We start from the raw sequence: 922,746 nt of genomic DNA on the forward strand, positions 1-922,746 counted from the left end.
CGCAGGAGGTCACGTCGGACTGGAAGTCGAAGCTGACCACGTGCATCGGATACTGGGCGGTGAGGCGCTTCTGTTCCCCGGCGCCGGGCCCGGTCCTGCGCCTCTTCCGTGCCCTGGGTTTACAGGCCAGGCCTTCGTCACGCCAGAGTCGGCGGACCCGCTTCCTGTTCAGCGCCACCCCGTCCCATGCAGGCTGGGCCAGGAGGTGCCAGCGGGCCTTCCGCCAGCCCCACGCGGGATGCTTCACGGCCACGGCCCTCAGGTCCGCCCGCAACTGGGCCTCCTGGAATCCCATGTCGGGTTTCTTCTTGCGGAACACGGACCGGTTCTGGCCCAGAATTCTGCAGGCAAGGCGCTCGGACGCCCCGAACTTCTCCACTGCCATGCGCACGGCACGGCGGCGCGGTTCGGGGCTCAGAATTTTCCCTTCGCGACCTCGTTCAGGATGTCGATGGCCAGTTCCTTCTCAGCCAGCAGCCGCTTGAGCCGGGCGTTCTCCTTCTCCAGTTCCCTGGTCCGCCTGGATGCCTCGGCGTTCTTCTCGGAACCGTACTGGTTCAGCCACCGGTACCAGGTCGCCTCGGTGATCTGGAGTTCCTTGATGACTTCGACCATCGGGCGTCCGTCGTTGAGCATTTTCTGCCCCTGCCGGACCTTCGCGATGACCTGCTCGGGGGTGTGTCTGCGTGCCATGATGCGTGAAATTCCTCCTGCGTCCATTCTCGGACACGAAACTCACACAAACACTGGACTCCTACCCGGGGACCCAACCAGGAGCCCTTGCGACGCATGGTCATCTACCCGGGCAGCACCATCGCGAACTACTTGCGCCTCGTGGGTTCACAGAGTGTCCTCCTAGCGGCCGTGGGCATTCCGATCACGGCGATTTCCACGGTGCAGGGAGTTTCTTTCGAAGCGTGCCTTCCGGTGGCAGGGTTCTGCGTGAGCAACATTCTCATATCAACGTTGATTGGGATCGCTTTCCCCCGGAGAAAGGAAATCCATTTACGGTGATCATAGGAATCCTGCTCACGATGATAATTGTCATGATTGTAGGACTCGGCTTAAATGTCTTTAATCTCGACCCGATTATCAGTGCCGTGATTTTCGCCGCACTTAACCTACTGGTCGTCTTTTACAGCATCTTGGGTATGCAAAGAATGGAAAGGATCGCTCGTCATGAAATGGCTGCTTAGATTCGCTGCTGGGCTGACGGTCTCATTTATTGTTACCATGATCGTAGTTGTCGCGAGTTTCATCACCACGATGTTCTCGGCGTCGGAAATAGGCGTGAGAAAGTTCGGCCTCTTCGGCGCACTCTTCTTTGAGCCACATCAACAGGCCAACGGAGCCACGGCCCTGGAAATCGGGATATCTAACGGCCTGCCCATCGCCATAGTCTTCGTAGGTTTGCTGGTTTTTTATATTGCCGTTGCCTCAGCCTTGGAACGACTGAAGCTCCACAAGGAGCGCCTTCTGCGAGCAGGCCAGGGTTGACCGTTCGCCCGATTGCCCTCCGGGATGCGACCGCCAGCCTGGTACTCATGCGCCTCATGTGGTCGTGCAGATGGCCCCTGGGGGCCGTGGTTCTCGGCTTCTCAACCTGCGCTGCGCTTGCCGCCAAGACGGGCGACTCGGCACTTCTCCAAGTGGGCCTCTGGCTGCTCCTGCATGTACTTTGCCTGCTAGGCGGCTTTCTGGTGCACGAGTGGTTTCACGTTGTTGGCATGAGACTGTTTCATGGCGTTTCCCATGTCGTTGTATCGGCAGGCGTCCTTCGATTCTCCATCATTCCCGTCGGACGTCTCTACGGGTGGCAGATCGCAACCGTGTCGTTACTGGGCCCGGGTGCATCCTGCCTGGTCGGAGGGCTGATTGCCCTGCTCATACCCAGTTCAACCCTGCAGTACTGGTTCCTGTTGCATGCAATCTTCCTTCTGCCATTCTTCGGTGATGGACGCGGATTCCTATTCGGAATCAGGAGGTGGGCCCGGCTGATTGGCCTACGCCCACCTGAAGTCAAACACTGAGCTGCCGTCCGCTTCATTCGGGCCCTCAACCTTTCCGGGAAGATTCTTCCCACTCGCGGTAAAGCTCCGGGCGGCGTTCGCGCAGGTACGGCACCTGTTCCCGGGCAGCCTTGACGCTTTCCGTGGAGATCTCAGCGAACAGCAGTGCGGCCCCGTCACCGGCGGCAGCCAGCAGCGAGCCGTCAGGACCGGCGACCACGCTTCCGCCGAGGAAGTCGCAGCCATCCTCGTGCCCGCTGTGGTTGGCGTAGGCAACGTTCAGCTGGCTTTCCAGGGCGCGCGCACGGATCAGTACCTGGGGTACGGCCTCGAAGCCTGCGGACAGGGCGGTGGGAACCAGCAGAAGTTCGGCGCCCCGTGTTGCCGCCGCGCGGACGGCCTCCGGAAATTCGACGTCGTAGCAGATCAGCAGCGACGTTTTGATGCCGTTGAAGTCGACGACGGCGGGAGCCGCTTGGGCGGCAGAGAACGCCTTGCGCTCCTCCTCGCCGAAGAGGTGCACCTTGTTGTAGTCCAAGAGCACGGTTCCGCGCGCGTCCAGGAGCGTGGCGGAGACATGCCAGCCGCCGTCGGCGGCCGGGGCGGGGAGACTGTAGACCAGTCCGATTGCGTGTGTGCGGGCGATATCCGCAAGGCGCGCCCGGATACCGGGCAGAGTCTCCGGGTCAAATTCGCTGTGGAGCCGCAGCGGCGCATAGCCCACGGGAAAGAGCTCCGGGGTCAGCAGAAGGGCGGACCCGGCTGCGGCAGCGCGTTGTGCCGCCGCGTCGATTGCCTCCAGATTGGCGTCGATGTCCAGGACAACAGCGTTGGCCTGCAAGACAGACAGCAGCATCTTTACCACCTCAATAGCACCTTGCATCCCCCGGCAAGCATTCTTGGGAGACGTACCCGGGATACCTTCGTAATTCCAGCGTAGCCAGCAGCAGACGGCCCACGAAGGACAAATGGACCTGCGGAGGGCCGCGCGGGGATGGTTCGTACAAATCGGGCGCATAGTTCATGATGCCGACGCAACTTTGGACCGTTGCGTTAACTTCTTGACTGCAACTGTGATTTGGGGCACGCTTCATGTCATGCCTGCAACATCGCGCTCGACGAAGAGCCACCGCAAAAACCCCGGCTCACAATCAGCGCTGCGCCACCTGAATCAACAGCGGCTCATCGAATGCCTGCTGAGCGGTCCATCCACCCAGGCCGAGCTCGCCAGGCAAACCGGCCTTTCCACGGCCACAGTGTCCAACATCGTCAAGATCATGCAGGACGCCGGGCTTGTCTCCACTGAACCGATCACCAGTTCCGGACGCCGGGCCCTGAACGTCAGGCTCAATAGCAACGGCGCCGTGGCTGTCGGAATCGACTTTGGCCGGCGCCACCTGCGGGTCGTCCTGGCGTCCCTGGGCTATCACATCATCGTCGAGGAAACCGTCACCCTCCCCCTTGGACACCACGCCGAACAGGGCATCAGCGCCGCCGTCGCGCTCCTTGACAAACTGCTATTGGAAAGCGGGGTAGACCGGAGCGCGGTGGTGGGCGCCGGCGCCGGCATCGCGGGCCCCATCGACCGCCGTTCCGGCACGGTAGCGCAGGGTGCCATCTTGCCCGAATGGGTGGGAATCCAGATTCTCGAACGGCTCGAGGAAGCCCTGAAAATGCCCGTGTACGTTGACAACGACGCCAATCTGGGGGCCCTGTCTGAAGTCACGTGGGGGCCGCACAGCGGGATCAGCAACCTCATGTTCCTCAAGATCGGTTCCGGCATCGGCGCGGGCCTCATCATCAATGGCGCGCCCTACTACGGGGCGGTCGGAATCACGGGAGAGATCGGCCATGCGACCATCCACGAATACGGCGCCATCTGCCGCTGCGGCAACCGGGGCTGCCTGGAAACCATGGCCTCCACCACCACCATGATCGAGCTGCTCGGCAAGGGTTCGGGGCTACACCTCGAGCCTGAGGACATTGTCCGAAACGCCCTGGCGAGGGACCCCGCAACCCTCCGGGTGGTGGACGACGCAGGCCTCGCCGTGGGGCGCGCCCTGGGCAATGTGGCCAATCTCATAAACCCCGAAGTCATCGTGGTGGGCGGCCCGCTGGCCGGCCTGGGTGACATCCTCCTTGACCCGATCCGGCGCGGCCTCGTCCGCCACGCGGTGCCTGTGATCGGCGAAACAACGCACTTGGCAATGTCGTCGCTCGGCGCCCGGGCGGAGGCCCTAGGGGCGGCCGCTTTGGTGTTCCAGCACGCCGGCATCAAGTAGTCCTGAACATTTCGTTACCACGCTGTTACCGCCGTCTTGCGTTAAAGTCTTGACGACAAGCGGTGTGATCCAGTTTACTTTCACATCAGATAGGCTCGCCATCCGCGGGCCGACAACGACGTCAAACATTGGAGGCGCAAGGGTATGTCGACCCCCATAACGCACCAGGACCCGATCCTTCTCGAGATGCGGTCCATCACCAAGGAATTCCCCGGCGTGAAGGCGCTCTCGGACGTTAGCCTCCGGGTCAAAGTGGGCGAGATCCACGCTATCTGCGGCGAAAACGGTGCAGGCAAGTCCACGTTGATGAAGGTGCTTTCAGGGGTCTACCCCTTCGGCAGCTACGACGGCGACATCGTGTACCAGGCGGAAGTCCAGCAGTTCAGGGACATCCGTGCGAGCGAGCAGGCCGGAATCGTGATCATCCACCAGGAACTCGCGCTCATCCCGGAACTGTCCATCACGGAGAACATCTTCCTCGGCAACGAACCCGTCCGCCGCGGAATCATCAACTGGGCCGAGGCCCGCAAACGGTCAGTTGAGCTCCTCGCCAGGGTTGGCTTGCGAGAGGACCCGGATACCCCCATCAAGGAAATCGGCGTCGGCAAGCAGCAGCTTGTGGAAATCGCGAAGGCCCTGAACAAGTCCGTCAAGCTGCTCATCTTGGACGAGCCCACAGCCGCACTCAACGAATCCGATTCCCAGCACCTCCTGGACCTCATCCTCGGCCTCAAAGGCCGGGGCATCACGTCCATCATGATTTCCCACAAGCTCAACGAGATCGAACAGATCGCCGACGAGATCACCATCATCCGCGACGGCAAGTCCATCGAGACGCTCAACGTGAAGGAAGACGGCGTCGACGAGGACCGGATCATCAAGGGCATGGTCGGCCGGACGCTCGAGTCCCGCTTCCCGGACCACACGCCGAAGATCGGTGAGGTGTTCTTCGAAGTCAAGGACTGGAACGTCGGGCACCCCCAGATCCAAGACCGCTTGGTCTGTAAAAACTCCAACTTCCATGTGCGCCGCGGCGAAATCGTGGGATTCGCAGGCCTCATGGGCGCTGGACGCACCGAGCTTGCCCGCTCCGTCTTCGGCCACTCCTATGGCCGGTTCATCTCGGGTCAGGTGTACAAGGACGGCAAGCCGATCACCATGCGCAGCGTCCGCCAAGCGATCGACGCCGGTCTTGGCTACGTCACAGAGGACCGCAAGAGCCTGGGGCTAAACCTCCTGGACGACATCAAGACCACCACGGTGTCTGCCAACTTGAAGAAGGTCAGCCGGGGAATCGTGGTGGACACCAACAAGGAATTCATGGTGGCGGAGCAATACCGGAAGTCGCTTCGGACCAAGACCCCGTCAGTGGAGGAAGGCGTATCGAAGCTCTCCGGCGGCAACCAGCAAAAGGTTGTGCTCGCCAAATGGATGTTCACCGATCCAGACCTTCTCATCCTGGATGAACCCACCCGCGGAATCGACGTCGGGGCCAAGTATGAGATCTACGGAATCATCCAGCAGCTGGCCAACCAGGGAAAGGGCGTGATCGTGATTTCCTCCGAACTCCCCGAGTTGCTGGGCCTCTCGGACCGCATTTACACCATCTTCGAAGGCTCCATCACTGGCGTACTGAACAAGGACGAAGCCAGCCAGGAGAGCCTCATGAAGCTCATGACATCCAGCCGCAAAGCTGCCTGACCCCGGTCAAGAACCACACGGACACAAGGACCCAAAACAATGAACGCGCTCAAGAAGCTATTCGGTGGCAACACCCGCCAATTCGGCATGATATTCGCCCTGGTTGCACTCGTCATCTTCTTCCAGATCTTCACCTCGGGCCGCACGCTGACCCCGGGCAACGTCATCAACCTCTTCAATGGCAACTCCTACATCCTGATCCTGGCCATCGGCATGGTCCTGGTGATCATCGCCGGCCACATCGACCTTTCCGTAGGTTCGGTTGCGGCTTTCGTCGGCATCTCGGTGGCACTGGCCATCAGGGACTGGCACCTACCGTGGTACGCGGCCGTGCTGTTCGGACTCCTGCTCGGTGCCCTGATCGGCGCCTGGCAAGGATTCTGGACGGCTTACGTCGGCATTCCGGCATTCATCGTGACCCTAGCGGGCATGCTGCTGTTCCGCGGCTTCAACCAGTTCGTCGGCAAGTCCAACACCGTTCCGGTCCCCGAAGACTTCCAGTTCTTGGGTTCCGGTTATCTGCCCGAAGTGGGGCCCAAAACAGGGTTCAACAACCTGACGGTCCTCTTGGGACTCATTGCTGTTGCCTTCGTGATCATCAGTGAAATTCGTTCCCGCCGCACCGCCCAGGCATTGGGGGCGGAGGTTCCTGAAGGCTGGGTGATGATCACCAAGCTCGTGCTCGTCAACGCAGCCATCCTCTACGCCACCTACCTGTTCGCCACTGGCCGCACCGGCACGTCGTTCCCCATCCCCGGCCTCATCCTGGCCGTCCTGGTCCTGATCTATGGCTTCATTTCCGCCAAGACGGTCATTGGCCGCCACATCTACGCAGTCGGCGGCAACCGCCACGCGGCCGAGCTCTCCGGGGTTCAGTCCAAGAAGGTCAATTTCATGGTCATGATGAACATGTCCATCCTTGCCGGACTCGCCGGCATGATCTTCGTCGGCCGCTCCACCGCTTCAGGTCCGTTCGACGGCGTCGGTTGGGAACTGGACGCCATCGCCGCCGTCTTCATCGGTGGCGCAGCAGTCACCGGTGGCGTGGGCACCGTGATCGGCTCCATCGTCGGTGGCCTGGTCATGGCTGTCCTCAACAACGGCCTCCAACTCCTCGGCGTCGGCGCAGACCTCACCCAGATCATCAAGGGGCTCGTGCTGCTCGCCGCAGTCGCCTTCGACGTCTACAACAAGACCCAGGGCAAGAAATCGATCATCGGAATGATGATGAAGAACTTCGGCCGGAGCAGCGAAAACGCTCCGGACGAGACGACCTCCACCAAGGAAGTCATCGCCAAGGAAGCCTAAACAGCTTCAAGACGACTTGTTCCATCCACAACAAAGAAAGTGAACCCAAGTTATGCGAATGTTTGGTAAAGCAGGAAAGGCAGCAGCAGTTGCTGCGATCGCGGCACTGGCGCTGACGGCCTGCGGCCGTACGGACAGCGGCACCTCCGGTGGTTCATCAAGCGGCGGCGAGGCATTCCCGAAGGGTTCCTCGATCGGCGTCGCGCTCCCCCAGAAGACCAGCGAGAACTGGGTCCTGGCGGAGAAGCTGTTCAACGACGGGCTCACGAGCGCAGGCTTCAAGCCGGATGTGCAGTTCGCCAACGGCGGCGTTTCGGAGCAGCAGAACCAGATCAGCGCCATGGTCACCAAGGGCGACAAGGTCATCATCGTCGGTGCTATCGACGGCGCACAGCTTGGTACACAGCTCAAGCAGGCCAAGGACGCCGGCGCCACGATCATTGCCTACGACCGCCTTCTGCTGAACACCGCCAACGTGGACTACTACGTGGCCTACGACAACTTCAAGGTCGGCGTGCTGCAGGGTCAGGCCCTGCTGGACGGGCTGAAGGGCAAGAAGGCGAGCGGCCCCTACAACATTGAACTGTTTGCAGGCTCCCCTGATGACGCCAACGCGAAGGTCTTCTTCGACGGCGCGATGAGCATCCTGAAGCCAAAGATCGACGACGGGACCCTCAAGGTGGTGTCCGGACAGAAGTCGTTCGAACAGGCCGTGACCCAGGGCTGGAAGGCAGAGAACGCCCAGAAGCGCATGGACACCCTGCTTGCGGGCACGTACACCAGCGCCTCCCTGGACGGTGTGCTGTCCCCGAACGACACCCTGGCCCGTGCCGTCCTGACCTCGGTCAAGGCAGCAGGCAAGCCGCTTCCCATCGTGACTGGCCAGGACTCGGAAGTTGAGTCGGTCAAGTCCATCCTTGCGGGTGAGCAGTACTCCACCATCAACAAGGACACCCGCAAGCTCGTTGAGCACGCCATCACCATGGCCAAGGACCTGCAGGCAGGCAAGCAGCTGGAAATCAACGACACCAAGTCCTACAACAACGGCGTCAAGACCGTCCCGGCATACCTGCTGCCCCCGGTTATCGTGACCAAGGACAACGTGAAGACGGCCTACGTGGACGATCCGGTACTCGGCCCGCTCACCAAGTAGTACTAGCGTTTCAAGCACCACAACGACGGCGGCCATCCCCACTGAGGGGGTGGCCGCCGTTGTTTCAGTCGGCCAGGGCCTTCCGGATCCACATCGCGAGGGCCTCGACCAGCAAGACCATGGCGATTACGAGGAGAGCCATGGTGAAGACCACGTTGTAGCGACTGAGCTGCGCGGCCTCGAACATCACTTGGCCCAGGCCGCCCGCACCAACTACGGCCAGCACCGTGGCGGCGCGGATGTTCCCGTCCAAGGCATAGAAAATGTGACCAGCGAATGCAGGTGCAGCTTGTGGGAACGTCGCCGAGGCATAGGTCTGCGGTCGGGAAGCACCTGCGGCCCGCAGCGAGCGCTCGGGCCCGGGGTCGACTTCTTCGATCGAGTCCGCCAGGAGCTTGCCCAACAGGCCCACTGTGCCGATGCCCAAGGCGAGCGCCGCAGCAGCCCCGCCGAGGCCCGTAACAAGGATCAGCACAATGGCCAGAATGAGCTCCGGAATGCCGCGGACCACGAGCAGCACGAGCCTTGCCCCGCGCCGGATACCCTGGCTCGGGGCCACATTGCGCGCCGCGTAGGACCCGATCAGGACGGAGAGAAAGACGCCGATGAACGTCCCGGCGAGCGCGATCGCAAGCGTTTGCCCGAGCATCCCAAGAATCTGCGGCCAGGTGTATTCGCCGATGGAGAGGGGGAGGAAGGATGCGAGGCGCTGCGGAAGGACCGTCCAGACGGTGAGGAAGTCGCTCCACGTGGGTGCCGCGACGACGACGGCGGCGCCAATCACCGCGGCGACTGTCCAGCCGAGCGCGGGGCCGGTCCACCGCCGTCGTTCGCGTGTTGCACCACCGCGCAGGACCATTCGGCGGATGGTCGAGGAGAGAACCTCCATGGCGACGCACAGCAGGAAGATGATGAGCGCGACGGCCATGGCCCGCTTGTAGTCGAGGCGCTGGATACTGGCGGAGAGCTCATACCCAAGACCGGGCATGCCCACGTAGCCGAGGATCGCAGAGGCGCGCAGGTTGATGTCCTGGCGGTGCAACACGGTGGCGACCCACGAAGGTGCAACCTGGGGCAGGACGCCTGAGACGAACTCCTGGGCCTTCGTTCCACCGGCGGCCCGAATGGCCAGGCGAGGGCCTTCGTCGATCTGTTCGATCGCGTCGGCGAAGAGCTTGCCGACCATCCCGACGGAGTGCAATCCCAGTGCAAGGATGCCGGGGAGCGAGCCCAGGCTGAACATCGTGGCCAGGATAATAATGAGGATGAGCTCGGGGAAGGCACGTGCCAGCACGGTGATGCTGCGGCCCAGCCAGCGAAACGCGGGGTGTGGGCTGGTGTTGCGTGCGGCCCAGTATGCGACCGGCACAGACAGCACGGCAGAGAGGAGTGTGCCGCAAATGACGATTGCCAGGGTCAGGACGGTCAACCAAAGGAGTTCCTCCGGCCGTGAGAAGTCCAGCGGCACCATCCTGGCGAAGAATCGTTCCGCGGCGGGGATCGTCCGCGAAAGGCGGGCTCCGCTGAAGTCCAGGAGCTGGAACGAGCCCAGGCCTGCCAGCACCAGCGCGGCGAGGATGACTGTCATGGACAGACGGGTCCAGTAGCGGCGCGTCCACGCGTTCCGGCGCGGAGCGGGACCTGGCGACGCCGGACCCATGGGATCCGGTTCATGGGGTGCCGGCCCCTGCGGGGTGAGGGTCACGGTCATCCGGCCACAGCCTCGGCTTCGGCCTCGGCCGGAGCCACCTGATTGTAGATTCGCATGACCTCGTCCCGTCCCAAGCCGGCGGTCGGGGTGTCGAGGACCACAGCGCCACGGCGCAGGCCAACCACCCGGTCGCCCCAAGAAAGGGCGAGGTCAACCTGGTGAAGACTGCAGACCACTGTGAGGGCGTTCTCGCGGCCTATTTCTCGGATCAGCTCCATGACCTGTTTGGACGACTCGGGATCCAAAGAGGCAACCGGCTCGTCCGCAAGGAGGATCTTCGGCTCCTGCATCAACGCCCGGGCCACAGCCACGCGCTGTTGCTGACCGCCCGAGAGGGTATCTGCCCGCTGCTGCTCAAGGCCAAGGAGGCCAACCCGCTCAAGGTGCCGCGCCGCCGTCGTACGCAGCGCCTTAGGGTAGGACCAGGTGCCGAGCCGCGGTCCGGTGAGGCGCGCCAGCGCGCCGGTCAGCACGTTTTCGAGGACGGACAGGGAGCCGACCAGTTCGAACTGTTGGAATACGACGGCGACTTGCGAGCGTAGGGCGCGCAGCTCGCGTCCGCGAAGCTCGGGGACGTCCTTGCCCAGCACGCGGATGCGGCCCTCGGTAGGGAGCTCCAGCTGGTCGATGTGCCGAAGCAGGGTCGACTTGCCGGAACCGGACAGGCCGAGGAGGACGAGAACTTCGCCCTCCTCGACCGTCAGGCTCACGCCGTCCAGGGCTCTTTTGGCGCCGAAGTCCTTGACGAGGCCGTCGATCTCAATGACGGCGTGATTGTTTGTCATGCCTTAGATGCCTGCGCAGGTCTTGACGTCCGGAAGCTTCTTGCAAAGGTCGCGGAGGTTGTCGTAGTACTTGTCGTCCACCGGCTTGTTGCCTTCACCGAAGAACTTGTCGAAGGCAGGTGTGGTGGTGATGCCGGCGGCCTTGATGTCCGCGGTGGTGACAGTGGACATCTTGTCCTTGAGTACCTTCTTGACGTCATCCGGAAGAGTGTCGGAGATTGCGAACGGCGGCCCGGGGACGAATTCGCGCTTGATGGTCTTCAGGTCCGAGGCTTTGAACAGGCCGGCTGCCGGTCCGGTGGTGGTGACGGTGATGTCCTGTGCGAAGCCGACCTCGCATTCGGTCCCCTGGGCAACCTTCTGCGCGGAGACGTCATGCTTGCCCGCCATGACCGGCGTATAGTCGCCCGTCTTTACCCCGGCCTTGTTGAGCATGTACTGCGGGAACAAGTAGCCCGAGGTGGAGTTCTCGTTCACGAAGCAAACCTTCTTGCCCTTGAACCCGGCCACATCGGTGACGGAGGAATTCGCGGGGACGATTGCGTCGGAGTAGTAGCCCGGCTCGTGGGTGCTTGCGTCGACGCTCGCACCAACCGGAGTGAACTTTGCGCCCTTGGCCTTGGCTTGGAGGTAGGTGAAACCGGAGAAGGAGACGACGTCCACTTGGCCTGCGATCGAAGCTTCGATGAGTGCGGCATAGTTCGAGGACTGCTTGACCTCGACCTTCTTGCCGGTGACCTTGCCTACATAGTCCGCGATCGGCTGCCACGTCGAGGTCGCGGCACTTTCGTCCGGAACCATGCCGATGATGAGGGTGTTTGAGTCCTTGGCAAAGGTGCCGGCGCCCGCTGACGGGACTGAGGCGCCTGCGGAGCCGCACGCAGTCATGGCGACGGCGGCCACGGACGCCAGCGCTGCAAGCTGGAGGGCGCGGCTGGAAGAACGGAGGAATTTCACGGTGTGCCTTTCATTGAGGACGAACGGGTGCTTCTCAGAGGGCAGGCGCCGGAGGTCCCCGGCTCAGGTGGCAGCGTTCCAGTGCTTGACCGAGGCGGGCGCACGCGCCGCCTCGGCGCCGCCACTTCGCAGGCCACAAGCCCTACTGGCTTGAGTGACCGCTTGAGCGTACAAGTTGAAAATGACGAAAATCCCGGAATTTACCGCGAATCGGTGAACCTCAAATGAATCTTCTCGGCCAATAAAGACGGCAGTTGTTAACTTATGCAGACAAGTTGGCTTCGGGCGCGGGATGCTCCCGCGGAGGCTGCCTTTCAGGACTTTGAGCGCCGCTGTATTACGCGTGCGGCGGAATGAGAGGATAGGGCGCATGAGTCCGCATATCGCCAAGCCGTGGCTGTTCAGCCAGCCGAACCAGGATCCTCGCGCAGCCACCGGCAAGGCTCTGAACTGGGGCATTGTCGCCACAGGAGGGATCGCCAAAACCGTGAGCGGCGACCTCGCCCAGCTTGAGGACGCAAACCTTTACGCCGTGAGTTCCCGGCGCCAGGAATCCGCGGATGCCTTTGCTGCCGCGCATGGGGTCACAAAGTCCTACGGGGACGACGGCGGCGTGCCCGGCTACCAGCGGCTACTCGCTGATGACTCTGTCGACGTGGTCTACGTGGCCACCCCGCACGCCCAACATTTCGAAATCGCAAGGGATGCCCTCAACGCGGGCAAGCACGTCCTGTGTGAGAAAGCTTTGACCATCAACGGCCGCGAAGCAGCCGAGCTGGTCAACCTGGCGCGGGAACGGAAATTGTTCCTCATGGAGGCGGTATGGAGTCGATTCCTGCCCAGCATCCAGAGGGCATTCGCCATCGCCGCGTCGGGCGAACTAGGCGAAATCAAGTGGGTAAGCGCTGACTTGGGATTCCCCGCCCCCTACGACCCCTCGGCCCGAATCTGGGCCCCGGCAGACGGCGGTGGAGCTCTTTTGGACCTCACCGTGTATGCGCTGCTGTGGCCTTTGGGCACCCTTGGTTTCCCACAGTCGGTCAGCGCAGTAGGCACTCTGACGGACGACGGCGTCGACTCCCAAAATGCGCTCACGCTGGCTTACGACGGTGGAGCCATCGCCCAACTGACCTCTTCGTTGCTGGCCCACGGGCCAAGATCGGCTTCTGTTGCCGGCTCCCTGGGATTCCTCCAGACGCAAGGGTCCATCAACAATCCGCGCGAGCTACTGATTCGAACCGGCTGGGACGAGCCTCGGACCGAGCGCTTTGACGCGATCGGGATCGGCTACACCTATGAACTGCGAGAGGTCACACGCTGCATCCAGCAAGGGCTGACTGAGAGTCCGGTGATGCCCTTGGACGATTCACTGAACACGATGCGCCTCTTCGACGGGGTCCGCTCCCAGCTTGGAGTCCGCTACCCGAACGACGCGCGGTGAACTGAATGACGAAACCCGTCTACGTCTGGACTAATTAACTAGTCCAGTCCTACGATGGGAGAGATCGTCAATCCAAGCGGACGCTGGGGGGTGTCGAGATGGAAGTTGTGCGAGGTAAGCTGCGCGTTCTTCATGTTCTCCGCTCCGTCATGCTGGCTGGCGCCGGAGCCGTCGTTTGGTTGGCCCTCTCTTCCACAGCGGCCAATGCTGATTCCGGTAGCGCCAACAACACACTACTGGGCGGCGCAGAATCGGCCGTAACAAACGTTGTCCACAACGTGACCGCCGGAATTACCGGAACCCCCGGCAACCCCGTTTCGGCGAGTGGGGCATCCGTACCGGCTCCGGCAGTGGCTTCGGTTCCGGTTCCGGTTCCGGTTCCGGTTCCGGTTCCGGTGGTAAAACTAGCAGTCGTCCAGGCACCAGCGGCCGTTGTGCACGAACTACCGCGACTGACCCAAGCAATCGACCGGGGGCTGGCCAGTACGCCCATCGTCGACAAAATCATCCCTGAAGGCACCGTTGACGCCGTGATCGCCCCCGCTTTGTCTCCGGCAGCCAGTGCGGTTGATGGGGTTGGGTCAGGCGTCGGCTCCTTGGTTGGCGGCACAATTACCCCCGCGTTGGGTGCTGTCGGCTCCACCGTGGAGGGGCTTTCCATCGGCAACCTGCCGGTAACCATCCCCGGTAACCTCGGGACTGGTGTGACGCCTTCCGAGCAACCCTCGAGCCCTGCTTCCGTTGCTGGTGCTTCGCCGACTTCCGCGATCTCGCCTCTTGCGGAGGCCGTCGCGGACCCGCTGGTCGGCCTCGCTCGAACCTATGACGCGACTGGCCTGCGTAAGGCACCTTGGAACGCTACGGTCCAATACGTCGGTTACGGGAATCCTGCGGTGCCGGCATCTCCGTATGACGGGATATTCCCGGACGGGACTCCCGGCAGCAGCGACGCCGGAAACGGCTCGGCGGCTCTTCCAGGCAATCCTTCGGGAGCGGCTACCGCCTGGCTCCCGAGCATGAATCTGTTTTATCCACTTGCCGGGATCCTCGTGTCCACGGCTGCGGCCGGTAGAGTTCCGGCTCCGGTGTCGTTTGACCCGGGTTCTTCTCCCGACTAGTTCCGAGCTCCAGCCGCTTTTTCCAGAGCCGATTCTGGACGGCGGCAGATGGCCAATCCGGGCGTACATGCAGGCTTCTGCCTACGCCTCTAGGAACTACTCGTTCAGGAGAAAAACAAAATGCACAGCATTATTCGCAAGGGGCTGCTTGGCACCCTCTTTGCCGGTGGGCTAATAGCCCTCGGCGCAACTGCCGCGAATGCGGCAGACACTACAACAAGTGCACAAGGCACCGCCTCAGGCACCCAAGTGGTTGCACCGGCGACCATTCGGGTGAGCCTCGGGTCGACGTCGCTCACGCTGCTTGGAACTGAGGGCGTCACAACCACCACCCCTGCACTCGCCCCGGCTGCGGCCGCGGCGACTAATTCCGGCGGACCAGCTGTCCCGTCCGGAACCCAGGCGGTGGCTCCGATATCGGTCCCTGTTAATATTGGAGCCACCTCTCTGGCCGTTCTTGGCAATTCCACCCCTGGGACCGCCTCTGGCACCCAAGTCACGGCACCGGTGACCGCTCCGATCACGGTCGGCGACACCTCCGTGAGCCTCCTCGGGACCGTCCCGGCAGGCACCACCGCCACCGGCACCGGCGTCACCGCGCCGGTCACCGCACCTGTCACGGTCGGCGACACCTCCGTCAACCTGCTCGGAACCACCCCGGCAGGCACCACCGCCACCGGCACCGGCGTCACTGCGCCGGTCACCGCACCTGTCACGGTCGGCGACACCTCCGTCAACCTGCTCGGGACCGTCCCGGCAGGCACCACCGGAGATCTCGGTTCCCTCTTGGGTACCGGACTCACCGCACCGGTGGGCCTGCCGATCCCTGTCGGCATCGCCTCGGTTGACCCGGGCTTACCTTCCAACGTCGTGAACCCGTCGGTAGTCACGCCGCCCGTCATGAACGCACCGGTCGACGCTCAAGGCTTCGTCGACCCGGCTGCCGCCGTTCCCTCAACAGGAACTGCAACGCAAGCCGGCGTCGCCGCGGCTACTACAGCAGCCATTGTTGGAGCGGGAACCTCGGTTCTCGCTAGCACTGGCTTCAATCGGCTGTGGTTGCTGTTCGCGACTGCCCTGCTGCTAGGCGGACTCATCGTGATGGTGGGCAGCCGGAAGATCCGGGCCACCACTCCCGCATAATCACCGGCGAGGGCTGTTTCACCGCACTGGATCGCAGCCCGTTCATCGGCACCTCCGCAGGGCGAATAGCCCCGCGGAGGAGCCGATGCGTGGCATCGCAAAGGCCCTGGGGGGTAGCAGCGCGCCCTAGTCGCGCTTTCAACGTGGATCATCGCTTTCGCCGCAAGCATCGCCGTGGGCGCGGTCCTCAACGCTTTAGCGACGGCCCCGTTCCTTCCCTTCAGCGGCATGGTCGTGTCTTTCGTCATCCATGTCTGAACGCTGAAGCCGAACATCTGACATCGAAGAAGGGCGGGTGGAATGGACACTTTTCGTCCATTCCACCCGCCCTCTCGTGTCTTTACGCAGGCCCTCGGCGGCGCGTGCGCGTGATATTCGACGCATCGCGCCACCTTCAAGCCCCGGGGCTGCGCCACATACCGGGTCAAATGAACGGCGGAAGTACACCGGACCACCGTTGGATTGCTAAGATCTAAAGGCTCAACCGGCAACCCGGAGAGCCTCCCCATCAACTGGCCCGGAACGGACGTGCCCCACGCGCCCGGTACCAGCCCCTGCCCGACCCGAGGAGACCCCCACCCTCATGACCGCATTGGCCAAACCGGACTATTTCGAAGACTACGACGAGGATTACCGCAGCGAACTGGACTCTCGGTACGAGGAAGGTTTCGGGCGCGGCCCCGAACTCGACGACGATTACGGTAGCGGTAGCGGCTACGACGAACTCGACAAGCTGTTCGATGGTTTGTTCGACGGCGAGGATGATTTCGACGCCCCGGCCAAGGCCGAAAAGAAGGCTCCGGCCAGGAAAGACACTCCGAAGGCCGCGGCACCCGTGGCCGCTCACGCGATTGAGGTCCCCTCTACCGATGGCGCCGAAGAGGGCCCTGTCGGGGTTCCCGTTGCCCAAGAGCCGTCCGCAACTGCGGCTCCCGTCGCCGAAACCACGCCGTCCGAGACCATCGTCGAAAGGGCCGTCGTCGAACCGGCAAGCTTCGAAGGGGCTCCCGCCGAAGAAGCCGAGGCTCCTGCGGTTCCGGACAGCCCTTTCTTCGCCCAACACATCGCCCCGGTCAACGAGCATGTGGAGTTCCTCCGCAAGCTCCGCCCGGGCTTCGAGGTCCCGTACGTGGATCCGATGCACTCGGTGGAGGACTGCCGGATTGTCACCCTGTTCTCCAACACGAGCGAGGCCTCTCCACGGGGCGTTGTCTGGGCCGGGGACGACGACGCCGCCACCCGGCTACTGGGCCTTCAGTTCCAGCTCGGCCTGCGCCCGGAATGGATGATGCCTTGGAATACCCATCCGTGGTTCACCCCTGGCGAGGCGAACGGAAAGCTGACTCCAGAGCAGGTCAGCGCCGGCCTCAAGCCGCTGATCGGTTTCCTCAAACTCGTTCCGCGCGCCTCGGCGATCGTCGCCCACGGAACGGAAGCCAACCGTCTGGCGCAGATGCTCCTCAAGACTGACAACCCGCTGATCTGGCGCCGCGGCCTGAAGGTCTACAAGGCCCGATCGCTGCACGGGCGCGCCTTCGCCGGTTCCAAGGAACGCCAGACCGAATGGTTGATCGACATGGGCCGATCCTACGCGGACGCTATGGCCCGCGCGGGTCTCCAGGCCGGACGGCGCCAGGGCGCCTAGCGCCGTGACTTCCGGGCAGGCTTCCCCGCAAACAGTTTCCGGTCCAGCGAGGCCGCCCCGGAACCGATGAAGGCAAATGCCAACGCCAACGCGATGTACAGAATGAGTAGCTCCGCGTTGATTCCGGGATGATCGCTCACCAAAGGCTTGCCTGATTCGGTGACAAACCAAATCCCCGCGTACATCAGAGCGGCGAGGAAACCGGCCACCCTCGTCAGGGCGCCGAGCAACAAAAGTGCGCCCAGCCCGGTCTCACCCCAGATGACCAGCCAGGACATCAGCTCCGCTTTTTGAACCCCCATCGCCGCGATGGTTGCCTCAAACGCCGGCTGCCCGGCCAACAGCTTCTGGACTCCATGCACCAGCAAAAGGCCACCGAAAACAACCCGCAGAAACGCGATGCCACGTGAGGACGAGGTCTGCGAAGGAAGGAGGAATTTCACCCGGTCCAATCTTCCATGCCAACGGCACAGCTCAAAACCGCCGCCCTTGCGATCCGGCCGCCTGCCCTCACTCCAGCAGCGCCGGAATATCCTTGACGCCCGCCAGGATGTGATCGTGCGGCTGTCCAGCGAGCTCCTCGAGTCCCAGTTTGCCTGTCAGCACACCGACGGCAGTCACTCCGGCGTTCCTGGCCGCCTTGAGGTCGTTCGTGGTGTCGCCGGCGGCAAGCACCTCGCGGACATCCATCACACCCGTCAATTCCATGGCGCGGTGGATCATGTGGGGCGCCGGGCGTCCGGCCGCCACTTCATCAGAGCAGACGACGGCGTCAAGCAAGCCGCCGTCGTCGTGCGTTGTGCCCTCGCCCGCAAGCGACCAGCCCAGCCTGGCCAGAAGCGGCTCCGCGACATCGCGGGAGAATCCCGTGGTCAACGCAATCTTGACGCCGCGGCTGCGCAGTTCGCGGAAGGCGTCCTCAACGCCGTCGAGCGCTACCGGCGGGTTCTTCTCATAGAAGTCCGCGAGAAGCTCCTTGAAGCGCAGGAAAGCCGCTTGGACGACCTCCGGCGTGGCAATGCCACCACCCTTGGTGATCAGCGCCGCAATGGCTTCCACTTTGTCTGCTCCCATCCATTCCTGGACCGCTTCGGGAGTGGTGCTCGCCCCGGCCTCCTCCACGCAGCGCGCCAGCGCTACATAGACGTCTCCGTGTTCGTCGATGGTGGTTCCAGCCATGTCGCAGGCTACGAGCTTGATCATGTGTCCTTCTGGTCTATTCGGCTCGGATGCGCACCAAAGCGGCGCGGCGGTCCGCTGTGTTGTCGATGGTGAAGTTTGTGAGTGCCGGAAGGTACCGGTCCTCCGAGTATTCGACGGCCGTGCCGTTGGCCGAACTGGTCACCCGGCGTTCCCGCAAAAGAGGAATCCCTTCTGCCTGTTCCAGCAGTTCCGCGTCTTCCTCGCCCGCGGCCACGGCGTCGATGGTGTGGCGTGCGCTGTAGAGGTCCACGCTTTGGGCCTTCAGGAAAGCGAAGATGGAGCCCGAATCGGTGTCGAAATCGAACAGCAGCCGCCCGACCTCCAGAATGAAGGTGGTCCGTTCAATCATGGCGGGCACGCCATCGAGGGAGCGGACGCGCAGCAGCTCCACCACCTTCTCCCCCGGCTCCAATCCGAGCACGTCGGCCGCTTCGGCACTCGCCTCGCGGCGTGCCACCTCCAACGTCCGCTGCCCAGGGGTTTTGCCAATACCGATTGCCCATTCGGTAAAGGAATTCAGGGTCGAGAACGACTGTGACGGCACCGTCGAACGCACCATCGGCGGACGGCCGCGGCCACCGATGACGGCACCCTCCGCCCGCAGGAAGGCGAGCGCCTGGCGGATGGGGCCCCTGGAAGTTCCGAACTCCCTGCAGAGGACCGCCTCGCTGGGCAATTGCGTTCCTGGCGGCCACGTTCCATCCGCGATGCGGCGCATGAACTCCTCGCTGAGCCGGACATGCAGGGGTACGTTCTGCCGGATACTCACGAGTTGATAATACAAGTTGGCGCGGCTTGCTACCCTATATTTCCAACCGCGAAGATAAACGATGCATGAACCATCGAGTACCGAAAGTAAAGTCTCGGTAAACTTGTATATATAAGTAACACCCCTGGCTTGATTCCGCTCTTCAAGCAGTCCAATGTCAATGGTGTGAATATCCAACCTTCCCCATCCGGCGGCATCCCGGCGACGCCATCGCGCTCCGATGTTGTGATCGTGGGCGCCGGCATCGTCGGGCTCGCACACGCCGCTCATGCCGTTGCCAATGGCCTGAGCGTGACCATTCTTGAGCGCGACCACCACGCCGTAGGCGCCTCAATCAGGAACTTCGGCCACTGCTGCGTCACCGCCCAATCCGGAGAGCTCTACGAATTGGCACAGACCTCCCGCAAATACTGGCTCGAGTTTGCAGCCCTGGCCGGTTTCTGGGCCGTCGAATCCGGTGCCGTGGTGCTCGCCCGGACCGGCGCCGAAATGGCGGTGCTCCAGGAGCTGTCCGCGGCCCGCGAAGAGGGCCAGGTTGAGCTGCTCTCCCCCGACGGTGTGCGGTCCCGGCTAAGTTCCGGTACCGGAAGCACCACGCCCGACGACGGCGGAACGGCCCCTGCTTCCTGGCCCGCGTTGGTGGGCGGCGCCTTCCTCCGGGACGACTTGCGGGTGGACCCCCGGACCACGGTCGCCACCCTCGCCGACTGGCTCGGCCGCCAGCCCGCCGTCGACATCCACTGGAACACCGCTGCCCTCGGCTTCGAAGACAACGCCGGCCAGCCAACGGTCCGCACTTCCCGTGGTGACTTCCATGGCAAGCAGGTGTTCGTCTGCGTGGGCCACGACGTCGACTATCTGTTTCCCTCGCTCGCCAAGGAACACCGGATCGAACGGTGCGCACTGCAAATGTCCCGCGCCGCCCAGCCACCAGGGCTGAAGATCGATCCTGCCGTCCTCACTGCTACGTCAATGCTGCGCTATCCGGCCTTCACGGAAATGCCGGCCGCGGCCGCGCTGCGCGCAGAAGTGGAGCAGGACCGGCCGGAGCTAATGGACATCGGAGCGAACGTGATGTTCACGCAACGTCCCGACGGAACGCTGATCCTTGGCGACTCCCACTACTACCACCGCACGGCCGCACCGTTCATGGATGAAACCGTGACCACCATCTTGAACAAGGACATCGAATCGGCCATCGGGACGCCCTTGGACGTCATCGAGCGCTGGCAGGGAATCTACGCCTCCAGCTCAATCGCCCCCATCCTGGTCCGCGAAACCCAACCCGGTGTCACGGTCGTCTCGGTGACCTCCGGCGTCGGAATGACCCTGTCCTTTGGACTCGCACACCGCAATATCTCCCGGCTTTACTGAGCGGTTCTTTCCTTAAACGCAACTGGCTCGCAGTTGTTGTCGCTATGACTTCTCAAAACGACAACAACTGCGAGCCAGTTGGGTGGGGGCGATTAGTTCAGCGTCGCGACTACCTCGTTCAGCTTTGCGGAGGGACGCATCACGGCCTCTGCCTTCGCGGCGTCGGGGCGGTAGTAACCCCCGATGTCGGCGGGCGAGCCCTGGACACTGAGCAACTCGGCGATGATGGTTTCCTCGTTGGACGTCAGGGCCTCGGCAACGGCGGAGAACGCCGCGGCGAGCTCGGCGTCGTCGCTCTGCTGCGCCAGTTCCTGGGCCCAGTACTTGGCGAGGTAGTAGTGGCTGCCTCGGTTATCGAGTTCGCCGACCCTGCGCTTCGGGGACTTGTTGTCGAGCAGGAACGTCCCCGTTGCCCGGTCAAGCGTGTCGGCGAGGACCTGTGCACGGGCGTTGCCGGTTGTGGTGGCAAGGTGCTCGAAACTAACGGCGAGGGCAAGGAATTCGCCCAGGCTGTCCCAGCGCAGGTGGTTTTCCAGCAAGAGCTGCTGAACGTGCTTCGGGGCCGATCCGCCAGCACCGGTCTCAAAGAGGCCACCACCATTGATCAGCGGGACCACGGAGAGCATCTTGGCGCTGGTGCCAAGTTCGAGGATCGGGAACAGGTCCGTGAGGTAGTCGCGGAGCACATTTCCGGTCACGGAGATGGTGTCCTCGCCCTTGCGGATCCGTTCCAGCGTGAACGCGGTGGCCTTCTCCGGGGACATGATTTCGATCTGCAGGCCCTCGGTGTCGTAGTCCTTCAGGTATTCCCTGACCTTGGCGATGAGCTGGGCGTCGTGGGCGCGCGTTTCGTCGAGCCAGAAGACAGCCGGCATCTTGGAGGCGCGGGCACGGGTGACAGCCAGCTTGACCCAGTCGCGGATCGGCACGTCCTTGGTCTGGCAAGCGCGCCAGATGTCGCCCGGGGAGACTTGGTGCTCAATCAGCACGGTTCCGGAGGAGTCAACAACCTGCATGGTTCCGGTGTACTCGACTTCGAAGGTCTTGTTGTGGCTGCCGTATTCTTCGGCAGCCTGGGCCATGAGGCCGACGTTCGGAACCGTACCCATGGTGGTGGGATCGAAGGCGCCGTGGGCACGGCAATCATCGATGACCACCTGGTAGACATCTGCATAGCAGCTGTCCGGGATGACGGCGAGGGTGTCGGCTTCCTTGCCGTCCGGTCCCCACATGTGGCCGGAGCTGCGGATCATTGCCGGCATCGAAGCGTCAACAATGATGTCGCTAGGTACGTGAAGGTTGGTGATGCCCTTGTCGGAATCGACCATCGCCAGCGCCGGGCCGTCTTCCAAGCCCTTCTTGATGGCCGCCTTGATACCTTCGCGGACGTCTTCGGGGAGTTCGTCAAGGCCGTTGAGGATGGAAGCCAAGCCGTTGTTCGCGCTCAGTCCGGCAGCGGCGATCTGCTTGCCGTAGGTGTCGAACAGCTCGGAGAAGTATGCCTTGACGACGTGGCCGAACATGATGGGGTCGGAGACCTTCATCATAGTGGCCTTCAGGTGCGCGGAGAACAGCACGCCTTCTTCCTTGGCGCGGATGACCTGGGCAGCCAAGAACTCGTCCAAGGCCGCGGCGCGCAGCACGGTGCCGTCCACCACTTCGCCGGCGAGGACGGGGAAGGCCGGCTTGAGGACCTTGACCGTGCCGTCTTCGCGAGCGATCTGGATCTTGATGGTGTCATCAGCGGGGATGACCACGGACTTCTCGTTGGAGCGGAAGTCGTTCGCTGTCATGTGGGCAACGTTGGTCTTGGAGTCGGCGCTCCAGGCACCCATGGAGTGCGGGTTCTGGCGGGCGTAGTTCTTCACCGACAGTGGCGCGCGGCGGTCAGAGTTGCCTTCACGCAGGACGGGGTTGACGGCCGATCCCTTGATCTTGTCGTAACGGGACCGGATGTCCGTCTCTTCGTCAGAGGAAGGATTGTCCGGGTAGTCCGGAAGCGCATAGCCCTGGCCCTGCAGTTCGGCAATGGCTGCCTTGAGCTGGGGAACTGAAGCGCTGATGTTGGGGAGCTTGATGATGTTGGCTTCGGGCTTCTTTGCCAGATCACCCAGTTCAGCCAAGGCGTCGCTGATCCGCTGCTCATCAGTCAGGTAGTCACCGAAGACTGCAATGATTCGGCCGGCCAGCGAAATGTCGCGTGTCTCGACCTCCACGCCAGCCGTCGAGGCGAAAGCTTCCACAATCGGCAGGAACGAGTAAGTCGCCAGCATCGGCGCTTCATCAGTGTGGGTATAGATAATCTTTGCCATTGGCGGGGCATCTCCCTGAAAGTCTGCAGATTTCAACATCTCTAACTTACCTGAGGGCACGGTATTGATGCCTACTGGCATGGCTTCAGGCCATCGACGCAACGTCATACGCAGCCAAACCTTCTGTACCAACAGGCTGAATCGGAGTAGGTTCAGTGGGTCAACTGTGGCCGAGAACAGATGGCTACATCATCGATTGGCAGGACAATCATGACAAAGAAATCACTCCCCATCACCGGTCTCCTGAGCCTCCTTACCTCCGCCGTTTTGACCCTCTGTGCCGCTGGAGGGGCGGCAGCCGCAACGCCTTTTAGTGCGGTTTCGAGCTTCGCAGCGACTGGGACGCCGCAGCTCGTCAGCCTGGCAGCAACAAATACCGATCCCACGGCGTATTGGACTCCCGAACGGATGCGAGCAGCAATCCCCGGCGACGTCCTCGCGGGAAAAGCCCTCGCACGCGGTGGCGCCTCCAGCATTGCCGGTGACACTGTCGAAACCGGCCCGCCCGTGAAAATCGAAAGCGCCAAGGGTGGCGTCCCGAGCCTGCATGAGGACGAAGACCCCATTGACCACGTCGGCAAGGTCTTCTTCACCATGGGAGCATTCGCGTACGTCTGCTCAGGCAACGTAGTCGTGTCGGAGAACGACAGCACAGTGGCAACTGCGGGCCACTGCGTAAACGAGGGTCCCGGAGCGTTTGTCCGGAATTTCGTCTTCGTTCCGGCCTATCTCAATGGCACGGCGCCCTACGGCATTTGGCCGGCCAAAGCCCTTTACACCACCACTCAGTGGCGCACCGCTGGCGATATCCGCTATGACACCGGCTTCGCGGTCACTGCCACGCTGAACGGCAAGCACTTGGCCGACGTCGTCGGTGCGTCCGGCGTGGAGTTCAATGCGGACCGGGGCCTGAGTTACCAGGCGTTTGGCTACCCTGCCGCCCCACCGTTTGACGGCCAATCGTTGAAGAGTTGCTCGGGTGACGCCACCAAGGATCCCATCAATCCACAGTTCAAGGCGCAGGGCATTCCCTGCGATATGACCGGAGGATCATCTGGCGGCCCGTGGATGGTCGACTCTGAGCACGACTCCTTCCAGAACTCGATTACAAGCTACGGCTACCTTGGCGGCCCGGCCGTGATCTATGGGCCTTATTGGGGCTCCGTCATCCGGGATGCCTACGAGCTGGCGTCCACCTCGTAGCGCTCACGGCATGTAGCCATGGACATGTCCCCCGCCAGCTCTCAGCACAGGACATATGGCCACTATGCCCAGTCCTGACCACCAAAAAAGGACATGTCCTCCGGGGAAGGAGGGCATGTCCATTTTTTGGTGGAGCGGGCGGACTTAGTGGAAGAAGTGGCGTGCACCCGTGAAGTACATCGTGATCCCGGCAGCGTTGGCCGCGGCAATGACTTCCTCGTCGCGAACTGAACCGCCAGGCTGCACGACGGCGCGGACGCCGGCGTCGATCAGGATCTGCAGGCCATCGGCGAACGGGAAGAACGCGTCGGAAGCAGCCACGGCACCGCGTGCGCGTTCAGGTGCGCTGCTCGCGTCGGCATTGGAGGCACCGCCGGCACCGTCGACGTCGGACTCCACCTGAACGCCCAAGGTGTTGGCACGCTCAACGGCCAGCTTGCAGGAATCCAGGCGGTTGACCTGGCCCATGCCGATGCCCACTGCGGCACCGTTGTTGGCGAGGAGGATCGCGTTGGACTTGGCGGCGCGGCACGCGGTCCACGCGAACGCGAGGTCAGCCAGCGTGGCGTCGTCGGCGGGTTCGCCGGCGGCAAGGGTCCAGTTGGCCGGGTTGTCGCCGTCGGCGTCCACCTTGTCGGCCTGCTGGACGAGGACGCCACCCGAGACCTGGCGGATCTCCGTCGGGTAGCGGCCATAGCCGTCCGGCAGCGCCAGAAGGCGAATGTTCTTCTTCTTGGACAGGATTTCAACAGCTTCCGGCTCGAAGCCCGGGGCGATGACAACCTCTGTGAAGATTCCGGCGACGGTTTGGGCCATTCCCGCAGTGACAATGCTGTTGGCAGCGATAACGCCGCCGAAAGCGGAGACCGGATCGCACGCGTGGGCCTTGGCATGGGCGTCTGCGATGGGGTCGGCGGCATCTGCGGAACCGACGGCCACGCCGCAGGGGTTGGCGTGCTTGATGATGGCGACAGCCGGCTCGGAGAAGTCGAACGCGGCGCGGAGGGCGGCGTCGGCGTCGACGAAGTTGTTGTAGCTCATGGCCTTGCCGTGCAGCTGGTCGGCCTGGGCGATACCAGCGGGCGCGGCCTTGTCCACGTAGAGGGCCGCCTGCTGGTGCGGGTTCTCGCCATAGCGCAGCACCTCGGAGCGTTCCAGGGCCAGGCCGGCATAAGCGGGCCAGTCGATGACGCCGTCGCCGTCTTCGTCGAGGAACTGGCTGGCGGTCCAGGTGGCAACGGCGGTGTCATACGCTGCGGTGTGCGCAAATGCCTTCGCGGCGAGGCGGCGGCGGGTCTTCAGGTCGAACCCACCCGCAGCGGCGGCTTCAACCACGGCGCCGTAGAAGTTGGGGTCAACCACGATCGCGACGGCGGCGTGGTTCTTGGCGGCCGAACGCACCATTGCGGGGCCTCCGATGTCGATCTGCTCCACAACGTCGTCCTGGGCTGCGCCGGAGCGGACGGTTTCCACGAACGGGTAGAGGTTGACCACCACCAGGTCGAACGGCTCGATCTCCATCTTGGCGAGCGTTTCCATGTGGGCAGGCACCCGGCGATCGGCCAGGATGCCACCGTGCACGCGCGGGTGCAGGGTCTTGACGCGGCCATCGAGCATCTCCGGGGACCCGGTGACTTCTTCGACCTCCTTGACCGGAATACCGGCTGCGGCAATCCGCTTCGCGGTGGAGCCGGTGGAGACGATGGCGACTCCTGCTGCGTGCAGGCCCTTCGCGAGCTCCTCCAGCCCCGTCTTGTCGTAAACCGAGATCAGTGCACGGCGGATGGGAACACGGTCAAGCTGCGTCAAGCTCACAAAAGTCTCCGTCTTATATCGCGGGATTCCACGGTTGCTGGGGATACGGACGAGTTTATCGTGTTGTGGCTGCTGTTCGTTTTTTCGAGACTTGCCGCCGCCCGCAACATAAGGTTGGGCCATGGAATCCGCAGAAGTGATTTTGGTGGCCGACGTCGGCAAGAGCCGCTGCAGGATTGAACTCAGGCAGGGCGACAAGGTCTTGGGCTCAGCAGACCAGCAAGGCTTCCCCGGTTTGGGCATGGACAACGGAGCCCGGTTCGCCTCCGAACTGCTTGCGGACACCGCAGCCATGCTGCCCGGAGGGCTTCCAACTGGTTCCTTGCGGGGAATCGGGGCCGCTGTGGCCGGGGTGGAGGCCTCCGCGGCGAACTCCAAAGAACTCGCCGTCCTGCTTTCCGAACGCTTCAAAGTCCCAGCCGCGGTCCTCTCCGATGCCACTGCGGCCCAGCTCGGCGCCTTGAACGGCGCACCCGGGACAGTGCTGATTGTGGGTACCGGGGCCGTTGCCTTCCGCTTTGACGACGCCGGGACCCTGCACCGCGCCGACGGTTGGGGACCGCTATTGGGCGATCGCGGAAGCGGCCGCTGGATCGGACAGCGGGGCCTGCAGTCCGCACTGCAAGCGCACGACGGCGGACCGGCCACTTCGTTGCTCGACGCGGCCGCGGCACTGGTCGGCTCGCCAGAGCAGCTCCCGGCGTGGCTCGCCGAGTCCGACAACCCGGCCCGGACGATGGCGCGCTTCACGCCCGAGGTGCTGCGTGAAGCGGAGGCGGGGGACGCCGTCGCACGCGACATTGTGGACGAAGCGTGCAGGCTTCTCGTGAACACCGTCTCCCTCGCATCGGGCGAGACCAAGCGGGTGGCCCTTCTTGGCGGCGTCGTGAAATCGAAGTTCTTTGGCGGGCTCTTGCACAACGCGCTCGCGTCGGCTGGGATTGAAGTGGTTGCGGCGCTCGGCGATGGAATGGACGGGGCCGCCCTCGCTGCGAACCGCCGCGGGCTCCTTCAGGAAAGGTACATCCACCGTGACGGAACAATCTGACGCAGCTTCCCTCAGTGGCGAGGGGCTCGCGGAACTCCGCTCCGAGCTCGCAGGCCTGCAGACCGAGGCAGCGTCGCCAGCGCTCAGCGAATTGGACACGATGGGCACGGCTGAGCTCGTCGCAGCCATGAACGAGCAGAACCGCGGGGTCCCGGCCGCCGTCGAACAAGCCAGCGAGCAGATCGCGGCAGTGGTCGACGCCGTAGCGGAACGCCTCGCCCGCGGCGGCCGGCTGCTCTACGTCGGTGCCGGAACGGCCGGGCGGCTCGGAGTATTGGACGCGAGCGAATGCCCACCCACCTTCGGCACTCCCCCAGGACTCGTCGTCGGGATCATCGCGGGCGGCACTCAGGCCATCCAGAAACCGGTGGAATACGCCGAGGACAACGCCACGGCCGGAGCCCGCGACCTGCACGATATCAGCGTGACCGAGGCGGACGCCGTCGTCGGGATTTCGGCTTCGGGACGCACGCCATACGTGATCGGCGCCCTCGAAGAAGCGCGCAGCCGCGGGGCATTCACCGCGTCGCTCGCCTGCAATCATGATTCACCCATCAGCAGGCTGGCGGACGTGGCGATCGACGTGGTGGTCGGTCCCGAGTTCGTTGCCGGTTCGACTCGGCTGAAAGCCGGCACGGCGCAAAAACTCGTCCTCAACATGATCAGCACACTCGCCATGGTCAAGCTCGGCAAGACCTACGGGAACCTCATGGTGGACCTGCGCGCCACCAACAACAAACTGCTCGCGAGGTCCCAGCGGACCATTCAACATGCCACGGGCGTGGACGCGGAGACTGCGATTCGCGCCTTGAATTCTGTGGGTGGTTCCGTCAAGGCGGCCATCCTGGTGGTGCTGACGGGCATCGCTCCCGGGCAAGCGAAGAGTGCTTTGGACGAGGCCGGGGGCTTCCTGCGAAAGGCGATCCAGAACCACGGATAGAGTTTTCCCCAGGAGGGGAAATGAACACGTACACAACCGTCCCGAGCGGCGAGCGGGTAGTCCAGGAGCTTCCGTGGCGGTGGAAGGTCCAGGGCAGGATTTTCCTGATCGGCGGCCTCGGCTTCATGTTCGATGCGTGGGATGTCACCCTCAACGGCATTCTCATTCCGCTGCTTTCCAAACACTGGTCGCTGCAACCTGCCGACGCCGGGTGGATCGGCACCGCCAACCTGATCGGCATGGCCTTGGGCGCCTTCGCCTGGGGCACCATCGCGGACACGATCGGGCGTAAGAAGGCATTCACGGCAACCCTCCTGATCTTCTCCATCTTTACGGTGCTGGGAGCTTTCGCCCCGGACATCGTTTGGTTCTGCATCTTCCGTTTGATGGCCGGTTTCGGGCTTGGCGGCTGCATTCCCGTGGACTATGCCTTGGTGGGTGAATTCACGCCACGGAAGCAGCGTGGCAAGGTACTCACCGCGATGGATGGTTGGTGGCCCGTGGGCGCCGCCCTGTGCGGCTTCATTTCGGCCGGGCTCGTCGCCGCCTTCGCGGACTGGCGCCTGACCATGCTGGTGATGGTCTTGCCTGCCCTCCTGGTCTTCTGGGTCAGGCGGAGCGTGCCGGAATCGCCCCTCTTCCTCATCCGCAAGGGCCGGCGCCAAGAGGCCGCCAACGTCATCGACAGCCTTGTTGCGGCCACAGGCGCCGAACCCCACGCCTACAGCCTGCCCGCACCCCAGGACGCACCGCGCCTCTCGACAGGCAGCGCATGGCAGCAGCTGCGCCGCCTTTGGCAGTTCAATTGGAAGATTACGACGGCGGCCTGGGCCCTGTTTTTCAGCATCCTTCTGGTCTACTACTTGAGCTTGACGTGGATGCCGCGGATTCTGATCGGCGCCGGGTTCGAAGAGTACAAGGCGTTCGTCACGACAGCCGGGATGGCCGCCGTCGGACTCCTGGGCGTGGTGGTTGCTGCGGTGCTCGTGGAGCGGGTAGGCCGCAAGTGGATCCTGGCTATTACCGGTCCGTTGTCGGCATTGACCTTGGTGATCGTTTCATTGGTGGTGGACATTCCCGACGCTGCGGTGTTCTGGTTGCTGGCGTTTGGCTTCGTTGTCCAGGTGGCCATCCCGGTGCTCTATGCCTATGTGTCCGAGCTCTACCCCACCGAGCTGAGGGGCTCAGGCTTCGGCTGGGCGTCCACGTTTTCGCGGATTGGAGCAGGCGTCGGGCCACTCGTGTTCGCGTCGTACTTCTGGCCCGAGTTTGGCCTGGCCACGTCTTTTGCCCTGGCTGGCGGGCTGATCGTTCTGGCTGTGCTGTGGATGGCGTTGTTTGCACCGGAAACCAAGCAGCTCGACCTCGACTGAGCATGCCCCCTGTCCGTGGCTACGGATGGACATAGCAGTAATATGTCCCTCCGCAGCGGCCAACGGTGGACATGTCCCATGGGAACCTGGGCCCAAGTCCATTCCTGGCAGACAACAGTGGGCATGTCCCATGGGAACCTGGGCGCATGTCCATTCCTGGCGGACAACAGTGGGCATGTCCCCCGGAGTGCCCGGGACTTAGACGTGCTTCCCGGCCGCGAGCTCTGCGAGGGTGCGGACCAGGAGCCTGCGCTCCACCACCTTGATGCGTTCGTGCAAGGTGTCTTCGGTGTCGTCCGGGGCGATTTCGACTGCTTCCTGGGCGATGATGGGCCCGGTGTCCACGCCGGCGTCGGCCCAGTGGACAGTGCAGCCCGTGACCTTCACCCCGTAGGTCATGGCATCGCGGACTCCGTGGGCGCCGGGGAAGGCGGGCAGCAGTGCGGGGTGCGTGTTGAGGTACTTGCCGTCGAAGGCATCGATGAATTCCGGGCTGACAATCCGCATGAACCCCGAGGAAACCACCACGTCCGGGTTGTACGAGGCAACAGCCTTGGTGAGCGCGGCGTTCCAGTCTGCCCGGTCTGCGTAATCCTTGAAGTCCACCACGAAGGTCTCCAGTCCGGCCTCCGCGGAACGTTCCACACCGTAGGTACCCGGCCGGTCGGCACCAACTGCTGCAATCTCAACGTCAAGATCGCCTGCCTTCACGGCATCGATAACTGCTTGGAGATTGGAACCGGTGCCGGAGACGAGGACAACAATGCGCATTGCACTAGCTTATGGGTGGCTCGCGTAGGCTGGAAAACATGAATTCCGGCGTTGGACCCAGCCCTCAGCAGCATCCACAGAGCGAGGCTGCCAAGTCAGCGCTTGCAGTTACGCAAACGCTTTTCAGGTCATTCCTGCTAACGGTGCTCGGCGCCGTCTTCGTCTACATCCTGAACATCAGCTACGTCTGGCTCAGTGGCATCCTCACGGTCATCGCGGGGGTACTTGGGGTGGTGGTCCTCGTCCGGACCATCAGGTTCAAGCAGCCCCGACTGATACTGCTCGGCACCGTCTCCGGGCTGGTAGTCACGGCCATTATGTGCCTGCTGGTTCTGACGGCTGTCGTCTTTTTCCAACAGATCCGCGCATTGCAGGACTGCGCGCGGACCGCGCTGACCATCCAAGCCCAAGACTCCTGCCAGGTGGACTTCAAGAAGTCGGTTCCTTCCGGGCTGCGCTAGCCCGGCGCAAGCCAGGGCGAGCCGGGCAGCTTAGCTGTGGTCGCCGTCGTACACGGAAGCGTCAAGGTCCGCCTCGCGGAGTTTCTGCCGCCGTTCCAGCCATGGCCCCACCGAATAGCCGATCACGACGCCGATCGCTACTTCCGCGGCGATCCAAACGGCCGTCCATAGCGGATCCGGGCCGATCTCGGTGAGGCGTCCGATTCCGGCGGAACCGCGCGCCAACCAGGCCAGTCCCCCGGCGAAGGCTCCGGCGACAGCTCCGACGAGCGCGCCCAGGAACAGCGTGGAAACAGGCGCCGTGAACCAACGTGCTTTGATCTTGATGGAGAGCCATTCGTCGAAATGGTTCTCCCCCTCGCGCAGGAACCACCAGCCTGCCAGCAGACCGGCGAGCACCGGGAGGCCCAGGGCCGCTGCCCCAAGGTCGATGTGCCCGGTGGGCAACGCGCCGAAGATCGGGATAGCAGGCAGGGGCCCGACGGCGGTACCCAGAGGACCGGCGTGTGAGCCGACGCCGAGGGAGAACCCAGCGCCGGAGGACCAAGCCAAGGTGAACACCGCAAGATTGGGCAGGTAGCCGAGCTGGGCGATGGTCAAAACGCCGCCGCCCAGAGCACCGGCTTTCAGGCCCTCGTACACGGCGATGATGTCCGTCCAGTGCGCCACAAGGACGACGGCGAGCAGCAGGGCAGCAAGTGTGAGTGCCGCCATGATCGCCACGAACCCGGCCTTGATGGCTGAGCCAAAATAGGACCCGGCCCATCGGGAATGTTGGCTGGTGCGCGCGAGCCAATCCACCGCGTCGACGCCAATCAGTCTGCTCCAGGAGCCGGACTCCCGCCGGGCACCAACCACCATGCCCAGGCCGAACGGAATAAGCGGTATGAACGCGGCGAACCAGATGTTGATGACCACGTCCTGGGTGCGGCAGATGAAGCCAGTGGCCGCGCCGAATGCCCCGTAGACAAGCAGCGCACCGAAGAACGCTTGCCAAAGCTGGTCCGTGTAAGACGCCCTGGCCAAGCGGCGCCCCGCGCGCCACGCAAGGAGGAAGGGCACCAGGGTCAGCCCGAGCGGGATAAGGGACAGCATCCCGGAGCCGGGCAGTCCCGCGGTACCTAGGTTCACCGTGGCAAGCTGCAAAGGCACGCCCTGAACCAGCAGCCAGGTTTGGCCGGCCAATCGCGCCAGGAAGTCGATACTGCGGTTCTGGAATCCGTCAGTTGCCCAGACGGCGACGAGCGGCAGGACCACCACGAACGCCGAGATGATGGCGGCCTGGGCCGACTCAAGGGCACCCTGGAGCCACAAGGGCATGGGCAGGCCACGGTTACCGGTCTGATCAGCGCGCAGTTTCATTGTGTCCTATCGTGCCACGGTGTGCCTCGCTCCCCCGGCAGGCACCCGCAGATCCCTCCAAACCTTCAACGCTCGCTCACCTGTGACGCCCTCCCGGCCGACCCTCGCTCACCTATGACGCCCGAAAGCCAGACGCTCCTGCACATCCACCGTCCCGCCGTCGTACATGTGCAGGAGGGTCGCCCGAAAACCCCACAGAAGTGAGCGGGCGTCGGGGAAGAACGCCCCAAAGGTGAGCGAGCGTCGCGGCTGTTCAAGGAGCCGCGTGCCCGCCGTTCCAGGCGCTTTTTAGATAAAGCAGACGTAAAATTGGAGTGTTCGCAATAGGTGGATGGAGGGCATAATGACTACCGCAACCCCACATGCACACGGTGTTCACTTCGGACGCGCGGACGTTCAGAACATCGGCATGGGTGTAGGTATTCTGATGGCGCTGGTGGGCCTTCTCGGATTCATCCCGGGCATCACCATGCGGTACGGGGAATTGCAGTTCTTCGGGCCAAATTCGCACGCAATGCTCCTGGGTGTGTTCCAAGTGTCCCTGCTGCTCAACATTGTGCAGCTCGCCATCGGTGGAACCAGCTGGGCGATGTCCCGCTCGGGCGGCCATAGCGCACGCAATATCCTGATGAGCTTCGGTGCCTTGTACATCGTGCTCAGTGTGTACGGACTGAGTGTCGGGGTTGATTCGGCGGCCAACTTCCTGTCGCTGAACGCTCTCGACAACTGGACGTTCATGGTCCTGGGCATTCTGATGGCCGCCGCTGGCTGGATGTTTTCACGGCATCTGGCTGACGACGCAAAATAGGCCTATTCACAAGCCCGGATTGAGTTAGCCCGGGATTACAGGAGCCGCCAATGGGTAGCATCTACAGTTAAATCTGAATAGTCATACAAGCGGTTGGTGCAGTTCTTCCGGTGAAGAAGCCGGGAGCTGTGCCAACCTTCTTTGTGCCCGACGCCGTCAGATCCACTTGGGTGCCGCAGGCACCGGCCCGGCGCCCGCGTTCACGCCGCCGTTCCCGCGCCCGGTGGCCCATTGCGCGACGCCGGCGAGAGGCCCGGAGACCACGACGGCGGCCTCCGGGTCCCCGAAGACGAGGTCCGTGCCCGTGACAGTGACCAAGAGCCCCTTGTCGGTGCCGCGGGTGGACCATGCAGCGGTGATATCGCGAAGCAACCGTTCCAGGACAGACGCCGGGATGTCCGCAAAGCTCGCCCCGTTGTCCAGGTCCACGGCATGCACCCAGACTTCGCGGGTGCGCATCCAGACGGTCTCGGATGCCGGAACGATGCGGCCTTGGGCGGTGCGGACTTCGTGACTCCAGGCGTCCTCGGGCAGGTCGCGCCATTCCACGCTCAGGTGCACGGCGGAGTGCTCGAAGAGGTTCCGCAACGCTATGGGAGACAGGGTGGCGCCGAAGTTGATCTCCTCATCCCGCACCGAGACAGAGGGATACATGGGAGTCTCCACGCCGGTCCCGGCCCACTCGACCAGGCGTGCGATGGCCCGGGCGTTGTAGCCCACGTGTGCTACAACGTGACGCCGGCTCCACGCCGGCAGCAGCGAACCGCCGTCGAGCTCCGCGTCGGAGAGTTCGTTGAGCTTCCGGGCGAAGAACGCGGTCCCCCGGCGGGCCTGCAGCAGTTGTTCCTGCAGGCCCGGATCGGTGGTGAGGTCCTGGCGGGCAACCATCAGGCTTCCTTGACTACGCGGTTCGTCAGCTGGCCCAGGCCTTCAATGGTGGTGACCAGGACCTGGCCTTCCTGCAGGTAGCGCTTCGGGTTCTGGGCGTGGCCCACCCCGCCGGGCGTACCGGTAGCGATGACGTCGCCCGGGTTCAGCGTGATGATGGTCGAGATATAGGACACGAGGAATTCCGGAGTGAACACGAGGTCCCCGGTGGGGGTCTGCTGCTGGATCTCGCCGTCCACTGCGGAGGTCATCAGCGGGCCGACGGTGAACTCGTCCTTTGTGACCAGTGCCGGTCCGAACGGGGTGGACTTCTCCCAGGTCTTGCCTTGCAGCCACTGGACGGTGCGGAATTGGTAGTCGCGCATGCTGATGTCGTTGAGCACCGAGTACCCGGCGATGTGGTCCGCCGCGTCGGCTTCGCTGATGCGCCGGCCTTTCTTGCCGATCACGACGGCGAGCTCGGCCTCCCAGTCAACCGTGTCCGATTCCTGCGGCAGCGCCAGATCGTCGTTGGGACCGATCAGCGATTCCTGGTACTTCGCGAACAGGGTGGGGTATTCCGGGATGTCCCGGCCCATCTCCTTGATGTGGTTGCGGTAGTTGTGCCCGACGCAGATGATCTTCCCCGGTGAGGGCACGACGGCGGCGAGGTCCGCGCGGTCGTACGCGTGCGTTGCGCCGTTGGCCGCCTCTGCGATGGCCGCCCAGTCGGGGTCCTGCAGGAGGGCGCCGACGTCGGAGAAGCCGGGAATCTCGGTCAGGGTGTCGCCGTCCTGGCGGACGGCCACGGTACCTTTGCCGGCGCTGGTGCGGAGGGTGAGGAGTCTCATTTGTTGCGTCCTTCGATGTACGTGCGGTTGAAGTTCAGTCGTTCGAAAATGGGGGCATCGCTGAAGCGGAAGAGGTCGAACCCGCTCTCAGCCTCAAGGGACCACAAGGCCCAGGACGGGACCACGAACAGGTCGCCTTTCGCAAGGATCTTCGTCTCCCCGTCCAGCATCACAGTGCCGGTGCCTTCGAAAACCTGCCACACGCTGGAGCCGACCTCGCGCAACGGCTCGGTGGAGGCGCCGGCGCGCAGGCGATGGAATTCCGCCCGGATGGTCGGCATCACGTCCCCGCCGGTGGTCGGGTTGGTGTAGCGAACGGCGGCGTGGCCCTGGGACACCGTGGCGGGGTGGCCTTCATCCTCGAGAAGCAACTGTTCGCGGAGGGCGGCGTCGGTGTGCTCCCAACGGTAGGCCGCGATCGGGGAATTCACCGTGTCCTGCAGTCCCGAGAGCGGTCGTAGGCCCGGGTGGGCCCAGAGGCGCTCGGAACGTGAGATGTCCGGGGTGGCCTCGTCCGTGACGCGCTCGGTGCCGAACTCGAAGAACCCGGCGTCCGCGTAATGCACGAACGGGATGTCCAGTCCGTCGATCCACGCCATCGGCTGATCGGTGTCGTTGTGGTGGCCGTGGAAGTTCCAGCCCGGGGTCAGCAGGAAATCGCCGCGGCGCATCGCCACCGGATCCCCGTTCACCACGGTCCAGACGCCTTCGCCCTCGACGACGAAGCGGAACGCGTTCTGCGAGTGACGGTGCTCCGGGGCTGTTTCATGTGCGCCCAGATACTGGATGGCAGCCCAAAGAGTAGGCGTGGCATAAGGGGTACCAGCAAGGCCCGGGTTGGCCAGCGCGATGGCACGGCGTTCCCCGCCACGGCCCACGGGCACCAGGTCACCGGCACGGGCGGCCAGCGGGTACAAGTCGTTCCAACGCCAAACATGCGGCACGGCCTTCGGGGACGGCACCATCGGCATGAGATCAGCGATCTCGGTCCACAGCGGGATCAGGTTCCCGGCTTCGAAGTCCCGGTACAACTGCGCCAGCTGGGCAGCTTCCTCCGGCGTCGGCTCCGGAACCGCGTGCGCTGTGCCAACGGAATGATCAGTGGCAACAGATTCGTGCGTTGTGCTATCAGCGCTGATGGACACAGTGGGCCTCCTCGGGAGTACGGAACGGTTTAGGCGTACTCCCGACCCTAGAGAGACCGCGGAGTGATCTCCAACATATTCTGCTAGCCAGAATCTGTTGGCCCAACTAACTGGCAGTAGGTGTCGTTATAGGCGCTCAAAACGACAACAACTGCGAGTCAGTCGGGTGGGCTACGGCTGGGGCTCCGCCGGATTGGCTGCAATGTCGATCTCCAATTGGCGTTGCGTTTCCCGCATGATGCCCACGAGTCCAGCATCGAAGAGCTTGCGGAACCTTGCCACAGGCGTCGCCACGCTCAGCGCACCTACCGCGACGCCGTCCTTGTTGTGAAGGGCCACTCCCAGGGCGCTGATCCCTTCCTCGGTGCCCTCGAAGTTGGCTGCAAACCCGTTGCTCCGAATGGTCTCCAGCTCGCGGAGAAAGGCTGGATATTCCGCGTCGGAAATGCTGTCCCCGCCGATTTCCGCATTGTGGCTGCGGAACAATTGCTCAATCATGGCGGGCTCCAGCTCGGCCAGCAGCGCCTTGCCTCCCGAGGCCTTGTTGGCCGGCAGCACGGTTCCTTGCCTATCGCCCACGCGTAAGGCGTTGGTGCCCTCAACCGTGGCAAGGAACCTGACCTTGGTCCCCACCCGAACCATGAGATTAACTGTCTCGTTGATCCGCCCGCTCAGGAGTTCCATGTGCGGCTGCGCCACCGTGCGCAACAGACGGGTCCAACTGAGTCCGGCCGGACCAACTCCCATGGCCGGTCCAGGCACGTACCTACGGGTCTCGTCCTGGACGGCGAACCCCCGGTACACCAGCATGGCCAGCAGCCGGTGGGCGGTGGAGGGGGCAACACCCAACTCCTCAGCCGCATCCTTCAGCCGGAGGCTACCGCCGTCGCGCAAGAGCTGGAGGAGTTGCAGGGCGTTGTCCACGGCCTCAATGGAATAGGCCGGCTTCTTACGGGCTGGAAGATTCTGCACCACAGAATTCTATTGGGCTGCGCCGACGGCGGCCACACAGTGGTGGGATGAATCACACACCTTCCGCTGCAGCGCCGGAGCGGACCCAACAAGGCGTTCACCACTCCGCTGAGGCCTCCCCCAAGGCCTCCACCCGATTCTCCAAACGTTCCGCAGCCGCAGTCCTCGTCTGCTGGTTGCTGGTGGTTTTCGACGGTTATGACCTCATCGTCTACGGCACCGTGCAGGGCTCCCTCATCACGGAGACAGGCTGGGGGCTCACCAAAGCCACCGCCGGAACGCTTGGCTCCATGGCGTTCCTGGGCATGATGATCGGAGCGATCTTCGCCGGCAGGATGTCGGACAGTTGGGGCCGCCGCCGCACCATCATCTCTTGCGCCGCACTGTTTTCAATCTTCACCATCCTGTGCGCCTTCGCCCCGAACGCGGCAGTTTTCGGGGGCCTGCGCTTGCTGGCCGGCATTGGCCTCGGTGGACTGGTTCCCTCGGCAAACGCCCTGGTTGCCGAACTGGTCCCCGCCAAGTGGCGCTCCACGATTGCCACGTTGATGATGTCCGGCGTCCCGATCGGCGGTTCGATTGCCGCGTTGGCAGGCATTCCGCTGATTCCCGCTTTCGGCTGGCCGGTCATGTTCCTGGTGGCCGCCGTCGCACTGCTTGTGGTGGTGCCGCTGGGCATGCGCTTCCTGCCAGAGACGCTGCCGCCCGCAAAGAGCATGAAGCAGACGGAGTCCGTGGGCTTCAGGTCCCTGCTCCTGGCTCCGTATCTCGGGATGAGCCTCCTCTTCGCGATCTCCACGCTGGTGACGCTCTTTGCTTGGTATGGCCTCGGAACGTGGCTGCCGAACCTCATGCAACTGGCCGGCTACAACCTTGGATCGGCACTGACGTTCGCCTTGGCACTCAACCTCGGTGCCGTCGTCGGCTCGGTGGCCACCGCTTGGGCGGGCACCCGCTTCGGTCCAATCCCGACGGCGATAGCGGCAGCCGCCGTCGCCGCCGTCGCGCTCGGGGTACTGGTGGCGGGCCCGCCGGTGGGGCTCGTCTACGTCATGTTGGTGCTGGCCGGTGTCGGCACCCATGGGACCCAGTGCCTCATCATCGCAGCGGTGGCCAGCCACTACCCCGCGCATTTGCGGGGCACAGCGCTGGGTTGGGCCCTCGGCGTCGGCCGCATTGGCGCGGTCGCCGCACCGCAAGCCGGCGGACTGCTCTTGGCGGCTGGCCTGGGCGTCAACTCAAACTTCCTGGCGTTTGCCGGGGCCGCCGCCGTCGCAGCGGTCCTGCTCGGCGCCATCGGCAGCAAAATCAAGACCGCGAAAACCGAATCCAAAAACACCACCCCTGTAGGAGCTAGCAATGTCTGACCGCAAACCGTCCACTGAAGTACTCGTCGTCGGCGGAGGGATGGCCGGCCTCGCCGGGGCCTTGGCCCTCCGCGCGAACGGTGCCGAGGTGACGTTGGTTGAGCGGGCCCCCGAATTCGGCGAGGTCGGAGCCGGCCTGCAGATGGCCCCCAACGCCTCCCGCGTCCTGAAGCGTTGGGGCCTCCTGGAGAAGGCGCTGGAAATTGGCGTCCGGCCGAAGCACCTGGTGTTCCGCGACGCGCTCACCGGCGAGGAACTGACTCGCCAGACCCTGGGCGGCGACTTCGAGGAACGGTACGGCGCTCCGTATGTAGTGATCCACCGCAGTGACCTCCACCGAATCCTCCTGGAAGCCTGCCAGGAGGCCGGCGTCCGGTTGGTGAACGACGTCGTCGTCGAGAGGGTTGAGACCGTGAACGCTCGGGGCGTGGCACACACGGCGAGCGGCGACGTCTACGAGGCCGACGTCGTGATCGGCGCGGACGGCCTCAAGTCGACGCTCCGCTCCGCCGTCGCGCATGACGGCCCGGTGTCGTCGTCGTACGTTGCCTATCGGGGAACGGTGCCCATTACAGCGGAAACCCCGGCGGCCGACCTTGAGGACGTGATCGTCTACCTCGGGCCGGACTGCCACCTCGTGCAGTACCCGCTGCGCAAGGGCGAACTGTTGAACACGGTGGCTGTATTCAAGTCGCCGTCGTTCGAGCGCGGAGAAGAACAATACGGCGGCGTGGACGAACTTCAGGCCGCCTACAAGGACTGCGTCCCCGCGGTCCAGGCGGCCCTGCGGAACCTTGGGACAAGCATCCGCTGGCCCATGTACGATCGCGATCCCATCGAGAATTGGATCGACGGCCGCTTGGTGCTGATGGGCGACGCCGCCCACCCGATGCTCCAGTATTTGGCCCAGGGAGCTTGCCAGGCGCTTGAGGACGCCGCGGTGCTCCAGGACTCAACCGTCGGTTCCGTGTTTGCCGACGACGGCGTGGACACCGCTGCTTGGGACCGGGCCATCAAGCAATTCAACGCAGCCCGGACGGCCCGCACGGCCCGCGTCCAGCGCACGGCGCGCGTGTGGGGCGAGTCCTGGCACGTGTCCGGCGTCGCACGGGTCTTGCGGAACCTGCTGTTCAAGAGCCGCAAGGACGGCGACTTCCAGTACAACGACTGGCTTTACGGACAAGCCGCCGACGGCGTCCCGGCGGTCCCGGCGGAGGCTGCGGCGGGTGCCGCAACAGCTCCCGCTAGGGAGGTCCGCGCTCGGCATGAGGCGAGGACTGAATCGCTGGCGGGAACGAGCGCCTAGGAGCATCCGTTGTGTCAAATGTAGGCAAACAAATTGCTGGACTACTGGAGCGGACCAAAGCAGACTGACTACACGAGCCGCTTGAGTGCTTGCCGTTGAAAGGACAGTCATGTTCGACCTCGTTGCTTATCTCCCCATTCTTGTCACCGTATTGGGGGTAGTCGTCGCCGTTGCCGTCATTAGGCTGCTCATCACATTGATGTGGAAGGTGGCTGAACCAAACGAGGCATTAATCATTTCCGGTCTGACCCGCGGAAGTTTGGACACCCGGGACGGAATGGACTTCAAAATTGTCACCGGCAAGGGTGCCTTGGTGGTTCCCGGGCTCCAAACGGTGAGGACTTTGTCGCTGACCCTGAATGAAACAGAACTCCAGGTCAACTGCGTGACCTCGCAAGGCATCCAGGTGATTGTGGAGGGCGTGGTCATTTACAAAATTGGTGACGCCGCGCCATTCATTGCGAACGCCGCGAGGAGGTTTCTCGGCCAGCAACCCAAAATGGAAAGCCAGGTCTACAACGTTTTTGAAGGACACCTGCGCTCGATCATTGGCAGCATGACCATGGAAGAGATCATCCGCGAGCGGGACAAACTCGCTTCTTTGGTCCGCAGTGCCAGTGGTATTGAAATGGAAAAGCTTGGCCTGGTAGTTGATTCCCTGCAAATAAAGGACCTTCAGGATCCCACGGGCTACATCCAGAACCTGGCCAAGCCGCATATTGCCCAGGTCAAAATGGAGGCCCGCATAGCCGAAGCCACCAGGAACCGCGAGGCGGCTGAGAAGGAAGCTGAGGCAGCTGCCCAGATTGCCGACGCCCAGAGCATCTCGGCGATCAAGCAATCGGCGGCTCAAGCCAACGCCGAGACTGCTCGGGCCAACGCAGCCCAGGCCGGTCCGTTGGCCGATGCCACGGCGCGCCAGCAGGTGGTGGTCCAGGAAACCGAGGTGGCCAAACTGGAGGCGGACCGCGAGGAGCAAAAGCTCCAGACGTCCATCCGCAAGCCCGCGGATGCCAAGGCCTACGCCCAGCGCACCGAGGCAGAAGCCCAGAAGGCCGCGGACATCAGCGCGTCCGAGGCGCGGGCACGGCGGACGGAACTCGAAGCGCAGGCGAACGCCCGCAAGGTGGAAGTGGAGGCGCAGGCCAACGCCACGGCGGCGGCGGCGATTGCGGGAGCCACAAAGATCACTGGCGAGGCCGAAGCGGCAGCCACCAAGGCCCGCGGTGATGCGGCGGCTTCCGCTATCAAGGCCAAGTCCTTGGCAGAGGCGGACGGCATCAAGGCCCGCGCTGAGGCGCTCGGAACCAACCAAGAGGCGGTTATCTCCCAGCAACTAGCGGAGAACATGCCTGCGATCGTGGCAGCCGCGGCTGAACCCTTTGCCCATGTGGGGCAACTGACGGTCCTCAACGGCGGCGAAGGGCTCAACAGCATGGTGGGTGGGATCCTGTCCCAGGTGGGCAACTTCCTGCCATCCATCACAGCTGCCCTCAAGAACGGCCAAGTACCTCCCAAACGGCCTACCAAAGCCCCTGATGCATAGCGAAACCGATGCACAAAGAGGTTGATCGGAGCCTGACCGGCAAGATCGGGAGGGTCACGGGGCGAATCGGGCCGGGCACCGTGGGGGAAGTGATGCTGCCGTTCCATGGCGGCACAAGCGCCTTCCACGCGCATCCCTTCGATAAGACCAGTGTTTTCAACGTCGGCGATGAGGTGCTCGTCATCTACTACGAGCCACCCGGGACAGTATTCGTTGACGAGCTGCCAGACGTACTGCGGGCGGGCAAGAAATAGCTGAGGGCGGCTAAATGGATAGCCGCCCTCAGCGTTGGTCTCAGTTGCTCAGTTGCTTAATTGCTCACCCCAGCGGCGGGGCCCCCACGCTGTCATACATCGCGTAGTCGTCCGTGATGAGTGTTCCGTTGTTGAACAGGCTCAGCCCGAAACTGATGGCAGTGGCCCCTGCGGGGAGTGCCGGCGTCGTGAGGCTCGCCTGCGTGTAGGTGCCCGCGGCCGGCAGCCACGGTCCGGAGGTCCAGTACACCCAGGTGCCGGAGGCGTCGCGGTAGTACAACGCGAACTGCGTGACAGCAGTTGACGTGTACCACGCCCGAAGCGAATAGGTGTGCCCCGCTACAGCCGCAGGTGCGCAGGTACTGGAGTCCAGGGTCGGAAGCAGCTTCGCATCACCACTTGAGTACCCCGTGATGGTGAGCTTCTCCGCTTTGGTGCCCGTGTGGGCAGTAGTTGTGCCAGTCAAAGTGCTGAACACGGCCGTGTTGGTGCCGTATCCACCGGCCTGCCAGCATTGCGGGAACGCGCCCGCGCCCGCGGTTTCAAGGCTGGGGTTTTGCACGAGGTTGGACCCGGCTGGCGGTGGCGGCGGAGGCGGTGGCGGGTTGCCGACGTCGAACATCTCGTAGTCGTCAGTGGTCAGCGTGCCGTTGCTGAACAGGTTCAGTCCGAAGCTGATGCCGCTGGCGCCCGCCGGAAGGGCCGGAGTGGTCCAGGTGGCCTTCTGGTAGGTAGTTGCGGCGGCGAACCATGGGCTGGAGGTCCAGTACGTCCAGGAACCGAGTCCAGTGCGGTAATACAGCTCGAACTGGGTATTGGTGGTGGATTTATACCAAGCGCCCAGTGTGTAAGTGTGTCCCGGAGTGGCCGTTGGAGAACAACCTCCCAGGTCCAGGGTCGGCAACAGTTTCGCGTCGCCGTCTACGTAATTGCTGACCACCAACTGTTCGGCAACCTTACCTGTGTGTGCCTGCCTGACGACGGAGAAGGCAGGCGTGTTCGTGCCGTAGCCTGCGGCTGCCCAACACTGCGGAGCGCCGTTCACCAGGGTTTCGAGACTCGGGTTCTTGACCAGGTTTCCAGTGCCTTGTGGCGGGGCCGGCGGTCCGGAGACCAGCGGTTTGACCGTTCCGCCAATCACCTGGGCCACCGTCTTGACGCTTGTGGTTGCAGGGCGGGCCTTGAGCCACGTGGCGAACTGGTTGAACAAGGTGGGTGTGATGTTCAGGGGATCTTTGCTGGTGGAGGAAATGTGGTGGAACGTCAATTGCACCCATCCGCCTGCGGGCTCGGCCTGCGTGACAGATTTTTGCAGGTCGGCCAGGGTCCAGGTGTTGTCCACTTCATCCGGAGCGGCGGTGTTGTACGGGTTTGCCGGCGGTATGGTTTCCGCGAGGGGGCAACCGGCGCAGCTGAACCGTGTCTTGATGTCACCGAGATTGCGCGCACTGTTGAAGCCGCAGTTCTTGACTATGGTCTCAAGAGATGCGTTTTCGGCGGCAAAGGGATAGGCGAAGTCCGTGATTGTGAATCCCCAATTGCTGAGGTTGACTCTGTCATTGCAGATCTGGCGAGTGGCCTCGTCCGACGTCACGGTGGTGAGATCGGGGTGGGTGACAGTGTGGCCGGCAATCTCGTTGCCGTTCGCCACCAGGCCTTGCATGTCCGCCACGGTCATGTAACCAGGGTTGTTAACGAATCCGGATGGAGTGTAGAAGGTACCCACAAGTCCCAGGCTCTGCAGGGTCTGCGCGGCGGTGAGTTGATCGGCATTTGCATCGTCAAAGGTCAGGGTTACCACTGTGGGATTTGCAGCCAAAGCCGCGGGTGCGCTGACACCGGCGGTGAACCCGGCACAAGCAAGCACCACCACAACGGTGGAGAACCACGTAAACCACTTGCCGCGGATCGTTCCTCCGAAGGTCCAGTGCTGGTCAGTACGGTTGAAGAGTTTCATAGGGTCTGGCTCGATTCTTAGGCAGCGGCCTGGCCGGACATACGGGCGGCGCAGGGTGATCACACCCGGCGCTGTTCAGCGCGTGAGGATGCGCCGCCCAGTCGGCGCGCTCTGGCCGAAACACCCCGGTGCCCGGGACAGGCCCCAGTCATTGCCACGAGGTTCATTACAGTTTTCACCGTAAATCGGGCTCATAGTGGGGAATAAGAGTATGTTCTACCCGTCTTTCAGCTCCGTAATTACTTAGATTGGCGCATTTTCCGTCGCTCAGGACCCGCCACTCGAGGCAGCGACATCAGTTTGTTAACCAAACCTTCCCCCAGCGTCACGCCCATTCCCCCGCTTCGCCAACCGCCGGGCACACCGTGGAGGGGTGAGGATCGCTATCGTTGCCGAATCATTCCTGCCGCTCATGAACGGGGTTACCCACTCCATCCTGCGGGTGCTGGAGCATCTGCAAGAGCGCGGCGACGAAGTGATGGTGATTGCGCCGTCGACGTCGGACACTGCTGTCTCGGATGTCGTGAACGGCGCATTTGTCCACCGCCTTCCTTCCGTGCCGCTGGCCGGATACACAAATGTGCGGGTGGCGTTGGGCGGTGTGAGCCGGGTCAAGAGAATCCTTGCCGATTACGCACCGGACGTCGTCCACCTTGCATCCCCTTTCGTCCTCGGTTGGCGGGCTGTGCAGGCCGCGCACCAGCTCGGCATCCCTACGGTTGCCATCTACCAAACCGAGGTACCCAGCTACGCCGCACGGTATGGCGTGCCAATCCTGGAAAACTGGGCATGGAACCGGGTGGACAACATCCACCTCCTTGCGGACCGCACACTGGTCCCGTCCACGTTCGCGCTCAACCAGTTGCGCGGACGCGGGATCCTGAGGGTGGGCATGTGGCGGCGCGGTGTGGATACCGCGCGGTTCTCCCCCACTAAGCGCTCGACGGCGTGGCGAGCCTCCGTGGCGCCCGACGGCGAGCGCATCATCGGCTATGTCGGCCGCCTGGCGATCGAAAAGCAGGTGGAAGACCTTGCGGTGTTGGCCGATTTGCCGGGAACCCGGGTGGTCATCGTGGGCGACGGGCCGCAGCGCGCGGCCCTCGAAGCGGCACTGCCAAACGCCGTCTTCACCGGATTCCTGGGTGGCGACGAACTGGCCCAGGTTGTTGCGGGCTTTGATCTCTTCGTACATCCTGGCGAGTTCGAAACGTTCTGCCAGACCATCCAGGAGGCCATGGCATCGGGGGTTCCCGTTGTGGCCACCGGCCGCGGCGGCCCGCTCGACCTCGTGGAAAACTCGCGTACCGGCTGGCTCTACGAGCCGGGTGACCTCGCCCAGATGCGCGGTTACGTGCAGGACTTGGTGGGCGACGACGCCAAGCGCCGTGCGTTCGGAAAGGCAGCACTCGCTTCGGTCCAAGGACGGACGTGGCCCGTGTTGAGCGCCCAACTTGTACAGCACTACGAGGCTGTGATCGCCGGTGATGCGCTAGTTGAGCCACCCACAGCACCCGTCCTCCCGGCCGAGCTTCAGGCGGCCGAGCTTCAAGCGGCCGTCCTCCCGGCCGAGCTTCACCCGGCCGAGCCCGCCGTCATTTCCGTGACTTCCAGCAAAGGACTCTCAGCATGAAAATCTCCGTTGTCGGCTGCGGCTACCTTGGCGCAGTACATGCCGCAACGCTCGCGTCGATGGGCCACACCGTGGTGGGCATCGACGTCGACGCCCAGAAGGTAGCCCACCTGAACAAGGGCTTCGCCCCTTTCCATGAACCCGGCCTGGACGAACTTCTCCGGGACGGCTTCGCCACCAAACGGCTCACGTTCTCCACCGACTTTGCTAACGCTGCAGACGCCCAGACGCACTTCCTCTGCGTGGGCACCCCGCAGTCGAAGACGTCGGACACGGCGGACCTCTCCTATGTGATCGCAGCTACGAAGAGCCTCCTCCCCCATCTGGCGAGGGGCGCCGCCGTCGTCGGCAAATCCACCGTCCCGGTGGGGACGGTGGACATGCTCCGCGGCATCCTTGCCCGCAGGCCTGATGTCCTGCTTGGCTGGAACCCCGAGTTCCTGCGCCAGGGCACGGCTGTGAAGGATTCATTGGTACCGGACCGGCTGGTGTACGGGGTGCCGGGCGGCAAGGATTCTGTGGCGGGCGTACCGGTGACGGCCGCGCTCGACGCCGTCTACGAACCGCTGATTTCCGCCGGTATCCCGCGGTTGGTCTGCAACTTCGCGACCGCCGAGCTGATCAAATCCGCCTCCAACGCCTACCTCGCCACCAAGCTCAGCTTCATCAACGCCGTGGCGGAACTTTGCGACGCTTCGGGCGCCGATGTCACTGAACTCAGCGAGGCGATGGGCCTGGATCCGCGCATCGGCAGCCGGTACTTGCACGCCGGCCTGGGCTTCGGCGGCGGCTGCCTGCCGAAGGACGTCCGTTCCTTCCGGGCGCAGGCACAAGCCCTGTCTGTGTCTTCCGTTGACGAGTGGATGAACGTGGTCGATTCCATCAATCTGGGCCAGCGCGCCCGCGCCGTGGAAGTGGCGCGGGACATGTGCAAGGGCTTCCTGTCCGGCCGCACCGTCACCGTACTGGGCGCTGCCTTCAAGCCGGACACTGACGACATCCGCGACTCCCCGGCCCTGGACGTCGCACTCCAGCTCGCGGCGGCGGGTGCCCACGTGACCGTGACCGACCCTAAGGCCATCAACAACGCCTGGATGCGCTACCCCCAGCTCCGCTTCGAAGCGTCCACCACGCGCGCATTGGAAGGCGCCGAGTTGGTGCTCCTGCTGACCGAATGGGACGAATACCGCACCCTCTCACCCGCCGCTGCAGGTTCACTCGTACGACGCCGGATGGTGCTGGACGCACGGAACGTCCTGGACGCTGGGGTCTGGAAAGCGGAAGGTTGGACTGTTCGTGGGCTCGGAACTGGTGCCCACGCTGAGCCTATGGAGACCGTTGAGGGGGCAAAGGCGGTTGTCCCGCCCATCGAATCGGTCAACACCCGGCCCTTCATCGTGGGCTCGCCTATCAAGGCGCCGACGACGCGCCGGTGAGCTTCCGCTCTAGGTATCTTGCTTTCGTACACACCTAGACGGTCCTGTACGACCACCTAGATTCAGCATTTTCACACCTAGAAACCCCCTCAGGCACACGGGTTTTTGCCCTCATGACCACCTAGACGCCCTATTTCATGGAGAGAATCTGAACCGTGGATGGCTCCTCTTAGGAGGATGCCACCACTCTTCAAGGCCAGCTATGCGTTGGCCGGTCATCTCGAGAAATGGAGTTGAAGTGGAATCAGCAATGACGAAAAGGACGGGGCTTCAGGCGGCGGCCGCGGCGGCGCTCGCCGTGGTTGGCATCTTCGGCGCAAGCCTGGCTGTTTCATGGATCGCGGGGTCTCTCGGCATCTCTGCCGCGGCGGCGTCCCAAATCATGCAAGCCATCGAGGTCGGAGGCTGGGCGCTCGTTGTCATCGGCGCAGTGTTCGGGGCAGGAATCACTGGCGCCTTGATCGCAACGGCTCGAAGCATCCTCTTCCGCATCGGCCGGGCGCAAGCTGTCGCCTAAATCGATGCTTGCTAAGACAGCACGCGTGCTTGGGAGCATCCCTGGGTGGTTGCTCCCAAGCACGGGCTTGATCATGGCTGCCATCGCTTCCTTCGGGTACGCAGCGGTGGACCTGTCGTGGATTCGGGACGCCAGGGACATGGGTGGAAGTCCCCTCTACGGCAAGGATTTCCTGCAGATCCTTGGGCGAAACGTCGGAGCGGCCTTGGTGCTCTACTCAGGAGTCGCGACCCTTGGGCTCACCACGCTCGTGGGGGCCGGAATCCTGGCACTGTACGTCGGTGCCACCCTATCTCTCGGGATGCATTCCGTCGGGGGTGCAGGCCTTCTTGCAGACGTGATCTGGTATGTCCCGTTCGAATTTTTCGGCCTGGTGATGGCGGCGACCGCCGGATTCCAGCCCACCGCAGGCCTTGCTCGCAGGCTGGTTTTCAAGACGGAACCTGTCACAGTGAGGTCGTTCATCGACGACATGGCGCGTTCGCTGGGCACTCTGTTCATTGCCCTCGTCCTTATTGTCCTCGGCGCCGTCATCGAGGCCGTCCTGATTCAAGTGAAGTCGTAAGGGGAATTCCATGACCAATATGGACAACCATAAACAGTCCGAGACCGTCATCAGGGTGGCAACGGTCGGAAAGTTGCGGCCCGAGCCATCCATCGCCAATGAATGGATCTCCACGTCACGCGCCCTGTGGATCGCAGGCTACGTTGTGCTGATGTCCTTGGTAGCCCTCCGGCTTCCCTTGACCCGGCGGTATCTCAGCTCCAACGTGCCTGCCGATGTACGGTCCGAACTTGGAGACGAACGCCTACTCGACCTCTCCATGACGGTCGGTACCGTGTTGTTCTTCCTCGTGTACGCGGTGATCATCGCCTTGTACTTCTCTCTCGCCGCGTTGCTGGACAAGCGGGTGATCCCAGGAAATTCGGTGCTCGCAGGCCGTTTTAATGTGGGGGTTTTCTTTGTGATCGCCATGCTTTCCACCATCCCTGTAAATCTATTCAGCGTGGCATTCGGCGTGATCCAGCCGAGGGATGTCCCCGGCTACTGGCTCTATTTCCCCGTGATGGTCGTTCTCGTCTTGGCGATCTTCTACCGGCACTGGCGGGAGTTCTCCACAGGCAGGAAGATCCTCCTTGGGCTTTCAGCCTTAGGACTGTCAACAATAGTCGCCATCGGCTGACCTCCCTCAACCATCGCCCCCAGACAGAAAATCCTCATGACTACTTATCGCTATAGCGTTCTTCTAAGAATCCTTGGATTCATAGTGGCCACCTTCTCCGGGATTTCCGCCAGCCTCATCTGGTCCGCGCTTCCCCCGGAGGGACTCAACAATATTGATCCACTCGCTCTAAGGAATACGACCGTCGCGGCCCTCCTCGTACTCGGTGTGGCCGCACCATTGCTTGCCGCCTTCAGCCCGGCCCGAAAATGGCTGCCGCTCAAAGCTGCCGTTTTCGCCGTCGCCGGTTTTGCCAACGCGGCCGCGCTCGGTCCCGCGATAGTTGTCCCGTTTCAGGGAACGACGTCGGTCATCGCCGTCGTCTGTGCACTCGGCCTAGCAGTTCTCACCATTGTGGCCTTCATCGACTCGGTCCAAAAGAAGACTCCCCGGAGCAAGTTCTAGGCAATGATGAGCACAAAAGCCCCTGCCGACATCGATGGCCGGGTCCGCGACGCCAAGCCCGCTGGCGCGTCGGTCTGGAGGTCCGATTACCGAATCTTGCGCGACTTCCGGGCTTTCGAAATCGTCAATGCGATGCGCTTGCCACTCACCCTGGATGGTTTCAGGGCCCTCGCGACCTTCGGATCAATAGCCTTGATTGTGGTTGGAACCCTCGTGTTCGTTTCCACGATGTCTGTTCTCCGCGATGGCCCGTTCCGCCATGACATAGCTGCTGCGCTCAATTGGGGGTTCCTCAGCATCCTTTATGCCGCCGTCGCTACGGTGTTCAGCGAGGTCATCTCAAGCCGACGGCTCTCAGTCGCCGGCACCCCGCACTTGGAGCTTTTCAGGGCAATGGAACTTCCGCTCCAGCAGGTAGTGGTGAGATACGGCTTGATCCCGGCGTTCCGGCGCACAGGCATGCTTTGGTATTCTGCTGCGACATTCCTCGCGATCTTCTTCGAGGAGACGCCGAGCTGCCTCAACGTCCTGGTGGCTTCGATCTCAGTGTTGGCTTGCGCCTCCTGTGCGTGCTTCTACTCTGTTCTTCATTTCGCCTCCGCGCCGGTACGACGGATAGGCCTTCATTGGCTGTTTTGCCTCTTGGCGCTGGTTCTCGGACTGGTGCTCGGAACGGCCACTGGGTTTCTTGTGCCTCGGCTCGCTCCGCTCGGCGGCCTCGCAGAAGACCCTTCGCGTGCCCTTCCGGTGCTGTGTTTGCTAGCGGCAACTTCCTCCGGGCTGCTGGTCCTCCTCGGCATCCGCAAGTGGCGCGGCCTCGCCTACCGAAAGGTCTCCCTAGAGACGCAACGGGACGCCAGGCGACGATCCGTGGCCAACTTTGGTTTATTCGTTGTCACCGATTTGTTGAGCAGTAAGCAGGGCTCTGTGGTCAGCACGATCGTCCTCGCTTGGATTACCGTCGTTGGCATCCTGCTCGGAGCAAGAGGCGTTCTCCCCCTCGACTCGACCCTCAGTGACGAGGAATTGCGCAAGTTCCTGGTTGGCGTTGCCGTTCTCCTGGGCCTGGGAGTCACGGAACCGATGCTTTATCGGATCGGGCCCACGGCAAAGCTTTACCACTACCGGTTTGCCTGGGAGAACGGCTTCTCCGGCACCGCGATCGTTGCCCGTCTCATTGGGATCTACATTCTGGCGGGGGCGGTCATCGGAGGATTTGTTTTCCTCGGTGCGCTCCTTCTCCTGGGCATTCTTGCCCCCGGCACTGTCGCTACAGGCATGATCGTCGCAGCGTCCGGGGTCGTTGCGGAATCGTGCTCCCGGCCGCCGACCACTACCGACGGCACGAAGTCCAATGACATCATGGACGCCCTGTTTACGCTCCTCCTGATTTCTCCTTGCTCGCTCATCCTTATCGTCAGCCCCGAATTCAGCACGTTGCTGTTGTTGGGCTACTCCATCCTTTTGACCCTGGGGGCCGCTACATGTCTGAAACAATGTCTTTTGAGACTTCGATCGAGATTGATTCTGTAACTGCCGGCTACCGGCAAGGTTCGCCCGTCCTGGACGGACTCAGTCTGAGTATGAATACGCCCGGGCTCTACCGGGTGGCTGGTGGCAACGGCAGCGGTAAGTCGACTCTTCTCGAGCTCATTAGCGGTTTCTTGCAGCCTTGGGCCGGAAGCGTGCGCCTTTGCGGCATCGATGCCGGTTCCCCCGATGCCCGCCATGTACGGAGCGTCTGCCGCACGACGCCGGCGCTCTATCCTTCCATGACCGTTCACGACCATCTGGCGCTTGCCGCCCGTAGCCGTCAGGTCGGCCCGGAGGCAGGGCTCGCACGACTGGTTAGATATGGATTGGAGGATTGGGGCGAGCAGCCCGTGTCGATGTTGTCGACGGGCAATATCCGAAAGCTCTGGCTTCTGATGTGTACCGTAGCCGATACCCCGGTGGTCGCCATCGATGAGCCCTTCAACGGTATGGACGTTCAAGGCATCGAGGCCCTTGTCGGAGAGCTGAGCGAGTGGGCACATCACAAACTAGTAGTGCTTGTCTCCCATGCAGTTCCCGACCAACTGACGATTGGCCATTCCTTCGTCTTCGAGCGAACCGAGGTGGAGGCGTAGCCGAGACAAGTGGTCGCGTAGTTCCGATACGCACACCCAATCCATGGATCGGGACTACTCAATGCCCGGAAAGCCGTTCCTAGCGGAAGGGAGCCGTATCCCGGACCAGGTCAAATAGGGCAGCGCGCGTTGGGCTGCCGGTCTTTCGGAGCGCATTGGAAATGTGGTTTTCCACCGTCCTGATACTGATTCCCAAGTGCTCGGCGATCTCAGGGTTGGAACGATGACCGGCCAAGGCTGCTATCTCAATTTCCCGGACTGTCAGAGGCGAGTAGCTACCGGAATTGAATGCCATGGGCTCATCTGCCGACGGGAATCGAGTCGCAAAAATGGAGTACGCCCGCTCCATCTCGGCCGCCCCTACGGTGTCGTCCATGAAGGCATACCGCTTGAACGCACCTCGGAGCAGCATCCGAACTTGGTAGAGATCGGAGTCGGGCTCGTAATTCTCGAGCAGGACGCCGAGCAATTGGTGGTCTTGTTCCACCACCGCCCCCGCAATTGCCACAAGCTGATCGTGTGAGGTGCAGGCACGCTCCCTCAAGGTCTGCCGAAGAATCTCAAGAACCTTCCGACCAGGAAGAAGGCAAGTGAAGAAGAGTGCAGAGTACGTCGCTTCCAGAACATAGCCACGTTCCAGCTGCCTTCGAATGAGGCGCGCGGCTTTCCTGTCGAATACTGCGGGGATGAGGGGCCGTCCGGCGACGAGCTCGTAGACTCCTTTTGCGATTCCGGGAAGCGGGCCGACGTCTTCGGCCTCGCGCCGCGCCTGCGTTGCAAGGGTCGCGGTGGGCAAGATGGCGGACGTCGCAGCCCTCAGCCCGGCGAGCCGCAGCATGGCGTCATGGAGGGAATCCACTAGGAAGCCTGGCCGTCCCATGGCGAAGACGCTGCCCATCAGGTACTCTGCCTCGTCGAAATGGCCGCGGTAGACGAGTGCTTGGGCAGCGACGTAGGTGTTCGACACCAACCCGAATTGATCCAGGTTTCGGCGGGCTTCCGCGCGTTGGTCGAGCGCAAAGACAATTGCCTCCTCGATCCGCCCCGAGGTGAACAATGCCAGTCCTCGGATGAAAGGTCCGATGCGGGGAAATCCCCTGAATCCGTTTGAGGAGTCGATGGCATTGAGTGCCGCGGAAGGGTTGAGGCGGTAGAGTTCCAGCATCCCCCGGACGCAGGCCAGGACACCGCTTTCTGGGTGGCGATCGTGTAGACGCGCCAAGGTGTCGTCGAGATTCTGAGGCATTCGGTCGTATGACGCTACGAGGAAGAGTTCTACCGATTCAACCTCGGCCGACCATTCAGGGTGTTCCTTCCCAAAGTTCCTCAGGGCGTCGGCCGCATGTTCCAGCCCTTTGCCAGAGTAGATAGCCCAAAGCGCTTTGGTAACTGCCAAGAAGAGGAGTTCGCACGTGTCTCCCTCCGAGCTCACGGTCTCGGAAAGCACCCGCTCAATTCTCGATGCGTCAGCCGGCGAGCCCCAGTTAACGCTCAGGAGTGCCACGGCGTTCGATACCGATTTTTCGGCATCCCACCGGTCAAAGCGGCGACGCTCTAGAACCGAGATCCTCTCATGTAAATGGCGCGCCGTAGCCGCGTCGTCTGTACTCCGTTCAAGGCGCACAGCATCTAGGACCCCCGTCAGCGAATCGGCTGGCGTGACGTCACCATTGGGTTCCTGTGGCGGGACGCTCAAGGTCCGGGTGATTCGATCCTGCAGGACCCGCCGGCTCGTGAGCACTCGCTGGCCACGGAAATAGTCGGCTAGCACCGGTGGCGTGATCGCAGCGCAAATGTTGTTGTGTGGATCCTCCATGACGGAAATCAAGCCGTGCTGTTCGAGCCGGTCCAGAACGTCTGCGTCGACTACCCGTTGCAGCACATCGATAGGCGCTGTACCGGCGATGGCCATGGTCTGAAGGCCGGTGAGTTCGGCGGACTCGAGTCCTTCAAGGAGAGATTCCACGGTGCCCTGCAGGTGGTCATTCCACAAGGTGTCGCCTGTCATGTGCCATTGCCCGTTGCTAAGGGCAAGCAAATCACTGAGTGAGGCTGTTTCCGCGATTCGGGCCACAAGCCTGGGGTTCCCCGCGGATTTGGTGAGGATGCGGGCAGTGGTATCAGCGTCCGCGGGAGCGCCCAAAACATCCGTGATGAGCTCGCTCACGTGCTCATAGCGAAGCGGATTCAGCTGGACCCTGGCTTCAGGGCCAGGACTCAAGACGGCGCGCCGCCCCTTCGCGTTAGGGGAAGACTCACCCATTGTCACGATCATCGGCCGCTTCGTCCTGAGCCTCACGGCATCCAGGACCGCAAGGGTCTCCGTGTCGACGAATTCGAGGTCATCGACAACAAGCACACGCTCCCCTGGCCTGGCGAGCCGTCCAGCCAATGTGTCAACCACGCCCAGCACGCCCAATTGACCTATTCGAATATCAAGTCCCAGGCTATATATTCCACCAAACGGTATTTCGCGATGTGAGCGAAGGGCCGAAATAGAATAAACCGTAGCACCGGTTTTCTCGAGCTCGGCGATTGTTTTTTGCGCGACACTCGTGCGTCCACTTCCGGGCGCACCGACAATTCGAACCATCATCCCGCGAGCAATATAGTCCAGCGTTCGCCGAACTTCCTGTTCGAACACTCGCGATCCAACTTTCTCTGATGCTCTAATCGGCACGCTCCGGGCCCTAGAAGGTGCTACGTCCATCCGATTCGACTGCTGCCTGTCCAGAGACAGGCAGCAGCTGGTGGATTCCCAGGCAACCCGGCAGGATCCCCCAAGGCTCTTCTACGAACCGCCTTCCAAGGGAACCGTAGATTCCGAAACCGGCGTCTAGGTGGTGTGATGGCGAAACTCCGTGTGCGCCGCGAGCCGTCTAGGTGTGCCGACCTGCGGTTTTGTTCCGCATCTGAGTGTGCGCCCGCGACGACTAGGTGTTCCCCAGGGACTACAGAGGTGAGGCTTGGCGGTGACGGTTTCTCCATGGTTCTCCTGTTGGTGTCCTCCTGTTTGAGACGTTACGGGGACTTCGCGGCCGTCTCTAGGCCAAACCTCGCACATGTGGATATTTATTCGAATCAATTTTCTATTACTAGAACACACATTCGATCATGCGCGCCGCCGCACCTATTTTGAGACCATGTCAAGATGCCTTTTCGCGCATGTGGAAAACTCTTCCTTTTCTCGCATTTTGGATGCTAGAATCTGCGGACATTCGCGTCAAAAAACTGAATCATTGGGGGCAATAAATGAACATTCGCGCGCCTAAAAACTACGGGGCAATAAAGCACGCGTCGCGTGGCTTTTCGAACGCTCGGAAAGCTAGCTTCACGGTCTTTGCCATCGTCACATCAACAGCCGCAGCGCTCTCCCTCGCCGCGTGTGGCGGAGCCAGCAGCCCGCCAATTTCGCAGGCCAGCGCCACACAATCGGCGTCGACTTCCGCTTCACCAACCCCGACGCCAACGCCCGCACGTACCGCGCCGAAATCCCCGTCCTGCGTGACGGAGAACGCAACCGAGAACTACCCGCCTAAGGAATTCATTTGCACGAAATCCGACGCGGGGGCCCTGCTCTGGATGGAACGCTCAGAGTCCAAGAAAGTGACGGACGCGCGTGCAGCGGCGGCGGCGAAGGCTGTGGCAGAAAAGGCCGCCGCAGACAAAGCGGCGGCAGACGCCGCAGCTGCCCAAGCAGCGGCCCAGGCGAAGGCAAATACCGACGCCGCAGCGGCGAAGGCCCAACAAGACCAAGCCCAGGCTCGGCTGGCACAGCCGCCGGCGCCGTCGTCCGTTTACTATGCGAACTGTACGGCCGCTCGAGCCGCCGGCGCTGCACCTATCTACCGGGGCCAGCCGGGTTACCGGCCTGCGCTGGATAGGGATAACGACGGAATCGCCTGCGAGAAATAGGCATAAAAAGCAGGGCCGGTCAAGGACCGGCCCTGCTTTTTGAAATCCGAAGCTTAGAGAGCCTGGATGTTTACTGCCTGGGGACCCTTGGGGCCCTGCTCGACGTCGAAGGAAACCTTCTGGTTCTCTTCGAGGGAGCGGTAGCCGCCCGAGTTAATAGCAGAGTAGTGAGCGAAAACGTCCTGGCTGCCATCTTCCGGGGAGATGAAGCCGAAGCCCTTTTCGGAGTTGAACCACTTGACGATACCTGTAGCCATTTTTTCAGTTTCCTTACTGAAGGTGGAGGTTGTCCCGACTGTCGGGCCTCCGGTGTGGGGTGTTCTCCACCGTTACTTCAGAAGGTCGCGGTTGATGAACCGCGGGAACTGCCTGAACTACCAAATGCCAAACACAACAACAGCTACAAGCATACAGGGGTTTCGGCGGATGGCCACTATTTGTCAAAACTCTTCGTCTGTCGCGCGCCGCCAGCCCGGGCGGATCGTGGGGTGGATCACGCGAATCGGCCCTCAGGAATGGCAAAGTGCTACGATTGCTACGGAGGCAATGATGACCACGATTCCACACCGGGAACTCCGGAACAACAGCAGCAAGATTCTGGAGCGCGTCAAAAATGGCGAAACAATTGACGTGACCAACAACGGGGAAATTGCAGCAACGCTGATACCGCCCTCCGCGTCGCCGTTCGAACGGCTGCTTCAGTCAGGCGGGGTCCGCCGTGCCGCCGAGAGTCCCGTGGATTTCAGGCTTGTGCCCCGCATCAAGAGTGAGATGGGCACGCCAGACATTCTGGCCGATCTGCGTGGCGATCGGTGATCACCTATGTAGACACCTCGGCGGTCCTCAAGCTTTTGGTCGACGAACCGGAATCCGCTGCCCTCGCTGAGTATCTTTCTACTGCTGCCGCAAGCGGACACCGCCTTGTCGCGTCAATGCTGCTCTACACAGAGCTCCATTGCGCGGCGCGTCGGCGGGGCCTGGACTCGGGACCGGTGAATACCGTACTCGGTGGCGTCAATCTGGTGGACGTCGCCCGCTCCGACCTGATGTACGCGGCAGCCCTTCCTGGCGGGCTGCGGAGCGCGGACGCGATCCATCTCGCAACAGCAATCAGGCTCCAATCGGATCTGATGGTCGCTTACGACGTCGAACTTCTCGCCGCCGCCACTGACGCCGGCGTCACTGTCCTCTCGCCCGGAAAATAGCCCCTCCCCCTCCTTTAGCGCCCCAACCGGCGTAGAGTTCCGCCATGGAGCCGATTCGGGTGGTCCTTCTTCCGGGGAGCGTTCTTCCCGCCCAACCCGCTTATGGCGCGCTGATCGAGGCGCTGGGGCCCGACGTCGACGCCGTCGCGAAAGACCTGGAGCTGTACGACGGCGATGAGCCGCCACCGGGCTGGAGTCTGGACACCGAGATCGACGGCGTGCTCCGCGAGGCCGGAGCCCGCGGCTGGGACACCTTTCACCTGCTCGGTTATTCGGGAGGTGGAGCCGCCTCTTTGGCGTTCGCCGCCAAGCACCCCGAGCGGCTTCTTAGCCTCACGCTTCTGGAGCCCGCCTGGGCCGGCAGTTGGGACTGGAGCCCGGCGCACGCTCAACTCTGGAAAGAATACGAAGCGCTGGATTCTCTGCCGCCTGCGCAGTTCATGGCGGCGTTCATGAGGCTGGGAGTGAAGCCCGACGTCGTCCTTCCGCCGCCGCCCGAAGGCGGACCGCCGCCGTGGATGGCCAAGCGGCCGGCCGGGATCCGGGCGTTCCTGCGGGACTTCAAGATTTACGATCTGGACCGGGCTCGGTTGGCTGCGTTCAATCGGCCGGTGTTTTTCGTCCTCGGCGGCCTGAGCAATCCGGACGACTATGGCGAGGTTGCCGAGCGGCTGTCCACGGTGTTCCCGGACTTCCGCCTTGAGGTGTTCCCTGACCGCCACCACTTCGATCCCCCGCACCGGATCGAACCCGACCGGCTTGGCAGGTTGCTGCGCGAGCACTGGGAACGGGCGGATCGGGTTATCTAAAGCAGGTCAGGTGCGCGCTGAGCGAGCTGCCCGGCACCTGAACAAACAGCCGCCGGACCCTGCCGCGTGCACCGTGCGTGGCGCTATGCTCTGACCATTGGGGGGCGCAGTTGCTCCTGCACACCAGAAGGAGCACTGCGGATGAGTGACTACCAGCCCGAGCAACGCCCGTGGCCGCCCCAGCCAACCACGCCCTACCAGACAAACCCCAGCCCCTGGCCCGATCCGCGGCAAGGCTATCCCCCGCCGCCTCTGCGCACCGAACCGCTGGCCATCGCATCCCTCGTCTGCTCTTTCGTAATCAGCGTGCTCGGCATCATCTTTGGGCATATCGCCCTCGCGCGGATCAGGCGGAGCGGCGACGGCGGCCGGGGTCTCGCCGTCGCAGGTCTAGTGGTCGGATACGCAGGCCTCGCGGCTGGCACGCTCGCGGCCGTGCTCGCACTGACGCTCGTGTCCACCGGGTTGACCATGACCGCCGGGCAGTGGATCGGAAGCGGCCCCTCGGCCACTCCCCTGCTCCAACTCCCCGATCGGGGGCCAAGCCCGGCGAACATGAACGCCAACGGCGGGATCACCTTGGTCGCGGGAAGCAAAGTGGTGCCCGTCGCGGCGTCCACTGTCGACACCACCACGCTCCCGTCGCCGGATCCTCTCGCGACGCCGAGCGGGCAGCCCGCGCACGCGCCAGGCGTCGAGGCCGCCCCGAAAGGGCAGCCGGCCAAGGTGGTCGTGTACTTGGACTTCATGTGCCCGTACTGCGCCGACTTTCACAGCTCCTACGGGCCCAGTCTCGACCGCTTGCGCAACGAGGGAAAGATCACCGTGGAATACCGTCCCGTCGCCTACCTCGACCGCCAGTCCACCAATAGGTACTCGTCACGTGCGGCCGCCGCGGCAGCGTGCGTCGCCGATGCCCACCCGGACAGGTATGCGGACTTCCTCTCCCAGTTGTTTGCCCACCAGCCGGCCCAAGGGTCCTCGGGCCTGAGCAACCAGGAGCTGAAGTCCCTCGTGGGGGCGGCGGGCGCCGATGCGGCCAAGTGCATCGACAGTGGCACGTTCCTCGCGTGGGCGCGGTATTCCAACAGGCTCGCCGTGGACAGCGGGATCAACGGCATCCCGACGGCGTTCGTCGACGGCAAGCAGTGGGGCGGCGGCACATCGACCGGATTGGACTTTATTCAGTTCCTCCAGGTCAATCTCAGCGCCCGCGCGGGCGCCGGGACCTAATGGGCGTGCGGTGAAGACTTGCCGGGGGCGGCCGCCATCCGGAGCCTTCACGTCGACGCCGTAGCCCCACAATGATTGGACTGGAGGACGAGCAATGAGCGATGACGAAATCCTGGCCTTACCCTATAGCCCTCGGGGTTCTGGACCCGCCGAGGCAGCCACCTAACCCAACGAACCCGTACTGAAGTGGAGTTCGTTCCGAGACAGCGGTGGGCTTCACTGCCCGTGCAGCCCCCGGCCGGTTACTGGCGCCGGCGACGGCGGTGGGTTGGAGTGGCCGTCGCCGTTGCTGTCGTGTGGCTTGCGTTCTTAGCGGCGCAGGTGGTCACCGGATCAGCGCCGGAAGGGCTCCGGCCGTGGGAGCCAATGGTGCCGTTCGTGCTGCTTTCAGGGTCCGGCGTCGTGATGAGCATTCGTCAGGCCCGGGCGGAACGGGCCGAGCTGGAGCGCGGCTACAGCACCATACCAAGCCGCGAAGCCGCCGACTCGCAGCCCCGCAGCTCATAGCGGCCGAGAACCGAAATCTGGTGGGATCAACAATGAGGAATGCACGGCGCGTTTCGATCCTTGCAGCTTGGGCATGCCTGGGGGCTTCAGGCTTGACCGCAATCACGGCACTGCCGTCGGATGCAGCCGGTTTACCGGACTTCGTCCACGGCCAAGTGGAGAACTTCGCGGCCCATGTGGTCTGCGAGGACCTTGCTCCGGCCCTTTCAAAGGAGGCCAACTTCTTCGCCCTGCGCATCACAGCCCAAGGACTCGAGGTGATCCTCTCCAGCCCCCCGACCCCAGCCCAGATCGCGCTGATCAACACTGAGTCGCAGCCGACCGTACAGGCGCGCATCTTCTCGAAGAACCATCTGGACCCTGCCACGGTCCCACATGTCCCGATCTGCTTCCGGACCGTGCCCAATTCGATGGCCACCCTGATGGCGCTCACCCATCGGCTAGTAGCTGATGCGCCGTCCTGGGCCGCGAAGGGCATCAACCTCTCCGCTGTGGGACCAGACGTCGTTAGCGACACTGTCGTTGTGCACTTGGCAAAGTACTCACCCGCTGCGGCGAGCGTGCTGGTACGGACCTATGGCAGCCTGCTCCAAGTGGCACCCAAGAGCCGATCAGTGTCACCTTCGGACCGTTTCTCGGATTCCCCACAGCTGATTGTCTCAACTTGATAGGAATTCACTAGGACGGCCAGAACGGTAACCGCCTTTGAGTCTGGGTTATGCAGTTTGTTGGGCAACGATGTACGCCAGGCGGTAAGTCGGTTCGGTTTCGATGGTGTGTGCCGTTTGAAGTGGGGGGCCTGGCCCACGACTGCTGCGGGTGGCCACGCTTGTGGGAAATCGTCTTTTGAGGCGTCCGTGCGTTTCCGAGGAACCCAACGCGCGGTGAAAGTGGCGGGTTGAGCCCTGAAAACGGGTCAAAGGAATAATTTGTCAAACGATTGTAAGACCACATCCCTAGGAATATGCTCAGCCCAGTTATCTCATTGGGGAGCAGGGGAAACATGTCCAGAATGGTTTCAAACAAGCTCGCGCGGTTCGCCGTTGGCGCCTCTTTGGGGCAGCCTACCAAGGACATGGGAATTTCTACGCCCGCGGCACCACTTGGGGATGGAATTCCAGCACATCCGGATATGAAGGGTACTACACACTTTTCACGCCCGATCAGACGGCATAGGGGAAGCCATGAAAAAGACCTTCAGCGCAAAGAAGCTCGCAATCACCGCAGGCATCGCCGTTGCCCTGTCGGCCGGGACGGTCGGTGTTGCACTTGCCCAGACCTCGACCGGCCAGCCAACGACGACCGCGCAGAAAGCGATAGGGACACCGAACCCGCAGGGTACCGCGTTCGAAGGACTCACCTATGGTCCGCCGGCTACCAAAGCCGGCGAAAATGACCCTGAGCTCATCGCCGTCCTGATCAACGGCAACAAGCTGGGCTACGTCAAACGGGACGAGCTACGCCGGGAACAGGGACACCCCTCGATGTTTAAATCACCGAAGAAGCGCTGGCATGGCAGGCGTCAACCAAAGGAAAGCCAAGCTCGGTGAAAGTTTACGACCTTCAAGGCACAGTGATCGGCACGTTCCCCGTCCCACGGTGACGGGGACTGCTTGGTGGGCGATGGTTTGGGCGAGTCGGTAGGAGTCGGTTCCGGTTTCGATGATGGTGCCGTTGAACGTAAGCCTGTCCACGATGGCGGCGCAGAGGAGATCCGCGCCGCCTGGGTGCCATTCTAACCGTCCTGGTGGGATCCGATCAGCCTGACATAGTCACCCTGCGGTGGTGAGATCGCTCGCCAAAACAGCGACCCATCTTTGTCTGTCAAGGCGTCATGGATCGAGCGCGGAGGGTGCTGAGGGGGCGCTACTACCTGCGGGTGCGAGTACTCTGGCCGCATGGAGTTCATCAAACCTGGGGATCTGCTGCCACGGCGGATCCCCAGCCGACTACCGAGTCAACCATCAGTTCACAGCGCGGGTCCGCACCATCCGCGAACTAACCCCGCCGCCGGCCCACGCCCGCGGCGAGCTGCTGCGCAGCGCATTGATCGAATTCAGCGCGAACGCCGAGCTGGCAGCCGGCGCCACCGCCGCTGACCCCGACCGGCCACGCGGCATGCAAATCGTCGCCCAACAGGAACAACGAGCCGCACTGGCGACCCCCACCGACGCCCAATTGACCATCAACGGCAACACCCACGACGCCGTCACCCTGCAGATCAGCGGCTACCGGGCGTATCTGACGAGTCTGGGCCAAGCAACCGTGATCTACGTCGGCAACGACAACACGTCGCCGCCCGCGCTCCGGATGACCACCACACCGGAGCAAGCCTGAGTTTCCCCACGGCCAAGGCGTCGTGGATAGGGCCTGGAGGGCAGTCTCTATCCCGCGATGAGCTCCTTGACCGGCCCTTCGTGCAGGGCCAGGTAAACATCGTTTCGGATCTGGTTGGCCTGGAGGTCTGTCATGGTCCGGGCGACGGGACGCAGCACCAGACGTATCAGCGCATTGGCCTGTCCATCGTGGATGCGGAGCCGCTCCCGCGCTGGCGCGGGAAGCTCTCCACATGAAGTCAGAGCCAGGAGTTCGACGCTCTCCAGGTCTTCGGCTTGCTCGGCTAGGGCTGTTCGCACTCGGTCTCCGAGCACTTCGGCGTCCATGTCCGCGGGAACGACGATGGAAATGTCCCTGCGGACGGAGGGCATCTGGGAGACCGGTCTCCACGGGGACAGGTCCAGCATCTGCTGCCTGATTCTCTCATCGGTGGACCTGAGCAACCTGATATCGGGGATGCCTTTGCGGAGCATCAGGGCCCGGTCCAAACCCATCCCCAGAGCCAGTCCCGACCACCTTGCGGGATCCAGGCCGGCGCGGAGAACAGATGTGTGGCCATGAGTCCACATTCCGCGAGTTCGAGCCACTCGCCTTCCAAGAGGACATCGATCTGCAAGCCCTCCCTGGTATAGGCGTGAACAGCTGGAACTGAGCGCCATTGCGCCCCCGGAAGGACCGCTTCTACGAGGGATCCGATCATTTCCCGAAGGTCGCCAGAATCGAGGTGTTCCCGCGAGCTGACCCGCCAGAGGTCAACCTGGTGGGGAGTTCCCACGTGGGTGCGGTCAATGGAATCGCGCCGGTAGACAAGGCCGGGGATGGCCCAGAGCTCGTCCATTGATTTGTCTGAATCCAGTGCCCGCAGCAGCGACGGGATGGAGGCGGAGGTGTGGCTGCGGAGCATCACGGTTGGGCTGACGTAGCGGGAGTATCTTTGATCCCGCGTCACGTCCGATTCGGTGAACCCGAGGCGGTCGTAGTTGTCGGCCACGCTCACCAGCGGGCTGTCGCGAACGATCCGTTCCGGCACGCCCCATTTGCTGCTGAGCGCGCCGATGACGCCTTGTAAGAGGGCCTGCATTGCGTGGGGCTGGCCGTCCGGATTTGAGAGATCCCGGATGGTCAAAGCATCGTTGAGTTCGGAGGGACTGAGATAAGCGGGCATTGTTGGTCCTTATTTTCGGATCTGAGTGGCGGGTTCCTCCCCGACTCAAATCCGGCGCCAGGACCTAGGCGCGCGCCTGACAGCCCTCGCGACCGGAAACCGGTCGGGGGCAAGTAAATCGACGCGTAGAGAGCATGGGGCGACTATACCCCAACAGTTCGGCTGCCGGCCGCCCTGTCCCGACGACTGGTTACGTTCGGATATTTACCATCCGGCTTGGCCGCGCAACACGGGGAAGCGGGACTACTTCGCCGGAGATTGGTCGCTGAAAGGGAAGCGAAATGTGGTGTCCCAAGTGAAGGTGCCGCGGTTGGCGTCCTGGTGGACAGCTATCAAGTGCACCTCTTTGATGGTCAGCGGTGGCAGGGCGGGTGCCCTCAGCTGATCGGACGCTTGTTGAATGAGTTGGGTACTGCCTTCGGCCAGGCCGTAGCCCAGGGTGAGATGTGGGCTGAAGGGAGCGTTGGGCAACGGCTGGCCCTTGTTTATGGTGGTGGCAGCCGCGTCGCGAACCGCTGCAGTCAGCTTTGACCAAGGTGACGTATTGGTCCCTCTGACCCCGAGCGAATAATCATCCGCTTCCGGTTCGCCCAGCTCGATGCTGAACGGCTTGGTTTCGGCGGCGAGGCTCTCAAGCCTGGCGATGAAGGCCTCCACGTCTTCGGGGTTGACCTCGTCGGAGGTAACCGCGAACTGCTGCACGGTTGCATGCAGGTAGTCGGCTGGCTGGATGGAGCAGTAGTCGAACCCCTCGAGGACGCGCTGGCGTTCCTCCAGTGCCGATCGGAGGTCAGGGGCGGGCAGTGCGTAGATGTGTAGGCGGTTCCGCATGGACGGCCACAAGGTCATGGGGTGCTCAAAAAAGCGCTTCACGGGTGGACCATACACGTTTCTGGTGGCGCTAACGTCCCAGAATCACATCATCGTTTGGTCCGCGGCTGCGAACCTGATCAGAACTTTGACGCGCCTGTCCGGGATTTCCCGCACCTTCCTCCACGTGAACCTCCCGCACCCGAATCCCTGAGCGTAGAGTTCTGCCAAAGAAGCGGCTTCGGACCAATCTCTGGCAACAGGGAGAAGGGATCGATCATGGCGACTGATCCGCTCTCACCCGCCCAACAAGGCCACCCTCTGGACGTCGACACCCTGATTGTCGGCGGTGGCCAAGCGGGACTGGCCACAAGCTACTTCCTCAGCCGGGCCGGCGTCGAGCATCAAGTCCTTGAACGGCGAGCCGCGCTGGGTGGCGCTTGGCAGGATCGCTGGGATGCGTTCGTGCTGAACACGCCGAACTTCTCGCTGGCGTTGCCCGGGATGCCCTACGCCGGAGCCGAACCGGACGCGTTCATGGCGCGTGACGGCGTCGTGGACTATTTCCGGACCTACGCTCAGATGATCGATGCCCCGGTTCGGACCGGCACGGATGTCACGCGGGTCTCGGCGTCCGACGGCGGCTTCAGCGTTGAAACCTCCGACGGAACTTGGCGAGCGCGCAATGTGGTGTTGGCGACCGGGGCCTACCAAATACCGAAGCTCCCTGCCCTGGCCGCCGGTCTTCGCGGGAGCGTCCGGCAGCTTCATACCCACAACTATCGGAACCCGGAGCAACTTCCCGATGGCGCCGTGCTGATTGTCGGGACCGGGCAGTCGGGCGGGCAGATCGCGGAAGATTTGCATGCAGTCGGCCGGCAAGTGCATCTGGCAGTGTCCACGTGTCCGGAGGCGCCGCGCCGATATCGCGGAAAGGACATCTTCTACTGGTTAATGCAGCTGGGCATGCATGGTCACGAATACGGGGTTAAGGCGCTCAGTGTGGAGCAGCTGCCCTCCCCCGCCGCCCGCTTCGCGTGCAACCCACTGGTGTCCGGCGCCGACGGCGGTCACGACATCCATCTGCGAGACTTGGGCCGCAGAGGCATGCGCTTGCATGGGCACCTGGAAGGAGCCGACGACGGCGAACTCACCTTCACGGACGACCTCCCCGAACGTCTCGCGATGGTCGAAGGCGGGTTCGGCCAGCGCCTGCGGCAGGCGATTGACGCGTACATCGCCGCAGCGAGCATTGACGCGCCCCCTCAGAAGGTGCGGCCTCCGGAAAGCTGGCTTCCTTCTGAGCCACCACAACTGAACCTGGCTGCCGAACACATTACGTCCGTTCTGTGGGCCACCGGCTACAAGCTGGACCTCAGCTTTGTGGATATTCCCGCATTGGACGCATGGAGCTATCCACGCCATGTCCGCGGCGTCACCGAGCACCCGGGGCTATACGTGGTGGGACTGCCCTGGTTGACGGGCCAGGGCTCGTCGCTAGTGGCGGGCGTGGGGCGAGACGCAGAGTATGTTGCGGGGTGCGTGGCAGGGCGGCGAGCCTAACGGGACTCCCCAACCGCCGGCGTTTCCCGAGGCCACGCCAGTCCACCAATAACTGCTGCAGTACCCGCGGGAACAAGATGCGTCCACCATGGCCACTTTGAATCCGAAACCGACGCCAAAGCCATAAGGATCAGCAGAGTCGAAGCCCCGGTAATCACGGCGGCAATGGCCTTTTCAAGGTCGCGTCGAACTCTGGTCAGCCGACCGATGCCAAAGGTCAATACAGCAATGATGCAACCTGACACGGCACCCACCCACGCGCCGCCAAGCCCGCTGAGTATGACCAGACCCACGCCGCTGGACCCGCCCAAGATAAGAATCACCAGCCCATAGGTGCATCCGAACCCAGCCCCGAAGAGTAATCCCCTGCTTACTGATTTGTTCAACGTTCCTCCGTCTCTGGCGGGCGTTCGAAATGCGGCGGTATTCAAAGTCTATTGCTGACTCCACACTCCGAGATTGAACTGGGAGTGTGCACTCAATTGGCGCTTGCGGACACCTAGTCTCTTCTTTTCAACACTCATTTTCGGGTTTTTGGCACTCATTTTGACCATTTTCACCACCTAGTTGCCGATTCGGGTCATAGCGTTTGCCCACGGAAACTGTAGGTCTCGCTAGGACGTGTCGCTCCGAGCCAGTCGCCGTGGCAGCAAGGAAATGACAAGACACGAGAGCACCTTCTGAGCATCGGGCGCTCGTCTGAACACAAACCACTCCTAGGGGGATTGATGTTGATGCGTCAAAAAATCAGTGCAGCAGCTATTGCACTCGGAATTACTTTGGTGGGGATTCAGCCGCACGCTGTTTTCGCTAGAGACAATACGGGCCTTGGACAGCCCGCTCCTCCAGCCGCGGGAGCGAGCCCGGCCGGCAAGCCGGGCACGGAATCGGCAGCAATCCAGCGGGTCATTGAGCGGGCGATCGACCGCAGGAATCATCAGGTGGTCAAGGGGAACCCACCCGCCCAGGCGGATGAAATCGGCCAGGACATCGCCGCTGATGCCGTGGCTTCAACCGAGCAGGATTACTCGAAACTACACACACGCCGGGACGAGCTCGAGACCTACGGGGTCGCCTTTATCGGTAGCCAATCCGAGATCGCAGTCAAGGATCTCAGCGTGACAGGTGCCCAAGCGTCGGCAGTTGTCACGGAAACGACCCACCTATCGTACGCACCGCAGAACGGGACGCCGAGCCCTGACCAGATCTACGTCTACGAACAGAAATTCGACCTGGTGAAAACGGGGGCGGCTTGGAAGATCGCGGGCACGCGGCCCACGAAACCGAGTCCCCTGCTCCCGACAACCGTCATTGGTCCTGCAGACCAGTCCGCACCGTCTGGACCGTCGGTGCAGGGATCTGCACACGCCAAAATCTACCGCGATGCCAACGGTAACCCAGCCCCTCTTCCCAAGGAACTTCAGCACCCGAAGAACCTCGGGCCCAACGGTGAGCCGGGCGCGTCGACGTCGAACTTGCCACAGATGACGCCCTCATCGATGTCAAAAGGGTCGATGACCGCGCCCGCATCGTCGTCGGTCCAGGCGCCGATGGTGGCTTCGGCGAGTTACAACTACTACGACATGATTGTCTACGCGGCGACGTGGTTCAACGGTCATAACTGGCAGTACAACAACTACGACGGGAGCACCGGGGACTGCACGAACTTCGTTTCCCAGGCCTTGGCGGCCGGTGGCTGGCAACAAGTAGGCTCGGGATTCTTCTGGGAACGGACGGATTCAGGTAAGTGGTACCACAGCAACCCGGACTCCTACACGTGGAGCGGGGCCCAGAACTTCTTCTGGTTCGCCACTGGTTCTGGCCGGACCTACGAGCTTTCGTATCTGGCGGATATGGGACCGGCTGACGTAATGCAAATCGACTGGGACAATCGTGGAGGCATCGACCACACGGCCCTGGTCACTTTCGTCAACGGGCAGGACATCAAAGTCTCCCAGCACACTGACGCGTACTGGAACCGTTCGATCTGGGAAATTTACAATGCCAACCAAACGTCCACCTATTACGCCCTCCGCACCTAGATCGGAGACCACATGAGACGGTTGCTACTCCGCTGCTCGCTTGTCCTGCTCCTGGTCACACTGTCGGCGTGCGGTCCATACAGTGGGACGCCCGGCGACCCTCCCAAACCGGAACTGCGTGACCAGACAATCCACCAAACAATGTCCTATCTCCATGCCAAAGACGCGGCCGGCCTGAAAACCATGTTTGGTGCGAATTTCAAAGACCTTGATCAGGCGGTGGACGATTGGATCAGGATGTGGGGCGGAGTCGACTCCGCCGACTACCAGGTTTCCTACAGGGCTCCTGGCGGACCGGCCAACTATGACACCACCATCCAGGCGAAATCGGCTGACGGTTCACCGGTTACGATTCCGATCTGGCTGAGTTGGATCAATGATCGCTGGAATATTGGATACTTCTCGCATCCGTTGTCACCCACGGCTACACCACGCAAATAGCGGAAGGGCGCGGCCTGCCTAAACTCATGATTTGCAAGGAAGACCTGGGGGCCTGGCGATTCACTCGCCGGGCCCCCAAACAGCTCCCCTAACCGGCCCGCGAAGCCCAATATGCTTTGGGACCGAATGCTAAAACGAACCCTATTCAGGTTTGTTGCGTCACCCAAGTCAGCGCTCCACGATATCGGAATGGCCGACGCTGAAATAGGTAGGTTCTTCCCCAGGGTGATGAGGGGCGTCGAACGATTCGTCCATGAAACTCGCCGGAGCACAATGCCTTGGCGCCGAGAGCCCACACCCTCGCGTCGTATGAACAGATAAAACAGCCACCCAACTCCACCTATTTCGCCCTCCGCACCTAGATCGGAAACCACATGAGACGGTTGCTACTGCGCTGCTTGCTTGTCCTGCTCCTGGTCACGCTGTCGGCGTGCGGTCCATACAGTGGGACGCCCGGCAACCCTCCGAAGCCGGAGCTGCGTGACCAGACAATCCACCAAACCATGTCCTATCTCCATGCCAAAGACGCGGCCGGCCTGAAAACCATGTTTGGTGCGAATTTCAAAGACCTTGATCGGGCGGTGGACGATTGGCTCACGAGGTGGGGCGGAGTCGACGCCGCCGACTACCAAGTTTCCTACAAGTCTCCTGGCGGACTGGGTTTCTATGACACCACTATCCAGGCGAAGCGGGCTGACGGTTCACCGGTTACGATTCCGGTCTGGCTGAGTTGGACCAATGATCGCTGGAATATTGGATACTTCCCGCAGCAGTTCTCACCTACGGCTACACCACGCAAATAGCGGAGGGCGCTGCCTGCCGACACTCATGATTGGCAAGGAAGACCTGGGGGGCTTGGCGATTCACTCGCCGGGCCCCCAAACAACTCCGCTCACCGGACCGCGAAGCCCAATATGCTCTGGGACCGAATGTTAAAACGAACCCTATTCAGGTCCCGGCAATCACGGCGGCAATGGCCTTTTCAAGGTCACGTCGAATTCTGGTCAGCTGACCGATGCCAAGGGTCAGCACAGCGATGATGCAATCTGACACGGCACCCACCAGCGCGTAGGCGCATCCGAACCCCGCCCCCCGAAGAATAATCCCCTGCTTACTGATCTGTTCAACGTTTTCTCCATCTCTGGCGGGCGTTCGGAAATGCGGAATAGTCAAAGTCTCTTGCTGGCGCCACCCAACTCAGCGCTGCACGATATCGGAATGGACGACGCTGAAATTGTTGGTTGAGCTCTTCCGCGGCGTGATAACGGGCGGCCCTGCTGGGATGCGGACAAGAAAGGAAATAGACAATTGCCGGTCAGACGTAAGCTAATGACCCCGCGGACCGCGTGGGGACGGTTGTTCGTTTTCGTGGCTTCCATTGGTGTCATGTGGGCAGGACTGTGGCTGCTTCATTGGGTCACTTCGGGTGTTGTCCCAAGGCCAGCTCTCGAGAAGCTGGTTCTGCTCAGCATCCCCCTCCTGATCTTCTCCTTGACCCTCAAACCCGGTGTTCCCTGGTTCCCGCCAAGAAACAGGAAAGACTAGGCGGGCGGCCGTCGTGCGCTTCCTGCATGAAACGCGACGGAGCACAATGCCTTGACGCTGGGAGCGCGCACGCTCGCGTCGTATGCTGCAGTAAGTCCTAGGCTTTCGATCCCCTACCCCGGAGCAGGCAGATGCAGATACCCAAACCGTCCGACGCCGACAAAGACCGCTTCCGCGCGGTCCTGCCAGACAACCCGGAGGTGGTCGTCAAGCCGATGTTCGGCAACCTGGGTGCTTTCGTGAACGGCAACATGTTCGCCGGACTATTCGGCCCGATGATCGGAGTCAGGCTTTCCGACGCCGACAAGACGGCCATCGAGGCCGAGCACCAAACGCTTCCGTTCGGCCCTGAAGGTCGCGCGATGGGCGGCTATGTCGGCCTGCCCGAAGCCTGGAGCGGCGACGAAGAGCAAACGGCGGAATGGGTCGAGAAGGCCTTCGCATACGTTGCGACTCTGCCACCGAAAGCCGCGAAACCGGGCACGTCAAAGAAGTGACCGCCACGGCGCGACACTTGGTTGGCGTGGATGCTGAGTTTGTCGCGGGGCGGTGAGCCACTAGCCGGTGTGGTCTTCAATGAGCCCGCTCGCCGCGATCTCACGGAGGGCATAAATTCCGCGGGCTGCTGCGTCCTTGTCGCCGAAAGGGGCGGAGAGGGCAAGCTCTTTCCCGAACTGGTCAACCAGCCTGACCCTGCAGGTGCCTCCGTTGTCAGTGAACACTTCGAAGTGTCCGGCCATCAGAGAAGTTCTCCCTGTTGGCGCCCGAGAAGGAGCTTCGGCATTCCGCGTGCTCCGGCGGCTGGGCTACCACCGAAGGGCTGATGATTTCCCGCTTCGCGCCGCCGCTCTAGTTCGCCTGTGACGAGGTCAAGCAACGCCTGGGCCGGTTCAGAGAGCCGGTGGGTTGAGTCCGAATGGGAAATTTCGTCGCAGTGAAGAAGCACACCCCGGATGCGTTCCAGTTCGCGCGAAGGCACAGATGGCCACCGCCGAAACAGTTGTTGAACCGCGCTTGGCTTGGGTAGGCAGCCCCGCCAAGGTTCGCTGGAGGAGTCCTGCGTCCAACTTGCACCTCGTAGTGCCGCGCGAACATCGGCGTGGCCAACCTTTTGACCACGGAGATGGGTGTGACTGGGTTGAATCGATACCATGACTGACCTCTCGTACTAAATCGAGAACGCCAGCTGCATGACCCCTGTACCAGCATAGGTGACCCACGTCATATCAACCAATTTCGGCTAAGGCCCTATTTCTGACGGGCGGATTTCTGCCGGATTGATGGCGCCGAGACTCAGGTGCACGACGTCGCCCGGCACCAATGCGGTGACGTTCATATCCCGCGTGGTCCCGTCGCGCTGCGTACACCTAGATCAAGCGGCGGGTACACACAGATTGGGCCCTTTTGACACCTAGTTTTGCCTTTTCAGCACTCATTTTGAGGTTTCGTCCACCTAGTTGCCGATTTGGACCGTAGCCTTTCTCGCACGGAGACAGCAAGACTCGCTGCTGAATGCGGGCGGATTGGGGACAAGACATGGTGATATCTGAGGCCCGGCTTGCGCGTGATTCCAAAGGCTTGATCTGGGGAATTGCCGGCGCATCCACCATCGTCATTGTCATCTCTGCTCAAGCCGGGGGCATCCTCTTGCCCGGGCTCCTGATCGCCGCCGGCATCGTGGCTCTGACCTGGCTGATCCTTCGAATGACCGTCTCCATCGCCATCACGGACGAGAAGATCGTCCTACGATGTGAGCCCTTCTATTTGACAGCGATTCCTCTCTCAGACCTTTCAGCCGTAACTAGAGCCCCGGATACGTCCCTTTCTGAGGGCTACGGCATCCGCGTCTTGGGTAGGAACATCAGAGGGGTGCTGGTGGGAGGGCCTGCGGTCGCCTTGGAAACCGCCAGCCGCCGATGGATCATCTCCGCCGCCGATCCCGAAGAGGTCTTAGCAATAATTCAGGCTCAAATTGCAACTACGTGAACAATCGCAACCATCCGAACGAGAACAAATGGAGGACTCATGAAAAAAATACTCATTACCGGCTTAATTTCGGCTTTGCTCATCACCAGGATCCCGGTGGGTACACCGGCATTCGCAGACGCTAGTCCGTCCGCTTTGATTGAATCTGTCAAGAAGAGTGATGAAGCAGCGGCCCGTTCCTGGTTGGGCCCCCGTTGGCAGTCCAGCGTCTATGCGATAGCTAGTTGATTTTTCTGCGTCCAGTTCTCCCAGTAGCGTTTCGGCGTCATGCCGTCCAGGGATCCGTGGGGCCGTTCATGATTGTAGATAGCTTTCCATTCCTCGGCCAAATACCTTGCCTCGGCCATGGTGTCCATGATTTCTCCTGTGAGTTGTTCCCTTCTGAATTGGGCGTTGAAGGATTCGATGAAGCCGTTCTGCCAGGGTGATCCGGGGTCGATGAACGCGGTATCGACCCCGGCGGTGTTGCACCAGTCAATCAGTGCCGCGGCGGTGAATTCAGGTCCGTTGTCGCAGCGGACGTAGGTCGGTGCGGTGCCGGTCTCGGCGATGATGTCCTCCAGCACGGCGACCACGTCGGAGGCCTTGAAGGACCGGCGCGGAATGACTGCCAGGGCGGTGCGGGTGTATTCGTCGATGACATTGAAGAACCGTATGTGCCGGCCGCAGGAGGTCACGTCGGACTGGAAGTCGAAGCTGACCACGTGCATCGGATACTGGGCGGTGAGGCGCTTCTGTTCCCCGGCGCCGGGCCCGGTCCTGCGCCTCTTCCGTGCCCTGGGTTTACAGGCCAGGCCTTCGTCACGCCAGAGTCGGCGGACCCGCTTCCTGTTCAGCGCCACCCCGTCCCATGCAGGCTGGGCCAGGAGGTGCCAGCGGGCCTTCCGCCAGCCCCACGCGGGATGCTTCACGGCCACGGCCCTCAGGTCCGCCCGCAACTGGGCCTCCTGGAATCCCATGTCGGGTTTCTTCTTGCGGAACACGGACCGGTTCTGGCCCAGAATTCTGCAGGCAAGGCGCTCGGACGCCCCGAACTTCTCCACTGCCATGCGCACGGCACGGCGGCGCGGTTCGGGGCTCAGAATTTTCCCTTCGCGACCTCGTTCAGGATGTCGATGGCCAGTTCCTTCTCAGCCAGCAGCCGCTTGAGCCGGGCGTTCTCCTTCTCCAGTTCCCTGGTCCGCCTGGATGCCTCGGCGTTCTTCTCGGAACCGTACTGGTTCAGCCACCGGTACCAGGTCGCCTCGGTGATCTGGAGTTCCTTGATGACTTCGACCATCGGGCGTCCGTCGTTGAGCATTTTCTGCCCCTGCCGGACCTTCGCGATGACCTGCTCGGGGGTGTGTCTGCGTGCCATGATGCGTGAAATTCCTCCTGCGTCCATTCTCGGACACGAAACTCACACAAACACTGGACTCCTACCCGGGGACCCAACCAGTTCCCTTTTTCAAGCAATCTGGTTTGCCACCGGAGATCAGGTACCGAAGCTAAGTGAGAATGTCCGGAGCCAGAGTTTTCGGACCTATCTGAACGAACACGGCAGCCAGGAAACTGACATACGGAAAATGGCAAACGACGTGGCCGACCGTCTTGAGAAATCGCAACCCGGGTACCTCGCCAAACTGCACAAGAACCTTACCTCCGGCGACGTCTACCGAGTCGAGTCCTCCCTGGCAACGACAAGTGCAGATGTCCTTCAAACGGTACGCGAAAAGTACTCCTTGGAAGTAGCCTCGGTCAGCAAGGACGGTGGCGCATCGGGCAACTGCCTGTGGGTCTTTGCCGTCGCTGCTGTGGCGGTCTGGAGTGGAGCAGTCGTAGTCAACTACGCAGGTATCGTCAACGTCGCAGGCGCCGTTAACGCAGTTGGCTGGTTCAATGCTTCAGTGTCGGTGAATGTTCGGAGCGCTTCAAGCCTCGAGACCGTGGCTGCCACAGATGAGCACCGCGCCGTCACTGAAGACACCGTGGCAGCGTTGACTGTCGCACTCGCGAAGTAGAGATCTTCCGAGGCCGAAGCACATGCTGCGTTTCTACCGCCGGGTACGATTCCATTCACTGCGCGTCGCGAAGTGGCGCACGACAATACCGATCTTCTTGGTTGGAGCTGTACTGACATATTCCATCTTCGCTGTTTCACCACACTCCACTTTTCATCCGCCCGGAACAGACACAGTAAAGGAGGCATTGTCGAAAGCGGTTCCTCAGGGCTGGGCCTTCTTCACTAAGTCGCCAAGGGATCCCTTCCTGCTTGTTTACGCGAAAAACGGCGCCGGCGCGCATCGAGAAATACTTCAACTACCAACTGCCCGAGTCGAGAACTATTTCGGCGTCAGCCGCTTCGGCCGTGGGCAGCCCGTTGAACTCGCAAACATCGTCAACCGGGTGGCGTCCCAAGGTTGGAACAAGTGTGGCCCCACCACCACGTCCTGTCTTGATACGCCCATGACGGCCGTCCAGGTGCGCAACGAGAAGCCCGAACCGAGTCTTTGTGGATCTATCAAAGTGGTGGAGGTAGTTCCCGTTCCATGGGCTTATCGGCACCTGACTGATACCCGATTCCAGGCACAGAAGGCAATGAGTTTGGAGTCCAGATGCTCCTAAGGATGTTTGTCAACGGCAACTTAGAAGTGACCGGTGGCGGCATGTTGGTTTGACCGCTGGCGGCAAGTGATTGACCGGTCGCGGCAAGTATTTTTGGACAGGGTCAGGCGCCCCGGGCATGCCGGGTTTCAGTGCGCCTGACCAGGGTTTGGGGTTAGTTCATGGGGCGGGTTCCTTTCCCGTTCTGGGCTTGCATGAGCCGGACGGACTCGCCGCTGGTTTGGCAGAGGTGGGCGTGGTGGAGAAGCCGGTCAACGGTCGCGGTGGCGATGGTTTTGGGCATGAGCTCATCGAACCCGGAGGGGTGGATGTTCGAGCTGATCGCCAGGGACCGCTTCTCGTAGGAGGCCTCCACGACGCGGTAGAAGCCCTCGGCCGAGTCCGCGGAAACCGGCAGCAGGCCGATGTCATCGATGCAGATCAAATCCACGTTGGTGGCCCGGGTGATGGCTTTGTTCACGCTGTCATCGATGCGGTGCCGGCGCACGAGCGCACCGAGGTCTTCCATGCTCAGCCAGGACACGGACATGCCCTGGTCGATGGCCTGCTGGCCCAAGGACTCCAGCAGCAGGGTTTTGCCGGTGCCGGAGGGCCCGCACGCGATCAGGTTCTCCCGCCGCCGCACCCATTCCAGCGTCCGCAGGAACGATGTCGTTGCGGCCGGGAGGGTGGACAGAGCCTCGTCCCAGACATCGAAGGTCTTCCCGGAGGGGAAACCTGCGCGTTTGCGCCGGGTGGCCAGCATCGAGGCGTTCCGACCGGTGGCTTCGGCTTCGAGCAGGACACGGACGACCTCGGTGGGGTCCCAGCGCTGGGCTTTCGCGGTGGCCAGGACATCGGCGACGACGGCGCGGGCGTGCGGCATCCGGGTCGTGCGCATAAGCGCGATCACCTGCTCCACCGCCGCGTCGGTCAGGGGCGGGGACATGGTGTCAGCGCTCATCGAGGGCTCCTTCAAAATCGCCGTCAACGACTGGATCGGTGGTCGGGGCGGTCGTGGGTGTCGTGCCGAAATTCGCCCAGGAGCCGGTGCCCTGGCTCAACCATTGGCCCTGGTCGGTGACGGTGCGGGTGGTGCCGGTTGTGTGGCCTGTGCCGCCGGCGGTATTGACGATGGAGCACAGGTCCTCGTGGGTGAAGCGCTGGTGCACCGCTGCCGCCCCGAGGCCCTTGTCGACCTCGCCGGCGCCCAGGACCTTGGCCAGGGTGACGGCGCGTTCCATTTTGTGCCGGATCTTCTGGGTTCCGGCAGCGGCGGCTTCCTTGAGCCAGAGCGCGGCGCCGGCGCCGATGGCCAGGAACTCTTCCTCGGCCTTGTTGGTGGGGCGGATGACCCGTTCGAGGGCACCGGACGGGGCCGGCGGGAAATGGGCGTCGATGATCGCCGGGGTCCCTGGGCGGGTGAGCTGGTGCCGTGCGACCTCCACCGGGCCGGCGTCCCCGACGTGGACGATGACGACCTCGGTCTCGGTGCCGCGGACCCAGACCATCTCACCCATCAGGGTGTGCGGGACGGAGTACCGGGACTGCTGAAAGGTGATCATGGGCGTGTTCGGCGGGACCTGGCGGGTGTGGCCGAAACTGGCCGTGACGGGGGTTTCCGGGACCGGGTGCAGCCGGGGACGTTCGAGAACGCGGAGCATGTCCTTGGGGATCTCCAGAGTGGCCCGGTGAACCCGCGAGTTCACCTCCTCCATGAACGCCTCACACGCAGCCTCCAGCTCGGCGAAGGACCGGTACTCGGGCAGCAGGTTCGTCTCTTTGGGGACGAGGTCGGCTTTGGCGATCTTGACCGCGTTCTCGACCCCGCCCTTGGAGGCCGGGTCGGCCGGGATGCACGTCTGCATGGACGTCGAATAGTGCCTGGAAAACGCCACGATCTGCGCGTTCCGCACGGGGATTCCGGCGACGTGCTCGATCGTGACCGTCTTCTCGTTGTCAGTCAAAATGTAGGTCGGGATCCCGCCGATCAGCCTAAACGTCCGGTCCAGGGCGGCGAAGACGCTCGGCATGGTCTTGTCCCGCAAGGCGATCACGATCCGGAACCGCGAGAAGGCCAGCCAAGCGACGAACAACACGGTCTTCACACCGTCAACCACGGGGCCATCCCCGTAGTCGAACTGGAGCCATAGACCCGGCTCCGGCGTCCAGGGCCGGTGCACGCGCACGTTCCGGGCCCGGTATTTGGCCTTCAGTTCAGCCAGCGTTGTCCTGGTTGTCCGCTCACACCCGGTGAACCCTAGAGCGAGGAGCTTCTCATGCACGACATCACCGCGGATCTTCCCACGGGACTGCTCGACCCAGGAGATCATCTGCGGCAGGAACGGGTCGGTCATCCGGCCGCGGTGCCGGGCCACCGGCGCCTGCGCGCCTTCCTGACGGGCCTTCACATAAGAGCGCACCGTATTGTGTGAAACGCCGCAGATCTTCGCGGCATCCCGGTAGGACCGGGTCAAATCGTAAGCAGCTAAAATTTCCATGAACTCTCCTGGAGACTTCATAACGAGCCCCTTCCTTCCCGCAACGGGTGAAATACACGATTGGCATCGCCATTTCACCGCGGAAGGAAGGGGCTCTCCCCGTAACGACACGAGGAATGGACAAGGGGGAATCCCGGCACGCCAAGCCACCCGTAGTGGCCGACTGCTGTTCAAAAATGCTTGCCGCCGCTGGTCAAAACCACTGCCGCGAACGGTCAATCAGTTTTGCCGTCTCCGGTCAGTTTAAAGTTGCCGCTTACAGATGTTTCGTCCGGGAATCGAGCGAATCAATGTTGTGATCTGGTCACCGGCCATCGGCGTGCTTCGATCTACTTTGGCCTTCGCAAGTTTCCTGACGCTCAGCGCGACGCCAACCGCCAGCCTATTCCAGCCCCTGTGGGGTATCGGCCTCCAACCAGCATGCAAGGGAATCAACGCACTCAACCTCTTCTGTGCCTTTGGACCTAACAACCTCGATCTATCGAAGTGGGTCGCGCTTGGACTGCTGCTCTTGGTCATGTCGGGGTACTTTCCACAGGCCACCTCCTTGATGCACTACTGGATCTCATTCTCCGTGTTCAATGGGATAGCCATTCCCGACGGAGGAGATCAAATCACCGTCGTGTTGACCCTCCTACTAATACCCATCTGCATGACCGACCCGCGCCGGAACCATTGGTCGGCCGCGCCCAATTCCACGATCTCGACAGGCTGGCGACGCGGATGGGCCATCGCGGGCTTGATAGGCGTCAAGATTCAGGTATCGATCTTGTATTTGCAGTCTTGCATCGAAAAAACCGCGCAAACCGAGTGGGCAACTGGAAACAACCTCTATTACACCGCTTCAGGCGTGTTCGGCTTCTCCGATCCCGTCAGAGTCCTACTGGCGCCGCTGCTTGAACATGAAGCCACCGTCAGTTTTCTAACCTGGTCAGTCCTGGCACTCGAGTTCGCCCTTGGGGTGACCCTGGTGACCCCCGTTGTGTGGCGCCCTTACCTATTCCTTTTGGCGGCACTCTTCCATGCCGGAATCGCACTCCTCATGGGACTGTGGAGTTTCGCCCTGGCCATGATCGCCGCAGACCTCATTCTGACACTCCCCCTTACGAGCGTTGCCTTCAGCCCCGGGTTTTCACTGAACGGGATCAGACCTGCTCCCGGGATTAGTCGAAGGAATCGGCCGACCTGACGAGGAGCAGTTTGCAGGTTCCAGCGCATCGTTCGCTTCCGCGGTTCGTCGTCTCTCTTAGGTAGTTGTTTTATGAAATTCCTGACCCTCTCAGCGGCGGTCATCTTCTCGGTCGTCGCCATCATTGCGTTCTCGAGCAACCTGGCAACGGGGATCTGGTCCCTGGCCGCGGCTGGAGCGACCCTTGCGACGTGGTCCGTCTACAGGGCGGCGCTGCTGCGTCGTAGGTAAAGGTTGAGAGTTCTTCTGCCTAGACTTGCGGGATGACGACGTATGAGGACGACCGAACTGCTCTGGCCGTTGATGAAGCCCCCGACGATATCGACGAATCCATTGATTCCGCGTTACCTGCGGAACTAAGCGCCGAGACATTATCGGGACTTGTTTCTTACACTCTTGACTGGAGCGTGCAGTCTCTGCTCGAGCGCATCGGCAAAACCTTTGATATCAACCCCAGCTTTCAGCGACGCGATGCTTGGTCCAGCGACCGAAAGAGTCTCTACATTGAGTCTCTACTTCTCGGATTGCCCGTTCCCCAGATTGTTCTGGCTGAGGATCCAACGGCGAAAGGGCGATTCATTGTATTGGACGGGAAACAAAGACTCGTAACGATGAAGCAGTTCGCCGCTCCCGACGAACACTTCAAGTCATTCAAGCTCAAAGGGTTGCAGTTCGTGCCGGAACTCAGCAACATGTCTTACGAGAACTTGCAAGAGTCTCCAATGTATTCCGAGTACGCAGATGGCTTCCTCGCGCAACCAATCAGGACAATCGTGATTCGCAATTGGGGAAGTCCTGCGGTTCTCTACAACATCTTTGTGCGACTGAATCAAGGCAGTCTTTCGCTGTCGCCGCAGGAACTACGCCAAGCCCTCTATCCTAACGACTTCACTCGGTGGATCAATACACGGTCCGCTCAAAGCGGTCTGATTCACCAGGCCCGCAGGATCAAGTCTGAAGATTTTCGGATGCGAGATGCGGAGATGCTTCTCCGTTTCATCGCCTTCAAGGAATCCCTCGAAGATTACTCCGGAAACTTGCGGCAATTCCTGGATGCAGCGTGCGAAATCGGCCAGACCGCTTTGGAGAAAGAAGGGGAATGGTATCTGGAGGAGCTTGCCGTTGCATGTGAATTGGCCATACAAAGGACCTTCACGATCTTTGGTAGCAACGCATTTCTGCGGTTCGAGGACGACGCGTATAACCGACGGTTCAACATAGCCGTATTCGATGTCATGACGGCAGTGCTCTCGGATTCGCAGCTGGACGACAGCGTGGTTGAGCACCACGCATCGGCAATTGAGGGGGCGTACAAGGATCTGTGCGTGAACGATCCGGACTTCCAGGCGGCACTCAAGGCAAGCACGAAGACCATAAAGGCTACCGCTGGGCGAATCCAGAAATTCGGTGAGCAGGTGGAAGCCATCACGGGTAGGACCCTGGACATTACGTCTCGGGCTGTCATTCTGGCCATGAAGGCGAAGTAAGCCTGATGCCATCCTCGCTATATGCCAGTCTTCAACAGAAGATTGGTGACCTAAAGGCATGCTTTATCGTTGAACGCCACGACATTTCTGACTACGAGTCCAATGATCACAGGAAGGCGGTGGCATTCGTCCTCTTGGCAAGTGCCGAACTGGAAGCATACGTAGAAGAGCGATGCAAGAAGGCTGCGAATGAGGCATTCGACCGACTGGACAAGAATCAGCCGACAACGGCCGGTCGAGGTATTGTCATGTGGGCCATCATCCGCAAATCCTCCGAACCACATCCTTTCGACTTAGCGGACGTGCAACTCCACAGGGAGCGGTTTTCCGAGATACGCAGGTCATACGTAACCAGCGCCGCTAAGAGTCACGGAATCGACGACAAAGATTTTAAGGCGCTCGCCTACCCGCTTGGCTTTAGGCCAGGGGATATCCCAGAGCAATTATTCGACTTGCTCAAAGAACTTTCGCAGGATCGCAACCCGGCTGCACACGGACCGGTGAATCGCGCTAAACGCTTGACCGAGCCCAAGGAGGAATGGACTCGGTTCTCAAAGATACTGGAGTTGTTGCTCGTCTTCGATACAAGGGTCGAGGATCTCGTTAAGGGTTGAGCAGGACATGGTGTTTGGCTACCCGAAGCTGCGCCACGCTCCTGCCCCCTCGGATGTCGTTGACTGGCCCTGAATTTCGCGGGAGTGGTGAGGAACGCAGCCAAGGTCAGACTGCTCACGGCAAGGAGACCCCGGGAATCTCGCGGATTCCAGAATCCTGCCCTCTAGCGGTGAGGGGCCCGACCTCCCGATCATGACGGGTTACCGGCTCGGCAACCGGGGACCTCATTGGGCCACCGCAGCCGCAGCAGCGAATACGTCCCCCGGCATCGATCGGTGTAGCTTCCAGGTGATCGCGATCGGCTTCTCCCGGGAATGCTGGACGTAGTCCACTTGACCAATGCAGGTGTACGGAACGGTTAGGCCCGTCTCATCCTCGGCTGTGTCACGCGTGAACAGGACAATGTTTGATCCATGGCTGGATCGGTTCAGGTAGCGCCTTCCGGTTGGGCTGGCGGGCGACGTCGCGTTCTGCGACTCCCAATGAAACAGTTCAGGGCTGATGGCGTAGTCCTTGTACATGGTGGTCGCTGAATGGTTCTTCTCGTCCTTGTTGAGCGTCACGAAGAATGCATCCGTTGACGTGGCCGGGCACCAGGCGACGCCCTCGCGGTGCTGTACGTTCTTGCCCAGATCCAATGACCCAAATTGCAGCGCTGCCAGCACTTCTTCACGCCGGTACGTGGCATGGGTCAGCAGTGGAATGTGTTGCAGACCCGCACCCAGTCCCTTTGCCGCATGTTTGGAGCGGGCAACTCCAAGCTTCACAAGCTGACGGATCTCACTGCAGACAAACTCGTAACGGCGCAGGCAGTCCAGGCCGTCGTCATACGTCTCAAAACCGCCGGCGTCGTCCCACAGGGTGTAGAAGAGCATCCTTGCGAAGGTTTGCTTCCGTGCGCCGAGCTCCGAGTAGCGGGGCGCGTCCGAGCCAACGAGCATCGAGTAGGCCTCAGCTCGCTCAGGATCGTCCACATGGAGCAGGCGCACCATCCGACTAAGGAGCTTCTTCTCCTCGTCACTGGACAGCTCGTGGGTCTTGCCTCTCAGCGCCGACTCAAGCGGGGAGAATCCCTCAATCAGCTGAGCTTGTCTGAGGTAGCCAGTCCAAGAGTCCTTCGTCGAGCGGTAAACCCTCTTAAGCTCATTGCCTGACCTTTGAAGGTATGTCTCCAACTCGAGCTCTCCGTAGGAAGCAATGTCCCTGACAAGGTCAGAGCGGTTGAAGCGCAGCTGGGCCTTGATGTTCTCTAGAACCACACCCTGCGCCACCCGGTCCAAGACGATCTGAGATCCGGACGGCAGATATGGGAACTCGTCTTCCACGGCCTTCTCCAGCTCTTTACGGCCGTAGCCGGTCAGTGCGCGATACCTCAAGTCAAAGCGGAACTCACGACGCTGCTGGCCAATGAAGTCCAGGACCGTCAGGACCGCCTTATCCTCTGAGCGTCGCAGCCCGCGGCCTAGCTGCTGCAAGAAGATCGTGGCACTCTGAGTAGGCCGAAGCAGCAGAATCGTATCCACCTCGGGCAGGTCAAGGCCCTCATTGAACAGGTCCACCGCGAAGATGCAGTTGACCGTGCGGTCCCGCAACCGCTGCAGCGCAAGGGCACGTTCGTCGTCGTCGGTTTGTCCTGAAACGGCAACGGAGGCGATGCCTGCGCGGTTGAAGACCTCCGCCATGTAGTGGGCGTGCTGGACCGAGACGCAGAAGCCGATAGCACGCATGTCGTTCGTGCTCGTGACCTTGTCCCGCAGCTCGCGGATCACCTTGCCCGCGCGAGCCTCATTGCCCGTGTACAAGGCATCAAGCTGCGTGACGTCGTAACTGCCGCGCTTCCATTCCAGGCGGCTGAGGTCTACGTCGTCCGAAACGCCAAAGTAATGGAAAGGAACCAGCAGATCCGCATCCAACGCGTCCCAAAGCCGCAGTTCGCTGGCCCTCCGGCCGTCGAAGAACTGCTTGGCGACGTCGACGCCGTCCCCGCGTTCCGGCGTCGCGGTTAGACCGAGCAACTCCTGCGGTTGGAGGTGGTCAATAAGTCTGCGGTAAGTTGGCGCGTGCGCATGGTGAAACTCGTCAATGACGACGACGTCAAAGTCATCGGGCGCTACCTTATCGACGCCGAGCGCGGCTAGTGACTGGACGCTGGCGAAGACATGTTTCCAGTCGTTGGGCTTGTGATCGCCGACGAGCAGTTCGCCGAAAGAACCCTTTTGCATCACGTCGCGGTAGGTGCGCAGGGACTGCTTGAGGATCTCCTGTCGGTGCGCGACGAAAAGCAAGGTGAGGTCCCGTCCGGTTGAGTCGCAAAGCCGCTTGTAGTCCAGGGCCGCGATCACCGTCTTGCCGGTGCCAGTGGCCGCAACAAGCAAATTCCGGTGGTAACCCTTGTCCCGCTCGGCTTCCAGATCCTCCAGCATCTCCACCTGGTGGAGGAAGGGTTGAACTTCTAGTCCTGTTGCAGCGTCCGGGGCCGCAGTGAGCCGGCCACCGTTTCGGGCGAGAGCGGTATCGAGCTTCTCTGCGTCGCGGTCCGGGTCGTAGCTTTGAAAGGCACGCTGTTCCCAGTAACTGTCGAAGGTGACCTCGAACTTCTTGAGAAGTTCCGGCGTTGAGACTGCGCTGAGCCGGACGTTCCATTCCAGTCCGTCCAAAAGCGCCGCTCTACTCAGGTTTGAGCTGCCGACGTAGGCGGTATGGAAGCCGGAGTTCCGGCGGAGAAGCCAAGCCTTAGCGTGCAGCCGGGTGGATTGGGTTTCGTAACTGATTTTCACCTCGGCGCCGTATCGCCTGACGAGTTCGTCGATGGCGCGGCGTTCAGTGGCCCCCATGTACGTAGTGGTGATGACGCGGAACCTGACACCGCGGTCTCTCAGTTGTTCGAGGGCGGGCTCAAGAAGGCGCAGGCCGGTCCATCGGATGAAGGCGCACAGGAGATCCACGGTGTCGGCTGATTCGATTTCAGCTCGTAATTCACCCGCCAGGTTCGGGTCGTCCTTGCAATTGGTAAGGAGAGCGGAGTCACTGAGCTTGGTCGTCGGACGGCGAAGGTTGCGGCGTTTGAGGGTGTCCGGCGGATGGAGGGAACGGAGCTGGGTGGGTCCGTCTGTGATGGTGTCACCGTGTTTGAGTTCCCGTAGGAGTCGGTTGGCCAGGGCGACCCTTTCGTCTGGCATGGCGTTTGTGAGGGCGACGCGCACGACGTCGGCGACGTGACGGCAGAGGATATCCGGCGCTTCGTCCTCACCTATCTGCTCAAAGGCGGCATGGAACTCCGGTGCTGCTCTCAGGCGCGCATCGAGCGCGTCGGTCTTGATTAGCTCATACAGTCCTTGATGCAGCGGCTCTGCTGCCAATCCCCCATCGAATGTAGTCACTTTGCCAGGGTATTGGTTTGGAGGACTTTGGTCCAAAGAAGTTGTTGCCAGCCCACCTGCCACACATTTATTGTCACGGGTCAGCCCTAGTCTCAGACTGAAAGGTATCGTTTCATTTATTCAGCATGCTGGGGGCAAATCATGCAACAGGAACACTTGGAGAATGTGGTTCCAGGATCCAAGCAAGACGCGGTTCTGTGGTCGGAACCGACTGGCAGGATCCTAAATGTGCATCGGAATACCGACTGGCTTTTCATCCGCAGCACGGAGCCATTACTCAAGTGCCCTGTAATTGATTGCGAAGTGAAACTTGTCGCGGTTGACAGGCAGGGCACGCGCCATTTTCGAAATGCGCCAGGATCCGTTGATTGTCGCCACTTCACTTCCCGTAGAGCGGACCATTCCACAAGGGGTGGTGGTCCAATGTCCGCTGAGCACCTCTGGTATCAGTCGGAAATAGCCAAGCAGGTCCGTCGACGGGCTCAGCTTCAGGTCACAGTGGAGGACTATGAGTCCAATGCGGACCTACTCATTCTGAATGTGAAGACCAATCGCTCCGTTGCCATAGAGATTCAGCGATGGGACACGGACATGCGCGCTCGGACTGAGCATCGAATGTCATTGGGTCACGAAGTCATTTGGCTCATCACAGACTCAGCCAAGCTATCCCCCGAAACGCAACATCAGGTTTTTACGAATCGCGGCGCTTTCGTTCGTGTTCGGTCATTCTCCAAGCCGTACACGGCGCTCTCGCCCTGGGATCCCAACCAGCCTCGCACCACCCCGGTCATCGAGGTTTCGGGAACGATAGGTCGCCTGGATGCTGCCTCGAGCTGTATCCGCGCCACCCGGATGCCCCTGATGACGGTTCTCGAAGAGATTCTTGACGGAAAGCGTGAATGGATTTTTCCGGGGCAAAGCGTCTACAAAACAATTTCTGGAACCGGCCGAAAAGGCGGTTCGTGGGTCCGCCATATTGACTACGTCAACGCCCATATCCTTGCGTCAGGCCTGAGTATTCCCCTCCTTCCCGAGACATCTCACTATGGACGACTCTCAGGACCCATCCAAGCCGCACCCCAAGTCCTTGAAGATGGGATTCGACCCGCTACTCGAGAACAAGTTTGAGCGCACCTGGTTTGGCGCATTCAAGTCGTAGGCGTCATCCAATCCGGCTGTCTGCGCACAAAACCGGGGCCCCTGCCCACCCGCTGTCGTGCCCCTCCGCACCGCTGTGCAGACCGAGTACTCCCTGTGGGAACGGGAGCCCGAAACGAAGGTCTTCCCGGTCCTGGCTGAGCTGGGCATCGGATTCGTTCCGTACAGCCCTCTCGGGCGCGGGTTCCTAACCGGACAGCTGCGCAGCGAGGCGGACTTCGCCGAGAACGACTACCGACGGCACTCCCCTAGGTTCCAAGGCGACAACTTCAAACGCAACCTCGAGCTGGTGGACCGGGTGAAGGAACTCGCAGACCAGAAGGGATGCACCCCGGGGCAGCTGGCACTCGCCTGGCTGCTGGCACAGGGCGAGCACATCGTCCCGATCCCCGGCACCAAGAAGCGCGAACGCCTGGCAGAGAACCTGGAGGCCATCGCCGTCGAACTCTCCGAAGAGGACCTCAAGCGCCTCGATGAACTCGTCCCGGCAGGGTCAGCTGCCGGAGACCGCTACCCCAACATGGGCAGCATCGACGGCTAAGTCCGGGCCCCTAGCCAGCAACCGCTTCTTTACCGAGCACCACGTTCACCGGCGCCTCGCCGGCTTGCAGCAACGAAATCTGCTTCTTGATGAGCCGGACCATCCGGGGGAACATCGCCGAGCTCGCCCCGCCCACATGGGGCGTGATCAGCACACCAGGCGCCGTCCACAAAGGATGATCGGCGGGCAACGGCTCCGGGTCGGTCACATCCAAAGCAGCCCGTAGCCGTCCCGACGACGTCTCCCGTAGCAAGGCTTCCGTGTCCGCCACAGGACCCCGCGCCACGTTCACCAACAGCGCGCCGTCCGGCATGGCCGCGAGGAACCGGTCATCCACCAGCCCGCGGGTCTGCTCGGACAACGGCACGCTGACCACTACGATCTCGTGCAGCGGCAATTGCTCATACAGCGCATCGATGCCGAGGATCCGGCCGTGTTCATCGTCCCGTTCGCGGCTGGCCATCCGCGTCACGTGCGTTTCGAACGGCAACAGCCTGGCTTCAATGGCCTTCCCCACTCCCCCGTAGCCCACCAGGAGAACACGGCGGTCCGCCAAACTGGGGCGCTGCCCGGCACCCCACGTACCAGTCGCTTGGTTCCGCACAAAGTCCGGAATGCCGCGCTGGCTGGCGATCATCATTCCCAAGGCGAGTTCCGCCGTCGACGTCTCATGGACTCCTGCCGCGTTGGCGAAAACGCAACCCGACGGCAAAACGTCAGCGACGCCGTCGTACCCGATCGACTGGCTCTGCACCAAGCGGACCGTCACGCCATCCAGTGCCGCGAGGGCATCTGGCCGGCCCATGTAGGGCGGCACCAGAAGGTCGAAGTGGTCCGCCGGCGCGGGACCAGCCAGGTCCCACACCACAAACTCGACGTCGGCGGAAGGCCCCATGGCGTCCAGAAGTTTCCGATCGGGCAGGCAGACCCTCAGCCGGACCGTCACCGGTAAATCACCAGATTGATGTTCACAGGACGCAGCGCGGTTTCGCTCATTCTTTTCCCGTCTCCCTTAGCTCCGGCGAAGCGCTTGTTCGAGTTGTTACTCAGGGGCAGGAATAGTCGTAGTCGAGTCCGGAGGACACGTACTGGGTCACAGACACCCGGCTTCCAGACGTAAGGCCAGGCACAGAACAATTGGACTTCGCTCCGCGCAAGGTATTGGCACCGGGAAGCCAACTCGGCGGCCCAGCCAGCGGACTGCTGGTGGGCACGGTTCCGGCGATGGTTCCCCACTGACTTGCGGTCGAATAGATCCCGACACCTGCGCCGGCAGCGCCGGAAGTGATGCTCTTGAAGTAGGTGGCCATTCCTTCAAGGTCGGCCCTGTTCAGTGCCGTGGTGGTCTGCCAACTGTTGCCGGTTTCCACATCGAGCCACCAGAAATAGTTCCCGGGGTTGTTCACGCCGCGGATGGTGGCGTCGTCGTACGCCTTCGCGTAGCCGTACATGTAGGAGCAGGCAAGATCGACCGCACCGCCGCACGTCCCGTAAGGATTGGCGATCTGTGTGCCGGCGTAGGTGTTCGACGACGGCCACCACGAGCCTGCGAGTCCCGGATTGGCGGTGTTCACGTACAGGGCCACCTTGGGCTGCGCTGTTCCTCCCGTTGAGCCAGCCGCCCAAGCCAGTTGCTGAGCCAAGCAAGGGTTGGTGTTATTGGCCAGGCCGCCGGTAACGCCCACGATCGCAAACGCTTGCCCCGCCGGGAGGCTTTTGCCGCACTGTGGCCAGGAAACATCGTTGCCGATCAAACCCTGAGTCCGGGGAGGCGGGGCCGCTGCTGCAGGAGCCATCCCCGCCAGCGACAGTCCAAGAAGGGCCAGGAACGTGCATGCCATCTTCATTCCAAAGTGCGCCATGCGCCCCATGGTACGCCCGCCCTCCCCGTCCCTCGGAAATGCACCGCCCTCCCCGGCGCCAAGAAGTCCGCGCCCCGCGGCTACTCGGCCGCGGGCTCGCCTTGCTTGACCAAAGCAGCCTCAAGGTTGATTTTCACCTTGTCGCTCACTAGGAAACCGCCGGTCTCCAGGGCTGCGTTCCAGGTCAGCCCAAAGTCCTTGCGGCTGATCTCGGTCTCGGCGGAGAACCCGGCGCGGGTGGCGCCGAAAGGATCAACGGCGACGCCGGTGAACTCCACTTCCAGCTCCACGGGCTTGGTGATCCCGCGGATGGTGAGATCGCCCGTGAGCGTGTAGTCCTCGCCGTCGCCCTCCACGCTGGTGGCCCGGAAGGTCATCTCCGGGAACGCCTCGACGTCGAAAAAGTCGGCGCCGCGGACGTGGCCGTCTCGGTTGGCATCGCCGGAGTCGAAGCTCGCGGTCTTGACCGTTGCGTGGAGGGACGCGTCGGCCAAGGACTCGCGCACCCGGGCCTCGGCACTAGCCTCGGTGAAACGGCCGCGGACCTTGCTGATGCCCGCGTGCCTCACGCTGAAACCAATCTCGCTGTGGGACATGTCCAGCAACCAAGTGCCGGAAGTCAGGCCTGAGGGAAGAGTCATGGTGGATCTCCTGATTCGAAAGAATTTCGCTTGGATCGATCCCTTCTACCCTTATTGAGCTCCTCAATGAAGTCAAGGAACCCGGCGCGGCCCCTTGACTGGCGGGGACCGTCGGCCGAGAGTGTCACATGTGAGGCGTGAGGCCGTTCGGGAGTATCTGGCGAGTGCCCTGTGGGCGATGCCGACGTGCGCCGTCGTCCTCGCGATCATCGCGGGGGCGGGCCTCTCCGCGGTACAGCTCGGCCCGGAGTCGCCCCTCGCCGTCCTCCTCTTCCAAGGGACGTCCGACGACGCGCGGAACCTGCTCATCGGGATCGCGAGCACAATGGTCACGGTCATCGCCGTCGTGCTCGGGCTCACTGTCGTGGCCCTGCAGCTCGCGTCGACGCAGTTCAGCCCTCGGCTGCTGCGGAACTTCCTGCGCGACATCCCCAACCAAGTGACGCTCAGCGCGTTCGTTGCCACGTTCGCGTACAGCACGGCAGGGCTCTACACAGTGGGAATCGCAGCCGGTCAGCGCACCGAGAACTACCCCCGCCTCGCGGTGAGTGGCGCATTGCTGCTGTTGTTCGTGAGCATGGTCATGCTCGTCTTCTTCGCCCACCATCTGTCGCATTCGATCCAAGTGGACCAAGTCATGAAGGGCGTCGAGAGGGCCACGCTCAAGGTGATCGAGAGGTCGTTCGTCCCGGGCGATCCCGCTATTCGCATGCCAAACCCACCGCCCGGCGCCACGGCCTTGCTGGTACCGCAGTCAGGATATGTTCAAGCCTTCCATGCCGAGGCGTTCGTCGGGGTGCTCGCGAGCCAGGGCCTCACTGCCCGTATGGTGCCCATGGTCGGCCGGCACGTCATCGCCGGATCCCCGCTCGCCTGGGTCTGGGAGGGCACCGGCGACGGCGAACATCCCCTTGCCCCCGACGCCGGCGCTGAACTGCGCCGGGCGCTCGCTCAGAGCGTTCGGATCGGTTACGAACGGACCCTTGAGCAGGACGTCGCCTTCGGGATCCGGCAACTCGCCGACGTCGCGTCCAAGGCGCTCTCGCCCGCCATCAACGACCCCTACACCGCGAACCAAGCGGTGGACCATCTCGGCTCGATCCTCGCTGCCCTCTCACTACGACAGCACGGCCCGCAGGCCGTGGTGGACGCGCAAGGCACCGTGAGGCTGCACCTACCGGCTCGGGATTTCGGCTATCTCGTGGATCTGGCCCTCGGACAGGTGCGGCGGTACGGCGCGAACGAGCCTCGCGTGGTCCGGGCACTGCTGCGTGTGTGCCGCGATCTCGTGTGGTTCGGCGACGCGGCCCACCACGCCGTCGTGCGTCAATACGTCGAGACCCTCCTCAGCGATGTGGCCCGGCTCGTGGCCCAGCCAGCCGATCGCGAACCCCTTCTCGCGGAGGGGGCGGCGGTACTCAAGGCGTTCGACGTCGCGGACGGACCCGGTGGCACCACCTAGCTAATACGGTGGGTGCGTCATTCGATTTCCGCTTCCGCGGCTGCGTTGCGGATGCCGCGGGGACGTCCTGCTTTGGTCCAGGCCCAGTAAAGGAGGCCTGCGATGGCGAGCGCAGCGGCGAGGCTGGCGATGGGGAAACCGCGGGAGAGGTTGGCAATGAGGGTGAAGGCCACGACGAGGGCTCCGACGGTGTTCAGGATGAGGAATCCCGGTTGGCGGTCCTTACGGGCAAAGAGTGCCATGGAGACCAAGCCGGCGAGGAAGCTGAGGAAGACCGAGACGGCGTAGAAGAGGACAAGCACCTGGTCGTTGCCTCCGGCGATGGCGGTGACGGCTCCGGCCAGGACGATGAACAGGGCGACGCCCCAATAGGGCGTGTGGTGTGCGTTGGTGCGGCCCAGGGAAGGAGGAAGGATGCCGACCGTCTCCCCGTTGCGGTTGATGTGGCGTGCCAGAGCCTTGAGTAGGCCAGGTCCAGCCTGGAAGCCTGAGGAAGCCGCCGAGAGCAGCAGCAGGGCAGTGACGAGCTGGAAGGCGGCGAACACAGGCTCCGGGGTAGCGAGGCGGGCGAGTTCGGCGATCTGCGTGCTGTCTTCCGGAGGGATGCCTACTTGGAGTTGGGTGGCCTCCAGGGCGAGGCCCAGAGTTATGATCCCGACGACGGCGAGGGTCAGCCAGAGGGTGAGCTGCCCGAAGCGGCGCTTCCCGGCGTTGTCGAGCTGCCCGAGCTGGGCAACCGCCGAGGTCGCCGCTTCGACGCCGGTGGCCATGGCCATGGCGACGGGGAAGGCAAGCGCCACGGCAAGGACCGGCGCATGCCCTGGAGCGCCGGTGATCGTGCCAACCGGTCGAGGCGCTGCGCCGAGACCGTCCAGAAGGACGACGGCGGAAACGACGATGAAGGCCACAGTCATCGCCGCGAAGACCAACCGGCCCAAGTGTCCGAACCAGCTCGCAGCACCGACGAGGACCACCAAGCCCAGCCCGAGCAGCAACCGCCAGGGGGCAAGTGCCGGGAAATAGGCGATCACTGCCGAGGAACCAGCAGAGACGCTGATCGCGATGGTGAGCACGAAATCCACCACCAGCGCCCCGATCGGGATGAAGGACCAGCCGTCTCCGAAGGCTTCACCCACGGCGGCGGACGCCCCGCCGCCTCTCGGGTAGCGGGCGATAAGTTGCCGGTAATTCACGATGACCAGGGCGACGATGGCCACCACTACGACCATCGTCGGGCCCAGCAACGCCAAATCACCGTTCAGGGCGCGCAGAGCGGCTTCGATGGCGTACGCAACAGAGGAGACAGGGTCCGCCATGACCGCGAAAGCAAACGCCAACAGCAGCGCGGTGCGCGAGCGCAATGCTCTGCCAAGACCACCTTTGATGGACGCTCGGCGCTGAATTTTCACGGGGTTCTCCGGTTCCATGACAGACCTATCGATCTGCCGACCAGACTTCCCGGCTCACCCTGAATGCCTCCCGCCCGCTGCTAGGAGCGCGGGCGGGAGACGCTACTACATCCCGAGCCCGGGGACCATCCCCGGCGCAAAGGCGACAAACACCGCAATCAGGCCTAGCGCCACCGCAACCGAACGGTTGGCGAGCCGTTTCCACGGGAGCATCTTCTCAAGCGCAATGAACGCCCCGACCACGGCCATCCACCCGACGCTCATCACGCCGAGCGCGAAGAGCGCCACCATCAACGCCCAGCAGCAGGCAACGCACCATGCGCCGTGCTCGAGTCCAAGGCGCAGCGCACCAATGGGCCCGTAGCGGATGCGGTGCAGGATGAAGTCCATGGGCGTCCTGCATTTCATCAGGGAAACGTTCTTCGCCGGCGTGAGCTGGTAGACCGCCGCGGCAAAGATCACTCCCGCAGCCAGATAGCGACCGCCAGGATCAGACGAGAACAAGCCAGGGACCAGCGCCGCCACCGCTGTGTAGAGCGCGTAGGCGGCGAGGCCGAAGATTGTCCACGAAATCAGGTAACCGGCAACGAACACGGCCGTAGACCCTGACGGAGCGTATCGTCCGGTTTCGCGGCGGTGCTCGGTGATCCGGGCGTAGGCAACCACCATCGGAGCCACCGACGGAAACATCATCGCCGCCAGCATCACAACCCAGGTGGTGAGGAAGAAGCCCAGTGGTCCCGGGTCTGTCCAACGCCCCATGTCCATCCCGGACATTTGCACGGCCGAAACGATCCAGCTCACCCCTGCGAGGACGAGCAGAACCGCGACCAAACCGGCCTCGCGCAGATCAACGCGGAAAACTGTGGCGCGCGCGGTGGAGCGCGCCACAGTTCCCGGGTTCAACCTTCTGCGCGGCACGTGCCCGGCCGTCATGCCCTTCCCTTGGGGGCGCCTTCAGCCATCTCGCTTGCGTAGGTGAATTCCCCGCTCTCGCCATAGATCCCGTCGAAGTCCAGGTCGAAGAGATCCGAGTGCCCCGGCGCCTTCCCGATCATGTAGTCGGCAGCGAAGGCGTACATAGCGTTCTTGACAGTGGTGACACCGCCACCCGGTCCGGGCAGCGTCTCAAGGGTGAAGTTCACGCGGTCTCCCACTTTGCCGGACGGGTTATCGCCATCCGAGAAGGTGACACTGGCTCTCTGGACGCCCAACCATTCGCCATACAAAGCCGCCAGATCCCCGAACGGGCCGCCAACCTCGCCGTGCAGAATGCTTTCGAGGGCGGTCGCCTGCCCGTCCGATGCTCCTTCATCGAGGACGACTCCGATCCTCCAGCCGCCCGCGGTGAGGTGCGACGGGAAGAAGTTGACGAAGGCAAAGTCGACACCCGAAAGATCGGTGTCATCGAGCTTCCCAGCCGCAACATGGAACACAGCCACGCCACGGCACTCGCCGTTCGTACTGTTGGGCCTACCGTCCACCGGGCACGGACAGATCAACGCGCAACTACAATTGGCTACATATTTCCCGGACATTTCCCACGACATTGAGGACTCTCCTCGCTAGTTCATTCGACTAGCGGAGCTCCCCCAGAGGCAGCGCCGAAAACACTTACAACGAGACCACGAACCTCGTAAGGCCGAGATTATTCCCGCCTCATTTGAGTGTCAATAAGCTTTGCTAACCCACCGTCCCCGGCTTCCGCCACATCATCGCCAGCACGAACACCACCGCGCTCAGACCGAGCATCACCAGCACCATCAACCCCCAGTTCGCCTGATTGACGCCAGGCCCATAAAGCACGCCGATGAGCACCGTCGCTGTGATGGCCCCGAGGTAGCGGCAGGTCTGGAAGATCCCGGCGGCCACTCCCCTGTCTTGGGGCCGCGCGGACACATACAGCCCCTGGTTTGACGCCGTGCTGACCACGCCATACGGGATACCCATCAGCGCCGTGAGCACCAACACCAGCGGAGGCCAGAAGGACAAAGTCAGGATCCCCAACGCCCCGGACGCGAGGGCCAAAAGCACGACGCCGGCGATCATCACGGAACGCACCCCGAACCGCTCAATGAACCGCACCGCAACCGGGGTCACGAAAACCGACATGGCAGCAAGGGGCAGCATCAGCAGGCCGACCACACCGGCGTCGTACTTTCCCGCCTGCTGCAGCAACTGCGGAAGCCCGAAGAACGCAAAGTAATAGACCGCGCTGAACACCGCGAAACCCAAGTACAACAGCAGCAGCGGCCGGTTCCGGCCAAGCAGCCGCAAGTCCAGGAACGGCGGGCTGAACCGCAACTCGCGCCATGCAAACAACCCCGCCAGGACAACCGCGACGGCGATAAACCACCAACGGTAGGCCGGCATCACGTTGAGCAACGCCATCATCGCCAGCGTGAGCGAGGCGAGGAAAGCCAGGATGCCCGGAATGTCGGAATCGCGCAGGAGGACCGAGAGTTTGCCGCTTTCGCGTCCGACGTCGGGCGACGCCACTCGCCGCACCACAATCAGGGCCACGAGTGAGATCGGCACGTTGATCGCGAACAGCGCCTGCCAGCCGACAAGACTCACCAGGAGGCCGCCGACGACGGGTCCCACCGCAGCTGCCGACGTGTTCGCCATCTGGATGCGCCCCAAGGGTCGGGTGGAGCTGATGTTTGCCTGCCGGCTGAGTGCCGAAACCATGACGACGGCGCACGGGTACGCCGTCGCGGTCCCCACTGCCATGAGCGCCCGCGCCACGCAGACCAATGCGAAGTTCGGCGAGAACGGCGCCAGCGCGCAGGCAATGGCAACCACCGCCATGCCGAACGTGAACAGCCGCCGCGGACCGAAACGGTCGGCGAGGCGGCCCATCAGCGGCTGGCCCGCGGCCGAGGCGAGGTAGAAGGACGTGATCACCCAAGTGACCGTGGCGACGTCGAGTGCAAAGTCCTCGCGGAGCACCACCAGCGCCACCGCGATCATGGACGAGTTCAGCGGATTCAACGCCGTCCCCAGGCTGAGTGCAGCGATCGCTAGGCCGGGGCGGGATTTGTTGGTCACGCCCCTAAGTCTGGTCCATGGTTGCCTTGGGTCACGAAACGATGGGCGACACGAACCTCGGCGGGGAGCCGTCAGTTCTGCGCTGTGGACAGTACCGGCTTCCGCTTACCGCTGGCGTCTTGAGTCAGCGTCGGGACCGGGGGCTTCGGCGGGGCCACTACCGGAGCAGGTGCCGGGGGTGGTGGCGGTGCGGGCGGAAGGCAGGAGTAGTTGTAGTCGAAGTCCGTGGTGAATTGGGTGAGTGCGACCGCACCCCCGGCCGTCAACGGAGGGGCCGAGCAGAGTTCCACTGCGGACTCCGTTGACGTTGCTCCGGCAAGCCAGCTCTTGAGTCCGTTCAGATTGCTGTCGGGATGAAGCTGACCGGCGATGAGCCCGAACTGGTACGAGGTTGAATAGATGCCCACCGCCGCTCCAATGCTTTGCAGGTAGGCGGCCATGCCTTCAATATCGGCGGAGTTGGCGACTTTGTCCCAGGACCAGGCGTTCCCGGTTTCCACGTCCAGCCACCACAGGCGCTTGGCGGGGTCGGGTACCCCGTGCCGGGTGACGTCGTCGAAGGCCATGCCGTAACCGTAGAGGTAGGAACACGCCGCCGAAGCTGTCCCGTCGCAGCTCCCGTACGGGTTCGGACCGGCCAGGCCCACGTCCGCATCGGATGCCGGCCACCACTCGGCTCCGAACGGTCCAGGATTGGCGGTATTGACATACACAGCGGCTGCGGGTTGGCTCGTCCCGCCCGCCGAGCTGCTGGCCCAGCCCAGCAGCTCGGCGAAACAGGGATTCGCGGTGCCGGGCCGTCCGCCGTTCACTCCGACAATCCCGAACGCCTGGCCCGCAGGAACTCCGCCCCCACATTGGGGCCAGGATGTGTCGCTGCCCAACACGATGCCCGAAGCCTCCACCGGTGCAGCGTTCGCGGAGGAGAACGGAGTGGCTACCCCAGCAAAAAGGAGGCAACCGAGGGCCATGAGTTTTCCAGTTTTCATGATGTGCATCCTCGGCAGGGTCAGGACCCAGACGGGTTGGTACTGCCGCACATTGCTTCCCGAAACAATGGCAGTGAGCCTCGTTTTCGGCTCACATTGGATGCTACGGAGCCGTTTCCGGGCAGCCGTGAGTAATCCCTACTGGACTTAGTTAACGAGATTGCGAGTAAGTGGTGCTTTGCACTTGGAGTACAGCTCAGCTGCCGGGGGTACTCAGCGCCGCGCTAGGGCCCGCGCGTCCCCGTGCCGAAACCAAAGAGCCGGGTTTGTGCAGAGGCACCAACCAGGCTCTTTGATCGAGAAAGACGAACGCAAGCTATGGTCGCGCGTGAAAGGTGTCGGTCTTCGCCGGATCGCGCTCCACAACGGGATCAAGGACTTCGTCGATCTGTTTCATCAACGCATCTTCAAGCTTCCGGCCGCTGGCCTCGGCGTTGGCCGTGATCTGTTCGGGTCGCGAGGCGCCGACGATCGCCGCCGATACGTTGGGGTTTTGAAGGACCCAGGCCAAAGCCATTGTCCCCAACGACATTCCGGCGTCGGCCGCAATCGGCTTCAGTTGCTGCACTTTGGTGAGAACGTCGTCGCGCACCCAGCGGGCCACCGTGTCCTTGCCGCCCTTCTGGTCAGTGGCACGGGAACCTGCCGGAGCCTCTTTGCCTGGGAAATATTTGCCAGTGAGCACGCCCTGGGCAAGTGGTGACCAGACGATCTGGCTGATCCCCAGCTCCTCACAGGCCGGCACGATTTCCTCGTCGATAACCCTCCACAACATGTTGTACTGGGGTTGGTTGGACACTAGTTGGATGTTCAATTCCTTAGCCAGGGCGGCACCGGAACGGATTTCTTCAGCCGTCCATTCGGAAACGCCAATGTAGTGGGCCTTGCCATCCCGGACGACGTCGGCGAAGGCCTGCATCGTCTCCTCCAGCGGCGTCTCGTAGTCAAAACGATGTGCCTGGTACAGGTCAACGTAATCCGTCTTGAGTCTGCGGAGACTGCCGTTGATGGCCTCGCGGATGTGCTTGCGGGAAAGGCCTCGGTCGTTACGCCCCTCCCCCGTGGGGAAGTAAACCTTGGTGAAAATCTCCAGGCTTTCGCGCCGCACGCCTTGCAGCGCCTCGCCCAAGGCGCTTTCGGCGCGCGTGTCAGCGTACGCGTCGGCAGTGTCGAAGGTGGTGATGCCGGCGTCGAGAGCGGCGTGAACGCATGCGGCGGCCGCATCCTGCTCTATTTGGGACCCGTGCGTCATCCAGTTACCGTAGGCAATTTCGCTGACATACATGCCGCTTCGGCCTAATTTTCTGTATTCCATTAATATCTCCTGCTGTCGGTTCAGGGACGGATTGCGAAGATGTTCTTCATGCGGTCCCAAGCCTCTGAGCGGACAAATGCGGGAATGCGGTTGAGAGGAGCGGGCACATCTACTGTTTGCTTTCCTGCGTAGCTGTCCCCGGTCCAGGCGTCGATCCAGTCTCCGGAAGGAAGGTAAGTTGTCCAGGACCTTGCCCCGTCCCGGGTCACAGGGGCAATCAGTAGGTCATCGCCGAGCATCCATTGCAGCGGGTGGTCCCAGACCTCCTGGTCTTCGGCATAGTCGAAGTAGAGGGGCCGCATGAGTGGGGCGCCGGTGGCTATGGTCTTCCGGGCTTGCTCCGACAAATACGGGATGAGGCGTTCGCGAAGCTCCGTCAGCTCGCGGAAGATCGGAACCACCGTCTCGTCGCCGCTTCTTTCCTGGATGTTCCAGGGCGTGCGGTCACGGGATGGCTTCCGGTGATGGTTGAATTCCGAGTGGTACTGCATGATGGGGACGAACACTGCCGCCGCTGCCGAGCGCAGATATAGTTCGGCGGTCGGCACGTCGCCGGAGAAGCCCGCAAAATCCCAACCCCAGTACACGACGCCGCACGCAGCGGCGGATAGGCCGGCAAACATTGACCAGCGGAATGCATCCCACGTGGAGTCCTCGTCACCCGCCCAGAAGGCTCCGTGGGCCTGGGAGCCAGTGAAGCCGGCCCTGCTGAAAGTGACCGGGGCCTTACCGGCAGACTCGAGCAGATCGCCATAGGCCTTGGCGTACGCGACTGGGAACAAATTATTCCCCTCGTCTCCCTTCATCCCATTGAGATAGTGAAGATCCTCGCCCCAGGCGTGCTCCCCTCCGTCAGTCTTGAATCCGTCGATGCCAAGTTCCTCGACCAAATATCGCCGTTTCTCCGTCCACCAGCGTGCCGCCTCCGGATCGGTCAGGTCCGGCATAAGTCCAAGTGGGAACCACCATCCTCGGTTCCGGTAAGGCCGCAGGCTGCCGTCCGGAGCCTCTTCACGAATGAGCCGGCCTTCACGGATCGCAGCTTCGGCGTCGTTCCGTGCCTGCCCTTGGGGGTGTGGCCGCATCTTGATCAGCGGGATCTGCCACAGGACCACGCGAATGTCCCGTTCGTGCAGTTCATCGACCATGGCTTTCGGGTCCGGCCACGCTCCCCCTTCGGGGAAAGTGAAGTCGTTGAGCCCCAGAGGGCCGCCGTCGGAACTGGGGGTATACACAGCGTCACGGAACGCAGTGAACGTGGCCTCGTCGCTCCATGCCTCAATCACCACGGAACCCACGGGAATTCCAGTTTCGCGGTGCAGGTCCATCTGCCGCATGACCTCTGCCTGGGTGTTCCACTCGTTTCCGCTCGCCCAGAGCTTGAAGACCCAATCGGGAAGCTCCTTGGGTCCCCCTACTTTGGAGAGGAAGGATTGCAGGACCTCGGTGGGCGTTCCATCGAAGATCTGCACGCCCAGGAGTGCATCGCCGTGCACGGGGTCCGGGCCGACTTCGGCTTCAATGATGAGCCGGTTTTCGTCGGATGCGCCAATGTCGTACCAAGTGCGCCGGGAGGTATCGATGTGGAATCCCCAGCCGTCTCCGCCGACCACGTGGGCGAACGGCATGGGCAAGTAGGTCTTCCGGTGCGCACCCTGGCTTTTGTATTGCTCAAAGACGACGGCGTCCAGCGTGGTACCCCGGTGGTCGAGGGCATCGAATCGCTCGCCGAAGCCGGCCACCCGTTCGTTCGGGGCGAGGGACAGCGCGAACCTGACCCGCAGAGGCCGGGAACCGTCGTGCAGTACTTCGACCGAGTCACGGATCAAACGGCCGGCGCCGGTGATGTCCAGGGCATGTTCCGCAGGTTCCCAGGTTGCCACTTGATAGCTGAACCAGCGGGTATGTTCCTTCCGGCCCGCAGGGTTGTCGCCGCTGAAGCGATACTTGTAGCTTGCCATAGGGTCGGCCGGTCCGAGCGTGGTCTGCCAGCCGCTGGCCGCACGGGCCAGTTTGGCTTGAGCTGAGGCGAGATGGCCGCCGTCGACCACTTGTCCACGGGAGGCCGCCGGCACCCGCGTGAGAGGCACGGTTGATTGGGTCACCGACCCGTCGTTTCGAATTTCCGCCAATTCACAGACCACATTTGTCAGCTCAGGTGAGGTTCGTACCCCCAAGGTGACGGACTCGCCGGCTTGGGGACGGACGGGGCTGCGCTGATCGGTGTCGTTGACGTAGGGGTGTCCTGAGCCGAGTGGTTTGTGGCGGATCAATTCAGAGTCCTTTTTCGTTCGTCTGGAGGCCGGATTCCGACCGGTCGGTGGGGTTGGCGGTGTCGAGGGCTATCGCGAGTCGGATGAACATGGCGTGGCTCCACAGCAGCGGGCTGGCCGAAGGCCCCCAGCGATCGATCCAGGGTTGCAGGTACTCGGCATCTAGGAGGTTGTCTTCGACCTGTTCCGGGAGTTCGGTGCCGCCCCTCGCAACGGAAGCAGCCCAGAGAAGCAGTTCACGTGCCCGTGGGCGGTTTCCGGCTGCTTCCTGCGCCAGCCCAAGGAAACAGCTTAGGAGCGGCCATTGGCCGCCGCCATAGTAGCTGTCTGCCAGATACCGGTGAACGCCGTTGCGGACGGTGAGCTGCTCTTCGACGGCGGAGATGGTCCCTTTGCCTACAGGGCTCACCGGTTCAAGGAAGTTCATCGGAGCGATGAGCGCCAGGAGGCTGGCATCTAGCGCTTCGGTTCCAAGCCATTTGGTGAGGTGCCCGTTCCTGACTCCATCGTTCTGGACGCGGCGCCGGATCAGCTCCGCGGTCTCGGTGGCTCGTAGGACACTTGCTTCCTCCAGATGCCCGGTCTCAACAATGCTTGCCAAACCTGAGGAAATGCAGCCGAGAGTGCTGACGTGCACGTGCTGGGCAGCCTCCTCCCACCAGTCGTAGCAGGGCCGGTCCCAGGAGCAGGCCAGATAGTCGACCGTGAGGGCAATCGCCTCGGCCCAACGTTCCAGTGACCGACCAAATCGGGCGCCGTGTTCAGCCAACGCCCACAGCCAGGTACCGTAACCGTCGAGCTGAAAGTCCCACCATTCGTCGTTTCCGTCGTCGCCCTCGAGGGTGAATCGGGTTGGCAGCATTTTGCCATCGGCCGGAGGCCTTCCGGCTAGGCTTTCTGCCACGATGTGCCGGATTTTTCCGGAGCGGGAAGTCAAGACTTTCGCGCACCAGTCGAAGAACAGTTCGGCGGATTCGATATGCCCGGCAGAGGACATTGCGTCGGCGATGAACGAGCCGTCACGAAACCAGCAATATCCGGCATAGGCGGAAAACGACGGGCTCGCGGGATAAGCGCCCCCCGGGGTCTGCTGTTCCAAAATGAGCTGTGTGCTTGCGTGGACTATCGAGCGGACGGTGGCATCGCCAATGGACGTCGCCGTTGAACCTGGCATGGAATTCTCGATCATATGCTTCTCTTTCAGGCGATGAGTCTTCAGGCGATGAGCCTTCAGGCAGTGAGCGGGTCGCGGTGCCAACAGTCAGGGTGACACCGCGACCCGTACTCCGGCCGTGTTCGGTTGTGCCCGGCCTATTTCAGCAGCGCGTTGATTTGGTCTGATGCACCCTTCAGCGCATCAGCAGCTGTGGAGCGCTTCGCTTCGATTTCGCCAAGGGCATTGGTGATGATGTCGACCATTTTTTGCTGGTTATCGCCGATTACTGGGGTGAGGGCGACGTGGTCAAGTGCGTCGAAGATGGCCTTGCGGTTTGCCGGCTTGTCCTTCGCGAGATAGGGCTTCAGGAAAGAGTCATCGGAGGTAGCAGGTAGTTCCCATCCGGCGCTTATGCGCGTCTGTGCCATGACATCTGAACTGGTCATGTATTCGGCCCACTTCTGGGCGGCGGCCTTGTTCTTGGAGTTTGCAGCTACCGCAATGGCGTTGGAGAACTCCGCACTTGCCTTCTGCGTGTCTCCGGGCTCAACGGCGATGTCCCAGTTCTTGGGTGAATCAGCGAAGCTGCTTGCCACCCAGATGCCGCTGTGGAGCATGCCGAGCTTGCCGTCCTTGAATAGCTTGGTGTCGAAGTCCGGGGTCCCTGCGCCCTGGGCGGGTGTTGGCATGGTCGTTCCGCTCTTGCCTGCCAGCCACTCAGCTGCTTTGATTCCTTGCGGCGAGTTGAACCCGACGGATTTGCCGTCGTCGTTGAGGAACTTGCCGCCGGTTTGGGCCAGTGCTTTGTAGAACTCGTAGAAGCTCACGTTTTGGAAGTCTCCAAAGACGCCCGCGGCGCTATCCGTGATCTTTTTCGCGGCAGCAGTCTCATCTGCCCATGTCCAGCTGGACGTGGGGTAGGCGACCTTGGCGGCGTCGAAGAGCGCCTTGTTGTAGTACAGGACTACGTCGGAGAAGGAACTGGGCAGCGCATACTGCTTGCCATCTGACTGGTAGGACTGAAGCAGGGACTGCTTGTACTTGGAACCGTCAACTCCTTCGAGAGGAGCGACTGCCCCATTGGACACATAGGAGCGCAGATTCGCGTATTCAATATCGAAAGTATCGGCTTGGGTCCCCGCGGCCAGATCAGTCTGGAGTGCGGTGGCGTAGTCCTTGTAGGGCAAGGTGGTGACCTGGACAGTGATGTTGGGGTTGGCCTTTTCGAAGGCCTGAACAATTGTGGCCAGGTTCTTCTCGTTGCCCCCGTTGGAGGTGAAGTTTGAGTACTTGATGGTTACTTTTTCATTGCTTGACGCAGCAGGGCTTCCTCCGGAGCCGCAGCCGGTCGTTGCCAGGATTGCGGCCAGGGCGAGGCCCAGAGCGGCCAAGGGCTTTTTGTTCATGTCTATCTCCATTGATAAAGGGGGAAGCAGGGCAGTCCGGTCTATTTGAGTCCGGTTCCCGCGACCCCTTGGATGATGTACTTCTGGGTGAAGATGTAGAGGGCAAGCATTGGCAGGACGCTGACCACTGATCCGGCCATGACGATGTCCCACTGGGTTGTGTACTGGCCCTGGAGCGCTGCCAATGCCACCGGGAGCGTTTTCATAGCGGGCGTGCGCAGGATAATCAGCGGCCAGAGAAAGCTGTTCCAGCTGTTCAGGAACGCGAACACGGTCAGCGTTGCCAGGGCCGGACGAACCAAAGGCAAAATGATGAGCCCGAAGATCCGGAAGTGGCCCGCTCCGTCCAGCGTTGCGGCCTGGTCGAGGTCCGTGGGAACGGAATTCATGGCTTGGCGCAGAAGGAAGACGCCGAATGCACTGGCAACGCCGGGCAGCAGAACGCCCAGGTACGTGTCGATGAGGCCGAGGCTTTTCATCTCAACGAACAGCGGAACAACCAGGACCTGCAGGGGAACCATCATGGTGGCCAGATACACGGCGAACACAGCGTTCCGCCCTTTGAAGGGCATGCGCGAAAAGACATAAGCAGCCAAGGAGCTTGTGGCGAGCTGGAACACCGTGGTGAGGATGGCAAGGATCAGGCTGTTAAGGACGATCTGGACGAACGGGAGCCGCTGGAGCAACTCAGCGTAGGCGGACAGGGAAGGGTTCTCCGGGATCAGCTGCGGGGTGGCGGACAGGCCGGCTCCCGGGCTGATGGAGGTGACGAACGCCCACAGGAAAGGAAACACCATCACGGCGGCACCTGCGACTACGAGGACGTTCAGCGCGATCAAGCGCGGGTGCTTACGCATAGTTCACCCACTTCTTTTGGCCCCGCACCTGGATCAAAGTGATGATCAGGATGAAGAGAAACAGAAGCCATGACAAGGCGGATGCTTCGCCTGCCCGGCCGTAGCGGAACGTGAGGTCATAGATCTGCTGCACTACCACTTGGGATGAATTGTTTGGCCCGCCTCCAGTCATGGCATACACCTGGTCAAACACTTGGAAACCATTGATCAGTGACAAGACGATGACGAAAAACGTTGATGGAGACAGCATCGGGAGAGTGATGCTGAACAGGCGGCGCCATGGGCCGGCGCCGTCGACCGTTGCAGCCTCGTAGAGTTCTTCGGGAATGGCCTGCAGCCCGGCGAGCAGAATCACCATGACGAACCCAAGATCTTTCCACGCCGAGGCAAGGATGATGGCAGGCATCGACCAAGCCGGGTCTGTCCACCACCCCGGGCCGGCAATGCCGATCAGTCCAAGGAGCCAGTTCACGATGCCGGTGCTGGGGTTCAGCAGCCAGCGCCAGACGAGCGCCACGACGATCCAGCTAGTTACCACCGGAAGGAAATAGAGGCCCCGAAGCATGCTGCGCCCTTTGATCCGCGCGTTCAGGGCCAGGGCGATGGCGAGGCCGCCGACATACACCAGGGGTAGGTAACCGACAATGTAATAGACGGTATGAAGGAACGCGCCCTGTGTACCCGGGTCCGTGACAAGCCTGGCGTAATTGTCCAGGCCCACCCACTTCATTGAACCCACCAAGTTCCACTGGTTCAGGCTGATCCAGAACGCGGACACCATGGGAACGATCGTGAAGAATAGCAGCGGCAACGCGCTCGGCAGCAGGAACAACGCAACCGTCAATGCGTACCGAAGACGCGGGGCGGGCTTCCGCCGGATGGGTGCAGGATTGCCTCCGCGTGTGGTGGTGGCCCTGAGAACGCCTGGCTTGGAATTTCCAACAGTTGTCATGACCCGATCGCCTGCTCTATGGGCGAGCTGAGCCGGGCCCTTACCCTACGTCCCTGTTCGCCGGAGCTTTCACCGCTGTAGAACGGAGCGGATGCGACCAAGGCGGCTGCACCTCGGGCCCAGCTTTCGTCGTCCCAGGACTCGGCGATCACAGGAATGCTCCGGCGGTCGGAGGTCAGCGCAGCCCGGAATGATTGCTCGAATCCGGCCTTCCAATGGCTCCAAGCCTTGGTTCCTTCACCGCTGACAATCACTATTTCCGGGTCAAGCACCTGTACCAGACCGGCGACGATCCGCCCCAGCGGCCGGCCTGCCTCTAGGAAAATGTTCTGCGCCAAAGCGTCGCCGGCGTCGGCCCGGGCCTGCAAATCAGCCACAGTACCGTCGGGCGGGATCACGCCTGACCTGCGGGCCTGCGCGACGAGCGCCTCTTCACCGATCAACGCTTCAATGCAGCCATGGTTGCCACAAGTGCAGCGGGGCCCGTCCATCACCGCAGCGATATGGCCGATTTCGCCGGCTCCGCCGCGGCTGCCGCGGACGACTGCGCCCCCGGTCACGAATCCGGCACCGACGCCCTCACCGATGGTGACTACAAGGAAGTCGGCATGATCACGGCCGGGGCCGTAGAGCCGCTCGGCCACGGCGAGGGCGTTGACATTGTTCTCCACCAACACCGGCACGCCAAGTTCCCGGCTCAGAACGGCCCCCAGGGGAACCTGCCACCATCCAAGAAGACTTGAATCGACCACGCCGGTCCCCTGCGCATCCACCGATCCCGGAACACCAACGCCCACACCGAGAATGGGAGCGCCGCCGCCCGCAGCCCGGAACCCCAGGACGAGGTCAACCAAGGGGGAAAGGAACGTGACCGAGGAGGCATTGAACGGCCAGCTCTCGGCCCTCACCACCTTTCCGCCCAGCTCTGTTTCGACAAGCGCAACGTGGTCTTTAGCAACTTTCATACCAATCACACGCCCGACGGAAGCCACCAGTCCAAGCAGCCGCGCAGGACGCCCGCCGTTGGATGGCGACATCGCCAACTCCCTCACGAGACCATCTGAGATGAGGTCTTTCACAAACTGGGTCATCAGTGCCGGCGACACCCCCAGACCCCTGGCTAGGTCGGCGCGGGATGCGCCGCCAGAGGTGCCCAGAAATGCCAAGATCGCAGAGCGGGTAACGTCAGCGTTGCCATTCGGTCGCGACATGTGAACTCCTTTGTTTAGAACTAAATAAAGATTAGAACTATGTTGTAGGTCACGTCAAGGGAATGTTTGCAGGCTCAGGCATTGGTCCGTTCACAGATGGTCAAAATGGTCGCACCGACCGAACATCATCACGCCAAGTGCGACCGCATCCGTCGTCGCACCGTCGTAAAAGTGAGCGAGCGAGGGCGAAAAACGCGCTACGAGTGAGGGAGCGTCACTCAAAAACGCTCCAAAAGTGCAGGAGGGTCGGGAGTGGGCTCGAACGCTCCCCCGCGCGTCAGGAGGCGAGCAGTCCGTCCGCGACGATCGCGAGCATCGATGCCGCCGCGTCGGCGGGAAGCTCGCTGTTGTCTACGACGGCGGCCACGCCGCCCACGAGCCGGCTGATTTGCATTGCCTCGACCCCGGGACGCAGGGCAGAGTCCAACGCCTCGATCACGCGCTGATTGGCGCCGAGGTAGGTCTGGCACTTCGCTGCAAACGGAGACCCGGGATCGCCCAGCGCGGCAGTGATCCGCGCGGCCGCACCCTTGTGTTCTGTCAGCATGGCCGCATAGTCGGTCAACCAGGTCACCAACTGCTCCCGTGCCGGGGCGTCGAGGGCGAGCGCTCGCTCGACAGCCGCGTTGACCTTTTCCGCCCAAGCTTCCAGGACCGCGTCGTACAGGGACTCTTTGGTCGGAAAGTGGCGGTAAAGCGTGCCGGGGCCAACCTCGGCCGCCTTGGCGACTTCGTCCATCGAAACGGATTCGAAGCCTTTGGCGCGGAAGAGGGCACGCGCAACTTCCACGATTCGATCGCGGTTACGTTGAGCGTCAGCGCGCACGGAAACCAGCCCTTCCAACAAAATGATTGCAAAACGGAGAGTGTCTCCGTATAGTTCTAAGCGGAGTAACTCTCCTCTTAGTGTACGTCAGCCCCCTCGGCTAGAACAGGACACCTCCCATGACACCCACAATCGCCACACGCGCACCCGCCGGGATCGCAAGATCCGGCCGCGCCGGCAGCATTGGCCTCTGGCTGGTCATGCTGGCCCAACTCATGCTTGTCCTCGACGCGACAGTCGTGAACGTCGCGCTGCCCCACATCGCCACCGATCTCCACTTCAACCGGGCCGAGCTCAGCTGGGTCCTGAACGGCTACGCCGTCGCGTTTGGCGGCCTCTTGCTGCTCGGTGGACGGATCGGAGACGTCTTCGGCCGTCGTCGCACCTTCCTGGTGGGCGTCGCAGCCTTCACGCTCTTCTCACTGCTCGGCGGCCTGGCCACCTCGCCGCTCCTCCTCGTCCTCGCACGCGCACTGCAAGGCCTTGGTGCCGCGTTCGCCGCCCCGAGCGTGCTCGCACTCATCACCACAACCGCAAAGGACGACGGCGCGCGGAACCGAGCGCTCGCATTGTTCTCCGCGATTGCCTCAATGGGTGGCGCGCTCGGTCTCATCCTCGGCGGCTTGCTCACGGACACCACCAGCTGGCGGTGGACGCTCTTCATCAACGTGCCGATCGGCGTCGTGGTCCTCATTGCGGTGCCGCGCCTGGTCGCCGAAACCCCCCGGAGGCCCGGCCGTTTCGACATCCTCGGAGCGGTGACCGCCACCGGCGGCGCCGTCGCCATTGTGTGGGCCTTCATTCAGGCGGGCGACGTCGGCTGGTCCAGCCCGCGGACCATCGGCGGCCTCGTTGTCGGCGCGGCACTGATCGTAGTGCTCGCCGTCACCGAACGGAGAGTGGCCCACCCCCTGCTCCGCCCGCAGCTGCTACGCAGTCCGAGCCGAGTGGCGGCACTGGCGGCGATGGCGGCCACTTATGGCGGGATGCTGGCGATGTTCTTCCTCATGGTCCAGTACCTCGAAGACGATCTGCACCTCACGCCCATGATGACCGGACTGGCGTTCCTGCCGATGCCACTGAGCATCTTCGCGATGTCACGGATCGTTCCGCGACTGCTCGAGCGGGTCGGGGCGGTCCGACTGGTCATCCTAGGCGCCGCACTTCGCGTCGTCGCCTTCCTGCCGCTCACGCAGCTAAGCGCGGACACCCCCTTCGCCCTTGTCTTGCTTGCCCTTCTGGGCACCGGAATCTCTGCCGGCCTGACGTTCATGCCGCTCACGACGCTCGCACTCCGCAACGTCGAACCCGAGCACGCAGGGTCCGCCTCCGGGCTCTTCCAGACAATGCAGCAGCTTGGCGGCGCCGTCGGCCTGGCCATCGTGGCTTCGACCTACGCGGCCTTCGCCATCCCGGGCGACTTCCTGACCGGAGGGAGGGCCGGGTTCTGGTCCGCGACCGTTCTCTCGGCGCTCGCGCTGGCCGCCGTCGTCGGGCTGGTCTTCAAACCCCGGAAGGTGGCCTGAGAGGCGCGCCTTCCCCGGCGGACGCCGGACATGGCAGACTTCGGCCATGAGTATCGAGCACTGGTGGCCGAAGCTGAAGCCGTCCACCCAGAAATGGCTGATCGAGAACAATGGCGACGCGGTACCCCAGGAAGTGGTTACGGAGATTACCCAAGCTGGCGGGCCGGCCACTTCCGATGCATGGTGGTCCGGTCAGAAGGAGCCCACGGGGTTTTATTTCCCGGACGAGGCGGTCGACTGGATCGAGGCGGTGGCGAACGACGAGGCCGTAGCGAACGGCGAGGCGGTAGCGAACGGCGACGAGCGCGGCCGGCCCTAACGGCCCGAGGACTTCAGTCCCTTGGCGTAAGCGGCTTGCCCCACGTGCTGAAGGCAATCGGCAATAGTGCTGACCAACCGCACACCGACGGTGACGGGCGGGTTCCAGCGGGTGTCGACGATGCGATCAAGGTCCCCATCGCCGAGAGTTCTCAGGAACCCCACCGTCTGCCGGTGGACGGCGTCGTAATATTCGAGCAAAAGCTCCGGCCGGGCCTGGACCGCGTCGACTTTGTCGCTCGTGTGGCCGTAGCCGGTGTCCCGTTCGGGCAGCGGCAGGTTGAAGCGACCGGCAAAACCCTGCGAGGTCCAGACCTGTTCCAAACCGGCCGCGGCGGCGACTTGGACGTCCTCTACCCTGCTGAGGTGCCAGATCAACCACGCAATCGAGTTTCCGCTCCCTGCGGGCCGACGGACCAAAGACTCGTCGTCGACCCCCTCGAGAGTGGCGGCAACGGTGTCATGGATCCGGCCGAAGGCATCCAGCAGCAGTTCGTTGGATTTCATCGCGCCTCCTCATTTTGTTCCTCGCTGAGACCCCACGAAGTCCAAGGCCTCACGAGCCAGGGCCAGCCATGACTCCTCTTCGTCGGATGTGACGGTGAGCCACTCCCTCATCGCACGACCCTTGCCGGCGTCGAACGGCGCACCAATTCCGGTTTCGATCAGCGTCTCGACCCGCTGGTGTGGCAGCTTCACCACAAGCCTGCCTCCGGAAATCATCGCAAAAATCGAGCCGTGGACCTTCAGCGCGTTCGAACCGAATCCGTGCTTCCCTGGTTCACCCGGAACGCTCACCCCGGGGCTGGCCCGGAATTCATCGACCAGTGTACTGAAACGCTCCTCAGGCAGCATGGGAACATCTTCCCGCCCCGGATGTCGGGGAACAACCGATAACCGTGAGCGAAATTACTGGGCCGACGCATCCGGCGATCCACAGGCATAAGCTACAAGCAGAACGTCTCTTCCATCGCCGGGGAGCTCATCATGGACACTGAATTCGCAGACGTCATCGGTCATGATGTCACCACGATCACCTGCCTCTGCGGTAATACCGTCAGCAAAGAGGGGTTGATTCAGGCCAACTCGCACGGGGTCCCTGTTTACGCCGGAGGAGACTCCCCTGTTCCGCCGGGGCTGGCCGCGTGGCCCGAAGACGAGGATCTATACACCCTGTGTCCGGCATGCGGACGCGTTTACCATGACACGGTCATTGAAGAGACAGGGACCGCGCCCGTTGCCTTCCAGGTCGATGTCACTGCCGGCCCGATCGCTGAGGCGATCCGGATTCACTGGGACCTCAACACTTAGGTGTCTTCCCCGGGTTGTGTCTTCCCGGGTTGTGTCTTCCCGGGTTGTGTCTTCCCGGGGCGGCCGGCCGGTGGTGACCGGCCGGCTCCTAGTTTCTCCCACAGTCTTCGGTCGACGGTGAGGGCGGGGCTAAAAATGTCCGAGCCCCGTGACAGTGTTGGTTTATGGAAGGCATCGGTCAATTCGTGGCACGTCGGGCGGCCCCGCCCGATGGCGGGATTGCGTCGCTGGGACGCCTTTCCCGCCGCCTGAGGCCCGTCCCTGCCCTCCATGCCGAGCTTCAAAACCAGTCCGCCGCGCCGTCGCTGGCAAGTGGCATTGATCAGGCCGCGGCGGCGATGGATGCGCTGCGCGCAACGGCTGTCTCCGAGGCCCGGCTGTTTGGTTTCCCCGAGGCCGCTGATTTCGCCGGCAAGGTCGAGGAGATCTCGCGGACGGTGGAGTTTTTGCAGATCGTGGCAGCCCAGGCCGTGGAGCGGACGCGGCGCGAAGCCCAAACGGCACGGCAGTCATCCCCGGCGCCGGGGTGGAGGACGGGCTGGACCGGGCCCGCCGCAGCCGCAGCAGAACCGGCAACCGCATCCGACCCCGAGGTTCCGGCGTCGGCACCCGCGGCCAGCCCTGCGGACGCGGCAGCCGTGGTTGACGACGGCTACCGGAACGCGGCCGAATTCCTGCGGGCCAGGCTGCGGATCGGCATCGGCGAGGCGCGTCGCCGGCTCGCGGTCGCCTCCGCCGTGCTCCCGCAGACCGGGATCGCCGGGCAGGAAATACCCGCACGGCACGGGGTACTCGCCGCGGCCCTGTCCTCGGCAGCCGTGCCGTCCCGCTCGGCCACGGTGATCAGCCTTGCCCTGGACCAGGTGCGGCACCTCGCCGACACGGACACCGCCCAGCAGATGGAACAGGCACTGACCAGCACCGCGGTGCAGAGCGATCCCGATTTCGTGTCCCGGATGGCCAAGCGCTGGGTCGATGCCATCGACCAGGACGGACCCGAACCCAGCGAGGAAGAACTCCGCCACCGCCAAGGAGCGTTCATCCGCACACCCCGCCGCGGCCTGCACCACCTGGAAATCTTCGCCACCGCCGAACAATTCGAGACCCTCGCCACCGTCATGAACACCGCCGCCAACCCGCGCCTCCGCCACGATACCGACGGATCACCGGATCCGGATCCAGGCAGCAACACCGGCAGCAACACCGGCGCCGCCGGAGGGTTTTCGGAGCACGACGCCGCCGCCCGCCCGTCCCTGGATCGCCGCTCGCGGGCGCAGAAGCTCCTTGACGGGCTCGTCGGGGCCTGCGGAGCGGCCCTGTCCACCGGCGAGCTGCCCGCCGCGGGCGGTCTCCGGCCGCAGGTCATAGTGACCATCGACTACCGCGAGCTGCTCGAGCGCGTCGAACACCAAACCACCGCCGCGAATCCCCGGCTGAGCACCGGCGCGTCCACGTTCCAGGGCCCGATCCACCCCTCGGTCATCCGCAAGATCGCCTGCGACGCCGACATCATCCCCGTCCTGCTCGGCAGCGACAGCCGCATCCTGGACATCGGCCGCACCACCAGGGTGTTCCCGCCCCACATCCGCAAAGCCATCACCGCCCGCGACCAAGGCTGCGCCTTCCCCGATTGCGACATCCCCGCATCCTGGTGCGAAGCCCACCACATCACCTACTGGTCCCACGGCGGCACCACCGGAACCGACAACGGCGTCCTGCTCTGCAGCCACCACCACCACGTCATCCACAAAGAACACTGGACCATCACCACGGACTCCGGAGCGGCATGGTTCAAACCCCCGCCCCACATCGATCCCCGCCAAACACCCCGACGCAACCACTACTTCAGACCCACCCGGACATGAAGCCGCCCAGACACGAAACGCGCCCGCACACGACAGGAACGCGTTGGCCGTGCCCTTTGGCCCTCAGAACCATTGACATGTGACTAAATGGTCACCTATCCTAAATCCATGGACGCCGTCTTCAAGGCACTCTCCGACCCCACCCGCAGGGACCTGCTCGATGAGCTCTTCCGCGAGGACGGGCAGACGCTGAGCGCGCTTGAAGGACGGTTCGATATGACCCGCTTCGGGATCATGAAGCACCTCAAGATCCTTGAGGAGGCCGGGCTGGTTGTGACCCGCCGTCGCGGTCGCGAAAAGCTCCATTTCCTGAATCCGGTACCCATCAGGCTCGTCCACGACCGCTGGGTGAGCAAATATGCAGAACCATGGGCCGCTGCCTTGAGCGACCTCAAAACCAGATTGGAAAGTCCCGTGGAAAAGATCTTCGAAATCTACATCAAGACCACTCCGGAACGGCTTTGGGAAGCCATCACGGACAGCGACATCCGCAGCAAATACCAGTTCGGCAACACCCACACCGCTGACTGGACGCCTGGCGGCCACTACGAGATGCACAACCCCAAGGCCAACGGAATGGTCCTGGGCGAAGGCGAAAACGTGGAGGTCGATCCCCCGCGGCGGCTCGTCCAGACAATGCGCGCGCTCTGGGGCGAGGACGTCAAAGCCGAGGGCACCTCGCGCGTCACCTGGGAGATCGAGCCGGTGGGCGATTCCTGCCACCTGACCGTCACCCACAGCGAGCTGCGCGAAGGCGGCAACGACCAGATCTACGGCGGTTGGCCGATGATCCTCTCCGGCCTGAAGACCTGGCTGGAGACCGGCGAGGTTCTCACGACTCCGGGTTCGCTGATGTACGCCTAAGAGCGGACGACGGCGCGCCCGGGCGCGTCGCTAGGCCCTAGCCGCCGGAACGAGGGCCGCGCTGAGGTACTCCAGGTGTGCGGGCGTCGGGGCAGTCGTGTCCGCCTCATATTCGGGGTGTTTGGTGAGAAACGTCTTAATGAACGGGCACACCGGCACGATCCGGAGCCCCTCGCTCACTGTCTCATTCAGGGCCACTTCGGCGAGCCTGCCAGCAAGCCCTTGTCCGCCGTACTCCTCGTTGATCACGGTGTGGTAGAAAATCCGCTGCGGGGAGCCGCCCTCGTCGTACGTTTTGTACGCGGCCTTGCCGATCACGCGGCCGTCGACGAGCACCTCAAAGCGCTCACGGTGAACGTTATGGACGATGGTGGCATCAATCATCGCTAGCTCCTCGGGTTAGGTTCAGTTGACATACCCTAACCTCGAACACGGGGCACTTTGTTCCCAAGTTTTCTCCAAGTCCCAATGTGGACTTGGAGAAAACTTAGATGAACGGCTAAGCCGTTACGATGTCCCGCGTGGCGTGGTCGTACGTGAAGGTGACCTTGCCGCCGTCGTGGTTTAGCTCGTGGTTAGCGCCATCACGGACGCCGAACGCGCCGTAGTTCTCGTCCCACGAGCGGTTCAGCGCGATCTTGTACGTGTAGAAACCGGCGGGCAGCGTTGCGGCGAGGGTCCAGACCTTGCGGCGGGTATTGAACTTCATCTGCACCTCGTCGTACTGCGGAGCCCAATCTTCCGGAGCGCCGAGGATCGTGTTGAAGTCACCTGCGATCGCGACGGCGGACGGCTGCTCAAGCTTCTCGACGGCGGCAGACGCTTTGGGTGCGGCAGCTTTCTTGGGCGCTGCTTTTCCGGCCGGGGTCTTCGTCGCGGCGGCTTTGGCGGCAGGTGCCTTTTCAGCGCCGGGCGCCTTCTTGGCCGCAGCCTTCTTGACGGGCGCCGTCGGGAGCGGGGTACCTGCCGGCACAGGGGTTCCTTCAGCGAGTGCCGTGGCGAACTCGTCCGGCTTGGCGAAAGCGACCGTGGCACGAAGGCCGTCGTCGGTGATGGTCCAGCCCGAACGGCCCTTGACCAACCAGCCGGCCTTGACCAGCTTCGCGGTCTCCGTCGTCAGGTTCTTGTGGCCGCGCGGAATCCCTCCGCTGAGCAGTTCACTCTCGCGCGTATCCAAAGGGACGCGCACAATCGCCTCAGCCAGGATCTCGCCGGCATTCAACGACTGCTCGGACCAGGTTCCCTCTGCCAAGAGGTCTAGGACGGTCTTGAGACGGACACTGCTTTTTTCGACGGTGGACTTGGCCAACGGGTCTCCTTCAACGGCGAACATTCCTTCAGCAGTCTGCCAATGTTCTGTAAACTCTGGCGACTGTTCTGGGTAAACACCGTGTGTCGTGACCCACTATTACGCCCAAACAGCAACAAGTGATGGAGGGGTCTCGGGTACCGGTGAGTAGCTATCGGTTTGAGTATGCTTGATGGCCCTTCTGAGCCGCCGGCGACTGACTAACCGACCGAAGCTTTCTCCCACGCCGAGACGTCGGCCAACAGTTCAGCCTTCCGGGCCTCGTCCGCGAAGGAGGAACGCACCGAGTTCGCGGCCAAGCGCGCCCGATCCGCCACAGACAACCTGTGCACAGCGACAAGTTGCTCGAAGTTGTCGTCCACGTAGCCGCCGAAGTACGCGGGATCGTCCGAATTCACGCTGACATTCAGACCTGCCGCCAACATCGCAGGCAAAGGGTGATCTGCCAGGGTGTCCACTGCACGAAGGCGCACATTGGACAGCGGGCACACGGTCAACGGGACTTGCTCGGCTACTAGCCTCGCCACGAGGGCAGCATCTTCCATGCATCGGATGCCGTGATCGATCCTCTCGGCGCCGAGCAGATCGAGGGCCTCGTAAATATACGAAGGGGACCCTTCCTCGCCGGCGTGGGCAATCCGTCGCAGCCCGGCCTCAGCCGCGCGGCGGTACAGTCTCTCAAACTTCGACGGCGGATTGCCCACCTCGGCCGAATCCAGGCCAATGCCGGCAATCGGCGCCTTCATGGCAAGAAGCTGTTCCAAAACCTCCAGCGCAGACGCTTCGGACATGTCCCTCAGGAAGGCGGCAATCAGGAGCGTCGAGACGCCGAAGTCCTCCACCGACGTCGCGAGCGCAGACGCCACGCCGTTCACGCATGTTTCCAAGGCCACCCCGCGCGAGATGTGGGCCTGCGGATCCATCATGATCTCGACGTGCCGCACACCACCGGCGGCTGCCCGGGCCAAGTAAGCCCGCGTCATGTCCGCAAAATCCTGCTCCGTCCGCAGTACGGCCATGTTGGCGTAGTACAGGTCCAGGAACGACTGCAGATCCGTGAACTCATATCGCGCACGCAGTTCGTCCAAATCCGCGTACGGAAGCGCAATCCCGTTACGCTCCGCGAGAGCGAAAATCAGCTCGGGCTGAAGCGTCCCTTCGATGTGCAGGTGCAGTTCGGCAACCGGGGGTGCCGCCGTCGTCGTTGATTCGCCAAAAGTTTCCACCCGACAAGAGTAGGACGAATACTGAGAGATCCCCGTCGCAATGCCAACACGAACAACCCCAGCGAGCCCTCCGAGGTGAAGACCACACCGCGTCAACTTGGATCTGCGCCCTCCGGCCCCCAAACTGAAAGGATGCAGACCTTCCTCCCGTTCCCCGATTTCAAGCAAAGTGCTGCCGTCTTGGACACCGCCAGGCTTGGGAAGCAGCGTGTCGAAGCACTGCAGATCCTCCGCGCACTGGTGATCCCCGAGTTCGGCCGGCCCTCACACCCCGCTATCCGCATGTGGATGGGCTACGTCCCCGCGCTTACCCTCTACGGCCTGGCCATGGTGGACGAATGGGTTGCCCGCGGCAATCCGGACAACACCCGCGCCAGCATTACCGAGTTCGCACCCCAGGCGGCCCACCCGGACTATGCCTCCAAGATTCCGATGCCGCCGTGGCTCGGCGACGCCGATTTCCACCTGAGCCACCGCTCCAAGCTGCTCCAAAAGGAACCCCGCTTCTACGCCGAACTCTTCCCTGACACTCCGAAGGACCTGGAGTACCTCTGGCCCGAGCCCAGCCACGAGTTCATTCCCGAAGACCCCTACGATGATTTCATCTGGGTCCTTCGCGCCCCCTTGGGCGACGTTGAACCCGAGAAGATCGACAAGGTGGGGATGCCCGCCCCAGGCAAGGCCAAGGCGGCCGACAGCGACGGCGACGGCTACCAGTTCGTCTACGAGTCCGAGAAATCCCGCCGCCCGGGCAAGACCGCGCGCAAGGCACCCAAGCAACTGGTGAAGAAGCCCACCCGCAACCGCCAGCGCCAGGACGAGGCCTTCAGGACGCTCCCCGGCAACACCCCCGTCCTCATCCCCGTCGAGGGCGGCGCTAAGTTCGCCTTGGGCAAGATCCACGGACGCCCGATCACCCTGGAAGACGGCCGCTTCGGCCGCAACTTCGAGGTCACCAAGATCATCGACCGCGCGGACTTCGACTACCCGGCCCTCTTGCAGGATCCGCGGGCGTTCTTCCCGATCCCGGCGCCCTAGCGGGTTGACTTAAACGCTCACGACGGCGGCACTCGGGTTCCTGACGAAGGAACCCGAGTGCCGCCGTCGTTATTTGTCCGCTAGACGAGTGCCGTGCCTTCAGCCTTATTTGACCAGCAATGCGTTCATCAGTTCGGTTCCGTCGGGCACGCCCAAACCGGTGCAGGCGTCCCAGCCGGGAGCCGCCTCGAAGGTCCCGTTGTTTCCCTCCGTGATGTCGCGGAAGCCTGGCGGTGTGCTGCCGTCCGCGGAGTCGTAAATGGTTGGTTGAAGCAGACCGAATCCGTGGCCTGCTGCCTGCGCCAGGCGCGCCACCAGCGCCGCCCACAGCGGCGCCACAGCGCTGGTCCCGCCGATCACCATGTCCGTTCCATCGACCCGAACCTTGTAGCCCGTCTGCGGGTCAGCAACGGCGGCAACGTCCGGAACTGCGCGGCCGTTCGGCGTCACTGCTGGTTTGTCTGAGGCCGTTACCAAGATGTTCTCCTGCCAGGACGGCACCTCGAAGGTATCGCTAACGCCTCCCCCTGTGGCGGGTACACCTTGCGCGTCATTCCAGACGGTCTCTGAATCGACAATGCCCGTGACCGGGTCAGCTTCCAGCCGGGTACCGCCACACGCCAGTACGTGAGGGCTTGATGCCGGGAAGTCCGCATGGTCCCTCCCGTCGCTGGCCCCGTCGGTGCTTCCATTGTCACCGGCGGCCGCAATGACGGTCACGCCGAGGACGGCGGCATCCACGAGCGCCTGGTCCATAGCATCGCGGGCCTGGGCCGTCCATTCATCCTCGTTTTGACCCCAGCTGATGCTGATTGCGGTTGGCGCGGGCGAGGCGTGTGCGGCCTGGCTGATGGCGTCAACGAAGCCGGCATCCGTGTTGGGGGCAAAATAGACAACGATTTCGGCTCCGGGGGCCAGGGCGCCGGCCACTTCAATATCCAGGAGCACCTCTCCGTCGGCGCCTCGCGGATCTTGCTCGGGCCGGTTGGAGGCGCCGTCCACGCCGACCGCGGTGACACGGGGGCCATTGATGCCGAGGCCCTCGAAGTAGGTGTCGAGGTCCGCCTGGTCGAAGCCACCGCCAAGTTCGATGATCGCAATGGTCTGCCCGCTGCCGTCAAAGTCGGCCGGGAATTTGTAAATTTCACCGAGCTCCAACGGCGTGTAACTGGTGTTATCCACCGCCGCAGGAGCGATACGGAATTGGGCGCGTGACTGAGGCCTATCATCGAGGCCGAGTACGGCGGTCACGACGCCGTCCAGCACCGCTGGCACACTCAGGCCGCCTGTGCGGTGGCGGTGTGTGGCCTGCTTGCCGCTGGGTGCCCGGCTGGTGACCCGCTCAAGTGTGGTGCCGAAAATCCCGCTCAGCACCCCGGCCGAACCGGAGACCCGGATCCGGCGCGAGGCGGGGTCCGTTTCAATGATCCGGGCGCCGGCGTCCGTAAGGGTCCTAGTGACGAGGTCGACGTCGGCAGCAGCGGCGCCGTAGCGTCCCGAGAACTCCTCCCGCGACATTGGCGCAGCATCGAGGGCGGCGTTCGGTATCTCAGCCTGCCGGCGCAGGATGACGGTAACCTCTACGACTTCGTCCGGCTCAATCCCCCTCGGAGCCTGCGCAAACTCGAGTGCCGGGCCGCGTTCGCTGCCCGGCAGCGGACGGAGTGATTGACCTTGAAAATTTGGATCCAGGTTCGTTTTCTCGTCGTGATTCGACATTTCGACCTCCGTTAATTGCATCCAAGGGCCGGGTGCACTGGGCAATGATGCATAGACGAAGGCATCCCGCGTTTCCATGCTTGTGAGCCCTCGAGTAAACGTTTGGCACGTTCCATCTGCACCGGCAAAGGTGTCTTCCATTGAAGAAAAAATACGGAAAGCCCTTGGTGCCTCCCTCAGAAAGCACTTGCTACGTCAGTGTTTGGCATCGGCCATGCTGGGGACAACCACACTGTCGATTCCCACACCAAAGACGTTTGGCTCCGCTGAAACCCCAAAAAACCTTCTACATAGCTGGGATGATGGCAGCCCCCACTGCGGCGATAAAACGGATTGCAGGAGAAGCATACGACCGAGTTCGAACGCTGACAACCCGTCGCGGGCAATCCAAGCCGGCGGCTACTTCCCCAGCCCAGCCCGGCGGAGCGCTTCCGCCATCGCCGTGTTCACGGGCGGCTGAGGAGCCGCCTTCGCGGGAGCCGCCTTTGCCTGCGCAGCCTTTGCAGGCGCCGCGTTCCGACCTGGCGAGCCCTGTCCGGCCTGCGGCGCCGGGCGACGCTCGCCTCGCTCGCCGTCACTGCGCTCGCCCCCACGCGAGTCGCGGTCACGCCCGCCGCTACGCGAACCGGACCCGCCCGCGGTGCCGGGTTCGTCGTCGAGCCTTAGGGTGAGCGAAATCCGCTTCCGCTCCGGATCCGCTTCCAGGACCTTCACGCGCACCACCTGACCGGATTTCACGATCTCGCGGGGATCGGACACGAACTTGTTGGACAGCGCCGACACGTGGACCAAGCCGTCCTGGTGCACTCCGACGTCCACAAACGCCCCGAACGCCGCCACGTTAGTGACGGTGCCTTCCAGGATCATGCCGGGTTTGAGGTCCGAAATCTTTTCGATGCCCTCGGAGAACGTGGCTGCAGCGAATGCCGGACGAGGGTCGCGGCCGGGCTTTTCGAGCTCGGACATGATGTCCCGCACGGTGGGCAGGCCGAACGTCCCATCCACGAACGCCTGAGGGTCAAGCGAAGACACCGCAGCTCCCCGTGAAGCGGCCACGATCTTCCTTGCCACTGAATACGCTTCCGGGTGGACGCTGGACGCGTCGAGCGGTTCCGCTCCTCCGGTGATCCGCAGGAAGCCAGCGCACTGTTCAAACGCCTTGGCACCCAGCCGCGGCACCTTCTTGAGGTCGGCACGTTTGGCGAACGGGCCGTTCTCGTTGCGGTACGCCACAATGTTTTCGCTCAGGAGCGGCCCGACGCCTGCCACCCGGGCCAGCAGCGCCGGCGACGCCGTGTTCACGTCCACGCCCACCGCATTCACACAGTCCTCGACAACCGCGTCCAGCGAACGGTCCAGCTTCGCCGCTGTGACATCGTGCTGGTACTGCCCCACACCGATCGACTTCGGCTCGATCTTCACCAATTCGGCCAGTGGATCCTGCAGACGCCGTGCGATGGACACGGCGCCGCGGAGTGATACGTCCATGCCGGGCAGTTCAGCGGCCGCGAGCGCGGAGGCCGAGTACACGGAGGCACCTGCCTCGGACACCACGAGTTTCTGCAAAGTGGGACCACCGGAGGCTGCCAGCGCCTTGATGAGCTGACCAGCGAGCTTGTCCGTCTCGCGCGACGCCGTGCCGTTGCCGATCGCCACGAGCTCGACGGCGTGCTGCCGCGCCAAGCGCTCCAGCGTCACCAGCGCCTCGTCCCACTTCTTGGCCGGAGCGTGAGGATAGACGGTATCGGTGGCCACGACCTTGCCGGTGCCATCGACAACCGCCACCTTCACACCTGTCCGCAGTCCCGGGTCCAGGCCCAGAGTGGCGCGGTTTCCTGCTGGCGCGGCAAGGAGTACATCGCGGAGGTTGGCGGCGAACACCCGGACGGCTTCATCCTCGGCCTGCGCGAACATGCGGCCGCGCAAGTCGTTGGTCAAGCGGTCCAGGATGCGCGAGCGCCACGCGATCTGGGCGGTCTGGACAAGCCACGAATCGGCGGGCCGGCCACGCTCGGCAACCCCGAGGCACTTGGCCACGGCGTTCTCGTACCGGCCGCGCGCGGCGGCCAGGGCGTCGTCGTCGGCTGGTTCTGCCTCGGCGAGATCGAGCTCGAGGACGCCGTCGTTCTCACCGCGCAAGAGCGCCAGCACACGGTGGCCAGGCATGCCGGAAGGCACTTGGGAGAACTCGAAGTAGTCTTTGAACTTCTGCCCCTCGGTTTCCTGCCCCTTCTTCACCCGCGAAACCATGCGCCCCTGCGTCCACAACCGCTCGCGCAGCGTCTCGGCGAGATCGGGGTCCTGCGATACCCGTTCCACCAGGATCGAGCGGGCGCCGGCGAGCGCCGCGGCGGCATCGTCAATGGAGTGCTCAGCGTTGAGGTACTTCGCGGCCTCGCGCTCAGGATCGAGCTGCGGATTCGCGAGAAGCGCGTCGGCGAGTGGTTCGAGGCCTGCCTCGCGGGCGATCTGCGCTTTCGTGCGGCGCTTCGACTTGAAGGGCAGGTAGATGTCCTCGAGCCGGGATTTGGTATCGGCGCCGACGACGGCGGCCTCCAGTTCCGGTGTCAGCTTGCCCTGTGAGGCAATCGCCTCAAGGACCGTACGACGGCGGTCCTCCAAGTCCCGCAGGTAGCGGAGCCGTTCCTCAAGCTCGCGCAGCTGGGTGTCGTCGAGCGTCCCGGTGACCTCCTTGCGGTACCGGGCGATGAACGGAACTGTGGATCCGGCGTCGAGCAGTTCAACCGCGGCTTTGACCTGCCAGGACTTCACGCCGAGCTCTTGGGCGATCAGGGCGTGGATGGCGGAGTCTGCTGAGTGGTGCCGTGCTGACGGGTTTTGGGGAAGTTGGGTCACCATGACATTTTGCCCTACTGCTTTGCCCTACTAAAGCTTTGCCCTACCTAAAGCCGGCGCGGAGTGCTGTAGTGGAAAGAGTGCTGAAGACTCCGGTTGGACATCCTACTCAAGGAAGAGGCGCATCATGCAAGAACTGCTCATCATCCTGCAGGACGGTTTCGACGCCGATGACGTGGAAGTCACGGTCAACCACAAAGAGGCTCACCACGAGCGCGATGTGTCCACGAGAACCATGCTGGGAATGGCAGCGGAGATCTCCGTGGAGTTGCCCGCAAAGGGGTCCACCGTTGGCGTCGAGGTCACCAGCCGCAAGCTGAGCGCAAGCAAGAAACTCCACGGAAGAGCAAAGAGCCTGCTGGTTTCCATCGAGGACGGGGAATTGGTGATGCGGGAAGGCACAGGGCGGGAAGCGTTTCTCTAGCCTGGCGTCCCGTGGCCCGGGGGTGACCGGGCAGGCTCGCCCGGATACGGAAGCGCCACGGCCGGGTGGCCGTGGCGCTTGATCGAGCGGAAGTTGTAGTTAGCCCAGTTGCGCCATGGGAGTCTTGGCCGAGATGTGCTCCACCAATTCACCCACCCGCTGCTCGGCGTAGTTGCGGGCGATATCGCCCTGGCTGATGATGCCTACCAACTTGTGGTCGGTGATGACAGGAAGGCGCCGGACCTGGTGCTTCTCCATCAGGTCGATGGCGGCGTCAACGCTGGCATCGGCATCAATCCAGATCGGCGTGCCCTGGGCGAGGTCGGCCGCTGTCTTCTGGCCGGCATCCCATCCCTCAGCAATGCATTTGACCACGATGTCGCGGTCAGTGATGAATCCTTTGAGTCTTCCATCGCTGCCGCAGATCGGCAGGGACCCGACGTCCAGATCGCGCATCAGGACAGCCGCGTCACGCAACGACTGCTCTTCTTTGACGCACTGGGCATTGGTGGTCATGAATTCGCGCACAACGCTCATGAGTCCTCCTTCATCGATTGGGTATCGACGCGGACCCCCCGGCACCGACGCCGATGCTGTCAGCCTACGCTTGGGGTTTGGCTGTGGCCAGATGCTGACTGCTGCCTTTGTTTATTCAGCGATGTCCTCGGCCCAGAGTTCCGGATTCTCTTCTTGGAAGCTGCGCATCATGTCCACGCACCGCTGGTCATCGAGCACCACCACTTCCACGCCGCGGGACCGCAGGAGCTCGAACTCGCCGTCGAACGTGCGGGCCTCCCCCACCACCACGCGCGGGATCTTGAACTGGATGATGGTGCCCGTACACATCGCGCACGGGGCGAGGGTGGTGTACAGCGTGGTGTCCCGATAGCTCTTTTGCCGGCCAGCTGCGCGGAGGGCCGACATTTCCCCGTGGGCGATTGGATCGCCGTTTTGGACGCGTTCGTTGTGCCCACTAGCGATGACAACGCCGTCACGGGCAAGCGCCGCACCGATGGGAATGCCACCTTCGCTGAGGCTCTTCAGGGCGGCTGCGTAGGCAGCCTCGAAGGCGGGATCTGGTGACGGTTGCGCATAGGGCTGAGTCATTCGTGGCCTGCTTTCCAGAAGTTGGGGATCTTCCGCTAATTGTTCTATAACTTATATAATAAATACGGGAGGTGGGAGAAATGATCCTCAACGTAGACCTGGCCAGCGATGTGCCGATCTACCAGCAGCTTCGGGACCAGATCGTGGAGGCGATCGCCGAGGGCGTGCTGACCAAGGGCAGTTCGTTGCCCGCCACAAGGACGCTCGCTGCGGACTTCGGGATCAACTTCCACACCGTGAACAAAGCCTATGACCTCCTGCGCCAGCAGGGCCTCATCCAGCTCAACCGCAAGTCCGGCGCGGTGGTGACCCCGACGGTCGCGGACCCACCGTTCCCTGCGGAGTGGACGGCGAGGGCACGGACTCTGCTGGCCGAGGCCGTCGCGCGAGGATTACCGGCGGACGAGGTTCTCGAGACCTGCCGGTCAGTGCTCGATTCATTTGGAACCACGCAGCCGGGGGAAACACCATGACCGTTGCCATCGCCCTGAGCTCCGCATTGTCAGCACTGGTGCTCGCAATCGCCCTGGTGCTGCCCGCGATCAACAGCCCGACCGTGCCTTTCGGGGTTCGGGTACCGGCCCAGCGCGCCGATGACCCGGCTGTGGTCAGGCAGACCCGCATCTACCGAGGGCGGGTTCTCCTGAGCGGGATCGTCACAGCCGGGGTCTGCGTCGTCATCTACGCCATAACCAGCGAAACGTTGTTGCTGCCATTGTCGGTGCTGGTTCTGGTCGGCTTCTGGTACGGCTGCTTCTTCCTGGCCAACCACGAGATCCGGGCCGCCAAGGCCGCCGGAGGCTGGTACGACGGCGTGCCAACCGAGTGGCCGCCAAATCTATCGGCACGGCCTTCTCACTGGTGTTCGTACAGATCGGCGTGACCGCCTTGCTCGTGGGTATCGCGGCGGCCATCTTCTTCCGCAGCCGGCCCGACATCGACCCGGCGCACCCGGTAGGCTCCGCGCGCTGGCACCGCCGGTACATGTCACTGGGCGCCAAGGCACTGCTCGGACTGGCCGCGATGATCGACCTGGCAATGCTGGGATCGTCGTTGCTGATGTGGACGGGCACGGTCACGCCTTGGGCGCCGCTCGTGGTCGCACTCCCGATCCTGGCCGCCGTCGCGGTCGCCGTCGTTGTCTTCGCCAGGAACAACCGCGCGCGGGACGAGGGCGAGGAGGACACCGGGCTGACCCACCGAGAGGACGACAAATACTGGCGGAGCGGTTTGTTCTACGTCAACCGGGAAGACCACGCGCTGATGGTTCCGCGCCGTTTCGGCCTGGGGTGGACCCTCAACTTCGGCAATCCCAGGGCCACGATGCTTCTGGCCGGGGTGGTGGCGCTGATCGGCCTGGTGATCACCCTCCGTTTCGGCGGCTGACCCCTACCTGACCCCACCGCGGGGGCTGCTATCTTGTCCGGGCCCACTGATAGCTTGGCTTCATCAGCTCAAAGGTCTGGGGGCACGGTGTTTTTTCTCGATTCAGAAGTTGCAGGTTCAGAAGGTACGGGTTCAGAAGGTCCGGGGCGCGCGCAGGATCTGGTGTTTTCCGCCAGCGACCTCGTCACGGCTTCCACGTGCGAGTACCAGTTGCTGCGCAAATTGGACGAGAAGCTGGGCCGGTCGCCGAAGCCGGACTTCGACGTCGACGAAATGCTGGAGCGCACAGCCGCGCTGGGCGACGTTCACGAGCACAGGGTGTTGGACCGATTCGTGGCCGAGTTCGGGTGGTGGGATCCGCTTGCTGGCACGGGAGTGTTCGACGTCGTTCCGGCCGCAGCGATGGACCGCGCCACCCTGGAGGCCAAGCACGCGGAGTCCATTGCGGCGTTGCAATCCGGCGCGGATGTGGTCTTCCAGGCGGCCTTCTTCGACGGCCAGTTCCACGGGCGGTCCGATTTCCTCGTGAAGCAGCCGGACGGAAGCTACGCGGTCTTTGACACCAAGCTCGCTCGCCACGCCAAGGTCACGGCGCTACTGCAACTTGCCGCCTACGGCGATCAATTGTTCAAAGCGGGAATCGTTCCGGCGCCGGATCTGACTCTTGTCCTTGGGGCTACCATTCAGCGGGACGCTGCTCGTCCTCAGGCTGCCGGGCCGGAAGGTGCCGGGCCGGAAGGTGCCGGGCCGGAGGGTGCGCCTGGCTTCGACTATGTACACAGCAATCATCGGCTCGCAGACGTACTGCCCGTGTTTCGCGAGCGCCGCGACCGCTTCCTTGCACTGACGGATGCTCACCGATCGCAGCAGGAGCCTATCCAATGGGGTGCGCCCGGAGTCACGGCATGCGGTCGCTGCGACTACTGCAAAGAACAAGTGCGCCTCCACCGGGATCTGCTGATGGTGGCGGGGATGAGAATCACCCGGCGCAAGAAGCTCATGGAAAGCGGCGTCTTCACCATCGACGCCCTTGCTGAGATGCCCGACGCCGCCGATTCCGCCACACGGCGCCTGCAGGAACAAGCCCGCCTGCAGACCGGCACAGCCACGCCCGATGGCACCGTCAATTACACCGACAAGACCGGCACAGCCAAGAGCATCAGCTATTCCGTCCTGGAATCCAACTCCCTGGCCCGGCTCCCCCGGCCCGACGCGGGCGACATCTTCTTCGACTTCGAAGGCGACCCGCTTTGGCAAGATCCCGTGACCGGCCGTTGGGGCTTGGAGTACTTGTTCGGCGTGATCGAGAATCCCACCGAGCCAGGCGGAACGCCGGTATTCAAGCCGTTCTGGGCACATTCCCGGGCTGAGGAGCGCCAGGCGTTCATCGATTTCCTGGACTACGTGGAAGAACGCCGAATGAAGTATCCGGACATGCGGATCTACCACTACGCCGCCTACGAGAAAACCGCGCTTCGCAACCTGTCTGTCATCCACACCGTGGGCGAAGCCGCCGTGGACAACCTCCTCCGCGAAGGCGTGCTGGTGGACCTCTACGACACCGTGCGGCACAGCATCCGCATCTCCGAAGACTCCTACAGCATCAAGAAACTCGAGCCCCTGTACATGGGCCAGCACTTGCGTTCGGGGGACGTGACCGACGCCGGGGCCTCCGTAGTTGCCTACGCCAACTACTGCACAGCCCGGGATGCGCATCGCGAGGACGAAGCGGCAGCGGTCCTGGCAGGTATTTCCGACTACAACGAATACGACTGCCTTTCCACCCTGGAACTGCGGAATTGGCTGCTGGGCCTTGCCGCGGAGCGCTCCATTGAACCCTCCACTCCAGCTGCGTCGGGACCGGAACTACCTGCCGAAACGGAACCGGACAAGTATCAGGCCGCGCCCGAGGAAACGGCGCTTCTCGACTACCTCGCAGAATTGCCGGACGACGCTGTTCAATCCGACGACAACAGGGCGGTGGCCCTGGTAGCGGCCGCGGTCGGATTTCACCGGCGGGAGGACAAACAATTCTGGTGGGGACACTTCGATCGCCTGGACCGGCCAGTCTCCGAATGGGAAGACACCAGGGACTGCTTCATCGTGGAAGGCGGCGAGGTGATACAGGACTGGGTCAAGCCGACTCCCCGCAGCAACCCGGCGCGGCAGGTACGGCTCTTCGGTCACGCTGCCGATGGCTCCGGTTTCGCCCCAGGTAAGAAGTACTTCCGGATGTACGGCCCTCCACTCCCCGACGCCTTTATTTGCAAGAACGAAAGCGCCCTAGGCAGATCGGGAATGTCCGGCACGGACGTGATCGAGGACGGCGATCTTGACGACCTCGATGAAGGCACTTCCCTCTCGGGACGTGAAGACGGCGCGCCCGACGTCGTGACCATATCGGAGCGGCTGCCCAAGGGCGCTGCCGAATACTCGCAACTACCCATGGCACTCACGCCTGATGGCCCCGTGAACACGGACGGTCAGAGAAAAGCCTTGAGTGAACTTGCCGTCAAGGTGCGTTCCAGCCTGCCGTCGTGGCCGAAGGATCCCGCCCTGGACCTGTTGCGCCGCGAGTCGCCGAGACTGGCCACTCTCCCCGTACTGCCCGCCGTCGGGCCTGGCGACGATGGCTATGTGGATGCGATCACCGCGGCCGTGACCGATCTGGATCAGTCATACCTGGCCGTCCAAGGGCCTCCGGGAACTGGCAAGACTTACGTTGGCTCGCACGTTGTGGCGCGGCTGGTTCGCGCCGGCTGGAAGGTGGGGGTTGTTGCACAGTCCCATGCGGTTGTGGAGAACATGCTCCACGCCGCGGTGAAGGCAGGGGTCGACACGGACGTCATTGCCAAGGAAATGAAGCACGAAGACCCGGTCCCGTGGAGCCAGCAGTCAAAGGACGACATTGAGCTCCTGCTCGGATCCCGGGAGGGTTGCCTCATCGGCGGCACGGCGTGGACCATGACAGGCCGGACTGTTCCGGCGGGATGCCTGGACCTACTGGTCATCGACGAGGCCGGGCAGTTCTCGCTCGCCAACACCCTTGCCGTAAGCCGAGCAACGAAGAGGCTCCTGCTCCTCGGCGATCCCCAGCAATTGCCGCAAGTCACTCAGGGCAAACACCCGGAACCCGTGGACGAGTCGGCTCTCGGCTGGTTGGCCCACGGCCTGCACACCCTGCCCCCGGAGCTCGGGTATTTCCTGGCGACCTCGTGGCGGATGCACCCGGATTTGTGTGCGGCGGTGTCCGAGCTCTCCTACGATGGCCGGCTGCATTCGGCACCGGCTGCCTCCACGCGGAATCTGTCCGGAGTCCGGGCCGGCGTGGAATGCGTCTACGTCCAACACAACGGCAACGCCACCCAGTCGCCCGAAGAAGCCGAGGAGGTAGTCAGGCAAGTCAAGGAACACCTCGGTTTGGCGTGGCTGGACCCCCGGGAATCGCCCGAGGAGAGACCGCTCGTCGAAAAGGACATCCTCGTGGTGGCGGCCTACAACGCCCAGGTTCAGCTCATCCAGCACGAATTGAGAGCGGCCGGACTCCGTGGTGTGCGCGTCGGCACCGTGGACAAGTTCCAGGGGCAGGAAGCTCCCGTGGTGATCGTCTCCATGGCCGCCTCCGCCGCCGCAGAGGTACCGCGCGGCATGGACTTCCTGCTCTCCCGCAACCGGATCAACGTGGCGGTATCGCGCGGTCAGTGGCGGGCCGTCGTCGTGCGCTCACCCGAACTGACCAACTACCTGCCCACCCGGCCGGAAGGGCTGGAACAGTTGGGCGGTTTTGTGGGACTGTGTCAGCGCGGCGGCCCAACTGACTCGCAGTAGTTGTCGTTATAAGGGCTGAAAACGACAACAAATGCGAGTCAGTTGGGCAACCCCAGCGCTTCGTCCAAGACTCTCCCGAAGTTCGCGGGGTCATGGGCGAAACGGCCCAGGAAGAGGCCCGACACGCCGCGAAGCTCAGGCAGGAGTCCCGGCTTGGCGGAACCACCGTAAATGATGGGCAAACCAGCCAGGCCATGCTCGTCGAGCAAGTCCCGGAGGTGATTGACGACGTCGGACACGTAAGCTGCGCGGGCAGGCTCGGGTTCGCCGATGGCCCACACTGGTTCGTACGCGATGACCAGCCGTCCCGCCGTCGCCCAATCTTCTCGGACGGCGGCCGAGATCTGCCGGTAAACGAACGACGCCGACACCGGCGGATCGGAGGCCGTTTCCTCGCCGACGCACAGCAGCGGGGTCAGCCTGGCGTCCACCGCAGCCCTGACCTTGAGCGCGACTACAGGGTCGTCCTCGGCGAAGTGCCGGCGTCGTTCCGCGTGTCCGATCTCCACGAACCGCACATCAAGCTCCGCCAGCAAGGACGGCGATACTTCCCCGGTCCACGGACCGTCAGCCCAGCCGCAGTTCTGCGCACCCAAGAGCAGAGGAGAATCCTCCAGCATCTGGGCCGCGGCGGGCAGCATGGGAAACGACGGGATGACGAACGGGACCACCCGCCCGGCCACAAGGGCCGGACGGGCGTCCACTTCACGTCGCAGTTGCTCCAGCCAAGACATGGTGTGCCGGAACCCCATGTACATCTTGGTGCTGACCCCGATGTACACGGCTACTTGCTCAGGAGCTCGTCGGCCTTGTTCTTGAACGCCCGGGTGCCGAACATCATGGCGGCCGCCAGGAATGGAAGGATTCCCAGTGCGTAGACGCCGGCCGATCCCGTGGGGTCGGCGGTGGCGCTGTTGACCGCGGTCCGCAGGATCGGGGCCACGAAACCACCCAGGTTGCCCAGCGAGTTGATGAGGCCAATACCGGCGGCGGCTGCGGAGCCGGCGAGGAACGCCGTCGGGTAGGCCCAAACGACCGGACCGACAGCCAGGAAGCTGCACACCGCGAGCGTGATGAAGATCAGCCCGAGCACCGGCTGGTGATTGGTCCCGGCCCAAGCCGAACCGAGGATGCAGACACCCGTGGACACGAACAGCACGGTGCCGAACATGCGGCGCTTGGCAACGGTGTTCGCCGCCCGGCCGATCAGGTAGCAGGAGAAGATTCCAAAGAACCACGGAACCGCGATCAGCAGGCCGACGGCGAGGCCCACCTTCTGGCCGGTCAGCGACGAAACCTGCTGCGGCAAGAAGAAGGTGACACCGTAGACGGCGATCTGCAGGCAGAAATAGATGAGGGTGAAGTACCAGACACGACCGTTACGCATAGCGGCGAATACACCGCGCGGGCCGGTTTCATCCTTGACGCTGTCTTCCTGCGCCATGATCTCCTTGAGCGCGAACTTCTCGTCCGCGTTGAGGAACTTGGCCTTCTCCGGGCCGTTGATCAGGAAGAAGAACGCCGCAATGCCAGCGAGCACAGCCAGGATGCCCTCGGTGAAGAACATGACCTGCCAGCCGCGCACGCCGGGAAGCTGATCGCCGATGTTGATCAGCCAGCCGGAGAGCGGGTTGCCGATCATCTGGGAGAACGGCTGCGCAAGGTAGAAGATTGCGAACATCTGCACTCGCACCTTGTTAGGGAACCACTCGGCCAGGTACATGATGACGCCCGGGAACAGCCCCGCCTCAGTCACGCCGAGCAGGAATCGCAGGATCACGAACGACGTCTCGCCCTGTACGAACGCGAAGCAGGCCGAGACGAGGCCCCACGTGATCGCGATGCGTGCAAGCCAGATTTTGGCGCCGACCTTCTTGAGCAGCAGGTTGCTGGGGATTTCAAAGATCGCGTAACCGATGAAGAAAATACCGGCACCGAGCGCGAACGCCCCGGCCGAGACGCCCTTGTCCGCGCCGAGGGCGGCTTCAGCGAAACCGACATTGGTGCGGTCGAGGAAGGAAACCACATAAAGGATGACCAACATCGGCATGAGCCGGGCGGCAGCCTTGCGGATCGCCGATTTCAGGATCGGCGAATCCAGCATCTCCTTCGCGGAAGTTGTTGCAACGGACATCGAAACTCCTCGTTGAGTAGTCAGTTTTGAATAGTCAGGGTTATGCATTCAAAGCGTGGTACGCCCCGCCGCAGCGGTGTTCCGCCTTAGCGGGGGAAGATCATGAGCAGCACGCCGACGGCGCACACCAGGATCCCGACGGCGAGATAGATCTTGCGTTCCTTGGTCCAGGAGCCCACGGGGTTCCTTCCCTAGTGCATGTAGAGTCCGCCGTCGACATTCAGCGTCTGGCCGGAGATGTAACCGGAGTCCTCGCTGATGAGGAAGGCGATGGCGGCAGCGATGTCCCGGGTGGAGCCCACGCGGTTCACCACGAGGTCCTTGGTGAGTTCGTCCTTGCGCTCCTCGCTGAGGGTGCCTCCCATGATGTCGGTGTCGATCGGGCCGGGAGAAATAGCGTTGACTGTGATGTCGAATTCACCCAGTTCCCGGGCAGTGGCGCGGGTCAGGCCGATGACGCCGGCCTTCGCCACCGAGTACGGGGTCTTGGAGAACGTCCCGCCGCCGCGCTGGGCGGAAACCGAAGAGATGTTCACGATGCGTCCGATCCGGTTCTTGACCATGGATTCGGCCACGCGGCGGGTCGCGTAGTGGACGCCGTTGAGGTTGATGTTCAGGACACGGTTCCACTCGGCCGGCTCGAGTTCCAGGTACGGAACCGGTGAGCTGACACCGGCAACGTTGGCCAACGCGACGATCTGCGGCAGCTCAGCTTCGAGGGTGTCGATAGCGGAGCGTACAGATGCCTCATCGGCCACGTTTGCTCCGACGCCATAGGCCTTGACGTTGTGCTCCGTGGCGATTTCCTTGGCGGTGGCCTTGCACAGGGCGTCGTCGAGGTCGATGATGCCGATGTTCCAGCCTTGCGCAGCCAGGTAGTTGACGGTGGCTCGTCCGATGCCGCGCTCGGAGACGGCGCCGGTGACAATCGCGGTTCGTTCTGCCGGGAAGGTGCTCATAAGTATTCTCCTGTGAATGGTGCTAGTTGATGGGTGCCGGGCCGAGCTCATCCATGAGCTTCTGCATGGCCACATAGGCCTTGTTCCGGTAGGCGATGAGTTCGGGTGTGCGTTCGGCCGGGACGTTGAGGAAGCCTGCGCCGGTCTTGGTGCCCAGCTTTCCTGCCTCAACGAGGTCGCTCAGGATTTTCGGGGTCGCGAAGCGCTCCGGGAACCCGGTCTGGAGGGACTTGTAGCAGAAGTTGTAGACATCCAACCCGGCCATGTCCGCAATCGCGAATGGACCGAAGAACGGCAAGCGGAAGCCGAACGTCGTACGGACCAGGGTGTCGACGTCGTCCGCTGTTGCGATCCCCTGCTCCACCAGCTGGGCGGCCTCGTGGAAAAGCGCGTACTGCAGCCGGTTGAGCACGAAGCCGGTGACGTCCTTGACGACGGCGGTTTGCTTGCCGGCCGCGTGGACCAGTTCACGGGAAGCGGCCACGGTCCCCGGCGTTGTGCCGGCGTGGGGAATGATCTCGACGCCGGGGATGAACGGGGACGGGTTGGAGAAGTGCACGCCCAGGAACCGCTCAGGGCCAACAACGGCCTCGGCGAGATCGGCGATGGAAATGGTGGACGTGTTGGAACCGATCAGGGCATCCGGCCGGGCGGCGGCGCTGATGCGGGCCAGGGTCTGGTGCTTGATGTCCAGGACCTCGGGGACGGCTTCTTCGATGAAATCGGCGTCCGCCACAGCCTCTTCGATGTCCTTGGCCGCCCACAGATTGGCTTTCAGGATTGCCGTGGATCCTTCGGGAAAGAGACCCGCGGCCACGAACCCGTCCGACTCGACGAGCAGGCGGTCGTAGTTCTTCTGCGCGATTTCCGCGGACACGTCCGCCAGCGCCACGCGCGCTCCGCCGAGGGCAAGGACCTGTGCGATCCCGCCGCCCATGTAACCGGAGCCGACGACGGCGATCTTCCGGGCCGGCGCCGTGCCACCCGGGGTGTTCTGTGTTTCAGTCATGTCACACTGCCTTTGTGTAATCGGGCTCGTACGAGCAAATGGCGTCCACCTTGGCGGCGGAAGATGATGTTTCGTCGAAGTGGTGGCCCAGCCATTCGTCCACCAGTTTCTTGGCCAGTTCCAAGCCAATCACCCGCTGTCCCATCGTCAGGACCTGGGCGTTGTTGCTCAGGACCGAGCGCTCCACGGAGTAGCTGTCGTGGGCGGTGACGGCACGGATTCCGGGGACCTTGTTAGCCGCGATCGCCACCCCCAGGCCCGTGCCGCAGATCAACAAGGCCCGGTCCGCCTCACCCTCGGCCACCTTGCGCGCCGCGTTCACGGCAACGTGCGGGTACGCCGTGGAGTCGTTGGCGCCCACGCCCACGTCCTGGACGGACGCCACCCGCGGATCGGCCTCAAGCAGAGCCATGAGCGCCTGCTTGTATTCGACGCCGGCCTCGTCATTGCCGACGACGATCCGCCAGCCCTGTGATGTGCTCATGCTTGAACTCCGTTTCGTGCCGGGGTAGCCAGCTGTGAATCGATATGTTGTGAAATCCTCGCCGTGATCAGCCCGAAGGAGACCGCACCGGGATCAGGGTGGCCCACGCTCTTCTCTGCGAGAGGACGGGCGCGTCCCTTGAGCGGACGCAAACGGGCCGTCTCCGCCGCCGCGGACCCAGCCGCCGCAGCAGCTGCGGCGAGGGCCCGGTCAACCGGGGCTCCGGCGTCGAACTCTGTAAGGAACGCAACCCGGAACGGGAGGAGCGCGTCCACCATGGTCTTGTCTCCGGGTTCGGCCTTGCCGAGCTCCGTGATCGCGGAAACGAACGCCGTGACGGCGGCCGCCGCATCCTCGCCTGAGTAGCTCGCTTTGTTGCCGAGCGCCTGTCCGGCCGCGATGATCGCCGAGCCCCACAGGGCGCCCGAGGTTCCGCCGGCGCGTTCGCTCCAGGCCTCCCCGGCCGCGGTCAGGATGCGACCCACCGAGGCCCCACTTGCAGCCTCTGCGGCGGCAAGGGCCGCGTCAACGCCGCGACGCATGCCGATGCCGTGGTCGCCGTCCCCGGCAATGGCGTCCAGATTACCCAGTTCCTCTTCGTGCTCGACGACGACGTCCCGCACCTGCGCGAGCACCGCCACGGCCTGGCGGCCAAGTTCAGTAGCGGCGTCGGTGGGCTGCTCGACGTCGGACACCTCCACCGCGGTGACGCTCGCTCGGCTGCGGGGCGGCCGCGGCGCGAGGTTGCCTTTGCGGAACGCCGGGGTGTCCGCGGGTGCTGCCCAATACTGTTCGAGCTCCTCGTCAAGCCACAGCAGCGTCAGCGAAAGACCGGACATGTCCAGGCTTGTTACCAGCTCGCCGCACTCGGGCTCCACCACGGTGAGGCCCGCGTTGTTGAGGAGTTTTTCGATCTTGCCGAAGAGCAGGAAGAGTTCGTCGTACTTGACCGTGCCGAGGCCGTTGACGATCGCCACCACCCGGTCTCCGGCGCCCTCGGGCTTGTCATTGAGGAGCTTGGAGACGAGCAGTTCGGCGAGTTCAGAGGCGGTGGGCATGGCGTGCTCGGAGATGCCCGGCTCGCCGTGGATGCCCAGGCCAAGGGACATCTGGCCGGCCGGAACATGGAACAACGGATCCTTGGCGCCCGGAAGGGTACAGCCGTCGAAGGCCACCCCCAGCGAGCGGGTGCGGTCGTTCGTCTTGATGGCCAGGCGTTCGACGGCGTCGAGGTCCAGTCCCGCTTCGGCCGCGGCCCCGGCAATCTTGAAGACCGTGAGGTCTCCGGCGATTCCCCGTCGCTTTTCGATCTGGTCCAGGGGTGCACTGGCAATGTCGTCAGTCACGGTCACGGTCCGGGTTTCGATGCCTTCGGCGTTGAGCCGCAACTGAGCCTGCCCGAAGTGCAGCACGTCCCCGGCGTAGTTGCCGTAGCTGAGCAGGACCCCGCCGCCCGCGTTGGCTGCCTTGGCCACCCGATACACCTGCCCGGCAGCCGGGGACGCGAACATGTTCCCGCACGCCGACGCCGTTGCTAGACCCGGTCCGACCAGTCCCGCAAACGCGGGGTAGTGTCCCGAACCGCCGCCGACCACCAGGGCAACCTGCCCGGCCGGGACTTCGGTGGAACGGACCACTCCGCCGTCCACCCGGGCAACGTACCCGCGGTTCGCAGCGACGAATCCGTCCAGCGCATCATCCGCAAAGTCTGCGGGGTTATCGAAAATCCTCGTCATGGTCCGGCCTTACACTCCTGCCAGCTGGGTGGCGGACTTGTGCGCGCCTGCGGGCCGGCTTCGGCCGGAAGGCTGCTGGCGGCCCTGGGCGACCTGGCTCTGGCCCAAGGCGTAGTTGTCCGTCTTCGGGAGTACGTGGCGACGCAGGTATTTCTGGTTGCTCGCCGTGACGCTCAGCCCGTCGCCGCCGTAGTGCTCAGTGCACAGGATGCCTTGGAAGCCCACGGACAATGCCAGCTTGAAGGCTTCGCGGTAATTGATGAGGCCGCTCTCCATCGGTGCCGGCATGGTGATGTAGCTGTCGCGGGCCACGTCTTCGTCGCGGATGTAGTTCTTCATGTGCCAGTAGTTGGAGTACGGCAGGGTCTTGGCCACCATCTCGCGCCAGTCCTCGATGGGCCGGTGGAGACGGATCAAGTTCCCGAGGTCCGGGTTGAGGCCCACGTTGTCTAGCCCGATGTCCTGGACCAACTGGACCGAGGAATCGGCGGTTCCCAGGAACGTGTCCTCATACATTTCAAGGGAAAGGAGGACGCCGACTTCGGCGGCGTGCTCTCCCAGTTCCCGCAAGCGTGCGACGGCGTTGCCCCAGGCTTCCTTGTCCCCCACCGGATCCTTGTAGCCTTCGACGCTCCAGAACCACAGCTGCTTTTGCTGCTCCGCGGTAATGGCCTGGTGGAGTCCGAAGGAGACAACCTCGCAGCCCAACTCGGCTGCAGCGTCGATGGTGCGGTGGCTATAAGCCAGGTTGTCGGCCCAGTCCCGGGTGTGGATGACGCTGCGGCGAATGGCCGAGATCACCGGGATGCCAACGCCAACGTGGTCTGCGGTCTGCTTGAACTCTGCGAGGCGTGCCTTGCTGAGGTCGCCGGGGCGGACCCAGCTGTCTGTAAGATCAGCGTTTGCAAATCCTGCGTCCTTGACTTCCTGCAGGACCTCGGCCCAAGCGGAAGCCTCGGCGTCGTTGATGTGCTGTCCCTTGGCGTCGGTACCGGGGAACTGCAGCAGGGCCGCGGTGATGGGCCAGTTTTCGGCGGTGTAAGCCATAGTTTTCACTCCTTCGTGGAATCCTGTTTCCTATAGGATTTACTATCTGCGCAAGACTGTCAACCGTTTGCTTGGCATTTCTGTTGACCGACCCCGATTACCCCGCGTCATCAAAGATCCTATATGTCTTACATATGTTTGTGAAGTGGGTCACCGGCCATGGACTGCAGGGAGCACGCAAAAGCCCGCCGACGGGCGGGCTTTGCGGTTCTGATGGTGCGGAGGCTCCGTCTTGGATCGCCGTCGGAAGTCCGCTGTCTGGAGTGCGCTGTTGCGGCGCCGGCTCAGTCAGCCGGTGCGTCGGCGATAGCCCGAGCGCGGACCTTGTGCACGTGGTCCGCCATGGCAGCCGCGGCTTGCTCCGGATCCCCGCTGGCCATCGCCTCGAACACGGCCTGGTGCTCAGCGATGGCCTGCTCGGCGTCAGTAATGCCCACTCCCCCGAACAGCCGGAACCGCTGGACCTGTCCACCCAGAGCGTTGTAGGCCGAAAGCATGAACTGATTGCCGGACTGCTCTGCGATCAGCTTGTGGAAACGCTCATCGGCCTCGAGATAGTCCCGGAACTCCGCGAACGATGGCCCTCGAGGAGCCGTCTCCAGATCCTTCACGGCCTCGCGCAGGTCCGCCAGAGCGTCCGGGGTAATCCGGCTGCACGCCAATCGTGCATTGACCGGCTCAATCGCCAGCCGCGCCTCCATGAGCTCGGCGAAGTCTTCGCGCGTGAAAACCGGCGCCACCCGGTAGCCCTTCAAAGCCACCCGGCGGACCATGCCAGTGTGTTCAAGCCTCGCCAACGCCTCGCGCACTGGCGTGGGCGAAACGTCGAGTTCCCGCGCTGTCCCGTCGATGCTGACCGCGGCGCCCGGTTCAAGCCGGCCATCCATAAGCCAGGCAAGGAGCTCCTCGTAGACGTGGTCGGCGAGAACCTGGCGGCTGACGGGTCGGCCCGGGGCGCGATCCCGTGAGGAAGCAAGTTTCATAGACAAATCCTATAGGAATGGGCCATCCGCAGCGCCTTTGTGAGTCTCCCCGCCGGCTTGGAGGCATTTCGCACGCACTGGGAGCGTCACATTCTGCTGGATCATTCCACACGCTCGACGTGGTTCGCGGGTGGATTCCGCGTAATTCCGCGGGCTCAGGCACCTGCTACCTCGAATGATCCAGCAGAATCCGTCGCCGCGGCACGGAAATCCGGCAGGACTGGCCTCGAAGGGCGTTAAACCGCGACGGCGGCACCTTCGCAGGTGCCGCCGTCGTAGTTTCTGGTGTTCTAGTTGGCGTAGAACGGGTAGTCGGTGTAGCCCTTGGCGCCTTCACCGTAGAAGGTTGAGGGGTCCGGCTCGTTGAGCGGGAGGCTCTCACGCCACCGGCGCGCCAGGTCCGGGTTGGCGATGGCCGGGCGGCCAACCACCACGGCGTCGGCGTGACCATCGGCCACGAGTGCCAAGGCTTCGTCCCGCGTGGTCACTTCGCCGAAGCCGGTGTTCACCAGGAACGTACCTTTGAAGCGCTCGCGCAGGTCTTGGACAAGCTCGCCCTTGGGATCATGGTGGAGGATGCTGAGGTAGGCGAGGTTGAGCGAGGCGATGGTGTCCACCAAAACCTCGTACGTTGCGCGGACATCGGCAGGGTCGGTCTCGGCGATCCCTTGGACCGAGTGCTCCGGGGAAATCCGGATGCCTACCCGGTTGGCACCCAAGGCTTCAACCACGGCGTTGACCGTCTCGATCACGAAGCGGGCGCGGTTTTCCGGGGAACCACCGTAGCTGTCGGTGCGGACATTGGTGTTGGGGGCGAGGAACTCGTGGAGCAGGTATCCATTGGCAGAGTGCAGTTCAACGCCGTCGAATCCTGCCTCGATGGCGTTCCGGGATGCCGTGACGATTTCCTGGATTGTTGCGGGAAGTTCATCGGTGCTCAGTTCACGCGGCACCGGGTAAGGCTTCTTGCCGTTCGGGGTACGGACTTCGCCGTCGATGGCTACGGCACTAGGTGCCACGATCTCGTGACCGCCGGTAATGTCCGGGTGGGATACGCGTCCACCGTGCATGACCTGGGCGAAGATCCGGCCGCCCTCGGCGTGGACAGCGTCGGTCACTTTCTTCCAGCCGGCGACCTGCTCCGCCGTCACGAGGCCGGGCTGCCCCGGGTAGGACTGCCCTGCCGGCGTGGGGTAGGTGCCCTCGCTGACAATCAGCCCAAGGGAAGCACGCTGCCCGTAGTGTTCCGCGACCAACGGGCCAGGAACGCCTTCAGCGCCCGAACGGAGGCGGGTCAGCGGCGCCATGACCAAGCGGTTGGGAAGTTCAAGCTCGCCTAGAGTCAACGGGGAAAACAACATGAGCAGTGCCTTTCAAACGGGAACAGGTCCACTGGCGGCAACTGCCACGCGCCTGCAACTATTCCTATTGAGACGGGGATCACATGGCAGCGGTGGTGCGGAAATACTCGGTAGCCCCAATGACAACACTCTGTCCTTTCTTGGCCGTGTGCGCCCCCGGGCTATTTCGCGGGGGCGCCCGGGCAGCCCTCGCCCTGAGGGTTAACAATGCAGTTGTCGGCGTAATTGCGCGTGATCGACCGCCAGACGCTTACCGTCTGTGACGGAGAGGCAAACTGACCCGTGCCAGGAATCGGCAGATTCGGGCCACCGTTCACGGAGTATGTGCCGCGGAAGGTGGTGGTCACGGAAATCTGAAAATCACCGGTCTGTTGATACACATGACTCGTGCGGGTCTTTTGGCCCCATTCCTCTTCCCTAAGCGGACCACCGGCGGAGGGCGTCGGCCCAAGGCTGTTGCCGTCCCCGTAGGCGTAGGTGTATTCGACAGGGGTTGCCACAATATGGACCCGTTGGCCAAGAAGCGTCACATCGAATTGCTGCTCGAGAGCGTCCGCGAAGATGTTGGTTTCAGCGCCTTTGAGCGTGTGAGGGCTCGGCTGAGCGGTCAAGTTCGCGGGCTTGATCGGAAGATTGCGGAAGTCGCTCTCGATTCCTGCCGCGATCTTTGGCAAAAGGTCCTCCGGTTTTTGGTCGTACAGGCATGACGGACCATTTCCGCTGGTGCTCCAGTCAGTCCACACAGGATTCGGGACCGACTTCGGCGCGACCTTCCAAATGACCGGAGTCCCGGCCTTCTCACCAGCCTCACGAGGCGGGCATTGAATCTGCCCAGGCAGGCACTTTTTGTCCAAGGAATTGTCATCAACCTGGCACTGGAGATCTGCCTTGTACTGGTTCGGGTCCTCGCTGATATGGCCGGGAGGGGCGGGGACAATTTCGCCGGATTGAGGGTCGCGGATCCACTTGGCAGAGACGTCAATTCCACTTTGTTGATATCCCGACGACACACGGTCATCGCTGGCTGCCACCGCGGGTGCGGCGGGAACTACCAGTAGCACTGCCAAGGAAATGGCAAAAAGTCTCCACTTTCGCGAATTCACCGCGCACTACCGAATCAATCCGAGGTCTTTGACCTTCCAAGACCCTGATTCGAAAACGGCAATAAGAACAGATGCGGAGTTCGATGACGGGGTTGCAGGCTGCCCAACGCTTCCATCGGCATCGTAGTAATCAATCTGACCTTGGATGGTTTGAATCTCCACCTGTTGAGACAGCGCCTCGGATTTGAAGTTTGCCGAAGCTGACGGAGTCGTCATCTTGCCACCGACAATCCATCTTCCTTTTACATATGCGGACTCCAGACCCTGTTTGAGACGGTTGCAGAAGACGCACTCCGCGGATGTCATCGCTGACCAAACGGCCACATCCCCAGTCTCATAAGCATACGAAAGCGCCAGGAACCAGTACCTCGCGAACGCCTCCACACCCTCCTTGCTATTCGCCTTCGCGGCCTCCGGCAGCACCGGGATGGGCACGTTCTGCGCCTTCCCTTTGGCATCAGCTGGCTTGTAGGCAGCAGTCGGGGTCGGAGTGGGTATCGCTGTGGCACTGGAAGAAGCAGCAGGCGACGCAGATTGCTCGGGCTGCGACCGGCCGCTGTTCCCGCAGGCTGTCAGCGTCAGCATTGTTGCAAGGGTGGTGACTAGAAAGAGTCGGGCGCGGGTGAAAGTTAACCTGCGTGGAGTCATGGGTTGCTATCCCCCAGATAGTTTTCAAGACTGAACGTTTCCCAAAAGGGTAACCCAATTGCCATCCTTGCCTGAAAAGTTATCCACAAGCCCGGGCTCGACTTGCCCGGTCACTCGGGCCTTTTATCCTGGCGCCTGCTTCTGCCCCGGCAGCACTAAGTCCCCCGACCACGATCTGCTCGATCGCGCCGAAGATCACCCAACCCGGACCTGTTTCCACGCCGTAACTTATCCAGCGCGTCGGCCGCCAAGATTGCGGCCCCACGTTTGTGGACGTCCAACAAAATCGCGATCCCACGGCCCCGCTACCGTCATGAAGGAACGCACCATCCCCTGCAAGTAGCGGCCGAGGAGCACCATGACCACCCAGCCAAACCCAAGGCGTACGTCCACATATCCGATTCTGGAAACAGCCCGCCAGCAAGTCCTCGCGAACGGCGAAGGCCTCAACGAATCCCAACTGCTCGAGATCTTGGAACTCCCGGACGAAGCCATCCCGGAGGCCCTGCAACTCGCCCATGAAGTCCGCCTGGAGCACTGCGGCGAGGACGTGGAAGTGGAGGGAATCATCTCCATCAAGACCGGAGGCTGCCCGGAAGACTGCCACTTCTGCAGCCAATCGGGCCTCTTTGACAGCCCGGTCCGCGGCGTCTGGCTCGACATCCCCGAGCTCGTCAAAGCCGCCAAGGAAACCGCCGCCACCGGGGCCACGGAATTCTGCATCGTCGCGGCCGTCCGTGGCCCCGACATCAAACTCATGAACCAGATCAAGTTCGCGATCGACCGCATCAACCAAGAAGTGGACATCAACATCGCGTGTTCGTTGGGCATGCTCACCCAGCGACAGGTGGACCAGCTCGCCGAATGGGGCGTCCACCGCTACAACCACAACCTGGAAACCGCGCGCAGCTACTTCCCCGAGGTCGTCACCACGCACAGCTATGAGGAGCGACTCGAAACCTGCAACATGGTCAAAGCCGCCGGCATGGAACTCTGTTGCGGGGCCTTGATCGGCATGGGCGAAACCACCGCGCAGCGGGCCGAACTCGCAAGCCAACTCGCAGCCCTCGAACCCCACGAAGTCCCCCTCAACTTCCTCAATCCGCGCCCCGGAACGCCGCTCGAAAACCAAGGAATCATGGATGGCAAGGACGCCCTCCGTGCGATCGCGGCGTTCCGCCTCGCCATGCCGCGGACCGTCCTGCGCTACGCCGGCGGCCGGGAACTGACCCTGGGCGATCTCGGCACGCGCGAAGGACTCATGGGCGGCATCAACGCCGTGATCGTCGGCAACTACCTCACCACGCTCGGCCGTCCAGCCGACGCGGACCTCAACCTCCTCGTGGAGCTGAACATGCCCATCAAGGAACTCCAGAAGTCGCTGTGAACACCATCGCCACCGGCACAGATACGGCCACAAACATGGCCGCAGATGCAGTCAGCTTCTGCGGTCTCTGCGGCGAGCCCGCCGCGCAAGGCCGGCCCGCCGCGCAAGGCGAGCCCGCCCCGCAAGGTGAGCGCCCGACGTCGGACGCTCACCAAAGCTGCCAGCAGCGCCTCGCGATGGAGCCCCCTCGCTATTGCGCCACGTGCCGGCGTCGCATGAAGGTTCAGGTCACGCCGCTGGGCTGGACCGCTGAATGCTCGCGCCACGGACGGCTGACGTCATGAGCGTCATCCAACGCGACCGGGCGAGCCTTTGGCATCCGTACGCTCCGGCGTCGGGAACGCTGCCCTTGTGGGAAGTCGAAGATGCCGACGGCGTGGCGCTGCGGCTCCGCGACGAAAGCTGCCGCGCGTATGAGGTGCTCGACGCCATGTCCTCGTGGTGGTCCGTCATCCACGGGTACCGCAACCCCCTCCTGGATGCCGCGGCGAAGCGCCAATTGGGCAAGTTCAGCCATGTGATGTTCGGAGGCCTTACGCACGAGCCCGCGGTCGAACTGGCCGAACGGCTTGTGGCGATGGCGCCTTCCACTACGGGTCGTCCACCGCTGGAGCGGGTCTTCCTGGCAGATTCGGGGTCGGTGTCCGTGGAGGTGGCGCTCAAGCTCGCGGTGCAGTTCCAGACCGCGTCGGGGTTTCCCAGGCGGCAACGCTTCCTGAGCATACGCGGCGGCTACCACGGCGATACCTTCGCCGCGATGGGAGTGTGCGACCCCGTGGACGGCATGCATTCGGCTTTCCCCGGACTGCTCGCCGCCAACGTGTTCGCCGCGAGGCCACCCGCGGCGGGCGCGCCGCAGGAGGAGATCGCGGAGTGGCGGGCGCAGGTCGAAGGCCTTGCCGCGGAGAACACCAATGAGCTGGCCGCGATCATCGTCGAGCCAGTGCTTCAAGGCGCGGGCGGCATGTTCATCTACGCCGCCGAATGCCTGCGCATCCTCCGCGACATCGCCGATCGGCACGGGATCCTCCTGATCCTGGACGAGATCGCTACCGGTTTCGGCCGCACGGGCGAGCTGTTCGCCGCGGAGCATGCGGGCGTCGTTCCGGACATCATGTGCGTGGGGAAGGCCCTCACCGGCGGTTACCTCACCCTTGCGGCGACACTGTGCACCGGCGAAGTGGCAGCCCGCGTTTCGACTGCCGGTGCAGGTGCTTTGCTGCACGGGCCTACGTTCATGGGCAATCCGCTCGCCTGTGCCGTGGCCAATGCAAGCCTGGGAATTCTCGACGGCGGCGCTTGGCGTAGCGACGTGTCCCGGATCGGCACGGGCCTGGCCGCCGGCCTCCAGGTCGCTAACGCGCTCGACGCCGTCAAAGAGGTCCGTACGATCAGCGCCGTGGGCGTCATTGAGTTAAACACGGAAGTGGACGTCGTCGCCGTGACGAGTGCCGCCGTCGGGCACGGCGTGTGGGTGCGGCCCTTTCGGAATCTCGTCTACGCGATGCCGCCCTACATCAGCACCGAGGAAGACGTTCGGCGGATGGCTGAAGGCATGGTGGCGGCTGTGGCCGAGGTGCACGGCCCATGAGCAGGTCAATGACCGCGTGGTTGGTACAGCAGGCTGCGGTCCGCGAGCGCCGGGGCCTCGTCCGGGCACCCGTGACGCGCAGCGAGGCAGGCACCTCGGTAGACCTGGCCAGTAACGACTATCTTGGCCTCGCTATGGACCCCAGGTTGGCCGAGGCTGCCCGGGAGGCGATCGTCCGTTGGGGAACCGGCGCCACGTCCTCGCGACTGGTTGCCGGCACCACCGAGTTGCATCTGGAACTCGAGGCCGAGCTCGCGAACCTCACGGGCATGGAATCCGCGCTGGTCTTTTCGTCCGGATATTTGGCCAATCTGGGCGTCACTGCGGCGCTCGGCGGCCCTGGGACACTCATTGTGGCGGACGAACATTGCCATGCCTCGCTGATTGACGGTTTCCGCTTGAGCCGTTCAAGGGTGGAAACGGTCCCCCACAACGATCTCGCTGCAACCGCGCACTGTCTTCGAAATCGTACGGAACCGAGGGCCCTGATCGCCGTCGAGTCCATCTACAGCGTCTTTGGCGATGCCGCCCCGCTCCCCCGGGTGCTGTCCGTGGCTGAAGAGCACGACGCCATGCTGCTTGTGGACGAGGCCCACAGTATCGGCGTTGCTGGCCACGGCGCGTTCCAAGGCTTCGGCTCGGTGGCTGGAACCGAGCTCTCAGGCCACCCCAACGTTGTATTGACGGCAACGCTTTCCAAGTCGCTCGGCAGCCAAGGAGGTGCCGTGCTGGGCAGTACCCTGCTCCGCGAACACCTCGTCAACAGGGCCCGCAGCTTCATCTTCGACACCGGCCTCGCGCCGTCGTCGGCCGCCGCCGCGCTGGCCGCCGTCGGGATCATCCGCACGGAACCCTGGCGTGCGGCGGCTGTCCATCGTAACGCTGCCAGCCTTACAGCCGGTCTGGCGTCGGCGCTCGGCGGCGCCGCCGTCGAACCCGTTGGTGAGTCAGCTGGTGCCGTGCAATCCATCCCGATGCCCTCTGCCACTGCCGCGCTTGCGGCAAGCCAGGCGGCACACCAGATGGGCGTCCGCGTCGGCTGCTTCCGCCCGCCATCTGTCCCCGACGGTGTTTCCCGCCTCAGGCTGACAGCTCGCGCCACCCTGACGCCCCACGACATCGACTACGCGTGCGCAACGTTGCGCCGCATCCTGGAGGAAACAAAGTGAAACTGCCCCACATAGTGCTCATCACAGGAACGGACACGGGCGTCGGCAAGACGGTCACGACGGCGGCCCTCGCGTCTGCGCTACAAGCGGAGGGCCGCTCGGTGGCCGTGTACAAGCCGTGCCAGAGCGGCGCTGCAGCTGGCGACTCCGACTGCACTGAGATCATTCGCCTGGCCGGACCACTCACTGCCGAGGCCGGCGTCGTGCTTCAAAAACCCCTCGCCCCGGTGCCCGCTGCCGCGCTGGACGGGGTAAAGTTGCCGCCGCTCGCGGCACATGCCGCGCGTGTCCGCGAACTCGCCAGCACCCATGACCATGTCCTGGTGGAGGGTTCGGGCGGTCTCCTTGTCGAGCTAGACGCCGACGGCGGCACGCTGGCGGATCTGGGCGGGCACCTCGGACGGGACGCGACGTTTGTGCTGGTTGCGCGTCCCGCGTTGGGAACCCTCAACCACACAGCGCTGACTCTCGAGGCGCTGGACCGCAGGGAACTGGCCGTCCAGGGAGTGGTCCTGGGAGCGTGGCCGGATGAGCCGGGCGTCCTGGAACACGGCAACCGGGCAACCATTGGCTTGTTGCGGCCGCTTATCGGGGTGTTGCCCGAGCGTGCGGCAGACCTTCCCCCGGTGACTTTCCGGGAAGCAAGCACACATTGGTTGAGCGGAGCCTGGTCATGAGCGCCGCTTCTGCCAGCACACAGACGTGCCCGTATCTGGTCCTGCGCGAGCCGTCCGCGGTGCGGGAAGTCCTGCACCGACCGGACGACTTCAGCCCGGCGAATGCCCTGATCGCGGTGACGCCTTTGTCGGGTCAGTCCCTTCGTGTCCTGCAGCGTGCCCGCTTTGCGCTGCCGCCGGTGCTGGCCAGCAACGATACGGCCTCCCACGCAGGCATCCGCAAGGTGGTGGCCGGATTCTTCACCCCAGCGACGGTGGGCGCTGTGGAGCCCCGGATTCGCGAGATCGCACGGTATGCTGCAGCGACGGCGGTTGGGCTGCTAGGGGCTGATGGGCGGGTAGATCTGGTGCAGGCCGTCGCTGCGTACCCGCCGGCGATTGTGATGCTGGAGCTTCTTGGGCTCCCTGTACGCGATCTTCCGGAGTTGAAAGCGTGGAGCCTGGATTCTCTGGAGCTTTTTTGGGGCTGGCCGGACGCCGAGCGGCAATTGGAGCTGGCCGGGAGTGCGGCGGCCTTCTATGGCTGGCTGCGGGAGCTTGTCCTTGAGGCCGTGGGGTCTCCGGGACGCAACCTCTTCAAGTCATTGGCAGAGCACGGTCTCAGCACTCCCGAAATCTGTTCCCTCGGCTACTTCCTGCTAATCGCGGGACAGGAAACCACCACCCAGCTCATCAGCACGGCATTGTTCCGCCTTGCCGAGGGGTCCGCAGGCTTTGCCTGGGATGACGCCGCCTCCGGCTCCACGGCGCGCGACCTCATCCGCCACGTCCTCGCGACCGAGTCTTCAGTCCCCACCTGGCGCCGGATTGCCGCCCGGGACACGGTGCTCGACGGCGAACACCTCCCCGCGGGTGCCGAAATCCTGCTGGAACTCACGGGAAACCACGAGTCGCCAGACCAAGCTTCGACGGCCCACGGGCTCGGTCCAACGGCCTACGGGCTGGCCTTCGGCTCAGGGATCCACCGCTGCCTTGGTGCGAAACTCGCGGAACTGGAGGCCGCCGTCGTCGTGCAGGAAACCGCGGCAGCGCTACAAGGCGTTCGCCTCGCAGGCCCGGAACCCGAGTGGCTCCGCCTGTTGTCCTTCCAGGCGCCGCGGACGGTCAGCGTCGAGTTCTGACGTTCCCCGACGCCCGCTCACATCTGAGGCTCTTACTACCAACGCTCACTCACATCTAACGCGTTTCCCACCAACCCTCACTCACATCCGACGCAATTCCCACCAACCCTGGAATTTGGCCGCATAAGAGAGCGAGCGTGGCAGGGAAAGTGAACCGTCCCGGGAATCATGCCGCCTGTTTGTTTGCGGCGACGTCGGGTAACGAGCCGATTTCTCGAGCATAGTATGCCTGCTCGAATTCCTCGGGCGTCTGGTGGTCCAGTGCGGAATGCAGGCGTTCGGTGTTGTACCAGTGGACCCACTCGAAGACGATCTCCATCACCTCGGTTTCGGTCTTCAACGCGCCGGCGCGGAAGGGTGAATCCTTCGCGACAGCTTCGTTCTTGAAGAGCCCCATCACGGTCTCCGCGGCAGCGTTGTCATAGGCATCACCGACGCTGCCAATGGATGGCTGCAGGCCCTCCAGGGCCAGGGTCTCGGTGTACCGGATGGAGGTGTACTGGCTGCCCGCATCCGAGTGATGGATCAGTCCTGCCGGTACCGGCCGGCCGGTGTGCTCGCGGCGCCACAGTGCCATCCGCAGGCAGTGTTCGACGAACGCGGTGTCCTTGATCGTTGAGGTCTCCCACCCGACGATTGCCCGGGAGTACAGGTCGATGACCAATGCGACGTAGACGAATCCGGAGTAGACCGGCACGTAGGTGAAATCGGTCACCCAGATCCGGTTCGGGGCCGGGGCGGTGAAGTCCCGATTCAGCAGGTCGCCAGCGCGCCGGCCGTCCTTGCCGGGGATTGTGGTGCGGGTCTTGCGGCCTCTGATGAGGCCGTTCATGCCTTCTTCGCGCATGAGCCGGTCCATGGTGTGCTTGGAGGTTTCCGGGAAGCCGTTACGGCGCAGCCACTGCGTCATCTTCCGCCTCCCGTAGATAATCTCGGGCCTGGGGCGTCCCTTCGCATCGGGGACTTTCAAGCTGCGGAGTGCGTCGGTGATACGTGCGTCTTCGATGGTGCGCGGGGCCGGCGGGCGTTTCTTCCACGCCCGGTAGGTTCGTGCGGCGACCTGCGCGCCCTGCTCCCGCAGGACGGCGCAGATCGACTCGACCGCATAACCAACAGCCCGCATTTCGTCGATGAACCGGCAGATCAGCGGCGGCGAGGGTCGAGCTCCCTCGCGAAGAAAATCGAGGCCTGTTTCAGGATCTCGTTGGACTCCTTCAAGTCCCGAACCTCGGCCCGAAGCCGCTTGATCTCCTCCAGCTCGTCACTGCTTGGTCCGGTCTTCTCACCGGCATCGACCTGGGCCTGGACAACCCAGCGGCGCAGCGACTCAGGACCGACTCCGAGCTTCGGGGCCAGCGCCTTGCAGGCAGCATAAACAGACGGGTATTCGGACAACCGATCCAAGGTCATGCGCACAGCACGGTCACGGACTTCGGGCGGGAACTGCTTGGGCATAATCACTATCTTTCTCACAGAAGATAGCGGCATCAAACGGTAATACTGGAACCGGTCTTGAGCCGGTGTGGCTCACACTCAAACTGACGTGCTTTCGGGCACTGTCTTTCCCGGGATCTGTCCACCGGCTCAAGGTCCGTCAAGGGTGCGTTGAGCCAGGCGGACATGACTTCATAGGAGCCTGATTCGACCAGTCCCATTACCGTTTTGTCTGCCCACCTGGCCCGCGCCCCCGTCAACCAGTCATTGAACTCGAATGAGGGGCAGTCTCCATCTTGGCAAACGAAGCAACCGATGTCATCGTCGGTATCGACACCCACGCCGACACGCACCACGTGGCCGTCATCACCGGATACGGCAAGCCTCTCGCGGACCGGGAATTCCTGGCGGTGGGGTCCGGATACCGCAAGATCTTGGACTTCATTGCCAGCCACGGCACGGTCACCGCGGTGGGCATCGAAGGAACAGGTTCATACGGTGCCGAACTCGCCAGGACCCTCCGCGGCGAAGGGCTGACGGTGCTGGAGGTGAACCGTCCGAACCGGGCCGAGCGCCGTCTGAAAGGCAAGTCTGATCCGCTGGACGCCTACCAAGCCGCTCAATCGGTGCTCGCCGAGCGGGGCATCTCGGTTCCGAAAGCCAAGGACGGCCCCGTTGAATGCCTGCGCATCCTGCGAACCGCGCGCTCTTCGGCAGCGAAAGCCCGCACCGTCGCGGTCAACCAGATCAAGGGTCTTCTCGTTTCGGCTCCGGAAGGACTCCGGGCGAAGTACCGGGGGCTGGGGACGCCGGCGTTGATCATGGCCCTCCAACGGGCCAGGCCCTCCGGCCACGTCGCCGACCCCGAGTACATGACCTTGCTGACGTTGAAAGCCCTGGCCGTTCGTTACCATTCCCTGGCGGCAGAGATCGCCGCTGCGGACGCCTCACTGCAGGAAATCCTCGACACCTACGCACCGATGCTCTGTGACCTGACAGGGGTCGGGACGGAAGTGGCCAGCCAGCTACTGGTCACTGTGGGAGACAACCCGGATCGGATCGGCAGTGAACCTCAGTTCGCGGCCCTCGTCGGGGCCGCGCCCATTCCGGCATCATCGGGGAAAACGACTCGTCACCGGCTCAGCCGGGGAGGCGACCGCAACGCCAACCGCGCCCTGCACCAGGTGGTGCTGGTCCGTATGTCATCGTGCCGCCGGACCAGAGACTACGTGAACAAACGCACTGCCGAAGGCAAGAGCAAGCGGGAGATCATGCGCTGCCTCAAACGGTACGTGGCCCGGGAAATCTACCGTCAGATCACCAACCCCCAACCGGCGCCAAGCAATGCCGACCTGCGCCAGCAACGCACCAAACTCGGATTCACCATCAATGCCGCCGCCGGCCATCTCGGCCAATGGCCCTCCGTCATTTCCCGCCTTGAGCGAGGGCTCATCCGCAACGACTCCCTTGCCGCGACCTACCGGCAATGGCTGGCCGACCAGACACCGCAAAACGCGAATTGACAACTATAGGAGCATCCCGGGACGGTTCAAAGACCCATATAAGTGAGCGAGGGTCGCTGGGGAGGCCGTGCGTAGACTGAGGATATGGGCGAGAGCCGTGACCTGCTGACGCCTGAGCAACGCAGCCTGAACATGTCCAAGATCCGGGGCAAGAACACCAAGCCCGAGCTTCTAGTCCGGCAGCTCCTGCACGCGAAGGGGTACCGGTACCGGCTTCATGGGCGAGCCGCGGGCGGGAAGCTACCGGGCAGTCCGGATCTCGTCTTTGCAGGCCGGCACAAGGTGATCTTCGTCAACGGATGTTTCTGGCACTTCCACGATTGCAAGGCGGGCCAGCACGCCCCAACTGCCAACGCGGACTTCTGGGAAGCCAAGCGAAACCGCACCCGGGAGCGCGACGCCGCACAGCGGGAACTGCTGAGAGCCTCAGGTTGGGAGGTTCTCACCGTGTGGGAATGCGAACTGCGGGACCGCTCGGCTTTGGAGGATCAGCTTACGCAGTTCCTCGACGGCGGCCGAACAGGAAATAGCTCAGCGGCCCAAAGAAGTTGATGAAACTCGCCGCCCTCCACAATGCTTTGTTTCCCCGGATTTGAGCCTCGGGGGTCTTGGAGATGCTGCGTTGTGCCGCCACCAGTAGCGCCAATTGCCCCGCACCCACCAAGGCCACGCCGGCCCGTTGCCCGGGAGTCATGTCTTTCCAGGATTTCTTCTTCTTGCCGCGCATGATGCCTCCATCTGCAAATAACTGCTATCTCAGGCTAGACCGAGTGCCGTCCGGACGGAACAGGTATAGCCCGGACGGAACAGGCCACCGCTGTGGAGCGTCAGAGACGCGCTTGCCGGACCACTTCTCCCCACGACTGTTCGGCGAGGTCGGCGACGGCGGCAAGAATCTCCGCCGGTGACAGCGACAAATCAAGCGGATACTCGACAATGTCGATGTCCGTGTTGAGGATCCTCCGCAGCTTCATCTCGCCCTTGCCCGCGTAGACCAGCCACGCCGTGGGAACCCGCAGGGCAGTGCAGTAGGCCAGCATTTGGTAGTGGTCCGCATTGAGTGATGCCCCGGAGTCCGTGGCGGCCCTGTATTTGGTGCCGTACGCCACGACGGGCCTGCCACCCAGGAAATGCACGGCGTCGGGGCGCACTGTGAGCCGGTCCGAATCCCGCACGGCCTCGTTGAGGGTGGCACCATATTGAAGCCGCATTTCGCCTGGATGTGCTCGCATGGCTTGGCGCAGTGCCACGCCCACGAATTCCTCAAACACGCGGGACATGTCCACCACGAATGAGGCGGTCTGCTGTTTTCCCTCGCCCGCTTCGGCAGAGGCATTGCGCAGGATGAGCTCGGCCAAGCGCAGCACGGGGTGGTACCGGAGATTCATCCGATTGGCCTGCCACCTCGGGAGGGGCGCTCCGGACTGCAGCCGGGTGACGGCGTCGAGCTTTCCCTTGAGCTGCCGCAAGCGGCTGAGGACGTTCTGCCGGACGCCGGGTACCTTGCCCATCCGCTCAAGCGCGGCGCGCAGAATACGGTTTTCGGGAATGTCCTCGGTGAATTCGTCGTAGGAGACTTCCAGCGGAACCAGCATCCCTGGGCGGCGAGAGATCTGGTCCGAGATCCGGATGCGGCCTTTGACCGTCCGGAGGGACTCATCCACGGTCAGGTACCCCTGCAGGGGACCGCGGCTGAGGGCCCGCTCCGCCAACTGGGCTAGGGATTCCGCCAGCGCGCTCCACAAGTCCTTGTGCTCGACGGCGGCCACGGAGTCCTCGCGGAAACCTTGATCCCCGGCGTAGCTGAGCAGGAACAGCAGTCGGCTCAAGCCCAAGCGGTCTTTGGGCCGTACCTCGAACTGGACGGTCGGGGTGCGCACGGAGCCGACCTTGCCCACGGGCTCGATCCGGTAGAGGCCCATCCCCATGGGCGAGGCCTTCGCGAGCCCGCTGGAATTGAGCAGCGCTGCGGCGTCCGGATCAAGCTTGTCCACGATGCCGCCGGAGAGCTCGTCCATAACGATGTGCCGGACAGCCGGGACCTTCGTGGAAGCGCGGGCCGCAGGCCGTCCGATACCCGGTGCGCGGGCGGGCCGGGGTGGAGCTGCCTTAGCGGGCCGCAAGTCGACCCAACAACTGGTCCAGACCGAAGCGCTCCTCCAGCTGGGCCCGATTCAGCTGACCGTGGTAGTGCTCCTCCAACAGCGGCATGAGCTCGTACTTCCAGATTCGGCGCAGCCCGGCCGGGTTCTGGGCCGCATTCTTCATGAAGTACGACGGGCCGATCATCAAGTCCCGGTCCCAGTCGTCAATGGAGTCGTTCAAGGCATCGAGCAGGTCCGCGTTGAGGGTGTCCAGGCCGCGGGCCGAGAGGAACCGCCTCAGCGAGCCGCGGATCGGTTCCACCTTCGGGTGCAATTCAACGAACGCGAAACGGCGGCGGATGGCGGCGTCCATCATGGCGATGGAGCGGTCCGCCGTGTTCATGGTGCCGATGATGTAAAGGTTGTCCGGTAAGCTGAACGGCTCGTTCGGACTGTACTGGAGATAGATGCGGTCGTCCCGGTATTCCAGCAGGAAGTACAGCTCACCGAAGACCTTGGCTAGGTTTGCCCTGTTCATTTCGTCGATGATGAGGAAGTACGGCTTGTTGGAGTTCCCGGGTTTCGCGGCTTCTTCCGCGAGACGCCGCAGCGGCCCGGCAACGAGCTTGAACGAAACCTGGCCGTCGTCGGTCTTATCCGGCCGGAAGCCCTCGAAGAAGTCCTCGTACGCGTAGGACGGGTGGAACTGCACCAGCTTGACGCGCTCATCGGTGCTGTCCCCCGCGAGTTCGGCAGCCAAGTGCTTGGCGAGGTAGGTCTTGCCTGTGCCTGGAGGGCCATAGAGCACCAGTTGGCGGTTCTCTTCCAGAAGCTCGGCGATCTCCTTGAGCGGCTCGAGCTCCATGTGCAACGACGCGGCGAACTCTTCCGTGAGGGGGCGGAACCCTTCAATCACGGGCTCGACCACGGTGTCCGGGGCGGCGGTCTCCTCACCGTCGGATTCGGCTTCAGCGGGCAGGAGCGACTGCAGTGACTGGATGACCTTGGTGACGTCCACGACGATCCCCGGGGTGGAGAGCTGGCGTTGGACGTGCCGTGGAGCTTCCGCAATGGGGTGGGTCTCGTCGAACCAGCGCACTTTGCGGCGTAGCCGGCGGTTGTCTCCGTTGTGTTCGGGTTCGCCCAGGACTACGCCGATCCTGACTGCTCCGGAGCTCTGGAACAGCGCGAGGTCGCCCGGCTTCATCACGGTCAGGAACGCGAAGACAGCGGTCTTGGTGTCTTCCCGCTCTACGTAGCCGAGGTGTTTGTAGTCTTCGTCCACGGCATGCTGGACCACTCCGGCTGTGACGCCGGGGGTGAGTTCGCGGAGGTGCTCGACGTCGAGGGTTGCCTTTTCTTCGTCCTGCCAGGCGGCGAGGAGCTCGGCGGCGTCTTGGTGCGTGCGCAGCAGCCAGGCACGGCGGCCGGGGTCTCCCACTTTGCGCCACTGGCTGACGAGCTGCCGATCGTACCAATCGATACGCTGGCCGGCCTGTTCGTCCAGGTGCAGCCGGATCCGGTGGACGTCCGCGGTGATGTCGTTTTCGGTTTCGCCGTGGGCGCCGCCTACGAGCGAAGCGAAAGCGTCCCGGATTTCGCGCCGCTCCACGTCAGCCACCACAGGCTCGAAGTAGCTGGGCCATGCCAAGTATTCGATGCTGCGCCGGATGGCTGGCTGGTCCTCGGGGGTTGCTGCGGCGAGTTCGTGGAATTTCAGCGGGTCCTTGAGGGCTTTGGTGATGCTCGCGTTGGACTGGCCATCCACGTGCGCCACGAAGCGGCACAGCCAGGTGAGGTGGTCCCAGATGGTCCAGTTGAACTCTGCGGTCCGGTCACGGATGACGCCGTGATCGGTCATGCCTTGGTACAGCTCCTTGGGCAGCTCAAGCTCGGGATCAAGCCAGGACGCGGCCTCGGCAACGCGTGCTCGCTTCACCTTCAGCGATTTGACCTCATGGGCCAGCGGCAGGGACTGCAGGAAGAGGAGTTCGACGGCGAGCAGCTTGGTCTCGCGGGATGCCCCTTCCAGGTTTTGGCGCAGATTGGTCATCATGGGCGCCTTCGAGTCTCCGACGCCGCGTTCCAACCGCTCCAGGAGCTCGCCGGCGGCGTCCACGGTCCAGGTGCGGGTGCCGGAGTCGAGCGCCGAAGCCTTGCCTTGCAGCCCCGGGCCCAGCACGAACCACGCCGCATCTTCGATCTCCTTGGAGATACCGGGGGCACGGGTCAGTGGTGTTTTGGTGGAGGGAGTCACCCTGCCAACTTACATGGTTTGGCAGGGTGACGGCATCAGGAAAGTCGGCGACCCCGCCTCATGCGCCCCACCTCATGTGTTCTGCCACATGCGTCCCGCCTCTTGCCTTCTGCCGCATCCGTCCCGCGCCGATGTGCTCCGCGAATCAGTGCATTCCGAAGCGATAGCTGGCAGGCACGGGCTCCCCAGGGCACACTTCCTGCCAGAGCTCGGCGATCCCGTCTTCTCCTTCGCGGATGTCCGGTATCTCGACGCCGTCGCGCAGCATCGCTGCTGTTTCCTCGCCCCTGCCGACGCCCGCAAGGGCGAGTGCCGTCAGGAAACGGACGCGTCCGACGTCGGACATTCCGGCAGGTGCCTCTGTCGCCAAAGCGAGTGCTTGCGCCGGGTTTCCGTGCCGGATGCTGAGCGTCATGGCTTCGCTGAGCAGTGGGACATTGGAGGGCTCGAGTCGGCTTGCCGTGGCAAGCTCGGCCAAGCCTTCCTCAGCATTGTTGGTGGCGAGCAAGGCAAGGGCCCGGCCTCTGTGGGCGAGGACCGTGGAACGGGGCGAGAGGGTATTTGCCGCCAGTGCGTCGCCGTACCCCGTGATCGCGCCGGCGAGGTCCTGGCGGGCGTGCTTCATCGTGGCCAGGTGGAACTGTGCTTCCGCTCTCCCATCCTTTGCCAGGAGTTCTTCCCAATCCGCTCCAACCACGAAACTCCCGGCGCCCGTGAAACTCCCGCCTTCCAGCAGGCTGTGCCACGGGCCTGTTTCCTCGATGGCGTCGGGGGTCGCATCATCGTGGAAAGGTGTGCCGCTTTCGTCGAGCCACACGCGGGCTGAGCGTCGCCGTCGTGCACTCTCCAAAGCACCCCAAGCGCTGCCCCGCACCAGCATCTGGTCCGGAGGCAGCGCGTAGTTCCGCGTGGCTTCGGCGAGCGCCTCTTCCAGCGCCGCGTCCGGGACAAGGTCTTCGAGCCGGGCGCTGGCATGGGCCACGGCCTCGTCCCAATCCCGGCCGTGGGAGGCTCCGGGATCCAGTTTGGCGTTGCCGTAGGCCTCCACCCAGCTCCATTCGGTCCGGGCAGGCATGACCAGATGTTCGAATTGGGTTTGCGCCAATCCTGCTTGGATCTCGGCGTACGGGCCGGCCCCGGGGCTGAGCCATTCCTGCCAGCGTTTCCCGCCGTCACCCTGGCCCCAGACGAACAGCTTCTTCCCCCGCAGGAGGCTGGTGGACAGCATGGCGAGGCCGTCGCCGTCGTGGTCCACCGCCGCGATCCAATGCCGGTGTCCTGGCTGGATGTCGAAGAAGAAATCCGCAGCGTGCGGGCTGTTCACCAGCCAAGTAGCATCCATGCCCTGATGCTCCGTGGGCCGGACGCGGGCGATGTCCGTGGTGTAGTCGCTGCCGAAAGCCTCGGAGGCGGGCGCAATCACACGTGTTTCCGATGTCTCTGGAACGGCCGCGTTGCTCCACCAGTACATAGGGGCGTCGTGGTCATGGGGGTTGCGGATCCGGACCGCCGTGAGCAGAACGTCCGAGTCCTCCGGAAGCCACATGTCCACCTGGAAAACCACTTCGCGGAGGCGTTCGAACTCCCACATCCGCAGCACGTCGTGGCCCTCGGGCGTTTTGACGATGGCTGTGTGCAAGGGATCGCAGGTGGTGGGCGAGTGCCCGCGGGTGCCAATGTTCCATTCGAGACCACCCGCGAACCACGCCTTGCGCAGCGCGACGTTCGCGAATTGTAGGGTCCCATGGGTGTGGAGGAGCTGCTTGCCCGAAGCCTTGTCGAAAAGCTCCCAGAGCCGGCCGCCCAAGGTGGGGAGGACGACGGCCCGTAGCTTGCTGTTCTCAAGCACGACGGCGGGCACATCGTGGGAGGTCCGCTCACGCGAGTAGCCGTCCTGCATCAGGTAGGGGAACATGTTCGGCACTTGGCCGTAGCGGGCTGCGGCCTGCAATTCCTCCGGGACACCGTCGCCGATCCTGTACGGCTGGTCCAGTTCTGCCGTGACTACGGGCAACGGGCTGGTGGGACCCAACTCCGCCATGTTCAGGGTGATAGTGGAGAAGCTCAGGGTGCTTGCCTTGCCAGTCTTCTCGGTATGTTCGAACATCAGTGTTTTCCAATCGTCAACAGAAGCCCGCGCTTCGGCTCAAGGGTGATGGGCTGGCCGGGCCCGTAGCTCGCAGCCGTTTGGAATCCTTCGATAGCGTGCACGGTCACCGGGCTCACGGCGAGGCCCGCAGCCTCTTCTTCGGACAGCGCTGAGGCCGCTCCGCCGTCGAACACCAAGGTCACGTCCACCGGCTCAGCCGCCCACGACGCGAGCGCAACCACAGCTGCGCCATCTGGCGTCAGCCAGGTTGTCGCCAGAACTTCCGGATTGCTGCTCCGGATCGGCGCGTCTGCCCAGTGTCCGATCATGGTGGCTTCCGCCAGGCCGTTGTTTGCCCAGAATCGCCACAACGGCCGGTTGTCGACAGCGGGGACCCTGCCCGTCATACCGAACACCATCCCGCGCCAGGCATTTCCGCCACCCTCCAACATCTCCCCCATGACGCCGAAGGGAATCCCGGAAAGCTCAACGAGCCAGTATTCGGGCGAAGTATTTTCGTAGTCGAAGTACTCCCCGAACCACAGCCTGTCCACATAGGGCATGTGCTCCATGTACAGATTCGCCGAGGAGACAAAGCCGTCCCGAGCGGTGAACTGATTGGCCGAATGCAGGTCGATATCCGGTCCTTCGGCAGTTCCGCAGTTGCGCTCGAGGACCTTGCGGACGCGGAGCATGGTGTGGCGGTCGTAGGCGATGTCATCGAGGTAGATGCCGTCCACTCCGGTGCGACGGACCAATTCCTCAAGGCTCTTCACGTAGAAGTTCTCCCAACGCGATTCCCCGCTGGTGACCACTGCGATGTCATCCACGTCTGAGGCGAACCACGCTGACACGTAGCCGTTGCCAACATGTTCCTGCAGCCAGATATGGCCGAGGCCCGGTCCGTCGCTGAACACCTCGTGCCCCAGCGAGAGCAAGGGCAGCAGCTCCGGGCTATGGAAGGTCAGCTCCCGGACGGTGTTGTAGACCTTGGCCCTGAGGCCGCTTCGGTGGGCTTCCTCGACGTAGGCCGCCAGTCTCCCCGCCGTGAGAAGGGGATCGTTGATGTACGGGGCCGGCGCCGTGGCGTGGTGGACATTGACCACGGTGGCGCCCGTCGCAGCGATCGCCTCCGGCTCGGCAGGGGCATGGAAGAAGCGGTTGGCCAGATGCTTGGCAGGGTTGATGGGCTTGAAAGGGGTGAGCAGGAGCCGGAAGTCGAAGTCCAGCGTCTCCCCCACTGCCAAGGTGCGGCCGCCGCTGAAGGCAGACACCGTGACCGATTCGCCCGCGGTCCGCAGTGCCACGCCTCCCCGCACCTTGCCGTCTTGGACCGTGCCGCCTTGGACTGTGCCGTCTTGCCGGTTGGCCCACGACGCCGGTTCCGCCAGCGGCTTTTCCCTGTAGAAGTTCGTGTTGAGTGGCCGCTCATAGTTGCCGTCGCGCAGGGCAAGTTGCAAGCCTGCGTTCACGCTGCCCAGCCAGAGGGAGTCCTGATTGTGATCGGCCACGTCCCACGTCCAATCAAGCGTTTCGGGTCGTTTGCCCCCGGGAACGCCGAGTCCCATGGCGAGCGGAACCGTTGCCTCGAGGAAATCGAGCTGCAAGCCCGCGTCGTCCACCTCCAGCGGTTGCCCGGCGGTGAGCTGCAGCGAAAAGGTGCACGCGCCGTCGGCCTCCAGGGTGCCGCGCAGCTCTGCTGAAAGTCCGACGTCGGCTGTCCACCTGGAGCGCCACGATACTTGGGCCGGGCCGTCGACCGTGAATTCAAGGGGCGAGTAGCTCCATCGGAGCGCTTTCCCGCCGGTGGTGTCGGCAAGGGTGACGCCGAAGTGCAAAGGCGCGGCAAGCAGGTCGACGGCGGGGCCATCACACGCGGTGACCGCGGGTGTGAAAGTCGAGGTCAGCTGGGCCGGGAGGCCGGATTCCGCAAGCTGTACTTGGCGCCCCAGGATGTCCAGCGTGCGGCCCGGTTCGTCGAGAAGCACCTCCGTGAACGGGGCGACGAGTCCGCGATCCTGGGCCACCGTCGAGTCCAGCCAGGCAAGGCGGCGAAGGTACTCGGGCTCACCAAACCCGCCATCGAGAATGTCCGGATCAGCGTCGTCGAGCGCGAGTACGTCCAAAGTGATAGTCACGGTGCTGGCTTCGGCGCCATCCGCCGCCACGGCGATGTTCGCTGTGAAAGTGGTTCCGGCGGCGTCGAGCGGTATGGACAGGACGGTGTACAGGGCCTGCACTCTGCCGCGTGAAACGGTCAGTGTCCGGGACACGGGCTGCCCCAAACGGTCCGTGCCATCGGTGTTGAGGCAATGTCCAGCCGTGGGCGGCTGCACTTCCACGGTGACACCCGTGAGGTCCTGCATGGCGTAGAGGCCCAGCTGCACAATGTAGTCCTCGCCGGGTTGAGCGACGTCGTTGAATTCCTTGCGAGGACCACCGATGGCCCAGTGCGCCGGGAGGGCGTCCCGCATGGAGATGGGAGTGAGCCGGCTTTCCGGGAAGAGCAGGAAAGGTTCCGTCCCGTATTGTTCGTGCAGTGCGTCCACCTCGTCCGCGGCGGCCGAGAAGTTCATAGGAGCGAAGGAATCCTGGGCGCTCGCGGCCTCATAGCGGATCACCCGCGCGCTGGGGATGTGCTGAGCTGGCAGGCGCGTTGGTTGCAGGCGCCAGGCGGACTGCTCGACGGCGGCAGCCCACTCCGGTTCCGCGGACGGCCTTCGCGGCAAGTACTGAGCTTGGGGGTAGTGGGGCTTTCCGAGCATCGCGTAGGGGAGGTAGTAGAAATAGTAGTCGCAGGGTCCATCCACCGGTTCGAAGACGAGCTGGCCGGACTCCCTCTCAGCACGCTCCACCACAACGTTGCGAATCCGGCGGCCGCTCTCCGCAGAGGCCACGATGATCTCCACACTCGCCGGGTCGGCGTCCTGGCGCCGCCAAGGCAGGACCACCCGGCTTGCGGCAACCCCGGCGTCAGGACGCGCTCCGTCGGTTCGCGGGCTCTCCCCGTCCACCCGCACGACAAAGCGGTGGTTTCCATAGAGCAACTTGTCCCACGCCCCTGTGCCACACTCCACTTCCGGATGGCCCGAAAGTTCCGAGTGGACAGCAGTACGGCCAGGTTGCATCTTTATGACTCCTGAATGGCATTTTCAATCGGAATATTGCATCCATCCTTGACCCCGGGCGTCGTCATGTAAAGGGTCATTGCGAAGCGCAATCCCAACTGGCTCGCATTTGTTGTCGTTATGAGGGCTGATAACGACATTAACTGCCAGTCAGTTGGGATGTCACCCCGCTGCGGCGCGTGCGGCCCTCACCACATCGCGGTCGGTGATCATGTACGCCGTAGGGTCTGAATGCCCCGGCGAATCGAGAGAATTGTCTTGGTGGGAAACTGTGATCTTGGCCGACAAGTGGACCGCGCTCAATCCCGCGGTGCGCAAGGCCGGAATATCGTCCAGGGCGAGGCCGCCGCCTGCCATCACCTCAAGCCGCCCCGCCGCGCGCTGGACCATGCGCTTGAGCGTCGCGATCCCCGCTCCCACCGTGGCGGCACCCCCGGAGCTGAGCACCCTGGTGAATCCGAGTTCCACGAGCTGCTCGACGGCGGCCGCGGGGTCCGGCGTCTGATCGATGGCCCGGTGGAATGTCAGTTGGGCGGCGGGGTTGGTCTCCAAGGCGGCGTGCGCGAGCCTTCGTGTGGCTTCGATGTCGACTTCGCCGGCGGCCGTCAGAACCCCGATCACTACCCCGTGTGCTCCTTGCGTGAGCAGGAATCGGATCTCTCGGTCCATGGTGTCCAAATCCGTGCCGGAGTACAGGAAATCACCGGGCCGGCTACGGATGAGCGGGTGGATCTCCAGCCTTCCGGCCACAGTTTCCTGTGCGGCGTCCATAAGGCCTTGGCTCGGGGTCAGTCCCCCAAGCTCCAGGGCGCTGCATAGTTCAATCCGGTCCGCGCCTTCTTCAGCGGCAACGGCAGCGCCCTGGACACCGACGGCGACGATCTCGAGTTTCATGGGGAAACTCTACCGGCGGTGCCAGATCGTGGGTGTGGCCCGTGGGCTGCGTTCCGGAACGCAGCCCACGACCTGCACCCACGATCTCCAGCGGACAGGAGCTAGGCCCGGTAGGGTTCCAACTGCTGCTTTTGCACCAGCGTGAGCCTGCGGACCCGGCCGGTGGACTCATCCACGAAAGCAAGATGCGTGCTGGCTTTGACGCAGTCCTCGCCGGTCACGGGATCCTTGATGACGTAGTGGAGGTCAAAGCTGGCACCCTTCACGGCACCCACCCAGATCTCAACAACTGCCGGAACGTTCCGGTATTCCAAGGTGCGGACGTACCGGACCTTGTGCTCCACCACAAGGGTCATGACTCCATCCTCAACATCGTTGAAAATGGAGACAGGCGGCTCGGCACCGGGCAAACCCGCACCGCGGGGCGGACCGAAGGCCGCGATACGGGCCTCCTCCAACATGCGGACGATCTGGACGTTGTTGATGTGCCCGTAGGCGTCCATGTCGCCCCAACGCATCGGCACGAGGACCTTGATCCGTTGGCCGCGCCCTGAATCCGTTGCTGACGCAGCGTCCGGGTTCTGCGGGGCGTCCGGATCCGCCCCTGCCACTAGCCCGGTATCCGCGCTCAGCTGTGAACCGCCGTCGAATCATCCACAGCGACTTCTTCGGCATCCTCACCGGCAAACTGCGACATGTACAGGCGGTAGTACGCACCCTGCAAAGCGAGCAGTTCGTTGTGGTTGCCCTGCTCCACGATGCTGCCGTTTTCCATCACCAGGATGGTGTCGGCGTCGCGGATGGTGGACAAACGGTGGGCGATGACGAAGCTGGTGCGATCCGTGCGGAGGGCAGCCATGGCTTTCTGCAGCAGCAACTCGGTACGGGTGTCAACGGAGCTCGTGGCCTCGTCCAGGATCAACAGCGAGGGATCGGAAACGAAGGCCCGAGCGATGGTGATGAGCTGCTTCTCGCCCGCGCTGACGTTGTTGCCTTCCTCGTCGATGATGGTCTGGTAGCCATCCGGCAGGGCACGCACGAAGCGGTCCACGTACGTGGCCTTGGCCGCTTCCATGATCTGCTCCTCGGTGGCGTCGAGGTTGCCGTACTTGATGTTGTCGTAGATGGTGCCGCCGAACAGCCAGGCGTCCTGGAGCACCATTCCCACCTTGGAGCGAAGCTCGGAACGGCTGAGCTCCTTGATGTCCACCCCGTCCAGGGTGATACGACCCGAATTGAGTTCGTAGAACCGCATGACGAGGTTGACCAGGGTGGTCTTGCCCGCGCCTGTGGGTCCGACAATCGCCACGGTATGTCCGGGCTCCGCGCTGAGGGAAAGGTTCTCGATGAGCGGCTTGTCGGCAACGTAGCTGAACGACACGTTCTCGAACTCGACGTGACCGTCCGTGCGCGGGGGCAGGTGACGGGCAGCGTTCTCCGGGATTTCCTCATCGGCATCCAGGAACTCGAAGACGCGCTCAGCCGAAGCCACACCGGACTGGAGCATGTTGGCCATGCCGGCGATCTGGCCGAGCGGCTGGGTGAATTCACGCGAGTACTGGATGAACGCCGTGGCGTCGCCCAGGCTCATGGAACCGGAGGCGACACGCAAACCACCGACGACGGCGATGCCCACGTAGCTGAGGTAGGAGACGAAGTTCATGGCCGGGAAGATGATTCCCGAAACGAACTGCGCCCCGAACGAGGCCTTGTACAGGGCTTCATTTCGTTCGTCGAAACGCTCCAGCATGTCCGCGTCACGCCCGAAGACCTTGACGAGCTCGTGGCCGGAGAACGATTCCTCGATCTGGCCGTTGAGCGAGCCGGTGTTCTTCCACTGGGCGGCGAAGAGCTTCTGGCTGCGCGAACCGATCACGCCGGCAAGGACACCGGAGAGCGGCAAGGCGACCAACGCGATCAGGGCGAGCTGCCAGGAAACGATGAACATCATGATGGTGATGCCGAAGACCGTCAGCACCGAGCTGACCAGTTGCGCGAACGCCTGCTGGAGCCCTTGCTGGACGTTGTCGACGTCGTTGGTCACGCGGGAGAGGATGTCGCCGCGCTGGCGCGTGTCGAAGTAGTTCAGGGGCAAGCGGTTGAGCTTGGCCTGGACGTCATTGCGGAGGCGGTTGATGACCTTCATGACGATCTTGTTCAGGATGTAGCCTTGGGCCCACAGGAAGATGTTGGCCACGAAGTACATCAAGAGCACGATCGAGATCAGGAACGTCAGCTTCGAGAAATTGATCCCGTTGGTGAGCTCCATCTTGGAGACCATGTCCGCGAAGTTGTTCTGGCCAGCTCGGCGGAGTCCTTCGGCGAAGGCCGCTTGGCTCACGCCGGGAGGCAACTGCTTGCCCATGACACCGCCGAAGATGACGTCCATGGCGCTACCGAGGATCTTCGGGGCGATGACGTTCAGGACAACGGAAACCACCACGAGGCCGATAACAAAGACCACGCCTGCGGCCTCGGGCTTGAGCAGACCCAGGAGCCGCTTCGCGGACGGTCCGAAGGCCTTGGCCTTCTTGGCCGGCAGGTTGCCGAACATGCCACCGTCGGCTTCGCCTGGAGTGTATTCGGTTTCTTCGACGTCGTCATCGTCCACGGCTGTTACGGCACCGGCTGCGTTTGCATCCTTCGCTTCCGCAGTTTCGCGCGCTGCCTCGGCCTTCGCGGCCCAGCCACGCTTTTGCTGGTTCTGTTCGCTCATGCCACTTCCTCCGCGCTCAGCTGGGATTCGACGATCTCCTGGTACGTGGGTGACGTTTCCAGTAGTTCGTCGTGGGTGCCCCGGTCAACGATTCTGCCGTTGTCCAGGACGAGGATCTGGTCCGCATCCGCAATAGTTGAGACGCGCTGGGCCACGATGATGACCGTGGCATCCTGCGTCTTCTCCTTCAGCGCCCTGCGAAGGCGGGCATCCGTAGCCACATCCAAAGCCGAGAAGGAGTCGTCAAAGAGATACACCTTGGGTTGTGTCACCAGGGCCCGGGCGATGCAGAGGCGCTGCCTCTGGCCACCGGAGACGTTGGTGCCGCCCTGCGCCACCCGCCGGTTAAGGCCCGACGACTTTTCCATCACGAAGTCCTTGGCCTGCGCGGTTTCCAAGGCATCCCAGAGTTCCTGGTCCGTGGCATCGGTCTTGCCGAAACGCAGGTTGTGCTCGATGGTTCCGGAGAACAAGTACGGCTTCTGCGGCACAGTGGCCACCCGACTGGTGATTTCGTCGCGGTCCAGGCTGGTGACCGGAACGCCGTCGAGCAATACATCGCCGGACGCGACGTCGTACAGGCGCGGCAACAGCGACACCAAAGTGGTCTTGCCCGCGCCGGTGGATCCGATGATGGCGAGGGTCTGGCCCGGCTCCGCGGTGAAAGAGATGTTGCTCAGCACGGGAGCTTCAGCGCCGGGGTATTTGAAGGTGACATCGCGGAATTCGACGCGGCCCTTCTTCTCCGCGGGCGCCACGGGCGCCTCCGGATCGTGGATGGAGGGTTCGACGTCGAGGACCTCGCCGATGCGGTCCGCACAGACGGAGGCACGCGGGATCATCATCGCCATGAAGGTACCCATCATCACGGCCATGAGGATCTGCAGGAGGTATTGCAGGAATGCAGTCAAGGAGCCCACCTGCATGTTGCCCGCATCCACCCTTTGGCCGCCGAACCACAGCACTGCTGCCGTGGAAAGGTGCAGGATCATTCCGATGGCAGGGAACATCAAGACAAACAGATTGCCGATCTTGACCGAAACCAAGGTGAGATCCTTGTTGGCGTCACCAAAGCGCTTGGCCTCGTAAGGTTCACGGACGAAGGCCCGCACCACGCGGATACCGATGATCTGTTCGCGCAGAACACCGTTGATGGCGTCGATCTTCTTCTGCATGGAGCGGAAGAGCGGCATGAGCCTGACCACGAGGTAGCCAACCACGGCCACGAGGACTGGCACCGAAACCCAGACGAGCCACGACAGGCTAAGGTCCTCGCGCAGGGCCATGATGATGCCGCCCACGCACATGATGGGCGTGGACACCATGAAGTTCAGGCCCATCAGCATGAGCATCTGCACTTGCTGGACGTCGTTGGTGCCGCGCGTGATCAACGTGGGCGCGCCGAAGCTGTTGACGTCCTTGGCCGAGAAGCTGCTGACCTTGCGGAAGACGTCCCTGCGCAAGTCGCGGCCCATGGCCATGGCCACGCGGGATCCGAAATAGACCCCTGCGATGGCCGCAATGACCTGGCCGAGCGCGACCGCGAGCATCAGGGCACCGGTCTGCCAGATGTAGTTGGTATCCCCCCGGGATACCCCTTCATCGATGATTTTTGCGTTGAGGCTTGGAAGGTAGAGGGTTGCGATGGTGGACGCCAACTGGAAGATGATGACGGCCAGTATCTGCGGCAAATACGGCTTGGAGTAGCGCCGTATCAGGGTGACAAGCATGCCCACGGATCCTTAATGAGAGTGCGCGAATGAATCAATATGCGAATGACTTAATACATGGATAACAGCAGGCGCTGACAGTATTAGTCCCTCAACTCTACGAAATCCGTTGCCTCAGCGAAATATCGATAGCCGAATATCATCCTTGCGGCGTACCTGAGCCACTCCAGCGCTTCCAAGCCCGCTGGGCGGCTCCTGGCCCGCCTGACCCTCTAGCCCGCGTGCCGCCCGGTCTCGCCTGCCCTCGAGGCTTCGCCCGCAATGAGCAGCAGGGCTGCCCTTTCCTGGCGGCGACGCTCACGCTTGAGTTCCTTGCGCAGCGCGGCCAACTCCTCCGCGGTCTTTGACTGCTCGACGGCGGTGGCCTGCTGTTCGTGCACGCGCGCCTGGAGCTCGCGCTGTGCCTGGCTCAGCTGAAGCTGTTGCTCAGCCAGCAACCTCTGGGTCCGGGCAAGCTGGTCCTGGACCTCGCGCAGGCCAGCGGCAGGGTCCGGCCGTTCCTGCGTCAGGATCCGGGCAAACTCAAGGTCCAGGTCATCGTGCTCTTTCTCGGCCGCAGCACGGGCGCGGCTGGCACCCAAGGGGGTGCCGCCGTCGTCGGCTGCTTGGGGAAGCTCAGTGGCTCCGATAACGGGCAGCGCTGAGGTGTCCAGTGTCATCGCGGCCTCGCCGGAAGCGTTTGCCAGCAGTTCCTTCTCGGGCGAGGCGTCCACCGTCTTCCGCAGCGGAACCTCCTTGATGAACAGGACCGCGAGGAAAGCGACCACGGCAATGGCCGCTGAGATAAGGAAGATCTGGGCGGTCGCGTCGCCATAGGCGGCACGCATGATGTCCCGGATCGGGGCAGGCATGTCAGCTAGATCCATGCTTCCACCGCTGGAGCCGCCGCTTACCGGGATGTGGGCTGCGGTGAGGCCTTTGGTGGCAAGGTCCTTGACGTGCGTGGCCATGATGGCCCCGAGCACGGAGACACCGATCGCGCCACCTACCGAGCGGAAGAATGCCACGGACGCGCTGGCTGTTCCGATGTCCTGGGCGCGGACCGTGTTCTGGACAGCGAGGACCAGGTTCTGCATCAGCAAGCCAAGGCCCAGGCCGAAGATAGCGGTGTAGCAGCAGGTAATCCACAGTTCCGTGGTGTGGTCGATGGTGCCCGTGAAGGCAAGGCCGCCAGCCAGCAGCACAGAGCCCGCAAGGAGGAACCGCTTCCACTTGCCGAAGCGGCTGATGAGCTGGCCGGAGGCCACGGAGCCCAGGAGGTTGCCCGCAATCATGGGCAGCGTCAGGAGGCCTGCCTCGGTGGGCGTGGCGCCGCGGGCTACCTGGAAGTACTGGCCTAGGAACGTCGACGAGCTGAACATCGCGATACCGACGGCCACGGAGGCCAGGATCGCCAAGGCGGTGGTGCGCTGGGAGATGATCTTCAGCGGGATGATGGGCTGGGACACCTTGGATTCGACCAGCACCAGCAGTGCCAGCAGAAGCACGCCGCCACCCACCATGAGGGCCGACTGCCAGGAGATCCAGTCGTAGTAGTCCGGGTTGCCGGCGAAGGAAACCCAGATGAGGAGCAGGCTCACGCCCGAGGTCAGGAGGATGGAGCCGAGCCAGTCGATCTTGGCGGGGCGCTTGATGTGCTGGATCTTGAGGGTCACCTGGAGCAGGATGAGCGCGACGACGGCGAGCGGCACGCAGACGAAGAACGTCCAGCGCCAGCCGAGCGGGCTGTCAACGATGAACCCGCCGAGGAGCGGCCCGCCGGCGGTACCAACGGCCATGACAGCGCCCATGTAGCCGGAATACTTGCCACGGTCCCGCGGCGGAATCATGGTGCCGATGATGGCTTGGGCCAAGGCGGTGAGCCCACCCATCGCGATGCCTTGGATGACGCGGGCGGTCAAGAGGAAAGGAATGCTTTGGGAGAAGCCGGCCATGACCGAGCCGGCCACGAAGATCACGATGCTGAGCTGGACCAGGAGCTTCTTGTCGAAGAGGTCGGCGAGCTTGCCCCAGATGGGAGTGGTGGCGGCGTTGGCCAACAGCGCGGCCGTGATGACCCACGCGAAGTCCGTTTGCGTGCCATGGAGATCGGACATGATGGTGGGCAGGGCGTTGGCCACGATGGTGCTGCTCAGGATAGCGGTGAAGAATGCCGCGAGGAGGCCGGTCAGTGCCTCCATGATCTGGCGGTGCGTCATGGGCGCGGATGACGCCGGCACCGCCGTCGAACGTTCTTGTATTCGGGTTGCCATTGGTGCTGCTCCTAAGCTTTGTGGTTCGAGTGATGGGAGCCGGCCGCCGTTGCCCGGACTGAGTGGTTGAGTGATGCGGTCAATTTCTCAAGGACCTGACCGGCTTCCAAGGCGTCTTCCTCGCTCCACTCCGCGAGGTAGGCGCGTAAATTGAGGCTGCGCTGTTCTTCGAAATCCCGGACCTTTTCAATGCCGGTTTCGGACAAGGCCACCAGCTGGGCGCGGCCGTCCGCGGGATCGGGTCGCCGGACCACCAACCCGAGTTCTTCCAATTCGGCGATGTGCCTGCTGAGGACCGGAGGGCTGACGCCGAGGCGCGAGGCGAGCTTCGTGGCCCGGGACTCCCCCTCGCCGATGAAGCGCATCACGCCCTGCAGGGCGAACCCGACGTCGGCATCCTTCGCGATATTTGCGGTCACGATGCAACGCAGGACTCGCTGGAGATCGAAGATCTGATGGACGAGTTCGGTTGCCGTGCTGGATGCGACAGCCATGGAAGACACCTCACTTTTGTTTGCCTAAAGCAACTATATGCCAATTTGATTGCTTTGGGAAACTAATGAAGTGTGAGGTGCGTTAAACGCCGAGCGCGAGCTGGCAGCTCATGCCCTCAATCTTCGAAAAAGGGGTCATTAGCTGCCAGCTCGCGCTCGGGTTTGAGGCGTTTGGGGGTCAGTTGCCCAGGTGTGTGGGGCCGAACATCTTGAGCAGGGTTTCAACCACGACGACGTTGGGGCCGTCCGCGGCGAAGCCTTCCCGGAGCGCGTCCCCGACGTCCTCCGGGGCCACGCGGCGGGCCGCGACGCCGAATGCCTCGGCGAGCTTGACGAAGTCCGGGCGGGCCAGCTCGGTGGCGGTGGCCTTGCCGAAGGCGCCCACCATGTATTCGCGCAGGATGCCGTAACCGCCGTCGTCGACGATCAGCCAGGTCACCGGGATGTTGTGCTGCTTGGCGGTGGCCAGCTCCGAGATCGAGTACATGGAGGACCCGTCACCGGAGACTGCCAGCACGCGGCCGGGTTTGCCGACGGTTTCCAGTCCCACGGCACCGCCGATGGCGGCCGGGAAGCCGTAGCCGAGACCGCCGGCGCCTTGGGCCGAGTGGAACTGGCCTTCGCGGGAATCCCAGCAGCTCCATCCCCAGTAAGCGGAGATGGTCATGTCCCAGAAGGTCTGCATATCGGCCGGAACGGCCTCGCGGATATCGGCCATGAACTTCAGTTCCTTGCCGAGGTCCTGCGATTCAAGGCGCTCCTTGACCTTGGCCAAGGACTCCTTGACGAGGTCCTCGGGCGAGGTGCCGTGCCAGTCTGGTGCCGCCGCCGTCGGAGACAGTGCCTCGTCCAGTGCCTCGTCCAGGGCCGCGAGGGCCTGGCCGGCGTCGGCGCGGATGCCCAGGCCGGGGCGGTTGGACTCCAGGACCCGGGGTTCGGCGTCGATCTGGATGATGCGCCCGCGAGGCTCGAAGGTGAAGTAGTTGGACGTCACCTCGCCCAGGGAGGAACCTATGACGATCAGCACGTCGGCGTCCTCGAGGACATCCGTCATGTGGCGGTCCTCGATCCACGACTGCAGGGACAGTTCATGGCTCCAAGGGAACGCCCCGTTGCCGCCGGGCGTGCAGATCACCGGAGCGCGGAGTTTCTCGGCGATCGACAGGAGGGACTTCTCAGCGCGGCCACGGCGCGTACCGCCGCCAGCAATGATCGCCGGACGCTCCGCCGTCGAGAGCCATTTGACGGCTTCGCGGATCAGCTCCACGCGCGGCGGGTTGTCAGCCGCTTCGGCGAGGGCGTCCTCCACCGGCGGAACCATGATGGGATCCAGGAGCACGTTCTGCGGAATCTCGATCCACACGGGGCCCTGAGGGGAGGAAATGGCCTCGGTCCAGGCATCCTGGATGGCCGAGGGAATCCCGGACGCGTGCTGGATGAGGCGCTGGCTCTTGGTGACGTTCGCGGCCGAGGCCTTTTGGTCATCGAGCTGGTGCAGCATGCCCTTCCGGCGCGCACCCAGGCCCTCCAAGGGGATCTGGCTGGCTACAACAACCATCGGCACTCCAGTTGCGTAAGCCTCCTGGAGCCCGGCCAAGGACGTCAGTGCACCCGGACCAGTGGACAGGAACAGCACACCGACTTCGCCCGTGGCACGGGAATACCCGTCAGCGGCGAAGGCGGAGTTGTTCTCCACGCGGGAGGAGACGAAGTGCAGATTGCCGCGGCCCATTGCATCGAACAGGCCGAGGGCGTGCTGGCCGGGGATACCGAAGACCGTCTTCGCGCCAAGCGCTTCAAGGGTCTCGACGACGAGGTCCCCGCCGTTGCGCTGATCCGTCACTTCGTGACCGCCGGGGCGAAACCGGCCGGGCGCCGGGATTCCTGGCCAAGGGCCTGGGCAGCGTAGCCGTTCGGGGCGCCGTGGCGGTTGCCTTCGACGGCGTTGTCCGCCATGAGGGTGACGAGTTCGTAGGCAACGTGGCTGCCAGCGACGCCCGTGATTTCAGCATGGTCATAGGCCGGGGCAACTTCGACGATGTCCGCGCCCACGAGGTTCATGCCACGGAAGCCGCGGATGATTTCGAGGAGCTCGCGGCTGGTGATACCACCGGCCTCCGGGGTTCCCGTGCCCGGCGCGTGGGCCGGATCCAGGACGTCGATGTCCACGGAAATGTACAGCGGGCGGTTTCCGATGCGGTCGCGGATCTTGGCTACGGTTTCCAGTACGCCCTGGTGGTAGACGTCTGCCGAGGTGACGATGCCGAAGCCGAAGCGGTGGTCGTCGTCGAGGTCTTTCTTGCCGTAAAGCGGGCCGCGGGTGCCGACGTGGCTGATGGCTTCGGTATCGAGGATGCCTTCTTCGACGGCGCGGCGGAACGGGGTGCCGTGCGTGTATTCGGCGCCGAAGTAGGTGTCCCATGTGTCCAGGTGGGCATCGAAGTGCAGCATGGCGACGGGCTCGCCGGCGCGCTCTGCGGCTGCGCGGAGCAGCGGCAAGGCAATGGTGTGGTCGCCACCAAGGGTGACGAGCTTGCTTCCGTTGGCGGTCAGGTCCAGCGCATTCTGCTGGATGGTCTCGATCGCCTCGTTGATGTTGAAGGGGTTCACGGCCATGTCCCCGGCGTCGGCAACCTGGATGTTCTCAAAGGGACTGACGTCCCACGCAGGGTTGTACGGGCGGAGCAAGCGGCTGGCTTCACGCACGTGGTTGGCGCCGAACCGGGCGCCCGGGCGGTAGGAAACACCGGAATCGAAGGGTACGCCGACAACGGTGACGTCGGCCTTGGACACCTGGTCCAGCCTGGGCAGGCGGGCATAGGTGGCAGCACCGGCGTAGCGCGGGATTCGGGCCGAATCAATGGGACCAAGGTTGCCGTTGGCCTCAATACGAAGCTCTTCCAAAATGCGCCACTCCTTCAGTGAATAGATGACTGTGACACCAATCATACACTCGAAGTTGCCTTATATGCATCACTTGTTTACATAAGAATGATCTTCATGATGGTGACCCCCGTCACATGGGGCGTAAAGATTCCATAAAAACCGGCTTCCCTCCCCAGACGCGCCCGTACGCTCCAACTGGAGCAGCTTCCAAGCTGCGCGAAAGGACCATGTGACAACGCTGACCAGGCCGCCTACCGAACCCTCTGACCGGCGCAAACCCGCGGGCGAAATCAAACAGGGGCAATTCAAGCGATGGCTGCTTGACGGCATGCCCGAGACGTCGGGAAAGCGCCAAGGTCCGCACGGAAAACCAGACGAGGACCACACGCCCCAGTCTTGGTGGAAGGTCATGTGCCTCACCGGCGTCGACTACTTCTCCACCCTCGGCTACCAACCTGCCATTGCGGCACTTGCGGCCGGCATCGTCTCACCGCTGGCCACGATCGTCCTGGTCGCCGTCACCCTGCTTGGCGCGTTGCCGGTCTATCGCAGGGTTGCTTGCGAGAGCCCACGCGGCGAAGGCTCCATCGCGATGCTAGAGCGCCTCCTCCCGCGCTGGGGCGGCAAACTCTTCGTCCTGGCACTGCTGGGCTTCGCGGCCACGGACTTCATGATCACCATGACCCTATCCGCAGCAGATGCGAGCGCCCACGCGATCGAAAATCCGTTCGCGCCGGAGTGGCTCCACGGGCAGGAAATCGCCATCACCTTGGCGCTCATCGCCGGCCTTGCCGTGGTGTTCCTGCGCGGATTCAAGGAAGCCATCAACGTCGCCGTCGTGCTCGTGGGCGTATATCTGGTGCTGAATGCCGTCGTCGTCGTTGTCGGCCTGACGCACGTGGTGACCGAGGCACATGTGGTGACCGACTGGTGGGCCGCCCTGAACCAGCAACACGGAAACCCATTGATCATGGTGGGCATCGCGCTCCTGGTCTTCCCGAAACTCGCACTGGGCCTCTCAGGCTTCGAGACCGGCGTCGCAGTCATGCCGCAAATCAAGGGCAGCCCGAGCGACACGGAAGCGAATCCTGCGGGCCGCATCCGCGGCACCCACAAACTGCTCACGACGGCGGCGCTCATCATGAGTGCCTTCTTGGTGGCCTCGAGCTTCATCACGACGTTCCTGATTCCGGCCGCTGAATTCCAGCCCGGAGGGAAAGCAGACGGACGAGCCCTCGCATTCCTTGCGCACCAATTCTTGGGCGACGGCTTCGGCACGGTCTATGACATCAGCACCATCGCCATCTTGTGGTTCGCTGGCGCCTCCGCCATGGCCGGCTTGCTGAACCTTGTGCCGCGCTATTTGCCACGCTTCGGCATGGCCCCGGCCTGGACCAAGGCCGTCCGACCGCTGGTCCTGGTCTTCACTGCCGTTGCCTTCATCATCACGCTTGTCTTCAAAGCCAATGTGGAAGCCCAAGGCGGCGCCTACGCCACAGGGGTGCTGGTCCTCATGACCTCGGCCTCGATCGCGGTCACCCTGTCCGCCCGCAGGAAGATGCAGAAGGGCAAGACCATCGCATTCGGCGCGGTGGCTGTGGTCTTCGCTTACACCACGGTGGCTAACGTGGTGGAGCGACCGGATGGCATCAGGATCGCGGCGCTGTTCATCCTTGGCATTGTCCTGGTGAGCTTCGCGTCGCGGGTACGCCGTTCCTTCGAACTGCGCGCCACGCACATCAAGATGGACAAGATGGCGCTCGAATTCACGGCCGCCAATGAGGAAGGTCCCATCCGGATCATCGCCCACGAGCCAAAGCGGCTGAGCGCCGATCGGTACGAGTTGAAGCTGCAGCACGCCCAACAGGCCAACCACCTGCCGAAAGACAGCGACGCGATCTTCATCGAAATCATCGTGGATGACAGCTCCGACTTTGAGCAGGAACTCCTGGTGGAAGGCAAGCGCCGGCACGGCTTCAAGATCCTGGAGATCCACAGCAACAATGTGCCCAACACGCTGGCCGCGGTGCTACTCCACATCCGCGACGTCACAGGTCTCATGCCGCACATCTATTTCCGCTGGACCGAAGGCAATCCGATCGCCAACCTGAGCAAATTCCTATTTTTCGGCGAGGGTGAGATTGCCCCGGTAACCCGCGAAGTGCTGCGGGAAGCCGAACCGGACATCACGCGCAGGCCTTGGGTGCACGTGGGCTGAACGTGGAAGTGTTGGTGCCGCACCTCGTGGTGCGGCACCAACACTGTCCTTCCAGCTGACGGCCCTAGCTGATCGCGGAGGCCCCACGCTCCCCGGTCCGGACGCGTACCGCCTGGGACACGTCGATGGTCCAGATCTTGCCGTCCCCAAACTGGCCCGTACTGGCGCCGGAGATGATGGCGTCCACGATTCCGTCCACTAGATCGTCCGTGGCCAGTACCTCCACCCGGATTTTCGGGAGGAGATCGGAGTTGTACTCCGCCCCGCGGTAGACCTCCATGTGACCCCGCTGTTGGCCGTAGCCGTTCGCTTGGCTCACCGTCATCCCGTTGACTCCGAACCGCTCCAGGGCTTCACGGACCTCGTCGATCCTCTCCGGCCGCACTATCGCGGTAACGAGCTTCACGTCGAGGCCCTGCTACGGCTCAGCTCCGTTTCCTCGACCTTGCTTGCCGACGGGGGCGTTTTGCCGTTCTGTGGTTCCCCGGGGTTGAAGGATCCGCCGACCATCACCAGCTCGTATGCGGTTTCCGCGTGCTCCGTGATATCGATGCCCGCCAGTTCCTCGTGCTCTTTGACGCGCATGCCCACTGTCTTGTGGATGGCGAGCCCAATGAGCGTGGTCATGATCGCCGTCCATGCGGTGACCATCAGCGCAGTCAATATCTGGGGCCAGAATTGAGTCAGGCCGCCGCCGTAGAAGAGGCCGCCTTCAGTCTTGGCCGAGGGTACGGCGAAGAATCCCAAGGAGAGGGTTCCCCACAGGCCACCGACAAAGTGCACGGCAACCACATCCAGGGAGTCGTCCAGGCCGATCTTGAACTTCAGCCCGATGGCTAGTGCGCAGACGGCACCCGCGACGACACCAATGACGAGAGCGCCAATGGGATCCACGAATCCACACGCCGGAGTAACTGCCACCAAGCCCGCGACGGCGCCGGACGCGGCACCGAGGGACGTCGCATGGCCATCGCGGAGCCGCTCTACGAGAAGCCAGCCCAGGAGCGCGGCGCTCGTGGCCAGGAGGGTGTTTGTCCAGGCGAGCGCGGCGATTCCGTCAGCTGCCAGTTCCGAACCGGCGTTGAAGCCGAACCACCCGAACCACAGCAAGCCGGCCCCGAGCATCACGAAGGGGAGGTTGTGCGGCCGAATGTTGGGGTCCTTCATGAATCCGAGCCGTTTGCCGAGCACTACTGCAAGCATGAGCCCGGCCATGCCGGCGTTCATGTGCACTACCGTGCCACCGGCAAAGTCAAGGGCTGAGATCTTGCTGCCGATGATCCCGGTGGATCCAAAGAGGCCGCCACCCCAGACCCAGTGGGCAATAGGCCCGTAGACGAGGGTGACCCAGAGGCCGGCAAACAGCAGCCATGGGCCAAACCTGACTCGTTCAGCCACCGCGCCACTGATCAGGGCGACCGTGATGATGGCGAAAGTCGCTTGGAATCCGACGAAGACCATGTCCGGCAGCCCCGGGGCTTTCCCACCGATGACGCTGGTCAAACCGCTGAGTCCGAAGTTCGCGAAGGGATCTCCGATGAAGCCGCCCAGGGTATCCGGGCCGAACGCTAGTCCGTAACCCCACAGGGCCCAAACCACCGCGACCACGCCAATGGCGCCAAAGCTCATCATCATGATGTTGAGGACGGACTTCATCCTGACCAGGCCGCCGTAGAAGAACGCCAAACCTGGCGTCATGAGAAGGACGAGGGCGGAAGCTGCAAGCATCCAGGCTGTTGCGCCGGGATCCAGGGTCTGGGGGCTCACATCCAGCCCTACGCTAAAGAATGCTGAGTTCATTTCGGGAGCCTTCCTGCATATACGGCGCTCCATGGCGCCCGCACGGCGAGACCAATTTTTAAACGAACAGGTCCTGGTACCTCACGAGGTACCGACCTTGACGAGTTGCGTTGACTCGAAGGTACAGCCGCGCTGTTTCGGTAGTCGGCAAGAATTATTTCAAGCACGTAACGCAGAAGGCCCGTGGGTTAATCCTGAAGTCAGCCAGGTTTCCGGCTTGTTACGCTCCGCGCGTCGCAAGGAGCCAGCATCAGCGGCTGGCTGCCGGCACCAGTATCCAGAGCACCTCAACGGGCTCGTCCGTGGGGTTGACCCAGGTGTGGGGCTCGCGGCCCGGGAAGGACAAGGTGTCCCCCTCCCCGAGCTCGTACTCCTCATTGGTGAGGATCAACTTGATGCGCCCCTTGACCACGTGCAGGACATCGACGTCGCAATCAACGGCGTAAAGCTCGGCTTCTCCGCGGCCCCGGGGTTCGATGGTTGCCTGCAGAATCTGCAGCCGCCGCTCTGAGCGGGCGGTCAGGAGCCGCTCCACGATCCCCTGCCCACCGAGCGAAATCCGCGGACCATCGTCCCGCCGGGTCAAGTGCGTTTCGGGGGCGGCAAATAGCTCGCCAATTGAAACTGAAAGGACTTGGCAAAGCGTCACAAGGGAAGCAACCGACGGCGATGTCAGGTCCCGCTCGACGCGGCTCAGGAAACCCTTGGTCAGGCCGGTGGCATCCGCGACCTGTTCGATGGTGAGCCGCTGCGATTGGCGGGCGGCACGGATTCTGGAACCGATGGCAACGGGTACATTGCTTGGTTCAACGGGGAGAGCCTTCATTCACGAACCTTTCAGGCCGTTGCTACGGCCCTGTCATTGCAGCAATAGTAGCCGGATCGCTGGCATGGCGGGCCTTTTGGCAACGCCGGAGCGTCTCGCGGGGAAGTCGGCGTCTTGACTGTTACTCGCATCACTACGTATCCTCATAGGCAACAAGTGTTGTTTGTCAGGCATACATCACGGACCATTCTCCCCAATCACCAGCTGGTGGTGGCCATCGGTTCGGGGGTTCTCCTCCTGAGCTTGCTTTTCGCCGGCACCATCCAGCGGCTGAAGATCTACACGGTCTCCCAGATGCTGAGCCTGCGCTACGGCCAGCGTGCCACGCAGACCTCCGGCATCGTCATGCTGGCCTACACCCTCATGCTGTGTGCCACGTCCACGGGCGCCTACGCCACCATCTTCGTTGTCCTCTTCGGCTGGGAGCGCTGGCTCGCCATCGCCGTCGGCGGCGCAATCGTCCTGGTCTACTCCACCATCGGCGGCATGTGGTCCATCACCCTCGCCGACCAGGTGCAGTTTCATCATCAAGACGGTGGGGATCTTCTTCCTCATGCTCCCGTTCGTCCTCAACGCCGCGGGCGGCCTCGACGGCATTCGTGCCCGGGTTGACGCCAGCTTCTTCCAGCTGGACGGCATCGGAGCCCAGACCATCATCACGTATTTCGTGGTCCACACGCTCGGCCTGCTGATCGGCCAGGACATCTGGCAGCGCGTCTTCACCGCCAAGATCCCCAAGGTGGCCCGTTGGGGCGGCGCCACCGCGGGCATCTACTGCGTCCTTTACGGCGTGGCCGGCGCCCTGATCGGTCTGGCCGCACGGGTTGCCCTGCCTAGCATCGACGTCAAAGCGCTTGGCAAGGACGTCGTCTACGCCGAGGTGGCAACGCACATCCTGCCGATCGGCATCGGGGGCCTGGTCATGGCCGCAACGGTCGCCGCCATGATGTCCACCGCCTCCGGTGCCCTCATTGCCGCAGCCCCGGTGGCCCGCGCTGACGTTGTCCCGTTCGTGGCCAGCTGGTTCGGCAAGACGATCAACACCGACGACACCGAAAACCCCGAGCACGACGTCAAGGCCAACCGGTACTGGGTCCTTGGCCTGGGCATCGTGGCGGTGTTGATCTCGATGGCGGCGCAAGACGTCGTGGTTGCCTTGACCATCGCCTACGACATCCTGGTGGGCGGCCTCCTGGTCGCCATCCTGGGTGGCTTGGTCTGGAAGCGCGGCACGGGCATCGCCGCGGCATGGTCCATGGCCGTCGGCTCGGTCCTGACCTTGGCCTTGCTCATCGCTTACGCCACGGGAATCATCCCCAGCGAAGACGGCGTCTACGCAAACGATCCCATCTACTGGGGCCTCGGCGCGTCGCTGCTCATCTACGTCGTGGTCTCCCTCCTCACGCCTCCCACGGAGCTCGAGGTCCGCGAGGCCTGGGACCGCCGCGTTGCCGGTGCGGTCACGGAGGAACTCCCGTTGGAGGTCCACCCGGTAGCCAGCCACTGAGCATCACAGAATAAATCACGACGGCGGCGCCGCACCTTCTCGTTCGAGGGGCTGCGGCGCCGCTGCCTCGTCCGGAGCGCTTCACGCCTGGCGTCCTTGCTACAGAGGCACCAGGGCGAGCCGGCCTGTACAGTAGGAAGAGCTTCAAGAGATGTGGCGCCAAGCTCCGACTTGCCATACGCCAACCCCATGTTCACGGGTGGTTCGGATGAAGAAGCGGCCCGACCCGGACCAGAGACAACCGAGCGGGCAAGAGCACCTCCACCAGGAGAAGGCAATGCCTTTGGAAACCGGCGCTACCGCCGCAGCCAGCCACACCACACAGCCAAGCACCCTGCCCGCGTCCCGGGCCAGGCGGGTTGACGAGTTCGTCCGGGTGATTCCCGGCGTCGACCTCTCCCAGGGTTCCATCACGTTCGTGGTGGACGGCCGGCTGGAACGCTTTTGGCATCACGAGCCGCGGCTCATCACCCAAGCCCTCTCGCAAGCAGTCCAGCCTGCCCGCTGGTTCCCGGCCACACGGAAGCTCACGCTGACGGTGGCCGCAACCGGGCACCGGGCCGGCGTGGAACGCCACTTCATCCTGAGCGCGTTTTAGCTACCCAGATTCAGCGAGTCGGGGCCATTCGACGCTGCCGGGGCTATTCGATCTCTCCAACCTCACGGTGTTCGTCGACGTCGAGCGGAACCGGCCGTTCGTCGTCGTCGAGGACCTCGGGTTGTTCTTCCCAGTCCTCGTCCACCTCCAGGTCCTCGTTGTAGTCGTAGGCGGGATCGGCCTCGACCGTGGGACGGTCGGGGTGGCGGGCGTGGGTCTCGGTGCTGTCCATGGTGCAACCTCCGTTCGACGTGCCGCTGAGCCCATCGCCAAGGCAGATCAGGCAGCCGGTCACCACGCCACCCCGCCAATTCGTGGACCCTGTCCATCCATCCCAGCACTGCCCCCTCCGGTGGTCAAGGCTTAGCGGGAGCCTCCCGGTTTTTGAGGCATACCTAAAACATCGAGTAAGGATTACCAGCCGAAAAACCGCGGAAATTGGCGATAAAGTGGACGTGCAATGAGGCGATGAAGCCCGCCCCAGCAACTCAGGAGTCCCGGTGCACCCGCACGCAAAAACCCCGCAATCAGACAGTCCGTTCGACTCAGGCAGTCCATCGCAAGACGCAGCAGCCACCAAGACTCCCCCGTCGTCGTCGGACCTCAAGCGCTGGCGGCAGTACTTGGCCGACGAACGTGCCGAGGCCGCCGTGTACCGCGAACTGGCGCAGCGCCGCGATGGTGAGGAACGCGAGATCCTTCTGGCCCTCGCAGAGGCCGAAGGCCGCCATGAGGCACACTGGCTCAAGCTCCTCGGCGAACACGCAGGCATGCCGAAAGCAGCCTCCATCCGTAGCCAGCTGCTTGGCTTCTTGGCGCGGAATTTCGGTTCGGTGTTCGTCCTGGCCCTCGCGCAAAGAGCGGAAGGCCGCTCCCCTTACGCGAAGGATCCAGCGGCAACCCGGGCAATGGCGGCCGACGAACAGATTCACGAGGAAGTTGTCCGCGGCCTGGCGACGCGCGGCCGCAACAGGTTGTCCGGCACCTTCCGCGCCGCGGTATTCGGTGCCAACGACGGCCTGGTCAGCAACCTTTCCCTCGTGATGGGCATGGCTGCCACCGGTGTGCCCGCAACCGTGGTCCTCTTCAGCGGTATCGCCGGCCTGTTGGCAGGCGCACTGTCCATGGGTGCCGGCGAATATGTCTCGGTCCGCTCGCAACTGGAGCTCCTCAAGGCCACCCGCCCCACCCAGGCGACGCTGACCGCAGCCCCGTCCCTGGACATCGAACACAATGAGCTCGTCCTGGTGTACCTGGCCCGGGGCATGTCCCACGAAGCCGCCGAACACCGCGCCGCCGAACGCATGGGCCTCTACAGCTGCGATTGCGATCCCAGCCTCTCGCTCCATCCCGAGGTTGAAGAAACCGTGAACGAGCACGAAGCGATTGGCTCCGCTTGGGGCGCCGCCATCTCCAGCTTCTGCTTCTTCGCCTCGGGCGCCATTGTGCCGATCCTGCCGTTCATCTTCGGCATGACAGGCTTCGCTGCGCTCGCTGTGGCCGGTACGCTGGTGGGCATCGCGCTTCTGTCGACTGGCGCCGTCGTCGGCTTGTTGTCCGGAACCTCGCCGCTGACCCGCGGCCTCCGCCAACTCGCCATCGGACTCGGTGCGGCCGCGGCCACGTATGGGCTGGGGCTCGTTTTCGGCGCTGTCATCCGTTAGTGGCATCGGCCCCTCGGGGCTCGGGAATCAGGGACTTGGGGGAAGACTTGCATTCGAACTACGGGTACGACGGCGGTCCGCCACCTCCGCAACGGCAGCCCAGTACCGCTGTCGCACTGTTCCGAAACCTCATGGTCGTGGCGATCGTCGCGGCCGTGGCCGTACTTGCGAGTGGTTTCCTCCGGGGCGATCCCCGGATCACTGGCCTGCTTCCGAACCTGGGTCCTTCGGCCCAGTCCCCAAGCCACAACTCTTCCCAAGGAGCAGATTCCGGGCAAGGGGCGCAAAAAGCCGCGCGTGCCCCGGACACCCCGCCGCCCGGCCTGGAGGAAGCCGGCCACGCGCTCGGCTCCCCCGCCAAGCCAGCCGTGGCAAGCAACTCCTACAAATTCTTGGCCACCAACGCCGACGGCACACCCGTGGGCTACTCACCGTGCCGACCCCTGCACTATGTGGTCAATGCGGCCCTGGCCCCTGCCGGCTCCGAGGGGCTCATCGCCGACGCCATCGCCAAAATCTCTGGAGCCACGGGCCTCAAATTCGTCAACGACGGAGCCAGCACCGAAAACCCCGCAGAGAAGCGCAAGCCATACCAACCGGCCCTCTACGGGGATCGTTGGGCACCGCTGCTGATTTCGTGGACCACCCCCGAGGCCGCCCCGGCATTGGCTGGATCCGTTATCGGCACCGGCGGCAGCACCATGTACAGCTTCGGCTCCGGCCCCAAGAGCTATGTGACAGGAAGCCTGGAACTGGACGCGCCGCAGATCAAGGGACTGCTGGGCGTCCCCGGCGGTGCCCATTACGTCTCGGCGGTGGTGCAACATGAACTGGGCCACGTGGTTGGCCTTGACCACGTGGAGGATCCGGTCCAGCTCATGTACCCGGAGATCGGCGCCCCGGATGGCTTGGCGGCCGGAGACCTGAACGGCCTATACAAACTCGCATCCGCACCCTGCCGGAGCGACCTCTAGACTGGCCCACCCTGTAGCCCCGCTCACCCCCACCACCGGGGGACATGCCCAACCTTCAGCCCCAGCAGTGGACATATGAGTGCTATGTCCACTCCTCGTGGCCAAGGCAGGACATGCTCAATGGACCCTAGGCAGTATGTCCACTGCCCCCGGCCAAGGCTGGACATGTCCCCGGGTGTTTGATTGGAATCCGGGCTAGCTCAGGGCAGTTTCCCGCACCCGGGCAGGCTTGAAGCTGGCTCCCGCGCCAGGAAAGGACGGTACCTCGATCCGGGCGTGACTGTGGATCTCGTTGACGGTGGCCTTCGTGTGTTCGGCAATCCGTTCCATGGTTGTCACCCACATCCCGTCCATCGCTTTGACCCGTTCAATCAGTTGTTCCAACGCAACTGCCTTGGAAGGGCGGCCCGAGATGAACGGGTGGTTGGTCAGGACGAAGCAACTGCCTTGGGCGTGGTGGGCCTCGGCTTCCAGGGTCCACATTTCCAGGACCTTGGCCGGACTTTCGATGACGCCACTGCCTGTCACTCCCGGGTAGAACGCGTACTGTTCCCAATCATCCAGCGCCCAATCCACGGGAATCTCCACGATGTCCCGCGAATCGATGTCCCGTGAATCACCCTCTCCTAAATCACTGTCCCCTGAATCGCCCGGGGCAACCGCCATACGGTAGGGGGCATCGCCGTCGAGCAGGCTTGAATCATAAAGGAAGCCGCGGTCCGCGAGCAGGGCCGGCGAATGCCAGTTGAGCTCCCACCACGGTGCCCTGTAGCCGACCGGCCTGACCCCGGCCACCTTCGCGAGGGCTTCGAGCCCGCGGTCCAGGTAGCTGGCCTCGGCGGCGGCGCCGATTCCCTGCATTGGCTCGTGCAGGTAGCCGTGGTGGGCAACTTCATGCCCGCCGTCGACGATCCGGCGGACCACGTCCGGGTAGCTCTCCGCCGTGAAGCCCGGGATAAAGAAGGTTCCTTGGATCTCCTGGCGCTCGAGGATCTTCAGGAGCCGCGGAACGGCGATCCTCGGTCCGTAGGACTGGTGGCTCATGAGTGACATGCGCCGCGTGCTCGTTGGATCGTGGGCAATGGTGCAGGATTCGGCATCTACGTCGAACGTAAAGGACGCCGCGGCCTTGAAACCTTCGGGCCAAGTGATCGGGTGTGCCTCGTCAGGAAAAGAATTGGTGGTCATCGGGTTTCCTTTCAGTCGTTGACCAGATTGGCGACGGCGTCTTCCGCAAGGGGCTGCGACGTCGAGGCGGCCGCGGAAGGCAGTGAGGCCGGGGAGGAAGGCAGCGGCAGGTAGCGGGCATGAACCCGTGGGCCTAATGCGCCGTAGACAGCCGCGGCAACTACTCCGCCTGCCAACCAGGACAAGTCGATCCCGCCCATGGCTGTGGCGATGGGGCCTTGCATGATCGGCAGCACACCGTACATGAACAGCCAGGTGGCAAAGATGCCCACCAAGAGTGCAGTGATGCCGGCCCAATTGAATGCCGGGAGTCGACGGGTGCCCACGGGGTCGAAGAGCCGGTCAACAGCCACGGGGTTGTGCTTGTCCACCCAGAAGTAGTGCACCAGCATGATGCCTCCCCATGCGGCCACCCACGCAACAAGCCCGCCGAGCCAGGTGCTCAGCGTTGAGGCGAAGTCCTCCTGGAGGATGAAGAACACGACGCCCACCAAGGCCAGGAACCCGACGAAGATGTTCAAGGAACGTCGTTTGGCCTTGATGTCCAAGGCTTGGGCAGCTACCGAGAAGGTGTAGATGTTCAGGATGTTCGTTGCGATGGGACCATGCAGCACCAGGAAGAGCACCGGGATGGCCAGGACGCCGAAGTTGTCGACAATAAGGTGGCCGGGGTCCGCCGTACCGCTCTTCGTTGCCAGGCTGGCGCCAAGGATGCCCAACCACACCACCGGCAGGAACTGGCCGAATACCGAGGCCAGGTACACCTTCCGCTTCGGAACTGACGTGCTGACGAATCGTGAATAGTCCGCTGCATAGGTGAACCAGGTGATGCCCCAGCCGATGCCAATGACCGTCATCACGGTGGTCATGGCCGCGATTCGCTCGCCGCCTTCAAGGACCGCCCCGGGAGGACCCGCGTAGCCCCAATCGATGTTCATGCCGAACCACGCCACGGCGGACATGGCGATCAGCACAACGATGGTTGGCGGAACAGTCCACTTTTCGAAGGCCGCAATGGCCTTGTAGCCGAACCACGCGATGATGACCTGGGCGGCCATGATCAGGAAGGCCACCAGGATCTTGGGGCCCACATTCGGCTGCTCCGGGTCAACCAGGCCGAGCTTGCCGAGAAGCGCCATCACCAGATCCAGGATGATCCAGGTGTTGACTGCGCACCAACCGATTCCGAGGAGAGCCTGGATGGCGCTCGGGAGGTAGTTGCCGCGGCGGCCGAAGACTGCCCTGGCAAGGACCATCCCGGTGGCGCCGGTTCGTTGCCCCAAAAGGACAAACAGGCCAAAGAGCGCCATGCCGATCAGGTTTCCCACCACCAGGACAATGACGGTGTCGGCAAACCCCAGTCCGAGCTGGACGCCGAGGGCCCCGAGGACCCAGTTGATGGGGGCAAGGTTTGCGCCTGCCCAGATCCAGAATTGGCCCGCCACGCTGCGGGTACGCGCTGATTCGGGAATGGACTGCAGGTTCTGCTCGACGTCGGTCTGCGCCGTTGCAGCCCCAGGCGTCGCAGGGGATAAGTTCTCGTGCATTGGGGGATCCTCCGTGTAGGAAAGGGACTACTTCAATGTATGTGCCCCACATCACAGCAACAAGATACGATGTGTATGATAGTTCCCCGAAATTAGTTACGGAGTGTCATGTCCCTACTCCTTGCCGACGCTTTCGAACACGAAAGCCTGAAAGCCGCTGAACCAGTCCTGCGGACAGATGTGCCCGGGGCCCCGTCCCGGCAGCTCCGCTGGGTCCATTCGAGCGAAGTGCTGGACATCGCTCCGCTGCTGCGGGGTGGAGAACTGCTTCTGAGCGGCGGGCAGGCCCTCGCCACAGCTTCGGACGAGCGACGCGTGAACTACGTCCGCCAACTGGCGGCGCGTGGCATCGCCGCTTTGGCCATCGAAACGGGTCCCGAGCTTCCCGCCATACCGGAGTCCATGCTCGACGCCGGCCAGGAGGCCGGGCTGCCCATCATCGAGTTGTGCAAAGTGGCCCCCTTCGTCGGCATCATGCAAGCCATCAACTCGCTGCTGGTCAGCGAATCGGTCGCCCAATTGCAGTTCGGCGACGAAACGAGCCATGCCATGGCGGCGGAACTCGCTCACGGAGGCGGATTGGACCAGCTCCTCGCCGTGCTGGCCAGCCGGACGGGTGCCAGCGCGAGGCTCGTCTCGCCGTCGGGCATCACTTTGGGAAGCGCGACGGCGGCTGTGCAGCCCGAGTCCATCACCGTCACCACTGTCGAGGTGCCCGTCCGCGGAGTGCTGGCGGCCCGCCTGGAGTTGGAAGTGCCCGACGACGGCGACGCCAATCTTGCGCGGGTGGCCGGCGAGCGGTGCGTCGATATCCTCGGTCTGGCCTTGCTGCAACGCATGCCTCCCGGACTCAAGGAACTTGCCGGCATCGAGCTCATGCGCGCTATCAGTTCGGGTACCCAGTCATGGCGTCTCCAGCAATTGGGGCCGGCCTCGGGGTTTCCTGCCAGCGGCCCGGTAGCCGCCGTCGTGGTGCGTTCCTCGGCGGCGGGACAGCTCCGGACACAGCTCGACGGCATCCTGGACGACGCGGTTCCGCAAAGTGCCAGTTACGCGGACAACGCCGAGTTGATCGCCCTGGCGGCACTCCCGGCGGGCACGGCGATGGTTTCGCGGATGACACTCATGCGGGCGCTGCAGGACCTGGAGGTCCCGGACGGCTCAGCAATAGCGGTGGGTCCGCTGGCAGGGGGAATCGGAGAGGCTCCGTGGTCGCTGGCGGAGGCACGGCTGACGCTAGAGCTCACCGCGCGCGCCGGAACCGGGATAGGAGACGGGAACGGCGTGCTTGATGCCGAGGACTTCGCCGTCGAGCGCTTGGCGGAAGGGAGCCTCGACCAGGCCACCCGCGAGGGATTCGTACAGCGGCAGCTCGGCGCCGTCGTCGAGCATGATGCGCAGAGGCGCTCGGAGTTGATGCGGACGTTGGCGGTGTGGCTGGACACCGGATGTAATACGGCACAGGCGGCACGGGAACTGCACCTGGAACGGCAATCGATGCACCACAGGCTCCAACGGATCTTCGAGTTGTGCGGCGGAGACCCGCGCGGAACGGGACGGCTGGCGGCCCTTCATCTGGCAACCCGCTTGGCCCGGCTTTAGGCCCACCAAGGCCTGAATTTGGGCTAGGAGTAGGGTTGAATTTGGACGATAGGAGCACACATAAAGAAAATCCTCATGGTTTTGACTAGCGTTTCCGAGATCGGCGATACGGGAAAGAAGACGGGCTACAACGTAGCCGAGGCTGCACATCCCTGGAAGGTCTTCAAGGATTCCGGGCACTTCGTCGACTTCGCGTCCATCCAGGGCGGCCAGCCCCCGCACGATGAGGTGGACTAGAAAGATCCCATCCAGGTTGCCTTCACTGAGGACGAGGCCACACGCGCCGGTCTCTACAACACTGCCCGCGTCGACGTCGTTGATCCCGGCCAGTACGACGCCGTCTTCCTCGTGGGAGGCCACGGCGCCATGTGGGACTTCCCGGACAGCGAAGGCTTGCAGAACCTGGTGGCCAGCGTCTACGACGCCGGCGGTGTCGTCGGCGCGGTCTGCCACGGACCGGCCGGCTTGGTGAACGTGGACCTGGCCGACGGGTTCCGGCTGGTGGGGGGCCGGGAGGTGGCCGCCTTCACCAACGACGAGGAGGTTGCGGCAGGGATGGACAAGGTCATCCCGTTCTTCCTGGCAGACCGGCTTAAGGAACAAGGCGCGATCCACGTCTTCGCCGAGGTCTTCGAGGAGAAGGTCGCGGTTGCCGGACGGTTGGTGACCGGCCAGAACCCGGCTTCCGCCGCCGGCGTGGCCAAGGAGATGGAGAAGCTCCTCGCGGAGGTCATCCACCAGGAAAAGGCCGAGGAACAGCACGAGGCGGAGGCCCTGCGTGCAGGGAAGGACGCCAAGAAGGCGGCTGCGGCAGGCACCGAGCACTAACACCCGCAGCGCACCAAAACTGGCGGCCGCCGCGACGACGGGGCGCCCGCGGCGCTTGAACGGCCCACCCGTTGGTGGGCCGTTCAAACCTACTTGGGCCGTTCAATCCCTACTTCAGCACCACGGTCCTGCTGCCTTGCAGGATCACACGGCCTTCGCAGTGCCAGCGCACGGCGTTGCTCAGTGCTTTGCACTCGGTGTCGCGGCCGGCCGCGACCAGGTCATCCGGACCAAAGGTGTGGTCCACTTCCACCACTTGCTGCGCGATGATCGGCCCCTCGTCCAGCTCACCGTTGACGTAGTGCGCGGTGGCACCCACGGTCTTGACGCCCCGCGCGTAGGCCTGGTGGTAGGGCTTCGCGCCTTTGAAGCTGGGCAGGAACGAATGGTGGATGTTGATTGCACGGCCGTCGAGCCGGCGGGCAAGATCGTCGCTGAGGACTTGCATGTAGCGCGCCAAGACCACCAGTTCGACATCCAGGCGATCGATCAGATCGAGGAGTTGTCCCTCGGCCGCCGCCTTGGTGTCCGCGGTGACGGGTACGTGGAAGAACGGAATGCCATGCCATTCGACGGTCCGCCTGTGGTCCGGGTGGTTGGAGACTACCCCGACAATGTCGATGGGCAGCTCCCCGATGCGGGCCCGGAACAGAAGGTCGTTGAGGCAGTGCTCGAACTTGGAGACCATGATCAGCACCCGCCGCTTGGCCCCGTGGCGTTGCAGTTGCCAGCGCATGCCGAACTTTTCGGCGACAGGCGCGAAGGATTCCCTCAGCGAGTCAATCGTTGACTGGTCCCCGTCTGATGCGAAGTGGATCCGCATGAAGAAGTGGTGATCCAGCTGGGAGTCGAATTGCTTGTTGTCGATGATGTCGCAGCCGTGTTCCAGGAGGAAGCCCGAGACAGCGTGCACGATCCCCCGTGTTTCCGGGCAATCGAGCGTCAGGACGTGCTCAACAGTGGTAGCCGGCAGCGCCGCTTCACGTCGCGGGGCGGGTTCATTCTGTGTGACGGTCATGGCTAGCACTCCACTACGTTGACGGCGAGGCCTCCGCGGGAGGTCTCCTTGTACTTGCTTTTCATGTCCGCTCCTGTCTCTCGCATCGTTTTGATGGCTTTATCAAGGGATACTTTGTGGCTGCCGTCGCCGTGCAGGGCGAGGCGGGCAGCATTGATGGCCTTCACGCTGGCGATGGCGTTGCGTTCGATGCACGGGATTTGCACCAGCCCGCCTACGGGATCGCACGTGAGGCCGAGATTGTGTTCAATACCCACTTCGGCGGCATTCTCCACTTGCCCGGGGGTACCCCCGAGAACTTCGCACAGACCTGCGGCTGCCATCGAACAGGCAGAGCCCACCTCGCCCTGGCAGCCGACTTCGGCTCCGGAAATGGACGCGTTGATTTTGAACAGGATCCCGACGGCGGCCGCCGCGAGCAGGAAGCGGACCACGCCGTCGTCGTCGGCTCCTTGCACGAACTTCGCGTAATAGTGCAGCACCGCGGGCACAATGCCGGCCGCCCCATTGGTGGGCGCCGTGACAATGCGGCCGCCTGCGGCGTTTTCCTCGTTCACGGCCAGCGCGAACAGGTTCACCCATTCCATGGCAAGCAGCGGATCTGCCGAGCTTGAACCTTGCAATCCGGCGTCCGTGGCGGCAAGCGTCTTGAACAACGACGGCGCCCGTCGCCTGACGTTCAAGCCTCCCGGCAGGATTCCTTCCGCAGCGCAGCCGTTGTCCACGCATTCGCGCATGACCGCCCAGATCTGCAGCAGGCGCTCGCGAAGTTCGGCCTCGCTGCGCCACACGAGCTCGTTGGCGAGCATGACATCGGAAATGGACATGTCCTCCCGCGCACAGATGGCCAGGAGCTCGTCCGCCGTCGTGAATGGATAGGGCAGCACGGTACTGTCAGCGACTACTTTGTCGCTTCCGGACGCATCACCGTCCACCACGAAACCGCCGCCGATCGAGTAGTAACTGCGTTCACGCAGCACTTCCCCGGTGTGGTCGAAGGCCCGGAAGGTCATGCCGTTGGGGTGGGCAGGCAGGGATTTGCGTCGGTGCAGGACTACGTCTTCGTCCCAGTTGAAGTCCACGCGGTGGTGTCCGGCTATCCGCAATTCGGCATCAAGGGCGGCAGCGGCTACCTGGTCGTCGGCAGTGGTTGTGTCCACTGTCTCCGGCGCCTGGCCCTGCAGCCCCAGAACCACGGCCTTGTCCGAGCCGTGGCCGCGGCCGGTGGCGCCCAGCGAGCCGAAAAGCTCTGCCTGGACGCGCACCGTTGCCGCGAGTTGCCCGGAGGATTCCAGGCCGTCGGTGAACTGCTTTGCCGCCCGCATCGGGCCAACCGTGTGCGAAGACGACGGCCCGATGCCAATGGAAAACAGGTCAAGCACGCTCAGCGCCATCAGGGGACCTCAGGAGAGGCGAATTCCCTCATGCAGTCGAGCAGCCAGCGGCCCAGGAAGTCGGCGAAGGAAGCCCGCGGGAAGATCCGGAAGCTCTCCTCGCCGGTCTTGAGCAGGATCGCCGGGATGTTGCCGATTTCCGTGGCCAGCGCCGTTCCCGTGCGGAATGCGCGGGGGTGCAGGTCCAGCGAACAACCCTTTTCAAGGACGTCCCGGGCACGGATGCCGGAAAGCTCGAAGGTGGTGCGGTTGGCGGACAAGTCCACTACCTGGCCCGGACCGTCGCCCAAGGCCTCAACCAGTGCGCGGACAAGGTCTCCGCCCAGTGAATCGTGGGCCGATTCCGGTGCGATCACCAGGAATTCGTCCGGGCCGAGCCACAGGATGGTGGCCCTTTCACTCCCGCTGACCTCACCGCATGCTGCCGGCAGGCCGCCGGTCACGGACGCGAGGCGGGCTCCGGCGTCGGAATCCCTATCAACCCGGATCCCCACCATGGTCTGGAACGGGATCTCACTCAACACCACGGTTCCGGCCACGGAACCGGACTCGAAGGTTGGTGCCAGATGCGACGCCGGGCTGCGGCGTGCCGCACGGAGCGTCTCGGGGTTTGCGTGCTTTGCGGTTTCTGATGGTGTTGCTGTTTCAGCCATCTTTACGGGTCCCTTCAGCGTCGAAAAGTACGGTTTCTCCCACAACAACGTCCAGCAGCTGGTCGCCGACGGAGGCCACCAAGGTCTCGCCGATCCGGTTGCGGCCGTTGGTGATCAGTGCCAGGCCGAAAGACCGGCCCAAGGCGGCACTGTGGTAGCTCGAGGTTACGAAGCCCTGCATCGGCACGGGGCCGTATGCCGGGTTGACCGGAATTCCCTTTTCCACGAGCTGGGTACCTTCCGGAAGACGGAACGAGCCGTCCACCGGCAGCACGCTGACCAGGTGCTTTCGGTCAGTGCGGACTGCGTCCTCGCGGCTGTATGAACGCTTGCCGATGAAGTCCTTCGCTTTGGAAACGATCCACTCCATTCCGGCGTCCTGCGGGGTGACGGTGCCATCCGTGTCCTGCCCGACGATCGGGTAGCCCTTCTCGGCACGTAGTACGTGCATGGTCTCCGTGCCGTAGGGGGTGATGTTGAACTCGGCACCCGCGGCAGCAACGGCTTCCCAGGTGTTGAGCCCGTACCAGGACGGAACATTGATTTCGTAGGCGAGCTCACCGGAGAACGAAATCCGGCAGACCCGGGCCTGCACCCCGGAGGCCAGCATGGTCTCGCGGAACGTCATGAACGGGAACGCTTCGGCGTCCAACCCGCCGTCGGCCGCCAGTTGCGGGGCAATTTTGGCGATCACGGCACGGGATTTGGGCCCGACGACGGCAATCGTGGTCCACTGTTCGGTCACCGACGTGCACACCACGTCGAGTTCCGGCCACTCGGTCTGGTGCCACTCCTCGAGCCAGTCGAGGACCTTGGCGGCACCGCCGGTGGTGGTGGTCATGAAGTAGCGGCCCTCGTCGAGACGCAGGGTCACGCCGTCGTCGAAGATCATGCCGTCCGGCGTGCACATCACGCCGTAGCGCGCGGAGCCGGGCGCAAGCTTCTTGAACGCATTGGTGTAGATGCGGTTCAGGAACTCGCCGGCATCCTTGCCACGGATCTCGATCTTGCCCAGCGTGGTGGCGTCCATGAAGCCCACGGACTCCCGGACTGCGGCGCATTCACGGAGCACGGCGGCGTCCATGTCCTCGCCCGCTTGCGGGTAGTACCAAGGACGCTTCCACTGCCCGACGTCCTCGAAGAGCGCTCCCTGGGCAACATGCCACGGGTGGATGGAAGTCACGCGGGCGGGATCGAACAGCTCGCCCCGCTGGCGTCCGGCCAACGCTGCGAAGGCCACGGGCGTAAACGGCGCCCGGTAGGTCGTGGTCCCGATGTCGCCGATACCACGGGATGCCTCGCCGGCCTGCTTAAGGGCCGCAGCGATCACTCCGATCGCGTTGACGCCGGACGTCTTGCCTTGGTCGTTGGCGGTGCTGATGGAGGTGTACCGCTTGATGTGTTCCACGGAGCGCATGCCTGCCCCCGTGGAACGGAGCACGTCTGCCACGGACTGGTCGCGCTGGAAGTCGACGAAGTGGTGGTGCCAGTCCCCCGCGTTTCCGGTCTGGCCGGGTACCAGCCACAACTGGCGGGTGGGGGCGGAGGCGACGGGCGCTTTCGTGTCGGCGGGCACCGTCCGGGTGCTAAACCCCGCGGCGATGGCGGCCGCGGCACCGGCGGAGATGCCTTCGCCGAGGCAATCTCCGAGTTCGTAGCTTCCGCGTCCGGAGCCGACAACGTGCTGGTCCTTGACCGCGCTGCTCGGCACAAAGCCGGCCAGCTCGTCGTCCCAGCGCAGCTTGCCCTGCCGCTGGCTGTGGAGGTGGACCACAGGGCTCCAGCCCCCGGAAACCGCCAGCAGATCGCAAGCGAGCCGTTCTACGCCCGAGGTGACTTCGCCGTCGTCGTTGAGGCTGCGGATGGTGACGCCGTCGATCCGGCCGCTCTCCGCCGCGCCGGAGGTATCGGCGACGGCGCTGCCAACGAGCACACGGATACCGCTTTCGACGGCGGCAGCCGCCTTGTCGCTGAGCTTCGGACGGGCGTCGACGACGGCGGCGACCTTGACGCCCGCAGCCAGCAGATCCGCCGCCAACAGGTAGGCGGAATCGTTGGTGGTGCCGATGACTACCCGCCGCCCGGCAGCGACGGCGTAGCGGTTGAGGTAGCTGCGGACTGCCGAGGCCAGCATGATGCCGGGCCGGTCGTTGTTCTCGAAGACGAGCGGACGCTCGTGTGCGCCCGGTGCGAGGACCACTTGCTTAGCACGGATGTGCCAAATACGCTGGCGGGAGACCCCGTCCGCCGCCGGGCTGCTGAGGTGGTCCGTACGGTTCTGTGCAGCGATCACATAATTCGCGTCATAGGAGCCGAAGGCCGTGGTGCGGTTGAGGACAGTGCATTCGGCGGCGGAAACAAGCTCGGCCTCCGCGTCCGCGATCCACTCGGGGCCCGGTTTGCCCTCGATGACGTCGGCGAGTTCCGGGGCCGTGGAGCTGGAGAGGAGCGAGCCGCCGAGCTCGGGCTGGTCATCGATCAGGATGACCCGAGCGCCAGTGCGGACCGCTTCGCGGGCTGCGGCTAGGCCGGAAACGCCACCGCCAACCACCAGGACATCGGTGTGGACGTATTTTTTGTCGTACTCGGCGCGGTCCTCGTTGGGGTCGAGCTTGCCGAGACCGTTCAGGAGCTCAACACTGAGCCCGTCCACGAGGGAAACGGTGGTCGCGGGAAGCATCGACTCGGCAACATGGCCGGGGAAGCGGGCAGCCACCTTGACCAGGGCGTTCGATTCTTCCACCCCGGCGGACATGATGCCGCGTGGCCGATCCTCGTAGAGCGAGTTGCCGACGCTGATGCGGCCGTTGGCGAGGAGTGCGGAGGCAACGGTATCTCCCGGGTGTCCGGTGTATTCCTGGCCGTCAACCGTGAACCGCCAGGAGATGCTGCGGTCGATGCGGCCGCCGGTGGCGAGGCGGGCGTTCTGCGGGGTCACTTCCTTGCTCCTTCCGGAGTAGTGGCTGCTGTGGTGTTCACAACGGCGCGTTCCATTCCAGGGCGTGGTTCGCCCATTTTGTAGATGGCCTGGATGTCGTAGCTGACGGTGTCGCGCAGCATGTTGAACCATTGGCGGCAGCCGGTGCTGTGGACCCAGCGTTCGGCGAAGGCGCCCTTCGTGTTGTCGCGGTAGAACAAGTACTCGGCCCATTGGCGGTCCGTCAGTGCGTCCGGGTTTTCCGGATAGGCCACGTGGGCCTGGCCGCCGTAGTGGAATTCTGTTTCGTCTCGTGGCCCGCAATTGGGGCAGCTGATGAGCAGCATGGTTGGTCTCCTAAAGGGGCTGCGGCTAGTGGGCGACGGCGGCGGCGCCGTGTTCATCGATCAGGGCACCGGTCTCGAAGCGTTCCAGCGAGAAAGGCTTGTTGAGCTCGTGCGGAGTGCCGGTGGCGATGGTGTGGGCGAAGGTCAGGCCGGCGGCGGGCGTGCCCTTGAAGCCACCCGTTCCCCAACCGCAGTTGACGAACATGTTCTCTACCGGCGAGAGTCCCACGATCGGCGAGGCATCCATGGTGGTGTCGACGATTCCGCCCCAGGTCCGCAGCACGTGGGCCCGGGCAAAGATCGGGAAGAGTTCGACGGCGGCTGCCATCTGGTGCTCGATCACATGGAAGGAGCCGCGCTGGCCGTAGCCGTTGTAGGAGTCGACGCCGGCGCCCATGACCAGTTCGCCCTTGTGGGCCTGCGAAACGTAGACGTGCACGTGGTTGGACATGACCACGGTCGGGTGGACGGGCTCGTGCAGTTCGGACACCAACGCCTGGAGGGGGTGGGACTGGATCGGGAGGCGGAAGCCGGCCATTTCGGCGAGGACCGAGCTGTGGCCGGCGGCGGCAAGGCCAACTTTTTCGGTGTGGATGGTGCCTTGGTTGGTCTTGACGCCCACCACGCGGTTGCCGTCTTTGAGGAAGCCCGTCACTTCGCAGTTCTGGATGATGTCGACGCCGAGTTCGTCGCACTTCCGGGCGAAGGCCCAGGCAACGTGGTCGTGCTTGGCGATGCCGGCCCGGGGTTGGTAGGTGGCGCCCATGACCGGGTAGCGGATGTTGTCACTGATGTTCAGGATGGGGCAAAGTTCCTTGACCTGCTGCGGATCCAGCCATTCGGCGTCGACCCCGTTGAGCTTGTTCGCCCCGACGCGGCGGACGCTTTCGCGGACGTCACCCAGCGTGTGGGCGAGGTTCATGACGCCGCGCTGGCTGAAGAGGAAGTCGTATTCGAGCTCCTCGGGCAGGATCTCCCAGAGCTTCAGCGCATGCTCGTAGATGGCGGCGCTCTCGTCCCAAAGGTAGTTGGAACGGATGATGGTGGTGTTGCGGGCCATGTTGCCACCAGCCAGCCACCCCTTTTCGAGCACGGCGATGTTGGTCATTCCATGGTTCTTGGCCAGGAAGTACGCGGTGGCCAAACCGTGGCCCCCGCCGCCCACGATCACGGCGTCGTAGGAAGCTTTGGGCTCTGGGTTCCGCCACAGGAAATCCGGGTGTTCGGGGAGTTGGTCTGCGCTCACTGGGCTGCTCCGATCATTTCTGCCTCGCGTTCGGTGGCCGCGGCGTCATTGCCACTGCCTTCCTGCGAAAGGTGGGGGTAAAGGGGGAATTGTTCGGCGAGCGCGGTCACCCTCGCCCGGAGCTCGACGGCGGTGTGGTCGCCCAGGGTACCGTCGCTGTTTGTGCCGGTACTGGCTGCGGCGATAAGGGCCGTCGCAATGATGTCCGCGACCTCCACGAATTCCGTGGCCCCGAAGCCGCGGGCGGCGAGTGCCGGGGTTCCAATACGGAGTCCGGAGGAGACCATCGGCGGGCGGGGGTCGAACGGGACCGCGTTGCGGTTCACGGTGATGCCGATGCGGTGAAGTGTGTCCTCGGCCTGCTGGCCGTTCAGTTCCGAGTGGCGCAGGTCCACGAGGACCAGGTGGACGTCCGTGCCGCCGTTGACCACCGAAATTCCTGCTGCGGCGACGTCTTCCTGCAGGAGCCGTTCGGCCAGGATCTTGGCGCCTTCCAGCACCCGCACTTGGCGTTCCTGGAATTCGGGCTCTGCGGCCATCTTGAACGCCACAGCCTTGGCCGCAATCACGTGCTCCAGTGGTCCGCCTTGCTGGCCGGGGAAGACTGCGCTGTTGATCTTGCGTGCGTACTGCTCCTTGGAGAGGATCACCCCACCGCGCGGGCCGCCGAGGGTCTTGTGGGTTGTGGTGGTCACGACGTCGGCGTACGGCACGGGGTTGGGGTGCAGGCCGGCGGCGACGAGGCCGGCGAAGTGTGCCATGTCCACCATGAGGTAGGCGCCCACAAGGTCCGCGATGCGGCGGAATTCGGCGAAATCAAGATGGCGCGAATACGCCGACCAGCCTGCAACGATCAGCTTCGGACGGTGTTCCAGGGCCAGAGCTTCGACCTCCGCCATGTCCACCCGGAGGTCGGATTCGCGGACGTGGTACGGGATGACGTTGTACAGCTTGCCCGAGAAGTTGATCCTCATGCCGTGGGTCAGGTGCCCGCCGTGTGCGAGGTCGAGGCCCATGATGGTGTCCCCTGGCTCAAGGAGCGCGAACATGGCTGCGGCATTGGCCTGGGCGCCGGAGTGCGGCTGGACATTTGCTGCCTCAGCGCCAAAGAGGGCCTTCACCCGGTCGATTGCCAACTGCTCGATGACGTCCACATGCTCGCAGCCACCGTAGTACCGCTTGCCTGGGTAGCCCTCGGCGTACTTGTTGGTCAGGACCGAGCCCTGGGCCTCCATGACGGCGGCAGGGGCGAAGTTTTCGGAGGCGATCATTTCCAGCGTGGACTGCTGCCGGATGAGTTCGTGGGCGATCGCCTGTTCAACCTCCGGGTCCGCCTGGGCGAGCGGGCGGATCAGCGGTTCAACCATCATGTTCTCCTTTTGAAATACTTATGTTTACCGACTAATAAGCAACTGATATATTAGAACTGTTGCCATAGTATGTTGGAGATCACACAACCGTCAACAGCCCGGCAGCAACTGATCCGCCAGACTTGGAATTGTGGCAAACGGGAGAGGGCACATGAGCACTGCACTGGAAGCACTGGACACAGGCACGCCGGGAACATCCTTGGCGGAAAACGCCTACCTGCTCCTGCGCGATCGGCTCATCATGCTGGACATCAAACCCGGAGACCCCATCAACGACGGGCAGATTGCCACGGAACTCGGCATCGGACGGACTCCCGTGCGCGAGGCCATCAAGCGGCTCGAAAGCGACCACCTCGTCGTGTCATATCCCCGCCGCGGAACCTTCGCCACCGGCGTCGACATCACTCAGCTGGCGGACGTCTCCGAAATCCGGGAGCTGCTTGAGCCCTTGGCGTCACGGCGGGCTGCCCGCATGGCCAGCCCCAAGCTGCGGGAAGAACTGCGCGAGGTCGCCGCAGCCATAAGCGGCCTGGAGGCGCACGACGCCAGCCAGCAGGAGCTCATGCGCTACGACATCCAGGTGCACCGGCTCATCTACAAGGCGGCGGCCAACCCGCACCTCGAGGACGTGCTGATCCGCTACGACAACCTGGCAACCCGCATCTGGTGCCACATGCTTGACAAGATGCCTTCCGTGACGGGCCACGTCGCAGAGCACGCTGCGCTGCTCACCGCGATCGCCGACGGCGACGGGGACCGCGCGGCGGCGCTCGCCCTGCACCACGTGGTGAGTTTCGAAGAGACGATCCGCAAGGTGCTCTAGGTTCGGCACATAGCCTGGCGCCTAGCCGTTTCTCTTCCAATGTTTGGGCCACTTCACGTTCAACAGCAGCAGCCCCAGCAAGAGCGCATCAACCGTCATTACTCCCGCCATGAAGTAAGCCCAACCGATGATCATAGCTCGATCACCACCAGTCGGCGGCCCGAGGTGCGGGGTTGCATCAGAACACTCATACCAATCTCCTGACCCGGATCCCCCAGTCAATCGATAGTCCACCAAGTGTGGCACGACGGCGCCGAAGAAGGAACGGCTTTTAGCCGGGGGTGAGGACGCAGAATTCGTTGCCCTCCGTGTCGGCAAGGCACACCCATGGCACATCGCCTTGGCCGACGTCGGCGTCGGTAGCTCCCAGGGCCCGCAGCCGGCCCACCTCTGCAGCTTGGTCATCGCCCGGATACGGCCTCAAGTCGAGATGGACACGGCCACACACGGCATTCGCGGCGGGTGTGCGAACGAATTCCAGATACGGCCCGACACCCTTGGCCGAACGCAGCCTCGCACGATCGTCGGTCACCTCGTCCAGAGTCCAGTCCATCGCCCCGCTCCAGAACCGGGCCATGGCCCGTGGATCAGCACAGTTGACCACCACTGCGGCGATCGGTCCGGTGTCCTGGTAGATCGCTCGAGGCTCCAGCACGCAGAACAAGTTGCCCTCAGGGTCGGCCAGGACCGTCCAAGGCACTTCCCCCTGGCCCACGTCGGTGGGCATCGCACCGAGTTCCAAAAGGCGCGCGACCAGCTCCGCCTGATGGGCCGCAGAGGTGGTGGCGAGATCGAGGTGAGCGCGATACCCCACAGTTTCGGGGTCCGGGACGGTAACAACATCGACGCACACGGCGAGGGGGTCAGGCAAGACGAGGCCCACGGGTTCAAGATTGGTCACGCAGGGTCCCTCGCTGGAAACGCCCCAGCCGAGGGCGTCCGCCCAGAAACGGCCGAGCGCCGAGTCGTCCCGAGCCTTGAAATTCACCTGAACAAGTCGCAATGCCATACTGCCCGATCCTATGACCAGGTAAAACCTGCCGCATCCCAAGACACGCAGCCCAGTGTGACGGCCCATTTGACCGCGTTTGAGACGATGAACCACATGGACGCTGACGCAAGCCCTGCCAACGACCCCGATACCGATCCCGCCGGTGCGCACCATGCCGGTGTGCAGTCCGTGGACAGGGCCATCACCGTGCTCGAAATCCTGGCGCGCAACGGCGACGCCGGCGTGAGTGAGATCGCGGAGGAAATGGGCGTCCACAAATCAACGGCGTCGCGCCTGCTGAGCGCCTTGGATGCCCGCGGCATGGTGCAGCAGAATCACGAGCGCGGAAAATACCAACTGGGTTTCAACATCCTGCGCTTGGCTAGCGCCATCCCGGCCCGGCTCAGCCTGGTCAGGGAAGCACGGGAAGACCTCGAGGCCTTGGCCGAGAAGTTCGCTGAGACCGCCAACCTGGCCGTGCTGCGGTCAAACTTCGCTGTCAACGTGGACCAGGCCATTGGCCCCAACACGCTCGGTACCCAGGACTGGATCGGCGGCCTCACGCCGCTCCACGCCACATCAAGCGGCAAGGTCATGCTTGCCGCCCTGCCGCCCGCGACGCGCGACCGTGTCCTCAGGGAGGCCGGCCAGGCGCAGTACACGCCACGCACCATCACCGACCGCGACGAGCTGGAGCAGCAAATGCCGGTCATCGCGGAGGCGGGTTACGCCGCCACGTATGAGGAACTCGAACGCGGACTCAACGCCGTCGCGGTTCCGATCCGCAACCACAGCGGCACGGTGATCGGGGCGATCAGCTTGTCCGGCCCCGCCTTCCGTTTCGAACCGGAAAAAATACCCGGCCTCCTTGATGCGCTCAAGCAGGCCGGGCATTCAATCAGCGTCAAGATGGGCTACACCGCAGCCAGTGGCGGTTAGCCCTCCACTGGGACGTCGGTGATCTTGCTGGTGACCCAGCTGTGGAACGCCTCGATGTGGTGCTCGCTTGGGACCAGGACGCCCCCCTTGGCATAGATCTTGGAGCCCATGGCTGGCTGGCAACGTTCGCAGGCGTCGAAGTCCTGCTCGTTGACCCGGTGGAACAGCTCCACGGACGCCGAGACGTCCTTGCCGGACTCCACCACACTGGGCAGGTACAGCCAATCGCATTCGACGATCGTGTGGTCCGCTGCCAGCGGGAACATGCGGTGGATGATGACATGGTCCGGAACCAGGTTGACGAAGACATTCGGCTTGATGGTCACTGCGTAGTACCGGCGGTCCTGGTCATCGCCGACTCCGGGAATGCGATCCAGGCCTTCGGAACCGTCAATCGTGAAACCCTTGATATCCTCACCGAACTCGGCGCCGTGGCCCACAAAGTACTGGGCCGCCAGGCCGTCGGCGAACTCCGGCAGGACTTCGGTCAGCTCGGGGTGGATCGTGGCGCAGTGGTAGCACTCCATGAAGTTTTCAATGATGAGCTTCCAGTTGGCCTTGACGTCGTACTTGATGCGCCGGCCGAGGCTCAGGTTGGCGATGTCGTAGTCGTCAACGGCGCGCAGGTCCCCGAGTCGCTCCTCGATGGCCCCCATGACGTCCTCCTCGAACGACGGCGGCTCATCCGCCAGGCAGACCCAGACGTAGCCCATGTATTCGCGGGCGTGGACCTTGACCAGACCGTATTCGTTGCGGTCGATGTCCGGCATCTTAGTGAGGTTGGGGGCGGCGATGAGCTTTCCCTCGAGGTCGTAGGTCCATGCGTGGTACGGGCACTGGAACGAACGGTTGGCCTCGCCTGATTCCTCCATGCACAGCTTCACGCCGCGATGCCGGCAGATGTTGTAGAACGCGCGGATCTCTCCCTTGCGGGTGCGGTTGATGAGCACGCTCTCGCGGCCGATCTGCACGGTTTTGAACGATCCGGCCTTTTCCAGGTCCGCGGTCCGCACCGCGCAGAACCACATTTGTTCGAAGATGTGCTCCTGCTCGGCGCGGAAGATGTCTTCACTGACATAAGTGTGGCCGGGGAGAGTGGGGATCAGGCTGGGGGAAACAACTTCAGTGGTCATGCTGACTCCTATTCAGTGATGAACGTGGTTGAGGCTTGGGAATGTTTACGGGGTTGCCAGGACAGGCTGGGAGTTGCGGGCGTTGAGTTGCCGGCGCCAACGGGTGAATAGACGCGGCTGGTTCACTCCGAGGACAGCTACAGGATCCTCGCCCCGGTAGTACACCGCGAGGAAGCTGTGCGTATCGGGCTGCCCGGCTTCGATCTCGATGCGCTCTGCGTCCCGGGCATGCCCCGCAAACTGGAGCGTCACTCCGTACTGATCGGACCAGAAGTACGGCAGGTTGAGCTGTTGGGGAGGGGCCGAGTGATCCAGGAGTCCGGCGACGGCCAAGGCGGAACGTTCCTGTGCGCCAGTCCAATGCTCCACGCGGTGGTACCGCCCGCTGCGCGCGTCGAACCAGGCCGCACAGTCTCCCACGGCAACCACTCCGGGGACGTTCGTCCGTCCCATCGAATCGCACGTGACGCCGTCGTCGATCGCCAGGCCCGAACCGGCCAGCCACCCGACGTTGGGGACTGCCCCGATTCCGAGGAGGACGACGTCGGCGGAACGGTACTGCCCGTCGCTGAGCCGGACACCGGTCACATTTCCTTCGTAGCTGTAATACGAGTCGATTCCTGTGTCACAAATCAGCTCCACGCCGTTGATCCCATGGAGCGTGGCCATGACGGCAGCCATCTCCGGACCGAGCGGAGCGGTCAGCGGCATCGGGCTTTTGCAGATGATTGTCACATCCATTCCCAGGCCCTTGGCTGTTGACGCCACCTCCGCGCCGATGAATCCAGCGCCAACCACCAGCAGGCGGCCGCCCGGAACGAGTTCCGGAGCCAGATCCTGCGCATCCTCAAGCGTCCGCAGGGTAAAGACATTTGATAGGCCCGCAAGTTCGGGCAGCGTTCGGGCTGAGGCTCCGGTGGCAATGACGACGCCGTCGGCCACCACCGTGCGCCCGTCACCGAGAGTGATGGTCTTGCTGGCTGCGTCAAAGCTCCTCGCAGGCGTGCCTAGCAGCCATTCGGCCTGGAGGGGGTCATCCGAACCCGTCTCCTCGGCTTCCAGGAGCAAGTGCTTGGTGCCGATTTTTCCTGCCAGGAACTCCTTGGACAGGGGTGGACGGTCATAGGGCCGGTGCTGCTCATCTCCAATGATGAGTAGCCGGCCACAAAAGCCCTGCGCCCGGGCAGCGCGGGCGGCGGAAAGACCCGCCAATGATGCCCCCACGATCGCCAGTGTCTCCATGGCTTCCTCCTCGCCGAGCCGTTCGAAATTTTATTGCGCATTACGCAACAACCTTCATTATGCGAAACAGCGTGACGGACTTCACACCGCGTGTCAAGGAAACTGCGAAGTAACTTCAACCTCTTGACAAGCCACTGTGAGGTCAATCACTCTGTTGCGTATTGTGATCAGCGTTGATCATGAGACAACCGCCCCAGGTTTTGACCAATCCGGTGAAAGAGGTTCTTGAGATGCACAGTGCTTGCCCGCTCAGCTCGTTGGCCCCGGGGGACGCGATTCGTCTTGAGACGTCCCCGCCCATTGCCGTATTTCACACCGAAGAGGGCGAGCTCTTCGCCCTTGACGACACCTGCACTCACCAAGACGCCTCCCTCGCCGACGGCTGGGTGGAGGACTGCTGGGTCGAGTGCCCCCTCCATGCTTCGAAGTTCAACCTCCGCACCGGAGCAGCCGACGCTCCTCCCGCCAAACTGCCCATCAGGGTCCACGAAGTCCTGGTGATTGACGGCCACATCATGGTCAAGGAATCCGAGGACGCCCCCAACCTGCCGCCCGGACTGACCGTCGACGGGCACGTCTAGGTTCCCGCCACCGCTTGTTCCACCGAATTTTCCCGGTTGGCCTCTCCACAACTCCACGACCTTTGCCTGCCGCTAGCCTGCACCGGCTTTCCGCCGACCCCACAACTTCCAGCCCCGTCCTTCTACTTCAGGAGCTTCCCGCATGTCCACAACACCCCGCGTCGTCATCATCGGAGCCGGCATCGTCGGCGCCAATCTCGCGGATGAGCTGTCCACCCGCGGCTGGACCAACGTCACCGTGGTTGAGCAGGGTCCGCTGAAGCTAACGGGCGGCTCTACTTCGCACGCCCCCGGCCTGGTGTTCCAGACCAACGCTTCGAAGACCATGACCCAATTCGCGTCCTACACCGTGGACAAGCTGCTCTCACTCAGCGAATCCGGCGTCTCCTGCTTCAACCAAGTGGGCGGACTCGAAGTGGCAACCACTCCGGAACGTCTGGAGGACCTCAAGCGCAAGCTGGGCTACGCGGCGTCGTGGGGTGTGGAAGGCCGACTCATCGATCCGGACGAGTGCGCCAAGCACTACCCGCTGCTCAACCAGGAAAAGGTGCTCGGCGGGCTCTACGTTCCCTCCGACGGTTTGGCCTCCGCCGCCCGTGCGGTCGGACTGCTCATCGCCAAGGCGAGCGCCGCCGGAGTCACGTTCCGCGGTTCCACCGCCGTCACCGGAATCGAACAGTCCGGCGGCAGGGTCACCGGCGTCGAAACGCCCGACGGCGTGATCCCGGCAGACATCGTGGTCTCCTGTGCCGGGTTCTGGGGACCCAAGATCGGCGCCATGGTGGGCATGTCCGTGCCGCTCCTCCCCTTGGCGCACCAGTATGTCAAGACCACGTCGGTGCCGGACCTTGTGGGCCGAAACGATGCTTCGCGGCTGCTCGATCCGGCAAACGGCGCCTGGATGCCGATCCTCCGCCATCAGGACAAGGACCTCTACTACCGCGAGCACGGGGACCGGATGGGCATCGGCTCCTACGCCCACAAGCCCATGCCCGTGGACCTCCGGGAGCTGCCCGAGGTTGCTGCGGCGGACATGTCCGAGGACCGGATGCCGTCCCGCCTGCCGTTCACGGAAGAAGACTTCCTGCCGTGCTGGGAAGACTCCAAGGAACTCCTTCCGGCACTCGCCGGCGCCCGGATTGCCGATGGCTTCAACGGGATCTTCTCGTTCACTCCCGACGGCGGTCCCCTCGTCGGCGAGTCCAAGGATGTTGAGGGCCTCTTCGTGGCCGAGGCCGTATGGGTGACGCATTCCGCCGGCGTGGCCCGTGCCCTCGCGGAGCGCCTCATCGAGGGCCAGTCCCGCATTCCGCTCCACGAATGCGAGGTCTCCCGCTTCGAAGAAATCCAGACCGCGGAGAGCTACGTCAGCGAAACGTCGCAACAGAACTTCGTGGAAATCTACGACGTCCTGCACCCGCTGCAGCCGAGGATTTCCCCGCGTGAGCTGCGCGTAAGCCCGTTCAATGCCCGCCAGAAGGAGCTCGGGGCGTTCTTCCTCGAAGCCCACGGCTGGGAGCGCCCGCACTGGTTCGAAGCCAACCGCGGCTTGCTCGAAGAACTCCCGGAAGAATGGCAGGCGCCGGAGCGCGAGCCCTGGGCAGCCATGTTCCACTCCCCCATTTCCGCCGCCGAAGCTTGGAAGACGCGCACCGCCGTCGCGCTCTATGACATGACGCCGCTCAAGCGGCTGGAGGTTTCCGGCCCGGGAGCCGTAACGCTCCTGCAGCGCCTCAGCGCCGGGAAGGTCGACAAGAAGCCGGGTGCCGTCACGTACTGCCTGCTCCTCAACGGCGACGGCGGCATCCGCAGCGACATCACGGTGGCCCGGCTGGACGAGACCACCTTCCAGGTGGGCGCCAATGGCAACATCGATTTCGACTACTTCACCACCGAAGCCCGCAAGCAAACCGCCGAGGACGTGCGCCAGTGGGTCCAGGTCCGCGACATCACCGGTTCCACATGCTGTGTGGGTCTCTGGGGACCGTTGGCCCGCGAGGTGATCGCCAAGGTGAGCGATGACGATTTCAGCAACGACGGTTTGAAGTACTTCCGGACCAAGAAGGTCCGTATCGGCGGGATCCCGGTCACGGCGATGCGGCTCTCCTACGTGGGCGAGCTCGGCTGGGAGCTGTACACGACGGCGGAAAACGGCCAAAGGCTCTGGGACCTGCTTTTCGAAGCCGGCCAGGCGCAGGGCATCATCGCGGCAGGCCGCGGGGCGTTCAACAGCCTACGTCTGGAGAAGGGCTACCGGCTGTGGGGTACTGACGTGACTCCTGAGCACGAGCCGCTCCAGTCCGGCCTTGGCTTCTCGGTCAGCAAGGACAAGGAAGGGTACGTCGGCGCCGAGGCCCTCAAAGCCCGCCGCGAACTGCCCGTCAACCGCCGCCTGCGTTGCCTGACGGTCGACGACGGCACGTCCGTGGTGTTGGGCAAGGAACCTGTCTATTTCCGGGGAGAGCCTGCCGGCTACGTCACGAGTGCCGCCTACGGCTACACCGTCCGCAAGCCGATCGCCTACGCGTGGCTGCCCGCCGAAGCGGGCGAGGGTGACGCCGTCGAGATCGAATACTTCGGCAAGCGGATCCCCGCCACCATCTCCGCCGATCCCCTCGTGGATCCAAACATGGAAAAGCTGCGAGGCTAACGCCCTCCTGGCTATCGGAACACAGCAACGGGGATCACTTCAAAGGAGTTCAACTAATGGCCAACGAAAAGTTTGACTACGTCATTGTGGGTGGGGGCAGCGCCGGCTCGGTGCTGGCGGACAGGCTCAGCGCAGACCGCACCAAGACCGTCCTGGTTTTGGAGGCGGGCCGCAGCGACTACCCCTGGGACCTGTTCATCCAGATGCCCGCCGCGCTCACCTTTCCCAGCGGAAACCGGTTCTACGACTGGCGCTACAAATCCGACCCCGAGCCGCACATGCACGGACGCCGGATCGCCCACACCCGCGGCAAGGTCTTGGGCGGCTCCAGTTCCATCAACGGGATGATCTTCCAGCGCGGCAACCCCTTGGACTACGAACGCTGGGGAGCCGACACCGGCATGGAGACCTGGGACTTCGCGCACTGCCTCCCCTACTTCAACCGGATGGAAACCGCCCTCGCCGCGGAACCCGACGATGAACTGCGAGGACACAACGGACCTTTGGTCCTGGAGCGCGGTCCCGCCCGCAACCCCCTTTTCCAAGCCTTCTTCCGCGCCGCCCAAGAAGCCGGTTTTGCGCGGACCAACGATGTCAACGGGTACCGGCAGGAGGGTTTCGGCCCCTTCGACCGCAACGTGCACAAGGGCCAGCGGCTCTCTGCGTCCCGGGCTTACTTGCGGCCGCACCTCGACCGGCCCAACCTCACGGTTAGGACCCGGGCGCTCGTATCGAAAATCAACTTCACCGGTACCACCGCCACCGGCGTCAGCTACCGCCGGAACGGCAAGAAGCACAGCGTCGATGCCCAGGAGGTCATCCTGTGCGGAGGAGCCATCAATACCCCGCAGCTGCTGCAGTTGTCCGGCGTCGGAGACTCTGCGCACCTCAAGTCCCTCGGCATCAAACCGGTGGTTGACCTCCCGGGCGTCGGCGAAAACCTGCAGGACCACCTGGAGGTGTACATCCAGCATGCCTGCACCCAGCCGGTGTCCATGCAGCCCAGCCTGAGCCTTTGGCGCTATCCCTGGATCGGCCTGCAGTGGCTGTTCGGGCGCAAGGGACCGGCGGCCACCAACCACTTCGAAGGAGGCGGCTTTGTCCGCTCCAACGAAGAGGTGGCCTACCCCAACCTCATGTTCCACTTCCTGCCCGTTGCGGTCCGCTACGACGGCCAAAAGGCCGATGCCAAACATGGTTACCAAGTGCACATCGGCCCCATGTACTCCGACGCACGCGGCAGCCTGAAGATCACCTCCACGGATCCAACCGCCCACCCGTCCATGAAGTTCAACTACCTTTCCACGGACCAGGACCGGCGCGAGTGGGTCGAAGCCATCCGGATTTCCAGGCACATCCTGGAACAGTCGGCCATGGCACCTTTCAATGGCGGCGAGCTCTCCCCCGGCCCGGCAGTCCAAACAGACGAGGAAATCCTCGACTGGGTAGCCCGCGACGCCGAGACCGCCCTGCACCCGTCCTGCACAGCCAAGATGGGTCCGGCCACGGATCCCATGGCCGTGGTGGACCCCCTCAGCATGAGGGTGCACGGCACCTCGGGCCTGCGTGTGGCCGATGCCTCCGCAATGCCGTACGTGACCAACGGCAACATCTACGCACCGGTCATGATGCTGGCTGAGAAGGCTGCCGACTTGATTCAGGGCCGCGAACCCCTCGCTCCGATCGCCGCCGAGTTCTACCGTCACGGCACCAGCCCAATTCCGGACGGCGCGGTTCCGGACAGCCTGGGCGGCCTGGACAGCGCGGAGAGTCGGCCCGAAGCCAGCTCGGCACGGAACTAGGGAGCGGCATGAACAGTCCACAACTCACGCAGACCCACACGTTGCGCGGCAGCTACGTCGACGGCGGCTGGCGGCAGTCCGCCGGAGGAATCCGCACCATCAGCTGCCCGGCGGACGGCACGCATGTTGCCGACGTCGCCGAGTGCACCTCGGCGGACGCCGAGGCGGCGGTAGCGAGCGCCCGGGAGGCGTTCGACGGCGGCCGCTGGCCGAACACGCCGGAGCTTGAACGCGGCGCGATCCTGCTCCGCGTGGCCGAGCTGCTGCAGCGGGACACGGCCGCCTACGCCGCAGCCGAAGCCCTGGACACCGGCAAGCGCCTGGTCGAAGCCGAGTACGATATCGACGACGTCATAGCCTGCTTCCGCTACTACGGAAGCGTGGCTGGTACTGACGCGGGCCGCGTGATCGATACCGGCCGGCCCGGCGCCATCAGCCGGGTCATCCACGCGCCGGTAGGCGTCTGCGGCCTCATCACGCCGTGGAACTATCCGCTCCTGCAGGCTTCGTGGAAGGTTGCGCCGGCACTCTTGGCCGGCAACACTTTTGTCCTCAAGCCCAGCGAGCTGACACCCTCCACATCCATCCTGCTCATGGACACCCTGCGGGAAGCAGGGGTGCCCGACGGCGTCGCGAACCTCGTGACGGGAACGGGACCGGAGGTGGGGGCGGTGCTCAGTTCGGATCCGCGGGTCGATCTGGTCTCCTTCACGGGCGGGCTGGAAACCGGCAAGCGGATCATGGTGGCTGGGGCGGAAACGGTCAAGCGCGTGGCCCTCGAACTGGGTGGCAAGAACCCGAACGTGGTCTTCGCCGACGCCGACCGGGAGGCCGCGATCGACAACGCCTTGACTGCCGTCTTCCTGAATTCCGGCCAGGTTTGTTCGGCCGGGGCCAGGCTCATTGTCGAAGAGTCCATTCACGAGGAATTCGTAGCCGAGGTGGTCCGCCGTGCACGCCAGATCCGGTTGGGCGGCCCCTTCGACCAGGAAGCCCAGACCGGTCCGCTGATTTCCACGGCCCACCGGGACAAGGTTCACGCCTACGTACAGGCCGGGATTGCAGAAGGCGCCCGGCTGCTGTGCGGCGGCTCCATTCCGGACAGCCCGGAGCTGGCCGGGGAGCTTCTACCCGCCCACCGTGTTGGACGGCTGCAACACCTCGATGCGCGTGGTCCAGGAGGAGTCTTTCGGACCTGTCATGACCGTGGAAAAGTTCTCTACCGAAGAAGAGGCCATTCGGCTGGCCAACGACACTGTTTACGGACTGGCCGGCGCAGTCTGGACGGCAGACGCCTCGAAGGCCCAGCGCGTGTCCGAGGCGCTGCGCCACGGGACGGTCTGGATCAACGACTACCACCCGTACGTTCCGCAGGCCGAATGGGGCGGCTTCGGACAGTCAGGCAATGGCCGCGAATTGGGGCTCGCGGGCTTGGCCGAATACCGAGAAACAAAACACATCTGGCAAAACATCAGCCCCGGGCCCAGCCATTGGTTCGAGCCGCCACAGGCAGGAGTACAGCAATGAGCAGTCCTGACATATCAGTGCGTAACCTCTGGAAAGTCTTTGGACCAGGAGGGGAAAAGATCCCCAAGGATCCCGAGCTGTCGAGTTTGAGTTCCGCCGAATTGCTTGAACGCACCGGCTGCAATGCTGCCGTGCGGGACATGAACTTCGACGTCGCCAGGGGCGAGGTGTTCGTGGTCATGGGCCTGTCCGGGTCCGGAAAGTCCACCCTCATCCGATGCCTCACCCGGCTGATCGAGCCGACGTCGGGGAGTGTCCTGGTAGACGGTAAGGACGTGATGCAGGCGGGAACCGGCGAGCTTCGGGAGTTGCGTCGGCGGAAAATGTCCATGGTCTTCCAGCATTTCGGCCTCCTACCGCACCGCACCGTGCTGGATAACGTGTCCTACGGGTTGCAGATCCGTGGCGCCGCCAAGAATGAGCGTTACGCCAGGTCCCGCGAAATCATCGACCTCGTGGGGCTCAAAGGCTATGAGCAGCATTTCCCTGATCAGCTCTCCGGTGGAATGCAGCAACGGGTGGGGCTGGGCCGCGCCTTGGCCGGCGACCCGGACACCATCCTCTTTGACGAACCGTTCTCGGCCTTGGACCCGCTCATCCGACGCGATATGCAGGCAGAGGTCATCCGGCTGCATAAAGAGATGGGCAAGACGATGGTGTTCGTCACCCACGACCTGTCCGAAGCGCTCAAACTCGGGGACCGCATCTTGATCATGCGGAACGGCGAGACAGTCCAGTGCGGCACCGGCGATGACCTCGTCGGATCACCGGCGGACAAGTACATCGCCGATTTCGTCTCCGAAGTGCCCCGGGCAGATGTCCTGACGCTCAAGTGGATCACCGATCCCGTAGGACCCGGCACTCCCGCGGACGCTCCCGTCCTGAGCTCCGGCACGATCATCCGCGAGGCCATACCAACGGTCATGAACTCATCGTGTCCTGTCCTAGTGGAAGACTCCGGCAAGATCACCGGCCAGATCGACCGAGACAGCATCCTTTCGGTCATCCGCGGCACGGAAGTAGCGGCGTGATGTCCACCCTCGTTCGTGACCGGGCCCCGATTCATACCAGCCCCGTCTCTGTCCGTGCGCCGCGCAAGCGGCTAAGCCGCCGCGCGCTGCTCCTGGGCGGGGCCGGCGTCGTCTGGCTCGTTGGATTCCTGTTCCTCCACGGCACCGCGACCCTCACGCTGCCGGCGTCGGAACTGACTGACCTGCACCGCTCCCTCAACCAATTCAATGCCTGGGTGGCAGCGAACCGTGCGGACAATCCAGTCTTCCAGTACGTCTTCACTCCCCTCCGGGCCGCCGTCGACGCCGTCGCAAACCTGTTCATCGGCATTTTCGCGGCGAGCTCCACCGGGCTTCGCTTGCCGGAGATCGGCTGGCTGGGAACCGTCGCGCTGCTCAGCTGGATCGCCTTTGCGGTGGGCAATGCCCGGGTGGCTCTGTTGACGGTGGCGGCCTTCGTGTTCTTCGGTCTCCAAGGGCTGTTCACGGAAGCGGCTTACACCTTCGCCCTTGTCCTCACGGCCGTCCTGTTCACCTTGGCTATCGGCATCCCCCTCGGAGTCCTGGCGGGGGTCTATGGCCGGGTTGCCAAGGTGATCACTCCGGTCCTCGACTTCATGCAGACCCTTCCCACCTTCGTGTACCTGGCTCCGCTGGCCCTCATCTTCCTGATCGGCCCCGCCTCCGCCGTGATCGCCACCGTGATTTACGCGGCACCTCCGGTCATCCGGCTGACGGCGCATGGAATCCGATGCATCCCGGAGAACACCCGGGAAGCCTCCGACTCTCTGGGAACCACGGGCTTGCAGCGGCTCCTCACCCTTCAACTCCCCTTGGCACGGCGCACCATCGTGATGGGGATCAACCAGAGCACCATGGCTGCCCTGTCCATGGTCACCATCGCGGCGCTCATCGCTGCACCAGGGCTGGGACAAGTGGTTGTCCGCGCCCTGCAATCGCTCGACGTCGGCACAGCAGTCAACGCTGGACTGTCGATCGTCCTGCTCGCCATCGTGCTGGACCGCGTCACAACGGCCGCCAGCCGCCGGGCCGAACCCGGGGCGAACCGCAAACGCCGGATATCGCGGCGAAGCAGGTACATCCTGCTGGCAGCGACCCTGCTGGTGGCACTCGTCATGGTCCAGTTGTCCCGCACGATGCTCTGGGCAGCTGCCTTCCCGAAGGATCTCAACATTGGCCCAGCCATCGTCAGTGGCGTGAGCTCGGCCAGCGAATGGCTGCAGACCAACCTCTTCCTGTTCACAGTGTCCTTCCGCGAGGCGGTCACCACCGGGATTCTGAACCCGTTCCAGTCCCTTCTGACGGAAACACCGTTCTACCTCCTGGTCGCGGTCATTGTCATCGCGGCTTTTGCCCTCGGCGGCTGGAAGCTGTCGGCAGTCACGGCATCATGCCTGGCCGTGATCATCTACCTTGGCCTGTGGAGCGATGCCATGGTCACCTTGGCCGGCACCCTCGTTGCCACCGCAGTGGTCATCGTCCTGGGCGTCATCTTCGGCGTGGCCATGGGCAGGTCCAACAAAGTGGACCAGATCATGCGGCCCATGCTTGACGCGGGACAGACCATGCCTGCTTTCGTCTATCTGGTTCCGTTCCTGGGCCTCTTCGGCGCCACACGGTTCACCGCCATCATCGCCGGCATCATCTACGCCGCACCCGTAGCCATCAAGATCACGGCCGACGGGATCGCCGCGATATCACCCACCGTCATGGAGGCCGCAGTATCCAGCGGTTCAACCCCTTGGCAGGTCATCACCAAGGTCCAGCTCCCGATGGCACGCCAATCTCTGGCTTTGGCCGCCAACCAGGGCCTGATCTACGTCCTGGCCATGGTGGTCGTCGGAGCGCTGGTCGGAGCAGGTGGCCTAGGGTACGACGTCGTCGCCGGCTTTGTCCAAAGCTCTCTCTTCGGCAAGGGCCTAGCCGCCGGCCTGGCCATCGTCTTCCTCGGGATCCTGTTGGACCGCATGACACAGGCTGCCGCGGCCAACCCCGTTCGAAAAGTCCCTTCAGCAAAATCAACCACCCACTAACGGCCCTGACACTCGCACACTGCCCAACAAGGAGACCCAACCATGAGTAAAGCTGGACTGCTGTTGAAACGAACAATTCCCACCCTCGCCGGAACCGCGGCTGCCGCCCTGTTGCTTGCGGGCTGCGGCGGCGCAACAGTCAATCAAGCCGCCGCGGCCGGTGCCTCAAGCACCCCCTGCGGAAGCGTCAATGTGGCCCTCAACGCCTGGGTAGGCTACACGGCGAATGCGGCCGTTTATAGCTACATAGCCCAAAACAAGCTCGGCTGCACAGTGGTCCAGAAGGACCTGTCGGAACAGATTTCCTGGCAAGGCTTCGCATCCGGCGAAGTCGACGTCGTTATTGAGAACTGGGGCCACGAGGACCTCGCGAAGCAATACATCACCGATCAGAAAGTAGCGGTCGACGCCGGCCCTACCGGCAATGAAGGTCACATCGGCTGGTACGTACCACCATGGATGGCGGCCAAGTACCCGGACATCACGGACAGCAAGAACCTGAATAAATACGCTTCCCTCTTTGCCACGTCTGAATCAGGCGGCAAGGGCCAGGTCCTTGACGGGGACCCAGCGTTCGTCACCAACGACGAAGCCCTCGTCAAGAACCTTGGCCTGGACTACAAAGTGGTCTTCTCCGGCTCGGAAGCCGCTCTCATCCAGTCATTCCGCTCGGCCGAGAAGAACAAGACGCCTCTGCTGGGGTATTTCTACGAACCGCAATGGTTCCTTTCCGAGGTCTCCCTCAAGAAGGTCAGCCTGCCGGCCTATACACCGGGCTGCGATTCCAACGCCGAGAAGGTGGCCTGTGACTACCCCGATTACAAACTGAACAAGGTAATCGCCAAGAAGTTCGCGGACAGCGGCTCTCCCGCCGCCAAACTGGCCAAAGCTTTTTCGTGGACCAACGCGGACCAGAACTCCGTCGCAACGGATATCCAGGGCGGAATGAAGCCCGACGCCGCGGCCAAGAAATGGGTCGAAGCCCACCCGGACGTGGTGGCTGCCTGGCTCAAGTAGTCCCTGAACCCATCTCGCTCTGAAGCTCCCCGGATCCATGGATCCGGGGAGCTTCTTTGTGTTCCAGGGTGGGACTCCGCTCACTATACGCAACCGTGTTGCGGGGAGCGCGCACCCCTTCCCGGACTAGCTCGCACTTGTTGTCGCTTACAGCGCCCAATACGACATCTCCTGCGTGGGCCCACACTGCCAGGGCTCCCTGGCCGAGCTTGCAAGGCGAGGGTGGTGGTGGGGACTGGTTGGGTGGCAACAAAATACCCTTGACGGTGACGCACAACACATCTATTCTGGTGCAACAGCGTTGCGTTGAATGCAACCCAAAAATTCTTGGTGGATTCATGAAAAACGAAACATCCTCCGTGGCAGCAATCCCGGGAAGCTCAAGCACCGGATCCAAAGGCGGATCCGTCGCCCTTCCCGAAGCAGCCACCCCGGGCGGCCCCTCAATGCCGGCCAACAACCAGATAGTCAGCAGGGACACCCGGCGGCGGGTCATCACCGCTAGCTTCATCGGCAACTTCGTCGAATGGTTCGACTACGCCGTCTACGGATACCTCGCCGGGATCATCTCTACCGTCTTCTTCCCTGCATCGGACCGGCAGACCGCCCTGCTCGCCACGTTCGGCGTCTTTGCCGTCTCCTTCTTCGTCCGTCCATTGGGTGGATTCATCTGGGGCCACATCGGTGACCGGCTTGGACGCAAACAAGCATTGTCCCTGTCGATTGTCCTCATGTCCGTGGCCACCTTCTGCATCGCCCTTATCCCCGGCTACAACACCATCGGCGTCATGGCTCCAGTCCTCCTGCTGCTCGTCCGCGTTGTCCAGGGCTTCTCGGCAGCCGGCGAATACGCAGGCGCCTCAGCGTTCCTGGTGGAATACGCACCGGCCAATCGGCGCGGACTCTATGCCGCCGTCGTACCCGCCAGCACGGCGGCAGGTTTGCTGCTCGGTTCCCTGCTTGCGGCACTGCTCAGCTCTGTCCTGAGCGCGCAGCAACTCGGCGAATGGGGCTGGCGCCTCCCCTTCCTCCTGGCGGCCCCGATGGGCCTGATCGGCCGCTACATCCGGACCAAACTCGAGGACACCCCGGCATTCCGCGAAATGGCTGCGAAAGATACTGCAGTCAAGGCCCCGGCCTTCGCCATGTTCAAGACCTACCGCAAGCAGCTCATCATCGCAACGGGCGCGGTGCTGCTGAACGCCGTCGGCTTCTACGTGATCCTCAGCTACATGCCCACGTACCTTTCCGAGGAACTCCACTTCGGTGCGGCCGAATCGTTCCTGGCCACCACCATCGCCCTAGGCAGCTATATCGGATTCATCTTTTTGACCGGGATCGCCTCGGACAGGTTCGGCCGCAAGCGCATGCTGATCACGGCTTCCGTGCTGTTCGTGGTGCTGACCGTTCCGGCGTTCAGGCTCCTCGATACCGGCAACTTCCTGGTCATTGTCCTGGTGCAGATCCTGCTTGGCGCCATGCTCACACTCAACGACGGCACGCTGCCCAGCTTCCTTGCCGAGCTCTTCCCCACGAGGGTCCGCTACAGCGGCTTCGCCGTCAGCTTCAATCTCTCCAACGCCCTGTTCGGCGGCACTGCCCCGTTCATGGCAACCCTTCTCATCGGCCTGACCCACAACCAGCTGGCCCCCGGCTGGTACCTCGTGGCGGCCTCCGTCATCTCACTCATCGCGGTCCTCTTCGCTGTGGAGACTTCCAAGAAGCCCCTGCAGCAGGACTGAACCAACCCACCCATTGAAAGGATCACCATCCATGACCATCACCGAGAATGAAGCCGTAAGCGACGTCGCTAAGCTTGAGCGCCTCAAGGTCCTCAACAACGGAGAGAAGGTCTCCCTGACCTTCTCCGACGCAGAGTTTGAGCGGCGCCTTGCCGGTCTCCGCCGGATCATGGCCGAAAAGGAACTGGACGCCGTTGTCCTGACCAGCTACCACTCCATCAAGTACTACTCAGACTTCCTGTTCACCTACTTCGGCCGCTCTTACGCCATGGTTGTCACGGCCGAGGACACAGTCACCGTCACCGCCAATATCGACGCTGGAATGCCGTGGCGCCGCAGCTACGGAGACAACCTGGTCTACACGGACTGGCGCCGGGACAACTACATCTTTGGCATCCAGGAAGTGCTGCGGACCCGCGGGATCAACGTCCGGCGCCTGGGTGTTGAGGACGACTCCCTCCCGCTGGACAACCGCAACAAGATCCAGGCCGCCTTCGAATCCGCCACACTGGTGGACGTCGCCCAGGCCGCGATGCGCCAGCGCATGATCAAGTCTTCCGAGGAGATCGAGGTGATCAAGCACGGTGCCCGGATCGGCGACCTTGGTGGCGAAGCCATCCGCAACGCCATCACGGCCGGGATCACCGAGTACGAGGTGGCCCTGATCGGCACCGAAGCCATGGTGCACGAGATTGCCCGCACGTTCCCGGACTCCGAAATCCGCGATAGCTGGGTGTGGTTCCAGTCCGGCATCAACACGGATGGAGCCCACAACTGGGCAACCACCCGCAAGATCCAGGAACACGACATCCTGTCCTTGAACTGCTTCCCCATGACCAGCGGCTACTACACCGCCCTGGAGCGCACGCTGTTCTACGGCGAACCCGACGCCCGCTCCCTGGAACTGTGGAACATCAACGTGGAAGTGCACAAGCGTGGCCTGGAACTCATCAAGCCCGGCGCCGTCTGCAAGGACATCGCGGCGGAATTGAACGAGATCTACGTTTCGCGTGGACTGCTCGCCAACCGCACTTTCGGCTACGGCCACTCGTTCGGCGTGCTGAGCCACTACTACGGCCGCGAAGCCGGACTGGAGCTGCGCGAGGACATCGACACCGTGCTGGAGCCAGGCATGGTGGTCTCCATGGAACCGATGATCACGGTCCTCGACGGCCAGCCGGGTGCGGGCGGATACCGGGAACACGACATCCTGGTGGTTGGGGACGATGGCGCCGAGAACATCACCAAGTTCCCGTTCGGCCCGGAGTACAACATCGTCGGCGCCTAGCACCCACCCTTCCACTGGACATGCCCAGCCTTGCGTCGGGGCGATGGACATATGCTGCATATGCTCATTGCCCTGGGCCAAGGCTGGGCATGTCCCGATTAAAAGAGCCATATAGTGACCATCATGACCTCAGAAAACACCAGCGAAACCCCGGCCAACGGCGATTCCAAAGGCGCTTCGGTCCTCGAGAACGCCATTGCCGTGCTCCGCAGCTTCACCGCCGAGGAACCGCTGCTGGGCGTCACCGAGATCGCCGGCAGGATCGGCCTCCACAAGAGCACCGTGTCCCGGATCCTCGCGACCTTCGAACAAGAACACCTGGTGGAACGCGACTCCGACTCCCGCCGCTTCCGGCTGGGCCTGGGCATGATTGCCTTGGCGGGACCGCTCCTCGCCGAGCTGGAAGAGCGTCGGGTGGCCTATCCCGTGCTGCGCGAACTCAGCGAGCGGACCGGCGAGACGAGCGCGCTCATGGTGTGGAACGGGAACGAATCCATGTGCGTGGAACAAATTGCCAGCCGCCACCAGGTCAAGCACCTCGCCCCGCTGGGTGCCCGATACAACGAGGCGCTCAGTTCCTCGGTGCAGGTCTTCCTGGCCGCCGAGGACGCAGATCGGGTGCGCACGCTCCTGCGCAGCGGCTCGATCACACTGCCCGGCCTCGACGAGGAAGCCCTCGAGGCCTACCTGCTCCGGCTCAAGGAGTCGGTGAAGCGAGGATGGGCCGTCAACTTCGGCGAAACATCCATCGAAGAAGTGGGCGTGGCTTCACCTGTCTATGACCACCGCGGAGACATCGTGGCCTCTGTACTGATCCCCGCCCCCAAGTTCCGCGTCTCCCAGGACACTCTCGCCAGCCTCGGCGAGGCCTGCCAAGATGCAGCCCGCAAGATCACCACGCGCCTGGGCGGCCGCGCAGCGCACTAAGCTGCCGGCACCCCCACAGAACCTGTGCCGCTCAGGACTCCAGAAATGGACATGCGCACTCGTCATCCACCGGACATGCCCAGTCCCAAGCCTTGGCAGCGGACATAACGCTCTCGCCCAAAAGGACATGCCCAGCCTTGGAGTCCAGGGATGGGCATATTCGCAATATGTCCATTGTTCCGAGGCAAGGTTGGGCATGTCCCCCGCTGCGGGGGCGCGGGGGCGGGGGCTGAGCAATGTCCCTTGCTGCCGGGGCCGGGTGGCCGGGGCCGGGCGGGGCATGTCCTTGGTGGGGGGCCCCACGGCCAGGGAACCCTGAACGCAGTTAGTCCGCGACGACGGCGAGCGCCTCCTCCACCGTGTCCACCAGGAAAATCCAGTCCTCCATCACTTTCCCGGCAGCGAGGCTCTGCAACATGGGCCACGCTGGATACTTGTGCTCCCAGTGGTCGCGCCCCACGAGCACCATCGGAGTGACGGTTTCCGGGGCGCCGTAGAAGTTCTCGCATGCGTCCTGGAAAATTTCCTGCACGGTGCCGGCGGAACCCGGGAGGAACACGATTCCGCCGTTGCACAATTCCAGCAGGATCGCTTCGCGCATGGAATTCGCGAAGTACTTGGCGATGTGGGTGGCAAAGAGGTTGGGCGGCTCATGCCCGTAGAACCAGGTGGGTATCCCCAGCGACGTCGTTCCGCGCGGATGGTGCCCGACGACGGCGGCGGCGGCCCGCGCCCAAGCCGTCACCGAGGGACGGAAACCCGGCACCGCCGCGAGCGCCTGGAGCGCGCCGGCGAAGTCGACGTCGGGCAGGCCGCACAAGTAGGCGCCCAAATTGGCCGCTTCCATGGCACCCGGCCCGCCACCCGTGGCCACGGTGAAACCGGACAGTGCCAGGAGCCGCCCGAGGCGCGCGGCGTCGTCGAAATCCTCTGTTCCGCGTTGCGCGGCATGCCCGCCCATGACGCCCACGATCTTGTTCCCCGAGAAATCCCCGTTGCCCAGAAGCTCGTCCAAGGCGTCCCCGATGGCGTGGTCGTGCAGCGCGGCGGCGAGGGTGGCGTCCAGGCTGGTCCGCTGCCCCGGCGTGATGCTCCAGTGGTAGACCTGGGCATCCAGGGTGGCTTCGTACTCTGTCGAGTCAATGTCCTCGTACAGTTCGGCGGCACTGTAGAGGCTGCCCCGGTAGGGGTTGAACGGCACACCACGCAGCTTCGGAAAGATGAGGGCACCGCGGCTGCGCAGGGAGTCCTCGACACCGTCGTCGAAGGTGCAGCCCAGGAAGATGGCGCCCTGGGGATCCAGCCGCTCCAAGTCGCCACGCCGGCCCCGCAGGTCCAGCGACTGGGCGTGCCAGCCATGCATGGTCGCCGCGCCCGAGCTGAGCAGCCGGTCGAAATGGGCCACGCTCTCAATGTCGAGCGTGCGGGGACTGGGAGTCAGGGCGCGGGACGGATTCATGGCATCAGCGTAAGCCCGCGGTGATGTTGCGTAGGAGTCGTCCGGCCGGTGCATCATGGAGCATGCAGACTTCCGAACAGCAGAGCAGCGTCCGGCCCCGGATCGGCATCCCCGTCCGCCTCAGCAGCTCCGAAGACGCCGATGCCCGTGTGGGAGAGGCGAATGAACTCTTCGATTTCATCGTCGAACTAGTGCGCGACGCCGGTGCGGAGCCGGTCTTGCTGGACGCCTCCTTCACCGACGAAGCCGGCCGGCTGGCCACCGAGCTCCGTTCCCTCAACGGCGTCCTACTCCCCGGCGGAGGAGACCTGGACCCTCGACTCTACGGCGAAGAAGCGACTGAGGCCTGCTACGACGTCAACCCGGACCAAGACCGCTTGGACTTGGCTGTTGCCCGTGAATCGCTCGACGCCGGTTTGCCCACCTTCGGCATCTGCCGCGGCCACCAGCTCCTGAACGTGGTGTACGGCGGCTCGCTCATCCAGGACATGCACCCGTCGGCGGTGCAGCACAACGGCCTGACCCCGGCGGAGGGCGAGCTGAGCACCTGGGCGTGGCACGACGTCGAACTTTCTCCAGGTTCCAAGGTGGCCGGGCTCTATGGCTCGCGGGACTCGGTGCGGATTGCCTCAGGACACCACCAGGCTGTGGACCGGGTAGGCGACGGCCTGGTAGTCACTGCGGTGGCAGAGGATGGCACGGTGGAGGCCCTTGAGGATCCACAGCGCTGGGTGGCATCCGTGCAATGGCATCCCGAGGCATCGCAGCTGCCCGGCGAGGAACGGCTCTCCCCGTTCAAAGCTTTCGTGGAGGTCTGCAGGACGCTGCGCCCCCTGGCCTGACCGAGACGGCGAGGCCCTGCCCGCCGGAGGCAATTGCCCGTTCCGGTGAACCTGACCGCTTTGGAATTCGTCTCATCAGTGTGGCAAGCACATTCCGGCCACCGGACATGAGAATCGGGGAACCAATCATGGGAAAGAACCCCAAGGCCTTGATGGTCATCGTCGGGGCGGCCCTCCTGATCGCCGTGAGTGGGTGCGGGTCGTCCGGTGGTGGCTATCAGGGGGCTTCATCGAGCCCACCTTCTGCCGCGTCCTCCAGCGCTCCGCCGTCTGGGACCTCCCAATCGCCCACCATCACCATCAAGAACTTTGGCTATCAAGGACCCGTCTCGGTCAGCCCGGGCGCCAAAGTCATGGTGAAGAACGAGGATGCCCAGGCCCACACAGTCACTTCAGACGACGGGAAGGCCTTCGACGCCGCGGTCGATGGCGGGGGCGGAACAGCCCACTTCACTGCGCCCAGCGCACCTGGCAGCTATCCCTACCATTGCGCCTACCACTCAAATATGCATGGAACGCTGGTCGTGAAATGAGCACAGCGAAATGAGCACAGCGAAATGAGCGCCCGTGAACTGGTCCGCCGCAAGCCGAGGGACATCGTGTTGCGTCTGCTTGTCGTGGCAGCCTTGGTCATCGACGCAATGGTGCATTGGCAGCTTGCCCCGGGCTACCAGCTGGGCGCCCCGGGCGGAATCGGGCAAGGCAACCTGTTCCGCCTGGAAGCGGTCGCCGCGGTTCTCGCTGGCCTGTACGTCCTGGTCCGCGGCAGCCGGCCAGCCTATGCGGCCGCCTTGGTTGTCGCTGGCAGCGCCTTCATCGCAGTCCTCCTCTACCGGTATGTCGACATACCGGCCTTGGGCCCGATCCCGGCCATGTACGAGCCCGTATGGTTTTTTGAGAAGGCCCTCAGCGCCGTCGCCGAGGGACTAGGCGCCGTCCTGGCCGGCGTCGGGTTCCTTAGGCAACGCGGCAGCGCCCAGCGACGCCGGCGCTGAACGGCCCACCCCGCCGCTGAAAGAGACGCAGGCCGACCGGCGACGGGGCCTCGGTCCCGGGGACGCCGCCAACTGCACCCCTAGTTCTGATGTCTGGACATGCACCCCGCACCGCTCGCAAAACGGTGCAATAGACCCGCCCCAATAACCTTGATCAAGCCAAGTCTCCTGATATCATCGATAAAGCAGTATGTCCTATCAAGCGAACATGAGCGGACATGCAGCTACGTCCGGGACAGTCCCGGAACGCGAGGGAGCATGCAATGGCGAATCAACTTGGCCTCATTATCGACCGTTCTTCCCCTGTGCCTTTGTACCACCAGGTGGTCCAGGGCATCGAGGCCGCCATCCACAGCGGAGTGCTGGAACCCGGCAGCCGTTTGGACAATGAAATCGACTTCGCCGCCCAGCTCAACCTGTCCAGGCCCACCATGCGCAAGGCCATGGATGAACTGGTCCGCTCCGGCTTATTGGTCCGCAAGCGCGGCGTAGGCACACAGGTGGTTTCGAGCCAGGTTCGCCGGCCCCTGGAACTCTCCAGCCTCTACGACGATCTGACCAACAACGGCAAGAAGCCCACAACGCAGGTCCTCAGCTTCTCCCACATGGAAGCCGACGCAGCCACGCTGACCGCACTGCAGCTTCCGGCGGGTTCGAAGGTCTACCACTTCACCCGCCTCCGCAAGGTGGGCGGCAAGCCGCTCGCACTCATGGAGAACTGGGTCCGGGACGACATCGCTGCCATGGACGAAGCGATGCTGGCCGCGGAGGGCCTCTACGCCATCCTGCGCCGAGGCGGCGTCAACTTCCGCCTCGCCTCGCAGCGGATCGGCGCCATGATCGCCAACGACTACCAGGCACCGCTCTTGGAGGCGGAGGTCGGCTCGGCTTTGGTCACCATGGAGCGCACCGCCGTCGACGACACCGGACGCATGGTGGAAACCGGCCACCACGTCTACCGGGCAGATTCCTACAGCTTTGAAATGACACTCGTACAGCGCTAACGCAAGGACATAACTTCATGGCCAACTGGGTCTATCCACTAGGAACCGCCAACGACGGCGATTGGGACATCTCGCTCGGAACCTCCGATTCCGCCTTGGCCGTGGATGGTTGGGCCCACACCGGGCTCAAGGTCGCCACGCTCGCCGCAGGCACCGCCGTCGAACTCCCCGCCGCGGCGGAGGAACGGATCGTTGTGCCGCTCAACGGCGCCTTCACGGTGACAGCCGACGGCGTCGAGTATCCCCTCACGGGGCGGGCGTCAGTTTTCCATGGGCCCAGCGATGTCCTGTATTCCGGTACGAACACCGCCGTCACGATCAGTTCGTACGACGGCGGCCGCGTCGCCGTTGCCACCGCTCCGGCGAACGCGTCATATCCCACCCGACTGGTCACCGCCGCGGAAACCCCGGTGGAGCTGCGTGGCGCAGGCAATTGCTCCCGCCAGGTCCACAACTTCGGCACCCCAGCGGCGCTTGAGGCAGACCGTTTCATCGTCTGCGAAGTGCTCACTCCCGCAGGCAACTGGTCCTCCTATCCCCCGCACAAGCACGACGAGGAAAAGGACGGCGAGACGCAGCTCGAGGAGATCTACTACTTCGAGACCCGCGTGGCTGACGGTTCCAAGGCCCCTGCCGACGCCGATGCGATCGGCTACCAGCGCGTCTATGCCTCCGATGACCGCCCGATTGATGTGGCCGCTGAGGTTCGCACGGGCGACGTCGTGCTGGTTCCCTATGGATGGCACGGTCCCGCCATGGCTGCTCCCGGCTACGACATGTACTACCTGAACGTCATGGCCGGTCCGGGGCCTGTGCGCGAATGGCTCATCAGCGACGATCCCCACCACGGCTGGGTCCGGCAGAGCTGGGATGGACTGGACATCGACCCCCGCCTGCCGTTCGGCGCCTGAGGCGATTCGGCGGCTCGCGCCGCTCGAAGTGAACGCAAAAACGCTCCTCCGGAACGAAAGATCCGGAGGAGCGCTTTTGTGATGGAGGGTTTTTCGAAACGGGCTGAAATCTGCAGGAGGGTTCGTGAAAAGGCGCGTGTTTCTGCAGGAGGGTCGTGGGAATTTATCTCATTTGTGGAGGAGCGTTCCTGCTCATTTGTGGAGGAGCGTTCCTGCCGGCGCAACTTTGACCGGAACACCGCGTGCCAGGGACTCCTGCGCGGCATCGGCCACGCGGGAAGCAGCAACAGCGTCCTCCGGGGTGCAAGGGTTCTCACGCTGGCCCAGGACAAGCTCCACAAAGGCTGCCATTTCCGAGCGGTAAGCCTGGTCGAAGCGCTCGGCGAACGTCTTGTGGGGTTCTCCGGATGGGAACGCGATCCCGGCCTCCGCTGATTCCATGGCTGTCTTGTCGTCCAGGCCAACCATGAGGGAACGCTTGGAGCCTTGAATTTCAAGGCGCACGTCGTGGCCGGCCCCGTTGTAGCGGGTGGCGGACACAGTGCCCACCGTGCCGTCGTCGAACGTGATCAATGCCAGCGCCGTGTCCACGTCGCCCACTTCGCCGATGGCGGGATCGCCATTGTTGGACCCCTTGGCATAGACCTCCACGATTTCGCGGCCGGTCAGCCAGCGCAGGATGTCGAAATCGTGGACCGAGCAATCGCGGAACAGGCCGCCGGACGTTGCTAGGAATTCCACGGGCGGCGGAGCCATGTCGCAGGTCACCGCCCGCAGCGAGTGAATCCAGCCGAGCTCGCCGGCTTGGTAGGCACGCCTGGCCGCAAGGTAGCCGGCATCGAAGCGGCGCTGGTGGCCTATCTGCACCACGCCGTGGTTGGCACGGATGTGTTCGAGGACGGGCAACGAATCGGCCACGTTCATTGCCACGGGCTTCTCGCAGAAGACCGGAATACCGGCGTCCACTCCCGCACGGATCAATTCCGGATGCGTGCCGGTTCCAGTAGCGATGACCAGGCCATCCACCCCGGAGGCAATCAAGGCCTCCACCGACGGCAGGAACTCGGCGCCCAGACCGGCCGCCACCTTGCGGGCGTGGTCTTCGGCGACGTCCGTGAGCCGCAACTCCACGTTGATTCCCTGCGCATTCAATTCCCCGTTGAGTGCGGCGATGTTGTTGGCGTGCATCACGCCGATTCGCCCTACTCCGACCAGTCCGAGAACGACGTCTTTCATAGTGCTACCTCCGTTGAAAAGTCTGTTGTGTCCTGACCCGCGCCGTCGTGAACCGGGCCGCCTTGAACGGAGAACGCCCGGCGGAACGCCCCGAGGGCCTCCATGTCGTCTCCGCTGGCCCATGCCTCCATGCCAACGGTTCCTTCATAACCCGCATCCGCGAGCGCCCGGGCCACGGCCGAGTAGTTGATTTCGCCGGTGCCGGGTTCCCAGCGCCCCGGAACGTCCGCCACTTGGATCTCACCGATGTGTGGCAAGGCGGTGCGGACCAGCTCGATGAGGTTCCCCTCCCCCAGCTGTGCGTGGTAAAGGTCCAGCATCATTTTCACGTTGGGGTGTCCGGCCGCTTCCACCAGCGCCAAGGTGTCCTTGGCCCGGGCGAGCGGAATGCCAGGGTGGTCCAGCACGGTGTTGAGGTTCTCGAGACAGAAGGTCAGGCCGTGCTTCTCCCCGAGCGCACCGAGCCGCTCCAGGGTTCGAACCCCGGTGATCCACATGCTGCCGTTGGAGCGGTAGACGGGACGGGCTGCCTTCCCCTCGATCAACTCGGCCGAGTGCACCACCATGCGGCTGACGCCGAGCTCCAGGGCGGTGGGAATCAACGTTTCGGCGGTCCTCACCACGTCATCGGCTGTTTCCGCGTCAACCAAACTCCCGGAGGTGTACCCGGTCATGGAGGAAAAGACCGCGCCGCTCGACTTAAGCGCCGCAATGTCCTTGCTCCTCGAGTCCCAGAGTTCGACGTCGAATCCGGCTTCGTGGATCCGCCGCACCCGTTCGGTAAACGGAAGCTCCGTAAAGACCATTTCGGCACAAACGGCCAGGCGCATCAGACGCCTGCCTTGCTGTTGCTCGAAACGGAGGTGACCGCCACTGGGGCACCTTGCTGAACCGATTCGATGCAGGCCAACGCTATCGCCAAGGCGCGCCGAGCGTCAGCGGCTCCCGGCGTGAGGGTGAAAGCGCGCGACGGCGGCTGCGTGCCATCGCGACGGGCGCGGACTGCCGCTGCGAAGTCGACGAGTTCATCGGTGTAGGCCTCGCGGAACAGCTCCACGTTGAGCCTAGGAGTCTCGGCAGAAAGACCCTCGGCGGTGTACCTCAGGGCAGCAGTTTCAGTGGGCCGTCCTGCCTGCACCATGCCCTTGGAACCGAAGACTTCTCCCCGGACGTCATAGCCGTAGAGAGCGCTGAAATTCGCTTCGGCCACCGCCAGGGCTCCGTTGCTGTAGCGGATGGTGACCACGGCGGTGTCCAGGAATCCTTGATCACGCAGGCTCGGTTCCACCAGCGCGTCCGCAACTGCGTAGACCTCCACCGGCTCGGCGCCTTCGTTGAACCAGTTCAGGGTGTCGAAGTCATGGATGAGGGTTTCCAGGAAGATCGTCCAGGCTGGAATCCTGGCGGCGTGTCCGATGCTCCCGGTGCCGGGATCCCGGGTCAGCGAGCGCAAGAGCTGGGGCACTCCCACAATTCCCTCGGCCAGGTCCTTCTTGGCGGCCTGAAAATCGGTGGCGTAGCGGCGGTTGAAGCCGATCTGGAAATGTACTCCTGCCCTTTCGACGGCGAGCAGTGCGGCGTCGAGCTCTCCGAGGCTCTGCGCGGCAGGCTTCTCGCAAAACACATGCTTGCCGGCGGCAGCGGCCTGGGCAATCAGGGAAGCGTGGAACCGTGCCGGGCTGGCAATGATCACGGCGTCGATGTCCGGATCGGCCATGATGTCCGCGGCGTCAGCGGTGACCTTCGCCGTGCCGAGCTGGGCAGCCACGGACGCTGCCGAATCCACGTTGGGATCGGCGACGGCGGCCAGGACCGCACCGGGAACCCTGCGGGCTATGCTTTCGCCGTGGAACGCCCCCATCCAGCCGGAGCCTATGAGTCCAAGCCTAACCGGGGTGGGAAGTCCGGCGGAGTGCTGTTCGATGTAGGCCATGGGCCCGTCCTTTCGATAGTCAGTACAACAATTGCTCAAGCGGGCGGGTTGCCTTCGCCCGGGAATTCAATGCCCACCTGACGGCGGATCTCATCGGCAACTTCCATGGTCCGGATCGAGGAAGCCAGGGTCCGCTGCTGGGTTTCTCTCTCACCGGCGGCGATGGCACGAGCCGCTGCCGCCGCTTCGTAGTGCAGGCCTTCGAAATGCCCTCCGGCTGGTTCGGCATAGCGAAGCCGCGTGCCGTCCGGGAATCGGATCTCGAAGCCGCCTGGCATGTTGAAGGGGCCGTCAATGGTCAACGTCGCCTCGGAGCCGACGATCGTTGCCGCGGTGGGGGTGAAATTATGCAGATGGGTGTTCATCACGGCCTGGCTTCCGCCCCGGAATTGCATGATGGCGGAGAGCTGGGCGTTGACGCCGGATTCGTGTTGCTGGCCGAAAGCGCACAAGCGCTCCGGCGCCCCCAGGACCTCCGTGATGAGGGCCAGCGGGTAGGTGCCCAGGTCCAGCAGCGGGCCGCCGGCCAGTGCCGGATCGAAGATGCGGTGGCTGCGCTCAAAGTGCTCGCCGTATTCTGCCAGGACAGTTGTCACGGTACCCAGCGTCCCGGCGTCGAGCACTTGCCGGATCACGTCGAACTTCGGAAGGAAGAAGCTCCACATGGCTTCGGCGGCGAAAACGCCGGCTGCCTTGGCCCGGGCCGCGATATCCCGAGCCTGGGCCGCGTTGAGGCCGATCGGTTTCTCGATCAGGACGTGTTTGCCGGCGTCGAGAGCGAGCACGGCAGCGCCGTGGTGGAAGTTGTGGGGCGTGCACACGTACACGATGTCTATATCCGGAGCCGCTGCCAGCTCTTCGTAGCTCCCGTAGGCGGCAGGCACGCCGAAAGCGTCCGCGAAGGCCTTGGACCGGTCGAGTGAACGGGAGCCGACGGCGGCGATCACCTGCGTTGAATGGGCCTGCACCGATTCCGTGAATCTTTCGGCAATCCATCCAGGTCCCATGATCCCCCAGCGCAACGCGGGAGCGTCACGGGAATCCGGAACGCGGGACCCCGCAAGACCAGATGCTGGAAGGCCGGAGGCGACCATCAGTAGACCACTTTCGTGTAGGCTCCGTCGCTGTGGAGCGAACGGATCATGGCTTGGGCAAGCTGCGATGCCCGTAAGCCGTCCTCCCCCGTAGCCAACGGCGCAGGCTCTCCCTTTTCGAGGGCAGAAATCCAGGCCTGAAGCTGCAAGCGGTAGGCGTCAGCGAAACGTGGCCGCCAGTCAGCGGGAATGGTGGAGCGCCGCTGTCCGTCCTGTTGCACGGCCAGCGCGGCCGGTTCCGGTAACGCGGCGGTGCCAAACTCTGAAACGACCTCGCACTGGGTGGTGTAGCCATACTGCGCGTTGAGGAACAGCTCGAGGGTGGCCAGCGTGCCGTCGGCTGCGCGCAGGAGCATGAAGGCGGGGTCCCTCAGATCACCGGTGGTGTGCCGGGAACTGCGCCCCGCCTGCCAGGACACCTCCGTGATGGGTGCGTCCAGCAGCCAGGGGATGATGTCGAGCTCGTGGATGGCGGAATTTGTGATGGCGGATTCCGAGCTTGCACCCGGACCAGCGGACGCCGTCCGGCTAGTGCAATGGACCTGCAAGGGTTCGCCTTGGGTGCGCGCCCGGGTGGATTCGCGCAGTGCGACATAGCCCGGATCGAAGCGCCTCATGAAACCCATCGACAGCAACCTGGCACCGGTGGCGGCGACGATATCGGCCTCGGCCTCCACAACTTCGCGACTTTCAAGGAGCGTGGGAGCCAGCGGCTTTTCGCACAGTACCGGGGTCATTGCTTCGAAGCATTCCAGCACCAGTCCGGCATGGGTGGAGTCATGGGAAGCGACCACGACGGCGTCAACCTCGCTGGAGTTGATCAGCTCGGAAGGATCGGTGGTGATGCGTGCGGATGGCGGCGCGGCGGCCGCCGCACGTCCGGTGTCGAGGTCTGCCACAAAGGTGACTTCGGCCCCGCTGATGGTGGTGGAGAGGTTCCTGATGTGGTCTGCGCCCATAACACCGGCGCCGATAACGCCAACCCGGATCGGCATGCTGTCTTCCCGTCTACTACTTCGTTCAGGTTCCCGCGGCGGCACGGCGAGCGGGGGCCCGTCCGGTCTTCCGGCGGACCCCCGGCTCCCTCCGCGCCGTGTCCATGCGCGCTAGGCGTGCCGCGGGCTGCTTTCCCGTGAGGCGTCATCGACGTCGGCGACGTCGGCGACGTCGGCGGCCTCGGTGACCTCGGCGACTTCGGCTTGGACTTCCTTGACGACGTCGCTGTGTCCGCCGAGCTGTTCGAGCTCGTGGGCCAGTTCGGCCAGTTCGGCGCCACCTGCCATCTGCGCCGTGAGCTCGTCCAGGGTGATGTCCTTCTTGTCGTAGTAGCCGATCGACTTGCCGCGCTTGAGCAGCAGGAACCGGTCACCCACGGGGAAGGCGTGGTGCGGGTTGTGGGTGATGAAGATGACTCCGAGCCCGCGGTCGCGCGCCTGCAGGATGTAGCGGAGCACGACGCCGGACTGCTTGACACCCAGCGCGGCCGTCGGTTCGTCCAGGATCAGGACCTTCGCCCCGAAGTACACGGCCCTCGCGATCGCCACACACTGGCGCTCGCCGCCGGAGAGCTGGCCGATGGGCTGTTCCACATCGCGCAGGTCGATGCCCATCTCGGCCAGTTCCTTGAGCGTGATGTCCTTCATTTTCTGGACGTCCATGGACTTGAAGGGCCCGAACCCGGTGGTCAGTTCCGAGCCGAGGAAGAAGTTCCGCCAGATCGGCATCAGGGGGACCACGGCGAGGTCCTGGTACACGGTGGCGATGCCGACGTCGAGGGCGTCACGGGGAGAGTTGAATTTCCGTTCCTCGCCCATGACGTGCAGCGCGCCTTCGTCGTGCTGGTGCAGGCCGGCAATGATCTTGATCAGCGTGGACTTGCCCGCGCCGTTGTCGCCCAGGACGCAGGTGACGCGGCCGTTGTCCACGGCCATGGTCACGTCGCGCAGGGCGATGATGTTCCCGTAGTGCTTTCCGATCTTGTCCAGGGACAGCAGGTGCACGGGGGTGTGGGTCAGCGGGTCCTTTTCGTCCTTGAGCAGGGTCTGCTGGTCGATCTGTTTTGCATTCATTGGTCCGCCCCTTTACTTGAGCTCTGCGCGGCGTTTGACGATGAGGTTCACGATGGTGGCCAGCAGCAGCATCAAGCCCAGGAAGAACTTGAACCAGTCAGGGTTCCACTGCGCGTAGACGATGCCCTTGTTGGCCATGCCGAAGATGAACGCACCGATCGCCCCGCCCACCGCCGAACCGTAACCACCGGTCAGCAGGCAGCCGCCGATGACTGCGGCGATGATGTACAGGAACTCGTTGCCCACACCTTCACCGGACTGGACTGCGTCGAAGGCGAAGAGGTTGTGCATGCCCAGGATCCAGCCGCAGAAGCCGACCGCCATGAACAGGCCGATCTTGGTCTTCGTCACCGGGACACCCACCGCGCGGGCCGCGTTCGCGTCACCGCCGACGGCGAAGATCCAGTTCCCGACCTTCGTGCGCAACAGCACCCAGGAGGCAATCGCGACCAGGATGATCCAGAAGAACACCGTGATCTTCACCTCAACCCCGCCAATGCTGATCGAGGACGCGAACACCGCGTGGGCCGAATCGAAACCGTCCAACTTGGAAATCGACGGGGACGACACTACTCCCCGATGAGGCGGGTCAGAGCCAGGTTCAGACCCGTGAGCATCAGGAACGTCGCCAGCGTCACGATGAAGCTGGGCAGCTTCGTCTTGACGAGGATCCACCCGTTGATGAAGCCGATGCCGAGCGAAACGACGAGCGCCAGCACGACGCCGACCCACGCGTTCATCGAGAAATACCAGCTGAACAGGGAAGCGGTCAGTGCCGAGGAAATCACGGCCACACCGGTGGAAAGGTCGAACTCGCCGCCGATCATCAACAGCGACACCCCCACCGCCATGATCCCGATCGTCGAGGAACCATACAGTACCGTCGCCAAAGCATTTGGCTGGGTGAACGTCTGCGACACCGAGGCGAAGAAAATGAAGAGGACGACGGCCCCCACGAGGGCGCCGACTTCGGGCCTCCCCAGAAACTTCTGGATCGGGCTGCGGCGTCCGATCCGCTCATCGCCGGGGGCCAAAGCCGGTGCCGGCGGCAGGGTTGCTGTGTTTGCCATAGGAAGAACTCCTTGTTGGTCAGGCCGCGCGGCGGTCACCCGCCGCGCGGCCAGAATCCTGGATCTAGCGGACGCCCTGCTGGGCGAATTTGAGGACGTCGGAAGCGTTGGACTTGTCCACGATGGTCGGTCCGGTCAGGACAGGCTGGCCGCCACCGAGCTTGAATCCTCCACGCTTGGCCTGCCACAGGGAGTCAACGGACATGTAGCCCTGGAGCCACGGCTGCTGGTCCACAGTGAAGATCACGGCGCCATCCACGATCTTTTGGGCGAGGTCTGCGTTCAGGTCGAAGCTGGCAACCTTTGCCGAGCTGCTGGCGTCAGTGACCGACTTGAGGAGCGTGAGGGTGATCGGTGCGCCGAGGCCAATGATGACATCCGCGTCCTTGGCTGCTTGGAGCTTCGCGGTGGCGGTGGATTGGACCGAGGTCATGTCCTTGCCATCGACGTAAAGGATTTCCGTTCCAGGCACTTTCGCCTTGACACCGGCACACCTGGCCTCAAGGCCAACGTGGCCTTGCTGCTGGATTACGCAGACCGGATGCTTGAAGCTCTGTGCGGCGAGCCTGGTGCCCACGGCCTCGCCGGCGAGCTTCTCGTTCGAACCGAAGTGAGTGAATGCCCCGAGCTGTGCCGAGACGCTCTCGCCGGCGTTGAGGCTCACTACGGGAATGCCGGCATCAGTGGCCTTCTTGAGGACGTCCTTGAGGGCATCCGGGGTGGCGAGGGTGACTGCAATGCCGTCAACCTTCTGGTCAATGGCCTGCTGGACGAGCTGTGCCTGGCGCCCAGCTTCGGGGTCGCTTGTGTAGAGGAGGTCAACATTGTCCTTCGCGGACGCTTCCTCAGCGCCCTTGCGGACGATGTCCCAGAACGTGTCGCCTGCCGCTGCGTGGGTGATAAGAGCCACCTTCATGCGCGGAGTGCTCACGGCCTGACCGCCGCCGGCGGCATTGGCGCTGTCAGCCGGCTTCCCGCCTTGGCTGGAACAAGCACTGAGAGCCATCATCGGAACGACGGCCGCTACAAGTGCCGCCTTCCGCCAGGAAAACTTCTTCACGATTTATCTCCTTTGATTGGGGTTGTGGCCCTGCCACTCTGCAGGAGCTCAAAGCCCTCTACACAGATCATGGTGACTAGCCTCACAGATGTCAATACTTTGTCCTGACATTAGGATGTTTTTACGTGAAGGCTCGTTTGATGACGTGGGCCCCTGCCTGGGCTTGCGAAGGCTGGGGGCCGGTGGGGACTAACGTGCCGCGCGGGCCGTCGTCGAGCGGACAACCAGGGCGGGATCGATCAAGGTCTGCCGGGGACTTATGGCAGGATCCTGAATCCTGGCGAGCAGCCTGTGCGCAGCATCAATCCCGACAAGGTCGCTGCGGTTGTCGATCGAGGTGATGTCCAGGTACCTCGATTTGGCCAGCGGAGAGTTGTCATAGCCGATCACCGATATGTCGCCGGGCACCCCCAGCCCGCGCGCCTTGAGTGCGGCAAAGGCGCCCACGGCCATGGTGTCATTGGCTGCGAAGATCGCGGTCGCGTCCGGATGGTGGTCCAGGAGCCAAGAGGCGGCAATGTAACCGTCCTCCTCCGAGGTGCCTTGGGACTCGGCAACTAGAAGTTCGACGCCGGCCGCCTGGATCTGCCGCCGGAAACCGGCGCGCCGGTGGGCTGACGCGCCGTCGGACCCTGAGAGATGACCGATGCGGGTATGGCCGAGCCCCAACAAGTGGTCAGCAGCCATGCCGCCCCCGCCGTCGTCGTCGTTCGTTATGAGATCAGCGCCGGCCGGCACCCCCTTGCGCCACCCGGCCACCACTGTAGGGACCCACGTCCGGGCGAGCATGGACTCGCTCGGTTCCGCGGCGATGACAAGCGCGTCAACATGCATGGCAAGCAACCCGTCGGCGGCTTCCTTGATGCGGTTCTCGCCGGGCTGGGAGTCGGCCAGCATCACGTGGTAACCGAGCTCCGAGAGAACCGACTCCATGCCCCTGAGGAGATCGACGAACCAGAGGTTCCTGTAGTCGTCAATCAGCAGGCCAATGCTCTTGGTCCGATTGCTCGCAAGCGTGGTCGCGGCCCGGCTGGGGCGGTAGCCGAGCTCGGACATTGCCGCCCGGACGGCTTCACGGCGCTTGTCACTGACCCTTTCCGGCGACTGGAGGACCAAGGACACCAACGACGGCGAGACGCCGGCATGCTTGGCAACGTCATAGATGGTCGGGCGGCGGGGTTCGGGACGGGTCGCACTCACGATTCGCAAACCTTTCTACTCTGTTGTCAAGGGCTTTCGCAAGACATTGACAGGACATACTCACATGATTAGGATTTGAGTCCAGTGCTAAATTGTAGCGCTCCAAAACGCCAAAAGGGGTGTTCGGCACCCAGGCTGAATTTCGAAGGAGAAATCAATGGCTGAGAGCCTAGGGGTCGCCGTCATCGGCGCAGGAATGGCCGGCAAGGCACACGCGGCGGCATACCGCACAGCGTCCGCCCTTTACAGCCCCGTGCTTCCGCCGGTGCGCCTCGTCTCCATCGGCGATGTGAACGCAGAGTTCGGGTCCCTCGCTGCCCGACGTTTTGGCTACGAACGCAATGACACCTCGTGGCAGGCGATCGCAGAAGCGGACGATATCGACGTCGTGAGCGTCGTCATCGCGAATTCCCTCCACCGCGAGGTGGTCGAGGGACTCCTGGCCGCAGGCAAGCACGTCCTGTGCGAGAAGCCGCTGAGCGACTCCCTCGAGGATGCCCGCGCCATGGCGGACGCAGCCAACAACGCTTCCAGCATCGCGCGCATTGGCTTCACGTTCCGCCGCACGCCAGGCATCGCCTACATCCGCGACTTGATCCGCACCGGGGTCCTCGGCAAGGTGCTGCACTTCAGCGGCCGCTACTGGACCGACTACGGCTTCAGCCCTTCCGCTCCGATGAGCTGGCGCTACAAGGGCGGCCCCGGCTCGGGTGCACTGGCCGACGTCGGAAGCCACTTGGCCTACGTCTCCGAGTTCCTCTGCGGCGACATCAAGTCCATCAGCGGCGGGCGCCTGAGCACCGTGATCGGCAAGCGCCCACTGCCGCTCGCAGCCGTCATGGGCCACGACCACGCAGCTGTCAGCGACACCTTCGAGGCCGTGGAGAACGACGACTACGCGGCTTTCAACGCAGAGTTCGAAAACGGCGCCGGCAGCTTTGAAGTCTCCCGCGTCGCAGCCGGACACGCCAACAGCCTCAACTTCGAAGTGTTCTGCGAGAACGGTGCGGCCAAGTTCGACCAGCGCCGTCCCTCCGAAATCCAGCTGTTCCTCAACGATGGCTCCGGCAATGAGAACGGCTACCGCCAGGTCATCCTCGGCCCGGGCCACCCCTACATCGCCGGCGGCCTCGCGATGGACGCCCCCGAGGTTGGCTTCGGCCAGAACGACGCCTTCGGCTACCAGGCCCGCGCGTTCCTCGAAGAGGTTGCCGGTTTGCCGGAATCTGAGTCGCTCCCCCGCTGCGCCACGTTCGACGAGGGAGTGCGCAACATGGAACTGCTCGGCGCAGTCACGGAATCCGCGCTCAACGGCGGAAAGACGATCACGCTATGAAACTCGGCGTCTACAACGCAATCCTGCACGACCGGCCGCTTCCGGAGGCCCTCAAGGTCATCGCTGATCTGGGCCTCACGGGAATCGAAATCAACACGGGCGGATTCCTGCCGGCCGTGCACGTCCCCACGTTTGACGACATCCTGGTATCGGATGCCGCGCGGGACGACTACCTGGGGATCTTCGAGGGGACCGGCGTCGCCATTGCAGGCCTGAACTGCAACGGCAACCCCCTGCACCCGAAGCGTGAGATCGGCGAGAAACATGCCGAGGACATCCGCCGGTCCATCCGGCTCGCGGAACGTCTCGGTCAGAACCGGGTGGTGACCATGTCCGGCTTGCCCGGCGGTGAGCCAGGCGCGACCGTGACGAACTGGATTGTCAACGCCTGGAATTCTGCGGCTTTGGATGTGTTGGATTACCAGTGGGACATCGCCGCGAAGTTCTGGCGCGAGACTGACCGTCTGGCCGCTGACCATGGCGTGAAGGTAGCCCTCGAGCTGCACCCGCAGAACATCGTGTTCAACACAGCCGACGTGCACAAACTCATCGAACTGACCGGCGCCACGCACGTCGGCGTCGAGTTGGACGCTTCGCACCTGTTCTGGCAGCAGATGGATCCGGTTGCCGTGGTCCGCGAACTCGGACCCTTGGTTTTCCAGGCCGCCGCGAAAGATGTCCGTGTGAACAGCTCGAATGCCGCTCTGTACGGCGTCCTCGACAACAGCTTCCGCCGGCTCTCACCGGAGGAAAGCCGCACCAACCTCGGTGGCGACGAATGGGCCAACGAGTGGCCCAAAAACTCGGCCTGGGACTTCGTTGCCCTCGGCCGGGGGCACGACACGGCGTACTGGACCGAGTTCCTGCGTGCGCTCCACGAGGTGGATCCCGGCATGCTGGTCAACATCGAACACGAAGACACCTCCCTTGGCAGGATCGAAGGGCTCGAGGTGGCAGCCAAGGTCCTGCGCGATGCTGACGCTGCGCTTTCGGCGTCGCTGAACGTCACGGCCTAGACAGTTCACCGAATCACAGGGCCCCATCCGAAAAATCGGATGGGGCCCTCGGCGCTGACACGCAAGGCCTTCCATTCCCGTCCTTGGTATGCTGGATGATGAATCCATAAAATAGTCAAGCAAGGATTTGTACTAACGGGCAAGGAGGCAGTCATGGAAGAGTTCGCGGACTTCCGGGCACCGCTGTACGAGGTGAAGGCCAATCTTTTCAAGGGGCTGGCTCACCCGGTCAGGATCCGGGTACTGGAGCTGCTGTCGGCGGCACCCGAGGTGTCGGTGACAGAGCTTCTGGCCGCAACGGGCCTGGAGGCTTCGCACCTGTCCCAGCATCTGTCGGTGCTGCGTCGATATCACCTCGTCAAGGGAGAGCGACGGGCATTGCAGATGTTCTACACCTTGGCGTACCCACAGGTCGCGGAACTCCTCTCCGTGGCGAGACTGCTGCTCAACGACATGCTGCACAGCACCCGGGCGCAGCTTGAGTCCTCAGAAGCGACTGCACCCGTTCCATCCGCAGCGGCCAGCACCCGGTGAAGGCCCTGGTCGCGGCCCGGGCTTTCCTGCCCGTACGGCGGGATTACGCGCTGCTGCCGCGTACCTGGAAAGGAGACCTGGTCGCCGGGGTCACCGTCGGCATCGTCGCGCTGCCGCTGGCCCTCGCGTTCGGTGTCAGCTCCGGCGCGGGTGCGGCGAGCGGACTGATCACCGCCGTAATCGCCGGCGTGATCGCGGCCGTCTTCGGTGGTTCCAATATCCAGGTCTCCGGACCCACCGGCGCCATGGTGGTGGTTCTGGGCCCGGTCATCGCCGCCCACGGGCTCGGTGCACTGGCCGCAGTCTCGGTCCTTGCCGGTGTGATAGTGGTTGCCGCCGGGCTACTCAAACTCGGGCGGGTCGTGACGCTCCTGCCTTGGCCGGTGATCGAGGGCTTCACCGTCGGAATCGCGGTAATCATCTTCCTGCAGCAGGTCCCTGCCGCGTTCGGCGCCAAACCCGGGCCCAGCAGCAACGCCGTCGTCTCGGCTATCCAGGCCATCGGCACTGTGTCCCCAACCTCGGTTCTTGCCCCGGTTGCCGTGGTAGCTCTGGTGGCGGTGATCATGGTTGCCTCACCGCGGATCCACCCACGGATCCCGGGCTCGCTCATCGCGATCATCATCGCCACTGCGGCCGCGCAGTTCCTCGACCTGCCCGTGACCCGGATCGGAGCCCTGCCCGCTTCCCTGCCAGCCCCGATGATGCCCTCCCTGGACCTGGCGACGATCACGGCACTGGCCGGGTCCGCGGCCACGATCGCGGCCCTGGCCGCGATCGAGTCGCTGCTCTCGGCACGGGTCGGGGCGTCGATCTCCGATACCGGCCCCTACGACGCGGACCGTGAGCTCCTGGGCCAGGGCCTGGCGTCCGTCGCGTCCGGATTCTTCGGCGGCATGCCAGCCACAGGTGCCATCGCCCGCACCGCGGTGAACATTCGCTCGGGCGGCCGGACACGCCTCGCCGCCATAACCCACGCGCTGGTCCTGCTGGCCGTGGTGTACCTGGCCACCGGCCCGGTTTCCCGCATCCCCCTTGCCGCGCTGGCCGGGGTGCTGATGGTCACCGCGACACGCATGGTCTCCCTCAAGACGCTGCGCAGCGTGATCGGATCAACCCGCGCCGACACGGTCGTGTTCTTCGTCACCGCGCTGATCACGGTGTCCTTCGACCTGATCCAAGCCGTGGAAATCGGGATCGCGGTCGCCGCCTTCTTCGCCCTGCGTGCCTTGGTCCGGTCCAGCGGGGTGCACCGGGAGGAAATCCCCGGCCCGGTCCACGAAGGGGACGAGCACATCGCCGTGTTCCGGCTCGACGGGGCCCTGTTCTTCGCTGCCGCCGAGCGCGTCCTCGAGCGGGTCAGCGCCATCCGGAACGTCGACGTCGTGATCATCCGCATGTCGCAACTGCAGATCCTGGACGCAACCGGGGCCAGAACAATCACAGACATCGTCCAGGCTCTAGAACGCCGCGGAACCACCGTGCTGATCAAAGGGATCCAGGAGCGACACCTTCGGCTCGTCACCCAGGTGGGGGTCCTGGACTCCCTTCGCCACCACAAACACCTGTTCACCGAACTGGCCCCCGCCGTGGAACACGCCCGGAGCCACGTCGCCCGCGCCGCCAGCGCACGCGCCACCCACAACCCCGACAAGAACCCGTAGCCCTACTGGACTTTGGAAATGTACTTGCCCATAGTCTCCAGCTGGTACCGGGAGACCTCGTTGGCATTGTCGTCCTCGGCGAAGACGCTGGACACCATGACCGTGTTCCCCTTGTCCAGGAAGCCGATTTCCTTCAGTCCGCCGAAGAACTCGTCCCAGTTGACGTCGCCGTCGCCGATCTTCAGGTGCTGGTGCACGCGTATGGCGTTGCCGGGCGGGTTGGTGATGTAGCGCAGGCCGTGGGAGGCGTGGTGGTCCATCGTGTCAGACACGTGGACGAGGCGCAGCTTGTCCCCCGCGGCCCGCATGATGTCGAGCGGCTTGTTGCCCATGTGGAAGGTGTGGGAGGCAACGTAGACCATGCCGATGTTGGGCGAGTTCACGCCACGGATGACGCGGAGCGCGGCGAGCCCATCCTCCACGAAGTCGTCCGGGTGCGGGTCGATGAGGACGTCCAGGCCCTCGCGCTCGATGATCGGAAGGAGCTCTTCCATGGAGCGGTAGAAGGCCCTCTCGGACTCCTCGGCCTTTTCCGGACGCCCGCTGAATTCGGTGTTCATGGTCTGCACGCCGAGATCAACGGTGATCTGGATGGCGCGCTTCCAGTAGCGGACGGCGGCCTCGCGGGCGTCCTCATCGGGCCCGGACCAACGCAGCACGGGAAGCACCGAGGCGATCTCGACGTCGGCGTCCTTGCAGGCCTTCTTTAGCTGGCCCACGAGCTCGGCGTCAGCCTTGGGGTGGTTGAAGAACGGGATGAAATCGGCATGCGGGGTCAGCTGGAGGTATTTGTAGCCGAGATCGGCGGCGAGCCGCGGAAATTCCAGCAGGCTGTGGGTGTGGTGGAACGGGGTGGGATCGAGGGCAATCTTCATGGTCACTCCTTTGTGGTGATTCTGCGAAAAGGGTGGCCGGCCGCTCCGCTGCCGGCCAGCCACCCTTCCTCGCGATCGCTGAGATATTACTTGTACAGATCGGGTTTGCTGTTGAGCTGTACGGCGACTCTTTCGCCAGACTTCTGGGCCTCGACGCCTGCTTCGCAGCAAGCGGCGGTGGCGTACCCATCCCAGGCGGTAGGACCGCCGATTTCGCCACGGCGGGCGGCGTCCACCCAAGCCTGGACCTCGACGTCGTACGCGGCACCGAAGCGCTCTTCGAAGCCGGGCGTGACCTTGCCGCCCCAGCGGCCAGCGCTGCGGACGTAAGGACCGCCGTCGCCACCGATGTTCACGATGCCGTCCTCGAAGGACGCCTGGGTCGCGACTTCATAGCCGAACTTGGCGTTGACGTAGATTTCGACGTCGGCCAGGACGCCGGACTCGGTCTCGATCAGGACGTGCTGGGGGTCGTGCTGGCCGCTCGGGGCGTTGCGCGTTGCCTTGCCCAGACGGACCTGGACCGACGTGATTTCCTCACCGGTGAAGAAACGGATGGCATCGAATTCGTGGACCACGGAGTCGTTGATGAGCATCTCATTGGTGAAGCCCGGCGGCGTGGTCGGGTTGCGGTGCTGGTGGTGCAGCATGAGCAGCTCGCCGAGTTCATGGTCGCGGATCACCGAGCCCAGGGCGGCGTATTCGGCGTCGAAGCGGCGCATGAAGCCCACCTGGATGCGCTTGTGGCCGAGCGCCGTTTCGGCCTTGACAACTTTCCAGGCACTCTCGGCATCCGGGGTGAGCGGTTTTTCGCAGAGGATGGGGAAGTCCTTCTCCAGCGCCTTGTAGAGGATTTCCTCGTGCAGGAACCCCGGGGTGGCAATCAGAACGGCGTTGACGTCGCCGTTGTTGAGGGCCTCTTCGGCACTGGCGAGGGCCACGGCGCCGTCGATCCCTGCGATGGCGGCCTGTGCGCGGGAGAGGTCGACGTCGACGACGGCGGCTACTTCAGCGCCGTGGATCCGGGTGCTGAGCCGCTTGATGTGGTCGGCGCCCATGCGGCCTGCGCCGATGACGGCCACGCGGAGAATGTCAGTCAATGTTCTGTCCTTAGTTGTCAGTGCCTGCGAGGTTAAGGGGGTTCTGTCCTACTGCACGGTGGTGCGGGAGCCGCACGAGAGCAGGTAGTTGCGGGTGCGCTTGGCGATGGGCATGGGGACGTCGAGGGCCACGGGGTACATGTCCTGCTCCACAATGCCAAAGATCGGGCGGTTGAGTCCTTCAACGGCCTCGATGACGGCGCGCAGGTCCGGGAGACCGCTCGGCGGTTCGGTCATGACACCGGCCAGGTTGGCTGCGGCCCAGGTCATGTTCTCCTCATTGACTTGTCTCAGGACATCCGGGTTGATCTGCTTCAGGTGCAGGTAGCCGATGCGGTCCGGGTAGTTCTTGATCAGTTCAAGGCTGGACGCCCCGCAATATTCGGCGTGTCCAGTGTCCAGGCACAGGTTCAGGTATTGCGGATCGGTTTCGGCGAGCAGGTGCTCGATGTCGGCTTGGGCTCCAACGTGGGAATCTGCGTGGGAGTGGAACTGCTGCTTCAGGCCGAAGTCCTCCAGCAGCACCTTGCCCATGCGGTTGTGGCCTGCGAACAGATCGTTCCACTGCTCTTGCGACAGTTCGCCGCTCTCTACAGCCTCGCCCGTGACGTCGTCGCGCCACATGGCCGGAATGACCACGATGTGCTCGCCGCCCATGGCCGCGGTCAACTCCGCGACTTTGCGTGCCGGCTCCCAGGCTTCCTCGTACTGAGCGGCACCGCGGTGGAAGGCGGTGAAGACCGTTCCAGCTGTGACCTTGAGGTCGCGCTGCTTGAGTTCCTCGGCAAGGCGGGCGGGGTCGTTCGGCAAGTAGCCGTAGGGGCCAAGTTCGATCCATTTGTAGCCGGACTCAGCCACTTCGTCCAGGAAACGATCCCACGGGGTCTGCTTGGGGTCATCCGCGAACCAGACGCCCCAGGAGTCCGGGGCCGTGCCGATGATGAGTTTGTTCTCTGTCATTGCTCAATCCTTGTTCAAAACGGCGCTCGGCCGGCCCAACTGACTCGCATTTGTTGTCGTTATGAGGGCTCATAACGACAACTACTGCGAGCTAGTTGGGTGGGAGGGCCTAGTTGGAGGGGAAGTTGTAGGAGGCGCCGGAGGCGTGGGTGGGTTCGGGCCAGCGGGACGTGACTACCTTGCCACGGGTGTAGAAGGACACGCCTTCCGGACCGTAGATGTGCTTGTCGCCGAACAGCGAGGCCTTCCACCCGCCGAAGGAGTGGTAGGCCACCGGAACCGGCAGGGGCACGTTGATACCCACCATACCCACAGTCACGGAGCGCTGGAACTTGCGGGCGTTGGCACCGGAGGACGTGAAGATGGCGGTGCCGTTGCCGTAGGGGTTGGAGTTGATGAGCCTGATGCCCTCGTCCAGGTCGCCCACGCGGACCACCACCAGGACGGGTCCGAAGATTTCCTCCGTGTAAGCGGTCATTTCGGTCTTGACGTGGTCGATGACGGTGGGGCCGACCCAGAAGCCGTCCTCGTGGCCCGGGACCACCAGGTCGCGGCCGTCAACGACCATCGCCGCGCCCGCGGCTTCGGCTTCGGTGACGATCCGCACGATGCGTTCCTTGGAGGCCGGAGTGATGACCGGGCCCATTTCGGCGTCGGGCTCGGTGCCGTTCTTGACCTTCACGGCCAGCGCGCGTTCTTCGACCTTCTTGACCAGCAGCTCGGCGGCATCGCCGACGGCGACCGCGACAGAGATGGCCATGCAGCGTTCGCCCGCGGAACCGAAGGCGGCTGCGGCCAGGTGGTCGGCCGCGTTGTCCAGGTCGGCGTCGGGCATGATGATCGCGTGGTTCTTCGCGCCGCCCAGGGCTTGGACCCGCTTGCCGTGCGCGGTGGCGGTTTCGTGGACGTACCGGGCGATCGGGGTGGAGCCGACGAAGGAGATGCCGTCCACGTCCGGGTGGGTCAGGAGGCCATCGACGGTTTCCTTGTCGCCGTGCAAGACCTGGAACACGCCGTCGGGCAGGCCGGCCTGCTTCCAGAGCTTGGCCAGGAGCATGGACGCGGAGGGGTCGCGTTCGGAGGGCTTGAGGATGAACGCGTTGCCGGTGGCGATCGCCATGGGTGCCATCCACAGCGGCACCATGACCGGGAAGTTGAACGGGGTGATGCCGGCGACGACGCCGAGCGGCTCGCGGAAGGAGAACACGTCGATCCCGGTGGAGACCTGGTCCGAGTAGTCGCCCTTGAGCAGTTGCGGGATGCCGCAGGCGAATTCGATGACTTCCAGGCCACGGCCGATCTCGCCCTTCGCATCGGAAATGACCTTGCCGTGCTCTGCCGTGATCAGGGCCGCGAGTTCGTCCACGTGGGAGGCGACGAGTTCGCGGAACTTGAACAGGACCGCGGTGCGCTTGGCCAGGGAGAAATCGCCCCACTTTTCGCTGGCGGCCTTGGCGGCGGCAACGGTGGCGTCAAGATCGGCCCGGTTCGCCAGGCGCAGCTCCGCGGAGACTGCGCCGGTGGCCGGGTTGTAGACCGGCTGGCTGCGATCGCCTGCGCCGGCAGTTTCAACACCGTTGATGAAATGCTTGATGGTGGTCAGTGTGGTCGTCGACATGTGCGGACTTCCTTGTCTGTTGCTTGAAGGGAGCTTGAGGGGCTTAGCCGAGCAGCTTGCGCTGCCGGTTCTTGTGGTCTGTGTACGTCTGGTAGGCCTGCTGGGTGGATTCGAGTTCGGAGACCTGCGAGACGGGAACGTCCCACCAGGATTCGGAGCTCGGAGCGTCCAGCAAGGGGTCCGATTCGACGTGGATGACGATCGGCCCGGACTCCTCCGGTGCCGCCTTCGCGTCGCGGATGGCCTGTTCCAGTTCGGCGATGACCTTCTCCCCCGGTTCGATCCGGATAACCTTCGCGCCGAGGCTTTCGGCGTTAAGGGCAAGGTCGATGGGCAGCCTCTCGCCGGCGTCGAAGGAGTGCTGTTCCTTGTCCAGGACCCGGTACTGCGTGCCGAAGCGCTGGGAGCCCAGCGACTCGGAGAGCGAGCCGATGGAGGCGTAGCCGTGGTTCTGGATCAGGACCACGATCAGCTTGATGCGTTCGGCGACGGCGGTGACCAGTTCGGTGTGCATCATCAGGTAGGAGCCGTCCCCCACCATGACCACGACGTCGCGCTTCTCGCCGCCTGCTGCTGCCTCCGCCAGGGCGGCACGCTTGACACCCAGGCCGCCGGGGATCTCGTAGCCCATGCAGGAGTAGGCGTACTCCACGTGGTAGCCGAACGGATCCCGGACGCGCCACATCTTGTGCAGGTCGCCGGGCAGGGAACCAGCGGCGCAGATGACAACGTCCTGCTTTTCCATGGCCCGGCTGGTAGCGCCGATGATCTCGTTCTGCGCCGGCAGCGGGGTGTGGCGGGTGTCGAAGGCCTCGTCCACGATCGCGTTCCAGCGTTTCTTCTCCGCCGCGATCTTCTGCTCCAGGTCCGCGCCCACACGGTATCCGCCGAGCGCCTGGTTCAGCTTGACCAGGGCCTTGCGGGCGTCCGCGACGATCGGCAGCGTGGTGCCGTGCTTGTAGGCGTCGATCGCGGCCACGTTGATGTTGATGAACTTGACATCGGGGTTCTGGAAAGCAGTGCGCGACGCCGTCGTAAAGTCCTCATATCTGGTACCGATGCCGATGATCACGTCAGCAACGGCCGCGATGGCGTTCGCCGCCGTCGTGCCCGTGGAGCCAATGGCTCCCAGCGAGAACTGGTGGTCCCACGGCAGGACGCCGACGCCAGCTTGGGTGTTGCCCACCGGGATGCCGGTCAGTTCGGCGAACTTGGCGAGTTCCTCGTTGGCGAACGCGTACAGGACCCCGCCGCCGGCGATGATGAGCGGACGTTTGGCGGCACGGATGGCCTCGGCGGCGCGGCGGATGTCGTCGTCGTCCGCTTCGGGCCGGCGGATCCGCCACTCACGCTCGGCGAGGAACTCCTCCGGAACATCCAAGGCCTCGGCCTGGACATCCTGCGGCAGCGAAATGGTCACCGCGCCGGTCTCGGCCGGGTCTGTCAGGACGCGCAGGCCGTGGTGAAATGCCGAGAACAACTGCTCCGGACGGGACACCCGGTCGAAGAACTTGGACAGCGGACGGAAGGCGTCGTTGACCGTGATGTCGTAGGCGTAGGGCAGCTCGAGCTGCTGCAGCACGGGGTCAGCTGCACGGGTGGCGAAGGTATCGCTCGGCAGCAGCAGGACCGGCAGCCGGTTGGTGGTGGCCAGCGCAGCGCCGGTCAGCAGGTTCGAGGAACCGGGCCCGATCGAGGTGCTGATCGCGAAGGTCTGGCGGCGGCGCGTGTGCCTGGCGTAGCCAACGGCCTGGTGCGACTGGGCCTGCTCGTTGCGGCCTTGGTAATACGGCATGATGCTCGGATCGAGCTGCTGGTACTGCTTGAGTGCCTGGCCCACACCGGCGACGTTGCCGTGGCCGAAGATCCCGAAGGTGCCCGGAATCAGGCGTTCCCGGTACTCACTCCCGCCCACGGAATCCACCGTGTACTGCTTGGACAGGAACTCGACAACCGCCTGGGCGACCGTCATTCTGCGCGTTGACATATTTTTCCCCATGGGTCTATTCCGATACTTTCGCAGGTGACTTCAGCAGCGAGGCGGCCGTAGCCACTGCACCGGCCACGTCTCCGTCGGCCGGATACAAAAGGGTCCGTCCCACAGTCAAGCCTTGGACTCCGGGTAAGGCAAGCGCGGCCTGCCAACTTGCGAAGACCTCATCCTGGCCTGCGTCCGGATCCCCGCCGAGCAGGACTGTGGGCAGCGTGGTGGCGGCCATGACCCGTTCCATCTCGGCCACGACAGGCAGCTTCATCCAGGTGTAGGCGCTCGTGGAGCCCAGGCCCTGCGCGATCGCGACGGACTTGATGACGGCATCCGGCGAGAGGTCGTTGCGGACCTTGCCGTTTGCCTCACGGACGGACAGGAAGGGCTCCACCATGGCGATCAACTTGCGCGCCGCGAGGGAGTCCACGGCCTTGGCAGTGGCTTCCAGGATCGACGCCGTATCCGGGTCGCCAAGGCAGATGCGGGTGAGCATCTTGCCGCCATCGGCGCCGAGGGCGTCCAAGGCGGCTGCGGTATGGCCCGTGAAGCGGTCGTCGATTTCGTTGACTAGTCCGGCGAGGCCGCCGCGGTTCATCGAACCGAAGACGAGCTTGCCTTCGAGCGCACCCAGCAGGAGCAGGTCGTCCATGATGTCCGGTGACGCCAGGACCCCGTCGACGGCGGGATTCGCCAAAGCGATCTGCAGCCGGTCCAGCAGGGTCCGGCGGTCCGCCATCGCCACCGGATCAGCACCGACACTCAGGGCGCCGCGGGCCGGGTGGTCGGCCGCCACGATGAAATTCTGGGTCCCGTACTTCAGCCCCGGATGGCGGCGACGTGCGGCGGCGGCGCGAGCAACGGCGTCGGGATCTTCAAGCCGGAGCGCACTCAGGTGCTCGTAACGGCGGGGATCATCATTGAAGCTCAACGTGTTGCTCCTTCTGAAACTGCTGCGTGAGAAGCTGGATTGGTGCCGGCCGGGGTCAGGCGGCCGCGTTCGGCGAGCAACGAGGTGACTTCCTCCGGCGTCGGCATCGCGTCGGCGCAAGAAAGCCGGGAGGCGACAATCGCGCCTGCAGCGTTGGCGTAGTCCAGGATCTGGGCCAAAGGCCAGCCGGACAGCAGGCCGTGGCAAAAAGCGCCGCCGAAGGAGTCACCCGCGCCCAGGCCATTGACAGTCTCAACGGGGACCGGTGCGGAGACGACGCGTTCCGTGCGGGTTTTGGCCATGACACCTTCGGGGCCAAGCTTGACGACGGCGATCTCGACGCCCGCGGCCAGGAGGCGGTCGGCCTGCTCGTCCGGTGTTCCTTCGCCCACGCCCACGGCACATTCCTTGTCGTTGCCGATGGCCACGGTGACGTGGGGCAGGATCTTGGCGACCTCTGCCCGGGCCTCGTCCTCAGACGCCCAGAACATGGGCCGGTAGTCCAGATCCAGGATGGTGTACTGGCCCTGGCTCAAGCCGGTGCGCGGCCGGGCTTCGTGAGCTGCCAGATGGGCGGAGCGGCTAGGCTCCTGGCAGAGGCCGGTCACCGTGGACCAGAAGATGCCGGCGTCCTTAATGGCGTCCAGGTCGAGTTCCTCGGCCTTGATCTGCAGGTCCGGCGCCGTCGGGAACCGTCCGTAGAAGTACAACGGGAAGTCGTGCGGAGGCTGGATCGCGCAGAAGGTGGCCGGCGTTTGAAGGCCCGGCACCGGGGTGACGAAAGCGTCGTCGACCTTGAACTTGCGCAGCTCGCGGTGCAGGTAGATGCCGAAAGGGTCGTCGCCCGTACGCGTGATGACGCCGCTGCGGCGGCCGTGGCGGGCAGCAGCGACGGCCACGTTGGACGGCGAGCCGCCAAGATACTTGCCGAAGGATTGCACGTCCTCCAGTCCCACACCGATGTCGTTCGGGTAGATATCAACGCTGATGCGCCCGATGGTGAGCAGTTCGTGGGTCACGGTGATCGCGGACCTTTCTGTAGTGAACTCTTCTTGCGGGACGGTGAGAGCTCCGGTGCTTTTGCCGGCCCGCACGAGCGGGGCCACAGCACTACTTTGCACCAGAATTCATGTCCTGTCAAAGGTTTGTACTGACATATTTACAACGAAACGTGATGGCCTAAACTACTGCGCGGCGTACGCCTGAATCCGCGCCAAACCGACGGAGTTACCGGGTAGGAACGGCGAGCTCTCCAGTGACATACTGGGCGCGACCAAAGCCGAAGGACCAATCATCGGCGGTATTTTCCACGTAACCGAGGAAGACATCCTCGCCGGCAACACCAATCTCGCCGAGCTGGGCGGCAATGGCAGCGAACAAAGATTGCTTTGCTTCGCGACTACGCCCGCCTTGGGTGAATATCTGGATCATGACCACCCCGGAACTTCGTTCAAAACCAAGCCCGGCATCCTGGGCGAAGATCTGGCCCCGGGGATGCTCGGTGATGACATGGAAGTAGTCACGCTCCGGGATGCCGTACTCGGCAAGGATGGCGTGATGGATTCGCTTGCTGAGTTCGCCGAGCTGCTCCGGCGTACGGCCTTCGTTGACGTCGATGCGGACGAGGGGCATATGCTCTCCTGAGATAGTTTGTCCTGACATACTAACAAACTATCGATTCGGGCCACAAGCCTTGGTCCTAACACCCCTCCCCCTGCAACGCTCGCTCACCTATCCGGCCTTAACCGCCAACGCTCGCTCAGATAACCGCCCTTCCCCGCCAACGCCCGCTCACCTAGCAGGCCCTAACCGCCAACGCTCGCTCACAAGACGTGAGCGAGCGTGCGGCCAAAAGCCTTCAAACGTGAGCGAGCGTGGGTCGTGGCCAACGATCACCGGCCGTCCAACGGTTAAACGACGACGGCGCCTGTCACCTTCACATGGAAGGTGACAGGCGCCGCCGAAAGGGCCCTGCCGTGGTGCTAGAGGGTCGCAAAGACCTCGCGGAGCAGCTTGGCGGTCTCGGACGGCGTCTTGCCGACCTTCACGCCTGCAGCTTCGAGGGCTTCCTTCTTGGCCTGCGCCGTACCCGCAGAGCCGGAGACGATGGCGCCTGCGTGGCCCATGGTCTTGCCCTCGGGGGCGGTGAAGCCAGCAACGTAGCCGACAACCGGCTTGGTGACGTTGGCCTTGATGAAGTCGGCTGCGCGCTCTTCAGCGTCTCCACCGATTTCGCCGATCATGACGATTGCCTTGGTCTCCGGGTCAGCCTCGAACGCAGCCAGGGCGTCGATGTGGGTAGTACCGATGACGGGGTCGCCACCAATGCCGATGGCAGTGGAGAAACCGAGGTCGCGCAGTTCGTACATCATCTGGTAGGTCAAGGTACCGGACTTGGAAACCAGGCCGATGGGGCCCTTGCCCGTGATGTTTGCCGGGGTGATGCCAACCAGGGCTTCGCCCGGGGTGATGATACCGGGGCAGTTCGGCCCGATGATGCGGGTGACCTGCTTGCCGTCAGCGTCCACCGTGGCCTGGGCGAGTGCCCAGAACTCGGCGGAATCCTGAACCGGCACGCCTTCGGTGATGACAACGACCAAGCCGATGCCTGCTTCGATGGCCTCAACCACGGCAGACTTCGTGAATGCCGGCGGAACGAAGACGATCGAGACGTCCGCGCCAGTCTCCGCGATGGCTTCCTTCACAGTGCCGAAGACGGTGATATCCTTGCCGCCGTGCACCACCGTGGTGCCTGCCTTGCGGGCGTTGACGCCACCGACGATGTTGGTGCCGGCCTTGAGCATCAGGGAGGTGTGCTTGGTGCCTTCGCCGCCGGTGATGCCCTGGACGATGACCTTGGAGTCCTTGTTGAGGTAGATAGACATAGTCTTGCGTCCCTTACTTCGCTGCGTTGGCGAGTTCGGCGGCCTTGTCGGCGCCCTCGTCCATGGTGGCTGCCAGGGTAACCAGCGGGTGGTTGGCCTCGGCCAGGATGCGGCGGCCCTCTTCGACGTTGTTGCCGTCGAGTCGGACAACCAGCGGCTTGTTGGCGTGGACGCCAAGCTCGGCAAGTGCGCCGACGATGCCCTTTGCCACAGCGTCACACGCGGTGATGCCACCGAAGACGTTCACGAAAACGCTCTTGACCTGCTCGTCGCCAAGGATGACGTCCAAGCCGGCGGCCATGACCTCAGCGGAAGCTCCACCGCCGATGTCCAGGAAGTTGGCGGGCTTGACGTTGCCGTGGTTTTCGCCTGCGTAAGCAACGACGTCGAGGGTGGACATCACAAGACCGGCGCCGTTGCCGATGATGCCAACCGAGCCGTCAAGCTTCACGTAGTTGAGATCCTGCTCCTTGGCCTTTGCCTCGAGCGGGTCAGCTGCGTCCTTGTCCTCAAGTTCGGCGTGGTGGGGGTGGCGGAAGCCAGCGTTCTCGTCCAGCGAGACCTTGCCGTCGAGGGCAACGATGTCGCCCGCACCCGTCTTGACCAGGGGGTTGACCTCAACCAGGGTTGCGTCTTCCTTCTTGAAGACGTCCCAGAGCTTGAGGATGACGGAGGCGACCTTGCCGCGCAGTTCCTCGGAGAAACCTGCAGCGGCAACGATTTCGTCGGCCTTTGCCTGGTCGATTCCGACTGCGGGGTCGATGGCAACCTTGGCGAGGGCCTCGGGGCGTTCTACGGCGAGCTGCTCGATTTCCATGCCGCCTTCAACGGAGCACATGGCCAGGTAGTTGCGGTTGGCCCGGTCCAGAAGGACGGAGAAGTAGTATTCCTCAGCAATGTCTGCGCCCTGGGCGATCATGACCTTGTTGACGGTGTGGCCCTTGATGTCCATGCCAAGGATGTTGGTGGCGTGCTCGAGCGCTTCGTCAGCGGACTTTGCGACCTTCACACCGCCAGCCTTGCCACGGCCACCGACCTTTACCTGCGCCTTGACGACGGTCACGCCGCCAATGTTCTCGGCTGCAGCCTTTGCTTCTTCAGGAGTGTGCGCCACGATGCCGGCGAGCACGGGTACACCGTGCGCTTCGAACATATCGCGCGCCTGATATTCAAACAGGTCCACGGTTTAGTGTCCTTCTACGTCGAAGTAGTTTCTGTACAGCCGGAAACCACGGTGACCGCGAGAACCGGCTGCGGATAGGTGCGCATCGAACGGCCGCCAAGCAGCCGGTCACATTGCGCAAGTTCCTCTCGAACTTTAGCCCCCCGGGGAGGCCAGCCGGTTCTACAGTACCCGTTAAGTGAGTAACCACACACTTCTATCGACCGTAGAAAAACCGCTATATGACGCGGTTTTCCCGAGCATCGAGCAAACGCATTTCTAGGACGACAGGACGCAGTTGGTCGCTAGGAATCCAGTTTGGTCAGCGGCGCGTAACGCAACAGGAGTCGCTTCTCCCCGACGTCGAACTTCACCTTCGCCACAGTCTTGTCACCGGCGCCCTCGACGCCGATCACGGTGCCGTTGCCGAAGCTGGTGTGGTTCACTTTGTCCCCCACGACGACGGCCACCACTTCCTTTTGCGGCTGGACACGGTTGCGTGCGACGGCGGCAGGCACGTCGGCGTTGAAGCCGGCAGTTGGGCTAGCGGCGGCCCCGCGGGAGGTGCCCGCACCCCAGAAGGAACCGCCGTAACGCCCGGAACCGATGGGCGCGTTGCCCCAGCCGCTGACCTGGCGGGAGGTGCCTTCGCGCTTCCACTCCACGAGTTCGTTCGGGATCTCCTCAAGGAACTGGCTGGCGGGGTTGTATTGGCTCTGGCCCCACATGCTGCGGACTTCTGAGCGGGTCACGTACAGGCGCTTCCGGGCACGGGTAAGGCCCACATAGGCCAGGCGGCGCTCTTCTGCCAGTTCCTTGGGGTCCGTTGCGGAGCGCTGATGCGGGAAGAGCCCGTGTTCCATGCCGGTCAGGAAGACCACCGGGAATTCCAGGCCCTTGGCCGTGTGGAGGGTCATAAGCGTGACCACGCCCATCCGCTTGGCCTCTGCCACTGCGGCGGCTGCGTCCTCGGAGGATCCCTCCGGGGCGTCCGGGATTTGGTCGGCGTCGGCCACGAGCGAGACTTGCTCAAGGAACTCCCCCAGCGAGCCTTCGGGGTTGTCACGCTCGTATTCGCGCACCACGGCCACCAATTCGGCGAGGTTTTCCACGCGCGATTCGTCCTGCGGGTCCGTACTGGCGCGAAGCCCCGCAAGGTACCCGGTTTGTTCGAGGACGGCCTCAAGGGCGGCCGCAGCCCCCGATCCGGAAGCCACCTCGGCTAGGTCATCCAGGAGCTTCACGAAGCCCAGGACCGCGTTCACGGAGCGGGTGGCCATGCCGGGAGCCTGGTCCGCCTTGCGCGCCGCCGCCATGAACGAGGTGCGCTCACGCTCGGCCAAAGCCGCCACGGCGCCCTCGGCGCGGTCGCCGATCCCCCGCTTGGGTTCGTTGAGGACGCGACGCAAATTGACGTCGTCGTCCGGGTTCACCAGGACGCGAAGGTACGCGAGGGCGTCCTTGATTTCCTTGCGTTCGTAGAATCGGGTGCCACCTACCACTTTGTACGGCAGGCCCACGCGGACCAAGACGTCTTCAATGGAGCGGGACTGGGCATTCGTGCGGTAGAAGATGGCGACATCGCCGGGACGCAGTCCGTCCTCGTCCTGGAGCCGGTCGATTTCCTTGGCGATGAACTGGGCCTCGTCGTGCTCGTTCTCCCCCACGTAGCCGATGATCTTCTCGCCGTCGCCTTCGGCCGTCCAAAGTTTCTTATCCGGACGGTTCGGGTTGCGTGAAATAACGGAGTTCGCCGCACTCAGGATGTTCTGCGTGGAACGGTAGTTCTGCTCCAGCTTGATGGTGCGGGCTTCCGGGTAGTCGTTCTCGAATTCGACGATGTTGCGGATGTCCGCACCACGGAAGGCGTAGATGGATTGGTCCGAGTCGCCGACGACGGTGAGCTCGCTCGCGTGGGGACCCTCGCCGACGATTTCGCGGACCAAGGCGTACTGGGCATGGTTGGTGTCCTGGTATTCGTCCACGAGGACGTGCCGGAAACGGCGGCGATAGGACTCTGCGAGCGCGGGGAAGGCACGGAACATGTAGACGGTCTGCGCGATGAGGTCGTCGAAGTCCATGGCGTTGGCCTGGCGCAGGCGCTGGGTGTAGCCCTTGAAAACCTCGGCCACGGCCTGCTCGAAGGGTTCGTTGTAGTTGGCGCTGGAGGCGAACGCGTCGTCGTCGATGAGCTCGTTTTTGAGGGCCGAGATCTTGTGCTGGATGGCCTTGGGGGCGAACTTCTTGGGGTCGATGTCCAGGTTCTTGGCGACGAGCGTGATGAGCCGCAGGGAGTCGGCGGAATCGTAGATGGAGAAGTTGGAGTTTAGCCCGACGTTGGCAGCCTCCCGGCGCAGGATGCGCACGCAGGAGGAGTGGAAGGTGGAGATCCACATGGTTTTGGCGCGGCCGCCTACCAAGGCTTCGATGCGTTCCCGCATTTCCGCGGCTGCCTTGTTGGTGAACGTGATGGCCAGGATCTCGCCGTGATGGGCCCGACCCGTGGCGATCAAGTAGGCAATGCGGTTTGATAGCACGCGGGTTTTGCCCGAACCTGCGCCGGCCACGATCAGCAAAGGGCTGCCGGCATGTTTGACGGCTTCCTCTTGCTGCGGGTTCAACCCCTGAAGCAGTGCCTCGGCGGACGGCAGGCCCGAGTGGCCCCGACCGTGTCCACCACTGGCCGCATCACCGCCGGGCGTACCGCCCCAGGACACTCCGCCGGACGCGCGACCACCGGGTGCACCGGGTCCGGGCGCACCGTCACCGGGCGCACCGGATCCGGCGTCGTGCCCAAGCTGGCCGCTGGCGTCGGGCAAGCCTCGTTCGAAGTCCGGCATCCCACCTCCGGCGCGCGAAAGCATGGCAGGGGCGGCCTTGGTGGCAGCTTTGCTGGCAACTTTGAAAGGGCCATCCGCGTACGGGTCAAACAACATATCCATGGTGTTTACCAGTCTAGGCGGTGGCTCTGACACCGGATGTCCGGATACCACTCACGAGCCCTGGCCAATCCACCCGAAGGGACATGCCCCTTCTTCGCTTGAACCACTGGACATAACAGCGCTATGTCCACCCCTCACACCAAGGAGAGCGCATGCTCGGTGGAACCCGAGCACTATGTCCAACCCGAATGCTAAGGAGAGAGCATGCTCACATGAGTTGCGGCACCGAGGTGAGCGCCACGCGCAACTCGCGGACCGCCGTCGCGCCTCCGGCGATGAACCAATCGAGGCCGTTGACGCGCACGACGTCGGTGTCCCCGCCGGCCGCGCGGACGATCGCCTTGCCGGGGAGCCAGTCCCACTCGGGGCAGCTGTGTTGGAACCAGCAGCCCAGTTCACCGTCGGCCACCCTGCCGAGATCGCAGGAGCCGGATCCGAACATGCGCAGCGAGGCTGTGGACACCGCTGCGGCGTGCCATGGCATCGCAGCGCGGGGATCGGCCAGCCACTTGGGGTGGATGTAGGTAGCGGCGCCGAGTTCACTGAGGTCCGCCCCCGACGGTCCGGAGATCCGTTCATCGTTGAGCACTGCGGGGTGGCCTTCCCCGCCAATCCAGAGCTTGTCCAACTCGGGCTGGTAGATGGCTCCGAGGATGACGTCGGGATCCGAGGCGACACCGTGCGATGCCGGCCGCTCGTGCTTCAAGGCGATCGCCGAGCACCAGTACGTGGAGCCGTGCAGGAAATTGTAGGTACCGTCCACAGGGTCGATCACCCACATGCGGCCGCTGGTTCCTGCCACCGAGCTTCCCTCTTCGCCAAGGATGCCGTCGTCCGGACGGCAGCGGCGCAGTTGCTCAAGGACATAGGCCTCGGCCGCATGGTCCGCGGCGGTCACCACGTCCGAAACCGAGGTCTTGCGTTCTCCCTGCAACCCGCCCATCCGCATCAGCAGGGCAAGTTGCCCGGCTTCCCGGACCAGGGCAGCAGCCAGTTCGTAGTCGTCCAGCGATGGGTCAAGTTCTGTGGCGGAGTGCCTGCCTGTGGTCATGAGTCCAGCTTATGTGGCTGGATAATGATTCATATGGCCAAGACCCCTGCCCAACGCATCAAGAAACACGGCGCCAACGCTGCCGTCCCGCAGCACCACTTGCCGTCAGTGGTCAATCCCACCACGCAGCGGTCCCCCGAGAAAGCACAAAGCAACGCGAAGCTCGTGGTGATCGCCGGGGTCGTGGCCAGCCTTTTGCTGTTCTGGTACGTGCATCTCCTGACCCTCAACCAGATGACCCAGTTGTCGGGCGGCATGGCCATGCCTGATTCCCTCATTGGCGGATTCTCCACGGATTACATCCAGCAGTTGCACTCCGCGATGAACGATGACGCCCGTGGCCAGCTCAGCTACATCCACAAAACCGCGGGAACCCTTTTTCCGCTGATCTTCGGCTTCACCTGGCTTCTGCTCATCGGCACCAACGTGGCCGGCAAGGCACTGCGTTGGATTCTGTGGGCGGCTCCCCTGCTGTTCGCGGTGGTCCGGTTGTGGAGCAACGTTGCGGTTGACGCTGCGCTGGGATCGGCCGTGCCCGACGCCGGACAGGTGGCTTTGGCGTCCATGCTCACTGTCTTGGGCTGGGTGCTTTTCCTGCTAAGCATTTTTGCTGGCGGCGCGGCTGTGTTTATGGGGCGTCGGCGTTCAACGAGCGCCTGACGATCCTGCGTTCCCGATGCACTCGCTGCGCCACCACCAGGCCAACGAGCGAGAGCCCGAGGATGATCGGGTAGGCCATGGTTCGTTCGATGGCGCCGGGCTCGTCCACGCGCAGCGCCGAAGCAAGGACAAAAATCGTTGCGCCCGAGGACACCACACCGAAGAGCAGCACCATCCAGGACATCGTGGTCCGTCGCAGCCATACCAGGCCCAGCAATGCCAGTGCCAGCGGTCCCGCAATGAAATACAGCCCCGCTCCCGTCAAGTGCCAAGCCAGCGCAGTGTCCTCCGGAACCAGTCCCACGATGGTTTGGCCGATGCCGGCCACCAGCACCAGTACGCGCACAGCACAGGCAGCAAGCCACGGTACCTTTCCGGGGCCGGAACGGACGTATCGCTGCCCCGGTTGCGCAGCCACGGACAACACCGCCGAGCTCAGCAGCACGGCACCTAGCACCATGGCAAGGCCTTGCAGGACGAAGGAGGCGTTCATGAGCCAGTTCAGTGGCGAACAGACCTCGTGGCCGTTGAACTGCCCGCACTTGGCTGCGCCGAGGTCGCTGATGACATAGGCGCGGCGATCGTAGCCAGGAGTGCCTTGCCAAGCGGCCATGGCGGCGGCTTCAACAATGAAGTAGTGGATGAGGCTGAGGGAGGCCCATGCCCCCACCAGCTCGCGTCTTCCGGCGATGTCCGGGAGCAAACCACGTTCTTCGGACAAAGGGTTCCCGGCCCGCGGGGGGCCCGCCGTCGTCATAGCGCCAGAATAGCCGCCCGTGGTGCGGGAACGAAGACCCGGGAAAGAAGACGCTCCGAAACGAAGGGGCCCCCGGTCCGCGGGCGTTACTCCTGTTCCGGACCGGTTTCCGGGGCTAGCATCTCCCGGGCTTGGAGCGCACGCTGGTGGGCGCCGGCTTTGTCGAATCGGTCAGCCGCTTCGAGCAGGCTTTCCCTTGCTGACTGCTTGCTCCCGGTATCGGCTTGGGCACGGGCCATTAAGAGGAATATTTCGCCTGCCATCTGCGGTGGCAGTTGGTCGGCACGGCCCCTGAGTTCGTCCAGCAACTCGATTGCCGCGCCGGCGTCGCCCGCGAGGTAGGTCCAATGCGCGCGGTTGAGCCGAAGCAGGAGAATTTCCTCTTCGTTGCCGCCCACCACATCCGTGGCAAGCTCCGCCCGTTCAATGCACCGCAGGGTGGCGGCATCTGCCACTTCGGCGGCCAGCCTCATCGCTGCCGATGCCTTGTTGAATTTGGCCCAGACATCAAGGTTCCGGGAAGGGGAAAAGGTTTCCGCTGCAAGCTCATGGTAGTGGAGCCCTTCATCGACCTTGTCGCAAAGGAAGGCCACATTGCCGATCACCCAGTACGCCTTGCCGGCTAGCTGGTCATCCATTTCATCGGAGATTCTTGCCGAGAGGGACAAGCACTCCTCCCAGGCCTCCTCCAGCTTGCCGGACTCGCCAAACGCGGCAATCAGTGCCTGCCTGGCATGGACGTCGATTTCCATGTCGGCGTCATCATCGACCAGTCCAACTGCCGACGCCGCAGCCGAGGTGGCTATCTCAAGGAGCCCTTCACCCCGCAGGGAATTCGCCATCAAAATGAGTGCCCGGGCCCGGTGTTGGGGTGAAGCCGCAGCCAACGATGCCTCAAAAAGGGACCTCGCCAGCTCAGTGCTCGCAGCGAAATCACCTGCGTCGAGCAGATTCTCCGCTTGAAGGAAAGTCATGTTCCACCACCCGGTGGAATCGCCCTCATCAAGGGCAATATCAGCGGCCGAGCGCGCACCATCGGCGGCCTTAGCGAAGTCGTGGCTGGCCCGGTGCCCCCTCGCCTGCAGTTCAGCGGCGGCGTACGACGGCGCAACCTTCTTTTCTCCCATGGGTCCATTATGTCTCTGAGACACTCCGCCGATGATTCAGGCGAGCGTTTAGCATGTTTCTGTACCGCGCGGACGAACACTGATGACACGGCGTGTCGCTACTCTTATAATGAGCATGCTTCACTTCGTTCACTCCAGTCGCATCAGTCACTCATATCAGGAGCTTCCGCATGAAAAGAACTATCGCCGCTCTCCTCGCTGCCGCAGCAATCTTGCTTGCCGGAATTTCCGGCTCGGCAGCCGTTTCCGCAAGCAGCGAGAGTCCCTCAAACGACTCGTCCATAGCCACTGGCTGGTGGCCGAACTTCGCCCACAACTCGACGGAAGCCACTGGCTGGTGGCCCAACTTCGCCCAGAACTCGGCAGAAGCCACTGGCTGGTGGCCCAACGCCGCAACCCAGGGTTCGGCCCAGGCCGTTGGCTGGTGGCCCAACTCCACCACTCAGGGTTCGCCTCAGGCCACCGGCTGGTGGCCCAACTCCACCCCGTCCAACTAGCAATACCTGAAAGGCACCGGACCAAGGTCCGGTGCCTTTCAGTTGCCGCTTAGTTGCCGCCGCAACTCCGCTCAGGCGCCGCGCAGCAGTTCCGCGAATTTCTCCGGTGGCATGGGCCGGCCGAAGTAGTACCCCTGGCCGCTGGCACAACCGAGACGGGAAAGCTCAGCCGCTTGGTCTGCCGTTTCGATACCCTCAGCAACCGCCTGCATTCCGCAGGCGTGGATGAGCTGAAGAACCGCCGCCACAAAGTCACGTTCCTTGTCGTCCGTGCCCAAGCCCTGGATCAGGGACCGGTCAATCTTGACCACGTTGACCGGGAGGTTGCGTAGATAGCTGATGGACGAATAGCCAGTGCCGAAATCATCAATCTCCAAGCGGATCCCCAGGCGCCGGAGGCCGGTCAGCGAGTATTTGTCGATATCGCTGCCGTTCAGGGCCATCGACTCCGTGAGTTCGATGACCAGCCTGGCTGCTTCCACTCCGGTCTCGGCGAGCACTTCCCGCACATGCTCGATCAAGTCGAGGCTTTGAAGTTCAGTTGTTGAAATATTGACCCGCATGCTGAAGTCTTCTTCCACCCCCGGGCCGTCCTGCCACTCGCGCAATTGCCGCATCGCTTGGCGAAGGACCCAATAGCCCAGATCGATGATGATGCCGGTTTCCTCGGCCAACGGAATGAACGCATCCGGCATCAGCAATCCCCTGTCGGGGTGGTTCCACCGCACCAGCGCTTCCGCGCCTTCAATCCGGCCCGAGCTCAACTCGACAACAGGCTGGTAGTAGAGGACCAACTGATCTGTCCGGATGGCTTCACGCAGCTCCGAGATCATGAGGCCTTGGAGTCGGCGTGCGTACAACAAGGCGGGCTCGAAGACCCTCACAGTGCTCCGCTGCTCGGCCTTGGCCGCATACATCGCCGTATCGGCTTCCATCACGAGGTCGTCCACTGACTGCCCAGGTTCGCCAACCGTGAGCCCGATGCTTGTTCCGCAGATGATCCGCACTTCGCCAATTTCGATGCTCTCGCCCACTGCCCGGAGGATCCGTTTGGCCACTCCGCGCGCGTGCGCCGCGTTGGATTTTGGCAGCATGACGGCAAACTCGTCCCCGCCGAGCCTGGCCACCGTGTCTCCTTCGCGGACCGCCGCGAGCAAGCGATTGGCGGTGACCTGCAGAACAGTGTCGCCGGCACCGTGCCCCAGGGTGTCGTTGATGCCCTTGAACGAGTTCAGGTCCAAGACGAGCAATGCGGGTGGAAGTTCTCCCCGTTCGGACTCCGCCAGCTCGTGGCTCAGTGCCCTGTTGAGGGCAGTGCGGTTGGCCAGCTGGGTCAGTGGATCTGTGAGGGCCATCCTCTCGAGTTCGATTTGGGCCTCGCGCAGCATGGCTGTGCGGTTTTCGACCCGGTCCTCGAGTTCCTGGTAGATGGCTTGAAGATCGTCCGCCATGAGGTTGATGCCGGTAATGACGGCAGCCACTTCGTCTCGCGGACCCGAGACCGGGATCCGTGTGCTGAGGTCGCCGTCCGCAATCCGGGCTACCCCTTCAACGAGGGCAAGGAGTCGTGGATCCTGGGGCTCATGATTCACGGTGGCGCTCTCTCAGCCAGTCGCGGGCTTCCGCCTCGGAGGTGAAGAACCGCGCCGGAACTGATTCCGGCTTTGCGCGAAGGAGGTAGTGCGCGATCACCCGATCGACGGGGCTTTCCCCCAGCAAGGCACATGCCGAAACAAACACTGAATTCGTGTAAGCCAGGCGCGCCTCGTTCGTCACTGACAGCACTCCGGTCACCGTCAGCAGCAGTGGCAGCCTCCGTCCTTCCGCAAAAGCCCGGACGGCCGCGGCGGCAGCCCGGGCCTCCGGCGAGCGGACCACGGTGTTGGGCGGCAGGGTGACCTCAACGATGCCGTCTTGCGACAAGTCGACCGTGATCTGTTCCGTAACACCGAAGACCGTTTCCGAAGAAACATGAAGCGCACCATCGGGAAGCCGGGATTCCTGGGCAGGCAGGGTCTGGGCGCTCATCGCTGTGTGGCCCGCCGGCGTCGGGCAATCAGCCCGCGAAGGTCCTGAAAGGCACGAACCAGGAGGTAGGATGTTTCCTTTATGGGAAATATGAAGCCTGCGTGTCCCGTGCGACGCAGAACAAGCTGATGAGTCATGGGTCCTAGGTTCTGCCGTGTCGATCAATCTAGTTCAGCGCCAAGCTGCGTGGAACCCTCAGCCCGGCGCCATTCCGGTGAGTGCACTCATGATAATGCACAGACTGCCCTCCCATTGACATGAGGCTACCCCTGAAAAGTCAGCGTCTTGCAAACCGCGCCGCTGTCCGTCGTACTTCCCGGACCCGTTGCGCCACCACCAGCCCCGCAGCGCAAAATCCGACGGTGATCGGATAGGCCATCAGGCGTTCCAAGGTTCCGGGTTCCGGGACATCCATCCGGGTCAGGCCGCCCACCACGAGGGCGCCCAGCGACACCGTTCCAGCCACGAGAATGAACCAACTCATGGGCGTATGCGGCAGCCAGAGCAGCCCGAGGAGCAACAGGGCGAACGCTCCGCCGATGAAGAACATGAGTGCGCCAACAAGATGCAAGGGAGACCTGAGGTCTTCCGGCACACACCCGACAATGACAGTTCCCAGCCCGGAGATGCCCGTGAAAACGCGGACCGCGACGGCGGACGTCCACGCTTTGCGATAGGCGGCGCCTTGCTGGATCCGCACACCGGGACGGGCCGCTATACACAGGAGCGCGGAGCTGAGCAGCAGCGCCCCAAACAGCATTCCAAGGCCCTGCACCACAAAGGACGCATTCATGAGCAGATGGAGCGGCGAACAGATGTCACGGTGCTCGTAGATCCCGCAGTTGATGGCGCCAAGGTCGCTGATGAAACCAGTCCGGCGATCGTACGCCTCGGGCCCGCGCCAGGCTTCGATCACTGCCGATTCGGCCACGAAATACTGCACCACGCTCAACTGCGCCCAGCCGCCAATGATCGATCGGGTCGAGGCCAGGTCCGGCAGGTAGTCGCCGGGGGCGGCCGGCACCGTCATCTGATCTCCCATGCGGGCCAGCCTAGCGGCACATACGGAGAGGCGACGGTTTGTCGGTGTTCGAGGGCTGCCCCGGCAGCTTGTATGCTTGTATGCGTGCCCGGCCAGCGGCTCCCAGGAGCTTCCGGCACGCGCACAGGCCCTCGTAGCTCAGTGGATAGAGCACGGCTCTCCTAAAGCCGGTGTCGTTGGTTCGATTCCAATCGAGGGCACTTGAAAGACCAGCCGCACAGATCGTCTCCGACGCAAGACCTGCGGGCCTACCTGCTGGGCAGCTGGACCGTGGACCGGTCCCTGTGGGACAGGGCGAGCGGCACTCGTGGCGCGTTCACCGGCGTCGTGCGCTATTCAAAAACCCCCGACGGCGGGCTCCTCCTCCGCGAAGACGGCACCATGACCTGGCCCACCCACACCGGCCCGGCCTTCCGCGAATACCTCCTGAAGCCTTCGGACTCGCCCGCCGCGATGGACGTCTACTTCCCTGATGGCAAACCCTTCCATCGCATGAGCTTCACAGCTCATGCCAACCAAGACCGTCACTGGTGCGATCCTGATGACTACAAAGTCAGTTACCTCTGGGGCGGGCCGGATGCCTTTAGCTTCGCCTGGGACGTCCACGGACCAGCCAAGGATCTGCTGCTGGAATCGCAGCTGAGGAGAGAACGATGACCCCTGACAGCCCAGCCAAGGACCTGATCGTAGTCAGCGCGGTCTGCGTCTACGACGACGCCGGGCGGCTGCTGACGGTCCGAAAGCGCGGCACGGAGAAATTCATGCACCCGGGAGGCAAGCCGGAACCCGGCGAAACGGCGGCCGAGGCGGCATCCCGCGAGCTGGCCGAGGAAGTCGGAATCGCCATCGACCCCGCGGACCTGCAGCCCTTGGGCAGCTGGCTCGCCGTCGCCGCCAATGAGGCCGCCACGGACATCGAGGCCACCGTCTTCATCGCTCCGGGCACCTGGGAGGCCCATCCCTCGGCCGAAATAGCAGAGATCCGCTGGCTGGACCTCACGGTTGAACTTCCGGACGATCTGGCCCCGCTCCTGACGGACCATGTCTTGCCGATGCTTGCGAAAAGATGAGGCTACGCACGCAAGGAAAATCCGCGTCTAACACCGCCTAAACTTCGCGGTTTTCCCATGAAAATCCAGCGAGAACTGACTATAGTGGTCGCACAGTTTGTTTTAACTTGATACAGGCTGCATTGTCAGGTCCAGCTGGGGGATCGCATGCAATCTATTGTTCAGCGCCGGCGCGCCGCTGAAGACGGGCGCGCCGCTGAAGACGGGCGCGCCACTGAAGAGCCCGGTGGAGAACGGACAAAGTTCCGTGACACTCCACGCGAGGTCAGGGCCTACTCGGCTGCGGGAATCGCCGCTTGGGCGGCGCAACTGGGTCCCCCCGCGCCGGAGGCTCCGCGTTCCCGCAGAATGGCGAGGACCGGCGGCTTAGTTTCGATCGCGGCTTTGTTGCTCTACCTGACGTGGCGTATCTCGTTCACCATGCCGCTTGGTGGCTGGGACCATGTCATCGCTTGGACGCTGGTGACGTTTGAGGCCCTCCCCCTTGTGGGGCTCGTCCTGAAGTCCATCACGCTGTGGAACATCGATTGTCATGCCCCGGAGCCGGTAGCCGAACCGCCCAATGGCATGAGGGTCGCCGTGTTGATCCCCACGTACAACGAACCGGTGGAGGTCCTTGCCCCCACGATCGCCGCGGCCTGCGCCCTTCAACCGAACCACGAGACATGGGTGTTGGATGACGGATCCCGCCCGTGGGTTGACGAGATGTGCGCGTCCTTCGGCGCGCGCTTTGTAACCCGCACCGAGCATGATCATGCCAAGGCGGGCAACATGAACCACGCGCTGGATCTGATGGCCGCCGAGGAAGCCGCCGGCAAAGACCCAATCGACATCATTGCCGTGCTGGACTGCGACCACGTACCCCTCCCGACATTCCTGACGGCCACCTTGGGCTGGTTCGCCGACGAGGAAATCGCCCTTGTCCAAGGGCCGCAGGCGTTCTATAACTCCGGAGCCTTCGACGACGACGGAATCTCCGGCGAGCAGGGGCTGTTCTTCAACGTCCTCATGCCCTCACGCAACGTTCCCGGCGCGGGGCCTTTCTGGTGCGGGTCAACATCCTTGCTCCGCGTCAAGGCACTTCGTGAGGTAGGTGGTGTAGCCACCGAAACCATCACCGAGGACATGCACACCACCCTCAAGCTCATCCGGATCGGGCGGAAGACCGTGTACCACCACCAAACCCTGGCAGTGGGCCTGGCCCCGGCAACGGCCGATCAGTACCTGCTGCAACGCCGCCGTTGGGGCATGGGCGCGATGCAGATCCTTACTTACGAGCGCCTGTGGGCCGCCAAGAGCTGGATGACCTGGCGGAACTTCCAGGAATACATCAACGGAACCTTATGGTGGCTGGAAGGCATTGCTACCCTGATTGCGTTCATTATTCCGATGGCGGTGATGATCTCAGGAGCCCAGACCTCGACCGCCGGCCCCGTGGAGTTCACCCTCGCCTTTGGAGCCATGTTCTGGGTCCGTTTGTGGGGCGCAAAAAGACTCATGCGCCACCAGATCCACTGGCCGACGGCGTTCGCCCTGCGGATCTTCCGGGTCCCGGTTGGCATGGCCTGCCTCTGGTGGCTCGTCTCGCGCAAGACCCTCGAGTTCCAAGTCACTCCCAAAGGCGCTGCAGAGCTTCGACTCCGCGGGCGTGCCCCGTGGGTCCTCCTTGTGTTGATCTTCATCGTGGCCGGGATCATTCTCTACGCAGCCGCGGGAGTCCTGGGATGGGTGCCCTGGCGGACAAGTCCGGGCTCCACTATTGCCGCCGGCGTGTGGCTGGTGTTGGCCGGAGTGGTCCTCGTTCTGGGAACGCTCCGGATCCGAGCCGCCGAATTCGCCACATCACGAAGGAACGCCCACCGGGCCACCATCAACATACCCGTCACGGTTGAGGGTGTCCCTGGCGAATTGCTTGATATCTCCATGGGTGGCGCCGCAGTTCAAGTGGAGGCCGACGCGCTGCCGGAGGCTGGCCGCGTTCACCTGGCGCTGCCGGGGGCCAAACCGATTGCCTTGGACATCGTTCGGGTCTGGTCCACGTCAAGGAACGGCCGCACGGCGTCACTGCAGGTTCACGACGGCGACTGGAACGCCTATCGAAGCCTCGCACTCTGGCTTTTCCACACTCCCGATAATGTGTTGCCCGGCTTTCCTCCCGGCGTTCCTGCCATCGCAACTCGGGAGTCAGCATGAGCCGGTACAAGATTCGAAAGCCCGCCCTTGCTTGGATAGTGGTGGCCACCGGGGCGGCCGTGGTCATCCTGGCGATGATCCTCGACGCAAACCAAGGGACGTGGGCGTCACAGACCGTCGGCGATTTCGCTATCCTGGCAGCCGTACTGATCGCTTCAGCCAGTTGCGCCCGCGCCGCCATGCGGCAGGACGAAAGTGCCCGCGCCTGGTGGTTCATGACCCTGGCCACGCTCGTCTGGGCCGTGGCCCAATCAATCTGGACGTTCTTCGGACTCACCCTAGACCACGACTATCCCTACCCCTCGGTAGCCGACGCCCTTTTCGTCGGCTATTCGATCCCGGCCGCGATCGGCCTCTACTTGTTCCCCCGTCCCCGGGTTTCCCGGGTTGCTTTCCTGCGCGGACTCCTGGATGCGGCAGTAATCGCCTCCGCCGTGCTTTTCATGAGCTGGGCCACCGTCCTCGGTTCCATGTACAGGGCCGGAGGGCAGGAAACCCTTGTCTATCTCACCGGTCTTGCTTATCCGGTTGCCGATATCGTGATGGTCTCCATAGTCCTCATGCTCATGATGAGGAGGGCACCAGGGGAGCGCCTCAGGTGGGTCTGCCTAGGTGGCGGGCTGCTGATCCTTGCGATCACTGACAGTACCTACGTGGACCTGACCTCCGACGGCGTCACTGGACTGACCGGAACACCCCTGGCCGCAGGTTGGATCGCAGCGTTCCTGCTGATCGCCCTCGCCCCGCTGGTCCCCTACGCCCCGCGTCCACGGACCGACCGGCGCCTCTACACCTTGGCCTTGGAACTCCTCCCCTACGTCCCCGTCTTCGGTGCCGTCATGGTGGCGCCCATACGTGTTGGGCGTCCCAGCGACCCTTTCCTCCAGACCGTAGGCCTTACTGCGCTCGCCCTGGCCGTTACGCGACAGATTCTCATCATCCTGGAGAACATCGCCCTGACGCGGGATCTCGAGTCCAAGGTTGCCCAGCGCACGGCTGAACTCGAAGGTCTGGGCGCCATTGTGAACTCATCGGCCGATGCCATCGTGGGCAAGACCCCGGACGGCGTCATCACCAGCTGGAATCCCGGCGCCGAACGGATCTACGGGTACAGCGCCGCGGAGGCAATTGGCAGGCATGTTTCCTTCATCATTCCGGACGATCTTGAGGACGAGGAAGAAGGCCTCCTCGCGGCGATCGCGGCTGGCGGGGAAACGCGCAGCTACGAGACGGAACGACTACGAGGCGACGGCTCCATTGTGCCCATCTCCCTGACGATGTCCCCCATCCGCGGTGCTGGCGGCATCCACGGAGTTGCCACGATATCCCGGGACATCACCGAACGTCGGCTCGCGCAGGCCGAGTTGGTGACCGCGCGGGAAGCCGCCGAGGAATCCAGCCGCTTGAAGTCTGAGTTCCTGGCGACAATGAGCCATGAAATCCGCACGCCGATGAACGGCGTCATTGGATTAACCGGCCTGCTACTGGACACCCCCTTGGAAGAAACCCAGCGGCAATATGCCGAGGGCGTCAAAGGGGCGGGCGAAGCCCTGCTGGCCCTGATCAACGACATTCTGGACTTCTCGAAACTCGAAGCGGGCAAGGTTGACCTGGACCCCGCACCGTTCAATCCACGCACCCTGGTGGAGGAGCTCGCAGCCCTCCTGGCGGAAGCCGCCCAGGCCAAGGGCCTGGAACTCATCGCGTACTGCCGCCCGGAGGTTCCGGCGATGCTGGTGGGCGACGCAGGCCGCATCAGGCAGATTCTCCTCAATCTGGCCTCGAATGCCGTGAAGTTCACGCCTTCCGGTGAAGTCGTCATCAGCGTGAAGGTCGTGGAGAAGGACCCCGCAAACGTCTGGGTGCGCTTCGAAGTCCGTGACACCGGGATCGGGATCGGGGCAGCAGATCATCTCAGGCTCTTCGAGTCCTTCTCACAGGCCGATGCCTCCACCACCCGGCGGTATGGCGGAACCGGCTTGGGACTGGCGATCTCGCGGCGGCTCACAGAGGTGATGGGCGGCGAGATCGGGGTGGACAGTTCGCTGGGAAATGGCAGCACTTTCTGGGCCACCCTTCCATTGGGAGTGACAGGTCCCGCCGCAGCTCCGTCGTCGATCTCTCCCGATCAGCTGACCGGACTCCGGGTCCTGGTGGTGGATGACAACGCGACCAACCGCTTGGTGCTCGAAGGGCAACTAGCGGGCTGGCGGATGAAACCGGAGGCTGTAGGCGATGCCCAACAGGGCTTGGACCGTTGCCGCGAGGAAGCCGCCGCCGGACGTCCTTTCGACATTGCGGTCCTCGATATGTGCATGCCCCACATGAACGGGCTGGAGCTGGCGCGCACACTGAGTACCGACGCCGCGTTGGCCTCCATCCGGATCATCATGCTGACGTCCACCATGAATGTGGACAAGGCCGAACTCGTGGCGGCCGGGGTTCAGGAGTGGCTCACGAAGCCCGTGCGCGGCTCTGAATTCTACGATCGGCTCATGCGCCTTGTAGCGACCCATCCGGTCAGCGCTCCCGGCGTCTCTCCCGCTGTCCCCGTCACCTTCAGCCAGCCTTCGCGCGGCCTGATTTTGATCGTGGAGGACAACGAGGTCAATCAGCTCGTGGCCCGGGGCATGGTCGCAAAGTTAGGGTACGAGGCCGACGTCGTCGCTGACGGAAGTGCGGCAGTCGCCGCAACTGGGGCGACCAAGTACGCGGCGGTCTTGATGGACTGCCACATGCCCGTCATGGACGGATTCGAAGCAACCAAAGCCATTCGGGAACGGCAAAATGGACACCGCAGGCTCCCCGTCATTGCCATGACCGCCGGGGCCCTGGATGAGGACCGTGACCGCTGCCTTGCCGCCGGCATGGATGACTATCTCACCAAACCGGTGGACATGGACAAATTGAACCAGGTTCTCGCACGGTGGATACCCGAGCCGGCGAAGGAAGGCACCGAACCTGCCCTCGACCCCGCGAGGCTGGAAACATTGCGAGCCCTCGGCCCGGCGGACGGGCTGGGGTTGCTGCACGCCGCAGCACAGGCCTTCCGGCAAGACATCCAACCAAGCCTGGAGGCACTCCGCCAGGCTCTGGACAACGGAGGCGGAGACGCTTTCAGACAGGTAGCCCATAAATTGAAAGGCTCGGCAGCCAACATTGGAGCCGCCCGCGCGGCCCGGATGTGCGAAGAGATGGAACACGGCTCTTCAGACGGAGCGCCTGGCGATCGCGCCCTCCTCGCCGGTCTTGAAGCCGAACTGGCCGTTGTTGACAAAGCACTGGACGATGCTTTGGCGGTGGCCCCATGAAGGTGCTCGTAGTGGATGACGACTTAGGTTCCCGCCTGGTAGCGAAAGCAGCAGTGGAGCAGTCCGGCCACGAGTGCATCGTGGCTGCGGACGGCAGCTCCGCCTGGGAGTTGTACAGGCAACACCGCCCGCAGGTGGTCGTGACTGATCTGATGATGCCCGGACTCGATGGGCTCGACCTCTGCAGGGCCATCAGGTCCGCGGAGCAGGATTCCTACACCTATCTGGTCCTTGTCACATCCAAGGACTCACGCGAGGACGTGGTCGCCGGCATGCGTGCCGGCGCGGACGACTATGTTGCCAAGCCCCTTGATCCCTTCACCCTGCATACCCGCCTTCTGGTGGCGCAAAGGGTTACTTCGCTGCACACGGACCTTGCGCGCTACCGCGCCGCGCTTGCGGAGCAAGCCCGGACCGATCCCTTGACGAAGCTCCATAACCGGCTGAAGCTCTCGGAGGATCTGGAGCAGCTGCACCACAAATGCGCTCGTTACGGGACGGACTACAGCCTGGCCATCTGCGACGTCGACAATTTCAAGAGTTACAACGACATCTACGGCCACCAAGCCGGTGACTTGGCGCTGCAGGCCGTCGCGGCTTCCCTCGCCCGCCAAGGGCGCCAAAGCGATGGAATTTACCGGTTCGGCGGAGAGGAATTCCTTTTCCTGCTGCCCGGTCAGACTGTGTCCGGGGCAGAAACGAGGCTGGAGCGTGCACTCGCGGCTGTGCATGGCCTGGGCATCGCGCATTCCGGGAATCCCTCCGGGACCCTCACGGTGAGCGCTGGAGTCTCGGCCTACGTTCCCGACCACCGGGTCAGCAGCGAACGGCTCCTCAAGGAGGCCGACATGGCCCTGTACGCAGCCAAGTCAGCTGGCAGAAACCGCGTGGAAGTTGCGCCAGAAGTTCGGCAACACACCCAAAACTGAAGTTGGATACCGAGGCCTTACAGCTTCGGAACAGCTTCCTCTGCCACAGCCGTGGCCTCAGCAAACTGGGTGTTGTACAGCTCGGCGTAGCGCCCATCCGCCGCGAGAAGCTCTGCGTGCGTGCCGCGCTCAACGATGGATCCGTCCTCCACCACCAGAATCACATCGGCAGCCCGGATGGTGGAGAGCCTGTGGGCGATCACGACGGCGGTGCGTCCAGCGAGCGCCTCGCCCAAGGCCGCCTGGACGGCGGCTTCACTCGTGGAGTCCAAGGCGGCCGTGGCTTCGTCCAAGATGACAACCCTCGGTTGCGCGATCAGCAGGCGCGCGATGGTGAGGCGCTGGCGTTCCCCGCCCGAAAGGCGGTAGCCGCGCTCCCCCACCACCGTTTCCAGTCCGTCCGGCAACGAACGGACCATGGCTTCGAGCCGGGCCCGCCGGAGCACGTCCCACATTTCCTCGTCCGTCGCGCCCGGCCTGGCAAGCCGCAAGTTGGAGGCGATGCTCTCGTGGAACAGATGGCCGTCCTGCGTGACCATGCCAAGCGTCGCACGGAGGGAGTCAAACGTAGCGTCGCGGATGTCCAGGCCGGTACCCTGCCCGCTCCCGCCCAAGCGCACGGTGCCGGAGTCGACGTCGTACAGGCGGGACAGCAGCTGGGCCACGGTGGACTTGCCTGCGCCGGAGGACCCCACGAGCGCCACGGTCTGCCCGGGCTCAACGCGGAAGCTGATTCCGTGCAGGACCTCCTCGCCGCCGCGGGTATCCAGGGTGGCCACTTCCTCCAGCGACGCAAGGGACACCTTGTCCGCGGACGGATAGGCGAAGCGGACGTCGTCGAACTCCACTGCAACGGGTCCCGAAGGCACCGCGACGGCGTCGGGCTTTTCCTGGATGAGCGGCTCAAGATCCAGGATCTCAAAGACCCGCTCGAAGCTGACCAACGCGCTCATGACCTCCACGTGGGCGCTGGACAGCGCGGTGAGCGGCGCATAGAGGCGGGTGAGCAGCAGCGCCAGCACGACGACGTCGCCCGCTGCCAACTGCCCGCCCAGCGCAAGCCAACCGCCCAGTCCGTAAACGAGCGCGAGGGCGAGGGCAGAAACAAGCGTCAGTGCCGTGATGAACGTGAACTGCAACATGGCGGTGCGGACGCCGATGTCCCGCACACGGCCGGCGCGCAGGGCGAATTCGGCGGATTCTTCGTCCGGACGGCCGAACAGTTTGACGAGCGTAGCGCCGGGTGCGGAGAAACGCTCCGTCATCTGGGTTCCCATGGCCGCGTTGTGGGACGCGGCTTCGCGGCGCAGGTCGGCCAGCTTGGAACCCATGCGGCGTGCGGGGATGAGGAAGATCGGCAGCAGCACCATCGCCAGGACGGTGACCAGCCAGGAGGTATTGAGCATGACCACGAGGGTCAGCGCCAAGGACACGACGTTGCTGACCACTCCGGAGAGAGTGCCCGCGAAGGCCGACTGGGCTCCGATGACGTCGTTGTTGAGACGGCTGACAAGGGCTCCGGTACGGGTCCTCGTGAAGAACGCAATGGGCATGCGCTGCACGTGGTCGAACACGCGGGTCCGCAGATCCACGATCACGCCTTCGCCGATCACCGAAGACAGCCAGCGGGTCAGCAAGCCAAGCCCGGCATCGGCGACGGCCACGGCTGCGATGAGCGCGGCGAGCCCTATCACTACGTCTACCCCGGAGCGGGCAATGATCGCGTCCACCACCCGGCCAGCCAACACCGGCGTGGCTACGGCAAGGACCGCGCCCACAATGGAGGCCAGCACGAAGGCGATCAACTTGTTCCGGTGCGGTTTGGCGAACGCCAGCACACGTTTGATGGTCTCCCGGGAGAACGGCTGGGAGCCACTCTTCGCGCGGGTGATGTTGTAGAGCGAGCGCCAGGCGACGCCATCCATGCTCATGACTTGTGATTCCCCATTCCGGAAGTGTGCTGCAGTTCAGTCACGGTGCCGTTGTCGAGGTGCCAACGGGAATCGAGCCGGACGTTTTCGAGCAAGCGGCGATCGTGCGTGACCAGCAGGAGCGCGCCTTCGTAGCTGTCAAGTGCTTCTTCCAACTGCTCGATGGCCGGCAAATCGAGGTGGTTGGTGGGTTCGTCCAGGACCAGCAGGTTGACGCCGCGGGCCTGCAGCAGTGCAAGCGCTGCCCGGGTGCGTTCGCCCGGGGACAAGGAATCCATGGTCCGGGACGTGTGGTCCGCTTTGAGGCCGAATTTTGCCAGGAGGGTGCGGACGTCCGCGGAGTTCCATTCGACCAGGACGGATTCGACGGCGTCTGCCAGGGTGAGGTGCCCCGCCAGCAGCCCTCGGGCCTGGTCTATCTCGCCGATCGCCACGGACACGCCCATGGAGGCATCCCCGGCGTCGGGCTGTTGAAGTCCCAGCAGGAGCCGCAGGAGGGTGGACTTTCCTGCGCCGTTGGGTCCCGTGATGCCGATGCGTTCGCCCGCGTTGAGCTGGAGATTGACCGGTCCCAGCGTGAAATCGCCCTGATGCGCGACGACGTCGCGCAAGGTTGCGACGACGGAACTGGAGCGCGGGGCGTGGCCGATGGTGAACTGCAGCTGCCATTCCTTCCGCGGCTCCTCCACCTCGTCAAGCCGCGCGATGCGGGACTCCATCTGCCGGACTTTCTGGGCCTGCTTTTCCGAAGACTCAGCGCTGGCCGCGCGGCGGATCTTGTCGTTGTCCGGATTCTTCTTCATGGCGTTGCGGACGCCCTGCGAGCTCCATTCGCGCTGGGTCCGGGCCCGGGACACAAGATCCGCCTTGGTGTTGGCGAACTCCTCGTACCGCTCCCGGGCGTGCCTCTTCGCTACCGCCCGCTCTTCGAGGAAGGCGTCGTAACCGCCGTCGTAGACCGCCACACTGTTCTGTGCCAGGTCCAATTCCAGGACCCTGGTGACGCATCGGGCCAGGAACTCCCGGTCATGCGAGACCAGCACGGCACCGCCCCTCAGGCCTTGGACGAAGGACTCAAGCCGGGCGAGTCCGTCGAGGTCCAGGTCATTGGTGGGTTCGTCGAGGAGCACCACATCGAAGCGGCTCAGCAGGAGCGCGGCCAAGGCGACCCGGGCTGCCTGTCCGCCGGACAGGCCGGTCATCAGCGCATCCGGACCTGATTCCAGGCCCAGTTCCGCCAGGACCGCGGGGATTCTGTCCTCAAGGTCTGCCGCTCCCGACGCCATCCAGCGGTCGAAAGCCAGGGAGTAAGTGTCATCGGCGTCCGGAGTCCCGGCGGCGAGACCCTCGGCGCCCGCTTCCATGTCGGCCGTGGCTTGGGAGCAACCTGTGCGGCGGGCAATGTAGGCGGCAACCGTTTCACCGGGAGTGCGATCGTGTTCCTGGGGCAGCCACCCGACAAAGGCGTCGGCGGGAGCGAGGCTGACCGCGCCCTCTTGGGGACGGTCAGCTCCGGCAAGAATACGCAAGAGCGTGGATTTCCCGGCACCGTTGGCGCCGACAACACCCACGACGTCTCCGGGCGCCACTGTGAGGGAGAGCTTCGAGAACAGGGTGCGGTGACCGTGGCCGCCGGAGAGCTCTTTGGCGACGAGCGTTGCAGTCATTGGTCTATCCTCTCACTGCTCCGCCCCTCAGCGGAAAGTGCCGCCGTGCGGAAAGGGCGGGGGCATGGAAGAACCCGCTGGTCCGTACTTGGGGGGTGTGCGGACCAGCGGGTTCGAGAATCAAGCATAATTCAATGTGCCCGCATCGTAAAATCGACCTCGCTGTCCTGTCAGAGACTGTCTGCCGGAAACCGTCTATCAGAAAGTGGTTCATGTCCCTCCCTTCCAAGGCGTTCCAGCGCTGGCTGCACGGGATCGCCCCGAATACCAGCACGGCCGATGTCTGCCGATTCTCAGGAGTGAAACGCACCACGCTCGCCCAGCAATTGGTCCGCGGCAAGGTGGCGGAGACGTCGCTCGTGAGCATCAGCCGGGCCTTCGACATGAATCCCTTCGATGCGCTGGCACAATTCGAGGCCTACGCGGCGCTTCGCGGGACCCCGATTCCGCCCACCGACGCGGAACTCGTCAGCCAGGTCTCCACCATGGATCTATTGCGGGCGGTCGTGGAGCGCTCCGAACCCCGCGACGGCCTCGCGCCCCTCGTCCTAGCGGACACGCCGCACGCGACGTCAGTCAGGAACTGGGTCGACGCGATCGACGACGGCGAGTTGCGTCACCGGGTCAGCCATGCCACCGGGATGGCGCCGCAGAACTTCTCCGCGCACCTGACAGCCAACCGGCTACCCCCGGAACTGGCGCTGGCCACGTCACGGGCCGCCGGCGTCGGACCCGCCGGAGGCCTTGTGGCCAGCGGCCTCGTCACGGAGGCCGAAGCCGGTTGGCCCCCTGGGGCACGGCGGGATGCCCTGGACAGGATGACGGAAGGCGAGCTGGCCTTGCTGGCCAGCGAGCGCCTACAGGCCCTGGGCAAAGGCTTGCGTCGCCAAGAGCACGAACTCGACAACACCAATAGAATCTGGGAGAACCTGGGATGACCACCGTGTTAGCGTGGGCCACGCTCTCCGTTTGCCTCATTTTGACGGCCATTCGCATTCCCAGCGCCATCCGGGGCGAGAACCGGATGATGTTCGTCCTGTTCGCACTGATTTCCCTGGACATCCTGCTCAGCATCGAGGGTCCTTATTTGTTAATCGACGGGTGGCTGGGCGACTTCAATGTGTCCAACCTGCTTCTCCGGTTCCTGCTCTATGGGACGTTCCTGCTCATGGGCATCAAGGTGGCCAGGGCCTTTGCTTCGCCCGGCGGGGAACGCGCCATCAGGGGACCAATCGGCTTGGCTGTTTTGGGAGTCACCGCGGTCCTCACCGCCTTCTTTTTCTTCTCGATGGACACCTCGGACTCCACTGTTGGCCTGAACGACCTGGATCCAGGGCCAGCCCTTGATATTTATGCGGCCTTGGGACGGTTCTACCCGGGCTACGTTGCCGTGTGCCTCATCCCGGGCATGTGGCGGTCCGTTCGAGGCTCGGGTCCTGTTCTGCTCCGGGCCGCCTCGGCGACATTGCTCCTGGGCCTCGGATTGCTCATCGTTTCGCAGGTCTTTCCGCTCATCCCGGCGTCGGTCGGGTGGCTGCGGCCACTCATCAACTACTCGGCAGCGTTGGCGAGCACGCTTGGTTTGGGAGGCATCTGGCTATCCAAGGCCATTGCGCACCGCGCTAGCGGCGCGGTAACGTCAACGCAGTAGATAAACATACCGCGTAACCTCTTTCACAAATCCATTATATCGTGGCATAATCATGAATGTGTGAAGGCGAAGCAGCCTGACCTTCGAATCAATGAACGGGTTTCCAGGGTTCGTGGCGCGTGCTGGAGCACATTTGGGGGGATGAGTGGTGGCGGGCTGTTGGGGACCGCCCCCACTCAGCCTTTTAAGCGTCCTTCTATGTACGCCCCCGGCAGCCGGTACGGTAGCTGGAACGGACCCGTGACTAAGATGGCTTTCATGAAGAGCCTGCCCACTCGCCGCACAGCACTGTCCGCAACCCTTGCCGCCGTCGCGCTGGCGCTGTCCGCTTGTGGGGGCGGATCATCGCCGTCGTCGACATCGGGCGGAGACACCTCGCTGTCCGCCATCAAGTCCAAAGGCGAGATCGTTATTGCCACTGAAGGCACATACCGGCCGTTCAGCTTCCACGAGAACGGAGCGGGTTCGCTCACGGGCTTCGACGTCGAAATCGCACAGGCCGTGGCCGGCAAGCTCGGAGTCAAGGCGACCTTCCAGGAAACCCAGTTCGATGGCATCTTCGCCGGCCTTGATTCCAAGCGCTTCGACACCATCGCCAACCAGATCTCCATCAACCCCGAGCGCACGGTCAAGTACGATTTCTCGGCGCCATACACGGTCTCCAACGGGGTGGTGGTGACCAAGTCGGACAACACCTCCGTCAACAGCTTCGCCGACCTCAAAGGCAAAACCACCGCCCAGTCACTCACCAGCAACTTCTACAAGATGGCAGTTGACGCAGGCGCCAACGTCCAGGCCGTCGAAGGCTGGGCGCAGGCAGCAACCCTGGTCCGCCAGGGCCGCGTCGACGCAACCGTCAACGACAAACTGACCTACCTCGACTACGCCAAGACCACTCCGGACTCCGGCTTGAAGATCGCGGCGGAAACAACGGACAAAACGCAAAGCGCCCTGGTCTTCCGCAAGGGATCCACCGAGCTTAAGGCCGCGGTGGACAAAGCCCTGGCGGATCTTCAAGCAGACGGCACCCTGGCAAAGATCTCCCAGAAGTACTTCGGCGCAGACGTTAGCAAGTAGCCGGGGGCCAACAGATGACCTTCAACTGGGATCTCGTCTGGAGTTCGTTCGGGCCAATCATCGGCGGCGCCGTCACGGGCACCATCCCCCTGACCTTGGCATCGTTCGCCCTGGGCCTGGCACTGGCACTGCTCGTTGCCCTCTTGCGCTTGAGCCCCAACCGGGTGCTCTCCGGGGTCGCACGCTTCTACGTCTCCGTAATCCGCGGAACTCCCCTGCTGGTGCAGCTGTTCGTGATCTTCTATGGCCTCCCGAGCCTCGGCGTGAAGCTGGAGCCGTGGCCCAGCGCCATCATCGCGTTTTCCCTCAATGTGGGCGGCTACGCGGCGGAAGTCATCCGCGCCGCAATCCTGTCCGTGCCCAAGGGCCAATGGGAAGCCGGGCACACCATCGGCATGTCCCGGCCTCAAACGCTCGTGCGGATCATCCTCCCGCAAGCTGCCAGGGTTTCGGTGCCCCCACTGTCCAACACCTTTATTTCCCTCGTGAAGGACACCTCGTTGGCTTCCCTCATCCTGGTCACCGAACTCTTCCGCAATGCCCAGCAGATCGCCGCGTTCAGCCAGGAATTCATGATCCTGTACCTCGAATCCGCCTTGGTCTACTGGCTCATTTGCCTCGTCCTCTCCACGGGCCAGTCGGCCCTGGAGCGCAGATTGGACCGCTATGTCGCCCACTGACAGCAGCAACGCCTCGCAAGCAGGCACCGGGCTGGTGCTGTCCGCGCGGGACCTCGCCAAAGCCTTCGGCAGCAATGAGGTGCTGCGCGGCATCGACATCGATGTCCGCCGCGGACAGGTGGTCGCCTTGATCGGGCCTTCCGGTTCGGGAAAGACGACGGTCCTGCGCTCGCTCAACGGCCTTGAAGTGCCCGACGCCGGGACTGTCACCTTCGGGGACGCCGACGCCGGGACCGTCCGCGGATCCGGCGCGGGACTGACGCTCGACTTCGCCGGCACCGTGGGTAAACGGGAAATCGCTGCCCTCCGTGACCGCAGTGCCATGGTGTTCCAGCACTACAACCTGTTCCCGCACATGACGGTGCTCAAGAACATCATCGAGGGACCGGTCCAGGTCCAGAAACGGCCACGGGCGGAAGTGGTGGCCGAGGCCGAGAGGCTCCTGGCCCGGGTAGGGCTCGCGGACAAACGCGACGCCTACCCCTTCGAGTTGTCAGGCGGGCAGCAACAACGGGTGGGAATCGTGCGCGCCCTCGCCCTCAAACCCCAGTTGCTGCTCTTCGACGAGCCCACCTCCGCGCTGGACCCGGAACTCGTGGGTGAGGTACTCGGTGTCATCAAGGAACTTGCCGACGAAGGGTGGACCATGGTGATCGTGACCCATGAACTCGCCTTCGCCCGCCAAGTCGCCGACGAAGTCATCTTCATGGACGGCGGCGTCGTAGTGGAGCGTGGGCCGGCCGCGGAGGTCTTGAGGGAGCCGCAGCAGGAACGCACCAAGCAATTCGTCAAGCGCCTGCAGCACGACGTCTGAGGCCCAACTGACTCGCAGTTGATGTCGTTTAGAGGGCTCAAAACGACATCTAATGCGAGCCAGTTGGGTTGGCCGGGCACGCAAAAGCTCAGCGGCTGAAGCGCAACGTGACCAGCTGGAACGGACGCAGCGTCAGTTCGGCCGCGCCAGCTCCGGGCATCACGCCGGGAGCCTCGACGGGGCGCTCCAGAAGGTCCACGGCGCGCACCTCGCTGGAATCGAAGTTGGCCGTGATCATGCCTATGGAACGTTCTCCCAGCGATTCGTAGAGCCGCACGATCACGTCTCCCGAGCCATCCTCAGCCAGCTTGACGGCCTCGATCACCAACGCTTGGTTGAACACCGTGAAGAGGGGCTCCACAGGCTTCGCGCCCGCCAGCAACCTCGGCTTGAGATTGGTCCGGTATCCCTCTTCCACGGCATCACCAATGCTCGCGCCGGGCCGGATGCTCAGCTCCAGGACGTGGACACCGAGGTCGGATTGAGGGTCCGGGAACTTGGGTGCCCGCAGCAGGGACAAGCGGACGTTGGTGGTGGTTCCGCCGTCGTCGCGGATGGCCCGCGTGACGTCGTGCCCGTAGCTTGACGAGTTAGTGATGGCCACCCCGTAACCCGGCTCTGCCACGTGGATCCAGCGGTGGGCGCAGAACTCGAACTTGGCCGCCTCCCAGGACGTGTTGGTGTGGGTGGGCCTGAAGACGTGCCCAAACTGGGTCTCCGAAGCGGAACGGTCCGCACGGACGTCCAGCGGGAACCCGATCTTCAGCAATTTCTCGCGTTCCTGCCAATCCACAGTGGTGGATATTCCGAGGGACTCCGCGCCGGCTTCGAGGGAAATCCGCTGGGTGATGGTGGAGGAACCCACCGTCCGCTCAACGACGACGACGGCGTCCCAGCCGGCGCTCTCCAGCGTCACCGAACGCGCCTCGCCAATGGAGACGACGTTCCGGCGGTAAAACTCGTCGATATCCCACGCGTCCCACTCGTTGGGGGTATCCCGGTGGAGTTCAAGGTGGTTGCCGAACTGACCGGGGGCAATGGCTTCCCGGCCGCTTGCGTAGTCCGAGAGGGAGGTCAGCAATCCGTTGGCGTCCAGCACCGCGCGGATGATGCCGTTGTCCAAAACATAACCGCCTGCGCGTTCTGTGACATTGACTGGACTGTCCGGGTGGACCGGCTCTGCAGCGGCGAGCGCGGGTACGCCGCTGCGCTCATGCGGGGCCGCATTGAGCAGGAACATCGTGTCCCCCTTACCCAGCAGGGCTGACGCGGCACCCGCGATGATGCCTTCCAGCTCCCGGGAGATCGCGGCATAGTTCCGCTCCGCATCCTGGTGGACCCACGCGATGGCGCTTCCCGGCAGGATGTCGTGGAACTGCTGCAGCAGCACAAGCCGCCACAAGCGCTTGAGGTCCGCCGCGGGATAGGCGAACGAACCGGCAGTCCGTACTGCCGCCGTCGAGCACCAAAGCTCGGCCTCGCGCAGCAGGTGTTCCGAGCGACGGTTCCCTTGTTTGGTGTTGGCCTGGCTCGTGTAGGTGCCCCTGTGCAGTTCCAGGTACATCTCTCCCACCCAGACCGGCAGATTCCGGTACTCGGCCTCGGCCTGCGTGAAGAACTCCTTCGCCGATCCCATGCGCACCTTCGGCGAGCCTTCCAGATCTGCTGTGCGGTGGGCTGCGGCGACCATTTCGCGCGTGGGTCCGCCACCGCCGTCGCCATAGCCGAAGGGGACCAGGGAAATAGTGCCCCGGCCATGCTCCCGGTAGTTGCGCTGGGCGTGCGCGAGTTCGCGTCCGTGGAGTTCAGCGTTGTAAGTGTCCACGGGCGGGAAGTGGGTGAATAGCCGCGTGCCGTCGATGCCCTCCCAATTGAAGGTGTGGTGCGGCATCTTGTTGACCTGGTTCCAGGAGATCTTCTGGGTCAGGAACCACCGGGAACCGGCAGACTTGACGATCTGCGGGAGTGCCCCGGAATATCCGAAGGAGTCAGGCAGCCAGGCCTCCTGGCAATCGATGCCGAACTCCTGCAGGAAGAAGCTCTTGCCCTCGACGAATTGGCGGGCCATGGCCTCGCTGCCGGGCATGTTGGTGTCCGATTCCACCCACATGCCGCCAACCGGCACGAATTGCCCGGCCTTTACCTTCTCCCGGATCCGGATGAACAGCTCAGGATAGAACTCCTTCATCCACGCCAGTTGTTGCGCCGAGGAGCAGGAGAAGACGAAATCGGGGTTCTCATCCATGAGGGCGACAACGTTGGAGAACGTGCGGGCGCATTTGCGGATGGTTTCACGGACCGGCCATAGCCAGGCCGAGTCAATGTGGGCGTGACCCGTGGCCAACAGCTCATGGGCCGAGGCGTAGGCTGGCCTGCTCAAGACCTCGGCGAGGGCTTCCCTGCCGGCGGCAGCGGTACCCGCGACGTCGTCGGGATCCATGACGTCCAGCATGAGTTCAAAGGCGCGAAGGATTTCATGGCGCCGGGGCAGTTCGAAGGGTAGCTCGTGCATGAGCCCGCTGAGCGTCCAAATATCCTGGTGGAGCTCCCAGACCACCTCGTTGAGTTCGGCTATGGCTATGCGCCCGAGCCGATAGCGGGGCTCGTCTCCGGAGGTGGCTATGTCCCCCAAAGGTGTTGCCGAGAAGCTCCATCCCTGGCTCAGATCAGGATTGGCCGCGGCTTCGACGTAGAAGTCCACCGAGAGTCCGCCACCCAGGAGCTTAAGCGGGACATGCTGGTTGCGGGGAGAAATGGCCTTGATGATGGTGCCGTCCGGGCGCCAGGCAATGCCTTCGCACTGGAATCCGGGGGCGTCGATACTGAAGCCAAGATCGACGACGATCTCCACCGCGGTGCCATCGGCGACTCCCCAACCCTCCGGAACCTCACCTTGGAGCCGCAGCCACTTGGTGCTCCAGGCTTTGCCCCACGCAGCCCCATGTTCCTGGGGTCCAAACACCTGGCGGAGCGCTTCCGAGACGGGGACCGGCTCTCCCGGCACATCCCAACTGCTGAGGGTCAGGGGCAGCGCGCGGCCATAGATGGCGGGTGCGATCCGCTCCCGGACAAAACGTTCGAGCCGCTTCTCAGTGATCCGGCGGTCGTCGTGCAATTCAAGTCCCCTTTAGCGCTGGGCTGGGTCGAGAGGCTTCCGTGCCGTTACATGCAAACTAAGCGAGCAAGGTTACCAACAGGTGGAAACAACGATTCCATTCGATGGATAAAATCTACGTTGTTCCGGAGCAATAACCAAGTGATTGACGGCTATCCCTACAAGTCCCTAAAAGTTTGCCGGAACGCCTATCCGCCCGCTGCCCGCATAAACGTTCAGGCTGGTCCCCCGGCTGAATCCCACCAGGGTCAGTCCGGTCTCCTGGGCCAGTTCCACGGCGAGGCTGGAGGGTGCGCTGACGGCGGCCAGAACCGGGATTCCGGCAAGCGCAGCTTTCTGAACCAGCTCGAAGGACGCCCTCCCTGAGACTTGAAGGATAGTGCCGCTCAGGGGCAACAAACCCTCACGCAGTGCCCAGCCCACCACCTTGTCAACAGCGTTATGCCTGCCCACGTCTTCCCGCAGGCACAGCAGCTCAGCCTCGCCGTCCTCGTTGATCCTAAAGAGGCCCGCGGCGTGTACTCCCCCGGTCTTGTCAAAGACCGCCTGCGCTTCGCGGAGACGGTCCGGCAAGCCGGCGAGAACCTCCACCGGCACGCTCAGGGGGTCGTCCGCCGGGCTGAAGTGTGAGGATTTGCGCACAGCCTCAATGGAGTCTGTGCCACAAATCCCGCACGAGCTGGACGTGTAGACATTGCGGCCGGTCTCAGGAAGGACGACGTCGGGCCGCAACTGGGCTTCCACCACGTTGAAGGTCTGGACGCCGTTCTCGTCCTCGCCGGCGCAAAAGCGCAACGAGATGAGCTGGGCCGGGTCCCAGATGATGCCCTCGGAAACCAGGAAACCCGCCACGAGGTCAAAATCGTCGCCGGGGGTCCTCATGGTCACGGAGAAGGACATATGGCCCAGGCGCACCTCCAGCGGTTCCTCGACTGCCAGGAAGTCCTCGCGGTAACGGACAGGGTGCTCCAACGCCTGGGCTGAGCCATCCAGCACGAACTTGTGCACCTTGCGGCGCTGGGTCACCCGTCCCATCTCAGATACCCACCGTCTCGGCGGCAGCTTCCCCGTGATTGGCCGTTTCTCCGTGCTTGACGAACCGGACCGTCATGGCCTTGTAGCCGGGCGTGTTGGATTCACGCGCCACGAGTTCCCGGTGCACTAAGGCGTTGGCCTCCGGGAAGTACGCGGCCGCGCAACCCTTGGCTGTGGGGTAGGCGACCAGCCGGAACTTGTCCGCCCGGCGTTCCGTTCCACCGAAGATGGAGATGACGTCCACCATGTCCCTGTCTTCGAAGCCGAGTTCGCTGAGGTCGTCCTCGTGGACCAGGATGACCCTGCGGCCTTCGGAAATACCGCGGTAGCGGTCGTCGAGCCCGTAGAACGTGGTGTTGTACTGGTCATGGCTACGGACAGTTTGCAGGATCAGGTGGCCGGCCGGGGCTTCAAGGTACTCCAGCGGGCTCACGGAGAAGCGTGCCTTGCCGATATCCGTGGCGAACGTGCGGGTGTCACGCGGTGGATTGGGAAGCACAAAGCCGTTCTTGGTGCGGACACGCGCGTTGAAGTCCTCGAAGCCGGGGATGACCCTGGAGATGTGGTCCCGGATGACGTCGTAGTCCTCGGCCATCTCCCGCCAGTCCACCGCATGATCATCGCCCAGGACTGCTTGCGCCATGCGTGCGACGATGACGGGTTCGCTGAGCAAGTGCTCGGAGACTGGAGCCAGGCGGCCCTGGGTGGAGTGGATGACGGACATGGAGTCTTCCACGGAGAGGAACTGGCGTCCGCCGGGGTGCTTGTCGTCCGTGTCCGTTCGGCCCAGAGTGGGTAGGATCAGGGAGGTCTTACCGTGCACCACGTGGGCACGGTTGGGCTTGGTGGAGATGTGAACCGTCAGCCCGGCCCTCTTCAGCCCTTCCTCCAGCGCCACCGTGTCCGAGCCGGCCGCGGCGAAGTTCCCGCCCATGGACACGAACACATCCACATTGCCCTGCTCCAAGGCGTGTTGGGTCTCCACGGAGTCGTAGCCGTGTGCCCTGGGCATCGTGAATCCGAACTCCTTGTCGAGGGCTGCGAGGAAGCCCTCGGAAGGCTTCTCCCAGATGCCCATGGTGCGGTCGCCCTGCACGTTGGAGTGGCCGCGGACGGGGCAAGCTCCGGCTCCGCGCTTGCCGAAGTTTCCCTGGAGGAGGAGCAGGTTGATGATTTCCCGCAAAGTGTCCACGGAGTGGGGTTGCTGGGTCAGGCCCAGCGCCCAGCAAATGATGGTGCCCTTCGAAGCGGCCAGCATGCCCGCCACCTTGGTGATTTCGATGCGGCTCAGGCCCGTGGCGCGTTCAGTCTCGGCCCAGTCAACCGTGGCCCGGGCTTCCGCGTAGGCGTCGAAGCCATCGGTCTGCGCCTCGATGAAGGAACGATCGACCACGGTTCCCGGCTGCCGCTTCTCTTCCTCCAGCAAGAGGTGGCCCAGAGCCTGGAACAAGGCGAGGTCGCCGCCGACCTTGATCTGCAGGAATTCATCGGCGATATCCGTGCCGCCGCCCACCACGCCGTTGAGCGACTGGGGATCCTTGAAGTTCAGGAGCCCGGCTTCCGGCAAAGGATTGACTGCCACGACCTTGCCGCCGTTGTTCTTGCAATCACGCAGGGCGGAGAGCATGCGCGGGTGGTTCGTGCCCGGGTTCTGGCCCACAACCAGTACCAGTTGCGCCTCGTGGATGTCCTCCAGGGAGACAGTTCCCTTGCCGATGCCAATGGTCGGGTTGAGGGCGCTGCCGGAAGACTCGTGGCACATGTTCGAGCAGTCGGGCAGGTTGTTGGTGCCGAGGCTACGGGCGAAGAGCTGGTACATGAAGGCTGTCTCGTTGGCCGTGCGGCCGGAGGTGTAGAAAACGCAGCGGTCCGGCGTCGTGGCATTAACGTGCTCGCCGATCAAGGCGAAAGCATCTGTCCAGCTGATCGGAGAATAGTGTGTCTCGCCGGGGCGGATGACGACGGGCTCGGCGATGCGCCCCTGGCTTCCCAGCCAGTATTCGGTCTTGTCCTCAAGCTCGGCAAGGGAATGCCGGGCCCAGAACGCCGCGTCGACCACGCGGGTGGTGCTCTCCTCGGCGATGGCCTTGGCCCCGTTTTCGCAGAACTCGGCGGGGCTGCGTTTTCCGGTAATGGACTCCGGCCAGGCGCACCCGGGACAGTCGAAACCGTCCCGCTGGTTGACGCGGAGCATTGACTTGACGGTCCGGCTCACACCGGCTTGGGCCCAACCTCGTTCCAAAGCCACGGTGACTGCCTTGACACCGGCGGCGGAGCGCTTGGGCGGGTGGATCTGGAGGTCATCTTCATTGATGTCCTGCGCGGGAGCATGCCTGTTCATGTCCCCATCATTGCAAGGCCTGTCTCTCTATTCCACCCGTGTCCATCTGGGACCGGAAGTTCTCAGCCAGTCAGGGCGCTCCAATCCACTGGCCCTGACGAAACTTTGCGGGCGGATCTGGCGGGAGTTTTCTTGGTTTTGTCCTGCGAAGGCTTCGGCTGGGGAAGCGGCGGCCCCCACGGAAGGGGGAAGGCAGGCACAGGTTCCCCAAGTTGGACGCCGTGTGGCGGGACCACCATGACGCCGTCCGCACTGGCGAGGCCGCGCATCATCCCCGGCCCCGCGTGCTGCGCCGGCGAGGCCAATCCGTACACGAACCTGAAGGGAAGCAAGCGGGTGCGCCCGGGGTCGGCGTCGAGCATTGCACCGCAAGGCACTTCCCCCACCTCGGACAGCTTGCCGTGACCCAGTCCCGCGAGCAGCGGTGCGCCGATCGTGAAGAGAACCATCATTGCCGCGAGCGGGTTGCCGGGCAGCCCTAAGACAAAGCGCCCGTCCGGCAACTCAGCCAGGACGCCGGGGTGTCCCGGCCGCATCGCAATGCCATCAATCAACAAGCGACCGCCGAGTTCCGCAACTGCCCTCCGGAAGTGGTCCGTTCCCGAACGGCCCGTTCCCCCGGTGGTGATAACGACGTCGGCTGGTAGCGTGTCCGGCGACAACTCGCCTTCCTCGAGGCCCGCGAGCCATTCCTCGTAGGAGTCGCCCACTTTGATCTGATCGCCGCGGATCCCGCCAAGGAGTTCGACGACGGCGCCAAGCTGCGGCCCGAAGGTATCCCGCACCCTCCCAGGGGCAGGGACACCCGCGGTCACCACTTCGGAGCCGGTCAGGAGCAGTTTCACATGGGGTTTGCCCAGGACATCCAGTTCATCCCGGCCGGCCAGCGCGGCAAGGGCGAGGTGGGCGGGGTTCAGGACGACGCCGGACTTGATCAGGAGCTCGCCAGCCCCGGCTTCTTCTCCGGCGTTACGGATGTGTTGCCCGTTGCGCGGTTCGCCAGGCCTCGCGTTTCCGCCGAGCGCGAGGACAGGCAGGCCGTCTTCGTCGGTGGTCAGGATACCGCTTTCGCTACGTAGCACCGCCTTGGCCCCCGGCGGGATAAGGCCACCCGTGACAATAGGGCTCGCCTGATGCGGGGCCAGCCGATGGCCCGGCTCGGCCAGGATCCATGGGCCGCTGCCGTTGACAGCCCAGCCATCCATCGCCGAGGACGCATAGTGCGGCAGGTCCTGCAGGGCGAGGACATCGGACGCCAACGTCCGGCCGACGGCATCCTTCAGCGCAACAGGTGCGGCGGGAATGGGCGTGGCACAGTCGAAGGCAAGCTGCCGGGCTTCCGCCCAGAGGTGGTCGGCGTGCGGGACATGCTCAACGTTCGGTGCCGGATCGGTCACGGCGGAAGGGTGCTGGTTCCCGGCGCCCAGGTCCTCGGCGCCCTGATTCTCGGCGCCCTGTTCAGAGGCATCTGTCATCCGGCGTCGGTTCCGGGGTTCGTGTAGTCGTTGGCGAGCGTGCGTGCCAGGCCCATGGCGGCGTCCATCGACGCGGTTTCCGTCGCTTGTCCCGAACCCGCTGCAAGTCCGGCCGCGAAACCGGCAATGAAGGTGGTCAGGGGAGCCGCCGGCCGAACTACGGAATGGGCTGCGACGCCCGCCAAGGACAGGATCTCGTTGATGTCGATCTCGACACCTTCAAGCTCATATGCTTGCAGCAGGCTCCTGCACCACTCCTCGAGCGTTTCTTCTTGGCTCTTCACGATCCGCCTCCAAAGTCCGATACAGCTTTTGTCACGGCAGGTCGCCGTCCACTCCAAGCGCCGCGGCATCGTCCCAGGTATCCACGTCATCGGTGGAGCCAGCAGGAACAGGTACGGCCAGCAGATCAAGCCTAGCAAGCAGGCGGAACACCGCGGCGTTGGCGAGGCCACCCTGTTCCGCAGCGGCCAGCACTTCCCGTTGCAAAGCAGAAAACCGATAGATTCCAAGCAATGGCTGTCTCCGGCCATCGGCGGATACGGCCATGGCCCCTTCCGTTTCCTCGTGTCCGGCAAGTTCCCGGATGAGAACCGGAACGGCTGCGCCCGCGAGGGGCATATCGCACGCCATGACGAGCACCCATGGTGCGGATGTTTCTTTTGCGGAAAGACCCTGGCGGGCATGCTTCTCGAGCGCAAAGAGTCCGGCTTCGATCCCCGCCGCCGGCCCAGCGAACGGAGGGTCCTCGCGGGCGGTCATGGTGCCATCCGGCAAGGTGCCGGGATCCGGCCCGACGACGACGATCCGCCCGGCCCCGTACGCGGCCGCGAGGGCGCGCTCGAGGAGCGTGGCGCCGTCGTACATAAGCTGGGCTTTGGGCACGCCACCGAGGCGGGAGGACTTGCCACCCGCCAAGATCACCGCATCAAAGTCCACCAGCCCAGATTACCGGGGGCGGGCTAAGTTCGGTTAGGCCGCCGATTCAGGCAGGAGGAAGGGATCCCACGCGGGCGCAGGTTTCTCAAGCTCCTTGATTTGCCAGATAGTCCCGGTTGGCGCCGCCGGAGTGAACCTCAGTTTCCAGCCCATTTCGGCCGGTGTGTGGTCACTCTTGGCGTTGTTGCAGCGCAGGCACGCCGCCACCAGGTTTTCCCAGGAATCCGCGCCGCCCCTGGATTTGGGGTGGACGTGGTCAATTGTGTGGGCTGCTTTCCCGCAATAGGCGCAACGGTGACCGTCGCGGCGCAAGACGCCGCGGCGTGTAACCGCCGTGATCGCGTTGTACCTCGGCCGGATGTAGCGATTGAGCAGAATCACGGAGGGACGTCCGAGAATCTCCTGTGGCCCGACGACAGGCTCGTCGCCTTCGGCCACTACGCTCGCTTTTCCGGTGAGCACAAGGACCAGCGCCCGGCGGAAGGTTACTACCGCCAGCGGTTCATATCCAGCATTCAGAACGAGTGTGCGCATGCACGTACCTCTTCACGGCCGCACCCGTCAGGGGCGCGAGGGCCGGCTGCCCTCTGCATGTACGGGCTGTGGATCGACATCACAAGAGTAAACACCCGGAGGCCAGATCAACGAATCCGTGGATGGGTTCCGGCGCTGCGTCGGGCAAAGTTCACGTACCGGACATGTGGCGGGAACTTTCAATTGTCCGGGAGCAGCGGCTGTTGACGCTGCCGCGCGCCCGGAATCGACCGCAGCAGACCGTGGGCACGAGATGTGGCACATGCTGGTTAAACAGAACATCCCCGCGGGCGGACCAGCGGGGATGTTCCTGTGAAACTGTTCAGCAGAAGCTATTTAGCCACCAACGCGGATGAAGACTGGACCGGAGCCGATGTTCACGCTGTACAAAGCAGTGGTGCCACCGTTCCAGCCGCCGTGGACGGCCATGCCGTTACCGACGTAAACAGCGATGTGGGCCTTGCCCATGCCGCCGTTCTGGTAGTAAACGAGGTCACCCGGCTGCGCTTCAGCAGCACTGACCGTGCGGCCGAGGGACAGGTAGTCTGCCGGCCAACCGTGGAAGTTGATGCCAACAGCGGCCAGGGAGTTCGAAGCCAGGGCGGTGCAGTCCTGGGCAACGCCAAGCTGCGCGTAAGCTGCGGCGGCAATTGCTGCGCCCTTGCCGCTGGCAACCTTTGTGGCGGGGGATACAGCGGCGGAAACGGAAAGCGTAGAGACACCCGTTGTTGCAGCCTTGGGAGCGGCAACAGCTTCCTGGACGGCAACCGGCGCTTCTACAACCGGAGCAGCTTCAGTGGAAACAGCCGGACGTTCGTACTTGATGGCGACGGAGGAGTCGGCCGCAATACTGGCTTGGGCGATGGACTGAACTTCCAGGGTGGAGGTCGCAGTGGACTCGCGGGGGACGTTGGTTTCGGCAGCGTTGGCCGCGATACCGCTAGTGAGAACCAGACCGGACGCAGCGGCGATAACTGCTGCCTGACGGCCTACACCACCGGCGTTGCTGCCGACGGTCTTAGCGATGACGGCAAGCGAGTTGGTCTTGGTGACCGCAGCGCGGTGGCGCGCAAGAGTAGTGCGTGAAGACACGTTAAGAGGCCTCTCCCTATGCCCGCGAGGTAAGCTGTCGGATTCGGATGGGAGTCATCCGGCCGCAATGCTTCCCGTAGGAAACAATTGCGACTTAACCCCAAGGTCATCGGTGAAGATGACCAAAAGTGGGTCCCCCGCCTCTGCCAGACGATGTTTTGCGAACGGAACCTCGGGCAGTGGCAGAGCTAGGCAATCCACCCGAGTGCATCAACTCTCTAAAAGTTGATGCGAGTTAGACGGTACAGGAGTTTTGGCTGAATGTCACATTCAGGTCACGGAGCGTGACAAGCATTCGAGAGACGTCCATCGGATTGGCTACAGCCAGCCCAAGGGATCAACGACGTCGCCGTTGACCATGACTTCAAAATGGAGGTGGCAGCCGGTGGAGGCGCCAGTGGTGCCGCTCAAAGCGATGACGTCGCCGCGGTTGACCGTTTGGCCCACCTGGACGTTGAACGAGGATAAGTGGTTGTACGTGGTTTCCAGGCCGTTGCCGTGGTCCACCACAATGCGGTTTCCGCCGCCATACGGGTGCCAGCCCGCAAACGTGACCTTGCCGGCTGCAGCCGCATGTACCTGCGTGCCGCACTGGGCCACGAAGTCCTGGCCACGGTGGAACTCCCCAAGGCCTCCCGTAATGGGGTTCACGCGGTAGCCGAACGGCGAAGCCGTGGCGAGGGTGTCCAGCGGAGCCCCCAGCGTGCCCTTCGAGGATGACGTCTTGATGCTGCCGACGGACTGCGCGCTCAGGAGCTGCTTAAGTTTGCTATCAGGATCCGCCGTAGTGGAAACGGCAGCTCGGCTGAAGTCGATGGTGGCATTGGCCGCAGCGGGAATCTCGGCCTGAGTGCCTGCCGAAGCCGTGGAAGCCTGGTTCGATTCCGCAGCGGCCGTCAATGCGCCAGTACCCGGCATGGCCACCGTCAGGATGAGGCCCGTGGCGGCGAGGGCCACGCCAGCCTTCTGTCCCGCACCGCTCGCGGCGGCGAAATCGGCCATTTGCCGCAAGGGGCCCTTGCGCCGGCGCACTTCGCGATGCGGATCGCGGGGCCGATCGTGCGCAATGACTTGCATGGTCCGCAGCTCAGCAGTAGGACCGGACGCGCGTCTGCGGCCCCTCGTGTTCTGCGTGGTCAAAGTGTTCCTCTCTGGCAAGCCTGCGAAGTTAGCTGTCGGATTCGGGTCAGAGAGTGCATGGACCCGGTCCGCGCGGAGGACGCGAAGCACAGAGGGATCCCCCGGAAAGGCCCTGCGTTTTTGCACATCCGCTGCGGACTTCACCCCAAGGCTGTCTTTCGACCGCCACTGGTGGTTCCCCCGCTTCTGCCAGTGAATGGACTAATCCACCTGATCCGCTGGCAGAACTCGGCTTCGGATCAGGTAACGCTTTGGTATCGGCGTTAGTACTCAACTATAGGGGATTAAACCCCCGCAGTAATAATTCCGTTATCTTTGCCGATCGCTTAGCCGAAAGGGCTAGGAGACGGTGACAAACACGTGCGACGCCACCTCAGGAGGCAACTCCAAGGCACCGTCGATATTGGGCACGCGAACGGAGATGTACTCCCCCACACGCTCCAGGGAAACCCTGGCTCCGGGGCGGATTCCGCCTTCGTCCAGCTGCACCAACAGTTCCGGTTCCACCTGGATCGGTTCAGCCAACCGGCTGACAATGACCCGGTTGTCCGGTGAGTATTCGTTCATCGCTTCAAGAAGGTTGACCACGCCATCCGTAAAGGCCTGTGACGCAACTCCGCCCAGGGCTTCGAGTCCTGGAATGGGGTTGCCGTAGGGAGATTCCGTGGGGTGGTCCAGAAGCTCATAGAGCCGCCGCTCCACGCGCTCGCTCATAACGTGTTCCCAGCGGCATGCTTCGTCGTGGACATAGGCCCAGTCCAGTCCGATGACGTCGGCCAGGAGCCGCTCGGCGAGACGGTGCTTGCGCATGACCTCAGTGGCACGTTTCCGGCCGGTTTCGGTCAGCTCAAGGTGCCGGTCGTTGGAAACAATTACCAGGCCGTCGCGCTCCATTCGCCCGATCGTCTGGGAAACGGTGGGCCCGGAGTGCCGCAAGCGCTCGGCGATGCGCGCGCGAAGAGCCACGATGTTCTCTTCTTCAAGCTCCAAAATGGTCCGAAGATACATCTCAGTGGTATCGATCAGATCCGTCATCCAGCTCAGCTCCTCGAGCGCAGTATCTTGCGTATTTTCCACCGTACCGCAGCCGGCCAGGCGGGCTGCCCGCCGGTCGTCCCAGGCCGGGCGCCAGCTCCTAGCTTAGCTTATTTGGAATTACTCCGGATAATTTTCGTGCCCGCCCCGTGTCCGCCCCGTGTCCCCCGCCCATGTCCCGAGCCCATGTCCCGCGCCCGGCGGAACAGATGCCTCCACGTGGCGGACTATGAAGCGTTCAGTTCTGTCGCCGCATGCGAAGTCAGGCAGAATTGGGGAGTCGAAGGGGCAGCGATGCCACCTGCCACGACCCATCTAGGCCGCTACTTCACCATTGGAGCATCCCGTGAGCGACAACAGCATCACCATCCCCGCCGATTTGCTGCCCAAGGACGGCCGCTTCGGCGCCGGGCCCTCCAAGGTCCGCCCGGAGCAGATCGAGGCATTGTCTGCCGCGTCTGCGACGATCCTTGGCACTTCCCACCGGCAGGCACCAGTCAAGAACCTGGTGGGCTCCGTCCGCGAGGGACTCAGCCAGTTCTTCCGCGCACCCGACGGTTACGAGGTGATTCTCGGCGTCGGAGGCTCCACCGCGTTCTGGGACGTCGCCAGCTTCGGCCTGGTGGAGAAGAAGGCACAGCACCTCTCCTTTGGTGAGTTCGGTTCCAAGTTCGCCTCGGCCACCAACAAGGCACCCTTCCTGGAAGCTTCCTCCATCATCAAGTCCGAGCCCGGCACGCGCCCGGTTTCCCAGGCCGAGGCAGGCGTGGACGTTTACGCGTGGCCGCAGAACGAAACGTCCACTGGCGTGGCGGCCCCCGTGAAGCGGGTAGCCGGTGTAGACGACGGCGCACTGGTCCTGGTGGACGCGACCTCGGCTGCCGGTGGCCTGGACGTGGACGTCGCCGAGGCCGATGTCTACTACTTCGCACCGCAAAAGAACTTTGCCTCCGACGGCGGACTGTGGCTTGGCCTCTTCTCCCCCGCCGCCCTTGAGCGCGCCGCCAAGATCAAGGCAAGCGGCCGCTGGATTCCAGATTTCCTGGATCTGCAGACGGCCATCGACAACTCGAAGCTCAACCAGACCTACAACACTCCGTCCCTGTCCACCCTGGTGACGCTTGACGCCCAGGTCCAGTGGCTCAACAAGAACGGCGGCCTGGACTTCGCTTCCGCGCGCACGGCGGACTCCGCCGGCCGCATCTACACCTGGGCCGAGGCTTCCGAGTACGCCACCCCGTTCGTGGCAAAGCCTGAAGACCGCTCCAACGTCATTGCCACGATCGATTTTGATGATTCGATCGACGCGGCGGCGATTGCGAAGGTGCTGCGGGCCAATGGGATCGTGGACACGGAGCCGTACCGCAAGCTGGGCCGCAACCAGCTCCGCATCGCTACTTTCGTTGCCATCGAACCGGACGACGTTTCGGCGCTGCTCGCCAGCATCGACTTCGTGGTGGGCGAACTGAAGAAGTAAGAGCCCGCCGCGTTCCCGCGGTCAGGACTGGTCGGCGTCGTTCGGGTGAGGATCCCGGGCGGCGCTAGCCCTTTTAACAGCGCCAGCCCTTTTAACGGCGCTGTCGCCCTCAACGCCGTCGTCCATGGCAGGGCTGGCGCCTTGCGACTCGATGCGGAAGAGCCGCAAACCTCCGGCGCTGCTGTCGAAGCGGAGCCGCAACTGACGCGCTCGGATGATCCAGATGATGCCGACGACGGCGGTGCTGGCGCCGGCAGCCGCTGCCACGCCAACGGCCCAGCGGGGTCCGGCTACGTTGGATACCCAGCCGACGAAGGGCGCCCCGATGGGCGTTCCGCCCATGAAAATGGCCATGTACAGCGCCATGACCCTGCCGCGCATGACGGGTTCGGTAGTGGACTGTACATAGCCGTTGGCGCTGGTGATCATGGTCAAGGCAAACAGGCCGCACGGAATCAGCGCCAAGCCAAACATCGTGTAGTTCGGCGCCATGGCGGCGAGTCCGCTCGCGATGCCGAACCCGCCGGACGCGGCAAAGATGAGCCGCATGCGTGGCCTCCCCCGGCGGGCGGCCAGCAACGCTCCCGCTACTGAGCCGATTGCCATGACCGAGTTGAGGAGCCCGAACGCACCTGCGTCCATGCCGAATTCCGTGCCAACCATCGCAGCGATGAAGAGGACGAAGTTCAGGCCGAACGTGCCCATGATGAAAATCGCGACGAGGACCACCATGATGTCAGGGCGGTTGCGGACGTAGCGAAGCCCTTCGCGGATCCGGCCCTTGCCCGCGGCTGCCCGGGGCTGGACGCGCAGTGAGGAGGAAGGGATGGCACGGATCGCGCCGAGCATCGCCACGAAGGTCAGCGTGTTGATCATGAACACCCAGCCCGGCCCCACGGCCACAGTCAACATGCCGGCCACGGCAGGGCCGATCATGCGGGCAACGTTGAACGAGGCACTGTTCAGCGCCACGGCGTTGGAGAGGTAGTCGTCCTTGACGAGCTCCGAAACGAACGTCTGGCGAATGGGGGCGTCAAGTGCCGAGACGACTCCGAGCATCAGCGCGAACACGTAGACATGCCACAACTGTGCGGCGCCGCTCAGCACGAGGATTCCCAAACCCGTGCTCAGGACAGCCATGGCCGATTGCGTCATGACCAGGAGCCTGCGCCGGCTGTAGCGGTCGGCAAGCAGTCCGGCCCACGGTGCCAGGAACAGCTGCGGACCTAGTTGGAGTGCCAAGGTAATGCCCATGGCACCGGCGTCGTGGTTGCTCAGATGGGCAAAGACCAGCCAGTCCTGAGCGGTTCGCTGCATCCAGGTGCCGATGTTGGAAACAAGGGCGCCAAGGAACCATATGCGGTAGTTAAGGACACCCAGCGATTTGAAGGTGGACATCAGGTTCCACCTTCAAAGAGTTCATTCGCTGGGTCCGACAAAGGCTAGTCGGCCTCGACTTCAGACTCGTCATCCTCTTCGGCGTCGTCGTAGTCGGAAGGCGCGCCGTCGTCGTCGGGTGTGTCCTCGTCCTCGTCTACGGAACCGTCCGCCGTCGAGGTGTCTTCCTCTGCCAGCTCGTCGGGGCCCGCCTCGTCCTCTGGACGGACGCGCTTTGCCCACGGCACCCATTCAGGGGCGAGGATGGAGTCCTCGGACGGCAGCAGGCCGAGTTCGCTGACCGTGACCACTTTGGAGCGCGAGTTGCGGGTAACGACGGCGTACCACTGCCACCCTCCGTAACCGGCCAGTCGCGATTCGAAAAGGTGCGTGACGACGCGTTCGCCTTCGGAGCGTGCGGCGATATGCGGTCCGATTTCATTCGGCTTGGCAATGCTCTCCACCGCATTGCGGGCGACGTCGACGGCGGCCGCCAGGAAGGCGTCCGGCTTGCCGACGCGCCACATGGGAATGCCGGTGCGAGGTTTCGCCGCGGTCAGCTTCCGCCCAGCAGCGGTATCAGCCGTTCCTGCTGTTGCTGGCGCGGCACCGGTACCGTTCTCTTCAGGACTCGCTTCAGCGGATTCCGATGTCATGGCTGCTTAGGCTTCCAGCTCGTTGGCAACCTTGCGCAGTGCTGCGGCGATGGCCTTGCCTTTGGCGCCTTCAGGGTACTTACCGGCCGACAATGTCCCCGAAAGGTTGTCCAAGACGGACACAAGATCCTGGACCACGGGCGCGAGCTCGCGGGCGTTCATGCGCTTGGCCTTGGCAATGGATGGCAGCTTGTCCAACACGCGGAGGCCCAGTGCCTGGGCGCCTCGGCGACCGTCGGCAACGCCGAACTCAACCCGGGTACCTGCTTTGAGATCCGTTACACCCTCGGGCAGGGCGGATTTGGGCAGAAATACTTCCTGGCCATCCTCTGCTGCGAGGAATCCGAAGCCTTTGTCCTTGTCATACCACTTGACCTTGCCGGTGGGCACGTAATCAACCTTCTTCGTTCTTACCTGGGAGACACAGCCGGCGCGTCACCGCATCCGCAGGATACTGCGGGAATAGGGGTAACTGCCTGGTCCATGTTGGTCTATTGCTTCAAGGTTATCCTGCCCAGCCGCGGATTCGCGCTTTGAGACCATGCTGAGCAGGTCCCGTCGCCTTTTGTTCGTGCGCAGGGCGGGAACAGCGCAACTGGCGCGGGACTGTTAGCGTTGCTTACATGATTCCCCACGGCTACCGCCGCCCGCTCGTGATCGTCGCCGCCGTCGTCGCCGTGCTGTCCTTGGCGGCCGTGGGCGCCGTCATGGCTACCGCTTTTGCCCGGGGCGTAGCCCCGATTTGGGTTACCTCCACTGCTCTCTATGGGCTGCCGCTGGCATTCATTTTGATGGCCGCGTTGGTGGTGGACTCCGTCTGGGCACGGCGTCGCCAATGAGCCACCAGAAAGCCCGACGGCGGGCCCGGCTGGCGGTAACGTTGAACTGATGTCCCTTATTCGCGCGCTCAGCAAGGAACTGGAAGCGCGCAGCGATGATTCGCTGCGGGCCCTGTTTGCCGCCCGGCCGGACCTCATTTCCCCTGTCGCCCCGGACTTCGCTGCTCTCGCTGCGAGGGCGAGCGCACGGGTCAGCGTGCAACGGGCCCTCGAACGGCTCAACAAACCGGAAATGCAGGTACTGGAGACACTCCATCTCTGCACCAATGCAGACACTGGCCACAGCGTCTCTGCGGCGGGTTTGAAAAAGTGCATCAGCGGCTCCACACTTGCCGCGCTGGAGCCGATCTTGAACAAGCTCCAGGAGCTGGCACTCATCCACAGGGCCGATCCCCCGGCTACGGTGCACCTTCCCGGTCGCCAGCGCTTCTACTTGCCTGTGGGCAGCCTCAAGGACGTCATCGGCATCTACCCCGCCGGCCTAGGCCGCAGCTACACCGAGCTGGTACGCCTGCAGCCGGCCTTCGCCCAGCGCGTAGTACAGCTCGTTGCCGAACTTCACAAGAGCGGCGCCGACGTCCTCGCTGCCACCACGCCGATGGACGCGGCGCTCGCCCTGCAGCGATGGACGTCAACGCCGGAGAGTTTGCAGCACATCCTATCCGAGGCCCCGATACGGACCCGCCCCCTTTTGAACAAGTTTGGCAGCTGGGCCATGGGTGCCGTTCCACAGGCCCAACGCAAGGCCTCCGTGCTCCACGAGGGCCGCGACGTCGGTCCCGTGGACTGGCTCTTGGCCCGCGGCTTGCTTGTACCCCTGGACGCCGGCCACGTTGAACTGCCCCACAGCGTCGGCTTGTCCCTGCGCGGCGGCGCGATCGTGGACCACTTCACTTTGAAGCCTCCCGTGCCGGAGTTGGGCCAGACAAGTGCCGCCTTGCGCCGGAATGCCGCCATGGGTGCTATTGCCGAAGTACTCCGATTGGTCGGCGAACTCCTGTACGCGGTCCGCGATCAGCCGGTGGTTACCCTTCGCAGCGGCGGGGTGGGCGTGCGCGAGCTCAAGCGCCTGGCCGATAGCCTCCGGTTGGGACTGTCCGAGACGGCGCTGATCCTTGAGCTCAGCGCCATGTCCGGATTGCTGCGCCTCGATGTGGACAGTTCCACCTGGGTCCAGCCACCCACGGTGGAATGGCTCACGCTCCCCCGCCAGGAACAGTGGCTCTGGCTGGTCAACGCCTGGCTTGCCAGCGAGCGCGCCCCGTCACTCGTCGGGCAGAACCTCCCCGGTCCTGCCGCGACGGCATCGCGGACCGGTTTTGCCGGAACTTCCATCAACGCTTTGTCTGCCGAGGCCCAACGCCCTGACGCCCCGCTTGTCCGCAAGCGGATCTTGGAGATCCTCGACGAGCTCACCCGCGAAGTCGAAGCACCGGACGGCAAGGCCCCCGTGCTCAACGCGGAGGCTGTCATGGAGCGCGCGGAATGGACCCAGCCCCGGATGTCACGGCGGTTCAGTTCCCTCATCCGCGGCATATTGCACGAGGCGGAAATCCTGGGGCTCATGGGTTCCGGCGCCCTCACCCAGCTAGGCTCCGCCATCGCCACCGAACAGCCGGATCTTGCCCTGCGTGTCCTCGGCGAACACCTGCCCGCCGCGGTCAACCACGTCCTACTCCAGGCAGACCTGACCGCCGTCGCCCCGGGGTACTTGGCACCTGAACTGAGCGAAAAACTGCTTCTGATAGCCGAGGCCGAAGGACAAGGCCCGGCCACCATCTTCCGTTTCTCCGGGGATTCAATCCGACGCGCGCTGGACGCCGGCCAAGACGCCGAGGCCATCCTCTCCTTTCTACGCACCCACTCCGCCACTGACGTCCCACAGCCGCTCCAGTACCTGATCAAGGACATCGCCTCGCGGCACGGCCGGCTACGCGTCGCCACCAGCGCCAGTTTCATCCAAAGCGACGACGAGGCCGCTATTGCCGATCTCCTTCACGAGCCCGGGACCGCGAGCCTGGGCCTCGTCCGGATCGCCCCCACGGTGCTGACCTCCGCGGTGAGCCCGCGGGAGACCGCGAGAGTGCTGCGGGAGCTGGGACTTTCGCCTGCGGTGCAGGAGGCCGAGCCCGCCGTCGTGCGTTACAAGCGGACGACGGCGGTGGCCGGCGGCGCCCGCCCCGTTTACACGGCGCCCCGCACAGCCCCGCCGGACGACGACGTCGATGCCCAACTGGCGGTCCTGAGGCACCATCGCGGGGTCTCGGGTGACATGACGGGCGAGGCGGCAACGCAACTGGGGCTCGAAACGCTCCAGAGGGCCATCCGGTTGAAGCAAGCAGTCACCATGAACGTGGTTGACGGCTTGGGGAATTCCAACACCGAGACCGTTGTTCCCGTATCGGTGTCCGGCGGGCGGGTCCGGGTGTTCGACGCGGCCAGGGACACCGAAAGAGTCTTGTCCATCCACCGCATTATCGATGTGGAACCTGCGGGCGATCCGCGCAAGTGAGGAAGCAATAGTGAGCGACGGTCCGCTGATCGTACAGAGCGACAAAACCATCCTGCTGGAAGTCGACCACGAACTCGCCACCGAGGCACGGCATGCGATTGCGGCATTCGCCGAGTTGGAGCGCGCCCCCGAACACGTCCATAGCTACCGGCTCACTCCCTTGGGTTTGTGGAATGCCCGCGCCGCGGGGCTCGACGCCGAAAAGGTCCTGGACACGCTCCTGCGCTACTCCCGTTTCCCGGTGCCGCACTCGTTGCTGATCGACATTGAAGAGACGATGTCGCGTTACGGCCGGTTACGCCTGGAAAAGGACCCGCAGCACGGATTGGTCATGCGGACCACCGACTATCCCGTACTTGAGGAAGTCATCCGGGCCAAGAAGATCGCACCGCTGCTGGGGCCGAGGATCGACGGCGAAACGGTGGTGGTGCATTCCTCCCAGCGCGGGCAGCTCAAGCAGCTTCTACTGAAGCTCGGATGGCCGGCCGAGGACCTCGCGGGCTATGTGGACGGCACTCCGCACCTGATCGCCCTGAACGAGGACGGCTGGCACCTGCGGCCCTACCAAAAGCTTGCCACGGAGAACTTCTGGGCGGGCGGCAGCGGCGTCGTCGTCCTGCCTTGCGGTGCGGGGAAGACGCTAGTGGGCGCGGCCGCCATGGCCACCAGCTCCACCACCACCCTGATCCTGGTCACCAATACCGTCGCGGCCCGCCAATGGAAGGACGAACTCCTCAAGCGGACGTCCCTGACCGAGCAGGAAATCGGCGAGTATTCGGGCGCGGTCAAGGAAGTCCGGCCGGTCACGATCGCCACCTACCAGGTCCTGACCACCAAGCGTGGGGGCCTTTACCCGCACCTGGAACTCGTGGACGGGCACGACTGGGGACTCATCATTTACGACGAGGTCCACCTTTTGCCGGCGCCGATCTTCCGGATGACGGCGGACTTGCAAGCCCGGCGACGGCTCGGACTCACGGCGACCTTGGTACGGGAGGACGGGCGGGAGGGCGAGGTTTTCAGCCTGATCGGCCCCAAGCGCTACGACGCCCCGTGGAAGGACATCGAGGCCCAGGGCTACATAGCGCCCGCAGACTGCGTGGAAGTCCGGGTGGACCTGCCCAGGGACGAACGGGTGGCCTACGCCATGGCGGAGGATGCGGACAAGTACCGATTGTGCGCTACGTCCGAGACAAAGACCCAGCTAGTGGAGCAGTTGGTGGCGCAGCACCAAGGCGAGCAGCTGCTTGTGATAGGCCAGTACATCGATCAGTTGGATGAGATCGGCGAGCGCTTGGACGCCCCCGTGATCAAAGGCGATACAACCGTCAAGGTGCGGCAGAAACTGTTCGACGCCTTCCGTGCCGGTGAAATCAAAACCCTCGTAGTGTCCAAGGTGGCCAACTTCTCGATCGACCTACCGGAGGCCTCCGTGGCAATACAGGTATCGGGATCCTTCGGTTCCCGGCAAGAAGAGGCACAGCGACTGGGCCGATTGCTTCGCCCCAAGCAGGACGGCCGTGCGGCTCGCTTCTACTCCTTGGTGGCCAGGGACACCCTCGACCAGGACTTCGCGGCCAAACGGCAGCGCTTCCTCGCCGAGCAGGGCTACGCGTACCGGATCATGGACGCCAAGGACGTACCCACCGGGTAGTGACTAGTCAATTTTGGGGGCTAGTCAACTTTGAGGGCTAGGCAACCAGCTGTTGGGCGCGCCCTTGTTGCTGCCCTGGTTGCAGCGCTGGTTGCAGCGCGACGACGTCGACGACTGCCCAAGACTCTTCGTCGTTGAGCTGCGCGTTCGCGAAGCGTTCGGCGGCAGCCCGATCACTGAATTCCTCGTGCTCGATGCGGCCGGAATCCGCGTCCAGGTAGCTGACATGGAACTCGATGTTCTGAGGCTCCAGTGCCTGTTCGTTCGTCAGGGTTTGTTTCTTTTCCATGGCTCAAGTGTGAAACGGGGCTCCGACAATTTAGGCCTGTGCCAGCGGCGTGTTGGGTTTTGGCTGGCCGCGTTTGCTCAAGCCGCGTTTGTTCAAGCCGCGTTTGTTCAGGCAGAGCGCAGCACTTCCGCGGCCGTGCTGCGGACAGCCTCACTCACCGCGTCTAATATCCGCGACGGTGTCCGCCACCGTTGCCAGTACAAGGGAACGTCCAACGGCCGCTCTGGCGCGAGTTCCACCAGGTGCCCATTCTCTATGTCCTGTCTGCACTGCGCCTCCGGCAATAGTCCCCATCCGAGACCCAAACGAATAGCCTCGGCGAACTCCTGGGTGGACGGAACGTAGTGGCGCGGCCCGGCCGTTTCCATCCCACGCGCCGCGCCGCCCATGAGCTCCAGGAAGCGGTGCTGGTACTCATCTTTACGATCAAAGTCCACGGCCGGAGCTGCGCGCAGGGAGGCGACGTCCACGCCGTCGGGAAGCCAACGTGCCCTGAATTCCGGAGTGGTGACGGCGCGGTATCGCATGCTTCCCAGGGGCTCCACGCGGCAGCCTTGTACCGGTTCGGGGGTCGCCGTCACGGCAGCCATCACTGTTCCCGCGCGCAGCATGGACGTGGAATATTGCTCGTCGTCCCGGTGGAGGTCGAAGACGGCGTTCAGTTCCGCAGGGACCCTGGTAAGGGCCTTGAGGAACCAGACAGCCAGGGAATCCGCGTTGACCACAATGGGAACCGAGACCATCGGCGACTCGCCTGGCAGACCCAGTTCAAGCTCGGCGTCGGCCTCCAGCTGGGCGAGCTGCCGCGCGAGCCTGAGCACCACCTGTCCTGACTCCGTCGCCTGGACCGGATTGCTGCGCTGCAGCAATACCCTGCCGGATGCATGTTCCAGCGCCTTGAGGCGTTGGGAGACCGCCGACGGCGTGATGTTCAGTAGCCGGGCAGCGGCGTCGAGTGTGCCTTCGGTGAGCACTGCGGCGAAAGTGTGCAGCTGTTCGGAAGAGAATCTAGCCATAAGATGATCTTACGATGCCTAAGAATGTTTAGCTGGACTAATGCTCGCGGCGAAACCTAACCTCGAAGGATGAATTCGCCTGACATCCTCCATGCTGCCGGACTTGGCCTCGGTACCGGCCTGGCCCTCATCGTTGCCATCGGTGCGCAAAACGCCTTCGTCCTCCGGCAAGGAATCCGTGGCGAGCACGTCGGACCAATCGTCGCGGTGTGCGCCATCTCGGACGCCCTGCTCATCGCGGCGGGGGTACTCGGCACAGGTGCCTTCATCACAGCGGCGCCGGCCGCCGTCGTCGTTCTCCGCTATGTCGGTGCCGCCCTCCTGGTGACGTACGGGGTGATGGCGGCGAGGCGGATCCTCAAGCCGCAAGCGCTCGTGTCCGCGGACCCGGGGTCCCCGGGCGCCCGACGCGGCGGACTGGCGCGGGCGTTGGCCACTGTCCTGGCACTCACGTGGCTCAACCCCCACGTCTATCTGGATACCGTGCTGCTCCTGGGATCTGTGGCGAACTCGCAGGCGGACGGGCTCCAGTGGTGGTTCGGCGCCGGAGCGATGCTGGGCAGCATTCTGTGGTTCTGTTCGCTCGGGTTCGGTGCGAAACGGCTCCGCGGCTTCTTTGCGCGCCCGGCTTCCTGGCGAATCCTCGACGGCGGGATTGCCGTCACCATGGTGGGGCTCGGCGTCGGGCTGGCTTTGGGCAGCTGACTCGCCGTTGCCTCGCAGACAGCAACAGGCACCCCGGCAATTCTCACAACAAGCATCCAGTCAACTCCCAGAAACTGGGAGCATCATGAATGCTATGAAAAAGAACGGCCCCGAAGCCAAGCTCCTCGTCGTCGACGACGAACCCAACATCCGCGAGCTGCTGTCCACCTCGCTGCGTTTTGCCGGTTTTGAGGTCGTTGCGGCGTCGAACGGGCGCGAAGCCCTCGCTGCCGCCGATCTCCACTCCCCGGACCTCGCGGTACTGGACGTCATGCTCCCCGACATGGACGGGTTCACCGTCACCCGCCGCCTTCGTGCCGCGGGAAAGCATTTCCCTGTCCTGTTCCTGACCGCCAAGGACGATACCGAAGACAAGGTCATGGGCCTGACCGTAGGCGGCGACGACTACGTCACCAAGCCATTCAGCCTGGATGAAGTTGTGGCGCGGATCCGCGCAGTACTGCGCCGCACGCAGCCCATGGAAGACGACGACGCCGTCATCCGCGTGGATGACCTGGAGCTCGACGACGACGCCCACGAGGTCCGCCGCGGCGGCACCATCATCGAGTTGTCACCCACCGAGTTCAAGCTGCTCCGCTACCTCATGCTGAACCCCAACCGAGTGCTGTCCAAGGCGCAAATCCTGGACCACGTCTGGGAATACGACTTCAACGGAGACGCCTCGATCGTGGAGTCCTACATTTCCTACCTCCGACGCAAAGTGGACATTGACCCGGACGCAGCTGCCCTGATCCAGACCAAGCGTGGCGTGGGCTACGTATTGCGGACGGCCGAGAAGCGCTGACTTTGTTCAACCGTTGGAAGTCGGCCTCCCTCAGGTCGCAGCTGGTTGCCATCATCATGGGACTGCTGCTCCTTGCCCTGGCCGCCACGGGCGCCGGGACGCTGACGCTCGTCAAGAGCTACCTCCAAGGGCAGGTGGACGACAAGCTCAAGACCGCCGTCCAAATCGCCCAGCAGCAGCAATCTTTTGCCAACCTGTCCGAGCCGAACCCGGCCGTGCCCACGGACTACTCCCTGACGCTCTACGTCCAGGGCCAGCCGCCCTATCCGTTCGGCGGCAGCAAGACCGATCGGCCGAGCATTGCCAACATCAGCCCGGTTGAAGCCAAGGACCGCAACTACGCCCCCTTCCAGGTGGGTGGCACCGCCGGCGGCAATTGGCGCGTAGTAGCGGTCAACGTCGTGGACAACCGGACCGGGCAAAACGCAGTGGTGATCGTCGGGCTGCCCCTGTCCCCCGTGGACAAGGTCATGGAACACGCCACCCTCGTGGTGGTCGGCGTCGGGCTCCTGACCTTGGTGCTCGCGTTCTTCATCGCCACCTGGACCGTTGCACGCTCCTTCCGTCCCCTTGCCCGCGTGGAAAAGACGGCCGCTGCCATCGCGGCGGGTGATCTCTCGCGCCGCGTGGAAATCGAGAATCCGGTCACTGAGGTCGGCCGCCTGGGCGGCTCCCTCAACGCCATGCTCGCCCACATCGAATCGTCCTTTGCCGCGCGGGCGGCTTCCGAAGCCCGAATGCGGCGATTCGCTGCCGACGCCTCCCACGAGCTCCGCACTCCCTTGGTGACCATCCGCGGGTTCTCCGAGCTCTATCGCCACGGAGCCCTCGCTACGCCGGAAGACGTGGGCACCGCCATGGGCAGGATCGAAAGCGAAGCCAAGCGCATGGGATCCATGGTGGAGGACCTGCTCCTGCTTGCCCGCCTGGACGAACAAAGGCCTCTGCAGCTCAAACCTGTGGACCTACAGCTGCTGGCGAACGACGCCGTCGTGGACTCCCTTGCGACGTCCGGCGAGCGGAAGATTTCACTGACAGGGCTAGACGGCGGGGCGGCGGCCCCTGCCCCGGTGCAAGGCGACGAGGCCAAGCTTCGGCAGGTTCTGGGAAACCTGGTGGGGAACGCCCTGCGTTATACCCCGAAGGAACGCCGATTGAGCTCGCTGTCGGGGTTCGGAACACTCCGTCGGGGATGTTCTCCGTTCTCGAGGTGCGGGACCACGGCAGCGGCATTCCGGCCGAGGAGCTGCCTAGGATCTTCGAACGCTTCTACAGGGCGGATACCTCGCGCACGCGGGAGACCGGCGGCAGCGGCCTTGGACTCGCCATTGTGGCCGCTATCGTGGGCTCCCATGGCGGGACGGTAAGCGTCGAGAAGACGGACGGCGGCGGGGCCACTTTGGTTGTCAGCCTCCCTTTCCAGGACGAGGTGTCCGAGGTGCCTGAAGACGCGAGCGTTGCCGAGGCGGAAATCTCCGACTAGCACCGGCCGGGTTGGCGGAGCATTCAGGGCTGGCGCGTTCAGGGCCCGCGGGCATGCGAGGCTGGAAGGCAAGTTGTCCACATAGGCCGGTTCGGCTCTGGCAGGGCCGTTCGGCGGACTCTAGGCTCGATTCGTGGACCACACGCCAGCCGCACCTGCGGACACCTTTAGTTGAAAGGCAACGCCCCATGAGCGTCATTTCCGTCGATACCGAACTGCTCCAGCTCAAATCCGCCAGCGTCAAGGCCACCGTTGATCGCATCAGTGCCGACGTCCAGGCGATGAAATTCGGCCTGGACGAGCTTCAGGCCACGTGGAAGGGATCTGCGGCCAACAATTTCCAGGCCCTCGTCTCCGAGTGGACGTTGACCCAGAACAAGGTCGAGGCCTCGCTGGCATCTATCAATCTGGCGCTGTCCTCCGCCGCGGCAACGTATCTGGAGGCCGAACAAGGCAACACCCAGCGGTTCAGCTACTAGGCGCTCTGGCGGTGTCCGGTGGGGCGGTGCTTGCGCTTCCCCACCGGACACCGGACTGACAACCAGCTCCCTACCGTGTTGCTTCTCCGGCGCTACTTCTCGGGCGTCGACTGGTGGAACCGCAAGCGCCACCGGCCGTCGTCGAGCACCCAGATCGAACTCCGCAGTGCCGAGCCGGTTCGTCCATAACTCCGGTAGCTGAGCAGAATGGTGTTGCTTGAGATACGGTCCGCGGAAATGACCTCTACCTCGGGGGTTTCGCCTGGGTTGTCCTCCAACGCCATCATGAGTTCGTCGCGGGACCAAATACGACCGGAGCTGCCAATCTCGGTGAAATCCGGGTGAAGCAGCATCCCCGTACGCCCAAGATCTCCTCTGACGTCCGGCCTCAGGAGCTCCCTCTCAAGAAGAACAACGGTGTCCTCGTCTGAGCTCCCGCCACTCTGGCCAAGGGGGGCAACCTCTTCAAACTCTGCGAACAGAGTGGGCTCGGTGAATGTCTCTGGCTCTGCGAATGTGTCCTGCCCGGTACCCCTCACCGACTCATAGGAAAGATCCTGATCGCCGAAAAGTGTGAGGTCTTCGTCCTGAGCGTCAGCGCCGTCGAAAAGCGACGGTGGTTCCACAGCTACGGCGCGGTCTGAAGGCCCCGTCTGGCGGGTAGAGCGATTGAGGGGCACGGATTGTCCGGGTTCGTCGGTTCCCGGATAACCCGGGCCGCTGGGAGCGGCTGTGCCCTGCTGGTACGCGCTAGCAACGGCACGGGCGCGATCGTCGGCGGCCTCGTTGAGATCGTGGCCTGCATGGCCCCTGACCCATTCGAACGTGTATTTCCGGCCGACAATGGCCTGGTCGATGTCCTTGAGCAAATCGACATTCAAGACAGGCTTTCCGTCGGCCTTGCGCCATCCCTTGCGCTTCCAGCCCGGCATCCACTTGGTGATGCAGTTGATGACGTACTGGCTGTCGCAGAGGATCTTCAGCTCTTCGTGGGGAACATGAGCCGTGGACCGGAAGAGGTCCAGCACAGCCATGAGTTCGCCCTGGTTGTTGGTTCCGTGCGGCCACCCGCCGGCCCGCCAACAAGAGTCGTTCACATACCAGGCCCAACCAGCGGGCCCGGGATTGCCGAGGGCAGAACCATCGGCGGCAGCAATAATCGTCATGGTTTCCATCCTGCCAGACCACCCCGACACTCTCCGACCTCCAGACCCCCAGACCCCCGAGGCCGAGTCATTCCCTTGCCGAACGACGCTCCTTCACTTACAGGCCCAAAAATTCCAACCCTCCTGCAGATCTTGCTCCCTGCGGTCGTCAAGCGTCGAAAGAAAACCCGACAAAAGTGAACGAGCGTCCGAAGAAGACCCGACGTAAGTGCACGAGCGTCGAAAGAAAACCCGACAAAAGCGAGCGAGCGTCCGAAGAAGACCCGACGTAAGTGAGCGAGCGTCCGAAGAAGACCCGACGTAAGTGCACGAGCGTCGGTTAAACGGCGACGGCGGCCCCCACCTGAGGTGGGAACCGCCGTCGTGCGTGTTGCTGGTGAGCTAACGCGGGGGTTTAGAAGCCGCCCATGCCGCCCATGTCGTCGCCGCCACCCATGGCCGGAGCGTGCTTCTCCGGCTTGTCGGCGACAACGGCCTCGGTGGTCAGGAACAGACCAGCGATTGAGGCAGCGTTCTGGAGCGCCGAGCGGGTGACCTTTACGGGGTCGTTGACGCCGGCAGCCAGCAGGTCCTCGTAGATGCCGGTTGCAGCGTTCAGGCCGTGGCCCGACGGCAGGCCGCGGACCTTGTCGATGACAACGCCCGGCTCGAGGCCAGCGTTGTAAGCGATCTGCTTGAGCGGAGCGTCGATGGCAACGCGGACGATGTTGGCGCCGGTTGCTTCGTCGCCTTCGAGCTGCAGGTTGGCGAATGCCTTGGCACCAGCCTGGATGAGGGCAACGCCACCACCGGCGACGATACCTTCTTCAACGGCAGCCTTCGCGTTGCGGACGGCGTCCTCAATGCGGTGCTTGCGTTCCTTGAGCTCAACTTCGGTTGCGGCACCGGCCTTGATGACTGCAACGCCGCCGGCCAGCTTGGCCAGGCGTTCCTGCAGCTTCTCGCGGTCGTAGTCGGAATCGGAGTTCTCGATCTCGGCACGGATCTGGGCAACACGACCGGCGATGGCGTCGGCGTCGCCGGCACCTTCGACGATGGTGGTCTCGTCCTTGGTAACAACAACCTTGCGGGCGTTGCCGAGCAGTTCGAGGGTTGCGTTCTCGAGGCTCAGGCCGACTTCGGAGGAGATGACCTGGCCACCGGTAAGGATGGCAATGTCGGCGAGCTGAGCCTTGCGGCGGTCACCGAAGCCCGGAGCCTTGACGGCAACGGACTTGAAGGTGCCACGGATCTTGTTGACGATCAGGGTGGCCAGGGCCTCGCCCTCGATGTCTTCGGCGATGATCAGCAGCGGCTTGTTGGACTGCATGACCTTCTCCAGGACCGCAACGAGTTCCTTCACGTTGGAGATCTTGGAGTTGACGATCAGGATGTACGGGTCTTCGAGGACCGTTTCCTGGCGCTCTGCGTCGGTGACGAAGTAAGCGGAGATGTAACCCTTGTCGAAGCGCATGCCTTCGGTGAGCTCAAGCTCCAGGCCGAAGGTGTTGGACTCCTCGACCGTGATGACGCCTTCCTTGCCAACCTTGTCCAGGGCTTCAGCAATGAGGTTACCGATTTCGGAGTCGCCAGCGGAGATGGAAGCCGTGGCTGCGATCTCTTCCTTGGTCTCGATTTCCTTGGCGGAAGCAAGCAGCTCGCGGATGACGGCTTCAACAGCCTTCTCGATGCCGCGCTTGAGGGACAGCGGGTCGGCGCCGGCAGCTACGTTGCGCAGGCCTTCCTTGACCAGTGCCTGGGCCAGAACGGTGGCGGTGGTGGTGCCGTCGCCAGCGACGTCATCCGTCTTCTTGGCAACTTCCTTGACCAGCTCGGCGCCGATCTTCTCGAACGGGTCGTCCAGTTCGATCTCCTTGGCGATGGAAACACCATCGTTGGTGATCGTGGGGGCGCCCCACTTCTTTTCGAGGACGACGTTGCGTCCACGCGGGCCGAGGGTGACCTTGACGGCGTCGGCGAGGATGTTGAGACCCCGCTCGAGACCGCGGCGTGCCTCTTCATCAAATGCAATGATCTTGGCCATAACGGCGGTAGTCCTTTCGGGACAGTCGTTAAGAAGGTGCCTTCACTGCGGTGCCCGCGACGGACGATCCTTCACATTCGGCCTCTGTACGCCGCGTGGTCCGGATCTCACCCCAGCAAGGTGTTCTTTGTTCTCCCAGGCACCGCCACTACTTCCAAGCGGCCGGAGCCGCACAAAGAATTAGCAGTCAATGCTTGAGAGTGCTAATCAATAATTAGCACTCACCCGAGGAGAGTGCAAGCAGAAGCGCCTGAAAATACTCGCCACGCCGGGGGAATTCGCTGTCGGCACAGCCCATCACGGCGTCCGCGAGGCGGTCTCTTTGCCGCTCACGCGGGCCGTGTTGTCAGCGCCATACGTGAAGACCATGTAGTTGGACGAGGTAACGTCCCCGTTGGCGTCGAATCCGATGGTGCCGGACTCGCCGTCGTAATCCGGGAGCTTCGCTCCCTTCAGCACCTCGACGCAATCCTTGTAAGACGCACAGGATGTGCGCTCTTTCGACGCCGCATCACCCGACGTCGGACGCACCCCGCCGGACACGGTGGTGAGCCAAGCGGCGATCGAGGCCCCGGCGTCGTCGTTCGCGGCAGCGGCGGCAATCGCCGCGAGAGTGACGGCGTCGTACGTTTCGGCTGCGTACGTTGTGTCCTTGAGGTTGGGAGCGATCCCCGTCAGCCCGGCTTGGAACTCGATACTCGGGAAGACCCCGGGGAGAATTCCACGCGCGCCGTCAAGCCCGCCCGCACCGAGCGTGGTCCCGTATTGGCGGATGGCGCCATCGCTCAAGAGCAGCTTCTTGCCTTTCAGCCCCGCGTTCAGAAGCTCGGCCAAGGCACCCTGGGCACCGTCACGGGCAACCACGACGACGGCGTCCGGCGTGCCGGACTTGATGCTCGCCGCAGCCGGAGCTGCTTTGCCGGCCGCGAATTCCACGTTGGACACGGCATCCATTCCGAGGCCGCGGGCAGCGTCCATGACTGCTCCGGAGACACGAGTACCGTAGTCCCCGGCTTCGTGCAGGACGGAAAGCCTCTTGGCGCCGGCGTCGTGCGCCAGCTTCGCCAGGACGCTTCCTTGCGCGGTATCAGCGGCCGAGGTGCGGAAGTAGAAGCCGCCGCTTTTGTAGCTACTGAGTCCGGCGGCGGTGTTGGCCGGCGAGATGAGCGGAACGCGGGCGGCTGCGAGAACGTCGATAGCGGCGGCAGCATGGCTGGAATCCGTTGGCCCGACCACGACGTCGGCATGAGCTCCAAGCAATGCTTTGGCCTGCGCCGCAGTCTCGGCAGTGAAGGCCGCCGCGCTGCTGCCGTCACTGGCCGCCGACGCAGGAAGCAACTCAACGGTGTGGCCTTTGTATCCGCCGGCGTCGTTGATCTGCTTGACGGCTAGCTTGGCCGCTGCAAGCTCTGATTCGTTGAGGAATGCGGAACCACCCCTGTTGTCCAGAATCACCCCAATGCGCAGGACGCCGTCGCCGCTCGGAGTAACAGCGTCAAGCCTGGCGTTGCCTATGGTGGCGGAGCATCCGGCCAGTCCTAGGGCCAAAGCCGCGCAGCCTGCGAGAAGAGAAACTAACCGGGACCGGCGCCCTCCAAAGGGCCGGGACAGCCTTATTGCCGCAACACCCACTAGATAAGACGCACGCTTTCTGCCTGCGGGCCCTTCTGGCCCTCGCCCAGTTCGAAGTCGACCCGTTGTCCTTCTTCGAGCGCACGGTAGCCATCCATCTGGATAGCGGACCAATGCACAAAGATGTCGTCACCGGACTCATCCACGGTGATGAATCCGTAGCCCTTTTCGGCATTGAACCATTTGACGGTTCCCAAAGCCATGATCCCCACACTTTCAACTAGCAGTGGCCGGCTTCCGGGATCTCCGGGCCAGCTCACAACTACTGTAACCACAGTCACGTTGCAGTGCCGCAACCTTGGGTGTGGGTGGCAGCAATGTTATTGAGGCGTAACCGAGTTCTACTTGTATCCCGGCCCCAGAATGACAACCACCGGCTGCGGGAATTCGGCACTGTCCACGAGGTTTGCGATGCCCAGCAGCTTGCCGAGGGCTTCAGCGTTGCTCTTCTGGGCCGGGCCCTTGTAGAAGACCGACGACGACTGCTGTGGCACGCCACCCCAGTTTGCGACCGTAGACAGCGGCCAGCCCCCGCCTTGCACGACGGCGGCCACGCGGGCAGCCAGGCCACCGGTGGTGGTGCCGTTGTAGACCGCGACTGTCGCGGTTTTGTCCAGCGGCGCCGTGGTGGGCGTCGGCGTGCTGGGAGGGGTGTCACCCGGCTGGCTGGATGGCTGCGCCGGGCTGCTCGGAGAAGTGCTTACCGACGGTGCCGGGGCGGAGGCCGCGGCAGTTTGCTTGGAGGCGTTCGCGGTAACGGCAGCTTGCGGCGTCGTCGAGGACGTGAACCCAAGCTTCGGAAGGATAAGGAACGCAACGAGGCCTACCGCCAGTGCAATGCCACCCAGGAGGAGCACAGGCCATAGTGCGGGGCGGGAAGCGGTGGCGACGAGCCGGTGGACACCCTGCCGCGATGAGCTCTGCGGGACGCGGTCGAATTCATCCCGGGCAAATTTGGTCATGGTGAAGCCTTGTCCTTGCTGCTTGCTTGCTGGGGGATCAGCGTGTGCTTTACGCGTCAGAACCAAGGCGGCGCGCCGTGCGGGCCCTCTGACGTGACATACGTAGTCTACGCAATCTCTTGACGAGCATAGGATCGTGCGTCAATGCGTCCTCGGTGTCGATGAGCGCATTGAGGAGCTGGTAGTAGTGGGTGGCCGAAAGATCGAAGAGCTCCCTGACGGCCTGCTCCTTGGCCCCGGCGTACTTCCACCATTGCCTCTCCAAGGCGAGCATCTGCTGTTCGCGCTCGCCCAGCGGCGAGTCGCTGCGGATTCCGGCGGACAGGTCTTCGAGTACCAATCCAGTTGCTTCGGACGCCATGGATTCCCGTGCGGGTTCTGCCACGACACACTCCTTCGACGCATTGACTGAAAATTGTCCCGCCCCCATGGTAACGGGCGAATAACATCGATGTCATTCGCCCCGCCGCTTCCAGTGGAGTCGCGTTCTGCAGTGTCACTTCCCGCAGAGCCGTTTTTCCGCAGAGCCGTTTTTCCCCAGGGCCCCAAGACAGGGACAATGGCTGGATGGCAGGCGAAGAAGCGTTGTTTGAGCTTGAATCCGAAGATCACTCCGCCGAATTCGCGGCACTCCCGGGAAAAGCCCTGGACGACCTGATGGCTCCAGACTGGGCCGAGGCGCTTTCCGGCGTCGAGGACGAATTGCGCTCAGTGCTGGCCTTCGTGGCGGGCGAGGCAGCCCGCGGAACCCGAGTGCTGCCTGCGGCGTCGAACATCCTTCGCGCCTTCCGTCAGCCGCTTGCCGACGTCAAAGTGCTGCTCCTGGGCCAGGACCCCTACCCGACGCCGGGACACGCGGTCGGGCTTTCTTTCGCGGTTTCCGGGCAAACCCGGCCCATTCCCCGCAGCCTTTCAAACATCTACCGGGAAATGGAGTCGGATCTCGGCTTGCCGCCGCGGGTGCACGGCGATCTCTCGGCATGGACAGGCCAAGGGGTTCTCCTGTTGAACAGGGTCCTGAGCGTCGCGGCGGGTGCGGCGGGCTCGCACCGGGGCAAAGGCTGGGAGGCCATTACGACGGCGGCAGTCACCGCGGTCGCCGCGCGCCGCACAGTTGCCGGGCAGCAGAGTCCGCTGGTCGCGATCCTGTGGGGCAAGGACGCCGAGGGCGTTCAGCCCCTGCTTGGCGGCGCCCCAGCGATCACCTCCGCGCACCCCAGTCCGCTGTCCGCGTCGCGGGGTTTCTTCGGCTCACGCCCGTTCAGCCGGGCCAACGCCCTGCTCCGTTCGCAGGGCGCAGATCCCGTCATCTGGGAACTTCCACCGTTGCCCTAGCTTAGGCTTGCCTACATGACATCTTTGCCCGCGACGTCGTCTGCGTCCCGCAATACCCGCCCCCAGGTGAACCTGACAGTGCTGCGCATGGAGCAGCTTTCGCCCCACATGGTGCGCATCATTGCAGGTGGAACCGGATTTGCCGGCTACGCGAACAACGACTTCGTGGACCGGTATGTGAAGATCGTGTTCCCGCAGCCCGGCGTCGACTACCAGCTGCCGCTGGATCTCTGGGCCATCCGCGAGACCATGCCACGCGAGCAATGGCCGTACACCCGCACCTACACCGTCCGCTGGGTGGACGAAGCCGCCCAGGAACTTGCAATCGACTTTGTGGTCCACGGCGACGAGGGCCTAGCGGGCCCATGGGCCCTGGCTGCCCAGCCCGGCGACGCACTGGTCTTCACAGGGCCGGGCGGCGCCTACAACCCAGCGCCCGACGCCGACTGGTACCTTTTCGCGGGCGACGACGCCGCGCTCCCGGCGATTGCCGCGTCGATCGAATCCCTGCCGGCCAATGCCAAGGGCCTTGCTTTCCTTGAGGTCGATAGCGACGCCGACATCCTTGACATCGCTGCGCCCGACGGCGTGGAGCTGCGTTGGCTGTTTCGCTCCGGAGTCCCGGCAGGATCGAGTTCGATCCTGCTCGATGCCTTGGGCGAAGCAGAGTGGTTGCCCGGCCGGGTGGATGTGTTTGCACATGGTGAGCGCGGCTACATGAAGGGCCTCCGGGATATCTTCTTCAAGCAACGCGGGCTGGAGCGCTCCCAAGTATCGCTCTCCGGATACTGGGCCCAGGGGCGCGTGGAGGACGATTTCCAGGCGGAAAAGAAACTCCCGATCGGGCAGATCTAGAGCCCTCGCTCTTTGGGAGCTCTCGCGGCCCCCGCGGCTTAGCGCCTGCGCACGCGGCGACGTTCGTTGCTGGCTAGTCCCTTGGTCAACGGGCGGGCCAAATTGTCTCCCAGCACAATTCCTGCTGCCACACCCAGCACGATTGCGCCCGCGTTGAGCATGCCCCCCGAGCCCAGCAAGACGTCCGCTTCCTGAACCGTCAACACATACATGGACCGGAATATCTTCAGCCCGGGCAGCAAGATGAGGGCCGCAGGGACGGCCACCACCAATTGCGGCGCACCGAGTTTGAGCGCCACCATGCGCGCCAACAAGCCGATGATCACGGCGGAAATCGCAGGCGAGAGCCGGTCTCCGATGCCGAGGTTGGATGCCCCCCACAAGACGAAGTAACCCACCAAACCTACTGCCGCCGTCGGGAGCAGTAGTTTGAGCAGGGTCTGTTCGGTGATGCCGATGGCAATCACGGCCACGGCGATCAGGATCGCCTGGCCCCACAATGGATACGCCTCGGGGAATGTTTGGGTAACGTCGATCCCGACGCTGCCCGTGAGATCGCCAACAACCACCGCGACGGCGATCCCGGCGACGATCGCGCCGAAGGTCAGGATGGTTGACAGGAAACGTCCGGCCGCGGTGACCGGGAATCCGTTGATGGCGTCTTGCACCGAAGAGACAAGCCTTCCCGTTGGCAACAGCAACAGGATGCCGCCCGCCACGACGATGGATGGCGGAATGTCCGCCCCTGCCCAGCGGAGCATGAATGCGATAAACGTAACCAGGAAGGAGCAGGCCGCCGTCACGAAGAAGTCCGGCGTACGCCATTTGCCCAATTGCCGGGCCACGAGGTTGATGAGCATGTTGGAAACGAAGGCCAGGGTGGACGCTCCCAGTCCCCCTCCTAGTACGCCGACGAAAACAGCGGAGAAGACGCCGAATGCCATAGTGACGATCCACCGCGGATAGGGCTTGCTGCTCCGGATGATGTCATCCAACCGGCGAACGGCTTCTGCCCTGCCCACGCCGCCAGCCACGATGTCCGTGACGAGCTGGTGCACCTGGGCCAAACCCGCATAGTTGTTGGTCCAAGAGCGGACTACCCGGAGCAAGGTGAGCGGAGTCTGGTCCTTGGGCGCATAGTTGATCTGGACCGACTGGTTGGTGATGTCGACTTCGATGTTCTTCAAACCGAGTGAAGCCGTGACCGCGATGATGCTGGTCTCGACTTCCAGGGCACCGGCTCCATAACGAAACATGGATTCGGCCATGTGCAGCGCGAAATCGATGGTCTTGCGCGCCGAAGCATCTACGCCGCCCACTTGGATGGTGGGGTTGGCGTAGGGGCTGCCCGCCAGGCGGTCCACGATGCTCATGGGGGCGGTGGGAGGATTCTCGCCCTGGACGAGCCTGCGAAGCATGCGTTTGGCGTTGACATTCTGGCGCACCTGCGATGGCTTCAGTGGCTGCGTCTTAGGCAAGCCGTCCGTGTTGGGCCTGTTGTCGGGGCGGTCAGTCACGCGGGTATTCCTCCAAAGGGCGGGGCTCCTCCAAATATTGGGTGTTCCACAAGCAATTGACGGGGCAGCGCTGCGATTCTAGTAGAACTGCTGGCCCGTCCGGCGGGTGTAGATCTGCCGGGCGATGCGTTCTCCGGCAGCGGTCCAAAGCCTGTATTTCAGCGGGCTGATGACTTGGTCGTAGCAGCCTACGAAGTCGGTGACGGTCTTGCTGAAACTGGTCTTGAACAGGCCGAGTCCGTGGAACGGGTGCGAGGTGTCCTTGAGCCGGTCCGCGGGCGGAGTGCCACAGAAATCGTACTCGGTGCAGCCCAGTTCCTTGACCTGGTTGATGGCCGTCCACTGGACCAAATGCGAATCACCGTACTGTGCCCGCTTCTGCAGCGAACCGCCGTCCTTGTACGTGCCTTTCCGGCCGTAGTTGATGACGAAGGCCCCAACGGAGGGGACACCGTTTTCGAAGACGAACAGGAGCCGGCCCTGTCCACGGTCGATGAAATTGGTCCAGAACTGGCGGTAGTACACGAATTCGCGGACCCGCACCTGAGACTTCGCCTCGACGGTGTTGGTCATCAGCGCATACATGGAACGGAAGTTCTCTTCCGTGGGCTCCATGGTCTGGACCTCGACGCCTTCACGGATAGCCCGGCGGACCGCATTGCGTCCGCGGGAATGGAGGCTACGCAGTAGCTGATTCTCTTCCGGGGAAATATCCAGCAGGGCTGTGGAGTCGTTCGGCTGCAGGTTGGGGGTCTTGACCACACCCGTGGCCTCGATCGCGGCGCGGGCGTCGTCGCTGAGGACAATGTCCGGCTCGATTTTGACAGCGAACACCCCGAGCTTGCCCTGCTTTACGAATTCCTGGTTGGCCTTGATGATCCCCGGAATGTCCTCGACCCCGGCAACGTCCGGGCCCTTGATGAGGTACCAAAGCTTGCCGAGCAACGGAAACGACTTCTCCAGGACCAGGTTGTAGCTGCTGTAGTCCTGGGTTTCGTAGACGAGGTGCAGGGGCTTCCAGCCGAAGTGTTGTTTCACGTCTGCGAATGCCTCGGATTGGAGGAGGTTGCCGCCGTTGGGATTGGCCGTGACGTGTTTGTCCCAGTGTTCGATTTCCTCGGCGGTGGCAAAGCGTGCGGTAAATTCTCGCAAGGGGGCCGTGTCCAATCAGTTGCGTACTTGAGGCAGCAGGCACCGGTGTGCGGCGCAGGCGTTCAGGCTCAAGTCTATCGGCCCCCAGGACGAGCTACAGCCTGATCTGTTCCATGGCCTCCAGGTGGATGGCCTTCGGTTTTTCCCCAAGCTCCCGCTGGCCCTTGGCGAGGCGATCGGCGTTGACGAGAACGTCGAGCGGCAGCCCGGTGGCGTCCTCGATCTCCTTGATGGGTACCTGGAATGTGCGGAATGGCCCCAGCGGCGGCGGTTCTTCGGCGAGAAGGCGTTCCTTGGTGACCTTCTCCATCTCCACCTCGTCCAGCAGCGGGGTCTGATCCACCACAAAGCCGGCGGCACCGAGTTCGGCGTCGTTGGTCCACGCAGCAATCTTCCAGAATTTCCGCGGCACGTGCACACCGCGGTAGGGAGGGTCGTCATCCCGGAAGACCGGTCCCGTAAAGACGCTCATCCTGGCGCCGAAGGCACCGGCATGGCCAAGAACGTGGTCCTCAAGACCGGACCACAATTGCTTGCCTTGGTTGAATTTGTCGATCTGGGGTGCCGCGTTGGTGAACACGAACGTTTCCTGGTTGGCGGTCTTGGCCGTAGCCGGGTCCCCCCATACGGGGTCCAACCGGCGCACAAGATGCCCACGGTCGAAGGCATTGTTCGCATAAACATCCGGACCGGCCTGCTGCTCTTCGGGGACCCTGGAATCGAAATGCCAGGTTCCTTCGCGTGCCAAGGGGTCCAATTGGCTGCCCTCGATGTTCACGGCCACAATTGCAGCCAACCTGCGATCAGGACGGAACCGCACCGAAAAGTGGGTGTAATCAAGAAGAATCGTCGTCTCCGACGGACTGGGCAGCTCAAGGCCTGCCCGCAAAAATTCACTGCTGTATCCCCCGCTCATGGATACATGATGGCACTGGGTTACGACACTGAACAGACATTAGCTGAGCTCGACAAGCCCGATCGATTATCGGTGACGGACGCCCGTCAGCACTCCACGACGTTGACCGCGAGGCCGCCCATGGCGGTTTCCTTGTATTTGGAGGACATGTCCTTGCCGGTTTCGCGCATGGTCACGATGACCTCGTCCAGGGAGACCCGGTGTGTACCGTCGCCCCAGAGCGCCATCTTCGCGGCGTTGATGGCCTTGGCCGCGGCGATCGCGTTGCGTTCGATGCACGGGATCTGCACGAGCCCGCCGATCGGATCGCAGGTCAGGCCCAGGTTGTGTTCCATCGCTATCTCGGCCGCGTTCTCCACCTGCCCCGGGGAGCCGCCCATGACTTCGGCCAGGCCCGCGGCGGCCATCGAGGACGCCGAGCCCACCTCGCCCTGGCAGCCGACCTCGGCCCCGGAGATCGAGGCCTGCTCCTTGTAGAGCACCCCGACGGCGCCCGCGGCGAGCAGGAACTTCACGATCGTCTCGTCCCGGTCCTTCTGAGTGGCCTTGTCCATGCCGGGGGCGAAGTGCAGGGCGTAGTAAAGCACAGCGGGGATGATCCCCGCCGCCCCGTTCGTCGGGGCGGTGACCACGCGCCCGCCCGAGGCGTTCTCCTCGTTCACGGCCAGCGCGATCAGGTTCACCCATTCCTGCCAGTACTTCGGATCCCGGTAGTCGGAGTCCTGGCCTTTGGTTTCCTTCAGGAGCCTCTCGTGCCAGTCAGGGGCCCGACGGCGGACCTTCAGCCCGCCGGGCAGCACGCCTTCGCGCTTCAGGGACGTTTCGACGCATTCCTCCATGACGGAGTAGATGTGCAGCAGGCCGGCCCGGATTTCTTCCTCGGTCCGGGAGGCGCGTTCGTTGATGAACATGATGTCCGAAATGCCCAGTCCCTTGGAGGAACAGCGGCCCATGAGCTCCGCGGCGGTCCGGAAGGGCAGCGGGAGTTCCTTCTTGGACTCCTCCAGTTCCTTCTGCGCCGCGTCTTCCTCGCCCTCGCGGACGATGAAGCCACCGCCCACGGAAAAGAACGTGGCCTCGTGCAGCACCTCGCCGTCGGCGTCGGAGACGGAGAACTTCATCCCGTTCGTATGCCGGGGCAGGACCGTGAGGGGGTGCAGGATCATGTCCGCCTCCCCATACGCCAGCCGCACCCCGGATTCCGGATCGACGGCGCCGCCCAGGTTCAGTGTGCCGGTTTCGGCAATCGAGGCGAGCCGTTCCTCCACCTCCTCGGGAAGGATCTCCTCGGGGTGGTAGCCCTCCAGGCCCAAAAGCACCGCGGTCATGGTGCCGTGCCCGCGGCCCGTAGCAGCCAAGGAACCATACAGATCAACGCGCAGGGACGCCACGCGCTTGAGCGCACCGGACACCTTGAGTTCGCCCGCGAAGACCGCCGCAGCACGCATCGGCCCCACGGTATGCGAACTCGAAGGACCAATCCCAATAGAGAAAAGATCGAAGACGCCAACAGCCATGTCGGTTCCTAACTAGATATATAGACGGAGACGGTGGGAAGGTGAGCAGCGCGGCCCCTTCGGGACCGACATCCGGCAGGCCGCCAGTCTTTAGGCCCTTTGGGACCGGCATCCGGAAGCGTGCGGCCCCGCCGTCCCCCTAACCTCGCAAGCTCGGTCAGGGAACCCGGACGGCGTGGGCCCATCCGGTCGCGAAAACGTCCGCCCAGCGGGCGTCTACGCGACCGAGCACGCGGAGGATGTCAGTTCCAACGGCCGCGGTGAGCTGGCTCCGGGACCAAACCGGACCCGGAGCCAGCGGCGGAGAACCTCAGCTGAGGTTCGCAACGCCCGGGTAGAGCGGGTGCGCGGCGGCCAGGGCCTCCACGCGGTGACGCAAGCCGGAGAGGTCCGCGCCGGCGTCGGCGATCAGTGCCTCGGCGATGATGTCCGCAACCTCGCGGAACGCCGCCTCACCGAAACCGCGCGTTGCCAGTGCCGGGGTGCCGATCCGCAGACCGGAGGTCACCATCGGCGGGCGCGGGTCGAACGGAACCGCGTTGCGGTTCACGGTGATCTCGATCGCGGCGAGGCGGTCCTCGGCCTGCTGGCCGTCGAGTTCGCAGTGGCGCAGGTCCACGAGCACCAGGTGCACGTCCGTGCCACCGGAAATCACCGAGATCCCCTTGGCAGTGACGTCGGGCTGGACGAGGCGTTCGGCCAGGATCCGGGCACCGGCCAGCACACGCTCCTGGCGTTCCTTGAACTCTTCCGAGCCGGCGATCTTGAAGGCCACGGCCTTGCCGGCGATCACGTGCTCCAACGGACCACCCTGCTGGCCCGGGAAGACCGCCGAGTTGATCTTCTTGGCGATGTCGGCGTCGTTGGAGAGGATGATGCCGCCGCGCGGACCGGCGAGGGTCTTGTGCGTCGTCGAGGTCGTGACGTGCGCGTGCGGGACCGGGGACGGGTGCAGGCCGGCGGCCACCAAGCCGGCGAAATGCGCCATGTCCACCATCAGGTACGCGCCCACCAGGTCGGCGATCCGGCGGAACTCGGCGAAGTCCAGCTGGCGCGCATACGCGGACCAGCCGGCCACGATCAGTGCCGGCTTGTGCTCCAGCGCCAGGCGCTCCACCTCGGCCATGTCGATCCGGTGGTCCTCTTCGCGGACCTGGTACGGCACGACGTTGTACAAGCGGCCGGAGAAGTTGATCCGCATGCCGTGGGTCAAGTGCCCGCCGTGCGCCAGGTTCAGGCCCATGATGGTGTCGCCCGGCTTGATGAGGGCGTGCATCACCGACGCGTTTGCCTGGGCACCGGAGTGCGGCTGCACGTTCGCGTACCCGGCACCGAACAGGGCCTTCACACGGTCGATCGCCAACTGCTCGATGACGTCCACGTGCTCACAGCCACCGTAGTAACGCTTGCCCGGGTAACCCTCGGCATACTTGTTGGTCAGCACCGAACCCTGCGCCTGCATCACGGCCACAGCCGTGTGGTTCTCCGAGGCGATCATTTCCAGGCCCGACCGCTGACGGTTCAACTCGTCGTCGATCTTCGCCGCGATCTCCGGATCCAGCTCGGACAACACCGTGTCCAGGCTCGGCGACACTACCTGCTCGAACACTGCGTTCTCGGTGCCTGCGGCCCCGGTTGCGGCGCTCACAGCTCGCCACCGTTCTTGGAAGCGTATTCCTCAGCGGAGAGCAGCGGGCCGTCGGACTCGGCGGCCACCTTGAAGAGCCAGCCTGCGCCATACGGATCGTTATTGATCAGGGCAGGATCGTCGACGACGGCGGAGTTCACTTCCGTGACCTCGCCCGTCACCGGGGAGTACAGGTCCGAGACGGACTTGGTGGACTCAACCTCGCCGCAGGTCTCCCCCGCAGTCACAGCCGAACCGACCTCGGGCAAGTCAACGTACACAATATCGCCGAGGGCATCGGTGGCCACGGCGGAGATACCGACAGAAACAAGGTTCCCGGCTTCGCGGGCAACCCACTCGTGCTCGTCGGAGTACTGCAGTTCAGGTGCAACTTTTGCCATGTTTTTTCCTTTACGTTGGTCTAAAACAATTGTGGTCGGGTTGGGTGGCGGATAACGGAATTCCTCGGCGTGCTCGCTCGTTCCTCGCTTAGACGCACGCTGCCGGAATCCCGTCACCCGCCCTCCGCCAGTTCAGTTTTCGGGGCCAACAGTTCCGGAAAGAACGCTGGCCTTTCGGTTTTAGTTGTGGACCCGTGGTTCCCGTGGGCCAATCCAGTTTCTGTAGGCCAAGCTGCGGCAGGCGGCCCATCATCGAACGCGACGGGTGCCAAGCTCGCATAAGAGGCACCAAGGGTGAGTCAAGGTTCATACGGTTCGCCCTTCTGTTCGATAACCAAAGGTGACGGGGACGGCCCCATCGGGACCGGCATCCGGCAGCGGGCGTCTAAGGGAGCGTCACGTCCGCTCAGCGGGCGTCTTTCGCGACCGAGCCCGCAGAGGATGTCGGTCCCGACGGGCTAAACGCAACCACGGTCACCCACCCACCGAAACTTACTTGGCTCGCTTGTAGAACGGCAAGGCGACGACTTCGAACAGCTCGGGCTTGCCGCGCAGGTCTACGTCCAGTGCCGTGCCGGGTTCTGCGTGTTCGACGTCGACATACGCCAGTGCCACGGGGTAACCGAGGGTGGGGCTGGGCTGGCCGGAGGTGACTTCGCCGACAACCACGCCGTCCTTGAGGACCGCGTAGTGGCTACGGCCGGCGCGGCGGCCCAGGCCCTTGAGGCCAACCAGCTTGCGGCCGCTAGTGGAACCGGCGCCCTCGGCCTTCAAGGCTTCCAGGGCGGAACGGCCCACGAAGTCGCTTTCCTTGGCCAACGAAACTACTGGGCCCAGACCCGCCGCGAAGGGGTTGCCTTCGCGGGAGAGCTCGTTGCCGTAGAGCGGCATGCCGGCTTCGAGACGCAGGGAGTCGCGGGAAGCGAGGCCCGCGGGGATCAGCTCGCCGTCTTCGGCTGCGGCGGCGATTGCTTGCCACAGGGCGGCAGCGGCATCGTTGTCCACGAAGATCTCGAAACCGTCTTCACCGGTGTAGCCAGTGCGGGCGAGCAGCAGTTCCACGGTGTTCCCGGCAAAGGTGAAGGGCACCTCGACGGCGGCGTAGTACTTGAGCTCGGTGAGGAGGGAGTGCTGTTCAGCCGGGACCAAACGGAGGAGGATCTCTTCCGCCTTGGGGCCCTGGACGGCGATTAGCGAGGTGGCTGCCGAGGCGTCCTCGACGACGACGTCAAAGTTGGCGGCGCGCTGTGCCACAGCCTCGGCAACAACCTTGGCGTTGCCGGCGTTCGGAACCACGAGGAACTTGGAATCCCCACGGCGGTAGGTGATGAGGTCGTCGATGATGCCGCCGTCTTCCTGGCAGATCAGCGAGTACTTGGCCTTGCCAACCGACATGGCCGAAATTTTGCCGACCAGCGCGTAGTCCAGAAAAGCGGCTGCTTCCGGACCGGTGACCCAGACTTCGCCCATGTGGGAGAGGTCGAACAAGCCTGCGGACTGGCGGACGGCGTGGTGCTCGGCCAGTTCGGACGAGTATTTCAGGGGCATCTGCCAGCCACCGAAATCGGTGAAGGAAGCGCCGAGCTTCTTGTGCTCTTCGTAGAGCGCAGTGTAGTTCTCAGTCATCGTGAGGAGTCCTTTAGTTCTCGAAGGCTTCGATCGGAGGGCAGGAGCAGACCAGGTTACGGTCGCCTGCGGCGCCGTCGATGCGGCCTACGGGCGGGAAGTACTTGTCCTGCTTGAGGTGGTGGACGGGGAAGACAGCCTGCTCGCGGGAGTATTCGCGGTTCCAGTCAGAGCTCACGACGGCGGCCGCGGTGTGCGGTGCGTGGCGCAGCGGGCTGTCCTCCACCGTGAAGTCGCCGCTCGCGACCTGGTCGATTTCCTTGCGGATGGTGATCATGGCTTCGATGAAGCGGTCGATCTCGCCCAGGTCCTCGGACTCGGTGGGCTCCACCATCAGGGTGCCCGCCACCGGGAACGCCAGCGTCGGGGCGTGGAAACCGTAGTCGATGAGGCGTTTGGCCACGTCCTCGGCGGTAACGCCGGTGCGGGCCGTCAGTTCGCGCAGGTCCAGGATGCACTCGTGAGCCACGAGTCCGTCTTCGCCCGTGTAGAGAACCGGGAAGTACTCGTTGAGGCGGGAGGCGATGTAGTTCGCGGCAAGCAGCGCGGACTTGGTGGCCTCGGTGAGGCCTTCGCCACCCATGAGCTTCACGTACGCCCACGAAATCGGCAGGACACCGGCCGAACCGAAGCGGGACGCCGAGATGGCAACGCCGTGCCCGTCTTCATGGGCTGCCTTGTTGGCATCGCCCGGCATGAAGGGTGCAAGGTGCGCCTTGGCAGCGACCGGGCCCACGCCCGGTCCGCCGCCGCCGTGCGGGATGCAGAAGGTCTTGTGCAGGTTCAGGTGGGACACGTCGCCGCCGAACTTGCCCGGCTGGGCCAGGCCCACGAGCGCGTTGAGGTTGGCGCCGTCAACGTACACCTGGCCGCCGGCCGCATGCACGGAGTCGCAGATTTCGCGGACGTCAGCGTCGTACACGCCGTGGGTGGAGGGGTAGGTGATCATGATGGCCGAGAGGACGTCCTTGTTGGCGTCGATCTTGGCCTGCAGGTCCGCGTGGTCGATGGTGCCGTCGGCCGCGGTGGCCACGACGACAACCTTCATGCCGGCCAGCACTGCCGAGGCAGCGTTGGTGCCGTGGGCGGAAGCCGGGATGAGGCATACGTTGCGCTGGAGGTCGCCGCGGGAGTGGTGGTAGCCGCGGATGGCCAGCAGGCCCGCGAGTTCGCCCTGGGAACCGGCGTTGGGCTGGATGGAGACCTGGTCGTAACCGGTGATCTCCGTGAGGTCGGCTTCCAAATCTTCGATCAGTTCGCGCCAGCCCTCTGTCTGGGAATCCGGGGCGAACGGGTGGATCGAGGCGAATTCCGGCCAGGAGATCGCTTCCATCTCGGCCGTGGCGTTCAGCTTCATGGTGCAGGAACCCAGCGGGATCATGGTGCGGTCCAGCGCGAGGTCGCGGTCCGAAAGCTTGCGGATGTAGCGCAACAGCTGGGTTTCGGAACGGTGCGTGTTGAACACCGGGTGCTGAAGGTAATCGGAAGAACGCTCGACGGCGGCCTCCAGGGCGAAGCCCTCACGTGACTCCGCGAGCGAAGCACCGAAGGCGGCGACGACGTCGGCGAGGACCGCCGTCGTCGTGGTCTCGTCGACAGAGATGCCCACGGTGTCCGCGTCGATGCCGCGCAGGTTGATGCCCTTGGCCTCAGCGGCAGCAACGATCTCGGCTGCCCTGCCCGGGACGCGGACGGTGACGGTGTCGAAGAAGCTGCCGTGCAGGACCTCAAGGCCCGCGGCCTTCAGGGACGCGGCGAGCGTGCGGGCGTGGTTGTGGGCGGTTTCGGCGATCGCCTTCAGGCCGTCGGGGCCGTGGTACACGGCGTACATCGAGGAGACGATGGCAAGCAGTGCCTGCGCGGTGCAGATGTTGGACGTGGCCTTCTCGCGGCGGATGTGCTGCTCGCGGGTCTGCAGCGCCAGGCGGTACGCGGGGGTGCCGGCGTCGTCCTTTGAAACGCCCACCAGGCGGCCGGGCATGGAGCGCTCGAGGCCCTTCTGAACGGCCATGTAGGCGGCGTGCGGGCCGCCGAAGAACAGCGGCACGCCGAAGCGCTGGGTGGAACCGACAGCGATGTCGGCACCCTGCTCGCCCGGAGGCGTGATCAGCGTGAGGGCGAGGAGGTCGGCGGCAACGGTGACGAGGGCGCCGCGTTCCTTGGCGGCGGCGATCACGGCGGAGTGGTCGAACACCCGGCCGGAAACGCCCGGCTGCTGCAGCACGATGCCGTTGATGTCGCCGTCGGGCAGTCCCTTGGACAGGTCGGCGATCTCCACTTCGAAGCCCAGCGCCTCGGCGCGGCCCTTCACGATGGCGAGGGTCTGCGGGAGGCAGTCGGCGTCGAGGACGGTCTTGCCGTCGTGGGCCGTCTTGTTCTTGTTGGCGCGACGCATCATGAGGACTGCTTCGGCGACGGCCGTGGCTTCATCCAGCAGGGAGGCGTTGGCGATGGGCAGGCCCACGAGGTCCTGGACCATGGTCTGGAAGTTCAGCAGTGCCTCGAGGCGGCCCTGGGAAATTTCCGGCTGGTACGGCGTGTAGGCCGTGTACCAGGCCGGGGACTCGAGGATGTTGCGGCGGATCACCGGCGGAGTGACGGTGTCGTAGTAGCCCTGGCCGATCATCTGCACGGCCGTCTTGTTCTTGGCCGCCAGTTTGCGCAGTTCGGCCAGAACTTCGACCTCACTGAGGGCGTTCTGGAGGGTCAGGGCGACGTCCTGGCGGATGTCATTGGGAACCGCGGTGTCCACGAGCGAATCGACACTGTCGTAACCGACAGACTTGAGCATGATGTCAATGTCGGCCTGGCGACGGGCGCCGATATGCCGGTCAACGAACGTGGTGGAGGTTGAACTAACCGTCACGAAGGAACTCCATTACTAAGGCGGCGTGGGTACGCCACAGCTAATCGGGTTCCTCCCCGCTCTGTATTGGACCTGAGAGTTTCCGCGAATCCGTGCTTATGGGCACTGTTTCGCTTGCACCGTCGGTGAGCACAGCGTGTTCCAGTGTCTGGGACACCAGAGGGCAGCGTGCTGCTTTCCAGAGTTGCCTTGCCGCGGCGGTGCGTGGGCCTGAGAGATTCCTGGGGAGGATTTGCTCCTACGGCGCCTGCATCACTTGCCTGCAGGACTCTCCCGCCGCAGATCAAAGGCGTATTCAGTTGTGTGAATCGGATCGTGGTTGCCGGTGACGGCTGCCACAACTGTCAATTGTCCTATGGACTGCTCGCGTCCGCAAATGATGTCACCGGTCTCGCCCGACTTTCCCAACTGACTGGCACCTGTTGTCGTTTTGGAGCCTCTAAACGACAACTACTGCGAGCCAGTTGGGCCACCGTTCAGTCACGGAGGCGTTCGACGGCGGCCAGCAGCGCACCGACGTCGGCGCTCCTCTCGCTCGCATTGGTTCCCGGGCCGCCTTCAAGCATTGCGTTGAAGTAGAGCCCATCGCCCATATACCGGACCGCTTTGGCTATCTCCGGACCCACTTCCTCGGCGAGCACATCCAGCCATTGTTGCTGGATCCCTGCAAAGCGCCTGCGGGTTTCTTCGTGGGCCACCTCCGCGAGCCGCGTGGCGGCGACGAACACCCTGTCCATGGGGGTATCGGCCCAAAGCGAGGACTTGATGAAGAACGCCGAAGCGCCCTCGGGAGCCGCCTTCATCGCCTCAATGTCCATTGCTGCGAGCCTGTCCATGCGTTCCAGCAGGGCGCTGATCATGGCTTCCTTGTTGGGGAAATGGTAGAGCAGGCCGCCCTTGGACACTCCCGCGCGTTTGGCGACGGCGTCGAGCGTGGCAGCCCGCTCCCCCACCTCGATCAGCAGGGCTTCAAAGGCATCCAGGACAGCGTCCCGGGCAATAGGTTTTCGCGGCATGGTGTCCATCATCCCCTAGTTGGATATGTCAGTGTCGATACGGCAAGTTGAAACTATACCGTCCAGACGGTACAGTTATTCTCATGTTCAGCCCGTCCACAACCCAGCATCCCCGCACCCCGTCAACCCAATCCGCCCCGTGGCGCGATTGGACTGCCCTGGCGCTCTTGATGTTCCCCGTGCTGCTGGTGGCTGTTGACAACACTGCGCTGACATTTGCTCTTCCGGAAATCGCCCGGACGCTGGAGGTCGGGGGCGTGCAGCTGCTTTGGATTGTGGATGCCTATGCGCTGGTGCTGGCGGCATTGCTGGTATCCATGGGCAACCTGGGAGACAGGATCGGCCGCCGCCGCTTGCTCCTGATCGGCAGCACGGGCTTCGCAGCCGTTTCCGCAGCCACCGCGTTCGCCCCGTCGGCCGAATGGCTCATTGCGGGACGCGCCGGCCTGGGCATCTTCGGAGCCATGCTCATGCCGTCCACATTGTCCTTGATCCGCAACATCTTCCCGGACCCGAACCGCCGCCGGCTTGCCATCGCGGTGTGGGCCGCGGGATTCTCCGGCGGCGCCGCGCTCGGGCCGATCTTCGGCGGCTGGCTCGTGGAACATTTCTGGTGGGGAGCCGTGTTCCTGGTGGCCGTGCCGCTGTTGTTGCCCCTCCTTGCCTTCGGCCCGTTCCTGATTCCCGAGTCCAAGGATCGCAATCCGGGCAAGCCTGACGTTCCCAGCATCGCGATGTCCATCCTGACCATGGCACCGGTGGTTTATGGCATCAAAGAGGTCGCTGTGCACGGCTTCGGCCCCGCCCCTGCAGCCTTCATGGCGTTCGGCCTGGCCATGGGAATCATCTTTGTCCGCAGGCAGCGCTCCTTGGCATCGCCCATGCTGGACGTGCGTCTTTTTGGGAACAAGGTGTTCAGCACAGCCATCATTGCCAACGTCCTGTCCCTGTTTTCCATGACGGGCTTCATCTACTTCTTCGCGCAGCACTTGCAGCTTGTGGAGGGCCAGTCCCCCATGGAGGCAGGAATCGCCATGGTTCCGGCTCTGCTGGCCACCATCGTGGCGGGCATGGTGGTGGTTCCCCTGGTCAAGCGGATCCGCCCGGGACTGGTGGTGGCATCCGGCCTGACGTTGAGCGCCATGGGTTATCTCGTGGCGGCCTTGGGCAACCATGGCCAGGGCCCCGGGTACCTTTTGACGGCACTCTTGCTGCTTGCCATCGGGGTTGGATCGGCGGAGACCATCTCCAACGACCTCATCCTGGGGGCCGTTCCTGCCGACAAGGCCGGCGCGGCCTCGGCGATCTCCGAGACAGGCTACGAACTCGGCTCATTGCTGGGCACGGCAGTCCTGGGCTCGATCCTGACGGCGTCCTACCAGCACCACCTGCTTCTTCCTGTTGAATTGTCCGGCCATGCTGCCGAACGCTCCCGGGAGACGCTCGCCGGAGCGGTGGGCACCGCAGCGTCACTCCCCCAGCCACTGGCTGGCGCCTTGACCGCCGCGGCGCGTGCCGCCTTCGAATCGGGCGTCCACATCACCGCGGCGATCGGGCTGGTACTGATGGCGGGAGCGGCAGTCCTTGCCGCCGTCGCACTCCGCCGCGTGCCGACCGCGAAGTAAGCCGTCAGTTGCCTTCGACGAAGGCCTTGAGGGCATCGAGGAGACCCTCGATGCCCTCTTTGCGGCCTTCCACATGGTCTTCGTCGGTGAAGTACGCTCCTTGCTCGGTCAGAGCGAGGCGGGTTCCTTCGCCGTCGGGCTCCATTTCGATGGTGGATAGCGAGACGGACGTCCGCTGGCCGTTGAGATACATTTCGTAGGTGTAGACGATCCGCTCGTTCTCGACGATGTCGTGATAGACCGCCTTCATGCTGGAGACGAAGCCGCCCTCAGGGCCGCCGGTGTCCGTCTCGGTGCCACCTTCGCGGAAGTCAAGGCTGGATTCGCCCTGAGTCCACTCTTCCGGGCCGACGAACCATTTCTTCTTGTTGCCGTAGTCCGAAAATGCTGACCAGACACGTGACACCGGGGCATTGAGTTTGCGTTCGAGGGTGAAGCTTGCATGCGTAATGGGGGTGCTCATGGCTACTCCTGTGTTGGTTTGGCGGGGTGGTTTTGATTGAGGAAACTCTCCAGGCGGTCCAGCCGGCGCTCGGCCGATGTCCGGCGAAGCCCGAGCCAGGCCTCCGCCTCGCGGACCGGTCCGGGGACGATGCTGCAGCTGCGGACCCGGCCGATCTTCTCGCTGCGCACCAGCCCGCTGTGTTCCAGGACCTGGAGGTGCTGGACAATCGCCGGGAGGCTCATGGCGAAGGGCTTCGCCAATTCCGAGACCGACGCCGGGCCCTCGCACAGCCGGGCCACGATGGCCCTGCGAGTGGGGTCGGCAAGGGCGTGGAAAACGGAATCGAGATCCGCGGCGCCTTGATTGTTAAGCACATGCTTAAGTATTCGCTTAAGTCTTTCAAAGTCAAGAGGCAGGGACCGTCGCGGTGCGGCTACTGGCAGGGTCCGCCCGGGCCCACGGCTAGGCTGGGCCCATGAGCACAGCTGAGCAAGGGTCCACCTGGCACGCCGAACACAAAGCAGCATTGAGCTCGGGTCAGCGAGCCGCGGATATCATGCGCAATGGGATGGGGAGCTGGCCGTTCGTGGGCGGCTTCATCTTCTTCATGCTTGTGTGGGCAGCCATCAACACATGGGTCCTGCCAGGCAACGGTTGGGACCCCTACCCCTTCATCCTGCTGAACCTGTTCCTGTCCATGCTGGCCGGACTTCAGGGAGCGATCCTCTTGATCGCAGCCAAACGCCAGGATGCGATTGCGGCCGCCATGGCCCAACACGACTACGACACGGACCTCGCGGCGCGGGCTGACATTGGCTTGCTGTTGAAGATCAACGAACAACAGCTGGAAATCCTGCATGAGCTTCGCAGGATCAGTCCTGATTCGGATTCCGTTTCCGTCCCGCCCACGGCGCGCTAGGGCCGCCGCTGAGGTTAGACGGCCCGCAAACTAGACAGCACGGTTCAACGCAGCATCATGCGAAGTGAAACCACGCGTAATTCCGCCAAGGGTCGCGGAGGCTAGCGTCGAGAGGTAGTCGTGCCGGCGTCGGGCAGTAATCCGTGACTGCGGCTCGAAGACTTGCTCGGGGTCGTCAGCGTAGTGCGCAGAGAGTCCATCACGCATGAGCCGGATACCTTCGGCGCGCTGTTGGGACACTGCAGCGTGCGTGGAGCCAAGCTCTTCGGCGAGCTCCTTGACGGTCCTCCCGGCGAAGTAGATCTCCTCGACCACGTAGCGCATCTTTTCCGGCAGGGCCTCGACGGCGGCGCGGAGGTACTTGAGGCGCTCATCGGCCAGGACGGAGTGTTCCGGGGAGACAGTGTCGGCAGCGACGGTGTCCACGACGACGTCGTCAAGCGGCGACAGAGTCCGGGCGGCATCGGCGAGTGCAGCCTCCACGACGCTGCGCTCGACACCGAGGGCTGACGCGGTTTCCGCCACCGTAGGGGTTCGCCCAAGGACGCCGGACAGGGTTTCCTGGACCGACATCGTCTCCTTGATGCGTTTGCGTGCCGAGCGGGTAGCCCAGTCGCTGGCCCGCATCTCGTCCGCAAACGCCCCAACGATCCGGCGGCGCGCAAATGCGCCAAAGGGGACTCCGAGGCTCGGATCGAAGGAATCGGCGGACGTTATCAACGCCACGGACCCTACCGACGCGAAATCGTCGCGCGACAAATGAGAAGCTCTCGCACAGAGCTCAGACACCAAGTAGCCAACGAGCGGTAAATGCTGCAGCACCAACTCGTTGCGTTCCTCGCGATTCAAAATTAGTCCCCCCATGAGACCGGAATATTGAGTTGCAAAAGCCTGATTCCAAGGATCCTCCGGCGAGCTGCTGAGACGATGAAGCAGGCCGAAGATTACTTGGAACAGGCACGTATTCAGTGAACATACCATCTGACAAATAACAATGCGTGTACGCTCATGAAAAAGATGCAAAACCGGCCGCGGGATCATGTTCCGCAGGCCAAACCAGGGAATGGGGAACCGTGGGGGCGGATGAGTTATCGGCGACGTTGTGGCGCGAGCGGAGGCAGCTGGAACTGCTGTTGTTCCGGCTCGAAACACAGTTGCTGCACGTCCGGGCAGGCAATTGGCATTGGCTGAAATTCACTGCTGCTGACGTGGAAAAGGTCTTGGAAAACCTTCGGTTCGACACCCTTGCCCGGAACATCGAGTCTTCAGCGGTCGCTATCGAATGGCGTGTGCCGGCGAACGCAACCCTGCCCGTGATCGCCTCCGTAGCGCCTCCCGGAATCTGGCCGGAACTGCTTCAGGACCACAACCACGGCATGGTGCTGCTGCTGAAGCAAGTCGAGTCTGCCGTCGCGGCCAACATCGAGGCGCTCCTGTCGGGGCCAATCGGGGCCGGGGACGTACGGCTTACGGCCGGGCAGCCCGGGGAGGTTTTGGTCCCGGATGGATCGGCAGCAGAGGCCACTGCCGACACAGCCAACGCCGCGGATGATGTGATATTGCTGGCGGAAAACGCCAATATCGAGCGGGCCCTGGCCGTGACGAGGGATTGTTCGCTGCCACTCCTCGAAGAATTCCTCGGCTTGGCTTAGCGCTTCACACGTGGCCGCCGCTAGGACGCTCGCTCACCTTCGACACCTTTTCAGCCGACGCTCCTTCACCTTTGGGGGTAGAAGGGCAAACCCTCCTGCAGAAGATATGCAGGAGGATCGGTGGTTTTTGCCTTAAAGGTGAGCGAGGGTCGGGTGGTGAGGGCTCATATGTGAGCGAGCGTCGGGACTGGCCCCGTACTAATCTGGCTTTCGTCGTGATGCAGGCGGTCGCAGCCCGGCAAGGAGCTCTTCGGCCTCGGGGCCGGCCTTCGCTGCCGCAAGATTGGCAGCGGCGATCGCTTCAACCACTTCGCGACGCTGGATGGACACGCCGCGGGGCGCCTCGATCCCGATCCGCACGCCGTCGCCGCGGCCCTCCATGACGGTGATGACAATGTCATCACCAATCATGATCTGTTCGCCCGGCTTGCGTGTCAGTACCAGCATGCTCTCAATCTACCTTTCCAAACACCGCAACGCGGGCGGGCTTGCCGTCCACCCAGCCGATGGGAAGGCCGAGGCCATTGACCGTCTCCGGACTCGCGGTCTCCGTCACACCGAAAACGGCCAGCGCATCGAGTGAAGACCGTTCGACGGCCAAAGCTGCGGAAAGAGCCCGCACCCAGCGCTGTGTGTCTTCCGCCTTCCGTCTGGCGTCGGCGACCAGCCACAGCTGGTCTGCGGCGAGGCCGGCGATGTGCGCCGCATGTGTCGCGGCTTCGTTTGGCCGGCCGAGTCCATACGCGACGAGGACGGTTTGGCCAATGAGCACCGCTTGGGCGCGGGCCGCCGTCGCGGCCTGACGCCCCGCCACGTGGAGGTGCCCGAACGCGGTCAACTCCCCCGCCGTCCGGACGTCGGAGCCGCCCTCCGCGATCGACATCTCCAGCGCGGGGCCCAGGGCGTCGCCACCGAGCCCCAGCAGGATGATGAGGTTGCCGCTGCCGGCTAATGGAACAGGAACCGGTACCAGCGCCGTGATAGCCCGCCCGACGACGGGGGCCGGCAATGCGGTCAGCATCCCTTGGGGTCCCGGTTCAGTTGCCGGTGCCTGGAACTCCTTCCCCAACTGCTCCAAGAGCCCAGCAAAGTTCGGCGAGTCGGTCGAAACGGCTGCCGCTGGCCGGTGGAGGTCCACTTCAGCCGCATCGGCCTGCTCAAGCAGCGCGGCGATGGCGGGCCCCTGCAGCGCGTGCCCTGCCCCGCCAAAGTCTGCATCCCAACTAGTCCCCACCGCCACCCTCGCCTCGCAAGCTCGGCCAGGGAACCCTGGCGGCGTGGGCCCACCCAGTTGTTGTCGTTCTGAGCCGTCAAAACGACAACTACTGTTAGCTAGTTGGGTGGAACCCTCGGCCGGAACCTCCACGGTTGCCTCATAGCGATTGGCGGCGAAGAGCCCGGCGATTCCCGGGTTGGTGACTTTCTCGGCGGAGACGATCCGTGCCCCGGGCCCGTACTGCTGCTCGGCCTTCTCGCGGATGATCTCCAAGGACGCGCCCTTAAGCTTGTATTGCTTCGGCATGGCGGACCACCCCCACGGTTTCGATCTGGATGTTGGCCGACGTCACTTCACGGTAGGACAGCACGGGGACGCCACCGTCGGGAGCCGCCACGAGGCGCCGGACCGCGGGCCGCAACGCCGGGGCGCACACCAAAACGGCTTGCCGTCCGGCAGCCGCCGCCGTTTCGACGGAACTCTTCACGGAGGCCAGGACGGCGTCGAGGCGCGCTTGGCTCATGACGATCTGGGTGCCTCCTTCCGCCGGACGCATGTCTTCGAGCATGGACTGTTCCAAGAGCGGATCGATCATGATCACATTGAGCACCGAGCCGTCCAGGAACTTGGCTGCGAGCGCGGGTCCCAGGGATTGCCGGGCGGCTTCGACGAGCGCCTCTGGTTCGGTGGAAACCTTGGCGCGCAGGGCGAGTGCCTCGTAGATCCGCGGAAGGTCGTTGATGGGAACCTGTTCTTCGAGGAGGCCTTGCAATACCCGCTGCACTTCGGCAAGGGACATCAGTCCGGGGATGAGTTCCTCGACGGCGGCCGGGCTCTGCTTGCGCACGCCTTCCGTCAACACGCGGACGTCCTCGCGGGTGAGGAGCCTTGCGGCGTTGGCGGAGACGATCGATGACAAATGGGTCACCAACACCGAAACCCGGTCGATCACGGTTGCCCCGGTCATTTCGGCGCTGTGCCGCATTTCCGTGGGAATCCACTTTCCGGCCAGTCCGAAGACCGGTTCCACGGTGGAGATGCCCGGCAGGGCGTCAAGGTAGTCGCCGAGGGCGAGCAACTTGCCCGACGGCGCCGTGCCACGTCCCGCTTCGACGCCGGCAATGCGGATGGCGTAGTTCGCCGGTGGCAGCTCCACATTGTCGCGCGTGCGGACGGGCGGGATCACGATCCCCAACTCCATGGCGATCTTGTGGCGCAGTGAGCGCACGCGGCCCAGGAGATCGTCCGAGGCACCGGAGACCATGTCCACAAGGTCCGGAGCCAACAGGATTTCCACGGGGTGGATGCGCATGTCCAGCATGAGCCGCTCGTTGGGGTCTTCTTCGGAGCTCAGGCTGGCTGCGTCCTGGGCATCCTGCTCCTCGAGCTGTTTCTTTTGCTGCGCTGCCAAGCGCCGGGAAGCGAATAGGAGGAAGGCACCCACCAGCAGGAACGGCAGGATGGGCATGCCGGGGATCAACGCCATGGCTACTGCGGCAAGTCCTGCGATGAGCATCGCGTTGGGCGACTGCATGAGCTGCGAGGACGCCGTGCGGCCCATGTCCTCCTCGGCGTTGGACCGGGTGACGATCATGCCCGTGGACACGGCCATGAGGAGGGCCGGGATCTGTGTGACGAGCCCGTCGCCCATGGTCAGCAGCCCGTAGGAGTTCAGGGCGTCGCCCACGTTCATGCCGCGCTGCAGAACGCCGATGGCGATGCCGCCCACGAAGTTGATGATGATAATGATGATGCCCGCGATGGCATCGCCCTTGACGAACTTCGAGGCACCGTCCATGGCACCGTAGAAATCGGCCTCGGCGGACACCTCGGCGCGGCGCTTACGTGCTTGGGCATCGGTGATGAGGCCGGCGTTGAGGTCCGCGTCGATGGCCATCTGCTTGCCGGGCATGGCGTCGAGGGTGAATCTTGCTCCCACCTCGGCCACGCGTTCGGCGCCCTTGGTAACCACCACGAACTGGATGACCACCAGGATCAGGAACACCACGGCGCCGATGATCATGGAACCGCCCACGGTGACCTTGCCGAAGGCATCGATCACTTGTCCGGCGAAGCCCTGCCCCAGGACAAGCCGTGTGGAGGCGACGTTGAGTCCCAGCCGGAATAGCGTGGCCACCAGCAGCAAGGACGGGAATACCGAGAAGTCCAGCGGCTTCTTGACGAACATGCTGGTGAGCAGGATGAGCAGGGCCAGCAGGATGTTGCAGACGATCAGGAAATCCAGCAGCGGCGCGGGCACGGGAACCACCAGCAGCAGCACGATGCCGACGATTCCCACCGGCACGGTGAGCCTGGCGAATCTGTTGTTCATTGCTGTGTCCTGTCCGGGGTGGAGTGGCTGCTGGTCTTGGCTTGGATGCTGTGGCTCATGCGGAGGCCCCTGCCGGGGCGCCTGCAACGGCTCCGGGAACGGCTCCGGAAACGCCCGGCATTCGGTGCATTCCGCGTGCCGCTCCCCTGGCCTTGAGCGACATCACGAACGCCAGGACTCCCGCCACGGCCCGGTACAGCTCCACGGGGATTTCCTCGCCCAGCTCACAGGCCGAGTGCAGCGCCCTCGCCAGCGGGATGTCCTGGACCATCGGCACCGATTTCGCCTCCGCCTCTTCCCTGATGCGGGCAGCGATGACCCCCGCGCCCTTGGCCACAACGCGCGGTGCCGCTTTGCCGGCGTCGTACTTCAGAGCTACGGCGACGTGCGTCGGGTTGACGAGAACGACGTCGGCGTCTGCGATGGCGCCGATCATGCGGTTCCGGCTCATGATCAGTTGGCGCGAGCGGCGCTGCGACTTGATGAGGGGATCGCCGTCGCTGTTTTTGTTTTCGTCCTTGATTTCCTTCTTGGACATGCGCGTCTTCTTGCGGTTGCGGCGCATGACGACGAATATGTCCACAGCAGCCAGGGTCAGGCCCGCCAACACGGCGAACTGGACCAGGGACCCGATGCCGCCTGCCGCCGCGGAAAGGACGCCGGACACCGGCAGGCCCCCGGCGGTAAGCAGCACGGGGATGAGGCCCTGCACCACCGCGTACAAGACAAGCCCGACGACGGCGGTCTTCAGCAGCGCTTTGAGGCCGCCCCACAGTGCCTGGCCGCCGAAGATCCGTTTGACGCCATTAACCAGGTTGAAGTGCTCAAACTCTGCCCGGAACTTCTTGAAGTGGATGCCGCCCTGCAGCGCTGATCCCGCCAAGACCACCACCATGACCACCACGAACAAGGGCCCCAGCACTTGGGCCAACGAACCGAACCCGGCTTCAAGGGCTGCGACGGCCTTGGCGGGCTCGGGGTGGGCAATCGCGCTGCGGACGCTGAACAACTGGTCCGCCGCCGCGTTGGAGGCCCGGTCGATAGTCGATGGAATCATGGCCGCGGCGGAACCGACGGCGAGCCAGGCGGTGAGGTCCTGCGAACGGGAAAGCTGCCCCTTGGAACGGACTTCCCGCATTCGTTTGTCAGTGGCTTGCTCGGTTTTTTCCTGTGAATCCGACATCAGCCCACCCCCATCAGTGTGTTCGCCACTTGCTCGGCGAGCATGGCGACGAGCCGCGGCAATGCGAGGAACAGGAACCCTGCGAGCCCCAGCGTGATCAGGACCTTGAGCGGGAAGCCGAGGGCGAAGGCATTCAGGGCGGGCGCTACCCGGGTGAGGAGCCCCAAGCCGATGTCGGCGAGCACCAGCACCACCAGGAGCGGCCCTGCAATTTGAACTGCGGAAAGGAACATCCCGGTGACGGCCGAAATCATCGCGTGCACCGGCTGTGCCAAATCCAGTCCCCCGGCCAGCGGCAAAGCCGTGAAACTCCCGGTCAGGCCGCCGATCACCAGCTGGTAGCCGTCCGAAGCGAAAAGCAGGGCGAGCGCGGCCATCTGCATCAGCCGGGTGAATTGGGCGCCGTTGATCATCATCTGGGGATCGAAGCCCTGGGCCATCTGGAAGCCGCTGAAGAGGTCTATCAGGCTGCCGGCCGATTGGATGGCTGCGAAGACGAGCAGTACGAGGAAGCCAAGGACCAGGCCTGTCACGAGCTCAAGGACCACGGCAGTGATGAAGCCAGCGGTGTCCTTGGACGTGTAGCCAACGGAGAGACGTTGGGAAACGGCCAGCCCCAAACCGATGCCGAGCATCGCTTTGATGCGCAGCGGAATTGTTTGGTGAGAGAAGGGCGGAGCCACCACCAGGAAGGCCGTCATCCGGACGGAGGCCAACAACAGGACCTCAAGCCAGGACTGGTTGAAGGGCAACTCCACTTCACGCTCCGCCGATCAGCCCGGGTATCCGGGCAAAGAGCTCGTTGGTGAAGGAGACAGCCTCGGTGATCATCCAATGTCCGCACACCACCAGGGCCACGGCCACGGCGACGGCCTTGGGCACGAAGGAGAGGGTGGCTTCCTGAAGCTGGGTGATGGACTGCAGGAGGGAAATGGCGAGGCCCACCACCAGCGCGGTCACCAAGGCGGGCGCGGCCAGCTTGGCCGCAAGAATCAGGGCCTGGAGGCAAATGTCCAGGACTGCGTTGGTATTCATCAGCCGCTCGAATAACTCTGGATCAGGGCGGTGATCACCAATCCCCAGCCGTCCACCAGGATGAACAGCAGGATCTTGAAGGGCAGGGAGATCATCACCGGCGGAAGCATCATCATGCCCATGGACATCAGCGCGGCCGAGACCACCAGGTCGATCACCAGGAACGGAATGAAAATGACGAAACCGATGATGAACGCTGCCCGGAGCTCGGAGATCATGAACGCCGGGATCAGGGTCTGTAGCGGTACCGATTGCGGGTTGGCAGGGTTATCCAGCTTGGCCGCCCGGGTCATGAGGGCAATATCTTCTTGCCGGGTGTGGGCCACCATGAAGTGCTGGAGTGGTGCGGATCCGGCCGAAACGGCTCCGTTGAAGTCCAGCGTCCCGTTCAGGTAAGGCTGGATGCCAACGTTGTTGATCTCCGAAATCACGGGCCACATGACAAAAAGGGACAGGAAGAGCGCCAAACCGGCCAGGACCTGATTGGGCGGGATGGATGGCAGGGACAAGGCATTGCGGGTCATGGCGAGCACCACGAAGATCTTAGTGAACGAGGTCATCATCAGCAGCAGGGCCGGAGCGACAGAGAGCAGCGTGACCCCGATCAGCGTCACAACGGCGGTGGAAGGTTTGCCATCCAGTCCGTTGATGTCGATGCTGACGTTGCCGCCGGACGGCTGAGCCGGGGCCGTGGGCACCGCGGGTGCGGCGGGTGGCGTCGGGGCGATGGGTGCTGAGTGTCCGGCGGACATGCCCAACCACAGGAACAGGGCCGTCAGCAGCAGCACGCAGAGAACTGCGAGCAACATTCTGGCCATGCGGCGGCCATCGACAGTCCCAAAATTCAGGATCAATTGCGGCGTCCCCTGATGGCCTCGGCGGCCTGCCGCCAGGTTGAACCGGCAAGAATGGAGCCGTGCAGGGGTGGTGGTTCCTTGTTCAGCTCATTGCGGCGATGGATCTCGCTGCGGCGTGTGAGTCCATTGGCTTGGGGTTCAATGGCTTGGGGCCTGTTGTCCGCAAGCTGCGCGCCGGCGGCGTCGCGGAAGATGTCTGCGAAGCTATCGGGTGCCGGAGAGCGCTCCGGTGTTCGTTCCTGGCGCTCGACAGGGAACGGGGCCGGCCCAGGAAACCGGGCCTCCGCCGTCGTGATTTCCGGAAGCTCGACCGGGATGTCGCAGGTGTGCAGGACATTGATGGCGTGCTCGGTGACGCCCAAAAGGAATCGTTTGTCCCCGGCGTCGACCACCACCACGGAGGCCTTTTGACCGACGGTCTGCCGGCTGACCACCGTCAGGGTGGTGTTGGCCCGGCGTCTGCCTTTCCCTTTGCCCTTGAGAAGGCGGCGCTGCAGGAACCATATGAGGCCCAGCACCGCACCCAGGGCAACGAGCACACGCAGCCCGAGGATGAGCGAATCCATCTAGTAGATTCCCTCGGCGACGTCGAGGATGCGCGTGATGCGCACAGCGTAGTCCTGGTCCACAACAACAACTTCTCCGTGGGCGATCAATCGGCCGTTGAGGAGAACATCCGCGGGTGCGCCGGCCGAGCGGTCCAGTTCGATCACTTTGCCCGGTTCCAAGGCGAGGGCGTCGCGCACGGACATGCGGGTGCGGCCGATCTCGACGGTGAGGGCCATTTCGACGTTGCTGATCAGGCCGAGACGGGAAGAAACAGTGCTGGTCTGGCCGGCACGTGCGGCCGGAATGTCCTGCACGGTGCCGTGTGCTCGGACCCGGACGGCGAACCAGCCAAACGTCTGTCCGCCGTCGGCGGCCAAGGACTGCCGCAGTTCAAAAACGGCAGTTTGGGAGTCTGAGAGCAGCCCCGCGGCATCTTCCTCGCGCAGCTCCCCCAGCACTCCGGCGTCGAACGCCCCGGCTGCTTGTTCCATGGCAGGGCGCAGGACGTCGACGGCGGAGACCGCTCCGCCGGGCAACGCACCTTGCAGGGCACCGCCGGCCGCGGCGAGGAAGGACCGGTCCACGAGGATGAGCGCGAAGTCCGCAGTCACGGCGCCCACGAAGGTGGCCGTGATGGCGAGTGGTGCATACGGCGCGGCGGCCTGCGACGGGACAATGCCGGAGACGTGCAGCGCGGCGGGAGTCGGCAGCTGGGCGGCCAGCCGCTCCGCTGCCGACTCGTGCAGGGTCAGAGTGATGCTCATCGCTGGTTCTCCTCGATTGTGACGATGACGGCGGCTGCACGTGAGCCGTTGCGGGCGGGGGCGGCAGTGGCCAGCCGGGTGCCGTTGATGGCGACGTCGAACGGCCGGTTCTCCAAGTGCGGCAGCGGAATGACGTCCCCGACGGCGAGGCCCAGGATCTGCGCCGGCGTCACCGGAGTGGGGCTCAACTGGACAGCAATGTCTACCGGCACCTGGGTTACCTGGGCGCGGACCAAAGCCTCGGCGTCACGGCTGTGGACAGTGGGATTCACGTCGCCGAGTCCGGAGAGGAGGACGTCGGCGGGAATCGCGAGACTTGCAACGGCCAGGCTTTCGCCCACCTTGACAGTGAATGAGGCCACGATCATCAGCTCCGACGGAGCCGCTGCCTGGGCGAACTGGGAGTTGTACTGGATGACATCCATGCGCACCGGAGTAGTCAGGAGGGCCCCGAGCGAATAGCTCAGGTCCTCCAGGCCGTCTTCCACCATGCGGCTGATGAGCGCCTGCTCGATCTGGGTGAACTTTCGATCCGGAACGGCCGTATCAGTGCCTCCGCCCAGCATGCGGGTCACCCAGGAAAGGGCCGCCGTGGCAGGAAACTGCATGACGAGCCGCGATTCGCTGCCCTCAATGCGGCACAGCACCATCGAGGTAACGGAAGGCAAGGAAGCCGCGTACTCGTCATAGCTCTGCATGATGAGCTGCTCCAGGGTCACGGTGGATTTCACGCGGACCTTGGCCGTGAGCTGGGTTCCCCATTGGCGCGCAAAAGTCTCGAAAGCAACTTCCAGGACGCGGCTGTGCTGGCGCGGCAAGGTGGTGGGCCTGCGGAAATCGTAGACGTCCACGGTGCGCTGCCGTCCCGCCGATTGATCTTCCTGTTCACTCACGGTTGCCACTATCGGCAAGGAAAGGGCGGGCGTAAGGGACCGACTATTGGAGCCTTTCCGCGTGATTGGATGTCGGATAAGCTTGGTGTGTTGCCCCAGACCCTGGCAGCGCCATTTTTCGGCGCGCGCTCCAGGAGGACATTGCAAATCGTGCCAGGCGACCCCAGCACCCGTACCGCCTCCAGGGCGGGGCATCACCCGTCCGTGCCGGCCGCAGTTGCCCCTGCGCCGAGCCAGTACCCCCGCCCCTCTCCCGCCAGGCACCCCTCCGCCGCACCGGACTCCGAAATTTGGCGAGATTATCCGTTGGCAGAGATCGAGGAGCTCATCGCGGAACTGAAAAGGAAGGTGGCGCGCTTTGCGTTGTTCCGTGCGATCGAATTCGCGCATGAGGCCTCCGAACCCGGAAACGTGGCTGCCTTTGAATCGATGAATGACGCCCTTGAAGATATCTCGGCGGCGGCGCTGGGCATCGAATTAGCATCCCCACCAAGAATTTCTCCGGATTCGTCCGGTCGCAAGGCCGGATCTTAACGTACCGGGAACCAACCAAGAGTCAGGAATTGCAGGATGATCAGCACCATTGAGGCCGGCCGGACGTTTTTTGTCGAGGCCAATAACCCGCTCGAGATCGAACGGGATCTGAACGCCGCAGTGGACGCAGCGCTCCTGCACGCCATGCAAGATGGCAAGCATGGGATTTTGGTGACCCGGCACGGGCACTCGAGCTTCACTGTCTCCGTCAGCAGCAAAGTCCCTTACGGAGAGACGATGGAAGAGAACGGGCCGGCCTGGAGTCCGGGGAAAGCCGAAACCTCCGGGGCCGCCTAAACGTTCGGACCCGCCAGAACTTCCGGACCCGCCAGAACATTGGACGGCCTTTGCCGCCTATAGAGTCAGGGTCCGTTCGATGACGCGCGCCGCCGTGTCATGCAGACTCTGGTTGTTCGCGCGTGCAAAAGTGCGTAGCCGGCGGAACGCCTCTTCCATGTCCACTCCGGCAGTGTAGGCAATGACCCCCTTGGCCTGTTCGATAAGGACTCGGCTATTCAGGGCGCGCTGCAGCTGTTCGTTGATCACCGCCGATTCGCGGATGGTGCGTTCCTGCAGGATGCTGATGGTCGCAACGTCTGCCAGCGCTTGGCCGATGGCAACGTCCTCCGGGGTGAGGGCGCCCGAATGTTCGCCGAAAAGGCCCATGGCTCCGATGGTTCTGCCTTGAACGCGCATCGGTACCGCGTGGACAGAACGGAATCCCTGTGACAGGGCGGCTGCCTGGAATTCTGGCCATTGGCCACTCAAGGCGCGTATGTCCTCCACGACCACAAGTGTTCCTGTCCGGTAGCACTCGACACAAGGACCGGAGCCCGCTTGCAGCTGAAGTATTTCAACCAGCTGGCTTCGTTCGCTGGTGGAAGCAAGAACCTGCAGCTCGCCGTGGGGATCGGCAAGCAACAACCCGGCGGCGGCGGCATCGAGCAGATCCACGGATGCTTCGACAAGGGCATGGAGCAAGGCCAGCACGTCGTAGTCAGCAACCAACGTGTTCGTGATCCTTACGAAGGCCGCGCTGACGCGCTCGGCACGGCTTATCGTCACCATATCGCCATGTTACTGCAGACCAGGACTGCCGTGCGCGTCATTTCCCAGAGCAAAACTCAGGCGTCCCTGCAGCACCGCATCGGCTGTTTCGCGCAATGACAGCGCGTGCGCGAACGCGTGGGCGCGCATCAACAAAAGTGCGTCCGCGGCGGAACTTCCCGATTGTGCCAGGACCATTCCCGTGGCCTGATGGATTTCCCGCCGGGACATCAACGCGGTTTCCACGGCGGGGTCCGTGTCGGGCGAGTTCACCAACAGGACCCGTCGCAACAAATGCCACGCCGTCTGGCCGGCGAGTACCGATGCTGTCGCGTAATCGGCGTAGCTCAGGCTCCCCGGTTTCGTATGATGGAGCTCCACAACTCCCAGATCCATAGCGCCGACGGTCAGCGGGAACACAAACAGCGCCGCAACTTCGGTCTCCAAGATTGCTTTGCTAAAAACCGGCCACGAGTACGGATGTGAGTATCGGACATCGGGGACCAGAACGGGGAGCTTTGTGTGCAAGGCTTCCCACCTGGGACCTTCCCCCAAATCAAACTGCAGCTCATCAAGCCTGGCCGCCAGCCTATTGCTCGCGCACACAAGGGTTTCGGACGCGGCCCCGCCGAACATGGACACGGCAGCACCGCTCACCGGTAGCTGACTCAGAAACGGTGTGCATAGGTCGGCGTCATCGGAAGCTCCCGCTCCAACGCCGGAGTCAACCATGGAACATGCCTTGGCGGAACTCCGAGAGCTCTGGGGCGGCGTGTGCAGCATCCATGGTGAGCCTCAGATCCCCGAATCATCCTGTGCGGCAGAATCCGGTTGCACGTGGAACCGGAACAGCTGCTCTTCACCGCTAAGAATAGACCCATCATGCCCGGGCATGCAGGTCAGGGATTGGTCGACCGGCTGCCTAGGCCGCAGGTGCCTGCGAAATCCTTACCATGTTGCCCGAAGGATCCCGGAAGGCGCAGTCGCGGGGACCCCATGGCTGGTCGATTGGCTCCTGCATGACCTCCGCGCCGGACGCCCTGACCTTCTCGAAGAGCGTATCGACGTCGTCTGATCGGAAGACAATGGGACCCAGGACCCCCTTGGTGAGCAGCTCCTGGAGGGAATCGCCGTCGGCCTTCGAGCGGCCAGCGTGCGGTTCGGAAAGCACGATTTCAACGCCGGGCTGGGCCGTGCTGCCGAGCGTGATCCAGCGGAATCCGCCCTGTGCGACGTCGTTGAGCACCTCGAGGCCGAGGGCATCCCGGTAGAAGGTGAGTGCTTCGTCGGGATCGTTGACAGTGATGTGTGAGTACTGCAGTGAAATAGTCATGGCAACGACGCTAGTCCGCGACGACGGCGAGCGCTTCTTGAATCCTGCTCTCTTCTTTCCGGCCAGGTTGCTCGTTCCGGCGGGGCCTCGTGCGAATCTTCGCCACGCACGCCGGCATTGCGGCCACTGCGAGGTGCTCGCCGGTGCGGTAGGTGCTGGGAGGCACCCCCACGAGTTCGGTGAACCGCGAACTGAAAGAGCCAAGTGACGTACAACCGACCTCCATGCAGGCGTCCGTGACGCTCATTCCGCCGCGCAGGAGCGCCATCGCCCGCTCGATCCGGCGGGTCATGAGGTAGTTGTAAGGGGTCTCGCCGTACGCGGCCCGGAACTGCCGCGAGAAGTGCGCGGCTGACATGTAGGCATGGCTGGCCATGGTCGGCACGTCGAGGGGCTTTGCGTACTCGCGGTCGATCAGGTCACGGGCCCGGCGCAAGTATGTGAGCCTGGCAAGATCCTCCGGGGTCATGCCACGAGCGTACCTCGGCACGCTGGTCATTTCCACGGAGCCCGACGTCGTCCGGCACCTGCCGTGCGGGCTTACCGGCCCGCTCTCGCCTTGAGCGCCTCGGGAATCAGGGCGCGGACCACTTCGGGTTTGTCCGAGAGGACGACGACGTCGACGCGGCGGTTGAGCTCCATCAGCGCCTCGGTGGAGTCGTCGTTGACCTGCCGGGCCGAGCCGAACGCGACCGCCCCAATGCGGCCCGCCGGGATCCCCCCGTGGTCCACGAGGTACCTGAGGACATTGACGGAACGCGCGGAGGAAAGCTCCCACGTCGAGGGGTATGAGGTGATTCCGTTGGCGGCGTGGCCTTCCACCATGACTTCGAGGCCAGCGCTGACCATGGCGGGTGCAATGGTGCCGAGGACCTGGCTGGCGCGGGCAGTGAGCTCCGGCCGGTCGGGTTCGAAGAAGGTCTGTGATCCTACTAGTTTCACGGTGAGTCCACGTTCGCCGATCTGGAACTGCACATTTGCACCCAGCCCGGCGGCGTCGAGCTTTGATTTCATGTCGTCACGCAAAGCGGTGAGCCGGTCCACTTCCTTGAGAGCCAGGTCCAGGGAAGAGAATCCTTGAGCGTCAGCGTGGGTGAACTCAGGCGGAACCACTGTGCCGGTGGCCGTGTCCACCTTCTGGCTGGCCACCGTCCCGAAACCTGTGGCCAGCGAATTGCGGAGCTTATCGAATTTCGTCTGGTCCACGGTGGACATGGCGAACAGGACGATGAACATGCACATGAGCACCGTGACCATGTCCATGTAGGAAGCCATCCAGCGTTCGTCGACGTGCTCCTCCGCCGGAGGTGAGCCACGGCGGCGCCGGGACCTCATGCGGCCTTGGACGAAGCGAATTTGCCTGCGCGGCCTTCGTCGTCGTTGCTCTTCTTTGCGGATTTCGCCTTGCCGAGCCTGTCTGCGGGGACCATGGCCCGGAGCCGCTCGGCGAGCAGAAGCGGTTGGGTCCCGTTCTGCACTGCCAGCATGCCCTCCATCAGGAGCGTCATGCGTTCGATTTCCAACTCGGACAGGCGCTTGAGCCGCGAGCTGAACGGCAGCCAGATGAAGTTCGCGGACAACAAACCCCACAAGGTAGCCACGAATGCCGAGGCGATCATGGGTCCCAGGTGGTCAGGCGAGGAAAGGTTCTCCAAGACGTGGGTCAGGGATACCACCGTGCCAATGATGCCGATGGTGGGTGCGTATCCACCCAGGCTGGCGAAGAATTTGGCAGCGACGTGGTCGCTGCGCATCTTGGTGTCGATCTCGTCTTCCATGAGGATGCGCAACTCTTCGGCATCGGTGCCGTCGGCGATGTTCTGGAGGGCCCTGGCCAGGAACGGATCCTTCTCCCGAGCGGCTGCCTCTTCAAGGGAGAGCAGCCCTTCGCTGCGGGCCTTCTCGGCAAAGCCGATCAGCTGGTCGATGCTGTCCTGCGGCTTGTCGGTCTTGCCCTTGAAAGCCTTGGGCAAGTCCTTGAACGCCCGGATGGTGTCGCGGAACGTGTTCCCGGCCAGGCCAACGGCCAAGGTAGCACCGAAAACCAGGACCATGGGCGCGGGAAGCAGGAGCGCCATGAGGTTGGCGTCTTCGAGGGTCACCATGGCGACCACGGAGCCGAAGGCCAGGAACAGGCCGATGATGGTTGAGGGATCCATGGCCTACCTTCCGTCCGGTTCCGGTGTCCGCACGAGACTCAAGGGATAGCCCGTCGCTGTGGGGAGATCTTGTGCCCGCCGAAGGATGTAGGAGCGGTAATTCGCAATCAGCTCCACCACCTCGGCGAGGCTCTCCTGCACTACGTAAGCAGCGCCGTCGAGGGTCACCAGGTGGGTGTCCGGGCTTTCGTGGATCCGTTCAATGATGTCGGGATTCACGGCAAAGCGGGTGCCGTTCAGGCGGGTGACAACGATCATGGGCCGTTTCTGCTTAGGTAGGAAGGCGCTGTATGGAAGGCGGTTCACTTCCTACTGTCGGCCGGAGGCCCACCCGCGTTAGCTTGCCGCCGAACTGCGTCGCTCCAGTCCACAACCGGCGTCCCCGGATAATCGCGGTAGGGAGGGCCTACAACCGCTTGAGCGTCCACGAGCCCAGTTTCAGCGAAGCGTAGCCGGACGCACGCGTACCGGCGCGAGAATTCCGATGACCATGAGCGCCGTCATGGAACCGGCCGCCATGATTGCCGCGAGCACCACGATCTGGAAGCGTCCGGCTTCAAGCGGAGAGACCCCGCCGAAGATCGCCCCGACGAACGCGCCGGGCAGCGTGACGAGTCCGGTCGTCTTCGTTTGATCGGTGGAAGGAATCAAGGCCGAGTAGACCGTGCGCCGGGCAAGATCCAGGGTTGCCTGCCTCGGAGTGGCGCCTAGCGCGAGCCAGCCTTCCACTTCCTCCCAATGTTCATAGACTGATTCCTTGAAGCGCCGGCCAGCCAGGACAGCGATAGTCATTCCATTGCCAATGGCAATCCCGCCGATCGCGAGCGCGTAGCGGGGGGTGAACGCGATGGCACCCGTGGCGAAAATGACGGCGAGGGTTATTGCAATGCCTCCGGCCATCGAGCCACTGACCATGCCCCAATGAGGCAGGCTCCAGCCAATGCGGCGCGTGGCACTCGCCGCGGCCACCGCGAACATCACAAGTAGCGCGACGGCGACCCACAGTGGGCTGGTGATCACGCCACCCAGAACGAAACTGATCGCGGCGAGTTGGACAGCTCCGCGGAGGGTGGCGAGTGCGGGCGCGAAGGGATGCGGGGCCCGGAACGCCAAGAGCAGTGCCAATGTGACTGCCATCAGGACGCCGACGCCGAGGAATGTCGGCATGAATTCGGAGAGTCCGGGCATGGTGCCAGCTTATCGACCGCCGCAAGACCGTTAACCTCTGCCCAGAGGTTGTAACAACCGTTACAATCATGAGTGTGCAGAACTTGAGCGAAGTTTCCTGGCTGATCATGATCGTGCAGGTGCCCGCGGCGCCATCCCGGCACCGAGTTGCTGTCTGGCGGGAGTTGAGGCGGTTTGGTGGCGTCCCGGTCGGGCAGGGAACCTGGGCCGCTCCCGACGTTCCGGCTTGCCGGGCCGGCGCCGAGAGAGCACGGGAATTGGCCCAGGCCGGCGGGGGTGATCTGATTCTTCTAACAACCGGATCCGGGGACGACGCCGCCAAACTGCGTGACCTCTTCATGGCAGCGCGCGAGGACGAATGGAAGGAATTTCTGGCGGACTGCGCGAAGTTCACTGACGAGGTCGCCCGGGAAATCGCCAAGCAGAAATTCACTCTCGCCGAACTCGAAGAGGAAGAACAAAGCCTGGAACGGCTCCGCCGGTGGTCCCGGTCAATTCGATCCCGGGATGTTTTCGGCGGCGCCAGCGCAGCACGCGCCGAAGAGGAGATGGCCACCTGCATCGAAGCCCTGGATGATTTTGCCGGCCATGTCTACCGGCAGGTCCACTCATGAGCGCGGTTCAGTTAAGAACCCGGACTTCCTCCGCACCGCTGTACGCCGCCGGGTTCGTGACCGCGTTCGGCGCCCACAGCATCGCCGCGAGCTTGGGCGCCCAGAGCGAAAACATCGGTCTGAGCCTGATGAGCCTGGGCCTCCTGCTGGCCGCCTACGACGTCTCTGAGGTGTTCCTCAAACCCGTGTTCGGCGCGCTCAGCGACAGGATCGGCACCAAGCCCGTCATCATCGGAGGTCTCCTGGCCTTCGCGGTGCTCTCGATTCCAGGGCTGTGGGGAAGCGAACCGCTCATGCTTGGCCTGGCCCGGCTTGGCCAGGGAGCCGCAGCATCGGCATTCTCCCCGGCGGCGTCCGCCATGGTGGCCCGCATGGCTGGAGGAAAGAACGCGGGCACCTACTTCGGCCGGTACGGATCCTGGAAGAGCCTGGGCTACGTCATGGGTCCGTTGCTAGGGGCCGGCCTGATCCTTGCCGGAGGATTCCCCCTGCTCTTTGCCGTGCTATCCGCGCTGGCGGTTGCGGCGGCCATCTGGGTCTTCGTGCGCGTCCCACAACTGGAGCCTCTCCCGCGCCAGCGCTACACGGTCCTTGATCTTGCGCGACAAGTCACGGAACGGCGCTTCGTTGTCCCAACTCTCGTACTAGCAGCGTCGACGGCGGCAATGGGGTCAGCGATCGGCTTCCTTCCAGCCCTGGCCTCGCAGCATGGCCTCGGCCCCGTAGCGGGCACTGCAACCGTGAGCGTCCTGGCGATCACCTCATTGCTTGTACAGCCCCAGATCGGCAAGATGCGCGACCAACGACGCATCAGTGACACCCATGGCATGACCGCGGGACTCCTACTCATCGCGAGCGGCATAACGCTCCTCGCCCTGGCACCGGGGCCGGTCACCTTGTTCATTTCGGCCGCGGCCATCGGCGCGGGCGTAGGTGCCGCAACACCGTTGGGCTTCGCGCATCTGGCCGAGACGACACCACCGGAGCGGATGGGCAGGACCATGGGCTCCGCAGAACTCGGCAGAGAGCTCGGCGACGCCGGAGGCCCGCTTCTCGTCGGAGGCATCTCAACCATCGCTTCCCTGCCCTTTGGCCTTGGAGCACTTGGGCTTCTGATAGCCGCCGCAAGCGTGCCGCGCCTCACCTCAACGCGGGACGCGGAAACCAACAAACATTAGGTCACGCAAACCTTGCGTAATACATGTGATTCCCGTCACGATCGGGCAATCTGGATGGAAATTTAGGTATGGCTAACCTAAAGTTTCAACCTGTGAGCCCGCACTTTCTTCCCCCGGGCTCCCCAGGATTTGCTCGCAGAAAGAAGCCTTCATGAAGATTCGCGCAAATGCGCTGGCCGGCATCGCACTCGCCGCCACCGCAGCCCTCAGCCTGGCCGCCTGCGGCAACGGCACCGCATCCTCCGCAGCCACCGGCTCTGCCTCCGCCGACGCTGGTACTGCCACAAAAGTGGCTGGCGAAATCACGGTCTACAACGCCCAGCACGACACTCTGACCAAGGAATGGGTGGACGCGTTCACCAAAGAGACCGGCGTCAAGGTCACCATTCGCCAGGGTTCCGACACCGAGCTTTCCAACCAGATCGTCCAGGAAGGCGCGGCATCACCGGCCGACGTTTTCCTCACGGAGAACTCCCCCGCCATGGCCCAGGTTGAGAACGCCGGCCTCTTCGCCGACATCGACAAGGCCACTGTGGACCAGGTTCCGGCTGAGTACCGCCCTTCAACCAACAAGTGGACCGGCATCGCGGCCCGCTCCACCGTTCTGGTCTACGACAAGAACAAGATCAGCGACGACAAGCTGCCCAAGTCCATGTTGGATCTGGCCAAGCCGGAGTGGAAGGGCCGGTGGGCGGCTTCCCCGTCCGGCGCTGACTTCCAGGCCATTGTTGCCGCCCTGCTCGAACAAAAGGGCGAGGCAGCCACCACCGAGTGGCTCAAGGGCATGAAGGACAACTTCAAGGCGTACAAGGGCAACAGCACCGCCATGAAGGCAGTCAACGCCGGCGAAGTCGACGCCGCGCTGATCTACCACTACTACTACTACGGCGACCAGGCCAAGACCGGCGAGAACTCCAAGAACGTCACCCCGTACTTCTTCAAGAACCAGGACCCGGGCGCTTTCCTGTCCGTGTCCGGCGGCGGCGTGCTGAAGTCCTCCAAGAACGCTGCGGCTGCCCAAGCCTTCATTAAGTTCATCACCGGGAAGCAGGGCCAGGAAGTCCTCAAGAACGGCACCTCCTTCGAGTACGCGATCGCTTCCAAGGTGGACTCCAACGCTAAACTCGTTTCCATCAAGGATCTTCAGGCTCCCACCGTGGACCCGGCCAAGTTGAACTCCGCAAAGGTCACCGACCTGATGACCAAGGCAGGACTGCTGTAATTCTGTGACCACTGACCTATCGGCTCCCGCACTTCCAACGAATTCGGAGAGCACGACGACGGCGGGCAGGGGCAAGCGCCCCCGCCCGCCTCTCGGCGTTTCCGCAATATCCCTGCTGGCGGTGCTGATCGCGCTGTTTTCGCTCATCCCGCTCGGGTACGTCGCTTACATGACGGCCGCGACTGGCTGGAACACCGCCGTCGGACTCATCTTCCGGCCGCGCGTCGGCGAGCTGCTCCTGAACACCGTGATGCTGGTGGTCTTCACAGTGCCCATTTGCCTGGTGTTGGGAGTGGGCGGCGCGTGGCTCGTAGAACGGACCAAACTGCGGGGGCATCGCTGGTGGGCCGTGGCCCTGGCAGCCCCGTTGGCCATCCCGGCCTTCGTCAACAGCTATTCGTGGGTATCCGCGGTCCCGTCGCTCGAGGGCATCTGGTCCGGGGTGCTCATTGCCACGCTGTCATACTTCCCCCTTGTCTACATTCCTGCGGCGGCAACGCTGGGGCGCCTTGATCCGGCCATTGAGCAGTCCGCGGAATCCCTTGGCTTGGGACCGTGGGCCGTCTTTTTCCGGGTTGTCCTGCCGCAACTGCGGATCGCGATGACAGGCGGCGCTCTCTTGGTGTCCCTGCACCTGCTGGCCGAATACGGTGCGTTCGCGATGATCCGTTTCGACACGTTCACCACGGCGATCATGACCCAGTTCCAATCCACGTTCAACGGCACCGCCGGCAACATGTTGGCAAGCGTCCTGGTTTTCTTCTGCCTCATCCTGCTCCTGGCCGAAGTCAGGAGCCGTGGCACCGCGCGTTACGCCCGAGTCGGTTCCGGCGCCCAAGCCAAGCCGATCCGGTTGCCGCTGCGCCGCTACCAGCTTCTCTCCCAGCTCGCCCTGCTGGCCCTCACGGTGCTGGCCTTCGGATTGCCGATCTGGTTCGTCCTGCGCTGGGTGGTTGCGGGAGGCGTCCGCGTTTGGTCCGCCAACGAGTTCCTTCCGGCGCTGCTCCAAACCCTCGCGTATGGCACCGTGGGCGCGGCGGTGACAGTCGTCGTCGGCTTCCCCATGGCGTATCTGGCAGTGCGACACCCCAGCTGGTTCAGCAAGATGCTGGAGCTCTCCAACTACGTCACCAGCTCCCTGCCCGGCATCGTGGTGGGCCTCGCGTTCGTGACCGTGAGCATCCGGATGTTCCCGGGGATCTACCAGACCTCCGGTGTGCTTATTGCCGCCTATGTGCTGCTGTTCCTGCCCCGCGCCCTGGTCAACATCCGCTCCGGACTGGCCCAAGCTCCCAAGGAACTCGACGAAGCCGCGCAGTCGCTTGGCAAGGCCCCTCTCGTGTCCTTCTTGAAAGTCACCCTGCGCCTCACGGCTCCGGCCGCCGCAGGCGGGGCCGCGCTGGTGTTCCTTGCCATCGTCAATGAGCTGACGGCCACGCTGCTGCTATCCCCCAACGGCACGCACACCTTGGCCACAGAATTCTGGAGCAAGAGCAGCGAGATCGACTACTCGGGCGCGGCCCCCTACGCCCTGCTCATGATCCTGTTGTCTGCACCCATGACATACCTGCTTTTCCAACAGTCCAAGAAAGTAGCCGGACAGTGACCGAACAATCCCCCTCCAGGCTTCCGTCACCCCGCGTCGCGGCTTCGGTGGCCCCAACCACCAACACACACCTGGACATCGCCGAGGTCACGAAGAACTTCGGTTCCCAGGCTGTGCTGAAGGGCGTCAACCTGTCCGTGGCGAAGGGCGGAACCACTGCCATCGTGGGGCCGTCCGGATCCGGAAAGACCACCCTGCTGCGCTTGATCGCCGGTTTTGAACACCCGGCCACCGGCTCCATCAGCCTCAATGGCACCAAGGTCGCCGGGAACGGCGTATGGCTGCCGGCACACAAGCGCCACATTGGCTATGTTGCCCAGGATGGTGCACTCTTCCCGCACCTTACGGTGGGACAGAACATTGCGTTCGGGCTCGACAAATCAGCGCTCGACGGCGGCCGGCGCGGTGTGAAGGCGCGGGTCCAGGAGCTGCTGGAGATGGTTTCCCTCGATGCGGACATGGCCAAGAGGCGGCCCCACCAGCTCTCGGGAGGCCAGCAGCAACGGGTGGCACTTGCCCGCGCCTTGGCCCGCGAACCGGAGCTCATGCTGCTCGATGAGCCATTCTCCGCCCTCGACGCCGGCCTCCGCGTTGCCACCAGGCGCGCCGTGGCCAAGGTTCTGAACGAAGCAGGGGTCACCACCATCCTGGTGACGCACGATCAAGCCGAGGCCCTTTCCTTCGCGGACCAGGTTGCCATCATGCGCGGCGGGAAGCTGGCGCAGATTGGCAATCCCTTCGTGGTGTACACCCGTCCCGCCGATCGCGCCACGGCCGAGTTCCTGGGCGACGCCGTCATCCTGAACGCGTGGATGGAAGGCTCCCTGGCCACGTGTTCGCTGGGCGGAATCCCCGTGCGACGTCCCCCGGCACAGGGTCTGGTGCAATTGATGCTTCGCCCGGAACAGATCCGGATTGCCCCCGATGGCCCCATCCGCGGCGTCGTGGTGGATACCGACTACTTCGGACCCGAGACCACCGTCCGGATCAAGCTCGCGCCGCGCGCGGGGGCTGCCGGAGCCCCCCTGGCTTATCCTGGCGGCGGCGAGGTCATCACCATCCGCCACTGGAACGCTTCCATCACCAAGCCCGGCACGGAACTGTGCCTCCGCGTGGTGGGCGAAGGTGTTGCCTTCCCGGCGGAGGAATAGGTCTGCGGCCTAGCACCCGACCTCCGCGACCGGCGGTTGATATGACCAAGGGTGGCCGGCCGTCATGGACGGCCGGCCACCCTTTTGGCAATTACCGCGGACATTTAGAGTCCGGCAACCCCGTTCGGAGTGCCGACGCCCGTGGGCCCATCCCATCCTGTGCCGGCGAGGCACCATTGGCTCGTGGGGCAGCTGCCCGTGGAGCCCGATGCGACGTCGTTGAATTTGCCGGCGTTTGCGTAAGGGAGGGAGTTGGCCGGCGCTGTGGCGTTGCCAGAGTTCCCGGAAAGCGCGTACATCGCGGCGATCAGGGGTGAGGACAGGCTCGTTCCCCCGTACTGTGCCCACGATGAAGTGGTGCCGTTGCTCGGCGCGTATACCGACAATCCGGTCTGTGGATCTGCGACGGCGGCCAGGTCCGCTGAGGCGCGCTTGCTGCACCCCGTTCCAAAGGCGGCAGCGGCTGGCAACGCGGCATTGACACTCGAGCACCCGGATCCCGAGCCGGACCAGGCCGACTCGCCCCACCCACGGTTGCTGGTGTCCTTGACCAACGACGTGCCACCCACCGCAGTGACATAACTCGAGGATGCTGGGTAGGACGAGCCGCTGTACCCGTTGTCACCGGTGGATGCCGTCACCGCGATTCCCGGGTGGTTGTAGTACGCGCCATAGGTGGAATCCGCGGAATCCCCGCCGCCGTAGCTGTTGGAAATCGCGGCGACTCCTGGCTGTTTGGCTGCCGTTGCCACGGCTGTACCAAGATTGGCGATGCTGGCTGTCGTCGCCTGCACCACGAGGATCTTGCAGTCTGGGCAAGCTGCCGAGACGGCGTCGACGTCGAGGGCGGTTTCGTCGGCCCAGCCGGAATTGAACTTGGGAAGCTTGCTCCCGCCGTTTTGATTCATGATGGTGAGGCAGCCGTTGTTGACCGTGCATGCCGGGAGGCCGAACTGTGAACGGTAAACGCCGAGATCGCGTTCAAGGTTCGGATAGCCGTAGGCGTCCACGATTGCCACGGTCCGGCCGCCTGATTTAAGGCCCGTGATGTTATAGGCGCTCTGGATATCCGCCGGGGTCTTACCGGTGGAAAGCGGCGTGCTCGAAGCGGGCGTGACTCGTCCGCCCTGCGGCAGCGCTTTGGCCGATCCTGTTGAATCATCGACGTACTTGAGGGCAAAACACGACGCATTACCGGCAGGGACATCGGGGCATGCCCTCTCAGCATGCCAGTTGGCGGACGGAGATGGTTGGGCAACTGCCGCCGGTGCCGCAGTTGAGAGGGCGCTCAGCAAAAGCAATAAAGCCCCGGAAACGCTAAGAATTTTCTTCACGAAACCTCCCTGAGGATCAATAGGATCCGCACTGACAAGACAGTCAACGCAGCGCGACAAGCTTTGCACCAAACACCTCGCTTGTCACCCACGTCACATCAGTACCTGCTATTCATGGGACTCCGCTGATCGGTGCTCGGGGCGAGGGGCGACGGTCGCAGAGCGCGAGTGCACCGGTGTCAGTGACCGCGACGGGCATAGCCTTATGGCATGACGCCAAGCTACAGGTACGACGTGGAGATCCTGCACCTGCTCGTGTCACCGGGGCACGCGTACTTCGGCCGCGCACGTGATGGTGCCGCCGACGTACCCACCATCGATGCAGAGCAAGTCGACGTCGTAAATGGCAAGGGCATCGTCGGTGACCGGTTTTTCGGCAAGGCAGCACACATGGATGCCGCAGTCACCTTGATCGCCATCGAGGCCCTCGAAGCCATGGCAGCGGAGCTCGGCGTCGCACCTTTCGACCCGCTCCTGCCGCGCCGCAATGTGGTCCTCAGGGGAGCCCACTTGGCTCCCCTGTTGGGCGAGGAGTTCGAATTGGAATCCCGTGGCGGCCTTGTGCGACTGCGGGCGGGGCGGCCTGCCCACCCTTGCGCCTGGATGGACCGGGTCCTGGCTCCGGGAGCGCATGCCGCCATGCGTGGACGCGGTGGCGTGCGTTGCCAACCGCTTTCGGATGGCACATTGCATCGTGGCCCAGCCGTGTTAATTAGCCCGATACCGCTTGAGCCCGGAAAGGCCGGCCAGGCCACGCTTCTCCGAGCTTCACGACTTCCGTAGGACAATTCCTACGACTGCTGGGGTTCCGCGTCAGATGTGGCGGTGGTGGCGTTGGCCTGATCGGCCATGGATCCGCGCCGACGGCTCGCCACCAGGAACGGCACGGCGATCAACTCGATCGCACCGCTCATCGCCAACGAGGTGGAGTAACCGTACACATCGGCTGCCCTGCCGAGCAGCGGTTGCACCACAACCCCACCGCTTGATCCCATGAGTGAGTCGAAGCTAAGCACTGTTGCCCGCTGCTTCGAGGGGATCATGTCGTTCAAGTAAGCCTGGCGCACCGGGGTGCCCGCCGATTCGACCATGGCCCAGAGCGTCAAGAGGACCAGCGCCACCCAGAACACCTGGGTGATCCCGAGCACCACCAGAATCAAGGCGCCCACCACGCCACTCAAGATCAACACCGTGGTGCGCTTACGCACGAGGCGCCGGAGGCGGGGTGCAATCCACCCGCCGAGCACCTGGGCTCCGGCCACAATCGCCGCTGCCAGACCCGCCACGGAGTACGCGTGTGGGTCTCCGAAGAGCCGAAGCAGGAACGGCTGTAGGGCATAGAACACATAGATCCCGACGCCGGCGCTGAACGGCGCTGCCAGCATCACGTAGCGTACCGGCGGATTTTTCAAACCGTTCTCGATCGAGGCGTCCAGGACGGCACGGGTCGCCTGGAGGGGATGAGTGGAGCGCTCCGGGGTGAACCCGACGTCGCGCATGAGTAAGAAAGCCACGACGAACATGGCCACTAGCACGCCCACACGCACCAGGAACGGCACTCCAAGGTTGGTGGCTTGCGCGATCACGCCTCCAGCCACGGAGCCCACCAGCATGGCGACGCCAGCCACCATCTGTCCGCGGCCGAGCACCGTCTCCAGTCCGCCTTCATACCCGGTGAAGCGCAACGCGTCGACGAGCCAAGCCTCCACCGCACCCGAGAAGAAGGTGAAGCCCAGTCCGAGCAATACCGACACCGCCGCCCACCACCAGAACGGGGCGGAAAGTTGCCAGAGCAGATAGTAGAGGTAAGTTGACCCGGCCAGTGTCACCGTGCCAAGCAGGAACGAGACGCGGCGCCCCCAGCCGTCGGCCACCACCCCCGTGGGCACCTCGAACACCACCATTCCGGCGGTGAAGAAGGCGTTCGCCGCAAAGGCCTCGAGGTTGTTGAGCCCAGCGTCCAAAAGGAAGAGGGTGTTGATCCCCCAGATGAACGAGGCCGCAAGGGTATTGCCCAGGGTCAAGGTGAGATAGACACTTTGAATCTTTCGGGCGGCGGCGTTCATCGGGGCGCCGTCCCCTCCGGCTTGAGGGGGAAGCACGAGCCCATTCTCGTCCCCTTCGGCGGCGCACGCCAGAGCCCGGCAATGCCTGCCAGCTAGGAAAACCTGATGATCTTTCGATCTTTTCGACCGGGGTGGTTGCGCGCCTATAAAGTCGTACCCCTCTGGAATGCTTTGGTCATGGCCGGCATTCGGGAAAAACAGCTGATCGGAGTAGGCGCGCCTTCGGGCAGCCAAGTCCCGGATGCTGCCAACCAGAGCGCCCCGGTGCCGTGCCTTCGTGTGGAGGACCTGATCGGTGCCGTGAACTCCCTTCGCCCGGACGCCGGCGGCACCGAACGTACTGACGGCGCCGACCTTACCGACAGCGCCGAGTTGATCGAGCAGTTGCGCGGTCTTGAGGATCTCAAGTCGGCGATCGCCGGGGCACAGGCCCGGATCGCCGTCGCGTTCGACGCCGCCCAGCGCAGCGCCGAGAAAGCTCTGGGCATCCCCGCCGCAGACCAGGGACGCGGGGTCGGAGCTCAAATTGCTTTGGCCCGGCGGGAATCCCCCGCCCGCGGATCCCGCCTCCTGGGCTTGGCGAAGGCCCTCGTGACCGAAATGCCCCGCACCCTCGCCGCCCTGGACACCGGACAGCTGAACGAATGGCGCGCCACCCTGCTCGTGAAGGAAACAGCCTGCCTGGCCGCCGAAGACCGCTGCGCCGCGGACGAAGAACTCGCCGCCGACACCGGAACCTTCGACGGCGCCGGAGACCGTGCCGTCACCGCCGCGGCCCGGACCGCTGCCTACCGGCGGGACCCCCGCTCCGTCACGAAGCGCGCCAGCCACGCCGCCACCGAACGGCACGTCAGCCTGCGCCCGGCACCGGACACCATGACCTACCTGACCGCCCTGCTCCCCGTCGCCCAAGGCGTGGCCGTGCACGCGGCCCTGTCCCGCCACGCCGACACCCTCCGCAACGCCGGGGACGCCCGGACCCGGGACCAGATCATGGCCGACGCCCTGGCCGAACGCACCACCGGCACCCCCGGCGGCATCACCGGGGTAGAGATCCAGCTCGTCATGACCGACCGCACCCTCCTCCAGGGCGACAGCGAACCGGCCCGACTCCCCGGCTACGGCATCATCCCCGCCGCCTGGGCCCGGACACTGCTCAACGGGAACCAAAATCAGGGCGAAGACAACCGGTCGCCACACGGTCAGACCGGTCAGGACCGGAAGCTGAAGGTCTGGCTCCGGCGCCTCTACACCACCCCCGGAACCGGGGAACTCGTCGCCGCCGATTCCCGGGCGCGGTTCTTCCCGGCCGGGCTGCGGCGCTTCATCCAGGCCCGCGACGACACCTGCCGCACCCCCTACTGCGACGCACCCATCCGGCATTTCGACCACATCATCCCCTGGCACCACGGCGGACCCACCAGCCTGGACAACGGGGCAGGCCTATGCGAAGCCTGCAACCACACCAAAGAACTCCCCGGCTGGACAGCACGACCCGCAGCAACAGCAGGCCCCGGGAGCAGGCACGTCATCGACATCCGCACCCCCACCGGACACCACTACCGATCAACAGCCCCGCCCCCGCCCGGCACCGATCAGTCTGCTCCCGGCCAGGCGGCCAGCAATCCACCCGGCGCGGACCCGCCCGCTACGACGGCACACCGTTTCGGGGACCTGCACTACTGGCGCAGGCAACGGCAGCCAGCCTAGGCACCCAAAAGACGCCCAACCTGCCAAACTGCGGGCTGCCTAAGTGTTGAACGGAGCTTCAGCGGTCTAGCTCGTCGCGTTTCCGGAGCCTACGTCCTTCGGGTTGGGGCTTTTCGGAGCAAGCGGCAGCGTGATCTTCATGACGGTGCCCCGCGGACCGCTGCGCTCGACCCCAACCGTTCCGCCAGCTCCCGTGATGATTTCACGGACCAATGCCAAGCCAATTCCGAAGCTGCGCTGGCCCATTGCCCTTTCCGGGTTCTGTGTCCTCACGAAGCGGTCAAAGATCCTCGTCTGGTCCACTCCCCTGATCCCGGCCCCGGAATCCGAGACGGTGACCACCGCACGGCTGCCTAGCACCGCCGTCGTGATCCCGACCTGGCCGCCGGCGGGCGTGTGTGCCAGCGCGTTGTCGGCCAGGGCAAGGAGCGCACGTCGGAATCCATTGCCGTCAATGAGCGCGAAGGGGCGGTCCTTTTCTGTCAAGGTGACGCGGACATCCTTCTCCCCCGCGAGCTGCTGCAAGCTTTCGACGACGGCGGCCGCGACGTCGGCGAGATCGCTCGGCTCTGCGGTGGCATTCGAAGGCGAGCCGGTTGCTGCCACGAGCAATTCGTTGACGATGCCGGTGAGGGTCGCGGTGTCATTGCGGATGCGGGCGAGCGCCTGCCCGGTTTTCGAGTCCGGGACGGCATCGCGTTGGGCAAGCTGGACTCGGGCATCCAGGATGGCCAGGGGTGTACGCAATTCATGGCTGGCGTCCTGCACGAACCGTCGCTGCGATGCGAGCGCCTCTCCCAGCGGCCTGATGGCACTCCGCGCGCTGAGCCAGCCAATGCCGCCGGCCAAGAGGATCCCCACAATGCCGGCAACGATCATGGCCTTCAGGAGGTCCTTGGTATCCAGGTAGGCGTAGACGGAGTCAGTCTCGCTTGGTCCAGGGAGTCCGGGCTGCCGGGCCTGGTTGAACAGGTATATCGCGGCGGCCGCCAGGAGGCACAGCACCAAAACTGCGCAGGCCGCGCTGATCCGCACTGCGATCTTCAAGGAGGCTTTGCGGAGTTTCGCCTGGTCAGGATTCTCAGTCATGGGGATTGCCGATCTGGTAACCGAGGCCGTGGACCGTCCGGATCACCGTTTTGGAGATCTTGCGGCGCAGGTGGTGGACGTAGGTGTCGATCACGCCCGGCTGGTCCGTGGCGTGGAACAGGGCGCTGATGAGGTCTTCCCGGGTGAAGACCCGCTCCGGTTCCCCGGCCAGGGTCTCGAGGAGCGCGGCTTCCTTCGCCGTCAGCGTGACCACGGAACCGTACACGGAGCGCACGGACCGGGCACCGGCGTCGAGCTCCCAATCCCCGATTCCCAGGGTTGTGGGCGCCTCGACGTACGTCCGGGTGAGGGCTCGCAAGCGAGCGGCGAGCTCCATGGCGTCGAACGGTTTGCTCATGTAGTCGTTCGCTCCGGCGTCGAGGCCCAGGATCTTCTCATCTGTGGCGCCAATCGCGGTGAGGATGAGGATCGGGGTTGCAATTCCCTTGGAGCGAAGGGCCTTGATCAAGGCAATGCCGTCCATCACGGGCAGCCCCCGGTCAATGACCATCGCGTCCCAACTTTTGGTCAAGCCGAGGTGGAGCCCGTCGCGCCCATTGACAGCCAAGCGGACGGAGAAGTCCGGCTCCAGGAGCTCGCTGATGAGCGGGCCCAGTGCGGCATCGTCTTCGACCAGGAGGAGGGCCGGCCGCTCAGCTGTTGTCATGCTGTCTATTCTTCCCCGGCGTGCCCATTCGTGGCGCTTACTTTGACCTTGCGGCGCTTCTTGAGCAACTCGACTCCCCAGGGCAACACGGAGACCAGAACCATGATGACGGCGATGGCGTCAATGTTGTTTGCGATGAACTCGTAGTGTCCCAGCCAGGAACCCAGGAGCGTGACGGAGGTTCCCCAGATGACGGCGCCGGCGATGTTCCACAGCGTGAAAGATTTGTAGTTGTAGCGGGCTATGCCTGCGCTCAGCGGTGCAAATGTCCGCACAATGGGCACGAAGCGGGCCAAGACGATCGCGGGGCCGCCGCGGCGCTTGAAGAATTCTTCGGCCGTGTCCAGGTGGGCAGTCTTCAAGACCCGGGCATCGTCCTTGAACCAGCGCCGTCCGAACTTGCGGCCGAGCATGTAGCCGATCTGGTCTCCGGCGATAGCTGCGGCCGATACGACGGCGATCAACACCGGCAATTCAAGCTGAAGTTGCTCGTGCAGCAGTCCGGTGGTGAACAGCAAAGAGTCACCAGGCAGGAAGGGGAAAAGGAGACCGGATTCGATGAACACGATCAGGGCTACGACGCCCAACGCCGCAGGGCCGAGGCCCTGGAGGAGGGTGGTGGGGTCAAGGAATGCCGGCATGGCAGAAAGTACGTGCATTGGTCCTCCTCAGGATCCGTGTGCTTGTGTTGCGGGTGCTTCCGAGGTGGCCGCTTGTGTTGCGGCGGCTCCTGAAACTACCGCTTCTGACACCGTTCGGTGCGAGAGCCGCTCCAGGATTCGCGGCGCGTACCGGTTCCAGAGACCGGCCAGGATGATTACCGCGGCGCTGGTGGCCAGGAAAGACGCCACAACGTCGCTTGGGTAATGGACTCCGATGTAGATCCGGGACCACGCAACCACCACGGCCAGGACTGCCCCGGCCCACGCGGTGATGGCGCCCCATCGGGTGCCCCGGACCAGGAAGTACAAGGCGAACGCGAACGCTACGGCGAAGGCCGTGTGGCCGCTAGGAAAGCTGTTGGAACCCGTTTCCGGGGAGAGTGGATCGAAAAGAAGCGCAGGGTCGGGCCGGTGGCGGGCAACGATCAGTTTGAATACCTCGCTGGCAGCCCAGCCCGAACATGCGAAGAGCACAAACACGACAGCCCGCACGAAGGACCTGCGAACCAGGAATTGGTACAAGCCGATGACCAGGACCATGCAGACTCCTGCTACAGGAGCAAAAAGAAAGTTCAATATCATGGCCAACGTCGTCAACCCTGCCACGTGGTGGCGGCTCAGTTCCTGGTCAACGCCAAGTTCGCTGGTGGTCAGGCCCGTTACCGACTGCACGCTGAAGCCAATGGCAAGGACCACCGCCGAGAGGGCCATGCCCCACAGAAGCCAGTACCTGGGCTGCGGAAGCAACGGCACACTGTGGCGGACGACGGCGGAAGTGCGGCCTTCCGCGGAAGTGTTCTGCTTGGCATGTGATCGCATGGTGTCTCCGGTTCGGGGGTGGCGGCCGTTATGCGGCCGGCTTCCACTCTCGCGCGGGGCATTTAAGAAGCTCTTAAGAACTCCTGCTTTTGGGTCCTTCGCCCCTTGACCCGTGGTTGGCTGAGCCCCAGAGTTAGGAACCTACTGTCCGCCAAAATCGAAGGATCTGGGATGTCCGAATTTGCGATCTCGAAAGACGGTACCCGCATCGGGTATGACCAATACGGCGAGGGACCTGCCGTGATCCTGGTTGGCGGTGCGATGCAATTCAGGGGTTTCGACCCCAACACGGTGGAAATGGCCAAGCTCTTAGGCGCTAAAGGGTTCACGGTCTTGAACTTCGACAGGCGTGGCCGCGGGGAAAGCGCCGACGCTCCATCATTCACCTTGAAGGACAACATCGACGATCTGGGCACGCTGATCGACATCGCAGGAGGCGAAGCTGCGCTCTTCGGGAGCTCGTCCGGTGGCGCGATTTCCCTGGCAGCGGCGGCAGCCGGCCTACCCGTCACGAAGCTTGCGCTTTGGGAGACTCCCCTGAGCGATGAACTCGGTACCGGTGGGGCCGAATTCTTCGCAGGGCTCCAGGAACGGATCGCATCCGGGGACAAGGCCGGCACCATCGAGTACTACATGAAGGACATGCCGCCGGAATGGCTGGCCGGCGCCAAGAACAGTCCGGGATGGCCCATCATGCTCGAACTGGGCCCAAGCCTTTCCGCCGATGCCGAATCCCTCGCGTGGACACAGTCCGCGCCAAGGGCAGAACTGTGGTCCGGCATCACGCAGCCCACCCTGGCGATCGTCGGCGAGCAGACCATACCGATCATGCCGAAAGCGGCCGACTCCATCGTGGCCAACATCCCGAGTGCCCGCAAAGCCACCATTCCAGGCGCCAACCATAGCTGGGAACCAGGAGTCATGGCAGACGCGCTGGCCGAGTTCCTCGCCGGTTAGTACGGCACTGGCCTCCGCGATGGACCTGGCCGGGATCGCCGTCGAACTCTACACACTGGTTCCCTCAGCGTTCACGGCGGCCCGCACTGCGCGGGCCAAGGAAGCCAAGTCCGGTGGGGACGCCGAACTGGCGAAACAGATCGCGCGGCTGCCCAAGCCTTCGACGGCGGCGTGGGCGGTCAACATGCTTGTGCGGCACGGCACCAAGGAATTCGCGAGCGTCCTGGAGCTCGGGGCATCGCTAGGGAGGGCCCAGGAGCAGCAGGATCACGACCGTCTCCGTACGCTGGGCCAGCAGCGCCCGCGCGTGTTGACTGCCGCCGTCGAGCAGGCCCGTGCGGTGGCCGAAGGCCTGGGCGTCAAGGTGAGCGGCGCCGCCGCTCTGGAGATCGAGGCCACGTTGAGGGCCGCGATGACGGATCCCGCCGCCGCAGAGGCGCTCCGCAGCGGGCAGCTGGTGCGTTCGCTCTCCACGAACGGATTGGAACCCGTGGACCTCTCGGGAGCAGTGGCGATTGCAGGCGCACTTCCCGCGGTGGGTACCACCGAAGAAGAGCACGACGACGGCGGGCGGCAACGCGGGCGGGAAGACTCACAGCGTGAACGCGAGAAGGCACAAACCGCACTCGTGGAAGCAGAGCGCAATGCGGACAACGCCGATCTGGAACTCGCCAAGGCGGAGCGCGAAAAGGCCGAGGCCGTGCATCGGAGCCAGCAACTCGCCGTCGAAGTCAAAGCTGCCAAAGACAAGCTGGCTGCGTTGCAGCAGGAGCTTGCCGCTACGGAGTGGGCGATCACCCTGGCCGAGCGCAACCGCAAACTGGCGGTCCGGCTAGCCGCCCGGGAACGCCGGATCGCGGAAACGGCGCGGGCCCGCTTGGAGGGGTTGAGCTAGGCATCCTGGCGTCCGATATACCGGACAATCGGGGGCGTATTCTTAGACGATGAACAGCCATTCCGTGCGACCCAAGGCGCCAGCTGCAGCCCAGGTGTTGGCGGTTCTCAGATACGTCGCAGGCCAAGCAGGCCCGGTCAGCGCGTCCATCATTGCGCGCGACCTCGGATTGCCTCGGTCCACCACGTATCAGCTCATCGCATCCTTGATCGATGACGGCTTTTTGGTCCATCTTCCGGAAGAGCGCAAATATGCCTTGGGGGTGACCGCCCATGAGTTGGGGACAGGGTATTCGCGGCAAGCTCCGATCCAGCGGATTGCCCGGTACCCGCTGTCCCGGCTCGTCGCCCGGACCCGCCGGACAGCCCATCTCGCCGTGATGCATGGGCGCGACGTCGTTTACGTGATCGAGGAGCGGGCGCCGAGGCAACGGCCACTGGTCACGGACACCGGTGTCCGGCTTCCGGCTCATCTGACGGCCAGCGGCCGGGCGATGATGGCCCAGATGGACCCAGCCCAGGTGGCTGCGCTTTTCCCGGGACCAGAGGCTTTCGCGGAGCGCCACAGCAACGGCCCGCAGTCCTTGCCTGCATTGCAGGATCTCTTGGCGCGGGCACGGTCGCTCGGATATGCATGGGAGCAGGACGAGGTCACGGAGGGGTTTTCCTCTGTTGCCGTCGCCGTCCTCGACCGGCAACGCTATCCGGTGGCCAGCGTGACCTTGACGGTGTCGAACCGGGCGTTTCCTGGCGGAGGCACCCGGCACCGGGCCAAGGACGCCGAGACCGCTGAGGAAAGGGCAGTCCGCATTGAAGACGTCGCCCGGGAGTGGATTCCGGAAGTGACCAGATGTGCCAGGGAAATCTCCCGCCGGCTGGGCACCCAAGCCTGATCCCGACGTCGTACATTCCTTGGCTCAGCAGACGCCCGCTCACATATGAGGCCAAATGCCAGGATGCTCGCTCACGTCATGTGAGCGAGCATCCGCCGGAAACACCCCGAAAGTGAGCGTCTGGGGGTAGGGGCAAAGGCTAAACTGCCGCGGTTTTCGACACTGAGCCAGCTAGTGGAACAACTGCCTTCGAGGCGAGTTCCGTCGGATAGACCATCTCGGCCGGAGCGTTGGAATTCCGCTTCGCCAGCGGGTAGAAGACCATCGCTGTGACCACGAGTCCTACGAGCCAGGAGATATCGGCCCCGCCGAGCAGCTCGGTCATCGGGCCGGTGTAGAGGGTCTGTGCCAGGAACGGGATCTGGACGACGATGCCGATCGCGTAGCTGAACAAGGCGGTCTTGTTCCAACGCCCGTAGCGCCCGTTCACGTTGTACAGGGCGGGAATGTCCACCTTTTCCTTGGAAACCAGGTAGTAGTCCACCAGGTTAATCGAGCTCCAGGGGATGAATACCATCAGGAGGAGAAGGACGAAGTTTTTGAAGTTGGCAATGAAGTCGGGGGAAGCAAGGACTGCGATGAGTACCGAGAGTCCGATAAAGCCGATCACATAGGCGAAGCGGGTCCAGGAGGCCACTGCCGACTTTCGAGTGAACGCCGTGACCGAGGTAAGCATGGTCATGTAGCCGCCATAGGCGTTCAGCGTGTTGACGGTCAGTTTTCCGGTCACGATGACCAGGTAGATAACAACCGCGATCAGTCCGCCGCCGCTCAAATTCCCGAGGAAGGCGACCTGCCCGTCCAGGAACCTTGCGCCCTTGGGCAGTGCGAGGGCAGCGAAGAGCGCGCCCAGGGTCATGGACCACTGGGAACCAATCACCGTCCCGAGGTATGCCGACATGAAGGTCTTGCGTGCAGGCGTGTTGGCGGGCAAATAGCGGGAGTAGTCGGCCACGTACGGACCGTAAGTCAGCTGCCATCCGGCGCCAAGCGAAATGGCGAGCAGGAACGTCGGAAACTCGAAACCGCCGGCTCCCAAGAGTGCACCGACGTCCTGGGTGACCAACAACCTGATGCCCAGATAAGTGAAGCCAAGGACACCGACGACCGTCGCAATGCGGCCCAACATATGGATGTACTTGTAGCCCAGGGTCGCCACGATGATGGTCAGCACCCCGAAGACGATCATGCCCACGGCCGGGGTGCCGGTATGGAGGATGAGGCTGATCGCCTGCCCGGAAAGGACCGTACCGGTTGCAGCGAAGCCCAGGTACATGACGACCACCAGCACCAAGGGAATCACCGCGCCGAAGATTCCAAACTGCGCCCGGCTGGAAATCATCTGCGGCAAGCCGAGCTTCGGGCCCTGGGCCGCGTGAAGCGCCATGACAGCGCCACCCACGAGATTTCCGACGAGGAGGCCGATGATCGCCCACAACGCATCCGCGCCGAACAGTACGGCCAAGGCGCCGTCGACAATGGCCGTGATTTGCATGTTGGCGCCGAACCAAAGCGTGAACTGCTGGCCAGGCGAACCATGGCGTTCATTTTCCGGGACAAAGTCAATGGAGCGGCGCTCAACGCGCGGCCCAACCGTTCCCGCTTTTCCTGTGGCCTGCATGCCTATTCCTCACTTTGACAACCGAAGTCCGATGTCCCCAACTGAGAATCAATCAGAGCATGTGAAGTGACTGCGATCACGGAAAGGTGCCCATCTTTCGTCCGATATACCGGACGATAAGAAAGAATCTCGACAAATCCCGTTGCTCTTCTAGGCAGGCCCGCTCTGTGCTAAACCAAAGTCAAGATGCACCCATGCGTCGAAGGAGATCGCCATGAGCACAACGACGGACAAAGGATCGGGCCGCGGGCTGGAGATCCGGTCGATCGACTACGTTCCACTCAACGAGCGGCACGGCAAGGTATCCCACATTGGACCGTTGTGGTTCGTGAGCAATGCCCAGATCGCAACCCTGGCCGTGGGGCTGATCAGCATCACCACCGGCGGCAACCTCATCTGGTCCCTGCTGGCGATCGCGATCGGTGTCCTGGTCGGCACACTGTTCATGGCCGCGCACTCCTCGCAGGGTCCCCAGCTCGGCCTGCCACAGATGATCCAGTCCCGGCCGCAATTCGGCTATATCGGTGCCCTGCTGGTTTGGCTCTTCGCCTACCTTCAGTACGCCGGCTTCAACATCTTCAACACCATCCTGGCCGGCCAGGCCATCTCGGAATCAGTGAACTTCGGTTCCCAAAACCTCTGGTTCTCGGTGGTCACCATTGTCGCCGTTGTCATCGCCCTGTTCGGTTACGACCTCATCCATGCCTTCGAGCGCTACCTGACGTACCTCACCATCGTCATGCTGGCCCTGCTCACGGTGGCGGCCGTCAAATTGACCATACCTGCCGGCGCATACAACCTGGCCGACTTCCATCTAGTGCCGTTCCTTGGCCAACTGGGGGTCGCGGCCGGCTACCAGATCTCCTGGGCCATCTACGTCTCGGACTACTCCCGCTACCTTCCGCCGGCCAGTGGACGCGGCACCTTCCGGTGGACGTTCTGGGGCAGCGCCCTCGGCGGTATTTGGGTGATGTTCCTGGGCGCGTACATTGGCGCTGCGGCCGGGGAGAACTTCGAGACAATCGGCTCGATCAAATCCACCGCCGACCAGCTCTTCGGCGGATTCGGTGGCATCGCCTTGTTCGTCGCCGCCTTGGGCTTGCTGTCCGTGACTGCCCTGAACATGTACGGGGGTTCGCTGACCCTGATATCGTCCATCGACAGCGTGCGGCAGATCCGGCCGACGCTAAGGCTCCGGATCATCACCATCGCCATCACCGCCCTCATTTCCGTGGTCCTGGCGAACCTTGCCTCGGCCGACTTCCTGGCGAACTTCAACGACTTCCTGCTCCTGGTGCTGTACTTCTTCATTCCGTGGACGGCAGTCAACCTCACCGACTACTTCATTGTCCGAAAGGGCCACTACGCCATCGCGGAGATCTTCAAGCCCGATGGGATCTACAGACGGTGGGGTTGGCCCGGCATCATTTCCTACCTCGTCGGCTTTGTGGTGATGATTCCGTTCTTCTCCGCCGGGAAGCTCTTCGTCGGGTTCATAGCCCACGTCATTGACGGCGCCGACATCTCCCTGTTCATCGGGCTCCCTGTCTCCGCTGGGCTGTACTGGCTGATGACCCGGCGTATCGACGTCGACGCCGAGACCCGCTTGGCCAAGGCGGAGGCCGACGCCCTCGAGGCCGCTGCGCACGAACATATCCTGCCGTAACGACGTCGGCGCCGTTCCGCCGTCACGCCAAGCAGGTTTTTGGAGCCTTGAGTCGATGGTGAGCCCGGGATTCCGGGGCATGAGCGGAGTCGCGGTGCTAAGAAGTTGCGTCGCGTGACGCGGCGGCGATCAGTGGCCGGGAGCGCACCGCGGTGCCCTCGTCTCAGGCGATCCTGCGCCCGCCCAACCAGCTGACCATGGCGGGGTCGCGGTGGTCGAAGAAGAGGCTGGCGCCGGTGTCGAGGGTGGCGATCTGGCTCATTTGCTCGGCCGTGAGGGTGAAGTCGAAGACATCGAGGTTCTGGGCCATCCGCTCCGGCCGGACTGACTTGGGGATGACGACAACCTCGCGCTGGATGAGCCAACGGAGCACCACCTGGGCCACTGACTTTCCGTGCGCGTCGGCGATGGCACTGAGGACCGGATTGGTGAACAGCTCATTGCGACCTTCGGCGAATGGCCCCCAGGATTCGATTTGGACGCCGCGTTCGTGCATCAACGCCTGATCGGCGGCGCGCTGGTGGAATGGATGGGTTTCGATCTGGTTCACGGCGGGGACGATCTCGTTGTGGTCGATGAGGTCAACCAGCCGGTCGGGGTGGAAGTTCGAGACCCCGATCGCGCGGGCGAGGCCGTCCTTGTGGAGTTTCTGCATGGCGCGCCATTCGCTGTAGTAGTCCCCGAGCGGCTGGTGGATCAGGTACAGGTCGAGGTAGTCCAGTCCCAGTCTCCGGAGCGAGTTTTCGAAGGCACGCTTTGTTTCCTCCTGGACGCTGCCTGTCGGGGCGTGCTGAACCCAGAGCTTCGTAGTGATGAAGAGCTCGTCGCGGGCGATTCCGCTGTTTTTGATGGCCAGTCCGACGGCTTCTTCGTTCAGGTAGGAGGCGGCGGTGTCCAGGTGGCGGTATCCGACTGCGAGGGCAGCTTCCACAGCGGCTTGGGTTTCGTCGTCGGGGATTTGGAAGACGCCGAATCCGAGGATCGGCATCTCGACGCCGTTGTTAAGGGTGACGGTGTTCATGGGGTTCCTTTGGGGTTATCGGATGATTTGGGCGTGGGCAGCTTCGTAGTCTTGGTCACTGACGGGTTCAAGCCACGTGGCACTCACCCCGTTGTCGTGCTCCACCAAGGCCAGGTGGCACATCATGTTGTCTTGCGTGGCGCCGTGCCAGTGTTCCTCGCCGGGCGGCGTGTTGACCGTGTCTCCTGCGCGCATAAGGATCACGCTGCCGTCCCGGGTAGCGACAAGACCGACGCCATCCGTACAGTGCAGGGTCTGGCCGAGGGGGTGGGAATGCCAGTTGGTGTGGGCGCCAGGAGTGAAGCGGACCATCGCCGCCACGAGCCGCGACGGTGCCTCGCCGTTGTGAAGGGAGTTGAGGTAGACCTCTCCCGTGAACTTTTCCTTCGGGCCCTTGGCCGTGGGGGTAGGGGGCACGAGTTTCATCGTGTCTTCCTTTCGCTAGTGCTGTGATTGCTTCGTGTGGCGTAGCGGCAGGGATGCCACTACGAGGACCAGGAGGAGAAGGGCCGTGGCGCTGAGGCTGATGCGGAGGCCGGCCATGAAGTCCTGCCCCGCCAGTGCGGCACCGAAGACCGCGACGCCGAGGGAGCCACCAAGCTGCCGCGCGGTGTTGACCGCGCCGCTAGCGGTCCCTGCCAGCTCCGCTGGCGCGTGGTCCATGATGAGGGCAATGATCGGGGGCACCGTGAAGGAACCGCCGACGCCGACCGGCACCATGAGGAATGCGACAAGCAGGGTCGGCGCGCCTGTGGGGAGCAAGCAAAGGCCTGCCAGTCCCAGGGCCATGAGCAGCAGGCCCGCGACGATGGCGACGATGCGCCCGTAACGTTCCGCAAACCGGGCCACGAGCGGATTGAGGAGGGCGACAAGGCCGGTCATGGGCAGGAACAGGAGCCCTGTCTCCAGGGCAGTGGCGCCGCGTTGCTGCTGGAAATAGAGGCTCTGGAGGAAGACGACGCCGTAGAAGGCCGCCATCGTGACCCCGGCGATGGTCAGGGCGGTGGAGACAGTCCGTGAGCGGAACAGGTCAAGAGGGATCATCGGGTGCCTGCCCCGTGCCTGCGCGGCTACGAACGCGAGCGCCGATGCGACACAGATTGCGAAGGTCACCAGGATTCCGGGACTTCCATAGCCGAGTTCGGCACCTTCGATAATCCCGTAAGCCAGGCTCGCGAGCGTGAGGACCGCTGTGATCTGCCCCAGCCAGTCGAAGGACATCGGGCGCCGCCGCGAAGGGGCTATGCGGGAGAGCACGAGCAGCGCCACCACCCCGACCGGAAGGTTGACGAAGAAGATCAGCCTCCAGTCCAACTGGGTGAGGAGGCCACCGAGCACCGGTCCGGCGGCAGCAGCGACCGAGCCGCCCAGGCCCCAGTACACGATGGCCCTGCCCCGACGAGCGGGGTCGTGGTAGGCCTCACGAATGAGCGCGAGGGAGGTAGGGGTGATCATTGACGCGCCGATACCCTGCAGCACCCGGCCGGCGATGAGCGCAGGAAGGCTGGGGCTGAAGCCGCACGCCACCGAAGCAACGGTGAACAGGATCATGCCGATCCCGTAGGCGCGCCGGGCGCCGACGCGGTCTGAGAACGTCCCGGCGAACAGTTGAAGTGCGGAGAACATGAGCGTGTAGCCGGTGACTATCCACTGCAGGCCGGAGAGCCCGCTTCCGAAATCGTTCCGGATCTCGGGAAGTGCGACGTTGACGATCTGGGCATCCAAGGCGACAACAAAGAATCCCAGCATCGCAACCGCCAGCGACGCGCGCGGCCGGACGAGGGTCGCCGGAGGAGATTTAATGGCAGTCGCGGACATGAGGCCTTCCAAACGGAGAAACGGGGACTGATTCAAGAAAACCAGTCCCCGCGTCCGCATGGGAGTGCCTGTTGTGCCGTGTACTGCCAGTGCCTGTTTCAGTTCCTAGATGGTGATCGCGCGGGCGAGCCGCCCGAAGTCGGAGTCTCCGCAGCATGCTGACCAGAGGTCATGGCCGGAAAAGCCCATGTCGCTCTACTACTACGTGGCCAATAAAGATGAGATTCTGGATGGCATCGTGAACATGGTCTTCAGCGAAATCGAATTACCCTCCCCCGCGGGCGACTGGCGGGAGGAAATGTACCGACGGGCGCACGCGGTGCGCAGCGCGCTCAAACGCCATCCGTGGGCGGTCGGGCTGCTGGAAAGCCGGTCTTCCCCAGGCGAAGCCAACCTGCGCAACCACGAAGCGACGCTGGGGACTTTGAGGGCAGCAGGCTTTTCCGTTCAGATGGCAGCCCATGGCTATGCCCTGCTCGACAGTTACATCTACGGGTTCGCGCTCCAGGAAGCCGCTCTGCCTTTTGACGGCCGGGACGGGGATGAGTTCAACTTCGGGCTAAACCTCATCCTTGACGGCCTCAGCCGGTCGATGAGGTGAGCTAGAGATGTCCAGCGAATCCGAATCCGCTCCGGCTCCCGGCCCACGATCTTGGGACACGCGCTGTTGCGTGGTCGGCGGTGGGCCGGCTGGCATGATGTTGGGCTACCTGCTGGCCCGCGCCGGAGTCGAAGTGACAGTGTTGGAGAAACACGCCGACTTCTTCCGCGACTTCCGGGGCGATACCATCCATCCAGCGACCACCGACGTACTCGCCGAACTGGGATTGCTCGAAGAGTTTCTGCGCCTGCCGCACACCGAGGTGCCGGAACTGCGCCTCGGCATTGACGGACAGACCTTCGGGCTGGTTGACTTCCGGCACCTGCCCACCCGGTGCAAGTTCATGGCGTTCATGCCGCAGTGGGACTTCCTGAACTTCCTGGCCAGCCAAGCCAGGCGATACCCCACCTTCCGACTGGAAATGAGCACCGAGGCCACCGGCCTGCTCCGCCACGGCGAGCAAGTGACCGGCGTACGGGCACGCTCGGCCCAGGGCGAGGTTGAGATCCGGGCGGATCTCACCGTTGCCTGTGACGGCCGGTTCTCCGTTATCCGGGAGCACACGGACCTGCCGGTACGGGAGTTCGCGATGCCGATCGACGTGCTGTGGTTCCGCGTGCCACGCAGCCAGGATGCGCCGCCGACCCTGGGCTACCTCGGCGGCGGGCAGATCGTGCTCGCCATCGACCGCGGCGACTACTGGCAGTGCGGCACGATCATCGGGAAAGGAACACTCACGCAGGTTCAGGCCGAGGGCCTGGCCGCTTTCCGAGACCGGGTGGCACATGCCGCACCGTTCCTAGCCTCTGGCTTAGCTGCGCTGACCGACTGGGACCAGGTCAAGCTGCTCTCGGTGCGCTCCAATCGGCTGCGGCGCTGGTTTCAGCCCGGCCTGTTGTGCATCGGCGACGCCGCGCACGCCATGTCACCGGCCGGCGCCGCCGGGGTGAATTACGCTATCGCCGATGCCGTCGCCGCGGCCAATCTCCTCGCAGTACCGCTGCGAACGGGCACCATTGCCATCGCGGACCTCCAGCGCCTGCAACGACGGCGCGAACCCGCAGTACGCCGTGCACAGGCATTGCAGCGACAGCAGACCCGCCAACTCGCTCGCCTTGCCCGAACAAATCCACCCATCCAACTCATGCGGCTCATCAGCCACACACCACCGCTCAAACGCCTCCTGGGCCGGATCATCGGCCTCGGCTTCCGTCGCGAACACATCCGCAGCCCTCAGGCGGAGCCGTCGGCGGCCGGGCGCCCCCGCCGTCGGGGGTAGAGACCCGGAGAGTCCCTGAAGGGCAGCGTCACGCCGAGCAAGTTTTCGGCGCTCCCAACGGACCGCAAGCCCGGGATTCCGCGGTTTCGGCGAAGTCCGGGCGCCAAAAAGGTGCGTGGCGTGACGCGGCCCGGCAAGCACCCCTACCTCTTCAGGTTGCTCAGCTCCTGCAGTACTTCGTCCGAAGTAGTGATAATGCGGGCGTTCGCCTGGAAGCCGCGCTGGGCCACGATCAGGTTGGTGAATTCCTGGGACAGGTCCACGTTGGACATCTCCAGTGAGCCCGCAGTCAGGGTGCCGATTCCGGCGTCGCCCGGTGCGCCCAACTGGGCCGTGCCGGAGTTGGCACTGGCCACATAAGTGGAGTTGCCCGCTTTCTCGAGGCCACCGGGGTTGGTGAAGCGGGCGAGTGCCACACGTGCAAGGACCTGCTTGCTGCCGTTGCTGAACGAACCGATGAGCGAGCCGTCCCCGCCCAGGGTGAAGGACTCGAGCTTTCCGGCCTCGGAGCCGTTCTGGCTGCCGACGGTGAGCGTGCTCATGGCGGCGAAGCCGGTGACGCTGGACATGTCCACCGTGATCCCGCCGACCGTCATGGTGCCGCCCGAGGTCAGGGCACCGTTCGTGAACGCGAGCGTCGAGTTGCCTGTGGCGCCGTTCGCGTCTGCCCCGGCCACATCCCAGCCGGCCGCAGAGCGGCTGAACGTCAGCGTCAGGCTGCGGGAGGCGCCGTCGGCGTCGTACACCTTGACCTGGCGCTCCACGCTGGTCCCGACGACGGCGTCGGACGGCAGGTTGCCGTCCAGTGAGGTCTTGGTGGTGGCGACGGCGGCTGCCGTGGTGTTGGGCGAGAGCGCGATGGGCCCGATGGGACCTCCTACGTTCACCGCGCCGTTGGCCGCGGACCAACCCTGGAGGATGCCGCCATCGGGGCTCACTAGGCGGCCGGCGGCGTCCATGTCGAAGGCTCCGGCGCGCGTGTAGAGCTGCTGGCCGGCCTTGCTGGTGATGAAGAAGCCGTCGCCGGAGATCATCATGTCCGTGGCCCGCCCTGTGTTCTGCGATGAACCCTGGCTGAAGTTGGTGCTGACTGCCGCCACGCGTACGCCCAAACCGATCTGGGCGGGGTTGGTGCCGCCGGTTTCGGTCTGCGGAGCACCGGCGCCCTGCGTCATCTGCGAGAGCGTGTCCTGGAACTGGGTGGAAGAGGCCTTGAAACCGGCCGTGTTCACGTTGGCGATGTTGTTGCCCGTGACGTCCAGCATGGCCTGGTGGGCTCGGAGGCCGGAGATTCCGGAATACAGCGAACGAAGCATGGTGTGGCCTTTCTTCGGGTGGTTCGGGGCGGAAATTTGTGGAGCGTCAGGCAGTGGGTGCGGGCGAGGCTGCAGCGGTGATCCCGCTGATGGAATCGAGCGGAATGTTCACTCCGCCGACCGCCACGGTGGGGACTCCTCCGGCGAAGGAAACCGAGCTCGCTACGCCCGATCCCTTGGTTCCGTCGGCGAGCGCGTAGCTGATGTTGTGGCCGATGATCTGGGCCGCAGCCGTACGCATCTGGAGCGAGAAACTCTCCTTCGCGCCCGTGGAGAGTTCGGTCATTTTCTCCATCATGGACAGCTGGATGGTCTGGCCCATCATCTGGTTGGTGTCCATGGGCGCGCTGGGGTCCTGGTTCTTCAGTTGTGTCACCAGCAGGGACATGAACATGCTCGAGTCCATGGTCTGCGCGGGCTTGGGCACGGCAGTTCCAGACGCTGCGGTTCCTGACGCTGCAGTTCCAGGCTGGACTCCGCTGCTTGCCGCGATGGCTTGGATGGTCACTATTGGTTCTCCTTCATCAGACGAGAATGTCCAGGCTGCTGGTACTGCTTCGGGGAAGTACGACGGCGGTGCGCGGAAAGCGAGCCGGCTCGCCGTCGCTGCCCCTTGGGAAGGCCGGTCTGTCTGCCGGGCGCCGGTCTCGTGCGTCCGAGCCACCTGCGCCGGCATCGGCCGGAGCGTTGTGTTCGGACAAGTCGAGGCTGGCGCCGAAGCCGGATTCACCGAGCCCGCGCCGTAGTTCCGGCAAGATGCTGCGCACTGCCTCCCGGCCGGCTTCCCCGGGGGCGAACAATTCGATCCGCACGCCCGCGCCGTCAATGTGGGCCCGGACCGTCAGCGGACCCAGGTCTTCCGGGGACAACCTCAGCGTCATCACGTGCCTTCCCGGCTCCCCCGCCGCAAGGGAGAACAGCGGTCCCTTTACCTGGGGCAGCAGCTTGGCTGGATCTGCCTGCGGTGCCGGCGTGGCCACGCCGGCAGTAGCGGCCGAGGGAACCTGCTGGAGGGCCGACGCGGGCTGCAGGACAGCAGGAATTCCGGCCTGAATGCCTGCCGTGGCAGGAGTACCCTGGCCGCCGAGCAGTTCCGGGTCCTGTTGCGTCGCCGGTTTCCCGGAAGGAAGTACGACGGCGGTGCCGGCCGCCCCTGCCAAAGCTGCGGTGGTGCTGACGGCAGCTTCGGGGCCGGCGGGGGCCGGGCTGGCGGCTGAAGCGGCTATTGGCTGGACAGGACCCGGGTGAATTGCGCCCGGCTCGACGGTATTTGGTCCCGGGTTTCCGGCCGGGAGCGCTGTCGGCGCCGAAGGTGCAGTGGTGGAAGCAGTCGGGGTATTCGAAGGGGCAGTGTTCCCCGAAGGCAGGGTGCTTCCCAAAGACGGCAAGTTCCCCGCAATTATCGCAACACCATCCGACCCCGAGGGAGCTGTTGCATTCACCGGCAGGCTTGCTGGCTGCGTTGCCGAGCTGAGCCCGCCAGAAGCCGATCCCCCGGTCATGGCAGAAACATTGGTTGTTGCCAGTGTTCCCGCGACCGACTCCTGCGCCGCCGCGTTTCCGGACGGGATTCCGGAAACCGCGAGTCCGCCGGGAGCACAAGCTCCAGCAGCGTCCACTGCATTCGCAGGATCGGCCGTACCTTTGGCGTCCTCCGTCTTCTCATGTTCAGCAGAGCCGGGTTTACCAAGGCGGAGTTCACCGGGGAGGGCAACCGTACCGGAACCGTCGGTGGCAGGCTTTCCCGGCCCGCCGTCGTCGGGCGCTGGCTGGTCCTTCACCCCGGACGGCTTCCCGCCGGAAGCGGCCGCACCGGACGCCAGCACGCCGCCCATCACGGCATCAAAACCGGTGGGCGAGCCCGAATGCGGAGCCGATGCACCTCCAGGGGACGGCAGACGGGGAGCGGCAGTAGCGGGAGGCAACTGCATCACGAACCTCCGGCGGGCACTATGCGTCGGATCGCGGTCAGATTGGATTGCTGCTCCCACGCATCTCGAATCTGGATTGTCCGTCCGGGAACGGGCGCGTCGATCGCTTTGCCGTTGCCGAGATAGATGGAGATGTGTTCTCCGCCGAAACTCACCAGAAGGTCGCCGGGTTTGGCTTGGGCCAAGGACACCACCGGGGTGCCTTTCTGCATTTGGTCGCTCACCACACGGGGCAGGTCGACGCCCAGGTCCTTGAAGACCCGCTGCACAAAGCCGGAGCAATCCATACCCACCGCGGGGTTCGTGCCGCCCCAAACGTACGGCACGCCGACGTACTTCTTGGCGGCGGCCACCACGGCGTCGCCCGTGACTCCGCCCGTGGTCGTGCCGTTGGCTATTCCGGTGCCGACCCCCGAAAGCGCACCCGCTCCCGCTACACCGCTGAGGCCTGCCGTGCTCCCGAGCCCCAGGGACGAGGCGAGTTGGGAAATGCCCGAGGCCGACGCCGTCGAGCCCCCGACGGCCGTGCTCAGCGCCTGCGCGAAGGATGCCGCGTCCGCGGAAGAAGCCGCGCTTCCGGAGGCAGCGACCGTCCCCGTGGAGGACTGCGGACGAACGCCCTGGGTCAGTTGCTGCAGCATCGACTCGATGCTCTGGATGCGCCCGATGGCCTCGGTCATGCTCATGAGGTGGCCTTCCGCGCTGCAGGGCCCGCGCCGGGATGGACCGGGGCCGGCTGTGCGGAACTGCGGTGCCACGCGGAGGACGCAATCTCGTCCAGCACGCCTTGTTCAACGCGCAGGGCGGAAGCCTCGAAGGCGGCTCCGTGGCGGTTTTCGAGCTTCTCAAGTCCCACCGCGCGGCGCTTGGCCTCGGTGTATTCCGCGCGAGCCTCGGCGGCTTCCGCCTCCGCGCTGGCGGCCAAGGCGTCAAGCTCGGCCAACATGCTTTGCGCAGAAGCACGAGCGGCGGCGATCGCCAACAAAGCCGCGGAGCTGCCAGCATTTCCGGCGGACTCAGCCAGTTCCTCGCGGGCAGTGGCCTTGCGGGACCGCAGGGATGCGGACCGGGCGTTGGCACGGGCCAGTCCACTGGCGGCGGCGTCCTGCTGCGTCTGGCGCAGGCGAAGAAGCCCGGCCAAGGGGAATTGACGGTTCACGCGGCTCCTTCGAGGCTTGCTGAGAGTCGGAAGAGTTCCGGCCAGGACTCGCTATACGGGGTGGATTCGTCCATGCCCTGCTGCAGGAACCCGTTGATGGCGGCTTCGTGGTCCAGCGCCGCATCAACCAAGGGATTGCTGCCACGGTGGTAGGCGCCGACGTCGATCAGGTCCTGGGCGCTGCGCCGCGCGGCGAGGACCCGGCGCAAGGATGCAGCGAGGGCCGTGCGATCGGCGGTGTTGACTTTGGAGGCCACGCGGGACACCGAACCGAGCACGTCTACTGAGGGGAAGTGCCCTGTGACGGCGAGCTTCCTGTCCAGGACCACATGCCCATCAAGGATAGAGCGGGCGGCGTCGGCGATCGGTTCGTTGTGGTCGTCGCCGTCCACCAGTACCGTGTAGATGCCGGTCACGGAGCCGGTTTCGGCGGTGCCGGCGCGTTCCAGGAGCCGGGCCAGTACGGAAAAGGTCGACGGCGGGTAGCCGCGCGTGGCGGGCGGCTCACCGGCGGAGAGGCCGATTTCGCGCTGGGCCATGGCAACGCGGGTGAGCGAATCCATCATGAGCACCACGTCCTGGCCGGCTTCGCGGAACGATTCGGCGATCCTGGTGGCCGTGACGGCGGCGCGCAGGCGCATGAGGGCGGGCTCATCGGACGTCGCAACAACAACCACGGAACGTGCCAGGCCTTCGGGGCCAAGGTCGTCCTCCAGGAACTCGCGCACTTCACGGCCACGCTCCCCCACCAGGGCAATCACGGAGACTTCGGCATCCGTGCCGCGGGCGATCATGGACAGCAGCGAGGACTTGCCAACGCCCGAGCCTGCGAACAACCCCATGCGCTGTCCGCGGCCAAGCGTGGCCATGGTGTCCAGGACGCGGACGCCGGTCTGCAGCGGGGTGTCCACACGCGCGCGGTGCATGGCTGACGGCGCCTCGTTGTCTAGGGCGACCATGGGACTGGCAGGCAAGGGGCCTTTGCCGTCGATCGGACGCCCCAGCGCATCCAGCACGCGTCCGAAAAGACCGCGTCCGGTCGGAACCAGGATCGGGCTGCCCTTGGCACGTGCCGCGTCTCCCGCAGCCACTCCGGCCAGCCGTCCCAGCGGCATGCAGCGTACGGCGCCGCTGAGCGAGGCGACCACTTCGGCGTCGAGCCCGGGGGCCTCGCCCACCGTCACCAGATCTCCCACGGCACAGTCCAAGCCGGAAACTTCCAGGCCGAGGCCAAGCACGGACGTCACCGTGCCCACGCGCTGCGGGGCCGCGGCGGCGAGGGCTGCGCCGAACCGGCCAGCGTGCGGCCGGTATGCCTTGAGGCTCATGCGTCGTTCCCCAGCAGCGCCGCTTTGGCCCCGTTCAAAGCGGTGCTGAGCCGGGCGTCCAGCCAGCCCTGCGGATATTCCGCGATCGCGTCCCCGGGGCTCAGTGCGGGATCTGCTTTGAGTTCGACGCCGGACACGTTCCCGGCGTCGACGGCGTCCAGTGCGGCAAGATCTGCCGGGTGGAGGCGGACGGCAGTCACGGTTTCCAGCCCGGACACGGCGCCGAGGGCACGGGTCAACGCGGCGCGAGCGGTGTTCTGACCTTTGTCGAGTTCATAGCCCAGGATGGCTTCGGCAAGCTCGATCGCACTGGCCGCCAACACATCCTGCGCTTCTTCCAACGCAACGCCGCGGTGTTGCCGGGCTGCGACTGCGGCCGCTTCAAGCACACGGACAGCTTGCGCAACCGCCTGCCGCCCGGCGTCGAGCATTGCGCGGTGTTCAGCCTGGAGCTGTTCGCGTAGGCGCTGCTGTTCCAGCGCCGCAGCCCGGATCCCGGCAGCGTAACCTGCCGCGTGTCCTTGGATGTAGCCGCGGTCCTCCTTGCGGGACCGCTCGGCTGGCTGGATGTCAGGGAAGATGACGCGCGCGAAATCGGTGGCGGACTCAGTAGACATAGTCGTCTTCCTCGCCGCGCCGGACCACGATTGCACCTTCAGCTTCCAGTTCGCGGATCGAGCGGACAATCTCCGCCCGGGCCTCTTCAACCTGGGAGGCGCGGACGGGCCCGGCGGAAGCCATCTCGGCTTCGAGGATCTCCAGGTTTCGGCCGGACACGTTCGTGCGCACGGCCTCGAGCACTGCGGCGGGCGCGCCCTTCATGGCGACGGCGAGCACTTCGGCATTGACTCCGCGGAGGATCTGCTGGATGTCGCGGCGTTCCAGCTTCACGATGTCCACGAACGTCAGCATCCGGGCGCGCACCTCGATGGCCAGCTCGGGGTCGAGGGTCTCCAAACCGTCCAGTACGGAGCGTTCCGTGTTGACATCGGATCGGTTGATGATGTCGACCAGGGGTTGGATGCCGCCGACAATCTCGCTCGATTTCCTTTGCGACATGACCGCACCGGCACGCACTTTGAGGGTTTCGGCCACGATTCCCACGGCTTCCGGCGACGCCATTCCCATCGTGGCGATGCAGCGGGCCACCTCGCTCCGTTGGACATCGCCAAGGCCTGCCATGACCGCGGAGGCCTTGCCCGGCCGCAGGTGCGCCAGGATCAAGGCAATGGTCTGGGGCATCTCGCTGTCGATCAGTGCCAAGAGCTGCCCGGAGTCCATCATTTCCAGGAATTCGAAGGACTTCCCGGCCATGGTGGATGCAAGACGGTCCATGAAACCTGCTGCCTTATCCGCACCGAAGGAAGCTTCCAAGAGCCCGACGGCGAATTCCTGGCCGCCGCGGGCAGTCCGGCGTCCGCTGACCGCAAGTTCGTGAAACTCGGTCATGACGTGGTCCGCCACCGCTGAGGAGACGCGCCGCAAGCGCACGATCTCGGCGGCAATGTCCTCAGCTTCGGACTCTGAAAACTGGGCCATGACGGAGGCCGCACTGGCCGGGCTCATTTGCATTAGCACTACGGCCACCTTCTGGGCACCGGTCAAGCCGCCTACTTCCAAACCGAGCTCTCCGGCCCTCATACGGGCTGCTTTTCGTCCATGAGACCGCGGAGATACTCGGCGGTCCGGGCTGGGTTCTCGGCAACCATGGCTTCAATCTGGGCACGCCGCCGCTCTCCGTCGAGCGCTTCGGCGCCTGGTATCGGCAAGGCGGGCATGGGCAATGCCGGAACGGGATGCACCGGCGGCAGCTCAATCGCCGTCGTCGAAGGGGGCCCTTCGAGCGCGGGCGTCGTGACGGCGAGGGGAAGCATTTCGTAGTCAAGCCGCTCGCCAAGGTCAACCGGTTCGCGTTGCTGCCTGCGCCGCAGGAGGATCAGCACAAGCACAATCAGGGCAACTACTGCCAGCAGGATGCTGCCGGCCAGGATGAGCGTATTCACCAAATCCGACTGTTGCTTGGCATCGGCTTGGGCCTTGGCCGAGCCCAGCGCTTGCGCCGCTGCGTCCGCAGCCGACGTGCTGAACGGCAACACTTCGACCGTGACCACGTCGCCGCGTGCAGGATCGATTCCGGCGGCGGAAGTCACCAATGCCTTGACCGAGTTGACGTTGAGTCCTGCTGCGGCGGACTGGTTGATGGCGACGGAGATGGTTTGGCGCTTCACGGCACCTTGGGGAATGGTGCGGTCTTCGGTGACCTTGTTGACCGCGTTGTTCTTGGTGGTGTTGCTGGAGTCGAAGGTTCCGTTGCCGTTGGTCCCGCCGGGCACGGCAATGTTGTCCGGTCCCAGGACGCCGGAAGCACCGGCTCCCGTTCCGGTGAACTTCTCAGTCTTGGTGGTCTCGCTCAGCGGAACGGCGTCCTTGGCCGCGGAGAATGTCTCGCTGCGCTGTTGCGCGGACTCCGCGGTCACGTCGGCGGCCACGGCAACGGTGGCGTTGCCGGGTCCCACCACCTTGTCCAGGACGGCCTTCACCGAATCGGACGTGCGCTGCTGGTAGTCTGCGGCCTGTTTGGACGCCGAGCCCGTGGCTCCCCCGCCCACGGTGGAGAGGACGTTGCCCTGGGAATCCACCACGGACACGTTCGTTGGCTTCAGGTTTTCGATCGAAGCGGACGTCAGGTGCACAATCGCCTGGACCTTGTCCGCAGACAGCGTCACGCCCGGCCGCGTTTCCACGAAAACGGATGCCGTGGCGTCCGGGGTCTTGTCCACGAATACTGTTTTTGCCGGAATGGCGAGCTGAACGGCGGCGGTCTTGACGCCGTCCATGGCCTGGATCGTGGTAGCGAGTTCGCCCTCAAGCGCGCGTTTGTAGGTGACGGATTGCTGGAACTCGGAGGAGGTCACCCCGAGCTTGTCCAGCAGCGAATAGCCCGTGGCCGCGGCGGCCGGAAGGCCCGCTGCCGCCGCCTTCAGCCGCTCATCGTTGACCTTGTTGTCGGGAACCAGGATGGTGGAACCGCCATTGCTCAGCTCATAAGGAACATTGTCCTTGCGCAGCTGCTCCACGATCCCGTTGGCGTCGGTGTCCTTCAATCCGGAGAACAGCGGCGAGTAGGACGGTTTGCCCAACCACGCTGACAGGGCCACACCGCCCAGGACCAAGACGGCGATGCCGATGATGGCGATGGTGCGCTGCCCGGCGGTGAACCCCTTGAATCCATCGCCGAGCTTGCGAAAGAAAGCGGCAATCTGTGGAGGCATCAGGCCTGCATCCTCATGATCTCGTTGAACGCGTCAACGCCCTTGTTCCGCACCGTGGCCACAAGTTCCATGGTGATCTGGGCGCGCGTGGCCGCGATGGTCGCCTTGTGGATGTCATCAAGGTTGCCCGTTACAGCGGACACTGCCAGCTGGTTCGACGTCGACTGAAGTGACTGGAGGTCGTCCACGGCGCCGGTGAGCGCGGTGGCGAAGCCGTTGCCGCCCGCCGCCCCAGCGATTCCAGCGGTTCCGGTGGCTTTACCTGTGCCACCCGCGTAGCCGGTGCCGCTGACGCCCTGCACGCCAAGACCGTTGCCAGCGCCTTGAATTGCACCGATCGGGTCCAATGCCATCAGGATTTTCCTATCTCAAGCGCTGCCAGGTAAGTCTCGCGAGCACGGTCCACCACTTGGGCGTTGGCCTGGTAACCGCGTTGGGCCACAATTAGGGAACCCATCTGTTCGGCGAGGTCAATGTCCGGGTAGCGGACATAGCCTTGGGCATCGGCCAGCGGATGGTCAGGTTGGTACACGAGCCTGCCCGTTGCGCTGCCTTGAGGTGTGGCCTTGACGTAAACGCCGCTTCCGTTGCTGCCCTCGGCGGCCTCGATATAGCGCGCTTGGAACGCCTTGCCGTTGCTGCGGGTCGCGGTGTTCATGTTGGCAAGGTTGTCCGAGACGGCGTCGAGCCATTTGCGGTGGACGGTCAGGGCGGAGCCGGCAATTCCGATCGCATCAAAAGTCATCAGCTGGTCCTCATGGCGGTGCGGAGGGCCGTGAATTCGCTGCCGACGGCCCGGGCGGCGAACTGGTACCGGAGCACAGTGTCGATGTTGGAAAGGGTTTCGGTGTCCAGGTTCACGTTGTTGCCGTTGAGCTGGGTGGGCTCCTGCGACGTCGAGATCGTGGATGCGGCATGCCCATCGCCCGAGCGCACGGAAGCTGCGAGGGCGTCTTCGAACTGGACCCTTTTGGCGTGGTAGTTCGGGGTGTTGATGTTCGCGATGTTGTTGGCGATGGTGCGCTGGCGCAATGTCAGCCCGTCGAGCGCGCTACCAAGGGCAACAGAAGTCACTGAATCGAACACGACGGCCTGCCTTCGCGAATAGATATGAAGAGGCCGATCCGTGGCCGTGCATCGAGCGATCCCTGCTCAACTTCCACCATCGGCACCTACAAGGCATCCGTTAGTCGATCGTGGAAGTTGTTTTCGGTGCTTTCTCTTCAGCCTTGGACGTCAAGGAACAGCGGCCGCGCTGTACTTTGGGTGTCCGGGACGGTGCTGAGGGCGTCCAAGTGGGCCAGAGCGTCGTTGCGGACCTTGCCGAGCATGGCCATTGATTCCAGCTGCGCATCAAGGATCCGCCTCGCCCGGTCAGCCAGCTCCACGGGAAGTGGCGCGGCCTCGTGGGGAGGATTCCATGGCGCGGGTTCTCCGCTGGCGAAGGCTTCTGCGATGTCGGCTTCCAAGCGGTCCAGGATTTCGGACCATTCCTGAACCGAATCAGCCGACACCGAGCATGCCGTTCGCCCTGATCGTTGCGGATACCGTGGCCTGGACGGGCAGCTGTGAGGCGGCGTCATGCCAGCCTTGGCGGAGCGGCTCGAGGAGCGCAATGCATTCCTTGGTCCGGTTGAGGTCGCGGTAGATGTTGGCCCCGATCATGGCTTCCATCGCGTACTGGTAGATGGTCAGCAGCCCGGGCGCCCCATCCCATGCATCGGTCTTCAAGGTGGAGGACAACTCGGTGACGATCGCCTGTGCATGCAAGAGGTTTTCGCTCGCGGCTTCCCAATTGGCGTTCTCCTGGGCGAACTGGGCGCGGTTCAGGTCCAGGAGCAGCCGATCATAAAGCATGGTCAGCAGTCGGGCGGGCGGGGCCGAAAGGACGGCGTCGTCGTTGTACCGGGAAAGCTGGCTTGCGCGGAGTGCTGTGGAAGTCATGCTTTACGCTCCTGTTGAGGATTTGGGAAGGCTGGCGATCTGGCCAGTGAGCCAGGAAGACTGCGATTGGAGCCCGCCGAGCAGGACCTCCATGTTGGTGTAAACGCCCTGCAGCGTCGCACGACGGGCGGCCAGGCGCTGATCCCAATCGGAAATCTGACTGCCCAGATCGGCCACTTCGGATTGTTGTCCTTTGATCAGGCCGGTAACCGAGCCACTGAACGGATCTGTTGCATTGTTGGCTGCGTCGGACACCCGGGACGCGATGGCCTGGAGTGCTGCTTGCGTCCCGGCTGGATCCGAGGCCAAGGAGGATTGGAGCTTGGCCGCGTCAAAGGTGAAGTTGCCGTCCTTGGTGACATTAATTCCGTACTCGAACGGAGACTTCCCGTTCACGGGCATCGACATGGCACTGAAGACGTCGTCGTTGACAGCGCGGACGCTGCTGTTGCCGGTGAAGATCCCGCCCGTGGACGCGGTGACTCCATTAGTGCCGCTGGTGGTGTTGACGGCGCTGTACATCGAGACAAATCCGAGCACATCATTGACCGCGTTCACCAAATCCCCGGCCTTCTTGGTGATTCCTGCGGAGTCGCTCGCGATGTTGACGGTCACCGGCCCGGCCGTGACGACGGAGGCCGTGACTGACACTCCGGGAAGCAACTCGGTGAAGGTGTTGGTTCCGGAGGTGATTGTCTGTGCTGCCGGCGTGCCGGCGTATAGCGTTGCCTTTGCGTCTTGGGCAGCCTTGACTACGGCGGCCGAGGGATCAGCCATCAGGTCGGTCGCGGTGCCCGCACTCACCTGTGCTGCGGTGCCTTGGTAGACGCTGAAGGCCCCAGCCGATCCGGAGGTGGCCGCGGTCAGCTGAAGGCGGTAGGTTCCGTTGCCCGCCGGGACCTTCACGGCACGCGCCGGGCCGGAGGCTGCGTTGATTGCCGCCACGACGTCGTCAAGAGAAGTGGACGCCGGCGTGATCTCGGTCTGTTTTCCCGTGGAATCAACCAGTGTCAGGTGCGCCGGTGCACCCGAGCCGTCTGTGGGCCAGCTCGTCATCGCAGCGGTAACGTCTACTTGGGTCTGGGCCAGTTGGGTGACCGTGACATCGATGGAGCCGGCAGTCGCGGAGGTCGTCACCGTCGCGCTGAGCGACGGAGACGTGGTGGTGGCGGTAAACAGATTGAGGGCATTCGCCGCGGAGTCGCCGGTGGCGAGATCGCGCATCGCCGCCAGTTTGGTGTTGAAGGATTGGAGGGTGGAGATCATCGTCTGGTCTGAGCCCAGCTTCGTCTTGAGCTGAGTCTGCGGCAGCGCCTCGACACTCATGAGCGAATCGATGATAGATGTGGTGTTCAAGCCGCTGGCGAGGCCGTCGATCGAGCTTCCCACGGTTAGTCCTTCCTGATGATCTGGTCGTGTTGTAGAGGATCCGGACGCCAATGGCGGCCAAGGGGGGATTACCCGCCCTGACCGCCATTGCCGCTTATTGTCGGTCTCTCACCGGAAGGTCTTAGCGCAGGAGGGAAAGAACACCCTGGCCGGACTGGTTCGCCTGGGCAAGCATTGCAGTACCCGCCTGGGACATGATGTTGGCCTTGGTGAACTTGACCATTTCCGCAGCCATGTCCGTGTCGGTGATGCGGGACTGCGCAGCCTGGAGATTCTCCCCGGAGACCTGGAGGGTCTTCGTGGCGTGCTCCAGGCGGTTCTGGGTTGCACCCAGGTCCGCACGCTGAGCGGAGACAGCCGCGATGGCGGAATCGATGGACGCGATCGTGGTCGTGGCCTTGGCGCTGGTGCTCACGTCGAAGCCTGCTGCGGTGGTGGCGCTGGAGAGCGTTCCAACTGCTGTAGCGACGTCGCCGACCTTGACCGAGATCTTGTCGTTAGCGGAACTGCCAGCGCCGACCTGAATGTCCAGGCTGCCCGCAGTGGCTACCTGCCCCGCCGACACGCCGTTACCCGTGGCACCCTTGAGCAGGTCGATACCATTGAAGTTGGTGGACTGCGTGAGACGGTCCAGTTCCTTGCCCAGCGAGTCGCCTTCACCCTTGATAGCGGTGCGGGCTGCGGCGTTGTTAGTGTCGGACGAGCCCTGGACAGCGAGGTCACGCATGCGCTGGAGGATCGAGTGGACTTCGGTCAGGGCGCCTTCAGTGGTCTGGATGACCGAGATGCCGTCCTGGGCGTTACGGGCGGCCACGGCCGAACCGGAAACCTGGGACTTGAGGCCCTCGGAGATTGCCATGCCGGCGGCGTCATCAGCTGCACGGTTGATGCGCAGGCCGCTGGAAAGCTTCTCCATCGACTTGGACACCTCGTTCTGCGTGTTGCTGAGGTTGCGGTAAGCGTTGTTCGCCATCAGGTTGTTGTTGATTGCCATGCCCATGATGTATTCCTCCGTGATTGGGTCTTCGTACTCCAGGCCATCCGTGGCCTGTCACTTCTGGTTATCGGAACGGGGAAGCCCGGGGTTAGCAAAAACCTGCTAGGAATCTGCTTCTGCCGACAAATTGGACTATCCGCCACTTGACTGGACAAAGCATCCAAAGCGTGCATCAACAACTACTAACGCATGGGGGAGACGGCCGATAGTTGTTTCTAGCGCGGTGAAGGCACAGGGGAAAGTGCTTTCTCGCGGGAACGCACCCGAAAACCAACCCGGAACTGGAGTTGACCCGCCATGGCCATCCATGAACTGTCGGCCCTGCTGTGGCGAGAGCGTGAGCTGCTGGATCTGCTGACATTCAAGCTGGAGGAAGAGCAGTTGCTGCTCACGGCAGGCAAATCCCGCTGGTTGCCACACGGCACGCGGGAAGTGGAACAGGTCCTGGAGCACCTTTCCAAGGCAGGCCTGGCCAGGGCTGTGGAAGTAGCGGCCGTGGCAGAGCAATGGGGCCTGCCCGCGGAGGCCTCGCTGGGCGAACTGGCCTCGGCCGCCCCGGACGAGGCCTGGGCTGATGTCCTGTCCGCGCACCTGAACGCCATGCACCAGCAGACCGCCACCATCAAGGAGCTGCGTGATTCCAACGAGCAGTTCCTTCGCGCCGCCGTCCGCTCCACGCAGGAAACCATGGCGGACCTGAAGCCGGCTGCCGGGACCTACGACTCCCACGGCCGGACCGGACCCCGGGGCAGGACCGGAGACTCAACCCCGTCCCGCCTTTTCGACCAGCAATTCTGACCGGAACTCGCCAAACGCAGCCCCGGACCACCAAAGGACAAGCAGTGAGCACATTCGGCGGACTCAACACGGCCTACCTGGGCCTCACCGCAGCACAGCAGGGCATCAATCTTGCCGGGCAGAACATCGCCAACGCGGGCACTGACGGCTACACGAGGCAACGTATTGAACAATCGGCCGTCGGCTCGCCGGTACGCACGGGTCTCAGTGCCGCCGGGGCACAGGCAGGCCAAGGCGTGTCTGTGGACGGGATCGCCCGCCTGGGCAACGCCTTCCTCGACGCCGGCGTGCGCTCCACTGCCGCCCAAGCCGGGTACGCAGGCCTGAGGTCCACCGAACTTCAACGGATCGAGGGGTCCCTTAACGAGCCCGGGGCTGCCGGAATATCGACGGCTCTGCAGAGCTTCTGGTCCTCGTGGCAGGGAGTATCAAACCACCCGGGCGAAGCGGCGCCGGCCCGCGCGGTCCTTCAAGCCGGCACAACCCTTGCCGAGACTGTTTCAACGGGTTACCGGGCTTTGGATTCGCAGTGGACGCGCGTCCGTGGGGAAGCGGCAACCACCGTTGCCACGCTGAACGATGCCGCAGCCCGGGTGGCTGGTCTCAACGCGACCATCCGCTCCGTGACCGCCTCGGGCGGCTCTGCCAACGAGCTCATCGATGCCCGCAACCAGGTGACTGAAACCATCGCGTCCCTGGCCGGGGGAACCGTCCGGGAAAACACCGATGGCACGGTGGATGTTTTCGTCGGAGGCAATGCCATCGTCTCCGGCACGTCGCACCGCGATCTCACTTTGACCGGGCAAGCGACCATGGGTGCACCCGGCTCAGCGGTGCAGTTGGAGTGGGCCGACCGACCCGGTGGAGCTGTCCCCCTCGACGGCGGAAAGCTCGCCGGAGCCGTATCCCTCCTCTCCCCCGCCGCAGCCGGTGGGACGGGAGACGCCATCTCCGAGGCGGCTGCCTCCTACAACGCCTTCGCCACCAAACTCATGAACGACGTCAATGCCGTTCACCGCACCGGGCAGTCCACAACCGGCGTCACTAACCTCGATTTCTTCTCGACTACCCCGGGCCTCCCCGCAGCACTATCCCTCAGCGTGGTCCCGGCGAGCGCCGCGGGGATCGCTACCGGCGCTCCGGGTTCCGGCGCCCTCGACGGCAAGATTGCGGACGCTGTGGCCCAAACCGGCGTCGGGCCCTGGTCCCCCGACGCCTTCTGGACCGGCATCGTGACCGGCATCGGCACGGTTTCCCGTTCGGCGCAGCAGCACGAGCAGCTCGCCAGCGCGGCGAGCGCGGCCGCCGTCGGGCAACGTTCCTCCGGCGCGTCCGTCAGCCTTGACGAAGAAAACATCAGCCTGCTCACCAACCAGCACGCCTACCAGGCGGCGGCACGGGCAATGACCGCAGTAGACGAAGCCCTCGATGTCCTGATTAATCACACCGGATTGGTGGGAAGGTAAACCATGCTGAACCGTGTCACGAGCCTGACGATGTCCGCGGCCGCTCAACGGAACCTGCAGGCCGGGCAGTCCAAACTCGCCGCCCTGCAGGACAAGGCGAGCACCCTCAAGAACATCACCCGCCCTTCGGACGACCCCGCTGCCACTGCGAATCTCCTTGCCACCAAGGGCCAACTCAGTGCCGCGGCGCAGTACGGAAACAACATCAGCGACGGCAACGGGTGGCTCACCACGGCAGACTCGGCCCTCGGCATGGCCACGAACATCCTCAACCGCGTGCGGGACCTCACCCTCCAAGCGGCCAACGGCTCCGTCAACGGCACCGCCAAGGAGGCGATCGCCGTCGAACTCGAAGGCCTCAACAAGGATCTCCTCGCCCAGGCGAATACCCAATATCTGGGCCGCAACATCTTCGCTGGAAGTTCCGATTCCGCGGGGGCGTTCAGCAATGCCGCGCCGCCCGTGTACAACGGAACGCCAGGTGGCACGGTGGAACGCCGGGTTGATGCGTCGCAGACAGTGCGGGTAGACACCGACGGCGGTGCGATCTTCGGCGACGGCGCCGGTTCGGTTTTCGCTTTGGTGAGTAACGTCGTCGCTGACATCCGCTCCGGAGCGAATGTCAGCAGCCGTTTGCCGGCAATCGGTGACAGGATCAAGGCAGTCATCGGGGGGCGCGCGGAGGTCGGCGCACGGCAGGCCAAGCTGTTGAGTGCCCAGGATTCCATCGATGGGCTGAAGTTGACGCTGGACGCGCGGCGTTCCGGTATTGAAGACGCTGATATAGGAAAGACGGTCCTGGACTTGAAACTGCAGGAAACCAACTACCAGGTTGCCCTCGCGGTCACCGCCAAGGCACTCCAGCCAACGCTCATGGATTTCCTGCGATGAGTACGGCACTGGCTTTTAGTGAGCTGAGCTTCACAGCACCGATGCCCGGACTTGAAGCCGCCGAGGGGTTCGCCTTGCGGGGAATCGACGGCGCCCCCGGACTCTACGCGATGGAGTCAGCCAACCCGTGGATCCGGATGTTCCTGGCCGACGCTGCCGTCTATGTTCCGGACTACGCCCCCGCCATCCCCCACTCAACCCTGGAGGTTCTCGGCTTGGACCGGACTGCGTTGGACCGGGAAGAGCTGGACGGGCCAGGGTTGGCAACGGTCCTCGTAGTCGTTAACCCGACTCCGGAAAAAACCACCGTGAACCTCGCGGCCCCGATCGTGCTGAACTCGGAAACAGGACGCTGCACGCAAATCGTGCTGGACGGCGACGGCTACTCCCTCCGGGCCGAACTGAGCGCCTGAGTAGCCCCGATCACCCTATGTGAGAAGTGAGATCTCGGCTCTTTCAGCCCGCGAAAGAGCCGAGATCTCACTTTTCGCGCGCCACAAAACCAAAATTGTTTGGCAAGACCCCTTGCGTGAAGGCTCCTCCCCGTCCATACTAAATGAACGTCATTCATTTAGTGACTCTTGTCTCACTGGAGAGCAATCTGGATGACCGAATACCAGAGCATCACCCAGCGACACCTCTCGGCCATCTAGAAAGAGCCAATCACATGACTCAAATAACCCGCCCAAGCGCAAGGAAGACCGTGGAGGCCCACGATCCCGCCGGCACCGAACACGGCATCAGCGGCAAAGGACTGAAGACGGGGCAGCTGGGGCTCCTCGCCGTCGTCGTCCTTGGTATTTCTTCGGTGGCACCCGCCTACAGCCTGACCAGCTCGCTGGGCCCGGCAGTCAACGCAGTGGGCTTGCAGTTGCCCGCCATCTTCATCGTTGCGTTCATCCCGATGATCCTGGTGGCATTCGCCTACCGCGAGCTCAACGCAGACTCCCCTGACAGCGGCACCACCTTCACGTGGGCCACCAAGGCCTTCGGCCCGTTCATCGGCTGGATGGGCGGCTGGGGACTGCTGGCAGCCAACATCATCGTCCTTTCCAACTTGGCAGGCGTCGCGGTGGACTTTTTCTACCTCTTCCTTGCCCAGGTTTTCGGCAATCCCGATCTTGCTGACCTGACGTCCAACAAAGCCTTGAATATCGCGACGTGTCTGGCCTTCGTGGCGCTGGCAGTGTGGGTGAGCTACCGCGGCCTGCACGCCACCAAGCTGGTGCAGTACGCCATGGTGGGATTCCAGGTAGTGGTCTTGGGCGTCTTCATCGTCATGGCCCTTACCCACGCCTCCTCCGGCGACACCCCCACGGCCATCGCTTTCAGCTGGGACTGGTTTGACCCGACCAAGATCAGCAGTTTCGAGCAATTCGCGGCCGGCATGTCCCTCGCGGTCTTCGTCTACTGGGGTTGGGACGTCTGCCTGACGGTCAATGAAGAGACGAAGGGCGGCAAGGGCACCGCAGGCAAGGCCGGTACCACGACGGCGATCGCCGTGCTGGGACTCTACGTCGCCGTGATCGTGGCCACCATGATGGTCGCCGGGATTGGCGGCGATGGGATCGGGCTGAACAACCCGGACAACCAGTCGAACATCTTCGCTGCATTGGCCTCGCCCGTCATGGGTCCGCTGGCCATCCTGATGTCCCTCGCCGTACTCGCAGGCACGGCTTCGTCCCTGCAGTCCACCATGGCTTCCCCCGCCCGCAGTCTCCTGGCTATGGGACATTACGGCGCCCTGCCGCAGAAGTTCTCCGCCGTCAGCAAGCGCTTCGGTTCCCCTGGGTTCGCAACCATCATGGCCGGGGCAATTTCCGGCGGGTTCTACGCCATCATGAAGGTGGTCAGTGAGAACGTTCTCAACGACACCATCCTGGCGCTGGGCTTGATGATCTGCTTCTACTACGGGATGACCGCGTTCGCCTGCGCTTGGTACTTCCGGCACAGCGTGTTCAGCAGCGTCCGCAACTTCTTCATGCGCCTGCTCTTCCCGGTGGTTGGGGGCGTCGTGCTGACGCTGGTCTTCATCCAGACGGCGGTGGACAGCTGGTCGCCGGACTTCGGTAGCGGGTCCGAAATCTTCGGCGTCGGCCTGGTGTTCATCATCGGCGTCGGCATCCTGGCCCTCGGAGCGGTGGTCATGCTGGTCATGGCCCGCGTCCGGCCCGGCTTCTTCCGCGGCGAAACCCTGCGCAAGGACACCCCAGCCCTCGTAGTCCCCGAGTAGCATCCAACACGCACAGAAGCCCTGTTCCGGAACCACCCGGACAGGGCTTCTGCGCGTGTTCGTCCCACCGAACGTGGGTCGCTTCACCACATATGGGCCACATCAATCACCAGGCGCGATCCTGTTCCCGGGCCGGTCAGCGTGAAGACCCTGAACGGAAGCCGGGCCCGGACGCCCAATCCGAGGCTGGTGTAGCCTTCGAAGCTTCCCGCGTATGCCACTTGGCGGAAGGTTTTGTAGCCGGCGACGTCGGTCAGTTCCGTCTTGTTGGCCGGGTTGTACGTGGCACTGCCGCTTGGGTTGTACGCAGGCGCGTTGACCGTGACTTGCAGGAACGCATTACCCCTCAAATCAACGGGAAGTCCAGAGCCGTCCTGCAATACCTGCGGAACGTAGCGGACTGAATAACCGGCAACGTTGCCGTTGAGGTCGACCACCAATCGGTCAAAGCATGGTTGCTGTCCCGTCCTGACGTTGACAACTGGGGCCCGGGTCAGCGCCGGGCTGGACTTTGCCAGCGATCCCCAGACGATCCCGCAATACGGGGCTGCCGAGGCCGCCCCTGGGGCCACGAGGCCAAGCCCGGCGGCCACGATCAAAGCTGCCAACCACACGTGAAACTTTCTCACTTGGGCCCACTCCTCCTGAGTGCTTGAGCTGAGTGCTTGAGCGATTCGATAGCTCAAGCGTACGAGCGTCCAGGCGATTTCAGGGGTTCCGTATCCGGTTCGGCGCCCAACCGTTAGTGGACCCTGCGCAAAGTCACGGGGACGTCTTTCAAGTGCCCGGATTCCGCGATTTTCAGGGGTTCCGGGCATTTTCTCGCCACTGTTCGTTATCGCGGATAACGACGGCGGAGCCCGGGTTTCGCGGGCCAGCTGAGAACGACGAGCAATCTCGTTAACTGTCTTGACGATGTCGCCGGTGATGGTCAGCCGCCACGTTTTCGGGTCGGGCAGCAGGGACAGGATCTGTGTCCCGAGGACTGCTCCGAGGTTCTGTTCCTGAATCAGGTACAACAGGGACCACTTACTTCTTCGCTGAGATGGGCAATATTGATAGTGATTTGGGATCAACCCGGGGCATCAGTCATGAGTTGAGAATAGGCCGATATCCAAGCGTTACCCCGCCGGGGCCAAAATCCCGGCCGGCTCCAGCCTGCAGCGGATCCGCCGGGTTGTTTAATGCCCTCAGAGCCTTCAATGCCGGTAGATTTCCTTGCGATGCCCCACCTTGACCACCAGGACCAGTAGTTCCTGGTCGTGAATCTCATAAATAATGCGGTAATCCCCGGTCCGGATGCGCCATTCCCCCTCGCCGCCCACTAGCTGTTTGCCCAAAGGGGGCCGCGGAGTATCACTGAGGATTTCCACAGCCTTCAGCACCCGTACCTGGGCTGCTTTGTCCAGCTTGCGGATCTGCTTCGCTGCAGCCGAGGTATAGCGGATGCCGAAACGGCCCGTCACGCCTCGATTCCAAGCTCACGCAACAATTCCTCGTGGGTGACCGTCGGTTCGTCCTCGGACCTGGCAGCGCGCGCAGCCGCGACATCCTCAGCATCTTCAAGAGCCTGCACGGCACGCTCATAAAATTCAGGATCCACCATCACCGCAACAGGGCGTCCCCGCCGGGTGATGTGCACGGGCTCGACACGGACACCGTCAATCAGCTCCGCCCAGTGCGTTCTGGCCTCGTTGGAAGTAGTAGTCGTCATACATCAATCTTACGAACCTTACGAAACGCAAGCAAGCGCACCTTTGCGTGGACGCCGCCTCACCAGGCCCAGTAGTCCCGCAGACATGCAAAAGCCCCGCCCAGCTGGTTTGGTCTTGCTGGATTCCAGTCTGGCGGGGCTGCATTGCGTGCGGGCTTAGCCTTCGCAGTCGCGGCAGTACTTGAGGCCGTTCTTTTCCAGTGCGATCTGCGACCGGTGACGGACCAGGAAGCACGATGAACACGTAAATTCATCGGACTGCTCCGGGACAACGATGACGGTCAGTTCTTCGCCGGACAAGTCGGCACCCGGAAGGTCAATGCCCTCGGCTGTGTCGTTCTCGTCGACATCGATCACAGCAGTCTGGGCACCGGAGCCGCGTGACGCCTGAAGGGCCTCGAGCGATTCGGCGGGAGACTCTTCTTCGGTCTTGCGTGGGGCGTCGTAATCGGTAGCCATTGGTGTGGTTCACTTTCGTTGCTGCATAGTGCCATTTCAGGCACCTCAGTGAAGCAGTTTAGGGCATAGTACACGCCATCAACGAATAGTGTGTTCAACGAGACATTTAGCTATCCGGGAACCCCGGAAAATCAAGGGTTTGCGCTACTCCTCGGCCCGGATTTTCCGGGCTTGGGCGTCCGCAATTGCCACGCCGCTGAGGGCCGGGAGCCAGCCGTACCGGGTGGCTTCAGTGGCTCCGGAGGCCCCCAGCTCGGCAGCATCGTAGAAGTAGGCTGCCTCGATCCAGGCGCTGACCTTGGACATGATGGATACGATCATGCGGCCACGCTATCCATGCCCGGTTCAGGAGCCGTTTCCGGACTGTCACGGCTGTGTTAAATGATCCGGTAACTCAGGATCCGGTAACTCAGGATCCGTGTTCCGCCGGACTCGTCACCGTCGTCGGGAGCTGCATGAAACAGTAGCCCGGATTCATCCACGGTGACCGTGACAGGATTGCGGGTGATGACGTGACCGGCAGCGCTGAACACGCTGACGGGGACGTCCCGCTTGATCCTTTTCCGCAGTGGTTCCACCAGCGCCAGTCCCCCGAGTTCAAGGGGGCTGCCACCAGCCTGCCGCAGCAGTGAAATACCGCTGCACAGCAACAGCCCGGGACCAAGGAGTTGGGCATCCTGGTAGTCAACGAAGTGGCCGGGGTTCTCCCACTGGTCCAGCAAAAGGCCCTCCGTATCCCAGGTGTAGAGGTGCCGGGAACCCCAGCTTCCACCGAAGACGAGGTCCAGTCCGGGATCGCGGAGGATCCAGCCAATGTGGTCGTCCACGCGGAACCGCTCGCGGACCTCGAAGCTGTCCGGATCGATCGTGTAAACGATGCTCCGGCTCCGGGCCCGGTACTCGGCCACGGAGACCCACACGTGATCGCCGTCGTAATCGATACCACCGGGGTGGTACACCGCGTCCTCGCCCACGGGGATATCCCGTACCAGCCCGCCGTCCGGGTCGAGCACGAAGACGTGCCCGCTCCCCCGCCCGGGAGTGCGCAGTGCCGGATCCGCCGCAGGGCGCGGCGCCTCGAGGATTTCAACAGAGGACAGGAATGTCAGTCCTTTGGCGAAGGCCATGCCCTGCGGGTGGTGCGTGGGAAAGTCGAGGTGGACCTCCCCGAGCAACTCAAAACGGCTCCCCCGGTCAATCGCAGAAACAGCGTCGGCGAGCAGGGCCCGTTTCTCAATTGCCGGCGTCGGCACTTACTTGCCTCCAGAGTTCGTAAAGCTCGGCGGAATACTCCGGTCGGACCACAAGCACCCCACCATGTTCGGGGAACATGTCCGTCTCACCGTCGGAATTGAGGACAACGCCCCCGGCCTCATGAACAATGAGCGTGGCGGCCAAGTGGTCGATGGGGCTGAAGCCGCCGATAATCGCTCCCGCACCCCGTCCCGCGGCGACGCCAACCACGGTCATGGTGGCTGACCCCATGATCCGCATGATGCTGTGCCGCTCGCCAAGCTCCTCAAGAAGCTTCAGCATGCCGGGCCACGGCAAGTGCCCCGCCAGTTCCGTCGCCACGACGGTTCCGGCCAAAGGTGCCGGCAAAACTCCCGCAGGAGCCAGCAACAGCGGCTGCCTGTCCAAGCGGGCACCCCAGCCAGCCACGGCTTCGAAGATCTCACCGCGCCACGGGTCCGCGACGACGGCCACCGCGGGCTTGCGGTCCATAGCCAAGGCAAGCGAGAACGCCGTCCACGGAATGTGGTTCACGTAGTTGGTGGTTCCGTCGACCGGATCAAGGTACCAACACGGTGCGCCGGGCACGGCGACTCCGCCCATTTCCTCGCCAACCACCGTGTGGCCGGGAAGGCGGGCAGCAATCACTTCGCGGACATAGCGCTCGACGGCGACATCCACTTCCGTGACCAGATCAGCAGGGTGCGCCTTGGTCGAGACCTGGCCGCGATCGGCGTCGCGCATGTACCCGACGGCCCACTCGGCAAGTTCCAGGGCGACTTTCCGGGACTCGAGAACCTCGTCCCCGGCCAGAGCCCTCGGCGCCTCGGCCGAAGCCCATGCTTCGGGATCTTCGGCGATGGCGCTTTGCAACAGATCCAACTGGTTGCTGGTGATCGAATCCACGCCAAGTCCCAGCGCCCAGCGCATGGACTCCAAATCGTCCACGGTCCAGCAGGAAACCTTCGCCCCCGCTAAGTGAATCTGTTCCACCATGTCCTTGCTGAGAACCACGTATTCGGAGTTGACGAACTCGGGGTTCAGTTCGGCCAGCAGGTCTTCCGGCGGGGCGACCCTTTTGTTCCACGGCAGCCAGATCCGGGCATCCTGGTCCAGTGCGCGGATGGTGCGCATTCCGTCCAGGTTCCCGCACCAGGACACTGCCACACCGCTTTCGCGCACGACGGCGGCAGCCGTCTCAGCGGGACCCGGCTCGTCCATGTCGATGAGCAGCGTCGACGGGCTGCCGCGGAAAAGTTCGAGGGCTTCGGAAAGCAGCGGGATCCGCTCCTCCCCGGCGCCCAGCTGGCTGATCCGGTCATAGTCGACGTCTGCCGCTTCGCAGTCCAGGCCCCAGATCCTCAACAGGGAGGCGTCATGGAGGAGGATCACTTGCCCGTCCTTCGTGACCCGGACGTCCACTTCCACGAGGTCCGCGCCCGCTTCGATGGCTGAGGCGATCGCAGGCAGGGTGTTTTCCAGGAAGTTGCTGGAATCACCACGGTGGGCGGTGGCGCGGGTCTTTTTGGTGCCAATGATGTTGCTCAAAGTGCGGCACCCGATTCGGCTACGAGCCGCCCGTCCCGGAAGGTCATGGCCTTGCGAATCTCCGCGTAGGTCTGCTGGCCCGGCCGCATGAGCTCGCCCGTGACGAAGCTGCGGAGCTGAGCGTCCGCCCTGCGCAAATACACCTCCTGGAAATGTCCGCGGGGGACAACCCTTTCAACTGTGGCCGGGAGTGCGCCGTCGAACGGCATGTCATGCAGGATGACGTCCTCCGGTCGGATCCCGAGGATATCCCCGCCCGCTGAGATGAGTCCGTTGTTGAGCGAGCCTTCCACGCGGTTCATGCTGCCGATGAAGGTGGCTACAAATTCGGTTTCCGGGCGGGCATAGAGGGCCTCCGGGGTGCTGTATTGCTCGATCCTGCCCGAATTCATGACGGCGATGCGGTCGGACATGGACATCGCCTCTTCCTGGTCGTGCGTGACGATGACCGTGGTGATGCCCAGCTCCTGCTGGATCTTGCGGATGTCTTCGCGCACTTTGACACGCAGTTTCGCGTCCAGGTTGCTCAGGGGCTCATCGAGGAGCAGGAGCTTCGGCTCCTGGACCAAGGCGCGGGCCAAAGCCACGCGTTGCTGCTCGCCGCCGGAAATGCGGGCCGGCTTCGAATCCTTGTGGTGCAACAGGCTGACCAGTTCCAGGACGGTTTCCACCCGGTTCTTGATCTCGGCTTTGGACATCTTGCGCAACTTCAGCGGGAAGCCGATGTTCTTGGCCACCGTCATGTGGGGCCACAGAGCGTAGTTCTGGAACACCATCGCGCTGGGGCGGTTCTCCGCGCCCAAGTGGGACACTTCCTGGCCTTCCACCTCGATGGAGCCGGAGTCGGGTTCCAGGAAGCCGGCGATCATCCGCAGCGTCGTGGTCTTGCCGCAGCCGGAGGGCCCCAGCAAGGACACGAGTTCGCCCTCGTTCACCGACAGGTCCAGGTTGTCGATGATCGTACGGCCGCCGAGGATCTTGTGGAGGCCGCGGATGGTCAGTCCACCGCTAGCCGCGGCGCCCGGCCCGGTGGTGCTGGCCGGTGGTTCAGTCAATGGTTCATGAATTGTCATGGGGTCTCTGTCTGACGTTGAGCGCAGGGCGCTATTTGATCTGGAAGCCCTCGGCGAGCTGGCCGCCGAGGATGTGCTTGTGCGCCGCGAGCATGAGGGCTACGGAGGGGATGGCCAGCAGAATGGAGAAAACGGCCGCCACTTGGGTGGGGTAGTTCAGCACCAGGCTGTACATCTGGGTGGGCATGGTCATGAAGGCCGGCGCACCAACCAAATACGTTCCTTGCGCTTCGTCGAAGGACGCCAGGAAGGACATCACTGCCGCGACGATGATCCCGGGCAATGCCATGGGGAGCGTCACTGAAGTGAACACGCGCAGTTTGGAGGCTCCGGCGTCGCGGGCTGCTTCTTCCAGGTTTCGCGGCACGGCAGCGAACGCTGCCGCGGGGATCCAGGTCATGAAGACGACGGTTCCCAACACGTGCACCACAAGGATTCCCAGTACGGTGTTCATCAGGTTCAACGCATAGAACAGCGCCGCGAGGGTGACGAACAATCCCATCTTGGGGAAGGCGTTGGTCGCGAACAGGCTGATCAGGAAGAACCGGCGTCCGGGAAAATCAAAGCGGGCAAAGGCGTAGGCCGCAGGCAAACAAATGATTGCAGAAACCAGCACCGTCAGCGGAGCGAAGAACAGGGAGTTCTGCACCGCGACGCCGAGTGCGCCGTCGTTGATGACAACCTGCCACCAGCGCAGTGTCCAATCGTCGGGAAGGAGGTTGGGGAACGTCCAGTTACCGGCGAAAGCGCGGACGCCCAGCCAGAGCAAGGGACCCAGGATGAAAACGACCATGAGGACCACGAACAGGACCACCAGGGCACTTCGGACAATCGAGTCCAGGGTGAGCGCCGGACGGGTGCGGGAAGCCGGCCCGGTGCGGGAATCAGTAGCGATAGCCATCAGACTTTCCCCTGTTCCTTGGCGGAACGGAAGTTTGCCCACACGTAAAGCGCGGCAATTCCGGAGGCAATCAGGAACACAGTGAAGGCCATAACTGCCGACTGCTGCGGCTGGTTGAAGGACGAGAAGTAGTTGGACATGTCCACTCCGAGCATGTTCGGCGAATTGGGCCCGGTGAAGTAAGGGACCGTGAACGATCCAACGATTCCGATTGCGGTAAACGTCGTCGCGATGATGATTGGAACAGCGGCCATAGGAACGATCACTGAGACGATCGTGCGCAAGGAGCCGGCACCGGCGTCGCGGGCTGCTTCGATCATGGCGTTGGGCACGGACTGCAGTCCGGAGGAGATCATGAGCACCGCGAAAGGCAGCGAAGTCCACACCGAGCCGATGATGACCGTGACCATCGTGAAGGCCCAGACCGGAAAGTCAAGCCCGAAGAGCGCGAAGACGCTCCGCAGGAAACCCGTACCGGAATAGAAGGTCAGGATGGCCCAGGAAGCGATGACCACCGGGATGAACAGCGGCACAATCGCAAGGCCGGAGAGCAGGCGGGCCATTCGGCCGCCCTTAAGCTTGAGGTAAAGCCCGATCCCCAGGGCCAGGAAGAGGACCGTGATCGTGCTCACGAGAGTCACAATGACCGTGACAAGGAGGTCCCCGAGGAAACGCTTGTTGGTGAACATCTCCTGGTATGCCGCCAGGGTTCCCCACCAGGCGTCCGCCTCGTGCACGTTCTGGCCGATGGTGGCGATCGTGTGGTTCAACCCGCCGGTCAGGCCGATGCTGAAGCCGAAGGCGAGCACGATGGGGAAGCCGACAAAGATCGCGATCAGCAGGATCGGCGGGAGGGCCATGAAGAACCCCACGCCTCGCTGGCCAAGGCGCTTCGGTCGCCCGACGCGAGCCGGCGGAACCGTGGGTTCCAGTTCCGCCGGCTTGTGAAGCGTGGTTGTCACTGGCCGGGAACCTTCTGGTCCCAGAGGTTGTTCAGGTCCTTGCCCATCTGGTCGAAGTAGCCCTTACGCAGGTTGTTCGTGTCTGCGTCTTTGAACTTCTCCTTCACATCTGCCGGCAGCTTGTCCAGGCTGATGGCCGGGAAGCCGGACATCTCCTTGATGATCGTAGTCTGCGCGTCAGGCGTGAGGACGAAGTTGGCAAGCTTCAGCGCCGCTTCCTGGCGGGGCGAGGACTTGGGAATGCCGAGGTAGGCAGCACCGCCGGTGAAGGACGGGTTGCTGATCTGCGCGGCCTTCACGGAGGAGGGAATCTGGCCGTTGGTCGAGCCGGTGATGAACTGGTCGGACCAGACCGGGGCCATGGAGATCTGTCCACTGGCGAGCAGGTCAAGGGTCTGCTTGTTGCCGTTGGGGTAGACGCCGCTCTGGAAGACGGAGGAGTTGAGGTCCTTCAACGCCGCGAAGCCCTGGTCCCAGTACTTCTCCAGGTCCTTCTCGTAACCGACGGCCATCTTGGCGCGGGCGTCGGCCGGGACGAACTTGTCCAAAACCGTGGCAACGAATGCGCCGCCGGACCCACCCGACTTGGGCGAGTTGTAGGTGAACTTGCCCGGGTTTGCCTTGATCCAGGCGAGCAGCTCGTCAAGAGTCTTGGGCGGAGTAGCCACAGTCTTGGTGTCATATGCCAGGAGCACTGCGGACCCGCGGTACGGGATGCCGCCCGTGCCACCGGCCTTGATGACATCCTGCGGGACATCGTTCAGGGCCGAAATCGTCTGCGAGCTCACGGAGGTCAGCAGGTTGGCTGCGGAGGCCTTGGGAACGAAGCCGCCATCCACCAGATCGAAATCTGGTTCCTTGTTCTGCTCTGTGGCGCTGGTCAGTTTCGCCAGTGTCTGGGCGTCGTGCTCACCGTGCAGATCCAGCGTGACTTTCACGTGGTAGCCGGGGTTGGCCTTTTCGAACGCGGGAACAAGGCTCTTTTCCCACAGGTTCTGGACGTTGGTGTCCCCACTGATGAACACGGTGACCGTCTTGTCCGGTGATGCGCTCGCGCCATTGTTCTGGGCCGATGCGGTACTGCTTTGCGCGCAGCCGGTCACAGCGGTGGCTGCAACTACGGCGACGGCGGCCGCTGCTAGGAAGCGGTTGGTCATGGTGTTCCTTCATCTCGTCTCGAAAAGTCCCCAAATGCAGGAACCACCATCCAAGGCCAAAGTGAAGGAACGGGTCACGGGTCATGAATCCAGGGTTAACCGGAAACGCAATTAAAGCGAATATGTCAGGACATACGAACAACAGTACGAAATGTGCACGCTCATACTGCCCTACGCGAGGGTTCGCCGCCTTGCGATGGTCAAGAACGCGACCAAGACGGCTATCGCTGCGGCCAGGACCAGGCTGACCGGTCCGGTGCCCCATTCGAGTCCCCCGCGGGCGGCGGAAACAGCTGTCCAGTCGGCGAACGACGCACCCAAGGGCCGGGTCAGGATGTACGCGAACCAAAAGGCCGGGATCGCTGGGAGCAGGCGACGCCAGTGGGCCAGCGCGGGGACCGCAATAGCAACTGCGAACATGATGCCTGAGGCAAGGTAGCCCAGGCCAAGCGTGTAGGCGGTCAGGTCCCCGGTAGCCGTGCCGAGTGCGAACGTTGTCAGCACCGCAGCCCAGTAGAAGGACTCCCGACGCCGGGTGGTGATGCTGTGAATGGAAAGAGTCTTCTCCCTCCGGTGCCAGAGCAGGAAAACGACGGCGAGCGCCACGGTGAAGAACAGGGTCGACGCCAGGTAGGGAACGCCGAGCCCGACATGCACCGCGTCGGCAGCCATGGTGCCGAACACACTGACCATCGCGACGGCTGTCCAGTAAACCCAAGGGATGTAGCGGCGGACGGAGAACTGAAAGACCAACGAAATCAGCAATGCTGCGAACCCCAAGGACAAGGCGATCTCGGGTTCGAACCGGTGGACGAGGAAGTCAGACGTCGTTTCGCCCATCCCGGTGGTGAGGATCTTCGCTACCCAGAACAAGAGGGTGACCTCGGGTACCTTCGAGGCGGAGGCTCGGGAGACGGCGTTTTTCTGTGTTCCGCCGGTTGCTACGGCGTCCTCAACCCGCGGGCTGTCGGTCAGTTCTTCGGGCATCATGGCCCCATTGTTCATGGCCTTCCCGAACGTTTCCCGAAAATGACGCGGGGCGCCGGGGTCGGACGTGAGTCCTCAGCGAATTCCGTGATCGGAATGGACAGAATTCCCCTCGTCAAACCCTTCGATCCGTGCTCTGATGAATAGCACATACGGGGATTTCGCACAGGGAGCCACCGTGAGCAGCAATCTCGAACCGCTGATTCCAGCTCGTCCGGCTACACGAACGGCCTTGGTCATCCTTACTGGCTTCACTGCCGCATTGTGTTGGTGGATTGCAATTGCCGGAGTCGCGAACAGCGCGGCCGGTATCATCTTCCTGGCCATTCCCGTCTTGGCAACTATCGCAACACTCAGGGCCGCACGCCGTCGGCCCCCTCCCCATAAGGCACAACACGTCAATCAATTGCAACGCCACAGGGCACGCGGCGCACTATCCGCGCATCGCAGATCCGCGGTGGTCCTCTGTGGCTTCACTGCGGTGTTGTGTTGGTGGATAGCGATAGTCGCAGTGGTGAACATCGCGGCCGGCACCGTCGTCCTGACCGTCCCGGTGCTGGCAACCATCGGAACGGTCCTGGCTGCCCGATACAAAGGCCGCGCTCAAGCCCGTGTGTGAGCCGGGTTAAACGCCCCGGCCCGGGATCGGTGCAATCGAAACGGCAGCGAGCCTCAGCGCGGCCCAGCCCCATCCGCGGGATAATGGATACATGGCCGATCAGGATCTGGATCCTTGGGATGAGTTCGACAGGCTCAAGCCCGCAGGACACGATCGTGTCCAGGGATACCCTGGCGGAGAACCCTTGGGCTTTGGCTTCCGGACGGGCGTGCGCAGTGCAAGAGTGGCCTTCGGGTTCGCCGTCTACGCGCTAGTCCTTGGAACCCTACTCGTCCTCATCGGGGCCATCGATTTTATCGGCAAGGGTGAGTTGCTGTGGCTGGGATTGATGGCGCTCGTCGAAGCCGCCTTCATCTATGGCTTCATCCAGCTGGCACACCAAGCGCGCAACCGGCGCTCAACTTAGACCATCTGGTGGCCGAAGGGCTACAACTGCTCCGCGATTCGCTTGATCGCAGCCAGGCGACGATCCCATTCAGCGCCGATGCGATCGAGGCTACGTGCCGTCTCACTCAGTTGTGAGCCGAGCACGCTGTAGCGTAGCTCGCGGCCGACACGCACTGACTCGACCAGTCCAACCTCCTGCAGCACGGCGAGGTGCTTCGCGATCGCCTGTCGGGTGACCGGGAGCCGAGCAGCGAGGGCCGACGCCGACGCGTCGCCCTCGCCGAGGGCCGCCAGGATGCTCCACCGCGTCTCGTCGCCGAGTGCGGCGAACACTGGAACCAAGGTGCTCGGGGTCACGACCGACCTTCGAGGTAGGCGACCAGTTCGTCCAGTTCAGAGTCCCAGCCCTGACGGTGGCTCTCCATGTTGAAAGCCGGGTCGGAGGTCGCGTCAAAGCCGGTCTCGACGACCGTGAGTTGAGTGCCGCCGTCGAGCGCTTCGAGCGTAAAGCGGAACACGGTCGAGCGCTCAGGGTCGACCTCGGCCGATTGGGTGCCGCGCGCGTCGTCGTTGCTCCAGCGGTAGGCGATCATACGGGGTGGGTCGAGCTCCTCGATCAGCACCGGGAAGTCGCCGTAGCCTTCATGATTCTGTTCCCTTCAGTCAGTTACTGCAACTACAGGGTTGCATTAACAATCCAAAAGAGCAACCCCTAGGTTGCAGATCTGGGCTTGCATCTGTCGCCAGATATCCCGCTGGGCCTCAAGCCTTCCTCGGCAGGTATGTATTCACCGGCCGCCCGGTAGCGCCGTAGGCCAAATGCAGGTCAATGAGCCCCTTCCGTTCGAGTTCACTGAGGTAACGCTGGGCGGTGGGGCGGCTGATGCCGACGCCGCTCGCGATCTCCGAGGCACCCAAGGGCTCAGTGGAGTGGACCACCGTGTCAAGGACTTTTTGCATGGTGGGTGGCAGACGTCGCGGTCCTTGGGCCGGGGCAGCCGTCCGGCGCAGGCTGAACAGCTGGTCCACCGTCGCCTGATCGGCCACGGTCCGGGACTCCGCCTCCTTCCGCCAGCGCCGATAGGCCTCCAACTGCGTTTGAAGTTGCTCAAAGCCGAACGGCTTGACGAGATAGTAGACCGCTCCCCCGCGCATGGCAGCCCGGACGGTCTCAAGGTCCCGTGCGGCAGTGATCATGACGGCGTCGAGCTTTTCACCGGCTCCCTGCAGTGACCGCAACAGGCTGATGCCGTCTTCGTCGGGGAGGTAGACGTCGAGGAGAAGCAAGTCGGGTTTGAGCCGCTGCACGGCTTCCCTGGCTTCCGCCGCGGTGTGCGCCTCGCCCACGCATTCGTACCCCTCGATTTTGGCCACGCGGCTGGCATGGATGCGCGCTACGCGGAAGTCGTCGTCGACTACCAAGGTGCGGATCATTCGATCGATTTTCCTGTCATTGCTGGGCTTTCGGTTTCCACGTGCGGTTCCGGCAACCAGATTTCAAAGCGTCCCCCGGGGCCCGGGAAAACATCCATAGTGCCTCCTGCGCGGTGAACGATCCTGCTCACCAGCGCAAGGCCTATCCCGCGCCTCATTCCGGGCCGCGGTTCCTTGGTGGTGAAGCCATCGGCGGCAATCTTGCCCACCAATTCTGCGGGAACACCGGGCCCATTGTCGGTCACGCAGATGAAGATACCCGAGGAATCGTCCAGCTGGATGGTCACCTCGCGGGGCGCAGGCTGGTCCGAAAGGATCTCGACGGCGTTGTCCAGGAGGTTCCCGACGATCGTGAGCAGCGCTTGCGTTTCCAGGAACGGTTGGCGCAGCTGCGAGTCGTCAGTCACCGAAATCTCCACGTCCTGCTCAGCAGCCACGGTGATCTTGGCCAGTAAGAGCGCGGCGAGCTCCGGCGGCTCTATCCGCGAGCGCAGGCCCTCGCCAAGCGATCGCGACGTGTCCGAAATCCGCGATACGAAGTTCCGAGCCTGGTCCACATCCCCGAGCTCCAGAAGTCCGTCAACCACATGGAGGCGGTTGGCGTACTCATGCTCCTGGGCGCGCAAGGCCTCCATCAGGCCTTCGACGGAGCGCAGATCTCGCACGAGGCCTTCAACCTCCGTACGGTCGCGCAATGTCACCACCGAACCTATGCTTCTGCCGGCCAAGGCAACGGACATCCGGTTCACCACCAGCAAAGCGTCCTCCGTGATCACAATCTGATCGGTTCCACTGATCTGGCCGGTCAGCAGGGAGCGGAGCCTTCCCGGCGGCAGAAGATCCTCGATCTTCTCCCCCAGTACGCTGGCTTCCAAATTCAGCAGCGAGCGCGCCTCCGAGTTGATAACGGTGACCCGCCCGTCGTCGTCGAACCCGATCATCGCCTCCCGGATCCCGTGCAGCAGCGCCTCGCGCTCTTGCAAGAGAGACGCAATCTCCACCGGTTCGAGATCGAAAGTGACCCGCTTGATCCTGCGCGCCAGCAGCGCCGAACCCGTGGCGCTGATCAAGAGCACCACGGCCGAATAGCCAGCGATCAGCCACACTTGCTGGGCAAGTTCACTGCTTTCCGTGGTCTCCAGGATCCCCACCGAGACCTGCCCGACGACGGTCCCGTCCGCCGCGCGCACCGGCGCCTTGGCGTTGACTGAGTCGCCCAGGCTCCCTTTGTCGATACCGACATGGGTCTGCCCATCAAGGACCGCGACCGGTTCTTCAAGGGTTCGGCCGATGAGGTCCGGGTTCGGATGGGAGTATCGCTTCCCCGCGCGGTCGCTCACGACGACGTACGCCGGCTGCGCCTCTGCCTGCACCTTGGTGGCGATCGCCTGGATGGATTGGTTTGGGTCTCCATTGGCCAGCGACGTCACGATTTCGGGCATTTGTGCCACTGTCGTGGCAATCCCCAGCGCCCTGAGCCGGTACTGATCTTCGAGGGTCTGGTTGCTGATCTGGGTGTAGAGAAGCGCGCCCAGGGTGACGGTGACGAAGAGGATACAGAGCAGCCACACCAAGATCTGGGAGGCCAGGGGACGTGCCTTCCAGCGCGCAAGCAGAGCCTTCACGGCCCACGCAACTCTATGTGTACTGCCATCCTCTTCCTCATTTCCTACTAGCAGCTTATGTGACAAAGTTCACGGCCACTATGCAGCAGGCCGTGCCTTTCCTGCGATTCACGGCCGTGCATAAAGGCTCAAAACCTGCACTTTTGCTGTTAACCGCCACAACTTACTGAAGCCTTCTGGCACGGAGTTTCACTTTCTAAGCTCTACATAGTTTCCGTGATCCGGATCACGCACACATAAACCAAAAGACAGAGAGGTCTTTGCAGATGGAAGCCAACAATCACCACCGCCCACCCGGCGCTCTAGGGAGAGCCGAGGACAGTGCGGGTATCGACATCGTCGGGTTGACCAAGCGTTATCTCACGCCCAAAGGCGAGACATTCACCGCCATCCGTGATGTCACCCTCAGGGTGGAACCCGGCCAGTTCTGCTCCATTGTCGGACCGACCGGCTGTGGCAAGTCCACCACGCTCGCCCAGGTCTCAGGCCTGGAAAACCCGAGCGAAGGCTCCGTCAAGGTGGGCGGCATGACCGTGGAGGGCATCACGAACGGCGTGAGCTACATGTTCCAGGCAGACGCACTGTTCCCCTGGAAGAGCGTGCTCGGCAACGTGATGATGGGCCCGACGCTCCTCGGCACGCCCAAGCGCGAAGCCACGGCACTGTCCATGGACTGGCTGCGTCGGGTCGGCTTGGCAGGCTTCGAGGACCGCTACCCGCACCAGTTGTCCGGGGGTATGCGCAAGCGCGTAGCAATGGCTGCGGCCCTCATCAACAATCCTCGGATTCTCTTGATGGACGAGCCGTTCGGCGCGCTCGACGTGCAGACCAAGGCCATCATGCAGAACGAGCTGCTGAAGCTCTGGGAGGAGCTGCGCCCTTCGGTCCTGTTCATCACTCATGACCTCGACGAGGCGGTGGCGCTCTCCGATCGGGTCGTCATCATGACGAGCAGTCCGGGCTCGGTCAAGGATGTCTTCGACATCGATCTGCCTAGGCCGCGCGGAAATGTCCAGGAGATCCGACACGAGGAGCGCTTCCTGGAGCTCCAGGGGCACATTTGGGAGTCCTTGAAGGACGAGGTTACCCGCGCTTATGCGCGCACCGCAGGGGCAGCAGGAGCAGCAGCATGACAACCCTCACCCATAATGAAACGCGCAAGAGCGAGAAGCCAGTGGAAACCGAGACAGCAGCCAAGAACGCAGGCCGGAACAAAGCCCGGCGCCGCACGAGAGCGATCTGGATAGGTCGCCTGATGCTCGCCGTCATGGTGGTTGGCGGCTGGCAATGGTTCACTGAGGAAGGCTGGGTCGACAAGTTCTTCTTCGGCCAGCCCACGCAGATCTGGGACGCCCTCGTCAAGCTCTTCACAGAGGGAACCGCATTCGGCACCATTTGGGAGAACCTCGGGGTCACGGCCCAGGAGGCGCTCCTCGGTTTCGTGCTCGGGACGCTCGTCGGTGTCGTGCTCGGCCTCCTCCTGGGCTCAAACAAGTACCTCTCGGCGGTAGTCGGGCCGTACATCCGGATCTTGAATTCGATCCCCCGTATTGTGCTCGGCTCGATCTTCATCGTGGCGTTCGGCCTCGGGAGCTTCCCGAAGATCCTGCTCGCAGCCGTGCTCGTGTTCTTCGTCGTCTTCTTCAATGCGTTCCAAGGCGTCCGCGAAGTGGACCAGAACCTCGTGGCGAACGTGCGGGTGCTCGGCGCCTCCCCGTTCCAGGTGGCGATGCACGTGACGATCCCGTCCGCCATGACGTGGATCATCGCGAGCCTCCACACGGCATTCGGCTTCGCGATCATCGGTGCCCTCGTCGCGGAGGTGCTGGGCGCCCAGAAGGGTATTGGCCTCATCATCAGCCAAGCCCAAGGCACCTTCGATCCGGACACAGTCTTCGCCTGCATGGTGATCATTGCCGTCATCACGCTTGGGGCCGAATTCCTCATCGGGCTGCTTGAGCACCGGCTCCTCAAGTGGCGTCCACCGAACCGCTCCGAAGCCCAGTCGATCTAAGGCCGAAAACAGACTTTCCCACCCAGCAATTCTGTTCCACCAAAACACCCACATCCCTTCGGGGATCAACATAGGATGCGTAAAACAATGATGAAACGCACTATCTTTGCCGTCGCCGCTACCGGAGCCGTTGCCCTCAGTCTCGCGGCATGTGGCGGCAATTCCCCCGCTGCCAGCGGCGGGGGCACTGCGAGCTCCGGCCCGATGCCCACCGTGAAGATGATGATCGGCGGCATCGACAAGCAGATCTACCTGCCGTACAAGCTCGCGGACCAGCTCGGCCTGTACAAGAAGTACGGCGTCAATATGGAGCTCTCGACCGAGACCGACGGCGGTGTTGGCGCCGAAGATGCCATGGCATCAGGCCAGGTCGACATGTCCGGCGCTTGGTACATCCACACCTTCGACTTCCAATCCAAGGGCAAGAACATCATCAACCTCGTGCAGCTCTCGGGGGCCCCGGGCGAGCGCATCATGTGCAGCCCCAACGCCAACGTCCACTCCGGCGCCGACATCAAGGGCAAGAAGATGGGCGTCACCGACCTCGGATCCGGCACCGACACGCTGACTCAGTTCATCGCCGCGCAGGCCGGCGTCTCGCACAAGGACTACACCACCGTCAAGGCCGGAGCGGGCGCTACCGCCCTTGCCGCCATCAAGACCGGTGCGGCTGACTGCGTCATGACGACCCAGCCGACCGTCGCCGCTTTGCAGAACCAGGGCATCGCTCAGTCGGCGATCGACCTCGCCACGACCGACGGCGCAAACAAGGCTGTGGGCGGCACCTGGCCTGCTGCGGGCGTCATCGCCAACGCCGACTGGGTCAAGACCCACGAGGACGCCGTTCAGCGGGTCGTCAACGCGCTCGTGGAAACGATGCACTGGATCGCGACGCACTCGGCCCAAGACATCGCCGACAAGCTGCCCCAGGACTACGTCCAGAACAAGAACGTCAAGAAGGAGGACTACGTCAAGGCGCTCGAGCAGGACAAGGGCCAGTTCCTCCCGGACGGCATCATGCCCGCGGGCGGCCCCAAGACCATCGCTTCGATGGAGAAGCTGCTCGGCATGGACACCTCGAAGATCCCGGTCGGCGGCACCTTCACGAACAAGTACGCGATCGAGGCGAACAAGGTTGGCGGCTTCACGACCACCTCGACGCCTGCCGGCGACAACGGCTGATGTGATCCCCACATAGAAGGTACCGGCGTCACAATGCCACCGAGCAAATGACGCCTCAGGATCGGCCTGCGTGGTACTCCACGCAGGCCGATCATGCGTTTTCAGCCAGCACGATGTCCCGCACCGGCACCTTGGCGTGCCACGAGGTGTGCCTTTCGTAGACATGCGCAATGCGCAAGAGAGCCGACTCCGTGAATTCCCGTCCCAGGAAGTGCATCCCCACCGGTTGCCCTCCCGCAAATCCGCAGGGAATGCTCAGTCCGGGCATTCCGGTGAGGTTGGCTGGGGAGAGCATCATGAGCGCGCTGGAGAGGGAATCCTGTCCCGTTGAGCCTGTCAGTGAATGTGACATGTCCGCTTCGATCGGCGCAATAGACGGCAGCGTTGGGGACACCAGCGCCTGGATCCCGGCGTTCTCCATGGCAGACCGCAAGAAAGAGCGAAGATACGTGCGCACTTGGCGTGCCAGTTGGACATCCTTGACGGGGATCAAGGCGCCGGTTTCGATCATCACGCGGGTGCCTTGAAGATACCGCTCAGCGCTCCTGCCCAGCAGTTCGCGATGGTGCTCCACTGATTCTGAAAGGGAAATCGCCAGGCTCGCCGGCAGCGCCATCTTCAGTTCAGGGAGGGGCAGCTCGACGATCTCGACCCCCAGCTCTTCCAGCGTGAGCACGGCCCGTTCAAGGACTGCAGCCACGTCCCGAGTGACTCCCCATTCGGCCCAGGCGCCACGATCCACCGCCACGCGGGTCAAGGCGGGCATCTCCTCGGGGGGCGCCCACTCCTCCGGCAGCGCACGCGCCGAATCCGGGCCGACCATACCTTGAAGCATCGACGCGCAATCCGCCACGCTTCGAGTGATCGGGCCGATATGGTCGAGGGTGTGGCTGACATTGAGGACGCCCGACCCGTCAATCAGTCCGGCCGTCGCTTTGAGCCCCACCAGACCGTTGACCGATGCCGGATTCCGCACGGATCCGCCTGTATCCGTGCCTAAGGTGCCGGACGCGCTCCCGACGGCCACAGCCACTCCGGACCCTACGCTGGACCCGCCGGCATAGCGCACGGCGCCCCAGGGATTCTTCGACGGCGGGGTCCCCTGCCCGAAGGCGAACTCGTGGGTAACCGTCTTGCCCAGGATCACTGCCCCGTTCCGCCGCAGGTGCCGAACTACCCCGGCGTCGTCGGAAGCGACCCGGCCCTTGAGCGCCAGGGAACCGCCTTCGGCTGGCATCCCCCGCACGTCGATGACGTCCTTCACCCCGAGTGGAATCCCGTGGAGCGGTCCGAGGAACTCGCCGCGCCGCGCGCTGTTGTCGGCGGCAAGCGCCTCATTTCGAGCACCCTGTTGGTCCACGTAGGCCCACGCATGCACTGAATCTTCTGTCGCTTCCAGCCGCCCTATGACGGACTCCACGAGTTCTGCGGCGGAGAGTTCGCGGCGGCGCAGGAGTACGGACGCCTCGGCAATTCCCAGTTCCCATGCCTCAGTCATTCGCGTCACCTCCAGGGGTTGCCCGCAAACGTTGGGGGTCGAAATCGGCCCTCAGGACGGCCATGCCCTGCTGAAAATCACCGAAAGAGCGTTCGACGGCGGAACTGTCCTCTTGCAGGATGTCCTCGCCAACCAGCTCGATGAGTCGCGATCGCTGGTCCGGGGTCAGCTGCCCGTTCACCGGCGGGCCTCCGCGGTCAGCCGACCGTCCCGCACCACGCAGACTCCACCGACGAAAACGAAGCGCACGTCCCGGAAGTCTTCGGCGCTGGCCACGACGACGTCGGCATCCCGCCCCGGCTCAAGCCGAGCAGCGTTTGGCGCAATCCCTGGAATCAGCCCGACTACTGCGGACGTCGCCATGGCCACTGCCTCTGCCAGGGATCGGTAGCCGTGCTGGGCGACATCCTGCACGGCCGAGATCAATTCATCGTGATGACCCTCGTGGCCATAATCGGTGGCGAGAACCTCAACGAGCCCGGGCTCCTGCAGCAAAACATCCCAATGCTCCCGCGTGGTCACGGTCTGTTTGCGGTGCAGGAGATCAAAAACGGAGACTTCGGCAGACCAGCCGTGGTCCCTGCCGAGCTTTGCCAGCGCGAGGGCCTCGGCGGGAGTGTGCGAGGGGTGGTTGGCGTGGGAGGCGATGACAGTCGCTTTGGTTCCGCGAGTCTCATTCATGAGTTCGCGCATGACCCGTGCTGTCGCGGCTGCACTGTGCAGAATCGCAGGCACGCCATAACGCTGCGCGGCCTGCACGCCTTCCCGGATGCCGTTGATTGCCGGCTCCACCGAAGGCAACACTGCATCCGCGATGATGTTCCGCAATTCAACGAGGTCGATTCGTCCTTCCAACCCCGCCTCGGTGGCCGCGGCGCGCAATTCGGCCATATTGCAAGCGTCCAGCTCGATGAACCGGCCCAGCACGGCTTCCTTCATCCGCCGGGCCTGCGCGGGGTGCACCCGCACGCCGGTCGGCCCTTCGATGGCGCGAGGGATGTAGCTCAGGTCCTGGCCTCCTCCGCCAAGGGTCTGCCCGCCGCCGAGCTCACCGATCGCGATCGCGCCGTCGTCGAGCATCTTTTCCACCGTGGTGTGGCCAGTCTGCGCAGTCAGTCCCCGGCCGTCAGCCATGCGTGCCGCTCGCTCAGCCTCGGGCAAGTACGTCGTCGCTCCCCGGACATGGACCGCATGGCGTCGGTCCGCTTCGCGGACCTCGTCCATGGTGCAAAAACCGCAAAGGTTCAGCACGGTGGTGGTACCCGCAAGAAGGTGGCGGTCAAGATTCGCCAGCCACTCGTCGTCGGGCAGGGCGGGGGCAGCACTGGGCATGAGGGGCCCCGGTGTCACGCCGTGAACGTGGCTATTGATGAGACCGGGCATCACAACGCATCCGCTCGCGTCGATCACCTCGCCGTCGAAGGCTTGGTCCCGATCCCAACGTTCCAGAACGTCGGCGACGCGCCCGTGGCGCAGGATGACCGTGCCTGATTCGACCACCGCACTGCCCGTGCCTGGCACGACAGTGCCACCGTGAATGAGCGTAGACATTCGACTCCCTATCGATTAGGTTCATGATATCGAAGTATCTTCACTATAACCACAGAGGAGATTCAACCGTGTCCGTTTCCTCCACCAACCGTGATTTCGTGGGCTACGGCGAGCAGCCGCCGGAGTTCCGCTGGCCCGGAGGTGCGCGCGTAGCCGTCTCCCTGGTGATCAATGTTGAAGACGGAGCGGAGCGCAGCATCGCGCGCGGTGGTTCGGCCGACGATCTCGGAGCCCATTGGATCAAGCACCCAGCCCACCCCACAGTCCGGAACCTCACGCTCGAATCGGCTTTCGAGTACGGATCTAGGGCAGGCATCTGGCGTGTGCTCCGCATTTTGAGGCACCACAAGGTGAAGGCAACAGCCTTCTGCTGCGCCACGGCACTTGAGCAAAACCTGCAGATCGCCGCTGCGCTCGTCAGGGATGGCCACGAAATTGCCGACCACGGTTACAACTGGGATACCCATGCCGGGCTCGCTTCCGATGAGGAACGCGCGCTCATTACAGGGTCGCGCGACTCCATCGCCAAGAGCACCGGCGTTCCGCCCACGAGCTGGTACTCCCGCGACGGACTCAACCCGGGCACACGGGACATCCTCGCCACCGAAGGATTCATGTACGAGTCCAATAGCTTCAACGATGACTTGCCCCATCTGGGAACGGGGAAGGACGGAACAGGACTGCCCGTGCTGCCCTACGCGGGCGATACCAACGATTCGGGCCTGTTCACGCAGTTCCCCACGGCCGCCGCGTTCGCCCGTCAACTGTGTGGCACCTTGGACATGATGCTCACTGACAGCCGGTCCGGACCGTCCGTGATGAACGTGGGCCTCCACCCGCGCCTCATTGGCCGTCCTGCTTACGCCGTCGCCATGGACACCTTCTTGTCCCACGCCAGTAGGAATTCGGCATGGATTGCGACGCGTTCGCAGATCATCGAAGCGTGGCAGCTGAAGACCCGGCAAACGCCCGGACCCGCAAGCAGCGGCGACTGCAGCACCACCGGAAGTAACGCCGTCGAGCCCTAAACGGTGGCGAGCAGAGCGCCCCATCCCGGAATCGGGCGCGCGGTTCCGGCCAGTTGGAGGAGATACCACAGCGTGGCTGTTGCGCTGTCGACGACCGGCACGCCGAACTCGGATTCGAATCCGGCCGCCAGGTAGGCCGAACGAAGATTCGTCCCAATACAGACAACGGCGTCGACGCCCGGCCCGAAAGCCGGCCTCATCAGAGCGTCGATATCGGCGCCGGACATGCGCGAGATTTCCGGGTTGGACATTGAGATCGCGGGGACTGAGGAGCGGACCACTTCCAGTCCGCGGGCGGAGTACTCACGTTCGATCAGCGCCATGATGCTCGCGGGGCCGGGAAAAACGACGGCGACCCGGCCGGCGTCGAGCGCGGCCAGGGCGGCCACAAGAGCCAGGGACGCAGTGGTGGCCGGCGCGCCGGTGGCCTCCGTCAATGATTCGGCGAGTGCCCGATCGCCTTCAAGGCCGGTCCAGGATCCCGATGTTCCGTGGAATGCAACTGCGTCCAACTCGGCGTCACGGAGCAGCGACGGCGCGTCGCCGAGAACCTTCGCGTCGATGCGGTCATCAAGGTCCGCCGGAAGCCGGAAACGGCTGTAATGAACCCCGATGTCCGGCGATCCGGCCAGGATGTCAGCTGTCAGCGATTCCGCGTTGGAATTCGACGACGGCACGAGCATCCCCAAACGGGAGGAGGGGCCCGGTGGGCAGCTCGTCAATGCGACTTACCCAGCGACGGCGGAGTCGAGATCGCCACCATGACCGCAGCGGTGTCAGTGAGGTTGCTCCACCAATGCGGCAGGGTTGCGTCATAGGTCAGGCTGTCGCCCTCGCCCAAGGTGAATTCCTGTCCGCCGACACTTGCCACGAGAGTGCCGGTCTGGACCACGACGCACTCCTCACCCTCATGGGAGTGAGGAACCTCTGCGCCGTCAAAATGCGCCGGGATGGTCATGTTGATGACGCCAAGCTTGCGGTCTGCGTCGGGCACGATCAGTTCCATGACGATTCCTTGGGAAGGAATCTCAATGCGGCGGCGATCGGCTCGGCGCACCAGCATGTGGTTCTGCGTCTCGCTGGGGTCGGTAAACATACTCGCCAGCGGCACACCGAGGGAATTGGCCAGGCGAAGGAGCGTGGCGAATGACGGATTACCGATGCCGCGCTCGATCTGGCTGATCAGTCCAGCGCTCACGCCGGCCCGGTCCGCCAACTCTTCCACCGTGAATCGCCCGGCCCGCTGCTCCTTGAGCATGGCGCCCAAATGGGTGATCCACAGGTTGCGGTGCATGGTGTCATCGTCGTCGACTTTAACAACTTCCGTGCTTCCCAATACAGCTCCTCAGTGTCGAACACTCATCATCAGTATATCGAAGAATCGTCAACTAAACGAAGAATCCCGGCAGGATCCTCCGGCGTCGAGCCTTTTCTTCATCGTCACAGCATGCCAGCATCGGTGTGGCGGCAGAAGAACCACACGGCTCACTTTCACAAGGAGTCATACCTTTTCCAATGCGTCTCCGGAGCGCCGGCGGCAGCCAACTGGGCGATCATCGAAGCAAGCTCCCGCTCCCAGTACACCGCGGCACGATCGGCGCCCCGGGCGTGGACATCGCCAGCACTGGCAATGTCGGCTGCGGGAAGGCCCACGCTTTGACCGGCTGCTCCAAGGACGTCTACGACGCGCTGGACGGATTCATCAAGCGCGCCCGCCCCAGGCCTCCCCCGTTTCAGCAGTTCGCCCGCAAGATCCGTGGGGCCCACCCAGCCGCCATCGAAACACTCCAAAGCCACAAAGTCTTCGACCGCGTCGACTGCTTCTACGGTCTCAAAAAGCACGGTCAGCCGGGGTTCCAATGAATAGTCCGCCCCAAACGCCGAAGCGAACGAAGCCTGCCTTGGACGGGTCCCGCCGGGTCCAAATCTCGTCGCCCGGTAAGCACACTCAAGTTCTTCCGGACGCCGCACCCTGGGCAGGACAATTTCGTCCACCCCCGTATTGGCGAACGCCACCAAGGTCATATCGTCGAGGTCAGGAACCCGGACGGCAACGCGGGTAATGGCCCCTGAGAGTCGCTGGACCGCATCCGCACATTGCTGCAGGGTCAGCGTTGTCTGCTCCGCGTCAAGGACCACGAAATCGAGGTTCCGGTAGGCAACCACGGACAACAGGGTGGGGGTCGGCTCGGCCGTGATGAGTCCGACTTGCCGGACCAGCGAGGACGGCGCCATCATTCGTCCGCCACGAACAGCCAGTCGGCGGGCTTGCTGACTCCGACAACCATGTTGACATCTTCGTCGCGGTCGTTCGTGATGCCGTGGGTGGTGCCGCGAGGGATGTAGATGCCATCGCCGGGCTTGGCCCGGTACTCGGTGTCGCCCAAATGGACGAGGGGTTCACCTGAAATAACCACGTAGAACTCGGAGGCATCGGGATGGTGATGGCACAGATGATGCTGGCCGGGGAGAATCCTGCCCCAACTGATGCATAAGTCGTCGGATCCGCTGAGGTCACGTGAGATGAGAGTGGACACGAGGCCTTGGTCCCGCTGTCCGCGAAGGCCCGTCTTGTCCAGGGCCGTGAAGCCCTGATCGTTGACATTGTGGACTAACTGCGAAATATCCGTGCCCATCGGCGCCCTCCCTCCTGGCATTGACGTGGTCACGCTCGGCCTTCGTACGCCGCTTCGAGTTGACCGACGGCAGGCGGATTCGCGATCCACCACCGGGCAATTTCCTCCCTCGTGGCGAACCAAACGTCCTTCCGTGCAAGGGCATACTCCAAGAAGCGCCGGACCCCCAAGGCGACGCTGGGCCGTCCACCGATGCGCAAGTGCACTCCTACGGACATCATCCTGGGCACGGTTTCTCCCTCGATCAGAAGGCAGTCGAGGCTGTCCTTCAGTACATTGAAGAAGTCATCTGCCGTGCCGAGGCTTCCAGGGCCCCAAAACCTCGCGTCATTCGTGTCGCCCGCGTAAGGGACCACAAGGTGGCGGGACTCTCCGGCGGAGACGAAGTACGGCAGGTCATCCGCATAGGAATTGGAGTCATAGAGAAAGCCCTCATCCTTGAGGATCGCCCGGGTGTTCTCGGTGATGCCTTCGCGGACGTACCAACCCACGGGCCGAACGCCGGAAACCCCTTCGATCGCCGCTACGCAGGCCCGAATCTCGGCAAGTTCCTCGGCCGGCGTCATTCCGACCGTGCCACGCCATTTGTAGCCGTGCGCACAAATCTCGTGTCCATCGCGAACGATCGCCTGGGCGGCCTCCGGGTTTCGCTCCAGGGCGACACCACAGGCCATGAAGGTCGCGGGCACGTTGTAGTCCCGGAGCAAACCCAGGTAACGCCAGATGCCCACCCTGCTGCCGTATTCAAAGAAGGATTCCTTCATCAAGCTTCGGCGGCTTGGATCTGAAGACCAGCCCCCGAAAATCGTGACGTCTTCATCGCTTTCGTCACCGGCTTCTATTGAGCTCTCCGCGCCTTCCTCGTAGTTGATGACCATGGAGATGGCCACCTTGGCACCATGCGGCCAGGTCACGACCGGGGGGTTTTCCCCGTATCCAATGAGGTCTCGCATTGACTCACTCCTTGCCGTTCGTCGCTATCAATCGAAGCGTCGCATTCTTGAATTCATTATATTGAAACTTACTTCACTATACAATCAGCAGCCTTCTGCATAGACCCTTTTGTGCGCCGCCAGCGACGTCCGGAGCATCCCGTTGACGTCGTCGATCACGTTGCCATGCGCCGGGCCGATCAGCCTGGTGGGAAGCTCATCCAACACCGCCTCTATGGCGTCAAAGGCCTCGCTGACGTCGACGAATTTCGTCCAGTAGAGAGCCCTCCCGGTCCCGTACGCCGCTTGCTCCACGGTGGGGGGTTCAGGCATCTCGCCGGACAGCAAACGGCACTGGCCGGGAAGGTGTACCGGTTCGTCGTCGTCCTCTGCTGCGCCCGCCGCCCCGCCCGCTGCGGGGACATCGTGGATAAAGGAAAAGCCGTCCGAAACAAACATCATCCGGGCACCGTCGTCGTGGCCCCACAACGTGTTCTCAAGGTCCCGGATGAAGGCTGGAAGGAAGCGGAACTCCCGATCCCCGAGATCGATCCGGCTGCCTGCCGTTTGGGTCCTGAACCTGGCCCGGTATTCGGGGAAATGCAGATGGTAATCACGAACGTCGCCCACCACGAGCGCCTCGGGATACTTGTCCAGCAGGGCAGGCAGGTTCCCGGCGTGAGGGATTTCGGGATGGGTCGGGAAGACATAATCCAGGGGGCGTTCGCCGAGAACCAATTCCAGCTGGGCCAGAAGGACTGCGCGGTGGGCCGGATCCCCGGTGTCTACCAGCAGGGTCGCTTTGGAGCCCACCACCAGATAGGACGAGACGTGATAGTGGACTTCCTGCCCTTGGGCGTTGGCCGACAGGCAGCCACCCAGCCAGTAAGTTCCGTCGGCAAGCCATCGTAGTTCGACTGCATCGGTGTTCACTGAATACCCATTTCCTCGATTGCCCGCGCCAGTTCCCCCGCCTGATCGAGGCACATGTCCGTGCCACCAAAGGGAGTTCCGTAACTCGGCCCGACGGCGCGCACATCGCGGTTCCGAAAGATGTCTCTAATGTTCCGGGCGATCGGCCCGGTATCCGCCCCGGAGAACCAGCGAAATTTCCGGAGCCCCTCGCGAGCTTCCGGTACGGCACTCCCCCCATGCGTGAAAGCGTCCGAGGTCAGCAGCCCGCCTGATTCCGGGTCGAAAACCCAGAGGGTCGGCAGAAGCCGGAGGAGCGGTGAAACGAGTTCGACGACGACGCCGTCCATCACCTTGACCCGCATCGATGATCCGGGGTCCACGGCAATCCGCTTGGATTCGGCTTTCGAACGCGGCACCGTGATTCCGCCGGTGTACCAGACGGAGCCAACCGTGAAGCGTTCTTCGATTGCCGGGATGTTGAGGCAGCATTCCATTTCAGTGCGGGTGAGGACAATAGACAGCGGCTCACCGGGTGATAGCAGTCGATCAAGCTGTTCGATGATGTCCGCCTGGTGAAGGCGAACTCCGGTATCCACGAGTACTGACCCGGACGGGCCCTTGATCAGATAGCAATTCACCGCCTGCGTACGCCGTATGCCAGGCGGGCACCAGCTCACGCGCTCGTCCAGCTCGATGTCCCCGCCGAGCCGGTAGATCCGGCCGGTAAGCAAGCCTTCCATCGTCGCTCCTTCCCTTGGATCCGAATAGTTCAGGAGGTGCTGGCCGTCTCCCAGACAGAGATCGCTTCATCGAGCGTGCAAACATCGTGCCGTGCTCGCATGACTGTCAACGCGGCGTCGTGCACGACGGCGTCGTAGGCTCCCACCGCATCCTCAAGCAGCACGGCATAAAAATCGTTGTGTACGGCGTCGCGCAGGGTTGCCTCCACACAGCCACCGGTGGACACGCCCACAAGCGCAACCGACTCAATCCCTTGGCTGCGCAGCAGCAAGGCGAGTTCGGTGGCAACGAAGGCGCTGGGTCGACGCTTGGTGATGATGACTTCCCCGTCCTCGGGCATGCAGGGTTCGCAAAATTCGGTCGCGGGGTCACCTTTGGCGCTCAGTTTGCCAAGGTCGATGGGGCGACCATTGGCTGCTGTGTACAAGGCGCGCAACCAGGCCGCCGGGGAACTCGCGCCGTCGGGAAGGTTCTCGACACGGATGTGGAAAACCGGCACGCCATTGGCGCGGGCTGCGTCGATGGCGCGCCCGCACTTTTCGACGACGGACGGCATCATGGTCATGTCATGCCCGGAATCCCCGATTGCGCCACCGGACGAAACGGCCCCCACCTGCATGTCGATGACAACCAGCGCGGTGGTGGCAGGATCGAGCAACTCCTGGAGGGTGTCGCGCACGGGTTTGCCGCAAATTTCAATCATGGTCTTCTTCCTTTACAGGGGATCTGGGGGCTTAGGAGATCTGGGGTCGAGTGAGTTCTGGTCGACAGTCGCCCGCCGGCCAGAACTACCCGCTTCGCAGGGTTGCTTACTTGCCCAGACCGGCGAAATAGACTTGGTCGTTGGTGAGCGGCACGGCCCCTGTAAGGGTGTCCTGCTTGATGATCAGGTTCCTGACCTCCACCAGGGAGAGAATCGGGGCGCCTTGATCCACCAATCCAGCCATCTTCTTGAGCAGGGCTGTCCGCTGGTCGGTATTCGCGCTGGGTGTGGAGGCCAGCTGAGTCCGTGTGGCATCGAATTCAGGGTTGGACCATCCGGTGCTGTTGCTCGGAGCTCCAGTGGAGTAGAACGCGTAGGTGTAGAACGCGGGATCGGCGATGACAATCGGCTCGGAGTACAGGACAGCTTGGAAGCGGCCTTCGATGAGCGCCGAGGAGAAGTCGGTCGGACTCGCTACATTCAGCAGCTGCACGGTGATGCCGACCTTCGCCAGCATGGATTGGATGAGGACGGCCGAACTCTTCGCGACTGGACCCGGGCGGCTCACGCTGTAGCTGAGCGTCAGCGGGAATCCACTCGCGTACTGGGTCTGAGCCAGCAGCTTCTTGGCACCGTCGGGATCGTATTTGTAGGTGGGCGAATCCTTCACCGTGGGGAAGATCGACCCTGCCGGGTCAGCGAGACCTGCGTAGGCGCCCTTGGCCAGGGCATCACGGTCGATCGCCATGGACACGGCCTGGCGGACCTTTTCATCTGCCAAAGGACCGGTCTTCGTATTGAACATCATGGTGTCGCGGGTCTGGCTGGTGCATTTCAGGACACTGACTCCACTGACTCCGGTCATCGAACCGTACTGCTCATATTCGAAGCCGTTGGCAATCTGGGCCTCGCCGGTCTTGATAAGTTGTGTCCGGGTGGCTGTGTTGGGAACAGCTTTGACCACTACCCGCTTGACCGAGCCCCGCTCGCCTTCCCACTTGGGGTCCGCGGTAACTGTCAGGGAGGTTCCAGGTGTGAACTCTTCGAGCTTCCAGCCGCTGTAGTCGGCCAGGTTCTTGGAGAGCCATTTGTTAGCGGTGGGGTCATCCGACGTGACGTGGAGCTTCGCTTCCTTGCTGTCGTGGATGTAGAACAGGTTGTTCTGCAATGACTCAAGCGTGTAGGAAGTCATTCCGAGGGTGTTGAGCTCGACAGTCTGGTCGTCGATCACGGTGACGAGGTTGTCAACGTTGAATCCGCTGCTCTTGAGTGTCCCCTTCATGACTGGCTGGCGCACCATGCCAATCGCCAGGCTCCATTTCACGTCCTCCGCCGAGAGCGTATTCCCGACTTGGCTGGTGAGCTTCCGCAGCTTGACGATGATCCCCTTGCCGTCCGAGGCGGGTGCGGCACTCTCGGCGAGCCGACCGGTCACCGCGGTGGACGGCGTCGAGCACGATTCGTCGTCCTTTGCCCCGGTCTTGTACTGAAGCAGTTGGGAACCGAGGCCGCTGAGCACCACATGTGATGCGCTGCCGCCCCAAGGCGCGGGGGTGAGACTGTCCGGGAGGGCGCCGACGGCGATGACAACCGACTCAGGTTTGGCCACCTGGGCGGCGGGGGATGCCCCCGCGCATCCCGTGAGTGACACAGCTGCCGCGGCTGCGAACCAGCCGAGCAATAGACGCGAATTCTTCATAATCCTGGTTCCAATTTCTGTACAGAGGGAAAGGACGTGTTACGAGTAGTGCGCTGCTGACGTGGCAGTGGATTAGTAACGGTAGGCGTGCTTATGGCCGGCCCGGATGATGGGCGCTACCTCCGGGATATTGGTGATCACGTTGCCGTGGGTGGGTGCCACGATCTTGACCCCAAGGTCATCCATCAGCTTGCCGACGCGGTCGTAAACCTGATCGGCGTCGTTGGCGAATCTGGCCCAGTACAACGCGCTGCCGGTGAAGAAGGCAGCATTCTCGACGGCAATAGGTGCCGAGAGCTCATCTGTTGTCAGGCCACATTCGCCGGGGAGGTGCACCGGATCCTCATCATCGAGTTCCGGACGGTGCATGTAGCAAAATCCGTCGGCTGTGAAAAGCACACCCGACTTCGGCACGAAGCCCCATTGGGTATTCGGCAGATCCCTGATCATCGCCTCGACGATCACGAATTCGTATCCGCCGCCAAGATCCACCCTGTCCCCTGGAACCCGGGCGTGAAGGTTGGGCACGATCTGCGGGTAGAAAAGGTGGTAATCCCGAATGTCGCCAACGATCTTGATGTCGGGGTACTTCTCGACGAGGCGCGGAAGGTTTCCCGTGTGCGGGAGCTCCGGGTGGGTCGGGAAGACGTAGCTCAGGGGTTTGTCCCCCAGCAAACCGTCGAGGGTTTCCGAGATGATGTTCCAGCTGGAGGGATTGCCCGTGTCGATGAGGATTGACGACTCGGTCCCCTGCGCGAGGTAGGTCGATGTGTGCCCGTGGATAACGCGGTCCTGGAGATGGAAAGGAAGGCACGAACTCATCCAGGTGACGCCGTCGGCCACCTCTCGCGGAAGGTCGCGGCTCATTGTTTCTACTAGTTCTTCCATGGGGATTCTCCTAAGCCTTTTCCGGCGCCAACGCCGCGAGCATGAAATCCAGGTGCCGACGTACCAGCTCACGCCCGCGGATCACACAGCCACGGGAAGGGGCAATGGTTTCAGGGGCCAGAGTCTCGAACTTGTCCGAGAGCCATTCGCGTAGCGGCTCGCACGTAGCCCGCGGGATCCACTCGTATTTCGCGTAGAGATGCTCGGCAACCTGCTTGGCCGTGGTGGTGTCCTGGGCCAACGAGTCGATGATCCGGGAACCTTCCGGACTCGTCATGGTCCCGTGGGTGAAGGTATCCGAGGTGAAGATGGTTCCTGTATTCGCGTCCCAGCCCCAGAAGGTCGGGAGGAGCCGCAGGAGCGGCGACTCGATGGTCAAGTGACGCCCGGGCGCCACCTCGATCTCGGGGGTCCGGGCCATGGAATCGCCGCCCTCTCCCTTCTGGTCGATCTGCTGCCGACGGCCTCGGAGCGCGAGGCGGCTGAGGTCATCGAAGGCATCGAATGGGTTGATGGCGCCACCGGTGAAGAGGCGCTCGATCTCGAATTTCCCGGCAATGGGTTCAAGGTTCGAAACGCAGTCCATCTCGCTCCGCGTGAAAAACATGGAGAGCCGGCCGTCATCTTCAAGCAGTTCAACCAGGTCATCGAGGATCTCCTGGCTGTGGACAGCGAGCCCGGTGTCGACCAACAGCCGGCCGGAACCCTCACTGAGGAGATAGCAATTCGACGGCTGGAAGCCGGTTGCTCCGGCTGGCACCCAGCTAACGCGGCCATCGAGCGGAATGGTTCCACCGAGGGCGATAACTTTATCTTCATGCACTTTAGTGAACATGTCTTCAATCTATTGAAGTCAGGAGATGTCTGTCAAGACTTCTCAAGGGTTATTGAGGAGGGGTTCTCAGGAGTTGGCTGAGGTGATCGCAGGCGTTGAGCGCACCCGCGGCTGACGTCGTCCTGCCACCGCCTTGCTGCGCGTGCGGGGGTCCAGAAGGGTTATCAGGGCGTCGAGAATGACATAGCCGAGCAAGCTGGTGGATCCCATGATGAGGACAAATCCTTGAATGACGGGAACGTCACCTTTGAGCACGCCGTCGAGCGACCAACTGCCCACCCCAGGCCAGGAAAACACGCTTTCCACAATCGCCGCGCCACTGAGGGACGCCGCAAAAAGGAGTACCAAGTAGGTCATGAGTGAGCCGCGAATGTCGCTGAGCGCATACCGGAACACCTGGGCTGGACGCAGTCCGCAGGCCCTCGCAAACTCGATTTGTGGCGATTGGAGCACCTGCAAGAGGCCAGAGCGCACCGTCTTGCCGAACGGTGCCGCGAAGAACAGGCCCATGGTGACGATGGGAAGGACTGCGCGGCCAAGGATTGACGAAAACGTGGCCCACTGACCGGCAATTATTGCGTCAATGGGAACTGACCCCGTGACGTGCGGCGGGGTTATCTGGGCGCTGGAGAGCATGCCTATTGGCGCGGGCGCGATCCGCAGCTGCTGATAGAAGACGAACAACAGCAAGAGGGCCAGCACGAATTCCGGCATCGCCATGAGGATGGATATCCAGAATGTGAATGTCTTGTCGGCAAAGCGCCGGTAGCGGTACGCCGCTACCGTTCCGCTCGCCATGCCGATGATGAGGGCCAAGGCGAGTCCGGGAATCAAATAGATCAAGGTATTGGGGAGCCGGGTCATGATTTCAACGGATACCGAACTGCCGGTGAAGAGCGAATGGCCGAGGTCGCCGCTCAGCGTTCTGGACATGTACTCGAGGTAGCGTTCCCAGAAAGGCAGGTCCAGGCCAAGCTCAGCGTGAATACGGGCGATGTCCCCCGGCGTCGCGTATTCGCCCAGCAGCGCCACCGCCGGATCCCCGGGAAGAAGGGATACGAGGCCAAAACTGAGCGTAACGAGGCCACACAGCAGTAAGGCTGCAATGACGAGCCTTGAAATGATGTAGCGGATCATGAAATCTTCCCCTGAAGATTCGTGGTGGCAACGGTTGCGGCATAGGGAACCACTGGCAGCGCGGCGGAAATGAGCGATTGCGTGTAGGGGTGCTGTGGCGCCATCAACACGTCCTGGGTAGGGCCAACCTCGACGATTTTTCCGCGATACATCACGGCAACCGTGGAACAAAAATGCCGCACAGTTTCGATGTCATGCGAAATGAAGACGTACGTCAGGCCCCGCGAAGCCCTCAGGCGCGCGAGGGTACGGAGGATCGAGGCCCGTATGGTCAGGTCAAGCGAGGATGTTGGCTCGTCCAGGACCACCAGGCTGGGATTCGTCACCAGAGCCCGCGCAATGCCTACGCGCTGCTGTTGACCGCCGCTCAGGTTCGCCGGACGCCGGTCCATGAAATCAGCCGAAAGGCCAACCTCTTCCAAGGTCGCCAAGACCCGCAATCGCCGCTCGGCGCGGGGGCCGATCCGGGCGACGACGAGCGGCTCCTCTACTATCTGCCGGATCGTCAGGCGCGGGTTCAATGAAGCGAAAGGTTCTTGGAAGACAATCTGCCAATGGCGGCGCTTCTTGCGCAGTTCGCCACTGCTGAGGGCCAACACGTCCTGCCCTTCGATGACCACGGATCCGGAGTCCGGCTCGACCAATCTCAGGATCAAGCGGCCGAGCGTCGACTTGCCGGAGCCGCTTTCGCCGATGATGCCAAGCGTTTCGCGGGCCTCCACGGACAGGGTGATGCCATCCACGGCGCGTGCTTCTCCGTAAGGAGTGCGGAAGATCTTCGTGACATCCACGAGTTCAAGGAGCGGCATTCTCAAGACCTCCGGGCTTCGGACAATTGGACCTTCGAGGGGTCTGGTGATTCCGGCTCCCCGGCATCCGGGGTCTCCGCGCTGCCTGGCAAGTACGGCGTCTCGTCTTCGGGACGCACCACGGAGTTGAGCAGCGAGATCGTGTAAGGATGCTGCGGACGAACGAAAACGTCGGCAACGAGCCCTTGTTCCACGATGCTTCCGCGATACATCACCAGCACGCGGTTGCAGTATGCGGCCACCACACCGAGGTCGTGGGTCACAATCAGCATCGAGCGGCCGCTCACGACTGTCAGGCGGCGAAGGGTGTCAAGCACCTGTCGCTGCACGGTAAGGTCGAGCGCCGTCGTCGGCTCATCCGCGATTACCAGCTGGGGATTAAGGTAGAGCGCCATGGCGATGACCACGCGCTGCGCCATACCGCCGCTGAGTTCGTGCGCGTAACCGCGCAGCACGCGCTCCGGGTCGCGGACTCCCGTCGATTCCAATAGCTGCAGTGCGCGGTTGCGCTCCGAGGCATCTACCTTCACGCCGTGCGCCTTGGCGATATTGGCAAACTGCTTTTCGATGCGGGTCACCGGGTTCAAGGCGCTGAACGGATTCTGGGCAATGAATCCGATGTCCTTTCCCCTGATTTGGCGCATGTCCCGCTCGGGCAGCCCGAGGAGACTGCGCCCAGCGAAGGTAACAGTGCCGGCCGACACCTTGCCCGGCGGCATCAACAGCTTGGTGATGGAACGGACTACCGTCGATTTGCCTGAACCGGATTCGCCGACAATTCCGACGATCTCGTTGTCCTGCACGTCAAAAGAAACTCCGTGCAATGCTCGGACCACACCCTTGGGAGTGTTGAACTCGGCTTCGAGTTCCTTGACTTGGAGGGCCTTGTTCATCGGGTTTGCTCCACTCGTTCCATCTTGTTCTCAATGGCGCCGGCAATGATGTTGAGCGAGCCGATGACCACCAGCAGGGCCAGCGAGGGAAACGCCACGGCCCACCACTGACCCCGGATCAGCATGCTGACGCCGTCTTCGATCATCGCGCCCCAACTTGGCTGGGGCGGCTTGACGCCGACGCCCAGGAAGTTCAGGGCTGCAATCGTGCTCAAGGCCCCGGCCGTGGTCAGCGTGGCCTGCACCAGGATCACGCCGTAGGCGTTCCTGAAGATGTGGTTGAAGGCCACACGGATGGGCGAACATCCGATGGCGACCGCAGCCTCGACGTACCTGGAGGAGCGGAGCGAGATCGCCGCTGCCCGGGACAGGCGAACAAATCGCGGTGCTGCAACCAGGGCGATGGCGAGGACGACATCAGTGGCTCCGCCGCCCATGAGCTGGATGGAAACCACCGCGATCACGATGATGGGGAGCGCGGCAAAGGCGTCAACCACCCGCATGATCGCTTCCCCAGCCATCCCGGTAGTGGCGAACAAGCCCAACGGAACGCCGATGACGAGGGCAATGGCCGTCGCCGCTAGCGAGATGGGAAGGTCGAGCCGCGCCGACTCAATCGTGCGGGAGAACACGTCCATGCCGTTGCCGTCCGTGCCAAACCAATGAACGGCATTGGGGGCCAGGGCCATGGATTCCACGTCCGGTTGTAGGGGGTTTTGGGGAAGGCGGAGAAGAATCGCCGCAAGTGGAAGTCCCACAATGATGCCGGCAGCGACGACGGCGAGGACCGTCCCTGATCGTTTGTACGCCCAGGCCCTGCTTTGCTTGGCCCAGTTCGACGCACGTCCGCCCAGGGACGTCACTGGAGTCCGGGACTCGACTGTCGTAGTTTCACTCAATTGGCACTCGATCCGGTTGACGGGTGTAGGTGAAAGTCATCTTTGACTGGCGCATCCGGGCTCCAGCCACTCGACATCCTGCCGAGAATTTGCATATCGAAGTTTCATCACTTTATTGAAGTCATTGATCGAGTGTCAATGGTCACTGTTGACAGGACCTTCAAGCATCTTCATTATGGTGACAACACCGGCAGTAAGATGAAGACGGATGTCAACCTTGGTGTGAAGCCGAGCCCCTGATCTGTTTTCCGAACAAGATTTGGAGACAACAATGACCAATCTGAGCGAATCCGCAACTGTGACCGACACCAAGGCGCCCGCATTCGAACCCAACGTTCGTTACCTGCTCCGCGATGGCGAACTGGTGGAGTACGCAGATGCCAAGCTCCATGTCCTGAGCACAACATTGAAGTACGGCGTCGGCGTATTCGAAGGGTTCCGTGCCTACTGGAGCGATGAGGACCAGCAGCTCTACGCTTTCCGGGTGGCCGACCACATGCGCCGGCTGATTGACTCGATGCGGGTTGTGGAAATCGACGGGCCCCGCGACATCGGCGTCTTGAGCGAACAATTGCTCGGCCTCGTGCGTGCGAACGATTTGCGCGGGAACCTCCACATGCGCGCACAAGTATTCGTCGACTCGAGTGATGGCAAGCCCGAAGACACTGGACCGGTCACCGTATTCATGGCGGCCATCCCCATGGGCAACTACTTCGGGGCCAGCGGACTGGATGTGCAGATCAGCAGTTGGGCCCGCCTGTCCGACCGCTCCATGCCGCCCAGGGTCAAGTCGATCGCCAACTACCAGAACGGACGCCTCGCCATGTTGGAGGCTCGACGCAACGGATACGACGCGGCTCTTCTGCTGACCGAAGATGGCCATGTTGCGGAAGGCGCAGGCTACAACGTGTTCATGGTCCGCCAAGGCCGGCTGTGCACACCCCCCGCCACGGACAGCATCCTGGAGGGAATAACCAGGGACAGCGTCCTTCATCTGGCACGAAACGTGCTCGGCGTCGACGTGGACATACGGGCAATCGACCGCACGGAACTCTACTCGGCTGACGAAGTCTTCGTGTGCGGCAGCGCCGCCGAAATCAACCACGTCTCTTCTGTGGACCGCACGCCGATCGGCGACGGAACGGCCGGCGAGCTAACCCGCCAGCTGCAGCATGCCTATCGTCAGTCCGTCGTCGGGCGTGTTGCCGCCGATCAAAAGTGGGCACTGCCCGTCTATCCCACCGCCTAGGTTTTCCCCACCGCCTCAACGAAAGGGGCAGAATGCTCAACATGCTCCACGCAAGCCATGAATCGGCGTCGGGGTCCTTTGACCGTGACGCGACTCCCGTGATCGAAGTGGGCCAGGGCGAGCTATTCTCGCTCAGCGCAAGGAGCCTGCTGACTGGCGGCTTGTTCGAACGGACCGGCGAGTACGAGAAGCTGTCGATCCCCGTGACGGGGCCGGTGGCTGTCCGCGGGGTCAGTCCGGGGGACACACTTCGCATTGACGTCCACGAGATCCGAATCGCCGATCGGGGCGCAATGGTCACGCTCCCTGGGCGTGGCGGTTTCACGGATGGACTGGGCCGATCCGGCCGGATTGTCGACATTGAGGACGGGAATGTCCGGTTCGACGACGATATCCGGATTCCCGTTCGGCCGATGATCGGCAAGATGGGCGTAGCACCGGCCGATGAAAATCCCAATTCAAGCACGGTCGGGGTGCACGGCGGCAACATGGACTGCAAGGACGTGACCGCAGGCTCGGCCGTCATCTTGCCCGTCCAGAGCGCCCACGCCCTGCTCTATGCCGGAGACCTCCACGCAGTACAGGGCGACGGCGAGTGCTCCCTCACCGCCGTGGAGGTTGAGGGCAGCGTTGTTCTCTCCTGCAACGTTCTGGCCGGGGTCACCGTCAAACGGCCTGTGGTCTTGTCCGGGGGGTCCGTCATCACGATCGGTGACGGCGAGACGCTCGACGACGCCGCCCGGCTTGCGCTCGACGACATGCTCGAACTCCTGCAGGCCGACCGGAAGTGGACCCGGGAGAAAACGGCGATGCTGATGAGCGCGGCCGCGGATGTCTCTGTCTCCCAGCTGGTCAACGCACGCGCCTCGGTAAAAGTCTCGCTCGCCGCCCGCTACTTCACGTCCACACCGTTTTCCCTTGAACCTCACCAACAGTGACCCCTCACCAACTCTGAAAGGCGCGACCCCCTGATGCTTGATCTCGTTCTCACCAACGGCCTGGTCGTTACCCCGTCTGGCGCCAAAACCCTGGACATCGGCATAGCGGGAGGCAAGATTGTCTCCCTCCGGGAGACTGGCCTCGGCCCCACGGAAGAGGCGACACGTACGGTCGATCTCCGCGGCCAATTGGTTGTCCCCGGCGGCGTGGACCCGCATGTGCACACCAACTCCGTTCTTCCGACGGCAGCCGAAAGCGGAATCAAGTGTTTTGGCCCTGATCGCGTGAGTGAGGGCGCCATCTACGGTGGCACCACCACCCTGGTGGACTTCGCGCATTGGCAACCCGGCGATGAGCTCTCGGAGTCCTTTGCCCGCAAATCGGCCGAGTGGGCTGGGTCAAGCTACACCGATTACGCCTTGCACGGCACGTTCAAGGAACCGGAGATTCCGTTCGAAGTGCTCGAACAGATTCCCGACGCAGTCGCAGCCGGCCATGGAAGCTACAAAGTCTGGATGACCAACACCACCCCGACGCGCCCCAAGCAGAAGACGGACCTCGGCAATATGTGGGGACTCATGCAACAAACAGCCCAGGCCGGGGCAATGCTGGCGGTGCACGCCGAGGACGACGACATCGTCATGTATGCCTACAAGCAATTGCAGCGCGAAGGCAGGATAGGGCTGGAGAACATGCACCACGCCCACAACAACCTCTCGGAAAAGTTGTCCTTCCAGCGAGTCATTACGCTCGCCGAGCACGTCGGTGCGCCCATCTACCTCATGCACGTCAGCGCCCGCGAAGGCGTGGACGCCATCCGTGAGGCGCGGGGACGCGGTCAAGCGGTCTACGGCGAGATCCTCCCCCACTACGCCTACTTCACGGCCGAGGACTACAAACAGAAGAACGGCGCGATTTACCACACCTACCCTTCCTTGAAATCGGAAACGGATCGCGACTCCATGTGGGAATCGCTGCTCGAAGGCTCACTCAGCACCCTGGCAACCGACGGCGTGTGCACGGACCTCGAGGTGAAGACCCGCGGCAAGACCATTCTTGACGCCACGGGCGGTCATGCCGGCGTCGAGATGCGCATGGCTGTCGCCTACACCGAAGGGGTGGCCAAACGCGGTCTCGATCTCACCCGCTTTGTTGACATCACCTCCGCCAACGCGGCGAAGATCCTCGGGTTGTACCCGCAGAAGGGCGTGATCGCGGTGGGCAGTGACGCCGACTTGGCGGTCCTGGACACCACCGTGAAGCGGGCCATCCACGCTGAGGACCTGCACGAGGCCGACTACACTCCGTGGGAGGGCTACGAGGTGGCCGCATGGCCGAGCATGACGGTCCTGCGCGGGCAGGTCATGGTTGAAAACCGTGAACTGAAGGCAGAAGCCGGAGGCTCGCTGCTCAAGCAGCATGTCTCGAGCGACGTTCGTAACCGACCGGCGTGCTGATGCGCAGTTCCAGCTCCCGACGGCGGCGGGTTGCCGTCGTCGGGAGCTCCCCCATGAGATCCCTCCTGAGAGAGGTACTGACAGGGACTCCCTGCAGTACTGACGTTTCCTTAGTGTTGACGGCAAGGCTCACCCCCCGTTTCCACAACACTGGAGGACTAACCATGGAAAAGCGCACACTGGGCACCAACGGTCTGGAGGTCTCCGCCGTCGGGCTGGGCTGCATGAGCATGACCGGTGGATACAGCGAAAAGCCGGATCGGCAGGAAATGATCTCGCTGATCCGCGCCGCTGCGGAACGGGGCGTGACCTTCTTCGACACCGCCGAAATCTATGGTCCGTACGCCAACGAGGAACTGGTTGGCGAAGCTCTCGCCCCATATGAAGCTCTCGCCCCATATAAGGGACAGGTGGTGATCGCGACGAAGTTCGGGTGGGACATCGATCCCGCCGAACGCAAGCCAAGCGGTCGCGTGAGCAGCCGCCCCGAGGTGATCAAGGGTGTGGTGGACGGCTCGCTGCGCCGGCTCGGCGTCGACGCCATTGACCTCTACTATCAGCACCGCGTGGACCCCGATGTTCCCATCGAGGACGTCGCGGGAGCGGTCAAGGAACTGATTGAAGCCGGCAAGGTGAAGCACTTCGGCATGTCCGAAGCTTCAGCGGCGACCATTCGCCGGGCTCATGCAGTGCAGCCCCTGAGCGCTGTCCAAAGCGAGTACTCGCTCTGGTGGCGCCGTCCCGAGGAGCAAGTGCTGGCCGCGTGTGAGGAACTGGGCATTGGCTTTGTGCCCTACAGCCCGCTCGGCAAAGGCTTCCTGACGGGAACCATTACCGCGGCCACCAGTTTCGACGCCGGCAACGACATCCGCAGCACCATCCCCCGGTTCGCACCGGAAGCGCTTGAGCACAATGCCGCCGTCGTCGAACTGCTGGCGAGCATCGCGCAACGCAAGGGTGCGACGCCCGGTCAGATCGCTTTGGCCTGGCTCCTCGCGCAAAAGCCCTGGATCGTCCCGATCCCCGGTACGCGCAAACTGCACCGTTTGGAGGAAAACATCGGCGCCGCCAACGTCGAATTGTCTGAGAAGGAACTGGGCGAGATTCAGGACGCTGCGTCCAAGATCCAGGTGCAGGGTGGGCGCTACAACGACGCCGCAGAACAGATGACCAACCTCTAGTCGCCATTTGGCGCCGGGATCCGCTCGCTGTGAGTCAGCAGGAATTGTCACAGTCCAGGCACAGGGTAGGTACAGAGGCACGAAAGTATGGGGTTCCAGGATGGAGCTAGCTTCGAAACCGTCGGAGTTGAACTTCTAAGGAGCACCAACGTGAACAAAGTCCGGAAAATCGCTGCGGGCGTTGCATTGATGGGCGCCGTCGCAGGCGGCGGCGCTCTTACCGCCATGGCCCTGCCGGCCAACGCCGCAACCACTGACACCTCCACCGCCAGCCCGTCCGCACCTGCATCGAAAGGGGCCGCGCACGGGAACGAAACAGCCCTGACGGGTGACACGGCCACCAAGGTCAAGGACGCCGTCCTCGCCGCCAACTCCGGTTCCACGGTCGAGAACATGACCACCGAAGACGACGGTAGCGCCGCCTACGAAGCACACATCACCAAGACGGACGGCACCCACGCCACCGTCAAACTCGATGCCAACTTCAAGGTCACCGCAACCGAAACCGGCGGCCCGGGAGGCGGTAAGGGCGGCCACGGCAACCACGGAAATGAGACCGACCTCACCGGCGACACCGCCACCAAGGTCAAGGACGCCGTCCTCGCCGCCAACTCCGGTGCCACAGTCGAGAACATGACCACCGAAGACGACGGCAGCGCCGCCTACGAAGCACACATCACCAAGACGGACGGCACCCACGCCACCGTCAAACTCGATGCGAACTTCAAGGTCACCGCAACCGAAACCGGCGGCCCTGGGCACTAACTCCCAACCCAACGACCCACGTGGGCGGACACAGCAACAAGCTGTATCCGCCCACGGCTGTTTTTCACCTGAGCCTCAACGGGACCTTCGCGGTAGGAACCGTGTACTGGCAGCACCTCCCACAGTTCCACCACCGGAAGTAGCCTGAAACCATGGACAGTCGAAACGATGTGAGTGAGTTCCTGCGCTCCCGCCGGGCCAAGGTGACCCCGGATCAAGTGAATCTCATAGTAGGTGCCAACCGGCGGGTGCCCGGCCTGCGGCGGGAAGAGGTAGCAACACTGGCTTCGGTCAGCGTGGACTACTACGCCCGGCTGGAACGCGGCAACCTCACAGGGGTGTCGGACGAAGTGCTTGAAGCAATCGCCCAAGCCCTCAGGCTGGACGAAGCCGAGACCGCTCACTTGTTCGACCTCGCCCGGGCCGCACAGCCCGGGCCAGCCCGCCGCCGTCGGGCAGTCACCCCTGCGCAGCAGGTGCGCCCGAGCCTCCAACGATTCATGGACGCGATTACAGGCGCCCCCACCTGGGTGCGGAACGAGCGCATGGATCTCATCACCGCCAACCCGCTCGGCCGAGCCCTCTACTCACCGCTTTTTGCCGATCCCGTCCGTCCCGTGAATAACGCCCGGTTCGTGTTCCTCAACCCTGAGTCACGCACCTTCTACCCCGATTGGGAGCAGGGCGCGAACGATATTGTCGCCACCCTCCGTAGTTACGCCGGACGCCAACCGCATAACAAGCGCCTAAGCGATCTGGTGGGCGAGCTCGCGACCCGGAGCGAGGAATTCCGCACACTCTGGGCTGCCCACAACGTCCGCTTCCACCGAACAGGCACTAAGCGCCTCCACCACCCGGTGGTCGGAGATCTCGAGCTCAGCTACGAGGCAATGGAACTGCCGGCCAACCCCGGGTGGACGATGTTCGCGTTCACCGCCGAACCTGGGTCCGCGAGTGACGAACGCCTGAAACTGCTCGCCAGCTGGGCGGCGACCACCACGGCTGAACTGGCCGCACCGGCGTCGATCTCTGACTGACCTCCGCGGTAAGGGGGAGCCTAAGCCGCCGGCATTCGTTGAGCAGTGGCGGGTTCCTCCGTCACATAAACGAGCTGCCAGAGGTGTGGCGGCGGAAGAATCGCCGTCGCGCAGTCCCCGTCGAGCTCAACGGGAACATCGACGAGCCTTGACTGCCGATCCGGATCTGCGTACCGAATGCGCGGTACCGTACCCCGGGTCCGCCGGATGCGCAGGCGCCCTCCGCCCGGTGACTGCGGCACTGCGCGCGGCTCATCCCACTCGGTGTCTGTTTGGCCCAGCAAGTTGATCATGTGGATGGCGAATCCACCGGGCACGCTGGTGACGCGACGCCAGACGGCCCCGGGCTCAGGACGGTCTGTTACCGCCGCGGCCTGGTAGGAAATGTCCAGATCGTCGTTGTACGTCCCCGCGTAGGATCCCGTGACATCGCAGATCGCGGGATCCATGGTCAATTCGTCGTGTTCCACGAGGAAGTCGTACCAACGCGCCAGGAAGGCCGCTGTTTCCTGGTTGATGGGGTGGTTGCGGACATAGTACGGATCAACCAACACCCGGTCCCCTTCACCGGCCAGGAGCTGCGTTGCTCCGTGGGAAAACAGTGTGGCCATGGTCAGCGCAGTTGCCCTGTCGGCAGCTTGCTGGTCGGCAGTGTCGTACACGTGCTGGTACGCAGCGATCACCACAGGCTGGTCTCGGCGCGCAGCCTTTGCCCGGCTGACGACGTCGGCCAGGGAACCCAAAGTAGTGTGCGGCGGCCAGACTTCTATGTAGACGGCGTCCTGGGGAGTCGGAGCCGTGCGCCATGTGGGAAAGTCATTGACATTGTTGAAGACCAAGTGGCTGGTGGGTAACGCGTTCCGGACGCCCTCGATCAGCTGGACGAATGAATCTGCGACGTCCACCAGGGCACCATCCGGAGTGGCTGCGCGTTTGGGATATCCGTATTGGTCCAGGTGGAAGCCGTCGAATCCGAGGGATGATGTGGCGTCGGCCAGTTCCTTGGTGAAATGGGCGAGCCACGGTTGGGCCGCCGGGTCCAGGAGGAAGAGGAAGTCTCCCAGTGCGTAGGGTTCGCCGCTTGGCGTGAGCATGGCGTGTTGCTGCCAGTTGTGCCATTCGCCGGGACCGGCCGCGTACACGGCGGCATAGCCGAGTGTCCGGGATCCCGCCGCCTGGATGGTCCTCACAAGTTCCTTGACCTTGGCCAGGGAAATGGTCTGGCCAAGGGCATCTACATACTCGGAGCCGCCACCCATCAGGTCCGCGTGGCGGTAGGCCCAATCGTAGAACTGGACGCCGTTCAGGTGCAGCCTGCGGACGAGTTCGGCAACGGGCTGCACGTCCTTGTCCGGCCCATAGCTGGCTACAAAACCGTATCTCAAGCGTGCCCTCGGGTCCGCGGCGACCTCGACGGCGGTCCGGACGGTCTTGCCGTCGGCCTCGAGTTCCACGCCATAGCCACCCGGGCCGAGAGGGCCCAGGCTAAGAATTCCGGAACCGCATCCTTCGTGCGTCTGGATCCGCTCGCCGAGGTGCCAAACCGTGAGGGCGGCAGTGACGCCGTCGGGAATCCAGAGTTCGACGGCGGCCGGTTCCGTGGGCGAGTAGCTCGCCTTAGTGGGGAGAATGTCGAGGGGTTGAGCCATGTGGGTGTCCTTGGGTGTTGTGACGCTTCGCGCCTATTTGACGGCACCGGTGGTGATTCCGGCGATGAGGTGCTTTTGTCCCGCGACGTAGACGGCGATCACCGGGATGACAGCGAGGGTGGAGGCCGCGAACACGAGGCCCCACGCGGTCGAGTGCTCGCCTTGGAAAGCCGCGATGCCGAGGGGAAGCGTGCGCTTAGTGGCGTCGCTGATGACAGTCAGGGCCCATACGTATTCATCCCACGCGCCGAGGAAGGAAAAGACCGCGGCGGTGGCCAGGGCCGGACGGGCAAGGGGGATGTACAGGACCAGGAATTTGCGGAGGATCCCCGCGCCATCGACCGTCATGGCTTCGTCCAATTCCCTGGGGACCCTTTCGAAAAAGGCCCGCAAAAGAAATGTGGTGAAGGCAATCTGCCCGGCCGTGTAGAAAAACACCAGGCCTTCCAGGGAGTCGAGCATATTCAGGCTTTTCGCCAGGACGAACTGCGGGACGATCACCACAATGCCCGGGATCATCAATCCCGCGAGCAGCAGGGAGAACATGAAGTTCTTGAGCGGGAAGTCGAAACGGGCGAAGGCGAAGGCCGTCATTGACGAAATGACCACTGACGCCACGGTGGTCAGCACTGAAACGTAAGCTGAGTTTCCAAAGAATCCAGCGAAATTGTTCTCCGTCCAGGCTTCCTCGTAGTTTGCTGAGGTGAGCGTCTGCGGCAGGAAATGCGGAGGATTCGGAAGCGTGGCCGTGTTGGGCTCCAGTGAGGTGGACACCATGATCATGAAAGGCGCCACCATCATCACTGCGCCGCACACGACGATCGCCACGCGGACTAGCAGCCAGATGTTGAACGGCCGCTTTGAGCGTTCGTTCCTGGACGGTTTGTCCGCCTCGCGCGAGCTTTTCGGCTTGAGGGAAATCGCCGTCATCGCAGGGCCTCCTTCTTCTCACCAAAGAATTTGAACTGGGCGAACGACACAACAAAGATGAAGATCGCGAGGATGAAGGACATGGCCGAGCCATAGCCGAAGTCCAGGAACGAGAACGCTTGCTTGTACATATAGGTCAGGGGAACCTCTGTGCTTCCCGCGGGTCCGCCGTTGGTCATGAGAAGGACTGAGGGAAAAACATTGAATGCCCCGATCACTTGCAAGACGAGCACGAACAGCAGTGTTCCTCGAATTCCGGGCAGGGTCACGTGGACGAACTTATGCCAGGCATTCGCACCGTCCAGTGCGGCCGCCTCATACAGCTCCTCCCCCACACCGCCCAGCGACGCCAGGAACACCACCAAGCACCATCCGAGGTTCTTCCAGATCCCCAGGAGGGAAATGGCAATCAGTCCTGTCCAGCGTTGTTCAAGCCACGGCACGGCATGATCGGAAAGGGACAGAAAGTCCGTAATGAACCAGTTGACCGCACCGTTGTCCGTGGTGAAAAGGAACTTGAACAAGAGGGAGACCACCACCCAGCTGGTGACCACAGGAATGTAGAACAGGACCCGGAAGAGGGTACGGCCCGGCATCTTCTTCTGGAGGAGGACCGCGAAGAACAGGCCCAGTGCAACGGTGGCCGGAACGGACATCAACAGGTACACGCCGGCGTTGACCACGCTCGTCCAGAACTGGGGATCGGCCAGGGCTCGAACGTAGTTGTCCAGTCCGATGAAGGTACTTGCCTGGGTGGGCAGCACGGACCACTTGTAGAACGAGATCTGCAGGGAGCGCACCAGCGGGTATCCAGTGGTCAGCAAGAACAGAATCAACCCGGGAGCCGCGAACGCCCACGGCACCCACCAATGGGAAGGCCTGCGGCTCGCCCCTCCACGGCCCGGTTTGCGAGGCCGGGCCGTGGAGGGCGACGAAACTGTTTGTTTCCGGAGAACACCTTGTGACGTCATGTATCAGCCTTGCGCCAAGAGCGGATCGATCTGTGCCACGGCGGCATCCATTGCCTGCTGGGCGGTCAGCTTGCCCTGAAGTGCAAGCTGGGCCTGCTTGGTGAAGATGTCATCAACCTTTGCCCACTGCGGCGTGGCCGGCCGAGGCTTGGCGGTCTTGAGCTGCTCCAGGAAGGCTGCATAGTAGGGCTGGATGGATGCCATCGATTCGGCCATATCCTTCTCCGCGGACAGCTGGCCTACCTGGCCCATCGCCTTTTGGGCGTCCGGAGACAGCATGTAGCGGATGAACTCGGCACCAAGCTCCTTGTTCTTGGATTGCTGCGTCATGACGATGTCTTCGCCGCCCACCACGCTGACGCTGCCGCCGTCGCCGCTGAACATCGGTGACGTCTTTGGCTGGAATGTCGGGTAGGACGTGGCCATGTTGGGGAAGGTCCACGGGCCGTCCACAATGGTCGGGTACATGCCCTTCGGCAAGCCGTCGCCCGTTGGCGTTCCGCCGCTGCCCCCGAGAATTACTCCAGGAATGGCCTTCTTGTTGTAAAGATCGACGATCAGCTGCAGGGCCGCGACGGATTTTGGCCCATTCAAGTAGCCTGCGGACTTCTTCACGTCGGGATCAGTCATGTCGCCGCCGTTGGACCAGATGTAAGGAAGCATCTGCCATGCCCCGGAGCCGCCTTCGGCGAGGATGTATTTGCCTCCCACTTTGTCCGCAGCTGCTTTGAGTTCGTCCATAGTTTTCGGAACGGAAGCGATGCCGTTGGCCTTGAGCGCCTCATCGTTGTAGATGACCACCTTGGTGTTGGTGTCCAAAGGAAGGCCCCAGAGCTTGCCGTTGTACTTGTTCGTGGCGAGCGGACCAGTGAACATTTTGTCGGCCCAGGACTGGAAGTCCGGCATGGCCTCGCTCAGCGGCGTCAGCACGCCGATCTTGGCCAGCTCAGGGACGGTGACAATGTCCGCGCGGATGACATCCGGCAAGCTGGTACCAGCAGCCGCCGTGACGAGTTTCTGGTGCATGTCCTTGTCGGGGATCTGCACGGCCTTGACTTTGACGCCGGGGTGGAGCTTCTCGAAGTTCGGGATGATGGTCTTCTCCAAGGCCTTGATCTCACCCCCGCCCGCGCTGTAGGCGTGCCAGAAGGTGATTTCCCCGGACACAGCGGCCCCTGTTGCCAGGGTGGACACCGCGGCGGGCTGGGCACCACCGCCGCCGGTGTCACAAGCCGTGAGGCCGGCGGCCGCCAAAAGGGCTATGGAGGAGAGCGTGAAGAGTTTTTTCATCATGGCTGGACCTTTCGCATTTCGGGCAGCGAGTACCCGCAGGGTTTGGGATGACGGTTTGGGAGAGGTTAGGGGGAAGGTTGGAACAGCGGATCACGCGCTGCGGCGAAAGACTTTGAGTTCCCAAGGGCGAAGGCGCAGCGACTTCTCCGCGGGATAGTTGGCTAGTACCTGTTCTGCGGTAGCCCAGGAATCATCGTCGATGTCGGCCATGCGCTCGGCGGATGAGAAATTGCCGATGACAAGCATCTCCGTGCCATCCAGCGAACGGTTGAAGGCATATACGTGTTCGTCCTCGGGTAAGAGCATGCTGAAGTCGCCGTGTGAAACCACGGGATCGCGATGGCGCAGCGCGATGACTTCGCGGTAGAAGTTGAAAACAGAATCAGGATCCTCAACCTGGGCGGCAGCGTTGATGGAGCGAGCGTTCGGGTTGACTGCGATCCATGGGGCTCCGGTGGTGAACCCCGCATTCCGGCTCCCGTCCCATTGAACGGGGGTCCGGGCGTTGTCCCGGTTCAGGGGCGCCAGGGCTGCAAGTACTTCGGCATCGGTGTGGCCCAGATGCGTGGTGGCCTCGCGATGGTGGTTGAGGACTTCGATGTCCCGGTAGTCCCTGATCGCGCCGAAGGACATATTCGTCATGCCCAGCTCCTCCCCTTGATACACGTAGGGAGTGCCCCGGTGCAGATGCAGGATGCCCGCCAGCATCTTGGCCGACACCTCCCGGTATTCGCCGTCGTTCCCAAAGCGGGACACGGCCCGGGCTTGATCGTGGTTTCCCCAGTACAGGCTGTTCCATCCGCAGGCCGCCAGCCCTTCCTGCCAGCGGGCCAGGGACTTCTTCAGTTCGGTGAGCAGCAACTTCTTTGGCCGCCATTTATTGCCGTCTTCCTGATCGAGGGCGACGTGCTCGAATTGGAACACCATGTCCACTTCATGCCTTGCGGGATCAGTGAAAATAGCAGCGTCCTCTACCGTGACTCCAGGCATCTCACCGACGGTCAGCAACTGCCGGTCCCGCCCCGCGAACACCTCTTGGTGCATTTCCTGCAGGAATTCGTGGATCCTGGGACCGCAGATGAAGTGAGCACCGCCGTCGCCGTAGAGCTTGTCGTCGGATTTGGGCCCATCAGGTAGCTGCTGATCCTTCGAAATGAAGTTGATGACATCCATCCGGAAACCGTCCACGCCCCGGTCCAGCCACCAATTCATCATGCTGTAGATGGCCGCCCGCACTTCCGGGTTTTCCCAGTTGAGGTCGGGTTGCTTCTTCGAGAACAGGTGAAGGTAGTACTGGCCCGTTGTCTGGTCATATTCCCACGCCGGCCCGGAGAAGGCGGAACCCCAATTGTTCGGCTCAGCGCCTGCGGAACCCGGCTCCGCGCCGCCCCTCGGAGAACGCCACCAGTACCAATCCCGTTTCGGGTTCTCCAAGCTGGAGCGCGATTCCATAAACCACCGGTGTTCGTCGGAAGTGTGGTTGACGACCAAATCCATAACGAGCTTCATGTCGCGGGCGTGCAATCCGGCGATGAGCTCGTCGAGAGTTTCCAGGTCTCCAAAGATCGGGTCGATGTCCTGGTAGTCGCTGATGTCGTACCCATTGTCGTCCTGTGGCGAGCGGTACACAGGCGACAACCACAGAACGTCCACGCCCAGCTTGTTCAGATAATCGAGCCGGCCGATAATGCCGCGAAGGTCCCCGACTCCGTCGCCGTCGGAGTCGGCGAAGCTGCGAGGATAGATCTGGTACACCACTGCGCTCCTGAACCAGTCTTGGTCCGTGCTCATGGGAGGGCCGGCGTGGGTTTCTTGAATCGTCATTGATGAGTTCCCTTGCTGGGCGACTATGCCGTATGTGAAGTACTGAAAGTTTTGCGGTAGAAGTCTCAACTGTCAATAGCTTGTAGAAATGTGATGCAAACCACCAATCCGCTCGCGATTCACTTGAGATAACTTTTGATACAAAAATCAGAAATCCTGCGATAGTCTTGCACAAGCCCATCGATGAGGAGGCGACATGGACTCGCAGCCAACCCCCGCCCACCCCACGTGGCTGGGTGCGCCAAGCTCCGCCCGGGACGTCTTGTACCAACTGCTCGTTGACGGGCCGCTGTCCAGAAGTGCACTGGCCGAAAAGCTGGGTCTGTCTGCCGGAAGCCTCACGCGGGTTACCAAACCCTTGCTGACAGCGGGTGAAATCATTGAGACGGAATCACGGCATGTCGGCCCCACCGGACGCCCTACGCAACCGTTGGAAATCGTTGCGGGTCGTCACTACTTCGTCGGTGTGAAGCTCACGGGAACGCATGCGTCGGCCGCACTGGTCAACCTGCGCACCGACGTGATCGCCACCGCGGAAGCCCCGATCGGCTCAATGCAGCCCGAAGCCGTAGCCGATCTCGTGGCAGACCTGGTCCGTAGAGTTGAGCAATCAGCTCCCCAACCAGTTGCCGCAGTTGGAGTGTGCCTCGGCGGCCAGGTCACGGACGGCGGGAACATTAGCTGGGCACCCTTCCTCAAGTGGGAAAACGTTCCCTTCGGTGACCTCCTGAAAAATCGGCTGGGTTTGCCTGTCAGCATCATCAACGACCTCAACGCCTTGACCTTGATGGAACATTGGCTAGGCTCCGGCCGTGGCATTGCGAATCTGGTGGTTCTCACCATAGGCGCGGGCGTCGGCTACGGTCTGGTCATCAACCACCAGATGATCACCGATGCCAACTCCGGTTTGGGCACTGCCGGCCATATTCCCCTGGATCCGTTTGGGCCGCCTTGCGATCTGGGCCACCGAGGTTGCGCCAATGTCATGTTGAGCCAGCCCAGCCTCGAGTCAAGGGCTTTGGCCTCCATGGGTAGGCCCGTGCCATACGCGGAACTGCTCGAACTCTCGGCCCAAGGAGGGGTTGCCAAAACGCTCGTCGATGAAGCTGGATTCGCCTTGGGCCGCCTGCTCACCATCGCTTCAGCCCTGGTCATGCCTGAATTGATCATCCTCAGCGGGGAAGGCGTCGGTCTCGCAACGGCAGCCAGGGAAGCCATTGACGCCGGACGGAGGCACGATCGCGAAGTCCATGCCCGCGAGGTACCCATTGCTGTCATCGACGTTGACGACACTCACTGGGCCCGTGGCGCAGCGATCGGCGCAATGCAGCAACCTGCGCCCAGCTAGGTCAACCGCCGTCCTGCGGACTGAACATCACGGCGTTCCACTCGCGGATCTCGCCGGGTACTGCCAGCCCTTCCAGGACAAAGGGATCCCCCGCGATGAACTGCTCCGCCCTTTCCCTGCTGGTGAAGATGCCCATCGAACCGTTCACGGCCGGGTTGTTGAACGTCCCGATACCGATCAGGCCGCCCTCAGCGGCGAAGCCCTGCAAATATTCAACATGCCGGGGATAGACGGCTTGAAGACCGGGGAGCGCCGAAGGCTCCGAGCTGTAGAAGACCACGAATTGCATTGTTTGCCTTAATTGCCGGGTTCGGCGCGGTAGGGGGCGGCGCCGTCGAGTTCGGACAGGGTCTGGACGAGCCGCGGGAGCACGTGGTTTTGCCATCCCGCGCTCATGATGCGGTGCGATGCGACGTGGGTTGGTTCATTGGGATCGAACCCGTCGTGGACAAGGGACAGCCGGGTGCCCGTACCTTCCGGGGAGATCGACCATGTCACGGTGCTGTTGAGGCTATTGCCGGAGTTCGCGTCCCGCCACGAAATGCGCAGACGCCTTCCGGCGTCGAGGTCAAGGACTTCGCTGGCCACCAGGCCGCTGAATCCGACCGCCGGAACCGGAATTCCGCGCATCTGATACTGCTGCCCGACCACTGCTTGGAAGTCGTTTTCCATCAACCAGCAGGCTATCAGCTCTGATTCGGTCAGTGCCTGCCAAACCCTGGCAGGCGGATGTGGCAGGAATTCTTGGACCTCGATGGTTGTAAGTTGTTCGTTCACTAGCTGTCCTCCGTGTCGTTCAGTCGTCCCAAATTCCGAGGGAGCCATCGGCGGCGAGATCAAATAGCCCTGGGCTGTGTCGCAGCCGAGATCCTGCAGGATGTCCAGTTGCTCCTGGCGTTCCACTCCTTCGGCCGTGACCCGGACCCCCATGGCGTTGAGGGTTTGGATCAGCCCTTGGACAATAGTCGCAGTGTGCGGCTCAATATCGATGTTCCTGATGAACGCCTTGTCGATTTTTAGCGTGGTCAGCGGCAGGACCCGAAGCATCGCCAAGGACGAATAGGCGCTTCCATAGTCGTCCAACGCAACACCAACGCCCATGTCGATCAGTTCCCGCAACTGCGACGCCGCGGAGGGGACGTCCACTATCGCTGTTCCTTCGGTGATCTCAATTTCCAGCATCCGGGCAGGAATGCCGTGGCGGTTCAGGGCGGCTCGTATGTCGGATGGAACGTTCCGGCGGCGAACTGGACCGGGGAGACGTTCACTGCGATCTTCCGGCCGTCATGTTCGAACGGCTCTTCCATGCTGTCCAGGATTCCGGCAGCGATCCCACAAGCGGTGTCTTCATCGACGTCGGTGAGAAGGACAGCGAACTCGTCGCCGCCCAAGCGGGCCAAGGAGCCGAGGGGTCCAACGCTGCGCGACAGGCGCCGGGCGAACTCCGTGAGGACGGCATCCCCGGCACGATGGCCGCAGGTGTCGTTGACGCCCTTGAAATCGTCAAGGTCAATGAACAGGATTCCCACGCCGGGCAGCCCGGCGCTGATGTCGGGGCAATGCTCTTCGAGCATCCGCCGGTTGGGCAGCCCGGTCAACGGGTCGTGCAGTGAAGCGTGGCGGAATTGCACGGAAACGGCGGCAAAGATATCCGATACCGTAACGATCCGCGGGCCCGCGGCGCTCAAGACCAACAGGTCCTGATAACGCTTGTACTCAGGCCTTTCCAGAATAGCTTGTGCCGCGGACTGGAGGTCTAGATCGGCAGCCATCGCCGAGTCCGTGGTCGGCAGTAGCTCCGAAGCCGTCCTTCTCGTGTTCAATGCCCGTCCGTAGCCGAGCCGGCCAGTCAGCCTGAATTCCAGTTGGTCCCTGGTCAGCAGCGCGAACGAGCTGTCCTGCTCGATCACGACGGCCCTGAGGGTGCGGTCGCTCCGGAACATAGCATCAACTCTTGTCTAACGACACTCACCGATATATCGTTAAGTATCGCAGAACAAACTGCGGCCCTCAGGGCAACTCTCACAAACACCGAAAGGACGATGCCGCTATGAAGGGCATTCATGAAAGCAAGCACACAGAGTGCGGTCCGGATATGGAACGCTTCGGACGCGGCCGGAGCCGTCGCGGACCCCACGGACACGGCGGATTCGGACCAGGCCGCGGATTCGGACCAGGCCGCGGTTTCGGGCCGGGCTTCGGACCGGGGTTTGGACCAGGCTTTGGTCCCGGCGGCCCCCGGCGCGCCAACAGGGGCGATGTTCGCTTCGCGATCCTCTCCTTGCTGGCCGAATCACCATCCAACGGGTACGGACTCATCAAGACGATTGCCGAGAAGACCTCCGGATCATGGCGCCCCAGCCCGGGCTCGGTCTATCCCACGCTGCAGCAGCTCGTTGACGAAGAGCTCATCGCACCCGTCGGCGAAGGCCGTCGCACCGAATTCACACTCACTGATGCGGGGAAGGCATACGTAGCCGAGCATGCCGAGGAGCTGGAAAATGCGTGGAATATCGATTCGGAAGGATCAGGACCCGCGTTTCACCAGAGCGTGGCAAAGCTCATGGGAGTCATCCACCAGTTCCGCTTTGCCGCAACTGACGAACAGCGGACCGCCGCAATGGAAAAGATCGACGAAGCACGGCGAGCGCTGTACCACATCCTCGCCGACTAGTACCGACCTGTCTGAGGCCGCGATGCGGAGTCGAAATCACTCCGCTCGCGGCGTCGATGGAGTATTGGCCTGACGCCCCGCTCCCTTCAGCCCATTGGAGGTGTCAGCCCGTACCGGGCGATAATGTCCGGCAGCCAGGGCGGCTGGCCGAACTGCAGCCCGTATTCGGCGGCCAATTTGCCGATCACCTCGGGATCCGGCGGCCCCGCTTCGAAGTGATCTGCGAGCCCCCAGAAGAAATGCTCAAATCCCGCGGGGCTGATGATCTCGATCATTCGTGCCGGGACTTTGCCGGCGTTCCACATCGTGTGGAGCTCACCCCGCGGTTTCGTGATGTAGCCCCCGGCGCCGAGCACGGCCTCACGATCGCCGGACCGGAACCCGATCTCGCCTTCAATGACGATCGAGTACTCATCCTCCCTCGTGTGAGTGTGCGGGGGCACCAAAGCCCCGACAGGAAACGGGTGCTCCACAATCGAGATCTGTTCATCGGTGTGCTCGCCGAAAAGCTTGAAGACAACCCCGATCGATCCGAGACTGCCCTCCCGCCCCTGGCCCGGTTGCACGACCGTCAGCCGCGGAGCATTCTCCATGTCCATGACAGATCACCTTCCAATTTCAATATACAATTGTGTTTATCGAAATTGTCCGGCAGTGAAGGATCAGTGTCAATACATTGAGTGAACACCACCGTTCATCCAAGAGTCGGCGCTACGAGATGAGCAAAAGAACCGAACAGATAAGCGGCACGCACCAGCGCATCGTTGACGCGGCCGTGACACTGCACGGTTCCGTCGGGCCGGCCCGCACCACGATCGCGGGCATCGCTGAGAAGGCCGGTGTCACCAGGCTGACGGTCTACCGGCATTTTCCCGACGACGAAGCACTGTTCTCTGCCTGCTCCTCGCACTGGCTTTCACAGCAGCAACTCCCGGACCCCGCGGCCTGGTCCGGGCATGCCGATCCCCTCGGCCGGCTCACCGCTGGACTGTCCGACCTGTATCGGTTCTACCGCGAAGGCGAGGCCATGCTCACCCGAATCTATGCGGACTGGGACGCGCTCCCCCAGACACACCGCACAGAGCTCGAATCCAGAAACGCCTATTTCCGGGACGTCCTACTCGAGCCGTTTTTCGAGCCAAACAGGAACCCCAGACTACGCGCCACCCTCAGCCACGGGATCTCCTTCTGGACATGGCGATCGCTATGCCATGACAACGGCCTTTCGAACCATGATGCGGTCGAAATCATGTCCACCCTGATCACAACGACAGTCGGCGCCGCGGTAAAATCCGACCCACCCAGGCGAGAGAACGCGGGCGTCCGTAGACCGTGACCCCGGTCGCCCAGGACCCCGCTGAGATGTTCCCGGCCAGGACCCCATTCCTCTGGACGCGTGGGGCCGGTCGCGCCTACGCTTGTTGTGTTGCCCCGGACCCCGGCAGCGCATCATAAGCGCATCCGAGGAGGCAACGCCTTGTCCTTAACCAACCAGCCTTCGGTGCCCACGTTCACGATCCCGTCCCGACCTGCCCCGCCCGGGGTCCGGATCAACAGCATCACAAGCAGCTACGCGAGCCTCCTGAAGACCGTCCGGGATGCAGGGCTGCTCTGGCGGTGCCAACGCTACTACCTCCTTCTGCTAACGATCCTGGCCATGGTGGGGGCTGGAATCTCGGTGGTGTTCCTCCTCTTGGGCGATACCTGGCTTCAGCTGGCTGTGGCAGGCGCCTTGGGTGTCGTCTTCACACAGTTCGCCTTCCTCGGCCACGAAGCGGCGCATCAGCAGGTGTTCGCGTCCCGGCCCGCGAACGAGTGGACTGCACGCCTCATCGCCACACTGGTAGTGGGCATGAGTTACTCGTACTGGACCGACAAGCACTCACGGCACCACGCCCGCCCGAACATGGTCAATCAGGACCCGGACATCGCCCAGGGTGCGGTCATCTTCCACAACGAGATACCAAGCGGCCGTGGAAGACTCGGCCGGACCCTTGGCAAACACCAGGGCTATCTGCTCTTCCCTCTGTTCCTTTTCCTCGGATGGACCCTGCACATTGATTCGTTGAAGTACTTGCTCCGGCGCAGGGCGGTGAGGCACCGATGGCTTGAGCTGGCCCTGCTAGGTCTGCGCTTCGGTACCTATATCGGACTGATTTTCCTCGTCCTCTCCCCCGGCGTCGCGGTTGCATTCATCGCCGTGCAGGTCGCTGTGTTCGGGCTGTACATGGGCGGAAGTTTCGCGCCAAATCACAAAGGGATGCCGATCCTTCCCGAAAACAGCCGGGTGGACTTCCTGACACGGCAGGTTGTCACGTCCCGCAACATCGCCGGCGGACGATTCGTGACCTTGCTCATGGGCGGCCTTAACCACCAGATCGAACACCACTTGTTCCCGGATATGCCCCGTCCGCACCTACGCGAGGTCCGCCAACTGGTCAAGGCCCACTGTGATGCGGCGGGGATCGCGTACACCGAAACAGGGCTGCTGCACTCGTACGCGATAGTGATCCGTTATCTCAACAAGGTCGGACTCAAAGCAGCGGACCCGTTCACCTGCCCCCTCGCTGGCCAATACCGGCGCTAACCGACACACATACGGGCCGGGAGACGCTGCCGGACCACTACAGCGCCGACCCGATAGACTCGGTGCCCAAGAACCTGGAACATGAGAATGCCGATGAGCGCCGCAAGGAATTCACCCGCATCAAGTTCGAAACCGCCCCGCATCACCCAACACTACGCCCCGGACAACTACGATGGCCAGCCCCGCAAGCTCAACCGAGTGACCATTGCCGGCGACATCCCAGTTGGTGTGGAAGGCAAGCCGAGCCAGTCGATCCAGGGGGATTCGTCCGCCTATTCCCCGACGGTTCCCACGCCACTCAACTAGTCCGTCGCAGTACAACTAGCCGTGTTCCATCCAGCTCACAAGCCGCCAGCGAGTTTGTAGTAGGCGGCGTTCCAGGCGAGCTCCTTCTTGAACTGGCGGATGGTGGTGCCCTCGTCGATGGTGAGAAGTTCCGTCTGCGCGATCTCGGCGAAGTCTTCGAAGACGTCCATGCCCAACTGCGTGGAGAGCACGGTGTGGTGCGCGGCACCGGCGGTGAGCCACGCGGCGGCGGAGGTGGCGAAGTCGGGCTTGGGCGACCACAGGGCACGGGCGACCGGGAGGTTGGGCAGCGGTTCGTCGAGGTCCACGACGTCGACGGCGTTCGCCACGAGGCGGAACCGGTCGCGCATGTCCGAGAGCGCGACGACGATGCCGGGCCCTGAGTCGGTGTCGAAGACCATGCGGACGGGGTCTTCCTTGCCGCCGATGCCCAGCGGGTGGATCTCCACGCGCGGCTTGGTGGCGGTCAGGGAGGGGCAGACCTCGAGCATGTGCGCGCCGAGGATCTTCTCCTGCCCCGGGGTCAAGTGGTAGGTGTAGTCCTCCATGAGGGAGGCGCCTCCGGGCAGTCCGGCGCCCATGACCTTGGCGGCCCGGACCAGGATCGCGGTCTTCCAGTCGCCCTCGGCACCGAAGCCGTAGCCGTCGGCCATGAGCCGCTGCACGGCCATGCCGGGAAGCTGGCGCAGCGCTCCCAGGTCCTCGAACGACGTCGTGAACGCGGCCGAGCCGTTCGCCTCCAGGAAGGACCGCAGACCGAGTTCGATGCGGGCGCTGTAGCGCAGCGAGTCGTGCCGGGCACCGCTGGCGCGCAGTTCCGGTGCCACCTCGTAGAGACGCTCGTACTCGGCGACGAGGGCGCCGACGTCGGACTCCGGCGCGCCGTGCACGGCGTCGCCGAGCTCGTTGACGGACCAGGTGTTGACCGAGACGCCGAAGCGCAGCTCGGCTTCGGTCTTGTCCCCTTCGGTGACGGCGACGTTGCGCATGTTGTCCCCGAAACGCGTCAGCTTCAGGCACCTGACGGCAGCCCAGCCGGCGGCGGCGCGCTGCCAGACTCCGACCTGGCGGGTGACCTCGAGGTTGGAGACGTGCCCGACGACGGTCTTCCGCGGCACGCCGAGGCGGGATTGGATGTACCCGAATTCGCGGTCGCCGTGGGCTGCCTGGTTCAGGTTCATGAAATCGAAGTCGATGTCCGCCCACGGCAGGGCCACGTTCGCCTGCGTGTGCAGGTGCAGGAGGGGCTTGCGGAGCAGATCCAGTCCCTGGATCCACATCTTGGCCGGGCTGAAGGTGTGCATCCAGGCCGTCACGCCAATCACGGCATCATCGGAGTTCGCTTCGAGCGCGGTGCGGCGGATGGCGTCCGAGTCCGTGAGTACCGGCTTCCAGACGATCTTGACCGGAACATCGGAGGACGCGTTCAAGGCGGCGGCGATCTCCTGGGACTGCGCGGCGACCTGCTTGAGGACGTCTTCGCCGTACAGGTGCTGGCTGCCGGTGAGGAACCAGACTTCGTAATGTTCGAGGGAAGTGTTGTGGGCGTGTGGCATGGGTTTCTCCTTGAGAAGTTCGTGGGTGCCGCGGGTTAGCGGCAGGCCGTGTTACCGGCCGTAGACGTTCTGGTACCGGTCGTAGAGGGATTCGATCTGGCCCGCGTCGATGGGCAGCGGTTCACCGAGCTGCCGGGAAATGTGGACCGTGCGGGCCACTTCCTCGCACATGACGGCGGCCTTGACGGCGGAGCGGGCGTCCTTGCCGATGGTGAACGGGCCGTGATTCTGCATCAGGACCGCCGGTGAATGGGAAGCCCGGAGCGTTTCCACGATGCCGCGGCCGATCGAATCGTCTCCGATCAGCGCGAACGGGCCCACCGGAATGGTGCCGCCGAATTCGTCGCCCATCATGGTCAGCACGCACGGGATCGGCTCCCCGCGCGCGGCCCAGGCCGTGGCATAGGTGGAGTGCGTGTGGACCACTCCGCCGACGTCGGGCATGTTTCGGTACACGTAGGCGTGCGCGGCGGTGTCCGACGACGGCGAAAGGTCCGGATTGCCCCACTCCACGATTTCCTGACCGGTGCAGATTGCTTTGACCGGAGTGCCGTAGAGATCAGTGACCACCATGAGGTCTGGCGCGAGCTCGTCGTAGGAAACCCCCGAGGGTTTGATGACCATCAAGTCATGCCCCGGGACGCGGGCCGAGACATTGCCCGCGGTCCAGACCACCAGCTCATAACGGGTCAGTTCGGCATGTAGCGCGCACACCTCGGCCCGGATCCGGGCAATGGCGTCCAGCAACGCGCTCATGCGGAAACCCCTGCCGTGAGTACTGGTTCCGAAGCAACGGGTCCAACGGCGTTCCGCTGGATCTTCTTGAGCCGGTGCATGACCTCGTTCGCTCCCCTGCCGAAGTAATCGTGAAGGGTCCGGTATTCGCGGAACAGCTCTTCGTAGGCGGCGACGTTTTCCGGGATCGGCGTGAAGACGGCGCCCGGTTCGGACCCCATGGCAGCCGCGGCCTCCCGGATATCCGGGTACTCCCCCGCAGCGACCGCGGCGTGGATGGCCGAACCCAGCGCGGGACCCTGGGTGGAGCCGATGGTGGAGAGCGGCAGGCCCGTGATGTCGGCGTAGATCTGCATCAGCAGCTTGTTCTTGAGCAGTCCTCCGGCAACGATGAATTCCTTCACCGGGACCCCGGAGTCCCGGAAGGCGTCCACAATGGTGCGGGTGCCGAAGGCCGTGGCCTCCAGGAGCGCCCGGTAGATGTCCTCCGGGCGCGTTGCCAGCGTCTGGCCCACGATCACGCCGGACAGCTCATGGTCCACCAGGACCGAGCGGTTGCCCGAGTGCCAGTCCAGGGCGATGAGCCCGTGCTCACCGATCGCCTGGCGGGAGGCGAGCTCGGTGAGGTATTCATGGATGCCGAGCCTCTGCAGGGCTGCGGCCTCGTGGTATTCGGGCGGGACGCCGTACCGGGTGAACCAGCCGAAGATGTCGCCCACCCCGGATTGGCCGGCCTCATAACCCCAGAGCCCGTCCACGATCCCGCCGTCGACCACACCGCACATGCCCGGCACCTCACGCAGGACGTCCGCGTTCATGACATGGCAGGTGGAGGTGCCCATGATGGCGACGAGCTGTCCCGGTTCCACGGCGCGGGCCGCCGGCGCAGTGACGTGGGCGTCCACGTTCCCGACCGCAACGGCGATGCCCTCACGCAGGCCGGTCCAGGCGGCGGCTTCGGCCGTGAGGTATCCGGCGGCGTTGCCCAGCCGGCCGATGGTGTGTTCGAGCTTGCTGCCCACGAAGTCCTTGAAGTCCGGGTTCAGGGCGGCCAGGAATTCCGTGGACGGGTAGGCGCCGTCCTGGTAGATGCCCTTGTAACCCGCGGTGCAGGCGTTCCGCACGTAGTTTCCGCACAGCTGCCAGACGATCCAGTCCGCAGCTTCCACCCAGTGGTCCATCGCCGCGTACGCTTCCGGGTCCTCCTCAAGGAGCTGGAGCCCCTTGGCGAATTCCCATTCAGAGGAAATCAGCCCGCCGTAGCGCGGCAGCCACGTCTCGCCGCGCTCGGCGGCCAGTGCATTGACGCGGTCCGCCTGCCCCTGGGCCGCGTGGTGGCGCCATAGCTTCACATAGGCGTGCGGCCGGTTGGCGAAACCGGGGAGTTCGCTCAGCGGCGTGCCGTCGGCCTTCACCGGCACCATGGTGCAGGCCGTGAAGTCGGTGGCGATCCCGACGACGGCGGCCGGATCGATCCCGGCGTCGCGCACTGCTGCTGGGACCGCGTGACGCAGCACCTCCCGGTAGTCCTCTGGCACCTGAAGTGCCCATTCCCCCGGAAGCCGCGTGGCGCTGTCGCCCGCCAGATCGGCCGGCAATGCCTCCGTGATGACTGCGTGCGGGTAGTCGAACACGCCGCTTCCCAGCTCTTTGCCGTCCCTGACCCGCACCACCACGGCCCTGCCGGAAAGGGTGCCGTAGTCCACGCCGATGACGCAGTGTTCGTTGCCGTCTGCTGTGACGTCCATGAAAGTCCTCCAATAGCGTGCCGGCTTCTTAGCGGCTCGTTAATTGTGAGCGCTAACAAGAGGTCTGTCAAGGAATGCGTGTACAGCCATCCGCGGGGGCTAGGGTAGGGGCGAGGTACTGGCCCGGACCACAAGCTCGGGATCAACCACGATGGTGCTGCTTGCCGCGCCATCCTCGATCTGCTTCCGCATCATGTCCATGCAGCGCCTCCCGAGCTCCTCAAAGTCCTGCCGCACAGTGGTGAGCGGCGGGGTGAAGTAGGCGGCTTCCGGCTGGTCGTCGAAGCCAACCAGCGACACGTCCTGGGGCACCCGGACGCCGGCCTCGTTGAATGCTCGCAGCAAGCCAAGCGCCATTTGGTCGTTTCCCACAAACACCGCCGTGGCTGTACGCTTTGCGGCAAGTTTCTGGCCCATCCGGTAGCCGCTGGCGGCGCTCCAGTCGCCTTCGAGTAGAAGGTCGTCGGCCAGGCCAGCCGCCGCCAATTCCTCACGCCAGCCCTCAGCTCTCGCCGCGGCGTCAATCCAGTCCCGCGGGCCCGAAATATGGCCGATCCGCCTGTGGCCCTGGCTGACCAGGTGGGCCACGGCCACCCGCGCCCCCCGCTTCTGATCCACCATGGCCCCGCTGAAGCGACCATGACTACCGGCCCCCACCACAACCACGGGCACATCCAGATTCAGCCCTTCCAGAGTCTGGACCGTTCCGTCATGAGGGACGATCACGATGATCCCGTCGGCACCCTGGTCGGTGAAGTAGCGGACGGCATCTGCGACGGAGTTCGCTCCCGATTCCTTCAGGGCCGCGATGCTCACAAAGTAACCGGCTTCGCGGGCAGCCTGTTGCACGCCGAGCAGCGTATTGGCCGGGCCATACTGGGCGAGCTCGGTCCCCAGGACGCCGATGACCTGGGACCTCCGGGTCACCAGAGACCGGGCAGCGGTATTGCGCCGGTAGCCGAGTTCGGCAATTGCGGCTTCGACGCGTTCGCGAGTTGATTTGCTGACGTTGGGGTGGTTGTTGACCACCCGCGAGACGGTCTGGTGCGAAACTCCGGCGTGCGCGGCAACGTCCTCCAGGCGCGGCGGACGTCTTTCGATATCGTTCCCCATGAGGCACCTTTCAAAGGCAATGTATTGTCCAACATCCTATGGCCAGCCGGACGGCGTCATGCCCAGGTCAAACCGGGGTTTTGGGATCAACGACAGTCAGTGAATTGTCATTGTTTGTCGCTGATTAAGGTGAGTTAAAGGTAAGTCGGCGCCTTGTGCCCCACCGCACCAAGGCACGATGGGGACCTTTCGCCGTATCACTGCTCAGCAGTTGAGGCAGGGCTTGCTGTTCATGGCGGGAGCGATCGTCACCGCAGCGGCAGCCGCGGCCTCGGGCGCCTGACCGGTCAGTGTGCCGCGAACGGTAGCGAAGGAGTGGGCCGGCAGGCGAAGTACCAGCTGGCCGTCGCGTTCCTTCACGGCCAGCGGGCGGGGTGCGACGGCGTAGGGGTGGGCCGGCGCGTTGAACGCTGCGACGCAAGAAGGTCCGGCGGCATCCGCTCATGGTTTTCAGAATCAACCTGCAGGAACGGTGAATGGTCAAAATAGTTCTCTTCTGGTATTGACAAGAAAAGTTACCGAGGAGCAGACTTTGTTTGCCGCGGTGAAAATAATCAGAATCAGTCACAACTGGAATTCATCATTTACGGGGGAAATGATTACGTGGCATTCTAATCGAAAAGCGCGTTCGGGCGGCTTCCGTTTGAAGCTCAGCCGGCGTTTCAGCGTTGCTCTCTTGGTCGGCCTTCTGATTGGAACCGGCGCCGGTATTGCGCAGGCATCCACGGTGTATGGAAGCCTCGGATACCTCTGGTCGGACGGGATAGAGTACGAGAACCAGGCGACGGCGGAAAACGACAATTGGCCTGGTTATGTGGATACGTGGATTTATACGGCTGATGGCCATTACGCTCCGATGGGTTATCTTGGCGCCGATGCCCGCTCGTTCCTTGACGATGGGACCACCAATCCGCCCATGTGCGCAGATCACGGGTACCATTACAACACCTCTAGCACCCCGCAATTTAACGATGACCTATTGATCCCCTGCGGGCTGGGTTATTACTTTAGTTGGGGAGTTACCGCCACCTATAACGGTAACGGCTACGACTACTATTACACGAACAAATCGCCAAATATTTACGCGGGGGGATGATGTCAATGTCACTAAAGTCCATGATTGCGATTGCCTCTGTCGTCGTGGCCGGAGGGCTCGGGGGATTCGGAATATCGTCAGCGGTAGCAGCGTCAGCTACAGGGACCAGTTCGAACCAGGGAGGTGTCCAGGTGACGCACTCGTACTCGAAGAACGCCAGAGGCGAAACTTACGGGTCGGCAATCCACTCGACCCGGCCGGGAGATGAACCTGACCTCATTGCAGCTATAGGAGAGGACCACAAGACGCGGGGGTACGTGCGGAAAACTGACCTGGAATCCCGAGCTATGCCGAAGTCTCCGGCGGAGGTGGCAGCGCGGGTTGCATCCGGTCAGGCCGGCCGCGTCGGCGACAAGGAGGTCCCCCTCTATGCCGAAGACGGCGTGACCGTCGTCGGATCCTTCATCGTCAAGGGCTGGAGTGCTGGCCCAAGCGATGTAACCCCTCCACAAAAGTAGGAAGATTCATCTAGGGCCACCGCCCAAGCGATTCAATCTCCTGCTGATAGGACCCCCACGATTTCGCGGGGGTCCTATTTCTCGACCGGGAGAACATGTCGTAGACATGTCCACGACGTGGCAGCATCGACAAACAGCCATGTTGCCACCTGAACCCCCGATAATGAGGGAGGCGGCGACGTTCTCGGCCATCTCCCGCCACACCGTGGCACGGAGGAAAAGCGTCTCGCTATCTTTCCACTCATTAGAGGCCGGATCGAACGTACGAGGTGTGGAGGCGACCGTGAAGTTCGCGACGGGAGTACCTTCAGTTTTCCCGAACCCACGGGAAACCGGGGTGAACCGCAGTTCCGGGTCGGTGGTGAGGTTGCCTATGACTGTGATGGTGGTTTCGCCGGTCCCTTGGCCAGGGTGTGCGTGAACCTACGCTTATGCTTATCCGGCATGGGGAGCTGAACCTTACCTGGCGGCCTCTGGCAACGAAAGCGATGACTGCCCTGTCTTCGATCCAGCCGTACATGAACCTCGTCGCGCCGTACCTGATGAGGATCCGTTCAATCTCAACCCCCGACGCGGCGCTGTCAACACTGGTGGACTGTGCAGATCTCCGGGGCGCCATCGATTCCTGCCTTTCCTTGCTCAAGACCTAGAACTCCGCCACCGACCTGTCCTTGGGCTCCAATGCCTTGTTCACGATGAGTTCGTCGCCGTCGCTGGCTCGGAGACGGGTAACCCGCGGGGGACGGCCACCGGCTCTACCGGAACGCGCCCCGGAGGCGCCCGCGCGTCTATCATCCGGGGCCCAAAGCAAGACTCATGACACCCTTATTCGAAAATATGTTCGAATAAGGGTCGGGCCTCCCCCACCGACGGTTTCACGACTCCACCGCGTTGCATCTACTGACCGGCCACCCCAGGTTCGGCCTACCGCCTATGTGTTAGGCAGGGATCCTTGTCAGGTACCCGCCCCATCTGGCTAAGACCCGGCTTTGGCTCCGGTCTCGGAGAATATTCTTGAAGGCGCCGGTTCGTGATTCTATCCTTGCGGGCATCATTGGCTGGCGGCTAGCGGACTTCCAGGGTTGGCGGGATCCTGGTGACCACCGGGTTGTCAGCGTCGCAGATCATGATTCTGCCCATGCCGGCATCTTGGATCAGCCAGAAGACGCTTCGGTCGTAGGCGATCATGTCGATCCTTCCAGACAGAACGTTGGCGTTGTTGCAACACACTTTGACGGTGTCGTGGCGGGAGAGTTGGGACCAGTCCGGGAGCGGTGCTGGCAGTTGGGCCTCGTTGTGGGAGGGGCTTTCGGGGATTGTTTGCATTGTTCATGGTCCTGGTCGAGGTGGGGGTGGGGTTAGTGATTTCTTGCCTGGCCAGCAGCGATGATCCGCCAGGCTGCGGGTGTCTTGTGGCTTTGGTCGGCCGGGACACCGGTTGCGAGTGCGCTGCCCCGGCCGGGTCGGTGGGATGTGTGGCTGTGCTCAGTCGGTTTCCGGCAGGGTGCAGAACACGCAGGCGTCGTCGCAGGTGAGCGTGTTGGTTTCGCGGGACGTGTCCGACTCGCCTTGGAGCCGTGTCTGGGCCTGGGCCGTGACAGCCGCGCGGGTGTCTTCATAGGTCGGGGATTTCATGGTCCAAGCCCCTTTTCTCGCTAATTGTGTGTGGGTTGCCTTTGAGATACGGCAGGATTCCGGGCCGGACCGCCCGTCAAGGTCTCGGGGCCTCGAAGCTACCGGATGACCGTGCCGGCATGCCGTTGGCGGTGGAGCACTCCCTTGCGTTCGAGGTAGGCCCATGCGTTGCGAACGGTCCCGATGGCGACGTTCAGTTCCCGGGCCATGTCCTTCTCCGGGAGCAGCCTGGTTCCGTGGGCGATCGCTCCTGTTGCAACGGCTTGCTCGAGACTTTGAGCGAGCTGGTAGTAGAGCGGTTCCGGTCCGCAACGCTTGAGACGCAGCACCTGCGAGTATGGAGCGGGGGCCGGCGGCGCTCCCGTGGTGAGGGCGCCAGCGGCAGTGTGCGATCGGTCAGCGTTCATCGCAGGAGGTTTGCTGGGCTTCTGCTGTAAAGGGGAGGCTGTGGACTGCGCAGCTGCCCAGGTGCGTGCGGGCCCGGGGGAGAAAGCCCGTTGGTCCGAATTCCGTGGCACGGATTCCGGGATCCTTCATGTCCTGGAAAACCCGTTCGGGCGGGAGCTGGTAGCCCCGGTTTTCCGTCTCGCATGCACCCCAAGATATGGGCGCTGCCACGAGCTGGGCGGTTATGGAGGAAGCCCCTCTGACCAGCATTTCAGTTCCCAATCTGGGCTGGAGCGCCGGCCTGGGCGACTCGCACCGGGACACCGGATTCCAGGGATTCCTGGGCAGCGTCCGCGACCTTGGAGGCGGCCACTGCATCTTCCGCGGTGCAGGGGTTCGTGCGCTGTCCGAGGATCAGTTCGACGAAGGCCGCCATTTCTGATCGGTATGCCCCATCGAAACGCTCCGCAAAAGTGAGGTGTGGCTCGTTCGAAGGGAATGCCACGTGCTCCTCGGCGGAACGTAGCGCGGCCTTTTCGTCAAGGCCGACCATCAGGGACCCCTTGGAGCCTTGGATCTCCAGCCGGACGTCGTGCCCTCCGCCGTTGTATCGGCTGGCAGAGACAGTGCCCATTGTTCCGTCATCGAAGGTGACAACGGCAAGAGCGGTGTCTACGTCACCGACTTCACCGATCCGCGGATCACCATTATTGGATCCCTTCGCATACACTTCGACGATTTCCCGCCCGGTGAGCCAGCGCAGGATGTCGAAATCGTGCACCGAGCAGTCTCTGAAAATTCCTCCGGAGCTGGCAAGGAACTCCACTGGCGGTGGAGTCATGTCGCAGGTGACTGCTCGCAGCGAGTGGATCCAGCCCAGCTCCCCGGCGGTGTATGCGCGTTTCGCTTCCAGGTAGCCGGCATCGAACCGGCGCTGGTGACCGATCTGGACAGTGCCTTTCCTGGCGCGGATGTACTCCAGAACCGGGCGGGAGTCCGGAACGTTCATGGCGACTGGTTTCTCACAGAAGACCGGGATGCCTGCATCGACTCCGGCTTTGATCAGATCCGGGTGTGTTCCTGTGCCTGTAGCGATGACAAGTCCGTCGATCCCGGATGCGAGAAGCTCCGCCAGTGACGGCAGGAATTCAGCCCCCAGGCTGCCTGCGATTATGCGGGCATGATCTGCCGCTACATCAGTGATTGCAAGCCGGACATTGATGCCCTGCGGATGCATCACCTCGTTAAGGGCGACAATGTTCTTGGCGTGCATGACGCCGATACGTCCCACGCCGACCAGTCCCAGCGTTACGTCTTTCATGATGCTCCTTGCAGTAAAGCCGGCCAAATTTTCCGCTAAGAATGGGGACCGGTCCAACAATTGGTCGGGACCTTCGGTCCCCGCTCCGCGCATTGCGCAGCAATGCGCACCCCGGCCGGCGTCCATACCTAGTACCGATCAGCCGGTGCTCACACCGCATCTGCACAGCCCGAAACACGGGCAGGTTGCGCAGTCAGCTTCTGACATTGACAGGCCGGAAGGACGCAGGCAGATCCGGCACCGGTAACCGGCAGATAACCCCCTCGGGCATCGTCCGCGTATCCGCAGCAATCGGAAACCCGGGACGCGTCCAAGACTCCGACTCAGATGCCGGCCTGTTTGTCAGGCACGCTAGTCCATTGGATAGAGGCCGGCGCCACCATCGACGGTGAGGATGGTCCCCGTCATGTAGGACGATAGATCGCTGACGAGGAAGAGGAACGCGTTGGCCACTGACTCGGGCGTCTGCAGTTCGCCGAGCGGGATGGCCTTCTGGGCGCGGGCCCGGTAGTCCGGGTCCGTTTCCCACTGGAGCTTGGCCATTCCGGCGCCGACGATCCCAGGGGCCACCGCATTCGCTCGAATGCCGTGGGGCGCGAGTTCTCGTGCGAAACTTCGTGTGTACGCGTTAAGCGCTGCCTTCGATGCGCTGTACGGTGCGATTCCGGGCCAAGGAACGTCGCTCACCCATGAACTGGTGAAGATGAGCTGCCCCCGACGCCCTTGATGGCGCCATGCCTTGGACGCCGCCTGGGCGAGAAGCACCGCGGGGCGGACATTGGTGTCATGGATATTGTCCAGTTCGTCTTCCGGGTACTCGGCGATGGGGTGTGTTCCCACGACTCCTGCGTGGCAGCAAAGGACATCCGGCGCGTGGCCGAGGACTCGCGATGCCCGGTCGAAGAGGTCTTGAGCCTCCTCAGCGGATCGACACGCCCCCCTTTCATATGCGACGTTCGTTGGCAGCCTGGTAACGGCCTCCTCGGGTGGCAGGAGGTCATTCACGACCACCTGGGCGCCGCACTCTGTGAGCTTTCGCACAATCGCAATGCCCAGTGCGCCGCATCCGCCGGTGATCAGTACGGACTTCCCCGTGAGATCAAGCGGACCGGTCACTGTCGTGGCCTTCCACGCGTTGGAACTCGATCTCGAGCAGGCACATCGAGTATCTGCTGCCTACGGGGTCAGCCTTCATGACCGGGTACATGTAGGTGTCGGTGAAATTGGCGGAATAGCTGAGCCATGCGCGGGTGCCGTCCTCGGAGATGAACTTGGAAGGGAAGTTCAGGAAGTATGCTTGCTGCCCGAAGTTTTCCATGTAGGCGACCATCTTCCACGGCCCGAACAAGCTGTCCGACTCGAGGATGTAGGAGTCCATTTCCTTGATGGTGGGCCAGCCGTCGGTGACGCACATGAGGTACTTCTTGGCAGCGGCGTTGTATGTGACCGTGACGCATCCCATGTGTTGCGGCCAGGAGGCGATTGGGTGCGCGTCATCCAGGTCACGTGACCATTGAGGCTCGGCGCCAGAGAGCCCTGCGTAGAACTCCCATGAATCGGGCTCGTTGATGCCCTCGACGGTGGGCTTCGTGCGCGCCAGGAAGATCTCGTCTCCGGAGATCCAGCTCAGTTGATCGCTCGAGGTCCGGCTTCCGTGCCCGACCAGGTAGGCATATCCCCCAGGCGCGTGCTCGTTGTTGCGCCCGAAGTCGACGAAGTGGGGGGCGCCGAAGCGTATTGGTCGGCCTGACGTGACAGATTCGCCGAATACCGTGTCAGTGGGCGTGCGGGGGCCTTCTTCCCAGGTTTGGCCTCCATCCGTTGAGGTACGGAACCCGACGAAGGGACCGAGTACGTCCCAGTTCAAGCCGCGGTCGGGAGTCTCGACGAGACAGTAGGTGCCGTAGTACCAGGTCCCGTCAAGCATGAGGGATGCGGACGGATAGCGGCCCCCGTATGGGGCCGGCGAGGCTGCGACCACGCCGATGTTGTCGATCTTGAGGTCGAGCGGGTCGTCCCCGTGGATGGTTGCGTGCCCCGTTGTGGCGTCTACGCCGACGCTCCATGAGCGGATGCCCATGACATCGCCGTCGGTGAACGGTGAGTAGAGGGCACCGTCGGCGCCCCAGGAGGGATACCAGGTGTCTGCCTTCGAGTAGGACGCAAATCGTCCTGTGGCTCGCACGCCGTTCCAGTCCGGTGAGAGCCGGAACGGGGCCGGCCTAGGTGCGTTCTGGTCCCAGGAGTTCGATTGCGGTTCAGCGTGACCGTTGATCATGATTATTTAGTCTCCGTTTATTTTCCTACGCCGAGCGCGAGACCACTCGTCAGTTTTCGTGCCACGAGGGCGAAGATGATGATGGTTGGCAGGGCCCCGACGAGGGCCAGCGCCATCAGGTTGTTCCATTGAGTCCCGTAGAAGCCTTGTTGCTGGACGATCAGGACGCTGAGGGGGAACAGGTCCTGGTCGTTGAGGAATGAGATCGGATACAGGAACTCGCCCCAGGCGCCGATGAACAGCAGCACGGTTACCAGCGAGACTCCATTTCGGGCAAGAGGGAAGACGACTGTCGTGAAGCTCCGAAACGGCCCGGCCCCGTCGACTTGGGCCGCTTCCTCCACCTCGCCGGGAACGGCGAGGAAGAACGGCCGCAGAATCAGGATCGCGTAGGGCAGCGCCGACGCACTCATCGCAAGGATCACCCCGAGGGTAGTCCCGAGCAAGCCGAGGCTCGCAAGGATGCGGAACTGCGGAATCACCGCGGTTGCGGCGGGCGTCATCTGAAGTGCGATGAGGATCCCGACGACCACCGCGGTCCACCCGCCGCGTGCGCGGGCCAGTACATAGGAGAGCGGCGTCGCCACCGCGATGGTGAGAAGCGCGGCCCCGCCCGCGATCACGACGGAGTTGCCGAGGGCGAGCAGGAATTGCGGAGTGAGGACGTTCGCGTATGCTTCGAGCGTCGGCCGGAAGATCAGGCTGGCGGGGTCGTTGACGATCTCCTCGCTGGACTTGAACGAGGCGAGCGTGATGAGCAGGAGTGGGACGGCGTAGGCAACGAAGACGGCGAGCACACCGATACGCGCGAGCAGTGTTGATCTCATGAGCGGTCCTCCTTGCGAAGAGCGAAGATATACGCGACAGCGAGGAGCAGGACGATCGCCATCGCGACAAGGCTGATCGCACCGGCCTGCCCGAACTGGTACGTCTGGAATGCAGTCGAGTATCCGAGATACGGGATTGTCGTTGATGCAGTGCCGGGGCCGCCGCGGGTCATGGTGTAGATGAGGTCGAACGCTTTGAACGCGCCGACGACGATGAGAACGCCCAGAATGAGCAGCGTCGGGCGGATCATCGGAAGCACGATCCGGAACAGGATCTGTGTCGATGATGCCCCGTCGATCTTCGCTGCGTCGAGCACGTCCTCGGGAACGTCAAGTACGGCGGACTTGATCACCAGGCCGGCGAACGGGATCCCGACCCAGATCGTGACTGCCGCGATGGCCGTCAACCCGGTCGATGGCTGGGACAGGAAGGGGATGGGTTTGTCAATGGCACCGATTTGCACCAGCGCGTAATTGATCGCACCGTTGGAGGCGAGCAGGAACTTCCAGAGTGATCCCACGATCACCGGAGGAAGCGTCCAGACCAGGATCAACATAGTCTGGGTGACGAGCGAGAATCCCCGCGATGAACGCAGGCACAGCGCCACGAACAGGCCCGCAGCCATCGTGCAGATGAGGATCGCAGCGACGAAGAGGAGCGTCTGTACGGCGACAGCACGGAAGGTGGACGAGCCCAGGACGACCGCGAAGTTCTGCAGACCGACCCCTGGCCACTCGCCGAGGATGTTCGTGATGGTCACGTCGCTGAACGCCATCTGGGCAAGGATCAGCATGGGGTAGAGCGAGAGCACCAGCAGCAGCAGTACCCCTGGGCCGGCGAAGGTGAGTTTGACGGCCAAATTCTTCCACCGCCGTGACGGGCGCCGGACGCGTCGCGTCACGGGGATGTGCACCGCCTCTGCCGGGACGTCGAGGGTTGTGGTCGTGTGGGACTTGGCGTTCATGAGAGCAGGACTCCGTCGACCGCCGGGCAGCTCCGTCGGCGGCCGCGGCCGCATTCCCGGGTCGGCACTCCATTCAGGCCGTCAGCTTCGTAACTGATGATTTTCATTGTTCAGGCTCCTTGGTGATTCCACGGGTAGGCGGGCCGTCCGGTGACACCGGGCGTGACAGTGAAGACAGCGCCCGCGTAACACTGTTTCCGGCGTTCTTCCTCGGTCAGTCGAAAGGCCGCGGTCGTGATGACGAGCTGTGAGCCGTCGGCGCCACCGAACGCGCATGAGGTCGGCTGCGACACCGGGAGCTCGACGATCGTGTCGATCCGTCCGTCCGGCGTGTAGCGGCGAACGACGCCGCCGCCGAAAAGGGCGACCCAGATGCAGCCGTCATCGTCGACACAGATGCCATCCGGCATCCCGTCCTCGGCGGGAATATGGGCGATGGTCGCAGGATCTCCCAGCGTCCCGTGCGGTTGATACGGGAAGGCCTGGATGCTCTGCGTGGTGCTGTCGACAAAGTAGAGCGTCCCTCCATCGGGTGACCAGCCCAAGCCGTTCGACAACCCCACTCCCGTGCGCAACGTCTCCAGTGGCGCACCCTCGGCGAATCGGAAGAGTGAGCCCGCCGGCGGCGTCGTAGGTTGGTAGGGCATTGTGCCGGCGAGGACTGCCCCGTGAGGGTCGGTCTTTGCATCGTTGAACCTGATGCGTGGATCCGAATGGACGGTGAGCAGCTCAGTCAGTTCCCCTGCCGGATTGAGTGTCGAGAAGCCCGTCCGTGTGACGAGCAGGAGGTCCTCCGTGGTGGTCGGAAGTGCCGCGCCGATGTGGTCACCGGTGGAATACTTGCTCAGGACCGCACCGGAAGCGCCGAAGCTGAAGACCGCCCCTCGGGTGATGTCGACGCAGAGATACCGCTGGTGGAGGGCATCCCATGTCGGGGACTCGCCGACCTCGGCATCGAGCTCAAGGAAGGGGTCAGCAAGCACGGAACGGACGGTCATGCGAACTCCTTGACGCCTACTACCTGGCGAACGAACATGTCGTCATCCACGATGTCCGGGCGGATCTCCACCCCGTGGCCGGGTCGGCCGTTGTCTGTGATATGACCATCCACCACTTCCGGCAGGCCGATGACAAGGTCCCGGTACCAGGTGCGCAGGAAGGCGCGAACCGTTTCCTGGATGAGCGTGTTGGGCTGGCTCATCCCGAGGTGCACGCAGGCCGCCAGAGTTGCCGGTCCGGTGCAGTCGTGCGGCGCGATCGGGATGCCGAAGGTGTCTGCGAGCGAGGCCACTTTCCGGGCCTCGGTGATCCCGCCGGTCCACTGCAGGTCGAGGGTGAGCACATCGACCGATCCTGTCTTGAGGAGCGGCAGCGCTCCGCGTCGACCGACGCTCGTCTCACCGACCGCGAGGGGCACGTTGACCTCCTGGGAGAGATGATGGAGAGCGTCTGCGGCATCGGCCCGGATCGGATCTTCCACCCAGTACGGCTGGAATTGTTCGAGGGCGTTGATGATCAGCGCGGCGGTGGGGCGGTTCCACAGTCCGTGCAACTCGATCATGAGGTCCATGTCGGTGCCGACGGTGTCTCTGATCTCACCGACGATGCGGAGCCCCGCGGAGAGCTCCTGCCGGGAGATTGAATTCCCTCCGGTGCGTTCGGCGGCGAGATCGAACGGCCAGATCTTCATGCCGCTGATACCTTCGTCGAGGAGCTCTCTCGCGAGCCTGCCAGGGTGATTCAGGAACGCGTTCAGGTCTTCATACTCCGGGCGTTCGCTGCTGGCGCTCAGTCCCCAGTTGTCCGAGGATTGCCGCGTCGTGGTCCGTACGTAGCTGGAGCCTGCACAGGTGTTGTAGACCCTGAGGCTTCCGCGAGCACCGCCGCCGAGCAGTCTGCTGAGGGACAGACCTGTCTGTTTGCCGATCAGATCCCAGAGAGCGAGATCGATCGCCGCGTTCCCGCGGACCTCGGCGCCGGCGCCCTGGTAGCCGAGGTAGGGGGCCAGGGCGACCGACGCCGCTTCGGGTGTCACGTCTGCCATCTTCAGCAGGACGGGCGCGGCGGTCTCATGAAGGTAGGCCTCGACGGCCTGCGGACCGAAGAACGCCTCGCCGAGTCCGATCTCGCCCTCGTCCGTGTACAGCCGCACGAACAGCAGGTTCGGTTGGATGCGGGGTCGAAGGGTTTCTAGCTGAATGATACGCATGGGTGACTTTCGATCTGAATGGATGAGCTGCCTGCGGGTTATCGGACGTTGTTCAGCTGATTGACGACCTGCTTTGCTCCGTCCGCAGGGGAGGTCTGTCCACCGGCGACGGAATTCCAGATCTTGCCCATCTGGACGAGGTAATCGCCTATCTTGGGCGTGCTCGGGCGTGCCTTCATGTCTGCAACGACCTGCGCAAATACAGCAAGCGACGGGTCAGACTTGATCTCGGGAGCCGACGACGCGTCGCTTCGAGTGGGGATGCTGCCCTGGAGGGACAGGATGTGGAGCTCGAAGTCTTTGTTCAGGAGAGAGTTCTCGAAGTATTTCCACGTGAGTGCCGCGTTCTTTGTCTTCGCTCCGAGCGAGAATCCTTCCCCACCTCCGACACTGTGACTGCCTTCAGTACCGGCCGGAAGGGGAACCACACCCCACTTGAACGGGAGGCCCTTGGCTCCGACGAGCTGCCAGTTGCCGTTCTGCGAGAAAGCGAACTTGCCACTCTTGAACTGGTCGAACGCATCGCCCTGACTCCACCCGACAACGTCCTTCGGGATGTATCCCTTGTCGATCCGGGCGGTGAACCGGGCGAACGTGTCGGCGACGGTCTTCTCATCCCAGGAACCGTAGTTCTGACCGTTGCCGAGCAGCCAGGGGAAGATCTGGAACTCGGATTCCGCGGTGGGCACGGCGGTCATCGTCATACCGCCGACACCTGCCTTCGACGCGGCAGCCAGGGCGGTATCGAGGTCCGCCACCGTCCTGGGCGGGGTGACCCCGAGGCGGTCGAGGATGTCCTTGTTGTAGTAGAGCGCGGTTGTGTTGACGTAACCCTGGACCGAGACAGTCTTCCCGCCGTCCTTCCAGACAACCGAGTCCGGGAACTTGTCCTTGTCGGCGAACGCTGACCACTGCGCGCTCATGTCCATCAGAGCCCCGGACTGCGAAAGGTTCGCCGCATCCGCCGGGTTGTAGATGATCGCGTCGGGAGCACCGCCGCTCACCGTGGTTCCGAGAACCTTCGCTGCGATCTGGTCATAGGGGACGTACGTGTACTTCACGCTGACGTTCGGAAAGTCCTTGTGGAGGGCGGCTTCGGCGTCCCCCAGCCACGGAGTCGTGTCGGGAGCGAGATACCCCCAGATGTTGATGGTGGTGGTCGTGCCCTTCGGCGGTAGCTTCATCGGGTCGCCGGACACTGCAGCGGAATTCGAGCTGCAGCCCGCTAACGCGATACCGGCGGCGAGCACGCCAGCCAGGACGGACCATTTCTTCGTGCGGTGCATGGATTCTCCTCGTTGAGATAGTGGATCGCTGCACCGAGCTTAGCGCCGTCTCAACAATTTGGCAAGACTGGTCTTACCAGTCAAATAGATCCGGTGAGTCAATGCCCCTGTTGACCACTACATCCCGGATCGCCTTGTCCAGATCGTCGCCGTAGAGCTTCTCGGCGACGGCCAGGTGCCCCCGCATGTGCTCGCGCGCGAGATCGCCGTCGCCGGCCAGGATCGCCTCATAGATCAACTGATGCGACGGTAGAGCCTCCGCGCGCACCGCGGCATCGGACAGGCTGCGGATCATGATGCCCTGGATGAGGTTCCGGATCGACCCGAACATGATCTGGAGGACCCGGTTCCCCGACGCCAGCGCGATCGCCTCGTGGAAAGCGAGATCCGCCTGAAGCGCGACCGTCGGCGACTGCCGCTGCTCCAGGGTGCCGAGGTGCTGTCGCATCCTCTCAAGGTCCGGCTCCTCCCGATGTGCGGCCGCCAAGTGCGCCGTCTGGGTCTCCAGCATCGAACGGGCGACGATGAGTTCACGCGGAGTGATCAGACCGCGCTTGGCCATGACCTCGACGGATACGCCGGACTCGGTTGTGGCGATTTCGCGGACGAACGTTCCGCGCCCTGCGTGAGATGTGACGAGCCCCCGTTCCTGCAGCCCGCGCAGAATCTCACGGACGAGTGGACGTCCGACGCCCAGCTCCTCGGCCAAGGCGCGTTCGGAAGGAAGCTTCTCCCCAGGCTTGAACTCCTCGCGCATGATGCGCGCCTCGAGCCATGAGCTCAGGTCTTCAGGATTGGGGGGCATTTTGGTAAGGCTGGTCCGACCATTCATGGGTCGAGTTTAGGCGTCCAGGGCGGTGTCTGACAATTAGTCCCTGTCAGGCTGGGAGTCGTAGACGCGTGGCGCGTTTTGTGGTGGTTGAACCACTTGTAAGTCTCGGAGCGGCTGGCCTGGGGGCTGGGAGGGTTGGCGCTGGCGCTCCGCATGATCGTGACTCTTGAATCGTCCGGCCTCGCCCTTCGGGGCGGGTGCTTTCCCGGGATCTGCCCGGTCGGGTCGGTGCCGGCGCCGGCTCTGCCCGCTCCGGTGGCTTGATCAGAAACTTTGATTGTTCAGCGGCACAAACGCCTTAGGGCACCTGGTCCGAGACGCGCACGAGGAGCGGGACCAGCAAGTACGGCCGGGCGCACCCCTGCGCTCTTTACGTCCGCGCAGCGCGTCGTGATCCCCCGCGGCCACCGTCGATTCCTTCGACACCGCACCTCCAGACAGGAGAAGACTTTCGACGCCGGGCAGCTGCGCATGGCGAAGGAATTCTCCTGCAGCGACCGCCTGCTGATGGCAGGGAGGCCAGCTGCAGCCAGGAGATGAGGTTCATGGCGAGGGCGGCAAGGCTGGCCCACGCCTGGCGAAGAACGGCAGCTTGCCGAGCCCGGTGTTCTTCAGGGTCTTGATCCGGTACTCACACCTGCCCCGGGCGCGGTGCCGGGCGTCGAGGGCGGGCCCGTGCCAGCGGAGCGCGTTCGTCAGGACTCTCACCAGCGATAACCTGGATCGGCCGGCGCACGAACGGGCTGCCCGCCTCGAGCGGAAACACGACTCGGCACCGGCTCAACCGGAGGCAACAGGCGCCTGAAACAGGGCGCTGTCTTCGATCGCGCCACTGGCATGTCCCTCCATCCGTCGACGCAGGCTTACGTCGAGCCAAAAGCCGCACCACGAATGTGATCACCGATCACTCAAGCGCAACATCGCCCGCTACTGCTACCGCCGCTCAACCGACTAGAACCGACCCGACAGGACCTATCGCGGAACGGTGCCGTTTCGCAGACGAGGGCGGTCTACTTCACGGCGCGGACGAGTCCCAGTGGGTTCGCGTTGCGCAGCGATTCCGGTAGCCCGAGGTCGGGCACGTTCTGATAGGACACAGGCCGTTGGAACCGCCGGATCGCGGTGACTCCGACCGAGGTGTGCAATGCGCTCGTGGCAGAGGGGTAGGGGCCGCCGTGGGTCATCGCGGCAGACACCGCCACACCGGTTGGCCAACCGTTCCAGACGATGCGACCTGCGATCAGTGAGGCACGGTCGAGGGCGTCGCCGATCCCGACGTCGCCGGTGTCGAGTGCATGAATCGTCACCGTCAGGCTGCCCTCGAACGAGTCAAGCAGTGAGGCCAGATCGGCCCCGGCAGGGTACTCGACGAGGATCACGCTCGGCCCGAACCGTTCCTCGAGCAGGGTACCGGCATGCTCGAGCAGATTCCCGAGCGTGGTGCGGAACAGGCTCGGTGTGACACCCACGTCGGTCACCGCGCCCAGCACGAGGGTGTCGACCCCGGCGACCTGATGGAAGTGTGCTTCGCTGTCGGCGTAGGCAGCGGTGATGCGGTCGTTCAGCAGGGCCTGCGCTGGAGCATCCGCCAGCGCGTTCTGTGCGAGCTTGGGGATGGTCGAGCCCTCGGGCACGAAGATCACGCCGGGTTTGGTGCAGAACTGCCCCGCACCCAGGGTGAACGAGTCGACCAGCCCGGTGGCGATCGCATCGGCCTTGGCTTTGGACGCCTCGCGGGACACAACCACTGGGTTCACGCTGCCGAGTTCGCCGTAGAACGGGATCGGGCGCTGTCTTGCCGCGGCCACGTCGAACAATGCGCGCCCGCCCCAGGTGGAGCCGGTGAACGCGCCCGCGGCGATCCGCGGATCCTGCAACAGGGCGATGCCGGATTGCTGACCGTACACCACATCCAATGTGCCATCGGGGGCGCCGGCCGACACCAGCGCATCGCGGACGACGGCGGCGGTAGTCGCGGAGAGCTCGGGGTGACCCGAGTGCGCCTTGACGATCACCGAGCATCCGGCTGCCAACGCCGAGGCCGTGTCGCCGCCGGCGACGCTGAACGCGAACGGGAAGTTGCTGGCCGAGAACATCGCAACCGGCCCGAGCGGGATCAGGTGTCGGCGCAGGTCAGGCGTCGGCCCGAGCGGGGTGTCAGTCTTCGCATGGTCGATGATGACCTCTGCGAAGTCGCCGGCGCGCAGCAGCTGCGCGAAGGAGCGCAGTTGATAGGTGGTGCGGGCGAGTTCACCCGTGAGTCTCGCCTGCGGAAGGTGCGATTCCGCTTGCGCGAGAGGGATGAGTGTCGCGGCGTTCGCCTCGAGGGCCTGCGCCACCGCTTCCAGGAGCTCGGCGCGTTCGGTGGGGCTAGTCCGCCGCAGCCGGTCGAAAGCGCGAACAGCGGCATCCACCTTGGCGGTGACGTTTTCTGTAGTGGAAAGTGTGGTCACGATAGATCTCCTCGGTTCGTGGTTAGGCCGCGGCGTCGTGGGCGACTTGCACGATCCCGCCGCCGAGACCGCGCTGCACGTGATTGCGCAGTTCGCCGAGTGATTCGATTCCCACGCGCACGACATCACCTTGTTCGAGCGTGAACGGAAGATCGGGAACGAGGCAGGTGCCCGTCGAGAGCACTGCACCGTCCGGGAACACGTTCTCGCGGAACAGGAACGCCGCGAGGTCGGGCAATGCGCGGTGCAGCAGGTCGGTGGAGGTCTGCCCGCTCCACTCAACTTCACCGTCACGCTCGATCACGAGCTGAATGGTGAGGTTGGTAGGCTCGGGCACCTCACCCGCCGGCACGAACCAGGAAGCCACCGCGCACGCCGCCGCGTACGCCTTCGCCTGCGGCAGATACAGCGGATTCTCCCCCTCGATGCTGCGCGAGCTAACGTCGTCGCAAATTGTGTAGCCCACGATCTCACCCGCCGAGTTCAGCACGAGAGCGAGCTCCGGCTCGGGGACATCGATCTGTGAGTCGGCCCTAACAAGAATGGTGCCCTCGCTCCCCACGACACGCCACGCCGCACCCTTGAAGAACAGCTCGGGCCGATCCGCGTCGTAGATGCGGTCGTACACGGACGCCGCGGTCTCGCTCTCCTCCATGCGCGCGTCACGCGATTGTTCGTAGGTCACTCCGGCTGCCCAGACTTCCCCGCGGCCGTCGAGCAAGGGCATTCGCTGAGTAAATGTCGTCGGCACTGATGCTGAGGAGATCCGTGCCGACAGCTCTGCGGTGCTCCACGAAAGCACCTCCGCCATGGTCGGGGCGAGTTCGAAGTCGCCGGCCGGTGTGCGAAGCACCACTCCCGTGTCGGTGCGGAAGACCGAGGTCTCGGGGGCCGAGATCGGTGTGAGGTTCTGAGCCATTTAATTCTCCGTGTCGAGGATGGGGGTGTGAGTAGTGGGTTGCGCCTCGCGGAACGGAGTCGCTGGAGGTCGTGGAGCCCGCGTCCGCCGTGGTCAGAACCCCATCGAGGTCCCCCGCGGGGACAGTCCCACTTGCGTCCGAGGTCATGAGCACCCTGCCGGGCCGCGCGGGAGAGGTGCGAAATCCCACTGTCAAGGTTGCCGGTCTTACCACTCTTACCACTTAGCTTTGTGGTGTTTCGGGTGTTTGTCAAGTGCGGGGGTATCCTGCTCGACCGAGCGCCGGTTCCTATGCAGCGTTTCGGTCATGATGAGGCTCCGACGTTGGGTTCGGCGATCGAGCGAACGCCGGGGACAACGATGCGCTTGAGCGAGTCGGTGGCGCCGTCGCCGGTGAGTGCTTCCTCTAGCAGTTCGATGCCGCATACGTGAGTGACGAGGGAGTCCAAGTCGACCTGACCGGCTTCCAGCAGCGAGCGGGCAATGGGCCAGGTGCCGGTATAGCGGAAGATCCCGGTGACCTTGAGTTCGCGCATCGCGATTTCGGGCACCGACAGCGGGGTCTGATCCGCCCTGCCGACCAGAACGACGGTCCCGTCAGAACGGGTGGAGCGGATGCGATCGGATACTCGTGGGTGACTCTGAAAACGTTCCGCCAGGCTGGACGCAACGCTCATCGCCCGAACCATGGGGGCCGAAACGGCCACATACCAGACTGGGCACTCCAAGGTGTCAATGACCCGCAAGCACTACGTTGAGGAATACAAAGAGGTGATCGACACGAGGGCCGTGCTCGGAGTCTTCGACGCAGTCAACTCGCCGGCAGATGTTCGAAGGAAGACCAGACTGAAAGCTGATTAGGGTGAGTCCCGGCCTCAAAAGTTCAAATGGCTCTGACCAGAATCAACATACCCGCAGCTCAAAGCCAAACTAAGAGCCCCCTGTCGGATTCGAACCGACGACCCCCGCTTTAGGCCCAGGCGCCTATCCGCAGGCCCGTAACGTGGCTGTTTGCCGGGAATCTATGGGGTTCTTGCAGTCAACGACAGCCGCTGAATTGTTATTGATTGTCGCTGATTAGGGTGAGTTAAAGGTGAGTCGGTTGCAATTGCTGGGCCGCGCGGGCGTGCCCGTTCTCATGTCGCGTCCGACATCGCCCCAGACCAAGCTTCTCCGGTCTGCCTGTGGACCTCAGCGGTCCGTCTGGCTTTCACGGCTGGACGTGTCCGGGAACACACTCCGCACTCCAGGCACGCACCATCGCGGTCATATATCGCAGGTTCCGGGTGAACAGCCCTTCATGTCCGGAAACTTCGCCGCTTCACGATCGGCTGCGTTGCTCGTGCAGACCGGGCCCGATGGGACTTGAGTTAGGGGCGAGTTAGAAAGGATTCGACCTTAGAGGGGTCGCGCTCGATGACGGGGTCGAGGATTGTGTCGATCCAAGCCAGCAACTCCGGATCCAGTTTGATTCCGACTGCGGTGGCGCTGTCCACAAGCTGTTCGGGTCGCGAAGCTCCCACGATGGCAGCTGAGACGTTGCTGTTCTGTAGGACCCAGGCCAGGGCGAGGGCGGCCATGGACAAGCCTGCTTCTTGCGCGACTGGTTTTAACTCCTGGACCCGTTCGAGCACTTCAGGGCGCATGAACTTGAGCTCGGTCTTCAGCTCGCCTTCCTCCGTCGCGAACCGGGAGCCCGACGGCGCGTCCTGGCCCGGGATGTACTTGCCGGTCAGAACCCCCTGGGCAAGGGGTGACCAGCAGATCTGGCCCAAGCCCAATTCCTGGCTGGCGGGGACGACTTCTTCCTCGATGACGCGCCACAGCATGGAGTACTGTGGCTGGTTCGAAATGAGCTGTATCCCCAGTTCCTTGGCGAGTTTGGCCCCAGCCCGGATTTCATCAACCGTCCATTCGGAGACCCCGATGTAAATGGCTTTGCCTGCCCGGACGATGTCCGCGAAAGCCTGCATGGTTTCTTCGAGCGGGGTTTCGTAGTCGTAGCGGTGGGCCTGGTAAAGGTCGACGTAGTCCGTTCCGAGGCGGCGCAGGGAACCGTTGATGGACTCCATGACGTGTTTGCGGGACAGGCCGCGGTCGTTGTTGCCTTCACCGGTGGGGAAGTAGACCTTGGTGAAGATCTCCAGGCCTTCGCGGCGCACGCCTTTGAGTGCTTCGCCCAGTGCCGTCTCGGCGCGGGTGCCAGCATAGGCATCGGCGGTGTCAAAGGTGGTGATGCCCAGGTCCAGGGCCTGGCGGACGCACGCGTTGGCGGCGTCCTGGTCGATCTGCTCTCCGTGGGTGACCCAGTTCCCGTAGGCCAGTTCACTGATGTACATGCCGGACGAGCCGAGTTTGCGGTATTCCATGTCGCACTTTTCCTTCGTCAGGTGTCTAGTCCGGTCGACGATCCCCGCGGGCGGAACCATCGAGGGAGGATTTTTGGAAATCTGAGGGATTGGGTCTTTGCTGCCGGGCTAAGTCGTTGGTTACGGTTCCAGATGGGGCCGGAGTTCCGTTTCAGTCCTCATGCGTATTGGGTAACACTTAGTTTGCTAGCTATTGCGGTTCCCCCGACGGCGTAGAGGGAGACGCCGCTACTGCTGCTGGACGGGAAGATTAGCTCGGTCAGGGTGACCTGGCCTTCCTGGCCGAAGACTTCAACGGAGCACCGATCCACAAATATTGTTAGCTCGTAGGAGCCGTTCCTCGTCTGGATGGGTGCGATCTCGATGGACGCGAAGGATTCGTGGAAGTCTGTTTGCCCGGATTCCCGGCGGTCGACGATGATGGAGCCTTCGGTGGGCCGGATGCCGATTCGGGTTCCCTCCGCTCCGTTGCCGCGGACGACAATCCCGAATTCCTCGGCGGTTCCGGGAGCGAAACTGAGGTCGATGCGTTGGACGGTGCCGGCCGCGCCGTCGAGGACATGCTGGCCGTCGGAGATTTCGGCTGCCTCGAGGCTAAACGAAGGACCTTGCCGTCTGAGTGATGTCAGATCCGCTGCGACCTGCTGCACCAGGCATAGGTTTCCGTCAATGGTGCGCAGTGACACTTCGCGGACCAGCGACATGGGGCTCCGCCAAGGGGAAGTCGGAATCTCATTGGCGTATTCCCAGTTGTTCATCCAGCCGATCATGAGCCGACGGTTGTCCGGGGCGTCGCTGAACGATACGGCGGCGTAGTAGTCCCGGCCCCAGTCGAGCCACTGGTACTCGGCCAACCGTGCCGGATCCTGGAGGCCTTCGGTGACCGTAGTGGCGGAGGTGAACGTGACGCCGTCGAAATCCCCGACGAAGTATTGACCGGCCGAGCCGTTGTTGGGGCCGCCGGGGTTGAGGTTGACGATGAGGACCCATTTGAGGTTGTCCGGGTCGCCGTCGACTGGCAGCGGGAAGAGATCCGGGCATTCCCACACCCCTCCGGTCGCGTTCGCCGGGCCGAAGCTGCTCAGCAACTCCCAGCTCTTCAGATCGTCCGACTTATAGAGGACCACCTTGAAGTCCTGGGCTTCCACGGCAACCATGATCCAGTAGCCACCGGCGTCGCCGTCGTAGCGGAACACCTTGGGGTCGCGGAAGTTGGCTGATCCGCGGTCCAGCACGGGGTTTCCAGTGTGTTTGGTCCAGCTGTAGCCACCGTCCAGGCTGTAGGCCAGTGACTGGGCCTGGATGCCCTCGCGTGCGGAGGCCTTCTTGAACGAGCTGGTGTAGACGGCGACCAGCGGCGCGCGGGAATCGGTGCCGAATCCGCTGGTGTTGTGGCGGTCGAAGACGACGCTGCCGGAGAAGATGTCTTCTGTCTCGTCGCAGGCGATGGCGACGGGGTGCTCGGTCCAGGTCAGCAGGTCTGTGGAGGTGGCGTGCCCCCATGACATGTTTCCCCAGACATTGTCCAGGGGGTTGTTTTGGTAGTAGAGGTGGTAGATGCCCTCGTGGTGGATCAGGCCGTTGGGGTCATTGAGCCAGGTATCCCGGGCTGCGTAGTGCAGGGCAGGCCGGAAAGTATCGGCCGTCGTGGCGGTCACGGCAGTCATGAAGGTCGGATCTCGCTTCTGTGATCGTGGGTGTGATGATATCCAGTTGCAGGTTCCCATGCGGCGGGGTAGGCCGGTCGGTGCGGCGCTGGCCTACCCCGCTGTGTTGGTGTTTAGGAGTTCTTCTTGTAGCGGTCGTAGGCGTCCTGGTAGAGCTTGACCATTTTGTCCAGGCCGATGGACTTCAGCTGGGCGACGTAGCTATCCCATTCCTGGTCGACGCCGCCGGAAACGATCCATTTGGCCCGCTTTTCCTTGACGAGCGTCTGGACGTCGGTTTCGATGGTGCTTAGCTGCTGCAGCTCATCGTTGGAGAGGAGCACGTTGGGGTACTGGTCGTTCCCCGCGTGGGGTTTGAAGATTTCCTTGATGGTTTGCTGGCGTGCGGCGGCGCGTGGTTCAGGGGCCACGACGGTCTGGAAGTCCTGCGCGGTGACGATGTGCGGGCCACCCGGGGCTACCTTCTGTCGCCGTTCCCCTGCCGTCGTGCCTGCCGGTGCGGGAATCTGCTGGAGGACACCTTTGTCGTCCTTCTGCAGGGCGGCGCCTATCGGACCCCAGCTGGTTTGCGCGGACATGGTGGGGTCATACAGTCGGTCGACCCATCGCATAGTCGCGGCCGGGTACTTGTCGGCACGGGTAATCGCGAACGCGCCGCGGCTAGTGTCCGGCCCGTTGGCGACACTGGCAATTTGCTTGCCGTCTTTGCCTTTGAGTACCGGCATCACCACGTAGTCCTTGGCACGGCCCGCGCCGACGGCCTCCTCGGTCTCCCACCAGACGTAGGAGCCGAGGGTTTCAGCAGCACTCTTGCCCTTGGCCAGGTACGCCTTGTCGTCCTGTGAAAAGGACTCGGGGTCGATCAGGCCCTCCTGGTACCACTTGTGGAGTTCGGAAACAGCCGACTTGTACTGGTCCTGTGCGGCGGTGAAGATGACCTTGCCGTTTTGGACGATGCGGTGGTCGATGTTGTCCGGCAGGCCGCCGAGGGCGGCAAACAGGTCACTGATGTCCGCGCACCACCAGTTGTTGATGAAGCTCAAAGGAATTTCATCGTTCTTGCCGTTGCCGTTGGGGTCCTTGGTCTTAAAGGCGACGAGGGCGTCGTGGTACTCCTGGATGGTCTGCGGAACCGGCAGGCCGAGTTTATCCAGCCACGCTTTGTTGATCGACATGAAGTTCGGGTAGGCGCGCAGGCCGAGTTCCTCGACATTGGGCAGGGAGTAGATGTGCCCGTCCGAGGAGGTGATGGCCGCCTTGATATCCGGCCGGTCCTTGAGGATCTTTGCGAGGTTCGGGGCGTACTTGTCGATCAGGTCTTCCAGCGGCACCAGTGTGCCGTTGGTTCCGTACGTGGAGATATCTGTATCCGAGAAACCGGTGTTGAAAAAAGCATCCGGCAGGTCCCCGCTGGCCAGGATCAGGTTCTTCTTTTCCTTGTAGACGTTGTCGGGCAGGTTTTCCCACTTGACGTCGATGTTGGTGTCCTTAGCCCATTGCTGGACCAGGGGCATGCTCTCGTAGGCCGGCGCCAGCGGGGCCTTCGTCCCGGAGAATCGCAAGGTCAGGGTTTTATCGACGATGGGCAGTCCGGTCGGCTTCAGGCCGAAGTCCGACGAGGAGTCTTTGATACCGGTCGGGCTTTGCCCGGAACAGGCAGTGAACATCAGTGTTCCGGCGACAAAGACGCCGACCGTGGCCAGGGCGCGGTTTTTCTTCATGGGTTTCCCTTTCAGGGGTTCCAAATTTGGGTTTAGGTGGGGGTGTTCTAGTTTGACGGCGCCGATGAGGGCGCCTTTGGTGAAGTCCCTACATGAACGACAAGGCGATCGGCAATGACGGCCTGAAGACGACGATCATGGAGTATTTGGTCAGTCCGGGGGTCCGCATCGAGGCGGCGATGCCGGACTGGATGAACATGATTCAATCGGCCTTTCTTGGTCGGTATGCGGAGTGGAGGTAATGGGCGGAGAACGAGAGAATTCGGGCACCGTCAGCAACCCGGACAAGCACTTGGTCGGCATCTTCGCTCACCGGGTAGGCGCGCGACGTTAGCGAGACCCGATCATCGACGTAGAGCTCGACCATCGAGCCGTCCACGAGCAGTCGGGCATGCGCGGTTGGCGATTCGGGGCGGCGGATGCCGCGACGCCCCTCGGTGTGCTCCGATCGACGGCTGCTCCGCGATCGGTCGATCCAAACCTCTGTGCCGGTCACCCCGAGCACCGTCGTCTCGACTCCGTCGGAACTGCGAAGCACCTCTATCTCGAACCCGGGTCCCTCGACCCGGAATTCGAGGTGGAGATGTCTGCCGCGAATTGGGACGGAAATATCAGTCCCTGTGCGCTCGGCATCCGTGATGGCGTGATCGGGTCCTACGGGGCGTTCGTGGAGCAAACCGAGCTCCGCGACAGGCCTCACGCTTAGCGCGCCGTCTGCGTGGAGTCCGAGTTCCAGAGGGAAGCCCGCGTTGTGCGCCCATCCGCTCCCGGCATACTCGTCCAGGCTTCGCTTGTCTTGCGCGATGCTCCACAAGATGCTGCGTCCATCCTGAAGAACGGTGCCGCTCGGCCCGGTGAGATGGCCGCCGCCGTCAAACTCCCTCGGCACCGGATCATCGGGCGTGAATCGTCGGGACGCGGCGTCCCAGACGCCGATCCAGTGCCAGACGTGCTGAAGGTGGTGCTCGCTCTCGCCTGCCCACCAGGGCGCGATGAAAAGAGCGTGCCGGCGCAGTCCGTCGCTGCCGTTGCCGATCGGCAGAAGCACCGGGAGTTCCCACATCACACCCGTCGCCGGGTACCGGGCGACGTCACCGACAAGCAGCGGCTCTTGTTGCTCCCATCGATCGCCGTCGCGCGAGTGGAACAGGAGGGCCGCACCGCCGCGTCCTTCAAGGCCTGCGCCCACGAGGAGGAACCAGTCATCCCCGTCGCGCCAGACAAACGGGTCACGGAACTGGCCCCTCACGAGGGGTTCGGCATAGCCGGGCACGGTGGTCGGCATCTCGAGCACGGGGTGTTCATCAAGAACCCAGCCGCTACCGGTCGGGCGGGCCACCGCCACCGTTTGGTCAGGGCGCCGGCCGAAATCTCCGGCAGTGAGATATAGCAGGTGTTCACCGCTGGGAGCGGTCACCGAGCTTCCGCTCCAAACACCATCGGGCGCGACGGTCGTCGATGACGGCGCCACCGCAATGGTTTCGTCTTGCCAATGCACGAGGTCCTCGCTGATCGCGTGACCCCAGGCGATGTTCCCCCAGTACGGTCCAGCAGGGTTGTGCTGATAGAAGAGGTGATGCATGCCGTCGACTTGAAGCGCGGCGTGGGGCTCGTTCATCCAGCCTTGCGGGGCTGAAAAATGCGCGATCGGGCGATGATGGTCTGCCGCGAATCGGGCACGGTCCGGCGCCGTGTCGGCGGCGTGTACCGCCTCCGGTACTTCCGGCAGGTGCGTCGCGGGCAGCACTCTCACGGGCCCGAGGAGGCCGCTCGCCGCAGCGGCGGGAAATAGGCCCTCGACGAGGTCGCTGTCCGCTGAGCGTCCGAGGGTCATCCGGGCCGGAAGCCGGATGTCGCCGGGGTGCACATCGAGGGTGCCCGCTGGTTTGCCATCGACGCGGAGTTCGGCACGGCCACTGGCGATGGACAGTGCCAGGTGATTCCAGGAACCGAGTTTGAGACGGCCAGCGCCAACAAACGTGAGGCCGCCGACCACTGCGGCTATATGGCCTGACCTGTCGTGGCCCAGCGCGAACCCGGTGTTCAGCTCGAGCGCATCGATGATTGCTGTGAAACCATGTGCTCCGCCGCGTGCAAAAGCGCGCGGGGCGAACCAAGCCGTCACCGTGAGGGCGGGCTCATTGGAGGGGATGAACTGAATCTCCGCCCACGTTGACCAGCCGTCCAGGAATATGGCGGAACTGCCAATGGTCGGTCCCTGTCGTGGCGCGAGCAATACCGCGCGTTGCTCCGGCGGTTCAGGGCAAATGATGCGCGCGTTGGATCCGTTTGCGTCGGCTGGTTGAACAGGGTTTCCGCGGAAGGTGAGGTCAAGGAGTGGACGGGTGACCCTGCCTCCTAGGAAGCCGTGCGCGGTCGGTCCGGCCGGACCCGGTTGTGCGTTCATTTTGTGTTGAACCGGTCGCAGCCGGCTTGGTAGATCGCCACAACTGTGGCCCGAGCCCGGTTGTCTATCATTGGGTTTCCCTTTCAGGGGTTCCAAAATTTCAGGGTTTGGTGGGGATCGTTCTAGCTTTTGACGGCGCCGATGAGTGCACCCTTGGTGAAGTGCTTCTGCATGAACGGCAAGGCGATCATCAGGGGCAGGCTGGAGATGACGATCATGGCGTATTTGGTCAGTTCGGCGACCCGTTGCGCAGCGGCATAGGACTCGACGTCGCCCGATAGATTTCCGGACGCGGCGACGTCGGACTGGATGAGGATGTTCCGCAGCACCAGTTGTAGCGGGTATTTCGTGTCATCGTTGAGGTAGATCAAGGCGTCGAAAAAGGAGTTCCAGTTGCCCACGACATGGATCATGAGCATCAGCATGATCAGCGGCTTGGACAGCGGGAGGACCATCCGGAAGAAGAACTGGAAGTCCGAGGCGCCATCGAGCTGCGCTGCTTCGCGCAGTTCGTCGGGGATGCTGTGTTCAAAAAACGACCTGGCAATGATAAGGTTCCAGACCCCGATGGCCCCGGGCAGGATTACCGCCCACATGGTGTTCAGCAATCCCAGGTCACGGACCACCAGGTACCGGGAGATCAGGCCGCCGTCGAAGAACATGGTGATGATGAACAGCAGCATGATGAACTTTCGACCGGGCAGGTCCTTACGGGACAGGGCATAGCCGGCACCCAGGATGGAGCCGACGCTGATGACGCTGCCCGTCACCGTGTACAGGACGGAGTTGCCCAGACCGCGCCAGATGGCCGGATCAGCGAAAATTCTCTGGTAGCCCTCAAGGGTGAAGCCTGCCGGCAGGAACCACACCTTGCCTTCGTAAATCTGGTTCGGGTCGCTGACCGAGGCGATGACGATGAAATACAGCGGGTAGGCCACGGCGGCAATGGCGACAAGCAGGATCGCGATCGTCATGGTGTTGAATGCCGGATCGGCCAACCGGGCGCGCAGCGGAACCTTGTACGGGTCTGCTGGCCGGCGTTCGCGGAGGAGCTCCTGAGAGGGGATGGTCCTGGTTGTCATTTGGTTACCACAGACTTGTCTTGGTTGCGCGGCGGGCCACCCAGTTGAAAGTCACCAGGAGCGCCAGGTTGAGCAAGGAGTTGAAAAGGCCGATCGCGGCGGAGTAGCTGAACTGCGCCTGCTGCAGTCCCGCGTGGTAAACGTAGGTCTGGACGATTTCAGACGTCTGCGTGTTCAGGTTCGTCTGCATCAACAGGGCTTTTTCGAAGCCGACGTTGAGCAGGTTGCCGATTGCCAGGATGAACAGCACTGTGATGACAGGCATGATTCCGGGGATGTCGATGTGCCGGATCCGCTGAAATTTGTTTGCCCCATCAACCTTGGCCGCATCATGCAACGCAGGGTCGATGCCGGTGAGCGCCGCCAGGTAGACGACCATGGAGAATCCAGCGTGCTGCCAGATGTCCGACACCACGTACACGGGGCGGAACCAGTCGGCGGATCCCATGAAGAAGACGGGCTGGCCGCCGAAGAGCTGGAGAGCGTTGTTGATCAGGCCTGAACGCGGAGAGAGCAGCACGAACATCATTCCCACGACCACCACCGTTGAAATGAAGGCGGGCGAATACAGTACCGTCTGGGTCAGTTTCTTGAACCGCCGGGCCTGGAGCTGGTTGACCAGCAGGGCCAGGACAATCGGCACCGGAAACGCGATGAGAAGCCCAAGGACCGCCAGCCATACCGTATTTTCCAGCACCCGCTCAAACTGGAACGAGGAAACGAACCGCTGGAAGTTGGCCAGGCCCACCCACGGACTTCCGAGGAAACCGTCCACCGGGTTGTAGTTCCGGAACGCGATCTGAACCCCGTACATCGGCCAGTACTTGAACACGGCGATGTAAATCAGCGCCGGCGCTAGTAATACGTATAACTGCCAGGCGCTGGCCACCCTCTTCAGCCGGAAGGACAAGGGTCTTTTGACCGGACGCGGCCCGGGGGGCCGGATCCTGGTTGACGTTGCGCGGCTCATTCCGCTTCACCTGAATTCGTCACTGAACTCCGTTCAATAAGGGCACATTCGAGGGCTTCAATCCGACCGTCCGGTTCGCCGCCCTCAATGAGCATTTCGACTGCGCGTCTGCCCATAGAGACAAACGGCAGGTCCATGGTTGTCAGCCCCGGCTGGAGATACGGAGCCAGGGTCTCCTGGTTGTCAAAACCGATGATGGCAACGTCTTGTGGTATCCGGCATCCCATTTGATCCAGCGCCTGATAGGCACCCCAGGCGGTTCGGTCATTCGCGCAGAAGATGGCCGTCGGCGGGTTACCCGCGGCCATGACCTCCCGGGCGTAGCGGTGGCCGTCGCCGGGATTTCCGTCACCGAACCGGACAATGGCCGGATCAACGGTCAATCCGGCCTCGTTGAGCGCCCGCGTGTACCCGGCATAGCGTCCTAGTGCTGCGGGCAGTCCGCTTTCGAGGGTCTCAATATTGAGCATGGCCACCCGGCGGTGCCCGGCATCGAGGAGCCGCTTCGTGGCGGCGTACCCGCCAAGTTCCTCGTCCGGGATGATGCTGGGGATCCGGCGGTCGCGGTCTTCGGAATTCAGCACTACGGACGGAACACCGCGCAATGCAGCCGGAACGTCGACTTTCCGGTGGTACATGGAGGCGTAGACCACCCCGGCGACCTTGTACGAAAGCATGGCTTCCAAGGAGGCGCGCTCAAGTTCCTTGTCTCCGTTGGTGTTCACCGTCAGGACCAGAAGTCCCGATTCCCACGCACGCTCCTGCGCGCCCTCGATGATCTTGCCGGCGAAGGGGGCGCTGGCAACGACGTCGCCGACGAAGCCGACCATGCCGGAGACACCTTCACGCAGTACCTTGGCGTGCGCATTGGTCCGGTATCCGAGCTGCTCGACGGCCGTTTCCACCTTGTCCTTGGTCTTCTGTGAAAACCGGGACCCGCTGACGTCATTGAGGACGAGGGACACTGTGGCCTGGGAAACCCCTGCGAGGGCCGCCACGTCGTGCATGGTCGGTCCTGAGTTCGGATTGGACTTGCGCAACCTGGCACCTCCTTCGCTGTTGGTTGAATTAGTCATTCGTATAACTAACCTGCTGATTGACTGTAATGCAGCTCACACATCCTCGTCAAGTTATTCTCCATAAGCGCATCACCGTAGCGGGTTCAGTCCCAGGTGATGGGGCCTCCGGCGCTGTATCCGCCGCTATTTCCGGATTCGTCCGAGAACCAGAACGAGTACAGGTGCGCGTCGGCCGAAAGCCGGATCGTCACCGTGACATGGCGTGGGTTCCGGCCCGTTGTCCCTGCCAGGAGGATGCCATGGCGGGTGTTGTCGACGCCGGAGGGTATGGCGTGCGTTTCGGTCCCGCCTGCGTCGAGGTCCGTCACGGTTGCTTCGGCTTCGCCTGCCCCTGTGCGGATGTTGATGAAAAGGTGGTCTCCCTGCACCAGGAGGGGTCTGGTCTGTACTGCTCCTGCGCCGTCGGGGCCGGGTGTCAGGGCGCAGAATCCGTCACGCCGCAGTGTAGCCAGACCCATCGAAGCGCCCGCGTACATGTGGCGTCCAAGACTGGGAGAGACGCCCGAGAAACCGGTGTAGTAGATCCTTGTTTCGTCTCCGCATGGAATGATGCCGCCGTTGACCATGTGGAGGTATCCGTAGTCCCAGGCATCGGGAACCAAGGACGAGGCCAGGAAGGGTTCAGGGTTGACGTTGTAGTGGTAGCCGTCCCTTGAGATGCCCAGGTAGAGATCGATGATTTTCGGCAGGCCATGTGCTTCGGCATAGTCGTTGGAGGGCCCCCGGTACACCGCGAACACTCCAAGCATGGCGCTCTCGTATGGCATACAGGTGATCTTGTAGATTTCCGGTGTCCGCAGATCGCCGACGGGAGGCGCTGCGCCAAAACCATGGCTCCCCACCCACGGCAGAACATCACCCTCGGACCAACGGGACGCCCCATGGAAGTCGTCCGCCTCATGCCAGCCCCGGCCCCGGCCGTACGGCCCAAGGTGCGTGCGGAGGCTGAAGACCCATTTCCGCCGGAAAGGGTCATAGAAAAAGGTGGTGTTGTCCCCGCATGGACCGGAAGGGCCTTCGTGGACCCAATGCTCACCGTCGTCGCTGGAATAGATTTCACCGCCCTCCGAGATTACCGGCGTTGAATGGGCCGGCAGATCTTCCGGGCCGAAATCCGGGGTCCTGCGTCGGACCCAGCGCAGCATGCGGTATTTAGCTTCGGCATCGGCGTAGTCGCGGCAGATGCTGACGCCGTCCCGCTGAAGAATGCCTCCCCCTTCTTCGTAGTCCAGTCCAGTGAGCTCCTTCGGCTCGGAGTCATTCCAGACAATGCCGTCGACCGAGTTGCGCAGGGAGGTCCGGTCGAACCAGCCCGACATGTACCAGACCCTCCACTTGCGGATTTCGTGGTCATAGAGGATTCCGTCGTCGAAAGGGGCAGCCACAGGACACCGGCCACCATTCATATCGCGGTCCGTCGAAGGGGCCAGCACCGGGTTCCCTGCGCTGGGAGCGGGCGGTAACCACGTTCTCACGAGGGACCGGTGCTCCAACAGATGGTCGTCAACGATCAGCTGGCGCCCGATACGGGCGTCGATGGAATTCATGCGTCGGTCCAATCCCTTGGTTTCTTTCGATCCGTGGCCATCTGCGGCCAGCTGCAGGGATATTCTCCGGCAGGAAGATTGGAAACCGTGCGGAAATCCGGGCCGCGCATCCGCTGATGGCCGAAAAGTCATTCGTATAACTATCAATGTGCGACTGTAATGCGCATCACATCACGCCGTCAAGCCATGAACGTTTGTCGGATTCCGAAAAGCTCCTGGGCAGGTTCACATCCTAGGAAGTGAAACAGCTGGTGGCGTGTCTCAGTTTTGGTTGCCGCCGGCCTCAATTGTGACCCTTGACACCCGCCGCGCCCTGCGCGTAATCTGTTGCCAAGTCGTTTTGGCAAAACGGTTTTTCATCCATCATCCAGTCTTCGTATTCCGTTCCCGAGAAAGGGAGTCGACAGCGATGTCCTCTCGAAAAACAATCTCCAGGCTTGCCGCTCTCGGCAGCCTTTCAACCGCGGTGATCCTGGCCGCGACCGCATGCGGCGCAGGGGGTCCCGCGACGTCCGGGGGCGCCGCCGGCAGTTCCATCAACGTCCTGGTGGAGGCAGGCGGCCATGCAGAACTGCAGCCGATTGCCGACCAGTGCAAGAAGGACACCGGGGTCAACGTCAACTTCGTTGAACTCCCTTATGACGGCCTCTTCAACCGTCTCTCCAGCGAGTTCTCCTCCGGCACTGTCTCCTTCGATGTTGCGGCTCTTGACTCCGTGTGGCTGCCCAGTTTCAAGGACGCCCTGCAGCCCATCGACGAGCTCTTCACTGACGAGGCAAAGAAGGACATCTTCCCTTCACTGGTCAAGGAAGCCAACGTCGATGGCCATTTCATTGGAATGCCGGCGTGGACCAACGCCGAGATAGTCCTCTACCGCAAGGACCTCTTTGAGGACGCCAAGAACAAGGCTGACTTCAAGGCCAAGTACGGTTACGACCTCGCCGCGCCGAAGACTTGGCAGCAGTATCAGGACATCTCCGCCTTCTTCACCAAAGACGGCATGTATGGCACGGACGTCAAGGGTGGCGTTGAAACCGAGTACCTCGCCCATGTGCTGCAGGCCGGATCGCCGATGGTCCTGGACAGCAACCACAACGTCGTGATCGACAATGCGGCCCACAAACAAGCGCTGGATTTCTACACCAGCCTCGTCAAGGACGCCCCGGCCGGTGCGGCCCAGGTCGACTGGGCAGCCGCGCAGAACCTCTTCAACCAAGGCAAGACAGCCATGACCCAGTTCTGGGCCCACGCGTACCGGCAGATCCCCAAGGACTCCCCGGTCTACGGCAAGGTCGGAACGGCCCCGATGATCGGCGGGTCCGCGGGCGTTGCCGGTGTTCCCGGCCCCTGGTACCTCTCGGTACCAAAGGCGACCAAGAACACGGACGCCGCGAAGAAGTTCGTCAAGTGCGCTTTCGACCACAATGATCTGGCCATCCAGTCAAGCCTTGGCCTGGCGGCACGAGTCTCCGCCTTCCAGAAGTACCAGGACCAGCCCGGCTACGAGAGCTTCAAACCGCTGATCGAAACACTTAACGCACCCGCGACGGCAACCCGTCCGGCAACAGCAAAGTGGCAGCAGATCGTCGACACCGTACTGGTTCCGATGCTTCAGAAGGCCGTTGCTGGCGGAGACAGCACGACCTTGCTGGCGGACGCCAAGTCCAAGATCCAGGCCCTCCTTAAGTAAGACTCCGCGGCCGGCAGCAGCCCATGGCGTTGCCGGCCGCGGCCCCAACCAGCGGAAGAGAATCCCGTGCGCATCCCTGATCGCCGCTTCGCCCTTTACTTGATGACCCCGGCGGCGTTGTTCCTCGCAGTCTTTGTTGCCTACCCGCTGTTCCGGTTGGTCACGGACAGCTTCTTCAAAATTTCCCCGATCGTCGGGGGCCCCCGCGACTTCGTGGGCCTGGACAACTACATCCGGGCCTTCACCTCAGAGGCCTTCATCGGTGCAGGATGGCGGACCCTCGCTTACACCCTGATGGTGGTGACCCTCGAGTTCACCCTTGGCCTCGGCATGGCCCTCCTGTTCACCACCCTGGGCCGGAAATCCCAGGTCTGGCGGACCATGTTCCTGTACCCGCTCATGATTGCCCCGATCGTGGCCGGCCTGCTGTGGAAGTTCCTCATGATCGACAACTTCGGCTTGCTCGGCACCCTGCTGAGCCAGGCCGGCATCCTGAAGGATCCAAACCAGATCGGCTGGCTGTCGAACCCGGACATCGTCCTCTTCTCCGTCGCCGTCCCGGACATCTGGCTCACGACGTCGTTCATGTGCCTTGTGCTGTTCGCGGGCCTGCAGAACATCCCGGGAGACCTCATCGAGGCGGCCAGGCTCGACGGCGCCCGCGCACCGTCGCTGCTTTTCCGGATCATTCTTCCGCTGCTACGGCCGGTCATCGCCGTGGCGCTGGTGGTCCGCGGCATCGACGCAGCACGGGCTTTTGACACCATCCTCATCCAGACCAACGGCGGACCACAATCCGCCTCCGAAACCATGAGCCTGCTCATCTACCGGACGATGATCCGCTTCGGCGACCCAGGCCTCGCAAGCGCCATGGGCACCATCTACCTGCTGGCCATGCTCGCCATCGCCTTCGTCGCCGTAACCACAATCTGGCGGCCAGGAAAGGACACCTGATGAGCTCGGCACAGACCCCCGACGACAGCGGCATGCTGGCGGCCGCCGTCCCCGACCGGCCACGCCACGCCGGCATCGCATACCGCAATGCGCCGGCACCGCACCAAACGGAGAGCACCATGCCAAGCCGAACAGCGACTGCGCCTCAGACCACCACGGAACCGGCGTCGGCCGGCGGAGGCCGCAGGCGCGGCGGCGTCAATCGTGAAGGACTCGAAGCCGGCAAGCGCAGCACCAGGACCATCCTGTGGATCCTCCTCGCCGCGGCGCTCGTCCTCTACGGCTTCCCGTTCCTGTACCTGCTGTTCACGTCCTTCAAGACGCCGATCGACACCATTGCAGTGCCGCCGACCATCCTCCCCAAGGAATGGACGCTGGATAACTACATCAACGCCCTGGGCCGCAATGGAGTGCCGGCGTCGTTCATCAACAGCATCCAGACCGCCGTCATCAGCACCCTGCTGTCGCTCGTCCTGGCCGTCCCTGCGGCCTACGGCATCACCCGATACAAGACAGCCAGTGGCCGCGTGTTCATCATGGCCGCGCTGGTCACCCGCATGGTGCCGCCGGTGGCCATCGGCATCCCGCTGGCGTCGATGATGGCCTCCGTGGGCCTGGCCGACACCCCGATAGCCCTGTCCATCGCGCACACAACCATCTCGCTGCCGCTCTCCATCTGGCTCATGTCCAGCTTCTTCGAGGCCGTCCCACAGGACCTGGAAGAAGCAGCTACCGTGGATGGCTGCAGCCGGCTCGGAGCCCTGTGGCGGGTGGTCATCCCGGTGGTCTCCGGAGGCATCGCAGTGACGGCGATCTTCGCTTTCCTTGCCTCCTGGAATGAATTCCTGTTCGCGCTGCTCATGACCGCCGTCCGGTCCCAGACCACCCCCGTGGTCATCGCAAACTTCCAGACCCAGTTCGGACTGGACTGGGGATCCATGACAGCCCTCGCGGCCGTCTACTCGATCCCCGTCATCCTTCTCACTCTTCTCTTGCAGCGCAAGATCGTCGCAGGCATGACGCTCGGCGCCGTCAAGGGCTGAGAAACCACAGCACAAAGGGAAGAACCTATGTCAAGCAACAACTGCTACGACGTGACCACGTGGCCAGTCGGCAATCCGTCCGAGGACGTCGGTGAAGTAATCAACAGCATCATCGCGGACATCAAGGACCGGCAGACCGCCACCGATGCGAACAATGGAGGAAAGCCAGGCGCGGTGATCTACATTCCGCCCGGAGACTACCGCCTTCGTACGCAGGTCGTGATCGACGTCAGCTTCCTCAGGATCCACGGCTCCGGACACGGCTTTACGTCATCGAGCATCCGGTTCAACCTCCCCGAAGACGAATGGCCCGACTTGCATGAGCTGTGGCCCGGAGGGAGCCGCATTCTCGTCGACATTCCCCTCGCCGGAGGCGCGGATGAATCCAAGGGAGCCGCTTTCTACGTTGAGCGAAGCGGGAGCCCGCGGATCAGCTCGGTCGAGTTCTCCAACTTCTGCATCGACGGGTTGCACTTCACCCCGGATGGCTCCGGGATGCACCCCGAGAACACCTACGTCAACGGCAAGACCGGCATCTATGTCGCAAACGCCAATGACTCATTCCGCGTAACCGGCATGGGATTCGTCTACCTTGAGAACGCTCTCACCATCTACAAGGCGGACGCGCTTTCCGTTCATGACAACTTCATCGCCGAATGCGGAAGCTGCATCGAGCTCCGCGGGTGGGGACAGGCATCGAAGATCACCGACAACCTGGTCGGAGCAGGGCCCAAGGGTCACTCGATCTACGCCGAGAACCATGGCGGGCTCCTGATAACCGCGAACAACGTCTTCCCCCGTGGCGCGAGCAGTGTCCATCTGGACGGCGTCACGCGTTCAAGCGTCACCAACAACCGTTTGCATTCGTTCTACCCCGGGATGGTGATTCTCGCAGCGAATAGTTCGGAAAACCTCGTGGCCACGAATCACTTCTTGCGTGACCATGAGCCCTGGACGCCCTTCCTGGGAGTGGACAACGGACTGAACGACCTCAACGGACTTCTCCGTGTCAGCGGCAGCAACAACTCCGTCATTGGCAACCACTTCTCCGAGATCATCGACTCGCAGAGCATCCGGCCGACAGGTGCGACGCCTGTCATCATCCGGCTGATGGCGGGGGGTGGCAACTTCGTTTCCAACAACCACGTGGTGGCGATGGACGTTCACGCCAAATCAAGTGACGACTGCTTCTCCGCTCAGGTGGACGCTCTGTTGACGACCGAGGCTTCGGACGCCCTCGCCGTTACGGCCGTCCTGGTCGATTCCGCATCAGCCCGGAATACGATCCTTGATTCCGGAAGTGACGCCCAAGTTATCGCAGACAGGGCTGTTAACGCCCTCAGGGCCACACCCACGGTCGGTTTCGAGGCGGCACATGCACTTGTATCACCCATCGACGTACCGTCGGCCACCCCTTAGCCCCGACCCGAAAGGCCGAAAATCAATGTCGTATGTTCTTTCCGACGCCTGGACCTGGGACACGTGGTTCGCCGACGACGGCGATCTTTACCACGCCTTCTACCTGAAGGCATCCCGCGCGCTGGGGGATCCCGATCGCCGCCACTTCCACGTCACCGTCGGCCACGCCGTCTCCCAAGACTTGCACGCCTGGCACGAGGTCGCCGATGCGCTGATCGCGTCGGACCAGCCTGCTTTCGACGATTACACCACGTGGACCGGATCCATTGTCAGGGACCCGGAGGGCATGTGGCGCATGTTCTACACCGGAACTACCCGCGCTGAAAACGCGATCGTCCAGCGCGTCGGCGTCGCGAAATCACCGGACCTCTACAACTGGACCAAGGCCGGCAGCGAGGCCCTGTGCGAAGCCGAACCGCAGTGGTACGAGAAGTTCGACGGCGTCAGCTGGCCTGATGAAGCCTGGCGCGATCCGTGGGTTTTCGCCCACGATGGCCGGTGGCACATGCTCGTCACCGCCCGTTCCAACCAAGGTGCCCCCGACAACCGCGGCGTGATCGGCCACGCCACATCGCCCGACCTCGACACCTGGACCGTTCAGCCCCCGCTCTCGCAGTCGGGCGCCGGTTTCGGGCACCTCGAGGTGCCGCAAATTGCATCAATCGGCGACCGGGACGTGCTGATCTTCTCCTCGCTGCACGGCGAGCTGACCGCGGCCCGGCGCGAATCCGGTGAACGCGGGGGCGTGTGGTCGGTCCCTGTCGAGTCGCCCACCGGTCCCTACGACATTACCAAGGCCACGCGCCTGACGGACGAGTCGCTCTACGCCGGCCGATTGCTCCAGGACCGCGACGGCGCTTGGTGGCTCTTCGCGTTCAACCACGTTGACGAGAACCGGGCATTCATCGGCTCGCTTTCCGACCCGCTACCCGTGGGTTGGGGCGGGAACGGGCGCCTGCGGGTCACCGACGGTCGCTTCGACCACCTCGGATAAAGAGAAGGCGGCTGTGGAAAAGTTCCTGAGCGTCGGTCAGGCGCTCGTCGAAATCGTCGAGAGGCCGGACGGGGTGCGCCCAGCACCGGGGTGGCAGCCCCGTCACCGATCACCCGACCGAGTCCGACGTCGTCGTGCAGCCCCAAACGACAATTCCTCGGTAGCGTATTGGTACCAGACCGGCAAACACGCCGAGCACGCGAGCCGCCCGTTAAAGGGCGGCTGCCCCGCCGCTGGCCCGTGCACGGGCTCTGGGACGAACAAACCGCATCTAGCATCAACGCCAACATAAGGGACGTGGGAGACACATGAGCAACAAGTCAGTGGGAATCAGGGACGTGGCAGCCGCAGCCGGCGTCTCCGTCACGACTGTCTCCCACGTCCTAAACAACACTGTCTACGCCCGAGTAGGCGCGGAGACGAGAGAACGTGTCCGCGAGGCCGCGCAACGGCTGGGCTACGGCCCAAACCGCATGGCACAGGCCCTCCGCACGCAACGCTCAGGCATGCTCGGATTTATCAGCGAAGAAATCGCCACGACCCCCCACGCCGGCCGGATCATTCTGGGTGCAGAGGAAACAGCGCGCCGCCGCGGCTACAACCTGATGATCATCAATACTTCGAGCACCGCCACCTATGAGTCCCGAACGGCTGACATCGCGGCCCTGCTGGAGCGCCAGGTGGACGGCGTCCTGTACGCCACGATGTACCACCGCCAAATTGCCGTCCCGGACAACCTGAACGTCATCCCCGCAATCCTCGTGGACTCAGAAGACACCAACCACTCAATCTCCTCAGTGATCCCCGACGAAACCGGAGGAGCAACCGCAGCAGTCAGGACCCTGATCGAAGCCGGACACCAGCGAATCGGCATGATCAACAACACCGACGACGTACCGGCCACCCACTCCCGGCTGCGGGCCTTCAAGGACACGCTCTCGGACGCAGGACTGACGTTCCATGCCGATCTCGTCGAGGCTGAACCTTCAGAAGTGCCCGGCGGCTATCAGGCCGCGCTGCGGCTCCTGGCACGGAAGGACCGGCCCACGGCCGTCTTCTGCTACAACGACCGCATGGCCATGGGCGCCTACCGGGCCGCCACGGAACTCGGCCTGAAAATTCCCCGGGACCTTTCAGTGGTCGGCTTCGACAACCAGGAACTCATCGCCGAAAACCTCTACCCCGCCCTGACCACGGTCTCACTCCCCCACTACGAAATGGGCGCGTGGGCAACGGAAAACCTCATTGATGCCATCGAAGGCAAGACGGACCTGGGCCTGTTCGCGGTCCACCCAACCCTCCTGGCATGCCCGCTCGTGATCAGGAATTCAGTGGCACCCCCAGCCTCCTAATAGAGGCGAACCACAACACAAACACTGCGGACGGCCCTCCGGGGACGCCCGACACTGCCTCCGCGTCTACGACCCGGGCCTGCGAGATCCCCGCAGACCAGACACGAAAGAACAACCATGACCGTGCAAGATCCCAGACCCGAATTCCACTTCACCGCCACCGAAGGCTGGATCAATGATCCGCTGGGGCTGACATGGAAAGACGGCAATTACCACCTCTTCTACCAGTACGTTCCAGGCCGCAGCACCTGGGCATCCAACTGCCACTGGGGACGCGCTACCTCCCCCGACCTGGTCAGCTGGTCAGAACAAGGGATCGCGCTTGCCCCCGGAGACGGGGACGACGGAATCTGGTCAGGATCCATCGCCACAGATGCCACCGGCCAATCAACGTTGTTCTACACCTCCGTCCAGGAGCCAGAAATCGGCATCGGCAGCATCCGCACAGCAACCCCCAACGATGACACCTGGAACCGCTGGACCAAGGGTCCCGAAATCGTCCGTGCCCCGGAATTGGGCGTCGTGGCCTACCGTGACCCGTTCGTCTTCCGGGACGGCGACAAATGGCGGATGTTTGTCGGTGCCGGACTCAACGGCGGTATCGGAGCGGCGATCTCCTACAGCTCATCGGACCTGGCCGGGTGGGAACTGGACGGCATAGCCGCCCAACGCCCCGGATCAGAAAGGGACCAGGCCTGGACCGGGACCATGTGGGAATGCCCCCAGCTGTTCGAAATTGACGGATCCCACGTTCTGGTCACATCAATCTGGGAAGACGACGTCCTTCACTATGTTGCCTACGGCATCGGAAGCTACAAAGACGGCACCTTCACGGCGCGCACCTGGAAACAGCTCAGCTACGGCGCCGGATACTACGCCCCCTCATTCTTCCGGGACAAAGACGGAAAACCCTCCATGATCTTCTGGATCCGCGGCGTCATCAGCCCGGACAGGAAATGGGCCAGCGCGCTAAGCATCCCCCACACCCTCACCCTGGAAAATGACACTCTCATCGCGACCCCGCATGAGGACCTCGGAGCCTACGCAGTCGAGGCGCACCTTGCCACTGATAGTTCAGGTTCCTTCAACGCGGTCCTGGGCGCAGGAGCAGATTTCAGGTGGATTCAAGGAGACGACGCCGCAGTCCAACTGAAGGCCGGCGAAACAATACTCGCAACATTGAAACAAGCCAACAACGAACTCATCATCAACATCCCGGACAACAATGACTTCACCGATGTGCGCCTTCCCGCCCCAGCCGGGACGCGCGTCAGGGCAATCATTGACAACGGCACACTTGAAATCTCCTCCCGGGCAGGGATAGCCGCAGTGCCGCTACCGCTGCTCGAAGGTCCCCTGTCGCTGTCAGCAACCGGGCTCCTGCAACCTCCCCAGCTCCAGGCTCTCAGGCGGACGCCCCCGACCACGCCCTCTTCCGGTTACCCTCCAGCAACCGCGCCCAACCACATCCCCGCACCCTGACGCCGCACCGTCTTCCCTGAGGAGACCGCAGAACCGCAACATCCCACTCCGCAGAATCCCGTGATTACGGAGACCGCCTTCGGCAACTAGAAAGAATCAACAACCATGACCTCAGAGACGCACACCGGACAGGCGACCGTTCTTGTCATCGGCGAAGCCCTTATCGATGCAGTCAACACCAACGGCCAAACGAAGGAACACCCGGGCGGCTCCCCGGCGAATGTCGCTCTGGGACTCAGCCGGCTTGGTGTCCCAACCTCACTGCTCACCAAAATCGGCAACGACACCCGCGGCAGTGCCATCACCAACCATCTCAAGAGGGCCGGCGTTCTCGTCGATCCCGCCTCGACCGGCCCCGCCCCCACCTCGCTGGCCACAGCCACGATCGACGCCGACGGATCAGCCCACTACGAGTTCGATCTGCACTGGTCCTTCAGCACACCGTCATCGCCAACACGACACCACCTGATACACACAGGCTCCGTGGCCAGCTTCGATCCCCGAGGCTCGAAGGAACTCTTCGCCTACATCGAATCAAAATCAGACGAAAGCCTGATCACCTACGATCCGAACATCAGGCCCGCTCTCCTGGGGGACCGAGTCGACACCGTCGACAGGTTTGAAACTTGGTGCAAGATTACGGACGCGGTCAAACTCAGTGCCGAAGACACCGAGTGGTTGTACCCAGGCCACGGACCCGACGCCGTCGCTGACCGGATTCTCGGACTCGGCACCGCGTTGGTCGCGATCACAGCCGGCCACGCCGGCTCCAGTCTCTACACCGGCTCCCATTCCGTAACCATTCCACCGGTCCCGACGACCGTAATCGACACCATCGGGGCCGGCGATTCCTACATGTCAGCCCTTATTCTGGGCCTCCTGAGCACACCCATGCACTCGCTCGACCGCAAAGCCATGGAAAGGATCGGCCAGGCAGCAGCCCGCGCGGCCGCAATCACCGTCAGCCGCGCGGGTGCCAACCCTCCGAACCTGACCGAGATTCTCCAAAGCGACCGGCGATCTGACACCAGACCCGTAACCGCATAGCAGAGCGCCTCGGATGGACAGGGATGGAACGCTAGACGGCTCCAAACTCATCGACTTCCTTGAGGCCCGTATCGTCGAGCAGGAAGCGATCATCCTCAGCAGGACCTTCGCAACGAGAAGGAGTTCCCGGCTGGGAGCGAACGACCACATGGTTCCGCGGTCGCTTACCGCAGCGTTACTGGCTGAATGCGCACAGGCACGGGCGATCGTCGAAGATTGGAAACAAGCTGCCGAAGTGGAAGGGATCACAGATCCTTCGGATGCTAGAGGAAGCATCGCCGTCGCCCGCCGCTCCATGCTGCGCATCCTCACAGCCAGCCACAGAGACAACGCCGATTAGCAAGATGACCACTGTCTGCTGAGAAGATTCGATAACAGGGACCGAACGCGCCACGACGGCCCGACGCTCCTCCACCGCGACGCATTCAAATGTCATGAGAAGCCAGGCCTGTGAAATGGAGCGCTGATCGGCTCAACGTTCGCAGCGATATTTGGCGTGCGACGGTCTTCGGCCGGCCGACATATGGGTGCCTATCGGCGTTCGGGTTCTTGTCGGAGGTTCGTCGGGACAACGGCAGTTCTAGCGCGTTGCCTGCGGTTCCGAACACTGCCTCGTGCGCACTCGCCAAGCTTCTGGACGCTCGTGCGCATACCCAAGGACAGCTCGACGTCGACTTCACCTAGCGGCTCGACCGTCGGGTCACGATAACTTCCGAAAATCGTGAGCCGCCCACGAACAGCGCGCATGTCCCTTATTGCTCGGGTTGGGCGGAGAGCAAGCAATCTCTACGGGCAAGCAGGAAAGTCGCCTCTATCTCCCTGGGCCCCCGCTTCGAAATTTCCAAATCCAAACGCCGAGAAGCGACTGGAATCTCCAAGCGATGGCTCTGATTGAGGTGAGTTAAAGGTGAGCAAGGTTGGAATAATAGGCTTTTTCGGGGTCACCCACGAAACCAAACCCGCAGGCCAGAACCACATTGGATCCCCTGCAGAGTTCGAACCGACGAAGCGCTCCAAGTAGCGGCTGAAATGGGCCCACAACCAGACCATCCAGCGAAATAAACCCGCGGCTCAAAGCCAAACTAAGAGCCCCCTGTCGGATTCGAACCGACGACCCCCGCTTTACAAGAGCGGTGCTCTGGCCAACTGAGCTAAGGAGGCGTGCCCCGGCGGACCGGAGCGAAGTGCCCCGGCAAGCCGGAGCTGGTACGCACGAGCGCTAGATAAGGGTAGCCCAAGACCTCCCGCCCACGGAAATTCCACGAGGGCCAGGGTCCAGGGGGGCGGCCGCCACCCGCCGTCGGGCTCACCCCCGGCGACCCCCACCCGCCGGCCCGGACAAAACCAAAACGCCGGCCCGATCGGTACTCACCGCCCTAAGACAGCGAGTACCGCCCGGGCCGGCGTCAAGATCCCGCAGGGCGGTCTACTTCTTCGCGGCCGCAGCGGTGTCCAGGTCGGCGAGGAGGTCCGTCTTGCCGTCCCACTGCTTGCCTTCGACGAAGACCGTAGGCGTGCCGCTGACTCCGATGACCGCCGCCTCCTTGGTAACAACCTTGACGAACGGCCGGTAGGTCTTGCTGTCCACGCAGGAGTCAATGTTGGCTGCGCCTGCTTCGGTGGCCATCTTCTTGAGGTCGTTGTCCGAAAGGCCTGCGCTACCCTCAGCAGGCTGGCGTGCGAACAGCAGGTCAACGAAGGCCGAGTACTTGTCCGGCGAAGAGTTCACGACGCAGGCCGCGGCGTTGGCTGCACGGGACGAGTAGTTGGTGGTGGAGCTGGCATCCAGGAAGCCGAGCGGACGGTACTCGAGGCTGATCTTGCCATCGTTGCGCAGCTGGGTCAGCTGCTGGTTGTACGTGGCTTCGAAGTTCTTGCAGACCGGGCAGATGAAGTCGATGTACGCCACTACCTTGACCGGCTTGCCGGCCTCGGCTTCGGCACCGGGAGCGGTCACCGTGGCGGGCTTGGTTGCCGGGGCGGACGGCAGGTCCGCCAGGTTGACCGTGGCCGCGGCGGCCTTCGTCACGTCGGTGCCCTTCAGGAGGGTGACGCCGCCGTGCACATTGGAGTTGGCCGGCGTCGGGCCCTGGTCCGCAATGGGAGCGTTGTTCGCAATGTTCTGGGTGACCACGAGGGCAACCACCGCGAGGATCGCCACGACGGCAACCACGATGCCCCAACCGATGAGCAACTTGTTGCGCTTGTCCTTCTTAAGTTGAGCTTCGCGGATCTCGCGGGCCTTTTCGCGGGCCTGGGCGGTGCGCTCTGCCTTGGACAGGCGTGGTTCGTTTGCGGGGCTCATCAGTTCCTCGTGATTGATCGACGTCGTTGGTCTAGCTATGGCAACGGGGCCAGTTTACGGGAGAAGACTGACAGCACGGGCTGGGGTCTTGGACTCCAGTCTGAGGAACGAGCAAGTGTCCTTGATGATTCCCGCCGGTAGGGTGGGATGTGAGTCACAAGCAACCCCAGGGGGCAGCAATGCAAGTACCGGCAAGCGAAAAAATCGACGTCGCACCCGAGGGCAAGCAGGCCCCAAGGAAAGCAAAGTACGATTTCATGGTGGTCTCCAACCGCCTTCCGGTGGACCGTTTCCCCGGCGACAGCGGGGATAACGCGGCCGAGGGATGGCGCCGCTCTCCTGGTGGCCTGGTTACGGCCCTCGCCCCGATGATGACAAAGACCGACGGCGCGTGGGTGGGCTGGCACGGCGCCCCGGACGAGCCCCTTGAGCCTTTCAGCCACAGCGGCATGGACTTGGTTCCCGTTGACCTCAGCACCGACGATATTGAGCTCTATTACGAAGGTTTCTCCAACGCCACCCTCTGGCCGCTTTACCACGACGTCATTGCGCCGCCGGAATTCCACCGCACTTGGTGGGACAGCTACCGCCGGGTCAACCGCCGGTTCGCCGACGCCGTCACCCAGCACGCAGCCTACGGAGCCACCGTATGGGTACAGGACTACCAACTCCAGCTCGTGCCGAGCATGCTCCGCCAGGCGCGCCCGGACCTACGGATCGGTTTCTTCAACCACATCCCGTTCCCACCACCGGAAATCTTCGCCCAGCTGCCGTGGCGCCAGGCCATCATCGAAGGCCTGCTGGGCGCCGACCTGGTGGGCTTCCAGCGCCCCAGTGACGCGGCGAACTTCATGCGCTCGGCGCGCCGATTCATCGGCGCCAGCGTCAAGCAGCAGCAGATCCATGTCAAGAGTCCGGACGGCCAGATTACGCATATTGCCCGCGCACAGGCCTTCCCGATCTCCATCGCCGTGGACCAGATCAGCGAACTCGCAGAGCGCCCGGACATCATCGAGCGCGCCCGGCAGATCCGCCAGGACCTCGGCAACCCCAAAACCATCCTCCTGGGCGTGGACCGCCTGGACTACACAAAGGGCATCCCGCACCGCTTGAAGGCGTTCGAGGAACTCCTCAAGGAAGGCCGGCTTACAGTGGAGGACGCCACGTTGATCCAGGTGGCGAGCCCCAGCCGCGAGCGCGTGCGTCAGTACAGGCTCTTGCGCGAGGAAATCGAAGGCACCGTGGGCCACATCAACGGCAGCTACGACACCATGCAGAACACCGCCGTCCGGTACCTCCACCACAGCTACCCGATCGAGGAGATGGTGGCCCTGTACCTTGCCGCGGACGTCATGCTGGTCACGGCATTGCGCGACGGCATGAACCTCGTGGCCAAGGAGTATGTCACCGCCCGGACCAACAACACGGGAGCCTTGGTCCTCAGTGAATTCACGGGCGCCGCAGATCAACTCAAGCAAGCACTCCTGATGAATCCGCATGACATCGACGGGCTCAAGAACACCATCATGAGGGCCGTTCACCTGCCCCCGAATGAATCCCGCCGCCGGATGAAGTCCATGCGCAAACAAATCCTCGACCACGACGTCGATCATTGGTCCGCCGAATTCCTCTCGGCCCTAGCAGAAACCGTGGTACGCGATGACACGTGAAACAGCGGGCACTCCCCCTCTGAGCTTGTCCCCTGAACTGCTCGACGCCGTCCGCCGGATCGCCGGAACAGGTCATCTTTTGGTGGCGATGGACTTTGACGGCACCATCTCCCCAATCGTTGACCACGCCGACGCCGCGCGCCCGCTCCAGCGGTCAGCCACCGCTTTCGCTGAACTCGCCAAACTTCCGAGGACGACGACGGCGCTCATCTCCGGGCGCGCATTGGCCAGTCTGCGGGCGGTCGCCTCGCCCCCCGAGGCCACGCTGCTGATTGGCAGCCACGGCGCGGAGGCGTGGCTGGGCCCCGGTTCGGCGGAACTCCAGCTCGACGACGCACAAAGGGAGCTCCTTGCCGAAGTCCGCGAAGTCTTGGCCGGAATCTCCCAGGAAGCTCCGGGCACAGTCCTCGAAGACAAGCCTGCCGGCGTCGTACTCCACACGAGGCGTGCAGCAGACGACGTAGCGGAAGACGCTGTGGCCGCGGCGCGAACGTTCATTGAAGGCCGTCCGGGAGTCTTCCTCAAGAACGGCAAGCGCGTCCTTGAAACGTCGGTGGTGCATTCCTCCAAAGGCGAGGCCGTCGATTTCCTGCGCCAGGCCACCGGCGCCACCGGAATCCTTTTTGCCGGCGACGATGTCACTGATGAAGACGCGATTGCCAGGCTGGGCGCAGGCGATGTCGGCGTGAAAGTCGGGCTGGATTTCACCCAGGCCGAGTTCCGCATCGAAGCCCCCGTTCACGTCGCCGAACTCTTGGAAGCGGTCCTTCGCGAACGGCGCCGCGAACTCTCGGGAGACTCATCTCACATGTGACGTTCGTAACATTTGGGCGAATACCCCCAGCTGCTGCCATACTCTTGGTTGTGATGTGACGCACAACTACCGTGCGGCGTCACTCAGTCTCCCTTGCCCGGGCCCAGCCCAGGGCGGGGAGTCCAACTGAATAAACATGAACCATTCACAACGGATCGTCCGGCACGTACCTGCCGGTGAAGGGATTGATAACTGTGGCTACAGTTACTTTTGATAACGCTACGCGTCTGTACCCGGGCACAGATAAGCCCGCCGTCGATAAGCTCAACATCGACATCGCCGATGGCGAATTCCTGGTCCTCGTTGGACCCTCTGGCTGCGGTAAGTCCACCTCGCTGCGCATGCTCGCAGGCCTTGAGGATGTGAACTCCGGCCGCATTCTGATCGGCGACCGCGACGTCACGGACGTCCCGCCGAAGGACCGCGACATCGCCATGGTCTTCCAGAACTACGCTCTGTACCCGCACATGACTGTTGCGGACAACATGGGCTTCGCACTCAAGATCGCCGGCGTCTCCAAAGAAGAGCGTGCCGAGCGCGTCCGCGAAGCAGCCAAGCTTCTTGACCTCGAGCTCTACCTGGACCGCAAGCCGAAGGCGCTCTCCGGTGGTCAGCGTCAGCGCGTTGCCATGGGCCGCGCAATCGTCCGTAACCCGCAGGTCTTCCTCATGGATGAGCCGCTGTCCAACCTGGACGCCAAGCTCCGTGTACAGACCCGCACCCAGATCGCTTCCCTGACCCGCCGCCTCGGCGTCACCACGGTCTACGTGACCCACGACCAGGTCGAGGCCATGACCATGGGTGACAGGGTTGCCGTTCTCAAGGACGGCCTGCTGCAGCAGGTAGACACCCCGCGCAACCTGTACGACCGCCCGAAGAACGTCTTCGTTGCCGGCTTCATCGGCTCCCCCGCCATGAACCTGCTGGAACTGCCGGTCGTCGACGGCGGCGTCCAGTTCGGTGGAACAGTCTACCCGGTTCCGCACAACGTTCTCGAAGAGGCCCACGGAAAGACCGTCACGCTCGGTTCCCGTCCGGAAGACCTTGAGACCGTTGGTGCCGGCGAAGGCCTTGAAGTTGAGGTTGACGTTGTCGAAGAGCTCGGCGCCGACGCCTACGTCTACGGCCACACCACGCTTGACGGCAAGAGCCACGACATCGTGGCCCGTGTCGACGGCCGCCGTCCCCCGATGAAGGGCGAGTCCATCTTCGTTCGTCCTCAGTCGGGCCACGTGCACCTGTTCGACACCAAGACTGGCCTGCGCCTGGGCGACTAATCCCCACCGGCACCCTAACCTCGCTCCGCTTCGGCCAGGGAACCCTGCCGGCGTGGGCCCAGCACCACAGCACTACCGACGGCGGCCCTTCCGAGTGGACGGGCCGCCGTCGTCGTTAACAGCTGCCTCCATACGGAAGAATTGACCTCATGAGCGAGCAAAGCGGTGCCAAGTGGCATGACGAACCCACCGACTACGCGCAGATCGGAAAACTCCCGCGCACCGAGGCCGCGAGCGCCAATGACGTCGCGCCACCGGCGGGCGTGATCGGCTCCCTCAACATCACCGCGGCAGCGGCGGATCCAGAGCTCCTGGACCTGCCGTGGCACATCGCGCTCGAGGACTGGCCTACCAAGAACCTCGCTGCCCTGCCCCGCGGTATTTCCCGGCACATCGTGCGTTTCGCGCACTTGGGCGGTTCCGTCATCGCCATCAAGGAAACGTCCGAGCACGTTGCCCGGCACGAGTACCACATGCTCCGCAAGCTGGCCCGGATGGACGTTCCCTGCGTCGAGCCGGTTGCAGTCATCACCGGCCGGACCACCGTTGACGGCAAGCCGCTCAACCCCGTGCTGGTCACCCGGCACCTCAAGTTCTCCATGCCGTACCGTGCGCTCTTCTCGCAGATGCTGCGCCGGGACACCCTCACCAGGCTCATCGACGCCCAAGCGCTGCTGCTGGTGCGCCTGCATCTGATCGGCTTCTATTGGGGCGACGTTTCCCTGTCCAATACCCTCTTCCGTCGGGACGCCGGCGCGTTCGCCGCGTACTTGGTGGACGCCGAAACCGGTGAGCTGTACCCGGATCTTTCGGTGGGCCAGCGCGAGTACGATCTCGAGATTGCCCGCGTCAACATTGCCGGTGAACTCATGGACCTGCTCGAAGGCGGCCTGATCGAGGAGAAGGTGGATCCGGTAGCGACGTCGGAGCTCATCATGGACTCGTACCGCCGGCTATGGGCCGAACTCACCGAAAAGGAATCGTTTGAGCTCGGCGAACGTTGGCGCGTGGGCGCGCGCATCCGCCGCCTCAACGAACTCGGCTTCGACGTCGAGGAATATGTCATCAAGACCACCGCGGACGGCTCCACCATCCAGCTTCAACCCAAGGTCGTTGACGCCGGCCATCACCAGCGGCGGCTGCTCCGCCTCACAGGCTTGGATGCCCAGGAGAACCAGGCCCGCCGGCTGCTCAATGACATGGATTCATTCCGGGCGGACAACAACCCGGACATGGACGAAGAAATCAGCGCCCACACCTGGGTCAGCCAGATCTTCGAGCCCATTGTCCGGTCCATCCCGCGCGACCTCGCAGGCAAGCTGGAACCGGCAGAAGTAGTCCACGAAGTCCTCGAGCACCGCTGGTACATGAGCCAGAAGCAGGACAGCCACATCCCCTTGGCCGAAGCCGTACAGTCCTACTTGGACACCGTGCTGCGCCACCGGCGCGACGAGGCAGCCATCATGCTCAATCCGGACACTGCGTTACTGAAGATCCTGGAAGCGGAAACCGAGGAATCCCGGTACGAGCAGGACGAATACCCGGATTCGGACGACTAGCGCGGGGTTTAAGGCTCCAGCGTCTCCGCGAGTCCCGCCAACACCGGTTCGCGTCCGAGTTCGATGTGTGAATACGCAAGGGTGTAGGCGAGTTCTGCCTTACCGCCAAGGATGGCGTTGCACAGTTCCATGTGCTCGTCGCGCTGGAGTTCGTTGCTTCGGTTGTGGGCCAGCCCGAAGATCCAGCGCATGCGGCCAAACAGCGGCTTGACGGATTCGATCAGCAGCCGGTTGCCGGAGAGCCGCACGATTTCGGCGTGAAACGCCGCACTCAGGCGCACGACGTCGTCAGTCCGGCCGTCGTCGATCGCCTCCCTTGCGTCGTCCAGCAGTTCCTGGAGGCGCCCGCCCGGCTCTCCCGCCGCGACGCGGACGGCCGCCATGCGGGCGGCAAACGTTTCCAGGCACAGCCGGACGTCGAAGAGTTCATTGACGTCGGTGAGCGTCAATTTGCGCACTACGGCACCCCTGCGGGGGAACGTCTCCACGAAGCCATCCTGCTCGAGGCGTTGGATGGCTTCACGAACGGGGATTCGTGAGACGTTGTAGAGCTCAGAAAGCTCCCTCTCGCGCAACCGCACGCCCTGCTCGTATTTCCCGGCAACGATTCCCTCGAGAACCAGCTGGTAGACCTGTTCGGCGCGGGCCTCGTCGTCGCGGCCATTCAGGGTTTCCGACATCAGCTTTGGCCACCCTTCCATTCCCCATTGTCTTCGTCCATGGAGTGCAGTTGTCCTTGGAGCCGCGCGGACGTCGCCGCTCGACGCTCCACCCGAGCATACACGGGCAGAAACGGCTCTTCGGCCCTCCTCCGGACGAGTCCCTTAGCGAATACCCGGATTGGTTATTTGGTATCCCAAATACTGCGCTCTTTGTGATTTACATCCCAGAGAACGTGCTTTACGCTTTTTTGGTATACAAACAATCAAGGGAGCAATACCTTGAATACCCTGATCCGCGCCGTCCGACCCTGGGGGGCAAGCGCTGAGCGACGTCCTCATCATGGACGGCAAGATCGCCGGCGTCGAACCGCATGACCCGGCGCGCGCCGCCGTAGCTAGCGACGTAACCGTCGTCGAAGGCCGTGGCCGTCTACTGGTGCCGTCGTTCTCGGACGTCCATGTGCACTTGGACTCCACGCGCATCGTTGCCAATCGTCGATAGTTCCCCAAACGGAGGTACGGCCGTCATCAGCCGTCTCCACGATCAGGTTCTCCTCGAACTCGACGTGCGAGCCCACGCCGTAGACACTATGGTCCTCCATTGGCCACCACAAATGCGGGTGATCGGTGAAGCCCATGAAAGCGTGCGCCACGGACGACGGCACGACGACGGTGCAGACTACGGGGTCCAGCTCACCGGACTGCTCTGGCTGGGGTTCGGAGTCCGACGCGGCGTGACTGAAAAGGCTCTCCATGTGCAACAACATTACCGTCCAACGACGCAAGGGGCTCGAGACCCATTGCCCTCCTCTTCGGACGCTCGCTCACCTCTGGGGCCTTCCGGCCGGACGCCCGCTCACCTCTGGCGGGTCCTGACTGGACGCTCCTGCAGTTCCGGGTTGTCCTGGTGATGGTGCGCGTGGAAGCCCGGGGATGTCTTGCCGAGGGCGCAGGGGTGTTAATGGGCCAGGCCCCGACATTCGCTGTCGGGGCCTGGGCCGTTGAAAGATGTCCGGCGGTGTCCTACTCTCCCACACCCTCCCGGGTGCAGTACCATCGGCGCTGTGGGTCTTAGCTTCCGGGTTCGGAATGGGACCGGCGTTTCCCCCACGCTATGACCGCCGTAACCCTGTTACCCCGTCACCGCCGCCCCGGGGGGTGGTGGTGTGGGAAGACTGGTTACAACATTGTGGTGTTGTTATTCAGTTGTGTTTTGTTCCGGAACGGTTTGTTGTTCGGGAACCACATAGTGGACGCAAGCAGTGTTTGTTTGTGTGGTGTAAGTTGTCGGCCTATTAGTACCGGTCAGCTTCAACAGTCTTTGGTCCTGTCTTCCACATCCGGCCTATCAACCCAGTGGTCTGGCTGGGGGCCTCTCACACACAAGGTGCATGGAAATCTCATCTTGAAGCGAGCTTCCCGCTTAGATGCTTTCAGCGGTTATCCCATCCGAACGTAGCTAATCAGCGGTGCACTTGGCAGTACAACTGACACACCAGAGGTTCGTCCGTCCCGGTCCTCTCGTACTAAGGACAGCCCTTCTCAAATTTCCTGCGCGCGCAGCGGATAGGGACCGAACTGTCTCACGACGTTCTAAACCCAGCTCGCGTACCGCTTTAATGGGCGAACAGCCCAACCCTTGGGACCTACTCCAGCCCCAGGATGCGACGAGCCGACATCGAGGTGCCAAACCATGCCGTCGATATGGACTCTTGGGCAAGATCAGCCTGTTATCCCCGAGGTACCTTTTATCCGTTGAGCGACGGCCATTCCACAATGTACCGCCGGATCACTAGTCCCGACTTTCGTCCCTGCTTGAGATGTCTCTCTCACAGTCAAGCTCCCTTGTGCACTTACACTCGACACCTGATTGCCAACCAGGCTGAGGGAACCTTTGGGCGCCTCCGTTACTTTTTAGGAGGCAACCGCCCCAGTTAAACTACCCATCAGGCACTGTCCCTGACCCGGATCACGGGCCGAAGTTAGATGTCCAAAGTGACCAGAGTGGTATTTCAACGATGACTCCACCCGAACTGGCGTCCGGGCTTCAACGTCTCCCACCTATCCTACACAAGCCACTCCGAACACCAATACCAAACTATAGTAAAGGTCTCGGGGTCTTTCCGTCCTGCTGCGCGTAACGAGCATCTTTACTCGTACTGCAATTTCGCCGAGTTTATGGTTGAGACAGCGGGGAAGTCGTTACTCCATTCGTGCAGGTCGGAACTTACCCGACAAGGAATTTCGCTACCTTAGGATGGTTATAGTTACCACCGCCGTTTACTGGGGCTTGAATTCTCAGCTTCGCCTTGCGGCTAACCGGTCCTCTTAACCTTCCAGCACCGGGCAGGAGTCAGTCCGTATACATCGTCTTGCGACTTCGCACGGACCTGTGTTTTTAGTAAACAGTCGCTTCCCCCTGGTCTCTGCGGCCCCGATCCCCTCCCACCAGCAAGTGGTGTTCAAGGTTGGGGCCCCCCTTCTCCCGAAGTTACGGGGGCATTTTGCCGAGTTCCTTAACCATAATTCTCTCGATCGCCTTGGTATTCTCTACCTGATCACCTGTGTCGGTTTGGGGTACGGGCGGCTGGGACCTCGCGTCGATGCTTTTCTAGGCAGCATAGGATCACCGGATCCCCCCTCGCGGGGGTCCCGTCAGATCTCAGGATCGTCATCAAAGACACAGCGACGGATTTGCCTATCGCTGACCCTACATCCTTAGACCGGGGCAACCATCGCCCGGCCCGGCTACCTTCCTGCGTCACACCTGTTAATACGCTTACCTCCCGGGATCAGGTCCCGCGCTCGGCCAAAACCCGCACACCACAAGGGTGCTTGGGCAGGCTCCGGGCGGTTAGTATCCCCCGCTTGGCATGGGCGGTCCTTCGCCGGTACGGGAATATCAACCCGTTGTCCATCGACTACGCCTGTCGGCCTCGCCTTAGGTCCCGACTTACCCAGGGCAGATTAGCTTGACCCTGGAACCCTTGATCATTCGGCGGACGGGTTTCTCACCCGTCTTTCGCTACTCATGCCTGCATTCTCACTCGTGTAGGCTCCACCGCTGGTTTACACCGCGACTTCACCGCCCACACGACGCTCCCCTACCACTCCAGACGACTGAACCACGAAGGCTTGTCTACTATCTGAAATCCACAACTTCGGCGGTGTACTTGAGCCCCGCTACATTGTCGGCGCGGAATCACTTGACCAGTGAGCTATTACGCACTCTTTCAAGGATGGCTGCTTCTAAGCCAACCTCCTGGTTGTCTTCGCAACTCCACATCCTTTCCCACTTAGCACACGCTTAGGGGCCTTAGTTGGTGGTCTGGGCTGTTTCCCTCTCGACTATGAAGCTTATCCCCCACAGTCTCACTGCTGCGCTCTCACTTACCGGCATTCGGAGTTTGGCTGACGTCAGTAACCTTGTAGGGCCCATCGGCCATCCAGTAGCTCTACCTCCGGCAAGAAACACGCAACGCTGCACCTAAATGCATTTCGGGGAGAACCAGCTATCACGGAGTTTGATTGGCCTTTCACCCCTACCCACAGCTCATCCCCTCCATTTTCAACTGAAGTGGGTTCGGTCCTCCACGACGTCTTACCGTCGCTTCAACCTGGCCATGGGTAGATCACTCCGCTTCGGGTCTAGATCACGCCACTACGATCGCCCTGTTCAGACTCGCTTTCGCTACGGCTACCCCACACGGGTTAACCTCGCGACGTAACACTAACTCGCAGGCTCATTCTTCAAAAGGCACGCCGTCACAGTTACTTGTGATTACTCACGACTGCTCCGACGGATTGTAAGCACACGGTTTCAGGTACTGTTTCACTCCCCTCCCGGGGTACTTTTCACCTTTCCCTCACGGTACTGGTCCGCTATCGGTCATTAGGAAGTATTTAGGCTTATCAGGTGGTCCTGACAGATTCGCACGGGATTTCTCGGGCCCCGTGCTACTTGGGATCCTCTCCAGGCGGCACACAACATTACGGTTACGGGGCTCCCACCCTCTACGGCCGGCCTTTCAAGACCGTTCACCTATGTCCATGCTCTCACCCCACCGGTCCGGCAGAACCAGCACGGAAAGTCCCACAACCCCGCCCATGCAACGCCCGCCGGCTATCACACATGGAACGGTTTAGCCTCATCCGCGTTCGCTCGCCACTACTAACGGAATCACTCTTGTTTTCTCTTCCTGCGGGTACTGAGATGTTTCACTTCCCCGCGTTCCCCCCACGCACCCTATGTGTTCAGATGCGGGTCACCAGATCACGCAAGCGCGCCTGGCGGGGTTTCCCCATTCGGACATCCTGGGATCAACGTTCGGTTATCAACTCCCCCAGGCTTATCGCAGATTCCTACGTCCTTCTTCGGCTCCTAATGCCAAGGCATCCACCGTGTGCCCTTAAAACTTGACCACACAAAGATCAAAAACATTTCGAGAGAACCACGGAAACCAACCACCCCGCACACCCCCGAAGGATGCACAACACGGCCGGATCCAGGTTCATCAAAAAGAAATTGCTGTAGACACAAACAAGCCCGAAAGCCTGCCCGTGTCAGATGCTCGCGTCCACTATGTAGTTCTCAAACAACAACCCCGTACCACACCCCCCGCACCAACCACCCCCACAAAAGAGGACAGCCGCCACGCACGGCAAATGCAGCCAGGAAACCAGAAACACCAAACCCGCACCCCCGCACCCCCCGCAAGGGGGCCCGCGGGCCGCGGCCCTGTTGCCTCAGGACCCAACAGTGTGCCAAACACGAAAACCGGCCCTCCCCCACCCGCACCGTTCCAGGACACCCCGCCCCGCAAAAGGACAAGACAACCGTACTAGGGGCGGAAAAGGAAACCACCGGCCGCTATCTGCTGATATTCCACCCATGAGCACCCACCGCAGAACAGACGCCTGCGCAATGGGCTTTGCTTCCACCCACCCCCGCACCATCCATGCGGACAGCGACAAGAGGCGGAGATGGTGCTCCTTAGAAAGGAGGTGATCCAGCCGCACCTTCCGGTACGGCTACCTTGTTACGACTTAGTCCCAATCGCCGGTCCCACCTTCGACGGCTCCCCCCACAAGGGTTAGGCCACCGGCTTCGGGTGTTACCAACTTTCGTGACTTGACGGGCGGTGTGTACAAGGCCCGGGAACGTATTCACCGCAGCGTTGCTGATCTGCGATTACTAGCGACTCCGACTTCATGGGGTCGAGTTGCAGACCCCAATCCGAACTGAGACCGGCTTTTTGGGATTAGCTCCACCTCACAGTATCGCAACCCTTTGTACCGGCCATTGTAGCATGCGTGAAGCCCAAGACATAAGGGGCATGATGATTTGACGTCGTCCCCACCTTCCTCCGAGTTGACCCCGGCAGTCTCCCATGAGTCCCCACCACTACGTGCTGGCAACATGGAACGAGGGTTGCGCTCGTTGCGGGACTTAACCCAACATCTCACGACACGAGCTGACGACAACCATGCACCACCTGTAAACCGACCGCAAGCGGGGCACCTGTTTCCAGGCGTTACCGGTTCATGTCAAGCCTTGGTAAGGTTCTTCGCGTTGCATCGAATTAATCCGCATGCTCCGCCGCTTGTGCGGGCCCCCGTCAATTCCTTTGAGTTTTAGCCTTGCGGCCGTACTCCCCAGGCGGGGCACTTAATGCGTTAGCTACGGCGCGGAAAACGTGGAATGTCCCCCACACCTAGTGCCCAACGTTTACGGCATGGACTACCAGGGTATCTAATCCTGTTCGCTCCCCATGCTTTCGCTCCTCAGCGTCAGTTAATGCCCAGAGACCTGCCTTCGCCATCGGTGTTCCTCCTGATATCTGCGCATTTCACCGCTACACCAGGAATTCCAGTCTCCCCTACATCACTCTAGTCTGCCCGTACCCACTGCAGAACCGGAGTTGAGCCCCGGTCTTTCACAGCAGACGCGACAAACCGCCTACGAGCTCTTTACGCCCAATAATTCCGGATAACGCTTGCGCCCTACGTATTACCGCGGCTGCTGGCACGTAGTTAGCCGGCGCTTCTTCTGCAGGTACCGTCACCCGAAAGCTTCTTCCCTACTGAAAGAGGTTTACAACCCGAAGGCCGTCATCCCTCACGCGGCGTCGCTGCATCAGGCTTCCGCCCATTGTGCAATATTCCCCACTGCTGCCTCCCGTAGGAGTCTGGGCCGTGTCTCAGTCCCAGTGTGGCCGGTCACCCTCTCAGGCCGGCTACCCGTCGTCGCCTTGGTAGGCCATTACCCCACCAACAAGCTGATAGGCCGCGAGTCCATCCAAAACCGCAAAAGCTTTCCACCAACACACCATGCGGTGGCCGGTCATATCCGGTATTAGACCCAGTTTCCCAGGCTTATCCCAGAGTCAAGGGCAGGTTACTCACGTGTTACTCACCCGTTCGCCACTAATCCCCCCGGCAAGCCAGGGATCATCGTTCGACTTGCATGTGTTAAGCACGCCGCCAGCGTTCATCCTGAGCCAGGATCAAACTCTCCGTTGAAGTAAAACAAAAACAGACACAACCACAACCACCGGAAATAACGGCGGAAGAGCTGCACAAAATTTGAAACCAGCTGTAAAAAACCAGCCCCGCACCACGGAGGTGACACAGGACCAGCCAAAACAACCAATTCATAAAAACAAATCGGTATCAACAAACTTGGCACACTATTGAGTTCTCAAACAACAGACACACCCGACACCACCCACACCCACAAACAGGGTCCAGGATCGCTCCGGAGCAACTTTTCTAACTTACCGGCTGCTTACCTCCTGGTCAAATCGGCGTTCTTGACTTGATTTTCACGAGGAACTCAGTCAACTTCACCGATCTCCACTGGGGAGCAGCGCGGGTACTAACTATACCACCACTTCACCGGGGAGGCAAAACCCCCGCCAGGTGGGTTCCTGCACTTCAGCGGTTGCCCTCAAGCTCGACGCAAAGGGCCCGGAAACTCAAGGCTTCCGGACCCTTCACACTCAACCAAGCAAAACAACTACACCACAGGCGTGAACCAGGAAGCTCCGAGCGGCGGCAAGGTGACGGTCAGTGCCGCAGGCAATCCTTCCGCCCCGGGTGCCGTGGCAACAAGTTCACCAGCGTTGACGACGCCCGATCCGCCGTACACCTCTGCGTCGGTGTTGAGAACTTCCTGCCAAGCGCCGGCAGACGGAACGCCAAGGACATAGTCCTGGTGCGGGCCGCCGGAGAAGTTCACGGCACATACCAACGGGTTGCCGTCGTGGTCCCAACGTATGAACGTGAGCACGTTGCGATCCGCGTCCGCACCGTTGATCCACTGGAAGCCGCCGGGCTCGTTGTCCCTCTCATGCAGGGCCGCCGTCGAGCTGTATAGCGTATTCAACTCGCGGGTGAGCAACTGCAGGCCGCGGTGCGACGGGATGTCGGCGAGGAACCAGTCAAGGCCGTGCTGTTCGGACCATTCGGCCTCCTGGCCGAATTCGGTGCCCATGAAGATGAGCTGCTTGCCCGGGTGCGCCCATTGGTAGGCCATGAACGCCCGCACGTTGGCAAGCTGCTGCCAACGGTCCCCGGGCATCTTGCGCAGCATGGATCCCTTGCCATGCACTACCTCGTCGTGGCTGATGGGCAGCAGGAAATTTTCCGTGAAGGCGTAGACCATGGAAAACGTCAGCGTGCCGTGGTGCCAGCGGCGGTTTACCGGGTTTTCGGAGATGTACTTGAGGGAGTCGTGCATCCAGCCCATGTTCCACTTGAGGCCGAATCCCAGGCCGCCGTGGTTAGTCGGGGCGGTGACGCCTGGAAAAGCCGTGGATTCCTCGGCGAGGGTTACGGCCCCCGGGTGGGTCTTGTAAATGGTGGCGTTGACTTCCTGGAGGAAGGAGATGGCTTCCAGGTTCTCGCGCCCTCCGTGAACGTTGGGGAACCACTCCCCTTCCTCGCGGGAGTAGTCCCTGTAGAGCATGGAGGCGACGGCGTCCACGCGAAGGCCATCTATGTGGAATTCCTCAAGCCAGTACAAGGCGTTCGCCACCAGGAAGTTGCGAACCTCGGTGCGCCCGAAGTCGAAGATGAGCGTGCCCCAGTCCGGGTGTTCGCCAAGCCGGGGGTCCGAGTGCTCGTACAGTGGCTCGCCGTCGAAACGCGCAAGGGCCCATGCGTCCTTCGGGAAATGCGCCGGGACCCAGTCCAGAATGACGCCGATGCCTGCTTGGTGCAGGGAATCAACCAGGAAACGGAACTCATCCGGATGCCCGAAGCGGGAGGTCGGAGCAAAATAGGATGTGACTTGGTAGCCCCATGAACCACCAAAGGGGTGCTCGGCCACCGGCATTAACTCGACGTGCGTGAAGCCAAGCCACTTCACATATTCCACAAGGTCCTTGGCCAGCTCCTTGTATCCGAGGCCAAGGCGCCAGGAACCGAGGTGGACTTCGTAGACGCTCATGGGCGAATTATGCGGATCTTTGTTGGCGCGCGCCGTCATCCAGGCGTCGTCCTTGAACCGGTAACTGGACTCCACCACGCGTGATGCCGTCAAAGGGGGAACTTCCGTACCGAAGGCGAGAGGGTCGGCTTTCTCCACCCAATGGCCAGCCTTCGTGAGCAGCTCGAATTTGTAGCGCGCCCCTGCTACAACACCTGGGATAAAGACTTCCCAGACACCGGAAGAGCCGAGCGAACGCAAGGCATGCTCACGCCCATCCCACGAGTTGAAGTCGCCCTTGACGCGGACTGCCTGCGCGTTAGGAGCCCAGACGGCGAAGGAGACGCCGTCTACATCGCCCAGTGCGGAGCGATAGTGCTGCACGTGGGAACCCAGTGTGTCCCAGAGCCGTTCATGCCGGCCTTCTCCGATGAGGTGCAGGTCCACCTCGCCGACTGTTGGAAGGTAATGGTAGGGATCATCGAGTGTCACCGGGGCGGAGTCGCCATACACGACTTCCAAGCGGTAGTCCGGCACATGGCCGTGCTGCAGCGGCTCGAGAACCGCTACCCAGACACCGTCGGTCTCGTGGGTCATCGGCGTGGAACCGGCTTCGGTGACTACCGTTACGGACCCCGCCAGGTGCTTGACGGTGCGGATGGTGACGTGACCGTGATCGTCAAGGTGTGCGCCCAGTACAGAGTGCGGGGCGTGGTGCGCACCGGCGCCCACCCGGCCCAGGGTAGCGGCGTCCACATACAGCGGGACTCGGGGCCGTTCGGTACGTGCTGAGCCTGTCATTTCCTTACCTTCCGATGTCGCCGCGGCATCCCTGCCGGGGCTCGTATTTCCGAGGAGCTGCCGTGAAGCGTTGACCGGAATGGGTAACCAATCCGGCCTGTTCCGCAACTCATAGATCACCTCGTACAAGGCCTTGTCCAGCCACAATGCCACAAAGAGCGGCGAGCGGCGGTCAATAGTTCCGCGGGTGATGTCGCTGTAGCCAGCCAGGAATGCTTCAGCGCAGTCGTCAACCCATGTCACCGGGACAGTGGCCGCTGGATTCTCGCGGATGGCTGCACCGGCCGCATAGTCAAAGGACCGCAACATTCCAACGACATCGCGCAGGGGAACGTCGGGAATGTTACGGAGTTCGATCGGCCGAAGGGGCTCCCCTTCAAAGTCGAGGATCACCCACCGGCCCGGTTCTCCCCCGGCGCCCGGCACCAAAAGGATCTGGCCCAGATGAAGGTCGCCATGGATCCGCTGCAGCGTCCCGGCTTCCTTGCCGGACAATTGCGTCAGGAGTGCCTCGAGCTGCTGCTCATAGGGCCCGACGGCGGTACCCGCTTCAGCCCACGACTGGCGGACGCGCCGGGCTACTTCGGCGGCGATGTCCTGGCCCGGAACCCGTTCCCGGGCCGTTCCAAGGGTTTCCGCGAGCCTCAGATGCACGGTGGCCGTTGCCTGGCCCATCTGCCGGGCCTCGGCGGTGAAGTCCGTGCCGGATGCGGCGGCGTTGACGGCTAGGCGCCAAGCGTCTTGCCCGCCCGCAAGGAACTCGTGGGCCACGGCGAGGTCTGCTGAGGCTGTGCCATGCCGGCCCAGAGGTGTCCTTACCTCCCATGTTCCCGTTATCCAGCCGAGCGTGGAGGGCACCTCCTTGGTTCCTCCCGAGGTCAAGGCCGCGCCGACCTCCACCTCAGGGTTCTTACCGATGGACAACACTCGGAAGATCTTCACGATCGCCGCGGACACGCCGTCGTCGACGATCACCGAAGTGTTGGACTGCTCACCGGATGAGACCCGCACGGATCCTGAAGCGCTAGGCAGGCGCAGGCCGCCAGGCACCGAATGCCCGCTCGCGGTGCCTTCCCCTTCTCCGGGTTCGGCCATGGCCAGACCTTGGATGAGTTCGAGCCACGCGGTCGCGAAGACCGGATCGTGGGGTGCGTCATATACCCAGACCGGCGTATCGTCGTCGAGCTGGCCCACCAAAGCAGCCGCCAAAGCGGCTGCAGGATTAGAGCGGAAGCTGAGAGGTACCTGGATGATGTCAGTCTGCATCCCGCCGTCGGCCGTGGCGTAACGGATGGACAGCAGCCGGATTTCCAAGCCGATCCCTGCGTCGGGTTGCTGGAGTTGGAAGGAGCCGACGAAGTCCAAATCGAACGCCCCTGCCTTGACCGGAAACCAGCGCTGCCGGGGCAGCCATTCCTTGAGTAGGGGTGCCAGAACCGTGGTGGGCGCCGAGAGACCCATATCAGCCTTCAATGGAGAGCACTGGGATGGCCTGGGTGTAAGGCGTGGACCCGGTGGAACCCGCCGAGCGTACGCGGAGCCAGAAGAAGTCATGGCTGCCGAGCGTGAGGGTCAGCGAACCGTCGTTGCCAATGCTTGGGAATGGCTGGCCCCCGAAGACGTCCCTGAGGCCTCGTCCGGCGTATTCGGGGATATCCAAGGTGGTAGCCACTGGATGCTGGGACAGGTTGAAAACACACAGGATGGATTCGGCTTCCTCGCCTTCCAGGTTGTTCTCCGGAAGCTCGCGCAGATAGGCAAGGACAACTTCATGGTCTGCCGGAACGTGTCTGAAGCCGCCCAGCCCGAAGGCCGCATGGTTCTTCCGGACACTCAGGATCTGGCGGGTCCAGCGCAAGAGCGAGCCCGAATGGGCAGCTTCGGCCTCGACGTTGGCCATGCTGTAGTTGTAGACCAGCGACTGGATGACAGGTAGGTAGAGCTTTCCGGGATCGGCGTTGGAGAAGCCTGCGTTGCGGTCCGGGTTCCACTGCATCGGCGTGCGAACGGCGTCGCGATCGTCAAGCCAGATGTTGTCCCCCATCCCGATTTCGTCCCCGTAGTACAAGAAGGGGCTGCCCGGCAGGGAAAGGAGCAAGGCGTTGATCAGCTCGATCTCGGAACGGGAGTTGTCCAGCAGCGAGGCGAGCCTGCGCCTGATGCCGATGTTGGCGCGCATCCGGGGGTCTGGAGCGTACCAACCCAGCATGGCGGCACGTTCGTCGGCAGTGACCATTTCCAAAGTCAGCTCATCATGGTTGCGCAGGAAGGTTCCCCATTGCGCACCTGCCGGGATTTCCGGAGTGTCGCGCAAAGTTTCGATGATGTGGGATGCTTTCTGGTCGCGCAGTGCGTAGTACAGGCGCGGCATGATGGGAAAGTGGAAGGCCATGTGGCATTCCGGTTCTTCCTCTGTGCCGAAGTACTCCACGACGTCGTGGGGCGGCTGGTTGGCCTCGGCGATGATCACGCGGCCCGGGTAGTTCTCATCCACCATTTTGCGAAGGTCCCGCAGGAAACCATGAGTGGCTGGCAGGTTTTCGCAATTGGTGCCCTCTTCTTCGAAGAGGTATGGAATGGCGTCCGCCCTGAATCCATCAATGCCTTGGTCCAGCCAAAACCGGACAACATCGTGGAGCGCTTCGATGACCTTGGGGTTCTCGAAGTTCAGGTCAGGCTGGTGGCTGAAGAAGCGGTGCCAAAAGAACTGCCGGCGTATGGGATCGAAGGTCCAGTTCGACTCTTCTGTGTCCACGAAGATGATGCGGGCGTCCTGGTACTTCTCGTCGGTGTCACTCCACACATAGAAATCGCCGTACGGACCATCCGGGTTCTTGCGCGATTCCTGGAACCATGGGTGCTGGTCCGAGGTGTGGTTCAGCGGGAGGTCGATAATGACCCTGACACCCCTCGCGTGCGCTTCGGCTACGAGCCGTTTGAAGTCGCTGATGGTGCCGAACTCGTCCAGCACGGAGGTGTAGTCGGAAATGTCGTAGCCGCCGTCCCGCAGGGGCGAATCGAAAAACGGGGGCAGCCACAAGCAGTCCACCCCCAGCCACTGAAGATAGTCCAGCTTTTCGATCAGACCATGGAAGTCGCCCGAACCGTCGCCGTTGGCGTCCGCGAAAGCCCTCACCAGCACTTCGTAGAAAACAGCCTTTCGATACCAATGAGGGTCATGTTGAAGACCCGGGGCGTTCAGCTCGAAAGTGTTCTTCGGCGTGAAGTACTGACTCTGACCCTGCGGATTAAAGCTCACTAAGGCTACCTCCGGATATTGAGAATGTGTGCCGGTTCTTTATGGGCGTCCAGCCGAACGTAGTTGTACTCGCCCCACTCCCAGCTTTCGCCGCTGACCAAATCATCCACCCAGAATCTTCCGTTGGCGGTGAAGTCGGCTGGATCCAGCGAAAGCGCGGACAGATCCAGGGTCACGGTGCTTTCCCTGGTGCCGTGGGGATCGACGTTTACAACAATGATCAAGGTGTCTTTGCTGCCGTCAGGCAAGGTCTTGTGCTTGGAGAACACGATGGTGGCGTCATCCGTGCTGTGGTGCAAGGTCAGGTTCTGCAGATCACCCAAGGCGGGGTGGGCCTTCCGGATGGCGTTAAGCCGTGTGATGTAGGGGGCGAGACTGTGCCCCGACGCTGCAGCGGCATCCCAGTCCCGGTCCTTGAACTCGTATTTCTCGTTGTCGATGTACTCCTCGGCCCCCGGACGCGCCACGTGCTCGTACAGCTCGAATCCGGCGTAGACGCCCCAGAGCGGGCTCGCCGTGGCAGCCAATGCTGCGCGGATGCGGAACGCAGCCGGACCCCCGTATTGCAGGTATTCGGTGAGGATGTCAGGGGTGTTGACGAAGAAATTAGGCCTGAAGTATGCCGGGGAAACGTGGCTGACCTCTTGGAAATACGATTCCAGCTCGGTCTTGGTGTTCCGCCACGTGAAGTAGGTGTACGACTGCTGGAAGCCTGCCCGGCCGAGGGCGTGCATCATCGCCGGGCGGGTGAACGCCTCGGCTAGGAAAACGACGTCGGGGTGCTTCTTGTTGACCTTGCCGATCAGCCATTCCCAGAACCACACCGGTTTGGTGTGGGGGTTGTCCACACGGAAAATCTTCACGCCGTGGCGCACCCACAGGAGGACAATCCGCAGGATTTCCTTGGACAGCCCGGCGGGATCGTTGTCGAAATTCAGCGGGTAGATGTCCTGGTATTTCTTGGGCGGGTTTTCGGCATAGGCGATGCTGCCGTCCACGCGGGTTGTGAACCATTCCGGGTTGGTCTTCACCCAGGGATGGTCCGGGGCGGCCTGCAGCGCCAGGTCCAGCGCCACCTCGAGTCCCAGCTCGTTGGCGCGGACCACAAAAGCGTCGAAATCCTCGAACGATCCCAGTTCCGGGTGGATGGCGTCGTGGCCGCCGGCCTCGGAGCCGATGGCCCACGGCGAGCCCGGATCCTGCGGGCCGGGAGTCAGGGTGTTGTTGCGGCCCTTACGGTGCTGAAAGCCAATCGGGTGGACGGGCGGCAGGTAGATGACGTCGAAGCCCATGTCCGCAACGGCGTCGAGCCGCTTGGCCGCCGACGTGAAGTTGCCTGAGGTCCACGTTCCCGTGGCGGGGTCGAAAACGGCGCCCTCGGAACGTGGGAAGAATTCGTACCAGGCTCCACGGCCAGCAAGGTCACGCTCCACCAGGAGCGGGTACTGTTCCGAGACGGTCACCATTTCTCGGATCGGCTGGCGCTCGACGACGGCGGCGACTTCTGCGCTGAAACCCGCGGCCAGGCGCTCCTCGGCAGTCTTCGAAGTATCGGCGAGGCCCTCAGAGGCGGCACGGAGGGTGCGCTTGTCCGCCGCGCCTCGAGTGCTCTCCTTAGCCGCTTCCGCCAGCAGCGCGACACCTTCAGCGAGCATCAGCTCCACGTCGATGCCGGCCTCAACCTTCACTTCGGCGTTGTGATGCCACGTGCCGTAGCGGTCGTGCCAGGCCTCGATCGCGAAAGTCCAGGCTCCGGGCGACGTCGGAGTCAGCAGCCCCTCCCAACGATCGGTTCCTTTACCACGCTCGCCCGGGGCCGGCGCGAGCCGGACACGCTGGCGCTCCTTGCCTTTGGGGTCCAGCAAAATAGCGCTCACCCCAAGCTGGTCGTGGCCCTCACGGAAAACCGTAGCGCCTACCACAAGGTCTTCACCCGGCAAGGCCTTGGCCGGAAACCGGCCTTCCTCGATCACTGGCTGGACAGCCGTGATGGGGAACCTGCCGAATCTGAGACCTTCGGTGATACCGGTCTTCTGCTTGGACTTGGATGCTGAGCTGGATCGCGGTGTTGCAGTAGTGGTCACAACCTCGACGTTAGCGAGAAAAATCACATTTTGCGAAGAGGTGCTCCGGACTCTTCGGCGCAATGTGTCATTTACCTAAAAGAAACCGAAAGCTGTTCCTGCTGTCCACCGAGTGGATTAGTGTGGCGCTCGTGAAGGCAATTCGAAGGTTTACAGTCCGTACCTTGCTCCCCGAGCCGATCCGGCCACTGGCGCGTCTCGCGACGAACCTACGTTGGTCTTGGCACCGGCCTACCCGCGAACTCTTTGCGAGCCTCGACCACGAATTGTGGGAGGAGAGTCGCCACGATCCCATTAGTCTGCTCGGGTCAATAGGCCGTGAGCAGCTGTACCAACTTGCCTCCAACAACGATCTTGTTGAGCGTGTGCAGCACGCGGCTGCGGATCTTGACCGGTACCTGAGCGAGCCGCGCTGGTACCAGGGCCTCGGTCCGGATGCTCCGGCGTGCATCGCCTATTTCTCCCCCGAGTTCGGCATCACCGAGGTGCTTCCGCAGTATTCCGGGGGCCTGGGGATCCTGGCCGGAGACCACTTGAAGGCCGCGTCGGACCTGGGCGTGCCGCTGATCGGCGTCGGGCTGCTCTACCAGGCGGGCTATTTCAAGCAGTCCCTTTCGCGGGACGCCTGGCAGCAGGAAACGTATCCGGTGCTGGACCCTGACGGACTGCCGCTGACGTTGCTGCGCGAACCCTCCGAGGACGGCACCGGCAAGCCAGTGTTGATCTCGCTGCCGCTGCCCAACGGACGCAAGCTTAACGCGCACATCTGGCGTGCCGACGTTGGACGCGTTCCGCTCCTGCTGCTCGATTCGAACGTGCCCGCCAACGATGACGCGGCGCGCGGGATCACGGACCGCCTCTACGGCGGGGGCGGTGACCACCGGCTGCAGCAGGAACTCCTGCTGGGCATGGGCGGGGTGAAGGCGCTGCGCGTCCACCAGCGCCTCACGGGCACCCCGGCTCCGGAGGTGTTCCACACCAACGAGGGCCATGCCGGTTTCCTGGGCGTCGAACGGATCCAGGAGCTCATGTCCTCCGAGGCCCCGCTGACGTGGTCCGAGGCCCTGGCCGCGGGGCGTGCGTCCACGGTGTTCACCACGCACACCCCGGTACCTGCCGGGATCGACCGCTTCGAGGCCGTGCAGATCAGGCACTTCTTCGAAGCAGGCCTGGCACCGGATGTTCCGGTGGACAAGGTCCTGGAACTGGGCCGGGAGAACTACGACGGCGGCAACCCCGCGGTGTTCAACATGGCCGTCATGGGCCTGCGCCTGGCGCAGCGGGCCAACGGCGTGGCCAAGCTGCACGGCGTGGTGTCCCGCGAGATGTTCTCCGGGCTCTGGCCGGGCTTTGACCACTCCGAAATCCCCATCACCTCGGTCACCAACGGCGTGCACGTGCCCTCCTGGGTGGATCCGCGCATCTCCGCGTTGGCCCGCAAGCAGTTCGGAACCGAGGCCGAGGCCTTGGGCCGTTGGGACCTTGCCTACAACGTCAGCGACGAGGACGTGTGGCGACTTCGCCGGGAGCTTCGCGTGTCGCTCGTGGAAGACGTCCGACGCCGGCTCCGGGCAGCGTGGAAGAAGCGCGGCGCCGCGGATGCGGAACTGGGCTGGACGGACACCGTGCTGGACCCGGACGTGTTGACGATCGGCTTCGCCCGGCGCGTGCCGACGTACAAGCGGCTCACCCTCATGCTCCGGGACCCGGCCCGCCTCAAGGCGCTGCTGCTGCACCCCAAGCACCCCATCCAGCTGGTCATCGCCGGCAAGTCCCACCCGGCGGATGACGCGGGCAAGAAGATGATCCAGGACCTGGTGAAGTTCACCGACGACCCCGCCGTCCGGCACCGGATCGTGTTCCTGCCCAACTACGACATCGCCATGGCCCGCACCCTGTTCCCGGGCTGCGACGTGTGGCTGAACAACCCGCTCCGGCCCCTGGAGGCCTGCGGGACCTCCGGCATGAAGGCGGCCATCAACGGTTCCCTGAACCTGTCCGTGCTGGACGGCTGGTGGGATGAGATGTACGACGGCGAGAACGGCTGGGCGATCCCCACCGCCAACAACGACGCATCCCCCTCCGAACGCGACGACATCGAGGCCGCGGCCCTCTACGAGCTCCTGGAGACCCAGGTGGCCCCGCGTTTCTACGGTTCCACGGTCTCCGCAGATGCCGGCGCGGCGGGTCCCTCCCAGTCCGGCCCGGAAACCATCCCGACGCACTGGGTCTCCATGATCAAGCACACCCTGGCCCATCTTGGCCCCGCGGTCTCGGCCGACCGCATGCTCCAGGACTACGTCAACACCCTCTACCGCCCGGCAGCGGAGTCAGGACGGCGTGCCGTAGCCGGTTCATTCAAGGAGGCGAAGGAACTGGCAGCCTGGATCACGAAGATCCGCAACGCCTGGCCGCAGCTGATCGTGGAACACGTCGACTCCGTCGGCGTCACCGAAGAGCCACAGATCGGCGACACCCTCCAGGTCAACGCCTACATCGCCCTGCACAACCTGACACCGGACGACGTCAGCGTGGAGGTGGCCTACGGCCGGGCCGAAGAAAGCGATGAGCTGGAGGACATCGCCGTGGCCGAACTGAGCTCGTTTGAGGACCTTGGCAACGGGCGCCACCTGTTCACCGGCTCCATCCTGATCAACCGCTCCGGATCCTTCGGCTACACCGTCCGCGTGTTCCCGAAGCACCCCTCCCTGGCCTCGAAGGCCGAACTGGGGCTGATCGTCAACGCGTAGCGGCTTACCGGGCCCAGCTGGCTCGGCTTGGTTCGCTACTGCTGGAAGACCGCGATGACGGCCAGGTCCCGCCCGGCGTAGGTTTCGGCGTCCTGGAGGATTTCGCAAACCACCCCGAAGGACCGGTCCGTCCGGTAGGCGGCGGGAACCTGCCAAATCAACGTGACGGGTGGCTGGTCATCCTCAGAGACGCTGTCTGCGAAATCGTGGAGTGAATCGTTGAGGGCGTCAAGGTCCACGCCGTAGTACTCCGGGAAATCGAGCACCTGGCCGAAGACTTCCAAGACGGCGTGTTTGCTTGCTGCTGAGGGCACCATCACGGTGCGGCGGCCGGCGTCGGACACTTGTTCCTGCAGTTCTTCCAGCGTCCACGTGTCGGCGGAATAGATCTTCATGGTGTCCCTACGTGCGGTAGACGTTGATGGTGTTGCCTTGTACGACTTCCCGCTCGCCCGCGGCGACCAGCGCTCCCTGCCTGCGGTCGTTGAGCTCGGAAGTAGTCAGGCGCAGTTCGAACATACGGCTTCCCCGCCGGATTCGGCGATCAGTTTAGGCAGGACGACCTTCTTGTCATCCTTGTTCCCATTGATCACGATCAATCCGCGGTAGGAGCCGCCCTCCGAGCTCATCAGGAGCTGCACAATCCGAAGGGAGGGGTCGTGCCAACGGGCCGCCGTCATGGGCTGGCCCTTCTCGTCAAACCATTCCAGGCCCGTCCGGCTGTCCGGGAAGCCTGGATCCTGGGCCTGCATGAACTCCTTGCGGAGCCGGACCACCCGTTTGGTGCTCCGGAGCATCTCATGGGATTCGGGTGTCTGGGTCCAGTCGATCCACGTGAGCTGGTTGTCCTGGCAGTAGGCGTTGTTGTTGCCCTGCTGTGTGCGTCCGAGTTCATCGCCGGCAGTGATCATGGGTACGCCGATGGAGAGCATCAACGTGGTCATGAGGTTCCGCTTGGAAAGGGCACGCGCGGCGAGAATCGTCTCGTTTTCCGTGCGGCCTTCGAATCCGTGGTTGTAGCTGCGGTTATCGCTGTGGCCGTCACGGTTCTGTTCGCCGTTGGCCTCGTTGTGTTTGCGGTCGTAGGACACCAGGTCGGCGAGGGTGAAGCCATCATGGGCCGTGATGAAGTTCAGCGAGGCGAGCCTGGAGCGTCCCGAGGGTTCAAAGACCCGGGTGGAACCCGTCAAGGCGTCGGCAAGGACTCCCACGCTGCCCCCCGACATCCCGGCTTCGGCAGCGCCCCGGTCCGAAAGCCAGAAGCGGCGTACGCCGTCGCGGAAGTGATCGTTCCAGTCCACCCACCCTTTGGGGAACCGCCCGGTCTGCCAGCCGCCGTAGCCAACATCCCATGGTTCGGAAATGAGCTTCGATCTGGAAAGCACCGGATCCTCGGCGATCCGTGTGAGGAAAGGGTGCTGGGGATCGAACTCATTGCCCGCGTTGCGGCACAGGGTCACGGCAAGGTCGAAGCGAAAGCCGTCGATGTGGAATTCGTCCACCCAATAGCGCAACGAATCAATAGCCAGGTCCACTACCCTGGGCTCGGCGAAGTTGAGGGTGTTGCCGCAGCCGGTCGTGTCAAGGTATCGGCCGTGGGCATCGTGGCGATAGTACTGCCGCTCCCCCAGGCCCCTGAAACTGATGGTGTCGCCGTCGGGTCCGCCTTCCGCCGTGTGGTTGTAGACGACGTCGAGGATCACTTCGATCCCGGCCGCATGCAGGATTTTCACCATGCCTTTGAATTCGTCCTGGACGGCATGGGGCCCGGCCTGCTGGGCGGCTTGCGTGGCATAGTCCGCGTGGGGGGCAAAGAACGCGGCAGTGTTGTAGCCCCAGTAGTTGGTCAGGCCGAGGTTCTGCAGGTGCTGTTCGTCTACGTGGAAATGAATGGGCAGCAATTGGACGGACGTCACCCCCAACGATTGGAAATGCTCGATCATGGCCGGGTGTGCCATGCCGGCATACGTTCCGCGGAGGTTCGCGGGGATATCCGGGTGCAGGATGCTTTGGCCGCGGACATGTGCCTCGTAGACGATGGTGTCCCGCCACGGGGTGCGAAGCGGTCGGTCGTCACCCCAATCAAAAGCGGAGTCCATGCGGACTGAGCTCAGCAGCTCTCCGCGCTGGTGCACCGCCCGGCCGTAGGGATCGAGCAGCAGCTGCTCGGCGTCGTCGGCGTCAAAGTCCAGAGCGGGAACGGAGAGTGGCAGCGCGTCCCCAACCGGCGCGGCGCGGAAGCCGTACCGGGTGCCAGGCGGCAGCCCATCCAGGATGCCGTAGTGCACGCCATCGGCGAACCTGGGCAACGTGTGGACTTTCCAGGAATCGCCGGGGGCCTTGTAGGCGATTTCGACTCGAGCGAGACCGGGGGCCCAGACGGCGACATTGACCCTGTCTGCGGGGGTGTGTCCGTCGAGGCTCCCAGACCGCGGAATACTTAACCCGAGCGGCGACGGCCGCGAGGCGTCCACTGTAGATGCTGTGTCAAAAATCGGCATTACCATTAGTTGAGAGTTTAGTCTCCGACGCCAATTCTCCCCTGCCCGCGCTTCATATGACAGTGCGCGTGCCCATTAGTCGTAGCGCCACTGGCAGCCTGTGCGAAGGCAAACATGCCGCTCACCTGCTGAAACGTCGTATCTTCCGGCTTTCTGGTCATTTCGCGAACCGGGCGCCCACCCCTGATTGTGTCGAATGGGCCGAATGCGCCCGTCCAAAGGTGGATGAGTTCCTATCCTCCCCACGGTCGTTGCATACTTTGCCTATACACCAATGTGGAGGTAATTGTGCGAATCGCCCTTGCTCAAATCATCAGCGGCCGCGAGCTGGCGGACAACCTGGTCCTGTTGGAAGACTATGCCCGCCGAGCCAAGGAAGGCGGCGCTGAACTGGTGGTATTCCCGGAAGCGACCATGCGGGCGTTCGGGAATTCCCTACTCGACATCGCCGAGCCCTTGGATGGGCCATGGGCCAATCGGGTGCGGCAGATTGCCCGGGAACTTGGGATCGTGATCGTGGCCGGAATGTTCACCCCGGGAGTGTCCTCCGACGGCAGTGGCAACGGCAAAGTCCGGAACACCCTGCTTGCCACCGGCCCCGGAGTGGACACCAGCTACGATAAGATCCACCTCTTCGATGCCTTCGGTTTCGCGGAATCGGACACCGTCGATGCAGGAACCGATCCGGTGACGTTCGACGCCGGAGGCCTCACCTTCGGTCTGGCCACCTGCTACGACGTCCGTTTCCCAGCCCTCTTTACCGCCAATGCCGAGCGCGGCGCCGACGTGAATATTGTGTCCGCGTCCTGGGGCGCAGGCCCAGGCAAAGCCGAACAGTGGAAGTTGCTTGCGCGGGCCCGGGCGATCGACACCACAACCTTCGTGCTCGCATGCGGCCAGGGCGACCCCGCGAGCCAAGGCATCGAGCCCAAAGGTGCCGCACCGACCGGAGTGGGGCACTCCGTCGTCGTGTCCCCTTTGGGGGCCGTGCTGGAAGAGCTCGACGCCGAACCTGGCCTCTTGTTCGCGGAGCTGGATGCCGCCGTCGTCGAGGACGCGCGGGTCAAGCTCCCGGTCCTGGCGAACCGCCGCAACTTTTAGGGCAAACAGCGACGCTCGCCCACCGGGATGAAGTGAGCGAGCGTTGCTGTGTAAGCGGTCAAAAGTGAACGAGCGTCGGCTACTTGGTGGCGCGCTGCCTTGAGACTTCGTACAACGAGATGCCCACTGCCATGGAGGCGTTGAGCGATTCCATGGCCGAGTCGATCGGGATGGAGATGATCTGGTCGCAGTTTTCGCGGACGAGGCGGCTGAGGCCCTTGCCCTCGGAACCCACCACGATACAGACGGGATCGGTGGCCAAGGAAAGATCCGGCAGCGAGACGTCGCCGTCGCCATCAAGGCCCAGCACGAAGATGCCCATCTGCTTGAACTGCTTGAGGGCGTTGTTCAGGTTGGCAGCCCGGGCCACGGGGACGCGGACTGCCGCACCTGCGCTGGTCTTCCATGCCGAAGCGGTGACGCCGACGGAACGGCGCTCCGGGACAATGACGCCGTGGCCGCTGAAGGCGGAAACGGAGCGGATGATGGCGCCCAGGTTGCGGGGATCAGTAATGCCGTCGAGTGCAACGAAGAGGGGTGCGTTGGGGATGTAGCCCTTCTTCCACTTGGCGACCGTCTGCTCGGCGAGGTCGTAGGCGTCCTGGTATTCGTACGGCGGGATCTGCAGTACGAGGCCCTGGTGGACGGCGTCTTCCGTCATACGGTCCAGCTCGGGCTTACCGGTTTCCAGCAGCGGGATGCCACGTTCGGCAGCGAGCTTGAGGGACTCTTTGACGCGATCGTCCATCTCGATCCGGATAGCCACGTGCAGCGCCTTCGCGGGGATTCCGGCGCGCAGCGCCTCCACCACGGAGTTGCGTCCGGTGACTACTTCCTCGGTAGCGCGACCCTTCGGGCCCGAGCGGGCGCCCGGGTTGGAGCGGCTGGTGCCCCCGGCTGCACGCTTGGCTGCCGAGCGCTCAGCGAGCTGCCTGCTCTTGTAAGCCTTGTGATATTCGCGGTCCTCGGCTTTAGGGGTTGGACCCCTGCCTTCCAAGGCCTTTCGACCGTGGCCACCGGTTCCAGTGGTGGGGCCCTTCTTCTTTTTGACAGCCCGGCGACCGTTGTTGGCCATGAAATCCACCCTTGATTGTGTTGAGTACGTCTGCAATCAAGTCTACTGAATCAACTTAAATCGGGACGACGGCCCCTCTTCAGTCCTTTTTGAGGCTCCAGCTGGCGCCATCGGCGCCATCCTCGACGGCGATTCCGGCGGCCGCGAGAGTGTCGCGGATCGCGTCGGAAGCGGCCCAGTCCTTGTTGGCGCGCGCCTCGGCGCGGGCCTGCAGCTGGGCTTCCACAAGGACTTCAAGGGCTTGGGCTGTCCCGGAGTTTTCCTGGACTTCGCCGCGGACATCGTTGAGACCAAGAACTGTGGTCATGGCCAGCACGGCCTGGAGCGCCTGCTGGGCTCCGGCATCGTCCCCTGACGCCAGTGCCGTGTTGCCAGCACGGACGGTCTCATGCAGAGCGCCAAGAGCCTGCGGCACGTTGAGATCATCGTCCATGGCGGCAGCAAAAGCGTCCGGCACGGGGCTCGACTCAGGGTGGGCGGCGAAGCCGCCACCGAACTTCTTGGACGCCTTAGCGACGAAACCGTAGATGCGCTCCACAGCAGCCGCAGCTTCCTGGAGGGAGGTGGGCCGATAGTCCAGGATGGAGCGGTACTGGGCCTGGCCGAGGTAGTAACGGACCACGCGCGGACTTGCGAGCTCCAACATTTCCGCAGGACTCACCGTGTTGCCTACGGACTTGGACATCTTTTCGCCCTCATAGGTGACCATGCCGTTGTGCAGCCAGAAATTGGCGAAGTCGTCACCGGCGGCCTGCGACTGTGCCATTTCGTTCTCATGGTGCGGGAAGCGGAGGTCCAAGCCGCCGCCGTGGATGTCGAACTGCTGGCCCAGGTATTTCGTGGCCATGGCAGAGCATTCAAGATGCCAACCCGGCCGGCCGGTTCCCCACGGCGAAACCCAGCCCGCCGTCGTCGGCTCCCCGTCCTTGAAGCCCTTCCACAGCGCAAAGTCGCGCGGGTCGCGCTTCCTGTTGCTGAATTGAGGCTCGACGTCCGCGGCGCCCTGCATGTCGTCAATGTTCTGGCGCGTCAGGGAGCCGTACTTGCTCCAGGATCGGACATCGAAGTAGACATCCCCGGAATCGTCCAGGGCAGGGTAAGCGTGGCCGCGGTCGATGAGCCTTTGGATGAGGGCGTGCATCTCCGGGATGTGGCCGGTGGCGCGCGGCTCGTATGTTGGGCGGGAAACGCCGAGGACGTCGTAGGCCTGCTCGAATTCCTGCTCGTAACGGTAGGCCAAGGCCCACCATTCTTCCTCGGGCTTGGCTGTGGGTTCCTCAGCCCAATCCGGCCCGAACGACTGCGAGGACTTGGCGAGGATCTTGTCGTCGATGTCGGTGACGTTGCGGATCACCGTGACGCGCAGCCCGCGGTATTCGAGCCAGCGGGTCAGCTGGTCGAACGCGATGGCGGAACGGACATGTCCCACGTGTGGCATCCCCTGCACCGTGGCACCGCAGTAGTAGACGCTGGCCTTGCCGGCTTCAAGGGGGACGAAGTCGCGGACTTCGGCGGATGCAGTGTCGTAAAAGCGCAGGGTCACCGCTCCAGATTAGCGGATGCGCGCCATCTGGCTTCGTTGCACACCATCTATCTCAGTTCAGGCGCTATCGCCTTGGGGCGCTGCCGGCACGGCGTAGACAAGGGCCGTAGCGACGGCGGAGATGCCCTCACCCCGGCCAGTGAAGCCGAGGCCGTCGCTGGTGGTCGCCGTGACGCTGACGGGAGCGCCTGCGGCGTCGCTGAGGACGCGCTGCGATTCTTCGCGCCGCGGACCGAATTTTGGCCTGTTGGCCACGAATTGCACCGCAACATTGCCAATCTCGAAACCGGCGGCGCGGACAATCCTGGCCGCCTCCCCCAGCAACTTCGCTCCGGAAGCGCCGGCGAATTCGGGACGGTCGGTGCCGAAATGCGTGCCAAGGTCACCAATGCCGCAGGCCGAGAAGAGCGCGTCAGCGGCCGCATGGGCCACGCAATCGCCGTCGGAATGCCCGGAGAGCCCGCGCTCCCCCTCCCAAAAGAGGCCTCCCAGCCACAGCGGTTGCGGGTCGCCCTCAGGCGCGTAGGCGTGTACGTCCACCCCGATGCCGGTGCGCGGCAACGGGATGGCCGGGTTCCCAGGCTGCGCCCCCATCAGCCTTCCACCCAGCGGACTCCGAGCGGACCTTCCAGCAGGCCTTCGGCAATGATGAGGTCCAGCGGCGTGGTGATTTTCAGCGACTGGCTGGCGCCCCGAACTGCGTGGACGGGGACGCCGAGGAGTTCGACCAGCATGGCGTCGTCGGTGACGGCCGCGGACTGGGCGTGGTCGAACTTTGCCGCCGCCGCGTGGGCACGCAGCAAAGTCTCATAGTCGAAACCTTGCGGAGTCTGGACGGCGCGCAGTTGCTCCCGCGGGGCCGTGCCGGTGACGATCTCCGGGGCGATTCCGGCGTCGTCACCGTCAGTTTCCACAACCATCTTGACGGTGTCCACGATCGGTATCGCCGGAATGACCGCCATGGCGCCTGCGGATAGCGCGACGGCAACGCGGTGGAAGACCCGTTCAGGAGTTAGCGCTCGCGCAGCATCGTGAACCAGCACAGCGCGCGTTCCCTCGAGCACCGCCGCTAGGGCCGCACGGACCGAATCGGCACGCGTGGATCCGCCGTCGACCACTGTGACCAGAGGCCCGTCAGTGCCGAGCTCCTGCCGGAATTCCTCGCAGAGCTCCCGCAGCTCGAGGTCCCCTGCGGGGATGGCAACACAAATCTGCCGGGCAACATCTGCCGTGGCGACGCCGCGGAGGGCATGGGTGAGGATGGGTTCGCCGCCCAGCGGCACCTTTGCCTTGGGCATGCCGTAGCCAAGCCGCTCGCCCGAGCCTGCCGCAACGACGACGACGGCGGTGGCCTCGCGCTGGGATGGTGTAGTCATGCGCTCAAGCCTACGTGGTGCTAACTCGGGCAAAAGGAAACCCCGGCGGCAGGTTGCCACCGGGGTTTAAATCTTTGAATCTTTGTTAGGAAGCCAGAACTTCGTCGAGAACGCTTGCGGCCTTCTCTTCGTCGGTCTTCTCAGCCAGTGCCAGTTCTGAAATCAGAATCTGACGGGCTTTGGCCAGCATTCGCTTCTCACCTGCGGAAAGGCCGCGATCGTGATCACGGCGCCAAAGATCGCGAACGACCTCTGCAACCTTGATGACGTCGCCGGAAGCAAGCTTCTCCAGGTTTGCCTTGTAGCGACGGGACCAGTTGGTGGGCTCTTCAGTGAACTCGGCACGGAGAACGTCGAAAACGTGCTCCAAGCCTTCCTTGCCCACTACGTCGCGAACCCCAACAAGGTCTACGTTTTCTGCTGGAACTTCAATGGTCAGATCACCCTGAGCCACCTTGAGCTTGAGATACATTTTCTCTTCGCCCTTGATAGTGCGCATCTTGATTTCTTCAATTTTTGCTGCACCGTGGTGAGGGTAAACTACTGTCTCGCCGACCTCAAAAACCATGTGGACTTTCCCCTTTCCCGCAGACCAGTTTATCACGCTTAAGGCATACGATTGGCACGGAGAGGGGTCCTGAACCCAGTAAATACGCGGAAAATGGCCTATTCAGCCCTCCAGCACCCCCTTGACGGGAAGGCATAAAAGTGCATAGGACGCCGCGCCGCGGAACACCGTACGCCTCCGGGAGGCCCGCCACAATGGTGTCCGGAATCCTTGTTTGAGCTGGTTTGCCGATAGGCTATGCCTGAAAAGTGTTCCAATGACTCTAAGAGGAGTACGTGTCGTGCGCATTACTGCGATGAACCGTGTCCAGCGCGGCAAACTGGCGATGGCGGCGGCCGCCATCGGCATCGGTCTCTTGTCCGTGACCGGCTGTGGCTACATCAACGCCCAGCAGACCAGCCACCAGTACGCAGCGTCGGACGGCGTCAAGGAAGACCTCGGTTCGCTCCAACTGCGCAACATGCTTATTGTCTCCACTGGCGCCAACAAGCCGGGACGCGTTATTGGTGCCGTCTTCAACACTTCCTCCAGCGATGCGACCTTGACCATCAACGGAGCCAGCGGCTCGCAGACCAGCATTCCGGTCAAGGCCAAGTCGCAGACCTACCTCAACGAGAGCACCGACCCCGCGATTCTGAGCACCACCGGCGGAAACCCGGGCTCCCTGGTTTCCGTGACCATCAAGACCGGCTCCGACTCCCGCACCGTGCAGTTCCCGGTCCTGGACGGCACCTTGAAGGAATATGAGAAGTACATTCCTGCCACGGCCACGCCGAGCCCCTTAGTCAGCGGTTCAGCCACGAGCAGCGCCTCACCGAGCGCGAGCAGCACCGGCCACTAGGCGGCATCGGCCTGGCCCCCGGCCCGGCGGCCAGGCCCAGTTACCCCGCGAGAACGCAAAGGAAGGGCTCTCACCATGGGAGCCCTTCCTTTTGCTGTTTGCCTTGCGCTTTTTGCCTTCGGCGGGGCCGTTCCCAGCCCTTCCGGGCTTACGGTTCGAACTTGTAGCCTAAGCCGCGCACCGTCACAAGATAGCGGGGAACCGAGGGGTCGGGCTCGATCTTGCTGCGCAAGCGCTTCACGTGGACGTCCAGGGTCTTGGTGTCCCCCACGTAGTCGGAGCCCCAGACGCGGTCGATCAGCTGTCCACGGGTGAGCACACGGCCCGAATTGCGGAGGAGCATCTCAAGGAGTTCGAACTCCTTCAGCGGAAGCGACACTTGTTCGCCGTTGACGCTCACCACATGGCGCTCAATGTCCATCCTGACCGGGCCGGCCTGCACGGTGGATGTGATGAGTTCCTCGGGCTCGCCCTGCCGGCGCAGCACGGCACGAACGCGCGCCACGAGTTCCCGGGAAGAGTACGGCTTGGTGACGTAGTCGTCCGCGCCGAGTTCCAGGCCAACCACCTTGTCGATTTCCGAGTCCTTGGCGGTCAGCATGATGACCGGGACGCTGGAACGCTGCCGCAGCTGCCTGCAAACCTCCGTGCCTGGAGTCCCCGGAAGCTGCAGGTCCAGCAGCACCAGATCGGCCCCGTTGCGGTCGAACTCCACCAACGCGTCGCTGCCGTTGTCCACTACCTGGACATCGAAACCTTCCTTGCCCAATAGGTAGGACAGAGGGTCGCTGAAGGACTCTTCGTCCTCCACGATCAGAATCCTGCTCAAGCGCCAGCTCCTTGCTCTAGGGCGCGTACTGCGCCCGTCGTCTGAATAACGTTTCGGGGCTTCGCCCCGGCGTCGTCGTTCTCCTGGCCTTCCATTTCAGGAAGGCGGATGGTGAAAGTAGAACCTTGGCCGGGCTGCGACCAGACGGTAACCTCGCCGCCGTGGTTGGACACCACATGCTTGACAATACTCAGGCCCAAGCCGGTTCCCCCGGTTTGCCGCGACCTTGCGGCATCTACGCGGTAGAAACGCTCGAAGATCCGTTCCTGGTCCTCGGGGCTAAGTCCTTCGCCTTGATCCGTGACGGAAATCGCCACCACGCCCTCTTTGGCCCGGACGCCCACCCCAACACGGGTGTTTTCCGGAGAATAGCGAATGGCGTTGTCGATGAGGTTCCGCAATGCGGTCACCAACAAGTCCTGGTCACCGAAGACCATGGTTTCCGTCCGGCCGCCGACCACGATTTTGATGTTCTTGAGTTCCGCCGGGAGTTGCGAGCGATCTACGGCTTCGGAAATCACTGTGTTGATATCCACAGCGTGTCCTTGTTGCGCCACATTGGCGCCCTGGAGCCGGGACAGCTCAATGATGTCCTGCACCAGCGCAGCGAGTCGTGTGGATTCCTTGTGCATGCGCTTCGCAAAGCGACGGACGGCTTCTTCGTCATCCGGGCTTGCCTCAAGGGCCTCAGCCAGCAAGGAGATGGCGCCCACCGGGGTCTTGAGTTCGTGCGAGACGTTCGCGACGAAGTCGTTGCGGATCTCCTCGGTGCGGGTGATTTCGGTGCGGTCGTCGGCCAGAAGGACGATATATTCCCATCCGAGCATGGCTGCGCGAACCTGCACCACGATGGTCCCCTTGCCGAGCGGACCGCGGGGCAACTCGAAGGTCTTCTCCAGGATTACGCCGTCGCGCCGGACCTTCGCGGTCATGTCCAGCAGCTGCTTGTGCACCACTGTGTGGCCCCTGACGAGGCCGTAGGCGTAAGCCGCGGGACTGGCCCGGACGACGCCGTCGATCGCGTCCACCACCACAAAGGCCCGCCCGACGACGGACAGCACCTCCGCGGCGCCCTCCGGAAGCAGTGGTTCCGTGACATCCAGGTCCACTATCTTTCGCTGCCGTTCACTGAGCCTGAATGCGAGCACGCCAAAGACGCCGCACGACAGGCCAGCAAGGCCTGCGATGACACCGATGAGCACTGGATCCACGGATCTAGCTTATGCGCTGGAAACACTGCAAAATATGGAACGGCCTCCAAACGGCCCCGATTCGGCTAACGTTCACCTAAAGATGCGCAACCGTTCATGGATCACTGCCATTCTTACTAGTTGCATCATAGTTAAGCTATGAAGATTTTCGCGCCGTCAGAGGGGTGCGGAGGAGATTTCCAAGGAGAGGACGCCACCGTGCGCAAGGTTTTTCAGGAGGAGCTCATCCAGGTCGGTGAGGACCTCATCGAGATCTCAAAGCTGGTTACCGAGGCGATCCAGAACGCGACCACCGCATTCGAAGGGGCAGACGTCGATCTCGCCCAGGACGTCATCGCAGCCGACGCCCGGATCGATTTCCTGCAAAACGGCCTTGACGAGCGCGCCATCGATATCCTGGCCCTCCAAGGCCCCGTGGCAAGCGATCTCCGGATGATCGTTGGCTCCCTGCGGATGAGTGCGTCACTGGAACGGATGGGCGACCTCGCCCGCCACGTGGCCCAACTGGCCCGCCTCCGCTACCCGGCCACGGTCATCCCCGAGCAGTTGACGGCAACGTTCAAGGACATGGCCCGCCTGGACCTTGAAATGAGCCAAAAGGTTACCCTGCTCCTGGAATCGCGTGACCTGGAAGTTGCCCGCGACATCCTCAAGCTCAACACCAACGTCGACGATCTGCACTTGAGCGTTTTCAGGGCGATCGCAGATCCTTCGTGGGCCGAGACTTCAGCCACCACGGTGGATGTGGCCCTCGCCAGCCGCTATTTCGAGCGGTTCGCAGACCACGGTGTCTCCGTTGCCCGCAAGGTGACCTACCTGGTCACCGGCGAATGGCAGCCAGAAGGCTTCTAACCAGGCTTAACAAACTGCGACGCCGGCCGGCTCACCTCGCGGGGTGGGCCGGCCGGCGTCGTTTTCTCGAAGGGCCTATTTCTTGCCTTGGGCTGCTACAGCCTTGATGGACTCGGCCGCGGCCTCGGGATCGAGGTAGGTTCCACCGGGGTTGATCGGCTGGAAGTCATCTTCCAGATCGTAAACCAACGGGATGCCCGTCGGGATGTTCAGACCGGTAATGTCTTCGTCGCTGATCCCGTCCAGGTGCTTGACGAGGGCGCGTAGGGAATTGCCGTGGGCTGTGACCAGGACCGTCTTGCCAGCCTTGAGGTCTTCCTTGATGTCTGACTCCCAGTACGGCAGGAGACGGACCAGTACGTCCTTGAGGCATTCGGTGCGCGGCAGGGCGTCGCCGAGGCCTGCGTAGCGCACGTCGTTCACCTGGGAGAACTCGCTGTCATCGGAGAGGGCGGGCGGCGGGGTGTCGTAGCTGCGGCGCCATTCCATGAACTGCTCTTCACCGAATTCGGCGAGGGTCTGGGCCTTGTCCTTGCCCTGGAGTGCGCCGTAGTGGCGCTCGTTGAGGCGCCAGTCACGCTTGACCGGGATCCAGCCGCGATCGGCTTTGTCCAAGGAGATGTTCGCGGTGTTGATGGCCCGCTTCAGCAAGGACGTGTAGAGGATGTCGGGGAGAACGTTGTGTTCGACCAGGAGCTCTCCGCCGCGGGCTGCTTCCTCGCGGCCTTGGTCGTTCAGGTCGACGTCCACCCAGCCGGTGAACAGGTTCTTGGCGTTCCAGTCGCTGTGGCCGTGGCGCAGCAGAATCAGCTTGTAAGTCATGCTTTTCATCCTAAGCGATCAGGCCCTGCCGTTACCGGGCGTTACGCCGCCACCCGTTCATCACAACGCGGGGTCACTTAGCGCCGGTGTTTTTGGATCGGATGGGCCGTAAGTGACCCCGCGTTGGAGGATAAAGTGGGACGGTGGTGCAGAAAGCAGAGCGGGTGCAAGGCAGGCGCGGCAAACCGGTCGGCAACATCACAAGAGGCACCACCAATCCCAACCGGATGCGCCGGCTGGACCGCTGGCTGGCAGGCCCGCAGGCATGGCGGCTGCGCTCCGCCGTCGACCCCTTGGTAGTGGACCTGGGCTATGGCGCTTCCCCGGCCACCGCCGTCGAGCTCTTCGAAAGGCTGCGGGCTGTCCGCCCCGACGTTCGAGTGTGCGGGATCGAGATCGAACCAGAGCGAGTCCGGATCGCCAAGCTCTTGGAACGGCCCGGGCTCAGCTTCCATGTGGGCGGTTTCGAGGTTCCCGTTCCGGGCACTCCCGTGCTGGTCCGTGCCTTCAACGTGTTGCGGCAATACGAGGAATCGGACGTGGCGGGAATCTGGGGCTTGGTGCAGTCACGCTTGGCACCGCAGGGATTGTTCATCGACGGAACGTGCGATGAAATCGGCCGCCGTGTGACGTGGGTTGCCCTGGATCCGAACGGGCCATTGAGCTTGAGCCTGTCCATGCGCTTCGGCGGTTTCGAGCTGCCCTCCGACGTCGCCGAACGCCTGCCGAAAGCGCTGATCCACCGCAACATTCCGGGCGAGCGGATTCACGCTTTCCTGGGCGCTCTGGACCAGGCGTGGTTGGAGGCGGCACCGCTTGCGTCGTTCGGCAACAGGCAGCGGTGGACGGCCATGTGCCAATCAATGCGCGACGCCGGCTGGCCCCTTCAGGACGGAACGTCGCGTTGGCGCTTGGGCGAACTCACCGTCGACTGGTCAGCGGTGGCCCCGGCGTAGCCCTGGGGCCGTGGGCCCACGCCGGCAGGGTTCCCTGAGCGAGCTTGCGGGCTTAGGGTGCCGTGGGCCCACGCCGGCAGGGTTCCCTGAGCGAGCTTGCGAGCTTAGGGTGCCGGTGGGGATCACCAGGGACCGTACGGACCCTGGTTGCGGCCGCTGTTGCCGATTTCCTTGACGGCGGGACGGACATCCGCCAAGTAGACACACGCCGCAGTCACAGCAGCGATGCCAAAGATTCCGAAACCACCCCCGCCACCGAGGACGGAGAACCCGCCGATGACCGCAGCGATGCCGGTCAGGGCCAGCCAGAAGGTCTTGGTGCGCTTCGAGGCTGCCTCGAAGGACGAGGGTTTGTGGCGCAGGCAATCCACCAGCGCCCACAGCTCCAGGGCAAAGGCAACCAGTCCCAGAATGAAGTAGATCCCACTCTGGATGTATGAAATCAAAAATTTTCCGTCCACGCCCTCCAGCCTAGCCGTCAAGCGACTTGAGCGCTTGCTCCAAATCCACCCAAAGGTCTTCGACGTTCTCGATCCCGACGCTCATCCGGACCAGATTGTCCGGCACGCTCAGGGGCTCGGCCGTGTGGCGACGCCGTCGTTCGATGAGGGACTCGACCCCGCCCAACGATGTCGCAGGGATCCACAACTGCAACGCGCGCACCAGTCGATCTGCGGCTTCGGCACCACTGCGGGTTCCGTCTCCGGCCAATTGGATGCACAGGATCGAGCCGAAGCCCTTCATCTGCGATTTGGCCCGCTCATGGCCGGGATCGTTTCGCAAGCCCGGGAAACGGATGGACTCGACACGCGGGTGGGTGCTCAGCCGCTCGGCCAACGTTGCGGCGGAGGCTTGGGAGCGCTCGATCCGCAGCGCCAGCGTGCGTAGGCCGCGGAGCGCGAGCCAGGCCTCGAAGGGACCGGCGATGCCGCCGTGGATAATGCGGTGGTGGAGGAGTTCCGCGCGCAGTGCCGGATTGGATGTCACCAAGGCGCCGAGTACGACGTCGGAGTGGCCGGCGAGGTATTTGGTCACGGAATGGAGCACGACGTCGGAGCCCAGGCTGAGGGGCTGCTGAACCAACGGCGTGGAGAAGGTGTTGTCCGTGACCACGATAGCTCCGGCTTCATGGGCAGCGGTGGCCAGGGCCCGTACGTCGGCGATGCCGAGCATCGGGTTGGTGGGGCTCTCAATCCACAGCATGCTGGCGGGCTTTCCATCCGCGGGGGCGAGCTGCGCCTTGACTGCGTCGGTGTCCGCGATGTCGACGGTCCGCAACTCAAGAATTCCCTTGGCCGCGAGTTCGGCGGCCATAACGAGGGATCCCGCGTAGCTGTGCGTCGGCATGACGAGGACTCCGCCAGCGGGCACGAGTGACAACGCGGAGCTGACCGCGGCCAGGCCCGAAGCGTAGAGCAAGCCGGGCAACCCGGCGCCTTCCAACTGCGCCAGCGCTTCCTCGAAAGGATCCCAGGTGGGGTTGGCATAGCGTCCGTATCCGCGGTCGCCGTCGCTCAGTGCCCCCGTGCCGAAATATGTGGAGGACAAGACGATGGGCGGGTTGACGGGTTGGTCATGGCTTCGTTCGGGACGGCCTGCCGCCACCACCACAGTGTCGGGGGACAGGGCTGAGGCATGTTCTCGGGAAAGACTCATTGCTTCAGCCTACGGCCGGAGGGGACCGGGTTGGAAAGCTATTACGGCCCCGCCCGCCAGGAGCTCAGGCGAGCCGAGCGACTAAGGCGCCACCGGCAAGAGCGCGTTTGCGGCAGTGTGCGTTCCGCTGGAGTGGGCTGACGCCGTCGTCGGGTTCTGTCAGTGTTCCTCTGTACGCTTAGATCCGTGAATACGCAGCGCCTTAAGCAGGACCAGAGCCCCATGGCGGACCAGCGCCCCGGGCTCTTCATCGCCTTCGAAGGCGGGGACGGGGCAGGCAAGTCAACGCAGGCCGCCCGTTTGGCCGAGGCTCTTGAGTCCCTCGGCTTTTCCGTGCTGCGCACTCGCGAGCCCGGCGGCACGCCCATCGGAGAAAAGCTGCGTTCCCTGGTGTTGGACCACGGCCACGGCACCATCGATCCCCGGACCGAGGCCCTCATCTTCGCAGCTTCCAGGGCCGCCCATGCAAGCCAAGCGATCCGACCTGCCCTGGCTGAGGGCTCGGTGGTCATCACGGACCGCTACATCGATTCCTCCGTCGCCTACCAGGGTGCCGGCCGGGACCTTGGAACCGTAGATGTCAGGCGACTCAACGAGTGGGCAACCGAAGGCCTCGAACCTGATCTGACGGTGCTCTTGGATGTCCATCCGGGCGAAGGCCGGGACCGCAGGACCGCGGGTGACGCCATCGAGGACCGGCTCGAGTCCGAACCGGATGACTTCCACGCCCGCATCCGTGCCGCGTTCCTGGAGCTGGCCGCGGCCCACCCGGAAACCTACCTTGTGCTGCCCGCCAAGGATCCCAAGGAGGACCTCGCCAATCAGATCCTCGGCCGCGTTCAGGAATTGCTCGGGAGCCGCAGGTGACCGTCTGGGACGAACTCCAAGGCCAGGCGCCCGTCGTCGCGCAATTGCGCTCGGCAGCCCAAGGCGACGGCCCCACGCACGCTTGGCTGTTCACCGGGCCCCCAGGCTCGGGACGATCCAACGCGGCCAAGGCATTCGCTGCCGCGCTGAACTGTGAGCAGGACGACGTTGCCCTCCGTGGCTGCGGCGAATGTGCATCATGCCGGACCATCCTTGGCGAGACCCACTCGGACGTGACCTTTGTCCGCACGGAGAAGGTCACCATCACCATCGAAGAAGCCCGGCAGCTGGTATCCAAGGCCGGCGACCGGCCGGCGACGGGACGCTGGCGGATCATTGTGGTGGAAGACGCTGACCGCATGGCCGAGCGCACCACCAATGTGCTACTCAAGGCCATCGAAGAACCCACACCCCGGACCATTTGGATGCTGTGCGCGCCGTCGCCCGCGGACGTGCTGGTTACCATCCGCTCGCGTTGCCGCGCGGTAAACCTCCGGCTCCCACCTGCGTCGGACGTCGCCGCACTGCTGGTGAGGCGCGACGGCGTCGACCCCGCCATCGCGGACCGGGCCGCGCGGGCAGCCCAAAGCCACATCGGAATTGCACGCCGGTTGGCCCGTGATCCTGAAGCCCGCGAGCGCCGGCTGGAGACGGTCCGTTTCCCGCTGTGCCTGCGGGGCGTCACGGCCGCCGTGATGATGGCGGAAAAGCTGGTCAAGATCGCGACCGATGAGGCCAACAGCTCCAACGACGAACGTGACGCCGCTGAGAAGATCGCCCTGCTGGCGAGCCTGGGCGCTCCGGAGTCGGGCACCCTGCCGCCGTCGATGCGAAGTCAAGTAAGGCAGCTTGAAGAAGACCAGAAACGGCGGGCCAAGCGGTCCATCACCGATTCCCTGGACCGCACCCTCACCGACCTGCTGTCCTTCTACCGGGACGTCCTGGTCATCCAGCTCGGGAACGCCGTAGAACTGGTCAACGTTGAACTCAGGACTGAACTGGAAGCTTACGCGTCTGGTTCCACCCCGGAAATCACCTTGGCCCGTATGGATGCCATCAACAAGGCGCGTGTGCGGATCACCACTACCAACGTGGCACCGCTGCTGGCCGTCGAGTCCATGGCGAGCAGCCTGATTCAGCAATAGCCGGATAGTTTAGAACTACAGCACGCTTCCCCAGCACGAGGAGTAACGCATGACGCCCGCTAGACGCCGGCCCACCGGGTCCACTTCGCGGACACGGTTCCCGTCCCCGCGGCGGGCCGCAGCGGCAATCGCGGCCACCATTTCCGCCAGCCTGCTCCTGAGCGGCTGTGTGTTCTCCGTGCCTGCTACTGGAAACGGGTCCGGCAGCGTCAGCACGCCAGACGCGTCCATCGCAGCTGCGGCGCCGGACAGGCTACGGGAGTTCTACTCCCAAGAGGTGAGTTGGACGTCCTGCGAGCAAGGATTCCAGTGCGCCAAGATCAACGTGCCGGTGGACTATGCCAAGCCTGATGCAGGCAACATCTCCATCGCCGCCATCCGGCTCCAGAGCCAGGGCGCCAAGAAAGGCTCGCTGCTGGTCAATCCCGGAGGTCCCGGGGCCTCAGGCTACGACTTCGTGCGGGACGCGGCCAAGACGCATTTCACCGACAAGCTGCGCTCCAGCTTCTCTCTGGTGGGTTTCGATCCCCGCGGAGTCAAGCGTTCTGCACCGGTGACGTGCCTCAGCGATGCCGAGCGTGATGCTTCCCGGGAGAAGGCCTACGCCTACGGCACGGACCAAGGCATCAATGCTGCCTTGGCCGATGCCAAGGCCGTCAATGCCAAGTGCGTGGAGAAGTCCGGGCCAGCCTTGGCTCACATAGACACCGTTAGCTCAGCCAAGGACATGGACATCCTCCGCGCAGTCCTGAACGACGCCAAGCTCAACTATCTCGGCTTCTCCTACGGCACCTCACTCGGCTCCACCTATGCCTCCTTGTACCCGGACAACGTCGGCAAAATGGTGCTGGATGGCGCGGTGGACCCGGCCCTGAGTAACGAGGACGTCACCGCGGGTCAGGCGGGAGCGTTTGAATCAGCGCTCCGCAGTTATGTGGCTGATTGCCAAGCAAAGTCCGGATGCCCCCTGACAGGAAGCGTCGATGACGGCGTGCGGCAGATCCGGGACCTCATGGCGGACGTCGAGCAGAATCCCAAGCGGGCCAAAGACGGCCGCCTCGTGACAGGGGCGACGTTTGCCAGCGCCATCTTCACGCCGCTCTACAGCAACGAGTCGTGGCCGGTCCTTACCCAGGCATTGGAAGCGGCGGTCCAGGGCGACGATTCGCTCATGCTTCGGATTGCCGACTTTGGCGCGGACCGGGAACCGAACGGCACCTACAGTTCAAACACCACGTTCGCGTTCAACGCCATCAACTGCCTGGACTACCCGATGGTCTCGGACACCGCGGGGATGCGCGCCGAGGAAGCCCGCCTCAAGCAGGTCTCCCCCACCTTCGGCTACTACTTCGCCTACGGCGGCATCAACTGCAAGGACTGGCCGTACAAGCCACTGCACACGCCAGCGCCGGCCAAATACACAGGCACGGCTCCGGTTGTGGTCATCGGCACTACCGGAGACCCCGCCACGCCTCTCGCCTGGGCAGCCTCGCTGCGGAAGCAACTCGGCAGCGCCTCCTTGGTGACGTGGAAGGGTGAAGGGCACACCGCCTACGGCCGCTCTAACCGCTGTGTGTCCGATGCTGTGGACAACTACTTCGTGGATGGAAAGGTACCCTCAGACGGGATCATCTGCTGAATTTGTTGGTCGGCCTGGCGGGCCGGCGGGCCGCCCGGCGGGCCGCAAAGGCCCCATGGCAAGGGCGGCAACCATACGCTCCGGTGCGGCACCACGCCGTCGCGCGGTAACCCGTTGCCGCAGACTAAATGGAGTTCGCTGGCCGGATGCAGTTGCCACAGGCCATGATGCGGCGCAGCCGAGATGCACGTGAGGACACCGCCGTGCCGATAAGCCTCAGCAAATTCCGGCGGGGCGCCGGGCAGGGCTACGACCCCTCGGTAGGGGACCACCACGGCGCCCCTCCGTCCCGCGGTCCTGAGCTGCCACGCGCCGACTCCGGCTTTGAGAAGATCCCTGCGCAGGGCCGTGCCGCCTCGAGCACGAAGGGCTGCCTTGAGATCCATGGCTCCACGATGCCTCCCGGCGGCGTACATTCGGAGCCCTGCAGTTGCCTATGTGGATAACTCCGCGCTTTCCGTCCTCCACGTCCTACCAGCTTTGCCTACAAGTCGGCTGCGCAAGTAGCGGACTGGCGGCTCGCGGGATGCGGGTGCTGGCGGAAAAGCGGTAAGTCGTTGCGGGAGCGGCCGCTAGAGGCGTGCCGCGCGGGGCTCCAGCAGCGCGGGAAGGTACTTGACTGAGGGCACGACGGCGGTGGCGCCGGCCGCTCGCAAAGCCGCCTCGGAGTGGAAGCCGGTGAGCACGCCCACCACGGCGGAGGCGCCGGAGCGCACACCGCACAACATGTCCGAACTCGTGTCCCCCACCACAACGACCTCACGGACATCATCCAGGTCAAGGGCGAGCACGGCGGTGAGGATCATGTCCGGGTACGGGCGTCCGCGGCCGGCGTCTGCGGGGCACAGGCTGAGATCGGCTTTCCCCATCCAGCCCAGCGACTCAAGCACCATGTTCTGTGTGTGCCGGCCGAAGCCTGTGGCCAGGCAGACTTTCACGCCGGAGTCCCGCATCCAATCGATGGTTTCCTCGGCTCCAGGAATTGCCCGGACGCCACCGTCGGCAATCAGATCATCATAGGCGCGCTCGAAGGCCTTGTTGGCGCTCTCGGCCCGTCCCACCTCCTCGAATAGGTGGCTGAAAACGGTCAACTTCGAAAAGCCCATGGTGTCGCGGGCATAACCGAGCATGCTTTCGAATCGTGGGGAACCGGGCTCGACGCCGGACTCCTGCAGGGCTAGGGACATCGCACGTTCCGTACGCCCGTCGTCCGTAATCGTGGTGCCCACCATGTCCAAAACAGCAAGCCGGAGCCGCTGCGCACGATGTGCCCCGGCGTCGTCCGCGTTGATCCTCTTGCTGCTGTCCATGCTCATGGCGCCCCTTCGCTGGTAGATGGCCGAAGTCATGCGGCCACGTTAGTCCGCCCAGCTTGCCCCCGGTCCACGACGACGGCCTGAACCGGGCACGACGTGCGGGTGAATTCCGCAACAACGGCGCCGAGGGGGGCCCGCCTGGGGCTGTTTTGACCCGGACGAGGTGACTCTATTACAGTTGTATCTTGCGTGAATCAGCCGGTCTCCGGACGATAGCGCGGTGCTTCCTTAGCTCAGTCGGTAGAGCGTTTCACTCGTAATGAAAAGGTCATCAGTTCGATTCTGATAGGAAGCTCTGAAAAACCCCCGCGTTCCCGCTTGTTCAGCGGGAATGCGGGGTTTTTTGGTGGTCTCTGAGAATGTCCTGGGCTGGCCCGGGCGTGTGCGGCCGAAGTCCTGTCTGTAGTTGCCAACGCCGGGGTTCCTTGACCAGCGGCGTCGCTGGAGTGACGGCAATCTGGTCGGGTCCATTGGGTGCCGGGGAGCTTGTTGGCGGTTAGACAAACGGAGCTGGACTTGAAACTCAAACCCTAAGCATGCTTAGGATGAAGTAACGGCCGTATCGATCGGCTGCCGAACCAGAGGAGGGAACACCATGGGACTAGGCGACAAGATTGAGAACGCTGCCGAGAAGGCCGGCGGCAAGGGCAAGGAAGCTGCCGGTAACGCCACGGGCGATGAAAACCTGAAGGCGGAAGGCCAGGCCGACCAAGCCAAGGGCGATTTGAAGCAGGCCGGCGAGAAGGTCAAGGACGCCTTCAAAAAGGACTGATCAAAGCCCATGACGAAGGGCGCATCTCTCATCGAGAGGTGCGCCCTTCTTTGTGCCTGGTCCCCCACCATTTTCGACCAGCGCTAACGGTTCATGGTTTTGCCCGTACGAATTGGATCGATCCTTGCCGTTTGGGCTCGAAGGCTATCGAAGCGGGTGTGCTTGCCATTCGGCAATCGGACCGTAGACTCAGCCCCTGTCAGGTCGTGGGGGAACAAGACTAGTCCGCGGTGCGACGGTGACGGTGCCAGGGATGCTGCTGGCCGTTGTCCTGGCGGCCTGCACCTATGAGGATGTCGGCGAACCAATGTTGAAGGCAACTACGCAGCACAGCAGTCCCCTCTCGCCAACTGCCCCGGCGAAGGGCCCGGAGATACTTGGCGCGGCTTGGGTGGGAATCCCGAACGCACAGGTGGTAATCTCCGCCCCAGGGTCGAAGGAGCTGTTGTCGCTCGATCTGGATTGCTCCGGCGTCTCCTCGAAGGTTGTCGAGCTGCCGGAGGGATACGTCGGCGCAGCGCTGATGCGACACGACCCGAACGGCCCTTGGACAGGGGCCGTCGCCGGAGTCAGAATTACCGCCGAATGAAAAGACGATTTTCGCGGCAAAACGGCGGAGCAGCCGAGCTCAACCGCCGGTGACGATCCTGATCACCTCCGCCCGATACAGGCCTGGCACAGTGGCTTGTGGCGATGCGGCGGTCCCCGGCACTCCTATGTCCGTCAAGTGGTCCACTACTCGGGATCGGAGGAACGTGGATCCTGGGAGTGGTGAGCGTGGCCGCCATCGTCTACTTCGCACGGCACCTCGCGCATGTGGCCCGCGCCCGCAGGACCAGGGGAAATGGCACCCGCGACTAACACGCGATAGGACTCACTGAACCAGGTTGTTGGCGGCTCGCACGTCATGGGTAAGTGCCTGCTTCGCCGACTTGGATAATCTGACCTCATAACGAGGGTTCATGCTCCGTGCTCGGTCGTGCGCATGTCCGCCTTGACCTCGTCGATGGTGAAGGTTTCTCCGCCAGCCAATTCCCTCAGCCCCTTGCCCCAATATCCTTGACCAACTTCGCGTCGGACAATACCGCCACCATTTCGATCATGGCGTCGTAACCGTCGGCGCCCGGGAGGACCGCGGCACGTGTACCGTTCCCTGCTCCACGATCCGCGAAAAATGCGATCGAGCCTCTCCTACCGGAAGCGTTCTCATTTACATAATTCTCGCGTATTGAGGTCCGATCACTTTGGCAGGTGCCCGCGGTGTTGGCCCCGGGTTCAACCGCTGGGGTGTCGCGCTCCTATGGCGCGACCGCCAGGGCATACGTCGAGTTGATGGTTTGGCCGTTGAGTGTCCCGGTGAAATTCAGGGTGTGGGTGCCAGGAAGCACGTCGGGGATCATGGCATAGTAGCCGGCATCGGCTCCGGGTTCGTAGACTCCGGCGAAGGTCGGGTCACCGAAGATATTGTCACTGGGCAGAGTGACCTTGAAGATCGGCGATTCTTCGTATTTCACGACACCTGGGCCGACGGCTGTTCCGTCGAAGGTGACCGTCAGGTTGCTTGCCCCGTTTTGGACGCCGGCCTGCGCGACAACGCCTCGGACGAACGCCGGGGTCTTGTGGGCGGACTGAAGCTCGATGTCGAAGGTGTTAGCGAGTGGGAAGAACAGGTTGGTATGGGCCGGGACGGTGCAGTTGCGGGTAACGCTTCCACCGGTGTTGAAGAGCCCGGCGAGGAACCAAGTGGGGCCGGACTGTTGATTTGCGCACTGGGAACCGTTCGTGTCCAGCAGCGGGTTCGACGACGCGGGCTGACTCAGCACCCAGACCCACCACTTCGCCGCCAAGGGGCTGTACGAATTGGCCACCGACGGCGCCGCGGCTCCCGCGGGTGCTGCAACGGGCAAGGCCGAGGCCGCCAGTGGTGCTGCCAACAACAGCATGGAGGTACTGACGAACGCGAAGATTGCCTTTTTCATATCCGATCCTTCGTTCTGCCGGAGCGCGGAGACGACTCCGGCCCGTGCATTCTGCTCCCTGGAAGGGAGTATCCAGGCCGCGGCATCAGGGCCGGGCTCCGATTTTCTGGAATGTTCATTCACGGTTGACCCACCATCCGGAACGGATGCTGGGGCTGAACTTTCGGGACAACGCCCAGACTGCGGCGTGACAAGATGCCCCCGAGTTCCCAGCCGGTCTCCCGGCACAGCGGTGCGAGCCTAACCGGGCTGGAGCTGTGCGCCCAAGAGTGGCGGCTACCTGTCTCCCCGGCTAACTACTCACATGGACACCACGAACCGCCCCGTCTTCGCCCAGACGGCTTCATCCCCCATGGCCTGCTGCCAACTCTTGGGTGAATCGCCAAGGGCTCGGTAGTTCGCCCAGACAGCGGTGCTCGGCCACACTTAGAGGCTGTGAGGAGGGCATATCAAGATCCCATCGTCGATGCAGGAAACCGAGACACCCACCTGCTCGACATACCACTCCCTACTGGAACAGTATGGGTTCGAAGCGAATCGTGACGCGAAACTCCCAAGAACTTATATAGGGTGACCTGGGCGCGGCCATCACTGCCGCGCTGACGGCCGAAGGTTTCTCCGCCGAGGCAGAAGCCATCGTTCGGTCCCTGCGCGCCGGCGGTCCGTCGGGCGAACTGACCATCTGAGCTTCTGGCGGGGCGCATCGCCAAGGAGCGTTTATTGCCCGACGGCGTCCGGCGGCAGAGGAAACACCCTGACTCGTTCAGACCACCCTGAAAGACTGGGGCAAAATGAGCTGGTGACTTCCGATGATGCGCGACTCTTTCTGAGCTACATCCAAAGGAATCCGGTCAACCTGCGGATCCTTCAGCTGGCGCCGCGCCTGGGTGTTGGGGACTGGTGGCTGACTGCGGGTGCGCTGTTCCAGACCGTCTGGAACGTGCTGGACGGCAGGGACCCGGGCGCCGGCATCCGGGACTACGATCTGTTCTATTTTGACGAGGACACCTCCCACGAGGCGGAAGACGCGGTCATCCGTCGGGCGGCACACCTGTTCAAAGACCTCGATGCGGAGGTCGAAGTCCGCAACGAAGCCCGCGTGCATCTTTGGTATGAAGAGCATTTCGGTGTGCCCGCGGAACCGTTCACCAGCACGACCGACGCGATAGACCACTTCGCAGCGAAGACCTGCTGCTTCGCCGTCACGGCAGACGACAACGGCAGCCTCACAGCGTATGCGCCGCACGGTTACGATGACCTCTTCGGGCGCAAGGTCGTACCGAACCCTGTCCTTGCGCCCAAGGACGTATATCTGACCAAAACCAAACGGTGGAGCGGGGAATGGCCCTCGCTGGTAGTCCAACCGTGGCCCGCGGTCACGGATTAGGAAGGCAGCGTGTCTCCCGTGCGCGAGCGTCAGAGCCCATCGATCGCGTAGCGGCGCTCGATCCCGGCTGTGGCGCGACCCCACTCGCTACTCGCGACCCGGTCTTGATGAGCTTTGAACGCCGCGGCATCGCGGAACCGTTCATCAACCTGCCACACCAATGGGCTCTCGGTACGGCTCACACAGAAGGAGATACAGCCGGGTTCGGCGCGCGTCAGCGCAACATGGGAGGCGAGATGCCGGACGACGGCCGCAACCTCGTCAATGTCGCCGCACACGAGTTGTCCGCTGAGATGAACGCCAGTCATCGACCCATCTTCCCGCATCATGTGCGGCGTCTACAGCAAAACATCTTTCCCCACGCCAGACCGGCCGCCGATGAAAAGAACCTCACTATGCACATTCACCCTTGGGTACTCAGAATCGCGCGGAGGTCAGACCGCTTCGTCCTGCCCTGAATCAGCGAGAGTCACTCCAGCCACCGACCAATTCTCCCGTGGCACTTCTTGGAGAACGACGCGGATGGTATCCGGCCGGATCCCCATCACTTCGGAGTAGGTCGCGGTAAGGGCCGCCAACAGCTCTCGTTTCTTCTCAGTCGACGCCGGCGAAGCATTCAAAACCTTAATCAGGGGCATCCGACGATTGTGCCACAGCGGCACTTCCGTTCTCAGCCCTCGACGATGGACATCGGCATTCCGCCCCCGTGCTCGGAAGGGTTGATGCTGTCGAGCTGCCAGCCGTCCGCAGATGACCGGAACGTTGCGGTCTGCGGCAACGAATAGCCGGACGGGACGCTGCTCGGCCCATTCGCCGTCGTGAAAAGGTATTCCTCGGTCAGTTCCTTGAAGCGGACAACGGCTTTCGAACCGGTCACCTCAACAGACTCCACCGTCACCTTCGTCGTAAACGACGTGTACCAGAAGCCTACTGACTTGAATCTGGCCTTGGACGCGGCCACCACCGCGAGGTCCCGCTCGCGCTTGGCCAGGTAGGCCGCCGTCGTCTGCCGATCGGAGAGGCTCGGAGCCGGCGGATTGTCTAGGACAGTGCCGTTGCGATCCCCGACGGCTGTCTGGACGATGGCGGCGAGCTCGGACGACGACGGGCTGGGCACCGGTGAGGTCGATCCCGCCGGGAGCGGCCCGACTGCCGCCTGGCACGCAGAAAGGGCGAACCCGAGCAGCACGGCGACTGCGGCCAAAGTGCGCGGATGCTTCATCCTGGTCCCCCTTGCTGTGGATGTCCTCACAGCCTCTACCGCAGACCACCCCCAGTCAACCGTATTCCGCCCACGATGCGCTATCCGTTCCGGCCCGGGCGACAGACAATTCGCGGCCCGCGGTGCAGGCAGCACCCTTGAGCGCTTCGAGGACGAGACGGACAATACCGGCAGGAGGTTAAACGCCATGTCTGACATGCTCAACGACGACCAGCGGGCCGCGGACTTCGTCCTTGTCCCTGATGTTGTCGGGGAACGTTTCCTCAAAGCGCGGGAGATAGCACAGGCCGCCGGCCTGACCCTTGCGAATCCAGACCCGGATGGACCACCAATCAGTGCGCTCGCGTGGCGCCGCAACACGACCATTCAGGCTCAGTTTCCTGACCCTGGGAGCGTGTTGTACCGGTACGATTCCCTCCGGGTTTGGTTGCGATCGGATCTGGAGCCGGATGTGGCCCGCAAGCTCGACAGCCCGCCACCCTCCGTTGACTCGGCTCATGCAACTCCCGACGACCCGCCTCGATTAGTCGAACTCACCGGCGAGGAACCCACCGGCGAAGCGGCCGAGTAAGAAGCTCCTCAATGGGGATCGGGGCCAGGTCCGGCATGACCGGCCTGACGGCGTCGTGCGCCGTTTGGGGAACCCTCACACCAGTCCGTTCGGTGGCCCTCCAACGGCACGCCATCGAGCAAAAACGCAGCCGGTGCCGATGGATGGGCCAATGAGCCATGCAACCAAACCCTGCTTGGGCTCGCATGGCATTCTCCAAAGTTAGACTACCTTTTCGTAATCATCCTGCTACGATTACGAAAAGGTAATCACTTCCCTTGTACTACGAATAGCTCATCAAGGTGGTCGAATGCACGGCGTTATGAAGTCCGTTTCGGACCTGGGCCTGATGGTCTACGGTATCCGGCAACGCACCGGGCTTTCCCAGCGCGATCTGGCCGCACGGCTCGGGGTCAGCCAGCGATACCTCTCCGAACTGGAGACCGGCAAACCCAAAGTCCTCAACGACCAGTTCTTCGCCGTCATGGAGAAACTCGGCATCGAACTGACCTTCCGGGAACGCAACCGTGGCTGAGGCCCAGGATGTCCACCTCTATGGCACCGTCATCGGCAGCATGGTCCGGGGCGGCCCTTCCACGGTGGCATTCGAGTCCTCCGAGGCCGGAATGGCGCGGTTCGGGATCGGCTCGCGTATCCTCTCCGCCAATCTGCCGCTTGGACCCCGGGCCTCCACACCGGAAGCGGCGACGGCGTTTTTCGGCGGCCTTCTGCCCGAGGGCTCCGGCAGGTCCAACCTGGCCAAACAGGCCCAGACCAGCCGCGACGATGTTTACGCCCTGGTGTCCTACGCCGGCCGCGACGTCGCCGGCGCGATCCGGGTCGGCGGAGACCCCGGTGAACCGGCGGAATCCTACGAAGCGCTGACCGACGAGCAGATCGCGGTACGGCTGACACTCATCAACGACTATGCCCTGGGCGTCGTCGGCGGCGGCGGCTCCCTGGCCGGGTACCAGCCCAAGACCACCCTTGCCCTGCTCGACGGGGCATGGCACGCCGGCGTCGACGGCGCCGCCTCCACACACATCATCAAGCCGGCCGCCGCTGGCAACGAACATGCCCTACACGCCGAGGCCTATTGTCTGGAACTATCCCGCCGGATCGGTCTGACCACTTTTGCCAGCGACGTGCGCAGCTTCGCGGGCCGGACCGTCCTCGTGCTGGAGCGCTACGATCGCCGGGTCGCCGGCCGCAGCGTCGAACGCATCCACCAAGAGGACGGCGCCCAGGCCCTGGGTCTGCCCTGGGACACCGACAGCAAATTCGAAAGCGTCAACCCTGCCGCGAACCTGCGGAGTCTTGCGAGCCTGCTGCAGCGCCGCCGTGACATCTTCGGCGCCGGGCCCGATGACCGCGAGACCCTGCTTGCGCACACCGCGGTCGGCAACACCGACGCGCACGCCAAAAACTTCTCTACCCTCCGGACCGACGATGGCGCCGTCACCATCGCACCGCTCTACGACGTCTCCACCCATGCCTTGGCGCCCAACGGCCAGCTGAACATGTCACTGCGGGTCAACGACCGCGTCTTCCAGCCGTCCGTGACTGCCGAGGACCTCGTCGCCGAAGGCGTGTCTTGGGGTCTTGAGGAGCAGTACGCACGCAAATCTGTCACTGGCACGCTCGAGAAACTGGCCTATGCCCTCGACCAGGCAGACGGGTCCACCGTGGGGGAGCAGGTGGTCCGGTTCATTGCCCACGGGACGAGGAACCTTCTGGACGGCAAGGCTGCCGGTGTCGGCGGCGCACATCCATCCCTTGTCGCGCTTGGCCCCGTGCCCGCCATGCCTCCGGGACTCTGACTGCCCCGGAGCGCGAAAAGGCCCCGCACCTGCTGGGTTCCAACGGGTGCGGGGCCTTCACTTCGAAACTTCCGGGCGACTAAGCGAAGTCGGAAACCGCCGGATCCGGTCCGATGCGGCCCTCGGCGCCGCGGTCCAGGCCGGTGATGGCCTCGACGTCGGCTTCATCCAGGGTGACGCGTAGTGCTGCGAAGTTCTCCTGGATCCGGGACTCGGTCACGGACTTGGGGATCACGACGTTGCCGATTGCCAGGTGCCAGGCAATGACTACCTGCGCCGGGGTGGCGCCGTGCTTGGCGGCGATCCGGGCGATGGTGGCGTTTTCAAGGAGCTCGCCGCCCTGGCCCAGTGGTGACCAGGCTTGGGTCAGGATGCCATGGGAGGCGTCGAACTCCCGGAGTTCTGCCTGGTTGAAGAACGGGTGCAACTCAATCTGGTGGATCGCCGGAACCACGCCGGTCTCGTCGATCAGGCGCTGCAGGCCTTCCTTGCTGAAGTTGGAGACGCCGATGGACTTGATGCGTCCGCGCTTCTGGAGCTCAATGAGCGCCTTCCACGTGTCCACGAACTTGTCCTGTTTGGGCTGCATCCAGTGAATCAGGTACAGATCGAGGGTTTCCAGGCCAAGGCGATCCATGGATTCTTCAAGCGCAGCAAGGGTGGACTCGTAGCCTTGGTCCGCGTTCCACAGCTTGGTGGTGATAAAGATTTCCTCGGGCTTGAGGCCGGAGGAAGCGATGGCGCGTCCTACGCCCGCCTCGTTGCCGTAGATCTTGGCGGTGTCGATGTGGCGGTAGCCGGCTTCGAAGGCCTGGCGCACCACCTTTTCGGCTACATCGTCCTCAACCTGCCACACCCCGTAGCCGAGCTGGGGAATGGAGTTGCCGTCGTTAAAAGTAAGGTTCGGTGACGAAGTCATGGCTTCCATCCTGCCAGCCACGCACACCCAGTGGCTACGAATTCCGGGGTCTCTAAGCTAGGCGCTTAATAGTTGTTATGTGGGAATAGGCGCGTCTGCACCTATTCTTCGGGTCGCTGCGAGTCGGCCTGCGCCCTCAACAGCCGCTCCGCTTCGTCCACGTGCTCGTAGACCGCTTCGGCGCGCCGTCGCACCGAAATCGCTCCCACGGGGACGGGTCCGACGGCGAGACGTAGCATGGCGGCCGCCTCCGCCGTCGTCGCAAGAGAGTTCCCCGCTTTGGACAAAGCGCGATGCACCCCCGCGAGCGACCCCGGAATGTCCAGTCCATCACTGGGTGCCCGGAGCTGCGCCTCGACGCAGACGGCACGGACCCTGGAAGACAAGCCGGCCAGTTCGTTGGCAATTACTACGAGTTCGACGTAAAGCTGTTCGTCTTCTACGCCCTCAAGCACCTGGTGGTACCGGTCAAGGCCGCGATGGAAGCGATCGTGGGCGCGCCTCCACAGTCCCTTGCCAAGTTCAGCATCATCCTTCCGCCCCTGCCGGACGGCCCCAAAGAATCCCAATCCAGCGCTCAGAGGTATTGACCCGGGTGTCGGTCCGGGTCCTCAACGCGAGAAGGTTTGCCGGGTTCCGCTTCCTTGCCGGGAAGGTGGGCACGCTGCGGCTCACCGTTCTCGCCAATAACGACGCCCGGAGCGATCATGGTTCCTGGCGGAAGTTGGCGAAGCTGCAGCTGGGCAACAGCGTGCTCCCGGGCCGCCTGCTGGGCCGCAATAGCGGTCTGGATTCCGTGGAACAGCCCTTCAAGCCAACCGACCAGCTGTGCCTGAGCGATCCGGAGCTCGGCGTCGGACGGAGTCTTGTGTTCAGGGAAGGGGAGGCTGATGCGCTCCAGCTCCTCCACAAGTTCCGGAGCAAGGCCCTCTTCGAGCTCCTTGATGGAGCGTTCATGGATCTCGGCAAGGCGTCCCCGCGCTGCCTCGTCCAACGGGGCGCTCTTCACTTCTTCAAGGAGCTGGCGGATCATCGTGCCGATCCGCATGACTTTGGCGGGCTCGTCGACGAGGTCCTGCAGCGTGCTGCCCTTCTTGACCCCAGGCTTCCCGTTGCCCTTAGGGCCAGCTTCCGATGTGCTCTCCGCCGTGCCAGCGTCCAAGGTTGTGCCCTCCACCGGGATGTCGTCAAAGCTCTCGCCACTGGATTGAGTGTCGTCCTGATCGCTCATGCGTTCATACTCTCATGGGCCGCAACTCAGCCCAGAGCCTTGACAAGTATTTCGCCTTCGTCCTTAGCGAAACCACATTTTTCATAGAAACCCGTGGCATAGACGTTGGCCGGGACCCAGACTTCCTCCATCCCATGTCCCCGCATCCACTCCTCCATGACAGAGAGGAGGTACCGGCCGATACCGCGACGGCGCCAATCCGCGTGAGTACCCATTTCCATGAGGAGAAGTTCCGCCCATGGGCCTGCAATGCGGCGGCGCTGGATGCAACAGTGGAGGAAACCAACTGTCTCGCCACCGAGCTCAGCCAGCCAGAACAGCACGGTGGGGTCGCCCAAAAAGGAGCGGGCGGCGTCGTACGCCAACGCGCCTGATGGCTCAACTGACGGGTCCTCGTCGAACAGATTGTCCGTCTCCGCGAGGCGGATCAGCGCGTGGGCGTCGTCGGGACCGAGCAGCCGGATGCGAACGTCGGCATTCGTGAATGTTGCCATACCAGCACCTCCCCTGCGGAGAAGTCTATGCGGTGGGCGTTCCCGCGCCGCGAAAGGTTCCTGCCATGCCGTTGCCGGCGCCGTTGGCCTGTTGGACCAGCCTGGCCTCACAGAGATCCAGCCAGCGAACCTCCGCCTCGGCGTGAAAAACCAGGGAATCCAGGACGAGCAGCCTGGCCGTATCAGTTACCCGCTGGTTGGCGGCAACGTCCTTGCGGGCCTGGGTGTGCTCCTGCAGCTCCCGTATGGAAATCTCACGTTGGGCCTGGATGAGCGCAGTGGGGTCGGTGCCCGCCGTCGTGACGGCCAGAGCCAGTTTGATGGCCAACTCGTTCCTGGGCGGAACTCCCCGATCCACCGCTGTTGCGAACCATAGGCGGATCTCGGCGGCCCCGGCGTCGGTGATGCTGTAGAGCACGTGCCCCTGGCCGTCGTCGCCGTTCCTGCGAACAAAAGCGTCCCGCTCCAGCCGGTTCAGCGTTGTGTACACCTGGCCGATGTTCAGGGGCCAGACCGCGCCTGTGCGTTCCTCGAAGGCAACGCGAAGCTGGTAGCCGTAGCGGGGCTGCTCCTGGAGCAATGCCAGGATGCTGTACCGGATGGACATTGCCCTCCTTCTTGCGGCCGGTTTGGCGGGCTTAGAGCAGCAGCAGGACTTTGCCCATGTGCTCGCCGGAATCAAAGTACTCGTGGGCTTCGCGGACCTGCTCCAGGGGGAACGACTTGGCCACGAATGGCCTGATCCGGCCATCGGCGAGCATCGGCCACACCGACTCGCGAACGGCGTTCATGATGACGCCTTTTTCCGCCACGGGACGCGGACGCAGCGATGTACCGATGATTGCCGCGCGCTTGCTTAGCAACTGGCCGAGGTTGAGTTCACCCTTGACGCCACCCTGCAGCCCGATCACCACCAACCGGCCGTAATCCGCGAGGGCTTCCACGTTTTGCTGCAAGTATTTGGCACCCACGACGTCGAGGATCACGTCCGCTCCTTTGCCCCCGTTTTGTGCCTTGAGGCTTACTGCGAAATCTTCTTCCGCGTAGTTGATGGCGATGTCGGCTCCGAGAAAAGCTTTAGCGGTGCCCACCTTTTCGGCGGTGCCGGCCGTGGCCGCGACTGTGGCACCGCACGCTTTGGCGAGTTGGATGGCCATGGTTCCGATGCCGCCCGTGGCGCCGTGTATGAGTACGGTCTCACCCGCTTGCAGCTGGGCAGTCATGATGAGATTCGAATACACCGTGGCAGCCACTTCAGGCAAGGCCGCGGCGGTGACCAGATCCACGCCGTCGGGCAATCGCAGAACCTGTTCGGCCGGGACCGCGACTTGCTGCGCGTAGCCGCCACCCGCAAGCAACGCCACCACCTTGTCGCCGACGGAGAAAGGCTTGCTTACATCGGGCCCGAACGCAGCAATCCTGCCGGACACCTCAAGGCCGGGAATTTCGGAGGCTCCCGGCGGCGGCGGGTAGAAACCGCGGCGCTGCTGGACATCGGCCCTGTTGAGGCCGGCGGCGACGACGTCGATGAGAACCTCGCCGGGGCCGGGAACCGGAGAAGGGACCTCACGGACCTCGAGAACCTCGGGCCCGCCCGGTTCAGAGATGTAGACGGCTTTCATACGTGCTCCCGATTCCTTGCTCAGCGGAGTTGGCCTTTAGGACACCTTAATTGGGTTAATCGCGGCGTCGGGTTTTTGGCACAACCAACTCCCTATGAAACACTACTAGGCAGGGAAGGTTGTCCGAGCGGCCTAAGGAGCTGGTCTTGAAAACCAGTGTGCGGTAACCCCGCACCAAGGGTTCAAATCCCTTACCTTCCGCGTGGCGCGACGATCGCGCAACTGAGGGGCCGGTTCATGCGAATCTTTGGATTCCGTGGCCGGCCTCTTTGCGTTAAAGCGGTGGGTTGCCGGCTTCGCACTGCCGGCATCGGGTTGCGGGTGAGAGCCCGCCGAGAACGCCAGTGGCCGGTTCCGTGAGCGGAACCGGCCAGAATCGGCGTCGAGAGCTGGCAGCTTAGACGGCTACCTCAATGTATCCGTCCACAAGACGGGTGGCGTAGCTCGCGAGCCGCAGTTCGGGGTTGGTGAAGCATTCGCCGGTTTCGAGGTCGTAGACCTCTTTGTGAAGCGGTGAGGCGATGGTGGGACGGCTGCCCCGCGAACCGACAATCCCCCGTGCCATGACGTTGGAGAGGGTCGCGGGGTCCTGTTGGGACACCGCCAGGACTTCATTCGGCGTGGTGCGGAACAGTGCTACTTGCTTGCCTCCGACCAAGGCAGCTTCGCCCCACGCCGGTTCGAGCTCGTCGATTGCGCAGACGCGGTGCCAGCCGGACGCCGTCGGCGTGCCTTGCTGTTGTAGTTTTTCCCGATCCAGAATTGCGGTCATTTCAGCCCCTATCGCTTAGCCTGCCAATCCAGCGGATCGAATTCCGCCATCGGCACGGGCCGTTTGCGGCCACAGTTTCACGGTAGGCCGGTCATGTTTCGCCGGAATGCAATCAATGTGTCCTGCTCGTAAAGGAGACCTCACTCCACCGCAATCCTCACCGTGATGCGAAGGTTAAGCTTTCTGAAACAAAAGGGAAACTGATGCGAAACTGCCCGTCCGTAGTCTGAGGTGACAAGTCGCGGATGACACGGTTCTGCGGCACATGCGAAAGGCCGCCAGTGACCGGACACACTTCACCCTCAGAGAACCCGCGCCGAATTGTGGTCGCCGGTGGAGGCCCAGCGGCCCACCGATTCGCCGACGCCATGCACACCCGCGGTCTCGAGGGCTGGCACGTCACGGTCCTCACCGAGGAAGCCCACCTCCCGTATGACCGGGTCACGCTGAGCAAGGCCCTCATCGATGTGGACCACGACCTCACGCTCGGCCAGGCCTCGATGTGGGACCACGATGCCTTGGACCTGCGCACAGGCGAGCGAGTGGTCAAGATCAACGCCGAAGCCAAGTCGGTGGAAACCGCGGCCGGCAACAGCTACTCCTACGACGCCCTGGTGGTCGCGACGGGTTCGAACGCCGCCCGCCTACCGATCCCCGGCGCCGAGCACACGCACGTTTACCGCACGCTCGAAGACGTGTGGGCCATCAACGATGCCATTACCCAGCTCACGGAGAAACTGGGACGCAAGGTCAAGGCGGTCACCATCGGCGGTGGTCTCCTCGGCCTCGAGTCGGCCGCCGGCACGGAGCAGTTGGGCGCCACCCCAATCGTCATCGACGGCGCGTCGTGGCTAATGGCCACACAGCTCGATGAAGGCGCCGGCCAAGCGCTGGGCCGCCTCATCAAGGACAAGGGCTTCGAGATCCACGGCGGCGTGTTCCCGTCCGAAGTGTTGTCCGACGACGACGGCCAGGTCACCGGAGTCCTCATGGCCGACGGGCGCATCATCGACGCCGACATCGTGATCGTCGCAATCGGCGTCAGGCCGCGCGATGAACTGTTCCGTGCGGGAGATGGCGAGGAGCAGGTGTTCTCCCTTGGCCAGCGCGGCGGTGTTGTCATTTCCGACGGTTGCGAAACCGAGATCCCCGGCATCTTCGCGATCGGTGAGGTGGCGAACTTCGATGGCATGTGCCTGGGGCTCGTGGCTCCGGCGAACACGATGGCCGAGATCGTGGCCGACCGGCTGCACGGCGGACAGGCGACCTTCCCCGGCTTCGACACCGCCACCAAGCTCAAGCTCTCCGGCGTGGACGTGGCCAGCTTCGGGGACGCGTTCGCCAGGACCGAGCACTCCCTGGAAATCGTCTACGCGGACCCGGCCCGGGGCGTGTACCAGAAGATCGTCACCACCGACGACGCCAAGACCCTGCTCGGCGGCATCTTCGTCGGCGACGCCACCCCCTACATGAGCCTGCGCCCCATGCTCGGCCGGGAACTGTCCGCCGAACCCGGCGCCTACCTCACCGCCGCAGGCGGCGGGGAAGCCCCCGAAACCGAGCTCCCGGACGACGCGATCCTGTGCTCGTGCAACAACGTGCCCGCCGGATCCATCCGGGACGCCATCAACGGCTGCGGCTCCTGCGAGGGCAACGCCCCCGTCCAGGAGCTGGGCGAACTGAAGACCTGCTCCCGGGCCGGCACCCAGTGCGGGTCCTGCGTGCCGATGCTCAAGAAGCTCCTCGAAGGGGAACTGAAGAAGTCCGGCATCGAGGTCTCCAAGGCCCTCTGCGAGCACTTCAGCCTCTCCCGCCAGGAACTCTTCGACGCCATCCGGGTCCTGGAACTGACCTCCTTCGAGGACATCCTGGCCAAATACGGCACCGGCGCGGGCTGTGACATCTGCAAACCCACCATCGCCTCCATCCTCGCCTCCCAGAACAGCGAATACGTCCTGGGCGCGGGCCGGGGCACCCTGCAGGACACCAACGACCGCGCCCTGGCCAACATGCAAAAAGACGGCACCTACTCCGTGGTCCCGCGCATCCCGGGCGGTGAGATCACGCCGGACAAGCTCATGGTCATCGGCTCCGTAGCGAAGAAATACGGCCTGTACACGAAGATCACCGGCGGGCAGCGCATTGACATGTTCGGCGCCCGCCTCGAGCAGCTCCCGGACATCTGGGCCGAGCTCATCGAGGCCGGCATGGAGTCCGGACAGGCCTACGGCAAGAGCCTACGCACCGTGAAATCCTGCGTCGGCTCCACGTGGTGCCGCTACGGCGTGCTCGACTCGGTCGGGATGGCCATCAAGCTCGAACTGCGCTACCGCGGTCTGCGCAGCCCGCACAAGCTCAAGCTCGGCGTCTCCGGCTGCGCCCGCGAATGCGCCGAAGCCCGCGGCAAGGACGTCGGCGTCATCGCCACCTCTGACGGCTGGAACCTCTACGTAGGCGGCAACGGCGGCGCGACCCCCGCTCACGCCCAGCTCCTCGCGGGCGGGCTAGACGATGAGACCCTGATCAAATACATCGACCGATACTTCATGTACTACATCCGCACCGCCGACCGCCTCCAACGCACCGCGCGCTGGCAAGAAGAACTCGAAGGCGGCCTGGAGCACGTGCGGCAGGTCGTCGTCGAGGACTCGCTCGGCATCGCCGAGGAGCTGGAGGCGGCCATCGCCGCCCACGTCGAAAACTACGAGGACGAGTGGGCCGCGACGCTCAAGGACCCCGAACGGCTCCGCCGCTTCCGCTCCTTCGTCAACGCCCCCGACCAGAAAGACGAAGCCATTACCTTCGTCCCCGAACGCGGCCAGATCCGCCCCGCCACCAACGAGGAAAAGGGCGGCGTCCTCATTTCTTCCCCGAGCATCCCCATCCGCGGAAGCGAAGACTAAGAACGCACCTCGACGGCGAGCTACGGGGACGGCGAGTGGTCACTACGGGTTCCGACCACGCCGCCCAGTAGTTCGCCGTCGGCGTTTTCCAGGAGGGCAGTCAGGCGCTCGACCTGCTCGGCCAGCCGGCGAATCTCCTGCTTCATGGGCTCCTCAGCCACAGTCGCGGCGGCGGCCGCTCCGGACGAAACCTGTTCGACGAGCCAGGACGCAACAGAGGCAGTGGTGATGGTGACCATCGCCCACCAGATTGCATCGCCGAAGTTGGTGATGTTGGCGCCAGCTGCGTTCTCTTCCGCGTCAAGCACGGCCAGCGCACCGCAGTACGTCAGGAGGGCGGCGGAGCCGAGCACGAATGTGAGAATGCGGCCACGCATGGCGTTCCCGGCCGTGCGATGGAGCAGCTTCAGAAGTGTTACGAGCCGCAATAGCCTCAGCGGTCGCAGAACCGGGAGTGCGAGAATCAGCAACTCGTGGAGGTTCCGTATGAACCATTGGCCGCGACGCCGGGCCAACAGGAGGCACATGGCGTAGTCCAGGGCAAACACCAGCCAGGTGACCGCCACGGCTGCCTCCCAGCAAACGTTCACCTCCCAGTAACCGGTACTGGCTAGGATCGAACCCATGATTAATATGATCCAGGCCATCGTCATGGGCCTGCTGCAGGGAATCACCGAACTCTTCCCGATTTCCAGCCTCGGCCACAGCGTCATTTTGCCCAAACTATTCGGTTGGGGCCTGGACCAGAAGGCACCTGAGTTCCTGAACTTCCTCATAGCCACCCACCTGGCTACAGCAATTGTGCTGTTTTTCTTCTTCCTCCGGGACTGGATTGAAATCGCCAAGGGACTTGGCCGTTCCATCCGGGACAGAAAGATTGCTCCCTCGGATACCTACGCGAAGCTCGGCTGGCTCCTGGTGGTTGGAACCGTGCCGGCCGGAATCATCGGCCTGGTTTTGGAAAAGCCCATCCGGAACCTCTTTGGTTCCCCGCTGATCGCAGCGGCATTCTTGGTGGTCAACGGGCTTGTGCTTTTTGCGGCGGAACGCCTGCGGACCCGGGACAGCCGCCGCGCTGCAGCGCAACCGGTGACTGCAACCGCTTCCGACGCCGAAATCGCCACCCTGTCTTGGAAACGCGCCTTGGGAATCGGCTCCGCCCAAGCAGCTGCCCTGATCCCGGGCATCTCCCGTTCCGGTGCGTCGATGGCAGGCGGTTTGCTGTCCGGATTGAACAACGAAAACGCCGCGAGGTTCAGCTTCCTGCTCGCAACACCGATCATTGGCGCGGCCGCCGTGCTCAAGCTTCCTGAACTCTTCACGCCGGCCATGGCCGACGAGCGCGGCGTGTTCCTGGTGGGGGCGCTGTGCGCGGGTGTCGCCGCCTGGTTCGCCACCAAGTTCCTGCTTCGTTTCTTTGAGACTCGAACCCTCACGCCGTTCGCCATTTACTCGGTGGTCGGCGGAGCGATCTACTTCATCTTGATGCTCGTCATGGGATAGGACCCACCAAAGGCATTGAAACTGTCAGAGGCCCCGCATAGGGTTTTGTCTGTCTCCACCACCCACTCATGAAACCGCTGCAACAGCCGCGGCAACAACACAGGAGCAAACATGCCTACACCTGACATCACCCCCGGCGCACCTTGCTGGATCGACCTGATGACCTCGGACCCGGAGAAGGCAAAGTCCTTTTACAACACGCTCTTCGGCTGGACCTACGAGACCGGGGACCAGGAAAAGTACGGCGGCTACATCACGGCCTCGAAGGACGGCAAGATGGTGGCCGGGATCATGCAGAAGCAGGAAGATATGGCACAGATGCCCGATGTCTGGTCCACCTACCTGCGCACTGACGACATCAAGGCCACCACTGAAGCGACTGTCGCCAACGGCGGCCAGATCTACTTGGAACCCATGGAAGTTCCGGACCAGGGAACCATGGCAATGTACGCGGATTCCTCCGGAGCAGCCATCGGCGCCTGGCAGTTCGGCGAGATGAAGGGCTACCAACTCGCTGCCGAAACGGGAGCACCCGCTTGGCACGAGCTCTTCGCCAAGGAATACGACTCTGCTGTTTCCTTCTACCAAAACGTCTTCGGCTGGGAAACCACCGTTGTGGGCGACACCCCGGAGTTCCGGTACACCACGCTCGGCGCGGGCGACGACTCCAAGGCGGGCATCATGGATGCCTCCGGTTTCTTGCCTGCCGAGGTGCCGTCCTACTGGGGCGTCTATTTCGCTGTGGACAAGGTCGATACCACTATCGAGCAGGCCGTCTCCCTGGGCGCTACCGTCGTCCAGGCAGCTGAGGACACTCCCTACGGCCGCATGGCCACCCTGACCGATCCGACGGGTGCGATCTTCAAACTCATCGAAAACCAGGCTTCATAAACCCCCACCACCACGGATGAGCATGCTCTCCCCCGGCCTTGGCGAATGGACATATTGGGATTATGTCCACTCGTAGGATCGGGCGGGGAGCATGCTCGTTTTGCTTGGTGGAACATGCTCATTTTTGCAGGGGTAGGCCGAGTATGTCCCTGGCGATTTCGTCCGCGTCGCGGAGGGTCCGCTGGCCGCTGCGGTAGGCACGACCTTCGGAAGGCCGGGCTTCGGCGGCGATGGCCGTCCCCCATTGGGCGGAGGAAAGTTGCAGGCCCAGGGCGTACATCCCGGGGGTCAGCGAACCGTTGGCACCCACCAGGCGATAGGGGTGCGCCTGGACATCCAACCCGGAGGTCTGCACCGGTATTCCTTCAGCCGACATCATGACCTTGGGCCGCACCAATCCGTCGGCGAGCAATTGCCGAAGCAACGGAGAAACACTCGCGCCCACCCTGTTCGCCGGGGACATGGCCTCAATCAGTGTCCTCGCTTCCGCGGCGTCGTCGTGCACCCAAGCCGATACCGCACGGAAGACCCCCCTGCCACGGTCAACGTTGAATCGCGGATCCGGGCCCACGAAACTCACGACGCCGGCACGCGCCAAAGCGGCCAACTGTTCGGCACGCACGGCGGGCGGACCGCTCGCGAGCCCCTCGACGAAGGACTCGAACCAGCCCCGAAGTTCGCCCACCCACGATTCGTCCGTGATGCCACCGTCGGCAACGGCACTCTTCAGAATGGCCCTTCCTGTGTGCAAGGCACCGATGGCCATCTTCACGGGATCCGTCTCTCCCAGCGCGGAGCGGTGCGCGTCGTCGTCCAGATAGTCCACGACGGCGGCGTCGAGTTCCTTCCTGGACGCAAAGGAACGCGCGGCCAACGGCGCCGCGAGGCCCAGAAGGTCAAGGCGGCGCGACGCTGCAACGTGGGTAGCAACTAGCTCTGCAACCTGGTTTTCCCACCGCCCGGTGGCATGCGCATGCGGCTGCAACAGGTCCTCGAGGGCAGCCAGGAATTCCGTCGCTTCGAGAACGGCCACGGGTTCCGAAACAACCAAAGTGGAGTAATAAGCCCACAAGGCATCGCGATGCAGGAGGGGCCAAAGATCGTGGTCGAAGCCAGGTTGGATTCCCGCCGCGGCGAAGCGCTCTATCGCGCCTTCCGTCAAGTACCGCAAGCGCACCGACTTCGGGTAGTAGCCGTCCAAGCCGGCCTTGGCCCGGTACGGAGTGCCACGCCTGGATGCCGCGATGATCTTCGGTTCCCGGCCCGAGGGCAAGTACTTGAGCTTCCCGGGGAGACCGTCGCCAGCCGCCACGAACTGTCCGCCGCGGCCTTCCGTCAACTGGCCCATGACGTCAAAGAAGTTCAGGCCCATGCCCCGTACCAGGACCGTCTCATTGTCCGGAACCAAAGCCCAGTCGACGTCGGCAGGAGCGGCCGGCGGGAAGTACAGCAGCCCGAGCTCCCCCGCCGCCTCCCTGAACGAACGCTGCTCCGGGTTGAGCCGGGACTCAAGGTGCCCCAGCGCAAGGACGAGGGAATCGACGGTGAGGCGACCGCCGTCGTCGAGTTCGACGTCGAATCTTCCGCCCGCGGGACCGCCCGGCAGGGGACGCGCTGCCACAGCGTGGCACCTGTGGAAAGCGATCTCGACGCCGGCAGGGACACGTTCCAGCAATTCCTCCAACGTTGAGCGCAAATACCGTCCATAGAGGGCACGGCTTGGAAAGTCGTGGGAGGCGAGGATGGCAAGTTCGGCCTGTTCCTCGGCACTCAGTCCGGCGCCGGCGGACGCACGCTTTTCCGAGCGCCATTGCTCGAAAGATCCCCCGGCCAAGGGCGGCGCGAGCTGCTCGTCCTCGGGAATCAGGGTGGGGTAGAACGACTGCGTGTTCATGAGGTAAAGGCGGGACTGTTCGGGCGGCCAGACGTGTCCGGGACCGGCCGGATAGGGGTCTACGACGTCGATATGCAGGGAACGGGCTTCCGTTTCCGTCGCGGCCCAATTGGCGAGCAATCGCTCAAGCACACTGGTGCCGCGAGGACCTGCCCCGATCAGCCCCACCCGAATGTTCTGCGATTTACCCACGCCCAAGCCTAACTTCTTGTGACTTGCTTCCTTCTCAGACAGTCGCCCTAGGATGAGGGATGACCACCACAGCAGCTGATCAAGCGCCCGTGCCCGACAACGAGACTGCCAAGGGAACCGCAAACGCTTCCGAACCTGTCGACGAGAATATCTGGCTCGAAGACGTTCATGGCGAAGAACAGCTGGACTGGGTGCGGGAACAAAATGCCCGCACCGAAGACTTACTAGACGACGCCGAGTACGCCGCCTTGGAAGCCGGAATCCTGGAAGTCCTGGACTCCACGGACAAGATCGCCATGGTCAACAAGCGCGGCGAGCACTACTACAACTTCTGGAAGGACCAGCAGAACCCGAAGGGTCTCTGGCGACGGACCACATGGGAGAGCTACCTCAGCGACTCTCCGGAATGGGACGTCCTTCTGGACATCGATGCGCTGGCTGAGGCTGAGGGCGAAGAATGGGTGTTCCACGGCGCCAACTTCTTGCGTCCGGCCGAGGGCGAGCCGCACCGCCTCGCCGTCATCGCTCTCTCCCCCGACGGCGGTGACGCCAACCGCCACCGCGAGTTCGACGTCGAGACCCGCACCTTCGTGCACCCTGCTGCAGGCGGCTTCGACCTTCCGACCGCGAAGGGCAACGTGAGCTGGCTGGACGCCGACACGCTGCTGGTATCCACAACCGCGGACGGCCTGCCGAAAACCAGCTCCTCCTACGCGCGGACCGGCGTGAAGCTCCGGCGCGGCCAGACCCTGACTGAAGCCGAGCGGATCTTCGAGATCCCCGAAGACCACATGATGGCGCTCGTCGCCCACGACTCCACTCCAGGCTTCGAACGCACTTTCGCCGTGGACTGGATCGACTTCTTCAACCGATCCACCTCCGTGCTGCGTGACGACGCATGGCTTGCCATCGACGTCCCCACAGACGTGAACCTCAGTTCCCACCGCGAATGGCTCATGTTCCGTCCGCGGCAGGACTGGAACGTTGGCGGTGCAACGTACCCGGCGGGCTCGCTGCTTGCTGCCGACTTCGAAGGCTATCTGTCCGGGGCACGCGACTTCACGGTGCTTTTCACTCCGGACGAACACACTTCCCTGCAGTCCTGGAGTTGGACGCGGGACTACCTGCTCCTGAACCTGTTGCATGATGTCTCTTCCGAGATCAGGGTGCTCGCTCCCGTCTGGAAGGACTCCGCCGGCGGGTGGGCGGTGACCCTGCTCGATGCGTGCCCGCCGCTGCACGATGTGAACGCCTACGCGGTGGACGACGAAGACGAAGCGGAAGGCGACGACGCCGGCAACGACTATTGGCTCGTGGCAACGGGCTTCACCACTCCCACCACGCTCATGCGCGGCACACTGTCCCCGGGCATAGCCGCCTACAGCCTCGACGCTGGCCACGACGGCGGGGTCTCCAGCACGCACGCCGTGGTGAAGTCATCGCCGTCGTTCTTCAACGAGACGGACTACGAGGTGCAGCAACACTTCGCCACCTCGGCAGACGGCACGCGGGTGCCCTACTTCCAAGTGGCGTCCAAAGATCTGGACCTCGACGGCGAAAACCCCACGCAGCTTTCGGGCTACGGCGGCTTCGAGATCTCCAGGACGCCGGCCTACAGCGGCGCCATCGGGCGCGCGTGGCTGGAACGCCGAAGCGAAAGCATCCAATCCGACGATGGCTCCCCGGCACATTCGCGCGGCGGCGTCTACGTCGTGGCCAACATCCGCGGCGGCGGCGAGTATGGCCCAGCCTGGCACCGGGCCGCCTTGCAGGAAAAACGGCACCGCGCGTTCGAGGACTTCGCAGCGGTTGCGCGGGACCTCATCTCACGGGGCGTCACCAGTCCGCGCCGGCTCGGCTGCGTGGGCGGATCCAACGGCGGGCTGCTGGTTGGCAACATGCTGACCCAGTATCCGGAGCTGTTCGGAGCGGTCTCCTGCGGTGTCCCGTTGCTGGACATGCGCCGCTACACCAAGCTTTCTGCCGGCTACTCCTGGATTGCCGAGTACGGCGATCCCGACGTCCCGGAGCAATGGGAATTCATCCGAACCTTCTCTCCGTACCACCTGTTGCGCGACGGCGTGGACTATCCGGAGACGTTCATCTGGACAGCCACCTCCGACGACCGTGTGGGCCCGGTCCAAGCCCGGAAGATGGCCGCCCGGATGCAGGCGATGGGCATCCCCAACGTGTGGTTCCACGAAGCACTTGAAGGCGGTCACGCAGGCGCTTCGGACAACCGCCAAGCGGCCTCCCTCCAGGCCCGCAGCCAGCACTTCCTGTGGCGGGCACTTGCCGGTAAGCAGGGCGCGGGCCAGTGACGGTCGCCTGAGATCCACGCCCGCGGCTCCTCGGCTCCCCCGTTTTGCACTGGGTGCCCAGTTCTGCGTATCCTTGGTTGGCTAGCAATAGCAACTGGAGACGTGCCAGAGCGGCCGAATGGGCTTCACTGCTAATGAAGTGTGGGGCACAACTCCACCGGGGGTTCAAATCCCCCCGTCTCCGCGTTTTGGCCCCGGTCCTTGGACCGGGGCCTTTTTGCGTTCCGGGGATCCTCAGTAGTGGAAGTTCCGGCGTCTTTGGCTCTCCGCGCACCCCAAGCGCCGGCGCTTCTCGGCTTTGCTCACTGCACTACGGCTGACTTCCGCTCCGGCGTGCCTGTGCAGTGTGAGGCTGTCCGCGGTGCTCAAGAGCATTGCGGTGGCCATGGCGAGGAAGGCGCCACGGTACGCCGAGGAAGGGCCGCCGCCGAAGAGCGAAACATGATCGAAAAGGCGCAGGAACAGCGCACCCACCGCAATGCCGGCACCCGCGGCCAGTTGCACAAGCGTGGCTGAAACCGCGTTAGCCGAGGGAAGCTCCCCCGGAACGATGTCCGCATACTGCACGGATGCGTAGGCCGAGAACCCGATCGAACGAAAGGCGCCGCTCGCCAGCAGCAAAGCAAAGATCAAGGGTTCGGGGGTTTCGGGGGTGAGCATGGCACACGCGGCAAAAGTGATTGCCGAGGCGAGGGACGCGAAAACCAGCACCGGTTTGAAGCCGAATCGCCGGATGGTGGGCGTCGTGGCGGGCTTGATACCGATGTTGCCAATGAAGACGGCAGCCACCATGGCCCCAGATTTGAGCGGATCCCAACCAAAACCGTCTTGGAACAACAGCGGCAGAAGAAACGGCACCGAGCTGATGGTTAGCCGATAAACGAACCCTCCGGTGGAGGTGGCCCGGAACGTGCGGGTAGCGAAGACACGGAGGTCGAAGAGCGGAGCCTTGGCCTTGAGCATCCACCAGCCTGCCCCGGCCAAAGCCAGTGCTCCGGCCAACAGTAAGACCGCGGGGACCACGCCCGCACCATGACCGCCAACCCCTTCAAGACCCACCACAAGGGATCCGACGCCGAAGGTGGTAAGGGTGAGCCCTAGCCAGTCGAGCCGCCTGCCCGCATTGCCTCCCGTGCGCGGAACCAGCCTTAAAGCTGCAATGAACGCAGCAAGCCCCAGCGGAACGTTGATGAGGAAGATCCAGTGCCACGAAAGGTACGTGGTGAAGGCTCCACCCACGATGGGTGCAAGAACGGGAGCCAGCAAGCCGGGCCAGACCAGGAACGCGGTGGCCCGGAGAAGCTCCGACTTAGGCGTACCCCTCAGCACCACAAGGGTTCCTACAGGCACCATCATTGCCCCGCCGGCCCCCTGTGCAACGCGGCTGAGGGTCAGCAAAGTGAGGTCTTGGCTCACCGCGCACAACAGCGACGCGACAGTGAACACGGCGATCGCCAGACAGAAGATTCGGCGTGCCCCGAAGCGTTCGGCGAGCCAGCTGCTCAACGGAATTCCCATGGCCACGGTCACCAAGTAGGCAGTCATCGTGATGTTGACATCGGCCGAAGCCACTTTGAAATCAGCAGCGATGCTCGGCATGGCGGTGGTGAGGACTGTGCCGTCCAGGAACTCCATGAAGAAGGTGGCGGCAACCAGCAGCGCGAGCCGCGGCTGCCATCGGGACTCGGACTGGACGTCCGGTGCCGCGCCGCTCAAGCTGCTTGACCAAGGACGAGAGGCAGCACCGATCCCGCTCCGGCTTGCCTGAGTACGCGCCCCGCAACCGTCATGGTCCAGCGGCTGTCCGCAAGATCGTCGACCAAGAGGATGCCTTGCCCGCCTAGCGCCGCGATGTTCTGTCCGAGTTCCGGACCCACAACGAGGCGGTCCCACACGCCGGCCAGCCGGTAGGCACTGTTGCCACCCCTCCCGCCTGTAGGCCCACCGTGCTGGAGCTGGAGGGAACCCAGATACGGCATCTGGCCGATCCCGGCTATACCGCGCGCCAGGGACTCGACAAGCGCAGGCTTGTTCCTGGACGGGATGCTCACCACGGCTGCGGGCCGTCCTTGGCCGCTCCATCCTGCAGATCGGCCGTCTCCTGCGGCCCATTCCCGCAACACCTGCACGCAAGCCTGCAGCATGGCAGGCTCGACATCGCGGTCAGCTGCGCCGGAGGCAAAGAGTTCGCGCAGGGCGCCTCCCCATCCGAGGTCGGTCAGTCGCGCCAGAACGCGGCCCTCAGCCAACAGCTCGTCGGGCTTGATCTTGCCCTTCACAGCAACGCCCAGCCGGTCCATGCCGCTGGGCCATTGAAGGCGTGGTTCCAAGGCAAGACCCGCGCGCCTGAGGGTCTGCCCCGCGACGTCGGCAGCTGCTGCTGCCACGTCCGCCGGGAACCACGTGCCAGCGCAATTGTCGCAGCGACCGCATGCACGTGCGGACTCGTCGTCCAGGACGGCGGTGATGTACTCCATGCGGCATCCAGCCGTGTCCTGGTAGATCACCATTGAATCTTGTTCGTCCACCCGGGCCTCGGCGATACGGGCGTAACGCTCGGCGTCGTAGATCCACGGGTGTCCCGTAGACCTCCAGCCGCCACCTACCCGCTCCACTGCACCGTCAACCGCGAGGACCTTCAACAGGAGTTCCAACGGCGTCCGGCGCAAGTCCACCCTTGCTTCGAGAGCCACAGTGGATAGGGCCGTGCCGGACTCGGCCAAGACGTTGAGGACGGCGGCAGCCTTTTCCTCTGACGGCATGGAAGCCGTGGCAAAGTACTGCCAGATCTCCCGGTCCTCGGATCCGGGCAGGAGGAGCACATCCGCATTGGCGGCTCCGCGTCCTGCGCGGCCCACTTGCTGGTAATAAGCAACAGGTGATGACGGGGCACCAAGGTGGACGACGAAACCGAGATCCGGTTTGTCGAATCCCATGCCAAGCGCCGAGGTGGCCACGAGCGCCTTCACCTGGTTGTCCTTGAGGAGTTGTTCAGCCCGTTCACGGTCGGCGGGGTCCGTGCGGCCGGTGTAGGACAGGACGTTGTGGCCGGCCTCGGAGAGCAGCCGGGCAGTGTCCTCCGCGGCGGAAACGGTCAGGGTATAGATGATTCCGCTGCCTGGCATGTCAGCCAGATGGGTCAGCAACCAGCCGAGGCGATCCCTTGAGTCTGCGAGCTTCAGAACGCCCAGACGCAGGGACTCACGGCCAAGTGTCCCGCGGATGGTGAGCACACCCGCTCCAAGTTGCTCCTCGATGTCATGGACCACCCGGGAGTTGGCCGTGGCTGTGGTTGCCAGCACAGGGACGCTCCCCGCCAGTTGCTCGATGAGATCGGAGATACGCCGGTAATCGGGACGGAAATCGTGGCCCCAGTCCGAAATACAGTGTGCCTCGTCAATCACGAGGAGGCCGGTACGGCGGATGAGCTCAGGAAGCTGGTTCTCGCGGAACGAGGGATTGGTGAGCCGCTCCGGTGAAACCAAGAGAACATCGACCTCATCCGCAGCCAGTTGCTCGCGAACGTTGTCCCACTCGAGCTGATTGGCGGAATTGATCGCCACGGCGCGAACGCCCGCACGTGCGGCTGCCGCCACCTGGTCCCGCATGAGTGCGAGCAGCGGCGAAACGATGAGCGTAGGCCCGGCGCCCCGACGCCTCAGCAACAGGGACGAGACGAAGTACACGGCTGACTTGCCCCAGCCAGTCCGTTGCACCACCAAAGCGCGCCGCCCAGCGTCGACGAGGGCCTCGATCGCCTCGTACTGGCCGTCGTGGAATCGGGCGTCCGCGTTTCCCACAAGCTCCCTCAGGACCTCAAGGGCCTGCAGTCGGGTGGTGGATTGTTCCGCTGCGAGGAGGGCAGCATCCGGGTTGTTGGGCATGGCTTCAGTATTCCAGCACCGGCAGACAGCCAGAACCCAGGACTTCATCTATGTGGACAAAGGTTTTCCACATGGCCGGGTGCTGGCGTAGTGCCGACGGCGGTCCACAGTAAGATTGAGCGCGTGACTAGCGAGCAGAACAAGACATTCGACCTCTCGGCATCCTTCAAGGCTTATGACGTCCGGGGGATCGTCGGTGAATCCATCACGTCCCACATCGTGGAGTCTGTCGGCGCTGCGTTCGTCGACACTCTGGGCCTCGCCGGCGAAACGGTGCTGGTGGGCGGCGACATGCGCCCGTCCTCCCCGGAATTCATCAAGGCGTTTGCGGACGGGGCTGCCCGCCGCGGTGCCAACGTCCAGCTGCTGGACCTCATTTCCACCGACGAGCTTTATTACGCTTGCGGTGCCCTCAATGCTGCCGGCGCTACGTTCACCGCAAGCCACAACCCGGCTGAATACAACGGCATCAAAATGTCCAAAGCCGGAGCCCAACCGATTTCCTCGGAATCGGGCCTCAAGGAAATCCAGGCTCTGGCCGAGAAGTACCTCAACGAAGGCAACATCCCGGCCGCAGACGTGCAAGGCAAGATCAGCGCCCGCGATGTCCTGAAGGACTACTCCGAGTACTTGCGCAGCCTGGTTGACCTCAAAGGCTCCCGTCCGTTAAAGATCGTCGTCGACGCCGGAAACGGGATGGCTGGACTGACCACTCCTGCCGTGCTCGGTAACGAACTGCTTCCTGCCCTGCCGTTCGAGATCATCCCCCTGTATTTTGAGCTGGATGGCTCGTTCCCGAACCACCCGGCCAATCCGCTTGAGCCTGAAAACCTGCGCGATCTGCAAGCCGCAGTGATCGAACACGGCGCGGACATCGGCCTGGCTTTCGACGGCGATGCCGACCGTTGCTTCGTGATCGATGAGAAGGGCGAACCTGTGTCCCCCTCCGCCATCACTGGCATGGTTGCGCGCCGTGAAATCGCGCGTGCCCAGGCCGCGGGTGAAAAGACGCCGGTGATCATCCACAACTTGCTGACCTCGCGGGCTGTCCCGGAGCTCGTGGCGACGGACGGCGGCCGCGCCGTCCGTACCCGCGTGGGCCACTCGTTCATCAAAGCCGTCATGGCTGAGGAAGGTGCCGTCTTCGGCGGGGAACACTCTGCGCATTTCTACTTCCGCGATTTTTGGAACGCAGACACCGGCATGCTCGCAGCCATGCACGTTTTGGCGGCGCTGGGTGAGCAGGACGGCCCGCTGTCCGAACTTGGCCGTCAGTACGAACCGTACGTCTCTTCCGGCGAAATCAATTCCGAAATCGAGGACAAGGCGGGAGCCATTGAGCGCGTCCGCGCCGATTTCGAGAACGAAGACGCCGACGTCGACACCATGGATGGCAGCACCTTCACGGCGAAGGACGGCACCTGGTGGTTCAACCTTCGCCCGTCCAACACCGAGCCGTTCCTGCGACTGAACGCAGAGGCGAAGGACGTGGCCACCATGGAAAAGATCCGCGACCGCGTCCTTGCGCTGGTCCGGTCTTAACCGGCCATCCCGGCGAGCAATATGGAGAGCATGAACTCCCAGATCGACGGCCTTGAAAGTCCCGAGGAACGCGAACTCCGCGAAACCCTTGGAACCGCCCTGGCAACAGCGCAGGAACACCTGGAACAAAACGGGGGTTTCATGCCTTTCGCAGTCACCCTTGCGGACGACGGCGAGTTTCGACTCGTCTTTGTTACACCCGGAGAGCCGGACGACGAAGGAAACGTCGACACAGGGTCGATGCTGGCCGACATCCTCGAATTGCTCAGCCAAGGCCGTGACGGATACCGCGCGGTTGCCATGGCCAGCGATGTGATCCTTCCGGAACACGGCTCAGACGGGATCCACGCCGCGGCCGAACATCGCAGCGGCGGCCTTATGGCAGCTGTCGTCCCATATGTCCGGACTGCGGAAGGCTTCACGTTCGGAGCTGCCGAAGCGGATGGACACGAACGCGCCGTCTGGGTGGACTAGACCTGACTCCGTAAGCTTGTTGGCATGAAGATCAATGCCTTCGCGGATGTGAGCCTGCGCGCGCTTCTAGTTCTGTCGTCCGCGCCCGTAGGTGAACTCCTGACGACCCAAAACATCGCAGACGCCGTGGGGACTCCCTACCACCACGTCAGCAAGGCCATCGTTCGGTTGCGGGAACTGGGCCTGATCGACGTCGAGCGTGGCCGCAAGGGCGGATCCCGGCTCAACGCGGCCGGACAGAAAGCCACAGTGGGCCAGCTCCTGCGGGAGCTGAATACCAGGGCGGATCTTGCGGAATGCCAATCCACCAACGGCGACTGCCCGCTCATCACCGAATGCGGCTTGCGCCATGCACTGGCCCGTGCGAGGGAAGCCTTCTACCGGGAGCTGGACGACGTCGTCGTCTCTTCCCTGCCTCGCCTACGGCAAATGACGCCGGTATTCCAGGCGATCGGGTTGCGCCCCGGGCTGTAGCGCTCGTCTACGATCACGGGCCTGTCGATTGGCCAAACTCTTCTACAGCGTGTAGAACTTAGCTATAGATACTTGCATTTCAAATACGAGTATTGATCCCGGTCCGCTCGCAACCCACGGGCCACTACGACAGGAGTTCCCATGCTCTCGGACAAATCCTTCCCCGTCATCGAAGCCACGTTGCCGCTCGTCGGCTCCCGGATTGGCGACATCACCCCCAAGTTCTATGCCCGCCTCTTCGCTGCGCACCCCGAACTGCTCGATGGGCTCTTCAGCCGTTCGAACCAGCGTTCCGGAAGCCAGCAGCAGGCCCTGGCCGGAAGCATCGCCGCCTTTGCAAGCCATCTGGTGAACAACCCCGGAACGCTGCCGGAGACGGTACTGTCCCGCATTGCGCACCGCCACGCCTCACTCGGGATCACCGAGCCGCAGTACCAAGTGGTCTACGAGCACCTCTTCGCTGCCATCGCAGAGGATCTCGCCGAAGTCATCACCCCTGAAATCGCCGAGGCCTGGACAGAGGTCTACTGGCTCATGGCGGACGCACTGATCAAGATCGAAAAAGGACTCTACGCGGCGCAGGCCAATGGAAAGATGTGGAGCGCTTGGAAGGTCGCGTCCAAGACTCCCGCCGGGACCGGATCCAAGACCTTCACCCTCGAGCCGGCCGACGATACCCCCATCACCGAAGCACTGCCTGGCCAGTACATCAGCGTCAAGGTCACGCTCCCTGACGGCCTGCGCCAGGTCCGTCAGTACTCTCTTTCCGGCGACGCCGGCACGAGCCGAAGCTTCACTACCAAGATCGACGACGGCGGCGAGGTCTCGCCTGTGCTGCACCACACCGTAGAGGTTGGCGACGTCCTTGAGATCTCCAATCCCTATGGCGAGATCACGCTGAAGGACGGCAACGGCCCAGTGGTCCTCGCCTCCGCCGGCATCGGCTGCACTCCCACGGCATCCATCCTGCGCGCGCTCGCAGATTCCGGCTCCGACCGTCAGGTCCTGGTCCTGCACGCGGAGAGCAACCTGGACAGTTGGGCGTTGCGCGGGCAGATGACGGACGACGTCGAGCGCTTGGATGGAGCCGAGCTCCAGCTCTGGCTGGAGGAACCGCAGCCCGGGTCCAAATCGGGCTTCATGTCACTGCGCGAAGTGGACCTGCCGGCCGACGCATCGCTCTACCTGTGCGGGCCGTTGCCGTTCATGAAGCACATCCGCAACGAAGCCATCAATGCCGGAATCCCTGCCACGAAGATTCACTACGAGGTCTTCGGACCGGACATCTGGCTGGCGAACTAGCTAGCAGTAGACGTCGTTTAGAGGCCGCATAACGACCGCATAACGACAACAAGTGCGACTCAGTTGGGCCGGCGGACCACCAGCAGCGGCAGCATCACCTCGTCCACCACCTTCACCAGGAAATCGTCATCGATCGGTGCTCCCGAGAAGATGAACCGCTGCCGCAGCAAGGCGGGGCCGGCCTCGATTCTTGTCTCCGTGGCCACGTTGGGATCGCATTCGCCGCGCGCCACAGCCTGCTCAATGATGGCGCGCATGATCTTTCCTACGTTGCCACGCGTGTACTCGTGGACTTCAGCGGCCACCGCTGGGTTCTGGAGCGCTTCCCCCAATAGCCCGCGCATGGCTTGCCCCACTTCTCCTTCGAGCTGTTGCGCTACTAGCCGCAGGATCGCCAGGGCGTCCTCGCGCAGGCTACCCGTATCCGGCGCAGACGAAGGACTGGGCATGGCATCGTAGGCCGCCTCGAGCACCAATGCCGCGCGGCCGGGCCACCGCCGATACAGCGAGGCTTTGCTCGCCCGGGCGCGCTCGGCGACGCTGTCCATGGTCAGGGCGGCGTACCCGGATTCGGCGATCTCTGCCCGGACAGCTTCGAAAATTGCACTGTTCAGGGCAGCTCCGCGCCGGCGCGGCAGTCTGCGGTGGTCCTGCCGTTCCGGCGAAAAGTCCTGCTGCTCCGCCACGTCAAGCACTCGCAGACGAAGCGGCCGGCAGCACCACTCCCAGATTCCCATCCACGAGCACCCACTGCCCGTCGGCCAGGATGCTGGTTCCCGAACCTGTGCCCATGACTGCCGGAATTCCGTATTCCCTGGCCACGATCGCCGCATGGGAGCCGAGTCCGCCGGCATCCACTACAACCGCGGCGGCCCGTTGGAACAACGGCGTCCACGCAGGGTTGGTATACGGGCAGACCAGGATTTCGCCGCTGCGGAGCTGACCGAACTCGGCCGGCCCACGGATCACGCGGACAATCCCGCTTGCCTGACCGCGGCTGGCCGGAGTACCGGAGACAAGCGCCCCTGACACGCGGTGGCCTCGACCATGGTGATCTCGGTCAAAGAGCAAAGCCGGATCAAGCAGCGGAATACCCTCCAACTCGCGCCGTTTCGCCGCTCGCGCCAGCACCAGCGGCCGGTAACGATCCCGTAGGGAAGGTGGCAGCGCACCGCCGTCGTCCGCATCCGTGATGGATTCCAATTCCTCGAACCGCAGGTGATATATGTCGTCGGGTTCATCGATCACGCCAGCCAACACCAACCGGCGGCCGAGCTCCCGGTAGGCACGGCGGATCGGCGGGATGGCCTTGGTAGCGTAGAAGTGGCTGTCCTCGCGGAACGCCATTCCGGCTCGAACAGCCTCCACGGCGGCGAGCACCCTCCGCCGCACCGGTTCGAACCTGAGTGCAGGGTGACCCTTCAATTCCGCAAGCGCCGTCCCGGTCTGGTCGGCCGTTTGGTGCCGCTCTCCGGACATGGCTTTCACCAGCCCAAGCACCACTTCGGGGGCATCGGACCAGGTGGGCGAACTGCTCAGGACAACGCTGGTGGTTTCTCGGTGGCCGTATTCGAGCTGAAACGCCTTGAACGCTTCCCTGAAAGCACGACGCTCGGGATCCTTTTCCACCAGGTCCACCAGCTGGCGGGGGTCTGCTTCGAGAAAGGCGCGTGACAAGCTCGAGTCCTCTGCCGCCAGGGAAGCGAGCCGTTCAAGTGCCCGATTCGCCTGGCTCGTCCGGGTTTCCGCCCCAGCGATCAGCGCAGGCGCAAGCCTTGCCTTGCCGAGGAACAGGAGCATGAAGCGAATCTTCAGCATCGGCACCAGAATGCCGGGCAGGTAGGAGATCCTCAAGTCCGTGATACCCCGCATCGTCGCGAAGCATTCCTCCAGGAATGCAACCACCGCACCCCATCGCAGCAGACCGAGATCCTTGCCGTTGAGTCGTTCGACATTGCCAAGGAAGAGGGCGAAGCGCGGATCTTGGGTCCACGCTGCGGGCTTGAATTGCCTTGACCGGCGCAGCAAAAACACGGGCGCGGCAAGCGTCCGGATGGTCGGGTGCGGCACCGGCGGGATGAGTTGCACCACCACGCCGTCGTCTTCCGGCAACAACTCCTCAACGCTCGGGAAAACGACGCCCACGCTCCCGGCCATCCCCTGCAACATTGCCAGGATTCCCCGGCTCATCCACCCGGAGACGTCCAACGGATACGGCCGTTCCTGGAACATCTCGATGAAGAACGGCCCCACCCGCCTTTGGACCGCGTTGAGGCTGGGCGGTTGCGGCGGAAGTGCCGTGATCGGCCGGGACTGCAGCACGTACATCACGCCCCCGGCGACGGCCCACTCGATGTCCTGTGGCCGGCCGAAATGCTGCTGGGCTTCCTGTCCCAACCGTGTCAGCTCCGCCAATTGCTCTGCGACGAGCCCTGGCCTGGCGGCGGGCGTACCAGCCCTTTCCCGCGTACCACCGCCCGCTGCCGCGCTGATCACCACCTCGCGGCCGCCCGGCGTGAAGGCAAGAACCTTTCCCCAGCGGTCCAGGACGTAGTGCTCCGGCGTCACCCGGCCCGAGACCACGGCCTCCCCCAGCCCCGGGTTCGCGTCCACCACCACTTCACCCCGCTCGCCCGTGACCGGGTTCGCCGTGAACATCACACCCGCCATGGCGGCCAGCACCATTTTTTGTACGACGACGGCGATTGTCACCTCGTGCGGGTCGATCCCCTGCCGTCGGCGGTAGGCCATGGCCCGGTCGGTCCACAACGACGCCCAACAAGCGACCACCGACTGGACCACGTCGTCCTCGCCAAGTACGTTGAGGTAGGTATCCTGCTGGCCGGCAAACGCGGCACCCGGCAGGTCCTCTGCCGTGGCACTGGACCTGACTGCGACCGCTCCGCCGCCCAGCTTCGCATACGAATCGAGGATTTCCTGCCGCAGCGAACCGGGCATTTCCGCCCCGGCAAAGAGGGCCCGGATGGCGGCGCCGCCGGTTCCGTCACCGCCGTCGGGCGCTCCGGCGTCGGGCGCTTCACCGGGCTCCCTGGACAGCAGGTTGTCCAGCTCCACCCCCACGTTAGTCTGCGCCAGGAAGGACAGGTACGCGCCCGTGGTGATGATGAAGCCCGGCGGCACCGGAAACCCTTGGCGCACCAGCTCCCCCAAAGCGGCGCCCTTACCGCCCACCACGGCGATGTCCCTAGCGCCAAAATCGGCCAGCGGGGCTGCGGTTTGCTCAGTCATTTTGGGCTCCTGGTGCGGTGCTGTCCGCGGGGTCGGAAGCTTCCGGGATTGCGGCGTCGGAGCGCGCGGTATCTGCATGCGCGGTGGTCCGCAGCTCCCGCTCGGGGAGGAAGAGCGTCAATACGAACGCCACAGCCAGCACCACCGCGGCAAAACCGAAAACCGGCGGAACCGCATGGCCGAACGCCTGGGCAACCGCAATGCGGTCCGCGGCCGGCAGCGCTTCCAGGGCTTTGGGCGTCAAGGATTTGATGCGATCGCCCAAAGCGGCGGCCAGCGGTCCCGGGACCGCCGCGGCGAATCGCGCCGTAATCAGGGAACCCAAAACAGCCACGCCGACGGCGGCACCCACTTGGCGGAGAAAGGTCACCGTTGACGTCGCAGCACCAAGGTCGCGGCGCTCCACGGAGTTCTGCACCACCAGCACCATAACCTGCATGACGAGCCCAATTCCCAGTCCGAGAAGCAGCATGGAGAGCAGGACGAGCCACGGGCTGCTACCTGAGTCCATGGTGCTGAAAAGCCAGATTCCAGGAACCGCAAGCAGCGTTCCGGCCACCGGATACAGCTTGTAGCGCCCGGTGAGGGTGATCAGTGCGCCGGATCCCGACGTCGTGAGCAGAAAGCCAACCATCAACGCAATCAGCATGCCGCCGGACGCTGTGGCCGACATGCCCATCCCCACCTGCAAGAACGCCGGAAGGTAATTCAGCGTGGCGAACATCGCAAAGCCGACCAGGAAACTCACTGCGGTCGGTATGGCAAAGGCAGGGTCCCGGAACAGGGACAAGGGGATGATCGGATCAACCGTGCGGCGCGCCCTGAATAGCCAGGCGGCCAACGCCACAAGAGCCACCGCGCCGAGGACCGGAGCCACCCAAACCGGCCCGGCGTAGCTGCCACCGCTGGAGAGGAAAATCACCGCGACGATGGCTAGGCCCAGTAAGGCCGCGCCTCCGTAGTCCACGCGTCGTCCGCGCGGAGTGACCGGGAGCCGCAAAGTAAACGTGACCACGGCAAGGGCTGCCAAGCCGAGAGGAACGTAGAAGTAGAAGATCCAGCGCCAAGAAAAATGGTCCACCACTGCGCCGCCTGCCAAAGGTCCGGTCACCGCGGCCATGACGAAGGCTGCGCCGATAATGCCCAGAAGCCTGCCGCGCTCGCGGGGACTGACAAGTTCGCCGATGACCGCCTGCGCCCCGATCATGAGCCCACCGCCACCGATGCCCTGAACCGCGCGGAAAGCGATGAGCTGCGGCACGGACTGCGCCAGGGAGCACAGTCCCGCGCCGATGATGAAGAAAATGAGGGAAACCTGCAGGATCCGTTTGCGCCCGAAAGCGTCGCCAAGTTTGCCTGTGAGCGGCATGGCGGCCGTGGCGGCGACAAGGTAGCCGGTGATGATGGTGGACATCTGATCCAAGCCGCCCAGGTCCCCGGCGACGGTCGGCAGGGCCGAGGCCATGACAGTTTGGTCCAGCGCGCCGAGGAACATCACCAACAGGATGCCGGGCAGCGCAGTCCTGATGGCAGAGTGGACCCTCTTGGTGTGCTGCTGGGCGTCGTCCATGGCCCGGTCCCGGAAATTAGAGAACTGCTGGTTCTCTAAAAGCTACTCTCGCCGCTTGCGCTGCACAATGGCTGGAATCAAGGAAACGACGACGGCCCCGCACCTTGAGCGCAAGATGCGGGACCGCCGTCCTAAGGGCCTGGTGGTCTAGGCCAGGCGGGACTTCAGGCCTTCGAGTTCGGCCAACAGCGCAGCCGGCAGGGAATCGCCGAACTTTGCGTACCATTCCTCGATCGATGCCAGTTCGGTTTTCCACTCGGCGGGGTCGACGCGAACTGCGGCTTCCACCTCGGCGGGGGTCATGTCCAGGCCTTCGAGATCGATGGACTCGCCGGTCGGTACGAAGCCGATGGGAGTCTCGACCGCGTCGGCCTTGCCTTCGAGGCGTTCGATGGCCCACTTGAGGACACGGGCGTTGTCACCGAAGCCGGGCCATGCGAAGCCACCCTCGGCAGTACGGCGGAACCAGTTGACCAGGAAGATCTTGGGCAGTCGGTTTTGTCCAAGGGAGTTGGCCTTGGCGGACAGGTTCACCCAGTGGTTCAGGTAGTCACCTGCGTCGTAGCCGATGAACGGCAGCATGGCCATGGGGTCGCGACGCACGACGCCGACTGCACCGGCCGCAGCAGCGGTGGTCTCCGAGGACAGCGTGGAACCCATGAAGATGCCGTTGGACCAGTCGCGGGCCTCGGTAACCAGCGGGATGGTGGTCTTGCGGCGCCCGCCGAACAGAATCGCGGAGAGTTCCACACCTTCCGGGCTGAAGTACTCCTCGGCCAGCATGTCGATCTGGTCGATCGGCGTGCAGAAGCGGGAGTTCGGGTGTGCCGCAGGCTTGTCGGAGCCTGGGGTCCAAGAGTTGCCCTGCCAGTCAGTCAGGTGCGCCGGAGTTTTCTCCGTCATGCCCTCCCACCAAACACCGCCGTCGTCGGTCAAAGCAACATTGGTGAAGATGCTGTTGCCCTTGGCGATGGCGCGCATGGCGTTGGGGTTGGTGCCCCAACCGGTGCCGGGAGCGACGCCGAACAAGCCGGCCTCGGGGTTGACGGCACGGAGTTCACCTTCCTTGCCGAAGCGCATCCAGGTGATGTCGTCGCCGAGGGTCTCCACCTTCCAGCCCTTGATGGTGGGGTCGAGCAGCGCGAGGTTGGTCTTGCCGCAGGCGGAGGGGAACGCCGCAGAGATGTAGTAAGTCTTCTGCTCAGGCGAAGTCAGCTTCAAGATGAGCATGTGCTCGGCCAGCCAGCCTTCGTCGCGGGCCATGACGGACGCGATGCGCAAGGCGTAGCACTTCTTGCCAAGGAGGGCGTTGCCGCCGTAGCCCGAGCCGAAGGACCAGATGGAGCGTTCTTCCGGGAAGTGCACGATCCATTTGTCCGGGTTGCAAGGCCACGCAACGTCTGCCTGGCCGTCTTCCAGCGGAGCGCCCAGGGAGTGCAGTGCAGGGACAAAGAACGCGTCGGTCTGGGTGATACGTTCCAGGACGTCGGTGCCGATGCGGGCCATGATGCGCATCGAGGCAACAACGTAGGCGGAGTCGGTGATCTCGACGCCGAACTTGGGGTCTTCAGCATCCAGGTGGCCCATGACGAACGGAATGACGTACATCGTGCGGCCACGCATGGAGCCGGCGAAGAGGCCGCGCAGCTTCTGCTTCATCTCGGCCGGAGCCATCCAGTTGTTGGTGAAGCCGGCGTCGTGCTCCTTCTCGGAGCAGATGAAGGTCTGCTCTTCCACGCGGGCTACGTCCGCGGGGTCAGAGAATGCGGCGAAAGAGTTGGGGAAGAGCTCCTGGTTCAGCCTCTTCAGGGTGCCCGCCGCGACGAGTTCGTCGGTCAGCTTCTTGTTTTCAGCTTCGCTGCCGTCAACCCAGTGGATGCGGTCCGGCTGTGTCAGCTCGGCCACTTCCTCCACCCAGGCCAACAGGCGTGCATGCGTAGTAGGTGCCTTCTCAAGCAGCGGCAGTCGCGCCAGATCGCCCATCGTGGTTCCCTTCCTCGGGTTCAGTGGTGTGTCCTAAATGCTAGGGGTCGCGGAGTAGACCAATCTGGGTTCGGATGTGGGATCTCCTGACCATTTCGGAGCAAAACCCCTAAAAATCAAGGATCCGCGTCGGGGATTCCTCAATTTTAGTGACTAAGGTCACATAGACCGGTCTAGTTAGGCAGATTACACCACGTCGATTTGGCACGAACAGGGATCTCGCGTAAAGTTTATTGAGGTTCGAGGGGGGAACGAGTTTGAAAATCCCAAGAATCACCAAAATGCGCCCATAGCTCAGCTGGATAGAGCGTCTGTCTACGGAACAGAAGGCCGGGGGTTCGAATCCCTCTGGGCGCACAAAATGAAGACCCGCACCGGGAACGGTGCGGGTCTTTTTTGTTAATTTGCGGGCTCGGGTTGGGGTTGCCGTACCGTTCTCCCCTTGTTTGCCCCGCGGATGATGCGACTCGCCGTGTCGCAAACGCTTTCCCAAACCAAAGATGGGGGCGACGGTGCGATCGCCCCATGGCCCCGGCTACTGCTCACCCAAGTGGACGCCAGTACGGCCGGGTACGATTTTGCGGGATCATCGGCGCTGCCACGGGGTTGGCAACCTTGAAATCACGCTGCCGGCACCATCTGCAAGGGGAATGATCCTGCAGAATCCGACGCCTACCCTCGGCATTGGTTCGCCTGCCCGCGCCTTCCTGACCCTCTTTGGCGCGCCAAGGCCCCGGGATGACGCGACTCGCCGTGTCGCAATCGCTTTCCCAAACCAAAGAAGGTCAGGACGGCACAGCCTCCGGTGAGACGGCCGCGCAAAGCCAAGGGCCGCCGTCGTACTTCATGAAAAAGTACGACGGCGGCCCTTGCGCTTGGGTGCCCGCGTTAGACTGCGACGGCCTCGCTGATGCGGCGGCGGATCCCGTCGAAGTGGCGGTTGAGCAGTTCGGCGGCAGCGGTCTTGTCTCCGGTTGCGACGGCGGCATAGATGCTTCGGTGCGTCGCCGCGGTGGCCACAAGGTCTTCGTTGGCGGAGCCGATTTCCACGTGGATCTTCCGGTAGACCTTCCAGAAGACGCCCATGAGGTTGATGAGGAGCTCGTTGTTCAGCGGTTCGAACAGCCGGCGGTGGAACTCGGCGTCGGCGGCTACGAAGTTCTCGCCGGTTTGTGCGAGCTCTTCCATTTGCTTGACGGCTTCCTCGATCAGGGCGAGCTGTTCGGTAGTCATGACATCCATGGAGGAGCCGATCAGCCCGGATTCGAGGGCCTGGCGCACGTCGACGAGCTGCAACGCCTCAAGGCCCTGGTGGCGCAACGACAAGCGTCCCCGGAACGTCAGTCCGTCAGCGAGTGCCTCGAAGTTGCTGGGGGCGACGAACATGCCAAAGCCATGGCGAATCTCGATGACGCCCAGGGCCTGCAGCACTTTCAGGGATTCGCGCAGGGTGTTCCGACCTACCCCCAGGGCCATGGAGAGTTCGTTTTCCGTGGGCAAAGGATCGCCCGCCTCAAGCTCGCGTTCGAGGATCAATTCCATAATGTCCGCTTGCAGTGCCCTCAGCCGGGCCTGTGCGCTGAACCGCGCCTGCGGAACGACACCGGAAGTGGTCATGGCTCTCCTTGCAAAAGTACTCATCCCTGGCCAGTCCCCTTTCAGGAACCCGGACAAGGAATCAGTGCGGTGTTAACGTTGAGGTGAGCCTAGCGCCCACCGAGAATACAGTGCTTCGCAACATACAATATCGGATGTCCCATCTCCCTGATAGATGTTCGCCTCGATTTTTGACTGAACGGCCGAGGTAGACGGCGCCGCAGTCGGTCGGCGGCCGTCCGCCGGCGGTTCCACAGCTGGCGGCGCGGCCGCCCGTGATCCACATCTCGCTTGACGACTTCATGTGACCGCCCTTACAGTTTTCTTTACGAGCATCGGATGTCCTACATCCGATAACCAGAAAAACTTGAATGGTGAGGCATCTTATGAGCAACACGATTAACAAACTGCCGCTGGTCAGCGACGCCAGCCGACGCAACTTCCTCAAACTGACCGGAGCAGTGGGCGCTGCTGCGGCCTTCACCACAACCTTGTCGGCATGTGGCGGTCCTGCCTCCACCACGACGGGCGGAGCGAGCAACATCGCTGCCGTCAACAAGGACCTCACCATCGAGGCAGGCATCTCCTATGCCCTGTCCACGGGTTTCGACCCGCTGACTTCCTCCGGCGCCACCCCTCTGGCCGCCAACCTGCACATCTTCGAAGGCCTCGTGGAACTCCACCCGGCCACGCGCGAGCCCTACAACGCACTCGCCGCCAGCGACCCCAAGAAGATCAACGACACCACGTACCAGGTGACCATCCGCGACGGCGCCAAGTTCCACAACGGCGCCCCCGTCACCACGGAAGATGTGGCCTACTCCTTCACCCGCGTGATGGACCCGGCCAACAAGTCCTTGTTCTCCCAGTTCATTCCATTCATCAAGGACGTCAAGGCTCTTGATGCCAAGACAGTCGAGTTCTCGTTGAAGTACCCTTTCCCGGGCTTCGGACCGCGAATCTCCGTCGTGAAGGTGGTTCCGAAGGCACTGGTTTCCACTGACCAGAAGGGCTTCGATGCCAAGCCGATCGGCTCCGGCCCCTACAAGCTGATCTCGGCCGTCAAGGACGACAAGATCGTCTTCGAAGCATTCGCCGACTACAACGGCCCCAAGCCTGCGCTTGCAAAGGGCATGACGTGGCTGTTGCTCTCAGACGCCGCCGCCCGCGTCACTGCGGTCCAGTCGGGCCGCGTCCAAGCGATCGAAGACGTCCCCTACCTGGACGTGGACGGACTCAAGTCCAAGGCGCGGGTTGAATCCGTGCAGTCCTTCGGTCTCCTGTTCCTGATGTTCAACTGCGCGAAGGCGCCGTTCAACAACAAGCTGGTTCGCCAGGCGCTCCACTACGGGCTGGACAAAGACGCCATCATCAAGAAGGCCCTGTTCGGCAACGCCAAGGCTGCGTCGTCGTACTTCCAGGAGGGCCACCCGGACTACGTCAAGGCCAAGAACGTCTACGGCTACGATCCCCAGAAGGCCGCGGACCTCCTCAAGCAAGCCGGCGTGAGCAACCTCGAATTCGAACTGCTCACCACGGACACCGCGTGGGTCAAGGATGTTGCCCCGCTGATGCTGGAGTCCTGGAACAAGATCCCCGGCGTCAAGGTCACCGCAAAAAACTTGCAGTCCGGCGCGTTGTACTCCGACAGGGTAGGCAAGGCCGACTTCTCGGTGGTCGCTGCCCCGGGTGATCCTTCCGTCTTCGGCAACGACGCAGACCTGCTCCTGAGCTGGTTCTACTCGGGCGCCACCTGGATGACGAAGCGCGCCTACTGGACCACTCCCGAAAGTGCCACCCTGCAGGATCTGATGGACAAGGGCTCGCAGGCCGCGCCCGCTGATGCCAAGAAGATCACGGGCCAAATTGTGGACCTCGTCTCCGAGGAAGTCCCGCTGTACCCGCTCTTCCACCGCCAGCTCCCCAGCGCGTGGGACGAAAGAAGCTCTCGGGCTTCAAGCCGCTGCCCACCACGGGACTGTCCTTCATCGGCGTCGGCCGCACGGCCTAGCCGGCCGCACCTCCCAGCCAGCTGCCCCCAACTAGCTCGCGAGACCGCCACCCCGCGGCCGCACCAAAGCAACCGGAGAACACATTGGTCATGATATTGCGCCTGCTTGGACGCAGACTCGCGGCATTGCCCTTGATGATCCTGGGCATCACGCTGCTGGTCTTCCTCGTCCTTCAAGCAGCCCCAGGCGACCAGGCCAGTTCGGCCCTCGGCGAAGCCGCCAGTGAGGAAGCCAAGCAGCAGTACCGCCAGGAAAACGGCCTGAACGATCCCCTGTTCGTCCAGTACTTCCGTTTCCTGGGCAGGTTACTTCAGCTCGATCTTGGCGTGACCACTCCCCCGTCCAAGTCGGTGGCGGCCATGATCGCCTCCGCCTTCCCGCTGACGCTGCAGCTGACCTTCCTCGGGGTGATCATCGCCGTCGTCCTGTCCTTGGTCTTCGGTATCATCGGTGCCCTCTACCGTGACAAGTGGCAGGACCAGTTGGTCCGGGTCTTCTCCATCGCAGCAATCGCAACCCCGTCCTTCTGGCTGGGCATCCTGCTCATCCAATGGTTCGCGCTCGGTGACAACCCGCTGTTTCCCTCAGGTGGAATCGCGACGCCGGAATCCGGCTTCGGCGGTTGGCTCAACTCGATGGCGCTCCCGGCCCTCGCGCTCGGCATCCCGGTCTCCGCCTCCTTGATCCGCGTTGTCCGCACGTCCATGGTGGAAGAACTGGACCGCGACTACGTCCGCACGGCCATCGGCAACGGCGTCCCCTACCGCGAGGTGGTTTCCAGGAACGTCCTCCGCAACGCGCTCGTCACTCCGGTGACCGTGCTGGGACTGCGCGTGGGCTATCTCCTGGGCGGCGCCGTCGTGATTGAAATGATCTTCGCCCTTCCGGGCATGGGCCAGCTGATCCTCAACGGCATCACCAACCTGGACGTCAACCTGGTCCAGGGCGTGGTCCTCACCATCTCGATCACCTTCGTCTTGGTGAACATCGTGGTGGACCTCCTGTACCTGCTCATCAACCCCCGAATCAGGACGGTATAGCCATGCGCAGCAAACTTGCTGAACGGCTCAGCGCCCCGGGCGTCCGCTTCAAGTCCCTCCCCTGGGGATCGCGTTTTGCCCTGTTGTTCCTCGTGATCATCGCCTTGGCCGCGATCTTCGCGCCGGTCATCGCGCCGCACGATCCCCTGGAAACGTTCATTCCTGCGCAAGCGCCGGACGCGGACCACTTCTTCGGCACCGACCGTCTGGGCCGCGACGTCTTCTCCCGGCTGCTCTACGGCTCGCAGTCTTCCCTCATGATCGGCCTCGGCGCGGTGGCCCTCGCGATCGTCGTCGGCGCAGTGCTTGGCTCGCTCGCCGCGACGTCCAGCAAGGCCGTCAACGAGATCATCATGCGCCTCATGGACATCCTCATGGCGTTCCCGGGCATCGCCCTCGCAGCCGTACTCCTGGCCGCGTTCGGCAACTCGGTGCCCACCATCATCATCGCGATCGCCATCATCTACACCCCGCAGCTTGCCCGTGTGGTCCGCGCCAATGTCCTCTCCCAATACGGTGAAGACTACGTCCGCGCCGAACGCGTGATGGGCGCCGGCCGCGCTTACATCCTGCTCAAGCACATTGTCCGCAACACCGCGGCACCGGTGCTGGTTTTCGCCACGGTCATGGTGGCCGACGCCATCATCCTCGAAGCCTCGCTGTCATTCCTCGGCGCCGGTGTCCAGGATCCCGCGCCGTCATGGGGCAACGTGATCTCCTACGGCCGCAACCTGGTCCTGTCCGGCGGCTGGTGGGCAACCACCTTCGCCGGCCTCACCATCCTGCTCACCGTGCTCGCCCTGAACATCCTCGCCGAGGGCCTCACCGATGCCATGGTGAACCCGAAGCTGCGCAAGGCACCCGTCGTGAAGGACGACGACGGTGCTGCCGCTGCTTTTGCGGGCGCGGCGGTGGCGGGCGCCGCCGTCGATACCGAGATCGCGACGTCGGTAGCCCAGGCTTCCGTTGTGGAACAGCACGAGCTCGACGGTGTGCGCGCCGCAAACGGCGATCCGCTCTCCGAAGAGGACTACGCGGCGTCGGCCCTGAACGATACTCGTTTCCTGAAAGATCAGAGGCTCGCAACTGAGAATCCGCACGCCCTGCTGGACCCCATGTCGGCGCTGAATAAGGAACTGGAACTCTTGGCTTCCATCGAGTCCAAGCGCACCGACCGTCTCCCCCAGGTCTCCGCTGACGCCCGGAACGTGCTGGAGGTCAGGAATCTGTCCATCCGTTTCCCTGGCCGCTTCGGCGAAACCGCGATCGTGGACAACGTCTCCTTCACCGTCCGCGAAGGGGAGACCATGGGCCTCGTGGGCGAATCCGGTTGCGGCAAGTCCATCACGTCCCTCGCGATCATGGGCTTGCTACCGAAGACCGCCGAGATCACCGGTTCCATCACTTTCGATGGCAAGGAACTCCTGGATTCCAGCTCGAAGCACAGCAACACCAAGGCCTACCAAGGCCTGCGTGGCGAACAGATCGCCATGGTCTACCAGGATGCTCTGAGTTCGCTCAACCCATCCATGAAGATCAAGGAGCAGATGACCCAGCTGACCAAGCGCGGCGGCCGCAAGACCCCCACCGAGTTGCTGGAAATGGTGAAACTCGATCCGGTCCGCACGCTTGCCAGCTACCCGCACGAGCTCTCCGGCGGCCAGCGCCAACGCGTGCTGATCGCCATGGCGCTCTCCCGCTCACCGAAAATCGTGGTCGCAGACGAACCCACCACCGCCCTGGACGTCACTGTCCAGAAGCAGGTAGTGGAATTACTCAACGAACTGCGCGAACAGCTTGGCTTCGCCATGGTCTTCGTCAGCCATGACCTCGCGCTGGTCGCGTCCCTGGCCCACCGCATCACCGTCATGTACGCCGGCCAGGTAGTGGAATCCGCGCAGGCCTCGGAGCTCCTGCAGAATCCCCGCCACGAATACACGCGCGGTTTGTTGGGCGCGGTCCTTTCGATCGAGGCCGACGCCGTCCGCCTCCACCAGATTCCCGGCACGGTTCCGTCGCCGCGCGATTTCGCTCCCGGTGACCGCTTTGCGGCGCGCTCGTTGAGGCCCGACGCCGATCCGAACCAGCAACTGGTCCTCGCAGTTGTTGAACCCGCCGGTGGCGGAGCGGACCGCGACCACTACTGGGCCAGCCACCTGAAGGAGGACGCAAAGTGAGTGTTTCAACCGGCAAGCCGGTCATCGAGCTCAAGGACGTCAAAGTCCACCACAGGGCCCGCACCGGCGGCCTCTTCCGGCCCAACATCGTCAAGGCAGTCAACGGCGTGGACTTCAGCATCAGCCGCGGCGAGACGGTCGGCATCGTCGGTGAGTCCGGCTGCGGCAAGTCCACGCTCGCTTCGGTGCTCGTGGGACTCCAGGCTCCGACGTCGGGCCAGGTGCTCTTCCACGGCAAGCCCGCCATCAAGCGCAATGCGCGCATGCGCAAGGAATTCGGGCGGGCCGTATCCGTGGTCTTCCAGGACCCGGCCACGGCACTCAATCCGCGCATGACCATCCAGGACATCCTCACCGACCCCCTGCAGGTTCACGGCATCGGCAACGCCGCGTCCCGCTCGGACAAGGTCAAGGAACTGCTGGCCCTCGTGGGCTTGCCGCAATCGGCAGCCGAAGTCACGCCGTCGCAAGTTTCCGGCGGCCAGCGGCAGCGCGTGGCGATCGCCCGCGCCCTCGCCTTGGATCCGGACATCATCGTGGCGGACGAGCCGACGTCGGCCCTCGACGTGTCCGTCCGCGCCCAAGTCCTCAACCTGCTGTCCGACCTGAAAACCCAGCTGAACCTCGGCATGGTCTTCATTTCGCACGACATTCAGACCGTCCGCTACGTCTCCGACCGCATCTGCGTCATGTACTTCGGACAGATCGTGGAGGAAGGCCCGGCGGCCCAAGTGTTCGACAACCCGAGCAACGACTACACCAAAAAGCTGCTCGGCGCCGCGCCCAGCCTGCTCCACACCTAAGTTTTTCCCTTTCAGATCCAAACAAATCAGATCCAAGCAATGGAGATTTCTGTGTCTACTCAGTTCCAGGGCGTCATTCCCCCGGTCATCACCCCCCGCCACGCCGACGGCCGCGTTGACACCGCGTCCCTGAAGAACGTCACCAAGCACCTGCTCGACGGCGGCGTGTCCGGCCTTTTCGTGTTGGGCTCCTCGGGAGAGGTCCCCTACTTGACCAACGAAGAGCGCGAGCTGGTGGTCTCCACGATCGCCGACGCGAACGCCGGTGCGGTGCCCCTGTTCGTTGGCGCCAACGAACAAACCACCAACCGCGTCATCGAAGAAGCACGCAAGGTTGTGGACCTCGGAGCCGACGCGATCGTGGTCACCTCCATGTACTACGCCATCGGCAACGCCCAGGAAACCGAAACCCACTTCCGCAGCATCCACGCTGCCGTAGACAAGCCGATCTTCGCCTACGACGTCCCCGTCCGAACCCACTTCAAACTGCCCACGGACCTCCTTGTCCGCCTCGGCCGCGACGGCGTGATCGCTGGTGTCAAGGACTCCTCCGGCGACGACGTCTCCTTCCGCCAACTGCTCCTCGCAGCCAAGGACATCCCCAACTTCGACATCTTCACGGGCCACGAAATAGTAGTGGACGGCGCCCTCCTCGCCGGCGCCCAAGGCGTAGTCCCCGGTCTCGGCAACGTGGATCCCGCGGGCTACCGCCGCCTGTTCGACGCCGCCCAAGCCGGAGATTGGACCACAGCCGCCGCCGAACAGGACCGTCTGGCCGACGTCTTCAACATCGTCTACACCCCCAACGGCCGAGTCTCCGGCGGGGCAGCAGGACTGGGCGCCTTCAAGACCGCCCTCCAAATCATGGGCATCATCGAATCCAACACGATGAGCGCCCCGATGCAGTCCCTAAACGCCGAAGAAACCGCCGCAATCCGCACGATCCTTGAGCGCAACGGCCTGGTCTAAGGGGCGGCGCCGGAACCTTTCGCCGGTTGCCGAGCGTCACCTTTTGTAGGCTGATGTCACGCCACCTTTGCTTGTTGCCGTGGTCGGGTCGTGCCGTAGGACCAGTTTTGCCGTCCCTTAGACACCTCCCGACGCACCGCTACAGTCGCTGGGCGACTTCCGCAATGCTCTGGTCGGCGATGCGGGACTACACAAAACCGTCCCTCCGCCACTCGGGCGAATGCGGAACCTTTGTGACGGGGCCGGGATCCGCACCGTGCCGCTGCAGGTCCCGATCGGCGTCGACAGTTCGCAGCGTCAGGTGAGACGACCGCCTGAGGTGCCGGGCCGGGGTCTTGCGTAGGCGCGCATCGCCGACCAGAGTCGTCTGAAGGTCGTCCAGCGACCGGAAGACGACGTCGGAAGGTGTCTAAGCGCCGGCAAGGCCGCGGTTTGGCGCCGCCGCAACCACAACTAACCCGACTACAGCCAGACCGCAGTCTGGCGCTGTCCCAGCCACAGCTAACCTGAGCACAGACAGACCGCAGCGTAACGCCGCCGCAACCGCAGCGAACCTGACCATAATCGAAACGCAACGCGCGGGCTCAAACCCAGCAATCAAACGATCCGGAGGAGAAACATGATGCACGTGATCGGGGTTGATCTTGGTGGGACTAAGACGGCCGCCGGGGTTGTGGGGGCCAACGGGGAAGTGTTGTTTATGGAGCAAATTCCTACGCTGAATCGGGGTGGGGGCGAGGCTATTTTGAGGGCGACCGCGGGGCTCGTGGGGCGGCTCATGCGGCGGGCGGCAGGTGAGGGAATCGATGTCGGGCGTGTTGGCGTGGGTTCGGCTGGGGTCATCGATGCCGTGAATGGTGATGTGGTTTCGGCGACCGATGCGATTCTGGGGTGGGCCGGGACCAGGTTGACGGCGGGCTTGGCGCAACTCCTTGGCTTGCCGCGGGGGTCGGTCATGGCCGTCAACGATGTGCACGCGCATGCTCTTGGTGAGGCGTGGCGTGGGGCGGCTGCGGGGTCTTCGAGTTCACTCATGGTGGCGTTCGGGACGGGTGTCGGCGGCAGTTTTGTGCTGGATGGATCGCCTGTTTTGGGGCACCACTATGTGGGCGGGCACGTGGGGCATTTTGCTTCGCCGTATGCCTATCACGAGGGCAGGGCGCTCCCCTGCGTGTGTGGCGGCTCGGGCCACGTTGAGGCGATCGCTTCCGGTCCGGCGATTCTTGAATCATTCCTCCGTTTCGGAGGCTCTCCCGAGGTCCTCGATACCCGTGCGGTGTTTGCCTTGGCTCGGGCCGCTTCCGCTGACAGCCCAGGCGACCCTGCCGCGATCACGGCCATCGGCGTCGGCGCAGGTGCCGCCGGGCAGGCGATCGGTGGGCTCGTCAACATCCTCGATCCGGAAACGGTAGTGGTCTCCGGCGGTCTCGCAGATGCCGGAGACTTCTGGTGGAAACCCATGGAACGCGCCCTGCGCAAGGAACTCATGGCCCCGCTCGCTGACATTCCCGTGCTTCGGGCGTCGCTGGGCAATACCGCTGCCATTGTGGGTGCGGCCAAGCTTGTCCTGAACTGACACCTGAATCTCCCGAACACTCCAACCCCGAACACCGTCGCAAGGAGACACCCCCATGATCCTGACCCCCGATGGCCTCCAAGCCCTCCGCTCGCAGTTGATCGTGTCCTGCCAGGCCTACCCGGGCGAGCCCATGCGCGATCCCCGGACGACCGGCCAGGTGGCGGCGTCGGCGGTTATCGGTGGTGCCGCGGCCGTCCGCGTCCAAGGCCTCGCGGACGTCCAGTTCACCCGCGCCGCCGTGGAGGTTCCGGTGATCGGGCTCTGGAAGGACGGGCACGACGGCGTTTTCATCACCCCGACGCTCCGGCATGCCCTCGCCGTCGCCAACGCCGGCGCCCATGTGGTGGCCATCGACGGCACGCGCCGCGCACGGCCCGACGGCCTGAGCCTCAAACAGACGGTTGATGGAATCCGCGCCGAATCGCATGCCTTGGTCATGGCTGACTGCGGTTCCTACGCCGACGCTGTGGCCGCCGTCGAAGCTGGTGCCGACCTGATCGGTACCACCCTGGCCGGTTACACCGGAGAGCGCCCCAAGAGCGACGGCCCGGACCTTGAGCTCCTCGCGGAGATCGCCGGCGCAGGACTAGGCAAGCCACTCATCGCCGAGGGCCGCATCCACACCCCCGCGCAAGCCCGCCGGGCCCTCGACGCGGGTGCGTTCGCCGTCGTCGTCGGTACCGCGATCACGCATCCGGCCAGCATTACCGGCTGGTTCAAGAGTGCGATGGACGCCTGACTGAGGCCAGAGCTGTCGGATTTTGCTGGATCATTCGCACCGCGCCGGAAAAGATTCTTGCAAATGCGGGCCCTGCGGATCCGCTCCGAGGAATGATGGCGCAGAATCCGTCGCCACGCCCCTGATCCCAGTCTGCGTCCGGGCGTAGGCTTCTCCCATGGCTGAGGAGAATATCCGGGAGTTCGATGTCATTGTGATCGGCGCTGGGGCGGTGGGGAAAACGTCGCAGACCGAGTGGTCCGGGGCGGCCTTACCGCGGCAATTGTGGAGGCTGAACTGGTCGGCGGGGAATGCTCCTACTGGGCTTGCATACCGTCCAAGGCGCTCCTTCGGCCTGGAACCGCCTTGCACACAGCCCAATCCGTGCCCGGAGCATCGGACTCCATCACGAAAGTCCTGGATGCCGCGCCTGTCCTGAAGTACCGCGACTACTTCACCAACAAGTGGCAGGATGACGGCGCAGTGCAGTGGCTCGTTGACACGGGAATCGAGCTCATCCGGGGCCGAGCGCGCATCACGGGGCCCCGCGAAGTCCAAGTGGACGGCAAGGACGGCAACAGCTATTCGCTCAAAGCCCACCACGCCGTAGTGATGGCCACGGGATCCACCCCCGTCATCCCGAAAATCGAAGGCCTGCAGGATGTCCCCTATTGGACTACTCGCGGTGCGACCTCCGTCCAGCACATCCCCGAACGGTTCGTGGTGCTGGGTGGCGGTGTTGCCAGCGTCGAACTTGCCCAAGCGTTCGCCCGTTTAGGCTCGTCGGTCTCGATCGTCGCCAGAGGCCGGTTGCTGAGCGCGTTCCCCGAGGAAGCCGCCGACTTGGTTGCGGCAGGACTCCGTGCCGATGGGATCGATCTCCGTCTCGGGACTGACACCACGCGGGTCGAACACAACGCGGACCATTCCTTCGCCGTCACCCTCGGTGACGGGACGGTCCTGGCCTGCGATCAATTGCTGGTAGCAACGGGGCGGCGGCCGGCCCTGGACAATTTGGGCCTCGAGAACGTAGGGCTTGACGCCGAAGAAGGCAAAGCTTTGCGCCTCACCACGGACTCGAGCGGTTTGGTTGAGGGCGCCGCCAGCGACGGCACCAGCGGGCTGTGGCTCTATGCAGCCGGCGATGCCGCGGGATCGGTCTTCCTCACCCATCAGGGCAAGTACGAGGCCCGGGCCACCGGCGACGCGATCGTGGCCCGCGCCAACGGAACGCTGCACGGCACCCCGAAACCCTGGAGCGCCTTGGCAAAAACGGCCGACGAATATGCGATCCCCAGTGTGGTGTTCACGGATCCGGAAGTGGCATCCGTGGGTCCGAGCCTCAAGCAGGCGCTGCAGAAGGGTATCAACGCCAGCTCGGTGGAACTCCCCATCAACGTGTCCGGCTCCCAACTGCATTCAGAGAATTACCAAGGCTGGGCGCAACTGGTGGTGGACGAGGACCGGAAGGTAGTGGTGGGGGCAACGTTTGCCGGGCCGGGGGTAGCCGAGCTTTTGCACGGTGCCACCATTGCGATTGTTGGTGAAGTCCCGCTGGACAGGCTATGGCATGCAGTGCCGTCGTTCCCCACCATCAGCGAGGTGTGGCTACGGCTGTTGGAGAAGTACGGACTGTGATTGAGGTCTATTTGAACTGACCGGTCAGTTCAGTTACGATTGGAGCAGATAACAGATTCTGCGAAAGGTCCAATTGTGCTGTCCGTACAGCAACTCCAGATCGACGGCCGCCGGGACGATCTCCTGCCTCCCACGTCCCTCGAAGCCAGGCGCGGGGAGCTCCTCCTCGTAAGCGGCGACGGCAAGGACCAGCGCACGGCTTTGGCGCTCGCGCTGAGCGGCCGGATGAAACCAAGCAATGGCGTCCTGAGCTGGGACAACTCAGCCAAGACCAAGAAAGTCCGGGCAGCGAGTGCCCTGATTGACTCCCCCGGCGTCAACGAACCCGAGCAGCACCTGAGCGTCCGCGACCTCGTCACCGAAGACCTCTCCCTCATCCCCCGCCGCTACCGTGGCGCGCTCCTCAGCAAGCCGTGGCTCAAGGTCAACCGCTTCGAGGACATCGCCGGGCTATGGATTGAGCAACTCCCTGCGGACCGGCGCCTCGAGCTGCTGACGGCCCTGGCCCTCGCGGACCCCGCCCTCGATCTCCTGGTGCTCGACTCCCCGGACCGGCACAGCGCGAACACCGCGGACTGGCTCCCCCGCCTTGAGCAGTTGGCGTACGACGCCGGGCGGCCGCTCGCCGTCGTCGCGGTCGTCTCTGCCCTCCCGGACACCTGGGACGGCCCGGCCGCAGTAATTGGCAACTCGGTCACGCACACGGCACCCGCAGAACCCGCAGAGCCCCTCGGCAACGCGCCCGAAGACCCCGAAGACATATTCGAAACCCTGCAAAGGACCGCAAAGTGACTGTTCTGCGGCTGGCCCGCTCCGAACTCAAGCGCATGACCGGCGGGCTCCTGCCTAAGCTGACCATCCTTGCCCTGACCATGGTGCCCTTGCTCTACGGAGCCGTGTACCTGTACGCGAACTGGGATCCTTACGGCAACCTCAACCAGATCGACGCCGCGCTGGTCGTCGAGGACGCGGGAGCCAAACCGGCAGACGGCCCCGAACTGCAGGCGGGCAAGAAGGTTGCCGACAGCCTCGTGCAGAGCCACGTCTTCAATTGGCAACGCGTGGCCACAACGGCGGAAGCCGACGCCGGGGTTGAGTCAGGAAAGTACGCCTTCGCCTTGAAGATCCCGAATGACTTCTCAGCCAACCTGGTCTCGCCGGGCAGCTTCGACGCCGCCAACCAGGCGATGCTCAACGTCACCACCAACGACGCCAACAACTACCTCCTCAGCACCATCGTGGACAAGCTCACCACCGCGGTGCACTCCACTGTGGCCAAGGAAGTCGGCGAGGAAACCGCCAACCAGCTCCTCACAGGCTTAGGCACCATCCACGCCTCCATCGTCAAAGCATCCGACGGAGCCTCCCAGCTCGCCGACGGCGTCGGCAAGCTCAGCGACGGCGCGGCCACCCTCCACGACGGCACCAGCAAGCTCAGCAGCGGCGCGTCCGAGCTCCTTGCGGGCCAAAACAAGCTGCGCGACGGCGCCAATCAGCTGAACGACGGCGCCGGGCAGCTCAGCGCGGGACTCGCCGAGCTGAAGAACAAGACGGCGTCCCTCCCGGCTGATTCCCAAAAGCTCGCCGACGGCGCCGCTCAAGTAGCCGCGGGAAACGCGCAGCTGAACGCGAAGGTCCAGGACGTCGTCGGGCAGCTTTCAGCGTTCGACGCCGGAGCGCGCGACCGCGTGGTGGCCTCCAACGCGCGGCTCGTGTCCGCCGGAGTCATCAACCAGGACCAAGCCAACAAGATCCTGGCGGACTTCGACACCGCCGCCGTATCCACCCCGGTGACAGATGCCAAGGCCAAGCTCTCGGCGGATGCCGCCCAGATCCAACAACTCTCCAATGGCTCGGCCGCGGTCAGTGCGGGTGCCGCCAAACTTGCGGGCGCCACACCTGCCCTGACGGGCGCCATCGGCCAGGCTTCCGCTGGGGCGGACCGGCTCAGCTCGGGCGCCGGAACGCTGGCGGCAGGCGAACAGTCTGCTGTGGACGGCACTGCGGCTCTCGCCAACGGTGCGGCAAAGCTCGACGACGGCGCGGCGCAACTGGCCAGCGGCGCCGCCACGGCCGCAGACGGATCCCGCACCCTGGCGAGCGAGTTGGCCAAGGGCGCGGGCAAGGTCCCGAACCCGAACGATGCCCAAAAGAGCGAAGTGTCCAAGGTGATCGCCGACCCGGTCGCGGTCAGCAACGTTTCCCAAGCCAAGGCAGGGTCCTACGGCGCGGGCCTGGCCCCCTTCTTCCTGACGTTGTCCCTCTGGATCGGCGTGTTCATGCTGGTCCAGGCGATGCGTCCCATCACGCAGCGGGCCTTGGTGTCGAACGCTCCGTCGTGGAAAATCGCCGTCGGAGGCTGGCTCCCGTTCCTCGTGGTGTCCGTGCTGCAGGCCAGCATCCTCACCCTCGTGGTGGACCTGGGGCTTGGCCTCAACGCGGCGCACCCGGTGATGATGTGGTTGTTCATGCTGGCAGCGGTCATGGCGTTCACGGCCCTCATCCAGGGCATCGTGGCTTTGCTGGGGACTCCTGGAAAGTTTGTGGTGCTGATCTTGCTGGTCCTGCAGTTGGTATCTTCCGGCGGAACGTTCCCGTGGCAAACCACTCCCATGCCTTTGCACGTGGTGCACGAGATCATGCCGATGGGCTACGTGGTGACGGGCATGCGGCACTTGATCTACGGTGGCGACCTCTCCATGATCTGGCCGATTGTCCTGGGGCTGCTTGGTTACACTTTGCTGGGGGCGGCCCTGTCCACGCTGGCCGTCCGTAAGCACAAGACCTGGACCCTCAAGACCCTGAAGCCGGAGATCGCGGTATGAGCATGCAAGACCCGGACGTCCCTGAACCCCCGGAAAAGAAGCTCCGCCCGGCCCGCACCAACGCGACCAAGCAGCGTCTGTTCGACGCCTCCATGGAGCTGATCGGCGAGCGCGGCGCGGCCGGCGTCACGGTGGACGAGATCGCGGCCGCCGCCGGGGTGTCCAAGGGAACGGTCTACTACAACTTCGGCAGCAAGTCCGATCTGATCGCCCAGTTGTTGCGCCACGGAGTGGACATCATGCTCGGCCGGCTCCAGACCATCGAAGGCCTGCACGCCGATCCGCTCGAGGCCATGGAAGCCATGCTCGGCCAAGCCATGGACTTCATGGACGACTACCCCTCCTTCGCACGCCTCTGGATTAGCGAGAACTGGCGGACGCCAAGTGAATGGGGCAAGCTCTTTGTCGAGCTCCGCAGCGAGTTGTTGGCTGTGATCGGCGCGGCGATCGAGAAGGTCGCCACCACGTACACCGTCGATACGGGCATTGCCCGGGGCAGCCTCGAAGCCGCCATGTTTGGAGCGATCTTCGTAGTGGGCCTGGACCGGCAGACATACAACCCGGAGCGCACCCGGGAGCAGAGCATTGCGGCCATCATGACCATCATGCGCGGCTACGTGCTGCGGTAACGGTATGGCAACTGCCGCGCCAAGCGAGCGTGGCGATGCCAGCCGGTCAGGGATGATTAATCCCATGCGTCACATGGGGAATAGTGGAAAGCTCGCAATCATCTCTGCTGTGGTGTCCGCTGGTTTGCTGGTGCTCCTCGCCATCACCCTTGAGGAAACCGTGACGTACACCTTCCTGGGGGTCTTGGCGCTCGGCTACCTGGCATGCGTCGCCGAGGTTTTCAACCGCCGCCGCTACTTTGTGTTGGTTCTCGGAACCATGTCATCGATCCTGTTCATCGCGTTCGGAATCGCGTTCCTGCGCATGTGGGGCCTCGCCTTCAACCAGGACGAGAATGCCCTGGGCAGCGCGGTGAGCACCAAGGACTCGGACATCTACTTCTACCTTGCCGCCGCAGCCGGCTGCGGTTCCCTGCTGGTCCTGTTCGTCGGGGCCGTGTGGCCATCCCGCGGTTCCCGAAGGGGACGCCCGATTCCGGCGTCCCGACCGGTTGCTCGGCAGGCACCCCGCGCAGTACAACGCACTGCCCCGGCAGCCCGGCCGACCCAACGGCCTGCCGCCCGCCCGACGTCGGGGGCTGTGAAACGCCCCGCTCCACGGACGCCGGCAACCGCGGCCAAGCGCCCGACGTCGGGATCGCCAGCTCAGCGCAAGCCCGCGCCCAGGCGCTGACGACCTTCCGCCAGCGGAACTTTGGCCTTGGCGCGCTGCTGCAGCACCGCCGTCGCCACGCCGCCCAGCAGGAGCAGGCCGCCGGCCAGTTCCGCCGTCGTCGGGACCTCTGCGATGAGCAACCATGCCGCGGTCATTCCGACCACCGGGACCAAGAGCGTGAATGGCACCACGGCCGAACTCGGGTAGAGGCTGAGCAGCCGGTTCCAGATACCGTAGCCCACCAGCGAGGCGAACACCGCTGTGTAGAGGGCGCTGAGGATGGTTGCCGGTTGCAGGTTGGTGAGGGCCCCGACGACGGCTGCCGGACCGTCCACGATCAGTGATAAGACCGCGAGCGGTAACGGGACCACGGCCCCGGACCAGACCACGAGCCCCAGTCCCGAGGCCGCCTTGGCCTTGCGCGCGATGATGTTGCCGGCAGCCCAGGACAGCGCGGCGGCGAGCACGATCATGAGCGGCACCACCGGGGCCACCAAACTGCGACCCACCGCCACCAGGGCAAGCCCGGCGACACCCAAGACCACGCCTGTCAGTTGCCGTTTGCTGGGCCGTTCCCCGAGGAACCGTGCCGCCAACAGCACCGTCAGGAGCACTTGTGCCTGTAGCACCAGGGAAGCGAGCCCTGCCGGCATCCCGAGCGCCATGCCCAGGTAGAGAAGGCCGAACTGCCCTGCGCTCATGAACAGCCCGACGCCGATGATCGCTTTCCAGCTGACGTCCGGTTTGCGAATAAAGAAGATGCAGGGGAACACCACTAGCACGAAGCGGATGGCGACGAAAAGCAGGGGCGGCACGTCAGCTGCGCCACCGCTCCCGTTTCCGGGGTGGAGTCCAAAATCGATCGCAACGAAATTCAGGCCCCAAAGGACGGCGACAAGGACGGCGAGTGCTGAGTGGCGGATATTCACGATTCAACTCTGACCGCCAAGCGGATGAAGCACCAGCGTTGAATTCTGCATCAGATCATGTACGTTTGCTTCATGATTGAGATTGCAGCGTTGCGGGCCCTGGTAGCAGTGGAGCAGCAAGGCTCGGTGGTGGCCGCTTCGGAAGCCATGGGGTTCAGTCCTTCGGCGGTCTCCCAACAGATCAAGAAACTGGAGAAGCAGAGCGGCGTGACCGTCCTGGAGCGCCACGGCCGCGGCGTGCTGCTGACGGACCGGGGCATGGCGTTGGCCGAGTACGGACGGCGCATCTTGGGAGAGTTGGAAGAACTGCAGGCCACCCTGCTTGCCGACCCAGCAAGACCGAGCGGCGTGCTACGGCTCGTGGCATTCTCCACCGCGTGCCGCGGGTTGGTGGGGCCCTTGCTCGGGAAACTTGGTGCGGCTCAGGCCGCTGCCGCCGGCTCTTCGGCCGACTCGTCGGCCGCGGCGGGATCCGGGCTTGAGATCCGGGTTGTGGCCGAGGATCCGCGGGAGGCCGTCCAAAGGGTCGCCACCGGGGAAGCCGATCTCGGCGTCGTGCACAACTGGCACTCGGTACCCTTGGTCATCCCGGAGAACATGGTCCACGAGGACCTCTGCCTGGACACCGCCGACGTCCTGCTGAACTCAGCGCACCCGCTGGCCCGCCGGGCCGCCGTCGAGCCTTCCGACCTGGTGGGCGAACGCTGGATCAGCACACCGGCCGGCGCCATCTGCAATGAGGCGTTGCTGGCGATCCTCGCCGGCCTGGGGCGGGTACCGGACATCCGCATCTACGATCCCGACTTTTCCACCCATATCGCCATGGTTCAGCAGGGCGTCGCGGTGGCGCTGGTCCCCCGGCTTGGCCGGCCCGAGCTCCCCGCGGGGGTGGTGGCGGTACCCGTAGTCAACCCGATGCAGCAGCGCCAGGTGGGAATCGTGTACCGGAAGACTATGACGGCAAGCCCCAGCATTCGCCACGTGGTCCGCCTGCTGCAGGATGTGGCCGCGGAACTCGACGTGGACTAGCTTGGACTACTGCTTTGGGCGAGGAACAGTGAAATGGGTCAGGCGTGCGTCCTGCCCATCAAGTTCGGCCCAAGGCTTCTCCAGTTCCATCACTGTCATGGCACTGGTCGGATAGCGGGTAGCGGCGTCCATATAGGCGTCGTGGTCCGAGTCGCGGGACGCCAAGTGCATGGCGAGGTCCTGCACACCGGGCATGTGCGAGAAGATCATGAGTGTGGTGACGGTCTCCGGCACGTGGTTGATGACGGTCAGCATGCGCTGCGCGGAGGCGGCATACAGTCCGTCCTCGAGTTTCGGCGTCGGCGCCTTGTCTCCCAGTTCGCTGCATACCCAAGTGCAGGTCTGGCGGGTACGGAGCGCGGACGAACACAGGATGAAGTCCGGAACCACATGGTGTTTCACGAGCCACTTTCCGGCAAGGGGCGCTTCGCGGTGGCCACGCTCTGCAAGGGGCCGTTCATGATCCGGCACCCCGACAGGCCAGTCCGACTTCGCATGCCGCATGATCACCAGCCGTTTGATGTGATGCTCGCTCATCCCCCCACCCTACTATCCCAACTGACTTGCACTAGGTGTCGTTTTGGGGCGCGTAAACGACAACAACTGCGAGTTAGTTGGGTGGGCCGAGAACGCGAAAGCGCCCACCCCCTAGACAGGGAGCGGGCGCCTTGAACGGTGGAGACTAGATCGAGTATTCCGGAGCGGCCCAGACGATGACCTCGGGGTGCTCGTAGAAGCGGTAGCCCTGGCCGCGCACGGTGCGGACGGTGTTCGCGAGGCGGCCGAGCTTGGAGCGGAGGCGCCGGATGTGCACGTCGATGGTGCGCTCATTGGGGACCTCTTCGGCGTTGCGCCACAGGCCCTCGAGGAGTTCATCGCGGCCCACGGTGCGGGTGCCGTTTTCGACGAGGTAGTTGAGGAGCTCGAACTCCTTGAACGTGAGGTTCAGGGATTCGCCGTCGAGGTGCACTTCACGACGGGCCAGGTCGATCAAGACACCGGACGGGCGGGCCTCCTGTGCCGGCTGCGGGCGGAGCGCCTCGGAACGCTGGCGGTTGCCAACGGTCGGGTCACCGAAAGTCGAGCGGACGACGTCGAGCGCGGAACCCGGCGCGCCGGCTGGGGCTACCGCGACGGCAGCGTAGCTTTCGGCGCCGGAAACGAGGGATTGTGCGTAGGCACGGATTTCCTGGGCAAGCTTGGCGATGGATGTTCCGGCAGCCGCCGCGGTGTCTTCATCGATGCCCATGTAGAGCACGAACCCACGGGCCACATTGTCATTGGCAACGGGGCGGATGGAGCGGTCGGCTGGAGCCAAGACAGGCGTGGGTGCAGTCATCGGCGAGGCCTCGTTGGCGGGAACAGCGCGGAGCTGGCCGTAGGAGTTGGGGTTGTAGCCCTGGGGCACGTAACCGGGCGCCTGGCTTCCGCCCTGCGGTGCGGGCTGGGCATATGCCGGGCGGTTGCCGAAGCCGGGACGAAGGCCGGCGTTCGACGCGGCCCTGTTGGCGTTACGGACGGAGATGTGGACGTATCCGGATGCAACTGACATGGATTGCTTACCTCAAAGTGAATAGCCGTCATCGCGGCTTCGAATGCTGGTCTGGTCCCCGCAATGAGATGGGGAGGGGCGCCCGACGCTGGGCAGGGGGCGAATGCCTGAAACTTTTTGGGATCGAAAGTTAGGCATGCATTCGACAACAGCTCATCGAAATACCAGCGGGTGTGCTGGGTTCGATCGCTGCGGCTGCAGATGCTGTTGAGTTCTTGTTCACATTTGAAGTGTGCAACGTAACAAAGGGAACTTGCAAGTAACAAAGGGTCAAACCGTCCACATATTGAGACGAATCACACTATTGTGCCGCATGTCACAATTCAAGCATGTCCAAATGTGACCCATTCTCGTTCGTCACAGTGGCCGTTTGGCAAGCAATATTCGAAGATAATTTGATCGAAGTGCCAATTTTTGAATCTTAAGTCACGTCACGCGCTTGCCTTTGAATCTCGAGATATGAAACAACCCTTGTCCAATCCCGAACCTGCGTCTCGTGAAAATTTTCCGGCAAATCGTCTGCTAAGGGCCTTGAGAAGACCGGGCGGGCACGGTTCGGGGGCCGGTTGAGACGCCGTCCTGACCCTCTTTGCCTTCGGAAAGCGCTTGCCATGCGGCGAGTCGCGCCGTTCTGAGTACAAAGCGCGGCAAAAAGGGTCAAGACGGACAGCTGAAGCACCCATCATTAGTTGGTGGTGCCGGTCCCTTGGGTGGTGGTCGAGGTCGTGGCAGTCACGATTTGGATGGACTGGGCCGTGTACTTATCGGAATCCTTGACCGCGGTGACCCTCACGCTGGATCCGGATTTCACATCGGCAAGGGTCAGGGTGGTGCTGCTGGTTCCACTTCCGCGTTGCCGCACGCCCTCCGCCACCACAACGTCCGTTCCAAGGACATAGGTGCGGGTGAATCCATCCTCGCTCTTGACGGTCATGGAGCTCGCCGAGATGTCAGTGACGGAGCCCAGCTGCCCGACCATGGTGACGTAGGTACCGTTTTGAAGAACCACGTACTCAGAGTGGATGGCCGCATTCAGGCCACCCATGCCCACACCCAGGCCACCCATGCCCACACCCAGGCCGCCCGGGCCGGCGTTCGTGCCACCAGGGCCACCGAATCCGCCTTGGCCGTTCTGCCCGGCCTGTCCCCCGGCACCCGGCCCAAGGGCACTGCCGGTATCAGCAGCAGTTCCATTTCCCGCAGCGTATGCACCTGCTCCGGCCGCCGCAGCGACGACGACGGCGACTCCTCCGACGATGAACCCCTTCTTCAGTGTCCAGTTCTTGAAGAACGAGGGACGGGGCTGCCCGGGGGTGTATTGCTGCGGCGCACCCCACCCGGCGGCAGGTTGCGCGGGCTGCTGGTTCGTCGGCTGCGGCGCACCCCACCCGGCGGCGGGTTCCCCGGCAAACGGCTGTCCGGAATCATCCAGGGGCCGGATCACCGGCTGCGGCTGGTCATTCCCCGATAAGGACCCAGGCACGGACCCAGGTACGGAGGGGTTGTTTTGCTGATCCATGGTGTTCTCCATCGAAGTCGAGGTTGTTTGGGTCGTCGTTGTCCTTGTCCCAAACAGCGTCAGCCTCTTTGCTGTGCGTTGGCTGTGCCGAACTGCAGGCATTCCTGTGACCTGCGACGGTGTTGTGTCGGATTCTGCTGGATCATTGGCCCCGCGCGAGTGGCAGGGCCCCTGATCGCGCGGATCGTCTGGCTGAACCAAGGAATGATCCAGCAGAATCCGACGCCGCCTCTCCCCACTCGCGCACCCGCCACGAGCACGCTCCGGGAAGAAAGCCCGCCACGGCGCGCTGGGCGTACCGTGCCTTTGGACAGGTGGCTAGGCTGGGACTCACAGGGTGCTCACAGCATCGGCAAAGCACCGGCAAACCGCCAGATTGGAGAGTTGTCTCATGGCATCCTCGCACTCCATGACAAACAACCTTCCCCAGCTCAACCACCCGGACGGTTCCCCCATCCGCGCCCTTGTGGTGGACGACGAACCCAGCCTCGCCGAGCTCATGAGCATGGGCCTCCGCATGGCGGGCTGGTCGGTGGCCGTGGCCGGCGACGGTCCCGCCGCCGTCAAGCTCGCCAAGGACTTCCGGCCCGATGTCCTGGTGCTGGATGTGATGCTTCCAGGGTTCGACGGCGTTGAGCTGCTTGGCAGGATCCGCGCCTTTGCGCCTGAGGTGCCTGCGCTCTTCCTCACCGCGAAGGACGACGTTCAGGACCGCATCGTCGGGTTGGCCGCCGGCGGGGACGACTATGTCACCAAGCCGTTCAGCATGGAGGAAGTCCTGTTGCGGCTGCATCGCTTGGTCCAGCGTTCTGGCGTTGCCGCGATGGACACGGCCGAGCTGGTTGTGGGTGACCTAACCCTGAACGTGGACACCCGAGAAGTCACCCGCGGGGGCGAAGACATCCAGCTGACGGCAACCCAGTTCGAGCTCCTGCGCTACCTCATGGAAAATCCCAAGCGCGTGGTCAGCAAGGCCCAGATCCTGGACCGCGTGTGGGACTACGACTTTGGCGGGCAAGCGAACATCGTGGAGCTCTACATCTCATACCTGCGCAAGAAGATCGAGGCCAACCACCCGCCCATGATCCACACTGTGCGCGGAGCCGGTTACGTCATCAAGCCCGCCGAATAACCAGGGACGCAGAATGTCCGCGCTCTCGGGTATCCCCCGCCAGACCGACCATCGATGGTTCGATCCTTCAACCTGGCACCTGCGCACACGCCTGATCCTGGTCTCCATGGCACTCCTGGTAGCCATCTGCGGAGCCGTGGGCGTGGTCAGCTACGCCTCCATGGACGTGTTCCTCACCAAGCAGCTCGACCAGCAATTGACGCAGGCTTCCCATGGCCGGCCGCCCGTAGGTGATCCGAATGGACGCCCGGATCCTTTGGACGCCCGGGGCCAGAGCATCGGCACGCTGAATGCCCGCATTCTTGGCAGCCAGGTGAGCAGCGCCGGGTTCTTGTCCTCCGATGCCACCCGTACGCCTTTGTCGCTCAACGATGCCGGAATCCTGTTGGCTCTTCCCCACGATGGCCACCCGGTTGATCGGACCCTTTCCAATGGCGGTTACCGGCTGGTTGCCACTGAAACTCCTTACGGCGATGTTGTCATCACAGGCCTGCCGCTCGCCTCGAAAGAGGATACCGAGGCCTCGCTCGTGTGGACCATGGTGCTGGTGTCCTTGGGCGGGCTGGTGCTCATTGGACTCGCGGGAACCGTGCTGATCCGCCGCACCATGCGTCCCCTGGAGCAACTCTCCGACGTCGCCACCAAAGTGTCGAAGCTTCCGCTCGACGCCGGCGAGGTGGCCCTCGCGGTGCGCGTCCCGGCGTCGGCTGCCCACCCCGGCACAGAGGTGGGCAGCGTCGGTCATGCTTTGAACCTCATGCTGGACAACGTCTCCAACGCGTTGGAGGCACGCCAGCAAAGCGAAACCAAGGTGCGCCAGTTCGTGGCCGATGCCTCGCACGAGCTGCGGACTCCGCTGACGGCGATCCGCGGCTACACCGAGCTGTTGCGCATGACGGAGACGTTCACCGAGGACGGCCGCAAGTCGCTGGGACGGGTCCAAAGCCAGTCCGAACGGATGACCACCCTCGTGGAGGACCTCCTTCTCTTGGCGCGGCTGGACGAAGGCAAGGCACCCGAGTTCACCGATGTGGACCTCACGCAGTTGGTGATCGAGACCGTGAGCGACGAGAAAGTCATGGCCCCCGAGCACATCTGGCAGCTCAGGCTCCCGGACGAGCCCCTCACGGTCCGCGGCGACTCGACGCAGCTCCACCAGGTCTTGGCCAATCTGCTCTCAAATGCCCGCAAGCACACTGAGGCGGGAACCACGGTAGTCACGGGAGTCATGCGCTCGGCCGATGGCAGCGCCGTTGTCACCGTGACCGACAACGGGCCCGGCATTCCGCCTGAATTCCAAGGCAGGATCTTCTCGCGCTTTGCCCGTGCCGACGCCGCTCGTTCCGGTTCCGAGGGCACGTCCGGGCTCGGCCTGTCGATTGTGGAATCGATCGTTCAGGCCCATGGAGGTACCGTCGAGGTGGCCTCGCGTCCCGGCCGGACGGAGTTTGCCGTGCGGCTTCCAGCGCTCAGGACCGCCACGGTTTGAAGGTCCGCCGAGAAGACCACGACGCCGGAGGGCGGCTAGCGCAAGTCGGCGCACCGGCGCCGTGATCTCCGTTACCTAAATGTGACTTAACCGGAGTCCTCCTGTACCGTCGAATGGGTGCGCGGGATCATTCCGGCCACCGCCGGGTAGGCGCCGAGCTCTGCCACTCCCCGGTGCCCAAACTCCAGGCAGAGACGGGGGACCCAGGTCTCCGGGCAAACGCTCATGTTGAGCCAGCCCTAGGGGTGAAGCCGTACCGCCACGATTTCTCAGTGGCCACGGCCGGATGACCTCATCCGAATCCGACAGCTAACTCCGCAGGCGTCGAGAGGCAATCACCATGTCTGATTCCAAGAATCAGTCGCGCCCTGTTGCGCGCCACCGAGGCGAAACTGCCCGGAAAAACAAGTCACGTTCCACCCTGAGGCGAGCCGCCGCAAACCTCGGCACCAGCCAGCGAATGGCAGTTGTTGCCGGCGTCGTCGCTGTGTTCCTCGGGGCAGGCGCCGCCACCCAGGCCGCCGACCAAGCCATCAATGCCCAGGACATGAGCCAGACGTCCGAATCGCGCGCCATTGCAGAGCAAAGCGCGACGCCGTCCGCCACCGCCACGCCGTCCGCGAGCGAAAGTGCCAAGCCGAGCACCGCTCCGACGCAGGCACCCGCTCCCGCTCCTGCCGCCGTCGCACCCCAGGCTGCGGCACCGGCCGCTCCCGTGGCACCGCCCGCTCCGGCAGCCCCGACTGTGCAGGTCGCCGTCAATGACCCTGCCGGCGCCCAGGCTTACGCCGCGAGCATGCTTTCCTCCTACGGGTGGGGCCAGGGCGAAATGTCCTCCTTGTTGACCTTGTGGAACAAGGAATCCGATTGGCGGACCACTGCCACCAACGCCTCGAGCGGCGCTTACGGCATTGTGCAGTCGCTGCCGGGCGAAAAGATGGCCTCCGAAGGCCCCGATTGGCAGACCAACTACCAGACCCAGATCCGCTGGGGCCTGAACTACATCAAGGAACGCTACGGATCCCCGTCTGCGGCCTGGGCCTTCCACTTGGCGCACAACTGGTACTAAGCGCACAAAATTCTTAGAGGTCCGCCCCTTCAGGGGGCGGACCTCTACTGCGTTAACCGGGCCTCGCCACATGCACAGCCGCGTCACAGGTTCCGCCTTAAGCACTCATAATCGGCGGCGGCACTCTGGATACATGACGCTCATCGAATCCACCACAGGAACCCTGAAGGACCCCGCGGTGGTGCCGCCGGGCCGCCCGATCCAACACAGAACCCGAATTCAACGCAGCGCTGCCGTTCAATACAGCACTGTTCGGCGTGCCCCCGTGGACGTCCGCTCCACCGTCCCCGTCCTCGATGTCACGATCCCCGTCTTCAACGAGGAACGCGACCTCGAAGAGTGCCTGCGCAGGCTTCACGGCCATCTGCGCGAATCTTTCCCACACGGCTTCCGCATCACCGTGGCCGACAACGCCAGCACGGACAGCACCCTGAAAATCGCCGAACGGCTGGCCAGGGAATTGGCGGAGCTCGCGGTGGTCCATCTTGAGGAGAAGGGACGCGGCAACGCCTTGCGCAAGGTGTGGCTCGCGTCGCCGTCGCCCGTTCTGGCCTACATGGACGTAGATCTGTCCACAGATCTCGCCGCGCTGGCACCCCTCTTGGCGCCACTGATCTCCGGCCATTCGGACCTCGCCATCGGCACAAGGCTGACCCGCAACTCCCGGGTTGTCCGCGGCCCCAAGCGCGAATTCATCTCGCGCAGCTACAACCTGATGCTGCACTCGTTCATGGGCGCCCGCTTCAGTGATGCCCAGTGCGGCTTCAAAGCGATCCGGGCCGACGTTGCCCAGCAGATCCTCCCCCACACCATGGACAACTCCTGGTTCTTCGACACGGAACTTTTGGTACTCGCGGAACGCTGCGGCCTCAGGGTCCACGAAGTGCCCGTGGACTGGATCGACGATCCCAATTCCAGCGTCGACGTGGTGCGCACCGCCCTGGCCGACATCCGCGGCATGGCCCGGCTCACGCGGGACCTCGTCTCCGGACGCATCCCCATCCCGGAACTGCGCGCAGCCCTTGCCCGCGGCCCGCTCCCGGCGTCGTCCCGTACAGCAGAGCAGAGCCCGCGCAGCAGCCTGTTCGGGCAACTGGTGCGGTTCGCCGCGATCGGTGCCGCGTCGACCCTCGCCTACGTGCTCATCTTCTTGTTTTGCCGCGGCTTCATGGACCCGCAGCTGGCCAACTTCCTTGCGCTGCTCATCACGGCCATCGCCAACACCGGCGCCAACCGGCGCTTCACCTTCGGCATCCAGGGCGGCAATCCCGTACGGCATCACTTCGAGGGATTGATCGTCTTCGGCATCGGCCTTGCGCTCACTTCCGGGGCGCTCGCCTTGGTGCACAGTACGACGACGCCGGACCGCTGGGGCGAGCTCCTCACCGTGGTCGGGGCAAACCTCGCCGCCGCTGCGGTCCGCTTCCTCTTGTTCCGGCTGTGGGTCTTCCGGCAGCCCGGAACACGGCCGGCGCCGCCAGTCCAGCCAGAGCCAGAGCCAATGCCAATGCCAATGCCAATGATCGAATCAACCTCACCAGACAGCCCGCTCACAGAAACGGCAGCATCATGACCTCCACGATCTCTCACGCGGACACAGGGCCCGCCGTCGGAACTGTCACTCCTGGCTCTGGGGACGCAGCCCACGGCCGTCGCTCCACCGGCCCATCAACTCCAGGGGCCCCGGGCACCACTCCCCGTTGGACTCGATACGCCTTTGGCCGCCAGCCCCGCTGGGTGCGCCCGTCCGCCGCCGGGCTCCTCGTGGCCACCGCATTCCTGTATCTCTGGAATCTCGCGGCCACCGGCTACGGAAACTCCTTCTACGCTGCAGCCATCCAGGCCGGCACCAAGGACTGGACGGCATTGCTATTCGGTTCGCTCGACGCCGGGAATGCCATCACTGTGGACAAGCCACCCGCATCTCTATGGATCCCGGCCTTGGTGGGACGGATCTTCGGCTTCTCGTCCCTAAGCATGCTGGTTCCCGAGGCACTCATGGGCGTGGCCGCCGTCGGCTTCCTCTATTTGACGGTCAAGCGCGTGTCCGGACCCGGAGCGGGTTTGCTGGCCGGCGGCGCCCTGGCGCTGACCCCGGTGGCCGCGCTCATGTTCCGCTTCAACAACCCCGACGCCATGCTGACCCTGTGCCTGGTGTTGGCGGCGTACTTCACTACTCGCGCTATTGAACGCGCGGGCTGGAAGTGGCTCGTCGCAGCCGGAGCCGTGGTGGGCCTGGCCTTCCTGAGCAAGATGCTCCAGGGTTTCCTGATTGTTCCGGGCCTGGGACTCGCGTACCTCTGGGCCGCCCCCACCCCGTTGCGGCGGAGGCTGCTGCACCTGCTCGGCGCACTGGCCGGTATCGCAGTAGTGGCAGGCAGCTACATCGCTCTCTTCCAACTGACTCCGGCTTCGGCACGGCCTTACATGGCAGGCTCGACAACCAACAGCTTCCTCGAACTGACCTTCGGCTACAACGGGCTGTCCCGCATTACAGGCTCGGGCGAAGGCATGCCCGGCGGCGGAGGCGGCGCAGCCGGGGCTCCAGCGGGTGGTCTTGGCGGTTTCGGGGGCGGCGGTGGAGGGAACGCCGGCTTCGGTGGAGCTGCGGGGATCGCCCGCATGTTCGGCACGAGCTTCGGCGCCGAGGTCTCCTGGCTTCTGCCTGCGGCGTTGATCCTGCTGGCTGCGGGCCTGTGGTTCACCCGCCGGGAAGCACGAGCTTCGCGTACCCGGGCCTCGCTGATCCTGTGGGGTGGCTGGTTCCTGGTCACCGCGGGCGTCTTCAGCTTCATGAGCGGCATTGTCCACCCCTACTACGCAGTAGCGCTCGCACCGGCAATCGCGGCCTTGGTGGGCATCGGCAGCGTGGAGCTGTGGCGAGGCCGAGGGTACTGGCCCGCCAGGATCATCCTGGCCGTGGTGGTCCTCGGCAGTTCGGTCTGGTCCACCGTTCTTCTGGGCCGCGATACCTCATGGCTTCCCTGGCTGCGCATCGTGATCGTCGTCCTGGGCGTGGTGGCCGCGGCCGCAATCCTGCTTCGCCTCGACTCACTTCGGCCCGCGGTCCGGTTCCGCAATGCGGCGGCCGCGGCCGTCGTCGTCGTTTCCCTTCTGGCCGGCGGCCTCGGCACGGCGGCCTGGACGCTCGCGACGGCGGCTACCGCGCACTCCGGTTCCATCCCGACGTCGGGTCCCAGCGGCTCCGCGATGGGCGGCTTCGGAAACCGCGCCGCGTTCGGCAGCCGGGATTTGGGTTCGGGAGATGCGACAGGCGCTCCGACCCAGGCCGCAGGCGGTCCGGGTGGCGAGGGGACGGCCGACGCCGGATTGACCGCGCTGCTGACGTCCACCACCACCAAGTGGTCCGCGATCGTTTCCGGCGCCACCCAGGCGGCCAGCCTCGAGCTCGCCACGAACACCAACGTGATCGCGCTCGGTGGCTGGAACGGCGGCGATCCCTACCCCACGCTGGCACAGTTCCAGGACATGGTGGCCAAGGGACAGATCGGCTACTTCATAGCTGGCGGCGGCATGGGCGGCGGTGGAGCCGGCGGCCAGGGCGGAAACTCCGAGGTGGCTGCTTGGGTCCAGGCGAACTTCCAAGCCCAGACTGTAGGCAACTCCACCGTCTACAAGCTGACAAAGTAGCCTCCGATGACCACTTCCTACTCAACAGACACCGGCTCGAAGCCGGACACCGATTCCATGTCAGGCCACGCGGCTCCACCCCTCCCGTTGGTCTCGCGATCCCGCTTGGTGCTTCTGCCGCGGCCACAAGCGCCGCAGGGCGGGGAGGGCCGGGCCCGCACTGGCCGAAGCCGCCAAACCCTGCGCCACCGCGTGGAACTGGCTGGCGTGCTCCTTGCGACGGCGGTCCTGTACCTCTGGAACCTCGGCGCTTCCGGCTGGGCCAACCCGTTCTATTCCGCGGCAGCCCAAGCCGGTTCGCAGGATTGGGGTGCCTGGTTCTTCGGATCCTCCGACGCCGCCAACTCCATCACCGTGGACAAACCGCCGGCATCGCTGTGGATCATGGGCCTCTCGGTGCGGATCTTCGGGCTGAGTTCCTGGAGCATCCTGGTTCCGGAGGCGCTCACGGGCGTAGCGACGGCCTGGCTGCTGTACTTGGCAGTACGGCGAACCGCGGCCCCGGCCACGGGCGATCCTCGGCTCGCCCACCGGGCGGGGCTGCTGGCCGCCGTCGTCATGGCCATCACCCCGGTGGCCACCCTCATGTTCCGGTTCAACAACCCGGACGCCCTGTTGGTGCTCCTCATGACGGCCGCCGGCTACGCCACGCTTCGCTCCATCCAGGACAACAAGCTGCGTTGGCTCCTGCTGGCCGGGGTGTTCCTGGGCTTCGGGTTCCTCACCAAACAACTCCAGGTCCTGCTGGTGGTTCCTGGATTCGCCGTGGCCTATGTGGTCGCCGCGCAGGGTGGAGTGGGCCGTCGCCTGCTTCGGTTGCTGGGCGCAGGGGCAGCCATGGTGGTCTCTGCCGGTTGGTGGCTCGCAGTCGTCGAACTCATTCCGGCGAACATGCGTCCTTACATCGGCGGCTCCCAGAACAACTCGATCCTGGAACTGACGCTCGGCTACAACGGCCTGGGCAGGCTGAGCGGCCAGGAGACCGGAAGCGTTGGCGGCGGCAACGGTTGGGGCGTTCCCGGCCTGTTCCGGATGTTCAACAGCGAGTTCGGCGGCCAGATCGCGTGGTTGCTGCCTTCCGTGCTGATCCTTGGGGCCGGGCTGCTGTGGCTGGGTCGACGCGCCCCGCGCACGGATGCCGTCCGCGCCTCGGTGATCGTGTGGGGCGGGTGGGTGCTCGTCACCGGGCTGGTCTTCAGCTTCATGGCCGGCATCATCCATCCCTACTACGCGGTGGCCCTGGCTCCGGGCATCGCCGGGCTCGCCGGCCTGGGCGGGGTGCTTTTGTGGCAGCGTCGCGGGCAGCTCGTCTCCGCGGTACTGCTTGCCGTCGCCGTGGCCGCCGCCGGATTCATGGCCTTCGATCTCCTGGGCGGAACCACCGTGTACGGTCCGTTGCTGCGCTGGCTGGTGCTCTTTGGCGCTCTGGCGGCCGCGGCGGCACTGCTGCTCGCGGGGCGCTTCACCTCCCGCATCTTCCAGCGCACGACGGCGGCGCTCGCCCTCGCGGCGTCGCTCGCCGGGCCGTTGGCCTACTCGATGTCAACCGCGTCCGTTACGCACAGCGGCGCAATCGTGAGTGCGGGTCCGACCACGGGATTCGGTGGCTTCGGCGGAGGTGGCAGGGGCGGTTTCGGACAAAACGGCGCTGGTCAAAACACCGCCCAGAACACTCGGCCACAAGCACTCCAGCCGGGCACGCAGGGCGGCTTTGGCGGGAATCGGCAAGGTGGCGGAATGGGCGGCCTGCTCGGCGCCACCACGCCGTCGTCGGAATTGGTGACCGCACTGAAAACCGGCGCGTCGAGCTACACCTGGGCGGCCGCCGTCGTGGGTTCCAACAACGCGGCCGGCTACCAGCTTGCCACTGAACTGCCCGTCATGGCGGTGGGCGGATTCAACGGAACGGATCCGTCTCCCACGCTCGAACAGTTCCAGCAACTCGTGGCACAGGGCAAAATCCACTACTTCATTGCCGGCGGCACCATGCAGGCTGACAGTGGATCGGCCGCTCCTGCCCAGATTGCGCAATGGGTGGCTGCGAACTTCCAGGCGCAGACCATCGGCGGGACCACGGTGTACGCACTGGCCGGCTAAGCTGCGTGGCTTCGACCAGCTAGAACCGCAGTTCGATGACCCTGCGGCCCGAAGCGTCCAGAGCGGCTGTGGCAGAGACGGCGGAGTAATCCGCGATCTGCCACAGCCCATCTGCCACGTGGCCGCCGGCGTCGCCCACCACCACGGTACGCATGCCGGCCGCACGGGCGGAAGCGATGCCCGCGGGGGCATCTTCGAATACGACGACGTCGGCCGGCTCAACACCCAGCCGCGCCGCGGCCCTGAGGTAGCCTTCAGGGTCGGGCTTGCCGCGGGTCACGGCCTCGGACGTGACAGTGGTCGCGGGCATCTCGAGTCCGGCTGCCTGCATGCGCACCCCGGCGAGGATCCGATCGGCCGAGGTGACCATGGCGACGGCGTCGGACGGCAAGGACTCCAACAGCTCCGCGGCTCCGGGCAATGCCACAATCCCGTCCGTCCGCGTCCGCTCCATCTGACCGAGTTCCTCGGCAAGCGCGTCGATGTCAGCTCCCGCCGGGGCGAAGCGGCGCACCGTGTCCTTGGCCTGTACCCCGTGTGAAGTCCGCAGGATCTCGTCGATGTCCAGTCCATACCGGCCGGCGAATTCGCTCCACACTTGCTCCACGATCGCGGTGGAGTCCACCAAGGTGCCATCCATATCGAAGAGGACGGCCCGGACAGTCAGGGTTTTCACGGCTTCAGCAGGCAGGTTCATGTATCCATCCTGCCGTTGAAGCAGGTCCGCGGCCCAACTTTTACAGTGTGAGTCCTAGCCGTTGGGCCTGTTGGGGATGTACTGAACGGCCCACTTGTTGCCGTCCGGATCGGCGAAGTAGACAAAGTGGCCCCAATCCTGGATGTCGATGTCGCTGACTTCCACGCCGTTGGCCTTGAGCTGGCTGTGGGCCTCCTGGATGTCTCCCACCACCATCTGCAGGCTGGGAGCGGTGCCTGGAGGGGCGTCGTTGAGTCCCTCGCCGATGCAGATGGAGCAGGCCGAGCCAGGCGGAGTCAGTTGGACGAAGCGGATGCCGTCCATGGGCCGCTCGTCGTAGTCGGCGTTGAAGCCCACCTTGTTGACGTAGAAATCCTTGGCGCGGTCCACATCGGACACAGGGACAAACACAAGTTCAAGTTTCCAGTCCATGCGCCAAAGGCTATCGGCGGAGCCGGAAAACCGGTAGAGGGGCGCGTTGTCATAGAAACCTCCGCGCTTGGTCGCCGCCAGCGGTGGGGGTGGTCATTTCGGGAAGAGCTCCGCGTTGATCGAGGCCGACGCCACAACGCCCTCGAGCGTCGACTGTGCCGTGCTCCAGCTCGACGAAGGCGCCTCCAGGGTCATCAGATAGGCCTTGTTGGGAGCGACCGTGATGGACACGATCTCGACGGTTTCGCCCTCGGTGGGCGTGGCCGCCGTTGTGAAGCGCAGCACCGGGACCTGGTCGTACTGGCCGAAGGTCTGCTGGGTGGCCGTCGGAGCGAACAACGCGCTCGTGTCGAGGTTGGCGATCAGCGTGTCGGCCGTGGGCGCCGCCGTGTTCGGCACCGCGGTCAGCCTCGGACCGGCCGGGGTCTGGTCAGTTAGGTCCGCTTCCGTGTCGGCCAGCACGATCCCACCGGAAGCGGGCAGTACCCGGTTCGCCCACCCCGCCGGCGGGGTCAGGGTGAGCCCGGCGCTGTGGGGCGGCTGTGGCGGGGGCGTCACCTGGGAAGAGCTCGGGGAGCCGGGGCCGGGCCCCACGCAGGCGGCGAGTGCCACTGACGTTGCCGCGAAGGCGACGAAGATCCGGCGCGGCGTCACGACGGCGCTCCCTTGGTGACCCTGAAGTCCCGTGCCGCGAGGAAGACCATCAGGCGCCGGGCGGCCAGCAGCGCTGATGCACGGGCGGCAGGATCCGGGTCGGTGACCGCGTTGTAAGCCATGCGTAGGATGATGGGCATGCATGCCCGGACGCCCGGGAACGTGGGCTTCCCATCCGAGCCGTCCTGGGATGCCAGCACCCCAGCGTGGTAGACCAAGCGGCTGGCGTCGGCGTTGAGCTTAGGGAAGAGCTTGTTGAAGGCGGCCTGCATGGCTTTGCCGCCGTCGGTGGACAGATCTCCCAGAGCGCCGCCCACCGTGGCGTTGCTCAGGGCGTCGAGGATCTCGCGCTCTGCCGCATCCTTGGTCAGGGTGGTCGACGTGGGAGTGCTGGTGGGCGTCGCGGTGGCTCCGGCGCAGGTCTTGGTCGGGCCACCGGTAGCGGTCCACGTGGCGTGGCTGGAGGCATTGGCGACGTCGTGCGTCGTCCCGGTCAGCGTCCCGGGCGAGATGGTGGCCTCGTACTCGCCTTCGAGGGTGGAGCCGTTAGCACGCTTGGCGTTCCACACCACGATGACGTCGACGTGGTCGCCGGTAACGTTTCCGGTGAAGTTCCCGCTGAGGCTGGCGTCCCCGGCGGTGCCGCTCACCTGGTTGCCGTTCTGTTGGAAGTTGAACGCCAGGGTCCGGGAGCCGCCCTGGACCGTCGCCCAGGTACCGCTGATGTCCCAGCAGGGCGTGGCCGCAACAACTGGGGAAGCGGTACTGAGGCTGCACAGCAGGACGGTCAGCACTGACAAGGCGGCGAAAACCTTCGGGGCGGCTACGGAATCGCGTAACGAGACGTGCTGGGGAGAAGTTCCTGCCATGGCGTCGGCCTTTCCGACGGTCATCCGGCGAGGATGTCGGATTCGCTGGCGTCAGGGTACCTCTGGCAACGTCAGGAAATCAATCACTCGCGGGCAATTACTCCGGCTCCGCAGGCGCACACGAGACCACACAGCGACGCCTGAGTTGACAGGCGCGGTGACCGCAGTTGCGGCCGTAAGAAAAGTTTCTAGAAGACCCTTGTTTTGCAAACGTTTGCAGAGAAAAGTGGACGCCACTGCAGATCCTCTTTCCAAGCTTTGACCGCATCAAGGAGAATGTATGTATTTCGCTGACTGGCTCGTCTTAGGGGCCTACTTCGTCGTCATGATAGGCATCGGCTGGTGGGCCAAGAGCCGGGTGAAAAACGCCGCTGACTTCTTCACGGCCGGCGGGAAGATGCCGTGGTGGCTCGCCGGGATTTCCCACCACATGTCCGGCTATTCGGCCGCCGTCTTCGTGGCCTACGCGGCCATCGCCTATACAACCGGTTTCGCACTGTATGTCTGGTGGGCGCTCACCATCACCATTGCCTGCCTGGTAGGCGCTGTCTTCTTTGCCCCCCGCTGGCCGCGCCTGAGGCAACGCCTGGGAATCATCTCCCCGCTCGAATACCTGGCCACACGCTACAACCTGCCCGCGCAGCAAGTACTGGCGTGGTCCGGAGCCGCGCTGAAAGTCTTCGATGTCGCGGCTAAGTGGGCCGCTAGCGCAATCCTCCTGAATGTCTTCGCAGGGGTTCCGATTGCGGTGGGCATCCTGATCGTCGGCGGGGTCACGCTCATCTATTCGACCATTGGCGGCTTGTGGGCCGATGCCTTGACGGATATGGGCCAGTTCATTATCCAGTCCGTGGCAGGCATTGCCATGCTCGTCTTCGCCATGGCCAAGCTTGGAGGCGTCTCCTCAATCGCAGAAATCTGGTCCCGCCTGCCGGCCTCCCACTCGCTGCCATTTGCAGGCGACTACACGATCGGGTTCTTCCTTGCCTACTGCTTGATCAGCACGATTTCCTACAACGGGGGAACGTGGAACCTGGCTCAGCGCTTCATTGCCTCCCCTTCCGGCTCGGCGGCGCGCAAGTCCATCCTGCTTTCGGGCGCACTGTATCTCGTTTGGCCGCTGGTGCTCTTTTTCCCCATGTGGGCCGCGCCGCTGATCTTGCCCAACCTGGCGCACCCGGATCAGGCTTATGCACTCCTGACCCAGCAACTGCTGCCTGCCGGCCTGGTTGGCTTGGTGGTCGCGGGAATGTTCTCGCACACAATGGCCATGACCTCCTCGGACGCCAACGCGATTTCCGCCGTCGTCATCCGGGACATCATCCCCGCGTTGCGCGGGTCCCGTCAGCCTCTGACTTCGCGTGTCGAACTACTCGGTGGCCGGATTTCCACGTTCCTGTTTATCGGCTTGTCGATGGTCATTGCCCTGAGTGCGGATTCATTTGGCGGCGTCCTGGGCTTGATAATCCTCTGGTTCGGAGCACTAGTCGGGCCGATCGCCGTTCCCATGCTGCTGGGGATGTTGCGTCCGTTCCGGCGCTGCGGCCCCTCGGCGGCATTGTTCTCGTGGGCCACCGGTTTGGTCGTGTTCGCGCTCGCCAAGTATGCCTTGGCCGCGCCGATCGCGAGCCTGGGCACGGCCAGCGCGCAAACCATCAACGTCGTGGCCCCCGTGCTTGCCTCCGCAATCGTCTATTGCGTCTTCGGCTGGTTGCGCCCCTGGCACAATGAGGCGTCCGACGCCCTCATCGATTCCCTTGACCGGGACCTCGAGCCGGTCACATCGCTTCCTGTTGAAAGCACCGTCGCATGAGCAAAATCGGTTCCGAGATACGGGAGCAGCTCCTCAAGAGCGTCCTCCCTTGGTGGCTGCATAACGCCGTCGACAGGGAAAACGGCGGGGTCTTCACCTGCTTTTCGAACTCCGGGCGGCAGCTTTCGAGCGAAAAATACACGTGGTCCCAAGGCCGCTGGGCTTGGCTTTGCTCAAGGATCGCGGTAGACAGCGAAGCCGGAATCATCGATGAGGACCCGCAATTGTGGGCCGAACTCGCACTCGAGACCGCCAGGTTCGTCCAAGCACACGCCATCCTCGATGGCGGGGTCACCGCATACCGCACGTCGACTGAGGGGCAGGCACTACCGAGCGGACCGCAGGGGGAAATAGCAGTCAGCGTACTGGCCGACCTCTTTGCGGCCCTGGGCCTGGCCGGGGCCGCCCGCCTTCCCCAAGCCGGTGACCAGGAACGATCTACCTGGGTGCAATCAGCCCATGCGCTTCTGGCACATGCAGAGGAAAGGATCAAGGCACGTACCGCTCCGTCCGAGCCATACCCCGTCCGGCCCGGATTCCAGGACGCGGCCGGACTGATGCTGCTGCTGAACGTGGGCGTCCAACTGCACCTGGCCAGTGGCTCTGCTGAAAGCGCCGAAACAGCTGCTGCCTCGCTGACCCAGCTTCTCGGTGATGGAACCACAGAAGGAATGTGGAAGGCCGACTCCTGGTGGGAATACCGGCCGGATAGCTCCGATGACGTGGACACGCTGCTAGCCCGCCACCGGACGCCGGGCCACCTGCTGGAGATGCTCTGGATGGTCATTGAAGCGGCCGAGGTAATACCTGCGCTTGAGTCCCGGATTCCGAACTGGCTCCCGGACCTCGCCGTGCGCGCCCTGGACGTCGGCTGGGATGACCAGTACGGAGGTATCTTGCGATACGTCGATGGCGACGGCGGCGAACCACGCGGCAGGCTTTTCGGCAACGACGCCTACGAAACGTTGGTAGCCCAGACCTGGGACACCAAATTGTGGTGGGTTCAGGTCGAGGCCCTCTACGCAACCAGGCTCCTGGCCGAGCGCTTTGGGCGTCCCGACCTTCTTGACTGGCACCACCGGATTTGGTCTTACATCCTCGATATCTTTCCGGACCCTTCCGGACAGGAATGGCTACAAATCCGCGACCGCGGGGGCAAGCCGCTTGACAGGGTGGTGGCACTTCCCGTGAAGGACCCCTTCCATATAGCCCGCTCACTCCTCCTGACTACTGAACTCGAAACCCGAAGGATCCACACGTGACAGAACTGCCTACTTACAGCCCCGCCGTTTCCACTCACCCAGACCGTGCCGAGTTGGGGAAACACGCCGGCGCACACGCCGCGGAAACGCTACGCAAGGCGCTCCGGAACCAGCGGGAGGTCAGGCTGATGCTCGCCGCGGCACCGAGCCAGGAGGCCACGCTTCTGGCACTCGCCCAGGAGCCCGGCATCGACTGGGGCCGCATAACGTGCTTCCACATGGACGACTACCTCGCTCTGGACGCGGATGCACCCCAGGGATTCGGAAACTGGCTGCAACGCAACTTCTTCGATCACCTTCCGACGACCACATTCCACCGCATCAACCCGGGGAACCCGGCCGAAGAGGAGGCGCAGCGCTACGGCATGGTGATGGGCAAAGATCCCTTTGACCTCGTCCTCCTCGGATTGGGAGTCAACGGTCATCTTGCCTTCAACGACCCCCCGGCCGACCTCGCCGACCCGCTTCCCGCCCGCGTCATCAACCTGGATCAGGTAAGCCGCCAGCAACAACTGGACGAAGGGCACTTCACCAGTTTCGACGACGTTCCGCAGCGCGCCATCACCGTCTCCATCCCGCGGTTGCTGCATGCCTCCGAAATCATTGCTTCCGTGCCCGGCCGGGCCAAGAGGACCGCGGTCGACAACACGCTGCGCCAGCCCGTCGGCGGGGAGCATCCCGGTACCGCCCTGCGCACGCACCCGAACGTGACTATCTACCTCGACGCCGAATCCGACCCCCAATGAACACCAACGACCTCGACGAAAAGCTATCGGAGGACTACCTCGGACACATCACCGAGCTCCTCGGGCGAATCCGCCTAGAAGAAGCCGAGAACATCAGCATTGCCGCGAACGTTCTAGCCATGCAGGTCGCCAAGGACGGACTGGTGCACATCTATGGCCCAGGGGGCCACTCGAACTTGGCAAGCCAGGAGGTGTTCTTCCGGGCAGGCGGCCTGATGCACGTCTCGGCCATTCTGGACGAAGGCACCCTGCTCTCCAACGGCGCCCTCCGCTCAATGGCTATGGAACGGACTCCGGGTTACGGCCGAATCGTCATCGAGGACGCCGGCATAGGACCAGGGGACGTCCTGATCCTTGTCAACGCTTACGGCATCAATAGCGCACTCATCGACGCCGCCCTGACGGCGCGCGAACGATCGGTCACGACCATCGGGGTTTCCTCGAGGCAGCACGCCGAGGGAACATCCAGTGACCATCCCGCACGGCATCCACAAAGGCTCAATCTGCACGACCTGGTAGACCACCACATCGACACGAAAGTTCCCATCGGGGACGCCGTCATGACCGTGCCTGGCGCGAAGGAAAAGACGGCGGCCGTGTCCACGTTCGCCAACGCCTTCACCCTGAACTGGCTCATGATGTCCACCATCAGCAAACTGAGCGAAATCGGGATTGATCCGCCGTTGTGGAGATCGGGTAATGCTCCCGGCGGGGACGAAGCCAACCAGCAATTCATTTCACGTTTCAAAGGACGGGTACCCAAGCTGTGACACATCCCAAGACGATCATGGGCAAAGACCCCTACCGGGGAACCAACCTTGAAATCGCCTACGACACGACCGTCCTGTCCGTGCGGGAGATCGACCATGGGCTGAACCGTGGTCTGCCTGTCATCTCACCGGGATTCATCGATGGGCAGGTCAACGGTTACGGCGGACTCGATATCAACGCCGCTGATATCACGCCGCAAACGGTCATCAGCATGACCGCAGAGCTGGCGAAACTGGGCGTCACGACGTGGGTGCCAACCATCGTGACAGCGTCCGAGGAAGCGATCACTGGCGCGCTCGAACAAATCGGCCGGGCATGCCAAATTGATCCAACCACCCGGGCTGCCATCCCCTGCGTCCACGTCGAGGGCCCCTTCATATCCGACCAGGACGGTCCGCGGGGTGTACACAACCCGGACTTCGTGCGGCCCCTTGACGCCCAGGAAGTCCGGCGATGGCTCCGGGCAAGCGGAATGGTCGGCATCGTCACGGTTTCTCCGCATGCGTCCGACTCGCCGGCCCAGATCGCCCAAATCCGCGAGCTCGGCGTCCACGTCGCCATCGGACACACGCACGCAAGTCCTGAGCAAATCACAGCTGCCATCACCGCGGGAGCCCGCTTGGCCACCCACCTGGGCAACGGCATAGCGACAACCCTTCCCAGGCACCCCAATGCCCTTTGGACTCAACTGGCTGACGATCGTCTCACGGCAGGACTCATAGCGGACGGCCACCACTTACCAAGCGATACGCTGAAAGTCATGATCAGGGCAAAGACCACCGAACGTGCCTATCTGGTCTCGGACAGCACTGCGCTGGCCGGTAGCGAGCCTGGCCGCCACCGTACCTCAGTGGGCGGTCTGGTGGATCTTGCCCCCGGCGGGAGGCTCTCCCACGTGGGCACGGATCTGCTGGCAGGGGCCGCGGCAACCCTGCCGGACGGTTTCCGCAACGTCATCCAAAACGTCGGCCTGGATCTGCCAGAAGCCCTCAAAATGGTGACATCCACTCCGGCCCGGGTCATCCCGGGCACTCGGCCGGGGCTCGGCCACCTTCACGTAGGCTCTCCGGCAGATTTTGTCCTGATCACCGGGGAAGGACCTGAGGCAGGAACAATTACGACAGCAATCCAGTCTGGCCGACTAGTATCGGGCGGATCCGCATGACTACCAACGATGCCGCCCAAGGCATCCTTCGGGTAGGCGCCGCAGTTGTCGAGATCTCGCCCCCTGCGGGTACGGCCATGGCCGGATTCGCTGCCAGAACCGAACCCAGCACCGGGGTCCACGATCCCCTCACCGTCCGGGCGTTGGCTGTCGATGACACGTGCTGGATCACCGTGGATGTGTGCGGCCTCCACGAAGACACGTGCACCCGCATCGCCCACAGCCTGCCCTTTGCGCCGGAACGTGTCGCCATTACAGCCACTCACACGCACGCAGGCCCTTGCGTCATGCCCGGTCGGCTCGGGGGCCATGATCCGAGGCTCCTGGAAGAGATCCTCCTGGCCTGCCGCACCGCCACGGAAGCTGCCGTGGCCGCCCAGCGGCCTGCGAGCCTGGAATACGGCGAATCCCGCGGAGTGGATATTGCCAAGAACCGGCGCCATCCCAAACGCGTGGTGGACCCTCCAGTCCAGGTAGCCAAATTCAGCGACCAACACGGACAGGTGGTTGCCTGGATGGTTCTCTATCCCTGCCACCCGGTGGTCCTTGGTCCGGAAAACCGTCTCATCAGTGGCGACTATCCCGCTTTCACGAGGAGCGTGCTGGAAGAACACTCCCCCGGCTCGGTTGCTTTATTTCTGCCCGGGACCGCCGGCGACATCAATACTGGCCACCCAGCCGACGCGTCCTACGCCCTTTCCGCTTCCGCTGGCCGGACGATGGACCAAGCGAAGATCGTCGGAGAGCGTGTGGCCGCATCCGTGTTGGGGACCGCCCTCCTGCCCCTCTCCGAAAGGGGGAATGAATTGCCACCCCGGAAGACCTCCGCCACGCAGAAGACGATCAGCGTCGCAATGGAATCGCGCGATGCGGCCTCCCCTGTGGAGTTGAGCCGGCAATGGGAAGCCGAAGCAGTTTCAGCCGATCCGGGCCGGCAATCCCTTCTCAACGCGTGGAGGCAATGGGCCATGGACCGCGGTCCCGGAGAGAAAATGTCCTGGCGCGCACCAGTGAGTGTTTTCAGATGGCAAGGCCTGACCCTTGTTGGGCTACCGGGGGAACCATTCCTGGCCTCAACGGAAGCCGTCACCTCCGCGTTCGAGGGTCCTGTCCTTGTCACGGGCTATACCAACGGGTGCCCGGGATACTTCCCCACCGCCGACGAATATGGTTTCGGAGGATACGAGGTGGACGACGCGCACCGCTACTACGGCATGCCAGCCCCGTTCGCGCCCGGCAGTGCTGAAGCTCTGACCCAAACCGCCATAGAACTCATGAGCGAGCTCCCATGACAGGCCGTCCAACCATCACGCAACTCGCGGCCGAACTCGGCATCGCCCCCTCAACAGTGTCGCGGGCCTTTACGAGGCCTAACCTCCTCAAACCGGAGACCGTGGCACTGGTTCAGAAGGCCGCAGAAGCTGCCGGTTATATACCGAACCATCACGCACGCGCGCTCTCGACGGGACGTGCCGGCGCGATTGGACTCATCGTGCCGGACATTGCCAACCCGTTTTTCCCGCCTTTGGTCCGCGCCGCCCAAAACTACGCCAGTGACCTCGGACTTTCCGTATTCCTGGCAGACACGGATGAAAACGCCGAGCGGGAAGACCGCGTCATCTCAAGGATGGCGCCCCAGGTTGAAGGGCTGATCGTCGTCTCATCCAGGCTCGGTTCGGCCCGCATCAGGCAAATAGCCGACTCACAACGAATGGCATTCATTAACCGCGACGTTCCCGAGACCTACCGGGTGCTGCTGGACACCACCGCGGCCATCCGCTCCGCGCTGACCCACCTTTCCGGGCTCGGCCACCGTCGCATCGCCTACGTCGGTGGGCCGCCACAATCATGGGCAAACAAACAACGACGCTCAGCCGTGGACAACTTCTCGAAGGCCCAAGGCCTCGAGGTGACGCACTTCAGTGCAGATCCTGGCACCTATGACGCCGCGAAGGCGCTCAGTGATTCGGTAGCGGCCTCGGGAGTCACCGCAATCATCGCGTTCGACGACGTCATCGCCCACGGCCTCATGGGCGGATTCGCCGCCATGGGTTTGGATGTTCCCAAGGACTTGAGCGTCATCGGTTGCGACGACACCCTCGCGACCACCACGTTTCCCGCTCTTTCCACGATCGCCGTCAACGTAGGTGATGCGGCCCGGCGCGCCGTTGCCGCGTTATCCGAGAACGTAGGATCCACCACGCTTCCCGGCGCGAGGATCATCTTTGAGGGAACCCTCATCCTCCGGGGAACAACGGGACCAGTGCCTACCCGCTAGCCGTTCGAGCCGGGCTAGCGGGTAGGCACTGCGTCAAACGCCGTCCGCGGGACCTGGCTAGACGTTTGAAGGGAAGGCTCGACGGCGTTGCTCCCCCGGGTGCCCGCGCCGGCTGCGGTTTCAGCCTGGCTTGGGGCGAGTTGCTCGGCCAGGCTACGTGCGCGGGCGCGGGACGGAAGGAGCCACGCCACCAAGGTGGCAAGGACCAGCACGGACGCACCAACGTAAATGGCGGGAATTGCTGCATCCACGTAGCCGGTGGGGGTGAGTTTGCCGCCAGCTCCGGTGAAGACTGCCGTCAGAACGGCGACACCAAGGGCCACACCGATCTCCCGGAGCGTGGAGTTGGTGCCGCTCGCCTTCGCGTGGTCCTCGGCGCGCATGTTGGCGAGCACCGCCGTCGACATCGGGGCGAAAACCAGGCCCATGCCGATTCCCGCCGCAATGAAGCCGGGCACCAGCGTTTCATATGGGACGCTCGCGGAAAGGACTCCGGCCAGCCAGAACATGCCCGCCGTGAGCAAGGCGAGGCCTGTGACCATAAGCGTCCTGGTGCCTAGCCGCGGTGCCAACAGGCCTGCGAGTGGTGCCACAAACATGGGGGCCAAGGTCCATGGCATGGTCATGACGCCGGCCGCGAGAGGTCCGTGGCCCTGCACCACCTGCAGGAACTGGATGAGGATGAAGACAGACCCGAAGATCCCGAAGCTGAAGGTCAGGCCGATGACGTTGGCCACAGTGAAGCTGCGGTCGCTGAAGAGCCTGAGTGGAAGCAGCGGCGCGGCAACACGGGATTCCCACAGCACAAAGGCAAGCAGCAGTACGCCACCACCGATCAAGGCGCCGAGCACCTCGGCACTGGACCAGCCGGCGTCGTTCCCGCGGACGATGCCGAACACGAGCGCCAGGAGACCCAGCCCGGAGAGGAGAAGGCCTACGACGTCGGCGCGAACGCGGGCGCCGAAGCTATTCGGCAATGCGAAGAGAGCCAGCGGAATCGACAGGATTCCGATGGGCACATTGAGCCAGAAGATCGCTTCCCAGCTCCAGCCCTCCACCACGGCGCCGCCGATCAGTGGACCCAGGGCTACACCCAGGCCGGATACTCCGCCCCAGATCCCGATGGCGAGCGGACGCAGCTTGTCGCTGACCGAGCCCACCAGAAGGGTGAGTGAGAGGGGCATGAGCGCCGCCGAACCAACGCCCTGCACTGCGCGGGCGCCGATGAGTTGCCACGGTTCCGTGCTGACGGCGGCTGCTGCGGAGGCCAGCGTGAAGATGGCAAGGCCGGCGATGAAGACGTGGCGGCGACCGAAGCGGTCCCCCAGGCCGACGGCCAGCAGCATGAACGCCGCGAAGCTCAGGGAGTAGGCGTTGACGATCCATTGCAGTTCCTCGACGCTCGCGCCGAGGGCCTTGTGCATCACGGGCAGGGCATTGGTGACCACAAGGTTGTCCAGTGTGGCCATGAAGACAGGCAAGGAGGCGGCCACAATGGCCAGCCAGACGGGAATGGTGCGTTTCATGATGACTCCACGGGGTCGCTGAAGTGCCGCTTTACGGGATGTTGTAATCGAATGATTACTTAAAAGGCAAAGTTAGTTATCGACTGATAACATGTCAAGTGTGGCGAAGAAAACAGTGGGCACCGGCGCCCCGGAGACGACCTCAACCAGTCAGGCAACAGCCGAGCGCATCCCTGCAGCGCAGCGGCGAGAGCTGATCCTGGAAGCTGCCACCGGGGTCTTCGCCGAACGCGGATACGCCGGTTCCACCACGGACCAAGTGGCCAAGGCCGCAGGGATCAGCCAGCCATACGTGGTGCGGATGTTCGGCACCAAGGAAACCCTGTTCCTGGAGGCCTTGGACCGCGCGCAAGGAAAGTTGCTGCGGGCGTTCCGCGAAGTCATTGCAGCCTACGACGCCGGTGAGCTCACCGAAGAACTGCAGCACCTGGATCCTGCCGCCGGGAGCGGCCGGCCGGAACAACTCAAACAGCTCATGGCCATTGCCTACGCCGATCTGATCGAGGACCGTGGGATCCTCATGATGCTGATGCAGGCTTTCGTGGCAGGTCACGAGCCCGCCATCGGGGCACGGGCCAGGGAAGGATTCCTGGATATTTACCGCCTGGTGCGGGATGAAGCCGGCCTGCTCCCCGAAACCGCCCGCGATTTCCTTGCGCAGGGCATGCTCATGAACACCCTGATCGGCATCCGCCTGCCGGAGATCTACGAGCAGGATCCGACGGCCGAGGAACTGCTCGAATGCACCCTGCGGTCCAAGCTGCCCATGGTGCTCAAGGCAAGCAAAGCCCAGCGCCGGGCTGGCTGAGGGTCGGCTGCGCCATGGAGGCGCCGAGACCGTGAGTTAGCCGGCCACGCCGTACAAGCGGTCTCCTGCGTCGCCCAGGCCCGGAACGATGTAGGCCTTCTCATTGAGCTTCTCGTCAATCGAGGCGAGGACGATCTTCACGTTGGCCTCGGAAAGCTCTTCTTCCAGCTTGGCCAGGCCTTCCGGGGCGGCCAACAGGCAGATGCATGTGACGTCCGAGGCACCGCGCTTGAAGAGGAACTTGATGGCTTCGCGCAAGGTGCCGCCGGTGGCAAGCATGGGGTCCAAAACGAAGATCTGGCGGCCGGTGAGGTCCTCGGGGAGGCGCTCGGCGTAGGTGATGATGTCCAGGGTTTCTTCGTCGCGGGCCATGCCCAGGAAACCCACTTCGGCAGTGGGGACCAGCTTGGTCATGCCCTCGAGCATGCCGAGGCCTGCGCGCAGGATGGGGACTACCAGGGGCGTCGGCTTGGTGAAGGCGGTACCAATCGTCTTGGTGACGGGAGTTTCGATCTCCACCGGTTCGGTCCTGACCTCGCGTGTGGCCTCATAGGCCAGAAGGGTGACGAGTTCCTCGGTGAGTTGCCGGAAGACCGGTGAAGGGGTGTTCTTATCCCGCAGAACGGTGAGCTTGTGAGCGACCAGCGGGTGGTCCACGACGAGTGTGCGCATGAGTCCAAAACTATCATTGAGGCATGAGCACCAACGAGCCTTATCACGCAGAGCACGCGGCCTGGATGGGCCTTGCCTTGGACGAGGCCCGGTTGGCACTGGATACGGACGATGTGCCGATCGGCGCGGTGGTTCTTGGGCCCGACGGCGGCGTGCTGGGTGCCGGGCGGAACGAACGGGAAGCGCACGGCGACCCAACGGCGCACGCCGAGATCGTCGCCATCCGCGAGGCGGCCGCCACCCTGCAGCGCCATGCCCTTGAACTCGGCGAAGGTGGCGACGGTTGGCGGCTCGAGGACTGCACACTCGTGGTGACGCTGGAACCGTGCGCGATGTGTGCCGGCGCCATTGTGTTGGCCCGGATTCCGCGGGTGGTCTTCGGCGCATGGGACGAGAAGGCCGGTGCCGCCGGATCCGTCTTCGACATCCTGCGGGAACGCAGGCTCAACCACTGGGTGGAGGTCTACGCAGGCGTGCGCGAGGACGAATGCTCGGCCTTGCTGCGCGATTTCTTCGCAGCCCACCGGAAATAGCATCACCCAGGCCCTTTGGCCTTGAGCTCTTGAAATCTGCGGGTGTTGGACGTCAGATGGTCTCAGACAGCACGCCTGAGGAGGACCTCATGACCGTCTCTTTCAACCACACCATCGTCTACGCAACGGACAAACGCCGTTCCGCGGAGTTCCTCGCCAAGGTATTTGGGCTCCCGGAGCCGCAGCCCATGTGGTCCTTCATGACTGTGCCCCTTGACCACGGTGTGGCCCTCGATTTCGCCGCCACGGACCGGCCCATCTCCCCGCAGCACCATGCCTTCCTGGTCAGCGAGGACGATTTCGACGGGATCTTCGCGAGGATCCAGGCTGAGGGGATCCCCTACTGGGCGGACCCGGCGCGGTCCCGCCCCCAGCAGATCAATCACAACGACGGCGGACGCGGCGTCTATTTCGCGGATCCGGACGGGCATTTCCTTGAGGCGATCACGCGGCCGTATGGATCAGGTGCCGCATGAGCCAAGTACGCGTCACTGCCATGGTGACCGGCCGCGTCCAGGGCGTCGGTTTCCGCTACTCGACAATGCATCAAGCCCGACTTTTGGGACTGTCCGGAGAGGCAGCCAACCAGATGGACGGCTCGGTGCAGGTGATCGCAGAGGGTGATCGCGACGCCGTCGAGTCCCTGCTGGAATGGCTGCAATCCCGGGACGCCCCAGGGCGCGTAAAACACGTGGATGCCACCTTCACGCAAGCCACCGGCGAGTTCTCCGGATTCTGGGTGGACTGAGTCAGCCCTCGGACTGAACCCACTCCTGAACTGAACGCGACCTAGCCGTTTGCGGCGTTCGCCTTGTCCAGGGCATCGATGCGCCTCTGCCGCGATGCCGGCGAGTCCAGGCTGAAGGAGCGGAAATCCCCGAGGTCCTCGCGGATCCAGCCCTCAACTTCGATGATGCGCTGAGTAACAGCCGCGGTGGGCTTGTCGAACGTCCAGGCTGCGATCCGCTCCTTGCCAGGATCGTACTGCCACAGTCCGATGATCCGTCCCCGGTCCAGGATCGGGTGGTCGGACAGGTCTGCCTGCAGCGCCAGCGTGGTGTCCAGAACCTTCCGGCCCCGATCCCCTTCAGCCAGCATGTCCGCGGAGTTCCTGCGCAACAGCACCAAAGAATCCGTACCGGCCAGAAGCTGGATCTGTTCTTCCTGAGGTGCCTTGAACGCGGAAAGGCGTTCGACGTCGTCGGGCAGCATCCACAGCGGCTCGCCCGCCGCGGTGGTCACTTCAGTGGCGGCGACGGCGGCCAGCGCAGCCTTGCTCTGGGCGACAGTGAAGCCCGTGAACCATTGGCTCTGCTTGGACGTCGCGCCACCGGTCCAGCGCAGGTACCGTTCGATCAAGCGCGCGCGGGCGGCGTCGTCGTGGATGGGGCTAGGCGGCAGCACCCACGATGTGTAGGCGTAGCGCTGCTGGTCGAGGCGGCCGTTGACGGGCACACGGCGGATGCGTCCGTCGGCTTGCAGGAGGCCCAACGCCGTGGGAAGGGTGGTGGCCGCGCCCTTCTTCTTGCCTTCTTCGCCGAGGCTGCGGACGGACTCGCCGAGCTCGTCCTTGAGTTGCTTAGGGTCCATGGGGTCGCTGGATTCCATGAGGGTGTGCAGCACCTGCTCTTCGAGCAGGGTGATCTCACCGCGTTCGACGCCGAGCCGAGCCAAGACCTTGAACGGCGCCACCGCGGCGTCCCGGCCAACCTGGAGGCCCCATGCGAAATCGTTCCGGCCCAGGACATAGGTGCAACCCCGGGCAGTAGGGAGCTCGTGGATTCTCAGTTCCGCGACGTCACTGTCCACCTGTTCGCGCCTGATCCCGGCCCGGGCGAAGAGCGTCAGGTAGGGGTTGGCGCCACCCACGGAGCGGGCCCACCCGGCGTGGTCCAGGACCTCCTCGGAGGTCTTGCCGGCGAGTGAGCCGTCGAGGCCCTGCCGATGCCACGCCCAGGCGCGGAGCAGTTCCGGAGTGAGCGTTTGGGTGGAAAGCACGGCGGACGTCATGGCCCCATTCTGCACCGTTGCCTGCCATCCGTGGCAGTCCCGCGCGAGCTAGCGATCGAAATCCAGCGAGAAGCCCGCCCAGGCGTCGGGATGCTCGCGCAACAGCACGTCGACGCCGGCGAGCGCACCGCCGTCGTCGCTCTCGCGGACCCTGGCGGCAACCGCCTCGGCGATGAAGCGGGCCAGGACCTCCGTGGTCGTAAGCTGCCCGGCGAAGTCGGGGTGCTCGTCAAGGTTCCTGTAGTTCAGGGGGTCGAGCACCTCGTCAAGGATGGTTCCGGCTGCACCGATGTCCAGCACCGTCGAGTCGTCGTTCAGCTGGGCGCGGCGGAACGTCACCTCGGCCACGAAGGTGGCTCCATGGAGTCCTTGGGCGGGCCCGAACGATTCCCGTGGAAGGCTGTGCGCGATCATGAAATGGCGGCGGACGGTGAGGCTGAACATCGTTAGGCCTGGTTTCCTTCCCGGTTCGGGGGCTCGGGGTAGGCAATGACATGGCAAAGATCGTCCAGCTCGCCGTTTTCCAGGCCGTCGAAGACCTCGGGTAGCTCCTCGAACGGAGACTCTCCCGTGAGGAACGCGTCGAACACCCGGTCCTGCAGCAGGGAGACCGCCAACTGCAGCCGCTCGCTCGACGTCCGCCGATGCCGGCGTGAACGCGCCACTACTCCGACTTGGCTGGCGCGGATGGAGAGGCGCCGGGCATGGAAGTCCTCCCCGAGCGGCAAGGAAACAGCCCGGTTCCCGTACCAGGAGAGCTCGATAACCTCGCCCTCGTCACCCGCTAGCTGCAGGCTGCGGGCCAATCCTTCATCCGTGGCCGAGCAATGGAACACGATGTCGCAGTCCGGCTTTGCGTCGTCCGGAAGCGCGAACTCCACCCCCAGCGATTCCACGAACCCGCGCTTCCCCGGGTCCGTTTCCACGAGTTGCAAGCGCCCCAATGGGAAGCTGCGCAGCAGTGCTGCGGTCATGCCGCCCACCAATCCGGCCCCGACGACGGCGATCCTGTCACCGAGGCGGGGCCCGGCCTCCCAGAGGGCGTTGAGGGCAATCTCCGCGATGCCGGTCAGCACGGCGCGGCGTAGCGGCACGGCGTCGGGTATCCGGGTGAGCGAGGTGACGGGCACGACGTATCGGTCCTGATGCGGATGCAGGCAGAAGACGTTCTTGCCGATCCAGTCTTCGGGGCCTTCTTCAACAACGCCAACCGACAGATAGCCGAACTTGACCGGCCCCGGAAAGTCTCCCGTTTGATGGGGTGCGCGCATGGCCTTCGCAATCCGTGCCGGCACGTGCGCTTCGTGGACCACCAGTTCGGTGCCCCTGCTGATCCCTGAATACAACGCTCGAACCAAAGCCTGGCCCTGCGACGGAGCCGGAAGCTCCTCACGCCGAAGTTCACCTTGGCAGGGGCCCACGGTCCAGTAGGCCAATGCCGTATGTGTGTGCGTGTGTGCCCGCTGGGGTGCGGGCTGCTGCGCGGGCTGCGGGAAAGTCATCGTGCTTGCGAATCTAGCCCCGCGGCTGCGAATGCGGAAGGGAAGGCGCCGAGGAGGAGTTGGCACCGGTCCGGGGCCGGCCGTTTGCGGCGGGGCGCGGCGGCAGGTCCTGGGCCGGCCGTTTACGGCAGGACCGGCGGGGCCGTTTTGGGGAACAGGGCTCCACTCCGGTACCCTATTTCAGTTGGTGACGTGTCCGAGCGGCCGAAGGTGCAACACTCGAAATGTTGTTTGGTGTAAAAGCCAACGTGGGTTCAAATCCCACCGTCACCGCCAATTGAAAGGCCCCTGCTTCCCTTTGTTTACAAGGGAAGCAGGGGCCAATCGCTTTGCCTGGGTCGGGGATTTGCCCACATTTTGCCCACACTTGCCAGAGAGACGGCATGATCCAGAGCGTCCGAAACTGAGTCCTGGTCCCCGTCGAACAGGTCCGCGTAGACGTCCAGTGTCATGGCCGCGGAGCTGTGGCCGAGCATCTTCTGGACCACCTTCACGTTCGCGCCGGCCGACACTGCGAAGCTCGCCGCCGAGTGCCGCAGATCATGCGGGGTAATCCGGGGAATGCCCGTCCGCTTGACCGCACTTCCGAACCAGCTCATGTTGTCCTCATGCACGCGGGCAAGCCGCAGGTGATGACCGTCCGGGCCGGGGAACACCAGATCATCCCGCCCTTTCCCCTCGCACGCCCTGGCCAGATACTCCCCCAAGAATCGCGGGAAGGGCACGGTGCGCTTCTTGTGGTTCTTCGGAGTGCCCACCTCGATCACTGAGCCCACCTGAACGGCGTTCTCTTCGATCATCAGCAGGCGCCGCAGCATGTCCATATGCCTAACCCGCAGGGCAGTCGCCTCACCCCACCGGATGCCGCAATACGCCAACGCCAGGACCAGCCCCGGGTACTTGCTCGCGGCGGCCAGAGCATGTACCTGCTCATGGCTGAGATAGACGTGAGGCTTCTTCACGTTCCGAGGGCGCGAGATGCCCCGGGCAGGGTTGCTCAGCATCCTCCGATCGCTCACGGCTTCATCCAAGATAGCCGCCAGAACCCCGTAGGCCCGGATCACCAGCGTCGCCCCCTTGGGCTTCCGTGGCGGCGTGGCCTTCGGATCGCCGAGTGTCATTTCCGAGACCCACTGCCGTACGGCGGTCTTCCGAGTAGCAAGGAAGCCGGGTCGGGCTTGTTACCTTGGCGTCGTGGTGCTCTAGTCCCGCACGTCAACGACTGTTAGCTCATCACTAACGGCCACCTGCTGTCCGCCAGGCCCCGGTCGAACATGCAAAACGGCAATGAAGCCGATGTTGTTGTGAGTGGCAAGGCAATCCGCATTGCCGAGCTCTTCAGGCGGAAGCCTGTCCCCAATTTTGTAACCGGACGTGGCTTTGTCATCACGCCCGTGGTAGGAAACGCGCCCCGCTTCGTACTCGGGCGCTTTGAGATCGAAGCCAAAGCCCAGATCCATGTGTGCGCTTTGACTGAGGATGGGGCGCCGGGTGGCGTCGTAAAGCATTTCGTCGCATTAGACTCACTCGTTCGGAAAACCCGAGCTCGCGGAGGGACAGGTCGTCTCCAACGCTGGGAACAATTAGTGCGGAAGCCATGGCCTGCGCCGTGCCTGCAAGAGTGACCATTCGGAGTATTCCGAACGCCCTGATAAACGGGTCCCGGACATCATCGAAGACTCCGACGTTCCAGGATCGTACGGGGTCCTCATTGTCTGGATGTCCTCTAAAAACCTCGATCCGCTCCAAGGTCGCTTCGTATCGGTATTCGCTCATTGCCCGTCCGGGTTAATTGACTAGGCGGTGAGAGGCGCCCATGGGATGTCTACAGTGTTACCGTTACCGATAACCCAAGAACCTCGGCCCTGTCACGCCGTCCAGTATCCAGGGAGATTGTCGCGGAGGTCGTTGACGATGAATCCAGGGGATCACTTACCACGTTCTGAACTGGTTCTCTGGATCGCTGAGGCTTGCTGGTGCCAGTATCCAGGGCGTTGACCAGGCTGGTCGAGGAGAAGGCGCCACTCGTACTAACTGAGGCAGACCGTTGCCGACGCTCTACGCGGCGATTGAAAGTCACTCGCTAGAGTATGCAAGTAACTGCCCGGCCAGTATGAGGCCGAGGACATCGAGAACATGAACAAACGCATCGAGGCCTACAAGAGCCTTTTGGGGAGGATGTAATGGGCAAGTACAGAGCATCATTTGCAGTAATGGGAGCACTCGGTCTGGCACTCATCGGAGGGCCGGCTACGGCAGCAACCGATCCGACATCGAGCGCCAGCGCTACACCAAGTGCCAGCGCTACACCGACGGCAACTGCCACGCCTACACCCACCGCAACACCGACGCCGACCGGCCCCATTCTGGTGAAGGCTCCGGATCTGACGGTGGCCTATGACGGGTGCGGCACCCTGGGTCATGTTGTTGTCCCTGCAGGTGTGGGCTACCACTACTCGCAGAATCCCTGGCCTGACGCTGGCCCATGGCAGTCGTGGGGCGCGTTCGCCAATGATGGGTACATGCTGATTCACCCGACAACGGGTGAGCCCGTCTACGAATACCCGGCCAACTATCCCAATCAGATGATCTGGGTCAACCAGGGGCCGGCTTGCCCCGTAGTCGCGCCAGCGGTGTCACCTGCCGCAGCCGTTGTGCCCATGGCAGTCAACGCAGAGTCGGGTACCGTCCCGATCCCTGTTCCAGCGGCGGTACACTCCGAGACTGGTGTTCAGCTTGCGAACACCAGTGAAGAGCTTGCATACACCGGCCGATCTGATTCTGATGGCTGGATCCTGCTTATTGGTGGTGCCCTGGTGGGTCTCGGCACCCTGGCCATCGTCCTTGCGAAACGCCGCAAGGCTTAGCCCATGTCCACTGGATGGATAGTCAACACCTCTTCCCCTGAACCGGGGGCTGTTGGTGGACGCGCTGAAGGCGACATCCTCCAAGGACTTCCCTGAGTCTAAAGGCCATGGCCGGTCTTCTAGCCGGTACCGTCTAAACACCGCGCCACAGGGGGCAATTAGCGCCCTATCGGGGCCGGGCGGGTACCAAAAAGTACCGGAGAGCTCGTAGCGGTTCTCAGATCGCCGCTACGAGCCGTTCAACCGGAGGGGCCTAGTGTGCCTCCTTATTGGCGTAGCCAGGCGATCACCCGTTTAGGCGCTGATTCGCTTCATGATTCCAGTCACCAAAGAGATCACACCGAACACCACCAGCGTCATGGTCAGGATCGCGGCCGGTCCGACGAAGGCGAGGCTCATCGCAACCGGCCCTTTCGGATTTCAAATCCGAGAGGGCCGAACTGCTCGAAGTCGGCCAGGCTGACCCCCGACCGACCAGAGCTAGCGGTCTCGGTTAGGCTCAGCCCATGACGAACTTTGCAGAGCAGCAGAAATGGTGGGATCAGCTCACCGAGGAGAGGAAAGCCCGGCTTCTAGCCGGGCCGCTAAAGGAAGTTCCGACTGACCTGATACCGGAGGTAGTGAAAGCCGGTGCGCCGTTGAGTGGGCCTGGTTCACAGCCACACAGAACGGACCTGACAAGTTGAGCCTGCAGAGCAGCTATGAAGATTTCATGGAGGAGCGCCGCCAGTAAGCCGTTTGTGGAAGGTCAACATAGTGCCTCCGAATTGGCACGATGTTTCGCTTGCTTCGTTTGGCCAGCCGGTCAAGTTCCAAAGTCCCAGAGCCGCCCTAAGCAGGACGAATCCCCCGGCTAGTCGAGATGACCGGCCGGGGGTTGTTTGCGTCTGGCGGCGCTTCCCAAATCGAAAGGTGAGTCCTGGCAGGATCCTCACGGTTACCCGTCCGCGGCTGTTTACCGTCACGGGCCCGAGCTTCTCGGAGACTAATGCACGGACTTGGAGATGTCGACGTGCCCGGTCCTGCCGAGCTTGACGCGCTTGCGGAAGAAGAACCCCATGCCCGTATCCTCTGCTATCGGTTCGGTGAGGCTGTGACAATCGCGGACACTTCCGCCAGAGCAGCGGCGATCTTCGATGCCTCCGCGCCTGAGATGGCGTTGTCTCCGTCGCCGTCAACATAGAACGTCACGCCCTCTTCGGCGCTCCAGTGGCTTGTGACCTTCCAGCCGTTGCCCTCGAACTCAGGCCCCGACCAGTGACCGTCTGCCCAATCTTCCATGCTGGATGCGTCCACGCTAAACCCTGCCGGCGGAAGCAGTTCGGATGGCTTGACGCCCCGCGCCTCCGCCATGTCTGCGAGTCCCCGGACGGTCATAGGCGTAGTGGTGGTAGACGTGTTCATCATTGAGACCCCAATTTCAGTATTTGTTGAGCGCATCCCCAGCGGATGCGGTGATTCTAGCGGGTGGGACTGACAGCCTGGCTGTCTGTTGATTTGAGGCGCACCGTGCACGCCTTTGCCGGCGGGAGCGCCAGCCAAGTAGAGCCTGCCCACATTTTGCCCAAATTGGGCGTGAAATGGCGTGATTTCTGGTGATGAAAATCCCCGAAATCTAGCGGTTTCCCCTGCCAGCGCTAGCGCTGGCGTTGTTTCAAATCCCACCGTCACCGCCACTTGGGAGGCCCCTGCTTCCCTTTGTTTACAAGGGGAAGCAGGGGCCTTTTGCTTTACCAGGGAATTCGTCGTTTGAGGCGAGCGACCAACCTCCGTCTTTCGGCTGGCGACGCCGGGAGGGGCGCGCAACGCCGGCCGAGACCACGACGGCAATTCTCGAGGGATCTGCCAGCTAGGCCGCAATCGACACAGCCGGCCATTACTCGCCGTCCACGCAGGCAACTAAATCAACGCACTAAAACGCTTGATCTACCATTCGTCACCAGCTATTCTTTCCGTGATTAAGCGTTTAATCACACATCTTTGACGCAACCACAAGCTCCCCACCTGCTCAACAACGCCGTGTGCAGAGGCTCGACGCAGAGCTATCGGCCGTGGAGTAGTCCTCACCGAGACCCGGAGATTTTATGGCCCACTCAGCAAGGAGGCTGCCGAAGAGGGCGAGCATGCTCGCCCTCTTCGCTGCGCTCACGATGATCTTCACATCCACCATAGTTACCGGGGACATCCCCGGCGCGGGAGCCGTCGGCAGCGCGACCGCACCGCCCATGCGCGCCACGTACCACCTGACTCCGCCGTCGGGATGGCTGAGCGATCCTCAGCGGCCCATCTATCTCAACGGCAAGTACAACCTTTATTACCTTCACAGCAACCAGGACAACGGCCCCGGCGGCTGGCGACACGCGACGTCGTCGGACACCGTGGTGTTCAACGACCAAGGCGACGCCCTCCCGCTCCAGAGCAATTTCCCCGTATGGACCGGCTCCTCGGTGATCGATACAAACAACACCGCGGGCTTCGGGGCCGGCGCAGTCGTTGCGTTGGCCACCCAGCCCACCGACGGCGACCCGTTCCAGCAGTCGCAGTACCTCTGGTACTCGACCGACGGCGGGAGCACGTTCACCCAGTACGGCGCACCGGTCATCGCCAACCCGGACGCTTCGGATTGGTTCCGCGACCCGAAGATCGTTTGGGACGCGGCGCACTCGACATGGGTGGCGGCGATCGGCCGTCAGCAGAAGATCACGTTCTACACCTCGCCGGACCTCAAGACCTGGACGCACCAGACGGACTTCAGCTACACAACCCCGAACATCGGCGGCGTTGAGTGCCCGGACATCTTCCAGATGAAGGCCAGCGACGGTTCGTGGCATTGGATCATGGCCGGGAGCATGCAAGGCGACTACAGCGGCAAGCCGGACACATACGCTTACTGGACCGGCACGTGGAACGGCTCGGCGTTCGTCGCGGACCAGACGGACCCGCAGTGGCTCGACTGGGGCTCGGACTGGTACGCCTCGGTGAGCTGGCCGGACGCCGCGAATCCCGACACCTCCCGTTACGCCATCGGCTGGATGAACAACTGGCATTATGCACCACACACCGTGCCGACTGATTCCACCGACAACTACAACGGCCAGATGTCCGTGGTGCGCCAGCTCAGCCTCAAGTCGGAGGGCAGCGGCGTCTACAGCCTTCTATCCCAGCCGACGCCGAATCTGGCCAACTACGCCACCAAGACCGTGAAGCCCGCCAACGCCACCGTCAATGGACGGACGGCCCTCGACTACCACGGTTCGGCCTACGAGCTCGATGCAGACGTCAGTTGGACAACCCTCAACAACGTCGGCATCTCCGTCGGCGAGAACAAGGACGGCAGCCGGCACACGAACATCGGTGTCTACGGGGGCAACCTCTACGTCGACCGCTCCGCGCAAGACCAAGTGCCGTACTCCTTCGGCACTTACCAGCAGTCCCAGGCGCCGCTCGCCTCCGGTGCGACATCCGTACACCTCCGGATCCTCGTGGACCACGGCAGCGTCGAGGTCTTCGCCGACGACGGCCGGATCGCACTCTCCAACCAAGACTTCTTCACGGCGTCGGACACGGGGATCTCGCTCTTCACGATCGGGGGCAGCGCAAACTTCGCCAACCTCTCGATCACGGAATTCGCCAACATTACCGAGCGGGCGAACCCCGCGGCGCCGTACGCTGACTTCGAAGGCAGCACATATGGTTCATGGACGACGACGGGTGCGGCCTTCGGTTCCGGGCCGGCCACCGGGACGCTCCCTAACCAGCAGCCCGTCACGGGCTACCTCGGGAACAGGCTCGTCAACAGTTTCAACGGCGGCGACGCGTCGACCGGAACGCTGACCTCGCCGTCGTTCACCATCGGCCACTCATACGTCAACTTCCTCGCAGGAGGCGGGAACAACCCGAGGCCCTCGGACGTCTTCGCCGATTTCGAGGGCGCGACGTGGGGTGCGGGGTGGACGGCGACGGGCAGCTACATTGGCCAAGGCCCAGCGGCGGAATCCCTCCCGAACCAGGTCGGCTCCAAGGTCCTCGACACGTATGTAGGAGGAGGTGATGCCGCCACGGGCGCGATCACGTCGCCGACGTTCACGATCACGCGGGACTACATCGACTTCCTCATCGCAGGAGGAAACCACCCCTGGGGCCAGTCGGGTGCCGCTGCGGTGAACCTCCTCGTCAACGGGCAGGTAGTCCGCACGGCAACGGGCCAGAATTCATCGACGATGTCGAACGTGAACTGGGACGTCCACACCCTCGTGGGGCAGAAGGCCCAAATCCAGGTCATCGACCACGCAAGCGGATCCTGGGGCCACGTCATGGTGGACCAAATCGTGTTCAGCAGCGTGCCGAACGCGATTGGCGGTGAGCCGGACAATCAGACCACGATAAATCTGGTCGTCAACGGGCAAGTTGTTCGCACCGCGACAGGTCAGAACAGCGAGCATCTCGCGTGGACGTCGTGGAACGTCTCCGACCTCATTGGTCAGAGCGCCCAGTTCCAGGTCGTCGATAACGGCACGGGAAGCTGGGGCCATATTCTGCTGGACCAGGTCACCTTCGAAGACATCCCGGCCGCCTAAGTCGAACCTCCTTAGGCCTGGCCGTCCTGACCTTCTTTGCCGCGCGAAAGCCCTGGAATGACGCGACTCGCCGTGTCGCAAGCGCTTTCCAAAACCAAAGAAGGTCAGGACGGCGCGCTGCCCTCCCGTGAGAACCGCGGGAGAGCGGCGCGCCCGAGGGTATTCTGCCCGGCTGCCGTGGCAGTTCGGCGTCTATTTGTGCCTATGCTGGGCCTATGGGAGTGACCCATTGACGACGCCGGATGCGCGGCGCCTGCTCGCGGCATTAGCGAACGGCGAGGCCCGGAGGGTCTTTGCTGAGATCAGCGTTGGCGAAACCCCGGGCGGCTCGTTCACGCCAGGAAAACTCTCGCCAGCGAAACTCGCACGGGCGCTCGGGCTCCTGACCGACGCAGGGCTCGTCGAGGCGGTTGAGACCGAAGGCAGCGCCCGCTACCGCATTCGCGAGCATGTCTTCCGAGACGCGCTGGCGAGTCTTTCGCCCGCGCCCCGCCGGCCCGGCGTCGAGCGCTTCTTGACGGCGGACGGCCGCATCGATCGCTATCCCGCCCGGGAGACAGAGCTACTCAAGCTTCTCGCATGGGTAGCCGCGCGCATCCTGAGCTCCAGCGAGCGTGTCGCGGAGCGAGAGCTGAACGAACGCCTGGCCGGGCTCACCGACGACGTGCCGATGCTCAGGCGACGCCTCGTGGACTACGGCGTCGTAGTCCGCACGCCAGATGGCTCGGCCTACTGGCTTGCCCGCGAAGGCAACGAGGACGCCCACTAGAAACGGGGGCAGCCGCGATTCAGCCAGACGTCCATTGTGGGGGCCGGGGACCGGGCATACGCTGGGAGAGGCACAAGCGCTTGGCACTCCTACCGCGTTGAGAGGGCGCTGCATGGACTCCAATTCCATCACCGACACCTTCCACCGGCCCCTGCGGGACCTGCGGATTTCCGTCACGGACCGCTGCAATTTCCGTTGCGTCTATTGCATGCCAAAGGAGATTTTCGGCAGGGATTTCGTTTTCATGCCCCGGGACCAGCTGCTCACGTTCGAGGAAATCACCCGGCTGGCCTCGATCGCCGTCGGGCATGGAGTGCGGAAGATCCGGCTGACCGGCGGGGAACCCCTTCTGCGGAAAGACATCGAGGAACTGGTCCGGATGCTGGCCTCGTTGCGCACTCCCGACGGGCTCGCGCCGGATCTGGCCATGACCACGAACGGCTCGGTCCTGGCCCAGAAGGCCCAAGCCCTCAAGGATGCCGGGCTGAACCGGGTAACGGTGTCCCTTGACTCCCTCCGGGAGGAAACCTTCCAGGCCATGAACGACGTCGGCTATCCCGTGGCCAAGGTCCTGCACGCCGCGGACGTCGCCCAAGCGGTCGGCCTGGGACCGGTGAAGATCAACATGGTGGTCAAGCGCGGGACGAATGACCAGGACATCCTTTCCATGGCAAGCCACTTCAAGGGATCAGGGTTCATTCTGCGGTTCATTGAGTACATGGACGTCGGTGCCTCCAACGGCTGGAAAATGGACGAGGTGGTGCCCTCCGCCGAGATCCTGACCCGCATCGGCGCGGTGTTCCCGCTGGAGCCCGTGGCGCCCAACTACCCTGGCGAGACCTCGGATCGCTGGCGCTACGCGGACGGCAGCGGCGAAATCGGAGTCATTTCCAGCGTGACCCAGGCCTTTTGCCGCGGCTGCACCCGGGCCCGGCTCTCCGCCGACGGGAAGCTGTTCACGTGCCTCTTTGCCACAGCCGGCACCGACCTGAGGGCGCTCCTAAGGGGCGGTGCGTCCGACGTCGAGCTTTCGACGGCGTTGTCCGCCCTCTGGGGTGCCCGCACGGACCGCTACTCCGAACTGCGCGGCGCCCGCACACCGCGGGACGGCGCCCACACGCCCAAGGACCCCGCGGCGGCACACAAGATCGAGATGTCGTACATCGGCGGATAGCCCGGCCGGACCGCGCCCCAGCAAGTGACCCTATGCTGGTGCCATGACGCAGACGTCGATCAGCTCCGCCACAGCGCTGGCCGAAATGCTGGCCGCCACCGGTTACCTGGCCGATGAGGGCCTGGCCACCATCGGCTACCTCGCCCTGAGCATGGAACGGCCGCTGCTTCTGGAAGGCGAACCCGGCACCGGCAAGACCTCCCTCGCAGAGGCCCTGGCAGAGGCATTCGGGCTGCCCCTGATCCGTTTGCAGTGCTATGAGGGAATCGATGCCGCGCAGGCGCTGTATGACTGGGACTTCACCGCCCAAATCCTGCATCTGCGCAGCGTGGAGGCCAGCGGCGGCGCGGGACTGAGCGTGGCCGAGCTGGAAAGCTCGCTCTACGACAAGCGGTTCCTGCTGGCCCGGCCCATCCTCAAAGCTCTGCAGCAAAGCCCGGCCGTGCTGCTGATCGACGAAATCGACCGGGCCGACGACGAGTTCGAGGCGTTCCTGCTGGAAGTGCTTTCCACCTACCAGGTCTCCATCCCCGAGTTCGGCACTGTCAAGGCTGACACCCCGCCGATTGTGGTGCTCACCTCCAACCGGACCCGCGACCTGCACGATGCGCTCAAACGCCGGTGCCTCTACCACTGGATCGACCACCCCGGGCTGGCCCGCGAAGTGGAAATCGTGCGTACCCGGCTCCCCCAGGTGCCCGCGCTCCTTGCCGAGCAGGTGGTGCGCGTGGTCCAGCAGATCCGGGTCACCGACGACGTGCTCAAGCCTCCCGGTGTGGCCGAAACCCTGGACTGGGCACGCGCACTGCATCAGCTCGGCCGGGCCGAGCTTGACCTCGAATCGGCCGCGGCCAGCATCGGCGCACTGTGCAAGTACCGCGAAGACACCGAACGGGTCTCGGCGGCCCTTTCCCGGATGCTCGGCTGAGCCCGTGCCACCGGCAAGCCAGAACCCGGAACACAACGCCGAAGAGATTCTGCTGGCCTTTGCTGCCGCGGTGCGCGCGGCGGGCGTGAAGGTGACGGCCGACCGCTCGCGCAGTTTCGTCGACGCCGTTCGCAGGCTCGCCTTGGACCGCCGTTCGGACGTGTTCTGGGCCGGGCGGGCCACATTGTGCGCCTCACCGGAGGATTTGCCCGCTTACCAGCGAACCTTTGAGGCCTGGTTCGCCGTGGAACATTCCGCCGCCCAGCGCCTGGAGACCTCCGCAACCACCGTCAGCGCTGCCGCTTTGGACAACGACGACGGCGGCCCGGAAGGTGGGCGGGAACAGTTGCGGGCGCTCGCCAGCCGCCGGGAACTCCTGCGGCACCGCGATGTAGCCATCCTGGACGACACGGAACGGGCGCTGTTGCACCGACTGTTCGAGGAGCTGCCGGTGCGCTTGCCCACCCGGCAGACCAGGCGAAAACACCTCGACCGTCACGGCGACGTGGACCGCGTACGGACCCTGCGCGACCAACTGCGCCGCGGCGGGGAACCGGGGCCCCTGCGCCGTGCCCGGGCGCCACGCAAACCCCGCCGCATGGTCTGGCTGGTCGACATTTCAGGCTCGATGGCGCCCTATGCGGACAGCCTGCTGCGCTTGGCCCACCGGGTAGTGGAAGCCGCCCCGCGCCAAGTAGAGGTGTTCACGTTGGGCACCCGCCTGACCAGGGTGACAGGCGCACTAAGGGTGCCTGACCCCGACAATGCCCTGGCCCTCGCCGGCCGCGCCGTCCCTGATTGGTCCGGTGGAACCCGGCTTGGAGAGGTGCTGCGCGCGTTCAACGACCGCTGGGGCCAGCGCGTGATGGTGCGCGGCGCCGTCGTCGTGATTGCCAGCGACGGCTGGGAGCGGGGCGACCCCGCGCTGCTGGGACGCCAGGCCGAACGGCTGCACCATTTGGCCAGGCGGATCATTTGGGCCAACCCGCACCGGGGCAAAGCTGGGTACCAGCCGCTGCAGCGGGGAATCAGGGCGGTGCTGCCGCACGTTGACTTCTTTATAGGGGGGCACTCAATGCAGAGCTTCGAGGAGTTGTTGGACGTGGTTGCCAATGCGTGAGGTCTTGGACGATCTGGTCGCCGCCATAGTGGCCGGCCACACAGTAGGACTCGGAACAGTGGTGCGCACCTTCCGTTCCGCACCGCGGCCGGCCGGGGCCGCCATGATGGTCGACGCCGACGGCAGCGCAGTCGGCTCGGTGTCCGGCGGGTGCGTCGAAGGCGCGCTCTACGAACTAGCCACCAAGGTGGTCCAGTCAGGCCGGCCAGTGCTCCAGCGCTACGGCATCAGTGACGACGCCGCGTTCGAGGTCGGCCTGACCTGCGGCGGGATCCTGGACATTTTTGTTGAGCCGGTCTCCACGGAGATCTTCCCGGAGTTGCAGCAAGTAGCGGAAGACGTCGGTGCCGGCCGGCCGGTTGCGGTGGTCACGGTGATCGAACACCCCGATCCGGCCTGGCTGGGCCGCCACTTGGTGGTCCGCCCGGAGGGGTTTGTCGGGTCCCTGGGCAGCGAGCGTGCAGACCATGCTGTATCCGACGACGTCCAGGGCCTGCTTGCTGCAGGCCGCAACGCCACCCTCATGTACGGACCGGACGGCCAGCGGCGCGGGGAAGGCATGCGCGTGTTCGCCCTCAGTTTCGCCCCGCAGCCGCGGATGCTTGTGTTCGGCGCGATTGACTTTGCCGCCGCCGTCGCCAAGCAGGGCACCTTCCTGGGCTACCGGGTGACGGTCTGTGACGCACGCGCGGTTTTCGCAACGGCTGCCCGGTTCCCGCAGGCGGATGAGGTAGTGGTGGAATGGCCGCACCGCTACCTCCAGGCGCAGATCGCTGCCGGCCAGGTGGATCAGCGCACGGTGATCTGTGTGCTCACCCATGATCCGAAATTCGACGTACCGCTGCTGGAGTTGGCGCTGCGCCAGGACGTGGCCTATGTGGGGGCGATGGGATCCCGGCGCACGCACCACGACCGCTTGGAACGGCTTCGCGAAGCGGGCCTCACGCAGGCCGAGTTGGCCCGGCTCTCCAGCCCGATCGGCCTGGACCTGGGGTCCCGAACGCCCGAGGAAACGGCGGTCTCGATCGCCGCCGAAATCATTGCTTTGCACTGGGGTGGCGGCGGCGGAAGATTGAGCACCATGGAAGCCCGGATTCACCACGAGCCCACCGCTGATGCGGACCATGAGGATGCGGGGTACGAACTCAAGTCGACCTAAGGCGCTTGCCTTCTCCGAGGAGTAACCTGTGTCACATCAGGACTGGATGCCGGGCAGTCGTGCTCGTCTTCCAACGCGACAGGAGATCCCAATGGCGAGTTCCAAGACGATCACCGTCGAAGTCGATGATGTGAGCTACACCGATAATGTCGAGCCACGATTGCTGCTGGTCCAATACCTGCGCGAACGGCTTGGCAAGACCGGCACATTGATCGGCTGCGACACTACCAACTGCGGCGCCTGCACCGTCCATCTGGACGGAGTCAGCGTCAAATCCTGCACCATGTTCGCGGTTCAGGCAGACGGCCACAACGTCACCACCATCGAAGGCCTGGCCCGGGACGGCAAGCTCGCCCCGCTGCAGCAAGCCTTCCACCAATGCCATGCCCTCCAATGCGGCTTCTGCACGCCCGGCATGATCATGCAGTCCGCATCCTTGCTGGCCGAAAACCCGCACCCCACCGAGCAGGAAATCCGGGACGGCCTCGAGGGAAACCTGTGTCGATGCACCGGGTACCAGAACATTGTTGCCGCGGTCCAGGCCGCTGCTGACGGCACGGTTTCGGCAGACAGCACGGTGTCCGCGGACAGCGACGAAACGGAAACGGCAGGTGTGGCATGACCATCACCGAAGTCGGCAGGGCCCGCCTCCGCAAGGAAGATGCCCATCTCATCACGGGGCGCTCACGATACACGGACAACATCACGTTGCCCGGCATGTTGCATCTGGCCATGGTGCGCAGTCCATTCGCCCACGCGAAGATCACCTCAATCGACGCCTCCGCCGCGAAGTCCTCACCCGGCGTCGTTGCCGTGCTTACCGGAGCCGATGTGGCCGCCCAGCAGGGAAGCCTGCCCAACGCCTGGCCGATTACCCCGGACCAAAAGGCCCCAGCCCACCCGGCAATCGCCGTCGATACCGTGGCTTTTGCCGGAGAAGTTGTTGCTTGCATCATTGCCCGCAGTGCCGCAGCCGCCCGCGACGCCGTCGAACTGGTCGATGTCAGCTACGAGGAACTGCCGGTCGTCCTGGACCTGGAGGAAGCGTTGAAAGATGAGGTCCTGGCCCACCCGGACCTTGGCACCAACAAATCGGCCACCTGGGTCTTCGACTCGGGCGAGGCCGGTACGGGCAAGGCGATCAGCGAGGCGCTCGAGGGCGCCGAAGTCCTCATTGAGCGTACGTTCTACCAACAGCGGCTCATCCCTGCCTTCATGGAGCCCCGATCGACAGTGGTGGACCCCACGGGCGAGCAGATCACCGTATGGTCGGCCACCCAGATACCGCACATTCTGCGGCTCATGCTGGCGCTCACCCTGAGCATTCCCGAAAGCAAAGTCCGCGTGATCGCTCCGGACGTGGGCGGCGGCTTTGGCGGAAAATTGCAGGTGACCCCCGAGGAAGCCATCACCGTGCTGGCCGCCCGGCACACTGGCAAACCGTGCAAGTACACCGAGACTCGCAGCGAATCCCTGATGGCGGCCCACCACGGCCGCGCCCAGGTGCAGAAGGTGAAGCTCTCGGCCACTAAGGACGGGATCGTCACCGGGCTAGATGTGCATCTCCTGGCGGACATGGGCGCCTATCTGGGCCTGGTCACCTCCGGTGTCCCGATCCTGGGCGCCTTCATGTACAACTCCATCTACAAGTTCCCGGCCTACCGGTTCGAGTGCACCAATCTCTTCACCAACAAGGCGTGGACCGATGCCTACCGCGGAGCCGGCCGACCGGAAGCCACTTTTGCAATCGAGCGCTTGATGGACGAACTCGCCGTAGAACTGGGCATGGATCCCCTGGAGGTGCGGAAGAAGAACTGGATCAAACACGAGGAATTCCCCTTCACCACCGTTGCCGGGCTCGAATACGACAGCGGCAATTATGAGGTGGCTACGGCGAAGGCCGTGGAACTCTTTGGCTACGACGAGCTAAGGGCCGAGCAGGCGCGGCGTCGCGAAAGCAACGATCCCGTCCAGCTCGGCATCGGCATCTCCACTTTCACCGAAATGTGCGGCTTGGCCCCGTCCCGGGTGCTCGGCGCGCTCAGTTACGCCGCCGGCGGCTGGGAGCACGCCCAAGTGCGGGTGCTGCCCACCGGCAACATCGAGGTGGTCACAGGGTCCTCCGCCCACGGCCAGGGCCACGAAACCGCATGGAGCCAGCTCGTGGCGGACAGGCTGGGCGTGCCGTTCGAAAATGTCGAAGTGCTGCATGGGGATACCCAGACCTCCCAACGAGGCCTGGACACCTACGGCTCCCGGTCACTGACGGTCGGAGGCATGGCCGTGCTAGCCGCGGCGGACAAGGTGATCGAGAAGGCCAAGATTGTGGCCGCACACATGATGGAGGCCAGCGAAGAGGACATCGAGTTCGCGGACGGCAAGTTCAGTGTCAAGGGCACCGATCAGTCCACGGCTCTGGGTGAAATCGCTTTCGCCGCCTTCTCCGGGCACAACCTGCCGGACGGGTTTGAGCCCAATCTGGACTCGGATGCCACCTACGACCCGCAGAACTTCTCCTTCCCGCACGGCACCCATCTGGCCGCCATGGAAGTGGACACTGAGACCGGGCAAGTCACCATCCGTAAGTACGTCTGCGTAGACGACGTCGGAGTGGTGGTCAATCCGCTGATTGTGGAAGGCCAGGTCCACGGCGGCCTGGCGCAGGGAATCGCGCAGGCCCTCTACGAAGAGGCCGTGCACGACGACGCCGGCACCCTGGTCACGGGCTCGTTTGTGGACTACCTCGTGCCCAGCGCTCCGGATCTGCCGCACTTCACGACGGCGCGTACCGAGACCCCTTCGACCACCAACCAGTTGGGGGCCAAGGGAGTCGGGGAAGCTGGAACCATCGCCTCGACGCCCGCCATCGTCAACGGTGTGTTAGACGCGGTTCGGCACCTTGGCGTGAAGGACATCAAGATGCCCTGTTCGCCGTCGCGCGTGTGGGCCGCCCTTGAAGAAGCCAAGATGACCGGAGGTGTGCAATGATTCCGAGCGCATTCGATTACGCCGCTCCGGCTACGGTGGCGGAGGCACTGGGCGTGCTGGCCGATGCCGGCGACGACGTGAAGCTGCTGGCCGGGGGTCAAAGCCTGATCCCGGTGATGAAACTGCGCCTTGCAGACCCGGCGATGGTGGTCGATCTGGGCCGGATCGGTGAGCTGTCCGGGGTGCGCGAGGACGGCGATGCCTTGCTGATCGGAGCCATGACGACGCACCATCAGATCGCCACCGACCCGCTGATTGCCGAGCACGTCCCGTTGCTGGCCATGGCCGCGGCAACAGTTGCGGATCCGCAGGTCCGCCACCGCGGCACGTTCGGTGGCGCGTTAGTGCACGCCGACCCCGCGGGCGACCTGCCCGCTCCGGTGCTGGCCGCCGAGGCGACGTTCATCCTGGCCGGTCCGAACGGGGAACGCCGGGTGGCAGCGGCGGACTTCTTCCAGGGCTACTTCACCACCGCCGTCGACGACGGCGAAATCCTCACCCACATTCGGGTGCCGAAGTACACAGGCTGGGGTGCGCACTATGAGAAATTCACCCGTGTCGCCCAGCAATGGTCCATCGTCGCAGTGGCCGCGATGGTCCGATTGGAGGGCGGCACCATCGCCGAGGCCCGGATCGGCCTGACCAACATGGCCAGCACGCCCCTGCGAGCCGCCGCCGTCGAACAGGCTCTAGCGGGCGCCCCGGCGACCCGGGAAGCGATCGCCACCGCCAGCGCACACGCCGCCGAAGGGACCGATCCTGCAAGCGACCTCAATGGGGACGCGGCATACCGCCGCCATCTGGCCGAGGTCTTGACCAAGCGGGCCGTCATCGCGGCCGCCGGGCTCTAGCGGAACGCAGCGAGAGGGAGACGTGGAACTCAAACATCACTTCGTGGTTCCCAGTTCGCTGGAGGACACCTGGCATTCCTTTAACCAATTGGAAGATATCGCGCCCTGTTTCCCGGGGGCGACCCTCACGTCCGTGAGCGGGGACGAGTTCACTGGAACGGTCAAGGTCAAGCTCGGGCCTATTGCCATGATTTACACCGGCACCGGTGAATTCCTGGAACGCAACGAGGACACGCACACGGTGGTCATTTCGGCCGCAGGAAAGGACAAACGCGGCAATGGCACAGCCGGCGCCACCGTGACTGCAATGCTGACGCCCGACGGCGATGGCACCTCCGTGGACGTGACCACCGACATGAACGTCACCGGCAAACCGGCACAATTCGGCCGGGGCGTCATCCAAGATATCTCCGACAAATTGCTGGAGCAGTTTGTCCAGTGCGTGATTGGGAAGGCAGGCGGCGGGGCTGCGAGGGAGGTTGAGCCCGACGCCGGCGGGCCTCCGGAACCCGAACCGGCGGCGGTATCCCAGCCTCCGGCGGAGCCTGTGGCGGCACCTGCGCCCGTCGCACCATCCGCGCCGGCGTCCGAGTTGAACCTGGGCTCGGCCGTGTGGCCCGTCCTCGCGCGCCGCTTCGGCCCCGCCGTGCTCTGCGGCGTCGCCGTCCTGGCCCTGGTTGTCTGGCTGTCCCGGCGGCGCGGTAAGGAGATCTAGGAGCGCTGGCTGCTTCTCCGAACAACAAGCTCCGGCATAAACACGACCTGCCGGTGTTCGTGTTCGAGTTCATTGTCGATTTCGTCGAAAAGGAGCTCGGCCGCGCGTTCGCCAATGAGTTGCCGTGGCTGCCTGATGGACGTGAGCGGGATGCTTGATTGGGAGGCGAAGTCAATATCGTCGAAGCCCACAATCGCGATGTCCTCGGGTACCCGCAGCCCGTTCTCGGTAAAGGATTGCAGGAGCCCGAGGGCGAGCTGGTCGTTGGCAGCAAAAACGCCGTCAGGGCGCGTGTCCGGCTCGAGATCGTTGATCACGTCGCCAATGTCGCGGCCGCGCTCGAACTTCAGGTTCGGAGTTTCAAACAACTGAAGCCGGACGCCTGCCGCCTCGGTTGCGGCAAGTGCACCATGGTAGCGATCATCAACCTGTTGAAGGGTAAACGGCCCCCCAACAAAGGCCGGACGGGTTGAACCCACGCTCAAGAGGTGCTCCATTGCGACCCTCCCGCCCGCTGTGTCGTCGACTGAAACTGAGCAGAAGTGGCCGGTGCTCGCGAGCCGATCCACGAGGACTGAAGGTATGCCCCGGGAGCGCATGACCTCAAGACGCTTGATGACATCCCCCAAGGGAGTGATCAGGATGCCTTGGACACGCTGTTGTTCAAAGAGGTCAAGGTAGGACTGCTCCCGGACGCTGTTTTCCGCGCTATTGGCCAGGATGAAGGAGTGTTTGTGGGCATCGGCTACGTCCTCGGCTCCGAGCGCCACATCCGTGAAGAAGGGGTTCCGGACGTCGAGAACCAGCATGCCCAAGCTCCTGCTTGAACCGGACCGCAGGCTTCTGGCCGATTCGTTGCGCACGAAGCCAAGCTGATCGATTGCGGCCAGAACACGATTCTTCTTGTCGGTTGAGACCTGCTCGGGTTTGTTCAAGACATTTGACACCGTGCCGACGGAAACCTGGGCCAGGACGGCAACATCCTTCAGCTTGGCGCCCAAGTTGTTCGGCACGTCGACCTCCCGCTAGATGAATCGAATCAATAAGTGATCCAATACTACTCACTGACTCAATTCCTGGAGTGCCGCCGTCCCCGCGCGCGCGGGCTCGTAGCGTTGCAGCGCTGAGCTGGAGGCTACTAGCCGGCGTAATTCCTGGAGACTGCGGTGCTCCTTGGTGGCCGCGCGTGCCTGCACCAGGACGTTCCCAAGCGCCGTAGCTTCCACGGGACCAGCTACGACCGTTTTGCCGGTGGCGTCCGCGGTGAGCTGGCACAGCAGGCGGTTTTGCGAGCCGCCGCCGACGATGTGGACCACGGAGGTCTGCTTGCCGGATAGTTCTTCCGCGCGTGCGAGGGTCCTGGCGTAGCCGGCGGCCAGGCTGTCCAGAATGCAACGCACGACGGCGGCGTGACGGTCCGGGAGGACGGCGCCGGTGGCGCGCACGGCGGATCGGATCCGCTCGGGCATGTTGTCCGGCGCGATGAACGCGGGATCGTCTGCGTTGATTTGCGGGCCTCCGGCGGGCAGCGCGGCCGCGGATTCGAGGAGGCTGGCCAGCGACGGCGCGTCCCCTTCGGCAGCCCAGGTGCGCATGCATTCACTGAGCAGCCATAGCCCGCCCACGTTGCGCAAGTATCTGATGGTGCCGTCGACCCCGCGTTCGTTGGTGAAGTTGGCCAGCCGGCTTGCTTCGCCCAGGACCGGGCTGTCCAGTTCCACGCCCACCAAGGACCATGTCCCGGAGGAAATGTAGGCGAAGTCGTCGCGGGACGCCGGCACCGCGGCCACGGCCGAGGCGGTGTCGTGCGATCCCACGGCAACCACCGCAGTCTCCGGCGGCAACCCTGTCCGGGCCGTGATATCCGGCAGCAGCGTGCCGACGGTTTCGCCGGGCTGAATGATGGCTGGGAAAACGTCCTTGGGCAGGCCGAGCGGCTTGAACAGTTCGGTGGCCCACTCCCCCGCGACCGCGTCGAACAGCCCGGTGGTGGACGCATTGGTGGCCTCGGTCCGGCGCCGCCCCGTGAGCTTGAACGCGATCAGGTCCGGAATCAGCAAGGCCTGGACGCCGCGCAGTTCCCGCTCGGTGGCGAGCTGGTAGATCGTATTGAATTGCAGGAATTGCAGCCCGGTGGTGGCGTAGAGCCGTGCCGGGTCCAGCACCTTGTGGACGTTCGCGACGGCGGTGCGGCCCCGCTCGTCGCGGTAGCTGAACGGCTGCGCGAGGAGTTTGCCGCTGGCATCCACCAGCCCGTAGTCGACTGCCCACGTGTCGATGCCGATGCTGGTGATCCGCTCGCCGCTCGCGACGGCCGTATCAGCGGCCGCCGCAAGTCCCTTGAGCACCTCCTCGAACAGGGCGTCGAAGTCCCAGTGAAGTCCGCCGTCGAGCTCTACGACGCCATTGGGGAAGCGGTGCACCGTTTCCACCGAGACGCTACCCCCGCCCACGCGGCCAAGCATGACGCGCCCGGAGGACGCTCCGATATCGACTGCCGCGAACAACTGGGCACTCATCGCAGGAAGGCTGCGGCGACGCCCGCGTCCACCGGGATGTGCAGGCCCGTGGTGTGCGAGAGTTCGTTGCTGGTCAGCACGGCGGCCGCGTTGGCCACGTGCTCGGGCAGGACTTCGCGCTTGAGAAGGGTGCGCTGGGCGTAGTACTTGCCCAGTTCCTGCTCTTCGACTCCATAGACGGCGGCGCGCTTGGCGCCCCAACCGCCAGCGAAGATGCCGGAACCGCGGACCACGCCGTCGGGGTTGATGCCGTTGACGCGGATGCCGTACTCGCCCAGTTCCGCCGCCAACAAGCGAACCTGGTGGGCCTGGTCAGCCTTGGTGGCGGAGTAGGCGATGTTGTTCGGGCCCGCGAACACCGAGTTCTTCGAGGAAATGTAGACGATGTCTCCGCCCATGCCCTGATCGATCATGACCTTCGCCGCGGCCTTGGAGACCAGGAACGAGCCCTTGGCCATGACGTTGTGCTGCAGGTCCCAGTCCTTCTCCGTGGTTTCCAGCAGCGGCTTGGAGATGGACAGGCCCGCGTTGTTCACCACCAGGTCCAGCCCGCCGAAGACCAGCACGGCTTCCTGGACCGCCGCGGCCACCTGGGCTTCGTCGGTGACATCGGCCTGGATTCCGACGGCGACGTCCGCGCCGCCGAGTTCGGCGGCAACAGCCCGCGCGTTGTCCAGGTTGAGGTCCGCGATGACCACGCAGGCGCCTTCCGCGGCGAGGCGGGTAGCGATCGCCTTCCCAATGCCCGACGCCGCGCCCGTCACCAGCGCGATGCGCGTGGCGTGCGACTTGAGTTTGGGCATCCGGGAGAGCTTGGCTTCCTCAAGGGCCCAGTATTCGATCCGGAATTTCTCGGATTCCTCGATGGGCGCGTAGGAGGAAATGGCCTCCGCGCCGCGCATCACGTTGATCGCGTTGAGGTAGAACTCGCCGGCCACACGTGCGGTCTGCTTGTCCTTGCCATAGGAGAACATGCCCACTCCGGGGACCAGGACAATGGCCGGATCCGCGCCGCGCAAGGCCGGGGAATCGGCGTCGGCGTGGCGGTCGTAGTAGGCCTGGTAATCCTCGCGGTATGCGGCGTGGAGTTCCTTGAGGCGAGCGATGCTCTCCTCAATGCCTGCGTCGGCCGGAAGATCCAGGAGGAGGGGCTTGACCTTGGTGCGCAGGAAGTGGTCGGGGCAGGAGGTGCCCAGCGCGCCCAGGCGCGGGTGCTCGGCGCCTTCGAGGAACTCGAGGACACGCGGATCATCGCTAAAGTGGCCCACCTGCGGCTTGTCGGCCGAAGCGATGCCGCGGATCACGGGAGCCAACGCGGCTGCCTTCGCGCGACGCTCGGCTTCCGGGAGTGCGGCGTAGCCGGGGAGTTTGGCGCCGAAGGGCTCGGCTTTGCCGTTCTGGGCGATGTAGCGTTCGGCCTGCTCGATGATCCAGAGGGAGTTGGCTTCGGCTTCCTCGCTGGTAGTGCCCCACGCGGTGATGCCGTGGCCGCCAAGGATGGTGCCGATTGCCTGCGGGTTGGCTTCCTTGATCGCGGCGATGTCCAGTCCCAGTTGGAAACCGGGACGGCGCCAGGGAACCCACACGACCTTCTCGCCGAAGACCTTGGAGGTCAGCGCTTCGCCGTCCACCGCCGTCGCAATCGCGATGCCCGAGTCCGGGTGCAGGTGGTCCACGTGCGCGGCGTCCACGAGTCCGTGCATGGCGGTATCGATCGAGGGCGCGGCGCCGCCTTTGCCGAACAGGCAGTAGTCGAAAGCGGCCACCATTTCGTCTTCACGCTCGACGCCGGGGTAAACAGCCTTGAGTGCCTGCAGCCGGTCCAGGCGCAAAACCGCCAGGTTTTCGGCCCTCAGGGTTCCCAGGTCCCCGCCGGAGCCCTTGACCCACAGGAGCTCGATATCCTCACCGGTGACCGGATCCTTTTCCGTGCCCTTGGCCGAAGTGTTTCCGCCTGCGAAGTTGGTGTTCCGCTTGTCCGCGCCCAAGCGGTTGGAACGGGCGATCAGTTCTTCAACAGTCTTGTTAGTCATTTCCTAAGCGCCCCATCCGGCTTGCTGGCCGCCCACGCGGTCCTCGTTGATCTTCTTCTGGTAGCCACTGGCCTTGAACGCCGTCATCGGGTCTGCGGGCAGGCCTCGCGATTCACGCCACTCCGCCAGGACAGGCCGGACATCGGTATAGAAGGCATCGTTGAAGATGCCATTGGCGGCCAGCACGTCACCTTCGCGTTGTGCCTCAGCCAGCGCAGCGCCGTCGATAAGCAGCGCGCGGGCAGTCATTTCCTGGACGTTGAGCACCGAGCGGATCTGGCCCGGGATCTTCTCCTCCAAGTTGTGGCACTGGTCCAGCATGAGGGCGACGCCTGACTCTTCGCCGAAGCCGCCACCACGGATGACCTCGTGCATGATGCGGAACAACTGGAACGGATCCGCGGCACCGACGATCAGGTCGTCATCGGCATAGAAACGGGAATTGAAGTCGAAGGAGCCCAGCTTGCCCAGGCGCAACAACTGCATCACGATGAACTCGATGTTGGTGCCCGGGGCATGGTGGCCGGTGTCCAGGCAGACGAAGGCCTTCTCCCCCAGGGCAACGGTCTGCGCGTAAGAGGTGCCCCAGTCCGGAACGTCGGTGTGGTAGAAAGCCGGCTCGAAGAACTTGTACTCCAGGACCAGGCGCTGGCTCTCGCCGAGGGCTGCGTAGATCTCCTGCAGGGACTCGTCCAGGCGGTCCTGGCGGCCGCGCATGTCATCCTGGCCCGGGTAGTTGGTGCCGTCCGCCAGCCAGATCTTCAGGTCCCGGGAACCGGTGGCGTGCATGATCTCGATGCACTCCAGGTGGTGGTCGATAGCGCGGCGGCGTACGGCCGCGGCGGAGGAGGTCAGAGAACCGAACTTGTACTCGTCGTCCTGGAACGTATTGGAGTTGATTGTTCCCAGTCCAACGCCAAGGCCGGCAGCGTAAGCACGGAGGGCAGCGTAATCGTCCACCTTGTCCCACGGGATGTGCAGTGCCACGGTCGGCGCAAGGCCCGTCAGTTCGTGGACTTTCGCGGCGTCGGCGAGCTTCTCCTGGATGGTCCGCGGGGTGCCGGGCGTGCCGAACACCTTGAAGCGGGTGCCCGAGTTGCCGTAGGCCCACGAGGGAACTTCGATGGCCAGCTCTTCCAACCGGCCCAGCGCCGTTGCTACGTCTTTCATGATGGTTGGTTCTCGCATTCCGTGGTTTCCAGCGTGAAGCCCGGGAGTCTCGGGCCTCAGATCAATGTGTCTTGGATTGTTTGAATCGTTTCATTGATACGATTCAAGCTACGCTGTCGTTGAGAAGGTTGTCAAGAAGAATTTCGGAGGACATGAGTCCCTGACCGCGAAGCCTGAGTTCGGGGTCAGGTCCTGGTACGACGCGGTCTTGGACGAATTGACGGCCCGCGGTGAGGGGATCGCGCGCAATGGGCGTGCCGCCGTCGACGTTTCGCGCTCGCTGCGCGACTAGTCTTCGCGCCGCGCGGGCGCATAGGGGACGCCGGCAGTGACGCCCGCGGGTGCTTGTCGTCCTGCCAGTTCGCGCACGAGTACTTTCAACTCATGCCTGAACATCGAAGTATCGATGGACACTTGGGCGAGGACTTGCTGCTCCGATTCGACAGCCCGCTCCAACGCGTCCGTGCCAGCGTCGGTCAGTGACACGAGGTGCACCCTGCGGTCCTCGGAACCGCGTTGGCGCGTGATGTGGCCGTGGGCTTCGAGTCTGTTGAGGGTCTGGCCCATGGTCTGGGCCTGCACCCGCACAATCTGAGCCAGCATGGTCTGGGTGATGGGACCGGTGGCTGCAAGGACTTCCATCGCTATGACGCCGGCATGGGTAAGGCCGATCGACCTGAGGTTCTCATCCCAAGCGTGTTCCACCAGCCGGGCCGCTGTAGACAATAAGCGCCCCGTGGGCCACCGCTCAATGTCCGGCATATCTTCATTGTAGGTGCGGGAGGATTTTGGGGGGTGCGAGTGGCGCCCGCCTCAGCGAGGATTCCGGGCCAGGAGGACCTCCCTACAACCCAAGCTCTTTCTCCGCGGTGACCCAATTATGGGCAATGGCTTTCTGCGCGTCCGCGAGGGCAATCCGGTGGGAGCAGACGGCCTTATTGAGCCGCGTTTCAATGGCGTCCTTCGGGTTAGTGGTTCCCGGGGCGCCCTCGCGGTTCGGCTCGGGCCAAAGATTGGACACCGCGTTGGTGCCACCAAGCTGGAGGCTGATCAGATGGTCGAATTCAGTGGAAGAAGCCGGAACCAGGCCGTATTGCTGGAGGCTGAGCTTCTTGACCTTGTCCGTGTCCGAGACAGGGGCACGGACCGTGGCAGTGTAGCCGGACCTGCAGATCGTGCTGCCGATGTTCTCCTCGCTCACGGCCGGATCAATGGCGCCAGGCGTGCACGAAGGGTCAGGAAGAACCTCGCCTTTGGCGGCGTCCAGTGTCCTCACCTTGCACTGATTGGGAGAGAGTGCGATATCCCTGCTGACCTTGTCCGGTGAATGGATGGCTTTTGGCGCGGCTTCCTGCGCCACGACGGCGTCGGGGGCGGCGGCAGGTCCTGTCTCGCCCGGCTGGACGGGTTCGACGTCATCCCCTGGGTCTGCGGCGACACTCGGCGACGCTGTGGCATCACTGGAGGCCGCCGTCGCGTGGCCTTGTTGCTGGCCGACGTACCAGAGCCCGCCGACCACAATGAACCCGATGAGGATGGCAGCGAGAAGGACATAGGTTTTGCGTGAAAAGGTCATTTTTCCTGTGGTTGCAAGGACTGGGAGCGGGGGTCGCGGGCACGAAATGGGAGGTCCCGGGCCCGTCCCCCATTTCTACCGTCGGAGCGCCCGGGAGCCCGCGAGGCGCGCAGGCGATGAACGCAACTCGAGTAATGACACCCCGGCGGGCGACGCCCATACTGGGAGCATGAGCGTCAAGACCCGCCGCACAGTGGAGGGCGCCGCTGTTGCCACCTCGGCCACCACCGCCCCTGCTGCTCCAACAGAACCAGCCGCACTGGTTGCACCAACCACGGGTCCCATCACCCGCGAAGAACTGCAACTCGCTTCGCGCAACCATGCCATGCCCTTGGAGATGCTCCGATGGCCCATCACACCGCTGGGCATGCACTATCTTCTGGTGCATTTCGACGTCCCCCGGATCGATCCCGTCTCCTGGCGCCTGAATATTGGCGGCCTCGTGGATCATCCGCACGAGTACACCCTGCCCGACCTCCAACACCGCGAGCGCCGCACTCATGCCGTCACAATGGAGTGCGCCGGCAACGGCCGCTCGCGGCTGGAACCGCGGCCTGTCAGCCAGCCGTGGGACCAGGGTGGAATAGGCACAGCTGAGTGGACCGGAACCCCGCTCGCACCGTTGCTGCTCGACGCCGGGATCTCACGCGACGCCGTCGAACTCGTCTTCACGGGCGCGGACCGCGGGATCCAGGGCGGCCTGGAGCATCAGTACGCGCGCAGCCTGACTCTCGCAGAAGCAATGTCCGACGACGTCTTGCTCGCCTATGAGGTCAACGGCCAAGCCCTGCCGCCGCAACATGGCTACCCTGTCCGGCTGCTCGTCCCAGGCTGGTACGGGATGACGAGCGTCAAGTGGCTGCAATCCATCGAGGCAATTGACCACAGCTTCGACGGTTACCAGCAGCTCGACTCCTACCGCTACACCCAGAACGCGGACGATCCCGGCGAACCCGTCCAGCGGATCAAAGTCCGTTCCCTCATGGTTCCCCCGGGCGTTCCCGATTTCTTCACCCGGCAACGCACCGTCGACGTGGGGCCGGTCCAGCTCAGCGGCCGGGCTTGGTCCGGCAACGGAACCGTGGACAGCGTGGAAGTTTGCGTGGACGGCGTGTGGGAGAAGGCTCAACTCGAGGCGCCTGCCGGCCGGTATGCGTGGCGCGGATGGACGTTCACGTGGATTGCAACAGCCGGTTCCCATGAACTGGCGTGCCGTGCAACCGACTCCACGGGACAGACTCAGCCCGGGACGCCGGAGTGGAACTATCAAGGCATGGGAAACAACGACATCCAGCGGCTGACCGTGACGGTCAGGGAGTAAGTGGTTTCGGAATAATTGGTCCGGGCGCAGGGGCCCGCGAACATGCCGAACTGGGCCGTTGACCGCATGCAATGGCGTGAGTACTGTGAGTCCACTATCCATCCGCGCCGTGGAGGCAGCAATGGGCGGCACTTCCAAGAGCAACGCTGACTACGAGTTCCTCACCGTCTGGCGCGTCGCGGGGACCCCGCATGAGGTCATGGATGTTTTGGGCGACGCCGGAACGCTGCCCCGCTGGTGGCCATCGGTGTACTTGAGTGTTGTTCCGCTCGATCCAGGAAATGCGGATGGCACGGGAAAAGCCTTCTCCCTGCACTCGAAGGGTTGGCTGCCGTACACCCTGCGCTGGAGGTTCAAGGTCACCGAACCCATCACGGAGCAAGGTTTCGCGATCTCAGCGAGCGGCGACTTGAGCGGCACCGGACGCTGGACTTTCGAACAGGACGGTCCGGAAACGGTGGTCACCTATGACTGGCGAGTCAGCACATCAAAACCGCTGCTCCAGCGGCTAAGCTGGCTGCTCAAGCCCGCCTTTGCCGCGAACCACCGTTGGGCTATGGCGCGCGGCCAAGAAAGCCTCGCCCTGGAATTACGGCGACGACGTCCCGGCACGGACCTCTCCAAGGTCCCCCGTCCGGCGCCGCCCACGTTTGCAAACAAATACCGCTGGCCAAGGAGTACAACGCATGCCTGACGATAACAAGGGCGAAGTCCGCTGGTTGCCGCAGCCCGAGGAGCAAGATTATCCGGGCGCGGCGAACTATCTATCCCTGCTTGAATCCGACGACGTCGTGGCCTCGGTGGTCGCCGCCCTGAGAGAGGCGCCCGTCCAGCACCGCAAGGCCAAGGACATTCTCCGGGCCGCCCGGCTGGTGCTGTTGCCCGAAGACAACGCCCACGTGGCGTCGGACCTGAAGAAGATCAAGGAGGGCAAGAAGCTCTCGCCTATCCTTATGGTCAGGGGCGACCTGGCCCGGGGCATTCCCGCGCAGGTGGCCGATGGCTACCACCGGGTGTGTGCAAGCTACTACACGGACGAGAACACCGACATACCGCTCAAACTGGCTGACGCGCCCCGGTAATCACCGCATACCAACCGCAACGGCGGTAGAAGGAGGAACGTGTGTCGTTCTTTCAGCTTTCGCTGATCGCCGCGGTCGCGCTCCTCGGGCCGTTGCTCGCGCTGCCCCGGAAATGGCACATTCCCGTTGTACTCGGTCAGTTGCTGGCGGGCATCGCCATCGGACGCACGGGTCTTGAACTGGTGGATTCTTCGGATCCCACGTTCACCTTCGTGGCCGACGTCGGATTCGCCCTCATCATGTTCGTCGCCGGAACGCATGTCCCCGTGCGGGACAAAGCCATCCGTCCCGCACTGGGTGGCGGCGCCCTGCGCGCCGGCATCGCCGCGGTGCTGGCCGCCGTCGTCGGAGTCGTCATCGCTTTTGCCTTCGGCACCGGACATGCTCCGCTTTATATCGTTCTGCTCGCTTCCTCCTCCGCAGCGCTGGTCTTGCCGATCGTCGATTCGCTTCGTCTGACAGGGCCGAAAGTCCTCACGACGACGGCGCAGGTTGCGGTGGCGGACATCGCTTGCATTGTTGCGCTTCCGCTCGCGGTTGACCCGCCTAATGCGCCGAGGGCGGCCGTCGGCGCTGCCGTCGTCGGGGCGTGTGCGGCGGTTTTGTTCTTTGTCCTTCGCTGGCTGGAGAACAGCGGTAACCGCGGACGGCTGCATGACGTGTCCGAAGACCGGAAGTTCGCCCTGGAGCTGCGGATCCAATTGGCGCTGCTCTTCGCCCTTTCCGGGCTGGCGGTCCTGGGCCACGTGTCCATCATGCTGGCCGGGTTCTCGTTCGGCCTTGTGGTCTCGGCTGTAGGCGAACCTCGGCGCCTTGCGCACCAACTCTTCGCTGTTAGCGACGGCTTCCTCGGGCCGGTGTTCTTCGTCTGGCTTGGTGCGTCGCTCGACCTGCGTACCCTCGCGGGGACCCCGCAGATGATTCTCCTCGGGATCTGCCTCGGCCTGGGAACGCTGTTGGTGCATGGAAGCCTGCGGGTCCTCGGCCAGCCCCTGCCGCTCGCGGTGCTGGCAGCCTCCCAATTGGGCGTACCGGTTGCCGCCGCCACCATCGGCTCGCAACTGCATCTGCTGGAACCGGGAGAAGCCGCGGCCATGATCCTGGGAGCGCTCATCAGCATCGGGGCAAGCACCATCGCGGGGTCACGGGCGGCACGCAGCTTTTCGGAGGCGTCCTCGGAGTCCGCAGGCGATGGGCCACCGGGCGGGGGGCCAGCAGGCAAAGGCCCGGCAGGCAAGCCATCCGAAGGCGGTCCGGCCACGAACCACCGGTAGAATTGCGGGGTTGACCGGCCGGATCTGACCGGTCAACCATCCGCTGGAACGCTACCGAGGGAGGACCCGTGCTCACATCGCATGCCCGGACGCCCTTCCACGCCATCCGTTCGGGAGCAATTGCTATCGCCATTGTGGCCCTTGCGGCAGGGGCCCACGTCCTCGCCGGCGGTGAGCTTCCCGTGGCCCCGGTCCTGCTCGCAGTCCTTGCCTTGACTGGTCTCGTCACCACCTTGGCCACCAGGTTCAAGCTCGGCTTCCTTTCCGTCGCCGCGCTCCTGGGGGCCGGACAGCTGGCCCTGCACGAAGCGTTCACCGCATTCGGCCCGCTCACCGTCGCGGCTCCGGGCTCACCGGCGCACCACATGGGGGTGGAGCACCTTGCCCCGGCTCTCGGCGCCGGAACGATGCATCTGCACGAACTCGACACTCCCCTCAGCTGGTTAATGCTGGGCGGCCACGCCCTCGCTACTGCCGCCTCGGCGTTCCTTTTGGCCAAGGGCGAGCAGGCGCTGTGGCAGCTCGCGGCGTGGCTCCGGCCCCTTCTCCAACTCATCCGCCTGGTCTTCAGGCCCGACGCCGGCAGCGCAGCTGTTGCGTTCAGCGCACCCGCCGTATTCATCCCCCGCCCGTGGCGGAACCTCAGGCAAGACAGCAGACGCGGCCCGCCCGCCGTCGTCGTACTCTCCTGATTCCGCCCGGCACCGCCTTCAACTGGTGACGTGCACATCCCCGTACTTTGGCGCCTTCGCGCGCCTATTGAAAGGCACCAACCATGAAAAAGTCCTCACTCCGCCGTACCCTCTCTGCCACGGCAATCGCTGGCGGCACCGCCGCATTGATGATGGCAGGCCTCGCAGGCGCCTCGGCACATGTCTCGATCAACCCGGACAAGACCGCGGCCAACTCCTACGCCCTGCTGACCTTCGGCGTCCCGCACGGCTGCGACACTTCGGGCACCACCAAGGTGACCATCAACCTGCCGGAAGAACTGACGGACGCAACGCCCACGGTGAACCCGAACTGGACCATCGAGAAGGTCACGCAGACGTTGTCCGAGCCAAAGAAGCTGGCGGACGGCACCTCCATCACCAAGCGGACCAGCCAGATCGTCTACACGGCCAAGACCCCGTTGGACCCGCACCAGCGCGATGCCCTGGTCTTGTCCGTGAAGCTGCCCGACACCGCTGGCAAGTCCCTCTACTTCCCTACTCTCCAAAACTGCGAGCAGGGGCAGACAAACTGGGCTGAAATCCCCAAGGACGGCCAGGATCCGCACTCGCTGAAGGCTCCGGCGCCGTCGGTGGCCGTCACCGCAGCGGATGCCGCCGCGGGTGATGATCATATGGCTGCTTCAATCTCCACTGTGCAAGCAGCTTCCGTGTCCGACGACGGTTCGCAGGCGCGCAGCTGGGCTGGCCTGATCGCCGGCGTGGCGGGGCTGGGGCTGGGTGGCGCGGCATTCGTCCGCAGCCGTTCCGCCAGGGCTTCAGCGTCCAAGTAACGACTCCGCTGGTTGGCGCCCGGAACATTACGATCCGTGCGCCAATCCGGCGCCGTTGCCGCGCCGGAGTTGACTCGGGCATATGACGACGAAATGCTGTGCGCATGACGAATATGCGAGTCAAGAACGGTCTCCTGCTCACGATGGCAGCAGCCTCGGTATTCCTGCTCTCCGGCTGTTTCCAAGCCCAGGCCCAGGGTCAAAGCACCGGCACGCCGAGCGGTTCGGCTTCGGCCTCTCCCTCGGTGTCTTCCTCGGTGTCCGCGTCGAGCGCTCCCAGCGCTAGCGGCAGTTCCACGCCATCAAGCACCGGGACGATGGCATCCGGCGTCGGACTCTGCAAAGCAGCCTCGCTGACACCTTCTGTCGACTCCACCGGCGGCGGCGCGGCAGGCAGCGTCTACATGAAGCTCATCCTGACCAATTCGGGCACAGAATCCTGCGTCCTGAAGGGGTTCCCAGGCGTCTCCCTCACGGCCGGACCCACGGGTGATCCGATCGGCGCGGCCGCCGCGCGCGACGACGCGCAGCCAGTGACAGATGTGGTCCTCGCCCCGGGGAAGGCCGGCTTCGCCCAACTCCGCTACACCCAGGCCGGCAACTATCCGGACTGCACCCAGGTTGCGGCCGCAGGTTTCCGCGTCTACCCACCCGAGGACACCGCCTCGGTGTTCATCCCGCTGCAGCACCAGGCCTGCAGCAACGCTGCGATCAACCTCTTGAGCGTTCAGGCTTTCCAGGCGGGGTAGCTGCGGGTTTAGCGCGGCCCGGCAGTTTAGCCGCTGCACCTCGTCCGGCGCTGTTCCTTATTGTGTCGGTGCCGTGAGGCATGATGGAGGAATGCAGGAGCGGGAGCTACCGAGCGATCCACTGGGCGGTTCAGGCCACACAGCCATGGACCGCTTCAGCCGTGCCACGCGGGAGTGGTTCCTGGGTGCTTTCACCGCGCCCACACCGGCGCAAGACGGCGCGTGGAAGGCCATCTCGTCCGGCTCCCACGCTCTGGTGGTGGCGCCCACTGGTTCCGGTAAGACGCTCGCAGCCTTCCTGTGGACCCTTGACCGGCTCTTGTCAGCATCCCTGGATGCACCTGCTGATGCGCTTCCGGGGCTTGAGGACGCACCCAGCCGGGCTCGGGCAAAAGCCCCTAAACGCAAGACCCGAGTCCTGTACATCTCCCCGCTCAAGGCTCTCGGCGTCGACGTCGAACGCAACCTCCGCTCGCCGCTGATCGGCATCACGCAAACCGCGAAACGGCTCGGGTTGCCGGCTCCACTGGTCACCGTCGGCGTCCGTTCCGGGGATACGACGACGGCGGACCGCCGCGCGCTGCTCAGCCACCCGCCGGACATCCTCATCACCACGCCTGAATCCCTGTTCCTGATGCTGACATCGAAGGCCAGAGAGACCCTCAGCGAGGTGGACACCGTGATTGTGGACGAGGTCCACGCAGTTGCTGGCACCAAGCGCGGCGCGCACCTCGCAGTGTCATTGGAGCGGCTCGATGCATTGCTGCCCAAACCTGCCCAACGGATCGGGCTCTCGGCCACCGTGGAGCCGCGCGAGCTCGTGGCGCAGTTCCTCGCGGGCTCGGCTCCCGTGGAAATCGTCGCACCGCCGTCTCGCAAGAACTGGAACCTCAGCGTCAGTGTTCCTGTGGAGGACATGTCCGACCTGGCGGGAGCTGCCGGCGCCTTCGACTCCGGCCCAGCCTCCGGACTCCAGCCGCAAGCCTCCATTTGGCCGCATGTCGAGGAGAAGATCGTTGATCTTGTGCTTTCGAAGCAGTCCACCATTGTGTTTGCCAACTCCCGGCGTCTCGCGGAACGACTCACGGCACGGCTGAACGAGATCTACGCGGAGCGCCAGCTCATGGCGGTCGATGTGTTTTCTGCCGCGGCGGATTCGGGGCTGGACTCGGGGCTTGCTGATTTCGGAGGGCCAGCCGCGGGGCCGACACCCTCGGGGCTGCCGTCGTCGACCGCGACACCCGCCCACATGATGGCCCAAGCCGGAAGCACGAGCGGCGCCGATCCGGTCCTGGCCCGCGCGCACCACGGTTCCGTGTCCAAGGACCAGCGGGCCCTCATCGAGGACGACCTCAAATCCGGCCGGCTGCGGTGTGTTGTAGCCACGTCATCCCTGGAACTCGGCATCGACATGGGTGCCGTGGACCTGGTCGTCCAAGTCGAGTCGCCGCCGTCGGTGGCCAGCGGACTGCAACGGGTAGGCCGCGCAGGCCACCAGGTGGGTGAGATTTCCGAAGGCGTGCTCTTCCCCAAGCACCGGGCAGACCTCGTCCACACAGCGATCACCGTGGAACGGATGTTGAGTGGGAAGATCGAACGCCTCCACGTTCCCGCCAACCCCTTGGACATCCTCGCCCAACAAACAGTCGCCGCCACCGCGTTGGGAAGCATCGAGGTTGAAGACTGGTTCGCCACCGTGCGCCGTTCCGCGCCCTTCGCCACCCTGCCCCGCTCCGCTTTCGAAGCCACCTTGGACCTCCTGGCCGGCCGGTATCCCTCGGATGAATTCGCCGAGCTCCGGCCGCGCATCATATGGGACAGGAACGCCGGCACCATTGAAGGCCGCCCAGGAGCACAGCGCCTTGCCGTGACCTCGGGCGGAACCATCCCGGACCGCGGACTCTTCGGCGTCTACATCATCGGCACCGAAGGCTCTGGTTCCGGCTCTGGCGGCACTCCTTCTGCTGGCGGCGCCCCGGAACCGTCCGCACAGGAGCCCAGTCCGGCGTCGCGCGCTGCCAAAGGCGGCCGACGCGTCGGCGAACTCGACGAAGAAATGGTTTACGAATCACGCGTCGGGGACATCTTCGCCTTGGGTGCCACGAGCTGGAAGATCGAGGACATTACGCATGACCGTGTCCTCGTCTCGCCCGCCTTCGGCCAGCCCGGAAAACTTCCCTTCTGGAAGGGCGATTCCTTGGGCCGTCCGGTGGATCTCGGGCGCGCGCTGGGTGCATTCGTGCGCGAGCTCTCCACTTCGGACCAAGGGCCCGCGCTGGAACGCTGCAAGGCCAGCGGTCTGGACGACTTCGCCGCCGGCAACCTGCTGCAGTATCTGAATGAGCAAAAGCAGGCCACGGAAGTGGTTCCGAATGACCGTACGCTCGTGGTCGAACGGTTCCATGACGAACTCGGCGACTGGCGGGTGGTGCTGCACAGCCCCTTCGGCATGCCGGTCCACGCACCGTGGGCCCTCGCCGTCGGGCAGCGGCTCCAGCAGCGCTACGGGCTGGACGGCTCCGCAATGGCCGCCGACGACGGCATCGTACTGCGCGTGCCGATGATGGAAGACGAACCTCCCGGAGCGGAGCTGTTCCTCTTCGACCCGGAGGAACTCGAGCAGATCGTGACGGCGGAGGTTGGCGGCAGCGCCCTGTTCGCATCGCGCTTCCGTGAATGCGCTGCCCGCGCATTGTTGCTGCCGAGGCAGAATCCGGCGAAAAGGCAGCCGCTGTGGCAGCAGCGGCAACGTTCAGCGCAATTGCTGGACGTCGCTAAGAAATACCCTTCCTTCCCCATCGTTCTCGAAACCGTGCGCGAGTGCCTGCAGGACGTCTACGACCTCCCCGCTTTGAAAGACATTGCCGCTTCGATCGAGCGCCGCGAACTGCGCTTGGTACAGACCACTACCCAGCAGCCCTCCCCCTTCGCCAAGTCATTGCTCTTTGGCTACGTGGCGCAGTATCTGTACGAGGGCGATTCACCGCTCGCCGAACGCCGGGCCGCGGCTCTGGCCCTCGACTCCACACTCCTGAATGAGCTCCTGGGCAGGGTGGAACTGCGCGAACTCCTGGACGCCAAAGTCATTGAGGCCACCGAGCTCGAGCTCCAACGGCTGGCAGCGGACCGGCAAGTCCGTGGCATGGAAGGCGTCGCGGACTTGCTGCGCTTGCTGGGACCCCTGAGCGTGGAAGAAGTGGCTGCCCGTTTGCAGCCCGAAGAAGGAGCGGGTGGTTCCCCGGATCTGGCGGCGTCGCACCTCGCTGCCGCCTCGCACCTGGCTGCTTTGCGGAAGGCCAACCGCGCTCTCACCGTGACCCTCAGCGGCGTGGAGCGATTCGCGGCCATCGAGGACGCAGCCCGGCTCCGGGATGCCATTGGGGTTCCACTTCCCATGGGCGTCCCTTTGGCCTTCATCGAACCCGTCCATGACCCGCTCGGCGACCTCGTCTCCCGTTACGCACGGACCCACGGGCCCTTCACGGCCGAAGAAGCCGCGGCCAGGCTGGGACTCGGTGTCGCCGTCGTAAGCACTGCCCTGAAACGCTTGGCAGCGGATGGCAGGGTGGTGGAAGGTGAGTTCCGTCCGCACCCGAGAGTGCCTGAACCGGTTCCCGGTGAGGCACCTGCGTCGCCCGAGGCGGCGGTGGCGCCGGAGGTGCCCACTGTTCTCCCGGGCAGCGAGTGGTGCGACTCGGAGGTGCTACGCAAGCTCCGGCGTCGTTCCTTGGCCGCGCTGCGCGCCGAAGTTGAACCGGTGGACGCTGCCGCGTACGGCCGGTTCCTGCCCGCCTGGCAAAACGTATCCGTGCCCGCGGCCGGCCGCTCCCGCGGCGCCCCCGCACTGCGTGGGCTGGACGGCATCATGACCGCCATCGACCAGCTATCCGGCGTGCCCGTTCCGGCGTCGGCCTGGGAGCCCTTGGTGCTGGCCAGCCGGATCTCCGACTACCAGCCAGCCATGTTGGATGAACTCATGGCCGCAGGTGAAGTCTTGTGGTCCGGTGCCGGATCGTTGCCTGGGAACGACGGTTGGATCAGCCTCCACGTGGCCGAAGCTGCGGAGCTGACCCTCAACCCGGATCCTGAATTCGAGCCCGGCGACGCCCAGCTCCGCCTCTTGGAGCATCTGCAGACCGGCGGGGGCGCCTATTTCTTCCGGCAGCTCACCGAGGTTGCGGGCGGCATGGATACGGTACTAAGCGACGACGCCGTGGTGGCCGCCCTATGGGATCTAGTCTGGGCCGGCCGCATCACGGGCGACACCTTCGCCCCGGTCCGCGCGATGATTGCCGGGGGCCGCACCGCGCACAAGCAGCCTGCCCGGCCGCCGCGTGCGAGGTCCCTGCGGATGAGCAGGCTCGGCCGTTCGCATGGCACGGGGCTGATGCGATCGCCAGGACTCACGGGCGGACGTTACGGCTCGGTCACCGGAGCAGCTCCGGCTCCCGCGCTGGCCGTTGGCCGCTGGTCGGCGTTGCCGGCTCCTGAGCTCGACCCCACTATCCACGCGCGCGGTACCGCCGAACTCCTCCTCGACAGGTACGGCGTAGTGACCCGCGGCTCCGTCATGGTGGAGAACATCGTGGGCGGATTCGGGCTGATGTACAAGGTCTTGGCCCGCCTGGAGGAAGCCGGCCGGTGCCGCCGTGGCTACTTCATCGAGCACCTGGGAGCCGCCCAGTTTGCCGTTCCCGCCACGGTGGACCGCCTGCGCTCCTTCACGGAAGATGCCCAACTCGCCAAAGCCGAGCCTGTCGCCTTGGCCCTTGCCTCTACGGATCCGGCCAACCCGTACGGCGCCGCCCTCCCCTGGCCCGCGCTGGCCGTCGACGCCGGATCGGGTCACCGTCCGGGACGGAAGGCCGGAGCCTTGGTGGTAATGGTCGACGGCGCCCTGATCCTGTACGTTGAGCGCGGCGGGAAGACCCTACTGACCTTCAGCCACGATGACGCTGTCCTGGCGGCTGCCGCTGCCGCCTTGGTGGGCGTGGTGCGCCGGGGCGCCGTGGACAAATTGATCATGGAGAAAGTCAACGGCCATGACCTCTTGGACACTCCAGTGGCTTTTGCCCTTGCCGCGGCCGGGGCGTACTCCACGCCGAAGGGCTTGAGGATCCGTGCCTGAGGTGGGGATCCGTGCCTGAGGGCGACTCGATCTGGCGGGCCGCCGCGGAGCTGCACAAGGCCCTTGGTGGCCAGACCCTCGTTTCCTCCGACTTCCGGGTGCCCAGATTCGCCACGCTGAACCTGGCCGGATGGACCGTGTCCGGGGTAGTGCCGCGGGGAAAACATTTGCTCATGCGATTGCTGGGGCCTGCTGAAGCCGGGACGGCGGATGCCGGAGCCCTCCAAGAGGCCGCGCCCGCCATGCCAGGATCGGTACGGGCCGGACCGGACACGCCTGGATCCACCGATGCCGGCCCACCGCGCCGCGCCCTGACCATCCATTCGCACCTGAAAATGGAGGGAAACTGGCAGGTCTATGCTCCCGGCGGCCGCTGGAGGAAACCCGGCCACACGGCCAGGTGCGTCCTCCGCACGGCGACTGCCGACGTCGTCGGCTTCTCGTTGGGAATCCTGGAAGTGATCCCCACGCCGGACGAGGCCCGTGCGGTGGGGCACCTTGGGCCGGATCTCCTGGGGCCGGACTGGGACGCTGAAGAGGCCCTTCGTCGGCTGCGAGCCGCGCCGGACACTCCGATCGGCGTCGCGCTGTTGGACCAGAGGAACCTCGCCGGCATCGGCAATATCTACCGCTGCGAAGCGTGTTTCCTGGCCGGCGTGCATCCTGCCGCACCCGTATCGGCTGTCCCGGATCTGGCGGGGATGCTCGAGGAAGCCAAAATCCTGCTCGAGGCCAACCTGGGACATGGACCTAGGACGACCCGCGGCCCGCGAGCCCTGCGTCCCGGATACTGGGTATACCGCCGTGAGCACAAGCCGTGCCTTCGCTGCGGTACGCCCATTCGCCGCGACCTGCTAGGGCCGGCGTCGGGGTTGGAAGACCGGGACATCTACTTCTGCCAGGACTGCCAGCCCGGACTTTGACGCTGCCCGACTCGCCTGGCGACACGGGAATTCCTTGGCGCTGCGGAAATTCCGGAGGCGTCAGGAAATTTGCGCGTCGTCAGGAAGAATCCGCGTCACGGCCCTGCGAGCACCTCTTCCGGGGCACTCTGAGGAGCCTTCGCCGGGACCGTGAACATCGGCAACAACAGCTGAACCACCGGCCCAATGGCCAACGCGTAGACAACAGTTCCCACGCCGACGGATCCGCCAAGCAGCCAACCCACACCGAGCACAACAACCTCGATCAAGGTCCGGGACAAGCGCACCGACCAACCCGTGCGGCGGGCAAGCCCCGTCATGAGTCCGTCGCGGGCACCCGGGCCGAGCCGAGCGCCGATGTAGCAAGCAGAGGCTATGCCGTTGAGGACCACGGCACCAACGAGCATGGCGATCTGACCACCCAAATGCGAGAAGACTGGGATCAGGGCCAGGCCGATGTCCGCGAAGACGCCCACCAGCACGGCGTTGGCGAGGGTTCCGAAGCCGGGCATCTGCCGCAGCGGGATCCAGAGGAGCAGTACGAGGAAGCTGACAACCACCACCACGGTGCCGATGCTCCATCCGATCTTTCCCGCGACGCCTTGGTGGAACACATCCCAAGGGTCCAGGCCAAGGCCGGCCCGGATGAACATGGCCAGGGAAACCCCGTACATTGCGAGGCCGATCAGGAGTTGGGTGATTCTGCGGGTCATCATGAAACCATGCTCCCGAAAACTGGCATTGCTTTCCATAGCCAGTTTGCAATACTGGACTTATGCCCGGATCCCTGAACCCCACAGCCATGGTGCGTCTCCTCGGCCCGTGGAACACTGGCGCCGCTCCTGCCTATCGCGAGCTTGCCGACGTCGTACGCCTTTTGGTGATGGACGGGCGCATCCCGCTGGACGTCGCCCTGCCGAGCGAGCGCGCACTTGCGGTCACTTTGGGCGTCAGCCGGACCACCGTCACCGCCGCCTATGCCAGCCTTCGCGAGCAAGGATTCCTCAGCGGCGGGCAGGGCAGCCGGGGCCGGACGGGAATTCCGCACCGGACGGTTCCTGTCAGCGGACCGGGACTGGCCGTTCCGGATGGGATTCTTGACCTCGCATACGCTTCACTACCGGCCACGGGCGAGGTGGTGCACCGGGCTTTTGCCGATGCGCTGGTTGATCTCCCCGCGCTGTTGCCGAGTTTCGGTTACGACGCCGTCGGCCTTCCGCCCCTCCGGGAAGCCATCGCGGACCGCTACACAGCGGCCGGTATCCCCACCACGGCAGCGCAGATTCTGGTGACTTCCGGCGCTCAGCATGCGCTGAACATCATCCTGAAGACCCTGGCCGGGCGACAGCAGAAGGTACTCGTCGAGCACCCCAGCTACCCCAACGCGCTCGATGCCATCCGCACTTCGGGCTCACGCACGGTGCCGGTCCCGATGCCGCCTGCCGCGGAGCCGACGTCGGGCGGTGATCCCGCCTCGGGCGGCTGGGACATCGAGGGCATGGTGGCGGCGATGCGCCACCAACGCCCGGCCATGGCCTACCTTGTGCCGGACTTCCACAACCCCACAGGGCGGATCATGTCCAACCTCCAGCGCCGCCGCCTAGTCCGCGAGGCGGCAGGTACGGGCACTGTACTGGTGGTGGACGAGACGCTGCGGGAGCTGAACCTCGACGCCGTCGCGACCTCGCCGCTCGCGGCCTTCAGTCCGGCGGTGGTGACCATCGGTTCGCTCAGCAAATCGCATTGGGCCGGGCTCCGGACCGGGTGGATCCGCGCTGAGGAAGACTTGATCAGCCGCTTCGTGCAGACCCGGACAACGATGGATCTGGGTGGGCCCGTCGTCGAGCAATTGGCCGCCGCGCGGCTGGTCCGCGCCTTCACCGAACCGCTGGACGCCAGGCTTGAGGAACTGCGACGGAACCGGGAAACGCTCCTTGGGCTACTCGCCGAACACCTGCCCGATTGGCACGTGGAACGGCCGCGAGGCGGGCTGACGGCATGGTGCAGGCTGCCGACGGCGTCAAGTACCGCGCTCACCGTCGTCGCCCCGGATTTCGGGTTGCGACTGGCGGCCGGGCCGCGTTTCGGGGTCGGTGGGGCCTTCGAGCACTTCATGCGCGTCCCGTACACGCTCGCGCCGGCCCAGCTCGAGACGGCGGTGCTTGCACTGCGGGATGCCCAGGCCAGGATCGACGCGTCGCCGCAACTCCGGAGGACCTTGAAGGCACCCAAGGAAGCGGCCGCCGTTGCGTAAATCCCGCCGTCGCCGCAGCCTCCGCGGGCCCAACTGACTCGCACTTGTTGTCGTTTTGAGGGCTCAGAACGACGTTAACTGCGAGTTAGTTGGGTTGCCCGGCACCCATACGCTGCTTGGCGGTGTTGCTCCCCGGGCCGACCGGGACATGCGAGGTGGCTTTGGCCAGGCCAAACTGCGGCATGCCGTTGTAGACCACCTCAATTCCCGACGCCGGCACCTGATAGGTTTCGTGCCACACGCCAATGTCACCACTTCCTGCGACTTCCTTCATGAAACGCCGCCATGGCCCCAAATGCGGCGAATCCTTGTCCGCAGCGAAGCGCCTGAGATGCTCAGGGCTCTCCCAATAGCTAAGCAGCATGGTGGTGCGCCCGAACCACTGTTCGCAGCCGAGCATTCCGGACTCGGGATGTGATGTCAGATGGCGGAGCATGGTGGGCATTGCCGATGCCACGCGCGCCACCTTGCCGATCTTCCACCAACGGTTGGCCCGCATTCCGATGAGGAAAACGGTAACTGATTCGCGCCCAGCGTCCGCCGTGAAGCGTCCCGGGAAGATTTCCTGTGCCATGTGAATCCTTCGGTCTGGGAACCGTGACTCAAGTTCCGCCTATCAGGTTTAATAACATCGTTACGAAACAATGTTATGAAACACTTGAAAGCATGGCAAGACCCATCGTTCATGACCAGCTTGTCCGGCAGCGGCTTCTTGAGGTAACGGCCGAACTCGTGGATCGTGATGGCCCCGCGCGGGTAACGCTCCGCGACGTTGCAGCAACCGCCCACACTTCGACCACCGCGATCTACTCACTTTTCGGCGGCAAGGCACAGTTGCTGACGGCCGCCGTCGACGACGGATTCCGTTCCTTCGGCGACTCGCAACGGTCCGCCGAAAGCGGTGGGCTTCGAGGCCTGGGCCTCGCCTACCGCTCCTGGGCCCTGGACCATCCAGCCCTGTATCGGCTCATGTTTGGCGGCGCCCTTGCCACCTACGTGGACTGCAGCCCGACGCCGGCCGTTGCCTCGGAGGCCATGCTTCCGCTCGTCGAAGCAGTGAGCGCCGCACAGGAAGGGGGAACTATTCGCCGCGATGATGCCGCAACGATCGCCATGTCCGTCTGGGGACAAGTCCACGGACTCGTGAGCCTGGAACTGGCGAACATGGACGACCCCGGAACCGATTGGGAAGGGATCTACGACGCGGCCTTGGATGCCGTGTCACGCGGCTGGGCAGCCTAACCCACTTCGTTCCATGACGCCCGAATTGCCATGCGACGCGCAGATGGCCTGGCGATAGCGCAGTTCCCGCATCGCCAGACCACCTCCGCGTCGGCCAGCGTTTTCCGCGTCGCCGCCTTTACGCGTACACCGTCTCCAAGAACCCACCCCAGGCCTTGGCGGTCAGTTCGGAGTCGCTATTGCCGCTGAAATCGTGCACGGTCATGCCCACGGGGGCGCCGAAGGAGTTGCGTCCGAAGAAGCGGTACAGAGTGTCGGCCGTGCGCAGGCCCAGGAAGTGCTGGTTGGAGAAGTCAACTTCCCCACTTAGCCGCCCGACGCCGTCGACCTCCACCTCAACAGGTGAACCCTGCGGAACGCCGTCCAAGCCGAGTGCCTTCTTCAGCTTCACGAACCCGTCGGAGGTCTGCGAGGCCGCCGGGCCTTGGATGTCCGTGAAGACCACGGGCTTGCCGTCGAAGTACTGCAGGTATTGGCCCAGGGTATGAAGGTAGAACTCGGTGTGCTTGCTGGCGCCGTCGTACTGCTCTTCCCAGTTGTCCGCGAAGATGCCGCTGTGGACGTAGTGCAGTTTGGCCCGGCCGCCGTCGAGCGGTTCCAAGACGTGTTCGAGCTGGTTGAACCAGCCGTCCGGCCCCTCCATCCGGGTCACGAGGTGGCTGGGGTATTCGTCCACGGTTTTCACGGCCGGCCACTCATCGGTGGGGAACATCCACGCCGAGGTGTCCTGGGTGACAGCCTGCCAGGCCCGTTCAGGAGTGCCGGGCAGTTCGGTGTCGGCCACGATTTCGAATTCACGGTTATCAGTCATTGTCCTGTTCCTTTTCCGGAGAGTGCTGCGTGTTTGTCTTGAGTGCGGGATGAAGTACGACGACGAGGCGGTGCTTGCGTGCGCCGCTCACTGTTTCGGTCGAAGCGCCAGTTCCGCCGTCGTGGTACTTGTCCACGAGGCGGGTCACCGCGACGCCGAGTTCCTCGGCAAAAGCGGCGCGGTCCGACGCCGAACGGAAGGTGATTTCGCCGTCGATCGCGAAACTCGCAAGCTTCTTTTTGGCCGCGGCGGCGCCCGCTATCAGCTTGCCCATCTCCTGGACCGTCCGGGCCGCGAGGGCCAGAAGCCAGAAGGCAGAAAAGCGGTCCGAGAAGCGTCGGGGATCCGGGGCGACAGACGCGAGCGCCACCGGCGAGATCAGGTACGACGCCGCCGTCGCGCGCAAAACGCGTTCGGTGACGTTGCCCTTCTTCCGCTCCTCCACAAGCTCGACGAGCCCATGACGTTCCAGCGCCTTGAGATGGTAGTTGACCTTCTGCCGGGGCAGGCCCACCTTGACCGCCAGTTGCGTTGCGGAACCGGGCTCGGCCAGCTCCTGCAGAATGCGGGTGCGGATCGGGTCCAGCGACGCTTCCGCCGCAGCGGGGTCCTCGATCACTTCGATGTCCAACATGGTTCCATTGTGCCTACCGACAACTTTTCTTGTCAAGAACTTTTTTGTCGTCGGCGCTCGCCGGCGTCCACAACTAGCGCCCCCGGTAGAATGGACCGGTGATGCAATCCCCCCTTCCAGTGCGCGACGGCGTCAACGCCACCCGTCTGCGCCTCCCGGATGAGGGACCGTGGGACACCGCGATGGACTACATGATGCACCGCTGGGGCCACATCGATCCCCAAGGCATCGAGGACAGGTTCGACGCCGGCGAAATTGTCGGCGAGGGCGGCGCGGCCCTTGACCGCCAGACTCCCCTCGAAGAACACACCTTCATTTGGTACTACCGCACCCTCCCGCCGGAGACGCGCATGCCCGTGGAGATCGACATCCTGCACCAAGACGAGCACCTCCTAGTAGTGGACAAGCCCCACTTCCTGCCCACCACCCCGGGCGGCACCTACATCCAGGAATCGGCGCTCGTCCGGCTCCGGAACCAGCTAGCCTTGCCGGACCTGATCCCGATGCATCGCCTCGACCGGATGACCGCCGGTGTACTCTTGCTCTCCACCAATCCGAAGACCCGCGGCAAGTACCAGGTGCTCTTCGAAAAACGCCAGGTGCAAAAGGAGTACGAGTGCGTCTCGGCAGCCGCACCCGCCGCCGGCTTTCCCGCCGTCAGGTTCCCCGCCGTAGTGCGCAACCGCATGACCAAATCCCGCAGCTACCTCCTCGCCGAAGTCATCGACGGCGAACCCAACGCGGAAACGCGCATTGAGCTGCTGAGAACGTTCGACGGCGGGGCTCACGACGGCGGCCCGCCTCGCCGCGCGCTGTACAGGCTCGAGCCCCACACCGGAAAGACCCACCAGCTCCGGGTGCACATGGCTTCGCTCGGACTGGGAATCGTGAACGACGCGTTCTACCCCGAGCTCCTGGACAAGGCCCCGGACGACTACTCCAAGCCCTTGCAGTTGCTCGCCCGCGGCATCCGCTTCGTGGACCCCATCAGCAAGCAAGCCGTGGAATACCGAAGCCGCCTCGAGTTAAGCGAAGCCCGCCCGGCATGACCCCGCCCAAACCCAAACGCTCCCTCAGGTATGGGGGCCCAAACCCAAACGCTCCCTCAGGTATGGGGGCCCAAACCCCCAACCCTCCCTCAGGTATGGGGGCCCAAACCCCCAACCCTCCCTCACCTCTGGCGCCCTTTCCCCCAACCCTCCCTCACCTCTGGCGCCCTTCCCCCCAACGCTCGCTCACTTGAAATTAGGGACATGTCCACCCTTGCTCATATCTGCAGGAGGGCTGACCGCAAGGGCGGCATATCTGCAGGAGCGTCCGGCCAAACACCCACATATGTGATCGAGGATCGGGGTGGACACCCGGTGCGGCGCCGAAACCAAGGTGTGTTCCGCACCCAGAGCGAGCCGGGCGTATAAGCTCAATCTTGCCGGCCCGGCAACCGCGGGCGGTGTTCGATCTCGCGAAAAGGAACCCCATGGCCCACGCTGAAAACGAAGTCTCGATCAACCGCCCCGCAAACGACGTCTACGCCTTCTTGGCGGACGGGCTGAACAACAAGCTCTGGCGTCCGGCCGTCAAGACTGTTGCCCTGGCGAGCGGCGAAGCAGGCGCCCTGGGTGCCGTGTACTCCCAGACCATGGCAGGCCCCGGCGGCCGTTCGATCGACGGCGATTACGAAATCGTCACAGCCCAGCCGGGCAAGCGCCTCGATTTCCAGGTGATTGCCGGCCCGGCCCGTCCAACTGGATCCTTCACCCTGGACGAAACCGACGGCCGCACCACGGTGCGATTTGCCTTGGACCTCCAGCCCAAGGGCTTCATGAAACTCATGGGATCCATGATCACCAAGACCATGGAATCGGAAGTCGGACAGCTTGGACAGCTTAAGACTGTTCTTGAAGAGGGCCCCGCCTGACGCTTCCCCGGCAGCGCGGCAACGGGGCCCAAAGTGAACACGCAACGCGTGACTATGCCTCCGGCATCATGCCAAGTTGAACCATCATTCCGGCGACATCAGGGTGGGCGCTGAACGAGGTGATCTTGCCGTCCCGGACTGAGACAAAGTAGGTGCCTGTGCCTTTGACGCTCTTTCCTGTTGCAGGCACTTCCATACCTCCAACTACGAGGGGGCCGGTATTCGTTCCGGTGAATTCGACTTCAGCGGCTACGGCGTCCTCAGTTACCACGCGGTTGATGCTGCGGACGTGCATATCGGGAAATGCGGTGAACCATGTCTCCATGTACTGCCGCACCTGGTCCGTCGAGTGCAGGGCATCGGGCAGAGACACGTCCGACAGCGTGAAATCATCCGCGAACATGTCAGCAAAGTCGTCGGCATTGTGCTGGTCCCAGGCCGCCATGCCCCGTTCATCCAGCTGCCGAACTTCTTCGATCAACATCACGTACCTCCCTAAACTCGGCCCCGACAGGGAGAGCCGGGACCCTGTTTTTTGATCTTAGGACGGGCGTGTGGCAGCGACAATGACCTACGGAAACCATCGGTTCCCCGAGCCAGTCAGGGCCCGAACACGCTCCGAAACACGCCTGCCGTCTCGGCACTGAACAGCACAAATTCCACGAGTTCCAGCCTACTGGAGCTTTCGGCGCCGACCCGGCCGACGACGTCGAGCGCTACAGTGGCGACCTCGCGCGCGTCCCAGCCGTAGACTCCCGCGCTGACCGCAGGGAAGGCAACGGAACGCGCTCCGAGGGACACTGCCACCTTCAGGCTCTCGCGGAAACACGACGCCAAAAGTTCCGGATCGTTCTGGCCGGCATGCCGGTTGGGACCAACGGTGTGGATCACCCATCGGGCAGGCAATTTGAAGCCGGGAGTGGCCACGGCCTGGCCCACCGGCAGGCCATGCGGGTACCGCTCGCGCACTTCCATGCATGCCGCGAGGAGCTCGCGGCCGGCGGCGCGGTGGATGGCGCCGTCGACTCCGCCGCCGCCCATCAAAGATGAGTTGGCCGCGTTGACGATCGCGTCGACGTCGCGCGTGGTGATGTCACCTTGCAGGATCTCGAGCCGCATGGCGCCAGTCTTCCACGGCACTCCGGCGAATGCACCAAAGTGGGGTAATTTGAGGCCATGGACATCACCACTGCTGAAGGCTGGGGAGCCGCGATCTATTTCTGGATCATCCCCATGGTGGTGGGCAACGCGATCTTGCCACCCATACCCTCCGGGATGCTCGTGATCACCGGCGGCGCGCTGGCCGCTGAGGGCCGGGTCAACCCGTGGCTGTTGGGTTTGTTGGCCGCCGGTGCGTCCTGGCTGGGCGACATCCTCGTTTTCCAGCTCTTCAAGCGCCGGCTGGGACATGTCCTGGACCGCTGGGCTTGGGGCCGCAAAGTCCACCGCGGCATCCATCAGGCCATAGCCAAGGCCGGCCGCTCGTCCACTTACGGCGCGATCATCGGCGGCCGGTTCATCCTGGGAGGGCGGCTCGCAGCGTCGGCAGCTGCGGGAATCGCCGAGGTTTCCTCGCGCGGGTTCAGCCTCTGCGCCGGCTTGGGCGGCCTGTTGTGGGCGGCGTGGCAGACCGGACTGGGTTACTTTGCGGGCTCGACGACGAAGCTTCCGTTCTGGGCAAGCTCCCTGATCGGCGTCGGCGCGGGACTGCTGATCGGCATCGTCGTGGGCGTGATCGTCACGCGCAAACGGGGCGACCGCTCGCCGGTGGACGAGCCGGGCGAGCCGCCGCACCTTTAGGCGCTGCCGCCGTCGGACTCAGATCGGCGACCATTTCCCCCGCTTGCGGCGCAGCACGTAAAGGTTCCCTGTGAGCGCCACGCGTTCGACGGCGTCGCGCATCATGGCTGCCGACGCGCGGGCCTCGCTGTTCTCACCAGGATAGTCGCGCGGCTCCACGAGGAAGCGAAGGCTGATCTGGGCGACGCCACCAACAATGTCCAGCTGATTGGATTCGACATGGTGCCGCGTTTCCAAGGCCTCAAGCGCTGCGGCCATCACCGACTCCGGCGGATTGCCTGGCTTGAGCCCGGTGATCTTCAACTTGGTCTGGAACGAAGGCATCCCCCAACCCTAAACGCTCGCTCACGTATGGCGCCCCCACCGGAAACGCTCGCTCACTTGATCTGAGCGAGCGTCGCGGGAAACACCCACATAAGTGATCGAGCGTCGGAAGGGAGGGGAACCCGCTAGCCGGTGTTGCGGAGGCCGGCGGCGACACCGTTGACGGTGATGAGCATGGCCCGCTGGAGGCGTTCGTCGATCTCGGCGCCGGAAATGGAGGCTTCGCGGACGCGGCGCAACAACTCCACCTGCAGGTAGCTGATGGGGTCGAGGTATTGATCGCGGATTTCGAGGGAGCGCTTGAGTGTCGGCTGGGCTTCCAGGAGCTCGGTCTCGCCGCTCAGGAGCTCCACCTCGGCAACCGTAAGATCGTATTCAGCGCGGATCGCCTTGAAGAGGTGGTGCAGCTCTTCCGGAACCAAAGAGGACACATAGTGCCCGGCGATGTCCATGTCCGTCTTGGCCAGGGTCATCTCCACGTTGGAAATCACGGACCGGAAGAAGTGCCAGCGCTTCATCATCTCGGCGAGCTCGGCCGTGTTGCCTGCCTCGCGGGCGGCCTTGAGACCCGATCCCACGCCGAACCAGCCCGGCACGATCTGACGCGACTGCGTCCAACCGAAGACCCACGGGATGGCCCGGAGACCACCCAGTCCTGCGCCGGAATCGGGGCGCTTGGAGGGCCGCGAGCCGATGTTCAGGGATCCGAGCTGCTCCACCGGCGTCGACGCCAGGAAGTAGGCGGGCAGGTCCGGATCGTCGATGAGCGTGCGGTACTGGGCAAACGCGGCATCGGAAATGATCTCCATGACCTGGCCGTAGCGTTCGCGCTCGTCGTCGGAGGTGCGCGGGGTGCGGTGCAGCGCGGAACCCTGCATCACGGCGGCCAGGGAGAGTTCCAGGTTTTCTCGGGCGAGCTCCGGCAGGGAGTACTTGTCCGAGATGACTTCGCCTTGCTCGGTGAACTTGATGGCGCCTTCGAGCACGCCGTTGGGCTGGGCCATGATGGCGTCGTAGGTGGGTCCGCCGCCACGGCCTACGGAACCGCCTCGGCCATGGAACAGCCGGACGTTGACGCCGTGTTTGGCGGCGACGTCGCGCAACTTGCGCTGGGTTTTGTGGATCTCCCATTGGCTGGTCATCACGCCGGACTCCTTGTTGGAGTCCGAGTAGCCGAGCATGATCTCCTGGACATCCCCACGCAACCGGACGAGCTCGCGGTAAGACGGATCCGAGAGCAGCAGGTCCACGATTTCCGCCGAGGCACGCAGCTCTTCCACGGTTTCCAGGAGCGGGGCGAAACCGATCTTGGCATAAGGAGCCGAGCCGAAGAGATCGATCAGCCCGGCTTCGCGTGCCAGCACCGCGGCGGCCAGGACGTCGTCCGCGCCGCGCGTCATGGAGATGATGTAGGTTTCGACGACGTCCGGACCGTACGTCTGGAGGGCGTGGCGGATGCTGCGGAAGACGTCGTACGTGCGGTCGCCGTCGCCGTCGAGCTTGATGGGGTGGCCGGAGAGCGGGCGGCGCGAAGCCAGCTCCGCGCTCAGCCGCTCGAAGCGTTCGGCGCGGCTCAACTCCCCGTAGGGAGTGCCGACGCCGAGCCTATCCACCAACTGCCCGACGGCGTCGTGGTGGTAGTCGGCATGCTCACGGATGTCGAGGGTCGCCAGGTGCAGCCCGAAGGAGGCGATCGCGCGGCGGACGCGGGCCAGGGCGCCGTCGGCCACGAGCGCGGCCGAGTGCTTGCGCAGCGAGGCTTCCAGCAGCTCGAGTTCGGCCAGCAGCTCCGAGGTTGAGGCGTAGTCGCGGCCGGCTTCGTGGTAATTGGACGCAGCCACGCGGCGGCCGGTATTGATGAGCTTGGCCTTGATGCACGTCAGTTTGAGGCGGTACGGCTCCTGCGCGTTCAGCTCAAGGATGCGCTTGTCCAAGCCAGGCAGGTTCTTGAGGTCGACGGCGATCGAGTCCAGGAGGTCTTCTTCCGCATCCACCAATGCGGTGGAGTTGGAGAGGACTGAAATCAGTTCGTCGATCATCGAGATGCTGATCCGGACGGCATGCTGGTTCTGAAGCTGCAGGATTTCGCGCGTGACCGAAGCGGTGACATTCGGGTTGCCGTCGCGGTCTCCGCCGATCCAGGAACCGAAGCGGATGGGGGCGTTCTGCGCGGGCAGGACCACGCCGTGCTCACCGAGCAGTTCGGTAAGGTCCGTGAGCATTTCCGGCATGGCGTCGGTCAGGATGCTGCTCAGGTAGTAGATGGCGTTGCGGGCCTCGTCCACCGGGGAGGGACGGACTTGGCGCAATTCGTCCGTTTGCCACATCTGGTCGATGATCTCGGCGAGTTGGCGGTCCTGGCGCCGGCGGGCGGCCGTGCCCTCAAGGGTGGATTCGGCCAGCAAGTCCGAGAGCTTACGGATCTTGTCCAGCACCGAACGGCGGGAAGCCTCGGTGGGGTGCGCAGTGAAAATGGGGCGAACGTCCAGCTCATTGACGACGTCCTGCAGGGCCTGGGTTCCCGCCTCATCGGCGATCTCGGCCACGGCTTTGGCCAACCAGCCGTCCTTTTCCTGGCGTGTGCGCAGTCCGCGGACGCGGTGCACTTGCTCGGCGGCGTTGGCGAGGTGGAAATAGAAGGCAAAGGCGCGGACCAGCTCAGTGGCTTCCTCAAGCGGCAATGAGGCAAGCAGCTCGCGGACCTGGGCGACGACGTCGTGCGCGCTCCACGGGCCGGTGGCGTCAGCGCCGCCCCGGGCGGCTTCCTTGGATTCCTTGGTGAGCAGGCGCACCTGCTCGACAAGCTGCAGCAGCTCCGGGCCGTGCTGGCGGACCAGCGACTCTCCGAGAAGCGTGGAGACGCGGCGGACGTCGGCCCGGAGTTCCGCGGCAAGGTCGGTGCTGAGATGTGCAGTGTCAACCATGAAAAATACCTTCTGGCGTTGGGTGTGGCCCGTACACTGCGCTGGATACTGTGAGCCGGATTACTAATATTCCTAGGGAATCTTACCCGCAGCCGCTCCGGCGGTGGCAATCGGTCTCAAATGTTGTCGCCCCGTCCGCTTCCGCACCCGCCTCACGCCCAACTAGCTCGCAGTAGTTGTCGTTTTGGGGGCTCAAAACGACACCTAATGCGAGTCAGTTTGGTCACCGTGCCCACGCCCGGCGGAGCGCGTCCCAATGCCCGTCACCCAAGAGGCTGGCGGGCGTGACGGAAACTGATGCCGCACCGCCGTCGGCCGCGAGACGCAAGGTCCGCTCCAGCTCGTCCGGAGAGATGGAACCATCCCCGGACCACAGTCCGATAGACAGGGAGTACCGCGTCCCTGCGCGCTGCCGCAGCGCCTTGACGAGCTGTTCCGTCCCCGGTGATCGCTCGTTGTTCAGGCCCACGTACTCCCACACATGGATCCGGTCCAGCTGCTCCAAGAGGAGGTCATAGTCCTGGCCACTGTCCGCACGGTCCGCACTGGCGGACACGCTCGGAGAGCGGACGTCCATGTCCAGGTCCACCCCAAAAGGTTCGACGGCGGAGCGGACCTTGCGCAAGATGTCCGCCATGGCGTGCGTGCGCCAAGTGGTCACGTCCGCGGCGGCAGTGTCTATGGTTCCGTCCGCGCGGCGGGGCCAATCGCTCCGGTGCATGGCTGATGTGAAGTCCTGCAGATCGTCCGGGCCGAAAGTGTATTCGTCGAACATGAACTCGGTCAGGTTGACGGCGGTGGGCCTGTACCTCTTGGCAACAGCCGCCGCCAACTCCGCCAGCCTGGTACCTGCACCGCCAGTCCGAAGCGAAGAAAGACCGGCGAAGCTGCCCGAAGACTTGCCCGCGGGGTTGCGGCCAGCCAAGGAAGGATCGGCAGTGATGGCCTTGTCCAGCAGGACATCGATGGTGAGGATGATGTCCCTCTTCTGCCCTGTGCCGGATTGCTGGAGCGCCTCGATCGATTCGGCCACAAAATCGCGGCCGGTCCGTTTGACCTCGGCGGACGCGGATTCCGGATGCGTTTCCCAAGGGAAGGCGGTCCAATCGGTCCGCCCGACGGCAATGGACACGGCCGTGGCCTGCACTTGGTCGAGCCGTCCACCCAGCTGCTTCAGGTGGGCCGGGTCCTCGACCGCCACGTCTTCGAACCCAAGGTTGACCATCCGTTCGGCGGGTCGGGGCTGCCCATCCGTTGCGCAAGCGCCCAGGAGGACGGTTGTGGCAACGAGGCCGGCGAGCGCTGCAGGCCTCGCAAGTTCCACCGAAAAGCCGCTCAAGCGCGGGACATTTCGGGAGAGCCGATGCAGGAAGCAGGCACCGACACCACGCCGGTACGTTGAAGCTTGTTCCACCGTGCAGGGCTTCCCCTGAGTTCCTTGCCCACGGCACTGGCTAGCGCCAGCCCTACAAAGACCGAGTAGAGCGGCCACAACGGCAAGGTCCACACATATCGCAGATCGCGCCAGGAACGGTTCAGGCCAAGGGAGATGACAATCAGCACCAAGGAAACGAAGAGTCCCAGCCAACCTAGGATGGCGAGCACCTCGCCCGGCACGGGACCATGGCCAACCAGATACAAATACGGCAGCACCGCCAGCACCAGGAGCTGCAGGATCGGGATGATCACCATGGTGACGGTGTTGAACACCAGGAACGCGCCGAAGGACCCGTAGCGGAGGTTTCCCACCATGCCCAAGTGGATCCGGAGGGTCTGCAGGAGTCCCCGGGACCATCGGACCCTTTGCCGCCACAGCCCGCGGACGGTGGATGGAGATTCGGCATAGACCAAGGCCTTGGGCTGGAAACAAACCCGGTAGCCGGCTTTGTAGACACGCCACGTCAGCTCGAGGTCCTCGCCGAGCGAATCTTCGTGGAATCCACCCACGCTCTGGACCAATTCACGACGGAAGGCTCCCATGTTGCCGGACACGATGGGCAGGCAATGCAGGAGGGACAATGCCCTGCGCACAAGTCCTGTCCCCACGTGGCTCAGGACGGCCAGCATGCGGGTCTGTACACGGTTCAGGTTGACCGGCCTGTCGTCGCCGCACACCGCACCGACGTCCGGGTGGTCGAATGCCTGGAGCATGTGCCGAAGGGTGTCCGGTGCGAAGATCCCGTCGGCATCGACAAACATCAGGACGTCGCCGTGGGACAAGGCGATCCCGCGGTTCAACGCCGCGCCCTTCCCAGCGTTGGCCTGCGTGACAGAGCGGACCCTGTCATGCTCGGCAGCGAGAGCGGCCATGATGGCGGCCGTCTCGTCCGTGGAACCGTCATCCACCAGAATCACTTCAAACCTGCGGTACCGGCTGGCCAAGATGGACTCCACGCACTTGGTGATCACAACGGCCTCGTTATAGCCCGGGACGATCACAGACACGAGCGGTTTCTCGTCGAGCATGGTCAGCCTGTCCCTGGAAGCCCGATCGCGGTAGCGCCAATTGAAAAACATGGCCAGCGGAACATAGGCGATCTTGACTGCTCCGAAGCCTAGGATGATCAGGCCGCTGATCCGGACGAACTCCAGCAAGAACTCAAGGAAGGTCACTCAGACCATCCCTGCAATCGCGCTGTCGCGCAACTTGCGCAGGACTCCATCAACCAATTCGGGAGCCTGCGCGCTGTTGGCTCCGAATCTGGCGTTCACCTCAAGGATCACTGGGGTGCCGTCCGGCATCCGCCTGATGTCGACGTCGGCGGGTCCGGTCAGTCCCAGGACCCCGACGGCGGCAACAGCGAGGGCCGCAACATCTCCGGCTACCGGGGGCTCCACCCTTTTGACCGAGACGGCGTTGCCGACCCGCCCTTCTTTGAGCTCGGTCTTTTCAAGAACCACCACGACGTCGTCCGGGTCCCGGTCCGGTCCGTGCCGCAAAACCACCGGCGCGTACTCGGTACCGGGTGCGAAACGCTGAACGATCAGTAAGCGGTCCAGCTCGTCCCAATGTCCGGCGTCGGGAGCGTGTTCAACAAGCTGCACTCCCCTGCCGCCGCGGGAAACGCGCGGCTTGATCACTATTGAACCGCCCAAGCGGTCCATTGCGTCCTGTGCCGAGACGAAATCCACAGGGAGCCCGAATTCCGGAACGCTGATTCCGGCAGCCTTGAGCGCCGTCATGGTCAGGAATTTGTCATTCGCTGTGTGGACCGCCAAGCGCGGAGCGATCAACACCTCGACCCCGGCGCCGAACAGGGCTCGGGCCTCGGACACCTGGGGAAGTTCGTCGCTTACCGTAGGCACCACGAGGTCGACGCCCCGTTTCATTGCCAGATGGCAGAGGGTCTGCACGAAGTCCGGGGAACTGGCCGCGGGCACTACGAGCGTGTCGCTCGCCAAACCCGGGCGGACCGCTTCCATGTCCACACCCAGGACATAGTGTCCGCGTTCCATCAATTGCTTTGCCAGCGAGGACCCGGCCGGCCCGCCTACGCCGGTCACCAGAATCCTGGCCATCAGAATTCCCCCACGGCCGAGCCGAGCAGGCGCACGGGCTCAAAACCCTCGGCATAGGAGGTCTTGACCTGGGAGCCGCGGAAGGCCGCGAGACTGCGGACCCGTTCTGCGCTCATATATGGTTTGCCCTTCTGGTTCCGGTGCATGGCCACTGCATGGATCTTGACGTCCACATAGCCTTCGATATCCACGAACACGCTCGGGTTGAAATGCCGGGTGGACGACGGACTTTCAAAGCACAGGATGGAGGAATGCTGGCGCGCCGCCCGCATGGTGGCAGCATGGACGGCTTGATGGTCCTGGTGGTAGTCATTCCCGGAATGCGTAATGACGACGTCCGGCCGGAAGGTGTTCATCAAGTTTTCAATGACCTGGACCATTTCCTGCCCGTGATCTGACAGGCTCGTGTCCCGGAAGTCATGGACCTGAACCTCGGAAGCCCCCATGAAATCCGAGCCCGTGGCCGCCTCCGCCACCCGGACCGCACTATCGCCGCCCCTGCCCCCAGTGCTCATCACCACGGTCCGTACCTCATGGCCCGCGTCCACCAGCTTCGCCAGCGTGGCTCCGCACGCCAACTCCAGGTCATCCGGGTGCGCGCCGATCGCCAGGACCTTCCTGCGCTGCGTCGCCAGCGTGTGGTCGATCCGCAGGGTCGGGGCCACCAGCGCACCAATCACCACCCCGGTTCCAGCCAGAAGAACCACTACCTGCAGCCACGCCTGCTGGTCCGGGAAAAGACAGCACAACACCAAGGCCCCAATCATCCCGACGCCGAGAGCCGCCGTCGTTCTCCTCAAACGGTGAGGTGTCCTGAACTTGCGGATGAACCACTGCTGGCCCGCCGGAACCATCGCCCAATACACCGCGGCCGCGCCGACAAACACAGCAACGGCGAACAACGTTGCCTTCATTTCTCCCCTAAAAAATGCTTAGTGCCTACTACCCGCCTTCGGGCACTGCCGATGAATGAGTGAGCCGGATAGGCACTTCATGACGCCGTAGGCGTGGGGAATTTCGAGACCGGTACGTCCATCAGAAGTCGTAGTAGAAGGTGTTCGTTTCAATCCCTGTTCCACTCAAGCCATACGTCAAGGTGTGGCTATGCCAGTAGTGCGGGACGGCGACGTTGAAGGTGAACTTCAATTCGCCAGGCTGCACCGAATTCGTGGCGCAACTGATGCTGGAAGGATCCAACGGCTTTGGCGAGCAGGTCCAGCCCGCGGGAGTGGTAACGGAACTGCTCGAAATTGAGCCACGCCTGTTGAGTGAAAAGTCGGCGGTGGCCTTCCCGAGTCCACTCCCAGGCGACAGGGTGAAGACTGGTTCCAGCGTTGCCGTCGTGGGGTCCACACCCGAATCTGTGCGGCTCGCGGTACCGGTGACTTTCGCTCGATTCGGCGTGCGCGTGGGCGTCGGACGGGGCGACGGCGTCGGCGTCGAGGTTCGCGACGGCGTCGGCGAGGGGGTCGACGTCGGCACGGAAGTGGGTGCGGGCGTGGCGGACCGCGCGGGCACTGGCGCCGGAGTCGGTAACGCGAAGGGGGGCTCAGCGACCACCGGCGGCTCCGGAGCGCTCGGCCACGCCGGAAGCAGCGGCGGCTCTGGCGACGCAGAGACGACGGGCGCGGGCGCCTCGGGCTGTGCCGGCGTCGACGTCGGCCGGGGCGGCTGCGTGGTTCGTACCTCGGCATCCTGATACGCCCGTGGTGCCGGCTGGCCGGTCAGGACCTCGACGATGCCGAGGGCGCCGACCACCAGCCCCACCGCGAGCGCGGCCAAAATCGACATCACCAAGGGCTGCGAGATCCCGGCGACCCCGGAAGCCGCGGGGGCCGCAGGTAGGTGGCCCGCAACTCCCAGCCCTGAGGCTTTCCCTCCCCAGGCGGCCAATGGGACACCTGTGATCAAGGGCAGGAGCACGGCCCGCATAGTTCCCTGGACGTCCTTGAGGTCCAGCAGCACCGCCGTGCATTTGGCGCAGCCATCAAGATGGTCCCGTACTTTCGCCTCGGCCGATTTGGGCAGACCACCGCGAACATAGGTTCCCAACTGGGAGACGAATTCCGTGCAGGCGCCCTCCGGAGTCTCGCTGACATGCATCTGCAGATACTGGCGCCGAAGCCCTTCCCGCGCCCGCAAGCCAAGCGCGGAGACGGCATTGGGCGAGAGCCCCAGGATCGGAGCGACGGCAGCGGGTTTCATCCGTTCCACGTCCAAGTACCACAATGCCGCCTGCCACCGTTCCGGTAACGAGCGGAACGCGCGGGCCACCGTTTGTGATTCGAAGGCCTGGATCGCGGGATCGTCCGGCGTCATTTTGTGGTCAAGGACCGTCTCATCGCTGGTTGGCAGCGTGCGGCCGGCTTTGCGGTTCTTGTGGTGGGAAAGCCGGGTCACCGCCGACAACAAGTACGCACGGAAGAAATGTTCGGGCCCTTTGCCCGCCACCAGGCTCTGCAGAACGGACTGGAATGCTTCAGCAACAACGTCGTCGGCGTCGCTGAGGTTGTCAACGTTCCTGCGCGCCACAGTGGAGGCAATGGAGACGTGCCGAGCGTACAGCCCGTCATAGGCATCCAGGTCCCCGCTACGGACCATGGCGATGAGTTGACCGTCGCTGGCAGCGTCGGCCGTTGAAGAGGTAGTACTAGGAGCCATTAATGGCTTCCCCAAAAGCGTAGAAATTCCTGACCATATACACACAGTGGCCGGAGCCCACCAGTCATGACGCGGCTTTGGAATCTATTCTTCCGGGGATTTCCGGTCCACCGGGATCCGTCGGCCCGCGTCACGAAAGGGTAGGCCGTTCCACTGAACCTTCAGCGACCCAATCCAGGGGGAATCGAAAGGACTCGCATGAGGAACCATATCCATCACAAGAACGCGGCCAAGAATACGGAGTTTCCCAGGGCTTTGCCCGCAGCTTCGCCAGCGGCGCTGCTGGCGGCTTTGCTCGGAGCCTTGCTCGCCGCCGTCGGGTTCTTTTGGCCTGTCCAGGCGGCCCAAGCCGCCGTTGTTCCGAACGCGATAACCTCCATCAGCACAACTTCGACCGTTGGCGACCAATGGTCGCAGGTGGACTTCACGTGCCGGTGGGCGGTCCCGGATGGGTCCCAGCCGGGCGACACCTTCACCCTGCAGCTTCCACCGCAATTGCGTTGGTTCGGTCAAACCGACTTCGACCTGAAGAACCCTGCAGGGGAGACCGTAGCCACAGCCCATGCATCCGACTCCGGGCTGGTTGTCTTCACACTGGGCAGCTTCGTCGCTTCGCACCAGGGAATCGGAGGCACCTGCAGTTTCAGCACCCTCTACACGGAGAAACCGACGTCGGGAGGGACAACCCAACTTGATTTCCAAGTTGGCTCCACGGTTATCCGCGTTCCCGTGACTATCGACCAGCCGTGCCAACAAGATTGCGCTCCCAAACCGCCCGCTACCCCGGAAAAAGGCATGTGGTGGTCGGACACGGCCCAGACGGAATTGAAGTCCGTCTTCCATTTGCCAGCCACTACCTTGCCAACGAGCGACGTCACCATCACCGACACGCCTGGGCCGGGCACCCAGATCGATTGCAGCCAAATCGTTCCGCGCGTGGGCACGGCCTTGGACCAAGACGGCAACATTGCAACTCCGAGCGATGAGGCCTCCTACCCTGCCGTGATCGCGTGCACGCCCTCGCTGTTGACCGTCACGTGGACGGGCCTGCCGAAGGGTGAACTGGTGCAACTCTTTGTCGTCACAAAGGTCACCGACGCAAACCTTGATGCCTACACAAACTCGGGCCACGTCACCGTTGCGGGGAAGGAGACGCCCGTGATGGTTGAAGTCCGCCGAACCAGCGCCACTGGAACGGGGAATGGATCTGCGGTGCCCTCGCCGACGCCCACCGTTGCCAGCCCCACACCCACCCGCGACGGGGCCACCGAGCAAGCGACTCCCCCGCCCACCGAAACTCCGACCACCGAAACTCCGACCACCGGGACTCCTGCTCCGAGCACCGCTCCAGTGGCCAGCCCGCCCGAAACACCAGCCCAGCCGCAGCCAACAGCCGCGCCACTGGCATATACCGGCGCTGGCGGCACGGCAGTCATCCCAATGGCGGTCATGCTCCTGGCCGCCGGAACGGTGCTTGCCTTGCTTGGGATGAGGAGATCAGCGAAGCGGCGGGCCCACTGAGCTGTCCGCGCTCGCGTGCCTTGCCCGCACCCAACTGACCAGCAATTGTTGTCGTTTTCAGGGCTGTAAACGACAACGACTGCGGGGGCCCACGCCGCCAGGGTTCCCTGGCCGAGCTCGCGAGGCGAGGGTGGCGGTGGGGACAGTTGGGTTCCGGGAATGGCGGCGGCAGGTGCATGGTTAATCCAACGACCACACCGCCTGAACCGCTGGAGGAACCATGAGCACAACAGCCCCCTCACCCGATGCCCAGCTGGAACGTTGGCAGCGTTTCCGCAACGGCCGCAACGCTGCCCTCGCGGCGGAACACGGCTGGCTGACGCTCACCTCCTTCCAGTGGCTCGAATCCGCACCCGCCGCCGTCGAACTCGTCCCGGGACTCTGGTCAACCGACGGTACGACGGCGACCCTCACCGCGAGCGCGGCCGATGGACTCACGCTCGTGGAGACGGGAGCTCCCGTGGACGGCACGATTTCGGCCACCCTCCAGGATGAGGAATCACTCATGTGGGTGCAATTCGGCGGCGCGGACGGCACCCAGGTGCTGGTGGAACTCGCCATGCGCGCGGACAAGTACGCCATCCGAACCAGGGACGACTCCTCGCCGGTACTGACGGAATTCGAGGCCGTTCCCACCTATGAATACAATCCGGACTGGGTGCTTGAGGGTCGTTTCGAGGCCTACCCGGAGCCCGTGGATGTACCGATCGGGACGGCCAATCCTTTGGTGGACGGGGTGCACCGCTCCGTGGGCGAGATCGTTTTCCGTGCCCCGGGACTTCCCCACGAGATCCGCCTGCATGCTGAAGCCGAGAAGCTCGGCGCCCTCAACGTGACGTTCCACGACGAAACGAACGGCAACACCACGGACGAATGGCGCAAACTGGCCGTCTCACGCCCCCGGCACGATGGCTCAGTGGTGCTGGACTTCAACCGCGCCATCAACTACCCCAGCGCCTTCACCCCGTATGGCACGTGCCCCATGCCGGTGGCAGGAAACTCGATCGACGTGGCGGTGGAGGCCGGGGAGAAACTGCCGACCGGGCGGATCGTCTAAACACGATCGTCTAAACACAGTCTTCTAAACACAGTCGCCTGAACACGGTCGTCCGAAGCGACGGCGTTACATCTCCCATATGACAAGGTACACTCTTCTTGGAAAGCGCTTACCAAGCGCCCTTGAAACGACACCGACGTCAGCAACCCCGCCCCCGGGGACAGATGAGGAGAGCCATGGGCACCCTGTCCACGCCCGTCCCGGCAGAACGCAAACAGCCCAGCCATGAGCCCAGCAGGGTGGCCCTCGTCGGGGTTCACGGCTTCGGCGCGCATCACCTGCAGAACCTCGAAAGGCTCCAGGCCAACGGCGTCGTCCGCCTTGTTGCCGTCGCGGATCCGAATCCTCCTACCCCCGGCGCGCTCCCGCCCGGAACGGGTGTATTCAGCAACCTGGACGAACTCCTGGCGGGAACCCCGGCGCTGGACCTGGTCATTGTGGCCACCCCCATCCAAACGCACGCGCAACTCGCACTCACAACGCTCCCCCACGCCGATTTGTACCTGGAGAAGCCTCCGGTCGCTTCCCTCGCCGATTTCAATAGGCTGCAGGAAGCCGCCACCGCGGCCGGCAGAAGCGTCCAGGTCGGCTTCCAAAGTCTCGGATCCCGAGGCCTCCAGGCGATCGAGGACCTGCTCGCGGTTGGAGAGATCGGCACGCTCCTAGGCATCTCGGCCACCGGGCGTTGGGTGCGTGACCGCGCCTATTACAAGCGCTCACGATGGGCGGGCAAACGCAGCCTGGATGGCATCGACGTCGTAGACGGGGTGGCAACCAACCCGCTGGCTCACGCCATCGCCACCGCGCTGAGGATCGCCGGGGCGCGGACGGTAGACGATCTTGCCTCCGTGGAAACGGACCTGTACCGCGCCAATGACATCGAATCCGATGACACCTCCGTGATCCGCATCCGCACCGCCGCAGGCTTGCCCATCACGTGCGCGCTCACGTTGTGCGCAGCCGAATCCGTGGAGCCGTACATCACGCTGCAGGGCAGCGAAGGCACCGCGGTCTTCCACTACACCGAAGACCGCCTCGGCGTCAGCTCCGCCGCCAGGGAGCGCGAAACCGTATACAGCCGGGTGGACCTCACGGAGGACCTGCTGGAGCATCGTCGCCAGCAGCGCTTCCCGCAGGGCCCGCCAACCGCCGCGCCGCTGATCAGCCCGCTCGCGGACAGCGGCGCCTTCATGCGGGTGCTGGAAGCCATCCGCACGGCAGAATCTCCGGCGCTGATCCCTGAGCAGTATGTCGCCTGGGAGGGCGAGGGTGATGCCGCCCGCGCTGTGATCGTCGGAATCGAAGAGGCGTTGGAACGCGCGACGGCGGCGCACGCCACCTTCAGCGAACTCGGCTTGCCGTGGGCGCGGCCTGCCGCCGTCGACGTCGAAAGGCCGGTTTTGGGCCTGCCCGACGGCGGTGAGCCGGGCGCCTCTGTGATTGAAACCGGCCAGGGCGCCGCCGTCGTGTTGGCAACCGTGCAGAGCGGTGCCGGCCTTGCCGCGCGGCTTTCGCCGCGGCCTTACCTGCACCCGGTCCGCTCACTCGGTGGAGTCAAGGTCACCGACCATCTGCCGGCGGACCACCCTTGGCATCTTGGCGCGGGATTCGCCTTGCAGGATGTGAACGGCACCAATTTCTGGGGCGGCAAAACGTACACCCGCGCTGCGGGCCGTTACGAAGAGCGGCAGGACCATGGCCGCATCATCGAACTGTCCGCAGCGTCAGGGCCAGGCCTCCTGGAACAGGAATTGAGCTGGCAGGCACCGGACGGCACTGAGCTCCTTCGGGAACGCCGAACCACGCGCTCCCGGCTGATTGACCCCCGCACGTGGCAACTGGACTTGGCAACAGAACTGACCGCCGTCGTCGACTCTTCGTTGGGTGGCCCTGGCTCCAACGGCGCCGCCGGAAGCGGCTACGGCGGCTTCTTCTGGCGCTTGCCTGCGTGCGCCGAGGCTGAAGTCTTCACAGCGGATAGGCACGGCGAACCGGACGTCCACGGCTCCGCGTCGCCGTGGCTGGCCTGGACGGCGGACTTCCCTGAAGGCCCTGCCAGCCTGGTGTTCGCGGCTCCGGACGCGGAGCAGGATCCTTGGTTCGTCCGGATGTCGGATTACCCGGCAGTGGGTTCGGCCCTGGCCTGGGACCGGCCCGTGGAGCTTGCCGCCGGCGAATCCTTGGTCCGCTCCATGTCGGTGTGGATCGTGGACGCCAAGTTGTCGCCGGCCGAGGTTGCCAAGCTGACGGCCGCGCGGGGTTCCGCCGCACAATAGACGCGCAAGAAGGCGGGGGCGCGCAATGTGCCCCCGCCTTCCCAGACCCGCGCCGAGCCGTTACGCGTACGGGAGCACGAGCTCCGCGTAGCGCTGCTTCGTGGTTTCCAGGACCGCGTCGCCGTCGGCGTCCCAGATCTCCTGGTTGAAGATTTCCACCTCGATGTCGCCCGTGTAGCCGGCGTCCCTCACCCAGGTGCCGATCGTCGCGAAGTCGATCACGCCGTCGCCCATCATGCCGCGCGAGAGCAGCGCGTCGGCGGCGATGGGGAGGTTGAAATCGCACACTTGGTAGGACGCGATCCGCTTTTCCCGGCCGGCCCGCTGGATCTGCTGCTTCAGTTCCGGATCCCACCAGACGTGGAAGGTGTCGACGGCGACGCCGACGGCCTGAGCGTCGTAAGGCGCGGCGAGGTCGAGTGCCTGGCCGAGCGTCGAGATGAGGGCCCGGTCCGCCGCGTACATCGGGTGCAACGGCTCAAGCACCAGCCGGACCCCATGTTCGACGGCGAAAGGCACCAGGTCCTCGAGGCGATCGGCCACGCGCTGACGGGCTGCGACGACGTCCTTCTCCCCCGCCGCGAGCCCGCCGACCACCAGGAACAGCTCCCGGGTATCCAACGCCACGGCTTCAAGGATGGCCGCGCGGTTGTCCGCCAGCGCGGCCGCCCGCCCCGCGGCGTCGGCCGCTGTGAGGAAACCGCCCCGGCAGAGGGACGATACGCGCAGTCCGGCATCCTTGATCAGCTTGGCGGCCTTGTCCAGGCCAGTGTCGGCGACGATGTCGCGCCACGGCCCGATCGCCGGAATGCCGGCACGGACGCAGCCGCACACGGCTTCGGCGAGCGTCCATTTCTTGGTTGTGGCGCTGTTCAGTGACAATCTCGAAAAGTCGCTCATGCGCCCACTCCGTTGATGCGAAGGTAATCGGACATCCGGAAGGCGGCCAGCGCGGGATCGCGCAAGAGTCCGGCCTGGTCGGCGAGTTCGAAAGTGCGGGCCAGGTGGACCACGGAGCGGCCGGAATGCAGCCCGCCGACCATCTGGAATCCGGGCTGCTTGCCGTTGAGCCAGGACATGAAGGCGATCCCGGTCTTGTAGTAGAACGTGGGGGCGCTGAAGATGTGTTTGCCGAGATCGCGGGTGGAGTCCAGGATGGCGCGCCCATCCGCAGCGTTTCCGGCGTCGTACTTCTGCAAAGCGACCGAGGCGGCAGGGTAGATCGCAGCGAAGATGCCCAGCAGTGCGTCCGAGTGGTCGGTGCCGGCGCCGTCGATCAGTTCCGGGTAGTTGAAATCGTCGCCGGTGTAGAGGCGGACGCCCTCCGGAAGAGCTGCGCGCAGGGCAACTTCGTGCGAAGCATCCAGCAGCGAGACCTTCACGCCGTCCACTTTGTCCGCGTGATCGCGGATGAGGCCAAGGAACGTTTCGGTTGCCTCCCCGACATCATCCGAGCCCCAATAGCCCGCCAGCGCGGGATCAAACATGGTCCCGAGCCAGTGCAGGATGACAGGCTGGTCCACTTCGCCGAGGAGCGTGGAGTAGACGCGCAGGTAATCATCCGGGCTCGTTGCCACTTTGGCCAGCGCCCGGGACGCCATGATGATGACCTTCGGTCCGGCTTCGCTCACGACGGCGATCTGCTCGCGGTACGCGTCCAGCACGCCCTTGATTCCGGCGGGACCCTCCGGAACAGAGTCGAGGTCCAGCTGGTCGGTTCCGGCTCCGCAGGAGACGAGGTCTTGGACGGTCTTCCCGGCGGTGGCGGCGTTGCCGGACGCTACCACGGAGGCCGCTTCGACGCCGGTGCGCTTGATGAGCTGCTGCGTCGCGGCCCAGTCCAAGCCCATGCCGCGCTGGGCCGTGTCCATCGCATCGGCAACCCCCAGGCCGTAGGACCACAGCTCGTGCCGGTAGGCCATCGTTGCGTCCCAGTCCAAGCGCGCCGGGGCGCCCGGAGTATTGTCGGCGGTCGCTTCGGGAATGACGTGTGCCGCTGCGTAGGCGCGCCGGGACGTCAACGGCGCCGTCGGCCTGGCCCACGAGGTTGCTGGCTGCAGCGTGTAGTGGCGGGTCCCGCCGTCGTGGTTTGGAAGAAGGAGGGAAGTCATCAGAGCACGATCTCCGGGATATCGATGGTGCGGCGCTCGGCAGAGGACTGCAGGCCGAGTTCGGCGAGCTGCACGCCGCGGGCGGCGGAGAGCAGGCCAAAGCGGTGCTCGCGGCCGCCGACAACGTCGCGCAGGAATTCTTCCCACTGGAGCTTGAAGCCGTTGTCCAGATCGGCGTTGGCAGGGACTTCCAGCCACTGGCTGCGGAAGGACTCCGTGACCGGCAGGTCGGGGTTCCAGACGGGCTTGGGCGTGTGGGCGCGCTGCTGCGCGACGCACTTGTTCAAGCCCGCGACGGCGGAACCGTGCGTGCCGTCGATCTGGAACTCGACGAGTTCGTCCCTGTAAACCCGGACGGCCCAGGAGGAGTTGATCTGGCCGATGACTTCGTCTCCGCCCGGGGTCTCGAGCTCAAAGATGCCGTAGGAGGCGTCGTCGGCCGTGGCCTTGTATTCCTTGCCGGCTTCGTCCCAACGGGTGGGGATGTGGGTGGCGGTCTTGGCGTTGACGCTCTTGACCTTGCCGATAATGCCTTCAAGGACGTAGTTCCAGTGGCAGAACATGTCCGTTGTCATTCCGCCGCCGTCTTCCTTGCGGTAGTTCCAGGACGGGCGCTGCGCTGCCTGGACGTCGCCTTCGAACACCCAGTAGCCGAATTCGCCGCGGATGGACAGGATCCGGCCGAAGAAGCCCTCATCCGCGAGGCGGCGCAGCTTCACCAGGCCCGGCAGGTACAGCTTGTCGTGCACCACGCCTGCCGTGACGCCGACTTCCTTGCCGATCCGGGCCAGCTCGATCGCCTCCTCCAACGTCTCCGCCGTCGGCTTCTCGGTGAAGATGTGCTTCCCGGCGCGCATAGCCTTCTTCAGGGTCGCGGCGCGGAGGCTGGTCATCGACGCATCGAAAACGACGTCGACAGTAGGGTCATTGATGACGGCGTCGAGGTCGGTGGACCACTCGGAGACCTTGTGGAGTTCGGCGAGCTCGCGGATCTTCGCCTCGTTGCGGCCCACCAAGATCGGCTCAACCTGAACCTTGGTGCCGTCCGCCAGGGTGAAGCCCCCGGCGTCGCGGATGGGGAGGATGGAGCGCAGCAGGTGCTGGCGGTAGCCCATCCGGCCGGTGATGCCGTTCATGGCGATGCGGATCGTCTTTGTTTCGTAGCCCATGAGTCCTCTTCAGATGGAAAGTAATGGAGCGGGAAAGCGCATTCCCGATGCATTCATGATGACACGCAGCTACGCGTCTGGCAATCGCTTTCCCGCAGGGAGCCGTGACTGCAATAATCGGATGTTGCTGAAAGCGCCCGAGCTTGAGGCTTTTGAAGAGGAGTTGTCCGTGACTGCAAGCACGCTGTCCGAAGTGGCCAAACTGGCCGGCGTCTCCCCCGCCACCGCCTCCCGGGTGCTCAATGGTTCCGCCCGAACCCCCGCACCGGAGATCGCCGAGCGCGTCCGGCAGGCGGCCGATACCCTTGGCTACATTGCGAATGCGCAGGCCCAGGCGCTGGCGAAATCCAGCACGGGGCTCATTGGCCTGATCGTGCACGACATCGCGGACCCCTATTTTTCCGCCATAGCGCAAGGCGTCCAGGCCGCAGCACGGCAGGAGCGCCGCATGGTGCTTCTCGCCACTACCAACGGCACACCCGCTGAGGAGAAGCATGCCGTCGTCGCCTTCGCTGCGCGGCGGGCCGAGTCGATCGTCATCGCAGGATCGCGTTCGACACGCGCCGAAGACGCCCATGCGAACACCGAACTAGCCGCCGAATTGGACCGCTACTGCCGCAACGGCGGGCGAGTGGGCGTCGTCGGGAAACCGATTCTGGGCGTCGCCGAAACGGACAGCTACCGCACCATCACCGTCCCTAACGAGCAACTTGCGCGGGATCTGGCGCAGGAATTGGCGCACACCCACAAAGGGCCGTTCGTCATTGTGGCCGGGCCAGATGGACTGGCCACTTCGGATGAGCGCGTCGCGGGATTCCAACGCGGCTTGTCCGACGCCGGCCAGCCCGCCGCGGATGTTGTGCACGTCGCGTTCAACCGGAACGGTGGCTTCGACGCCGGCATTGAGCTTGCCTGGCGTATCAAGGCGTCCGTCCCGTCTGCGCCGGAGCAGCGCTTGTGCATTTTCGCGACGAACGATGTCATGGCCATCGGGGTGGCGGCCGCGTTGAGGGACCAAGGGCTCAGAGTCCCCCATGACGCCGGCCTCGCAGGATTCGACGACATCGAATGGCTCCGAGACTTCCGGCCGGCGCTTTCCACTGTCCACCTTCCCCTTGAGGAGATCGGCAGGCTCGCCACTCTCGGAAGCTCCAACGAGCGGAAGGCAGGCGAGGAGCCCGGCCCCCGCTCCTCCGTCACCGGCAAAGTGATGCTTCGACGTAGCACCGAAACACCCCACTTGCCCCGAGGGTAGTTCCCGAAGCCCCGGCCGTTGTGACCGGCGCAACAATTCAGCCTTGACAGCGGGGCCGCGCGGGTGTCTCATGGAAAGCGCTTACCAGATGGGAAAGCGCATACCAAGGCGGCAGTTCAGGCCGATTCTTGCGATGGCGCCCCCTTCGGACCGGAAGCCAAACCCAAAGACGGGAAGGATTCCAATGGCCCAAACGACTTGTCCAAAGGAGGACAATATGAAGATCGACGCGAGTACACAGCAAAGTTCAGCCGGACCTCGCCCGTCCAGCACCTCGAAGAAGGCCGCGGCCAGCGGCTGGATCGGGAGCGCCCTCGAGTACTACGACTGGTTCATCTATGCGCAGGCCGCTGCGCTGGTGTTTCCCGGCGTTTTCTTCCCCGCGGGAAATCCGACCGTGGCCCTTATCGCGTCGCTGGGCACCTATGCCGTGGGCTACGTTGCCCGCCCGATCGGCGCATTCGTCTTGGGACAGTGGGGCGACAAGCATGGCCGGAAAAATGTTCTGGTCTTGGCCATGTTGATGATGGGCGCGTCGACCTTCGCCGTTGCACTACTGCCCACCTACGGCCAGGTCGGCCTCCTTGCACCCGTCCTGCTGGTTGCCGTCCGGCTCATCCAGGGCTTTGCCGTGGCGGGCGAACTGAGCGGAGCCAGCGCCATGATCGTGGAGCACGCACCCTTCGGCCGCCGGGGCTTCTATGCGAGCTTCGCCCTTCAGGGCACCCAGGCCGGACAGATTATCGCGGCCGCGGTCTTCCTTCCACTCTCTGCCATGCTCTCTGATGAATCGTTCAAATCCTGGGGCTGGCGCATTCCCTTCCTCCTCAGCGCCCTCGTAGTGTTCGCCGGGTACATGATCCGTCGCCGGGTCGAAGAGACCCCCGTCTTCGTCGAGGAAAAAGCCCACCAGGAGATAGCGAAGGCACCAATCGTCCGCGTACTGCGGGAAAGCGGGCTCAACGTGGTGCGGGCGGTCTGCATGACCCTGGTCAACGTGGTCGGCGTCACCGTTGCAGTCTTCGGGGCGGCGTACGCCACCCAACCGGGTTACGGCGTCGGCATGAGCACGAGCGTCTATCTCTGGATCCCAGTCCTGGCCAACGTCGTCGCACTGGCCCTTATCCCGTTGTTTGGAGACCTGTCGGACCGCTTCGGCCGCCGGCCGCTGATGATCTTCGGTTCGCTGAGCTCGGGCGTGCTTGCTTACGCCTACCTGTTCGCCGTCAGTCAGAACAACGTCGTCCTCACCATCGTTCTCTCGATCCTCATGTGGGGAACCCTCTACCAAGTCTGGAATGCAACATTCGCCAGCTTCTTCCAGGAGCTCTTCCCTTCCCGCACCCGCGTCACCGGATTCGCCATCTCACAGAACATCGGCCTCGTTATCACCGCATTCCTGCCGAGTATCTTCACAGCGATCGCCCCGCCGGGGTCCTCGAATGTACCGCTCGTCATCGGCTCCATCTGCTTCGGAATCACGATCATCGGAGCTGCTGCCGCCTGGTCCGCTCGGGAAACGTACCGCATCCCCCTCAATCAGCTGGGCACCCCGGACGCGACGCCGGTTCCCCGCGAGGAATACCGCCAGCTCCGAGCCGGCACCCGGTGACTTGAGCGATTATGAATGATTCGCGGTCCTTTGAATGAAACGATTCACAGAAGAGGAGAATCCACATGCGCGTCTGCTTCCGTTCCTCGGTCAAACCCAGCCAGATTCCCGAATATCGACGTCGGCACGCTGCAGTGTGGCCGGAGATGCTCCGGGAACTCAAGGCAGCCGGCTGGAATAACTACTCGCTGTTTCTCGCCGACGACGGGCTGCTGGTGGGGTACGTGGAATGCGACGATTTCGACGCTGCACGTGCCCGCATGGCCCTGACCGATGTGAATGCCCGCTGGCAGGCGGAAATGGCACTGCTGTTCGAAGACGACGCCCAGTCACCCGACCAGGGATTCGTCCAACTCACGGAAATCTTCAATCTGGAGGACCAGTTGTCCGGGGGCTGAGGCTTCAGGCACAGACCGGGGCTTGTTTCCCGCCGCCGCGCTTCAAGCTCCGGCCTGGAAAACAAGCCCCGGAATGGCGACCCCGAGCCCCGGACCGAAAACCATGCCCGAAGCCCCGCAGCCCGAGCCCCGTCAAACGATCGCGGAAACCCCAGTGACGGCACGGCCCACAATGAGCGAGTTGATCTCGAACGATCCCTCGTAGGTGTAGATCGCTTCGGCATCGGCAAAGATCTTGGCCATCTTGTAATCGGTCACAATGCCGTTTCCGCCCAGGATGGACCGGCCCATCGCCACGGTTTCGCGCATCCGGGCGCTGCAGTACGACTTGGCCAGGGCCACTTGGGCCATTTGGGCTCCGCCGTGCCGCACTCCCTTGCTGTCCGTGTAGATATCCTCCTGCAGCTGGGCAATCCGCACCATCATGCCCATGCTGGCCACCGCATTACCGAGCATGTCTACCAGTTGCTGCTGGATGAGCTGGAACTTCGCCAGCGGCCGGCCGAACTGCTGGCGTTCAAGCGCGTACTGCCGGGCGACGTCGAACGCCGCCAACTGCTGCCCCACGGCCTGCCAGGCCACCATGAGCCTGGATCCGCGCAGCAGGTGGTTGGTGTCGGCGAAACTATTGATCCCGGCGAAGCGGTCCGCCTCGGCAATCCGGACGTCCTTGAGGACAATGTCGGCGTTTTGCACGGTGCGCAGGGCGATCTTGTTCTCGATCTTGGTGCGCGTCACGCCAGGAAGGGTGGCGTCCACGATGAAGCCTCGAACGGCGCCGTCGGCCTCGTCCCGGGCCCAGACCAGCATGTGATCGCAGAACGTCCCGTTGCCGATCCAGCGCTTGGCGCCGTTCAGCACCCAGTAGTCGCCGCCGCCGTCGGCTCCTCCGGCGACCCGGCGCGCCACCGTCTGCATGCCGCCGGCCACATCGGAACCGTGGTCCGGCTCGGTGAGCGCGAAAGCTCCGGTGGTCCGGAGGTTGGAGGCGTCGTCGAGGTACCGGTCCTGCTGGTCCTTGGAGCCGAACTCGTAGAGCGCCTCGATGAAAAGGTCGTGGTGGACCATGAAGAACGTCGCAATGGACGTGTCCACGCGGGTCATCTCCGCAATCACCAGGCCGGCGAACAGGTTGCTGTAGCCGCGGTGCGTTGGGGTGCTCAGGCGAAGGGCCGCGAGCTTGGGCAGGATGTGCGCCGGGAACTCGGCCTTGTCCCACCAGTCCTTGGCATAGGGAGCGATTTCCGTCGCCAGGAATTCCCGGAGCTCGTTGAGTTTGCGCTGTTCCTGGACGCTGAGGAGCGATTCGAAATCGAAAAAGTCCGCCGAAGGCAAAGAAACAGGCAAGGAGGGCGGCGAACCAGCCGAATGTTCGACGGCGGCCGCTAACTTGTGCGTCTGGCTCACTTTGGTGCCATCCGGATAGCGCCGTCGAGGCGGATGGTTTCGCCGTTGAGCATGGCGTTTTCCACGATGTGCGCCACGAGGTTGGCGTACTCGGCGGGACGGCCAAGACGGGCGGGGTGGGGTACTTGCTGGCCCAGGGAGAGCTGCGCGTCTTGGGGCAGTCCGGCCAGCATGGGGGTTTCGAAGATGCCCGGCGCGATGGCCATCACTCGGACCAGCGAGCGCGCGAGTTCACGGGCCAGGGGCAAGGTCATGGCTGCCACGGCTCCCTTGGACGCGGCATACGCGGGCTGTCCGATCTGGCCGTCGAATGCCGCCACGGAGGCCGTGTTGATGATGACGCCGCGTTCCTCTCCGCCGAGTTCGGTGGACGTGGGCTCGTTCTGGGCCATCGCGGCAGCGGCAAGGCGGATGACGTTGAAGGTGCCTACGAGGTTGATCTGGATGACCCTGTTGAAGTTCTCCAGCGGCAGCACGCCGTCTTTGCCGAGCACCTTGCCTGGGGTTGCCACGCCAGCGCAGTTGACCAGGATCCGGAGCGGGCCCAGGGCGACTGCGGCGTCGACGGCGGCCTGCACTTGCTCTTCGTTGGTGACGTCGGCGGGGACGAACACGGCCCTACCGGCAGCGCCTGAGTCGTTGAGTTCGGCCGCGAAAGCCTCGCCAGGAGAAGAGTGGAGGTCAAGCAGCACAACCGATGCTCCGGCGTCGAGCAATCGCCTGGCGGTGGCGGCCCCAAGTCCCGAAGCCCCGCCGGTAATCAACGCAACTGCGCCTTTGATGTCCATCCATCCTCCTCGATGCAGAACCAAAATCCGTTAATGAATGTTAACTGAATCACTTTGATTGTGCACTGCGGAGGGCTCAACGGCCAAGCGCGCAGAGTTAGGCTGTCACCATGTCCGCCCCCGACACCTCGCAGGGCACCTCCGGAACACCGGATTGGGCCGCGCGAGCCGACGACGCCGCACGTTCGGTCACCCGGTATTTCGGACGGCGCCTTCTCTTCCTTCCCGGAACGCTCCTCGCGGCGTCGATCCGGCCCTCCAAGCGTTTTCCGTTTCAGCCGTGGAACTACTGGTGGCAGGCGCACTACGTCGATTGCCTCGTGGACGCCGGGTTGCGCGAACTGGCCTCGGGATCAAGGTTCGACGGCCGTGATCACCCCAGCGCTGGCCGGCTCGCTTCACGCCTGGTCACCAGCATCCGGCTGCGCAACTCCCTGCGCTACGTGAACAGTTACTACGACGACATGGCATGGCTGGCCCTCGCAACGCTGCGCCTGGACGGCCTAGCCGAGAGGGCGAACAAACCGGGCCGCGGCCGGAACGCCCGGTTGCAGAAAAGCCTGTCCCCGCAGTTCGAGTCGGCCTCCACGGACGATATGGGCGGCGGCACCTTTTGGAGCACCAGGCGCGATTTCAAGAACACCCCCGCCACGGCCCCGGTGGCCCTGTATTTCGCCCGGACCGGCAAGCCGCAGCGGGCCCAAGACCTGCTGGACTGGCTCGACGCCACGCTCTTCGAACGCACCCGGGGCCTGTACCTTGACGGTGCCCGGATCCAGGAGGGCAAGTTGGTCCTGGCGGAGGAGATCTACACCTACAACCAGGGCCCTGTGCTCGGCGCCCTCCTGGAACTGGGCGGAGCAGCGAACCTGGCACGTGCTGCCGCGCTGGTAGGCTCCGTAGCCGAACATCTGACCGTTCATGGGCCTGACACTCAGGGGAGGCTCGTTCTCCGCGGGGAAGGAACCGGCGACCGTGGTCTCTTCTCCGGGATCCTCGTCCGGTACTTGGCACTCGCCGCGGAGGACATGCGTTTGTCTGCCACCACCCGGACCACCGCCCGCCGGCTAGTGCTCGATACCGCTGAGGCGCTGTGGGCGGGGCGAACTGTGCGCACCGTGCGCCGGGACGAAGCCGACGACGACGACGGCTGGCTCGTCTTCTCGACGGAACCACAGCGTCCGGCCGCCGAGACGTACCCGGCGGGCACCGCCGTCGAGCTCTCCACACAACTGCAGGCGTGGATGGTGCTGGAAGCCGCGGCGCGAGTCCGATAACAGCCCGCCTGTCGGTGCCGCGGCCTAGGCTGGAGCTGTGAATCCGATCCCGAGTCCGTTTCCTGTCACAGTGGTCGCTCCGCCGCCGGAATGGTGGCAGATCCTTGGCGCGCTCAGCCCGCTCGCTGTCCTTGCTGCGGCGATCGTTGCCGCGATAGTGGGACTCCTGTCCCTGCGGCAGAAGGCGCGGGCGGACGATAGGTCCGAGTGGTGGCGCCGCGCTCAGTGGGCGCTGGACGCGTCACTCTCCCGCAGCCGCTCCGAGGCCGAAATGGGCCAGAAAGCCATTGAGCTGCTGGGCCAAAGCGAGCTCGCGTCGCGGGAGGAACTCGCGCTCCTCAAAGTCGGCACTGAGGACGCCATCCTGGCAGCTGCCAAGGCATCGGAAACGCGCACCCTTACCCCTTCGCAACGTCCCGATTCGGTGAGCCCCGAGGACCGCAAAGTGCAGATCGCCGCCGCCAAGGCCAGGGTCATGTTGGACCGCCGGCTCGGCGAGGACACCCCGGGCTGGATTGTTGCGCTGTCCGCCGAGAATCCCGAAAAGCCCGAGTAAAGTCCCGGCTATTCTGCCACGGCAGGCTTTTTCTTCTGCGGATACGGGGTCTCCTGCCTCGCCAGCATCTCCACGAACCCAGCGATCTTCCTGGCCCGAGTCTCGGCCTTCTTCACCGAGTTGGTGCGGTAGATCAGGGAATAGCGGTTGACCGCGGTCAGCACATCGAACATCGCCTGGGCTTCGGGAACTGCGGCGATGGCGGCAGCGAGGTCCTCCGGGACTTCCGCATCGGCTTGGCCCACGTAGGCGGCTTCCCAGCGCCCGTCCGCCTTGGCGCTCTCCACGGCGGCCCATCCGGCCGGGGTCATCTTGCCCTCAGCTTCCAAACGGGCAATGTGTCCCACGTTCCGTTTGGACCATGGGCTTTTGGGGCCGCGGCGGGTCATGCGCTGGAAGACGCTTTCGTCGTCGCGCCTTCTGCCTTGGCCGTCGATCCAACCGAAACAAAGGGCCTCATCCAGGGCAGCGGCGTAGTCCAGTTCCGTCACGTTGCCGCCTTTTTTGTGCAGCACCAGCCAGACGCCGGGGCTATCGGTGCCATTCTTTTCGAGCCAGGCCCTCCATTCGGCAGCATCTTTGACGATCAGTTCTTCAAGTTCAACGGCCATGGCCCCATTCTGGTGCCAGCTAGGCTGAGACGAAAGCCCGCCACTTGCTCTGACCACGCGGTCCAGGCCCACGCCCACGCCCACGCCCACGCCCACGCCCACGCCCACGCCCCGGAGGATCCATGCTGCGCGTTCGTCCCATCCAGTTCACGTCCGACGTCGCTGGCTGGAAACACCTTCTTACGGCTCTGGGGCTGGTGTGCGTCGAGGACCGCGGGGATTGGTTGGAGTTCGACGCCGGCTCGGGCCGGGTGGCCTTGCACTGGGCTTCCGCAGACTCGCCCGACGACGGCGCGACCGCGTTCGGCGTCGAGGTCGGGGATCTGGCCGAGTTCGCCCGACGCACCATGGCCGACGGGACCCGTGCCGAACTGTTCGACGCCGATCACGGCCAGGCCGTCCGGATCACGGCCCACGACGGCTTCACGTTCCCGGCGGACAAGGCGACCAGCCACACGACCAGCCCGGAAGCGGACCCGGGGCTCGCCGTCGTCGCGACCTGGTTCACGCCGGACGTGCCAGGGGCCGCGCAGGAGTTGCGCAACATTGGCGCCCGACCGCGGAACATGTCCACCGACGCCGCGGATTTCAGCACGAAGAACGGCGGCATCATGTCGGTCCGGAAGTCTCCCGAGACCGCCACGGGAGGCCTCGCGTTCGAGTACGGCGGCGACCTCGCCGCACTCGAGGCCCGGCTCGCCGCCGCCGGGGTCGCCGCGGCCCTGGCCGGCTCGCTTCTTTCGGTTGCCACCCCGCGCGGCGGGACGATCAGCGTGGCCGGGCCCGCCTAACCAAACCCCCGCTCACCTTTACGGGCCTTTCCCCCGACGCTCCTGCAGATCTGAGGCCGTACAGCCGAACGCTCCTGCAGATCTGACGCCGTACAGCCGAACGCTCCTGCAGATCATCATCTGCAGGAGCGTTCGGCCGTTTAGGCTCATAAGTGAAGGAGCGTCGCCGCCCGGTTTGGCGACAAAGGTGAAGGAGCGTTGAGGGAATCCGGATCCGGCGAATCGCTCGACTCAATCCTGGCTGTCTGATTCGTAGGGAGTGGAACGGCATGGGATGGGGTAGAACTTAACCATGAGTGTTCGTACCCCTGATCCCTACTCCGGCTGGCTTTCCGATGAAGACCTCTTCGAAGCCCGCGGCCGCCTCCCCATGGTTTACGTGGAGGCGGTTCCCGTGCGTCTGGATCCACTCGGATTCGTCAACGAAGTAGGTACCCTGCTGCAAGGCGACGCCGACGGCACCATGGTCCGTTCCTTCGTTTCCGGCCGCGTGCTCTACCGGGAAACCATCCGCGCCGCGCTGTTGCGGCACATGGAAAAGGACCTCGGGCCGCTGGCCTTCCCCCAGTTGCCTGTCAGCCCCGTGCCGTTCACGGTGGCCGAATACTTCCCGGCCCCGTCGCAGACCGGTTTCACGGACGACCGCCAACACGCCGTGTCCCTCGTCTACGTCATCCCCGTGACGGGCGAATGCGAACCGCGCCAGGACGCCCTCGAGCTGACGTGGATGACCCCCCAGGAGATCCTCAGCGACGACGTGCAGCAGGAATTCAGCGGCGGCCGCGGCAATCTGGTGCGCCAGGCTTTGGCTTTTGCCGGCGTCGGACAGTAGCAGCAGCGGCGGGCAGTAGCCACCTCCCCGATTTGTTCGGCGGGTTTTATAGACTGTTGGGCGGACCCCAAGAGAACCAAAGGACTTCCGATGACTCACAGCCCGGCCGACCAGCAGTACCGTGAAAAACAGGCTGGGGCCCTGCAAATCGGGGACTACCTGTTCCTCCCCGGGGATGGTCCCGCGGAGGAAATCACGCATATAGAGCTCGAACACGACGATTTCGGTGTGCCCGCTCTCGTCCTGGTGACCACCGTCGACGGCAGAAACGTGCGGATTGCCATCGGCTCCAGCGTCCCCGTGGGCGAGGCGGCTGTCCCTATCGACGACGGTGCGCTGGCGGAGGAAGATCCTGCCACGCTCGCGGAGCCGGTTCCCGGCGACGCGCCCGACGGCGTTACCTCCGACGGCGGTGACGCACTCGCCGAGGCGGTTCCCGCCGTCGTCGTACCCCCTTTGCCCGCGGTGGCACCGACCGTCAGCGGGCAGGGTCCCGCGCAACTTGCGCTGATCCCGGAACCGACCGATTCCCCCGAGGACGTGGTGGCCGCCGCTGCCGAGGCGCACCCGGGCAGGAACGGCGTCGCGGTGCTGAGCGAACGCCTCGTGAAAGGCATCAACACGAAGTCGGGAAGCTGCCTGCGGGACCTGAGCGACCTGGCCCACGATCTCTTTATCGAGTTGCGGGATCCGGATCACGCCCTGGCCGTGGCCGACATCCTCAACGTGCTTCCCTACGACGGAAACCGCGACCGCTGGATGTCCGTGGAGCGTTCCCTCGCACTTTCCAGCTTCATTTGCCGTGAGCTCGGGCAAACGGAACGCGCCGAGGTCTACGATCAACTCCTGCAGGCACCGGATACCTTGGAGACAGATCCGTTCAAGGCCCGGATCAACGCCAAAGTCCGCCAGCGTGGGCTCAACGAACCGAATCTGTACGACAAGGAAATCTTCCGCTCCATCGACAACGGCAACCGCGATGCCGAGCGCGAATGGCGGTTGCTCCGCCTCGAAACCCTGTTGTTCCTGCGCTCGCATGGCGGCTCGACCACCCTTGGCGTGGGCGAACTCGATCACCGGATCGCGAACGAACTCGAGGCTGTGCGGGCCTAGGCGCTATCGGAGGATTCCGCAAGACCTGTCGCGTTCGCTCCAACGGCGGTAGATTCGGGCCATGACGAACAATCTGAGCGTTGTGGTTAATGCCGACGCGCAGCAAGTTTGGACTTCGCTGCGTGAACCGTCGCTCGTGGCTCAATGGCACGGCTGGGAGGCCGATGAGCTTGGCGACGAAATCAACCAAATCTATTTCACCACCAACGTGGTTGAAAATTCCGACCATACAAGCCTCACCGTGAATGGCGGAGACGTCTTCGAACTCACCCCGGTCAGTGGAGGCACCGAGGTCCGCGTGACGCGGGCTGCCTTGGACCACGATTCCGAATGGGCAGCCTGGGACGAGGACATCACCCAGGGTTGGTTGACCTTCCTACACCAACTTCGGTTCGCTCTGGAGCGCCATCCGCACGGGCACCGGCGCACGCACTTTGTCTCCCTGCCCGGCGGTAGCGGCTCTGGCATCCAGAAACTGGGGCTGGCCGACGTTCCGGCTCCTGGGGAGGAATACTCGCTGACGTTGCGCACGGGCGAGGCCCTCTCCGGCAAAGTCTGGTTCCGGAGCAATCATCAGGTTGGCCTGACCGTGCACAGCTATGCGGAGCACGGGGACGGTCTGCTGATTGTGGCGGACCAGCCGGTGATTCCGGAGAAAAGGCCCGACGGCGGGACTGTCGTGATCGCTTCGACCTACGACTTGGGTGCCGCCGGCCTGGACTCGATCCGCTCCCATTGGGACAGCTGGAAGGCTGAGAACTACCCCACAGAGGTGCATTCGCACTGACGATTCACGCTCCGGGGCTGGCAGACTGTAACGGTGCCAGCCGATTCCTCCCTGCCTCATTCACGGTCTAGCCCCGAGTCCGATCCTTCCGCGCTCAGGACTGCCCGGCAGTCCGCGTTTTCGTTCGAGGTGGGCGCACGGCTCAGCGAAACGCGTCCGCCGTCGTCGGACCGTTCGGAAGGCAAGCGCGGAGACTTCCTGGGCCGGACCGGGACCATCACCACACCGCACGGCGAGATCCAGACGCCCGCGTTCATCGCCGTCGGGACCAAAGCCACGGTCAAGGCAGTGCTGCCCGAATCCATGAAGGAACTCGGCGCGCAGGCGCTGCTGGCCAATGCCTACCACCTGTATCTGCAACCGGGCCCGGAAATCCTGGACGCGGCGGGCGGGCTCGGCGCGTTCATGAACTGGGATGGGCCCACGTTTACCGACTCGGGCGGATTCCAGGTGATGAGCCTCGGCTCCGGGTTCAAGAAGGTCATCGACATGACGTTCGTGGACACGTCCGGGCCTGATGACGCGGTGGCCCCGGGCAAGGAGCGGCTTGCCCATGTGGACGAGGACGGCGTGTGGTTCAAGTCGCACCTGAACGGGGACCGGCACCGCTTCTCGCCGGAGATTTCCATGCGGGTGCAGCACCAGATCGGCGCCGACATCATGTTTGCCTTCGATGAGCTGACCACCCTGCAGAACTCCCGTGGCTACCAAGAGGAATCCTTGGAGCGGACGCGTCGCTGGGCCGAGCGCTGCGTGGTGGAGCATCAGCGCCTGACCGCTTCTCGCGTAGGGAAGCCGTACCAGGCATTGTTCGGGGTCATTCAGGGGGCGCAGTACGAGGACCTCCGCCGCAAAGCATGCCGGGACCTTGGCGGGATGCCCTTTGACGGTTTCGGCATCGGCGGCGCCTTGGAGAAGGAGAACCTCGGCACCATTGTGCGTTGGTGCAACGAGGAACTTCCCGAGAACAAGCCCCGGCACCTCCTGGGAATCTCCGAACCGGACGACATCTTCACAGCCATCGAAAACGGTGCCGATACCTTCGATTGCGTCTCCCCCACCCGCGTGGCACGCAACTCGGCGTTCTACACGCCGTCCGGACGGTTCAACCTTGCGGGGGCTCGCTACAAGAGAGATTTCGGACCCCTGCAGGATGGCTGCGACTGCTACACCTGCGCCAACTATTCGCGGGCGTACATTCACCACCTGTACAAGGCCCACGAGATGGTCTCGGCCACGCTCATTTCCATCCACAACGAGCGCTTCGTGGTGAAGATGGTGGACGACGCGCGACTGGCCATCGAATCCGGGGACTTCTTCGAGTTCAAGGCCGAGACTCTGGGGCGATACTACCCCTAGGCCCCGGTTGCCTCCCGTCGAAATCGCCGGAACCGTGCCGGTTCGCCGGAGCGTTCGGGCGACCCAGCACCGTTCCGGCGACCCCACGTTTTCCACATAGCCGACCACGCAGCTTCCGCCGGCCTCGACGGCCAGCGAGGCTGGATCAATGACGCTTTCCCAGCCGCCTTCGCTCCCGGACAAGGGAAACCTTTGGCGCACCGATCAACTCCACGCACATGGGCTTAATTCCCGCGCAATCCAGCTCTTGGTGCGTAGCGGCAAGCTTGTCCGGCTACGGTACGGCTGCTATGTCCGGGCCGCGCTCTGGGAGAAGCAATCCGCTTGGCTCCGAAGCACGCAACTAATCTACGCACATGCCCATGGAACGCTTACGACGTCGGCGGGAGACTTCGTGTACAGCCACACCTCGGCGGCGCGACTACACCGCCTCTTCCTCTGGAACGTTGACGACCTCATCCACATCCTGCTGCGGGTCCGGCCGTCCAGCGAGCGCCTCGGCAAGGACGTCCGCGGACACACACGGCCTTTCGACGAGACGGACATCGTGACAATCGGGAACTTGCGGGTCACGTCCTTGGAGCGGACCGTGGTGGATTGCGCCATGCTACTCAGCTACAAGCACGCGTTGGTGCTCATGGACCATGCCCTCAGGCTTGGCGCTGATCGTGCGCAAATGCAGGCCATGGCCGACTCATTGGATGGCCGACGCGGCGTCAGGAACCTTCGAAAGGCCCTGGTCAACGCTGATCCACGATCCGAGTTGGCGGGCGAAACCTTGTGCCGCGAACTCATCTCCCGGCTGAAGTTGCCGATGCCCGAACCGCAGGTTGAGGTGCAGAGCCGGGCAGGCCGGCATCGGCTCGACTTTGCCTGGCGGGAGGCAAAGGTCGCGTTGGAATTCGATGGCGAGGTCAAGTACTTCGATTTCAAGCCAACAGCCGAGGTGATTTTCCAGGAGCGGCGCCGGGAGAAGGCCCTTAGCGAGGACGGCTGGCGTTTCGTCCGCGTGGAATGGAAGCACCTCTTTCGCGAGCAGGAATTCAAGAACCGGGTACTGAACGCCCTCCGTCGTTAGCATGCCGCCGAACCAGCCCGCCGTCGTCGAGATCGCCGGAACGCGCCCCGGTCGCCGAAACGCTCGGGCGAGCCGGCACCGTTCCGGCGAGCTCGCGCTTTGGAGACCCTTAGGGGCGGTCCGTCGTCGTCACGCCGATCACCAAGAGCACCACATTGAGCACGACGGCGGGCGTCACCAGGAGTTCGGGGGCGTGGAACAGCATGCCCAGGGCCAAGGGAACCAGGGCGAAGAGGCACAGAACGTAGCCTCGGATCCTGGTTCCCAGCATGGCCGGTCCGCTCCGTCCAAGCTGCATCAGGTACACCAATTTGGTCAGGTCTTCCTGCTGGCGGAAGGCTCGTCGCAGCATCCCCGCGCCCAAACCACCGCCCGCCGCTGCACCCAGGACCAGGAGCTCCACCCGGAAACCCCCGGCCAGCACAAAGAATCCGGCAGCCGCCGTCGTCCACAACCCCATCAGCATGACCGGCAGCGCGACGTGAACCCAGCGTGAGGCCGTTCTGGAAATCGGAAGGAGCGCGTCGAGGCTCGGGGCCATGCGCAACTGCCAAAGCGGCCCGGCCGCCGCTGTGGAAGAGAAGATTGCCGCTGCAAGCAGCACGGGAAGCAGGATGATGGGCGAATCGAACGTCTGGATCAGTCCAGTCAAGGGAACGACGGCGAGACCCAGGCCCCAGCGCCTAAGCCGACCGGGTTGCCGGGCGAGTACCGTTGCCTCCGCGTGGAAGAGCGCGCCAGCTGCGGTTCGGGGCATACCCGGGAGCCTCACCCGGCAAACACAGCCGCGTTCGAGCCGCTGATGGTGTTTTGGCGGGACGCCCGCTCACATATGTGGCGCGCCAGCCCGACGCTGGCGCACATATGTGGCGTCCCAACCCGGCACCCGCTCACAAGTTGTGAATGAGCGTTTGTGGATTGGGGCGATTATCCGCAGGAGCGCCGAGGACTGCCGCGAGCATGAAGGCGGCGCCGCGATTCCGTGTATCTCGATGCGAGAATGGGAAAGGCTCCGCGGTTTGCAGGCGGGTCCACCACCAGTGCTAATACAGCGGGGCGTCGTGCTCACTCCGGCCGCCTGCGCGAACCACTACGAACGGACAAACGATGACGTCAGCTTCAGAATCCCAAACCCTGAGTAAATCCGCGCCGCGTTTCGCATCGATAGGCTCCCCATACTTTGGCATCATGCTTGCATGCATGGCCGTGGTGCTGATCCTGTCCAACATCGGCGCGGCCAAAGGCGTGGTCTTCGGTCCGATCATCACTGATGGCGGGTTCTTCCTCTTCCCGCTCGCCTACATTCTTGGCGACGTGATGAGCGAGATCTACGGGTTTAGGGTGGCCCGCAAAGCAATCATCACATCGTTCGCCCTGTCAGCGTTCGCGTCGCTCTGCTACTGGATCATCATCGCGCTGCCCGGTTTCAATGACGACTACGGCATGGCCAAGCAGTCAGCCATCGAGGGCGCACTTGGACCGGTCCCGCAGATCGTCCTGGCTTCGCTTCTCGCCTTCCTCGCCGGCCAGACCATCAACTCCCTGATCCTGGTCAAGATGAAGGCCCTTACCGGTGAGAGGACCCTTTGGGCTAGGCTCATGGGTTCATCCGGCGTGGGGGAATTCGTGGACACGCTGATCTTCTGCAGCATCGCGGCGTCGGTCATCGGCATCACGGATTTCGGAAGTTTCGTCAATTACGTGCTGGTTGGCTTCGTCTACAAGGTCGGTGTCCAGTACATCCTCGTGCCCGTGACGTCCTTGGTCATTGGCTGGATCAAGAAGCGCGAGCCAAGTTACTGGGCCTGAGCAGGAAACCCGACAGAAGCGAGCGAGCGTCGCGTTGGAACCCGACAGAAGCGAGCTAGCGTCGCGTTGAAACCCGACAGAAGCGAGCGAGCGTCGCGTTGAAACCCGACAGAAGTGAGCGAGCGTCGGAACCGGATGAGCACGACGACGGCGGGCGGCCGGCTTTCGAAGGCCAGCCGCCCGCCGTCGGGCTTGACGGGCTAGGCGTTGACAGAGTCCTCGTCGTCGGCCCGCGAGTCGTCAGCGCGGGGCGAGCCGAAGGCGCTCCCCTGCTCCTTGTCCAGGTGGGTCGACTTCTTGTTCTTCAGGGCGAAGATGTAGACCAGCAGCGAAATGCCGATGGCCACAGTGACGTAGGTAAAGAAGATCTCCACCTGGCCGGCCTTCTGGAAGGCAGCGCCCACCAGCGGAACCGTCCCGCCGAACAACGAGTTGGCGATCGCATACCCGAGGCCCACACCGAGCGCTCGGATGGACGAGGGGAAGAGCTCAGCCTTCACCAAGGCATTGATGGAGGTGTAGCCTCCCACAATCAACAGTCCGCCCATCATGAGCAGGAACGCCAGGAACGGGTCCTTGGTTCCGCTCAGCGCAGACAACAGCGGCCAGGTGCCCAGCACCCCGAGGATGCCGAACCACAAAAGAAGCGGCTTGCGGCCCACCTTGTCCGAGATCATGCCGTAGACCGGCTGTAGGAGCATGAAAATCAGAAGCGCCCAGAAGTTGATCTGGCTACTGGTCTCCTTGGCGATGCCGCTGGTGTTCTGCATGAAGGACAGGATGAAGTTGGTGTAGGTATAGAAGGCCACCGTGCCGCCGAGGGTCACTCCAATGCAGATCAGCAGTGCGCGCCAGTGCTTGGCGAGAAGCAACCTCAAGGTGCCCGGCTGGGCTTCGCCATCGGCTGGCTTGCCAGTTGCCGCGGCGGTCTGCTCGGCGGAGATGGTCTCTTCCATGGAGCGTCGGAGCCACAGGACAACCAGTGCGGCGACACCGCCGATGGCGAATGGAATGCGCCAACCCCATCCGCCCAAGGCTTCCTTGCCGAGAGCCTGTTCGAGGACCACGAGGACCAGCAGGGCCAGCATCTGGCCTCCGATGAGCGTCACGTACTGGAAGGAGGAGAAGAAGCCGCGACGCTTGGATGTCGCAGCCTCGGACATGTAGGTGGCGCTCGTGCCGTATTCGCCGCCCACAGAGAACCCTTGGATCAGCCGGATCAGGATCAGAAGCACCAGGGCCCACACTCCGATCACTTCCTTTGTGGGCAGGATGGCGATGGCGAACGACCCTGCGGACATCATGGTCACGCTCAGGGTCAGGGCGGCCTTGCGGCCTTTGCGGTCGGCATAGCGGCCGAAGAACCAACTGCCGATCGGGCGCATCAGGAACGTCACGGCGAAAACAGCCATCGCCTCAAGATTGCTCTGCAGCGGGTCTTTGGAACTGAAGAAATGGGATGCGAAATAGGCGGAGAACGCCGTGTAGATGTACACGTCGTACCACTCCACAAGGTTGCCTGCGGAGCCTTTGAGTATGTTGCCGACGGCCTTGCGCGTCCGGGCGGCCTCGCTCTGGGGCCCTGCTTCCTGGGTGCTCATCAATGAACCTTCCTGGGAGGACGCAGCCACCGGCCACGCCGCCGCCACCTTACCGTCGGGGAACTTAAGGCCCCGCATTTTGGTCATATTGGTCATTCGTACAAAGCGGCCCACGGCCCGCGTTTCCTCCAACGCTCCGTTCGACGCCCTCTGGCAAGGCGGCGCCCGCTAGGGCAAGCTTGATCGAAGACCGGCCGTGTGGCGGGACACAGAACGGCGGACTCTGAGCGGCGGGACACAGAACGGCCCAAGGGCGAGGGAGGGGCGCATGGCTGAGCGTTTCGAAACCGTGGACGAGTACATCGCGTCGCGGCCAGACGAGGTGCAGACGATTCTTCGGGAGATCCGACGGCGGGCCCTGGCAGCGGTGCCCGGAGCCGGGGACAGGATCAGTTACGGTATCCCCACCATCACACTCGACGGCCACTATGTGGTTTACTTCGCGGCCTGGAAGCACCACATTTCCGTCTATCCAGTGCCCGAAGGCGACGAGGAATTCGAGCGCGAAATCGCCCCCTTCCGAGCGGCCAAGGGCACCTTGAAGTTCCCGCTCGGGAAGCCGGTGCCCTATGAGCTGATCGAAAGGGCTGCGGCCCTGCTAGCCGAACGGCAGCGGGCCGGGTACTGACAATCGGCCTGCGCGAGGGGTACGGTACAGCCATGCGCCGCGATGAGCTTGAGCACGCCATCAGGGCTGCTACCGATATCATTCACGGCGACCGAGTGATCGTGATCGGCAGCCAGTCAATTCTAGGGTCCTTCACGGAGGACGAACTGCCTGCGGCAATCACCATGTCGGACGCCGTCGACATCGCCCCGTTTTCCGACGACGACACCGGCACGCTTGCGGACAGCATCGATTCCGCCCTTGGTGAGTGGTCGCCTTTCCACAACGAATTCGGGTTCTATGTCCAGGCGGTCGAAAGGGAGACCGCGGTGCTCCCGGCAGACTGGGAGTACCGCCTTGTCGGTGTGCGCAATGAGGCGACCCGGAACAGCACCGGGCTTTGCCTGGATCCCTACGATCTCTGCGCAGCCAAGCTCATTGCAGCGCGGCCCAAGGATCATGCGTTCGTTCTGGCGCTTATCGAAGCGTCCCTCATCGACCAGGCCCAGCTGGTGGACAGAATCAGGCTGATCGACCCCTCCGAGCCTCGCCGCGATGCGGCTTTGTCCTGGGCCATGTGGGCGTGACGCGAAACTGAAGGAGCAAGGTGATGACCAAGGTAGTAGCGCTGATGTCGATGTCCCTCGACGGTTTCGTAGCGGATCTCGAGGATGGCGTCGACGAGGTCTTCGACTGGTACTTCGCAGGTGACGTCGACGTCCCCACCTTCAACCCGGAGTTCACCTTCCACCTTTCTGCCGCGAGCGCCGGACACGTGCGGGCCATCATGGGCGATGTTGGGGCGATGCTCACCGGTCGGCGCACGGCGGACCGCGCCGACGCCTGGGGCGGGCAGCATCCGTTCGGTGTGCCTGCGTTCGTCGTGACACATCAAATGCCCGAAGGGTGGCCCCGATCCGACTCAACGGTCCATTTCGTCACCGACGGGCTGGAAAGCGCCGTCGCGCAGGCAAAGGCAGCGGCGGGGGACAAGATCGTCGGCATGCACGGGCCGGACACCATCCGGCAGTGCCTCGACGCCGGACTGCTCGACGAAATCCGGGTCGACCTGGTTCCGCTGCTGCTGGGATCCGGTATCCGCTCGTTCGATCGCGTTGAGAACGCGCCGATCGCTTTGGGCAACCCGACCGTTGTCGAGGGTGTGGGCGTCACGCACTTGAACTACCCGGTCCTCAAGTCGTAACTATTCTGTCGATGTCGGCGTCACGCCGGACGGGTTTTTGGGTCCATATCATGGGCCAAACCGCGGAATTCCGGGGTGGTTCAACCCCGGGTGATCCAAAAAGATGCGTGCCGTGACGCGTCCACCCAAGCCCCCCAAAAAAACTACCCCGAGTGAGCCTCGAGGAACGCGTAAACCTCGGTCTCGTCGACCCCGGGGAACGCGCCCGGCGGCATGGCGGCCAGCAAGTGCGAGTGAGCGCGAGCGGACGGCCAGGCGTTGCCCGCCCACGAGGACGCCAACGACGCCGGCGGGCGCTTGCAGCAGTTCGGGTCCGGACACGTCGAGGTAGCCCGCGCCGTCGTCTCCCGCCCGCGGAACCACTTGACGTGCTGGTACGGCACGCCGATGCTGAGCGAAAACTCCCCCGCCGCCGATCGCTCGGTGCGGGCCGTGCACCAATACGTGCCGGAGACGGTGTCCGTGTATTGGCTGTAGGCGCTGAACTTGTCCGGAACGTCGAACACTGCCCGCGAAGTCCACGCCTTGCACGCCGGTTGGCCCTCGATGGCGCCGGTATGGTCCTGCGGGAAGGCCACGCCGTCGTTCTCGTAAGCCTTGTAGATGATGCCGCTTTGGTGGGTCTTCTGGAAGTGGGTGGTGATGCCTAGGTGTTTCGTGGCCAGGTTGGTGAAGCGGTGTGCCGCGGTTTCGTAGGAGACGGCAAAGGCATCCCGGATGTCCTCGACGGCGATCTCCTTGGCGGCCTTCGCCTTCTGGAGGAACTCCAAGGTGGCGTGCTCGGGCAGGAGGAGCGCCGCGGCGAAATAGTTGGTGGCGACACGCTGCGCCAGGAAGTCCCCGTAGTTCTTGGGAGTCTCGTGGCCCAGAACGTAGTGGCCCAGGGCCTGCAGGAGGACCGAGCGGGGATCGTGATCCTGCCGCTGGCTCTGCGTGAGATAAATTCGGTGATTCTTAAGATCGGTCACTGAACGGGTGGAATGGGGCAGGTCGCCCACGTGGTGAAGCGTGAATCCGAGGTGGTCCGCGATGTCCGCAATGACGTGCTGACTCAGCGGACCGGAGGTGTACCCGACCCCTTTGAGCACCTTCTGCGCTTCGGCCTCGTACTCCGGAAAATAGTTGCCTCGCTCACGCATCATGGCACGCAGTTCACCGTTCGCGCGGCGGGCCTCTTCCGGCGTCGCAATCTGCTCGTTGAGCCTGCGCTCAAGCTCCTGCAGGAGACCTATCTGTGACTCCAGCACATCGAGCGGAAGCCGTGCGCTGACGCGGATTTTCGGCAAGTTCAAGGATTCATACAGCGGCCCGCGCTGGTACCGTTCCAACTCGATTTCCAACGCGGCGCGGCGGCTGGGCGGTTCCGCTCCGAGCAACTGGTCGATGCCCACGTTCAGGGCCGCGGCGAGCTGCTTCAGGAGGCCAAGTTTGGGCTCACGTTTGCCGTTCTCGATGAGGCTCAGCTGGCTGGGGGCGGTCCCGACGGCGGCGCTCACGTCGTCGAGGGTCAGCCCGGCCTGCTTGCGCAGATACCGCACGCGGCGGCCCAGGCTGATGACGTCCAGTTCGGCGTCAGAGGCGGACGACGACGGCGGCGGTACTTCGCGGTTCCAGCTCACAGGTGACATTTCTTGAGCATACGCGAAGAAGTGCATTTCTTTCCATGGCTTTTCTCTAGTAAGTCCCTTGGAAGTATTGAAAAGTAAGAACTACGGAAACCCCGGCCGGCTTGAACTGCAAAGGCGCAGCAAAGGTCGGCCGGGGTGACATACACAGCAACACGCCAAAGTAGCGTCAAAGGAGACAGAACAATGACCGCAGCATTTGAACCAGAGCAGCCCACCTCCGCTCAGCAGCAGGCCGCCGCACTGGAGCTCGAATGGGCTGCCAACCCGCGTTGGGAAGGCGTCACCCGCGATTACTCGGCCACCGACGTCGTCCGCCTCCGCGGCCGGGTCTCCGAAGAACACACCTTGGCCAGGCGCGGCTCGGAGAAGCTGTGGAAGCAGCTCACGGAAGAGCACAAGGAAGGCAAGTACACCAACGCACTCGGTGCACTGACCGGCAACCAGGCCGTGCAGCAGGTCAAGGCCGGCCTGCGGGCCATCTACCTTTCCGGCTGGCAGGTAGCAGCCGACGCCAACAACTCCGGCCACACCTACCCGGACCAGTCGCTCTACCCGGCCAACTCGGTCCCCACCGTGGTCCGCCGCATCAACAACGCCCTGCTCCGCGCCGACCAGATCGAATTCTCCGAGGGCATCCAGACCGTTGAGGACTGGCTGGTCCCGATCGTCGCCGACGCAGAAGCCGGTTTCGGCGGTCCGCTGAACGCCTACGAACTCATGAAATCCATGATCCAGGCCGGCGCCTCGGGAGTGCACTGGGAAGACCAGCTCGCTTCCGAGAAGAAGTGCGGCCACCTCGGCGGCAAGGTGCTTATCCCCACCCAGCAGCATGTCCGGACCCTGAACGCTGCCCGCCTCGCGGCCGACGTCGCCGGCACCCCTTCGGTGATCATCGCCCGTACCGACGCCGAGGCAGCAACCCTGATCACCTCCGACGTCGACGAGCGCGACCAGGAATTCATCACCGGCGAGCGCACCGCGGAGGGCTTCTACAAGGTCCGCAACGGAATCGAACCCTGTATCGCCCGCGCCAAGGCCTACGCCCCGTATTCGGACCTCATCTGGATGGAAACGGGCACCCCGGACCTGGAACTCGCCCGCAAGTTCGCCGAGTCCGTCAAGGCCGAATTCCCGGACCAGATGCTCTCGTACAACTGCTCGCCGTCGTTCAACTGGCGCAAGCACCTGGACGACGCCACCATCGCGAAGTTCCAGCGTGAACTCGGCGCCATGGGCTTCACCTTCCAGTTCATCACCCTGGCCGGCTTCCACGCCCTGAACTACTCGATGTTCGACCTCGCCCACGGTTACGCCCGTGAAGGCATGAGCGCCTACGTCGAACTCCAGGAAAAGGAATTCGCCTCCGAGTCCCGCGGCTACACCGCAACCAAGCACCAGCGCGAAGTCGGCACTGGCTACTTCGACGACATTGCCACTGCGCTCAACCCGAACGCGTCCACCCTGGCCCTGGTGGGATCCACCGAAGAAGGCCAGTTCCACTAATCCCCAGCCGCCCCCTCCACTCGCAAGCTCGCGAGGGAACCCGGCGGCCGTGGGCCCACTCCCCAACTAGATAGCAGTAGGTGTCGTTTTGAGCCCCCAAAACGACACCTACTGCGAGTCAGTTGGGACCCTCAAGAGGAGAATTCCGATGAACAGCTTCACTGACAATTACACGATCAACGGCATCACGCTGACCGCCCAGCCTATCCACCGGCAGAACGAGGTTCTTACCCCGGATGCCCTGGAGTTCGTGGCAAAGCTGCACCGGGCTACGGCGGAACGCCGTCAGGAGCTGATGCAGGCGCGGCACACCCGCCGCGGCCAGATTTCCGGCGGCCAGGACCCGCAGTTCCTCCCCGAGACGGCGGAAATCCGCAACGATCCGAACTGGCGCGTCGCTCCCCCGGCCCCGGGCCTGGAAGACCGCCGCGTGGAAATCACCGGACCGGTTGACCGGAAGATGACCATCAACGCGCTGAACTCCGGCGCGAAGGTGTGGCTGGCAGACATGGAAGACTCCTCCACCCCCACGTGGCGCAACGTCATCCAGGGCCAGCTGAACCTCACGGACGCCCTTGAGCGCCGGATCGACTTCACCTCGCCCGAGGGCAAGGAATACAAGCTCCGTGCCGCCGAGGACCTGCCCACCATCGTGGTCCGGCCCCGCGGCTGGCACCTGCCGGAGAAGCACATGCTCATCGACGGAAAGCCCGTTGCCGGTGGTGTGGTCGACTTCGGCCTGTTCTTCTTCCACAACGCCCGCCGCCTGCTGGCACAGGGCAAGGGCCCGTACTTCTACCTGCCCAAGATCGAGAACCACCTCGAAGCCCGCCTCTGGAACGACATCTTCGTCCTGGCCCAGGACCTGCTCGGCATCCCGCAGGGCACCATCCGCGCCACCGTGCTGATCGAGACCATCACGGCGGCATTCGAGATGGAGGAGATCCTCTTCGAGCTGCGCGATCACGCCTCGGGCCTGAACGCCGGACGCTGGGACTACATCTTCTCCGTGATCAAGAACTTCCGCACCCGCGGCCCCCGCTTCGTGTTGCCGGACCGCGCCCAGGTCTCCATGACCCAGCCCTTCATGCGCTCCTACACCGAGCAACTGGTCCGGGCCTGCCACCGCCGTGGCGCCATGGCGATCGGCGGCATGGCCGCTGCCGTTCCCAACCGCAAGGACGAGGCCGCCAACACGGCAGCGTTCGAGAAGGTCCGCGCGGACAAGACCCGCGAAGCCGGCGACGGCTTCGACGGTTCCTGGGTTGCGCACCCGGACCTGGTTCCGGTGTGCCGGGAAGTGTTCGACGGCGTACTCGGCGATCGTCCGAACCAACTGGACCGCTCACGCGAGGATGTCACCCCGGACGACCGCGCCCTGATCGACATCGCCTCCACCGAGGGCACCATCACCGAGACCGGCATCCGGAACAACATCGAGGTGGGTATCCGCTACATCGAGTCCTGGCTGCGCGGCAACGGCGCCGTGGCCATCCACAACCTGATGGAGGACGCGGCAACGGCGGAGATCTCCCGTTCACAGCTGTGGCAGTGGATCTACTCCCACGCCATCACCGACACCGGCGAGCTCATTACCCGCGAATGGGTCAACGACCTCCTCGACGAAGAGTTCGCACGGCTGGAACGCTTCGACGACGACCGCTTCAACGATGCCCGCAGCATCTTCGAGGAAGTCGCCTTGGCCGAGGAGTTCCCCACCTTCCTGACCATCCCGGCCTACGCCCGCTACCTCACGGAAGCCCGCGAAGAAGCCACCAAGGAAGAACTCGTAGCCGCCTAGTCCCCACGCCCCGCTGGGCTGCCTGCACTCTTCGCAACAAGTGACCCCGATGGCCGGGGAGGCAGCCCAGCGACGGAACCCCACCCAGCGATGTGAACCCGCTTAGCGCTGTCGGGCCACCCAGCGCACAGAGAGGGTGGTGCAGACGCAAAACGCGGCGACCGAACCAAGGATCACCAGGAGTGGCACGGTCCAGCCGTCGGAGATGCTGTGCACGTAACCGACGATGGTGGGAGCCAAGGCTGCGAAGCAGTACCCGACCCCCTGCACGACGGCGGACATCTTGCCTGCCGAGGCTTGGTCGCGCGCGAACTTGATGATGGCGATGAAAATGACCGTGATGCCACCACCCTGTGCGACTCCACCCAGGGACGACCACAACCACCACCAACCCGGGGCCAGCAACAAGCCCAAAGGTACGGTCAGCCACAGGGCACTCAAGGTGACCGCGACCGCCGTCGTGCTGGCGAAACGGGCGATGAGCGGCACGCCGAGCCCGCCCACAATCGCGAAGATCTGGAAGAGCGATGACCCGGCGCCAGCTTGTGCGGTGCCCATGCCGAGTTCATCGGACAGGAAGCTCGGAAGCCACGCGGTCACGCCGTAGTACGAGAATGCCTGGCCGGCGAATCCCAGTGTCAGGCCGACGGTCAGCCAGCCAACGCCGGAGCCGTTGCCGGCTCGCGACCCGTCGGCGGCCGGAACGGGAGCCGGCACGAAAGCTTGCCGGGCACCGACCGTTGGGACCCAGAACAGAATGGCCGCCAGGGCAAGGAGGGCGCTCGCCCCCAAGGCAAGCCGCCAGCCCACAAGTTCTGCAAGCGGGGCCGTGGCCACCGAGGTCAGGAAGGACCCGATGTTCAGCGCCGCCGTGTAGACGCCCATCGCGGTTGCCTGGCGTCGAGGCGCAAAATCGCGGCGAATGATGAGCGGCACCGCGATGTTGCCGATAGTGATGGCAAGGCCGATGAGGACGGTACCCACTATCACCGGAACTCCGCCGCCGCTGGAGCGGATCACGACGCCGGCCAGCACGCCCATGAGCGTGAGCATCACCGCGAATTCGGCACCGAATCTGCGCCCGGCCAGCGCAGCCAGCGGCGCTGCGAGCGAGAAGCAGAGGACGGGAATGCCGGTCAGCAGCCCGAGTTCCACGGGCGAGAATCCAAGGTCCCGTTTCAGGGAATCCACCACCGGCGCCACCGCGACGAAAGGTCCGCGCATGTTGAGGGCTATGAGGCCGATACATGCCAGGATCAGCCAGCCTCGCGGCACCTTGGCGAGGAACTGGCCGGTCACGGGGTGCGCTGGAGGGTAGGGAAGGTAGGCATCACCTTCATTGCTATCACGACCCGCCGTTGCTGAACCCTACGTGACGCACCTCAGCCCGTTGCTTGGAGCGTGGCTTCAATTACTGCCGGAGACAGGACGTGCTGGGTGACCATCTGGCTCGCGCCGAGGATCGCGGCCTGGTCCCCTGCCATCGAAATGCCGATGCGCAGATGCGAAGTAGCCAGCGGGAGGGAGCGCCGGTAGACCACTTCACGGATGCCTGCAACGAGGTGCTCGCCAGCCTCCCCAACGCTGCCGCCGATCACGATCATCGAGGGGTTGAGCAGATTCACCACGGTTGCCAGGACATCGCCGACGTCACGTCCGGCCTGCCGGAGAGCTTGAATGGCCTGGAGGTTTCCCTCAGCCACGAGCCGCAGCACGTCGCCGCCGTTGGTGGCCTCCAGTCCTTGGGCCTTCAGTTGGCGGGCGACGGCGGGGCCAGAGGCGAGTGCTTCAAGGCAGCCGTAGTTCCCGCAACGGCAGAGGACGTCGTCGCCACGGGGAACCCTCACGTGACCGAGGTCCCCGGCAGTTCCGTTGGCGCCGCGCTGCAACTCGCCGCTGCTGATGATGCCCGCGCCGATGCCCGTGGCGATTTTGACGAAGAGCAAGTTGTCGTGGTCCGGCCAATACGCTGTGCGTTCGCCGAGGGCCATGATGTTGACGTCGTTGTCCACCAGGACCGGAACCGGCAGGGAGCGCTGCATGTAACGGACCACGTCGAATCCGTCCCAGCCGGGCATGATAGGCGGCTTGACCGGCCGACCGGTGTCGTGTTCCACGGGGCCAGGCAGTCCGATGCCGATCCCGGCCAGGTCCTCGAGGTTGCGGCCCGCTTCGGCGAGGAGCTCCCGCCCTTCGGCCACAATCTTGCCGAGAACCACATCGGGACCGTCGGCGACTTCCTGCGCCAACCGGCGTTCGGCCAGGACTTTTCCGCCAAGATCGGTGACCGCGACGATCACGTGCGTAGCTCCGACGTCGACCGCCAGGACAACGCGGGCAGCAGGGTTGAAGGCAAAGCGCGACGGCGGCCTGCCGCCACTGGAACTCGCCTCACCGGCAGGGCCCACGAGTCCGGAGTTCATGAGGGCGTCGATGCGCGAGGCGACGGTGGAACGGGCCAACCCGGTGGTGATGGCGAGTTCGGCCCGGGTCCGCGCCTGGCCGTCGCGAAGAAGCTGAAACAGATCTCCTGCACGCGAGAGGCTTCCGGCATCCTGCACGGAGCCGTCCTTTCCGGGCGCTTTTTCGGGTGCTGAGGTCATGCATCAGTGATAGCACGATTGCTTATGTGTGTCACGCAGCAAAAGTTTGTCGATTGATTTTCAACTTTTGCTTGCTCATCGTCAAAAGTCGTCGTAGGTTGTTTGTGAGAAGGGTCACGTAGCCCACAAAGCCGCGTTGAAACTCAGAGACTCCGTTTACGAAGAGGTAACTGATCTTGTCCAACCACTCACAGGCAACAACCAGAGTTGGCGTCGGCATTCTTGGCGCCGGCCCCGTCACCCAAGCAATCCACCTGCCTTCCCTTGCCCGGCTCCGGAACATCCTGGAAGTCCGCCACATCATGGACGTCGACGCCGCCGTCGCAGAATCGGTCGCAGCCCGCGTCGGCGCCAACCACAGCACCAGCATGGACGCGCTCCTGAATGATCCCGACGTCGACATCGTGGCCATCTGCAGTCCCCACCAGTTCCACGCGGACCAAGTCATCGCCGCATGCCGCGCCGGAAAGAAAGCGATCCTCTGCGAGAAGCCCTTCGCGATGAGCGGCGAGGAGGCTGCACGGATTTCAACGGTCAGCGAGGAAACCGGCGTTCCGATCATCGTGGGCGCTATGCACACTTTCGATCCCGGCTGGCTCGCAGCGGAGGCCAACTGGGGCGATCTCCCCGAAACAGCCCACACCATCCGTTCCTCCATCGTCCTTCCGCCCAATGCCCGCTTCGAAGACTTCGCCACCGAAATCCTCACCCGGCCCGCCGGCGGCGCCCCCGACTACAGCGATGTGGAAGTCGTCAAGAACGCCCTCCGCGGCGGCATCATGGGACTCGCCATCCACGACCTTCCACTCGTGCGCCGCTTCACCCCGGATTTCGAAGACCTCGAAGTCCTGCAGGCTCGGCATGTCCGCCCCTTCGGCTATGTGATTTCCCTGCGTGCCGGAAAACAGGGCGCAGGCAACCGGACTATCGAACTGCGTGCAGCCATGAACAAGACCTGGAAGCCGGAATGGACCTTCGAAGCGATCTCGGATGACGCAGCCCTTCGCGTGGACTTCACTCCTTCATATGTACAGGCGGGCTCGGCGGTCGCAACCATCACCCGCGGCTCCACAAGCACAACGTACGGGCCGTTCGAGCACAACGGCTATGAGGGCGAGTGGCGCGAACTTGCCCAACTGGCCCTCGGAATAAAGCAGCCGCCGTCCGCCGAAAGCCTCATCAACGACCTCACCTTCGCGATCGCCATTGCCGACGCCACGGTGGATCTCGCCGCGGTTGAGCACGCAAACAGCCATGCAGGAGCCCACTCATGAGCAGCCAGTACACGGTCACTGCCACCCCCCAGGCAGAAGAGAGCGGCGCAGTGGGACTCGCCGTCGCCTCGCTGCCGGCCAGCTTCGGTCCCGTAGCGGCCGGGGACACCGCACGGATTTCCGCCATCGACGGCGCCCCGGGCTGGACCACTGAGACCATCAAGGCGATCGACGGCGGAGCGCTGGGCATCGTCGTGGTCAATCCGGTCGTGGAAAACACCGCCGCCCTGCGCGACGCCGCTGAAACAACCGGCGTCGCGGTTGTCCTGGACCAGCGCTGGGCATCCAACCCCGGACTCGCTGGAGCCGAAGACGCAGTCCGCTCAGTAGCCGGCCGGGCCGCCATGCTGGACACCGTCGCCACAGCCGCGGCAGGAACCGATCCGGAACGACTCCTCACCGAGCACCTCGCCGCCGTCGTACGCGTCACCGGTCAACTGGACGCGCTTCGCGTCCTGCACCGGGGCACGCACGGCTACACGGTTTCCGGCCGGCTCCTCAACGGCGCACCGGTTTCGCTCCAGGGCGTGCTGAGCAACTCCCGGCCCGCCGGCGTCGACCTCCGGCTCTACACCGACGACGGCGGTGTCAGCATTGCGGTCCCCGAACCGCTTGCTGCCTGGCCGGCTGAAGTCCGGGCTACCGGACCCCAAGGGGAAATCCTCCTGCCCACGCTTTACGAATCCGCCCACCGCACCACCTGGCGCCGGCTCAAGGAACACCTCGACGCCGGCACTTTTCCCTCCGATCTCGCCGGCTTTGCGCGGCTGACGGAATCCATCGCGCACCTGTCCTGAACCCGCACTCCACCTCAACTACCGACCCTCAATAGCAGAGCACCAAAAGCAATCATTCACCTTCTCGACGACGAGCCGGACCGCCCCAAACGCGAACATCACGCAGCGGTCCCGAAAGGAATCATCATGACTGTTCAGTCCGAAGCCAGCCGCAATTTCTCCCGCAGGGGCTTCCTCGGCCTCACGGCAGCAGCGGCGGCGGTCCCGCTGCTCGCGGCTTGCGGCGGCGGCTCCAGCTCGAGCTCCTCCGGCGGCGCCATCAAGTTCTGGGACATGCCGTGGGCAACTCCGGCCTACAACGATGCCGCCAAGAAGATCACCGAGGCCTACGCGCCCACGGGAAGCAACGGCAAGGCCGGCTACCAGATCATCCAGTGGAACAACTTCTACCAGACCTTCTCCTCGGCCATCGCGTCCAAGACCGGTCCCGCGGTGTCCACCGGTGGCGGCTTCCAAGCGTTCCAGTTCGAGCAGCAAGGCCAGATCGCTTACGCGGACAAGGTTGTGGAGGCGCTCAAGAAGAACGGCCAGTTCGACGACTTCCTGCCGGGCGTGCTGGAGCCATTCAAGTCGGACAAGGGCTATGTTGCTATTCCTTGGCAGTTGGACATGCGCGTCTTCTGGTACCGGAAGTCCCTCTTCGACCAGGCGGGCGTGGCTCTGCCGACGGACTGGGCTTCCCTCCTTGAAGCCGGCAAGGCCCTGAAAAAGATTGGCGCCGTCGGCTTCGGCACGGGCGCCGGCGCCGGAAACAACTTCGGCAACCACTCGATGATCATGATGATGGTCAACAACGGCGGTGGCGTCTTCACCAAGGATGGCCAACTGGACGTCATGAACGACCGCAATGTCGAAGCGATCGAGTTCCTCCTGGAACTCCACTCGAACGGGATCATCGACCCCGCTGCGGTCAGCTACACCACCGACAACATGTCCGCCCAGTGGAAAGACAAGAAAATCGGATTTGGGGTCTTCCAGGCCGGTGCCGCGGAACGAATCGGGGACACGTCGGGTGACTTCGCCGTTGCGAGCCCCATCGCTGGACCGCATGGTGACAAGGGAACGCTCGTGTTCCCCAACAACATCATGATGTACAAGAACAGTCCCTCACAGGAAAGCTCCGAAGCGTTCCTCGTGTACTACATGGGCCAGCTCAAGCAGCTGTGGCAGCAGAAGCTCATGGCCGCCCTTCCTGTCTTCAAGTCCATCACCGAGCTCCCCGAGTTTGCGAGCAACGCGAACAACGTCAAGATCGTCAAAGAATGGCAGCCCATCGCAAAGACTTTCGCCGCACAGGGAAGCACCCTCAACGCGAACCTCGCTGTCCTCGACGGCGGCCAGGCACTCAACCAGTTCACCCAGACGATCCTGACCGGCAAGACCGATGCCAAGACCGCGTTGCAGGCCTTCAAGACCGGCCTCGAATCCGTGATCAAAAAGTAAAGCAGTCATCATGTCAACCACCACAGCACAGTCCGGCCTCGCCCGGGCCCGCCGGGGACTTGCCCCCGGCGGGCCCGGGGGCGGGTCCTTGAATCGCAAGGGCAAGCTGTCAGGCCAGACCCGCCGGACGTTTTTCTGGCTCCTGCTGCCCTCGATCATCCTGCTCGTCCTGATCCACGGCTACCCGCTGATCTACGCCGGCGTCCAAGCAACCCACGACGGCTCCCTGATCGACACAGGCAACTTCGTCGGCGTCGAGAACTTCGGCCATGTCCTGTCCTCCCCGGCGTTCTGGAAGGCCGCCCAGTTCACCCTGTGGTTCACGATCGTCGGCGTCTTCGGTTCCTGGCTGGTCGGCCTTGGCCTGGCCCTGCTGCTGCGCACCAAAATCCCGGCAGGCGGCACCTTCAAGATTCTGCTCCTCCTGCCCTGGGTGGTGCCGATCGTGGTCTCCTCCACCGCGTGGAACTGGCTCGTGGCCACCCCGGACAGCCTCATTCCGTCGCTCTTCCGCGGCCTTGGCCTGGGCACGCCCCTTTTCCTGGCGGACCCCAACCTGGCCGCGGTCATGGTCATGGCGTTCAAGGTCTGGGTCAGCTTCCCCTTCATGATGATGATGATCTCGGCCGCCCTGGCCTCCGTGGACACCACCGTCTATGAAGCCGCCAGCATGGACGGCGCCAGCAAGTGGCAGCAGTTCAGCCAGATCACGCTGCCGCTGATCGCCCGATCCACCTACATCAGCTGGATTCTGATGACAATCTTCTGCGTCAACGACTTCCCCACCATTTACCTCCTCACCGGCGGCGGCCCCGTCGACGCCACCACCTCCCTCGTGGTCCTCGCCTACCGCACGGTCTTCCAGGACTTCCAGACCGGACCCGGCGTCGCCATCGCCTTCCTCATGACCCTCACCCTCGTCGTCGTGTCGGTCTTCCTGTACCGCCAGATCCGAAAGTCGAGCGTCGAATAATGAGCGCAGTACTCCACGCACACCCCGCATCCGGGCCCACCCTCGGAGTCGCAGGTCCGGAAAAAACCCGCCGGGTCCTCTCCGAGGCAGGCCTGCGCGGACGCTGGTGGCGGTTCGTCCTGATCCTGGCTATCACAGCCATCGTCCTCGTCCCCATCATGGTCACTGTGGTCCTGGCCCTGACTCCGGGCCCCAACAGCACCGCCACGGGGCTGACCCTGGAGAACCTCAGCAACGTCTTCTCCAAGACCCTGGCTGCCACCTGGCTCAAGAACAGCCTCATCACCACCATCAGCACGGTGATTGTCTCCGTGGCCGTGGCCGCGCCGGCAGGATATGTCCTCTCCCGCGGCCGCAGCAAGGCCGTCTCCGGCTACTCGCTGCTGCTGTTCGTCATGCAGTCCCTGCCCATCATCACCTCCGTGGTGCCGCTGTTCATCCTGTTCGCGGGCCTGGGACTCGTGGACAACCTCCTTGGCCTGATCATCATCTACGTCGGCTCGACAATGACCGTGGCCACGTGGATGATGGCGGCATACTTCGATTCCATCCCCGTCAGCCTCGAGGAGGCCTCGTGGATCGACGGCTGTTCGGTCTTCGGATCGTTCACCAAGGTGGTTCTGCGGAATTCCCTGCCCGGCATCCTCTCGACGGCCATCTTCGCCTTCCTCCTGGCCTGGAACGACTACCTCGTCGCTATCGTGTTCCTGCGCTCCAACGAGATCTTCACCCTCCCCATGGGTGTGCAGTCCTTCTTCCAGCAAAACGCCACGGATTGGTCCGGGGTCATGGCCCTCGCGGTCGTCATGATGCTCCCGCCGATCGTCGTTTTCGCCACCCTGAACAAGTACTTCAGTGTCGGCGGCATTGGCGGATCCCTCGCCGGCCGCTAACGGCCGTTATACAACTCGCATCGAACGCAACTGACAACGCAAAGGAAAACCATGTCTTACTCCATCCAGCTGTACACCCTGCGCAATGCCATGCAGGAAGACCTGCCCGGCACCATCAAGAAGGTTGCCGAGATCGGTTACACGCAGGTTGAACCCTACAATTTCGTGGCCACGGCGAAGGAGCTCGGCGCTGCATTGAAGGAGAACGGGCTGACGGCCCCGTCCGGCCACGCGCCGCTGCTGAGCCAGGACCAGGACGAAATCTTCGCAGCCGCCAAGGAACTCGGCATTAGTACGGTCATCGACCCGTACCTGCCTGCCGAACACTGGCAGAACGCCGAAGACATCCAGGCCACCGCGGCCAAACTCAACGCGGCGGCGAAGAAGAGCGCCGAATACGGCATCCGCGTCGGCTACCACAACCACGCTTGGGAACTCGAGTCCACGATCGAGGGCCAGACCGCCCTGGAATACTTCGCGGGCCTCCTTGACCCGGAGCTGATCCTGGAAGTCGACACCTACTGGGCATCCGTCGGTGGCCAGAACCCCGTGGAACTGCTCGCCCGCCTCGGTGACCGCGTGAAGTTCATCCACATCAAGGACGGCCCCGGCACCACGGACACCAAAGCCCAGCTGCCGGCAGGCCAGGGCACCATCCCGGTGCTCGACGTCATCGCTGCCGCCAAGTCCCTGGAAGTGGGCGTCGTGGAATTCGACGACTACGCCGGAGACATCTTCGAAGGCATCGCCGAAAGCCTCGCATTCCTTCAGAACTCCGCTGCAACCGCCGGAGCCGAAGCATGAGCGCCGGAACGCACCAGTCCACCCCCTCCACCCGTCGCGGCCCAGTGGGCGTCGCCGTCATCGGCGCCGGCAACATCAGCAAGCAGTACCTTGACAACCTGACGGTCTTCCCGGACCTCAAGGTCCACATCATCGCAGACCTCTTCGAGGAAGCCGCGGAAGCACGCGCCAAGGAATACGGCATCCCCGAGTGGGGCGGCGTGGACGCGGCACTGAACCACCCCGACGTCGAGATCATCGTGAACCTGACCATCCCGGCCGCGCACGTCGAAGTGGCCACGGCAGCCGTGAACGCGGGCAAGCACGTCTGGACCGAGAAGCCGTTCTCCCTTGACCGCGAATCCGGCTTGGGCCTGTTGAAGACGGCCGACGCCGCGGGCATCCGCCTCGGCTGCGCACCGGACACCTTCCTGGGCGCAGGCCTGCAGACGGCCCGGAGGATCATCGAACGCGGCGACATCGGAACCCCGTTGACGGCCCTGACCATGTTCCAGACCCCGGGTCCGGAGTCCTGGCACCCGAACCCGGCCTTCCTGTTCGCCCAGGGCGCGGGTCCGCTCTTCGACATGGGCCCGTACTACATCACCGCGCTGGTCCAGACCTTCGGCTCGGTAAGGCGCGTCGCCGCCGTCGGCTCCAAAGCCAAAGAAGTCCGCGTGGTCGGTTCCGGGCCCAAGGCTGGCGAGGAATTCGCCGTCGAGGTCCCCACGCACGTCAGTGCCATGCTCCGGTTCGACGGCGGGGCCTCCTCGCACAGCGTCTTCAGCTTCGAGTCCCCCGCCTGCGGATGGGCTTCGTGGAGATCACCGGCACCGAGGGCACGCTCGAGCTCCCGGACCCGAACTACTTCGACGGCGACCTCAAGCTCTGGCGCGCGGGAGCCAAAGAACCGGAAACCATTCCCGCGACGGGACCGGCCAACGGCCGCGGCATGGGCGTGCTGGACATGGCCCGTTCCCTCCGTGCCGGCGTTCCTCACCGCGCCCAGGGAGCCCTCGCTTACCATGTGGTCGATACCTTGGTTTCCATTTCCGAGTCCGCCGAAACCGGCACCTTTGTAGGCGTCGACAGCTCCGCCGTGACCTCCCAGGCCCTCCCCGAGGACTGGGACCCGATGGCCGCCACCCTCTAGGAACAACTCATGACCAGCTCCGCCCCTACCCCCACCAACCCGCAGGACGGCCACGCGGGCAAGACAACTCTCGGTGTTGCCGCCATCGGCTACGCGTTCATGGGCAAGGCCCATTCGAACGCGTGGCGGAACGTGGCCAGCTTCTTCGATGTTCCGGCCTTCGAGCAGAAAGTGCTCGTGGGCCGGGACCCGGAACAGGTTGCCGAGGCCGCGGCGAAGTACGGTTGGGCGGAGTCTGCCACGGACTGGCGTTCGGTCCTGGAACGCGATGACATCCACATCGTGGACATCTGCGCGCCAGGCTGGATGCACGCCGAGATCGCCATCGCGGCGCTGGAAGCGGGCAAGCACGTGCTCGTGGAGAAACCCCTCGCCAACACCCTGGCGGAGGCCGAAGCCATGACGGATGCCGCGCGTGCCGCCCGTGCGCGCGGTATCCAGTCCATGATCGGCTTCAACTACCGCCGGGTACCGGCCCTTGCTTTGGCCCGCGAGCTGATCGCCGAGGGCAGGCTGGGCACGGTCCGGCATGTCCGGGCGTCGTACCTGCAGGACTGGCTCGTGGACGAGGACTCCCCCATGACTTGGCGGCTCAACAAGGAAACCGCCGGGTCCGGCGCGCTGGGCGACATCGCCTCCCACGCCATCGACCAGGTCCTGTTCCTGCTCGGGGACACCGTCACCGAGGTCTCCGGCCGGCTGCACACTTTCGTGAACAGCCGTCCCGGTGCGTATGGTCCGGAACAAGTAACGGTCGACGACGCCGCCTGGGCAACGCTGACCCTCGCCTCCGGGGCGGTCGCCTCCGTGGAAGTCTCGCGCATGGCCACGGGCCAGAAGAACTCGCTCAAACTCGAGGTCTACGGGGACAAGGGGTCCATCCTGTTCGACCTGGAATCCATCAATGAGCTTGGTTTCCTGGACGCCACGGCCCCTGTCCGGGAGCAAGGATTCCGCCGGATCCTGGTCAACGAACCCGAACACCCCTACATCGACGCCTGGTGGCCCCAAGGCCACGTCATCGGCTGGGAGCACACCTTCACCCATGAAATCCGCGACTTCCTGGCCGCCATCGACGCCGGGACCCCGCCGTCGCCGTCGTTCGACGACGGCCTCGCCGTCCAGCGGGTCCTGGCCGCCATCGAAGAATCCGCGGACGCCAAGAGCGCCATCATCCAGGTCGCCGGTCACTGACGGCCCTGGCCTGAAACACGCCCCTCGAAACTTTTCTGCAAGGAGAACCAATGCCCCGCCCGTACACCCTGTTCACCGGCCAGTGGGCCGACCTGCCCTTCGAAGAAGTCGCCCGCCTCGCCTCCGGCTGGGGCTATGACGGCCTGGAAATCGCCGTCTCCGGCGACCACCTGGATGCCTGGCGCTGGGACGAACCCGGCTACGTCGAGAACAAGCTCGCAATCCTGGACAAATACAACCTCAAGGTCTGGGCCATCTCCAACCACCTCAAAGGCCAGGCCGTGTGCGATGACCCCATCGACTTCCGCCACCAGGTCATCGTCGGCGCCAAGGTCTGGGGCGACGGGGACCCCGAAGGCGTCCGCCAACGCGCCGCCGAGGAAATGAAACTCACCGCCCGCCTCGCCAAAGCCCTCGGCGTGGACACCGTCGTCGGATTCACCGGATCCTCCATCTGGCAATACGTCGCCATGTTCCCGCCCGTCCCCGAGAAAGTCATCGAGGCCGGCTACCAGGACTTCGCCGACCGCTGGAACCCCATCCTGGACGTCTTCGACGAATGCGGGGTCCGCTTCGCCCACGAAGTCCACCCTTCCGAGATCGCCTACGACTACTGGACCACCGTCCGGACCCTGGAAGCGATCGGGCACCGCGAGGCGTTCGGCCTGAACTGGGACCCCTCCCACTTCATGTGGCAAGGCATCGACCCGGTCTCCTTCATCTGGGACTTCAAGGACCGGATCTACCACGTGGACTGCAAGGACACCAAGCTGCGCCCCACCGGCCGGAACACCGTCCTGGGCTCCCACCTGCCCTGGGGCGACCCGCGCCGCGGCTGGGACTTCGTCTCCGCCGGACGCGGCGACGTGCCCTGGGAATCGAGTTTCCGGGCCCTCACCGCGATCGGCTACAACGGCCCGATCTCCGTGGAATGGGAAGACGCGGGCATGGACCGCCTCCACGGCGCCCCCGAAGCCCTGGCAGCCCTCAAGAAGTTCGACTTCCCGCCGTCGCAAACCTCTTTCGACGCCGCCTTCAGCCAGGACTGACCCTCCGGTTAGCGCGAGTTGGCGGCAGATGCCCCCAAAATCCGATTTTGCGGGCATCTGCCGCCAACTCGCGCCCCGAAGAACTCTTGCCAAAAAATTGTTGAACAATTCGTCCATGTGATGCATCATTGGGTGTAGGCCCCGATTGAGATCGGGATCACAAATCCCGCCCAACGTTCCATGGAGGAACCATGTCCGCGACCACTTCGCCAAGCCCAACACGGCGCAGCAAACCCTCGGCAGGCGCCATCAAAGCCTTCATCGCCAGCGTCACAGGCACCTCCCTGGAGTACTACGACTTCGCCATCTACTCCGTTGCCTCAGCGCTCGTCTTCCCCAAGATCTTCTTCCCGGGCAACGATGAATACACCGGCCTCCTGCTCTCCTTCTCGGCCTTCGCGGTGGGCTACCTTGCCCGGCCCATCGGCGGCGTCGTCTTTGGCCGGCTCGGGGACAAGATCGGACGCAAGAATGTCCTGGTCATCACCCTCGTACTCATCGGTGCGGCCACAGTCCTGATCGGCGCTTTACCGGATTACCACACCATCGGCATTGGAGCCACGATCATCCTGGTCCTCCTCCGCTTGATCCAGGGCATTGGTGTGGGTGGCGAATGGGGCGGCGCCGTGCTCCTGTCCAGCGAGTACGCCAATCCCAACAAGCGCGGATTCTGGTCTTCCGCAGCCCAGATCGGCCCGCCCGCCGGCAACCTGCTCGCCAACGGCGCCCTGGCCGTCCTGGCTGCGGTCATGAGCAACGAAGCCTTCATCGCATGGGGCTGGCGCGTGGCATTCCTCAGCTCGGCCATCCTTGTTGCCTTCGGCCTGGTTATCCGGCTCAAGCTCGAGGAAACCCCCGTATTCAAGGCCATCGAAGCCACGGGCGAACGCCCCAAGGCTCCCATCAAGGAAGTCCTCACCACCCAGGTCCGTCCCCTTTTCGCCGCGGCGCTGTGCCGGATCTGCCCCGACGTCTTGTACTCCCTATTCACCGTCTTCGTCGCTGTCTATGCCACCAAGGAGCTGGGGATGACAACCGGCAACGTGCTGGGCGCCGTCCTGGTGGGCTCGGCCTTCCAACTGATCCTGATCCCGGCGGCGGGAGCAGTCACGGACCGGTTCAATCGCCGGCTGGTCTACGGCATCACCGCTGCGGCCACCGCGGTGTACATCCCGCTTTTCTTCCTGATGATCCAGTCACGTTCCGTCCTGGTCTTGACCGTGGGCGTCGTGGTCGGCCTGGGACTGCACGCGTTCATGTACGGCCCGCAGGCGGCCTTCATCACCGAGCAGTTCCCGGCCAGACTCCGCTACGCCGGCAGTTCCCTGGCCTACACCGTAGCGGGAGTCGTCGGCGGAGCTGTGGCCCCGTTGATCTTCACGGCCCTCTACGCCGCTTCCGGCAGCTGGCTCCTGATCGCCGGGTACTTGCTCGCCACGGCAGCCGTGACCATTGTTGGCCTAGCCTTGGGGCGGGATCCACGGCCGGAAGAGGACCTTCGCCTGCTCCAGGAAGCCCAGGCATAAGCAACCCGGCGCTCCCGTAAGCGGAACGGTTCGGTGGGCCACCGCCGTCGTAATCCTTCCTGAAATGCCCCTTAAGATCAGTCTTAAGGGGCATTTCCGCGCCTGCATTCCTGGGAGGACCGCATGAGCCAGACAATCCGTGAAGCAACAGCGGACGACGCCGGACGGCTGGCGGAGCTTGCCGCCGTCACCTTTCCGCTCGCCTGCCCGCCGGGATCCTCGCCCGAGGACATCGCCGCGCACCTGCGCAAAACCCTCAGCGTGGACAGGTTCACGGAGTACCTCGCCGATCCGGACATCACCATCCTGGCCATCGACGCAGCCGGCGAACTCCGCGGCTACAGCATGCTCGTCGCCCGCCCAGCGAGCGATACCGACGTCGCATCGGCCCTGACGCTGACGCCCTCCGCGGAACTGAGCAAATGCTACGTCCATCCTGAACACCACGGCCTGGGTGCTGCCGCGGAGCTCATGAAGGCCACCCTGGACCGCGCTGCAGGTGCTGGCGCGGCGGGCGTGTGGCTTGGCGTCAACAGCCAGAATGCCAGGGCGATCCGTTTCTACGAGAAGAGCGGATTCAGGAAGGTCGGGACCAAGTCGTTCCGCCTGGGCGATGCCGTGGAGAACGATTTCGTCATGGAGCGGGCGGTCTAGGACGCGCCCTGCGACGCGGATCGTTCCCTTCGACACGGAGAATTCCCAGCGACACTTGGATTCCCGTAGCGCCATCCCGTTTCCGCATCGCACATCATTTTGCGCGTCGCGAATGCCGTGCTGTGACCAGTCCAACAGACCGATTCGGGAATGACGGGCCTGGCTGCCCGGTTGTCGCCATCATGAAGATTGAGATCTGGTCAGACGTCGCTTGCCCGTGGTGTTACATCGGAAAGCGCCGGTTCGAGACGGCCCTCTCCGAATTCCCGCACCGCGACTCGGTTGAGATCCAGTGGCGCAGCTACCAGCTGGACCCGAGTATCCCCGAGCACTACGAGGGCACCGAGCTGGACTACCTGAGCAAGCGGAAGGGCATGGATCCCGCGCAGGTCAGCCAAATGTTCGATCACGTCGCCATGCAAGGCAACGGCGAGGGACTCAACTACCGTTTCGAGAACGTCGTGGTGGCCAATAGCTTCATGGCGCACCGCCTTATCCACCTTGCGGCAGCCCACGGCAAGCAGGACGAAGCCAAGGAACTGCTCCTGAGCGGGCACTTTGAACACGGCAAGGACATTGGAAGCCAGGAATACCTGACCCTGCTTGGCAGCGACTTGGGCCTGCCGGAAGCCGAAGTTGCCGAGTTGTTCAGTACGGACAAGTACGCAGAGGACGTCCGCGGTGACATCGCCGAAGCCCGGATGCTCGGCGTCACGGGCGTGCCCTTCTTCGTCATCGACCGCAAGTACGGACTCTCCGGCGCACAGCCTGCCGAGGTCTTCACCCAGGCCCTCGCCCAGGCATGGCAGGTAGCCAATCCGTTGGTCGCCGTCGGCAGCTCCGACGCCGAAGCCTGCGGTCCAGACGGCTGCGCGATCTAAGCATCTCCGCTCGAGCTGGCAGCAGATGACCCCAACAGTGCGTTGAGGGGTCATCTGCTGCCAGCTCGGGCCGCACACACCCAGCTTTGCTGACAGATCACTGTAAAGTGTCTGTATGCCCAGGATTACGGCCGCGAACAACGCGGCGCAACGCGCTGAAACCCGACGCCGGATCCTGACTGCTTTCGGCGAGCTGCTCTTTACCCACGGCTTGCCCGGGTTGACCATGACCGACGTCGCGCGGCACGCCGGCGTCGGCCGGACGGCGGTGTACAACTACTACGCCGACATGGAACAGCTCCTGATCGCATACGCCTTGCACGAGACCGAACGCTTCCTGGGCGACCTGCGCGAATCCCTCGCTGCCCTGCCGAACCCGGTGGACCGCCTTGCCCTGTACGTACGGGCCCAAGTTGAAGACCTGAGCCGCCGGCACCTCCCGCCAGGCCCCGCGATGGCGGCTGTCCTCTCCCCCGCCTCCTTTGCGAAACTGGCGGATCATGTGGGCGAACTCAACCTACTGCTCCAGGACATCCTGCGCGACGGAATCACAGCAGGCTACCTTCCGCCCACCGACGTCTCTCAGCTCGCCAGGCTCATTCACGGAACCCTCTCCTCCAGCGCGGCGCGGGGCAATGCGGAAAACGGAGCGCAGCCGGATGGCCTTGAGGAGCGGCTGGTCCAGACCGTGCGGTTCATCCAGTTGGGCGCGGGAGCAAGGTTCGACGACGACGGCCGGCCTGCGCGCCTGGCGTGACACTCGCCGCTGGGGCCCGCTACGTCAAGACTTGGGTATCACCGGCAGCTTCGAATTGTCCGCAATCCGTTGGTCTTCGCGGGGACAGCTGAGTTTGCCCGGAGTATTGTCCACTAGTTCCGGCGCCACCAGTGCCGAGAAACCGGGCGCGAGGATGAGGTCCACGGAGGCATCCGGGCGTTGGTCCTGGAAGTAGTCGGTGCCGGCAATGTTCCGTTGGATGTTGAACGCTGCCGCTTGGCCACCGGATCCCGAAACAACTACCGCCGATCCGGTGTAGCTAGTGGTGGTGTTGTCGACGCCGCCAAGGTCGTATCCCCGGGCTTTCAACTGGTCAGCCACGCTCTTCGCCAAACCAGCTTTGCCGGCCGCATTGTAGACATTGACTTTGACCTTGTTGTTGGGCACATAGTCGAAGACGGTTGTCGGGCACAGGGTCGGCGGCGCCTTGCTGGCGACGGCCGAGGGGAAGCGGATCACACCGTTCATGACTGCCCAGGCTCCCACCACCCCGGCAACGATCACTCCCACAAGCAGCACGAGGACGATACCGTGCAAGAGGCGGCGGCTGAACCACCCGGGATGTTCTTCAGGCCCCGGAGTATCGGCAAAAGTGGCCCGTAGTTCAGGCCCGGTGACAATGCGATGCCCGTGCAGGCGTGTCGCGTCTTTTGGGCGTCTCCGGGGCTTCTTCGGAGCGGCATTCTGGGGCACGTCCACCTGCTCTTCCGGGAGTGTCTCGTTAACCATCTATCACCAGCACCCGGGCGTGGATGGCTGTGCGTTGGTGGAGGGCAGTACGGACGGCACGGTGAAGTCCGTCTTCCAGGTACAACACGCCTTGGTACTGCACCACGTGCGGGAAAAGGTCCCCGAAAAAGGTTGAGTCCTCGGCCAACAATGCTTCCAGGTCGAGCGTGCGCTTGGTGGTGACCAGTTCATCGAGCCGGACCGGACGCGGCGGCAACGACGCCCAGTCCTTGGGCATGGAAAAACCATGGTCAGGGTAGGGGCGTCCCTCGCCCACAGCTTTGAAGATCACTTTGCAAGCCTAAAGAAGTAAGACGTCCAAGGGAACTTACGGGAACACTCCCACCAATGTTGTGGCCAAATGGTAACCGTAGACGGCCGGTACGTCCGCAACGAGCCCCCCTGCCGCCGTCGGCCGTCACACCGCCGCCGCCGTGACGCGGGACTGACAGAATGGGGTCATGACTGCTCCAATGCCAGGCACTATGCACCCGATTGCTCCCGCCCTCGCCCTCCTCCTCGACGTCGACGGCCCCGTCGCGAGTCCCGTGACGCGCGACGTGAAGCCGGAAATCATCGCCGATCTTGTCAGTTTGGCGTCCGCAGGCATTCCGGTCATTTTCAATACCGGCCGTTCCGACGCTTTCATCCGCGAGCAGGTCATGGCGCCCATGATCGCCGCCGGGATGCCCCCAGGAACTGTTGTCCACGCGATCTGCGAGAAAGGCGCCGTGTGGTTCAGCTATACCTCCGGCGGCCCCGGCCCCATCCACGTGGACCATGAACTCGCTGTTCCGAAGGCGTACGGCGACGACGTCCGCCGCATGGTGGCGGAGGACTACGCAACGCACATGTTCTTCGATGAGACCAAGCGGGCCATGGTGTCCGTGGAGCAGCATCTGGACGTGTCAAGCGACGACTACCTGGCCGAGCAGAAGCTCTTCGACGCCGACGCATTGGAACTCATGGGCCGGCATGGGCTCTCTGCCGCGCTCCTCGACCACCACGCGCCGGGGTCCGACGACGCCGCTGACTACCGCCTGGATCCCACCATCATCTCCACGGACATCGAGTCCATTCGGCTCGGCAAGGATCTCGGCGCCAGCCGCGCGGTGGAACTCCTCGCCGCCCAAGGAATCACTCCGCAAGCTTGGCGCACAGTGGGCGATTCGCGCACCGACTACGCGATGGCCGATTGGCTCCACCACAATGACCACGACGTCAAGCACATCGACGTCCGTCCCGCGGACGGCGTGCCCAACAAGCCCTACGATGTTCTTACAGCCACAGACCTCGGCCTGGGCGAGGACGTCATTCACGACGACGCCGGCGGCGCATTCCTGCGCAGCTGGCGTGAAGCCTTGGTGGGCTGAGTCCGCTAAAGCCCACCCTTCCCACAACCCTTCGGAGAAAAGCCATCACAGTCATGGACCAGCAAGCGATTTACTTCGGTAGTCCCGCCTCCGACGACGACGCGGTCGTTCCAGAACCGACGTCGCCCGCCGTCGACGCGCGCCTCAAGCACCGCGCCGACGTCATCCGCCATCGTGGCCGATACAGCTTGCTGAACCAGAACCGCACGCCGCAGCAGGTAATGGTCGAAGATCTCCTCTTCATTCGCGCGGCGTTGGACGCGGCCGGACTGGATTTCATCCTGGTCCGCGGCAACGATCACCGGCCAGTGATCGCCGTAGATTGGAAGCTCCGGAAGAAGTTACGCCAGACTTTGGTCACCGCTTTCCGGAACGAACCGTTCTACTCCATGACCGTTGATGCCCGGAAGAAATCCACGCTGCTGGTGGCGGACGGCGAGCTCTCCAGCAACCGGAAGGCCCGGATCTTCAGGCTCTTCCGACCGCGCGTGGAACCCGCAGGCGGGTTGACCTACGGCCCTTCCCTCGGCGTTCAGCTCGAATTGTGGGAGTTCGACGGCGACCAACTCGTGTTGCCCGTGGAGAACTCCCTGACCCGGCGAACCATGCTGCGCCAAGACGCCGTCCGAGGCACAGTTAACCGCCACGGGCTGAGCTGGCCAACCATCGAGAACATGTTCGCGGACCACGCGAGCGACATCGACTTCGACGTCGACATCGTCTTTTCGTGGGTGGACGGCAACGACCCCGCCTACATCGCGGCCCGCCGCGAGCAGATGAAGGACGTCGTCCTAGGCGAGGGTGACGCCCATGAGGCCCGTTTCCGGCAGATCAACGAGCTCAAATACGCCCTGCGCTCCGTGTACATGTATGCGCCCTGGATTCGCCGGATCTACATTGCCACCGACTCCCCCGCGCCGGAGTGGCTGGCCGAACACCCGGACGTCAGGATCATGCGCAGCGAGGAGTTCTTCAAGGACCCCTCAGTGCTGCCAACGCATAACTCGCAGGCCGTGGAATCCCAACTGCACCACATTGAGGACTTGTCCGAGCACTTCCTGTATTCCAACGACGACATGTTCTTCGGCCGCCCCGTAGCGCCGGACATGTTCTTCACTCCCGGTGGAATCACCAAGTTCATCGAGGCCTCCACCCGGATTGGACTGGGAGAGAACGACGCCGAACGCAGCGGCTTCGAGAACGCCGCCCGCGTCAACAGGAAGCTCCTCTGGGAGCGGTTCGGCCGCATCACCACCCGCCATTTGGAGCACACGGCCGCTCCGTTGCGCCGCAGTGTGATCGCCGAGATGGAGCGCGAGTTTCCGGCCGAGTTCGCCAAGACGGCAGCCAGCAGGTTCCGCGCCGCGGACAACATCTCCGTGACCAACTCGTTCTACCACTACTACTCGCTGCTCACCGGGCGGGCAGTGACGCAGACGGCCGCGAAAGTCCGGTATGTTGACACCACCCTGTGGTCCGGGCTGCACTACCTGCCCACGCTGCTGGCGAAACGCAACGTGGACTTCTTCTGCCTCAACGACGGCAGCTTCCCGGAGGTGGCTGCAGACGAACGGGCCGGCCTCGTGACGGACTTTATGGAGAAGTACTTCCCGGTCAAAGCTCCGTGGGAGAAGTAATCCGTTAGCGACGCGTCATCTCCGGGCGCTTCGCGTCTACCCTGACACCACGTTCGTGGGTTGGCCGTTGGGGAATCCGGATGCCTGCTTCGGCGAGCCGGCGCCTGGTGGCCTCCGGGCTGACGTACTCGCCCACAGTCGGTGACTTGCCCAACGGCACTACCGAGTGCACAATCGTTTGCTCGTAGACGTGGATCAGGTTGAAGGCCTGGGCGCCATCCCGTCCCCGGGTACCGCCCTGAGGAACGTTGAGGTCCTGCGTGTAGCAGCTCGCGGAAGCCACGGACACCGGGACTCCAGCGAACGTGGCTGTGGTGGAGTAGTGCAGATGGCCACCCAGGATGGAACGCACATCGGAATTGCGTACCACCTCAGCCAACGCCGCTTGGCCGCGCAACTCCACGAGGATGGCAAGGTCAAGGACGCTCGGAACCGGCGGGTGGTGAAGGGCAAGAATGGTGCCGTCCGGAGCCGGGGTTGCGAGTTCCGACGCCAACCAGTCGAGCTGGCTCTGGCTCAGTTCACCGTGATGGAAGCCAGGCACGGAAGTGTCCAGCGTGATGATCCGCAGCCCGTTGACGAAGTAGCTGTGATCCACCGGGGCGTCATTACCGCTCTGGTCGAATAGGCCCGCACGGAAATTGGCACGGTCATCGTGGTTTCCGATGGCCCAGATCACGCGTGCGCCCATCTCGTGGCAGGCAGGCTCGACGATCGCCCGAAGTTTGGCGTAAGCGTCCGGCTCGCCTTGATCGGCCAAGTCACCCGTGAAGATCACGGCGTCGGGGCGGACCTTTGACGCATGGACTTCCGAAAAAAGTTGTCTGAGATGTGCTTCGCTATCGACCGCGCCGTACAGGGGTTCCGACCCTCCCACCAGATGGGAGTCGCTAAGGTGCAGAAGGATGTGTCCTGGCCGAGGATATTCGGCCTCGATGAGCTCCATTACTACCTTCGGGTCGGTAGGAGACGGCGCCTCCAGTGTCTGCCCCAATAAACCTAATCCAACCAGACAAAAGGCTAACGGAGGGTAACTTACGGACGGAATGTTGGAAAATTACTCACGCGCACTTCGATCCTCGCTCACCTTTAAGCCACCTTCCGGCGATCCTCGCTCACCTTTAAGTGCATCCCGCCCAACCCTCCTGCACCTTTAAGCGCATCCCGCCCAACGCTCCCTCACCTTTAAGCGCACCCCACCCAACGCTTGCTTAGCAAAGGTGAAGGAGGGTTGCCCATTTTGGCAGCAGACGTGAGCGAGCGACGGCGGAAAGGGCATCACGGCGGCCTAGCTTCGATCCCCGCTCACTTTTTGGGCAATTTTCACAAACGCTCCTGCACCTTTGCGGAGACTCTTCCCGAACGCTCGCTCACCTATGGCCGCCAGGTGAGCGGGCGTCCGCCCAAAGGGCGATAAAAGTGAGCGGGCATCCGCTCAAAGGGCGATAAAGGTGAGCGAGCGTCCGGCCAAAAGGCAACAAAGGTGAGCGAGCGTCCGGGGGTTCGTGCCGCCGGCGTCACTCGGGAGTCTCCCCAGGGGGCTTAGTTGAGCGCCGCTTCGAGGGCTTCGATCAGCTCGTCGGAATCAGGCTCGACGGTGGAGGGGAAGCGGGCGAGCACCTCGCCTTCGCGGCTCACCAGGAACTTCTCGAAGTTCCACTTGACCTTCTGCGGCTTGGAACCGTCTGTGGTCTGGGTCAGCTCGGCATACAGGGGATGCTGCTGCTTGCCACGGACTTTGGACTTGCTGGAAAGCGGAAAGGAGACTCCAAAGTTGCGTTGGCAGAAATCCGCGATCTCGGCGTCGGAACCCCTTTCCTGGCCTCCGAACTGATTGCACGGCACGCCCAGGATCTCGAATCCGCGGTCACGATATTTGCCGTAGAGCTCTTCAAGTCCCGAGTACTGGCGCGTGAAACCACATTTGGAAGCCACGTTGACTACCAGCACGGCTTTGCCCTGGAAACGCCCAAAGTCGGCCTGGGAGCCGTCGTTGAACGTGAGGGGGATGCTGTAGAGCGGGGACATGAAGCTTCCTTACGACGCCGGACCTTGGCAAACTGCCACATTCGAGTCTACGCGGCGCAAGGCGGTGGGACGTGGTTCAGAATAGGCAGCGAACTCTACGGTTTGGTGGACGGCGTAGCTGGCTTGGAGGTAGCCGACGGCGTAGGGCTGGTGGGAGCCGGCAGGGCGGGTGCGGGCGCTGGCGGTGTTGATTGGGTGTGAGTCACCGTGGGCACCGGAGCGGGAAGGCTCGACGGCGGCGCGACCGTGGGCGGGACGGTCACCGTGGGCGTCTGCGTCACAACGGGAGCTTGCGACGGCGATTTGCTCGGTGTGCTGCTCTGTGTCTTGCTTGGCGTGGGGGTAGCGCTTGGCGGACTCGTTGTGCTTCGCGTCCCTGAGGGCGTCGGCGTCACGCTGGGCGTCGGCGTCACGGTCGGCGTCACGCTGGGCGTCGGCGTCACGGTCGGCGTCACGCTGGGCGTCGGCGTCACGGTCGGCGTCACGCTGGGCGTCACGCTGGGCGTCGGCGTCACGGTCGGCGTCACGCTGGGCGTCGGCGTCGCCGTCGCCGTCGGACTGCCGGTGGGTGTCCCAGTCGGGGTCGCCGTGGCCGTAGCAGACGGGCCCGGCGGCACGACCTTCGCCTCCTGCACCCCGCCGGTCACTAACTCCTCGGGGGGCCTGCCGGGGACGGACCACACAGACCCCGCCGAGGCCGCCGTTACAGAACCCGGCCGGTAACTGACCATGGCAAGGTCCCCGAGCCGGTCAACCTGCCTGGTCGGCAAGAAAGACCAGTTCATCGGGTTGGCATAGACGCCGTTGAGAATCGTCTCAAAGTGCAAGTGACAGCCCGTCGAGGACCCCGTGGTTCCCACCCTGGCGATCACCTCGCCCACCCGGACCGACTGCCCCTTGGCCACCGCGACCCCCTGCAGATGGTTGTACGTGGTGACCAGCCCGTTTCCATGATCGATCTCCACCCGGTTCCCGCCGCCCCACGGATGCCAGCCCACAGCGCGGACCACACCGGAATCAGCCGCATAAACGAGGGCGCCGCAGCCCGCGGCGAAATCCTGGCCCCAATGGAACTCCCCGGGCAGGCCCGTGAAAGGGTCGATCCTCAACCCGAAGGGAGAGCTCGGAACCAGCACCTCCAGCGGAGCGTAGAGTTTCCCGGCGGCAGGCCGGTCAAGGGAACTCGACGCGACGTTGAGATTGCCGACCCCGTTCCTGTCCAGGGTCTGGACCGGGGAGCGCTCAAAAGACACAGTGGCCTTCTCACCTGCAGGAACAGGAGCCGAGGACAGGCTTTGGACCGCAGCCCCCGGCGCACCGGAGGTGCTGCCGTCGGCGGGAAGCATGCCGGGTTCCACCTGGCCCGCGGCCAACGATCCCCCGGCCGATGGCCCGCCCAGGCGCGGGCCCTGGAAGCCAAAAGCAAACGTCACCAAGACAGCCAGGAAGCAAGCCGACAGGACCCGGCCAAATTTTCCAGAGAGCACCAGATCAACGATCCGGCCAGACTCATGATGCTTTCCCACAGCGGCTCCTGAGACGGGCGCTCATCCCCAAGTGCGGGCGCGCTTGTCCTATTGTTGCCGCTATGAAATCGGATGGGAACACTCGACTTCATACTTGCCCGGCCGGCAGAACACTCGCCGGACCCTGCCGGGCTACTCGCCGAGGTTCTCCTTCAGCAACGCGCGGTGCTCGACGGCGGCATCCGAATGCAGCGCGCGCCCGGCTTCGGTCAGCTCGAGGTACAGCGAGCGGCGGTCATCCGTGCAGGTTACGCGGGAGACCAGTCCGGCTTTCTCCAGCCGGTCAACAACCTTGGAGACGGCACTCTGGGTCATGGGAGTCCGCTCCCCCAATGCCTTCATGCGGCAGGCAGAGTCAACGCTTTCGGCAACGAGATCAAGGATTTCGAATTCGTTCAAGCCGATGTCGAACTTGGCTTCGAGGGCGCGGTCGATGGCGGCCGCGGTGCGGAAGTACGAGTTCTGGATGCTGCGCCATTGCTCAACCAGCTGGCGATCCTGCGTTGTTGCCATGGGCCGATTCTAGTCGAAACCGGAATTAAAGTCCACGTCATAAGATTCCTAGTCATATTCCTTGTCATTGAATGACGCGTCATATAGATTGATGCCATGACTTCACCAAGCACTCTCACTCGATCTGCCGAACAGCTCAACACAGCCGTCCGCTGGACCAGGGCCCAGTGGCTGCTGCTGATGGTGGTGTGCACGGTCCTGGCCCTCGACGGCCTGGACGTGTCCATGGTGGGCGTAGCCCTTCCGTCCATCGGCCACGAACTCCATCTCGGAACCGATTCCCTGCAGTGGATCGTTTCCGCCTATGTCCTCGGCTACGGGAGCCTGTTGCTCCTGGGTGGCCGGCTCGCAGATCTGTTGGGCCGGCGTCGGATCTTCCTGATCGCGTTGACCGTGTTCGCCGCGGCGTCCCTCCTCGGCGGGCTGGTGGACGATCCCACCATCTTGATCGCCACGCGCTTCGTCAAGGGCCTGGCCGCGGCATTCACGGCCCCTACCGGGTTCTCCATCATCACCACCAACTTCGCCGAAGGCCGCGAGCGCAACAAGGCGCTATCCATCTTCACGACGTTCGGCGCCAGCGGGTTCTCGCTCGGGCTGGTTGTCGGCGGGCTCATGACCAGCCTGAGCTGGCGCTGGACCTTCCTCGTATCGGTGCCGATCGCCGTCGCAGTGGTGCTCCTCGGCATGCTGTTCATCCCGCGGGACAAGCCGTCCGCGGAAGAGAGCGGCCACGATGTCTGGGGTGCGGTCACCCTCGCGCTCGGCATGCTGGGACTGGTGTACACCTTGGTTTCAGCTCCGGAGAAGGGCTGGGGATCTGTGGCAACAATCGCCGGATTCGCCATCTCTGCCGCCGTGCTGGCAGCCTTCGCCGTCATCGAAAACCGCGTCAAGCACCCTCTCATCCGCTTCGGCATTCTTCGTGAAGGCTGGGTTGCCCGCGCCAACCTGAGTGCGGTTGGCCTTTTCGGTTCCTACCTGAGTTTCCAGTTCATTCTCACCATGTACCTTCAGTCGGTGCTGGGCTGGTCTCCCCTGGGTATGGCGCTTGCCTTGCTTCCCACCGGACTCCTGGTCGCAACGAGCGCCCCTTTCGCGGACAGGTTCATCGAGAAATTCGGAGCCCCCAAGCTCATCCTCACCGGCCTGACCGCCATGGGCCTGGGCTACGTCCTGTTCCTCCGAGTTGGAACCTCACCTAACTACGTCCTGGACATCCTTCCCTCGGTCATCCTGCTGGGTATCGGCTTCGCGCTGGCATTCCCGTCCATCAACGTCCAAGCCACCGCGGGAATCCGGGATTCGGAGCAGGGGTTGGCCGCTGGACTGATCCAGACCAGCACGCAAGTGGGCGCGGCCCTGGTTCTCGCCGTCACGACGGCCCTCGTCAGCGGGCACGGCACCGCCGATGGCACAAACAGCGCCGTCAGCGCCGCGGCCATGCTCGATCAGTACCGGCCCGGTTTGGTCCTAAGCGCTGCCGTGGCAATTGCGGCCCTGTTGGTGGCAGCGTCCCCGGCGCGGCGCCGTCGGGCACTTGCTGAGCAGCCCGCGGCCTAAGCGGACGCGCGTGAAAGGTGCCGGCTCGCTGCTCCCGCAGCGGGCCGGCACCTCTACGTAAGCAAAGCGGCACCTTGCGCCACCAGAATGCTGCGCAACAATGGACCATGGTCAACTTCCTGAAGAAGTGGCAATCGGAACTGCGGATGACTTTCACGGGTCACCCGCAGTCCACGCCCGACTGGGTGCCGCGGCTTGCCGAGGGGAACGACGCCGGATACCACCTTCCGGGCTCGGCCGTCTGGGCCGTCCACGGGTCCATGTCCACGATCGTTGGGGGAATCCGCGTGCTCCTTATGCAGTCCCTGCACCCCGGCGCCTTGGCGGGCGTGTACGACCATTCAGGCTTCAAAACGGATCCCCTGGGCCGGTTGGCAAATACCATCCGTTGGATCTTCACTGTGAGCTACGGCTCCATGGATGCGGCCCATACTGCCACCCACTTCGTGCGCAGGGTCCACGACTCCGTCAAAGGCAGTTACGTGGATGCCCACGGCCACACCCGCGAGTATTCAGCCAACGACCCCGAACTTCTCCGCTGGGTCCACGTTGCCTACGCGGATTCCTTCGTGACGGCGCATCGGATCTGGGGTGGACCAGTCCCTGGTGGCGCCGACGCCTACGTCCGGGAGTGGGCGCAGGCAGGACGCTTGATGGGCGTCCAGGACCCTCCCCTGAGCGTTGCCGAAGTGAGGTCGGAAATGGACCAGTGGTACGCCTCCGGTCACCTTCGCGCGGACGAGCGGCTCAGGGAAACGGTCGAATTCATCCGGAATCCCCCGCTGAAAGCATCGCTCCAACCCGGCTATCGGATTCTGTTTGCTGCGGCCGTGGCCAGCCTCGAGCCCAGGTATCGGGAGCTCTTGGGCTTGGAAAAGGCCCATTTCGGCCCCATCCCGCTACCTTCGATCCTCGCCGCGCGGGTGGTCCTCGCCGTCGTGCACCTGACTTTGGGCCGCAGCGGCCCCAGTGAGCAGGCCGCCCGGCAACGGCTGCGGCGCCTTGGCTACGAGGCATAGACGCAAAGAAGCCCGGCGGAACGGCTTGTGGCCGTACCGCCGGGCTTCGTCGACGAATCGCTAGATCAACGCGTCGGACAGGTGGTTCGGCGTGCCGAAGCGGTGCGCAGTGATGCTGACGGCCTGTTCGTGCAGGAACGGCAGCATCTCAATGCGTCCGGCCGGGGTCACCGTGCCGTGGTAGATCGCGACGTCGGGACGTCCTCCGGTCGCGGCGCTCAGCGCACTGCTGTCCCCGCCTATAAGGCGGATGCGGCCACCTTCGATGCCTGCCGCGAAAGCCAGCCATTCGGCGTCGTTCTGGATCCGGGTGCTGACGCCCAGTCCAGCAAAGGCTGCAACAACGGATTCGGGAAGCTCGACGGCGGAGGACACTGTGAGTGCCGAACCCGCCACTGCCCCGGCTGCTACGACGCGAAGCAGGTCCACGAGCTTCGCACCCTCGGACAAGCGGACGGTCACGGGGAAGGCCCGGTACCGGAAGACGTTGCGCTCCGCGCTCAGTCCGGAGACGTCCTTGCCGGTGCCGAACTCCGTGGCCCATGCCGCCGCGTCACTGAAGAGCGCCTTCTGCAGGGCCTCTGCTTCGCTCGCTTCAACAAGCGGCCCAGCGGACTTGGCCGCGGCCAGGATCGACGCCGCCGCGCCCGTGAGCGTGGCACCGCGCTTGGCGCCAGGCTCGGCAGGGAGCCAATTGCCCAGGCCCACCAGGTAGTTGGGTCCACCGGCCTTGGTACCCGCGCCCACGGCCGACTTCTTCCAGCCGCCGAACGGCTGCCGCTGGACGATAGCGCCAGTGATGCCGCGGTTTACGTACAGGTTGCCGGCCTGGATGGTGTCCAGCCAGGCACCCATTTCATCGGAATCGAGCGAGTGCAGCCCAGCGGTGAGGCCGTATTCGATCTCATTCTGGATGGCGATGGCTTCTTCCAGGGTGGCCGCGGTCATGACGCCGAGGACCGGGCCGAAGAACTCGGTCAAGTGGAAGTACGAGCCGCGCTTGACGCCGAACCGGATGCCCGGGGACCACAGGCGGCCCGTCTCGTCCAGCTTCTCCGGCTTCACGGCCCAGGTCTCGCCGTCGCCGAGGGTGGTCAGCGCGTTGAGGAGCTTGCCGTTGGCCGGCTCGATAATCGGCCCCATCTGGGTAGTGGCTTGCTCCGGGTAGCCCACTTTGAGCGAGCGGGCGGCGTCCACGAGCTGGTTGTGGAAGCGCTCGGACGTCGCAACGGAACCCACCAGGATCACCAGGGAAGCCGCGGAGCACTTCTGTCCGGCGTGTCCGAATGCCGAGTAGACGACGTCCTTGGCGGCGAGATCGAGGTCCGCGTGCGGAGTAACGATGATGGCGTTCTTGCCAGAGGTCTCCGCGAGCAGCGGGAGGTCCTGCCGGAAGGAGCGGAAGAGCTCAGCGGTCTCGTAGCCACCCGTGAGGATCACGCGGTCAACGCTGGGGTGGGAGACCAGCTGCGTGCCGAGCTCGCGTTCTTCGAGCTGCACAAGCGCCAGCACTTCGCGCGGCACACCGGCCTCCCATAGCGCGTCCACCATGACGGAACCGGAGCGGCGGGCCTGCTTTGCCGGTTTGATCACGACGGCGGATCCCGCCGCGAGTGCCGCCAGCGTGGAGCCTGCGGGAATCGCAACCGGGAAGTTCCACGGCGGGGTCACGACGGTGAGGTTCGCTGGGACGAAAGTGGCGCCGTCGACCGTTTCCAGGTCCTTGGCACGCTCGGCGTAGTAGTGCGCGAAGTCGATTGCTTCGCTGACTTCGGGGTCGCCCTGCTCGATTGTCTTGCCAGTCTCGGAAGCCATGACCTCAAGAAGCTCGGCGCGGCGGGTTTCCAGGATGTCGCCGGCCCGGTGCAGGATGGCTGCGCGCTCGGCGGCCGGCATGGCGCCCCAGGCCTTGCCGTGCTCCACGCCGGTGGCAATGATGCGGTCCAGTTCCTGGGCGTCCCTGACCTTGCTGGTTTCGACAATCGCGTTGCCGGCGGTGGAGCCCGGGATGCGCTTCAGGATGTCGCGGCCCCACGCTCGGTTCGCGGGCAATGCGGGATCCGTGTCCGGGGTATTGGCGAAACCCTCTGCCGGGGTGGAGGCCGCGGGCTTGTTGCGGTCCTGAGTGCGGTTGGGCGCCGGAACGGCGTCGTCCAGCTCCGCGAGAGAGGCGAGGAAACGCTGCTTCTCCCGTTCGAACAGCGCTTCGTTCTCGCTGAGTTCGAACACCGCGGACATGAAGTTGTCCTGGCTGGCGCCTTCTTCGAGGCGGCGGATCAGGTAGGCGATGGCGACGTCGAACTCGCCCGGGTGCACCACCGGGGTGTACAGCAAGAGGCTGCCGACGTCTTTGCGGACGGCCGTGGCCTGGCCTGTGGCCATGCCGAGGAGCATCTCGAACTCAATCGCTCCTTGCCCCTGCGCGGCGATGCCGCGCTCTTTGGCCAGGAGCCAGGCGAACGCCACGTCGAAGAGGTTGTGGCCGGCGACGCCGATGCGCACCGCATCGATGTGTTCGGGGGTGAGGGCGTAGTTGAGTACGCGCTTGTAGTTAGTGTCCGAATCCTGCTTGGTGCCCCACGTGGCGAGCGGCCAGCCCTGGATGGAAGCCTGGACCTGTTCCATGGGCAGGTTGGCGCCCTTGACCACGCGCACCTTGATGGGAGCGCCACCGTTGGCGCGGCGCGCCGCTGCCCACTCCTGCAATTCCTGCATGGCCGAGAGCGCGTCCGGGAGGTAGGCCTGCAGCACAATGCCGGCCTCGAGGTTCTTGAATTCCGGCTCGTCCAGGATCCGTGTGAACACGGCCATAGTCAGGCTCAGGTCCTTGTATTCCTCCATGTCCAGGTTGATGAACTTGGACTTGGGGAAGGACGCTGCCAGGCGGTAGAGCGGTGTGAGCTTTTCCACCACGTGGTCCACTGCCTCGTCGAAGGCCCAGAGCGAGTGCGGGGCCACCGTGGAGGATTCCTTGATGGAGACGTAGTCGACGTCGTCACGCGCCAGGAGCTTGAGGGTTCCCTCAAGCCTGCGGCTGGCTTCGCGTTCGCCCAGGACGGCCTCGCCCAGCAGATTCACGTTCAGGTGGACGCCGTTCTGCTTGATCTTGGCGATGGCCGGACCGAGCTTGGCGTCCGTGGCGTCCACGATCAGGTGGCCCACCATCTCGCGCAGGACCTTGCGGGCGATCGGGATGACCACCTGCGGGAGGACCGGTGCCATGACACCGCCGGTGCGCACAGCGGCGCGCATGTACCAGGGCAGGAATGCAGGGACCTTCGGGGCCAGCTTGGCCAGGTTTCGGCCTGCGACGGACAGATCCTCGGGGCGGATGACGCCGTCGACGAATCCCACCGTGAAGTCCAGGCCATTCGGGTCCTTCAGGACGCCGGCGAGGCGCTGCGCGGAAACGTCAACGGGTACCTTCGAGGCTTCGGTGAGCCAGTGCCGAACCAGTTGAATGGCTTCGTGGGCCAGTTCCTGGAGGTGTCCGGATTCCGCGGTGGGCTGCGTCCGGGTTGGTGTGCTCATGCGCTTCGTTCCTTTGGTGCGGAGAGGGCTTTGTCTCCATCAGTATGGATCTACAATCAGATTAGGAAAAGCGATCTTTTCTGAACAATATTCGTTAGATTTCTCGACCCGTCTGGAGAGCCGAATGCTGGATGTCCGCAGGCTGCGCTTGCTGCACGAATTGAAGATCCGCGGAACGCTCGCAGAGGTGGCTGACGCGATGAAGTACAGCCCGTCGTCGGTGTCCCAACAGCTGACCTTGCTGGAGAAGGAAGCCGGCGTGAAGCTGCTGAGAAAGTCTGGGCGACGCGTGCAGCTCACCCCGCAGGCCGAGATCCTCGTGGAGCATACGGCTGCCTTGCTGGCAACGCTGGAGCGGGCAGAAACGGACCTGGCGGCTTCACTTTCCACGGTCACGGGCACGGTCCGGCTGGCCGTATTTCAAACAGCGGCGCTGGCCCTCATGCCGGACTTCCTCACCATCATGAAGGGCGAGTACCCGGAAGTGCGCGTGGAGATGATCCAGCGCGAACCCGAGACAGCGCTCTACGAAACCTGGGCCCGCGATTTCGACATTGTGGTGGCCGAGCAATACCCCGGACACGCCGCCCCGCACCACCCCGGACTGGACCGGGCCACCCTGACCAGCGACGCCATCAGGCTGGCCACTCCCCCGCTGGGACTGGGCGGCGAATCGATTTCCTCACTAGCGGACACGGCGGCATTGCCTTGGGTCATGGAACCGCGCGGCGCGGCATCGAGGCACTGGGCGGAGCAGGCGTGCCGCTCGGCCGGATTCGAACCCGACGTCCGCTACGAAACTGCCGACCTCCAAGCCCAGATTCGGCTTATCGAGTCCGGCAACGCGGTGGCCCTCATGCCGGACCTGGTGTGGACGGGCCGGACCACGCCAGTGCAACTGCTGGATCTCCCAGGACTGCCAAAACGGACAGTTTTCACGTCGACCCGCACCGCCGGCCGGATCCACCCTGCGATTCTGGCATGCCGCGAAGTGCTGGAGCGGGTGGCCGCGGAACGGGCGTAGGACGCAAAAAGGCCCCGGTCCAAAGACCGGGGCCAAAACGCGGAGAATGGGGGATTTGAACCCCCGAGGGCGTTAACCCAACACGCGTTCCAGGCGTGCGCCATAGGCCGCTAGGCGAATTCTCCATGCTTCTGAATCAAAAGCAGACTCCACTGTACCCGAGATTTTCGGCATCGCCCAATCGACACTTGCAGGGCTCAGGCCGGGGCGTTCGCGCCCTTAAACGCAAAAATGGACGCCCCCAATGCGTCCATTCCTCCGGCACTCCGTTGAGCTGCTGGGTCCAGCCCCTGAAACCAGGCCCTGCGGCTCACAATCTTGAGATTGCCCCAATCGGTGTACATACCAATAGTCCGCTCCGTTTCCCGGTTTGGCAATGGAGATCAAGAACCGTCCCTTGACCTGTTTTCGGCAGACCACTGGGAAGATGGTGGCATGAGCCAACTGCATGCCCTTGTTGTCTACGTCCCGGTATCGCACAGTGAGAGCTTGCTGGCCGCGATCGGCGATGCCGGGGCCGGCAGAATCGGCGACTATTCGCACTGCTCCTTCACCACTCCGGGCACCGGACGCTTCACTCCATTGCCCGGAGCGCAGCCGTTCATCGGGGCGGTGGGGCAAGGTGAAACTGTGCCGGAAATCCGGGTGGAGTGCGTGGTTGAAGCAGAGGTGCTCGACGCCGTGGTGCAGGCGTTGCGTTCAGCCCACCCCTATGAGGAGCCGGCCTTTATGACCTGGGCGGTGAACGGCTGGCGCTAGTCCACTGGACATGCCCTCCGTTGCGCTTCAACACTGGACATAATCCCACTATGTCCACTCCTTGGCTCTCACAGGGGACATGTCCAATGGAACGAGGGGACACAAAGGGGACATGTCCACTCCTTGGCTCTCACAGGGGACATGTCCAATGGAACGAGGGCGCATGTCCGCGGAATTCGGAGGGCTCGATAACTTCGGGTAAGCTTGTCGACGGCCCCTCATGTGGCGTCATCCTGTTGAACTCCCCCAGGACCGGAAGGTAGCAAGGGTAGATGGGCTCTGGCGGGTGCATGAGGGGTCTCTTGTTAAATGTCAGTCCCTATAGGTAGGTTTCCCCTGTGACTGTTACTACTGCTCTTTACCGCAGATATCGTCCGGATTCGTTCGCGGACGTTATCGGGCAGGAACACGTCACGGAGCCGCTCATGACGGCCCTGCGCAAAAACCGCGTCAACCACGCCTACCTCTTCTCCGGTCCCCGCGGCTGCGGAAAAACCACGTCCGCCCGCATCCTGGCCCGCTGCCTCAACTGCGCCGAAGGCCCCACGGACACACCTTGCGGGAAGTGCAACAGCTGCATCGAACTGGCGCGCGGCGGCTCCGGATCCCTTGATGTCATCGAGATCGACGCCGCCAGTCACGGTGGCGTGGATGATGCCCGTGATCTCCGCGAGCGCGCCACCTTCGCCCCGGTCCGGGACCGTTACAAGATCTTCATTATTGACGAAGCCCACATGGTCACCTCCGCGGGTTTCAATGCGCTGCTGAAGATCGTTGAAGAGCCGCCGGAACACATCAAGTTCATCTTCGCCACCACGGAGCCGGACAAAGTCATTGGCACCATCCGCTCCCGCACACACCACTACCCTTTCCGGCTGGTGCCGCCCGAGCCGCTCATGAAGTACCTTGAGGTCCTCTGCGAGCAGGAGAACGTCGCCGTTGCTCCCGGAGTGCTCTCCCTCGTTATCCGTGCTGGCGGCGGCTCCGTGCGCGACTCCCTTTCCGTGCTCGATCAGCTCATGGCCGGCGCAGGACCCAACGGCCTGGACTATGAACTCGCCGTCGCGCTGCTTGGGTACACGCACGCTTCGCTGCTTGACGACGTCGTAGAGGCAATCGCCGCGTCCGATTCCGCCACCGTCTTCCGCGCGGTGGACCGCGTCATCCAAACTGGGCACGATCCCCGCCGCTTCGTCGAGGACTTGCTGGAGCGATTCCGCGATCTCATCATCGTCCAGGCCATGCCGGAGAGCGCCCAAGCCATCCTCCGCGGCATGCCCGCGGACCAGATTGCCCGCATGCGCAGCCAAGCCAACAACCTCGGTGCGGCGGAACTCTCCCGCGCCGCCGACGTCACCAATACCGCGCTCACCGAAATGACCGGCGCAACATCCCCCCGGCTACATCTCGAACTGCTCTGCGCAAGGATCCTGCTGCCCAGTTCCGAGCAGACCGAACGCGGTATCGCTGCCCGTATCGATCGCGTCGAACGCCGTCTCAATTACGGCGGGGCGCTTCCCCCAGCGGAAGCCGAAGGTTCGCCTGCCGTCGCGGCGGTTCCCTCCGTAGCCGCAGCCCCGCCTGCCCGCCCTGCGGAGCGACCAGGGGAACGCCCGACGGCGGCGGCCAGTACCACTTCCACCCCACCAGGGTCCGGGGTACCGGCGGTCGCTGAGGCTCCGGTTTCCGACACCCCGGCCGTTTCCGGGGCCCGACCGGTTCCTGAAACCCAACCCGTTGCTGAAACCCAGCCTGTTTCTGAAACCCCGTCGAGGGAGCAGCTCACGCCGCCACGCGTGTCCACCAATGACTGGCTCGTGGACGAGGCCAGGCAACCGGCCAGCCGTCCCGCGGCCGAATCCGCCACGCATACGCCCGTACCTGCCGCGAGCCGTACCGAGCAGCCCGTTGCCGAAGCACCCGCGCCAAGCCAAGCACCCGCAGTTCCATCACCACTCGATCAGGAACGCCCCCAACCTGCAGCGGCAGTAGCGCCAACCCAGGCACCAGCGTCAGCGCCCGCGCAGGCCCCTCGTCCCGCTACCGGTGGTGCCGACGTCGAGGTCATCCGTCGCGCTTGGCCCGAGATCCTCCAGACGCTGACCAAGATCAAGCGCAGCAGCTGGGCGTTAGTCGGAGCCAACGCCCAGGTGGCACACTTCGACGGTCAACTTCTGACTCTGGCATTCAGCACTGGCGGCCTTGCGAGCGCTTTCAGCCGGGCGGACCACGCCGAAAACCTTCGGCAAGCCATCCACAAAACAATCGGCATTGACTGCCAAATCACCTCCGTCGTCGGCGGCAACAGCTCAGGTAGCTCTGAGCCAGACCCAAAAGCACCGGCTGACCCGGCGCCTCCCGTAATCGGAGGCGCCTCTCCAACAGCGTCGTCCACCGTGGACAGCGCATGGGGACTTGCCCCTGCAACGCAAAGCGTCGCTGCTGCCCCTGAAGCGGGCAATGTTGACGCGTCACAGGTCCGAGCACCCGCACCAGCAGTGCAGGCACGAACGGCACCGGCAACCTCCGGACAGGCTCCGTCGGGATTGGCTCCTTCAACCATTGGCGAAGCGTCCGAACAGGTTCAGGGCTCACTACCGGCTCAGGCACCAGACCCAGCTCCGGCCAACCAACCCGTTTCCGCCGAACAGGGGTCGGCTCCAGCGGCAGCCCTTGCGTCGCCCACAGCGGAAGCCATTGTGTCCCCGGAGGTGCCCGCCCGGGTTTCGGCCACCGCGGCACTCGCGACCCCAAGCGCCGGCTCGGGTATGGACTACTCGTATTCGGACGACGATTGGGGTCCCCCGCGGGACGAGGACGCTCCCCCGCTCGACGAAGAACCGCCGATGGATTGGGTGCCATCGGCACCCCCGGGTCTCGACGCTATGCCCGCCGCGGGGACGGCCGCGCCGCATGCCGCTACTCCGCAGGTCGCCGTGTCTCCAGCCGATGCTTCAGGGCTGAACGGTTCGGCCGCGGGCACCCTTGCGGCAACAAGCAAGCGCTCACCCCAAGCCACTCCGGTAAAGAAGAAGCTCGAGGCCCCGGAAGATCCTTGGTCCAAGGCTGTCGAGCACGCGCCCGGTTCGTGGGTGGTCAGCAGCGAATCCAACGTTGGTGCCGGTGTGTCAGGCAACTCAGCCGTGCCCTCCGGGCAGACCCCTCCATCAGGCGCAGCAACCGCAAGTCCCGTCTATGAACCCGCGGCCGCACAGATTCCAAGCCAGCCGCAGGCTTCGGCACAGGCACCGGCACCGGCTTCCGCGCCAGCAGCCGAATGGTCAGCGACCACGGCCGAATGGTCAACATCGGTTTGGTCAGCACCCTCGCCCACCCCCTCGAGCACGGGCGCACCGCCAGTGGTTTCGTCACCAACAGGAACGTCACCAACAGGAACGTCACCAGCAGGAACGTCACCAACAGGTTCGTCGCCAACAGCCGCAACGCCCGGAGGGGAAACCCGAAGTGCGGCGGTAGGACTCGCACTGTCCACGGCCCAGGCTCCAGGGACTGCCCAAACGCCAGTATCCGCGCCTTCAGGAACCGGGAAGCAAAGCCTCTACCAACGGCTTTCGAACAGTCCCGAAGCCATGGCCGGGCGCGAGAAGGCCCCGGCACGGGCTGCAGCCGGTTCCGGCGTCGTGGTGGAGGATATCCCGAGTGCCGACGACGAGACGATCGAAGAGTCGGGAGTCTTTGGGCGTGCCGCCGTCGAGCGTATTCTGGGCGGGAAGCTACTGGAAGAAAGGTCGCTGGACGGCGCTCCCTTGATGCGCCGCTAGCGACCGGAAACAACATCTTGCATGGATTGCACGGTATTCCCTGTGGAACCCCATGGAACCACCGTTGCGAACCCTCCGGCACCTCAGCAAGGTGCCGCCAAACCGCGACGCCCGCACAACAACAATGGGCGCGCATAGAACGAACGAGGACATTGTGTACGAAGGCGCAGTTCAAGAGCTGATCGACGAGCTCGGCCGGCTCCCTGGCGTCGGGCCAAAATCGGCGCAGCGTCTTGCCTTCCACATCCTTGAGGCCGATCCCGAGGACATGAAGCGACTCGTCGCGGCCATCACCACGGTCAAGGAACGGGTGAAGTTCTGCACGGTCTGCGGCAACGTCACCGAACAGGAGCTTTGCAACATCTGCCGCGATCCGCGCCGCGACCCGTCTGTGATCTGCGTGGTCGAAGAATCCAAGGATGTCCTGGCTGTGGAACGCACGCGGTCGTTCCGCGGCCGCTATCACGTGCTGGGCGGCGCCATCAACCCGATCGCCGGCATCGGGCCCGAGCAGCTCCGCATCCGCGAACTCCTCACCAGGCTCAACGATGGCGCCATCCAGGAAATCATCATCGCGACCGACCCCAACCTTGAAGGCGAAGCGACAGCCACCTACCTGGCCCGCATGTTGAAGTCGATCGGCATCATCGTCACCAGGCTCGCTTCTGGCCTACCGGTGGGCGGAGATCTGGAGTACGCGGACGAAGTTACCCTCGGAAGGGCCTTCGAGGGCCGCCGCAACGCTCTCATGTGACATCGCGTTTCATGTAACCGACGCGCCCTCGCTCGGTTAACGCACGCCCCGCGCCCTTGCACGCCGCGGGACCAGTCCAAATCCGCCTAAGCGATCCGAGTGCCTCGGGCCAGCCGGTTTGCAGGCGTCCGTAACGCTCGCCACCCGAGCCACATCAGCAACCCTGCCAGAACCAGCTGCATGCTCAGCCCGAGGGGCCACACTGGTGTGGTTTGTTGCAGGTACTGGTACTGGTTCTGCAATTGCTGCTTCTGCGGCTGGTACATGCCATCGACGCAGGGGGAAAACGGCAGCCTGGGGCCGGCCAGTGCTTGCCGTGTGCCTTGGCTGATGCCCTCGAGCATTCCGGCGCCAAACATGGAAGTCGTGTTGCCCCGCTCAGGGTAAGGAATGGCGTCCGCCACCACCACGAACGGGTTGATGGCCAGCACCAGCGCCACGCGTTCGCTATGGAACACTGTTTGCTGCACCGGCCTGCAAGGGATTGACTGCGGAGCCCCGGAACCAGAGGGCGGGATGTACGCCATGGACGGACCAGGTTCATCCACCGTGACGGATTCCTGTGTCAACTGCATACCCAACCCAAAAGCGATCAAGGACAGGACCACCAAGCCGGCAACCGTCAGATAGCTCACGACAATCGAAAAGAGCGGCCGGGCCGCGAGCGCGGAAATCCCCACGCCTATGCCACAGACAATCGCAATCTCCACTCCCAACATAAGCAGCGAGACCAGGATATGACCGGGAGACAGCCCGCCCTGGACCACGCCGAAGACCAGGAACGGTGTGCTGGTCACCAGGAAGGCGAGCGCCGCCAGCCACGCCGCCAAGAACTTGCCCCAAAGTATCTGTCCGGGCGTAAGCAGTGTCACCTGCAGGATGGCCAGTGTGCCGCCAGCGCGGTCCCCATTGACGGCGTTTGCAGACAATGCCGGTGCCACCAACAACGCAAAGAGCAGCACAAAAACCAGGACCGCTTCAAAGATCGCGGATCCCGGCCCGTTTTGCACCGACGCCCCGGACCCAGGCATCGAACTCTGGACGCGCGCGCTGGCGTTCCAGGCGGCCCACGTCAGCCACGTCACTACCGCGATGACCACGAACCAGATGCCCAACATGATGTACCAGCCGCGGGAACGCAGCCGTTGTTTCATCTCAAGGACCACGACGTCGCGGATCCCGCCAAGATAGCCGACGACGGCGTTCCCGCCGCCCGTAGTTCCGTGCGGGCCCGCTGGACCCGGCACGGTTTCAGTCACGTTGCTCATCGTCGCTCCGTTTCCAGGTTCATGTAGGTCGCTTCAAGGGCGCCTGCGGCCGGGGCGAAAGAAACTACCCCGATGCCGGCCGCGACCAGGTCCCGGAGGAGTGCGGCAGCGCCGTCGTCGTGCGTCAACAGCAAGGTGACCGACGGACGGAGGCCTGCCTCCACGCGATATTCGAGGCCTAGTTCGCTGAGCTTTTCCGCGAGAACCTGGTTGTCGAGGGCGGTGATCGCGTAGCGGCGGCCTTGCCGCGCGGCCTCGTCGAGGGTCTGCTGCTTCACAGTGCGTCCTTGGTTGACGAACACCGCACCGTCCGCGATTTCGTCCAGCTCACTGAGGATGTGGGAGGAAACCACCACGGCTTTCCCGGCCCCCGCCAGGCGGCGCAGCAGGATCCGAAGCTCCACCCGGGATCCTGGATCAAGGCCTGAAGCTGGCTCGTCGAGCAAGAGCACGGAGGGCTCGTGGATGAGGGCTCGGGCCAAGCTAAGCCGCTGTTGTTGACCTCGGGAGAGCACCCGCGCGGGCTGACCGGCAAGTGCCTCCAAGCGGACGAGTTCGAGCAGCTCGTCCACACGCTGGCCGATGCTGGCTTGGGGCATGCGGTAGAAGCGGGCCATCTGGACCAGGATTTCCCTCGCGGTCAAGGATTCCCACACGCCCAGGGAGTCCGGCATCCAGCCGATCCGAAGCCGCACGGCCGCGCTGTCCCGGAGTGGATCCAGGCCGTCAATTCGGATGGTCCCGGAGTCGGGCCGGAGAAGCGAGGCCAGCATCAGCAGGAGCGTCGTCTTGCCGGCCCCGTTGGGACCGATGAGAGCCGTGACTTTCCCTGCTGGCGCATGGAAATCGATGTGCTCCACTGCATGGACCGTCCCAAAGCGGCGTGATACGCCTACCGCGGATACGCCGAGGGCGGCACTACCCGGGGCGTTTGAACTTTCAGCTATGGACATGCTCTACTCACCTGTTTCCCCCAAACAGAACAAGTACGCTTCAATTCCTGCGAGCCCACGTGCCCTCAGGCTGCGTATTTCTTGATCGTACGCCACGCTAAAACGGCTGGACATCCAACCCAAGGCCGAGATTTGGTCACAATTCCCCCGCCCGCGGCGCCCGGCGATAAACTGGCCAAATAAAGCTACGTAGCCGTGCCGTTATCAGGCCAAGCAACGTATGATCCCCAATTGATGCAGTGAGGGTGCGCGCATGAGTTTGCCCACTACCGATGTGAAAACCGAAGACCTGTCCGCCCAGACTGCCATCACGAAGCAGCTGATCGTGCAGAAGTTCGGTGGCTCCTCGGTGTCCGACGCCGAAGGCATCAAGCGTGTTGCCCGCCGCGTGGTTGACGCGCAAAAGGCCGGCAACGAGGTTGTTGTGGTGGTTTCGGCCATGGGAGACACCACGGACGAGCTCCTGGATCTCGCCGCCCAAGTCACCGATTCAGCTCCCGCCCGCGAAATGGACATGCTCCTCTCCGCAGGCGAGCGCATCTCCATGGCCCTGCTGGCCATGGCCATCAACAAGTTCGGCGCCTCCGCCCAGTCGTTCACCGGCTCGCAGGCCGGCATGATCACGGACGGCATCCACGGCAAGGCCCGCATCATCGACGTCGACCCCCATCGCATCCGCACTGCCTTGGACAAGGGACATGTCGCCATCGTGGCCGGTTTCCAGGGCATGAGCCACAGCACCAAGGAGATCACCACCCTTGGCCGCGGCGGATCCGATACCACTGCGGTGGCTCTCGCCGCCGCGCTGGAAGCCGATGTCTGCGAGATCTACACGGACGTCGACGGCATCTACACGGCGGACCCCCGCGTGGTGCCGACGGCACAGAAGATCGACCGTATCTCCAGCGAGGAAATGCTCGAATTGGCAGCTTCCGGTGCCAAGATCCTGCACTTGCGCTGCGTGGAGTATGCCCGCCGCTTTGGCGTGCCACTGCACGTCCGTTCCTCATTCAGCCACAACGAAGGCACGTGGGTCCTGCCCAGCGCCGATGACAAGATCACGATTCAAGAGGGAGTTGCCTTGGAGCAGCCAATCATCTCCGGCGTTGCACACGACCGTTCAGAAGCAAAGGTCACCGTGGTCGGCGTCCCGGACATCCCCGGCAAGGCCGCCGCAATTTTCCAGGTCATCGCCAAGGCACACTCGAACATCGACATGATCGTTCAGAACGTGTCCACTCACGGCACCGGCCGCACGGACATTTCCTTCACGCTGCCCATCGTGGAAGGCGCCGACGCCCTCACTGCCCTCCGCGCCGCGCAGCCGGAAATCGGCTTCGAAAGCATCGAGTACAACGAAAACGTCGGCAAGCTTTCCCTGATTGGCGCGGGTATGCGTTCGCACCCGGGCGTCTCCGCCACGTTCTTCAAGGCGCTTTCGGACGCGGGCATCAACATCAACATGATCTCCACCTCGGAAATCCGCATCTCCGTGGTCACCCACGCCGATCTGCTGGATGACGCCGTGCGCGCCATCCACAAGGCGTTCGAGCTCGACGGCGAAGCCGAGGCAACCGTCTACGGCGGCACCGGCCGGTAGCCGAACTCCGCCGTCGGGCACCCGCCGTCGGGATCAAAGGTACTGAAACGTGAAAGAACCGGGGCTCACGCTCCGGTTCTTTCGCTCTCCTGCGGCTTTGTGGCCGCATCGCGGCCTCAGGCGTCTTCCTTGCGGATTCCGTAGTGGTGGCCTTGGTCATCTGTTTCGACGACGAAATGCCCCAGGTCTTCCTCTGACGCCTGCTCGAAGTCGTCATGCTTGTGGACTACGGGCGTATCAATGTCGCCCCGCGTCGCCGGGCCGAACCAGAAACGCAGTCGATCTGTCACCTTCATAAAGCTATCGAGTGCATGTCCCACAATTCCCACCTCCTTCCCCGCTGCGAGGTCCAGCCGTGAGGTTGGAGCTGAGTGGTTCCAGTGAGGCCAATTTTACGCCCGGAACCCGCAAAAGGCGCGGGAACGGGGTCCATCAGGGGTAGCGGGTGGCCTTAGCGGAGGGATTTGTCGTCAGGGTTCTTGGGGACCACGTAGGTGCTGCCGTCCGGCCTGCGGATGGTCTCCCATTGCTGCGCTTCGGCCTGGCGCCGCGCGAGGAGGAGCCGGTTCTCCTCGGTCATTTCGTGGTCCAGGGAACTGCTGTGGGCCGGCCCGAAAATGATCCGCAGCTTGCCCGTTGCACGCATGAATCTCTGGGTCATGGTCTCTTTGGCCACCTGGTCTACCCTCTCTCAAAAGGATCCTGTCCGTTAAGAGTACACTAACAATTAGTGCACTAACTATTCCGGCCGTGACGGCCGGTCACCCGACACCGAATGGAGCAAGCCATGGCTGCCGCAGGCACTCCCATTGCCCTCGAAACCACCACGCCGCCTGAAGACGAGCTGTTGCTTGAGCGTCAATTGTGCTTCGCCCTGACGGTGGCATCGCGAAGCGTGGTGGGCGTCTACAAGCCGGTGCTCGAAAAGATGGGCCTGACACATCCGCAATATCTCGTGATGCTGGCCCTCTGGGAACGCAGTCCCCGCACGCTCAAGGACATCAGCGAGGCACTCCTGCACGAGCCTGCCACCCTTTCACCCATCCTGCGCCGGCTCGAAGAAGCAGGCTTCGTGACCCGCAACCGCATCCACGGAAACGAGCGGGCCCTCGCCATCACCCTTACCGAAGCCGGCGCCGCCCTCAGGCAACAGGCAACGGCCGTGCCGGGAACCATCATGGAGCGGCTCCACCTCACGCGGGCCGAAGTAGCGGAGCTGCACCGGGCCATGACAGGACTCATCGCGGCCACACAACTCCCCGGAGCGGCCGCCGGGCGATAAACTGGCTGGAATCAAGGAGATCCCCATGCGTTTGCGAATAGTCCGGTACGTTCTGGCTGTCCTCGCCGTCGCTGGGCTCGCCGCCTGCACGCCGGGCACTGGAGGCGGCTCGCCCAGCAGCTCGGCACCTGGCAGCAGCACGTCCTCGACGCCGTCACCCAGCCCCACCGGACTCCTGCCGGACGAGACTGAATCTCCCAGCGCCAACCCGACCCCGTCCTCCACCACCACTCCCGGCCGCGGAGAAGCCGAACTTTCCATCATCGTCAAGCCGTCCACCACTGCAGCCGCGGAAAGCTATACCCTCGTCTGCACCGGCGGCATCCCCGCCGCGGAGAGCCACCACCCCACCGCAGCCGCCGGGTGCGCAGCCCTGAAGAGGAACCCGGCACTTCTCACACGCACGCCACGCCCCAGCGACCAGGTCTGCGACCAGCGCTACGGCGGTCCCCAGACGGCTACAGTCACGGGGGCCGTGGATGGCGTGGGCGTCGAATCCTCCTACAAACTCACTGACGGCTGCGAAATCGCCGCATGGGCCGCCGTCGCCGACATCCTGGGTTCCAGCGGTGCCGGAACGTAGGCAACAGCACCTTCCCCAAGAGAAATGGCTTGCGCTGGAGGCTGCCCACCACGCCCGCGTCGAGCGCTACGCCAAGCCGTATTTGGCCCGGCGCTCGGCCGGCCAGAAGCATCCCGTGGAAGACTTCCTCTTCACCTACTACACCCAGAAACCCGGCCAGCTGCTGCGCTGGCACCCCGGGGACGGCGTCGTCCTCTCCGGCCCGAGGGCGGCAGAGCGGGCGGGGTGGAAGTATTACCGAGTGCTCGACGACGGTGCACTGGCGGCCGCGGGCCTGCCTGCCGGTACCGTCGCGGTCACCTTCGATCGCAGCCGGTTCGTGGCCGATCGCACCGAAGCCCTCCGCTTCGCGGGGATCATCCTGGCGGGGACGGTCGCGCGGCCCGCCCAGTTTGGCTGCTTCGGCCTGCACGAATGGGCCATGGTCTACAGGCAGGACAAGTTCCACCTTCGTCACGAATACCTCAAGCTGCGGCTCGGTTCCGCGGGCACAGACACAGTGGTGGAAGACAACCGGATCCGCTGCTCGCACTTCGACGCCTTCCGTTTCTACACTCCGGACGCCACCCCGCTCAACGAACTCACCCCCACTCGGGAAAACCAGCGGACCATGGAGCAACCCGGTTGCCTGCACGCCAATATGGACCTCTACAAATGGGCGTACAAACTGACCCCCGCGCTGCCAAGCGAGCTGGTGATGGATTGCTTCGAGCTGTCTTGGCGGATCAGGTCCATGGACATGCAGGCTTCCCCATACGACCTCGGAGAATGGGGCTATCCGGCCATCAGGATCGAGACACCCCAAGGCAAGGCCGAGTACGTTTGGTTGGGTCCCCGGGTAGGAGTCCAGTGTTTGTGTGAGTTTCGTGTCCGAGAATGGACGCAGGAGGAATTTCACGCATCATGGCACGCAGACACACCCCCGAGCAGGTCATCGCGAAGGTCCGGCAGGGGCAGAAAATGCTCAACGACGGACGCCCGATGGTCGAAGTCATCAAGGAACTCCAGATCACCGAGGCGACCTGGTACCGGTGGCTGAACCAGTACGGTTCCGAGAAGAACGCCGAGGCATCCAGGCGGACCAGGGAACTGGAGAAGGAGAACGCCCGGCTCAAGCGGCTGCTGGCTGAGAAGGAACTGGCCATCGACATCCTGAACGAGGTCGCGAAGGGAAAATTCTGAGCCCCGAACCGCGCCGCCGTGCCGTGCGCATGGCAGTGGAGAAGTTCGGGGCGTCCGAGCGCCTTGCCTGCAGAATTCTGGGCCAGAACCGGTCCGTGTTCCGCAAGAAGAAACCCGACATGGGATTCCAGGAGGCCCAGTTGCGGGCGGACCTGAGGGCCGTGGCCGTGAAGCATCCCGCGTGGGGCTGGCGGAAGGCCCGCTGGCACCTCCTGGCCCAGCCTGCATGGGACGGGGTGGCGCTGAACAGGAAGCGGGTCCGCCGACTCTGGCGTGACGAAGGCCTGGCCTGTAAACCCAGGGCACGGAAGAGGCGCAGGACCGGGCCCGGCGCCGGGGAACAGAAGCGCCTCACCGCCCAGTATCCGATGCACGTGGTCAGCTTCGACTTCCAGTCCGACGTGACCTCCTGCGGCCGGCACATACGGTTCTTCAATGTCATCGACGAATACACCCGCACCGCCCTGGCAGTCATTCCGCGCCGGTCCTTCAAGGCCTCCGACGTGGTCGCCGTGCTGGAGGACATCATCGCCGAGACCGGCACCGCACCGACCTACGTCCGCTGCGACAACGGACCTGAATTCACCGCCGCGGCACTGATTGACTGGTGCAACACCGCCGGGGTCGATACCGCGTTCATCGACCCCGGATCACCCTGGCAGAACGGCTTCATCGAATCCTTCAACGCCCAATTCAGAAGGGAACAACTCACAGGAGAAATCATGGACACCATGGCCGAGGCAAGGTATTTGGCCGAGGAATGGAAAGCTATCTACAATCATGAACGGCCCCACGGATCCCTGGACGGCATGACGCCGAAACGCTACTGGGAGAACTGGACGCAGAAAAATCAACTAGCTATCGCATAGACGCTGGACTGCCAACGGGGGCCCAACCACGTTGAGTATCAGCGGGCATTCGCAGCCGAAGCCCAGGAGCTCCGCGCGCGGGTCCTGGGCGAAGTGCGGCCGCTTCTCGATCTTCTGGTACCGGCACAGTCTCACAAAGGACACTCATGACTTCAAGCAATGGAAAGTACGACGTCGAACTCACCATCACGCTGACCGAGGCGCCAGGCGCTGTGGATCACGAGTTCGTCCTGCTCGGCTCGGGCGGCGAAGTCTCCGAAGGCTCAACTCTTCCGGACGCTCGCGCGGCGCTTGCCGCCGTCGAGCAATTCGGCGAAGAGATCTTTTTCCGGTACCGCGGCCGGACCGGATCTGCACGCAGCAGTACGGCGGTCCGCAGGTGGCCGTGGTGACGGGCCGGTTCCGCGGACGCGAGGTCAGCAGCCGCTTCAGCCGGACGGACGGCTGTGAGATCGCCCGTTGGGGCACCATGGCCGCACTCCTCGGCGGCATCTCCGGATCCACTGGAGACATCTAGGCAGGGCACCCCCACCCAACGCTCCCTCACGTATCGCGGACAAAACCGGAACGCTCCTGCAGATATAACGCCCCCAACCCGACCCTCACTCACATATAGGACCTCCCCACCCAACGCTCCCTCACGTATGGCGCCTCCCAACCCGACCCTCGATCAGATCATCTGCAGGAGCGGTCCCCCATTTGGGCTCAAATATGAGCGAGCGTCCGGGGTTTCGACCGGATACGTGAGCGAGCGTCCGGGGAATAACAAGAGAGCGACCGGCGGGATATCCCGCCGGCCGCCCTCTTGTCTGTGTGTCAGAGCATCATCGCCTTATCAAAGGGCGTTGTCTGACTGGTCCTCTTCTTCATTCTGCAGCTTGCCCTTGCCGTGCTCGCCTTCTTGGTCATCGCTCGGCACCACGGACACGCTGCCGTTCGCCGAGATCAGGACGGAGACAAAGGTCCGCGCGCTGGTACCGGCAAAGGTGAGCCGGCCGAGGTAGGAGCCCGGGGTCAGACCGTTCCACGCCAAGGTGAGCTTCCCGGCCTTGCCGTTCTTCAGCTGGATCGGATTGGGCGTGACCGTGGCGTTGCCTTGGTTTGCACCGAGGATGGCGACATCAACGCTTGCCTTGGTCGGCCGGCTATTGGGGCTGGCAGACAGGTTCGCGATGATGGTGTATTCCCCTGGCGCCGGGTTGTCGAGGGAGAGCGATTCACTGGCACTGGGTGTCGCAGCCGCGAACAACTGGCCGGTCGGAGAGATCACATAGAGATCAAAATCCGCGGCGGGATCCGAAGAGATCACCGAGAACTTCGCGAAGGCCGTTCCGGGGGCAACCGTGGCGGTCTTGACGAAGTTCGAGGCATTGGTGGCAACGGCCACAGGACCTGGAACAAGCTCGGTTGCGGAGGAATCAGCCTTCGAGAGGCCATCAAGGGTCACGGCCGTTGGCGAGTCGGTACCGGAGACAAAGTTGATCTGCCCCGAGTCACTGGCTTGCTGGGACGTGAAGGCGACGCTCTTGGAGGCTACGACCGACTGCGGACGGACCGCAATCGGAGAAACCACCGACTTGTCGGCGCCCTCCCATTTCAGGGATCCCATCGCGAACACACCCAGTGCCGCGTTCTTGTTTTCGAAGGTCACCTTGAAGGTCTTCTTCTGGCCGGCCTCGTTGAAGTTCAGCACGGACGGAGTGACCTTGACGTCGACGCCAGGGACGTTGGCGGTGGCCCGGTACTGGCCCGGGGTCAGGGCCGTGACCGTACGTGTGACCTCGATCTTGCCGGCCAGGTTTCCGACGGCGAACGACGGGAGGTTCATGTCGCGAGGCAAGGTAGAGCCAAGTCCCGGCTTGCCGAGATCGACGCCGGTGCCCTGGATGAACTTCAGGTAGTCCTCGGTTCCGGCGTCGTAAATCAGGCCTGGTTCCAGCACGCTGGCCGGGTTCATCTCTCCTGCACCGGTGGCGAAGACGTCCTGGTTCTTAGTCCCATCGGCGAGCTTGACGTCACTCGCCGTCGTCATCATGGCCGATTTGACGGCTGCCGGGGACCAGTCGGGATTCTTCGCCATGATCAAGGCTCCGAAACCCGCAATGTGCGGCGACGCCATGGACGTACCGGACATGAATCCGTATTCATCACCCTTGCTGCCGATGGGCGAAACACCCGCCAGCACGGCAACACCAGGAGCGGAAACGTCCGGCTTGAGCAGATCCGAATCAGTGGCAAGGAGCGGGCCGCGGGAGGAGAATCCGGCGATCTGCGGCTGCGCCTCGAGCGGAAGCCCGGTGGTGTCGTGGTCAACCAGGGAAACGGTAATTCCGGGGTTGGCTGCCACTTTGTCCTTGATGGCCTTCGTGGCCGGCGGATTCACGTGAACTGTGGGAACAGAATGCTTGTCAGTGTCCAGCGAAGAACTAGTGAGGTTCACGAGGATCATGCCGACGCCTCCGCCACGGAGCACCTCGGCGCTCTTGGCGACGCGGTCAACCACGCCTCGATCACATACCACTACCTTGCCCGCGATCTTCGCCGGGTCCAAGGACCCAGGCGCACACAGCGCCGCGTTGCCGGCCCCCGAGGCAGCGTTTGCAGAGAGCACGACGCCGGCCCCGCTCACCTGGTGGTTCATGATGCTGGCTCCGCGGAACTTGCTGCCGTCAGAGAATTCGACGCTTCCCTGCAGCTCCTGCGAGAACGAAGTAGCCGCAACCGTGGTCATCCAGGGTGCGCCGTGGTTCACGGTGCTGGCCTGCGGGCCCGAGTTTCCGGCGGACGCGGCGACGAAAATGCCCGCCGAAGCGGCAGAAAGGAATGCCAGCGAGACGGGATCGGTGGTGGTGTCCGTAGCGCCGGAGATGGAGTAGTTCAGGACGTCCACGCCGTCGGCGATAGCTTGGTCAATGGCCGAGATGGCCGCGGAGCTGTAGCAGCCGCCCGAGTTGGGGTTGGTGTCTTCCCAGCAGATCTTGTAGATCGAAAGCTTGGCGGCCGGCGCAATACCACTCGTCTTGCCGAAGCTGCGGCCATCCACGAACGTCTCCACACCGGGGTTGCCCGCAGCGGTGCTGGCAGTGTGCGTACCATGGCTCGCGACGTCGATCGGCGAGATCTGTTCCTGGGGTGCCCGTTGGGCTGGCGGAACCGATTGCAGGAAGGCATCGGCGAAATAGTGGGCGCTGAGGACCTTGGAATTGCAGGCGCTGCCGTCAAAGGCCGCCCCGTTGTCGGTGCCCTTCTGGCATTCGCCTTCGAAGGTATCCCCGTTGGCCTTCAGCATGGCGATCTTGCCGTCACTCGTGCGGTAAGGGACGCCTACCTGCGGGTCCCCGACCAACGGCTGGACGGGATCACCGGCGAAGAACTTGCTACTGGGTGTGTAGCCGGTGTCGATCACACCGACCACCGTGCCCTTGCCGGCCTGGTCCTGGCCGCCGAACTGGGTATTCCAAATCCCGTTCGGCCCACTGAGGTTGAAGAAATCGGTGGTGGAGTAGTCAGGAGCCGACTGAGTGTCCGGGGCCACGAGGAGAACATTTGGGTTCTTCGCGAGGTTGACAGCCTGGTTCGCGGAAAGAGTGGCGCTGAAGCCGTTGATGGCTGTGGTGTAGTCGCGATTGATGCTCACGCTCTGCTGGTTGGCCACTTCCTGCTGCTTCTGCTGCAAGTGGGCCTGGTACTGCTTCACTTCGGCCTTACCGACGTCGAGCTTCTTCCCCGCTTGCGGTTTGGTGGGCACATAACCGGGCGTTCCGCCGTCGTAAGTGGCCGCTGGCTTCTCTGCCAGCACGACGACGTATCGGCCGTCTTGATAGGACTTGGGGTCGACATTCCGGGCAACCGCCGCAACCGTTGATCCGAAGACCGTTGAGCCGGAAGCGGGCGCAGCTTGAGCGGGTGTCAATGCCACGGAGGAGAGCAGAACCGGCAGTCCGACAGCTAGCGCCGCAGCTTTTCGAAGCCCCCCGCTGCCAATGAAGCTCTTTCCTTGTGAATTCACGAGTGATTGCACCTTTCCGGGCGATCGTGGCGGTCATGTGAAGATCAATCATCCAAGGATGGACACCGATTGACAGTTTTTGTAATCAGCTAAGGCCCAGCCGATTCATAGAGTACAGAGCGATAGTGGAATATGACATAGGACACATTTCACGTTTTTTGTCATGTCATTCGGCATCAGAATACATCCGCACGCTGCAGCGGGCACGCCCCCGTCGGGAGGGGACGTGCCCGCTGTGCGGATATTCAGATGTTGATGACTAAATAGGCCGCCGGGAACTCAGGCGTGTTCGTACGTCAGGCAATCAGCTGCCTCTGCACCAGGGCCGATCCGGACGTCGTGGGCCTCGCACATGAGGTTGTTGTTGTGGGTGCATTCGGAACGCTGGCAGGCACCCACATGCGCCAAGACCTTGGGGAGTCCTCCCATGAGCGTGGTGTCAATGAAGGTGGCACAGGACGCATGATCCGTGGTTCCGCCAATCGTGATCCCGAAGGCGGTACAGCCATGATGGTTGAATCCGCAGCTGCCAACGCTGCATGCGGACACTTCGGCGACGTGTTCGGTCATTGCTCCTCCTACGTGGACGGGGAAATTCCTTGACAGCAATTCCAAAGCTACTCCCGAATGCGAGCCTTTAGCCCGGAAGATTAGCGCATTTGTGCGTACCCTAATAGTTCGTTCATGGCCCTGCGGTGGTTAGGGGAGCGTGTAGCCGAAGACATCGACGATGACTTGCGAGGTTTCCGGAACCGCTGTCCAGTGGATTGACATGGGTTGATTGAGGATGGTTTGGATCTCTATCTTGCCCTCGGCTCCGATGGGCACCCAGGCCATGTTTGCGATCGTCTGTCCGTCGCCGAAGTTCAGATTGGACGTAAACGTCCACGGCGCCCTATAGCCGCGTGCCATAAAGTAGCCGAAGGTTGTCGGTTCGGTCACCGTGAGGTTCACCCAGACGCCACTTGCATTTTGCGGGATTCCGTTGATCCCTGCGGCCTGAACGGGCACGGTGTAGGCGTTGCCAATGGGACCGCCGTATGTGCGAGTGTCGACAAGACGCGTGGGGGCGATCCCGGCGAATGCTCCGGATATGGTTGGCGTCCCCGGCAGGAAAAAGCCAACAACGTCCGCAATGATCTGAGCCGTTCCGGACGAGGTGTTCGCAATCGTCACCGTGCCATCTGGTCCTACCGGAACGACGGCAAGATTCGGAACCGTCTGGCCGGCCCCGTAGTTCTGGTTCGAGACATTGGGTTTAAGGAGCCGCTTGGATAAGCGGTGATGAATCCGTATGACGTCGATTCCGTCACTGTCAGGTTCACGACCACCGCTGAGGCGTCAGCCGGAACGCCAGTGGATCCTCCCAGACGGAGTGGCAGGCTTCCGCCACCTGCGATGGGGCCTGACGAAGTCCTAGTGTCGAGAAGCCTGGCGGGTCCCACAGCCTGGTAGGAACCCGGCAAGCCCTGGGGCCCGGACGCGGCGAAATATGCCGAGGCGTCAACGACGATCTGCACAGTTCCTGCCGAAGTGTTGGAGATGGCGATCTGCCCGTCAGCGCCGACTTCCACGATAGCCAGGTTCGCAACCATCTGACCCGGCCCGTAATTGACGTTTGAAGTGTGCGGCGCCATGACGCCCGAATGGTACGCCGTGAGGAATCCTGCAGCGGTGGCGTCAGTGGCCGTGATGTTGAGGACGACTGCTTGCGTGCCGTAGGGGAATCCATTTGTTCCCGGGATTCGGATTGAGACTGAACCTCCGCCAGGCACTGGTCCCGACGACGTTCGTGTGTCCAGGATCCGCGTGGGCGTCATGGGTGTGAGGCCGCCGACGGGCCCGGTCCCGGCCATTGCCGGACTTGCGGTAACCGGACCAATGAGCGCCGAGTACAGCACAGCAAGCACCAGCATGATGCCCACGAGCCGTGATCTGGTGCGGACATAATTCTTCAAAGCTGATTCCCCCAAATAATTGAAATGCGAAAGAGAAGCTTTACAAGCCTTCTGAATTCTACGGCTGGGTACCTCGCAAGGCGTCGCTGATTTTGGCCCTTGTCGAAGCATCCGGCGGCACCGATATACGGTTCTCCCGAGCAGCCCGGTCTGCCATGATCCTTTGGAAAACCATCCTCCCCAGGCCAGCAAAAACCGCGGCAAGGACCATGGGCAAAACCATCGACTTAGCGTTCTCGGCCATGCCGCAATCCTAGTGACGCAAACCACTGCGAGCCAGAGCCGCCGTCGGGCATTGAAAAACTCCCGACGACGGCGGGGCGCTGCCGCCAATTGGCGCGGCCCGCAGGGCCTCTTCACCGATCTCCCGCAAATAGGGTATGTAGCGATTTGGCCGGTAGAATGGGCGTGCAAGCTCGCGGAGCGCCCCTCTTATTCCGTAAGTCACTGCATCCAAACACTGTCGCTGAACGCTGTCGGATGCAGTCCCGGCGTGAGACGGCACCACTCCGCGGCAGCCTTTAACCAAGGTTAACCAACGCTCACGCACAGGAGTTACCGGATGCCCCGGATCGTCGTCGACGTCATGCCCAAGCCCGAGATTCTGGACCCGCAGGGGAAGGCCATCGTGGGCGCGCTGCCCCGCCTCGGCTTCACCAGCTTTAGCGCAGTCCGCCAGGGCAAGCGCTTCGAACTGACCGTCGACGGCGAGGTGACCGACGCCATCCTCGCCCAGGCCCGCGAGGCCGCCGAGACCCTGCTGTCCAACCCGGTAATCGAAGACGTCGTCAACGTCGAGGTCGTCGAGGCCTGACATGACTGAACTTCCTTTGATCGGCGGCGGCCCTGTGGCCGTCGAGCCTGACTTGGTCGGGGCCAAGATCGGCGTCGTCACCTTCCCCGGCACCCTCGACGACCGCGACGCCGCCCGTGCGGTCCGCCTGGCAGGCGGCACCGCCGTCGCGCTCTGGCATGCGGACACCGAGCTGGCAGATGTGGACGCCGTGGTCATCCCCGGCGGATTCTCCTACGGCGACTACCTGCGCGCCGGTGCCATTTCGCGATTCGCGCCGCTGATGTCCCGCATTATTGACGCTGCCAACAGTGACGCAAAGCTCCCTGTCCTGGGCATTTGCAACGGCTTCCAGATCTTGACCGAGTCGCACCTGCTGCCCGGCTCCATGATCAAGAACGACCACCTGAAGTTCTTGTGCCGCGACCAGGTCCTGCGCGTGGAGAACAACACCACTTTGTGGACCTCGGACTACGAGGCCGGCCAGGAAATCACTGTTCCGCTGAAGAACCAGGACGGCCAGTACATCGCGGACGAGAAGACCCTGGACTCCCTTGAGGCCGAGGGCCGCGTCGTGTTCCGCTACGTCGGCTGGAACCCGAACGGTTCACGCCGCGACATCGCCGGTATCAGCAACGCCGCCGGCAACGTAGTGGGCCTCATGCCGCACCCGGAGCACGCAGTAGAGCCCGGATTTGGTCCGGAGTCCAACGCCGGCACCGATGGCTTGGGCTTCTTCACCTCCGTCCTGAACAAGATCGTGGGAGGCGCATAGTGACTACCTCAGCTGAAACCGTCGGCAAGAAGTTCAACATCGACACCGTCGAGAACGCAGCCAAGACCCCGGACACCGAGCTCCCCTGGGCCGAGCTGGGCCTGAAGCAAAACGAGTTCGACGAGGTCGTCAAGGTCCTGGGCCGCCGCCCCACCGGTGCCGAGCTCGCCATGTACTCCGTGATGTGGAGCGAGCACTGCTCCTACAAGTCCTCGAAGAACCACCTGCGCCAGTTCGGCGAAAAGGTCACCGAGGAGATGAAGAAGGACATGCTGGTGGGCATCGGCGAAAATGCCGGCGTCACCAACTTGGGCGACGGCTGGGCCGTGACGTTCAAGATCGAGTCCCACAACTCGCCGTCGTTCGTGGAGCCCTACCAGGGTGCCGCAACCGGCATTGGCGGCATTGTCCGCGACATCATCTCCATGGGTGCCCGTCCCGTTGCCGTGATGGATCCGCTGCGTTTCGGCGCCATCGACCACCCGGACACCGCCCGCGTCATGCATGGCGCAGTTGCCGGTATTGGTGGTTACGGCAACTCGCTTGGCCTGCCGAACATCGGCGGCGAAATGGTGTTCGATTCGGTGTACCAGGGCAACCCGCTGGTCAACGCGCTGGCCGTCGGCGTTATGCGCCACGAAGACATCCGCTTGGCCAACGCTTCCGGCAAGGGCAACAAGGTGGTCCTGTTCGGTGCACGCACCGGTGGCGACGGCATCGGCGGCGCCTCGGTACTGGCCTCGGAGTCCTTCGACGACACCAAGCCGTCCAAGCGCCCCGCTGTCCAGGTGGGCGACCCCTTCGCTGAGAAGGTCCTGATCGAGTGCTGCCTGGAACTGTTCAAGGGTTCGCTGGTTGAGGGCATCCAGGACCTCGGCGCGGCAGGCATATCCTGCGCCACGTCCGAGCTCGCTTCCAACGGCGACGGCGGCATGCAGGTTGAGCTGACCTCCGTCTTGCTGCGCGATCCCACTCTGACCCCGGGCGAAATCCTGATGTCCGAGTCCCAGGAACGCATGATGGCCGTTGTCACCCCCGAGAACATTGCCGCTTTCGAAGCGGTCATGGACAAGTGGGCCGTGGAATACTCCTGGCTGGGCGAAGTGACCGATACCGGCCGCCTCATCATCACGTGGGAAGGCGAAGTCATTGTCGACGTCGACCCGCGCACCGTTGCCCACGACGGCCCGGTCTACGACCGCCCGTACTCACGCCCCTCATGGCAGGATTCCGTCCAGGCCGATACCTTCACGGGCTCCGTGCAGGACGCCGGCCGTCCCTCGACGTCCGGGGAACTCGCCGCCGCCGTCACCGAGCTCATTGCTTCGCCGAACATGTGCAGCAAGGCCTGGATCACCAAGCAGTACGACCGCTACGTCGGCGGCAACACCGCCATGGCCTTCCCGGACGACGCCGGGGTAGTCCGCGTGGACGAGGAAACCGGCCTTGGCGTGGCCCTGGCCACCGACGCCAACGGCCGCTACACCTACCTCGATCCGTACCACGGCGCACAGCTGGCACTGGCCGAGGCGTACCGCAACGTCGCCACCTCGGGCGCCGTCCCGATGGCCGTCAGCGACTGCCTGAACTTCGGTTCCCCCGAGGACCCGGACGTCATGTGGCAGCTGGCCGAGTCCATTCGTGGCCTGTCGGACGCTTGCATGGAGCTGGGCGTCCCGGTCACCGGCGGCAACGTCTCGCTGTATAACCAGACGGGTACCGTGCCGATCCACCCCTCCCCCGTGGTCGCCGTGTTGGGCAAGCTCGACGACGTCGCGCGCCGCACCCCGTCCGGCTGGAAGGAAGACGGCCAGGCCATCTACCTGCTGGGCACCACGGCTGCAGAGCTGGACGGTTCGGAGTGGTCCAACCTGCGCGGGCACCTCGGTGGCTTGCCGCCAAAGGTTGACCTGTCCATCGAGCGCCAGCTGGGCGAAATCCTCATCAATGCATCGCGCGACGGCATGATCGACGCAGCGCACGATCTCTCCGAGGGCGGCCTTGCCGCCGCACTGGTGGAGTCCGCACTGCGCTATGGCGTCGGCGCCCGGATTGCGCTGGAGGAACTCCTGGAGCGCGACGGCGTGGACCTGTTCACGGCGCTGTTCTCTGAGTCCCAGGGCCGGGCCATCGTGTCCGTCCCGCGCTCCGAGGAGGTCCGCTTCAAGGACATGTGCACCGCCCGCGGCTTCGCCCACCTCCGGATCGGCGTAGTCGACGCTGCCAGCGGCAAGTTGGAGATCAACGGCGTAGATGAGCTCTCCTTGGACGCTCTCAGCGAAGCCCACGAGGCCACCCTGCCGAAGTACTTCGGCTAGAGCTCCGCACTATCGATTGCTCCCCACCGGCACCGGTGGGGAGCAATCGCTTTAAGGCCTCCTGCAGATATCGCGGATTTGGAGGCGACGCTCGCTCACATATACGCGCCTTCCGGGCAACGCTCGCTCACTTTTGGAGCCTTTTGACGTCACGCTCCTGCAGATGATCTGAACGAGCGTCCGCCGTTCGACCCACAAACGTGAGCGAGCGTCCGCCGTTCGGGTCAGTCCTCGCTGTGGAGGTCGCGGCGTCGGGCGCTCAGCAGTTCAAGTTCGGGGCGGGCGGCAACGAAGCGTTCGACGGCGTCGAGCACCTCCACAAGGTGCGCCCTGTCCGGCGCCACCGCGGCTGCGCCGATGAGAGCTCGGCGATGCTGGTCCAGGTGCCCGGTCTCGGCGGCGGAGACCTCGAAGCGTCGTTTCAACTCGGCGATCAGCGGACGCACGAGGGAGCGTTTCTCCTTCAGGCCGTGCACCTCGCCGAGGAGAATGTCGAACTCGATCCAAGCGATCCACATGCGCCCATGGTATCGAGCAGCCCGTGGGCACAGACGATCATATGAACAAGGCCGGCAATGCAGTGTCCCGGGGCGCCGATTCGGTGGGCGACGCGGTCGATGACGCCAAGGATTCACGGACCGTCCGGGTAGTTGCCCGGGCCGGCTTAGTCGCCCTGGGGCTGATACACCTCCTGATTGGGGTCATCGCCTTGGGGGTCGCGCTGGGCGTATCGGGGCAAGCCGACGAGAGTGGGGCCGTGGGCCAGATGGCTGCCACGCCTGGCGGCGCCGTCCTTCTTTGGGCGGGTCTGGTGGCATGCGCGGTCCTCGCGCTCTACATGGCGAGCGACGCCGTGATGGGCTGGAGCGGGCGCGGCGGCTCCAAGCGCTGGATGAAACGGCTCAGGGCAGCCGGGCAGGCGATCGTGTTCGCCGCGGCCGCAGTGACCTTCGGCAGTTTTGCTCTCAGCCGTCCGAGCAGTAGCAGTGAAAAATCCCGGACCGCCAGCGCAGACCTCATGTCCAGCACCCCCGGCACTGTCCTTCTGGTGATCATCGGGGTGGCGTTGCTGGCAGCTGCTGGCACCTACATCTTCTTGGGAATCACACGCAGGTATGAAAAGAACCTGCGCGGAAAACCGTCCGGGCTCTTTGGAGATGCGTTCGCAGTGCTGGGTATGGTGGGCTATCCCGGCGATTTCATGAGGGTTGGCTGTCTGGGGGCGTGTTAAACGACGAAAGGTGCTTCTGAGCTGGGAAAATAGTGTTGTTGACGCACTAACCACCCCGGCAGAAAGAAGCACCTTTCTGATGTCCAAGAATACCGGAGTTTTTCCCTCTGTTCCTGTTGCGCTCACGGGCCAGTCGCTGGTCTCCCACGCCGGCCTGAACGTGCTGACCTCTTTCGTTGATGCACTCGGATTCCGGGGCTTGTGCGAGGACAGGCTGGGCCAGTTCGTCCCGCCCGGGGCAAGGCACCGGCCCGGCAGCCTGCTCGGCTCGCTTGGGGTGATGCTGGCCGCCGGCGGCGAACACGCCACGGACCTGGACATCCTGCGGTCCTCGCCCGGACTCTTCGGCCCGGTGCCCTCGAACGCGACCGTGTCCCGGTTTTTCGAACGCACCGTCGCCAACCCCGAACTGTTCAGCCACGGCTTCGAAACCCTCACCCGGGAACTGCGGGCCAGGGCCTGGGACGCGGCCGGGAACCGGAACCCTGCGGCCAGAGCCACTGCCGCCGATCCCTTGGTCGTTGACTTGGATGCCACGCTGGTGACCTCCCACTCGGACAAGGAAAACGTCGCCGGCACCTACAAGGGCGGATACGGCTTTGCCCCGTTCATCGCCAGCGCCGATTACGGCACCTCCAACGGCACCGGCGAGATCCTAGCGACCCTGCTGCGGCCCGGCAGCGCGGGCGCGAACAGCGCCGATGACCACATCCGCGTCTTCGAGGCCGCCGTGTCCCAGCTTCCCGAGGCGTTCTTCCCCCAGGGCAGGCTGGACGGGCAGCGCCTCCTGGTCCGCACCGACAGTGCCGGCGCCTCGCGGAAGTTCCTCGGGTATCTTCACTCCCTGGGTGTGCAGTTCTCCGTCTCGTACCCGGTCCCGGCGGGCAAGGCGCACATGGTCGACTGGATCAACGAGAAGCAGTACTGGCAGCCGGCCCTGGACCAGCATGGGGCCGACCGCACGGACGCGTGGGTCATCAACGCCACCGAAGTGATCCCGCTGAAGGACTACCCGCCGGGCACGAACATCTACCTGCGGGCCGAGCCGCTGCATCCCGGCGCGGCCCCGACCCTGCTGGATCTGGACGGGCACCGCATCACCGCGTTCCTGACAAACTCGCCGCGCTGGCACGGACCGTTCCTGGATGCCCGGCACCGGGCCCGGGGCCGGTGCGAGAACCGGATCAAGACCCTGAAGAACACCGGCCTGGGCAAACTCCCGTTCTACGATTTCGCCGCGAACCAGGCCTGGGCCAACATCGCCGCGCTGGCCAGCAACCTCGTCTCCTGGCTGCAGCTCACCGCCCTTCCGGAAGGCCACCAGGCCAGGTCCTGGGACATCAAGCGCTGGCGCTACCGCTTGTTCGCGACCGCCGGGAAAATCATCACCCGCGCCCGCCGCAGGCAATTGCTGCTACCGCAATCAGCGCCGGAAAAAGGCCTCCTGAAGCTACTCCTGGAAAACACCGGGCGCCTCAAACAGCTCCAGCCTGCCCCGGGATGAACGGGCACGACCCCGTACCGACGACCAGCCCCATCACCGGAAGTGGAACCGGCGCCACCCCGAGCGATCCAACGGGCCACACCACCCCGCCCGGAAACAGACCCCAACCGCCGATCAACCCCGCCCACCCGAAAAAACGGCCAACCCCACCGTCATGAAAAATCAGGGCTATTGCGCGAAAGGGGTGGCTCTCGGCGCCGTAGGGCTGCTCGTCCTGATCGCCACGGCTGCGCACGACCCCTCCCAACAAGGCGGCCTCGACTCAGCGCTCAAGGCTTTCCTGAAGCAACCCTTTGGCGGATGGGTGCTGGGGTTTGTCAGCCTCGGACTGATGGCCTACGGGGTCTTCTCCCTGTTCCGCTCCCGTTATCAGCGGCTCTGAGGCGGCCCGCCCCGCGACGCCGGCAGCAGGCACGACGCCGGCAGCAGGCGCTGACAGAAACCACGACGGCGGCCCCCACCCAAGGTGAGAACCGCCGTCGGGCGCCTATTTAGCTTGGTTGTGCTACTTTGACGTACCCTGCGATACGGAGCCTTGAAGCTGACGCTGGAAGATGACGTAGACGATCAGCACCGGAACCACGGTGACCGTGACGGCCGCGAACAAGGCGCCGAAGTCCACTGCATAACCCATCTGGCCGGCGAAGGCAGCCAGCCCTTGGGACAGCACGCGCGGCCCGGCTGCATTGATCGCCACCGGAATCAGGAACTGGTTCCACAGGCCAAGGAAGTTGAAAATGGCCACGGAAGCGAGCCCTGGCTTGGCCATCGGCAACATGACTTGGAAGAATGTCCGCCACTCGCCCGCTCCATCCAAGGCAGCAGCCTCGGTGATTTCGTGGGGAAGGGACTTGAAGAAGGAGAACAGGAAAAAGACGGTGAACGGCAGCGCGAAGCCGACATACACCAGGATGAGTCCCGGCAAAGTGTTCAGCAGCCCGATGTTCCGCATGATGAAGAACAGCGGGACCATGGCCAGGAAGATCGGGAAGGTCAGGCCAGCCAGCATCAGGTAGTAGATGGCTTTGCTGCCCGGGAAGGTGTAGCGCGCAAGAACGTACGCACACATAGCACCGAGGACCATGACGATCACGAGCGCCGAACCCACCACAACCACCGAATTCAGGAAGTAGCTTCCGATTCCGGCTTCGCTCCACGCCCGGATGTAGTTGTCGAAGCGCCACTGCGAGGGCAAGGCGAACGGCGAGGCGAAGATCTCGCTGGACGTCTTGAAGGAGGACATGAAAGTCCAGAGCAAGGGCAGGATCACTATGAGGGACCAGACGGTCAGGGCCGTGTGCGAAACCGCCCCAACGACCTTGTCTCCGGTGGTCATGGCCGGCTTGCGAGGGGTGAAGTGCAGCGACTTCATTTCCTGGCTGGCAATTTTGGTAGTCATCAGAGGGACACATCCTTGTCGCCACCCGTGAGCCTGTTGACCAGGAACACGAGGCCGGAGAAGACCAGGGTGGCTACGGCCAGCACAACGCCCATGGCGCTGGCCAGGCCGAACTGGCCCTTGGTGAAAGCGGTAAAGAAGAGCTGCTGGGACATCACCAGGGTGGAGTTGTCCGGGCCGCCGCCGGAGTTCAGGGCGGCCATGTAGACGAACGCATCGAGCGCCAGGATGCCCATGTAGATGTAGGCGGTCTGGATGTTGTCCCGGATCAACGGGATGGTGATGGACACGGCAGTGCGGAAACGTCCTGCCCCGTCAATCCTGGCCGCCTCAAACAGCTCTGCCGGGATGCCCTTGATGCCGGCGACGAACAGCACCATGTAGAAGCCGATGAAGCCCCATACGATCACGAACATCGTGGCGATCATGGCGGTGCTCTTGTCACCGAGCCAGGCGAAGGACTTGAACTGGTCCATATGCAGGGACGTGAGGATGCCGTTCAGCAGGCCTCCGGAAGGATCGTAGATCTGGCCCCACATGATGCCGATTGCAATGGCGGGAATCGTGTAGGGGAAGAAGGAGACAACCCGGTAGAAGCTCGAGTTGCGCAGGCCCTTGATCTGGCCCTTGCTGCTGCCTCCCACGGTCACCAAGGTTGCCAGCACCAGGCTGAGGATGATGGTGATGATCGGCAGGAAGATGACCAGCAGGATGTTGTTCCCCATGGCCTTCATGAAGATGTCATCCGTGAAGAGCTTCTGGTAGTTCTGGAAACCCGTGAAATTCATGTTGGGCGAGAAACCGCTCCAGTCCGTCATGGAGTAGTAGAACGCCTGGGCAAACGGAGAGATCACAAACAGGATGTACATAGCAAGGGGCAGGCCGAGGAAGACTACGAAGAAACTGATCTTGTCGAACGTCAGGGGCTTGCGCCGCCTCTTGTAGACGGGTGGTGCGGAGTCCGGAACGACGACGGCGGACGCACCGTCGCCAACCCGGAGTGTTTTTGCTTTCACTGAAGTCACTTCACTTCAATCTTCTTGACCGAGCTGTCGTTGCGGACCTTGTCGGTGATCTTCTGCAGGTCCGACGTCAGGGTGGCGACGTCGGATTTTCCGTCGAGGAACGTGTTCCACACGACCAGCTGGTCCTTGTTGGTGCCGTAGAGGTCGATGAAGTTCCAGGTGTAGATGTTGTCTCCAGCGTCGCCGAGCAGCTTGGTCTGGGAGACCAAAGCCGTGGATCCGAAGCCATCGGCGGGAACGGTGTCCTTGACGATGGTGGGGGCCAGCTTGGTCTTGGCGAAGTTGGTGGCTGCATCCTTGGACAGCATGACGCGGAGCAGTTCCTTGCCGCCGGCCACGTTCTTGCCTTGCGAAGGAACCACAAACGGCTCGCCTGCTGCGCTATGGAGTGCCGTATACGGCAGCTTGGAGCTGGTGGTCACCGACGGGACCGGGGCACCGGTCATCTTGAAGCCGGCCTTCGTCTGGTCCTTCATCTCATTCTCGATCCACGAGCCGGACGGGTAGAACACTGCTTCCTGGGCGTTGCTCCATTGCGCCTGCGCCGCGGTGAACTGGGTGCCGGAACCGCCGGGCTTGAAGAACCCGGCCTTGACGATCTTTCCCATGGCGGTGAAGACGCTCTGGAGTGCCGGGTGGGACCAGCAATCTGCCTTGAGATTTTCAAGGCCCAGTCGGACATCGTGTCCACCTTCCTTGATGGCGGAAGCGATCGCCATTTCCTGGTAGTAGGTGGCGGCTTCCTTGCCCCAAACGAACAGGTACTTGCCCTTCGCCTTAGCCTGCTCGCCGAGTGCGTACATTTCGTCCCAGGTCTTGGGAACGGACCAGCCATTGTCCTTCAGCAGGGCGTCCGAGTACCACATGGCGTAGACGGTCAGCACGTAGTTCAGGGCGGCCAGCTTGCCTTCGAAGGTACCCGGAGCAAGCACACCTCCATAGAGGGTGTCCTTGATGACCTTGCCTTCGAGGTTCTTGGCGTTGACCACGCTGGTGAGATCTTCAAGCTGGGCCAGGATGGTGCTGAAGCCGATTGCCTTGGCGCCGGAGTTGTCGATCAAGTCCGGCGGGTTGCCTCCAACGAATCGCGGCTGGAGTTCCTGCGCAATGTCCGTCGAGGGAGCAATCTTGGCGGTGGAACCCGAATGTGCGCTTTCGAAGGCTTTGCCCGCGAAGTCAACATAGTCGATTCCGTAGCCGCCCTTGAAGATCACTGCGTCGACGGTGGACTTGTCTGCCATACCGAACGGGTTGGCATCTGAAACGGTCCCCGTAGGACCGGTGGACCCTCCGCCGCCACCAGCTGCGCAGGAGGCCATCGAGCCGGCCAACGGCACAAGCACGGCCGCGGCAAGCGCGCCGCGGAGGAATCCACGACGTGCAAAGGACTGCTGCTGAACGTTCATCCTAAAACCCTCCAGAGACTCGTAGTACCGATTCTGACGGCGCCTCGGCCGGCAGTGGATCGGTCCGGGCACCGCCGCTGCGACGCGCCCTTCGTGTGACATACTTCACCACGAGTGATTGAAAAGCAATATTTGAGGGCAGTTTCAATCAACTTTTGTCAAAATGTGATCTGACAAAACTGCCCTTCTGGAGGGCCGTTTGGCCTGTTTAGCCCTGTAAATTCAAGGATTTTGCGCACTCGGCAACGGCCTCGCGCGCCCATTGCCGCTGTTGCTCGGTTCCTACCCGCTCAGCCCACTGCTCAGCGAGCTGGAACTCCACCATCGCCTCGGTGCGGCGACCGTCGTCGTACATCGCCCAACCGAGGTTGTTGTGCAGCGAAACCATCCAACGTTTGGTGCAGGGATCCTCGACGGCGGAGGCGTACTCGAGCGCACTGCGCGTCCATGATTCCTGGTGGCCGGAGTCCGCGATGGCCAGCATATGAAGTGCGTCCACGGCGAGGAATTCTTCGCCCAAGAGGTCCCCTAATTCGGCAGCCTGCTCAAAGAGCGGAACAGCCATGGCCGGGTGGCCCGCGGAGTTGAGCAAACGTCCGCGTTCCAGGAGAATCCGCACCGCAAGGGTCGGCTCCTCTTCGGCGTCGATCCCGTCCAGGAGGGCGTCGGCCTCCTCGAAGCGCCCCTGCAGACCGATGGCCCGGCCCAATTGGGTGGCGAACTCGGCCCGTTCAAAAGGATCGTAGGCGGGATCCGCCATGGCTTCGCGGAAGCGGGCTTCCGACAGTGCGGGGTCCTCAAAATTCCACAGCTCATCGAGGGTCTTTTGTTCAAGCATCTGGCTCCTCCTGATTGCTTCGGGGCGCTGGAAGGTGCGGTGCACTCACAATCTAGCCGAAGCGCAGGACAGGGTCCGCGTGTTACCTCTTGGCGAGGCGGGCCCAGCCCAACTGTTCCTGCTGCTTGCGGCTCAATGACGAAACCACTAGGTCATACGAGTCCTCCACCATGTCCCGGACCATGGCGTCCGGCAGGGCGCCGTCCAAGCGCACGCCATTCCAGTGCTTCTTGTTCATATGCCAGGCCCCGATGATTTCCGGGTGGGCCGCGCGCAATTGCACGGCCAAGGAAGGATCGCATTTGAGGCTCACCGCCAGGTTCTGGTCGTCCATGGCGGAGGCCGCGAACATTTTGCCTTCCTGCTTGGCTCCCCCGGACACAGCGGAACGGACTTTGAAAACCGATGTTTCCGGGCCGAAGGGGAAGTCCTCAAAAACCCCGGGGAAGCCCAGGCAGATTCGGCGAAGGGTGGCAGCATCCATGCACTGAGACTAGCGGAGACCCTGCCTCACGCAACGCCCAGGAAGTCCTCCAGGAGCACGACTTCCAGGCCGGCGGCGATTTGCGCGGAACGGAACGCCGCAAAATCCGCCGCGAATTCAGGTCGGAAATGCATCAGTACGATGTCGCCAGGCCGAAGCGAATTACCGTATTGGTAGTCCATACGCCCGGCGTTGGCCTTGGCCTCCCAGGTAACGATCGCCTTCAGGCCGGCAGCGGCCACGGCTTGCCTCATAGCAGTGGAGTAGGAACCCCCGGGCGGCCTGAACAACGTGGGCTTGCGGCCGTACTGCTGCACGGCAAAATCCTGCATGCCGGTGATGTCATCAAGCTGCCGCTGGTAGCCCCATTGGGTGGTCATGTTGACGTTGTGGCTGACCGTATGGTTTTCGACCAGGCTCCCCTGCGCCATGAACGCCTTGAAGAAGGCAGGGTTGTCTCGGACCGTGTTGCTCGTCAGGAACAGCGTGGCCGGATAGTCGTTCTCCGCGAGGAGTCGCACGCTTTCCGGAGACTTGACCACGCCGTCGTCGATCGTCAGGAACACCACGGGATGTTTGGTGGGGATTTTCGTGATCACCGGAGCCAGTCCACCTTGGATGGGCGGCAGTGTAAAATCCGGGACAAAGGAGCGCCTCAGCCGCTTCGGGACACCGGGGCTCGGCGTTGGGCTCGTTGTGGCGCTTGGCGATGCGGACGGCGACGGCGCGATGCCAGCACTGCTGGGAACCGCCGTCGGGCTTCCTGCGGACAGGTGTCCGGGAGCCGCAGACCCCCCCAGCCCGGCCGCTAGGGACACCCCGAGAAGACCGAGCGCCGTGCGCCGGCCGACAGTGGAAGGGTGGTCGTTACACATGGGTTCCCTGGTCTCGAAATCGGGTGATTGCCCCCGCACTATGACAGCAGCCGGTTAACGGGAGGCGTCGCTAGTTGTCGCTGCGCCAGCCCATCTGCGCCGGACAAGCGTTCATGACCACGTCAAGACCCGCCGCCTTGGCCCGCTCCGCGGCATCCTCATCAATCACGCCGAGCTGGAGCCACACGGCTTTCGCTCCCACCGCAATGGCCTCGTCCACCACGCCGCCAACGCGCGAGGAATTCACAAAGCAGTCGACGACGTCGATCGGCTGTTCGAGGGGCACGTCGGCGAGGAACTTGTAGCCAGTTTCGCCGTGGACGTCTTCGCCCTTTTGGTTGATCGGGACGATCTCCATGCCCATGATGTCGCGAATGTAGAGGGCAACTTCGAACGCGGAGCGCCACTCATTCGTGCTGAGTCCGACGATTGCCCAGCGGCCCTTTGTTCGCATAAGCCGGTCAATGACTGCCGGATCGTTGACGTGTGTCATACCCCAAGCCTACTCCCGTGGTTCCGCGGGCCCCGTGGCCGAATTATTGACGGGGATTCTGGCAGTGCGGCCGAGCTAGCGGTCCAGTCCGAAGATCCAGCGCAGGGACGCTCCTGGGGACTTTCCCGTGAGATCGGCCTTGCTGTCCTGGAGGACCTGCTGCAGTTCATCCTGCAACTCCTTGCCACTCCACTTCGACAAGGTGTCCGCCGTCTGCCTAAGTTCGCCTTGGGAATCCGTCCTGGGCTCGGCGTGCACCGTCTTCGGCGCTCCCGGCCGTCCCGAGGATCCTTGCTCCAGTGATTCCTTCGCTTCCGCGGGATCCACGGCTGACGGCGTCGCTGCGTCAGGGGAAGGCTCAGCCACATGCGGTACCGCGGCGTCTGGGGCACGTGCGATGGCGGGTTCGGGCGCTGGGGAAAAGTATTGGTTCCACCGTGGAAAACTCCCGGAACGACGCACTTCCAGGGCTACCGGGAGTCGGCGAACTACAAAAGTGTGAGTTATTAACAATGTTGATAACCCTGTTGATACCGCGCCCCGACCACTGCCAACAGTGAGGTTGTCCACACACCCCTGAATTACGAGCTTCTTATCCACATAACCACAGGCATGTTGGCGAAAGTTATCCACAGCTGTGGACGTTAATCCCTAGGGGAATCCGCCGCCCCTGCCATCTCGCCCTACTCAGCCAATCCGCAAGAGAACTACATGGTTGTAAGTTACGCACACTGTGGATAACCCCTGTGGAAAACAACATGTCCAGGATCTTGACGGTCTTCGCGCACAGTCCTAGTCTTGTCATATTCAATGAACTAGTTGATAAACCGATTGCTTGAGTAACACGATTGAAAAAGCAGCTAGTTGAAGAAGCAGACTGCTTGCGTGCTGCGGAAAGCCATCCGCGACGCTCGAGCCTGAGCCTGGCAGGGGAAACGCATGCCGGAGACCGTGGGAACAGCGGTGCTGGATCCTGAAGACCAACTCAATAGGGCCTTCATGGCACTCGCCGATCCTGTGCGCCGCAGGATACTGGCGCGATTGGCCTTGGGCGACGCAACCGTCACTGAGATCGCCCAGCCATTCACCGTCACCCTCCAAGCCATTTCAAAGCATCTACAGGTGCTGGAAGGCGCCGGGCTCATCACTAGGAGCAGGGAAGCGCAGCGCCGTCCCTGTCACCTGAACACCACGGCGCTGGGTCCCCTGGCCGAGTGGATCGAGAGCTACCGTCTTCAGGCCGAAGAGCATTTCGCCCGGCTGGACGAGCTATTGGCCAGTGAAACCCCGTTAGCCGGAGAGGCCACCACTGACTTGTCCGACGGGGACTATCCGGAAAAGGAGAAGGAACAATGAGCACCAACACAACAACCATTGACGTCACGGCCGGCACGCCGTTCATCGACACTAGCCGCGACTTCGACGCCGCACCAGATCGCGTGTTCCGCGCTTTCACGGATCCCGAACTTGTGGTCAAGTGGCTGGGCCCGCGGCGCCTGGAAATGCGCCTAGAGTCCTACGACGCGCGGACCGGCGGCAGCTACCGGTACGTACATTCGGACGGCGAAGGCAACGAGTTCGGCTTCCGCGGGGTCTTCCACGAAGTCCAGGAACCCTTGAGGATCATCCAGACCTTCGAATTCGACGGCGCCCCCGGTCAGGTCACCCTGGATACCACCAGATTCGAGGATCTCGGGGGCCGCACGCGCGTCGTGCAGCGCTCGGTGTTCCCCTCGATCGAGGCCCGGGACATGGCGCTAGCCAGCGGCATGGATGCGGGCATCAAGGAATCGATGGATCGCTTGGAAGAACTCCTAGGGTAATGCTTAGGAGCGGCTAGCCTGCCGTGGCCCTAAGGACGGTGGCCAGGACCAGAATCCCGGCCACCACTGCCATGCCGGCTGTTTGGAGCAATGCCTGGCGAGGTCCGCGCGGAGCAAAGGCGATGACAGCCGCCGAGAGACCACCTGTAACAAGCCCGCCCAAGTGGGCTTGCCAAGCGATACCGGGGACCAGGAAGCCAATGGCTCCGTTGATGGCAATGAGGATCGACAGCTGCCTTGTGTCTCCGCCGCGCCGGCTTTGGACCACCAGGAGTGCGCCAAACAGGCCGAAGATCGCGCCGGAAGCGCCTTCCACTCCGGTTGGAGGCAACATGGGTGTTAGGAGCAGGAAACCCACCGAGCCGCCGACTGCGGACAGTAGATAAACGGCCAGGAAGCGAATGCGCCCCAGAACGGGCTCAAGGACTTGGCCAAAGATCCAGAGCATGTACATGTTGAGCGCGATGTGCAGGACAAAACCCTGTGAATGGACAAAGGCAGAGGTCAGCATCCGCCAGGGTTCGAAGGCTCCAAACTGCGGAGTGGCGTAGACGGACGCGAAGGCGAGTTGATCCTCCACAACATTGCCGGGAATCAACCACTGCAGGACGTATACCAGGGCGCACAGCCCAATAATCACGTACGTCGCCAGGGGCCGGCCTGTCGAAATGGCGCCGCCATACGTGGAGCGCGGGGCCGGCGTCGAACGCTTTATTTCATTGACGCAGTCAATGCATTGGAACCCGACGGCGGCCGCCCGCTGGCATTCGGGGCACGCAGGACGCCCGCAGCGCTGGCACCGGACATAGGAGGGCCTGTCCGGGTGCCTCGGGCACACGGGAATGTCTGCGGACGGCTCTGCCGCCGGGATTCCGTAACTCATACGTTGCTCAGGCTCCGGGGGTCAGAGCTGAACGATGTCAATGCTGTTGATGACGACATCTTCAACAGGGCGGTCACCCATGCCGGTGCGGACGGCCTCGATGGCGTCGACAACCTTCTTGGACTCTTCGTCAGCAACCTCACCGAAGATGGAGTGCTTGCCGTAGAGCCAGTCAGTGTTGACCGTGGTGATGAAGAACTGGGAACCGTTGGTGCCCTTGCCCATCTGGATGCCTGCGTTGGCCATGGCGAGCTTGTAGGGGGCGTTGAAGTTCAGTTCCGGGTGGATCTCGTCGTCGAACTTGTAGCCCGGTCCGCCGATGCCGCGGCCAAGGGGATCGCCGCCCTGGATCATGAAGTCTTTGATGATCCGGTGGAAAATGGTGCCGTCGTAAAGCGGGGTACCGGTCTTGTCTTCGCCGGTCTCCGGGTGAGTCCAGGACCTCTCGCCGGTGGCCAGGCCTACGAAGTTGGCGACCGTCTTGGGCGCGTGGTTGCCGAAGAGGTCAACTACGATATCGCCGAGGCTCGTGTGGAAAGTTGCTTTTGCGGTTGGGATGGTCATAGCGCCATTCTTTCATGCAGGGTCAACGGCGAGGCGGCCAGGGAGCCGGTTCCGCGCTCGGTGAAATCTTCCATGAATCCGCTGGATCAATAGCCGGTGCCGGTCAAGGGACGTAGGCTAACAACAAACGAGCATGTTAATCGGGAGGTAGTTGTGAAGAAATCGGACCGGATTGCCCGCGAACTTGAACACACCGTTGTGAATGGTGTTGAGAATGCCAAGGACTGGGCGACGCCGCGCGTCGAGGCAGCTGTGAACTGGGCGGTTCCCCGTATCCAGCACGGCATTGACACCGCTTCGCCGAAGCTCCAGGAAGGCCTGAAATCGGCCGCGCACAACCTCGCCGACGGCGTTGCGACCGTCACGCCGAAGCTCCAGGAAGGCCTGGCGAACCTCGCACCGCGGATCCATGACGCCGTCGAGGACGCCTCGCCCAAGATCCAAGACGCACTCAACAAGGCCACACCGGCTCTCAGCCACGCCCGGGACAAGGTTGTTGAGGAGTACCTGCCCAAGCTCTCCGAGCAGCTCGGTCAAGCCTCCGAAGTTGTCCACCACGTCCTTGAGAACGCACCCGCGCAGGTGGATGCCGTCGCCCAGAAGCTGGTGGACTCGGGAGTGGTGCACAACCTCCAGGAGCAAGCACAGGCCACCAAGGCCCAGCTGAAAACCGCAGCCGAGGAAGCCTCAAAGGCGGTCTCGAACGAACTCGCCAACACCAAGAAACCCAAAAAGCGCGGACTCTTGATCTTCACGGTTCTGGCAGCAGCAGCGGCAGCCGGAGTTGCCGCATGGAAGGCCAGCCGCCCCGTGGAGGACCCGTGGAAGACCCCGGTCCCAGTGACCCCGTCACCGGTGCCGGCCGCCGCGGCAGCAGAAAAGGTTGCCGAGAAGGCCAACGAGACCGCCACCAAGGTAGCTGAGAAAGCCGAAACTGCAACCGAAAAGGCAAAGGACGCCGTCGAAGACGCCAAGGATGCCGCCGCAAAGGTGGCAACCGACGCCAAAACCGCGGTGAAGAACATCGCCGCCAGCCTGCACAAGGACGACGCAGGCAAGGACGAGGCCGGCAAGCACGAGGCAGCCACGGACGAAGCAGGAAAACACGAGGCCTAGGTGAAAGCCAAATTCGCTTCACATTGAAGGGATTCCGGTTCGCCGGGGTCCCTTCAACTGTTTGGCCACATGTCACCGAAGGCTTCCTCAGCGGACACCGGTCTGATGCTAGATTTATGGGGATGCCAGCCGATAGATCTTCCGCAAATGCAGCCAGTAACGCAGCCGTCGCACCCGTGAAGCCGAGCGTTTCAATCGTCATCCCGGCGTACAACGAAGAGAGCGTCATCCGGCAGTGCCTTATCGCGGCCGTTTACCAGTCAGTGCCTGCGGACGAGATCATCGTCGTGGACAACATGTCCCAGGACCGCACCGCCCAGATCGTCCAGCAGATGCAGCAGGAGTACCCGGAGAGCCCCATCATCCTGTTGAGCCAGGACAAGACACAAGGACTCATCCCTACCCGCAATTTCGGCCTTAACAGCGCTACATCGGAGATCCTGGGACGAATCGACGCCGACTCCGTCCTGGAACCGGACTGGGTTGAGCAAGTCCAGGAGGCCTTCGCGGATCCTTCTGCCCAAGCGGCTACCGGTCCCGTGGTTTATTACGACATGCCCATGCGTCGATTCGGGCTCAAAGCCGACGACAAGATGCGCCAGCTCATGCTTCGGCTTGCGAAGCACCAGTACCATTTCCTTTTTGGCTCCAACATGGCGCTTCGCCGCTCCGCGTGGGAAACCATCCGTGACGAGACCTGCCTGGACGAGAAGGACGAGATGCATGAGGACATCGATCTTTCCCTGCACCTTGCCGACCACGATCTCAGGGTGCAGTACTGGCCGCAGATGGTCTCCGGCATGTCTGCCCGCAGGCTCGAGGACTCACCGCGCGACTACCGCTATTACGTGACCCGCTTCGACCGCACTTACAAGGCCCACAACGTGAAGAAAATGGCACTGAAGGCCCCGATGGTGGTGTTCTTCTCGGTCTATTTCCCGGCGAAACTGCTCCGGGCCATTCACACAGCCAACACGAGCCAGGGCGCGCGCCGCGGCGGCATGTAGCAGCACGCACTGCAACCTTCCGCGTCAGACGGTACCGGACTCAGTCGGTACCCAGCTCGGCGATCTTGCCTTCGGGGCCGGCTTTTCCGCGCCGCTGACCGATTACGACGACGGCGAGTCCGGCCAGGATCAAGGCCAGCCCTGCGTAGGTCCCGGAGGGCAGGGTCTCGCGTAGGAATACCGCGGCCAGAAGGGCTGCGCCGGGAATCTCCAGCAGGATGATCATGGAAACCAACAGCGGGCTCATCGTGGCCAGAAGATGGTTGAAGGCCGTGTGGCCCACCAGTTGCGCGCACACAGTGATGGCCACAATCCCCAGCCAGCCGCCGGCGTCGAACCCTACAAGCGGCTGGCCGCCCGCGAGGGCCAATACGGCAACAATGGCCGCGCAGATCCCGTAGCAAAGGGTGGTGTAGGTCCCGGTCCCCATGCTCTGGCGCGCCTTGCCTCCGGCCAAAGTGTAGAGCCCGGCCAGTGCGCCTCCAGCGAGGGCCAGGACGTCACCGAGAAAGGCTTTCGGTGAGGTTCCCATATCGAAGCCCGTGATTGCCGCGACACCGCACAGTGCGATGCCCAGGCCTACCAGCACCGGCCAGCGGTGCCGGGTGCCGCGAAGGAGCTGGAAGACAGCGATCCATGCCGACTGCAGGCACACCAAGGCGGTGGCGGCGGCGACGGACGTCAACTGAAGGGCGGTGATGAAGCAGGCGAAATGGAAGGCCAGCGCGACTGCCGCGACGGCGGACCAGGTGAACTCGTGTCGCGTAATCTTCCGGAACAGCCGTGGTTCGCGGATCAGGACCGGGGAGGCCATGACGACGGCGGCGATTGCGTTGCGCCAGAAGGCGATAGCTAGTGCCGTGACAGACGTGGCGCCGAGCGTTCCCGCGATAAGGGGTCCGGAGGATGCGACACCGAGCACGCCCAAAGCAGCAACAATGAAGTTCACAGTTCAACCTTAGTGAAGTGGTTAACGCAAAGAGTCCCGGTCATTTCTGACCGGGACTCTTTCTTATGGTGGAGGCACGGGGACTCGAACCCCGAACCCCCTGCTTGCAAAGCAGGTGCGCTACCAATTGCGCCATGCCCCCATAAGAAGCAACCCGTCCATACTACCCTAGATCCTTCGATGGTTTTCACCATATCCAGACCGGGCGTCCGGGCTAGTCAACCGTGTCGGTTGCCTTGCTCCAGACCGTTTTCCGGGCCTCGGATTCCTGCACCTTTTTGTAGAGCAGGACGCCTGCGACCGCAGCTGCAACTATGAGCAACTTCTTCACATGCACCCCGTTCCGATTCAGTTTCCTGAATCTTTAGCAAAACCTGTGCAGGTTCCGTGGGCGTACCAGGACTTGAACCTGGGACCTCTTCGTTATCAGCGAAGCGCTCTAACCGCCTGAGCTATACGCCCCGATACCTCTTCGGGCCGAGACATGACTTTACAGCACATCCCGGCCCGATCTCAAATCGAGGTATTTCCACCACTGTTTTCCAGCAGTTTCCCTCTTTTTCCGACCGTTTGGGCTAGTCGTCGGTGAGGGTCACTCCGATGCCACCCACGAGTGTTGCCGAAATGTTATACAGCACGGCGCTCAGCATGGAGAGGGCGGTCAGCAGGACCACATTCACCACGGCAATGATGGTTGCGAAGGAGGCAACCTGTCCGAGCGATGCAACCTTCTTGAGTTCAAAGCCGCCGCTTTCCGAACCTGCCAGCGTGCCCAGAAGGCTGTCCACCTGGTTGAAAATGCCAGTGAGGTCCAGAACGGTCCAGAGAACGATTGCGGCAATCACGGTCACGATGCCCAAGGCAACGGACAGCAGGAATGCCATCTTCAGCACCGACCACGGATCAACTTTGCTGACCAGCAGGCGGGCGCGGCGGACCTTTGCCTTCGGTGCCGGCTTCACAAGCCCCGGATTCCCTGCGGCCGGACGCTGCTGGGCCTGTGCGGGCCGCTGGCCGGGTGCAGGACGCTGGCCGGGAACGGCGGGCCGCTGCCCTGCCGGGCGCTGCTGACCCTGTGCAGGCCGCTGGCCGGGAACGGCCGGGCGTTGGCCCGGGACCCTTTCCGCGCCAGTTCCTGCCGGGCTCGAAGCAGCTGCCGCCGGGCGCTGCTGGGGACGGGCCGGTGCGTCTACCCGCGGAGTAGCCGACGGCTGCCGGAATCCTCCAGGGACACCCGTACTCGGCTTGGGATATGAGTCCGAATTGCTCACTCGTTACCTCCGGTGTTGTCTTCGTTCAGCTCGACGCCGGACCCATTACCGGATCCTGCGGCCGATCCCGATTCGGCCGTTGCGGTCGCCCCATCGGCGCCGTCGTTTGCAGCCAACGTTACGTCATCGGCCGGCCCGGACTGTCCTCCAAGAGGATTTTCGACACTATTGGCGGCTAAGTCGTTGTCAGTGCCATCGCCGTGCTCGTCGTCGCTATCCTCGCCATCAAGGCCGCGTTCGCTGTTGCGGGCCACCTCGATGATGCGATCGTTCTTGTCCGGCTTCGCGAAGATGACGCCCATGGTGTCACGGCCCTTGGCAGGAACGCCGGCCACAGCAGAGCGGACAATCTTGCCGCCCTCCATGACCACCAGGACTTCGTCTTCTTCGTTGACGATCAAGGCACCGACAAGGTCGCCGCGCTCTTCCTGAAGCTTGGCGACCTTGATGCCCAGGCCGCCACGGCCCTGGAGCCGGTATTCCTCGACCGCAGTGCGCTTCGCGTAGCCGCCTTCGGTCACGACAAACACGAACGAGCCGTCCTGGACGACGTCGGCCGCGAGGAGTTCGTCGTCTTCGCGGAACTTCATGCCTGTCACACCAGAGGTTGCGCGCCCCATGGGGCGCAGCGCCTCGTCCGTGGCCGTGAAGCGGATGGACTGACCCTTGCGGGAAACCAGGAGGAGATCGTCGGTCTCGGACACGAGCTGCGCCGAGACGAGCTCGTCCCCATCCCGGAGGTTGATAGCAATGACGCCGGCGGTGCGATTGGTGTCGTAGTCTTCCAGGCGCGTCTTTTTCACAAGGCCGTTCTTGGTGGCGAGCACCAGGTATGGGGCTTGCTCGTAGTCGCGCAGGTCAAGAACCTGGGCGATGTGCTCATCCGGCTGGAAGGCCAACAGGTTTGCCACATGCTGGCCCTTCGCGTCGCGGCCGGCCTCGGTAAGTTCGTAGGCCTTGGCCCGGTACACTCGGCCCAGGTTGGTGAAGAACAGCAACCAGTGGTGCGTGGTTGTGACGAAGAAGTGCTCCACGACGTCGTCGCCGCGAAGCTGGGCACCCTTGACGCCCTTGCCGCCCCGCTGCTGCGAACGGTAGTTGTCGCTCCGGGTGCGCTTGACGTATCCGCCGCGGGTGATGGTGACCACCACTTCTTCCTCGGGGATGAGGTCTTCCATGGACATGTCTCCGTCGAAGCCCATGAGGATGTGGGTCCGGCGATCATCACCGTGCTTGGCCACGATCTCGGCCAGTTCCTGGCTGATGATGTCGCGCTGGCGCTGCTCGGAGGCCAAGATCGAGTTGAACTCCGTGATCATGGCCTCAAGCTCGGAGTGCCTGTCCTGGATCTTCTGCCGTTCCAACGCGGCGAGGCGGCGGAGCTGCATGTCGAGGATCGCGCGGGCCTGAAGCTCGTCGATCTCCAGCAGCCCCATCAAGCCATCGCGGGCAGCCTCGGTGGTGTTGGACGCGCGGATGAGCGCGATAACCTCATCCAGCATGTCCAGCGCCTTGAGAAGTGCGCGCAGGATGTGCGCCTCTTCCTCAGCCTTGCGCAGCCGGTAGCGAGTCCGGCGGACAATGACATTCATCTGGTGTATCACCCAGTGCCGAATGAAGGCGTCCAAGCTCAGGGTGCGGGGAACGCCGTCGACGATCGCCAGCATGTTGGCGCCGAAATTGTCCTGCAGCTGTGTGTGCTTGTAGAGGTTGTTGAGAACAACCTTGGCCACGGCGTCGCGCTTGAGAACAATCACCAGTCGTTGTCCGGTGCGGCCGGACGTCTCGTCGCGCAGGTCCGCGATGCCCTGGATCTTGCCGTCCTTGACCAGTTCGGCGATCTTGATGGCCAGGTTGTCCGGGTTTGCCTGATACGGCAGTTCGGTGACCACCAGGCACGTGCGGCCCTGGAGTTCCTCCACGTTCACCACGGCACGCATGGTGATGGAGCCGCGGCCCGTGCGGTACGCGTCCTCGATGCCCTTGTGGCCGAGGATGGTGGCCCCGGTCGGGAAGTCCGGGCCCTTGATGCGCAGCAGCAATGCTTCAAGCAGCTCTTCACGGCTGGCCGTTGGGTTGGCCAGATACCACTGCACGCCCTCGGCAACCTCGCGGAGATTGTGCGGCGGAATGTTGGTGGCCATGCCGACGGCGATGCCGGAGGAACCGTTGACCAGCAGGTTGGGGAAACGCGCCGGCAGGATTGTGGGTTCCTGGTTCTTGCCGTCGTAGTTGTCCTGGAAGTCGACCGTTTCCTCGTCGATGTCCCGGACCATTTCCATGGCCAGCTGGGCCATCTTGGTTTCGGTGTATCGCGGAGCTGCGGCGCCGTCGTTGCCGGGGGAACCGAAGTTGCCCTGGCCCAGCGCCAGCGGATAGCGCATGGTCCAGTCCTGGATGAGGCGGACAAGGGCATCGTAGATCGCGGTGTCACCGTGCGGGTGGTACTGGCCCATGACCTCGCCCACCACGCGGGCGCATTTGTTGAAGGAGCGGTCCGGGCGGTAGCCGCCGTCGAACATCGCGTAGAGCACTCGGCGGTGGACCGGCTTCAAGCCGTCGCGGACGTCTGGAAGCGCACGGCCAACGATAACGGCCATGGCGTAGTCCAAGTAGGAACGCTGCATTTCCGTCTGCAGGTCTACTTGATCGATACGGTCGGTCAGCACATCGCCCTCAAGTACGGGTTCCGGCACGCCGACCGACTCAGCGGGAACCTCGGGTGTTTCTTCACTCATGATCTATGATTTCCGTTTCAGGTATATGTCAGTTCTGGAATATTCCTAGGGCCTTGAAGTCCCTAGATATCCAGGAACCTGACATCCTTGGCGTTCTGCTGAATGAAATTCCGGCGCGATTCCACGTCCTCACCCATCAGCACGGAGAAGGTCTGGTCCGCTGCCAGGGCATCGTCCATGGTGACTTGCAGGAGCGTGCGGTGGTCCGGATCCATGGTGGTGTCCCAGAGTTCGGTGTAGTCCATTTCGCCGAGGCCCTTGTAACGCTGGATGCCGTTGTCCTTCGGGATTCGGCGGCCGGCGGCCTGGCCGGAGACCAGCTTGGCGTCACGTTCACGGTCGCTATAGACATAGTCATGAGGGGCGTTCGACCACTTGATGCGGTACAACGGCGGCTGGGCGAGGTAGACGTAACCGTTCTCAATCAGCGGCCGCATGTAGCGGAAGAGCAAGGTCATGAGCAGCGTGGTGATGTGCTGGCCGTCCACGTCTGCATCGGCCATGAGGACGATCTTGTGATACCGCAGCTTGGAGATGTCGAAGTCCTCGCCGATGCCCGTGCCGAAGGCTGTGATCATCGACTGGACTTCATTGTTGCCGAGGGCCTTGTCCAGCCGTGCGCGTTCCACGTTCAGGATCTTGCCACGCAGTGGCAGGATGGCCTGGGTTTCGGGGTTGCGTCCACGCTTCGCCGAACCGCCGGCGGAGTCACCCTCCACGAGGTAGACCTCGCAGCGCGCGGGGTCCTTGGAGGAGCAGTCGGACAGTTTGCCCGGCATGCCGAAGGATTCCAAGGGACTCTTGCGACGTGCGTTGTCGCGGGCCTTGCGGGCAGCCATGCGCGCTTGGGCAGCCTGGACCGCCTTGCGGATGACGTCGCGGGCCGGGCCGGGGTTTCGTTCCAGCCAGTCGCCAAGCTGGTCGGTGACCACGCGTTGGACGAAGCCCTTGACCTCGGAGTTGCCCAGTTTGGTCTTGGTCTGACCCTCGAACTGGGGCTCGGACAACTTCACCGAGATGACGGCTGTGAGCCCCTCCCGGATGTCGTCACCAGTGAGGTTGTCTTCCTTTTCCTTGATGATGGTCTTCTCGCGCGCGTAGCGGTTGATGAGAGAGGTCATCGCGGCGCGGAAACCTTCTTCGTGGGTACCGCCCTCGTGCGTGTTGATGGTGTTCGCGTAGGTGTGGACGCTCTCGGAATAGGCCGTGGTCCACTGCATCGCGACCTCGACGGCGATGTGCCGCTCAGCGTCTTCGGTTTCGAAGGCGATAACGTCCTCGTGGACGACGTCCACCTTCTTGCTCGAGTTCAGGTGCTTCACGTAGTCGAGCAGACCATCGTTGTACTGGTAAACGACCGTGCGATATTCTGCCGCCACCTCGCCGTCAGTAGCAACTGCGTCAAGATCCAGGTCATCGTCGCCTGCCCCTGCCACAGGACGCTCGTCCGTGAGGGTGATGCGCAGGCCCTTGTTGAGGAAGGCCATCTGCTGGAAGCGCGCACGGAGAGTCTCGAAATCGAAATCCGTGCTCTCGAAGATGGTGCCGTCCGGGTAGAACGTCTGGGACGTTCCGGTCTGGTCGGTTGCTTCGCCCTGGACGAGCCCGCCCTGTGGCTTGCCGCCGTCGACGAAAGTCATCCGCCAAACGTGGCCCTGGCGACGCACCTCGGTGTCTACCCTGCGCGAAAGCGCGTTGACAACGGAAATACCGACGCCATGGAGGCCACCGGACACCGCATAGCCACTGCCGCCGAACTTACCGCCCGCGTGCAGGATGGTCATGACAACCTCAACGGTCGGCTTCTTCTCGGTGGGGTGCATATCCACCGGGATGCCGCGGCCGTCGTCCACGACCTTCACGCCGCCGTCGGCCTGGAGGGTCACTTCAATGTGGCTGCAGTACCCGGCCAGAGCCTCGTCCACCGAGTTGTCCACCACTTCGTACACCAAGTGATGGAGGCCGCGCGGGCCTGTGGATCCGATGTACATACCGGGGCGCTTGCGCACCGCTTCGAGACCCTCCAGCACGGTAATATCGCTTGCACCGTACTCCCTGGACCCTGAGGGTGTGTCAGGCTTATGGGCGTTCTCCTTCGCGGGCTCTACTGCCAAGGTCTCTGCATTGTCGTTAGCCACAGGCGCTTTCGACTCCTCCGTGTTCGATGGTCGCCAGCCGTCACCGCACCAAGGAAGCACGTCCGTCAGGACACACCACAGGGATACGGCAGCCGCCAACAGGGACGTCACTGCTAACGCCGGTTACTTCGTGACTGGCGGATCCGCTTTTACATTGCTGTTCAGCGAAGCCAATCAACGTTCACCGGCGCCCAGTTGTCTATGCCGATTCTATCGTGACTGAGCGCCGTTCCTTGCAAAACCCGGCCCTAATGCTGATGAATGTACCTGTGGGAGGCCGCTGGCCCCATCTTCAAGCCATCAAAAGAGCACCCTCTAGGGAGCTATACGGTCCGGGGAGGTTTCTCGCTCCTATGCGCCGTTCAAGGAAACCGGCTGACGCGGGTGCCCGGGAAGTTACCCGTAGGTATCCCGCGGGCCTCGTCCATTGACGCTCCGGCCGCCCTTTCGCCAGTTCGGTGCGGTTGGCGCGAGCACCTGAATAGACGTCACCACACCGTCGCCGAGCTCCCTCCGGAACATCTCCAGAAGGCTGGTACTCAGGAGCCGGAGTTGCGTCGCCCAGGCCGTGGAATCACAGCGGACGTGAAGCGTGGTGTCGGTAAAGCTCTCCGGGGTGCAATGCGCCGAAATTTCCGGACCCACCAGGGCGTCCCATTCCGCCATCACGGAACCGACAGCCACGGGGGAGGTCCAACCCCGTTCAGCGACTAGCCTCCCCACGACCTTCCCCAAACCAAGGGGGTCCCGCCCACTGCCATGGAATTGGCTGAATCCACGGGTATCACGGACGCCTTTCCGTTTCGGAGCGGCACCGGAACGCGGCGCAGCACGCCGGATTTCACCCCGTGCGGCGGCCGCTTCGCGCATCCGGTTCAGGGCCGATTGGGCAGCGTCAATCTCGTCAGGGTCCCTTCCCGGCTGGCGTCCGCCGGGGCTATCCTTCTCCATCAATGCCTCCGGGCACTACCTTCACGCGCCGCCCGGCCAGTTCCTCGGGAATGTCGGCGTCGACGGCGGCCGTCACCAACACCTGTTCGGCGCCGGCCACTATTGCAGCCAGTTTACGCCTGCGCTGCACGTCCAGTTCGGCGAACACATCGTCAAGAATCAGGATCGGGGCGGACCCGCCAGTACGAGTGTCATCGAGCATGACGTAGTAGGAGGCGAGGCGCAGTGAAAGACACATGGACCATGTTTCGCCGTGGGAGGCATAACCCTTGGCCGGAGCTTGCCCTAGAACCAATTCCAGTTCGTCGCGGTGCGGTCCAACCAGCGAGATCCCGCGTTCCAACTCCTTGCGGCGCGATGCGGCGAAGGCCTGGACATAGCGCTCGGTGAGCTGCTCCACGGAAAGCGCGCGGAGGTCCTCAACCCCGTCCGAACCTTCGTCAATTCGCTCGGCGGGACCGCCGTCGTCGTCCAACACCCCCTGGATGGTGGAGCGGTAAACCGCGCCTGCTTCCTTGGTGCCATCCGTCAGTTGAGCGTAAGCGCTCCTGAGGTGGGGGCGGAGCCGCTCCACGAGTTCAAGCCGTGCGTGCAGGAGTTCCGCGCCGGCCCGGGCCATATGCTGGTCCCAGACATCGAGTGTTGCTTCATGCCCCGAGGTGAACTTCCCGGTGCGGGCCGATTTCAGGAGGGCGTTGCGTTGTTTGAGCACGCGGTCGTAGTCGCTGCGGGTCGCCGCGTGCACCGGCATGAGGCTGACCAGAAGTTCGTCGAGGAAGCGCCGGCGATTGGACGGATCACCCTTGACCAAGGCGAGGTCCTCTGGGGCGAACAGCACCGTGTGGCAAATGCCCAGGATGTCGCGGGCGCGCACCGGATTCCCGCGATTGATCCGGCCACGATTGGCGCGTCCGGCGTTGATTTCGAGTTCGACCACCGTCGATTGTTCGCCGCTGACAAGTTTCGCTCGGATCAACGCCCGCTCGGTGCCGAAGCGCAACAGGGGCGCATCCGTACTGACCCGATGCGAGCTCAGTGTGGCCAGGTAGCCAATGGCTTCCATGAGGTTCGTCTTGCCAATGCCGTTGGACCCAACTAGGACAGTGACGCCGGGGCCAAGCTTGAGGTCAACCTGCGCGTAACTGCGGAAATCGGTGAGGGAAAGGTGTTCGAGGTACACGCGGACTGCTGGTTGCCCTAGGCCTAGTTGGCCGGCCGGGTGGCGTGTCCGCCGAATTGATTGCGCAGCGCCGAAACCATTTTCATGGCTGGCGAGTTGTCTTCGCGGGAGGAGAATCGGGCGAAGAGCGCAGCGGTGATTGCCGGCGCGGGGATCGCGTTGGCGATGGCCTCTTCGACGGTCCAACGTCCCTCGCCTGAATCTTCGACGTAGTCGCCGATCGAGGCCAGTCCCGGGTCTTCATCCAAAGCCTTGACCATGAGGTCCAACAGCCACGAACGGACAACCGTGCCCTTTTGCCAGGCACGGAAGGTTCCGGGAAGATCTTTGATGATGTCCTTGGCCGCCAGCAGTTCGTAGCCTTCGGCGTAGGCCTGCATCAGACCGTATTCGATGCCGTTGTGCACCATCTTGGCGTAGTGGCCTGCGCCCACGCCGCCCACGTGGACGAAGCTGTCGGCCCGTTCGCCTTCGGGGCGCAGCGCATCGAATACCGGCATAGCGAGCTCGATGTCTTCATCTGCGCCACCTGCCATGAGTCCATAGCCGTTTTGCAGGCCCCAGACGCCACCGGAGACACCGCAATCGGCAAACCGGATGTCCTTGGATGTCAGGAAAGCCGCATGCTTCTGGTCTTCGGTAAAGCGTGAGTTACCCCCGTCGATCACCATGTCTCCGGGAGAGAGCTCCTCGCCAAGTTCGCTGATCACGGCATCGGTGATGTCGCCGGAAGGAACCATGACCCAGACCAGTCGCGGCGCCGGAAGGGCTGCGATGAGTTCGTCAACGGACGCGACGTCGGCGATGTCCTGATTGCGGTCAAAGCCAGTGACCTCGATCCCGCCGTTCCGCATGCGTTCGCGCATGTTGAAACCCATTTTTCCAAGGCCGATCAGTCCGATGTGCACGGTGTGAACTCTTTTCTGCGTTGGTTGTTTGGTAGTGACCCGATTGTTGTCGTTTTGAGGGCCCAGAACGACAACAAATGCGAGCTAGTTGGGCAGGCGGACGGGCATCACGAGGTAGCGGTAGTCGCCCTTGTCATCGCCGTCGGCGTCAACCTGGGCAGTGATCATGGCCGGCTTGGGCGCCGTGGTGAAGGAGAAACGCACGAACTTGGTTTCTATGACACCCAGGCCTTCCACCAGGTAGTGCGGGTTGAAGGCTACCGTGATGTCTTCGCCGCTGAGCTGGGCTTCCAGTTCCTCCGAGGCCTGGGCGTCTTCGCCAGTGCCGGCGTCGAGGCTCAGCTGGCCTTGGGTGAACGCCAGGCGGACCGGGGTGTTTCGTTCGGCGACCAAGGACACGCGGCGAACGGCTTCCACAAGCTCCTGCGTCTGGACAGTTGCGTGGATCGGCGTGGAATCCGGGAACAACGAGCGGATCTTGGGGTAGTCGCCGTCCACGAGCAAGGACGTGGTGGTGCGCCCACCGCTTTCAAAGCCAATCAGGCGGCTGTCGTCATCAGCGAGGGCGAGGTGGATGTCACCGCTGCCACCAAGGGTCTTCGCCACTTCGTTGAGGGTCTTGGACTTCACCAAGGCACTGGTGGAAATTCCAGGAGTAACGGGCTTCCACGGTACCTCCCGCATGGCGAGGCGGTACCGGTCCGTGGCGAGGAGGGTGATCATGTCATCCTCGATCTCCATCCGGACACCGGTGAGGATCGGCAAGGTGTCATCTCTGCTGGCCGCGATGATGACCTGGGAGACGGCCTGGGCGAAGGCGTCGCCGGGCAAGGTTCCACTGATGGCGGGAAGTGCGGGAAGCGGCGGGTATTCGGATTCCGGCATCGTGGCGAGATGGAAGCTGCTTCGACGGCACGTGAGGGTGACCCTGCTGCCATCGGTCTCGATTTCGACGGGCGCCGATGGAAGGCTGCGGCAGATATCGGCCAAGAGGCGCCCGGAAACCAGGATTGTTCCCTCGGTGGTGATGTCGGCGGGAATCTCGAGACGGGCAGAGGTCTCGTAGTCAAAGCTCGAGAGGCTCACTGTTCCGGCTTCTGCCTTGAGCAAGAGACCTGAAAGGACCGGGACGGGCGGCCGCGGAGACAACGACCGGGCTGTCCACGTAACGGCTTCTGCCAGGACATCCCGCTCGACTCTGAACTTCACGGAAGGGTGCCGCCTTTCATTGCTGCTGCCAGTGTTCCACCGGAAACTCCTCAGGAGCCCCGAAAACCAGCGCCCGAAACTCGAAAGCTGCACGGTCCGCGATAAGCGAACTACAAAGCAGCGCCAAGGTTGGACGCGATGCAGACAGCTTAGCCGGAAGTTCGGGCATTAACCCATCCCCGGCCTGCTGGCTTGTGGTTCGGAGCAGCCGCGGGCTGCGCCGGTGAGTGGGCGGAAGGAGATTGTTATTTGAGGGAATTCATTTTTTTGGGATTAGTAGTGTTAATAACCCCTGTGGAAACTGTGGATAACTGCTTCTGGACCCGCAGCTCCGCGGTTAAGGCCTGTTCACGATGTGTGGGTGACTGGGTTTTAAACAGGGTGTGGACGTGGATAACCCCCAAGCCCGTTTTTGACGATCCACAGATCCCTTAAGGGTTTAAGCCCATTAACCCCGCTTGTCCCCTTAAGTATCCACAGGCTTATCCACATGTGCCTGTTAATAAGGTATGTAGTGGCTGCCTACGAATCGCGCTGTTGCTGTTTGATGCGGTTGGTCAGCTCTGTCACCTGGTTGTAGATCACACGGCGCTCGGCCATGAGTTCGCGGATCTTGCGGTCGGCGTGGATCACCGTGGTGTGGTCGCGGCCGCCAAGCTCCTGACCGATCTTGGGCAGGGACATATCCGTGAGCTCACGGCATAGGTACATGGCGATCTGCCGCGCGGTCACTAAGGTGCGGGTACGGGACTTGCTGCAGAGCTCTTCCATGCTGAGCTTGAAGTACTCGGCCGTCTGCTTCAGGATCTGGTCGGCCGTGATCTCCTGGGCGCCGTCGTCGGTGATCAAGTCCTTCAGGACCATTTCGGCGAGGGCAACATCCACGGCCTGGCGGTTGAGGCTGGCGAACGCAGTAACGCGGATCAACGCGCCTTCGAGCTCACGGATGTTGCTGGAGATCTTGGAAGCGATGTATTCCAGGGCGTCGTCGGGGGCCGACAAACCCTCGCTCTGTGCCTTTTTCCGGAGGATGGCGATGCGGGTTTCGAGTTCCGGAGGCTGGATATCGGTCAGCAGGCCCCACTCGAAACGGGACTTCATGCGGTCTTCGAAGCCCGCCAGCTGCTTGGGCGGAAGGTCCGAGGTGATGACCACTTGCTTGTTGTTGTTGTGCAAGGCGTTGAAGGTGTGGAAGAACTCTTCAAGCGTCCGGTCCTTGCCTGCAAGGAACTGGATGTCGTCAATCAGCAGCACATCGACGTTGCGGTAGGTGGTCTTGAAGCTGGCACCCTCGTCGTCGCGGATGGAGTTGATGAAGTCGTTGGTGAACTCCTCGGAATTCACGTAGCGCACACGGATGCCGCTGTAGAGCCTGCGGGCATAGTGGCCGATCGCGTGCAGCAGGTGCGTCTTGCCCAGCCCGGAATCACCGTAGATGAACAGCGGGTTGTAGGCCTTTGCCGGTGCTTCGGCGACCGCGACGGCAGCAGCATGGGCAAAGCGGTTGGACGAACCGATCACGAAGGTGTCAAAGACGTACTTCGGATTCAGGCGGCCAAATTCGTGCGAAGTACTCGGCGGGGTGGGCTGCGGCTTCAGTTCCACGGCCAAGTCGTTCGCAGAAGAGAGTTCGACGGCGGGGGCCGGCTCTTCGTGGATGGGCACCAAGTCTGTGTCGACGTCGATTGCGCACCGGATGTCATCGGAAAAGACATTGCGGAGGGCGTCGTCGAGAGCGTCCTTGACTTGCGTCTGGAGAACTTCGCGGGTCAGCTCATTGGGTACGGCCACCAGGAGGGTGGAGCCGATCAGGCCTTGCGCCTGGGCGAGGATAACGAAACCACGTTGCCGGGGCGTCACGCGATCGTCTTGTTCCAGCAGGCTCAGCACCCGCCGCCAGGAACTTCCGACCGTGTTGGCGTGGTTGGCGTCGTCTACCGTCATCAATTGGTTCCCTCGAGTGCTTGCTTGCCTGGATTGCGGCAGCCGAAAGGTCCAAACCATGAGTGGATTTCGAACCGAATCCACAGGGTTATGCACAGTCCGTGGATAATCGGCTACTGAGCCACTCTAGGGGATGGAAACCCCAGAAGATAGCTGGGAAGATGCTTGTGGATAATTACACCGTTGTGGTTCTGAAACGGGTCCTGTGAGCCACTTCATCCACAGGCCGTTGGGTGTACTTAGCCACAGCTGGGGATAACGGGCCACGCGGCTCCCGGTTTGACCTGGGGGGTCTTTTTGCCCTAACGTTGTGAAGTCCTATGTGTCCGCTTTTCGACCACCCGCACCTCCGGTAAATCCGGCGTTGGGCGGCGGCGGATACACAAATAAACTTAGCGTCGGCCAGTTCTTCCCCTTTTGATCGGGTGGGCGCACCTTTGATCCACTGGAGTAACTAACGTGAGCAAGCGGACTTTTCAGCCGAATAACCGCCGTCGGGCCAAGAAGCATGGCTTCCGCCTTCGTATGCGCACCCGTGCCGGCCGCGCCATCTTGGCCGCCCGTCGTGGCAAGGGCCGCGTCGAACTGTCGGCCTAAATAACTGACTCGTCGGTCAGTCTCCCAAGCGAGTCAATAGGTGCTAGCCACCCATAACCGTCTACGGACTTCAACCGACTTTTCAACAACTGTACGTTCCGGCGTCCGCAATGGACGCCGGAACTTAGTGTTATATACGGCACCTATTGGCGCCGGAGAACCGAGCCGCATCGGCTTCATCGTTTCCAAAGCTGTCGGGAACGCTGTGACCAGGAACCTCGTTAAGAGGAGACTGAGAGAAGCAGGTGCTTTGTCTTTGAATAGGCATGGCACGGGTCTTGCTGTTGTTGTCCGGGCGCTGCCCGCGGCTGCGACGGCGAGCTGGGACCAGCTGCTGACGGATTACAACGCCGCCTTGGCGGCAACCACGAAACGGCTCGGCGGATCCTCTCCGCGGGTTGTTTCGCCCACCCAGGGCACCACAACGGAAGGGACACCGCGTGCATGAGCTGAGCTCCGCCGTCGTCCGCTTCTTTAGAGTCTCTCCGAGGATCCTTGGAACATTTCTTTGGGAGCTGCCGCGCAACGTCCTCATCATCTTGCTGAAGACGTATCGCCGGATCATCTCTCCCTTATACGGCCAGGTGTGCCGATTCTTCCCATCCTGCTCGGCTTATGCCCTCGAAGCGGTGACGGTACATGGTGCCGTCAAAGGGAGTTGGCTCGCAGCGCGACGCCTTGCGCGTTGCCACCCCTGGAACCCCGGCGGCGTGGACCACGTCCCCGCCGGACATCGTCACTGGCCCGAAGGCCAGACGCCCACAATTGTTGTACTGAACAACCCGGACCAGTTCCTGGCTGTGCGGTCTGATGAAGACGGTCGCCGCACAGCGGCCTGAGGAAATAGGGAAAACGTATGGACATCTTTGGAACAATTCTGGCCCCATTCAAGTGGCTTGTGTCCGCGATCATGCTCGGGTTCCACGACGGCCTGAGCTTCATTGGCCTGCCCGCGGCGAATGGTTGGACGTGGACGCTGTCCATCATCGGCTTGGTGCTGGTGATCCGCGCTGCTCTTATCCCTGTGTTCGTCAAGCAAATCAAGGCACAGCGGGGCATGCAGCTTCTTCAGCCCGATCTGAAGAAGATGCAGGCGAAGTACAAGGGCAAGACTGACCAGCTCTCGCGCCAGGCGATGGCTCAGGAACAGATGGCGCTGTACAAGAAGCACGGCACCAACCCGTTCTCCGCGTGTTTGCCCATGCTGATCCAGATGCCGTTCTTCTTCGCGCTGTTCCAAGTGCTTTCCGGCATCAGTGCTGCTAAGGAAGCTGGCCAGGGCATCGGTGCTCTGAGCCATGAGCAAGTGGTCCAGTTCGACCAGTCCAGCATCTTCGGGGCGCCCCTGTCCGCGACGCTCCTTCACGGCACACCTGCGGGTGGCGACGTTGTGGCGGTGTGGGTCCTGTCGATTGTGATGATTCTCGCCATGACGGCTTCGCAGTTCATCACACAGAAGCAGATCATGGCCAAGAACATGTCCGAAGAGGCCATGGCCAGCCCGTTCATGCGTCAGCAGAAGATGATGCTCTACATCCTGCCGGTCGTCTTCGGTGTGGGTGGCATCAACTTCCCGATTGGTGTGCTCATCTACTGGACCACTACCAACCTGTGGACTATGGGCCAGCAGTTCTTTGTCATCCGCCGCATGCCGACGCCGGGATCCCCCGCAGCCAAGGCACTTGCTGAGCGTCGCGCCGCCAAGGGCCTGCCGTCTATCCCGCTCCTGGGCGCGAAGAAGGACGCCGACGTCGCTGCCGAAGTGGCCGCCGTCGAACTCAGGGCACAGCGCATCCAGCCACAACGTAAGAACAGGAAGAAGAAGTAATGTCTGTTGAAAGCACCGAAGAGGCAACGGCCGCTGGGGCCACCGAGGAACTGGCAGAGGCCACGGTAGAAACTGCCGCTGAGGACGAGTCCACCGGAACTAGCTCTTCCGTGAGCCGCCTTGAGGAAGAGGGCGACGTCGCCGCAGACTACCTCGAGGAACTCCTGGACATTGCCGACATCGACGGCGACATCGACATCGAGATCCGCAATGGCCGTACTTACATCTCCATCGCGGCCGAAGACGATTCCGCGGGTCTTGAGAGCCTTGTAGGCCGCGACGGTGAAGTGCTCGAGGCCCTTCAGGAGCTCGCTCGCCTCTCTGTACTGTCCGCAACCGAGAATCGATCGCGCCTGGTGCTGGACATCAACGGTTACCGTAAAGAGCGCGCCGGCGACCTGCAGCAGATTGCCGAAGATGCCGTCGCCAAAGTCAAGGAGATCGGCGCTTCAGTGGCCCTTGAACCGATGAGCGCCTATGAACGCAAAATTGTGCACGACGCCGTTGCGGACCTTGGCTTTGTTTCAGAGTCCGAGGGTGAAGGCGCTGGCCGCCACATCGTGGTTTCGGCCGACTAACGGGTCATGGTTGAAATTACGGCGGCCGAGCTGCAGGCGGCAGAGAAGATTTTCGGTGACCGTCTGGGCCTCGCCCAACGGTATGTAGAACACTTGGCGACGTCGGGAACCGAGCGCGGGCTGATCGGCCCGCGTGAAGTTCCCCGCCTCTGGAGCCGGCATGTCCTTAACTGTGCCGTCATCGAGTCGGCTATAGCCCACGGAAGCCATGTTGCGGACGTTGGTTCAGGCGCCGGGCTTCCCGGCTTGTGCTTGGCGATTGCGCGTCCTGACCTCGAACTCACACTGATCGAACCCCTGGAACGCCGGGTTATCTGGCTCCAGGAAGTTGTGGATGATCTGGGCCTGGGCAACGTCACCGTCATGCGAACCCGGGCTGAGCTCGCAGTGGGAATGGTCAGCGCTGACGTCGTCACTGCAAGGGCAGTCTCTGCTTTGTCCAAACTGGCTGGACTCACCATTCCCTTGCTCAACGGCAAGGGTGAAGTGGTCGCGATCAAGGGCCGCAGCGCGGCCGAAGAGATTGAGCACGCAGCCAAGGTTATCCGCAAGCTCGGAGGCGTGGAAACATCTGTTGTGGTTTGCGGACAGGAACTTTTGGAGGAACCCACCACAGTGGTGAGGATCGTCGTCAACAAACAGCGGAAGATAGCTTAGCTTTCGGCGCTGTGTCCCGCGTGTCCGCAGCTGAGCGGTTAAGCTAGAGAACGGCAGCTAGAGCCGAATGAGAGTGAGAGTGTAACAGTGGGCAGTAGCGAAACCTCCACGCAGCGGATCCCGCCATTTATTTCCCTGGGGTCCGCGCGGGCAATGGCTGCGCCCTCGGCGTCGTTTGAATCTGCGCTGATGCGCACTAATTTGGTTGCAAATGCCGCTGTTTCACGTGAAACCTTGATTGTTGGAAGCGATAACGTCATAGACGCCATCGACGACTCCAGCCCGATTGCGCGCCAGCTCGCTAACGAGACCCGACGTCGGGAACGGCTGTTGGGACGCGAACTTCCCAAGCCGGAGAAGACCCGTATTTTCACGGTCTCCAATCAAAAAGGTGGGGTGGGCAAGACCACTACTACGGTCAACATTGCCGCCGCTCTGGCTTCCGCTGGACTCAATGTCCTGGTGATCGACATAGACCCCCAGGGCAATGCATCCACCGCTCTTGGCATTGAGCACCATGCCGATGTTGACAGCATCTATGATGTGCTGATCAATGACCTGCCCCTGCGGGACGTCGTGGCTCCTTGCCCCGACATTCCCAATCTCATCTGTGCGCCGGCCACGATTCACCTGGCTGGCGCCGAAATTGAGTTGGTCTCCCTTGTTGCACGTGAACAGCGTCTGCGCCGTGCAATCGATGTGTATTCGAAGGAACGCGCGAAGAACGGTGAAGGACGCTTGGACTTCATCTTCATCGACTGCCCGCCAAGCCTGGGCCTGTTGACCGTCAACGCTTTCTGCGCGGCCAGCGAGGTACTCATTCCCATCCAGTGCGAGTACTACGCCCTGGAAGGCCTCAGCCAACTCCTCAAGAACATCGAAATGATCCAGAAGCACCTCAATGCGGATCTGGTCGTTTCCACTATTCTGCTGACGATGTATGACGGCCGCACGAATCTTGCCGCGCAGGTAGCGTCGGAAGTTCGCCAGCATTTCCCGGAGCAGGTTCTCGGTGCCGTGGTTCCGCGCTCTGTGCGTATCTCAGAGGCTCCGAGCTACCAACAGACGGTGATGACTTACGATCCGTCATCCAGCGGCGCGTTGTCCTACATGGAAGCCGCCACGGAAATCGCCGAACGCTAGACTTTCTGAATCACTGCAACATCCTTGGCGGGCTCCATTCTTGCCATTCCACCGGAGGGACATACTAATGAGCGAAAAGCGACGAGGCCTGGGTAGGGGTCTTGGGGCTCTCATTCCCAGCTCCGCTTCCGCTGGTGCATCGGGCAATGGCGTTCCGGCATCGCGCCCTGTGGACCTCTTCTTTCCCGAGGCGCGCAAGGCACCAGAGACGGTGGATACTCCGCAGGTGCTTGAGACGGAGGTAGCGAAGAGCTCCCCCTCACGAGGATCCTCGTCCAAGAGTTCGACGGCGGCAAAGACTCCCGCGGCGAAGTCGCTGTCAGCGGAGATCTCCACCACGTCAAAGCCAGCCGCAGCGGAGGCAGCGAGTACCGATGCTGCGGGAGACGCCGTTTCCGACACTCGTCCCGGGGACGTGCCGGAGGTTGGGCTGGTCGAGGTTCCAGGAGCGCGTTTCGCCGAAATTCCCGTCGGTGACATCCACCCCAACCGTAAACAGCCGCGCAGCGTCTTCGATGAGGACGACATGGCGGAGCTGGTTCACTCCGTCAAGGAAATCGGCGTCCTCCAGCCAATTGTGGTACGTACTTCAACCGAAAAGGGTGGAGAACCGTATGAACTAGTCATGGGCGAGCGACGATGGAGGGCAGTTCAGGCCGCCGGCCTCGAAACAATCCCGGCGATCGTCCGTGACACGAATGACGATGACCTGCTTCGCGATGCTCTGCTGGAGAACCTCCACCGTAGCCAACTGAACCCCTTGGAAGAGGCAGCCGCATACCAGCAATTGCTTGAGGATTTCGGTACCACCCACGAGCAGTTGGCTGATCGCATTGGACGGTCGCGTCCGCAGGTGTCCAACACCATTCGTCTTCTCAAGCTTCCTCCCCTGGTCCAACGGCGCGTTGCCGCCAGCGTCCTGTCGGCGGGTCATGCCCGCGCATTGCTCGCACTGCCGGACGCCGCTGCGATGGAGCGACTTGCACAGAAGATCGTCGCCGAAGGGATGTCCGTTCGCGCCACTGAAGAAGCCGTGGCACTGTACCAGGATCCTACGGTGCCGACCAAGAACAGCATCCCGCGCCCCAATGCACGCCACGAGCGCTTGGATTACCTTGCTTCGTCTCTCTCTGATCGATTGGACACCAACGTGAAGATCACTTTGGGAGCACGTAAGGGACGGGTCAGCATTGAATTTGCGAGTGTCGAGGACCTGAACCGCATCATGGATGTGTTGTCGCCCGACGCCGAAGTCTAGTCTGTCCGATCTCTATGGAATGGGGTTTGCTTCTTAAGAAGCAGGCCCTATTTTCTTTGCCGGGTTGCTGGGCGCGTGTGGCTTTTCGTCGGTGATGACTCCTTCTCACCAGGTTCGCGTTCTCACCAGGTTCGTGCGCGCTGTTTGGTAGGGCGAGCGGCCTTGGAATGCCTCATGGCAGTGGCAAGTGTTTCACGTGAAACGATGGTTGTACTGCGGTGTCGCGCTTGGTTGAGGCACTCTTCCATCGGTGCCCTCGAGGGCCGCGAAGAAGGGTGTCTCGTGAATAGTCGTCAAATTCGCATTGGTTCTTGGTTCTTGGTTCTTGGTTCTTGGTTCCTGGCTCTTGGCGATCAGCGAGTGCGGGTGAACCGTCCCGGGATGCTCCTATAGTTGTCAATTCGCGTTTTGCGGTGTCTGGTCGGCCAGCCATTGCCGGTAGGTCGCGGCAAGGGAGTCGTTGCGGATGAGCCCTCGCTCAAGGCGGGAAATGACGGAGGGCCATTGGCCGAGATGGCCGGCGGCGGCATTGATGGTGAATCCGAGTTTGGTGCGTTGCTGGCGCAGGTCGGCATTGCTTGGCGCCGGTTGGGGGTTGGTGATCTGACGGTAGATTTCCCGGGCCACGTACCGTTTGAGGCAGCGCATGATCTCCCGCTTGCTCTTGCCTTCGGCAGTGCGTTTGTTCACGTAGTCTCTGGTCCGGCGGCACGATGACATACGGACCAGCACCACCTGGTGCAGGGCGCGGTTGGCGTTGCGGTCGCCTCCCCGGCTGAGCCGGTGACGAGTCGTTTTCCCCGATGATGCCGGAATGGGCGCGGCCCCGACGAGGGCCGCGAACTGAGGTTCACTGCCGATCCGATCCGGGTTGTCTCCCACAGTGACCAGTAGCTGGCTGGCCACTTCCGTCCCGACCCCTGTCAGGTCACAGAGCATCGGTGCGTAGGTGTCGAGGATTTCCTGCAGTGAGGCGTCCGCAGCGGCGATCTCTGCCGCCAGGGAATGGTAACGAACGGCCAGGGCTTTCAACGTCAGCAAGGTCATGTACTCGGGGTCGGCGACGTGGCCGGAGGGCCTGGCCCGTTGGAGGGCCATGATCAACGCCGGCGTCCCCAGCCCCCGGTACTTCGCCCGGAGTCCTTCCGGAGCCGAAACGAGAAGACCCTTGATCTGGTTGACCGCGACGGTGCGGGCTTTCGCTGCCGAAGAGCGCGCGGTTCGCAGGATGCGCAGGCATTCAACGGGGCCGTCCTTGGCTTTCGGAACCGAGATGCCCCGCTCGGCGAGCACCGATTGAGCGGCTTGGTAGGCGTCCAGCGGATCAGACTTGCCTTTCAGACGGCGCTCGGCCCGGTTCGGACGGTTCACCTCCAGCACCGTCAGCCCTTCGCCGCGGAGGGTCCTGGCGAGTTCGGCACCGTATGAACCTGTTCCTTCGATGCCCACCGCGGTGACCGTGCCGTGGCTGGCAATGAAGTCCAAGATCTTGCGGTATCCGGACCCCACCGCCAGGAATTCCCGGTCCGCGAGAGGCTTGCCGTATCCGGTGATGACGGCCACGTGGTGCGTGTCGGCGTGGGTGTCGATACCGACGATGACATCGGTTGCTTCGTTTGCCAAGATGGAGACTGCCCCTCATTCGAGTTCAATGACTGGTTGACGGGGGCGCGGGCCAGGTGGGCAGACAAAACGGTAATGGGACTGGTCGAATCAGGCTCCTATGAAGTCATGTCCGCCTGGCTCAACGCACCCTTGACGGACCTTGAGCCGGTGGACAGATCCCGGGAAAGACAGTGCCCGAAAGCACGTCAGTTTGAGTGTGAGCCACACCGGCTCAAGACCGGTTCCAGTATTACCGTTTGATGCCGCTATCTTCTGTGAGAAAGATAGTGATTATGCCCAAGCAGTTCCCGCCCGAAGTCCGTGACCGTGCTGTGCGCATGACCTTGGATCGGTTGTCCGAATACCCGTCTGTTTATGCTGCCTGCAAGGCGCTGGCCCCGAAGCTCGGAGTCGGTCCTGAGTCGCTGCGCCGCTGGGTTGTCCAGGCCCAGGTCGATGCCGGTGAGAAGACCGGACCAAGCAGTGACGAGCTGGAGGAGATCAAGCGGCTTCGGGCCGAGGTTCGGGACTTGAAGGAGTCCAACGAGATCCTGAAACAGGCCTCGATTTTCTTCGCGAGGGAGCTCGACCCTCGCCGCCGCTGATCTGCCGGTTCATCGACGAAATGCGGGCTGTTGGTTATGCGGTCGAGTCGATCTGCGCCGTCCTGCGGGAGCAGGGCGCGCAGGTCGCCGCACGAACCTACCGGGCGTGGAAGAAACGCCCGCCGGCCCCGCGCACCATCGAAGACGCACGTATCACCGACGCACTCCGCAGCTTGAAAGTCCCCGATGCGAAGGGACGCCCCAGGCCCGAGATTATCTACGGGAGGCGGAAGATGACGCAGTGGCTGCGCCGTAACGGCTTCCCGGAAACCTCCAAGCACACCATGGACCGGCTCATGCGCGAAGAAGGCATGAACGGCCTCATCAGAGGCCGCAAGACCCGCACCACAATCCCCGGCAAGGACGGCCGGCGCGCTGGCGACCTGCTGAATCGGGACTTCACCGCCCCGGCCCCGAACCGGATCTGGGTGACCGATTTCACCTACGTGCCGGTCTACTCCGGATTCGTCTACGTCGCATTGGTCATCGACCTGTACTCCCGGGCAATCGTCGGGTGGGAGACCTCAACGATCAAGGACACCGCGTTCGTCGAACACTGCCTGCGGATGGCACTGTGGCGCCGCGAGCACACCGGCCGGCCGGTACCGGCAGGACTGATCCATCACTCGGATGCGGGCAGCCAGTACACCTCCATCCGGTACACCGAGACCCTGGCCCTGGAGGGCCTGCAGCCATCCATTGGCAGCGTCGGTGATGCCTATGACAACGCTGCCGCGGAGACCGTGATGGGGCTCTTCAAGAACGAAGCTGTCGCGAAGGATTCACCCTTCCGCGCCGGCGCGTTGAAGACCGAAACCGAGGTGATGGAGATCGTCTTCGAGTGGGTCCACTGGTACAACACCGAACGCCTGCATTCCGCACTGGACCACCAGACGCCCGAGGAATTCGAGCAGGCATACTATGCTCGAGAAATCGGCTCGTTACCCGACGTCGCCGCCAACAAACAGGCGGCATGATTCCCGGGACGGTTCAATCAGCGAGTGCGGGAGCGTGGGATATCCGCTTGGCACGAGCATCCCATTTTGGGGTGTGCTGAGTGGGTGGTCGCTACTTCTAAACTCGCGGTGAGGTTTGGGCGCGTTGGTGATGTTTCTGGTGTGTCTACGAGAGTGCTGGTGATGTGATCATTCTCTGCAGGACGACTTGCCGCTGCGGATTACGTGCAAACTCTCGGCCCCGTGCATAGCGGATGTCTAGAGCGCAGGTCGCCGAAGCCAACCTGAGGCCCCATACCAAAGTGGACACAGTCGGTGAGCCCGCACTCTTGCGTTTCACGTGAAACACTTGCGGGTGCTTTCCCCCGGGTACCGGGGTCCAGGAATCCCAAATTGCTGTACCCCTTGGACTTGCATTGTGTGAGTGTCTGTTGGGGGCAGATTCCGACCATCGGTGAAAAGGATATTCCTAGCATGCCGTGGTTGCTCTTTGGAGGATGAAAGATGCTCGCGGAGGGAGTCGGTTCCGTTGCTTCGACCCCTCACCTGAGAAACGTCCGCGGGTACGGCTCAAGGAAGATGCGGTTGGTTACGGGTGGTTGCTCTACTCCGCCCGCTGAGCGTACTGACTGCTTGGCTGACAAGCCGGAGGCATCCTCACAGATAACGGCCTTCGGGAATCGGAGGTCTGGCTCGATGTTTCACGTGAAACGCACCGCATGAGGCAAGGGGCCGGCCGCCGTAACGGTGTGGTGTGCCGTCGTGTTCCATCGTGTCAGAATTCGAGCGGCATGGGCGGCTACTTTCCTGTTTCACGTAAAACAGTTGCGTTGAAGGTTTACCACGCCGGGCTATGAGGGTCCCCTATGGGTAAGTGGGAGTTCGCTCGCAGTCTGGCAACGGCCGCTACAGGCGGGCGTGCCAAGAGGTGACTGGACGGACTACTTGGCGTTCGATTTGGTTCATGTACTTGCGCTCGATGAGATGCGAGCTCGATCGTTCCAGGAAGCCGCTTGCTTTCCATCTTCAGAAGGACAGTGCGCTGGCTCTGATTCCGTTGGCCGTGTATTCTCTGTACAGCCATCCACGGCAACTTTGAATTCGATAGCTCTGTCGACTGTTCTGGTGCCTGACGCCACCATTACTGGGAATGGGCTCTCTTGGATCCCCAGTGAGTTGTGTCCCTTCCTTTTGAATCATGGGATGCGGCCTCGGGACTCAACAGAACTACTCCTCGCTAGAACTGCGCCAGAGCTGAGAATGGACTCTGCGTCCCGATTGTATGGGCGCCCCTGCTTGCCGGGCGACGTCAGACACTCGGCGCTTGTTGCTCTTCCTCGCGGCGGCATCTGGTTCTGCCGCTTGCGAACCCCACGATGCCGTCACGTGCGCCTTGGCCTGACGCGATTGTTGGACAACAATCGAGATGCTTGGAACAGAGGTTCTTGTGGGCAGTGCTGGCAGGCTGAGGGCGAGAGTTGGGAGGGGGCTCCTGCGGTCAGTCCCTCGCCGGTCTCATCGGCGAGGAGTGCTCGTTTCGTCCTTCGGATTTCAGATTCTGCCGGTCCTCCGGCTAAGCACTGCCACCCGATTATGGATTGCACGCACGTCGATTCAGCTGCGTGATTCCCGGTCCGCGTTGCTCGGCTCGGCCTACTGTAGTCAAGTTCTCTTCGATAGGACCGAGCGCTGGGGTGAGAGAAAAGTTCCGCTGTACTTCACCTTTCCCAGGCCGGCTCTAAACATGAGCGGAGCCCGTGAGTCTGTGCGCGCTATCGAGCCTCGTCCGACTCCACGCCGCCACCTGGCTCTCGACGCGCGAGTGCTAGTGGTCTCCGTCAGGCTCCCTCGGTTCAGACAAGGCTCCGGCCAAAGTTCGGTCGTGCTGCCCCTAGCTGGCACAGCCGCGGTGGCTTCTCCCAGGAACCCGGGTTGGGAGTTCTTGGAGCCCCAAGGTGGGCACGTGGCGCGCTCGTAGCGGGCGCGGGTAGTTGGGGTGGAGTTGAGCGAGTTGAGCGGCGACGCCCAGTGCTATGTGCCAGCGCCTTGGATATGGCGAGATCTAGTCCTTCTTTCCAGAGCTCGTTCACTCCCCCATGCCTGCCTGCGTTCGGGAAACAAAGAGGTCTGTGTGGCCCGGATAGGAAGGTCGCACCCAGCCCGGCCCAGTGTCTTGTGATCGACCTGGGACGCTCGCGGATCGGGACGCTATTTGTTTCCTTGACACGTATACGAGCAAATGGTGCTTCCAACCGCTGGGCTTGTTGTACAGAACGGCAGCGCTAGCGCGAGCCGTCGGTGCGTGCTGGCTTCCCTTCGTTGAGCGCAATGGGGTTCGAGGAGCGCAATGACGTTCGAGCGGCGACGCCTTCGAAGACTTCCCCGCAGCGGTCCGCGACTTTGCAAGGACCACATTCGGGGTTTGCTCGAGACTGTTGTTGCCGCTCTTAGAGGCGCGGACGACGTTGCGGAGTGGCCGCGGATTGTCAATGAACATCGGACGCTCAGCAACGGTCAGGTCTAATGGGACCGTGTGGGTGTGTCAGCGAGCACGCTGGCTGGCTGTTCAAAACCCTGCGTGGCCCGGTGGATATCGCTGTGGATAACTTTGTTGATAGTCTGTCTGCTTCTTAAAGCTGAGGGTCTCAGATTTGTCGTCGCCTGTTCGGTCTGCGGCTGGAGTTTAGGCCAGCTTGAGCACGCTGACGTCTTGTTTCACGTGAAACAAGACTGCAGAGCATGATCTTGGCAAAATTTCCCCTTTTCGACCGTTTTTTGGTCTATTTTCGCGGTATTGAGCCCAACTTCGGTCCGATCGGAGGATTGATCTTGTATTAGACTTGCGGGCGAACACCCATCCCCGGAGGCCGTGCCTTTTGCCCAGGGCGGAGGGGCGGCAATTCACATCCTTCTGCACGGTGGATATTGCTGTGGATAACTATGTGAATAACTTTAGGTGGATCGGTGGATATCTTCCTTCGATGTGATTGTGGTTGGCATACTCTGTTGGAGCGCAGCGCCGCGATCCTGGTCGGCAGCTGGGAGGGAGGAGGCTGCGAGGTTGGTGCTGAAGGACTTCCGGCACCGTGGTCCGCCGATGTTTCACGTGAAACTGCGACCACACGGATGACATCATGCGCCAGGGCTTCCGCACCGAAATGGAGAAGCGGGAACCTCAGCGCCCGCACGAGGCGCCGGTTTGTCTGGCAGAGATGGAGTCCATACTCAGCTCTTGTGGCTGCGCAAGCCGCCGCTACTCCGAAGCTCACCCGGTCGAGTGGTTGGTCGCTGACGTGGGGGCGATCTGTCGAGTCTGAGTAGAGGTTCCTCGGGATCACCTTGGTGGTGGCTTTGACTGGCAGGTCCAGAGCTTCCCCGTCAATTCTGATGCCCAGCCGTGTTCGAGGAAGTAGATCGCACGGAAGAGAGCCCTTGTCCCACCGACTTGGCCACGTCTCATCCCGAAGCGTCCCGGTCCGAAGTCGTTCATTCCCGGGGGCGACTCGCGGCCACTTTGGTTTAGCTAGCCGTCCCAGCTAGGTTAGCCGGCGTTTGATGATACGCACTCTTGGTGCATCCAGAGGTCGACTTTGTACTCATCGGCGACTTACCGCTGGAAGACCCTAAAGCATGGGGCGAGAAGTTTCGGACTGCTTCCTTGGGCCGACACCGAGTGGCCGGTGCTATTGTTTTGCCCAACGTCACGAGTCACTCAGCTGCGCAAGGCGGAGCATCGACTGTCCCGAGCTTCAACGAGGGATCCCTTTAGAAGTGAACGGGGCTTTCGCTCCAGCGTAGGTTCTGGAGACTCTGAATTTCGCTCTGGGAATCAGTCTGATTGATCGGGTGAGGTACTGCCCCTCAAACCGAGGATGGATCGGGTTCGAGCTTTGTGAGTCTGCGCGCTGTTCGGGCTCTGCGTAGCACTTGCAGCTAGGTCGGTCGATTCGGGTCTGCCGGACTTGGACGGTGTCCGTCTTCGAAATCGCTGGATCGCGGACGTGATCTCAGTATTGAACGCGTCGAGTGTTTCGAAGCGCAGAAGGGTACGACTGTTCCTGGCGAACCAAAGCAAGCCACGCGAACGATGTGATCGATGTGGGCGCAATGTCAGCAACGATGTGATCGATGCGCGCGCAATGTCAGCGATGTCCAACGGACGCCACCCTGATCGCGCGGTCGTAAGCGTACCGTCCAGTGAGGGTGCAAAATGAACGCCGCTGGGTGTTGGTTCAGCACGTGCCATCATGCGCTCGCTCCCATTTCACCCACGGTAGTTCTGGCTCGGCGCGCGGGTCTGTTTTCCTTCCAGCCCTAACGACGGCTATCGCGGGCCGACAGAGCCGTCAGACGCCGGTGGTGGTATACCCGCGTCCTCGGGCCCGAACACCTTGGAAGGATGCCACTGGTCTCTTGAATTCGTCGAGAGGTGGTGCTCTTTTGCCCGCCAAATGTCGGCTTTCAGGACCTAGAGTCAAGGCGAGTTTCATGTTTTGCTCTGCCCCTTCTCTCGTGAGCAACGAAGACTAGGGCGCAGCGGACCCCGGTGCCAGACCGGAGAATGGCGATGTTGAGCCAGCCAATCTAGTCGCTCACGGGGGTCTGTAGACCACGACGCATTCCCGTGAACGTCAATACGGGTCCGCAAGAACAAGCGATGCTTCCTTGAAGTGTTCCGACGTATCGAAACATGCAGGTTTGCATTCATTACTCAAAGAACAAGCTATTTCGTTTTCATGTAAAGAATCGTGGAAAACCAAGCCAGATCTCAGAGCCAAACCAGTGGGCTGTTGAGTTCGTTTCCCGGTTTGGACACAGCATGCGTTCCCCAGTCCGCAGCAGTCGTGGACGCGGGAGTTGGAGCGGGGTGCGGTGGAGACTGCTCTAGTCCGAAGGGATGGAATGGTTTGGAGGCCTATTCAGCTTCGCCCGTGGATGTCTGCAGTCCGAAATGCCCGTGGGGCTGGTGGATTTCCGGCTCGGCCGGCCGTCAGTCCGTAATCCGAGCCTCAGGGTAGTCTCTAACATGTGTTGCAGTTGCACGGAGTCGTTGCTGCCCAAGGCTGCGAGAGCGCCTCCTTCTGGCGCCCTTTAACATCCAGCCCCACGGTGCTGCGATACCAAGTTCACAGTGGCACCCTTCCCGCGCCAATTGAATGGGTACTTAGACGAACCTCCGATAATGAGGAGCTGCTACAGTGCACGACCCCGTCACTGTGTCCGGGCCGCCTCCGAGCCAGACGCACGCTGTTTCACGTGAAACAAGTGGGTAAAGGCCGCGCCTTAGCTGCGGTAGCTGTGCACGGACGAGCCTTGGGTAGTCCCTCTATCTCGCGCTGGTAATAGCGTGCATCCCGTAGTACCTGACGCGTGGCGTGGAAGTGGGAATCGGCATCGAGATCGGCGTGGACAGCGCGGTCCGCACATGCCTACACCGGCCTGGGATCTGCGCGCCATTCCCGCGCACCACTGGGTAAGAGGACATCATCATGCGCATGGCACGTGGTGAGTTCGCGAGCGACGCCGGCCCTGGACCTTGGAACTCAGAACTCGGAAAAACGGCGACTGCAACGGCCATGGGTGTTTCACGTGAAACATTACCCAAAGCAGGTTCTTCACCAATCTATCGTGCAAACTTACAAATCCAGGTGCATCCAGACTCATCGGCAAAGCCTTGCATTGTTTCACGTGAAACCGGCTCCTCAATCCATAAGGCCTTTTGCACCGAAGTAAGGGACTCCACCGGCCGGACACAAGGATTGTGGCTAGAGGCTTCGCAAGAGACCTGGAAAATAGCGAAATGATCAATTCTGGGCGGCCAACCACAGAGGCCACCGCATTCCGGCCCTACCCCAGATAGGCAAGACGCTCCTTCTGGGCTGGGCGCTTCTCCCTCAAGATCACCAGGTTTAGAAACTGGAAAAAGGTTCCTGACCGCGGACTTCGGGCAAACGCGAGCATTAGCAGGAAGACCTCCATCCATGCCTTGGCTCGAACATCAAGCCACTACACCAAGAACCCGAATGGCGACGCGGTGAAGGGACACCTGGAGCGGAGGGCATGAAAGGACCCGGCCACCAAAAGGACGAGGGAACGAAAAAACCGGTGGCTCCCGCTCACAAGCGGGAACCACCGGCCGAGTCAGGAAGCGCCACCAAAGTGCGGCGCTCAAGCCTTAAGACAAGACGAACCTAGGACAGGACGGACTCAAATTCCTTTTCGAAGAACTGCTTCGGCTTGGCACCGATAACCGTGCTCTTCACTTCTCCCCCACTGAAGAGGTAGACGGCCGGAATTGACGTGATGCCGTACTCGGCGGCGATGGCGGGGTTGTCGTCGACGTTGAGCTTGACGACATCAACCTTGTCTCCGTATTCAACCGAGATCTCGTCGAGGATTGGACCCAACTTACGGCACGGGCCGCACCACTCTGCCCAGAAGTCCACGATGACCGGCTTTTCAGCGGCCAGGACGTCGGTGCTGAAACTGGCGTCGGTAACGTCTTTAGCGTTGCTCATAATTCTTTCCCTTCGAATGGATGGCTGCTGTGCCGATTAGGCGTGCAGGTCTGCAAGATAGTGTTCGACGTCCAAGGCCGCGACACAACCGGAGCCCGCGGCCGTGATGGCCTGCCGGTAGGTGGGGTCGACAACGTCGCCGGCGGCGAAGACGCCCTTGATGCTCGTCTTGGAACTGCGGCCCTCGACGGCGATGGTGCCTTCTGGGGACAGCTCCAGTTTGCCCTTCACGAGTTCCGTGCGGGGGTCATTACCGATGGCCACGAAAACGCCAGTGACGGCGAGTTCGGACTCGGTACCGTCCACGAGGCTCTTCAGCTTCAGGCCGGTCACCTTGTCACCGCCGATGACATCTTCCACGGCGGTGTTCCACACGAAGTTGATCTTCTCGTGGGCCTGGGCACGATCGCCCATGATCTTGGAAGCCTTCAGCGTGTCCCGGCGGTGCACCACAGTGACCGACTTGGCGAACTTGGTGAGGAAGAGTGCCTCCTCCATGGCCGAGTCGCCGCCACCGATCACTGCAATGTCCTGGTCCTTGAAGAAGAAACCGTCACAGGTTGCACACCAGCTCACGCCATGGCCGGAGAGACGCTTTTCGTTCGCCAGGCCGAGTTCCCGGTAGGCGGAACCGGTCGACAAAATGACCGCCCGGGCCTTGAAGGTCTCGCCCGTGCCGATGGTCACGGTCTTGATGTCGCCGTCGAGATCTAGTTCGGTGACATCCTCAAACTGGATCTCGGTCCCGAAGCGCGCCGCCTGTTTTTCGAAGTTCTCCATGAGATCAGGTCCCATGACGCCGTCAGGGAATCCCGGGTAGTTTTCGACGTCTGTTGTGTTCATCAGTTCGCCACCGGCAGTCACAGAACCGGCGATAAGCAGCGGGTTCATGTTGGCGCGTGCCGTGTAGACGGCCGCCGTGTAGCCGGCAGGCCCGGAGCCTACGATGATGACATCACGTACGTTGGACGCGGTGTTTTCTGCGTTGCTCACTGTTGGGTGAACCTCTTCCTTAGTCGATGCACCGGATTATCGCGGCCGGCCACATGGCACAACCCTATGGCGGCGTCGAATATTCCGGCGTTTCCGGGGACCCTAATATCCACCACCATTCAGGGTACCGTCTGGTGGCGCAGGGCATGGAAGGGCGCAGGCTCCGTTACCTGAGTTGACGGCCCAGCCGTCGACTACTGAATCGTGTATTTACTGGACCTTGATCTCGGCGAGGCGCAGGCCGAAACCGTAGCGGGTCTTGGGCGCGGTCAGCTTGGGCAGCGACTTAATGGAGATGATCACGTACTGGGCGGTTGCGGGGGTACTGAGCGGCATGGTGAGCTCCGGAGAGGTGAAGCTGTTGGTGCCTACCAGCTTGGCACCGTCCATGGCCGGCCGATCGTTAGTGTAAACGCTGATGTTTCCACCGGAAGCACCCAACTGGCTCAGCGTGATGGACTTAACCTGCGCGGGCGCCTTGAGCTTGACCAGCAGGGAAACTCCGTCAGGCGCGAGTCCACCCCAGTCCGCAGTGGCGAACTCCATATCTGACCAGTAGCTCGCGGCATTGCCGTCGAACGTCTTGACCAGGTCTTTGTCGTAGGTAGCCGCAAATTCAAAATCGCCCATGCGGGTGACTCCGTCAATGACCGGCGGCGCGACGACGGCAGTGGCCGACTCGGTGCTGCTCGGCTGTCCGGATCCTGTTTGAGACGCTGAGGTGGACTGCTTGGCCGCGGGAGTGCCGCCCGGGATGAGATTACCGAGGTTGGTGACCGCAAGTATCAATCCGACGATCAGGACGGCGGCGAGGACGCCGCCCACCAGCCACCGGAACGAACGGGGCTCGCGCACGGGTTCGTCGTCGTAGTATTCGTCCTCGTCGAGGGGATCGGCTTGCTCCCGGGCCGTGGCCGGGAAACTCGACGCGCCCCGGTTGTACCCGCCCGAAGCGCGGCCTGCAGCAGCACCGGCCGCACCGCGGGAGGTGGCGGCGTCGTCGTTGATGAAGCCATAGTCGTCCTCGGACCAGAGCGAGACCTTGGCGTCCTGGGCAGGGCCCAGAGGCGCCGGCGCAGGAGGAGTCGATGCTGGAACGGCCTGCGTTGCCGGCCCCTTCTGGATTTGCTGGGGGGCGGTCTGGTTCGGCTGTACGGTCGAAGACGCCTCGGTGGAAGCGTTGGCCGCAGCGGCGAGGCGGGAACCAATGCCACCTGGGGCCGACGCGGGCCGGCTGGCAGGCAAGGGAGGAACCACGGGGCGGCGCTTTTCTTCGGCGGCGGCTGCCGCTTGCGATCCACCGACCGGATTGGGCTCGACGCCGTCGTAATTGATGTACTCGGCGTCATGCTCTTCGTCGTCGTACAGTCCGTCGTAAGTTTCGGGCTCGCGGGACCGGGCTTGGCCGAAGATCTCGCTTCCGAGCGTGTCCGTGAAGAACGGCTCGACGTACGGCGGGTTGGTGGCCACCACGAGGTCCAACAGATCAGGAGCACTGCTGTGGTTGGTGATGAGGTACGTGGTGCTGTCGCTGACGCCGAGATCGAGGATCTGGACGTGCCCGGGCCGTTCACCGGTGGCTACTTCCCGGGCGCTCTTGGCAACTTGCTCGGCGTTTCCGGGGCCGGCCACGAGGATACTGACGGGCCTGTTAAGGACCTGGTCGACGCCGTCGAGCACCAGATCTTGGTCGTGCGAAGTCAACACGGTGGCTGTGACTTTGTAGCGGCCGCCAAGCACTGATCCGACATCGATCGGGTGGGACACGGGTTCCTCCTAGACTGTCCGGAAGCTGCGGGTCCTGAATACGGGATCCGGCCAGCCGGGTGACCCGTGGTCTGCAACTACCTGTATTAGTTTCTGATCCTAGCGGATTGGGCCGTTCCGGCCCCCGGTTTGCGCTGATGCGTCACCGTTTGCGGCGAGGTCCACCGCGGAAATAGGGGTTGTTTCCCAGCGGTCCCTGATAGGTGCGGCGGCCAGGCAGCGGAATGCCCGGACGGCCCGCGCCTCCTTGGGCGGTGCTGGGAAGGTCCTCGTCCGGCAGGTAGGACTTCTCGACATCGGACCAGGCATCCACCTTGCCTTGCCCCTCAGCAATGGCCGTACCGGCAATGCCGCCGGAATCATGGCCCGCATCCCCGTTCCTGGCCGGGAGGGTTTCCAACGCGGGACCGGCGCGGAACGATGCCGCATCGAATTCGCCCGAGATGCGAGGAATGAGCCCGGTATCGTCGGACACGGTGGCGCGAACCGGCGTCGCGGTTGGCTTTTCGCTGGCGGACGGCGCTTGCGCCACCGGAATGCCCCGTCCGAGGCGACCGAGCACGGGCAGGAGCAGGTCGCGCAGCTCGCTGACATGGAAGAGGCGCAGCAGGAAGAGGTAAGCAAGCAGCATGACGGGCCCGACGACGATCACCGTCACCAAGGCGGCAGGCCTGCTGCTCCAGGCGAAACCATCGGCATGATAGCTGCCCAGCAGCCATAGGGCCACAGCGCCGGCGATCGCCGAGCCCAGGGCCGCGTAGCCCATGCGGATGTAGGAGTTGGCAATCCGGGGGCCGTCCACATGGCCGAGGAGGCGCCTCAGGAACCAGACGCTGATGACCACGGAAAGGATGTTGCCGAGGGTGTACAGGACGGCGATCGCGAAGATGATCTGGGCGACCGGCAGGAACTGGATGATGAAGGCGCCTACAACGTTCAGTAGGGCCAGCATGAGCTGGATGTAGAACGGGGTTCGGGCGTCTTCGTTGGCGTAGAACACACGGGACATCATGAAGTTGGCACTCATGAACGGTGTGCTCAACGCGAGGATCGTCAGCGTCTGGGCCAGCATGACACCGTCCTGGGGCTTCCCGCCGGAGAAGAACATGCCCAGCGGGCCAGCGAGGGCAAAGAGTGCCAGCGCCCCGAAAACGGTGGCGACGGCCATGGTCCGCAGTCCGTGGGAAAGCGCTTCGCGCAACTCGGCTTTGTTGCCGGCTTGGGAGGCACGGGTCATGCGGTTGAACAACACGGTAGCGAGCGACAACGCGATGATCGAGTGCGGCAGCAGGTAAAGCTGGCTGGCGACTTCAAGGACCGCGTTACCGGGAAGCGTGGCGGCGGCCGGGTCTTGCGCGTGCTCGAGGCGGAGGCGCTCGGATCCGGGAATGGTGGCGATCCTCATGACATAGAGGAAGGCGAGCTGCCCGACGGCGGCGGTCAGGAGCGTCCAGACGCTCAGCTTTGCTGCCTGGCCCAGGCCCACGCCCCGCCAGCCGAAGCGGGGCCGGAGACCGAGCCGCAAGCGGATCACCGGGATGAGGAGTATGGCCGTCTGGGCGAGCACACCAACTGTGGAAAAACCCGCAATCAGGAAGGTTTGGAGAGGCCCCCAATTGTCCAGGGTGTGGGGATTGGTGTTGTTGGCGCCGAGGATCCAGATGAACATGCCCAGTCCTGCGATGGCCACCACATTGTTCAGGATTGGCGCCCACATCGCAGGACCGAAGGCGCCGTTGGCGTTGAGTATCTGGGTCAGGAGCGCGTACAAACCGTAGAAGAAGATCTGCGGCAGGCAATAGAAGGCGAAGGTCACGGCGATCGATTTTTGCTGTGGCGAATAGCCCTGGGTGGTGAGGTCGATGACGATCGGTGCGGCTAGCGTGACTAACGCTGTCAGCGTCAAAAGAACCAGCACAGCCAGGGTCAGGAGCCGGCTGATGTAGTCCGCGCCCCGGTCCGGTCCCTTGCTGGCTTTGATGATCTGCGGCACCAGCACCGCATTGAAAACGCCACCGGCCACCAGAAGGAAGATCAGGTTGGGCAGGTTGTTGGCATTGATGAAGGTGTCATTGACCGTCGATCCCAGGCCCAGTGCGGCGCCAAGCATCCACGTTTTGGCGAAGCCGAGAAACCGTGAAACGAGGGTCCCGGCGGCCATGACGGCGCTGGAACGGGTTTCTCCGGACTGGACTGATTGGGTTGATTTGGCGGCAGACATTGTCATTATCGTCCCATGAGCCGGGCCACCCGATGCGTCAACACTGCATGAGGGCGGCCCTAGAGGTGTTCGGGCAGGACTTCCCGGGCCAGATCCGCGATACGCCGCTCATTGGGGAAGGACAACTTGCGTGCCAGGTCCTGGAGGGGAACCCAAGCTGCGTCGATGGCCTCTTGATCGGGATCGTTCTCGATGGTCAGCTCGCCGCCCGTGGCGCGGAGCAGGAAATGGTGCACGGTTTTGTGTACACGGTGCCCGCTCACGGTGAACCAATAGTCGATGCTGCCGAGTGGAGCCAGGACGTTGCCTTCGATTCCGGTCTCTTCGGCGATCTCGCGGACTGCGGCTTCCTCGTTGTTTTCCTTGCCTTCCGGATGTCCTTTCGGCAGGCACCACTCAAGCCGGCCACCCCTATTAAGGCGGGCGATGATCGCAACCCTCAGTTCGCCGTCGGACGTGTCCACTACGACGCCGCCGGCAGAGACTTCCTCCACGGTCGGAAGGGCGGCCTGGGCCGTGTGCGGAGCGGGCGCGACGTGAGCACCAATTGCCGACGGCAATGGTGCATTCGTCCTCCTGCCAGGAGCACTCGGGATCGGGTTGGCCATGAAGTCCACTCTAACGACTCTTGCCCGTTGGTGATGACCGGGACATGGACTGACGGTGGCGTGCGGATGGCGTTCGGCCGTGTTCCCGGTGCCGTAATCGCGCAATCATGCTGTGTCGCCCCGTAATGACAACGATCCGGTGTGATGGCGCGGTGAAATCTGACAAGCTTAAGGAACTATGGCGCAAGTATTGGACAGTTCTTCAGTTAATTTCCAGATGGATCCAGTGGTCCTGGACCTCGGTCAGCGGTTCGTGGACGCTGGATTCGAACTGTCGCTGGTGGGCGGGCCGGTGCGGGACCTCTTCCTGGGACGCGTCTCCCCGGACCTGGATTTCACCACTGACGCCACTCCGGACCAGACGCTTTCCATCATCAAGAGGTGGGCGGACAATTTCTGGGAGATTGGCCGCGCCTTCGGAACGATCGGGATGAAGAAGTCCGGCTTCCAGATTGAGATCACCACGTACCGTGCCGAGGCTTACGATGCCGCCTCCCGCAAGCCGGTGGTGGCCTTCGGCTCGTCGCTGCTGGACGATCTCCTCCGCCGCGACTTCACCATCAATGCCATGGCGCTTCGGCTGCCCTCCCTCGAGCTCGTGGATCCGTTCGGCGGGGTGCGCGATCTCCATGCCTCGGTGCTTGCTACCCCTGGATCCCCCGAATCGTCATTCTCCGATGATCCGCTGCGGATGATGCGAGCCGCCCGCTTCGCGGCGCAGCTTGGCGTTGCAGTGCACGACGACGTCCGCCTCGCCATGTCCGGGATGGCTGAGCGGATCAAGATCATTTCCGCCGAACGCGTGCGCGAGGAACTCGTCAAGCTCATCAATGGCGCACATCCGAGGGCGGGAATCGACCTCCTCGTGGACACCGGTTTGGCGGAGTTCGTCCTGCCCGAGGTCTCTGCGCTGCGCCTTGAAGCCGATGAGCACCACCGGCACAAAGACGTCTACCAGCACTCCCTTCAAGTCCTGGAGCAGGCCGCGTCGCTTGAGACCGGCCCGGATGGCCCGGTGCCTGGCCCGGACTTTGTACTGCGCTTCGCCGCGTTAATGCACGACGTCGGGAAGCCGGCTACGCGCCGGTTCGAACCGGGCGGCGCGGTGAGCTTCCGCCACCACGACATGGTGGGTTCGAAGCTGACCGCGAAGCGCATGAAAGCCTTGCGCTTCGACAACGACACGATCAAGGCCGTGGCGCGGCTCGTCGAGCTGCACATGCGCTTCTACGGATACGGGGATGCGGGCTGGACCGATTCCGCCGTCCGCCGCTACGTGGCAGATGCAGGCCCCCTGCTGGAACGCCTGCATCGCCTGACCCGGTCCGATGTCACTACGCGTAACCAACGCAAGGCAGAGCGGCTCTCCTTTGCCTACGATGACCTTGAGCAACGGATTGAAGTCCTGGCCGAACAGGAATCACTCAATTCCATCCGTCCGGACTTGGATGGGGCGCGCATCATGGCTTTGCTGGGACTCAAGCCCGGACCCGTGGTTGGCAGGGCCTACAAGTTCCTGCTGGAAGAGCGCATGGAAAACGGTCCGTCGTCCCCGGAGGACGCCGAATCCAAGCTTTTGGCGTGGTGGGCAGAGCAGCCCGAGTCCGCCGTCGAACCTTCATCGGAACCATCCGTCGATGCCCACGCCGGCATTGCCGAACCAGAGGAGTCCTAAGTGAACGAAGCAGCCAAGCCCGCCCGGCCACAGCTCTGGATCATGCGCCACGGGGAGACCGAATGGTCAAAGAGTGGCCAGTACACGGGATTGACCGATCTCCCTTTGACGGTGGAAGGCGAGCAGCAGGCCGTGGAAGCGCGCAAGATCCTGGAAGGCATCGACTTCGACCTCGTCCTGACCTCCCCGCTCCGCCGAGCCCGGCGTACAGCGGAGCTGGCCGGTTTCCCCGACGCCGTCCACGAGCCACTGGCGGTGGAGTGGAATTATGGAGACTACGAAGGGATCAGCTCGGACCTCATCCGCAAGGACAACCCGGACTACCTCATCTGGTTCGATGGCGTCCCCAACGGCGAGACCCTCGACTCCGTGGCGGCCCGTGCCGACAAGATCATCGCCCGCGTCCTGGAGTCCGGGATGGACAACGTCCTGATTGTTGCCCACGGCCATTTCTCCCGCATCCTCACGGCCCGTTGGCTTGAATTGGATGCCAGGGAAGGACGCCACTTTGTCCTGGGAACGGCGAAAGTTTGTACCTTGGGATGGGACAAGCGGACGCCGGCAATTCTTCGCTGGGGACTGTAAGAGGAATTAATTTCTAAATTGTTTGTAATTGGCTGGTCAACAGCGCGATTCATGGTGTAACTTTATTTTTGATCCCAGAGCGATCCGCCGGGATTAAGGCGTGCACTACCCAGTAAGTCAGCTGCGGTGTGCCAAAGCAGAAGAGGAGGTTGGGAAAATGATTACTTTGACTAGCGGATGGAAGATGACCGTTGCTGGCACCCCGGCCTTCGCTGCTCGACGCCGTCTTTCGGCCTAACTTCTCCTGATGTACTTGCGCCCCTGATTATTGGGGCGATTCAAGGTGCAATCAGGCTCCGAGTCGGGCCTGCCATTGAGCGGTATCACGCGATTGACGTGGTGCGCAGTTTCCTCATAGTTCGGAACCAGCTTCTTGTTGGGGACGGCTGCCCCCTGGATACCACGTGCCGGAACTCCATGCTCCGGCACTATCCACGGTCATTCGAACAATCCGCTTAATCCACCCCATCATTGCCGGCATTCACGTGCCTATTTCCGCCCTGTTTTCCTTCGAATTCAGGGGGGCTTAATTGTCATGTCTGAATTCCGGCAATTCTCTTCAACAACGAAAGGAGGTGACACCATGGCCAAGCGCCTCAAGGACCTGATGGTCTTCAACGGCAAACCTGTCGTCAAAGACAGGACTCTCTTCAACGGACAACTGCTGGATCAGCGCAGGGAAGACGTCTACGTCGTCCTGCACCAAATGGGAATCATCCGCTGAGTGTCCCCACCACTGCAATTCAGGAGGGACTGATGGCACACATCGGACCGTTCGCCTCGGAAGCCCACGCGGCTATGCGTGGGCTTCCGCCTTTAAGGACTGCATCGGGCGGGGCTTGGGGCGAGGGCGGGCTCGGGGCGAGCCGGGGGCGGAGCTTGGGGCGGGCTGCTTGGGGTCGGCCGGACCCGACGCCGTCCGGCGCGGCTGAAGGTAAGCTCGATTGCATGCAGGAGACCAAGCCGCACATCCAGCAAAAGCGTGCGCGCTTTGTGGTTCCCAGCCGCAGCGACTCCTTGCTGAGGAACTTCACCGAACTAATCGGAGGACCCCTCGGCCGGCGTTCCTCTCCTGGAGCCATCTCCCCCGGATTCTTCACCATTGAACGCGTCCTGATCATCCTCACGATCGTTGCCGCATTGCTGGCGATCCTGATCAAGGGCTATTGCAGGGTCAACGGTTGGCAGGCACCCCAGCAGTTCTACGCCACGTGCTATTCGGATTTCCCCGAACTCTTCCGCAGCCGAGGCCTTGCCGATGGCGTCTTTCCGTTCTTCGACCAGAAGAGCCTCTTCGAATATCCCGTGATCGCAGGGCTGATAGCCGGTGCTACGGTATGGCTGGTACCTGGTCATGGTGGCAGCCCCGAACGGATCTTGGGTTACTTCGATGTGAATGCCACCTTGATTGTGGCCCTGTGGATCGTGGCCGTCCTGGCTACCGCGCGCATCAACCGACGCCGGCCCTGGGACGCAACCATGGTGGCCCTGGCCCCTGGGATCGTGCTGGCCGGGTTCATCAACTGGGACATGTGGGCCGTAGCCATGCTCGCAGTGGGGATGTATTTCTTCGCGAAGGAACGTCCCGTCCTGGCCGGCGTGTTCATCGGTCTGGGCACTGCCACCAAGCTGTACCCGGTGCTCATCCTGGGTGCTGTCTTTTTGCTGGCGCTACGCAGCGGCCGGTTCCGGGTCTTCTACGTGACCACCCTTTCGGCGGCAGCGGCCTGGCTTGCGGTCAATATCCCGATCGCCGCCGTCAACCCAGCCGGCTGGCGGTACTTTTTCGACTTCACCCAAGACCGCCCGGCCGGATACAGCTCGTTGTGGTTCGCCTACAACTTGGTGGCAGACCGGCTGCGCCTCGTCCAACTTGGTCCGGAAGCCATCAACGCCTTGGCATTCAACGTCTTCCTCCTTGCCTGCGTCCTGATTGCGGGATTGGCTTTGACGGCGGCGCGGCGCCCCCGGCTTGCCCAACTGACGTTCCTGATAGTGGCTGCCTTCATCCTGAGCAATAAGGTCTATTCGCCCCAGTTTGTGCTGTGGCTCGTGCCGTTGCTGGCGTTGGCCCGGCCACGATGGCGTGACTTCCTGCTCTGGCAGGCTGCCGAGGCTCTGCACTGGACCGCCACCTGGATGTATTTGGGCCAGACCAGCAGCGGCGGCCCGGTGCAGAACAACATCGACATGCCGTACTACGTCATGGCCGTGATGCTGCATATGGCCGCGACGGCATATTTGATGTTGAGGATTGCTTGGGACATTTGGGAACCGCACCTTGACCCTCTTCGGATCCAAGACGAGGACGACCCCCATGGAGGGGTGTTCAACGGTGCCAAGGATTGGTTCCGATTGGACCTCAAGAACCCTGCCGCATCGGCTCTGCCTTGGCGGCACGTTGCCTCGTTCCCTGAACGGCAGCAGCCCAACCAGGACTCAATCACCTCCGCGAAAGGCGAGGCCGAACGCGATGGCTGAGGTCGCCGTCGTCGGCTCCGGACCGAATGGCTTGGCTGCAGCGGTAGTCATGGCGCGCGCTGGCCTGGCTGTCCGGGTCTACGAGGCTGCGGGGACGATCGGGGGCGGGACTCGCACTGCCGAACTCTTGGAACCGGGTCATGTTTACGACGTCTGTTCCGCGGTCCACCCGATGGCGCTGGCTTCGCGATTCTTCCGGGATTTTGAACTCGAGCGGCGCGTGGAGCTACGTTTACCCGAGGTTCAGTACGGCACCCCGCTCGACGGCGGCCGAGCAGCTCTCGCCTACCGCTCGCTGGAGCGGACGGCTTCTGAACTCGGGGCCGACGGAACCGCTTTTGCCCGCCTGATGGGACCGTTGGTGGAGCACTTAGGCGGGGTGCTGGACGTAACTCAAAACCAACTGCTGAGAGTACCGGCGAATCCCGTGGCCGCACTGCGACTTGCATTGGCGACCCTCGAGCAGGGTTCGCCGTGGTGGAACCGGCGTTTCACGGGGGATGCGGCTCCCGCACTCTTGAGCGGGGTCGCGGCCCATGCTGTGGCGCCGTTGCCCTCACTCGCCGCAGCGGGGGCGGGACTCTTGTTGGGAGCGCTGGCGCATGCCGGTGGCTGGCCCATCCCGGTTGGCGGCTCGGCGGCGATAGCGGACTCGATGGCCCGCGACATCGAGGCCCACGGCGGGGTGATTGAGACCGGCGTGGAGATCGATTCCTTGGAGGAGCTGCGTCCTGCAAAGGCCATTTTGTTGGACGTTGCACCCCCGGGCCTGCTGCGCATGGCCGGTTCGGCACTTCCGGGGCGCTACCGGCGGGCGCTGGAAACATTCCGTTTCGGGAATGCGGCGTGCAAGGTTGACTTCATCCTGTCCAGCCCGGTTCCGTGGGCCGCGCCGGGGCTTGCTAGCGCGGGGACCGTGCACGTGGGTGGCACGCGTGCCGCCATGGCTGAGGCCGAGAACTTGGTCGCTGCCGGCAGGCACCCCGGGAAGCCCTATGTGCTTGTTGCCCAGCCATCAGTAGTGGATCCCGGGCGCGCTCCTGCTGGGCGGCACATTCTCTGGTCCTATTGCCACGTGCCCAAGGGGTCAACCGTGGACATGGCCGAGGCAGTCGTAGCAAGGATCGAGGAGTTCGCGCCAGGTTTCCGGGATGTGGTGGTCGGCTGGAAAACGACGACGGCGGCGGGCTTGGCCGGCTACGACGCGAACTATGTGGGCGGAGACTTCAGCGCGGGACTGATGGACGTTCGGGGACTGGTGCAGCGTCCAGTGCTTTCACCAGTGCCGTGGCGGACGCCGCTGCCTAGAGTGTACCTGTGCTCATCGTCCACGCCGCCAGGGCCTGGAGTGACAGGAATGCCCGGATACCACGCGGCCAAACATGCCTTGAAAGACATATTCGGCCTGCGGGTACCCGGGCTGGCCCTGGGCACGTAAGTACCCCGACGCTCGCTCAGATATGAGCCCAAACGACGGAACGCTCGCTCACATAAGCCCAAACGACGGAACGCTCGCTCAGTTCATCATCTGCACGAGCGTTCCGGATTTTTCCCCTACATCTGCAGGAGTGTCGGGTTGGAGGCCGACATATCTGCAGGAGGGTCGGGAAATGGGCCGACAGACGTGAGCGAGCGTTGGGCTAGTTGGCTGCCGTGAAACGTGCGCGGCGGTGGGCCGGAGTCTCGATCTCGTCCAGCATGGCGACGGCGTAGTCCTGGGCTGAGATGCTGTTGCCCGCTGGGGAATCCTCGGCGGTGGAGTAGTTGCCCGTGCGCTCACCGGGCTGGATGACGGGTGCCGGTGCCAGCACGGTCCAGTCCAGGCTCTCCGGGGCTTCTTTGACGGCGGCGAAGGCTGCGGCCGCGGTGGTGGCCTCGGCCTTGTAGGCCTCCGGGAAGTCAGGCGAATCGAGGAGGCGGACGCCGTCGATCTCCAGGGTACCGGCGCCTCCGACGATCATGAGGCGCGTGCCTTCGGCGTTGCTATAGGCGGTATCCATCGCTGCAAGCCACTCTCCGTGGTCTCCACCGGTGCGGCTCGGGCCGGTGGCGAGGATGACGGCGTCGTGCTCTTTTGCGATCTCTGCGAAACTCTGCCCATCAGCGAGATCGGCGGCGAAGGACGTCGCTCCAGCGACCTCGGAGCCCTTGCGGGAGATGGCGGTGACTTCGTGTCCACGGGTGAGTGACTCGTTGACGATCTGGCTTCCGACCATGCCTGTTGCGCCGTAAACTGCGATTTTCATGACTCTCCTTGGGGTTGCTATCCTTGCAATACCAAAACAGTATCTATTTGATACTGATAGCTTCAAAGGAACTTAGTTACCTTATGGAAACCAGCGAACTGCCGGCAAACGTTATGGACCCTGATTGCCCGTCCCGCGTGATCTTCCAACGCATCGGCGACAAATGGGCCTCGCTGGTTGTCCAGGTCCTCGCAGGCGGTCCCATCCGGTTCTCTGAGCTTCGCAAAATGGTCCACGTAGTAACGCCCAAGGTGCTGACCCAGACCCTTCGTACCCTCGAACGCGATGGCCTCATCACGCGGACTGTCCACGCCCAGGTGCCGCCACGCGTCGACTACGAACTGACGGAACTCGGAACGTCCTTATTGGAACCACTGACCCTCCTGCGTCTGTGGGCGGAGGACCACGTACCCAGCATCCTTGAGGCCCGCGACGCCTATGACGATGCCCAGGACGAGGCCGTCCTCAGGGGCTGACCCAGACGCTCTTTTCCAAACTGGCTAGCAGTATGTGTCGTTTTGACGGCTCATAACGACAACAACTGCGAGTCAGTTGGGTGTGCCGACGGGTACACCCAAGCCAAGGCGCCCGTCCCGCATGGTTGCGACGGAGTCGGTGAGCGGCAGGAACTCGGTATCGTGCGTCACCATGACCGTCGCAGTCGCGAACTCGTCCGTGACCTGACGCAGCAACCGCACGATCGAATCGCTGCGCTCGTGATCCAACGCTGCTGTGGGTTCGTCGACGAGCAGTACCCGGGGTTGGCCCATGAGCGCCCTCGCAATGTTCACGCGCTGCCGCTGTCCGCCCGAGAGCTGGTGCGGCCGTTTGTTGAGTGAAGCGCCGAGCCCGACGACGTCGAGTAGTTCCGTGGCGCGCGTGCGTGCCGCTTTGGCCGACTTCCCCCGGAGATGGTGGCCGATGACCAGCTGCTCGACGGCGGTGAGGGAAGGCAGCAGGTTGGGCTGCTGGAAGATGATGCCCACTTTCTCCCGGCGCAAGGAAGTCAGTTGGGCATCCTTGAGTTCGGTGGCATCCACGCCGTCGATGACGACGAGCCCTGAGCTTGGCCGGACCAGCGTGGCCGCCACGGCCAGAAGAGAGGATTTTCCGGAGCCGGACGGACCCACGAGGGAAAAGAACTCGCCAGCGTCCACGCAGAGATCCACAGCGTCCAGGGCCTTCAGGGTGGAGTCTCCGTCCGGGTACTCCAGGGTGACGTTGACTAGGTTGAGTACGGGATTCATGAATATGCCTTTCATGGAAAATATGCTGAAGGGATGCTCTAGTTGCCGCCGAGGGCGATGAGTGGATCCACCGTGGTGATGCCGCGGACGGCAAGGGCAGCACCCGCCAAGCCCAGGAGGACAATCCCGGCGATGGGCAGGAGCGTGGTCAGCGGAGTCACAAGGAATGGAGCCGCTTGGGCCGCGAAGAATCCACCCAGCACGCCAAGCCCACCACCCAGTCCTGCTCCGGCGAGCAGCACGATTCCAGCCTGGACCAGTGCGTCCCGCACCACGTAGCCGGAAGAGGCACCCATGGCCTTGAGCACCGCGATGTCGCGTGTGCGCTGGACGGTCCAGACAGTCAGGAACGCCACGATGACGAGTGCCGAGATGCCGTACAGGAAAGCCTGCATCAACATGAGGGAGCCGTTTTCGCTCTTGTAGGAGCCGAGGGCCTGGAATGAGCCATTGGGGCTGGCGCTGACCGTTCCGGCCGCCGCATTAGCGGCATCGACGTCCACGGAGGCGCCGGCGTCGTACGTCACGGCGAGAACCGTTCCGATGGATGCCCCGGCAGGAATATGTGCGAGCTTCTGCCACGTGGAGCGGGAGGTCCAGACCACTCCGGTGTGGGAATACCACTCATCCTGGGTGATCGCGGAGACCGTCAGGCCGGTACCGCCGACCGTGACCCGGCTCCCGGTACTCAGCGAGAGTTCCTTGGCCAATGACTTCCCGACCACCACCTCGCCGTCCTTGACCGGGACAGGTGAGATACCGGCGTCGGCCCCGAAGACCGCCACATTGGCAGTGCCGGCAGCATTGTTCGACGAATCGAGAGACTGAAATCGAGTCTGCGTGATGCCAACGGCCTCGGCAGAGGCAACACCGGGCCGGTTTCGCCATGCCTCAAGCTGTTCGGCGGAGACTTCCGATTCCGTGTAAGACGCCTTGGCCTCGCCCCCGGCCGGCGCGCCGAACACGATTTGCTGCACAGGGAGGGCTGCGATTGCCGAGGTCGACTGGTTGCCGAGGCCCGCGGTGAGTCCGGAGAGCATGACGAGGAGGAGCGTGATGAGGGCGACGACGCTTCCCATCAGGGCGAAGCGGCCCTTGGCAAAGCGGATGTCGCGCAAGGCGAGAAACATTTGATTCCTTTGTTCGGTGCCATTGAGGCGATCTTCTGGTCCTGTTTCAACTCTCCGACGGGACCCAGCGCAAGGCATCGGGAGGCGGATGGATCTATGCGATCGCCTTGGTTGACCCGCGGATCAACCGTTTGGTTGATTGGGCCCGAATACCGAGGAATCGGGGCAAAAGTGTCGGAGGGCGGGGCTAGTCTGGAGGGCATGCAGGGAGCCGATTTGCCTCAAGCCGCGCCGTTGCCCGGTGTCACGCCGCAGCCCGATGTCGCGCCGCAGCCCAGTGTCACGGCACAGCCCAGTGGCGCTGCCGTGATTTTGCGTGTCCTGCGCGTCAGCCTGCACGTTGGTTTCGCCGTGCTTTTGTTGGTCGCCGTCCTTCGCCTTGTGGCCGCGGGCCTTTCGCCATTGGCCACCGCGGCAGGCCTGGTACTTGCCTTGTTGCTGGCGGCCGTCTACCTGGTGGGGACGTTCCTCGAGAAGAGGCACTCCCTCAATCCCAAGCGCTTCGATCCGAAGCCCTACGCGTGGCGGTGGCTCGCCGTCGTTTGTTTTCTGTGGCTGCTGCTCATGCTCATCAGTCCGGACTTTGCGTGGATGGCCTTCCCGTTGTTCTTCCTGCAACTGCACGTTTTGCCGCGGCGCTTTGCCCTGCCGGCAATAGCCACCAGCACTGTGCTCCTGATCGCAGCCATGTGGTTCCACAACCGCGGCGCCGGGGCGGATGCCTTGCAACTTCCCATGGTCCTTGGTCCGGTTTTGGGTGCCGCCTTCGCGGTGGTTACCGGCCTGGCGTATCGGGCGCTCTACGTCGAGGGGGAGAACCAACGCCTCGCCGCCGAGGAATTGCGCCGCACCCGTGCCGAACTGGCACGCAGCCAGCACGACGCCGGTGTGCTGGCTGAGCGCGAAAGGCTCGCCCGCGAAATCCACGACACCCTGGCCCAGGGATTCTCGAGCATCGTCCTGATGGGACGTTCGGCGGAGAACGCCCTCGACGCTGGTGACGACGCTGCGGCCCGTGATCGCCTCAGGACCGTCCGTGAAACTGCGGCCAGCAATCTGGCGGAGGCCCGCAATTTTGTCCGGGGGCTGCGGCCGCCGGAGCTGGCGGAGTCTGGCCTGGCGGATACCTTGCGGCGTCTCTGCACCAAGACCGAGGCCGAAGCCGCTGCGCGTGGAGCCATGCTGCGCTGCCGCTTCGAGCTTCAGGGCACGCCGGTGCCGCTGCCCAATCCATACCAGACCACTTTGCTGCGCGCCGCACAGTCTTCGCTGGCGAACGTGTGGGCGCATGCGCACGCGAACACCGCCGTCGTTACCCTGTCTTTTCTGGACGCCGAGGTGACCATGGACGTGTTCGACGACGGTGCGGGCTTCGATTCCGTCGCGGCCGCCGTGGCGGAAGCGCGTGGGGACGGGACCGGCATCGGGCTCAAGAGCCTGCGCGAGCGCCTTGCGGCTCTGGACGGAACGCTCGACGTCGAGTCTGCTCCCGGGGAGGGGACCGTGGTGGCTATCCGGCTGCCGCTGGGTACCCGCAACCCAGCTCAGGAGGCATCCGAGTGACCGACAACATCAGGGTCTTGCTGGTGGATGACCATCCCGTGGTCCGGGCGGGGCTCCGGGCTATGCTTGCCGACTTCGAGGGCGTCAGCGTTGTGGCGGAAGCCTCCGACGGCGGCGCCGCGTTGGCAGAACTTTCGAAGCTCCATGCCCTCGGCGAGCCCGTGGACGTGGTCCTCATGGATCTGCAAATGGGCTCGGGAATGGATGGCGTCACCGCCACCGGCAAGATCAACGCCGGTGAAGCCGGGACTCCCCCGCCACCGGTCCTGATCCTGACCACCTACGACAACGACGCCGACATCCTCGCCGCTGTGGAGGCCGGCGCGAGCGGATACATGCTGAAGGATGCACCGCCGGAGCAAATCCGGCAGGCCGTAGTGTCTGCAGCGGCGGGCCAGACTGCACTCGCCCCCGAGGTTGCGGCGCGCCTCCTGGGGCGGATCCGAAACCCTGCGGCCGCCCTAAGCACCCGTGAGGTCCAACTTGTAGAGCTCCTCGCCACCGGCATGAGCAACCGCGCGATGGCCAAGCAGCTCTTCATTTCCGAGGCCACGGTGAAGACGCACTTGGTGCACATCTACGCCAAGCTGGGCGTGGACAACCGGACGGCGGCCATCGCGGTGGCAACACAGCGCAGGATCATCCGGGGCCAATAGCTCCGCACGCAGCGGGTGGCCGGCGGTAGGTTTTCGCGCCACAAATGTCGAGAGAGCCAAGCGTAGAAGGCATAATGTCGCAAATGGGGAAAACCAAGAATCTTGTCCTAGGGCTTGCAGCCCTGATGATTGCTGGCTCGCTATCGGCGTGCGATGACGGCCGTTCCGGGGCGGAAGGTGCGGCCAAGCAACTCGCTTCCTCGTTGGCAGCCCTCGACGTCGGCTCGCTCGCCTTTGACGGCAAGGACGCCGCCGCGGCGAATGAGCAGCTCAAGGCTGTGTTTGCAGCCCTCGACCCAGCCAAACCTTCCGTCGAAAGCGGAGCGGTGAAGCTCGACGGCGACAAAGCCACCGTCCCGCTCAACTACACGTGGAAGATCGGAACCGCAGAATGGAAGTACACTTCCCAGGCTGCGCTGAAGAAATCGGGCGACAAATGGACGGTCCAATGGACTTCGGCACTCCTGGAGCCCGACTTCAAGGACGGTGAAGTCCTGGACAAGACGGTGACAGCGCCCTCCAGGGCCGAGATCCTAGGTGCCGGGGACGCCAAATTGATCAGCTACCGTCCTGTGGTCTACGTCGGCATCGACAAGACCACGATCGGATCGGCAGATCCTGCCGCTTCGGCGGCGAAGCTCGCGCAATTGGTCGGTGTGGACGAAGCCGCGTACGTGAAACAGGTCCAGGCGTCCGGCCCACAGGCTTTCGTCAGTGCCATCACCCTGCGTCAAGACGGCCGGACGATCACGGACCAGCAGATTGCGTCGATTCCGGGTGCCCGTGGCATTCCTGATTCCCTGCCTTTGGCACCGACGCGTACCTTCGCCCGCGCTGTGTTGGGTGCTGCGACAGAAGCCAGCGCCGAACAGATCCAAAAGGCCGGGGGTGCCCTCAAACTGGGAGACATCGTCGGGACTGGCGGCCTGGAGGAACAATACGACGCCCAACTCCGAGGCCACGATGGAGTCTCCATCAAGGCCCGGCCACAAGGCATGACCGACGACCAGATCAAGGCCGCGAAGCCCGATCCCCGTCGAGTGCTCTTTGCCGTTGACGCGAAGCCCGGCGAGCCGGTGAAAACCACCCTGGATCCGCGCTTGCAGCAACTCGCGGAGGACACCTTGGCGGGCGTTGGCCCGGCGTCGGCAATTGTAGCGCTCCGTCCGTCAACCGGCGCCGTCCTTGCGGCCGCTTCCGGGCCTGGAAGCAACGGATACAACACGGCAATGCTGGGCCAGTATGCGCCGGGCTCCACCTTCAAGATCGTGGACTCCCTTGCCATGTTCCGCAACGGAATGACACCGGATTCCAAGGTTGAATGCACGCCAACAATTACGGTGGATGGCCGGACATTCAAGAACGCCGAAGGCTATCCGGAATCGTCCTTGGGTTCCATCGCTTTGCGGGACGCTTTTGCGCATTCGTGCAACACAGCCTTCATCAATGCCCGGGACAAGGTCAGCCAGGCCCAGCTCGAATCCGCGGCAACGTCCCTTGGACTGGCCGTCCAGGCCCCGAAGCTGGGGGCCGATGCCTTCTTGGGCTCGGTCCCAGGAAGCGCTGACGGCACCGAACACGCTGCTTCGATGATTGGCCAAGGCAAAGTGCTGCTTTCCCCGCTTGCCGCAGCAATCATGGCCGCCTCGGTGGCCCACGGCGCTCCGGTGTCGCCGCAACTCGTCCTGAACCCCGGCTCAGGTTCGCCCTCTGCCGGTGCCACGACGACGGCGTCTGGCTCGCCGTCGTCGTCGGCTACTCCCGACAAGCCGGTTACCCCGGCAGAGGCCGCCGCGCTGGGCGACATGATGCGTGCCGTGGTGACCTCCGGCCATGCTGGATTCCTCGCGTCAGTGCCCGGAGCGCCGGTGGGAGCGAAGACCGGGACGGCGGAATTCGGAAAGGACAACCCGCCCAAGACGCACGCCTGGATCGTTGCGGTCCACCGCGATCTGGCAGTGGCAGTTTTTGTCGAGGACGGCGGCCTCGGGGCCACCACCAGTGGCCCGTTGCTCAAGTCGTTCCTGACGGCGGCAGGATAACGCCCGCGCCCCCCGGGCCGCGCGTTATATACGCAGGAGGATCGGGCATCTTGAGGCGATATGTGAGCGAGGGTCGCCGGAAAGGGGCCTATATGTGAGCGAGCGCCGGTGTTGACGCCAGGGATCCCTAGACACGCCCTGCCTGCGGGTGCACACTTAATTCAACGCTTGTTGAATTAGTTGCGACGCTGGGAGTGGCCATGGACCAGTTCGAAAGCACCACATGTGTCGTTGTGGGTGGCGGCCCCGCTGGTGTGATGCTCGGACTCCTGCTGGCCCGGGCCGGAGTCGAGGTCACCGTCCTCGAAAAGCATGCCGACTTCCTGCGCGATTTCCGCGGCGACACCGTCCACCCCTCCACCATCCGGCTCTTGGATGAGCTCGGGCTGGGCGAAGGATTCCGGGCCCTGCCCCAAAGCAAGCTCGGCAATTTCAAGCTCCCCACGGGTGGCGGAGAAGTGACCCTGGCCGCCTTCGATCGCCTCAAGCCGCCCTACGATTACGTAGCCATGGTTCCGCAGTGGGACCTCCTGAACTTCCTGGTGGACGCCGCGCAGCAAGAGCCGCACTTCACGCTCAGGATGAACACTGAAGCCACGGATTTGCTGTACGACGACGGCGCGAAGGTCGCCGGGGCGGCGTACTGCACGCGCGACGCGGCGTCGGGAACGGAAACCGGCACAGGCGAGCTGCGCGCAACCTTGACGGTCGCCTGTGATGGCCGCAGTTCGGTACTCCGTCAGAAGGCCGGACTTGTCCCCCACGAATTCCCCGTGCCGTTCGACACCTGGTGGTTCAGGCTCTCCCGGCGTGCCGACGAACAGGAACAGCTGGCCTCCATCATGCCCCGTTTCTCCGGCAAGGATGTTCTCCTCAGCCTGACCCGCAAGGACTTCTACCAGATCGCCTACATCGCGGAGAAAGGCAAGGATGCCAAGTTGCGTGCCGAAGGGGTAGAGAGCTTCCGCGCACGCGTCGCCCGGCTCCGCCCGGACCTGGCGGACCGCATGGACGAGATCAAGTCCATGGACGATCTCCACATGCTGGACGTGAAGCTCAACAGGATCAAGCAGTGGCACAAACCCGGGCTCCTCCTGATCGGCGACGCGGCCCACGCCATGTCTCCTGCTGGAGGCGTGGGCATCAACCTGGCCATCCAGGACGCGGTTGCCGCGGCCCAGCGCATCGCCCGCCCATTGCTTCAGGGTACCTTGGACGAGGCCGATCTCGCTTCGGTCCAGAAGCGCCGCTGGTTCCCAACCGTAATGATCCAGAACGTGCAGCTCCTTATCCAGAAAGCGGTCTTCGGCCCCGCATTGTCCGGGCAACTGGGCGGTCCGCCGAGTTCGCTGGTCTTTGTCGCCCGCCACGTTCCGTGGTTAGGAAGACTCCCAGCGCTCATGATCGCCTTCGGGCCCCGGCCGGAACACGCCCCGGACTTCGCGCGCCGGAAGGCCGCAACGAGCAAGGATGCGGCGTGAGCAGGGGTCGCCGCCCAGGACAAGTGAGCAGCCGCGACGCCGTTCTTCGCGCGGCCCGCGAACAATTCAGCCGCAGAGGATATGACGCCGCAACAGTCCGGGCCATCGCCGCCGAGGCTGGCGTGGACCCGTCCATGATCAACCACCATTTCGGCACCAAAGAACAGTTGTTCATGGCTGCGCTAGAGTCTCCTGTGGACCCCAAGGAACACCTGACGGCTGTCCTTGACGGGCCGCGGGACGGCGTCGGGGAGCGGTTGGTATGGCGCTTCCTGACAGTTTGGGACTCGCCCGCGGGGGCGGCCGGCGTCGCGGTTCTCCGCACGTCCATGCAACACGAATGGAGTGCGGCATTGGTCCGCGAGTTCATCCTCAACCGGGCTACCAAACCGCTGCTGGCCGGCCTTGGTGTCCCCGCTGAAGAGGCTTCGTGGCGCGGAAGCCTGGTGGCATCGCAGCTCTCCGGACTCATCCTGACCCGCTACCTGATCAAACTGGAGCCGATCGCTTCGGCCCCGCACGCCGTCGTCGTCCAAGCGCTAGGGCCAACAATTCAGCGGTATCTGACCGGTGCCGTAAGCGGTGGACTGTCGGACTGGATCACCAAACCCGGCGACTAAGGAGTCTCCCGGGGTCCGTGGGAAGATTGAGCGTGTGGCCCATATTGACGTTTCCGGTATTGATTACTTCCTTTCCGACGGTACCCAGCTGCTCAACGGCGTGACCTTCAAGGTCCCGGACGGCAGCAAAACCGCCCTGATTGGCCCCAACGGAACGGGCAAGACCACGCTTTTCAAGATCATCGCCGGCGATCTCACGCCGGACGAAGGCGTGGTGGGACGCTCCGGAACCATGGGCATCATGCGCCAGTTCGTGGGCCAGGTCCGCGATGAGTCCACCGTGCGCGACCTTCTTGTCTCCGCGGCGCCGCCGGCCCTTGCTGCGGCCGCCAAGGCAGTCGAAGACGCTGAGCTCGCCATGATGGAGCACGACGACGAGCCCACCCAAATGCAATACGCCCAAGCGATCGTGGACTGGGGAGACGCCGGTGGGTACGACGTCGAGACCGTCTGGGACGAGGTGTGCATGGCCGCGCTGGGCATCCCCTTTGACCGCGCCCAGCACCGCCCGGCGTCGAGCCTTTCCGGCGGCGAGCAAAAGCGCTTGGTGCTCGAGGCACTGTTCTCGGGACCGGATCAGCTGCTGCTCCTCGACGAGCCGGACAACTACCTCGATGTTCCGGGCAAGCGTTGGCTCGAAAGCAAACTCAACGAATCCAAGAAGACGGTTTTCTTCATCAGCCACGATCGCGAGCTGCTAAACAATGCCGCGGGACGCATCGTGACCCTCGAACCCGGCATCAACGGGGCTGGCGCTTGGGTGCACGGCGGCGGTTTCGGGACGTACGTGGACGCGCGTATTGACCGCAACGCGCGCTTCGAGGAACTGCGCAAACGCTGGGACGAGGAGCACCTGAAGCTCAAGGAACTCGTCATCATGTACAAGACCAAGGCTGCGTTCCGCTCGGACATGGCCAACAAATACCAGGCCGCGCAGACCCGTCTCGCCAAGTTCCTGGAAGCCGGTCCGCCCGAAGCCCTGCCGCTGGAGCAGAACGTACACATGCGGCTCAAGGGAGGCAGAACGGCCAAGCGCGCCGTGGTGGCTGAAAAGCTGGAACTCACGGGCTTAATGAAGCCGTTCTCCACCGAGATCTGGTTCGGGGACCGCGTGGGCGTGCTGGGCTCCAACGGCTCCGGCAAGAGCCATTTCCTGCGGCTGCTGGCTGCCGGCGGCACCGATCCGGAGCGCGAGCACTTGCCGGTTTCCGACGTCGAAATCGCTGAAGTCCCGCACGAGGGCACCGTGAAACTGGGTGCCAGGATCCGTCCCGGATTCTTCGCGCAGACCCATTCCCGCCCGGACCTCCTGGGCCGGACACTCCTCGATATCCTCCACCGTGGCGACGAACACCGCTCCGGGCTGGGCCGCGAGGCTGCTTCTGGTGCGCTCGATTCCTACGGGCTGGTGGGCTCGGCCGAGCAGAAGTACGAGTCTCTCTCCGGAGGGCAGCAGGCGCGCTTCCAGATCCTGTTGCTCCAGCTCTCGGGCGCCACGCTCTTGCTCCTTGACGAGCCCACGGACAACCTGGACCTGCACTCGGGCGAAGCCTTGGAACGCGCGATCGACGCGTTCGAGGGCACCGTCCTGGCTGTCACGCACGACCGCTGGTTCGCGAAGTCCTTCGACCGTTTCCTCGTCTTCGGATCCGACGGCAAAGTCTACGAATCCGCCGAGCCCATCTGGGACGAGTCCCGGGTAGAACGGGCCCGCTGACGTCCAGGTAGTTCCCCCGCGGCCAACTCCCCGCGGCCAACTCCAGCGGACTGACGGCGCCCAACGGCCTGACGGCTCTCAACGGACCGACAGCTCCCAACGCTCCTGCAGATATGGCGGCCTCCAACCCGACGCTCCTGCAGATATGGGCGAAAAATTCGGATCGCTCCCGCATTGCAGGAGCGATCTCGATTTTGGGCTTAATGGTGAGTGAGGATCGGGATTTGGGGGCTTAAAGGTGATCGAGGATCGGAGCCGGCTTCCCCTCCGGCTCGACGATGTGTACGATCGTACGCATGGCTGATTACTTCGCTGATGACCCGCGCACCAACCGGGAACGGATGCTCGCTGGAGACCTCTGCATCTCCGACGATCCCGAGAACCCGCGTCAATCGCAGCGGGCGGTCCTGCTACAGACCAAGTACGCGGCGGCCTACGTCGAAGACCAGGATGCTGAACGGCCCATCCTCGCGGAGCTCCTGGGCGGGCTGGGTGAAGACGCCCACATCAAACCACCGATCTTCGTGGACTACGGCACGTACATTACGGTTGGAGCCCGCACCTTCATCAACTACAACCTGACTGCCCTGGACGTCGCGCCGATCACCATCGGCGAAGACTGCCAGATCGGGCCCAATGTCCAGCTGCTGACGCCGACCCACCCCGTGGAGCCGAAGCCGCGCCGCGACCGGCTCGAGGCCGCGCAGCCGATCACCATCGGAAACAATGGTGGCTCGGGGGCGGAGCAATCGTCCTTCCCGGCGTGAGCATCGGCGACAACTCCGTGATCGGCGCGGGTGCGGTGGTCACCAAGGACATTCCCGCCAACTCGCTCGCAGTCGGCAACCCGGCCCGGGTCATTCGGGAGATCTGAAACAGTGGCCGTACGCCGCTTCGATCCGGACCGACGGGACCGGATCATCGACGCCGCCTTGGATGTGATCGCCGCCCAGGGTGTTGCCGGCGCTTCGCATCGCAAGATTGCCGAGCATGCCGGAGTGCCCCTGGGGTCCATGACCTATCACTTCGCCAACATGGATGAACTCCTCACGGAGGCGTTCAGGCGCTTCGGGAATTCGATCGCCGACCGCTTTGATCAGGAGTTGGGAGAAGCGACAGACGTCGACGGCGCGCGGCTGGCCGTGGTGGACTTGATCCATCTCGATTTGCTGGACTCACAGCGGGACCTCGTGCTGACGCACGAGCTTTACACGCTCGCCGCCAGGAAGCCGGTGTTCCGCCAGATCACCCGGGACTGGATGGCCCGGAGCAGGCGTGCCCTAGGGCTGCATTTCGACCCGGAAACCTGCAGGATGTTGGACGCACTGATTGAAGGCCTTTTCATCCACGCCGCGCTCGACACCGAACCGCACCACCGGGCCACCACCATAGAGGCGGTCGCCCGCATCACCACCCCGTATCACCACCCTGCCCGGACCGCCCACTAGCGCACCCCCAGCACCGAAACCCGACGTGAAAATCTCTCCGTGGAAGTTGTGACCGTATGACCACCAGCACCAGAACCGCCCCCGACGTCAAAGCCGCGGCAATCGCCACTTTCTTGGTCTTCGGCATGAATGGGCTCGTTTTTGCCAGCTGGGCGGCCCGCATACCTGCCGTCACCCAGACCTTGAATCTCACCTCCGGACAGATGGGCACACTGTTGCTGTGCACCGCCGTCGGGTCCTTGGTGGCGCTGCCATCCGCGGGATGGGTGGTCGGCAGGATCGGTACGGCCAACACAGTCCGGGCCGCCGGGCTGCTAGCCGCCTCCGCCGGAGCGGCCATCGCCTTCTCCTTGATGGCCGGCTCCGTGGCCGCCACCGCAGTGGCGCTGTTTTTCTTCGGTGCGGGAGTCGGTCTGTGGGATGTTTCGCAGAATATCGAAGGGGCCGACGTCGAACACCGGCTCGGGCGCACCATCATGCCGCAGTTCCACGCCGCCTTTAGCGGGGGTGCCTTTGCAGGGGCACTGATTGGTGCGTGGCTTTCCCAGATGGGGGTAGGACTTCCGGAACATCTGCTGGTGATTGCCGGCGTCGTGGTGCTTCTCACCTTGACGGCGCCGCGCTACTTCATGCCCCACGAAACCACAGGAACGGCGTCCGACGCCGGCGTACCGGCTGTCAAGGGTCCCTCGGCGTGGCGGGACTCCCGCACCCTGTTGATAGGTGTGGTGGTACTCGGAGCGACCCTCACGGAAGGCGCCGGAAACGACTGGATCGCCAAGGCTTCGGTGGATGGTCTGAATACGACGGAATCGACGGGCGCCCTCCTGTTTGCCCTCTTCGTCGCGGCGATGACCCTGATGCGGTTCCTTGGCGGACGCGCGATCGACAGGTTCGGACGCGTCGCGGTGCTTCGGGCGAGCATGGCCGCCGCCGCAATGGGCCTGGCGCTGTTCGTCTTCGCGGACAACCTCATCCTTGCCGGGGTGGGCGCGGCCCTCTGGGGCATCGGCGCCGCCTTGGCCTTCCCGATGGGCATGTCCGCCGCTGCCGATGATCCCCAACACGCAGCCGCCCGCGTCTCTGTGGTCTCGACCATTGGCTATGTTGCGTTTCTCGCGGGTCCGCCGCTCTTGGGATATCTGGGCGACCACACCGGCATCCACATGGCCCTGCTTGCAATCGGAGCGCCGATCTTGATTGCCCTGTGGCTGGCTGGCGCCGCTAAACCTTTGGCGAAAGACAACTGACTCGCAGTTGTTGTCGTTAAAACGCGGCATAACGACAACAACTGCGAGCTAGTTGGGTGACTGCGCGGCGGTGGCTACGGCGCCGAGGTTGCGGGCGCCGACGGAACAGCGCTCGGCGTTGCCCCGTTGGTGGCGCCGCTTTGCCGAGTCCGGCCTTGGCCGCCCTGGCCGTTTTGACCGCCATTCAAGTTCTGGAACTGGCCGCGGCCGGGACGGGCCTGTCCGGCGTCTATGAGCTTGGTGACACCGACGCCTCCGAAGAAGCCGACGGCGACCAGCAGCACGGCGAGGAGGATCTGCGTCAGGCGTCCCATCTGGAAGCGCTTCTTGGGAACGAACGGCTCCGGAGCTTGGGCGAATGGCTGCCCCGTGGGTTCCTGTCCGGTGGCCTGCAGAACTGCGGTTGGCTGGCCGGCATGGGGCTGCTGGGAGTAGGGCTGTTGAGGCTCCGGCTGGTTCAAGGGACCGGGCTCCGGCGCTGAATAGGACATTCGTGGATCTCCTGTTTGGGTGTTTCTTCGTTTAGTAGCTGTGGGGGTGAAAATGGTCAGGCTATTCGTACCGCAGGGCGTCGATCGGCCGCAGTTTCGCCGCCTTGTTGGCAGGGTAGATGCCGAAGATCAGGCCGATCGCCGCGGAAACCAGGAACGACAGCCACACGGTCCACCACTGGACTTCGGGCTGGGTTCCCAACACGGGGAAGGCACTGCCGATGTATCCCGCGGCAATGCCCAGCACGCCGCCGATCAGCGAAATGATGAGCGATTCGATCAGGAACTGGCTCACGATGCTCCCGCGCGAGGCCCCGATTGCCTTGCGGATGCCGATTTCGCGCGTGCGTTCGGTGACCGTGACAAGCATGATGTTCATGACGCCGATCCCGCCTACCAGCAGCGAAATCCCGGCCACGGCGCCCAAGAGGATGGTCAGCGTGGCGGTGGTCGTCGTGGCCGTGGTGAGGATCTGCGCTTGGTTCCGCACTTGGTAGTCACGGTTGGCAGACGTGACGTTGTGCCTGGCATCGAGGATCATTTGCACCTCGTTCTGGGCCTGGTTCATCACGTCCGCCGACTTCGCCTGGACGCTGATCGAGGCAAGGGAAGGCGAGTATCCGGTGAACTTGTCCTGGGCGGCACTGTAGGGGATCACAACAATGTCGTCCGGGTCGTTCAGGCCCGACGAGCCCTTTTGGGACAGGACCCCGGAGACCACGAAGTTCTGGCCGTTGAGGGCGATCGTCTGCCCCACGGCGGAGGCCACTGAGTTGCCCACCAGATCTTGGGCCACGGTGTTGCCGATGACTGCCACCGCAGTGCCGTTGCTCGCGTCGCCCTCACTGAAGTACGAGCCCGCTGCGAGCGTGTCGTTCGAAATGCCAAAGTACGACGGCGTGGTCCCCACAAACGTTGCGACCGCGTGGGTTGCGTCCTTGTAGGTTCCCGTGACGTTCTGGGCGGTGACTACGGGCGCCGTCGCGGCGACGTCGGGGGCCATGACGGGGTCAGTCAGCGAGGCCATGTCCTGGAGGGTCAGGTTGGTGCCGCGGGAGCGCGGACCGGTGACGGTTTGTCCGCCGCCTGCGGCGCGCCCGCCCGCCGTCGTCTGGCGGCTGACCGTGAGTACGTTGGTTCCCAGTTTGCCGATCTGGGCTTTGATGGCGTTGGAGGTTCCGGCGCCTACTGCCAGCAGGATGATGACGGACGCGATGCCGATCAGGATGCCGAGGGTGGTGAGTATGGAGCGCATCTTGTTGGCCATCACCCCCGTCAGGGCGAAGCGTACCGATTCGGCGATCATCATAGTGGCACCGCCGTCGCCAGAGGATGTCCGTGGACGCCGCGGACCCGGTGGTCCTCAATGATGTGGCCGTCCTGGAATCGCACTACCCGGTTAGCCCGCGCCGCTACGTCGGCCTCGTGGGTAATCATCACGATGGTCCTTCCGTTGGCGTGCAAGGACTCGAAGAGGTCCAGGATCTCGTGGGAGGACTTGGTGTCCAAGGCGCCAGTCGGTTCGTCGGCCAGCAGTAGCACCGGGTTGGTCACCAGGGCCCTCGCGATGGCGACGCGCTGTTGCTGGCCTCCCGAGAGCTGCGAAGGCTTGTGGTCTGCACGTTCCGCCAAGCCCACTGAATCGAGCACCTCCAAGGCCCGCTCCCGCCGTTCTTTCCGGTGCACTTTTGCGTAGGCGAGGGGCATGGAGACGTTGTCCACGGCCCGGGTTCGCGGTATGAGGTTGAAGTTCTGGAAGACGAAGCCGATTTTCCGGTTGCGGATCTGCGCTAGCTGGAATTCGTCTAGGGTCCCGGTGTCGATGCCGTCCAGGTGGTAGGTACCCTGGGTGGCTCCATCGAGGCAACCGATGATGTTCATCATGGTGGACTTTCCGGAGCCTGAGGCGCCGATGATGGCCACGAAGTCGCCGCGGTCGATGGAAATGCTCACGGAGTCCAGTGCGCGGACCTCGGCCTCCCCCTTGCCATAGATCTTGCTTACGGAGTCCAGTTGGATGACAGCGTCGTTCACGGCTGTTTACCCACCATTTCCGCGGGTACCGCCGGTGCCTCCGGCGCCGCCGGTGCCTCCCGTTCCGCCAAATCCACCGGTACCGCCCAGGCCGCCCGTCCCGGTCCGTCCGGTGGTGGTGCTGGTGTCCAAGGTGGAGGAGACGGCCGGGAGTTCAATTTGATCGCCTGCGCTGAGCCCGGTCAGCACCTGGGTGCGTCCGTTGTCCGTGATCCCGGTGGTGATGGGTACCGCCGTCGAGGTTCCGTTCTTGAGGACGCTGACAGTTTGCCGGGTTCCGGTGGTGGTGATTGCCAGCGAAGGCACCGTCAGCGCGTTCTTGGCGGTCGCTGTCGTCACGGAGATGTTTGCGCTCTGGCCTAGCCGGAGTGCTGCCGGGGGATTCTTGATGGAGATGGTGACCGGGTAGCTGACCACGTTGTTGGTTGTGGTGGCGTTCTGCGCGATCGCCGTGATGGTGCCGGTGACGGGTGCAGCGGAGGGGTCGGCCTTGAGGGCCGGGAAGGTGAAGGTCGCGGAGTCGCCAGTCTTCATGGCGGCGATGTCCGATTCGGCGAAGTTGGCGATCACCTGAAGATGCGCGGTGTCGCTGATCGTGATGAGTCCGGACGAGGAGGTGCTCGCGGCGCTCGTGGAGGAGCTGCCCGAGGCGCCGGATGCACCGGATGAGCTGGAACCGGAGGAGCCGGAGCTGCTACCGGCGTTGCCTCCCACCACGGCGTTGACGGCGGTGATTGTGCCTGAAACCGGAGCGGCGAGGGAGCAGGACGCCAGGTTCTTGGTTGCGGTGTCGACGGCGATCTGGGCAGACGTGGTGTTTGACGTGGCGCCGCCGCCGCTTTGAGCTGAATTGAGGGCTGTCTGGGCCGATGCGAGCTGCTCTTTGTCCTTGAGGGCTGAGCTGGCTTGCTGGTTGACTGCCTGGGTCAGGGCTTGATTGTCCTTCGCCAACTGGGCCTGGGCAGCGTTGAGCGCGGTCTGGGCCGGCTGGCTTGAGGGCGAGGCACTGGCAGCGGTTTGCGCAGACGCGACAGTTGCCGTGTCATTGTTCACGGCCGTCTGCGCCGCGGCCACGGCACTGGCCTGCTGGCTCGCGTCAAGATTGGCCGTCTGTTGGGCGTTGGCCAGGTTTTGGTTTGCCGAAGCTACCTGGTTGCTGGCAGAAGCTTGCTGTTGGTTTGCCTGTGCCGCGGCCGAATCCAATTGGGCCTGGGCAACGGCCAGGGCGTTCTGGGCGTTGGTCGGATCAATGGTGACCAACACTTGCCCCGCCGTGACTTGTTGGCCCGTCACCGCGGAGACCGTGGCAATTGGCCCGGTGCAGTTCTGCGCGTTGATGACGGTGGTGCTAGCGGGCGAGACGTTACCGCTCGCGGTGGACACGGCCGCGAGGTCCGCCGCGCTGACCGCGACCGTGCGGGCTGTGGTGTCGGCGGCTGTTTGCGGTACGCCGTTCAGCACGAAGAAGGCACCGGCGGCAATGCCGACTACGGCCACCCCGATGCCGCTATTGATGAGTTGAGGCTTTGAGAGCATGCCCGAACACTATGGTTGCTCGCTTGGAACATGCCGAGTGCTGCCTGAGGGTTTGCCTTATGTGACGTGCTGCTCCCCTAGCCGGCCCGCCGCTATTCTGGTGGGATGCGTAGCATGGTGCGAAAGGGCCTTTGGGGCACCAGGAGCATTGCGCGACTCGATCGGGCTGTGGTCCGCGCCGTTTCGCGCTTGCCGGAAGGCCGGCACGACGCCATTCTGAAGAACCTATCGGAGGCCGCTACCAAGGGCAAGTTGTGGTTTGCCCTTGCCGGCGTTCTCGGGGCCGTTCCCGGCAAGCCTCGAAATGCGGCAATCCACGGCCTCCTGGCTCTTGGCGTCTCGTCGGCCGTGACCAATCTCGGCTTCAAGACCCTCGTGCCGCGGGCCCGGCCACTGCCCGAGCACCTTCCGGCTTTCCGCTTTGTGAACCCCCAGCCCACCAGCTCCTCCATGCCCTCGGGCCATTCGGCGTCGGCGGTCGCCTTCACCCTTGGCGTTGCACTCGTGCATCGCCGGCTGGGGGCGGCGCTGGCCCCGGTGGCTGCCGGAGTGGCGTACTCCCGCGTGCATACGGGAGCCCATTGGCCCTCCGACGTACTGCTCGGCTCGACGATTGGCGCCGGAGCTGCCCTCCTGACACGAAACTGGTGGCCCCTGCGCCCGCCCGTCCCGGACACCGAGCGTTCGCCGGCCGAGGCTCCAGCAATCGACGACGGCGAGGGGCTGAGTATCGCGGTCAACGCCCTCGGAGGTTCCTACTCGCCGGACACCGAGACACAGCTTCAAGAAATATTCCCTAAGGCGTATATTCATTTGATTACTGAAGGCGAGGACATCGCGGAAGAAATCCAGGCCGCCGCGGAGAAGCCCGGGACGAAGGCCTTGGGCGTGTGGGGCGGGGACGGAACTGTCGGCACCGCCGCGGATGCCGCCGTCGAGCATTCCTTCCCGCTGCTGGTGCTGCCCGGCGGTACTCTTAACCATTTCGCGCGTGACGTCGACGCCCGGTCGCTGGAAGGTGCCCTTGAGGCTGCCATGACGGGAGCCGCGGCGTGGACGGATCTGGGCCACGTGACGGCGGGCCGCGGCGTCGACGGCAAGGATGAGGTCACCGAGCTCATCATGCTGAATACAGCCAGCATTGGGGTGTACCCCAACTTGGTGCGGCGACGCGAGCGGCTGCAGCCTGCCTTGGGGAAGCCCCTTGCGGGGCTCGTTGCCGGGCTGCGCACCTTTGGCGCGGCAACCCCCACCACCCTCCTTATCAACGGAGTGCACCACAAGTTGTGGATCCTTTACCTAGGCCGCGGCCGCTATTACCCCCGGGATTTGGCGCCACTGACGCGGCCCGTGCTGGACGACGGCGTGCTGGACATCCGCATGGTGACGGCAGACGAGCCCTTCGCGCGGCTGAGGCTGCTGTGGGCGGTCCTCACGGGAACCGTGGCCACGTCGAAAGTGACGCATCTGAGTGAGGCCTCGGAGATCAGCATCGAAGCGGTCGGAGAACCGCTCGTGATAGCGGTCGACGGCGAGCCGTTGCCTGGTGTGCGGACGGCAAAGTTCACGGTCCGCCGCCGCGCACTGCGGGTCTATTCACCGCCCTCCTAGGGCTTTCCCGGGGCCCTCGCAGGGCCGGCGGCTCCCCCGACCCGGCCGGCATCATCCATAGGGACTACCCTGGCCGGACCCTGAATCATCCCTGAGACCGGCGATTTCCGCTGCGTAGGTGGCTAGCGTTGTACCTACAGTCAACACATAGCTGCAGCAAGCGGAGGGAACGCTTCCATGATTGAGGCAACAGGCTTGAGGAAGGTCTACGGCGCAAAGACAGCCGTCGACGGAATCAGCTTTACCGTACAGCCCGGGAAAGTCACGGGCTTCCTTGGCCCGAACGGCGCCGGCAAATCCACCACCATGCGCATGATCATGGGTCTCGACCGTCCGACGTCGGGCGACGTCACCGTCAACGGTCGGCACTACTCCCAGCACAAAGCGCCCTTGCACCAAGTGGGGGCCTTGCTCGATGCCAAGGCGGTGCACACGAGCCGCAGCGCCTACAACCACTTGCGGGCCATGGCTGCGACGCACGGGATTCCGAACTCTCGCGTTGAAGAAGTCATCGAAATGACGGGCCTCACCGCAGTCGCCAAGAAGAAAGCCGGCGGATTCTCCCTCGGCATGGGCCAACGCCTCGGCATCGCGAACGCGCTCCTGGGTGATCCCCAGACGCTCATCCTCGACGAACCGGTGAACGGACTGGACCCCGAGGGCGTCCAGTGGGTCAGGAACCTTGCACGCTACCTGGCAAGCCAGGGCAAAACGATCTTCATTTCCAGCCACCTCATGTCCGAGATGGCCCAGACCGCCGATCACCTGATCGTGATTGGCCGCGGCAAGATCATCGCCGACACCTCGGTGGATGCGCTGATCGAGAGCCAGTCCCGCAAGCGCACCTTGGTGCGTACCTCGGAGACCACGCGCTTGTCTGAGTTGCTGGCCCGCGACGGCGTCCGGGTTGAGCAGAACGAGCGCGAGACCTTGGAAGTGTACGGTGTGGAGCCGCTCCGCATCGCACAGCTCGCCTTGGACAATCGGGTGCTGGTTTACGAGCTCACACCGCTCACGTCCTCGCTGGAAGAGGCCTACTTCCAGCTGGCCAAGGACGAGGTGGAATACCACTCGCACATCACCGGTGGACCGGCAGCACCAGGCGGACCGGCAGCACCAGGCGGACCGGCAGCAGGCGGGCCGGAAGCATCGGGCGGGCCGCTGGGTGCCAGCCCCGCCGGCGTCGGCTCCACCTCCGCTGCCACCATGGAAGGGATCCAGTCATGAGCACCATAACCATCAGCAAGAAGCATGCGATCCCGTCAGCCGGGACCGGCGGTGTCAATTTCCTCCGGGTGCTGAACTCAGAATCCATCAAGTTCCGGACCCTCATGAGCACCAAGCTTTTGTTGGTCTTGACCTTTGTGGCGATTGTCGGCATCGGCCTCCTGTCCGCCCTGGTCCGCTGGAACGTCGTCAACCAGTTGGTCACGGTTGGCCGCCAGGGCCACACGATGACGGCGAAGCAGGCCATTCAGTCATTCCCTCCGGGCCAGGGTTTCGATCTCTACAACCTTCCGAACGCTGGCCTGAATATCGGCATCCTGATCATGGGATCCCTGGCCGTACTTTTCATTGCTTCCGAGTACGCCACGGGCATGATCCGCTCTACCATGAACGCGGCACCGGGCCGGCTCTCCACTTTCGGCGCCAAGGCCGTCGTCTTGATTGTCGTCTCCTATGTCCTGTCGATCGTGGCCGGCATCGTGACTTTCCTGTTGGCGTCTCCTATGTTCGCTAACTTCGGGGTTGACCTTGGCTGGAGCACGGATGGAGTCCTGTACAGCGTCCTCACCGGAGGGCTGTACGTCTCCGGAGTTGCCTTGATCGGGCTCTCGCTCGGAACTCTGCTCAAGAACCCGGCCGGTGGCATTACCGTCCTGGTGGCCATCATGTTCGTGCTTCCGTTCGCCGGCCAGTTCCTCACGTTCGCGCCGGGCGACTTTTGGAAGTACGTTCCCCAGTACCTGCCCAGTGAAGCGGGCGGACGGTTCTTGTCGATCGGCCACGCGGACGGCATCCTGGACCCGTGGGCGGGCGGACTCGTGTTCCTCGGCTACGTCGTCCTGTTCATGGTTCCGGCGCTCATAGTCCTCAAGAGGCGCGACGTCTGATCCGCAACCGCTTGATCCGAAATCCAGGAAAAGCAACTCCAGGCGAGGCCGCACTAGGCTCAAGCCATGAGTGAACAGTTGCCAGCACAGGACGCATCGGCCCACGTTGCCGATGCGTCCTTTGCTGAAATCACCCTGCGACGCCGCGGCAGGATCCGCCGCTACCTTTTCGAACACCCGCGGGTCATGGACACGGTGGTGGTGCTCTGCTATTCGCTGTTGGCACTTCCCAGCTTCATTGGCTCCATCGTGGAGGGTAAGTGGTTGGCCGCCGCGCTGCTCGTTGCCATTGCGGCAATCTTGTTCCTGCGGCGCCGCTACCCGCTCAGTGTCACCGCGGCCGTAGCGGTCCTCGAAGTGGCCGCGACACTGCTGAATCCCTGGGGATCCAACGTCTCCGCAGGGCTGTGGTTTGCGCTCTACGCGGTGGCCGTGGCGAGGGCCCGGACCTTCACGTTGGCGGTGTCTGGCGCGGCGAGCCTGCCGTTGACCTTGGTGTACCTGTTCATGTGGATCAGCCCGGTCACGCCATCCAACGCCGAGGCGATTCCGGAGAACTTCCATCTCATCAGCAACATCACCGCCGCGGTCAGCATTGTGTTGTCGAATTTGATCGCCACTGGCATCGGCATTTCGGTGCGGCAGCGGCGTGAGCACGAGAGCGAAATCAGGGCTTGGGCGGCCCGCACTGCCCGTTTGGGGTCTGTCACGGAACGGAACCGGATCGCCCGCGAGATGCACGACGTCGTGGCCCACTCCCTGACGGTCATGATCAGTCTCTCGGACGGCGCCGCCGTCGTGGTCAAGAAGGATCCGGAGCGCGCAGGTGAGGTGCTCGGTGAGCTCTCGCGCACCGGCAGGACGGCGTTGGCCGATATGCGCCGTGTCCTTGGCGTGCTGCGGGACGACTCCGGTGGCCCGGCGCCTTTGGCGCCCCTGGTCAGTGGCCACAACTTGAGCAAGCTGCTCGATGGATTCCGGACAGCGGGGCTGCCGTTGCATTATTCGCACACGGGCCCTGCCCTTCCCGAAGACCCGGCCTTCCAGCTCACCGTTTACCGGATTGTGCAGGAATCCCTCACCAACGTACTGAGGTACGGGCGCTCGTTGAGCCAGGTGGATGTGCAGATCGTGCGGGACGGTGACTCAGTCACCATTGAAGTGCGCGACGACGGCCGGGGCTCCCGGGACCCAGGGGCCGAAGAGGTGGCCCTGGGAACCGGCCAGGGCATCGCGGGTATGCGTGAACGTGCGGGAATTTATGCTGGCACCGTAGATGCCGGTCCTGGCATGAACGGCGGGTGGAGGGTCCATGCGGAGCTGAATTGGAATGGAGAAAAGGGGAAATCATGACTGACAACGCTCCCATCAAGGTTCTGCTGGTGGACGACCAGCCCCTGCTGCGCATGGGATTCCGGCTCATTCTGGAGGGCGAAGAGGACCTTGAGGTGGTCGGCGAAGCCTCGGACGGCGCCGATGCGGTCAGAAAAGTGGACGAACTGGAACCGGACGTTGTCCTCATGGACGTCCGGATGCCTGCCATGGATGGAATCGAAGCCACGCGGCGGATCACGGCCTCGGCGTCCAACGCGAGGATCATCATCCTGACTACCTTCGACCTCGATGAATATGCCTTCTCCGGGCTGCAGGCCGGAGCATCCGCTTTCCTGCTCAAGGATGTTGCGCCCGCCGAGTTGGTCCAGGGGGTCCGGCTCGTAGCCAGCGGCGACGCCGTGGTGGCTCCGAGGGTCACCCAGCGGCTCCTGGAGACCTACGTCCGCGGGGGCCGGGTGCCCGGCCAGGCGCCAGTCCAGCCCCGCGATCCCCTGCTAGAAGAACTCACGCCACGCGAAACGGAAATGCTGGAGGCTATCGCGGGAGGGCTATCCAACGCGGAAATCGCCCACAAGTTCTTCCTATCCGAGGCGACGGTCAAGACCCACGTTCGGCGGATCCTCACCAAGCTGCACCTGCGGGACCGGGTCCAAGTGGTGGTCTACGCCTACGAAACAGGACTCGTGATCCCGAGCAACCCGGACTACTAGGACTTGCGACGCGGTATTTCCCTGACGACACGGGTATCCCCTAATGACGCGGGGATACCCTCATCGTCGGGGAAATACGGCATCGCGGATCCGGAACAGCGTCGCCGGGGACACAGCTAGACTCGGAGCCATGCCTTCGAACTCCCCTGCTGAGCACATCCAGGACCTTGGCGCGTATGTGAGCGCATCGCCGTCGAGCTTCCATGCCGTCCACGAGGCCGCGCGCCGCCTCGATGGCGCCGGTTTCACGGCCCTCGATGAACTTCTGCGATGGGAAGGCGGCGCTGGCCGTTTCTACGTCATCCGGGATGGTGCCCTCATCGCCTGGGTGACACCGGAAGGGGCAGCTCCCACCACGGCATTCAACATCTTCGGGGCCCACACGGATTCCCCCTCGTTCAAGCTCAAGCCGAAGCCAACAACGGGCAAGTTCGGCTGGCTCCAGGCTGGCGTTGAGGTCTACGGTGGCCCTTTGTTGAACTCCTGGCTGGATCGCGAACTCCGGCTGGCCGGGCGGCTCGTCATGCTGGACGGTACCCAGCACCTCACGGCAACCGGACCGCTCTTGCGCTTTCCGCAGTTGGCCATCCACCTGGACCGGACAGTCAATGACGGCCTCACGCTGGATAAGCAGCAACACATGAACCCGGTGTTCGGGCTCGGCGATCCCAACTCTGCGGACGTCCTGGCAATCCTGGCGGAATCCGTGGCCGGGGCTTCGGTCGATCCCGCCCAGATCGGCGGCTACGACATCGTTGTCGCGGACACGCAGGCGCCGGAGGTGTTCGGAGCCCAGGGTGAATTCTTCGCTTCGGGACGGCTCGATAATCTGTCTTCGACCCATGCCGGACTCGCGGCACTCATCGCTCACGCAGCCACGGGTGCGGCTGCCGGCGGCCCCATCGCACTACTGGCGGCCTTCGACCACGAAGAAATCGGTTCCGCCTCGCGCTCCGGAGCCTGCGGACCCATCCTCGAAGACATCCTCACCCGGATCTCCGACGGCCTCGGCGCGACGGTGAGTGAACGGCGCCAGGCGTTGTCGGCGTCGTTCTGTGTTTCCGCGGATGCTGGCCACGCCGTCCACCCCAACTACTCCGAGCGGCACGATCCCGCCAACCGGCCCATCCTCAACGGCGGACCGCTCCTCAAGATCAACGCCAACCAGCGCTACGCAACGGACGCCACCGGCGCGGCCTTCTGGGCGCGGCTCTGCGGCGAGGCGGGCGTCCCGTACCAGGAGTTTGTCTCCAACAACGACGTCCCGTGTGGCTCCACTATCGGCCCGTTGACGGCTACCCGACTGGGGATCCGGACGGTCGACGTCGGCGTGCCCCTTTTGTCGATGCACTCGGCACGCGAACTGTGTGGCGTTGATGACCCGCGTCACTTGGCTAGCGTGGCGGAGTTGTTCTTCCGCTTGGCGATCTAGCTTTACTGCGGCGCGGTTTCAGGCGGCTGGGGCTCAGGATGCGAGGCTCACCACGAGGTTGATGGTGGTGGCCAGGATCCCGACGCCGAAAACATAGGCGAGCAAGCTGTGTCGTAAGGCGGCGGATCGCATCTCCCTGGTGGTGATGGATGTGTCCGAGACCTGGTAGGTCATCCCGAGGCTGAAGGCCATGTAGGCGAAATCGGCGTACTGCGGCGGTTCCTTTTGGTTGAATTCGATTCCGCGGGGCGGCTCGGCCGTGTAGTACACCTCCGCGTAGCGCAGGGTGAAGAGGGTGTGTACCAGGAGCCACGATGCCACTGCCCCAACGAGGGCCAGCAAGGCGAGCATGAATTTGTCGACGCCGTGCGCATCCTTGGCCCCGAACATCACTAGCACGAAGGCCGCGAGCGAACCGACGGCGGCACAGAGGATGAGGAGGTCGGCAGTGGACCGCCGTGGGTCTTCTTCCGTGGCATGGCTTGCCGTTTGATCGGCTTTCATCGGGGTGATGACTGTCCACACGAAAACGTTGTAGACCACCGCGGCCACTGCCCAGCCAGCGGCGGGCGCGTAGATCCATTGACCCCATATTCCGGTCGCAACCGCGGCAGCGATGCCGGTGACAATCATCAGCAGAAATCGCAATTGGGACCGCTTCGCCCGGATGGACTTTGGCCTTTGGTTCTTTGCTGCGGCAGCATTCATAGTCAGATCATGCCACGCGTGCCAGCGGGCGGGCCGTCAAATTCCCGGACGTGGCGCGAACATAATAATTGCGACGCCCAAAAGGCAAATCACGGCTCCGATAATGTCCCAGCGGTCCGGCCGGAAGCCGTCCAGAAGCATCCCCCAAGCCAAGGATCCGGCGATGAACACCCCGCCGTAAGCGGCTAGGACTCTCCCGAAATGTGCGTCCGGTTGGAACGCCGCGACGAAACCGTAGACGCCCAAGGCCACGATCCCAAGGCCTGCCCACCACCAGGGCTTGGCCTCCCTCACCGATTGCCACACGAGCCAGGCCCCTCCGATTTCGGCCAAGGCCGCGAGGACAAAGAGGGCGGTGGATTTCAAGATCGTCATGGATTCAGTCTGCCCGAGCGTTGCCGCTCACTGCCCGACGGCTGATCCGCGCCTCTTGAGTTATCCACATACGCGAGGCTGACCGTTCCACTCCGCCGACACGCCGAATAGGCTTAGACACGGGAAATGGACTAAGATATTGAAGTCTGTGCTGCGCCCTGCTTCCGCTTCTGGAATCGGTCGTCAGCACTGTTCATCGCAAATGAACCTCCTGTTACGGAAATGCCGTAACCGCTTAGCCCAAAGGAGGTGGGTTCACATATGCGTCCTTACGAATTGATGGTAATCATCGACCCCGAGGTCGAAGAGCGTACGGTAGAGCCGACGCTTCAGAAGTTCCTCAGTGTCATCACCACCGATGGTGGAACCATCGAAAAGGTTGACATCTGGGGCCGCCGTCGCCTCGCTTACGAAATCAAGAAGAAGTCCGAAGGTATCTACGCCGTGGTGAACTTCACCGCCAAGCCGGAAACCGCAAAGGAACTTGACCGCCAGCTGAGTCTCAACGAGACCATCATGCGCACCAAGATCACCCGCCCCGAAGAGCAGAAGGTCGTTGCTGAGTAATTTCAGCTCCCGGCTTTCATTCTTTACCCCGCAGGAACGAACAAGGAGGCAGTAGATGGCAGGCGAAACCACTATTACGGTCATCGGTAATCTCACCAATGACCCCGAACTGCGGTTCACACCGTCAGGCTCGGCGGTAGCGAACTTCACCATCGCTTCTACTCCCCGGACCTTCGACCGTCAGTCCAATGAGTGGAAGGACGGGGAAACCCTGTTCCTCCGCGCATCGGTGTGGCGCGAAGCAGCTGAAAACGTCGCCGAATCCCTGACCAAGGGCATGCGCGTGATCGTTTCCGGCCGCCTGAAGAGCCGTTCCTACGAAACCAAGGAAGGCGAGAAGCGCACCGTTATCGAGCTCGAAGTCGATGAAATCGGCCCGAGCCTGCGTTACGCCAACGCCAAGGTCAACCGCACCCAGCGCTCCGGCGGTCAGGGTGGTCAGGGTGGCTTCGGCGGCGGCAACAACAGCGGCGGCTTCGGGGGTGGCGGCGCTGGTGCAAGCCAGGGCGGCAACTCCGGCGGAACTTGGGGCGGCGGCCAGTCCGCACCGCAGGAAGACCCCTGGGCTACCCCGGGCGTCAGCAACGCGGGCGGATGGGGCAACGGCCCGGATTCCGAACCTCCCTTCTAAACATTCATAAAAGTTCGACGCCGGAACCCGCCGGAAGTGCCGCGAGGCACCTTGGTGGCAACCGCCGTCGAGCACCACCATCCCGTGGATCCATATCCACGGGCTCCATAGAAAAGGAGCTCCACGATGGCTAAGGCTGAACTCCGTAAGCCCAAACCAAAGTCCAACCCCTTGAAGGCCGCTGACATCACTGTCATCGACTACAAGGACGTAGCATTGCTGCGCAAGTTCATCTCCGACCGCGGAAAGATCCGCGCCCGTCGCGTCACTGGCGTCACGGTGCAGGAACAGCGCAAAATCGCCCAGGCAATCAAGAACGCCCGCGAAGTTGCTCTGCTGCCTTACTCCGGCGCTGGCCGCGGCTAAGGAAGGGATTAACTAACATGGCAAAGCTCATTCTCACCCACGAAGTAACCGGTGTCGGTGCTGCTGGCGATGTTGTCGAGGTCAAGGACGGTTACGCACGTAACTACCTGCTGCCCCGCGGCTTCGCTCTGACCTGGACCAAGGGTGGCGAGAAGCAGGTTGAGTCCATCAAGGCTGCCCGCGCTGCTCGTGCCCACGCTTCGGTTGAAGCCGCACAGGCCCAGGCTTCTGCGCTTTCTTCCAAGAAGGTCAAGCTCGTTGTGAAGGCCGGCGAAACCGGTCGTCTCTTCGGCACCGTCAAGCCGGCAGATGTCGCTGCTGCAGTTGAGGCCGCTGGCCTCGGCTCCATCGACAAGCGCAACGTTGAACTGCCGAACCACATCAAGTCTGTTGGTTCGTACCAGGCCAACGTCCGCCTGCACGAGGACGTTTCCGCTGTGATCGACCTTGAGGTCGTTGCAGGGAAGTAATTCCTGACGTAGCTCGAAGGACCCCCGTTTCCGGTTTCCGGAGGCGGGGTCCTTTGCGTTGCGGGGTTTTGGGGCGCGCGAACTGGCAGCAGATGCCCTCTGGCGGCCTCATTGAGGGCATTAGCTGCCAGTTCGCGCTAGCCCGGTGGTAGCCTGCACCGGTGAACCTTGAACCCATGCGCACCAGGCCCTTCTCCCAGATGGACGTCTTTACCGACGTGCCGTACGGCGGCAATCCGCTCGCCGTCGTCGTCGACGCCGAAGGGCTCACCGCAGATCAGATGCAGCACTTCGCCAACTGGACGAATCTGTCGGAGACCACCTTCCTGCTCCCGCCGCGCGATCCAGCGGCCGACTACCGCGTCCGGATCTTCACCGGCAGCGAGGAATTCCCCTTTGCGGGGCATCCGACGCTCGGCTCGGCGCACGCATGGCTGGAGGCTGGCGGAGTGCCGAAACAGGCCGGAGTCCTGGTGCAGGAATGTGGCGCCGGTTTAGTGAGGGTAAAGCTCGACGGCGGACGCCTCGCCTTTGCGGCGCCCCCGCTGACCCGTTTCGGCCCCGTGGACGAGGCAACCTTGGAACAGTTGGCCGCTGGACTTCGTTTGCCGATAACCGCAATCCTGGATGCGTCATGGCTGGTCAATGGCCCGCAGTGGATCGGTGTGCTGCTCGAATCGGCCGAACAGGTCCTGGGCATCGAGCCGGACCTTGTTGCGATGGGGGAGTTGAAGGTGGGGGTCATTGGTCCACATGTGTCGGGCGCCGGCGTCGACTTCGAAGTCCGCACTTTCATTCCCGGCGACGCCATGGTGGAGGATCCGGTGACAGGCAGTTTCAATGCCGGTGCTGCCCAATGGCTGATGGGGAGCGGCCGGGCGCCAGAGGAGTACGTCGCCGCGCAGGGCACTGTGCTGGGCCGGGCGGGACGCATCCACGTCAAGGCGGAGGATGGCGACGTCTGGGTAGGCGGCAGCGTCGTGACCTGCATCGAGGGAACCGTGCGGCTGTAGCGGGGAATAAAAGGGGCAGGGGCACGGTTTGGGAGTATAGATGCAAACGCATGTACTCTGGTTTGAAGCCATCGAACCGCCGAGCAACAGGAGATCGCTATGGAAACCCGCCGCATAACCGTCCTTTCCGCCGGACTTGGCGTACCGTCGTCGAGCCGGCTCCTTGCAGACCAGCTCGCCGCGTCGGCCAAGCGCCAGCTGGGCGACGCCGGGTACGAGGTGCGGGTGGACGTTATCGAACTCCGGGACCTGGCCGTGGATATCGCCAATAACTTCGTGACGGGCTATGCCGCGCCGCGACTGGCAGAGGTGATCGCCGGCGTCGAGGACTCCGATGGCATCATCGCCGTGACGCCCGTCTTTAGCGCCTCGTACAGTGGGCTGTTCAAGTCCTTCATCGACGTCCTGGACCCGAAGTCCCTCGACGGTAAGGCAGTTCTTCTCGGCGCCACGGGCGGCACCGACCGGCACCAAATGGTGCTCGATTACGCCATGCGTCCGCTCTTCACCTACCTTCGCACCCGGATGACCCAGACATCCGTTTTCGCTGGCCCCCAGGATTGGGGAAACACCGACGACGGCGCGTCCCCTCTATCAGTCCGCGTAGACCGGGCGGCGGGCGAGCTCACCCAGCTCCTGAGTGGCGAACAGCCGCACCGCAAGGCGGAGGCGATGGAATCCTTGCCTTTTGAGCAGCTCCTCGCGGGGATCACCGCCGGACGCTAGGCGGCCGGGCTGACCCGCAACAGGTATCAGTCGTCCAGCAGCTCGATGAACTCGAGTGCCTGCTTCATGCTGATGTCGGAATGTTTAGTCAGGGCCAGAGCCGCGGCTTCGACGTCGCCGCTCTTGGCAAGGGTGCGGATCCGTCCGTAGATTTCATCATTGAGCATGTTGCTGCTTACCTCGCGTGTGACGTCGCCCTTGCTGGCGATCGCCCGGTAGCGGTACGGGAAGCGCTCAGGCTCGTCGTCGTCGGGCAAGAGGTCCTGCGGGGCGGGCTCCGGCTTGCGGAAGGGCTGCGGATGCGCTGCAAGCGCGCCGACGGCGTCCCGGGAGGCGCGCAGGCCTTCTCCGGTGGCGCTGAGGTACAGCTTGATGGCCGCCATGGCCTGGCCTTGGGCGATCAGGGAATACAGCAGCCGGTGTTGATCCTCGCTCAGCTTCGCCGCGGCCTCGCGGGCCAGCTCCGCCGGGTCCACCGCCGTCTTGCTTGCGGCAGCACTGCCGCGACGTTCTGTTGCGCGGCGGGAGAGAGCGCGGCTGATCAGGAGCACGCCCACGGCGACGGCCACCAGGATCACGACCGGAACGAGTAGGGATTCCATGGGCTAAAGCCGATCTATGTAGTTCTTGGCGGTCAACAAGTCCGAGTGCGTTTCGTGGCGGAGAAGCTTGATGGCCTGGATCTTCTGTCCACTGCGGACCATGCCCTGCAATTGCAGCGCAAACTGTGGATTCAACTGCCCGTTGGGCAGGATGGGACCGTTGTAGCCCGCTTGGCCGACCCCAGGGCTCGCCCCGACTTGCGCCTTCAGCGCCGCCCGCGACTGGCTGTCCTGCTGGGACTGTTGCTGTGCGTTCTGGCTTGGCCTTGTGGACGCATCGATGCGTGCCCTAGCCGCCGTTGCCGCCTGCACCTGGGCGGCCTGGTGGGCTGCCGAACGGGCGGCCAACTCCCGCTGATAGCGTTCGGCGTCCGACAACCCTGTGTCGCGTGGCTTGAACGCCGCCGTCAGGGCCCAGATAACCGCCACAAGGATGACAGCGGGCATTGCGACCAGCAGTACATCCCCAACAGTGAAACCCATACTTAGAGCTTATGTCAGAACGCAGTTATCCACAGCACATTCCGGTTTCGGCATAGCTTCTGAGAGTCTGCTGTCAAATTCCGGGAGTGATTGTGGGGAGCATCACATTTTCGGCATATTTATCCCGTTTCGGGCCATCGAGTGGGCCCGAGAGTGTGGATTGGGCGAATTGGTCTGTGGATGAGCGGCGGTACAAAATACTTTTGATCCACATGGCGTGGAGAACGTTTCCCCAGTTCAGAGGCCACTTTCCGGAAAAAGAATTTCTTTTTCCACAGGGTACTGCACAGACTGTGCACAAGTAGGGGCATGTTTTCAACACTTTATCCACAAGCCCGGCTTGGTGCCTCGGAAAAGCAGGGCTAACGTGGCTGAGTACCTGCTTTAGGTACTTGGAAAACCCCTGTTTCTCGTGTGCGGCGCCATGGCGCCGTCGGTAAACCAGCGTGCCCGCGGCCGGTCTGTGGAAAAGCTGTGGAAATCAGGGAATCCAAAATTGTCGGTGCCGTAGGGAACAGTTTGGACCAGCCGGCACGCCGGGCGGCCGGGCCAATCCACACCAGGGTATTGGCCTACCGAACCGCCAGGAACAGTTATCTGCCGCGGTACACAATGGAGGACGGCTTGTCAGTTACGCACTTGGATTCGATCGAGGGCGGCCGGACATCGGACGCCAGCCGCAAACCTCCCCAGGACATCCCCGCTGAGCAGTCAGTTCTTGGCGGCATGATGCTCTCCAAAGACGCCATCGCCGACGTCGTGGAGCTTGTCCGCGGCCATGACTTCTACCGCCCGGCCCACGAGACCATCTACGAGTCCATCATCGACCTCTACGGCCGCGGCGAACCCGCTGACGCCGTCACGGTGTCGGATGAGCTGACCAAACGCGGTGAGATCAACAGGATCGGCGGCCCCGCCTACCTGCATGAGCTCATCCAGACCGTGCCCACTGCGGCCAACGCCGGTTACTACGCCGAAATCGTGGCAGAGCGCGCCGTGCTGCGCCGCCTCGTCAACGCCGGCACCAAGATCGTCCAGATGGGCTACGGGCAGGACGGCGAGGTGGAAGATCTCGTCAACCAGGCCCAAGCCGAGATCTATGCCGTGGCCGAACGCCGCACCGCGGAAGACTACGTGGCGCTCAAGGACGTCATGGAATCCACCGTTGACGAGATCGAGGCATCCGGCCACCGCGGAGAGGGCATGACGGGCGTCCCCACCGGGTTCTACGAACTTGATGAGCTCACCCATGGTCTGCACCCAGGCCAGATGATCGTCATCGCCGCGCGTCCCGCCGTCGGTAAGTCCACGTTCGCGCTGGACTTCGCCCGTTCCGCTGCCATCAAGCACAACCTCGCCACCGTGATGTTCTCCCTGGAAATGGGACGCAACGAAATCGCCATGCGGCTGCTGTCCGCGGAGGCAACTATTGGCCTTCAGGACCTCCGCAAGGGCACCATCAAGGACGAACAGTGGTCCAAGATCGCCACCACCATGGGCCGCATGAACGACGCGCCCCTTTTCATTGACGACAGCCCCAATATGTCCCTCATGGAAATCAGGGCAAAGTGCCGCCGCCTGAAGCAGCAGCATGACCTCAAACTGGTGATCCTCGACTACCTCCAGCTCATGAGCTCCGGCAAGAAGGTGGAGTCACGCCAGCAGGAAGTCTCCGAATTCTCCCGAGCCCTCAAGCTACTGGCCAAGGAACTCCAAGTTCCGGTCATCGCGCTCTCTCAGTTGAACCGTGGATCCGAACAGCGCCAGGACAAACGGCCCATGGTCTCGGACCTTCGTGAATCAGGCTCCATTGAGCAGGACGCCGACATGGTCATCCTGCTTCACCGCGAAGACGTCTACGACAAAGAATCCCCCCGCGCCGGAGAGGCCGACATCCTCATCGCCAAGCACCGTAACGGCCCTACCAAGGACATTGTGGTTGCCTTCCAGGGCCATTACTCGCGCTTCGCGAACATGGCGGGCGAGACCGGCGGCGGGTTCTAGTTCCGGCCGACGGCCGTGGTCTCCGACCGGCAGTCCAGTCCTGCGGACCTACCCGCCATTAAGCAGGTGGTCCGGCATCCGGTTTCCCGGCGCCCCACCGCGGATCTCAAGCAGCTCCCGGGCGTGGGCGTGAAGTCGCCGGTCCTCGTCCGTTTCCGGTACCCACTGTGGGATCGGAACGGACGTGCCGGTCTCGTCCCGGGCCACCATGACGGTGAGGCAGTACGTGGTCAGGTTCATCTCGCGGCTCTTCGGGCTTCCTGAACGCACGTGCACCGCGATGTGCATGCCTTTGCGGCCTGTGTAGACGAGACGGGCTTCGACCTCCACGACGTCGCCGATCATGAGCGGGCGGTAGAAGCGCACGCCGCCGGAGAACACGGCTACCGTGTCCTTGCCGCAATAGCGGGAAGCGCAGACGTAGGCGGCCTCGTCGATCCACTTCATGACGATGCCGCCGTGGACCTTCCCACCCCAGTTCACATCGGTGGGGGCCGCCATGAAGCGCAGAACAACCCGCTCGGCCGTACCGGCGTCGGTATATTCCTGTGCGTTCATGGCTTCGACAATCTGTTCCCGCACGGCGATCCTGGCGAGGGCGCTGTCTCGCTGCTCAATCTCCTCCGGCGTCGACGGCTCGAACTGGGGGACCGGGACCGGCTTGCCGTCGGGGCCGACGGCAACGAAGATCACCAAGCACTGGCTGCGCATCGTTGCGGGGCCGCCCTTGGGATCGCCGGAGGAAACGATGGTCCGGATGTGCATTGAAGAGCGTCCCGTGTAGACGATGGTGGCTTCCACCTCCACCATGTCTCCGCTGTTCACGGGATCGGCGAAATGGATGTTGCCCACGTACGCCGTGACGCAGTAGGTCTTCGCCCAGCCAACGGCTGCCGCGTATGCGGCCTTGTCCACCCACTCAAGAACCGTTCCGGCGTCGACGGACCCGCTGTGTCCGACGTCGGTGGGGGAAGCAAGGAATCGCAGCGTGACGGAGTGGGAGGGGAGCTCGCTCATGACGTGAGTGTATCGACGGCGCGGATCGCCGTGCGCTGTATGACGGGCTGGCGACGCCCGAACGGATCCGCGACGCGCAAAAGGGCTGGCGACGCCGGAATTCCGGTGTCGCCAGCCAGTTTAGGTGTCGCCAGCACGGAAGTGCACGCGATCTTAGGCGAGGATGCCCAGCTTGGAACGCTTCCTGCCGAACGCTGCGGCGTCGACGGAGATCCGGCCGGCGCCGGTCAGGGCCACGGCCGCCGCTCCGGCGGCGAGTGCCAGCACCAATTCGTAGCCGCCCTTGTCGGCAAACAGGCCCGCCGGGGCGTGGACCAGGAACAGGGCGCCGAGCATGTCCAGCGCAAGGAGGGCGGCGAAGACGCGGGTCAGCAGGCCTGCGATAAGGGCGATGCCGCCGACCAGTTCGATGGTTGCAACGATCGGGGCTACAACGTCGGCGGCCGGAACGCCCATCTTGCCGAAGGCCGCTTGGGTCCCGGCGATGGTGAATTCATTGAATTTCTGCCAGCCATGCGCGGCGAAGATGAAGCCGACGATGACGCGCAGGACGGTAAGGGCTGTGTTGGTCAGGGTGGACTGGTTCATGTGATTGCACCGTTTTCGGGTAGCGGTTGACTGTCGCGAAGCTCTAGGGCAGAAGCCGATTTGTTGAAGCTTCAACTCGAGCCTTTCGAACTTTGCTTGAAGTGTCAAACAAATGTGACGTGGCGGAACCGTCTCCGGGACGATGAGGCTCAGCCCTCGGGTTGGGAAAACCATCCCTCGATCCCGGAACAACGCTCCGCCCTTGTGGCCGCCGGGCCCCCCGCTAGGCTGGGAAAGTGCCCCAAACAGTGACCCGTCCCACCGCGCCCTCCAACGCCCGCGAGATTCTGCGCCTGGCCGTCCCCGCCTTTGGTGCGCTTATTGCCGAACCCCTCTTCCTGCTGGCCGACTCTGCGATTGTCGGGCACCTCGGCGTCCCGCAGCTGGCGGGGGTGGGGCTGGCTTCCGCGCTGCTGCACACCGCCGTCGGACTTATGGTCTTTTTGGCATATTCGACAACTCCGGCCGTGGCGCGGGCCATCGGGGACGGAAAGCTCACTAAAGCGCTTGCCGCAGGGCGCGACGGCGTCTGGTTGGCCCTGCTGCTGGGCACGATCCTGGCGGTGGCGGGCTTCCTCGCGGCGGAACCGCTGGTCGGGCTACTCGGGGCCAACGGCGAGGTCCGGGCATACGCCGTGGACTATTTGCGCTGGTCCATGCCGGGACTCGTGGCCATGCTTCTGATCTTCGCCGGCACTGGTGTTTTGCGCGGACTGCAGGACACCCGCACCCCCTTGGTGGTCGCGACGGCGGGCTTCGCCGTCAACATCGCCCTCAACGTGGTCCTGGTCTACGGGCTGCATTGGTCCGTCGCGGGGTCCGCCATCGGCACCAGTATTGCGCAATGGGCAATGGCTGCCGTCTATCTGGTGATGGTGGGCCGAAATGCGCGGCGCCACGGCGTTTCGCTGCGTCCGGACTGGCGTGGCATCCGCACGATGACCACCGTCGGTTCTTGGCTCATGCTCCGCACCCTCAGCCTGCGCTTGGCAATCCTGGCCACGATCCTGGTGGTCACGTCCCAAGGGTCGGTGAACCTCGCCGCGCACCAACTCGCGATGACCATCTTTTCCTTCCTTGCCTTCGCCTTGGACGCGTTGGCGATTGCCGCGCAGGCCCTCATCGGGAAGGAACTCGGAGCTTCCCGTCCGGCTCGGGCTCGCGAACTCACGCGCACCATGATCCGCTGGGGCGTGGGCTTCGGTGTGGTGACCGGTGCGCTCCTCGCGGTGGCGGCTCCGTGGGCGGGCTTCCTCTTCACTCCCGACGCCGGCGTTCAGTCCGCGCTCACCGCGGCACTGTGGGTACTCGCCGTCGGGCAGCCTCTGGCCGGTTACGTCTTCGTCCTGGACGGGGTCCTGATCGGCGCAGGCGACGCCCGCTACTTGGCGATTGCCGGCGTCGTGAACCTTGCGGTTTATCTGCCCCTTCTGGCCGCAGTCCACCTGACAAGGCCCGACGGCGCGGCGGGGCTCGTGTGGCTGTGGGCAGCGTTTGCGCTGGGCTACATGCTGGCCCGTGGAGTCACGCTGGGGCTGCGGGCCCGCACGGACAAGTGGATGGTCCTCGGTTCGCACTAAACTGGACGGGTGACTCTCCCCGCCTCTTCAGCGACTTCATCCACGCCCACAGCAGCCGGGCTCTGGAAGCCCGTCCTTCTCCGTGCCGGTGTTGCGCTGGTGTTCGGAGCCGTGACCGTCTTCTGGGGCTCGCCGTCCGTACAAGTTCTGGCCTGGGCGGCCGGACTCTATCTCGCGGCAACGGCGGGCGCCGCGTTCCTGGCCGCAAGCCTTCCTGCTGCCGTAGCGGTCGTTGTAGCACTGGGCGGCATTGGCGCCCTGATCACGCAATCCGATACCGGTGTGGCGGTTTCCGCGCTCGTGGGACTGCTGGTGCTGGGGTTGTCTGAACTGGTCCAAGGATTCCGTCAGCGCGGACGGCACGTGCTTGCCCGGGACTGGATGATCTCCGGGGTAGTAGGTATCGGGACCGCCGTGGCGTTGCCGTTCTTCATCAGCCTTGGCGCACACGCACTGCTCGGTGTTGCCGGCGGTGGCGCCATCATCTCGGGTGTCTTGTGGGTGCTTTCCGGTCTGAGCCTGCGGCACGATGGGCGAACCCCCTCCGCCGAGGCCGTAAACTAGTAATCGTACGTTCTACTCTGCGTAGAACTCTAACGGCGCGCAAGGCGCCAGCACCCACGCCACATTGGAGGAATGACCTTGGCTGACCAGAAACCAGGAGAGCCGCGCAAGGCGCGGACCTCGGTTAAGGGACCGCTGATGTTCTCCGCGTTCTGGGGCGTCGTGATCTTCTTCGCCGTGCTGATTTTCGCCTCCGGTGGCAGTGCCCGCTCTCCGCGCTTTGACCTGGCCTTTACGGGCGCTGGCATCGCATTCATCGTGAGCCTCGTTATCGCTGCCATGCTTTCCATGAGCCACAAGGAAAATGCCGAGCATCTCGGCAAGGGCTCGGGCGTTAATCTGAGTTCCAGGAAGCCGGGCCACGGCCACGGTTCTGCGGCCCCCAAGTCGGGCAGCGAGACGGAAAACCCCGACGCCGACCAGCGCTAGGTTACTGTCAGGTTCGCGTCACGCCACGCAACTTTTAGCCGCCTGGCCACCACGGCAACCCCGGAAACACGCGGCAGACCGCCGTCGTCCGCTCCGAAAAGTTGCCGGACGTGACGCCGTTGGCTCACTCTGTACCTGACGCTTTCCGGGCCCGATAGGCGGCAACGTGCGTGCGGTTCGCGCAATTTCCGGTGTCGCAATAGAGCTTGGAGCGGTTGCGGCTCAAATCCAATACGACGGCGTCGCAATCGTCCGCGGCGCACACCCGTAGGCGGTCCATTTCCTTGCTGCGGATCACGTCCACGAGTGCCATGGCAGCTTCCGTCCCCATGCGTTCAGCGAGGGGCGCTTCCGGAGTGGTGGCGTGTAGGTGCCAATCCCAATGGTCGTGTTTGACCAGCTGGGGGAGCGCTTGTGCGTCGGTGAGGAGCCGGTTGACGGTCTTTGCGGCCGCATCCTCATCGGAGGTCCACAGGGAAGCGAGCTGGCTCCGCAGGCGCTTCACGCTGAATAGCTCGGCCTCGGTCCCCGCTCTTGTCCCGGTGAATTCTTCCGCGTCCAGGAAAGCGTTAAGGTCGGCGACGCTCGTGAGGGATTCGGTGCCGTTGGCGGACGTATTGATCAAATTGACCACGCTGCGCAGCGCCACTTCAGTGTCAGGTGCAAAAAGCACTTTGACTCCTTACATCTCTCGGGAGTATTGTCAGCAGCGTAACCCATTTTACTCCTGACAGGAGGCTGCTGTGTCAGCTGCAACAACCCGGGCTGGTGCTGGAGGTTTCATGGCATCGGGCCTGGGACTCGCGCTCTTCTCCTCAGCGGTCTTCGGCCTGTCCGGCTCATTTGCCAAGTCCCTGCTGGAAACCGGGTGGACCCCCGGTGCCGCAGTTGCCATTCGGCTGAGCGGTGCCGCGCTCATCTTGGTGATCCCCGCAGTCGTCGCCCTCCGGGGCCGTTGGCACCAACTCAAGGACAACTGGCTCACCATTCTCTTGTTCGGTGTGATTGGCGTTGCGGGATGCCAGCTTTTCTATTTCAACGCAGTGTCCAAGCTGTCCGTCGGGGTCGCGCTACTGCTCGAATACCTCGCCCCCACCATGATCGTGCTGTGGCTGTGGGCAGCGAGCCGACGCCGTCCCCGGGCCCTCACCGCTGCCGGAACGCTGCTCTCCCTTGGCGGACTCGTCCTGGTGCTTGACCTGACCGGCTCCGTGAAGGTGGACTTCGCCGGCGTCCTGTGGGGCATGGCCGCGGCCGTCTGCCTGGTCATTTACTTCTTCATCACAGCCAAGCAGAACGACACGCTTCCGCCGATCGTCCTGGCCTCCGGCGGGCTCATGGCAGGTTCCATCCTGATCTGGATTGCCGGTGGGACCGGAATGCTGTCCATGACTTTCGCCACCGCGGACACCCAACTCGGGCCGTGGGCCACGCCCTGGTGGGTTTCCGTCGCCGGACTGGTCATCCTGTCCACCGTGCTGTCCTACGTCACGGGTATTATGGCGGCCCGCAGTCTCGGATCCAAGGTGGCGTCCTTCGTCTCGCTCACTGAAGTGCTGTTCGCCGTGGTGTGGGCGTGGCTGCTGCTTTCCGAGCTGCCCGGAACCATCCAGCTCTTGGGTGGTGCCCTCATCGTGTGCGGCGTGGTTTTGGTACGCGTTGACGAGCTGCGGGCTGACCAACGTGATGCCGCGGAGCCCGGCAAGCATTGGGTGGCCCGGGAGCTTGACCACGCGAACGACGTCGAGCCGGTTCCTTCCGAGAGGGTCTTCTAGACCGATCCCCGCGCGGGCTAGCGATTGGTTGTTGACCGCGCTGGCAGTTAGTGTCCGTATTAAGGACAGAAGGTCCGGGCGCCGCAGCGTCCGGACCTTCTGTGTTCACCGTGTTAGCGGGAAGCGCGCTCCTTGGGCACAATGTCATTTCAGGGATCCCGGAAGACCGGGCCGGGGCCTAGCATGTTGGTATGTGCCGCAACATCCACACCCTTCATAATTTCGAGCCACGAGCCACCTCGGCGGAGGTGGAAGCTGCAGCCCTTCAGTACGTGCGCAAAATCAGCGGCAGCACCAAGCCGTCCAAGGCGAACGAGGAGGCCTTCGCTGAGGCCGTCCACGAGATCGCGCACATTACCCAGCATCTGCTCGATTCCCTCGTGACCCACGCGCCGGCGCGGAGCCGCGACGAGGAGGCCGCCAAAGCCAGGGCCCGGGCTGCCGTTCGTTTCGGAACGGCCTAGGCCCGGACTGACCGGCAGTTGTGTTGCTTACCGGCCGGTTGGCGCCAACCGTGAGTCAGTCGAGTGCGTCGGGCTATTTTGCGAACGACCGGAGCCGTAGCGAGTTCGTGACCACCAGGACCGAGCTTGCTGCCATGGCCGCGCCGGCGATCATTGGGTTGAGCAAACCCAGGGCCGCCACGGGGATGCCGATAGCGTTGTAGAAGAACGCCCAGAACAGGTTCGTCTTGATGGTCCTGAGGGTCTTCCGCGATAGCTCGATGGCTTGAACGAGTTGGCCGAGATCGCTACCCATCACGGTCAGGTCCGAAGCTTCGATTGCAACATCCGTGCCCGAGCCCATGGCAATCCCGAGGTCGGCTTGCGCGAGGGCCGCTGCATCGTTGACTCCGTCCCCGGCCATGGCCACGGTGGAGCCCTGGGCTTGTAGTTTCCTTACCGCGTCCACTTTGCCTTCCGGCGGGATGCCCGCGAATATATTTTCCGGGGCGATCCCGACGGCGGCAGCCACTTGGGCTGCGACCGCGGCGTTGTCTCCTGTTAGCAGCATCGGCCGGATTCCAAGTTCCTTGAGCCTCGCTATCGCTGCGGCCGAACCGGGTTTGACGGTGTCCCTGAGGGTGACGATTCCAGCAGGCTTCCCATCCACGGCAACCCAGATGGCGGTGGCTCCACTGGCTTCCTCGGCGGCCAGGGCCTGGCGCTGCGTGTCGTCGGGGAAGATCCCGTTTTGTTCCAGCCAACCGGTCCTGCCAGCGACAACAATACGCTCCGCTCCGCTTCCGGTTCCGTTCGCCGGAACGGTCCCGCGAACGCCCCCGCCCGGGGCGGAACTGAAGTCCTTCACGCTAGGGAGCCTGCCGGCGTCGGGCACGGCAGACTTGGCTGCAGCGGCGATGGCGTGGGCGATAGGGTGCTCCGAAGCTGCCTCGACAGCACCCGCGATGGACAGAACGTCGGCAGGAGAGTGGCCATTCAGGGCCACTGTGTGTCCGACGGCCAGTTTGCCGCTGGTAACAGTACCGGTTTTGTCCAGCAGAATGGCGTCCACGGTGCGCGTATCTTCAAGGACCTGCGGGCCTTTGATGAGGATGCCGAGTTGTGCACCGCGACCGGTTCCGGTCAGGAGGCCCACTGGTGTCGCGAGCCCGAGCGCACACGGGCACGCAATCACGAGCACCGCAACTGCAGCCGTGAACGAGGCATTGAGGTCTCCGCTCAGGACGAGCCACAACACGAAAGTAACGACGGCGATGACGAGCACCACCGGAACGAACACGGCGCTAATGCGATCGGCGAGCCGTGCAATCGGGGCCTTGCCCGTCTGCGCTTGGCTAACCAAACGCCCCATCTGCGCCAGCGTTGTCTCGGAACCGACTCTCGTGGCGCGGACCAACAGGCGTCCCGAAGTGTTGATGGTGGCACCAGTAACCTGGCTGCCCGGGCCGACTTCCACCGGCACGGATTCGCCCGTGATCAGCGAAGCGTCGACGGCGGATGCGCCGCCCGTCACCACGCCGTCAGTGGCAATCTTCTCGCCGGGACGGACCACGAAGACGTCCCCAGCCACCAGTTGCTCGGCCGGGATCTTGTGCTCGACGCCGTCTCGCAGCACCGTTGCGACCTTGGCGCCCAGATTCAGGAGGGCCTTAAGTGCATCGCCGGCCTTAGCTTTCGCGTTGGCCTCAAGGTAGCGACCAAGGAGCAGGAATGTGGTGACGACGGCGGCAACTTCGAAGTACAGCCCACCGCCCATCCCCTGGGATTCCATGCCGGGGTGTTCCGTCATCATCGGGTTGGCGAAAAGCTGCCAGGCCGAAAAGAGGTACGCGGCCAGGACGCCGATGGAGACAAGGGTGTCCATGGTGGAGGCGAAGTGGCGGGCGTTGATGGCCGCGGCGCGGTGGAAGGGCCAGGCAGCCCACGTGACGACCGGAAGTGCCAGTACGGCGGCGACCCATCCCCATTGCGGGAACTGAAAAGCCGGAATCATCGAAATGGCGAAGACCGGGACCGTCAGTATGGCGGCGGCGATCAGCCTTGGCTTCAGCTGGCGGCCCGCAGGACCGTGATGCATATGGTCGCCAGCCGCGCCGTGCTCAGTCCGCTCGCTCCGGGACACATGCTTTGCGTGCTCGGTCGTTCCTCCCTTAGACGCACGCTGCCGCATATCTCCCTGCGCGAGCTCGTGCGCCGAGTCACCGGCACCGTCGCTGTGGTCAGGACCCCGTTCGTTATGCTCACCATAAGCCTCGGCGGCGGCACCGTGCGCGTGTTCGCCAAAGTGCCAGGCGTCGGTCTCGAGCGGGCCGAGCATGGTGGGTTCGTGGTGTTCCGCGTGTTCAGGCTGGGAGTGGGCGTACGGAGGCGTTGGCCTCGATTCGCGGATCCACGCTTTGTAGCCCGTGGCGTTGACGGTGTCCACGATTTGTTGGTCCGTGACGTTTGCCGGAACTGTTACCTGGGCGGATTCGAGGGGGAGGTTCACGGAGGCTTCCACACCGTCGAGCTTGCCCAGTTTCCGCTCCACGCGGGCCACGCATGATGCGCACGTCATGCCCTCTATGTCGAGTTCGATGATGCGTGTACCTGGCTGGTGCAAGATGTCCTGATTGCTCACGCTGGCCCCTAGGCCTCGTTGGCGACTACCAAGTAGCCGGCTTCGGCGACGGCCTCGCCGATTTCGGACGGCGACAACTCCTGGGTGGAGGTGATGGTGACCGTGGAGATTCCGCCGGCATTCAGATCGATTTCGACGCTCTCCACGCCGGCCAAGGACTCGATTTCCTCGCTAACGGCTGACACGCAGTGCCCGCAGGTCATGCCGGAAACGCTGACGTTCGTTTGGATGGTGGCTGTGTGGCCCATGGCGTGCTCCTTGGTGGTGAGTTGGATGGTGTGGTGAGTGCTTGCGGGATTACCGCAGCAGGCGCCCGATGGCATCGGCGGCCTCCTTGACCTTGATGTCGATTTGCTCTGCGCGAACCACGGGATCTGATTCGGATGCGGCTCCGACTACGCAATGCCCAATATGTTCCTCCACGAGCCCGAGGCTCACGGCGTGGAGGGCTTTAGTGGCAGCCGAGACCTGCGTGAGGATATCGATGCAGTATTTGTCCTCTTCGACCATGCGCGCAATACCGCGTACTTGGCCCTCGATCCGTTTCAGGCGCCGAAGGTAGGCGTCCTTGTTGGGGGAGTAACCGTGTTGGGAATGCGCCCCGTCCTCGATCTCAATGCCGGGCTGCGCAATGCTCAAGTCAACTGGGTTGCTCAAGTCCACCGGGTTCATGTCAACCGGGTTCACCTCTGCGGACTTCAAATCTGTGGGGTTCACATCGACCGTGCTCATGTTGCAAAGATATACCCCAGGGGGGTATAAATCAAGTACCCCCGAGGGGTATGCGCCAAGTCGTGAAAGGAGGTCGCTTTACAAATTCTCGTTTTGCAATGCAAACCTTTTGCCGCTTGTGCTTCCGCTCACCTAAGTATGTTTGTAAAGTTTCCTTCCATACCCGACGCGGGGGAACCGCCGGGCAACTAACCCTTTTCTCATGGAGGATCCATTGAAAATCGCACGCTCTGCGGCTGCCTTTGCCCTCGCCGCCCTCGCCCTGACGGCCTGCGCCCCGCCCACGTCGAACAACGCCGCGTCATCCTCGGACGACAAGTCTGGCACCATCCGCGTGTGGCTCTTCTCGGAAGTCAATCAGGATCCCAAGTCCGCTGTAGTCAAAGCAGCCGTATCCGATTTCGAAGCCAGCCACAGTGGCGCCAAGGTTGATGTCCAGTACATCCCGGTCGACAGCCGGGCGGAGCGCTTCAAGGCCGCGTTCAACGATCCCTCCAGCGCTCCCGACGTTGCCGAATTCGGCAACACGGACCTCGCCAGCTATGTGGCATCGGGCGGATTGTCCGATATGACCGCTGACATCAAGGGCTGGGACGAGTCCAAGGATCTTGACAGCAAGATCCTTGCCACCACCGACATTGGCGGCAAGAACTACGGCGTGCCCTGGTTCGTGGGTGTCCGCGCCCTCTACTACCGCACCGACCTCCTGAAGGCGGCAGGCCTCGAGGTTCCCAAGACCCTCGCCGACGTCGAAACCGTGGCCCGCGCCGTCCGTGCGGCGAACCCGGACACGCTCGGCATTTCCGTCGGTGGAGCTGCCCAGTTCTCTGCCATGCCCTACCTCTGGGCCAACGGCGGCAGTATTGCCACGAAGAAGGGCGATACCTTTGTCTCCGGCTTGGACTCAACGGAATCCAAGGACGGCATCTCTGCCTACGCCCGGCTCCTCAAGGACGACATCTGCCCGCCGCAGACTTGCGCCGAATTCGGCGGAAACGCCAGCGTCCAGCAGTTCATCGCTGGAAAATCAGCCATGACGATCGGTGGCGACTTCAACTACAAGGCAGTGGCTGCCAGTGCCGTCAAGGACAAATTCGCCGTAGTTCCGGTCCCCGGAAAGACCGCTGGATCGATCGCCCCGGCCTTCGCGGGCGGCAACAACCTTGGCGTCTTCAACAGCAGCAAGCACCACACCCTGGCTGCCGACTTCGTCAAGCTTTTGGCCAGCAAGAAGTACCAGCAAAAGATGTTCGATTCCATGGGCAACCTGCCCACCTTCAGCGATGTGCAAAAGACCGTGGCGGACTCCAACCCGCAGGTCGCGCCTTTCATCAAGACACTCGCCGCCGGCACCAACTTTGTACCTGTGACGGAGACCTGGTCCACGATCGACGCCCAGGGCATCTTCAGCGGCATGTACCAGAAGATCGTCACCGGCAAGGCGGACGTCAATACGGCCAGCGCCGATGCTGCCAAGGCCATGAACAAGGTCTTCGGATCCAAATGATGCGTCTGCTGTCTCGAGCCGGATCCGCACCGGGAGGTAGGCCATGACGGCACTCGCGTCGGAGAAAGCGGACACCACCGGAACGCACAACCGCAAGCCGACGACGGCGCGCGCGTCCCGCCGTCGTTCGCTAAGCAAGCGCGGCCTGGAACTGTGGCTCTACCTGGCTCCGGCTTTCATCGTCCTGATCGCGCTGCTGGGATACCCGATTTTCCAGCTGATAAACGTTTCGTTGTACGACTACCGCCAAGCCCAAGTCAGCGGCAAGGCACCTCTTCAGTTCACGGGCCTGGAGAACTATCAGAAGCTCGTCGCCGATCCTGAGTTCTGGTCTGTTTTAGGCAACACCGTGCTGTTCGCGGGCGCTTGCGTTGTCCTGACTCTGCTGGTGGGAACATCGCTGGCAGTACTGGCTACGCGGCTGCGGCCCTGGGTCCGGACTGCGCTATTCGTGGTCTCGCTCGGTGCTTGGGCCACCCCGGCCGTCACCGGCAGCGCCGTGTGGCTTTTCCTCTTCGACCCCACCCTGGGGCTCGTCAACAAGGTGCTCGTCTCCGTGGGCTTGACGCAGTTCAACGGCTACTCCTGGACCTACGACAAGTGGTCAGCCTTTGGGCTGGTGGCCAGCGAAGTGGTGTGGTGTTCGTTCCCGTTCGTGCTCGTGACGGTCTACGCCGGCATCCAGGCGATCTCCATCGAAGTGATCGAGGCGGCCCGGCTGGACGGTGCTTCCATGCCCCGGATCGCGCGCAGCATCATGCTTCCCATGCTGCGGCCGATTGTTATCGTGGTGACCATCCAGTCGATTATCTGGAACTTCAAGATCTTTTCGCAGATCTACATCATGACCAACGGCGGCGGCATCGCTGGACAGAACCTCGTGCTGAACGTCTACGGCTACCAGCAGGCATTCGCGGCCAGCCTTTACGGGCTCGGTTCGGCCCTCGGTGTCATCATGACCGCCCTGCTGATGATCATCACCCTGGTGTACCTCCGCATCCTTAAGAGAACGGGAGAAGCCCTGTGACCGCCGTCAACGTTTCACTCCGCAAGAACCGGCCTGCGCCGGAAGCTCCGCAAAAGTTCCGCAAAGGCGGACGACGCCGTTGGGGCGCCGACGCTGGGGCACTCGCCATCGCGCTTCTCGTCGCGTTCCCCCTGTTCTGGATGGTCCTTTCGGCCCTCAAGCCGAAGACAGCACTCGATGCCGGCGACGCGGCACCGTTCACCCTCGAACCGTCGTTCGATTCCTTCATGCGGGTCCTCTCGGTGAACAATTTTGGCCGGTATTTCCTCAACAGTGTGATTGTGGCGGTTGTAGTCGTCATCATTTCGACGGTGCTGGCTTTCCTGGCGTCCGTGGCGCTGACCCGTTACGAATTCAAAATGCGCACCAAGCTCCTGATCGTGGTCCTGGTGTCCCAGATGGTGCCGGTGGAGGCGCTGACGATTCCGCTGTTCTTCCTGCTCCGCAACGCGGGCGAGGCGATACCGCTGGTGGGCCTGAACCAGCTCGGCTCCCTGGTGTTGGTGCACGTCGGGTTCAGCATCCCGTTCGCGATCTGGATGCTTCGTGGCTTTGTGGCAGCCGTGCCGGTGGAGCTTGAGGAAGCAGCGCGTCTGGACGGGGCAAGTGGCTTCCGTTTTGTCCGCTCAGTGCTTTTCCCGCTTGTGGCACCCGGCGTGGTGGCGTGCTCGGTGTTCTCCTTCATCTCAACGTGGAATGACTTCCTGTTCGCGAAGACGTTCATCATTTCCGCCCAGGAGAACCAGACCCTGCCCATGGCATTGTTGACCTTCTTCAAGCCTGACCAGAACGATTGGGGTGCCATTATGGCCGGTTCCGTGATCATGACCATTCCGGTGCTGATCTTCTTCATCGCAGTGCAGCGAAAGCTCGTGTCCGGCCTGGCCGGGGCGGTGAAAGGATGAGCGCCGCAGATCTGCTGGTTCCCGTTCCGTGCTTAATTGAGTCCGGCGACGGCTTCCTGGAACTGGACTCGGCCACCACCTTGGCCGCCGATCCGGAGCTCAGCAGCGCGCGCCGCTGGCTGGCCCACACCCTCGGCGCGTCCACCGGCTGGGACCTGTTTCCGGCCACCGCGGCTCATGCGCGCATCAGCCTTCGGCTTGATCCGGAGCTCGAGGCTGAGGCCTATCGCCTGGAGGTGGGCGCCGCCGTCGTGATTCACTCGGGTGGCCCGGCAGGAGCCTTCTATGCAGCGCAGACGCTCCTGCAGATGTTGGGACCCGCGGCCTTTCGGCAAGCGCCGGTTGCGGAAGTTGGAGGCGGATGGCAGGTTCCCAAGGTGTCCATCCAAGACCAGCCCCGCTTCGGCTACCGCGGCGTGATGCTGGACGTGGCCCGGCATTTCATGCCCAAGGACAATCTGCTGCGGTTCATCGAGGTGATGGCCATGCACAAACTCAATGTCCTGCACCTGCACCTCACGGACGACCAAGGCTGGCGGATCCAGATCAACCGCTACCCGAGGCTCACCGAGACCGGGGCGTGGCGACGGGAGTCCTCGCTGGGCTCGTGGCGGGCCGGGATTTTCGACGGGCTTCCGCACGGAGGTTTCTACAGCCAGGACGATCTCCGCGAAGTGGTCGCGTTCGCTGCGGAACGGCACATCACCGTCATTCCGGAGATCGATGTTCCGGGACACAGCCAGGCCGCCATCGCCGCCTACCCGGAACTTGGCACGGGCGCGGATGTAGAGGTTTGGACCCGCTGGGGAATCAACGAGACCGTGCTGGAAGTCTCGGACACGTCGCTGGAGTTCTACCGCAATGTGCTCGACGAAGTAGTGGAGATTTTCCCCTCCCGCTGGATCAGCTTGGGCGGGGACGAAGTTCCGCCGGCCCAGTGGCAATCCAGTGCGGAGGCGCAGGCCAAAGCCGCCGAACTCGGCTTGCCGGACGTTTCGGGACTGCACAGCTGGTTTGTCGGGCAGCTGGCAAAGCACCTTGACGGGCATGGGCGCGCGACTTCTGTGTGGGACGAAATCGGCGATGGCGAACTCCCCGACGGCGCGCTGGTTGCCTCCTGGCGTGGCTATGAAGGGGGCCTCAAGGCGCTCGAGAGTGGCTACGACGTGGTCATGTGCCCCGAGCACAAGCTGTACCTCGACCACCGTCAGGCCGACGGCGACGGCGAGCCCGTGCCGGTAGGGTTCGTCATTACGCTGAAGGACGTCTACGAATTCGAACCGCTGCCAGCCGGTGCGCATGACGCGTATCCCGGCCGGCTCCTCGGGGCGCAGGCCAACATCTGGACCGAACACCTGGATTCGCCGCGGCGGGTCCACTTCGCCGCATTTCCGCGGCTGAGTGCCGTCGCGGAGGTGCTCTGGTCCCGGCCCGAGGACCGGGACTACGATGGTTTCCTGACCAGGCTCGAAGGGGGCCATCTGGAACGGCTGGAAGCCATGGGAGTGGAATTTCGGCCGCTGTCAGGGCCTAAACCCTGGCAGTTGAGGCCCGGCGTGGTTGGCTGGAAACGCGATTACGACGCTGAGCAGCGCAGCGCCGCTGAATAGGACACACGTGGGTACAGAAGGCACGGAGGCCCGGAACTCCTCGGCCTCGTTGCGGAAGGCGCTGGCTTTGCTGGCGGTGGTGGCGGAGCATCCGGTGAGCGCGGACGGACTCGCCTTGGTGGAGCTGACCAAGCTCTCCGGGCTCAATAAGAGCACAGTGCTGCGCTTGGCAGCGCCTTTGTTGGAGGAAAACCTGCTGGAACGCGATGCGGAGAGCGGGCGCTTCCGGCTGGGTCACGGTTGCCTCCGACTGGGGCAGGCCTATTTGGATCGGTTGGATTTGCGCAGCGTCGCCAACGCCGAACTCCGGGTGCTGATGCGGGCCACTGAAAGCACCTGCCACCTTGTGGTCCTGTCCGGTCACGACGTGGTCTACCTCGACAAGGTGGAAGATGAGGCAACGGTTCGCATGGCATCGAGGGTCGGCGCGACCATGCCGGCCTACCGTACCGCGGTAGGCAAAGCCATGCTGGCGTTCAGTCCGGAGGAAGTGGTGGCGTCAATCCTGGCCAGCGAGCTGGTTCCGATCACCGACAGAACCATCACGGATCCCGAGCAGCTGCGGGCGGAATTCGCCGCAATCCGTCGCCGGGGCTATGCAATTGATGACCGCGAGAACGAGCCCGAGGTCCGGTGCGTCGCCGCCCCGATCTTCGGCCACGACGACCACGTGGTTGCCGCCGTCAGCGTCTCCTCGTTGTCGTCCCGGATGACCGCCAAACGCGTCCGTGAAGTAGGTCCTATGGCCGCCGAAACCAGTCTCCGCATCTCGGCCAAGCTGGGATCGCGGCGGGCCAACGCCAAACTCGCGAAGCTGGCTTAGGGGTGCGGATGGAAGAGCCAATGAACGACGCCGGGGCTGGGGTCGGGGCGGGCGGCGCGGCTGACGCGGGCAGCGCAGCGGCCGGGGCCGGGCAGGGCGGCGCAGCGTCCGCCTACTTCCGCAGCAAGCTGCGGTTCGAGATCGACGTCATGGACGTCGCGGATGCGGCTCCCGGTAGCTTCGTGCTGGTTGATACGCGCCGTCAGTCTTCGTGGGACCACGGGCATATCCCCGGTGCCGTGCACCTGCCGACGGCCCAGATCCCTGCGCGCGCGGCCACCCTGATCCCGGCCGGGACATCAGTGGTGGTCTATTCCTGGGGACCGGGGTGCAACGGGAGTACCTTCGCGGCCCTGGCCTTCGCCGAGCTCGGGTACCCGGTACGCGAAATGATCGGCGGCATTGAGTATTGGGCCCGGAACGGTCTTCCGGTGGAGACAGTTGGCGGGATTGTTGTTGCCGCGGCGGACGGATTGGTGACGGCGCACCAGCCGGAGGTGTAGCGACGCTCCAACCGACTGGCGACGCGCAAATGGACCGGCGACGCCAGAATTCCGGTGTCGCCGGTCCATTTGCGCGTCGTAAACCAAAGTTAGGCCGTTACCGCCAGCGCGTCGATTTCCACGAGCATGACTTCGTGCGGGAGGTCGACGAACACGGTGGTGCGGCTCGGCAGTTGGCCGCTGGGGACGTTTTCGGTGATGAACTCGCCATAGACATCGTTCATGGCCGCGAAGTCGTCGCGCGTGGTGAGGTAGACGCGGAACATGATGACGTCCTCCACTGAGGAGCCGCCTGCCTCGAGGATCGCCTTGACGTTTTCCAAGGTGCGGCGGGTCTGGACGCGGACGTCACCCTCGCCGATGTACTGGTTGGTGGCAGGGTCCATCGGGCCCTGCCCGGATACCTGGAACATGCCACCCTTCTGGATGCCCTGGGAAAATACATGCGCCGGGGCAGGAGCATTTTCGGTCAGTACTACGGTCTTTTCACTCATGCTGAGTTCCTTTCATGGCTGATCCAGCCGAGGTCGCGGGAGATGGCCTCGGTGCTGGCTTTGAGGTCGGGCAGCAGCTCAAGCAATCCTTCATAGCTGAGCATCACCACCGGTACCGAACAAGAGGCTGCGGCCACGACGGCGCCAGTTGCGTCGCGAATGGGGGTCGCGATGCAGTGCACGAAGGCTTCGTGCTCGGCGTTGTCGTGGGCCCAGCCCTGGATCCTGACCTGCTCCAGTTCGGCCAGCAGGGCCTTCGGTGAGGTCAGGGTGGTGTCGGTAATTCTTGTGTAGTCCAAGCTCGCGGCGATCCGTTCCTGCCGGCTGCGTGGCATGTCGGCAAGAAGGACTTTTGCGACGGCGGCCGAATGCAAGGACGCGGTCAGGCCGATCCGGGAGTACATGCGCACGGGATGGTGGGACTCGAACTTGTCGATGTACACCACGTCATTTCCCTCGAACGCGGCAAGGTGCACGGTGTGCCCGGTCTTGCCGTTCAGCTCGGCCAGGTACGGGTGCGCCACTTTGCGGATGTCCCGCTGCTCCAACGCGAGCGAGGACAGCTCAAACAACTTGGAGCCGAGCATGAATCGTTGGTCCTCATCGCGGACCACGAAGCGTTTTTCCTCCATGGCATGCAGGAGGCGCATCACCGTGGTCTTGTGGACGGATGCTTTGGACGCGAGCTCGTCGAGGGTGGCCGGTTTGGCCGCGAGTTCCGCAAGCAGGTCAAGGGCCCGCATCAAGCTTTGGCTCATGGCGCTGTGCTCCGATCTTGAACGCTCCGGTTCTGGCTGCTGAAGTGCCCCCTGGAAACGCGGATCGCAGCCCATTCGGCGTCGGTGGAATCGAGGATGGCCGAAAGCAGGGCGGAGTCAGGAAGGGGGCCGCGATCGCCGTGCACAGTGAGGGTGCAGGCTGCAGCGACGTGACCGCGGCGGAGGCTCGCCTTCTGCTCGAGTCCGAACAGCATGCCACTCAGGTAGCCGGCAGCAAAAGAATCGCCCGCGCCCACCGGCTCGAGCACGTCCACGGACAAGGCGGGCACTTCCGAGCGAGAGCCGTCCCGTTCCAGGGCGATGGCGCTGATGGCTTCGTTCTTGATAACGACGACGGCGGGATCGGGCATGAGGTGCCGAAGCTCAGTTTCGTCTGTGGTGCCGAAGGCGTGCTCGGCCTCGTCCTTGCCCACCAGCACGATGTCGGCAAGATTGGCTAGCCGGCGCAGCACCGAGCGGTCCTGCCCGGCCCAGAGTGCGGCGCGCCAATTGACATCGAAGCTGATGAGTCGGCCGTGCCTCGGTGCGGCGAGGATGGCTTCCATCAGATCGAGGCATTCCGCCGAGAGCGCCGCAGTGATGCCGCTTAGGTGGATGAGCGGGGCTTCTTCCAACAAGCGCTCGACGGCGGGATTCGACAGGGTGCCCGGGCCCATGGCCGACGCCGCGGAACCTTGGCGGTAGTACAGAACTGAACTGCCGCCGTCGGGAGCTGATTCCTGGGCGGGGACCTTGACGTACAGGCCGGTGGGCCGCCCCGGGTCAACTTCGACGCCGGCGATGCCTACGCCGTGGCTGCTGAGCTCGTCCAGGATCCGGGTGCCGAATCCGTCCCTGCCAACCCTGCCCACCCAGTGCGAGTCCAGGCCCATGGCAGCCAGGCCCATGGCAACGTTCGATTCGGCGCCGCCGATGCCGCAATGTAGCTCGGTGGCTTGGTGCAGCGGGACGGCGTTCACCGGGGTGAGCATGGCCATCGTTTCGCCCACACATACAGCTGAAAGCATGAAACTCCCGCACTCCCTCTGCCGCTTCTAACGGCACTCGACACCCCCACGTAGAAAGGGATTTCTGTGGCCGGATCGGGCTGCCGGGACCTGCCACGGCCTTGACTCCCAATCCTGCACCATGTTAGACATATCACCAACAGCTTTGCAAACTGCGTTGCAAAATACGCAACGCAGTTGAGGCTTGCGGAAAAGCTTGCGAAAAATGCGCACCGTGAAGGGATCTAACTGGTGAACACTTCCACGTCCGGAGCAGGGATAGAGGCCGGAGCCGGGACAGAGTCTGGGGCAATTGCAACCGACGCCGTGGCCCGTCTGGCAGATGTCCGGCTCGATTGGCGGCACAAAGCAGTGCCCGCCACGGCCAACGGCACCAGCCACCGCGAGTTCCTCGCGGCAGGCCCCACCCTTGCGGACCTCCAGACGCCGTTGCTCACCCTCGACGCCGGGGCACTCCGCGGCAATGCCGATCGCTTGGCCACATGGTGTGCTGAACGCGGCGTGCTGCTGGCTCCGCACGGCAAGACCACCATGGCACCGCAGTTGTGGGCCGAACAGCTCAACCGCGGCGCTTGGGGGATCACCGTGGCGAACTTCGCGCAGCTCCGCGTTGCCCACGAATTCGGCGTGCGGCGGCTACAGTTGGCCAATAGCCTCACCGATCCGCATGCCATCGAATGGGTTGCCGCGACCGCCAGTCCGGATCAGCCGATCCTGTCCTGGGTGGATTCCACCGTCACCGTAGATGTCATCGGACGCACACTGGAAGCGGCCGGAAGCGACGCCGTCCTGGATGTGCTGGTTGAGCTAGGCGGAATCGGCGGACGCACGGGTGCGCGGGGCGTGGAGGCGGCGCTCGACGTCGCCCGGTCCGTGGCCGCTTCACCTCACTTGCGGCTGGTCGGCGTCAGCGGCTACGAAGGATCGCTCGCCCACACGGCCGCCGCCGACAGCCTCGCCGCCGTCCGCGGCTACTTGGGCCAGATGCGGGAGCTCCACAAGAGTCTGCTCAGCGAAAGTCTCTACGGGTCCGACGCCGTCATCCTCACCGCGGGTGGCAGCGCCTACTTCGACGACGTCGTCGACGTACTCTCGCCGTGCGTCAGCGGCGGCACGCAAGACGGTCCCCGCGTGGAACTCATGATCCGCAGCGGCGCGTACATCATCCACGATGACGGCTTCTACCGCGGCATCTCGCCGTTTTCCCGCGACGGCGGCGAACCGTTCAAGGCAGGGATGCACGGCTGGGCGCGAGTCGTATCCCAGCCCGAGCCCGGCCTGGCCATCCTCGACGCCGGCAAACGCGACTTACCCGTGGACGAGGGCCTGCCCCGTCCGCAGCTGATCGGACCCGCCCTCGGCGGTCCGATGCAGCCGCTCGCCGATGCCGAGATCACCGCGGTCAACGATCAGCACTGCTTCATGACGTTCGACGCCGGCACCACCACTGTGCGGCCCGGCGATGTCGTGCGCCTGGGACTTTCGCATCCGTGCACCGCCTTCGACAAGTGGACGCTCATCCCGGTGCTGGCGGACACGGACGGTGACCAAACCGTCGTCGACCTCATCCACACCTTCTTCTAGGACACGTGCCATGAAGACACTCATCAGCAACGCCGTCCTGGTGGACGGAACCGGAGCGGACCGTCGCCTGGCGGACGTCCTGCTGGACGGTGGGGTGATCGCGGTCGTCGCCGACGTCGGATCCCTCACCGCCAGCGGAACAGGCGCCGAGCGGATCATCGACGCCACAGGACTCGTCCTGAGCCCCGGATTCATCGATATGCACGCCCATTCGGACCTGCAGCTACTGGTCAACAAGGACCACTACGCCAAGCTCAGCCAAGGCGTCACCACCGAACTCCTGGGCCAGGACGGGCTGTCCTACGCTCCGGTAGACGACGCCACCCTCGCCGGAGTCCGCGAAAAGATCGCCGGTTGGAACGATAATCCGCAGGATTTCGACTGGAGCTGGCGAACGGTGGGCGAGTACCTTGACCGCCTCGATCGCGCAGACCACAAAGGCCGGATCGCCACCAACACCGCCTACCTCGTGCCGCAAGGAACTGTCCGCGCCCTAGTGATGGGTTTCGCCGAAGGGGACCCGACGCCGGAGCAGCAGGAACGGATGCAGGAGGTTGTCCGCACCGCCATGGAGGAAGGCGCCGTGGGGATGTCCTCCGGGCTGACCTACACGCCCGGCATGTACGCCCGCACCGAGGAGTTGGCAGGACTTTGCCGCACCGTGGGGGAATTGGGCGGGTTCTACGCCCCGCACCACCGTTCCTACGGCAAGGGCGCGCTCGGAGCCTACGCCGAGATGATCGAGCTGAGCCGGACTACCGGCTGCGCACTGCACCTGTCCCACGCCACCATGAACTTCGCCGAAAACAAGGGCCGTGCGGGCGAGCTGCTGGAGCTGATCGACTCAGCCCTCGACGCCGGCGCCGACATCACGCTCGACACCTACCCCTACCTCCCCGGAGCCACCACCCTTTCGGCCATCCTGCCCAGCTGGGCATCCTCCGGCGGCACCGAGGCCACGCTGGCCCGGCTGGCCGACCCCGAAACCAGGGCGAAAATCCGCGAGAGCGTGGAGATCTACGGCTCCGACGGCTGCCATGGAGTGGTTGCGGAGTGGCACACCCTCGAGATCAGCGGCGTCCAGAATCCCGCGCTCGCCGGCCATGTGGGCAAGACGATCGCTGCGATCGCCGAGGAAACGGAACAAGAGCCGTTCAACGTGTTCGTGGGGATCCTCCAGGAAGACCGCCTGGGCACCGGGATCCTGCAGCACGTCGGCCACGAAGAAAACGTGCAGGCCATCATGGTCCACCGGGCCCACACCGGCGGCAGCGACGGTCTTTTGGTTGGGGCGAAGCCGCACCCCCGCGCTTGGGGAACCTTTCCCCGCTACCTGGGCCACTACAGCCGCGACTTGGGCTTGCTGACGCTGGAAGACATGGTCCACCACTTGAGCGGACGCCCCGCCGCGCGGCTCAAGCTCGACCGCCGCGGCCTGATCCGCGAAGGCTACGCGGCCGACGTCGTCCTCTTCGATCCGCAGACCATCCGTGACGAAGCCACTTTTGAAAATCCCCGCCAAGCCGCCACCGGCATCCATTACGTGTTCGTCAACGGGACGGCAGCGATCGACGGCGGGAAGCCCACCGGCGCCCGCGCCGGCCGAGCCCTGCGTCGCAGCCCCGACGGACGCGCCCGAGTAGCTCCAGAAGAAGGTATCGAATCGCATGACTCCTGAAGAATTCGTCCAGCAGCTTGAAGCCGACCGCGCCCTCGCCGTCGTACGGGCGCCGTTCATCCCCGACGCCGCCGAGCTCTGCCGCGCACTGGCCGACGGCGGCATCCGCAGCGTCGAACTGACGTTCACGACGCCGGACGTGCTAAGCCATGTGCGACGGGCGGCGGAGACCGCCGCCCAGCACGGCGCCGCCGTCGGCATCGGCACTGTCATGACGGCCGAGCAGGCTAAGGCAGCCATCGACGCCGGCGCCCAGTTCCTGGTGACGCCCGGCCTTCGTCCGGAGGTGGCCGCAGTGGCCGTGGCGGCCGGTATTCCCTTCAGCTTGGGCGCCATGACGCCCACGGAAGTTGCGCAGGCCCTCGATCTCGGTTCCGCCGCGGTCAAGATCTTCCCGGCCAGGCAGCTCGGCCCGGCCTACTTGAAGGATCTCCAGGGACCGTACCCCGGCATTCGGCTGCTTCCCTCCGGCGGGATCGATGCGTCGAACGCCAAGAGCTATCTCGACGCCGGTGCAGCAGCGGTCTGCTGCGGAACCAGCGTTGTCCCTCCTGCCGCCGTGGCCTCGGGCGAGTGGGCAGACATCTCCGCCAGGGCCTCCGCCTTCACCGCCACCCTGACGTAGGAATCCCCAGAAAGTAACCTCCATGAATGAATTCCTGAACTGGCTGCGGCACGATACAGCCGGCCTGCTACTCCTGGCAGGTGTGGGCATTGCCCTCCTGCTGTTTCTGATTATCAAAGTCAAGGTCGAACCGTTCATCGCCCTGGTGGGTACCAGCGTGCTCGTGGCGCTGGTGGGCGGAGTGAGCATCGACGCCCTTGTCGGCTCGCCCATCAAGAGCGGGGATGCCCTCATTGAGAAAGGCTTCGCCGGGATCCTCGGACACATCACCCTGATCATCGGCCTGGGTACCGTGCTCGGCGCCATCCTGGAACGTTCCGGTGGCGCGGAGGTCCTCCTGGGGAAGCTCGTGAAGCTCTTCGGTGAAAAGGGCACCCCCGTGGCGATGGGTGTCACCGGCTTCGTCCTTGGTATCCCGGTCTTCTTCGACATCGGTATCTTCGTGCTCGCGCCCCTCGTGTACGTCGCGGCCGTGCGAGGCGGGAAGTCCCTCATCTTGTACGCCCTGCCGCTCCTTGCCGGCCTCTCCGTAACCCACGCCTTCCTGCCGCCGCACCCAGGCCCCGTGGCCGCGGCCGGACTCTTCCACGTTGAACTTGGCTGGATCATCATCATGGGCTTGGCCTGCGGCATCCCGGCGTGGTTCGCCTCCGGCATCCTCTGGGGCCGGTGGATCGGCAAGCGCGTGCAGATCGCCGTTCCGGAGGACCGCGTGATCCCGGAGGCCGAGGAGGCCGTGGGCCACGAGCCGCCAATGAGCCTTGTTGCGCTGGCCATTGGCCTGCCGATGGTCCTGATCCTCGGCGCCACCTTCGGCAACGTCTTCCTGCCCGCCGGTGGATTCCGCGACACGTTGGTGTTCTTTGGCAACCCGGCCATCGCGCTGACCGTTGCTGTGGGACTGTCCATGTGGCTGTTGGGAATTCGCCGGGGCATGAGTGCCAAGGAGCTCTCCGAACTCAGCTCTGCTTCACTGAAGCCGGTCGGCATGATCTTGCTTGTTGTTGGAGCGGGTGCATTTTTCGGCGCGGTCCTCTCGGCAACCGGAGTAGGCAACGCGGTAGCTGACACCTTGTCCAAGGCGGGACTCCCGGTCATCGTGTCCGCCTACGTGATCGCCTGCGGCATGCGCATTGCGCAGGGCTCAGCCACAGTGGCGATCGTCACCACCGGCGGGATCCTAGCCCCCGCGCTCACCGCCGGACATTATTCGCAGCCCCAATTGGCGCTGATTGTCATGGCGATCTCTTCCGGCTCCATCATCGCCAGCCACGTGAACGACGGCGGTTTCTGGATCATCTCCAAGTACTTCAACATGTCCGTGAAGGACACCTTGAAGACCTGGACCGTGCTGGAAACCGTGCTCTCCGTGGTGGGCTTCGGCATGGCGGCCTTGCTGTACCAGTTCGTCTAGGAGCTGAGCGACACGCAAAATCCCTGGCGCCCCCGGAATTCCGGGGGCGCCAGGGATTTTGCGCGTCCCCTGGGATTTTGCGCATCGCCGAGGTCGCTTAAACAAAGAGCTCCGGAGTGCGTTATTGGGGGATACGCACTCCGGAGCGGACTTTGGAGCAGGTTCTTTGGGTTCCTGCTGACAATTAGCTTACGTGCCCCAACGGCCCTCCGCTACCAATCTGAATAACTACTTTCACTTTACTTTTTCCAGGCCCGTTCCAGCCCGAAATTAGGGCCGGAAACCGGAGTCCGATCGGGCCCTCCGCCCCTTGTAGAGCACCCTCCGCAGGCCTAGCGTTAACTTGCACAGGAAGGGGTGGTCCACGTGGAGATCTTCATGTGGTGGCTGGACATTGACCTCAAGAGCAAGGAATGGCTGCGGGAGAACCTGCGGGCTGCCGAGCTTCCACTGGAGGTTCTGCAACGCATTGCCGAAGTCGGTGGGCCGCGTCTTGAAGAGCTGGCCGGCGGGCTGTCCGATGCCGACTGGGACTTTATTGAGACGCAGTCCGAGTTCGTGGACTGAGAAGGTTTCCTAGACCGGTTCATAAAACCGTTGCGGCTCCCGCGTGGGGATGGTTGCATGGGGTGCATGGCTACCGCAGAGAGTTATGTCTTGGCGATCGGGACCAAAAAAGGACTGTGGCTGGCACGCAGTTCAGACCGCAAGGAATGGTCCCTTTCCGGTCCGCACTTCCTCATGAGCGAGATCCCCAGCATCGGGATCGATACGCGCGGGGACAAGCCCCGGATCATGGTGGGCGTGCGCTCCGAACACTGGGGGCCCACCGTGGCCCACTCCGACGACCTGGGCGCCACCTGGACCGAGCCCGAGCAGGGCGCCATCAAATTCCCAGAGGGCACCGATGCCGCACTGGAGCGGATTTGGCAGATCTACCCGGACTCTGCGTCCCGGCCAGGAGTCGTCTGGGCCGGTTGCGAACCGATCTCCGTCTGGAAATCCACCGACGGCGGCGAGCACTTCGAGCTGAACCGTGGCCTGTGGAATCATCCGCACCGCAGCGAATGGGGAGCGGGTTACGGTGGCGCTGCCGCCCACTCGATCGTGGTCGACCCCTCCGGGGAGAACGTCCACGTTGCCATGAGCACCGGCGGGGTTTACAGATCGCTCGACGGCGGAACCTCCTGGGAAGCCCGCAACAAGGGAATCTCGGCCTACTTCATGCCGGATCCCAACCCGGAGTTCGGCCAGTGCGTGCACAAGATCGCCGCGGATGCCGCCGTCGAGGGTCGTCTGTATGCGCAGAACCACCATGGCGTGTACCGCACGGATGACAACGGAGAGAATTGGATTTCCATCGCGGATGGGCTGCCCGCCGATTTCGGCTTCGTGATGCTCACCCACCCGCGCCGCGAAGGTACCGCGTGGGTTGTCCCGATCAAGGCAGATAGCGAGCGGATTCCGCCGGATGGCCATCTCGCGGTGCACCGCACGGACGACGCAGGCGGGACCTGGAAGCGTTTGGATGTGGGACTCCCGGACCACGAATACAATGCTGTGCTCCGTGACGCGGCCGCGGTGGATTCAGCTGAACCTGCCGGGGTGTACTTCGGAACACGCGGCGGTTCGGTCTACGCCAGCGCTGACGAGGGCGAGTCCTTCATTGAAGTTGCCTCGCATCTGCCCGATGTGTTGTGCGTCCGGGCTGCCGTTGTCTCCGGTGATCTGTCCGCCGAATTGGCCGCTGCCTCTGCGGCATCCGGTCTGCCGGCGTAGGACGGGTCTTGTCCGACATCACCGTGGTTTTGCCCAGCGTCCTCCAGCCACTCGCCGGCGGGCAGTCCTACCTGACTACGCCCGCCGACGGAGCTGTGACCGTGGAAAGCTTGCTTGACGCTGTGACCGGGGACTACCCGGTGCTTGCCCGGAGGCTCCGGGACGAGACCGGGTCCCTCCGCCGCTACGTGAATATTTACGTGAATGGCGAGGAGGTCCGGCGCCTGAAAGGTCTGGATACTGAGGTTGCGGCCGGCCAGGAGGTCTTGATCATCCAGTCCGTGGCTGGCGGCTGAGCGGTTCGGGGCCAGGATCAGGCCACTCGCCAGACGGTGCATTCGTCGGTATTGATGGCCTTGCGCAGGCCAGTCAGCTGATCCATAATCCAGACGACGCCGATGCCCGGGGCCGTCTCTTGGACGCTGCCTCGGCGGATGACCACGTCATCGTAGGAGGGTCCGACGGAGAGCCGGGCTTCGATCTGGTCGCCGCGGTGCAGCTGGTCAAGCGCGCGGATTCGTGTGGGGTGGGTTGATACTTCCTTCAACATGGTGGCCTCCCTGGCTGGAGCTGCCAGCGTTTGCCGGCTATTCCAGTGTGGCGGGCCAATGTTGCAGGGTGGTTTCGCACGGGTTAGCCGTGGGTAAGACTTCCGTACACAAAAAAATCCATTGCTCCCCACCGGCCCCCTAGCCTCACAAGTTCGGCCAGGGAACCCTGCCGGCGTGGGCCCACGCACCTGCCGTTCTGAGGGCTCAAAACGGCGGGTACGGAGCAATGGATGGGGGTAGAGCGGGGAAGTTACCTCAGGCCGAGTTCCGCCGTCGGGGTCTTGAAGGATTCCCGGGCCGTCATTGCGGAGACGGCTGCGATGACGCAGATGACTCCGGTGAAGATGCTGATCTGGATCCAGCCGCCGGCCTTGGTGCCGCCCATTGCGGTGACGATGGTCGGGGCGAAGCCTGCCATGAGGAAGCCGATCTGGGTGCCGATGGCCAAGCCGGAGAAGCGGACCTTGGTGCTGAACATTTCGCCGTAAAAGGAAGGCCACACGGCGTTGGCGGCGGCGTAGCCGAGGGCGAAGTACACCACGGATACCAGGAACATGAGCGGCACGTTTCCGGATTCGAGCGTCAAAAGGAACACCGGCGTCATGATGGCGCTGGCAATGGCGCCGTAGATGAATACGGGCTTGCGGCCGATCCGGTCAGCCAGATTGCCGAAGACCGGCTGGGTGCCAAGGGCCACGATGTTGGCAGCGACGACGAGCCACAGCGTGATGGTGCTGTTGACGTGGGCCACGTCCTTGGCGTAGGCAATGGCCAGGGTGCCGAAGACGGTGCTCACGGCGGAGATGAAGGCGCAGCAGATAACGCGCAGGACGTCGGCCCAGTGCAGCCTGAGGAGGTCGGCCACTGGGAGCTTGGCGATCTGGTTGTTCTTCTTGGCTTCGGCGAATGCCGGCGGCTCGTGGAGGGTGCGTCGGATGAAGAAGGCAACCAGGACCACCACAGCGCTGAGCCAGAACGGGATACGCCAGCCGATGCCGTACTTGACCTCATCCGGGAGGGCGACGACGGGGATGAAGACCAATGCTGCGAGGATCTGGCCGCCCTGGGTTCCCGTGAGGGTCCAGGACGTGAAGAAGGAGCGGCGGTTGTCCGGGGCGTGTTCCAGCGTCATGGACGAGGCGCCGGCCTGCTCGCCGGCAGCCGAAAGACCTTGGCAAAGGCGAGCGAACACCAGCAGGGCCGGAGCCCACCAGCCAATGGCCTTGAAATCGGGGAGGCAGCCAATGATGAACGTCGCACCGCCCATGAGTACCAGCGTGAACATCAGTACGCGCTGGCGGCCGATGCGGTCTCCGAAGTGGCCCAGGATGATGGCACCGACCGGCCTTGCTATGTAGGCGAAGCCGAATGTCGCGAAGGACATGATGGCTGCGTTGGCGTCCGCGCTGGGGAAGAAGACGTGCGGGAAGATCAAGGCCGCGGCCGAACCGAAGATGAAGAAGTCGTAGTACTCGACTGCGCTGCCGAGGAAGCTCGCGAGGGCGGCCTTCTTCGGCGTCCCCGCCGTGGCAGCGGTGCCCGGCGTCGTAGACGGGATGGTGTGACTCATGATGTTCCTTTGTGTGACGGCGATGTCGCATCTGGCTGAAATTTGCTTACTTGGAACGCTGATGTGGGTCCGGCAGCGGCCTCACGCTGTAGCCACATTGTGAGAGCTACTTGTGCGATATAGCAATAATGACTGTGAGCGCAGTCACTTGTCAAGATATTTACTCACCATCTAGATATAGCTCTCACGATGTGGCAATCTTTAGTTATGGATGTGAAGGAAGACACAAAGACCGACATGATCGGCAAGGCCCTGGGCCTCCTCGTATTGCTAGGCAACGAGCCGAAAGGGGCCAGCGCCTCCGAGCTCGCCCGCCAGGCGGAGCTGCCGTTCAGTACTACGTACCGGCTGCTCGGATCCCTGACCCGCGACGGTTTTGTGGACTATGAGCCAGATGGGCGCCGCTATCACCTGGGCCTTCGTGTCTTCCAGCTTGGGCAGCGGGTGTCCAATCACCACGGCTTTGCGGGTACCGCGCGGCCCATCTTGCAGCGCGTCACGGAGGGGACCGGCGAGGCCACCATCCTTTCCGTACGGGATGGCCACCACCACCTCACGGTCAACAAGGTGGACGGCCCCCAGATGTTCCGGGTGACGAGCGATCCGGGGCACCTTGGAATGCTGCACACCACGGCGGTAGGTAAGGCATTGGTCGCCTTCGCGGATGACCACGAGCGGCAGCAGCTCGTGGAAGAGCTCGAGTTGGAGCCGCTCACGGAGTTCTCCATTACAGACCGCGACGCATTCCGCCTGGAAATCGAAAAAGTCCGGCGCCAGGGCTACGCGATCATGGACGAGGAGAATGAGGTGGGGATGCGCGCTGTTGCCGTCCCCGTGCTCAACTCCCAAGGTGTTGCCTTCGCATCCCTTGCCACCGCGGTCCCCGTCTTCCGGATGAGCGTGGAACAGCTCGTGGCCGTCGTTCCCCTGCTGAAGAGTGCGGCGTCCGAGCTTGCCGACCGCCTGCCGCAGCGCTAAGAGTCTGGCGGCAGTCACTTTTGTTCGCGATAAGAACACTAGTGCAATATGTGAACAATTTGTGTAGTCTGATTCATACCGCCCGGCGGAGCAGCTCACTTCGGACGTCCCAAAGGACTCCGGAGAAGGCCCATCCGCGGGTGCAGTTGTCAAAGGAGCAATGAGCATGAGCAACCGAGCCGAATCCTTCTTGGTGGGCCTTATTGGCGAAGGCGTGACGCCTTCTCTGACGCCGCCCATGCACGAGAGGGAGGCCGACGTACAGGGGCTGCGCTACCTGTACCGGCCCATCGACCTGCTGGAGCTCTCCCTGCCCGGCTCCGCCGTCGGCGATCTCCTGACTGCAGCTTCCCGGCTCGGTTACAACGGCCTCAACATCACGCATCCGTGCAAGCAGCTGGTCCTGCCGTTCCTGGACGAGATTTCCGAGGACGCCCAGCGGCTCGGCGCTGTGAACACCGTTCTGATCCAGGACGGCCGATTCATTGGCCACAACACAGACTTCTCCGGCTTCGGTTCCGCTTTGGCCAGCGGCCTTCCCGACGCCGGCCTGGACCGCGTCGTTCAGTTGGGCGCCGGGGGTGCCGGCTCCGCCGTCGCATACGCCCTGCTTTCCGCGGGCGTCAGGACGCTGGACCTTGTAGACGTGGATCCCGCGCGCTGCGCCGAACGGGCGGCGGAACTCGCCGGGCTGTTCCCGGGCAGCACTGTTACGGCACGCACGACGGCGGAGCTACCGCAGCTGATGCCGCTTGCCGACGGTCTGGTGCACTGCACACCGGTGGGCATGGCCGCGCATCCAGGCCTCCCACTGGACATGTCCCTCGTCGAAGCCCGACATTGGGTGGCTGACATCGTCTACCGCCCCATCGAGACCCAGCTGGTGCTCGAGGCCCGGGCCAAGGGCTGCCGCGTGCTCGACGGCGGACGCATGGCCGTGGGCCAGGCAGCCGACGCTTTCCGCATCTTCACAGGCCGCGACGCCGATCCGGAACGAATGCGGGCACACTTCCTTGAGCTGGTGGGCGCCGAGGAAGCCAAGGTTGAAGGGTCAGAGGCCGGCAAGGCTCTCGCCGGGGCGGGGCACTGATGCGCACGGGAATCGCCACAGTCTGCCTGTCCGGCACGCTCAAGGAAAAGATGCAGGCCTGCGCCATCGCGGGCTTCGACGGCATCGAGATCTTCGAACAGGACCTCGTCACCTCGCCGCTCAGCCCGGAGGACGTGCGGAAGATGGCCGCGGACCTTGGACTCGGCCTGGATCTCTACCAGCCGTTCCGCGACTTCGACAGTGTCGCCGAGGACATCCTCCAGGAAAACCTGCGACGGGCAGACGCCAAGTTCAGGCTCATGTCCCGCCTTGGCATGGACACCATCCTGGTGTGCACCAACGTTGGAACTGCCACGATCGACGACGACGACCTCCGCGCCGAGCAGCTCTCCCGCCTGGCGGAGTTGGCCGGGGACCACGGCGTCAAGGTGGCGTACGAGGCACTCGCTTGGGGCAAATACGTCAACGACTACGAGCACGCTCACCGTTTGGTGGAAGCCGTGGACCACCCCAACCTAGGCACTTGCCTGGACTCCTTCCACATCCTTTCCCGCGACTGGGATACCGCACCCATCGAGGCCATCAAGCCCGGGAAGATCTTCTTCGTCCAAGTGGCCGACGCCCCGAAACTCTCCATGGACGTGCTGTCCTGGAGCCGCCACTACCGCGTGTTCCCGGGCGAAGGACAATTCGAGCTTGCCAAGTTCATGGGCCACGTTGCCCGTGCAGGCTACTCCGGTCCGGTCTCGCTGGAAGTCTTCAACGACGTCTTCCGCCAATCGGATGTGGAGCGCACCGCCGTCGACGCGATGCGCTCGCTGATCTGGCTTGAGGAACAGAGTGCCAAATGGCTCGACGCGAACGCGTCCTCCTTTACACAGGGAGGAGCGCCGGGAGGCGCCAGCGGTGACTCGCCCGCCAACGCCGCCAGCCGCCGTCGTTATCCCATGGAACTGGCCACCCTGCCCAAGGTGGCGGAACCGGCCGGTTTCAACTTCGCCGAAGTCAAAACGGATGAGCCCGCACAGCTCGAGACGCTTCTTGGCCAGCTCGGCTTCGAATTCGACGGCCGGCACCGGACCAAGGACGTGCAGCTGTGGTCCATGGGCCAGGCACGCGTCATCATCAACGAACAGGCGCCGTCACACAGTGAACCCGCCGTCGCGGCGTTGGGGTTCGACGTCGACTCTCCCGTGATTGCCTCGGCCCGCGCCCAGCAACTCAAGGCACCCGTGGTACCGCGCAAGGTCCAGGCGGACGAGGAAGTGTTCCAAGGCATCGCAGCCCCGGACTCTACCGAGATCTTCCTGTGCCAAGGCAGCCCGGACGGCACCGCCGCCTGGACTCGCGAGTTTGGCGAAGGCCTTGAACATCCTTCAGCGGGAACGCAAGCGGTGATCGACCACGTGAACCTGGCCCAGCCCTGGCAGCACTTCGACGAAGCCGTCCTCTTCTATACGAGTGCCCTTGCCCTGGAACCGCAGCCGTTCGCCGAAGTGCCAAGCCCCAGCGGCCTGGTGCGCTCGCAGGTCATGGTGACTTCCGACCGTGGCGTGCGCCTGGTGCTGAACCTTGCTCCGTTGCTTCAGCAGGAACCCGGCCAGCAAGAACCCGGCCAGCAAGGCAACGGCGCCCGCAAGAGCTACCAGGAACACATCGCCTTCGCGGTGGATGACCTCGTGGCCACGGCCCGGGCGGCGCAGGCACGCGGACTGGAGTTCCTCCAGATCCCGGCCAACTACTACGAGGACCTGGATGCTCGCTTCGCCCTGGAGCCTGCTTTCCTTGCCACCCTGAAGGAATTGAACCTTCTCTACGACAGGGACGCCAACGGTGAATTCCTGCACTTCTATACCGCCACGGTGGGCAGCGTGTTCTTCGAAATGGTGGAACGCCGCGGCAACTACGACGGCTACGGCGCCCCCAATGCCCCGGTGCGGCACGCCGTCCAGTACGACTCGCTTCACGCCCACCGCGTGCACCGCTAAACAGAAACGCACGCAGAAACAAGGAAAGCAACCACCCGAAAGGAGCCGGCCGTGCTGCTAGACGCAAATGCCGGGCACTACCAAGACGACGAGCTCGTACCGGCGGCAGAACCGCACGCCGCCCACGCGCCGTCGGACGCCGCCGTCGAAACCCAATCGGATCTCAGCGCCGAGATCAAAGCCATCGGCGACGCGTACGCCCAAGCGCTCAAGAACGGTGCCGCACCGGAGACGCAGCCCCGCCTGGACTTCGCGCCATATCGCAGCAGCATCCTGCGCCACCCCACCAAGAACCTGCACCACGCGGACCCTGAGACCATCGAGCTGTACTCGCCGGCGTTCGGGCACCAGGACGTACACGCCCTGGAATCGGACCTGACCATCCAGCACAACGGCGAGCCCCAAGGCGAGCGGATCATCGTGCAGGGCAAAGTGCTCGACGGCGACGGCCGCCCGGTTGCCGGTCAGCTCGTGGAGATCTGGCAGGCAAACGCCGCCGGCCGCTACATCCACAAGCGCGACCAGCACCCCGCCCCGCTCGACCCGAACTTCACCGGCGTCGGACGCTGCATCACCGGACCGGACGGCTCCTACCGCTTCACCACCATCAAACCCGGCGCCTACCCGTGGAAGAACCACCTCAACGCCTGGCGTCCGGCACACATCCACTTTTCCATGTTCGGCACGGACTTCACGCAGCGCATCGTCACCCAGATGTACTTCCCGGGCGACCAGTTGTTCCCGCTGGACCCCATCTACCAGTCGATCGTGGACCAAGACGCCCGCGACCGCCTCGTGGCCAAGTACGACCACGAACTGACGAGCCCCGAATGGGCCCTCGGCTACAACTGGGACATCATTCTGAGCGGGTCGAAGCGGACCTGGACCGAAAACGAAGCCTTTGGCGACGCCGGGGACGAGGAGTAAGCACATGAGCAAGTTGACCCCCACACCCGGTCAGACCGTTGGCCCGTTCTACGGCTACGCCCTCCCCTTTAATAAGGACAACGAACTCCTCGCCCCGGGCAGTGCCGGAAGCATCCGCCTTCAAGGCACCGTGTACGACGGCGCCGGCGAAGCCATCCCGGACGCCATCCTGGAGATCTGGCAGCCGGACGCCGAAGGCAACGTGGTCCAGCGCACGGGCTCCCTGGTCCGTGACGGCTACACCTTCACCGGCTGGGGCCGCGCGGCGGTAGGCAACTCCGGCGTTTTCACGTTCACCACGGTCAACCCCGGCCCCACCTCCCCGGTCCCCGGAAAACCAGCGGCGGCTCCGTTTATTTCCGTCGCCGTCTTTGCCCGTGGCCTCATGAACCGCCTGTTCACCCGCATCTACTTGCCGGAAAACGAGGAAGCTCTCGCGGCCGACCCGCTGCTCAGCTCCCTCGATCCCGAGCGCCGCAAGACGCTCATCGCCCGACGCGACCCGGATGGCGGCCTCACCTGGGATCTGCGCCTGCAGGGCGGGGACGAGACTGTCTTTCTCGACTTCGAAGGCGCCTCCCGATGAGCCTCGACGGCGATTTCGGGCTGCTCAGCCCGGTTTCGGCGTCGTCCGCGGTGGCGGCGCTGACGGGTGACCGCGCGGTCATCGCGGCCATCCTCGACGTCGAGACCGCCTGGGCAGCCGTGCTGGAAGAGGCGGGCTTCGTGCCCGCCGGTTCCGCCGCCGTCGTGGCCGAGGCCGCGGAATCCTGGGCCTACGACGCCGCGTCCATCGCCGAACGGGCCCAAGGTGGCGCCAACCCGGTCATCCCGCTGCTTGCCGACCTCCGGGGCAGGGTCAAAGGGCTGGATGCCGGCGCACTTGCTGCGGTGCACACCTCGCTGACCAGCCAAGACGTGCTGGATTCGGCCCTGATGCTGCTTGCTCGGCGTGTAGTTTCCGCGCTTCTCGCCGAAGTAAAAGGCACGACGACGGCGCTCGCCGACCTTGCGGAGCAGCATGCGGACACGCTGTGCGTAGGCAGGAGCCTGACCCAGCACGCGCTTCCGTTCACCTTCGGGCTCAAGGCGGCGCAGTGGTTCCAGGGAGTGGCCGCCGCGGCCCGCCGCCTTGAGTCGTTGGAGCTGCCGGTGCAGTTCGGCGGGGCCGGTGGCACCCTGGCTTCGGCAACCGTGCTCACGGAAGGCTCGCTGTTGAGCCCCTTCGCCTTGGCAGACGCCCTGGCCGGGAAGCTGGGTCTGGCTCCCGTCCCTGCGCCTTGGCACACCAACCGGCTTGCCGTCACTGCACTCGGCGACTCCCTCGCGGCACTGACGGACTCCTTCGGCAAGATCGCCTCGGACCTGCTTTTCCTCAGCCGCCCCGAGGTTGCCGAGCTGGGCGAACCTCTTGCCGCAGGCCGCGGAGTCTCCTCGGCCATGCCGCAAAAGCAGAACCCGGTGTTGTCCGTGCTGATCCGCAGCGCGGCGCTCCAGGCTCCGGGGTTGGCAGCTCAGTTGCACCTCGCAGCAACGAACTTCAACGACGAACGCCCCGACGGTGCTTGGCACAGCGAATGGCAGGCCGTGAGGGGCCTGCTGCGCCTGAGCCTTGGCTCCGCCATCCAGCTCCGCGAGCTTGCCGAAGGACTCCGCATCTTCCCCGAGGCGATGCGTCGCAGCCTGGAAATCTCCGGGCCATTGCTGCTCAGCGAAGCCGTGGCGTCCTCCATTGCTCCGCTCCTCGGCGCAGACAGGGCCGAAGCGAAGGCTCGGCTGCAGGCCGTCGTCGACGAGACCCTCCAAGCACCCGCAGCAGAACAATCCCGGATCTACACCGAGCTTCTTCGCGAGGCCGTGCCAGCGAGCAAGCTGTCCGACGAGGAGCTGCGGGCGCTCCTGGACCCGGCGAACTACGTGGGCGAGGCTGCGGAGATCAGTCGCCGCATCCTGGCCGCCTACCCGGAATTTTCCAACACCAATCCGAAGGGAGCCGATCGTGGCTAAGCCCAACGTCAAGGCCGTGTTGCTGTCCCCGCAGCGCCCCCTGGGGGAGAAGCCACTCCTGGTGGTGGGGCCCTCGCTCGGAACGTCCACGGTGCTGTGGACCGAGACGGCAGCCCTCCTCGGCGACGACTTCGACGTCATCGGCTGGGACCTGCCTGGTCACGGCGTCTCGCCCGCTGCCGCCGAAACGTTCAGCGTCGCCGAGCTGGCCGACGCAGTGGTGGACTTGGTGGACTCGATCGCTCCCGGCGCCGTGTTCCACTATGCCGGGGACTCCCTGGGCGGCGCCACGGGGCTGCAATTGGGCATCAAGCACGCAGAAAGGCTCAAGAGCCTGTCCGTGCAATGCACCGGAGCGAAGCTCGGAACGCCGGAGGGATGGCTCGAACGGGCCGAAACCGTTCGCGTGCAGGGCACCGCGGTGATGATCCAGGGATCAGCCCAGCGCTGGTTCGCTCCCGGGTTCATGGACCGCCAGCCCGCGGTCAGCAGCCGCCTCCTGCACGCACTGCGGGACGCCGACCGTTTCAGCTACGCCTTCTGCTGCGAGGCCCTCGCCGGTTTTGACGTCCGCTCCGAGCTCGGCAGCATCACCGTCCCCACGCAGGCGCTGGCCGGCGTCGAGGACACTGTTGCACCGCCGTCGTTCGCTCAGGAAGTGGCGGACGGCATCAACGCCGGATTCAACACAGCCGGCGGCACCGCTATCGCTATTGCGCTCGACGGCGTCGGGCACCTTGCGCCCGCGGAGGCGCCCGCCGTCGTCGCGGACCTCATGCGGACGTTCATGACGGAGGCCGGAAAATGAGTGCTGATTCTTCGCAAGGCGCCGTTCAGCGCGACGCCACCTCGGAGGAAATCTACGACGCCGGCATGGTGGTCCGCCGTGAAGTGCTCGGCGATGCGCACGTGGACCGTGCCAACGCCAAGAAGGACGAATTCACCGAGGACTTCCAGGACATGATCACCCGCATCGCGTGGGGCGGCATTTGGACCCGCCCGGGCCTGACGCGGCAGATGCGCTCGGCGGTGACCGTCACGGCGATGGTGGCGCACGGGCACTGGGAAGAACTGGCCATGCACATCCATGCCGCCATCACCAACGGCCTGAGCAGGGACGAAATCAAGGAAATCCTGCTGCAGACCGCCATCTACTGCGGAGTTCCCTCCGCCAACACCGCATTCAAGACCGCGCAACAGGTCTTCAAAGAAATGGATAACGCATGAACCAGGCCTACGTGTACGACGCCGTACGCACACCTTTTGGAAAGTTCGGCTCGGGCCTTGCCGGGGTGCGCCCGGATGATCTCGCAGCCCACGTGGTGCGCGAAGCCGTAAAGCGCGCACCTGGTTTGGATGTTGAGCGCATCGACGAGGTAGTGTTCGGCAACGCCAACGGCGCCGGCGAGGAGAACCGCAACATCGCCCGCATGGCCACCTTGCTGGCCGGGCTTCCGACGTCGATCCCGGGCACCACGGTCAACCGCCTGTGCGGATCTTCCCTGGACGCAGCGATCATCGCCTCCCGCCAGATCAACGCCGGCGACGCCGAGCTCATGCTGGTGGGCGGCGCTGAGTCCATGTCCCGAGCGCCCTGGGTGCTGCCCAAGACGTCCAAGCCGTACCCGGCCGGCGACATGACCCTGGCCTCCACCACCCTGGGCTGGCGCCTCGTGAACCCGGCCATGCCCAAGGACTGGACCATTTCCCTGGGGGAGGCCACCGAGCGCCTGCGCGAGAAGTACGGGATCACCCGGGAACGGCAGGACGAGTTCGCTGCGGCCTCGCACAACCTCGCGGCCGCCGCCTGGGACGAAGGCTTCTACGACCAGTTGGTGACCCCGGTTCCGGGCACCGAGTTGGTCCGTGACGAAGGCATCCGGGCAGGCTCGACGGCGGAAAAGCTCGCCGGGCTCAAGACCGTGTTCCGTCCCGAATCTTCGGACGCCGCCGCAGGTAAGACCACAGGCGGAACAGTGACGGCAGGCAACGCTTCGCCGCTGTCCGACGGCGCCTCCGCGGCTTGGATCGGCAGCGAGAGTGCCGCCGGGCTGCTGGGTCTGGAGCCGTTGGCCCGCATCGCCGGCCGCGGTGCGCACGGGAACGACCCCCAGTTCTTCGGCTACGCGCCGGTGGAAGCGGCTAACAAGGCCCTCGCGAAGGCGGGCATTGGCTGGGACCAGGTGGGCGCCGTCGAACTTAACGAAGCTTTCGCCGCGCAGTCCCTGGCCTGCATTGATGCATGGGGGATCGATCCTTCGATCGTGAACCGACACGGCGGCGCGATTGCGATGGGACACCCGCTGGGCGCCTCCGGCACACGCATCCTGGGCACCCTGGCCCGCAGCTTGGAGGCTTCCGGTGAGCGTTGGGGTGTCGCGGCGATTTGCATCGGCGTCGGGCAGGGCCTGGCCGTGGTGCTTGAAAACGTTACTCATGGGGTTAAGGGCTAAGGCAATGCTGAAATTCATTGACACAGTCGGCGAAGCAGTCGCTGGCATCAAGGACGGCTCCACCGTCATGATCGGCGGCTTCGGCAATGCCGGCCAGCCGTTCGAACTTATCGACGCGCTGCTCGATTCCGGCGCCACGGACCTCACCGTGGTGAACAACAACGCCGGCCAGGGCGATCAGGGCCTGGCGCTGCTCATCAAGGAAGGGCGGGTCCGGAAGATGATCTGCTCGTTCCCGCGGCAGTCCGATTCCTGGCACTTCGACGCCAAGTACAGGGCCGGGGAAATCGAGCTCGAGCTCGTCCCGCAAGGCAACCTGGCTGAACGCATCCGGGCTGCCGGGGCCGGTATCGGCGGGTTCTTCACTCCCACCGGTTACGGCACCATGCTCGCCGAGGGGAAACATACGCGCTTCCTGGACGGCAAATGGCAGGTGTTCGAGACGCCCATCCACGCCGACGTCGCGCTCATCAAGGCGCTCAAGGCCGACGGCAAGGGCAACCTCGTCTACCGCAAAACGGCCCGGAACTTCGGCCCCATCATGGCCGCCGCGGCCAAGCACACCATCGCCCAGGTGTCGGAGATCGTCCCGACCGGCGCCCTGGATCCGGAGAACGTGGTGACCCCCGGAATCTACGTCAACAGCATCGTGAAGGTGGCCTGACATGAGCAACCAAACCTCAACAACACCCCTCGGCCGTGACGATCTCGCGCGGCTCGTGGCGCGGGACATCGCTCCCGGCTCGTTCGTGAACCTCGGCATCGGGCAGCCCACGCTCGTCTCCAACTACCTCACGGAAGAGCAGAACATCACGCTCCACACCGAGAACGGGATGCTGGGCATGGGCCCGGAAGCCAAGGGCGAGGAGATCGACGGCGACCTCATCAACGCCGGCAAGATCCCCGTCACCGAACTCCCCGGCGCCTCGTATTTCCACCACGCCGATTCCTTCGCGATCATGCGTGGCGGCCACCTGGACATCTGCGTGCTCGGCGCTTTCCAGGTCTCCGCGACGGGCGACCTCGCCAATTGGCACACCGGGGCACCGGACGCCATTCCGGCGGTCGGCGGCGCGATGGACCTGGCCACCGGCGCCAAGGATGTGTTCGTCATGATGACGCTCCTGACCCGCGACGGCGTGTCCAAGCTCGTCGATACCTGCAGCTACCCGCTCACCGGCGTCGGTTGCGTGACCCGCGTGTACACGGACAAAGCCGTCTTCCTGATAGGGACCGACGGCGTGACCGTGCGTGAGACGTTCGGCTGCACCTTCGAAGAACTCCAAGCGCTGGTGCCGGTCCCGCTGAAGGCGGCCGGCGCCGTCGTCGGCGTCTAAACGGGAGCGCGAACTGGCAGCAAATTCCCTCTGGAAGCAGTTCAAGGGGCATTTGTTGCCAGTTCGCGCCAATAAGATTGGTAACCATGACCGACGCAGCAGTGGCAGGAGCACCCCAGGCAGGTGCTCCCCAGGCGAGTGACCAGTACGTACAATCGCTGGCCCGCGGCTTGTCCGTGATCCGTGCTTTCGACGCGGCCAACCCCGTCATGACGCTCAGCGAGGTGGCGGCGCGCACCAATCTGACGCGCGCCACGGCGCGTCGATTCCTGCACACCCTGGTTGAGCTGGGCTATGTCCGCACGGACGGCAAGACCTTCGCACTCACGGCGATGGTGCTGCAGCTGGGCTACTCCTACCTGTCGGCGTTGTCCCTGCCCCAACTCGCGCAGCCGCACCTTGAGGACCTTTCGCTGAAACTGGGGAATCGACGTCGGCCGCGGTACTGGACGGGCCGGACATCTTCTACGTGGCCCGCGTGACCACGCGCCGGATCATGACGGTCGGCATCTCGGTGGGGACACGCTTCCCGGCCTACGCCACGTCCATGGGTAGGGTCCTTTTGGCCGGCCTGACGCAGCAGAAGCTGGACGAATACCTGTCCTCGGTGGAGTTCAAGGCCCTGACGCCACGGACCATCACATCCCGCAGGGAACTTCTGGCCGAACTGAACCGCGTGCGCGCACAAGGATGGTGCCTGCTGGACCAAGAGCTGGAACTGGGGCTCATGTCCGTTGCAGCCCCCGTGCGCAACGCCGCGGGGAAAGTTGTGGCCGCAGTCAACGTCTCTCTCCAGGCCCAAAACGTCGCCGCGCAGCCCGAGCCCGCGGCTTACATCGAGTCAGTCCGGGGCGAAATCGTGCATACCGCTGGGCTGATTTCGGCGGATATTGCCGCCAAGCATTGAGCCCCCAGGCAGGTCCAGAGACCAAACAAAAACTACAGCCAGAGCCGCGTCACTCCGGCGAGGCCCTGGACCTGAACGGGCGTGGTGCTGCTGCCTGTGCTGCCGTTGCCGAGTTGACCCTGCGCGTTGTAACCCCACGCGCGGACCGTTCCATCGCTGAGCAAGGCGAATGCGTCGTAGATGCTGCTCGCCATCGAGCTGACTCCGGTGAGGCCCTGGACCTGGACGGGGGTGCTGCTGTTTGTGATTGTGCCGTTGCCGAGTTGGCCGTACCAGTTGGCACCCCAGGCCCGGACTGTCCCATCGTTGAGCATGGCATACCCCGTGATTTCACTGGCGGCTACGGCCGTCACTCCGGTGATGCCCTGGACCTGGACCGGGGTGCTGCTGTTGGTGGTGGAGCCGTTGCCGATCTCGCCGTAGCCTCCGAAACCCCAAGCCCAAACGGTGCCGTTGCCCAGCACTGCGTAGGCCGTGCCACCGTTGGCCGTGACGGACACGGTTCCGCTGAGGCCGGGGACTTGGACCGGGGTGTTGCTGTTGGCCTTGGTGCCGTTGCCCAGCTGGCCATAACCGTTGTAGCCCCAGGCTCGGAGGGTCCCGTCAGCCAGGACGGCGTAGGCCGTGCCGTAACTGGCAGCGATGGACGAGACTCCTGTGAGGCCGGTGACCTGGACCGGCGTGCTGCTGGCGGTGTTGGTGCCGTTGCCCAGCTGCCCCGACTGATTGCTGCCCCAGGCGCGAACCGACCCGTCATTCAGCACAGCGTAGGCGGTGCCTCCGTTGGCCGAGATCGAGGCGGCCGTGCTAACCCCTTGGACTTGGACCGGCGTGGTGCTGTTGCTGGTGGTGCCGTTTCCGAGCTGGCCGGACGAGTTGTCTCCCCAAGCCCACACCGTTCCGTCGGCCAGCAGGGCGTATGCGGTGCTTCCGCTGGCGGTGATGGATAAGACCCCTGAGAGCCCACTGACTTGGACGGGAACGCTGCTGTCGGTGGTGGTGCCGTCTCCGAGCTGGCCGAAGCCATTTCCGCCCCAAGCCCACACTGTTCCGTTGATCAGCGCCGCGTACTTGGTACTCGCGCCTTGGGCTCCAGCGAACACCCCGGTGAGGCCCGGGATGCCGACCGGCGCGCTGCTAAAGGAGGTTGTGCCAGTGACGCCGAGTTGGTGGTTATAGTCGTCGCCCCAGGCGCGGATGGTTCCGTCCGCCAGCAAGGCGAACGCGGTCCCTCTGCCGGCCGTAACCGCACCGACTCCGCTAAGACCGGCGACTTGGCCCGGGCTGCTGCTGTTAGTGATGGTGCCATTGCCTAGTTGGCCGGATTGGTTGAGTCCCCAGCTCCGAACAGTCCCGTCGCGCAGCACGGCGTAGGCCACCGTGTTGTTGGAATCCCCTTTGTCAGCCGTGATGGAGGCGGCTCCGGTGAGGCCTTGAATCTGGACGGGGATGCTGCTGTTGGCGGCAGTGCCGTTGCCGAGCTGGCCGCTCGCGTTGGAGCCCCAAGCGCGGGCGGTGCCGTCGCCCAAGACCGCGTATGCGGTGCCTGCGCTGGCCGTCATGGACGTTACGTTGTTGAGGCCCTGGACGCGGACCGGGGTGTAGCTCGCTGATGTAGTCCCGTTGCCGAGCTGGCCGCTCGCGTTGGAGCCCCAAGAACGCACGGTTCTGTCGGACAGCAGGGCGTACGCGCTGGAGTTGCTGGCGGCGATCGAAGTGACGCCGGTGAGCCCTTGGACCTGGGCAGGGGTGTTGCTGACGTTGGCGGAATTTCCGGTCCCAAGCTGCCCGTTCGAATTGTCGCCCCAGGCACGGACGGTTCCGTCAGCCAGCAACGCATAGGCGCTGAAGTCGCTGGCTGTGATGGAGGTGACGCCGGTGAGGCCCGTAACTTGGACCGGGGATCCACTGCCGCTGCCGGTAGTGCCATTGCCGAGCTGACCCACAAAGTTGGCGCCCCAGGAACGGACAGTTCCGTCACTTAGCAAGGCGAAGGCTCCGTAGTAGGTGGCAGTGATGGAGGTGACGCCCGTGAGGCCCTGGACCTGGAGCGGCGTGCTGCTGGAGGTGATGCCGCTGCCGAGCTGGCCGGACGCACTATCGCCCCACGCGCGGACGGTTCCGTCGTTCAGAAGAGCGTACGCAGTGCCCCCATTGCTGGTTATCGACGTGACTCCGGTGAGGCCTGGGACTTGGGCAGGAGTGCTGCTGTCCAAAGTGGTCCCGTTGCCGAGCTGCCCCCGGCTGTTGAGGCCCCAGGCCCGGACCGTTCCATCACCCAGCAGCGCGTAGCTCGTGGACCCGTCCCCGGCGAAGGACTTAACTCCGGAGAGGCCTGCGATGGCCGCCGCAGTCGCGAGGTAGGGCGTGGTGCCGTTGCCGAGCTGGCTGGACTGGTTGTCGCCCCACGTGAGGGCAGAACTGGTTGACGTTCCGGCGAGGAAGTAGCCCGCGACGTCGGCGATCAGCTGGGTGGCGCCTGCGGAGCGGTTGAAGAGGGTGATTTTGCCGTCGGAACCAACCGGGACGGTGACGGAGCCCGGGATAGTCTGGCCGCCGGCGAAGTTCACGTTGGAGGCGTTCGGCCGTGTGGTTCCCGAGGCGTACGCGGTGATGAAACCGTACGACTGCGGGCCAGTGACGGTGAGGTTGAACACGGCCGCCGCGGCATTGGCGGGAATTCCGTTCACGCCACCGACCCGGAAGGACACTGTCCCGTCCGGGCCCGCAGGCGCGATGCTTCGCGTATCCAGGAGCCGGGCCGGGGTCACCGGGACGAACACGCCGGGAGTGTTCGGGGCACCGGTGAGGTAGTAGCCCGCGACGTCGGCGATCAGCTGGGTGGCGCCTGCGGAGCGGTTGAAAAGGGTGACTTTGCCGTCGACGCCGACGGGAACGGTGACGGAGTTTGGAACCGTCTGGTCTGCTGCGAAGTTGATGTTGGAGGAATTTGGGCGTTCGGTTCCGGAAGCGTAGGCCGCGATGAAACCGAACGACGTGGGGTTCGCGACGGTGAGGTTGAAGGTCACTGCGGAGACTGTTGCCGGGATCTCGCCCACCCCGCCCACCTGAAATGACACCGTGCCGTCCGGGCCCGCAGGTGCGTTGGGTCGAGTGTCCAAGAGCCTGGCCGGGACCACCGGGACGAACGCGCCGGGTACCGTCGGCGTGCCGGGGAGGTAGTAGCCGGAGACGTCCGCGATGAGGTGGGTGTTGCCGGGGGACCGGTTGAACAGGGCGACTTTGCCGTCGGAGCCAACCCGGACGGTTACCGAGTTCGGCACGGTCTGGCCGCTCGCGAAGTTCACGTTGGAGGAGTTCGGCCGGTCGGTTCCTGAGGCATAGGCGGTGATGAAACCAAACGACTGCGGGCCGGTGACCGTGAGGTTGAAGGTGACCGCTGAAACCGAGTCGGGGATTCCGTTGACGCCGCCCACCTGGAAGGAAACGGCAGAGTCAGGGCCCGCGGGTGTGCTGTTGCGCGTGTCCAGGAGCCGGGCAGGTGAGATTGGAATGAAGGCGCCCGCCGCCGTCGGCCTCGCGGAGGTTCCGACGACGGCGACTGGCGTTATCGCGGAGCCGCCCGTAACGGCAGCCCCTGCGCCGGGCGCCGCCAGCCCGGACATCACAACCAGGACGCCCAATGCCGCAGCCACGCCAGTGGCTCCCCGCCTTAGCCGCGCACGCAAAGAAACCATGGAATCCTCGAAAGACATGGCTCCCGATGATGGGCAAGCCGCTACTGATCCTCGCGAAAATTACCACACAGGTAGGTCCAGGCTCGGCTGCGGCGCGGAGTACGCGGTGGCAAAGCCAACATCATCGCGTCAGCTTGGCGCCGTCCGGGTGCTCGTCGCCAATGTGCCCGGGAGCGTTGGCGGCCAAGACGCGTTGGACGAACGCGCTGTACTCCTCCATGTAGTGGCGCAGGAGGGACGCGGTCCCATCGTCCCGGACGGATCCATCCTCGTTGAAGGACGCCGGATTGAATTTGATGTAGGCCTCCGGAGCGCTCAGTTGCGGCGCGTCGAGGAAGCTCAGCTGCGCATGGAGGACTGCATCACGGCCGTGCCGATGCTGCCGGGAGATGTGCCGATGATGCCAGTGGGCTTGCGGGCGAAGGAGTTGGTTCCCCAGGGCCGGGATCCCCAGTCGATGGCATTCTTCAAGGCGCCGGGGATGGAACGGTTGTACTCGGGGGAGACGAACAGAATGCCGTCCGACTCGGCGATCGCGTCCTTCAACGCCCGGCCTGCAGGCGGGAAATCGGCGTCGTAGTCAGAGCTGTACAGGGGCAGGTCCTTGATGGGAATCTCGGTGAATTCGAGCTCCTCCGGCGCAACGCTGATGAGCGCGTTGGACAGGACCCGGTTGATGGATCGGCTTGACAGGCTGCCGACGAAGTATCCGATCTTGTACGTTGCCATAGCTGTGTTCCTTCCCGACGGCGCGGCCGGAACCGGCTCATCGACGGTGCGGTAACTGGAGGCTCCCAGCCCACAGCGAGCTTATTAGAGCAGCCCGAAGATGGGAATGGGAGGGCACGATGTATGTGCCAACGCCCCCTGCTCCGCTGCGTTTGAAGGGCTCGAGGGCATCCACCTGCGGTCCACTTGGCTGTGGTGACCGCGACGTGGAACCCGACAACGACGACGTAGACGAAGGAGCCGGTACGGCCACCGCGCAGCCACGACCACGCAAGAGGCGCAGAGCGCAACCAACCCGCTCCACCGCCGCACCCTACAAGGCCGCCTCATGGAGCCGGAGCACTCTCGGCTTTCTCGTTCTCGAGAATGACAAACTGGGTGCAGTTGTCCCGGTGAGGGATCCCGGACCGGACGGTGTAGTCATGCTGCGTCCAGTTTGACCGGCGCGGGCGCGCAGGTTTGGCGGCGCGTACTGTTGCTTCTTGATGCACCCCCTTTGGATGACAGGTACTGCTGTGGACGATACATTTTTCGTTGATCATGTGGCTGATCGTCTCGCCACTCTTCCTGGGGTGCTTGCGGTATCCCTCGGCGGATCATGTGCAACTGGCACCCACGCCCCGTCCAGCGACTGGGACTTCGCACTGTACTACCGGGAACGTTTCGACCCAGATGACCTGAGAGCACTTGGCTGGCCAGGAACGGTCTCCGAGATCGGCGGTTGGGGTGGCGGGATCTTCAACGGCGGGGCATGGCTGGACATCGATGGCCGTCGGGTCGACGTCCACGACCGAAACCTCGACGTTGTCGAGCACGAGCTGGCCGAGGCCCGCCAGGGCCGCTTCCATATTGAGCCGCTCATGTTCCATCTAGCAGGGATCCCGAGCTACCTGATCGTCGCCGAACTCGCCATCAACCGCGTCCTCCACGGCACTCTGCCGCACACGGACTACCCGCAACTCCTCCTAGAGACCGCCCCTCCGGTTTGGACTGATCGGGCACACATGACGCTCGGCTACGCGCGCAACGCATACGTTGACAGCGGAAAGCTCACCGAGCTCGCCGGCTCCCTTGCCATATCCGGCGCGATGGCCGCACACGCCGTGCTTGCAGCTCGCGGCGAGTGGGTCACCAATGAGAAACGGCTCCTGGAGCGAGCGGGGCTGCGCGAGATGGACGAGCTCATCCTCGGACTACATACCGAACCGTCCATTCTTGAGGGAACGATCGATCAGGCCACCCAGCGTTTCAAGGATGCTTTGGCCAAAGCGATGCACTAGCCCCGCTCGGCAGGTAGTGTCCGGTCAAAGCCGGGAAATGGCGGGTTGGGGTCCCCGTTAGGGATCCTTCATTGGGATGCTGAGGTCACAATGCCTTCGCCATGGGGAGAAGTTCGTGCAGGCTTCGAATCATAAGGTCCGGGGCGGCTTTCGGTGTCGCGGCGCCTTCCCTGTTGAGCCAGACTCCGGTCCACCCTGCTGCTTGGGCTCCGGCGACGTCGTTGGCCAGCGAGTCGCCAACCATGATTCGAGGTTCCCCGGGCAACAGGTCTGAGGCGATGTCGAAGATCCGGCGATCTGGCTTTTCGACGCCGTGGTCCTGGGACAGGACGGCGGCCTGGAAGCAATCCTCCAGGCCGAGGCGCTTCGGGTACGAGTTGCCGTTGGACAGGAGGCCGACATGGTGGTTTCGTCGCAGCTCTGCTAGGACCGGCAGGACGTCGTCGTAGAGCATCACATCCGCGAAGCGGCGCTGCAGGTAAAACTCGTTGAGATGGGCCGCGAGATCGTCGTCACCCAATCGCAGGCGGGCGAGGCTCTGCCTGAAGGCCTCGAACCGCACCTGCTCAAGGTTGGTCACGTGGCCGCGCAACCGTTCCGCGACGGCTTCCCGGTCGGTGACGAATGGCTCGACGCTCATGTCTCCTCCGGTCCCGGGCCGAAGCCTGCTGAGCTCGCCGATCGTGGCTGCCAGGGCCCGCCTCATCATCGCCTGGAAATCCCACAACGTCTGGTCACCGTCAAAGAAGAAGACTGCCATGCGGCCCATCAAAACAGACGCGTGCCTCCGGCAGGAACTATGTCGCAGAGAGTCCCGGTGAAAGTTTGTCCTGTGGGACAGCCGGCCCCGGCGGTCAGGGCTCACGCTTGCGCCGTCAGACGGCCTACCTATTCTTCCACCGCCCGAAGCCCCATACAGGCGCCTCAATGACCGATCCGTTGCTGCGACCCGTCTCTGATTAGCCCAACCGCAAGGCTCAGGCAGGACTGGGGCTGCCGGAAAGTAAGGTTGCTCCGTGGAGGAAGTGCTTTCCGGTGGAAACATGAACGAAGTGGTCCGCGCCGGAGATACGGTGCGACGTCCCAGTGGTCCCTGGACGAGCACTGTCCATGAGGTCCTCCGTCGTCTGCACCTCAAGGGAATCGAAGGGGTTCCGCAGGCGTATGACATCGATGATGCAGGACGGGAGAGCCTGGACTTCGTGCCGGGCTCGGTTCCCTCGTACCCGATGCCCGTGTGGATCTGGGAGGACTCCTTCCTGGTGACCGCAGCCGGCAGGCTACGCGAGTTCCACGACGCCACAGCAGGGCTGAACATCGTGGATGCGGTCTGGAAGACGCCGGTTCACGAGCCGGCCGAGGTGGTCTGCCACAATGACTTTGCCCCGTACAACTTCGTCTGCAGGGACGGCCAGTTCTCCGCGGTGATCGACTGGGACACGATCTCGCCCGGCCCGCGGATCTGGGATGTCGCCTACCTTGCCTACCGCCTCTGTCCCCTCACCGCACCCACGAACCCGGACGGCCGCCCCGGGATCAGCTGCGAGGATCAGGGCCGACGACTTGGGCGACTGCTCGGCGCTTACGCCGACTTCACCGCCTCAGAGGCGCTCATCGTGGCAGTGGAGCGGCTTGAAGACTTGGCGCGGTTCACGGCCGCTGAGGCCCAACGCCAGAGCAGATCCGACCTCGCCGGTCACGTGAACCTCTACATGAACGACGTCGAGTATCTGCAAACTGCAGGGTCGAGCATCGTGGGCGCCGCAGAAAGAGGCATCCTCTAGTTCGAGGAAGCGGCGCTTCAAGTCTCGCGTCCGGTGAGGATCCGTGAACGGGCGTATTCACGGTTCGACCCCGCGGCGCTCGTTGGTGTGACCCTATGCTCATGGCATGACTTCAGCACTGGACGGGGCCCTCAAATCGGCTCAAGCATTCGTCAGGAAGGTACACCCGGAAGCGGCCGCGTCCGCATTAGCCGGCAGCATCGCGCTCGGCCGCGGGACCAGAACTTCTGATCTCGACATCGTGGTCTACTACGACGACCGTCCGGCGAGCTTCGCAGAAACACTCAGACATGACGGCTGGCTGGTCGAATCGTTTGTCTACGGCCCTGAGGGCATCGATGAGTGGTTCGCCTTGGAGACGAAGCAGCGCCGGCCCGTCGCCTTGGACATGTGGGCTGGCGGCATCCCACTGGTTGACAATGTCGCAACGGCGCTGCTGCAGGCCCGTGCGCAAGGGGTGATGGCTGCAGGTCCGGAGCCGATCGGCGCGACACAGCAAGCCGACCTACGATACGGGCTCACGGCAGCCATAGATGATCTCCAGGGATGCCCGGATCCCGGAGAGGAGTTCGCCATCATCGCGGACGTCTATAAGCGCGCCGGGGAACTGATGCTCTTCGCCAACCGCAGCTGGCTTGGGAGCGGCAAGTGGTTGGTGCGACGCCTCGGAAATCTCCAGGATCCGACTGCGAAGCGCCTCGTTCAGTGGGCGGAGTCAGTTCCACGATCATCTGAGGAGCTCTGCCTCATCGCGCATGAGGTCCTCGAAAGCGTCGGCGGACCGCTGCAGGAAGGGCATACTCGGGGCTCCCGTGAGGCTGGGTAAGTATCCTTCACCCGCCACAAGGATGCCGGTTGTTCCGTGCTCTCAGCGACCAAGCACCGAAGCTGCGATCTGGCGTGCGGCTTGGTCCGGTGTGATGTGCGTGGTGTCGATGACCTCGGCTTCATCGTGCAGCCAGGTACGAGCTGCCACGGCGTATGGCTCCAAGTAAGCGAAGCGGAACGTCGAGGGGCCGAGGTCATTGTCGTTCTGTATGCGTTCGTGGAGCGTGGCCTGGTCGGCGTGGAGCACGAAATGCTGGATCGGTATGCCGTGCCCGGTAAGACCATCGCTGATCTCCCGCCAGTAGCTCTCGACCAACACAGTCATCGGCATTACGAGTGTGTCTCCGGTGTACTCGAGCACGCGTCGGGCGGTTTCGACGACGAGTGTTCGCCATGGCTCCCAGTGCTGGAAGTTGTCCGATGCAGGAAGTCCCGGCTTGATGTCCATGAGCACCTCGCCGACCTTCTCAGCGTCGAGGACGCGCGCGTTGGGCAGCAATTGCTGCAGGAGCGCGCTCGTCGTCGTCTTTCCCGCCCCGTGGACGGACCTCGTGGACGTCGGCGCCGTGCCCAATGCCTTCATTCGACCGCGGGCCGGCAGCCGTAAGGATCAACGGTGCGCTGTTGTTCTGCAAACCGAGCTATCACGGTTGCATCCGGTTTGTGGAAAGTCCGCCAATCCGAGCCAACGTCGACCCAGCGAGCAGGTTGACCATCTTCCGGTAGGAGCTCGATCAGGGGGTCGGCGATCGTCCAGTAAGACAAGTTCAGTGTTTCAGACCAGTCTGACCGGTATGAGCGGGGAGCCGCGAAAGCCGGGCAGTCGGCAATAAAGAGGGCTTCAACTACCGAGTGCACTGACGTCCGACCCCAACAGCTGCTCACTGAGTCAGTTCACGCCCCGCAGGTGCCACGGCTGTTCAACAGCCGATCCGTGGCCCAATCAGTGACATCGCCGTGCGCCGGGCGCGTTCCAAGCGCGCGCGGAAGCCTGCCGGCACTTGGACTGGCAATTCGTTGATCGGGAACCAGCGGACGTCCTCGCTTTCATCACTCACGGCGATCTCGACATCCGGGGCTGCGGCCGCAGCGAACCCCACATCCCAATGGGCAGTACAGGAGAATCCCGCATGCAGATCGTGTCGGTCAAGATCCACGATCCCGGGAGAAAGCAGGGCAAGGTCGCTAATTCCGGACTCCTCGCGGGCCTCCCGCTGTGCAGCTTCCGCCACCGATACGTCCTTTGACTCGACGTGACCGCCGAACTGTACCCAGAACTGCCCCTTGCGATGGAAGCACAGGAGAACACGATCGAATTCAGGCGAAAACACGAAGCAGGACCCTGTGACATGCTCCGGACCGGCATTTCGGTGCAACCCGGCGTCCCCCGCTGAATTCAGGAACCGCAGATACGCGTCGCGCGACCCCGATGGAGGAAGTGCCATGAGGCTAGTTAGCAGGTTGGCAAGAGGCATCATGCCATCTTGCCGCACTCGGCAACGAACAACTCAATGCCACGACGAGGGGGTGAATCGCAGCGATAAATGTCACTCCTGGGGCCCGTTAGACGATCCCTCAACGGACGCCTGCAAAGCGGACTTCGATGATCTGGGCGGCCGACTTCGGAAACTGACAGCTGATCGGCGGGGAAGGTCCCACAGGGAGTGTCCCGGTCCAACCCTTACAGGACACTGCCCGGACGTCCTGGCGTAGGATTTTTCCGCTATCTGTGGTCTCCCCAAAAGGGGCTGGCTGCCCGGAACCACGTGGCTCCGGGCAGCCGGCCCGACGTAACTTCGCTATAGTGTCCGATGATTACGTTGACTTCGCCGGCGTGAGCGCCCTCGCGATGATCTCGTAGTGGCGGAACTCACCCACCATGGCGCCAGCGTCGTTAGTTGCGCTGCGGATCTTCTCCGCGGGAGCGAGCGAGGCTTCGAGACTCGAGGCGGAGTCGAAGAGCGTCACGCCAGTGGCTTGGTTGGAGTCGCGATTGATCAGCCAGAAGCCGCCCTGGAAACCGGGGAGCTGGCGAGCCGCCGGGATGACGTTTTCATTGATCTGTCTAGCGGCTGTCTCAACGGCATCTGCGCTGCCGCCGGCTTCCGCAATGCGAGCATGAGTTGCGGTCTCGTGCACCTTTTCGCCGGTGTTCGCCAGCACGTCAAAATGGTCCACCGATACCACCTCGGCGCCAATCGCCTGGGCGGCGCCGGTCCGGATCTGGTCCGCTGCCGGTCGGCTTGTCTCGAGCGCCTCCTTGTTGTCGAAGAAAGTAAACGCAACACCGTCTCCGGTACCGCGGTCAGCGAGCCAGTAGCCGCCCATGAAACCCGGGATTCCTTGGACAGCGGGGATGACTTGCTCCTGGACGACCTTGATCGCGGTATCGAGGCTATTGGGTGAGGCCTTGGTAACAGTCCTTCTCGCGTAGAACATGGATCCTCCTTCTCGAAAGCGTGCCCAGCCGGGTACCCGTTTGGTTTAGCACAGGACCCGAGAGACCTTCAAGGGCTTCAGAAAACGGAAAAAAAATCGGACGCTAAGGGCGCATGGACGGAAGTAGCGGCTGGACCGCAGCTTGTCAATGGAATCCAGCCAGAGCCCGTCCGGTTGGGGACACTCGACGCGACGGTCGCGAGTCCCCTTCGCGGGTTTTGCCTTTATCTGAAGAAGTTGGGCGAGCTCCAGGGCGGGTCGATGGCGGCGTGCGCTAAGCGCACTGTGCCGCCGATCGATATCGGGAGCTGGAGGACAGCGCGGCCCATTCTGAGGCTGTCCGCGCAGGCAGTCCGCCCTGCGGCTTCCCTGCTCGCAGCTTCGACGGTGACGTCATTCCCGTCCGGATGGACATAAAAGCCCGCTGGCGTGGTGCAGTCTCCGTCGCCGCCGACGTATGCGACGGTCGCCACCTTGTTTCCGTCCGCGAACCCAAGGAACTTCCAGGGCATGCTGATGCCCGACGCCGCCTCCCCAGCGGTGATTTCCTTTGCAGGGACCGGGGCAGACAAGTGGGCGATGCGAGCATTGCTGAAGGGCTCGAGGGCATCAACCTGCGGTCCACTGGGCTGTGGTGACCGCGACGTGGAACCCGACAACGACGACGTAGACGAAGGAGCCGGTACGGCCACCGCGCAGCCCACGGCCACGCAAGAGACGCAGAGCGCAATCAACCCGCTCAACCGCCGCACCCTACGAGGCCGCCTCATGGAGCCACCTGCCGTCCGGGTGTCTGGTCACCTTGGCCGGGGTGCAGCCTTCCCCGAAGCATGCCGCAACCCACGTCGGCTCGTGTGCAAACACCAACTCCACATCGCCTGTGTAGGGGTACCCGACCGCGGGGCAGATGGTGCTGACACCCCCACGGATAAACACAGCCAGGGCCAGGACAATGGCCAGCACCGCAAGCTCGATCAGAAGTAGCCCGCGGAGCTTCATGCCGGGAGCCTAACCCGGAAGCCCGGATTCCGGACAGCAATCCCCAAAGTCTCTGACGCACGCTGCCGAGTCTCGCAAACTGTAAGTGGTGGCTCATTGCGTTCCACTTGGCTCACACCAGCCCACGTGCAGCATGCACGTTGAGGGATCCCCGAACGCTCGCGTGGCGCCGGTGTCTGACTACCATTCACTATGGGCAGGAGAAACTTCCTCATTGAAGGAGGTTCCGGAACCGGGAAGACCTCTGTGTGCGAGGAGTTGGCAAGGCGCGGTTACCACGTCGTTCACGGCGATCGCGAACTCGCGTACCAGGGTGATCCGGAGACCGGTGCACCGATGGAGGACGTCACTGGTCTTGCCGTTCACGATCACCACCTTTGGCGGGTCGACAAAGTGAAGGCGCTCGTCGCAGATCAGCGCGAGGCGGTGACGTTCTTCTGTGGGGGATCGCGAAACTTCGCGAAGTTTATTGACCTGTTCGATGGCGTCTTCGTGCTCGAGATCGACACCGAAACCTTGGCTCGCCGGCTCGACGACCGGCGGAAGGACGAGTGGGGAGGACAGGGCCGGCAAGCGGAACGGGACCTCATACTCCGGTTGCATCGCACGAAGGCGGACACTCCGCGAGGTGGCATCGCGATCGACGCCACCGCCCCGCTCGCGCATGTTGTCGACGAGATCCTGACTTTGAGTGGGGCAGTAGGAGACTCCGCCCATTAGTCGGTCCTCCACGGGGCAGTCGCCCGGCAGCCCGCGGGGGGGGGGTCCTCAAGCGTGCTATCAGTTCTTTCCGCTCCGCCGTAACGGCGCTGGCGATGCCAACTCTGGTCGTTTCCGTGCTGCGAACGCCTCGGAGGGTGCGTTGCCTCCAACACCGTTAGTCTTAGCGCGTGGCTAGGACGGACATTAATCCTGATGGAATAGATCGTGACCTGAGAAAGCTGGTCTCGTCCTTTTTGGCAGCTTCATGTGGAGAGCTGACGCCTGATGAGAAGATCTGGGGCTTGGGAGCAGAAGCCAGAGAGGCTCTTGACGCCGTGGTCGAGCGCCTGGTTGTGGATGCACGCTTCGAGCATATTGGCCGGAAGGAACTTGAGCGCTCCTTTTTCGAATACGCAGTGAATTTCAGGAACAACGCTAGGGTGTCGACACCTGCCCTGCAGGAAGCTGCGATAGATATCCTCGGCAGCATGGCTAGGAAACCCCTTACCCGCACTGTCTATCTGGGGATCGAGCATATTGGTCTCGCGCACGGGACGGTTGCGGGGCCCGCAACGTTCCTCCGGCTCTCAGAGGATAAGGAACTGAAAGACGCATTTGAGCGGCTGGGATCCAGCTGTCCCGAATTGGTATGTGCTGTCGAAGTGACTGCCGGGACGGACGAGTTGATGCTTGAGCGCGCCCGTGAACGTGTCGCGATTGCCCTCGCCCTCGTGAGACAGCGGTATCTGTTCGGCTTTGCCGCCAAGATCTATCCGGACCAGGTCCTTTTTGGCCTCAATGGATCGCACGTCCAGCGTTGTGGAGGTGCGATCACGTTGCGCGGCAGGTGGAGGAAACCAGCGCCGATCCCCGAGGATCTCAGCGGTTTGGAAGAGTGGAACACAAGTCTCCGCGGCCTTTCGGACCTCTACCTCAGACTGGGCCCTAATGTGCGCAGCAGGGCGGATGTTTGCATCAGCTGGCTCGACGTGGCGGCCCTCACTGAGAACTGGCGCATCATCATCCCCACGGTCTTCAGTGCGGTGGAATCCCTTCTCATCCCAGACGATTTCCAAAGTAAGGGCGCGGCAATTGCCGTGCGCAGCATCGCTGTCAAAATCGCAACGAAACATCATGTCGAATTCCTGCATGTGGCCGACGCCTATCGACTCAGGAACGACCTGGTGCACGGCAACACAACCGAGAAAATGATCACAGCCGAGACCCTACCGCGCGCCGACAGTCTGCGACGCTGGGCTTTCGGCGTCTTCGCCGACTACGTCGAACTTGCAGCCTCGAGAAGCCCTGCTTCAGCCAAGATCCTCATCAGGGACCTAAGCGCGGAATGTGATCAGGCGTGCGACCTCCTGAGGAAACGTGGTCATCGCGAGGTAGCGGATCAATACGCAGGGAAGAACTGAGGACCCGAGCAAGAAGAAATAGTCTTCGACCTGCTGAACGCCATTTGAATCACACATCGGGACCATAAGCCATCTGGACACAGCCTTCCTGCGATACTCACCGCCAGTTAGCCGGTCCCCGCCAGCACACTCCTTGCTTCCACAGGCTTACGGTCCGGCGCCGAAGGGGGCAAGGTACGTAAGACCCGCACGGTGAAATGCACAGTGGGGGGCGCTAACAGCAACATAGATTCCTGCGAAGTCTGACCACGTTGCCGTCTCGAAAACCTACAGTTTTTCGAGACACGGACGTCGGGTCGTGCCACCGTGAACCTGCTGCGGGAACGCGGTGTGCACTTGGGTCCATCTCGGACAGGGGTTGACCCCACAACAACGTCGGCCGCCTCATGCTGAACATGCTCGCGACCCTTGCTGAGTACGAACGTGAGTCGATCGTCGAACGCGCTAACCCAGGCATCGCCGCAGCCCGCGAACAGGGTCTGCCACGCGGCAGGAGTCTTTCTCCCGTCGTGGATCCGCCGTAAAGTCCGCTTTAGGCTCCGTGTTGGGCCGCGCAAACGAACCGTTGGAGGCTTTTCTCATGTCGCGCATCATGCGGTTCGACCACGTCGGTGTCACCGTTCGGGACCTCGCCCAAGTGACGGCGTTCTTCGTTGGACTCGGGCTCGAGGTCGAGGGCCGGACGTTCGTGGAGGGCGAGTTCATCGACACGGTCATAGCGATCCCTGATTCCCGTACAGAGATCGTCATGTTGCGAACACCTGACGGAGGAACAGGGGTGGAGCTCTCCAGCTTCGTCCGGCCAGACCCCGGGCCGGGATCGCCAGCGGCCATGGCCAACGAACTCGGCTTGCGCAGTTTGTCCTTCGAAGTCGATGATCTTCGGGCGCACGTCGATCGGCTGGCCGCGGAGGGATACGGGCTGGTCGGTGGCATCGGCCAGTACGAGGGCGCCTGGCGCATGGCGTACGTGCGCGGTCCGGAGGGAATCATCGTGGCCTTGGCTGAGCGGATCAACTGACGCGACCACCCCGTAGCGGCATCACCCGCGTCCGCCCGTAATTCGATGGACTACTGGGCAATGAGAGGCCGCGTGGCGCTGCAAAAGGCTTCCCTCTCCCGCCCGGCCCTTCCGCGTCCTAGACTCAAGCCAACAACTGCTCGGGGCAATGGGGTTTCGGGAAGGGAGCGCGAGTGAAACTTGGCATAGCGCGGGAACGGCTGGACGGTGAACGGCGGGTTGCTGCGACGCCCGAGACGGTCAAGCAGTTGGCGTGCCTCGGACTTGAGGTCTTCGTCGAAAGCGGAGCCGGAACGGCCGCAGGCCACAGCGATGGCGACTACCGGCAGGCGGGCGCCCTCATCGTCCCTACCTTGGATCTCGAGGGACTGGACGTCTACGCGCACGTCCGCCCGCTCGAACCCGCGACGGCGGCCGCGCTGCGCCGGGGCGCGGTCACCGTGGGCCTGGCATCGCCGTCGTCGGAACTTCCCACCGTCCGCGCGCTCGCCGAAGCGGGCGTGACCTCCTTCGCGCTTGAGCTGGTGCCGCGCATTTCCCGGGCACAATCCATGGACGCGCTCACGTCCCAGGCACTCGTCGCCGGATACCGCTGCGTGCTTGAGGCCGCAATGCGCCTCCCGCGGTTTTTCCCGCTCTACATGACGGCCGCGGGTACCATTCCCCCGGCCCGCGTGCTGGTGTTGGGTGCGGGTGTGGCGGGCCTGCAGGCCATCGGCACCGCGAAGAGGCTAGGCGCGCGCGTATCCGCCAACGACATCCGGCCTGCTTCGGCAGACGAGGTCGCGTCCATGGGCGGCACCTTCATCAAGCTCGACGTGGAGACGGCGGAATCGTCCGGCGGCTATGCGCGCGAGCTCAGCGCCGACCGTGGCGCCCTGCAGCGCGAGCTGCTCGCCCCGCACGTCGCCCAGGCCGACGTGCTCATCACGACGGCGGCCGTCCCCGGACGGCGGGCCCCGCTTCTGGTGAGCCGCGAGATGGTTCAGCACATGCGCTCAGGCTCGGTGGTGGTCGACCTCGCCGCTGAATCCGGCGGAAACGTGGAAGGCTCGGTGCCCGGCATGGATCTCCAGATCCCGACGGCGGACGGCCAGGGCACGGTCACCCTCGTGGGGATGAAGGACGTCGCCTCCGCAATGCCCGCCGACGCCTCGCGCCTCTACGCGAAGAACGTCGCCAACCTGCTGGCCCTCATGACTTGTGATGGAGCCGTAGTTCCAGACTTCGGCGATGAGGTGGTGGCGGGTGCGTGCCTGACGCACGACGGCGAGGTGCGGCACGGTCCGACGGCCGAGGCTCTTGAGGCACTCTCCGCCGGGACCGCAGAATCAGTGGGCTCCGCGAACGAGGGGGTTTCGTAATGGACGGCATCGCCCTGCTCACCATCACCGTGTTGGCGGTGTTTGTCGGCTTCGAGGTGGTTTCCAAGGTCTCGAGCACGCTGCACACGCCCTTGATGTCCGGTGCCAACGCCATTCACGGGATCATCCTGGTGGGCGCCATCATCGTTGCCGGGCAGGCCTCGGACCCGTGGGTCCTCGCGGTGGCCTTGCTCGCCGTCGTTCTCGCCACCGCGAACCTGGTGGGCGGTTTTGTGGTGACCGACCGCATGCTCGAGATGTTCCGCGGACGCAAACGTGAAGTGACCGCCGGCAAGAACCCCGAGGCATTAAAGCCCGGGGCGAAGGAGGGCATGCGATGACCCTCATCAATCCAGTGTGGACCTCGCTCCTCTACCTCGCGGCCGCCGTGTGCTTCATCCTCGCGCTCAAAGGACTGAATTCTCCCCGGACTGCCCGGCGCGGCAATTTGGTGGGCGCCTTCGGTGCGGCGCTCGCCGTGGCCACGGTTTTCTTTTCGGTCAAGATGGACAACGTTCCCTGGATCCTTGCTGCGATGGTGGTCGGTTCGGGAGTGGCCGCGCCTGTCGCGCGGCAGGTCAAGATGACCCAGATGCCACAACTAGTGGCGCTGTTCAACGGCGTGGGCGGTGGCGCCGCGGCACTCGTGGCGCTCCTGGAGCTCGCGCCCACGGAGGATCACTGGGTTCGTGTGGCCATTGTCTTCACGCTGCTGGTGGGGGCGGTGTCGTTCGCGGGTTCCGCCATTACGTTCTCCAAACTCCAGGAGCTTATGACCACCCGCCCGGTGGTGTTCCCTGGTCTGCCGACCCTCATGGGGGCGGTGCTGATCGCGGCGGTGGGTGCCGCCGTCGCCGTCGTCTTCAGTGGTTCCCTCGCGCTCGCGCTGGTGCTCTTGCTGCTGGGACTGGCCGCCGGCCTGCTGCTCGTGTTGCCCGTAGGCGGTGCGGATGTGCCGATCGTTATCTCGCTGCTGAACGCCTTCACCGGCCTGGCCGTGGCGGCCTCAGGACTGGTGCTTGGCAATGTGCTCTTGGTGGTGGCGGGCACGCTGGTTGGCGCCTCGGGCACCATCCTCACGAGAGCTATGGCCGCGGCCATGGGCCGCAGCGTTGCGGGAATCCTCTTCGGTGCGTTCAAGGGAGGCTCGACGGCGGGGTCGACGGCGGTGAGCGATCGTCCCGTCCGTTCCTCCAGCCCGGAGGACGTCGCGGTGCTTCTTGGCTACGCACAACGGGTCATCATCGTTCCCGGCTATGGGCTCGCGGTGGCCCAAGGGCAGCACACGGCGGCGGAACTGGCGCTTGCACTTGAGGCGCGGGGCATCGATGTGGATTTCGCGATCCACCCGGTGGCTGGCCGCATGCCCGGGCACATGAACGTCCTGCTTGCCGAAGCGAACGTGCCCTATGAGTCCCTCAAGGAAATGGGCGAGATCAACTCGGAATTCCGCACGGCCGACGTCGCACTGGTGGTCGGCGCGAACGACGTTGTCAATCCGGCCGCGAAAACCACTGCGGGTTCACCGATCTACGGCATGCCCATCCTCGAAGTGGCCGACGCGCGCCAAGTGGTGTTTCTGAAGCGGTCCATGCGTCCGGGATTCGCAGGGATCGAGAACGAACTCATGTACGAGCCGCAGACCACGCTGCTGTTTGGCGATGCCAAGGAATCCCTGGCCAAAGTGTTGAGCGCTGTTAAGGCGCTGTAGCTCGTTAACCAACCCTAGAGTGCTCGCCTGTCAAGGGCGGCGCCCAACCGGGTGAAGCACACTCGCGACTCGGCCGTATGTGGGGCCGTAAGGTCAGCGCAGGTCTTGTGGGGGAGCACTCCCATCCTTGACCGGTTGACCCGGCTTTGATTGGACGGTGAGTGTTGTGGGCAAATTCCCGACGCGAAAGAGAGCAACGACGCGACGGCTCAGGACCCTTTGGGGTGCCCTTGGCGCGTGTGCGGCAATGGTCCTGGCACTACTCAGCGGTTTTGCTTTGCCGGCCCATGCCGCGGCAAGCACCGTCATCACGCTCACTTTCGATGACGGCAATGCCGACCAGATGACTGCCGCAGCCACCATGAAGAACCTCGGATTGCACGGTACCTTCTTCGTGCCGTCCGGGTGGGTCGATCAGCCAAGCTATTTCACCTCGGCGAACTTGCAGCAACTCTTCGCGGACGGCAACGAGATTGCCGGGCACACCGTCACCCACCCCGACCTGGTCACCTTGACCTCGGACGAAGTGACGCGCCAAGTGTGCAACGGCAGGGTAGCCCTGGCCAACATGGGCTTCAAGGTCACCAGTTTCGCTTACCCCTTTGCTTCCTTGGACCCCGCAGTGCAGACCATTGTGAAGAATTGCGGCTTCAACAGTGCGCGCGGGCTCGGGGACCTTTACAGCAAAGACGATCCGGGGCTCCCGGCCGCGGAGTCCGTCCCGCCCGCCAATCCCTATGACACACGGGCGCCGGAGGAAGTGGACAGCACGTGGACGCTGGCCAACCTGGAAGATTCCGTGACCAAGGCCCAGGCAGCTGGCGGTGGCTGGGTTCAGCTGACGTTCCACCACATCGCTGTCGGGACCGATCCGACGCTCACTATCAGCCCCGATCTGTTCAGCCAATTCGCCTCTTGGCTGGCGCAACAACAGACTGCGGGCAGCGTTGCTGTGAAGACCGTTGACCAGGTAATCGGTGGCGCCGTCCAGCCGCTCGTCTCAGGCCCCGCCGTGCCCCCTCCGCCTCCCCCGGGAACCAACATGATCCAAAACCCGAGCCTGGAGACGCTCACCAGCGGGGGACTTCCGCTGTGCTGGGCTGCGGGTGGATTCGGCACCAACACACCCAGCTACTCAGTGGTCTCGCCTGGCCACACGGGCAACAACGCAGAACAGCTGACAATGAGCGGTTATGTGAGCGGTGACGCGAAGCTCCTGCCTGCCCTGGACCTTGGGGGCTGCTCACCCACGGGCACTCCCGGCCACGTCTATCAGCTCAGCGCCTGGTACAAATCCAACGTCATCACCCAATTCGAGGTCTACTACCGGACAGGAACGGGATACTGGACCTACTGGACGGCGAGCCCGTTGTTCAACGCGAGCAGCAACTGGACCCAAATAACCTGGACCACACCGGCTCTTCCGGCGGGCGCCTCGGGTATCAGCTACGGACTGAACATCCAGTCCAACGGTTCGATCACCACGGACGACTACTCGATGATCGACGTCACTCAGGCCGCGGCGACGGCGCCTGCGGCCCCCACAGGGGTGAGCGCGACGGCGGGGAACGCCTCCGCAACGGTGTCCTGGACGGCACCGGCCAACGGCGGCTCTCCGATCACGTCGTACGCCGTGACTCCGCATGCGGGCACCACCACCTTGGCCCCGGTGACGGTGTCCGGAAACCCGCCGGCGACGACGGCGGCAGTCACGGGTCTGACGAACGGGACGGCCTATACCTTCACGGTGACGGCCACCAATGCGATCGGCCCCTCGCCGGCATCGGCAGCGTCAGCTCCGGTCACCCCGATGGCGGCGGCGACGGCGCCTGCGGCCCCTTCGGGGGTGAGCGCGACGGCGGGCAACGCCTCCGCAACAGTGTCCTGGACCGCGCCCAGCAACGGCGGCTCTCCGATCACCTCGTACACCGTGACCCCCTCTTCCGGCGGCACGGCTTTGGCCCCGGTGACGGTGTCGGGTAACCCGCCGGCGACCAGCACCAACGTGACTGGTCTGACGAACGGGACGGCTTACACGTTCACGGTGACGGCCACCAACGCGATCGGCACGTCCCCGGCGTCGGCAGCGTCGGCCCCGGTCACCCCCACCGGAACGACAACCTCGACCATCACCAACGGCGGTTTCGAATCCGGACTCACGTCCTGGACCACCGGCGGAGTCAGGGCACCGGTGGCCTCCACCGTCGCCCACACCGGAACCGGTTCTGCGCTTCTGGGCCTGGCGTCCGGGGCGGAGCCTTTGGGGACAGCAGCCTGTCCCAGACCATCACCGTGCCGGCCACGGGGACATCGACGCTTTCCTTCTGGTACCAGCCCCACACGAATGACGACACCTGCAGCGGCACCACGTGCCAGTACGACTGGATGGAAGCCCAGGTCCGTTCCACCACAGGCACCACCTTGGCCAGCCTGTTCAAGCTCTGCAACAACAACGGCACCTGGACGCAGTTCAGTGCCGACCTCTCCGCCTACGCCGGCCAGACCATCACGCTCTGGTTCAACGTCCACCTGGACGGTTCCAGCCCGGCGGACGATACCTGGATGTACCTCGACGACGTCACCCTCAGCAACGGCCAAACGACCGCGACGGCGCCTGCGGCACCCACCGGCGTGAGCGCGACGGCGGGGAACGCCTCCGCAACGGTGTCCTGGACGGCACCGGCCAACGGCGGCTCTCCGATCACCTCATACGCCGTGACTCCGCATGCCGGCACCACCACCCTGGCCCCGGTGACGGTGTCCGGTAACCCGCCGGCGACCACGGCTGCTGTGACTGGCTTGACGAACGGGACGGCCTATACCTTCACGGTGACGGCCACCAACGCGATCGGCACCTCACCGGCATCGGCAGCGTCAGCACCGGTCACCCCGACAGCGGCGGCGACTGCGCCTGCGGCCCCTTCGGGGGTGAGCGCAACGGCGGGCAACGCCTCCGCAACAGTGTCCTGGACCGCGCCCAGCAACGGCGGCTCTCCGATCACCTCGTACACCGTGACCCCCTCTTCCGGCGGCACGGCTTTGGCCCCGGTGACGGTGTCGGGTAACCCGCCGGCGACCAGCACCAACGTGACTGGTCTGACGAACGGGACGGCTTACACGTTCACGGTGACGGCCACCAACGCGATCGGCACGTCCCCGGCGTCGGCAGCGTCGGCCCCGGTCACCCCCACCGGAACGACAACCTCGACCATCACCAACGGCGGTTTCGAATCCGGACTCACCTCCTGGACCACCGGCGGAGTCAGGGCACCGGTGGCCTCCACCGTCGCCCACACCGGAACCGGTTCTGCGCTCCTGGGCCTGGCGTCCGGGGCGGAGCCTTTGGGGACAGCAGCCTGTCCCAGACCATCACCGTGCCGGCCACGGGGACGTCCACGCTGTCCTTCTGGTACCAGCCCCACAGCGTAGAAGACCCATGCACCGGCGACGCCTGCCCGTACGACTGGATGGAAGCCCAGGTCCGCTCCACGAGCGGCACGGTTCTCGGCAGCCTGTTCAAGTTCTGCAACAACAACGGCACCTGGACCCAGTTCAGCGCCGACCTCTCCGCATACAAGGGCCAGACCATCACGCTCTGGTTCAACGTCCACCTCGACGGGTCCAGCCCGGCCGATGACACCTGGATGTACCTCGACGACGTCACCCTCACCAACCTGTGAACGTCCCCAGATAGCGGACGTTGTCGCCGTCGTGCCCTAGCTGGCCTCGAGGATTTTCTTGAGGTTTTCCAGGTCCTTGCGCATGGCCATGCGCATCATTGGCTGCATGACGATCCCTGCCAGCGCGGAGAACCCGGAGGGCTCGCCCGTGTTGCGAAGGGTCATGCGGGTGGCGCCATTCTCATCAGACCAGGTGTAGGTGGTCCGCATCGGGAAAGGACCTTGGCTGGTACGCATGGTGAGTTTCTCTCCAGGAACAAGCTCGGTGAATTCGTAGACATAGTCTAGATTGCGGCCCAGGAATCGCGCGGTGAAGGCAACCCGTGATCCGACAGCCAAGGGCTTCGGAGTCTGCCACTGTGCAGATCGTATGTTCACATACCAAACTGGCGCATTATCCGGGTTGGAAGCATAGCTCGCTACGATCTCACGAGGCCGCTGGATGAGTATTTCGGTCTGGACGTTCACCATGGTTGTTCCTCTGTGCGGGTTGGAGGCTCGAGCCAAACAGATCGCGGCGGCTGCGAGCGTGGTTCGCAGCCGCCGCTTCCGGGGTCAGACGCCGAGGCACTCACTGACCTGCAGCGTTCCGCCGCGGGCAATGAAGGGGTGTTCGGCGAGCAAGGCGCGGACGGCGTCGAGGGACTCGGCCTGGATGATCGAGTAGCCCGCGATCTCGACGGCGGGAGCGGGCTCGCCCGACGCCAGCTGGGCGACGAAGTTCACCGGCGCGCCGGGGTCGGTGACCGCGCCGCCGGTGGTTTCGACCCAGGCGCGGAAGGCCTCCCGGCCGGCCTCCATCATTTCCGGGGTCGGGTGGCCCATGCCGTGGTAGGTAACGAGGAACTGTGCCATTTCTAGGACTCCTGTGTGGTGCCGGCCTGGGCCGGCGGGTTGATGATTCCGAAGGTTTCGCCCTGCGGGCCCTGGAGGATGGCCATGCGGCCGAAGGGGCTGTCCGTGGGCGGGAAGAGGGTGGCCGCGCCGAGCGCGGCGGCAGCCTCGAGGGTCGCGTCCGGGTCCTGGACCTGGAACCATGTCAGCCAGTAGCTCGGAACACCGTCCGGGAGGTTGGTGTCGTGGGAGATTCCGCCCACGGTCTGGCCGTCCTTGGGACGTTCGAAGGTGGAGTAGACAAACTCCGAGCCGTCTCCGATGTCCGTGTAGCTGAAGCCGAAGACGCTGGCGTAGAACTCGCGTGCGGGCTGGTAGCCGCGGGTGTGAAGCTCATTCCAGCACACGGCCCCGGGTTCGTTGTAGCGCCCGATACCGTGGTGGCCGGTCGACTGCCAGATGCCGAAGGCGGCCCCTGCCGTGTCGAAGGCCACGCTCATGCGGCCCTGGTCCATGACGTCGAACGGCGGCATCATGAGCTGCCCGCCGGCTTCGGTGATCTTCGCTGCGGTGGCGTCGGCGTCGTCGACGGCGAGATAGGTGCTCCACACCGAAGGCAGGGGGCCGGCGTTCTCGGGTTTGGGGCCGATGCCGGCCACGGGCGAACCTCCCAGGAAGGCCATGTGGTAGCCGCCCGCTTCCGGGCCGGCATCCTGGATAACCCAGCCGAACAACCGGGAGTAGAAGTCTGCGGCGGCCTTGACGTCATCCACCTGGGCATCCACCCAGTTCGGGGTTCCCTCGGGCCAGCTTTCGTTGCGAACAGGCATAGTCGTCCTCTCGAATGGGCGCCGCGGATACGGCGCCTCCCAACTATCGCAGAACGCCTACCTGCCGGTAACCCACATTGAAGGAACTCAAGGCAAACTGTCAGAAACGTCGGGACGGTGGCCGGCCTCTTCGGGGTGGGGTTCAATCTCCACGTAGTAGATCGCCCCTGCACCAGGGGTGTGAAAGCGGTGTGTCGCGTGGCGGATTGGCCGGTAGCCGTGCCCGAAGGGATCGCGCACAGTTGCCATTTCAAGGTGATCCAGCCCCGCGAGGAGGCCATCGATGTCCTTGAGCGTCGCCGGGTGCGTTTCTTCTCCTCCCACGTCCAATACCCAGGTTGAATTGGCGGCTTGGATGGCGAGTTCAAGAGTCAAGGTTTCAAATATTCCAGCCAGAAGGGCGTCCAAAGTGGTGGGGTAGAGGCGGAGCAATCGATGCGCCCGCGGGTCCCGGCGCCGATCGGTCATCCAAGCCTGGCGTAGCCAGGTGAATTCCACGCGGCCGAACGAGGAGCCCAGCCTGAGCTTTCGGTCCTTCTCCAACGTCAAGCGGAAGTCGTTGCCCGCGCGGTCGAGAATACTGGCTGCTTCGTCAACGTACTCCATGTCTTCGAGCATCGTGGCCTCGGACGGGTAGTAGGTGAAATCACCTAGGTCATCGACCACGACGTAGTCTTGGGTGCGCCCGCCCGAAGGCTCGGCGTCGTGGGCCTTTCCTGTGTTGAGGTCAATACGTTCCATGGTGAAGTCAGCTCCTACGGAGGGTCGGCTCGAAGCCCGGATGGCGAGTGCTTCCGCTCTTCATCAGACCACCAAACGAGGCCGCCGTCATCGGTCTTAATGGTTTCCTTACGCCGGCAGGCGGAGATTTAGCGCGCCCCTAACGGGTGGAAACTGCGGTGGGACGGCGGACGTATGGAGAATCGTGCCTACGGTTCCCGCGTTTACCGCGCAAGTACGCGGCTGGTGGTTATGGTGGTTCTGGGCGTGGCGACCGGGTTTGCCACCGCGGCAGCGGGAGCTCCCGCGCCCACCTTGCTACGTGGATTTCGCGTACCTCGCCTTCACGATCGGGGTGACGTTCCAGGTTTCGGACACTGATCTTCAAACGTCCAATATTCGCGGTATCGCGTTGCGGCAAGCCTTGCTGTCCTACCTTTTCGGCGTGGTTGTGTTGGCAACCACGATCAACCTCGTTTCCGGGCTGATCCACTAGTCCCCCGCTGCACTCCCTGATTGCGCGCTACCCGCGCCTCTGTTGGGCAGCTATTCGGCCCTGCCGTTTGTAACAGTCGACCCCAGCGGGTTCTGAATTACGCAACAATGGCATGTTGTTATTACAGTTAGGTTTGCCTTGCCTACTAAGGCACTGTTCCCCAACTGCATCTCCCCAACTGTCCCGGTCCCCGGGACCTCGAAAGGCCCCCATGAAATTCGGCATCAAACCCGCTACGGCCCTTGCCGCCGCCACGGCCACGCTGCTGGCACTTTCGGCGTGCAGCGGCTCACCCACCGGAACCGCAACCGCTAGCTCCGCATCCGGTGCGGCTGCATCCGGCGACGGCATCGTCGTGTACAACGCGCAGCACGAAAACCTCACCGGCGCATGGGTGGACGCCTTCACCAAGGAAACGGGAATCAAGGTAACGCTCCGCAATGGCGACGACCTTGAAATGAGCAACCAGCTCTCCGAGGAGGGCAAGAACTCTCCTGCCGATGTCTTCCTCACGGAAAATTCCCCGGCCATGGTCCGCATCGCCAGTGCCGGCCTGCTCGCCCCGGTAGATCAAGCAACCCTCAGCCAGGTCCCCTCGCAGTACCGTCCCTCCACCGGCGACTGGACGGGCATCGCCGCCCGCTCCACGGTGCTGGCCTACAACAAGGGCAAGCTCACTGCAGACAAGCTCCCCAAGTCCTTGATGGACCTCGCCGACCCCGCTTGGAAGGGGCGCATCGGCGCGTCCACCGGCGGAGCGGATTTCCAGGCCATCGTGAGCGCGATGCTTGCGCTCAAGGGAGAAGACGCAACCCAGAAATGGCTGGAGGCTGCGAAAAGCAACTTCAAGTCCTACAAGGACGACACCCCGGTGCTCGCGGCTGTGAACGCCGGCGAGGTTGACGCGGGCGTCCTGTACCACTACTACTCTTTCGTGGACCAGGCCCAGACTGGAGAGAACAGCAAGAACGTTGATCTCCAATACTTCAAGAACCAGGACCCTGGTGCGTTCGTCAGCGTCTCCGGCGGCGCCGTCCTGGCCTCGAGCAAGAAGCAGGCCCAGGCCCAGCAGTTCCTGAAGTTCATCACGGGCAAAGCGGGCCAGCAGGTCCTCCAGAACGGTGACTCCTTTGAGTACACCATTGGCTCCGATGTGCCGGCCAACTCCAAGCTTGTGCCCCTCAAGGATCTCCAGGCACCTTCGGTGGACCCCGCCAAGCTCAACAGCGAGAAGGTCACCGAGCTGATGACCAAGGTCGGGCTCCTCTAGTTGCCGGCATCTTGTAGTCCTTAGGGCCGGCTTGCTGCTGCAGGCCGGCCCTAAGCAATAAATCCTCAAGATTCGGCGCGCCCGGGAACACTGAGACCCCCGAATATCCTTGCGCCCCCGAACCCCGCACCGTAGGTTTGAGGAAGCGGACGTATGCGTCCGGGGGCATCGGGTTTGAAGCCGATGGTCAGTCAGATTCAGAGAAGGAACATGGCCGTGGCAACAGGTATTGTCAAATGGTTCAACGCCGAGAAGGGTTTCGGCTTCATTGCCCCCGACGACGGTTCGGCGGACGTCTTTGCCCACTACTCGGCGATCGCCTCGAGTGGGTACCGATCACTGGACGAGAATCAGCGGGTCCAGTTCGACGTCGTGCAGGGCCCGAAAGGCCCCCAGGCGGAGAACATCCAACCCCTGTGAAGCTAGGGCACCTTACCTAGGGAGTTCTGCCAGCAGCCGGCCCCACCTCGGCGCAAGCAAAGGGGCTCCTGCAAGCTTGAGGCAGTGCCACAACGTCACCGCTACGGAATCCAGCACCGGCACCCCGGTGGTTTCCTCTACCTCCGCGGTGATGTTGGCTCCGTAAAGGTTTGTGCACAAGTAAATGAGCGCATCCGGGTTCGCGGCAGCAAGTTCCAAGGACCCGGGCAGCATCTCCGCGTCAGTGACCCGCGCGAAGGATTCGTTGTTGCTCAGGTCCAGGTGGCGGTGGTCCACCGTCTTGATTCCTTCGCGCGCGTAGGAATCTATGACGGCTTGATTGACGTCCCCGGTGTAGGGCGTGAACATGCCGATCCGCTCCGTGCCGAACGTTTTGAAGGCTTCCAGGTAGGCCAGCGTTGACGTCGTGGCGGGGATTCCCGTGGCTTCGGTGATTTCCCGGACCAGGGCCTCGTCATGCGCGGCGCCGAGCCAGGAACCTGAGGTTCCGTTCCACGCGATCACGTCTACTTCCGCCGTCGCAAGCAACGCGGCGGCCTCCCGCATGACGGCAGAATCGAACTGCTTGTCCGAGGAATCATCCAAGGCAATCCGGGTGACCGGAATCCGTGTGAAATGGATGGTGACGTCCTGCCGGTCACCGAGGATGCGGTAGCTCTGCGGCTCCAGGCAGGTGTTGGACGACGGCACGATCATGCCGATGCGGGTAGGGCGGTGTGCTGAAGGCATGGAGGCTCCTAAACAGAGACGGTGGTGGGACCGGGCAGCGATTTTCGAACGGACAGAGCGTCGCGGTGGGCAGTGAAGCCGTCGCGGGGCACGAAACGGCCCACGGGGCCGGGATCGTGGAAACCGCCGTCGTCGATCACCACGCGTCCGGCGGAGACAACGACGGCGGGCCAGCCGCTCAGCGTCTTCCCTTCGAAAGGCGAGAAGTCAGTCCCCATGTGGAGGGCTCCGCCGTCGACCTCGCGTTCTTCGGCGGGATCAAAAACGACCAGATCGGCGTCGAACCCGACCGCGATGGCACCTTTGCGTGGCACGGCATTGATCCGCGCGGGACCCGCTGAGAAGACCTCGACGAAATCCTCCACGGAACTGCTGGACGCCATCGCCGTGAACGTGACGGGCATACGGGTCTCGACGCCGGGCAGTCCGTGCGGCATGAAGCGGACGTCGTCAGTGCGCTCGCGTTTCTGCGAGAGGTCGTAGCAGGAGTGGTCCGAGGACACTGTGTGGATGGCTCCGGCCGCGAGCCGTTCCTTCAGCGCCGCGACGGTTTCAGCGCTGCGCATGGGCGGGCAGCAGGCGTACCACTCGGGGAAATCGCTGCCGTAGACGGTGTCATCAAGCGTCAAGTAGTGCGGGCACGTCTCGGAGTAGGCTTCCTGGCCACGATTGCGGGCCTCGCTGACAAGATCCACGGCGCCGGGGGTCGACTGGTGCACAAAGTAGACGGGCGCTCCGGTGTACTCGGCCATGGCCAGAGTCTCTTTGACGGAGATTTCCTCGGCGAGTTCGGGCCGCGTGGAATGCAGGTGCCCGATGCCGATCCGGCCATCCGAGGCGTGCTGTTCGGTGCAGTCGGCAATGATGGGATCGTGCTCGGCATGGATATAGGTGAGTCCGTCCAGGCGCACCATTTCGCGCATGACCTTCAGGATGGTGTCGCCGTCGGCCATGGTGGAGCCGCGGTTGGTGGTGTACATCTTCACGGAACGGACGCCCTCCGCGGCGAGTTGCTCCAGCTGCCACGGCACGGTCTCGTCCCAGCTGACCACGGAGCCGTGCAGCGCCACATCGCAGCGGGACTCGGCGGCCAAGCGCTTCTTGTTCAGGACGGCATCCAGTGGGGATTCCTGGGCATCGCGTGGAATGCCGAAGTCGATGATGGTGGTGGTGCCGCCCCACAGGGCCGCGATAGAGGTGGTGCGGTAGTCGTCCAAAGTGCGGAAACGGCCGGTCACTTGGGCCACATGGCAATGGCCGTCGACGCCGCCCGGAATGACCAACTTGCCGGACGCATCGACACTGCGTGAAGCTGCGGGGACCGGCTCGGCGGCGTCGATCAGCTGGGCGATGCGGCCGCCGTCGACCACTACATGGGCGGCCTGCCGTCCAAAGCTGTTGACCACGGTGCCGTGGGCGATGACGAGATCGGGAATAGTCACGGTGTTGTCCCTACTTTCCGGCTGGAACGGCGGCGGTGCCGGCAACTGACGCGCTGGCGGCGGCCTGGATGGCGGTCAGGGCGGCGTCGAGGTTTCCAGACAACCCCCGGCGGTGCTTGAGCGGCGGCGGCGCAAACGCGCCCTGGCGGTGGAAACCGCACTGGAGCGCCACCACCGCTTCGGTCATACGGATTCCGGCGGAGATCCCGTCCACCACGGGCACGGGGATCTGTCCTTCAAGCTCACGCGCGAGTCCGGCAAGCGGGGCACCTGCAAGGATGACGACGTCGGCGCCGTCTTCCGCAACGGCCTGCCGGCTCAGCGCCAGGAGGGTTTCCTTGAAGTCCTGCTGCACCGTGCCGATCCCGTTGAGGCTCTGGTTGATGGAACGGATCGAAGCGAGGCGGCTGCCAAGTCCGAAATGCTCCACGCAGTCCCGGTACCAAGCCGTGATGCGGTCGGAGATGGCAATGATGGAGAAGCGTTGGCCCTGCAGGGCCGCGGCGCAGAGGGCGGCCTCCGTGATGCCGATGACCGGCACGTCGCTGAGCTCCTTGAGGGCGGGCATTCCGGGATCGCCGAATGCGGCCACCACGATGCCGTCTATGTGGGCCGCTGCCGGATCGCCGCCGCAGTGTTCGGCGATGATTTCGGCGACGGCGCCCGCTGCGATGAGGGCCTCGAAGCGGGTCTCGATGTATTCGATACCATGCCCGGCGGTCTGGACGATCAGCTCGGTGTCCGGCCTCGCCGAGCGGCGGGCTTCGGCATCGATCAGCGCTGTGACATCCTCGCTGATGTTGGGATTGATGACTAGCAATTTCATGTTCGTTTGCCTTGCAATTTGAGTTCGGTGGCGGGCTCGTCCTGCGGGAACTGCTCGCGGTACTTTCCAATGTGCGACGCCGATTGGGCCGCGGCGAGCTCGGGATCACCGCTGGCGATCGCGGCGTAGAGATCACGGTGTTCTTGGATCAATTCCGGGAGGTCGTCCACGTGGCGGAAGAGCCAGTGCATGCGGCCTTGGAGTGGCTCCAGCGCGGTGCGGAGAAAGTCATTGTTGGCGATGGCCGTGATGGCATCGTGGAATTCGCTGTTGGCCCGGTGGGCCTCGAGGATTGAGCCTTTGGCGAGGAAACGATCTGCCTCGTCGAGGAGCCCGGCCAGGCGCTTGAGGTCCTTGTCCGTGGCGCGGGCCGCGGCCAGGCGGCAAGCGAGTACTTCGAGGGACTGGCGGACATCGAACAGATCCTCGACATCTTTGGGGCTCAGCCCTGCCACTTCCGAGCCGCGGGAGGCCCGGTCCTGGATGAGGCCTTCTTGCCGCAGCATACGGAGGGCTTCCCGGATGGGCAGGCGCGACACGTTGAATTCGGCGGCGAGGTCCCGCTCCACCAACCGGGTGCCGGGCGCATAGTGGCCCTCGAAGATTCGCGAACGGATGGTGTCCCGCACGGATTCCCGGAGGGGGCGGTCCGTGGTGGGGGTTTCAGCTGCAATCAGCATGTTTGCTCCATTCGTGTTCTCTTAGGTCTTTGCGCCCGGCATACCCGGAGGCGTCCGGCCGTGCGGCGGTTCAGGACCGTACGGCCGGTCCGGTCAGGCGAGTTAGACCGGAAGCCGCTTGTTGTAGTTCAGGGTCAGGACGGAGACGCCCATGATCACCGCGGATCCTACAAAGTACAGCAGCGCCCAGGTGTAGGAGCCCGTGGCCCCGACAATCAGGCCTACCACAATCGGGGTGACGAACCCTGCGATGTTGCCGCTGAAGTTCATCGCACCGCCCAGGACGCCGGCGTTGGTGCGGCCGCCCAGGATGGCCGGGATGGACCAGAAGAGGCCAACCCAGCGGAGGAAGAACAGGACCACTGAGAGGAGTACGACGGCGGTGATCGGGTCCGCGACGACCGTCACGCCAACCAGGCCCCCCACTACCACGAAGCTGGAGATGCCGAGCAGGGTGCGCATGACCAGATTGGCCGAAGCACCGGCTGCGCGCCACTTGTCCGCGATGGTTCCGCCGAGGATTTCGCCGACGAAGCCTGCCCCGAAGATCACGAACGTCGACCAGCCGATGGTGTTCAGGTTGAAGTGCTTGGCCTGGGCCAGGTAGAGCGGGCCCCACGTCAGCAGGCCGTAGAACACCCCGTTGAAGCCGAGCCAGCCGAAGCACATGGCCCAGAAAGAGCGGAACTTCAGGTAGGGGAGAAGGGCGCGCTTGCCCTGGACGCCGTCCTTCTTGGCCTCGGCGTCTTCCTCGGCGTGGGAGGCCTCGATGTAGTCGGCTTCGGCATCGTTGACGCCTTTGTGGTTGCGGGGGTTGTCGCGGACGTACCACCAGACTGCCAGGCCCATGAGGACCGTGGCGGCGCCGGCGATGATGAACGAGTAGCGCCAGCTGCCGGTGGAGGCGATGAGCCACGTGATGAGGATGCCGCCCAGGCCAGCGCCGAGCGGCGCGCCTGCATCAAGGATCGTGGCGCCGCGGCCACGCTCCTTCTTGTGCATCCAGATGGCGTTGAGCTTGCCGCCGGCCGGCATGACGCCTGCCTCAGCGACGCCGATGCCCAGGCGGGCGATGAACATGCTCACGAAGCCGCCGGCCAGGCCGGAGGCAGCCGTAGCAGCTCCCCAGCCGACGCACGAGGCGGTGACGACCTTGCGGGGACCGAACTTGTCGATCAGCAAGCCGACCGGGATTTGCATGAGGGCATAGGTCCAGAAAAATGCCGAGAGGAGGAGCCCGACGAGCTCCGGTGCAAGGTTGAATTCCTTTTGGATAATGGGGAGGGCCACGGAGATGGAGCCGCGGTCGATGTAGTTGACCGCCACCAGGATCAGCAGCAGGACGAAGAGCCGCCAACGGACACTCGTGCGTCGCTGCACGCCGCCCTTGCTGGCTTTTTCTTCGCCTTCCGGGGCAATTGCTTCGGTGTTTTGGAGAGACACAGTTTCTCCTTCAGGGGGAGTTTGAGGAGCGGGGGAGAGAGTCTTTGAAATTTGAGCTGCGCGGGTTGCCGCTGCAGCTGGACCCGCGCCGGCGGCAGCTGTAGCGGCCCGGTCCTCTTTTCTGGGAGGAGGGACGCTGCCGGTTCATTGAGTCCGTTTGGGATCCCGCTTTGGGATCCCAAAATCAAAGTTAGATGTGACCCAGCGCACTGTCAAGGGTTTTGGTATACAAAGCGAAAAAACAGAATGTGACCGGCTGTATGGTGTGCCGGAATGTAGGCGCAGGTGCTCGCGGCGATGCTGAGGTGGGATACCGGAGCGATGCCGAGGCCTGCCGGTGTGCGGGTGGGATACCGGAGCGTCGCGGGTGGACATGCATGCCTGGCGACGCGCTGCCTTCCTGCCGACGCGCAAAGGACCGTGAGATGCGCTGCATGCCTGGCGACGCGGGAATACCCGTGGCGCCAGGGAATTTCCGCCTCCCCAGATCTACGGGGCGTCGGGGAGGGTTAGCTCGGGTTGAGGTCGGCGAGAGCCGTCAGCGCTCGTTCAGGATGTTCCGCGATGCGGTTGAGGACGTACAACCACCACTCGCCACCGAAGATGACGTACTCGCGCGTCCGGTAGCCGTCCCTTTGGAGCTGGTCGAGAAGGCCGGTCCCCAGCCCGAGGAGCATCTCGAATTCGATCGCGTCGGACTTCAGCGCCTCACCGTGCCTGGCAATGAGCGTGTTGACGAGCGCGTCGTCGTGCGTCGCGAGGGACAGCGGGTGCCCGGAGAGGATGAGCTGGTTTGCCAGATCGAGGTAGGCGGCAGTCAGTTCGACGCTGTTGCGGGGGTAGGCGACGGACTCGGGTTCAAGGAACGCGCCTTTGACTAGCCGAACGGTACCCGGGTGGCGCAAGACCCGCTCGAGATCGCCGGGGGTTCGGTGCAGGCGCGCTTGGAGTGTGATGCCGACGCGCGGAATCTCAGCCGCGAGCTCGTCGTACAGGTCGAGGACCAGATCGGTACGGTCTGAGCCTTCGGCCGAGATCATCAATCCCGTTCCGAACGGTTCCGTTATTGTGGCGAGCCGGCGTACATGGTCCATGGCCAGATCACGGTCCACGAGTGCGCCCAGGTGGGAGAGATCAAAGGAGATAGTGCACGGCAGGCCGGACTTCCCGAGGGCGGATCCCAAATCGAGGAACACCCCGGCTTCCGAGCGTGCGAGGTCAGCGTCGCGCACGCTCTCGCCGGCGTATTCGATACTGGCCGCGTGCCCGCGAGCAACTGCCGCTGCGGCCACTTCGATGGCGTCGGCGGCAGTGTCCCCGGCCGAGTATCGCCGTGCCACGCGCGAAGCCATCGTCGCCAGGCCAGGCGAGGACATGACGCGTTGCTTCAGGTCTTCATCCAATGCCCACGCCCGGAGGGTATCGGCAGCACGCTCGAGATCAATCTTGGTAGTCACCCGACTAATGTCTCATGTCCAAGGCGCTCATCCCGCCACCGCCTCTCCAGTCAAGGTCCCGGCTCAGCCCGGTCTTTGGATTCGGCGCTGCGGGTGTGCGCCAGGATTTCCGCCAGCTCGGCCAAGCGATGGGCGCGTGCCGATTCCGCCGGTGTGAACGGCTCGCCCGGCCGGGAAAACAGGAGCGGTCCATGCCACGCGGTGGGAATCTTGAGGAGCGTCGTGGAAGGCTCGACGGCGGAGCCCGCCTCGGCTGCCGAACCTTCGGGTTCCGGGGTGACGATTTTCGCCGAGAGGAGTTCCGCGACCGCAAGGGACAATTCGTTCGGGTTGTCGGCGATCCGGGCGGCGAGGCTCAGGGCCTTGGTCTGGCCGTCCGCCATGGCGAGTGCAGTGGTGGGCCACACGTGCGAATCCCGGCCGCCGCCGTCGTCGAGGGCTGTCAACAGATCCTGCTCGCGGAGGTGACCCGGTGCAGAAAGCACGAATTCATCCATGACGGCGCCGTCCACCGGGTGGACGTGGATGCTGAGGATGTTGATGTCTGTCCGGGCCAGTGACTGGGTAATCCGTTGGAGGGAGCCGGGCTGGTCTCGGAGCACAGTCCTCGCCCTCCAAAGAGCCGGGGCGGAGTTGAGTTTCCGGCGGTGGCGGAGGGCCGGGGCATGGATCCAGCGCCGCAAGACTTTGGCCGCCGAGGGTTCGGCTACCCAGATCACCAGCACTGTGGCGGTAACGGTCAGGAGGAGCACCTTGGCCAGGTAAGGCAGGTGCGTTTCAACCACAATGGCGTGCACAAGAAGTTCGATCGGCAGCATCACCGCGATTTGGGCCACTGTCACCCGGGCCTTCGGAGCCTCGGGCATCTGGCCGCATACCTCGCAGGAGAGCTCTGCGGTAGCGGGAGTCCTCTTGTTGGGCTTCATGGCACCAATCGTGCCCGAACCCTGTTTCAGGCGGGTTGCGCCTGCGTCACGATCTCATACAACGCTAGTGCGGCCAGTTCAGCGTGCCGGACGTGCTGAACTGGCCGGCGGAGGAGTTAGCGGGAGGATTCCTTGTTGGATACGGCAAGCTCGGTCAAGAGATCGCGGATTTCAACCAGAAGGGCGGTGTCTGCCGGCAGCGGCTCGTCCTCAGGCTCTTCGATGGACGCCCGGCGCTTGGTCAGCTCGTTGATCCTGTTCATGGGCGCAACGAAGATGAAGTACACCACGGCGGCCGTGATCAGGAAGGTCACGAACGCGGTGATGACGGCGCCGAAGTTGACGAAGGTCTTCGCGTTGTCCGGCCAGATGGAGAAGCCCAGTCCCTGCGCGTTGACTCCGCCGGCGGCAGCGATGACCGGGTTGATGATGTTGGTTGTAAAGGCTGCGACCAGGGCTGTGAACGCGGTGCCGATGACCACGGCGATGGACAGTTCGATGATGTTGCCGCGAAGAACGAAGTCCTTGAAACCTTTAAGCATGGAATATCCTCCGGTGAATAGGTACTTGTGAATAGGTGCTTGTGAATAGCTACATGGGGATGCGGCCGGAATGAGGCCCGGCAATGAACAACCGGAATGACACTATCAATCGAAGGTGGCCCGGCGTGGCACCCCCGCGCCCGCGCTCACCATTCAACGGTATCCAATCGGGCCGGCAAGGGCCGCCCGGCGTAAGCTCGTAGCGGATGCCAGTGCCGCCGTCGAGCAGTATTAGTTGAGTAGTGCGACTCTCAAAAAGAAGCAAACAGAGGCAGGCAATCCGTTGAACGCCCTGGCAGAGATGTTCAGGATCGGTCCCGGCAACAAGGACCACCACCCTGCTGTGCGGTGCGCGGTGGGCGTGTTCCTGCCATTGATCACCCTTGTGTTGTTCGGACGGCTGGACCTTGTAGTCTTCGCCAGCTTTGCCGCGTTCACGAATATCTATGGCCGCAACGAGCCGCACAGCCACCGGTTTCGAAGCCAGCTCCGAGCAGGCTCGCTGCTGCTGGCCATCATCCTGCTGGCTACCCTGACGGCCCGGATTGGACAGGGCTCGGAGGCGTACGTGTGGATCCTCACCCTCGGCACCACCTTGGTTGCCGCGCTTTGCTCCGTAGTGACTGCGCTATGGCGGCTCCGCCCGGCAGGTTCCCTGTTCCATATTTTCGCTTTCGCTGCGATCGCCTCCGTGCCGCAACAGCCACCGCTCTGGGAAGTGATGCTGGCCGCCGTGTTGACCGTGGTGTTGGCGTTGCTGATCGGAATGTCGGCGCGGCTGGTCCCGAGCCACCGGACGCCTTGGATGCGACTGCTGGCGGAACGGCTGTTGCCTCAAGAAATCCGGGCCGCGTGGTTGGAAGGCTTGGGGTACTTCGTCGCTGCCGGCTTGGCCGGAACCTTTGCGACCTTGGCTGGGCAATGGCTCGGGTTCGGACACGGCTATTGGGCCATGGTGGCAGCGGTGGTTCCCTTGGTGGGCCGCAGTACCCGGCACCGGGTGCAGCGGGGCATCCAGAGAATCGTCGGTACAGTGCTGGGTCTGCTGGTGTTGGCTGGCATCCTCTGGCTAGGTCCGGCGCCGTGGCAAATGGTGTTGGTCATTGCCGTGTGCCAGTTCGGAGCCGAGCTCTTCATTGCCCGCCAGTACCTCGTGGCGCAGATCTTCGTCACGCCGCTCGCGCTCATTTCCACTCTGCTGGTGACCAACGTCCCGCCTGGGCTCTTGCTGCGGGACCGCATCGTGGAGACGGTGATTGGGGCCGTCGTCGGCGTCGCGGTGGTATTGGCGCCGACGGCGTGGTCCCGGCTCCGGGCCGAGCGCGCTGAGGAAGTTCCTTTCGAAAACGAACCCGGTTTCAGTTAGGCGTATCCCATTGGGCCGCCGTGTGGGACCTTGTATGAAGGGGACTTATCATTTCCACATGCCCCCATCAGCATATTCACCTGGAGAACGCGCCATGCTCCCTGCAGATTCCGCTCCGACCACCATTGACCAAATCCAGAACCTGATCCTGGAAAGTGCCGATTTCGAGGACTTCCTCAATGAATTGGCACGGTTTTCTGCCCACCAGATGGCGGGCGACGGCGATGACGCGCTTTGCGGGATCACGCTGCTGCGCCAGCGCAAGGCAGTCACGATTGGGTGGAGTAGTGATGTGGCCCGCGAGGTGGACGAGATCCAGTACACGTTGGCCCAAGGGCCGTGTCTGACGGCTGCAAAGGAGGAACGGGAAGTCCACGTTCCGGATCTCCTTGAGGAAGACCGATGGGGCCCTGATTATGCGAGTGCCGTTGCGTCGTACGGCTTGAGATCGGTGCTCTCCCTGCCTTTCAACCTTGAAGGCGAGGCCAAGGCCGCCATCAACCTGTACTCCGAGGCCCCGTACAAATTCGACGAAAGGGCCGCGGCCCGGGCCCGGGAGTACACCCGCGAAGTATCGCAGGCCTTGCGTCTTGGCGTCAGGTTCGCACTCCACGCGGATAGTGCCAAGAATCTCCGGGCGGCAATGGAGTCCCGCACGATCATCGACGTCGCCGTGGGAATTGTCATGGCACAGAGCCGCTGCAGCCAGGAAGACGCTGTCCGGATCCTGACAGATGCCTCAAGCAATCGCAACGTGAAATTGCGCGATGTCGCCAAGTCCTTGGTGGATTCTGTCGACGCAGCGGGCACCCTGACCCACTTCGAGGAACCGGTCCAGGAGCCGGGCCGAAGCCGGGCAGGGTGACCCCGGCTGGCTGAGATTCACTGCGGCGAGTTGTACAACGAGGTGCCAGAGGATACTCTTCTTGAGGTTGAGCAGCCGGCCATAGACACCCTTTTTTGGAGTACCTATGGACCGCAGATTGCACGCCCTCGTAAAGTTCGATGTTTCTACGGATGCAGTTGAGATAGACGTGCGGGGGAGCCTCAACGAGGATTCCCGCCCCGCCCTCGTTCACATCGTTCGCCGGATCCGGCGAATGGGCATCACTTCCCACATCAGAGTGGGCTTTTCCCGCGCCGCGCTTGTGGAATCGCAGGCCCTGGCGGGACTCCGTAACGACCTCAACTCGATCGACGGCGGGGCCACGGAAGTGGGACTCGCCACTGGATCCGGAGTTTCACTGGAATTCATGGATCGGCCTGCTGGCCTTCCCGTTGAGGCCGAACCGGGGTCGAAATTTGTCGAGATCACCGGCGAGTTCGCCGCCTCGATCGATGCCGGGGGTTTCCAGTCGCTGGACAAGTACTCCGACGACGAACTTCTCGCCGCCAGCGATTTCGCTTTTGGGATGCTGGACCAGCCCACCACCCATGCAGGCCCGGAGTTGCTGGCGCATTACGACGCGATTGGCATGGAAATCTCGCGGCGGAACACCCAGAATGCCAAGGCGGATCCCGCTGAGAAGACCCTCGCGGAAAGCGCGCCTGCCACTCCGGCCGAGCCTGTGTAAGCTGGAGTGTGGAACCATTCAATGGAGTCCATAGGAAAGGTGGGATGCGCCCCGTGGCCAACTCCGCGTCCGGTGATTCCGTGGTGGATCGCATCGTCCGGATCATTGAAGCTTTCCCGGAAGGCTCCACGTCCCTGCAGCTTTCCGAACTCGCGGACACCGCCGGTTTGCCGCTCACAACCGCCCATCGCTTGGTCCGCCAACTCTCCGATCACGGGCTCTTGGAACTGGCCAGAGGTGGACATGTCCGCCTGGGCCTGCGGCTGTGGGAACTTGTCAACCGGAATTCCCCTACCTTGGCCCTCCGGCAAGCCGCCTTGCCGTTCATGGAGGACATCCAACAGGTCCTGAACCAGAACGTGAACCTCGCCGTGCTGGACGGCTGGGAGGCGTTGTTCGTTGAGCGGCTGTCCCGCCGGGGATCCGTGGCCAACCGCGCCCGTGTGGCAGGCCGCATGCCCGTTCACATCTCCTCGGCCGGACTCGCGCTGATGGCGAACCAGCCACGCGGGCAACAGGCTGAGTACCTCAAACAGTTCAGCGACCCTGCCGGAAAGGTAACGGCCGACGTCGTCCGTCACCTTTTGGCCGAAACCGCCCAGCACGGGTACGCGCAGCTCGCCGGCGTGGTGGATCCGGACACCTGGGGCATTGCGGTGCCGGTCATGGACGCTAAGCAGCGCACGGTGGCTGCGCTCGGCGTCGTGGTCCCGCTTGCTGAGATGCGCCTCCAGGCGCTGGTGCCCGCGCTGCAGACCGCGGCTCGCGGCATCGGGCGGCAGCTCGGGGAGCAGCGGAAGGCTAAGCTAAATTCCGTTGAACGGAATTTGCCTAACACTGACCATGCGATGGGGGTCACACTGATCAGCAGAACCCGCCGCAGCCCTCAAGCCGCGGTACCGCAATTCAGCGAGGAACACCATGGCACGCAAGATCATCACCACCCAAGTGGCCATCATGGGCGCAGGCCCGGCCGGCCTCATGCTCTCCCACCTTCTGGCAAGGTCGGGGATCGAATCCACCGTCATCGAGGTCCGCAGCCACCAGCAGATCGCCGAAACAGTCCGCGCGGGCATCCTGGAACACGGCTCCGTGAACCTGCTCGTGGAAAGCGGCGCTTCCGACCGCGTACTCCGCGACGGCGACCGGCACGACGGTATCGAACTGCGGTTCAACGGCGAAAGCCACCGCATCGACTTCAAGGAGCTGGTGGGGGAATCGGTCTGGCTATACCCGCAGACCGACGTGTTCCTCGACCTCGCCGCACAGCGAAAGGACGACGGCGGCGACGTCCGGTACAGCGTCACGGACACCACCATCCAGGACCTCGAAGGCAAGCCGAAAGTCTGGTTCACCGACTCAGCGGGTCAGGAGTTCGAGATCCGGGCGGACTTCCTGGTGGGTGCCGACGGATCCCGAAGCCACTGCCGCTTCCAGATCCCGGAAGCGAACCGTAAGTGGTACTTCCACGAATACCCGTTCGCCTGGTTCGGCATCCTGGCACAGGCTCCGCGCAGCTCGGATGAACTGATCTACGCCAACTCGGAGAACGGCTTCGCTCTGATCAGCCAGCGCACGGAGAACGTGCAGCGCATGTACTTCCAGTGCGATCCCAAGGAAAACGTGGCCGATTGGGATGACGAGCGCATCTGGTCCGAATTCCGCAAGCGCGTCAACGGAAACGGCTTTGAACTCAAGGAGGGGCCGGTCCTCGAAAAGATGGTCCTGCCGTTCCGGAGCTTCGTCCACACCCCAATGCGCCACGGGAACCTGTTCCTCGCGGGCGACGCCGCCCACACCGTCCCGCCGACGGGTGCCAAGGGGCTGAACCTGGCTCTCCACGACGTCAAGGTGCTCTTCGAAGGCCTCGAATCCTTCTACTCAAAGGGTTCCAACGCGCTTCTCGAGTCATATAGCGACCGTGCTTTGGAACGCGTCTGGAAGGCCCAGCACTTCTCCTACTGGATGACTTCCATGCTGCACACTGTTCCCGGTTCGGACGACTTCGGCAGGGCGCGCCAGCTCGGCGAGCTCCACTCCGTGGTCGCCTCCCGGCACGCCCGGGCATATTTGGCGGAGTCGTACACGGGCTGGCCGGGGGCGCAGTAACCCCGCCGATTGACCCGCGGCCTGAACGCCTGGCGACACTCCGGATGCTTGGCGCGACCCTGAATGCCTGGCGCGACGGAAATTCGGGTGTCGTCAGGCCTTCGCCGCGTCAGCAAGGGATTTGCGCGTCGCCTGGTACCGGATGCCCCAGCTGGCTTCCCAGACTTCTCCGGGTTCCAGCCAGCGCAGGCCTTCGCCGCTGTTGAAGGCATCGGCGGGTGCCGTCATCGGTTCGACGGCGACTGCGGTCACCATGCCGCCGTGAGTGGCGAACTCCGTAGTGGTGAACGCCTGGACATAACCGAAGGAGGTGTCCATCAACAGCTGTACTTGGCTGCCGTCGGGCGCCTCCAGATAGTGCAGGGAGCTTCCATCGTCTTCGCGGCGGACATCGCCCCAGGCGTCGTCGAGGTCCACGGTGCCAACCACCTGGCCTGTGCGGAAGTCGTTCCGGGTTCCGCTGACGTCCGTTGTGATTCCGCTCGGGTTCAGGCGTTCGTCCGCCTCGATATGCGTATCGGCGTTGATGTAGAGGGTGAGCTCCTCGGTCGGTACGCTGCCCAAGCGGAGAAACGGATGCGCGCCCAGCGCGACCGGCGCGGATCGGTGGCTCATGTTTTCCAAGCGATGCGTGACAAGCAGCCCATGCTCCACGAGCTGGTACCGGACCGACGTCGCCAGCTCAAAGGAGTATCCCGGCTGTGGCGAGATACCGGCGTCGAGCGTGATGCTGTCCGCGGTGTGGGCACTGACGCTGTAGGGAGTGCGCGTCAGCAATCCGTGCAAGGCATTGCCGTTGTCCGGTTCGGTGATGTCGAGTTGCTGGGCAACGCCGTCGTAGCTCCACGTGCCTCCGGCCACCCGGTTCGGCCACGGGACCAGGACCCAGCCAGCGCACCACGGCGGTTGGGCATCGACGGGATAGTCCTGGATGAGGGCCACGCCGTCGACGTCGAGCTCCCGCAAGCTCGCGGCGACTTCCGTCACTACAACGCGCTGGCTGCGGCCGCCGATGCTCGCCGTGAGTTCAAAGTGCTCGCCCATGGGCGACGGTGCGCGGTGACGCGGCGCCTGATTGGGCGCTGCCTGATTGGGCGCTGCATGATTAAGTGAGGGTTCCTGATTCAGCATGGTCGGCCTGACTAAGGAGTAGGAGTAGGGAAGACGCCGGCAGGGTCCGCGAGGAATTGCGTGAAGGCCAGTTCGGCGGCTCCGATCATCATCAGATCCGAGCCGAGGGCAGCTCGGTAGATCTTCACCTGGCCTGCCGGTCCGTCCATGGCCTGGGACCGGAGCAGGTTGTCCAGCGTCCCGGGAGACAGAGCGTGCAGAACGCCAAGGAAGCCATCCAGGACGATCGCTTCCGGGTTGAAAGTGTTTACTGCGTTCCGTAGGGCCAGGCCCAAATACTCGAGCTGGCGTCCGACTTCAGTGGCCACGGCTTCGCTGCTGCTTCCACGAAGCGCTTGCTCGAGTTGGCCCGCATCGCCACCACCCAGGCCGGCGATTTCGAAAAGCGGCGACTGGGAGACCTCGGTTTCAAGGCAGCCCGTGGCGCCACAGTGGCAAGCCTTGCCGGATGAGCGGACAAAGGTGTGTCCGAGTTCCCCTGCGTAGCCCGATGCTCCACGAAGCAATTCCCCGTCAGCGATAATTCCGCCGCCGATGCCGCTGGCTCCTCCGTTGAGGTAGACCAGGTTCTTCTGCCCCGCACCCGCGCCGAACAGGAGTTCACCTTCCGCGCCCAGCGATGCGTCGTTCGCCGCGTGGCATGGGTAGCCGGTGGCCTCGCTAAGCATGCTGGCCACGGGCTCATTGCGCCAGCCCAGGTGCGGCGCGTGCCGCACCACGCCGTCGTCGCGGTTGACGAGCCCAGGCACCGCGATACCTACGCCCATGACCCGATACGAAGTGTCGAGCTCGGACCGCATTCCGGCGATCACGGCGGACGCAATGTTCGCGGCTTCCTTGGCCGTCGGGATCCGCTCGGTGTCGAAACGGATCTTTTTCTGTACCTTCCCACCGAGGCCGACAAGACCGATGGTGACAGCGTCGATCTCCGGGTTGACCGCAAGGGCAGCGATGGATGGCCGCGGATGAACGATGGGGCTGGGCCTGCCCACCTGGGATTCACCCGAGGGCGCCGTCTCATACACCACTTCCAGGCTCACGAGTTGGCCTATCAACGTCCCTACCGTGGACCGGTTTAGGCCGGTGCGTTTGGTCAGCTGGGCGCGGCTGAGCACCCCGTTGTGATGGACCAGGGATGTCAGCAGGGCCAGGTTGTTTCGCCGCGAGGGATCGGGCTCGCTGGCGGTGGCGGGATTTCGGGTGGGGGAGGGCATCATCGCGACAATATCAGCTCCCAAACACCGTGCGTTCCAGGAAGCTGTTGCGGAACTTTCCGGAAGGATCCAGCCGGTCGGCCAGGGCGATGAAGTCGCCGAAGCGGGGGTACAAGGGCGCGACGGCGGCACCACCGGCGTCGAACAGCTTGCCCCAGTGCGGCCTGGCGGCGAACGGGGCCAGTTCCGCTTCGAGCACCGGCAGGATGGCCTCGACCGCCGGCTGGTCCTGGCGCCAGGTGAAGTGCAAACCGATGCCGTCGCGGCCGTAGTTGGCGCTCAGCCAAAGTTGGTCCGCAGCAACCGTCCGGATCTCGCCAACCAGCAGCAGCGGGGTCACCACGTCGGAAAGCCGGCGCACGGTGCGGAGCGCGTCCACGGCGTGCTCCCGGGGGATGAGGTACTCGCTCTGCAGCTCGTCGCCCTGGCTCGGAGTGAATTCCATCTTGAAATGGGCCAGCCTGTCGGACCACGGCCCGGGTATGCCGAGCTGCTGGGTGCAGTTGCTTCCGGAGACGCCGGGAAGGGGATGCCGGGCCTCGGTTGCCGGAGTACCGCCGAAGAAATCTGACGTTTCCGGCGCCGGATGGCTGCTGCGCCTCTTGAGCCACGCCTGGCCGACTGTCTCTCCGCTCCAGTCGGTGAAGAGGCTGACGCTATAGGCGGAAGAGGTTATTTGGTCGAAGTTATCCAGGACGAGATCCCAGCTGAGGTTTTCGAAGACGCTCTGGGCGACGTCGAAGCTTGGTTGGATGTCCAGGGTCAGCTTGGTGACGATGCCGAGTGCGCCGAGCCCCACCACCATGCCGTCAAAGTCGGCGTCGCCGCGGCGCACGGTGAGAATGCTGCCGTCCGCGGTGACAAGTTCAAGGCCCGCGACGGCAGTGGCCAGGTTGCCGTTGGAGTCTCCGGAGCCGTGCGTGGCAGTGGCGACGGCTCCGGCCACGGAAATGTGGGGGAGCGACGCCAGGTTGTGAAGGGCGAAATCTTGACGCTGGAGTTCCGCCGCGAGCGTCCCGTACCGCGTACCACCGCTCACCGTGACGGTCATGTTCGCCGCATCCACGCTGATGCCCGGATCCAGTCGGTCCAGCACAACGAGGGTGCCTGCTGTGTCAGCGATGGAGTTGAAAGAATGCCGCGAACCCAGCGCTCGGATCTGCCGGGCGCTTGCCACCAGCTCCTGGAGTTCCTCCACGCTTGCGGGGTGGGCGATCTGCGGTGCCTGGTAGCTGTAGTTTCTTGCCCAGTTGCGTTCCGCCACCAGCTGATCAGTCACGGTTGAATCCTTCGTTCAGGGGCCTCGATTCAGAGGCCCTCGGCCTTATTTGGGGTTCACAACAACATAACAGCGAGTCGGCCGCCGCGCCAGAACTTTCACGAATTTTCGACCCGGCCGTGCAAAGAGTTTATTGGCGCAAGTGGTTGACATCACACGAATTCGTAATATGTTGGATAGCGAAACAATTAGCCCTAGCGGGCAAAGCCACCCCAACTACCCGGAGCACTCAATGACGATTCAGCCCACCCGTGAAGACAAGTTCTCGTTCGGCCTTTGGACTGTGGGATGGGAGGCGCAGGACCAGTTCGGTTCCGCCACCCGCCCGCCGCTGGACACCGTGGAAGCCATCAACCGGCTCAGCGATCTTGGTGCCTACGGCATCACTTTCCATGACAACGACCTGTTCCCCTTCGGCTGCTCGGCCGCCGACCGCCAGCGTGAAATCGACCGTCTGCAAGGGGCCCTCAAGGCCACAGGGATGATCGTTCCCATGGTCACCACCAACCTGTTCAGCCACCCCGTCTTCAAAGACGGCGGTTTCACGAGCAACGACCGCGGCGTCCGCCGATTCGCGCTGCGCAAGGTGCTGGACAACATCGATCTCGCCGCTGAACTCGGTGCCGAAACCTTTGTCATGTGGGGTGGCCGTGAAGGCAGCGAATACGACGCCGCCAAGGACATCCGCGGCGCCCTGGAACGCTACCGCGAGGCCGTGAACCTGCTGGGCGACTACGTCACGGACAAGGGCTACAACATCCGCTTCGCCATAGAACCGAAGCCGAACGAACCCCGCGGCGACATCCTGCTCCCCACCCTGGGCCACGCCCTGGCATTCATCGAAACCTTGGAACGCCCGGAGCTCGTGGGCATCAACCCCGAAACCGGTCACGAGCAGATGGCGGGACTGAACTTCACACACGGCATCGCCCAGGCCCTGTACCAAGGAAAGCTCTTCCACATCGACCTCAACGGCCAGCGCAGCATCAAGTTCGACCAGGACCTGGTGTTCGGCCACGGTGACCTGCAGAACGCGTTCTCCTTGGTGGACTTGCTCGAAAACGGCGGTCCCGACGGCGGCCCGTCCTACCAGGGCCCGCGCCACTTCGACTACAAGCCCAGTCGCACCGAGGACATCGACGGCGTATGGGACTCTGCAGCCGCAAACATGCAGACCTACCTGCTCCTCAAAGAGCGCGCCAAGGCATTCCGCGCCGACCCCGAGGTGCAGGAAGCCCTCCAGGCATCACGGGTGGCCGAAATCAACGAACCCACCCTGAACCCGGGCGAAGGCTACGAGCAGCTGCGGGCGGACAAGTCCGCCTATGAGGACTTCGACGCCGACGCCTACTTTGGCGGCAAGGGCTTCGGATTCGTCAAGCTCCAGCAGCTCTTCATTGAGCACCTTCTCGGAGCGCGTTGATCTCATGACGCAGGTTGCCGGGGTTGATTCCTCTACTCAAAGCTGCAAAGTGGTGGTCCTCGACGCGGAAAGCGGTGCGCTCATCCGCTCGGGCCGGGCGAGCCACCCGGATGGAACAGAAGTCCATCCGGATGAGTGGTGGCGGGCGCTTTCCGAAGCGTTCGACGACGCCGGCGGCCTCGCCGATGTCAGCGCACTGTCCGTAGGGGGCCAACAGCACGGCATGGTGCTGCTGGACCGCGAAGGCGAGGTTGTTCGGCCGGCGCTGCTGTGGAACGACACGCGCTCGGCCGGGGCCGCCGAGGATCTCATCGCCGAAGTGGGGTCGGAAGACTTCGCACGGCGGACGGGGCTGGTGCCCGTGGCTTCCTTCACCATCACCAAGATCCGGTGGATCAGGGACCACGAACCGGAAAGCATGGCCAGGGTGGCCGCCGTCGCACTTCCCCACGACTGGCTCACATGGCGTCTCCGCGGTTACGGCCCGGCGGGCTCCAGCCCGTTGGGGCCGGACTTGGACGAGCTGACCACTGACCGCTCGGACGCCAGCGGCACCGGCTATTGGAGTCCGCTGACCGGACGCTACGATCTGGACCTGTTCAAACTGGCGTTTGGCCTAGACGCCCGGGAAGCGTCAGGCGGGACAGCGACGGCGGCGCCCGGCGTCGTCCTTCTTCCCCGCGTGCTGGGCCCGGGCGAAACCGCCGGCCGAGTGCACCCGGCGTGTTTCGGCGGCCCCAGCGCGAGCGACGCGTTGGATGGCGGAATCCTGCTCGGTGTCGGGGCGGGAGACAATGCCGCAGCGGCACTGGGCCTCGGAGCCAAACCCGGCGACGTCGTGGTGTCCGTGGGCACCAGCGGCACCGTGTTCGCCGTTGACTCTTCGCCGGGGCATGATGCGAGCGGGACCGTTGCGGGCTTCGCCGATGCCAGTGGGGAGTACCTGCCGATCGCCGTGACGCTGAACGCCGCCCGAGTGCTCAGTTCGGTTGCGGCAGTGCTCGACGTCGACTTTGGCGAGCTTTCCCGGCTCGCTTTGGAGGCCGAACCTGGTGCGGGAGGTGTGGTGCTGGTGCCGTACTTCGAAGGGGAACGGACGCCCAACCTGCCTCATGCGAAGGCCAGTTTCCATGGTCTCAGCATCGCCTCCACCACGCGGCCAAACATCGCGCGGGCGGCCATCGAAGGCATGCTGTGCGGGCTCGCCGGAGGCCTCGACGCGCTGCGTAGCCAAGGCGGCCGTGCGGAGCGGTTGCTGCTGATCGGCGGCGCCGTACAGAATCCGGCCGTGCAGCGGATTGCAGCGCAGGTGTTCGACCTTCCCGTAGTGGTTCCGAGCCCCGGTGAATACGTGGCCCGCGGCGCAGCGGTGCAGGCGGCGTGGGCGCTGGCAGGGCACCGACCGGACTGGCCGGTGGCTGTGGACGCCACGCCCGAGCCGGATTTCCGGGCTTCCATCGCCCAGAACTACCGGAAGGCCAGTGCCTGCATTGATACCGGAAACTGAACCGCTGCTCGTCAGGACACCGCTTCTTGATTCGGCGAACCGGGACCCTGTGCCTGCATCAGGAAGTCCCGTCCGGTGGGGAGTCATTTCCACCGGACGGATCGCCTCCACCGTCGTCAGCGATCTTGCGCTGCTGGCCGACGCCGTTCTGCAGTCCGTAAGTTCCCGGACCCAGGAAAACGCGGAGGCGTTTGCTTCCGAATACGGTTTCCAGAGCGCCTACGGTGACGACGGCGGGCTCCCGGGGTATCAGCGTCTGCTCCAGGACCCCGCGGTGGACGTGGTTTACGTGGCAACGCCGCACACAAGCCATTACGCGGTGGCGAAGGCTGCCCTCGAAGCCGGGAAGCACGTCCTATGTGAGAAGCCGCTGACCATCAACGCCCGGGAAGCGGACGATTTGGTCCGGCTGGCCAAGGATAAGAGCCTGTTCCTGATGGAGGCCGTGTGGACCCGGTTCCTACCCAGCGTGCAACGGGCGGCGGAAATCATCGCATCCGGCGAACTCGGCGAGGTCCGGTGGCTGCAAGCGGACCTCGGATTTCCGGCGCCGCACAATCCGGAATCCCGGCTGTGGAGGCGCGAAGACGGGGGAGGCGCCCTGATGGATGTGGGTGTGTATCCCCTGACCTGGGCGCTGATTAGCCTAGGACGCCCCGACTCGTTGACGGCCACGGCGCACCTCACCGATGGCGGAGTGGATTCCGAGACCGCGCTGACGCTGTCCTATTCCTCCGGTGCCCAGGTCCAGGCCATGACCTCGTTGACCGCGGCAACACCACAGACGGCGACTGTGTCCGGGACCAAGGGGATGCTGCGTTGCAACGCCCCGCTGTTCAACCCGACCGAGCTGACCATCACCTCCGGCTCCGGGGAACAACGGGTGGAGAAATTCACCTTGGCCGGCCATGGCTACACGTACCAGTTGCGGGAAGTGATTCGCTGCCTGCAACAGGGCCTTCTCGAGAGCCCGACCATGCCACTGGCAGATACGTTGGCCACTATGTCCCTGCTGGACGAAGCACGCAGCCAAGCGGGGATCAGCTACCCGGCAGACTAAGGCGGGAGTGGCTTGGCGTGACTTTTTGTCAGAGCCAGCCGATACGGTCTGTCGCATGGACCGTCGCAAGGGGAGTGACTCAAGGTGCTGTACACGTTGGATGATCCGGGGCTGTCAGTCGCCGTAGACCACTGAGCGATGCCCCATCGCTACGGCGACGATCACGAGCTGAGCGTCCTGAATCTCCACGATCACGCGGTAGTCCCCCACCCGGTAACGCCAGAACCCGGCCATGTTGGCTGTTAGCGCCTTCCCCCGGCTCCGCGGGTCATCCAGGGTGCACACCTCATACAGATACGTGAAAACGCGGCGCAGCACGGCCCGGTCGATCTTCCGGGCGGTCTTGTCGAAGTCTGCAGAGGTGTGCAGGCTCCACGGGCTCAAATGCCAAGCTCTTTCCTCAGCTCACCGGCGGGGCGCGAGGGCCGACCGGCCTCAACCCAGGCCTTGACTGCGGCGATGTCCTGGGCCGTCTCGAACGCCTCCAGCGCCTCGGCATCGCCAACGCTGATCACGACGGCGGCCAAGCGGCCGTTGCGGGTCACGCCGATGCGCTCACCGCCGTAGCTCACCCGTCCCACCACATCAGCCAGGTGGTTTCGAAGCTCCCGGGTGCTTACTTCACTGGTCACGGTTTCCATACTCATCATGATACCCCTTTCGTGTACTCTGCGTATGTTGTGTACACGCGTGGGATCCCGCGCCAGAAGCCGATGGATCACGGGTGCTGCACGGACTCGGCTACCCAAGTGTCGTATAGAGCCAAGTCAGCGTGCGCCTCGTCCAAGGCGTGTCATGTGAGCACTCCTGCGCCGGGCCTCTCGGTTCTGGCGCAGGACCGGCGCAAGACCGGCGCCGCCGCCGTAGCCAGCCGCGCGGCACGGGACAAATGGCCACGAACCGCTGATCCGTCGACGATGATGTAAGTCACCCCGTCAAAACCGGATACTGGAGGAATCATGCCCGCCACGCCGTCGCCCGGAAGAGTGGGCGATGTCCGCAGGCAAAACCTGGCCCTTGTTCTCGCCGGGATCCAGGGGCACGGTGGGGCTACGCGCGCCCAACTTGCCGCGGAAAGCGGACTGACCAAGGCCTCCGTTTCAAGCCTCGTAGCCGATCTGCTCGAGTCGGGCCTGGCGCGGGAAGCAAATGTCACGCGCGACGGCGAACGCGGGCGGCCCGGAACCGGGATCGTCCTCAACCCTGCGCGCGGTGCCCTTGCCGCGGAAATCAATGTCGACTACCTCGCGGTAGGAGTCCTGGACTTCACTGGGGAACTCTTGTTCCACGAAACCCTTGAACGGCACAACCGTGGAAGCAAGCCGGCCGACATCCTGCCGCTCCTCATCGCCATGGCGCAGCGGGGAGCAACAAAGGCCTCGGGCGCCGGCGTCGAACTTCTCGGCGGGGAACTGACGGTGCCGGGGTTGGTGGATGCGGAGCGCAGCGTGGTGCTGGCCGCCCCGAACCTTGGCTGGGCCGACGTCGAGCTCTCCGACGAGCTGCCCACGCTCCTGCCGGACGCGCCTTTCGGCGTTTCCCTTTCGAACGAGGCCAACGGTGCCGCGCTCGCAGAACTCTGGTTTGGCCACGGCGCAGATCACGGCAAAAGCGACCGGTTCCGTGACTTCCTATACGTGTCCGGTGAAGTTGGCGTCGGAGGTGGGCTGGTCATAGATTCCCAGCTGTTCGCAGGTCCGCAAGGCCATGCCGGTGAGATCGGGCATGTGGTGGTGAATCCCGACGGTCCGTTGTGCGCCTGCGGTGGCCGAGGTTGCCTTGAGACGTTTGCAGGCCAGGATGCCATATATTCCGCTGCGGGAATAGAGCAGGATTCGAATACGGGGCTCATGGCATATTTGCTGCGCCGCGTTCACGACGGCGATGAGCTCGCGGTTTCAGCGGTGGAACAAGCTGGACGCTATCTCGGAATCGCGGTGGCCTCCACGGCGCGGGTGGCGAACGTCTCCGCCGTCGTGCTGGGCGGGCATTTCGCGGCACTTGAGGAGTGGATCGCTCCAGCACTGCGCCGGAGCCTGGACCACTACGCGCCGGGACTGATCCCGGAAGGGAACATGGCCTTCTCCGGACTGGGGCAGACAGGGGCGCTCATCGGCGCCGCGGCCACCTCAGTCCGGAGAATATTGGGCAACCCTTACAAGCTGATTCCCTGAACCTCTGCGACAGGAGCCGCCAACGCGGTCAGTTCCACCAGGTCCGGCCGGTCTGCCGTGCTTTCGATGGACACCGCGGACCCGCTGTGGGCGGATGCCAGTA

General features: G+C 63.6%; 837 protein-coding genes, 10 tRNA genes, 3 rRNA genes, 1 other RNA gene, 18 pseudogenes and 6 riboswitches (2 of these 875 only partly in view). Of the genes and pseudogenes, 415 read left to right on the forward strand and 454 right to left on the reverse strand.

Annotated features, from left to right (window positions below):
- Positions 1-693 (reverse strand): IS3 family transposase gene (locus OW521_RS08145; RefSeq protein ID WP_268020581.1). Its coding sequence is split into 2 segments (ribosomal slippage): positions 1-420 and positions 420-693, totalling 1,149 coding nucleotides; it reaches 455 nt to the left of the window's first position; the frame shifts between segments, so codons are not numbered across the junction.
- Positions 694-698: 5 nt separating this feature from the next.
- Between OW521_RS08145 and OW521_RS08150 the strand changes: the two genes are divergently transcribed.
- Both OW521_RS08150 and OW521_RS08155 read left to right on the forward strand, forming a co-directional pair.
- Positions 699-1,196, forward strand: coding sequence for a hypothetical protein (locus OW521_RS08150; RefSeq protein ID WP_268024391.1), 498 nt, complete (start codon positions 699-701; stop codon positions 1,194-1,196).
- Positions 1,180-1,497 (forward strand): hypothetical protein, encoded by a 318-nt coding sequence (locus OW521_RS08155; RefSeq protein WP_268024393.1) that lies wholly within the window; start codon positions 1,180-1,182, stop codon positions 1,495-1,497. Before OW521_RS08150 ends, OW521_RS08155 begins: the two co-directional genes overlap by 17 nt.
- Before the next feature lie 558 nt (positions 1,498-2,055).
- On the opposite strand, the gene OW521_RS08160 is transcribed toward OW521_RS08155, so the two are convergent.
- Entirely contained in the window at positions 2,056-2,865 is an 810-nt protein-coding gene (locus OW521_RS08160; RefSeq protein WP_268024395.1) for a nitrilase-related carbon-nitrogen hydrolase, read from the reverse strand.
- A gap of 241 nt (positions 2,866-3,106) precedes the next feature.
- Here OW521_RS08160 and OW521_RS08165 point away from each other — a divergent pair, with 241 nt between their 5' ends.
- The 4 genes from OW521_RS08165 to OW521_RS08180 all read left to right on the forward strand — a co-directional run bounded on the left by OW521_RS08165 (position 3,107) and on the right by OW521_RS08180 (position 8,453).
- Positions 3,107-4,291: an ROK family transcriptional regulator gene (locus OW521_RS08165; RefSeq protein ID WP_268024396.1), complete on the forward strand. Its 1,185-nt coding sequence runs from the start codon at positions 3,107-3,109 to the stop codon at positions 4,289-4,291.
- A 144-nt stretch (positions 4,292-4,435) separates the two neighbouring features.
- Entirely contained in the window at positions 4,436-5,992 is a 1,557-nt protein-coding gene (mmsA, locus tag OW521_RS08170) for a multiple monosaccharide ABC transporter ATP-binding protein (protein ID WP_268024397.1), read from the forward strand.
- Between the two features lie 39 nt (positions 5,993-6,031).
- Complete coding sequence (gene mmsB / locus OW521_RS08175) at positions 6,032-7,300, forward strand: multiple monosaccharide ABC transporter permease (protein WP_268024398.1); 1,269 nt, start codon at positions 6,032-6,034, stop codon at positions 7,298-7,300.
- A gap of 52 nt (positions 7,301-7,352) precedes the next feature.
- Complete coding sequence (locus OW521_RS08180) at positions 7,353-8,453, forward strand: substrate-binding domain-containing protein (RefSeq protein ID WP_268024399.1); 1,101 nt, start codon at positions 7,353-7,355, stop codon at positions 8,451-8,453.
- Positions 8,454-8,517: 64 nt separating this feature from the next.
- Here OW521_RS08180 and phnE read toward each other — a convergent pair whose 3' ends face one another.
- From phnE to OW521_RS08195, 3 genes are read right to left on the reverse strand one after another with little or no spacing between them, the layout of a single operon-like run.
- Entirely contained in the window at positions 8,518-10,164 is a 1,647-nt protein-coding gene (gene phnE, locus OW521_RS08185; protein WP_268024401.1) for a phosphonate ABC transporter, permease protein PhnE, read from the reverse strand.
- Positions 10,161-10,949, reverse strand: a complete 789-nt coding sequence (gene phnC, locus OW521_RS08190; protein WP_268024403.1) for a phosphonate ABC transporter ATP-binding protein — start codon at positions 10,947-10,949, stop codon at positions 10,161-10,163. The genes phnE and phnC overlap by 4 nt, the downstream gene beginning before the upstream one ends.
- A 3-nt stretch (positions 10,950-10,952) precedes the next feature.
- Positions 10,953-11,906, reverse strand: a complete 954-nt coding sequence (locus OW521_RS08195; RefSeq protein ID WP_268024405.1) for a phosphate/phosphite/phosphonate ABC transporter substrate-binding protein — start codon at positions 11,904-11,906, stop codon at positions 10,953-10,955.
- Positions 11,907-12,276: 370 nt separating this feature from the next.
- On the opposite strand from OW521_RS08195, the gene OW521_RS08200 reads away from it, so the two are divergent.
- From OW521_RS08200 to OW521_RS08215, 4 genes are all read left to right on the forward strand, one after another.
- Positions 12,277-13,347 carry a Gfo/Idh/MocA family protein gene (locus OW521_RS08200; RefSeq protein WP_268024407.1) on the forward strand — a complete coding sequence of 357 codons (1,071 nt, stop codon included), beginning with the start codon at positions 12,277-12,279 and terminating at the stop codon, positions 13,345-13,347.
- Between the two features lie 98 nt (positions 13,348-13,445).
- On the forward strand, positions 13,446-14,465 hold the full coding sequence (locus tag OW521_RS08205) for a hypothetical protein (protein WP_268024409.1): 1,020 nt from the start codon (positions 13,446-13,448) through the stop codon (positions 14,463-14,465).
- Positions 14,466-14,585: 120 nt separating this feature from the next.
- Entirely contained in the window at positions 14,586-15,608 is a 1,023-nt protein-coding gene (locus tag OW521_RS08210) for a DUF320 domain-containing protein (protein ID WP_268024411.1), read from the forward strand.
- A gap of 1,138 nt (positions 15,609-16,746) precedes the next feature.
- A complete protein-coding gene (locus tag OW521_RS08215) occupies positions 16,747-17,253 on the forward strand; it encodes a uracil-DNA glycosylase (RefSeq protein ID WP_268025759.1) in 507 nt (168 codons plus the stop codon).
- Here the strand turns inward: OW521_RS08215 and OW521_RS08220 are convergent.
- The 3 genes from OW521_RS08220 to OW521_RS08230 form a co-directional block, all read right to left on the reverse strand.
- Positions 17,250-17,696, reverse strand: coding sequence for a DoxX family protein (locus OW521_RS08220; protein WP_268024413.1), 447 nt, complete (start codon positions 17,694-17,696; stop codon positions 17,250-17,252). The two genes, OW521_RS08215 and OW521_RS08220, sit on opposite strands and share 4 nt — an antisense overlap.
- A 67-nt stretch (positions 17,697-17,763) precedes the next feature.
- The gene (locus OW521_RS08225) at positions 17,764-18,456 is read right to left on the reverse strand and encodes a phosphonatase-like hydrolase (RefSeq protein WP_268024415.1); all 693 of its coding nucleotides are present in this window, start codon (positions 18,454-18,456) and stop codon (positions 17,764-17,766) included.
- Between the two features lie 13 nt (positions 18,457-18,469).
- Positions 18,470-19,225, reverse strand: coding sequence for a GntR family transcriptional regulator (locus tag OW521_RS08230; protein ID WP_268024417.1), 756 nt, complete (start codon positions 19,223-19,225; stop codon positions 18,470-18,472).
- A gap of 165 nt (positions 19,226-19,390) precedes the next feature.
- On the opposite strand from OW521_RS08230, the gene OW521_RS08235 reads away from it, so the two are divergent.
- A complete protein-coding gene (locus OW521_RS08235; RefSeq protein ID WP_268024419.1) occupies positions 19,391-20,599 on the forward strand; it encodes a TIGR03364 family FAD-dependent oxidoreductase in 1,209 nt (402 codons plus the stop codon).
- 92 nt (positions 20,600-20,691) lie between these two features.
- Here the strand turns inward: OW521_RS08235 and OW521_RS08240 are convergent, their stop codons facing one another.
- On the reverse strand, positions 20,692-22,911 hold the full coding sequence (locus OW521_RS08240) for an NADP-dependent isocitrate dehydrogenase (RefSeq protein ID WP_268024421.1): 2,220 nt from the start codon (positions 22,909-22,911) through the stop codon (positions 20,692-20,694).
- A gap of 210 nt (positions 22,912-23,121) precedes the next feature.
- On the opposite strand from OW521_RS08240, the gene OW521_RS08245 reads away from it, so the two are divergent.
- Entirely contained in the window at positions 23,122-24,114 is a 993-nt protein-coding gene (locus tag OW521_RS08245; RefSeq protein ID WP_268024424.1) for a trypsin-like serine peptidase, read from the forward strand.
- A 144-nt stretch (positions 24,115-24,258) separates the two neighbouring features.
- Here the strand turns inward: OW521_RS08245 and purH are convergent, their stop codons facing one another.
- Positions 24,259-25,929 (reverse strand): bifunctional phosphoribosylaminoimidazolecarboxamide formyltransferase/IMP cyclohydrolase, encoded by a 1,671-nt coding sequence (purH, locus tag OW521_RS08250; protein ID WP_268024425.1) that lies wholly within the window; start codon positions 25,927-25,929, stop codon positions 24,259-24,261.
- Positions 25,930-26,050: 121 nt separating this feature from the next.
- Between purH and OW521_RS08255 the strand changes: the two genes are divergently transcribed.
- The 3 genes from OW521_RS08255 to OW521_RS08265 are packed head-to-tail and all read left to right on the forward strand — an operon-like array spanning position 26,051 to position 29,290.
- Complete coding sequence (locus OW521_RS08255) at positions 26,051-26,977, forward strand: N-acetylglucosamine kinase (protein ID WP_268024427.1); 927 nt, start codon at positions 26,051-26,053, stop codon at positions 26,975-26,977.
- Positions 26,961-27,917 (forward strand): N-acetylmuramic acid 6-phosphate etherase, encoded by a 957-nt coding sequence (murQ, locus tag OW521_RS08260; RefSeq protein ID WP_268024429.1) that lies wholly within the window; start codon positions 26,961-26,963, stop codon positions 27,915-27,917. The genes OW521_RS08255 and murQ overlap by 17 nt, the downstream gene beginning before the upstream one ends.
- A gap of 20 nt (positions 27,918-27,937) precedes the next feature.
- The gene (locus OW521_RS08265) at positions 27,938-29,290 is read left to right on the forward strand and encodes an MFS transporter (protein ID WP_268024431.1); all 1,353 of its coding nucleotides are present in this window, start codon (positions 27,938-27,940) and stop codon (positions 29,288-29,290) included.
- Positions 29,291-29,488: 198 nt separating this feature from the next.
- Here the strand turns inward: OW521_RS08265 and purN are convergent, their stop codons facing one another.
- Positions 29,489-30,061 carry a phosphoribosylglycinamide formyltransferase gene (purN, locus tag OW521_RS08270; RefSeq protein WP_268024433.1) on the reverse strand — a complete coding sequence of 191 codons (573 nt, stop codon included), beginning with the start codon at positions 30,059-30,061 and terminating at the stop codon, positions 29,489-29,491.
- A 38-nt stretch (positions 30,062-30,099) separates the two neighbouring features.
- On the opposite strand from purN, the gene OW521_RS08275 reads away from it, so the two are divergent.
- Positions 30,100-30,522: a hypothetical protein gene (locus OW521_RS08275; protein WP_268024435.1), complete on the forward strand. Its 423-nt coding sequence runs from the start codon at positions 30,100-30,102 to the stop codon at positions 30,520-30,522.
- Between the two features lie 30 nt (positions 30,523-30,552).
- Here OW521_RS08275 and OW521_RS08280 read toward each other — a convergent pair whose 3' ends face one another.
- Entirely contained in the window at positions 30,553-31,884 is a 1,332-nt protein-coding gene (locus tag OW521_RS08280; protein ID WP_268024437.1) for a cell division protein PerM, read from the reverse strand.
- Between the two features lie 343 nt (positions 31,885-32,227).
- Here OW521_RS08280 and OW521_RS08285 point away from each other — a divergent pair, with 343 nt between their 5' ends.
- Positions 32,228-32,692 (forward strand): DUF4383 domain-containing protein, encoded by a 465-nt coding sequence (locus OW521_RS08285; protein WP_268024439.1) that lies wholly within the window; start codon positions 32,228-32,230, stop codon positions 32,690-32,692.
- Between the two features lie 156 nt (positions 32,693-32,848).
- Here the strand turns inward: OW521_RS08285 and OW521_RS08290 are convergent, their stop codons facing one another.
- The 4 genes from OW521_RS08290 to OW521_RS08305 form a co-directional block, all read right to left on the reverse strand.
- The gene (locus tag OW521_RS08290) at positions 32,849-33,580 is read right to left on the reverse strand and encodes a maleylpyruvate isomerase family mycothiol-dependent enzyme (protein WP_268024441.1); all 732 of its coding nucleotides are present in this window, start codon (positions 33,578-33,580) and stop codon (positions 32,849-32,851) included.
- The gene (locus OW521_RS08295; RefSeq protein WP_268024443.1) at positions 33,580-34,410 is read right to left on the reverse strand and encodes a fumarylacetoacetate hydrolase family protein; all 831 of its coding nucleotides are present in this window, start codon (positions 34,408-34,410) and stop codon (positions 33,580-33,582) included. The genes OW521_RS08290 and OW521_RS08295 overlap by 1 nt, the downstream gene beginning before the upstream one ends.
- Positions 34,407-35,555: a cupin domain-containing protein gene (locus OW521_RS08300; RefSeq protein WP_268024445.1), complete on the reverse strand. Its 1,149-nt coding sequence runs from the start codon at positions 35,553-35,555 to the stop codon at positions 34,407-34,409. Before OW521_RS08300 ends, OW521_RS08295 begins: the two co-directional genes overlap by 4 nt.
- A gap of 171 nt (positions 35,556-35,726) precedes the next feature.
- Positions 35,727-36,527, reverse strand: coding sequence for an IclR family transcriptional regulator (locus OW521_RS08305; RefSeq protein WP_268024446.1), 801 nt, complete (start codon positions 36,525-36,527; stop codon positions 35,727-35,729).
- Between the two features lie 47 nt (positions 36,528-36,574).
- Here OW521_RS08305 and OW521_RS08310 point away from each other — a divergent pair, with 47 nt between their 5' ends.
- From OW521_RS08310 to OW521_RS08325, 4 genes are all read left to right on the forward strand, one after another.
- On the forward strand, positions 36,575-37,894 hold the full coding sequence (locus OW521_RS08310; protein WP_268024447.1) for an MFS transporter: 1,320 nt from the start codon (positions 36,575-36,577) through the stop codon (positions 37,892-37,894).
- Positions 37,887-39,200, forward strand: a complete 1,314-nt coding sequence (locus OW521_RS08315; protein WP_268024448.1) for an FAD-dependent oxidoreductase — start codon at positions 37,887-37,889, stop codon at positions 39,198-39,200. The genes OW521_RS08310 and OW521_RS08315 overlap by 8 nt, the downstream gene beginning before the upstream one ends.
- Before the next feature lie 109 nt (positions 39,201-39,309).
- Positions 39,310-40,746, forward strand: a complete 1,437-nt coding sequence (locus OW521_RS08320) for a flotillin family protein (RefSeq protein WP_268024449.1) — start codon at positions 39,310-39,312, stop codon at positions 40,744-40,746.
- An 8-nt stretch (positions 40,747-40,754) separates the two neighbouring features.
- Positions 40,755-41,000 (forward strand): hypothetical protein, encoded by a 246-nt coding sequence (locus OW521_RS08325; protein ID WP_268024450.1) that lies wholly within the window; start codon positions 40,755-40,757, stop codon positions 40,998-41,000.
- Between the two features lie 64 nt (positions 41,001-41,064).
- Here the strand turns inward: OW521_RS08325 and OW521_RS08330 are convergent, their stop codons facing one another.
- Positions 41,065-42,957, reverse strand: a complete 1,893-nt coding sequence (locus OW521_RS08330; protein ID WP_268024452.1) for a polysaccharide deacetylase family protein — start codon at positions 42,955-42,957, stop codon at positions 41,065-41,067.
- Between the two features lie 373 nt (positions 42,958-43,330).
- On the opposite strand from OW521_RS08330, the gene OW521_RS08335 reads away from it, so the two are divergent.
- The 8 genes from OW521_RS08335 to OW521_RS08370 all read left to right on the forward strand — a co-directional run bounded on the left by OW521_RS08335 (position 43,331) and on the right by OW521_RS08370 (position 50,297).
- Entirely contained in the window at positions 43,331-44,587 is a 1,257-nt protein-coding gene (locus tag OW521_RS08335) for a glycosyltransferase family 4 protein (protein ID WP_268024454.1), read from the forward strand.
- Positions 44,584-46,023: a UDP-glucose dehydrogenase family protein gene (locus tag OW521_RS08340; RefSeq protein ID WP_268024456.1), complete on the forward strand. Its 1,440-nt coding sequence runs from the start codon at positions 44,584-44,586 to the stop codon at positions 46,021-46,023. The genes OW521_RS08335 and OW521_RS08340 overlap by 4 nt, the downstream gene beginning before the upstream one ends.
- A 250-nt stretch (positions 46,024-46,273) precedes the next feature.
- On the forward strand, positions 46,274-46,540 hold the full coding sequence (locus OW521_RS08345) for an uberolysin/carnocyclin family circular bacteriocin (RefSeq protein ID WP_268024459.1): 267 nt from the start codon (positions 46,274-46,276) through the stop codon (positions 46,538-46,540).
- 73 nt (positions 46,541-46,613) lie between these two features.
- Complete coding sequence (locus OW521_RS08350) at positions 46,614-47,105, forward strand: stage II sporulation protein M (protein ID WP_268024460.1); 492 nt, start codon at positions 46,614-46,616, stop codon at positions 47,103-47,105.
- Positions 47,106-47,115: 10 nt separating this feature from the next.
- The gene (locus OW521_RS08355; RefSeq protein ID WP_268024462.1) at positions 47,116-47,724 is read left to right on the forward strand and encodes a hypothetical protein; all 609 of its coding nucleotides are present in this window, start codon (positions 47,116-47,118) and stop codon (positions 47,722-47,724) included.
- Between the two features lie 84 nt (positions 47,725-47,808).
- Positions 47,809-48,168 (forward strand): hypothetical protein, encoded by a 360-nt coding sequence (locus OW521_RS08360; RefSeq protein ID WP_268024464.1) that lies wholly within the window; start codon positions 47,809-47,811, stop codon positions 48,166-48,168.
- Between the two features lie 3 nt (positions 48,169-48,171).
- On the forward strand, positions 48,172-49,701 hold the full coding sequence (locus tag OW521_RS08365) for a hypothetical protein (RefSeq protein WP_268024466.1): 1,530 nt from the start codon (positions 48,172-48,174) through the stop codon (positions 49,699-49,701).
- A complete protein-coding gene (locus OW521_RS08370) occupies positions 49,665-50,297 on the forward strand; it encodes an ABC transporter ATP-binding protein (protein ID WP_268024468.1) in 633 nt (210 codons plus the stop codon). The genes OW521_RS08365 and OW521_RS08370 overlap by 37 nt, the downstream gene beginning before the upstream one ends.
- A 79-nt stretch (positions 50,298-50,376) precedes the next feature.
- On the opposite strand, the gene OW521_RS08375 is transcribed toward OW521_RS08370, so the two are convergent.
- On the reverse strand, positions 50,377-52,701 hold the full coding sequence (locus tag OW521_RS08375; RefSeq protein WP_268024470.1) for a helix-turn-helix transcriptional regulator: 2,325 nt from the start codon (positions 52,699-52,701) through the stop codon (positions 50,377-50,379).
- 1,100 nt (positions 52,702-53,801) lie between these two features.
- On the opposite strand from OW521_RS08375, the gene OW521_RS08380 reads away from it, so the two are divergent.
- Positions 53,802-54,212, forward strand: coding sequence for an excalibur calcium-binding domain-containing protein (locus OW521_RS08380; protein ID WP_268024472.1), 411 nt, complete (start codon positions 53,802-53,804; stop codon positions 54,210-54,212).
- Positions 54,213-54,265: 53 nt separating this feature from the next.
- Here the strand turns inward: OW521_RS08380 and cspE are convergent, their stop codons facing one another.
- Complete coding sequence (gene cspE / locus OW521_RS08385) at positions 54,266-54,469, reverse strand: transcription antiterminator/RNA stability regulator CspE (protein WP_028266315.1); 204 nt, start codon at positions 54,467-54,469, stop codon at positions 54,266-54,268.
- Between the two features lie 94 nt (positions 54,470-54,563).
- Between cspE and OW521_RS08390 the strand changes: the two genes are divergently transcribed.
- From OW521_RS08390 to OW521_RS08420, 7 genes are all read left to right on the forward strand, one after another.
- On the forward strand, positions 54,564-55,028 hold the full coding sequence (locus OW521_RS08390; protein ID WP_268024478.1) for a type II toxin-antitoxin system Phd/YefM family antitoxin: 465 nt from the start codon (positions 54,564-54,566) through the stop codon (positions 55,026-55,028).
- Positions 55,025-55,417: a type II toxin-antitoxin system VapC family toxin gene (locus tag OW521_RS08395; protein WP_268024480.1), complete on the forward strand. Its 393-nt coding sequence runs from the start codon at positions 55,025-55,027 to the stop codon at positions 55,415-55,417. The genes OW521_RS08390 and OW521_RS08395 overlap by 4 nt, the downstream gene beginning before the upstream one ends.
- A 44-nt stretch (positions 55,418-55,461) precedes the next feature.
- Entirely contained in the window at positions 55,462-56,226 is a 765-nt protein-coding gene (locus tag OW521_RS08400; RefSeq protein ID WP_268024482.1) for an alpha/beta fold hydrolase, read from the forward strand.
- Between the two features lie 141 nt (positions 56,227-56,367).
- Positions 56,368-57,459, forward strand: a complete 1,092-nt coding sequence (locus OW521_RS08405; protein WP_268024484.1) for a thioredoxin domain-containing protein — start codon at positions 56,368-56,370, stop codon at positions 57,457-57,459.
- A gap of 273 nt (positions 57,460-57,732) precedes the next feature.
- On the forward strand, positions 57,733-57,966 hold the full coding sequence (locus tag OW521_RS08410) for a hypothetical protein (RefSeq protein WP_268024486.1): 234 nt from the start codon (positions 57,733-57,735) through the stop codon (positions 57,964-57,966).
- A gap of 92 nt (positions 57,967-58,058) precedes the next feature.
- On the forward strand, positions 58,059-58,634 hold the full coding sequence (locus OW521_RS08415) for a hypothetical protein (protein WP_268024488.1): 576 nt from the start codon (positions 58,059-58,061) through the stop codon (positions 58,632-58,634).
- A gap of 516 nt (positions 58,635-59,150) precedes the next feature.
- The gene (locus OW521_RS08420) at positions 59,151-59,516 is read left to right on the forward strand and encodes a hypothetical protein (RefSeq protein WP_268024490.1); all 366 of its coding nucleotides are present in this window, start codon (positions 59,151-59,153) and stop codon (positions 59,514-59,516) included.
- 72 nt (positions 59,517-59,588) lie between these two features.
- Here OW521_RS08420 and OW521_RS08425 read toward each other — a convergent pair.
- Positions 59,589-59,675, reverse strand: a pseudogene (locus tag OW521_RS08425) (IS21-like element helper ATPase IstB); the annotation flags it as partial.
- Positions 59,676-60,012: 337 nt separating this feature from the next.
- Between OW521_RS08425 and OW521_RS08430 the strand changes: the two are divergent.
- Complete coding sequence (locus tag OW521_RS08430; RefSeq protein WP_268024491.1) at positions 60,013-60,303, forward strand: hypothetical protein; 291 nt, start codon at positions 60,013-60,015, stop codon at positions 60,301-60,303.
- Between the two features lie 47 nt (positions 60,304-60,350).
- On the opposite strand, the gene OW521_RS24155 is transcribed toward OW521_RS08430, so the two are convergent.
- The 3 genes from OW521_RS24155 to OW521_RS08440 all read right to left on the reverse strand — a co-directional run bounded on the left by OW521_RS24155 (position 60,351) and on the right by OW521_RS08440 (position 62,341).
- Positions 60,351-60,797, reverse strand: coding sequence for a hypothetical protein (locus OW521_RS24155; RefSeq protein ID WP_326494015.1), 447 nt, complete (start codon positions 60,795-60,797; stop codon positions 60,351-60,353).
- Entirely contained in the window at positions 60,776-61,468 is a 693-nt protein-coding gene (locus tag OW521_RS24160; RefSeq protein ID WP_326494016.1) for a tRNA ligase subunit PheS family protein, read from the reverse strand. The genes OW521_RS24155 and OW521_RS24160 overlap by 22 nt, the downstream gene beginning before the upstream one ends.
- Before the next feature lie 243 nt (positions 61,469-61,711).
- Positions 61,712-62,341 (reverse strand): 2'-5' RNA ligase family protein, encoded by a 630-nt coding sequence (locus OW521_RS08440; RefSeq protein WP_268024493.1) that lies wholly within the window; start codon positions 62,339-62,341, stop codon positions 61,712-61,714.
- A gap of 216 nt (positions 62,342-62,557) precedes the next feature.
- Here OW521_RS08440 and OW521_RS08445 point away from each other — a divergent pair, with 216 nt between their 5' ends.
- The 5 genes from OW521_RS08445 (at position 62,558) to OW521_RS08465 (ending at position 68,366) form a co-directional block, all read left to right on the forward strand.
- Positions 62,558-63,841, forward strand: coding sequence for a flavin-containing monooxygenase (locus OW521_RS08445; protein ID WP_268024495.1), 1,284 nt, complete (start codon positions 62,558-62,560; stop codon positions 63,839-63,841).
- Between the two features lie 734 nt (positions 63,842-64,575).
- Positions 64,576-65,883: an amidase domain-containing protein gene (locus OW521_RS08450; protein WP_268024497.1), complete on the forward strand. Its 1,308-nt coding sequence runs from the start codon at positions 64,576-64,578 to the stop codon at positions 65,881-65,883.
- Positions 65,884-65,895: 12 nt separating this feature from the next.
- Positions 65,896-66,324 carry a hypothetical protein gene (locus OW521_RS08455; RefSeq protein WP_268024499.1) on the forward strand — a complete coding sequence of 143 codons (429 nt, stop codon included), beginning with the start codon at positions 65,896-65,898 and terminating at the stop codon, positions 66,322-66,324.
- Positions 66,325-66,698: 374 nt separating this feature from the next.
- Positions 66,699-67,127: a hypothetical protein gene (locus OW521_RS08460; protein ID WP_268024500.1), complete on the forward strand. Its 429-nt coding sequence runs from the start codon at positions 66,699-66,701 to the stop codon at positions 67,125-67,127.
- A gap of 873 nt (positions 67,128-68,000) precedes the next feature.
- The gene (locus OW521_RS08465) at positions 68,001-68,366 is read left to right on the forward strand and encodes a TfoX/Sxy family protein (protein WP_268024502.1); all 366 of its coding nucleotides are present in this window, start codon (positions 68,001-68,003) and stop codon (positions 68,364-68,366) included.
- Positions 68,367-68,426: 60 nt separating this feature from the next.
- Here OW521_RS08465 and OW521_RS08470 read toward each other — a convergent pair whose 3' ends face one another.
- Positions 68,427-68,609 (reverse strand): YegP family protein, encoded by a 183-nt coding sequence (locus OW521_RS08470; RefSeq protein ID WP_268024504.1) that lies wholly within the window; start codon positions 68,607-68,609, stop codon positions 68,427-68,429.
- A gap of 796 nt (positions 68,610-69,405) precedes the next feature.
- Between OW521_RS08470 and OW521_RS08475 the strand changes: the two genes are divergently transcribed.
- Entirely contained in the window at positions 69,406-69,855 is a 450-nt protein-coding gene (locus tag OW521_RS08475; RefSeq protein WP_268024506.1) for a hypothetical protein, read from the forward strand.
- Positions 69,856-70,064: 209 nt separating this feature from the next.
- Here OW521_RS08475 and OW521_RS08480 read toward each other — a convergent pair.
- A protein-coding gene (locus OW521_RS08480; protein WP_268020581.1) for an IS3 family transposase occupies positions 70,065-71,212 on the reverse strand; the annotation gives its coding sequence in 2 pieces (ribosomal slippage) (positions 70,065-70,939 and positions 70,939-71,212; 1,149 coding nt in all).
- A 220-nt stretch (positions 71,213-71,432) separates the two neighbouring features.
- On the opposite strand from OW521_RS08480, the gene OW521_RS08485 reads away from it, so the two are divergent.
- Positions 71,433-71,855, forward strand: a complete 423-nt coding sequence (locus OW521_RS08485) for a hypothetical protein (protein WP_268024509.1) — start codon at positions 71,433-71,435, stop codon at positions 71,853-71,855.
- Between the two features lie 22 nt (positions 71,856-71,877).
- On the forward strand, positions 71,878-72,459 hold the full coding sequence (locus OW521_RS08490; protein WP_268024511.1) for an SdpA family antimicrobial peptide system protein: 582 nt from the start codon (positions 71,878-71,880) through the stop codon (positions 72,457-72,459).
- Positions 72,460-72,613: 154 nt separating this feature from the next.
- Here the strand turns inward: OW521_RS08490 and OW521_RS08495 are convergent, their stop codons facing one another.
- Both OW521_RS08495 and istA read right to left on the reverse strand, forming a co-directional pair.
- A complete protein-coding gene (locus tag OW521_RS08495; RefSeq protein ID WP_326493961.1) occupies positions 72,614-73,402 on the reverse strand; it encodes an ATP-binding protein in 789 nt (262 codons plus the stop codon).
- Positions 73,392-74,960 carry an IS21 family transposase gene (gene istA / locus OW521_RS08500; protein WP_268020404.1) on the reverse strand — a complete coding sequence of 523 codons (1,569 nt, stop codon included), beginning with the start codon at positions 74,958-74,960 and terminating at the stop codon, positions 73,392-73,394. The genes OW521_RS08495 and istA overlap by 11 nt, the downstream gene beginning before the upstream one ends.
- Positions 74,961-75,234: 274 nt before the next feature.
- Between istA and OW521_RS08505 the strand changes: the two genes are divergently transcribed.
- The 4 genes from OW521_RS08505 to OW521_RS08520 all read left to right on the forward strand — a co-directional run bounded on the left by OW521_RS08505 (position 75,235) and on the right by OW521_RS08520 (position 78,229).
- Positions 75,235-76,128, forward strand: a complete 894-nt coding sequence (locus tag OW521_RS08505; RefSeq protein WP_268024512.1) for a sporulation-delaying protein SdpB family protein — start codon at positions 75,235-75,237, stop codon at positions 76,126-76,128.
- A 72-nt stretch (positions 76,129-76,200) separates the two neighbouring features.
- Positions 76,201-76,359: a hypothetical protein gene (locus tag OW521_RS08510; protein ID WP_268024513.1), complete on the forward strand. Its 159-nt coding sequence runs from the start codon at positions 76,201-76,203 to the stop codon at positions 76,357-76,359.
- 32 nt (positions 76,360-76,391) lie between these two features.
- Positions 76,392-77,615 carry a DUF262 domain-containing protein gene (locus tag OW521_RS08515; RefSeq protein ID WP_268024514.1) on the forward strand — a complete coding sequence of 408 codons (1,224 nt, stop codon included), beginning with the start codon at positions 76,392-76,394 and terminating at the stop codon, positions 77,613-77,615.
- Positions 77,616-77,620: 5 nt separating this feature from the next.
- Positions 77,621-78,229: a hypothetical protein gene (locus OW521_RS08520; RefSeq protein ID WP_268024515.1), complete on the forward strand. Its 609-nt coding sequence runs from the start codon at positions 77,621-77,623 to the stop codon at positions 78,227-78,229.
- Positions 78,230-78,454: 225 nt separating this feature from the next.
- Here the strand turns inward: OW521_RS08520 and OW521_RS08525 are convergent, their stop codons facing one another.
- Positions 78,455-81,574, reverse strand: coding sequence for a DUF3427 domain-containing protein (locus tag OW521_RS08525; protein ID WP_442781267.1), 3,120 nt, complete (start codon positions 81,572-81,574; stop codon positions 78,455-78,457).
- 459 nt (positions 81,575-82,033) lie between these two features.
- Between OW521_RS08525 and OW521_RS08530 the strand changes: the two genes are divergently transcribed.
- Entirely contained in the window at positions 82,034-82,738 is a 705-nt protein-coding gene (locus OW521_RS08530) for a hypothetical protein (protein ID WP_268024517.1), read from the forward strand.
- Positions 82,739-82,826: 88 nt separating this feature from the next.
- Positions 82,827-83,309: an aldo/keto reductase gene (locus tag OW521_RS08535; RefSeq protein ID WP_268024519.1), complete on the forward strand. Its 483-nt coding sequence runs from the start codon at positions 82,827-82,829 to the stop codon at positions 83,307-83,309.
- Between the two features lie 10 nt (positions 83,310-83,319).
- Here OW521_RS08535 and OW521_RS08540 read toward each other — a convergent pair whose 3' ends face one another.
- The 3 genes from OW521_RS08540 to OW521_RS08550 form a co-directional block, all read right to left on the reverse strand.
- Entirely contained in the window at positions 83,320-84,255 is a 936-nt protein-coding gene (locus tag OW521_RS08540) for a 2-hydroxyacid dehydrogenase (protein WP_268024521.1), read from the reverse strand.
- Positions 84,256-84,355: 100 nt separating this feature from the next.
- The gene (locus tag OW521_RS08545; RefSeq protein ID WP_268024523.1) at positions 84,356-85,171 is read right to left on the reverse strand and encodes a hypothetical protein; all 816 of its coding nucleotides are present in this window, start codon (positions 85,169-85,171) and stop codon (positions 84,356-84,358) included.
- A gap of 80 nt (positions 85,172-85,251) precedes the next feature.
- Complete coding sequence (locus tag OW521_RS08550; protein ID WP_268024524.1) at positions 85,252-85,812, reverse strand: YceI family protein; 561 nt, start codon at positions 85,810-85,812, stop codon at positions 85,252-85,254.
- A gap of 130 nt (positions 85,813-85,942) precedes the next feature.
- Here OW521_RS08550 and OW521_RS08555 point away from each other — a divergent pair, with 130 nt between their 5' ends.
- Complete coding sequence (locus OW521_RS08555) at positions 85,943-87,274, forward strand: DUF2254 domain-containing protein (RefSeq protein ID WP_268024526.1); 1,332 nt, start codon at positions 85,943-85,945, stop codon at positions 87,272-87,274.
- Positions 87,275-87,291: 17 nt separating this feature from the next.
- Here OW521_RS08555 and OW521_RS08560 read toward each other — a convergent pair whose 3' ends face one another.
- The 13 genes from OW521_RS08560 to OW521_RS08620 all read right to left on the reverse strand — a co-directional run bounded on the left by OW521_RS08560 (position 87,292) and on the right by OW521_RS08620 (position 102,719).
- Entirely contained in the window at positions 87,292-88,701 is a 1,410-nt protein-coding gene (locus OW521_RS08560) for an amino acid permease (protein WP_268024528.1), read from the reverse strand.
- A gap of 87 nt (positions 88,702-88,788) precedes the next feature.
- Positions 88,789-89,619, reverse strand: a complete 831-nt coding sequence (locus tag OW521_RS08565; RefSeq protein WP_268024530.1) for a DUF2182 domain-containing protein — start codon at positions 89,617-89,619, stop codon at positions 88,789-88,791.
- The gene (locus OW521_RS08570) at positions 89,616-90,233 is read right to left on the reverse strand and encodes a DUF1326 domain-containing protein (RefSeq protein WP_268024532.1); all 618 of its coding nucleotides are present in this window, start codon (positions 90,231-90,233) and stop codon (positions 89,616-89,618) included. Before OW521_RS08570 ends, OW521_RS08565 begins: the two co-directional genes overlap by 4 nt.
- Before the next feature lie 133 nt (positions 90,234-90,366).
- Positions 90,367-91,734 carry an MFS transporter gene (locus OW521_RS08575; protein ID WP_268024534.1) on the reverse strand — a complete coding sequence of 456 codons (1,368 nt, stop codon included), beginning with the start codon at positions 91,732-91,734 and terminating at the stop codon, positions 90,367-90,369.
- Positions 91,735-91,805: 71 nt separating this feature from the next.
- Positions 91,806-92,723, reverse strand: coding sequence for a hypothetical protein (locus OW521_RS08580; RefSeq protein WP_268024535.1), 918 nt, complete (start codon positions 92,721-92,723; stop codon positions 91,806-91,808).
- Positions 92,724-93,039: 316 nt separating this feature from the next.
- Entirely contained in the window at positions 93,040-94,038 is a 999-nt protein-coding gene (locus OW521_RS08585) for an aldo/keto reductase family protein (protein ID WP_268024536.1), read from the reverse strand.
- Positions 94,039-94,058: 20 nt separating this feature from the next.
- Positions 94,059-96,311 carry a glycoside hydrolase family 31 protein gene (locus OW521_RS08590; protein WP_326494017.1) on the reverse strand — a complete coding sequence of 751 codons (2,253 nt, stop codon included), beginning with the start codon at positions 96,309-96,311 and terminating at the stop codon, positions 94,059-94,061.
- 1 nt (position 96,312) lies between these two features.
- Positions 96,313-97,500, reverse strand: coding sequence for a glycoside hydrolase family 15 protein (locus tag OW521_RS08595; protein WP_268024538.1), 1,188 nt, complete (start codon positions 97,498-97,500; stop codon positions 96,313-96,315).
- Positions 97,501-97,622: 122 nt separating this feature from the next.
- Positions 97,623-98,873 (reverse strand): ABC transporter substrate-binding protein, encoded by a 1,251-nt coding sequence (locus tag OW521_RS08600; RefSeq protein WP_268024540.1) that lies wholly within the window; start codon positions 98,871-98,873, stop codon positions 97,623-97,625.
- Positions 98,874-98,914: 41 nt separating this feature from the next.
- Positions 98,915-99,730, reverse strand: coding sequence for a carbohydrate ABC transporter permease (locus OW521_RS08605; protein WP_268024542.1), 816 nt, complete (start codon positions 99,728-99,730; stop codon positions 98,915-98,917).
- Positions 99,723-100,682, reverse strand: coding sequence for a carbohydrate ABC transporter permease (locus tag OW521_RS08610; protein WP_268024544.1), 960 nt, complete (start codon positions 100,680-100,682; stop codon positions 99,723-99,725). Before OW521_RS08610 ends, OW521_RS08605 begins: the two co-directional genes overlap by 8 nt.
- Positions 100,679-101,893: an ROK family transcriptional regulator gene (locus OW521_RS08615; protein WP_268024546.1), complete on the reverse strand. Its 1,215-nt coding sequence runs from the start codon at positions 101,891-101,893 to the stop codon at positions 100,679-100,681. The genes OW521_RS08610 and OW521_RS08615 overlap by 4 nt, the downstream gene beginning before the upstream one ends.
- Before the next feature lie 277 nt (positions 101,894-102,170).
- Positions 102,171-102,719, reverse strand: a complete 549-nt coding sequence (locus OW521_RS08620; RefSeq protein WP_268024548.1) for a TetR/AcrR family transcriptional regulator — start codon at positions 102,717-102,719, stop codon at positions 102,171-102,173.
- Between the two features lie 119 nt (positions 102,720-102,838).
- On the opposite strand from OW521_RS08620, the gene OW521_RS08625 reads away from it, so the two are divergent.
- Both OW521_RS08625 and OW521_RS08630 read left to right on the forward strand, forming a co-directional pair.
- A complete protein-coding gene (locus tag OW521_RS08625) occupies positions 102,839-104,245 on the forward strand; it encodes an MFS transporter (RefSeq protein ID WP_268024550.1) in 1,407 nt (468 codons plus the stop codon).
- Between the two features lie 46 nt (positions 104,246-104,291).
- On the forward strand, positions 104,292-104,564 hold the full coding sequence (locus OW521_RS08630) for a hypothetical protein (RefSeq protein ID WP_268024552.1): 273 nt from the start codon (positions 104,292-104,294) through the stop codon (positions 104,562-104,564).
- Here OW521_RS08630 and OW521_RS08635 read toward each other — a convergent pair.
- Both OW521_RS08635 and OW521_RS08640 read right to left on the reverse strand, forming a co-directional pair.
- Complete coding sequence (locus OW521_RS08635) at positions 104,561-105,070, reverse strand: mycothiol transferase (protein WP_268024554.1); 510 nt, start codon at positions 105,068-105,070, stop codon at positions 104,561-104,563. The two genes, OW521_RS08630 and OW521_RS08635, sit on opposite strands and share 4 nt — an antisense overlap.
- 9 nt (positions 105,071-105,079) lie before the next feature.
- Complete coding sequence (locus tag OW521_RS08640; RefSeq protein WP_268024556.1) at positions 105,080-105,418, reverse strand: hypothetical protein; 339 nt, start codon at positions 105,416-105,418, stop codon at positions 105,080-105,082.
- Between the two features lie 132 nt (positions 105,419-105,550).
- On the opposite strand from OW521_RS08640, the gene OW521_RS08645 reads away from it, so the two are divergent.
- The 3 genes from OW521_RS08645 (at position 105,551) to OW521_RS08655 (ending at position 108,603) form a co-directional block, all read left to right on the forward strand.
- On the forward strand, positions 105,551-105,874 hold the full coding sequence (locus OW521_RS08645; protein WP_268024558.1) for a hypothetical protein: 324 nt from the start codon (positions 105,551-105,553) through the stop codon (positions 105,872-105,874).
- Between the two features lie 185 nt (positions 105,875-106,059).
- Positions 106,060-107,739, forward strand: coding sequence for a DUF222 domain-containing protein (locus OW521_RS08650; protein WP_442781245.1), 1,680 nt, complete (start codon positions 106,060-106,062; stop codon positions 107,737-107,739).
- 108 nt (positions 107,740-107,847) lie between these two features.
- Positions 107,848-108,603, forward strand: coding sequence for an ArsR/SmtB family transcription factor (locus OW521_RS08655; protein WP_268025764.1), 756 nt, complete (start codon positions 107,848-107,850; stop codon positions 108,601-108,603).
- 30 nt (positions 108,604-108,633) lie between these two features.
- Here the strand turns inward: OW521_RS08655 and OW521_RS08660 are convergent, their stop codons facing one another.
- The 3 genes from OW521_RS08660 to OW521_RS08670 all read right to left on the reverse strand — a co-directional run bounded on the left by OW521_RS08660 (position 108,634) and on the right by OW521_RS08670 (position 111,138).
- Entirely contained in the window at positions 108,634-108,987 is a 354-nt protein-coding gene (locus OW521_RS08660) for a GNAT family N-acetyltransferase (RefSeq protein ID WP_268024560.1), read from the reverse strand.
- Between the two features lie 115 nt (positions 108,988-109,102).
- Complete coding sequence (locus tag OW521_RS08665) at positions 109,103-109,912, reverse strand: pullulanase X25 domain-containing protein (RefSeq protein WP_268025766.1); 810 nt, start codon at positions 109,910-109,912, stop codon at positions 109,103-109,105.
- A gap of 200 nt (positions 109,913-110,112) precedes the next feature.
- The gene (locus OW521_RS08670; RefSeq protein WP_268024562.1) at positions 110,113-111,138 is read right to left on the reverse strand and encodes an adenosine deaminase; all 1,026 of its coding nucleotides are present in this window, start codon (positions 111,136-111,138) and stop codon (positions 110,113-110,115) included.
- Positions 111,139-111,270: 132 nt separating this feature from the next.
- Between OW521_RS08670 and OW521_RS08675 the strand changes: the two genes are divergently transcribed.
- A complete protein-coding gene (locus tag OW521_RS08675) occupies positions 111,271-112,176 on the forward strand; it encodes an MSMEG_6728 family protein (protein WP_268024564.1) in 906 nt (301 codons plus the stop codon).
- A 105-nt stretch (positions 112,177-112,281) separates the two neighbouring features.
- On the opposite strand, the gene OW521_RS08680 is transcribed toward OW521_RS08675, so the two are convergent.
- Together OW521_RS08680 and OW521_RS08685 are read right to left on the reverse strand one after the other, a co-directional pair.
- Positions 112,282-113,895, reverse strand: a complete 1,614-nt coding sequence (locus tag OW521_RS08680) for a S53 family peptidase (protein WP_268024566.1) — start codon at positions 113,893-113,895, stop codon at positions 112,282-112,284.
- Positions 113,896-114,294: 399 nt separating this feature from the next.
- Positions 114,295-116,754 carry a Tex family protein gene (locus tag OW521_RS08685; RefSeq protein ID WP_268024568.1) on the reverse strand — a complete coding sequence of 820 codons (2,460 nt, stop codon included), beginning with the start codon at positions 116,752-116,754 and terminating at the stop codon, positions 114,295-114,297.
- A gap of 124 nt (positions 116,755-116,878) precedes the next feature.
- Here OW521_RS08685 and OW521_RS08690 point away from each other — a divergent pair, with 124 nt between their 5' ends.
- Positions 116,879-117,175, forward strand: coding sequence for a hypothetical protein (locus OW521_RS08690; protein WP_268024570.1), 297 nt, complete (start codon positions 116,879-116,881; stop codon positions 117,173-117,175).
- A 99-nt stretch (positions 117,176-117,274) separates the two neighbouring features.
- Here OW521_RS08690 and OW521_RS08695 read toward each other — a convergent pair whose 3' ends face one another.
- A complete protein-coding gene (locus OW521_RS08695; protein WP_268024572.1) occupies positions 117,275-117,712 on the reverse strand; it encodes a CBS domain-containing protein in 438 nt (145 codons plus the stop codon).
- 111 nt (positions 117,713-117,823) lie between these two features.
- Positions 117,824-118,282, reverse strand: a complete 459-nt coding sequence (locus tag OW521_RS08700) for a nucleoside deaminase (RefSeq protein WP_268024574.1) — start codon at positions 118,280-118,282, stop codon at positions 117,824-117,826.
- An 80-nt stretch (positions 118,283-118,362) separates the two neighbouring features.
- Here OW521_RS08700 and OW521_RS08705 point away from each other — a divergent pair, with 80 nt between their 5' ends.
- The 4 genes from OW521_RS08705 to OW521_RS08720 all read left to right on the forward strand — a co-directional run bounded on the left by OW521_RS08705 (position 118,363) and on the right by OW521_RS08720 (position 123,496).
- Positions 118,363-118,755, forward strand: coding sequence for a GntR family transcriptional regulator (locus tag OW521_RS08705; protein ID WP_268024576.1), 393 nt, complete (start codon positions 118,363-118,365; stop codon positions 118,753-118,755).
- The gene (locus OW521_RS08710) at positions 118,752-119,165 is read left to right on the forward strand and encodes a hypothetical protein (RefSeq protein WP_268024579.1); all 414 of its coding nucleotides are present in this window, start codon (positions 118,752-118,754) and stop codon (positions 119,163-119,165) included. Before OW521_RS08705 ends, OW521_RS08710 begins: the two co-directional genes overlap by 4 nt.
- A complete protein-coding gene (locus OW521_RS08715) occupies positions 119,108-119,668 on the forward strand; it encodes a DUF5808 domain-containing protein (protein ID WP_268024581.1) in 561 nt (186 codons plus the stop codon). Before OW521_RS08710 ends, OW521_RS08715 begins: the two co-directional genes overlap by 58 nt.
- Before the next feature lie 87 nt (positions 119,669-119,755).
- Positions 119,756-123,496, forward strand: a complete 3,741-nt coding sequence (locus OW521_RS08720; RefSeq protein WP_442781246.1) for a TM0106 family RecB-like putative nuclease — start codon at positions 119,756-119,758, stop codon at positions 123,494-123,496.
- 38 nt (positions 123,497-123,534) lie between these two features.
- On the opposite strand, the gene OW521_RS08725 is transcribed toward OW521_RS08720, so the two are convergent.
- From OW521_RS08725 to OW521_RS08775, 11 genes are all read right to left on the reverse strand, one after another.
- On the reverse strand, positions 123,535-124,254 hold the full coding sequence (locus OW521_RS08725; RefSeq protein WP_268025768.1) for a triose-phosphate isomerase family protein: 720 nt from the start codon (positions 124,252-124,254) through the stop codon (positions 123,535-123,537).
- Positions 124,255-124,280: 26 nt separating this feature from the next.
- Positions 124,281-125,630, reverse strand: a complete 1,350-nt coding sequence (locus OW521_RS08730) for an MFS transporter (RefSeq protein ID WP_268024585.1) — start codon at positions 125,628-125,630, stop codon at positions 124,281-124,283.
- Positions 125,631-125,821: 191 nt separating this feature from the next.
- Entirely contained in the window at positions 125,822-126,589 is a 768-nt protein-coding gene (locus OW521_RS08735) for an SDR family NAD(P)-dependent oxidoreductase (protein WP_268024587.1), read from the reverse strand.
- 22 nt (positions 126,590-126,611) lie between these two features.
- Positions 126,612-127,598, reverse strand: coding sequence for a 3-hydroxyacyl-CoA dehydrogenase family protein (locus OW521_RS08740; RefSeq protein ID WP_268024589.1), 987 nt, complete (start codon positions 127,596-127,598; stop codon positions 126,612-126,614).
- Between the two features lies 1 nt (position 127,599).
- Complete coding sequence (locus tag OW521_RS08745) at positions 127,600-128,082, reverse strand: ribose-5-phosphate isomerase (RefSeq protein ID WP_268024591.1); 483 nt, start codon at positions 128,080-128,082, stop codon at positions 127,600-127,602.
- Entirely contained in the window at positions 128,079-129,818 is a 1,740-nt protein-coding gene (gene dhaL, locus OW521_RS08750; RefSeq protein WP_268024593.1) for a dihydroxyacetone kinase subunit DhaL, read from the reverse strand. The genes OW521_RS08745 and dhaL overlap by 4 nt, the downstream gene beginning before the upstream one ends.
- 9 nt (positions 129,819-129,827) lie before the next feature.
- Positions 129,828-130,865 (reverse strand): sugar phosphate isomerase/epimerase family protein, encoded by a 1,038-nt coding sequence (locus OW521_RS08755; RefSeq protein ID WP_268024595.1) that lies wholly within the window; start codon positions 130,863-130,865, stop codon positions 129,828-129,830.
- 284 nt (positions 130,866-131,149) lie between these two features.
- Positions 131,150-131,848, reverse strand: coding sequence for a GntR family transcriptional regulator (locus OW521_RS08760; RefSeq protein ID WP_268024597.1), 699 nt, complete (start codon positions 131,846-131,848; stop codon positions 131,150-131,152).
- 290 nt (positions 131,849-132,138) lie between these two features.
- Positions 132,139-133,209: an alkene reductase gene (locus OW521_RS08765; protein WP_268024598.1), complete on the reverse strand. Its 1,071-nt coding sequence runs from the start codon at positions 133,207-133,209 to the stop codon at positions 132,139-132,141.
- Between the two features lie 161 nt (positions 133,210-133,370).
- The gene (locus tag OW521_RS08770) at positions 133,371-134,240 is read right to left on the reverse strand and encodes a hypothetical protein (RefSeq protein ID WP_268024600.1); all 870 of its coding nucleotides are present in this window, start codon (positions 134,238-134,240) and stop codon (positions 133,371-133,373) included.
- 78 nt (positions 134,241-134,318) lie between these two features.
- Positions 134,319-134,897 carry a DUF6318 family protein gene (locus OW521_RS08775; protein WP_268024602.1) on the reverse strand — a complete coding sequence of 193 codons (579 nt, stop codon included), beginning with the start codon at positions 134,895-134,897 and terminating at the stop codon, positions 134,319-134,321.
- Positions 134,898-135,318: 421 nt separating this feature from the next.
- Here OW521_RS08775 and bioB point away from each other — a divergent pair, with 421 nt between their 5' ends.
- The 6 genes from bioB (at position 135,319) to OW521_RS08800 (ending at position 140,905) form a co-directional block, all read left to right on the forward strand.
- The gene (gene bioB, locus OW521_RS08780) at positions 135,319-136,347 is read left to right on the forward strand and encodes a biotin synthase BioB (RefSeq protein WP_268024604.1); all 1,029 of its coding nucleotides are present in this window, start codon (positions 135,319-135,321) and stop codon (positions 136,345-136,347) included.
- Between the two features lie 176 nt (positions 136,348-136,523).
- Positions 136,524-136,631: a biotin synthase auxiliary protein BsaP gene (gene bsaP, locus OW521_RS24375; protein ID WP_442781268.1), complete on the forward strand. Its 108-nt coding sequence runs from the start codon at positions 136,524-136,526 to the stop codon at positions 136,629-136,631.
- Positions 136,601-137,938, forward strand: coding sequence for an adenosylmethionine--8-amino-7-oxononanoate transaminase (locus OW521_RS08785; protein WP_268024606.1), 1,338 nt, complete (start codon positions 136,601-136,603; stop codon positions 137,936-137,938). The genes bsaP and OW521_RS08785 overlap by 31 nt, the downstream gene beginning before the upstream one ends.
- A gap of 8 nt (positions 137,939-137,946) precedes the next feature.
- Positions 137,947-139,107, forward strand: coding sequence for an 8-amino-7-oxononanoate synthase (locus OW521_RS08790; protein WP_442781269.1), 1,161 nt, complete (start codon positions 137,947-137,949; stop codon positions 139,105-139,107).
- Positions 139,104-139,784: a dethiobiotin synthase gene (gene bioD / locus OW521_RS08795; protein ID WP_268024610.1), complete on the forward strand. Its 681-nt coding sequence runs from the start codon at positions 139,104-139,106 to the stop codon at positions 139,782-139,784. The genes OW521_RS08790 and bioD overlap by 4 nt, the downstream gene beginning before the upstream one ends.
- Positions 139,781-140,905 carry a cytochrome P450 gene (locus tag OW521_RS08800; protein WP_268024612.1) on the forward strand — a complete coding sequence of 375 codons (1,125 nt, stop codon included), beginning with the start codon at positions 139,781-139,783 and terminating at the stop codon, positions 140,903-140,905. The genes bioD and OW521_RS08800 overlap by 4 nt, the downstream gene beginning before the upstream one ends.
- Positions 140,906-141,071: 166 nt before the next feature.
- On the opposite strand, the gene OW521_RS08805 is transcribed toward OW521_RS08800, so the two are convergent.
- Positions 141,072-142,360, reverse strand: a protein-coding gene (locus tag OW521_RS08805) for an IS3 family transposase (protein ID WP_268020705.1) whose coding sequence is annotated in 2 segments (ribosomal slippage) — positions 141,072-142,087 and positions 142,087-142,360 — 1,290 coding nt in all. Because the reading frame shifts where the segments join, the coding sequence is not laid out codon by codon here.
- A gap of 275 nt (positions 142,361-142,635) precedes the next feature.
- Between OW521_RS08805 and OW521_RS08810 the strand changes: the two genes are divergently transcribed.
- Positions 142,636-143,862 (forward strand): IS110 family transposase, encoded by a 1,227-nt coding sequence (locus tag OW521_RS08810; RefSeq protein ID WP_268020706.1) that lies wholly within the window; start codon positions 142,636-142,638, stop codon positions 143,860-143,862.
- 84 nt (positions 143,863-143,946) lie between these two features.
- Positions 143,947-144,414, forward strand: a complete 468-nt coding sequence (locus OW521_RS08815; protein WP_268024614.1) for a very short patch repair endonuclease — start codon at positions 143,947-143,949, stop codon at positions 144,412-144,414.
- On the opposite strand, the gene OW521_RS08820 is transcribed toward OW521_RS08815, so the two are convergent.
- The 13 genes from OW521_RS08820 to speB all read right to left on the reverse strand — a co-directional run bounded on the left by OW521_RS08820 (position 144,356) and on the right by speB (position 164,410).
- Positions 144,356-144,589 (reverse strand): PLDc N-terminal domain-containing protein, encoded by a 234-nt coding sequence (locus OW521_RS08820; protein WP_268024616.1) that lies wholly within the window; start codon positions 144,587-144,589, stop codon positions 144,356-144,358. The genes OW521_RS08815 and OW521_RS08820 overlap by 59 nt on opposite strands.
- 100 nt (positions 144,590-144,689) lie before the next feature.
- Positions 144,690-145,880 (reverse strand): 5-methylcytosine restriction system specificity protein McrC, encoded by a 1,191-nt coding sequence (locus OW521_RS08825; RefSeq protein ID WP_268024618.1) that lies wholly within the window; start codon positions 145,878-145,880, stop codon positions 144,690-144,692.
- Between the two features lie 91 nt (positions 145,881-145,971).
- Entirely contained in the window at positions 145,972-148,203 is a 2,232-nt protein-coding gene (locus OW521_RS08830; RefSeq protein ID WP_268024620.1) for an McrB family protein, read from the reverse strand.
- 145 nt (positions 148,204-148,348) lie between these two features.
- Positions 148,349-150,310 carry a DUF5107 domain-containing protein gene (locus OW521_RS08835; protein WP_268024622.1) on the reverse strand — a complete coding sequence of 654 codons (1,962 nt, stop codon included), beginning with the start codon at positions 150,308-150,310 and terminating at the stop codon, positions 148,349-148,351.
- A complete protein-coding gene (locus OW521_RS08840; protein WP_268024624.1) occupies positions 150,310-153,420 on the reverse strand; it encodes a glycoside hydrolase domain-containing protein in 3,111 nt (1,036 codons plus the stop codon). The genes OW521_RS08835 and OW521_RS08840 overlap by 1 nt, the downstream gene beginning before the upstream one ends.
- A 162-nt stretch (positions 153,421-153,582) precedes the next feature.
- Positions 153,583-154,314: a copper homeostasis protein CutC gene (locus OW521_RS08845; protein ID WP_268024626.1), complete on the reverse strand. Its 732-nt coding sequence runs from the start codon at positions 154,312-154,314 to the stop codon at positions 153,583-153,585.
- Positions 154,315-154,415: 101 nt separating this feature from the next.
- Positions 154,416-154,832 (reverse strand): acyl-CoA thioesterase, encoded by a 417-nt coding sequence (locus tag OW521_RS08850; RefSeq protein ID WP_268025771.1) that lies wholly within the window; start codon positions 154,830-154,832, stop codon positions 154,416-154,418.
- Between the two features lie 110 nt (positions 154,833-154,942).
- Positions 154,943-157,030, reverse strand: coding sequence for an ABC transporter ATP-binding protein (locus OW521_RS08855; protein WP_326494018.1), 2,088 nt, complete (start codon positions 157,028-157,030; stop codon positions 154,943-154,945).
- On the reverse strand, positions 157,027-158,760 hold the full coding sequence (locus tag OW521_RS08860) for an ABC transporter ATP-binding protein (RefSeq protein ID WP_268024628.1): 1,734 nt from the start codon (positions 158,758-158,760) through the stop codon (positions 157,027-157,029). The genes OW521_RS08855 and OW521_RS08860 overlap by 4 nt, the downstream gene beginning before the upstream one ends.
- 212 nt (positions 158,761-158,972) lie before the next feature.
- Positions 158,973-161,012 carry an MFS transporter gene (locus OW521_RS08865; protein ID WP_268024629.1) on the reverse strand — a complete coding sequence of 680 codons (2,040 nt, stop codon included), beginning with the start codon at positions 161,010-161,012 and terminating at the stop codon, positions 158,973-158,975.
- Positions 161,013-161,023: 11 nt separating this feature from the next.
- Complete coding sequence (locus OW521_RS08870) at positions 161,024-161,506, reverse strand: MarR family winged helix-turn-helix transcriptional regulator (protein ID WP_268024631.1); 483 nt, start codon at positions 161,504-161,506, stop codon at positions 161,024-161,026.
- A gap of 178 nt (positions 161,507-161,684) precedes the next feature.
- Positions 161,685-163,349, reverse strand: a complete 1,665-nt coding sequence (locus OW521_RS08875; RefSeq protein ID WP_268024633.1) for a thiamine pyrophosphate-binding protein — start codon at positions 163,347-163,349, stop codon at positions 161,685-161,687.
- Positions 163,346-164,410, reverse strand: coding sequence for an agmatinase (gene speB / locus OW521_RS08880; protein WP_268025775.1), 1,065 nt, complete (start codon positions 164,408-164,410; stop codon positions 163,346-163,348). The genes OW521_RS08875 and speB overlap by 4 nt, the downstream gene beginning before the upstream one ends.
- 211 nt (positions 164,411-164,621) lie before the next feature.
- On the opposite strand from speB, the gene OW521_RS08885 reads away from it, so the two are divergent.
- Positions 164,622-166,610 (forward strand): amino acid transporter, encoded by a 1,989-nt coding sequence (locus tag OW521_RS08885; protein WP_268024635.1) that lies wholly within the window; start codon positions 164,622-164,624, stop codon positions 166,608-166,610.
- A gap of 64 nt (positions 166,611-166,674) precedes the next feature.
- On the opposite strand, the gene OW521_RS08890 is transcribed toward OW521_RS08885, so the two are convergent.
- The 3 genes from OW521_RS08890 to OW521_RS08900 form a co-directional block, all read right to left on the reverse strand.
- Positions 166,675-167,016, reverse strand: coding sequence for a P-II family nitrogen regulator (locus OW521_RS08890; RefSeq protein WP_268024637.1), 342 nt, complete (start codon positions 167,014-167,016; stop codon positions 166,675-166,677).
- Complete coding sequence (locus OW521_RS08895) at positions 167,013-168,410, reverse strand: ammonium transporter (RefSeq protein ID WP_268024639.1); 1,398 nt, start codon at positions 168,408-168,410, stop codon at positions 167,013-167,015. Before OW521_RS08895 ends, OW521_RS08890 begins: the two co-directional genes overlap by 4 nt.
- A 250-nt stretch (positions 168,411-168,660) precedes the next feature.
- Positions 168,661-169,236 (reverse strand): helix-turn-helix domain-containing protein, encoded by a 576-nt coding sequence (locus tag OW521_RS08900; protein ID WP_268024641.1) that lies wholly within the window; start codon positions 169,234-169,236, stop codon positions 168,661-168,663.
- Positions 169,237-169,440: 204 nt separating this feature from the next.
- Here OW521_RS08900 and OW521_RS08905 point away from each other — a divergent pair.
- Together OW521_RS08905 and OW521_RS08910 are read left to right on the forward strand one after the other, a co-directional pair.
- A pseudogene (locus OW521_RS08905) lies at positions 169,441-170,743 on the forward strand (sodium:solute symporter family transporter); the annotation flags it as partial.
- A 142-nt stretch (positions 170,744-170,885) separates the two neighbouring features.
- A riboswitch (SAM riboswitch) is annotated at positions 170,886-171,005 on the forward strand.
- Between the two features lie 15 nt (positions 171,006-171,020).
- Positions 171,021-171,341 (forward strand): hypothetical protein, encoded by a 321-nt coding sequence (locus OW521_RS08910; RefSeq protein WP_268024643.1) that lies wholly within the window; start codon positions 171,021-171,023, stop codon positions 171,339-171,341.
- A gap of 43 nt (positions 171,342-171,384) precedes the next feature.
- Here the strand turns inward: OW521_RS08910 and OW521_RS08915 are convergent, their stop codons facing one another.
- Entirely contained in the window at positions 171,385-171,573 is a 189-nt protein-coding gene (locus OW521_RS08915; protein WP_268024645.1) for a hypothetical protein, read from the reverse strand.
- 268 nt (positions 171,574-171,841) lie between these two features.
- Here OW521_RS08915 and OW521_RS08920 point away from each other — a divergent pair, with 268 nt between their 5' ends.
- The gene (locus tag OW521_RS08920) at positions 171,842-173,005 is read left to right on the forward strand and encodes a VIT1/CCC1 transporter family protein (protein WP_268024647.1); all 1,164 of its coding nucleotides are present in this window, start codon (positions 171,842-171,844) and stop codon (positions 173,003-173,005) included.
- Positions 173,006-173,052: 47 nt separating this feature from the next.
- Positions 173,053-173,979, forward strand: a complete 927-nt coding sequence (locus OW521_RS08925) for a matrixin family metalloprotease (RefSeq protein WP_442781247.1) — start codon at positions 173,053-173,055, stop codon at positions 173,977-173,979.
- Positions 173,980-174,174: 195 nt separating this feature from the next.
- Here the strand turns inward: OW521_RS08925 and OW521_RS08930 are convergent, their stop codons facing one another.
- Both OW521_RS08930 and OW521_RS08935 read right to left on the reverse strand, forming a co-directional pair.
- Complete coding sequence (locus OW521_RS08930; protein WP_268024649.1) at positions 174,175-175,167, reverse strand: polysaccharide deacetylase family protein; 993 nt, start codon at positions 175,165-175,167, stop codon at positions 174,175-174,177.
- 11 nt (positions 175,168-175,178) lie between these two features.
- Positions 175,179-176,714: a purine-cytosine permease family protein gene (locus OW521_RS08935; RefSeq protein WP_268024651.1), complete on the reverse strand. Its 1,536-nt coding sequence runs from the start codon at positions 176,712-176,714 to the stop codon at positions 175,179-175,181.
- A gap of 108 nt (positions 176,715-176,822) precedes the next feature.
- Here OW521_RS08935 and OW521_RS08940 point away from each other — a divergent pair, with 108 nt between their 5' ends.
- Positions 176,823-178,316, forward strand: a complete 1,494-nt coding sequence (locus OW521_RS08940; RefSeq protein WP_268024653.1) for a PucR family transcriptional regulator — start codon at positions 176,823-176,825, stop codon at positions 178,314-178,316.
- A 60-nt stretch (positions 178,317-178,376) separates the two neighbouring features.
- Positions 178,377-179,144 (forward strand): annotated as a pseudogene (locus tag OW521_RS08945) (type 1 glutamine amidotransferase domain-containing protein).
- 109 nt (positions 179,145-179,253) lie between these two features.
- Here the strand turns inward: OW521_RS08945 and purU are convergent.
- Genes purU through glyA (OW521_RS08980) form a run of 7 tightly spaced genes read right to left on the reverse strand, consistent with a single transcriptional unit; the run spans position 179,254 to position 188,086 of the window.
- Positions 179,254-180,162 (reverse strand): formyltetrahydrofolate deformylase, encoded by a 909-nt coding sequence (purU, locus tag OW521_RS08950; protein WP_268024655.1) that lies wholly within the window; start codon positions 180,160-180,162, stop codon positions 179,254-179,256.
- A 2-nt stretch (positions 180,163-180,164) separates the two neighbouring features.
- The gene (locus OW521_RS08955) at positions 180,165-181,556 is read right to left on the reverse strand and encodes an L-serine ammonia-lyase (protein WP_268024657.1); all 1,392 of its coding nucleotides are present in this window, start codon (positions 181,554-181,556) and stop codon (positions 180,165-180,167) included.
- Positions 181,556-182,209 (reverse strand): sarcosine oxidase subunit gamma, encoded by a 654-nt coding sequence (locus tag OW521_RS08960; protein ID WP_268024659.1) that lies wholly within the window; start codon positions 182,207-182,209, stop codon positions 181,556-181,558. Before OW521_RS08960 ends, OW521_RS08955 begins: the two co-directional genes overlap by 1 nt.
- Complete coding sequence (locus OW521_RS08965) at positions 182,202-185,147, reverse strand: FAD-dependent oxidoreductase (protein ID WP_268024661.1); 2,946 nt, start codon at positions 185,145-185,147, stop codon at positions 182,202-182,204. Before OW521_RS08965 ends, OW521_RS08960 begins: the two co-directional genes overlap by 8 nt.
- Positions 185,144-185,473 (reverse strand): sarcosine oxidase subunit delta, encoded by a 330-nt coding sequence (locus tag OW521_RS08970; protein WP_268024663.1) that lies wholly within the window; start codon positions 185,471-185,473, stop codon positions 185,144-185,146. Before OW521_RS08970 ends, OW521_RS08965 begins: the two co-directional genes overlap by 4 nt.
- A gap of 25 nt (positions 185,474-185,498) precedes the next feature.
- On the reverse strand, positions 185,499-186,719 hold the full coding sequence (locus tag OW521_RS08975) for a sarcosine oxidase subunit beta family protein (protein WP_078106196.1): 1,221 nt from the start codon (positions 186,717-186,719) through the stop codon (positions 185,499-185,501).
- Positions 186,716-188,086: a serine hydroxymethyltransferase gene (gene glyA, locus OW521_RS08980; RefSeq protein WP_268025779.1), complete on the reverse strand. Its 1,371-nt coding sequence runs from the start codon at positions 188,084-188,086 to the stop codon at positions 186,716-186,718. Before glyA (OW521_RS08980) ends, OW521_RS08975 begins: the two co-directional genes overlap by 4 nt.
- Positions 188,087-188,240: 154 nt before the next feature.
- Here glyA (OW521_RS08980) and OW521_RS08985 point away from each other — a divergent pair, with 154 nt between their 5' ends.
- Entirely contained in the window at positions 188,241-188,912 is a 672-nt protein-coding gene (locus OW521_RS08985) for a GntR family transcriptional regulator (RefSeq protein WP_268024666.1), read from the forward strand.
- Between the two features lie 271 nt (positions 188,913-189,183).
- Here OW521_RS08985 and OW521_RS08990 read toward each other — a convergent pair whose 3' ends face one another.
- Entirely contained in the window at positions 189,184-189,921 is a 738-nt protein-coding gene (locus OW521_RS08990; protein WP_268024668.1) for a VOC family protein, read from the reverse strand.
- 96 nt (positions 189,922-190,017) lie between these two features.
- Between OW521_RS08990 and OW521_RS08995 the strand changes: the two genes are divergently transcribed.
- On the forward strand, positions 190,018-190,842 hold the full coding sequence (locus tag OW521_RS08995; protein ID WP_268024670.1) for an IclR family transcriptional regulator: 825 nt from the start codon (positions 190,018-190,020) through the stop codon (positions 190,840-190,842).
- Here the strand turns inward: OW521_RS08995 and OW521_RS09000 are convergent.
- Together OW521_RS09000 and OW521_RS09005 are read right to left on the reverse strand one after the other, a co-directional pair.
- On the reverse strand, positions 190,839-191,975 hold the full coding sequence (locus tag OW521_RS09000) for an aromatic ring-hydroxylating oxygenase subunit alpha (RefSeq protein ID WP_268024672.1): 1,137 nt from the start codon (positions 191,973-191,975) through the stop codon (positions 190,839-190,841). The two genes, OW521_RS08995 and OW521_RS09000, sit on opposite strands and share 4 nt — an antisense overlap.
- Positions 191,976-192,020: 45 nt before the next feature.
- Positions 192,021-193,217 (reverse strand): NAD(P)/FAD-dependent oxidoreductase, encoded by a 1,197-nt coding sequence (locus OW521_RS09005; protein WP_268024674.1) that lies wholly within the window; start codon positions 193,215-193,217, stop codon positions 192,021-192,023.
- A gap of 230 nt (positions 193,218-193,447) precedes the next feature.
- Between OW521_RS09005 and OW521_RS09010 the strand changes: the two genes are divergently transcribed.
- The 10 genes and pseudogenes from OW521_RS09010 (at position 193,448) to OW521_RS09055 (ending at position 207,815) form a co-directional block, all read left to right on the forward strand.
- Entirely contained in the window at positions 193,448-193,798 is a 351-nt protein-coding gene (locus OW521_RS09010) for a bifunctional 3-phenylpropionate/cinnamic acid dioxygenase ferredoxin subunit (protein WP_268024675.1), read from the forward strand.
- A 142-nt stretch (positions 193,799-193,940) separates the two neighbouring features.
- On the forward strand, positions 193,941-196,448 hold the full coding sequence (locus OW521_RS09015) for a GcvT family protein (protein ID WP_268024677.1): 2,508 nt from the start codon (positions 193,941-193,943) through the stop codon (positions 196,446-196,448).
- A 56-nt stretch (positions 196,449-196,504) separates the two neighbouring features.
- Positions 196,505-198,250: a choline dehydrogenase gene (gene betA / locus OW521_RS09020; protein ID WP_268024679.1), complete on the forward strand. Its 1,746-nt coding sequence runs from the start codon at positions 196,505-196,507 to the stop codon at positions 198,248-198,250.
- Between the two features lie 8 nt (positions 198,251-198,258).
- Positions 198,259-199,777: pseudogene (locus OW521_RS09025) on the forward strand (aldehyde dehydrogenase family protein).
- Positions 199,778-199,917: 140 nt separating this feature from the next.
- Positions 199,918-200,808, forward strand: a complete 891-nt coding sequence (locus OW521_RS09030; protein WP_268025781.1) for a quaternary amine ABC transporter ATP-binding protein — start codon at positions 199,918-199,920, stop codon at positions 200,806-200,808.
- Positions 200,808-202,841, forward strand: a complete 2,034-nt coding sequence (locus OW521_RS09035) for an ABC transporter permease (RefSeq protein ID WP_268024681.1) — start codon at positions 200,808-200,810, stop codon at positions 202,839-202,841. The genes OW521_RS09030 and OW521_RS09035 overlap by 1 nt, the downstream gene beginning before the upstream one ends.
- 42 nt (positions 202,842-202,883) lie before the next feature.
- Entirely contained in the window at positions 202,884-203,858 is a 975-nt protein-coding gene (locus tag OW521_RS09040; protein WP_268024683.1) for an ABC transporter substrate-binding protein, read from the forward strand.
- 338 nt (positions 203,859-204,196) lie between these two features.
- On the forward strand, positions 204,197-205,600 hold the full coding sequence (locus tag OW521_RS09045) for an MFS transporter (protein WP_268024685.1): 1,404 nt from the start codon (positions 204,197-204,199) through the stop codon (positions 205,598-205,600).
- Positions 205,601-205,631: 31 nt separating this feature from the next.
- Positions 205,632-206,888, forward strand: coding sequence for an aminopeptidase P family protein (locus tag OW521_RS09050; RefSeq protein ID WP_268024686.1), 1,257 nt, complete (start codon positions 205,632-205,634; stop codon positions 206,886-206,888).
- A gap of 123 nt (positions 206,889-207,011) precedes the next feature.
- The gene (locus tag OW521_RS09055) at positions 207,012-207,815 is read left to right on the forward strand and encodes an IclR family transcriptional regulator (protein WP_268025783.1); all 804 of its coding nucleotides are present in this window, start codon (positions 207,012-207,014) and stop codon (positions 207,813-207,815) included.
- Between the two features lie 325 nt (positions 207,816-208,140).
- Here OW521_RS09055 and OW521_RS09060 read toward each other — a convergent pair whose 3' ends face one another.
- Complete coding sequence (locus OW521_RS09060; protein WP_268025785.1) at positions 208,141-209,274, reverse strand: LOG family protein; 1,134 nt, start codon at positions 209,272-209,274, stop codon at positions 208,141-208,143.
- Positions 209,275-209,336: 62 nt separating this feature from the next.
- Between OW521_RS09060 and OW521_RS09065 the strand changes: the two genes are divergently transcribed.
- The 5 genes from OW521_RS09065 to iolB all read left to right on the forward strand — a co-directional run bounded on the left by OW521_RS09065 (position 209,337) and on the right by iolB (position 213,026).
- Entirely contained in the window at positions 209,337-210,116 is a 780-nt protein-coding gene (locus OW521_RS09065; protein WP_268024688.1) for a gamma-glutamyl-gamma-aminobutyrate hydrolase family protein, read from the forward strand.
- Positions 210,117-210,244: 128 nt separating this feature from the next.
- Positions 210,245-210,649: a cupredoxin domain-containing protein gene (locus OW521_RS09070; protein WP_268024690.1), complete on the forward strand. Its 405-nt coding sequence runs from the start codon at positions 210,245-210,247 to the stop codon at positions 210,647-210,649.
- Between the two features lie 24 nt (positions 210,650-210,673).
- Positions 210,674-211,111 (forward strand): hypothetical protein, encoded by a 438-nt coding sequence (locus OW521_RS09075; protein ID WP_268024692.1) that lies wholly within the window; start codon positions 210,674-210,676, stop codon positions 211,109-211,111.
- 263 nt (positions 211,112-211,374) lie between these two features.
- On the forward strand, positions 211,375-212,115 hold the full coding sequence (locus tag OW521_RS09080) for a GntR family transcriptional regulator (protein WP_265980935.1): 741 nt from the start codon (positions 211,375-211,377) through the stop codon (positions 212,113-212,115).
- 17 nt (positions 212,116-212,132) lie between these two features.
- Complete coding sequence (gene iolB, locus OW521_RS09085; protein ID WP_268024695.1) at positions 212,133-213,026, forward strand: 5-deoxy-glucuronate isomerase; 894 nt, start codon at positions 212,133-212,135, stop codon at positions 213,024-213,026.
- 192 nt (positions 213,027-213,218) lie between these two features.
- On the opposite strand, the gene OW521_RS09090 is transcribed toward iolB, so the two are convergent.
- The 9 genes and pseudogenes from OW521_RS09090 to OW521_RS09130 all read right to left on the reverse strand — a co-directional run bounded on the left by OW521_RS09090 (position 213,219) and on the right by OW521_RS09130 (position 222,688).
- Positions 213,219-214,262 carry a Gfo/Idh/MocA family oxidoreductase gene (locus tag OW521_RS09090; RefSeq protein ID WP_268024696.1) on the reverse strand — a complete coding sequence of 348 codons (1,044 nt, stop codon included), beginning with the start codon at positions 214,260-214,262 and terminating at the stop codon, positions 213,219-213,221.
- Complete coding sequence (locus tag OW521_RS09095) at positions 214,259-215,092, reverse strand: TIM barrel protein (protein WP_268024697.1); 834 nt, start codon at positions 215,090-215,092, stop codon at positions 214,259-214,261. The genes OW521_RS09090 and OW521_RS09095 overlap by 4 nt, the downstream gene beginning before the upstream one ends.
- Positions 215,092-216,195, reverse strand: a complete 1,104-nt coding sequence (locus OW521_RS09100) for a Gfo/Idh/MocA family oxidoreductase (protein WP_268024699.1) — start codon at positions 216,193-216,195, stop codon at positions 215,092-215,094. Before OW521_RS09100 ends, OW521_RS09095 begins: the two co-directional genes overlap by 1 nt.
- A gap of 35 nt (positions 216,196-216,230) precedes the next feature.
- The gene (locus OW521_RS09105; protein ID WP_268024701.1) at positions 216,231-217,289 is read right to left on the reverse strand and encodes a Gfo/Idh/MocA family protein; all 1,059 of its coding nucleotides are present in this window, start codon (positions 217,287-217,289) and stop codon (positions 216,231-216,233) included.
- Positions 217,289-218,284: a Gfo/Idh/MocA family oxidoreductase gene (locus tag OW521_RS09110; protein WP_268024703.1), complete on the reverse strand. Its 996-nt coding sequence runs from the start codon at positions 218,282-218,284 to the stop codon at positions 217,289-217,291. Before OW521_RS09110 ends, OW521_RS09105 begins: the two co-directional genes overlap by 1 nt.
- 111 nt (positions 218,285-218,395) lie before the next feature.
- On the reverse strand, positions 218,396-219,358 hold the full coding sequence (locus OW521_RS09115) for an ATP-binding cassette domain-containing protein (protein ID WP_268024705.1): 963 nt from the start codon (positions 219,356-219,358) through the stop codon (positions 218,396-218,398).
- Positions 219,359-219,370: 12 nt separating this feature from the next.
- Positions 219,371-220,428, reverse strand: a pseudogene (locus tag OW521_RS09120) (ABC transporter permease).
- 64 nt (positions 220,429-220,492) lie between these two features.
- Entirely contained in the window at positions 220,493-221,488 is a 996-nt protein-coding gene (locus OW521_RS09125) for a substrate-binding domain-containing protein (RefSeq protein ID WP_268024706.1), read from the reverse strand.
- Between the two features lie 189 nt (positions 221,489-221,677).
- Entirely contained in the window at positions 221,678-222,688 is a 1,011-nt protein-coding gene (locus OW521_RS09130) for a LacI family DNA-binding transcriptional regulator (RefSeq protein ID WP_268024708.1), read from the reverse strand.
- 157 nt (positions 222,689-222,845) lie between these two features.
- Between OW521_RS09130 and OW521_RS09135 the strand changes: the two genes are divergently transcribed.
- From OW521_RS09135 to OW521_RS09150, 4 genes are all read left to right on the forward strand, one after another.
- Positions 222,846-224,024, forward strand: coding sequence for a Gfo/Idh/MocA family protein (locus tag OW521_RS09135; protein WP_268024710.1), 1,179 nt, complete (start codon positions 222,846-222,848; stop codon positions 224,022-224,024).
- Positions 224,021-225,040, forward strand: a complete 1,020-nt coding sequence (locus OW521_RS09140; RefSeq protein ID WP_268024712.1) for a sugar phosphate isomerase/epimerase family protein — start codon at positions 224,021-224,023, stop codon at positions 225,038-225,040. Before OW521_RS09135 ends, OW521_RS09140 begins: the two co-directional genes overlap by 4 nt.
- 153 nt (positions 225,041-225,193) lie before the next feature.
- Positions 225,194-225,574: an ArsR/SmtB family transcription factor gene (locus OW521_RS09145; protein WP_268024714.1), complete on the forward strand. Its 381-nt coding sequence runs from the start codon at positions 225,194-225,196 to the stop codon at positions 225,572-225,574.
- The gene (locus tag OW521_RS09150; protein ID WP_268024716.1) at positions 225,571-227,238 is read left to right on the forward strand and encodes a SulP family inorganic anion transporter; all 1,668 of its coding nucleotides are present in this window, start codon (positions 225,571-225,573) and stop codon (positions 227,236-227,238) included. The genes OW521_RS09145 and OW521_RS09150 overlap by 4 nt, the downstream gene beginning before the upstream one ends.
- 2 nt (positions 227,239-227,240) lie before the next feature.
- On the opposite strand, the gene OW521_RS09155 is transcribed toward OW521_RS09150, so the two are convergent.
- The 12 genes from OW521_RS09155 to OW521_RS09210 all read right to left on the reverse strand — a co-directional run bounded on the left by OW521_RS09155 (position 227,241) and on the right by OW521_RS09210 (position 242,746).
- The gene (locus OW521_RS09155; protein WP_268024718.1) at positions 227,241-228,113 is read right to left on the reverse strand and encodes a sugar phosphate isomerase/epimerase family protein; all 873 of its coding nucleotides are present in this window, start codon (positions 228,111-228,113) and stop codon (positions 227,241-227,243) included.
- Between the two features lie 86 nt (positions 228,114-228,199).
- The gene (locus OW521_RS09160) at positions 228,200-229,213 is read right to left on the reverse strand and encodes a Gfo/Idh/MocA family protein (RefSeq protein ID WP_268024720.1); all 1,014 of its coding nucleotides are present in this window, start codon (positions 229,211-229,213) and stop codon (positions 228,200-228,202) included.
- A 48-nt stretch (positions 229,214-229,261) separates the two neighbouring features.
- The gene (locus OW521_RS09165; protein ID WP_268024722.1) at positions 229,262-230,173 is read right to left on the reverse strand and encodes a sugar phosphate isomerase/epimerase family protein; all 912 of its coding nucleotides are present in this window, start codon (positions 230,171-230,173) and stop codon (positions 229,262-229,264) included.
- 109 nt (positions 230,174-230,282) lie between these two features.
- Positions 230,283-231,791 (reverse strand): CoA-acylating methylmalonate-semialdehyde dehydrogenase, encoded by a 1,509-nt coding sequence (locus OW521_RS09170; protein ID WP_268024724.1) that lies wholly within the window; start codon positions 231,789-231,791, stop codon positions 230,283-230,285.
- 43 nt (positions 231,792-231,834) lie between these two features.
- On the reverse strand, positions 231,835-233,763 hold the full coding sequence (gene iolD, locus OW521_RS09175; protein ID WP_268025787.1) for a 3D-(3,5/4)-trihydroxycyclohexane-1,2-dione acylhydrolase (decyclizing): 1,929 nt from the start codon (positions 233,761-233,763) through the stop codon (positions 231,835-231,837).
- A gap of 31 nt (positions 233,764-233,794) precedes the next feature.
- Positions 233,795-234,706, reverse strand: coding sequence for a Cgl0159 family (beta/alpha)8-fold protein (locus OW521_RS09180; RefSeq protein WP_268024726.1), 912 nt, complete (start codon positions 234,704-234,706; stop codon positions 233,795-233,797).
- Entirely contained in the window at positions 234,703-235,725 is a 1,023-nt protein-coding gene (gene iolC / locus OW521_RS09185) for a 5-dehydro-2-deoxygluconokinase (RefSeq protein ID WP_268024728.1), read from the reverse strand. The genes OW521_RS09180 and iolC overlap by 4 nt, the downstream gene beginning before the upstream one ends.
- Positions 235,726-235,933: 208 nt before the next feature.
- Positions 235,934-236,338, reverse strand: a complete 405-nt coding sequence (locus OW521_RS09190; protein WP_268024730.1) for a tautomerase family protein — start codon at positions 236,336-236,338, stop codon at positions 235,934-235,936.
- 350 nt (positions 236,339-236,688) lie between these two features.
- Positions 236,689-237,591: a succinate--CoA ligase subunit alpha gene (gene sucD, locus OW521_RS09195; RefSeq protein WP_268024732.1), complete on the reverse strand. Its 903-nt coding sequence runs from the start codon at positions 237,589-237,591 to the stop codon at positions 236,689-236,691.
- 13 nt (positions 237,592-237,604) lie between these two features.
- Complete coding sequence (gene sucC, locus OW521_RS09200) at positions 237,605-238,774, reverse strand: ADP-forming succinate--CoA ligase subunit beta (protein WP_268024759.1); 1,170 nt, start codon at positions 238,772-238,774, stop codon at positions 237,605-237,607.
- A gap of 284 nt (positions 238,775-239,058) precedes the next feature.
- Positions 239,059-241,695, reverse strand: coding sequence for a DNA helicase PcrA (gene pcrA, locus OW521_RS09205; RefSeq protein WP_268024761.1), 2,637 nt, complete (start codon positions 241,693-241,695; stop codon positions 239,059-239,061).
- A gap of 208 nt (positions 241,696-241,903) precedes the next feature.
- Positions 241,904-242,746: an inositol monophosphatase family protein gene (locus tag OW521_RS09210; protein ID WP_268024763.1), complete on the reverse strand. Its 843-nt coding sequence runs from the start codon at positions 242,744-242,746 to the stop codon at positions 241,904-241,906.
- Positions 242,747-242,779: 33 nt separating this feature from the next.
- Between OW521_RS09210 and OW521_RS09215 the strand changes: the two genes are divergently transcribed.
- Positions 242,780-243,406, forward strand: a complete 627-nt coding sequence (locus OW521_RS09215; RefSeq protein WP_268024765.1) for a hypothetical protein — start codon at positions 242,780-242,782, stop codon at positions 243,404-243,406.
- On the opposite strand, the gene OW521_RS09220 is transcribed toward OW521_RS09215, so the two are convergent.
- Positions 243,375-244,127, reverse strand: coding sequence for a DUF998 domain-containing protein (locus OW521_RS09220; RefSeq protein WP_268024767.1), 753 nt, complete (start codon positions 244,125-244,127; stop codon positions 243,375-243,377). The two genes, OW521_RS09215 and OW521_RS09220, sit on opposite strands and share 32 nt — an antisense overlap.
- Positions 244,128-244,249: 122 nt before the next feature.
- Positions 244,250-245,290 carry a hypothetical protein gene (locus tag OW521_RS09225; RefSeq protein ID WP_268024769.1) on the reverse strand — a complete coding sequence of 347 codons (1,041 nt, stop codon included), beginning with the start codon at positions 245,288-245,290 and terminating at the stop codon, positions 244,250-244,252.
- A 170-nt stretch (positions 245,291-245,460) separates the two neighbouring features.
- Between OW521_RS09225 and OW521_RS09230 the strand changes: the two genes are divergently transcribed.
- The gene (locus tag OW521_RS09230; RefSeq protein ID WP_268024771.1) at positions 245,461-245,787 is read left to right on the forward strand and encodes a hypothetical protein; all 327 of its coding nucleotides are present in this window, start codon (positions 245,461-245,463) and stop codon (positions 245,785-245,787) included.
- Between the two features lie 71 nt (positions 245,788-245,858).
- On the opposite strand, the gene OW521_RS09235 is transcribed toward OW521_RS09230, so the two are convergent.
- The 3 genes from OW521_RS09235 to OW521_RS09245 all read right to left on the reverse strand — a co-directional run bounded on the left by OW521_RS09235 (position 245,859) and on the right by OW521_RS09245 (position 248,857).
- Entirely contained in the window at positions 245,859-247,379 is a 1,521-nt protein-coding gene (locus OW521_RS09235; RefSeq protein WP_268024773.1) for a putative bifunctional diguanylate cyclase/phosphodiesterase, read from the reverse strand.
- A complete protein-coding gene (locus OW521_RS09240; protein ID WP_268024775.1) occupies positions 247,369-247,815 on the reverse strand; it encodes a DUF7793 family protein in 447 nt (148 codons plus the stop codon). The genes OW521_RS09235 and OW521_RS09240 overlap by 11 nt, the downstream gene beginning before the upstream one ends.
- Before the next feature lie 277 nt (positions 247,816-248,092).
- The gene (locus OW521_RS09245; protein ID WP_268024777.1) at positions 248,093-248,857 is read right to left on the reverse strand and encodes a DUF998 domain-containing protein; all 765 of its coding nucleotides are present in this window, start codon (positions 248,855-248,857) and stop codon (positions 248,093-248,095) included.
- A gap of 127 nt (positions 248,858-248,984) precedes the next feature.
- Between OW521_RS09245 and OW521_RS09250 the strand changes: the two genes are divergently transcribed.
- The 6 genes from OW521_RS09250 (at position 248,985) to OW521_RS09275 (ending at position 256,360) form a co-directional block, all read left to right on the forward strand.
- Positions 248,985-249,057: transfer RNA gene (locus tag OW521_RS09250), tRNA-Arg, on the forward strand.
- 1 nt (position 249,058) lies between these two features.
- Positions 249,059-249,514: a DUF6314 family protein gene (locus OW521_RS09255; RefSeq protein WP_326494019.1), complete on the forward strand. Its 456-nt coding sequence runs from the start codon at positions 249,059-249,061 to the stop codon at positions 249,512-249,514.
- A complete protein-coding gene (locus tag OW521_RS09260; RefSeq protein WP_268024779.1) occupies positions 249,511-249,927 on the forward strand; it encodes an NUDIX hydrolase in 417 nt (138 codons plus the stop codon). Before OW521_RS09255 ends, OW521_RS09260 begins: the two co-directional genes overlap by 4 nt.
- 147 nt (positions 249,928-250,074) lie before the next feature.
- A complete protein-coding gene (locus tag OW521_RS09265; RefSeq protein WP_268024781.1) occupies positions 250,075-252,120 on the forward strand; it encodes a glycosyltransferase family 2 protein in 2,046 nt (681 codons plus the stop codon).
- Positions 252,117-255,431 carry a hybrid sensor histidine kinase/response regulator gene (locus OW521_RS09270; protein ID WP_268024783.1) on the forward strand — a complete coding sequence of 1,105 codons (3,315 nt, stop codon included), beginning with the start codon at positions 252,117-252,119 and terminating at the stop codon, positions 255,429-255,431. The genes OW521_RS09265 and OW521_RS09270 overlap by 4 nt, the downstream gene beginning before the upstream one ends.
- An 11-nt stretch (positions 255,432-255,442) precedes the next feature.
- The gene (locus OW521_RS09275; protein WP_326494020.1) at positions 255,443-256,360 is read left to right on the forward strand and encodes a GGDEF domain-containing response regulator; all 918 of its coding nucleotides are present in this window, start codon (positions 255,443-255,445) and stop codon (positions 256,358-256,360) included.
- Between the two features lie 17 nt (positions 256,361-256,377).
- Here OW521_RS09275 and OW521_RS09280 read toward each other — a convergent pair whose 3' ends face one another.
- Complete coding sequence (locus tag OW521_RS09280; RefSeq protein WP_268024786.1) at positions 256,378-258,291, reverse strand: ABC transporter ATP-binding protein; 1,914 nt, start codon at positions 258,289-258,291, stop codon at positions 256,378-256,380.
- On the reverse strand, positions 258,288-259,958 hold the full coding sequence (locus OW521_RS09285; protein ID WP_268024787.1) for an ABC-F family ATP-binding cassette domain-containing protein: 1,671 nt from the start codon (positions 259,956-259,958) through the stop codon (positions 258,288-258,290). The genes OW521_RS09280 and OW521_RS09285 overlap by 4 nt, the downstream gene beginning before the upstream one ends.
- Positions 259,959-260,170: 212 nt before the next feature.
- Between OW521_RS09285 and OW521_RS09290 the strand changes: the two genes are divergently transcribed.
- The 5 genes from OW521_RS09290 (at position 260,171) to OW521_RS09310 (ending at position 264,180) form a co-directional block, all read left to right on the forward strand.
- Positions 260,171-260,896: a hypothetical protein gene (locus OW521_RS09290; protein ID WP_268024789.1), complete on the forward strand. Its 726-nt coding sequence runs from the start codon at positions 260,171-260,173 to the stop codon at positions 260,894-260,896.
- Positions 260,893-261,609 carry a hypothetical protein gene (locus OW521_RS09295; protein ID WP_268024791.1) on the forward strand — a complete coding sequence of 239 codons (717 nt, stop codon included), beginning with the start codon at positions 260,893-260,895 and terminating at the stop codon, positions 261,607-261,609. The genes OW521_RS09290 and OW521_RS09295 overlap by 4 nt, the downstream gene beginning before the upstream one ends.
- A 258-nt stretch (positions 261,610-261,867) precedes the next feature.
- Positions 261,868-262,686, forward strand: a complete 819-nt coding sequence (locus OW521_RS09300; protein ID WP_268025791.1) for an amino acid ABC transporter substrate-binding protein — start codon at positions 261,868-261,870, stop codon at positions 262,684-262,686.
- 14 nt (positions 262,687-262,700) lie between these two features.
- On the forward strand, positions 262,701-263,366 hold the full coding sequence (locus OW521_RS09305; protein ID WP_268024793.1) for an amino acid ABC transporter permease: 666 nt from the start codon (positions 262,701-262,703) through the stop codon (positions 263,364-263,366).
- On the forward strand, positions 263,353-264,180 hold the full coding sequence (locus OW521_RS09310) for an amino acid ABC transporter ATP-binding protein (protein ID WP_326494021.1): 828 nt from the start codon (positions 263,353-263,355) through the stop codon (positions 264,178-264,180). Before OW521_RS09305 ends, OW521_RS09310 begins: the two co-directional genes overlap by 14 nt.
- 88 nt (positions 264,181-264,268) lie before the next feature.
- On the opposite strand, the gene OW521_RS09315 is transcribed toward OW521_RS09310, so the two are convergent.
- The 10 genes from OW521_RS09315 to OW521_RS09360 all read right to left on the reverse strand — a co-directional run bounded on the left by OW521_RS09315 (position 264,269) and on the right by OW521_RS09360 (position 276,886).
- Positions 264,269-267,295: an alpha-mannosidase gene (locus OW521_RS09315; protein WP_268024795.1), complete on the reverse strand. Its 3,027-nt coding sequence runs from the start codon at positions 267,293-267,295 to the stop codon at positions 264,269-264,271.
- 168 nt (positions 267,296-267,463) lie between these two features.
- The gene (gene fdhD / locus OW521_RS09320; RefSeq protein ID WP_268024797.1) at positions 267,464-268,330 is read right to left on the reverse strand and encodes a formate dehydrogenase accessory sulfurtransferase FdhD; all 867 of its coding nucleotides are present in this window, start codon (positions 268,328-268,330) and stop codon (positions 267,464-267,466) included.
- Position 268,331: 1 nt separating this feature from the next.
- Positions 268,332-270,671: an FdhF/YdeP family oxidoreductase gene (locus tag OW521_RS09325; protein ID WP_268024799.1), complete on the reverse strand. Its 2,340-nt coding sequence runs from the start codon at positions 270,669-270,671 to the stop codon at positions 268,332-268,334.
- 62 nt (positions 270,672-270,733) lie between these two features.
- Complete coding sequence (locus OW521_RS09330) at positions 270,734-272,146, reverse strand: molybdopterin molybdotransferase MoeA (protein WP_268024801.1); 1,413 nt, start codon at positions 272,144-272,146, stop codon at positions 270,734-270,736.
- The gene (locus tag OW521_RS09335) at positions 272,143-272,430 is read right to left on the reverse strand and encodes a DUF6457 domain-containing protein (RefSeq protein WP_268024803.1); all 288 of its coding nucleotides are present in this window, start codon (positions 272,428-272,430) and stop codon (positions 272,143-272,145) included. Before OW521_RS09335 ends, OW521_RS09330 begins: the two co-directional genes overlap by 4 nt.
- 31 nt (positions 272,431-272,461) lie before the next feature.
- Entirely contained in the window at positions 272,462-273,085 is a 624-nt protein-coding gene (gene mobA, locus OW521_RS09340) for a molybdenum cofactor guanylyltransferase (RefSeq protein WP_268024805.1), read from the reverse strand.
- Positions 273,086-273,118: 33 nt separating this feature from the next.
- Positions 273,119-273,619 carry an HNH endonuclease gene (locus tag OW521_RS09345; RefSeq protein ID WP_265981246.1) on the reverse strand — a complete coding sequence of 167 codons (501 nt, stop codon included), beginning with the start codon at positions 273,617-273,619 and terminating at the stop codon, positions 273,119-273,121.
- Positions 273,620-273,955: 336 nt separating this feature from the next.
- Positions 273,956-274,711, reverse strand: coding sequence for an NlpC/P60 family protein (locus tag OW521_RS09350; RefSeq protein ID WP_268024809.1), 756 nt, complete (start codon positions 274,709-274,711; stop codon positions 273,956-273,958).
- A 5-nt stretch (positions 274,712-274,716) separates the two neighbouring features.
- Positions 274,717-274,884: riboswitch (cyclic di-AMP (ydaO/yuaA leader) on the reverse strand.
- Between the two features lie 145 nt (positions 274,885-275,029).
- The gene (locus tag OW521_RS09355; protein WP_268024811.1) at positions 275,030-275,851 is read right to left on the reverse strand and encodes a M23 family metallopeptidase; all 822 of its coding nucleotides are present in this window, start codon (positions 275,849-275,851) and stop codon (positions 275,030-275,032) included.
- Between the two features lie 2 nt (positions 275,852-275,853).
- Positions 275,854-276,064: riboswitch (cyclic di-AMP (ydaO/yuaA leader) on the reverse strand.
- Positions 276,065-276,190: 126 nt separating this feature from the next.
- On the reverse strand, positions 276,191-276,886 hold the full coding sequence (locus OW521_RS09360; protein WP_268024813.1) for a metal-dependent transcriptional regulator: 696 nt from the start codon (positions 276,884-276,886) through the stop codon (positions 276,191-276,193).
- 346 nt (positions 276,887-277,232) lie between these two features.
- Here OW521_RS09360 and serC point away from each other — a divergent pair, with 346 nt between their 5' ends.
- Positions 277,233-278,363 carry a phosphoserine transaminase gene (serC, locus tag OW521_RS09365; protein WP_268024815.1) on the forward strand — a complete coding sequence of 377 codons (1,131 nt, stop codon included), beginning with the start codon at positions 277,233-277,235 and terminating at the stop codon, positions 278,361-278,363.
- A gap of 21 nt (positions 278,364-278,384) precedes the next feature.
- Here the strand turns inward: serC and OW521_RS09370 are convergent, their stop codons facing one another.
- Genes OW521_RS09370 through OW521_RS09380 form a run of 3 tightly spaced genes read right to left on the reverse strand, consistent with a single transcriptional unit; the run spans position 278,385 to position 280,786 of the window.
- Positions 278,385-279,761, reverse strand: a complete 1,377-nt coding sequence (locus OW521_RS09370; protein ID WP_268024817.1) for an MFS transporter — start codon at positions 279,759-279,761, stop codon at positions 278,385-278,387.
- Positions 279,762-279,805: 44 nt separating this feature from the next.
- Positions 279,806-280,396 carry a DUF3027 domain-containing protein gene (locus tag OW521_RS09375; protein ID WP_268024819.1) on the reverse strand — a complete coding sequence of 197 codons (591 nt, stop codon included), beginning with the start codon at positions 280,394-280,396 and terminating at the stop codon, positions 279,806-279,808.
- 6 nt (positions 280,397-280,402) lie between these two features.
- Complete coding sequence (locus OW521_RS09380; RefSeq protein WP_268024821.1) at positions 280,403-280,786, reverse strand: cold-shock protein; 384 nt, start codon at positions 280,784-280,786, stop codon at positions 280,403-280,405.
- A 233-nt stretch (positions 280,787-281,019) separates the two neighbouring features.
- Between OW521_RS09380 and OW521_RS09385 the strand changes: the two genes are divergently transcribed.
- The 3 genes from OW521_RS09385 to OW521_RS09395 are packed head-to-tail and all read left to right on the forward strand — an operon-like array spanning position 281,020 to position 285,401.
- On the forward strand, positions 281,020-281,235 hold the full coding sequence (locus tag OW521_RS09385) for a hypothetical protein (protein ID WP_268024823.1): 216 nt from the start codon (positions 281,020-281,022) through the stop codon (positions 281,233-281,235).
- Between the two features lie 49 nt (positions 281,236-281,284).
- Positions 281,285-283,747, forward strand: coding sequence for a helicase-associated domain-containing protein (locus OW521_RS09390; protein WP_268024825.1), 2,463 nt, complete (start codon positions 281,285-281,287; stop codon positions 283,745-283,747).
- Between the two features lie 10 nt (positions 283,748-283,757).
- A complete protein-coding gene (locus OW521_RS09395) occupies positions 283,758-285,401 on the forward strand; it encodes a DNA repair helicase XPB (RefSeq protein ID WP_268024827.1) in 1,644 nt (547 codons plus the stop codon).
- Positions 285,402-285,438: 37 nt separating this feature from the next.
- Here OW521_RS09395 and OW521_RS09400 read toward each other — a convergent pair whose 3' ends face one another.
- The gene (locus tag OW521_RS09400; protein ID WP_268024829.1) at positions 285,439-285,690 is read right to left on the reverse strand and encodes a hypothetical protein; all 252 of its coding nucleotides are present in this window, start codon (positions 285,688-285,690) and stop codon (positions 285,439-285,441) included.
- Positions 285,691-285,797: 107 nt separating this feature from the next.
- Entirely contained in the window at positions 285,798-286,706 is a 909-nt protein-coding gene (locus OW521_RS09405; RefSeq protein WP_268024831.1) for a LysR family transcriptional regulator ArgP, read from the reverse strand.
- A gap of 69 nt (positions 286,707-286,775) precedes the next feature.
- On the opposite strand from OW521_RS09405, the gene OW521_RS09410 reads away from it, so the two are divergent.
- The 4 genes and pseudogenes from OW521_RS09410 to OW521_RS09425 all read left to right on the forward strand — a co-directional run bounded on the left by OW521_RS09410 (position 286,776) and on the right by OW521_RS09425 (position 290,178).
- Entirely contained in the window at positions 286,776-287,411 is a 636-nt protein-coding gene (locus tag OW521_RS09410; RefSeq protein ID WP_268024833.1) for a LysE/ArgO family amino acid transporter, read from the forward strand.
- Positions 287,412-287,505: 94 nt separating this feature from the next.
- The gene (locus OW521_RS09415; RefSeq protein WP_265981946.1) at positions 287,506-288,216 is read left to right on the forward strand and encodes a response regulator transcription factor; all 711 of its coding nucleotides are present in this window, start codon (positions 287,506-287,508) and stop codon (positions 288,214-288,216) included.
- A 2-nt stretch (positions 288,217-288,218) separates the two neighbouring features.
- Positions 288,219-289,699 (forward strand): annotated as a pseudogene (locus tag OW521_RS09420) (sensor histidine kinase).
- Between the two features lie 188 nt (positions 289,700-289,887).
- Positions 289,888-290,178, forward strand: coding sequence for a WXG100 family type VII secretion target (locus tag OW521_RS09425; protein WP_268024835.1), 291 nt, complete (start codon positions 289,888-289,890; stop codon positions 290,176-290,178).
- 92 nt (positions 290,179-290,270) lie between these two features.
- Here OW521_RS09425 and OW521_RS09430 read toward each other — a convergent pair whose 3' ends face one another.
- The 6 genes from OW521_RS09430 to OW521_RS09455 all read right to left on the reverse strand — a co-directional run bounded on the left by OW521_RS09430 (position 290,271) and on the right by OW521_RS09455 (position 296,346).
- Positions 290,271-291,344 (reverse strand): ribonuclease HI family protein, encoded by a 1,074-nt coding sequence (locus OW521_RS09430; RefSeq protein WP_268024837.1) that lies wholly within the window; start codon positions 291,342-291,344, stop codon positions 290,271-290,273.
- A 394-nt stretch (positions 291,345-291,738) separates the two neighbouring features.
- Complete coding sequence (gene groL, locus OW521_RS09435) at positions 291,739-293,367, reverse strand: chaperonin GroEL (RefSeq protein WP_268024840.1); 1,629 nt, start codon at positions 293,365-293,367, stop codon at positions 291,739-291,741.
- 297 nt (positions 293,368-293,664) lie between these two features.
- The gene (locus OW521_RS09440; RefSeq protein WP_268024842.1) at positions 293,665-294,915 is read right to left on the reverse strand and encodes an ABC transporter substrate-binding protein; all 1,251 of its coding nucleotides are present in this window, start codon (positions 294,913-294,915) and stop codon (positions 293,665-293,667) included.
- Between the two features lie 83 nt (positions 294,916-294,998).
- Complete coding sequence (locus OW521_RS09445; protein WP_268024844.1) at positions 294,999-295,202, reverse strand: cold-shock protein; 204 nt, start codon at positions 295,200-295,202, stop codon at positions 294,999-295,001.
- A gap of 138 nt (positions 295,203-295,340) precedes the next feature.
- On the reverse strand, positions 295,341-295,961 hold the full coding sequence (locus OW521_RS09450; protein ID WP_268024846.1) for a LytR C-terminal domain-containing protein: 621 nt from the start codon (positions 295,959-295,961) through the stop codon (positions 295,341-295,343).
- 49 nt (positions 295,962-296,010) lie between these two features.
- Complete coding sequence (locus tag OW521_RS09455; RefSeq protein ID WP_442781250.1) at positions 296,011-296,346, reverse strand: DUF3263 domain-containing protein; 336 nt, start codon at positions 296,344-296,346, stop codon at positions 296,011-296,013.
- Positions 296,347-296,528: 182 nt separating this feature from the next.
- Between OW521_RS09455 and OW521_RS09460 the strand changes: the two genes are divergently transcribed.
- Both OW521_RS09460 and OW521_RS09465 read left to right on the forward strand, forming a co-directional pair.
- Complete coding sequence (locus OW521_RS09460) at positions 296,529-297,296, forward strand: uracil-DNA glycosylase (RefSeq protein ID WP_268024848.1); 768 nt, start codon at positions 296,529-296,531, stop codon at positions 297,294-297,296.
- Positions 297,297-297,311: 15 nt separating this feature from the next.
- On the forward strand, positions 297,312-298,151 hold the full coding sequence (locus OW521_RS09465; RefSeq protein WP_268024850.1) for a siderophore-interacting protein: 840 nt from the start codon (positions 297,312-297,314) through the stop codon (positions 298,149-298,151).
- A 38-nt stretch (positions 298,152-298,189) separates the two neighbouring features.
- On the opposite strand, the gene OW521_RS09470 is transcribed toward OW521_RS09465, so the two are convergent.
- From OW521_RS09470 to OW521_RS09510, 9 genes are all read right to left on the reverse strand, one after another.
- Positions 298,190-299,668, reverse strand: a complete 1,479-nt coding sequence (locus OW521_RS09470) for a threonine/serine ThrE exporter family protein (protein WP_268024852.1) — start codon at positions 299,666-299,668, stop codon at positions 298,190-298,192.
- A gap of 78 nt (positions 299,669-299,746) precedes the next feature.
- Positions 299,747-300,820 carry a lipid II:glycine glycyltransferase FemX gene (locus OW521_RS09475; RefSeq protein ID WP_268024854.1) on the reverse strand — a complete coding sequence of 358 codons (1,074 nt, stop codon included), beginning with the start codon at positions 300,818-300,820 and terminating at the stop codon, positions 299,747-299,749.
- A gap of 94 nt (positions 300,821-300,914) precedes the next feature.
- On the reverse strand, positions 300,915-301,736 hold the full coding sequence (locus OW521_RS09480) for a DNA/RNA non-specific endonuclease (protein ID WP_268024857.1): 822 nt from the start codon (positions 301,734-301,736) through the stop codon (positions 300,915-300,917).
- Between the two features lie 86 nt (positions 301,737-301,822).
- The gene (locus OW521_RS09485; RefSeq protein ID WP_268024859.1) at positions 301,823-303,253 is read right to left on the reverse strand and encodes an L-serine ammonia-lyase; all 1,431 of its coding nucleotides are present in this window, start codon (positions 303,251-303,253) and stop codon (positions 301,823-301,825) included.
- 310 nt (positions 303,254-303,563) lie between these two features.
- A complete protein-coding gene (gene glyA, locus OW521_RS09490) occupies positions 303,564-304,901 on the reverse strand; it encodes a serine hydroxymethyltransferase (RefSeq protein WP_326494022.1) in 1,338 nt (445 codons plus the stop codon).
- Positions 304,898-305,281 carry a glycine cleavage system protein GcvH gene (gcvH, locus tag OW521_RS09495; RefSeq protein ID WP_268024860.1) on the reverse strand — a complete coding sequence of 128 codons (384 nt, stop codon included), beginning with the start codon at positions 305,279-305,281 and terminating at the stop codon, positions 304,898-304,900. Before gcvH ends, glyA (OW521_RS09490) begins: the two co-directional genes overlap by 4 nt.
- A gap of 492 nt (positions 305,282-305,773) precedes the next feature.
- Complete coding sequence (gene gcvT, locus OW521_RS09500) at positions 305,774-306,907, reverse strand: glycine cleavage system aminomethyltransferase GcvT (RefSeq protein ID WP_268024861.1); 1,134 nt, start codon at positions 306,905-306,907, stop codon at positions 305,774-305,776.
- A 13-nt stretch (positions 306,908-306,920) separates the two neighbouring features.
- Complete coding sequence (gcvP, locus tag OW521_RS09505; protein WP_268024862.1) at positions 306,921-309,773, reverse strand: aminomethyl-transferring glycine dehydrogenase; 2,853 nt, start codon at positions 309,771-309,773, stop codon at positions 306,921-306,923.
- Between the two features lie 51 nt (positions 309,774-309,824).
- Positions 309,825-309,960, reverse strand: a riboswitch (glycine riboswitch).
- A 1-nt stretch (position 309,961) separates the two neighbouring features.
- A riboswitch (glycine riboswitch) is annotated at positions 309,962-310,059 on the reverse strand.
- A gap of 190 nt (positions 310,060-310,249) precedes the next feature.
- Positions 310,250-310,789, reverse strand: coding sequence for a TetR/AcrR family transcriptional regulator (locus OW521_RS09510; protein WP_268024863.1), 540 nt, complete (start codon positions 310,787-310,789; stop codon positions 310,250-310,252).
- Positions 310,790-310,872: 83 nt separating this feature from the next.
- Between OW521_RS09510 and OW521_RS09515 the strand changes: the two genes are divergently transcribed.
- On the forward strand, positions 310,873-312,414 hold the full coding sequence (locus OW521_RS09515) for an MFS transporter (RefSeq protein ID WP_268024864.1): 1,542 nt from the start codon (positions 310,873-310,875) through the stop codon (positions 312,412-312,414).
- A 4-nt stretch (positions 312,415-312,418) separates the two neighbouring features.
- Here the strand turns inward: OW521_RS09515 and OW521_RS09520 are convergent, their stop codons facing one another.
- Both OW521_RS09520 and OW521_RS09525 read right to left on the reverse strand, forming a co-directional pair.
- Positions 312,419-312,877 (reverse strand): SRPBCC family protein, encoded by a 459-nt coding sequence (locus OW521_RS09520; protein WP_268024866.1) that lies wholly within the window; start codon positions 312,875-312,877, stop codon positions 312,419-312,421.
- A gap of 2 nt (positions 312,878-312,879) precedes the next feature.
- Entirely contained in the window at positions 312,880-313,233 is a 354-nt protein-coding gene (locus OW521_RS09525) for an ArsR/SmtB family transcription factor (protein WP_268024868.1), read from the reverse strand.
- Between the two features lie 101 nt (positions 313,234-313,334).
- Here OW521_RS09525 and OW521_RS09530 point away from each other — a divergent pair, with 101 nt between their 5' ends.
- The gene (locus OW521_RS09530) at positions 313,335-313,778 is read left to right on the forward strand and encodes a DUF1003 domain-containing protein (RefSeq protein ID WP_268024870.1); all 444 of its coding nucleotides are present in this window, start codon (positions 313,335-313,337) and stop codon (positions 313,776-313,778) included.
- 30 nt (positions 313,779-313,808) lie between these two features.
- Here the strand turns inward: OW521_RS09530 and OW521_RS09535 are convergent, their stop codons facing one another.
- Positions 313,809-314,627 carry a sigma-70 family RNA polymerase sigma factor gene (locus OW521_RS09535; protein ID WP_268024872.1) on the reverse strand — a complete coding sequence of 273 codons (819 nt, stop codon included), beginning with the start codon at positions 314,625-314,627 and terminating at the stop codon, positions 313,809-313,811.
- Positions 314,628-314,851: 224 nt separating this feature from the next.
- Between OW521_RS09535 and OW521_RS09540 the strand changes: the two genes are divergently transcribed.
- Positions 314,852-315,430 carry a hypothetical protein gene (locus OW521_RS09540; RefSeq protein ID WP_268024874.1) on the forward strand — a complete coding sequence of 193 codons (579 nt, stop codon included), beginning with the start codon at positions 314,852-314,854 and terminating at the stop codon, positions 315,428-315,430.
- 198 nt (positions 315,431-315,628) lie between these two features.
- Here OW521_RS09540 and csrA read toward each other — a convergent pair whose 3' ends face one another.
- The 10 genes from csrA to OW521_RS09590 are packed head-to-tail and all read right to left on the reverse strand — an operon-like array spanning position 315,629 to position 324,259.
- Entirely contained in the window at positions 315,629-315,877 is a 249-nt protein-coding gene (csrA, locus tag OW521_RS09545; RefSeq protein ID WP_184737915.1) for a carbon storage regulator CsrA, read from the reverse strand.
- Between the two features lie 4 nt (positions 315,878-315,881).
- The gene (locus OW521_RS09550) at positions 315,882-316,952 is read right to left on the reverse strand and encodes a hypothetical protein (protein ID WP_268024877.1); all 1,071 of its coding nucleotides are present in this window, start codon (positions 316,950-316,952) and stop codon (positions 315,882-315,884) included.
- Complete coding sequence (locus OW521_RS09555) at positions 316,930-318,978, reverse strand: flagellar biosynthesis protein FlhA (RefSeq protein WP_268024879.1); 2,049 nt, start codon at positions 318,976-318,978, stop codon at positions 316,930-316,932. The genes OW521_RS09550 and OW521_RS09555 overlap by 23 nt, the downstream gene beginning before the upstream one ends.
- 55 nt (positions 318,979-319,033) lie before the next feature.
- Positions 319,034-320,161: an EscU/YscU/HrcU family type III secretion system export apparatus switch protein gene (locus OW521_RS09560; RefSeq protein WP_268024881.1), complete on the reverse strand. Its 1,128-nt coding sequence runs from the start codon at positions 320,159-320,161 to the stop codon at positions 319,034-319,036.
- Complete coding sequence (locus OW521_RS09565) at positions 320,161-320,919, reverse strand: flagellar biosynthetic protein FliR (protein ID WP_268024883.1); 759 nt, start codon at positions 320,917-320,919, stop codon at positions 320,161-320,163. The genes OW521_RS09560 and OW521_RS09565 overlap by 1 nt, the downstream gene beginning before the upstream one ends.
- Position 320,920: 1 nt before the next feature.
- A complete protein-coding gene (gene fliQ, locus OW521_RS09570; RefSeq protein ID WP_268024885.1) occupies positions 320,921-321,196 on the reverse strand; it encodes a flagellar biosynthesis protein FliQ in 276 nt (91 codons plus the stop codon).
- Positions 321,196-322,014: a flagellar type III secretion system pore protein FliP gene (gene fliP, locus OW521_RS09575; RefSeq protein ID WP_326494023.1), complete on the reverse strand. Its 819-nt coding sequence runs from the start codon at positions 322,012-322,014 to the stop codon at positions 321,196-321,198. Before fliP ends, fliQ begins: the two co-directional genes overlap by 1 nt.
- Before the next feature lie 32 nt (positions 322,015-322,046).
- A complete protein-coding gene (fliO, locus tag OW521_RS09580) occupies positions 322,047-322,619 on the reverse strand; it encodes a flagellar biosynthetic protein FliO (RefSeq protein ID WP_268024887.1) in 573 nt (190 codons plus the stop codon).
- Positions 322,620-323,366 carry a flagellar motor switch protein FliN gene (fliN, locus tag OW521_RS09585; RefSeq protein WP_268024889.1) on the reverse strand — a complete coding sequence of 249 codons (747 nt, stop codon included), beginning with the start codon at positions 323,364-323,366 and terminating at the stop codon, positions 322,620-322,622.
- Entirely contained in the window at positions 323,363-324,259 is an 897-nt protein-coding gene (locus OW521_RS09590) for a flagellar motor switch protein FliM (protein WP_268024891.1), read from the reverse strand. The genes fliN and OW521_RS09590 overlap by 4 nt, the downstream gene beginning before the upstream one ends.
- A gap of 306 nt (positions 324,260-324,565) precedes the next feature.
- Between OW521_RS09590 and OW521_RS09595 the strand changes: the two genes are divergently transcribed.
- Together OW521_RS09595 and OW521_RS09600 are read left to right on the forward strand one after the other, a co-directional pair.
- Positions 324,566-324,793, forward strand: a complete 228-nt coding sequence (locus OW521_RS09595; RefSeq protein ID WP_268024892.1) for a hypothetical protein — start codon at positions 324,566-324,568, stop codon at positions 324,791-324,793.
- Positions 324,794-324,829: 36 nt separating this feature from the next.
- Positions 324,830-325,090 (forward strand): hypothetical protein, encoded by a 261-nt coding sequence (locus tag OW521_RS09600; protein WP_268024894.1) that lies wholly within the window; start codon positions 324,830-324,832, stop codon positions 325,088-325,090.
- A gap of 57 nt (positions 325,091-325,147) precedes the next feature.
- Here OW521_RS09600 and OW521_RS09605 read toward each other — a convergent pair whose 3' ends face one another.
- The 8 genes from OW521_RS09605 to OW521_RS09640 form a co-directional block, all read right to left on the reverse strand.
- A complete protein-coding gene (locus tag OW521_RS09605) occupies positions 325,148-325,861 on the reverse strand; it encodes a GAF and ANTAR domain-containing protein (RefSeq protein WP_268024896.1) in 714 nt (237 codons plus the stop codon).
- Between the two features lie 9 nt (positions 325,862-325,870).
- The gene (locus OW521_RS24165) at positions 325,871-326,623 is read right to left on the reverse strand and encodes a GAF and ANTAR domain-containing protein (protein WP_326494024.1); all 753 of its coding nucleotides are present in this window, start codon (positions 326,621-326,623) and stop codon (positions 325,871-325,873) included.
- A gap of 139 nt (positions 326,624-326,762) precedes the next feature.
- A complete protein-coding gene (locus OW521_RS09615; protein WP_268024900.1) occupies positions 326,763-327,173 on the reverse strand; it encodes a VOC family protein in 411 nt (136 codons plus the stop codon).
- Positions 327,174-327,183: 10 nt separating this feature from the next.
- Complete coding sequence (locus OW521_RS09620; RefSeq protein ID WP_268025800.1) at positions 327,184-327,642, reverse strand: helix-turn-helix transcriptional regulator; 459 nt, start codon at positions 327,640-327,642, stop codon at positions 327,184-327,186.
- 71 nt (positions 327,643-327,713) lie between these two features.
- A complete protein-coding gene (locus OW521_RS09625; RefSeq protein ID WP_268024902.1) occupies positions 327,714-328,508 on the reverse strand; it encodes an OmpA/MotB family protein in 795 nt (264 codons plus the stop codon).
- Complete coding sequence (locus tag OW521_RS09630; protein WP_268024904.1) at positions 328,505-329,332, reverse strand: motility protein A; 828 nt, start codon at positions 329,330-329,332, stop codon at positions 328,505-328,507. Before OW521_RS09630 ends, OW521_RS09625 begins: the two co-directional genes overlap by 4 nt.
- Positions 329,333-329,335: 3 nt before the next feature.
- Positions 329,336-329,590 carry a flagellar FlbD family protein gene (locus OW521_RS09635; RefSeq protein ID WP_268024906.1) on the reverse strand — a complete coding sequence of 85 codons (255 nt, stop codon included), beginning with the start codon at positions 329,588-329,590 and terminating at the stop codon, positions 329,336-329,338.
- 180 nt (positions 329,591-329,770) lie between these two features.
- Positions 329,771-330,520 carry an ABC transporter permease gene (locus OW521_RS09640; protein ID WP_268024908.1) on the reverse strand — a complete coding sequence of 250 codons (750 nt, stop codon included), beginning with the start codon at positions 330,518-330,520 and terminating at the stop codon, positions 329,771-329,773.
- A gap of 68 nt (positions 330,521-330,588) precedes the next feature.
- On the opposite strand from OW521_RS09640, the gene OW521_RS09645 reads away from it, so the two are divergent.
- From OW521_RS09645 to OW521_RS09665, 5 genes are all read left to right on the forward strand, one after another.
- On the forward strand, positions 330,589-331,134 hold the full coding sequence (locus OW521_RS09645) for a Chromate resistance protein ChrB (protein ID WP_268024910.1): 546 nt from the start codon (positions 330,589-330,591) through the stop codon (positions 331,132-331,134).
- Positions 331,131-332,312, forward strand: coding sequence for an MFS transporter (locus OW521_RS09650; RefSeq protein ID WP_268024912.1), 1,182 nt, complete (start codon positions 331,131-331,133; stop codon positions 332,310-332,312). The genes OW521_RS09645 and OW521_RS09650 overlap by 4 nt, the downstream gene beginning before the upstream one ends.
- A 151-nt stretch (positions 332,313-332,463) precedes the next feature.
- Positions 332,464-333,534 (forward strand): iron ABC transporter substrate-binding protein, encoded by a 1,071-nt coding sequence (locus OW521_RS09655; RefSeq protein ID WP_268024914.1) that lies wholly within the window; start codon positions 332,464-332,466, stop codon positions 333,532-333,534.
- 4 nt (positions 333,535-333,538) lie between these two features.
- Positions 333,539-335,140: an ABC transporter permease gene (locus OW521_RS09660; protein WP_268024916.1), complete on the forward strand. Its 1,602-nt coding sequence runs from the start codon at positions 333,539-333,541 to the stop codon at positions 335,138-335,140.
- The gene (locus tag OW521_RS09665) at positions 335,137-336,291 is read left to right on the forward strand and encodes an ABC transporter ATP-binding protein (RefSeq protein WP_268024918.1); all 1,155 of its coding nucleotides are present in this window, start codon (positions 335,137-335,139) and stop codon (positions 336,289-336,291) included. The genes OW521_RS09660 and OW521_RS09665 overlap by 4 nt, the downstream gene beginning before the upstream one ends.
- 104 nt (positions 336,292-336,395) lie before the next feature.
- Here the strand turns inward: OW521_RS09665 and OW521_RS09670 are convergent, their stop codons facing one another.
- Positions 336,396-337,625, reverse strand: a complete 1,230-nt coding sequence (locus OW521_RS09670; protein ID WP_268024920.1) for a S53 family peptidase — start codon at positions 337,623-337,625, stop codon at positions 336,396-336,398.
- A 210-nt stretch (positions 337,626-337,835) separates the two neighbouring features.
- Between OW521_RS09670 and OW521_RS09675 the strand changes: the two genes are divergently transcribed.
- Complete coding sequence (locus OW521_RS09675; RefSeq protein ID WP_268024923.1) at positions 337,836-338,408, forward strand: MOSC domain-containing protein; 573 nt, start codon at positions 337,836-337,838, stop codon at positions 338,406-338,408.
- An 8-nt stretch (positions 338,409-338,416) separates the two neighbouring features.
- Here OW521_RS09675 and OW521_RS09680 read toward each other — a convergent pair whose 3' ends face one another.
- A complete protein-coding gene (locus tag OW521_RS09680; RefSeq protein WP_268025802.1) occupies positions 338,417-339,691 on the reverse strand; it encodes an MFS transporter in 1,275 nt (424 codons plus the stop codon).
- 177 nt (positions 339,692-339,868) lie between these two features.
- Between OW521_RS09680 and OW521_RS09685 the strand changes: the two genes are divergently transcribed.
- A complete protein-coding gene (locus OW521_RS09685) occupies positions 339,869-341,401 on the forward strand; it encodes an HNH endonuclease (protein ID WP_442781271.1) in 1,533 nt (510 codons plus the stop codon).
- Positions 341,402-341,467: 66 nt separating this feature from the next.
- On the opposite strand, the gene OW521_RS09690 is transcribed toward OW521_RS09685, so the two are convergent.
- The 4 genes from OW521_RS09690 to OW521_RS09705 are packed head-to-tail and all read right to left on the reverse strand — an operon-like array spanning position 341,468 to position 344,638.
- Positions 341,468-342,490 (reverse strand): sensor histidine kinase, encoded by a 1,023-nt coding sequence (locus OW521_RS09690; protein WP_268024927.1) that lies wholly within the window; start codon positions 342,488-342,490, stop codon positions 341,468-341,470.
- On the reverse strand, positions 342,483-343,157 hold the full coding sequence (locus OW521_RS09695; protein WP_268024929.1) for a response regulator transcription factor: 675 nt from the start codon (positions 343,155-343,157) through the stop codon (positions 342,483-342,485). The genes OW521_RS09690 and OW521_RS09695 overlap by 8 nt, the downstream gene beginning before the upstream one ends.
- Positions 343,158-343,162: 5 nt before the next feature.
- Positions 343,163-343,816: a DedA family protein gene (locus tag OW521_RS09700; protein ID WP_268024931.1), complete on the reverse strand. Its 654-nt coding sequence runs from the start codon at positions 343,814-343,816 to the stop codon at positions 343,163-343,165.
- A gap of 9 nt (positions 343,817-343,825) precedes the next feature.
- Positions 343,826-344,638: a phosphatase PAP2 family protein gene (locus OW521_RS09705; protein WP_268024933.1), complete on the reverse strand. Its 813-nt coding sequence runs from the start codon at positions 344,636-344,638 to the stop codon at positions 343,826-343,828.
- A gap of 171 nt (positions 344,639-344,809) precedes the next feature.
- On the opposite strand from OW521_RS09705, the gene OW521_RS09710 reads away from it, so the two are divergent.
- The 3 genes from OW521_RS09710 to OW521_RS09720 are packed head-to-tail and all read left to right on the forward strand — an operon-like array spanning position 344,810 to position 347,382.
- Complete coding sequence (locus OW521_RS09710; protein ID WP_268024935.1) at positions 344,810-345,595, forward strand: alpha/beta fold hydrolase; 786 nt, start codon at positions 344,810-344,812, stop codon at positions 345,593-345,595.
- Between the two features lie 19 nt (positions 345,596-345,614).
- Positions 345,615-346,490, forward strand: a complete 876-nt coding sequence (locus OW521_RS09715; RefSeq protein WP_268024937.1) for a hypothetical protein — start codon at positions 345,615-345,617, stop codon at positions 346,488-346,490.
- Positions 346,491-346,539: 49 nt separating this feature from the next.
- Entirely contained in the window at positions 346,540-347,382 is an 843-nt protein-coding gene (locus tag OW521_RS09720) for an IclR family transcriptional regulator (protein WP_268024939.1), read from the forward strand.
- Between the two features lie 139 nt (positions 347,383-347,521).
- On the opposite strand, the gene OW521_RS09725 is transcribed toward OW521_RS09720, so the two are convergent.
- Positions 347,522-349,003, reverse strand: a complete 1,482-nt coding sequence (locus OW521_RS09725) for a purine-cytosine permease family protein (protein WP_268024941.1) — start codon at positions 349,001-349,003, stop codon at positions 347,522-347,524.
- A gap of 214 nt (positions 349,004-349,217) precedes the next feature.
- On the opposite strand from OW521_RS09725, the gene OW521_RS09730 reads away from it, so the two are divergent.
- The gene (locus tag OW521_RS09730; protein WP_268024943.1) at positions 349,218-350,669 is read left to right on the forward strand and encodes a purine-cytosine permease family protein; all 1,452 of its coding nucleotides are present in this window, start codon (positions 349,218-349,220) and stop codon (positions 350,667-350,669) included.
- A gap of 163 nt (positions 350,670-350,832) precedes the next feature.
- Here OW521_RS09730 and OW521_RS09735 read toward each other — a convergent pair whose 3' ends face one another.
- From OW521_RS09735 to OW521_RS09745, 3 genes are read right to left on the reverse strand one after another with little or no spacing between them, the layout of a single operon-like run.
- Entirely contained in the window at positions 350,833-351,690 is an 858-nt protein-coding gene (locus tag OW521_RS09735; protein WP_268024945.1) for an aldo/keto reductase, read from the reverse strand.
- A 15-nt stretch (positions 351,691-351,705) separates the two neighbouring features.
- Positions 351,706-352,116 (reverse strand): (R)-mandelonitrile lyase, encoded by a 411-nt coding sequence (locus OW521_RS09740; RefSeq protein ID WP_268024946.1) that lies wholly within the window; start codon positions 352,114-352,116, stop codon positions 351,706-351,708.
- Positions 352,117-352,131: 15 nt separating this feature from the next.
- Complete coding sequence (locus OW521_RS09745; protein WP_268024947.1) at positions 352,132-353,508, reverse strand: DHA2 family efflux MFS transporter permease subunit; 1,377 nt, start codon at positions 353,506-353,508, stop codon at positions 352,132-352,134.
- 187 nt (positions 353,509-353,695) lie between these two features.
- Between OW521_RS09745 and OW521_RS09750 the strand changes: the two genes are divergently transcribed.
- Together OW521_RS09750 and OW521_RS09755 are read left to right on the forward strand one after the other, a co-directional pair.
- Positions 353,696-354,109: a TetR/AcrR family transcriptional regulator C-terminal domain-containing protein gene (locus tag OW521_RS09750; RefSeq protein ID WP_268024948.1), complete on the forward strand. Its 414-nt coding sequence runs from the start codon at positions 353,696-353,698 to the stop codon at positions 354,107-354,109.
- A 94-nt stretch (positions 354,110-354,203) separates the two neighbouring features.
- Positions 354,204-355,388, forward strand: a complete 1,185-nt coding sequence (locus tag OW521_RS09755) for an FAD-dependent oxidoreductase (RefSeq protein ID WP_268024949.1) — start codon at positions 354,204-354,206, stop codon at positions 355,386-355,388.
- Positions 355,389-355,531: 143 nt separating this feature from the next.
- Here OW521_RS09755 and OW521_RS09760 read toward each other — a convergent pair whose 3' ends face one another.
- The 16 genes from OW521_RS09760 to OW521_RS09835 all read right to left on the reverse strand — a co-directional run bounded on the left by OW521_RS09760 (position 355,532) and on the right by OW521_RS09835 (position 368,727).
- Positions 355,532-356,704, reverse strand: a complete 1,173-nt coding sequence (locus tag OW521_RS09760) for a flagellar hook protein FlgE (RefSeq protein WP_268024951.1) — start codon at positions 356,702-356,704, stop codon at positions 355,532-355,534.
- Between the two features lie 46 nt (positions 356,705-356,750).
- Positions 356,751-357,212 (reverse strand): flagellar hook assembly protein FlgD, encoded by a 462-nt coding sequence (locus OW521_RS09765; protein ID WP_268024954.1) that lies wholly within the window; start codon positions 357,210-357,212, stop codon positions 356,751-356,753.
- Between the two features lie 16 nt (positions 357,213-357,228).
- Entirely contained in the window at positions 357,229-358,635 is a 1,407-nt protein-coding gene (locus OW521_RS09770) for a flagellar hook-length control protein FliK (RefSeq protein ID WP_268024956.1), read from the reverse strand.
- A complete protein-coding gene (locus OW521_RS24170; protein ID WP_326494025.1) occupies positions 358,635-359,321 on the reverse strand; it encodes a C40 family peptidase in 687 nt (228 codons plus the stop codon). Before OW521_RS24170 ends, OW521_RS09770 begins: the two co-directional genes overlap by 1 nt.
- Positions 359,318-359,794, reverse strand: a complete 477-nt coding sequence (locus OW521_RS09780; protein ID WP_268024958.1) for a flagellar FliJ family protein — start codon at positions 359,792-359,794, stop codon at positions 359,318-359,320. The genes OW521_RS24170 and OW521_RS09780 overlap by 4 nt, the downstream gene beginning before the upstream one ends.
- On the reverse strand, positions 359,791-361,122 hold the full coding sequence (locus OW521_RS09785; RefSeq protein WP_268024961.1) for a FliI/YscN family ATPase: 1,332 nt from the start codon (positions 361,120-361,122) through the stop codon (positions 359,791-359,793). The genes OW521_RS09780 and OW521_RS09785 overlap by 4 nt, the downstream gene beginning before the upstream one ends.
- Complete coding sequence (locus OW521_RS09790) at positions 361,119-361,739, reverse strand: FliH/SctL family protein (RefSeq protein WP_268024963.1); 621 nt, start codon at positions 361,737-361,739, stop codon at positions 361,119-361,121. The genes OW521_RS09785 and OW521_RS09790 overlap by 4 nt, the downstream gene beginning before the upstream one ends.
- Positions 361,729-362,763: a flagellar motor switch protein FliG gene (gene fliG / locus OW521_RS09795; protein WP_268024965.1), complete on the reverse strand. Its 1,035-nt coding sequence runs from the start codon at positions 362,761-362,763 to the stop codon at positions 361,729-361,731. Before fliG ends, OW521_RS09790 begins: the two co-directional genes overlap by 11 nt.
- Positions 362,760-364,394, reverse strand: coding sequence for a flagellar basal-body MS-ring/collar protein FliF (gene fliF, locus OW521_RS09800; RefSeq protein WP_268024967.1), 1,635 nt, complete (start codon positions 364,392-364,394; stop codon positions 362,760-362,762). Before fliF ends, fliG begins: the two co-directional genes overlap by 4 nt.
- On the reverse strand, positions 364,394-364,747 hold the full coding sequence (fliE, locus tag OW521_RS09805; protein ID WP_268024969.1) for a flagellar hook-basal body complex protein FliE: 354 nt from the start codon (positions 364,745-364,747) through the stop codon (positions 364,394-364,396). Before fliE ends, fliF begins: the two co-directional genes overlap by 1 nt.
- Positions 364,747-365,139: a flagellar basal body rod protein FlgC gene (locus OW521_RS09810; RefSeq protein ID WP_268024971.1), complete on the reverse strand. Its 393-nt coding sequence runs from the start codon at positions 365,137-365,139 to the stop codon at positions 364,747-364,749. The genes fliE and OW521_RS09810 overlap by 1 nt, the downstream gene beginning before the upstream one ends.
- Complete coding sequence (locus OW521_RS09815) at positions 365,139-365,480, reverse strand: flagellar basal body rod protein FlgB (protein WP_268024973.1); 342 nt, start codon at positions 365,478-365,480, stop codon at positions 365,139-365,141. Before OW521_RS09815 ends, OW521_RS09810 begins: the two co-directional genes overlap by 1 nt.
- Positions 365,481-365,617: 137 nt before the next feature.
- On the reverse strand, positions 365,618-365,908 hold the full coding sequence (locus OW521_RS09820) for a hypothetical protein (RefSeq protein ID WP_268024974.1): 291 nt from the start codon (positions 365,906-365,908) through the stop codon (positions 365,618-365,620).
- Positions 365,898-366,338 (reverse strand): flagellar export chaperone FliS, encoded by a 441-nt coding sequence (fliS, locus tag OW521_RS09825; protein WP_268024976.1) that lies wholly within the window; start codon positions 366,336-366,338, stop codon positions 365,898-365,900. The genes OW521_RS09820 and fliS overlap by 11 nt, the downstream gene beginning before the upstream one ends.
- 3 nt (positions 366,339-366,341) lie before the next feature.
- Entirely contained in the window at positions 366,342-367,727 is a 1,386-nt protein-coding gene (gene fliD / locus OW521_RS09830) for a flagellar filament capping protein FliD (protein WP_268024978.1), read from the reverse strand.
- Between the two features lie 121 nt (positions 367,728-367,848).
- Positions 367,849-368,727 carry a flagellin N-terminal helical domain-containing protein gene (locus OW521_RS09835; protein WP_326494026.1) on the reverse strand — a complete coding sequence of 293 codons (879 nt, stop codon included), beginning with the start codon at positions 368,725-368,727 and terminating at the stop codon, positions 367,849-367,851.
- 294 nt (positions 368,728-369,021) lie between these two features.
- Between OW521_RS09835 and OW521_RS09840 the strand changes: the two genes are divergently transcribed.
- From OW521_RS09840 to OW521_RS09860, 5 genes are all read left to right on the forward strand, one after another.
- Positions 369,022-369,522 (forward strand): flagellar protein FlgN, encoded by a 501-nt coding sequence (locus OW521_RS09840; RefSeq protein WP_268024980.1) that lies wholly within the window; start codon positions 369,022-369,024, stop codon positions 369,520-369,522.
- A 44-nt stretch (positions 369,523-369,566) separates the two neighbouring features.
- Positions 369,567-370,988: a flagellar hook-associated protein FlgK gene (flgK, locus tag OW521_RS09845; RefSeq protein ID WP_268024982.1), complete on the forward strand. Its 1,422-nt coding sequence runs from the start codon at positions 369,567-369,569 to the stop codon at positions 370,986-370,988.
- Positions 370,989-370,991: 3 nt separating this feature from the next.
- Positions 370,992-371,879 carry a flagellar hook-associated protein FlgL gene (flgL, locus tag OW521_RS09850; protein ID WP_268024984.1) on the forward strand — a complete coding sequence of 296 codons (888 nt, stop codon included), beginning with the start codon at positions 370,992-370,994 and terminating at the stop codon, positions 371,877-371,879.
- On the forward strand, positions 371,876-372,292 hold the full coding sequence (gene fliW / locus OW521_RS09855; protein ID WP_268024985.1) for a flagellar assembly protein FliW: 417 nt from the start codon (positions 371,876-371,878) through the stop codon (positions 372,290-372,292). Before flgL ends, fliW begins: the two co-directional genes overlap by 4 nt.
- A 254-nt stretch (positions 372,293-372,546) precedes the next feature.
- Positions 372,547-374,112: an APC family permease gene (locus tag OW521_RS09860; protein WP_268024987.1), complete on the forward strand. Its 1,566-nt coding sequence runs from the start codon at positions 372,547-372,549 to the stop codon at positions 374,110-374,112.
- Between the two features lie 83 nt (positions 374,113-374,195).
- Here the strand turns inward: OW521_RS09860 and OW521_RS09865 are convergent, their stop codons facing one another.
- The 12 genes from OW521_RS09865 to OW521_RS09920 form a co-directional block, all read right to left on the reverse strand.
- Positions 374,196-374,741, reverse strand: a complete 546-nt coding sequence (locus OW521_RS09865) for an AMIN-like domain-containing (lipo)protein (RefSeq protein ID WP_268024989.1) — start codon at positions 374,739-374,741, stop codon at positions 374,196-374,198.
- 570 nt (positions 374,742-375,311) lie between these two features.
- On the reverse strand, positions 375,312-375,578 hold the full coding sequence (locus tag OW521_RS09870) for a type II toxin-antitoxin system RelE family toxin (RefSeq protein WP_268024991.1): 267 nt from the start codon (positions 375,576-375,578) through the stop codon (positions 375,312-375,314).
- Positions 375,575-375,826, reverse strand: coding sequence for a type II toxin-antitoxin system Phd/YefM family antitoxin (locus OW521_RS09875; protein WP_268024993.1), 252 nt, complete (start codon positions 375,824-375,826; stop codon positions 375,575-375,577). Before OW521_RS09875 ends, OW521_RS09870 begins: the two co-directional genes overlap by 4 nt.
- A 156-nt stretch (positions 375,827-375,982) precedes the next feature.
- A complete protein-coding gene (locus OW521_RS09880; RefSeq protein ID WP_028266109.1) occupies positions 375,983-376,285 on the reverse strand; it encodes a DUF4193 domain-containing protein in 303 nt (100 codons plus the stop codon).
- A gap of 144 nt (positions 376,286-376,429) precedes the next feature.
- Positions 376,430-376,606: a hypothetical protein gene (locus OW521_RS09885; RefSeq protein WP_268024997.1), complete on the reverse strand. Its 177-nt coding sequence runs from the start codon at positions 376,604-376,606 to the stop codon at positions 376,430-376,432.
- A gap of 56 nt (positions 376,607-376,662) precedes the next feature.
- Entirely contained in the window at positions 376,663-377,538 is an 876-nt protein-coding gene (locus OW521_RS09890) for a DUF6454 family protein (RefSeq protein WP_268024999.1), read from the reverse strand.
- Complete coding sequence (locus tag OW521_RS09895; protein WP_268025001.1) at positions 377,519-379,066, reverse strand: inositol monophosphatase family protein; 1,548 nt, start codon at positions 379,064-379,066, stop codon at positions 377,519-377,521. Before OW521_RS09895 ends, OW521_RS09890 begins: the two co-directional genes overlap by 20 nt.
- On the reverse strand, positions 379,063-380,139 hold the full coding sequence (locus OW521_RS09900; RefSeq protein WP_268025003.1) for an ABC transporter ATP-binding protein: 1,077 nt from the start codon (positions 380,137-380,139) through the stop codon (positions 379,063-379,065). Before OW521_RS09900 ends, OW521_RS09895 begins: the two co-directional genes overlap by 4 nt.
- Positions 380,140-380,170: 31 nt before the next feature.
- A complete protein-coding gene (locus tag OW521_RS09905; RefSeq protein WP_268025005.1) occupies positions 380,171-381,040 on the reverse strand; it encodes an ABC transporter permease in 870 nt (289 codons plus the stop codon).
- Entirely contained in the window at positions 381,040-382,002 is a 963-nt protein-coding gene (locus OW521_RS09910; protein WP_268025007.1) for an ABC transporter permease, read from the reverse strand. The genes OW521_RS09905 and OW521_RS09910 overlap by 1 nt, the downstream gene beginning before the upstream one ends.
- Positions 381,999-383,159 (reverse strand): extracellular solute-binding protein, encoded by a 1,161-nt coding sequence (locus OW521_RS09915; RefSeq protein ID WP_268025009.1) that lies wholly within the window; start codon positions 383,157-383,159, stop codon positions 381,999-382,001. Before OW521_RS09915 ends, OW521_RS09910 begins: the two co-directional genes overlap by 4 nt.
- A gap of 171 nt (positions 383,160-383,330) precedes the next feature.
- Entirely contained in the window at positions 383,331-384,149 is an 819-nt protein-coding gene (locus OW521_RS09920; protein ID WP_268025011.1) for a COG4705 family protein, read from the reverse strand.
- Between the two features lie 175 nt (positions 384,150-384,324).
- Here OW521_RS09920 and OW521_RS09925 point away from each other — a divergent pair, with 175 nt between their 5' ends.
- Both OW521_RS09925 and OW521_RS09930 read left to right on the forward strand, forming a co-directional pair.
- Complete coding sequence (locus OW521_RS09925; protein ID WP_268025013.1) at positions 384,325-384,765, forward strand: hypothetical protein; 441 nt, start codon at positions 384,325-384,327, stop codon at positions 384,763-384,765.
- A gap of 91 nt (positions 384,766-384,856) precedes the next feature.
- The gene (locus OW521_RS09930; RefSeq protein WP_268025015.1) at positions 384,857-385,171 is read left to right on the forward strand and encodes a hypothetical protein; all 315 of its coding nucleotides are present in this window, start codon (positions 384,857-384,859) and stop codon (positions 385,169-385,171) included.
- Between the two features lie 20 nt (positions 385,172-385,191).
- On the opposite strand, the gene OW521_RS09935 is transcribed toward OW521_RS09930, so the two are convergent.
- From OW521_RS09935 to OW521_RS09950, 4 genes are all read right to left on the reverse strand, one after another.
- Positions 385,192-385,509, reverse strand: coding sequence for an ArsR/SmtB family transcription factor (locus tag OW521_RS09935; RefSeq protein ID WP_268025016.1), 318 nt, complete (start codon positions 385,507-385,509; stop codon positions 385,192-385,194).
- Positions 385,506-385,775: an SRPBCC domain-containing protein gene (locus tag OW521_RS09940; RefSeq protein ID WP_268025018.1), complete on the reverse strand. Its 270-nt coding sequence runs from the start codon at positions 385,773-385,775 to the stop codon at positions 385,506-385,508. Before OW521_RS09940 ends, OW521_RS09935 begins: the two co-directional genes overlap by 4 nt.
- A gap of 139 nt (positions 385,776-385,914) precedes the next feature.
- On the reverse strand, positions 385,915-386,586 hold the full coding sequence (locus OW521_RS09945; RefSeq protein ID WP_268025021.1) for a response regulator: 672 nt from the start codon (positions 386,584-386,586) through the stop codon (positions 385,915-385,917).
- The gene (locus OW521_RS09950) at positions 386,583-388,211 is read right to left on the reverse strand and encodes an ATP-binding protein (RefSeq protein WP_268025023.1); all 1,629 of its coding nucleotides are present in this window, start codon (positions 388,209-388,211) and stop codon (positions 386,583-386,585) included. The genes OW521_RS09945 and OW521_RS09950 overlap by 4 nt, the downstream gene beginning before the upstream one ends.
- A 266-nt stretch (positions 388,212-388,477) precedes the next feature.
- On the opposite strand from OW521_RS09950, the gene OW521_RS09955 reads away from it, so the two are divergent.
- The 3 genes from OW521_RS09955 (at position 388,478) to OW521_RS09965 (ending at position 391,407) form a co-directional block, all read left to right on the forward strand.
- Positions 388,478-389,344 (forward strand): ABC transporter ATP-binding protein, encoded by an 867-nt coding sequence (locus tag OW521_RS09955; RefSeq protein WP_268025025.1) that lies wholly within the window; start codon positions 388,478-388,480, stop codon positions 389,342-389,344.
- The gene (locus OW521_RS09960) at positions 389,341-390,225 is read left to right on the forward strand and encodes an ABC transporter permease (protein ID WP_268025027.1); all 885 of its coding nucleotides are present in this window, start codon (positions 389,341-389,343) and stop codon (positions 390,223-390,225) included. Before OW521_RS09955 ends, OW521_RS09960 begins: the two co-directional genes overlap by 4 nt.
- 87 nt (positions 390,226-390,312) lie before the next feature.
- Positions 390,313-391,407 (forward strand): ABC transporter substrate-binding protein, encoded by a 1,095-nt coding sequence (locus tag OW521_RS09965; protein ID WP_268025030.1) that lies wholly within the window; start codon positions 390,313-390,315, stop codon positions 391,405-391,407.
- A 91-nt stretch (positions 391,408-391,498) separates the two neighbouring features.
- Here the strand turns inward: OW521_RS09965 and OW521_RS09970 are convergent, their stop codons facing one another.
- Genes OW521_RS09970 through OW521_RS09980 form a run of 3 tightly spaced genes read right to left on the reverse strand, consistent with a single transcriptional unit; the run spans position 391,499 to position 394,456 of the window.
- Positions 391,499-392,905, reverse strand: a complete 1,407-nt coding sequence (locus tag OW521_RS09970) for an amidase (RefSeq protein WP_268025032.1) — start codon at positions 392,903-392,905, stop codon at positions 391,499-391,501.
- On the reverse strand, positions 392,898-393,086 hold the full coding sequence (locus OW521_RS09975) for a hypothetical protein (RefSeq protein ID WP_268025033.1): 189 nt from the start codon (positions 393,084-393,086) through the stop codon (positions 392,898-392,900). Before OW521_RS09975 ends, OW521_RS09970 begins: the two co-directional genes overlap by 8 nt.
- Positions 393,083-394,456 carry an amidohydrolase family protein gene (locus OW521_RS09980; RefSeq protein WP_268025034.1) on the reverse strand — a complete coding sequence of 458 codons (1,374 nt, stop codon included), beginning with the start codon at positions 394,454-394,456 and terminating at the stop codon, positions 393,083-393,085. The genes OW521_RS09975 and OW521_RS09980 overlap by 4 nt, the downstream gene beginning before the upstream one ends.
- 68 nt (positions 394,457-394,524) lie before the next feature.
- Here OW521_RS09980 and OW521_RS09985 point away from each other — a divergent pair, with 68 nt between their 5' ends.
- Positions 394,525-395,484, forward strand: a complete 960-nt coding sequence (locus OW521_RS09985) for a polysaccharide deacetylase family protein (RefSeq protein WP_268025036.1) — start codon at positions 394,525-394,527, stop codon at positions 395,482-395,484.
- On the opposite strand, the gene OW521_RS09990 is transcribed toward OW521_RS09985, so the two are convergent.
- From OW521_RS09990 to OW521_RS10060, 15 genes are all read right to left on the reverse strand, one after another.
- Entirely contained in the window at positions 395,481-396,161 is a 681-nt protein-coding gene (locus OW521_RS09990) for a maleate cis-trans isomerase family protein (RefSeq protein ID WP_268025038.1), read from the reverse strand. The two genes, OW521_RS09985 and OW521_RS09990, sit on opposite strands and share 4 nt — an antisense overlap.
- Before the next feature lie 41 nt (positions 396,162-396,202).
- Positions 396,203-396,820 carry a helix-turn-helix domain-containing protein gene (locus OW521_RS09995; protein WP_268025040.1) on the reverse strand — a complete coding sequence of 206 codons (618 nt, stop codon included), beginning with the start codon at positions 396,818-396,820 and terminating at the stop codon, positions 396,203-396,205.
- A gap of 155 nt (positions 396,821-396,975) precedes the next feature.
- Positions 396,976-397,722: an aldolase/citrate lyase family protein gene (locus OW521_RS10000; RefSeq protein WP_268025041.1), complete on the reverse strand. Its 747-nt coding sequence runs from the start codon at positions 397,720-397,722 to the stop codon at positions 396,976-396,978.
- Positions 397,719-398,120 (reverse strand): cupin domain-containing protein, encoded by a 402-nt coding sequence (locus OW521_RS10005; protein ID WP_268025042.1) that lies wholly within the window; start codon positions 398,118-398,120, stop codon positions 397,719-397,721. Before OW521_RS10005 ends, OW521_RS10000 begins: the two co-directional genes overlap by 4 nt.
- A gap of 29 nt (positions 398,121-398,149) precedes the next feature.
- Positions 398,150-399,073: a polysaccharide deacetylase family protein gene (locus OW521_RS10010; protein WP_268025043.1), complete on the reverse strand. Its 924-nt coding sequence runs from the start codon at positions 399,071-399,073 to the stop codon at positions 398,150-398,152.
- An 84-nt stretch (positions 399,074-399,157) separates the two neighbouring features.
- Positions 399,158-399,985, reverse strand: a complete 828-nt coding sequence (locus tag OW521_RS10015) for an MBL fold metallo-hydrolase (RefSeq protein WP_268025044.1) — start codon at positions 399,983-399,985, stop codon at positions 399,158-399,160.
- Positions 399,982-400,707: an MBL fold metallo-hydrolase gene (locus OW521_RS10020; RefSeq protein WP_268025045.1), complete on the reverse strand. Its 726-nt coding sequence runs from the start codon at positions 400,705-400,707 to the stop codon at positions 399,982-399,984. Before OW521_RS10020 ends, OW521_RS10015 begins: the two co-directional genes overlap by 4 nt.
- Positions 400,708-400,736: 29 nt before the next feature.
- A complete protein-coding gene (locus OW521_RS10025; protein WP_268025046.1) occupies positions 400,737-401,411 on the reverse strand; it encodes a cysteine hydrolase family protein in 675 nt (224 codons plus the stop codon).
- A 106-nt stretch (positions 401,412-401,517) separates the two neighbouring features.
- The gene (locus OW521_RS10030) at positions 401,518-403,110 is read right to left on the reverse strand and encodes an ABC transporter substrate-binding protein (protein ID WP_268025048.1); all 1,593 of its coding nucleotides are present in this window, start codon (positions 403,108-403,110) and stop codon (positions 401,518-401,520) included.
- Positions 403,111-403,182: 72 nt separating this feature from the next.
- Entirely contained in the window at positions 403,183-403,998 is an 816-nt protein-coding gene (locus OW521_RS10035) for an MBL fold metallo-hydrolase (protein WP_268025050.1), read from the reverse strand.
- A gap of 10 nt (positions 403,999-404,008) precedes the next feature.
- Positions 404,009-404,833, reverse strand: a complete 825-nt coding sequence (locus tag OW521_RS10040) for a hypothetical protein (RefSeq protein ID WP_268025052.1) — start codon at positions 404,831-404,833, stop codon at positions 404,009-404,011.
- 66 nt (positions 404,834-404,899) lie between these two features.
- Positions 404,900-405,970, reverse strand: coding sequence for an ABC transporter permease (locus OW521_RS10045; RefSeq protein ID WP_268025054.1), 1,071 nt, complete (start codon positions 405,968-405,970; stop codon positions 404,900-404,902).
- Positions 405,967-406,779, reverse strand: a complete 813-nt coding sequence (locus tag OW521_RS10050; RefSeq protein ID WP_268025055.1) for an ATP-binding cassette domain-containing protein — start codon at positions 406,777-406,779, stop codon at positions 405,967-405,969. The genes OW521_RS10045 and OW521_RS10050 overlap by 4 nt, the downstream gene beginning before the upstream one ends.
- Before the next feature lie 2 nt (positions 406,780-406,781).
- A complete protein-coding gene (locus OW521_RS10055) occupies positions 406,782-407,672 on the reverse strand; it encodes an ABC transporter ATP-binding protein (RefSeq protein WP_268025056.1) in 891 nt (296 codons plus the stop codon).
- Positions 407,669-408,571, reverse strand: coding sequence for an ABC transporter permease (locus tag OW521_RS10060; protein WP_268025057.1), 903 nt, complete (start codon positions 408,569-408,571; stop codon positions 407,669-407,671). The genes OW521_RS10055 and OW521_RS10060 overlap by 4 nt, the downstream gene beginning before the upstream one ends.
- A gap of 271 nt (positions 408,572-408,842) precedes the next feature.
- Between OW521_RS10060 and OW521_RS10065 the strand changes: the two genes are divergently transcribed.
- The 6 genes from OW521_RS10065 to OW521_RS10090 all read left to right on the forward strand — a co-directional run bounded on the left by OW521_RS10065 (position 408,843) and on the right by OW521_RS10090 (position 415,199).
- Complete coding sequence (locus OW521_RS10065; protein ID WP_268025058.1) at positions 408,843-409,820, forward strand: branched-chain amino acid transaminase; 978 nt, start codon at positions 408,843-408,845, stop codon at positions 409,818-409,820.
- 32 nt (positions 409,821-409,852) lie between these two features.
- Complete coding sequence (locus OW521_RS10070; RefSeq protein WP_268025060.1) at positions 409,853-410,758, forward strand: acetamidase/formamidase family protein; 906 nt, start codon at positions 409,853-409,855, stop codon at positions 410,756-410,758.
- 33 nt (positions 410,759-410,791) lie between these two features.
- Entirely contained in the window at positions 410,792-412,216 is a 1,425-nt protein-coding gene (locus OW521_RS10075) for a dihydroorotase (RefSeq protein ID WP_268025062.1), read from the forward strand.
- Between the two features lie 164 nt (positions 412,217-412,380).
- Complete coding sequence (locus tag OW521_RS10080) at positions 412,381-413,397, forward strand: aldo/keto reductase (protein WP_268025064.1); 1,017 nt, start codon at positions 412,381-412,383, stop codon at positions 413,395-413,397.
- Between the two features lie 150 nt (positions 413,398-413,547).
- Positions 413,548-414,162 (forward strand): PepSY domain-containing protein, encoded by a 615-nt coding sequence (locus OW521_RS10085; protein ID WP_268025066.1) that lies wholly within the window; start codon positions 413,548-413,550, stop codon positions 414,160-414,162.
- Between the two features lie 152 nt (positions 414,163-414,314).
- The gene (locus OW521_RS10090; RefSeq protein WP_268025068.1) at positions 414,315-415,199 is read left to right on the forward strand and encodes a helix-turn-helix transcriptional regulator; all 885 of its coding nucleotides are present in this window, start codon (positions 414,315-414,317) and stop codon (positions 415,197-415,199) included.
- A 20-nt stretch (positions 415,200-415,219) separates the two neighbouring features.
- Here OW521_RS10090 and OW521_RS10095 read toward each other — a convergent pair whose 3' ends face one another.
- The 5 genes from OW521_RS10095 to OW521_RS10115 all read right to left on the reverse strand — a co-directional run bounded on the left by OW521_RS10095 (position 415,220) and on the right by OW521_RS10115 (position 421,866).
- Positions 415,220-416,848, reverse strand: a complete 1,629-nt coding sequence (locus tag OW521_RS10095; protein ID WP_268025070.1) for a glycoside hydrolase family 66 protein — start codon at positions 416,846-416,848, stop codon at positions 415,220-415,222.
- 33 nt (positions 416,849-416,881) lie between these two features.
- Positions 416,882-417,778: a carbohydrate ABC transporter permease gene (locus tag OW521_RS10100; protein ID WP_268025072.1), complete on the reverse strand. Its 897-nt coding sequence runs from the start codon at positions 417,776-417,778 to the stop codon at positions 416,882-416,884.
- Positions 417,775-418,602, reverse strand: a complete 828-nt coding sequence (locus OW521_RS10105; protein ID WP_268025074.1) for a carbohydrate ABC transporter permease — start codon at positions 418,600-418,602, stop codon at positions 417,775-417,777. Before OW521_RS10105 ends, OW521_RS10100 begins: the two co-directional genes overlap by 4 nt.
- Positions 418,603-418,752: 150 nt before the next feature.
- Positions 418,753-420,042 carry an extracellular solute-binding protein gene (locus OW521_RS10110; RefSeq protein WP_268025076.1) on the reverse strand — a complete coding sequence of 430 codons (1,290 nt, stop codon included), beginning with the start codon at positions 420,040-420,042 and terminating at the stop codon, positions 418,753-418,755.
- Positions 420,043-420,132: 90 nt separating this feature from the next.
- Positions 420,133-421,866 carry a glycoside hydrolase family 13 protein gene (locus tag OW521_RS10115; protein ID WP_326494027.1) on the reverse strand — a complete coding sequence of 578 codons (1,734 nt, stop codon included), beginning with the start codon at positions 421,864-421,866 and terminating at the stop codon, positions 420,133-420,135.
- A gap of 196 nt (positions 421,867-422,062) precedes the next feature.
- On the opposite strand from OW521_RS10115, the gene OW521_RS10120 reads away from it, so the two are divergent.
- Complete coding sequence (locus OW521_RS10120; RefSeq protein WP_268025078.1) at positions 422,063-423,214, forward strand: ROK family transcriptional regulator; 1,152 nt, start codon at positions 422,063-422,065, stop codon at positions 423,212-423,214.
- A gap of 1 nt (position 423,215) precedes the next feature.
- On the opposite strand, the gene OW521_RS10125 is transcribed toward OW521_RS10120, so the two are convergent.
- The 3 genes from OW521_RS10125 to OW521_RS10135 are packed head-to-tail and all read right to left on the reverse strand — an operon-like array spanning position 423,216 to position 425,157.
- On the reverse strand, positions 423,216-423,503 hold the full coding sequence (locus OW521_RS10125; protein WP_268025079.1) for a YciI family protein: 288 nt from the start codon (positions 423,501-423,503) through the stop codon (positions 423,216-423,218).
- Between the two features lie 8 nt (positions 423,504-423,511).
- A complete protein-coding gene (locus OW521_RS10130; protein ID WP_268025081.1) occupies positions 423,512-424,396 on the reverse strand; it encodes an SRPBCC family protein in 885 nt (294 codons plus the stop codon).
- Positions 424,397-424,419: 23 nt separating this feature from the next.
- Positions 424,420-425,157: a GGDEF domain-containing protein gene (locus OW521_RS10135; RefSeq protein WP_326494028.1), complete on the reverse strand. Its 738-nt coding sequence runs from the start codon at positions 425,155-425,157 to the stop codon at positions 424,420-424,422.
- A 107-nt stretch (positions 425,158-425,264) separates the two neighbouring features.
- On the opposite strand from OW521_RS10135, the gene OW521_RS10140 reads away from it, so the two are divergent.
- Positions 425,265-425,888 (forward strand): PadR family transcriptional regulator, encoded by a 624-nt coding sequence (locus OW521_RS10140; protein WP_268025083.1) that lies wholly within the window; start codon positions 425,265-425,267, stop codon positions 425,886-425,888.
- An 86-nt stretch (positions 425,889-425,974) separates the two neighbouring features.
- On the opposite strand, the gene OW521_RS10145 is transcribed toward OW521_RS10140, so the two are convergent.
- Positions 425,975-426,487 carry a cupin domain-containing protein gene (locus tag OW521_RS10145; RefSeq protein WP_268025085.1) on the reverse strand — a complete coding sequence of 171 codons (513 nt, stop codon included), beginning with the start codon at positions 426,485-426,487 and terminating at the stop codon, positions 425,975-425,977.
- A 119-nt stretch (positions 426,488-426,606) separates the two neighbouring features.
- Here OW521_RS10145 and OW521_RS10150 point away from each other — a divergent pair, with 119 nt between their 5' ends.
- The 3 genes and pseudogenes from OW521_RS10150 to OW521_RS10160 form a co-directional block, all read left to right on the forward strand.
- Positions 426,607-427,224: a TetR/AcrR family transcriptional regulator gene (locus OW521_RS10150; RefSeq protein ID WP_268025087.1), complete on the forward strand. Its 618-nt coding sequence runs from the start codon at positions 426,607-426,609 to the stop codon at positions 427,222-427,224.
- Between the two features lie 141 nt (positions 427,225-427,365).
- On the forward strand, positions 427,366-428,475 hold the full coding sequence (locus OW521_RS10155) for a fatty acid desaturase family protein (RefSeq protein ID WP_268025089.1): 1,110 nt from the start codon (positions 427,366-427,368) through the stop codon (positions 428,473-428,475).
- Positions 428,476-428,534: 59 nt separating this feature from the next.
- A pseudogene (locus OW521_RS10160) lies at positions 428,535-428,781 on the forward strand (hypothetical protein); the annotation flags it as partial.
- Between the two features lie 35 nt (positions 428,782-428,816).
- Here the strand turns inward: OW521_RS10160 and araA are convergent.
- The 4 genes from araA to OW521_RS10180 all read right to left on the reverse strand — a co-directional run bounded on the left by araA (position 428,817) and on the right by OW521_RS10180 (position 433,933).
- The gene (gene araA / locus OW521_RS10165) at positions 428,817-430,337 is read right to left on the reverse strand and encodes an L-arabinose isomerase (protein ID WP_268025091.1); all 1,521 of its coding nucleotides are present in this window, start codon (positions 430,335-430,337) and stop codon (positions 428,817-428,819) included.
- A gap of 51 nt (positions 430,338-430,388) precedes the next feature.
- The gene (locus OW521_RS10170; RefSeq protein WP_268025093.1) at positions 430,389-431,093 is read right to left on the reverse strand and encodes an L-ribulose-5-phosphate 4-epimerase; all 705 of its coding nucleotides are present in this window, start codon (positions 431,091-431,093) and stop codon (positions 430,389-430,391) included.
- Positions 431,090-432,820, reverse strand: a complete 1,731-nt coding sequence (gene araB, locus OW521_RS10175) for a ribulokinase (protein ID WP_268025095.1) — start codon at positions 432,818-432,820, stop codon at positions 431,090-431,092. The genes OW521_RS10170 and araB overlap by 4 nt, the downstream gene beginning before the upstream one ends.
- A gap of 99 nt (positions 432,821-432,919) precedes the next feature.
- A complete protein-coding gene (locus OW521_RS10180; protein WP_268025097.1) occupies positions 432,920-433,933 on the reverse strand; it encodes a LacI family DNA-binding transcriptional regulator in 1,014 nt (337 codons plus the stop codon).
- Between the two features lie 403 nt (positions 433,934-434,336).
- On the opposite strand from OW521_RS10180, the gene OW521_RS10185 reads away from it, so the two are divergent.
- Positions 434,337-435,029, forward strand: a complete 693-nt coding sequence (locus tag OW521_RS10185) for a hypothetical protein (protein ID WP_268025099.1) — start codon at positions 434,337-434,339, stop codon at positions 435,027-435,029.
- Positions 435,030-435,493: 464 nt separating this feature from the next.
- Here the strand turns inward: OW521_RS10185 and OW521_RS24380 are convergent, their stop codons facing one another.
- Positions 435,494-435,871 (reverse strand): single-stranded DNA-binding protein, encoded by a 378-nt coding sequence (locus OW521_RS24380; protein WP_442781272.1) that lies wholly within the window; start codon positions 435,869-435,871, stop codon positions 435,494-435,496.
- Between the two features lie 104 nt (positions 435,872-435,975).
- Here OW521_RS24380 and OW521_RS10195 point away from each other — a divergent pair, with 104 nt between their 5' ends.
- Positions 435,976-436,137: a hypothetical protein gene (locus OW521_RS10195; RefSeq protein WP_268025101.1), complete on the forward strand. Its 162-nt coding sequence runs from the start codon at positions 435,976-435,978 to the stop codon at positions 436,135-436,137.
- A gap of 415 nt (positions 436,138-436,552) precedes the next feature.
- Here OW521_RS10195 and OW521_RS10200 read toward each other — a convergent pair whose 3' ends face one another.
- The 16 genes and pseudogenes from OW521_RS10200 to OW521_RS10275 form a co-directional block, all read right to left on the reverse strand.
- On the reverse strand, positions 436,553-436,813 hold the full coding sequence (locus tag OW521_RS10200; protein WP_268025103.1) for a hypothetical protein: 261 nt from the start codon (positions 436,811-436,813) through the stop codon (positions 436,553-436,555).
- A gap of 159 nt (positions 436,814-436,972) precedes the next feature.
- Positions 436,973-437,122 (reverse strand): hypothetical protein, encoded by a 150-nt coding sequence (locus OW521_RS10205; protein WP_268025105.1) that lies wholly within the window; start codon positions 437,120-437,122, stop codon positions 436,973-436,975.
- A 98-nt stretch (positions 437,123-437,220) separates the two neighbouring features.
- Positions 437,221-437,529, reverse strand: a complete 309-nt coding sequence (locus OW521_RS10210) for a winged helix-turn-helix domain-containing protein (protein ID WP_268025107.1) — start codon at positions 437,527-437,529, stop codon at positions 437,221-437,223.
- A gap of 251 nt (positions 437,530-437,780) precedes the next feature.
- Complete coding sequence (locus OW521_RS10215) at positions 437,781-438,830, reverse strand: Gfo/Idh/MocA family oxidoreductase (RefSeq protein ID WP_268025109.1); 1,050 nt, start codon at positions 438,828-438,830, stop codon at positions 437,781-437,783.
- Between the two features lie 351 nt (positions 438,831-439,181).
- Positions 439,182-439,946, reverse strand: coding sequence for an SDR family NAD(P)-dependent oxidoreductase (locus tag OW521_RS10220; RefSeq protein WP_326494029.1), 765 nt, complete (start codon positions 439,944-439,946; stop codon positions 439,182-439,184).
- The gene (locus OW521_RS10225; protein ID WP_268025111.1) at positions 439,930-441,108 is read right to left on the reverse strand and encodes a hypothetical protein; all 1,179 of its coding nucleotides are present in this window, start codon (positions 441,106-441,108) and stop codon (positions 439,930-439,932) included. Before OW521_RS10225 ends, OW521_RS10220 begins: the two co-directional genes overlap by 17 nt.
- A 17-nt stretch (positions 441,109-441,125) precedes the next feature.
- A complete protein-coding gene (locus OW521_RS10230; RefSeq protein ID WP_268025113.1) occupies positions 441,126-441,935 on the reverse strand; it encodes a carbohydrate ABC transporter permease in 810 nt (269 codons plus the stop codon).
- The gene (locus tag OW521_RS10235) at positions 441,932-442,900 is read right to left on the reverse strand and encodes a carbohydrate ABC transporter permease (protein ID WP_268025115.1); all 969 of its coding nucleotides are present in this window, start codon (positions 442,898-442,900) and stop codon (positions 441,932-441,934) included. The genes OW521_RS10230 and OW521_RS10235 overlap by 4 nt, the downstream gene beginning before the upstream one ends.
- Before the next feature lie 110 nt (positions 442,901-443,010).
- The gene (locus OW521_RS10240; RefSeq protein WP_268025117.1) at positions 443,011-443,898 is read right to left on the reverse strand and encodes an SMP-30/gluconolactonase/LRE family protein; all 888 of its coding nucleotides are present in this window, start codon (positions 443,896-443,898) and stop codon (positions 443,011-443,013) included.
- On the reverse strand, positions 443,895-445,109 hold the full coding sequence (locus tag OW521_RS10245) for a mandelate racemase/muconate lactonizing enzyme family protein (protein WP_268025118.1): 1,215 nt from the start codon (positions 445,107-445,109) through the stop codon (positions 443,895-443,897). Before OW521_RS10245 ends, OW521_RS10240 begins: the two co-directional genes overlap by 4 nt.
- Positions 445,110-445,147: 38 nt before the next feature.
- Entirely contained in the window at positions 445,148-446,395 is a 1,248-nt protein-coding gene (locus OW521_RS10250) for a sugar ABC transporter substrate-binding protein (RefSeq protein WP_268025120.1), read from the reverse strand.
- 73 nt (positions 446,396-446,468) lie between these two features.
- The gene (locus OW521_RS10255) at positions 446,469-447,200 is read right to left on the reverse strand and encodes a FadR/GntR family transcriptional regulator (RefSeq protein WP_268025122.1); all 732 of its coding nucleotides are present in this window, start codon (positions 447,198-447,200) and stop codon (positions 446,469-446,471) included.
- Positions 447,201-447,597: 397 nt separating this feature from the next.
- A pseudogene (locus OW521_RS10260) lies at positions 447,598-447,926 on the reverse strand (hypothetical protein); the annotation flags it as partial.
- Positions 447,927-448,237: 311 nt separating this feature from the next.
- The gene (locus OW521_RS10265; protein WP_268025124.1) at positions 448,238-449,680 is read right to left on the reverse strand and encodes an aldehyde dehydrogenase (NADP(+)); all 1,443 of its coding nucleotides are present in this window, start codon (positions 449,678-449,680) and stop codon (positions 448,238-448,240) included.
- A gap of 22 nt (positions 449,681-449,702) precedes the next feature.
- Positions 449,703-450,599 carry a fumarylacetoacetate hydrolase family protein gene (locus OW521_RS10270; RefSeq protein ID WP_268025127.1) on the reverse strand — a complete coding sequence of 299 codons (897 nt, stop codon included), beginning with the start codon at positions 450,597-450,599 and terminating at the stop codon, positions 449,703-449,705.
- A gap of 305 nt (positions 450,600-450,904) precedes the next feature.
- Positions 450,905-451,276 carry a hypothetical protein gene (locus tag OW521_RS10275; protein WP_268025129.1) on the reverse strand — a complete coding sequence of 124 codons (372 nt, stop codon included), beginning with the start codon at positions 451,274-451,276 and terminating at the stop codon, positions 450,905-450,907.
- Between the two features lie 58 nt (positions 451,277-451,334).
- On the opposite strand from OW521_RS10275, the gene OW521_RS10280 reads away from it, so the two are divergent.
- Positions 451,335-451,460, forward strand: a complete 126-nt coding sequence (locus OW521_RS10280; protein WP_268025131.1) for a hypothetical protein — start codon at positions 451,335-451,337, stop codon at positions 451,458-451,460.
- 509 nt (positions 451,461-451,969) lie between these two features.
- Here the strand turns inward: OW521_RS10280 and OW521_RS10285 are convergent.
- The 8 genes from OW521_RS10285 to OW521_RS10320 all read right to left on the reverse strand — a co-directional run bounded on the left by OW521_RS10285 (position 451,970) and on the right by OW521_RS10320 (position 463,441).
- Positions 451,970-452,968, reverse strand: a complete 999-nt coding sequence (locus tag OW521_RS10285) for an aldo/keto reductase family protein (RefSeq protein ID WP_268025133.1) — start codon at positions 452,966-452,968, stop codon at positions 451,970-451,972.
- A 158-nt stretch (positions 452,969-453,126) separates the two neighbouring features.
- On the reverse strand, positions 453,127-454,635 hold the full coding sequence (locus OW521_RS10290; protein ID WP_268025135.1) for a glycoside hydrolase family 32 protein: 1,509 nt from the start codon (positions 454,633-454,635) through the stop codon (positions 453,127-453,129).
- Between the two features lie 113 nt (positions 454,636-454,748).
- Positions 454,749-456,356 carry an ABC transporter substrate-binding protein gene (locus OW521_RS10295; protein ID WP_268025137.1) on the reverse strand — a complete coding sequence of 536 codons (1,608 nt, stop codon included), beginning with the start codon at positions 456,354-456,356 and terminating at the stop codon, positions 454,749-454,751.
- Between the two features lie 202 nt (positions 456,357-456,558).
- Positions 456,559-458,763: a GH32 C-terminal domain-containing protein gene (locus tag OW521_RS10300; protein WP_268025139.1), complete on the reverse strand. Its 2,205-nt coding sequence runs from the start codon at positions 458,761-458,763 to the stop codon at positions 456,559-456,561.
- A gap of 122 nt (positions 458,764-458,885) precedes the next feature.
- Positions 458,886-459,845, reverse strand: coding sequence for a carbohydrate ABC transporter permease (locus OW521_RS10305; RefSeq protein WP_268025141.1), 960 nt, complete (start codon positions 459,843-459,845; stop codon positions 458,886-458,888).
- Positions 459,846-459,849: 4 nt separating this feature from the next.
- The gene (locus OW521_RS10310; RefSeq protein WP_268025144.1) at positions 459,850-460,755 is read right to left on the reverse strand and encodes an ABC transporter permease; all 906 of its coding nucleotides are present in this window, start codon (positions 460,753-460,755) and stop codon (positions 459,850-459,852) included.
- Between the two features lie 56 nt (positions 460,756-460,811).
- Positions 460,812-461,891 carry a LacI family DNA-binding transcriptional regulator gene (locus OW521_RS10315; protein ID WP_268025146.1) on the reverse strand — a complete coding sequence of 360 codons (1,080 nt, stop codon included), beginning with the start codon at positions 461,889-461,891 and terminating at the stop codon, positions 460,812-460,814.
- 86 nt (positions 461,892-461,977) lie between these two features.
- A complete protein-coding gene (locus OW521_RS10320) occupies positions 461,978-463,441 on the reverse strand; it encodes a hypothetical protein (RefSeq protein WP_268025148.1) in 1,464 nt (487 codons plus the stop codon).
- 409 nt (positions 463,442-463,850) lie between these two features.
- On the opposite strand from OW521_RS10320, the gene OW521_RS10325 reads away from it, so the two are divergent.
- The 9 genes from OW521_RS10325 (at position 463,851) to OW521_RS10365 (ending at position 473,762) form a co-directional block, all read left to right on the forward strand.
- Positions 463,851-465,131: an ABC transporter substrate-binding protein gene (locus tag OW521_RS10325; protein ID WP_268025150.1), complete on the forward strand. Its 1,281-nt coding sequence runs from the start codon at positions 463,851-463,853 to the stop codon at positions 465,129-465,131.
- 66 nt (positions 465,132-465,197) lie between these two features.
- Positions 465,198-466,085 carry a carbohydrate ABC transporter permease gene (locus OW521_RS10330; protein WP_268025152.1) on the forward strand — a complete coding sequence of 296 codons (888 nt, stop codon included), beginning with the start codon at positions 465,198-465,200 and terminating at the stop codon, positions 466,083-466,085.
- Between the two features lie 119 nt (positions 466,086-466,204).
- Positions 466,205-467,128, forward strand: a complete 924-nt coding sequence (locus OW521_RS10335; protein WP_268025812.1) for a carbohydrate ABC transporter permease — start codon at positions 466,205-466,207, stop codon at positions 467,126-467,128.
- A gap of 27 nt (positions 467,129-467,155) precedes the next feature.
- Positions 467,156-468,547, forward strand: a complete 1,392-nt coding sequence (locus tag OW521_RS10340) for a NosD domain-containing protein (RefSeq protein WP_268025154.1) — start codon at positions 467,156-467,158, stop codon at positions 468,545-468,547.
- A gap of 25 nt (positions 468,548-468,572) precedes the next feature.
- Positions 468,573-469,541 (forward strand): glycosyl hydrolase family 32, encoded by a 969-nt coding sequence (locus OW521_RS10345; protein ID WP_268025156.1) that lies wholly within the window; start codon positions 468,573-468,575, stop codon positions 469,539-469,541.
- A gap of 308 nt (positions 469,542-469,849) precedes the next feature.
- Positions 469,850-470,893, forward strand: coding sequence for a LacI family DNA-binding transcriptional regulator (locus OW521_RS10350; protein ID WP_268025158.1), 1,044 nt, complete (start codon positions 469,850-469,852; stop codon positions 470,891-470,893).
- Positions 470,894-471,010: 117 nt separating this feature from the next.
- Positions 471,011-472,375 carry a glycoside hydrolase family 32 protein gene (locus tag OW521_RS10355; RefSeq protein WP_268025160.1) on the forward strand — a complete coding sequence of 455 codons (1,365 nt, stop codon included), beginning with the start codon at positions 471,011-471,013 and terminating at the stop codon, positions 472,373-472,375.
- 105 nt (positions 472,376-472,480) lie between these two features.
- Entirely contained in the window at positions 472,481-473,422 is a 942-nt protein-coding gene (locus OW521_RS10360) for a carbohydrate kinase family protein (protein ID WP_268025162.1), read from the forward strand.
- 13 nt (positions 473,423-473,435) lie between these two features.
- A complete protein-coding gene (locus OW521_RS10365) occupies positions 473,436-473,762 on the forward strand; it encodes a DUF6221 family protein (RefSeq protein WP_268025164.1) in 327 nt (108 codons plus the stop codon).
- 747 nt (positions 473,763-474,509) lie between these two features.
- Here the strand turns inward: OW521_RS10365 and OW521_RS10370 are convergent.
- Positions 474,510-474,583 (reverse strand) — tRNA-Thr (locus OW521_RS10370).
- A 265-nt stretch (positions 474,584-474,848) separates the two neighbouring features.
- Positions 474,849-475,727, reverse strand: coding sequence for a DsbA family protein (locus OW521_RS10375; protein ID WP_268025166.1), 879 nt, complete (start codon positions 475,725-475,727; stop codon positions 474,849-474,851).
- Positions 475,728-475,906: 179 nt separating this feature from the next.
- Between OW521_RS10375 and OW521_RS10380 the strand changes: the two genes are divergently transcribed.
- The 4 genes from OW521_RS10380 (at position 475,907) to OW521_RS10395 (ending at position 481,047) form a co-directional block, all read left to right on the forward strand.
- Complete coding sequence (locus OW521_RS10380; protein WP_268025814.1) at positions 475,907-477,397, forward strand: alpha,alpha-trehalose-phosphate synthase (UDP-forming); 1,491 nt, start codon at positions 475,907-475,909, stop codon at positions 477,395-477,397.
- Positions 477,387-478,211, forward strand: a complete 825-nt coding sequence (gene otsB, locus OW521_RS10385) for a trehalose-phosphatase (RefSeq protein ID WP_268025168.1) — start codon at positions 477,387-477,389, stop codon at positions 478,209-478,211. The genes OW521_RS10380 and otsB overlap by 11 nt, the downstream gene beginning before the upstream one ends.
- A 194-nt stretch (positions 478,212-478,405) precedes the next feature.
- Entirely contained in the window at positions 478,406-479,488 is a 1,083-nt protein-coding gene (locus OW521_RS10390) for an ABC transporter ATP-binding protein (protein ID WP_265981366.1), read from the forward strand.
- Between the two features lie 149 nt (positions 479,489-479,637).
- Positions 479,638-481,047: a DUF4032 domain-containing protein gene (locus OW521_RS10395; protein WP_265981367.1), complete on the forward strand. Its 1,410-nt coding sequence runs from the start codon at positions 479,638-479,640 to the stop codon at positions 481,045-481,047.
- An 8-nt stretch (positions 481,048-481,055) separates the two neighbouring features.
- Here OW521_RS10395 and OW521_RS10400 read toward each other — a convergent pair whose 3' ends face one another.
- The gene (locus OW521_RS10400) at positions 481,056-481,727 is read right to left on the reverse strand and encodes a GntR family transcriptional regulator (protein ID WP_268025171.1); all 672 of its coding nucleotides are present in this window, start codon (positions 481,725-481,727) and stop codon (positions 481,056-481,058) included.
- Positions 481,728-482,049: 322 nt separating this feature from the next.
- Here OW521_RS10400 and OW521_RS10405 point away from each other — a divergent pair, with 322 nt between their 5' ends.
- Positions 482,050-482,211, forward strand: coding sequence for a hypothetical protein (locus tag OW521_RS10405; protein WP_268026138.1), 162 nt, complete (start codon positions 482,050-482,052; stop codon positions 482,209-482,211).
- A 508-nt stretch (positions 482,212-482,719) separates the two neighbouring features.
- Here the strand turns inward: OW521_RS10405 and rrf are convergent.
- The 6 genes from rrf to OW521_RS10440 form a co-directional block, all read right to left on the reverse strand.
- Positions 482,720-482,835, reverse strand: a 5S ribosomal RNA gene (gene rrf / locus OW521_RS10415).
- A gap of 147 nt (positions 482,836-482,982) precedes the next feature.
- Positions 482,983-486,132, reverse strand: a 23S ribosomal RNA gene (locus OW521_RS10420).
- Positions 486,133-486,706: 574 nt separating this feature from the next.
- Positions 486,707-488,231, reverse strand: a 16S ribosomal RNA gene (locus OW521_RS10425).
- The 16S, 23S and 5S rRNA genes sit together here, the layout of an rRNA operon.
- Positions 488,232-488,727: 496 nt before the next feature.
- A complete protein-coding gene (locus OW521_RS10430) occupies positions 488,728-492,402 on the reverse strand; it encodes a 1,4-alpha-glucan branching enzyme (RefSeq protein ID WP_268025173.1) in 3,675 nt (1,224 codons plus the stop codon).
- Between the two features lies 1 nt (position 492,403).
- Positions 492,404-494,200, reverse strand: a complete 1,797-nt coding sequence (gene treS, locus OW521_RS10435; protein ID WP_268025175.1) for a maltose alpha-D-glucosyltransferase — start codon at positions 494,198-494,200, stop codon at positions 492,404-492,406.
- Positions 494,201-494,205: 5 nt separating this feature from the next.
- Positions 494,206-496,284 (reverse strand): alpha-1,4-glucan--maltose-1-phosphate maltosyltransferase, encoded by a 2,079-nt coding sequence (locus OW521_RS10440; RefSeq protein WP_326494030.1) that lies wholly within the window; start codon positions 496,282-496,284, stop codon positions 494,206-494,208.
- Between the two features lie 131 nt (positions 496,285-496,415).
- Between OW521_RS10440 and glgP the strand changes: the two genes are divergently transcribed.
- Entirely contained in the window at positions 496,416-499,034 is a 2,619-nt protein-coding gene (gene glgP, locus OW521_RS10445) for an alpha-glucan family phosphorylase (RefSeq protein ID WP_268025818.1), read from the forward strand.
- Positions 499,035-499,069: 35 nt separating this feature from the next.
- Here glgP and OW521_RS10450 read toward each other — a convergent pair whose 3' ends face one another.
- The gene (locus tag OW521_RS10450; protein ID WP_268025177.1) at positions 499,070-499,429 is read right to left on the reverse strand and encodes a barstar family protein; all 360 of its coding nucleotides are present in this window, start codon (positions 499,427-499,429) and stop codon (positions 499,070-499,072) included.
- Between the two features lie 7 nt (positions 499,430-499,436).
- Positions 499,437-501,541: pseudogene (glgX, locus tag OW521_RS10455) on the reverse strand (glycogen debranching protein GlgX).
- Between the two features lie 282 nt (positions 501,542-501,823).
- Here glgX and OW521_RS10460 point away from each other — a divergent pair.
- The gene (locus OW521_RS10460) at positions 501,824-502,636 is read left to right on the forward strand and encodes a carbon-nitrogen hydrolase family protein (protein ID WP_268025179.1); all 813 of its coding nucleotides are present in this window, start codon (positions 501,824-501,826) and stop codon (positions 502,634-502,636) included.
- Positions 502,637-502,715: 79 nt separating this feature from the next.
- On the opposite strand, the gene rlmB is transcribed toward OW521_RS10460, so the two are convergent.
- The 5 genes from rlmB to OW521_RS10485 all read right to left on the reverse strand — a co-directional run bounded on the left by rlmB (position 502,716) and on the right by OW521_RS10485 (position 507,198).
- Positions 502,716-503,711, reverse strand: a complete 996-nt coding sequence (gene rlmB / locus OW521_RS10465) for a 23S rRNA (guanosine(2251)-2'-O)-methyltransferase RlmB (protein WP_268025181.1) — start codon at positions 503,709-503,711, stop codon at positions 502,716-502,718.
- Between the two features lie 79 nt (positions 503,712-503,790).
- The gene (cysS, locus tag OW521_RS10470) at positions 503,791-505,254 is read right to left on the reverse strand and encodes a cysteine--tRNA ligase (RefSeq protein WP_268025183.1); all 1,464 of its coding nucleotides are present in this window, start codon (positions 505,252-505,254) and stop codon (positions 503,791-503,793) included.
- Between the two features lie 57 nt (positions 505,255-505,311).
- Positions 505,312-505,848, reverse strand: coding sequence for a 2-C-methyl-D-erythritol 2,4-cyclodiphosphate synthase (gene ispF / locus OW521_RS10475; protein WP_268025185.1), 537 nt, complete (start codon positions 505,846-505,848; stop codon positions 505,312-505,314).
- The gene (gene ispD / locus OW521_RS10480) at positions 505,848-506,630 is read right to left on the reverse strand and encodes a 2-C-methyl-D-erythritol 4-phosphate cytidylyltransferase (RefSeq protein WP_268025187.1); all 783 of its coding nucleotides are present in this window, start codon (positions 506,628-506,630) and stop codon (positions 505,848-505,850) included. Before ispD ends, ispF begins: the two co-directional genes overlap by 1 nt.
- 85 nt (positions 506,631-506,715) lie before the next feature.
- Positions 506,716-507,198, reverse strand: a complete 483-nt coding sequence (locus tag OW521_RS10485; RefSeq protein WP_011690592.1) for a CarD family transcriptional regulator — start codon at positions 507,196-507,198, stop codon at positions 506,716-506,718.
- 295 nt (positions 507,199-507,493) lie between these two features.
- Between OW521_RS10485 and OW521_RS10490 the strand changes: the two genes are divergently transcribed.
- Positions 507,494-508,039, forward strand: a complete 546-nt coding sequence (locus OW521_RS10490) for a hypothetical protein (protein WP_268025819.1) — start codon at positions 507,494-507,496, stop codon at positions 508,037-508,039.
- 148 nt (positions 508,040-508,187) lie between these two features.
- On the opposite strand, the gene OW521_RS10495 is transcribed toward OW521_RS10490, so the two are convergent.
- Together OW521_RS10495 and OW521_RS10500 are read right to left on the reverse strand one after the other, a co-directional pair.
- A complete protein-coding gene (locus tag OW521_RS10495; RefSeq protein ID WP_059388662.1) occupies positions 508,188-508,868 on the reverse strand; it encodes a response regulator transcription factor in 681 nt (226 codons plus the stop codon).
- Entirely contained in the window at positions 508,865-510,070 is a 1,206-nt protein-coding gene (locus tag OW521_RS10500) for a sensor histidine kinase (protein WP_268025821.1), read from the reverse strand. Before OW521_RS10500 ends, OW521_RS10495 begins: the two co-directional genes overlap by 4 nt.
- Positions 510,071-510,277: 207 nt before the next feature.
- Between OW521_RS10500 and phoU the strand changes: the two genes are divergently transcribed.
- On the forward strand, positions 510,278-510,931 hold the full coding sequence (gene phoU / locus OW521_RS10505; RefSeq protein WP_268025190.1) for a phosphate signaling complex protein PhoU: 654 nt from the start codon (positions 510,278-510,280) through the stop codon (positions 510,929-510,931).
- A gap of 75 nt (positions 510,932-511,006) precedes the next feature.
- Here the strand turns inward: phoU and OW521_RS10510 are convergent, their stop codons facing one another.
- Complete coding sequence (locus tag OW521_RS10510) at positions 511,007-511,753, reverse strand: phosphoglyceromutase (RefSeq protein WP_268025192.1); 747 nt, start codon at positions 511,751-511,753, stop codon at positions 511,007-511,009.
- 143 nt (positions 511,754-511,896) lie between these two features.
- Between OW521_RS10510 and OW521_RS10515 the strand changes: the two genes are divergently transcribed.
- Positions 511,897-512,709, forward strand: a complete 813-nt coding sequence (locus tag OW521_RS10515) for a class I SAM-dependent methyltransferase (RefSeq protein WP_442781254.1) — start codon at positions 511,897-511,899, stop codon at positions 512,707-512,709.
- Positions 512,710-512,831: 122 nt separating this feature from the next.
- Here OW521_RS10515 and OW521_RS10520 read toward each other — a convergent pair whose 3' ends face one another.
- Positions 512,832-513,170, reverse strand: coding sequence for a DUF2516 family protein (locus tag OW521_RS10520; protein WP_268025194.1), 339 nt, complete (start codon positions 513,168-513,170; stop codon positions 512,832-512,834).
- A gap of 10 nt (positions 513,171-513,180) precedes the next feature.
- Positions 513,181-514,365 (reverse strand): trans-sulfuration enzyme family protein, encoded by a 1,185-nt coding sequence (locus OW521_RS10525; protein ID WP_268025196.1) that lies wholly within the window; start codon positions 514,363-514,365, stop codon positions 513,181-513,183.
- 222 nt (positions 514,366-514,587) lie between these two features.
- On the opposite strand from OW521_RS10525, the gene tmk reads away from it, so the two are divergent.
- From tmk to OW521_RS10540, 3 genes are read left to right on the forward strand one after another with little or no spacing between them, the layout of a single operon-like run.
- The gene (gene tmk / locus OW521_RS10530; RefSeq protein ID WP_268025825.1) at positions 514,588-515,232 is read left to right on the forward strand and encodes a dTMP kinase; all 645 of its coding nucleotides are present in this window, start codon (positions 514,588-514,590) and stop codon (positions 515,230-515,232) included.
- Positions 515,229-516,377, forward strand: a complete 1,149-nt coding sequence (locus OW521_RS10535) for a DNA polymerase III subunit delta' (RefSeq protein ID WP_268025198.1) — start codon at positions 515,229-515,231, stop codon at positions 516,375-516,377. The genes tmk and OW521_RS10535 overlap by 4 nt, the downstream gene beginning before the upstream one ends.
- 49 nt (positions 516,378-516,426) lie before the next feature.
- The gene (locus tag OW521_RS10540; RefSeq protein ID WP_268025200.1) at positions 516,427-518,016 is read left to right on the forward strand and encodes an alpha/beta hydrolase; all 1,590 of its coding nucleotides are present in this window, start codon (positions 516,427-516,429) and stop codon (positions 518,014-518,016) included.
- 572 nt (positions 518,017-518,588) lie between these two features.
- Here the strand turns inward: OW521_RS10540 and OW521_RS10545 are convergent.
- Positions 518,589-519,332, reverse strand: coding sequence for an HAD family hydrolase (locus OW521_RS10545; RefSeq protein WP_268025201.1), 744 nt, complete (start codon positions 519,330-519,332; stop codon positions 518,589-518,591).
- Positions 519,333-519,554: 222 nt separating this feature from the next.
- Between OW521_RS10545 and OW521_RS10550 the strand changes: the two genes are divergently transcribed.
- The 3 genes from OW521_RS10550 to OW521_RS10560 all read left to right on the forward strand — a co-directional run bounded on the left by OW521_RS10550 (position 519,555) and on the right by OW521_RS10560 (position 520,693).
- Positions 519,555-519,627, forward strand: a tRNA-Thr gene (locus OW521_RS10550).
- Between the two features lie 300 nt (positions 519,628-519,927).
- The gene (locus OW521_RS10555) at positions 519,928-520,104 is read left to right on the forward strand and encodes a CsbD family protein (RefSeq protein ID WP_236815163.1); all 177 of its coding nucleotides are present in this window, start codon (positions 519,928-519,930) and stop codon (positions 520,102-520,104) included.
- A 253-nt stretch (positions 520,105-520,357) separates the two neighbouring features.
- Positions 520,358-520,693, forward strand: coding sequence for a hypothetical protein (locus OW521_RS10560; RefSeq protein ID WP_268025202.1), 336 nt, complete (start codon positions 520,358-520,360; stop codon positions 520,691-520,693).
- Between the two features lie 709 nt (positions 520,694-521,402).
- Here OW521_RS10560 and OW521_RS10565 read toward each other — a convergent pair.
- Positions 521,403-522,083, reverse strand: coding sequence for a hypothetical protein (locus OW521_RS10565; protein ID WP_268025203.1), 681 nt, complete (start codon positions 522,081-522,083; stop codon positions 521,403-521,405).
- Between the two features lie 799 nt (positions 522,084-522,882).
- Here OW521_RS10565 and OW521_RS10570 point away from each other — a divergent pair.
- Positions 522,883-523,470: a nucleotidyltransferase family protein gene (locus tag OW521_RS10570; RefSeq protein WP_268025204.1), complete on the forward strand. Its 588-nt coding sequence runs from the start codon at positions 522,883-522,885 to the stop codon at positions 523,468-523,470.
- A gap of 29 nt (positions 523,471-523,499) precedes the next feature.
- On the opposite strand, the gene OW521_RS10575 is transcribed toward OW521_RS10570, so the two are convergent.
- The 3 genes from OW521_RS10575 to OW521_RS10580 all read right to left on the reverse strand — a co-directional run bounded on the left by OW521_RS10575 (position 523,500) and on the right by OW521_RS10580 (position 524,692).
- Positions 523,500-523,778 (reverse strand): putative quinol monooxygenase, encoded by a 279-nt coding sequence (locus OW521_RS10575; protein WP_268025205.1) that lies wholly within the window; start codon positions 523,776-523,778, stop codon positions 523,500-523,502.
- Between the two features lie 126 nt (positions 523,779-523,904).
- Positions 523,905-524,108 (reverse strand): tautomerase family protein, encoded by a 204-nt coding sequence (locus OW521_RS24385; protein WP_442781274.1) that lies wholly within the window; start codon positions 524,106-524,108, stop codon positions 523,905-523,907.
- Positions 524,109-524,140: 32 nt separating this feature from the next.
- Positions 524,141-524,692, reverse strand: a complete 552-nt coding sequence (locus tag OW521_RS10580) for a hypothetical protein (protein ID WP_268025206.1) — start codon at positions 524,690-524,692, stop codon at positions 524,141-524,143.
- A gap of 187 nt (positions 524,693-524,879) precedes the next feature.
- Between OW521_RS10580 and OW521_RS10585 the strand changes: the two genes are divergently transcribed.
- From OW521_RS10585 to OW521_RS10595, 3 genes are all read left to right on the forward strand, one after another.
- Positions 524,880-525,263 carry a PASTA domain-containing protein gene (locus OW521_RS10585; protein WP_268025208.1) on the forward strand — a complete coding sequence of 128 codons (384 nt, stop codon included), beginning with the start codon at positions 524,880-524,882 and terminating at the stop codon, positions 525,261-525,263.
- A gap of 301 nt (positions 525,264-525,564) precedes the next feature.
- On the forward strand, positions 525,565-525,777 hold the full coding sequence (locus OW521_RS10590) for a helix-turn-helix domain-containing protein (RefSeq protein WP_268025210.1): 213 nt from the start codon (positions 525,565-525,567) through the stop codon (positions 525,775-525,777).
- Entirely contained in the window at positions 525,770-527,062 is a 1,293-nt protein-coding gene (locus tag OW521_RS10595; RefSeq protein WP_268025212.1) for a type II toxin-antitoxin system HipA family toxin, read from the forward strand. Before OW521_RS10590 ends, OW521_RS10595 begins: the two co-directional genes overlap by 8 nt.
- A 79-nt stretch (positions 527,063-527,141) precedes the next feature.
- On the opposite strand, the gene OW521_RS10600 is transcribed toward OW521_RS10595, so the two are convergent.
- The 6 genes from OW521_RS10600 to OW521_RS10625 form a co-directional block, all read right to left on the reverse strand.
- Complete coding sequence (locus tag OW521_RS10600) at positions 527,142-527,981, reverse strand: aldo/keto reductase (RefSeq protein WP_268025214.1); 840 nt, start codon at positions 527,979-527,981, stop codon at positions 527,142-527,144.
- Positions 527,982-528,082: 101 nt separating this feature from the next.
- On the reverse strand, positions 528,083-528,550 hold the full coding sequence (locus OW521_RS10605) for a hypothetical protein (RefSeq protein WP_268025216.1): 468 nt from the start codon (positions 528,548-528,550) through the stop codon (positions 528,083-528,085).
- 8 nt (positions 528,551-528,558) lie between these two features.
- Positions 528,559-529,212: a bacterial proteasome activator family protein gene (locus OW521_RS10610; protein WP_268025218.1), complete on the reverse strand. Its 654-nt coding sequence runs from the start codon at positions 529,210-529,212 to the stop codon at positions 528,559-528,561.
- A gap of 26 nt (positions 529,213-529,238) precedes the next feature.
- On the reverse strand, positions 529,239-529,706 hold the full coding sequence (locus OW521_RS10615) for a GNAT family N-acetyltransferase (RefSeq protein WP_268025220.1): 468 nt from the start codon (positions 529,704-529,706) through the stop codon (positions 529,239-529,241).
- 25 nt (positions 529,707-529,731) lie between these two features.
- On the reverse strand, positions 529,732-530,313 hold the full coding sequence (locus tag OW521_RS10620) for a PadR family transcriptional regulator (protein WP_268025222.1): 582 nt from the start codon (positions 530,311-530,313) through the stop codon (positions 529,732-529,734).
- Between the two features lie 31 nt (positions 530,314-530,344).
- Positions 530,345-531,328 carry an NAD(P)H-quinone oxidoreductase gene (locus OW521_RS10625; RefSeq protein ID WP_268025224.1) on the reverse strand — a complete coding sequence of 328 codons (984 nt, stop codon included), beginning with the start codon at positions 531,326-531,328 and terminating at the stop codon, positions 530,345-530,347.
- A 113-nt stretch (positions 531,329-531,441) separates the two neighbouring features.
- Between OW521_RS10625 and OW521_RS10630 the strand changes: the two genes are divergently transcribed.
- A tRNA-Ser gene (locus OW521_RS10630) sits at positions 531,442-531,529 on the forward strand.
- Positions 531,530-531,725: 196 nt separating this feature from the next.
- Here the strand turns inward: OW521_RS10630 and nirD are convergent.
- Entirely contained in the window at positions 531,726-532,100 is a 375-nt protein-coding gene (gene nirD / locus OW521_RS10635; RefSeq protein WP_268025226.1) for a nitrite reductase small subunit NirD, read from the reverse strand.
- A 281-nt stretch (positions 532,101-532,381) separates the two neighbouring features.
- On the opposite strand from nirD, the gene nirB reads away from it, so the two are divergent.
- Complete coding sequence (nirB, locus tag OW521_RS10640; protein WP_268025228.1) at positions 532,382-535,003, forward strand: nitrite reductase large subunit NirB; 2,622 nt, start codon at positions 532,382-532,384, stop codon at positions 535,001-535,003.
- A gap of 20 nt (positions 535,004-535,023) precedes the next feature.
- Here the strand turns inward: nirB and OW521_RS10645 are convergent, their stop codons facing one another.
- Positions 535,024-535,629, reverse strand: coding sequence for a two pore domain potassium channel family protein (locus OW521_RS10645; protein WP_268025230.1), 606 nt, complete (start codon positions 535,627-535,629; stop codon positions 535,024-535,026).
- On the opposite strand from OW521_RS10645, the gene OW521_RS10650 reads away from it, so the two are divergent.
- Together OW521_RS10650 and OW521_RS10655 are read left to right on the forward strand one after the other, a co-directional pair.
- On the forward strand, positions 535,628-536,506 hold the full coding sequence (locus tag OW521_RS10650; RefSeq protein ID WP_268025232.1) for an undecaprenyl-diphosphate phosphatase: 879 nt from the start codon (positions 535,628-535,630) through the stop codon (positions 536,504-536,506). The genes OW521_RS10645 and OW521_RS10650 overlap by 2 nt on opposite strands.
- 111 nt (positions 536,507-536,617) lie before the next feature.
- Entirely contained in the window at positions 536,618-537,397 is a 780-nt protein-coding gene (locus tag OW521_RS10655) for a VOC family protein (protein WP_268025234.1), read from the forward strand.
- 118 nt (positions 537,398-537,515) lie between these two features.
- On the opposite strand, the gene OW521_RS10660 is transcribed toward OW521_RS10655, so the two are convergent.
- Complete coding sequence (locus tag OW521_RS10660; RefSeq protein WP_268025236.1) at positions 537,516-539,483, reverse strand: FAD/NAD(P)-binding protein; 1,968 nt, start codon at positions 539,481-539,483, stop codon at positions 537,516-537,518.
- Positions 539,484-539,542: 59 nt separating this feature from the next.
- Here OW521_RS10660 and OW521_RS10665 point away from each other — a divergent pair, with 59 nt between their 5' ends.
- Both OW521_RS10665 and OW521_RS10670 read left to right on the forward strand, forming a co-directional pair.
- The gene (locus tag OW521_RS10665; RefSeq protein ID WP_268025237.1) at positions 539,543-541,804 is read left to right on the forward strand and encodes a prolyl oligopeptidase family serine peptidase; all 2,262 of its coding nucleotides are present in this window, start codon (positions 539,543-539,545) and stop codon (positions 541,802-541,804) included.
- A 96-nt stretch (positions 541,805-541,900) separates the two neighbouring features.
- A tRNA-Ser gene (locus OW521_RS10670) sits at positions 541,901-541,988 on the forward strand.
- Positions 541,989-542,038: 50 nt separating this feature from the next.
- On the opposite strand, the gene OW521_RS10675 is transcribed toward OW521_RS10670, so the two are convergent.
- Together OW521_RS10675 and OW521_RS10680 are read right to left on the reverse strand one after the other, a co-directional pair.
- Positions 542,039-543,520 carry an MFS transporter gene (locus OW521_RS10675; protein ID WP_268025239.1) on the reverse strand — a complete coding sequence of 494 codons (1,482 nt, stop codon included), beginning with the start codon at positions 543,518-543,520 and terminating at the stop codon, positions 542,039-542,041.
- Positions 543,517-545,688: a RecQ family ATP-dependent DNA helicase gene (locus OW521_RS10680; RefSeq protein WP_268025242.1), complete on the reverse strand. Its 2,172-nt coding sequence runs from the start codon at positions 545,686-545,688 to the stop codon at positions 543,517-543,519. The genes OW521_RS10675 and OW521_RS10680 overlap by 4 nt, the downstream gene beginning before the upstream one ends.
- Positions 545,689-545,811: 123 nt before the next feature.
- On the opposite strand from OW521_RS10680, the gene OW521_RS10685 reads away from it, so the two are divergent.
- From OW521_RS10685 to OW521_RS10700, 4 genes are all read left to right on the forward strand, one after another.
- Positions 545,812-547,230 carry a phosphomannomutase/phosphoglucomutase gene (locus OW521_RS10685; protein ID WP_268025244.1) on the forward strand — a complete coding sequence of 473 codons (1,419 nt, stop codon included), beginning with the start codon at positions 545,812-545,814 and terminating at the stop codon, positions 547,228-547,230.
- A gap of 30 nt (positions 547,231-547,260) precedes the next feature.
- The gene (locus OW521_RS10690) at positions 547,261-547,704 is read left to right on the forward strand and encodes a hypothetical protein (protein WP_268025246.1); all 444 of its coding nucleotides are present in this window, start codon (positions 547,261-547,263) and stop codon (positions 547,702-547,704) included.
- A gap of 24 nt (positions 547,705-547,728) precedes the next feature.
- Positions 547,729-548,178 (forward strand): RrF2 family transcriptional regulator, encoded by a 450-nt coding sequence (locus OW521_RS10695; protein WP_268025248.1) that lies wholly within the window; start codon positions 547,729-547,731, stop codon positions 548,176-548,178.
- A 141-nt stretch (positions 548,179-548,319) separates the two neighbouring features.
- Positions 548,320-549,480, forward strand: coding sequence for a globin domain-containing protein (locus tag OW521_RS10700; protein ID WP_268025250.1), 1,161 nt, complete (start codon positions 548,320-548,322; stop codon positions 549,478-549,480).
- A gap of 59 nt (positions 549,481-549,539) precedes the next feature.
- On the opposite strand, the gene OW521_RS10705 is transcribed toward OW521_RS10700, so the two are convergent.
- The 4 genes from OW521_RS10705 to OW521_RS10720 form a co-directional block, all read right to left on the reverse strand.
- Positions 549,540-550,166 (reverse strand): TetR/AcrR family transcriptional regulator, encoded by a 627-nt coding sequence (locus OW521_RS10705; protein ID WP_268025252.1) that lies wholly within the window; start codon positions 550,164-550,166, stop codon positions 549,540-549,542.
- Position 550,167: 1 nt separating this feature from the next.
- Complete coding sequence (locus tag OW521_RS10710) at positions 550,168-552,729, reverse strand: PEP/pyruvate-binding domain-containing protein (RefSeq protein WP_268025255.1); 2,562 nt, start codon at positions 552,727-552,729, stop codon at positions 550,168-550,170.
- Entirely contained in the window at positions 552,722-554,299 is a 1,578-nt protein-coding gene (locus OW521_RS10715) for an MDR family MFS transporter (RefSeq protein ID WP_268025257.1), read from the reverse strand. Before OW521_RS10715 ends, OW521_RS10710 begins: the two co-directional genes overlap by 8 nt.
- Positions 554,300-554,446: 147 nt before the next feature.
- Positions 554,447-556,282: a phosphoenolpyruvate carboxykinase (GTP) gene (locus tag OW521_RS10720; RefSeq protein WP_268025259.1), complete on the reverse strand. Its 1,836-nt coding sequence runs from the start codon at positions 556,280-556,282 to the stop codon at positions 554,447-554,449.
- A 283-nt stretch (positions 556,283-556,565) separates the two neighbouring features.
- Between OW521_RS10720 and OW521_RS10725 the strand changes: the two genes are divergently transcribed.
- Positions 556,566-556,639: transfer RNA gene (locus OW521_RS10725), tRNA-Arg, on the forward strand.
- A 531-nt stretch (positions 556,640-557,170) separates the two neighbouring features.
- On the opposite strand, the gene OW521_RS10730 is transcribed toward OW521_RS10725, so the two are convergent.
- On the reverse strand, positions 557,171-557,899 hold the full coding sequence (locus OW521_RS10730; RefSeq protein WP_268025261.1) for a FadR/GntR family transcriptional regulator: 729 nt from the start codon (positions 557,897-557,899) through the stop codon (positions 557,171-557,173).
- Between the two features lie 365 nt (positions 557,900-558,264).
- On the opposite strand from OW521_RS10730, the gene OW521_RS10735 reads away from it, so the two are divergent.
- The 12 genes and pseudogenes from OW521_RS10735 to OW521_RS10790 all read left to right on the forward strand — a co-directional run bounded on the left by OW521_RS10735 (position 558,265) and on the right by OW521_RS10790 (position 572,941).
- The gene (locus OW521_RS10735; protein ID WP_442781255.1) at positions 558,265-559,983 is read left to right on the forward strand and encodes an ABC transporter substrate-binding protein; all 1,719 of its coding nucleotides are present in this window, start codon (positions 558,265-558,267) and stop codon (positions 559,981-559,983) included.
- A gap of 41 nt (positions 559,984-560,024) precedes the next feature.
- Complete coding sequence (locus tag OW521_RS10740; RefSeq protein ID WP_268025827.1) at positions 560,025-560,930, forward strand: ABC transporter permease; 906 nt, start codon at positions 560,025-560,027, stop codon at positions 560,928-560,930.
- Positions 560,931-560,932: 2 nt separating this feature from the next.
- A complete protein-coding gene (locus OW521_RS10745) occupies positions 560,933-563,107 on the forward strand; it encodes a dipeptide/oligopeptide/nickel ABC transporter permease/ATP-binding protein (RefSeq protein WP_268025263.1) in 2,175 nt (724 codons plus the stop codon).
- Positions 563,104-563,910, forward strand: coding sequence for an ATP-binding cassette domain-containing protein (locus OW521_RS10750; protein ID WP_268025265.1), 807 nt, complete (start codon positions 563,104-563,106; stop codon positions 563,908-563,910). Before OW521_RS10745 ends, OW521_RS10750 begins: the two co-directional genes overlap by 4 nt.
- A 51-nt stretch (positions 563,911-563,961) precedes the next feature.
- The gene (locus OW521_RS10755; protein WP_268025267.1) at positions 563,962-564,879 is read left to right on the forward strand and encodes a dihydrodipicolinate synthase family protein; all 918 of its coding nucleotides are present in this window, start codon (positions 563,962-563,964) and stop codon (positions 564,877-564,879) included.
- Between the two features lie 619 nt (positions 564,880-565,498).
- On the forward strand, positions 565,499-566,455 hold the full coding sequence (locus OW521_RS10760; protein ID WP_268025269.1) for an ROK family protein: 957 nt from the start codon (positions 565,499-565,501) through the stop codon (positions 566,453-566,455).
- A gap of 55 nt (positions 566,456-566,510) precedes the next feature.
- Entirely contained in the window at positions 566,511-567,197 is a 687-nt protein-coding gene (locus OW521_RS10765) for an N-acetylmannosamine-6-phosphate 2-epimerase (RefSeq protein ID WP_268025271.1), read from the forward strand.
- A 157-nt stretch (positions 567,198-567,354) separates the two neighbouring features.
- Positions 567,355-568,814 (forward strand): annotated as a pseudogene (locus tag OW521_RS10770) (dihydrolipoyl dehydrogenase family protein).
- 75 nt (positions 568,815-568,889) lie between these two features.
- Positions 568,890-569,606 carry an ABC transporter ATP-binding protein gene (locus OW521_RS10775; protein ID WP_268025273.1) on the forward strand — a complete coding sequence of 239 codons (717 nt, stop codon included), beginning with the start codon at positions 568,890-568,892 and terminating at the stop codon, positions 569,604-569,606.
- Positions 569,603-571,639 carry a YhgE/Pip domain-containing protein gene (locus OW521_RS10780; protein ID WP_268025275.1) on the forward strand — a complete coding sequence of 679 codons (2,037 nt, stop codon included), beginning with the start codon at positions 569,603-569,605 and terminating at the stop codon, positions 571,637-571,639. Before OW521_RS10775 ends, OW521_RS10780 begins: the two co-directional genes overlap by 4 nt.
- Complete coding sequence (locus OW521_RS10785; protein ID WP_268025277.1) at positions 571,636-572,268, forward strand: TetR/AcrR family transcriptional regulator; 633 nt, start codon at positions 571,636-571,638, stop codon at positions 572,266-572,268. Before OW521_RS10780 ends, OW521_RS10785 begins: the two co-directional genes overlap by 4 nt.
- Positions 572,269-572,332: 64 nt before the next feature.
- A complete protein-coding gene (locus OW521_RS10790) occupies positions 572,333-572,941 on the forward strand; it encodes a hypothetical protein (protein WP_268025278.1) in 609 nt (202 codons plus the stop codon).
- Here the strand turns inward: OW521_RS10790 and OW521_RS10795 are convergent.
- Positions 572,914-573,852 carry an EamA family transporter gene (locus OW521_RS10795; RefSeq protein WP_268025280.1) on the reverse strand — a complete coding sequence of 313 codons (939 nt, stop codon included), beginning with the start codon at positions 573,850-573,852 and terminating at the stop codon, positions 572,914-572,916. The genes OW521_RS10790 and OW521_RS10795 overlap by 28 nt on opposite strands.
- Before the next feature lie 72 nt (positions 573,853-573,924).
- Here OW521_RS10795 and OW521_RS10800 point away from each other — a divergent pair, with 72 nt between their 5' ends.
- Positions 573,925-574,881: a LysR family transcriptional regulator gene (locus OW521_RS10800; protein ID WP_268025282.1), complete on the forward strand. Its 957-nt coding sequence runs from the start codon at positions 573,925-573,927 to the stop codon at positions 574,879-574,881.
- 6 nt (positions 574,882-574,887) lie between these two features.
- On the opposite strand, the gene OW521_RS10805 is transcribed toward OW521_RS10800, so the two are convergent.
- The 3 genes from OW521_RS10805 to OW521_RS10815 form a co-directional block, all read right to left on the reverse strand.
- Positions 574,888-575,418, reverse strand: coding sequence for a SixA phosphatase family protein (locus OW521_RS10805; protein ID WP_268025284.1), 531 nt, complete (start codon positions 575,416-575,418; stop codon positions 574,888-574,890).
- 145 nt (positions 575,419-575,563) lie between these two features.
- Complete coding sequence (locus OW521_RS10810) at positions 575,564-576,433, reverse strand: winged helix-turn-helix domain-containing protein (protein ID WP_268025285.1); 870 nt, start codon at positions 576,431-576,433, stop codon at positions 575,564-575,566.
- A gap of 685 nt (positions 576,434-577,118) precedes the next feature.
- On the reverse strand, positions 577,119-577,952 hold the full coding sequence (locus tag OW521_RS10815) for a hypothetical protein (protein WP_268025286.1): 834 nt from the start codon (positions 577,950-577,952) through the stop codon (positions 577,119-577,121).
- Positions 577,953-578,343: 391 nt separating this feature from the next.
- On the opposite strand from OW521_RS10815, the gene OW521_RS10820 reads away from it, so the two are divergent.
- From OW521_RS10820 to OW521_RS10845, 6 genes are all read left to right on the forward strand, one after another.
- Entirely contained in the window at positions 578,344-579,084 is a 741-nt protein-coding gene (locus tag OW521_RS10820; RefSeq protein WP_268025288.1) for a response regulator transcription factor, read from the forward strand.
- 13 nt (positions 579,085-579,097) lie between these two features.
- The gene (locus OW521_RS10825; RefSeq protein WP_268025290.1) at positions 579,098-580,573 is read left to right on the forward strand and encodes a HAMP domain-containing sensor histidine kinase; all 1,476 of its coding nucleotides are present in this window, start codon (positions 579,098-579,100) and stop codon (positions 580,571-580,573) included.
- Between the two features lie 164 nt (positions 580,574-580,737).
- A riboswitch (cyclic di-AMP (ydaO/yuaA leader) is annotated at positions 580,738-580,911 on the forward strand.
- 2 nt (positions 580,912-580,913) lie between these two features.
- A complete protein-coding gene (locus OW521_RS10830; RefSeq protein WP_268025292.1) occupies positions 580,914-581,642 on the forward strand; it encodes a hypothetical protein in 729 nt (242 codons plus the stop codon).
- Between the two features lie 133 nt (positions 581,643-581,775).
- Positions 581,776-583,215 (forward strand): glycosyltransferase, encoded by a 1,440-nt coding sequence (locus tag OW521_RS10835; protein WP_268025294.1) that lies wholly within the window; start codon positions 581,776-581,778, stop codon positions 583,213-583,215.
- A complete protein-coding gene (locus OW521_RS10840; protein WP_268025296.1) occupies positions 583,212-585,293 on the forward strand; it encodes a glycosyltransferase family 39 protein in 2,082 nt (693 codons plus the stop codon). Before OW521_RS10835 ends, OW521_RS10840 begins: the two co-directional genes overlap by 4 nt.
- A 6-nt stretch (positions 585,294-585,299) precedes the next feature.
- Entirely contained in the window at positions 585,300-587,390 is a 2,091-nt protein-coding gene (locus tag OW521_RS10845) for an ArnT family glycosyltransferase (RefSeq protein ID WP_268025298.1), read from the forward strand.
- Positions 587,391-587,409: 19 nt separating this feature from the next.
- Here OW521_RS10845 and OW521_RS10850 read toward each other — a convergent pair whose 3' ends face one another.
- The 4 genes from OW521_RS10850 to OW521_RS10865 all read right to left on the reverse strand — a co-directional run bounded on the left by OW521_RS10850 (position 587,410) and on the right by OW521_RS10865 (position 590,042).
- Positions 587,410-588,087 carry an HAD-IA family hydrolase gene (locus tag OW521_RS10850; protein WP_268025300.1) on the reverse strand — a complete coding sequence of 226 codons (678 nt, stop codon included), beginning with the start codon at positions 588,085-588,087 and terminating at the stop codon, positions 587,410-587,412.
- Positions 588,088-588,141: 54 nt separating this feature from the next.
- Positions 588,142-588,519 (reverse strand): VOC family protein, encoded by a 378-nt coding sequence (locus tag OW521_RS10855; protein ID WP_234752415.1) that lies wholly within the window; start codon positions 588,517-588,519, stop codon positions 588,142-588,144.
- A gap of 93 nt (positions 588,520-588,612) precedes the next feature.
- Positions 588,613-589,173 (reverse strand): hypothetical protein, encoded by a 561-nt coding sequence (locus OW521_RS10860; protein WP_268025305.1) that lies wholly within the window; start codon positions 589,171-589,173, stop codon positions 588,613-588,615.
- Positions 589,170-590,042 carry a hypothetical protein gene (locus OW521_RS10865; RefSeq protein ID WP_268025306.1) on the reverse strand — a complete coding sequence of 291 codons (873 nt, stop codon included), beginning with the start codon at positions 590,040-590,042 and terminating at the stop codon, positions 589,170-589,172. The genes OW521_RS10860 and OW521_RS10865 overlap by 4 nt, the downstream gene beginning before the upstream one ends.
- Positions 590,043-590,322: 280 nt before the next feature.
- Here OW521_RS10865 and OW521_RS10870 point away from each other — a divergent pair, with 280 nt between their 5' ends.
- Genes OW521_RS10870 through OW521_RS10900 form a run of 7 tightly spaced genes read left to right on the forward strand, consistent with a single transcriptional unit; the run spans position 590,323 to position 598,077 of the window.
- Positions 590,323-591,855 (forward strand): sodium:solute symporter family protein, encoded by a 1,533-nt coding sequence (locus OW521_RS10870; RefSeq protein ID WP_268025308.1) that lies wholly within the window; start codon positions 590,323-590,325, stop codon positions 591,853-591,855.
- The gene (locus OW521_RS10875) at positions 591,852-593,117 is read left to right on the forward strand and encodes an AGE family epimerase/isomerase (protein ID WP_268025310.1); all 1,266 of its coding nucleotides are present in this window, start codon (positions 591,852-591,854) and stop codon (positions 593,115-593,117) included. Before OW521_RS10870 ends, OW521_RS10875 begins: the two co-directional genes overlap by 4 nt.
- The gene (locus OW521_RS10880) at positions 593,114-593,863 is read left to right on the forward strand and encodes a 6-phosphogluconolactonase (protein ID WP_268025311.1); all 750 of its coding nucleotides are present in this window, start codon (positions 593,114-593,116) and stop codon (positions 593,861-593,863) included. The genes OW521_RS10875 and OW521_RS10880 overlap by 4 nt, the downstream gene beginning before the upstream one ends.
- Positions 593,860-594,633, forward strand: a complete 774-nt coding sequence (locus tag OW521_RS10885) for a sugar isomerase domain-containing protein (RefSeq protein ID WP_268025313.1) — start codon at positions 593,860-593,862, stop codon at positions 594,631-594,633. Before OW521_RS10880 ends, OW521_RS10885 begins: the two co-directional genes overlap by 4 nt.
- On the forward strand, positions 594,630-595,799 hold the full coding sequence (locus OW521_RS10890; protein WP_268025315.1) for an N-acetylglucosamine-6-phosphate deacetylase: 1,170 nt from the start codon (positions 594,630-594,632) through the stop codon (positions 595,797-595,799). Before OW521_RS10885 ends, OW521_RS10890 begins: the two co-directional genes overlap by 4 nt.
- Positions 595,796-597,091 (forward strand): neutral/alkaline non-lysosomal ceramidase N-terminal domain-containing protein, encoded by a 1,296-nt coding sequence (locus OW521_RS10895; protein ID WP_268025317.1) that lies wholly within the window; start codon positions 595,796-595,798, stop codon positions 597,089-597,091. Before OW521_RS10890 ends, OW521_RS10895 begins: the two co-directional genes overlap by 4 nt.
- The gene (locus OW521_RS10900; protein ID WP_268025319.1) at positions 597,088-598,077 is read left to right on the forward strand and encodes a LacI family DNA-binding transcriptional regulator; all 990 of its coding nucleotides are present in this window, start codon (positions 597,088-597,090) and stop codon (positions 598,075-598,077) included. The genes OW521_RS10895 and OW521_RS10900 overlap by 4 nt, the downstream gene beginning before the upstream one ends.
- A gap of 14 nt (positions 598,078-598,091) precedes the next feature.
- Here the strand turns inward: OW521_RS10900 and OW521_RS10905 are convergent, their stop codons facing one another.
- Entirely contained in the window at positions 598,092-599,603 is a 1,512-nt protein-coding gene (locus OW521_RS10905; protein ID WP_268025321.1) for an MFS transporter, read from the reverse strand.
- Positions 599,604-599,703: 100 nt separating this feature from the next.
- On the opposite strand from OW521_RS10905, the gene OW521_RS10910 reads away from it, so the two are divergent.
- Positions 599,704-600,411 (forward strand): TetR/AcrR family transcriptional regulator, encoded by a 708-nt coding sequence (locus OW521_RS10910; protein ID WP_268025323.1) that lies wholly within the window; start codon positions 599,704-599,706, stop codon positions 600,409-600,411.
- A 36-nt stretch (positions 600,412-600,447) separates the two neighbouring features.
- Here OW521_RS10910 and upp read toward each other — a convergent pair whose 3' ends face one another.
- Positions 600,448-601,083 (reverse strand): uracil phosphoribosyltransferase, encoded by a 636-nt coding sequence (gene upp, locus OW521_RS10915; RefSeq protein WP_268025325.1) that lies wholly within the window; start codon positions 601,081-601,083, stop codon positions 600,448-600,450.
- Positions 601,084-601,106: 23 nt separating this feature from the next.
- Here upp and tadA point away from each other — a divergent pair, with 23 nt between their 5' ends.
- The 3 genes from tadA to OW521_RS10930 are packed head-to-tail and all read left to right on the forward strand — an operon-like array spanning position 601,107 to position 602,364.
- A complete protein-coding gene (gene tadA / locus OW521_RS10920) occupies positions 601,107-601,616 on the forward strand; it encodes a tRNA adenosine(34) deaminase TadA (protein ID WP_268025327.1) in 510 nt (169 codons plus the stop codon).
- Positions 601,617-601,672: 56 nt separating this feature from the next.
- Entirely contained in the window at positions 601,673-602,092 is a 420-nt protein-coding gene (locus tag OW521_RS10925; RefSeq protein WP_268025329.1) for a VOC family protein, read from the forward strand.
- The gene (locus tag OW521_RS10930; RefSeq protein ID WP_268025331.1) at positions 602,089-602,364 is read left to right on the forward strand and encodes an acylphosphatase; all 276 of its coding nucleotides are present in this window, start codon (positions 602,089-602,091) and stop codon (positions 602,362-602,364) included. The genes OW521_RS10925 and OW521_RS10930 overlap by 4 nt, the downstream gene beginning before the upstream one ends.
- A 41-nt stretch (positions 602,365-602,405) precedes the next feature.
- On the opposite strand, the gene OW521_RS10935 is transcribed toward OW521_RS10930, so the two are convergent.
- From OW521_RS10935 to OW521_RS10945, 3 genes are read right to left on the reverse strand one after another with little or no spacing between them, the layout of a single operon-like run.
- The gene (locus OW521_RS10935) at positions 602,406-603,626 is read right to left on the reverse strand and encodes a DNA glycosylase AlkZ-like family protein (RefSeq protein WP_268025333.1); all 1,221 of its coding nucleotides are present in this window, start codon (positions 603,624-603,626) and stop codon (positions 602,406-602,408) included.
- Between the two features lie 48 nt (positions 603,627-603,674).
- Positions 603,675-604,070, reverse strand: a complete 396-nt coding sequence (locus OW521_RS10940; RefSeq protein WP_268025335.1) for a 6-pyruvoyl trahydropterin synthase family protein — start codon at positions 604,068-604,070, stop codon at positions 603,675-603,677.
- 2 nt (positions 604,071-604,072) lie between these two features.
- Positions 604,073-605,128: a zinc-dependent alcohol dehydrogenase gene (locus tag OW521_RS10945; RefSeq protein WP_268025337.1), complete on the reverse strand. Its 1,056-nt coding sequence runs from the start codon at positions 605,126-605,128 to the stop codon at positions 604,073-604,075.
- A gap of 186 nt (positions 605,129-605,314) precedes the next feature.
- On the opposite strand from OW521_RS10945, the gene OW521_RS10950 reads away from it, so the two are divergent.
- A tRNA-Ser gene (locus OW521_RS10950) sits at positions 605,315-605,404 on the forward strand.
- 26 nt (positions 605,405-605,430) lie between these two features.
- Here OW521_RS10950 and OW521_RS10955 read toward each other — a convergent pair.
- Positions 605,431-606,249: a tyrosine-type recombinase/integrase gene (locus OW521_RS10955; protein WP_268025339.1), complete on the reverse strand. Its 819-nt coding sequence runs from the start codon at positions 606,247-606,249 to the stop codon at positions 605,431-605,433.
- A gap of 81 nt (positions 606,250-606,330) precedes the next feature.
- Positions 606,331-606,636, reverse strand: a complete 306-nt coding sequence (locus OW521_RS10960; protein ID WP_268025341.1) for a hypothetical protein — start codon at positions 606,634-606,636, stop codon at positions 606,331-606,333.
- A 675-nt stretch (positions 606,637-607,311) separates the two neighbouring features.
- Between OW521_RS10960 and OW521_RS10965 the strand changes: the two genes are divergently transcribed.
- Positions 607,312-607,995: an LPXTG cell wall anchor domain-containing protein gene (locus OW521_RS10965; protein WP_268025343.1), complete on the forward strand. Its 684-nt coding sequence runs from the start codon at positions 607,312-607,314 to the stop codon at positions 607,993-607,995.
- Positions 607,996-609,069: 1,074 nt separating this feature from the next.
- Here OW521_RS10965 and OW521_RS10970 read toward each other — a convergent pair.
- Entirely contained in the window at positions 609,070-609,402 is a 333-nt protein-coding gene (locus OW521_RS10970) for a hypothetical protein (protein ID WP_268025345.1), read from the reverse strand.
- A gap of 716 nt (positions 609,403-610,118) precedes the next feature.
- Between OW521_RS10970 and OW521_RS10975 the strand changes: the two genes are divergently transcribed.
- The 10 genes from OW521_RS10975 (at position 610,119) to OW521_RS11020 (ending at position 622,276) form a co-directional block, all read left to right on the forward strand.
- Complete coding sequence (locus OW521_RS10975) at positions 610,119-612,572, forward strand: glycoside hydrolase family 32 protein (RefSeq protein ID WP_268025347.1); 2,454 nt, start codon at positions 610,119-610,121, stop codon at positions 612,570-612,572.
- A 127-nt stretch (positions 612,573-612,699) separates the two neighbouring features.
- Positions 612,700-613,341: a DUF2087 domain-containing protein gene (locus OW521_RS10980; RefSeq protein WP_268025349.1), complete on the forward strand. Its 642-nt coding sequence runs from the start codon at positions 612,700-612,702 to the stop codon at positions 613,339-613,341.
- 112 nt (positions 613,342-613,453) lie between these two features.
- Positions 613,454-614,515, forward strand: a complete 1,062-nt coding sequence (moaA, locus tag OW521_RS10985) for a GTP 3',8-cyclase MoaA (RefSeq protein ID WP_268025351.1) — start codon at positions 613,454-613,456, stop codon at positions 614,513-614,515.
- 43 nt (positions 614,516-614,558) lie between these two features.
- Positions 614,559-615,443, forward strand: a complete 885-nt coding sequence (locus tag OW521_RS10990; RefSeq protein ID WP_268025353.1) for an AAA family ATPase — start codon at positions 614,559-614,561, stop codon at positions 615,441-615,443.
- 4 nt (positions 615,444-615,447) lie between these two features.
- Positions 615,448-616,563, forward strand: coding sequence for a vWA domain-containing protein (locus OW521_RS10995; protein WP_268025355.1), 1,116 nt, complete (start codon positions 615,448-615,450; stop codon positions 616,561-616,563).
- A complete protein-coding gene (locus OW521_RS11000) occupies positions 616,556-617,722 on the forward strand; it encodes an XdhC family protein (RefSeq protein WP_268025357.1) in 1,167 nt (388 codons plus the stop codon). Before OW521_RS10995 ends, OW521_RS11000 begins: the two co-directional genes overlap by 8 nt.
- Positions 617,723-617,813: 91 nt before the next feature.
- Positions 617,814-618,344: a (2Fe-2S)-binding protein gene (locus OW521_RS11005; RefSeq protein WP_268025359.1), complete on the forward strand. Its 531-nt coding sequence runs from the start codon at positions 617,814-617,816 to the stop codon at positions 618,342-618,344.
- Positions 618,341-620,710, forward strand: a complete 2,370-nt coding sequence (locus tag OW521_RS11010; RefSeq protein ID WP_268025361.1) for a xanthine dehydrogenase family protein molybdopterin-binding subunit — start codon at positions 618,341-618,343, stop codon at positions 620,708-620,710. The genes OW521_RS11005 and OW521_RS11010 overlap by 4 nt, the downstream gene beginning before the upstream one ends.
- Positions 620,707-621,561, forward strand: coding sequence for an FAD binding domain-containing protein (locus OW521_RS11015; protein WP_268025363.1), 855 nt, complete (start codon positions 620,707-620,709; stop codon positions 621,559-621,561). Before OW521_RS11010 ends, OW521_RS11015 begins: the two co-directional genes overlap by 4 nt.
- Positions 621,562-621,583: 22 nt before the next feature.
- Positions 621,584-622,276 (forward strand): SRPBCC family protein, encoded by a 693-nt coding sequence (locus OW521_RS11020; RefSeq protein ID WP_268025365.1) that lies wholly within the window; start codon positions 621,584-621,586, stop codon positions 622,274-622,276.
- Here the strand turns inward: OW521_RS11020 and OW521_RS11025 are convergent.
- From OW521_RS11025 to OW521_RS11050, 6 genes are all read right to left on the reverse strand, one after another.
- Positions 622,273-623,289 (reverse strand): LacI family DNA-binding transcriptional regulator, encoded by a 1,017-nt coding sequence (locus OW521_RS11025; protein WP_268025367.1) that lies wholly within the window; start codon positions 623,287-623,289, stop codon positions 622,273-622,275. The genes OW521_RS11020 and OW521_RS11025 overlap by 4 nt on opposite strands.
- 48 nt (positions 623,290-623,337) lie before the next feature.
- Complete coding sequence (locus tag OW521_RS11030) at positions 623,338-624,795, reverse strand: rhamnulokinase (protein WP_268025369.1); 1,458 nt, start codon at positions 624,793-624,795, stop codon at positions 623,338-623,340.
- The gene (locus tag OW521_RS11035; RefSeq protein ID WP_268025371.1) at positions 624,792-626,828 is read right to left on the reverse strand and encodes a bifunctional aldolase/short-chain dehydrogenase; all 2,037 of its coding nucleotides are present in this window, start codon (positions 626,826-626,828) and stop codon (positions 624,792-624,794) included. Before OW521_RS11035 ends, OW521_RS11030 begins: the two co-directional genes overlap by 4 nt.
- 3 nt (positions 626,829-626,831) lie before the next feature.
- The gene (gene rhaI / locus OW521_RS11040) at positions 626,832-627,998 is read right to left on the reverse strand and encodes an L-rhamnose isomerase (protein WP_268025373.1); all 1,167 of its coding nucleotides are present in this window, start codon (positions 627,996-627,998) and stop codon (positions 626,832-626,834) included.
- 288 nt (positions 627,999-628,286) lie between these two features.
- Positions 628,287-628,760 (reverse strand): MarR family winged helix-turn-helix transcriptional regulator, encoded by a 474-nt coding sequence (locus tag OW521_RS11045; protein ID WP_268025375.1) that lies wholly within the window; start codon positions 628,758-628,760, stop codon positions 628,287-628,289.
- 82 nt (positions 628,761-628,842) lie between these two features.
- On the reverse strand, positions 628,843-629,574 hold the full coding sequence (locus OW521_RS11050) for a hypothetical protein (RefSeq protein WP_268025377.1): 732 nt from the start codon (positions 629,572-629,574) through the stop codon (positions 628,843-628,845).
- Between the two features lie 169 nt (positions 629,575-629,743).
- Here OW521_RS11050 and OW521_RS11055 point away from each other — a divergent pair, with 169 nt between their 5' ends.
- From OW521_RS11055 to OW521_RS11095, 9 genes are all read left to right on the forward strand, one after another.
- The gene (locus OW521_RS11055; RefSeq protein ID WP_268025379.1) at positions 629,744-630,895 is read left to right on the forward strand and encodes a sulfite oxidase; all 1,152 of its coding nucleotides are present in this window, start codon (positions 629,744-629,746) and stop codon (positions 630,893-630,895) included.
- Between the two features lie 121 nt (positions 630,896-631,016).
- Complete coding sequence (locus OW521_RS11060) at positions 631,017-631,589, forward strand: SRPBCC family protein (RefSeq protein WP_268025829.1); 573 nt, start codon at positions 631,017-631,019, stop codon at positions 631,587-631,589.
- Entirely contained in the window at positions 631,582-631,977 is a 396-nt protein-coding gene (locus tag OW521_RS11065; RefSeq protein ID WP_268025381.1) for a hypothetical protein, read from the forward strand. The genes OW521_RS11060 and OW521_RS11065 overlap by 8 nt, the downstream gene beginning before the upstream one ends.
- A gap of 41 nt (positions 631,978-632,018) precedes the next feature.
- On the forward strand, positions 632,019-633,251 hold the full coding sequence (locus tag OW521_RS11070) for a cation:proton antiporter (protein ID WP_268025383.1): 1,233 nt from the start codon (positions 632,019-632,021) through the stop codon (positions 633,249-633,251).
- Positions 633,252-633,319: 68 nt separating this feature from the next.
- Positions 633,320-633,943: a hypothetical protein gene (locus OW521_RS11075; protein WP_268025385.1), complete on the forward strand. Its 624-nt coding sequence runs from the start codon at positions 633,320-633,322 to the stop codon at positions 633,941-633,943.
- A gap of 83 nt (positions 633,944-634,026) precedes the next feature.
- On the forward strand, positions 634,027-634,755 hold the full coding sequence (locus OW521_RS11080) for a YcnI family copper-binding membrane protein (protein ID WP_268025387.1): 729 nt from the start codon (positions 634,027-634,029) through the stop codon (positions 634,753-634,755).
- Positions 634,756-634,859: 104 nt separating this feature from the next.
- On the forward strand, positions 634,860-635,504 hold the full coding sequence (locus OW521_RS11085) for a DUF4232 domain-containing protein (RefSeq protein WP_268025389.1): 645 nt from the start codon (positions 634,860-634,862) through the stop codon (positions 635,502-635,504).
- A gap of 91 nt (positions 635,505-635,595) precedes the next feature.
- Complete coding sequence (locus OW521_RS11090; RefSeq protein WP_268025391.1) at positions 635,596-640,632, forward strand: DNA glycosylase AlkZ-like family protein; 5,037 nt, start codon at positions 635,596-635,598, stop codon at positions 640,630-640,632.
- An 11-nt stretch (positions 640,633-640,643) separates the two neighbouring features.
- Positions 640,644-641,555: an Fpg/Nei family DNA glycosylase gene (locus OW521_RS11095; protein ID WP_268025393.1), complete on the forward strand. Its 912-nt coding sequence runs from the start codon at positions 640,644-640,646 to the stop codon at positions 641,553-641,555.
- A gap of 95 nt (positions 641,556-641,650) precedes the next feature.
- On the opposite strand, the gene yczE is transcribed toward OW521_RS11095, so the two are convergent.
- Positions 641,651-642,271 (reverse strand): membrane protein YczE, encoded by a 621-nt coding sequence (gene yczE / locus OW521_RS11100; protein WP_268025395.1) that lies wholly within the window; start codon positions 642,269-642,271, stop codon positions 641,651-641,653.
- 59 nt (positions 642,272-642,330) lie between these two features.
- Between yczE and yczR the strand changes: the two genes are divergently transcribed.
- The gene (yczR, locus tag OW521_RS11105) at positions 642,331-643,809 is read left to right on the forward strand and encodes a MocR-like transcription factor YczR (protein ID WP_268025397.1); all 1,479 of its coding nucleotides are present in this window, start codon (positions 642,331-642,333) and stop codon (positions 643,807-643,809) included.
- Positions 643,810-643,894: 85 nt separating this feature from the next.
- Here the strand turns inward: yczR and OW521_RS11110 are convergent, their stop codons facing one another.
- Positions 643,895-644,383 carry a DUF4188 domain-containing protein gene (locus tag OW521_RS11110; RefSeq protein ID WP_268025399.1) on the reverse strand — a complete coding sequence of 163 codons (489 nt, stop codon included), beginning with the start codon at positions 644,381-644,383 and terminating at the stop codon, positions 643,895-643,897.
- A gap of 92 nt (positions 644,384-644,475) precedes the next feature.
- Between OW521_RS11110 and OW521_RS11115 the strand changes: the two genes are divergently transcribed.
- Positions 644,476-645,051, forward strand: coding sequence for a TetR-like C-terminal domain-containing protein (locus OW521_RS11115; protein WP_268025401.1), 576 nt, complete (start codon positions 644,476-644,478; stop codon positions 645,049-645,051).
- Between the two features lie 118 nt (positions 645,052-645,169).
- Here OW521_RS11115 and OW521_RS11120 read toward each other — a convergent pair whose 3' ends face one another.
- Positions 645,170-645,862, reverse strand: coding sequence for an SRPBCC family protein (locus tag OW521_RS11120; protein ID WP_268025403.1), 693 nt, complete (start codon positions 645,860-645,862; stop codon positions 645,170-645,172).
- Entirely contained in the window at positions 645,855-646,496 is a 642-nt protein-coding gene (locus OW521_RS11125; RefSeq protein ID WP_268025405.1) for an ArsR/SmtB family transcription factor, read from the reverse strand. The genes OW521_RS11120 and OW521_RS11125 overlap by 8 nt, the downstream gene beginning before the upstream one ends.
- A 101-nt stretch (positions 646,497-646,597) precedes the next feature.
- Between OW521_RS11125 and OW521_RS11130 the strand changes: the two genes are divergently transcribed.
- On the forward strand, positions 646,598-647,545 hold the full coding sequence (locus OW521_RS11130; protein ID WP_268025407.1) for an RluA family pseudouridine synthase: 948 nt from the start codon (positions 646,598-646,600) through the stop codon (positions 647,543-647,545).
- 428 nt (positions 647,546-647,973) lie between these two features.
- Positions 647,974-648,414 carry an SRPBCC family protein gene (locus OW521_RS11135; protein ID WP_268025409.1) on the forward strand — a complete coding sequence of 147 codons (441 nt, stop codon included), beginning with the start codon at positions 647,974-647,976 and terminating at the stop codon, positions 648,412-648,414.
- Between the two features lie 52 nt (positions 648,415-648,466).
- On the opposite strand, the gene OW521_RS11140 is transcribed toward OW521_RS11135, so the two are convergent.
- Both OW521_RS11140 and OW521_RS11145 read right to left on the reverse strand, forming a co-directional pair.
- Positions 648,467-648,898, reverse strand: coding sequence for an ester cyclase (locus OW521_RS11140; RefSeq protein WP_268025411.1), 432 nt, complete (start codon positions 648,896-648,898; stop codon positions 648,467-648,469).
- Between the two features lie 116 nt (positions 648,899-649,014).
- Positions 649,015-649,533, reverse strand: coding sequence for an O-acetyl-ADP-ribose deacetylase (locus tag OW521_RS11145; RefSeq protein WP_268025413.1), 519 nt, complete (start codon positions 649,531-649,533; stop codon positions 649,015-649,017).
- A 57-nt stretch (positions 649,534-649,590) separates the two neighbouring features.
- Here OW521_RS11145 and OW521_RS11150 point away from each other — a divergent pair, with 57 nt between their 5' ends.
- Positions 649,591-650,214 (forward strand): DedA family protein, encoded by a 624-nt coding sequence (locus tag OW521_RS11150; protein ID WP_268025415.1) that lies wholly within the window; start codon positions 649,591-649,593, stop codon positions 650,212-650,214.
- A gap of 18 nt (positions 650,215-650,232) precedes the next feature.
- On the opposite strand, the gene OW521_RS11155 is transcribed toward OW521_RS11150, so the two are convergent.
- The 7 genes from OW521_RS11155 to OW521_RS11185 form a co-directional block, all read right to left on the reverse strand.
- Positions 650,233-650,538: a hypothetical protein gene (locus tag OW521_RS11155; protein ID WP_268025417.1), complete on the reverse strand. Its 306-nt coding sequence runs from the start codon at positions 650,536-650,538 to the stop codon at positions 650,233-650,235.
- 125 nt (positions 650,539-650,663) lie between these two features.
- On the reverse strand, positions 650,664-653,462 hold the full coding sequence (gene ppc / locus OW521_RS11160; RefSeq protein WP_268025419.1) for a phosphoenolpyruvate carboxylase: 2,799 nt from the start codon (positions 653,460-653,462) through the stop codon (positions 650,664-650,666).
- Positions 653,463-653,685: 223 nt separating this feature from the next.
- Entirely contained in the window at positions 653,686-654,801 is a 1,116-nt protein-coding gene (locus OW521_RS11165; RefSeq protein WP_268025421.1) for a hypothetical protein, read from the reverse strand.
- Positions 654,798-656,075, reverse strand: a complete 1,278-nt coding sequence (locus OW521_RS11170; RefSeq protein ID WP_268025423.1) for a glycosyltransferase — start codon at positions 656,073-656,075, stop codon at positions 654,798-654,800. Before OW521_RS11170 ends, OW521_RS11165 begins: the two co-directional genes overlap by 4 nt.
- On the reverse strand, positions 656,076-656,981 hold the full coding sequence (locus tag OW521_RS11175; protein ID WP_268025425.1) for an ATP-grasp domain-containing protein: 906 nt from the start codon (positions 656,979-656,981) through the stop codon (positions 656,076-656,078).
- Positions 656,981-657,895, reverse strand: a complete 915-nt coding sequence (locus OW521_RS11180) for a PIG-L deacetylase family protein (protein WP_268025427.1) — start codon at positions 657,893-657,895, stop codon at positions 656,981-656,983. The genes OW521_RS11175 and OW521_RS11180 overlap by 1 nt, the downstream gene beginning before the upstream one ends.
- A gap of 121 nt (positions 657,896-658,016) precedes the next feature.
- Positions 658,017-659,642 carry a zf-HC2 domain-containing protein gene (locus OW521_RS11185; protein ID WP_268025429.1) on the reverse strand — a complete coding sequence of 542 codons (1,626 nt, stop codon included), beginning with the start codon at positions 659,640-659,642 and terminating at the stop codon, positions 658,017-658,019.
- A 198-nt stretch (positions 659,643-659,840) separates the two neighbouring features.
- Here OW521_RS11185 and OW521_RS11190 point away from each other — a divergent pair, with 198 nt between their 5' ends.
- The 3 genes from OW521_RS11190 to OW521_RS11200 all read left to right on the forward strand — a co-directional run bounded on the left by OW521_RS11190 (position 659,841) and on the right by OW521_RS11200 (position 664,496).
- Positions 659,841-661,163: an Ig-like domain-containing protein gene (locus tag OW521_RS11190; RefSeq protein WP_268025431.1), complete on the forward strand. Its 1,323-nt coding sequence runs from the start codon at positions 659,841-659,843 to the stop codon at positions 661,161-661,163.
- A gap of 220 nt (positions 661,164-661,383) precedes the next feature.
- Positions 661,384-662,220, forward strand: a complete 837-nt coding sequence (locus OW521_RS11195; RefSeq protein ID WP_268025433.1) for a DUF1684 domain-containing protein — start codon at positions 661,384-661,386, stop codon at positions 662,218-662,220.
- 176 nt (positions 662,221-662,396) lie between these two features.
- Complete coding sequence (locus OW521_RS11200; protein ID WP_268025435.1) at positions 662,397-664,496, forward strand: DUF6807 family protein; 2,100 nt, start codon at positions 662,397-662,399, stop codon at positions 664,494-664,496.
- A 60-nt stretch (positions 664,497-664,556) separates the two neighbouring features.
- Here the strand turns inward: OW521_RS11200 and OW521_RS11205 are convergent, their stop codons facing one another.
- From OW521_RS11205 to OW521_RS11215, 3 genes are read right to left on the reverse strand one after another with little or no spacing between them, the layout of a single operon-like run.
- Positions 664,557-665,396 carry a sugar phosphate isomerase/epimerase family protein gene (locus OW521_RS11205; protein ID WP_268025437.1) on the reverse strand — a complete coding sequence of 280 codons (840 nt, stop codon included), beginning with the start codon at positions 665,394-665,396 and terminating at the stop codon, positions 664,557-664,559.
- A complete protein-coding gene (locus OW521_RS11210) occupies positions 665,393-666,607 on the reverse strand; it encodes a dihydrodipicolinate synthase family protein (RefSeq protein WP_268025439.1) in 1,215 nt (404 codons plus the stop codon). The genes OW521_RS11205 and OW521_RS11210 overlap by 4 nt, the downstream gene beginning before the upstream one ends.
- Positions 666,607-667,776, reverse strand: coding sequence for a Gfo/Idh/MocA family protein (locus tag OW521_RS11215; protein WP_268025441.1), 1,170 nt, complete (start codon positions 667,774-667,776; stop codon positions 666,607-666,609). Before OW521_RS11215 ends, OW521_RS11210 begins: the two co-directional genes overlap by 1 nt.
- A gap of 169 nt (positions 667,777-667,945) precedes the next feature.
- On the opposite strand from OW521_RS11215, the gene OW521_RS11220 reads away from it, so the two are divergent.
- The 3 genes from OW521_RS11220 to OW521_RS11230 all read left to right on the forward strand — a co-directional run bounded on the left by OW521_RS11220 (position 667,946) and on the right by OW521_RS11230 (position 671,041).
- Positions 667,946-669,031 carry a LacI family DNA-binding transcriptional regulator gene (locus tag OW521_RS11220; protein WP_268025443.1) on the forward strand — a complete coding sequence of 362 codons (1,086 nt, stop codon included), beginning with the start codon at positions 667,946-667,948 and terminating at the stop codon, positions 669,029-669,031.
- A 217-nt stretch (positions 669,032-669,248) separates the two neighbouring features.
- Entirely contained in the window at positions 669,249-670,643 is a 1,395-nt protein-coding gene (locus OW521_RS11225; protein ID WP_268025445.1) for an MFS transporter, read from the forward strand.
- 65 nt (positions 670,644-670,708) lie between these two features.
- The gene (locus tag OW521_RS11230; protein ID WP_268025447.1) at positions 670,709-671,041 is read left to right on the forward strand and encodes an L-rhamnose mutarotase; all 333 of its coding nucleotides are present in this window, start codon (positions 670,709-670,711) and stop codon (positions 671,039-671,041) included.
- Between the two features lie 132 nt (positions 671,042-671,173).
- Here the strand turns inward: OW521_RS11230 and OW521_RS11235 are convergent, their stop codons facing one another.
- Positions 671,174-672,388: an acyl-CoA dehydrogenase family protein gene (locus OW521_RS11235; RefSeq protein ID WP_268025831.1), complete on the reverse strand. Its 1,215-nt coding sequence runs from the start codon at positions 672,386-672,388 to the stop codon at positions 671,174-671,176.
- A 56-nt stretch (positions 672,389-672,444) separates the two neighbouring features.
- Complete coding sequence (locus OW521_RS11240; RefSeq protein WP_268025449.1) at positions 672,445-673,236, reverse strand: SDR family NAD(P)-dependent oxidoreductase; 792 nt, start codon at positions 673,234-673,236, stop codon at positions 672,445-672,447.
- Positions 673,237-673,346: 110 nt separating this feature from the next.
- Here OW521_RS11240 and OW521_RS11245 point away from each other — a divergent pair, with 110 nt between their 5' ends.
- Both OW521_RS11245 and OW521_RS11250 read left to right on the forward strand, forming a co-directional pair.
- Positions 673,347-674,513: a glycoside hydrolase family 76 protein gene (locus tag OW521_RS11245; RefSeq protein WP_268025451.1), complete on the forward strand. Its 1,167-nt coding sequence runs from the start codon at positions 673,347-673,349 to the stop codon at positions 674,511-674,513.
- Between the two features lie 37 nt (positions 674,514-674,550).
- Positions 674,551-675,069: a hypothetical protein gene (locus OW521_RS11250; RefSeq protein ID WP_268025453.1), complete on the forward strand. Its 519-nt coding sequence runs from the start codon at positions 674,551-674,553 to the stop codon at positions 675,067-675,069.
- Positions 675,070-675,077: 8 nt separating this feature from the next.
- Here the strand turns inward: OW521_RS11250 and OW521_RS11255 are convergent, their stop codons facing one another.
- Positions 675,078-675,680: a YdeI/OmpD-associated family protein gene (locus OW521_RS11255; protein WP_268025455.1), complete on the reverse strand. Its 603-nt coding sequence runs from the start codon at positions 675,678-675,680 to the stop codon at positions 675,078-675,080.
- 122 nt (positions 675,681-675,802) lie between these two features.
- On the opposite strand from OW521_RS11255, the gene OW521_RS11260 reads away from it, so the two are divergent.
- The 6 genes from OW521_RS11260 (at position 675,803) to OW521_RS11285 (ending at position 681,640) form a co-directional block, all read left to right on the forward strand.
- Positions 675,803-676,471: a VOC family protein gene (locus tag OW521_RS11260; protein ID WP_268025456.1), complete on the forward strand. Its 669-nt coding sequence runs from the start codon at positions 675,803-675,805 to the stop codon at positions 676,469-676,471.
- A gap of 292 nt (positions 676,472-676,763) precedes the next feature.
- A complete protein-coding gene (locus tag OW521_RS11265; protein WP_059388553.1) occupies positions 676,764-677,303 on the forward strand; it encodes an NUDIX hydrolase family protein in 540 nt (179 codons plus the stop codon).
- A 90-nt stretch (positions 677,304-677,393) separates the two neighbouring features.
- Entirely contained in the window at positions 677,394-678,416 is a 1,023-nt protein-coding gene (locus tag OW521_RS11270; RefSeq protein ID WP_268025458.1) for a DUF6707 family protein, read from the forward strand.
- 61 nt (positions 678,417-678,477) lie between these two features.
- Positions 678,478-679,203, forward strand: a complete 726-nt coding sequence (locus OW521_RS11275) for an SRPBCC domain-containing protein (protein WP_268025459.1) — start codon at positions 678,478-678,480, stop codon at positions 679,201-679,203.
- A gap of 51 nt (positions 679,204-679,254) precedes the next feature.
- Positions 679,255-680,562 carry a tRNA guanosine(34) transglycosylase Tgt gene (gene tgt / locus OW521_RS11280; RefSeq protein WP_268025833.1) on the forward strand — a complete coding sequence of 436 codons (1,308 nt, stop codon included), beginning with the start codon at positions 679,255-679,257 and terminating at the stop codon, positions 680,560-680,562.
- Between the two features lie 148 nt (positions 680,563-680,710).
- Positions 680,711-681,640, forward strand: a complete 930-nt coding sequence (locus OW521_RS11285; RefSeq protein WP_268025460.1) for a type IV toxin-antitoxin system AbiEi family antitoxin domain-containing protein — start codon at positions 680,711-680,713, stop codon at positions 681,638-681,640.
- Positions 681,641-681,749: 109 nt separating this feature from the next.
- On the opposite strand, the gene OW521_RS11290 is transcribed toward OW521_RS11285, so the two are convergent.
- A complete protein-coding gene (locus OW521_RS11290) occupies positions 681,750-682,397 on the reverse strand; it encodes a DUF6297 family protein (protein WP_268025462.1) in 648 nt (215 codons plus the stop codon).
- Between the two features lie 350 nt (positions 682,398-682,747).
- Between OW521_RS11290 and OW521_RS11295 the strand changes: the two genes are divergently transcribed.
- Positions 682,748-683,449: a queuosine precursor transporter gene (locus OW521_RS11295; RefSeq protein WP_268025464.1), complete on the forward strand. Its 702-nt coding sequence runs from the start codon at positions 682,748-682,750 to the stop codon at positions 683,447-683,449.
- 200 nt (positions 683,450-683,649) lie between these two features.
- Here the strand turns inward: OW521_RS11295 and OW521_RS11300 are convergent, their stop codons facing one another.
- Complete coding sequence (locus OW521_RS11300; protein ID WP_268025835.1) at positions 683,650-685,050, reverse strand: MFS transporter; 1,401 nt, start codon at positions 685,048-685,050, stop codon at positions 683,650-683,652.
- 268 nt (positions 685,051-685,318) lie between these two features.
- Between OW521_RS11300 and OW521_RS11305 the strand changes: the two genes are divergently transcribed.
- Genes OW521_RS11305 through OW521_RS11315 form a run of 3 tightly spaced genes read left to right on the forward strand, consistent with a single transcriptional unit; the run spans position 685,319 to position 686,861 of the window.
- Positions 685,319-685,678 carry an iron chaperone gene (locus OW521_RS11305; protein ID WP_268025466.1) on the forward strand — a complete coding sequence of 120 codons (360 nt, stop codon included), beginning with the start codon at positions 685,319-685,321 and terminating at the stop codon, positions 685,676-685,678.
- 32 nt (positions 685,679-685,710) lie between these two features.
- Positions 685,711-686,244, forward strand: coding sequence for a DUF6036 family nucleotidyltransferase (locus tag OW521_RS11310; RefSeq protein ID WP_268025468.1), 534 nt, complete (start codon positions 685,711-685,713; stop codon positions 686,242-686,244).
- Positions 686,245-686,267: 23 nt separating this feature from the next.
- Positions 686,268-686,861, forward strand: a complete 594-nt coding sequence (locus tag OW521_RS11315; RefSeq protein ID WP_268025470.1) for a dihydrofolate reductase family protein — start codon at positions 686,268-686,270, stop codon at positions 686,859-686,861.
- A 143-nt stretch (positions 686,862-687,004) separates the two neighbouring features.
- Here the strand turns inward: OW521_RS11315 and OW521_RS11320 are convergent, their stop codons facing one another.
- The gene (locus tag OW521_RS11320; RefSeq protein ID WP_268025472.1) at positions 687,005-688,516 is read right to left on the reverse strand and encodes an XRE family transcriptional regulator; all 1,512 of its coding nucleotides are present in this window, start codon (positions 688,514-688,516) and stop codon (positions 687,005-687,007) included.
- Positions 688,517-688,672: 156 nt separating this feature from the next.
- Between OW521_RS11320 and aceA the strand changes: the two genes are divergently transcribed.
- Both aceA and aceB read left to right on the forward strand, forming a co-directional pair.
- On the forward strand, positions 688,673-689,992 hold the full coding sequence (gene aceA / locus OW521_RS11325; RefSeq protein ID WP_268025474.1) for an isocitrate lyase: 1,320 nt from the start codon (positions 688,673-688,675) through the stop codon (positions 689,990-689,992).
- 148 nt (positions 689,993-690,140) lie between these two features.
- Positions 690,141-691,793: a malate synthase A gene (aceB, locus tag OW521_RS11330; protein ID WP_268025476.1), complete on the forward strand. Its 1,653-nt coding sequence runs from the start codon at positions 690,141-690,143 to the stop codon at positions 691,791-691,793.
- 102 nt (positions 691,794-691,895) lie between these two features.
- On the opposite strand, the gene OW521_RS11335 is transcribed toward aceB, so the two are convergent.
- Together OW521_RS11335 and OW521_RS11340 are read right to left on the reverse strand one after the other, a co-directional pair.
- On the reverse strand, positions 691,896-693,092 hold the full coding sequence (locus OW521_RS11335; RefSeq protein WP_268025478.1) for an MFS transporter: 1,197 nt from the start codon (positions 693,090-693,092) through the stop codon (positions 691,896-691,898).
- 83 nt (positions 693,093-693,175) lie between these two features.
- Positions 693,176-694,396, reverse strand: a complete 1,221-nt coding sequence (locus OW521_RS11340) for an ROK family transcriptional regulator (protein ID WP_268025480.1) — start codon at positions 694,394-694,396, stop codon at positions 693,176-693,178.
- A 176-nt stretch (positions 694,397-694,572) separates the two neighbouring features.
- Between OW521_RS11340 and OW521_RS11345 the strand changes: the two genes are divergently transcribed.
- The 13 genes and pseudogenes from OW521_RS11345 to OW521_RS11405 all read left to right on the forward strand — a co-directional run bounded on the left by OW521_RS11345 (position 694,573) and on the right by OW521_RS11405 (position 707,773).
- The gene (locus tag OW521_RS11345) at positions 694,573-695,670 is read left to right on the forward strand and encodes a Gfo/Idh/MocA family protein (RefSeq protein ID WP_268025481.1); all 1,098 of its coding nucleotides are present in this window, start codon (positions 694,573-694,575) and stop codon (positions 695,668-695,670) included.
- Complete coding sequence (locus OW521_RS11350) at positions 695,667-696,467, forward strand: hypothetical protein (RefSeq protein ID WP_268025482.1); 801 nt, start codon at positions 695,667-695,669, stop codon at positions 696,465-696,467. The genes OW521_RS11345 and OW521_RS11350 overlap by 4 nt, the downstream gene beginning before the upstream one ends.
- Positions 696,468-696,593: 126 nt before the next feature.
- Positions 696,594-697,910: an ABC transporter substrate-binding protein gene (locus OW521_RS11355; RefSeq protein WP_268025483.1), complete on the forward strand. Its 1,317-nt coding sequence runs from the start codon at positions 696,594-696,596 to the stop codon at positions 697,908-697,910.
- A gap of 10 nt (positions 697,911-697,920) precedes the next feature.
- Positions 697,921-698,883 carry a carbohydrate ABC transporter permease gene (locus OW521_RS11360; protein ID WP_268025484.1) on the forward strand — a complete coding sequence of 321 codons (963 nt, stop codon included), beginning with the start codon at positions 697,921-697,923 and terminating at the stop codon, positions 698,881-698,883.
- Positions 698,883-699,776, forward strand: a complete 894-nt coding sequence (locus OW521_RS11365) for a carbohydrate ABC transporter permease (RefSeq protein ID WP_268025485.1) — start codon at positions 698,883-698,885, stop codon at positions 699,774-699,776. The genes OW521_RS11360 and OW521_RS11365 overlap by 1 nt, the downstream gene beginning before the upstream one ends.
- 51 nt (positions 699,777-699,827) lie before the next feature.
- A complete protein-coding gene (locus OW521_RS11370; protein WP_268025487.1) occupies positions 699,828-700,580 on the forward strand; it encodes a sugar phosphate isomerase/epimerase family protein in 753 nt (250 codons plus the stop codon).
- Positions 700,577-701,712, forward strand: a pseudogene (locus tag OW521_RS11375) (Gfo/Idh/MocA family protein). Before OW521_RS11370 ends, OW521_RS11375 begins: the two are co-directional and overlap by 4 nt.
- A gap of 9 nt (positions 701,713-701,721) precedes the next feature.
- The gene (locus tag OW521_RS11380) at positions 701,722-702,906 is read left to right on the forward strand and encodes a Gfo/Idh/MocA family protein (protein ID WP_268025489.1); all 1,185 of its coding nucleotides are present in this window, start codon (positions 701,722-701,724) and stop codon (positions 702,904-702,906) included.
- Positions 702,907-702,956: 50 nt separating this feature from the next.
- Positions 702,957-703,955 (forward strand): sugar phosphate isomerase/epimerase family protein, encoded by a 999-nt coding sequence (locus tag OW521_RS11385; protein ID WP_268025491.1) that lies wholly within the window; start codon positions 702,957-702,959, stop codon positions 703,953-703,955.
- Between the two features lie 191 nt (positions 703,956-704,146).
- Positions 704,147-705,481 carry an MFS transporter gene (locus OW521_RS11390; protein WP_268025493.1) on the forward strand — a complete coding sequence of 445 codons (1,335 nt, stop codon included), beginning with the start codon at positions 704,147-704,149 and terminating at the stop codon, positions 705,479-705,481.
- 123 nt (positions 705,482-705,604) lie between these two features.
- Positions 705,605-706,135: a GNAT family N-acetyltransferase gene (locus OW521_RS11395; RefSeq protein WP_268025495.1), complete on the forward strand. Its 531-nt coding sequence runs from the start codon at positions 705,605-705,607 to the stop codon at positions 706,133-706,135.
- A gap of 182 nt (positions 706,136-706,317) precedes the next feature.
- Positions 706,318-707,016, forward strand: coding sequence for a DsbA family oxidoreductase (locus OW521_RS11400; protein WP_268025497.1), 699 nt, complete (start codon positions 706,318-706,320; stop codon positions 707,014-707,016).
- 115 nt (positions 707,017-707,131) lie between these two features.
- Complete coding sequence (locus OW521_RS11405; protein ID WP_268025499.1) at positions 707,132-707,773, forward strand: TetR/AcrR family transcriptional regulator; 642 nt, start codon at positions 707,132-707,134, stop codon at positions 707,771-707,773.
- Between the two features lie 24 nt (positions 707,774-707,797).
- Here OW521_RS11405 and OW521_RS11410 read toward each other — a convergent pair whose 3' ends face one another.
- Both OW521_RS11410 and OW521_RS11415 read right to left on the reverse strand, forming a co-directional pair.
- Positions 707,798-708,523, reverse strand: a complete 726-nt coding sequence (locus OW521_RS11410) for a LytR C-terminal domain-containing protein (protein ID WP_268025501.1) — start codon at positions 708,521-708,523, stop codon at positions 707,798-707,800.
- On the reverse strand, positions 708,516-708,815 hold the full coding sequence (locus OW521_RS11415; RefSeq protein WP_268025503.1) for a type II toxin-antitoxin system VapB family antitoxin: 300 nt from the start codon (positions 708,813-708,815) through the stop codon (positions 708,516-708,518). Before OW521_RS11415 ends, OW521_RS11410 begins: the two co-directional genes overlap by 8 nt.
- A 169-nt stretch (positions 708,816-708,984) precedes the next feature.
- Between OW521_RS11415 and OW521_RS11420 the strand changes: the two genes are divergently transcribed.
- Complete coding sequence (locus OW521_RS11420; RefSeq protein WP_268025505.1) at positions 708,985-709,896, forward strand: hypothetical protein; 912 nt, start codon at positions 708,985-708,987, stop codon at positions 709,894-709,896.
- A 53-nt stretch (positions 709,897-709,949) separates the two neighbouring features.
- Positions 709,950-711,533, forward strand: coding sequence for a stealth family protein (locus OW521_RS11425; protein WP_268025507.1), 1,584 nt, complete (start codon positions 709,950-709,952; stop codon positions 711,531-711,533).
- A 4-nt stretch (positions 711,534-711,537) separates the two neighbouring features.
- On the opposite strand, the gene OW521_RS11430 is transcribed toward OW521_RS11425, so the two are convergent.
- On the reverse strand, positions 711,538-712,479 hold the full coding sequence (locus OW521_RS11430) for a phosphodiesterase (RefSeq protein WP_268025509.1): 942 nt from the start codon (positions 712,477-712,479) through the stop codon (positions 711,538-711,540).
- A gap of 596 nt (positions 712,480-713,075) precedes the next feature.
- Entirely contained in the window at positions 713,076-713,561 is a 486-nt protein-coding gene (locus OW521_RS11435) for a glutathione peroxidase (protein ID WP_268025511.1), read from the reverse strand.
- A gap of 207 nt (positions 713,562-713,768) precedes the next feature.
- On the opposite strand from OW521_RS11435, the gene OW521_RS11440 reads away from it, so the two are divergent.
- On the forward strand, positions 713,769-714,284 hold the full coding sequence (locus tag OW521_RS11440) for a hypothetical protein (protein ID WP_268026140.1): 516 nt from the start codon (positions 713,769-713,771) through the stop codon (positions 714,282-714,284).
- 122 nt (positions 714,285-714,406) lie between these two features.
- On the opposite strand, the pseudogene OW521_RS11445 reads toward OW521_RS11440, so the two are convergent.
- Both OW521_RS11445 and OW521_RS11450 read right to left on the reverse strand, forming a co-directional pair.
- Positions 714,407-714,907: pseudogene (locus OW521_RS11445) on the reverse strand (M23 family metallopeptidase); the annotation flags it as partial.
- 312 nt (positions 714,908-715,219) lie between these two features.
- Entirely contained in the window at positions 715,220-715,600 is a 381-nt protein-coding gene (locus tag OW521_RS11450) for a MarR family winged helix-turn-helix transcriptional regulator (protein ID WP_268025513.1), read from the reverse strand.
- Positions 715,601-715,696: 96 nt separating this feature from the next.
- Here OW521_RS11450 and OW521_RS11455 point away from each other — a divergent pair, with 96 nt between their 5' ends.
- Positions 715,697-717,163 carry an MFS transporter gene (locus OW521_RS11455; protein WP_268025515.1) on the forward strand — a complete coding sequence of 489 codons (1,467 nt, stop codon included), beginning with the start codon at positions 715,697-715,699 and terminating at the stop codon, positions 717,161-717,163.
- 107 nt (positions 717,164-717,270) lie between these two features.
- Positions 717,271-718,182, forward strand: coding sequence for an oxygenase MpaB family protein (locus OW521_RS11460; protein ID WP_268025837.1), 912 nt, complete (start codon positions 717,271-717,273; stop codon positions 718,180-718,182).
- A 60-nt stretch (positions 718,183-718,242) separates the two neighbouring features.
- Here the strand turns inward: OW521_RS11460 and OW521_RS11465 are convergent, their stop codons facing one another.
- Complete coding sequence (locus tag OW521_RS11465) at positions 718,243-721,713, reverse strand: bifunctional proline dehydrogenase/L-glutamate gamma-semialdehyde dehydrogenase (RefSeq protein WP_268025517.1); 3,471 nt, start codon at positions 721,711-721,713, stop codon at positions 718,243-718,245.
- A gap of 124 nt (positions 721,714-721,837) precedes the next feature.
- Here OW521_RS11465 and OW521_RS11470 point away from each other — a divergent pair, with 124 nt between their 5' ends.
- The gene (locus OW521_RS11470; RefSeq protein WP_268025519.1) at positions 721,838-722,737 is read left to right on the forward strand and encodes a LysR substrate-binding domain-containing protein; all 900 of its coding nucleotides are present in this window, start codon (positions 721,838-721,840) and stop codon (positions 722,735-722,737) included.
- 40 nt (positions 722,738-722,777) lie between these two features.
- Here the strand turns inward: OW521_RS11470 and OW521_RS11475 are convergent.
- A tRNA-Ser gene (locus tag OW521_RS11475) sits at positions 722,778-722,862 on the reverse strand.
- A gap of 310 nt (positions 722,863-723,172) precedes the next feature.
- On the opposite strand from OW521_RS11475, the gene OW521_RS11480 reads away from it, so the two are divergent.
- The 4 genes from OW521_RS11480 to recR all read left to right on the forward strand — a co-directional run bounded on the left by OW521_RS11480 (position 723,173) and on the right by recR (position 728,032).
- Entirely contained in the window at positions 723,173-723,496 is a 324-nt protein-coding gene (locus OW521_RS11480; RefSeq protein ID WP_268025521.1) for a hypothetical protein, read from the forward strand.
- A 209-nt stretch (positions 723,497-723,705) separates the two neighbouring features.
- Positions 723,706-723,802, forward strand: an RNA gene (gene ffs, locus OW521_RS11485) — signal recognition particle sRNA small type.
- A 32-nt stretch (positions 723,803-723,834) separates the two neighbouring features.
- Positions 723,835-727,278 carry a DNA polymerase III subunit gamma and tau gene (locus OW521_RS11490; RefSeq protein ID WP_268025523.1) on the forward strand — a complete coding sequence of 1,148 codons (3,444 nt, stop codon included), beginning with the start codon at positions 723,835-723,837 and terminating at the stop codon, positions 727,276-727,278.
- A gap of 154 nt (positions 727,279-727,432) precedes the next feature.
- Positions 727,433-728,032: a recombination mediator RecR gene (gene recR / locus OW521_RS11495; RefSeq protein WP_323054781.1), complete on the forward strand. Its 600-nt coding sequence runs from the start codon at positions 727,433-727,435 to the stop codon at positions 728,030-728,032.
- Between the two features lie 86 nt (positions 728,033-728,118).
- On the opposite strand, the gene OW521_RS11500 is transcribed toward recR, so the two are convergent.
- Positions 728,119-729,300 carry an ABC transporter permease gene (locus OW521_RS11500; RefSeq protein WP_268025525.1) on the reverse strand — a complete coding sequence of 394 codons (1,182 nt, stop codon included), beginning with the start codon at positions 729,298-729,300 and terminating at the stop codon, positions 728,119-728,121.
- A complete protein-coding gene (locus OW521_RS11505) occupies positions 729,297-730,253 on the reverse strand; it encodes an ABC transporter ATP-binding protein (RefSeq protein ID WP_268025527.1) in 957 nt (318 codons plus the stop codon). The genes OW521_RS11500 and OW521_RS11505 overlap by 4 nt, the downstream gene beginning before the upstream one ends.
- Positions 730,254-730,506: 253 nt before the next feature.
- Between OW521_RS11505 and OW521_RS11510 the strand changes: the two genes are divergently transcribed.
- Positions 730,507-731,853 carry an aspartate kinase gene (locus OW521_RS11510; protein ID WP_268025529.1) on the forward strand — a complete coding sequence of 449 codons (1,347 nt, stop codon included), beginning with the start codon at positions 730,507-730,509 and terminating at the stop codon, positions 731,851-731,853.
- Between the two features lie 116 nt (positions 731,854-731,969).
- Here OW521_RS11510 and OW521_RS11515 read toward each other — a convergent pair whose 3' ends face one another.
- Together OW521_RS11515 and OW521_RS11520 are read right to left on the reverse strand one after the other, a co-directional pair.
- Positions 731,970-732,149: a hypothetical protein gene (locus tag OW521_RS11515; protein ID WP_268025531.1), complete on the reverse strand. Its 180-nt coding sequence runs from the start codon at positions 732,147-732,149 to the stop codon at positions 731,970-731,972.
- Between the two features lie 155 nt (positions 732,150-732,304).
- Positions 732,305-732,514, reverse strand: a complete 210-nt coding sequence (locus OW521_RS11520; protein ID WP_268025533.1) for a hypothetical protein — start codon at positions 732,512-732,514, stop codon at positions 732,305-732,307.
- A 126-nt stretch (positions 732,515-732,640) separates the two neighbouring features.
- Between OW521_RS11520 and OW521_RS11525 the strand changes: the two genes are divergently transcribed.
- The 5 genes and pseudogenes from OW521_RS11525 to OW521_RS11545 all read left to right on the forward strand — a co-directional run bounded on the left by OW521_RS11525 (position 732,641) and on the right by OW521_RS11545 (position 736,286).
- The gene (locus tag OW521_RS11525; RefSeq protein ID WP_268025535.1) at positions 732,641-733,135 is read left to right on the forward strand and encodes a MarR family winged helix-turn-helix transcriptional regulator; all 495 of its coding nucleotides are present in this window, start codon (positions 732,641-732,643) and stop codon (positions 733,133-733,135) included.
- 25 nt (positions 733,136-733,160) lie between these two features.
- Complete coding sequence (locus tag OW521_RS11530) at positions 733,161-733,718, forward strand: SSI family serine proteinase inhibitor (RefSeq protein WP_268025537.1); 558 nt, start codon at positions 733,161-733,163, stop codon at positions 733,716-733,718.
- A complete protein-coding gene (locus OW521_RS11535; RefSeq protein WP_442781257.1) occupies positions 733,615-734,757 on the forward strand; it encodes a 3-methyladenine DNA glycosylase in 1,143 nt (380 codons plus the stop codon). The genes OW521_RS11530 and OW521_RS11535 overlap by 104 nt, the downstream gene beginning before the upstream one ends.
- Positions 734,679-735,769 (forward strand): IS3 family transposase gene (locus tag OW521_RS11540; protein WP_268025840.1). Its coding sequence is split into 2 segments (ribosomal slippage): positions 734,679-734,895 and positions 734,895-735,769, totalling 1,092 coding nucleotides; the frame shifts between segments, so codons are not numbered across the junction. The genes OW521_RS11535 and OW521_RS11540 overlap by 79 nt, the downstream gene beginning before the upstream one ends.
- Positions 735,770-735,915: 146 nt before the next feature.
- A pseudogene (locus OW521_RS11545) lies at positions 735,916-736,286 on the forward strand (serine protease inhibitor).
- Between the two features lie 318 nt (positions 736,287-736,604).
- Here the strand turns inward: OW521_RS11545 and OW521_RS11550 are convergent.
- The 5 genes from OW521_RS11550 to OW521_RS11570 form a co-directional block, all read right to left on the reverse strand.
- Positions 736,605-739,778, reverse strand: coding sequence for a S8 family serine peptidase (locus tag OW521_RS11550; RefSeq protein ID WP_268025541.1), 3,174 nt, complete (start codon positions 739,776-739,778; stop codon positions 736,605-736,607).
- 279 nt (positions 739,779-740,057) lie between these two features.
- Entirely contained in the window at positions 740,058-740,348 is a 291-nt protein-coding gene (locus tag OW521_RS11555; RefSeq protein ID WP_268025543.1) for a DUF1540 domain-containing protein, read from the reverse strand.
- 129 nt (positions 740,349-740,477) lie between these two features.
- A complete protein-coding gene (locus OW521_RS11560) occupies positions 740,478-740,954 on the reverse strand; it encodes a hypothetical protein (RefSeq protein WP_268025545.1) in 477 nt (158 codons plus the stop codon).
- A gap of 14 nt (positions 740,955-740,968) precedes the next feature.
- Positions 740,969-741,736: a hypothetical protein gene (locus OW521_RS11565; protein WP_268025547.1), complete on the reverse strand. Its 768-nt coding sequence runs from the start codon at positions 741,734-741,736 to the stop codon at positions 740,969-740,971.
- A gap of 58 nt (positions 741,737-741,794) precedes the next feature.
- Positions 741,795-741,980: a hypothetical protein gene (locus OW521_RS11570; RefSeq protein ID WP_268025549.1), complete on the reverse strand. Its 186-nt coding sequence runs from the start codon at positions 741,978-741,980 to the stop codon at positions 741,795-741,797.
- Positions 741,981-742,298: 318 nt separating this feature from the next.
- Here OW521_RS11570 and purS point away from each other — a divergent pair, with 318 nt between their 5' ends.
- Genes purS through purL form a run of 3 tightly spaced genes read left to right on the forward strand, consistent with a single transcriptional unit; the run spans position 742,299 to position 745,622 of the window.
- On the forward strand, positions 742,299-742,550 hold the full coding sequence (gene purS / locus OW521_RS11575) for a phosphoribosylformylglycinamidine synthase subunit PurS (RefSeq protein WP_028265707.1): 252 nt from the start codon (positions 742,299-742,301) through the stop codon (positions 742,548-742,550).
- Between the two features lies 1 nt (position 742,551).
- A complete protein-coding gene (purQ, locus tag OW521_RS11580) occupies positions 742,552-743,304 on the forward strand; it encodes a phosphoribosylformylglycinamidine synthase subunit PurQ (protein ID WP_268025552.1) in 753 nt (250 codons plus the stop codon).
- A complete protein-coding gene (purL, locus tag OW521_RS11585; protein WP_268025554.1) occupies positions 743,304-745,622 on the forward strand; it encodes a phosphoribosylformylglycinamidine synthase subunit PurL in 2,319 nt (772 codons plus the stop codon). Before purQ ends, purL begins: the two co-directional genes overlap by 1 nt.
- Before the next feature lie 224 nt (positions 745,623-745,846).
- Here purL and OW521_RS11590 read toward each other — a convergent pair whose 3' ends face one another.
- Entirely contained in the window at positions 745,847-746,140 is a 294-nt protein-coding gene (locus OW521_RS11590; RefSeq protein WP_268025556.1) for a DUF503 domain-containing protein, read from the reverse strand.
- Positions 746,141-746,163: 23 nt separating this feature from the next.
- On the opposite strand from OW521_RS11590, the gene OW521_RS11595 reads away from it, so the two are divergent.
- The 3 genes from OW521_RS11595 to OW521_RS11605 all read left to right on the forward strand — a co-directional run bounded on the left by OW521_RS11595 (position 746,164) and on the right by OW521_RS11605 (position 748,739).
- Entirely contained in the window at positions 746,164-746,853 is a 690-nt protein-coding gene (locus tag OW521_RS11595) for a DUF1206 domain-containing protein (RefSeq protein WP_268025558.1), read from the forward strand.
- Between the two features lie 79 nt (positions 746,854-746,932).
- Positions 746,933-748,357 (forward strand): IS1380 family transposase, encoded by a 1,425-nt coding sequence (locus OW521_RS11600; protein ID WP_268025560.1) that lies wholly within the window; start codon positions 746,933-746,935, stop codon positions 748,355-748,357.
- Positions 748,358-748,541: 184 nt separating this feature from the next.
- Complete coding sequence (locus tag OW521_RS11605) at positions 748,542-748,739, forward strand: DUF1206 domain-containing protein (RefSeq protein ID WP_268025562.1); 198 nt, start codon at positions 748,542-748,544, stop codon at positions 748,737-748,739.
- 123 nt (positions 748,740-748,862) lie between these two features.
- Here OW521_RS11605 and OW521_RS11610 read toward each other — a convergent pair whose 3' ends face one another.
- From OW521_RS11610 to OW521_RS11645, 8 genes are all read right to left on the reverse strand, one after another.
- On the reverse strand, positions 748,863-749,756 hold the full coding sequence (locus OW521_RS11610; RefSeq protein ID WP_268025564.1) for a carbohydrate ABC transporter permease: 894 nt from the start codon (positions 749,754-749,756) through the stop codon (positions 748,863-748,865).
- Complete coding sequence (locus tag OW521_RS11615) at positions 749,756-750,781, reverse strand: carbohydrate ABC transporter permease (RefSeq protein WP_268025566.1); 1,026 nt, start codon at positions 750,779-750,781, stop codon at positions 749,756-749,758. The genes OW521_RS11610 and OW521_RS11615 overlap by 1 nt, the downstream gene beginning before the upstream one ends.
- The gene (ngcE, locus tag OW521_RS11620; RefSeq protein WP_268025568.1) at positions 750,778-752,187 is read right to left on the reverse strand and encodes an N-acetylglucosamine/diacetylchitobiose ABC transporter substrate-binding protein; all 1,410 of its coding nucleotides are present in this window, start codon (positions 752,185-752,187) and stop codon (positions 750,778-750,780) included. Before ngcE ends, OW521_RS11615 begins: the two co-directional genes overlap by 4 nt.
- Positions 752,188-752,395: 208 nt before the next feature.
- Positions 752,396-753,025 (reverse strand): hypothetical protein, encoded by a 630-nt coding sequence (locus OW521_RS11625; RefSeq protein WP_268025570.1) that lies wholly within the window; start codon positions 753,023-753,025, stop codon positions 752,396-752,398.
- Between the two features lie 82 nt (positions 753,026-753,107).
- The gene (locus OW521_RS11630) at positions 753,108-753,509 is read right to left on the reverse strand and encodes an MmcQ/YjbR family DNA-binding protein (RefSeq protein ID WP_268025572.1); all 402 of its coding nucleotides are present in this window, start codon (positions 753,507-753,509) and stop codon (positions 753,108-753,110) included.
- A 26-nt stretch (positions 753,510-753,535) separates the two neighbouring features.
- The gene (locus OW521_RS11635) at positions 753,536-754,108 is read right to left on the reverse strand and encodes a polysaccharide deacetylase family protein (RefSeq protein ID WP_268025574.1); all 573 of its coding nucleotides are present in this window, start codon (positions 754,106-754,108) and stop codon (positions 753,536-753,538) included.
- 346 nt (positions 754,109-754,454) lie between these two features.
- A complete protein-coding gene (locus OW521_RS11640) occupies positions 754,455-754,877 on the reverse strand; it encodes a CoA-binding protein (protein ID WP_268025576.1) in 423 nt (140 codons plus the stop codon).
- A 75-nt stretch (positions 754,878-754,952) separates the two neighbouring features.
- Entirely contained in the window at positions 754,953-755,243 is a 291-nt protein-coding gene (locus OW521_RS11645; protein WP_268025578.1) for a hypothetical protein, read from the reverse strand.
- Positions 755,244-755,816: 573 nt separating this feature from the next.
- On the opposite strand from OW521_RS11645, the gene OW521_RS11650 reads away from it, so the two are divergent.
- The gene (locus OW521_RS11650) at positions 755,817-756,233 is read left to right on the forward strand and encodes an ArsR/SmtB family transcription factor (protein ID WP_268025580.1); all 417 of its coding nucleotides are present in this window, start codon (positions 755,817-755,819) and stop codon (positions 756,231-756,233) included.
- On the forward strand, positions 756,230-756,700 hold the full coding sequence (locus tag OW521_RS11655; protein ID WP_268025582.1) for an SRPBCC family protein: 471 nt from the start codon (positions 756,230-756,232) through the stop codon (positions 756,698-756,700). Before OW521_RS11650 ends, OW521_RS11655 begins: the two co-directional genes overlap by 4 nt.
- 13 nt (positions 756,701-756,713) lie before the next feature.
- Here OW521_RS11655 and OW521_RS11660 read toward each other — a convergent pair whose 3' ends face one another.
- Both OW521_RS11660 and OW521_RS11665 read right to left on the reverse strand, forming a co-directional pair.
- Complete coding sequence (locus OW521_RS11660; protein ID WP_268025584.1) at positions 756,714-757,583, reverse strand: rhomboid family intramembrane serine protease; 870 nt, start codon at positions 757,581-757,583, stop codon at positions 756,714-756,716.
- 21 nt (positions 757,584-757,604) lie between these two features.
- The gene (locus tag OW521_RS11665; RefSeq protein WP_268025586.1) at positions 757,605-758,147 is read right to left on the reverse strand and encodes a peptidylprolyl isomerase; all 543 of its coding nucleotides are present in this window, start codon (positions 758,145-758,147) and stop codon (positions 757,605-757,607) included.
- A gap of 153 nt (positions 758,148-758,300) precedes the next feature.
- Between OW521_RS11665 and OW521_RS11670 the strand changes: the two genes are divergently transcribed.
- Together OW521_RS11670 and OW521_RS11675 are read left to right on the forward strand one after the other, a co-directional pair.
- Positions 758,301-759,263, forward strand: a complete 963-nt coding sequence (locus OW521_RS11670; protein WP_268025588.1) for a hypothetical protein — start codon at positions 758,301-758,303, stop codon at positions 759,261-759,263.
- Between the two features lie 122 nt (positions 759,264-759,385).
- A complete protein-coding gene (locus OW521_RS11675) occupies positions 759,386-760,270 on the forward strand; it encodes a glycosyltransferase (RefSeq protein WP_268025590.1) in 885 nt (294 codons plus the stop codon).
- A 40-nt stretch (positions 760,271-760,310) separates the two neighbouring features.
- Here the strand turns inward: OW521_RS11675 and OW521_RS11680 are convergent, their stop codons facing one another.
- The 12 genes from OW521_RS11680 to dnaA form a co-directional block, all read right to left on the reverse strand.
- Complete coding sequence (locus OW521_RS11680; RefSeq protein ID WP_268025592.1) at positions 760,311-761,219, reverse strand: DMT family transporter; 909 nt, start codon at positions 761,217-761,219, stop codon at positions 760,311-760,313.
- Between the two features lie 66 nt (positions 761,220-761,285).
- Positions 761,286-761,361, reverse strand: a tRNA-Ala gene (locus OW521_RS11685).
- A 72-nt stretch (positions 761,362-761,433) separates the two neighbouring features.
- The gene (locus OW521_RS11690) at positions 761,434-761,550 is read right to left on the reverse strand and encodes a DLW-39 family protein (RefSeq protein ID WP_265978190.1); all 117 of its coding nucleotides are present in this window, start codon (positions 761,548-761,550) and stop codon (positions 761,434-761,436) included.
- A 57-nt stretch (positions 761,551-761,607) separates the two neighbouring features.
- Positions 761,608-761,681: transfer RNA gene (locus OW521_RS11695), tRNA-Ile, on the reverse strand.
- 113 nt (positions 761,682-761,794) lie between these two features.
- Positions 761,795-762,490, reverse strand: a complete 696-nt coding sequence (locus OW521_RS11700; RefSeq protein WP_268025596.1) for a DUF3566 domain-containing protein — start codon at positions 762,488-762,490, stop codon at positions 761,795-761,797.
- Positions 762,487-765,228, reverse strand: coding sequence for a DNA gyrase subunit A (gene gyrA, locus OW521_RS11705; protein WP_268025598.1), 2,742 nt, complete (start codon positions 765,226-765,228; stop codon positions 762,487-762,489). Before gyrA ends, OW521_RS11700 begins: the two co-directional genes overlap by 4 nt.
- Positions 765,229-765,290: 62 nt before the next feature.
- Entirely contained in the window at positions 765,291-767,366 is a 2,076-nt protein-coding gene (gyrB, locus tag OW521_RS11710) for a DNA topoisomerase (ATP-hydrolyzing) subunit B (protein ID WP_326494031.1), read from the reverse strand.
- 396 nt (positions 767,367-767,762) lie between these two features.
- Complete coding sequence (locus tag OW521_RS11715; RefSeq protein WP_268025600.1) at positions 767,763-768,317, reverse strand: DUF721 domain-containing protein; 555 nt, start codon at positions 768,315-768,317, stop codon at positions 767,763-767,765.
- Positions 768,304-769,497 (reverse strand): DNA replication/repair protein RecF, encoded by a 1,194-nt coding sequence (gene recF, locus OW521_RS11720; protein ID WP_268025602.1) that lies wholly within the window; start codon positions 769,495-769,497, stop codon positions 768,304-768,306. Before recF ends, OW521_RS11715 begins: the two co-directional genes overlap by 14 nt.
- A gap of 23 nt (positions 769,498-769,520) precedes the next feature.
- A complete protein-coding gene (gene gnd, locus OW521_RS11725; protein ID WP_268025604.1) occupies positions 769,521-770,405 on the reverse strand; it encodes a phosphogluconate dehydrogenase (NAD(+)-dependent, decarboxylating) in 885 nt (294 codons plus the stop codon).
- A gap of 84 nt (positions 770,406-770,489) precedes the next feature.
- On the reverse strand, positions 770,490-771,614 hold the full coding sequence (gene dnaN, locus OW521_RS11730; protein ID WP_268025606.1) for a DNA polymerase III subunit beta: 1,125 nt from the start codon (positions 771,612-771,614) through the stop codon (positions 770,490-770,492).
- Positions 771,615-772,136: 522 nt separating this feature from the next.
- Positions 772,137-773,558: a chromosomal replication initiator protein DnaA gene (dnaA, locus tag OW521_RS11735; RefSeq protein ID WP_268025608.1), complete on the reverse strand. Its 1,422-nt coding sequence runs from the start codon at positions 773,556-773,558 to the stop codon at positions 772,137-772,139.
- 459 nt (positions 773,559-774,017) lie between these two features.
- On the opposite strand from dnaA, the gene rpmH reads away from it, so the two are divergent.
- The 8 genes from rpmH to OW521_RS11775 all read left to right on the forward strand — a co-directional run bounded on the left by rpmH (position 774,018) and on the right by OW521_RS11775 (position 779,619).
- Positions 774,018-774,155 carry a 50S ribosomal protein L34 gene (gene rpmH / locus OW521_RS11740; RefSeq protein ID WP_011776797.1) on the forward strand — a complete coding sequence of 46 codons (138 nt, stop codon included), beginning with the start codon at positions 774,018-774,020 and terminating at the stop codon, positions 774,153-774,155.
- A 40-nt stretch (positions 774,156-774,195) separates the two neighbouring features.
- Positions 774,196-774,603 carry a ribonuclease P protein component gene (rnpA, locus tag OW521_RS11745; protein ID WP_268025613.1) on the forward strand — a complete coding sequence of 136 codons (408 nt, stop codon included), beginning with the start codon at positions 774,196-774,198 and terminating at the stop codon, positions 774,601-774,603.
- A complete protein-coding gene (gene yidD, locus OW521_RS11750) occupies positions 774,596-774,994 on the forward strand; it encodes a membrane protein insertion efficiency factor YidD (RefSeq protein ID WP_442781259.1) in 399 nt (132 codons plus the stop codon). The genes rnpA and yidD overlap by 8 nt, the downstream gene beginning before the upstream one ends.
- A gap of 17 nt (positions 774,995-775,011) precedes the next feature.
- Complete coding sequence (yidC, locus tag OW521_RS11755) at positions 775,012-775,983, forward strand: membrane protein insertase YidC (RefSeq protein WP_268025615.1); 972 nt, start codon at positions 775,012-775,014, stop codon at positions 775,981-775,983.
- Positions 775,983-776,561, forward strand: coding sequence for a Jag family protein (locus OW521_RS11760; protein WP_268025617.1), 579 nt, complete (start codon positions 775,983-775,985; stop codon positions 776,559-776,561). The genes yidC and OW521_RS11760 overlap by 1 nt, the downstream gene beginning before the upstream one ends.
- Positions 776,562-776,567: 6 nt before the next feature.
- Positions 776,568-777,218, forward strand: a complete 651-nt coding sequence (rsmG, locus tag OW521_RS11765; RefSeq protein ID WP_268025619.1) for a 16S rRNA (guanine(527)-N(7))-methyltransferase RsmG — start codon at positions 776,568-776,570, stop codon at positions 777,216-777,218.
- A gap of 87 nt (positions 777,219-777,305) precedes the next feature.
- On the forward strand, positions 777,306-778,361 hold the full coding sequence (locus OW521_RS11770) for a ParA family protein (RefSeq protein ID WP_268025621.1): 1,056 nt from the start codon (positions 777,306-777,308) through the stop codon (positions 778,359-778,361).
- 67 nt (positions 778,362-778,428) lie between these two features.
- Positions 778,429-779,619 (forward strand): ParB/RepB/Spo0J family partition protein, encoded by a 1,191-nt coding sequence (locus OW521_RS11775; RefSeq protein WP_268025623.1) that lies wholly within the window; start codon positions 778,429-778,431, stop codon positions 779,617-779,619.
- 396 nt (positions 779,620-780,015) lie between these two features.
- On the opposite strand, the gene OW521_RS11780 is transcribed toward OW521_RS11775, so the two are convergent.
- The gene (locus OW521_RS11780) at positions 780,016-781,242 is read right to left on the reverse strand and encodes an IS110 family transposase (protein ID WP_268020706.1); all 1,227 of its coding nucleotides are present in this window, start codon (positions 781,240-781,242) and stop codon (positions 780,016-780,018) included.
- Positions 781,243-781,517: 275 nt separating this feature from the next.
- Between OW521_RS11780 and OW521_RS11785 the strand changes: the two genes are divergently transcribed.
- Positions 781,518-782,806 (forward strand): IS3 family transposase gene (locus OW521_RS11785; RefSeq protein WP_268020705.1). Its coding sequence is split into 2 segments (ribosomal slippage): positions 781,518-781,791 and positions 781,791-782,806, totalling 1,290 coding nucleotides; the frame shifts between segments, so codons are not numbered across the junction.
- A 5,468-nt stretch (positions 782,807-788,274) separates the two neighbouring features.
- Complete coding sequence (locus OW521_RS11790; protein ID WP_268025626.1) at positions 788,275-788,589, forward strand: hypothetical protein; 315 nt, start codon at positions 788,275-788,277, stop codon at positions 788,587-788,589.
- A gap of 387 nt (positions 788,590-788,976) precedes the next feature.
- Here OW521_RS11790 and trxA read toward each other — a convergent pair whose 3' ends face one another.
- The 5 genes from trxA to OW521_RS11815 all read right to left on the reverse strand — a co-directional run bounded on the left by trxA (position 788,977) and on the right by OW521_RS11815 (position 794,844).
- The gene (trxA, locus tag OW521_RS11795; protein ID WP_133203770.1) at positions 788,977-789,303 is read right to left on the reverse strand and encodes a thioredoxin; all 327 of its coding nucleotides are present in this window, start codon (positions 789,301-789,303) and stop codon (positions 788,977-788,979) included.
- 36 nt (positions 789,304-789,339) lie between these two features.
- Positions 789,340-790,296, reverse strand: coding sequence for a thioredoxin-disulfide reductase (gene trxB, locus OW521_RS11800; protein WP_268025630.1), 957 nt, complete (start codon positions 790,294-790,296; stop codon positions 789,340-789,342).
- Positions 790,297-790,506: 210 nt separating this feature from the next.
- Positions 790,507-792,063 (reverse strand): ABC transporter substrate-binding protein, encoded by a 1,557-nt coding sequence (locus OW521_RS11805; RefSeq protein WP_268025632.1) that lies wholly within the window; start codon positions 792,061-792,063, stop codon positions 790,507-790,509.
- Positions 792,064-792,205: 142 nt separating this feature from the next.
- Positions 792,206-794,284 carry a murein biosynthesis integral membrane protein MurJ gene (murJ, locus tag OW521_RS11810; RefSeq protein ID WP_268025843.1) on the reverse strand — a complete coding sequence of 693 codons (2,079 nt, stop codon included), beginning with the start codon at positions 794,282-794,284 and terminating at the stop codon, positions 792,206-792,208.
- A 59-nt stretch (positions 794,285-794,343) separates the two neighbouring features.
- Positions 794,344-794,844, reverse strand: coding sequence for an NUDIX hydrolase (locus OW521_RS11815; RefSeq protein ID WP_265978167.1), 501 nt, complete (start codon positions 794,842-794,844; stop codon positions 794,344-794,346).
- Between the two features lie 226 nt (positions 794,845-795,070).
- Between OW521_RS11815 and OW521_RS11820 the strand changes: the two genes are divergently transcribed.
- The 5 genes from OW521_RS11820 to OW521_RS11840 all read left to right on the forward strand — a co-directional run bounded on the left by OW521_RS11820 (position 795,071) and on the right by OW521_RS11840 (position 801,071).
- On the forward strand, positions 795,071-796,567 hold the full coding sequence (locus OW521_RS11820) for a CCA tRNA nucleotidyltransferase (RefSeq protein ID WP_268025635.1): 1,497 nt from the start codon (positions 795,071-795,073) through the stop codon (positions 796,565-796,567).
- Positions 796,568-797,152, forward strand: a complete 585-nt coding sequence (locus OW521_RS11825) for a histidine phosphatase family protein (RefSeq protein ID WP_265978165.1) — start codon at positions 796,568-796,570, stop codon at positions 797,150-797,152.
- Between the two features lie 583 nt (positions 797,153-797,735).
- A complete protein-coding gene (locus tag OW521_RS11830; protein ID WP_265978164.1) occupies positions 797,736-797,876 on the forward strand; it encodes a hypothetical protein in 141 nt (46 codons plus the stop codon).
- Positions 797,877-798,100: 224 nt separating this feature from the next.
- Positions 798,101-799,633, forward strand: coding sequence for a glycosyltransferase family 87 protein (locus OW521_RS11835; protein WP_268025638.1), 1,533 nt, complete (start codon positions 798,101-798,103; stop codon positions 799,631-799,633).
- Positions 799,626-801,071 (forward strand): phytoene desaturase family protein, encoded by a 1,446-nt coding sequence (locus OW521_RS11840; protein WP_268025640.1) that lies wholly within the window; start codon positions 799,626-799,628, stop codon positions 801,069-801,071. The genes OW521_RS11835 and OW521_RS11840 overlap by 8 nt, the downstream gene beginning before the upstream one ends.
- A gap of 202 nt (positions 801,072-801,273) precedes the next feature.
- On the opposite strand, the gene OW521_RS11845 is transcribed toward OW521_RS11840, so the two are convergent.
- Positions 801,274-801,879 carry an NAD(P)-dependent oxidoreductase gene (locus tag OW521_RS11845; RefSeq protein ID WP_268025642.1) on the reverse strand — a complete coding sequence of 202 codons (606 nt, stop codon included), beginning with the start codon at positions 801,877-801,879 and terminating at the stop codon, positions 801,274-801,276.
- An 83-nt stretch (positions 801,880-801,962) separates the two neighbouring features.
- On the opposite strand from OW521_RS11845, the gene OW521_RS11850 reads away from it, so the two are divergent.
- Complete coding sequence (locus OW521_RS11850) at positions 801,963-802,355, forward strand: winged helix-turn-helix transcriptional regulator (protein WP_268025644.1); 393 nt, start codon at positions 801,963-801,965, stop codon at positions 802,353-802,355.
- Between the two features lie 72 nt (positions 802,356-802,427).
- Here the strand turns inward: OW521_RS11850 and OW521_RS11855 are convergent, their stop codons facing one another.
- Together OW521_RS11855 and OW521_RS11860 are read right to left on the reverse strand one after the other, a co-directional pair.
- Positions 802,428-803,126, reverse strand: a complete 699-nt coding sequence (locus OW521_RS11855) for an ABC transporter ATP-binding protein (RefSeq protein ID WP_268025646.1) — start codon at positions 803,124-803,126, stop codon at positions 802,428-802,430.
- A gap of 38 nt (positions 803,127-803,164) precedes the next feature.
- On the reverse strand, positions 803,165-804,256 hold the full coding sequence (locus OW521_RS11860; RefSeq protein ID WP_268025648.1) for an ABC transporter permease: 1,092 nt from the start codon (positions 804,254-804,256) through the stop codon (positions 803,165-803,167).
- A gap of 201 nt (positions 804,257-804,457) precedes the next feature.
- Here OW521_RS11860 and OW521_RS11865 point away from each other — a divergent pair, with 201 nt between their 5' ends.
- The 9 genes and pseudogenes from OW521_RS11865 (at position 804,458) to OW521_RS11905 (ending at position 815,033) form a co-directional block, all read left to right on the forward strand.
- On the forward strand, positions 804,458-805,819 hold the full coding sequence (locus OW521_RS11865; protein WP_268025650.1) for a sensor histidine kinase: 1,362 nt from the start codon (positions 804,458-804,460) through the stop codon (positions 805,817-805,819).
- A 62-nt stretch (positions 805,820-805,881) separates the two neighbouring features.
- Positions 805,882-806,475, forward strand: coding sequence for a LuxR C-terminal-related transcriptional regulator (locus tag OW521_RS11870; protein WP_268025844.1), 594 nt, complete (start codon positions 805,882-805,884; stop codon positions 806,473-806,475).
- Between the two features lie 83 nt (positions 806,476-806,558).
- On the forward strand, positions 806,559-808,517 hold the full coding sequence (locus OW521_RS11875) for a penicillin-binding transpeptidase domain-containing protein (RefSeq protein WP_268025652.1): 1,959 nt from the start codon (positions 806,559-806,561) through the stop codon (positions 808,515-808,517).
- 200 nt (positions 808,518-808,717) lie between these two features.
- On the forward strand, positions 808,718-809,998 hold the full coding sequence (locus tag OW521_RS11880) for an FAD-dependent oxidoreductase (RefSeq protein ID WP_268025653.1): 1,281 nt from the start codon (positions 808,718-808,720) through the stop codon (positions 809,996-809,998).
- A 23-nt stretch (positions 809,999-810,021) separates the two neighbouring features.
- Positions 810,022-810,618, forward strand: coding sequence for a TetR/AcrR family transcriptional regulator (locus OW521_RS11885; RefSeq protein ID WP_268025655.1), 597 nt, complete (start codon positions 810,022-810,024; stop codon positions 810,616-810,618).
- A 34-nt stretch (positions 810,619-810,652) separates the two neighbouring features.
- The gene (locus OW521_RS11890) at positions 810,653-812,335 is read left to right on the forward strand and encodes an ABC-F family ATP-binding cassette domain-containing protein (protein WP_265978139.1); all 1,683 of its coding nucleotides are present in this window, start codon (positions 810,653-810,655) and stop codon (positions 812,333-812,335) included.
- A 296-nt stretch (positions 812,336-812,631) separates the two neighbouring features.
- Positions 812,632-813,209: pseudogene (locus tag OW521_RS11895) on the forward strand (sugar O-acetyltransferase).
- Between the two features lie 4 nt (positions 813,210-813,213).
- A complete protein-coding gene (locus OW521_RS11900; RefSeq protein WP_268019861.1) occupies positions 813,214-813,783 on the forward strand; it encodes a TetR/AcrR family transcriptional regulator in 570 nt (189 codons plus the stop codon).
- 56 nt (positions 813,784-813,839) lie between these two features.
- Complete coding sequence (locus tag OW521_RS11905) at positions 813,840-815,033, forward strand: MFS transporter (RefSeq protein ID WP_268019862.1); 1,194 nt, start codon at positions 813,840-813,842, stop codon at positions 815,031-815,033.
- Positions 815,034-815,107: 74 nt separating this feature from the next.
- Here OW521_RS11905 and OW521_RS11910 read toward each other — a convergent pair whose 3' ends face one another.
- The 4 genes from OW521_RS11910 to OW521_RS11925 all read right to left on the reverse strand — a co-directional run bounded on the left by OW521_RS11910 (position 815,108) and on the right by OW521_RS11925 (position 819,094).
- Positions 815,108-815,524: a hypothetical protein gene (locus OW521_RS11910; protein WP_268019863.1), complete on the reverse strand. Its 417-nt coding sequence runs from the start codon at positions 815,522-815,524 to the stop codon at positions 815,108-815,110.
- 61 nt (positions 815,525-815,585) lie between these two features.
- Positions 815,586-816,833 carry an ABC transporter permease gene (locus tag OW521_RS11915; RefSeq protein ID WP_268019864.1) on the reverse strand — a complete coding sequence of 416 codons (1,248 nt, stop codon included), beginning with the start codon at positions 816,831-816,833 and terminating at the stop codon, positions 815,586-815,588.
- On the reverse strand, positions 816,830-817,558 hold the full coding sequence (locus OW521_RS11920; RefSeq protein WP_265978112.1) for an ABC transporter ATP-binding protein: 729 nt from the start codon (positions 817,556-817,558) through the stop codon (positions 816,830-816,832). The genes OW521_RS11915 and OW521_RS11920 overlap by 4 nt, the downstream gene beginning before the upstream one ends.
- A 6-nt stretch (positions 817,559-817,564) precedes the next feature.
- Positions 817,565-819,094 (reverse strand): efflux RND transporter periplasmic adaptor subunit, encoded by a 1,530-nt coding sequence (locus OW521_RS11925; RefSeq protein ID WP_268019865.1) that lies wholly within the window; start codon positions 819,092-819,094, stop codon positions 817,565-817,567.
- Positions 819,095-819,199: 105 nt separating this feature from the next.
- On the opposite strand from OW521_RS11925, the gene OW521_RS11930 reads away from it, so the two are divergent.
- From OW521_RS11930 to OW521_RS11955, 6 genes are all read left to right on the forward strand, one after another.
- Positions 819,200-820,705 (forward strand): bifunctional phosphatase PAP2/diacylglycerol kinase family protein, encoded by a 1,506-nt coding sequence (locus OW521_RS11930; RefSeq protein ID WP_268019866.1) that lies wholly within the window; start codon positions 819,200-819,202, stop codon positions 820,703-820,705.
- 177 nt (positions 820,706-820,882) lie between these two features.
- Positions 820,883-821,932: an ABC transporter ATP-binding protein gene (locus tag OW521_RS11935; RefSeq protein ID WP_268019867.1), complete on the forward strand. Its 1,050-nt coding sequence runs from the start codon at positions 820,883-820,885 to the stop codon at positions 821,930-821,932.
- Positions 821,929-822,819 carry an ABC transporter permease gene (locus OW521_RS11940; protein ID WP_268019868.1) on the forward strand — a complete coding sequence of 297 codons (891 nt, stop codon included), beginning with the start codon at positions 821,929-821,931 and terminating at the stop codon, positions 822,817-822,819. The genes OW521_RS11935 and OW521_RS11940 overlap by 4 nt, the downstream gene beginning before the upstream one ends.
- A 66-nt stretch (positions 822,820-822,885) precedes the next feature.
- Entirely contained in the window at positions 822,886-824,172 is a 1,287-nt protein-coding gene (locus tag OW521_RS11945) for a sensor histidine kinase (protein WP_268019869.1), read from the forward strand.
- Entirely contained in the window at positions 824,169-824,864 is a 696-nt protein-coding gene (locus OW521_RS11950; protein WP_268019870.1) for a response regulator, read from the forward strand. Before OW521_RS11945 ends, OW521_RS11950 begins: the two co-directional genes overlap by 4 nt.
- 130 nt (positions 824,865-824,994) lie before the next feature.
- Complete coding sequence (locus tag OW521_RS11955) at positions 824,995-826,296, forward strand: M18 family aminopeptidase (protein WP_268019871.1); 1,302 nt, start codon at positions 824,995-824,997, stop codon at positions 826,294-826,296.
- A 33-nt stretch (positions 826,297-826,329) separates the two neighbouring features.
- Here the strand turns inward: OW521_RS11955 and OW521_RS11960 are convergent, their stop codons facing one another.
- Positions 826,330-827,004 carry a DUF1345 domain-containing protein gene (locus OW521_RS11960; protein ID WP_268019872.1) on the reverse strand — a complete coding sequence of 225 codons (675 nt, stop codon included), beginning with the start codon at positions 827,002-827,004 and terminating at the stop codon, positions 826,330-826,332.
- 36 nt (positions 827,005-827,040) lie between these two features.
- Positions 827,041-827,379: a YnfA family protein gene (locus OW521_RS11965; protein ID WP_268019873.1), complete on the reverse strand. Its 339-nt coding sequence runs from the start codon at positions 827,377-827,379 to the stop codon at positions 827,041-827,043.
- Between the two features lie 261 nt (positions 827,380-827,640).
- Between OW521_RS11965 and rpsF the strand changes: the two genes are divergently transcribed.
- From rpsF to OW521_RS11995, 6 genes are all read left to right on the forward strand, one after another.
- On the forward strand, positions 827,641-827,946 hold the full coding sequence (rpsF, locus tag OW521_RS11970) for a 30S ribosomal protein S6 (protein WP_268019874.1): 306 nt from the start codon (positions 827,641-827,643) through the stop codon (positions 827,944-827,946).
- A 55-nt stretch (positions 827,947-828,001) separates the two neighbouring features.
- Entirely contained in the window at positions 828,002-828,577 is a 576-nt protein-coding gene (locus tag OW521_RS11975) for a single-stranded DNA-binding protein (protein ID WP_265978099.1), read from the forward strand.
- A gap of 126 nt (positions 828,578-828,703) precedes the next feature.
- Positions 828,704-828,943 carry a 30S ribosomal protein S18 gene (gene rpsR, locus OW521_RS11980; protein WP_003800144.1) on the forward strand — a complete coding sequence of 80 codons (240 nt, stop codon included), beginning with the start codon at positions 828,704-828,706 and terminating at the stop codon, positions 828,941-828,943.
- 17 nt (positions 828,944-828,960) lie between these two features.
- On the forward strand, positions 828,961-829,413 hold the full coding sequence (gene rplI, locus OW521_RS11985) for a 50S ribosomal protein L9 (protein ID WP_268019875.1): 453 nt from the start codon (positions 828,961-828,963) through the stop codon (positions 829,411-829,413).
- Positions 829,414-829,589: 176 nt separating this feature from the next.
- A complete protein-coding gene (locus tag OW521_RS11990; RefSeq protein ID WP_268019876.1) occupies positions 829,590-830,426 on the forward strand; it encodes a PhzF family phenazine biosynthesis protein in 837 nt (278 codons plus the stop codon).
- 99 nt (positions 830,427-830,525) lie between these two features.
- Positions 830,526-831,152: an FMN reductase gene (locus OW521_RS11995; protein WP_268019877.1), complete on the forward strand. Its 627-nt coding sequence runs from the start codon at positions 830,526-830,528 to the stop codon at positions 831,150-831,152.
- Positions 831,153-831,178: 26 nt separating this feature from the next.
- On the opposite strand, the gene OW521_RS12000 is transcribed toward OW521_RS11995, so the two are convergent.
- Together OW521_RS12000 and OW521_RS12005 are read right to left on the reverse strand one after the other, a co-directional pair.
- Positions 831,179-831,754, reverse strand: a complete 576-nt coding sequence (locus OW521_RS12000; protein WP_268019878.1) for a hypothetical protein — start codon at positions 831,752-831,754, stop codon at positions 831,179-831,181.
- Positions 831,755-831,757: 3 nt separating this feature from the next.
- The gene (locus OW521_RS12005; protein WP_268019879.1) at positions 831,758-832,237 is read right to left on the reverse strand and encodes a hypothetical protein; all 480 of its coding nucleotides are present in this window, start codon (positions 832,235-832,237) and stop codon (positions 831,758-831,760) included.
- 624 nt (positions 832,238-832,861) lie between these two features.
- Between OW521_RS12005 and dnaB the strand changes: the two genes are divergently transcribed.
- Positions 832,862-834,241 (forward strand): replicative DNA helicase, encoded by a 1,380-nt coding sequence (gene dnaB, locus OW521_RS12010; protein WP_265978081.1) that lies wholly within the window; start codon positions 832,862-832,864, stop codon positions 834,239-834,241.
- Between the two features lie 48 nt (positions 834,242-834,289).
- Here the strand turns inward: dnaB and OW521_RS12015 are convergent, their stop codons facing one another.
- Positions 834,290-835,258: an acyl-CoA thioesterase gene (locus tag OW521_RS12015; RefSeq protein WP_268019880.1), complete on the reverse strand. Its 969-nt coding sequence runs from the start codon at positions 835,256-835,258 to the stop codon at positions 834,290-834,292.
- 153 nt (positions 835,259-835,411) lie between these two features.
- The gene (locus OW521_RS12020) at positions 835,412-835,846 is read right to left on the reverse strand and encodes a DoxX family protein (RefSeq protein WP_268019881.1); all 435 of its coding nucleotides are present in this window, start codon (positions 835,844-835,846) and stop codon (positions 835,412-835,414) included.
- A gap of 236 nt (positions 835,847-836,082) precedes the next feature.
- Here OW521_RS12020 and OW521_RS12025 point away from each other — a divergent pair, with 236 nt between their 5' ends.
- From OW521_RS12025 to OW521_RS12035, 3 genes are all read left to right on the forward strand, one after another.
- Positions 836,083-837,426 (forward strand): MATE family efflux transporter, encoded by a 1,344-nt coding sequence (locus tag OW521_RS12025; protein ID WP_268019882.1) that lies wholly within the window; start codon positions 836,083-836,085, stop codon positions 837,424-837,426.
- A gap of 9 nt (positions 837,427-837,435) precedes the next feature.
- The gene (locus OW521_RS12030) at positions 837,436-837,990 is read left to right on the forward strand and encodes a hypothetical protein (protein ID WP_268019883.1); all 555 of its coding nucleotides are present in this window, start codon (positions 837,436-837,438) and stop codon (positions 837,988-837,990) included.
- A 72-nt stretch (positions 837,991-838,062) separates the two neighbouring features.
- Positions 838,063-838,419, forward strand: coding sequence for a hypothetical protein (locus OW521_RS12035; protein WP_442781152.1), 357 nt, complete (start codon positions 838,063-838,065; stop codon positions 838,417-838,419).
- Positions 838,420-838,543: 124 nt separating this feature from the next.
- On the opposite strand, the gene OW521_RS12040 is transcribed toward OW521_RS12035, so the two are convergent.
- Positions 838,544-839,092, reverse strand: a complete 549-nt coding sequence (locus OW521_RS12040) for a CGNR zinc finger domain-containing protein (protein WP_268019885.1) — start codon at positions 839,090-839,092, stop codon at positions 838,544-838,546.
- A 70-nt stretch (positions 839,093-839,162) separates the two neighbouring features.
- Between OW521_RS12040 and OW521_RS12045 the strand changes: the two genes are divergently transcribed.
- On the forward strand, positions 839,163-840,194 hold the full coding sequence (locus tag OW521_RS12045) for an EamA family transporter (protein ID WP_268019886.1): 1,032 nt from the start codon (positions 839,163-839,165) through the stop codon (positions 840,192-840,194).
- A gap of 191 nt (positions 840,195-840,385) precedes the next feature.
- Positions 840,386-840,658 (forward strand): DUF2277 domain-containing protein, encoded by a 273-nt coding sequence (locus tag OW521_RS12050; RefSeq protein WP_184739977.1) that lies wholly within the window; start codon positions 840,386-840,388, stop codon positions 840,656-840,658.
- A 73-nt stretch (positions 840,659-840,731) separates the two neighbouring features.
- Here the strand turns inward: OW521_RS12050 and OW521_RS12055 are convergent, their stop codons facing one another.
- Genes OW521_RS12055 through OW521_RS12065 form a run of 3 tightly spaced genes read right to left on the reverse strand, consistent with a single transcriptional unit; the run spans position 840,732 to position 843,935 of the window.
- Positions 840,732-843,278 carry a heavy metal translocating P-type ATPase gene (locus OW521_RS12055; RefSeq protein ID WP_326493952.1) on the reverse strand — a complete coding sequence of 849 codons (2,547 nt, stop codon included), beginning with the start codon at positions 843,276-843,278 and terminating at the stop codon, positions 840,732-840,734.
- Positions 843,279-843,286: 8 nt separating this feature from the next.
- Positions 843,287-843,526, reverse strand: coding sequence for a heavy-metal-associated domain-containing protein (locus tag OW521_RS12060; RefSeq protein ID WP_265978069.1), 240 nt, complete (start codon positions 843,524-843,526; stop codon positions 843,287-843,289).
- Between the two features lie 49 nt (positions 843,527-843,575).
- The gene (locus tag OW521_RS12065; RefSeq protein WP_268025847.1) at positions 843,576-843,935 is read right to left on the reverse strand and encodes a metal-sensitive transcriptional regulator; all 360 of its coding nucleotides are present in this window, start codon (positions 843,933-843,935) and stop codon (positions 843,576-843,578) included.
- A gap of 289 nt (positions 843,936-844,224) precedes the next feature.
- Between OW521_RS12065 and OW521_RS12070 the strand changes: the two genes are divergently transcribed.
- The 6 genes from OW521_RS12070 to OW521_RS12095 all read left to right on the forward strand — a co-directional run bounded on the left by OW521_RS12070 (position 844,225) and on the right by OW521_RS12095 (position 850,385).
- A complete protein-coding gene (locus OW521_RS12070; protein ID WP_268019887.1) occupies positions 844,225-845,517 on the forward strand; it encodes an extracellular solute-binding protein in 1,293 nt (430 codons plus the stop codon).
- Between the two features lie 43 nt (positions 845,518-845,560).
- Positions 845,561-846,544 (forward strand): carbohydrate ABC transporter permease, encoded by a 984-nt coding sequence (locus tag OW521_RS12075; protein ID WP_268019888.1) that lies wholly within the window; start codon positions 845,561-845,563, stop codon positions 846,542-846,544.
- Complete coding sequence (locus tag OW521_RS12080) at positions 846,541-847,449, forward strand: carbohydrate ABC transporter permease (protein ID WP_268019889.1); 909 nt, start codon at positions 846,541-846,543, stop codon at positions 847,447-847,449. Before OW521_RS12075 ends, OW521_RS12080 begins: the two co-directional genes overlap by 4 nt.
- Positions 847,446-849,059 (forward strand): beta-N-acetylhexosaminidase, encoded by a 1,614-nt coding sequence (locus OW521_RS12085; protein ID WP_268019890.1) that lies wholly within the window; start codon positions 847,446-847,448, stop codon positions 849,057-849,059. Before OW521_RS12080 ends, OW521_RS12085 begins: the two co-directional genes overlap by 4 nt.
- A gap of 7 nt (positions 849,060-849,066) precedes the next feature.
- The gene (locus OW521_RS12090) at positions 849,067-849,882 is read left to right on the forward strand and encodes an IclR family transcriptional regulator (RefSeq protein WP_268019891.1); all 816 of its coding nucleotides are present in this window, start codon (positions 849,067-849,069) and stop codon (positions 849,880-849,882) included.
- Between the two features lie 149 nt (positions 849,883-850,031).
- Entirely contained in the window at positions 850,032-850,385 is a 354-nt protein-coding gene (locus OW521_RS12095) for a rhodanese-like domain-containing protein (RefSeq protein WP_268025849.1), read from the forward strand.
- A gap of 89 nt (positions 850,386-850,474) precedes the next feature.
- On the opposite strand, the gene OW521_RS12100 is transcribed toward OW521_RS12095, so the two are convergent.
- The 3 genes from OW521_RS12100 to OW521_RS12110 are packed head-to-tail and all read right to left on the reverse strand — an operon-like array spanning position 850,475 to position 852,665.
- Positions 850,475-850,879 carry a RidA family protein gene (locus OW521_RS12100; protein ID WP_268019892.1) on the reverse strand — a complete coding sequence of 135 codons (405 nt, stop codon included), beginning with the start codon at positions 850,877-850,879 and terminating at the stop codon, positions 850,475-850,477.
- A complete protein-coding gene (locus OW521_RS12105) occupies positions 850,876-851,637 on the reverse strand; it encodes an IclR family transcriptional regulator (RefSeq protein WP_268019893.1) in 762 nt (253 codons plus the stop codon). The genes OW521_RS12100 and OW521_RS12105 overlap by 4 nt, the downstream gene beginning before the upstream one ends.
- Entirely contained in the window at positions 851,634-852,665 is a 1,032-nt protein-coding gene (locus OW521_RS12110) for a sugar kinase (protein ID WP_268019894.1), read from the reverse strand. The genes OW521_RS12105 and OW521_RS12110 overlap by 4 nt, the downstream gene beginning before the upstream one ends.
- 231 nt (positions 852,666-852,896) lie before the next feature.
- Between OW521_RS12110 and OW521_RS12115 the strand changes: the two genes are divergently transcribed.
- The 7 genes from OW521_RS12115 to OW521_RS12145 all read left to right on the forward strand — a co-directional run bounded on the left by OW521_RS12115 (position 852,897) and on the right by OW521_RS12145 (position 860,041).
- Entirely contained in the window at positions 852,897-854,249 is a 1,353-nt protein-coding gene (locus tag OW521_RS12115; protein WP_268019895.1) for an alanine racemase, read from the forward strand.
- 10 nt (positions 854,250-854,259) lie between these two features.
- Positions 854,260-855,927 (forward strand): N-acyl-D-amino-acid deacylase family protein, encoded by a 1,668-nt coding sequence (locus OW521_RS12120; RefSeq protein ID WP_268019896.1) that lies wholly within the window; start codon positions 854,260-854,262, stop codon positions 855,925-855,927.
- On the forward strand, positions 855,917-856,552 hold the full coding sequence (locus OW521_RS12125; protein ID WP_268019897.1) for a bifunctional 4-hydroxy-2-oxoglutarate aldolase/2-dehydro-3-deoxy-phosphogluconate aldolase: 636 nt from the start codon (positions 855,917-855,919) through the stop codon (positions 856,550-856,552). Before OW521_RS12120 ends, OW521_RS12125 begins: the two co-directional genes overlap by 11 nt.
- Before the next feature lie 22 nt (positions 856,553-856,574).
- A complete protein-coding gene (locus OW521_RS12130; protein ID WP_268019898.1) occupies positions 856,575-857,966 on the forward strand; it encodes a GntP family permease in 1,392 nt (463 codons plus the stop codon).
- A gap of 366 nt (positions 857,967-858,332) precedes the next feature.
- A complete protein-coding gene (locus OW521_RS12135) occupies positions 858,333-858,533 on the forward strand; it encodes a hypothetical protein (RefSeq protein WP_268019899.1) in 201 nt (66 codons plus the stop codon).
- 57 nt (positions 858,534-858,590) lie between these two features.
- Positions 858,591-859,745 (forward strand): WD40/YVTN/BNR-like repeat-containing protein, encoded by a 1,155-nt coding sequence (locus OW521_RS12140; protein ID WP_268019900.1) that lies wholly within the window; start codon positions 858,591-858,593, stop codon positions 859,743-859,745.
- 8 nt (positions 859,746-859,753) lie between these two features.
- The gene (locus OW521_RS12145; RefSeq protein WP_184740006.1) at positions 859,754-860,041 is read left to right on the forward strand and encodes a MoaD/ThiS family protein; all 288 of its coding nucleotides are present in this window, start codon (positions 859,754-859,756) and stop codon (positions 860,039-860,041) included.
- Positions 860,042-860,058: 17 nt separating this feature from the next.
- Here OW521_RS12145 and OW521_RS12150 read toward each other — a convergent pair whose 3' ends face one another.
- Both OW521_RS12150 and OW521_RS12155 read right to left on the reverse strand, forming a co-directional pair.
- On the reverse strand, positions 860,059-860,295 hold the full coding sequence (locus OW521_RS12150) for a hypothetical protein (protein ID WP_059388807.1): 237 nt from the start codon (positions 860,293-860,295) through the stop codon (positions 860,059-860,061).
- 251 nt (positions 860,296-860,546) lie between these two features.
- Positions 860,547-861,866 (reverse strand): MFS transporter, encoded by a 1,320-nt coding sequence (locus OW521_RS12155; protein ID WP_268019901.1) that lies wholly within the window; start codon positions 861,864-861,866, stop codon positions 860,547-860,549.
- A gap of 207 nt (positions 861,867-862,073) precedes the next feature.
- Here OW521_RS12155 and OW521_RS12160 point away from each other — a divergent pair, with 207 nt between their 5' ends.
- From OW521_RS12160 to OW521_RS12215, 12 genes and pseudogenes are all read left to right on the forward strand, one after another.
- The gene (locus OW521_RS12160) at positions 862,074-862,844 is read left to right on the forward strand and encodes an IclR family transcriptional regulator (RefSeq protein ID WP_268019902.1); all 771 of its coding nucleotides are present in this window, start codon (positions 862,074-862,076) and stop codon (positions 862,842-862,844) included.
- Positions 862,845-863,010: 166 nt separating this feature from the next.
- Positions 863,011-863,934: a shikimate dehydrogenase gene (locus OW521_RS12165; RefSeq protein WP_268019903.1), complete on the forward strand. Its 924-nt coding sequence runs from the start codon at positions 863,011-863,013 to the stop codon at positions 863,932-863,934.
- Positions 863,934-865,883 carry a bifunctional sugar phosphate isomerase/epimerase/4-hydroxyphenylpyruvate dioxygenase family protein gene (locus OW521_RS12170; protein WP_268019904.1) on the forward strand — a complete coding sequence of 650 codons (1,950 nt, stop codon included), beginning with the start codon at positions 863,934-863,936 and terminating at the stop codon, positions 865,881-865,883. Before OW521_RS12165 ends, OW521_RS12170 begins: the two co-directional genes overlap by 1 nt.
- Before the next feature lie 54 nt (positions 865,884-865,937).
- Complete coding sequence (gene pcaH, locus OW521_RS12175) at positions 865,938-866,810, forward strand: protocatechuate 3,4-dioxygenase subunit beta (RefSeq protein ID WP_268025851.1); 873 nt, start codon at positions 865,938-865,940, stop codon at positions 866,808-866,810.
- 4 nt (positions 866,811-866,814) lie between these two features.
- Positions 866,815-867,396 (forward strand): protocatechuate 3,4-dioxygenase subunit alpha, encoded by a 582-nt coding sequence (pcaG, locus tag OW521_RS12180; protein WP_268019905.1) that lies wholly within the window; start codon positions 866,815-866,817, stop codon positions 867,394-867,396.
- Positions 867,393-868,817 carry a lyase family protein gene (locus OW521_RS12185; RefSeq protein WP_268019906.1) on the forward strand — a complete coding sequence of 475 codons (1,425 nt, stop codon included), beginning with the start codon at positions 867,393-867,395 and terminating at the stop codon, positions 868,815-868,817. Before pcaG ends, OW521_RS12185 begins: the two co-directional genes overlap by 4 nt.
- Positions 868,810-869,625: an alpha/beta fold hydrolase gene (locus tag OW521_RS12190; RefSeq protein WP_268019907.1), complete on the forward strand. Its 816-nt coding sequence runs from the start codon at positions 868,810-868,812 to the stop codon at positions 869,623-869,625. The genes OW521_RS12185 and OW521_RS12190 overlap by 8 nt, the downstream gene beginning before the upstream one ends.
- Positions 869,622-870,044: a 4-carboxymuconolactone decarboxylase gene (gene pcaC / locus OW521_RS12195; protein WP_268019908.1), complete on the forward strand. Its 423-nt coding sequence runs from the start codon at positions 869,622-869,624 to the stop codon at positions 870,042-870,044. The genes OW521_RS12190 and pcaC overlap by 4 nt, the downstream gene beginning before the upstream one ends.
- Positions 870,041-871,270, forward strand: coding sequence for a thiolase family protein (locus tag OW521_RS12200; RefSeq protein ID WP_268019909.1), 1,230 nt, complete (start codon positions 870,041-870,043; stop codon positions 871,268-871,270). Before pcaC ends, OW521_RS12200 begins: the two co-directional genes overlap by 4 nt.
- A gap of 4 nt (positions 871,271-871,274) precedes the next feature.
- Entirely contained in the window at positions 871,275-871,934 is a 660-nt protein-coding gene (locus OW521_RS12205) for a 3-oxoacid CoA-transferase subunit A (RefSeq protein WP_268019910.1), read from the forward strand.
- A gap of 1 nt (position 871,935) precedes the next feature.
- Complete coding sequence (locus OW521_RS12210; RefSeq protein WP_268019911.1) at positions 871,936-872,607, forward strand: 3-oxoacid CoA-transferase subunit B; 672 nt, start codon at positions 871,936-871,938, stop codon at positions 872,605-872,607.
- A gap of 86 nt (positions 872,608-872,693) precedes the next feature.
- Positions 872,694-873,514 (forward strand): annotated as a pseudogene (locus OW521_RS12215) (IclR family transcriptional regulator domain-containing protein).
- A 32-nt stretch (positions 873,515-873,546) separates the two neighbouring features.
- Here the strand turns inward: OW521_RS12215 and OW521_RS12220 are convergent.
- The gene (locus OW521_RS12220; protein WP_268019912.1) at positions 873,547-877,212 is read right to left on the reverse strand and encodes an RCC1-like domain-containing protein; all 3,666 of its coding nucleotides are present in this window, start codon (positions 877,210-877,212) and stop codon (positions 873,547-873,549) included.
- A gap of 121 nt (positions 877,213-877,333) precedes the next feature.
- Positions 877,334-877,941 (reverse strand): annotated as a pseudogene (locus OW521_RS12225) (NADPH-dependent FMN reductase).
- A gap of 515 nt (positions 877,942-878,456) precedes the next feature.
- Between OW521_RS12225 and OW521_RS12230 the strand changes: the two are divergent.
- Entirely contained in the window at positions 878,457-879,221 is a 765-nt protein-coding gene (locus OW521_RS12230; protein ID WP_268019913.1) for a nucleotidyltransferase domain-containing protein, read from the forward strand.
- Between the two features lie 85 nt (positions 879,222-879,306).
- Here OW521_RS12230 and OW521_RS12235 read toward each other — a convergent pair whose 3' ends face one another.
- Positions 879,307-879,981: an HAD family hydrolase gene (locus OW521_RS12235; RefSeq protein ID WP_268019914.1), complete on the reverse strand. Its 675-nt coding sequence runs from the start codon at positions 879,979-879,981 to the stop codon at positions 879,307-879,309.
- Positions 879,982-880,264: 283 nt separating this feature from the next.
- On the opposite strand from OW521_RS12235, the gene OW521_RS12240 reads away from it, so the two are divergent.
- Positions 880,265-881,005: a phosphotransferase gene (locus tag OW521_RS12240; protein ID WP_268019915.1), complete on the forward strand. Its 741-nt coding sequence runs from the start codon at positions 880,265-880,267 to the stop codon at positions 881,003-881,005.
- A 106-nt stretch (positions 881,006-881,111) separates the two neighbouring features.
- Positions 881,112-881,831, forward strand: coding sequence for a nucleotidyltransferase domain-containing protein (locus OW521_RS12245; RefSeq protein WP_268019916.1), 720 nt, complete (start codon positions 881,112-881,114; stop codon positions 881,829-881,831).
- A 42-nt stretch (positions 881,832-881,873) separates the two neighbouring features.
- On the opposite strand, the gene OW521_RS12250 is transcribed toward OW521_RS12245, so the two are convergent.
- From OW521_RS12250 to OW521_RS12270, 5 genes are all read right to left on the reverse strand, one after another.
- Positions 881,874-882,407, reverse strand: a complete 534-nt coding sequence (locus OW521_RS12250; RefSeq protein WP_268019917.1) for an AAA family ATPase — start codon at positions 882,405-882,407, stop codon at positions 881,874-881,876.
- 346 nt (positions 882,408-882,753) lie between these two features.
- Positions 882,754-883,311: an NUDIX hydrolase gene (locus OW521_RS12255; RefSeq protein WP_326493953.1), complete on the reverse strand. Its 558-nt coding sequence runs from the start codon at positions 883,309-883,311 to the stop codon at positions 882,754-882,756.
- A gap of 337 nt (positions 883,312-883,648) precedes the next feature.
- Entirely contained in the window at positions 883,649-884,272 is a 624-nt protein-coding gene (locus tag OW521_RS12260; protein WP_268019918.1) for a hypothetical protein, read from the reverse strand.
- A gap of 224 nt (positions 884,273-884,496) precedes the next feature.
- Positions 884,497-885,015, reverse strand: a complete 519-nt coding sequence (locus tag OW521_RS12265; RefSeq protein WP_268019919.1) for a hypothetical protein — start codon at positions 885,013-885,015, stop codon at positions 884,497-884,499.
- 10 nt (positions 885,016-885,025) lie between these two features.
- On the reverse strand, positions 885,026-885,271 hold the full coding sequence (locus OW521_RS12270; RefSeq protein ID WP_268019920.1) for a hypothetical protein: 246 nt from the start codon (positions 885,269-885,271) through the stop codon (positions 885,026-885,028).
- Between the two features lie 246 nt (positions 885,272-885,517).
- Between OW521_RS12270 and OW521_RS12275 the strand changes: the two genes are divergently transcribed.
- From OW521_RS12275 to OW521_RS12320, 10 genes and pseudogenes are all read left to right on the forward strand, one after another.
- Entirely contained in the window at positions 885,518-885,991 is a 474-nt protein-coding gene (locus OW521_RS12275; RefSeq protein WP_268019921.1) for a nucleoside kinase, read from the forward strand.
- A gap of 170 nt (positions 885,992-886,161) precedes the next feature.
- Complete coding sequence (locus OW521_RS12280; RefSeq protein WP_268019922.1) at positions 886,162-887,394, forward strand: hypothetical protein; 1,233 nt, start codon at positions 886,162-886,164, stop codon at positions 887,392-887,394.
- Positions 887,395-887,697: 303 nt separating this feature from the next.
- Positions 887,698-887,912: pseudogene (locus OW521_RS24390) on the forward strand (recombinase family protein); the annotation flags it as partial.
- 62 nt (positions 887,913-887,974) lie between these two features.
- Positions 887,975-888,415, forward strand: coding sequence for a VOC family protein (locus OW521_RS12290; RefSeq protein ID WP_268019923.1), 441 nt, complete (start codon positions 887,975-887,977; stop codon positions 888,413-888,415).
- Between the two features lie 173 nt (positions 888,416-888,588).
- Positions 888,589-889,779, forward strand: coding sequence for a Re/Si-specific NAD(P)(+) transhydrogenase subunit alpha (locus OW521_RS12295; RefSeq protein ID WP_268019924.1), 1,191 nt, complete (start codon positions 888,589-888,591; stop codon positions 889,777-889,779).
- Positions 889,779-890,120 carry an NAD(P) transhydrogenase subunit alpha gene (locus OW521_RS12300; protein WP_268019925.1) on the forward strand — a complete coding sequence of 114 codons (342 nt, stop codon included), beginning with the start codon at positions 889,779-889,781 and terminating at the stop codon, positions 890,118-890,120. Before OW521_RS12295 ends, OW521_RS12300 begins: the two co-directional genes overlap by 1 nt.
- Positions 890,117-891,490: an NAD(P)(+) transhydrogenase (Re/Si-specific) subunit beta gene (locus tag OW521_RS12305; RefSeq protein WP_268019926.1), complete on the forward strand. Its 1,374-nt coding sequence runs from the start codon at positions 890,117-890,119 to the stop codon at positions 891,488-891,490. The genes OW521_RS12300 and OW521_RS12305 overlap by 4 nt, the downstream gene beginning before the upstream one ends.
- A 247-nt stretch (positions 891,491-891,737) precedes the next feature.
- Positions 891,738-894,125, forward strand: coding sequence for a fibronectin type III domain-containing protein (locus OW521_RS12310; RefSeq protein WP_268019927.1), 2,388 nt, complete (start codon positions 891,738-891,740; stop codon positions 894,123-894,125).
- A complete protein-coding gene (locus tag OW521_RS12315; protein ID WP_268019928.1) occupies positions 894,053-894,919 on the forward strand; it encodes a fibronectin type III domain-containing protein in 867 nt (288 codons plus the stop codon). The genes OW521_RS12310 and OW521_RS12315 overlap by 73 nt, the downstream gene beginning before the upstream one ends.
- 38 nt (positions 894,920-894,957) lie before the next feature.
- A complete protein-coding gene (locus OW521_RS12320) occupies positions 894,958-895,170 on the forward strand; it encodes a hypothetical protein (protein WP_268019929.1) in 213 nt (70 codons plus the stop codon).
- Positions 895,171-895,206: 36 nt separating this feature from the next.
- On the opposite strand, the gene OW521_RS12325 is transcribed toward OW521_RS12320, so the two are convergent.
- The 4 genes from OW521_RS12325 to OW521_RS12340 all read right to left on the reverse strand — a co-directional run bounded on the left by OW521_RS12325 (position 895,207) and on the right by OW521_RS12340 (position 897,575).
- On the reverse strand, positions 895,207-895,641 hold the full coding sequence (locus tag OW521_RS12325; protein WP_268019930.1) for an SRPBCC family protein: 435 nt from the start codon (positions 895,639-895,641) through the stop codon (positions 895,207-895,209).
- Positions 895,642-895,725: 84 nt separating this feature from the next.
- The gene (locus tag OW521_RS12330) at positions 895,726-896,025 is read right to left on the reverse strand and encodes a hypothetical protein (protein WP_268019931.1); all 300 of its coding nucleotides are present in this window, start codon (positions 896,023-896,025) and stop codon (positions 895,726-895,728) included.
- Positions 896,026-896,027: 2 nt separating this feature from the next.
- Positions 896,028-896,834, reverse strand: coding sequence for a VOC family protein (locus OW521_RS12335; protein ID WP_268019932.1), 807 nt, complete (start codon positions 896,832-896,834; stop codon positions 896,028-896,030).
- 87 nt (positions 896,835-896,921) lie between these two features.
- Positions 896,922-897,575, reverse strand: coding sequence for a hypothetical protein (locus OW521_RS12340; RefSeq protein WP_268019933.1), 654 nt, complete (start codon positions 897,573-897,575; stop codon positions 896,922-896,924).
- A gap of 184 nt (positions 897,576-897,759) precedes the next feature.
- On the opposite strand from OW521_RS12340, the gene OW521_RS24180 reads away from it, so the two are divergent.
- From OW521_RS24180 to OW521_RS12355, 3 genes are all read left to right on the forward strand, one after another.
- Positions 897,760-898,050, forward strand: coding sequence for a DUF1345 domain-containing protein (locus OW521_RS24180; protein ID WP_326493955.1), 291 nt, complete (start codon positions 897,760-897,762; stop codon positions 898,048-898,050).
- Positions 898,051-898,261: 211 nt separating this feature from the next.
- On the forward strand, positions 898,262-899,320 hold the full coding sequence (locus OW521_RS12350; protein ID WP_268019934.1) for an iron ABC transporter substrate-binding protein: 1,059 nt from the start codon (positions 898,262-898,264) through the stop codon (positions 899,318-899,320).
- 216 nt (positions 899,321-899,536) lie between these two features.
- Entirely contained in the window at positions 899,537-899,740 is a 204-nt protein-coding gene (locus tag OW521_RS12355; RefSeq protein ID WP_035743560.1) for a cold-shock protein, read from the forward strand.
- A 12-nt stretch (positions 899,741-899,752) separates the two neighbouring features.
- On the opposite strand, the gene OW521_RS12360 is transcribed toward OW521_RS12355, so the two are convergent.
- From OW521_RS12360 to mscL, 8 genes are all read right to left on the reverse strand, one after another.
- Positions 899,753-900,490 (reverse strand): maleate cis-trans isomerase family protein, encoded by a 738-nt coding sequence (locus OW521_RS12360; RefSeq protein WP_268019935.1) that lies wholly within the window; start codon positions 900,488-900,490, stop codon positions 899,753-899,755.
- 8 nt (positions 900,491-900,498) lie between these two features.
- Positions 900,499-901,932, reverse strand: coding sequence for an amidohydrolase family protein (locus OW521_RS12365; protein ID WP_268019936.1), 1,434 nt, complete (start codon positions 901,930-901,932; stop codon positions 900,499-900,501).
- 10 nt (positions 901,933-901,942) lie between these two features.
- Positions 901,943-902,758, reverse strand: coding sequence for an aspartate/glutamate racemase family protein (locus tag OW521_RS12370; protein WP_268019937.1), 816 nt, complete (start codon positions 902,756-902,758; stop codon positions 901,943-901,945).
- Positions 902,755-903,438: a GntR family transcriptional regulator gene (locus OW521_RS12375; protein ID WP_268019938.1), complete on the reverse strand. Its 684-nt coding sequence runs from the start codon at positions 903,436-903,438 to the stop codon at positions 902,755-902,757. The genes OW521_RS12370 and OW521_RS12375 overlap by 4 nt, the downstream gene beginning before the upstream one ends.
- A gap of 102 nt (positions 903,439-903,540) precedes the next feature.
- Complete coding sequence (locus tag OW521_RS12380; protein ID WP_268019939.1) at positions 903,541-904,881, reverse strand: MFS transporter; 1,341 nt, start codon at positions 904,879-904,881, stop codon at positions 903,541-903,543.
- A 509-nt stretch (positions 904,882-905,390) separates the two neighbouring features.
- On the reverse strand, positions 905,391-906,338 hold the full coding sequence (locus OW521_RS12385) for a proline dehydrogenase family protein (protein ID WP_268019940.1): 948 nt from the start codon (positions 906,336-906,338) through the stop codon (positions 905,391-905,393).
- Positions 906,339-906,388: 50 nt separating this feature from the next.
- On the reverse strand, positions 906,389-907,264 hold the full coding sequence (locus OW521_RS12390; protein WP_268019941.1) for an ACT domain-containing protein: 876 nt from the start codon (positions 907,262-907,264) through the stop codon (positions 906,389-906,391).
- Positions 907,265-907,380: 116 nt separating this feature from the next.
- Entirely contained in the window at positions 907,381-907,806 is a 426-nt protein-coding gene (gene mscL, locus OW521_RS12395) for a large conductance mechanosensitive channel protein MscL (protein WP_268019942.1), read from the reverse strand.
- 283 nt (positions 907,807-908,089) lie between these two features.
- Between mscL and OW521_RS12400 the strand changes: the two genes are divergently transcribed.
- The 5 genes and pseudogenes from OW521_RS12400 (at position 908,090) to OW521_RS12420 (ending at position 912,855) form a co-directional block, all read left to right on the forward strand.
- A complete protein-coding gene (locus tag OW521_RS12400) occupies positions 908,090-909,172 on the forward strand; it encodes an FUSC family protein (protein ID WP_268025855.1) in 1,083 nt (360 codons plus the stop codon).
- A gap of 94 nt (positions 909,173-909,266) precedes the next feature.
- Positions 909,267-910,037 carry a GAF and ANTAR domain-containing protein gene (locus OW521_RS12405; RefSeq protein WP_268019943.1) on the forward strand — a complete coding sequence of 257 codons (771 nt, stop codon included), beginning with the start codon at positions 909,267-909,269 and terminating at the stop codon, positions 910,035-910,037.
- A 106-nt stretch (positions 910,038-910,143) separates the two neighbouring features.
- Positions 910,144-910,746, forward strand: a complete 603-nt coding sequence (locus OW521_RS12410) for a hypothetical protein (protein ID WP_268019944.1) — start codon at positions 910,144-910,146, stop codon at positions 910,744-910,746.
- Positions 910,747-910,799: 53 nt separating this feature from the next.
- Positions 910,800-911,537 (forward strand): annotated as a pseudogene (locus tag OW521_RS12415) (IclR family transcriptional regulator); the annotation flags it as partial.
- A gap of 130 nt (positions 911,538-911,667) precedes the next feature.
- Positions 911,668-912,855 carry a 4-hydroxybenzoate 3-monooxygenase gene (locus OW521_RS12420; protein ID WP_268019945.1) on the forward strand — a complete coding sequence of 396 codons (1,188 nt, stop codon included), beginning with the start codon at positions 911,668-911,670 and terminating at the stop codon, positions 912,853-912,855.
- Between the two features lie 93 nt (positions 912,856-912,948).
- Here the strand turns inward: OW521_RS12420 and OW521_RS12425 are convergent, their stop codons facing one another.
- Genes OW521_RS12425 through OW521_RS12435 form a run of 3 tightly spaced genes read right to left on the reverse strand, consistent with a single transcriptional unit; the run spans position 912,949 to position 916,479 of the window.
- Positions 912,949-913,986, reverse strand: a complete 1,038-nt coding sequence (locus OW521_RS12425) for an aldose 1-epimerase family protein (protein ID WP_268019946.1) — start codon at positions 913,984-913,986, stop codon at positions 912,949-912,951.
- Positions 913,987-913,997: 11 nt separating this feature from the next.
- Positions 913,998-915,224 carry an ROK family protein gene (locus OW521_RS12430; RefSeq protein WP_268019947.1) on the reverse strand — a complete coding sequence of 409 codons (1,227 nt, stop codon included), beginning with the start codon at positions 915,222-915,224 and terminating at the stop codon, positions 913,998-914,000.
- The gene (locus OW521_RS12435) at positions 915,214-916,479 is read right to left on the reverse strand and encodes an FAD-binding protein (protein WP_268019948.1); all 1,266 of its coding nucleotides are present in this window, start codon (positions 916,477-916,479) and stop codon (positions 915,214-915,216) included. Before OW521_RS12435 ends, OW521_RS12430 begins: the two co-directional genes overlap by 11 nt.
- 232 nt (positions 916,480-916,711) lie before the next feature.
- Between OW521_RS12435 and xylA the strand changes: the two genes are divergently transcribed.
- The 3 genes from xylA to OW521_RS12450 are packed head-to-tail and all read left to right on the forward strand — an operon-like array spanning position 916,712 to position 920,469.
- Positions 916,712-917,902, forward strand: coding sequence for a xylose isomerase (gene xylA / locus OW521_RS12440; RefSeq protein WP_268019949.1), 1,191 nt, complete (start codon positions 916,712-916,714; stop codon positions 917,900-917,902).
- 4 nt (positions 917,903-917,906) lie between these two features.
- Entirely contained in the window at positions 917,907-919,409 is a 1,503-nt protein-coding gene (gene xylB / locus OW521_RS12445; protein ID WP_268025857.1) for a xylulokinase, read from the forward strand.
- On the forward strand, positions 919,384-920,469 hold the full coding sequence (locus OW521_RS12450) for a Gfo/Idh/MocA family protein (protein ID WP_442781153.1): 1,086 nt from the start codon (positions 919,384-919,386) through the stop codon (positions 920,467-920,469). Before xylB ends, OW521_RS12450 begins: the two co-directional genes overlap by 26 nt.
- A 114-nt stretch (positions 920,470-920,583) precedes the next feature.
- Here OW521_RS12450 and OW521_RS12455 read toward each other — a convergent pair whose 3' ends face one another.
- Both OW521_RS12455 and OW521_RS12460 read right to left on the reverse strand, forming a co-directional pair.
- A complete protein-coding gene (locus OW521_RS12455) occupies positions 920,584-920,853 on the reverse strand; it encodes a type II toxin-antitoxin system RelE family toxin (protein ID WP_268019950.1) in 270 nt (89 codons plus the stop codon).
- A complete protein-coding gene (locus OW521_RS12460; protein ID WP_268019951.1) occupies positions 920,850-921,119 on the reverse strand; it encodes a type II toxin-antitoxin system Phd/YefM family antitoxin in 270 nt (89 codons plus the stop codon). Before OW521_RS12460 ends, OW521_RS12455 begins: the two co-directional genes overlap by 4 nt.
- Before the next feature lie 147 nt (positions 921,120-921,266).
- On the opposite strand from OW521_RS12460, the gene OW521_RS12465 reads away from it, so the two are divergent.
- Entirely contained in the window at positions 921,267-921,395 is a 129-nt protein-coding gene (locus tag OW521_RS12465) for a hypothetical protein (protein ID WP_268019952.1), read from the forward strand.
- Positions 921,396-921,428: 33 nt separating this feature from the next.
- Positions 921,429-922,643 carry an ROK family transcriptional regulator gene (locus OW521_RS12470; RefSeq protein ID WP_268019953.1) on the forward strand — a complete coding sequence of 405 codons (1,215 nt, stop codon included), beginning with the start codon at positions 921,429-921,431 and terminating at the stop codon, positions 922,641-922,643.
- Here OW521_RS12470 and OW521_RS12475 read toward each other — a convergent pair.
- Positions 922,625-922,746, reverse strand: partial view of a Gfo/Idh/MocA family protein gene (locus tag OW521_RS12475; RefSeq protein WP_268019954.1) — the 3' portion only. It continues 1,000 nt past the right edge of the window; 122 of the gene's 1,122 nt are visible here — the last part of the coding sequence; the start codon falls outside the window, past its right edge; its stop codon occupies positions 922,625-922,627. The genes OW521_RS12470 and OW521_RS12475 overlap by 19 nt on opposite strands.

Origin of the sequence: Arthrobacter sp. MMS18-M83 (assembly GCF_026683955.1) — a bacterium.
GTDB lineage: Bacteria > Actinomycetota > Actinomycetes > Actinomycetales > Micrococcaceae > Arthrobacter.

Excerpts from the sequence above, each read along its gene's own strand:
- OW521_RS08155 (WP_268024393.1), top strand. The coding sequence starts at position 1,180 with ATGAAATGGCTGCTTAGATTCGCTGCTGGGCTGACGGTCTCATTTATT.
- OW521_RS08160 (WP_268024395.1), bottom strand. The coding sequence starts at position 2,865 with ATGCTGCTGTCTGTCTTGCAGGCCAACGCTGTTGTCCTGGACATCGAC.
- OW521_RS08165 (WP_268024396.1), top strand. The coding sequence starts at position 3,107 with ATGCCTGCAACATCGCGCTCGACGAAGAGCCACCGCAAAAACCCCGGC.
- mmsA (WP_268024397.1), top strand. The coding sequence starts at position 4,436 with ATGTCGACCCCCATAACGCACCAGGACCCGATCCTTCTCGAGATGCGG.
- mmsB (WP_268024398.1), top strand. The coding sequence starts at position 6,032 with ATGAACGCGCTCAAGAAGCTATTCGGTGGCAACACCCGCCAATTCGGC.
- OW521_RS08180 (WP_268024399.1), top strand. The coding sequence starts at position 7,353 with ATGCGAATGTTTGGTAAAGCAGGAAAGGCAGCAGCAGTTGCTGCGATC.
- phnE (WP_268024401.1), bottom strand. The coding sequence starts at position 10,164 with ATGACCGTGACCCTCACCCCGCAGGGGCCGGCACCCCATGAACCGGAT.
- phnC (WP_268024403.1), bottom strand. The coding sequence starts at position 10,949 with ATGACAAACAATCACGCCGTCATTGAGATCGACGGCCTCGTCAAGGAC.
- OW521_RS08200 (WP_268024407.1), top strand. The coding sequence starts at position 12,277 with ATGAGTCCGCATATCGCCAAGCCGTGGCTGTTCAGCCAGCCGAACCAG.
- OW521_RS08205 (WP_268024409.1), top strand. The coding sequence starts at position 13,446 with ATGGAAGTTGTGCGAGGTAAGCTGCGCGTTCTTCATGTTCTCCGCTCC.
- OW521_RS08210 (WP_268024411.1), top strand. The coding sequence starts at position 14,586 with ATGCACAGCATTATTCGCAAGGGGCTGCTTGGCACCCTCTTTGCCGGT.
- OW521_RS08215 (WP_268025759.1), top strand. The coding sequence starts at position 16,747 with ATGCACTCGGTGGAGGACTGCCGGATTGTCACCCTGTTCTCCAACACG.
- OW521_RS08225 (WP_268024415.1), bottom strand. The coding sequence starts at position 18,456 with ATGATCAAGCTCGTAGCCTGCGACATGGCTGGAACCACCATCGACGAA.
- OW521_RS08240 (WP_268024421.1), bottom strand. The coding sequence starts at position 22,911 with ATGGCAAAGATTATCTATACCCACACTGATGAAGCGCCGATGCTGGCG.
- OW521_RS08245 (WP_268024424.1), top strand. The coding sequence starts at position 23,122 with ATGACAAAGAAATCACTCCCCATCACCGGTCTCCTGAGCCTCCTTACC.
- OW521_RS08255 (WP_268024427.1), top strand. The coding sequence starts at position 26,051 with ATGGAATCCGCAGAAGTGATTTTGGTGGCCGACGTCGGCAAGAGCCGC.
- OW521_RS08265 (WP_268024431.1), top strand. The coding sequence starts at position 27,938 with ATGAACACGTACACAACCGTCCCGAGCGGCGAGCGGGTAGTCCAGGAG.
- purN (WP_268024433.1), bottom strand. The coding sequence starts at position 30,061 with ATGCGCATTGTTGTCCTCGTCTCCGGCACCGGTTCCAATCTCCAAGCA.
- OW521_RS08275 (WP_268024435.1), top strand. The coding sequence starts at position 30,100 with ATGAATTCCGGCGTTGGACCCAGCCCTCAGCAGCATCCACAGAGCGAG.
- OW521_RS08280 (WP_268024437.1), bottom strand. The coding sequence starts at position 31,884 with ATGAAACTGCGCGCTGATCAGACCGGTAACCGTGGCCTGCCCATGCCC.
- OW521_RS08285 (WP_268024439.1), top strand. The coding sequence starts at position 32,228 with ATGACTACCGCAACCCCACATGCACACGGTGTTCACTTCGGACGCGCG.
- OW521_RS08290 (WP_268024441.1), bottom strand. The coding sequence starts at position 33,580 with ATGGTTGCCCGCCAGGACCTCACCACCGATCCGGGCCTGCAGGAACAA.
- OW521_RS08295 (WP_268024443.1), bottom strand. The coding sequence starts at position 34,410 with ATGAGACTCCTCACCCTCCGCACCAGCGCCGGCAAAGGTACCGTGGCC.
- OW521_RS08310 (WP_268024447.1), top strand. The coding sequence starts at position 36,575 with ATGAATCACACACCTTCCGCTGCAGCGCCGGAGCGGACCCAACAAGGC.
- OW521_RS08315 (WP_268024448.1), top strand. The coding sequence starts at position 37,887 with ATGTCTGACCGCAAACCGTCCACTGAAGTACTCGTCGTCGGCGGAGGG.
- OW521_RS08320 (WP_268024449.1), top strand. The coding sequence starts at position 39,310 with ATGTTCGACCTCGTTGCTTATCTCCCCATTCTTGTCACCGTATTGGGG.
- OW521_RS08325 (WP_268024450.1), top strand. The coding sequence starts at position 40,755 with ATGCACAAAGAGGTTGATCGGAGCCTGACCGGCAAGATCGGGAGGGTC.
- OW521_RS08330 (WP_268024452.1), bottom strand. The coding sequence starts at position 42,957 with ATGAAACTCTTCAACCGTACTGACCAGCACTGGACCTTCGGAGGAACG.
- OW521_RS08340 (WP_268024456.1), top strand. The coding sequence starts at position 44,584 with ATGAAAATCTCCGTTGTCGGCTGCGGCTACCTTGGCGCAGTACATGCC.
- OW521_RS08345 (WP_268024459.1), top strand. The coding sequence starts at position 46,274 with ATGACGAAAAGGACGGGGCTTCAGGCGGCGGCCGCGGCGGCGCTCGCC.
- OW521_RS08350 (WP_268024460.1), top strand. The coding sequence starts at position 46,614 with ATGGCTGCCATCGCTTCCTTCGGGTACGCAGCGGTGGACCTGTCGTGG.
- OW521_RS08355 (WP_268024462.1), top strand. The coding sequence starts at position 47,116 with ATGACCAATATGGACAACCATAAACAGTCCGAGACCGTCATCAGGGTG.
- OW521_RS08365 (WP_268024466.1), top strand. The coding sequence starts at position 48,172 with ATGATGAGCACAAAAGCCCCTGCCGACATCGATGGCCGGGTCCGCGAC.
- OW521_RS08370 (WP_268024468.1), top strand. The coding sequence starts at position 49,665 with ATGTCTTTTGAGACTTCGATCGAGATTGATTCTGTAACTGCCGGCTAC.
- cspE (WP_028266315.1), bottom strand. The coding sequence starts at position 54,469 with ATGGCTACAGGTATCGTCAAGTGGTTCAACTCCGAAAAGGGCTTCGGC.
- OW521_RS08390 (WP_268024478.1), top strand. The coding sequence starts at position 54,564 with ATGAACCGCGGGAACTGCCTGAACTACCAAATGCCAAACACAACAACA.
- OW521_RS08400 (WP_268024482.1), top strand. The coding sequence starts at position 55,462 with ATGGAGCCGATTCGGGTGGTCCTTCTTCCGGGGAGCGTTCTTCCCGCC.
- OW521_RS08405 (WP_268024484.1), top strand. The coding sequence starts at position 56,368 with ATGAGTGACTACCAGCCCGAGCAACGCCCGTGGCCGCCCCAGCCAACC.
- OW521_RS08420 (WP_268024490.1), top strand. The coding sequence starts at position 59,151 with ATGAAAAAGACCTTCAGCGCAAAGAAGCTCGCAATCACCGCAGGCATC.
- OW521_RS24155 (WP_326494015.1), bottom strand. The coding sequence starts at position 60,797 with ATGGGTTTGGACCGGGCCCTGATGCTCCGCAAAGGCATCCCCGATATC.
- OW521_RS24160 (WP_326494016.1), bottom strand. The coding sequence starts at position 61,468 with ATGCCCGCTTATCTCAGTCCCTCCGAACTCAACGATGCTTTGACCATC.
- OW521_RS08445 (WP_268024495.1), top strand. The coding sequence starts at position 62,558 with ATGGCGACTGATCCGCTCTCACCCGCCCAACAAGGCCACCCTCTGGAC.
- OW521_RS08450 (WP_268024497.1), top strand. The coding sequence starts at position 64,576 with ATGCGTCAAAAAATCAGTGCAGCAGCTATTGCACTCGGAATTACTTTG.
- OW521_RS08455 (WP_268024499.1), top strand. The coding sequence starts at position 65,896 with ATGAGACGGTTGCTACTCCGCTGCTCGCTTGTCCTGCTCCTGGTCACA.
- OW521_RS08460 (WP_268024500.1), top strand. The coding sequence starts at position 66,699 with ATGAGACGGTTGCTACTGCGCTGCTTGCTTGTCCTGCTCCTGGTCACG.
- OW521_RS08465 (WP_268024502.1), top strand. The coding sequence starts at position 68,001 with ATGCAGATACCCAAACCGTCCGACGCCGACAAAGACCGCTTCCGCGCG.
- OW521_RS08470 (WP_268024504.1), bottom strand. The coding sequence starts at position 68,609 with ATGGCCGGACACTTCGAAGTGTTCACTGACAACGGAGGCACCTGCAGG.
- OW521_RS08475 (WP_268024506.1), top strand. The coding sequence starts at position 69,406 with ATGGTGATATCTGAGGCCCGGCTTGCGCGTGATTCCAAAGGCTTGATC.
- OW521_RS08490 (WP_268024511.1), top strand. The coding sequence starts at position 71,878 with ATGCTGCGTTTCTACCGCCGGGTACGATTCCATTCACTGCGCGTCGCG.
- OW521_RS08495 (WP_326493961.1), bottom strand. The coding sequence starts at position 73,402 with ATGAGCGCTGACACCATGTCCCCGCCCCTGACCGACGCGGCGGTGGAG.
- istA (WP_268020404.1), bottom strand. The coding sequence starts at position 74,960 with ATGAAGTCTCCAGGAGAGTTCATGGAAATTTTAGCTGCTTACGATTTG.
- OW521_RS08510 (WP_268024513.1), top strand. The coding sequence starts at position 76,201 with ATGAAATTCCTGACCCTCTCAGCGGCGGTCATCTTCTCGGTCGTCGCC.
- OW521_RS08515 (WP_268024514.1), top strand. The coding sequence starts at position 76,392 with ATGACGACGTATGAGGACGACCGAACTGCTCTGGCCGTTGATGAAGCC.
- OW521_RS08520 (WP_268024515.1), top strand. The coding sequence starts at position 77,621 with ATGCCATCCTCGCTATATGCCAGTCTTCAACAGAAGATTGGTGACCTA.
- OW521_RS08530 (WP_268024517.1), top strand. The coding sequence starts at position 82,034 with ATGTCCGCTGAGCACCTCTGGTATCAGTCGGAAATAGCCAAGCAGGTC.
- OW521_RS08545 (WP_268024523.1), bottom strand. The coding sequence starts at position 85,171 with ATGGCGCACTTTGGAATGAAGATGGCATGCACGTTCCTGGCCCTTCTT.
- OW521_RS08550 (WP_268024524.1), bottom strand. The coding sequence starts at position 85,812 with ATGACTCTTCCCTCAGGCCTGACTTCCGGCACTTGGTTGCTGGACATG.
- OW521_RS08560 (WP_268024528.1), bottom strand. The coding sequence starts at position 88,701 with ATGGAACCGGAGAACCCCGTGAAAATTCAGCGCCGAGCGTCCATCAAA.
- OW521_RS08565 (WP_268024530.1), bottom strand. The coding sequence starts at position 89,619 with ATGACGGCCGGGCACGTGCCGCGCAGAAGGTTGAACCCGGGAACTGTG.
- OW521_RS08570 (WP_268024532.1), bottom strand. The coding sequence starts at position 90,233 with ATGTCGTGGGAAATGTCCGGGAAATATGTAGCCAATTGTAGTTGCGCG.
- OW521_RS08580 (WP_268024535.1), bottom strand. The coding sequence starts at position 92,723 with ATGAAAACTGGAAAACTCATGGCCCTCGGTTGCCTCCTTTTTGCTGGG.
- OW521_RS08585 (WP_268024536.1), bottom strand. The coding sequence starts at position 94,038 with ATGGAATACAGAAAATTAGGCCGAAGCGGCATGTATGTCAGCGAAATT.
- OW521_RS08595 (WP_268024538.1), bottom strand. The coding sequence starts at position 97,500 with ATGATCGAGAATTCCATGCCAGGTTCAACGGCGACGTCCATTGGCGAT.
- OW521_RS08600 (WP_268024540.1), bottom strand. The coding sequence starts at position 98,873 with ATGAACAAAAAGCCCTTGGCCGCTCTGGGCCTCGCCCTGGCCGCAATC.
- OW521_RS08605 (WP_268024542.1), bottom strand. The coding sequence starts at position 99,730 with ATGCGTAAGCACCCGCGCTTGATCGCGCTGAACGTCCTCGTAGTCGCA.
- OW521_RS08610 (WP_268024544.1), bottom strand. The coding sequence starts at position 100,682 with ATGACAACTGTTGGAAATTCCAAGCCAGGCGTTCTCAGGGCCACCACC.
- OW521_RS08615 (WP_268024546.1), bottom strand. The coding sequence starts at position 101,893 with ATGTCGCGACCGAATGGCAACGCTGACGTTACCCGCTCTGCGATCTTG.
- OW521_RS08625 (WP_268024550.1), top strand. The coding sequence starts at position 102,839 with ATGACACCCACAATCGCCACACGCGCACCCGCCGGGATCGCAAGATCC.
- OW521_RS08630 (WP_268024552.1), top strand. The coding sequence starts at position 104,292 with ATGAGTATCGAGCACTGGTGGCCGAAGCTGAAGCCGTCCACCCAGAAA.
- OW521_RS08635 (WP_268024554.1), bottom strand. The coding sequence starts at position 105,070 with ATGAAATCCAACGAACTGCTGCTGGATGCCTTCGGCCGGATCCATGAC.
- OW521_RS08640 (WP_268024556.1), bottom strand. The coding sequence starts at position 105,418 with ATGCTGCCTGAGGAGCGTTTCAGTACACTGGTCGATGAATTCCGGGCC.
- OW521_RS08645 (WP_268024558.1), top strand. The coding sequence starts at position 105,551 with ATGGACACTGAATTCGCAGACGTCATCGGTCATGATGTCACCACGATC.
- OW521_RS08655 (WP_268025764.1), top strand. The coding sequence starts at position 107,848 with ATGGACGCCGTCTTCAAGGCACTCTCCGACCCCACCCGCAGGGACCTG.
- OW521_RS08660 (WP_268024560.1), bottom strand. The coding sequence starts at position 108,987 with ATGATTGATGCCACCATCGTCCATAACGTTCACCGTGAGCGCTTTGAG.
- OW521_RS08675 (WP_268024564.1), top strand. The coding sequence starts at position 111,271 with ATGCAGACCTTCCTCCCGTTCCCCGATTTCAAGCAAAGTGCTGCCGTC.
- OW521_RS08680 (WP_268024566.1), bottom strand. The coding sequence starts at position 113,895 with ATGTCGAATCACGACGAGAAAACGAACCTGGATCCAAATTTTCAAGGT.
- OW521_RS08685 (WP_268024568.1), bottom strand. The coding sequence starts at position 116,754 with ATGGTGACCCAACTTCCCCAAAACCCGTCAGCACGGCACCACTCAGCA.
- OW521_RS08690 (WP_268024570.1), top strand. The coding sequence starts at position 116,879 with ATGCAAGAACTGCTCATCATCCTGCAGGACGGTTTCGACGCCGATGAC.
- OW521_RS08695 (WP_268024572.1), bottom strand. The coding sequence starts at position 117,712 with ATGAGCGTTGTGCGCGAATTCATGACCACCAATGCCCAGTGCGTCAAA.
- OW521_RS08700 (WP_268024574.1), bottom strand. The coding sequence starts at position 118,282 with ATGACTCAGCCCTATGCGCAACCGTCACCAGATCCCGCCTTCGAGGCT.
- OW521_RS08705 (WP_268024576.1), top strand. The coding sequence starts at position 118,363 with ATGATCCTCAACGTAGACCTGGCCAGCGATGTGCCGATCTACCAGCAG.
- OW521_RS08710 (WP_268024579.1), top strand. The coding sequence starts at position 118,752 with ATGACCGTTGCCATCGCCCTGAGCTCCGCATTGTCAGCACTGGTGCTC.
- OW521_RS08725 (WP_268025768.1), bottom strand. The coding sequence starts at position 124,254 with ATGTACATGGGGTTCCGGCACACCATGTCTTGGCTGGAGCAACTGCGA.
- OW521_RS08730 (WP_268024585.1), bottom strand. The coding sequence starts at position 125,630 with ATGTCCGTTGCAACAACTTCCGCGAAGGAGATGCTGGATTCGCCGATC.
- OW521_RS08735 (WP_268024587.1), bottom strand. The coding sequence starts at position 126,589 with ATGAGCACCTTCCCGGCAGAACGAACCGCGATTGTCACCGGCGCCGTC.
- OW521_RS08740 (WP_268024589.1), bottom strand. The coding sequence starts at position 127,598 with ATGACTGAAACACAGAACACCCCGGGTGGCACGGCGCCGGCCCGGAAG.
- OW521_RS08745 (WP_268024591.1), bottom strand. The coding sequence starts at position 128,082 with ATGAGCACATCACAGGGCTGGCGGATCGTCGTCGGCAATGACGAGGCC.
- dhaL (WP_268024593.1), bottom strand. The coding sequence starts at position 129,818 with ATGACGAGGATTTTCGATAACCCCGCAGACTTTGCGGATGATGCGCTG.
- OW521_RS08755 (WP_268024595.1), bottom strand. The coding sequence starts at position 130,865 with ATGGCTTACACCGCCGAAAACTGGCCCATCACCGCGGCCCTGCTGCAG.
- OW521_RS08760 (WP_268024597.1), bottom strand. The coding sequence starts at position 131,848 with ATGAAACTTGCTTCCTCACGGGATCGCGCCCCGGGCCGACCCGTCAGC.
- OW521_RS08765 (WP_268024598.1), bottom strand. The coding sequence starts at position 133,209 with ATGTTGTTTTCCCCGTTGACTCTAGGCGAGCTTGAACTTCCCAACCGC.
- OW521_RS08775 (WP_268024602.1), bottom strand. The coding sequence starts at position 134,897 with ATGCTGACGCTGACAGCCTGCGGGAACAGCGGCCGGTCGCAGCCCGAG.
- bioB (WP_268024604.1), top strand. The coding sequence starts at position 135,319 with ATGACCACCCAGCCAAACCCAAGGCGTACGTCCACATATCCGATTCTG.
- bsaP (WP_442781268.1), top strand. The coding sequence starts at position 136,524 with ATGGAGCCCCCTCGCTATTGCGCCACGTGCCGGCGTCGCATGAAGGTT.
- OW521_RS08785 (WP_268024606.1), top strand. The coding sequence starts at position 136,601 with ATGCTCGCGCCACGGACGGCTGACGTCATGAGCGTCATCCAACGCGAC.
- OW521_RS08790 (WP_442781269.1), top strand. The coding sequence starts at position 137,947 with ATGACCGCGTGGTTGGTACAGCAGGCTGCGGTCCGCGAGCGCCGGGGC.
- OW521_RS08800 (WP_268024612.1), top strand. The coding sequence starts at position 139,781 with ATGAGCGCCGCTTCTGCCAGCACACAGACGTGCCCGTATCTGGTCCTG.
- OW521_RS08815 (WP_268024614.1), top strand. The coding sequence starts at position 143,947 with ATGGGCGAGAGCCGTGACCTGCTGACGCCTGAGCAACGCAGCCTGAAC.
- OW521_RS08820 (WP_268024616.1), bottom strand. The coding sequence starts at position 144,589 with ATGCGCGGCAAGAAGAAGAAATCCTGGAAAGACATGACTCCCGGGCAA.
- OW521_RS08825 (WP_268024618.1), bottom strand. The coding sequence starts at position 145,880 with ATGGACGAGCTCTCCGGCGGCATCGTGGACAAGCTTGATCCGGACGCC.
- OW521_RS08835 (WP_268024622.1), bottom strand. The coding sequence starts at position 150,310 with ATGTTCGAACATACCGAGAAGACTGGCAAGGCAAGCACCCTGAGCTTC.
- OW521_RS08840 (WP_268024624.1), bottom strand. The coding sequence starts at position 153,420 with ATGCAACCTGGCCGTACTGCTGTCCACTCGGAACTTTCGGGCCATCCG.
- OW521_RS08845 (WP_268024626.1), bottom strand. The coding sequence starts at position 154,314 with ATGAAACTCGAGATCGTCGCCGTCGGTGTCCAGGGCGCTGCCGTTGCC.
- OW521_RS08850 (WP_268025771.1), bottom strand. The coding sequence starts at position 154,832 with ATGCGTTGGGGCGACATGGACGCCTACGGGCACATCAACAACGTCCAG.
- OW521_RS08855 (WP_326494018.1), bottom strand. The coding sequence starts at position 157,030 with ATGAGCGAACAGAACCAGCAAAAGCGTGGCTGGGCCGCGAAGGCCGAG.
- OW521_RS08860 (WP_268024628.1), bottom strand. The coding sequence starts at position 158,760 with ATGCTTGTCACCCTGATACGGCGCTACTCCAAGCCGTATTTGCCGCAG.
- OW521_RS08865 (WP_268024629.1), bottom strand. The coding sequence starts at position 161,012 with ATGGCAACCCGAATACAAGAACGTTCGACGGCGGTGCCGGCGTCATCC.
- OW521_RS08870 (WP_268024631.1), bottom strand. The coding sequence starts at position 161,506 with ATGGCTGTCGCATCCAGCACGGCAACCGAACTCGTCCATCAGATCTTC.
- OW521_RS08895 (WP_268024639.1), bottom strand. The coding sequence starts at position 168,410 with ATGAACTCAGCATTCTTTAGCGTAGGGCTGGATGTGAGCCCCCAGACC.
- OW521_RS08900 (WP_268024641.1), bottom strand. The coding sequence starts at position 169,236 with ATGAAGGCTCTCCCCGTTGAACCAAGCAATGTACCCGTTGCCATCGGT.
- OW521_RS08910 (WP_268024643.1), top strand. The coding sequence starts at position 171,021 with ATGCCTTTGGAAACCGGCGCTACCGCCGCAGCCAGCCACACCACACAG.
- OW521_RS08915 (WP_268024645.1), bottom strand. The coding sequence starts at position 171,573 with ATGGACAGCACCGAGACCCACGCCCGCCACCCCGACCGTCCCACGGTC.
- OW521_RS08930 (WP_268024649.1), bottom strand. The coding sequence starts at position 175,167 with ATGACCACCAATTCTTTTCCTGACGAGGCACACCCGATCACTTGGCCC.
- OW521_RS08935 (WP_268024651.1), bottom strand. The coding sequence starts at position 176,714 with ATGCACGAGAACTTATCCCCTGCGACGCCTGGGGCTGCAACGGCGCAG.
- OW521_RS08940 (WP_268024653.1), top strand. The coding sequence starts at position 176,823 with ATGTCCCTACTCCTTGCCGACGCTTTCGAACACGAAAGCCTGAAAGCC.
- purU (WP_268024655.1), bottom strand. The coding sequence starts at position 180,162 with ATGACCGTCACACAGAATGAACCCGCCCCGCGACGTGAAGCGGCGCTG.
- OW521_RS08955 (WP_268024657.1), bottom strand. The coding sequence starts at position 181,556 with ATGGCGCTGAGCGTGCTTGACCTGTTTTCCATTGGCATCGGGCCGTCG.
- OW521_RS08960 (WP_268024659.1), bottom strand. The coding sequence starts at position 182,209 with ATGGCTGAAACAGCAACACCATCAGAAACCGCAAAGCACGCAAACCCC.
- OW521_RS08970 (WP_268024663.1), bottom strand. The coding sequence starts at position 185,473 with ATGCTGCTCATCAGCTGCCCCAATTGCGGGCCACGAGACGAAACAGAA.
- glyA (WP_268025779.1), bottom strand. The coding sequence starts at position 188,086 with ATGGTTGAACCGCTGATCCGCCCGCTCGCCCAGGCGGACCCGGAGGTT.
- OW521_RS08985 (WP_268024666.1), top strand. The coding sequence starts at position 188,241 with ATGAGCACTGCACTGGAAGCACTGGACACAGGCACGCCGGGAACATCC.
- OW521_RS08990 (WP_268024668.1), bottom strand. The coding sequence starts at position 189,921 with ATGGCATTGCGACTTGTTCAGGTGAATTTCAAGGCTCGGGACGACTCG.
- OW521_RS08995 (WP_268024670.1), top strand. The coding sequence starts at position 190,018 with ATGGACGCTGACGCAAGCCCTGCCAACGACCCCGATACCGATCCCGCC.
- OW521_RS09000 (WP_268024672.1), bottom strand. The coding sequence starts at position 191,975 with ATGACCACTGAAGTTGTTTCCCCCAGCCTGATCCCCACTCTCCCCGGC.
- OW521_RS09005 (WP_268024674.1), bottom strand. The coding sequence starts at position 193,217 with ATGGAGACACTGGCGATCGTGGGGGCATCATTGGCGGGTCTTTCCGCC.
- OW521_RS09010 (WP_268024675.1), top strand. The coding sequence starts at position 193,448 with ATGCACAGTGCTTGCCCGCTCAGCTCGTTGGCCCCGGGGGACGCGATT.
- OW521_RS09015 (WP_268024677.1), top strand. The coding sequence starts at position 193,941 with ATGTCCACAACACCCCGCGTCGTCATCATCGGAGCCGGCATCGTCGGC.
- betA (WP_268024679.1), top strand. The coding sequence starts at position 196,505 with ATGGCCAACGAAAAGTTTGACTACGTCATTGTGGGTGGGGGCAGCGCC.
- OW521_RS09030 (WP_268025781.1), top strand. The coding sequence starts at position 199,918 with ATGAACTTCGACGTCGCCAGGGGCGAGGTGTTCGTGGTCATGGGCCTG.
- OW521_RS09035 (WP_268024681.1), top strand. The coding sequence starts at position 200,808 with ATGTCCACCCTCGTTCGTGACCGGGCCCCGATTCATACCAGCCCCGTC.
- OW521_RS09040 (WP_268024683.1), top strand. The coding sequence starts at position 202,884 with ATGAGTAAAGCTGGACTGCTGTTGAAACGAACAATTCCCACCCTCGCC.
- OW521_RS09045 (WP_268024685.1), top strand. The coding sequence starts at position 204,197 with ATGAAAAACGAAACATCCTCCGTGGCAGCAATCCCGGGAAGCTCAAGC.
- OW521_RS09050 (WP_268024686.1), top strand. The coding sequence starts at position 205,632 with ATGACCATCACCGAGAATGAAGCCGTAAGCGACGTCGCTAAGCTTGAG.
- OW521_RS09055 (WP_268025783.1), top strand. The coding sequence starts at position 207,012 with ATGACCTCAGAAAACACCAGCGAAACCCCGGCCAACGGCGATTCCAAA.
- OW521_RS09060 (WP_268025785.1), bottom strand. The coding sequence starts at position 209,274 with ATGAATCCGTCCCGCGCCCTGACTCCCAGTCCCCGCACGCTCGACATT.
- OW521_RS09065 (WP_268024688.1), top strand. The coding sequence starts at position 209,337 with ATGCAGACTTCCGAACAGCAGAGCAGCGTCCGGCCCCGGATCGGCATC.
- OW521_RS09070 (WP_268024690.1), top strand. The coding sequence starts at position 210,245 with ATGGGAAAGAACCCCAAGGCCTTGATGGTCATCGTCGGGGCGGCCCTC.
- OW521_RS09075 (WP_268024692.1), top strand. The coding sequence starts at position 210,674 with ATGAGCGCCCGTGAACTGGTCCGCCGCAAGCCGAGGGACATCGTGTTG.
- OW521_RS09080 (WP_265980935.1), top strand. The coding sequence starts at position 211,375 with ATGGCGAATCAACTTGGCCTCATTATCGACCGTTCTTCCCCTGTGCCT.
- iolB (WP_268024695.1), top strand. The coding sequence starts at position 212,133 with ATGGCCAACTGGGTCTATCCACTAGGAACCGCCAACGACGGCGATTGG.
- OW521_RS09090 (WP_268024696.1), bottom strand. The coding sequence starts at position 214,262 with ATGAAAGACGTCGTTCTCGGACTGGTCGGAGTAGGGCGAATCGGCGTG.
- OW521_RS09095 (WP_268024697.1), bottom strand. The coding sequence starts at position 215,092 with ATGCGCCTGGCCGTTTGTGCCGAAATGGTCTTTACGGAGCTTCCGTTT.
- OW521_RS09100 (WP_268024699.1), bottom strand. The coding sequence starts at position 216,195 with ATGGCCTACATCGAACAGCACTCCGCCGGACTTCCCACCCCGGTTAGG.
- OW521_RS09105 (WP_268024701.1), bottom strand. The coding sequence starts at position 217,289 with ATGGTCGCCTCCGGCCTTCCAGCATCTGGTCTTGCGGGGTCCCGCGTT.
- OW521_RS09110 (WP_268024703.1), bottom strand. The coding sequence starts at position 218,284 with ATGCCGATCCGGGTTGGCGTTATCGGCGCCGGTGTTATGGGCGCAGAC.
- OW521_RS09115 (WP_268024705.1), bottom strand. The coding sequence starts at position 219,358 with ATGAATGCAAAACAGATCGACCAGCAGACCCTGCTCAAGGACGAAAAG.
- OW521_RS09135 (WP_268024710.1), top strand. The coding sequence starts at position 222,846 with ATGGCTGAGAGCCTAGGGGTCGCCGTCATCGGCGCAGGAATGGCCGGC.
- OW521_RS09140 (WP_268024712.1), top strand. The coding sequence starts at position 224,021 with ATGAAACTCGGCGTCTACAACGCAATCCTGCACGACCGGCCGCTTCCG.
- OW521_RS09145 (WP_268024714.1), top strand. The coding sequence starts at position 225,194 with ATGGAAGAGTTCGCGGACTTCCGGGCACCGCTGTACGAGGTGAAGGCC.
- OW521_RS09155 (WP_268024718.1), bottom strand. The coding sequence starts at position 228,113 with ATGAAGATTGCCCTCGATCCCACCCCGTTCCACCACACCCACAGCCTG.
- OW521_RS09165 (WP_268024722.1), bottom strand. The coding sequence starts at position 230,173 with ATGACAGAGAACAAACTCATCATCGGCACGGCCCCGGACTCCTGGGGC.
- OW521_RS09170 (WP_268024724.1), bottom strand. The coding sequence starts at position 231,791 with ATGTCGACGACCACACTGACCACCATCAAGCATTTCATCAACGGTGTT.
- iolD (WP_268025787.1), bottom strand. The coding sequence starts at position 233,763 with ATGACGGTCGCCCAGGCGGTTGTCGAGTTCCTGTCCAAGCAGTACACG.
- OW521_RS09190 (WP_268024730.1), bottom strand. The coding sequence starts at position 236,338 with ATGCCCCTCGTCCGCATCGACGTCAACGAAGGCCGTACGCCGGAGCAG.
- sucD (WP_268024732.1), bottom strand. The coding sequence starts at position 237,591 with ATGTCTATCTACCTCAACAAGGACTCCAAGGTCATCGTCCAGGGCATC.
- pcrA (WP_268024761.1), bottom strand. The coding sequence starts at position 241,695 with ATGGATATGTTGTTTGACCCGTACGCGGATGGCCCTTTCAAAGTTGCC.
- OW521_RS09210 (WP_268024763.1), bottom strand. The coding sequence starts at position 242,746 with ATGACCACAGGCAGGCACTCCGCCACAGAACTTGACCCATCGCTGGAC.
- OW521_RS09215 (WP_268024765.1), top strand. The coding sequence starts at position 242,780 with ATGGCCAAGACCCCTGCCCAACGCATCAAGAAACACGGCGCCAACGCT.
- OW521_RS09225 (WP_268024769.1), bottom strand. The coding sequence starts at position 245,290 with ATGGGAGAAAAGAAGGTTGCGCCGTCGTACGCCGCCGCTGAACTGCAG.
- OW521_RS09230 (WP_268024771.1), top strand. The coding sequence starts at position 245,461 with ATGAAAAGAACTATCGCCGCTCTCCTCGCTGCCGCAGCAATCTTGCTT.
- OW521_RS09240 (WP_268024775.1), bottom strand. The coding sequence starts at position 247,815 with ATGAGCGCCCAGACCCTGCCTGCCCAGGAATCCCGGCTTCCCGATGGT.
- OW521_RS09245 (WP_268024777.1), bottom strand. The coding sequence starts at position 248,857 with ATGGGAGATCAGATGACGGTGCCGGCCGCCCCCGGCGACTACCTGCCG.
- OW521_RS09260 (WP_268024779.1), top strand. The coding sequence starts at position 249,511 with ATGACCCCTGACAGCCCAGCCAAGGACCTGATCGTAGTCAGCGCGGTC.
- OW521_RS09265 (WP_268024781.1), top strand. The coding sequence starts at position 250,075 with ATGCAATCTATTGTTCAGCGCCGGCGCGCCGCTGAAGACGGGCGCGCC.
- OW521_RS09270 (WP_268024783.1), top strand. The coding sequence starts at position 252,117 with ATGAGCCGGTACAAGATTCGAAAGCCCGCCCTTGCTTGGATAGTGGTG.
- OW521_RS09280 (WP_268024786.1), bottom strand. The coding sequence starts at position 258,291 with ATGAGCATGGATGGCGTCGCCTGGCGCTCGCTCTACAACATCACCCGC.
- OW521_RS09285 (WP_268024787.1), bottom strand. The coding sequence starts at position 259,958 with ATGACTGCAACGCTCGTCGCCAAAGAGCTCTCCGGCGGCCACGGTCAC.
- OW521_RS09290 (WP_268024789.1), top strand. The coding sequence starts at position 260,171 with ATGTCCCTCCCTTCCAAGGCGTTCCAGCGCTGGCTGCACGGGATCGCC.
- OW521_RS09295 (WP_268024791.1), top strand. The coding sequence starts at position 260,893 with ATGACCACCGTGTTAGCGTGGGCCACGCTCTCCGTTTGCCTCATTTTG.
- OW521_RS09300 (WP_268025791.1), top strand. The coding sequence starts at position 261,868 with ATGAAGAGCCTGCCCACTCGCCGCACAGCACTGTCCGCAACCCTTGCC.
- OW521_RS09305 (WP_268024793.1), top strand. The coding sequence starts at position 262,701 with ATGACCTTCAACTGGGATCTCGTCTGGAGTTCGTTCGGGCCAATCATC.
- OW521_RS09310 (WP_326494021.1), top strand. The coding sequence starts at position 263,353 with ATGTCGCCCACTGACAGCAGCAACGCCTCGCAAGCAGGCACCGGGCTG.
- fdhD (WP_268024797.1), bottom strand. The coding sequence starts at position 268,330 with ATGGGACGGGTGACCCAGCGCCGCAAGGTGCACAAGTTCGTGCTGGAT.
- OW521_RS09325 (WP_268024799.1), bottom strand. The coding sequence starts at position 270,671 with ATGAACAGGCATGCTCCCGCGCAGGACATCAATGAAGATGACCTCCAG.
- OW521_RS09330 (WP_268024801.1), bottom strand. The coding sequence starts at position 272,146 with ATGACAGATGCCTCTGAACAGGGCGCCGAGAATCAGGGCGCCGAGGAC.
- OW521_RS09345 (WP_265981246.1), bottom strand. The coding sequence starts at position 273,619 with ATGCGCACACTCGTTCTGAATGCTGGATATGAACCGCTGGCGGTAGTA.
- OW521_RS09360 (WP_268024813.1), bottom strand. The coding sequence starts at position 276,886 with ATGACGGATCTGATCGATACCACTGAGATGTATCTTCGGACCATTTTG.
- OW521_RS09370 (WP_268024817.1), bottom strand. The coding sequence starts at position 279,761 with ATGTCCACCTTCAAATCGCTGGGTGTCCTTAACTACCGCATATGGTTC.
- OW521_RS09375 (WP_268024819.1), bottom strand. The coding sequence starts at position 280,396 with ATGACATCGGAATCCGCTGAAGCGAGTCCTGAAGAGAACGGTACCGGT.
- OW521_RS09385 (WP_268024823.1), top strand. The coding sequence starts at position 281,020 with ATGATTCCCCACGGCTACCGCCGCCCGCTCGTGATCGTCGCCGCCGTC.
- OW521_RS09390 (WP_268024825.1), top strand. The coding sequence starts at position 281,285 with ATGTCCCTTATTCGCGCGCTCAGCAAGGAACTGGAAGCGCGCAGCGAT.
- OW521_RS09400 (WP_268024829.1), bottom strand. The coding sequence starts at position 285,690 with ATGGAAAAGAAACAAACCCTGACGAACGAACAGGCACTGGAGCCTCAG.
- OW521_RS09405 (WP_268024831.1), bottom strand. The coding sequence starts at position 286,706 with ATGGCTAGATTCTCTTCCGAACAGCTGCACACTTTCGCCGCAGTGCTC.
- OW521_RS09410 (WP_268024833.1), top strand. The coding sequence starts at position 286,776 with ATGAATTCGCCTGACATCCTCCATGCTGCCGGACTTGGCCTCGGTACC.
- OW521_RS09415 (WP_265981946.1), top strand. The coding sequence starts at position 287,506 with ATGAAAAAGAACGGCCCCGAAGCCAAGCTCCTCGTCGTCGACGACGAA.
- OW521_RS09425 (WP_268024835.1), top strand. The coding sequence starts at position 289,888 with ATGAGCGTCATTTCCGTCGATACCGAACTGCTCCAGCTCAAATCCGCC.
- OW521_RS09430 (WP_268024837.1), bottom strand. The coding sequence starts at position 291,344 with ATGACGATTATTGCTGCCGCCGATGGTTCTGCCCTCGGCAATCCCGGG.
- groL (WP_268024840.1), bottom strand. The coding sequence starts at position 293,367 with ATGGCCAAGATCATTGCATTTGATGAAGAGGCACGCCGCGGTCTCGAG.
- OW521_RS09445 (WP_268024844.1), bottom strand. The coding sequence starts at position 295,202 with ATGGCTTTGGGAACCGTCAAATGGTTCAATGCCGAAAAGGGCTACGGA.
- OW521_RS09450 (WP_268024846.1), bottom strand. The coding sequence starts at position 295,961 with ATGACCAAATTTGCCCGGGATGAATTCGACCGCGTCCCGCAGAGCTCA.
- OW521_RS09460 (WP_268024848.1), top strand. The coding sequence starts at position 296,529 with ATGGCAGGCGAAGAAGCGTTGTTTGAGCTTGAATCCGAAGATCACTCC.
- OW521_RS09465 (WP_268024850.1), top strand. The coding sequence starts at position 297,312 with ATGACATCTTTGCCCGCGACGTCGTCTGCGTCCCGCAATACCCGCCCC.
- OW521_RS09480 (WP_268024857.1), bottom strand. The coding sequence starts at position 301,736 with ATGAGCGGGGGATACAGCAGTGAATTTTTGCGGGCAGGCCTTGAGCTG.
- OW521_RS09485 (WP_268024859.1), bottom strand. The coding sequence starts at position 303,253 with ATGGCTGTTGGCGTCTTCGATCTTTTCTCTATTGGGATTGGTCCTTCG.
- gcvH (WP_268024860.1), bottom strand. The coding sequence starts at position 305,281 with ATGGCAAAAGTTGCACCTGAACTGCAGTACTCCGACGAGCACGAGTGG.
- gcvT (WP_268024861.1), bottom strand. The coding sequence starts at position 306,907 with ATGACTGAGAACTACACTGCGCTCTACGAAGAGCACAAGAAGCTCGGC.
- OW521_RS09510 (WP_268024863.1), bottom strand. The coding sequence starts at position 310,789 with ATGCCGCGAAAACCTATTGCCCGGGACGCTGTCCTGGATGCCTTTGAA.
- OW521_RS09515 (WP_268024864.1), top strand. The coding sequence starts at position 310,873 with ATGTTCAGCCCGTCCACAACCCAGCATCCCCGCACCCCGTCAACCCAA.
- OW521_RS09520 (WP_268024866.1), bottom strand. The coding sequence starts at position 312,877 with ATGAGCACCCCCATTACGCATGCAAGCTTCACCCTCGAACGCAAACTC.
- OW521_RS09530 (WP_268024870.1), top strand. The coding sequence starts at position 313,335 with ATGAGCACAGCTGAGCAAGGGTCCACCTGGCACGCCGAACACAAAGCA.
- csrA (WP_184737915.1), bottom strand. The coding sequence starts at position 315,877 with ATGCTGGTACTGACACGCAAGCCGGGCGAACAGATCATGATTGGTGAT.
- OW521_RS09550 (WP_268024877.1), bottom strand. The coding sequence starts at position 316,952 with ATGCCGAAGCAATACAAGCTTAAGGGCGCGTCCTTGGAGATCATCCGC.
- OW521_RS09555 (WP_268024879.1), bottom strand. The coding sequence starts at position 318,978 with ATGAACAACAGATTCGCCAGGCTCACCGTGCCGGTGGGAATCGTCGGC.
- OW521_RS09560 (WP_268024881.1), bottom strand. The coding sequence starts at position 320,161 with ATGTCGGATTCACAGGAAAAAACCGAGCAAGCCACTGACAAACGAATG.
- fliQ (WP_268024885.1), bottom strand. The coding sequence starts at position 321,196 with ATGAATACCAACGCAGTCCTGGACATTTGCCTCCAGGCCCTGATTCTT.
- fliP (WP_326494023.1), bottom strand. The coding sequence starts at position 322,014 with ATGGCCAGAATGTTGCTCGCAGTTCTCTGCGTGCTGCTGCTGACGGCC.
- fliO (WP_268024887.1), bottom strand. The coding sequence starts at position 322,619 with ATGGATTCGCTCATCCTCGGGCTGCGTGTGCTCGTTGCCCTGGGTGCG.
- fliN (WP_268024889.1), bottom strand. The coding sequence starts at position 323,366 with ATGAGCATCACTCTGACCCTGCACGAGTCGGCAGCGGAGCGGCTGGCC.
- OW521_RS09600 (WP_268024894.1), top strand. The coding sequence starts at position 324,830 with ATGATCAGCACCATTGAGGCCGGCCGGACGTTTTTTGTCGAGGCCAAT.
- OW521_RS09605 (WP_268024896.1), bottom strand. The coding sequence starts at position 325,861 with ATGGTGACGATAAGCCGTGCCGAGCGCGTCAGCGCGGCCTTCGTAAGG.
- OW521_RS24165 (WP_326494024.1), bottom strand. The coding sequence starts at position 326,623 with ATGCTGCACACGCCGCCCCAGAGCTCTCGGAGTTCCGCCAAGGCATGT.
- OW521_RS09615 (WP_268024900.1), bottom strand. The coding sequence starts at position 327,173 with ATGACTATTTCACTGCAGTACTCACACATCACTGTCAACGATCCCGAC.
- OW521_RS09620 (WP_268025800.1), bottom strand. The coding sequence starts at position 327,642 with ATGACCCCGGAGGATCTTGCCAGGCTCACATACTTGCGCCGGGCCCGT.
- OW521_RS09625 (WP_268024902.1), bottom strand. The coding sequence starts at position 328,508 with ATGAGGTCCCGGCGCCGCCGTGGCTCACCTCCGGCGGAGGAGCACGTC.
- OW521_RS09630 (WP_268024904.1), bottom strand. The coding sequence starts at position 329,332 with ATGGATCCCTCAACCATCATCGGCCTGTTCCTGGCCTTCGGCTCCGTG.
- OW521_RS09635 (WP_268024906.1), bottom strand. The coding sequence starts at position 329,590 with ATGATCGTTGTCACCCGCCTGAACGGCACCCGCTTTGCCGTGAATCCC.
- OW521_RS09640 (WP_268024908.1), bottom strand. The coding sequence starts at position 330,520 with ATGCCCGGACTCTCCGAATTCATGCCGACATTCCTCGGCGTCGGCGTC.
- OW521_RS09645 (WP_268024910.1), top strand. The coding sequence starts at position 330,589 with ATGAGTGTGCAGAACTTGAGCGAAGTTTCCTGGCTGATCATGATCGTG.
- OW521_RS09650 (WP_268024912.1), top strand. The coding sequence starts at position 331,131 with ATGAGCGCGGTTCAGTTAAGAACCCGGACTTCCTCCGCACCGCTGTAC.
- OW521_RS09655 (WP_268024914.1), top strand. The coding sequence starts at position 332,464 with ATGAAGATTCGCGCAAATGCGCTGGCCGGCATCGCACTCGCCGCCACC.
- OW521_RS09675 (WP_268024923.1), top strand. The coding sequence starts at position 337,836 with ATGACGCCAAGCTACAGGTACGACGTGGAGATCCTGCACCTGCTCGTG.
- OW521_RS09680 (WP_268025802.1), bottom strand. The coding sequence starts at position 339,691 with ATGAACGCCGCCGCCCGAAAGATTCAAAGTGTCTATCTCACCTTGACC.
- OW521_RS09685 (WP_442781271.1), top strand. The coding sequence starts at position 339,869 with ATGGCCGGCATTCGGGAAAAACAGCTGATCGGAGTAGGCGCGCCTTCG.
- OW521_RS09690 (WP_268024927.1), bottom strand. The coding sequence starts at position 342,490 with ATGACTGAGAATCCTGACCAGGCGAAACTCCGCAAAGCCTCCTTGAAG.
- OW521_RS09695 (WP_268024929.1), bottom strand. The coding sequence starts at position 343,157 with ATGACAACAGCTGAGCGGCCGGCCCTCCTCCTGGTCGAAGACGATGCC.
- OW521_RS09700 (WP_268024931.1), bottom strand. The coding sequence starts at position 343,816 with ATGCACGTACTTTCTGCCATGCCGGCATTCCTTGACCCCACCACCCTC.
- OW521_RS09705 (WP_268024933.1), bottom strand. The coding sequence starts at position 344,638 with ATGCGATCACATGCCAAGCAGAACACTTCCGCGGAAGGCCGCACTTCC.
- OW521_RS09710 (WP_268024935.1), top strand. The coding sequence starts at position 344,810 with ATGTCCGAATTTGCGATCTCGAAAGACGGTACCCGCATCGGGTATGAC.
- OW521_RS09715 (WP_268024937.1), top strand. The coding sequence starts at position 345,615 with ATGGACCTGGCCGGGATCGCCGTCGAACTCTACACACTGGTTCCCTCA.
- OW521_RS09720 (WP_268024939.1), top strand. The coding sequence starts at position 346,540 with ATGAACAGCCATTCCGTGCGACCCAAGGCGCCAGCTGCAGCCCAGGTG.
- OW521_RS09725 (WP_268024941.1), bottom strand. The coding sequence starts at position 349,003 with ATGCAGGCCACAGGAAAAGCGGGAACGGTTGGGCCGCGCGTTGAGCGC.
- OW521_RS09730 (WP_268024943.1), top strand. The coding sequence starts at position 349,218 with ATGAGCACAACGACGGACAAAGGATCGGGCCGCGGGCTGGAGATCCGG.
- OW521_RS09735 (WP_268024945.1), bottom strand. The coding sequence starts at position 351,690 with ATGAACACCGTCACCCTTAACAACGGCGTCGAGATGCCGATCCTCGGA.
- OW521_RS09740 (WP_268024946.1), bottom strand. The coding sequence starts at position 352,116 with ATGAAACTCGTGCCCCCTACCCCCACGGCCAAGGGCCCGAAGGAAAAG.
- OW521_RS09745 (WP_268024947.1), bottom strand. The coding sequence starts at position 353,508 with ATGTCCGCGACTGCCATTAAATCTCCTCCGGCGACCCTCGTCCGGCCG.
- OW521_RS09750 (WP_268024948.1), top strand. The coding sequence starts at position 353,696 with ATGTCGCTCTACTACTACGTGGCCAATAAAGATGAGATTCTGGATGGC.
- OW521_RS09755 (WP_268024949.1), top strand. The coding sequence starts at position 354,204 with ATGATGTTGGGCTACCTGCTGGCCCGCGCCGGAGTCGAAGTGACAGTG.
- OW521_RS09760 (WP_268024951.1), bottom strand. The coding sequence starts at position 356,704 with ATGCTTCGTTCGCTGTATTCCGGAATCTCCGGCCTCCGAGCCCACCAG.
- OW521_RS09770 (WP_268024956.1), bottom strand. The coding sequence starts at position 358,635 with ATGCAGTTGCCTCCCGCTACTGCCGCTCCCCGTCTGCCGTCCCCTGGA.
- OW521_RS24170 (WP_326494025.1), bottom strand. The coding sequence starts at position 359,321 with ATGAGCATGACCGAGGCCATCGGGCGCATCCAGAGCATCGAGTCGATG.
- OW521_RS09785 (WP_268024961.1), bottom strand. The coding sequence starts at position 361,122 with ATGAGCCTCAAGGCATACCGGCCGCACGCTGGCCGGTTCGGCGCAGCC.
- OW521_RS09790 (WP_268024963.1), bottom strand. The coding sequence starts at position 361,739 with ATGTCTACTGAGTCCGCCACCGATTTCGCGCGCGTCATCTTCCCTGAC.
- fliG (WP_268024965.1), bottom strand. The coding sequence starts at position 362,763 with ATGAGGGCCGGAGAGCTCGGTTTGGAAGTAGGCGGCTTGACCGGTGCC.
- fliF (WP_268024967.1), bottom strand. The coding sequence starts at position 364,394 with ATGCCTCCACAGATTGCCGCTTTCTTTCGCAAGCTCGGCGATGGATTC.
- fliE (WP_268024969.1), bottom strand. The coding sequence starts at position 364,747 with ATGGCATTGGACCCGATCGGTGCAATTCAAGGCGCTGGCAACGGTCTT.
- OW521_RS09810 (WP_268024971.1), bottom strand. The coding sequence starts at position 365,139 with ATGACTTTTGATGCGATCGGAATTGCCGGCTCCGCCCTGACCGTCCAC.
- fliS (WP_268024976.1), bottom strand. The coding sequence starts at position 366,338 with ATGACTTCCACAGCACTCCGCGCAAGCCAGCTTTCCCGGTACAACGAC.
- OW521_RS09835 (WP_326494026.1), bottom strand. The coding sequence starts at position 368,727 with ATGGGCATGGCAATCAACAACAACCTGATGGCGAACAACGCTTACCGC.
- OW521_RS09840 (WP_268024980.1), top strand. The coding sequence starts at position 369,022 with ATGGCCATCCATGAACTGTCGGCCCTGCTGTGGCGAGAGCGTGAGCTG.
- flgL (WP_268024984.1), top strand. The coding sequence starts at position 370,992 with ATGCTGAACCGTGTCACGAGCCTGACGATGTCCGCGGCCGCTCAACGG.
- fliW (WP_268024985.1), top strand. The coding sequence starts at position 371,876 with ATGAGTACGGCACTGGCTTTTAGTGAGCTGAGCTTCACAGCACCGATG.
- OW521_RS09860 (WP_268024987.1), top strand. The coding sequence starts at position 372,547 with ATGACTCAAATAACCCGCCCAAGCGCAAGGAAGACCGTGGAGGCCCAC.
- OW521_RS09875 (WP_268024993.1), bottom strand. The coding sequence starts at position 375,826 with ATGACGACTACTACTTCCAACGAGGCCAGAACGCACTGGGCGGAGCTG.
- OW521_RS09880 (WP_028266109.1), bottom strand. The coding sequence starts at position 376,285 with ATGGCTACCGATTACGACGCCCCACGCAAGACCGAAGAAGAGTCTCCC.
- OW521_RS09885 (WP_268024997.1), bottom strand. The coding sequence starts at position 376,606 with ATGATCGTATCCATCATGTCCAAGGTCAGCGCCTGGATCGAGGCAGCC.
- OW521_RS09900 (WP_268025003.1), bottom strand. The coding sequence starts at position 380,139 with ATGACAATTCATGAACCATTGACTGAACCACCGGCCAGCACCACCGGG.
- OW521_RS09905 (WP_268025005.1), bottom strand. The coding sequence starts at position 381,040 with ATGGCTATCGCTACTGATTCCCGCACCGGGCCGGCTTCCCGCACCCGT.
- OW521_RS09915 (WP_268025009.1), bottom strand. The coding sequence starts at position 383,159 with ATGACCAACCGCTTCCTAGCAGCGGCCGCCGTCGCCGTAGTTGCAGCC.
- OW521_RS09920 (WP_268025011.1), bottom strand. The coding sequence starts at position 384,149 with ATGATGCCCGAAGAACTGACCGACAGCCCGCGGGTTGAGGACGCCGTA.
- OW521_RS09930 (WP_268025015.1), top strand. The coding sequence starts at position 384,857 with ATGGCCGATCAGGATCTGGATCCTTGGGATGAGTTCGACAGGCTCAAG.
- OW521_RS09945 (WP_268025021.1), bottom strand. The coding sequence starts at position 386,586 with ATGATCCGCACCTTGGTAGTCGACGACGACTTCCGCGTAGCGCGCATC.
- OW521_RS09955 (WP_268025025.1), top strand. The coding sequence starts at position 388,478 with ATGGAAGCCAACAATCACCACCGCCCACCCGGCGCTCTAGGGAGAGCC.
- OW521_RS09960 (WP_268025027.1), top strand. The coding sequence starts at position 389,341 with ATGACAACCCTCACCCATAATGAAACGCGCAAGAGCGAGAAGCCAGTG.
- OW521_RS09965 (WP_268025030.1), top strand. The coding sequence starts at position 390,313 with ATGATGAAACGCACTATCTTTGCCGTCGCCGCTACCGGAGCCGTTGCC.
- OW521_RS09970 (WP_268025032.1), bottom strand. The coding sequence starts at position 392,905 with ATGACTGAGGCATGGGAACTGGGAATTGCCGAGGCGTCCGTACTCCTG.
- OW521_RS09980 (WP_268025034.1), bottom strand. The coding sequence starts at position 394,456 with ATGTCTACGCTCATTCACGGTGGCACTGTCGTGCCAGGCACGGGCAGT.
- OW521_RS10000 (WP_268025041.1), bottom strand. The coding sequence starts at position 397,722 with ATGATGGCGCCGTCCTCGCTGGTCCGGCAAGTCGGACTCATCACGGCC.
- OW521_RS10005 (WP_268025042.1), bottom strand. The coding sequence starts at position 398,120 with ATGGGCACGGATATTTCGCAGTTAGTCCACAATGTCAACGATCAGGGC.
- OW521_RS10010 (WP_268025043.1), bottom strand. The coding sequence starts at position 399,073 with ATGCGAGACCTCATTGGATACGGGGAAAACCCCCCGGTCGTGACCTGG.
- OW521_RS10020 (WP_268025045.1), bottom strand. The coding sequence starts at position 400,707 with ATGGAAGGCTTGCTTACCGGCCGGATCTACCGGCTCGGCGGGGACATC.
- OW521_RS10025 (WP_268025046.1), bottom strand. The coding sequence starts at position 401,411 with ATGATTGAAATTTGCGGCAAACCCGTGCGCGACACCCTCCAGGAGTTG.
- OW521_RS10030 (WP_268025048.1), bottom strand. The coding sequence starts at position 403,110 with ATGAAGAATTCGCGTCTATTGCTCGGCTGGTTCGCAGCCGCGGCAGCT.
- OW521_RS10035 (WP_268025050.1), bottom strand. The coding sequence starts at position 403,998 with ATGGAAGAACTAGTAGAAACAATGAGCCGCGACCTTCCGCGAGAGGTG.
- OW521_RS10040 (WP_268025052.1), bottom strand. The coding sequence starts at position 404,833 with ATGTTCACTAAAGTGCATGAAGATAAAGTTATCGCCCTCGGTGGAACC.
- OW521_RS10045 (WP_268025054.1), bottom strand. The coding sequence starts at position 405,970 with ATGATCCGCTACATCATTTCAAGGCTCGTCATTGCAGCCTTACTGCTG.
- OW521_RS10050 (WP_268025055.1), bottom strand. The coding sequence starts at position 406,779 with ATGCCGCTCCTTGAACTCGTGGATGTCACGAAGATCTTCCGCACTCCT.
- OW521_RS10055 (WP_268025056.1), bottom strand. The coding sequence starts at position 407,672 with ATGAACAAGGCCCTCCAAGTCAAGGAACTCGAAGCCGAGTTCAACACT.
- OW521_RS10065 (WP_268025058.1), top strand. The coding sequence starts at position 408,843 with ATGACCAATCTGAGCGAATCCGCAACTGTGACCGACACCAAGGCGCCC.
- OW521_RS10070 (WP_268025060.1), top strand. The coding sequence starts at position 409,853 with ATGCTCAACATGCTCCACGCAAGCCATGAATCGGCGTCGGGGTCCTTT.
- OW521_RS10075 (WP_268025062.1), top strand. The coding sequence starts at position 410,792 with ATGCTTGATCTCGTTCTCACCAACGGCCTGGTCGTTACCCCGTCTGGC.
- OW521_RS10080 (WP_268025064.1), top strand. The coding sequence starts at position 412,381 with ATGGAAAAGCGCACACTGGGCACCAACGGTCTGGAGGTCTCCGCCGTC.
- OW521_RS10090 (WP_268025068.1), top strand. The coding sequence starts at position 414,315 with ATGGACAGTCGAAACGATGTGAGTGAGTTCCTGCGCTCCCGCCGGGCC.
- OW521_RS10095 (WP_268025070.1), bottom strand. The coding sequence starts at position 416,848 with ATGGCTCAACCCCTCGACATTCTCCCCACTAAGGCGAGCTACTCGCCC.
- OW521_RS10100 (WP_268025072.1), bottom strand. The coding sequence starts at position 417,778 with ATGACGGCGATTTCCCTCAAGCCGAAAAGCTCGCGCGAGGCGGACAAA.
- OW521_RS10110 (WP_268025076.1), bottom strand. The coding sequence starts at position 420,042 with ATGATGAAAAAACTCTTCACGCTCTCCTCCATAGCCCTTTTGGCGGCC.
- OW521_RS10115 (WP_326494027.1), bottom strand. The coding sequence starts at position 421,866 with ATGACGATTCAAGAAACCCACGCCGGCCCTCCCATGAGCACGGACCAA.
- OW521_RS10120 (WP_268025078.1), top strand. The coding sequence starts at position 422,063 with ATGGACTCGCAGCCAACCCCCGCCCACCCCACGTGGCTGGGTGCGCCA.
- OW521_RS10125 (WP_268025079.1), bottom strand. The coding sequence starts at position 423,503 with ATGCAATTCGTGGTCTTCTACAGCTCGGAGCCTTCGGCGCTCCCCGGT.
- OW521_RS10130 (WP_268025081.1), bottom strand. The coding sequence starts at position 424,396 with ATGCTGGAAATTGAGATCACCGAAGGAACAGCGATAGTGGACGTCCCC.
- OW521_RS10135 (WP_326494028.1), bottom strand. The coding sequence starts at position 425,157 with ATGTTCCGGAGCGACCGCACCCTCAGGGCCGTCGTGATCGAGCAGGAC.
- OW521_RS10140 (WP_268025083.1), top strand. The coding sequence starts at position 425,265 with ATGAAGGGCATTCATGAAAGCAAGCACACAGAGTGCGGTCCGGATATG.
- OW521_RS10145 (WP_268025085.1), bottom strand. The coding sequence starts at position 426,487 with ATGGACATGGAGAATGCTCCGCGGCTGACGGTCGTGCAACCGGGCCAG.
- OW521_RS10150 (WP_268025087.1), top strand. The coding sequence starts at position 426,607 with ATGAGCAAAAGAACCGAACAGATAAGCGGCACGCACCAGCGCATCGTT.
- araA (WP_268025091.1), bottom strand. The coding sequence starts at position 430,337 with ATGCCACACGCCCACAACACTTCCCTCGAACATTACGAAGTCTGGTTC.
- OW521_RS10170 (WP_268025093.1), bottom strand. The coding sequence starts at position 431,093 with ATGAGCGCGTTGCTGGACGCCATTGCCCGGATCCGGGCCGAGGTGTGC.
- araB (WP_268025095.1), bottom strand. The coding sequence starts at position 432,820 with ATGGACGTCACAGCAGACGGCAACGAACACTGCGTCATCGGCGTGGAC.
- OW521_RS10180 (WP_268025097.1), bottom strand. The coding sequence starts at position 433,933 with ATGGGGAACGATATCGAAAGACGTCCGCCGCGCCTGGAGGACGTTGCC.
- OW521_RS10195 (WP_268025101.1), top strand. The coding sequence starts at position 435,976 with ATGACTGCCCTGTCTTCGATCCAGCCGTACATGAACCTCGTCGCGCCG.
- OW521_RS10200 (WP_268025103.1), bottom strand. The coding sequence starts at position 436,813 with ATGCAAACAATCCCCGAAAGCCCCTCCCACAACGAGGCCCAACTGCCA.
- OW521_RS10205 (WP_268025105.1), bottom strand. The coding sequence starts at position 437,122 with ATGAAATCCCCGACCTATGAAGACACCCGCGCGGCTGTCACGGCCCAG.
- OW521_RS10210 (WP_268025107.1), bottom strand. The coding sequence starts at position 437,529 with ATGAACGCTGACCGATCGCACACTGCCGCTGGCGCCCTCACCACGGGA.
- OW521_RS10215 (WP_268025109.1), bottom strand. The coding sequence starts at position 438,830 with ATGAAAGACGTAACGCTGGGACTGGTCGGCGTGGGACGTATCGGCGTC.
- OW521_RS10225 (WP_268025111.1), bottom strand. The coding sequence starts at position 441,108 with ATGATCAACGGTCACGCTGAACCGCAATCGAACTCCTGGGACCAGAAC.
- OW521_RS10230 (WP_268025113.1), bottom strand. The coding sequence starts at position 441,935 with ATGAGATCAACACTGCTCGCGCGTATCGGTGTGCTCGCCGTCTTCGTT.
- OW521_RS10235 (WP_268025115.1), bottom strand. The coding sequence starts at position 442,900 with ATGAACGCCAAGTCCCACACGACCACAACCCTCGACGTCCCGGCAGAG.
- OW521_RS10240 (WP_268025117.1), bottom strand. The coding sequence starts at position 443,898 with ATGACCGTCCGTTCCGTGCTTGCTGACCCCTTCCTTGAGCTCGATGCC.
- OW521_RS10245 (WP_268025118.1), bottom strand. The coding sequence starts at position 445,109 with ATGCGTATCATTCAGCTAGAAACCCTTCGACCCCGCATCCAACCGAAC.
- OW521_RS10250 (WP_268025120.1), bottom strand. The coding sequence starts at position 446,395 with ATGCACCGCACGAAGAAATGGTCCGTCCTGGCTGGCGTGCTCGCCGCC.
- OW521_RS10255 (WP_268025122.1), bottom strand. The coding sequence starts at position 447,200 with ATGCCCCCCAATCCTGAAGACCTGAGCTCATGGCTCGAGGCGCGCATC.
- OW521_RS10270 (WP_268025127.1), bottom strand. The coding sequence starts at position 450,599 with ATGGCTCAGAACCTCACACCGATCTCGGCCCCCGAGACCTCGGTCTTC.
- OW521_RS10275 (WP_268025129.1), bottom strand. The coding sequence starts at position 451,276 with ATGAGCGTTGCGTCCAGCCTGGCGGAACGTTTTCAGAGTCACCCACGA.
- OW521_RS10280 (WP_268025131.1), top strand. The coding sequence starts at position 451,335 with ATGACCCGCAAGCACTACGTTGAGGAATACAAAGAGGTGATCGACACG.
- OW521_RS10285 (WP_268025133.1), bottom strand. The coding sequence starts at position 452,968 with ATGGAATACCGCAAACTCGGCTCGTCCGGCATGTACATCAGTGAACTG.
- OW521_RS10290 (WP_268025135.1), bottom strand. The coding sequence starts at position 454,635 with ATGACTGCCGTGACCGCCACGACGGCCGATACTTTCCGGCCTGCCCTG.
- OW521_RS10295 (WP_268025137.1), bottom strand. The coding sequence starts at position 456,356 with ATGAAGAAAAACCGCGCCCTGGCCACGGTCGGCGTCTTTGTCGCCGGA.
- OW521_RS10300 (WP_268025139.1), bottom strand. The coding sequence starts at position 458,763 with ATGAACGCACAACCGGGTCCGGCCGGACCGACCGCGCACGGCTTCCTA.
- OW521_RS10305 (WP_268025141.1), bottom strand. The coding sequence starts at position 459,845 with ATGACAACCAGGACCATCCCCTCTCAGGAGCTCCTCCGCGAACGCCGG.
- OW521_RS10315 (WP_268025146.1), bottom strand. The coding sequence starts at position 461,891 with ATGACTAATTCAACCAACAGCGAAGGAGGTGCCAGGTTGCGCAAGTCC.
- OW521_RS10320 (WP_268025148.1), bottom strand. The coding sequence starts at position 463,441 with ATGAATTCCATCGACGCCCGTATCGGGCGCCAGCTGATCGTTGACGAC.
- OW521_RS10325 (WP_268025150.1), top strand. The coding sequence starts at position 463,851 with ATGTCCTCTCGAAAAACAATCTCCAGGCTTGCCGCTCTCGGCAGCCTT.
- OW521_RS10335 (WP_268025812.1), top strand. The coding sequence starts at position 466,205 with ATGCCAAGCCGAACAGCGACTGCGCCTCAGACCACCACGGAACCGGCG.
- OW521_RS10340 (WP_268025154.1), top strand. The coding sequence starts at position 467,156 with ATGTCAAGCAACAACTGCTACGACGTGACCACGTGGCCAGTCGGCAAT.
- OW521_RS10345 (WP_268025156.1), top strand. The coding sequence starts at position 468,573 with ATGTCGTATGTTCTTTCCGACGCCTGGACCTGGGACACGTGGTTCGCC.
- OW521_RS10350 (WP_268025158.1), top strand. The coding sequence starts at position 469,850 with ATGAGCAACAAGTCAGTGGGAATCAGGGACGTGGCAGCCGCAGCCGGC.
- OW521_RS10355 (WP_268025160.1), top strand. The coding sequence starts at position 471,011 with ATGACCGTGCAAGATCCCAGACCCGAATTCCACTTCACCGCCACCGAA.
- OW521_RS10360 (WP_268025162.1), top strand. The coding sequence starts at position 472,481 with ATGACCTCAGAGACGCACACCGGACAGGCGACCGTTCTTGTCATCGGC.
- OW521_RS10365 (WP_268025164.1), top strand. The coding sequence starts at position 473,436 with ATGGACAGGGATGGAACGCTAGACGGCTCCAAACTCATCGACTTCCTT.
- OW521_RS10375 (WP_268025166.1), bottom strand. The coding sequence starts at position 475,727 with ATGAGCCCCGCAAACGAACCACGCCTGTCCAAGGCAGAGCGCACCGCC.
- OW521_RS10380 (WP_268025814.1), top strand. The coding sequence starts at position 475,907 with ATGCAAGTACCGGCAAGCGAAAAAATCGACGTCGCACCCGAGGGCAAG.
- otsB (WP_268025168.1), top strand. The coding sequence starts at position 477,387 with ATGACACGTGAAACAGCGGGCACTCCCCCTCTGAGCTTGTCCCCTGAA.
- OW521_RS10395 (WP_265981367.1), top strand. The coding sequence starts at position 479,638 with ATGAGCGAGCAAAGCGGTGCCAAGTGGCATGACGAACCCACCGACTAC.
- OW521_RS10400 (WP_268025171.1), bottom strand. The coding sequence starts at position 481,727 with ATGTCGGAAACCCTGAATGGCCGCGACGACGAGGCCCGCGCCGAACAG.
- OW521_RS10405 (WP_268026138.1), top strand. The coding sequence starts at position 482,050 with ATGGACGGCAAGATCGCCGGCGTCGAACCGCATGACCCGGCGCGCGCC.
- OW521_RS10430 (WP_268025173.1), bottom strand. The coding sequence starts at position 492,402 with ATGGGTCTCTCGGCGCCCACCACGGTTCTGGCACCCCTACTCAAGGAA.
- OW521_RS10450 (WP_268025177.1), bottom strand. The coding sequence starts at position 499,429 with ATGAAGATCTATTCCGCCGACACGTGGACGCTGGAAGAACTGCAGGAA.
- rlmB (WP_268025181.1), bottom strand. The coding sequence starts at position 503,711 with ATGGCCAACAACGGTCGCCGGGCTGTCAAAAAGAAGAAGGGCCCCACC.
- ispF (WP_268025185.1), bottom strand. The coding sequence starts at position 505,848 with ATGGGGGCGCAGCCTGGGAACCCGGCCATCCCGTTGCCGCGCACCGGC.
- ispD (WP_268025187.1), bottom strand. The coding sequence starts at position 506,630 with ATGACTACACCATCCCAGCGCGAGGCCACCGCCGTCGTCGTCGTTGCG.
- OW521_RS10485 (WP_011690592.1), bottom strand. The coding sequence starts at position 507,198 with ATGGTTTTTGAGGTCGGCGAGACAGTAGTTTACCCTCACCACGGTGCA.
- OW521_RS10490 (WP_268025819.1), top strand. The coding sequence starts at position 507,494 with ATGAACCGTGTCCAGCGCGGCAAACTGGCGATGGCGGCGGCCGCCATC.
- OW521_RS10510 (WP_268025192.1), bottom strand. The coding sequence starts at position 511,753 with ATGACTTACAAGCTGATTCTGCTGCGCCACGGCCACAGCGACTGGAAC.
- OW521_RS10525 (WP_268025196.1), bottom strand. The coding sequence starts at position 514,365 with ATGAGTCTTTCCCGAGAACATGCCTCAGCCCTGTCCCCCGACACTGTG.
- tmk (WP_268025825.1), top strand. The coding sequence starts at position 514,588 with ATGGCGGACCAGCGCCCCGGGCTCTTCATCGCCTTCGAAGGCGGGGAC.
- OW521_RS10540 (WP_268025200.1), top strand. The coding sequence starts at position 516,427 with ATGACGCCCGCTAGACGCCGGCCCACCGGGTCCACTTCGCGGACACGG.
- OW521_RS10545 (WP_268025201.1), bottom strand. The coding sequence starts at position 519,332 with ATGAGCATGGACAGCAGCAAGAGGATCAACGCGGACGACGCCGGGGCA.
- OW521_RS10555 (WP_236815163.1), top strand. The coding sequence starts at position 519,928 with ATGGGACTAGGCGACAAGATTGAGAACGCTGCCGAGAAGGCCGGCGGC.
- OW521_RS10560 (WP_268025202.1), top strand. The coding sequence starts at position 520,358 with ATGCTGCTGGCCGTTGTCCTGGCGGCCTGCACCTATGAGGATGTCGGC.
- OW521_RS10565 (WP_268025203.1), bottom strand. The coding sequence starts at position 522,083 with ATGAAAAAGGCAATCTTCGCGTTCGTCAGTACCTCCATGCTGTTGTTG.
- OW521_RS10575 (WP_268025205.1), bottom strand. The coding sequence starts at position 523,778 with ATGACTGGCGTTCATCTCAGCGGACAACTCGTGTGCGGCGACATTGAC.
- OW521_RS24385 (WP_442781274.1), bottom strand. The coding sequence starts at position 524,108 with ATGCCCCTGATTAAGGTTTTGAATGCTTCGCCGGCGTCGACTGAGAAG.
- OW521_RS10580 (WP_268025206.1), bottom strand. The coding sequence starts at position 524,692 with ATGAAGCATCCGCGCACTTTGGCCGCAGTCGCCGTGCTGCTCGGGTTC.
- OW521_RS10585 (WP_268025208.1), top strand. The coding sequence starts at position 524,880 with ATGTCTGACATGCTCAACGACGACCAGCGGGCCGCGGACTTCGTCCTT.
- OW521_RS10590 (WP_268025210.1), top strand. The coding sequence starts at position 525,565 with ATGAAGTCCGTTTCGGACCTGGGCCTGATGGTCTACGGTATCCGGCAA.
- OW521_RS10600 (WP_268025214.1), bottom strand. The coding sequence starts at position 527,981 with ATGACTTCGTCACCGAACCTTACTTTTAACGACGGCAACTCCATTCCC.
- OW521_RS10610 (WP_268025218.1), bottom strand. The coding sequence starts at position 529,212 with ATGAGCGATCAGGACGACACTCAATCCAGTGGCGAGAGCTTTGACGAC.
- OW521_RS10615 (WP_268025220.1), bottom strand. The coding sequence starts at position 529,706 with ATGGCAACATTCACGAATGCCGACGTTCGCATCCGGCTGCTCGGTCCC.
- OW521_RS10620 (WP_268025222.1), bottom strand. The coding sequence starts at position 530,313 with ATGTCCATCCGGTACAGCATCCTGGCATTGCTCCAGGAGCAGCCCCGC.
- OW521_RS10625 (WP_268025224.1), bottom strand. The coding sequence starts at position 531,328 with ATGAAAGCCGTCTACATCTCTGAACCGGGCGGGCCCGAGGTTCTCGAG.
- nirD (WP_268025226.1), bottom strand. The coding sequence starts at position 532,100 with ATGACCGCAATTCTGGATCGGGAAAAACTACAACAGCAAGGCACGCCG.
- OW521_RS10650 (WP_268025232.1), top strand. The coding sequence starts at position 535,628 with ATGATTAATATGATCCAGGCCATCGTCATGGGCCTGCTGCAGGGAATC.
- OW521_RS10645 (WP_268025230.1), bottom strand. The coding sequence starts at position 535,629 with ATGGGTTCGATCCTAGCCAGTACCGGTTACTGGGAGGTGAACGTTTGC.
- OW521_RS10655 (WP_268025234.1), top strand. The coding sequence starts at position 536,618 with ATGCCTACACCTGACATCACCCCCGGCGCACCTTGCTGGATCGACCTG.
- OW521_RS10665 (WP_268025237.1), top strand. The coding sequence starts at position 539,543 with ATGACCACCACAGCAGCTGATCAAGCGCCCGTGCCCGACAACGAGACT.
- OW521_RS10680 (WP_268025242.1), bottom strand. The coding sequence starts at position 545,688 with ATGCCCAACAACCCGGATGCTGCCCTCCTCGCAGCGGAACAATCCACC.
- OW521_RS10690 (WP_268025246.1), top strand. The coding sequence starts at position 547,261 with ATGAACTCCCAGATCGACGGCCTTGAAAGTCCCGAGGAACGCGAACTC.
- OW521_RS10695 (WP_268025248.1), top strand. The coding sequence starts at position 547,729 with ATGAAGATCAATGCCTTCGCGGATGTGAGCCTGCGCGCGCTTCTAGTT.
- OW521_RS10700 (WP_268025250.1), top strand. The coding sequence starts at position 548,320 with ATGCTCTCGGACAAATCCTTCCCCGTCATCGAAGCCACGTTGCCGCTC.
- OW521_RS10710 (WP_268025255.1), bottom strand. The coding sequence starts at position 552,729 with ATGACTGAGCAAACCGCAGCCCCGCTGGCCGATTTTGGCGCTAGGGAC.
- OW521_RS10715 (WP_268025257.1), bottom strand. The coding sequence starts at position 554,299 with ATGGACGACGCCCAGCAGCACACCAAGAGGGTCCACTCTGCCATCAGG.
- OW521_RS10720 (WP_268025259.1), bottom strand. The coding sequence starts at position 556,282 with ATGGGCGATCTGGCGCGACTGCCGCTGCTTGAGAAGGCACCTACTACG.
- OW521_RS10730 (WP_268025261.1), bottom strand. The coding sequence starts at position 557,899 with ATGACCACTTCCGGTGTCGTTCCGCAGGCGCGGTTCAGCGCACAGGCC.
- OW521_RS10735 (WP_442781255.1), top strand. The coding sequence starts at position 558,265 with ATGAGCAACACGATTAACAAACTGCCGCTGGTCAGCGACGCCAGCCGA.
- OW521_RS10740 (WP_268025827.1), top strand. The coding sequence starts at position 560,025 with ATGATCCTGGGCATCACGCTGCTGGTCTTCCTCGTCCTTCAAGCAGCC.
- OW521_RS10745 (WP_268025263.1), top strand. The coding sequence starts at position 560,933 with ATGCGCAGCAAACTTGCTGAACGGCTCAGCGCCCCGGGCGTCCGCTTC.
- OW521_RS10760 (WP_268025269.1), top strand. The coding sequence starts at position 565,499 with ATGATGCACGTGATCGGGGTTGATCTTGGTGGGACTAAGACGGCCGCC.
- OW521_RS10765 (WP_268025271.1), top strand. The coding sequence starts at position 566,511 with ATGATCCTGACCCCCGATGGCCTCCAAGCCCTCCGCTCGCAGTTGATC.
- OW521_RS10785 (WP_268025277.1), top strand. The coding sequence starts at position 571,636 with ATGAGCATGCAAGACCCGGACGTCCCTGAACCCCCGGAAAAGAAGCTC.
- OW521_RS10790 (WP_268025278.1), top strand. The coding sequence starts at position 572,333 with ATGCGTCACATGGGGAATAGTGGAAAGCTCGCAATCATCTCTGCTGTG.
- OW521_RS10800 (WP_268025282.1), top strand. The coding sequence starts at position 573,925 with ATGATTGAGATTGCAGCGTTGCGGGCCCTGGTAGCAGTGGAGCAGCAA.
- OW521_RS10805 (WP_268025284.1), bottom strand. The coding sequence starts at position 575,418 with ATGAGCGAGCATCACATCAAACGGCTGGTGATCATGCGGCATGCGAAG.
- OW521_RS10810 (WP_268025285.1), bottom strand. The coding sequence starts at position 576,433 with ATGTCAGTTGCATCCGGATACGTCCACATCTCCGTCCGTAACGCCAAC.
- OW521_RS10815 (WP_268025286.1), bottom strand. The coding sequence starts at position 577,952 with ATGGATCAGCAAAACAACCCCTCCGTACCTGGGTCCGTGCCTGGGTCC.
- OW521_RS10820 (WP_268025288.1), top strand. The coding sequence starts at position 578,344 with ATGGCATCCTCGCACTCCATGACAAACAACCTTCCCCAGCTCAACCAC.
- OW521_RS10825 (WP_268025290.1), top strand. The coding sequence starts at position 579,098 with ATGTCCGCGCTCTCGGGTATCCCCCGCCAGACCGACCATCGATGGTTC.
- OW521_RS10830 (WP_268025292.1), top strand. The coding sequence starts at position 580,914 with ATGTCTGATTCCAAGAATCAGTCGCGCCCTGTTGCGCGCCACCGAGGC.
- OW521_RS10835 (WP_268025294.1), top strand. The coding sequence starts at position 581,776 with ATGACGCTCATCGAATCCACCACAGGAACCCTGAAGGACCCCGCGGTG.
- OW521_RS10840 (WP_268025296.1), top strand. The coding sequence starts at position 583,212 with ATGACCTCCACGATCTCTCACGCGGACACAGGGCCCGCCGTCGGAACT.
- OW521_RS10845 (WP_268025298.1), top strand. The coding sequence starts at position 585,300 with ATGACCACTTCCTACTCAACAGACACCGGCTCGAAGCCGGACACCGAT.
- OW521_RS10850 (WP_268025300.1), bottom strand. The coding sequence starts at position 588,087 with ATGAACCTGCCTGCTGAAGCCGTGAAAACCCTGACTGTCCGGGCCGTC.
- OW521_RS10855 (WP_234752415.1), bottom strand. The coding sequence starts at position 588,519 with ATGGACTGGAAACTTGAACTTGTGTTTGTCCCTGTGTCCGATGTGGAC.
- OW521_RS10865 (WP_268025306.1), bottom strand. The coding sequence starts at position 590,042 with ATGGCAGGAACTTCTCCCCAGCACGTCTCGTTACGCGATTCCGTAGCC.
- OW521_RS10870 (WP_268025308.1), top strand. The coding sequence starts at position 590,323 with ATGTATTTCGCTGACTGGCTCGTCTTAGGGGCCTACTTCGTCGTCATG.
- OW521_RS10875 (WP_268025310.1), top strand. The coding sequence starts at position 591,852 with ATGAGCAAAATCGGTTCCGAGATACGGGAGCAGCTCCTCAAGAGCGTC.
- OW521_RS10885 (WP_268025313.1), top strand. The coding sequence starts at position 593,860 with ATGAACACCAACGACCTCGACGAAAAGCTATCGGAGGACTACCTCGGA.
- OW521_RS10895 (WP_268025317.1), top strand. The coding sequence starts at position 595,796 with ATGACTACCAACGATGCCGCCCAAGGCATCCTTCGGGTAGGCGCCGCA.
- OW521_RS10900 (WP_268025319.1), top strand. The coding sequence starts at position 597,088 with ATGACAGGCCGTCCAACCATCACGCAACTCGCGGCCGAACTCGGCATC.
- OW521_RS10905 (WP_268025321.1), bottom strand. The coding sequence starts at position 599,603 with ATGAAACGCACCATTCCCGTCTGGCTGGCCATTGTGGCCGCCTCCTTG.
- upp (WP_268025325.1), bottom strand. The coding sequence starts at position 601,083 with ATGCGCACACTCGTCGTGGACCACCCGCTGGTCGCTCACAAGCTCACC.
- tadA (WP_268025327.1), top strand. The coding sequence starts at position 601,107 with ATGAGCACCAACGAGCCTTATCACGCAGAGCACGCGGCCTGGATGGGC.
- OW521_RS10925 (WP_268025329.1), top strand. The coding sequence starts at position 601,673 with ATGGTCTCAGACAGCACGCCTGAGGAGGACCTCATGACCGTCTCTTTC.
- OW521_RS10930 (WP_268025331.1), top strand. The coding sequence starts at position 602,089 with ATGAGCCAAGTACGCGTCACTGCCATGGTGACCGGCCGCGTCCAGGGC.
- OW521_RS10935 (WP_268025333.1), bottom strand. The coding sequence starts at position 603,626 with ATGACGTCCGCCGTGCTTTCCACCCAAACGCTCACTCCGGAACTGCTC.
- OW521_RS10940 (WP_268025335.1), bottom strand. The coding sequence starts at position 604,070 with ATGTTCAGCCTCACCGTCCGCCGCCATTTCATGATCGCGCACAGCCTT.
- OW521_RS10945 (WP_268025337.1), bottom strand. The coding sequence starts at position 605,128 with ATGACTTTCCCGCAGCCCGCGCAGCAGCCCGCACCCCAGCGGGCACAC.
- OW521_RS10955 (WP_268025339.1), bottom strand. The coding sequence starts at position 606,249 with ATGACACTCGGCGATCCGAAGGCCACGCCGCCACGGAAGCCCAAGGGG.
- OW521_RS10960 (WP_268025341.1), bottom strand. The coding sequence starts at position 606,636 with ATGCTTTACGACGCCACCCGGCGCCCCATCCTCAGTCAAAGCGCACAC.
- OW521_RS10965 (WP_268025343.1), top strand. The coding sequence starts at position 607,312 with ATGGGCAAGTACAGAGCATCATTTGCAGTAATGGGAGCACTCGGTCTG.
- OW521_RS10970 (WP_268025345.1), bottom strand. The coding sequence starts at position 609,402 with ATGATGAACACGTCTACCACCACTACGCCTATGACCGTCCGGGGACTC.
- OW521_RS10975 (WP_268025347.1), top strand. The coding sequence starts at position 610,119 with ATGCTCGCCCTCTTCGCTGCGCTCACGATGATCTTCACATCCACCATA.
- moaA (WP_268025351.1), top strand. The coding sequence starts at position 613,454 with ATGGACTCCAATTCCATCACCGACACCTTCCACCGGCCCCTGCGGGAC.
- OW521_RS10990 (WP_268025353.1), top strand. The coding sequence starts at position 614,559 with ATGACGCAGACGTCGATCAGCTCCGCCACAGCGCTGGCCGAAATGCTG.
- OW521_RS11000 (WP_268025357.1), top strand. The coding sequence starts at position 616,556 with ATGCGTGAGGTCTTGGACGATCTGGTCGCCGCCATAGTGGCCGGCCAC.
- OW521_RS11005 (WP_268025359.1), top strand. The coding sequence starts at position 617,814 with ATGGCGAGTTCCAAGACGATCACCGTCGAAGTCGATGATGTGAGCTAC.
- OW521_RS11010 (WP_268025361.1), top strand. The coding sequence starts at position 618,341 with ATGACCATCACCGAAGTCGGCAGGGCCCGCCTCCGCAAGGAAGATGCC.
- OW521_RS11015 (WP_268025363.1), top strand. The coding sequence starts at position 620,707 with ATGATTCCGAGCGCATTCGATTACGCCGCTCCGGCTACGGTGGCGGAG.
- OW521_RS11030 (WP_268025369.1), bottom strand. The coding sequence starts at position 624,795 with ATGAGTGCCCAGTTGTTCGCGGCAGTCGATATCGGAGCGTCCTCCGGG.
- OW521_RS11035 (WP_268025371.1), bottom strand. The coding sequence starts at position 626,828 with ATGACTAACAAGACTGTTGAAGAACTGATCGCCCGTTCCAACCGCTTG.
- rhaI (WP_268025373.1), bottom strand. The coding sequence starts at position 627,998 with ATGAAAGACGTAGCAACGGCGCTGGGCCGGTTGGAAGAGCTGGCCATC.
- OW521_RS11045 (WP_268025375.1), bottom strand. The coding sequence starts at position 628,760 with ATGCCGGACATTGAGCGGTGGCCCACGGGGCGCTTATTGTCTACAGCG.
- OW521_RS11050 (WP_268025377.1), bottom strand. The coding sequence starts at position 629,574 with ATGACCTTTTCACGCAAAACCTATGTCCTTCTCGCTGCCATCCTCATC.
- OW521_RS11055 (WP_268025379.1), top strand. The coding sequence starts at position 629,744 with ATGAGCGTCAAGACCCGCCGCACAGTGGAGGGCGCCGCTGTTGCCACC.
- OW521_RS11060 (WP_268025829.1), top strand. The coding sequence starts at position 631,017 with ATGGGCGGCACTTCCAAGAGCAACGCTGACTACGAGTTCCTCACCGTC.
- OW521_RS11065 (WP_268025381.1), top strand. The coding sequence starts at position 631,582 with ATGCCTGACGATAACAAGGGCGAAGTCCGCTGGTTGCCGCAGCCCGAG.
- OW521_RS11080 (WP_268025387.1), top strand. The coding sequence starts at position 634,027 with ATGAAAAAGTCCTCACTCCGCCGTACCCTCTCTGCCACGGCAATCGCT.
- OW521_RS11085 (WP_268025389.1), top strand. The coding sequence starts at position 634,860 with ATGACGAATATGCGAGTCAAGAACGGTCTCCTGCTCACGATGGCAGCA.
- OW521_RS11090 (WP_268025391.1), top strand. The coding sequence starts at position 635,596 with ATGCAGGAGCGGGAGCTACCGAGCGATCCACTGGGCGGTTCAGGCCAC.
- yczE (WP_268025395.1), bottom strand. The coding sequence starts at position 642,271 with ATGATGACCCGCAGAATCACCCAACTCCTGATCGGCCTCGCAATGTAC.
- yczR (WP_268025397.1), top strand. The coding sequence starts at position 642,331 with ATGCCCGGATCCCTGAACCCCACAGCCATGGTGCGTCTCCTCGGCCCG.
- OW521_RS11110 (WP_268025399.1), bottom strand. The coding sequence starts at position 644,383 with ATGGCACAGGAAATCTTCCCGGGACGCTTCACGGCGGACGCTGGGCGC.
- OW521_RS11115 (WP_268025401.1), top strand. The coding sequence starts at position 644,476 with ATGGCAAGACCCATCGTTCATGACCAGCTTGTCCGGCAGCGGCTTCTT.
- OW521_RS11120 (WP_268025403.1), bottom strand. The coding sequence starts at position 645,862 with ATGACTGATAACCGTGAATTCGAAATCGTGGCCGACACCGAACTGCCC.
- OW521_RS11125 (WP_268025405.1), bottom strand. The coding sequence starts at position 646,496 with ATGTTGGACATCGAAGTGATCGAGGACCCCGCTGCGGCGGAAGCGTCG.
- OW521_RS11130 (WP_268025407.1), top strand. The coding sequence starts at position 646,598 with ATGCAATCCCCCCTTCCAGTGCGCGACGGCGTCAACGCCACCCGTCTG.
- OW521_RS11135 (WP_268025409.1), top strand. The coding sequence starts at position 647,974 with ATGGCCCACGCTGAAAACGAAGTCTCGATCAACCGCCCCGCAAACGAC.
- OW521_RS11140 (WP_268025411.1), bottom strand. The coding sequence starts at position 648,898 with ATGTTGATCGAAGAAGTTCGGCAGCTGGATGAACGGGGCATGGCGGCC.
- OW521_RS11145 (WP_268025413.1), bottom strand. The coding sequence starts at position 649,533 with ATGCGGCTCGAGATCCTGCAAGGTGACATCACCACGCGCGACGTCGAC.
- OW521_RS11150 (WP_268025415.1), top strand. The coding sequence starts at position 649,591 with ATGGACATCACCACTGCTGAAGGCTGGGGAGCCGCGATCTATTTCTGG.
- OW521_RS11155 (WP_268025417.1), bottom strand. The coding sequence starts at position 650,538 with ATGCCTTCGTTCCAGACCAAGTTGAAGATCACCGGGCTCAAGCCAGGC.
- ppc (WP_268025419.1), bottom strand. The coding sequence starts at position 653,462 with ATGGTTGACACTGCACATCTCAGCACCGACCTTGCCGCGGAACTCCGG.
- OW521_RS11175 (WP_268025425.1), bottom strand. The coding sequence starts at position 656,981 with ATGGCCAGGATTCTGGTGACCGGCGTAGGCGGGCCGGCCGGGTCCTCG.
- OW521_RS11180 (WP_268025427.1), bottom strand. The coding sequence starts at position 657,895 with ATGAAGGCAACGTTGTTCGCCGTTGCTGTGTTTGTCGGCGCGGCCGCG.
- OW521_RS11185 (WP_268025429.1), bottom strand. The coding sequence starts at position 659,642 with ATGGCTCCTAGTACTACCTCTTCAACGGCCGACGCTGCCAGCGACGGT.
- OW521_RS11190 (WP_268025431.1), top strand. The coding sequence starts at position 659,841 with ATGAGGAACCATATCCATCACAAGAACGCGGCCAAGAATACGGAGTTT.
- OW521_RS11195 (WP_268025433.1), top strand. The coding sequence starts at position 661,384 with ATGAGCACAACAGCCCCCTCACCCGATGCCCAGCTGGAACGTTGGCAG.
- OW521_RS11200 (WP_268025435.1), top strand. The coding sequence starts at position 662,397 with ATGGGCACCCTGTCCACGCCCGTCCCGGCAGAACGCAAACAGCCCAGC.
- OW521_RS11205 (WP_268025437.1), bottom strand. The coding sequence starts at position 665,396 with ATGAGCGACTTTTCGAGATTGTCACTGAACAGCGCCACAACCAAGAAA.
- OW521_RS11210 (WP_268025439.1), bottom strand. The coding sequence starts at position 666,607 with ATGACTTCCCTCCTTCTTCCAAACCACGACGGCGGGACCCGCCACTAC.
- OW521_RS11215 (WP_268025441.1), bottom strand. The coding sequence starts at position 667,776 with ATGGGCTACGAAACAAAGACGATCCGCATCGCCATGAACGGCATCACC.
- OW521_RS11225 (WP_268025445.1), top strand. The coding sequence starts at position 669,249 with ATGAAGATCGACGCGAGTACACAGCAAAGTTCAGCCGGACCTCGCCCG.
- OW521_RS11230 (WP_268025447.1), top strand. The coding sequence starts at position 670,709 with ATGCGCGTCTGCTTCCGTTCCTCGGTCAAACCCAGCCAGATTCCCGAA.
- OW521_RS11240 (WP_268025449.1), bottom strand. The coding sequence starts at position 673,236 with ATGGACATCAAAGGCGCAGTTGCGTTGATTACCGGCGGGGCTTCGGGA.
- OW521_RS11245 (WP_268025451.1), top strand. The coding sequence starts at position 673,347 with ATGTCCGCCCCCGACACCTCGCAGGGCACCTCCGGAACACCGGATTGG.
- OW521_RS11255 (WP_268025455.1), bottom strand. The coding sequence starts at position 675,680 with ATGGCCGTTGAACTTGAAGAACTGATCGTCAAAGATGCTGCCGAATGG.
- OW521_RS11260 (WP_268025456.1), top strand. The coding sequence starts at position 675,803 with ATGCTGCGCGTTCGTCCCATCCAGTTCACGTCCGACGTCGCTGGCTGG.
- OW521_RS11265 (WP_059388553.1), top strand. The coding sequence starts at position 676,764 with ATGAGTGTTCGTACCCCTGATCCCTACTCCGGCTGGCTTTCCGATGAA.
- OW521_RS11270 (WP_268025458.1), top strand. The coding sequence starts at position 677,394 with ATGACTCACAGCCCGGCCGACCAGCAGTACCGTGAAAAACAGGCTGGG.
- OW521_RS11275 (WP_268025459.1), top strand. The coding sequence starts at position 678,478 with ATGACGAACAATCTGAGCGTTGTGGTTAATGCCGACGCGCAGCAAGTT.
- OW521_RS11285 (WP_268025460.1), top strand. The coding sequence starts at position 680,711 with ATGACGCTTTCCCAGCCGCCTTCGCTCCCGGACAAGGGAAACCTTTGG.
- OW521_RS11290 (WP_268025462.1), bottom strand. The coding sequence starts at position 682,397 with ATGCCCCGAACCGCAGCTGGCGCGCTCTTCCACGCGGAGGCAACGGTA.
- OW521_RS11295 (WP_268025464.1), top strand. The coding sequence starts at position 682,748 with ATGACGTCAGCTTCAGAATCCCAAACCCTGAGTAAATCCGCGCCGCGT.
- OW521_RS11300 (WP_268025835.1), bottom strand. The coding sequence starts at position 685,050 with ATGAGCACCCAGGAAGCAGGGCCCCAGAGCGAGGCCGCCCGGACGCGC.
- OW521_RS11305 (WP_268025466.1), top strand. The coding sequence starts at position 685,319 with ATGGCTGAGCGTTTCGAAACCGTGGACGAGTACATCGCGTCGCGGCCA.
- OW521_RS11310 (WP_268025468.1), top strand. The coding sequence starts at position 685,711 with ATGCGCCGCGATGAGCTTGAGCACGCCATCAGGGCTGCTACCGATATC.
- OW521_RS11315 (WP_268025470.1), top strand. The coding sequence starts at position 686,268 with ATGACCAAGGTAGTAGCGCTGATGTCGATGTCCCTCGACGGTTTCGTA.
- OW521_RS11320 (WP_268025472.1), bottom strand. The coding sequence starts at position 688,516 with ATGCACTTCTTCGCGTATGCTCAAGAAATGTCACCTGTGAGCTGGAAC.
- aceA (WP_268025474.1), top strand. The coding sequence starts at position 688,673 with ATGACCGCAGCATTTGAACCAGAGCAGCCCACCTCCGCTCAGCAGCAG.
- aceB (WP_268025476.1), top strand. The coding sequence starts at position 690,141 with ATGAACAGCTTCACTGACAATTACACGATCAACGGCATCACGCTGACC.
- OW521_RS11340 (WP_268025480.1), bottom strand. The coding sequence starts at position 694,396 with ATGACCTCAGCACCCGAAAAAGCGCCCGGAAAGGACGGCTCCGTGCAG.
- OW521_RS11350 (WP_268025482.1), top strand. The coding sequence starts at position 695,667 with ATGAGCAGCCAGTACACGGTCACTGCCACCCCCCAGGCAGAAGAGAGC.
- OW521_RS11355 (WP_268025483.1), top strand. The coding sequence starts at position 696,594 with ATGACTGTTCAGTCCGAAGCCAGCCGCAATTTCTCCCGCAGGGGCTTC.
- OW521_RS11360 (WP_268025484.1), top strand. The coding sequence starts at position 697,921 with ATGTCAACCACCACAGCACAGTCCGGCCTCGCCCGGGCCCGCCGGGGA.
- OW521_RS11365 (WP_268025485.1), top strand. The coding sequence starts at position 698,883 with ATGAGCGCAGTACTCCACGCACACCCCGCATCCGGGCCCACCCTCGGA.
- OW521_RS11370 (WP_268025487.1), top strand. The coding sequence starts at position 699,828 with ATGTCTTACTCCATCCAGCTGTACACCCTGCGCAATGCCATGCAGGAA.
- OW521_RS11380 (WP_268025489.1), top strand. The coding sequence starts at position 701,722 with ATGACCAGCTCCGCCCCTACCCCCACCAACCCGCAGGACGGCCACGCG.
- OW521_RS11385 (WP_268025491.1), top strand. The coding sequence starts at position 702,957 with ATGCCCCGCCCGTACACCCTGTTCACCGGCCAGTGGGCCGACCTGCCC.
- OW521_RS11390 (WP_268025493.1), top strand. The coding sequence starts at position 704,147 with ATGTCCGCGACCACTTCGCCAAGCCCAACACGGCGCAGCAAACCCTCG.
- OW521_RS11395 (WP_268025495.1), top strand. The coding sequence starts at position 705,605 with ATGAGCCAGACAATCCGTGAAGCAACAGCGGACGACGCCGGACGGCTG.
- OW521_RS11400 (WP_268025497.1), top strand. The coding sequence starts at position 706,318 with ATGAAGATTGAGATCTGGTCAGACGTCGCTTGCCCGTGGTGTTACATC.
- OW521_RS11405 (WP_268025499.1), top strand. The coding sequence starts at position 707,132 with ATGCCCAGGATTACGGCCGCGAACAACGCGGCGCAACGCGCTGAAACC.
- OW521_RS11410 (WP_268025501.1), bottom strand. The coding sequence starts at position 708,523 with ATGGTTAACGAGACACTCCCGGAAGAGCAGGTGGACGTGCCCCAGAAT.
- OW521_RS11420 (WP_268025505.1), top strand. The coding sequence starts at position 708,985 with ATGACTGCTCCAATGCCAGGCACTATGCACCCGATTGCTCCCGCCCTC.
- OW521_RS11425 (WP_268025507.1), top strand. The coding sequence starts at position 709,950 with ATGGACCAGCAAGCGATTTACTTCGGTAGTCCCGCCTCCGACGACGAC.
- OW521_RS11430 (WP_268025509.1), bottom strand. The coding sequence starts at position 712,479 with ATGGAGCTCATCGAGGCCGAATATCCTCGGCCAGGACACATCCTTCTG.
- OW521_RS11435 (WP_268025511.1), bottom strand. The coding sequence starts at position 713,561 with ATGTCCCCGCTCTACAGCATCCCCCTCACGTTCAACGACGGCTCCCAG.
- OW521_RS11450 (WP_268025513.1), bottom strand. The coding sequence starts at position 715,600 with ATGGCAACAACGCAGGATCGCCAGCTGGTTGAGCAATGGCGCAGCATC.
- OW521_RS11455 (WP_268025515.1), top strand. The coding sequence starts at position 715,697 with ATGACTTCACCAAGCACTCTCACTCGATCTGCCGAACAGCTCAACACA.
- OW521_RS11460 (WP_268025837.1), top strand. The coding sequence starts at position 717,271 with ATGGTCAACTTCCTGAAGAAGTGGCAATCGGAACTGCGGATGACTTTC.
- OW521_RS11465 (WP_268025517.1), bottom strand. The coding sequence starts at position 721,713 with ATGAGCACACCAACCCGGACGCAGCCCACCGCGGAATCCGGACACCTC.
- OW521_RS11470 (WP_268025519.1), top strand. The coding sequence starts at position 721,838 with ATGCTGGATGTCCGCAGGCTGCGCTTGCTGCACGAATTGAAGATCCGC.
- OW521_RS11480 (WP_268025521.1), top strand. The coding sequence starts at position 723,173 with ATGAGCCAACTGCATGCCCTTGTTGTCTACGTCCCGGTATCGCACAGT.
- OW521_RS11500 (WP_268025525.1), bottom strand. The coding sequence starts at position 729,300 with ATGAGCAACGTGACTGAAACCGTGCCGGGTCCAGCGGGCCCGCACGGA.
- OW521_RS11505 (WP_268025527.1), bottom strand. The coding sequence starts at position 730,253 with ATGTCCATAGCTGAAAGTTCAAACGCCCCGGGTAGTGCCGCCCTCGGC.
- OW521_RS11510 (WP_268025529.1), top strand. The coding sequence starts at position 730,507 with ATGAGTTTGCCCACTACCGATGTGAAAACCGAAGACCTGTCCGCCCAG.
- OW521_RS11515 (WP_268025531.1), bottom strand. The coding sequence starts at position 732,149 with ATGAAGGTGACAGATCGACTGCGTTTCTGGTTCGGCCCGGCGACGCGG.
- OW521_RS11520 (WP_268025533.1), bottom strand. The coding sequence starts at position 732,514 with ATGACCCAGAGATTCATGCGTGCAACGGGCAAGCTGCGGATCATTTTC.
- OW521_RS11525 (WP_268025535.1), top strand. The coding sequence starts at position 732,641 with ATGGCTGCCGCAGGCACTCCCATTGCCCTCGAAACCACCACGCCGCCT.
- OW521_RS11530 (WP_268025537.1), top strand. The coding sequence starts at position 733,161 with ATGCGTTTGCGAATAGTCCGGTACGTTCTGGCTGTCCTCGCCGTCGCT.
- OW521_RS11535 (WP_442781257.1), top strand. The coding sequence starts at position 733,615 with ATGGCGTGGGCGTCGAATCCTCCTACAAACTCACTGACGGCTGCGAAA.
- OW521_RS11555 (WP_268025543.1), bottom strand. The coding sequence starts at position 740,348 with ATGACCGAACACGTCGCCGAAGTGTCCGCATGCAGCGTTGGCAGCTGC.
- OW521_RS11570 (WP_268025549.1), bottom strand. The coding sequence starts at position 741,980 with ATGGCCGAGAACGCTAAGTCGATGGTTTTGCCCATGGTCCTTGCCGCG.
- purS (WP_028265707.1), top strand. The coding sequence starts at position 742,299 with ATGCCCCGGATCGTCGTCGACGTCATGCCCAAGCCCGAGATTCTGGAC.
- purQ (WP_268025552.1), top strand. The coding sequence starts at position 742,552 with ATGACTGAACTTCCTTTGATCGGCGGCGGCCCTGTGGCCGTCGAGCCT.
- OW521_RS11590 (WP_268025556.1), bottom strand. The coding sequence starts at position 746,140 with ATGTGGATCGCTTGGATCGAGTTCGACATTCTCCTCGGCGAGGTGCAC.
- OW521_RS11600 (WP_268025560.1), top strand. The coding sequence starts at position 746,933 with ATGTCCAAGAATACCGGAGTTTTTCCCTCTGTTCCTGTTGCGCTCACG.
- OW521_RS11610 (WP_268025564.1), bottom strand. The coding sequence starts at position 749,756 with ATGACTACCAAAATTGCCAGCCAGGAAATGAAGTCGCTGCACTTCACC.
- ngcE (WP_268025568.1), bottom strand. The coding sequence starts at position 752,187 with ATGAACGTTCAGCAGCAGTCCTTTGCACGTCGTGGATTCCTCCGCGGC.
- OW521_RS11625 (WP_268025570.1), bottom strand. The coding sequence starts at position 753,025 with ATGCTTGAACAAAAGACCCTCGATGAGCTGTGGAATTTTGAGGACCCC.
- OW521_RS11630 (WP_268025572.1), bottom strand. The coding sequence starts at position 753,509 with ATGGATGCTGCCACCCTTCGCCGAATCTGCCTGGGCTTCCCCGGGGTT.
- OW521_RS11640 (WP_268025576.1), bottom strand. The coding sequence starts at position 754,877 with ATGACACACGTCAACGATCCGGCAGTCATTGACCGGCTTATGCGAACA.
- OW521_RS11650 (WP_268025580.1), top strand. The coding sequence starts at position 755,817 with ATGCCGGAGACCGTGGGAACAGCGGTGCTGGATCCTGAAGACCAACTC.
- OW521_RS11655 (WP_268025582.1), top strand. The coding sequence starts at position 756,230 with ATGAGCACCAACACAACAACCATTGACGTCACGGCCGGCACGCCGTTC.
- OW521_RS11660 (WP_268025584.1), bottom strand. The coding sequence starts at position 757,583 with ATGAGTTACGGAATCCCGGCGGCAGAGCCGTCCGCAGACATTCCCGTG.
- OW521_RS11665 (WP_268025586.1), bottom strand. The coding sequence starts at position 758,147 with ATGACCATCCCAACCGCAAAAGCAACTTTCCACACGAGCCTCGGCGAT.
- OW521_RS11675 (WP_268025590.1), top strand. The coding sequence starts at position 759,386 with ATGCCAGCCGATAGATCTTCCGCAAATGCAGCCAGTAACGCAGCCGTC.
- gyrA (WP_268025598.1), bottom strand. The coding sequence starts at position 765,228 with ATGAGTGAAGAAACACCCGAGGTTCCCGCTGAGTCGGTCGGCGTGCCG.
- OW521_RS11715 (WP_268025600.1), bottom strand. The coding sequence starts at position 768,317 with ATGGAGAAGGATAGCCCCGGCGGACGCCAGCCGGGAAGGGACCCTGAC.
- dnaA (WP_268025608.1), bottom strand. The coding sequence starts at position 773,558 with ATGACGGTAGACGACGCCAACCACGCCAACACGGTCGGAAGTTCCTGG.
- yidC (WP_268025615.1), top strand. The coding sequence starts at position 775,012 with ATGGACATCTTTGGAACAATTCTGGCCCCATTCAAGTGGCTTGTGTCC.
- OW521_RS11760 (WP_268025617.1), top strand. The coding sequence starts at position 775,983 with ATGTCTGTTGAAAGCACCGAAGAGGCAACGGCCGCTGGGGCCACCGAG.
- rsmG (WP_268025619.1), top strand. The coding sequence starts at position 776,568 with ATGGTTGAAATTACGGCGGCCGAGCTGCAGGCGGCAGAGAAGATTTTC.
- OW521_RS11775 (WP_268025623.1), top strand. The coding sequence starts at position 778,429 with ATGAGCGAAAAGCGACGAGGCCTGGGTAGGGGTCTTGGGGCTCTCATT.
- OW521_RS11790 (WP_268025626.1), top strand. The coding sequence starts at position 788,275 with ATGCGCATGGCACGTGGTGAGTTCGCGAGCGACGCCGGCCCTGGACCT.
- trxA (WP_133203770.1), bottom strand. The coding sequence starts at position 789,303 with ATGAGCAACGCTAAAGACGTTACCGACGCCAGTTTCAGCACCGACGTC.
- murJ (WP_268025843.1), bottom strand. The coding sequence starts at position 794,284 with ATGTCTGCCGCCAAATCAACCCAATCAGTCCAGTCCGGAGAAACCCGT.
- OW521_RS11820 (WP_268025635.1), top strand. The coding sequence starts at position 795,071 with ATGGCGCAAGTATTGGACAGTTCTTCAGTTAATTTCCAGATGGATCCA.
- OW521_RS11830 (WP_265978164.1), top strand. The coding sequence starts at position 797,736 with ATGGCCAAGCGCCTCAAGGACCTGATGGTCTTCAACGGCAAACCTGTC.
- OW521_RS11835 (WP_268025638.1), top strand. The coding sequence starts at position 798,101 with ATGCAGGAGACCAAGCCGCACATCCAGCAAAAGCGTGCGCGCTTTGTG.
- OW521_RS11840 (WP_268025640.1), top strand. The coding sequence starts at position 799,626 with ATGGCTGAGGTCGCCGTCGTCGGCTCCGGACCGAATGGCTTGGCTGCA.
- OW521_RS11845 (WP_268025642.1), bottom strand. The coding sequence starts at position 801,879 with ATGAAAATCGCAGTTTACGGCGCAACAGGCATGGTCGGAAGCCAGATC.
- OW521_RS11850 (WP_268025644.1), top strand. The coding sequence starts at position 801,963 with ATGGAAACCAGCGAACTGCCGGCAAACGTTATGGACCCTGATTGCCCG.
- OW521_RS11855 (WP_268025646.1), bottom strand. The coding sequence starts at position 803,126 with ATGAATCCCGTACTCAACCTAGTCAACGTCACCCTGGAGTACCCGGAC.
- OW521_RS11860 (WP_268025648.1), bottom strand. The coding sequence starts at position 804,256 with ATGTTTCTCGCCTTGCGCGACATCCGCTTTGCCAAGGGCCGCTTCGCC.
- OW521_RS11865 (WP_268025650.1), top strand. The coding sequence starts at position 804,458 with ATGCAGGGAGCCGATTTGCCTCAAGCCGCGCCGTTGCCCGGTGTCACG.
- OW521_RS11870 (WP_268025844.1), top strand. The coding sequence starts at position 805,882 with ATGCTTGCCGACTTCGAGGGCGTCAGCGTTGTGGCGGAAGCCTCCGAC.
- OW521_RS11875 (WP_268025652.1), top strand. The coding sequence starts at position 806,559 with ATGGGGAAAACCAAGAATCTTGTCCTAGGGCTTGCAGCCCTGATGATT.
- OW521_RS11880 (WP_268025653.1), top strand. The coding sequence starts at position 808,718 with ATGGACCAGTTCGAAAGCACCACATGTGTCGTTGTGGGTGGCGGCCCC.
- OW521_RS11905 (WP_268019862.1), top strand. The coding sequence starts at position 813,840 with ATGACCACCAGCACCAGAACCGCCCCCGACGTCAAAGCCGCGGCAATC.
- OW521_RS11910 (WP_268019863.1), bottom strand. The coding sequence starts at position 815,524 with ATGTCCTATTCAGCGCCGGAGCCCGGTCCCTTGAACCAGCCGGAGCCT.
- OW521_RS11915 (WP_268019864.1), bottom strand. The coding sequence starts at position 816,833 with ATGATGATCGCCGAATCGGTACGCTTCGCCCTGACGGGGGTGATGGCC.
- OW521_RS11925 (WP_268019865.1), bottom strand. The coding sequence starts at position 819,094 with ATGCTCTCAAAGCCTCAACTCATCAATAGCGGCATCGGGGTGGCCGTA.
- OW521_RS11930 (WP_268019866.1), top strand. The coding sequence starts at position 819,200 with ATGCGTAGCATGGTGCGAAAGGGCCTTTGGGGCACCAGGAGCATTGCG.
- OW521_RS11935 (WP_268019867.1), top strand. The coding sequence starts at position 820,883 with ATGATTGAGGCAACAGGCTTGAGGAAGGTCTACGGCGCAAAGACAGCC.
- OW521_RS11940 (WP_268019868.1), top strand. The coding sequence starts at position 821,929 with ATGAGCACCATAACCATCAGCAAGAAGCATGCGATCCCGTCAGCCGGG.
- OW521_RS11945 (WP_268019869.1), top strand. The coding sequence starts at position 822,886 with ATGAGTGAACAGTTGCCAGCACAGGACGCATCGGCCCACGTTGCCGAT.
- OW521_RS11950 (WP_268019870.1), top strand. The coding sequence starts at position 824,169 with ATGACTGACAACGCTCCCATCAAGGTTCTGCTGGTGGACGACCAGCCC.
- OW521_RS11955 (WP_268019871.1), top strand. The coding sequence starts at position 824,995 with ATGCCTTCGAACTCCCCTGCTGAGCACATCCAGGACCTTGGCGCGTAT.
- OW521_RS11960 (WP_268019872.1), bottom strand. The coding sequence starts at position 827,004 with ATGAATGCTGCCGCAGCAAAGAACCAAAGGCCAAAGTCCATCCGGGCG.
- OW521_RS11965 (WP_268019873.1), bottom strand. The coding sequence starts at position 827,379 with ATGACGATCTTGAAATCCACCGCCCTCTTTGTCCTCGCGGCCTTGGCC.
- rpsF (WP_268019874.1), top strand. The coding sequence starts at position 827,641 with ATGCGTCCTTACGAATTGATGGTAATCATCGACCCCGAGGTCGAAGAG.
- OW521_RS11975 (WP_265978099.1), top strand. The coding sequence starts at position 828,002 with ATGGCAGGCGAAACCACTATTACGGTCATCGGTAATCTCACCAATGAC.
- rpsR (WP_003800144.1), top strand. The coding sequence starts at position 828,704 with ATGGCTAAGGCTGAACTCCGTAAGCCCAAACCAAAGTCCAACCCCTTG.
- rplI (WP_268019875.1), top strand. The coding sequence starts at position 828,961 with ATGGCAAAGCTCATTCTCACCCACGAAGTAACCGGTGTCGGTGCTGCT.
- OW521_RS11990 (WP_268019876.1), top strand. The coding sequence starts at position 829,590 with ATGCGCACCAGGCCCTTCTCCCAGATGGACGTCTTTACCGACGTGCCG.
- OW521_RS11995 (WP_268019877.1), top strand. The coding sequence starts at position 830,526 with ATGGAAACCCGCCGCATAACCGTCCTTTCCGCCGGACTTGGCGTACCG.
- OW521_RS12000 (WP_268019878.1), bottom strand. The coding sequence starts at position 831,754 with ATGGAATCCCTACTCGTTCCGGTCGTGATCCTGGTGGCCGTCGCCGTG.
- OW521_RS12005 (WP_268019879.1), bottom strand. The coding sequence starts at position 832,237 with ATGGGTTTCACTGTTGGGGATGTACTGCTGGTCGCAATGCCCGCTGTC.
- OW521_RS12015 (WP_268019880.1), bottom strand. The coding sequence starts at position 835,258 with ATGAGCGAGCTCCCCTCCCACTCCGTCACGCTGCGATTCCTTGCTTCC.
- OW521_RS12020 (WP_268019881.1), bottom strand. The coding sequence starts at position 835,846 with ATGAACCAGTCCACCCTGACCAACACAGCCCTTACCGTCCTGCGCGTC.
- OW521_RS12035 (WP_442781152.1), top strand. The coding sequence starts at position 838,063 with ATGACCTTGGCTGACCAGAAACCAGGAGAGCCGCGCAAGGCGCGGACC.
- OW521_RS12050 (WP_184739977.1), top strand. The coding sequence starts at position 840,386 with ATGTGCCGCAACATCCACACCCTTCATAATTTCGAGCCACGAGCCACC.
- OW521_RS12060 (WP_265978069.1), bottom strand. The coding sequence starts at position 843,526 with ATGGGCCACACAGCCACCATCCAAACGAACGTCAGCGTTTCCGGCATG.
- OW521_RS12075 (WP_268019888.1), top strand. The coding sequence starts at position 845,561 with ATGACGGCACTCGCGTCGGAGAAAGCGGACACCACCGGAACGCACAAC.
- OW521_RS12085 (WP_268019890.1), top strand. The coding sequence starts at position 847,446 with ATGAGCGCCGCAGATCTGCTGGTTCCCGTTCCGTGCTTAATTGAGTCC.
- OW521_RS12095 (WP_268025849.1), top strand. The coding sequence starts at position 850,032 with ATGGACGTCGCGGATGCGGCTCCCGGTAGCTTCGTGCTGGTTGATACG.
- OW521_RS12100 (WP_268019892.1), bottom strand. The coding sequence starts at position 850,879 with ATGAGTGAAAAGACCGTAGTACTGACCGAAAATGCTCCTGCCCCGGCG.
- OW521_RS12105 (WP_268019893.1), bottom strand. The coding sequence starts at position 851,637 with ATGAGCCAAAGCTTGATGCGGGCCCTTGACCTGCTTGCGGAACTCGCG.
- OW521_RS12110 (WP_268019894.1), bottom strand. The coding sequence starts at position 852,665 with ATGCTTTCAGCTGTATGTGTGGGCGAAACGATGGCCATGCTCACCCCG.
- OW521_RS12120 (WP_268019896.1), top strand. The coding sequence starts at position 854,260 with ATGAAGACACTCATCAGCAACGCCGTCCTGGTGGACGGAACCGGAGCG.
- OW521_RS12125 (WP_268019897.1), top strand. The coding sequence starts at position 855,917 with ATGACTCCTGAAGAATTCGTCCAGCAGCTTGAAGCCGACCGCGCCCTC.
- OW521_RS12130 (WP_268019898.1), top strand. The coding sequence starts at position 856,575 with ATGAATGAATTCCTGAACTGGCTGCGGCACGATACAGCCGGCCTGCTA.
- OW521_RS12140 (WP_268019900.1), top strand. The coding sequence starts at position 858,591 with ATGGGGTGCATGGCTACCGCAGAGAGTTATGTCTTGGCGATCGGGACC.
- OW521_RS12150 (WP_059388807.1), bottom strand. The coding sequence starts at position 860,295 with ATGTTGAAGGAAGTATCAACCCACCCCACACGAATCCGCGCGCTTGAC.
- OW521_RS12155 (WP_268019901.1), bottom strand. The coding sequence starts at position 861,866 with ATGAGTCACACCATCCCGTCTACGACGCCGGGCACCGCTGCCACGGCG.
- OW521_RS12160 (WP_268019902.1), top strand. The coding sequence starts at position 862,074 with ATGGATGTGAAGGAAGACACAAAGACCGACATGATCGGCAAGGCCCTG.
- OW521_RS12165 (WP_268019903.1), top strand. The coding sequence starts at position 863,011 with ATGAGCAACCGAGCCGAATCCTTCTTGGTGGGCCTTATTGGCGAAGGC.
- OW521_RS12170 (WP_268019904.1), top strand. The coding sequence starts at position 863,934 with ATGCGCACGGGAATCGCCACAGTCTGCCTGTCCGGCACGCTCAAGGAA.
- pcaG (WP_268019905.1), top strand. The coding sequence starts at position 866,815 with ATGAGCAAGTTGACCCCCACACCCGGTCAGACCGTTGGCCCGTTCTAC.
- OW521_RS12185 (WP_268019906.1), top strand. The coding sequence starts at position 867,393 with ATGAGCCTCGACGGCGATTTCGGGCTGCTCAGCCCGGTTTCGGCGTCG.
- pcaC (WP_268019908.1), top strand. The coding sequence starts at position 869,622 with ATGAGTGCTGATTCTTCGCAAGGCGCCGTTCAGCGCGACGCCACCTCG.
- OW521_RS12200 (WP_268019909.1), top strand. The coding sequence starts at position 870,041 with ATGAACCAGGCCTACGTGTACGACGCCGTACGCACACCTTTTGGAAAG.
- OW521_RS12205 (WP_268019910.1), top strand. The coding sequence starts at position 871,275 with ATGCTGAAATTCATTGACACAGTCGGCGAAGCAGTCGCTGGCATCAAG.
- OW521_RS12210 (WP_268019911.1), top strand. The coding sequence starts at position 871,936 with ATGAGCAACCAAACCTCAACAACACCCCTCGGCCGTGACGATCTCGCG.
- OW521_RS12220 (WP_268019912.1), bottom strand. The coding sequence starts at position 877,212 with ATGGTTTCTTTGCGTGCGCGGCTAAGGCGGGGAGCCACTGGCGTGGCT.
- OW521_RS12235 (WP_268019914.1), bottom strand. The coding sequence starts at position 879,981 with ATGGCAGTCTTCTTCTTTGACGGTGACCAGACGTTGTGGGATTTCCAG.
- OW521_RS12240 (WP_268019915.1), top strand. The coding sequence starts at position 880,265 with ATGAACGAAGTGGTCCGCGCCGGAGATACGGTGCGACGTCCCAGTGGT.
- OW521_RS12245 (WP_268019916.1), top strand. The coding sequence starts at position 881,112 with ATGACTTCAGCACTGGACGGGGCCCTCAAATCGGCTCAAGCATTCGTC.
- OW521_RS12255 (WP_326493953.1), bottom strand. The coding sequence starts at position 883,311 with ATGATGCCTCTTGCCAACCTGCTAACTAGCCTCATGGCACTTCCTCCA.
- OW521_RS12260 (WP_268019918.1), bottom strand. The coding sequence starts at position 884,272 with ATGTTCTACGCGAGAAGGACTGTTACCAAGGCCTCACCCAATAGCCTC.
- OW521_RS12270 (WP_268019920.1), bottom strand. The coding sequence starts at position 885,271 with ATGAAGCTCCGCGGGCTACTTCTGATCGAGCTTGCGGTGCTGGCCATT.
- OW521_RS12290 (WP_268019923.1), top strand. The coding sequence starts at position 887,975 with ATGTCGCGCATCATGCGGTTCGACCACGTCGGTGTCACCGTTCGGGAC.
- OW521_RS12300 (WP_268019925.1), top strand. The coding sequence starts at position 889,779 with ATGGACGGCATCGCCCTGCTCACCATCACCGTGTTGGCGGTGTTTGTC.
- OW521_RS12305 (WP_268019926.1), top strand. The coding sequence starts at position 890,117 with ATGACCCTCATCAATCCAGTGTGGACCTCGCTCCTCTACCTCGCGGCC.
- OW521_RS12310 (WP_268019927.1), top strand. The coding sequence starts at position 891,738 with ATGGTCCTGGCACTACTCAGCGGTTTTGCTTTGCCGGCCCATGCCGCG.
- OW521_RS12315 (WP_268019928.1), top strand. The coding sequence starts at position 894,053 with ATGTACCTCGACGACGTCACCCTCAGCAACGGCCAAACGACCGCGACG.
- OW521_RS12320 (WP_268019929.1), top strand. The coding sequence starts at position 894,958 with ATGGAAGCCCAGGTCCGCTCCACGAGCGGCACGGTTCTCGGCAGCCTG.
- OW521_RS12325 (WP_268019930.1), bottom strand. The coding sequence starts at position 895,641 with ATGGTGAACGTCCAGACCGAAATACTCATCCAGCGGCCTCGTGAGATC.
- OW521_RS12330 (WP_268019931.1), bottom strand. The coding sequence starts at position 896,025 with ATGGCACAGTTCCTCGTTACCTACCACGGCATGGGCCACCCGACCCCG.
- OW521_RS12335 (WP_268019932.1), bottom strand. The coding sequence starts at position 896,834 with ATGCCTGTTCGCAACGAAAGCTGGCCCGAGGGAACCCCGAACTGGGTG.
- OW521_RS12340 (WP_268019933.1), bottom strand. The coding sequence starts at position 897,575 with ATGGAACGTATTGACCTCAACACAGGAAAGGCCCACGACGCCGAGCCT.
- OW521_RS12350 (WP_268019934.1), top strand. The coding sequence starts at position 898,262 with ATGAAATTCGGCATCAAACCCGCTACGGCCCTTGCCGCCGCCACGGCC.
- OW521_RS12360 (WP_268019935.1), bottom strand. The coding sequence starts at position 900,490 with ATGCCTTCAGCACACCGCCCTACCCGCATCGGCATGATCGTGCCGTCG.
- OW521_RS12370 (WP_268019937.1), bottom strand. The coding sequence starts at position 902,758 with ATGAAATTGCTAGTCATCAATCCCAACATCAGCGAGGATGTCACAGCG.
- OW521_RS12375 (WP_268019938.1), bottom strand. The coding sequence starts at position 903,438 with ATGCTGATTGCAGCTGAAACCCCCACCACGGACCGCCCCCTCCGGGAA.
- OW521_RS12390 (WP_268019941.1), bottom strand. The coding sequence starts at position 907,264 with ATGAAGCCCAACAAGAGGACTCCCGCTACCGCAGAGCTCTCCTGCGAG.
- mscL (WP_268019942.1), bottom strand. The coding sequence starts at position 907,806 with ATGCTTAAAGGTTTCAAGGACTTCGTTCTTCGCGGCAACATCATCGAA.
- OW521_RS12405 (WP_268019943.1), top strand. The coding sequence starts at position 909,267 with ATGCTCCCTGCAGATTCCGCTCCGACCACCATTGACCAAATCCAGAAC.
- OW521_RS12410 (WP_268019944.1), top strand. The coding sequence starts at position 910,144 with ATGGACCGCAGATTGCACGCCCTCGTAAAGTTCGATGTTTCTACGGAT.
- OW521_RS12420 (WP_268019945.1), top strand. The coding sequence starts at position 911,668 with ATGGCACGCAAGATCATCACCACCCAAGTGGCCATCATGGGCGCAGGC.
- OW521_RS12425 (WP_268019946.1), bottom strand. The coding sequence starts at position 913,986 with ATGCTGAATCAGGAACCCTCACTTAATCATGCAGCGCCCAATCAGGCA.
- xylA (WP_268019949.1), top strand. The coding sequence starts at position 916,712 with ATGACGATTCAGCCCACCCGTGAAGACAAGTTCTCGTTCGGCCTTTGG.
- xylB (WP_268025857.1), top strand. The coding sequence starts at position 917,907 with ATGACGCAGGTTGCCGGGGTTGATTCCTCTACTCAAAGCTGCAAAGTG.
- OW521_RS12460 (WP_268019951.1), bottom strand. The coding sequence starts at position 921,119 with ATGATGAGTATGGAAACCGTGACCAGTGAAGTAAGCACCCGGGAGCTT.
- OW521_RS12470 (WP_268019953.1), top strand. The coding sequence starts at position 921,429 with ATGCCCGCCACGCCGTCGCCCGGAAGAGTGGGCGATGTCCGCAGGCAA.